This is a genomic window from Microbacterium sp. MMO-10 (assembly GCF_037148715.1).
In the GTDB taxonomy this organism is placed as follows: domain Bacteria; phylum Actinomycetota; class Actinomycetes; order Actinomycetales; family Microbacteriaceae; genus Microbacterium.
This window is the reverse complement of sequence record NZ_JBBCSV010000001.1, coordinates 57032-953730: the sequence shown is the minus strand read 5'-3', so window position 1 is coordinate 953730 and position 896699 is coordinate 57032. Positions and strand designations below refer to the sequence as shown.

Annotated in this window: 850 protein-coding genes, 5 tRNA genes, 6 pseudogenes and 1 riboswitch (1 of these 862 cut by a window edge); of the genes and pseudogenes, 486 read left to right on the top strand and 375 right to left on the bottom strand. The window is 70.7% G+C overall.

Annotated features, from left to right (window positions below):
- Positions 1-1519: glycoside hydrolase family 3 C-terminal domain-containing protein (locus WFJ17_RS04545; RefSeq protein ID WP_336647777.1), on the top strand; the 1519-nt coding region annotated here is incomplete at its 5' end.
- 43 nt (positions 1520-1562) lie between these two features.
- Here WFJ17_RS04545 and WFJ17_RS04540 read toward each other — a convergent pair.
- The 7 genes from WFJ17_RS04540 to WFJ17_RS04510 form a co-directional block, all read right to left on the bottom strand.
- A complete protein-coding gene (locus WFJ17_RS04540) occupies positions 1563-2144 on the bottom strand; it encodes a TetR/AcrR family transcriptional regulator (RefSeq protein WP_251444330.1) in 582 nt (193 codons plus the stop codon).
- A 10-nt stretch (positions 2145-2154) separates the two neighbouring features.
- Positions 2155-2772, bottom strand: coding sequence for a TetR/AcrR family transcriptional regulator (locus WFJ17_RS04535; RefSeq protein WP_336647776.1), 618 nt, complete (start codon positions 2770-2772; stop codon positions 2155-2157).
- Positions 2773-2851: 79 nt separating this feature from the next.
- A complete protein-coding gene (locus WFJ17_RS04530) occupies positions 2852-4201 on the bottom strand; it encodes an MFS transporter (RefSeq protein ID WP_251444327.1) in 1350 nt (449 codons plus the stop codon).
- A gap of 139 nt (positions 4202-4340) precedes the next feature.
- Positions 4341-6503, bottom strand: a complete 2163-nt coding sequence (locus WFJ17_RS04525; protein WP_336647775.1) for a CapA family protein — start codon at positions 6501-6503, stop codon at positions 4341-4343.
- Complete coding sequence (locus WFJ17_RS04520) at positions 6500-7540, bottom strand: D-alanine--D-alanine ligase family protein (RefSeq protein WP_336647774.1); 1041 nt, start codon at positions 7538-7540, stop codon at positions 6500-6502. The genes WFJ17_RS04525 and WFJ17_RS04520 overlap by 4 nt, the downstream gene beginning before the upstream one ends.
- On the bottom strand, positions 7429-8685 hold the full coding sequence (gene alr, locus WFJ17_RS04515; protein WP_251444321.1) for an alanine racemase: 1257 nt from the start codon (positions 8683-8685) through the stop codon (positions 7429-7431). The genes WFJ17_RS04520 and alr overlap by 112 nt, the downstream gene beginning before the upstream one ends.
- Positions 8686-9889: 1204 nt before the next feature.
- A complete protein-coding gene (locus tag WFJ17_RS04510; protein ID WP_336647773.1) occupies positions 9890-10414 on the bottom strand; it encodes a hypothetical protein in 525 nt (174 codons plus the stop codon).
- A gap of 84 nt (positions 10415-10498) precedes the next feature.
- Here WFJ17_RS04510 and WFJ17_RS18685 point away from each other — a divergent pair.
- A pseudogene (locus WFJ17_RS18685) lies at positions 10499-10708 on the top strand (IS481 family transposase); the annotation flags it as partial.
- On the opposite strand, the gene WFJ17_RS04500 reads toward WFJ17_RS18685, so the two are convergent.
- The 7 genes from WFJ17_RS04500 to WFJ17_RS04470 form a co-directional block, all read right to left on the bottom strand.
- Complete coding sequence (locus tag WFJ17_RS04500; RefSeq protein WP_336647772.1) at positions 10705-12204, bottom strand: lipase maturation factor family protein; 1500 nt, start codon at positions 12202-12204, stop codon at positions 10705-10707. The pseudogene WFJ17_RS18685 and the gene WFJ17_RS04500 overlap by 4 nt on opposite strands.
- Before the next feature lie 154 nt (positions 12205-12358).
- A complete protein-coding gene (locus WFJ17_RS04495) occupies positions 12359-12976 on the bottom strand; it encodes a DUF305 domain-containing protein (protein WP_336647771.1) in 618 nt (205 codons plus the stop codon).
- A gap of 108 nt (positions 12977-13084) precedes the next feature.
- Positions 13085-13573, bottom strand: coding sequence for a hypothetical protein (locus tag WFJ17_RS04490; RefSeq protein ID WP_251444312.1), 489 nt, complete (start codon positions 13571-13573; stop codon positions 13085-13087).
- Between the two features lie 120 nt (positions 13574-13693).
- Positions 13694-14623 (bottom strand): glycine betaine ABC transporter substrate-binding protein, encoded by a 930-nt coding sequence (locus tag WFJ17_RS04485; RefSeq protein WP_336647770.1) that lies wholly within the window; start codon positions 14621-14623, stop codon positions 13694-13696.
- Complete coding sequence (locus tag WFJ17_RS04480; RefSeq protein WP_292881970.1) at positions 14616-15563, bottom strand: ABC transporter permease; 948 nt, start codon at positions 15561-15563, stop codon at positions 14616-14618. The genes WFJ17_RS04485 and WFJ17_RS04480 overlap by 8 nt, the downstream gene beginning before the upstream one ends.
- Entirely contained in the window at positions 15560-16882 is a 1323-nt protein-coding gene (locus WFJ17_RS04475) for a quaternary amine ABC transporter ATP-binding protein (protein WP_336647769.1), read from the bottom strand. The genes WFJ17_RS04480 and WFJ17_RS04475 overlap by 4 nt, the downstream gene beginning before the upstream one ends.
- 326 nt (positions 16883-17208) lie before the next feature.
- On the bottom strand, positions 17209-18360 hold the full coding sequence (locus WFJ17_RS04470) for a class I SAM-dependent methyltransferase (RefSeq protein WP_336647768.1): 1152 nt from the start codon (positions 18358-18360) through the stop codon (positions 17209-17211).
- Between the two features lie 143 nt (positions 18361-18503).
- Here WFJ17_RS04470 and WFJ17_RS04465 point away from each other — a divergent pair, with 143 nt between their 5' ends.
- Positions 18504-20528, top strand: coding sequence for a DUF5107 domain-containing protein (locus WFJ17_RS04465; RefSeq protein WP_336647767.1), 2025 nt, complete (start codon positions 18504-18506; stop codon positions 20526-20528).
- Positions 20529-20613: 85 nt separating this feature from the next.
- Here WFJ17_RS04465 and WFJ17_RS04460 read toward each other — a convergent pair whose 3' ends face one another.
- Entirely contained in the window at positions 20614-20937 is a 324-nt protein-coding gene (locus WFJ17_RS04460) for an ArsR/SmtB family transcription factor (RefSeq protein ID WP_336647766.1), read from the bottom strand.
- A 16-nt stretch (positions 20938-20953) separates the two neighbouring features.
- On the opposite strand from WFJ17_RS04460, the gene WFJ17_RS04455 reads away from it, so the two are divergent.
- On the top strand, positions 20954-21448 hold the full coding sequence (locus WFJ17_RS04455; RefSeq protein WP_251444284.1) for an SRPBCC domain-containing protein: 495 nt from the start codon (positions 20954-20956) through the stop codon (positions 21446-21448).
- 69 nt (positions 21449-21517) lie between these two features.
- Here the strand turns inward: WFJ17_RS04455 and WFJ17_RS04450 are convergent, their stop codons facing one another.
- Positions 21518-22255 (bottom strand): M15 family metallopeptidase, encoded by a 738-nt coding sequence (locus WFJ17_RS04450; RefSeq protein WP_251444282.1) that lies wholly within the window; start codon positions 22253-22255, stop codon positions 21518-21520.
- A 256-nt stretch (positions 22256-22511) separates the two neighbouring features.
- Between WFJ17_RS04450 and WFJ17_RS04445 the strand changes: the two genes are divergently transcribed.
- Both WFJ17_RS04445 and WFJ17_RS04440 read left to right on the top strand, forming a co-directional pair.
- Complete coding sequence (locus tag WFJ17_RS04445) at positions 22512-23234, top strand: response regulator transcription factor (RefSeq protein WP_336647765.1); 723 nt, start codon at positions 22512-22514, stop codon at positions 23232-23234.
- The gene (locus tag WFJ17_RS04440) at positions 23227-24360 is read left to right on the top strand and encodes a sensor histidine kinase (protein WP_336647764.1); all 1134 of its coding nucleotides are present in this window, start codon (positions 23227-23229) and stop codon (positions 24358-24360) included. Before WFJ17_RS04445 ends, WFJ17_RS04440 begins: the two co-directional genes overlap by 8 nt.
- A gap of 9 nt (positions 24361-24369) precedes the next feature.
- Here WFJ17_RS04440 and WFJ17_RS04435 read toward each other — a convergent pair whose 3' ends face one another.
- Entirely contained in the window at positions 24370-25224 is an 855-nt protein-coding gene (locus WFJ17_RS04435; protein ID WP_292882004.1) for a helix-turn-helix transcriptional regulator, read from the bottom strand.
- A gap of 101 nt (positions 25225-25325) precedes the next feature.
- On the opposite strand from WFJ17_RS04435, the gene WFJ17_RS04430 reads away from it, so the two are divergent.
- From WFJ17_RS04430 to WFJ17_RS04415, 4 genes are all read left to right on the top strand, one after another.
- Complete coding sequence (locus tag WFJ17_RS04430; protein ID WP_251444271.1) at positions 25326-26087, top strand: SDR family oxidoreductase; 762 nt, start codon at positions 25326-25328, stop codon at positions 26085-26087.
- A 167-nt stretch (positions 26088-26254) separates the two neighbouring features.
- Positions 26255-26653 carry a GntR family transcriptional regulator gene (locus WFJ17_RS04425; RefSeq protein WP_251444268.1) on the top strand — a complete coding sequence of 133 codons (399 nt, stop codon included), beginning with the start codon at positions 26255-26257 and terminating at the stop codon, positions 26651-26653.
- Entirely contained in the window at positions 26650-27606 is a 957-nt protein-coding gene (locus WFJ17_RS04420) for an ABC transporter ATP-binding protein (protein WP_251444255.1), read from the top strand. Before WFJ17_RS04425 ends, WFJ17_RS04420 begins: the two co-directional genes overlap by 4 nt.
- The gene (locus WFJ17_RS04415; protein WP_251444252.1) at positions 27606-28292 is read left to right on the top strand and encodes a hypothetical protein; all 687 of its coding nucleotides are present in this window, start codon (positions 27606-27608) and stop codon (positions 28290-28292) included. Before WFJ17_RS04420 ends, WFJ17_RS04415 begins: the two co-directional genes overlap by 1 nt.
- Before the next feature lie 28 nt (positions 28293-28320).
- Here WFJ17_RS04415 and WFJ17_RS04410 read toward each other — a convergent pair whose 3' ends face one another.
- A complete protein-coding gene (locus WFJ17_RS04410) occupies positions 28321-28953 on the bottom strand; it encodes a TetR/AcrR family transcriptional regulator (protein WP_251444249.1) in 633 nt (210 codons plus the stop codon).
- A gap of 82 nt (positions 28954-29035) precedes the next feature.
- Here WFJ17_RS04410 and WFJ17_RS04405 point away from each other — a divergent pair, with 82 nt between their 5' ends.
- Positions 29036-29314 carry a DUF1905 domain-containing protein gene (locus tag WFJ17_RS04405; RefSeq protein ID WP_251444246.1) on the top strand — a complete coding sequence of 93 codons (279 nt, stop codon included), beginning with the start codon at positions 29036-29038 and terminating at the stop codon, positions 29312-29314.
- Entirely contained in the window at positions 29311-30096 is a 786-nt protein-coding gene (locus tag WFJ17_RS04400; RefSeq protein WP_336647763.1) for an alpha/beta fold hydrolase, read from the top strand. Before WFJ17_RS04405 ends, WFJ17_RS04400 begins: the two co-directional genes overlap by 4 nt.
- Positions 30097-30144: 48 nt before the next feature.
- On the opposite strand, the gene WFJ17_RS04395 is transcribed toward WFJ17_RS04400, so the two are convergent.
- The 6 genes from WFJ17_RS04395 to WFJ17_RS04370 form a co-directional block, all read right to left on the bottom strand.
- On the bottom strand, positions 30145-30921 hold the full coding sequence (locus tag WFJ17_RS04395) for a DeoR/GlpR family DNA-binding transcription regulator (protein ID WP_336647762.1): 777 nt from the start codon (positions 30919-30921) through the stop codon (positions 30145-30147).
- On the bottom strand, positions 30918-31787 hold the full coding sequence (locus WFJ17_RS04390; protein ID WP_336647761.1) for a class II fructose-bisphosphate aldolase: 870 nt from the start codon (positions 31785-31787) through the stop codon (positions 30918-30920). Before WFJ17_RS04390 ends, WFJ17_RS04395 begins: the two co-directional genes overlap by 4 nt.
- Positions 31784-32788, bottom strand: coding sequence for a 1-phosphofructokinase family hexose kinase (locus WFJ17_RS04385; RefSeq protein ID WP_336647760.1), 1005 nt, complete (start codon positions 32786-32788; stop codon positions 31784-31786). The genes WFJ17_RS04390 and WFJ17_RS04385 overlap by 4 nt, the downstream gene beginning before the upstream one ends.
- Complete coding sequence (locus tag WFJ17_RS04380; protein WP_295035844.1) at positions 32785-33804, bottom strand: ROK family protein; 1020 nt, start codon at positions 33802-33804, stop codon at positions 32785-32787. The genes WFJ17_RS04385 and WFJ17_RS04380 overlap by 4 nt, the downstream gene beginning before the upstream one ends.
- 9 nt (positions 33805-33813) lie before the next feature.
- Complete coding sequence (locus WFJ17_RS04375) at positions 33814-34728, bottom strand: SIS domain-containing protein (protein ID WP_292882035.1); 915 nt, start codon at positions 34726-34728, stop codon at positions 33814-33816.
- Positions 34729-34984: 256 nt separating this feature from the next.
- Positions 34985-35281: a chorismate mutase gene (locus WFJ17_RS04370; RefSeq protein WP_251444214.1), complete on the bottom strand. Its 297-nt coding sequence runs from the start codon at positions 35279-35281 to the stop codon at positions 34985-34987.
- A gap of 75 nt (positions 35282-35356) precedes the next feature.
- On the opposite strand from WFJ17_RS04370, the gene WFJ17_RS04365 reads away from it, so the two are divergent.
- Positions 35357-36589 (top strand): AI-2E family transporter, encoded by a 1233-nt coding sequence (locus WFJ17_RS04365; protein ID WP_251444211.1) that lies wholly within the window; start codon positions 35357-35359, stop codon positions 36587-36589.
- A 51-nt stretch (positions 36590-36640) separates the two neighbouring features.
- Here WFJ17_RS04365 and WFJ17_RS04360 read toward each other — a convergent pair whose 3' ends face one another.
- Complete coding sequence (locus tag WFJ17_RS04360; protein WP_251444207.1) at positions 36641-36982, bottom strand: ArsR/SmtB family transcription factor; 342 nt, start codon at positions 36980-36982, stop codon at positions 36641-36643.
- 97 nt (positions 36983-37079) lie between these two features.
- On the opposite strand from WFJ17_RS04360, the gene WFJ17_RS04355 reads away from it, so the two are divergent.
- The 3 genes from WFJ17_RS04355 to WFJ17_RS04345 all read left to right on the top strand — a co-directional run bounded on the left by WFJ17_RS04355 (position 37080) and on the right by WFJ17_RS04345 (position 39597).
- Positions 37080-38378, top strand: a complete 1299-nt coding sequence (locus WFJ17_RS04355; protein ID WP_336647759.1) for an FAD-dependent oxidoreductase — start codon at positions 37080-37082, stop codon at positions 38376-38378.
- Between the two features lie 21 nt (positions 38379-38399).
- The gene (locus WFJ17_RS04350; protein ID WP_251444201.1) at positions 38400-38810 is read left to right on the top strand and encodes an arsenate reductase ArsC; all 411 of its coding nucleotides are present in this window, start codon (positions 38400-38402) and stop codon (positions 38808-38810) included.
- Positions 38811-38973: 163 nt separating this feature from the next.
- Positions 38974-39597 carry a histidine phosphatase family protein gene (locus tag WFJ17_RS04345; RefSeq protein ID WP_251444199.1) on the top strand — a complete coding sequence of 208 codons (624 nt, stop codon included), beginning with the start codon at positions 38974-38976 and terminating at the stop codon, positions 39595-39597.
- Positions 39598-39754: 157 nt separating this feature from the next.
- Here the strand turns inward: WFJ17_RS04345 and WFJ17_RS04340 are convergent, their stop codons facing one another.
- Together WFJ17_RS04340 and WFJ17_RS04335 are read right to left on the bottom strand one after the other, a co-directional pair.
- Positions 39755-41158: an aspartate aminotransferase family protein gene (locus WFJ17_RS04340; protein ID WP_336647758.1), complete on the bottom strand. Its 1404-nt coding sequence runs from the start codon at positions 41156-41158 to the stop codon at positions 39755-39757.
- 18 nt (positions 41159-41176) lie between these two features.
- Positions 41177-42676 carry a CoA-acylating methylmalonate-semialdehyde dehydrogenase gene (locus WFJ17_RS04335; protein WP_292882055.1) on the bottom strand — a complete coding sequence of 500 codons (1500 nt, stop codon included), beginning with the start codon at positions 42674-42676 and terminating at the stop codon, positions 41177-41179.
- A 90-nt stretch (positions 42677-42766) separates the two neighbouring features.
- Between WFJ17_RS04335 and WFJ17_RS04330 the strand changes: the two genes are divergently transcribed.
- On the top strand, positions 42767-44530 hold the full coding sequence (locus WFJ17_RS04330; RefSeq protein WP_336647757.1) for a PucR family transcriptional regulator: 1764 nt from the start codon (positions 42767-42769) through the stop codon (positions 44528-44530).
- Between the two features lie 165 nt (positions 44531-44695).
- Here the strand turns inward: WFJ17_RS04330 and WFJ17_RS04325 are convergent, their stop codons facing one another.
- The 4 genes from WFJ17_RS04325 to WFJ17_RS04310 form a co-directional block, all read right to left on the bottom strand.
- Positions 44696-45121 (bottom strand): VOC family protein, encoded by a 426-nt coding sequence (locus tag WFJ17_RS04325; RefSeq protein WP_251444186.1) that lies wholly within the window; start codon positions 45119-45121, stop codon positions 44696-44698.
- A gap of 133 nt (positions 45122-45254) precedes the next feature.
- Positions 45255-45599 carry a cupin domain-containing protein gene (locus tag WFJ17_RS04320; RefSeq protein WP_336647756.1) on the bottom strand — a complete coding sequence of 115 codons (345 nt, stop codon included), beginning with the start codon at positions 45597-45599 and terminating at the stop codon, positions 45255-45257.
- Positions 45596-46990: an NAD(P)/FAD-dependent oxidoreductase gene (locus tag WFJ17_RS04315; RefSeq protein WP_336647755.1), complete on the bottom strand. Its 1395-nt coding sequence runs from the start codon at positions 46988-46990 to the stop codon at positions 45596-45598. Before WFJ17_RS04315 ends, WFJ17_RS04320 begins: the two co-directional genes overlap by 4 nt.
- 108 nt (positions 46991-47098) lie before the next feature.
- Entirely contained in the window at positions 47099-47566 is a 468-nt protein-coding gene (locus WFJ17_RS04310; RefSeq protein WP_251444178.1) for an Lrp/AsnC family transcriptional regulator, read from the bottom strand.
- 100 nt (positions 47567-47666) lie between these two features.
- Between WFJ17_RS04310 and WFJ17_RS04305 the strand changes: the two genes are divergently transcribed.
- Positions 47667-49115, top strand: coding sequence for an aminobutyraldehyde dehydrogenase (locus WFJ17_RS04305; RefSeq protein ID WP_336647754.1), 1449 nt, complete (start codon positions 47667-47669; stop codon positions 49113-49115).
- A 244-nt stretch (positions 49116-49359) separates the two neighbouring features.
- Positions 49360-50130: an alpha/beta hydrolase gene (locus tag WFJ17_RS04300; RefSeq protein ID WP_292882073.1), complete on the top strand. Its 771-nt coding sequence runs from the start codon at positions 49360-49362 to the stop codon at positions 50128-50130.
- Between the two features lie 97 nt (positions 50131-50227).
- Here WFJ17_RS04300 and WFJ17_RS04295 read toward each other — a convergent pair whose 3' ends face one another.
- The 14 genes from WFJ17_RS04295 to WFJ17_RS04230 form a co-directional block, all read right to left on the bottom strand.
- Positions 50228-50929 (bottom strand): type 1 glutamine amidotransferase domain-containing protein, encoded by a 702-nt coding sequence (locus WFJ17_RS04295; RefSeq protein WP_292882076.1) that lies wholly within the window; start codon positions 50927-50929, stop codon positions 50228-50230.
- A gap of 89 nt (positions 50930-51018) precedes the next feature.
- A complete protein-coding gene (locus tag WFJ17_RS04290) occupies positions 51019-51888 on the bottom strand; it encodes a LysR family transcriptional regulator (protein ID WP_336647753.1) in 870 nt (289 codons plus the stop codon).
- A 102-nt stretch (positions 51889-51990) separates the two neighbouring features.
- Positions 51991-52908 carry an ABC transporter substrate-binding protein gene (locus tag WFJ17_RS04285; protein ID WP_251444163.1) on the bottom strand — a complete coding sequence of 306 codons (918 nt, stop codon included), beginning with the start codon at positions 52906-52908 and terminating at the stop codon, positions 51991-51993.
- Positions 52909-52960: 52 nt separating this feature from the next.
- Entirely contained in the window at positions 52961-53689 is a 729-nt protein-coding gene (locus WFJ17_RS04280; RefSeq protein ID WP_251444160.1) for an ABC transporter permease, read from the bottom strand.
- The gene (locus WFJ17_RS04275) at positions 53686-54408 is read right to left on the bottom strand and encodes an ABC transporter permease (RefSeq protein ID WP_336647752.1); all 723 of its coding nucleotides are present in this window, start codon (positions 54406-54408) and stop codon (positions 53686-53688) included. Before WFJ17_RS04275 ends, WFJ17_RS04280 begins: the two co-directional genes overlap by 4 nt.
- A 1-nt stretch (position 54409) precedes the next feature.
- Positions 54410-55276, bottom strand: coding sequence for an ABC transporter ATP-binding protein (locus WFJ17_RS04270; RefSeq protein ID WP_251444154.1), 867 nt, complete (start codon positions 55274-55276; stop codon positions 54410-54412).
- Positions 55277-55289: 13 nt separating this feature from the next.
- Positions 55290-55622 (bottom strand): DUF427 domain-containing protein, encoded by a 333-nt coding sequence (locus WFJ17_RS04265; RefSeq protein ID WP_336647751.1) that lies wholly within the window; start codon positions 55620-55622, stop codon positions 55290-55292.
- A 138-nt stretch (positions 55623-55760) separates the two neighbouring features.
- Complete coding sequence (locus WFJ17_RS04260) at positions 55761-57179, bottom strand: dihydrolipoyl dehydrogenase family protein (RefSeq protein WP_336647750.1); 1419 nt, start codon at positions 57177-57179, stop codon at positions 55761-55763.
- 89 nt (positions 57180-57268) lie between these two features.
- Positions 57269-57886, bottom strand: a complete 618-nt coding sequence (locus WFJ17_RS04255) for a hypothetical protein (RefSeq protein WP_336647749.1) — start codon at positions 57884-57886, stop codon at positions 57269-57271.
- A 38-nt stretch (positions 57887-57924) separates the two neighbouring features.
- Positions 57925-59217, bottom strand: a complete 1293-nt coding sequence (locus WFJ17_RS04250) for a hypothetical protein (RefSeq protein WP_336647748.1) — start codon at positions 59215-59217, stop codon at positions 57925-57927.
- A 118-nt stretch (positions 59218-59335) separates the two neighbouring features.
- Positions 59336-61855 carry a polynucleotide kinase-phosphatase gene (locus tag WFJ17_RS04245; RefSeq protein WP_336647747.1) on the bottom strand — a complete coding sequence of 840 codons (2520 nt, stop codon included), beginning with the start codon at positions 61853-61855 and terminating at the stop codon, positions 59336-59338.
- Positions 61852-63354 (bottom strand): 3' terminal RNA ribose 2'-O-methyltransferase Hen1, encoded by a 1503-nt coding sequence (locus tag WFJ17_RS04240; protein ID WP_336647746.1) that lies wholly within the window; start codon positions 63352-63354, stop codon positions 61852-61854. The genes WFJ17_RS04245 and WFJ17_RS04240 overlap by 4 nt, the downstream gene beginning before the upstream one ends.
- Before the next feature lie 104 nt (positions 63355-63458).
- On the bottom strand, positions 63459-64586 hold the full coding sequence (locus tag WFJ17_RS04235; RefSeq protein ID WP_336647745.1) for a lactonase family protein: 1128 nt from the start codon (positions 64584-64586) through the stop codon (positions 63459-63461).
- Positions 64587-64706: 120 nt separating this feature from the next.
- Positions 64707-65993 carry an adenylosuccinate synthase gene (locus WFJ17_RS04230; RefSeq protein WP_251444130.1) on the bottom strand — a complete coding sequence of 429 codons (1287 nt, stop codon included), beginning with the start codon at positions 65991-65993 and terminating at the stop codon, positions 64707-64709.
- A gap of 192 nt (positions 65994-66185) precedes the next feature.
- On the opposite strand from WFJ17_RS04230, the gene WFJ17_RS04225 reads away from it, so the two are divergent.
- The 4 genes from WFJ17_RS04225 (at position 66186) to WFJ17_RS04210 (ending at position 69223) form a co-directional block, all read left to right on the top strand.
- Positions 66186-66641 carry a nucleotidyltransferase domain-containing protein gene (locus tag WFJ17_RS04225; protein WP_336647744.1) on the top strand — a complete coding sequence of 152 codons (456 nt, stop codon included), beginning with the start codon at positions 66186-66188 and terminating at the stop codon, positions 66639-66641.
- Complete coding sequence (locus WFJ17_RS04220; protein ID WP_251444125.1) at positions 66638-66982, top strand: HepT-like ribonuclease domain-containing protein; 345 nt, start codon at positions 66638-66640, stop codon at positions 66980-66982. Before WFJ17_RS04225 ends, WFJ17_RS04220 begins: the two co-directional genes overlap by 4 nt.
- Before the next feature lie 284 nt (positions 66983-67266).
- Complete coding sequence (locus WFJ17_RS04215) at positions 67267-68172, top strand: hypothetical protein (protein WP_336647743.1); 906 nt, start codon at positions 67267-67269, stop codon at positions 68170-68172.
- An 88-nt stretch (positions 68173-68260) separates the two neighbouring features.
- A complete protein-coding gene (locus WFJ17_RS04210; protein WP_336647742.1) occupies positions 68261-69223 on the top strand; it encodes a DMT family transporter in 963 nt (320 codons plus the stop codon).
- Here WFJ17_RS04210 and WFJ17_RS04205 read toward each other — a convergent pair.
- Together WFJ17_RS04205 and WFJ17_RS04200 are read right to left on the bottom strand one after the other, a co-directional pair.
- A complete protein-coding gene (locus WFJ17_RS04205) occupies positions 69220-70527 on the bottom strand; it encodes an acyltransferase family protein (protein WP_336647741.1) in 1308 nt (435 codons plus the stop codon). The two genes, WFJ17_RS04210 and WFJ17_RS04205, sit on opposite strands and share 4 nt — an antisense overlap.
- Before the next feature lie 72 nt (positions 70528-70599).
- On the bottom strand, positions 70600-71550 hold the full coding sequence (locus WFJ17_RS04200) for an NAD-dependent epimerase/dehydratase family protein (protein WP_251444116.1): 951 nt from the start codon (positions 71548-71550) through the stop codon (positions 70600-70602).
- A gap of 68 nt (positions 71551-71618) precedes the next feature.
- Here WFJ17_RS04200 and WFJ17_RS04195 point away from each other — a divergent pair, with 68 nt between their 5' ends.
- The 3 genes from WFJ17_RS04195 to WFJ17_RS04185 all read left to right on the top strand — a co-directional run bounded on the left by WFJ17_RS04195 (position 71619) and on the right by WFJ17_RS04185 (position 73436).
- On the top strand, positions 71619-72230 hold the full coding sequence (locus WFJ17_RS04195) for a TetR/AcrR family transcriptional regulator (protein WP_251444113.1): 612 nt from the start codon (positions 71619-71621) through the stop codon (positions 72228-72230).
- A gap of 42 nt (positions 72231-72272) precedes the next feature.
- Positions 72273-72956, top strand: coding sequence for a type 1 glutamine amidotransferase domain-containing protein (locus WFJ17_RS04190; protein WP_336647740.1), 684 nt, complete (start codon positions 72273-72275; stop codon positions 72954-72956).
- A 117-nt stretch (positions 72957-73073) separates the two neighbouring features.
- Positions 73074-73436, top strand: coding sequence for a DUF4190 domain-containing protein (locus WFJ17_RS04185; RefSeq protein ID WP_251444107.1), 363 nt, complete (start codon positions 73074-73076; stop codon positions 73434-73436).
- A 10-nt stretch (positions 73437-73446) separates the two neighbouring features.
- Here WFJ17_RS04185 and WFJ17_RS04180 read toward each other — a convergent pair whose 3' ends face one another.
- The 4 genes from WFJ17_RS04180 to WFJ17_RS04165 form a co-directional block, all read right to left on the bottom strand.
- A complete protein-coding gene (locus WFJ17_RS04180; protein WP_251444104.1) occupies positions 73447-74118 on the bottom strand; it encodes a response regulator in 672 nt (223 codons plus the stop codon).
- A complete protein-coding gene (locus tag WFJ17_RS04175) occupies positions 74115-75365 on the bottom strand; it encodes a histidine kinase (protein ID WP_336647739.1) in 1251 nt (416 codons plus the stop codon). Before WFJ17_RS04175 ends, WFJ17_RS04180 begins: the two co-directional genes overlap by 4 nt.
- Before the next feature lie 296 nt (positions 75366-75661).
- Positions 75662-76243: a hypothetical protein gene (locus WFJ17_RS04170; RefSeq protein WP_336647738.1), complete on the bottom strand. Its 582-nt coding sequence runs from the start codon at positions 76241-76243 to the stop codon at positions 75662-75664.
- Positions 76240-76815: a helix-turn-helix domain-containing protein gene (locus WFJ17_RS04165; protein WP_251444092.1), complete on the bottom strand. Its 576-nt coding sequence runs from the start codon at positions 76813-76815 to the stop codon at positions 76240-76242. The genes WFJ17_RS04170 and WFJ17_RS04165 overlap by 4 nt, the downstream gene beginning before the upstream one ends.
- A 460-nt stretch (positions 76816-77275) precedes the next feature.
- On the opposite strand from WFJ17_RS04165, the gene WFJ17_RS04160 reads away from it, so the two are divergent.
- From WFJ17_RS04160 to WFJ17_RS04135, 6 genes are read left to right on the top strand one after another with little or no spacing between them, the layout of a single operon-like run.
- Entirely contained in the window at positions 77276-78241 is a 966-nt protein-coding gene (locus WFJ17_RS04160; RefSeq protein WP_336647792.1) for an AAA family ATPase, read from the top strand.
- Between the two features lie 31 nt (positions 78242-78272).
- Positions 78273-79229: a DUF58 domain-containing protein gene (locus tag WFJ17_RS04155; RefSeq protein ID WP_336647737.1), complete on the top strand. Its 957-nt coding sequence runs from the start codon at positions 78273-78275 to the stop codon at positions 79227-79229.
- A complete protein-coding gene (locus WFJ17_RS04150; RefSeq protein ID WP_336647736.1) occupies positions 79213-79704 on the top strand; it encodes a hypothetical protein in 492 nt (163 codons plus the stop codon). Before WFJ17_RS04155 ends, WFJ17_RS04150 begins: the two co-directional genes overlap by 17 nt.
- Positions 79695-80681 (top strand): VWA domain-containing protein, encoded by a 987-nt coding sequence (locus tag WFJ17_RS04145; protein ID WP_251444083.1) that lies wholly within the window; start codon positions 79695-79697, stop codon positions 80679-80681. The genes WFJ17_RS04150 and WFJ17_RS04145 overlap by 10 nt, the downstream gene beginning before the upstream one ends.
- Positions 80678-81787: a vWA domain-containing protein gene (locus WFJ17_RS04140; protein ID WP_336647735.1), complete on the top strand. Its 1110-nt coding sequence runs from the start codon at positions 80678-80680 to the stop codon at positions 81785-81787. The genes WFJ17_RS04145 and WFJ17_RS04140 overlap by 4 nt, the downstream gene beginning before the upstream one ends.
- Entirely contained in the window at positions 81784-82647 is an 864-nt protein-coding gene (locus tag WFJ17_RS04135) for a hypothetical protein (protein ID WP_336647734.1), read from the top strand. The genes WFJ17_RS04140 and WFJ17_RS04135 overlap by 4 nt, the downstream gene beginning before the upstream one ends.
- A 67-nt stretch (positions 82648-82714) precedes the next feature.
- Here the strand turns inward: WFJ17_RS04135 and WFJ17_RS04130 are convergent, their stop codons facing one another.
- Positions 82715-83053 carry a hypothetical protein gene (locus tag WFJ17_RS04130; RefSeq protein ID WP_336647733.1) on the bottom strand — a complete coding sequence of 113 codons (339 nt, stop codon included), beginning with the start codon at positions 83051-83053 and terminating at the stop codon, positions 82715-82717.
- Here WFJ17_RS04130 and WFJ17_RS04125 point away from each other — a divergent pair.
- Together WFJ17_RS04125 and WFJ17_RS04120 are read left to right on the top strand one after the other, a co-directional pair.
- Positions 83046-83927 (top strand): hypothetical protein, encoded by an 882-nt coding sequence (locus tag WFJ17_RS04125; protein ID WP_336647732.1) that lies wholly within the window; start codon positions 83046-83048, stop codon positions 83925-83927. The two genes, WFJ17_RS04130 and WFJ17_RS04125, sit on opposite strands and share 8 nt — an antisense overlap.
- Before the next feature lie 67 nt (positions 83928-83994).
- Positions 83995-84747: a Pr6Pr family membrane protein gene (locus WFJ17_RS04120; RefSeq protein WP_336647731.1), complete on the top strand. Its 753-nt coding sequence runs from the start codon at positions 83995-83997 to the stop codon at positions 84745-84747.
- A gap of 832 nt (positions 84748-85579) precedes the next feature.
- On the opposite strand, the gene WFJ17_RS04115 is transcribed toward WFJ17_RS04120, so the two are convergent.
- From WFJ17_RS04115 to WFJ17_RS04090, 6 genes are all read right to left on the bottom strand, one after another.
- Positions 85580-86269, bottom strand: coding sequence for a response regulator transcription factor (locus WFJ17_RS04115; RefSeq protein ID WP_336647730.1), 690 nt, complete (start codon positions 86267-86269; stop codon positions 85580-85582).
- Positions 86270-86429: 160 nt separating this feature from the next.
- Positions 86430-87104 (bottom strand): hypothetical protein, encoded by a 675-nt coding sequence (locus WFJ17_RS04110; protein ID WP_251444063.1) that lies wholly within the window; start codon positions 87102-87104, stop codon positions 86430-86432.
- The gene (locus tag WFJ17_RS04105; protein WP_251444060.1) at positions 87097-88584 is read right to left on the bottom strand and encodes a hypothetical protein; all 1488 of its coding nucleotides are present in this window, start codon (positions 88582-88584) and stop codon (positions 87097-87099) included. The genes WFJ17_RS04110 and WFJ17_RS04105 overlap by 8 nt, the downstream gene beginning before the upstream one ends.
- 4 nt (positions 88585-88588) lie before the next feature.
- Positions 88589-88900 (bottom strand): hypothetical protein, encoded by a 312-nt coding sequence (locus WFJ17_RS04100; protein WP_336647729.1) that lies wholly within the window; start codon positions 88898-88900, stop codon positions 88589-88591.
- Between the two features lie 56 nt (positions 88901-88956).
- Positions 88957-89724, bottom strand: a complete 768-nt coding sequence (locus tag WFJ17_RS04095; RefSeq protein WP_251444054.1) for an ABC transporter ATP-binding protein — start codon at positions 89722-89724, stop codon at positions 88957-88959.
- A 16-nt stretch (positions 89725-89740) separates the two neighbouring features.
- Positions 89741-90001 (bottom strand): hypothetical protein, encoded by a 261-nt coding sequence (locus WFJ17_RS04090; RefSeq protein WP_251444051.1) that lies wholly within the window; start codon positions 89999-90001, stop codon positions 89741-89743.
- A gap of 202 nt (positions 90002-90203) precedes the next feature.
- On the opposite strand from WFJ17_RS04090, the gene argG reads away from it, so the two are divergent.
- A complete protein-coding gene (gene argG / locus WFJ17_RS04085) occupies positions 90204-91652 on the top strand; it encodes an argininosuccinate synthase (RefSeq protein ID WP_292882178.1) in 1449 nt (482 codons plus the stop codon).
- Positions 91653-91767: 115 nt separating this feature from the next.
- Here argG and WFJ17_RS04080 read toward each other — a convergent pair whose 3' ends face one another.
- The gene (locus tag WFJ17_RS04080; RefSeq protein ID WP_251444045.1) at positions 91768-92439 is read right to left on the bottom strand and encodes a class I SAM-dependent methyltransferase; all 672 of its coding nucleotides are present in this window, start codon (positions 92437-92439) and stop codon (positions 91768-91770) included.
- A 204-nt stretch (positions 92440-92643) separates the two neighbouring features.
- Here WFJ17_RS04080 and WFJ17_RS04075 point away from each other — a divergent pair, with 204 nt between their 5' ends.
- From WFJ17_RS04075 to WFJ17_RS04060, 4 genes are all read left to right on the top strand, one after another.
- Entirely contained in the window at positions 92644-93312 is a 669-nt protein-coding gene (locus WFJ17_RS04075; RefSeq protein WP_251444042.1) for a TetR/AcrR family transcriptional regulator, read from the top strand.
- Positions 93309-94241: a hypothetical protein gene (locus WFJ17_RS04070; RefSeq protein ID WP_336647728.1), complete on the top strand. Its 933-nt coding sequence runs from the start codon at positions 93309-93311 to the stop codon at positions 94239-94241. The genes WFJ17_RS04075 and WFJ17_RS04070 overlap by 4 nt, the downstream gene beginning before the upstream one ends.
- The gene (locus WFJ17_RS04065) at positions 94238-96133 is read left to right on the top strand and encodes a YhgE/Pip domain-containing protein (protein WP_251444036.1); all 1896 of its coding nucleotides are present in this window, start codon (positions 94238-94240) and stop codon (positions 96131-96133) included. Before WFJ17_RS04070 ends, WFJ17_RS04065 begins: the two co-directional genes overlap by 4 nt.
- 487 nt (positions 96134-96620) lie before the next feature.
- Positions 96621-97379, top strand: coding sequence for an alpha/beta fold hydrolase (locus WFJ17_RS04060; RefSeq protein WP_336647727.1), 759 nt, complete (start codon positions 96621-96623; stop codon positions 97377-97379).
- A gap of 37 nt (positions 97380-97416) precedes the next feature.
- Here the strand turns inward: WFJ17_RS04060 and WFJ17_RS04055 are convergent, their stop codons facing one another.
- The gene (locus WFJ17_RS04055) at positions 97417-98913 is read right to left on the bottom strand and encodes a glutamate-cysteine ligase family protein (protein ID WP_336647726.1); all 1497 of its coding nucleotides are present in this window, start codon (positions 98911-98913) and stop codon (positions 97417-97419) included.
- Between the two features lie 63 nt (positions 98914-98976).
- On the opposite strand from WFJ17_RS04055, the gene WFJ17_RS04050 reads away from it, so the two are divergent.
- Complete coding sequence (locus WFJ17_RS04050; protein ID WP_251444029.1) at positions 98977-99531, top strand: 4'-phosphopantetheinyl transferase family protein; 555 nt, start codon at positions 98977-98979, stop codon at positions 99529-99531.
- Here the strand turns inward: WFJ17_RS04050 and WFJ17_RS04045 are convergent.
- A complete protein-coding gene (locus tag WFJ17_RS04045) occupies positions 99476-100060 on the bottom strand; it encodes a cysteine hydrolase family protein (RefSeq protein ID WP_336647725.1) in 585 nt (194 codons plus the stop codon). The two genes, WFJ17_RS04050 and WFJ17_RS04045, sit on opposite strands and share 56 nt — an antisense overlap.
- A gap of 54 nt (positions 100061-100114) precedes the next feature.
- Between WFJ17_RS04045 and WFJ17_RS04040 the strand changes: the two genes are divergently transcribed.
- Complete coding sequence (locus tag WFJ17_RS04040) at positions 100115-100567, top strand: MarR family winged helix-turn-helix transcriptional regulator (RefSeq protein ID WP_251444023.1); 453 nt, start codon at positions 100115-100117, stop codon at positions 100565-100567.
- Between the two features lie 5 nt (positions 100568-100572).
- Positions 100573-101988 carry an MFS transporter gene (locus tag WFJ17_RS04035; protein WP_336647791.1) on the top strand — a complete coding sequence of 472 codons (1416 nt, stop codon included), beginning with the start codon at positions 100573-100575 and terminating at the stop codon, positions 101986-101988.
- A gap of 6 nt (positions 101989-101994) precedes the next feature.
- On the opposite strand, the gene WFJ17_RS04030 is transcribed toward WFJ17_RS04035, so the two are convergent.
- The 11 genes from WFJ17_RS04030 to WFJ17_RS03980 form a co-directional block, all read right to left on the bottom strand.
- Positions 101995-102699, bottom strand: a complete 705-nt coding sequence (locus WFJ17_RS04030; protein WP_336647724.1) for a GNAT family N-acetyltransferase — start codon at positions 102697-102699, stop codon at positions 101995-101997.
- Between the two features lie 127 nt (positions 102700-102826).
- Complete coding sequence (locus tag WFJ17_RS04025) at positions 102827-104215, bottom strand: M1 family metallopeptidase (RefSeq protein WP_336647723.1); 1389 nt, start codon at positions 104213-104215, stop codon at positions 102827-102829.
- A gap of 61 nt (positions 104216-104276) precedes the next feature.
- A complete protein-coding gene (locus WFJ17_RS04020) occupies positions 104277-108251 on the bottom strand; it encodes a Pls/PosA family non-ribosomal peptide synthetase (protein WP_336647722.1) in 3975 nt (1324 codons plus the stop codon).
- Positions 108252-108360: 109 nt separating this feature from the next.
- Positions 108361-109293, bottom strand: coding sequence for a type IV toxin-antitoxin system AbiEi family antitoxin domain-containing protein (locus WFJ17_RS04015; RefSeq protein ID WP_251444010.1), 933 nt, complete (start codon positions 109291-109293; stop codon positions 108361-108363).
- A 563-nt stretch (positions 109294-109856) separates the two neighbouring features.
- A complete protein-coding gene (gene mnhG / locus WFJ17_RS04010) occupies positions 109857-110246 on the bottom strand; it encodes a monovalent cation/H(+) antiporter subunit G (RefSeq protein WP_251444007.1) in 390 nt (129 codons plus the stop codon).
- A complete protein-coding gene (locus WFJ17_RS04005; protein WP_251444004.1) occupies positions 110243-110512 on the bottom strand; it encodes a monovalent cation/H+ antiporter complex subunit F in 270 nt (89 codons plus the stop codon). Before WFJ17_RS04005 ends, mnhG begins: the two co-directional genes overlap by 4 nt.
- Entirely contained in the window at positions 110509-111087 is a 579-nt protein-coding gene (locus WFJ17_RS04000) for a Na+/H+ antiporter subunit E (RefSeq protein WP_336647721.1), read from the bottom strand. Before WFJ17_RS04000 ends, WFJ17_RS04005 begins: the two co-directional genes overlap by 4 nt.
- A complete protein-coding gene (locus tag WFJ17_RS03995; RefSeq protein ID WP_251443988.1) occupies positions 111084-112646 on the bottom strand; it encodes a Na+/H+ antiporter subunit D in 1563 nt (520 codons plus the stop codon). Before WFJ17_RS03995 ends, WFJ17_RS04000 begins: the two co-directional genes overlap by 4 nt.
- Positions 112643-113221 carry a Na(+)/H(+) antiporter subunit C gene (locus WFJ17_RS03990; RefSeq protein WP_251443985.1) on the bottom strand — a complete coding sequence of 193 codons (579 nt, stop codon included), beginning with the start codon at positions 113219-113221 and terminating at the stop codon, positions 112643-112645. The genes WFJ17_RS03995 and WFJ17_RS03990 overlap by 4 nt, the downstream gene beginning before the upstream one ends.
- Positions 113221-116166, bottom strand: coding sequence for a Na+/H+ antiporter subunit A (locus tag WFJ17_RS03985; RefSeq protein ID WP_336647720.1), 2946 nt, complete (start codon positions 116164-116166; stop codon positions 113221-113223). Before WFJ17_RS03985 ends, WFJ17_RS03990 begins: the two co-directional genes overlap by 1 nt.
- Before the next feature lie 126 nt (positions 116167-116292).
- Positions 116293-117381 carry a LacI family DNA-binding transcriptional regulator gene (locus WFJ17_RS03980; RefSeq protein ID WP_336647719.1) on the bottom strand — a complete coding sequence of 363 codons (1089 nt, stop codon included), beginning with the start codon at positions 117379-117381 and terminating at the stop codon, positions 116293-116295.
- 59 nt (positions 117382-117440) lie between these two features.
- Here WFJ17_RS03980 and WFJ17_RS03975 point away from each other — a divergent pair, with 59 nt between their 5' ends.
- From WFJ17_RS03975 to WFJ17_RS03965, 3 genes are all read left to right on the top strand, one after another.
- Positions 117441-118667 carry an MFS transporter gene (locus WFJ17_RS03975; RefSeq protein ID WP_292882226.1) on the top strand — a complete coding sequence of 409 codons (1227 nt, stop codon included), beginning with the start codon at positions 117441-117443 and terminating at the stop codon, positions 118665-118667.
- Between the two features lie 138 nt (positions 118668-118805).
- Positions 118806-119501 (top strand): endonuclease NucS, encoded by a 696-nt coding sequence (gene nucS / locus WFJ17_RS03970; protein ID WP_295032978.1) that lies wholly within the window; start codon positions 118806-118808, stop codon positions 119499-119501.
- 48 nt (positions 119502-119549) lie between these two features.
- Positions 119550-120224 (top strand): HAD hydrolase-like protein, encoded by a 675-nt coding sequence (locus WFJ17_RS03965; protein ID WP_336647718.1) that lies wholly within the window; start codon positions 119550-119552, stop codon positions 120222-120224.
- A gap of 275 nt (positions 120225-120499) precedes the next feature.
- On the opposite strand, the gene WFJ17_RS03960 is transcribed toward WFJ17_RS03965, so the two are convergent.
- From WFJ17_RS03960 to WFJ17_RS03915, 10 genes are all read right to left on the bottom strand, one after another.
- Positions 120500-120703 (bottom strand): cold-shock protein, encoded by a 204-nt coding sequence (locus WFJ17_RS03960; RefSeq protein WP_045250254.1) that lies wholly within the window; start codon positions 120701-120703, stop codon positions 120500-120502.
- Positions 120704-121221: 518 nt separating this feature from the next.
- The gene (locus WFJ17_RS03955; RefSeq protein ID WP_251443968.1) at positions 121222-121806 is read right to left on the bottom strand and encodes a GNAT family N-acetyltransferase; all 585 of its coding nucleotides are present in this window, start codon (positions 121804-121806) and stop codon (positions 121222-121224) included.
- Entirely contained in the window at positions 121803-122435 is a 633-nt protein-coding gene (locus tag WFJ17_RS03950) for a TetR/AcrR family transcriptional regulator (protein ID WP_251443965.1), read from the bottom strand. The genes WFJ17_RS03955 and WFJ17_RS03950 overlap by 4 nt, the downstream gene beginning before the upstream one ends.
- 61 nt (positions 122436-122496) lie before the next feature.
- Positions 122497-124575: an MDR family MFS transporter gene (locus WFJ17_RS03945; protein WP_336647717.1), complete on the bottom strand. Its 2079-nt coding sequence runs from the start codon at positions 124573-124575 to the stop codon at positions 122497-122499.
- Positions 124576-124752: 177 nt separating this feature from the next.
- Positions 124753-125370, bottom strand: coding sequence for a TetR/AcrR family transcriptional regulator (locus tag WFJ17_RS03940; RefSeq protein WP_336647716.1), 618 nt, complete (start codon positions 125368-125370; stop codon positions 124753-124755).
- 55 nt (positions 125371-125425) lie between these two features.
- Positions 125426-127534, bottom strand: coding sequence for an MDR family MFS transporter (locus WFJ17_RS03935; protein ID WP_336628160.1), 2109 nt, complete (start codon positions 127532-127534; stop codon positions 125426-125428).
- Positions 127535-127959: 425 nt separating this feature from the next.
- Entirely contained in the window at positions 127960-129600 is a 1641-nt protein-coding gene (locus WFJ17_RS03930) for a lipase family protein (RefSeq protein WP_336647715.1), read from the bottom strand.
- A complete protein-coding gene (locus WFJ17_RS03925) occupies positions 129581-129808 on the bottom strand; it encodes a hypothetical protein (RefSeq protein WP_336647714.1) in 228 nt (75 codons plus the stop codon). The genes WFJ17_RS03930 and WFJ17_RS03925 overlap by 20 nt, the downstream gene beginning before the upstream one ends.
- Positions 129809-130128: 320 nt before the next feature.
- Entirely contained in the window at positions 130129-133500 is a 3372-nt protein-coding gene (locus WFJ17_RS03920; RefSeq protein ID WP_336647713.1) for a LuxR C-terminal-related transcriptional regulator, read from the bottom strand.
- Between the two features lie 68 nt (positions 133501-133568).
- Positions 133569-133652 (bottom strand) — tRNA-Leu (locus WFJ17_RS03915).
- A 196-nt stretch (positions 133653-133848) separates the two neighbouring features.
- Between WFJ17_RS03915 and WFJ17_RS03910 the strand changes: the two genes are divergently transcribed.
- The 7 genes from WFJ17_RS03910 (at position 133849) to pknB (ending at position 142662) form a co-directional block, all read left to right on the top strand.
- Positions 133849-134577 (top strand): DUF3662 and FHA domain-containing protein, encoded by a 729-nt coding sequence (locus WFJ17_RS03910; RefSeq protein WP_336647712.1) that lies wholly within the window; start codon positions 133849-133851, stop codon positions 134575-134577.
- The gene (locus tag WFJ17_RS03905; RefSeq protein WP_292882258.1) at positions 134570-135088 is read left to right on the top strand and encodes an FHA domain-containing protein FhaB/FipA; all 519 of its coding nucleotides are present in this window, start codon (positions 134570-134572) and stop codon (positions 135086-135088) included. The genes WFJ17_RS03910 and WFJ17_RS03905 overlap by 8 nt, the downstream gene beginning before the upstream one ends.
- A gap of 9 nt (positions 135089-135097) precedes the next feature.
- A complete protein-coding gene (locus tag WFJ17_RS03900; RefSeq protein WP_251443945.1) occupies positions 135098-136348 on the top strand; it encodes a PP2C family protein-serine/threonine phosphatase in 1251 nt (416 codons plus the stop codon).
- Positions 136345-137727: an FtsW/RodA/SpoVE family cell cycle protein gene (locus WFJ17_RS03895; protein ID WP_251443943.1), complete on the top strand. Its 1383-nt coding sequence runs from the start codon at positions 136345-136347 to the stop codon at positions 137725-137727. Before WFJ17_RS03900 ends, WFJ17_RS03895 begins: the two co-directional genes overlap by 4 nt.
- Positions 137724-139187 carry a peptidoglycan D,D-transpeptidase FtsI family protein gene (locus tag WFJ17_RS03890; RefSeq protein WP_251443941.1) on the top strand — a complete coding sequence of 488 codons (1464 nt, stop codon included), beginning with the start codon at positions 137724-137726 and terminating at the stop codon, positions 139185-139187. The genes WFJ17_RS03895 and WFJ17_RS03890 overlap by 4 nt, the downstream gene beginning before the upstream one ends.
- On the top strand, positions 139184-140896 hold the full coding sequence (locus WFJ17_RS03885) for a serine/threonine-protein kinase (RefSeq protein ID WP_251443937.1): 1713 nt from the start codon (positions 139184-139186) through the stop codon (positions 140894-140896). The genes WFJ17_RS03890 and WFJ17_RS03885 overlap by 4 nt, the downstream gene beginning before the upstream one ends.
- A gap of 65 nt (positions 140897-140961) precedes the next feature.
- A complete protein-coding gene (pknB, locus tag WFJ17_RS03880) occupies positions 140962-142662 on the top strand; it encodes a Stk1 family PASTA domain-containing Ser/Thr kinase (RefSeq protein WP_336647790.1) in 1701 nt (566 codons plus the stop codon).
- A gap of 77 nt (positions 142663-142739) precedes the next feature.
- Here pknB and WFJ17_RS03875 read toward each other — a convergent pair whose 3' ends face one another.
- The gene (locus WFJ17_RS03875) at positions 142740-142916 is read right to left on the bottom strand and encodes a hypothetical protein (RefSeq protein ID WP_251443920.1); all 177 of its coding nucleotides are present in this window, start codon (positions 142914-142916) and stop codon (positions 142740-142742) included.
- A complete protein-coding gene (locus tag WFJ17_RS03870) occupies positions 142916-143695 on the bottom strand; it encodes a class E sortase (protein ID WP_251443917.1) in 780 nt (259 codons plus the stop codon). The genes WFJ17_RS03875 and WFJ17_RS03870 overlap by 1 nt, the downstream gene beginning before the upstream one ends.
- Positions 143696-143772: 77 nt before the next feature.
- On the opposite strand from WFJ17_RS03870, the gene WFJ17_RS03865 reads away from it, so the two are divergent.
- Positions 143773-144012, top strand: coding sequence for a cell division protein CrgA (locus WFJ17_RS03865; RefSeq protein ID WP_233310795.1), 240 nt, complete (start codon positions 143773-143775; stop codon positions 144010-144012).
- 264 nt (positions 144013-144276) lie between these two features.
- Here WFJ17_RS03865 and WFJ17_RS03860 read toward each other — a convergent pair whose 3' ends face one another.
- Positions 144277-145167, bottom strand: coding sequence for a rhomboid family intramembrane serine protease (locus WFJ17_RS03860; RefSeq protein WP_336647711.1), 891 nt, complete (start codon positions 145165-145167; stop codon positions 144277-144279).
- A 34-nt stretch (positions 145168-145201) separates the two neighbouring features.
- On the bottom strand, positions 145202-145759 hold the full coding sequence (locus tag WFJ17_RS03855; RefSeq protein WP_336647710.1) for a peptidylprolyl isomerase: 558 nt from the start codon (positions 145757-145759) through the stop codon (positions 145202-145204).
- 132 nt (positions 145760-145891) lie between these two features.
- Between WFJ17_RS03855 and WFJ17_RS03850 the strand changes: the two genes are divergently transcribed.
- The 3 genes from WFJ17_RS03850 to WFJ17_RS03840 are packed head-to-tail and all read left to right on the top strand — an operon-like array spanning position 145892 to position 147441.
- Complete coding sequence (locus tag WFJ17_RS03850) at positions 145892-146401, top strand: DNA helicase (protein ID WP_336647709.1); 510 nt, start codon at positions 145892-145894, stop codon at positions 146399-146401.
- Positions 146402-146451: 50 nt separating this feature from the next.
- Positions 146452-146901 (top strand): aminoacyl-tRNA deacylase, encoded by a 450-nt coding sequence (locus WFJ17_RS03845; protein ID WP_251444361.1) that lies wholly within the window; start codon positions 146452-146454, stop codon positions 146899-146901.
- 54 nt (positions 146902-146955) lie between these two features.
- Positions 146956-147441, top strand: coding sequence for a hypothetical protein (locus tag WFJ17_RS03840; protein WP_292882278.1), 486 nt, complete (start codon positions 146956-146958; stop codon positions 147439-147441).
- A 1-nt stretch (position 147442) separates the two neighbouring features.
- Here WFJ17_RS03840 and WFJ17_RS03835 read toward each other — a convergent pair whose 3' ends face one another.
- Both WFJ17_RS03835 and WFJ17_RS03830 read right to left on the bottom strand, forming a co-directional pair.
- Positions 147443-147871, bottom strand: coding sequence for an NUDIX hydrolase (locus WFJ17_RS03835; protein ID WP_251443902.1), 429 nt, complete (start codon positions 147869-147871; stop codon positions 147443-147445).
- 38 nt (positions 147872-147909) lie between these two features.
- Positions 147910-149538 (bottom strand): amidohydrolase, encoded by a 1629-nt coding sequence (locus WFJ17_RS03830; RefSeq protein ID WP_336647708.1) that lies wholly within the window; start codon positions 149536-149538, stop codon positions 147910-147912.
- Positions 149539-149672: 134 nt separating this feature from the next.
- Here WFJ17_RS03830 and WFJ17_RS03825 point away from each other — a divergent pair, with 134 nt between their 5' ends.
- Entirely contained in the window at positions 149673-150131 is a 459-nt protein-coding gene (locus WFJ17_RS03825) for a hypothetical protein (protein WP_251443897.1), read from the top strand.
- Between the two features lie 17 nt (positions 150132-150148).
- On the opposite strand, the gene WFJ17_RS03820 is transcribed toward WFJ17_RS03825, so the two are convergent.
- Positions 150149-151027: a cytochrome c oxidase assembly protein gene (locus WFJ17_RS03820; protein WP_336647707.1), complete on the bottom strand. Its 879-nt coding sequence runs from the start codon at positions 151025-151027 to the stop codon at positions 150149-150151.
- A gap of 186 nt (positions 151028-151213) precedes the next feature.
- Here WFJ17_RS03820 and WFJ17_RS03815 point away from each other — a divergent pair, with 186 nt between their 5' ends.
- The 4 genes from WFJ17_RS03815 (at position 151214) to WFJ17_RS03800 (ending at position 154744) form a co-directional block, all read left to right on the top strand.
- The gene (locus WFJ17_RS03815; RefSeq protein WP_336647706.1) at positions 151214-152410 is read left to right on the top strand and encodes an inorganic phosphate transporter; all 1197 of its coding nucleotides are present in this window, start codon (positions 151214-151216) and stop codon (positions 152408-152410) included.
- Positions 152411-152427: 17 nt separating this feature from the next.
- Positions 152428-152718 carry a hypothetical protein gene (locus WFJ17_RS03810; protein ID WP_336647705.1) on the top strand — a complete coding sequence of 97 codons (291 nt, stop codon included), beginning with the start codon at positions 152428-152430 and terminating at the stop codon, positions 152716-152718.
- Positions 152715-153389 (top strand): DUF3349 domain-containing protein, encoded by a 675-nt coding sequence (locus WFJ17_RS03805; RefSeq protein WP_251443886.1) that lies wholly within the window; start codon positions 152715-152717, stop codon positions 153387-153389. The genes WFJ17_RS03810 and WFJ17_RS03805 overlap by 4 nt, the downstream gene beginning before the upstream one ends.
- 227 nt (positions 153390-153616) lie before the next feature.
- Positions 153617-154744 (top strand): M24 family metallopeptidase, encoded by a 1128-nt coding sequence (locus WFJ17_RS03800; protein ID WP_336647704.1) that lies wholly within the window; start codon positions 153617-153619, stop codon positions 154742-154744.
- A 112-nt stretch (positions 154745-154856) separates the two neighbouring features.
- On the opposite strand, the gene WFJ17_RS03795 is transcribed toward WFJ17_RS03800, so the two are convergent.
- The 5 genes from WFJ17_RS03795 to WFJ17_RS03775 form a co-directional block, all read right to left on the bottom strand.
- Positions 154857-155711 carry an ABC transporter ATP-binding protein gene (locus WFJ17_RS03795; protein WP_251443880.1) on the bottom strand — a complete coding sequence of 285 codons (855 nt, stop codon included), beginning with the start codon at positions 155709-155711 and terminating at the stop codon, positions 154857-154859.
- Complete coding sequence (locus tag WFJ17_RS03790; RefSeq protein WP_251443877.1) at positions 155708-156559, bottom strand: ABC transporter ATP-binding protein; 852 nt, start codon at positions 156557-156559, stop codon at positions 155708-155710. Before WFJ17_RS03790 ends, WFJ17_RS03795 begins: the two co-directional genes overlap by 4 nt.
- Before the next feature lie 34 nt (positions 156560-156593).
- The gene (locus WFJ17_RS03785; RefSeq protein WP_292882299.1) at positions 156594-157517 is read right to left on the bottom strand and encodes an ABC transporter permease; all 924 of its coding nucleotides are present in this window, start codon (positions 157515-157517) and stop codon (positions 156594-156596) included.
- Positions 157514-158581 (bottom strand): ABC transporter permease, encoded by a 1068-nt coding sequence (locus tag WFJ17_RS03780; RefSeq protein WP_336647703.1) that lies wholly within the window; start codon positions 158579-158581, stop codon positions 157514-157516. The genes WFJ17_RS03785 and WFJ17_RS03780 overlap by 4 nt, the downstream gene beginning before the upstream one ends.
- Before the next feature lie 82 nt (positions 158582-158663).
- Positions 158664-160256, bottom strand: coding sequence for an ABC transporter substrate-binding protein (locus WFJ17_RS03775; RefSeq protein ID WP_336647702.1), 1593 nt, complete (start codon positions 160254-160256; stop codon positions 158664-158666).
- A gap of 167 nt (positions 160257-160423) precedes the next feature.
- Between WFJ17_RS03775 and WFJ17_RS03770 the strand changes: the two genes are divergently transcribed.
- A complete protein-coding gene (locus WFJ17_RS03770; RefSeq protein ID WP_251443865.1) occupies positions 160424-160963 on the top strand; it encodes an Lrp/AsnC family transcriptional regulator in 540 nt (179 codons plus the stop codon).
- Positions 160964-161052: 89 nt separating this feature from the next.
- Here the strand turns inward: WFJ17_RS03770 and WFJ17_RS03765 are convergent, their stop codons facing one another.
- The 3 genes from WFJ17_RS03765 to yczE all read right to left on the bottom strand — a co-directional run bounded on the left by WFJ17_RS03765 (position 161053) and on the right by yczE (position 163188).
- On the bottom strand, positions 161053-161394 hold the full coding sequence (locus WFJ17_RS03765) for a hypothetical protein (RefSeq protein ID WP_292882305.1): 342 nt from the start codon (positions 161392-161394) through the stop codon (positions 161053-161055).
- Between the two features lie 344 nt (positions 161395-161738).
- Positions 161739-162560 carry a phosphatase PAP2 family protein gene (locus WFJ17_RS03760; RefSeq protein WP_251443860.1) on the bottom strand — a complete coding sequence of 274 codons (822 nt, stop codon included), beginning with the start codon at positions 162558-162560 and terminating at the stop codon, positions 161739-161741.
- Positions 162561-162567: 7 nt separating this feature from the next.
- On the bottom strand, positions 162568-163188 hold the full coding sequence (gene yczE, locus WFJ17_RS03755) for a membrane protein YczE (protein ID WP_251443858.1): 621 nt from the start codon (positions 163186-163188) through the stop codon (positions 162568-162570).
- Positions 163189-163249: 61 nt separating this feature from the next.
- Here yczE and yczR point away from each other — a divergent pair, with 61 nt between their 5' ends.
- Positions 163250-164674, top strand: coding sequence for a MocR-like transcription factor YczR (gene yczR, locus WFJ17_RS03750; RefSeq protein WP_336647701.1), 1425 nt, complete (start codon positions 163250-163252; stop codon positions 164672-164674).
- A 49-nt stretch (positions 164675-164723) separates the two neighbouring features.
- Here the strand turns inward: yczR and WFJ17_RS03745 are convergent, their stop codons facing one another.
- The 7 genes from WFJ17_RS03745 to WFJ17_RS03715 form a co-directional block, all read right to left on the bottom strand.
- Positions 164724-165197: a hypothetical protein gene (locus tag WFJ17_RS03745; RefSeq protein WP_336647700.1), complete on the bottom strand. Its 474-nt coding sequence runs from the start codon at positions 165195-165197 to the stop codon at positions 164724-164726.
- Positions 165198-165269: 72 nt separating this feature from the next.
- Complete coding sequence (locus WFJ17_RS03740) at positions 165270-166358, bottom strand: hypothetical protein (RefSeq protein WP_336647699.1); 1089 nt, start codon at positions 166356-166358, stop codon at positions 165270-165272.
- 82 nt (positions 166359-166440) lie between these two features.
- A tRNA-Ala gene (locus tag WFJ17_RS03735) sits at positions 166441-166513 on the bottom strand.
- Between the two features lie 63 nt (positions 166514-166576).
- Positions 166577-166650: transfer RNA gene (locus tag WFJ17_RS03730), tRNA-Ile, on the bottom strand.
- Between the two features lie 54 nt (positions 166651-166704).
- Positions 166705-167628, bottom strand: coding sequence for a DUF4097 family beta strand repeat-containing protein (locus WFJ17_RS03725; protein WP_336647698.1), 924 nt, complete (start codon positions 167626-167628; stop codon positions 166705-166707).
- On the bottom strand, positions 167625-168326 hold the full coding sequence (locus tag WFJ17_RS03720) for a LuxR C-terminal-related transcriptional regulator (RefSeq protein ID WP_292882319.1): 702 nt from the start codon (positions 168324-168326) through the stop codon (positions 167625-167627). Before WFJ17_RS03720 ends, WFJ17_RS03725 begins: the two co-directional genes overlap by 4 nt.
- Positions 168314-169609, bottom strand: a complete 1296-nt coding sequence (locus WFJ17_RS03715) for a sensor histidine kinase (protein ID WP_336647697.1) — start codon at positions 169607-169609, stop codon at positions 168314-168316. The genes WFJ17_RS03720 and WFJ17_RS03715 overlap by 13 nt, the downstream gene beginning before the upstream one ends.
- 188 nt (positions 169610-169797) lie before the next feature.
- Between WFJ17_RS03715 and WFJ17_RS03710 the strand changes: the two genes are divergently transcribed.
- The gene (locus WFJ17_RS03710; RefSeq protein WP_292882322.1) at positions 169798-170511 is read left to right on the top strand and encodes a VIT1/CCC1 transporter family protein; all 714 of its coding nucleotides are present in this window, start codon (positions 169798-169800) and stop codon (positions 170509-170511) included.
- A gap of 73 nt (positions 170512-170584) precedes the next feature.
- Here the strand turns inward: WFJ17_RS03710 and WFJ17_RS03705 are convergent, their stop codons facing one another.
- The 7 genes from WFJ17_RS03705 to dnaA all read right to left on the bottom strand — a co-directional run bounded on the left by WFJ17_RS03705 (position 170585) and on the right by dnaA (position 180799).
- Entirely contained in the window at positions 170585-170986 is a 402-nt protein-coding gene (locus WFJ17_RS03705) for a DUF3566 domain-containing protein (protein WP_251443841.1), read from the bottom strand.
- Positions 170983-173562 (bottom strand): DNA gyrase subunit A, encoded by a 2580-nt coding sequence (gene gyrA, locus WFJ17_RS03700; RefSeq protein WP_336647696.1) that lies wholly within the window; start codon positions 173560-173562, stop codon positions 170983-170985. Before gyrA ends, WFJ17_RS03705 begins: the two co-directional genes overlap by 4 nt.
- Positions 173563-173627: 65 nt before the next feature.
- On the bottom strand, positions 173628-175709 hold the full coding sequence (gyrB, locus tag WFJ17_RS03695; protein WP_336647695.1) for a DNA topoisomerase (ATP-hydrolyzing) subunit B: 2082 nt from the start codon (positions 175707-175709) through the stop codon (positions 173628-173630).
- 118 nt (positions 175710-175827) lie between these two features.
- Positions 175828-176319 carry a DUF721 domain-containing protein gene (locus WFJ17_RS03690; protein WP_251443832.1) on the bottom strand — a complete coding sequence of 164 codons (492 nt, stop codon included), beginning with the start codon at positions 176317-176319 and terminating at the stop codon, positions 175828-175830.
- The gene (gene recF / locus WFJ17_RS03685) at positions 176312-177526 is read right to left on the bottom strand and encodes a DNA replication/repair protein RecF (RefSeq protein ID WP_336647694.1); all 1215 of its coding nucleotides are present in this window, start codon (positions 177524-177526) and stop codon (positions 176312-176314) included. Before recF ends, WFJ17_RS03690 begins: the two co-directional genes overlap by 8 nt.
- A gap of 217 nt (positions 177527-177743) precedes the next feature.
- Positions 177744-178883, bottom strand: coding sequence for a DNA polymerase III subunit beta (dnaN, locus tag WFJ17_RS03680; protein ID WP_336647693.1), 1140 nt, complete (start codon positions 178881-178883; stop codon positions 177744-177746).
- Positions 178884-179398: 515 nt separating this feature from the next.
- Positions 179399-180799, bottom strand: a complete 1401-nt coding sequence (dnaA, locus tag WFJ17_RS03675; protein WP_251443825.1) for a chromosomal replication initiator protein DnaA — start codon at positions 180797-180799, stop codon at positions 179399-179401.
- A gap of 300 nt (positions 180800-181099) precedes the next feature.
- On the opposite strand from dnaA, the gene rpmH reads away from it, so the two are divergent.
- From rpmH to WFJ17_RS03630, 9 genes are all read left to right on the top strand, one after another.
- On the top strand, positions 181100-181237 hold the full coding sequence (gene rpmH, locus WFJ17_RS03670; RefSeq protein WP_116241601.1) for a 50S ribosomal protein L34: 138 nt from the start codon (positions 181100-181102) through the stop codon (positions 181235-181237).
- Between the two features lie 3 nt (positions 181238-181240).
- A complete protein-coding gene (gene rnpA, locus WFJ17_RS03665; protein WP_336647692.1) occupies positions 181241-181573 on the top strand; it encodes a ribonuclease P protein component in 333 nt (110 codons plus the stop codon).
- A complete protein-coding gene (gene yidD / locus WFJ17_RS03660; protein ID WP_251443821.1) occupies positions 181570-181920 on the top strand; it encodes a membrane protein insertion efficiency factor YidD in 351 nt (116 codons plus the stop codon). Before rnpA ends, yidD begins: the two co-directional genes overlap by 4 nt.
- A 3-nt stretch (positions 181921-181923) precedes the next feature.
- Complete coding sequence (gene yidC / locus WFJ17_RS03655) at positions 181924-183006, top strand: membrane protein insertase YidC (protein WP_251443819.1); 1083 nt, start codon at positions 181924-181926, stop codon at positions 183004-183006.
- Positions 183003-183488, top strand: a complete 486-nt coding sequence (locus WFJ17_RS03650; RefSeq protein WP_251443817.1) for a Jag family protein — start codon at positions 183003-183005, stop codon at positions 183486-183488. Before yidC ends, WFJ17_RS03650 begins: the two co-directional genes overlap by 4 nt.
- Positions 183489-183504: 16 nt before the next feature.
- Entirely contained in the window at positions 183505-184146 is a 642-nt protein-coding gene (rsmG, locus tag WFJ17_RS03645; RefSeq protein ID WP_336647691.1) for a 16S rRNA (guanine(527)-N(7))-methyltransferase RsmG, read from the top strand.
- A 1485-nt stretch (positions 184147-185631) separates the two neighbouring features.
- Positions 185632-186558 carry a ParA family protein gene (locus WFJ17_RS03640; RefSeq protein ID WP_336647690.1) on the top strand — a complete coding sequence of 309 codons (927 nt, stop codon included), beginning with the start codon at positions 185632-185634 and terminating at the stop codon, positions 186556-186558.
- Positions 186558-187535: a ParB/RepB/Spo0J family partition protein gene (locus WFJ17_RS03635; RefSeq protein WP_336647689.1), complete on the top strand. Its 978-nt coding sequence runs from the start codon at positions 186558-186560 to the stop codon at positions 187533-187535. The genes WFJ17_RS03640 and WFJ17_RS03635 overlap by 1 nt, the downstream gene beginning before the upstream one ends.
- 101 nt (positions 187536-187636) lie before the next feature.
- The gene (locus tag WFJ17_RS03630) at positions 187637-187975 is read left to right on the top strand and encodes a tryptophan synthase subunit alpha (RefSeq protein WP_292882360.1); all 339 of its coding nucleotides are present in this window, start codon (positions 187637-187639) and stop codon (positions 187973-187975) included.
- 471 nt (positions 187976-188446) lie between these two features.
- Here the strand turns inward: WFJ17_RS03630 and trxA are convergent, their stop codons facing one another.
- From trxA to WFJ17_RS03605, 5 genes are all read right to left on the bottom strand, one after another.
- Positions 188447-188821 carry a thioredoxin gene (gene trxA / locus WFJ17_RS03625; RefSeq protein ID WP_292883549.1) on the bottom strand — a complete coding sequence of 125 codons (375 nt, stop codon included), beginning with the start codon at positions 188819-188821 and terminating at the stop codon, positions 188447-188449.
- 23 nt (positions 188822-188844) lie between these two features.
- Entirely contained in the window at positions 188845-189798 is a 954-nt protein-coding gene (gene trxB, locus WFJ17_RS03620; RefSeq protein WP_292882363.1) for a thioredoxin-disulfide reductase, read from the bottom strand.
- A gap of 104 nt (positions 189799-189902) precedes the next feature.
- Positions 189903-190547 carry an IMPACT family protein gene (locus WFJ17_RS03615; RefSeq protein WP_336647688.1) on the bottom strand — a complete coding sequence of 215 codons (645 nt, stop codon included), beginning with the start codon at positions 190545-190547 and terminating at the stop codon, positions 189903-189905.
- Positions 190548-190569: 22 nt separating this feature from the next.
- Positions 190570-192186 carry a murein biosynthesis integral membrane protein MurJ gene (gene murJ / locus WFJ17_RS03610; protein WP_336647687.1) on the bottom strand — a complete coding sequence of 539 codons (1617 nt, stop codon included), beginning with the start codon at positions 192184-192186 and terminating at the stop codon, positions 190570-190572.
- Positions 192179-194329: a DUF6049 family protein gene (locus WFJ17_RS03605; RefSeq protein WP_336647686.1), complete on the bottom strand. Its 2151-nt coding sequence runs from the start codon at positions 194327-194329 to the stop codon at positions 192179-192181. Before WFJ17_RS03605 ends, murJ begins: the two co-directional genes overlap by 8 nt.
- A 138-nt stretch (positions 194330-194467) precedes the next feature.
- Here WFJ17_RS03605 and WFJ17_RS03600 point away from each other — a divergent pair, with 138 nt between their 5' ends.
- The 5 genes from WFJ17_RS03600 (at position 194468) to WFJ17_RS03580 (ending at position 200046) form a co-directional block, all read left to right on the top strand.
- On the top strand, positions 194468-196060 hold the full coding sequence (locus WFJ17_RS03600; RefSeq protein WP_336647685.1) for a DUF7059 domain-containing protein: 1593 nt from the start codon (positions 194468-194470) through the stop codon (positions 196058-196060).
- Positions 196061-196088: 28 nt separating this feature from the next.
- Positions 196089-197144 (top strand): LLM class flavin-dependent oxidoreductase, encoded by a 1056-nt coding sequence (locus WFJ17_RS03595; protein ID WP_251443791.1) that lies wholly within the window; start codon positions 196089-196091, stop codon positions 197142-197144.
- 43 nt (positions 197145-197187) lie between these two features.
- Positions 197188-198105, top strand: a complete 918-nt coding sequence (locus tag WFJ17_RS03590) for an alpha/beta hydrolase (RefSeq protein ID WP_336647684.1) — start codon at positions 197188-197190, stop codon at positions 198103-198105.
- A gap of 92 nt (positions 198106-198197) precedes the next feature.
- Positions 198198-198509 (top strand): hypothetical protein, encoded by a 312-nt coding sequence (locus WFJ17_RS03585; protein ID WP_336647683.1) that lies wholly within the window; start codon positions 198198-198200, stop codon positions 198507-198509.
- 109 nt (positions 198510-198618) lie between these two features.
- On the top strand, positions 198619-200046 hold the full coding sequence (locus WFJ17_RS03580) for a CCA tRNA nucleotidyltransferase (protein WP_336647682.1): 1428 nt from the start codon (positions 198619-198621) through the stop codon (positions 200044-200046).
- Positions 200047-200248: 202 nt separating this feature from the next.
- On the opposite strand, the gene WFJ17_RS03575 is transcribed toward WFJ17_RS03580, so the two are convergent.
- The 3 genes and pseudogenes from WFJ17_RS03575 to WFJ17_RS03565 form a co-directional block, all read right to left on the bottom strand.
- On the bottom strand, positions 200249-201340 hold the full coding sequence (locus WFJ17_RS03575; protein WP_336647681.1) for a hypothetical protein: 1092 nt from the start codon (positions 201338-201340) through the stop codon (positions 200249-200251).
- A 110-nt stretch (positions 201341-201450) separates the two neighbouring features.
- Positions 201451-201759, bottom strand: a pseudogene (locus WFJ17_RS03570) (PadR family transcriptional regulator); the annotation flags it as partial.
- 188 nt (positions 201760-201947) lie between these two features.
- On the bottom strand, positions 201948-202670 hold the full coding sequence (locus tag WFJ17_RS03565; protein ID WP_295033544.1) for a TetR/AcrR family transcriptional regulator: 723 nt from the start codon (positions 202668-202670) through the stop codon (positions 201948-201950).
- A gap of 130 nt (positions 202671-202800) precedes the next feature.
- On the opposite strand from WFJ17_RS03565, the gene WFJ17_RS03560 reads away from it, so the two are divergent.
- From WFJ17_RS03560 to WFJ17_RS03545, 4 genes are all read left to right on the top strand, one after another.
- A complete protein-coding gene (locus WFJ17_RS03560; protein ID WP_336647680.1) occupies positions 202801-204264 on the top strand; it encodes an MFS transporter in 1464 nt (487 codons plus the stop codon).
- A gap of 74 nt (positions 204265-204338) precedes the next feature.
- On the top strand, positions 204339-205664 hold the full coding sequence (locus WFJ17_RS03555; RefSeq protein ID WP_251443777.1) for a GAF domain-containing protein: 1326 nt from the start codon (positions 204339-204341) through the stop codon (positions 205662-205664).
- A 172-nt stretch (positions 205665-205836) separates the two neighbouring features.
- Positions 205837-207387 carry an acetaldehyde dehydrogenase ExaC gene (gene exaC / locus WFJ17_RS03550; protein WP_251443774.1) on the top strand — a complete coding sequence of 517 codons (1551 nt, stop codon included), beginning with the start codon at positions 205837-205839 and terminating at the stop codon, positions 207385-207387.
- Between the two features lie 68 nt (positions 207388-207455).
- Complete coding sequence (locus WFJ17_RS03545; RefSeq protein WP_336647679.1) at positions 207456-207836, top strand: DUF779 domain-containing protein; 381 nt, start codon at positions 207456-207458, stop codon at positions 207834-207836.
- Positions 207837-207887: 51 nt separating this feature from the next.
- On the opposite strand, the gene speB is transcribed toward WFJ17_RS03545, so the two are convergent.
- The 4 genes from speB to WFJ17_RS03525 are packed head-to-tail and all read right to left on the bottom strand — an operon-like array spanning position 207888 to position 213480.
- On the bottom strand, positions 207888-208841 hold the full coding sequence (gene speB, locus WFJ17_RS03540) for an agmatinase (RefSeq protein ID WP_336647678.1): 954 nt from the start codon (positions 208839-208841) through the stop codon (positions 207888-207890).
- Complete coding sequence (locus WFJ17_RS03535) at positions 208838-210478, bottom strand: thiamine pyrophosphate-binding protein (RefSeq protein WP_336647677.1); 1641 nt, start codon at positions 210476-210478, stop codon at positions 208838-208840. The genes speB and WFJ17_RS03535 overlap by 4 nt, the downstream gene beginning before the upstream one ends.
- 12 nt (positions 210479-210490) lie before the next feature.
- Positions 210491-212161, bottom strand: coding sequence for an amidohydrolase (locus WFJ17_RS03530; RefSeq protein WP_336647676.1), 1671 nt, complete (start codon positions 212159-212161; stop codon positions 210491-210493).
- Entirely contained in the window at positions 212158-213480 is a 1323-nt protein-coding gene (locus tag WFJ17_RS03525; RefSeq protein WP_251443761.1) for an MFS transporter, read from the bottom strand. The genes WFJ17_RS03530 and WFJ17_RS03525 overlap by 4 nt, the downstream gene beginning before the upstream one ends.
- A gap of 211 nt (positions 213481-213691) precedes the next feature.
- Between WFJ17_RS03525 and WFJ17_RS03520 the strand changes: the two genes are divergently transcribed.
- From WFJ17_RS03520 to WFJ17_RS03500, 5 genes are all read left to right on the top strand, one after another.
- Positions 213692-214591 (top strand): Lrp/AsnC family transcriptional regulator, encoded by a 900-nt coding sequence (locus WFJ17_RS03520; RefSeq protein WP_251443758.1) that lies wholly within the window; start codon positions 213692-213694, stop codon positions 214589-214591.
- Between the two features lie 170 nt (positions 214592-214761).
- The gene (locus WFJ17_RS03515) at positions 214762-216396 is read left to right on the top strand and encodes an ABC transporter substrate-binding protein (RefSeq protein ID WP_251443755.1); all 1635 of its coding nucleotides are present in this window, start codon (positions 214762-214764) and stop codon (positions 216394-216396) included.
- A 111-nt stretch (positions 216397-216507) separates the two neighbouring features.
- Complete coding sequence (locus WFJ17_RS03510; RefSeq protein WP_251443753.1) at positions 216508-217584, top strand: ABC transporter permease; 1077 nt, start codon at positions 216508-216510, stop codon at positions 217582-217584.
- 1 nt (position 217585) lies between these two features.
- Positions 217586-218599, top strand: a complete 1014-nt coding sequence (locus WFJ17_RS03505; protein ID WP_251443751.1) for an ABC transporter permease — start codon at positions 217586-217588, stop codon at positions 218597-218599.
- Positions 218596-220311: an ABC transporter ATP-binding protein gene (locus WFJ17_RS03500; protein ID WP_336628122.1), complete on the top strand. Its 1716-nt coding sequence runs from the start codon at positions 218596-218598 to the stop codon at positions 220309-220311. The genes WFJ17_RS03505 and WFJ17_RS03500 overlap by 4 nt, the downstream gene beginning before the upstream one ends.
- Before the next feature lie 130 nt (positions 220312-220441).
- Here the strand turns inward: WFJ17_RS03500 and WFJ17_RS03495 are convergent, their stop codons facing one another.
- Complete coding sequence (locus WFJ17_RS03495) at positions 220442-221605, bottom strand: hypothetical protein (RefSeq protein ID WP_336647675.1); 1164 nt, start codon at positions 221603-221605, stop codon at positions 220442-220444.
- A gap of 241 nt (positions 221606-221846) precedes the next feature.
- On the opposite strand from WFJ17_RS03495, the gene rpsF reads away from it, so the two are divergent.
- The 10 genes from rpsF to WFJ17_RS03445 all read left to right on the top strand — a co-directional run bounded on the left by rpsF (position 221847) and on the right by WFJ17_RS03445 (position 230758).
- A complete protein-coding gene (rpsF, locus tag WFJ17_RS03490; protein ID WP_233310867.1) occupies positions 221847-222212 on the top strand; it encodes a 30S ribosomal protein S6 in 366 nt (121 codons plus the stop codon).
- 5 nt (positions 222213-222217) lie between these two features.
- On the top strand, positions 222218-222736 hold the full coding sequence (locus WFJ17_RS03485; RefSeq protein WP_251443742.1) for a single-stranded DNA-binding protein: 519 nt from the start codon (positions 222218-222220) through the stop codon (positions 222734-222736).
- A 65-nt stretch (positions 222737-222801) separates the two neighbouring features.
- Positions 222802-223056: a 30S ribosomal protein S18 gene (gene rpsR, locus WFJ17_RS03480; RefSeq protein WP_071641238.1), complete on the top strand. Its 255-nt coding sequence runs from the start codon at positions 222802-222804 to the stop codon at positions 223054-223056.
- 11 nt (positions 223057-223067) lie between these two features.
- The gene (rplI, locus tag WFJ17_RS03475) at positions 223068-223520 is read left to right on the top strand and encodes a 50S ribosomal protein L9 (RefSeq protein ID WP_251443739.1); all 453 of its coding nucleotides are present in this window, start codon (positions 223068-223070) and stop codon (positions 223518-223520) included.
- A 101-nt stretch (positions 223521-223621) separates the two neighbouring features.
- Complete coding sequence (locus WFJ17_RS03470; RefSeq protein ID WP_336647674.1) at positions 223622-224380, top strand: SecDF P1 head subdomain-containing protein; 759 nt, start codon at positions 223622-223624, stop codon at positions 224378-224380.
- A 582-nt stretch (positions 224381-224962) separates the two neighbouring features.
- Positions 224963-227461, top strand: a complete 2499-nt coding sequence (gene dnaB / locus WFJ17_RS03465) for a replicative DNA helicase (protein ID WP_442927961.1) — start codon at positions 224963-224965, stop codon at positions 227459-227461.
- Between the two features lie 167 nt (positions 227462-227628).
- A complete protein-coding gene (locus tag WFJ17_RS03460; protein WP_336647672.1) occupies positions 227629-227940 on the top strand; it encodes a hypothetical protein in 312 nt (103 codons plus the stop codon).
- 47 nt (positions 227941-227987) lie between these two features.
- Complete coding sequence (locus WFJ17_RS03455) at positions 227988-228296, top strand: hypothetical protein (RefSeq protein WP_242085844.1); 309 nt, start codon at positions 227988-227990, stop codon at positions 228294-228296.
- 276 nt (positions 228297-228572) lie between these two features.
- On the top strand, positions 228573-229616 hold the full coding sequence (locus WFJ17_RS03450; protein ID WP_171024262.1) for a helix-turn-helix domain-containing protein: 1044 nt from the start codon (positions 228573-228575) through the stop codon (positions 229614-229616).
- Positions 229613-230758 carry a hypothetical protein gene (locus WFJ17_RS03445; RefSeq protein WP_138174616.1) on the top strand — a complete coding sequence of 382 codons (1146 nt, stop codon included), beginning with the start codon at positions 229613-229615 and terminating at the stop codon, positions 230756-230758. The genes WFJ17_RS03450 and WFJ17_RS03445 overlap by 4 nt, the downstream gene beginning before the upstream one ends.
- Here the strand turns inward: WFJ17_RS03445 and WFJ17_RS03440 are convergent.
- From WFJ17_RS03440 to WFJ17_RS03430, 3 genes are all read right to left on the bottom strand, one after another.
- A complete protein-coding gene (locus tag WFJ17_RS03440) occupies positions 230709-231347 on the bottom strand; it encodes a hypothetical protein (protein WP_171024261.1) in 639 nt (212 codons plus the stop codon). The two genes, WFJ17_RS03445 and WFJ17_RS03440, sit on opposite strands and share 50 nt — an antisense overlap.
- Positions 231337-231663, bottom strand: coding sequence for a MarR family transcriptional regulator (locus tag WFJ17_RS03435; protein ID WP_138174612.1), 327 nt, complete (start codon positions 231661-231663; stop codon positions 231337-231339). The genes WFJ17_RS03440 and WFJ17_RS03435 overlap by 11 nt, the downstream gene beginning before the upstream one ends.
- Positions 231664-231840: 177 nt before the next feature.
- Positions 231841-232164, bottom strand: a complete 324-nt coding sequence (locus tag WFJ17_RS03430) for a hypothetical protein (protein ID WP_138174610.1) — start codon at positions 232162-232164, stop codon at positions 231841-231843.
- 290 nt (positions 232165-232454) lie between these two features.
- Between WFJ17_RS03430 and WFJ17_RS03425 the strand changes: the two genes are divergently transcribed.
- The 6 genes from WFJ17_RS03425 (at position 232455) to WFJ17_RS03400 (ending at position 239152) form a co-directional block, all read left to right on the top strand.
- Positions 232455-233168 (top strand): TnsA-like heteromeric transposase endonuclease subunit, encoded by a 714-nt coding sequence (locus tag WFJ17_RS03425; protein WP_212743498.1) that lies wholly within the window; start codon positions 232455-232457, stop codon positions 233166-233168.
- Entirely contained in the window at positions 233165-233476 is a 312-nt protein-coding gene (locus WFJ17_RS03420; protein ID WP_138174608.1) for a hypothetical protein, read from the top strand. Before WFJ17_RS03425 ends, WFJ17_RS03420 begins: the two co-directional genes overlap by 4 nt.
- Before the next feature lie 75 nt (positions 233477-233551).
- On the top strand, positions 233552-235672 hold the full coding sequence (locus WFJ17_RS03415) for an integrase (protein ID WP_336647671.1): 2121 nt from the start codon (positions 233552-233554) through the stop codon (positions 235670-235672).
- Positions 235669-236826 carry an AAA family ATPase gene (locus WFJ17_RS03410; protein ID WP_138174604.1) on the top strand — a complete coding sequence of 386 codons (1158 nt, stop codon included), beginning with the start codon at positions 235669-235671 and terminating at the stop codon, positions 236824-236826. Before WFJ17_RS03415 ends, WFJ17_RS03410 begins: the two co-directional genes overlap by 4 nt.
- Positions 236823-238913, top strand: a complete 2091-nt coding sequence (locus WFJ17_RS03405) for a TniQ family protein (RefSeq protein ID WP_138174602.1) — start codon at positions 236823-236825, stop codon at positions 238911-238913. The genes WFJ17_RS03410 and WFJ17_RS03405 overlap by 4 nt, the downstream gene beginning before the upstream one ends.
- Positions 238910-239152 carry a hypothetical protein gene (locus WFJ17_RS03400; protein WP_228179188.1) on the top strand — a complete coding sequence of 81 codons (243 nt, stop codon included), beginning with the start codon at positions 238910-238912 and terminating at the stop codon, positions 239150-239152. Before WFJ17_RS03405 ends, WFJ17_RS03400 begins: the two co-directional genes overlap by 4 nt.
- A 556-nt stretch (positions 239153-239708) precedes the next feature.
- Here the strand turns inward: WFJ17_RS03400 and WFJ17_RS03395 are convergent.
- From WFJ17_RS03395 to WFJ17_RS03365, 7 genes are all read right to left on the bottom strand, one after another.
- A complete protein-coding gene (locus WFJ17_RS03395) occupies positions 239709-240344 on the bottom strand; it encodes a metallophosphoesterase (RefSeq protein WP_171024259.1) in 636 nt (211 codons plus the stop codon).
- A gap of 80 nt (positions 240345-240424) precedes the next feature.
- The gene (locus WFJ17_RS03390) at positions 240425-240886 is read right to left on the bottom strand and encodes a zinc ABC transporter ATPase (RefSeq protein WP_138174597.1); all 462 of its coding nucleotides are present in this window, start codon (positions 240884-240886) and stop codon (positions 240425-240427) included.
- A gap of 128 nt (positions 240887-241014) precedes the next feature.
- Entirely contained in the window at positions 241015-242220 is a 1206-nt protein-coding gene (locus WFJ17_RS03385) for a Wadjet anti-phage system protein JetD domain-containing protein (protein WP_138174595.1), read from the bottom strand.
- On the bottom strand, positions 242217-245627 hold the full coding sequence (locus WFJ17_RS03380) for an ATP-binding protein (protein WP_138174593.1): 3411 nt from the start codon (positions 245625-245627) through the stop codon (positions 242217-242219). The genes WFJ17_RS03385 and WFJ17_RS03380 overlap by 4 nt, the downstream gene beginning before the upstream one ends.
- Positions 245627-246292 carry a DUF4194 domain-containing protein gene (locus WFJ17_RS03375; protein WP_138174591.1) on the bottom strand — a complete coding sequence of 222 codons (666 nt, stop codon included), beginning with the start codon at positions 246290-246292 and terminating at the stop codon, positions 245627-245629. Before WFJ17_RS03375 ends, WFJ17_RS03380 begins: the two co-directional genes overlap by 1 nt.
- Positions 246289-247725, bottom strand: coding sequence for a DUF3375 family protein (locus tag WFJ17_RS03370; RefSeq protein ID WP_171024258.1), 1437 nt, complete (start codon positions 247723-247725; stop codon positions 246289-246291). The genes WFJ17_RS03375 and WFJ17_RS03370 overlap by 4 nt, the downstream gene beginning before the upstream one ends.
- 242 nt (positions 247726-247967) lie before the next feature.
- On the bottom strand, positions 247968-250535 hold the full coding sequence (locus WFJ17_RS03365) for an AAA family ATPase (RefSeq protein WP_138174587.1): 2568 nt from the start codon (positions 250533-250535) through the stop codon (positions 247968-247970).
- Positions 250536-251173: 638 nt separating this feature from the next.
- Here WFJ17_RS03365 and WFJ17_RS03360 point away from each other — a divergent pair.
- The 4 genes from WFJ17_RS03360 to WFJ17_RS03345 all read left to right on the top strand — a co-directional run bounded on the left by WFJ17_RS03360 (position 251174) and on the right by WFJ17_RS03345 (position 254839).
- Positions 251174-252193, top strand: coding sequence for a PIN domain-containing protein (locus tag WFJ17_RS03360; RefSeq protein WP_138174582.1), 1020 nt, complete (start codon positions 251174-251176; stop codon positions 252191-252193).
- Between the two features lie 167 nt (positions 252194-252360).
- Positions 252361-253755, top strand: coding sequence for a hypothetical protein (locus WFJ17_RS03355; RefSeq protein WP_138174580.1), 1395 nt, complete (start codon positions 252361-252363; stop codon positions 253753-253755).
- A 227-nt stretch (positions 253756-253982) separates the two neighbouring features.
- Positions 253983-254498, top strand: coding sequence for an LD-carboxypeptidase (locus tag WFJ17_RS03350; protein ID WP_138174578.1), 516 nt, complete (start codon positions 253983-253985; stop codon positions 254496-254498).
- Positions 254495-254839, top strand: a complete 345-nt coding sequence (locus WFJ17_RS03345; RefSeq protein WP_138174576.1) for a hypothetical protein — start codon at positions 254495-254497, stop codon at positions 254837-254839. The genes WFJ17_RS03350 and WFJ17_RS03345 overlap by 4 nt, the downstream gene beginning before the upstream one ends.
- 228 nt (positions 254840-255067) lie before the next feature.
- Here WFJ17_RS03345 and WFJ17_RS03340 read toward each other — a convergent pair whose 3' ends face one another.
- Complete coding sequence (locus WFJ17_RS03340) at positions 255068-255604, bottom strand: CGNR zinc finger domain-containing protein (protein WP_138174574.1); 537 nt, start codon at positions 255602-255604, stop codon at positions 255068-255070.
- A 48-nt stretch (positions 255605-255652) separates the two neighbouring features.
- Here WFJ17_RS03340 and WFJ17_RS03335 point away from each other — a divergent pair, with 48 nt between their 5' ends.
- Positions 255653-256315, top strand: a complete 663-nt coding sequence (locus WFJ17_RS03335; RefSeq protein WP_228480872.1) for a LysE family translocator — start codon at positions 255653-255655, stop codon at positions 256313-256315.
- Positions 256316-256551: 236 nt separating this feature from the next.
- Complete coding sequence (locus tag WFJ17_RS03330; protein ID WP_212743497.1) at positions 256552-256947, top strand: peroxiredoxin-like family protein; 396 nt, start codon at positions 256552-256554, stop codon at positions 256945-256947.
- 722 nt (positions 256948-257669) lie between these two features.
- On the opposite strand, the gene WFJ17_RS03325 is transcribed toward WFJ17_RS03330, so the two are convergent.
- A complete protein-coding gene (locus WFJ17_RS03325; protein ID WP_138174624.1) occupies positions 257670-258473 on the bottom strand; it encodes a sulfite exporter TauE/SafE family protein in 804 nt (267 codons plus the stop codon).
- A 120-nt stretch (positions 258474-258593) separates the two neighbouring features.
- On the opposite strand from WFJ17_RS03325, the gene WFJ17_RS03320 reads away from it, so the two are divergent.
- Positions 258594-259544 carry a LysR family transcriptional regulator gene (locus WFJ17_RS03320; RefSeq protein WP_138174572.1) on the top strand — a complete coding sequence of 317 codons (951 nt, stop codon included), beginning with the start codon at positions 258594-258596 and terminating at the stop codon, positions 259542-259544.
- Between the two features lie 709 nt (positions 259545-260253).
- On the opposite strand, the gene WFJ17_RS03315 is transcribed toward WFJ17_RS03320, so the two are convergent.
- The 3 genes from WFJ17_RS03315 to WFJ17_RS03305 form a co-directional block, all read right to left on the bottom strand.
- A complete protein-coding gene (locus WFJ17_RS03315) occupies positions 260254-260433 on the bottom strand; it encodes a hypothetical protein (RefSeq protein WP_212743495.1) in 180 nt (59 codons plus the stop codon).
- A 75-nt stretch (positions 260434-260508) separates the two neighbouring features.
- Positions 260509-261120 (bottom strand): LysE family translocator, encoded by a 612-nt coding sequence (locus WFJ17_RS03310; protein WP_138174570.1) that lies wholly within the window; start codon positions 261118-261120, stop codon positions 260509-260511.
- Between the two features lie 181 nt (positions 261121-261301).
- A complete protein-coding gene (locus tag WFJ17_RS03305; RefSeq protein ID WP_138174568.1) occupies positions 261302-262180 on the bottom strand; it encodes an AraC family transcriptional regulator in 879 nt (292 codons plus the stop codon).
- 247 nt (positions 262181-262427) lie between these two features.
- On the opposite strand from WFJ17_RS03305, the gene WFJ17_RS03300 reads away from it, so the two are divergent.
- The 3 genes from WFJ17_RS03300 to WFJ17_RS03290 are packed head-to-tail and all read left to right on the top strand — an operon-like array spanning position 262428 to position 264482.
- Positions 262428-262910: a GyrI-like domain-containing protein gene (locus tag WFJ17_RS03300; protein ID WP_138174566.1), complete on the top strand. Its 483-nt coding sequence runs from the start codon at positions 262428-262430 to the stop codon at positions 262908-262910.
- Complete coding sequence (locus WFJ17_RS03295; RefSeq protein ID WP_212743493.1) at positions 262897-263727, top strand: TrmH family RNA methyltransferase; 831 nt, start codon at positions 262897-262899, stop codon at positions 263725-263727. Before WFJ17_RS03300 ends, WFJ17_RS03295 begins: the two co-directional genes overlap by 14 nt.
- A gap of 8 nt (positions 263728-263735) precedes the next feature.
- Positions 263736-264482, top strand: a complete 747-nt coding sequence (locus tag WFJ17_RS03290; protein WP_175987716.1) for an rRNA methyltransferase — start codon at positions 263736-263738, stop codon at positions 264480-264482.
- Between the two features lie 516 nt (positions 264483-264998).
- Here the strand turns inward: WFJ17_RS03290 and WFJ17_RS03285 are convergent.
- The 7 genes from WFJ17_RS03285 to WFJ17_RS03255 are packed head-to-tail and all read right to left on the bottom strand — an operon-like array spanning position 264999 to position 270394.
- Positions 264999-265832 carry an aldo/keto reductase gene (locus WFJ17_RS03285; RefSeq protein ID WP_138173439.1) on the bottom strand — a complete coding sequence of 278 codons (834 nt, stop codon included), beginning with the start codon at positions 265830-265832 and terminating at the stop codon, positions 264999-265001.
- A gap of 16 nt (positions 265833-265848) precedes the next feature.
- The gene (locus WFJ17_RS03280; RefSeq protein WP_252370903.1) at positions 265849-266625 is read right to left on the bottom strand and encodes an IclR family transcriptional regulator; all 777 of its coding nucleotides are present in this window, start codon (positions 266623-266625) and stop codon (positions 265849-265851) included.
- A gap of 39 nt (positions 266626-266664) precedes the next feature.
- Positions 266665-267888, bottom strand: coding sequence for an NAD(P)/FAD-dependent oxidoreductase (locus WFJ17_RS03275; protein WP_138173435.1), 1224 nt, complete (start codon positions 267886-267888; stop codon positions 266665-266667).
- Position 267889: 1 nt separating this feature from the next.
- A complete protein-coding gene (locus WFJ17_RS03270; RefSeq protein ID WP_005050734.1) occupies positions 267890-268084 on the bottom strand; it encodes a ferredoxin in 195 nt (64 codons plus the stop codon).
- 14 nt (positions 268085-268098) lie between these two features.
- Positions 268099-268413, bottom strand: coding sequence for a hypothetical protein (locus WFJ17_RS03265; protein ID WP_138173433.1), 315 nt, complete (start codon positions 268411-268413; stop codon positions 268099-268101).
- Complete coding sequence (locus tag WFJ17_RS03260; protein WP_138173431.1) at positions 268410-269003, bottom strand: 3-phenylpropionate/cinnamic acid dioxygenase subunit beta; 594 nt, start codon at positions 269001-269003, stop codon at positions 268410-268412. The genes WFJ17_RS03265 and WFJ17_RS03260 overlap by 4 nt, the downstream gene beginning before the upstream one ends.
- Positions 269000-270394, bottom strand: coding sequence for an aromatic-ring-hydroxylating dioxygenase subunit alpha (locus WFJ17_RS03255; protein WP_005050729.1), 1395 nt, complete (start codon positions 270392-270394; stop codon positions 269000-269002). The genes WFJ17_RS03260 and WFJ17_RS03255 overlap by 4 nt, the downstream gene beginning before the upstream one ends.
- Positions 270395-270542: 148 nt before the next feature.
- On the opposite strand from WFJ17_RS03255, the gene WFJ17_RS03250 reads away from it, so the two are divergent.
- Positions 270543-271268 carry a class II aldolase/adducin family protein gene (locus WFJ17_RS03250; RefSeq protein WP_228179187.1) on the top strand — a complete coding sequence of 242 codons (726 nt, stop codon included), beginning with the start codon at positions 270543-270545 and terminating at the stop codon, positions 271266-271268.
- A gap of 51 nt (positions 271269-271319) precedes the next feature.
- Here WFJ17_RS03250 and WFJ17_RS03245 read toward each other — a convergent pair whose 3' ends face one another.
- The 3 genes from WFJ17_RS03245 to WFJ17_RS18680 all read right to left on the bottom strand — a co-directional run bounded on the left by WFJ17_RS03245 (position 271320) and on the right by WFJ17_RS18680 (position 273518).
- Complete coding sequence (locus WFJ17_RS03245; protein WP_252370904.1) at positions 271320-272126, bottom strand: alpha/beta fold hydrolase; 807 nt, start codon at positions 272124-272126, stop codon at positions 271320-271322.
- A 105-nt stretch (positions 272127-272231) separates the two neighbouring features.
- The gene (locus WFJ17_RS03240; protein ID WP_005050723.1) at positions 272232-272945 is read right to left on the bottom strand and encodes an alpha/beta fold hydrolase; all 714 of its coding nucleotides are present in this window, start codon (positions 272943-272945) and stop codon (positions 272232-272234) included.
- A 420-nt stretch (positions 272946-273365) separates the two neighbouring features.
- Positions 273366-273518, bottom strand: a complete 153-nt coding sequence (locus tag WFJ17_RS18680; RefSeq protein ID WP_212743478.1) for a LysE family transporter — start codon at positions 273516-273518, stop codon at positions 273366-273368.
- A 470-nt stretch (positions 273519-273988) separates the two neighbouring features.
- On the opposite strand from WFJ17_RS18680, the gene WFJ17_RS03235 reads away from it, so the two are divergent.
- Positions 273989-277573, top strand: coding sequence for a YobI family P-loop NTPase (locus WFJ17_RS03235; RefSeq protein ID WP_336647670.1), 3585 nt, complete (start codon positions 273989-273991; stop codon positions 277571-277573).
- A gap of 1 nt (position 277574) precedes the next feature.
- Here the strand turns inward: WFJ17_RS03235 and WFJ17_RS03230 are convergent, their stop codons facing one another.
- Complete coding sequence (locus WFJ17_RS03230; RefSeq protein ID WP_336647669.1) at positions 277575-277883, bottom strand: hypothetical protein; 309 nt, start codon at positions 277881-277883, stop codon at positions 277575-277577.
- Positions 277884-278155: 272 nt separating this feature from the next.
- On the opposite strand from WFJ17_RS03230, the gene WFJ17_RS03225 reads away from it, so the two are divergent.
- Genes WFJ17_RS03225 through WFJ17_RS03205 form a run of 5 tightly spaced genes read left to right on the top strand, consistent with a single transcriptional unit; the run spans position 278156 to position 284882 of the window.
- Positions 278156-278914: a TnsA-like heteromeric transposase endonuclease subunit gene (locus tag WFJ17_RS03225; RefSeq protein ID WP_336647668.1), complete on the top strand. Its 759-nt coding sequence runs from the start codon at positions 278156-278158 to the stop codon at positions 278912-278914.
- Positions 278915-278948: 34 nt separating this feature from the next.
- On the top strand, positions 278949-281099 hold the full coding sequence (locus tag WFJ17_RS03220) for an integrase (RefSeq protein ID WP_336638503.1): 2151 nt from the start codon (positions 278949-278951) through the stop codon (positions 281097-281099).
- Entirely contained in the window at positions 281096-282274 is a 1179-nt protein-coding gene (locus WFJ17_RS03215) for an AAA family ATPase (protein WP_101305227.1), read from the top strand. The genes WFJ17_RS03220 and WFJ17_RS03215 overlap by 4 nt, the downstream gene beginning before the upstream one ends.
- Complete coding sequence (locus WFJ17_RS03210; protein ID WP_101305228.1) at positions 282274-284691, top strand: TniQ family protein; 2418 nt, start codon at positions 282274-282276, stop codon at positions 284689-284691. Before WFJ17_RS03215 ends, WFJ17_RS03210 begins: the two co-directional genes overlap by 1 nt.
- Positions 284688-284882, top strand: coding sequence for a hypothetical protein (locus tag WFJ17_RS03205; protein ID WP_101305229.1), 195 nt, complete (start codon positions 284688-284690; stop codon positions 284880-284882). Before WFJ17_RS03210 ends, WFJ17_RS03205 begins: the two co-directional genes overlap by 4 nt.
- A gap of 396 nt (positions 284883-285278) precedes the next feature.
- Here WFJ17_RS03205 and WFJ17_RS03200 read toward each other — a convergent pair whose 3' ends face one another.
- The 4 genes from WFJ17_RS03200 to WFJ17_RS03190 all read right to left on the bottom strand — a co-directional run bounded on the left by WFJ17_RS03200 (position 285279) and on the right by WFJ17_RS03190 (position 287088).
- Positions 285279-286064 carry a hypothetical protein gene (locus WFJ17_RS03200; RefSeq protein WP_101305230.1) on the bottom strand — a complete coding sequence of 262 codons (786 nt, stop codon included), beginning with the start codon at positions 286062-286064 and terminating at the stop codon, positions 285279-285281.
- Between the two features lie 77 nt (positions 286065-286141).
- On the bottom strand, positions 286142-286582 hold the full coding sequence (locus WFJ17_RS03195; RefSeq protein ID WP_336633376.1) for a zinc ABC transporter ATPase: 441 nt from the start codon (positions 286580-286582) through the stop codon (positions 286142-286144).
- Positions 286583-286687: 105 nt separating this feature from the next.
- Positions 286688-286774 (bottom strand): hypothetical protein, encoded by an 87-nt coding sequence (locus WFJ17_RS18675; RefSeq protein WP_349885370.1) that lies wholly within the window; start codon positions 286772-286774, stop codon positions 286688-286690.
- Entirely contained in the window at positions 286771-287088 is a 318-nt protein-coding gene (locus tag WFJ17_RS03190) for a LuxR C-terminal-related transcriptional regulator (RefSeq protein WP_336633377.1), read from the bottom strand. The genes WFJ17_RS18675 and WFJ17_RS03190 overlap by 4 nt, the downstream gene beginning before the upstream one ends.
- A gap of 26 nt (positions 287089-287114) precedes the next feature.
- Between WFJ17_RS03190 and WFJ17_RS03185 the strand changes: the two genes are divergently transcribed.
- From WFJ17_RS03185 to WFJ17_RS03175, 3 genes are all read left to right on the top strand, one after another.
- A complete protein-coding gene (locus WFJ17_RS03185; protein WP_275587390.1) occupies positions 287115-287441 on the top strand; it encodes a tyrosine-type recombinase/integrase in 327 nt (108 codons plus the stop codon).
- Positions 287431-287766, top strand: a complete 336-nt coding sequence (locus tag WFJ17_RS03180; RefSeq protein ID WP_279072502.1) for a helix-turn-helix domain-containing protein — start codon at positions 287431-287433, stop codon at positions 287764-287766. Before WFJ17_RS03185 ends, WFJ17_RS03180 begins: the two co-directional genes overlap by 11 nt.
- A gap of 390 nt (positions 287767-288156) precedes the next feature.
- Positions 288157-289728: a hypothetical protein gene (locus tag WFJ17_RS03175; RefSeq protein WP_336647667.1), complete on the top strand. Its 1572-nt coding sequence runs from the start codon at positions 288157-288159 to the stop codon at positions 289726-289728.
- A 74-nt stretch (positions 289729-289802) separates the two neighbouring features.
- Here WFJ17_RS03175 and WFJ17_RS03170 read toward each other — a convergent pair whose 3' ends face one another.
- The gene (locus WFJ17_RS03170) at positions 289803-290192 is read right to left on the bottom strand and encodes a heavy metal-responsive transcriptional regulator (RefSeq protein WP_230114039.1); all 390 of its coding nucleotides are present in this window, start codon (positions 290190-290192) and stop codon (positions 289803-289805) included.
- 115 nt (positions 290193-290307) lie between these two features.
- Here WFJ17_RS03170 and merA point away from each other — a divergent pair, with 115 nt between their 5' ends.
- On the top strand, positions 290308-291732 hold the full coding sequence (gene merA / locus WFJ17_RS03165) for a mercury(II) reductase (RefSeq protein ID WP_336647666.1): 1425 nt from the start codon (positions 290308-290310) through the stop codon (positions 291730-291732).
- Positions 291642-292139 (top strand): organomercurial lyase, encoded by a 498-nt coding sequence (gene merB, locus WFJ17_RS03160; protein ID WP_082829205.1) that lies wholly within the window; start codon positions 291642-291644, stop codon positions 292137-292139. The genes merA and merB overlap by 91 nt, the downstream gene beginning before the upstream one ends.
- Positions 292140-292642: 503 nt before the next feature.
- Here the strand turns inward: merB and WFJ17_RS03155 are convergent.
- Genes WFJ17_RS03155 through WFJ17_RS03135 form a run of 5 tightly spaced genes read right to left on the bottom strand, consistent with a single transcriptional unit; the run spans position 292643 to position 297763 of the window.
- Positions 292643-294556, bottom strand: a complete 1914-nt coding sequence (locus tag WFJ17_RS03155) for a heavy metal translocating P-type ATPase (RefSeq protein WP_336647665.1) — start codon at positions 294554-294556, stop codon at positions 292643-292645.
- On the bottom strand, positions 294553-294912 hold the full coding sequence (gene cmtR / locus WFJ17_RS03150) for a Cd(II)/Pb(II)-sensing metalloregulatory transcriptional regulator CmtR (RefSeq protein WP_060960787.1): 360 nt from the start codon (positions 294910-294912) through the stop codon (positions 294553-294555). Before cmtR ends, WFJ17_RS03155 begins: the two co-directional genes overlap by 4 nt.
- A 26-nt stretch (positions 294913-294938) precedes the next feature.
- Positions 294939-295481: a type II glyceraldehyde-3-phosphate dehydrogenase gene (locus WFJ17_RS03145; RefSeq protein ID WP_081767967.1), complete on the bottom strand. Its 543-nt coding sequence runs from the start codon at positions 295479-295481 to the stop codon at positions 294939-294941.
- A gap of 39 nt (positions 295482-295520) precedes the next feature.
- The gene (locus WFJ17_RS03140; RefSeq protein WP_036286080.1) at positions 295521-297176 is read right to left on the bottom strand and encodes an ABC1 kinase family protein; all 1656 of its coding nucleotides are present in this window, start codon (positions 297174-297176) and stop codon (positions 295521-295523) included.
- Positions 297176-297763 (bottom strand): AAA family ATPase, encoded by a 588-nt coding sequence (locus WFJ17_RS03135; RefSeq protein WP_076688263.1) that lies wholly within the window; start codon positions 297761-297763, stop codon positions 297176-297178. The genes WFJ17_RS03140 and WFJ17_RS03135 overlap by 1 nt, the downstream gene beginning before the upstream one ends.
- 60 nt (positions 297764-297823) lie before the next feature.
- On the opposite strand from WFJ17_RS03135, the gene WFJ17_RS03130 reads away from it, so the two are divergent.
- The 6 genes from WFJ17_RS03130 to WFJ17_RS03105 all read left to right on the top strand — a co-directional run bounded on the left by WFJ17_RS03130 (position 297824) and on the right by WFJ17_RS03105 (position 302639).
- Positions 297824-298108 (top strand): metal-sensitive transcriptional regulator, encoded by a 285-nt coding sequence (locus WFJ17_RS03130; protein ID WP_005049572.1) that lies wholly within the window; start codon positions 297824-297826, stop codon positions 298106-298108.
- A gap of 46 nt (positions 298109-298154) precedes the next feature.
- Entirely contained in the window at positions 298155-298514 is a 360-nt protein-coding gene (locus WFJ17_RS03125; RefSeq protein ID WP_051498747.1) for a heavy-metal-associated domain-containing protein, read from the top strand.
- The gene (locus WFJ17_RS03120; RefSeq protein WP_336647664.1) at positions 298511-300790 is read left to right on the top strand and encodes a heavy metal translocating P-type ATPase; all 2280 of its coding nucleotides are present in this window, start codon (positions 298511-298513) and stop codon (positions 300788-300790) included. The genes WFJ17_RS03125 and WFJ17_RS03120 overlap by 4 nt, the downstream gene beginning before the upstream one ends.
- A 25-nt stretch (positions 300791-300815) precedes the next feature.
- Positions 300816-301100 carry a YHS domain-containing protein gene (locus tag WFJ17_RS03115; protein ID WP_127012866.1) on the top strand — a complete coding sequence of 95 codons (285 nt, stop codon included), beginning with the start codon at positions 300816-300818 and terminating at the stop codon, positions 301098-301100.
- 30 nt (positions 301101-301130) lie between these two features.
- On the top strand, positions 301131-301748 hold the full coding sequence (locus WFJ17_RS03110) for a hypothetical protein (RefSeq protein ID WP_135948657.1): 618 nt from the start codon (positions 301131-301133) through the stop codon (positions 301746-301748).
- 78 nt (positions 301749-301826) lie between these two features.
- Complete coding sequence (locus tag WFJ17_RS03105; protein WP_223849008.1) at positions 301827-302639, top strand: alpha/beta fold hydrolase; 813 nt, start codon at positions 301827-301829, stop codon at positions 302637-302639.
- A 28-nt stretch (positions 302640-302667) separates the two neighbouring features.
- Here the strand turns inward: WFJ17_RS03105 and lnt are convergent, their stop codons facing one another.
- From lnt to WFJ17_RS03090, 3 genes are all read right to left on the bottom strand, one after another.
- Complete coding sequence (gene lnt, locus WFJ17_RS03100) at positions 302668-304275, bottom strand: apolipoprotein N-acyltransferase (RefSeq protein WP_157532490.1); 1608 nt, start codon at positions 304273-304275, stop codon at positions 302668-302670.
- Positions 304272-305291, bottom strand: coding sequence for a flavin-containing monooxygenase (locus WFJ17_RS03095; RefSeq protein WP_060960843.1), 1020 nt, complete (start codon positions 305289-305291; stop codon positions 304272-304274). The genes lnt and WFJ17_RS03095 overlap by 4 nt, the downstream gene beginning before the upstream one ends.
- 268 nt (positions 305292-305559) lie before the next feature.
- Positions 305560-306006 carry a hypothetical protein gene (locus tag WFJ17_RS03090; RefSeq protein ID WP_036286063.1) on the bottom strand — a complete coding sequence of 149 codons (447 nt, stop codon included), beginning with the start codon at positions 306004-306006 and terminating at the stop codon, positions 305560-305562.
- 424 nt (positions 306007-306430) lie between these two features.
- Here WFJ17_RS03090 and WFJ17_RS03085 point away from each other — a divergent pair, with 424 nt between their 5' ends.
- Positions 306431-308344, top strand: coding sequence for a DUF4396 domain-containing protein (locus WFJ17_RS03085; RefSeq protein ID WP_060960784.1), 1914 nt, complete (start codon positions 306431-306433; stop codon positions 308342-308344).
- Positions 308345-308527: 183 nt separating this feature from the next.
- On the opposite strand, the gene WFJ17_RS03080 is transcribed toward WFJ17_RS03085, so the two are convergent.
- From WFJ17_RS03080 to WFJ17_RS03040, 9 genes are all read right to left on the bottom strand, one after another.
- A complete protein-coding gene (locus WFJ17_RS03080) occupies positions 308528-310039 on the bottom strand; it encodes a hypothetical protein (RefSeq protein ID WP_336647663.1) in 1512 nt (503 codons plus the stop codon).
- Between the two features lie 89 nt (positions 310040-310128).
- Positions 310129-310857 (bottom strand): cytochrome c biogenesis CcdA family protein, encoded by a 729-nt coding sequence (locus WFJ17_RS03075; RefSeq protein WP_284530406.1) that lies wholly within the window; start codon positions 310855-310857, stop codon positions 310129-310131.
- Entirely contained in the window at positions 310857-311486 is a 630-nt protein-coding gene (locus WFJ17_RS03070; RefSeq protein WP_336647662.1) for a TlpA family protein disulfide reductase, read from the bottom strand. Before WFJ17_RS03070 ends, WFJ17_RS03075 begins: the two co-directional genes overlap by 1 nt.
- 20 nt (positions 311487-311506) lie before the next feature.
- Entirely contained in the window at positions 311507-311782 is a 276-nt protein-coding gene (locus WFJ17_RS03065; protein WP_067165110.1) for a hypothetical protein, read from the bottom strand.
- A 27-nt stretch (positions 311783-311809) separates the two neighbouring features.
- Positions 311810-312802, bottom strand: coding sequence for a c-type cytochrome biogenesis protein CcsB (gene ccsB / locus WFJ17_RS03060; RefSeq protein ID WP_292898014.1), 993 nt, complete (start codon positions 312800-312802; stop codon positions 311810-311812).
- A complete protein-coding gene (resB, locus tag WFJ17_RS03055) occupies positions 312786-314432 on the bottom strand; it encodes a cytochrome c biogenesis protein ResB (protein WP_336647661.1) in 1647 nt (548 codons plus the stop codon). Before resB ends, ccsB begins: the two co-directional genes overlap by 17 nt.
- The gene (gene lgt, locus WFJ17_RS03050) at positions 314410-315300 is read right to left on the bottom strand and encodes a prolipoprotein diacylglyceryl transferase (RefSeq protein WP_005049593.1); all 891 of its coding nucleotides are present in this window, start codon (positions 315298-315300) and stop codon (positions 314410-314412) included. The genes resB and lgt overlap by 23 nt, the downstream gene beginning before the upstream one ends.
- Positions 315300-315953, bottom strand: coding sequence for a M23 family metallopeptidase (locus WFJ17_RS03045; RefSeq protein ID WP_239531816.1), 654 nt, complete (start codon positions 315951-315953; stop codon positions 315300-315302). Before WFJ17_RS03045 ends, lgt begins: the two co-directional genes overlap by 1 nt.
- Positions 315954-316365: 412 nt before the next feature.
- Complete coding sequence (locus tag WFJ17_RS03040) at positions 316366-316830, bottom strand: DUF6153 family protein (RefSeq protein ID WP_135948650.1); 465 nt, start codon at positions 316828-316830, stop codon at positions 316366-316368.
- A gap of 155 nt (positions 316831-316985) precedes the next feature.
- Here WFJ17_RS03040 and WFJ17_RS03035 point away from each other — a divergent pair, with 155 nt between their 5' ends.
- The 6 genes from WFJ17_RS03035 (at position 316986) to WFJ17_RS03010 (ending at position 325801) form a co-directional block, all read left to right on the top strand.
- Complete coding sequence (locus WFJ17_RS03035) at positions 316986-317456, top strand: DUF6153 family protein (protein WP_336647660.1); 471 nt, start codon at positions 316986-316988, stop codon at positions 317454-317456.
- Positions 317457-317556: 100 nt separating this feature from the next.
- On the top strand, positions 317557-318171 hold the full coding sequence (locus tag WFJ17_RS03030) for a DUF305 domain-containing protein (protein WP_056207384.1): 615 nt from the start codon (positions 317557-317559) through the stop codon (positions 318169-318171).
- Positions 318172-318288: 117 nt separating this feature from the next.
- Positions 318289-319149, top strand: a complete 861-nt coding sequence (locus WFJ17_RS03025) for a F510_1955 family glycosylhydrolase (protein ID WP_135948648.1) — start codon at positions 318289-318291, stop codon at positions 319147-319149.
- 58 nt (positions 319150-319207) lie between these two features.
- On the top strand, positions 319208-321661 hold the full coding sequence (locus WFJ17_RS03020) for a phosphoketolase family protein (RefSeq protein ID WP_336647659.1): 2454 nt from the start codon (positions 319208-319210) through the stop codon (positions 321659-321661).
- Positions 321658-324279, top strand: a complete 2622-nt coding sequence (locus WFJ17_RS03015) for a heavy metal translocating P-type ATPase (RefSeq protein WP_056518808.1) — start codon at positions 321658-321660, stop codon at positions 324277-324279. Before WFJ17_RS03020 ends, WFJ17_RS03015 begins: the two co-directional genes overlap by 4 nt.
- Positions 324272-325801, top strand: a complete 1530-nt coding sequence (locus WFJ17_RS03010; protein ID WP_113680074.1) for a multicopper oxidase family protein — start codon at positions 324272-324274, stop codon at positions 325799-325801. Before WFJ17_RS03015 ends, WFJ17_RS03010 begins: the two co-directional genes overlap by 8 nt.
- Before the next feature lie 313 nt (positions 325802-326114).
- On the opposite strand, the gene WFJ17_RS03005 is transcribed toward WFJ17_RS03010, so the two are convergent.
- From WFJ17_RS03005 to WFJ17_RS02990, 4 genes are all read right to left on the bottom strand, one after another.
- On the bottom strand, positions 326115-326876 hold the full coding sequence (locus tag WFJ17_RS03005; protein WP_336647658.1) for an SDR family oxidoreductase: 762 nt from the start codon (positions 326874-326876) through the stop codon (positions 326115-326117).
- Between the two features lie 80 nt (positions 326877-326956).
- Entirely contained in the window at positions 326957-327298 is a 342-nt protein-coding gene (locus WFJ17_RS03000) for a hypothetical protein (protein ID WP_336647657.1), read from the bottom strand.
- Between the two features lie 71 nt (positions 327299-327369).
- Positions 327370-327981: a sigma factor-like helix-turn-helix DNA-binding protein gene (locus tag WFJ17_RS02995; protein WP_336647656.1), complete on the bottom strand. Its 612-nt coding sequence runs from the start codon at positions 327979-327981 to the stop codon at positions 327370-327372.
- A 4-nt stretch (positions 327982-327985) separates the two neighbouring features.
- Complete coding sequence (locus WFJ17_RS02990; protein WP_336647655.1) at positions 327986-328255, bottom strand: sigma factor; 270 nt, start codon at positions 328253-328255, stop codon at positions 327986-327988.
- 257 nt (positions 328256-328512) lie between these two features.
- Here WFJ17_RS02990 and WFJ17_RS02985 point away from each other — a divergent pair, with 257 nt between their 5' ends.
- Positions 328513-329139, top strand: coding sequence for a hypothetical protein (locus WFJ17_RS02985; RefSeq protein ID WP_336647654.1), 627 nt, complete (start codon positions 328513-328515; stop codon positions 329137-329139).
- A gap of 266 nt (positions 329140-329405) precedes the next feature.
- Here WFJ17_RS02985 and WFJ17_RS02980 read toward each other — a convergent pair whose 3' ends face one another.
- Positions 329406-330320: a LysR family transcriptional regulator gene (locus tag WFJ17_RS02980; RefSeq protein WP_336647653.1), complete on the bottom strand. Its 915-nt coding sequence runs from the start codon at positions 330318-330320 to the stop codon at positions 329406-329408.
- 45 nt (positions 330321-330365) lie between these two features.
- Here WFJ17_RS02980 and WFJ17_RS02975 point away from each other — a divergent pair, with 45 nt between their 5' ends.
- Positions 330366-331577 carry an MFS transporter gene (locus tag WFJ17_RS02975; protein ID WP_336647652.1) on the top strand — a complete coding sequence of 404 codons (1212 nt, stop codon included), beginning with the start codon at positions 330366-330368 and terminating at the stop codon, positions 331575-331577.
- Positions 331578-331610: 33 nt separating this feature from the next.
- Here WFJ17_RS02975 and WFJ17_RS02970 read toward each other — a convergent pair whose 3' ends face one another.
- The 3 genes from WFJ17_RS02970 to WFJ17_RS02960 all read right to left on the bottom strand — a co-directional run bounded on the left by WFJ17_RS02970 (position 331611) and on the right by WFJ17_RS02960 (position 333613).
- The gene (locus tag WFJ17_RS02970; RefSeq protein WP_251443719.1) at positions 331611-332156 is read right to left on the bottom strand and encodes a Dps family protein; all 546 of its coding nucleotides are present in this window, start codon (positions 332154-332156) and stop codon (positions 331611-331613) included.
- A 164-nt stretch (positions 332157-332320) separates the two neighbouring features.
- Entirely contained in the window at positions 332321-332788 is a 468-nt protein-coding gene (locus WFJ17_RS02965; RefSeq protein WP_336647651.1) for a MarR family winged helix-turn-helix transcriptional regulator, read from the bottom strand.
- A 9-nt stretch (positions 332789-332797) separates the two neighbouring features.
- A complete protein-coding gene (locus WFJ17_RS02960; RefSeq protein ID WP_251443715.1) occupies positions 332798-333613 on the bottom strand; it encodes an N-acyl homoserine lactonase family protein in 816 nt (271 codons plus the stop codon).
- A 126-nt stretch (positions 333614-333739) separates the two neighbouring features.
- On the opposite strand from WFJ17_RS02960, the gene WFJ17_RS02955 reads away from it, so the two are divergent.
- Both WFJ17_RS02955 and WFJ17_RS02950 read left to right on the top strand, forming a co-directional pair.
- Complete coding sequence (locus tag WFJ17_RS02955) at positions 333740-334306, top strand: dihydrofolate reductase family protein (protein WP_251443713.1); 567 nt, start codon at positions 333740-333742, stop codon at positions 334304-334306.
- An 86-nt stretch (positions 334307-334392) separates the two neighbouring features.
- Complete coding sequence (locus WFJ17_RS02950; protein ID WP_336647650.1) at positions 334393-334617, top strand: hypothetical protein; 225 nt, start codon at positions 334393-334395, stop codon at positions 334615-334617.
- A gap of 94 nt (positions 334618-334711) precedes the next feature.
- On the opposite strand, the gene WFJ17_RS02945 is transcribed toward WFJ17_RS02950, so the two are convergent.
- Complete coding sequence (locus WFJ17_RS02945) at positions 334712-335914, bottom strand: PucR family transcriptional regulator (RefSeq protein ID WP_336647649.1); 1203 nt, start codon at positions 335912-335914, stop codon at positions 334712-334714.
- A gap of 308 nt (positions 335915-336222) precedes the next feature.
- Between WFJ17_RS02945 and WFJ17_RS02940 the strand changes: the two genes are divergently transcribed.
- From WFJ17_RS02940 to WFJ17_RS02920, 5 genes are all read left to right on the top strand, one after another.
- The gene (locus tag WFJ17_RS02940; RefSeq protein ID WP_251443706.1) at positions 336223-336486 is read left to right on the top strand and encodes a hypothetical protein; all 264 of its coding nucleotides are present in this window, start codon (positions 336223-336225) and stop codon (positions 336484-336486) included.
- A complete protein-coding gene (locus WFJ17_RS02935) occupies positions 336483-337379 on the top strand; it encodes an NAD-dependent epimerase/dehydratase family protein (protein ID WP_336628107.1) in 897 nt (298 codons plus the stop codon). Before WFJ17_RS02940 ends, WFJ17_RS02935 begins: the two co-directional genes overlap by 4 nt.
- Before the next feature lie 191 nt (positions 337380-337570).
- Positions 337571-338590: a Dyp-type peroxidase gene (locus WFJ17_RS02930; protein WP_336647648.1), complete on the top strand. Its 1020-nt coding sequence runs from the start codon at positions 337571-337573 to the stop codon at positions 338588-338590.
- A gap of 26 nt (positions 338591-338616) precedes the next feature.
- Positions 338617-339417 carry a family 1 encapsulin nanocompartment shell protein gene (locus WFJ17_RS02925; RefSeq protein WP_336647647.1) on the top strand — a complete coding sequence of 267 codons (801 nt, stop codon included), beginning with the start codon at positions 338617-338619 and terminating at the stop codon, positions 339415-339417.
- Positions 339418-339427: 10 nt separating this feature from the next.
- Entirely contained in the window at positions 339428-339805 is a 378-nt protein-coding gene (locus WFJ17_RS02920) for a DUF488 domain-containing protein (RefSeq protein ID WP_251443698.1), read from the top strand.
- A 9-nt stretch (positions 339806-339814) separates the two neighbouring features.
- Here WFJ17_RS02920 and WFJ17_RS02915 read toward each other — a convergent pair whose 3' ends face one another.
- Positions 339815-339985, bottom strand: a complete 171-nt coding sequence (locus WFJ17_RS02915) for a hypothetical protein (protein ID WP_251443695.1) — start codon at positions 339983-339985, stop codon at positions 339815-339817.
- A gap of 177 nt (positions 339986-340162) precedes the next feature.
- Between WFJ17_RS02915 and WFJ17_RS02910 the strand changes: the two genes are divergently transcribed.
- The 5 genes from WFJ17_RS02910 to WFJ17_RS02890 all read left to right on the top strand — a co-directional run bounded on the left by WFJ17_RS02910 (position 340163) and on the right by WFJ17_RS02890 (position 343352).
- Positions 340163-340627, top strand: coding sequence for a hemerythrin domain-containing protein (locus tag WFJ17_RS02910; RefSeq protein ID WP_336647646.1), 465 nt, complete (start codon positions 340163-340165; stop codon positions 340625-340627).
- A 228-nt stretch (positions 340628-340855) separates the two neighbouring features.
- Positions 340856-341242, top strand: a complete 387-nt coding sequence (locus tag WFJ17_RS02905) for a YciI family protein (protein WP_251443691.1) — start codon at positions 340856-340858, stop codon at positions 341240-341242.
- Positions 341243-341370: 128 nt separating this feature from the next.
- Positions 341371-342444: an RNA polymerase sigma factor gene (locus tag WFJ17_RS02900; protein ID WP_336647645.1), complete on the top strand. Its 1074-nt coding sequence runs from the start codon at positions 341371-341373 to the stop codon at positions 342442-342444.
- Positions 342445-342648: 204 nt separating this feature from the next.
- Positions 342649-342939 (top strand): type II toxin-antitoxin system Phd/YefM family antitoxin, encoded by a 291-nt coding sequence (locus tag WFJ17_RS02895; RefSeq protein WP_251443685.1) that lies wholly within the window; start codon positions 342649-342651, stop codon positions 342937-342939.
- Positions 342936-343352: a type II toxin-antitoxin system VapC family toxin gene (locus WFJ17_RS02890; RefSeq protein WP_336647644.1), complete on the top strand. Its 417-nt coding sequence runs from the start codon at positions 342936-342938 to the stop codon at positions 343350-343352. The genes WFJ17_RS02895 and WFJ17_RS02890 overlap by 4 nt, the downstream gene beginning before the upstream one ends.
- Positions 343353-343403: 51 nt before the next feature.
- Here WFJ17_RS02890 and WFJ17_RS02885 read toward each other — a convergent pair whose 3' ends face one another.
- Positions 343404-344498 carry a LacI family DNA-binding transcriptional regulator gene (locus WFJ17_RS02885; protein WP_336647643.1) on the bottom strand — a complete coding sequence of 365 codons (1095 nt, stop codon included), beginning with the start codon at positions 344496-344498 and terminating at the stop codon, positions 343404-343406.
- A 187-nt stretch (positions 344499-344685) separates the two neighbouring features.
- Here WFJ17_RS02885 and WFJ17_RS02880 point away from each other — a divergent pair, with 187 nt between their 5' ends.
- Positions 344686-345558, top strand: coding sequence for a hypothetical protein (locus WFJ17_RS02880; RefSeq protein WP_251443679.1), 873 nt, complete (start codon positions 344686-344688; stop codon positions 345556-345558).
- A 33-nt stretch (positions 345559-345591) separates the two neighbouring features.
- Here the strand turns inward: WFJ17_RS02880 and WFJ17_RS02875 are convergent, their stop codons facing one another.
- Genes WFJ17_RS02875 through WFJ17_RS02860 form a run of 4 tightly spaced genes read right to left on the bottom strand, consistent with a single transcriptional unit; the run spans position 345592 to position 348735 of the window.
- Positions 345592-346527 carry a hypothetical protein gene (locus WFJ17_RS02875; protein WP_336647642.1) on the bottom strand — a complete coding sequence of 312 codons (936 nt, stop codon included), beginning with the start codon at positions 346525-346527 and terminating at the stop codon, positions 345592-345594.
- Between the two features lie 31 nt (positions 346528-346558).
- Positions 346559-347194 carry a response regulator transcription factor gene (locus tag WFJ17_RS02870; protein ID WP_336647641.1) on the bottom strand — a complete coding sequence of 212 codons (636 nt, stop codon included), beginning with the start codon at positions 347192-347194 and terminating at the stop codon, positions 346559-346561.
- On the bottom strand, positions 347191-348300 hold the full coding sequence (locus tag WFJ17_RS02865; RefSeq protein WP_336647789.1) for a sensor histidine kinase: 1110 nt from the start codon (positions 348298-348300) through the stop codon (positions 347191-347193). The genes WFJ17_RS02870 and WFJ17_RS02865 overlap by 4 nt, the downstream gene beginning before the upstream one ends.
- Before the next feature lie 12 nt (positions 348301-348312).
- Positions 348313-348735 (bottom strand): hypothetical protein, encoded by a 423-nt coding sequence (locus WFJ17_RS02860; protein WP_336647640.1) that lies wholly within the window; start codon positions 348733-348735, stop codon positions 348313-348315.
- A 350-nt stretch (positions 348736-349085) separates the two neighbouring features.
- Here WFJ17_RS02860 and WFJ17_RS02855 point away from each other — a divergent pair, with 350 nt between their 5' ends.
- A complete protein-coding gene (locus WFJ17_RS02855; RefSeq protein WP_336647639.1) occupies positions 349086-350390 on the top strand; it encodes a hypothetical protein in 1305 nt (434 codons plus the stop codon).
- Positions 350391-350402: 12 nt separating this feature from the next.
- Here WFJ17_RS02855 and WFJ17_RS02850 read toward each other — a convergent pair whose 3' ends face one another.
- The 3 genes from WFJ17_RS02850 to WFJ17_RS02840 form a co-directional block, all read right to left on the bottom strand.
- Positions 350403-350621 (bottom strand): RNA-binding S4 domain-containing protein, encoded by a 219-nt coding sequence (locus WFJ17_RS02850; RefSeq protein WP_251443669.1) that lies wholly within the window; start codon positions 350619-350621, stop codon positions 350403-350405.
- Positions 350609-351016 (bottom strand): cupin domain-containing protein, encoded by a 408-nt coding sequence (locus tag WFJ17_RS02845; RefSeq protein ID WP_336647638.1) that lies wholly within the window; start codon positions 351014-351016, stop codon positions 350609-350611. Before WFJ17_RS02845 ends, WFJ17_RS02850 begins: the two co-directional genes overlap by 13 nt.
- Positions 351017-351144: 128 nt before the next feature.
- Entirely contained in the window at positions 351145-351813 is a 669-nt protein-coding gene (locus WFJ17_RS02840; RefSeq protein WP_336647637.1) for a TetR/AcrR family transcriptional regulator, read from the bottom strand.
- A 68-nt stretch (positions 351814-351881) separates the two neighbouring features.
- Between WFJ17_RS02840 and WFJ17_RS02835 the strand changes: the two genes are divergently transcribed.
- Positions 351882-352499, top strand: coding sequence for a DUF4386 domain-containing protein (locus WFJ17_RS02835; protein WP_336647636.1), 618 nt, complete (start codon positions 351882-351884; stop codon positions 352497-352499).
- A 169-nt stretch (positions 352500-352668) separates the two neighbouring features.
- On the opposite strand, the gene WFJ17_RS02830 is transcribed toward WFJ17_RS02835, so the two are convergent.
- Complete coding sequence (locus WFJ17_RS02830) at positions 352669-353982, bottom strand: serine hydrolase domain-containing protein (RefSeq protein ID WP_336647635.1); 1314 nt, start codon at positions 353980-353982, stop codon at positions 352669-352671.
- Positions 353983-354192: 210 nt separating this feature from the next.
- Between WFJ17_RS02830 and WFJ17_RS02825 the strand changes: the two genes are divergently transcribed.
- Positions 354193-355428 carry a serine hydrolase domain-containing protein gene (locus WFJ17_RS02825; RefSeq protein ID WP_336647634.1) on the top strand — a complete coding sequence of 412 codons (1236 nt, stop codon included), beginning with the start codon at positions 354193-354195 and terminating at the stop codon, positions 355426-355428.
- A 1-nt stretch (position 355429) separates the two neighbouring features.
- Complete coding sequence (locus tag WFJ17_RS02820; RefSeq protein ID WP_336647633.1) at positions 355430-356731, top strand: serine hydrolase domain-containing protein; 1302 nt, start codon at positions 355430-355432, stop codon at positions 356729-356731.
- A 105-nt stretch (positions 356732-356836) separates the two neighbouring features.
- On the opposite strand, the gene WFJ17_RS02815 is transcribed toward WFJ17_RS02820, so the two are convergent.
- The 3 genes from WFJ17_RS02815 to WFJ17_RS02805 all read right to left on the bottom strand — a co-directional run bounded on the left by WFJ17_RS02815 (position 356837) and on the right by WFJ17_RS02805 (position 360487).
- Complete coding sequence (locus tag WFJ17_RS02815) at positions 356837-357502, bottom strand: response regulator transcription factor (RefSeq protein ID WP_251443651.1); 666 nt, start codon at positions 357500-357502, stop codon at positions 356837-356839.
- Complete coding sequence (locus WFJ17_RS02810; RefSeq protein ID WP_336647632.1) at positions 357493-359340, bottom strand: sensor histidine kinase; 1848 nt, start codon at positions 359338-359340, stop codon at positions 357493-357495. The genes WFJ17_RS02815 and WFJ17_RS02810 overlap by 10 nt, the downstream gene beginning before the upstream one ends.
- Positions 359341-359524: 184 nt before the next feature.
- A complete protein-coding gene (locus WFJ17_RS02805; RefSeq protein ID WP_336647631.1) occupies positions 359525-360487 on the bottom strand; it encodes a J domain-containing protein in 963 nt (320 codons plus the stop codon).
- An 85-nt stretch (positions 360488-360572) separates the two neighbouring features.
- Here WFJ17_RS02805 and WFJ17_RS02800 point away from each other — a divergent pair, with 85 nt between their 5' ends.
- Complete coding sequence (locus tag WFJ17_RS02800; RefSeq protein WP_336647630.1) at positions 360573-361403, top strand: 2-phosphosulfolactate phosphatase; 831 nt, start codon at positions 360573-360575, stop codon at positions 361401-361403.
- Between the two features lie 84 nt (positions 361404-361487).
- Here WFJ17_RS02800 and WFJ17_RS02795 read toward each other — a convergent pair whose 3' ends face one another.
- Entirely contained in the window at positions 361488-362066 is a 579-nt protein-coding gene (locus WFJ17_RS02795) for a TetR/AcrR family transcriptional regulator (protein ID WP_251443643.1), read from the bottom strand.
- 79 nt (positions 362067-362145) lie between these two features.
- Here WFJ17_RS02795 and WFJ17_RS02790 point away from each other — a divergent pair, with 79 nt between their 5' ends.
- Positions 362146-363027, top strand: coding sequence for an NAD-dependent epimerase/dehydratase family protein (locus tag WFJ17_RS02790; RefSeq protein WP_251443640.1), 882 nt, complete (start codon positions 362146-362148; stop codon positions 363025-363027).
- Between the two features lie 58 nt (positions 363028-363085).
- On the opposite strand, the gene WFJ17_RS02785 is transcribed toward WFJ17_RS02790, so the two are convergent.
- On the bottom strand, positions 363086-363736 hold the full coding sequence (locus WFJ17_RS02785; protein WP_251443637.1) for a GntR family transcriptional regulator: 651 nt from the start codon (positions 363734-363736) through the stop codon (positions 363086-363088).
- A gap of 83 nt (positions 363737-363819) precedes the next feature.
- On the opposite strand from WFJ17_RS02785, the gene WFJ17_RS02780 reads away from it, so the two are divergent.
- Positions 363820-366669 carry an FAD-binding and (Fe-S)-binding domain-containing protein gene (locus WFJ17_RS02780; RefSeq protein ID WP_336647629.1) on the top strand — a complete coding sequence of 950 codons (2850 nt, stop codon included), beginning with the start codon at positions 363820-363822 and terminating at the stop codon, positions 366667-366669.
- 243 nt (positions 366670-366912) lie between these two features.
- Here the strand turns inward: WFJ17_RS02780 and WFJ17_RS02775 are convergent, their stop codons facing one another.
- From WFJ17_RS02775 to WFJ17_RS02730, 10 genes are all read right to left on the bottom strand, one after another.
- Positions 366913-367707, bottom strand: a complete 795-nt coding sequence (locus WFJ17_RS02775; RefSeq protein ID WP_251443631.1) for an ABC transporter ATP-binding protein — start codon at positions 367705-367707, stop codon at positions 366913-366915.
- Entirely contained in the window at positions 367704-368759 is a 1056-nt protein-coding gene (locus tag WFJ17_RS02770; RefSeq protein WP_336647628.1) for a FecCD family ABC transporter permease, read from the bottom strand. Before WFJ17_RS02770 ends, WFJ17_RS02775 begins: the two co-directional genes overlap by 4 nt.
- The gene (locus WFJ17_RS02765) at positions 368756-369805 is read right to left on the bottom strand and encodes a FecCD family ABC transporter permease (RefSeq protein ID WP_336647627.1); all 1050 of its coding nucleotides are present in this window, start codon (positions 369803-369805) and stop codon (positions 368756-368758) included. The genes WFJ17_RS02770 and WFJ17_RS02765 overlap by 4 nt, the downstream gene beginning before the upstream one ends.
- Complete coding sequence (locus WFJ17_RS02760) at positions 369805-370836, bottom strand: iron-siderophore ABC transporter substrate-binding protein (protein WP_292882565.1); 1032 nt, start codon at positions 370834-370836, stop codon at positions 369805-369807. The genes WFJ17_RS02765 and WFJ17_RS02760 overlap by 1 nt, the downstream gene beginning before the upstream one ends.
- Before the next feature lie 120 nt (positions 370837-370956).
- Complete coding sequence (locus tag WFJ17_RS02755) at positions 370957-371442, bottom strand: hypothetical protein (RefSeq protein WP_336647626.1); 486 nt, start codon at positions 371440-371442, stop codon at positions 370957-370959.
- Between the two features lie 145 nt (positions 371443-371587).
- Positions 371588-372394: a prolipoprotein diacylglyceryl transferase gene (locus tag WFJ17_RS02750; protein WP_336647625.1), complete on the bottom strand. Its 807-nt coding sequence runs from the start codon at positions 372392-372394 to the stop codon at positions 371588-371590.
- Positions 372394-372738: a hypothetical protein gene (locus tag WFJ17_RS02745; protein ID WP_336647624.1), complete on the bottom strand. Its 345-nt coding sequence runs from the start codon at positions 372736-372738 to the stop codon at positions 372394-372396. Before WFJ17_RS02745 ends, WFJ17_RS02750 begins: the two co-directional genes overlap by 1 nt.
- A gap of 99 nt (positions 372739-372837) precedes the next feature.
- Complete coding sequence (locus WFJ17_RS02740; protein WP_336647623.1) at positions 372838-374547, bottom strand: radical SAM protein; 1710 nt, start codon at positions 374545-374547, stop codon at positions 372838-372840.
- Between the two features lie 164 nt (positions 374548-374711).
- Positions 374712-377369: a hypothetical protein gene (locus tag WFJ17_RS02735; protein ID WP_336647622.1), complete on the bottom strand. Its 2658-nt coding sequence runs from the start codon at positions 377367-377369 to the stop codon at positions 374712-374714.
- A gap of 77 nt (positions 377370-377446) precedes the next feature.
- Positions 377447-378391, bottom strand: a complete 945-nt coding sequence (locus tag WFJ17_RS02730; protein WP_336647621.1) for a hypothetical protein — start codon at positions 378389-378391, stop codon at positions 377447-377449.
- A gap of 226 nt (positions 378392-378617) precedes the next feature.
- Between WFJ17_RS02730 and WFJ17_RS02725 the strand changes: the two genes are divergently transcribed.
- From WFJ17_RS02725 to WFJ17_RS02710, 4 genes and pseudogenes are all read left to right on the top strand, one after another.
- Complete coding sequence (locus WFJ17_RS02725) at positions 378618-379958, top strand: SufS family cysteine desulfurase (RefSeq protein WP_336647620.1); 1341 nt, start codon at positions 378618-378620, stop codon at positions 379956-379958.
- On the top strand, positions 379955-380404 hold the full coding sequence (gene sufU, locus WFJ17_RS02720) for a Fe-S cluster assembly sulfur transfer protein SufU (RefSeq protein WP_292882583.1): 450 nt from the start codon (positions 379955-379957) through the stop codon (positions 380402-380404). The genes WFJ17_RS02725 and sufU overlap by 4 nt, the downstream gene beginning before the upstream one ends.
- Positions 380405-380656: 252 nt before the next feature.
- Positions 380657-381502, top strand: a pseudogene (locus WFJ17_RS02715) (PLP-dependent cysteine synthase family protein); the annotation flags it as partial.
- Between the two features lie 276 nt (positions 381503-381778).
- Entirely contained in the window at positions 381779-382930 is a 1152-nt protein-coding gene (locus tag WFJ17_RS02710) for a cystathionine gamma-synthase (RefSeq protein WP_336647788.1), read from the top strand.
- A gap of 129 nt (positions 382931-383059) precedes the next feature.
- Here WFJ17_RS02710 and WFJ17_RS02705 read toward each other — a convergent pair whose 3' ends face one another.
- Both WFJ17_RS02705 and WFJ17_RS02700 read right to left on the bottom strand, forming a co-directional pair.
- The gene (locus tag WFJ17_RS02705; protein ID WP_336647619.1) at positions 383060-383581 is read right to left on the bottom strand and encodes a hypothetical protein; all 522 of its coding nucleotides are present in this window, start codon (positions 383579-383581) and stop codon (positions 383060-383062) included.
- 60 nt (positions 383582-383641) lie between these two features.
- Positions 383642-384880 carry a hypothetical protein gene (locus WFJ17_RS02700; RefSeq protein WP_336647618.1) on the bottom strand — a complete coding sequence of 413 codons (1239 nt, stop codon included), beginning with the start codon at positions 384878-384880 and terminating at the stop codon, positions 383642-383644.
- A 64-nt stretch (positions 384881-384944) separates the two neighbouring features.
- Here WFJ17_RS02700 and WFJ17_RS02695 point away from each other — a divergent pair, with 64 nt between their 5' ends.
- From WFJ17_RS02695 to WFJ17_RS02680, 4 genes are all read left to right on the top strand, one after another.
- Positions 384945-385523, top strand: a complete 579-nt coding sequence (locus WFJ17_RS02695) for a DUF1349 domain-containing protein (RefSeq protein WP_251443588.1) — start codon at positions 384945-384947, stop codon at positions 385521-385523.
- A 150-nt stretch (positions 385524-385673) separates the two neighbouring features.
- Positions 385674-385883, top strand: a complete 210-nt coding sequence (locus WFJ17_RS02690) for a heavy-metal-associated domain-containing protein (protein WP_251443585.1) — start codon at positions 385674-385676, stop codon at positions 385881-385883.
- Positions 385883-386860: a heavy-metal-associated domain-containing protein gene (locus WFJ17_RS02685; RefSeq protein WP_251443582.1), complete on the top strand. Its 978-nt coding sequence runs from the start codon at positions 385883-385885 to the stop codon at positions 386858-386860. The genes WFJ17_RS02690 and WFJ17_RS02685 overlap by 1 nt, the downstream gene beginning before the upstream one ends.
- Before the next feature lie 38 nt (positions 386861-386898).
- Positions 386899-389235: a heavy metal translocating P-type ATPase gene (locus tag WFJ17_RS02680; RefSeq protein ID WP_336647617.1), complete on the top strand. Its 2337-nt coding sequence runs from the start codon at positions 386899-386901 to the stop codon at positions 389233-389235.
- Positions 389236-389455: 220 nt separating this feature from the next.
- Here the strand turns inward: WFJ17_RS02680 and WFJ17_RS02675 are convergent, their stop codons facing one another.
- From WFJ17_RS02675 to WFJ17_RS02665, 3 genes are all read right to left on the bottom strand, one after another.
- A complete protein-coding gene (locus tag WFJ17_RS02675; RefSeq protein WP_251443577.1) occupies positions 389456-389821 on the bottom strand; it encodes a Fe-S protein in 366 nt (121 codons plus the stop codon).
- 134 nt (positions 389822-389955) lie between these two features.
- On the bottom strand, positions 389956-390681 hold the full coding sequence (locus tag WFJ17_RS02670) for an SDR family NAD(P)-dependent oxidoreductase (RefSeq protein WP_336647616.1): 726 nt from the start codon (positions 390679-390681) through the stop codon (positions 389956-389958).
- Complete coding sequence (locus WFJ17_RS02665; protein ID WP_336647615.1) at positions 390678-391388, bottom strand: hypothetical protein; 711 nt, start codon at positions 391386-391388, stop codon at positions 390678-390680. The genes WFJ17_RS02670 and WFJ17_RS02665 overlap by 4 nt, the downstream gene beginning before the upstream one ends.
- A gap of 53 nt (positions 391389-391441) precedes the next feature.
- Here WFJ17_RS02665 and WFJ17_RS02660 point away from each other — a divergent pair, with 53 nt between their 5' ends.
- The 3 genes from WFJ17_RS02660 to WFJ17_RS02650 are packed head-to-tail and all read left to right on the top strand — an operon-like array spanning position 391442 to position 393074.
- Positions 391442-391945 (top strand): MarR family winged helix-turn-helix transcriptional regulator, encoded by a 504-nt coding sequence (locus WFJ17_RS02660; RefSeq protein ID WP_336647614.1) that lies wholly within the window; start codon positions 391442-391444, stop codon positions 391943-391945.
- A 53-nt stretch (positions 391946-391998) separates the two neighbouring features.
- The gene (locus WFJ17_RS02655; RefSeq protein ID WP_336647613.1) at positions 391999-392526 is read left to right on the top strand and encodes a helix-turn-helix domain-containing protein; all 528 of its coding nucleotides are present in this window, start codon (positions 391999-392001) and stop codon (positions 392524-392526) included.
- Entirely contained in the window at positions 392523-393074 is a 552-nt protein-coding gene (locus WFJ17_RS02650) for a PIN domain-containing protein (protein ID WP_336647612.1), read from the top strand. Before WFJ17_RS02655 ends, WFJ17_RS02650 begins: the two co-directional genes overlap by 4 nt.
- Before the next feature lie 2 nt (positions 393075-393076).
- Here WFJ17_RS02650 and WFJ17_RS02645 read toward each other — a convergent pair whose 3' ends face one another.
- Positions 393077-393967, bottom strand: a complete 891-nt coding sequence (locus tag WFJ17_RS02645; protein ID WP_251443559.1) for a helix-turn-helix domain-containing protein — start codon at positions 393965-393967, stop codon at positions 393077-393079.
- Positions 393968-394140: 173 nt separating this feature from the next.
- Here WFJ17_RS02645 and WFJ17_RS02640 point away from each other — a divergent pair, with 173 nt between their 5' ends.
- The 3 genes from WFJ17_RS02640 to WFJ17_RS02630 all read left to right on the top strand — a co-directional run bounded on the left by WFJ17_RS02640 (position 394141) and on the right by WFJ17_RS02630 (position 398192).
- The gene (locus WFJ17_RS02640; RefSeq protein ID WP_336647611.1) at positions 394141-395145 is read left to right on the top strand and encodes an aldo/keto reductase; all 1005 of its coding nucleotides are present in this window, start codon (positions 394141-394143) and stop codon (positions 395143-395145) included.
- 435 nt (positions 395146-395580) lie between these two features.
- On the top strand, positions 395581-397053 hold the full coding sequence (locus WFJ17_RS02635) for an MATE family efflux transporter (protein WP_336647610.1): 1473 nt from the start codon (positions 395581-395583) through the stop codon (positions 397051-397053).
- Between the two features lie 236 nt (positions 397054-397289).
- Positions 397290-398192, top strand: a complete 903-nt coding sequence (locus WFJ17_RS02630; RefSeq protein WP_251443550.1) for a VOC family protein — start codon at positions 397290-397292, stop codon at positions 398190-398192.
- Between the two features lie 34 nt (positions 398193-398226).
- Here the strand turns inward: WFJ17_RS02630 and WFJ17_RS02625 are convergent, their stop codons facing one another.
- On the bottom strand, positions 398227-398592 hold the full coding sequence (locus tag WFJ17_RS02625; protein WP_292882625.1) for a DoxX family protein: 366 nt from the start codon (positions 398590-398592) through the stop codon (positions 398227-398229).
- A 217-nt stretch (positions 398593-398809) separates the two neighbouring features.
- On the opposite strand from WFJ17_RS02625, the gene WFJ17_RS02620 reads away from it, so the two are divergent.
- Positions 398810-399121: a winged helix-turn-helix transcriptional regulator gene (locus WFJ17_RS02620; protein WP_336628077.1), complete on the top strand. Its 312-nt coding sequence runs from the start codon at positions 398810-398812 to the stop codon at positions 399119-399121.
- A 3-nt stretch (positions 399122-399124) separates the two neighbouring features.
- Here the strand turns inward: WFJ17_RS02620 and WFJ17_RS02615 are convergent, their stop codons facing one another.
- Positions 399125-400870: an AMP-binding protein gene (locus tag WFJ17_RS02615; RefSeq protein ID WP_336647609.1), complete on the bottom strand. Its 1746-nt coding sequence runs from the start codon at positions 400868-400870 to the stop codon at positions 399125-399127.
- Between the two features lie 238 nt (positions 400871-401108).
- On the opposite strand from WFJ17_RS02615, the gene manA reads away from it, so the two are divergent.
- From manA to WFJ17_RS02590, 5 genes are all read left to right on the top strand, one after another.
- Positions 401109-402269, top strand: a complete 1161-nt coding sequence (gene manA / locus WFJ17_RS02610) for a mannose-6-phosphate isomerase, class I (RefSeq protein ID WP_336647608.1) — start codon at positions 401109-401111, stop codon at positions 402267-402269.
- 225 nt (positions 402270-402494) lie between these two features.
- Positions 402495-403520, top strand: coding sequence for a DMT family transporter (locus WFJ17_RS02605; RefSeq protein ID WP_336647607.1), 1026 nt, complete (start codon positions 402495-402497; stop codon positions 403518-403520).
- Positions 403521-403627: 107 nt separating this feature from the next.
- Positions 403628-404305, top strand: a complete 678-nt coding sequence (locus WFJ17_RS02600) for an acyl-CoA synthetase (protein ID WP_251443538.1) — start codon at positions 403628-403630, stop codon at positions 404303-404305.
- On the top strand, positions 404302-404673 hold the full coding sequence (locus WFJ17_RS02595; protein ID WP_336647606.1) for a hypothetical protein: 372 nt from the start codon (positions 404302-404304) through the stop codon (positions 404671-404673). Before WFJ17_RS02600 ends, WFJ17_RS02595 begins: the two co-directional genes overlap by 4 nt.
- Positions 404674-404721: 48 nt before the next feature.
- Complete coding sequence (locus WFJ17_RS02590; RefSeq protein WP_251443533.1) at positions 404722-406164, top strand: MFS transporter; 1443 nt, start codon at positions 404722-404724, stop codon at positions 406162-406164.
- Between the two features lie 279 nt (positions 406165-406443).
- Here WFJ17_RS02590 and WFJ17_RS02585 read toward each other — a convergent pair whose 3' ends face one another.
- The 3 genes from WFJ17_RS02585 to WFJ17_RS02575 are packed head-to-tail and all read right to left on the bottom strand — an operon-like array spanning position 406444 to position 408798.
- Positions 406444-406848, bottom strand: a complete 405-nt coding sequence (locus WFJ17_RS02585) for a DivIVA domain-containing protein (RefSeq protein ID WP_336647605.1) — start codon at positions 406846-406848, stop codon at positions 406444-406446.
- A 10-nt stretch (positions 406849-406858) separates the two neighbouring features.
- A complete protein-coding gene (gene purB, locus WFJ17_RS02580; RefSeq protein WP_251443531.1) occupies positions 406859-408235 on the bottom strand; it encodes an adenylosuccinate lyase in 1377 nt (458 codons plus the stop codon).
- Between the two features lie 41 nt (positions 408236-408276).
- Complete coding sequence (locus WFJ17_RS02575) at positions 408277-408798, bottom strand: low molecular weight protein-tyrosine-phosphatase (RefSeq protein ID WP_251443529.1); 522 nt, start codon at positions 408796-408798, stop codon at positions 408277-408279.
- 150 nt (positions 408799-408948) lie between these two features.
- On the opposite strand from WFJ17_RS02575, the gene WFJ17_RS02570 reads away from it, so the two are divergent.
- Positions 408949-409194: a hypothetical protein gene (locus tag WFJ17_RS02570; RefSeq protein WP_336647604.1), complete on the top strand. Its 246-nt coding sequence runs from the start codon at positions 408949-408951 to the stop codon at positions 409192-409194.
- Between the two features lie 4 nt (positions 409195-409198).
- Positions 409199-410677 carry a hypothetical protein gene (locus tag WFJ17_RS02565; RefSeq protein WP_251443525.1) on the top strand — a complete coding sequence of 493 codons (1479 nt, stop codon included), beginning with the start codon at positions 409199-409201 and terminating at the stop codon, positions 410675-410677.
- 26 nt (positions 410678-410703) lie between these two features.
- Here WFJ17_RS02565 and WFJ17_RS02560 read toward each other — a convergent pair whose 3' ends face one another.
- Positions 410704-411108: a phage holin family protein gene (locus WFJ17_RS02560; RefSeq protein WP_251443522.1), complete on the bottom strand. Its 405-nt coding sequence runs from the start codon at positions 411106-411108 to the stop codon at positions 410704-410706.
- Between the two features lie 106 nt (positions 411109-411214).
- Between WFJ17_RS02560 and WFJ17_RS02555 the strand changes: the two genes are divergently transcribed.
- The 4 genes from WFJ17_RS02555 to WFJ17_RS02540 all read left to right on the top strand — a co-directional run bounded on the left by WFJ17_RS02555 (position 411215) and on the right by WFJ17_RS02540 (position 416238).
- Positions 411215-412285, top strand: coding sequence for a histidinol-phosphate transaminase (locus WFJ17_RS02555; protein WP_336647603.1), 1071 nt, complete (start codon positions 411215-411217; stop codon positions 412283-412285).
- Positions 412286-412611: 326 nt separating this feature from the next.
- Positions 412612-413751 (top strand): thiamine pyrophosphate-dependent dehydrogenase E1 component subunit alpha, encoded by a 1140-nt coding sequence (locus WFJ17_RS02550; RefSeq protein WP_336647602.1) that lies wholly within the window; start codon positions 412612-412614, stop codon positions 413749-413751.
- Positions 413748-414755, top strand: coding sequence for an alpha-ketoacid dehydrogenase subunit beta (locus WFJ17_RS02545; RefSeq protein WP_251443513.1), 1008 nt, complete (start codon positions 413748-413750; stop codon positions 414753-414755). Before WFJ17_RS02550 ends, WFJ17_RS02545 begins: the two co-directional genes overlap by 4 nt.
- 139 nt (positions 414756-414894) lie before the next feature.
- A complete protein-coding gene (locus tag WFJ17_RS02540) occupies positions 414895-416238 on the top strand; it encodes a dihydrolipoamide acetyltransferase family protein (protein WP_251443512.1) in 1344 nt (447 codons plus the stop codon).
- A gap of 55 nt (positions 416239-416293) precedes the next feature.
- On the opposite strand, the gene WFJ17_RS02535 is transcribed toward WFJ17_RS02540, so the two are convergent.
- Complete coding sequence (locus tag WFJ17_RS02535) at positions 416294-417577, bottom strand: ROK family protein (RefSeq protein ID WP_336647601.1); 1284 nt, start codon at positions 417575-417577, stop codon at positions 416294-416296.
- A 130-nt stretch (positions 417578-417707) separates the two neighbouring features.
- On the opposite strand from WFJ17_RS02535, the gene WFJ17_RS02530 reads away from it, so the two are divergent.
- The 7 genes and pseudogenes from WFJ17_RS02530 to WFJ17_RS02505 all read left to right on the top strand — a co-directional run bounded on the left by WFJ17_RS02530 (position 417708) and on the right by WFJ17_RS02505 (position 426607).
- A complete protein-coding gene (locus WFJ17_RS02530) occupies positions 417708-419012 on the top strand; it encodes an ABC transporter substrate-binding protein (protein ID WP_336647600.1) in 1305 nt (434 codons plus the stop codon).
- Positions 419009-419920, top strand: a complete 912-nt coding sequence (locus WFJ17_RS02525) for a carbohydrate ABC transporter permease (protein ID WP_292882670.1) — start codon at positions 419009-419011, stop codon at positions 419918-419920. The genes WFJ17_RS02530 and WFJ17_RS02525 overlap by 4 nt, the downstream gene beginning before the upstream one ends.
- Positions 419920-420816: a carbohydrate ABC transporter permease gene (locus tag WFJ17_RS02520; protein WP_251443499.1), complete on the top strand. Its 897-nt coding sequence runs from the start codon at positions 419920-419922 to the stop codon at positions 420814-420816. The genes WFJ17_RS02525 and WFJ17_RS02520 overlap by 1 nt, the downstream gene beginning before the upstream one ends.
- A gap of 50 nt (positions 420817-420866) precedes the next feature.
- Positions 420867-422549: a glycoside hydrolase family 13 protein gene (locus WFJ17_RS02515; protein WP_336647599.1), complete on the top strand. Its 1683-nt coding sequence runs from the start codon at positions 420867-420869 to the stop codon at positions 422547-422549.
- 172 nt (positions 422550-422721) lie between these two features.
- Positions 422722-424746: pseudogene (locus WFJ17_RS02510) on the top strand (polysaccharide lyase 8 family protein); the annotation flags it as partial.
- The gene (locus WFJ17_RS18670; protein WP_442927958.1) at positions 424715-425137 is read left to right on the top strand and encodes a polysaccharide lyase beta-sandwich domain-containing protein; all 423 of its coding nucleotides are present in this window, start codon (positions 424715-424717) and stop codon (positions 425135-425137) included. The pseudogene WFJ17_RS02510 and the gene WFJ17_RS18670, both read left to right, overlap by 32 nt.
- Before the next feature lie 45 nt (positions 425138-425182).
- A complete protein-coding gene (locus WFJ17_RS02505; protein WP_285814216.1) occupies positions 425183-426607 on the top strand; it encodes a sulfatase family protein in 1425 nt (474 codons plus the stop codon).
- Between the two features lie 4 nt (positions 426608-426611).
- Here the strand turns inward: WFJ17_RS02505 and WFJ17_RS02500 are convergent, their stop codons facing one another.
- From WFJ17_RS02500 to WFJ17_RS02490, 3 genes are read right to left on the bottom strand one after another with little or no spacing between them, the layout of a single operon-like run.
- The gene (locus WFJ17_RS02500; protein WP_336647597.1) at positions 426612-428027 is read right to left on the bottom strand and encodes a sulfatase-like hydrolase/transferase; all 1416 of its coding nucleotides are present in this window, start codon (positions 428025-428027) and stop codon (positions 426612-426614) included.
- A complete protein-coding gene (locus WFJ17_RS02495; protein ID WP_336647596.1) occupies positions 428024-429016 on the bottom strand; it encodes a Gfo/Idh/MocA family protein in 993 nt (330 codons plus the stop codon). The genes WFJ17_RS02500 and WFJ17_RS02495 overlap by 4 nt, the downstream gene beginning before the upstream one ends.
- 9 nt (positions 429017-429025) lie before the next feature.
- Positions 429026-430156, bottom strand: a complete 1131-nt coding sequence (locus WFJ17_RS02490) for a GntR family transcriptional regulator (protein WP_251443481.1) — start codon at positions 430154-430156, stop codon at positions 429026-429028.
- A gap of 226 nt (positions 430157-430382) precedes the next feature.
- Here WFJ17_RS02490 and WFJ17_RS02485 point away from each other — a divergent pair, with 226 nt between their 5' ends.
- The 6 genes from WFJ17_RS02485 (at position 430383) to WFJ17_RS02460 (ending at position 436304) form a co-directional block, all read left to right on the top strand.
- Complete coding sequence (locus WFJ17_RS02485) at positions 430383-431684, top strand: ABC transporter substrate-binding protein (protein WP_251443478.1); 1302 nt, start codon at positions 430383-430385, stop codon at positions 431682-431684.
- Entirely contained in the window at positions 431681-432643 is a 963-nt protein-coding gene (locus tag WFJ17_RS02480; protein WP_251443475.1) for a carbohydrate ABC transporter permease, read from the top strand. The genes WFJ17_RS02485 and WFJ17_RS02480 overlap by 4 nt, the downstream gene beginning before the upstream one ends.
- An 8-nt stretch (positions 432644-432651) precedes the next feature.
- On the top strand, positions 432652-433581 hold the full coding sequence (locus tag WFJ17_RS02475) for a carbohydrate ABC transporter permease (protein ID WP_251443472.1): 930 nt from the start codon (positions 432652-432654) through the stop codon (positions 433579-433581).
- Positions 433582-433678: 97 nt separating this feature from the next.
- Positions 433679-434572 (top strand): metal ABC transporter solute-binding protein, Zn/Mn family, encoded by an 894-nt coding sequence (locus WFJ17_RS02470; RefSeq protein ID WP_336647595.1) that lies wholly within the window; start codon positions 433679-433681, stop codon positions 434570-434572.
- Positions 434569-435414, top strand: coding sequence for a metal ABC transporter ATP-binding protein (locus WFJ17_RS02465; RefSeq protein WP_336647594.1), 846 nt, complete (start codon positions 434569-434571; stop codon positions 435412-435414). Before WFJ17_RS02470 ends, WFJ17_RS02465 begins: the two co-directional genes overlap by 4 nt.
- Entirely contained in the window at positions 435411-436304 is an 894-nt protein-coding gene (locus WFJ17_RS02460; RefSeq protein ID WP_336647593.1) for a metal ABC transporter permease, read from the top strand. Before WFJ17_RS02465 ends, WFJ17_RS02460 begins: the two co-directional genes overlap by 4 nt.
- A 54-nt stretch (positions 436305-436358) precedes the next feature.
- Here the strand turns inward: WFJ17_RS02460 and WFJ17_RS02455 are convergent, their stop codons facing one another.
- A complete protein-coding gene (locus WFJ17_RS02455; protein WP_336647592.1) occupies positions 436359-437045 on the bottom strand; it encodes a DUF899 family protein in 687 nt (228 codons plus the stop codon).
- A 118-nt stretch (positions 437046-437163) separates the two neighbouring features.
- Here WFJ17_RS02455 and WFJ17_RS02450 point away from each other — a divergent pair, with 118 nt between their 5' ends.
- The 10 genes from WFJ17_RS02450 (at position 437164) to rpsN (ending at position 445435) form a co-directional block, all read left to right on the top strand.
- Positions 437164-437745, top strand: coding sequence for a TetR/AcrR family transcriptional regulator (locus WFJ17_RS02450; protein ID WP_336647591.1), 582 nt, complete (start codon positions 437164-437166; stop codon positions 437743-437745).
- A gap of 279 nt (positions 437746-438024) precedes the next feature.
- Positions 438025-439338, top strand: a complete 1314-nt coding sequence (locus tag WFJ17_RS02445; RefSeq protein WP_336647590.1) for a DivIVA domain-containing protein — start codon at positions 438025-438027, stop codon at positions 439336-439338.
- Positions 439339-439563: 225 nt separating this feature from the next.
- Positions 439564-439962, top strand: a complete 399-nt coding sequence (locus WFJ17_RS02440) for a Fur family transcriptional regulator (RefSeq protein WP_251443451.1) — start codon at positions 439564-439566, stop codon at positions 439960-439962.
- Between the two features lie 73 nt (positions 439963-440035).
- Positions 440036-441043, top strand: coding sequence for a permease (locus WFJ17_RS02435; RefSeq protein ID WP_285814213.1), 1008 nt, complete (start codon positions 440036-440038; stop codon positions 441041-441043).
- Positions 441036-441923, top strand: a complete 888-nt coding sequence (locus WFJ17_RS02430) for a TIGR03943 family putative permease subunit (RefSeq protein WP_308220687.1) — start codon at positions 441036-441038, stop codon at positions 441921-441923. Before WFJ17_RS02435 ends, WFJ17_RS02430 begins: the two co-directional genes overlap by 8 nt.
- Entirely contained in the window at positions 441913-443766 is a 1854-nt protein-coding gene (locus tag WFJ17_RS02425) for a hypothetical protein (protein ID WP_336647589.1), read from the top strand. The genes WFJ17_RS02430 and WFJ17_RS02425 overlap by 11 nt, the downstream gene beginning before the upstream one ends.
- On the top strand, positions 443766-444578 hold the full coding sequence (locus WFJ17_RS02420; RefSeq protein ID WP_336647588.1) for a DNA-3-methyladenine glycosylase: 813 nt from the start codon (positions 443766-443768) through the stop codon (positions 444576-444578). Before WFJ17_RS02425 ends, WFJ17_RS02420 begins: the two co-directional genes overlap by 1 nt.
- A 141-nt stretch (positions 444579-444719) precedes the next feature.
- On the top strand, positions 444720-444956 hold the full coding sequence (rpmB, locus tag WFJ17_RS02415) for a 50S ribosomal protein L28 (protein WP_045271470.1): 237 nt from the start codon (positions 444720-444722) through the stop codon (positions 444954-444956).
- Complete coding sequence (rpmG, locus tag WFJ17_RS02410; RefSeq protein WP_045250846.1) at positions 444956-445126, top strand: 50S ribosomal protein L33; 171 nt, start codon at positions 444956-444958, stop codon at positions 445124-445126. Before rpmB ends, rpmG begins: the two co-directional genes overlap by 1 nt.
- Positions 445127-445129: 3 nt before the next feature.
- The gene (gene rpsN / locus WFJ17_RS02405; RefSeq protein WP_045250847.1) at positions 445130-445435 is read left to right on the top strand and encodes a 30S ribosomal protein S14; all 306 of its coding nucleotides are present in this window, start codon (positions 445130-445132) and stop codon (positions 445433-445435) included.
- Positions 445436-445520: 85 nt separating this feature from the next.
- Here the strand turns inward: rpsN and WFJ17_RS02400 are convergent, their stop codons facing one another.
- Complete coding sequence (locus tag WFJ17_RS02400) at positions 445521-446432, bottom strand: alpha/beta hydrolase (protein ID WP_336647587.1); 912 nt, start codon at positions 446430-446432, stop codon at positions 445521-445523.
- A 68-nt stretch (positions 446433-446500) separates the two neighbouring features.
- Between WFJ17_RS02400 and WFJ17_RS02395 the strand changes: the two genes are divergently transcribed.
- The 3 genes from WFJ17_RS02395 to WFJ17_RS02385 all read left to right on the top strand — a co-directional run bounded on the left by WFJ17_RS02395 (position 446501) and on the right by WFJ17_RS02385 (position 450032).
- Positions 446501-447082: a TetR/AcrR family transcriptional regulator gene (locus tag WFJ17_RS02395; protein WP_336647586.1), complete on the top strand. Its 582-nt coding sequence runs from the start codon at positions 446501-446503 to the stop codon at positions 447080-447082.
- A gap of 354 nt (positions 447083-447436) precedes the next feature.
- Positions 447437-447724, top strand: coding sequence for an HU family DNA-binding protein (locus WFJ17_RS02390; RefSeq protein WP_045250850.1), 288 nt, complete (start codon positions 447437-447439; stop codon positions 447722-447724).
- A 271-nt stretch (positions 447725-447995) separates the two neighbouring features.
- Positions 447996-450032: a cytochrome c oxidase assembly protein gene (locus tag WFJ17_RS02385; RefSeq protein WP_336647787.1), complete on the top strand. Its 2037-nt coding sequence runs from the start codon at positions 447996-447998 to the stop codon at positions 450030-450032.
- A 15-nt stretch (positions 450033-450047) separates the two neighbouring features.
- On the opposite strand, the gene WFJ17_RS02380 is transcribed toward WFJ17_RS02385, so the two are convergent.
- Complete coding sequence (locus WFJ17_RS02380; protein WP_292882730.1) at positions 450048-451166, bottom strand: hypothetical protein; 1119 nt, start codon at positions 451164-451166, stop codon at positions 450048-450050.
- 130 nt (positions 451167-451296) lie between these two features.
- Here WFJ17_RS02380 and WFJ17_RS02375 point away from each other — a divergent pair, with 130 nt between their 5' ends.
- Entirely contained in the window at positions 451297-452682 is a 1386-nt protein-coding gene (locus WFJ17_RS02375; RefSeq protein ID WP_251443433.1) for an ATP-dependent DNA helicase, read from the top strand.
- 38 nt (positions 452683-452720) lie between these two features.
- Here the strand turns inward: WFJ17_RS02375 and WFJ17_RS02370 are convergent, their stop codons facing one another.
- Positions 452721-453086 carry a type II toxin-antitoxin system death-on-curing family toxin gene (locus WFJ17_RS02370; RefSeq protein WP_251443431.1) on the bottom strand — a complete coding sequence of 122 codons (366 nt, stop codon included), beginning with the start codon at positions 453084-453086 and terminating at the stop codon, positions 452721-452723.
- Positions 453083-453289: a ribbon-helix-helix domain-containing protein gene (locus WFJ17_RS02365; protein ID WP_251443428.1), complete on the bottom strand. Its 207-nt coding sequence runs from the start codon at positions 453287-453289 to the stop codon at positions 453083-453085. Before WFJ17_RS02365 ends, WFJ17_RS02370 begins: the two co-directional genes overlap by 4 nt.
- Before the next feature lie 79 nt (positions 453290-453368).
- On the opposite strand from WFJ17_RS02365, the gene WFJ17_RS02360 reads away from it, so the two are divergent.
- A complete protein-coding gene (locus tag WFJ17_RS02360; RefSeq protein WP_336647585.1) occupies positions 453369-455120 on the top strand; it encodes a sensor histidine kinase in 1752 nt (583 codons plus the stop codon).
- A gap of 27 nt (positions 455121-455147) precedes the next feature.
- Here WFJ17_RS02360 and WFJ17_RS02355 read toward each other — a convergent pair whose 3' ends face one another.
- Positions 455148-455801: a response regulator transcription factor gene (locus WFJ17_RS02355; RefSeq protein WP_251443422.1), complete on the bottom strand. Its 654-nt coding sequence runs from the start codon at positions 455799-455801 to the stop codon at positions 455148-455150.
- Positions 455802-455912: 111 nt separating this feature from the next.
- Positions 455913-456974 carry a hypothetical protein gene (locus WFJ17_RS02350; protein ID WP_251443419.1) on the bottom strand — a complete coding sequence of 354 codons (1062 nt, stop codon included), beginning with the start codon at positions 456972-456974 and terminating at the stop codon, positions 455913-455915.
- 227 nt (positions 456975-457201) lie between these two features.
- Here WFJ17_RS02350 and WFJ17_RS02345 point away from each other — a divergent pair, with 227 nt between their 5' ends.
- The 5 genes from WFJ17_RS02345 (at position 457202) to WFJ17_RS02325 (ending at position 462240) form a co-directional block, all read left to right on the top strand.
- Positions 457202-457774 carry a hypothetical protein gene (locus WFJ17_RS02345; protein ID WP_336647584.1) on the top strand — a complete coding sequence of 191 codons (573 nt, stop codon included), beginning with the start codon at positions 457202-457204 and terminating at the stop codon, positions 457772-457774.
- A complete protein-coding gene (locus WFJ17_RS02340; RefSeq protein WP_336647583.1) occupies positions 457771-459048 on the top strand; it encodes a sensor histidine kinase in 1278 nt (425 codons plus the stop codon). Before WFJ17_RS02345 ends, WFJ17_RS02340 begins: the two co-directional genes overlap by 4 nt.
- Entirely contained in the window at positions 459045-459749 is a 705-nt protein-coding gene (locus WFJ17_RS02335; RefSeq protein ID WP_251443409.1) for a response regulator transcription factor, read from the top strand. Before WFJ17_RS02340 ends, WFJ17_RS02335 begins: the two co-directional genes overlap by 4 nt.
- A gap of 114 nt (positions 459750-459863) precedes the next feature.
- Positions 459864-461144 (top strand): serine hydrolase domain-containing protein, encoded by a 1281-nt coding sequence (locus WFJ17_RS02330; protein ID WP_285814171.1) that lies wholly within the window; start codon positions 459864-459866, stop codon positions 461142-461144.
- 79 nt (positions 461145-461223) lie between these two features.
- On the top strand, positions 461224-462240 hold the full coding sequence (locus WFJ17_RS02325; protein ID WP_251443404.1) for a magnesium and cobalt transport protein CorA: 1017 nt from the start codon (positions 461224-461226) through the stop codon (positions 462238-462240).
- 121 nt (positions 462241-462361) lie between these two features.
- On the opposite strand, the gene WFJ17_RS02320 is transcribed toward WFJ17_RS02325, so the two are convergent.
- Positions 462362-463402, bottom strand: a complete 1041-nt coding sequence (locus WFJ17_RS02320) for a YeiH family protein (protein ID WP_336647582.1) — start codon at positions 463400-463402, stop codon at positions 462362-462364.
- An 81-nt stretch (positions 463403-463483) separates the two neighbouring features.
- Here WFJ17_RS02320 and WFJ17_RS02315 point away from each other — a divergent pair, with 81 nt between their 5' ends.
- Positions 463484-464440 carry a LysR family transcriptional regulator gene (locus WFJ17_RS02315; RefSeq protein ID WP_336647786.1) on the top strand — a complete coding sequence of 319 codons (957 nt, stop codon included), beginning with the start codon at positions 463484-463486 and terminating at the stop codon, positions 464438-464440.
- Positions 464441-464462: 22 nt separating this feature from the next.
- Positions 464463-465761, top strand: coding sequence for a cation:proton antiporter domain-containing protein (locus WFJ17_RS02310; RefSeq protein WP_251443397.1), 1299 nt, complete (start codon positions 464463-464465; stop codon positions 465759-465761).
- Positions 465762-465809: 48 nt separating this feature from the next.
- On the opposite strand, the gene WFJ17_RS02305 is transcribed toward WFJ17_RS02310, so the two are convergent.
- On the bottom strand, positions 465810-467126 hold the full coding sequence (locus tag WFJ17_RS02305; protein WP_251443394.1) for an alpha/beta hydrolase: 1317 nt from the start codon (positions 467124-467126) through the stop codon (positions 465810-465812).
- Between the two features lie 126 nt (positions 467127-467252).
- Here WFJ17_RS02305 and WFJ17_RS02300 point away from each other — a divergent pair, with 126 nt between their 5' ends.
- On the top strand, positions 467253-469076 hold the full coding sequence (locus tag WFJ17_RS02300; RefSeq protein ID WP_336647581.1) for an alkaline phosphatase family protein: 1824 nt from the start codon (positions 467253-467255) through the stop codon (positions 469074-469076).
- A 46-nt stretch (positions 469077-469122) separates the two neighbouring features.
- Here WFJ17_RS02300 and WFJ17_RS02295 read toward each other — a convergent pair whose 3' ends face one another.
- On the bottom strand, positions 469123-469560 hold the full coding sequence (locus WFJ17_RS02295) for a hypothetical protein (protein WP_336647580.1): 438 nt from the start codon (positions 469558-469560) through the stop codon (positions 469123-469125).
- A 342-nt stretch (positions 469561-469902) separates the two neighbouring features.
- Here WFJ17_RS02295 and WFJ17_RS02290 point away from each other — a divergent pair, with 342 nt between their 5' ends.
- Both WFJ17_RS02290 and pntB read left to right on the top strand, forming a co-directional pair.
- Positions 469903-471444, top strand: coding sequence for a Re/Si-specific NAD(P)(+) transhydrogenase subunit alpha (locus WFJ17_RS02290; protein WP_251443385.1), 1542 nt, complete (start codon positions 469903-469905; stop codon positions 471442-471444).
- Positions 471441-472838, top strand: a complete 1398-nt coding sequence (gene pntB / locus WFJ17_RS02285) for a Re/Si-specific NAD(P)(+) transhydrogenase subunit beta (RefSeq protein ID WP_336647579.1) — start codon at positions 471441-471443, stop codon at positions 472836-472838. The genes WFJ17_RS02290 and pntB overlap by 4 nt, the downstream gene beginning before the upstream one ends.
- Here pntB and WFJ17_RS02280 read toward each other — a convergent pair.
- Together WFJ17_RS02280 and WFJ17_RS02275 are read right to left on the bottom strand one after the other, a co-directional pair.
- The gene (locus WFJ17_RS02280; protein WP_336647578.1) at positions 472822-474489 is read right to left on the bottom strand and encodes an acyl-CoA dehydrogenase family protein; all 1668 of its coding nucleotides are present in this window, start codon (positions 474487-474489) and stop codon (positions 472822-472824) included. The genes pntB and WFJ17_RS02280 overlap by 17 nt on opposite strands.
- Positions 474490-474585: 96 nt before the next feature.
- Positions 474586-475122 carry a GNAT family N-acetyltransferase gene (locus tag WFJ17_RS02275; RefSeq protein ID WP_336647577.1) on the bottom strand — a complete coding sequence of 179 codons (537 nt, stop codon included), beginning with the start codon at positions 475120-475122 and terminating at the stop codon, positions 474586-474588.
- A 174-nt stretch (positions 475123-475296) separates the two neighbouring features.
- Between WFJ17_RS02275 and WFJ17_RS02270 the strand changes: the two genes are divergently transcribed.
- Positions 475297-475551, top strand: a complete 255-nt coding sequence (locus WFJ17_RS02270) for a hypothetical protein (protein WP_336647576.1) — start codon at positions 475297-475299, stop codon at positions 475549-475551.
- A gap of 58 nt (positions 475552-475609) precedes the next feature.
- Here WFJ17_RS02270 and WFJ17_RS02265 read toward each other — a convergent pair whose 3' ends face one another.
- From WFJ17_RS02265 to WFJ17_RS02240, 6 genes are all read right to left on the bottom strand, one after another.
- The gene (locus WFJ17_RS02265; protein WP_251443369.1) at positions 475610-476524 is read right to left on the bottom strand and encodes a cyclase family protein; all 915 of its coding nucleotides are present in this window, start codon (positions 476522-476524) and stop codon (positions 475610-475612) included.
- 111 nt (positions 476525-476635) lie between these two features.
- Positions 476636-476953 (bottom strand): DUF2853 family protein, encoded by a 318-nt coding sequence (locus WFJ17_RS02260; protein ID WP_251443366.1) that lies wholly within the window; start codon positions 476951-476953, stop codon positions 476636-476638.
- A 168-nt stretch (positions 476954-477121) separates the two neighbouring features.
- Positions 477122-477195: transfer RNA gene (locus tag WFJ17_RS02255), tRNA-Gly, on the bottom strand.
- A 95-nt stretch (positions 477196-477290) separates the two neighbouring features.
- Positions 477291-478343: a tyrosine-type recombinase/integrase gene (locus tag WFJ17_RS02250; RefSeq protein WP_336647575.1), complete on the bottom strand. Its 1053-nt coding sequence runs from the start codon at positions 478341-478343 to the stop codon at positions 477291-477293.
- A gap of 109 nt (positions 478344-478452) precedes the next feature.
- Positions 478453-478911, bottom strand: coding sequence for an ImmA/IrrE family metallo-endopeptidase (locus tag WFJ17_RS02245; protein WP_336647574.1), 459 nt, complete (start codon positions 478909-478911; stop codon positions 478453-478455).
- Positions 478912-478920: 9 nt separating this feature from the next.
- Positions 478921-479532, bottom strand: a complete 612-nt coding sequence (locus WFJ17_RS02240; RefSeq protein WP_336647573.1) for a helix-turn-helix domain-containing protein — start codon at positions 479530-479532, stop codon at positions 478921-478923.
- Between the two features lie 89 nt (positions 479533-479621).
- Between WFJ17_RS02240 and WFJ17_RS02235 the strand changes: the two genes are divergently transcribed.
- Together WFJ17_RS02235 and WFJ17_RS02230 are read left to right on the top strand one after the other, a co-directional pair.
- Positions 479622-479882, top strand: a complete 261-nt coding sequence (locus WFJ17_RS02235) for a hypothetical protein (RefSeq protein ID WP_336647572.1) — start codon at positions 479622-479624, stop codon at positions 479880-479882.
- Positions 479879-480061, top strand: coding sequence for a helix-turn-helix domain-containing protein (locus tag WFJ17_RS02230; protein ID WP_336647571.1), 183 nt, complete (start codon positions 479879-479881; stop codon positions 480059-480061). The genes WFJ17_RS02235 and WFJ17_RS02230 overlap by 4 nt, the downstream gene beginning before the upstream one ends.
- A gap of 461 nt (positions 480062-480522) precedes the next feature.
- On the opposite strand, the gene WFJ17_RS02225 is transcribed toward WFJ17_RS02230, so the two are convergent.
- Together WFJ17_RS02225 and WFJ17_RS02220 are read right to left on the bottom strand one after the other, a co-directional pair.
- Positions 480523-480723 carry a helix-turn-helix transcriptional regulator gene (locus WFJ17_RS02225; protein ID WP_336647570.1) on the bottom strand — a complete coding sequence of 67 codons (201 nt, stop codon included), beginning with the start codon at positions 480721-480723 and terminating at the stop codon, positions 480523-480525.
- Between the two features lie 13 nt (positions 480724-480736).
- Entirely contained in the window at positions 480737-480934 is a 198-nt protein-coding gene (locus WFJ17_RS02220; RefSeq protein WP_336647569.1) for a helix-turn-helix domain-containing protein, read from the bottom strand.
- Between the two features lie 29 nt (positions 480935-480963).
- Here WFJ17_RS02220 and WFJ17_RS02215 point away from each other — a divergent pair, with 29 nt between their 5' ends.
- The 48 genes from WFJ17_RS02215 to WFJ17_RS01980 all read left to right on the top strand — a co-directional run bounded on the left by WFJ17_RS02215 (position 480964) and on the right by WFJ17_RS01980 (position 507941).
- Positions 480964-481305 carry a ParB N-terminal domain-containing protein gene (locus tag WFJ17_RS02215; RefSeq protein ID WP_336647568.1) on the top strand — a complete coding sequence of 114 codons (342 nt, stop codon included), beginning with the start codon at positions 480964-480966 and terminating at the stop codon, positions 481303-481305.
- Between the two features lie 230 nt (positions 481306-481535).
- On the top strand, positions 481536-481823 hold the full coding sequence (locus WFJ17_RS02210) for a hypothetical protein (protein ID WP_336647567.1): 288 nt from the start codon (positions 481536-481538) through the stop codon (positions 481821-481823).
- On the top strand, positions 481820-482164 hold the full coding sequence (locus WFJ17_RS02205) for a hypothetical protein (protein WP_336647566.1): 345 nt from the start codon (positions 481820-481822) through the stop codon (positions 482162-482164). The genes WFJ17_RS02210 and WFJ17_RS02205 overlap by 4 nt, the downstream gene beginning before the upstream one ends.
- On the top strand, positions 482161-482343 hold the full coding sequence (locus tag WFJ17_RS02200) for a hypothetical protein (RefSeq protein WP_336647565.1): 183 nt from the start codon (positions 482161-482163) through the stop codon (positions 482341-482343). Before WFJ17_RS02205 ends, WFJ17_RS02200 begins: the two co-directional genes overlap by 4 nt.
- Positions 482318-483217 (top strand): hypothetical protein, encoded by a 900-nt coding sequence (locus WFJ17_RS02195; RefSeq protein WP_336647564.1) that lies wholly within the window; start codon positions 482318-482320, stop codon positions 483215-483217. Before WFJ17_RS02200 ends, WFJ17_RS02195 begins: the two co-directional genes overlap by 26 nt.
- Complete coding sequence (locus WFJ17_RS02190) at positions 483214-483384, top strand: hypothetical protein (protein ID WP_336647563.1); 171 nt, start codon at positions 483214-483216, stop codon at positions 483382-483384. The genes WFJ17_RS02195 and WFJ17_RS02190 overlap by 4 nt, the downstream gene beginning before the upstream one ends.
- A complete protein-coding gene (locus WFJ17_RS02185; RefSeq protein ID WP_336647562.1) occupies positions 483381-483773 on the top strand; it encodes a hypothetical protein in 393 nt (130 codons plus the stop codon). Before WFJ17_RS02190 ends, WFJ17_RS02185 begins: the two co-directional genes overlap by 4 nt.
- The gene (locus tag WFJ17_RS02180; RefSeq protein WP_336647561.1) at positions 483770-484462 is read left to right on the top strand and encodes a hypothetical protein; all 693 of its coding nucleotides are present in this window, start codon (positions 483770-483772) and stop codon (positions 484460-484462) included. The genes WFJ17_RS02185 and WFJ17_RS02180 overlap by 4 nt, the downstream gene beginning before the upstream one ends.
- Positions 484459-484908: a hypothetical protein gene (locus tag WFJ17_RS02175; protein WP_336647560.1), complete on the top strand. Its 450-nt coding sequence runs from the start codon at positions 484459-484461 to the stop codon at positions 484906-484908. The genes WFJ17_RS02180 and WFJ17_RS02175 overlap by 4 nt, the downstream gene beginning before the upstream one ends.
- Positions 484905-485168 (top strand): hypothetical protein, encoded by a 264-nt coding sequence (locus tag WFJ17_RS02170; RefSeq protein ID WP_336647559.1) that lies wholly within the window; start codon positions 484905-484907, stop codon positions 485166-485168. Before WFJ17_RS02175 ends, WFJ17_RS02170 begins: the two co-directional genes overlap by 4 nt.
- Complete coding sequence (locus WFJ17_RS02165; RefSeq protein WP_336647558.1) at positions 485165-485317, top strand: hypothetical protein; 153 nt, start codon at positions 485165-485167, stop codon at positions 485315-485317. The genes WFJ17_RS02170 and WFJ17_RS02165 overlap by 4 nt, the downstream gene beginning before the upstream one ends.
- Positions 485314-485478, top strand: coding sequence for a hypothetical protein (locus WFJ17_RS02160; protein WP_336647557.1), 165 nt, complete (start codon positions 485314-485316; stop codon positions 485476-485478). The genes WFJ17_RS02165 and WFJ17_RS02160 overlap by 4 nt, the downstream gene beginning before the upstream one ends.
- A gap of 367 nt (positions 485479-485845) precedes the next feature.
- Positions 485846-486229 carry a hypothetical protein gene (locus WFJ17_RS02155; protein ID WP_336647556.1) on the top strand — a complete coding sequence of 128 codons (384 nt, stop codon included), beginning with the start codon at positions 485846-485848 and terminating at the stop codon, positions 486227-486229.
- Between the two features lie 356 nt (positions 486230-486585).
- The gene (locus tag WFJ17_RS02150; RefSeq protein ID WP_336647555.1) at positions 486586-487179 is read left to right on the top strand and encodes a hypothetical protein; all 594 of its coding nucleotides are present in this window, start codon (positions 486586-486588) and stop codon (positions 487177-487179) included.
- Positions 487176-487709 (top strand): hypothetical protein, encoded by a 534-nt coding sequence (locus WFJ17_RS02145; protein ID WP_336647554.1) that lies wholly within the window; start codon positions 487176-487178, stop codon positions 487707-487709. Before WFJ17_RS02150 ends, WFJ17_RS02145 begins: the two co-directional genes overlap by 4 nt.
- Positions 487706-488392 (top strand): site-specific DNA-methyltransferase, encoded by a 687-nt coding sequence (locus WFJ17_RS02140; protein WP_336647553.1) that lies wholly within the window; start codon positions 487706-487708, stop codon positions 488390-488392. The genes WFJ17_RS02145 and WFJ17_RS02140 overlap by 4 nt, the downstream gene beginning before the upstream one ends.
- Positions 488389-489669: a replicative DNA helicase gene (locus tag WFJ17_RS02135; protein WP_336647552.1), complete on the top strand. Its 1281-nt coding sequence runs from the start codon at positions 488389-488391 to the stop codon at positions 489667-489669. Before WFJ17_RS02140 ends, WFJ17_RS02135 begins: the two co-directional genes overlap by 4 nt.
- Before the next feature lie 917 nt (positions 489670-490586).
- Positions 490587-490874: a hypothetical protein gene (locus WFJ17_RS02130; protein WP_336647551.1), complete on the top strand. Its 288-nt coding sequence runs from the start codon at positions 490587-490589 to the stop codon at positions 490872-490874.
- Positions 490871-491065 carry a hypothetical protein gene (locus WFJ17_RS02125; protein WP_336647550.1) on the top strand — a complete coding sequence of 65 codons (195 nt, stop codon included), beginning with the start codon at positions 490871-490873 and terminating at the stop codon, positions 491063-491065. Before WFJ17_RS02130 ends, WFJ17_RS02125 begins: the two co-directional genes overlap by 4 nt.
- Before the next feature lie 157 nt (positions 491066-491222).
- Positions 491223-491501, top strand: coding sequence for a hypothetical protein (locus WFJ17_RS02120; protein ID WP_336647549.1), 279 nt, complete (start codon positions 491223-491225; stop codon positions 491499-491501).
- Complete coding sequence (locus tag WFJ17_RS02115; protein WP_336647548.1) at positions 491501-491944, top strand: single-stranded DNA-binding protein; 444 nt, start codon at positions 491501-491503, stop codon at positions 491942-491944. The genes WFJ17_RS02120 and WFJ17_RS02115 overlap by 1 nt, the downstream gene beginning before the upstream one ends.
- A 113-nt stretch (positions 491945-492057) precedes the next feature.
- Positions 492058-492705 carry a hypothetical protein gene (locus WFJ17_RS02110; RefSeq protein ID WP_336647547.1) on the top strand — a complete coding sequence of 216 codons (648 nt, stop codon included), beginning with the start codon at positions 492058-492060 and terminating at the stop codon, positions 492703-492705.
- 139 nt (positions 492706-492844) lie between these two features.
- Positions 492845-493270, top strand: coding sequence for a DUF3310 domain-containing protein (locus tag WFJ17_RS02105; RefSeq protein WP_336647785.1), 426 nt, complete (start codon positions 492845-492847; stop codon positions 493268-493270).
- Positions 493267-493545 carry a glutaredoxin domain-containing protein gene (locus WFJ17_RS02100; protein WP_336647546.1) on the top strand — a complete coding sequence of 93 codons (279 nt, stop codon included), beginning with the start codon at positions 493267-493269 and terminating at the stop codon, positions 493543-493545. Before WFJ17_RS02105 ends, WFJ17_RS02100 begins: the two co-directional genes overlap by 4 nt.
- Positions 493532-493795 (top strand): hypothetical protein, encoded by a 264-nt coding sequence (locus tag WFJ17_RS02095; protein ID WP_336647545.1) that lies wholly within the window; start codon positions 493532-493534, stop codon positions 493793-493795. Before WFJ17_RS02100 ends, WFJ17_RS02095 begins: the two co-directional genes overlap by 14 nt.
- A gap of 29 nt (positions 493796-493824) precedes the next feature.
- Positions 493825-494025: a hypothetical protein gene (locus WFJ17_RS02090; RefSeq protein WP_336647544.1), complete on the top strand. Its 201-nt coding sequence runs from the start codon at positions 493825-493827 to the stop codon at positions 494023-494025.
- A gap of 304 nt (positions 494026-494329) precedes the next feature.
- Entirely contained in the window at positions 494330-494674 is a 345-nt protein-coding gene (locus WFJ17_RS02085; RefSeq protein ID WP_336647543.1) for a hypothetical protein, read from the top strand.
- Positions 494675-494998: 324 nt separating this feature from the next.
- On the top strand, positions 494999-495229 hold the full coding sequence (locus WFJ17_RS02080) for a hypothetical protein (RefSeq protein WP_336647542.1): 231 nt from the start codon (positions 494999-495001) through the stop codon (positions 495227-495229).
- The gene (locus WFJ17_RS02075) at positions 495226-496377 is read left to right on the top strand and encodes a hypothetical protein (RefSeq protein WP_336647541.1); all 1152 of its coding nucleotides are present in this window, start codon (positions 495226-495228) and stop codon (positions 496375-496377) included. Before WFJ17_RS02080 ends, WFJ17_RS02075 begins: the two co-directional genes overlap by 4 nt.
- A 136-nt stretch (positions 496378-496513) precedes the next feature.
- Positions 496514-496585: transfer RNA gene (locus tag WFJ17_RS02070), tRNA-Gly, on the top strand.
- A gap of 118 nt (positions 496586-496703) precedes the next feature.
- The gene (locus WFJ17_RS02065; RefSeq protein WP_336647540.1) at positions 496704-496841 is read left to right on the top strand and encodes a hypothetical protein; all 138 of its coding nucleotides are present in this window, start codon (positions 496704-496706) and stop codon (positions 496839-496841) included.
- Positions 496842-496861: 20 nt separating this feature from the next.
- Positions 496862-497335, top strand: a complete 474-nt coding sequence (locus WFJ17_RS02060) for a hypothetical protein (protein ID WP_336647539.1) — start codon at positions 496862-496864, stop codon at positions 497333-497335.
- Between the two features lie 59 nt (positions 497336-497394).
- Positions 497395-497757 (top strand): hypothetical protein, encoded by a 363-nt coding sequence (locus WFJ17_RS02055; protein ID WP_336647538.1) that lies wholly within the window; start codon positions 497395-497397, stop codon positions 497755-497757.
- Positions 497754-498020 (top strand): hypothetical protein, encoded by a 267-nt coding sequence (locus tag WFJ17_RS02050; protein ID WP_336647537.1) that lies wholly within the window; start codon positions 497754-497756, stop codon positions 498018-498020. Before WFJ17_RS02055 ends, WFJ17_RS02050 begins: the two co-directional genes overlap by 4 nt.
- A 448-nt stretch (positions 498021-498468) precedes the next feature.
- Positions 498469-498828 carry a hypothetical protein gene (locus tag WFJ17_RS02045; RefSeq protein ID WP_336647536.1) on the top strand — a complete coding sequence of 120 codons (360 nt, stop codon included), beginning with the start codon at positions 498469-498471 and terminating at the stop codon, positions 498826-498828.
- Positions 498829-498846: 18 nt separating this feature from the next.
- Entirely contained in the window at positions 498847-500619 is a 1773-nt protein-coding gene (locus WFJ17_RS02040) for a terminase (protein ID WP_336647535.1), read from the top strand.
- The gene (locus WFJ17_RS02035) at positions 500619-501947 is read left to right on the top strand and encodes a phage portal protein (RefSeq protein WP_336647534.1); all 1329 of its coding nucleotides are present in this window, start codon (positions 500619-500621) and stop codon (positions 501945-501947) included. The genes WFJ17_RS02040 and WFJ17_RS02035 overlap by 1 nt, the downstream gene beginning before the upstream one ends.
- Positions 501934-502659 carry a VG15 protein gene (locus tag WFJ17_RS02030; RefSeq protein ID WP_336647533.1) on the top strand — a complete coding sequence of 242 codons (726 nt, stop codon included), beginning with the start codon at positions 501934-501936 and terminating at the stop codon, positions 502657-502659. Before WFJ17_RS02035 ends, WFJ17_RS02030 begins: the two co-directional genes overlap by 14 nt.
- A 14-nt stretch (positions 502660-502673) precedes the next feature.
- On the top strand, positions 502674-503270 hold the full coding sequence (locus WFJ17_RS02025; RefSeq protein WP_336647532.1) for a hypothetical protein: 597 nt from the start codon (positions 502674-502676) through the stop codon (positions 503268-503270).
- A gap of 24 nt (positions 503271-503294) precedes the next feature.
- Positions 503295-504494, top strand: coding sequence for a hypothetical protein (locus WFJ17_RS02020; protein ID WP_336647531.1), 1200 nt, complete (start codon positions 503295-503297; stop codon positions 504492-504494).
- A gap of 62 nt (positions 504495-504556) precedes the next feature.
- Positions 504557-504994 carry a hypothetical protein gene (locus tag WFJ17_RS02015; RefSeq protein ID WP_336647530.1) on the top strand — a complete coding sequence of 146 codons (438 nt, stop codon included), beginning with the start codon at positions 504557-504559 and terminating at the stop codon, positions 504992-504994.
- Positions 504975-505379, top strand: coding sequence for a DUF6093 family protein (locus WFJ17_RS02010; protein WP_336647528.1), 405 nt, complete (start codon positions 504975-504977; stop codon positions 505377-505379). Before WFJ17_RS02015 ends, WFJ17_RS02010 begins: the two co-directional genes overlap by 20 nt.
- Complete coding sequence (locus WFJ17_RS02005; RefSeq protein ID WP_336647527.1) at positions 505376-505789, top strand: hypothetical protein; 414 nt, start codon at positions 505376-505378, stop codon at positions 505787-505789. The genes WFJ17_RS02010 and WFJ17_RS02005 overlap by 4 nt, the downstream gene beginning before the upstream one ends.
- Positions 505786-506214, top strand: a complete 429-nt coding sequence (locus WFJ17_RS02000; RefSeq protein ID WP_336647526.1) for a hypothetical protein — start codon at positions 505786-505788, stop codon at positions 506212-506214. The genes WFJ17_RS02005 and WFJ17_RS02000 overlap by 4 nt, the downstream gene beginning before the upstream one ends.
- Before the next feature lies 1 nt (position 506215).
- Positions 506216-506437: a hypothetical protein gene (locus WFJ17_RS01995; RefSeq protein ID WP_336647525.1), complete on the top strand. Its 222-nt coding sequence runs from the start codon at positions 506216-506218 to the stop codon at positions 506435-506437.
- 74 nt (positions 506438-506511) lie between these two features.
- On the top strand, positions 506512-507024 hold the full coding sequence (locus WFJ17_RS01990) for a phage tail tube protein (protein ID WP_336647524.1): 513 nt from the start codon (positions 506512-506514) through the stop codon (positions 507022-507024).
- 39 nt (positions 507025-507063) lie between these two features.
- Positions 507064-507564 (top strand): hypothetical protein, encoded by a 501-nt coding sequence (locus WFJ17_RS01985; protein WP_336647523.1) that lies wholly within the window; start codon positions 507064-507066, stop codon positions 507562-507564.
- A 14-nt stretch (positions 507565-507578) separates the two neighbouring features.
- On the top strand, positions 507579-507941 hold the full coding sequence (locus tag WFJ17_RS01980; protein ID WP_336647522.1) for a hypothetical protein: 363 nt from the start codon (positions 507579-507581) through the stop codon (positions 507939-507941).
- Here the strand turns inward: WFJ17_RS01980 and WFJ17_RS01975 are convergent.
- Complete coding sequence (locus WFJ17_RS01975) at positions 507938-508222, bottom strand: hypothetical protein (protein ID WP_336647521.1); 285 nt, start codon at positions 508220-508222, stop codon at positions 507938-507940. The two genes, WFJ17_RS01980 and WFJ17_RS01975, sit on opposite strands and share 4 nt — an antisense overlap.
- A 54-nt stretch (positions 508223-508276) precedes the next feature.
- Here WFJ17_RS01975 and WFJ17_RS01970 point away from each other — a divergent pair, with 54 nt between their 5' ends.
- From WFJ17_RS01970 to WFJ17_RS01875, 20 genes are all read left to right on the top strand, one after another.
- Complete coding sequence (locus tag WFJ17_RS01970) at positions 508277-511135, top strand: phage tail tape measure protein (RefSeq protein ID WP_336647520.1); 2859 nt, start codon at positions 508277-508279, stop codon at positions 511133-511135.
- Positions 511136-511966: a hypothetical protein gene (locus tag WFJ17_RS01965; RefSeq protein ID WP_336647519.1), complete on the top strand. Its 831-nt coding sequence runs from the start codon at positions 511136-511138 to the stop codon at positions 511964-511966.
- A gap of 212 nt (positions 511967-512178) precedes the next feature.
- Positions 512179-513087 carry a hypothetical protein gene (locus WFJ17_RS01960; protein WP_336647518.1) on the top strand — a complete coding sequence of 303 codons (909 nt, stop codon included), beginning with the start codon at positions 512179-512181 and terminating at the stop codon, positions 513085-513087.
- A complete protein-coding gene (locus WFJ17_RS01955; protein WP_336647517.1) occupies positions 513084-513950 on the top strand; it encodes a hypothetical protein in 867 nt (288 codons plus the stop codon). The genes WFJ17_RS01960 and WFJ17_RS01955 overlap by 4 nt, the downstream gene beginning before the upstream one ends.
- A 3-nt stretch (positions 513951-513953) precedes the next feature.
- Positions 513954-514574, top strand: coding sequence for a hypothetical protein (locus WFJ17_RS01950; protein WP_336647516.1), 621 nt, complete (start codon positions 513954-513956; stop codon positions 514572-514574).
- A 72-nt stretch (positions 514575-514646) separates the two neighbouring features.
- Complete coding sequence (locus tag WFJ17_RS01945; RefSeq protein ID WP_336647515.1) at positions 514647-515318, top strand: hypothetical protein; 672 nt, start codon at positions 514647-514649, stop codon at positions 515316-515318.
- A complete protein-coding gene (locus WFJ17_RS01940; protein WP_336647514.1) occupies positions 515315-516199 on the top strand; it encodes a peptidoglycan-binding protein in 885 nt (294 codons plus the stop codon). Before WFJ17_RS01945 ends, WFJ17_RS01940 begins: the two co-directional genes overlap by 4 nt.
- Entirely contained in the window at positions 516196-516561 is a 366-nt protein-coding gene (locus WFJ17_RS01935) for a hypothetical protein (RefSeq protein ID WP_336647513.1), read from the top strand. The genes WFJ17_RS01940 and WFJ17_RS01935 overlap by 4 nt, the downstream gene beginning before the upstream one ends.
- Positions 516554-516841 (top strand): hypothetical protein, encoded by a 288-nt coding sequence (locus WFJ17_RS01930; RefSeq protein WP_336647512.1) that lies wholly within the window; start codon positions 516554-516556, stop codon positions 516839-516841. Before WFJ17_RS01935 ends, WFJ17_RS01930 begins: the two co-directional genes overlap by 8 nt.
- Before the next feature lie 14 nt (positions 516842-516855).
- Entirely contained in the window at positions 516856-518289 is a 1434-nt protein-coding gene (locus WFJ17_RS01925; protein WP_336647511.1) for a hypothetical protein, read from the top strand.
- Positions 518290-518306: 17 nt separating this feature from the next.
- The gene (locus tag WFJ17_RS01920) at positions 518307-518486 is read left to right on the top strand and encodes a hypothetical protein (protein ID WP_336647510.1); all 180 of its coding nucleotides are present in this window, start codon (positions 518307-518309) and stop codon (positions 518484-518486) included.
- Between the two features lie 202 nt (positions 518487-518688).
- Entirely contained in the window at positions 518689-519135 is a 447-nt protein-coding gene (locus WFJ17_RS01915) for a hypothetical protein (RefSeq protein WP_336647509.1), read from the top strand.
- A gap of 194 nt (positions 519136-519329) precedes the next feature.
- Entirely contained in the window at positions 519330-520274 is a 945-nt protein-coding gene (locus WFJ17_RS01910; RefSeq protein ID WP_251443220.1) for an ABC transporter ATP-binding protein, read from the top strand.
- Positions 520271-521095: an ABC transporter permease gene (locus tag WFJ17_RS01905; RefSeq protein ID WP_336647508.1), complete on the top strand. Its 825-nt coding sequence runs from the start codon at positions 520271-520273 to the stop codon at positions 521093-521095. The genes WFJ17_RS01910 and WFJ17_RS01905 overlap by 4 nt, the downstream gene beginning before the upstream one ends.
- A gap of 416 nt (positions 521096-521511) precedes the next feature.
- Complete coding sequence (locus WFJ17_RS01900) at positions 521512-525330, top strand: efflux RND transporter permease subunit (RefSeq protein WP_336647507.1); 3819 nt, start codon at positions 521512-521514, stop codon at positions 525328-525330.
- On the top strand, positions 525327-526637 hold the full coding sequence (locus WFJ17_RS01895) for a sensor histidine kinase (RefSeq protein WP_336647506.1): 1311 nt from the start codon (positions 525327-525329) through the stop codon (positions 526635-526637). Before WFJ17_RS01900 ends, WFJ17_RS01895 begins: the two co-directional genes overlap by 4 nt.
- A complete protein-coding gene (locus WFJ17_RS01890) occupies positions 526634-527347 on the top strand; it encodes a response regulator (protein WP_251443211.1) in 714 nt (237 codons plus the stop codon). Before WFJ17_RS01895 ends, WFJ17_RS01890 begins: the two co-directional genes overlap by 4 nt.
- A gap of 4 nt (positions 527348-527351) precedes the next feature.
- Positions 527352-527957, top strand: a complete 606-nt coding sequence (gene dcd / locus WFJ17_RS01885) for a dCTP deaminase (protein ID WP_336647505.1) — start codon at positions 527352-527354, stop codon at positions 527955-527957.
- 1 nt (position 527958) lies between these two features.
- Complete coding sequence (locus WFJ17_RS01880) at positions 527959-528648, top strand: hypothetical protein (RefSeq protein WP_336647504.1); 690 nt, start codon at positions 527959-527961, stop codon at positions 528646-528648.
- A gap of 91 nt (positions 528649-528739) precedes the next feature.
- Positions 528740-529939 (top strand): MFS transporter, encoded by a 1200-nt coding sequence (locus WFJ17_RS01875; protein WP_251443203.1) that lies wholly within the window; start codon positions 528740-528742, stop codon positions 529937-529939.
- 118 nt (positions 529940-530057) lie between these two features.
- Here the strand turns inward: WFJ17_RS01875 and WFJ17_RS01870 are convergent, their stop codons facing one another.
- Positions 530058-530969 carry a helix-turn-helix transcriptional regulator gene (locus WFJ17_RS01870; protein WP_336647503.1) on the bottom strand — a complete coding sequence of 304 codons (912 nt, stop codon included), beginning with the start codon at positions 530967-530969 and terminating at the stop codon, positions 530058-530060.
- Between the two features lie 132 nt (positions 530970-531101).
- The gene (locus tag WFJ17_RS01865; RefSeq protein WP_336647502.1) at positions 531102-531959 is read right to left on the bottom strand and encodes a MarR family winged helix-turn-helix transcriptional regulator; all 858 of its coding nucleotides are present in this window, start codon (positions 531957-531959) and stop codon (positions 531102-531104) included.
- 192 nt (positions 531960-532151) lie between these two features.
- On the opposite strand from WFJ17_RS01865, the gene WFJ17_RS01860 reads away from it, so the two are divergent.
- Positions 532152-532739: a MarR family winged helix-turn-helix transcriptional regulator gene (locus WFJ17_RS01860; protein ID WP_336647501.1), complete on the top strand. Its 588-nt coding sequence runs from the start codon at positions 532152-532154 to the stop codon at positions 532737-532739.
- A 22-nt stretch (positions 532740-532761) separates the two neighbouring features.
- Here WFJ17_RS01860 and WFJ17_RS01855 read toward each other — a convergent pair whose 3' ends face one another.
- Positions 532762-533730, bottom strand: a complete 969-nt coding sequence (locus WFJ17_RS01855) for an alpha/beta fold hydrolase (RefSeq protein ID WP_336647500.1) — start codon at positions 533728-533730, stop codon at positions 532762-532764.
- 78 nt (positions 533731-533808) lie between these two features.
- Between WFJ17_RS01855 and WFJ17_RS01850 the strand changes: the two genes are divergently transcribed.
- Positions 533809-534501: a TetR/AcrR family transcriptional regulator gene (locus tag WFJ17_RS01850; protein WP_336647499.1), complete on the top strand. Its 693-nt coding sequence runs from the start codon at positions 533809-533811 to the stop codon at positions 534499-534501.
- 115 nt (positions 534502-534616) lie between these two features.
- On the opposite strand, the gene WFJ17_RS01845 is transcribed toward WFJ17_RS01850, so the two are convergent.
- Entirely contained in the window at positions 534617-536032 is a 1416-nt protein-coding gene (locus WFJ17_RS01845) for an MFS transporter (RefSeq protein WP_251443190.1), read from the bottom strand.
- A gap of 173 nt (positions 536033-536205) precedes the next feature.
- On the opposite strand from WFJ17_RS01845, the gene WFJ17_RS01840 reads away from it, so the two are divergent.
- The 10 genes from WFJ17_RS01840 to WFJ17_RS01795 all read left to right on the top strand — a co-directional run bounded on the left by WFJ17_RS01840 (position 536206) and on the right by WFJ17_RS01795 (position 546275).
- On the top strand, positions 536206-536748 hold the full coding sequence (locus WFJ17_RS01840; RefSeq protein ID WP_251443188.1) for an MOSC domain-containing protein: 543 nt from the start codon (positions 536206-536208) through the stop codon (positions 536746-536748).
- 15 nt (positions 536749-536763) lie between these two features.
- A complete protein-coding gene (locus tag WFJ17_RS01835; RefSeq protein ID WP_251443185.1) occupies positions 536764-537309 on the top strand; it encodes a hypothetical protein in 546 nt (181 codons plus the stop codon).
- 349 nt (positions 537310-537658) lie between these two features.
- Entirely contained in the window at positions 537659-538942 is a 1284-nt protein-coding gene (locus WFJ17_RS01830; protein WP_251443183.1) for an MFS transporter, read from the top strand.
- Positions 538939-539820 carry an alpha/beta fold hydrolase gene (locus tag WFJ17_RS01825; RefSeq protein ID WP_336647498.1) on the top strand — a complete coding sequence of 294 codons (882 nt, stop codon included), beginning with the start codon at positions 538939-538941 and terminating at the stop codon, positions 539818-539820. The genes WFJ17_RS01830 and WFJ17_RS01825 overlap by 4 nt, the downstream gene beginning before the upstream one ends.
- The gene (locus WFJ17_RS01820; protein ID WP_336647497.1) at positions 539813-541294 is read left to right on the top strand and encodes a carboxylesterase/lipase family protein; all 1482 of its coding nucleotides are present in this window, start codon (positions 539813-539815) and stop codon (positions 541292-541294) included. Before WFJ17_RS01825 ends, WFJ17_RS01820 begins: the two co-directional genes overlap by 8 nt.
- A 41-nt stretch (positions 541295-541335) precedes the next feature.
- Positions 541336-542469 carry a PucR family transcriptional regulator gene (locus WFJ17_RS01815; RefSeq protein WP_251443174.1) on the top strand — a complete coding sequence of 378 codons (1134 nt, stop codon included), beginning with the start codon at positions 541336-541338 and terminating at the stop codon, positions 542467-542469.
- 185 nt (positions 542470-542654) lie between these two features.
- Complete coding sequence (locus WFJ17_RS01810; protein ID WP_251443171.1) at positions 542655-543617, top strand: fumarylacetoacetate hydrolase family protein; 963 nt, start codon at positions 542655-542657, stop codon at positions 543615-543617.
- Positions 543617-544087 (top strand): RidA family protein, encoded by a 471-nt coding sequence (locus WFJ17_RS01805; protein WP_251444354.1) that lies wholly within the window; start codon positions 543617-543619, stop codon positions 544085-544087. The genes WFJ17_RS01810 and WFJ17_RS01805 overlap by 1 nt, the downstream gene beginning before the upstream one ends.
- On the top strand, positions 544084-544866 hold the full coding sequence (locus WFJ17_RS01800) for a cyclase family protein (protein ID WP_251443167.1): 783 nt from the start codon (positions 544084-544086) through the stop codon (positions 544864-544866). Before WFJ17_RS01805 ends, WFJ17_RS01800 begins: the two co-directional genes overlap by 4 nt.
- Positions 544863-546275: an FAD-binding protein gene (locus WFJ17_RS01795; protein ID WP_336647496.1), complete on the top strand. Its 1413-nt coding sequence runs from the start codon at positions 544863-544865 to the stop codon at positions 546273-546275. The genes WFJ17_RS01800 and WFJ17_RS01795 overlap by 4 nt, the downstream gene beginning before the upstream one ends.
- A gap of 52 nt (positions 546276-546327) precedes the next feature.
- Here the strand turns inward: WFJ17_RS01795 and WFJ17_RS01790 are convergent, their stop codons facing one another.
- The 13 genes from WFJ17_RS01790 to WFJ17_RS01730 all read right to left on the bottom strand — a co-directional run bounded on the left by WFJ17_RS01790 (position 546328) and on the right by WFJ17_RS01730 (position 559729).
- Positions 546328-547254, bottom strand: coding sequence for an NAD(P)/FAD-dependent oxidoreductase (locus tag WFJ17_RS01790; protein WP_336647495.1), 927 nt, complete (start codon positions 547252-547254; stop codon positions 546328-546330).
- Complete coding sequence (gene fdxA, locus WFJ17_RS01785; RefSeq protein ID WP_251443157.1) at positions 547247-547576, bottom strand: ferredoxin; 330 nt, start codon at positions 547574-547576, stop codon at positions 547247-547249. Before fdxA ends, WFJ17_RS01790 begins: the two co-directional genes overlap by 8 nt.
- Complete coding sequence (locus WFJ17_RS01780; RefSeq protein ID WP_251443155.1) at positions 547573-548982, bottom strand: FAD-dependent oxidoreductase; 1410 nt, start codon at positions 548980-548982, stop codon at positions 547573-547575. Before WFJ17_RS01780 ends, fdxA begins: the two co-directional genes overlap by 4 nt.
- On the bottom strand, positions 548979-549902 hold the full coding sequence (gene cobA / locus WFJ17_RS01775) for a uroporphyrinogen-III C-methyltransferase (protein WP_251443153.1): 924 nt from the start codon (positions 549900-549902) through the stop codon (positions 548979-548981). The genes WFJ17_RS01780 and cobA overlap by 4 nt, the downstream gene beginning before the upstream one ends.
- Positions 549902-550993 (bottom strand): ABC transporter permease, encoded by a 1092-nt coding sequence (locus tag WFJ17_RS01770; protein WP_336647494.1) that lies wholly within the window; start codon positions 550991-550993, stop codon positions 549902-549904. Before WFJ17_RS01770 ends, cobA begins: the two co-directional genes overlap by 1 nt.
- Positions 550983-551783, bottom strand: coding sequence for an ABC transporter ATP-binding protein (locus WFJ17_RS01765; RefSeq protein ID WP_336647493.1), 801 nt, complete (start codon positions 551781-551783; stop codon positions 550983-550985). Before WFJ17_RS01765 ends, WFJ17_RS01770 begins: the two co-directional genes overlap by 11 nt.
- Positions 551780-552820, bottom strand: a complete 1041-nt coding sequence (locus WFJ17_RS01760; RefSeq protein ID WP_292882951.1) for an ABC transporter substrate-binding protein — start codon at positions 552818-552820, stop codon at positions 551780-551782. The genes WFJ17_RS01765 and WFJ17_RS01760 overlap by 4 nt, the downstream gene beginning before the upstream one ends.
- A 159-nt stretch (positions 552821-552979) precedes the next feature.
- Entirely contained in the window at positions 552980-554407 is a 1428-nt protein-coding gene (locus tag WFJ17_RS01755; RefSeq protein ID WP_336647492.1) for a sulfate adenylyltransferase subunit 1, read from the bottom strand.
- Positions 554407-555357 (bottom strand): sulfate adenylyltransferase subunit CysD, encoded by a 951-nt coding sequence (gene cysD / locus WFJ17_RS01750; protein WP_251443143.1) that lies wholly within the window; start codon positions 555355-555357, stop codon positions 554407-554409. Before cysD ends, WFJ17_RS01755 begins: the two co-directional genes overlap by 1 nt.
- Positions 555354-556094 (bottom strand): phosphoadenylyl-sulfate reductase, encoded by a 741-nt coding sequence (locus WFJ17_RS01745; RefSeq protein ID WP_292882960.1) that lies wholly within the window; start codon positions 556092-556094, stop codon positions 555354-555356. The genes cysD and WFJ17_RS01745 overlap by 4 nt, the downstream gene beginning before the upstream one ends.
- Positions 556091-557827, bottom strand: a complete 1737-nt coding sequence (locus tag WFJ17_RS01740; protein ID WP_251443137.1) for a nitrite/sulfite reductase — start codon at positions 557825-557827, stop codon at positions 556091-556093. The genes WFJ17_RS01745 and WFJ17_RS01740 overlap by 4 nt, the downstream gene beginning before the upstream one ends.
- A 220-nt stretch (positions 557828-558047) precedes the next feature.
- The gene (locus tag WFJ17_RS01735) at positions 558048-558782 is read right to left on the bottom strand and encodes a sirohydrochlorin chelatase (RefSeq protein WP_251443134.1); all 735 of its coding nucleotides are present in this window, start codon (positions 558780-558782) and stop codon (positions 558048-558050) included.
- A gap of 68 nt (positions 558783-558850) precedes the next feature.
- Complete coding sequence (locus WFJ17_RS01730; protein ID WP_336647491.1) at positions 558851-559729, bottom strand: serine protein kinase RIO; 879 nt, start codon at positions 559727-559729, stop codon at positions 558851-558853.
- Positions 559730-559992: 263 nt separating this feature from the next.
- On the opposite strand from WFJ17_RS01730, the gene WFJ17_RS01725 reads away from it, so the two are divergent.
- Entirely contained in the window at positions 559993-560457 is a 465-nt protein-coding gene (locus WFJ17_RS01725) for a DUF3817 domain-containing protein (protein ID WP_251443132.1), read from the top strand.
- Between the two features lie 16 nt (positions 560458-560473).
- Here the strand turns inward: WFJ17_RS01725 and WFJ17_RS01720 are convergent, their stop codons facing one another.
- Positions 560474-561151: a hypothetical protein gene (locus tag WFJ17_RS01720; protein WP_295032639.1), complete on the bottom strand. Its 678-nt coding sequence runs from the start codon at positions 561149-561151 to the stop codon at positions 560474-560476.
- 251 nt (positions 561152-561402) lie between these two features.
- On the opposite strand from WFJ17_RS01720, the gene dnaK reads away from it, so the two are divergent.
- The 8 genes from dnaK to WFJ17_RS01680 all read left to right on the top strand — a co-directional run bounded on the left by dnaK (position 561403) and on the right by WFJ17_RS01680 (position 570258).
- Positions 561403-563259 (top strand): molecular chaperone DnaK, encoded by a 1857-nt coding sequence (dnaK, locus tag WFJ17_RS01715; RefSeq protein WP_251443128.1) that lies wholly within the window; start codon positions 561403-561405, stop codon positions 563257-563259.
- Positions 563259-563879, top strand: coding sequence for a nucleotide exchange factor GrpE (locus tag WFJ17_RS01710; RefSeq protein WP_251443126.1), 621 nt, complete (start codon positions 563259-563261; stop codon positions 563877-563879). The genes dnaK and WFJ17_RS01710 overlap by 1 nt, the downstream gene beginning before the upstream one ends.
- A gap of 11 nt (positions 563880-563890) precedes the next feature.
- Positions 563891-564880 (top strand): DnaJ C-terminal domain-containing protein, encoded by a 990-nt coding sequence (locus WFJ17_RS01705; protein ID WP_251443124.1) that lies wholly within the window; start codon positions 563891-563893, stop codon positions 564878-564880.
- A 129-nt stretch (positions 564881-565009) separates the two neighbouring features.
- Positions 565010-565492, top strand: a complete 483-nt coding sequence (locus tag WFJ17_RS01700; protein WP_251443122.1) for a heat shock protein transcriptional repressor HspR — start codon at positions 565010-565012, stop codon at positions 565490-565492.
- A gap of 341 nt (positions 565493-565833) precedes the next feature.
- A complete protein-coding gene (locus WFJ17_RS01695; RefSeq protein WP_336647490.1) occupies positions 565834-567204 on the top strand; it encodes an ABC transporter substrate-binding protein in 1371 nt (456 codons plus the stop codon).
- A gap of 83 nt (positions 567205-567287) precedes the next feature.
- The gene (locus WFJ17_RS01690; protein WP_251443117.1) at positions 567288-568214 is read left to right on the top strand and encodes a carbohydrate ABC transporter permease; all 927 of its coding nucleotides are present in this window, start codon (positions 567288-567290) and stop codon (positions 568212-568214) included.
- Positions 568214-569125: a carbohydrate ABC transporter permease gene (locus WFJ17_RS01685; protein ID WP_251443115.1), complete on the top strand. Its 912-nt coding sequence runs from the start codon at positions 568214-568216 to the stop codon at positions 569123-569125. The genes WFJ17_RS01690 and WFJ17_RS01685 overlap by 1 nt, the downstream gene beginning before the upstream one ends.
- Before the next feature lie 29 nt (positions 569126-569154).
- Positions 569155-570258, top strand: coding sequence for a DUF4185 domain-containing protein (locus WFJ17_RS01680; RefSeq protein ID WP_336647489.1), 1104 nt, complete (start codon positions 569155-569157; stop codon positions 570256-570258).
- Between the two features lie 21 nt (positions 570259-570279).
- Here WFJ17_RS01680 and WFJ17_RS01675 read toward each other — a convergent pair whose 3' ends face one another.
- A complete protein-coding gene (locus WFJ17_RS01675) occupies positions 570280-571842 on the bottom strand; it encodes a molybdopterin-dependent oxidoreductase (protein WP_336647488.1) in 1563 nt (520 codons plus the stop codon).
- A 129-nt stretch (positions 571843-571971) separates the two neighbouring features.
- Here WFJ17_RS01675 and WFJ17_RS01670 point away from each other — a divergent pair, with 129 nt between their 5' ends.
- From WFJ17_RS01670 to WFJ17_RS01655, 4 genes are all read left to right on the top strand, one after another.
- On the top strand, positions 571972-572649 hold the full coding sequence (locus WFJ17_RS01670) for a fasciclin domain-containing protein (RefSeq protein WP_336647487.1): 678 nt from the start codon (positions 571972-571974) through the stop codon (positions 572647-572649).
- 150 nt (positions 572650-572799) lie between these two features.
- The gene (sigK, locus tag WFJ17_RS01665) at positions 572800-573399 is read left to right on the top strand and encodes an ECF RNA polymerase sigma factor SigK (protein WP_374208773.1); all 600 of its coding nucleotides are present in this window, start codon (positions 572800-572802) and stop codon (positions 573397-573399) included.
- Positions 573396-574250, top strand: a complete 855-nt coding sequence (locus WFJ17_RS01660; RefSeq protein ID WP_336647486.1) for an anti-sigma factor — start codon at positions 573396-573398, stop codon at positions 574248-574250. The genes sigK and WFJ17_RS01660 overlap by 4 nt, the downstream gene beginning before the upstream one ends.
- 162 nt (positions 574251-574412) lie before the next feature.
- Entirely contained in the window at positions 574413-574844 is a 432-nt protein-coding gene (locus WFJ17_RS01655; RefSeq protein WP_251443104.1) for a DoxX family protein, read from the top strand.
- 78 nt (positions 574845-574922) lie between these two features.
- On the opposite strand, the gene WFJ17_RS01650 is transcribed toward WFJ17_RS01655, so the two are convergent.
- Complete coding sequence (locus WFJ17_RS01650) at positions 574923-576050, bottom strand: glycoside hydrolase family 172 protein (RefSeq protein ID WP_251443101.1); 1128 nt, start codon at positions 576048-576050, stop codon at positions 574923-574925.
- A gap of 148 nt (positions 576051-576198) precedes the next feature.
- On the opposite strand from WFJ17_RS01650, the gene WFJ17_RS01645 reads away from it, so the two are divergent.
- Positions 576199-577179: a LacI family DNA-binding transcriptional regulator gene (locus WFJ17_RS01645; RefSeq protein WP_251443098.1), complete on the top strand. Its 981-nt coding sequence runs from the start codon at positions 576199-576201 to the stop codon at positions 577177-577179.
- Positions 577180-577186: 7 nt separating this feature from the next.
- On the opposite strand, the gene WFJ17_RS01640 is transcribed toward WFJ17_RS01645, so the two are convergent.
- Entirely contained in the window at positions 577187-577603 is a 417-nt protein-coding gene (locus tag WFJ17_RS01640) for a hypothetical protein (protein ID WP_251443095.1), read from the bottom strand.
- Between the two features lie 183 nt (positions 577604-577786).
- On the opposite strand from WFJ17_RS01640, the gene WFJ17_RS01635 reads away from it, so the two are divergent.
- Genes WFJ17_RS01635 through WFJ17_RS01625 form a run of 3 tightly spaced genes read left to right on the top strand, consistent with a single transcriptional unit; the run spans position 577787 to position 583536 of the window.
- A complete protein-coding gene (locus tag WFJ17_RS01635) occupies positions 577787-579295 on the top strand; it encodes an FGGY-family carbohydrate kinase (RefSeq protein WP_336647485.1) in 1509 nt (502 codons plus the stop codon).
- Entirely contained in the window at positions 579292-581859 is a 2568-nt protein-coding gene (locus WFJ17_RS01630) for a GH116 family glycosyl-hydrolase (protein ID WP_336647484.1), read from the top strand. The genes WFJ17_RS01635 and WFJ17_RS01630 overlap by 4 nt, the downstream gene beginning before the upstream one ends.
- Before the next feature lie 45 nt (positions 581860-581904).
- A complete protein-coding gene (locus WFJ17_RS01625; RefSeq protein ID WP_336647483.1) occupies positions 581905-583536 on the top strand; it encodes a fucose isomerase in 1632 nt (543 codons plus the stop codon).
- Between the two features lie 30 nt (positions 583537-583566).
- Here WFJ17_RS01625 and WFJ17_RS01620 read toward each other — a convergent pair whose 3' ends face one another.
- The gene (locus WFJ17_RS01620) at positions 583567-584139 is read right to left on the bottom strand and encodes a TetR/AcrR family transcriptional regulator (protein ID WP_336647482.1); all 573 of its coding nucleotides are present in this window, start codon (positions 584137-584139) and stop codon (positions 583567-583569) included.
- 85 nt (positions 584140-584224) lie between these two features.
- Here WFJ17_RS01620 and WFJ17_RS01615 point away from each other — a divergent pair, with 85 nt between their 5' ends.
- A complete protein-coding gene (locus WFJ17_RS01615) occupies positions 584225-584836 on the top strand; it encodes a dihydrofolate reductase family protein (protein WP_336647481.1) in 612 nt (203 codons plus the stop codon).
- Here WFJ17_RS01615 and WFJ17_RS01610 read toward each other — a convergent pair.
- On the bottom strand, positions 584802-585065 hold the full coding sequence (locus WFJ17_RS01610; protein ID WP_251443083.1) for a hypothetical protein: 264 nt from the start codon (positions 585063-585065) through the stop codon (positions 584802-584804). The genes WFJ17_RS01615 and WFJ17_RS01610 overlap by 35 nt on opposite strands.
- Before the next feature lie 162 nt (positions 585066-585227).
- Between WFJ17_RS01610 and WFJ17_RS01605 the strand changes: the two genes are divergently transcribed.
- A complete protein-coding gene (locus WFJ17_RS01605) occupies positions 585228-585638 on the top strand; it encodes an MmcQ/YjbR family DNA-binding protein (protein WP_251443081.1) in 411 nt (136 codons plus the stop codon).
- Positions 585639-585684: 46 nt separating this feature from the next.
- On the opposite strand, the gene WFJ17_RS01600 is transcribed toward WFJ17_RS01605, so the two are convergent.
- A complete protein-coding gene (locus WFJ17_RS01600) occupies positions 585685-586275 on the bottom strand; it encodes a hypothetical protein (RefSeq protein ID WP_251443078.1) in 591 nt (196 codons plus the stop codon).
- Positions 586276-586415: 140 nt separating this feature from the next.
- On the opposite strand from WFJ17_RS01600, the gene WFJ17_RS01595 reads away from it, so the two are divergent.
- The 3 genes from WFJ17_RS01595 to WFJ17_RS01585 all read left to right on the top strand — a co-directional run bounded on the left by WFJ17_RS01595 (position 586416) and on the right by WFJ17_RS01585 (position 591812).
- Positions 586416-588878 carry a polysaccharide lyase 8 family protein gene (locus tag WFJ17_RS01595; RefSeq protein ID WP_336647480.1) on the top strand — a complete coding sequence of 821 codons (2463 nt, stop codon included), beginning with the start codon at positions 586416-586418 and terminating at the stop codon, positions 588876-588878.
- 472 nt (positions 588879-589350) lie between these two features.
- Complete coding sequence (locus WFJ17_RS01590) at positions 589351-590586, top strand: glycosyltransferase (RefSeq protein ID WP_442927957.1); 1236 nt, start codon at positions 589351-589353, stop codon at positions 590584-590586.
- Positions 590587-590591: 5 nt separating this feature from the next.
- Positions 590592-591812: a glycosyltransferase family 4 protein gene (locus WFJ17_RS01585; protein ID WP_336647479.1), complete on the top strand. Its 1221-nt coding sequence runs from the start codon at positions 590592-590594 to the stop codon at positions 591810-591812.
- A gap of 18 nt (positions 591813-591830) precedes the next feature.
- Here WFJ17_RS01585 and WFJ17_RS01580 read toward each other — a convergent pair whose 3' ends face one another.
- The gene (locus tag WFJ17_RS01580) at positions 591831-592337 is read right to left on the bottom strand and encodes a hypothetical protein (protein ID WP_336647478.1); all 507 of its coding nucleotides are present in this window, start codon (positions 592335-592337) and stop codon (positions 591831-591833) included.
- Between the two features lie 61 nt (positions 592338-592398).
- Positions 592399-593106: an NRDE family protein gene (locus tag WFJ17_RS01575; protein ID WP_336647477.1), complete on the bottom strand. Its 708-nt coding sequence runs from the start codon at positions 593104-593106 to the stop codon at positions 592399-592401.
- A gap of 425 nt (positions 593107-593531) precedes the next feature.
- On the opposite strand from WFJ17_RS01575, the gene coaBC reads away from it, so the two are divergent.
- The 6 genes from coaBC to pucL all read left to right on the top strand — a co-directional run bounded on the left by coaBC (position 593532) and on the right by pucL (position 598347).
- Positions 593532-594749 (top strand): bifunctional phosphopantothenoylcysteine decarboxylase/phosphopantothenate--cysteine ligase CoaBC, encoded by a 1218-nt coding sequence (gene coaBC, locus WFJ17_RS01570; RefSeq protein WP_336647476.1) that lies wholly within the window; start codon positions 593532-593534, stop codon positions 594747-594749.
- A gap of 96 nt (positions 594750-594845) precedes the next feature.
- On the top strand, positions 594846-595721 hold the full coding sequence (locus WFJ17_RS01565; RefSeq protein ID WP_336627999.1) for an HpcH/HpaI aldolase/citrate lyase family protein: 876 nt from the start codon (positions 594846-594848) through the stop codon (positions 595719-595721).
- A gap of 20 nt (positions 595722-595741) precedes the next feature.
- The gene (gene bcp, locus WFJ17_RS01560; RefSeq protein WP_336647475.1) at positions 595742-596209 is read left to right on the top strand and encodes a thioredoxin-dependent thiol peroxidase; all 468 of its coding nucleotides are present in this window, start codon (positions 595742-595744) and stop codon (positions 596207-596209) included.
- A 390-nt stretch (positions 596210-596599) separates the two neighbouring features.
- Positions 596600-597103, top strand: a complete 504-nt coding sequence (uraD, locus tag WFJ17_RS01555; protein ID WP_336647474.1) for a 2-oxo-4-hydroxy-4-carboxy-5-ureidoimidazoline decarboxylase — start codon at positions 596600-596602, stop codon at positions 597101-597103.
- Positions 597100-597441 (top strand): hydroxyisourate hydrolase, encoded by a 342-nt coding sequence (uraH, locus tag WFJ17_RS01550; RefSeq protein ID WP_295035593.1) that lies wholly within the window; start codon positions 597100-597102, stop codon positions 597439-597441. Before uraD ends, uraH begins: the two co-directional genes overlap by 4 nt.
- Positions 597442-597453: 12 nt before the next feature.
- Positions 597454-598347, top strand: coding sequence for a factor-independent urate hydroxylase (gene pucL / locus WFJ17_RS01545; RefSeq protein WP_251443052.1), 894 nt, complete (start codon positions 597454-597456; stop codon positions 598345-598347).
- Positions 598348-598600: 253 nt separating this feature from the next.
- Here the strand turns inward: pucL and WFJ17_RS01540 are convergent, their stop codons facing one another.
- On the bottom strand, positions 598601-599347 hold the full coding sequence (locus WFJ17_RS01540; protein WP_336647473.1) for an SDR family oxidoreductase: 747 nt from the start codon (positions 599345-599347) through the stop codon (positions 598601-598603).
- Between the two features lie 88 nt (positions 599348-599435).
- Between WFJ17_RS01540 and aceE the strand changes: the two genes are divergently transcribed.
- Positions 599436-602141: a pyruvate dehydrogenase (acetyl-transferring), homodimeric type gene (aceE, locus tag WFJ17_RS01535; RefSeq protein ID WP_251443047.1), complete on the top strand. Its 2706-nt coding sequence runs from the start codon at positions 599436-599438 to the stop codon at positions 602139-602141.
- A 152-nt stretch (positions 602142-602293) separates the two neighbouring features.
- Here aceE and WFJ17_RS01530 read toward each other — a convergent pair whose 3' ends face one another.
- Positions 602294-603085 (bottom strand): IclR family transcriptional regulator, encoded by a 792-nt coding sequence (locus WFJ17_RS01530; protein WP_336647472.1) that lies wholly within the window; start codon positions 603083-603085, stop codon positions 602294-602296.
- A gap of 193 nt (positions 603086-603278) precedes the next feature.
- On the opposite strand from WFJ17_RS01530, the gene WFJ17_RS01525 reads away from it, so the two are divergent.
- From WFJ17_RS01525 to WFJ17_RS01455, 15 genes are all read left to right on the top strand, one after another.
- A complete protein-coding gene (locus tag WFJ17_RS01525) occupies positions 603279-604670 on the top strand; it encodes an NAD-dependent malic enzyme (RefSeq protein ID WP_251443041.1) in 1392 nt (463 codons plus the stop codon).
- 5 nt (positions 604671-604675) lie between these two features.
- Entirely contained in the window at positions 604676-605950 is a 1275-nt protein-coding gene (locus WFJ17_RS01520; protein WP_336647471.1) for a DUF6986 family protein, read from the top strand.
- A complete protein-coding gene (locus tag WFJ17_RS01515; protein WP_336647470.1) occupies positions 605947-606768 on the top strand; it encodes a bifunctional allantoicase/(S)-ureidoglycine aminohydrolase in 822 nt (273 codons plus the stop codon). Before WFJ17_RS01520 ends, WFJ17_RS01515 begins: the two co-directional genes overlap by 4 nt.
- 299 nt (positions 606769-607067) lie before the next feature.
- Positions 607068-607868 (top strand): hydroxypyruvate isomerase family protein, encoded by an 801-nt coding sequence (locus WFJ17_RS01510; protein WP_292883072.1) that lies wholly within the window; start codon positions 607068-607070, stop codon positions 607866-607868.
- Between the two features lie 32 nt (positions 607869-607900).
- A complete protein-coding gene (locus WFJ17_RS01505; protein ID WP_251443033.1) occupies positions 607901-608776 on the top strand; it encodes a 2-hydroxy-3-oxopropionate reductase in 876 nt (291 codons plus the stop codon).
- 129 nt (positions 608777-608905) lie between these two features.
- The gene (gcl, locus tag WFJ17_RS01500) at positions 608906-610693 is read left to right on the top strand and encodes a glyoxylate carboligase (protein WP_251443030.1); all 1788 of its coding nucleotides are present in this window, start codon (positions 608906-608908) and stop codon (positions 610691-610693) included.
- Between the two features lie 150 nt (positions 610694-610843).
- On the top strand, positions 610844-611980 hold the full coding sequence (locus WFJ17_RS01495) for a glycerate kinase (protein ID WP_292883079.1): 1137 nt from the start codon (positions 610844-610846) through the stop codon (positions 611978-611980).
- A 35-nt stretch (positions 611981-612015) separates the two neighbouring features.
- Positions 612016-612150 (top strand): hypothetical protein, encoded by a 135-nt coding sequence (locus tag WFJ17_RS01490; RefSeq protein ID WP_285814167.1) that lies wholly within the window; start codon positions 612016-612018, stop codon positions 612148-612150.
- A 62-nt stretch (positions 612151-612212) separates the two neighbouring features.
- Complete coding sequence (locus tag WFJ17_RS01485) at positions 612213-613226, top strand: LacI family DNA-binding transcriptional regulator (RefSeq protein WP_336647469.1); 1014 nt, start codon at positions 612213-612215, stop codon at positions 613224-613226.
- A gap of 173 nt (positions 613227-613399) precedes the next feature.
- On the top strand, positions 613400-614929 hold the full coding sequence (locus WFJ17_RS01480) for an NCS1 family nucleobase:cation symporter-1 (RefSeq protein WP_336647468.1): 1530 nt from the start codon (positions 613400-613402) through the stop codon (positions 614927-614929).
- 21 nt (positions 614930-614950) lie between these two features.
- Entirely contained in the window at positions 614951-615676 is a 726-nt protein-coding gene (locus tag WFJ17_RS01475; RefSeq protein ID WP_251443021.1) for an aspartate/glutamate racemase family protein, read from the top strand.
- 78 nt (positions 615677-615754) lie between these two features.
- Positions 615755-617143 (top strand): allantoinase AllB, encoded by a 1389-nt coding sequence (allB, locus tag WFJ17_RS01470; protein WP_292883091.1) that lies wholly within the window; start codon positions 615755-615757, stop codon positions 617141-617143.
- Between the two features lie 186 nt (positions 617144-617329).
- On the top strand, positions 617330-619552 hold the full coding sequence (locus tag WFJ17_RS01465; protein WP_336647467.1) for an ATP-dependent Clp protease ATP-binding subunit: 2223 nt from the start codon (positions 617330-617332) through the stop codon (positions 619550-619552).
- A 265-nt stretch (positions 619553-619817) separates the two neighbouring features.
- Positions 619818-621332 (top strand): nucleobase:cation symporter-2 family protein, encoded by a 1515-nt coding sequence (locus WFJ17_RS01460; protein ID WP_442927956.1) that lies wholly within the window; start codon positions 619818-619820, stop codon positions 621330-621332.
- A gap of 239 nt (positions 621333-621571) precedes the next feature.
- Positions 621572-622939 (top strand): 8-oxoguanine deaminase, encoded by a 1368-nt coding sequence (locus WFJ17_RS01455; RefSeq protein WP_251443002.1) that lies wholly within the window; start codon positions 621572-621574, stop codon positions 622937-622939.
- A gap of 409 nt (positions 622940-623348) precedes the next feature.
- Here the strand turns inward: WFJ17_RS01455 and WFJ17_RS01450 are convergent, their stop codons facing one another.
- Positions 623349-624431 (bottom strand): alpha/beta hydrolase family protein, encoded by a 1083-nt coding sequence (locus WFJ17_RS01450; protein ID WP_336647465.1) that lies wholly within the window; start codon positions 624429-624431, stop codon positions 623349-623351.
- Positions 624428-625930: a hypothetical protein gene (locus WFJ17_RS01445; protein WP_336647464.1), complete on the bottom strand. Its 1503-nt coding sequence runs from the start codon at positions 625928-625930 to the stop codon at positions 624428-624430. The genes WFJ17_RS01450 and WFJ17_RS01445 overlap by 4 nt, the downstream gene beginning before the upstream one ends.
- Before the next feature lie 87 nt (positions 625931-626017).
- On the opposite strand from WFJ17_RS01445, the gene WFJ17_RS01440 reads away from it, so the two are divergent.
- Positions 626018-627016 (top strand): AsnC family transcriptional regulator, encoded by a 999-nt coding sequence (locus WFJ17_RS01440; RefSeq protein WP_336647463.1) that lies wholly within the window; start codon positions 626018-626020, stop codon positions 627014-627016.
- Positions 627017-627292: 276 nt separating this feature from the next.
- On the opposite strand, the gene WFJ17_RS01435 is transcribed toward WFJ17_RS01440, so the two are convergent.
- Together WFJ17_RS01435 and WFJ17_RS01430 are read right to left on the bottom strand one after the other, a co-directional pair.
- Positions 627293-628630, bottom strand: a complete 1338-nt coding sequence (locus WFJ17_RS01435) for an MFS transporter (RefSeq protein ID WP_251442991.1) — start codon at positions 628628-628630, stop codon at positions 627293-627295.
- Between the two features lie 139 nt (positions 628631-628769).
- Complete coding sequence (locus WFJ17_RS01430) at positions 628770-630140, bottom strand: glucose-6-phosphate dehydrogenase (protein WP_336647462.1); 1371 nt, start codon at positions 630138-630140, stop codon at positions 628770-628772.
- Positions 630141-630271: 131 nt separating this feature from the next.
- Here WFJ17_RS01430 and WFJ17_RS01425 point away from each other — a divergent pair, with 131 nt between their 5' ends.
- The gene (locus WFJ17_RS01425) at positions 630272-632089 is read left to right on the top strand and encodes a glycoside hydrolase family 15 protein (protein WP_336647461.1); all 1818 of its coding nucleotides are present in this window, start codon (positions 630272-630274) and stop codon (positions 632087-632089) included.
- A 219-nt stretch (positions 632090-632308) separates the two neighbouring features.
- On the opposite strand, the gene WFJ17_RS01420 is transcribed toward WFJ17_RS01425, so the two are convergent.
- The 3 genes from WFJ17_RS01420 to WFJ17_RS01410 form a co-directional block, all read right to left on the bottom strand.
- Positions 632309-632893, bottom strand: coding sequence for a nitroreductase family protein (locus WFJ17_RS01420; RefSeq protein ID WP_336647460.1), 585 nt, complete (start codon positions 632891-632893; stop codon positions 632309-632311).
- 268 nt (positions 632894-633161) lie between these two features.
- On the bottom strand, positions 633162-634271 hold the full coding sequence (locus WFJ17_RS01415) for an ABC transporter permease (protein WP_292883124.1): 1110 nt from the start codon (positions 634269-634271) through the stop codon (positions 633162-633164).
- The gene (locus tag WFJ17_RS01410) at positions 634268-635152 is read right to left on the bottom strand and encodes an ABC transporter ATP-binding protein (RefSeq protein WP_336628190.1); all 885 of its coding nucleotides are present in this window, start codon (positions 635150-635152) and stop codon (positions 634268-634270) included. Before WFJ17_RS01410 ends, WFJ17_RS01415 begins: the two co-directional genes overlap by 4 nt.
- A 160-nt stretch (positions 635153-635312) precedes the next feature.
- Here WFJ17_RS01410 and WFJ17_RS01405 point away from each other — a divergent pair, with 160 nt between their 5' ends.
- Positions 635313-635975: a hypothetical protein gene (locus WFJ17_RS01405; RefSeq protein WP_336647459.1), complete on the top strand. Its 663-nt coding sequence runs from the start codon at positions 635313-635315 to the stop codon at positions 635973-635975.
- Between the two features lie 25 nt (positions 635976-636000).
- Here the strand turns inward: WFJ17_RS01405 and WFJ17_RS01400 are convergent, their stop codons facing one another.
- Genes WFJ17_RS01400 through WFJ17_RS01390 form a run of 3 tightly spaced genes read right to left on the bottom strand, consistent with a single transcriptional unit; the run spans position 636001 to position 639608 of the window.
- Positions 636001-637236, bottom strand: coding sequence for a benzoate/H(+) symporter BenE family transporter (locus WFJ17_RS01400; RefSeq protein ID WP_295034194.1), 1236 nt, complete (start codon positions 637234-637236; stop codon positions 636001-636003).
- A 9-nt stretch (positions 637237-637245) separates the two neighbouring features.
- Positions 637246-637974 carry a response regulator transcription factor gene (locus tag WFJ17_RS01395; RefSeq protein WP_336647458.1) on the bottom strand — a complete coding sequence of 243 codons (729 nt, stop codon included), beginning with the start codon at positions 637972-637974 and terminating at the stop codon, positions 637246-637248.
- Entirely contained in the window at positions 637971-639608 is a 1638-nt protein-coding gene (locus tag WFJ17_RS01390; protein ID WP_336647457.1) for a sensor histidine kinase, read from the bottom strand. Before WFJ17_RS01390 ends, WFJ17_RS01395 begins: the two co-directional genes overlap by 4 nt.
- A 184-nt stretch (positions 639609-639792) precedes the next feature.
- Between WFJ17_RS01390 and WFJ17_RS01385 the strand changes: the two genes are divergently transcribed.
- The 5 genes from WFJ17_RS01385 (at position 639793) to WFJ17_RS01365 (ending at position 642649) form a co-directional block, all read left to right on the top strand.
- Positions 639793-640221: a VOC family protein gene (locus WFJ17_RS01385; protein WP_251442969.1), complete on the top strand. Its 429-nt coding sequence runs from the start codon at positions 639793-639795 to the stop codon at positions 640219-640221.
- 15 nt (positions 640222-640236) lie between these two features.
- Entirely contained in the window at positions 640237-640917 is a 681-nt protein-coding gene (locus WFJ17_RS01380; RefSeq protein ID WP_336647456.1) for a winged helix-turn-helix transcriptional regulator, read from the top strand.
- Between the two features lie 41 nt (positions 640918-640958).
- A complete protein-coding gene (locus WFJ17_RS01375; RefSeq protein WP_251442965.1) occupies positions 640959-641576 on the top strand; it encodes a dihydrofolate reductase family protein in 618 nt (205 codons plus the stop codon).
- Positions 641577-642006: 430 nt separating this feature from the next.
- Complete coding sequence (locus WFJ17_RS01370) at positions 642007-642204, top strand: hypothetical protein (RefSeq protein ID WP_336647455.1); 198 nt, start codon at positions 642007-642009, stop codon at positions 642202-642204.
- 1 nt (position 642205) lies between these two features.
- Positions 642206-642649 carry a hypothetical protein gene (locus tag WFJ17_RS01365; RefSeq protein WP_336647454.1) on the top strand — a complete coding sequence of 148 codons (444 nt, stop codon included), beginning with the start codon at positions 642206-642208 and terminating at the stop codon, positions 642647-642649.
- 13 nt (positions 642650-642662) lie between these two features.
- On the opposite strand, the gene WFJ17_RS01360 is transcribed toward WFJ17_RS01365, so the two are convergent.
- Together WFJ17_RS01360 and WFJ17_RS01355 are read right to left on the bottom strand one after the other, a co-directional pair.
- The gene (locus WFJ17_RS01360) at positions 642663-643691 is read right to left on the bottom strand and encodes an HAD family hydrolase (RefSeq protein ID WP_336647453.1); all 1029 of its coding nucleotides are present in this window, start codon (positions 643689-643691) and stop codon (positions 642663-642665) included.
- Entirely contained in the window at positions 643688-644533 is an 846-nt protein-coding gene (locus WFJ17_RS01355; RefSeq protein ID WP_336647452.1) for an exodeoxyribonuclease III, read from the bottom strand. Before WFJ17_RS01355 ends, WFJ17_RS01360 begins: the two co-directional genes overlap by 4 nt.
- Positions 644534-644760: 227 nt before the next feature.
- Between WFJ17_RS01355 and WFJ17_RS01350 the strand changes: the two genes are divergently transcribed.
- The gene (locus WFJ17_RS01350; RefSeq protein ID WP_336647451.1) at positions 644761-645288 is read left to right on the top strand and encodes a DUF6611 family protein; all 528 of its coding nucleotides are present in this window, start codon (positions 644761-644763) and stop codon (positions 645286-645288) included.
- A 76-nt stretch (positions 645289-645364) separates the two neighbouring features.
- Here WFJ17_RS01350 and WFJ17_RS01345 read toward each other — a convergent pair whose 3' ends face one another.
- From WFJ17_RS01345 to WFJ17_RS01335, 3 genes are all read right to left on the bottom strand, one after another.
- Positions 645365-647545, bottom strand: coding sequence for a malate synthase G (locus tag WFJ17_RS01345; protein ID WP_336647450.1), 2181 nt, complete (start codon positions 647543-647545; stop codon positions 645365-645367).
- Positions 647542-647973, bottom strand: coding sequence for a GlcG/HbpS family heme-binding protein (locus WFJ17_RS01340; RefSeq protein ID WP_336647449.1), 432 nt, complete (start codon positions 647971-647973; stop codon positions 647542-647544). The genes WFJ17_RS01345 and WFJ17_RS01340 overlap by 4 nt, the downstream gene beginning before the upstream one ends.
- Positions 647974-648102: 129 nt before the next feature.
- Positions 648103-648702: a YbhB/YbcL family Raf kinase inhibitor-like protein gene (locus WFJ17_RS01335; protein ID WP_336647448.1), complete on the bottom strand. Its 600-nt coding sequence runs from the start codon at positions 648700-648702 to the stop codon at positions 648103-648105.
- A gap of 94 nt (positions 648703-648796) precedes the next feature.
- Here WFJ17_RS01335 and pyrE point away from each other — a divergent pair, with 94 nt between their 5' ends.
- Together pyrE and WFJ17_RS01325 are read left to right on the top strand one after the other, a co-directional pair.
- Positions 648797-649372: an orotate phosphoribosyltransferase gene (gene pyrE, locus WFJ17_RS01330; RefSeq protein WP_251442942.1), complete on the top strand. Its 576-nt coding sequence runs from the start codon at positions 648797-648799 to the stop codon at positions 649370-649372.
- A gap of 118 nt (positions 649373-649490) precedes the next feature.
- Positions 649491-650408: an ROK family protein gene (locus WFJ17_RS01325; protein ID WP_251442940.1), complete on the top strand. Its 918-nt coding sequence runs from the start codon at positions 649491-649493 to the stop codon at positions 650406-650408.
- Between the two features lie 233 nt (positions 650409-650641).
- Here the strand turns inward: WFJ17_RS01325 and WFJ17_RS01320 are convergent, their stop codons facing one another.
- The 6 genes from WFJ17_RS01320 to WFJ17_RS01295 all read right to left on the bottom strand — a co-directional run bounded on the left by WFJ17_RS01320 (position 650642) and on the right by WFJ17_RS01295 (position 655135).
- Positions 650642-650806: a hypothetical protein gene (locus WFJ17_RS01320; protein ID WP_336647447.1), complete on the bottom strand. Its 165-nt coding sequence runs from the start codon at positions 650804-650806 to the stop codon at positions 650642-650644.
- Entirely contained in the window at positions 650803-651375 is a 573-nt protein-coding gene (locus WFJ17_RS01315) for a YdeI/OmpD-associated family protein (protein ID WP_251442936.1), read from the bottom strand. Before WFJ17_RS01315 ends, WFJ17_RS01320 begins: the two co-directional genes overlap by 4 nt.
- A 2-nt stretch (positions 651376-651377) precedes the next feature.
- The gene (locus WFJ17_RS01310; RefSeq protein WP_292883163.1) at positions 651378-652208 is read right to left on the bottom strand and encodes an HAD-IIA family hydrolase; all 831 of its coding nucleotides are present in this window, start codon (positions 652206-652208) and stop codon (positions 651378-651380) included.
- A 170-nt stretch (positions 652209-652378) separates the two neighbouring features.
- The gene (locus WFJ17_RS01305) at positions 652379-653011 is read right to left on the bottom strand and encodes a metal-dependent transcriptional regulator (RefSeq protein ID WP_336647446.1); all 633 of its coding nucleotides are present in this window, start codon (positions 653009-653011) and stop codon (positions 652379-652381) included.
- A 100-nt stretch (positions 653012-653111) separates the two neighbouring features.
- A complete protein-coding gene (locus tag WFJ17_RS01300; RefSeq protein WP_251442930.1) occupies positions 653112-653462 on the bottom strand; it encodes a hypothetical protein in 351 nt (116 codons plus the stop codon).
- 362 nt (positions 653463-653824) lie between these two features.
- Positions 653825-655135, bottom strand: a complete 1311-nt coding sequence (locus tag WFJ17_RS01295; RefSeq protein ID WP_442927955.1) for an Nramp family divalent metal transporter — start codon at positions 655133-655135, stop codon at positions 653825-653827.
- Positions 655136-655254: 119 nt separating this feature from the next.
- Here WFJ17_RS01295 and WFJ17_RS01290 point away from each other — a divergent pair, with 119 nt between their 5' ends.
- The gene (locus WFJ17_RS01290; protein WP_251442928.1) at positions 655255-655890 is read left to right on the top strand and encodes a TrmH family RNA methyltransferase; all 636 of its coding nucleotides are present in this window, start codon (positions 655255-655257) and stop codon (positions 655888-655890) included.
- 86 nt (positions 655891-655976) lie between these two features.
- Here WFJ17_RS01290 and WFJ17_RS01285 read toward each other — a convergent pair whose 3' ends face one another.
- Positions 655977-656180 carry a hypothetical protein gene (locus WFJ17_RS01285; RefSeq protein ID WP_251442926.1) on the bottom strand — a complete coding sequence of 68 codons (204 nt, stop codon included), beginning with the start codon at positions 656178-656180 and terminating at the stop codon, positions 655977-655979.
- 127 nt (positions 656181-656307) lie between these two features.
- Positions 656308-657657 (bottom strand): MATE family efflux transporter, encoded by a 1350-nt coding sequence (locus WFJ17_RS01280; protein WP_336647445.1) that lies wholly within the window; start codon positions 657655-657657, stop codon positions 656308-656310.
- A 129-nt stretch (positions 657658-657786) separates the two neighbouring features.
- Between WFJ17_RS01280 and WFJ17_RS01275 the strand changes: the two genes are divergently transcribed.
- Positions 657787-658320: a J-domain-containing protein gene (locus WFJ17_RS01275; protein WP_336647444.1), complete on the top strand. Its 534-nt coding sequence runs from the start codon at positions 657787-657789 to the stop codon at positions 658318-658320.
- Here WFJ17_RS01275 and WFJ17_RS01270 read toward each other — a convergent pair.
- Positions 658317-658850 (bottom strand): hypothetical protein, encoded by a 534-nt coding sequence (locus WFJ17_RS01270; protein WP_336647443.1) that lies wholly within the window; start codon positions 658848-658850, stop codon positions 658317-658319. The two genes, WFJ17_RS01275 and WFJ17_RS01270, sit on opposite strands and share 4 nt — an antisense overlap.
- Positions 658847-659308, bottom strand: coding sequence for a DM13 domain-containing protein (locus WFJ17_RS01265; protein ID WP_336647442.1), 462 nt, complete (start codon positions 659306-659308; stop codon positions 658847-658849). The genes WFJ17_RS01270 and WFJ17_RS01265 overlap by 4 nt, the downstream gene beginning before the upstream one ends.
- A gap of 152 nt (positions 659309-659460) precedes the next feature.
- Between WFJ17_RS01265 and WFJ17_RS01260 the strand changes: the two genes are divergently transcribed.
- Together WFJ17_RS01260 and WFJ17_RS01255 are read left to right on the top strand one after the other, a co-directional pair.
- Entirely contained in the window at positions 659461-660171 is a 711-nt protein-coding gene (locus WFJ17_RS01260; RefSeq protein ID WP_292883185.1) for a response regulator transcription factor, read from the top strand.
- A complete protein-coding gene (locus WFJ17_RS01255) occupies positions 660168-661328 on the top strand; it encodes a sensor histidine kinase (protein ID WP_336647441.1) in 1161 nt (386 codons plus the stop codon). Before WFJ17_RS01260 ends, WFJ17_RS01255 begins: the two co-directional genes overlap by 4 nt.
- A 50-nt stretch (positions 661329-661378) precedes the next feature.
- Here the strand turns inward: WFJ17_RS01255 and WFJ17_RS01250 are convergent, their stop codons facing one another.
- Positions 661379-662899, bottom strand: a complete 1521-nt coding sequence (locus tag WFJ17_RS01250; protein WP_336647440.1) for an HNH endonuclease signature motif containing protein — start codon at positions 662897-662899, stop codon at positions 661379-661381.
- Positions 662900-663161: 262 nt separating this feature from the next.
- On the opposite strand from WFJ17_RS01250, the gene WFJ17_RS01245 reads away from it, so the two are divergent.
- The 4 genes from WFJ17_RS01245 (at position 663162) to WFJ17_RS01230 (ending at position 668032) form a co-directional block, all read left to right on the top strand.
- Positions 663162-665129, top strand: coding sequence for a M13 family metallopeptidase (locus WFJ17_RS01245; RefSeq protein WP_336647439.1), 1968 nt, complete (start codon positions 663162-663164; stop codon positions 665127-665129).
- Between the two features lie 181 nt (positions 665130-665310).
- Positions 665311-665703: a hypothetical protein gene (locus WFJ17_RS01240; protein WP_251442908.1), complete on the top strand. Its 393-nt coding sequence runs from the start codon at positions 665311-665313 to the stop codon at positions 665701-665703.
- Between the two features lie 238 nt (positions 665704-665941).
- Positions 665942-666982, top strand: coding sequence for a thioester domain-containing protein (locus WFJ17_RS01235; protein WP_336647438.1), 1041 nt, complete (start codon positions 665942-665944; stop codon positions 666980-666982).
- Positions 666983-667156: 174 nt separating this feature from the next.
- Positions 667157-668032 (top strand): NAD-dependent epimerase/dehydratase family protein, encoded by an 876-nt coding sequence (locus WFJ17_RS01230; RefSeq protein ID WP_292883212.1) that lies wholly within the window; start codon positions 667157-667159, stop codon positions 668030-668032.
- A gap of 84 nt (positions 668033-668116) precedes the next feature.
- On the opposite strand, the gene WFJ17_RS01225 is transcribed toward WFJ17_RS01230, so the two are convergent.
- Positions 668117-669586 carry a peptide MFS transporter gene (locus WFJ17_RS01225; protein WP_442927954.1) on the bottom strand — a complete coding sequence of 490 codons (1470 nt, stop codon included), beginning with the start codon at positions 669584-669586 and terminating at the stop codon, positions 668117-668119.
- A 47-nt stretch (positions 669587-669633) separates the two neighbouring features.
- Positions 669634-670050 carry a VOC family protein gene (locus WFJ17_RS01220; protein ID WP_251442896.1) on the bottom strand — a complete coding sequence of 139 codons (417 nt, stop codon included), beginning with the start codon at positions 670048-670050 and terminating at the stop codon, positions 669634-669636.
- Between the two features lie 107 nt (positions 670051-670157).
- On the opposite strand from WFJ17_RS01220, the gene WFJ17_RS01215 reads away from it, so the two are divergent.
- The 4 genes from WFJ17_RS01215 (at position 670158) to WFJ17_RS01200 (ending at position 673147) form a co-directional block, all read left to right on the top strand.
- Positions 670158-670418 (top strand): ribbon-helix-helix protein, CopG family, encoded by a 261-nt coding sequence (locus WFJ17_RS01215; RefSeq protein ID WP_251442893.1) that lies wholly within the window; start codon positions 670158-670160, stop codon positions 670416-670418.
- A complete protein-coding gene (locus WFJ17_RS01210) occupies positions 670415-670831 on the top strand; it encodes a type II toxin-antitoxin system VapC family toxin (protein ID WP_251442890.1) in 417 nt (138 codons plus the stop codon). The genes WFJ17_RS01215 and WFJ17_RS01210 overlap by 4 nt, the downstream gene beginning before the upstream one ends.
- A 139-nt stretch (positions 670832-670970) precedes the next feature.
- Entirely contained in the window at positions 670971-672356 is a 1386-nt protein-coding gene (locus WFJ17_RS01205) for a glycine--tRNA ligase (protein ID WP_251442887.1), read from the top strand.
- Positions 672357-672370: 14 nt separating this feature from the next.
- The gene (locus WFJ17_RS01200; RefSeq protein ID WP_336647437.1) at positions 672371-673147 is read left to right on the top strand and encodes a hypothetical protein; all 777 of its coding nucleotides are present in this window, start codon (positions 672371-672373) and stop codon (positions 673145-673147) included.
- 301 nt (positions 673148-673448) lie between these two features.
- Here WFJ17_RS01200 and WFJ17_RS01195 read toward each other — a convergent pair whose 3' ends face one another.
- Both WFJ17_RS01195 and WFJ17_RS01190 read right to left on the bottom strand, forming a co-directional pair.
- Positions 673449-674345, bottom strand: a complete 897-nt coding sequence (locus WFJ17_RS01195) for an RNA polymerase sigma-70 factor (RefSeq protein WP_292883221.1) — start codon at positions 674343-674345, stop codon at positions 673449-673451.
- The gene (locus tag WFJ17_RS01190; RefSeq protein ID WP_336627963.1) at positions 674342-674935 is read right to left on the bottom strand and encodes a carboxymuconolactone decarboxylase family protein; all 594 of its coding nucleotides are present in this window, start codon (positions 674933-674935) and stop codon (positions 674342-674344) included. The genes WFJ17_RS01195 and WFJ17_RS01190 overlap by 4 nt, the downstream gene beginning before the upstream one ends.
- 108 nt (positions 674936-675043) lie before the next feature.
- Here WFJ17_RS01190 and WFJ17_RS01185 point away from each other — a divergent pair, with 108 nt between their 5' ends.
- Positions 675044-675859, top strand: a complete 816-nt coding sequence (locus tag WFJ17_RS01185; RefSeq protein WP_336647436.1) for a serine hydrolase domain-containing protein — start codon at positions 675044-675046, stop codon at positions 675857-675859.
- Positions 675860-675871: 12 nt separating this feature from the next.
- Here the strand turns inward: WFJ17_RS01185 and WFJ17_RS01180 are convergent, their stop codons facing one another.
- Positions 675872-676828, bottom strand: coding sequence for a helix-turn-helix transcriptional regulator (locus tag WFJ17_RS01180; protein WP_292883230.1), 957 nt, complete (start codon positions 676826-676828; stop codon positions 675872-675874).
- A 66-nt stretch (positions 676829-676894) separates the two neighbouring features.
- On the opposite strand from WFJ17_RS01180, the gene WFJ17_RS01175 reads away from it, so the two are divergent.
- Together WFJ17_RS01175 and WFJ17_RS01170 are read left to right on the top strand one after the other, a co-directional pair.
- Entirely contained in the window at positions 676895-678037 is a 1143-nt protein-coding gene (locus tag WFJ17_RS01175) for an epoxide hydrolase family protein (RefSeq protein ID WP_336647435.1), read from the top strand.
- A 178-nt stretch (positions 678038-678215) separates the two neighbouring features.
- Complete coding sequence (locus WFJ17_RS01170) at positions 678216-678689, top strand: S-ribosylhomocysteine lyase (protein ID WP_336647434.1); 474 nt, start codon at positions 678216-678218, stop codon at positions 678687-678689.
- Between the two features lie 149 nt (positions 678690-678838).
- Here WFJ17_RS01170 and WFJ17_RS01165 read toward each other — a convergent pair whose 3' ends face one another.
- Positions 678839-681916, bottom strand: coding sequence for an alpha-mannosidase (locus WFJ17_RS01165; RefSeq protein ID WP_336647433.1), 3078 nt, complete (start codon positions 681914-681916; stop codon positions 678839-678841).
- Positions 681917-682007: 91 nt separating this feature from the next.
- Here WFJ17_RS01165 and WFJ17_RS01160 point away from each other — a divergent pair, with 91 nt between their 5' ends.
- A complete protein-coding gene (locus WFJ17_RS01160; RefSeq protein WP_336647432.1) occupies positions 682008-683030 on the top strand; it encodes a LacI family DNA-binding transcriptional regulator in 1023 nt (340 codons plus the stop codon).
- Positions 683031-683097: 67 nt separating this feature from the next.
- The gene (locus WFJ17_RS01155; RefSeq protein WP_251442799.1) at positions 683098-683574 is read left to right on the top strand and encodes an adenylyltransferase/cytidyltransferase family protein; all 477 of its coding nucleotides are present in this window, start codon (positions 683098-683100) and stop codon (positions 683572-683574) included.
- A gap of 233 nt (positions 683575-683807) precedes the next feature.
- On the opposite strand, the gene WFJ17_RS01150 is transcribed toward WFJ17_RS01155, so the two are convergent.
- From WFJ17_RS01150 to WFJ17_RS01140, 3 genes are read right to left on the bottom strand one after another with little or no spacing between them, the layout of a single operon-like run.
- Complete coding sequence (locus WFJ17_RS01150) at positions 683808-685109, bottom strand: sulfatase-like hydrolase/transferase (RefSeq protein WP_336647431.1); 1302 nt, start codon at positions 685107-685109, stop codon at positions 683808-683810.
- Positions 685106-686464 carry a glycoside hydrolase 5 family protein gene (locus WFJ17_RS01145; protein ID WP_336647430.1) on the bottom strand — a complete coding sequence of 453 codons (1359 nt, stop codon included), beginning with the start codon at positions 686462-686464 and terminating at the stop codon, positions 685106-685108. Before WFJ17_RS01145 ends, WFJ17_RS01150 begins: the two co-directional genes overlap by 4 nt.
- Positions 686461-687888, bottom strand: a complete 1428-nt coding sequence (locus WFJ17_RS01140; protein ID WP_336647429.1) for a sulfatase family protein — start codon at positions 687886-687888, stop codon at positions 686461-686463. The genes WFJ17_RS01145 and WFJ17_RS01140 overlap by 4 nt, the downstream gene beginning before the upstream one ends.
- 172 nt (positions 687889-688060) lie before the next feature.
- Here WFJ17_RS01140 and WFJ17_RS01135 point away from each other — a divergent pair, with 172 nt between their 5' ends.
- Genes WFJ17_RS01135 through WFJ17_RS01115 form a run of 5 tightly spaced genes read left to right on the top strand, consistent with a single transcriptional unit; the run spans position 688061 to position 694068 of the window.
- Positions 688061-689356, top strand: a complete 1296-nt coding sequence (locus tag WFJ17_RS01135; RefSeq protein WP_336647428.1) for an ABC transporter substrate-binding protein — start codon at positions 688061-688063, stop codon at positions 689354-689356.
- Between the two features lie 29 nt (positions 689357-689385).
- Positions 689386-690357 (top strand): carbohydrate ABC transporter permease, encoded by a 972-nt coding sequence (locus WFJ17_RS01130; RefSeq protein WP_251442772.1) that lies wholly within the window; start codon positions 689386-689388, stop codon positions 690355-690357.
- Entirely contained in the window at positions 690354-691319 is a 966-nt protein-coding gene (locus WFJ17_RS01125) for a carbohydrate ABC transporter permease (protein WP_295034426.1), read from the top strand. The genes WFJ17_RS01130 and WFJ17_RS01125 overlap by 4 nt, the downstream gene beginning before the upstream one ends.
- The gene (locus WFJ17_RS01120; protein WP_336647427.1) at positions 691316-692818 is read left to right on the top strand and encodes a family 20 glycosylhydrolase; all 1503 of its coding nucleotides are present in this window, start codon (positions 691316-691318) and stop codon (positions 692816-692818) included. Before WFJ17_RS01125 ends, WFJ17_RS01120 begins: the two co-directional genes overlap by 4 nt.
- Positions 692815-694068, top strand: a complete 1254-nt coding sequence (locus tag WFJ17_RS01115) for an EndoS/ChiA family endoglycosidase (protein WP_336647426.1) — start codon at positions 692815-692817, stop codon at positions 694066-694068. Before WFJ17_RS01120 ends, WFJ17_RS01115 begins: the two co-directional genes overlap by 4 nt.
- A gap of 287 nt (positions 694069-694355) precedes the next feature.
- On the opposite strand, the gene WFJ17_RS01110 is transcribed toward WFJ17_RS01115, so the two are convergent.
- The 3 genes from WFJ17_RS01110 to WFJ17_RS01100 all read right to left on the bottom strand — a co-directional run bounded on the left by WFJ17_RS01110 (position 694356) and on the right by WFJ17_RS01100 (position 697092).
- Complete coding sequence (locus tag WFJ17_RS01110; RefSeq protein ID WP_251442757.1) at positions 694356-694928, bottom strand: HhH-GPD-type base excision DNA repair protein; 573 nt, start codon at positions 694926-694928, stop codon at positions 694356-694358.
- A 316-nt stretch (positions 694929-695244) separates the two neighbouring features.
- Positions 695245-695655: an NAD(+)--rifampin ADP-ribosyltransferase gene (gene arr / locus WFJ17_RS01105; protein WP_251442754.1), complete on the bottom strand. Its 411-nt coding sequence runs from the start codon at positions 695653-695655 to the stop codon at positions 695245-695247.
- Between the two features lie 105 nt (positions 695656-695760).
- Positions 695761-697092 carry a glutamyl-tRNA reductase gene (locus WFJ17_RS01100; RefSeq protein WP_251442751.1) on the bottom strand — a complete coding sequence of 444 codons (1332 nt, stop codon included), beginning with the start codon at positions 697090-697092 and terminating at the stop codon, positions 695761-695763.
- Between the two features lie 179 nt (positions 697093-697271).
- Between WFJ17_RS01100 and hemE the strand changes: the two genes are divergently transcribed.
- The 11 genes from hemE (at position 697272) to WFJ17_RS01045 (ending at position 707049) form a co-directional block, all read left to right on the top strand.
- Positions 697272-698327 (top strand): uroporphyrinogen decarboxylase, encoded by a 1056-nt coding sequence (gene hemE, locus WFJ17_RS01095; protein WP_251442748.1) that lies wholly within the window; start codon positions 697272-697274, stop codon positions 698325-698327.
- Positions 698324-699832 (top strand): protoporphyrinogen/coproporphyrinogen oxidase, encoded by a 1509-nt coding sequence (locus tag WFJ17_RS01090; RefSeq protein ID WP_336647425.1) that lies wholly within the window; start codon positions 698324-698326, stop codon positions 699830-699832. The genes hemE and WFJ17_RS01090 overlap by 4 nt, the downstream gene beginning before the upstream one ends.
- Before the next feature lie 108 nt (positions 699833-699940).
- On the top strand, positions 699941-700363 hold the full coding sequence (locus tag WFJ17_RS01085) for a hypothetical protein (protein WP_251442742.1): 423 nt from the start codon (positions 699941-699943) through the stop codon (positions 700361-700363).
- 1 nt (position 700364) lies between these two features.
- Positions 700365-700769 (top strand): phage holin family protein, encoded by a 405-nt coding sequence (locus WFJ17_RS01080; RefSeq protein WP_251442738.1) that lies wholly within the window; start codon positions 700365-700367, stop codon positions 700767-700769.
- Positions 700759-701022, top strand: a complete 264-nt coding sequence (locus tag WFJ17_RS01075; RefSeq protein WP_251442735.1) for a hypothetical protein — start codon at positions 700759-700761, stop codon at positions 701020-701022. The genes WFJ17_RS01080 and WFJ17_RS01075 overlap by 11 nt, the downstream gene beginning before the upstream one ends.
- 270 nt (positions 701023-701292) lie before the next feature.
- On the top strand, positions 701293-701997 hold the full coding sequence (gene hemQ / locus WFJ17_RS01070) for a hydrogen peroxide-dependent heme synthase (RefSeq protein WP_442927953.1): 705 nt from the start codon (positions 701293-701295) through the stop codon (positions 701995-701997).
- The gene (gene hemC, locus WFJ17_RS01065; RefSeq protein ID WP_251442732.1) at positions 701994-703022 is read left to right on the top strand and encodes a hydroxymethylbilane synthase; all 1029 of its coding nucleotides are present in this window, start codon (positions 701994-701996) and stop codon (positions 703020-703022) included. The genes hemQ and hemC overlap by 4 nt, the downstream gene beginning before the upstream one ends.
- Before the next feature lie 11 nt (positions 703023-703033).
- Positions 703034-703828, top strand: coding sequence for a uroporphyrinogen-III synthase (locus WFJ17_RS01060; RefSeq protein ID WP_374208768.1), 795 nt, complete (start codon positions 703034-703036; stop codon positions 703826-703828).
- Between the two features lie 29 nt (positions 703829-703857).
- Positions 703858-704850, top strand: a complete 993-nt coding sequence (gene hemB, locus WFJ17_RS01055; RefSeq protein ID WP_336647781.1) for a porphobilinogen synthase — start codon at positions 703858-703860, stop codon at positions 704848-704850.
- 123 nt (positions 704851-704973) lie between these two features.
- Positions 704974-706296 (top strand): glutamate-1-semialdehyde 2,1-aminomutase, encoded by a 1323-nt coding sequence (gene hemL / locus WFJ17_RS01050; RefSeq protein ID WP_336647424.1) that lies wholly within the window; start codon positions 704974-704976, stop codon positions 706294-706296.
- A gap of 297 nt (positions 706297-706593) precedes the next feature.
- Complete coding sequence (locus WFJ17_RS01045; RefSeq protein WP_336647423.1) at positions 706594-707049, top strand: hypothetical protein; 456 nt, start codon at positions 706594-706596, stop codon at positions 707047-707049.
- 248 nt (positions 707050-707297) lie between these two features.
- Here WFJ17_RS01045 and WFJ17_RS01040 read toward each other — a convergent pair whose 3' ends face one another.
- Positions 707298-709931 (bottom strand): ATP-binding cassette domain-containing protein, encoded by a 2634-nt coding sequence (locus WFJ17_RS01040; RefSeq protein ID WP_336647422.1) that lies wholly within the window; start codon positions 709929-709931, stop codon positions 707298-707300.
- Positions 709932-710041: 110 nt separating this feature from the next.
- Between WFJ17_RS01040 and WFJ17_RS01035 the strand changes: the two genes are divergently transcribed.
- The 4 genes from WFJ17_RS01035 to WFJ17_RS01020 all read left to right on the top strand — a co-directional run bounded on the left by WFJ17_RS01035 (position 710042) and on the right by WFJ17_RS01020 (position 715752).
- Positions 710042-711169 (top strand): enoyl-CoA hydratase/isomerase family protein, encoded by a 1128-nt coding sequence (locus WFJ17_RS01035; RefSeq protein ID WP_336647421.1) that lies wholly within the window; start codon positions 710042-710044, stop codon positions 711167-711169.
- A 124-nt stretch (positions 711170-711293) separates the two neighbouring features.
- The gene (locus WFJ17_RS01030) at positions 711294-711542 is read left to right on the top strand and encodes a hypothetical protein (protein WP_251442717.1); all 249 of its coding nucleotides are present in this window, start codon (positions 711294-711296) and stop codon (positions 711540-711542) included.
- Between the two features lie 203 nt (positions 711543-711745).
- On the top strand, positions 711746-713473 hold the full coding sequence (locus WFJ17_RS01025; protein WP_251442715.1) for an ABC transporter ATP-binding protein: 1728 nt from the start codon (positions 711746-711748) through the stop codon (positions 713471-713473).
- Positions 713474-713562: 89 nt separating this feature from the next.
- Positions 713563-715752, top strand: coding sequence for an ABC transporter ATP-binding protein (locus WFJ17_RS01020; protein WP_336647780.1), 2190 nt, complete (start codon positions 713563-713565; stop codon positions 715750-715752).
- A 155-nt stretch (positions 715753-715907) separates the two neighbouring features.
- Here the strand turns inward: WFJ17_RS01020 and WFJ17_RS01015 are convergent, their stop codons facing one another.
- A complete protein-coding gene (locus WFJ17_RS01015; protein WP_336647420.1) occupies positions 715908-717698 on the bottom strand; it encodes a D-alanyl-D-alanine carboxypeptidase in 1791 nt (596 codons plus the stop codon).
- A 108-nt stretch (positions 717699-717806) separates the two neighbouring features.
- Positions 717807-717916, top strand: a riboswitch (TPP riboswitch).
- Here WFJ17_RS01015 and WFJ17_RS01010 point away from each other — a divergent pair.
- The 3 genes from WFJ17_RS01010 (at position 717912) to WFJ17_RS01000 (ending at position 720866) form a co-directional block, all read left to right on the top strand.
- Complete coding sequence (locus tag WFJ17_RS01010; RefSeq protein WP_336647419.1) at positions 717912-718550, top strand: ECF transporter S component; 639 nt, start codon at positions 717912-717914, stop codon at positions 718548-718550. It overlaps the preceding riboswitch by 5 nt.
- Position 718551: 1 nt before the next feature.
- Positions 718552-720033 carry an ABC transporter ATP-binding protein gene (locus tag WFJ17_RS01005; protein WP_336647418.1) on the top strand — a complete coding sequence of 494 codons (1482 nt, stop codon included), beginning with the start codon at positions 718552-718554 and terminating at the stop codon, positions 720031-720033.
- The gene (locus WFJ17_RS01000; protein ID WP_336647417.1) at positions 720030-720866 is read left to right on the top strand and encodes an energy-coupling factor transporter transmembrane component T family protein; all 837 of its coding nucleotides are present in this window, start codon (positions 720030-720032) and stop codon (positions 720864-720866) included. The genes WFJ17_RS01005 and WFJ17_RS01000 overlap by 4 nt, the downstream gene beginning before the upstream one ends.
- Positions 720867-720910: 44 nt before the next feature.
- On the opposite strand, the gene WFJ17_RS00995 is transcribed toward WFJ17_RS01000, so the two are convergent.
- Positions 720911-721543 (bottom strand): TetR/AcrR family transcriptional regulator, encoded by a 633-nt coding sequence (locus WFJ17_RS00995; protein ID WP_251442703.1) that lies wholly within the window; start codon positions 721541-721543, stop codon positions 720911-720913.
- 197 nt (positions 721544-721740) lie between these two features.
- On the opposite strand from WFJ17_RS00995, the gene WFJ17_RS00990 reads away from it, so the two are divergent.
- The 3 genes from WFJ17_RS00990 to WFJ17_RS00980 all read left to right on the top strand — a co-directional run bounded on the left by WFJ17_RS00990 (position 721741) and on the right by WFJ17_RS00980 (position 727234).
- Positions 721741-723048, top strand: a complete 1308-nt coding sequence (locus WFJ17_RS00990) for an MFS transporter (protein WP_251442701.1) — start codon at positions 721741-721743, stop codon at positions 723046-723048.
- A gap of 29 nt (positions 723049-723077) precedes the next feature.
- Positions 723078-724859: a glycoside hydrolase family 3 protein gene (locus tag WFJ17_RS00985; RefSeq protein ID WP_336647416.1), complete on the top strand. Its 1782-nt coding sequence runs from the start codon at positions 723078-723080 to the stop codon at positions 724857-724859.
- A gap of 305 nt (positions 724860-725164) precedes the next feature.
- A complete protein-coding gene (locus WFJ17_RS00980) occupies positions 725165-727234 on the top strand; it encodes an MMPL family transporter (protein ID WP_336647415.1) in 2070 nt (689 codons plus the stop codon).
- Positions 727235-727403: 169 nt separating this feature from the next.
- Here the strand turns inward: WFJ17_RS00980 and WFJ17_RS00975 are convergent, their stop codons facing one another.
- Positions 727404-728192: a helix-turn-helix transcriptional regulator gene (locus WFJ17_RS00975; protein WP_336647414.1), complete on the bottom strand. Its 789-nt coding sequence runs from the start codon at positions 728190-728192 to the stop codon at positions 727404-727406.
- 140 nt (positions 728193-728332) lie between these two features.
- Between WFJ17_RS00975 and WFJ17_RS00970 the strand changes: the two genes are divergently transcribed.
- Positions 728333-729127 (top strand): class I SAM-dependent methyltransferase, encoded by a 795-nt coding sequence (locus WFJ17_RS00970; protein WP_251442690.1) that lies wholly within the window; start codon positions 728333-728335, stop codon positions 729125-729127.
- Between the two features lie 72 nt (positions 729128-729199).
- Here the strand turns inward: WFJ17_RS00970 and WFJ17_RS00965 are convergent, their stop codons facing one another.
- Complete coding sequence (locus WFJ17_RS00965) at positions 729200-730090, bottom strand: helix-turn-helix transcriptional regulator (protein ID WP_336647413.1); 891 nt, start codon at positions 730088-730090, stop codon at positions 729200-729202.
- 102 nt (positions 730091-730192) lie between these two features.
- Here WFJ17_RS00965 and WFJ17_RS00960 point away from each other — a divergent pair, with 102 nt between their 5' ends.
- From WFJ17_RS00960 to WFJ17_RS00945, 4 genes are read left to right on the top strand one after another with little or no spacing between them, the layout of a single operon-like run.
- Positions 730193-731467 (top strand): multidrug effflux MFS transporter, encoded by a 1275-nt coding sequence (locus tag WFJ17_RS00960; protein WP_336647412.1) that lies wholly within the window; start codon positions 730193-730195, stop codon positions 731465-731467.
- 12 nt (positions 731468-731479) lie between these two features.
- Complete coding sequence (locus WFJ17_RS00955) at positions 731480-732508, top strand: zinc-dependent alcohol dehydrogenase family protein (RefSeq protein WP_336647411.1); 1029 nt, start codon at positions 731480-731482, stop codon at positions 732506-732508.
- 37 nt (positions 732509-732545) lie between these two features.
- Positions 732546-732956, top strand: a complete 411-nt coding sequence (locus WFJ17_RS00950) for a (R)-mandelonitrile lyase (protein ID WP_336647410.1) — start codon at positions 732546-732548, stop codon at positions 732954-732956.
- Positions 732953-733288, top strand: coding sequence for a carboxymuconolactone decarboxylase family protein (locus WFJ17_RS00945; protein WP_251442675.1), 336 nt, complete (start codon positions 732953-732955; stop codon positions 733286-733288). Before WFJ17_RS00950 ends, WFJ17_RS00945 begins: the two co-directional genes overlap by 4 nt.
- A 99-nt stretch (positions 733289-733387) precedes the next feature.
- On the opposite strand, the gene WFJ17_RS00940 is transcribed toward WFJ17_RS00945, so the two are convergent.
- The 3 genes from WFJ17_RS00940 to WFJ17_RS00930 form a co-directional block, all read right to left on the bottom strand.
- Complete coding sequence (locus WFJ17_RS00940) at positions 733388-734113, bottom strand: aminoglycoside 3'-phosphotransferase (RefSeq protein WP_336647409.1); 726 nt, start codon at positions 734111-734113, stop codon at positions 733388-733390.
- Between the two features lie 118 nt (positions 734114-734231).
- Positions 734232-734396, bottom strand: coding sequence for a hypothetical protein (locus WFJ17_RS00935; RefSeq protein WP_251442670.1), 165 nt, complete (start codon positions 734394-734396; stop codon positions 734232-734234).
- Positions 734397-734505: 109 nt separating this feature from the next.
- Entirely contained in the window at positions 734506-734760 is a 255-nt protein-coding gene (locus tag WFJ17_RS00930; RefSeq protein ID WP_251442667.1) for a hypothetical protein, read from the bottom strand.
- A 192-nt stretch (positions 734761-734952) separates the two neighbouring features.
- Between WFJ17_RS00930 and WFJ17_RS00925 the strand changes: the two genes are divergently transcribed.
- Entirely contained in the window at positions 734953-735837 is an 885-nt protein-coding gene (locus tag WFJ17_RS00925) for an SDR family oxidoreductase (RefSeq protein ID WP_251442664.1), read from the top strand.
- Between the two features lie 40 nt (positions 735838-735877).
- Positions 735878-736408 (top strand): FHA domain-containing protein, encoded by a 531-nt coding sequence (locus WFJ17_RS00920; protein WP_336647408.1) that lies wholly within the window; start codon positions 735878-735880, stop codon positions 736406-736408.
- Here the strand turns inward: WFJ17_RS00920 and WFJ17_RS00915 are convergent.
- The gene (locus WFJ17_RS00915; RefSeq protein WP_251442658.1) at positions 736405-736623 is read right to left on the bottom strand and encodes a hypothetical protein; all 219 of its coding nucleotides are present in this window, start codon (positions 736621-736623) and stop codon (positions 736405-736407) included. The two genes, WFJ17_RS00920 and WFJ17_RS00915, sit on opposite strands and share 4 nt — an antisense overlap.
- A gap of 10 nt (positions 736624-736633) precedes the next feature.
- A complete protein-coding gene (locus tag WFJ17_RS00910) occupies positions 736634-736978 on the bottom strand; it encodes a DUF7882 family protein (protein ID WP_251442655.1) in 345 nt (114 codons plus the stop codon).
- A 165-nt stretch (positions 736979-737143) separates the two neighbouring features.
- Between WFJ17_RS00910 and WFJ17_RS00905 the strand changes: the two genes are divergently transcribed.
- The 5 genes from WFJ17_RS00905 to WFJ17_RS00885 all read left to right on the top strand — a co-directional run bounded on the left by WFJ17_RS00905 (position 737144) and on the right by WFJ17_RS00885 (position 740044).
- A complete protein-coding gene (locus WFJ17_RS00905; protein ID WP_251442652.1) occupies positions 737144-737479 on the top strand; it encodes a DUF7882 family protein in 336 nt (111 codons plus the stop codon).
- Positions 737480-737637: 158 nt separating this feature from the next.
- Positions 737638-737898, top strand: a complete 261-nt coding sequence (locus WFJ17_RS00900; protein ID WP_251442650.1) for a DUF7218 family protein — start codon at positions 737638-737640, stop codon at positions 737896-737898.
- An 84-nt stretch (positions 737899-737982) separates the two neighbouring features.
- Positions 737983-738174, top strand: coding sequence for a hypothetical protein (locus tag WFJ17_RS00895; RefSeq protein ID WP_336647407.1), 192 nt, complete (start codon positions 737983-737985; stop codon positions 738172-738174).
- A 144-nt stretch (positions 738175-738318) separates the two neighbouring features.
- A complete protein-coding gene (locus tag WFJ17_RS00890) occupies positions 738319-739080 on the top strand; it encodes an SDR family NAD(P)-dependent oxidoreductase (protein WP_251442646.1) in 762 nt (253 codons plus the stop codon).
- Positions 739081-739201: 121 nt separating this feature from the next.
- Positions 739202-740044 (top strand): SDR family oxidoreductase, encoded by an 843-nt coding sequence (locus WFJ17_RS00885; RefSeq protein WP_251442644.1) that lies wholly within the window; start codon positions 739202-739204, stop codon positions 740042-740044.
- 344 nt (positions 740045-740388) lie between these two features.
- Here the strand turns inward: WFJ17_RS00885 and WFJ17_RS00880 are convergent, their stop codons facing one another.
- Positions 740389-741156: an ankyrin repeat domain-containing protein gene (locus tag WFJ17_RS00880; protein WP_336647406.1), complete on the bottom strand. Its 768-nt coding sequence runs from the start codon at positions 741154-741156 to the stop codon at positions 740389-740391.
- Positions 741157-741243: 87 nt separating this feature from the next.
- Positions 741244-741819, bottom strand: a complete 576-nt coding sequence (locus WFJ17_RS00875) for a ribosomal protein L7/L12 (RefSeq protein ID WP_336647405.1) — start codon at positions 741817-741819, stop codon at positions 741244-741246.
- Positions 741820-741894: 75 nt separating this feature from the next.
- Between WFJ17_RS00875 and rlmN the strand changes: the two genes are divergently transcribed.
- Positions 741895-743148, top strand: coding sequence for a 23S rRNA (adenine(2503)-C(2))-methyltransferase RlmN (gene rlmN / locus WFJ17_RS00870; RefSeq protein WP_251442636.1), 1254 nt, complete (start codon positions 741895-741897; stop codon positions 743146-743148).
- Between the two features lie 42 nt (positions 743149-743190).
- On the opposite strand, the gene WFJ17_RS00865 is transcribed toward rlmN, so the two are convergent.
- Positions 743191-743667 carry a SixA phosphatase family protein gene (locus tag WFJ17_RS00865; protein ID WP_336647404.1) on the bottom strand — a complete coding sequence of 159 codons (477 nt, stop codon included), beginning with the start codon at positions 743665-743667 and terminating at the stop codon, positions 743191-743193.
- Between the two features lie 166 nt (positions 743668-743833).
- The gene (locus WFJ17_RS00860; RefSeq protein WP_251442630.1) at positions 743834-744745 is read right to left on the bottom strand and encodes a LysR family transcriptional regulator; all 912 of its coding nucleotides are present in this window, start codon (positions 744743-744745) and stop codon (positions 743834-743836) included.
- A gap of 64 nt (positions 744746-744809) precedes the next feature.
- Between WFJ17_RS00860 and WFJ17_RS00855 the strand changes: the two genes are divergently transcribed.
- The 5 genes from WFJ17_RS00855 (at position 744810) to WFJ17_RS00835 (ending at position 751158) form a co-directional block, all read left to right on the top strand.
- Positions 744810-745583, top strand: a complete 774-nt coding sequence (locus WFJ17_RS00855) for a 3-hydroxybutyrate dehydrogenase (protein WP_336647403.1) — start codon at positions 744810-744812, stop codon at positions 745581-745583.
- Positions 745580-746491: an alpha/beta fold hydrolase gene (locus WFJ17_RS00850; RefSeq protein ID WP_251442625.1), complete on the top strand. Its 912-nt coding sequence runs from the start codon at positions 745580-745582 to the stop codon at positions 746489-746491. Before WFJ17_RS00855 ends, WFJ17_RS00850 begins: the two co-directional genes overlap by 4 nt.
- A 176-nt stretch (positions 746492-746667) precedes the next feature.
- Positions 746668-747738, top strand: a complete 1071-nt coding sequence (locus WFJ17_RS00845) for an alpha/beta fold hydrolase (RefSeq protein ID WP_336647402.1) — start codon at positions 746668-746670, stop codon at positions 747736-747738.
- A gap of 263 nt (positions 747739-748001) precedes the next feature.
- The gene (locus tag WFJ17_RS00840) at positions 748002-749972 is read left to right on the top strand and encodes a DUF4407 domain-containing protein (protein ID WP_336647401.1); all 1971 of its coding nucleotides are present in this window, start codon (positions 748002-748004) and stop codon (positions 749970-749972) included.
- A 172-nt stretch (positions 749973-750144) separates the two neighbouring features.
- Positions 750145-751158 (top strand): aldo/keto reductase family protein, encoded by a 1014-nt coding sequence (locus WFJ17_RS00835; RefSeq protein ID WP_336647400.1) that lies wholly within the window; start codon positions 750145-750147, stop codon positions 751156-751158.
- 253 nt (positions 751159-751411) lie between these two features.
- On the opposite strand, the gene WFJ17_RS00830 is transcribed toward WFJ17_RS00835, so the two are convergent.
- The 3 genes from WFJ17_RS00830 to WFJ17_RS00820 all read right to left on the bottom strand — a co-directional run bounded on the left by WFJ17_RS00830 (position 751412) and on the right by WFJ17_RS00820 (position 753819).
- Complete coding sequence (locus tag WFJ17_RS00830) at positions 751412-751921, bottom strand: glycine cleavage system protein R (RefSeq protein WP_292883403.1); 510 nt, start codon at positions 751919-751921, stop codon at positions 751412-751414.
- Between the two features lie 166 nt (positions 751922-752087).
- Complete coding sequence (locus WFJ17_RS00825) at positions 752088-753155, bottom strand: PLP-dependent cysteine synthase family protein (protein WP_251442614.1); 1068 nt, start codon at positions 753153-753155, stop codon at positions 752088-752090.
- Positions 753156-753282: 127 nt separating this feature from the next.
- Positions 753283-753819 carry a CGNR zinc finger domain-containing protein gene (locus WFJ17_RS00820; RefSeq protein WP_251442612.1) on the bottom strand — a complete coding sequence of 179 codons (537 nt, stop codon included), beginning with the start codon at positions 753817-753819 and terminating at the stop codon, positions 753283-753285.
- 39 nt (positions 753820-753858) lie between these two features.
- Here WFJ17_RS00820 and WFJ17_RS00815 point away from each other — a divergent pair, with 39 nt between their 5' ends.
- From WFJ17_RS00815 to WFJ17_RS00795, 5 genes are all read left to right on the top strand, one after another.
- Positions 753859-754839, top strand: a complete 981-nt coding sequence (locus tag WFJ17_RS00815; protein WP_295034134.1) for an EamA family transporter — start codon at positions 753859-753861, stop codon at positions 754837-754839.
- Between the two features lie 96 nt (positions 754840-754935).
- Entirely contained in the window at positions 754936-755613 is a 678-nt protein-coding gene (locus WFJ17_RS00810; protein WP_295034137.1) for a GntR family transcriptional regulator, read from the top strand.
- Positions 755610-757136 (top strand): MmgE/PrpD family protein, encoded by a 1527-nt coding sequence (locus tag WFJ17_RS00805; RefSeq protein ID WP_251442607.1) that lies wholly within the window; start codon positions 755610-755612, stop codon positions 757134-757136. Before WFJ17_RS00810 ends, WFJ17_RS00805 begins: the two co-directional genes overlap by 4 nt.
- Before the next feature lie 115 nt (positions 757137-757251).
- Complete coding sequence (gene prpB / locus WFJ17_RS00800) at positions 757252-758169, top strand: methylisocitrate lyase (protein ID WP_336647399.1); 918 nt, start codon at positions 757252-757254, stop codon at positions 758167-758169.
- 120 nt (positions 758170-758289) lie between these two features.
- Positions 758290-759417 carry a bifunctional 2-methylcitrate synthase/citrate synthase gene (locus tag WFJ17_RS00795; RefSeq protein ID WP_336647398.1) on the top strand — a complete coding sequence of 376 codons (1128 nt, stop codon included), beginning with the start codon at positions 758290-758292 and terminating at the stop codon, positions 759415-759417.
- 137 nt (positions 759418-759554) lie between these two features.
- On the opposite strand, the gene WFJ17_RS00790 is transcribed toward WFJ17_RS00795, so the two are convergent.
- The 11 genes from WFJ17_RS00790 to WFJ17_RS00740 all read right to left on the bottom strand — a co-directional run bounded on the left by WFJ17_RS00790 (position 759555) and on the right by WFJ17_RS00740 (position 772099).
- Complete coding sequence (locus tag WFJ17_RS00790) at positions 759555-760151, bottom strand: antibiotic biosynthesis monooxygenase (RefSeq protein ID WP_251442596.1); 597 nt, start codon at positions 760149-760151, stop codon at positions 759555-759557.
- A 268-nt stretch (positions 760152-760419) separates the two neighbouring features.
- On the bottom strand, positions 760420-761460 hold the full coding sequence (locus WFJ17_RS00785; protein ID WP_336647397.1) for an N-acetylglucosamine kinase: 1041 nt from the start codon (positions 761458-761460) through the stop codon (positions 760420-760422).
- Complete coding sequence (locus tag WFJ17_RS00780) at positions 761457-762731, bottom strand: 6-phospho-beta-glucosidase (protein ID WP_336647396.1); 1275 nt, start codon at positions 762729-762731, stop codon at positions 761457-761459. Before WFJ17_RS00780 ends, WFJ17_RS00785 begins: the two co-directional genes overlap by 4 nt.
- Before the next feature lies 1 nt (position 762732).
- Positions 762733-763614, bottom strand: a complete 882-nt coding sequence (locus WFJ17_RS00775) for a carbohydrate ABC transporter permease (RefSeq protein WP_251442587.1) — start codon at positions 763612-763614, stop codon at positions 762733-762735.
- Positions 763611-764615, bottom strand: a complete 1005-nt coding sequence (locus WFJ17_RS00770; protein ID WP_336647395.1) for a carbohydrate ABC transporter permease — start codon at positions 764613-764615, stop codon at positions 763611-763613. The genes WFJ17_RS00775 and WFJ17_RS00770 overlap by 4 nt, the downstream gene beginning before the upstream one ends.
- The gene (locus WFJ17_RS00765; RefSeq protein WP_336647394.1) at positions 764615-765949 is read right to left on the bottom strand and encodes an ABC transporter substrate-binding protein; all 1335 of its coding nucleotides are present in this window, start codon (positions 765947-765949) and stop codon (positions 764615-764617) included. The genes WFJ17_RS00770 and WFJ17_RS00765 overlap by 1 nt, the downstream gene beginning before the upstream one ends.
- Positions 765950-766008: 59 nt before the next feature.
- Positions 766009-767166: an ROK family transcriptional regulator gene (locus tag WFJ17_RS00760; RefSeq protein ID WP_251442578.1), complete on the bottom strand. Its 1158-nt coding sequence runs from the start codon at positions 767164-767166 to the stop codon at positions 766009-766011.
- A gap of 348 nt (positions 767167-767514) precedes the next feature.
- Positions 767515-768480 carry an acetylxylan esterase gene (locus WFJ17_RS00755; RefSeq protein ID WP_336647393.1) on the bottom strand — a complete coding sequence of 322 codons (966 nt, stop codon included), beginning with the start codon at positions 768478-768480 and terminating at the stop codon, positions 767515-767517.
- Between the two features lie 32 nt (positions 768481-768512).
- Entirely contained in the window at positions 768513-769817 is a 1305-nt protein-coding gene (xylB, locus tag WFJ17_RS00750) for a xylulokinase (protein ID WP_336647392.1), read from the bottom strand.
- A gap of 1 nt (position 769818) precedes the next feature.
- Positions 769819-771009, bottom strand: a complete 1191-nt coding sequence (gene xylA / locus WFJ17_RS00745; protein ID WP_292883491.1) for a xylose isomerase — start codon at positions 771007-771009, stop codon at positions 769819-769821.
- A gap of 91 nt (positions 771010-771100) precedes the next feature.
- Entirely contained in the window at positions 771101-772099 is a 999-nt protein-coding gene (locus WFJ17_RS00740) for a LacI family DNA-binding transcriptional regulator (protein WP_295034321.1), read from the bottom strand.
- A 147-nt stretch (positions 772100-772246) separates the two neighbouring features.
- Between WFJ17_RS00740 and WFJ17_RS00735 the strand changes: the two genes are divergently transcribed.
- Genes WFJ17_RS00735 through WFJ17_RS00710 form a run of 6 tightly spaced genes read left to right on the top strand, consistent with a single transcriptional unit; the run spans position 772247 to position 780635 of the window.
- The gene (locus tag WFJ17_RS00735) at positions 772247-773539 is read left to right on the top strand and encodes an extracellular solute-binding protein (RefSeq protein ID WP_295034320.1); all 1293 of its coding nucleotides are present in this window, start codon (positions 772247-772249) and stop codon (positions 773537-773539) included.
- Positions 773540-773566: 27 nt separating this feature from the next.
- The gene (locus tag WFJ17_RS00730) at positions 773567-774556 is read left to right on the top strand and encodes a carbohydrate ABC transporter permease (protein ID WP_442927960.1); all 990 of its coding nucleotides are present in this window, start codon (positions 773567-773569) and stop codon (positions 774554-774556) included.
- Positions 774553-775443 (top strand): carbohydrate ABC transporter permease, encoded by an 891-nt coding sequence (locus WFJ17_RS00725; RefSeq protein ID WP_295034318.1) that lies wholly within the window; start codon positions 774553-774555, stop codon positions 775441-775443. The genes WFJ17_RS00730 and WFJ17_RS00725 overlap by 4 nt, the downstream gene beginning before the upstream one ends.
- Positions 775444-775445: 2 nt before the next feature.
- Positions 775446-777872, top strand: a complete 2427-nt coding sequence (locus tag WFJ17_RS00720; protein WP_336647391.1) for a glycoside hydrolase family 3 N-terminal domain-containing protein — start codon at positions 775446-775448, stop codon at positions 777870-777872.
- Positions 777869-779437: a glycoside hydrolase family 43 protein gene (locus WFJ17_RS00715; RefSeq protein ID WP_336647390.1), complete on the top strand. Its 1569-nt coding sequence runs from the start codon at positions 777869-777871 to the stop codon at positions 779435-779437. Before WFJ17_RS00720 ends, WFJ17_RS00715 begins: the two co-directional genes overlap by 4 nt.
- A 37-nt stretch (positions 779438-779474) precedes the next feature.
- Entirely contained in the window at positions 779475-780635 is a 1161-nt protein-coding gene (locus WFJ17_RS00710) for an ROK family transcriptional regulator (RefSeq protein WP_295034315.1), read from the top strand.
- 160 nt (positions 780636-780795) lie between these two features.
- Here WFJ17_RS00710 and arfA read toward each other — a convergent pair whose 3' ends face one another.
- The 5 genes from arfA to WFJ17_RS00685 all read right to left on the bottom strand — a co-directional run bounded on the left by arfA (position 780796) and on the right by WFJ17_RS00685 (position 786729).
- Entirely contained in the window at positions 780796-782331 is a 1536-nt protein-coding gene (gene arfA, locus WFJ17_RS00705) for an arabinosylfuranosidase ArfA (protein WP_336627903.1), read from the bottom strand.
- A 20-nt stretch (positions 782332-782351) separates the two neighbouring features.
- A complete protein-coding gene (locus WFJ17_RS00700) occupies positions 782352-783248 on the bottom strand; it encodes a carbohydrate ABC transporter permease (RefSeq protein WP_251442572.1) in 897 nt (298 codons plus the stop codon).
- Positions 783245-784198, bottom strand: coding sequence for a carbohydrate ABC transporter permease (locus tag WFJ17_RS00695; protein ID WP_336647389.1), 954 nt, complete (start codon positions 784196-784198; stop codon positions 783245-783247). Before WFJ17_RS00695 ends, WFJ17_RS00700 begins: the two co-directional genes overlap by 4 nt.
- Positions 784195-785529 carry an extracellular solute-binding protein gene (locus WFJ17_RS00690; RefSeq protein WP_336647388.1) on the bottom strand — a complete coding sequence of 445 codons (1335 nt, stop codon included), beginning with the start codon at positions 785527-785529 and terminating at the stop codon, positions 784195-784197. Before WFJ17_RS00690 ends, WFJ17_RS00695 begins: the two co-directional genes overlap by 4 nt.
- Before the next feature lie 153 nt (positions 785530-785682).
- A complete protein-coding gene (locus tag WFJ17_RS00685; RefSeq protein ID WP_336647387.1) occupies positions 785683-786729 on the bottom strand; it encodes a LacI family DNA-binding transcriptional regulator in 1047 nt (348 codons plus the stop codon).
- Positions 786730-786808: 79 nt separating this feature from the next.
- On the opposite strand from WFJ17_RS00685, the gene WFJ17_RS00680 reads away from it, so the two are divergent.
- The 12 genes from WFJ17_RS00680 to WFJ17_RS00625 all read left to right on the top strand — a co-directional run bounded on the left by WFJ17_RS00680 (position 786809) and on the right by WFJ17_RS00625 (position 802984).
- The gene (locus WFJ17_RS00680; RefSeq protein ID WP_251442560.1) at positions 786809-788062 is read left to right on the top strand and encodes an FAD-binding protein; all 1254 of its coding nucleotides are present in this window, start codon (positions 786809-786811) and stop codon (positions 788060-788062) included.
- 309 nt (positions 788063-788371) lie between these two features.
- The gene (locus WFJ17_RS00675) at positions 788372-789493 is read left to right on the top strand and encodes a LacI family DNA-binding transcriptional regulator (RefSeq protein ID WP_336647386.1); all 1122 of its coding nucleotides are present in this window, start codon (positions 788372-788374) and stop codon (positions 789491-789493) included.
- A 199-nt stretch (positions 789494-789692) separates the two neighbouring features.
- Positions 789693-790643 (top strand): hypothetical protein, encoded by a 951-nt coding sequence (locus WFJ17_RS00670; protein ID WP_336647385.1) that lies wholly within the window; start codon positions 789693-789695, stop codon positions 790641-790643.
- 662 nt (positions 790644-791305) lie between these two features.
- Positions 791306-792028, top strand: a complete 723-nt coding sequence (locus WFJ17_RS00665; protein ID WP_336647384.1) for an L-ribulose-5-phosphate 4-epimerase — start codon at positions 791306-791308, stop codon at positions 792026-792028.
- 109 nt (positions 792029-792137) lie between these two features.
- Positions 792138-793724: a xylulokinase gene (locus WFJ17_RS00660; RefSeq protein ID WP_336647383.1), complete on the top strand. Its 1587-nt coding sequence runs from the start codon at positions 792138-792140 to the stop codon at positions 793722-793724.
- A gap of 82 nt (positions 793725-793806) precedes the next feature.
- Entirely contained in the window at positions 793807-795330 is a 1524-nt protein-coding gene (gene araA, locus WFJ17_RS00655; protein WP_336647382.1) for an L-arabinose isomerase, read from the top strand.
- A 312-nt stretch (positions 795331-795642) separates the two neighbouring features.
- Positions 795643-797436 carry a hypothetical protein gene (locus WFJ17_RS00650; RefSeq protein WP_336647381.1) on the top strand — a complete coding sequence of 598 codons (1794 nt, stop codon included), beginning with the start codon at positions 795643-795645 and terminating at the stop codon, positions 797434-797436.
- Positions 797437-797757: 321 nt separating this feature from the next.
- Positions 797758-799272, top strand: coding sequence for a CoA-acylating methylmalonate-semialdehyde dehydrogenase (locus tag WFJ17_RS00645; RefSeq protein ID WP_336647380.1), 1515 nt, complete (start codon positions 797758-797760; stop codon positions 799270-799272).
- Positions 799273-799310: 38 nt separating this feature from the next.
- The gene (locus tag WFJ17_RS00640; RefSeq protein WP_251442537.1) at positions 799311-800519 is read left to right on the top strand and encodes an acyl-CoA dehydrogenase family protein; all 1209 of its coding nucleotides are present in this window, start codon (positions 799311-799313) and stop codon (positions 800517-800519) included.
- Positions 800516-801400 (top strand): 3-hydroxyisobutyrate dehydrogenase, encoded by an 885-nt coding sequence (mmsB, locus tag WFJ17_RS00635; protein WP_251442534.1) that lies wholly within the window; start codon positions 800516-800518, stop codon positions 801398-801400. Before WFJ17_RS00640 ends, mmsB begins: the two co-directional genes overlap by 4 nt.
- A 265-nt stretch (positions 801401-801665) precedes the next feature.
- Positions 801666-802442 carry an enoyl-CoA hydratase-related protein gene (locus WFJ17_RS00630; protein WP_336647379.1) on the top strand — a complete coding sequence of 259 codons (777 nt, stop codon included), beginning with the start codon at positions 801666-801668 and terminating at the stop codon, positions 802440-802442.
- Entirely contained in the window at positions 802439-802984 is a 546-nt protein-coding gene (locus WFJ17_RS00625; protein ID WP_251442528.1) for a putative immunity protein, read from the top strand. Before WFJ17_RS00630 ends, WFJ17_RS00625 begins: the two co-directional genes overlap by 4 nt.
- A 34-nt stretch (positions 802985-803018) precedes the next feature.
- Here WFJ17_RS00625 and WFJ17_RS00620 read toward each other — a convergent pair whose 3' ends face one another.
- The 3 genes from WFJ17_RS00620 to WFJ17_RS00610 are packed head-to-tail and all read right to left on the bottom strand — an operon-like array spanning position 803019 to position 804477.
- Positions 803019-803459, bottom strand: coding sequence for a YdeI/OmpD-associated family protein (locus WFJ17_RS00620; protein WP_251442525.1), 441 nt, complete (start codon positions 803457-803459; stop codon positions 803019-803021).
- Positions 803456-803941, bottom strand: coding sequence for an SRPBCC family protein (locus WFJ17_RS00615; protein ID WP_336647378.1), 486 nt, complete (start codon positions 803939-803941; stop codon positions 803456-803458). Before WFJ17_RS00615 ends, WFJ17_RS00620 begins: the two co-directional genes overlap by 4 nt.
- Complete coding sequence (locus tag WFJ17_RS00610; protein ID WP_251442518.1) at positions 803941-804477, bottom strand: MarR family winged helix-turn-helix transcriptional regulator; 537 nt, start codon at positions 804475-804477, stop codon at positions 803941-803943. Before WFJ17_RS00610 ends, WFJ17_RS00615 begins: the two co-directional genes overlap by 1 nt.
- A gap of 259 nt (positions 804478-804736) precedes the next feature.
- Between WFJ17_RS00610 and WFJ17_RS00605 the strand changes: the two genes are divergently transcribed.
- Genes WFJ17_RS00605 through WFJ17_RS00590 form a run of 4 tightly spaced genes read left to right on the top strand, consistent with a single transcriptional unit; the run spans position 804737 to position 808852 of the window.
- On the top strand, positions 804737-805513 hold the full coding sequence (locus tag WFJ17_RS00605) for an electron transfer flavoprotein subunit beta/FixA family protein (RefSeq protein WP_336647377.1): 777 nt from the start codon (positions 804737-804739) through the stop codon (positions 805511-805513).
- A gap of 2 nt (positions 805514-805515) precedes the next feature.
- On the top strand, positions 805516-806511 hold the full coding sequence (locus WFJ17_RS00600) for an electron transfer flavoprotein subunit alpha/FixB family protein (protein WP_336647376.1): 996 nt from the start codon (positions 805516-805518) through the stop codon (positions 806509-806511).
- 2 nt (positions 806512-806513) lie between these two features.
- Positions 806514-808313, top strand: a complete 1800-nt coding sequence (locus WFJ17_RS00595) for a cytochrome b/b6 domain-containing protein (protein WP_336647375.1) — start codon at positions 806514-806516, stop codon at positions 808311-808313.
- Complete coding sequence (locus WFJ17_RS00590) at positions 808310-808852, top strand: GNAT family N-acetyltransferase (RefSeq protein WP_251442507.1); 543 nt, start codon at positions 808310-808312, stop codon at positions 808850-808852. The genes WFJ17_RS00595 and WFJ17_RS00590 overlap by 4 nt, the downstream gene beginning before the upstream one ends.
- A 172-nt stretch (positions 808853-809024) precedes the next feature.
- Here the strand turns inward: WFJ17_RS00590 and WFJ17_RS00585 are convergent, their stop codons facing one another.
- A complete protein-coding gene (locus WFJ17_RS00585) occupies positions 809025-809531 on the bottom strand; it encodes a GNAT family N-acetyltransferase (protein WP_251442504.1) in 507 nt (168 codons plus the stop codon).
- 141 nt (positions 809532-809672) lie between these two features.
- On the opposite strand from WFJ17_RS00585, the gene WFJ17_RS00580 reads away from it, so the two are divergent.
- The gene (locus tag WFJ17_RS00580; protein WP_251442501.1) at positions 809673-810236 is read left to right on the top strand and encodes an acyl-CoA thioesterase; all 564 of its coding nucleotides are present in this window, start codon (positions 809673-809675) and stop codon (positions 810234-810236) included.
- A gap of 760 nt (positions 810237-810996) precedes the next feature.
- Positions 810997-812397 (top strand): hypothetical protein, encoded by a 1401-nt coding sequence (locus WFJ17_RS00575; RefSeq protein WP_251442498.1) that lies wholly within the window; start codon positions 810997-810999, stop codon positions 812395-812397.
- On the opposite strand, the gene WFJ17_RS00570 is transcribed toward WFJ17_RS00575, so the two are convergent.
- From WFJ17_RS00570 to WFJ17_RS00560, 3 genes are read right to left on the bottom strand one after another with little or no spacing between them, the layout of a single operon-like run.
- Positions 812328-812912 (bottom strand): hypothetical protein, encoded by a 585-nt coding sequence (locus WFJ17_RS00570; RefSeq protein ID WP_251442495.1) that lies wholly within the window; start codon positions 812910-812912, stop codon positions 812328-812330. The two genes, WFJ17_RS00575 and WFJ17_RS00570, sit on opposite strands and share 70 nt — an antisense overlap.
- On the bottom strand, positions 812909-813484 hold the full coding sequence (locus WFJ17_RS00565; protein ID WP_292887599.1) for a hypothetical protein: 576 nt from the start codon (positions 813482-813484) through the stop codon (positions 812909-812911). Before WFJ17_RS00565 ends, WFJ17_RS00570 begins: the two co-directional genes overlap by 4 nt.
- Complete coding sequence (locus WFJ17_RS00560; RefSeq protein WP_251442489.1) at positions 813481-814170, bottom strand: hypothetical protein; 690 nt, start codon at positions 814168-814170, stop codon at positions 813481-813483. The genes WFJ17_RS00565 and WFJ17_RS00560 overlap by 4 nt, the downstream gene beginning before the upstream one ends.
- Positions 814171-814292: 122 nt before the next feature.
- On the opposite strand from WFJ17_RS00560, the gene WFJ17_RS00555 reads away from it, so the two are divergent.
- The 3 genes from WFJ17_RS00555 (at position 814293) to rocD (ending at position 820327) form a co-directional block, all read left to right on the top strand.
- The gene (locus WFJ17_RS00555; protein WP_336647374.1) at positions 814293-818081 is read left to right on the top strand and encodes a bifunctional proline dehydrogenase/L-glutamate gamma-semialdehyde dehydrogenase; all 3789 of its coding nucleotides are present in this window, start codon (positions 814293-814295) and stop codon (positions 818079-818081) included.
- Positions 818082-818222: 141 nt separating this feature from the next.
- Positions 818223-819101, top strand: coding sequence for a dimethylargininase (gene ddaH / locus WFJ17_RS00550; protein WP_251442472.1), 879 nt, complete (start codon positions 818223-818225; stop codon positions 819099-819101).
- Complete coding sequence (rocD, locus tag WFJ17_RS00545; RefSeq protein WP_336647373.1) at positions 819098-820327, top strand: ornithine--oxo-acid transaminase; 1230 nt, start codon at positions 819098-819100, stop codon at positions 820325-820327. Before ddaH ends, rocD begins: the two co-directional genes overlap by 4 nt.
- A gap of 488 nt (positions 820328-820815) precedes the next feature.
- Here rocD and WFJ17_RS00540 read toward each other — a convergent pair whose 3' ends face one another.
- From WFJ17_RS00540 to WFJ17_RS00510, 7 genes and pseudogenes are all read right to left on the bottom strand, one after another.
- Complete coding sequence (locus tag WFJ17_RS00540) at positions 820816-821310, bottom strand: GbsR/MarR family transcriptional regulator (RefSeq protein ID WP_251442467.1); 495 nt, start codon at positions 821308-821310, stop codon at positions 820816-820818.
- A 7-nt stretch (positions 821311-821317) separates the two neighbouring features.
- Positions 821318-822928 carry an ABC transporter permease gene (locus WFJ17_RS00535; protein WP_336647372.1) on the bottom strand — a complete coding sequence of 537 codons (1611 nt, stop codon included), beginning with the start codon at positions 822926-822928 and terminating at the stop codon, positions 821318-821320.
- Positions 822928-823908 carry an ABC transporter ATP-binding protein gene (locus WFJ17_RS00530; RefSeq protein WP_336647371.1) on the bottom strand — a complete coding sequence of 327 codons (981 nt, stop codon included), beginning with the start codon at positions 823906-823908 and terminating at the stop codon, positions 822928-822930. Before WFJ17_RS00530 ends, WFJ17_RS00535 begins: the two co-directional genes overlap by 1 nt.
- A 67-nt stretch (positions 823909-823975) precedes the next feature.
- Positions 823976-825694, bottom strand: coding sequence for a molybdopterin-dependent oxidoreductase (locus tag WFJ17_RS00525; protein WP_336647370.1), 1719 nt, complete (start codon positions 825692-825694; stop codon positions 823976-823978).
- Between the two features lie 69 nt (positions 825695-825763).
- Positions 825764-827029 carry a multidrug effflux MFS transporter gene (locus WFJ17_RS00520; protein WP_336647369.1) on the bottom strand — a complete coding sequence of 422 codons (1266 nt, stop codon included), beginning with the start codon at positions 827027-827029 and terminating at the stop codon, positions 825764-825766.
- Between the two features lie 347 nt (positions 827030-827376).
- Positions 827377-828627, bottom strand: a pseudogene (locus WFJ17_RS00515) (MFS transporter); the annotation flags it as partial.
- A 5-nt stretch (positions 828628-828632) separates the two neighbouring features.
- The gene (locus WFJ17_RS00510) at positions 828633-829079 is read right to left on the bottom strand and encodes a MarR family winged helix-turn-helix transcriptional regulator (protein ID WP_251442452.1); all 447 of its coding nucleotides are present in this window, start codon (positions 829077-829079) and stop codon (positions 828633-828635) included.
- A gap of 159 nt (positions 829080-829238) precedes the next feature.
- Between WFJ17_RS00510 and WFJ17_RS00505 the strand changes: the two genes are divergently transcribed.
- The 4 genes from WFJ17_RS00505 (at position 829239) to WFJ17_RS00490 (ending at position 833359) form a co-directional block, all read left to right on the top strand.
- Positions 829239-830000 carry a copper homeostasis protein CutC gene (locus WFJ17_RS00505; RefSeq protein ID WP_292887565.1) on the top strand — a complete coding sequence of 254 codons (762 nt, stop codon included), beginning with the start codon at positions 829239-829241 and terminating at the stop codon, positions 829998-830000.
- 71 nt (positions 830001-830071) lie between these two features.
- A complete protein-coding gene (locus WFJ17_RS00500) occupies positions 830072-830941 on the top strand; it encodes an alpha/beta fold hydrolase (protein ID WP_336647368.1) in 870 nt (289 codons plus the stop codon).
- Positions 830942-831134: 193 nt separating this feature from the next.
- Positions 831135-832184, top strand: coding sequence for a lipoate--protein ligase family protein (locus WFJ17_RS00495; protein ID WP_251442441.1), 1050 nt, complete (start codon positions 831135-831137; stop codon positions 832182-832184).
- Positions 832185-832432: 248 nt separating this feature from the next.
- Positions 832433-833359, top strand: a complete 927-nt coding sequence (locus WFJ17_RS00490; RefSeq protein ID WP_251444335.1) for a DNA-methyltransferase — start codon at positions 832433-832435, stop codon at positions 833357-833359.
- Between the two features lie 388 nt (positions 833360-833747).
- Here the strand turns inward: WFJ17_RS00490 and WFJ17_RS00485 are convergent, their stop codons facing one another.
- Positions 833748-834635 carry a LysR family transcriptional regulator gene (locus tag WFJ17_RS00485; protein WP_336647367.1) on the bottom strand — a complete coding sequence of 296 codons (888 nt, stop codon included), beginning with the start codon at positions 834633-834635 and terminating at the stop codon, positions 833748-833750.
- 464 nt (positions 834636-835099) lie between these two features.
- Here WFJ17_RS00485 and WFJ17_RS00480 point away from each other — a divergent pair, with 464 nt between their 5' ends.
- Positions 835100-838576 (top strand): bifunctional proline dehydrogenase/L-glutamate gamma-semialdehyde dehydrogenase, encoded by a 3477-nt coding sequence (locus WFJ17_RS00480; RefSeq protein ID WP_336647366.1) that lies wholly within the window; start codon positions 835100-835102, stop codon positions 838574-838576.
- A gap of 189 nt (positions 838577-838765) precedes the next feature.
- Here WFJ17_RS00480 and WFJ17_RS00475 read toward each other — a convergent pair whose 3' ends face one another.
- Both WFJ17_RS00475 and WFJ17_RS00470 read right to left on the bottom strand, forming a co-directional pair.
- Complete coding sequence (locus WFJ17_RS00475) at positions 838766-840241, bottom strand: carboxylesterase/lipase family protein (RefSeq protein WP_251447999.1); 1476 nt, start codon at positions 840239-840241, stop codon at positions 838766-838768.
- A 136-nt stretch (positions 840242-840377) separates the two neighbouring features.
- The gene (locus WFJ17_RS00470; protein WP_251447997.1) at positions 840378-840944 is read right to left on the bottom strand and encodes a TetR/AcrR family transcriptional regulator; all 567 of its coding nucleotides are present in this window, start codon (positions 840942-840944) and stop codon (positions 840378-840380) included.
- 164 nt (positions 840945-841108) lie between these two features.
- On the opposite strand from WFJ17_RS00470, the gene WFJ17_RS00465 reads away from it, so the two are divergent.
- Complete coding sequence (locus WFJ17_RS00465; RefSeq protein ID WP_336647365.1) at positions 841109-842416, top strand: MFS transporter; 1308 nt, start codon at positions 841109-841111, stop codon at positions 842414-842416.
- A gap of 75 nt (positions 842417-842491) precedes the next feature.
- Positions 842492-844033, top strand: coding sequence for a carboxylesterase/lipase family protein (locus WFJ17_RS00460; protein ID WP_336647364.1), 1542 nt, complete (start codon positions 842492-842494; stop codon positions 844031-844033).
- 187 nt (positions 844034-844220) lie between these two features.
- Here the strand turns inward: WFJ17_RS00460 and WFJ17_RS00455 are convergent, their stop codons facing one another.
- Positions 844221-844835, bottom strand: a complete 615-nt coding sequence (locus tag WFJ17_RS00455; protein ID WP_336647363.1) for a TetR/AcrR family transcriptional regulator — start codon at positions 844833-844835, stop codon at positions 844221-844223.
- Positions 844836-844960: 125 nt separating this feature from the next.
- Here WFJ17_RS00455 and WFJ17_RS00450 point away from each other — a divergent pair.
- A pseudogene (locus WFJ17_RS00450) lies at positions 844961-847224 on the top strand (glycoside hydrolase family 3 C-terminal domain-containing protein).
- A gap of 282 nt (positions 847225-847506) precedes the next feature.
- Here WFJ17_RS00450 and galE read toward each other — a convergent pair.
- The 3 genes from galE to galT form a co-directional block, all read right to left on the bottom strand.
- Complete coding sequence (gene galE / locus WFJ17_RS00445; protein WP_336647362.1) at positions 847507-848484, bottom strand: UDP-glucose 4-epimerase GalE; 978 nt, start codon at positions 848482-848484, stop codon at positions 847507-847509.
- Between the two features lie 149 nt (positions 848485-848633).
- Entirely contained in the window at positions 848634-849878 is a 1245-nt protein-coding gene (gene galK, locus WFJ17_RS00440) for a galactokinase (protein ID WP_336647361.1), read from the bottom strand.
- Positions 849875-851203: a galactose-1-phosphate uridylyltransferase gene (galT, locus tag WFJ17_RS00435; RefSeq protein ID WP_336647360.1), complete on the bottom strand. Its 1329-nt coding sequence runs from the start codon at positions 851201-851203 to the stop codon at positions 849875-849877. Before galT ends, galK begins: the two co-directional genes overlap by 4 nt.
- 180 nt (positions 851204-851383) lie before the next feature.
- Here galT and WFJ17_RS00430 point away from each other — a divergent pair, with 180 nt between their 5' ends.
- The 8 genes from WFJ17_RS00430 to WFJ17_RS00395 all read left to right on the top strand — a co-directional run bounded on the left by WFJ17_RS00430 (position 851384) and on the right by WFJ17_RS00395 (position 861378).
- Positions 851384-852340 (top strand): LacI family DNA-binding transcriptional regulator, encoded by a 957-nt coding sequence (locus WFJ17_RS00430; protein ID WP_336647779.1) that lies wholly within the window; start codon positions 851384-851386, stop codon positions 852338-852340.
- Between the two features lie 591 nt (positions 852341-852931).
- Positions 852932-854059: a Gfo/Idh/MocA family protein gene (locus tag WFJ17_RS00425; RefSeq protein ID WP_336647778.1), complete on the top strand. Its 1128-nt coding sequence runs from the start codon at positions 852932-852934 to the stop codon at positions 854057-854059.
- 11 nt (positions 854060-854070) lie between these two features.
- Complete coding sequence (locus tag WFJ17_RS00420) at positions 854071-855330, top strand: dihydrodipicolinate synthase family protein (protein ID WP_336647359.1); 1260 nt, start codon at positions 854071-854073, stop codon at positions 855328-855330.
- Positions 855327-856193, top strand: coding sequence for a sugar phosphate isomerase/epimerase family protein (locus tag WFJ17_RS00415; RefSeq protein WP_295033448.1), 867 nt, complete (start codon positions 855327-855329; stop codon positions 856191-856193). Before WFJ17_RS00420 ends, WFJ17_RS00415 begins: the two co-directional genes overlap by 4 nt.
- A 114-nt stretch (positions 856194-856307) precedes the next feature.
- A complete protein-coding gene (locus WFJ17_RS00410) occupies positions 856308-857060 on the top strand; it encodes a sugar phosphate isomerase/epimerase family protein (protein ID WP_336647358.1) in 753 nt (250 codons plus the stop codon).
- A gap of 242 nt (positions 857061-857302) precedes the next feature.
- Entirely contained in the window at positions 857303-858835 is a 1533-nt protein-coding gene (locus WFJ17_RS00405) for a polysaccharide lyase 6 family protein (protein ID WP_336647357.1), read from the top strand.
- Positions 858836-859022: 187 nt separating this feature from the next.
- On the top strand, positions 859023-860327 hold the full coding sequence (locus tag WFJ17_RS00400) for a mannitol dehydrogenase family protein (RefSeq protein WP_336647356.1): 1305 nt from the start codon (positions 859023-859025) through the stop codon (positions 860325-860327).
- Between the two features lie 13 nt (positions 860328-860340).
- On the top strand, positions 860341-861378 hold the full coding sequence (locus WFJ17_RS00395; protein ID WP_251447958.1) for a LacI family DNA-binding transcriptional regulator: 1038 nt from the start codon (positions 860341-860343) through the stop codon (positions 861376-861378).
- A 201-nt stretch (positions 861379-861579) separates the two neighbouring features.
- Here WFJ17_RS00395 and WFJ17_RS00390 read toward each other — a convergent pair whose 3' ends face one another.
- The 5 genes from WFJ17_RS00390 to WFJ17_RS00370 form a co-directional block, all read right to left on the bottom strand.
- Positions 861580-863046: a polysaccharide lyase 6 family protein gene (locus WFJ17_RS00390; protein ID WP_295033455.1), complete on the bottom strand. Its 1467-nt coding sequence runs from the start codon at positions 863044-863046 to the stop codon at positions 861580-861582.
- 114 nt (positions 863047-863160) lie between these two features.
- A complete protein-coding gene (locus tag WFJ17_RS00385; protein ID WP_336647355.1) occupies positions 863161-865257 on the bottom strand; it encodes an alpha-L-fucosidase in 2097 nt (698 codons plus the stop codon).
- Positions 865258-865259: 2 nt separating this feature from the next.
- Positions 865260-866126 (bottom strand): carbohydrate ABC transporter permease, encoded by an 867-nt coding sequence (locus WFJ17_RS00380; protein WP_336647354.1) that lies wholly within the window; start codon positions 866124-866126, stop codon positions 865260-865262.
- Positions 866123-867085: a carbohydrate ABC transporter permease gene (locus WFJ17_RS00375; RefSeq protein ID WP_251447952.1), complete on the bottom strand. Its 963-nt coding sequence runs from the start codon at positions 867083-867085 to the stop codon at positions 866123-866125. Before WFJ17_RS00375 ends, WFJ17_RS00380 begins: the two co-directional genes overlap by 4 nt.
- Positions 867086-867087: 2 nt before the next feature.
- On the bottom strand, positions 867088-868425 hold the full coding sequence (locus tag WFJ17_RS00370) for a sugar ABC transporter substrate-binding protein (RefSeq protein WP_251447949.1): 1338 nt from the start codon (positions 868423-868425) through the stop codon (positions 867088-867090).
- Positions 868426-868557: 132 nt separating this feature from the next.
- On the opposite strand from WFJ17_RS00370, the gene WFJ17_RS00365 reads away from it, so the two are divergent.
- A complete protein-coding gene (locus tag WFJ17_RS00365) occupies positions 868558-869559 on the top strand; it encodes a hydroxyacid dehydrogenase (protein ID WP_336647353.1) in 1002 nt (333 codons plus the stop codon).
- 374 nt (positions 869560-869933) lie between these two features.
- The gene (locus WFJ17_RS00360; RefSeq protein ID WP_292887497.1) at positions 869934-870998 is read left to right on the top strand and encodes a LacI family DNA-binding transcriptional regulator; all 1065 of its coding nucleotides are present in this window, start codon (positions 869934-869936) and stop codon (positions 870996-870998) included.
- A gap of 150 nt (positions 870999-871148) precedes the next feature.
- On the opposite strand, the gene pgm is transcribed toward WFJ17_RS00360, so the two are convergent.
- Entirely contained in the window at positions 871149-872792 is a 1644-nt protein-coding gene (gene pgm, locus WFJ17_RS00355) for a phosphoglucomutase (alpha-D-glucose-1,6-bisphosphate-dependent) (protein WP_292887494.1), read from the bottom strand.
- 182 nt (positions 872793-872974) lie between these two features.
- On the opposite strand from pgm, the gene pheA reads away from it, so the two are divergent.
- A complete protein-coding gene (gene pheA, locus WFJ17_RS00350; RefSeq protein ID WP_336647352.1) occupies positions 872975-873928 on the top strand; it encodes a prephenate dehydratase in 954 nt (317 codons plus the stop codon).
- Positions 873929-874182: 254 nt separating this feature from the next.
- Here the strand turns inward: pheA and WFJ17_RS00345 are convergent, their stop codons facing one another.
- Entirely contained in the window at positions 874183-875226 is a 1044-nt protein-coding gene (locus WFJ17_RS00345; protein ID WP_336647351.1) for an LLM class flavin-dependent oxidoreductase, read from the bottom strand.
- A 321-nt stretch (positions 875227-875547) separates the two neighbouring features.
- On the opposite strand from WFJ17_RS00345, the gene WFJ17_RS00340 reads away from it, so the two are divergent.
- On the top strand, positions 875548-877287 hold the full coding sequence (locus tag WFJ17_RS00340) for a cation:proton antiporter (protein ID WP_336647350.1): 1740 nt from the start codon (positions 875548-875550) through the stop codon (positions 877285-877287).
- Between the two features lie 224 nt (positions 877288-877511).
- Here the strand turns inward: WFJ17_RS00340 and WFJ17_RS00335 are convergent, their stop codons facing one another.
- Together WFJ17_RS00335 and WFJ17_RS00330 are read right to left on the bottom strand one after the other, a co-directional pair.
- A complete protein-coding gene (locus WFJ17_RS00335) occupies positions 877512-879002 on the bottom strand; it encodes a dicarboxylate/amino acid:cation symporter (RefSeq protein WP_336647349.1) in 1491 nt (496 codons plus the stop codon).
- 220 nt (positions 879003-879222) lie between these two features.
- Positions 879223-879498, bottom strand: coding sequence for a helix-turn-helix domain-containing protein (locus tag WFJ17_RS00330; RefSeq protein ID WP_292887479.1), 276 nt, complete (start codon positions 879496-879498; stop codon positions 879223-879225).
- A gap of 212 nt (positions 879499-879710) precedes the next feature.
- Here WFJ17_RS00330 and WFJ17_RS00325 point away from each other — a divergent pair, with 212 nt between their 5' ends.
- Positions 879711-880319, top strand: coding sequence for a hypothetical protein (locus WFJ17_RS00325; protein ID WP_336647348.1), 609 nt, complete (start codon positions 879711-879713; stop codon positions 880317-880319).
- A gap of 15 nt (positions 880320-880334) precedes the next feature.
- Here the strand turns inward: WFJ17_RS00325 and WFJ17_RS00320 are convergent, their stop codons facing one another.
- Positions 880335-881588 (bottom strand): LCP family protein, encoded by a 1254-nt coding sequence (locus WFJ17_RS00320; RefSeq protein ID WP_251447929.1) that lies wholly within the window; start codon positions 881586-881588, stop codon positions 880335-880337.
- Positions 881589-881714: 126 nt separating this feature from the next.
- Between WFJ17_RS00320 and WFJ17_RS00315 the strand changes: the two genes are divergently transcribed.
- Both WFJ17_RS00315 and WFJ17_RS00310 read left to right on the top strand, forming a co-directional pair.
- Positions 881715-882089 (top strand): YbjQ family protein, encoded by a 375-nt coding sequence (locus WFJ17_RS00315; protein WP_045249434.1) that lies wholly within the window; start codon positions 881715-881717, stop codon positions 882087-882089.
- 243 nt (positions 882090-882332) lie between these two features.
- Complete coding sequence (locus tag WFJ17_RS00310) at positions 882333-884861, top strand: ATP-dependent Clp protease ATP-binding subunit (RefSeq protein ID WP_251447927.1); 2529 nt, start codon at positions 882333-882335, stop codon at positions 884859-884861.
- Positions 884862-885162: 301 nt separating this feature from the next.
- Here the strand turns inward: WFJ17_RS00310 and WFJ17_RS00305 are convergent, their stop codons facing one another.
- A complete protein-coding gene (locus tag WFJ17_RS00305) occupies positions 885163-885420 on the bottom strand; it encodes a hypothetical protein (RefSeq protein WP_336647347.1) in 258 nt (85 codons plus the stop codon).
- 362 nt (positions 885421-885782) lie between these two features.
- Between WFJ17_RS00305 and WFJ17_RS00300 the strand changes: the two genes are divergently transcribed.
- The 8 genes from WFJ17_RS00300 to WFJ17_RS00265 all read left to right on the top strand — a co-directional run bounded on the left by WFJ17_RS00300 (position 885783) and on the right by WFJ17_RS00265 (position 895159).
- On the top strand, positions 885783-887231 hold the full coding sequence (locus WFJ17_RS00300) for an aldehyde dehydrogenase family protein (protein WP_336647346.1): 1449 nt from the start codon (positions 885783-885785) through the stop codon (positions 887229-887231).
- 189 nt (positions 887232-887420) lie between these two features.
- Positions 887421-889298: an FAD-dependent monooxygenase gene (locus WFJ17_RS00295; protein WP_295034493.1), complete on the top strand. Its 1878-nt coding sequence runs from the start codon at positions 887421-887423 to the stop codon at positions 889296-889298.
- Between the two features lie 182 nt (positions 889299-889480).
- Positions 889481-890482 (top strand): amidohydrolase family protein, encoded by a 1002-nt coding sequence (locus WFJ17_RS00290; protein ID WP_336647345.1) that lies wholly within the window; start codon positions 889481-889483, stop codon positions 890480-890482.
- A gap of 34 nt (positions 890483-890516) precedes the next feature.
- On the top strand, positions 890517-891539 hold the full coding sequence (locus tag WFJ17_RS00285) for a hypothetical protein (RefSeq protein ID WP_251447913.1): 1023 nt from the start codon (positions 890517-890519) through the stop codon (positions 891537-891539).
- Positions 891536-892207 (top strand): RraA family protein, encoded by a 672-nt coding sequence (locus tag WFJ17_RS00280; protein ID WP_251447910.1) that lies wholly within the window; start codon positions 891536-891538, stop codon positions 892205-892207. Before WFJ17_RS00285 ends, WFJ17_RS00280 begins: the two co-directional genes overlap by 4 nt.
- Positions 892204-892857, top strand: a complete 654-nt coding sequence (locus tag WFJ17_RS00275) for an RraA family protein (protein ID WP_251447907.1) — start codon at positions 892204-892206, stop codon at positions 892855-892857. The genes WFJ17_RS00280 and WFJ17_RS00275 overlap by 4 nt, the downstream gene beginning before the upstream one ends.
- Positions 892854-893516: a 4-carboxy-4-hydroxy-2-oxoadipate aldolase/oxaloacetate decarboxylase gene (locus WFJ17_RS00270; protein ID WP_251447904.1), complete on the top strand. Its 663-nt coding sequence runs from the start codon at positions 892854-892856 to the stop codon at positions 893514-893516. Before WFJ17_RS00275 ends, WFJ17_RS00270 begins: the two co-directional genes overlap by 4 nt.
- Positions 893513-895159: an FAD-dependent monooxygenase gene (locus WFJ17_RS00265; RefSeq protein WP_336647344.1), complete on the top strand. Its 1647-nt coding sequence runs from the start codon at positions 893513-893515 to the stop codon at positions 895157-895159. The genes WFJ17_RS00270 and WFJ17_RS00265 overlap by 4 nt, the downstream gene beginning before the upstream one ends.
- Before the next feature lie 281 nt (positions 895160-895440).
- On the opposite strand, the gene WFJ17_RS00260 is transcribed toward WFJ17_RS00265, so the two are convergent.
- Positions 895441-896699 carry the 3' portion of an aldehyde dehydrogenase family protein gene (locus tag WFJ17_RS00260; RefSeq protein ID WP_292887447.1) on the bottom strand. It continues 124 nt past the right edge of the window, so 1259 of the gene's 1383 nt are visible here — the last part of the coding sequence; its start codon lies off the right edge, out of view; the stop codon is at positions 895441-895443.

Below are 896699 nucleotides of genomic sequence, written 5' to 3'. Positions count from 1 at the left end.
GTGGGGGTATACGGGCACGTTGATCACGGACTGGGACAACGTGGGCCGGATGGTGTGGGAGCAGAAGGTGCAACCCGACTACGCCCACGCCGCGGCCGCGGCGGTCACCGCCGGCAACGACATGGTGATGACGACCCCGCACTTCTACGAAGGCGCCCTCGAAGCCGTCGAGCGGGGGATGCTGTCCCCGGACGCGTTCGACACCGCCGTGACCCGCATCCTCACCCTCAAGTTCGACCTCGGCCTCTTCGAGAACCCCCGACCCCCCTCCGAACAGCTGCCCGCGATCGTCGGATCCCCCGCCCACGCCGAACTGAACCTCGACATCGCCCGCCGCTCCCTCGTGCTGCTGCGCAACGAGGGCGAGCTGCTGCCGCTCGCCGGCGGGTTCGCAGCGGATCGGACGGGCCGTGCGTCCGGCGGAGACCCCGCCCCGCGACGGATCGCCGTGCTGGGCCCGCTCGCGGACGACGCGCAGACGCAGCTCGGCGACTGGGCGGGCGGATCCGGACAGGCGGACTGGATCGACGGGCAGCCCCGCGAGATGATCACGACCGTGCTCGACGGCATCCGCCGGCACGCCCCGGAGAACTGGAGCGTCACGCATGCGCGCGGCGCCGACATCCTCACGCTCGCTCCCGACCCGGCCGGCGCCGCCTTCCCCGACGGGCAGCCCCGCCCGCCGGTAGTGTCACCCGCCGCCGTCGATGAGCGCCTCCTCGGCGACGCCGTGACGGATGCGACGCGCGCGGACGTCGCCGTGGTCGTCGTGGGCGACCGGATCGAACTCGTCGGCGAGGGCCGCTCCACCGCGACCCTCGAGCTCATCGGCACCCAGAACGCCCTCCTCGACGCGGTGGCCGCGACCGGGACGCCGATGGTCGTGGTGCTGATGGCGTCGAAGCCGCTCGTGCTGCCGCCGTCGGCGCGGAACGCGGAGGCGATCGTCTGGGCGGCGAACCCCGGCATGCAGGGCGGCCGTGCCGTGGCCGAGCTGCTCCTCGGACTCATCGAGCCGCAGGGCCGGCTGCCGATCTCGTTCGCCGCGCACGCCGGTCAGCAGCCGACCTACTACAACCAGATCCGCGGACAGCACGGCGACCGGTACGCCGACCTCACGCAGGATCCCCCGTTCGTGTTCGGCGAGGGCCTGTCGTACACCTGGGTCGAGTACGAGGATCTCGTGCTCGACGCCGAGGAGCTCGTACGCGACGGCGTGCTCGGCGCGGAGATCACGCTGCGCAACGTCGGCACCCGGCCGGTGCGCGAGACCGTCCAGGTGTACGTGAGCGACCTGGTCACCTCCGCCAGCTGGACGGATCAGGAACTGAAGGCCTTCCGCCAGATCGACCTCGAGCCCGGCGAGGCGCGGCGGATCCGCATCGAGCTCCCGGTCGCCGACCTCACGATCGTCGACGCCACGGGCCGGCGCGTGGTCGAACCCGGCGAGTTCGAGCTGCGGATCGCCCGCTCCAGTCGCGACGTCTGGGCGCAGCGCGCCCGTTTCGCCGTGCGGTGAAGCCCGATCCGGCGACGCACGGCGCCGGTGCGGGGAACGCCGATCAGGCGGCGTGCGAGACCGCGACGATGCCCTCCCAGAGGCGGCGCAGGCGGGCCACCATGTCGACCGCGTGGTCGTTGAGCCACTGCAGCTGCAGGCCGTCGGCGGCCGCCACCAGCAGGTCGACCGCGGCCGAGACATCGACCGCGGGGCCGATCGTCCCGGAGTCCTGGGCGCGATGGATGACCCCGGAGAGCCCGTCGCGCAGCCACGCGTACCGCTCGAGGAAGAAGGCGTGCGCGGGATGCTCGGGGATGCTCGCCTCGGCGGAGAACTCGACGTACAGCCTCACCAGCCCGGGCACTTCAGCGTTGTGCGCGATGACGGCGAAGAAGCCCTCGATGGTCGGATCCGGCGCGAAGAACATCTCGTGGTCGCGGATGTCCCGCGCGCGCAGCACCTCTTGATACAGCTCCTCGCGCGAGGCGAAGTGATGCATGAGCCCGGCCTGGGTGAGACCGACGCGCTCGGCGATCTCACGGTTCGACGCCTTCCGGCATCCCTTCACCGCCACCACTTCGAGCGCGACGGAGAGGATCTCCTCGCGCTTCGCCGCCCCCTTGGCATACGGGCCCCGCTTCACGCATGCCAGACTACGTGTTCGCGCCCCGGTCCTCGTCGAAGGACGCCGCGCAGAGTGCGCGCCACAGCTGCCGAAGACGACCAGCCATGTTGACCTCCCTGTCCAGCAGCCACTGCACCTGCAGGCCGTCGGCCGCCACGATCATCTGTTCGGCGATGTCGGGGGCGCACGCCGCCGATCCCATCTCCCCGGACTCCTGGGCGATCCGCACGTCGCCGGTCAGCGCCTCCCGCAGAGCGGCATACCGCTGCCGGAAGAACGCGCGCGAGGGGTGCCGAGGATCTCCCGCGACCTCGGCGGAGTACTCCGCGAACAGCTGCACGAGCCCCGGCACCTGCTGGTTGTGCTCGATCACGGCGATGAATCCCGCGATGCCGACCGGTGCGCGCGCGAACAGCTCCTCGTCGTGCTCGTCACGGGCCTGGATGATCGCGCAGAACAGCTCGTCGCGGGAGCGGAAGTGGTGCATGAGCCCCGCCTGGGTCAGTCCGACCCGGCGGGCGATGTCGCCGATCAGCGCACCGCGGCCGCCGCACTCGGAGATCACCTCCAGCGCGGCATCCAGGATCTCGGAACGTCGCAGCACTCCCTTCGCGTACGAACCGCGCGCCCGCGTCTGCTCGGTCATGGCCTCCCCCTTGCCTCGTCCCGGTCGCCGACGACGACAGGGCCGAGGGACATCGATGTCCCTCGTCCCTGTCGTCGCGCTACTTCACCTTCTTGATCGGGAAGATGACGACCGCGCCTATGAGTCCTGCGACCGCGCAGAGTGTGAACCACACGGTGTAATTCGATCCGTTGGCCCCGCCCGTGCCCAGCAGCACGAAGCCTCCGATCATCGGCGCGAGGGTCTGCGGCAGCGCGTTCGCGATGTTGAGCACGCCGAGGTCCTTGCCGGAGTCGTCCGGGTTCGGGAGGACGTCGATCACGAGGGCGAGATCGACCCCGACGTAGATGCCGTACGCCGCCCCGAGGAACAGCTCGAGGATGTAGTAGGACGGGATGTCCTGGACGAAGATCAACGCGAAGGTGCCGACCGCGAAGAGCGCCGTCGCCACCCAGACGAAGACCTTGCGCTTGCCGATCTTGTCGGAGAGCATGCCCGCGAGCCAGGCGGTGACCACCAGCGCCCCCGTGTACACCAGGGTGGTGTTCGCGATCAGGAGCCCGATCTCCTGTTCCGGGACCTTGAGGTGGTTGATCAGATACCCGAAGCGGAACGCGGTGAAGCCGAAGGACGCGAACGTGATGAGGAACCGCGACCACCATGCCAGCGCGAAGTCGGGCTCCTTCACCGGGCTGACCCAGATGGTCTGCAGGATCTCCCCGAAGCTCATCCGCGGAGGACGCACCGGGAGCACCTTGTCCGGCAGCACGAAGGCGAAGACGATCATCGCCCCGATCGCGAGGATGGACGGGATGACGAAGACGATGAAGAGGTTGAAGGAGAACCAGCCGGCGACGTAGACGCCGCCCACGATGCCGGCGTTCTGCGCGATGCCGAGCGCCGCCGTGATCTTTCCTCGCTGGAACTTCGGCACCTGATCGGCGAGAGTCGCGACGAACGGCGCGAGGGTCATGTTGGCGCCGAGCTGCGCGATCGCCCAGCCGACGGTCGCGATGAGGAGGCTCGTGCCGGTCGCCATGAAGACGAAGCCGATCGTCATGATGATCGTGCCGAGCACGATCCAGATCCGGCGTCGGCCCCATCGGCTGGTCGTGCGATCGGAGACACGGCCGAAGATGACGTTGGCGAGCGTCGCGAAGAGGGCTCCCACGCCGCCGAGGATCGCCTGGGCGGAGTTCAGGCCGGCGCCCGTGTTCTCCACGGCGCCGATGTGCTGGAGATCGAGGATCTTCAGCCCGATCCCGACGATCGCCGGGCCCAGCAGGGCCACGAAGAAGATGAACTGGGCGACGATCAGCCAGAAGACGAAACTCTTCTTCGCGGGCTCCGTCGGCTCCTGAAACCAGTGGTGCTCATGCGAGCCCAACGTCCTGCTCGCCGCGGTCATCCCGGATGGATTGCCCGCAGCGGATCCGCTGACAGAACTCATACCTGCCTCCTTTGGCCGGTCGAGGAGGAGAGCGGACGCCACACTGCGCCGCCAGGGAGCTCCGTCCCTCGTGCGTGAAAACCTATACGCTTCAGGTTTCCGCCGCAAGAAGATTTCCGCCGCACGGGGTCGCCGGGTCTCACGGCATCGTGATCACGCCGTCCGCACCGACCGTCACCGCGTTCGCCCCGAAGTCCCGGCGTCCGCGCCGGTCCATGAGCTGCGCGGCCCCTCCCGCGGGATCGGGCAGCGGGATGCCGTCCGCATGGTCGAACCGGACCGACCGCACCTGACCGGCGACCACGGTCCCGTCCGCACGCATCCGGATCGAGAGGTACGCGCCGTAACGCGTCGCCGGATCCTTGCCGAACACGCCTCCGCCGCCGAAGTTGCCGAGGCTGTAGGCGATGAGGCGGCCGTGGTACCACTCCATCCCCCGGAGCACATGAGGGCCGTGCCCGAGGACGAGGTCGGCCCCGGCGTCGACCGCCGCGTGGGCGAAGGCGACCGGATCCCCGCGATCCTCGCCGTACATGGACTCCCTGCCCGGGGTGACCACGTCGGCGTTCGGCCCCTCCGCCCCCATGTGCGCCTGCACGATCACGATGTCGGCCCGCGCGGCAGCGGCGCGGACGACCGAACGCACGTGCCGGAGGTCGGTGACGCGAGTGAAGTCCTCGTAGGGCGCGAAGCCGATCATCGCCACGGTGACGTCTCCGATCCGCGAGAGGACGATCTCGTCGCGACCCCCCACGGCGCTGATCCCCGCGGCGGCGAGAGTCGCCCGGGTGTCGTCGTAGCCGGCCTGTCCGAAATCACGGCTGTGGTTGTTCGCGAGGTTGAGGATGTCGAAGCCGCGGAGGCCGGCGACCGAGGCGGGATCGCTGCGGAAGGCGAGGCAGTCCGGATCCTTCCCGCACTTGTCGTACCCCGTGTCGAGCGAGATCGCCTGTTCGAGGTTGCCCGTCACGATGTCCTCGGTGAACCAGGGGCGCACCCGGTCGAGATGGCCGGCCCCGCCGTCGGAGGGCACCGAACGACTCGCGTCGTAGAGCAGGATGTCCCCGGTCGCGCCGATGCTCACCTCGCCGGCGTGCTGCGCGGGCCGGTACGGGGTCGTCGACGCAGGGGCGGGCAGCGCGGCCGCCCCGGTCGCGGCGATGCCGACGGCCACGAGCCCCAGCACCGCGACGGGTGTGCGCCACGGGAGGGGACGGGACGGCGACTCCGCGACGCGGTGCCCCGAGCCGGTTCTCGCGGAGGGGCGACGCCTGGGCAGGTCGAACAGCCACGACAGCCTGTCGCGCGTGATCAGCGCGCCGATCCCGACGCTGACGGCGATGACCGCGGCCGTGAGGACGACGGGTAGCAGCACGGCTGCGGCCAGCTGCACCGGCCGTCCCGCGTCCGACACCGGCTGCGCCACGAGGGCATCGGCGAGCGCGAGCACCGGCATGTGGATCACGTAGATCTGCAGCGTGCGCGTGCCGAGCCGGGCCAGACCGCGCCCGAGCCGGGGCACCCTCGCCAGCAGCGGCGCCCAGGCGATCCCCGCCCCGACGCCGAGGAGGGCGAGCGCCGGCCACACCCCGGGAACATGCTCCACGCCGGTCGCCCGCACCACCGCGAAGGCGCCGAGGTAGAGCACCGCCCCCGCGCTCGCGAGCAGAGGGCGACGGCGGGCGGCGAACCCGATGATCCGCCGCGAGAAGGTCGTGCCGATGAGGAAGAAGAGCAGGTTGGCGAGCAGCGATCCGCGATTGCTGACGACATCGATGAGACCTGCGCCCACGACTGCCGCGAGCACCGCGGCGGCAGCCAGGGGGATCCAGGACGGCAGGCGGCGCAGTCCCCTCGCAACGAGGAAGTAGAGGGCGAGCGCGTAGAGGTACCAGGCGTTCGGCGGGCTGATCGTGATCGCCTCGACGAACTCCGCGACGGATCTCGGGATCAGGGTCGGGAAGTCGGGGAACGCCCACATCGTCACCATGTGGACGAGCGTCCAGAGGAGGTACAGATACAGGAAGCGCACGACCCTGCTGCGGAAGACCGCGGCCCAGGGCCGGGCCACGGCGTTCGCGGCGAAGCAGCCGGAGATGAGGAAGAACAGGGGCATCCGCACCGGGTAGGTGATGTCGGCGATGAGCCCCCAGGCGCCGGGGATCGGGATCCCCAGCCTCCAGTCGATCGTGAGGTAGCTCTTCATCACGACGTGCCAGAACACGACGAGGACGATCAGCAGCCCCTTGGCGGTGTCCGCCCAGTCGAGCCGGGCTCGGGGCGCCGGCCCGACAGCCGTCACGCGGCGGGTCCTGACTCGCTCGGCGCGGTGGAGCGCCGCGCCGTTTCCTGCTCCTCATCCTGAGCCGGCGGTTGTGCGGCATCCAGGAGCTCGGCGATCAACCCGGTGTAGTCGAGACCCGTCGCCGCGTACATCAGCGGCACCTGGGAGAGCTCGGTCATCCCCGGTGTCGTGTTCACCTCGTTGAGCACCGGGCCTTCGGCGGTGAGGAAGAAGTCGAAGCGCGCGACCCCGGCGCACCCCAGCGCGTCGTAGAGCCGCGTCGCCGCCGAGCGGACGGCCGCCTCGTCGGCGGCACCGATCGGCGCGGGCACCGTGAAGCGCGCGCTGCCGTCGTACTTCTCCGTGGCCCCGAACACGTCCCCGGGCGCTACGGAGATCTCGAGCGTGGCGCCGACGCGCAGCCCTCCGCGCCGGTCACGGAAGACGGCGACGTCGATCTCCCGGCCGGTGACGTACTCCTCGATCAGCACCGGATCCCCGAAGGCTCTCGCTCGGTCGACGGCGTCGACGACCCCATCGGGTTCCGCGACGACGAAGACCCCGTTGCTGGATCCGCTGCTCGCGGGCTTCACGACGAAGGGCGGAGTGAGGCCGTCGGTCACCACATCGGGTCCGGATCCGGATCCGGATCCGATGAGACGCGCGCTCGCCGTCGCGATCCCGAGCGACGCGGCGAGCAGCTTCGTGGCGTGCTTGTCCATCCCCAGGGCGCCGGCCCGGACCGGAGATCCCGCGAAGGGGACTCCGCACAGCTCGAGCAGCCCCGCGATCGAGCCGTCTTCCCCGCGGGCTCCGTGCAGCACGGGGAACGCGGCGTCGCAGCCGGTGAGGAGCTCGACCGCGCAATGGGCGGGCAACGCGACGTCCTGCTCGTCCCGCCAGGTGCCGTCCTCGTCGATGGTGAGCGGGACGGCGGTGTGCCTCAGCGCGCGGACAGCGCGCGTGACGCCGGCCGCGGACGCGAGGGAGACCGCGTGCTCGTCATTCGCGCCGCCTCCGATGACGGCGATCCGGTGGCGGGTGTGCTGAGGCATCGTGGCTCTCCTGGTGGGGACGTGGGACGGGGGGATGCGTCGAGGGTGCGACGGATGCGGGAGGCGCGGGCGCCGACGCCGGTCACGATCTCGTGCTCGATCGTGCGCGCCCAGGCGGCCCACTCGGCGACGGTCGGCTCCCCGTCCCGGCCGGGACCGAAGACCGTGACGCGCTCGCCGGGCCGCAGCAGCAGGTCGCCGGTGTCGACGACCACCATGTCCATCGAGAACCTGCCCACCAGCGGTCGTCGCTCGCCACGCACCAGCACCTCCGCCCGCCCCGAGGCCGCGCGCGGGAGCCCGTCGGCGTAGCCGAGCGGCAGCAGCGCCAGACACGTGCGGGAAGGGGTGACGAAGTCGTGGCCGTAGCCGACGCCGGTGCCCGCCGGGGCCTCACGGGAGGACACGACCGTCGAGGTCAGCGTCAGCGCGGGCCGCAGGTCGTCGGTGGTGCGGGACGGATCGATGCCGAAGAGGCCGGCGCCGATGCGATGCAGGTCGTACCCGGCCGCCGTGCCGGTGAGCGTCGCGGCCGTGGCGGCGAGGTGCAGGAGATGCGGGCGCAGGCCGCGCCGACGTGCGGTCCGGATCGCGTTCTCGAACACCAGGCGCTCGCGCACGTTCTGCTCGTTCCGCGGGTCGTCGGCACAGGACAGGTGTCCCATCACGCCCACCACACGCAGGGCTCCCGCGGCCTCCTGCGCGCGTGCGAAGGCGCACAGCGTCGCCCACTCGCGCGGCGGGCAGCCGTCGCGGCCCGTGCCGACGTCGATGTGCAGATGAAGACGGGCCCGGATCCCCATCGCACGCGCTGCCCCGGCGATCGCGAAGAGCAGCTCGAGGTGGGGGACCGCGAGATCGATGCGCGCGCGCAGCGCCGACTCGACGTCGGCGTCGGGCGTGTTGAGCCAGCTCAGGATCGGAGCGTCGACGCCCGCTCGACGCAGCGCGAGCGCCTCATCGATGCTGGTCACGCCGATCGACCCCGCACCCGACTCGAGCACCGAGGAGGCGATGTCCCCGTGCCCGAACGCGTCCGCCTTGAGGACCGCCATCAGCCGTCCACCGGTCAGGGCATGGAAGCGCGCGGTGTTGTCGCGGAGCGCATCCTCGTGGACGACGAGTTCCGAAGCGGGCGATCGCATGGTTCGAGTCAACCGACGCCGGGGTTGCCGGGACGTATGCGGTTATCGATATGCGGACGATATGCGCACGCCCCCGGACGGCCGTATGCCTCCGGTGCCGTCGGCGCCGGGAGCCGGAGCACGCGCCCCGCTGTTAGTCCTCGCCCAGCGACAGCTCGCGTCTCGTGCGGATGCGATAGGGGGAGTACGGGACCTACGACTCAGACGCACTTCGCCTTGCCGTCTCACGCCTCGACAAAGGCATCGCCTGAGGCGCGTCGGGTCTTGTTCCGTTCCACAGCCTTGCGGAGATCGCGTCGCGCATCGCTCCGCATGTTGCGGGACGCCATGATGTACGGCGCCGATCCGAATCATGCAGACCTCCGTGGAGCGGAGCTCATCGATGTGGATCTCACTGAGGCGATCTGGGATGACGGGACTTTTAGCCCGTGGACTTCGACCCACCGGACGCGATGCGTCGACACAGCTGCTCGTGGACCCTCATATGCCTCGTGCTCATGAGAGCGAGAGTGAGAGTCGCTCGCCCCTATGTGCGGGTCAGGTGGAATCCGCCGAAACTGACGCTAGAGTAATTATCGGCGAATCTGGCAAAGTGCCCGAAGCGCACATTCGTATATTTGGGCGAGCGAATGATCCAGGGGCAGGGTCATCGCCGCGCTCACGACATTGCCCCTGATCGATTTGGATTCACGTACGTATTGGTAGCTGTTTCTGTAGCCGTTGCAGATCGCCGATGGCGACCTCCGCGAACGAGCCACGCATTGCAATCAGGTCACCACCGCACACTCCCCGTGCAATATCGACACCTGTGATATAGCGCTATCGTGTCGATGTCGCCGTCCCCGTCCGGAGATTTGGCTCTGATACGCGGCAGCTCTCGAGGACATCGATTCAGTTACGGCTTCCCAGGAGCCGAGCCGCGCCCTTCTCTGCAATAGCTCCGCCCGCACCACCCCGGACGGGAATCACTTCCATCCATAGCTTAGTGATCAGATGCCACAACTGATCCTGCCAGAAGTGTTGGTTCGAGCATTCCCAACTGGTGTCGCTTGCCGGGCAGATGAGGATCCCGCGGCATTCGGCCATTCGGTTGTTGCGAGTGCAAGGGGAGTCTTTTCAGCACCGGCTGAAACGATCGCAAATACCCACTCGTCTGAACCAAGATGTCGAGGCAGACCTCTCGATAACCAGTCGTCAACCAAGTTCAGAAACGCCACACTAGAAGTAGCACGGTAAAAATGAGCGAGATCACGCTATATATACAGAGAACGGTGCCGAAGACTATTCGACGCGCATCTTTCCCCTGTATCGGATGATCGCTGTCAGAGAACCAAGCCTTGCGAGACCTCCCAGCCCTTCCGATCAATGTGCATCCTCCCCACGCCCCCAATACCGCGCCGACTGTCAAGGCAATCACTAGCGGCACAAACATCGCTCCAGTTCGAACGACAATTGCGGGGCCGATGCTCGCCACATGGGCACTCTCGCGATGTGTGTTCAGCGAGGCATATGCTAGCAATATTGCTCCGAGAAGAACTTGCCCCATTGCAATGCTGATCGCATAAAGAGTCGGCAGCCGCGAGCCGTCGCGAACCAGTCCTGCCTGGATGAGGTTTTTCCGTACTCGACGCCTAAAGGTGAGCATCACGATTCCTGAAGCGATCAAGATTGCTCCAAAGAATGCAAACATCGTAAGAATTTTCACACCTTCTTTCACATGAATCTGCAAGAGCTCTCATCTTGATGTCACCATCCACACTGTGCCGGCTACCGCCGAGACACCATTCGAGACAAATGGGAGTGCGACCGCAGTAGGAGCGAATATGCCGGCAGTATAGAGCCAGCCTGCCCAGCACTCCACCGCCCCCTGGCCGACGGCTGGGCATACGCCCGCTTCTACCCCTCCGAGAGCGACCGCCGCCAGACCCTAACCAGCTGGCTGCACTTCTGCAATCACCACAGGGTCCACTCCGCAATCGGAGCCCCACCCATCAGCAGACTCAACAACCTGCCTGAACATCACACCTGGTCCTCGCCCAGCGACATCGGCCTCGCCACGACCCGGCGGCGGTCGCGCACCCACACCCGACCGCTCTCGCGGTGCTCGGCACGGGTGGTGAACCGGTAGCGATAGGCGACGGCGCGCACCTGCGCGGGCCGCGCGCCGTCGAACGGATCGTGCCGCAGCAACCGGAGCGTCGGCGGATCCGCCTCGAGCAGTCGCACCAGCAGCATCGCGAACCAGTCCTCGTACAGGCGCCCGAGCGGCAGGAACCACATCAGCCAGTCCAGACGCAGATGGTAGGGCGCGAACTGCGCAGGGACCCGATGCAGATCCCCGGGCTTGCCCTTGAATCCGTACTCGCGCCACTGCCCGCCGACCGGATCCGGATCCGCGTCGGGCAGCATCGTGCCCTCGACGACGATCTCGATCCGCTCCTTGGTGACCGTGCCGAACGCGCCATAGGCGTTCGCGAGCTGCCAGCGGTTGAACGAGGCGTTCATCGCCTGCCGACGCGAGAACAGATTGCGCACCGCGGGTACCGAGAGCCACACGTACAGCGCTCCGACGCCGGTCGTCACGACGACCCAGGGCAGCCATTGCCCGCCGATGATCCACGGCGGCGCGGTGACCGCATGGCGCGGGGAGCCCGAGGGGATCCCGACGGCCGAGAACGCGAGCACGATCGTCGCCCAGTTCAGCCACGCGAAGTTGCCGGTGGACACGAGCCACAACTGGGTCGCGATCACGACGCCGGCGCCCGCGGCCCCGATGATCGCGGGGACGGGGCCCGGGATCCAGAGTCCGAGGATCGGCGCGAGCAGCAGCCACGGGGCGGCAAGCTGGGCGACGTGGTTGCCGACCACCTCGAGCCGGTGGAACCACCGCGGCAACAGGTGCGCCTGCCGGCTGAGCGGGCCGGGCATGGGCTGGGTCTCGTGGTGGTACATGAGCGCGGTGAGGTCGCGCCACTCGCTCCCCCCGCGGATCTTGATCATGCCGGCGCCGAATTCGAGCCGGATCACGAGCCACCAGAACAGCACCATCACGACCGTCGGCGGCGGCTCGGAGGCGGATCCGAGGAACGCGGCGAGGAACCCCGCCTCGAGCAGCAGCATCTCCCAGCCGAAGCCGTAGAAGGTCTGCCCTATCGACGAGATCGACATGTACCCGAGCCACAGCAGCAGGAAGCACGCCATCGGCACCCAGGGCGGCGCCAGCTGCGGGAGGCCCACCACGAGCGCCGCCGACAGCACGATCCCTGCGACGCACAGTGCGACGAGCCGCCGATCGGTGTACCGGATGCGCAGGAACAGGGTCGGGCGCAGCAGCCGTCGGGCGCGAGCGGAGTTCCCCGCCCAGGCGAGCAGCTCGGGCGCGGGCAGCAGCCCGTGCTCGCCGAGCAGCGCGCGGAACTGGTTCAGCGTGCTGACGAACCCGACGAGGTAGAGCGCTGCGATGCCCCGCTGGAGCACCTCCCGCGCGAAACCGAAGTCGACCGCCGCGAAGCCGTCCATACCGGAAGGCTACGCGCGGCCCGCGGATCCGGACAGGACGACGACATCCGCCCACCACGCAGGGCCAGCGGTGCTCGCCGGTCGCGGCGTGCGGCGATCCGTCCGGATTCGACGCAGACCACAACCAGCGAGCAGAGTGGCCCGGCGGCGGACGTCAGAGCTGCGCCAGGAGCTCCTTCATCTCGGTGATCTCCGCGGCCTGCGCGGTGATCACCGTGGCCGCGAGGGCGAGGGCGAGGGGGTTCTGGCCGTCCGCCGTCTCGGTGCGGGCCATGGCGACCGCGCCCTCGTGGTGCACGATCATCTGCTGCAGGAACAGCTTCCCGGCCTCGCCGCCCGGCGCCGCCTCGAGCGCCGCCATGTCGGTCTCGCTCATCATGCCGTCGCCGTGGCCCATGGATCCGGGCGCCGCCGACGGCGCTCCCCAGTCGGCGAGCCAGCCCCGCATGGTGGCGATCTCGGGAGCCTGCGCGGCCTTGATCCTGGTGGCGAGATCGGTGACGCGGGCGTCGACGCCGGTCTTGGCGAGGAGCATGTCGCTCATGTCGATCGCCTGCTGGTGGTGGTCGATCATCATGGTCGCGAACATCGCGTCGGCGTCGTTCGCGGATCCCTGGGTCGTCCCGGTCCCGGGAGCGGTCGCGCCATGCGACATCCCGGACATCCCGGACATCCCGGAGTGATCGGTCGAGGGAGCGCAGGCGGTGAGGGCGACCCCGGCGAGGGCGATAGTGCCGATCGCGAGGGCGCGGGGGAGGGTGCGGATGGTCATGGTCTCTCTGCTTTCGTCGTCGATGACGCGCCTCGCCGGGCGGCGGGCGCGGAGTAGTTCGGGGGGCGTCCGCCGGATCAGGGATCTCGGGGGCGCACCGGCGTCGACTCATCTGCGACTGATGCAGAGCACGGAGATGCTCGGAGGGCGCGGATCCGCCGGGTCGTTCGCCGCGGAGGCGACGACGGGTGCGGCGGGCGCAGGCCGGAGGTCCTCCGCGGGCGGCCCCGGCACCGCGGCGGGAGCGACCGGGGCGAGCACGCACGATGACGCCATCGCGGCGTGCTCGGCGCAGTCCGCGCAGCCGTGCGCGGGGGCGGCGAGCGCGGGGTGATCCGCGGACGCGGCGCTGCTCCCGGACGACGGCTGCGCGGGCGCGGCGACCGCCGGATGCTGCGCCTCGTCTGCGGCGAGTCCGACGGGGACGGCGCCGGCCATCGGCACGTGGTGCGGGGAGGTCTCCCCCGCCGCCATCGGCGCCCCGTGCCCGGCGAGCACGTGCATGCCGAGCAGGCCGGCGATCACGGCGGCGACGATCAGCAGGATCCGCAGCGACCACGCCGGCGACGTGCCGCGGTCCTGGATCCCATACCCCACGGGGGTAGAGCATACCCGCTCGACTCCTGTGGGGTATGGGACCCCGGACTGTGCGACGGCGTTTCGCCCCGGTCGGCTGCTGCGCGCCCGTCCTCGCTCAACGACCCCGAAAGTGCCGGCTCACTTCTGCACCCAGTCGAACTGGCCGCCGTACTTCTGGATCCAGGCGTCGATCGCCTGCGGCTCCTTGCCCTCGCCGAACTGGTTCACGACCATGTCCTCGAGCGACCCGTACTGCGCGTCGTCGAGCGTGATCTGCCCGATCAGCTTCGCCGCGTCCGGGTGCTTCTCGGCGAAGCCCTTCGCGCCGAGGAAGTGCAGCCCCTCGGGCTTGCCCATCGCGCCCTTCGGATCCTTGAGGTCCTTCACGGGGAACGCGCTGTTGGCCCAGAACGGACGCCACAGGGTGACCGCGATGTCCTGCTTCTTGTCGGTCGCGGACTTCAGTTCGGTGAGCATCGCCGCGGTCGACGACGTGACCAGCTGGTACTCGCCGTCGAGGCCGTACTCGGGCATCATCTTCTGGGTCTGACCCGTCAGGCCCGCCCCGGGCTCGATGCCGATGATCTTGCCGTCGAACCGGGATCCCGCGCCCTTGAGCTGATCGATCGAGTCGATGTCGGTGTAGGTCGGCACGGCGATCGTGAGACGGGCGTTGTCGTAGTAAGTGCCGAGGTCGTCGATCGAGCCCTGGTACTTATCCCGGTACGCCTTCTGGGTGACCTCGGGCCAGGCCGACGGGAAGACGTCCACATCGCCCTGCGACAGCCCCGCGTACAGCGGGCCGGCATCGGAGAGCGTCTGCATCTTCACGGCGTAGCCGAGCTTGCCGAGCTGGTCCTGCAGCAGATACGCGGTGCTCAGTCCGTCGGTCCAGCTGGGCAGGAACCCGATGGTGATCGTGCCCTTGTCGCCCTTGCCCGCGTCGTTCGCCGGGGCCTTGCCCGCCATCTCCAGCGTGCCGCCGGCGCCGTCGCTCGCGCATCCGGCGAGGGCGAGCACGGCCGCGACGCCGAGCGCCGCGAGAGTGGTGATCCTGCTCTTACGCATGCTGCAGCTCCTTCTCCTCGGCGGGTGCTTCCGGGCTCTGGTCGACCACGACCGTCGATGCGGCCTGGCGACGCGCGGCGCGACGACGCGCCAGCATCCCGAGCAGCGAGTCGGGGTGCTCGCCGAGCGACCCGAGCGACGCGGTGACCCGGTCGAGGAAGACCGCGATCAGCACGACGCCGAGACCGGCCTCGACGCCCTTGGCGATGTTGACCGTCGAGATCGCCTCGACCACGAGCTTGCCGAGACCGTCGGCCCCGGCCATGCCCGCGATGACCGCCATCGACAGCGCGAGCATGATGACCTGGTTGACGCCGGCGAGGATCGTCGGCATCGCCAGCGGCAGCTGGATCCCGCGCAGGATCTGGGCCGGTGTGGCGCCGAACGACTGCCCGGCCTCGACCGTCTCGGAGTCCACCCCGCGGATGCCGAGCTCGGTGAAGCGCACGCCCGGGGGCAGGGCGAAGATGACCGTGGCCACGAAGCCCGGCACCACGCCGATGCTGAAGAACACGATCGCGGGGATCAGGTAGACGAAGGCGGGCATCGTCTGCATGAAGTCGAGCACGGGCTTGAGCACCGCACGGACGGTGGCGTTGCGCGCCGACCAGATCCCCAGCGGGATCGCGATCAGCACGGTGACGAGACCCGCGACGAGCACGAGCGCGAGCGTCTGCATCGCGGGGACCCACAGGCCCATCGCGACGATCACGCCGAACGAGAGCACGGTGCCGATCGCCAGCTTCCACGAGCGCACCAGCCAGGCGATGAGCGCGGCGACGATGATGACGACGTAGAACCAGGGCATCAGCAGCAGGAAGCTCAGACCGTCGACGAGGAACGACACGACGGTCGAGACGACGTGCAGCAGGCCGTCGAGGTTGGCCTTGATCCAGTCCACCGCGACGGCGACCCAGGATCCGATGGGAAGGACGTTCATCGGGTGACCTCCTCGGTCGGCGCGTCCGGCGTGGTCGGCGAGGCTCCCGCGGCGGGGGCGGTCCACCCGTCGTCGAGCACGGCGTCGACCTCCGCCTGCGGCAGCGGCAGCACCGGCAGGTTGATCTCGCCCGTGGCGCCGGCACCGGGGCCGAGGGCAGCGAGCAGGGTGATGCGCGGGATGACGCCGACGAGGCGCCCCTCCGCGTCTGCCACGGCGAGCGGCAGCGGCGACTCCACGGCGGGGATGAACAGGTTCATCAGGATCTCGTCCTCGTCGACCACCTGGGCCGCGGGCTTGAGCACCGAGGTGATCCTGCTCTCGCCGCGACGGATCAGCTTGACGACGTCGCGGTCGGTGACGATGCCGACGAGCTTGCGATCGCGGCCGACGACGTAGGTCGCGGACATGAACGCATCGCGCATCTGCTTGAGCGCGGTGCGCGGTCCGGCGTTCTCGGAGACCACCGGACGCGGGCGCTCCATGACGTTCGCGGCGGTGAGCACGCGGGCGCGATCGACGTCCTGCACGAACTGCTCGACGTAGCTGTTCGCGGGATCGGTGAGGATGTCCTCCGGCGTGCCGATCTGCACGATGCGGCCGTCGCGCATCACCGCGATCCGGTCGCCGAGGAACATCGCCTCGTTCAGATCGTGCGTGATGAACACGATGGTCTTCTGCAGCTTCTGCTGCAGTTCGAGCAGCTGCTCCTGCATCTCGCGGCGGATGAGCGGATCCAGTGCGCTGAACGCCTCGTCCATCAGCAGGATGTCGGTATCGGCGGCGAGCGCACGGGCGATGCCGACGCGCTGCTGCATGCCGCCGGAGAGCTCGGACGGCAGCTTCTCCCCCTGCCCGTCGAGGCCGACGAGGGCGAGGATCTCCGCGGCCTTGGCGAGACGCTCGGCCTTGCCGACGCCCTTGAGCTCGAGCGGGTACGCGACGTTCGCGGCCACGGTGCGGTGCGGCAGCAGGGCGAAGTGCTGGAACACCATCGACACGCGGTCGCGGCGGATCTCGCGCAGCCGCGAGGCCGGGATGCCGGTGATCGGGTCGCCGGCGACGAGGACGGAGCCGTCCGTCGCCTCGTGCAGCCCGTTGAGCATGCGGATGATGGTGGACTTGCCGGATCCGGACAGTCCCATGATGACGAAGATCTCACCGCGGTTGACGGTGAAGCTCGCGTCGATGACGGCGGCGGTGCCGGCGTCGGCGACCTCGGATCGGCTCTCCCCGGCCTTCAGCCTGCGGATGGCCTGGTTCGGGTTCCTCCCGAACACCTTGAACAGATGACGCGCTTCCAGAGCGGTTTCGGACACGTTTCCCCCGCGGCCTCACCCCGGTGGGGAGGCCTGCATCGGTCTCGCCCGGGTGATGATCACAGGGCCGTTTCGAAGGGAGCCATGCCGGCGGCGCAGGAGGAGGATTTCGGATCCTCGACAGAGATCATCGACCGTACGCCCACGCCTCTTCGTGCACAGCAGAATCGAAAGAAGGACGCAGCCGCGGACTGGTCTTGGGGCCATAAGGCCCGCATTCCAACGTAACGACATCCTGATCCGGAGGCAAATCCGCGGCCGACGACCGAGGGTCGGGGGTCGCGTCCGGACCCGTCGATGCCCGGTCGGGCACGGCCGCAGGGCGGTCAGCGCCGGACCGACCTCGTCACCGTGAACTTCGGGGTGCGGACGAGCTGCACGGTCTCGCCGACCGCCGCCGACAGCGCCCGGCGATGGTCGAGGTGCGAGTTGAACACGGTCCACACCTCGCCGCCCGGACGCAGGATCCGCGCGGCCGCGTCGATGAGGCGATGCCCGGCCCCCTCGTGCACACTCGCACCCAGGTGGAACGGCGGATTCAGCAGCACGAGATCCACGGAGCCGTCCGGGATCCCGGATCCGGCGTCGTCGAGCGTCACGGTCACGCGATCGGCCACGCCGTTCGCCGCCATCGTGGCGCGCGCCGAGCCCACCGCGGCCGCCGACCGGTCGGTCGCGACGACCCGCGCCCCGGGGATCGCGAGGGCCAGCGACGCGGCGAGCGCACCCGTGCCGCAGCCGAGATCGACGGCCGTGAAACCGTCACCGCGATCGAGGGCGACGAGCTCCGCCGTACGGTCGCGCATCACGTCGAGCAGCACCCGGGTGCCGATGTCCACTCGGTCGGCGGCGAACGCCCCGCCGTGCGCGCACAGGGTGAGCCCGAACTCGGGGTGGGTCGTCGACATCGGGAACGGCGCATCCTGCGGCACCGGACGCGGCTCGGACGCGACGATCAGGCGCGACTTGCGCTCGCCCTGCTGCGGCTGCACCCGCGCGAAGAACCGTGCGAGCACCTCGTTCTGCGCCAGGGTCATGTGCTTCACCCGGCCGCCGGCGAGCAGCACCGCATCGGGCGCCGCCCAGCGCGCGACCGCGTCGGCGATCTCCTCGAGCTCGGCGAGCCCCTTGGGCAGCTGCAGGAGCACCAGCCGCGCGCCGTTCAGCAGCTCCGCGTCGAGCTCGTGCGGCGCGTACCCGCTCAGCCCGAGCGCATCGGCGTTGCGGGTGAGGGCGCGGCGTCCGGTGACCGGATCCTGGTGCACGCGCACGCCGTCGAGCCCGGCCGCGACGAGCGGGAGCGTGAGCGCGCCGTACCCGTCGCCGATCACGGCGACCGCGGATCCGTCGATGCCTCGGTGCGCGGCGTCCGCCAGGGCCGCAGCGACGAGCAGCTCATCCGTCGCGTCCCAGGCCTGGAGGTTCGGCGCCTCGACGTCGGGGAACCGGCGCAGGCGCGCAAACGGGAACTCGGGCACCCGCCCAGCGTACGCGGGCCCCTCCGAGTCGTCTCCCTGAGCACGGTCAATAGGTCGTGCTCAGGGAGACGACTCGGAGGGGCGGAGCGATCCGGATCCGATTCCTTCCCCGCGCACAGCCCCGACGGGGATACTGGATCCTGATGAGCGCAACGTTGACCGTCACCCAGGTCGTCCTCCCCACCGCCCCCGTCGGATCCCCCAATCCTCTCCCCGCGATCGCCGCCATGCCCCAGGCGCCCTACGAGGCCGCCACCGACGGGCTGCCCGCCGAGATGGCGGCGAACATCCGGTACGGACAGGTCTCCACGATCCACCCCTATCTGATCCAGGACGGCTACGACCGCGACCGCTCCCCGGCGCCGATGCGCGTCGCGGTGCTCGAGAACGATCAGGTGCGCGCCGAGTTCGCCCTCGACCTGGGCGGCCGCCTCGTGCGCCTCCTCGACAAGACGACCGGCCGCGACCTGGTGTATCGCAACGCCGTGCTGCAGCCCGCCAACCTGGCCCTGCGCGACGCCTGGTTCTCGGGCGGGGCCGAGTGGAACATCGGCATGCGCGGGCACTGGCCGCTCACCGCCGATCCGCTCTACGCCGCCGAGATCACCGGTGCCGACGGCGAGCCGATCCTGCGCCTGTGGGAGTACGAGCGGGTGCGCGGACTGATCCTGCAGATCGACGCGACCCTCGACGGCGCGGCCCTGCACGTGCGCGTGCGGGTGCGCAACCCGCGCGATCGCGAGACCGGGATGTACTGGTGGACCAACATCGCCGTCGCCCAGACGGCGCAGAGCCGCGTGTTCGCCCCCGCGGCCCACGCGTACATGACGGGCTACGACGGCACCCTCGGGCGGGTCGACCTGAACGCGGCCGACCCGCGCTTCCCCGCCACCGCGCCCGCCGCGGCGGATTACTTCTTCGACCTCGCGCCGGGACTGGCGACGGCGGAGGTCGGCGATGCCCCTGCGGCGCGCCCCTGGATCGCCGCCGTCGACGGCGACGGCTCCGGCCTCGCGCACGTCTCGACCGCGCCCCTCATCGGGCGCAAGCTCTTCGTCTGGGGCGATACCCCGGGCGGGCGACGCTGGTGCGACTGGCTGGGCGGCGAGACCGGCGCCTACTTCGAGATCCAGGCCGGGCTCGCGGCCACGCAGTACGAGCACCTGCGGATGCCGGGCGGCGCGACCTGGGAGTGGACCGAGACGTTCCTGCCGCTGCAGCTCTCGGATCCGCGCCTCGACGGCGACTGGGACGAGTCCGTCGCCGAGGTGGGCGGACAGGTGCTGCGCGCCGCCGACGCCATCGGATCCGCCGGCGTCGCGCGGCTCGAGGCCGCCGCCGACATCGCACCGGACGCACTGCTCTCGATCGGGTCCCCGTGGGGCGCGCTCGAGCACGAGCTCGCCGCTCGCAGCGGTTCCGCCTTCGCCACCCCCGCCGGGGTGCGCTTCGTGCGCGACGGCGAGGAAGGCGCGTACTGGGCCGCGCTGCTCGACGCCTCTGCGGCGCGGGCCGAAGCCGGTAGCACGGCGCCCGACGGATCGGGCGGCCACGGGAGCATCGTCGAGCCCGACCCGCTGGAGGCCCCCGCGTCCTACGTCACGGGCGACGAGTGGGATCATCTGCTCGCCGAGGCGCCCTCCACCTGGCTGACCCACTACCACCGCGCCGTCGCCGCGCACGCCCGCGACGAGCACGGCACCGCGATCTCGCACTACGAGGCGTCGCTGCGGCATCGGCGCAGCCCCTGGGCGCTGCGCGGGCTCGGGATGGCGCTGCGCCAGTCGGACGGCGGCACCGCCGCGCAGGCGCAGGGCATCAACCGGCTCGCCGAGGCGCGCGACCTCGCGCCCGACCTCGCACCGCTGACGCTCGAGCTCGCCGAGGCCCTGCTCGCCGACGGGCGGGCCGAGGAAGCAAGCACGCTCCTCACGACGCTGCCTGCCGAGCTGCACGCCCTCGGGCGCTTCAAGGTCGTCGAGATCCGCGCCGCCCTCGCCCTCGGGGATACGGAGACCGCGGGCCGGATCCTCGAGGAGCAGTTCGACGTGCCGAACCTCCGCGAGGGCGAGCTGAGCATGTCGGCGCTGTGGCACGAGGCGTTCCCCGGTCGCCCCGTGCCGTCCTGGTACGACTTCGAGATGGCGCCGGAGGGCGCGGAGGGCTGAGCGCCGGCGCGGCTCGCCGCGAACGATACTGCGGGAGTGAGGTCTCGGGATGCCACGCCCGGCCAGCGGCCCCGGCTGCCACCCTTCACCCGTGATCGAGGTCGTCGAGCAGCTGCACGGCGGCGGCCGCATAGACGCCGATCCAGCGGTCGTGGATCCGCTTGATCGGCAGCGGCGCGAGGGTGAGGTGTCGTTCGCGACCCTCACGTCGGCCGATCACCAGCTCCGCCCGCTCCAGCACGCGCAGATGCTGAAGCACCGTCGTGCGGTCGAGCTCGGAGAACCGCGCACACAGCTCGCCGGTGGTGCACGGCCGCTCGCGCAGCACATCGAGCATGCGCCGGCGTACCGGGGCGGCGAGCGCCTTGAAGACGAGATCGTCGTCCTCCGTTCCCTCCCCGTGAGACATGTTGTAATCTTACAACATGTCTCACGTCGAAATCGCTGCGGACATGGCTCCGCTCACAGAGCTCTCCTTCTCCGTCTCCGGTCGCGTCTCCCGCCCGCCGGCCGAGGTCTACGAGGCCGTCGCCGACCCGGCGCAGCTCTCCCGCTACTTCACCACCGGCGGCGCTCAGGGCCGTCTCGAACCCGGCGTCGAGGTGACGTGGGACTTCGCCGACTTCCCGGGCCGGTTCCCGGTCGAGGTCGTGGAGGCCACGGCCCCCGAGCGCATCGTGATCGAGTGGGCCGCCGCCCCCGGCAGCAACGACACCGGCACCACGCGCACTGTCTTCGAGTTCGCCCCGATCGACGGCGGCACCCGCACCCTGGTCACCATCACGGAGTCGACCTGGCGGGCGACCGCGGGCGGCGCCAAGAGCGCGTTCGGCAACTGCGAGGGCTGGACGGGGATGCTGGCCGCGCTCAAGGTCTTCCTCGAGCACGGCATCAATCTGCGCGAGGGCTTCTACAAGTAGCCCTGGATCCCTCGCCGGGCGCGGGGCAGCGTGCCCGGCGAGCGACCGCCCGTCCCGTCCCGCAGCCCCTCAGCCCCGCATGCGCGGATCCTCGGTCGGATCGCGGAACATCGGCGGGCATCCCGCGTCGACCGCAGAGGGACTGAGCTCGAAGTGCCAGGCCTCGTTGTCATAGGTGCGGCACAGGCCGAACTGCGCGCCGTGGCGGTTCAGCCAGTCGGCGGCGTCGTAGGGCGAGATGTCGACCGCCTCCCCCTTCACGTGCTGCGACGTCTCGGGGGTGCCGACCCAGCGCGCGGCCTCCTCCGCCGAGCCGTAGGTGCGCACCGCGTCGCGCAGCAGCCAGGCCTGGTACGCCTTCGACCGCCAGCCTCCGCCGACGCGCAGATCCAGGCCGTCCTCGGCGGCGGCCGCGTGCGCGCGGTCGAGCGCCTCGCGGAGAGCCGGGTCCAGCCGCGCGACGGCCGGGGCCGCCGTGTCGGACAGGGCGAGCGAGTCCCCGTCGGCGATGTAGCCGTCGTCGGCGGTGGGCTGTCCTCCGCTGCGCGCGACGACGGATCCCGCCTCACCGGTGCCGCTCGGATAGTCGGGCCGCGTCGCGACCGCCGCGGTGACCACCGCAGCGGCGATGCCGGCGACGATCGCCGCCAGCACCAGCAGCGTGGCGACGAACCGGAACAACCGGGGGCGGCGTGCGGCATGCCGGGGCGCGGCGGGGCGGGCGCCGACCGGCGCGGCCGGATCCAGGATCCCGTCCGGCGCGGCGCCGGGACGCAGGGTCTCATTCGGTCTCGTCGTGGTGTCCATGCCCCCACTCCATCGGCGCGGACGTTGCCGCACCGTACGCGCTTTCGCATACGCTCCCGATACACGCCGATGCGTAGGGTGCGACTATGTCCCTCTCCTCTCCTCCGCGGTGCCCTGCCCTCGCCTCGCGGCGTCATCGTCCGTCGCCGCGCCACGGCGCGCTGACCGCCTTCACCGCGCGACCCACTATGCGAACGGCGCTCCCGCGCACCGCTCACGACGGTTCCGGACCGCATCCCCGGCCTAGGCTTCTCGCATGCGCGTGCTGATCGTGGAGGACGAACCCGCCCTGGCGGGAGCGGTGCGCGATGGGCTGCGACTCGCGGCGATCGCGGCGGACACCGCGGGCGACGGGCACCTCGCCCTGGAGCTGCTGGACATCAACTCCTACGACGTCGCGGTACTGGACCGGGACATCCCGGGCCCGAGCGGCGACGACATCGCTCAGGCGATCGTCGCCTCCGGATCCGGCCTGCCCATCCTCATGCTCACGGCGGCCGATCGCCTCGACGACAAGGCGAGCGGCTTCGAGCTCGGCGCCGACGACTACCTCACCAAGCCGTTCGAGATGCGCGAGCTGATCCTGCGGATCAGGGCGCTGGCTCGGCGCGCCCCGCGATCGACACCCCCCGTGCACGAGCTGGCGGGGATCCGGCTCGATCCGTTCCGCCGCGAGGTGTACCGCGACGGGCGCTACGTCGCCCTCACCCGCAAGCAGTTCGCCGTGCTGCAGGTGCTCGTCGAAGCGGGCGGCGGGGTGATCAGCGCCGAGGAGCTGCTCGAGCGCGCCTGGGACGAGAACGCCGACCCGTTCACGAACGCGGTGCGGATCACCGTGTCGGCGCTGCGCAAGCGGCTCGGCGAGCCCTGGGTGATCCTCACCGTGCCGGGCGCCGGCTACCGCATCGACGTCGACGGCGCCCGCGACGCGACGACGGCCGAGGATGCGACGCTGCCGGAGCGTGCCGGGAATGCCTGAGGCCCCGTCGAGCTCCGCGCTCCCGCCCCGCCCGGCCCGCGCCGGCGGGCTCTCGGTGCGATGGCGGCTGACGCTCAGCTATGCGGCGCTCGTCGCCGTGACCGGAGCCGTGCTGCTCGGCGTCGTCGCGCTCTGGCTGCTGCGCTACGTGCCCGACGGCACCGTCTACAACACCGACCCGATCGACGGCACGAGCTGGGCGCCGAACCGCAGCGACATCATCCGCGCGTTCGTGCCGCCGGCGACGTGGGCGCTGCTCGGACTCATCGCGATCGGCGTGCTCGGCGGCTGGCTCCTCGCGGGGCGCGTGCTGCGCCCGCTCGCGCTCATGGCCGAGACCGCTCAGGCCGTGGGCGACGGCGACCTGGACGCGCGGATCGCGCTGCCGGGCCGGGACGACGAGTTCCGTCGCCTCGCCGACGTCTTCGACGGCATGCTCGATCGCATCCAGCACGACATGCAGCGGGAACGACGGTTCGCCGCGAACGCGTCGCACGAGCTGCGCACCCCGCTCGCGATCACCCGGGCGGTGCTCGACGTGGCCGAAGCGGATCCGGATCCGGATGTCCCGCAGCTGCTCGGGCGCCTCCGTGCCGCGAACGAGCGAGCCATCGCACTGACCGAGGCGCTGCTGCTGCTCGCCCGGCTCGACGCGCGGCCGCCCGCGCGCGTCCCCGTCGATCTCTCGCTCGCCGCGGAGGGCGCCGTCGAGCTGCTGCACGAGGTCGCCGCGTCACGCGAGGTGCGGCTCGACGCGACGGGCGACCCGGTCATCGTCCGCGGGGATGCGGCGCTCCTCGATCAACTCGCCCTGAACCTGGTGCAGAACGCGCTCGTGCACAACCTGCCCTCGGGCGGATCCGCCACCGTGCGCACGCTCCGTCTCGGCGGACAGGGCGCGCTCGTCGTCGAGAACACCGGAGACCGGCTCGACCCTGCCGTGGTCGCGACGCTGGTCGAGCCGTTCCAGCGCGGCGCCGGGCGCGCCCGCGACGGCGCGCACGGCGGATCCGGTCTGGGGCTGGCGATCGCCGGCTCGATCGTCGAGGTGCTGGGCGGATCCCTCGCGCTGACCGCCAGGCCCGACGGCGGCCTGCGCGTCGAGGCGACCTTCCCGCTGGCCTGAGATCCGGATTCAGCGCTGCTCTGCCGCGGCCTCGAACCGCTGCGCGCCGATCACCGACAGCAGCTGTAGCTTCTGCCAGCCCTCCGTGCGCGGCGGGGCCGTGAGCACGAGCAGCGCCTGCGACTGGTCCTCCGTGAAGAGCGCCTGGCAGTCGAGCTCGATCGGGCCGAGCTCGGGGTGCACCAGGGTCTTGTGGTCCTCGAAGCGGAAGGCGACCTCATGCCGCTCCCAGAGCGCGGCGAACTCCGGGCTCTCCGCCTGCAGCGCGCGCACGAGCTCGCCCGCCCGCGACCGGGACCCCATCGCGCCGTACGCGGCCCGCAGCCCCGCGACCTGGGCGCGGGCGTGGCGCTCGTGATCGGCCTCGGGATAGACCGCGCGGGCGCCGGGGTCGGTGAACCACCGGTAGACGTCGCTGCGGGCGAGGCCGGTGCGCGCCGACGGATCGCCGAGCAGCGCCTGCGCCATCCGGTTGGCGACGAGCGTCTCGCCCAGGTTGGACAGCACGAGCGCGGGGGTGTCGTCGAGACGGTCGAGCACCCGGAGCAGGGCCGGCGCGACGTGCGGCAGCGTGCGGTGCCGGTCCGGCGCCGAGTGCCCCGCGGTGCGGAACAGGTAGTCGCGCTCGTCGGCGGTGAGCCGCAGGGCCCGGGCGAGGGCCGCGAGCATCTGCTCGCTCGGCTGCGGGCCGCGCCGCTGCTCCAGGCGCGTGTAGTAGTCGACGGACATGCCGGTCAGCTGCGCGACCTCCTCGCGGCGCAGGCCCGGCGCCCGGCGGCGCGCACCGGCGTGGAGGCCCACGTCGTCCGGACGCAGCGCCTCCCGGCGGCGGCGCAGGAAGTCGGCGAGGGCGATGCGGTCCATGCGTCCATTCTCCGGCGGAAGCGGAACCGCAACCAGGGATCGCGGATCCCCCGATCGCCCGGTCTCTTATCGCCGGAGCGGATCCCGCCGAGCCTGGATCCATGAACATCTCCGGAAACACCGTCTTCATCCCCGGCGCGACGAGCGGCATCGGCCTCGCACTCGCCCTGCGCCTGCAGTCCGCGGGCAACACCGTGATCATCGGAGGACGCCGCACCGACCTCCTCGCCCGGCTCGCCGCCGAGCACGGTTTCGGCACGGTGCGCATCGACACCGCCGACCCCGAGAGCATCCGCACGGCCGCGGCCGAGGTCGTCACGGCGCATCCCGAGCTCGACGTGCTCATCGCGATGGCCGGCATCATGCGGGTCGAGGACTGGCGCGGCGACGGCTTCCTCTCCGATGCCGAGGAGATCGTGACGACCAACCTCCTCGGTCCGATCCGGCTCATCGCGGCGCTCATCGGGCATCTGCAGACCCGTCCGTCCGCCACCATCGTCACGGTGTCCAGCGGACTCGCGCACACCCCGCTGCGGGTCACCCCCACCTACAACGCGACGAAGGCCGCCATCCACATGCTGTCCGAGTCGATCCGGCTGCAGCTCGACGGCACGGGCGTCTCGGTGCTCGAACTCGTGCCGCCAGCCGTGGCGACCGAGCTCCTGCCGGGCCAGAGCGAGAGCCCGTTCGCGATGCCCCTCGACGACTTCGTCGACGAGACGATGGCCCTCATCGAGGCGCAGCCCGACGCGCACGAGATCCTCGTGGAGAACGTGAAGTTCCTCCGTTTCGGCGAGGTGCGCGGCGACTACCCGCAGACGGTCGCGACCCTGAACCGGCTGGATCCGCACGGCAACGCCTGAGCGCCTTCTCCTCCGGCCGCCGAGCAGCCGTGCCCCCGGCTGCTCGGCGGGAATCGTGGCGCTCCGCCGCCGGAGGACGCCCCCATCGCGGAACCGGCCTTGACATCCCCTCGGTTCAATGGTTAATTAGTCGAGTAACTAACCAATAGACCACAGCGAGGATGTCCGTGATCGACGAAGGCAGGCCCCTCTTCCTCCAGATCGCCGAGACGATCGAGGATTCGATCGTCGACGGCACCCTGGCCGAGGAGACCCAGGCTCCGTCGACGAACGAGCTCGCCGCGTTCTACCGGATCAACCCCGCAACCGCTGCGAAAGGAGTGGCCATGCTCACCGACAAGGGCGTGCTCGTCAAGCGCCGCGGCATCGGCATGTTCGTCGCCGCCGGAGCCCGCGACATCCTCCTCGGCGAGCGCCGCACCGCTTTCGCCGAGCGCTACATCGACCCGCTGCTCGCCGAGGCCCGCACGCTCGGTCTCGGACCCGACGACCTGTCCGCCCTGCTGAGCGAGCGCGCCGCGAACGCCGCGCCCCTCGCCGCACGCACCGAAGGGAACCGCGCATGACCGCCGTCATCGAGGTGTCGAACCTCACCAAGAGCTACCGCGACAAGCTCGCGCTCGACCACGTGTCGCTGTCGATCGAGTCCGACACGATCTACGGACTGCTCGGCCGCAACGGCGCCGGCAAGACCACGCTCATGTCGATCCTGACCGCGCAGAACTTCGCGACCTCGGGCGAGACGCGCGTGTTCGGCGAGGAGCCCTACGAGAACGCCCGCGTGCTGAGCCGGGTCTGCTTCGTGCGGGAGAGCCAGAAGTATCCCGACGACGCGGCGCCCGTCCACGCGCTCCGCGCCGCCCGCCTGTTCTTCCCGAACTGGAATCAGGAGCTCGCCGATCGCCTGGTCGCCGAGTTCCAGCTGCCGATGAAGCGCCGCATCAAGAAGCTCTCCCGCGGCCAGCTCTCCGCGGTCGGCGTCATCATCGGCCTCGCATCCCGGGCGGAGATCACGTTCTTCGACGAGCCGTACCTCGGCCTCGACGCCGTCGCCCGGCAGATCTTCTACGACCGCCTGCTCGAGGACTACGTCGAGCACCCGCGCACGATCATCCTGTCGTCCCATCTCATCGACGAGGTCGCGAACCTGATCGAGCGCGTGATCGTGATCGACGACGGCCGGATCCTCCTCGACGAGGAGACGGACGCCCTGCGCGGACGGGCCTCGACGGTGGTCGGCGATGCCGCGACGGTCGACGCCTGGACCGCGGGCAAGGAGGTCCTGCATCGGGAGTCCCTCGGCCGGGTGGCCTCGGCGACCGTCCTCGGGCGGCTCACCGCGGAGGAGGAGGCGGGCATCGTCGACGCCGGGCTCGACCTCGCGCCGGTGTCGCTGCAGCAGCTCGTCGTGCGGCTCACCCAGCACGCGGGAGGCGGCGAGGGCGTCGCCGACGCGGAGGCGACGCGCGTTCCGGACCGGCGCTCGAGTACCGATGCACTCACGAAGGAGGTGCGCTGATGTCCCGGATCCTGAAGGTCGTCCGACTTCAGCTGGTCAACAAGCAGACGTGGCTGTGGATCCCGCTGATCATCCTCGCCGCGGCGCTGACCATGTCGATCATCATCTCCGCGATGATCCCGGTCGATGCGCCGAAGTACGGCGGAGCCGGGCAGGCGCCGCTGTGGTACTTCTTCGCACTCGGGCTGCAGGCCCTGACGCTGACGTTCCCGTTCTCGCAGGCGCTGAGCGTCACGCGGCGCGACTTCTTCCTCGGCACGCTGCTCACCGCGGCCGGCGGAGCCGTGCTGCTCGCCGTCGTGTTCCTGCTCGGCGGATGGATCGAGGACGTGACGCACGGCTGGGGCGTCAACGGCTACATGTTCCGGCTGCCCTGGGTGTGGGAGAACGGCCCCCTCGCCGCCGCACTGACGTACTTCGTGCTCGCGCTGCTCCTGTTCCTGGTGGGCTTCACCGGCGCGACGATCTACAAGCGCGCAGGCGGCATCGCCATCACCGTGGTCGGCGTCGGATTCGGGGCGGTGCTGGTGGGGCTGGTGTTCCTCGTCACGCGCTTCGGCCTCTGGGGGCAGGTGGGAGCGGGGATCGCGTCGCTCGGAGCCCTGGGTCTGGCCCTGTGGGGTCTGGTCGCGATCGTCGCGCTCGCGGGGATCTCCTACCTCGTGCTGCGGCGCGCGACCCCCTGAGCCTGCCGTCCAGGAAAGGGCCCGGCCGTCAAGGCCGGGCCCTTTCTGCTGCGCCGTAGGCGGCGAAGAACGTGTCGAGCGCGGCGTCCACGTGCGCGGGGATGAGCTCGGGGGCGAGCGCCGCCGCATCGCCGAGCAGCATGGCGCGGTTGATCGGCTCCCCCATCACGAGCCAGTTCAGCTGGGTCGCGGCCTGCTCGGCATCGTCCGCCCGGATCACCCCGGCGGCGTCGAGCTCCGTCACGACCGCCGTCAGCGCGAGGATCGCACGCCGGGGTCCGAGTTCGTAGAGGGCCGCAGCGAGTTCCGGTGACCGCCGCAGCTCGCCGATCACCAGCCGCCGCAGGGCCAGGATGCGCGGCGCGAGCACCGCGCCGAGCTGCGCGACGAGCAGCTCGTGCAGGCCGTCGCGCGCCCGCGAGGCATCCGGGAACCGTGGCGCGGGCTCGAGCACCGAGGCGCTGGCGCCCTCGGTCTGCGCCCGGACGATCTCCAGGAACAGGTCGCGCTTGCTGCCGAAATGGCTGTAGAGGGTCTGCTTCGCCACGCCGGATTCCTGCGCGATCGAGTCCATCGTGACCGACTCGTATCCGGTCGCGAGGAACTGCCGTTCGGCCGCGGCGAGGGCGGCGGCGCGCTTGGGCTGCGAACTCGGTCGCATCCGATCACCTCCTTGCGTAAATCATACTCGCGAGTCTAGTATCCAAAACAAGACTCATTGGTCTAGAAAGTGGAGGTGTCCCATGGCGGAGAATTCCGCTCTTCAGTTCGACGCCCGTCTTCGCGTGGCCCCCGAGGCCGCCTCCTGGACGGTGTTCGACGTCCCGGGGTCGCGCGCGTTCTTCGGCACCGGGAAGCCGGTGCGGGTGACGGGAACCATCGACGGCCACGCCGTCGCGATCACCCTGATGCCGGTCGGCAACGGCGCGCACGTCGGCCCCGTCAAGGCCGCCACCCGCGCAGCCATCGGCAAGGCCGCCGGCGACCTCGTGCACGTGCACCTGGACGGACCGGGCGCATGATGCGGGTGCGCACGGACCTCGGCGACGACGTCGGCATCGAGCTCCACGGACCCGACGGCGCACCCGCGGTGCTCTTCGTCCAGGGCGCCGGACTCGATCGCGCGGAGAACCCCGTGCCGTCCGAGACGGCGCGACTGCTCGCCGCGCGCGGATTCCGGGCCGCGGTGCCCGACCGCCTCGGGCGAGGCGACTCGCCCGCATCCGGTCCCGTCGAGCGGGAGCGCGAACTCGTGGCGATCGCCGCGGTCGCCGCCGCTCTGGGCGGCCCGGTCGTCCTGGTCGGGCACTCGTCGGGGTGCGCCCTGGCGATGCTCGCCGCCGGCCGGATCCCGGAGCTCGCCGGTCTGGTGCTGTGGGAGGCCCCGCTGGGCCAGTTCGCCGAGGGGGCGCCCCGATGGTGGGACGGCGTGCACCGCGCCATCGACCAGGGCGATCTCGAAGGGGCGATCGTCCGCTACATGGTCGGCATGCCGCCGGAGTGGATCGATGTGCTGCGCGCCTCACCGCAGTTCCCCGCGCTCGTGCACAGCTGGATCCCGGACGGCACCGCCCTCGCCGAGGTCGAGGCGCGCTCCCCGGGCGCCTTCCTCGCCGACCTGCCGGCTCCGGTGCTCGCCGTCGTCGGAACGGAGACCTTCCCCGGCATGCCCGAGGCGGCCGCCGCCCTCGCCGCAGCGGCCGGGAACGGGACCGCCGAGGAGATGCCCGGCGCGTGGCACGAGTGGGAGCCCGCGGCGATGGCGGACCGCCTGGCGCGGTTGCTCGCCGAGACCGCCCGTTGAGGCGGGCGGGTGCCGGCGCCGTCCGGTGGAGCCCGGCGGATCCGGCGCTCAGCCCGCCTGCACGACCTCGTAGCCGGCGTCGCGGAGCGCGGCCTGATCCGCGGCCGCGACGCCGTCGTCGGTGAGCAGCATCGGGAACAGCTCGGATCCGCCGACCGCGGCGAACGCCGACGCCCCGATCTTCGAGGAGTCCGCGACGATCACCGCACGACGGGCGCGGCTCGCCATCAGCCGGTTCACCGCCGCCTCGCGCTCGTCATGGGTGCTGGCGACGCCGTCGGCCGAGATCGCGTTCACCCCGATGAACGCGATGTCCAGCGCGATGCCGGCGAGCAACTGCTCTACGAACGGCCCCACGAGCTCGTAGCTGCGGGAGTGGATCACGCCGCCGGTGACGACGACCTTGATGTCGGGCCGCGTGGCGAGCTGGGCGGCGATGTTCACGGCGTTCGTCACCACGGTGAGACCCTGGTCGGCGAGATCCTCCCGCGCGGCGAGCGCCGACGCGATCGCCGTCGTGGTGGTGCCCCCGGAGAGGCCGACGACCGAGCCGGGCGTGACGAGTGCGGACGCGGCCTGCGCGATGCGCTCCTTCTGCGACGTGCGCTGATGGCTCTTGTAGCGGACGGGCAGCTCGTAGGCGACGGACTGCGCCACGGCGCCGCCGTGGGTGCGGGTGAGCAGGCGGCGCTCGGACAGGCTGTCCAGATCGCGGCGGATGGTCGCGGCCGAGGCGTCGAAGCGCTCCGCCAGCTCCTCGACCGCCACGTCGCCGCGCGCGGCGAGCAGGTCGAGGATCGCCGTGAGCCGGTGGGCGCGGTTCACGCGGCGTCCTGGAGTGCGAACAGGCGCAGCAGTCGTGCGGCCTCGCCGGCGACCGCATCCCGGGCGGGCGCGAGGTACTTGCGCGAGTCGACGAGCCGCGGGTCCTCATCCAGCCGCTGCCGGATCGCGCGCGTGAAGAAGCCGTTCAGGTGCGTGGACACGTTGATCTTCGTCATGCCTGCGCGCACGGCGGCGGCGATCGCCTCGTCGGGCACCCCGCTGGAGCCGTGCAGCACCAGGGGCACGTCGGCGCCGTCCTCCCCCGCGCCGCGCAGCGCGGTACGGAGCCGGGCGATGAGGTCGAGGTCGAGTGCGGCGGTGCGATCGGTCATCGCGTGCGAGGAGCCCACCGCCACCGCGAGCGCATCCACCCCCGTCTCCGCCACGAACGCCCGCGCCTCCTGCGGATCGGTGCGTACGCCCGGCGCGTGGGCGCCGTCCTTGCCGCCGACCTCGCCGAGCTCGCCCTCGACGTAGATCTCGGCGGCGTGCGCGCGCTCGACGACCTGCGCCGTGAGCGCGACGTTCTCGGCGTAGTCGAGCTTCCCGCCGTCGAACATCACGGATCCGAACCCGAGCGCGATCGCCTCGTCGACGAGTTCGGTCCGCTCGGCGTGGTCGAGGTGGACAGCGACGGGAGTCGCAGCCCGGCGGGCCACGGCGAGAGTGGCGAGCGCGATCGGCTCGAGGCCGCCGTGGTAGTCGGCGCAGTTCTGCGAGATCTGCAGGATGACGGGCAGGCCGGCCTGGGCGGATGCCGAGACGAGCGCCTCGGCCGTCTCCAGGTGGATCACGTTGAACGCGCCGACGCCGGTGCCGCGGCGGGCGGCGTCGTGCACGAGATCACGGGCGGAGACGAGGGTCATCGGGGGTCCATTCCGGGGACGACGGGGACGGGGCGCGCGGACCAGGGGACCCGGTGCAGCGCGGTCAGCGACGGGCTGTCGACGAGGAGCCCGGCTTCGAGGTCGGGCCAGGATGGATGGATCTCGCCCGCGAGAGGCATGAGCACCGCCGCCGCCGACCAGGCGGTCGCGCGGCGCAGCAGCACGCTCGGATCCTTCTCGCCCCGGGCGAGCAACACGGCGCAGGCGGCGACGGCGGCGTCGCCGGCTCCGGTCGGGTTGCCGGCGAGCGGTTCCGCGAGGCGGGCGCGCACGATCACATCGCTCGTCACGGCGAGCATCCCGTCCGCGCCCCGGGAGAGCAGGACCAGGGATGCCCCGCGGTGCAGCAGCTCGCACGCCCCCGCCACGGGGTCGGCGATCCCGGTCGCCTCGGCGAGCTCGGCGGCGTTGGGCTTGAGCACGGTCGCGCCGGCATCGGCGGCGGACAGCAGCGCGGGTCCCGAGGTGTCGGCGATCACCGCGGCCCCGGCCTCGCGGCCCAGGCCGATCAGCGCCGGCAGCAGGTCGGCGGGTGCCCCGGGGGGAAGGGAGCCGGAAAGCACCAGCACCGGGCGCCCGCTGCGCGCCGGAGCCGTGTCCAGCGATCGGCGCACCGCCTCCTTCAGCGCATCCCACTCGGCGGGGGCGGGGTTCAGCCCGCGTTCGTTGACGATCGTGGTGTCGCCGAGGTGCGCGTCGACCAGGGCGATGCTGCGGCGCGTCGCCCCCTGCACGGCGATCAGCTCATGCGGCACCCCGGAGGTGGCGAGCTCGGCCGCGAACTCGTCTCCGGTCGGTCCGCCGGCGGTGGCCAGGGCGCGCACGGGGGCTCCCTGCGCGTGCGCCACCCGGGCGACGTTCAGGCCCTTGCCGCCCGCGCGGGCGACACCGGTGTCGGCGCGGTGGGTTCCTCCGGGCACGATCCGATCGACATGCCAGGTGAGATCCAGTGCCGGGTTGGGCGTGACGGTCACGATCATCCGAGGCTCCTCGCTCGCAGGGCCGCCCCCAGGATCCCGGCGTTGCCCAGCAGCTGCGCGGGCACCAGCTCGGGGATCCGGTGGAAGCTGAGTCGCGCCTTCAGCCGCGCGCGGAGCTCGTCGAACAACGCCCCGCCCGCGCGGGACAGCCCGCCGCCGATCACGACCGCCTGGGGAGCGATGACCGCGGTGAGCTGCGCGATCGACAGCGCCAGCGCGTCGAGCGCCTCCTCCCAGACCGCGGCGGCGGCTTCGTCCCCCGCACCGGCGAGCGCGATGACCTCCTTCGCCCCGTCGACCGCGACGCCGGTGCGCTCGGTGTAGCGCCGGGCGATCGCTCCGGCCGAGGCGATCGCCTCGAGGCACCCCCGGGCGCCGCACGCGCACAGCGGCGCGTCCGCGACCGGCGAGTGGCCGACCTCGCCGGCGTAGCCGCCCGAGGTGAACGGCACGCCGCCCAGCAGCAGGGCGCCGGCGATGCCGGTGCCGATGATCAGCACGATCGAGTCGGGGTAGGGCCGGGCGCCGCCGAGTACGTGCTCCGCCCAGCCGCCCGTGCGCACGTCGTGGTCGAAGGCGACGGGCAGCCCGAACGCCTTCTCCGCGATCTGCCGGATGGGGGCGTTCCGCCAGCCCATGTTGCTCGCGAACACCCCGACCCCGGCGACCTCGTCGACGATGCCGGGGACGACGAGACCGACGGCGACCGGATCCACCTCCGGATGCTCCTCGCGCAGCTGCGCGCCGAGCTCGACGAGACGGGCCACGAGCCGCTCGGGCAGGTCGGCTCCGGGCTCGGGAGTGGGCGTGCGGCGCAGGCCCCGCATCACGCCGTCGGCGTCGAACAGCGCCGACTTGATGTCGGTGCCGCCCACGTCGAAGGCGAGCACGGGTGCGCCCGCCCCGAGCTCGGCCGCCTGCGCGAGCGGATCCCCTGACGCGTCGGTGACCACGTCGGGCACAGCACGCGCCGCCGCGGCCGCGTCGTGCGCCGCGTCGCCGAAGGCAAGGGTCATGGCGGGCCCTCAGTCCTCGAGGATGACCGAACGGGTGAGGTTGCGCGGCTCGTCGGGGTTGAGCCCCTTGGCGAGCGCGCGGTCCAGCGCCACCCGGTGCAGTCGCGCGAGATCGGCCATCGGGTCGATCGGGTGCTGTACCCAGCGACCGCCCGTGGCCGCGACCTGCGCGTCGAGCCCTTCCGGCGCCGCGCCGAACTGCCAGGTGATGCGGCCGGGCGCGGCGATCGCGATCGGACCGTGGCGGTAGTCCATCGACGGATACGACTCGGTCCACGACTGCGACGACTCGCGCATCTTCAGGGCGGCCTCGTGCGCGAGCCCGATCGTCCAGCCCCGGCCGAGGAAGGTGTACTGCTCGGCTCCGGCGAGAGAGGGGTCGACATCGGCGATGGCGACGCGGGCGTCGGCGATCGCCCCGGTGAGGTCCTCCCCGAGCGAGGCGCGGAACAGCGCGAGGGCCGTCGTGGCGAAGCGGGTCTGCACGACGGACTTCTCGTCGGCGAACGGCAGCACGATCGCGTCGTCGACCATGCCCACGAGCGGGGAGGTCTCGTCGCCGATCACGCCGACGATGCGCGGAGCGGATCCGGATGCCTTGAGCTGATCGACGAGCTCGAGCACCTCGGTCGTCGTGCCGGAGCGGGTCAGCGCCACGACCGCGTCGTAGCCGCGGTCCAGGAACGCCTCGCTGGCGGCGTAGGCGTCGGTGATCCCGAAGCCGGCGCGCTCGCGCAGCGCGGCGTACGACTGGGCCATGAACCACGACGTGCCGCATCCGATCACGGCCACCCGCTGGCCCTTCGCCGGCAGCAGCGCCTGCTCGGCGGTCATGCCGACGGCGCGCTCCCAGGTGTCGGGCTGCGAGTCGAGCTCCGCGCGCATGTGCGCACCGGGCGCGAGGGTCTCGTTCGGGTCGGTCATGCGTCCTCCTCGGCGATTCGGTCCGCAGAGTGCGCGACCATGCATGATCTTACGTCAAAACAATCATGTTCCGTCATACAGATTTCGGATCCGGATCCGCCCGGGCAGCACGATCACCCCGCCCAGGGGCGATGTCCGCCCCGGAAGGGCATCCCGAAGGGCATCCGGAAGGGCGTGCCGAAGGGCGTGCCGAAGGGCGTGCCGAAGGGGCCCTCGCGCCGTGAGACGGGGAACCAGGCCGCGCCGGGCGGCGCGCTCAGCGCGACTCGGCGGCCTCCGTGTGGTGCCGGATCACCTCGGCGACGACGAAGTTGAACCACTTCTCGGCGAACTCCGGATCCAGATGCGCCTCCTCCGCGAGCGCCCGCAGCCGGGCGACCTGCTGCTCCTCGCGGCCCGGATCCGAGGCCGGCATCTCGTGCTCCGCCTTCAGGACGCCGACCTGCTGCGTGCAGCGGAACCGCTCCGCGAGCATGAAGATGAGGGCGGCGTCGATGTTGTCGATGCTGGCGCGCAGTCGCAGCAGTTCGGTGCGGGGATCGGTGGCGGTCATCGGGGGCTCCTCACCGGACGGCGGACGTGCGATCCCTCCGACGATAACGCCTCCGCGCCCCCTACAGTGAAAGCCATGAGCCGCGAAGAGCGCACCCCCGAGGAGGCGGCGCACGAGACCGCCGCGACGCCCGCCGGCACCGGCACGGCGACCGCCGAGGACGGCACGGCGACCGCCGCACCGACCGCCGACGACGGCGGGATCAGCCCCCGCCGGTTCGTCGAGGCCGCGCCGCCGCGCGCCTCGTTCTGGACCCGCATCGACCGGCCGTTCGGCTTCGGCTTCCTGGTGACCCTCGGCGGCCTCGGTGCGATCCTGCTCGGCCTCGCGCTGTCGAACCTGTCGACGGTGCTGATCTACATCGCGTTCGCGCTCTTCGCCGCCCTCGGTCTCGACCCCGCGGTGCGCTGGCTCGAGAAGCGCGGGCTCTCCCGAGCCTGGTCCGTCGTGGCCGTGATCGCGGCGCTCGCGCTCGTGCTGGTCGTCATCGTGCTCGCGATCCTGCCGACCGTCATCGACCAGATCGCCACGTTCGTCACCGGGATCCCCGCCACGATCCGCAACTTCACGCACACCGAGTTCTACGGCTGGCTCGAGAATCAGTTCGGGGTGGGGCTGAACGACCTGGTCACCGAGGTGCAGAAGTTCCTCAGCGACCCGACCCGGATCGCGCAGATCGGCGGCGGCGCGCTGCAGATCGGCACGGGCATCGCCACCGGCATCGCGACGGGCATCTCGGGCGGGCTGATCGTGCTCGTGCTGACCCTCTACTTCCTCGCCACCCTGCCCTCGATGAAGTCCGGGCTCCTCCGTCTCGCTCCCGCGCGAGACCGCCGCAGCGTCGACCGCATCACCGAGCAGATCACCGAATCGGTCGGCGGCTACGTGATGGGCATGGTCGGCCTCGCCTTCATCAACGCGGTGATCGTGTTCGTGCTGTACCTCGTGCTCGGGCTGCCGTTCCCGCCCCTCATGGCGACCGTCGCGTTCCTCATCACGCTGATCCCGCTCGTCGGATCCGTGCTCTTCTGGATCATCGGCACCGGCATCGCCCTGTTCAGCTCGCCGGTCATGGCGCTCATCTTCGCGGCGGTCTACGTCGTCTACATGCAGGTCGAGGCGTACGTCATCACCCCGCGGGTGATGAGCAAGGCGATCGCGATCCCCGGCTCGCTCGTGGTGATCGGCGCCCTCGTCGGCGGCACTCTGCTCGGACTGCTCGGGGCGCTCATCGCGGTGCCCGTGACGGCGTCGATCCTCATCATCATCAAGCAGGTGTGGATCCCCCGGCAGGACGCCCGGGTCTAGTCGGGCCCTGCCGAGGCCGAGACTCGCCCCGACCGCGCCCTCAGCCGCGCCTCAGAGCGCCCGCAGCGAGGCGGCAGCGCCGTCCAGCGCGCCCTCGGCGATCGCGAAGTAGGCCCACCGCCCGCGCTGCTCGCGGGTGACGAGCCCGGCCTCGGCGAGCAGCTTCATGTGGTGCGACACGGTCCCCTGGGAGAGCCCGACCGGCGCGGTCAGGTCGCAGATGCACGCCTCGCCCCCCTCGCCACCCGCGATGAGCGACAGCAGCTTGACGCGCGTCGGATCCCCCAGCGCCTTGAACACCCGCGCGATCCGCTCGGCCTCCTCCGCTCCGACGCGGGGCTCACGCGCGGTGGCGCAGCAGGCGTCGGTCTCGATGGTCACGGGGAGCGTCATGCACGCAGTCTTTCACGTATTGACAAACATCGATAGATGTCCGACGGTAGTCGTATTGAAGTCTTTCAATGGATAAGCGCCGAGCCGAGGAGTACCGATGTCCGAACCGCCCGTCGTCGTCGTGGGCGCCGGCCCGCAGGGGCTCGCCGCCGCCGCGCATCTCGTCGAGCGCGGACAGGAGGTGGTCGTGCTCGAGCGCGGCGCCTCCGTCGCCGCCGCAGTGGCGGAATGGGGTCAGGTGCGGCTCTTCTCCGGCTGGCCCGAGCTCGTCGACGGCGCGGCGCAGCGCCTGCTGGAGCGCACCGGCTGGGTCGCGCCGGACTCCGGGTACCCGACCGGCGACGAGTGGATCGACCGCTACCTCGCGCCTCTCGCCGCAGCGCTGGGCGACCGCGTCCGCACCGGCCTGACCGTGACGGGCATCACCCGCGCCGGACGCGACCTCGTGGTCGACTCGGGTCGCGCCGAGGCGCCGTTCCTCGTGCACACGCTCGACGCCGACGGCGGCGAGGGTCGCCTCTCCGCACGGGCCGTGATCGACGCGAGCGGCACCTGGTCGCAGCCGAACCCGGCCGGCGCCGACGGCCTTCCCGCACTCGGCGAGCGCGCCGCGGGCGACCGCGTCTCGTACCGCATCCCGCACGACGTCTCGTCGCACGCGGGGACGCACGTGGTCGTCGTGGGCGCGGGCAATTCCGCCGCCCACGCGGTGCTGCGACTGACGGAACTGGCCCGCACAGCGCCGGGCACGCGGGTGACCTGGGTGCTGCGGCGCGGCAGCACGGGCTCGGTGTTCGGCGGAGGCGCGGGCGACGGACTGCCCGAGCGCGCCGCCCTCGGGATCCGGGCGCGGCGGGCGATGGAGAAGGGCCTGGTCGAGGTGGTCACCGGGTTCCGCGTCGCCGAGCTCCGCCCTCACCCCGAGGGAGTCTCGGTCGTGGCGGACGACGGTCGGGAGATCCCGGGTGCCGGCCACGTCTTCGCCCTCACCGGGTTCCGTCCCGACACCGCGTTCCTGTCCGAGCTGCGGATCTCCCTCGACCCCGCACTCGAGGCGGTGTCCGGCATCGCCGCGGAGATCGACCCGAACATCCACTCCTGCGGATCCGTCGGCGCGACGGGTGCGCGCGAGCTCGCGCAGCCGGAGCCCGGGTTCTTCATCGTCGGGGCGAAGAGCTACGGCCGCGCGCCGACCTTCCTCGCCCTCACCGGCTACGAGCAGGTCCGCAGCGTCGTCGCCCACCTCGTCGGCGACCACGAGGCCGCGGCCCGCAACGAGCTCGTCCTCCCGAGCACCGGCGTGTGCGGAGGATCCGGCGACTTCGACGGCACCGCCGACGGCTGCTGCGCCGCCCCCGTCCTGCAGATCGGCGCCCGCCCGGTCGCCGTAGGCTGAACCCGGAATCCGAGGAGACGCATGACCGCCGAAACCGCCCCCGCCGTCCTGTTCGTCTGCGTGCACAACGCGGGCCGTTCGCAGATGGCCGCCGGCTTCCTGCACGCCATCGCCGGAGACCGGATCCAGGTCCGCTCCGCCGGCTCCCTGCCCGCCGACGAGATCAACCCCGTGGCCGTCGCCGCGATGGCCGAGGTCGGCATCGACATCGCCGCCGAGCAGCCGAAGGTCCTCACGACCGAGGCCGTGCAGGATTCCGACGTCGTCATCACGATGGGCTGCGGCGACGCCTGCCCGTTCTTCCCCGGCAAGCGCTACGAGGACTGGAAGCTCGACGACCCCGCCGGCCAGGGCATCGACGCGGTGCGGCCGATCCGCGACGAGATCCGCCGCCGGATCGAGGCGCTCGTCGCCGAGCTGCTCCCGGCCTGAGCCGGACCCTGCACGCCCGGGTGCTCCCGCGCTCCCGTCGCAGAACGCCTCTGCTCCCGTCGCAGGAAGTGTCGTCGTGGCGACCGGAACGGACCGGGCGACGAGACCGACCCGGCGTGGTGGCCGTCGGTCTGAGTCCCGCACGCGCTCATAGGCTGGATCCATGACGCGCATCTGGGTGGTCCGGCACGGACAGAGCATGCTGAACGCGGCGGAGCGGATGCAGGGCTGGTCCGACGCGCCGCTCACCCCCCTCGGCCGGGATCAGGCCGCGGCCCGGGGTCTCGACTTCGCCGCCGCCGGGATCCGGTTCGACGCGGCCTTCTCGGGCGACGGCATCCGGCATCGCGAGACCGCGGCGCGACTGCTCGACGCGGCCGGATCCGGCCTGCAGGCGAGTTCGGATCCGCGCTGGCGCGAGCTGTGCTTCGGCGGGCTCGAGGCGGTCCGCGCCCGCAGGTTCGTCCGGCTCATGCAGGCGCACGTCGCAGCGGACAATCCGTTCTTCGCGACGCTCGACGCCCTCGCCGAGCAGGATCCGCTCGCCGAATCCCCCGCCGACGTGGCCCGGCGCGCGACCGAGGCGCTGCACGACGTCGCGGGAGCCGGATCCGAAGTGCTCGTGGTGACGAGCGGCATCACGATCCTGACGCTGCTGCACGGGCTCGGCGCCGACCTCTCGCATCTCACGATCGGCCCCGAGAACCTGTCGGTCTCGACCGTGCGGCGCGTGGACGACGGCTGGCGCGTCGACCGGGCCGCGATGCCGGATCCCGTCGCGGTCTGAGCGTCGTCGCCCCGGAACCGGGCGCCGCGGCGGGCAGCACTCCCGCGCGCCAGGCCGACCGTATTCAGGCCGGACGGCCGCAATGCGGAGGGGGAGCCGCGGATTTCCGCGGCTCCCCCTCCGGCATGGACCGATCCGGCCTGAATCCGGTCGGGCCTCAGACGGTGTACCCGTCCGCGACGTCGAGAGCGGCGTCGATCGCGGAGAGGCCGCGCACGAGCTCGTCCTCGGTGATCACCAGCGGCGGGGCGATGTGCGTGCGGTTGAAGTGCACGAACGGCCACACCCCGCCCTTCTTCGCGGCGGCGACGAAGGCGCCCATCGGCGCCGCATCGGCTCCTGCCGCGTTGAACGGCACGAGCGGCTCGCGCGTCTCCTTCGAGCGCACGAGCTCGACCGCCCAGAACAGGCCCTGGCCACGCACCTCGCCCACGCTCGGGTGCTTCTCCCGCCATCCCTGCAGGGTCGGCTCCACGATGCGGGACCCGAGGTCGCGCACGCGGTCCAGGATCCCGTCGCGGCGGAACACCTCGAAGGTCGCGACGCCCGCGGCGCAGGCCAGCGGGTGCCCGGAGTAGGTGAGTCCGCCGGCGAACGGCACCGTGTCGAACGCGGAGGCGATCCGGTCGGAGATCACGACGCCGCCGAGCGGGACGTAGCCCGAGTTCACGCCCTTGGCGAAGGTGATGAGGTCGGGCTTCGCGTCGAACGCGTCGACGCCGAACCACTCGCCCAGGCGACCGAACCCGACCATGACCTCGTCGGCGATGTAGACGATGCCGTACCGGTCGCACAGGTCGCGCACGCCCTGCAGGTAACCGGGCGGCGGCACGAGCACGCCGTTGGTGCCCACGACCGTCTCGATGATGATCGCGGCGATCGTCGTCGGGCCCTCGAGCTGGATCGTCTGCTCGAGGTGCTCGAGCGCGCGCTGCGACTCCTGCTCCAGGGTCTCGGAGTGGAACGCCGAGCGGTACAGGTACGGACCGAAGAAGCGCACGGTGCCGTTGTCGACGGTGTCGTTCGCCCAGCGCCGCGGATCGCCGGTCATCGAGATCGCCGTCGCGGTGGAGCCGTGATAGCTGCGGTACATCGACAGCACCTTGCGGCGCCCGGTCACGGTGCGCGCCATGCGCACCGCGTACTCGTTGGCGTCGGCGCCGCCGTTGGTGAAGAACACCTTCTCCATGCCCTCGGGTGCGACCTCGGCGATGAGCCGGGCCAGTTCGCCGCGCACGTCGTTCGCCATCGACGGCTGGATCGTCGCGAGCCGGCCGGCCTGCTGCTGGATCGCGGCGACGAGGTCGGGCTGCTGGTGCCCCAGGTTCAGGTTCACCAGCTGGCTGGAGAAGTCGAGGTAGGCGTTGCCCTGGTAGTCCCAGAACGTGGATCCCTCGCCCGCGGCGACGGGCACCGGGTCGATGAGCGCTTGCGCGCTCCAGGAGTGGAACACGTGCGCGCGGTCGTCGGCGCGCACCTGCGCCTCGGCCTCGGCGGCGGGGAGCGCGTGCGCCTCGCCGTGACGGTCGATCAGGCGCGCGGCGTCGGTGGTGACGGTCATGATCGGGATCCTTCCGCGTCAGTGGTTGCTCGGGAAGCCGAGGTCGACCTGCGCCGGCGTGTGGTCGGGCCAGCGCGTGGTGACGACCTTGGAGCGCGTGTAGAAGTGGATCGACTCGGGTCCGTAGATGTGCGAATCGCCGAACAGCGAGGCCTTCCAGCCGCCGAACGAGAACGCGCCGATCGGGACGGGGATCGGCACGTTGACGCCGACCATGCCGACCTCGATGTCGAACTCGAACTCGCGGGCGGTGCCGCCGTCGCGGGTGAAGATGGCGGTGCCGTTGCCGAACTGGTGCGCGTTGATGAGCTCGACCGCTTCCGCGTAGCTGCCCACGCGGACGACCGAGAGCACCGGACCGAAGATCTCGTCCTCGTACAGCTTCATGCCGGGCTTGACGTGGTCGATGAGGCTGATCCCGGTGAAGAAGCCGTTCTCATCGAGACGCTCGCCCGCGGCGATCCGCTGCGTGCCGTCGATGAGCACGGTGGCGCCCTCGGCGGCGGCTCCCGTGACGTAGCCCTCCACGCGGTCGCGGTGCTCGCGGGTGACCAGCGGACCCATCTCGCTCGCCGCGTCCGTGCCGTCGCCGATGCGCAGGTTCTGCACCTTCTCGGTGATCGACGCGATGAGGGGCTCCGCGACATCGCCCACGGCGACGAGCACCGAGACGGCCATGCAGCGCTCGCCGGCGGATCCGTAGGCGGCGGAGACCGCGGCGGCCGCGGCGCCGTCGATGTCGGCGTCGGGCATGACGACCATGTGGTTCTTGGCGCCGCCGAGGGCCTGCACGCGCTTGCCGTTCGCGGAGGCGCGCTCGTAGATCGACTTCGCGATCGGGGTGGATCCGACGAAGCTGACGGCCTTGACGTCGGGCGAGTCGAGCAGGGTGTCGACCGCGACCTTGTCGCCGTTGACGACGTTGAGCACGCCGTCGGGAAGCCCCGCCTCCTGGAACGCCTTGGCGAGCCAGATCGCCGCGGACGGGTCCTTCTCGCTGGGCTTGAGCACGACCGTGTTGCCGCACGCGATCGCCGAGGCGACCATCCACAGCGGCACCATGACCGGGAAGTTGAACGGGGTGATGCAGGCGACGACGCCGACCGGCTGCTTGACCGAGTGCACGTCGACGCCGCGCGCGACCTGCTCGGAGTGCTCGCCCTTGAGCAGGTGCACGAGACCGGCGGCGAACTCGACGTTCTCGATGCCGCGCGAGACCTCGCCGGCAGCATCGGAGAGCACCTTGCCGTGCTCGCTCGTGACGATGGCGGCGAGCTCGGGCGTGCGCTCGGCGAGGATCTGGCGCAGGCGGAAGAACACGTCGGCGCGCTTGATGAGACTGGTCGCGCGCCACGCGGGGCCGGCGGCCTTGGCCGCGGCGATCGCCTGCTCGACCTCGGCGACGCTCGCGAAGGCGACGGTGCGGTGGGCCTCGCCGGTGGCCGGGTTGTAGACCGGTCCGGTGCGCTCGGTCTCGCCGGCCTCTGCGCCGTTGATGAAGTGGCGGATCAGGGTCACGCTGTGCTCCTCGGGGTGGGGGTTCGGACACTCTGATCGACGGCGTCCGCGGGCTTGTCCTCCCATGCTCACAGCGGAGAGGATGGATCCATGCCTGCAGATCGTCTGGACTTCGTCGCTGATCGGACAGATCGTCCGGAGGCATTCGAGCCTGGTCTCCCGACCGTCGCCGACGCCCTCGAGGTCGCCTCGCTGCAGGCGGGGATCCCGGAGGTGCTGGCCGGATCCGTCGACGTGCCGGTGCGCTGGGTGCATGTCTCCGACAGCGAGCGCGTCGCCGCGCTGCTCGACGGCGGAGAGCTGCTGCTCACCACGGGTGCCGGCTGGCCGGGCGGCGCGGATGCACTGATCCGGCTCGCCGACGAGCTGGCCGACGCGGGGCTGGCGGGGATCGTGCTGGAGCTCGGCACCCGGTTCGCCGTGGTGCCCCCGGCGCTCGTAGCCGCATGCCGCACCCGCGACCTCGCCCTGGTGACCCTGGACCGCGAGGTGAAGTTCGTCACGGTCACGGAAGAGGTGCACCGCCGGATCATCGCCGGCCAGGTCGAGGCGCTCCAGGAACGGCAGCGCCTGCACGAGCTGTTCACCGGGCTGAGCCTGCGCGGCGCTCCGGTCGAGATCGTGGTGCGCGAGACAGCGCGGGCGCTCGGCGCTCCCGTCGTGCTGGAGGACCTGGCGCACGAGGTCGTGTTCGCCGACGCCGCGGACCGCCTCGAGGCGGAGGTGCTCGCGAGCTGGATCTCGCGGTCGCGGCGCCTGGATCCGGAGTGGACCCGGGTGCCGGTCGCGGCGCGCGGCACCCGCTGGGGCGAGCTCGTGGCCCTGCCGGGGCCGCCGCATCCTGCGGGCCGCGCGACCGTGCTGGAGCAGGCGGCGACCGCGCTGGCCCTGTCCCGCCTCGCCGACGGCGAGGGCGCGTGGTCACGGCTGCGCGCGGAGGGACTGATCGCGGCCGTGCTCGGCGAGCGGTACACGACGGTCGCCGACATCGAGGCCCGGCTGGAGGCATCCGGGTTCCCCCTGCGCGGGCGCGCGCTGCACGTCGCCGTGGTCCGCCGCGAGACGACCACGGCGGCGCGCGACGATCGGCACACGATGGGACGATCGGCACACGGATCCGACGTGAACCCGCGCCGATCGGCACCGTCTGTGCAGATCGTGACGGACCCGTTGGGGCGCAGTGCGGATCCGACCGGTCGCAGCGCGGATCCGACCGGTCGCACCGCGCTTCCGGGCGGTCGCGGCGCGGATCCGACCGGCCGCGGCGCGGTTCCGGGCGGTCGCGGCACGGTTCCGACCGTCCGCACCGCGGACCCGGCCGGCCGCGCCGGCGGCGGCGACGTCCGCACCCTGAGCGCCGACATCGGCGAGGAGCGGATCCTGCTCGTCTCACTCGCGGCCGGATCGCGGATCCCGGAGTCCCTGCTCGCGGAACTCGGATCCGGCGCCGTCGGCGACCCCTGCGCCTCGACCGGCGAGCTGCTCGCGGCGATCCCCGTGGTGCGCCGGCTGGCCGGGCAGGCCGCGCCGGGGGAGCTGCTGCGCGTCGCCGATCGGCCGCTCGCGCGCCTCGCCGCCGAGCTCAGCGGCGACCATCGCCTGCAGGAGCACAGCGCGCGCCTGCTCGGCCCGCTCATCCGGCACGACGACGCGACCGACGGCGACCTGCTCCGGGTGCTGCGCGCGATCGTCGCGCATCCGGGCAACCGCACCGCCGCCGCGGCCGCATCGCACCTGTCGCGCTCGGTGTTCTACCAGCGCCTCACCCTGATCGCCGACCTGCTCGGCGCCGACCTCGACGACGGAGAGACCCTGTCCGCGCTGCACCTGGCGCTGCTCGCCCACGGGCGCTGATCGGCCGCCCCGGCACCAGCGCGGCAGCCAGCGCGGGCCACCCCGGCACCCGGCAACCTGCACGGCAGCCCCCTGCACAATTCAGGCCAGGACCCGCGATCCGTGTCGATTCCGGCCGTACGTCGCACCACCGGATCCATGCAGCCTGAGTTGTGCGCGCCGGCTTCAGCCGGCCGGGTGCCCGCCGCCCATCACCCGCTCCACCATCTCGGGCGAGGGCTGGCCGAGCGCGATGATGTTCTCCTCGCTGTCGCTGAACCACGCGGCGCGCTCGTCCCCCAGATCGGCGATGCCGTCGACGGTCTTCAGCCCGGGGAAGTCGTACTCGTGGAACTCGACCCCGCGGGCGCGCAGCGCCGCCGCGTCGCGCTCGATGTCGTCTGTCACGAGGTTGAGCGCGGTGTTCTGCGCGGTGCCGGCGAAACCGGTGAGGTACACCAGCACGACGGTGCCGCCGACGTCGTAGAACACATTCCCGGACTCGACATCGACCTCGACCGGATCCCGGTCGAGCACGTCGTGCCACCAGCGCTTGGCGCGATCGAGATCCGTCGCCGGAAGGACGGCCGTCGCCATGAGTTTCTCGAACATGATGAGCCCCAGCTCCGGGGTGTGGTCATCCTCGCGTCGGCCCAGCACAACGCCGCGCCGCTCGGGCGCGCGAATGAGTTCCCCGCGCTGATCATATTCCCGGATCCGTCGCCCGGAAAGGCCTCGCAGAGCGTCAGGCGATGTAGACCTTGCGCAGCGTCTCCATCACGGTCCAGGTGGTGCGCATGCCCTCGGCGAGACGGACGACGGATCCGGGGCCCACCTCCAGCGACGGCAGAGACGGCTCGTCGAAGGCGATCGTCGCCCGGCCGGAGAGCACGACGAACAGCTCGTCGGTCTCGGTGTCGGTCGCGGTGCCGGGGGTCATCTCCCAGATCCCGATCTCGCGGTCGCCCGTGTCGTCGAGCACGACGATCGCCGTGGTCGGCGACCCGGCCACGACCTCGTCCGCGGGCAGCGGCGCATGTGCGAGGCCGAGGTCGGCGACCGCGGTTCCGGCGGCCGGCAGCGCGGTCACGAATCGAACCCCATGCCGACGGCGTCGAGCGCCTTGAGGAACAGGTTGCGGCGCCCCTGGTTGTGGTCGGCCTGGTTCATCGCCGCGCGCACGAGGTTCACGCCGATCGACGCCGCCGGCTCGGGCGGGAACGGGATCGGCTTCTCCCGCACCATCTTGAGGCGGGTGCGCTCGGTGTCGAGCCCGGCGAGCTGGTCGAGCATCACGTCGGCCGCGAAGCGCGTCGCGCCGACGCCCAGCCCGGTGAACCCGGTCGCGTAGGCGACACGGCCGCCTCGCGCGGTTCCGAAGAAGGCGCAGAACCGGCTGCAGGAGTCGATCGCGCCGGCCCAGCGGTGGGTGAAGCGCAGCCCCTCCAGCTGCGGGAACGTGGTGAAGAAGTGCGACGCCAGCTTGCGGTAGCTCTCCGGGCGCTCCTCGTACTCCTCGCGCACCTTGCCCCCGAAGTGGTAGACCGCGTCGTAGCCGCCGAACAGGATCCGGTTGTCGGCGCTCAGCCGGTAGTAGTGGAACTGGTTCGCGCTGTCGGCGAGACCCTGGCGGTTCTTCCAGCCGATCGCCTCGTACTGCTCCGCCGTCAGCGGCTCGGTCATCAGCGCGTAGTCGTAGACGGGCACGGTCATCAGCCGGTTGCGCTTGAGCAGCGACGGGAACACGTTGGTCGCGAGGGCGACCTGGTCCGCGACGACGGTGCCGTTCTCCGCGGTCACCGTCTGCACGCCCTTTCCGCTGAGGCCGGTGACGCGGGTGCGCTCGAAGATCTGCACGCCGAGCTCGGCGGCCACCCGGGCGAGCTCGAAGGCGAGCTTCGCGGGGTGCACCATCGCGCACCCCTCACGGTCCCAGGATCCGGCGAGGTAGGTAGGCGAGGCGACCTCGGCCTGCACGGCCGTCTGGTCGAGGAACCCGTTTCCCTCCATCCAGGCGACCTGGTGCCGCTCGACGGCCACTGCCAGCTGGCCGGTGCGCTCCCAGTCGACGTCCATGCCGTAGCGCTCGACGGTCTCCTGGATCCCGTCGAGGTTCTCGAGTCCGAGCCGCTCGAGCGTCTCCATCTCGTCGGGCCAGCGGTTGTGCCCGTTCTCCTCGCCGTGCGTGAGGCTCGCCTCGCAGAACCCGCCGTTGCGGCCCGAGGCCGCCCATCCGACCCGGTTCGCCTCGAGCAGCACGACGCGGCGCTGCGGGTCGCGCTCCTTGGCGCGGATCGCCGTCCACAGTCCGGCGTAGCCGCCACCGACGATCGCGAGATCGGCGCGCACCTCGCCCGACAGGGCAGGGTAGGCGGTGCGCTCGACGTCGTCGAGCCAGAAGGCCGCGTGCGCGGTGTTCTCGAGGGAGCGCTCGATGACCGAAGCGCTCGGCTGCCGTCGTTCGAAGACGGTCGTTCCCATGATGGTTCCTTGTCCGGGAGGAGGTGGGGGGTCTTTCGCCGGGGCGCGCCGCAGCGCCCCGGATGCCGCGGTGCGGCCGGGTTCGGGAGAGCGGGCAGGCTCAGCGGATCAGCGCGTGCCCCAGTTGTAGAGGTCCTTGTGGAGCCCTGCATAGAGGAAGCACTCGGTGTGCGAGACGCCCTCGATGGTGCGGATCTGCGTCGCGATCAGCTCGAGCAGATCCTCATCGCTCTCGCAGATGGCCTCGGCGAGGATGTCGAAGGATCCGAGAGTGACATTGACATATGCGATCTCCGGAATATTCGCGATCGCCTCTGCCGCGACACGGGGATCGCCGTCGACGCGGATGCCCAGCATCGCCATCCGGGAGAAGCCGAGCTGTCGAGGATCCGTGACGGCGACGATCTGCACCACGCCGCTATCGGTGAGTCGCTGTACGCGCTGGCGAACAGCTGCTTCACTGAGACCGACCGCACGTCCGATCTCGGCGTAGGGTCGACGGCCGTCCTCCTGGAGCAGTTCGATGATCCGCTTCGAGACGTCGTCCAGCACCGGCACCTTCGGCTTCTCGCTCATATGACGATTTTGACACTCTCAGACTATCAACGCAACTGATTTCGCAGATTCGGATCCTTTTTCCTTCCGATTTCGTTGATCCTGTCCTATTCTGTTCACCATGCAGAGCACCCTGTCTGAAGCCGCACTGTTGCAGAATTTCATCGGCGGCCGCCTCGTCGCCGCCCACGGTGAGGGCCGCATGGACCTCATCGACCCCGTCACCGAGCAGGTCTACGGCCAGGCGCCGATCTCGGATCAGAGCGACATCGACGCCGCCTACGCCGCCGCGGCCGCCGCCTTCCCCCTCTGGCGCGACACCACCCCGGCCCAGCGGCAGCTGGCGCTGTTCCGGATCGCGGACGCGATGGCCGCACGCGCCGAGGAGTTCGCCGACCTGGAGTCGCAGGACACGGGCAAGCCCCGCGCGAACCTCGTGGCCGACGAGATCGACCAGTCCGTCGACCAGCTGCGCTTCTTCGCCGGGGCCGCGCGGAGCCTGGAGGGCCGCGCCGCCGCGGAGTACATGGCCGGGCACACCTCCTACGTGCGGCGCGAGCCGATCGGCGTGATCGGCCAGGTCACGCCGTGGAACTACCCGCTCAACATGGCCGTGTGGAAGATCGCCCCCGCGCTGGCGGCGGGCAACACGGTCGTGCTCAAGCCCGCGGAGTCGACCCCGCTCACCACCCTGCTGCTCGCCGAGATCGTCGCGGAGCACACGCCCGCCGGCACGCTCAACGTCGTGCTCGGCGATCGCACCACCGGGGCTGCCCTCGTCGCGCACAAGACGCCGCAGATGGTCGCGATCACGGGATCCGTGCGAGCGGGCATGGCGGTCGCCGAGTCGGCGGCGGCCGACGTCAAGCGCGTGCACCTCGAGCTCGGCGGCAAGGCGCCGGCCATCGTCTTCGCCGATGCCTCCATCGCCAAGGCCGCGGAGGGCATCGTCACCGGCGCCTTCTTCAACGCCGGTCAGGACTGCACCGCCGCGACCCGCGTCGTCGTGCACGCGTCGGTTCACGACGAGCTGGTGAAGGCGCTCGTCGAGCGGGTGCGCACGCATGCCCGCACCGGCGCTCCGCACGAGGACGGCGTGTTCTTCGGCCCGCTGTCGAGCGCGGCGCAGCTCGCGCAGGTGCAGGGCTTCGTCGACCGCCTGCCCGCGCACGCGGTGATCGAGACCGGCGGCAAGCGGCAGGGCGACACCGGCTACTTCTTCGAGCCGACGATCGTCTCGGGCATGCGTCAGGACGACGAGGCCGTGCAGAACGAGATCTTCGGACCGGTGCTCACCGTGCAGTCCTTCGAGGAGGACGACGAGGCGCTCGCCTTCGCGAACGACGTCCCCTACGCACTGGCGGCGTCGGTATGGACGACCGATCACACCCGATCGCTGCGCTTCTCCCGCGACCTCGACTTCGGCTGCGTCTGGATCAACACGCACATCCCGTTCGTGTCGGACATGCCCCACGGCGGCTTCAAGCACTCCGGCTACGGCAAGGACCTGTCCCAGTACGGCTTCGACGACTACACGCGCATCAAGCACGTGATGAGCGCGCTCGCCTGAGGCCGACGGGGTCCCGCTCGGGTCGGCACGGATCGCGGATCGGATCCACCGGGCGGGATCCGATCCCGCGCGACGGGGCTCGACGGACAGCGGACGAGGTGCTACTGTCGCCTACGCCGTGCTGGCACGAGAACAGGAGGTGGTCCCCATGAACGAATCGACGTGGGTGCTCCTGATCGGGGTCACGGTCGGACGATAGGTCGTCCGGGAGCGCCCTGCATGCGCACTCCCGAAAGGCACGACCATGAACTCCACCTCTGAACTGACCTTCACCGCCCTGCGGCAGCGCGACGACGACATCGTCGAGCGCGACTTCACGCTGGACGGGATCCCCGGCGTGCTCTGGCTGCCGGGATCCGCCTCCGCCGAGCACCCGGTCCCGCTGATCCTCCTCGGCTACCCGAGCGGGCCCGGGCTCGACCGGATGCGCCCGCGTCTGGACGGCCGCGCCCGCGCCTCCGCCGATCTCGGCTTCGCCTCGGTCGCGCTCGAGATGCCCGGCAACGGTGCGCGGCCCGCGCTGCCCGAGCTCCAGGGCGCCCGCGCCGACCTGATGCGGGCGCTCGACGCCGGCGAACGGCCCGGCGAGGACGTCATCGACCGGCTCGTGCTGCCCCTCGTCGAACGGACCGTTCCCGAATGGCAGGCGGCCCTCGACGCGCTGCTCGCCCTGCCCGAGATCGGCGGACCGGTCGCCTACTCGGGCGGCGTGCTCGCGATCGGCATCCGGCTCGCCCGGGTCGAGCCGCGCATCGTCGCCGCCGGCCTGTTCGCCGGCAGCTACGTGCCGCTGAGCATGTTCGACGAGGCCCGCGCCGTCACGATCCCGCTGCACGTGCTGCTGCAGTGGGACGACGAGGGCAACGACCGGCAGCGCTCGCTCGACGTGTTCGACGCGTTCGGATCCGCCGAGAAGACGCTGCAGGCCAACCTCGGCGGGCACACCGGTGTCCCGGCCCACGCCGGCGAGGACGCCGGGAGGTTCTTCGCCCGGCACCTCGCGCCGCAGAGCTGAACCAGGTCCCGCGAGACCCGCGATCCTGCATGAGATGCCACGCCTGGCGCCAGATCTCATGCGAGAAGCGGTGTCTCGCGGGATCCGCGGCTCGGGCTCAGGCGTTCAGCGCCTCGAGCAGCGTCTGTGCGACCGCGTGGCTGGACTGCGGGTTCTGACCGCTGATGAGGTTGCCGTCCCGCACGACGTGCGAGCTCCAGGGGGCGCCGCCCTCCACGGTCGCACCGCGGTCGCGCAGCGTCGTCGCCACGAACCACGGGGTGTTCTCGCCGAGCCCGCCGGTGGTCTCCTCCTCGTCGGTGAAGACCGTGAGGGTGCGACCCGAGAAGGCGAACCGGCCGTCGGGCGCCGTCGCGCTGAGCAACCCCGCCGGCCCGTGGCAGAACGGCGCGATGAGCAGCTGCGCAGCATCGGCGGCGACCAGGAGACGCCCGAGATCCTCGTCGAAGGCGAGGTCGGCCATCGGACCGTGGCCTCCCGGAAGCACGACGGCGGCGAAGTCGGTGGCGACGATGTCGCCGAGAGCGGCGGGCGCCTCTAGGTCGGCCCGGATCGTCTCCAGGTAGGCCCGGAACTCCTCGACCCGCGTCGCGTCGCCGACGACGTCGGCATTCAGCGATCCGGGGTCGACCGGCGCGGGGCGTCCACCGGGCGTGGCGATGAGGACGTCATGACCGGCGCGGGTGAGTTCCCGGTGCGCGACGACGAGCTCCTCCGCCCAGAATCCGGTGGGGTGCGCCGTCCCGTCGGCGAGGGTGAGGGAATCGGCCGCGGTCACGGCCATGAGGATCTTCGACATGTGGGTCCTTTCGACACGTCCATGCTCCTCCGCATCAGCGGCACGCCCCCATCGGATGATCGAACCCACCGATCGGGATTCCGGGGACCTCAGGCGATGATCCGCCGCAGGGCCGCGGCGACCGCGGCGACCTCCGGGATGCGCTGCGCTTCTCCGCTCCTGGTGGCGAGGTACAGCGTGTTCAGTGGAGCGACCTGCGGCTCGTCCAGCGCGATGAGCGCACCGTCCTCCAGGTCCTCGTCGACGAGGTAGCGGGGCAGCACCGACATCCCGATGCCGTCGAGCACCGCGCGACGGATCCCGCGGAGGTCAGGGATCACCGCCGCGACCCGCAGTCCGGAGGGAGGACCGTCGAAGACGCTGCGCCAGTACCGACGGATGATCGGCAGGTTCTCCGCGTACGCGACGACCGGCACGTCCTCAGGGATTCCGCCCGCCCAGGAACGAGCGGCCACGAGGACGAACTCCTCGTCATAGAACGGTTCCGCCGTGACACCCTCGCGCCCCGGCGGAACCGCGCTCACCACGAGATCGAGCGCGCCGCCGACGAGCGCGTCGAGAAGGTCCGGGGGGAGCCCGAAGGTGAGGCGGAGCGGCCCGCCCGCGGCGGCGAGCAGTTCAGCGAGGCGCGGCACGACCTTCACCGAGAGGATCTCCGCGGCGCCGCCGACATGCACCGTGCGCACCGGGTCGCCGCCCAGAGCCGGCGACAGCAACGCATCCTCGATCGCGTCGACGTGCGCGGCCACGCGTCGCGCCAGCTCGAGGCCCTTGGCCGTCGTCGTCACGCCGGCTCGCCCGCGTTCGAACACGGGGAATCCCACGACGGCTTCGAGCGCCTGCACATGCGCGGAGACGGTCGCCTGCGAGAGCCCGAGCAGGTGCGCCGCACGGGTGAGCGATCCCACCCGGTGCACCGTGACGAACGTGCGCAGATGGTCCAGGCTCGGAGCGGTCACGTCCGCCACTGTACGCGGCACGCGGCCGCGGCGCTCCGCGATCCCGGACGCAGGACGGCCCCGGGATCCGCTCCCGGGGCCGTCCTCGTCCGAGGCCGGAGCTCAGCTCAGGCCCTGCTCCTTGAGCCACGCCTTGGCGATGTCGGTGGCCTGCTTCTTGTCGGCCGTGCTCTGGACGTTGAGCTTGACCAGCTCGTCCGTCGTGAGCTTCGCGCTGACGGCGTTGATCGCCTTCGAGACCTTGTCGGCGACGCTCGCGCTCACGATCGGCACGACGTTCGACGGCAGGATGAGGTTCTTCGGATCCTTCAGCGCGACGAGGTCGCCCTTGGCGAAAGCCGGATCCGCCGAGTAGATGTCCGCCACCTGCACGGTGCCGGCCTGCAGTGCCTCGAGCGTGGTCTGGCCGGTCGCGGAGAACGCGAGATCCACGCCGTAGTCGGTCTTCGCCGCGGCAGGGCCGTAGGGGCGCTTCTCGAACTCCGGCGCGGCGCCGACGGTGACCGGCGCGGGCATCTTCGACAGGTCGCCGATCGACTCCAGACCGTACTTGTCGGCATTGGCCTTCGTCACCGTGTAGGTGTCCTGGTCGGCGGCCTTGGCGTAGTCCAGGGCGGTGAGCCCCGACGGCAGCGCCTTCTTCAGCGCGGCGTAGACGTCGTCCGAGCTGTTCGTGTCGGCCTTGCCGCCCAGGTACTCCAGCAGGTTGCCGGTGTACTCCGGGAACAGGCTGATCGCCCCCGACTTCACGTCGGGCATGTAGGCGTCGCGCTGGCCGATGTTGAACTTGCGATCGACCTTCATGCCGTCCTTCTCGAGGGCCTGCGCGTAGATCTCGGCGATGATCTCGTTGGAGTAGTAGGCCTGGGACCCGATGACGATCGTGTCGGAGGATCCGGATCCGTTCGTCTCGGTGGGCTTGTCGAGCGGGTTGCTGGAGCCGCAGGCGCTGAGCGCCAGGGCCGCGGCGACCGCGACCGACGCAGCGGCGGCGATGCGGGTGATGCGGGCGGTGAACATGGTGTGCCTCTCTTCGGTGGGGAGTCCGTGCTGTGGTGAGGGTCGATGCAGGTCAGGTGCGGGCGGCGCGCAGGGCGCTCCGCCCGCGGGGTTCGTCTCCGGAGCGTGCGTCGCCGGCGCGGACGCCCGCCGGCACGGCGGCCCGCTGGGCGATGGCGAACAACAGGTCGGCGATCAGCGCGAGCGCCGCGACGAGGAGCGCCCCGGCGAGCACCTGGTCGAACCGGCCGAGCGGGATGCCCTGGATGATCGGGTAGCCGAGGCCGCCGAGGTTCACCCAGGCCGCGATCGTCACGGTCGCGATGACCTGCAGGGTCGCGGCGCGCAGACCGCCGATGAGCAGGGGCAGCCCGAGCGGGAACTCGACCCTCCAGAACACCTGCCACGGCGTCATCCCCATCGCCTTCGCGGCGTCGACCACGCGCGGGTCGATCGCCTCGATGCCGGTGTAGGCCCCGGCGAGCAGCGAGGGGATCGCGAGCAGCACGAAGGTCACGAGAGCCGCGGCAGGCACCTGCAGCACGCCGAACAGCAGCACGAGCAGGATCAGCAGTCCGAACGAGGGGATCGCCCGCGCGGCGCCGGAGATCGCCACGGCGATCTCGCGCCCTCGCCCGGTGTGCCCGATGACCCAGCCCGCGGGCACCGCGATCACGGCGGCGACCAGCACCGAGGCGAGCGTGTAGAAGAGATGCTGCCCGAGCAGCACCGGCAGTGCGTAGGATCCGGTCCATTGCTCGGGGTCGAGCAGCCAGCGGATCGCGTCCACGAAGAGGTTCATGCGGCGACCTCCTCGGCGAGGACCTCGCCGTCGACCCCAGCGGAGGCGCCGAGCGCGGAGGAGGCGACGCGCCCGCGGCGCTTTGCGGCGGCCCGCTGCCACGGCATCACCAGCCGGCCGATCAGCACGAGCAGCAGGTCGACGACGAGCGCCAGGACGATCACGGCGAGGACGCCGGCGAAGACCTCTTCGATGAGGCGTCGGTCGAGCCCGTTCGTGAAGAGATAGCCGAGGTTCTGCACGCCGACGAGGATGCCGACGGTCGCGAGCGCGATCGTCGAGACCGCGGCGACGCGCACACCCGCCAGGATGACGGGGCCCGCGAGCGGGAGATCGACCGTCCAGAACCGCCGTCCGGAACCGTAGCCCATGGCGGTCGCGGCCCGGCGCACGTCGGCGTCGACCGAGTCGAGCCCGTCGGCGACCGCCCGCACCAGGATCGCGATGTTGTAGATCGTCAGGGCGACGACGAGGTTCGTGGGACTGATCGCGGAGTAGCCCAGCAGCGCCGGCAGCAGGATGAGCAGCGCCAGGGAGGGGATCGTGTAGAGGAGGCCGGTGAGCACGATCACGGGCCCGCGCACCAGCCGGTAGCGCCAGGCGATCCATCCCAGCGGCACCGAGACGACGACCCCGAGCACGAGCGCGATCACGCTCTGCTGCAGGTGCACGGCGGCGAGGCCCACGATGAGCCCGAGGTTGTCGATGATCCAGGTCATGTCAGTCGACCTCGTCGGTCGCGCGCGGCGGATGGGCGTCGAGGAGGTCGGCGGGCGACTGCACGAGGGTTCCCTGCGCCCGCCCGTCGGCGTCGACGACGACCGTGCCGTGCGGCGTCTGCTTGAGGTGCAGTGCGCGCCGACCGCGGTCCGCGCCGATGAACGCCGCGACGAACTCGTCCGCGGGCGCCGTGAGGATCTCGTCCGGGGTGCCCTGCTGCACGATGCGCGCGGCCCTGTCGAGGATCACGATCCGGTCGCCGAGCAGCAGCGCCTCGTCGATGTCGTGCGTGACGAAGACGACCGTCTTGCCGAGCTCGCGCTGCAGACGCAGCAGCTCCTGCTGCAGCTCGGTGCGCACGATCGGGTCGACGGCGCCGAACGGCTCGTCCATGAGCAGGATGTTCGGGTCGGCGGCGAGCCCTCGGGCCACCCCGACGCGCTGCTGCTGCCCGCCGGAGAGCTGGCTCGGGTAGCGCTCCGCGAGCGCCTGATCGAGCCCGACCGTGTCGAGCAGCTCGCGTGCGCGCTCATGCGCCTCGCGCCGGGCGACGCCGTTCAGACGCAGCACCGTGGCGATGTTGTCGATCACGCTGAAGTGCGGCAGCAGTCCCGAGTTCTGCATCACGTAGCCGATGCGCCGGCGCAGCGCCACGGGATCCCCGTCCAGAACGCTCACGCCGTCGATCTCGACGGCCCCCGAGGTCGGCTCGACCATGCGGTTGATCATGCGCAGCAGGGTGGTCTTGCCGGAGCCCGACGAGCCCACGAGCACGGTCGTCTGACGGGCCGGGATGACGAGGCTGAAGTCATCGACCGCGCGGGTGCCGTCGGGGAACGTCTTGGTGACGGAGCGGAACTCGATCATCGGCCGCGCGCCCTCAGGGGAGGGATCCTTCCTGCGGCACGTCGCCCTCGCGGATCTCCACGGTGCGGTCGAACGCGACGTAGCCCGAGAAGTCGACCCCGACCCGCTCGATCGCGGTCGGGTAGGGGTGCGGATACGCCCACGCCAGATCCTTGTGCTCCTGCTCGTTCACGCGCAGCGAGTAGTACTGGCACTCGCCCTTCCACGGACAGGTGTACGGCGTCGGGCTCTCCTGCAGCACGCCCTCGGTGATCGAGGTGGGCGGGAAGTACCGGTTGCCCTCGATGATCACCACGTCGGAGTCATCCGCGTTGGCGATGATCCGTCTTTCGAATACTGCTTGCATGCTCGTCCCTCCTCGGGAATCGATGCGACACGTTCTTCTCGGCGTGCGGCGCCGCGGCGCCCTTCCGACAGTAGGCCAAGCCTCCGACATCGGGAACAGCCACGTCGCGTTCCGGATTCCCGGCGCCGGATCCGGGGCTCAGGCAGACGCCCGGCCGTAGGCCTCCAGGAGGCGCAGCCACACCTCGCTCATCGTCGGATACGACGGCACCGCATGCCAGAGCCGCGAGAGCGGAACCTCGCCGACGACCGCGATCGTCGCGGCGTGGATGAGCTCCGCGACATCGGATCCGGCCAGGGTCACCCCGAGCAGCACCTGCCGGTCCTCGTCCACGACCATGTGCGCTCGGCCCTGATAGCCGTCGGCGTGCAGCGACGCGCCGGCGACCGAGGAGAATTCGACCTCGACCTCGCGGACGCGGTGCCCCGCCTCACGGGCAGCCGCGGCGGTGAGGCCCACGGCCGCGACCTCCGGCTCCGAGAACACGACCTGCGGCACCGCGGCGTGGTCCGCCGTCGCGACGTGCCGCCCCCAGCGCGCGTCGTCGACGGGCTCGCCCTTCGCGCGGGCGGCGATCACGTCGCCCGCCGCGCGCGCCTGGTACTTGCCCTGATGAGTGAGCAGCACGCGGCCGTTGATGTCGCCGACCGCGTACAGCCAGTCGACGCCGGGCACGCACAGGGTGTCGTCGGTGCGGATCCATCGGCCCGCCGGCAGGCCCACCGTCTCCAGGCCGATGTCGCCCGAGCGCGGCGTGCGACCGGTGGCGACGAGGATCTCGGCGGCGCGCACGTCGCCGCCGTCCGTGCTCACCGTGACCCCGTCGGCATCCCGGGCGACGCTCTTCGTCACGACGCCCGTGCGCACGTCGACGCCGAGCGCACGCAGGCCCTCGGCGACGAGTCCGGCGGCGAACGGCTCGACGGATCCGAGCAGCCCGCTGCGGGCGAGCACCGTGACCTCCGCGCCGAGCGACGCATACGCCGTGGCCATCTCGACGGCGACCACGCCGCCGCCGATGACGACGAGCGAAGCCGGGATCTCCTCGGCGCTCGTGGCCTCGCGGCTGGTCCACGGATTCGCCTCGTGAAGTCCCGGGATCGGCGGGATCGCGGCATCGGATCCGGTGCTGACCGCCACGGCATGACGGGCGGTGAGGGTGCGCACGCCGCCGTCGGGCGCGGTGACGGTGACCTTCCGCTCCCCGCTCAGGCGCCCGTGCCCGCGGACGAGGTCGATTCCGGCCGAGTCGAGCCAGGCGACCTGGCCGTCGTCCTGCCAGTGGCTCGTGAAGGAGTCGCGCCGGTCGAGCACCGCACGCACGTCGAGCTCGCCGGTGACCGCCTCGGCCGCGCCGCCGACGTGCCGGGCCGCGCGCAGCGCCTGCGGCGAGCGCAGCAGCGCCTTGGAGGGCATGCAGGCCCAGTACGAGCACTCGCCCCCGACCAGCTCGCCCTCCACGATCACGGCGGTGAGTCCCGCCTGGACGGCCCGGTCGGCCACGTTCTCCCCCACCGGGCCGCCGCCCAGCACGATCAGGTCGTATTCGTCGGTCATCTGCGCTCCGTTCGTCGTGCTTCGTCGGGACGGGTCCGTCCCACCCTCCCAGACCCGGGTGGCACGGGCGTCGCATTCTTACGGGATCGTCAGGATCCCGCCCCCTGTCCGGCGGCGACCACCGACGGATCCAGCGCCTCTACGACCAGCGGATCCTCGGGGCCTGCGCCCCGGATGCGCCACACGCGCACCGTCGCGCCCACCCCCGGCACCTCCGTCTGCAGGAGCATCCGGGATCGTGCGGTGGGGCGCTCCCAGACGGCCGACGACACCCCCGTCGCCGTCTCGACGGCGAGCTCGAAACGGTCGACTCCGCCGTCCTCGATCGTCGAGACCGTGCGCGCGACGACCGTGCCGTCGACGCGTTCGATGCGTCCGGACGCTTGACGCCAGCAGGCGAGCGCTCGCACCCTCAGTGCGTTCTGCGCCAGCGCCCCGGCGAAGACGAACCAGAGCACCACGACGAGTGCGGCGATGAACGCGGTGAACAGCACCGAGAACCACACCCCGGGGGTCGGCGTGGTCCAGAGCGGGATGAGCGTCCCCGCACCGACGGCGGTCGCGAGCAGGAGGAGCACCACATACACCGCGCGGGCGCCCGGCCGCATCGCGCCTCGGATCGGGAGATCGGCCGGCGGGACGGGATCCGGCCAGCGCGGGAGCAGCACCACGACCTGGCCGACGGACGCCGAAGGCGGAGGGGTCATAGCGCGAGTCTAGGTCGCACGGGTCCGGGCGTCACGGCTCAGCGGCAGGCGGCCGCCTTGTCGATGAGCTCCTGGGGAGGGGGTCCGTAGGCCTGGGTGCCGTTGCCCTCGTCGGTGAAACCCATGCTGATCGCCCACGCGGTCGCCCAGGCCTCGACGGTCTGCGAGTTGGTGGTGTCGTACATCCCCCAGCACTTCGTCGTGATCGCGTGCCCGACCTCGTGCGCGACGAGCGCGTGGCTCGAGGGGCCCGGCCAGTCCTCGGCGACCGAGTTCGACAGCCGGATGGTCGCGTACTGCCCCCAGGTGGTGGGCCAGACCGTCTCACCGGAGAGATAGCCGTTGTCGCCGCCGAGGTCGTTCACCCGGTCCGCCCACTCGAAGTCGAGCAGCACGCCCGGCGCGAGCCCGCGCGCGAAGTCCTCGATCTCCTGGCGCGCCCCCTGAAGCGGGCCGGCTTCCGCGGCGAGCGTCGCGGCGTGCCCGTCCCGCACCTTCTGGATGCTCGCCGCGTAGTCGCGGAAGCCCTGGGCCACCTCCTCGTCGAACGAGGTGGTCGCGACCAGCTTCGCGGCGAGGTCGCGCATCGCCAGGACGCCCGCGTTCGGCGAGGGCCGGTTGTCGTTCTCGATCTGGGCCGCGAGGCCGCCCGCCGCGTTGGCCACCGCCACCCCGGTCTTGTCGAGCGCACTCGTCGCGGATCCGAGCTCCTCGGACGAACGGCCGAGCGCCGAGCCCAGCGTGCGCATCGCCCGCGAATCCGCGTCGAGCCGCGCGGTGCGCGCATACAGCTCCCAGAACCAGAACGGCTTGGCGCCGGGTTCCGGCACCGGTGTCGCGCTGAGCGACATGGCCGCGGCCGACGCCTTCTGCGCCCGGTCCCGCGCTGCCGTGAGGGCGGCGCGGTCCGCGTCGCTGACGAGTGCCGGATCGGTCACCGCCAGCAGCGTGTCGGCGGCGCGGGCCGACTCGTCGTCGACGGCGCGGACGCGATCGTTGTGCGTCGCCTCGTCGCTCTGCGTCGACACCGCAGAGGCCAGCCCCGTGCGCGCCTGGTCGTAGCCGAGGTTCGCGGTGAGCTGCAGCACCGTGGCGAGACCCGCGAGCAGCAGCACTCCGGCGACCGACAGCGACCAGGCCAGCACGGCCCGACGTCGACGCCGGGGAGCCGGTGCCTGCGGCACGAGGGCGTGGAGCGCGGCGTGGTCGTATGCGGTCGCGTTGGCCGGGCCCGCGGATCCTCCCGCGGTCGTGAAGTCATGCCCGCCGTCCGGCGTGCCGGCGACGGCATCGGGTGTGCCCGGCACCGGAGTCGATCGTCCCTCGGCCATGTCGCCCCCCTGACCTCGCGTCACTGCACTGCGGAGCCCGTCCGGCGCCGCTGCGTCTCAGGATAGGGCCTGGCGGGTGCGGCGCCGTCGCCCCTCGGGATCGGCGACGCGGCGGCCGTCACAGCCGCGGGTCGATCGGGTCGGACTCCAGCGCGAGCACCCCGAACACCGCCTGATGCACGCGCCAGAGCGGTTCGCCCGCGGTGAACCGCTGCAGGGCCTCGATGCCGAGCGCGTACTCCCGTGCGGCGAGCGAGCGCTTGCGGCCGGTGTCCCGATCGCGCAGCCGGGCGAGGTTCGCCTGGTCGGTGTAGTCGGGACCGTAGATGATGCGCAGGTACTCGCGCCCGCGCACCTTGATGCCGGGCTGCACCAGCCCCTTGCCGGTGCGCGTCGCGTTCCCGAACGGCTTCACGACCATTCCCTCGCCCCCACGACCGGTGAGCTGCTCCCACCACTCGACCGCGGCGGCGAGGGATCCCTCGTCCTTCAGATCGACGCGCCGCCGTGCCGTGGTCGCCACGAGGTCCTCCGCCGCCGCCGCGAGGCGGTCCGCGATCCCGAGATGCCAGCCATGATCCGCCTGTTCGAAGGTGCGCTCCCCGGCGGCCAGCACCTGGAACGGCGCGAACCGCACCCGGTCCGGATCCCCGACGTAGCGGCGGTACGCGTCTCGGAACCGCCCGGCGTCGTCCATCCGGGGCTCGATCCGGGCACGGAGTGCGCCGACATCCACCCCCGACGCGTACGCCCGCGCGAGCACCTGGGATGCCGCGGTCGTTGCGGCCACGCCGGCCGCACCCACCGACGCATACAGCTCGCGGATGAGCGCTCCGGTCTTGAGCGACCACGGAAGGATCTCGCCATCGAGCTGGATCCAGTCCGCACCGAGCTCGTCCCAGAGGCCGGCGTCCTGCATCGCCGTGTCGAGCCGGGCGAGCGTCGACTTCTCGGCGTCGGCGGCGAAGAAGGATCGGCCGGTCCGGGTGTGGATCGCTCCGCGCCACCCCTCGGGCGCATCGAACCGAGAGGGATCGCGCGCGACGAGCACGATCGCCCGCGACCCCATGTGCTTCTCCTCGCAGATCAGATCGGTCACGCCGTGGTCGCGGAAGTACGCGAACGCCTCGTCGGGATGCTCGAGGTATCCCTCGCGCGCGGAGCTGTTCGGCGGCGACATGGTCGGCGGCAGATGGATCAGCCAGCGCGGGTCGATCGCCCATCGGCTCATCGTCTCGAGGCCCCCGGCCGTCTGCTCCTCGCGGATGCCCACCCGCCCGTGCAGGCTCGTCTCGACGATGAGCTTGCCCCGCACATCGGCGAGGTCGAGCACTCCGGGCGAGCGCTCCGGCACGACGGGCACGAGCGGACGCACCGGCTCGTACCAGACGCGCTCGGCCGGCACCGAGACCACCTCGCGCTCCGGGTACCGCAGCGCCGTGAGCGCCCCGCCGAACACGCAGCCGGTGTCGAGGCACGCGGTGTTGTTGACCCACTCGACGGTCGGCACCGGAGTGTGCCCGTAGAGCACCGTCGCCATGCCGCGGTAGTCGTTCGCCCAGGGCAGGCGCACGGGCAGCCCGAACTCGTCGGTCTCCCCCGTGGTGTCGCCGTAGAGCGCGAACGCCCTGACCCGCCCCGAGGCGCGCCCGTGATACTGCTCCTTGAGCCCCGCGTGCGCCACCACCAGCCGCCCCTCGTCCAGCACGAGGTGCGAGACCAGGTCGTAGCAGAACCGGGCGACCCGCTCGCGGAACTCCTCGGGCTCCGCCGAGAGCTGAGCGAGGGTCTGTTCGAGGCCATGGGAGACCGTGACCCTGTCGCCGCGCAGGGCGCGCACGAGCTTGGCCTCGTGGTTGCCCGCGACGGCGAGCGCCTGGCCCGACCCGACCATGCCCATCGCAAGCCGCAGCACTCCCACGACGTCGGGGCCGCGGTCGACGAGGTCCCCGAGGAACACGACCCGGCGGCCTTGCGGATGCCGAGCGTCGATCGCGCGGCCGTCCTCGTCCCGGATCAGCTCGTAGCCGAGGCGGGCCAGCAACGCCTCGAGCTCCCGGAGGCAGCCGTGCACATCTCCGATCGCGTCGAAGGGTCCGTGCTCGTCGGATCGATCGTTGAGCAGTCGGGTGCGCACGATCGTGGCGGCCTCCACCTCCTCCGCAGAGCGCAGCACATGCACCTTGCGGAAGCCCTCCTTCGCAAGGTGGCGCAGGCCGCGGCGCAGCTGATCGCTCTGCCGCTTGACCACGCCTGCGGGGATCGAGCGATCCAGGCGCTCGGCGTTGCGGGAGACGCTCAGCGCCTCGGGCAGATCGAACACGATCGCGACGGGCAGCACGTCGTGCGCCTTCGCGAGCTCGACGAGCCGGCGACGCGCATCCGGCTGCACGCTCGTCGCGTCGATCACGGTCAGCAGGCCGCGGTCCAGACGCTGGGCCGCGACGTGCTGCAGCGCATCGAAGGCCGCCGCCGTTGCGGACTGGTCGGACTCGTCGTTCGATACCAGCCCGCGAAACACATCGCTCGACAGCGTCTCGAAGGGCCCGAAGTGCGTGCGCGCGAAGGTCGACTTGCCGGATCCGGAGGCGCCGACGAGCACGACGAGAGACAGCGCGGGGATGTCGAGCTCGGTCATGCGGTCCTCCTCCCGGATACGGCCTGAGCGTCTTGTCCGTGCGCGAACCCCGTCGATCCGGTGGGGGTCAGTGGAGTTCCGGGCGACGCGGCCCGATTCGACGGAGTCTGAGGCACGGATGCGTCCGCCTTCCGGAACAGGGCGAGCTGGGTGGGGGCGCCGTGCTCAGGGTGCTCGATGCCGACGGGGCGCAGCTCGACCGTGTAGCCCTGGCGCGCCGCGACCTCATCCGCCCACGCGCGGAACTGCTCCCTGGCCCACTCGAACCGGTGGTCGTCATGGCGGAAGGAGCCCGCGGCGAGCGCGGGGAACAGCACATTGTGCTCCGAGTTCGGGGTGGTCACCACCACGGTCGGCGGGGCGGCACCGGCGAAGACCGCGTCCTCAAGAGCGCCGAGCCGGGACGGGTCGACGTGTTCGACGACCTCCATGAGCACCACCGCGTCGTGGTCGCGCAGGCGCTCGTCCCGGTAGACGACGGATCCGTGCAGCAGCTCGATCCGGGCTCGTTCGGCGTCCGAGGCCTGGTCCAGGCGCAGAGCCATGGCCGCGCGTTCCAGCGACCGCGCGTCGACGTCGACCCCGACGATGCGGGTGAACGAACGGTCCTTCGCCAACCGCACGAGCAGTGCGCCAGGACCGCAGCCCATGTCCACGACCCGCGCGGCGCCTGTGTCGTGCAGCGCGTCGAGGACGGCGTCGGCACGCAGCACGCGCAGTGGTGCGGCTGCATCCGAGGGGGCGCTCGACACCGCGGATCCTTCGCCCTCCGCCGCCGCGACGAGCGAACGCTGGTGCAGCAGGTAGCGCCGGGTGATCACGTCGCGCTCCGGATGCGCCGTGAGCCAGCCCTCGCCCGCGCGCTCGAGCTTGCCGACTTCGTCGTCGCCCACCCAGTAGTGCTTGGCATCGTCGAGCACGGGCAGCAGCACATAGAGTTGCCGCAGTGCGTCCGCGAGCCGCACACGACCGGTCAGCGTCACACCGCTGTACCGCGACGGCCCCCAGTCCTGGTGCTCCTCATCGAGCGGGATCCGCTGCTCGGACACGGTCCAGCCGCACGGCTCGAAGACGCGGCGCACCAGGTCGTCCTCATCGCCGCGTGTCGAGACGACCGGGATCTCGACCCGGAGCGGGAGGGGCGCGGCCGCCAGCTCCGGATAACTGTCGCTGCGACCGGTCATCGCCGTGCGGAAGACCGTGCCGAGTGCCACCGCGAGCATGCTCGATGCCACGTACGGGCGATCGTTGACGTAGTGGTCGAGAGCGCCGGCGTCGCCGCGGAACCGCTTGCTGCGCACGAGTCCGACCGGATCCACCTCGAGCAGGACGGCCACGGTGCACCGCTCGGACGTCGCCTCCGGGTAGAACACCTGGATGTCCCCGACGGGTGCCGTGAACGACTGCACCTTCGCGGGGTGCTTGTGCAGGAGGTGGCCGAGGACCGTCGCATCGACCCCCGCGTCGGGCTCCGGCGCATACGTCAGCGTGATCAGCATCCGTTCCCCTCCTGCCCCGCATCACCGCGGGATCGCCGTGGGAACTCACTGTGCCATCCGCCGGCCGATCCTCCAAGACGGCGGGTCGGCCGACGGATCCGGCCTCAGCGCGCGAGCAGCAGGTGCGTCGGCGCCGGGGCCGGAGTGCGGTGCCGGATTCGGCCCGGGGCCCCGGTGCGCTCATCGAGGTCGAGCACGCTGATCTCGTCCGAGCGCTGTCCCGCGACGAGCAGCGCGCCGTCGTGCACGAGGTGGTGGCGGGGCCAGTCGACGCCGGCGTCGGCGAGCGCGAGGGGCTCGACCCGCTCGCCGGATCCGCGCACCCGGAGCGCCGCGATCGTGTTGCTGCCGCGCACCCCGGCGTACAGGGTCTCGCCGTCGCGGGAGCGGCTGAGCTCGGACGGATAGTCGTGTCCGGGCGTCGCGATCGCCGAGACCGCGGTCGCGGCGATCAGCCCCCAGCGACCCTCGCGGTCGGCGGCCAGCGTGAAAAGCTCGCACGAGTACTCGGTGACGACGTGCAGGTGCCCGCTCGGATGCGCGACCATGTGCCGCGGGCCGGATCCCCGGGGCAGCACGACCTCGTGGTCGAGCGCCAGCCCGGACGCCGCCGGACGCCAGATCCGCACGAGGTCGTAGCCGAGGTCGGTCGTCGCGACCCGCCCGTCGGGCAGGAACGCGGCGGCGTGGGCGTGCGAGACCCGGGGGTCGCCGTTCGGGTCGAGGCGGTTCGGATCCGAGGCGTAGGGGTCGACGGCGGCCGCCGGATCGCCACCGCCCTCGCCGGACGCCTCGTCCGGATCCTCGCCGAACAGGGCCGCGCGCAGTTCGGCCGCCCTGTCGCGCGCCGCCGGCACCAGCCCGCCGTCGGCGTCGAGCCCGATCCGCACCACGCGGCCGTCGCCGTAGCAGCTCGCGACGAGGAACCGTCCGTCGGGGGCGACCGCCAGATGGCACACGTACTGCCCGGCCGCCACCGGACGACCGACCGGGCGCAGGGCGCTCTCACCGGTCCGCGCGAATGCGGCGACCTCGCCGGATCCCTCGAGCGCCGCGTAGACCACGTCGAGGGTCGGATGCTGTGCGAGCCAGGACGGCGATGGGGCGGGCGCCACCGCACCGCGGTAGGCGAGCGTCGTCGGACCGTGTCCCTCATCGACGGCGAGCAGCCCGATGCCGTCAGCCGGTCCCTCCATGTCGACGCCGTAGCCGCCGACCCAGAATCGCGTCATCGCACCCTCACTCTCTCGTCGAGTGCACCCGATGCTGTCGAGTGCACGGGTCGTTCACTCCGATAACCCGTGCATTCGGCAGCCTTCCGTGCGCTCGGCACGCCGTCCGTCCCGGGGGTGTCAGTCGACGAGGTCGTGCCGGACGACGACCTGGTCGCGCTCGGGGCCGACGCCGATCACCGAGATGCGCGTGCCGGACATCTTCTCCAGGGCGAGCACGTAGTCCTGGGCGTTCTTCGGCAGCTCCTCGAACGTGCGCGCGGAGGAGATGTCCTCCTGCCAGCCCGGGAAGTACTCCAGGATCGGCTTCGCGTGGTGGAAGTCGCTCTGGTTCACGGGCACGTCGTCGAAGCGCACGCCGTCGACGTCGTAGGCGACGCACACGGGGATCTGGTCGAGTCCGTCGAGGATGTCGAGCTTGGTGAGCACGAGGTCGGTTATGCCGTTCACGCGCGTCGCGTACCGCGTGATGGGGGCGTCGTACCAGCCGACGCGGCGCGGACGCCCGGTCGTGGTGCCGAACTCGAAGCCGCGCGCGCGCAGCCAGTCGCCCTGCTCGTCGAAGAGCTCGGTGGGGAACGGACCGGATCCGACCCGCGTCGTGTACGCCTTGACGATGCCGACGATCCGGTCCAGGCGACCGGGACCGACGCCGGATCCCGTCGAGGCGCCGCCCGCGGTGGCCGACGACGAGGTCACGAACGGATACGTGCCGTGGTCGACGTCGAGCATGGTGGCCTGGCCGCCCTCGAACACGACGACCTCGCCGCGCTGCAGGGCGTCGTCGAGCAGGTGCCCGGTGTCGGCGACCATCGGACGCAGCCGCTCCGCATAGGAGAGCAGGTCGTCCACGATCTCGTCAACGGCGATGGCGCGGCGGTTGAAGACCTTCACCAGCAGGTGGTTCTTCTGGTCGAGGGCCCCCTCGACCTTCTGCCGCAGGATGTTCTCGTCGAAGAGGTCCTGCACGCGGATCCCGACGCGGTTGATCTTGTCGGCGTAGGCCGGGCCGATGCCGCGGCCGGTGGTGCCGATCATCCGCTTGCCGAGGAAGCGCTCGGTGACCTTGTCGAGGGTGCGGTGGTACTGGGTGATGATGTGCGCGTTGGCGCTCACCTTCAGCCGGGACGTGTCGATGCCGCGGGATCCGAGCGCCTCGAGCTCGTGGAACAGCACCTCGAGGTCGATCACGACGCCGTTGCCGATGACCGGGGTGACGCCGGGCGAGAGGATGCCCGAGGGCAGCAGGTGCAGGGCGTACTTCTCGTCGCCGACGACCACCGTGTGTCCGGCGTTGTTGCCGCCGTTGAACTTGACGACCCAGTCGGTGCGCTCGCCGAGCAGGTCGGTGGCCTTGCCCTTGCCCTCGTCGCCCCACTGGACGCCGACGATCACGATTCCTGGCATGGGTGCATCCCCCTTGGGTGCGGCCGGTGGCCGCCGTGCTTTTCGCCGGGATTGCACCGGCGGATGAGCTGGCCCGATCGGGCGGGGCCAGTCTATCGGAGGGGGTCCGGGCCGCGTTGCGCGGCGGATCCGCTGTTGATCCGAACGCCTCGGAGTCCAATACTTGTACAGGGAGATGTACAAGGAGGAATGATGGATGTCAGCTCGGTGGCCGACGCCCGCATCGGCCTCTCGCGTGCCCTGGCGGCCTTCCGCGACGACCCCGACGCCGATCCCGTGGTGATCGGCGCGCACCGGCGTCCGGAGGCGGTGCTGCTTTCCTACGAGCGCTTCCTGCATCTGGATCCGCAATCGCGCAGCATCGACCTCGCAGAGCTGCGGCGGTACGGATCCGTGCTCGAGCGGTTGGCCCACGTCGCGCATCTTCGAGAGGTGCGCGTGTTCGGTTCGGTCGCGCGCGGCGAGCAACGGGCGGGGAGCGATGTCGACCTGCTCGTCACCCCCGACGCCGACGCCACCCTGTTCGACATCGCGCAGTTCGAGCTCGATGCGGAGACGGTGCTCGGCGTGCCCGTCACCGCGCTGCCGAGCACCTCGGTCGACGCGACGCGCGACGCCCGGATCCTCGCCGAGGCCGTTCCGCTGTGAACGACGACGAGCGGATCGGCCGCTGGCTCGAAGACCTGGCGCTGATCCTCGACCGGGCCGCGGCCCTCGCCGAACGCGGGGAAGAGGACTTCCATGCGGATCCGGCGTTGCCGTTGGCGTTCGAAGCGCTGTCGAACCGCGTGGGCGATCTCGCGAAGCGGCTGATCCACGCCGATCCGGAGCGTTTCCGGCGATCGGAGTGGCGAGCGGCGGCGCGGCATCGGGACTTCGTGGTGCACCACTATGACCGCCTCGACGAGGCACTGCTGTGGCGGACCGTCACCCGAGGCTTCCCCGAGCTCGCCGCGATGGTCGATCAGGAGCGCCGCGCCGCTCGCTGAAGCGCCGCCTCTGACGCACCAGCCCGCCCGCCGCGTCGGCCGCACCTCCCTCGCCGAGGCGTACACCGGATGACCGCGGGGCAACGCCTGACGCTGAGTGCTCGCCCTCGCTTCGGGATCCCGCTGCGAACTCCGTCGATTCGGCCTGTTCGTCGGCGAACCCGCTCAAAGCGCGCGGATCCGACCGAGTTCGCGACGGGGGAACATCGACGGCGGCCGGCCGATAGGGTGAGATCCGCAGCGACGCGCCGTGTCGATCGGGAGCAGCGCTGCCGGAGACACCGATGACAGAGCCGACGGACCAGCCGCCCGCGGGCCCACGGGCCGCGCCCGCCGCAGCCACGCGGCGCGAAGCGCGCCTGCATCGCGAGGAGCAGACGGCGCAGCCGTCGCCGGGGCCTCTGCTCGCCGCACCGCTGACCGTTCCCCCGGCGAAGCCCGGCTCCCCGTTTCCGGTGCCCCTGCCTCTTCCCTCCGCCGCCCCGATCGAGCCGGCCGCGACCGCGCCCCCTCGGCGGCGGACGGCGCTGTGGATCTCCGGAGCAGCGGTGCTGCTCTGCCTCGCCCTCGGAGCGACCGGGCTCTCGTTCCTGCGCACCCCGGACGGCCCCGCGGCGATCGGTCAGGACATCTCCGCCCCGGCCGCCCCGAACCCCCTCGTCGAGCGCGGTCTCGAGAACGGAGGCCCTCCGGCGCCCGCCGCGACATCCGCCCCGGCGACGCCTCCCGCGACGAGCGCCCCGCCCGTCCCCGCCGTGGCGTCGCCGGCGCCCGGAACGCCCTCCGCCGACGAGGGTCCCGTAGCGTCGCCGACGCAGGCCCCGCCCGCCCCGGCTCCCGTCCCCGCGGTGTCGTCGCCGGACCCGGCGCCGCCCGCGCCGACGCCGGTGCCACCGGCCCCCGCGCCGCTCGCCTTCACCGGGATCGTCGCGAATCAGACCGTGAACCTGCTCGGGATCAGGATCCTCAGCAGCTACACGCTGATGCTCTCGGGCCAGCCCGGCTCGACCGCGGCGGTCACGTACGGCGGCGCGGCGGCGGGATCCGTCACCTTCGACGCGGCCGGTCGAGCGTCGATCACCCTCGGCGCCGGGGCGATCGACCTCGGGATCGGGAACCCGATCATCACGGCCGTCTACACGGACGGCACCCCGGGCGCACCGATCCAGGCGCGACGCGACGCGATCTGACCGCGCCGCCGACGCATGGCGGGATGTCGGCGGGCGATGGCTGTCGCCGGTCTCGACCGATGTCGGCGACCCCTGCGACGATCGGAGGATGGCGGAGACCACGGCAGGACCGAAGCGCGAACCGGCGGACGGCGCGGGCGCCCTCGTCCCCCCGCCGCGCCGCAACGGGGCCCTCGTCCTGACGGCGGCCGTGGTCACGGTCGTCCTGTGGGCCTCGGCGTTCATCGGGATCCGCGGCGCCGGCCCGCATTTCGACCCGGGCGCGCTCGCGCTGCTGCGCATGGCGGTCGGGACCGTGGCGCTCACCGTCATCGCGCTGCGCCGCGGGATCCGCCTGCCGCCACGGCGGCACTGGCTGCTGGTGGCCGTCTGGGGCGTCGGCTGGTTCTGCGTCTACAACCTCGCACTCAACGCCGCCGAGCACACCCTCGACGCCGGCACCGCGGCGATGGTCGTCAACCTGGCACCGCTCATGGTGGTCGTCTTCAGCGGGCTGTTCCTGCGCGAGGGCTTCCCGAAGCCACTGCTGATCGGGGCGCCGATCGCCTTCGGCGGTGTCGTGCTCATCGGCCTGAACTCCTCGACCAAGAGCGGAGCCCTCGACATCGCCGGTCTCCTGCTCGCCCTGCTCGCCGCAGTCATGTACGCCGGCTGCACGCTGCTGCAGAAGCATCTGCTGAGCCAGGGCTCCGACGCGACCACGCTCACCTGGCTCGGTGCGGCGGCCGGCACCGCGGCGCTGCTGCCCTGGAGCGGCAGCCTCGTCGGGGCGCTGCAGACCGCGCCCCTCGACGCGACCCTGTGGGTGGTGTACCTCGGCATCTTCCCGACCGCGATCGCGTTCACGACCTGGGCGTACGTGCTGCAGCGCAGCACGGCCGGGCAGACCTCCGCCACCACTTACGTGGTGCCCGCGATCGCGATCCTGCTGTCGTGGCTGATCCTCGGCGAGGTGCCGACGCCGCTCATGTTCCTCGGCGGCGCGCTCTGCCTGCTCGGCGTGCTCGTGACGCGCCTGCGCCGGCGCCCACCCGCTCAGGCGCGGCCCTAGGCGAGACGCCCGGCACGACCCCCGGCCAGTCGCAGAGCCCCGAGCACGAGCACCGCGCCCACGACCCATGCCGAGGGAGAGGATCCGCCGACGAGGATCGTCACCACCCCCGCGACTCCGGTCAGCGTCGCCCCGGTCGCCCGCATCCGACCCGCGCGGGCTGCGGCGGACTCGCGGGCGGCCTCGCGCCTGCCGGTCACCGCGACGACGAGCGCGACGGCCACCAGCACCGCGGCGAACCAGAGCGGTCGGCTCGCCCACCAGGCGGCGGTGAGCGGTGCCGGCAGGCCGACGTGCGCGAGTAGCAGGATCCCGGCCAGGGCGATCACGACGAGCATGTGCCAGGAGTAGATCGTCATCGCCCGGCCGTTCACCCACGAGACCACGGCGGCCGCGCGCGGACCCGCGACCGCCGCCCGCAGTCGCGGACGCAGCGCGAGGAACACCGCGGTCTGCGCGACGCCCACGACCACGAGGATCGCCATCGGCGGGTTCAGGGCCGCGATGAGGTCGCCGGGCGCCGCGCCGGTGACGATGAGCACGGCGGCGGCGCCGGCGGCGACCCCGGCGACCGCGAGCAGCGCTCCCCGCCGCAGGCGGTCGAGGGATCCGTCCGCGACCGCGAACCCGAGCTGCTGCAGCAGCAGCCACACGAACGCCATGTTCAGCAGGCCGATCGCGGTGACGCCCGTCGCACCGCGCACGATGTCGACGGCGACGACCCCCGCGGCGAGCGCGGCGAAGGTCAGCGCGCGGTGGCGCTCGTGCAGTCGCACCATCACGGGCACCAGCGCCGAGCAGCCGAGATACACACCCAGGAACCAGAACGGCTGGCCGATCCGGAATCCCGCCGTGGCCACGACGTCCGCCGGCACCCCGGCGACGACGAGCGCCGCGAGCAGCACGGCGGCAGCGATGATCGCGCCCACCGCGGGGATCAGCAGCCGGCGCACACGCCCGGCCACGTAGTCGCCGGCGGTCGCGCCCTTCGCCCGCTGCCGCGTCCACTGCGTGTACGAGGCGAAGCCGCCCAGCACGAAGAACAGCGGCATGATCTGCAGGATCCAGGTGAGCGGGGCGAATCCGTCCCAGCCCTCCATCGCGTTGCGCAGGATCGGGGATCCGTCGGCGGCGACGCTCACTCCGGCCATGAGGGCGTGCAGGAGCACGACGACGCCCAGCAGCAGGGCGCGCACGGCATCCACCGCGGTGTCGCGTGCGGGGCGGGCTCCGGCAGGGGTGGCCGGAGCGGACGGCGCGGGCGCGACCGCGGCGACGGGGGGAACGGGGGTGAGGAGTGCCATTCCCCTACGGTCGCGGGCAGGTCTGCGCCTTCGCGTCCCGCTGCGGAGCCGGATCCACCCCCTACCGGAGTATCACGATGCTCGGTTCTCCCGGCGCGACGCCGCTTCCGCGTGGACCGTTCGCAGCCCTTCGGCGTACGTCGTCACCGGGAACTCCGGGAAGCGGGCCAGGAACTTGCCGGAGTCGAAGAGATTGTCATGCCGATAGCGCGGCAGGAGCTCCTGCAGCTCGCGCACCTGCGGGCTCACCATGCCACCGGCACGGAGCAGCCATTCCGGCACCACCGTGTACCCGGAGGAGCGGTCGAAGGCGGGCGCCGCGAGGTCGGCGAACTCTCGGTAGGCGGGTCGCTGCGGATCGACGGGCAGGTGCCAGGTCTGCCCGTACGCATCGGGCGTGCGGCCCAGCAGGGCGAGCGCGCGGCTCGCATCCGGGGTCCAGATCAACGAGCGCCTGCGGTCGTCGCGCACCGGCACCAGCGGGCGCTTCCCCGCCGCGAGGCGATCGATCACCAGGGCGTTGGTCACGCTCTGCGTGCGACCCGGGCCGTAGAACTCCGGGGCGCGGGCGATCAGGACCGGGATGTCGCCGCGCTCCATCTCGTCGAGCACCATCCGGGCCATCGCGGCGCGGACGCGCCCCTTGGGACCGACCGGCTCGAAGGGCGTGTCCTCGGTCTGCACCCGGGCGTCCTGCGGATACATGTAGGTGTTGTCGAAGTAGGCGAACCGGGCTCCCGCGGCCTTCGCGGCGTCGAGCGCGTTGCGGAGCATCGTCGGGAACCGCGCCTCCCAGAGCGCCGTGTCGGCGGGCAGACCGGCCGTGAAGTAGACGGTCTCGCTCCCCGCCACGGCGGATCCGGTCTGCTCGGCGTCGAGGAGGTCGGCGCTGCGCGTGTCGTCCGCGTCGTTGACCTTTCGCGGGGTGCGGCTGACCAGCCGGAGCTCTCCGGCGCCCGCGCGGTCCAGTTCCCGCGCCAGCTCGATCGCGATCTGACCATTCGCCCCCAGGATCGTCTGCATCCCTGTCCCATCGCCTTCCGTGCGCTATGTTTGCACTGCACACATGATCGTAGAGAGGGAAGTGTTCAGTGTCAACTTCCGAGAAGTCCTACCACCACGGCGACCTGCGGGCGGCGCTCCTGACTGCGGCGATCGCGTCCCTGGAGGACGGCGAGCAGCTCTCGATGCGCGCCGTCGCCCGCCGGGCCGGGGTCTCTCAGACGGCGCCCTACCGGCACTTCGCCGATCGTGCGGCGCTGGACGCCGCGGTGGCCGTCGAGGGCTTCACCGACCTCACCGGCGATCTCTCCGACTCTCTCGCAGCTCTAGCCGACGACGCGACCGCGGTCGACGTGCTCAGCGCCCTCGGCGTCGCCTATGTCGGATTCGCACTTCGCCGCCCCGCCGTGTTCCGTCTCATGTTCGGCAACGAGTGCGACCCCGCCGACGGCGAACGCGTCCAGGCCGCCGAGCGACTGCACGCCCTGCTCGGCGGCGTCACCGAGCGCCTGTTCCCCGGCGTCCCGTCTCCGGCGATCGCGACGGGCATGTGGAGCGCCGCGCACGGCCTCGCCTTCCTGCACCTGGACGGGAAGCTCCGCCCCGAGCCGTTCGACGAGGTCGCCGAGCGGGTCCGCGCGACCATCGGAGCGCTGCTCGCGGCGGGTTCTGTCGCGAGCGTCCCGGCGTCCGGATCCTGATCCGCCCACCACCCGAGAAGACAGCCTCCGAGGAGAAGAAGAATGACCGCCCGCATCCTGCACGTCGTCACCAACGTCGCACACTACGACGACCCGACCCACCCGACCGGGCTGTGGCTGTCCGAACTCGCCCACGCCTGGGAGGTGTTCGAACAGCACGGCTTCGAGCAGACCCTCGTGAGTCCTGCCGGGGGGCGGGTGCCGCTGGAGCCCCGCTCGCTGAAGTTCCCCGCCTATGACAAGGTCGCGAAGGCCTGGCACGAGGACCCCGCCCGGATGGCCCTGCTCGAGGACACCCTCAGCCCTGAGCAGGTCGACACGGAGGCCTTCGACGCGATCTTCTTCACCGGCGGGCACGCCGTGATGTATGACTTCCCCGGCAGCGAGGGCCTGCAGCGCGTCACCCGTGAGCTGTGGGAGCAGGGCAAGATCGTCTCCTCGGTGTGCCACGGATACTGCGGGCTGCTCGATGTCCGCCTCAGTGACGGCAGCCTCCTCGTCGAGGGCAGGCACCTCACCGGCTTCGCCTGGCGGGAGGAGATCCTGGCGGGGGTCGACAAGCTCGTCCCCTACAACGCCGAGGAGGAGATGAAGAAGCGCGGAGCACTCTACGAGAAGGCGCGCCTCCCGTTCGTCGCGTACGCCGTCGCCGACGGGAAGCTCGTCACGGGCCAGAACCCCGGATCCGCCAAGGAGACGGCGCGGAAGGTCGCCGCACTGCTCTGACCCGGTGTCGCAGGGCTCTGACCCGGTGTCGCAGGTTCGCGACGGCGGGCACGGGTTCCGCCCGGGTGCGCTAGGAAGGAGGGGCAGGAACCCGCACCACGCAGACCAGGGGGAATCATGACCTATCCGCAGGATCCGCAGCCCGGACCGCCGCCGTATCCGATGGCGCAGAATCCGGCCGGAGGTCCGTCGTACTACCCGATGCCCGTCTATCTCGCGGCGCCCGAGCCCAAGGGCATGAGCATCGCGTCGATGGTGCTCGCCCTCGTCTCGATCGTGTTCGGGTTCACGTTCCTGGTGCCGATCGCGGCGCTGATCCTGGGGATCGCGGGTCTGCGCAGAGAGCCTGCGGGCCGGGGCATGGCCCTGACGGGCGTGATCATCTCGAGCCTGATCCTGCTGGTCTGGGCGATCATCGTCGTGTTCGTCCTCGTCGTCGGATTCTCGGCGCTCGGCATCGCCGTCTCCCAGACGAGCTGAGCCTGCGGCGTCACCCCGCGGGCGCCACCAGCCCCGCGTCGTAGGCGAGGATCACCGCCTGCACCCGGTCGCGCAGCCCGAGCTTCGCGAAGATACGGCTGACGTGCGTCTTCACGGTCTGCTCGGCGAGGAACAGGTCGGTCGCGATCTCGCGGTTCGACAGCCCGCGGCCGACGAGCACGAGGATCTCGTGCTCGCGCTCCGTGAGGCCCTTCAGCCGCAGCTCGGCGCCGTTCGTCCGGGGCCGGCTCTCTGCGAACCGCTCCAGCAGCCGCCGGGTGATCCGCGGAGCGAGCAGCGCGTCCCCGGCCGCGACCACCCGCACGGCCTGCACGAGCTCCTCGGGCAGGGCGTCCTTGAGCAGGAACCCGCTGGCGCCGGCCTGCAGCGCCTCGTGCACGTACTCGTCGGCATCGAAGGTGGTCAGCACCAGCACGGCGGGCGCCGCACGGCCGTCTCGCTCCGCCGCAGCGAGGATCCGCCGGGTCGCCTCGATCCCGTCCAGGTTCGGCATCCGCACGTCCATGAGCACGACCTCGGGGCGCAGCCGCCGGGCCTCGTCGACCCCCTCGGCACCGTCGGACGCCTGCCCGATCACGTCGATCCCGTCCTGCGCCTGCAGGATCGCGGCGAACCCCGCCCGCAGCATCGCCTGATCGTCGACGATCAACACCGTCGTCATGACCGCTCCTCCCTCGGGATCCGCACCTGCAGCACGAATCCGCCGTCGTCCTGGGCGATCGCGTGCACCGCGCCGCCCATCGTCGCCACCCGCTCGCGCATTCCGCGGAGTCCGTGCCCGCCCCCGTCCACGCGTGGTTCGGCAGGCCCCGCCGGGGCCGTGTTGCGCACGCGGATCCCGAGCTCTGCCGGCGTCTGCGTCCACACCACCTCCGTGGCGGCGCCCGGGGCGTGCCGGGCGACGTTGCTCAACCCCTCCTGCACCACGCGGTACGCGGCGAGGCCCAGGATCGGATCCTGCTGCTCCCGCTCCGTGAGCTCCCACGTCCCGCGCTCGGACACCGGACCGAGGTCGCCGGCCCGCGCGATCAGCTCGGGGACGTCGGCGAGGCCCGGCTGCGGCGCATGCTCGGCCTCCCCCTCCTCGTCGCGGAGGAGCCCGAGGATCACGCGCATCTCCTTCATCGCCGACCGCGCCGTCGCCGCGACCTCGTCGAACTCCGCGGCGGCGTCGGGCGGAAGTTCGGGCATCCGGTAGCGCGCGCTCGCGGCGCGCACCTGGATCGCCGACATCCCGTGCGCGACGACGTCGTGCAGTTCGCGGGCGATCCGCGCCTTGTCCTCGACGGCCTCGCGGCGGGCCAGCTCGACGGCCGTCGCCGCACGCTCGGCCCGCAACTGCGCACGCAGCAGCGACCAGTTGCGGATCCCGACGCCGACCAGGACGGCGCCGAGGGTGACGGCCGCGAAGACGACGAGGTCGGCGATCGTACGGCCGTCGTCCGCCTTCACGGGCGCGTCGACGGCGACCATGACGGCGGAGAGCACGCTGAACGCCCACCCGGCAGCGGGCAGCCACCAGCGCGCCCGCAGCGCGACGCCGATCCACACCAGCGTGTTCGCCACGATCGTGGACACGGCGATCGGCCACGGCTGATCGGGGGTCGCTGCGGCCAGCCCGGCGAGCGCATTGCCCGCGATCAGAGCCAGCAGGGTCGCCCACACGGGCGCGAACAGCGCGAGCACGATGGCCGCGGCCTGCACGAGCGACAGGATGAGGGCCGCGGCGAGCGGAATCCGGTAGAGCGTGACGCCCAACGAGGCGGCGACCGCCAGCTGAGCCAGCGCGCACGCGATCGCGAGGGCCCAGATCGCGAGGTTCGCACGCCCGGGCGCCACGCGCAGGGCCAGGATCCCGAACCGGCGGCGCGCCGGACGTCGACGATCCTGCCGATCCTCGACGGTCATGCCGCCCCCTCTCCGCGGTCGAATGCGGTCGGATCCACGCTACGACCTCACACCGCCCGGCACGTCACCCCGTGGTATCGGTGTCGGGGGTACGGGAGGGGGCGGGGTTGCGGGCTGTGTCGGTGTCGACCTCTGCCCGGTGCCGGCCTCTGCTCCGCGTGGGCGTCGAGTGGGGACCTGCGGAGTGCATGACTTGCCGACGCATGTATCCCGTGCGCTCGGCAGCAACCCGTGCGGTGGGAGATTCCGTCGTTCGAGGCCCGGGCGCCGCGGAGATGCGTCCCCGGCGACCGGACTCAAGCGAAGCGCGGCGGATCGGGTAGGGGTGGTGCGTCACCAGGAACATCGAGCAGCGCCCCGACGAGAGCAAAGAGCCGTGGGCTGAACTCGTCGCCGGGGTAGAACTCGCCGTAGGTCTCCTCAGCCTCCGTCACGCTGCGCACTTCGAGCCGCCGGAGAAGAACCGAGAGATCGTCCGCTTCGCGAAGGTGTCGTCGCTGCGCAGCGTGCAGCTTCATCGCGAGCAGCATCTCAGGGGACGCTACATCGATCCGCACGACGCCGTCATCATGGACCGTCCGCCACTCGGCGGCCCGACCAAAGCCGGCCGGCACGAACTGCTCCGCCGCGTTGTTGAACCAGTCGTCAGGCCAGCCCCGCGCCTGCGCGACGCGAGCCGAAGCCGCGATAACCGCTTCCGCTGGCGTCGCGGGAGCATCGACGTCACGCGTAGCTCGGCGGTCCGCATTCAGCGTCAATGCGATCGCCGCACCTCCGACGATCTGGATGTGAGACCGCCGGCCATCAGCCCTCAACTCGCTCACCAGTTCGGTCAGGGCGTCGATGATGTCGGCACGGGAAAGAAGGATCTCGCTCATAGACTCGCGAACTCCTCCTCCTCGATGAGGATCCTTCGTCGGCGCAGTGGCTCCGGGACATGATCCGGATCGGCGGTCAGTGCGAGCGGAGTCTCGGTACGTTGCGGCTGCCACCAGCCCCGGTCGACCGCTTCTCGTCTGGCCAGCCAATCGGGAAGCGGCGCATCGACCTGTCCCAGTCGCCATTCGACAAGCCCCGCAACGGCGTCATCCCATCGAGATCGCGTGCGCAGAGGTTCCTCGGCCGCAAGCAGCACGCGCTGGAACGCATTGACTGCGGCGAGATCGTCGGCGATCTGCAGAAACGTACGATACGCGACGGCAGGGGCAGATTCCTCCTGCATGATGATCTCCGCCGAAGCACGGGCGACGGTCGCACGCCCGTGCAAGGAAACCGGCACGAACTCGACACCCATCGCGGAGGCGATCAGATCGACCGTCCCGATCGTCGGAAGGCGTCGCCCGTGCTCGATGGCCGAGATGTTGCTGGCAGCTATGCCCGACACGGAGGCGAGGTCATAGAGGCTCCGCCCCGCATTCAGGCGCGCCCTCCGTAGCGCTTCGGCGTCCATCATCACCCCCTATGATCGAATTCGATAATACCATTCCCCCCTGGTCTCATGGGGAGTCCTCCCCATGCCGCACAGGCGGCGGGCGCGGCCTCGGCGGTTACGCTGGCAGAGGTGCGCGTGGTCGACGCGCGACACGGACCAGGGGGAGCTGCACGTGAGCCAGAACAACGACGCGGGATCGTTCGCCGCGCAGACGCCGCCTCCGCCCGCGGCCACCGGCGCCCCGATCATCCCTCCGGCGCCGCCGATGCCGCCCGCACCGAGCACGCGTCGCGAGCAGGCCGCCGCGACGGCCGCGCCCTCCGCTCCCCCCGCAGCCCCGACGGCACCGGTGCCCGGAGCGGCGAGCGCCGCCCCCGCGCCCTCCGCTCCGGCCGCCCCCTCCGTCCCGCCGGCGTCCACCGCCCCGGCGACGCCCGACGTGCCCACCGAGCCGAAGCCCGCCCCGACCGAGGCCGAGATGGCCCGCGCCCGGGAGATCCTCGACATCGTGTCGAAGGCCTACTCCGCCCGCATGGTGGGCCAGGAGCGCCTCCGCACCAGCCTGCTGCTGGCGCTCATGTCCGGCGGCCACATCCTCCTCGAGTCCGTGCCGGGTCTGGCCAAGACCACCGCCGCGAGCACCCTCGCCGATACGGTCAAGGCCGACTTCAAGCGGATCCAGTGCACACCCGACCTGCTGCCCAGCGACATCACCGGCACGCAGATCTACGACGCCGCGAACGGATCCTTCCGCACGGTGCTCGGTCCGGTGCATGCGAATTTCGTGCTGCTCGACGAGATCAACCGCTCCAGCGCCAAGACGCAGTCGGCGATGCTCGAGGCGATGCAGGAGCGGCAGACGACGATCGGCGGCGAGATCCACAGGGTTCCGCGCCCGTTCCTCGTGATCGCCACGCAGAACCCGATCGAGCAGGAGGGCACCTACGAGCTGCCCGAGGCGCAGATGGACCGCTTCCTGCTCAAGGAGATCGTCGAGTACCCGAGTCCCGCCGACGAGCTCGAGGTGCTCGCGCGCATCGACTCCGGTGCTCTGGATCCCGACCGTCATGCCGAGACGACCATCTCGCTCGCCGAGGTCGAGCAGCTGCAGGACATCGCGTCGCGGGTGTACGTGGATCCGGCCATCCGCAACTACATCGTCTCGCTCGTCTACGTCACCAGGAACCCGGTTCCGTACATCGGCGAGACCCTCGGCAGGTACATCAAGTACGGTGCGAGCCCGCGCGGATCCATCGCGTTCCTGCAGGCGTCGCGCGCTCTCGCCCTGCTCGCCGGGCGTTCATACGTGATCCCCGAGGACGTCCGGAACCTGCGCCATCTGGTGCTGCGCCACCGCGTGCTGCTGACCTTCGAGGCCGAGGCGGAGAACGTGCGCAGCGAAGACGTCATCGACGCCGTGTTCGGCGCCGTGCCCACCCCCTGACCTTCGACAGGCTCAGGAACCGGAGGACACCATGGCCAGCCTGCTGACGCCGGTGAAGGGCAAGCTCTTCATCGACTCGACGCGCAAGTCGACGCACGCGCTCGACGGCGCCCACGCGTCACTGCTGCGCGGGCACAGCCTCGACTTCGACGACCTGCGCGCCTACGAATACGGCGACCAGATCCGCGACATCGACTGGAAGGCGACGGCGCGGCTCGGCTCCGCCGTCGTGCGCCGGTCGCTCGCCACCCGCATGCACACCGTGCTCTTCGTCGTCGACACCGGGCTCTCGATGGCCGCTCTCGCGCACGACGAGCGGCCGAAGAAGGATCTGGCGATCCTCACGGTCGGCGTGCTGGGGCTGCTCGCCCTGCGGCACGGCGACGACTTCTGCCTCGTGAACGGCGACGCCGACGGGGTGCGCCGGCGCGAGATCGGCCGCAGCGAGGCCGCGCTCGAGCACACGCTGCGCCAGATCGACCGCGCGGTCGACGCCGCCTCCGTCCCGAGCGACCGCGACGCGCTGCTGTCGTACGTCGCGCGCACGATCTCCCGGCGCATGATCGTCGTCGTGGTCACCGACGACGCCCCGGTGTCCGACGAGACGGAGCGGCTGCTGCGGCGCCTGCGCGTGCAGCACGACGTGCTCTGGATCGCCCTGCACGACGCGGATCCGGTGCTCGCAGCGCGCCCAGCCGGTCCTTCGCGCGCCGCGTCCTCGCTCGACGCCCCCGCGGGCAGCGCGTCGCCGCGCGTCCCGCAGCGCGCACGTCGCGACGTCGCCTCGCACTGGGCGATCCCCGAGTTCCTGCAGGGCGACGCCGAGCTCGCCGCCGAGCTGCAGGCGGCCGACGCCGCCGACGCCGCGCGCACGCGGGAGCTGCTGCGGCGTCTGGAGATCACGCACGTCGCCCTCGGCGCACAGGACGAGGCGGTCGCCGGTCTCCTCGCGATGCTGGATGCGAGGTCTCATGTCCGGCACCGATGAGCTGTACCCGCCGGCCCAGTACGGCGGGGGCTGGATCCTGCTCGCGATCGGCGTGCTCGTGCTGCTCGCCGGAGCCGCGTGGCTCGTGATCGTGCTGACCCGACCACGCCGCGCGATCCCGGTGGCCGCCTCCCCGGTCCCGGTGCCGGCGCTCACCGCCGACGTCGCGACCGTGCTGCGCCAGGAGTACCTCGGGGCGATCGCGCAGATCGAGGCCGATTACCGCGCGGGGGTCACCGACGCCCGTCGCGCCAACCTCGATCTCAGTCGCACGGTGCGCGGGTTCGTCAACGAGTACAGCGGCATCGAGGCGCCGGTGCTGGCGCTCGACGACCTGGTGCGCCTCGGCGTGCACCCCGCGCTCATCGACGCGATCGGGCGCAATTACTATCCGAGCATCTTCCGGCGCACCGCCCCCATCGACCCGCTCGTCGGCGCCGAGGCCGCCCGCACGGTGGTGACGACGTGGTACTAGCGAACGCCTGGATCCTGCTCGCGATCGCCGGCGCGCTGCTGCTCGCGATCGCGCTCGGCGTGCTGCTCGGGCTGCGCGGGCGCGGTGGCGGATCCGCGGACCACGGCGCCCCGATCGCCCGGGCCGAGCGCATCCGCGCGCTGCCGGCGTTCCGTCGCGCGGTGCGGCGGCGCCAGGCGGCGCTCGCGGGGATCGTCGCCCTCGGCATGCTCGCGGTGGTGCTCGCCGGCGTGGTCGCGGCGCGACCGGTGGCGCAGAAGACGATCCAGCCGGTGTCGACCAATCGCGACATCATGCTGTGCCTCGACGTCTCCGGATCCATGACCGATGTCGACAAGGAGATCGTGTCGATCTTCGACAAGCTCGCCGACGGGTTCAAGGGCGAGCGCATCGGGCTGACGATCTTCAACAGCTCGGCCGTGCAGGTCTTCCCTCTCACCGACGACTACGCGTTCATCCGAGAGCGCCTGCGCAGCCTGATGAAGGGCTTCGACTACTCGACCGCCGTGCCGGAGCAGTGGGTCGGCACGATGAACGGCGTGGGCGCCTCGCTCATCGGCGACGGCCTCGCCTCCTGTGTGATGCGCTTCGACCACGCCGACCAGCAGCGCGCACGCTCGATCATCCTCGCCACCGACAACGAGCTGAACGGATCCCCGATCGTCACACTGCCGGAGGCGGCCGACTACGCGGCGTCGAAGAAGATCCGCGTCTACACGATCAATCCGGTCGACGGCATCGACCAGCAGGGCTCGCAGGGCCTGGCCGACGCCGCCGCGGTGACGGGCGGCAAGGCCTATGCGCTGCGCGAGACCACGACCGTCGGCGACATCATCGCGCAGGTGCAGAAGCAGGAGGCGTCCCAATTGAAGGGACAGGCCACCGTCATCTGGACCGACGTGCCGCAGTTGTGGATCGCGGCGCTCATCGTGCTCGCCCTCGGCTTCGTCGTGCTGCTGTGGAGGGTGCGCCTGTGATCCTCCAGCCCGTCATCGCACCGTTCCTGGTGATCCTCCTCGTGCTGCCCGTGCTGGGCGCCGCGGTGTGGATGCTCGTGCGCAGCGTCTCCTCCCGACGCGCACAGCAGGGGGTCGTCGAGCGAGGACGCGCGGAGCGCGCCCGAGACGAGACGCGGTCGTCGGCGGGGGCCGGCGCGGGCCCGGTCCTGTGGATCCTCCGGATCCTGCTCGTGCTGGCCTGCGGCGTGCTGCTGCTGCGCCCGAGCGTGCCCGGGGGTCAGGTGCGCACCCTCGCGTCGGCCACGGATGTGGTGATCGCCGTCGACACCACCGCCAGCATGGTCGCCGAGGACTGGGACGGCGCGCAGGGATCCACCGCCTCGGCCGGCGACACCACCCGCCTGGCGGGCGTGCGTGAAGACGTGCGCCGCATCGCGGAGGCGTACCCCGGCGCCCGGTTCGCGCTCATCACGTTCGACGCGAACGCCGTGCTGCGCCTCCCTCTGACCACCGACACCGGCGCGCTGATCTCGGCGGTCGACGTGCTGCAGCCCGAGGTGACCCGGCAGTCGAAGGGCAGCTCGATCGGCATCGCGAACCAGCTGCTCGCGCAGACGCTGCAGAGCGCGAAGAAGGCGGCACCCGACCGCGCGCGGATGGTCTTCTATCTCGGCGACGGTGAGCAGACCGTCTCGACCTCGCCCGAGTCGTTCGCGACCTCGAAGAAGCTCGTCTCCGGCGGCGAGGTGCTCGGCTACGGCACGGCGAAGGGCGGTCCGATGCGGGAGACCACGGGCGCGCTCTCGGGCTCCGGTGACTACATCCAGTACCAGGGATCCGACGCGCTCAGCCGCATCGACGAGAAGAACCTGCAGCAGATCGCGGGCGAGCTCGGCGTGGGCTACGAGCATCGCACGGCCGAGAAGAAGGCGCAGCTGCCGCCTGCGCCGACCTCGACCACGGCGTACCGGGAGGACGACCCGCTCACCCAGCCGACCGACCTGAGCTGGATCGTCGCGCTCGTGATCGCCGTGCTGCTGTGCGCCGAGATCACCCGGGCGACGATGCTGATCCTGCGGATGCGCGGGCTCTCGGTGCGACCGAGGCAAGGAGGTGACGTATGAGCCACGTCCTCCCCGCCCCGGCCGAGTCTTCGAGCGCTCCCCGGCGATCGCAGCGTCCGGGCGAGGCCCCGCTCGATCCGGGTGCCGACATCGCTGCGTCCCCCGCCGCGCACGCCCTGCTCGCGGCGAACCGGCGTCGCCGTGCCGTGCGCCGCTGGATCGCCTGGTGCTCGCTCCCGCTGATCCTCGTCGCCGTGCTGTTCGTCGGAAAGCTGGTGAGCCTGTACGCCTTCGCCTATCAGTCGATCACCGCGTACGTCGCCGGCGACTACACCGGGTCGGTGAGCGCGGCGGAGAACCTGAACCCGGCGAACTGGTTCGAGCCCTACAAGGCGCCGTTCGACCAGGGCGTGGGACTCGCGGAGTCGGGCAAGCTCGCGGCGGGACAGAAGAAGTTCGAGGAGTCGCTGAAGCTCGCGCACGGACTCGAGGTGTGCGCGGTGCGGTTCAACCTGGCGCTGGTGCTCGAACGCGAGGGCGACGCGGCGGCCGACGATCAGGACCACGTCACGGCCCTGGAGTTCTACGCCCAGGCGCTGCAGGTGAACGCGGAACGCCCGAAGGAGTGCGACAGCGAGCAGGCGCAGCAGCAGTCCCCGGATCCGCAGCGCGATATGAGTCAGTCGAACAAGGACCAGAAGGATCGGCTGCAGCAGAAGCAGCAGGACGAGCAGCAGAAGCAGCAGCAGGATCCGCGGCAGAACCCCGACCAGAAGCAGGACCCGCAGCAGCCGACGCCCGACCCGAGCAAGCTCGACGAACTGCAGAAGAAGCTGCAGCAGGGCGAGCAGGAGCGACAGCAGAACCAGCAGGACGGCACCGACGACGGCGGCAGCAGCGGGACGGACAAGCCATGGTAGAGCGCAGCGATCCGCCCCGGTACGTGTCCGACTCGACCGGCGCTCCGCCGATGCCGCCTCCCGGCGGCTACCGCGGCGCGCGCCGCGCGCTGCTCGGTCCCGCGGTCGCGCCGGTCCCGGGGTCGTCGAGCACCGCCACCCACCCGGCCCCCTTCCCGGGGTCGGCGAGCGGCACCGCAGGCCCGGCCCCCTTCCCGAGGGCGTCGAGCACCACCGCGGGCCCGGCCCCCTTCCCGGGGGCGTCGAGCACCACCGCAGGCCCGGCCCCCTTCCCGGGGTCGTTGAGCGAGGACGCCGCAGGCGACCGAGACGAAACGCGGCGCCCCGGCGCGCGCACCCCGTCGCAGAAGAAGCGGAGCCCCCTCGGCTGGATCGCCCTCGCGGCGTCGATCGTCTTCGTGATCACGTCCCTGATCCTGCTTGCGATCGGCGCGGCCGACGCCTTCCTCGGCGCGACCATGCTCGTACTGCAGCTCGTGGTGCTGGGCCTCGCGGTCGCCGCGGTCGCGACCCGGGCCGGCCGTGCGCTCGGTGCGATCGCCCTGACCATCTCCCTCGTACTCAACGTCGGCACGATGGGGGCGCTCAGCGCCGTGCGGGTCGCCGCGACCGGATCCTACGACGGGCACAAGACCGAGAAGCAGAAGCTCTGGGAGGGGTACCCGGGCATCAAGGACAAGGATCCGAGCACGTTCCTGAACCAGCAGTCGCTGGAGGGCCTGCAGGCGCTGGCCGACGAGACGATGACCGACGTGCGCACGCAGCTGACCGCGAAGTACGGGCTGCAGTGGGTGAAGTCCGCCGACGCCCAGGAGCGCCCGGAGCGCAACGGCTACGGCGGCGAGTCGATGCTCGTCCGGTTCGCTTCGGACACCTGGGCGACGACGACGCCCGTCACCGGGTACGCCCACAAGCTCGAGGTGATGCAGACGATCGAGTCGATCATCGTGCAGCACGGCTGGCGCGGCATGGTCGCGTTCAACGACCCGGCCAGCGGTGTGGATCCGACGATGATCTCGAAGATGTACGGCGGCGCGACGCCTCAGACCCAGGTGGACTGGGAGTGGTTCAGCGACGACGAACCGGATCCGGGCTGGTTCTACGCCGACATCACCGACCTCGCGAACGACGTGACCGGCGAGTACCGCGCGTCGCGCGAGCAGACGTCGCAGCGCACCGGAGAGCCGCTGGAGGGCTTGCAGCTCGCGATCGTCGGCCGCTACATGCTGAGCGAGAAGAAGGCCGCCGAGTTCCAGAAGGCGCTCACGAAGTACCCGTGAGCGCCGGGACCTGCGCTCTCCTATGAGAAGAGGCGCACGGCGCGTCCCTCCCCGCTATCGTCAAGGAATGCAGACCCCCGCGCCCGATGGCGCCGCGTCCCGTCCCGCCCGATTCGCGATCGCCACGAGGCCGTGGGCGATCGTGCGGCTGGTCGGGGCAGCCGCGATCCTGGCCGCCGTGATCAACCAGCTCGTCGTGACGATGGGCAACGCGCTGCAGTCGACGACGTCCTACGGATCCCACCTCCCGACGATCGTGGCGAACTTCCTCAGCTTCTTCACGATCGAGTCGAACATCTGGGCCGCGGTGACGCTCGTGATCGTGGCGGTGTGGAGCCTTCGCCCTCCGGAAGCGTCAGGGACCGGATCCACCGAGCCGGAGCCGCGCGGGATCGCGATCCTGCTCGCGTGCGGGTCGACCTACATGATCGTCACCGGCATCGTCTACAACACCCTGCTGCGTGGCATCGAACTCCCGCAGGGTTCGACCGTGGAGTGGGCCAACGAGATGATGCACGTGGTGGGGCCGCTGCTGATGCTGGCCGACGTGCTCCTCGCGCCGCGTCGACGCCGCCTCGGCTGGGGCGTCGTCGGCGTCACCGCGATCTTCCCGATCGTGTGGGCCGTGTACACGCTCGTGCGCGCGAACCTCATCATCAACCCCCGCACGGGCGCCCGCGGCTGGTACCCCTACCCCTTCCTCGACCCGGCGAACGTCGGCGGCTACGGCGGCGTCGCCGTCTACATCGCGGCGATCGCCGTCGCGATCATCGCCGTGGGCGCCGGCGTGGTCTGGGTCTCGCGCAAGCGCGGCAGCTGACCGCGCCGCGCGCCGATTCCCCACCCCGGGAGCGTGTGCCCTGGTCCTCGGCCTCGCCGGACACCCATGGTCGAGACGTTCTCCGTGCTGACTCGTCTCCCCGGCTCGAGCAGACTGACGGCCGCGCATGCCGCACGACTGATCTCTCGGGAGTTTCCGGCCTCCGTCGCCCTTCCGCGGAGCATCGCCGTGGGGCGCCGTGCCGCTCTTCGCCGAAGCGGGGATCGCCGGCAGCGCCGTCTACGACGAGACGGGCTGGTCGGCGTGGCCGCCAGGACGGTCGGGATCACCTTGCTCTCCTGCGATCGTCGAGCGATGTCGACCTATGCCGCCCTCGGCGTCGACGTCCGCCTGATCTGACTCGGCTCCGCCAGCGACGCGGCCATGCCGGGTCTGCCGCCGATCCCTTCAGGTCGCGATTTCTCCCTTCAGGTCGCAGTTTCGGTTCTTCCCCGGCCACCGGAAGGGCACTTATTGCGACCTGAGCGGATCCAGCGCCCCGGCCGATCCCTTCAGGTCGCGATTCCTCCCTTCAGGTCGCAGTTTCGGCGCTTCCCCAGCCACCGGAAGGACACTTATTGCGACCCGAGCGGATCCACCGCCCCCGCCGATCCCTTCAGGTCGCGATTCCTCCCTTCAGGTCGCAGTTTCGGCGCTTCCCCAGCCACCGGAAGGACACTTATCGCGACCCGAGCGGATCCACCGCCCCCGCCGATCCGATCCACAGCCGGCACGAATCCATTCCCGACGCTGATCCGGGTCGGAATCCGCCCCGCCCCGGAAGCTTCTCCTACCGCGCCTGGGTCCACGACGCGGGTCCAGAACCCCGGGGTCAGATCCGCTCCGGGATCCGGCCCAGCGCGCGCAGCACCACCTGCAGCCGATCGCGCACCTGCCACCGCGTCATGACGCGACCCAGATGGGCCTTCACGGTCGCCTCGGAGAGATGCAGATTCGCCGCGATCTCACGGTTCGTCATGCCCCGCATCAGCTGCCGCACGATCTCGCGCTCCCGCGGCGCCAGCGAGTCCAGGTCGGCGCGGTCGGCCGCGACGGCGCGACTCGGGCAGTGCACCACGTGATCTACGAGGTCGCGCAGCACCCGCCTCGACGCGATGACGTTGCCCCCGGCCGCCTCGACGATCGCATGCACCAGTTCGCGCGGGTCGGCGTCGCTTCCGACCACCCCCTGCACGCCGACCTCGAAGAGCTCCCGCACGCGACCGAACGGCTCCGCCGGCGCGATCACGATGACGCGCGCCACGGACGTCGCTGCGGCGAGCGCCGCGAGGATCTCCTCATCAGGACCGCCGGCGCGCGTGAGATCGAACACGATGATCGGCGGATCCCCGCTCCGATCGCCGCGATCGCGGCAGATCGCCGTCGCGTCCCCGATCGACCCCCTCTGCTCGACCGATCGGCCGAACTCGGCCGAAAGGATCGTCGACAGCCCGGATGCCATCAAGCCATTGCCTGAGACCACGACGATCGGCGCGTCTCGAAACTCGGTATCCACGTTCATGGAACCCCCTTCTCACAGTACAGGCATCTGTACCGCGAGAAGGGGAGGAACCCGTCCCTGTGGACAACGGTCGGCGCCGCCTGCGAGACCGCGCTCCGCGGGACTCACCGCCCGCGGAACCGCGCCCCCGTCGAGCGGGGCCGCCCGCGCTCCGCGGGACTCACCGGCCGCGGATGATGGCCCGGAGGGTGGCGCCGTCGCCGGCCGGGAGCGCGAGCCCGGCCACATGCCCGGCCGCGATCAGGGTCACCATCAGCACGGCCGCCGGCGCCAGGGCGAACAGCGGCCAGCCGAGGGACGCCGCGACGAGAGGCGCGAAAGGCCCGGCGAGCACGACCCGGAGGTCGGCGCTACGGCGACCCGAGAGCCGCACCACCCGGCACGACGCACCTCTCACCGTCAGCACCGCCGGCGCCGTCCTGCCGACCAGGATCCGATACGCCAGCACGTGCCCGAGCTCGTGCACCAGCACCGAGCCGATCAGCGCGAGGCCCGTCAGCGACAGCGCGATCAGGGCCAGGAACCCCGCGCACACCCCTACGAGGAGCGCCGCCGCGAGTACGGCCCCGATCAGCCCCATCCCCGCGGCGAAAAACCGCAGGCACATCCCGGCCGCGGCCAGGACGCCGGAAGGCAGCCGCCGCGACCGCGTGGTGAACCAGGGCGGCAGCCGCCAGCGGCGTCCGGCGACGTGCACGAAGAGCTCGTCGCTGCAGAGCCCGAGAGCGACCGCCTCCGGATCCGACTCCCGGATCCGGAGTCCCAGCGCCGGGCACTCGAGGAAGCCATCGGCCTCGCCGACCCCGCTCCGGGTGATGCGGCGGACCTCAAGCACGCGCCGGGTCCTGCACGCGCTGGCGCACGGCGACGACGGCGAAGAGGCCCGCGAGCACGACGATCGCCGCGAGCACGATCACGCGATCCGTTCCCGGCGCGGCGACCGTCGACACCCAGCCCGCCGCGAGCGTCGCCGGCATGTAGATGAGGGCGACCAGAAACCCCGCGGCGGTCGCCGACAGGGGCTGCTCCTCGCTGTACGGCACCACGGCGCCGCCGAGCAGGCCCGCGACGAGACCCAGGGCGCACCGCAGCAGGATGTCGGGGAGCTGCATCGCGGGGACGAGGCCCAGCAGCAGCACCGCGAGCAGGATCGGCGCACCGAGCACGGCTCCGGAGAGCGCCGCCGCGAGCGCCTTGGGCCACAGCAGCGGCACGGCATCGCCGCCCGCCAGCCGCGCCACCCAGTGGGTGCGGATCGTGCGCCCCACCGCATGCACCGCCAGCACGAACGGCAGCACGGGCAGCGCTCCGGCGAGCGCGGGCACGATGATCCCCGCGGCGGGGACGGTGACGGCGAGCACCCAGACGGCCGCCGCCCCGAGCGGCAGCATGAGTGCGGCGACGACGAACTGAGGGTTGCGGATCGCGATCAGACCCTCCGCCCAGAGCTGACCCCACCACGGCGTACGACGGAGCGGACGGGTGCCGCGGAGCAGTCGCACTGAGGTCCGCGGAGCCCCGGGCACGTGGTGACGGGACACGAACCAGAGCAGGCCGGCCGCCACCAGGATCCAGAGCACGACGAGCGCCGCAGACCACCCGTCCGGAGCCACCGCGGTGCGCGCGAAGACCCGCGACGGCAGCAGCTCGCCGATCCCGTCGCCCCCCGATCCGGAGCGGCGCAGCGCCAGGATGTCGGGTGCCGCGACGGCGAGCACACCGGCGAACGTCAGCACTCCCGCCACCGTGGATGCGTAGGGGAGCGGCAGCCGCAGCCGCTTCATCCCGACGGACTGCAGGCCGGAGAAGACCGCGACCGCGGCGAGCATCATGCTGAGCAGCAGCAGCGCGTAGAGCACGAGGCCGCGCGCCATGCCGAGGGGATCCGGGCTCGTCCGCACCAGGACGACCACCGAGGTGCTGCTCAGGGCCGCGCTGGAGACGAGACCCATCGCCAGCACCGGCACGAGCTGCCCGAGGCGGGCGCTCCCCCGCCCGACCGGAAGGAGATCCAGCGAGTTCTGCAACGCGGTCCTCGGTGGCGCGGCCAAGCAGAGCACCACCGCGACGATCCCCGCCGTCATCGCCGCCGCGGCGAACGACGTCCTCACGAGCGACAGCCGCAGCTCCGGCGAGATCGCGGATCCCAGCTGCGCGCCCGCGATGAGGGCGAGCGCCAGCCCGAACAGCAGCATGACGACGACGGAGCTCCCGGCGGCGACCGTGACCGTCCGCGTCGTCGTCCCGAGGATCTTCGCGACCTCCCTGACCCAGAGCTTCAGGACGACCGCCGACACCATGCTCAGTTCGCGCACGGAGTCACCCCGCGTTCTCCGCCTGCTGCCGCGCCTGGCGGGACCTCCGCCCGGCGAGCGTCCGGATGACGACGTACAGCGCGGCGACGACGAGCACCCCGACCCCGATGCCGATCGGCTGCGGCACGAAGTTCAGCGCGGTCGCGTTGTTCTCCGCCGAACGCCAGATCCTGATGACCCCGGGGATCACGACGTCTCCGGCGGTGCTGAACGCCATCGCCAGGGCCGCCGCGATGGCGATGAACATCACGCACACGCCGAGCACGAGACCGGTGAGGCAATGCAGGAGGACCTTGAGGCCGAAGGGCATCGGCATGCACTTTCCTTTCGAGATGCGGCGGACGGCGGGCTGCCGTTCACCGGTCGGGCGGATCAGAGGAAGACCGACGCGAGCTGCTCCGCACGCAGCGCCGCATCGCCCGCGCGACCCGTCACGCGCAGGAAGACGTCTTCGAGGGTCGCGCAGCCGTCGGTCTGCGCGACCAGTCGCGCCGGCGCACCCGCCACGACGATGGATCCCCGGTCGAGGATGGTCACCTCATCGCAGTCGCGCTCGGCCCGGAGCATGTCATGGGTCGCCACCAGCACGGTGTGCCCGCCTTCCGCGTAGGCGAGGAGGAGACGCCGCACCCCCAGCGCGGCGTCGGGATCCAGCCCGCGGAAAGGCTCGTCGAGGATGAGCAGCGCCGGCTCGTGCATGACCGCGGCGATGAGCTGGAGCTTGCGCTGCATGCCGTGCGAGTACTCGGCGACGGCGACGCCGAGGTCATCCGCGATGCCGAGCATCTCGGCGAGGCTCGCTGCGCGGGCGGAGTCGTCCCGTCCGCGCAGCGCATCGTGGAACCGGAGGAACTCCCCGCCGGTCAGGGCACCGGGGAGGGGCAGGTCGTCGGGAGCGAATCCCACCCCTCTCCGGCTCGCCTTGTCCTGCACGTCGACGCCGACGATGCGGACGCGGCCCCGATCCGGGCGGATCAGCCCGGTGACGATGTGCAGCGCAGTGGTCTTGCCGGAGCCGTTCGGCCCGAGCAGCCCGTGGATCCGCCCCGGACCGACCTCCATAGAGAAGTCCCCCAGCACGGTCCGCGAGCCGTAGCTCTTCACGAGCGCCTCCGCGCTCAGCACCGCCTCCGCCGCCATCGCCGTCACCTCGCGCCTAGGAGGCGCAATAGACCTTCCACGTGCCGCCGGACGTCCAGGACGGCATGTCCAGTGCCGGCCAGCCCCCCTGATTGCGGCAGTAGATGAACCACGCGGTCATCAGCCCCAACGCGATCACGATGGCGATCGCGATGACGATGAGCCAGACGTAGCTGTCCCGACGGACCACGAGCAGACCTCGGATCCGCTCCTCCCCCGCCGCGACGGCCTCGGCCACGCGATTCTGCAGCAGTGCGGTCGCTTCCATCACAGACATACGACCCTCCCTCCGTTCTCTGCACCCCTCCATGGGCTGCATCTGCAGAGTAGGGATCGACGCGACGGAGCCGCTTCGCCCATTCGTCTCGACCGGTGAGACTTTCGTCGCCCCTTCGTCAAACTATCAGGTACCCGGGCAAAAGAACCCGCCCGCCCGCCTCGCCGTCATCGGGTCCAGGGCCGCCGATAGACTGGATCCCATGTCCAAGGTCCTCCAGTCCCTGCCCGTCGGCGAGCGCGTCGGCATCGCCTTCTCGGGAGGCCTCGACACCTCCGTGGCGGTCGCCTGGATGCGCGACAAGGGCGCCGTGCCCTTCACCTACACGGGCGACCTGGGTCAGTACGACGAGGACGACATCGCCTCGATCCCGGGCCGCGCGCTGGAGTACGGCGCGGAGGCCTCGCGGCTCATCGACTGCAAGACCGCGCTGGTCGAAGAGGGCTTCGTCGCCCTCAGCTGCGGGGCGTTCCACATCCGCTCCGGCGGCAAGACCTACTTCAACACCACGCCGCTGGGCCGCGCCGTCACCGGCACGCTGCTCGTGCGCGCCATGAAGGAGGACGGCGTCGACATCTGGGGCGACGGCTCCACCTACAAGGGCAACGACATCGAGCGGTTCTACCGCTACGGCCTGCTCGCCAACCCCCGCCTGCGCATCTACAAGCCGTGGCTCGACGCCGACTTCGTCACCGAGCTGGGCGGGCGCAAGGAGATGAGCGAGTGGCTCGTCGCGCACGGCTTCCCCTACCGCGACTCCGCCGAGAAGGCCTACTCGACCGACGCCAACATCTGGGGCGCCACGCACGAGGCGAAGACCCTCGAGCACCTCGACGTCTCGCTCGAGACCGTCGACCCGATCATGGGCGTGAAGTTCTGGGATCCGTCCGTCGCGATCGACACCGAGGACGTCACGGTCACGTTCGAGGCCGGCCGCCCGGTCGCGATCAACGGCGTCGAGTACACGGATCCGGTCGCGCTCGTCATGGAGGCGAACACGATCGGCGGCCGGCACGGCCTCGGCATGAGCGACCAGATCGAGAACCGCATCATCGAGGCGAAGTCGCGCGGCATCTACGAGGCGCCCGCCATGGCGCTGCTGTTCATCGCCTACGAGCGCCTGGTCAACGGCATCCTCAACGAGGACACCCTCGCCACGTACCACGAGCAGGGCCGCCGTCTGGGCCGCCTCATGTACGAGGGCCGCTGGCTCGAGCCGCAGTCGCTCATGCTGCGCGAGTCGATCCAGCGCTGGGTCGGATCCACGATCTCCGGCACCGTCACGATCCGCCTCCGCCGCGGCGACGACTGGACGATCCTCGACACCGTCTCGCCGAACCTGTCCTACGGTCCGGAGAAGCTGTCGATGGAGCGCGTCGGCGACGCCGCCTTCGGCCCGGTCGACCGGATCGGCCAGCTCACGATGCGCAACCTCGACATCGCCGACTCGCGCGCGCGTCTGGAGCAGTACGCCGGCCTGGGCCTGGTCGGCGGCGCGACGGGCGAGCTCGTCGGCCGTGTGACCGCGGGTGAGGCGAACGAGATCACCGAGTCGGTCGAGGGCACGACCCTCGCCGAGACCGAGGAGGCCCTCGCCGACGCCGTGGACGCGGCCAGCGAGGGCGCGGCCTTCGACTCCGGCACCGACTGACCGCGGGCGGCATCGGCCGCCGTGAACGACCGGTTCCCGCTCGCCGCCCCCGGAGCGGGTCGACAGCGGCCCGCCCCGCGCCGGGAACTCCGGGCATCCTCGGGGAAGGGCGGCGTCACCCTGCTGCCACCACGGCGGCCGGAGGCACCAGCAGACCACCGGGGCGCCCCCGCGGCCCGGGGCGCACGCGCCGGACACGGAGACCGCACGCGCGCAGGAGCACCTCGTCCCGGGAGGCGCGCCCGTAGTCCAGCACGATGAGACTCCCCCCGCGCGCGAGCACCCGCGCCGCTTCGCGGAGCAGCTCCTCACGTGCGCGATCCGGGATGCTCGACAGCTGGAGCGTCACGAGCTGGAACTGCCCGTCCCGGTACGGCAGGCGACATCCGCCCGCGAACGAGGTGGTCCCTCCGATCGTCGTGGTCGCCGTGGGGAAACGCGACGCCAGCATGAGACCCACGTGATCGGGCGTCGCTCCGACCGTCAGGATGCGCGCATCGTGCTGCAGGCGCACTCCGCCGATCAGGCGCGCCCACAGCAGCACCCCTCCCGGCCCCTTCGTGTACCAGAACGATCGCAGCAGGCCCGCGGCGGCGAACGCGGCGAGCACGAGAGCGGCGTGCAGCGCCCAGGCCTGCGACCCGAGGGCGGATCCGCCCACGAGGAACAGCGCCATGAGGACCGCGAGAAGGGTCGACGTGACGGACCTGCGTCCGACCGCCCCGGCGACGCGGCCCGCCCGACACGAGACGCCGAAGCCCGACCGCCCTGGATCCATGGAGATCACGGCTCCACGGTAGGCAACGGATCCCTGAACCCGCGCCCGCTCGAGTCCAAGATCGTCCTCCGCCACAACGGGTGTTGGCCTGCGACAAGATCCGGGGCCTCCGACCGGCCGAGCGGCGCGACCGGTCGGGCCCCGGGGCGTCCCGGAGCCGGTCCATCTCCGTAACTTGCACAGAACTGTGCAAGTTAGCGGTACACTTGTGCTGTGACAGACACGACCGCTCCCCGGCGCCAGCGCCGCGACGCCGCAGAGAACCGCGCCGGCATCCTCGCCGCCGCCTCGCAGACGCTCGCCGCGGACCCGCACGCCTCCGTCGACCAGATTGCGCGCGCAGCCGGCCTGAGCCGGCGCGCCCTGTACGGGCACTTCGACGATCGCACCGCGCTCGTGCACGCGCTGGTCTCCGCCGGGGCGGCGCGCTTCAACGCGATCGCGCAGCGGGTCGACGATGCCGACAGCCGCATCGCGCTTGCCCGGCTCACCGCCGACCTGTGGCGCGAGGCCGCTCACGTGCAGGTCGCCGCCGCCATCGCCCTCGACGAGGCGCACGTCGAGGAGACCGCGGCCGCGCTCGCCCCGCTGCGGCGCGTGCTGGCCGCGCTCGTGCGGCGCGGACAGGACGACGGCGAGCTGCGGCAGGACATGACCGCACCGACGCTCGCCCGGCTCATCGAGGAGAGCGCACGCACCGTGGTCACCCGCACCGACGCCTCCTCGCCCGTCGCCGCGGGCATCGCCGTGCGGGCGGTGCTCAGCATCGCCGGCCTCGGCTGGCGGGAGATCGACGCGCTGCTCGCCTCCCACCCGGGACTCGCGGCGACCGTCGCGCCCGATACGCTTGCCACGATTCCCGCCGAGGAGGGCCGCGCATGAGGATCGCCGTGCACGAGGTCAGCAAGGGCAAGAAGGGCCACGCGCTGCCCACCACATCGCTCGAGATCGAGACGGGCCACGCCCGGTTCGTGCTCGCCGAGACCGAGCTGCGGCCCACGGTGCTGGGGCTCATCGCCACGGGCCGCATGCGGCCCGACACGGGCGAGGTCACGATCGACGGCACCCGCAACGACCGCGACCTGCGGCGCCGGATGGCCCTCGTCGACGCCCCCGAGGTCAGCGACCCGCACCCCGGAGTGACCCTCGCCGCGGTCGTGGGCGAGGAGCTCATGTTCGCCGGTCTCCCCGCCACCCCGCTGCACGCCCGGCGCTGGCTCGAGCAGATCGGCTTCGCCGAGCTCGCCACGCAGCCGATCGGCGCGATCAAGCCCTCCGTGCGCGTGCGCGTCATGGCCGAGCTCGCCGTGCTGCGCGACGACGTGGAGGGGTTCGTGCTGGTCTCCCCCGACCGCCACGGCGGACGCCCCGAGGGATGGTGGCGCATCGCCGCGGAGTTCGCCGAGCGCGGCTTCGCCGTGCTCGTGATCGTCGGCGGATCCGCGGCGGCCGTCATCGAGCGACTCCCGGAGGCGCTCGAGACCGACTATCCGTCCAACGCGACGGTGCCGGTGCGTCCGCTCGCCGACGTGACCGGCTCGACGGCGGTGATGGCGGCGGATCCGAGGGAGGACCTGCTGCCCCCGGTGGACGTCGAGCAGGCACCGGCGGAGCCGGAGCGGGAGGAGACCTCGCCACCCGACGAGCGGCGCGTTTCATCTCAGGCGCCTGCGGGGTCTTCGCTCGACGACCCCGAGGAAGACCCGGCGCCCTCGCTCGATCCCGAGGAAGACCCGCCGTCCTCGCTCGAAGACCCGCAGGATCCCCCCGCCCACACCCCCACCGAGACCGAGAACGGAGCCGAGCGATGAAGATCCCCGCGATGATCGGCGCAGAGCTCCGCCGGCTGACCGCGTCGCCCATGGCCGTGATCGCGCTGATCGCGCTGATGGCGGTGCCGATCCTGTACGGCGGCCTCTACCTCTGGGCGAACCAGGACCCGTACGGCAAGTTCACCGAGGTGCCGGTGGGTCTCGTGGTCGAGGACACCGGCGCCACGTCGGGCGACACCACCACGAACTACGGCGAGAAGGTCGCCGACAACCTCGTCGAGGGCAAGGCGTTCGACTGGCAGCGCCTGAGCGCCCCGGCCGCACGCGCCGCGCTCAAGAACGGCGACGTCGACTTCACGGTGACGATCCCGAAGACGTTCTCCGAGGCGCTGCTGTCCTCCTCCGGCACGAGCCCCCACCAGGCGCGGATCGAGCTCGAGACGAACGACGCCAACAACTACCTCGCGTCGTCGATCGGATCCGGCGCGGTCGAGAAGATCCGGCGCTCGGTCGCCGAGATGGTGGGCCAGGAGGCGGCCGACAAACTGCTCACCGGACTCAGCGACGTGCGCGACAAGCTCGGCGAGGCCGCCGACGGCGCCGGAAAGCTCTCGGACGGAGCGAACACCGCGGTCTCCGGCAGCGGTCAGCTCGCCGACGGGACCACCCAGCTCGCCGACGGGGCCGCACAGCTCGCGGGCGGCACGGCCCAGATCGCCGACGGCTCGCAGCAGCTCGCCGACGGCGCGGCGACCCTGGCGAACGGCGCGCAGCAGGTGAGCGACGGCAACCAGCAGATCGCGCAGTACGCGAACGAGGCCGGATCCCTCGTGCAGCAGGCGACCGACACCCTGCCCCAGGTGCGCAGCGACATCGCCGCCGCCCTCGCCGACCGCGGACTCTCGCCGTCCGAGATCGACGCGGTGCTCGCGAAGCTGGATCCGCTCGGCGACAAGCTCCGCAGCGGCAACGACACCGTGCAGGGCGCGGTCGGCAAGATCGACCAGCTCGCCGACGGCAGCGCCCAGGTGGCGTCGGGGAGCGCGACGCTCGCCGACAAGTCGCAGCAGCTCGCGAACGGCGCCCAGACCGCGGCATCGGGCGCCGCGACACTGAGCTCCGGCGCGGCGAGCGCACGCGACGGCGCGAAGGCGCTGCACGACGGCCTCGGCACGCTCGCGAACGGCATCGTCACCCTGCGGGACGGCCTCGCCGCCGGCGTCGACGCGATCCCCGCGTCCACCCCCGAGCTGCGGTCCGAGCAGGCCAAGACCATCGCGAACCCCGTCGACGTGTCGAGCGACAAGGTCGCCGCGGCGAAGGACTACGGTCAGGGCCTCGCGCCGTTCTTCGCGGCGCTGGCCGGCTGGATCGGGATCTACGCGCTGTTCCTCATCATCAAGCCGATCTCACGGCGCGCGGTGACCGCGCTGCACTCGCCGATCCGGATCACGCTGGCGGGGTGGCTCACGCCCGCCGCCTTCGGCGCCCTGCAGATGCTGGGCCTGCTGGGTGTACTGGCGTGGGCGCTCGGGTTCACGTTCCAGAACGGCTGGGGCGCACTCGGGATCATGGTGCTCGCCTCGGCCACCTATGCCGCGATCATCCTGGCGCTGAATGTGTGGCTCGGATCCGTCGGGCAGTTCATGGGGCTCGTGCTCATGGTGCTGCAGCTGGTGACAGCGGGCGGCACGTTCCCCTGGCAGACGCTCCCGACGCCGCTCACCGCCCTGCACCACGTGCTGCCGATGGGCTACGTCGTGGACGCGATGCGCCAGCTCATGTACGGCGGCCAGGTGGGCCGGGCGATGACCGATCTGGGCGTCCTCGGGATCTGGCTGGTCGGATCCCTGCTGATCGCCATGATCGGCGTGACGAGGATGACGCACAAGCGCACCCTGCGCGACCTGCAGCCCAGCCTGATCGGCTGAGGCACGGCGCCGCTCGCCACGGTGGGCGGCGCCGGCGGCGCGGGTCGGGTTGCCGCCGAGGTGGGCGGCGCCTGCGGCGCGGCCGGGTTGCCGCCCCCGGCGCCGGCACCGCGGTGGCCGCACCGGCGCCGGACTCGCGGCCGAGCACAATTCAGGCTGGACAACGGCGAAACGGCAGTTCAGCCCTCCGTTCCGGCGCGGCGCAAGAATCCAGCCTGAGTTCGGCGCGGGTGCGTGCGGCGACCGGCTCGGGCGGGTGGGGCCGGCGGCCGGATCCTCAGGCGGTCCAGGCGACATCGGTGGCCTGCCGTCGGCCGACCGTATTCAGGCTGGACGTCCGCGTAAGGGCACCCCGGCCGTCTGTTTCGGGTCTCCGCGCGAGTCTGGCCTGAATTCGGCATGCGCCGCGGGCGCGCGGGCCGGCAGCGCGGGCCGGCGGGGCGGGTCGGTGGGGCTCCTCCTCCGCCGGATGTGATGAGGTGGTGAGGTGAGCACTCCCGATCTGACGCCGGCGCTCGACGGCGACGTCCTGGCGTTCACGGACGGTTCGTCGACGCTGATCGCCGAACACGCCGGATCCGGGTCCGACGCCTTCCTGCTCGTGCACGGTCTCGGCATGGGTCGCAGCGTCTTCGCCGATCTGGCGCGCAGGCTCGACGGGAGGGTCGTGGCCGTCGACCTCCCCGGGTTCGGCGCGGCTCCGGAGCCCCGACGTCCGCTCACGATGCCGGGGCACGCCGACCTGATCGCCGCGCACCTCGCGGCAGCGGGCGTGCCGCCGGTCACCGTGATCGGCCACTCGATGGGCAGCCAGGTCGCGGCCGAGCTGGCTGTGCGGCATCCCGACCGGGTGCGGGCGGTGGTGCTCGCGGCGCCGACGGTCGACGCCGGCGCCCGTCGTGTGGCGCGGCAGGCGCTGCGCTTCCTCCGCGACACCGCCTCGATCGACCCCCGCGTCGTGGCGCGCGGCGTACGGGAGTACCTGCGGGCGGGCCCGCATATCATCCGCAAGATCCGCGCCACGGTCACGCACGACCCCGACGAGGTCTATCCGCGGATCGCCGTGCCGACCCTCGTCCTGCGCGGCGCGCGCGACCCCGTCTGCCCGCCGGTGTGGACCCGCACCGTGGCCGACGCGATCCCGCGCGGCGAGTTCGCGGAGATCCCGGGATGCGGGCACGAGACGATGATCCGCGATGCCGGCCCCGCCGCCGACCGGATCCGGCGGTTCCTCGCAGGGCTCTGATGCGCGCGGCACACGGCGTGCACCCGACGCCGGCCGGTCAGTGCTCCCAGGTGTGCACCGGATCGCCCGTGTGCATGTGCTCCAGGTAGTCGGCGAGCATGCCGTGCAGCGCCTGGGATCGGGTGGCCCCGGCGCGCTCGCGCGCGGCGACGTTCTCGCGCTGCCACACCGCGCCGTTGCGCCCGGTCAGGCAGCGCTGCTCGATGATCCCGAGATAGCGGTCGCGCTCGGCCGGATCCACCCCGTAGCCGTCCAGCCCCTCGGAGGCGAGGGCGAGCAGGCGCCGCAGCACCAGCTCGCGCGGGCCGATCCAGCCCAGCTCGGGCCAGTACAGGCGCGATTCGATGCCGTCCCGCGCCGCGGCGTGCAGGTTCTCCTCCGCGGCGTCGAAGGTCATCTGCGTCCACAGCGGACGATCGGCCTGCGCGAGCGCGTGCACGAGCCCGTAGTAGAACGCCGCATCCGCGAGCACGTCCACGATGCTCGGGCCGGCCGGCAGCACGCGGTTCTCGAGCCGCAGGTGGTAGCGGTCGCCGTTGCCGTCGTAGATCGGACGGTTCCAGCGGTAGACCGTGCCGTTGTGCATGCGCAGCTCGGCGAGCGCGGGCGTGCCGCCGCGCGCCAGCACGGCGAACGGATCCTCGTCGGTGCTGACGGGCAGCAGCGCGGGGAAGTACCGCGAGTTCTCCTCGAAGAGGTCGAAGATCGACGTCACCCAGCGCTCCCCGAACCACACCCTCGGGCGCACGCGCTGGTTCTTCAGCTCGACCGAGCGGGTGTCGGTCGCCTGCTCGAAGAGCGGGATCCGGGTCTCGTGCCAGAGGGCCTTCCCGGCGAAGAAGGGCGAATTGGCGGCGAGCGCGACCTGCACGCCCGCGATCGCCTGGGCCGAGTTCCAGTACGCCGCGAACTCCGCGGGATCCACCTGCAGATGCAGCTGCACCGAGGTGCACGCGGCTTCGGGCAGGATCGTGTCGCAGACGATGTCGAGCGTCTCCCTTTCGGCGCCGTCGCCGAGCGCCGGTCCGTCGAGCCGCAGCTCGATGTCCTCCCCCCGGGCGGCGAGGATCTGCTGACTGAGCAGGTCGTATCGCGGATCCGCCGACAGCCATTCCCCGGTGAAATGATGCTCGTCGAGGGTCGGCAGCATCCCGATCATGGCGAGGCCGCACCCCGTGCTGCGCGCCTTCTCGTCCGCCGCGTTCAGCGAGGCGCGCAGCGAGTGCTCCAGGTCGGTGACGCTGCGTCCGGCGAGGGGGCGGGGCTCGACGTTGATCTCGATGTTGAACTGACCGAGCTCGGTCTGGAACGCCGGGTCGGCGATCGCGTCGAGCGCCGCGGCGTTCGCCATCGCCGGATCGCAGGCGCCGTCGACGAGGTTGAGCTCGATCTCCAGACCGAGCCGCGGTTCCGCGATCTCGAACTGCCCGTCGGCGAGCATCATCGCGAGCGCGTCCAGGCAGCGCGCGGTCTTCTCGCGGAACTCCGTGCGGTCCTGACGGGTGAACACCCGTTCGTCGACGTGGTCTCCCATGGCGAGAAGCTACTCGCCCCGGGCCCGCCGCGTCGAGGAGAGATTCCGCCTTACGCTGATCCCGTGCAGCAGACGATGGTCGAGGGGGTGCGCGTCGCCTGGGCGCGCTCGGCCCCCGACGACCGCCGCGAGACCGCGAGCACCCTGATCCGCGCGCTGGCCGCTGAGCTCGCCCCGGGTTCCGACCTGAGGATCGAGCACCGCTGTCCCGTCTGCGGCGGAGCGCACGGACGGCCGGTGCTGCCGTCCGCTCCGGTGCACGCCAGCGTCGCCTACGCGGACCCCTGGGTGGTCGTGGCGGTCGCCCCGGATCGGGAGGTCGACGCTCTCGGCATCGACGCGGAGGTCCCGGACACCACGCTCGATCTCACGGCGCTGTTCGCACCCGCGGACGCCCCGGACCTGCGCGGCTGGACGGCGATCGAGGCCGTGCTCAAGGCCGACGGGCGCGGACTGCTCGTACCCCCGGATCAGGTGCTGTTCGCGCCGGACGGAGTCGCGTCGGTGCCCGGCGGCGGTGCGTTCCGGATCCTGCCGGTCCCCGCCGGTCCCGACCTCGTCGTCAGCCTCGCCCTGCGTCGCCGCCGCTCAGCCCCGACACCCACTCGTCGACCGTGACCACGTCCGCCTGACGGGGGAACACCTTCTCCAGCAGCACCCGATGCACCTCCGGATCCTGATCCGCGCAGGCGTCCGAGAGCACCGTGAGCCCGAAGTCGTGGTCGGCCGCGTGGCGCACGGTGCTCAGCACGACCCCGCTCGTCGAGACGCCGGCGAGCACGAGGTCTGTCGCATCGAGCCCCCGCAGCAGCACGTCGAGGTCGGAGGCGAACGCGCCGTACCTCCGCTTGATGACGACGGGCTCTCCGGGGAGGGGTGCGAGAGCGGCGACGATCTGCGTGGCCTCTGCGTCCTCCCCCATGTACGGCGCCGTGGGCGACTGGCGGATCGCGCCGAAGGCCTTGTTGCGTGCGGCCGCCTCGGGGAAGCCCTCTCGGAAGGCGACGCGGACGAAGACGACGGGGATGCCCGCGGCGCGAGCGGCGGCGAGCGCGCGCTGCGCGTGCACGAGCACATCGGAGCCGCCTTCGGCGTAGCGTCCGGCGATGCCGTTCTGGAAGTCCATGAGCAGGAGTGCGGTGGTCACCCGAGGTCCCTTCGACCATTAGACAGGTACGACTGTGCAGTCTAGGCTGTTGATATGTCCGAGACCTCGCCCGCGACCGATGCATCCGCTGTGAGTGCGCGGCAGACCGCACTCGACCTCCGCACCGTGGTCGCCCGGCTGCTCCGCCAGTTCCGCGAGGCCGGCGCCGACGAGACGATCACGCCCTCCCAGGCCTCGGCCCTGGCCCGGCTGGGCAAGGGCGGCGTCTCGACCGTGAGCGCCCTCGCGACGGCCGAGCGCGTACGGCCGCAGTCGATGGCCGCGACCGTCGACGCGATCGAGGCGCTCGGACTCGTCACGCGCAGCCCCGACCCGGGGGACGGGCGCCGGCAGATCATCGAGCTCACGGACGCCGGGCGCGCCAGGATCGAGGGCCAGAGGGATGCGGCCGCGACCTGGCTCGAGCACGCTCTGGACGCGCTCGACGAGAGCGAGCTGCGCGCGATCTCCACGGCGACCGGACTGCTGGAGCGGATGCTCCCGTGATCCGGATGCTCGCGGCGCCGATCGGCGGGCCCGCGCCCGAGGGCCGCTTCGACCGGCGGCTGCTCGCCCCGATGATGGTGGGGTCGATCCTCAATCCGATCAACACGGCCATCATCGCCGTCGCGCTCACCCCCATCGGCCTCGCGCTCGGCGCCCCCGCCCGGGAGACCGTCTGGCTCGTGTCGAGCCTCTACCTCGCCACCGCGATCGGTCAGCCCCTCGTCGGCCGTCTCGTCGACATCTTCGGCGTGCGCTCCCTGTACCTGCTCGGCGCGGTGCTCGTCACCGCCGCGGGCGCCATCGGGCTGCTCGCGCCGGAGAACCGCGACAGCATCTGGTGGCTCGTCGCGGCGCGCGTCATCCTCGGCCTCGGCACCTGCGCCGGCTACCCCGCCGCGATGCACATGATCCGCGCGGAAGCAGACCGCACCGGCCTGGCATCGCCGGCGGGGATCCTCACGCTGCTCAGCGTCACGACGCAGACCATCGCCGTGATCGCGCCGGCGCTCGGCGGCGTGCTCGTGGGGGCCTGGGGCTGGCGCGCCACGTTCGCCGTGAACGTGCCGCTGGGTCTCGCGACGCTGCTGCTCGGCGCCCTCTTCCTCCCGCGCCGGACGGGCCTCGAGCCCGCCGTGCAGGATCGGCCGCGGATCGACGGGATCGGGATCCTCCTCTTCGCGGTCGCGATGCTCGCCCTCCTCGTCTTCCTGCAGAACCTCGCACCGACCCTGATCTGGCTGCTGGTCGTCGCCCTCGTGGCCGCAGCGGCCTTCGCGTGGTGGGAGCGCCGGATCCCGGATCCCTTCATCGACGTGCGCGTGCTCTGGGGCAACGGGCCGCTGCTGCTCAGCTACGTGCGCTCCCTGCTGACCGCGACCATCTCGTACACGTTCGTCTACGGCTTCACCCAGTGGCTCGAGGACGGCCGCGGCCTCAGCCCGACCCTCGCGGGACTGGTGCTGCTCCCGGTCTTCGCCGCGGGGATCGCTGTCGCACTCGCCTTCGGGCGGCGGCCCGAAGTGGCCGGCAAGCTGCTGGTCGGATCCGCCGCGCAGCTCGTGGCCGGGATCCTCGTGCTGTTCATGACCGGGTCTTCGCCGATCTGGTTCCTCGTGCTCGCGATGCTCGTGCTCGGCATCCCGCAGGGCCTCAACAACCTCGCGATCCAGAACTCGCTGTACTACCAGGCCGAGCCCGAGCGCATCGCGTCCTCGGCCGGCCTGCTGCGCACGTTCTTCTACCTCGGCGCGATCGTCTCTTCTGTGATCTACGGCAACGTCTACGGCGCGCGCGCGACCACGGAGGGTCTGCACGTGCTCGGCTGGGTCGTGGTCGGGATCGCCGCGGTCTTCCTCGTCCTCACAGTGTTCGACCGCTCGCTCGCGCGGATCGGGCGGGACGCACCGGACGCCGGGACCTGAGGCCGCTCAGCCCTCGGCGAGGTGCCGCCACCACGTGATGCCGGTGCCCACGCGGGTGAACCCGCACCGCGAGTAGAGGAGCTCCCCCTCCGGCGTCGCGTTGAGCACCGCCTCCCGGGCGCCGGACCGCGCCGCGGCCGCGCAGACGGCGGCGAGCAGCCCGGTTCCGAGGCCGCGCCGACGGAACGCCGGCCAGACCGCCATGTCGAAGACGCCGGCAAGGTCCCCGCTGCGGAAAGACCAGGCGCGCCCGGCGAACCGCTCCGACTCCGCGTCGCGGGCCACGGCGCACCAGGCGATCGCGGGCTCGATGCGGGCGAGGGCGAGCCGTTCCTGCTCGAATCCGCCGGCGAGGGATCCGGGTACGCGGATCAGGGCGATCCGCGCGTCATCGTCGACCGGCGTCTCGGCGAGCGTCGCGGACATCCAGCACGGCGCCCAGCCCCGCTCGAACCCGGCCTCGGCCAGCGGCGTCTCGTCGACCTCCGTGCCGAGCCAGACCCCGACGATCCCCCGGCCCCGCTGCTCGGCCCGCGCGACCCCGCGTCGCAGCGCGTCGACCGTCGGCGCCTCCGGGAACAGGAGGTTCATGCCGTCCGGCCCGTCGGTCCAGACCAGCCCGTCCTCGACCAGGCACTCGCCGCCCAGCGCCTCCGCCCGGGCGCGGAACCACGCGGTCTGCACGCGCTCGCACTCCGCCACCGTCGCCACGATGTCCAGTGTGACCGGTTCCGGCTATCAGGCACAGCCCCCGCGGGTGGTCGGTGGGCTCACGTCTCGGCCCGCCCGGCCACGAGTGGTCGTCAGCCCGCCTCGTCCGCCCGGCCACGCGTGCTCCTCAGCCCGCACCGCCCGCCCGAGGGTTCACGTTCAGCGCCTCGGTCACCGGAGCCGGCTCGACGGCCGCGATCCCCGCCGGCGGTTCCGGCAACCTCGGCAACGCGGTCGCGTCGAGCCAGGCGTCGAAGAAGGCCTCCAGCCGGCGGCCCGCGATCTCCGCGGCGAGCAGGCGGAAGTCGGCCGTCGTGGCGGTCGCCGCGGCGAAGCGCGAGGTCCACTCCCGCAGGATCCGGAAGAACGTCTCGTCGCCCACGGTGAGCCGCAGGGCGTGCAGCAGCAGTGCGCCGCGCTTGTAGACGCGATCGTCGAACATCAGCTCGGGACCGGGGTCGGAGAGCACCAGATCCTGCGGCTCGGCGGCGAGCGCCGCCCAGTGTCCGAGCGCCTTGGCGTGCGCACTGTGGCCGCCGCTGCGCTCGGACCAGATCCATTCGGCGTAGCAGGCGAAGCCCTCGTTGAGCCAGATGTCGCGCCAGCGCTCCACGCCCACGCTGTTGCCGAACCACTGGTGCGCGAGCTCATGCGCGATGAGGCGCTCCAGGCTCCCCCGCCCGTCGATGTGGTTCGCGCCGAACACGCCCATGCCCTGCGCCTCGAGGGGGATCTCCAGATCGTCGGCGGTCACCACGAGCCGGTACGAGGACAGCGGATACGGCCCGAAGGCCTCGGCGAACACCGCCATCATCTGCGGCAGCGGGGCCAGGTCCGCGTCCACCCGCGCGGTCAGCGCGGCCGGATGGAGCACCTGCCCCTCGACCCCCGCGAGATCCATGCCTCGTGCGACATACTTCCCGATCTGCACCGTCGCCAGGTAGGTCGGGGTGGGGGTCCGACGCTCGAAGACCCAGGTGGTGCGCCCGCCCTTGGTCGCGGTGGAGACGGGCTCGGCCGCGGCGACCGCATAGCCCGGATCCGTCGTGACGGTGAGCCGGTAGGTGGCCTTGTCGCCCGGGTGGTCGTTGCAGGGGAACCACGAGGGTGCACCGATGGGCTGCGAGGCGACGATCGCCCCGTCCTCCAGCTCCTCCCAGCCCAGGGTGCCCCAGCGGGTCCGCCGTGGGCGGGGAGCTCCGCCGTAGGAGACGGCGAGCTCGAACGGATCCCCCGGTGCGAGCTCGCGCCCTAACGCGACCTTGAGCTTGCGGTCGGTCTGGGTGAAGCCGATCCGGCCGCCCTTTCCCGCACCCCCGCGCGGGGCCTGCACCTTGGTCGCGCGGAGGCCGACGAGGTCCAGCGAGATCGACTTCGTCGGCTCGAGCACGCGTCCGTGCACGAGCGCGACCCCGTCCAGCCGGTTGCTGCCGAGGCGGTAGTCGATCCTCAGGTCGTAGTGCTCGACGCGGTAGCGGCGGTCGCCGCTGTGCGGGGTGTAGTCATCGGGGCTCACGGTTCCATGCTCACAGATCGCGGCGTGCGATGCGCGACCCCCGCGCCCGGAGGAACGACGTTCATTCCGCGTCCTGGTAGGTGCGCACCTTGACCGCGCGCCACGGGCCGATCGGGTTGCCGCTCCAGCGGCTCCCCACCGGCACGGTCTCCCCGCGCATCACGAGCGACGCCGGGCCGACCGTGGCATCGGATCCGATGGTCGCCGCGGGCAGGATCACGCTGTGCGGGCCGAGGGTCGCTCCGGCTTCGAGGGTCACCGTGTCGATGCTCATCACCCGGTCGTGGAAGAGGTGCGTCTGCACCACACAGCCGCGGTTGACCGTGGCGCCGTCGCCGAGGGTGACCAGATCCGGCTCGGGCAGCCAGTAGCTGTCGGTCCAGACGCCCTTCCCGATCCTCGCGCCCAGCGAGCGCAGCCAGACGGCGAGCGCGGGCGTGCCCGCCGCCGCGTTGGCGAACCAGGGCGCGGCCATCATCTCGGTGAAGGTGTCGGCGACCTCGGTGCGCCACACGAAGCTCGACCACAGGGGGTGCTCCCCGGGGCGGATCGGCCCGACGAAGAGCCACTTCGCGGCGGTCGCGAACCCGGCGGCGACGGCGCCTGCGATCAGCAGCACGACGCCGGAGAGCACCACCGTCCAGCCCAGGCCGACGCCCGTGGCGAGGGCGGCGAGCGTCAGCAGCACCGCCAGTCCCAGGGCGCAGGTGAGGATCACCGGCACGAGCCGGCACAGCTCCCACAGCCCGCGGGCGACCCGCAGGGCGGTGTGCGGTCGGTAGGTGCGCTCGAGGTCCGACTCGTTCACGACCCGGCGCAGACGCACCGGCGGCGAACCCAGCCAGGAGGAGCCCGCCTTCGCCTTGTCCGGCGCGACCGACAGCACCGCGACGAGGCCGTCCTTGGGAACCTTGTGCCCGGCGCCGGCCATCCCGGAGTTGCCGAGGAAGGCGCGCTTGCCGATGCGGGCCGCGGCGATCCGCATCCAGCCGCCGCCGAGCTCGTAGGAGGCGACCATGGTGTCGTCGGCGAGGAAGGCGCCGTCGTCGATCGTCGTCATCGAGGGGATGAGCAGCACGGTGGAGATCTCCACCTCCTTGCCGACCTTCGCCCCCAGCAGCCGCAGCCACGTGGGGGTGAGCAGGCTCGCATACAGCGGGAAGAGCAGCGTGCGGGCGGAGTCGAGCAGACGCTCGGTGGTCCAGGCCTGCCAGGCGATGCGCCCGCGGACCGGGTGGATCCCCTCGCGCAGCCCGATCGCGAGCAGTCGCGTGAACGCCACGACGAGCACCGCGAACACCAGTCCGGTGACGAGCACCGACGGTACGAGCCAGATCGCGAGTCCGGGGATCGCCGCGCCGATCGTCGCCGCCCCCCGCGCGCCCTGCACCAGCACCAGGGCCCCGAGGGCGAAGGCGATCACCGGAAGCAGTCCGAGACCCATGCTCGATGCGGCATATGCCCAGAGCCAGCGCCGCGGCGACGGCGGACGCTCGGGAGCCAGCGGGGCCGACTTGCCGCCCACCCGCACCGCGGGGGACCCGGCCCAGCGCTGGCCGGCGCGCACCCGCCCGAAGACGGCGGATCCGGGGGCCACCTCGGCGCCGCGCCCGATCCGCGTGCCCGGTGCGAGCGTGCTGCGGGCGCCGACCACCGCGCCCGCGCCGATCCGGATCGCCCCGATGCGCACGACGTCGCCGTCGATCCAGTAGCCGGAGAGGTCGACCTCGGGTTCGATCGCGGCACCCTGGCCGATCTCGAGCATGCCGGTGACGGGGGGAAGGGTGTGCAGGTCGACGTCGGGGCCGATCTTCGCCCCGAGTGCCCGCGCGTAGTAACTCACCCACGGGGCGCCCGCGAAGCCGACCGGGTCGATCTGGTGGCTGACCTGCTCGGCGAGCCACAGGCGCAGGTGCACCCCGCCGCCGCGCGGGTGATCCCCCGCGCGCACCCCGGCGAGCAGCAGACGCGCGGCGACCGCGGCGATCGCCATGCGCCCGAACGGGGTCGCGAACACCACCAGGCCCACGACGAGCAGCCAGAGCGGTGCGGTCGGCAGCCAGCCGAAGCCCGGGACGAGCTGCAGGAGCGCGCTGCCGGTGAGCAGCCAGAGCACCCACCGGATCCCCCCGAGCACGAACAGCGGAACCCCGAGCACGGTCTGGATCCACTGCATCCGCCGCGGCGTCGGCCGCGACTCGTGGAAGTCGCCGGGCTCCGGCTCGTCGTCGCCGGCCTCGGCCTCGACCGCGTCGGCCATGCGGCGCAGGCGCGGCAGGTCGTAGACGTCGGCCATCGTGAACTCGGGAGCACGGGACCGGATCCGGCTGACCAGCTGCGCGGCCGCGAGGGATCCGCCGCCGAGCTGGAAGAAGTCGGCGTCCTCGTCGAGCGGACGCACGCCGAGCACGGCGAACCATTGCTCGGCGAGCCAGGCGGCGGTGCCGGTGAGGGTCGAGTCGTCGGCGTCGGGGTCGTTCAGCGGCCACGGCAGCGCGGCCTTGTCGACCTTGCCCGAGGTGCGCACCGGGAGGTCGTCCATGACCGCGAGCAGCGGGATGAGCGGCGCAGGGAGCGTCTCGGCGAGCTCGGCCCGTGCGGTCTGCCGGTCGAAGCCCTCGGTCGGCACGACATAGCCGACGAGCAGCGGGATCCCGCCCTCGCTGCGCTGCACCACCACCGTCGCCGCGGTGACCGCCGTGAGGTTCTGCAGCGCGGCCTCCACCTCGCCGAGCTCGATCCGCCGACCGCCGATCTTGACCTGGTCGTCGGCGCGGCCCTGGAACACCAGGCCCGCCTCCTCGTAGCGCACGAGATCGCCGGAGCGGTAGGCGCGTTCCCAGCCCAGAGACGGCATCGGCGCGTACTTCTCAGCGTCCTTCGCGGGATCCAGGTAGCGCGCGAGACCGACGCCGCCGATCACGAGCTCACCGGCTTCGCCCTCCGCGACGCGGTTGCCCTCCGCGTCGACGACCGCGAGCTCCCACCCGTCCAGCGGCAGGCCGATCCGCACCGGCTCCCCGGCGCGCAGCGCGTCGCCGTCCATCTCCGCCGCGCACGCGACGACCGTGGCTTCGGTGGGGCCGTAGGTGTTCCAGACCTCGCGGTCCTCCCCCACCAGGCGCGCGGCGAGCTCGGGCGGCAGCGCCTCGCCGCCGAAGATCAGCAGCCGCAGGTTCTCGATCGCGTCCTGGGGCCAGAGCGCGGCGAGCGTCGGCACGGTCGAGACCACGGTGATGCCGTGCCCGAGCAGCCACGGACCCAGATCCTCCCCCGAGCGCACGAGCGCGCGGGGAGCCGGGACGAGACAGGCGCCGTAGCGCCACGCGAGCCACATCTCCTCGCACGAGGCGTCGAAGGCGACGGAGAGGCCGGCGAGCACCCGGTCGCCGGGGCCGATCGGCGCATCCTGCAGGAACAGGTTCGCCTCGGCGTCGACGAACGCGGCGGCGGAGCGGTGCGTCACGGCGACGCCCTTGGGCACCCCCGTGGAGCCGGACGTGAAGATGATCCACGCGTCGTCGAGCGGCATCGGCGGGGTCACGGTCGTGATCGCGACCGAGTTGGGGTGCGGCTCGTCTCCGCCGAACAGGCCGTCGCCCGCGACGCCGGCGGACGCGGATCCGGATCCGTCGTCCGTGTCTTCCGGGGAATCCAGGCCGCGGAACACGCCGCCCGCACCGATCACGCCGCGCACCTTCGCCTCGCCGAAGACGAGGTCGGCGCGTTCCTGAGGATCGTCGGCGTCGACCGGAACGTAGGCGGCGCCCGCCGCGAGGGTGCCGAGGATGGCGATGTACAGCTCCCGGCCGCCGGACGGCATGCGGATCCCGACCCGGTCGCCGCGCAGCACCCCGTGCTCCCGCAGGCGGGCCGCCGTGCGCCAGACCTGCGCGAGGAGCTCGCCGTAGCTGAGCGCGCCGCCCGCGTCCTCGATCGCCGAGGCGTTCGGATGCCGCCGCGCGGTGTCGACGAGGATGTCGATCAGGGTGCGGGGCGTCGCCGCGAGTGCGGCACGGTCGAGGATGTCTTGCATCGGGTTCCGTTCGAGCGGCTGCACGCGGGGCGCGTGCGCGCCCAGGGTACCGCGGGCGGGGAAACAGCAGGTGAAGCGGATCCGGTGGCCTGCGCACCCTCCGCGCAACTCAGGCCACATCGCGGATCCGGGCCTCGATCCGCCGTGTTTCTCCGGTTCTGCGCCGCGGGGCCTGAGTTGTGCGAGGACTGTACGAAGGCCGATGGGCGATCACCCGCTGAAGCTGCCGACGGAGCCAATCCTGACGCTCGAAGGCGTCGCTGGCGATCACCCTCACCGTCACGTACCCGCGGGCGGCGGCCTCGAGGTCGCGTTCCCGGTCTCGCACCTGCTGCTCCCACCCGCCGTGATGGGCGCGACTGTCGCATTCGATGATCAGCCAGCCGTCCACCAGGAAGTCGACTCTGCCGACGTCGTCGATCCAGACCTGCAGCTCGACCGAGCAGTCCAGCCCGCGAAGGATCAGCCGCACCAGTGTCTCCGGCCCGGACTCGGCCCGGCCGTCCACGAGCCGCAGCAGGACGCCGCAGCGCGCGGGGAGCTCGGCGAAGATGTCCCGAAGGGCCTCCAGGTCGATGAGCCCGAGATGAAGAAGACTGTCCAGGGTGGCGATCGTCGCACGGGGGCTCTGACAGAGGATCGACTGCAGGATCGCATCCCGAAGACCGACGGCATGCGTTCCCAGAGTCGGCCCGGACAGGTCGCGCCAGTGCGCCACCTCCTGCGGGCCGCGACGAGGAAGCCGCGCGGCATTCGGGGGCATGTGGCAATGAAGGCGCCGATCGTCCAGGACGAAGACGCCCACGAGTCGCAGCAGCGACACGCAGGTCAGGCGGCCGCCGAGGCTCGCGGCCTTCGCCATCTCCGGGGGCGCGTCGGCCGAGGCGAAGACACCTCGACGCACACGGATGAGACGCCCCGACCGGACAGCGAGCTCGATGGCCGATCGCGTCCAGCCCTGTGATCTCAGTTCGCGGGTCCGGAAGATGCAGGGATCCAGTCCGGTGGTGCCCGCCGGATCCGACGTTGTTGTTCGCAGCATTCACCGACCCTGGCGCAGAACGGCCCTCCGAAACCGGGTCATGAATAACTTCCCGCTCGCCGCCGATTGTGGAGGACGAAGGAGCGCACCCCTCTCCCGCGCACTATTCAGGCCCCGGTATCCGGAAACCCCGGAGAAGGGCCACATAGGCCGCAAACCGAACGGTCCAGCCTGAATTGCGCGTGGCTCAGCCTCCGCACACCCGGAACCGCAGTCGCGTCGGCACCACGCGCCCGCGCCAGCGGCGGGCCCGAGCGTCCGCGCCGGTACCGTGCCTACCGTCCGCACCGGCGGCCGGCTCGAGATCCCGGGCGCACAACTCAGGCCAGAACTCTGCATCGGCCCGCGCAGATACCCGTATCCGCGCTGCCCACGGACTACAGCCTGAATTGTGCGGCGCGGGGCGGCGCCACCGCACGGCTGAACCACCGCCCCGGGGCCGAACCACCGGCGCCGGGCCGAACGACTGCCCTACGGCCGGACCACCGCCCGGGCCCAAACCACCGCCCACGGCCGAACCACCGGCGCGGGGCCGGACCCCCGCCCCGCGGCCGGATCGCCGACTACCCCGCGGCGGGCGGGGTGCGCTTCGAATCCGCGAGCTCGTCGACCACGAGGGAGCGCTCGTCGATCGTGCCGTTGCGGTACGCCTGCCGTCCGACCATGTGCGCCGAGAGCGGGGCGGTCGCGAACTGCATCAGCACTACGGGCGCCACGAGCAGCAGCCCCAGCACGATCCCGATGACAGAGCGCTGGGAGAGGGCGATCGCGAGGCAGATCAGCAGCAGTCCCAGCACCTGCGGCTTGGTCGCGGCGTGCAGTCGGTTCGGCACATCGCGCAGGCGCAGCAGCCCGATCGCGGCAGTGAGGCACAACAGCGCCCCGATCAGCACGAGCACCCACACGGCCGTGTCGACCACGGCATCCGGGATCCGCCACTCGAAGACGTTCATGACGGCGTGTTATCCCTCCGCGCGACGTAGCGCGCCACCGAGATGGATCCGAACACGCCCACCGCGGCGACCACGATGAGCACCGGGAGCGTCCGGGTGTGATGGTTGATCGCCATGTCCGCACCGAGCACGCACATGACCTCGGTGAGCAGCACGTCGGCGGCGACCGCGCGGTCGAGGATCGACGGGCCGATCACGATGCGCACCACGGCGAGGATCGCGGCGACCGCGAACACGACCATGATCACGAGCAGGAGCGGATTCACGGGCGGACCTCCCTCTCGGCGCGCTCCTCGGCGCGCAACTGCGCGGCCTGCGCCGGGGAGCCGAGGGCGCGCACGATGCGGCGCTCCCAGCGCAGGACTCCGGCGCGCTGGCGCTCCACGTCCTCGAGCGAGCGCACGCCGATCACGTGCAGGTACAGCGTGCGCGTGTCGCGCTCGGCCTCGACCACGAGCGAACCGGGGATGAGCGACGAGGTGACCGCGACGTGGGTCATCACGAGGTCGTCGGCGTACCGCAGCGGTACGGCGATGATCGCGGCCCCCGGCGAGCGCCGCGGGTTCAGCACCTGCACGGCGACGCTGAGCGATCCGTGCACGACCGCGGCGAGGAACTGCACGACGAGCAGCGCCGCCCACCACAGGTTGATCCGCCCGGACAGCTCGATCGTGGGCAGCCGGAACACGCGCGTCACGAACAGCGCCACGACGACGCCGGTCACCGCCGACAGCGCCGTGAACTGACCCCAGAGCAGCATCCACAGCACGACCAGCCAGAGCAGGAACGGCAGCTGCAGACCGATCTCGCGCCAGATCCCGCGCTTCGTCACCGCGCTCATGAGCCGGCCTCGTCGCCGTCGAGCATGTCGAGATGCACCGGCTGCAGCAGGTTGGCGCCGATCCGCTCGCAGAGCCCATAGATCGGCCCGGCGAAGACGGTGAGGGCGAGCGTGACGGCCACCATCCCGCCGGTCGCGAAGGTCATGATGGTGGGGATCCGGCGCCGCTCCTGCTGCTCGTCGGCCGCGGGGGCCGCGCCGAGGTGCGCGATGCGCTCGTTCTCGATCTCCTCCGGCGTCTCGTCCTTGCTGCGCCAGAACGCGAGGTTCCACGCGCGCATGAGGGCGTAGAGCGTCAGCAGCGAGGTGAGCACGCCTCCGACGATGAGCACCCAGATGAGGGGCGTCGCGACCTGGGCGGCCGCCTGGAACAGGGCGAACTTGCCGATGAACCCGGAGAACGGCGGGAGCCCGCCGAGGTTGATCGCCGGCACGAAGTAGAGCACCGCGATCAGGGGCGCCGCCTTCATGAGTCCGCGCACCTTGAGGATCGACGTGCTGCCCGCCCGGCGTTCGACGAGCCCCACGGCGAGGAACAGCGTGGTCTGCACGATGATGTGGTGGACGATGTAGTACACGGTGGCGCCGATCGCGGCCGGCGTGGCGATCGCGAGGCCGAACACCATGTAGCCGACGTGGCTGACCAGCGTGAACGACAGGATCCGTTTCAGCTCCGCCTGCGCGACGGCGCCGAGTATTCCGATCACCATCGTCGCGAGCGCCACGATCATGAGCAGCGTGTTGATGCTCGACACGTTGAACAGCTGCGTCTCGGTGCGGATCAGGGCGTAGACGCCGACCTTCGTGAGCAGGCCCGCGAACACCGCCGTGACCGGTGCCGGTGCGGTCGGGTAGGAGTCCGGCAGCCAGAACGACATGGGGAACACCGCCGCCTTGATGCCGAAGGCGACCACGAGCATGAGGTGCAGGACGAGCTGGGTGCTCGGCGGGATCTCCCCGATCCGCTCGGCGATCTGCGCCATGTTGACGGTGCCGAGCGCGGCGTAGATGAGCGCGATCGCGACGAGGAACAGCACGGACGACACGAGCGAGACGACGATGTAGACCGCTCCGGTGCGGATCCGCGACTCGGTGCTGCCCAGCGTGATGAGCACGTAGGAGGCGACCAGCAGGATCTCGAAGCCGACGTAGAGGTTGAACAGGTCGCCCGCGATGAACGCGTTGAAGATGCCCGCCGCGAGGATCAGGTACGACGGGTTGAAGATCGAGATCGGGGTCTCCTCAGCCCCGTCGGCGGCGCCCTGGCCCACCGAGAACAACAGCACCGCGACGAGCACGATGCTCGACACGAGGACGAGCAGGGCCGCGAGCCGGTCGACGTAGAGCACGATGCCGAACGGGGCGGGCCAGCCGCCGACCATGACGGCGATCGGCTTGGTCTGGTCGACGACCACGAGCAGCGTCGCGGCGATGACCGAGACGGCGGCGAGCGTGGCGACCGTGACGATCACCTGGATCCGGGTGTTCCGGCCGAACACGAGGGTGATCGCCGCGCCGAGCAGCGGCAGGGCGACGAGCAGCGGGACGAGGGCGTTCATCGGTCCCCCTCCCCCGGGCTGCGGTCGTCGTCGGTCGTGCGGTGAGCGCGTCCTCCGGCGTCGTCGGGGGTGGGATCCGGCAGATCCACGGGCGCATCGTCGACGAGCGCGGCGTGGTCCTTCGCGTGCAGCACCCGGATCGGCGAGGTCGCGACGCCCACGAAGTCGGTGGTCGCGTCCTCGTCCTCGAGGTCGACCTCGTCGTCCATGAGGTCTTCCTCGATCTCCGTGCGCTCGCGCAGGGCGATGTCGGCCTCGTCGTCCTCGACGGTGTCGGCCTTGCCCAGCTGCCAGGAGCGGTAGATGAGGGCGAGGAGGAAGGCGGAGACCGCGAACGTGATGACGATCGCGGTGAGGGTGAGCGCCTGCGGCAGTGGGTCGCTCATGTCGCCGTCGATGCCGTAGAACGGCGCCCGGCCCGGCCGGCCCATGACGATGAGCAGCAGCAGGTTCACGGCGTTGCCCAGCAGCAGGAAGCCGATGAGCACGCGGGTGAGGCTGCGCTCGAGCATCGCGTAGACGCCGCACCCGAACAGCACGGCCATGATCACGATGAGCACGAGGGAGACGTCCATCAGATGTCCACCCCCCTGGCGCGCATCTCGAGGGTCTGCCGGTCGACCTCCGCGCCGAGACTGCGCAGCACGTCGAGCACGAGCCCGATGACCACGAGGTACACGCCGATGTCGAAGATCGTCGAGCTCACGAACTCGATGTGCCCGATGACGGGGATCTCCGCCTCCCACACCGCGCTCGTCAGCGGGGCGAGACCGAAGAACAGGGGCACCACGGCCGCGCCGACCGCGAGGATGAGACCCCCTCCGAGCAGGCGTCCGGCGTCGGCGGGCGCGGCGGCGCCGAGCTCCCAGCGACCGCCGGCGATGTAGCGCATGACGAGGGCCATGCCGGCGACGAGGCCGCCCGCGAAGCCTCCGCCCGGGGCGTTGTGCCCGGCGAAGAGCAGGTAGATCGACACCACGATGATCGTGTGGAAGAGGATCCGCACGATCACCTCGAGCAGGATCGAGCGGTTCTCCGGCTTGACGTTGCCGCCGCCCACGAGCCACGCGCGGGGCGCCGTGTCGCCGGCCGTCTGCACGCGCACGCCCTCGGTCGTCTCGACCAGCGGAGCCCGGCGCGCCTTGCGCGGTCCCTCGGGCAGCGCCCTGGTGGCCGAGAGCCGGTCGGCGCGATGCGTCACGAACACGAGGGATGCCACGCCGGTCGCCGCGAGCACCAGCACCGACAGCTCGCCCATGGTGTCCCACCCGCGCAGGTCGACCAGGGCGACGTTGACGACGTTCTTGCCGTGCCCGAGCTCGTAGGCGAGCTTCGGGAACGCCTCGGAGATCGGCTCGGCGACCCGAGATCCGGTGGCGACGACCGCCACGGCCGCCATCATCAGTCCGGCCGCGATGCCGAGGATCGCCCGCGGAACGCGTCCCACCGAGGCGTTGTGCTCCCCCATCCGCGCCGGAAGCCGGCGCAGCACGAGGGCGAAGGTGACCAGGGTCACCGTCTCGACGAGGATCTGGGTGAGCGCGAGGTCGGGAGCGCCGCTCGTGCCGAACAGCACGACCATGCCGAGGCCGGTGACCGAGACCAGCACGACGCCGGTGTAGCGCTTGCGCGCCCGGATCGCGAGGAGTCCCGCGGCGATCATGATGGGCGCGACGACGAGCTGCACCGGCGTGTGCCACGCGCTGAGTCTCGCGTCGATCGGACCGCCGGCGAGGAGGGCGGTCGTCTCCCCGGCGATCACCACGACGAAGATCGTCCCCACGTACACGGGCAGCGAGCCGCGCTGGGTGAGGGAGGTCGTGACGACCGAGAGGCGGTCGATCGCGCGCATCACCAGGTAGTACGCGTCCTGGGCGGTGAACCGCAGCAGGCGGGGGGCACGGTCCCAGCCGAGGCGCCGGGTGAGCGGGAACAGCGCGAGTCCGAGCAGCACGGCGCCCAGCGAGAGGAACAGGGCCGGGGCCAGGCCGTGCCACAGGGCGAGGTAACCCGGATCCAGCGGATTGCCGTCATAGTCCGGCGCCTTCGCGTCGTCCGCGAAACCGTAGAGCGCGACGGTGATCACCGACGCCAGGGGTCCGAGCACCAGGGTGCCTGCGGCCAGCACCACCGGGGACACGAGGAAGCCGAACGGCGGCGAAGGCCATTCCGTATCGGGAATATATGCGCCAGTCGCATCCTTCTTGCGCCAGAACGCGCCCCAGAGGAAGCGCGCGCCGTACGCGGCGGTGAGGATGGAGCCCAGGATCACGCCGGCGAGCGCGACGATCCCCCAGGGCGACCCGCGCAGCGCCTCGTCGAACAGCGCCGCGAGCGTCGACTCCTTCGCGACGAACCCGATCGTCGGCGGGATGCCCATCATGGATCCGACCGCGAGGAACCCGGCGGTCGCCAGCAGCGGCGCCTGCCGCCCCACGCCGCTGATCTCGGTGACGTCGCGGGTGGAGAGCTGGCGGTCGATGACGCCGACGATGAGGAAGAGGGACGACTTGAACAGCGCGTGGCTGATCACCAGGGCGAGACCCGCGAGGATCGCATCCGAGGTGCCGTAGCCCAGCACGATCGTGAAGAAGCCGAGCTGGCTCACCGTGCCGAAGGCGAGGATGCGCTTCAGATCGGTCTCACGCAGCGCCTGCACGCCGCCGAGCAGCATCGTGAAGACGCCGAGCGAGATCGTGATCGGCCGCCACGGGCCGGACAGGGCGAACACGGGGGCGAACCGCGCGATCAGGTAGATGCCCGCCTTCACCATCGCCGCGGCGTGCAGATAGGCGCTGACCGGCGTGGGCGCCGCCATCGCGCCCGGCAGCCAGAAGTGGAAGGGGAAGATCGCCGACTTGCTGAGCGCTCCGACGAGCAGCAGCACGATCGACGCATCGACCAGCGGCCCGGTGGGTGCGATCTCCAGGATCCGGGAGATGCTCGACGTCTCCGCATCGACGGAGAGGAACACGACGCCGATGAACATCGCGAGTCCGCCGAGGGTCGTCACGAGCAGCGCCTGCAGCGCCGCACGCCGGCTCGCTCCGCGGCGGTGATAATGCCCGATGAGCAGGTAGGACAGGATGCTGGTGAGCTCCCAGAACATCACCAGCAGCACGAGATCGTCGGTCGTGACCAGGCCGTACATCGCGCCCGCGAAGGCGAGCAGCACGGCGGCGAACTGGCCGAGCCCCTCCTTGGATCCGCGGAAGTACCACCGGCAGTAGAGCAGCACGAGCGCCCCGACACCGCTGACGATGAGGGCCAGCAGCCAGCTCAGCTCGTCCAGCCGGAACGAGAGCGAGAGCCCGAGCTGGGGGATCCACTCGATCGACTCCCGCGGGACCAGATCCGGATCGGCGGATCCGAGCAGCACCTGCGGGGTCAGCGCTGCCGTGTACACGAACGCCGCGGCCGGGACGAGCGCCGCGACGGCGAACGCGCGGGCCCCGATCCAGGCGACCAGCAGCGGCAGCAGCAACGAGGCGAGGGCGAACACGGCGAGGAGCGTCAGCATGGCGGTCTCCTCTGGCTCGTCGGTCTCTGCGGACTCAGCGGGTGGGCGCGCAGGTCGACACAGGCGGGCGGGTTCCCGTCCAGTTTAGGGGCAGTTGCCTGACCCGTTGCATGCCGGATCCGGAATCTAATGCCGGGGCGCCGGCGCGGGACCGGTCGTGGTGCCCTCGCGGAACGTGCAGGTGAAGCGGATCGATGCCGCCTGCTCCCCCGCGAGCAGGCGGGCCACGGCGTCTCCCGCTGCGCGTCCCTTCTCCACCGCAGGCTGCACGGCGGTGGTCAGCACGTGCTCGCCGAGGCCGTCGACCGCGATGCCGTCGAAGCCGGCCACGCTGACGTCCTCCGGCACGCTCAGCCCCGCCTCCTCGGCAGCCCGTATGACCCCGGCTGCGACGAGGTCGCTCTGCGCGATCACCGCGGTGGGCCGCGATTCCGGGTCGGCGAACAGCAGTCGCCCGGCGATCAGGCCCTCGTCGATGAGGCTGCCCCCCGCCGACACCACCCGGGCGTCCGGGAAGACCGCGAGAGCGCCCTCCAGGCGGGCGGCGGTCACGGGCGTCGTGATGCTCGCGATGCGCTCCGGGCTCGCATCGCCGCGCACCCGATCGGTGTCGAACGGCAGCGTCACCACGGCGACGCTGCGGTGCCCCAGGGCCCGCAGGTGATGGGCGATCTGCGCCGCGGCCTCGACGTTGTCGAGCTCCATGCGAGGCACGCCCTCCCCCGCATCCCCCTCGATCACCACGACGGGCAGACCGCGCGCACGCACGGCCTGCAGCGTCTCGCGCATGCGGCCGCTGCAGCCGATCAGTACGGCGGCGTCGATCGGCGCGGTGGCGAGCGTCGGCGCATCGGCGCCCGCCTCGGGGTCGTCGCGCAGCAGCAGCACGCCGGCGCCGAGCGCGGCGAGGCCGTCGGTCAGCCCGTCCATGGTCGCGGTCTTGATGGGATCGAGGAACGCGGTGCGCAGGTGCTCCTCGAGCGCGACGGCGACGATGCCGCTCCGCCCCCGCCGCAGCGACGCCGCGCGGGGGTCGGGGCCGGTGTAGCCGAGCTCTGCGGCGACGGCGAGCACGCGCTCCCTCGTGGCCGCGGCCACCGGGGCCTTGCCGCTGAACACGACAGAAGCGGTGGACGGGCTCACCCCGGCGGTGCGGGCCACGTCGGCGATCGTCGCGCGGCGCCGCGGGGCCGCGGCGTCCGGATCCGAGCTCATGACTCGACAATAACACCGCGGGGAACACAGGAATCGAATCGATTCGATACACTGTCCGGATGGACACCGCCCTCACCCGCTCCCAGTTCGTGCGCTGGCGCACCGCGATCTTCGCGATCTTCCTCGTCAGCGGCATGACGATGACGACCTGGGCGTCGCGCGTCCCGGCGATCAAGGAGGAGCTCGGGATCGACAAGGCGCAGCTCGGCTTCGTGCTCGTCGGCATGGGCATCGCCTCGATCGTGGGCGTGTCCACCAGCCCCGCCGTGCTCGCCCGCACCGGGGGACGACGCGGCATGCTGATCACGCTTCTCACGACGGCGGTCGGCACCGTGCTGATCGGTGTCGGCGCCGACGTGCTGCACGCCGTGCCCGTCGTGCTGATCGGCCTCGTGCTGTTCGGGCTGGGCGGCGGCAGCCTCGACGTGATGATGAACGTCGAGGCCACGGCGATCGAGCAGCACGCCGGCAAGACGATCCTGCCGGTGTTCCACGCCTTCTTCAGCTTCGGCACCGTCATCGGCGCGGGTCTCGGCGCCGCCGCGGCGGCGCTGCACATCCCCGTGTGGCCGCACACCCTCGCGATCGCGGGGGTCATCGTGATCGTCGCGCTCGTCAGCGTGGTCCAGGTGCCGAAGCGCGAGGAGACCCTGGATCCGACTCCCGACGCGCCGCGCGCCACCTGGAGCGAGCGGATGCGCACCTCGCTCGCAGTCTGGCGCGAGCCGCGCACGTACGCGCTCGGCGTCGTCATGCTCGGTATGGCCTTCGCGGAGGGCGGCGCCAACGACTGGCTCGCGCTCGGCGTCGCCGAGGACCACCACGCGGGTCCTGCGCTGGGAGCCGCGGCTCTGGCGACGTTCTCGGTCTCGATGACCGTGGTGCGCCTGTTCGGCGGACCACTCGTCGACCGCTTCGGGCGCGTCATCGTGCTGCGCGTGCTCGCGATCACCGCCGCGGCCGGGATCCTGCTGTTCATCCTCGCGCCGAGCACTCCGCTGGTGTTCCTGGGTGCGGCGCTGTGGGGGATCGGCGCGTCGCTCGGGTTCCCGCTGGGCATGTCCGCCGCGGCCGACGATCCGGCGAAGGCGGCGGCCCGGGTGAGCGCCGCGGCGACGATCGGCTACATCGCGTTCCTCGGCGGCCCGCCGGTGCTCGGCTTCATCAGCAACCACCTGGGTCTGCTCAACACGCTCTACATCATCGTGGTGCTCGCCGCCCTGTCCGGCCTGTTCTCCGGCGCCGCCCGGCCGCTCCGCGAGGACGAGAAGGTCTCCGCGGGCTGAGGCGGCCCGAAGGGACGCCGGCTCGGCCGAGCAGGCGCCGGCGCCGGCGCCGTGTCGAGCGAGCGGACGCCGGGTCGACCGAGCGGGAGCCGGGTCGACCGGGCGACCCGCGGGCGCGCGGCGGGCTAGGCTCTTCGGGTGCGTCTCGTCATCGCCCGCTGCGCCGTGGACTACACCGGCCGCCTCAACGCCCACCTGCCCCTCGCCACGCGTCTGCTCGTGCACAAGGGCGACGGCAGCCTGCTCGTGCACTCCGACGGCGGCAGCTACAAGCCGCTGAACTGGATGAGCCCGCCGTGCCGGCTCGAGGCCGAGGCGCCGGGGGAGGAGGAGGCGTCGGCCGGGGTCACCGAGGTCTGGCGGGTCACCCACCAGAAGACCGGCGACGCGCTGCGCGTGCAGATCTACGAGATCCTGCACGACTCCGCCCATGAGCTCGGCGTCGACCCCGGGCTGCAGAAGGACGGCGTCGAGGCGGATCTGCAGCGGCTCCTCGCCGAGCAGGTGGATCGGATCTCCGAAGGCGCGACCCTGGTGCGCCGCGAGTACCCGACCGCGATCGGCCCGGTCGATCTCATGGTCCGCGACGCCGAGGGCAGGGCGATCGCCGTCGAGATCAAGCGCCGCGGCGACATCGACGGCGTCGAGCAGCTCACCCGCTACCTCGAGCTGCTCGGACGGGATCCGCACCTCGCGCCGGTGCAGGGCGTGTTCGCCGCCCAGGAGATCAAGCCGCAGGCGCGCGTGCTCGCCGAGGACCGGGGGATCCGCTGCCTCGTCCTCGACTACGAGGCGATGAAGGGCATCGACAGCGGAATCCCCACCCTGTTCTGAGGGCCTCTCGCGACAACCCGCCTGAGCCCGCGCCCTAGGCTGGAAGGCATGGCCGTCTCTCCCTATACCTGCATCCTCTGGGACGTCGACGGCACGATCGCCGACGCCTCGGCGGGCATCCTTCCGCGCCTCATCCAGGTCTTCGCGGAGTTCGGCCTGCCGGAGCCGGCGCCGGAGTCGCTGTCGCGGTGGATCGGGCCTCCGATGTTCGAATCGTTCCGCGATCTGGCCGGGCTCTCCGAGGAGGACGCCCACCGGGCTGTCCGGGAGTACCGCCGGCTTGCCGCTCGGGACGGGTACGCGGCCAGTGTGCGCATCTACCCCGGCGTCGCGGAGGCGCTGCGGACCGTGAAGGCCGCGGGGATCCCGCAGGCGACCGCCAGCTCGAAGCCCGAGAACCAGGTGTTCGCGATCCTGGAGCACTACGCGCTGCTCGACGACTTCGTCATCGTCGCCGGCGCTCTCCCGGATGCCTCCGGTCTGCACGACGGGAAGGAGGCGGTGCTGCGCCGCGCACTGCACCGTCTCGCCGATGCGGGCGTGGACGTGAGCCGCCCCGTGCTCATCGGCGACCGCCTCCATGACATCGAGGGAGCGGCCCCGCTGGGCGTCCCCGTGATCTTCGTGACCTGGGGCTTCGGCGAGGCGGGGGAGTCCGCCGGATCCGTCGCCGAGGTCGCGACGCCGGAAGAGCTGCTGCGGATCCTGCTCCCGCACGGCTGAGCGCAGCCCCGACGCTCCGCGAGACGCACGCGACCGCGAGACAGCACGGCGCGCCCGACCGCGAGACCGAACTTCCGTCCCGAGACCGACGCTCGGATCGTGGGTTTCGGAACGCAGGTTCGGTCTCGCGGTCGTGCGCACGAATCGAGCCGACGGTGACGTGCGCACGGATCGAGCCGGCGGTGACGCGCGCACGAATCGAGCCGACGGTCACCCGCGGACAAAGAGAACTCCCCCGGGGCCGAAGCCCCGGGGGAGTCAGAAGTCCGTGTCGCTCAGAGCGGACGGATGTTCTCGGCCTGCAGGCCCTTGGGGCCCTGCGCCACATCGAACTCGACGCGCTGGTTCTCGTCGAGCGAGCGGTAGCCGGAGGATGCAATGGCGGAGTAGTGCGCGAACACGTCAGCTCCACCGTCGTCGGGGGAGATGAAGCCGAAGCCCTTCTCCGAGTTGAACCACTTAACCGTGCCCTGAGTCATGTACTGCCTTCTTGCTTGGGCTTACGCCGGCGCAGACGCCACCGACGATGCTAACGCTATCCGAGAGCACCGTCATTGCAACACCCCGCGGAACAAGGTGACGAAAATGTTGCATCCCGTGACGGGCCGGGATCCGACTGCCGCTCGGCGTTCCGCCGGGAAATGGAGCGGGTCCCCACCGCGGGGGGAGCGATGGGGACCCAGGACGACCGGAGGGTGCGTCTGAAATCAGCATAGCCCATGTTCGAAGGATTTGTCCCCCAAAAGGGGGACAGATTCCGGGTCGCGGGTCTATCATCGCAATACATCGGAATACTGGGGAGGACGGCCCCCTCGGGGTATCCATTGGGGACTGGATATGCCGAGGGGGCCAATGTGCGCACAGGCCGCCGGTCGCTGGGGATGACCTTCCGCCTTCGCTGGGGACTCAGGACGGGAACGGCCCTTTTCATGTGCGCCGGGTCAACACTAGGCGAGTGCGCCCGGCCTGTCCAGGCGCTCCGGCCGAGAGGGTGCGATCACGCGGGCAGCGCGTGCCATTCCTCCTGGAGCAGGCCGTAGCTCATGCCGTCCATCCACTCGCCGCTGCGATGCAGCGCGGTGCCCCGGCTGTGCTCCTCACGGCGCATGCCCAGCCGCTCCATCATCCGCCAGGACGCCTCGTTCGCCGCGAAGCAGCCGGCGCTCACCCGGCGCAGACCCAGCTCGGTGAAGCACGCCGCCATCACCGCGCGCACCGCCTCCGTCGCGTAGCCCCGGCCCTGATGCGCCGGATCCATGGCCCACCCGAGCTCGGCCTGGACGCCCTCCGCCTGCGCGCGCACCTCGGTCTGCGCCCACGCGTCCTCGACGCGCAGCATGATGTCGCCGATCACGCCCGCCCCGGGCAGCTCCACGAGCAGCGTGACGGCGAGCCGCTCCGGGTCCGTGAAGTGCGCACGGAACGCCTCCGCGTCGGCCGGCGCCGTGCTCAGCCAGCGCCCCACCTCGTCGATGCGGCGGTAGCGCCACACCGCGTCGGAGTCGTCCGCCGTGCTCGCGCGCACGATGAGCCGCTCGGTGCGCAGCGGGAGGGCGATCCGGTCCAGGGCGGGGGAGGTCATGCCTCCAGGCTAGGGTCCGGATCCGACATCCGCGCGGAGCGCACGTCGACGAGGCCGTCCAGAGCCTGCAGCAGGCGGGCGGCGCCGGGGCGATCGGGCGTGGTGCGGGTGTGCACCAGCACGTTCATCGCCGCGAGCACGAGCGACACCGCGCGCACGGCCTCGTCATGGTCGGAGGAGCGACGCTCGGCGAGCTCGATGAGCTGCTCGCGCACCGAGCCCATCCACTGCGAGAACGCGGGCAGCAGCTCGGGCCGCCGGATGAGCAGCTGCTTGATCCGCTGCCGGTCCATCCCCTCGTCCATCGAGGAGCCGACCACCTCGCACAGCGCGGGGACGAGCTCGCCGCGTGCCGCGAGGAACCGCCGCACCACGTCGTCGGCCGCACCGGAGGCGGGCAGCTTCAGCGCAGCGGCGGCCTTGGAGGGGAAGTAGTTGAAGAACGTGCGCGGCGACACGTCGACGGCCTGGCAGATCTGCTCGATCGTCGTGCCGTCGAGCCCCTGCTCCTCGACGAGACGCAGGGCGGCCTCGTGCAGGGCCTGGCGGGTCTGCTGCTTCTTGCGCTCGCGTCGGCCCTCGCCGGCGCGCTCGCTCACCGCGCCCGTGCCTTCCGCGATCTCGATCATGCTCCTCATCCTCCCCGACGGGAGGGCCGGAACGGGAATCGGCCCGTTCCGGCCCCTCCGTTCAGGCCTGCTGGGTCCTGATGGTGCCGGTCTCGCTGACGCCCGCGGCGTCGGCCCGCTCCTGCAGCGCCGAGCGCGTGCGCAGCGGCGGCGCCTTGAAGAACCAGCTCAGCACGAAGGCGAGCATCAGCACGCCGAAGCCGACCCAGTAGATGACGTCGATGGCCTTCGTGAAGCCGACCATGAACGGCTTGGTGAGCGCCGGATCCGCCCCGTTCAGGAACGAGGTGTCGCTGATCGTGGAGTTGGATCCGGACGAGCTGCCCGAAGTCGACACCTTTGCGAGCTGCTTGCTGATCCCGGGCGTGAGCGTGTCCACCCAGTGCTCGCGCTGCGCCTTGTCGGACCAGTCCACGACGACCTTGCCGTCCTGCACCGTCCCGTTCGCCTTGTCGGCGACGGCCTGAAGCGCCGCGGCTTCGGCGCCGGGCAGGGCCTCGGCGGTCTTCTGATCGATCACCGTCTGCGCTGCCGCGGCGGGGAGCTGACCGGCGGCGACGGCCTGGTTCACCCCGGTCGTGACGGCGTCGGTCACCGCCTTGCCCGCGGCTGCCTTCGCCTCGGTCACGCCCTTGTCGAGCTGCGCCTGGATCTGCTTCTGCGCCGGGCCGATCACCGGCTCCCAGAGCTGCTTCACCACGGCCTTGTTCTCGGTCTTGCCCGCGATGGCGGGATCGAGCGCGGCGTTCAGGCCCGCGCTCAGCGTCGCCTGGGGAGCCATGCTGTGCACGATGTTCAGCGGCAGCAGCGTGAACAGGATCGACAGCATGATCGCGGTGCCCAGCGTTCCGCCGATCTGGCGGAAGAAGGTGGCGGCGCTCGTGGCGACGCCCATGTCGGGCGCGGCGACCGCGTTCTGGCTCGCCATGGTCAGCGACTGCATGAGCTGGCCGAGGCCCAGGCCCACCACGAACATGCCGATCATCATGAACCACACCGGGGTGCTGGACGAGACGAAGGTGAGCAGCAGGAAGCCGAGCGCGGTGCACAGCGTGCCGGTGCGCGGGAAGATCCCGTACTTCCCGGTGCGCGAGGTGATCTGGCCCGCGGCCATCGACGAGGTCATGAGGCCGACGACCATCGGCAGCATCGCGAAGCCCGACTCGGTCGGGGTGAGGCCGGCGACGATCTGCATGTACAGCGGGATGGTCATCATCGCGCCGAACATGCCGAAGCCCACCAGCACGCCGATGACGGTCGCCATCGAGAAGGTGTTGGAGTGGAAGAGGCGGATCGGGATGATCGCGTCGTCCTTCATGGCGATCTCGATCAGCACGAACGCGATCGCGCCCAGGCCGCCGATGACGTAGCAGGCGATCGCGGCGAACGAGGCCCAGCCCCACTCACGACCCTGCTCCGCGACGAGCAGCAGCGGCACGAGGGCCACGATCACCGCGGTGGCGCCCCACCAGTCGATCCGGGGGTTGTCGTGCTTGGCGACCTTGGGCAGGTGCAGGAACGCGATCACCATGCCGAGGGCGATGAGGCCGATCGGGAGGTTGATGAGGAACACCCAGCGCCAGCCGGAGATCCAGAGGATCTCGTTCGCGCCCGCGAACAGGCCGCCGACGAGCGGGCCGATGAGCGAGGAGATGCCGAAGACGGCGAAGAAGTAGCCCTGGTACTTGGCGCGCTCGCGCGGAGCCAGGATGTCGGCCATGATCGCGAGCGGCAGCGACATCAGCGCGCCGGCGCCGATGCCCTGGAAGGCGCGGAACCCGGCCAGCATGATCATCGACGTCGAGAACGTCGACATCACGGATCCGATGATGAACACCGAGATGCCGAAGATGAACAGCGGGCGGCGGCCGAAGATGTCGCTGAGCTTGCCGTAGATCGGCACCGAGATCGTCGAGGTGATCAGGTACGCGGTGGTGACCCAGGCCTGCTGGTCGAGGCCGTGCAGGTCATCGCCGATGGTGCGGATCGCGGTGCCGACGATCGTCTGGTCGAGCGAGGAGAGGAACATGCCGGCCATGAGGCCGTAGATGACGAGCAGGATCTGCCTGTGCGTCATGATCGGGGCGTTCTGCTTGCGCTCGGTGCGCGTCGCCCCCGTGGTTGCTGTCGCGGTGGACATGGAGTCCCTTCGGGTGGATCGAGGACGCCGGAGCTCGTCGTCGACACCGGTCGCCTCGAGCGCCGACGTTGGCGGCAAGAATGTTGCAGCCCTGCAAGATTACACGAAAGGAAAGGTTGCGCAAACGCACTTTCGCTATGAGGTTCCTGGATCCTGCCCGGTCGCGGGCGCCCCGGCTCAGGCCGCGTCGCGCAGCCGTGCGCCCCGCGCGGCGACCAGCTGCTCGACGCCCTCGAGAAGCCGATCCGCACCGGGACGTTCGCCACCGGCGGTGCCGTCGTGCACGATCACGCTGAGCGCGGCCATCGTGAGTGCCACAGCGGCCATGGCATCGTCCTCGTCCGCACGCTCGCGCACGAGATCGACGTACTGCTGGCGCACCGAGCCCATCCACTGCGCGAAGGCGGGCATGAGCTCGGGGCGGCGCACCACCAGCGCCTTCATGCGCCGGCGCTGCTGGGCGTCGTCCATCGACGTGCCGATCAGCGCGCACAGCGCCGGCACCAGCTCGCCCTCCGCCGCGCGGAAGGCCGCGGCGCCGTCGGGGGAGACGGCCGAGTCGGGAAGGTCGAGGGCGGCCGCGGCCTTGGACGGGAAGTAGTTGAAGAAGGTGCGCGGCGACACGTCCACCGCCTCGCAGATCTGCTCGACCGTGGTGCCGTCGAGGCCCTTCTCGTCCACCAGCCGCAGGGCGGCCTCGTGCAGGGCCTCGCGGGTCTGCTGCTTCTTGCGCTCGCGGCGCCCGCAGGTGTCCGCGTGCGGATCCGCCGCGGCGACCTCGTCGATGTTCGTCATCTCGCTCTCCTCGAGCGCCGGGGCGGGGTGCGCCCCGGCGCTCGTCAGGCTCGGCTCAGGCCTTGTGGGTCCTGATGCTCCCGGTCTCGGTCATGCCCGCCTTGTCCGCCTGCTCCTGGAGCGCGGACCGGGCGCGCAGCGGCGGCACCTTGAAGAACCAGGTGAGCACGAACGCGAGCAGGATCACGCCGAAGCCGACCCAGTACAGCGTCACGAGGCCCTGGATGAAGCCGATCATGAACGGCTTGCTGAGCGCGGCGTCGGCACCGGTGAGGAACGAGGTGTCGTTCACCGTCGTGCCGGACGACGCGGATCCGGAGGCATCGCTCTCCTTCTTCTTGATCTGGTCCTGCAGCGTCGGGACCAGCTGGTCGACCCAGTAGGTGCGCTGGTCGTGGTCGGCCCAGTCGACCGCGACCTTGTCGCCCTGCACCGAGGCGTGCGCCTTCTCGGCGACCGCGCTCAGCACCTTCTCGTGCGCCGCCGCCTCGGCGGCGGGCGTCGCCTCGGCGACCTTCTGCGCGATCACCGCGGGGGCGGCCTCGGCCGGCAGCTGTCCGGCGGCGACCGCCTGGTCCACGCCCGCGGTCACCGCGGAGGTCACCGCCTCGTCCGCCGCGGCCTTCGCCTTCGCGTCGCCCTCGGCGACGCCCTTGTCGAGCTGCGCCTGGATGTTCTCGGTCAGCGGGCCGACGATCGCACTCCACTGCTGCTTCATGATCGCGGCGTTCTCGGTCTTGGACGACGCGACCGGATCCAGCGCCGTGTCGAGCGCGGCGGTCAGGTTCGCCTTGTCCTCGGTGGCGTGCAGGATGTTGGCGGGCAGCATCGAGAACAGCACGGAGAGCATGACGGCGGTGCCCAGGGTTCCGCCGATCTGGCGGAAGAAGGTGGCGGCGCTCGAGGCGACGCCCATCTCGTGCGGGGCGACGGAGTTCTGGCTCGCGAGCGTCAGCGGCTGCATGAGCTGGCCGAGGCCCAGGCCCAGCACGAACATCCCGGCGAAGATCTGCCAGAGCGGCGTCTCGTACCGGATGAGGGTGAGCGAGAAGAAGCCGACGGCGGTGAAGAGCGTTCCGAGGACGGGGAAGATGCGGTACTTGCCCGTGCGCGCGGTGAGCTGACCCGAGGTGAGCGAGGCGATCATGAGGCCGACGATCAGCGGCAGCATCGACAGGCCGGACTGGGTCGGGTTCATGCCGACGACGATCTGCATGTACAGCGGGATCGTCATCATCGCGCCGAACATCGCGAAGCCCACGAGGAAGCCGAGTACGGTGGCCATGGAGAAGGTGCCCGAGCGGAACAGCTTCAGCGGGATGATCGCGTCGTCCTTCATGAGCGCCTCGATCACGATGAATGCGACGAGGCCGATGCCGCCGATCACGTAGCAGGCGATGGAGGCGGGGGAGTCCCAGCCCCAGGCGCGGCCCTGTTCCACGACGATCAGCAGCGGCACGAGGGCCACGATCACGGCCGCGGCACCCCACCAGTCGATCCGGGGACCCTTGTGCTTTCCGACCTTGGGCAGGTGCAGGAAGGTGATCACCATGAACAGGGCGAAGAGCCCGAGCGGGATGTTGATGAGGAATGTCCAGCGCCAGCCGTCGATCCAGAGGATCTCCTTCGCTCCGGCGAACAGGCCGCCCACGAGCGGGCCGATCACGGTCGCGATGCCGAACACCGCGAAGAAGTAGCCCTGGTACTTGGCGCGCTCGCGCGGGGCGAGGATGTCGCCCATGATCGCGAGCGGAAGCGCCATGAGCGCACCGGCCCCGATGCCCTGGAAGGCGCGGAACGCGGCGAGCATCATCATCGACGTCGAGAACGCGGAGAGCGTGGATCCCAGGATGAAGATCACGATGCCGAGGATGAACAGCGGGCGGCGGCCGAAGATGTCGCTGAGCTTGCCGTAGATCGGCACGGCGATGGTCGAGGTGATGAGGAACGCGGTGGTGACCCAGGCCTGCTGGTCGAGGCCGTGCAGGTCGTCGCCGATGGTGCGGATCGCGGTGCCGAAGACGGTCTGCGCGAGCGACGACAGGAACATGCCGCTCATCAGTCCGTAGATCACCAGCATGATCTGCTTGTGCGTCATGATCGGCTTCGCGGCGAGCGGAGCGGGCGCCTCGACCGTCGTGACGGTGTCGGTGGCGGTTGCCATGGAGGTCCTTCCAGGAGAGCGGGGGATGGTGCGGTGCGGATCCCGCCCGCGGACTTCATCGATCGACGCGGGCGCCGACGCCGGCGCAAAACTTGCAACCATGCAATGTTACACCCTTGCAAGCTTTCCTGCACGCACGGATCTGGATCCGGTTCCGGGCGTCGACCCCGACGCCTCCGCCGAGAGGGCGCCTCTCGGTCATTCGGAGCGTGCACCACCGTCGGAGATGTGCGCCACGTTCGGAGGGAATCGCCGAATCCGTCCGAGGCTGGTGCACATCTCCGACGGTGAGGCCCGCGGTCCGCGGGCGCCTTCTGACGCACGCGTCCGCGCCGCGCCAGCTACGCGACCCTCGTCCGCGCCGCGCGGGCCGCGCGACCCGCGAGCGCGCTCAGTTCGCGGGCGCGCTCAGCCCGCGAGCGCGCTCAGCCCGCCGGCAGGTGGTCGCAGTCGGGGGTCGGCGCCTTCCCGTCCCAGCGGTCGAGGGTCCACTGCTCGAGCTGCGGAGTGAGCGGGGAGTCGGGGCCGACGAGCTCGACGTGCCCGAGACCGGGATAGGTGCGGTAGTCGATCGGGATCCCGGCGGCACAGCGGGCCGTGACCCACGCGTCCTGGATCGCGGGCTTCACGAGCGGATCCGCGAGTCCCTGCGCGACGAGCACCGGGGCGGGGAACGGCCCGACGGGCTCCTGCGCCTTGAGCTCGTCGCCGAAGGGCCCATCGAGGAGGGCGTCGGGGAAGATCTGGTTCGGCACCTGACTGCCGCGCAGGATCGCGGCGAGGCCGTCGTGACCGTTGAAGCAGAGCCCGCCGATGCGCTCGACCGGCCCTGCGGAACCGGGGGTGAGGCTCTTCTCGACGTTCAGCTCGGGGAAGACCTTGTCCCAGGTCGCCGCGATGTAGGCCGAGACCGTCTTGCCCGCCGTCTCCGACTTGATCGCCTCGGCGAGCGCGTACAGGTTCGAGGCCGGGGCGAACGCCGCGACGCCCTTGACCGTGAACTCCGGGGCGTAAGAGGACGCGATCTGCCCGGTCCACAGCGAGCCCTGTCCACCCTGCGAGTGGCCCCAGATCACGGTGTCGGTGGAGACCCTCAGCTCGCTGAAGCCGAGCACCGCCTTCGAGGCGTCCCAGACGTTGCGCGCCTCCGCGTCGCCCACGAGATAGGGGTGCGGCCCCTTCGTGCCCAGGCCGATGTAGTCGCTGGTCACGGCGACCCAGCCGTGCTCGGTGACCATGTCGGCCATGGCGGTGCCCGCCCCGTCGGCGAACGGCGCGGCGCTCAGCGACGGCGCGCAGCCCGGAACGACCCCGACCGTGCCGTGGGCGACGGTGAGCAGGGGCAGCGGATCCGGCCCCGGGTCGGCGGGGGCGAGCACGGTGCCGCTGCTCACCGCCGGCGATCCGTCGGGGTTCGTCGTCGTGTACAGGATCCGCCATGCCCTGGCCCCCGCGGGGACGCCCACGGTCAGCGGCTCGGAGCGGATCAGCGTGCCCGGCTTCGAGGGCACCTCGGCGGGCGGCGCGTAGAAGGCGTCCGGCGTCGGCAGCGGGGTGCCGCCGAGCAGGGCGCCGCTGCCCGCGGCGAGCGCGACCGCCAGCACGAGTGCCGCGCTCGCGCCGATCGTGCGCAGCCACCGCGCACCGCGGCGTCGAGCGGGGGCCGGGCGTGCGGGGGAGCGCCGCCACACGGCGCGCACGATGAGCTGCACGCCGAGGAAGACGAACCACGCGCCGACGCCGAGCCGGAACACCACCAGGGTCAGCACCGGCCAGAACACGGTGATCGCGGCGACGGCGAGCGTGGCCAGAGCGGCGATGAGCGCGGTCGCACGCTGATCCGCACCCGGCCGGAAGGCCCGCATCGCGGTCGCGACGGCGAAGGCGACGAGCGCGATCGTCAGAAGGAGGGAGAGGATCGGCGCACCCGCCGCCGGCCACAGCGCCATCCCGGCACCGAGCAGCACGAGCAGCGCGCCGAGGCCCCGGCTGAGGATCAGGGGCAGCGATCGGGATCCGGATCCCGGCGCGGGCGCGTCGGCTCCGTCACCGGGGATGACCAGCACCGCGACACCCGCGAGCAGGATCCCGATGCCGGCGACGAGCGATGGTCTGCACGGTCATCGACACGAGGAGGAACACCGCGCCGACCCCGACGAGAGCGAGGCCCAGCACGATCCGCAGCGGCGTGCTCAGCCGGGTCACGGCCGGAGCGCCTCGGCCGGCAGGGCGGGGATCGCCGGATCCGGCGGCGGCGCTGTCTTCCGGATCCACGACGTCTCCCTCGGCTCGCGCCGCGGGTCTGCGGCTGAGGTCAGACTAGCGGCGTCCGGGCCGGGCGCGAGGGCCTGATTCCGAGCAGGCGCTGCGCCGGCGGGACGCCGACATATCGGTGCGCGGGGATCGCCAGGAGAAGCGGTGCGCCCGCCGGCCCCAACCGACGGGCGCAACCGTGCGTCCCCAGCGCGACGTGCCTGCGCGTCGCTGCGCCCCCGCTCAGGCAACGGGAGGCGACGATCCACGATAGAGCGGCCATCCGCCTCATCCCCGCCGGCGGCGGAACCCTGGTATCAACTACGCGCTCGGCGGTCCCGTCAGCGGCCGAGCTCCCGTCGCGAACGCGCGCCGAGCTTGGCCAGCACCCGTCTCATGTGGCCGCTCACCGTGCGGACGCTCAGGCCGAGTTCGTCCGCGATCTCTGCGTCGGTGAGGTCTCTGCTCGCGAGCTCGCCGATCTCCCGTTCGCGGCGGCTCAGGGCCGCCCAGCGCGCGTCGTCGCGCACCGCGGACGGCGCGGTGCCCGACGCCGGTGGCTCCCCGGGACGCAGCTGCCTGCGCGAGCCCAGCCCGAGCTTGCGCAGCACGTTGCCCATGTGGAAGGCCACCGCCTTCACGCCGATGCCGAGGGCGTGGGCGATCTCCGCGTTGGTCCGCCCCTCGGCGGCGAGCGCCGCCACCTCGCGCTCTCGCGGGGTCAGCGCCGCGTGCGTCCACGCGGCCCGGACGCCGCCCGCCGCGTCGGGTCCCGTCGCGGCCGAAGCCGCGGGAGCCGAGCGGATCCCGACCGCGGACCCGGAGCGTCGCGCACCGTCGAGCAGTGCGGCCGCCTCCGCCGCCGCCACCGGCCTGCCCAGGCGCAGGAAGCCCCGCTCCGCCGCGTTCAGGCAGCGGCGGGCCGTGCGCGGGGAGCCCCCGGTGGCCAGAGTCAGCCGGCCGGCGTCGAGGGCGGCCTGGGCGAGCGCCGCAGGCAGCGGCGCTCCCGGCGCGTCCTCCTCGGCGGCGGCCCGGTAGGCCCGCAGCGCCCGTTCGACGAGGCCGTACGCCTCGTGCACCCGTCCCTCCAGCCAGGCCATCGAGGCGTAGACCGGCTGGAACCCCGGCGCCGGGAGCGCGGCGAGACGCGCGAGCTCGCGATCCGCCTCCTCGGCCCGGCCGAGGGACGCCAGCGCGTCGACCTTGTAGGCATAGAGGTTCTGGCTGCGCAGCAGGCGTCCCGCGAGGGGGCCTTCCGGGTCGAAGACCGCGAGCTGCGCCGCCGGATCGTGGCGCGCCCTCGCCCGCGCGATGTGCGCCAGCATCTCGTACTCGACCCCGACGGTGTCGTACCCCCGCTGCGCCAGGCGCGCCGCGGCGTCCATGTCCGCGCGCCACGCCTCCTCGTCGCCGGCGTCGGCGGCCCGCACGGCGCGCAGCGCGTAGAACACCGGCCGGCCCACCGCATCCATGTCGTCGAAGATCGTCACCGCGGCCTCGGCGAGGGCGTCCTCGACCTCGGCCGTGTCGCCGAGCAGGTAGCGGCCGTAGATGTGCAGGCCGCGCGCGGTGCCCGTGCCCCATCCCGCGGTGCCGGCGCGCAGCATCCGCATGCAGGCGTCGAGGTCTGCCGCCGCTTCGCGCACGAACCCCGCCCCCGACAGCATCCCGGCATGGATCACCCGTGCGTCGAACAGGGTCGCGGACTCGGCCGGCGCCGCGGCGATCGCCCGGCCCAGCGCCGCGAACTCCACGGGCAGCCGCTCTGCCGGGCCGAGCACGCTGATGCCGAACACCTGCATCCCTGTCGCCCGCATCCGGACGTCGTGCGGGCTCGGCAGCCCCTCGTACGCTCCGCCCAGCGCAGCCCACGCGGCGCGCCACGTCTCGGGATCCGCCTCCTGCACCGCGATCAGCCACTCCGCCCCGGAACGCGCCTCGGAGAACCGCTCCATGCCGAAGTCGCGGGGATCCGCCTGGGGCGCCATGATGCCCAGCACGATCAGCACCTGGAGGCGCACGATCAGGCCGCCGAGCGGATCCGGCGCGAGCAGACCGCCGACCGCCGCGACGTCCTCCGGCGTCTGCGGAAGCGGATCCGGGAAGCGCGGCAGCCGGGCCAGGAGATCCTCGGCGAAGCGGCGCACCCAGTCGTAATCGCCGCGGAACTCGCGCACGTGCAGGAGGGCGAGGTCGCGGAGCGGACCGGGCGCGGCGCGCTCCAGCCGTGGGATGTACTCGATCATCCGCGGGAGCGCCGACAGCGCACTCGCCGCGCGGTACAGCCCCACGACGAGCTCGTCGGCGAGGTCGTCCCCGGTGCGGTCAGCGAGCTCCATGGCCCGTCGGGCGACGGCGAACACGTGCTCGGTGCGCCGCGCGCGCACGCTCTCTGCCACGCCCGCGACGAGGAGGTCGCGCAGCGCGGGGCTCAGTGTCGACCCCCGCAGCAGCGCCGCGTCCAGGAGCCAGATCAGCGCTCGGTGGCGGGTGCCCTCCGCCTCCCCGGGGATGGCCTCCGCACCGGCGACGAGGATGCGGGCGCGCCGCTCGTCGTCGAGGTGCGCCGCGACGTCGGTGCCGTACAGATCGTGGAACACCGTCCACTCCCGTTCCCCCTCGGCACCGCCGTGCTCTGCTGCGCGGGAGATCAGCAGTCCGTGCGCGGAGGCCGCGACGAGGTCGATCGGCTCGCCGCAGAGCGCCGCGACACCGGCGAGCTCGTCGGCGCGCAGCGGCGTGGCCAGGACCGCGGCCATCTCGACGGCGGTCCGGGCCGCCCCCGGCAGGCCGGCGCCGAGCTCCCCGAACGGGTTGCCCGGCACGAAGCCCCGGGCGATGTCCGCATCCGTGACGTCCTCGTCGAACCTCGCCCGCCGCTCCGAGGTGACCCGCGCCCGCTCCGCCCACACGGGCGCCATCCCGCTCACAACCTGGTCCACGAGCAGCGGTCCGCCGCCGGAGACCCGGCGGATCCGCTCGGCGAGCTCGAGCGAGACCTCGATGCCGTGGATCGCCGAGACGTACCGGCGCACGCCCGCCGCATCGAGCGCGTCGATGCGGATGCGCCGGCTCACCGGCCAGCGATCCGGATCCGCGGCGAGCACCGTCTCCCGCAGGGCGCCGGTGTCCGGATCCCGTCCCGCGAGCACCGCGCAGACGCCCCAGCCGGCGAGCTGGCGCAGCACGAGGCGCAGCACGCGCACGGACCCCTCATCGGCCCACTGCGCATCGTCGACCACGAGCAGCAGGCGCCGTCGGGAGGAGAGCCCTCGCTGCAGGGCCGATGATAGCCGCTCGGCCAGCGCCAGGAGCGTCGGCGCGGCACCGGGCGCGGACGCGGATCCGGGATCCGCTTCCGCGCCGGATCTCGACCGGGCGGACGCCGGGCGGACGCGGGCGGCGTCCACCCGGCCCGCCGGGCTCGCGGCGTGGATGAGCTGCTCGGCGACCGCATAGAGGGTGCTGCGCCGGCCACGGTCGGCGACGACCGACACCACGCGCCAGCGCACGGCTCCCGGGCGTGCGGCCACCGCCGCGAGCTGCTGCACCCACACGGTCTTGCCCGCACCCGAGGGGCCGGTCACGGCGAACAGCGAGGCCGCCGCGAGCACGGCCTCGCCCAGGACGGCCTCCGGAGCGTCGGCCGGCGCGATCGAGGGGAGCACCGGCATCAGGAGACCCGCCGACAACCGCCCGTTCACCGAAGTCATCGCCGCCCCCATCGACCGCCAGGAACCAGAAGAGGCCCGGATCCGATGGATCCGAGCCTCTCATACTGTGCGCGAGGGGGGACTTGAACCCCCACGCCCTTGCAGGCACTGGCACCTGAAGCCAGCGCGTCTACCTATTCCGCCACTCGCGCATGTCGGCCCTCGCGAACCAACCTCCCGAGAATATCACGCTCCGGCACCGTGCTCGAACCAGAGCCGCAGCAGCGCACGGACCTCCGCCGAACCGCGGGCTCCTTCGGGGTTTCCCGTGTCTCCCGCCCGGCCCGGGGGATCATTCAGGCCGTGTCGCTAACATGGCCCTACCGATCGGTGAGCCATGGGAGCCCAGTGGGACTACTAGACAGCTTTGAGAAGGGTCTCGAACGCGCTGTGAACAGCGCCTTCGCGAAGACCTTCCGCAGCGGCATCCAGCCCGTGGAGATCGCCTCGGCTCTGCGGCGCGAGATGGACACCAAGGCCGCGGTCGTCAGCCGCGACCGGATCATCGTTCCCAGCACCTTCCTCGTGCACCTCAGCGGCGACGACGCCACCGCGATGCATGGACTCGGATCCGCCCTCCTCGACGAGCTGCACGTGCTCGTCAAGGACCACGCCAAGGCCCAGGGCTACAGCTTCTCGGGCCCCGTGAACATCGCCATCGAAGCCGACGACCGGCTCACGACCGGCACCGTGCGGGTCGAGTCCACCTCGACGTCCTCCGCCGGCGCCCGCGTCACCTGGCAGGCGGAGATCGCGACCGGAGGCTCCCGATACCCGCTCACCCGGGCGCGCACGGTCATCGGCCGCGGCAGCGACGCCGACATCACGATCGGCGACGCGGGGTCCAGCCGCAAGCACGCCGAGGTGCTGTGGGACGGCGATCACGCCATGCTCCGCGACCTCGGATCCACCAACGGCACCAAGCTCAGCGGCCAGCGCGTGCGCGAGGCCCAGCTCGAGAGCGGCATGGTGATCACGATCGGCCGCACCGACCTCACGTTCCAGGTGGTTCCCGTGTCCGCTCCCGCGCGCGGCGGCCGCGGCGACGACGCGACCAGGAGCCTTCGGCATGAGTGAACTGACCCTGCTCCTGCTGCGCATCGGCTTCCTCGTGCTGATGTGGTTCTTCGTGTTCGCCGTGGTCTACTCGCTGCGCGCCGATCTCTTCGGCGTGCGCGTGCGCAAGATGCCGCAGGGCGAGGCGGCCGCGGCGACCGCGCCCGCGAAGCCGGCCGCGGCGCCCGCGAAGCCGAAGGCGGCCCCGCGCAGCAAGCCGGGCGGCCCCGCCACGACGTCCACCGTCACGAAGCTCGTGATCACCTCCGGCCCGAAGGCGGGCCTCGAGGTGCCGCTCGGCTCCGAGCCGATGTCGATCGGCCGCTCCAGCGAGTCCGGGCTCGTGATCCGCGACGACTACACGTCCAGCCACCACGCGCGGCTGCTGCTGTGGGGCGAGCAGTGGATGCTGCAGGATCTCGACTCCACGAACGGCACCTTCCTGAACGGCGAGCGCGTCGGCGCCCCCGTCTCGGTGGCGGTCGGCGCCCCCATCAAGGTGGGCGCCACGACCTTCGAGCTGCGGGCGTAACCGGCGGCCATGGTCTTCGAGGGCTCGAGCGCCGCGATCTCCCACACCGGGAAGGTCCGCTCCAACAACCAGGACTCCGGCTATGCCGGGGCGAACCTGTTCGTCGTCGCCGACGGCATGGGCGGCCACGCGGGCGGCGACGTCGCCAGCAGCATCGCGATCCACCGGCTGCAGAACCTCGACCACGCCTACCCCTCGACGATGGACGCGCAGGCGTCGCTGCAGGCCGCGGCCACCACCGCGGCGGGCGACATGATCCGCGCCGTGAAGGACCGCCCCGAGCTCGCCGGCCTCGGCACCACCCTCGACGCGATCATCATGGTCGACGACTACGCCGTCATCGGCCACATCGGCGATTCGCGGATCTACCTCTACCGTGACGAGGCGCTGACCCAGATCACCACGGATCACACGTTCGTGCAGCGGCTGGTCGACTCCGGGCGCATCACCCCGGAGGAGGCGCGCTACCACCCGCGCCGCTCGGTGCTGATGCGCGTGCTCAGCGACATGGACGCGGATCCCGAGCTCGACATGTTCGTCATGCCGACCCAGCCGGGCGACCGCTGGCTGCTCTGCTCGGACGGCCTCAGCGGCGTGGTCGACGAGACGCACATGCTCAAGGCGCTGCGCCTGGGGATGGCGCCGGGCCGCACCGCCGACGGCCTGCTCAAGTTCGCGCTCGACGGCGGCGCGCCCGACAACGTCACGATCGTGATCGTCGACGTGGGCGGCCAGCATCCGGTGCTCTCCGGATCCGCCACGATCGTCGGCGCGGCCGCGAACCCCCAGGGCGTCATCGTCCCCGCCGCGCGCCCGGCCCGGCCGAGCTGGCTGCATCCGGTGCGCCAGGCGGCGAACGAGCCCACGCACTTCGAGCCCGCCGCCGGCTACCTCGAGGAGCTCATCGAGGAGGACCACCGGCGCGCCGTGCGACGGCGCATCGGCTGGATCACCGGGTTCATCGTCGTGATCGCGCTGATGGCGGCCGCGCTCTTCGGCGCCTACGCGTGGACGCAGACCCGCTACTTCGTGGGGGTCGGCGAGGAGACGGGCACTGTCGTGATCTTCCAGGGGATCCAGCAGGATCTCGGGCCGATCTCGCTCTCGCACGTCTACGAGGACACCGGCATCAAGGTCTCCGACCTGCCGGCGTTCTACCAGTCGGCCGTCAAGGAGACCACGAGCGCCAGCACGCTCGCGGCGGCGCAGACGACGGTCGACAGCCTCCGCGCCGCCGCAGGGACGGGGAAGACGCCATGACCGCCACCGCCCCCGACGTCACGGCCGACACCGCCGTGCTGCGCGCGCTGCGTCGCATCCGCGGTCCGCAGACGCAGCGCAACCGCGAGTTCTGGCTGCTGCTGTTCGCGGTGGTCGTCGCCGGCGCGGCGCTCACCCTCGTGCAGCTCGGCGCGCTCGGGCGCATCGACCCGATGATCCTGCTCATCGGCGGCGGACTGGCGGTGCTGGTGTTCGCGCTGCACATCGTGCTGCGCTTCGTCGCGAGCGACGCGGATCCGTTCGTGCTGCCGATCGCGACGCTCCTCACCGGCGTCGGCATCGCGGAGATCTACCGCATCGACATCGCGAACCACGACACGGGCTGGAACGCGTCGTCCAACAAGCAGCTCATGTGGATGGCGATCTCCGTGGTCGGCGCGATCGCGATCGTGATCTTCCTGCGCAACTACCGGGTGCTCTACAAGTACACCTACGTCTCGGGACTGACGGGTCTCGTGCTCCTGGTGCTCCCCTTCATCCCGGGTCTGAAGGCCGACGCGAACGCCGATGTGTGGATCTCGATCGGCGGGCTCGGCTTCCAGCCGGGAGAGCTGTCGAAGATCTTCCTCGCGATCTTCTTCGCGGGTTATCTGGTGCGCACCAGGGAGAGCCTGTCGTCCGTGGGCAAGCGGTTCGCGGGGATCACCTGGCCGCGCATGCGCGAGCTCGGCCCCGTGATCGTGGTCTGGCTCATCTCGCTCGGCATCATCGTCGCCCAGCACGACCTCGGCACCGGCGTGCTCATCTTCGGCATGTTCATCGTGATGCTCTACGTCGCGACCGGCAAGACGAGCTGGGTGCTCATCGGCGTCGCGGGCGTGGTCGTCGGCGTCGCGGTCGTCTCGCAGTTCCTCACCTACGTGCAGAACCGCTTCAACACGTGGATCAACGCGTTCGACCCCGACCTCATGCAGGACCAGAGCTATCAGCTCACCCAGGGCATCTTCGGGCTCGCGCACGGCGGCCTGATCGGAACGGGTCTCGGCCAGGGCCGCCCGCAGATCACCCCGGTCGCCGAGAGCGACTTCATCATCACCAGCCTCGGCGAGGAGCTCGGCCTGATCGGCCTGTTCGCCCTGCTCTGCCTGTACATGGTGTTCGTGAGCCGCGGCCTGCGCATCGGCGTCGCCGGACAGGACGACTTCGGCAAGCTGCTCGCCGTCGGCGTCTCGTTCACGATCGGCCTGCAGGTCTTCATCATGGTGGGCGGCGTCACCCGCGTGATCCCGCTGACGGGTCTCACCACTCCGTTCCTCGCCGCCGGCGGATCGTCCCTCATCGCCAACTGGCTCATCGTCGGACTGCTGCTGCGGATCTCCGACGGCGTGCGCCGCCAACCCCGGGTGGTGATCGGATGACCAAAGAGCTCCGTCGCATCAGCATCCTCGTGCTGGTCATGTTCCTCGCCCTGTTCGGCTCGATCAGCTGGATCCAGGTCGTGCAGGCCGACGCCCTCGCGCAGAACGACGCGAACCGGCGCACCCGCTTGGACAGCTACGAGATCCAGCGCGGATCGATCATCGCGGGCGGCGCCCCGATCGCGACCTCCGTGCCGTCGAACGACATGTACTCGTTCCAGCGCGTCTACACGGATCCGCAGATGTGGTCCGCCGTGACCGGCTACTACAACCCGGCCCTCGGAAGCGCGACCGGCATCGAGAAGGCCATGAACAGCGAGCTCAGCGGCACGGGCGGCTCCCAGTTCCTGTCCTCGATCGAGCGGATCATCTCCGGCCAGCCGCAGAAGGGCGCGAACGTGGTGCTCACGCTCGACCCGGTCGCGCAGAAGGCCGCCTACGACGCGCTGCAGGGCTACCAGGGCGCCGTGGTCGCGATCGAGCCGAAGACGGGCCGGATCCTCGCGCTGGTCTCCACCCCCGGCTTCGACACGAACAGCCTCGCGGCGCACGACTCCCAGGCCGTGAACACCACCTACGACGCCCTGGTCGCCGACCCGAACAAGCCGCTGTCCAACCGCGCCATCGGCGGCAACATGAACCCGCCCGGGTCCACGTTCAAGCTGGTCGTGGCCGCGGCCGCGCTCGACTCGGGCAAGTTCACGATGCAGTCGACGTTCCCGAACCCGGCCGCCTTCACCCTCCCCGGCACCAGCACCGCCGTGCACAACGCCTGGGGTGGCACCTGCCCCGGCGGCGACGGGCAGAACGTGTCCCTCGCCGATGCGATCCGCTACAGCTGCAACATCCCGATGGCCGAGCTCGCCGTCCAGCTCGGCGATGACGCGATCCGCGCCGCCGCCGAGAAGTTCGGCTTCGGCCAGGAGTTCTCGCTGCCGCTGCAGTCGTCCGCGTCGACCTACCCGAAGAACCTCTCCCCGGACAAGACGGGTCTCACCGGCTTCGGCCAGGGCGACGTGCGCGCGACCCCGCTGCAGATGGCCATGGTCTCCGCCGGCATCGCGAACGGCGGCCTGGTGATGAACCCGCGCATGGTCGACCAGGTCGTCGGAGACGACCTCTCGGTGCAGAAGCAGTACGAGAACAGCCAGTTCCGGCAGGCGATGACCGGCGACGAGGCCGCGGCGATCACGGCCGCCATGCAGGCGTCGGTCTCAAGCGGCGCGGCGCAGGGTGCAAGAATAGACGGAGTCGACGTGGCCGGGAAGACGGGCACGGCGGAGAACGGCGACACAGACCCTTACACGCTGTGGTTCACCGGCTTCGCGCCCGCTTCGAACCCGGAGATCGCCGTTGCGGTCGTCGTCGAAGACGGCGGTGGGCAGGGACAGTCCGGATCCGGTGACACGATCGCGTCACCGATTGCGAAGAAGGTCATGGAGGCGGTGCTGAACAGATGAGGCCGACGCAGGGTGTGCATTTCGGCGGTCGCTACGAGCTGCAGTCTCGGATCGCCATCGGCGGCATGGGCGAGGTGTGGGAGGCGACCGACCACGTCATCGGACGGACCGTCGCCATCAAGATCCTCAAGGACGAGTACATGGGGGATCCGGGCTTCCTCGAGCGCTTCCGCGCCGAGGCCCGCCACGCGGCCCTCGTGAACCACGAGGGCATCGCCAGCGTGTTCGACTACGGCGAGGAGAACGGCTCCGCGTACCTCGTCATGGAGCTCGTGCCGGGCGAGGCGCTGTCGACGATCATCGAGCGCGAGGGATCCCTCAGCGCCGACAAGACGCTCGACATCGTCGCGCAGACCGCCTCGGCGCTGCAGGCCGCGCACGCCGCCGGCCTCGTGCACCGCGACATCAAGCCGGGCAACCTGCTGATCACGCCCGACGGCCGCGTCAAGATCACCGACTTCGGCATCGCCCGCATCGCCGACCAGGTGCCGCTCACCGCGACCGGCCAGGTCATGGGCACCGTGCAGTACCTCTCGCCCGAGCAGGCCTCGGGACACGCCGCGTCGCCCGCGACCGACATCTACTCGCTCGGCATCGTCGCGTACGAGTGCCTGGCGGGCAAGCGCCCGTTCACGGGCGAGTCGCAGGTCGCGATCGCCATGGCGCAGATCAACGACACCCCGCCGCCGCTGCCCCCCACGGTGCCGCAGCCGGTGCAGAACCTCGTCATGGCGATGATCGCGAAGAAGCCGGCCGACCGGCCGAGCTCCGCGGCGACCGTCGCACGGGCCGCGCAGGCGCTGCGCCGCGGCGACCTGAACTCCGCCGCGATCGCCGTTCCCGCGGTCATCGCCGGAGTGGTGGGCGTCGGCGCCGCCGCGCCCGGGGGCGACGACGCCATGACCCAGCTGCTCGGGGCCACCCAGGGCGCGACCACGATCATGCCGACCACGGCGCAGATCCCGACCGAGGCCGACCAGGCTCCGGAGAAGAAGAAGCGCAGCCCCTGGACCTGGCCGCTGATCGCTCTCATCGCGCTGCTGATCATCGTGCTCGGCGGCACCGTGTGGGCCCTGCTGTCGAACCAGAAGGCGCCCACGCCGCCGCCCAGCTCGTCGGCGTCGCAGACCCCGCCGTCCAAGACGCCGACACCCACGCCCACGCAGACCAGGGTCGACGTCGACGCCCTCGGGCTCGTCGGCCTCACGTGCGACGACGCCACGGCGAAGGCGCGCGACGCCGGCCTGCAGGCCACCTGTGCGGACGGCGACCCGGCTCCGGCGGCCGACCAGGTCGGCAAGGTCTACAACGTGAATCCGACCGGCAAGGTGCCGAGCGGATCCTCGATCGCCCTCACCCGGTATGCCGACCGCACGCAGCCCCCGAAGCCGGCGTCCGCGCCGACCTTCTCCGGCGACATGGTCGCCGGAGGCACGATCACCGTCTCCTGGGGATCCGGTTACGTCTGCCCCAACGGCACGTCGATCACCGGCTACATCGTCACGATCGACGGCGGCTCCTTCATGTCCGGCGGCCCCGGTTTCCCGGCGGAGACGACGAGCACCGAGGTCCGGCTGGCGCAGAGCGGCGACTTCACCGCGAAGTTCTCCGTCAAGTGCGGCGACCAGCAGAGTCCCGACTCCGACGCGCGCACCGCGCAGATCCAGTCCGGGCCGACGCCTCCGGTGACGGTACCGCCCACGCCCTGAACCGCGGCACCGCAGCAGAATCACGAGAACGAGGGGGGTCCTCCGTGACGACGACCACGCGCGTCATGGCCGGTCGCTACCGCGTCGATGACCTCATCGGCCGGGGCGGCATGGCCCATGTGCACCGGGGGTACGACCTGACCCTCGGCCGCGAGGTCGCGATCAAGATCCTGGACCGCGAGCTCGCCCGCGACGCCGGCTTCCGCACGCGCTTCCGGATGGAGGCGCAGGCCGCATCGCGCATGTCGCATCCGTCGATCGTGCGCGTCTTCGACGCGGGGGAGGACTCCACCCCCGAGGCCGGCGGCACCCCCGCCGAGCCCGTGCCCTTCATCGTGATGGAGCTGGTGCCCGGCGAGCTGCTCAAGGACGTCATCGCGCGCGGCCCGGTGCCCACCGCCGACGCCGTGCGCTACGCCGACGGGATCCTCGAGGCTCTGGAGTACTCGCACCGCGCCGGTGTCGTGCACCGCGACATCAAGCCGGGCAACGTCAAGATCACGCCCGCCGGCACCGTGAAGGTGATGGACTTCGGCATCGCCCGAGCGGTGTCCGACTCGTCGTCGACGGTCGCCGAGACCACCCAGATCATCGGCACCGCCGCCTATTTCTCGCCCGAGCAGGCCAAGGGCGAGCAGGTCGACGCGCGCACCGACCTGTACTCGACCGGGGTCGTGCTGTACGAGATGCTCGCGGGGCGCCAGCCGTTCCGCGGGGAGTCGCCGGTCGCGGTCGCGTACCAGCACGTCAGCGAGACGCCGCTGCCGCCCAGCGAGGTCCACGAGGAGGACCACTCGTCCGCGGAGCTCCAGCGCATCAGGGCCCTGGAGCCGATCGTGCTGCGCGCGATGGCGAAGGACCCGTTCCAGCGGTTCCCCGACGCGGCCTCGTTCCGGACCGCGCTCGATGAGGCCGTGACGGGCGCGGCGCCCACGAAGAAGCAGCTCTCCTCGCTCACCAGCGAGCTGTACGGCGCCAGCCCCCGGCACGCGCAGGAGACCGCGCGGACGCTCCGCCAGCTCTCCTCCGACACGACGATGACGCGCACGCAGTCGGGTCCGCCCGTCGCGTGGGTCTGGGCCGGCGTCGCCCTGCTCGTGGTGCTGCTCGCATCGGTGCTCATCTGGGTGCTGGCGATCAAGCCGACCACCGGGGTGCCGAGCGCCGGTCGCACGGTGCCGAACGTGGTCGGTCAGACCTACGAGACCGCCGTCGAGCTGCTCGACAAGAACGACCTGCGCGCGATCCGCATCGACCAGGCGGATGCCACCGTCGACAAGGGCAAGGTCATCAGCACCGATCCGACGGCCGGCAGCGGCATGGACAAGGGCCAGTCAGTCACCGTCTACGTCTCGACCGGTGCCGCGCAGATCGTGGTCCCGACGCTGGAGGGGCTCAGCGCCTCCGCCGCCAAGGACGCACTGGCCAAGGCCGGTCTGCAGCTGGGCTCGGTCACCCAGAAGAACGATCCCCGCACGCAGCACGACATCGTCCTGTCCGCGAGCGAGCAGGCGGGAGCCAAAGTCCCGCCGGGCACCGTCGTCGACCTGCTCGTGGCGAGCGGGGTCGTGACGGTGAAAGATCTCACCGGCTGGTCGCTCGATTCGGCGACCCAATGGCTGGAGCAGCAGGGACTCACCGCGAACCCGGTGGAGAATCCCGGATGCAAGGCGACCGATCCGAAGACGGTGTCCTCGATGTCGGTGCCGCCGGGCGACGTGCCCGTGCAGTCGACGGTCGATCTCTCCTACTGCACCGGCAAGTAGCCCTTCCTTCGGGGTCGTTGAGCGAGGACGCCGCAGGCGACCGAGACGAAACGCCGTCCCCTCGCGAGGTGGCCGGCTCAGGGACCGGGTGCCGGCGACGACCCGATGCTCACATCGCCCGGCGACACCAGAGGACTCACCCAGGGGAAGACCCAGAACATCAGGGCGTACAGCACGGCCGCGAGCAGCACGAGCACGACGATCAGCCGCACCCACCACGGGCCGGGGAGGATCCGCCACAGGGCGCCGTACATCAGCTCACCGCCTTCAACGAGGCCGGGGCGCCCAGCGCCCTCGGCTGGAAGCTCTCGAACACCCCGTAGGCCACGATGCGCTCCGCGAGGGAGTACAGCGGCGAGCACGCCGTGAGCGTGATGTACCGTCCGCCGGGGGCCGCCTCCGGCGCCTGGGGCACGGGATCCAGCACGTCGACGCTGTCGGGAGTGACGTACTCGAGCGTGCGGAACCGATAGGTGTACCAGCCCTGCTCCGTCTCGATCACGATCGCGTCGTTCAGCCGCAGCCGGTCGAGCTGATTGAACGGCTTGCCCCAGGTCGTGCGGTGCGCGGCCATGGAGAAGTTGCCGACCTGTCCCGGCATCCCCGAGTTCGGGTACACGCCGATCCAGCCGTGGTCGAGGGTGGCGGGCCGGGTCACTCCCCCGGCGATCTCGACGTTGTAATCGGAGCCCCAGCGGGGCACGTGCATCTGAGCACCCCAGGGGACTCCGTCCTCGGGGGGACTCATGACCGGCGGGACGTACTGCGGATGCGCTCCGTCGGTGCCGTGTCCGTCGTCGGCGACCGGCGGCAGCGGCGGCTTCGCGTCCGCCCACTTCTGGGAGACCTGCCGGCCCTTGTCGTTGGCCTCGGCGCTCATGATCGCGTCGCCGATCCACATCTGCCAGGCGACGAACAGCAGCACCAGCACACCCGCGGTCAGCAGCAGCTCGCCCAGCACGCTGACGAACGTGGCGCGCCGCCGCGGACGGCGGCCGACGCGACGGGCGGAGGCTCGCGGAGCGTCGGTCATGCCGCGATCCTACCCAGCCCTCCTTTGCGCCCGATTCCGCCCTCTGGTCGGCACGGGCCTTTGGGTAGACTGGGCGCATGGCACGATCCCGCAAGCCCGAAGAAGCCGCCACCCCGAAGGTCGACGGCGAAGCCGCTCCCAACGCCGTGTGGTTCAAGCCGGTCATGGTCGGCTTCATGCTGCTGGGCCTGGCCTGGATCCTGGTGTTCTACATCACCGGCATGCAGTACCCGATCCCCGGCCTGCAATCCTGGAACCTGCTGATCGGACTCGGGATCGCGCTCATCGGCTTCCTGATGACAACCCGCTGGCGCTGACGCCGCCCCTCCTCTTCGGAACGCCCCTGCTCATGCGGGGGCGTTTCTGCTTTCCGGCGTTCGATGGGCTCCGGAGACCGGATCCCGCAGGGTTGTCCACGGATCCGGCCGGTTATCCACAATCTGGGGATGGATATGCACACCCCCTCCCCGGAGTTATCCACAGATCTATCCCCATGTGGGGAGAATTACACGGGTGTCATTCACACCCGCGGCGGAGACGACGAAGGCCTCCGCCGCAGCGGAGGCCTTCGTGGTGCGCGGTCAGTGACCGGCGGTGATGATCAAGGGCGGAACGACGGCGACCACGACGAGCAGCACGAGCACGATCGCCGCGACGAGGCCGATCCACCAGAACTTCGCGTTGCGGCGCCCGTTCGTACGGACGTAGACGAGCGCCACCAGCGCTCCGACGACGGCACCGCCGACATGCGCCTCCCAGGCGATCCCCGGCACGATGAAGCCGTACGCGAAGTTGATCGCGAGCACGACGAGCGCTCCGACGATGTTGCCGCCGAGATGACGCCCGATCACGATCAGGGCGACGAACAGGCCGAAGATCGCCCCGGACGCTCCGATCGTGGGCTGGCCCGGATCGATCAGCGCCATCGCGACAGAACCGCCGAGACCGCTCACCAGGTACAGCATGAGGAATCTTGCCCTGCCCAGCAGCGGCTCGAGCTGCTGACCGACCATCCACAGCGCCAGCATGTTGAGGCCCAGGTGGATCAGTCCCTGGTGCACGAGCAGCGCCGTCAGCAGGCGCCAGGGTTCGAACGGGAGTCCGGACAGCGACGGATACAGATAGGCGCCCGCGAACTGCAGCGCCCCGGTGATCGGTCCCTGGAGGCCCGGGATCATCTGCAGCAGACTCACCGCAGAGGTCACCGCGAGGATCCAGTACGTCACGATCGGACGCCCGCCCACCGCGGTCATCGACCGCGCGCCCCAGCGCCGGTTGGCGCGGCGCTGGGCGGGCGTCTGGTTGCGACGCTGCTCCTGCATGCATTCGGGGCAGATCACGCCGACCGGGGCCTGCGTCTGGCACTCCGGGCAGATCGTGCGCATGCAGCGCTGACAGAGCACGAAGCTCGGCCGGCCCGGGTGGCGGTAGCAGAAGTTGTCGGGATTCGCGTGGAACTCCGAAGTCGTCATCCGTGCGCTCCGGAGTCCACTCGCGGAAGGATGATCAGTTCGCGACGATGTCGACGGACTGCAGCACGACGTCCTCGACCGGACGGTCGCCGGCGCCGGTGCGCACGGCGGCGATCTCGTCGACGACGGCCTTGGACGCGTCGTCCGCGACCTCGCCGAAGATCGTGTGCTTGCCCTGCAGCCACGGGGTCGGGTCGGTCGTGATGAAGAACTGCGAGCCGTTGGTGCCCTCGGCCTGGCCGGTGATGGCGTTGCGACGCAGACCGGCGTTCGCCATCGCGAGGATGTACGGCTCGTTGAAGTTCAGCTCGCCGTGGATCTCGTCGTTGAAGGTGTAGCCGGGACCGCCGACGCCCTGTCCGAGCGGGTCGCCGCCCTGGATCATGAAGTTCGGGATGATCCGGTGGAAGATGACGTCCTTGTACAGCGCGCCCTCGCCGGGCTTCCCGGTGGCCGGGTGCTTCCAGGATCCGGTGCCGTCGGAGAGTTCGACGAAGTTCTTCACCGTGCGGGGAGCGTGGTCGCCGAAGAGGTTGACGACGATGTCTCCATGGTTGGTGTGCAGCGTGGCGACGTGAGTGGCGTGAGGCATGGATCCATTCTCTCGCATCGGATCCCGCCGAGCCTCCGATTCATCGGTGAACTTCTCGAACGCACACGCGTTGCACAGGAGCATGTCTGGCAAGATGGGGAGTCCGAACCCCGTTTCGATTGGGAGGGCATCGTGAGCCTGAGCCGCAAGCGTCAGAAGGAACTCCGCCAGCTGCAGAGCGAGGCCGCCAAGCTGTGGGCCGCCCAGCAGGTCGTCGTCGGCGAAGCCGCGAACGTCGCCCGAGAGGCGGGTCGCCAGCTCGACAACTTCCGCCGCGAGCAGCTCGTGCCGACCGTGCAGGACGTCTACGAGCACCGCGTGGTGCCCGCCGTCGACAAGGGCGTCAAGTTCTCCCGCGACATCGTCGACCACAAGGTCGTCCCCGCGATCGGGGGCGTGGTCGGATCCGCGCTCACCGCATGGGACATCGCCAACGCCAAGCGCACCGGCACGACGCACGCCCCGCGTGCGCTCGTCACCGTGCCCGCCGAGCGCAAGAGCGGCCCCGGCATCGGCGCGGTCATCGCGATCATCCTCGGTGCCGCGGCCGCGGTCAGCGTCCTCGTCGCCGCCTGGCAGGCCCTGCGCGCCGACGACGAGCTCTGGGTCGCGGACGACCCGCTGAACGCCCCCGAGGTGTGAGCACGCCCTCGTCCTCCGACCCGGTCGACGGGTCGGATCCGCACGCGCGCGTGCGCGATGCCGCGGCCGAGCGCGGTCTCGACATCGAGATCCGGCAGCGCCCCGCCGCGAACAGCCTGCACGAGGCCGCGGCCCTGCTCGGGCTGGATCCTTCCGGCATCGTGAAGACCCTCGTGGTCAAGAGATCCGACGACACGTTCCTGTTCGCGCTGATCCCGGGCGGTCGCAAGATCTCCTGGCCCAAGCTGCGCGCCGTCGTCGGCGTGAACCGGCTCAAGCTCCCGGATCCTGACGTGGCCCTCGCCGCGACCGGCTACGAGCGCGGCACGATCGTGCCGATCGGCAGCACCACGGCGTGGCCGGTGTTCGCCGACGAGACGATCCGGGGCCGCCGCATCGCGATGGGCGCGGGCGCGCACGGGTACAGCCTGTTCGTCGACGGCGACGCCCTCATCGCCGCCTACGACGCCACCGTGGCGGACATCTCCGAACCCGAGTGATCCGGGTCGGACCCGCTCCCGCACGCTGAACCCTCGCGGGAGTAACATCCGGGGATGACGGATGCACTCCAGGCGTGGTCGGAGTTCCATGTGGCGATGCTGGGTGCCACCGCGGCCCTCGCCGGCCTCCTCATCGTCGCCGCAAGCGTCAACATCGCGAAGATCATCGCCGCGGAGACCCTCACCGCACGTCTCGCCGCGGCGATCGCGACACTCGTACTGGCGATCCTCACCTCTGGCATCGCGCTCATCCCGCACATCGCGCTGGATCTCTTCGGTGCACTCGTGCTGCTCGTCGCCGCCGGCGCGACCGGTTTTCAGGTGCACGCCGCGCTTTCGCTCCGGCGTGATCGCGGGAACGGCAGCCCTCTGCTCCGGGCGGCCCTGGGCTTCCTCCCCTTGGCCGCGTACGTCGCGGGCGGTGCGCAGCTGCTGTTGGCGCCGCCCCTCGGACTCGGGCTCATCGCCGCCGGCGCGCTGCTGGCGATCGTGGTCGCGATCGTGATCTCGTGGATCGCTCTCGTCGAGGTGCTGCGCTGACTCAGGCCGTCAGACCGGCCATCCCCAGCGCGATGTCGACGAGCCGCACCCGCTGCAGGCCGCCGATCTCACCCAGCCGGTACCAGGCCGCCATGTCCGTGGACCCGTTCTTCTCGAACCGCAGCCGACCGCCGGTGATGCGCGCGCGATAGACGATGCGCAGCGTGTGCAGCGGCGCGGTCGCGCCGGGCGTGACGCGGCGGCGCGGAGGGATCACCCGGGAGTGGATCCCGAGCAGATCATCGATGACGACCTTGTAGCCGGTCTCCTCCAGCACCTCGCGGCGTGCGGCGACCTGGGGATCCTCGCCGTCTTCGAGGCCGCCGCCTGGCATGGTCCACGACACTCGGCGGCCTTCGGTCCAGCGCGCCAGCAGCACCCGGTCGTCATCGTCGACGATGACCGCGTATGCCGCGACCCGCATGTCCATGAGACACACCCTAGGCGCTGTGAGCCGGTATGGCGTCGTCAGGTCACGCGACGTCCCCCGAGACGTACCTCTCGGACCTCGGCGGCAGCGAGTTCCTCCGCCGGCACGGTCAGCGGATCCCGGTCGAGCACGACCATGTCGGCGAACAGCCCGGGATCCAGGGATCCGATCTCGTGCTCGCTGAACAGCTGCCATGCGGCGTTGCCGGTGTGCGCGGCGAGCGCCTGGGGGCGCGTGACGGGCGTGCCGCCCGGCATGACCCGTCCGGACCTCGTGCGCCGGGTCTCGGCGACCGCCATGTTGCGCAAGGGCTCGGCCGGGGTGACCCAGCCGTCGTTGTGGAAGGTCGCCCGGTGGCCCGCGGCGAACGCGGCACCGGCGTCGGCCCAGGCGCCGCCGCGCTCCGGGCCGAAAAGATCGTCCACGAGCACCTCCCCCCAGTAGGTGATGTGATCGACGAAGAGGCTGACCGTGACCCCGAGGGCGGCCGCGCGCGCGAACTGCGCGGGCGTCATCGCCCCGACGTGCTCGAGCCGGAAGCGATGGTCGACCAGGCCGTGATCGCGGATCAGGCGCTCGTAGACGTCGAGCGTCTCGTCGACCGCCAGATCGCCGTGCGCGTGGCAGGCGAGCTGCCAGCCGGCCGCCGCAGAGGGCTCCGCGATCGCGTGCAGCTGCTCTGCGGTGTAATTGGAAGCGCCGCGGTGCCCCGGCGCCAGACCGAGGTCGCGGGTGGCCGCGGTGTCGAGATAGGGGAAGCTCGTGGCGATGTTGCCGATCCACGGGGATCCGTCGGTCCAGGTCTTGACCCCGACCTGGCGCATCACGGCGTCCTCGAGGCGGGACTCTTCGTTCCCTCCCCGCCGTCCCGGGTGCGGGGCCGGCGTCCCACCGGGACGGGACATCTCGTACCAGCGCAGCCGCAGCGGCATGCGGCCGGCGGCGCGGAGCGCATCGACGGCGGGGGAGAGCGCGGGGTTCCAGCTGAGATCGGCCACCGTGGTGATCCCCCGGCGGGAGACGTCGGCGAAGTGCGCGCCGAGCAGCTCGACGATGTCGGCCTGCGCGGCCTGCAGCAACGGGGCGGCGACGCGTTCGACCGCGCCGGCCTCGAGGGCGACCCCGTTCAGCTCGCCGTCCGCGGTGCGGCCGAACGATGCGCCGACCGGGTCGGGCGTGGAGCGGTCCAGTCCGGCGAGGCGGGCGGCCGCGGTGTTGAAGTACGCCGAGTGCCCCGAGTTGTGCACGATGACGAGCGGGGTGGATCCGGCGAGCTCGTCGAGCAGGCGCAGGCCGGGATCCGGCAGGCCGCGCTGCAGCAGGGCGTCCCACCCGTTCGCATACACGGGTGCGCCGTCTGCGGCGGCGAGTGCCGCCCGCAGCGCGGCCATCACCCCGTCGGCGTCCGGCACGACGACGGGCCGCAGATCGAGCACGCGGTCCGAGAGCAGCACCGCGGCGGTGCCGGGGTGCCCGTGCGGCTCGATGAGCCCCGGCATCGCCCAGCCGTCCAGCGCCACGCGCTCGGCCGCGGGATCCTGCGCGGCGAGGTCCGCCGCGGCGCCGACCGCGACGACGCGTCCGTCGTCGTCGACGAGCATCGCCTCGACGAGAGCGGGAGCGGCAGCGGAGAGCGGCCGGATCCGGCCCGTGAACAGCGTCGTCATGCGCCCATCGTGGCAGGTTTCCCGTCCGCGAGGAGAGGGCCGGCGGATCGATCAGTTCTGAAGAAGCACGCCCGCCGACGCCTTCCTAGGCTGAGGGGCGACCCGAATCCCGGGTCGGACGAACGGAGGATGCCATGACCGAGAACACCGCACCCGTGCTGACCGATTTCGAACGGGCCGCCGTCAAGGAGGCCGCGAAGGAGAGCCGCACGCGCGTCGCGCGCAAGAAGGCCTCGCCGGAGGAGCTGCGCGCCGCCGGGGAGGCCGACGTGCTGGCCAAGATCGCGGAGATGGACGAGGAGGACGGATCGCTCGCCACCGCCTTGCACCGGCTGGTCTCCGAGAACGCGCCGCACCTCGTGCCCAAGACCTACTACGGCATGCCGGCCTGGGCGAACGCCGCGGGCAAGGTCGTCTGCTTCTTCAAGCCCAAGGCGAAGTTCAAGGTGCGCTACTCCACGTTCGAGTTCGAGTGGCCGGCGCAGCTCGACGACGGGACCGTGTGGCCCGTCTCCTACGCGGTGACCGCGCTCACGCCGGCGGACCTCGCCTTCCTCGGCGAGCGCATCCGCACCGCCGCCCCCGCCGCCTGAGCCGGGACCGGGAGCCGTCATTCCCCGCGCAGGTGCGCGGCGGTGAGCTCGGCCATCTCCTCGTCGCTGAGCTCGTCCATGCTGCGGGACTCGCGCCGGTCGGACCGGATCCACCGCATCATCAGGATCACCAGGATCGGCACGTCGACGATCTCGGCGATGAACCAGAGGAAGTCGCCGGAGAGCTGCTGATCCCGCAGCGGATTCGGGAACCAGAGCGGCAGCGTCCCGGGCCAGGATCCGGCCTGGTCGAACACGACCGTGCCCAGCCGCAGCAGCACGCCCGGGATGGCGTCGAGCACGAGCTCCACGAACGCGAACAGGAACTCGGCCACGATGAACAGGCTCGTGCGCGCGACCGTGTGCGCGGCCATCGGCAGCACCATGAGCAGGCCGAGCACCGGGACGAGGGCCGAGATCGCGCCCTCGGCGACCGGAGAGAATCGCAGCACCGCGGACAGCGGCGTGAAGAACACCGAGAAGACGAGGCAGGTGAACACCGGCGCCATGATCGCGTTGCCGAAGAACCTCGCGAGCCAGGAGCGCAGGAACCCGTTCACCCGGGCGCGAGGACCCGCCGAGAGCACGGCGCGGGCCAGGGACACCGGTCGGCCCAGGGTGATCAGGACCGGCACGACGAACAGCAGGAGTGCGATCCGGGTCGAGAACGCCCAGCGCAGCTCCGGGCTCCACGTGCCGAGGAAGCCGAAGGACACGACCGCATAGGAGCCGAGGCCCAGCAGGAGGTACATCAGCGTCAGCCGCAGCGGCCAGCGGTGCCCGCGCCGCCGCAGCACCGCGACACCGCCGAGATAGAGCCCGGCAGCGGTGACGAGCACGACGAGCGCGGCGGGATCCACGCTCCAGGTGCCGAGGAAGACGGGGATGGGAGGCACGCGCTCTCCCCTCGTCGTCCGGTGCGGATGCGGCACCACCCGCGGCGGGCCGCAACGACGCTACGCCCGACGCCTATGCGCGCGATGGGATCCGATCCGATCGCCGTCTTAACGCCGAGTGAACTCTGGCGGTCGAGTGCGGGAAGCCGGCCGTCGGCGGAGCTGGGTCGCGCGAAGCTGACGACCATGAGCGCCGAAGTGCTGATCCTCGTCCTGGTGGTCGTGACCGCCCTCGGATTCGACTTCACCAACGGTTTCCACGACACGGGCAACGCGATGGCGACGTCCATCGCCACCGGCGCGCTGAAGCCCAAGGTCGCGGTGGCGCTTTCCGCGGTGCTGAATCTCGTCGGCGCCTTCCTCTCGGTCGAGGTCGCGGCGACCATCACCAAGGACGTGCTCACGATCCAGGGGCCGAACGGCGACCTGGTCCCGGGGCTCTCCCCGGAGGCGGCGATGATCATCATCTTCGCGGGGCTCGTCGGCGGCATCCTGTGGAACCTGCTCACCTGGCTGCTCGGGCTGCCCTCGAGCTCGTCGCACGCGCTGTTCGGCGGACTCATCGGGGCGGGGATCGCGGGTGCCGCCACCGTCAACTGGGCCGGGATCGTCGGCAAGATCATCGTTCCCGCGGTGCTCTCGCCGGTCATCGCCGGCGTCGTCGCCGCAGTCGGCACCTGGCTCGTCTACCGGCTCACCCGCACCGTGCACGCGAAGCACCGCGAGGCCGGATTCCGCTGGGGCCAGATCGGCACCGCGTCGCTGGTCTCCCTCGCCCACGGCACCGGCGATGCGCAGAAGACGATGGGCGTGATCGCCCTCGCGCTCATCGCGCACGGCACCCTGACCGGGGACCAGATCCTCGCCGAGGGGCTGCCGATCTGGATCATCGTCAGCTGCGGCGCGGCCATCGCGCTGGGCACCTACCTCGGCGGCTGGCGGATCATCCGCACCCTGGGCAAGGGCCTGGTCGAGATCGAGTCGCCGCAGGGCCTCGCCGCCGAGGCGTCGTCGGCCGCGATCATCCTCACCTCGAGCTCGATGGGGATGGCGCTGTCCACCACGCACGTCGCGACCGGGTCGATCCTCGGATCCGGCGTGGGACGCCCCGGCGCCCAGGTGCGCTGGGGCATCGCCGGCCGCATGGTCACCGCGTGGCTGATCACGATGCCGGCAGCGGGCGTGGTGGGGGCGCTCTGCTTCTTCCTCGCCCACGGCATCGGCGGTCTCGCCGGCGCCATCACCGTGTTCGTGCTGCTGCTCGCGGCCGCCGCGCTGATGTACCTGCGCAGCCGCCGCCAGAAGATCGACCACAACAACGTCAACGCCGAGTGGGACGGCTCCCTCGCGCCGAACGCCGCCGCGCAGGGCGCGACGGCCTGAACCGAAGGACGCTTGAGATGAACTTCGACATCGCGCAGATGGCGCTCTCCGCCGGGCGCGTCCTGCTGGTCGGCCTGCTGTTCGGGGCGGGGCTGCCCGCCCTGTTCGCGATCGGCATGCGGCTGCAGTCTGCCGGCACCGGCGAGGTCGACGGGGAGGCTCCGGGAACCCGGCGCCCTGTGCTCACCGTTGCGGGCTGGATCCTGTTCGCGATCGTCATCGCGGTCGTCCTGGCCGGAGTGCTCTTCATCACCCGTTTGAGCATCTACCACTACTTCGGGATCTCCCTGTTCGGGGTGGGGAAATGAGCGGCAGCGTCCTCAGCCGCGTCCTCGACTGGCTGCGCGCGGGCTACCCCGAAGGCGTGCCACCCAAGGACTACAGCCCGCTGCTCGCCCTCCTGCACCGCACTCTCACCGCGGAGGAGCTCGCCGACGTCGTCGCCGCGCTCGCCCGGCAGGAGACCGATCCGGTGCGCGTCTCGCAGATCCGCGCGGCGATCGCCGAGATCACCGCGGCGAACCCGGGCGAGGACGAGGTCCGTCGCGTCGCCGCGCACCTGGCTGCCCGCGGGGTGCCGCTGAGCACGAGGGCGCAGCGGATCGTCGCCGCTCGCGAGAACCTCGCAGACGCTGCTGCCGGCGCGCCCGGTGCCGGTGCCGGCGCCACGGCCGGTTCCGTCGATGCAACCGCCCCGAATCCGATCGCGCAGGCGCTGCGCTGGCTGGGAGCCGGGTACCCCGACGGCATCCCCGCGCAGGATCGGGTGCCGATCCTGGCCCTGTTGCGCCGTCGGCTCACCGACGACGAGGTGCAGGAGGTCTGCGAGGCGGTGGCGGCGCAGACCGGGGCGGATCCCGATGTCTCCCTCGTCGACGCGCAGGTGCTCATGATGAGGGTGCTGGGCGAGCTCCCCGGCGACGACGACGTGGAGCGCGTCCGCGTCCGCCTCGAGGAGTCGGGCATCGCGCTCGCGTGACCGCGCCTCGTGCGGCGTGTCGTCCGGTGGGCTGCACCGCCCGCCATCGGCATCGGCGTGTCGAGCCGGCCCGACGAGCGCACAAGTGTCCGCCCTAACTCAGGCCACAAGTGCAGGAACAGACGATTCCGCCTCGAAATCGGCTGTTTTCCGCAGTTCATCCTGAGTTCGGAAGACCGGCCTCGGGATCCTGGCGCACGCGGGCGCACGCCGCCTAGCGTGGAGGGGTGAGCACCCCGTTCCCCGCCTCCGTGTACGCCGCCCGTCTCGACCGCGCCCGCGCTCTGACCGCCGAGGCCGGCCTCGACGCCATCGTCGTGGGGCCGGGTCCGGATCTGACCTATCTCGCCGGCGTGGAGGGCGACACCATCGAGCGGCTCACCGCGCTCGTGATCCCCGCGGCGGGGGAACCGACGGTCGTCGTGCCGCGCATGGAGCTCGCGAAGGTGCGCAACACCGCGGTCGGCGCGCTGGGACTCGCCGTGGCGGACTGGGTGGACGGCGAGGACCCGTATGCTCTCGTGACCGCGGCGATGGGCGGATCCGTCTCGCGGTTCGGCGTCGCCGATGCCCTCCCGGCACTGCACGTGGTTCCGCTGACGACGCGTCTGGATGCCCGCCCCGAACTCGCGACGCCCGTGCTGCGCGAGAGCCGCATGATCAAGGACGCGGCCGAGATCGCCGAGCTGCGCCGCGCCGGCGACGCCATCGACGCCGTGCACCGCCGCGTGCCTGGCCTCCTGCGCGCCGGACGCACCGAGCGCGAGGTCGCGGCCGACATCGCCGCAGCGCTCGTCGAGGAGGGGCACCGCACGGTCGAGTTCGTGATCGTCGCCTCGGGCCCGAACGGCGCCGATCCGCACCACGAGGTGTCGGATCGCGTGATCCAGGACGGCGACATCGTGGTGGTCGACATCGGCGGCGCGGTTCCCAGCGGCTACAACTCCGACAGCACCCGCACCTACACGGTCGGCACCCCGGATCCCGAGACCGCGCGCAGGATCGCGGTGCTCGTGCGGGCCCAGCAGGCCGCCGTCGACGCGGTGCGCCCCGGCGTCACCGCCGAGCAGGTCGACGCCGCCGCCCGCGACGTGCTCGCCGCCGAGGGGCTGGCGGAGGCGTTCCTGCACCGCACCGGCCACGGCATCGGCGTCACGACGCACGAGGAGCCGTACATCGCCCCCGGCAACGCCCTGCCCCTGCGTGAGGGCATGGCGTTCAGCATCGAGCCTGGGATCTACTTCCCCGGGCAGTGGGGCTCCCGCATCGAGGACATCGTGGTCGTCACCGCCGACGGGTGCACGAACCTCAACACCACGCCGCACGAACTGACGCCCGCCCTGCGGGGTCGTTGAGCGAGCCCCGGCGCAGCCGGAGCGAGACGAAACGCGGCGCTCTCGCAGATCACCGCACCTCGACCCGGCCCCGCTGCGCGCGTCCTCGCTCAACGACCCCGCAAGGGGCGCCTCAGCGCACGCGGTCGAGCGCCTCGGGGATGTCCACGCGCCACGACGACGGCGCCTCCGATGCCGGCGCGGCGGGCAGCACGCCCTCGCCGTCGGGGTGCGGGATCGCGTCCAGCAGCGCCTCCGTGTAGGGGTGCACGGGGTTCGCCCACACGACCGGGGTGGCACCGGACTCGACGATCCGCCCGCGGTACATCACGGCGACGCGGTCGGCCATCAGCCGCACCACGGAGAGGTCGTGCGAGATGAACAGCATCGCGGCGCCCGAGGCGACGCAGAGCTCGCGCATCATCGCGGCCACCGAGGCCTGAGCCGACGCGTCCAGCGCCGAGATCGGCTCGTCCGCCACGATGAGATCGGGCTTCGCGGCGAGCGCACGGGCGATCGCGACGCGCTGACGCTGCCCGCCCGAGAGCTGGTACGGGTAGCGGTTCTCCAGTGCGGGGGAGAGGCCGACGGCGTTCAGCCAGTGCGACGGCGCCTCGGTGTCGAGGCCCCGGGCCCGGGCCGCCCTGGATCCCTCGGCGATCTGCTGCGCGACCCTGATCCGCGGGTTGAGCGAGGAGTTCGGATCCTGGAACACCATCTGGATCGCCGTGAGCTCGGCCGGACGTGTGCGCATCCCGAGAGGCTGCACGGGACGGTCGCGGTAGAGCACCGTCCCGCCGGCGGGCTTCTCCATCCCGATCACCGCGCGCGCGGTGGAAGACTTGCCGCAGCCGCTCTCGCCGACCAGGGCGAGCACCTCGCCGCTCGCGATGTCGAAGCTCACGCCGTCGACCGCGCGGAACGCCGCGCGTCCGCCGTACTCGACGACGAGCGAGTCGACGTGCAGCACCGGCTTCTGATCGCTCATCGGTTCTCCTCCGGCTCGGCGGTCGTGGAGCCTGCGGCAGGACCGTCCACGAGCGAGTCCTGCGCATCGGGCATCGCGTCGAGCAGCTCGCGCGTGTAGGGGTGCTGCGGATCCTGGAAGATCTGCTGGCGGGTTCCGGATTCGACGATCAGCCCGCCCCGCATCACCGCGACCTCGTCGGCGATCGCGCTCATCACGCCGAGATCGTGGGTGACGAGGAGCACAGCGAGATCGCGCTCGGTGGCGAGATCGCGCAGCAGGTGCAGGATGCCCGCCTGAACGGTCACGTCGAGGGCCGTGGTGGGCTCGTCGGCGAGCAGCACCTCGGGCTCGCAGGCGAGGGCGATCGCGATCGCGATGCGCTGACGCTGGCCGCCGGAGAACTGGTGCGGGTACTTCCGCAGCGCCTCCTCCGGCTCCGGCACGCGCACCAGGGCGAGCAGTTCGGCAGCACGCGTGCGGGCCTCTGCGCGCGAGAGGCCGAGGTGTGCGCGCATGCCGTCGGCGAGCTGGGAGCCGACGGTGATCTGCGGGTGCAGGCTCGCCGAGGGATCCTGGAACACCATCCCGACGCGCTTGCCGCGCACCTTCCGGTACGCGCGGCCGGCCATCCCGACGAGCTCGGTGTCGCCTCCGAGCAGGATCGATCCCGATGCGGTGCCGCCGGCGGGGAGCAGGCCGAGCACCGCCATCGCGGTCATGCTCTTGCCCGAACCGGACTCGCCCGCGAGTCCCTGGATCCGCCCGGGCACCAGGTCGAGCGAGATGCCCTTGACGACCTCGGTGCGACGGCTCCTGCTCTGCCCGAGCTCGACGTGCAGATCGCGGATCGCGAGTGCGGCGCTCACTTCGACTCCCTCCGGTCGCTCAGTGCAAGCACGCTCATACCGCCTCCCCGGTCGCAGCGGCGGCCGACACGGCGGTGGGCGCCTCGGCCTCGCGCTCGCGGGCGGCGAGCGGGTCGAGGGCGTCGCGCAGCGAGTCGCCGATGAAGTTGAACGCCATCACGATGCTGAGGATCGCGAGGCCGGGGAACAGCCCCAGCCACCAGGCGGAGGTGTTCTGCATGGCCGCGGCGATCATCGTGCCCCACTCGGGCGTCGGCGGCTGGGCGCCGAGACCGAGGAACGAGAGGCCCGAGAGCAGCAGGATCGCGGTGCCGATGTCGAGCGAGGCGAGCACGAGCACCGGGCCGGCGATGTTCGGCAGCACGTCGCGAAGAAGCGAGCGCAGCGGCGAGGATCCGAGGAGCCTTCCCGCGATCACGTAGTTCTGTGTGCGCAGGCCGAGCACGAGCGAGCGGGTGATGCGGGCGTAGGGCGGCCAGGCCACGATGATGCCGGCGATGACCGCGTTCATGATCGACGGGCCGAGGGACGCGGCGATGACCATCGCGAGGATCACGGTCGGGAACGCCATGACCATGTCGGTGATGCGCATGAGCACCTCGTCGAACCAGCCGCCGAGGTAGCCCGCGACGGCGCCGACGATCGTGCCCACGACCATGGCGCAGACGACGAGCATGAGCGCGAGGGGGATCGTGGTCTGCGCGCCGAGCAGCAGGCGCGAGAACACGTCGCGACCGTTGACGTCGGTGCCCATGATCGCCTCGCCGCTCGGGGCTGCGAGACGCGGGAGGTCCTGCGCGAGCGGGTCGTGCGGGGCGATCCAGGGGGCCAGGATCGCGACGAGGATCCAGACCAGCGCGATCACGGTGCCGACCAGGGCGAGCGGGGTGCGCCAGGCGCGCGGCAGCCAGGGCTTGCGGCGCTTCGGCGCGAGCTTCTCGGGGATGACGAGGTTCACGAAAGCCTCACTCGCGGATCCAGGACGCCGTAGAGCACGTCGACGACGAGGTTGATGACGAGGTAGATGACGCCGACCACGAGGCCGACGCCGGTGACGGCCAGCAGGTCGAGGTTCTTCGATGCGTTGTAGGCGTAGGTTCCGAGGCCCGGCCAGGCGAACACCGCCTCGACGAGCACGGTGCCCGACAACAGGCTGCCGAACGCGATGCCCACGAGGGTCAGGATCGGCAGGGCCGCCCCGCGCAGCACGTAGCCCACGACGACCCGGCGGCCGCTCAGGCCCTTCGCACGGGCGGCGCGGGCGTAGTCCATGTCCAGCACCTCGAGCACCGAGGTGCGCACGAACCGGGTGAGGGTCGCGATTGTGAACAGGCTGAGCACCAGCACCGGGAGCGCCAGGTGGCTGGTCGCGTCGAAGAACCCGACCGAGTCCCCGTTGAGGAGGTAGTCGATCGTGTAGAAGCCGGTGATCCGCGGCGGCGGGGTGATGGTGGGGGAGATCCGTCCGGATCCCGAAACCCAGTGCAGGTTCATGAAGAACAGCTGGTAGCAGAGGATCGCCATCCAGAAGGTGGGGATGCTGAGCCCGATCAGGGTGACGACCCGCACCACCTGATCCGTGGCCTTGCCCCGGCGGTAGGCGGCGAGCGTGCCGAGCACGACGGCGACGGCCAGGCTCACGATGATCGCGTAGAAGGCGATCTCCCCTGTTGCCGGCACGGCCTTGGCGAGGTCGGCCGACACCGGTCGGCCCGTGGTCATCGACGTGCCGAGGTCGCCCTGCAGCAGGTTGCCCGCGTAGCGGAAGAACCGGATCCAGACGGGCTGATCGAGCCCGTACTTCTCCCGGAACGCGGCGACGGTGGCGGGGTTCGACGATGCACCCTCGCCGAGGGCGGCGCGCACCGGGTCGCCGGGCACGATCACGGTGAGGGAGAAGGTGACCAGCACGATCCCGAACAGCAGGATGACGCTCGTCACGGCCCTGCGGGCGAGGAACCGCAGCAGGGTGTGCTGCGACTGCCGCGTCCTGCGGGTGGCGATGGCTTGGGTCTCGGACAAAGTCGGCGCTTCCGGGTCTGCGGGGCGGTGACGGCGTGGTGCTGCGGGGGCCGGATCCCCGTGGATCCGGCCCCCGCAGGGCTTACTTGGCGGGGTGCAGCGTCCGCAGGTCCAGGGTCCAGGTCACGTTGTACTCGAGACCGGCGACCTTGGTGGAGCTGGCGAGGTTGATGCCGGGGACGATCAGCGGCACGAACGGCCCGGACTCCTGCATCGCCTTCGCGTAGTCGCTGAACGCCGTGTTGCGCGCGTCCACGGTCGTCGCGTTCTGCGCCTTGGTCACGAGGTCGGCGATCGCCGGGTCGGCCTCGGCGGTCCAGCCGGCGCGCAGGCCGACCTTCTGGCCCGGGCCGAACGGCAGGAACGACGAGGTGTCGGCGTAGTCGGGGCCCCAGTACCAGAGCGAGAACGCCTCCTGCGCCTTGACGTAGGGCTGCACCTCGGTCGCGAACGGGGCGGGGGCGAGGGTCGCGTTGATGCCGACCGCCTTCAGCTGCTCCTGCACGCGCTCGGCGACCGGCGTGAACTCCACGCCGCCGACCGGGTTGTCGTTCGGGAACTGCAGCTTGACCTCCTGGCCGGTGTAACCGGAGGCGACGAGCGCGGCCTTGGCCTTGTCCAGATCCTGCTTCACGCCGGTCTTGTTCGCGCCGGGGAACATCGGCGGGACGACGCCGGTGGCCTGCTCGGATCCGGATCCGGCGAGCTCGAGCAGCTTGTCGTAGTCGAGCGCGTAGCGCACGGCCTCGGCGAACTTCGGGTTCGCGGTCACGCCGCCGACGTTCTTGTCCTGGTTGATGAGGAGGAAGAGGGTCTCGGCCGACGGAGCGGAGTCGACGGTGAAGCCGTCACCGAGGTTCTTGACCTGGTCGCCGGAGAGGTCGACGGCCACGTTCGAGTCGCCGCCCTTGAGGTTGGTGAGCTGCGTGGACGACTGCGAGATGTTGCGCACCACGATCTTGTCGTAGGCGGGCTTGTCCTCGCCGTCGTACTTGTCGTTCTTCACCAGCACCACCTGGGTGGTGAGGTCGAGCGACTGCAGCTTGTACGGGCCGGATCCGGCGGAGTTCGCGTCGAGCCAGCTCTTCGCGCCGTCCTTGTCGTCCGTGGTGCCGCCGTTCTTCTTCACGACCTTGGAGTTCAGGATCGCGAGCGACGGGTTGGTGACGATCGCGGGCAGCTGCAGCGAGGGCGTCTTGGTCGACAGCTTCACCGTCTTGTCGTCGACCTTCGTGACCGTGATCCCCGTCATCAGGAAGTTGGCCTTGGAGTCGGTGATGCCGGCGACGCGGTCGAGGGAGAAGACCACGTCATCGGCGGTGATCGGAGTGCCGTCCGAGAACGTGCGGCCGTCCTGGATCGTGAAGGTGAACTCGGTGGCGTCCGAGTTCTGCTTCATGGTCGCGATGTCGGGCTTCGGGGTGGTCGGGTCGGCGCCCTGGAACGTCAGCAGGGTGTCGTACACCGCGTGCAGCACCATGTTGCCGGTCGGGACGTAGTTGCGACCGGGGTCGCCCGTCTCGAGCGAGAACGCGGTGTCGACCACGAGCGTGCCGCCCGAGGAGGAGGATCCGCTGGAGTTGTTGCTCGCGGAGTTGCCGCCGGAGCAGCCGGCGAGCGCGATGGCGGCCGCGGCGATGACCGCTGCGGCGACGTGGCGATAAGAACGGGCCACGGCTTCCTCCTCATTGAAAGAATGGACAGGTCAGACGACCAGATCGGGTTTCCCGGCACTATATCCGACAGATCGGCTCAATTTCGAGCAATCCATTGTCACGCTTCCATCACTACGGCAATATGTCCAGCATGAGCGAAGATCAGCCTCACGTATCTGGACGATCCGTGCCCGCGATCGACGAAATCGCGTACGACATCCTCCGCGCGCTGCGTCGCAACGGACGGATCTCGATCGCCGCCCTGGCCCAGGAGGTCGGGATCTCGCGTGCCAGCGCCTACTCCCGCGTCGAGTCGCTGACGCGGGCGGGCATCATCACCGGGTACACCGCGGAGGTCGACACCACACGACTCGGCCTCGGCGTGAGCGCCCTCGTGTTCTGCACGATCCAGCCGCAGTCCTGGACGTCGTTCCTCCAGGCGATCGGCGAGATGCCCGATGTCGAGTCGGCGATGGTGATGACCGGTGAGCACGACGTGATGCTGATCGTGCGCAGCATCGACATGGAGCGCATGCAGTCGCTCGTGATCGGCACGATCGCCGACCGTCCCGAGGTCACCAAGGTCGAGACGGCGATCGTGATGGGCGAGGTGTTCCGCCGCCCGTTCGTGCTGCCGGACGAGATCCCGCAGCGCGCGGCGATCGGAGTCGACAGCGGTCTGATGCGGTTCACCCGCACCGACGGGAGCAGGGGCACCCGGATCTGAGGGTTCAGACCCGGGGGTCGTTGAGCGTGCACCGGCGTAACCGGAGCGACCCCGGGTCGGCGGCGCTGAACGGACCGGGTGCGGGCGCCTCAGACCTGCAGGCAGACGCTCACGTGGTCGACCCCGTCGACCGCGAAGTCCTCGACGAGGCGGATCCGGCCGTCCTCGGCCTGCTCGGCGCGGCTGACCGCGTCTCCCCGCACGACGGTGCCATCCGTCACGAGCGCATGCGCGAACGAGACCCGCACCTCGGCACCCGCCACCTCGCCGACGAAGCGCCCTTCCGTCACCGTGTCCCCGGTGTACTCACCCCAGATCAACCGGCCGTCCTGGTGATAGTCGAAGGTCGTCGGAGCAGCGGAGTCGACGGCGCTGGCGGTCGAGGAGACCATGGCGAAGCGCAGCCCGTCGAGGGAGAGCGTGGAAGGCATGACGACGAGTATGGACCCCGCGCGGGCGATCGGCGCAATCCCGGCGTGCCCCCGATCGGGCGTGAGTGGGCCTCGGCGGATCGTGCAGACGTGGTCCGTCCGGCCTCGCCGATGACGACTTCCCGGTCCTGCGGAATCTATTAACAGGTTCATCCACATGTGGATTACTCGGGGAATGCGGAAATGATCCCGCACGACATTGTCCGGCCGGATCGCTCGGCTGGATACCGGCTGTTCACCGGCTGTTTTCCGATTCCTCGCAGGAAAGGATCCGGCGCGCAACCGAAACGGATCCCTTCCTTTCCGGAGCCTGTGCGGAAGCTCGGGAGAACCTGTCGGACCCGTCAGGAGATCCGGCGGAAGAGGGAATTCCCGGCGGCCGCGAATGCGCTGCCGACGGCGAGGATGGCCGTACTGCCGCCGGCGTAGGCGATCTGCAGATGGCTGCCGTGGTTCTCCACGGTGACGAAGATGACCACGAACGCGATCGCCGAGGCGACCGCGCTCGCTCCGGAGACCCACCAGAGCGCTCGCAGCGACCGCGCCGGGGGAACGGCCTCCGGCACCCGCCACAGCAGGAGGGCGATGCCGCCGAGGCATCCGCATGCCGCGACGAGCATGAAAGCCGCGACCACGTCGCTGGGGCGGTGCCACTGCTGGATCACGAGTCCGATGCCCGTCAGCACAGCGAACGCCCCGCCGAGCGCCGCCGCGAGCGGACGCCAGCGCGGAGGGCTGACCACGAAGACGGCGAAGGCCGCAGCCGCCGCCACCGTCGCATGCCCGGATGGGAATGAATTGTCGAGGAGGTCGGTCGCGCCGGTCGCGGCCCGCTCCAGGAAGACGTGCTTGGCGAGCTCTGCGGCGGCCACCGCCACGGCGCCGACGCCCAGCGCCACCGTCAGATGCCGGAACCGGCGGGTCACGATGCCGATGATGAGCGTGACCAGGATCCCGCCGCCGACGGCGACGGTCGGAACGTTGCCCAGAACCAAGCCCGCCACCCGGTAGACGGCGTCGTGCTGACCCGACGCGCCGACGAAGGCGCGCTCGTCGACGATCTGCCCGACGTAGGTGCGGACGAAGAACAGGTAGGTCGCTACGAATGCGACGGCCAGCAGCACGGCGGCAAGCGCGAACGGTGCCACCCCACGTCTCGCCGCCATGACTCCATCATGCAGGCTCGACCTGTGCAGGCGCCTCACGGTCGCTGCCGCTCGCGCGCGCCGTATCCAGCAGGGGCAGCGCGATGTGCACGAGCGGACCGATCCCGAGCGCGAAGACGACGGTGCCGATGCCCACGGTGCCGCCGAGCAGCCAGCCGATCACGAGCACCGTGACCTCGACCGTCAGACGGGAGACCCAGATCGGCCAGCCGAGACGCGCGTTCATGCCGGTCATGAGACCGTCGCGGGGGCCGGGGCCGAACCGTGCGCCGATGTAGAGCCCGCTCGCCAGAGCGACGACGAGCACACCCGCGACCAGCACGAGCACCTGCGCGAGCAGGCCGTGCACCGGCGGGACGACCGTGACGGTCGCCTGGATCGCGGTGCCCACGAGCAGCACGTTGAGCAGGGTGCCGATGCCGGGCTTCTGGCGCAGCGGGATCCACAGCAGCAGCACGAGCAGCCCGACGATGTTCGTGATCCAGCCCACGCCGATGCCGGTGTGACGAGCCAGGCCCTGGGCGAAAACGGTCCACGGATCCACGCCCAGACCGGCGGTGATCATGAGTCCGTCTCCGACGCCGTAGAGCACGAGACCGATCAGCAGCTGCAGCACCCTTCGTGTCATGCCTCCATGATCGAGCAGAAATGGACTGTTGACACCAGTCCAATCGGCCTAGGCTGGCCTCATGGACTCCCGGCTCTCCGCTCGCGCCCTCGTCGAGCTGCTCGGACTGTGGCGCACCAGCGAACCCGCCTTCGACGCCCTCGCCGACGCCATCCGCCTGCTGTGCCTGGACAACCGGATCGCCGCCGAGACCGCCCTCCCGGCGGAACGCGAGCTCGCCGCAGCGCTCGGGGTGAGCCGCACCACGGTCGCCGCCGCCTACCGCAGCCTGCGCAGCACGGGCCACATCGTGAGCCGGCAGGGATCCGGCAGCGTGACCCGCCCGCTCGGACGCACGGCCGCGGCACGCTGGTTCGATCGGGAGGGCATCGATCTGCAGCAGGCGAGTCCTCCCGCCTGGCCCGGGCTTCCCGGAGTGATCGCCGAGGCCGCGGCTTCGGCGACCGCGCTCGTCTCCCGGGCCGGATACGACATCCTCGGTCACGCCGAGCTGCGGGGGGCGATCGCCGATCGCTATGCGCAACAGGGGATCCCGACGACGCCGTCGCAGATCATGGTCACGACGGGTGCGCAGCAGGCACTGAACCTCATCGCCTCCACGCTGCTGCGACGCGCCGACCGCGTACTGCTGGAGACGCCGAGCTATCCGCACGCCATGGAGACGTTCCGCCGCGTGGGCGCCCGGCTCGTCGGCGTGCCGGTGGACTGCGACCTCGGCTGGGACGTGGATCGGGCCGCCCAGGCGTTCGCCCGGACGAGACCGGTGCTCGCCTACCTGATGCCCGAGTTCCAGAATCCGACGGGCCGCACGATGAGCGTCGCCGAGCGGGCGGTGTTCGAACGCTCGGCGCACGACGCCGGATCCTTCCTCCTCATCGACGAGACCACCGCCGATCTCGACATCGACGGGCTCCCGCGCCTGCAGCCGCTCGGAGTCGGGCACACCTCGACCATCCGGGTCGGATCCCTCGGCAAGTCGGTCTGGGGAGGCCTGCGGATCGGCTGGATCCGCGCGGCCGACGACGTGATCCGGCGCCTGCGGGCCGCGCGCCCCACCCACGACCTGGGCACTCCCGACCTCGAGCAGGCCGTCGCGACGCGGGTGGTGCAGCGGCTGGATGAGATCCTGCCGCAGCGCTCGGCACTGCTGCGCGCCGGAAGGGACGCCCTGAGCGGCGCGCTCGCCCGCGCGCTGCCGGAGTGGTCTGTGCCCCGGGTGCACGGCGGGGTCGCGCTCTGGACCGGGTTCGCACAACCGCTCAGCTCGGCGCTGGTGATCGACGCTGCATCGCACGGTCTGCATCTGAGCGCCGGCGGCCGCTTCGCGGTGGAGGGCGGCCAGGAACGACGACTGCGGATCCCGTTCACGGCCGAGCCGCGCGAACTGGAGCGGGCCGTCGAGATCCTCGCGGCGTCGTGGGGGCGCGTCACCGCGGGCGCTCCGCGCCTGTCTCCGATCGCCGCCCTCGCCGAGGCGGTCGTGTAGCACGCGGGCCCCGTGCCTCGCCCGCCGGGACCGGCGACGGAACGGCAGGTCAGTGCCCGCGCAGGTCGAACTCCTCGAACACCTCGCCCGGACCCTCGCCCCATGCGTAGACGACGAACGTCCCGGCCTCACCGGGTTCATCGAGGAAACCGCCCGCGCCGTGGAAGTCATTCAGCCGCCCGGACGGGGCGACGGCGACGGTCAGATCGCCGGGGATGCTCTGCGCGTCGTAGAAGGCCTGCAACTCGACCGCGCTCTCGTCGCTGCGGATGAGGAGGGCACCCAGGTACTGCATGCCGTTCCCGTTGCCCACGATCTTCGCCGCGCGGGACGTCGAGTCGACCAGCTCAGTCCTCTCCGGCAAAGGAAGCGCCCGCAACGACGACTCGACGCTTCGCGCCGAGGCGTCGTTCACCAGGGTGATCGTCACCGGAGGACCGACGATCGCGGCGACGACGATTCCGAGCACGATCCAGCCGCTGAATCGGCGTCTCGCCTTCGGAGTCTGCGATCTCGTCGACATGCCAATCCCCCTCGGGGCCATCCTCTCAGCACTTCACCGGACGCCCTGCCATCGACGTCGCGCGCGGCGTGCTCACGGGTCGATGCTGCACTGCGAGGTGAGCCGCATGTGGATGAGGCCATCGATCGTGCTCGTGTCCCGGAGGCTCATCGTCGCGACCGGAAGGGTCTCGCTGTAGCGGAGGTCCTCGTGCATCGCGCGGTCTCGAGAGTAGCCCGCGGCATCCCACCGCTGGAGGATCCCCATCACCGAGGCGGCGTTGTCATCCGTCTCGAACTCAAGTGCCGCGACGAACTGCGCCCCCTCCTCGTCGCATCCTTCCTGCTCCACGGCGACGGATTCAGGATCGAGCCGAGCTCCGGTCCTGTCGCGGACGAGTCCGACGGCGGCCTCGAGCGATGCGAGAGACAGGTCCTCCACGCCGGCGCGGAGCTCCGCCCTGGTGTAGCTCGGCGGCGGTGATTCCTCCACGGGGGGTCGAGCGCCGGTGCTGAGACCACAGGCCCGGGTGTGGCCGGCGAGCTTCGGAAGGAAGAAGGCGGACGCGCCTGCCGTCGAGACGGGACTCGCCGCAGCCTTGCGCGACGCGGCGTACCGCACCCGCAGCGCGTCCCCCGACTGCTCCACGACATAGGCGCCGTCGGCGAAGGGATGATACCCGTCGTCCGCGCGGGTGGACTCGACAGCGGTCACGAAGATCCCGTCGCTGCGGAAGACGGTGCCCGAGGCGGCGAACAGGAATGACCGCTCCTCGACGATGTACCCGGTCTCGCAGCCGTCGCTGAGGAGGGGGACGACCGTCGCCGACGAGGTGATCACCCACGCGAAACCCGCCAGGCCGGCGGTGATGATCGCGACGATCCGGACGGGGACGAGCAGCAGAAGCCAGAGGCGGGCGACCGGGATCGCACAGAGGCCCACCGCGAGCGCACCGAGACTCACGACTCCTGCGAGGCCCAGGAGGCGATCCGTACCCCACGTCCCGATCAGCACGGAGGTCCGGCCGCCGGAGCTGGTCGAGACCAGCAACAGGGATGCGACGATGATCAGGGAGACGGCGAGGAAGGCCCCGGCGATCATGGCCGCTCGTCGGCGCCGCGCCCGCCGGGTCATCGGGTCGAGAAGCAGCTCTTCAGGCTCCGTCTCCTGCGCGGTCGACATCTTCGTCAGCCTAGGTGCACGGCGCGCACTCGCGCTGTGCACCCTCTGTGAGAGAGGCGACGAGTCGATGATCAGGAAACTGTGGAGCCTAGGAGATTCGAACTCCTGACATCCTGCTTGCAAAGCAGGCGCTCTACCAACTGAGCTAAGGCCCCGTGTCGATGACGGGTTTCGACCGAATGAGCGGATCCGATTTCTCGGATCCGCTCACATGTCGGTGGGGCTACCAGGACTTGAACCTGGGACCTCTTCATTATCAGTGAAGCGCTCTAACCGCCTGAGCTATAGCCCCGTATCAACCTCCAAGACTTTACCTGACGGCGGCGCGAACACGAAATCGGCGCGGTCAGCGCCCTTCGGTCAGGGTGATGCTCCCTGCGGACAGGGTCGACTGGATGCGATGAGAGGACGACGGATCGGTCTGGATCTGCGCGTCCAGGCTCCCCGCCGAGGTGTCCTTCGACAGGTCGTAGCGGCCGGACGGAACCGTGACGTCCATGGATCCGGCGCTCACGTCGAGGCGGATCAGGTCGGGCTGGGAGCCGCTGATCGTGGCGCTGATGTCTCCGGCCGACATCGACAGGTCGGCGGTGGTCACGTCCTGCAGGCGCACGGTGGCGGATCCGGCGCTGATCCGCGTGGTGAACGCTTTCGCTCCTCCGTCGACGGTCAGCTGCCCGGCGTTCACGGTGGTGGACAGCGTGTCGAACCGCCCCTCCGCCGTGAGCGATCCCGCATCCAGCTGGAGGTCCGCGTTCAGCTCGCCCTCCAGCTCGCGGGGGAGGGTGAGCGTCATCTGCGGATCCTGTCCGAACCAGGCGCCGATCCACCATCCGAAGGCTCCGCCCGGACGTTCGATCCGCAGCACGTCGCCCTCACGGCGCATGGTCCAGTCGCCCGCGTCCTGGCCGTCGACGATCATCGTCGCGTCGGTCGTGTCGCCGAACCGGATCGTCGCATCGCCGCGGCCGACGTCGACCTTCAGCGTGGTGATCCCGTCGGCGTCCACCGTGCTGCTGCTCCGTGCGGTTCCGTTGCCGGTCGCGACCTGATGCATCGCGGCGAACGCCGACGTGCCGCCGACCGTGACGAGCGCGCCGCCGCCGATGATCGCCGCGGCGATCGTGATCGCGGTGAGCGCACCGCGCGGAGGCCGTGGCGCAGGGGAACCCGGGGAGTGCTCGGCGCCTGTGGTCGCCGGGCCCGCGGGCGTCGCCGGCGCTCCGCCGAGCGGATCCGTGCCGGGGGCGGGAGGGGTGACATCGGTCATCGGTTCGTTCCCGTCTGTGAAGGGGCGGCCGGGGATCCACCCCGGCCGGTGCTGGAGATGTGGGCGATCGCGGCGAGCACCCGGCGGTTGCCGGACTCGTCGGGTTCGAGCCCGAGCTTCTGGAAGATGGCGGTGATGTGCTTCTCGACGCTCGCCTCGGAGAGGAACAGCGTGCCCGCGATCGCCTGGTTCGACCGGCCCTCGGCGATCATCGCGAGCACCGTGCGCTCGCGATCGGTGAGACTCCGCATCCGGTCGTCCTGGCTCCGCCGAGTGAGCAGCTGCGCCACGACCTCCGGATCCAGCACGGTCGAACCCGCGGCGATGCGCTGCACCGACTCGATGAACTCGGCGACGTCCGCGACGCGGTCCTTCAGCAGGTAGCCCAGCGGACCCGCGGATCCCTGAGCCGCGATGAGGTCGGACGCGTACCGCTCCTCCACATACTGCGAGAGCACGAGCAGCGGCAGCTGGGGGAGGCGCTTGCGCAGCGACAGAGCTGCGCGGATCCCCTCGTCCACGAACGTCGGCGGCAGGCGCACGTCGAGGATGCAGAGCTCGGGATCGCGGGCGTCGACAGTCTCGTCGAGCTCGGTGGCGTCGGGGAGGGCCGCGACCACGGTGTGCCCGGCGTCCTCGAGGAGACGTACGAGGCCTTCGCGCAGGAGGACGGAGTCCTCGCAGATCAGGATGCGCACGGGACGCTCACCTCCAGGCTCGTGGGACCGCCGACCGGACTGTCCAGCCGGATGGTGCCGCCGGCGGCGAGCACCCGGTTGCCGATCCCGTCGAGGCCCCCGCCGGCGATGACGGTCGCACCGCCGATGCCGTTGTCCTCGACACGGGCCCAGAGCCTGCCGCCGTCGCGCTTGCGCACCACGACACGGCACTCGCTCGCCCGGGAGTGCTTGGCGGCGTTGGTGAGCGACTCCGCGATGGCGAAGTAGACCGCCGCCTCGGCGTCACGGGAGCAGCGGCCGTCCAGTCGCACGTCGAGCGCCACGGGGACCGGCGAGCGTCCGGCCAGCGCGGAGAGCGCCGCGTCGAGCCCGCGGTCGTCGAGCACCGAGGCGTGGATGCCGCGCGCCAGCTGGCGCAGCTCGGTGATCGCCGCCTTGGTGGACGTGTGCGCCTCGGCGATGAGCGCCTTCGCCGCCTCGGGATCCGTGTCGATCTTCTGCTGCGCCATCCCGAGGGTCATCCCGACGGACACGAGGCGCGGCTGCACGCCGTCGTGCAGATCCCGCTCGATCCGGGTGCGCTCGACATCGGCCGCCCGCACCGCGCCCGCACGCTGCGCGGTGGTGGTGCGCACCTGCTCGCTGAGATCGAGGTTGCGGTCGGGCGTCGCCACGATGCCGCGCGAGATCACCCGGTGCAGCAGCGCCAGGCTGATGATGCCGACGACGGCCGCCGCCGCGCCCGCACCGCCGAGGACGGGGGCCCACGCGCGGGGATAGCTCGTGCCCCAGCCGGTGTCGACATCGCCGCCGGTGAACAGCGGCGCGAACGCCGTCACGGCGGACCAGCCGAACCAGGTCATGAGGCGCAGCACCATCGAGCCCAGCGCGCACGCGATCGCGAAGTTCGCGATCGCCCGCCACATCCGCCCGTTGTAGGCCTGGCGCCAGAGCGACAGCAGCCAGCCGCCGAAGCCCGGCCGCTCGCGAGGACGCCAGCGCAGAGCCGGAAGGTCGAAGCCGTAGAGGCCGTTCAGTCGTGCGATCTCGAACCAGCCGAGCCCGAACAGCGCGTAGACCAGCCCCACGAGCATCACGATCCCGACGCCGACGAAGAGGAGGCCGACCCCGCCGAACAGCCACGCCGTCAGGAAGCCGACGAGCCCGGATCCGATGACACCGAGGGCGGCGAGCTCGAGGATCGTGAGGAACAGGCGCAGCGGCGTGCGTGCGGCGGCCGCGGGAAGCGGGCCGGCGGCCGCCCCCGAGGGGGGCGGGCTGTAGGACGGAGCGGTAGACATGGCTCCACGCTACGGGGGTGCTCGCGGACGGGGAACGGAGGCAGCCGGAGGAAGCCGTTCGGGATTTCCATAAGCCGTCTCGGGATCCGGATCGGCGCGGCTTATGCATGCCTATCCTCGATGGACGCGCGCGCCCGCTCATGCTTACGTGATCTCATGCACGCAGCGAGAGAACGGGACAGCACCAGGTGAGCGCACTCCATCCGCAGGAACCGCACGGCTCCGGACTCGGTCAGCGCCTGAACTGGCTGCGCGCCGGAGTCCTCGGCGCCAACGACGGCATCGTCTCGGTCGCCTCCCTCGTCGTCGGCGTGGCCGGGGCGACCACCGACAACGCCGCGCTCCTCATCGCCGGCCTCGCCGGCCTCATCGGCGGCGCGATCTCGATGGCGCTCGGCGAGTACGTCTCGGTGAGCAGTCAGCGCGACAGCGAGCACGCCCTCATCGCCAAGGAGCGCGAGGAACTGCGCACCATGCCGGAAGCGGAGCTCGCCGAGCTGACCGAGCTGTACAAGCAGCGCGGCCTGAGCGAACAGACCGCGCATCAGGTCGCGGTCGAGCTCACCGCCCACGACGCCCTCGCCGCGCATCTCGAGGTCGAGCTCGGCATCGATCAGGACGACCTCGTCAACCCGTGGCACGCCGCCCTCTCCTCGGCGATCGCCTTCACCGCGGGGGCGATCCTGCCGCTCCTGGCGATCCTGCTGCCGCCGCCGGCCTGGCGCGTCCCGGTCACTTTCGTCGCCGTGCTCGTCGCCCTCGCGGCCACGGGCGCCCTCTCGGCACGGATCGGCGGCTCGAACGCGGTGCGCGCATCGCTCCGTCTCGTGATCGGCGGCGCGCTCGCCCTCGTCGCGACCTGGCTCATCGGCACGCTGCTGGGCACGACCGGAGTGGTCTGACGCCGACTCGGCCGCACCCCGACGACGAAAGGCCCGGATCCGAGGGATCCGGGCCTTTCGCGAGTCCGCTGCGTCAGTTCGAGGTGAAGCCGACCAGCAGTCCGCCGGTCACCTTGACCGCGAAGTTGTAGATCCCGGCGACGACCGCGCCCAGCACCGTGAACACGATGAGGTTCAGGATCGCGCAGACCGATCCGAAGGCCAGCACCTGGGGGAGGCCGATCACCTTGCTGAGCTTGAACCCGTCGGCGATGCCGCTGACGAACTCATCGGCCTTCCCCATCAGGCCGGTGGCGTCCACCACCAGGTAGATCAGCAGGAACGAGACCAGCGTGACGATCGCGATCGCGATCGCCCCCAGGAAGGACAGCTTCACCGCCGACCAGAAGTCGATGTAGACCAGGCGCAGACGCACCTGCTTGCTGGAGGTCTTCCGGGATGACTTCTTCGCGAGCTTGTCGGCTACCGTGCTCATGCGTCAGTTCCTTCGGGGGCTTCGGGGGACTCGGTCTCGGGGGCCGCACCGGAGTCCTCGGACTCCTCGCTGTCGGCCAGGCCGCGCTCGGTGTTCCGGGCGATCGCAAGGATCCGATCGTCCTCGTCGGTCCGGGCGAAAACCACGCCCATGGTGTTGCGACCCTTTGCCGGCACCTCGGCCACGGCAGAGCGTACCACCTTGCCGCTGGCAAGAACCACAAGGACCTCATCGTCTTCCTGGACGATCAGACCACCGGCGAGAATCCCCCGGTCATCGTTCAGTTTCGCGACCTTGATGCCCTGACCGCCACGGCCCTGCACACGGTACTCGTCCACGGAGGTGCGCTTGGCGTAGCCGCCGTCGGTGACGACGAACACGAAGCCGGAATCGGTGACGAGGGAGGCCGAGAGCAGGCTGTCCTCGGGGGCGAACCGCATCCCCTTGACGCCCTCGGTCGCGCGTCCCATCGGGCGCAGCGCCTCATCGGTCGCGTGGAAGCGCACCGACATCCCGTGGCGGCTGATGAGCAGCACGTCGTCCGTCGCGTCGGCGAGGAACGCGCTGACCAGCTCGTCCTCCTCGCGCAGGCGAATCGCGATGACGCCGCCCTGACGGTTGGTGTCGTAGTCGCCGAGCCGGCTCTTCTTGACCAGGCCGCCACGGGTGGCGAGGACGAGATACTGGGCCGCCTCGTAGTCGCGGATGTCGAGGATCTGGGCGATCTTCTCCTCCGGCTGCAGGGCGAGCAGGTTGGCGACGTGCTGGCCCTTCGCGTCACGACCGGCCTCGGGGATCTCGTACGCCTTGGTGCGGTAGACGCGACCCTTGTCCGTGAAGAACAGCAGCCAGTGGTGCGTGGTCGTGACGAAGAAGTGCTCGACGAGGTCGTCGGCGCGCAGCTGCGCCCCCTTGACGCCCTTGCCGCCACGGTGCTGCGAACGGTAGTTGTCGCTCCGGGTGCGCTTGATGTAGCCCTCACGGGTGACCGTGACGACCATCTCCTCCTCGGCGATGAGGTCTTCCATCGAGACGTCGCCGTCGAAGCCGTGCAGGATGTGCGTGCGGCGTTCGTCGCCGAAGCGCTCGACGATCGCGGTCAGCTCGTCGCGGATGATCGAACGCTGACGGCCCTCGTCGGCGATGATCTCCTTGTAGTCGGCGATCCGCACCTCGAGCTCGGCGGCCTCGTCGATGATCTTCTGGCGCTCCATCGCCGCGAGGCGGCGCAGCTGCATGTCGAGGATCGCCTGGGCCTGCTCCTCGTCGATGTCGAGGAGCTTCTGCAGACCCTCGTTCGCCTCCTGCGCGGAGGGCGAGCGGCGGATCAGGGCGATGACCTCGTCCAGCGCGTCGAGCGCCTTGAGGTAGCCCTGCAGGATGTGCATGCGCGCCTCGGCCTTGGCCAGGCGGAACTTCGTGCGGCGCACGATGACGTCGATCTGGTGGTCGAGCCAGTGCGTGATGAAGCCGTCCAGCGCCAGGGTGCGGGGCACCCCGTCCACGATCGCGAGCATGTTCGCGCCGAAGTTGTCCTGCAGCTGGGTGTGCTTGTACAGGTTGTTCAGCACGACCTTGGCGACCGCGTCGCGCTTGAGCACGATGACCAGGCGCTGGCCCGTGCGGTCGCTCGACTCGTCGCGGATGTCCGCGATGCCGGTGATCTTGCCCTCACGGGCGAGGTCGCCGATCTTCACCGCGAGGTTGTCGGGGTTCACCTGGTAGGGCAGCTCGGTGATCACGAGGCAGGTGCGGCCCTGGATCTCCTCGACGCCGACCACCGCGCGCATCGTGATGGATCCGCGTCCGGTGCGGTACGCCTCCTGGATCCCCTTCGTGCCGAGGATCTGCGCGCCGGTCGGGAAGTCGGGGCCGGGGACCCGCTGGATCAGGCCCTCGAGCAGCTCCTCACGGGGCAGCGAGGGGTTCTCGAGCGCCCACAGCGCGGCGTCGGAGACCTCGCGCAGGTTGTGCGGCGGGATGTTCGTCGCCATGCCGACCGCGATGCCGATCGAGCCGTTGACGAGCAGGTTCGGGAAGCGCGCCGGCAGGACGTCGGGCTCCTCGGTCTGGCCGTCGTAGTTCGGCGAGAAGTCGACCGTGTTCTCCTCGATGTCGCGCACCATCTCGAGCGCGAGGGGAGCCATCTTCGTCTCGGTGTACCGGGGGGCCGCGGCGCCCATGTTGCCCGGGGAGCCGAAGTTCCCCTGACCGAGCGCGAGCGGATAGCGCAGCGACCACGGCTGCACCAGGCGCACGAGGGTGTCGTAGATCGCGGTGTCGCCGTGCGGGTGGTACTGACCCATGACCTCGCCGACCACGCGGGCGCACTTGGAGAACGACTTGTCGGGGCGGAAGCCGCCGTCGTACATGCCGTAGATCACACGGCGGTGCACGGGCTTGAGTCCGTCGCGCACGTCGGGCAGCGCGCGGCCGACGATGACCGCCATCGCGTAGTCGAGGTACGACCGCTGCATCTCCGACTGCAGGTCGACCTGGTCGATCTTGCCGTGGTTGTGGCCGTCCCGGATGTCCTGCGCGCCCTCGTTCGTGATGATCTCTTCGTCGTCAGCCATGTCTGCTCTTCCTGAGTGGTCCAGAAGTTCTGTGCGCGCTGCGGCGCGCGGATCCCGTCACGGGATCAGATGTCGAGGAACCGCACGTCCTTGGCGTTGCGCTGGATGAAGCTGCGGCGGGACTCGACGTCCTCGCCCATCAGCACGCTGAAGATCTCGTCCGCCGCGGCGGCGTCGTCGATCGTGATCTGGCGGAGCGTGCGCGTGGTGTGATCCATCGTGGTCTCCCACAGCTCCTTGGCGTTCATCTCGCCGAGACCCTTGTAGCGCTGGATGCCAGCCTCCTTGGGGATCCGCTTGCCGTTCGCGAGCCCCTCGTTCAGCAGGGCGTCGCGCTCCGCGTCGGAGTACACGTACTCGTGCGGGGCGTTCGTCCACTTGAGGCGGTACAGCGGCGGCATCGCGAGGAACACGAAGCCGGCCTCGATGAGCCCGCGCATGTAGCGGAAGAGGAGCGTCAGCAGCAGGGTCGTGATGTGCTGGCCGTCGACGTCGGCATCGGCCATCAGCACGATCTTGTGGTAGCGCGCCTTCTCGAGGTCGAAGTCCTCGCCGATGCCCGTGCCGAAGGCCTGGATCATCGCCTGGACCTCCTTGTTGGCCAGGGCCTTGTCCAGTCGCGCGCGCTCGACGTTGAGGATCTTGCCGCGCAGCGCCAGGATCGCCTGGGTGTGCGGGTCACGACCCTGCACGGCCGAACCGCCGGCCGAGTCGCCCTCCACGAGGAAGATCTCCGAGATCGACGGATCCTTGCTCGTGCAGTCCTTGAGCTTGTCGGGCATCGCGGCCGACTCGAAGACGCTCTTGCGGCGGGCGGTCTCCCGCGCCTTGCGGGCGGCCATGCGGGCGGTGGCGGCCTCGACGGCCTTGGTCACCACGTTCTTCGCCTGCTTCGGGTTGCGGTCGAACCAGTCGCCGAGCTGGTCGCCGACCACCTTCTGCGTGAACGCCTTCGCCTCGGTGTTTCCGAGCTTGGTCTTCGTCTGGCCCTCGAACTGCGGTTCGCCGAGCTTGATCGAGATGACCGCGGTGAGGCCCTCGCGCACGTCGTCGCCGGTGAGGTTGTCGTCCTTCTCCTTGAGGATGTTGTTCGCGCGCGCGTAGCGGTTGACGAGCGTCGTCAGCGCCGCGCGGAAGCCCTCCTCGTGGGTGCCGCCCTCGTGCGTGTTGATCGTGTTCGCGTAGGTGAACACGTTCTCGGTGTAGCCGGTGGTCCACTGCATGGCGACCTCGAGCGAGATCTTGCGCTCGGTGTCCTCCGACTCGAAGGCGATGATCTCGTCGTTGACCACGTCGGCCTTGCGCACGTGGTTGAGGTACTCGACGTAGTCGACGAGGCCGCGCTCGTAGAAGAACACGTCCGCGCGCTGGTGGGTGACGACGGTGCCGTCGACCTCCTCGTCGACCGTCGCGCCCTCGCGCTCGTCGACGAGCTCGATCCGCAGGCCCTTGTTCAGGAACGCCATCTGCTGGAACCGGGTGCGGAGGGTGTCGTAGTCGAACTCGACGGTCTCCTGGAAGATGCTGCCGTCCGGCCAGAACGTGATCGCGGTCCCGGTCTCGTCGGTGGCCTCGCCCTTCTCGAGCTGCTGCTGCGGCGCCCCGCCGTCGGCGAAGCTGTGCCGCCAGACGAAGCCCTTCTGCTTGACCTCGACCTCGAAGCGGGTGGAGAGGGCGTTCACGACCGATGAGCCGACGCCGTGCAGACCACCGGAGACCGCGTAGGCGCCGCCGCCGAACTTGCCGCCGGCGTGCAGGATCGTGAGCACGACCTCGACGGTCGACTTCGTCGGATCCGACGAGTGGGGATCCACCGGGATGCCGCGGCCGTTGTCGACGACGCGCACGCCGCCGTCGGCGCGAAGCGTGACGAGGATCGTGTCGGCGTAACCGGCGAGGGCCTCGTCGACCGAGTTGTCGACGATCTCGTACACCAGGTGATGCAGACCCCGCGGGCCGGTCGAGCCGATGTACATGCCGGGGCGCTTGCGCACCGCCTCGAGGCCTTCGAGAATCTGGATCGAGTCGGCGCCGTACTCGGCAGGCTCGGCCGGCGTGCCGGCGGTGCTCTGGTTCGTCGCGGATCCGGGTGCTTCAGCCCCCGTCTGGGTCGATTCGTTCGCGTCAGAGGGGGTTTCAGGCGTCATCTGAGGGGAGGCTCCACATCGAAGATCTAGGTCGTCAGTCTATCGGAAAGACCCCTTCCTGTCTCGTTGTACGCGCTTCTGCGCGCCTGAAGCCCCCCTCGACGGGATGGATCATGTCCTAACCGTAGGTATCGCGCGGACCGCGCCCTGGAGCGACTCTGGGGCCCCATTTCCAGGAAGGGACGTCCGGCCCGACGAAGCGGATGTTCTCCACGCCCGCCTCGGGGTAGCGCCGGCCGATCTCCGTGATGATCACGGCGCGCATGTACTGCAGGTTCTTCGCCCAAGCCGTCGAGTCGCACTTCACCGTGAGCATCCCGCCCTCGAGCGACACCGGTTCCGAGTGCTTTGCCGTGTCCGGCCCGGCGAGCTCGGCCCACTGGAGCACCAGGTCCTCACGGCTCAGCGCCGCCTCCCAGCCCGCATCCCTGGTGAGCTTCGCCAGCACGTCGCCGAGCGTGCCCGGATCCCGGCCCGCGGTGAACGGCGCGTTCTCGTCGTCGACGAGGCGCTTCTTTCGCTTCCAGTTCTTCGAGCTCGGCTTGAGTCCGCGCAGGCGCAGGTAGGTCGCGACGGTCTCCGGCACGTCGGGCTCGACGGGTTCAGTCATGGTCCGCCTCCCCGTCCGCAGGGTTCTCGCGCTCATCCGTGATCGTGCCTGCGGAGATCCGCACCACATGCCGATGCAGTACCTCCGGGATGTCCTCCTCGACCGCGGCGGTGACCAGCACCTGCTCGTAGTCGGCGGTGAGGTCGGCCAGCCGGCGCCGGCGCTCGGCGTCGAGCTCGGCGAACACGTCGTCGAGGATGAGCACCGGGTCGCCGGCGGGGGACTCCGCGCGCAGCAGCTCCGCCGAGGCGAGGCGCAGCGCCAGCGCGATCGACCAGGACTCGCCGTGCGAGGCGTATCCCTTCACCGGCAGGTCGCGAACCCGCAGCAGCAAGTCGTCGCGGTGCGGTCCGACCAGGGTGAGCCCGCGCTCGAGCTCCGCCGGGCGCTTGGCGACGAGGGCGGCGCGGAAGAGCTCGGCCGTGGACCCGACGGATTCCGCGGGATCCGGTCCCTGCGCTTCGGCAGTCTCGGCGACCGGTCTCAGGGAGGCCTCCTCCGGATCCCTGCCGCGGATCGACTGCGCCCAGTGCAGGCGCGGATCGTGGTCGGCCCCGGCGATCGCCGCATAGGCCGCGGCCACGCCCGGCTGCAGATCCGCCGCCAGCCGGGACCGGGCATCGATGATCTCGGATCCGAGCGCGATGAGCTTGTCGTCCCAGACATCGAGGGTCGTCAGGCCCTCCGCCTTCATGCCCCGGGCGCGCGCCGACTTGAGCAGCGCGGTGCGCTGCCGGAGCACGCGGTCGTAGTCGCCGAGCACCGCGGACATGCGCGGCGTGCGCTGGATGAGCAGCTGATCGGCGAACCGCCGCCGCGCCGAGGGGTCGCCCCGTACGATCTGCAGGTCTTCCGGGGCGAACAGCACCACGTGGGCGTAGCGCGGGAGGTCGGCCGTGCGGCCCGGCGCTCCGTTGATGCGCGCCTTGTTCGATCCCTGTCGATTGATCTGCACTTCGATCAGGACTTTTCTCGGTCCGTGGGCGAGGCGGGTGCGGACGATCGCCGCGTCGTATCCGTCGCGCACCATCGGTGCGTCGGAGGAGACCCGGTGCGAGCCGAGGGTGGCGAGGAAGACGATCGCCTCGGCGAGATTGGTCTTACCCTGGCCGTTGCGCCCCACGAGCACGTTCGGCCCGCGGTGCAGGGAGAGTTCGGCGGTCGCGTAATTGCGGAAATCCACGAGGCTGAGGTGCTCCACAATCACCCGAGCAACCTTACCCGCGGCCCCCGACAGCCGGGCCGGCGGGAGCGCTCGACCCGGCCGGCGCCGTTGCCCCGCCGTGCTGCGCGAAACAGCCGCGAGACCGAACCCGCGTCACGAAACCGACGATGAGAACGACGGTCTCGCGAAGGAGTTTCGGTCTCGCGGATCTCGCGACGGGCGAGTAAGCCCAGCAGCGGATCCGGCGACGGGCCGCGCGTCAGCGCAGCAGCAGGTTCGGCTGCAGCAGGTACTTGAACGAGTCCAGTCCGGCCTGGTCGACCGAGGTCTGGCTGGTGACGAGCACCGGGCTGAGCTTGTTCGCATTGTCCGACGAGGTGAACGTGACGCGCACGAACTCGCTCTTGACCGCGCCGAGCGCCTCGAGCAGGTACTGCGGGTTGAGTCCCAGCGTGACTTCCTCGCCGTTCAGGTGCGCGTCGACCGACTCGGAGGCCCTGGCCTGCTCACCGCCCGATGCGTCCATCGTGACCGAGGAGGTGTCGAACGTGAACCGCAGCGGTGCGGAGCGGTCGAGCACCAGCGCCACACGGCGGACGGCCTCGGTGAGGTCGGCCGTGTTGACCACCGCGTGGTGATCGGTCTGCTCGGGGAAGAGCCGGCGCACCGGCGGGAAGTTGCCCTTGATCAGCAGCGACGTGACGGTCTTGTTGCCGGCGGTGAACGCGATGATCTCGCGGTCCCCGACTCCGGAGAACGAGATCTGGATGGTGCCCGCGTGGCCGAAGGTCTTCCCGACCTCCTGCAGCGTGCGCGCCGGGACCAGCGCGGTCTGCTCCCCGGCCGCGCCGTCCCAGGGGACGTCGCGGAGCGAGACCCGGTAGCGGTCGGTGGCGACGAGGCTCAGCGTGTTGTCGCCCACTTCGAGCTGGACGCCGGTGAGGACGGGGGTGACGTCGTCACGCGACGCCGCGAAGGCGACCTGGGCGATGGCGGTGCCGAACTCCTCGGCCGGGACCAGACCGCTGGTGCCGGAGACCTCGGGGATCGAGGGATATTCCTCGACCGGCATGGCCGCGAGGGTGAACCGGGCGGATCCGCAGCGCACAGCGATCCCTCCGTCCTCCTCGACCGAGATCTCGATGGGTGCATTGGGCAGGCGGCTGGCGATGTCGGACAGCAGGCGGCCGTGCACGAGGATCGTGCCTGGTTCCTCGACCGTCGCCTCGATGGTCGTGCGCGCGGAGGCCTCGTAGTCGAACGCCGAGAGCGTGAGGCCGTCGTCGCCGGCCTCGATCAGCACGCCCGCGAGGATCGGCTGGGGGTTGCGCTGGGGCAGGAGCTTGACGACGAAGGACACTGCTTCGCTGAAGACATCGCGATTGACCTGGAACCTCACCGGTGCTCCTTCGTCGATTCGACCCGCAGGGACATGACCGTCGTTCCCTCCGACCCCGGCAGACACCAGGGGATCCCATGCTAATGCCAGCAGGCTTCCCGTCCAGGTCGCAGGCCCTCGGATCCGGATCCATCCCCAGGTCGGCCTCGGGAGGTGATCGATGGACCGAGATTCGAAGAGAGTTCTTAACGGTGTTAACGCCTGTGGATACTGTGGATAACTCTGGGGATGCTTTGCGGCCGTAGGGAACTACACGACTGTGACTTGTGGAGATCCTGCGGAAACAGTGGGGTCCGAGGCCCTGCCCGGAAGAACGTGTCGTCCGAGTTATCCACAGATCAGGGTGCTGTGTGGGGAATCCACGCCGTCTGTCGGACGAGATATCCCCAAGTTATCCACATGTGGACTCTCGGGCGGGGCGGATGCCGGATTTCGCCGAGGAGTCGCCGAAAGGCCCGCAGCGGTCCGCGTGGGAGCGGAGGGCGGGCACCGAGCCGCGGGGGCGAGGACCCTGATCAGCGCCGGCTGAGCTGTGCGGTGATCTCGGTCACCTGGTTGAAGATGGCGCGACGCTCCTTCATGAGCTCGCTGATCTTCTTGTACGCGTACATCACCGTGGTGTGGTCGCGGTTGCCGAAGAGCTGGCCGATCTTCGGCAGGGAGAGGTTGGTGCGCTCGCGGCACAGGTACATGGCGATCTGGCGAGCCGTCGCGATCTGCTGCGATCTGCTCGAGCCGTACAGGTCGTCCTCGGTGAGCTTGAAGTAGTTCGCCGTCGTCGTGATGATGTCGGTCGGCGAGATGATGCTGTCCTCGTCCTGGTCGACGATGTCGCGCAGGGCGGTCTGCGCGGTGGCGATGTCGAGCGCGGAGCGGTTCAGGTTCGCGAACGCCGTGGCGCGGATGAGCGCGCCCTCCAGTTCGCGGATGTTCGACGACACCTTGGTCGCGATGTACTCGAGCACATCATCCGGAACATGCAGCTGCTCGCTCTGCGCCTTCTTGCGGAGGATGGCGATGCGGGTCTCGAGGTCGGGCGCCTGCACGTCCGTGATGAGGCCCCACTCGAACCGGCTGCGCATCCGCTCCTCGAAGCCGGTGAGGTGCTTCGGCGGGAGATCGCTCGTGATGACGACCTGCTTGTTGTGGTCGTGCAGCTGGTTGAAGGTGTGGAAGAACGCCTCCTGGGTCTCCGCGCGGCCCTGCAGGAACTGGATGTCGTCGATCATCAGGATGTCGACCTCGCGGTACCGCGCCTGGAACGCGGATCCGCGGTTGTTCGCGATCGAGTTGATGAAGTCGTTCGTGAACTCCTCGCTCGACACGTAGCGCACCTTGACCCCGGCGTAGAGGGACTGGGCGTAGTCGCCGATGGCGTGCAGCAGGTGGGTCTTGCCGAGCCCGGGCCCGCCGTAGATGAACAGCGGGTTGTAGGCCTTCGCCGGCGCCTCGGCCACGGCCACGGCGGCGGCGTGGGCGAAGCGGTTGGACTGGCCGATGACGAAGTTGTCGAAGACGTACTTCGGGTTCAGTCGCGATTCGTGCCGGATCGGCGTCGGCTGCTGCTCGATCGGGGACTCGACGCGGGCGGGTTCCTGACGGGTCGCGCCGAAGTCGGCCACGGGGATCGGAGCGGTCTGCTGCTCCACCATGTCGTGGTTCACCGTGACGCGGAAGGACGTGACCTCGTCGCCGATGCGCGCGAGCGCCTCCATGATCGGCAGCCGGAGGCGCTTGTTGATCTGGCCGGCGGTGAGGTCGTTCGGAACCTCGAGGTAGAGCGTCGCCGTCATGACCCCGGCGGGGACGGCGAGATTGAGGAAGCCCTGCAGGGGGGCGGTCACGCGCTCATCGCCGACGAGCTCGGCGAGCAGCTCGTCCCAGATCGGGACGTCGGACGCTGCGGATGCGGACATGGTTCCCCCGGGGTGGCTCGGCACAGCCGCGGATTCGATCTCGCTCCTGTGGATAACTGCTCGTGCCACGGTAGTCAGCCTGGGCCGCGAGGGCAACCTGTGACTGGGATCCCCGGACGGCGTGTCCTTGTGAGCGGATCCGTCCACAGGTGTGGATAATGTTCCTTTCGCCTGCTCGGTTTGCGATGTGTGCGGCGACGTCGTAGCCTTAATCGGTTGACTTATGCCATTTCGGCAGTCTTTGTCCACCCGTCTCCGGCCGCGTCGATCCCGGTGACAGCTTCCCTTCCCGGAGAAATCATGAGCAAGCGCACTTTCCAGCCCAACAACCGCCGCCGCGCCAAGAAGCACGGCTTCCGCGCCCGCATGCGCACCCGCGCCGGCCGCGCCATCCTGTCGGCACGCCGCTCGAAGGGCCGTGTCGAGCTCTCGGCGTAATCCGTGCTCGCCCGCCCGCATCGCCTCGTCCGCGGGTCCGACTACCGCACGGTGGTTCGGCGCGGGCGGCGATACGGCGGGCCCCGGCTGATCGTCTCGGTGCTCGACACCGGTGAAGAGCGCCCCGTGCGCTTCGGTTTCATCGTGAGCAAGCAGGTGGGAAACGCGGTGACCCGCAACACCGTTCGGCGTCGTCTGAAGGATGCCTGTTCCCGTCAGCTTCCGTTGCGCGACGGGATCGACGTCGTGATCCGTGCACTGCCGACCGCCGCACACGCGACCTTCGCCGAGTTGCTCGCAGACGTGGACGGCGCCGTCGCCCGGGGGGCGCGATGAGCGCGCTTCCGGCGTACTCCCGTGGGACGGCGCATCTGCATGCCGCGGACGCTTTGCGGGCGGTTCCCCTGGCGCCTCGCAATCTGTTGCTGGGGTTCCTCACCGCCTACCGCGCGGTGGTCTCCCCGCTGTACGGCGATGTCTGTGCGTACTACCCCAGCTGTTCCGCCTACGCTGTAGGTGCGGTGCAGCAGCACGGTGCGGTGAAGGGCGCAGGCCTTTCGGCGTGGCGGATCCTGCGCTGCAATCCCTGGAGCCACGGCGGCGTGGACGATGTGCCGCCGCACAAGAACTTCCGACACGCCCTCACGCCTCGAGGATTCGTCGTACCCTCCCGAAAGGACTGACCAGTGGGTTCCGACCTCCTGTTTGCCGCGTCTACGACGCCCGCTGCCTCGAGCGGCGGCTTCGACCTGCTCGGCACCGTCATGTGGCCCTTCAAGGCCCTGGTCGAGGCGATCCTCGTCGCCTGGCACTGGCTCTTCACCGCGATCGGGATGCCCGGGGCCGCCGGCCTGACCTGGGTGCTGTCGATCGTCGGCCTGGTGCTGGTCATCCGCGCGGCGGTGTTCCCGCTCTTCGTGCGGCAGATCAAGAGCCAGCGCAAGATGATGGAAATCGCTCCTGAACTGAAGAAAGTTCAGGAGAAGTACAAGGGCAAGCGTGATCAGCTGAGCCGCGAGGCCATGAGTCGGGAGACCATGGCGCTCTACAAGAAGCACGGCACGACGCCGATGTCGAGCTGTCTTCCGCTGTTGGTGCAGATGCCCTTCCTGCTCGGAATGTTCTACACGCTGAGCGATGTGAAGAAGCACGCCGTGGCCGGCGAGGGCGGCGTGTGGCTGCTGACGAAGCAGCTGACCAAGCAGTTCTACGACGCGACTCTGTTCGGCGTCGCGCCGCTGCATACGAGCCTCGTCGACGCCGTCCAGCACAAGCCGACCGGCTGGGAGACCACGGTCGCGATCCTCGTCGTCCTGGTCATTCTCATGATCGGATCCCAGTTCTTCACCCAGCTCCAGATCATCTCGAAGAACCTGTCGCCCGAGGCCAAGACCGGCCAGGCGTACCAGATGCAGAAGATCATGCTGTACATCCTTCCGCTGGGCTTCATCTTCTCGGGTCTGTTCTTCCCCCTCGGCGTGGTCATCTACTGGTTCATCAGCAACCTGTGGACCATGGGCCAGCAGTTCCTCGTGCTTCGGGAGATGCCGACACCCGGATCCGATGCCGCCAAGGCGCGCGAGGAGCGTCTCGCTCGCAAGGGCAAGGCCATCAACTCCGAGGGCAAGGTCGTGCCGGTCGCGGTCTTCGAGGCGGAGCAGCAGAAGATGCTGGAAGACGCCGAGCGTCTTCGTGCGCAGCAGCCCAAGCGTCAGCAGCCGAAGAGCGCCAAGCGCGCGAAGAGGGACCAGAGCGGGGAGAAGTCGTGACCGAGCAGGATGTGGCGGAGCCGACGGTCTCCGACCTGGAGCACGAGGGTGATGTCGCAGCGGACTTCATCGAGGGACTGCTGGACATCGCCGACATCGACGGTGATCTGACGCTCGACGTCAAGCAGGGTCGTGCCTACGTCTCGGTCGAGGCCGAAGGCGACGGTCTGCGTCTGCTGTCGGCACCGGACACGGTCCAGGCCCTGCAGGAGCTGACCCGTCTGGCGGTGCAGAGCAGCACCGGATCGTTCTCACGGGTGATCCTGGATGTCGCCGGATCCCGCGACGCGCGCCGAACCCAGCTGGAGCGCCTGGTCGACTCGGCCGTGGCGAAGCTCGACGAGGGCGCCTCCCAGGCATCGCTGCCCTCGATGTCGAGCTACGAGCGCAAGTTGGTGCACGACATCGTGGCGGAGCGCGGACTGGTCTCCGAGTCGTACGGCGACGGTCCGACGCGACACACGGTCATCCGACGTCACTGAACGTTTCACGTGAAACATGTCTGACTCTGACTCGGGATCCCTGGAGCGGGAGCCGGCTGTCGCCGCGACGCTCTTCGGCGATCGGATCGACCTCGCCCGGAGCTTCACCTCGGCGCTGGCGGCACAGGGGGAGGAGCGCGGGCTGATCGGGCCCCTTGAGGTTCCCCGACTCTGGACCCGCCACATCCTCAACAGCGCGATCGCGGCGCCGCTCTTTCACGGCTCAGTGGCGGACGTGGGATCCGGTGCAGGACTGCCCGGCATCGTGCTCGGTATCGCTCGACCCGACGTCGAGTGGACACTGATCGAGCCGATGGAGCGCCGCGTCGCGTGGCTCGACGAACAGGTGTCGGCGCTGGGGCTTTCCAACGTGACCGTCGTACGTGGCCGCGCGGAGGACGTGGGTCTCAGCGCGCGCTTTGACATGGTGACCGCGCGTGCGGTCAGTGCACTGCGCACGCTGCTTCCATGGACGGCGCCTCTCGTGCGCAACGGCGGCGAGCTCGCCCTGCTGAAGGGCTCGAATGCGGAGAACGAGATCACTGCGGCTCAGAAGCAGATCCGGAAGTTCCTGCTGAGCGACGTTCGAGTAGAGACCCTCGGCGAAGGTGTGCTCGCGGAGACCACACGCGTTCTCCGCGCTACTGTCCGCGCCTGACGCCGACGGATCACGCGACGCAATTAGCCCGAATCGAACCCGCGGCGCGGGGAGTGGGCGATTCCTCGGACTCTTCGGCTCCCAGCAACTGGATGCTGAGTGCTCGTTCTCAGGCAGTGATGGGGCGGACGCGTTTCACGTGAAACGGTAGCCATCTGGAGTCGTGCGACCTGGTTCGCGCTATTGTGCTGCCGTCTTCCCGCCTCGCCGTGGACTCGGTGCCGACTCTGAAGTGCTTGAGTCTCGTTCTGCAGCGGCATCGGTAGCCGTGAATATGGCTCCCCTCACACGAACGCAGAGTGCGGTGCGGTCCGGAGAGAACCGACGTACAGAGACACTGCCGGTAGCGCTTCCGCGGCGGGATGAGAATCACCCTTCAGGCGATCGGTCCGCTTCTCCATCCGACGGCCCCCGCGCCATCATTTCCCACGCGCCTCGTCACCGACGCCCTACGACGCGTCCTGCACAACAGTTAGAGATGCCCGCGCAGGCGATGCCCTCGCGATTCTGTGATTCCCTCAGCACGTTGCCCGATTACTCGGGGCTGTTGTGACGCGTTTCACGTGAAACATAGCCCCCGCGCTGGATGGATGAGGCCTCGAATCCTCCCCTCGGGACGTGTCACCTCGTTTCTCTTTCCCGCGATGACGATCGCTCCCTGGGTTCGCAGGGGAGTGGGGGCTGCGGCCCGTCGTGAGGATCACGCACGACCGCTCCTCAGCATGGAAAGGGCCCCTGAATGTCATGACGCCGGGACGCGGGACTTCGGGACCCTGTCTCCCTGCACCTCTCTGTCTCCCTGTACGTCCCTGTGCCCCTGTACGTCCCGTTACTCCTGTACGTCCCTCTACTCCTGTACGTTGCTGCAACCTCACCCCGTCTCCTCAGCCCTGTGCTTCTCTGTGCCGCGGCACCTTCCTGTGTCCCCGGGTACCTGGCTGTGGGCCGATACCTCCCTGTACCCCTCTACGTCTCCATTCCCCCTTGGGTCCCGCTACCCCTATAGGTCCCGTTACCTCTGTACGTCCCTGCGCCCCCGGGTGGTGCGCTGCGGACCGCTACCGCCTTTACCCCTGCACGCGCCACTACCTCGTACGTTCCTGGACCCCTTCACTTCTCTGTACGTCTCAGTACCCCTTCACGTCCCTGTACTTCCCCACACCTCTTCACTCTCGGTGCCTCCCGTACCCCTGCGCCTCCCTGTACCTCCCGTAACCCTGTACCCCCCTGTACCTCTTCACTTCCTTTTCACCTCCTTCTGCTGCAGTCCGCCCCTGCACCCTTGGGTCTCCGTCATGGGGCTAGGTGCCGAGATCCGAGGTGGGAACGCAGGGCGGAAGCGCTGCACAAGTGAGGGATCGGTCCACACAATCAGGTTTCACGTGAAACATCGCACAGATCCCGTCCTCGACGGTGGGATGGTCGGTGGTTCAAGTTAGAGTGGAGATTCCGTCGTTTCCCGTCGGAGATCGTCGAAAGGAGTGGATGTTTCACGTGAAACAGTCCTCGAACACCTCGACTGCTGAATACGGCGTGGACACCCCCCTGGCGCGGGAGCTCGCAGATCTCACTGCGCGTCGCAAGGCTCTGGAAGCCGTCTCCGTGCACTTCGATGGACCCACGCGGATCTTCACGATCTCGAATCAGAAGGGCGGCGTCGGTAAGACCACCACCGCGGTCAATGTCGCCTCAGCGATGGCGGAGCTCGGCGCGAAAGTGCTGGTGATCGACCTCGACCCGCAGGGAAACGCGTCGACAGCGCTGGGAGTGCCCCACACCGCAGATCTGCAGAGCATCTACGACGTTCTCATCAGTGACGTGCCTCTCGCGGACGTCGTGCAGGTGAGTCCGGAGTCGCCGAATCTCCTCTGTGCGCCGAGCACGATCCATCTCGCGGGCGCCGAGATCGAACTGGTCTCCCAGGTCGCGCGCGAGCACCGACTGCGCACGGCACTCAATGACTACCTGGCGGCGCACCCCATGGACATCGTGATCATCGACTGCCCGCCCTCCTTGGGGCTGCTGACGATCAATGCGTTCACGGCGGCGACGGAAGTGATGATCCCGATCCAGTGCGAGTACTACGCACTCGAGGGGCTGAGCCAGCTGCTGGGCAACATCCGGATGATCCAGAAGCATCTGAACCCTGACCTCACGATGTCGACCATTCTTCTGACCATGTTCGACGGACGTACCCGTCTTGCGCAGCAGGTCGCCGAGGAGGTCCGTGGACATTTCCCGCACGAGGTTCTGAACACCGTAATTCCGCGCTCTGTCCGTGTTTCCGAGGCGCCGAGCTTCGGTCAGACGGTCATCGCGTACGACGGACAGTCGGTGGGCGCCGTCGCCTACCGTGAAGCAGCAGTGGAGATCGCTCGACGGGCGACGAAAGAGAACGAGAAGGGGCACTGATGGCCAAACGCACGGGACTCGGCCGGGGGATCGGCGCACTCATCCCCACTTCGGATGCTGCAGAGCGACCGGTCGACGTGTTCTTCCCCGGGGCGCGGACCACGGAGACCGCGAAGGAGACCACGCCGACGGTCAGTGCGGAGCCCGAGGCGGATCTCGTCGCGGTTCCGGGTGCCCGCCTGATCCGGGTCGACCCGCACGACATCGTTCCGAACCCGCGCCAGCCGCGCACGCACTTCAACGAGGACGATCTGGCTGAGCTTGTGCACAGCGTGCGCGAGTTCGGAGTGCTTCAGCCGGTCGTGGTGCGGCAGAACTCCGACGGCCAGTATGAGCTGATCATGGGCGAGCGGCGCACCCGCGCCGCGCGCGAGGCCGGCCTGGACTCGATCCCGGCGATCCTTCGGGAGACCGCCGACGAAGATCTCCTGCGCGACGCTCTTCTCGAGAACCTGCACCGCTCGCAGCTGAATCCCCTCGAGGAGGCCTCCGCCTACCAGCAGCTGCTCGAGGACTTCGGCATCACTCAGGAGGCGCTCGCCACGCGGATCGGACGCTCCCGACCGCAGGTGAGCAACACGATCCGCCTCCTGCGTCTACCGGTTCCCGTGCAGCAGCGTGTAGCTGCCGGCGTGCTGACCGCGGGCCATGCGCGTGCGATCCTTTCCCTCGACGATGCCGACCTCATGCAGCGGCTGGCAGACAAGGTCGTCAACGAGGATCTCTCGGTGCGCGCGACCGAGGAGGCGGCCAAGGTCATTGCGGCCTCCGGCACCGTGACGAAGTCGGTCAAGCCACAGGCGGGCGCGCGCCGCGCCTACCTCGACGACGTCGCCGGCAAGCTGGGAGACCGCCTCAACACCCGGGTCCAGATCGCGCTGGGCGCCAGGAAAGGCCAGGTCAAGATCGATTTCGCCTCCATTCAGGATCTGAACCGGATCCTCGAGGAGATCGGCCAGGAGGGTTTCGGCTCCTGAGCCTCTGAGACACCCCTGGTAATCACTCGGCCCGGAACGTCTTCGCTGACAGCGGATGCGTTCCGGGCCTTCGTGTCGGCGGCGCCGCGTAGGCTTGACGGGTGAGTGAGTCCCCGACGCGTCGTGCCAGCCTGGAGGTGTTGCGCGCTGAGGCGGCGGACGAGCTGGCCGTTCTCGTGCAGGAGAGGCTGCTCGGGGGAGAAGACCCGTGGGCGTTCATGGAAGAGCTGCCCAGCGTCGATGAGCTCGTGGTCTTTCTGCTGCGAGCCGACGAGATCGTCGAGAGTGGGGGCGTCCGTCCTGACGAGGCACGCAACTTCGAGGTCCTCCGCCGTATCGCGCTCGACTATCCGGAGTTGACCTCGATCGTGTGGGGCCTGCTCGGAGACGGGCCCAAGTATCGACGCTGGGACCTGCTGGCCGACGACGCTCGCTCCTAGCGCGAATCATGTGTTTCACGTGAAACGTGGGAGCGTCACAGGACGAGTCGGGGGCCCGGTCCTTGTCGTGGCACCGGTCCTGTACATGAACTGGCGATAACACTCCGCGTCTGTGTCCGCGCTGTCGTGATGCGGACGCTCCGGGCATGCTCCCCGAGCTAGGCGTTTCACGTGAAACCTCAAGTCCGGGGCACTGCATCACAGTCCGGCCGGCCGGATACGTAGCCCCTGCGCCAGCATTCCTGATGGCTGTGAAGAACACGTGACCTGCACCGCGCATGGGCAGCGGGAGGGGAGTCCACCCGGAGAGGTTGTTTCACGTGAAACGCGCTGCGCGGAGCGCCAAGGCGGCGGGGAGGCCGACCCGCACAGCAGCCCTGTGCGAGCAAGCCACATCGGGCAGGCGGGCCGGCTTTGCGCAGGCACGAAAAAGCCCGCCCTCGGAGGAGGGCGGGCTTCGTCGTCAGGGGGTCAGCCCAGGAAGGATGCCAGATCCTGCTCGAGCGCGAACTTCGGCTTGGCGCCGATGATCGTCGTCTTGACCTCTCCGCCCTGGAAGACCTTCATCGCCGGGATCGACGTGATCTGGTACTTCATGGCGAGATCGGGGTTCTCATCGACATTGAGCTTGAGGATGGTGATCTTGTCGGGGTTCTCCGACTGGATCTCGTCCAGCACCGGTGCGACCATGCGACACGGTCCGCACCACGCAGCCCAGAAGTCGACCAGAACGGGGCCTTCGGCCTGAAGCACGTCCTGCTCCCAGGTCGCCTGGCTGGTTGCCTTGGCAGTCATGATTCTCCTTGTTCGTGTGAGCGTGTCACGCTCGGTGAAGTCAACAGCAATGGGGGCGGAACTGTTCCCGCCGTTCAGGCGAGGACCGACTCCGCAGGGGTTCCGTCCGAAAGCGCCGCCAGGAAGTGCTCGACGTCCAGCGCCGCCACGGTGCCCGATCCCGCGGCCGTGATCGCCTGACGGTAGGTCGGGTCGATCACATCACCCGCGGCGAAGACGCCCGGAACGGACGTCCGCGACGTGCGCCCGTCGACCCAGATCGTGCCCTCGGGGGTGAGGTCCAGCTTGCCGTGCACCAGGTGGGTGCGCGGGTCGTTGCCGATAGCGATGAAGAGTCCATCGATCGGAAGATCTGTGGTGGTGCCGTCGACCGTGTTGCGCAGGCGCACTCCGGAGGTCGCGTCGTCACCCAGCACCTCTTCGACGGCACTGTTCCAGATGAACTCGATCTTGTCGTTCGCGAAGGCCCGCTCCTGCATGATCTTCGACGCCCGCAGCGTGTCCTTGCGGTGGATGATGTAGACCTTCGAGGCGAACTTCGTGAGGAAGGTGGCCTCCTCCATTGCGGAGTCGCCGCCGCCGACAACCGCGATCGTGCGCTCCCGGAAGAAGAAGCCGTCGCAGGTCGCGCACCAGGAGACACCGTGGCCGGACAGGCGATCCTCACCGGGGATGCCGAGCGTGCGGTAGGCGGATCCGGTCGCGTAGATCACGGAAGCGGCTTCGAGCACCGTCCCGCTGCCGAGCGTGACCTTCTTGATGTCGCCGTCGAGCTCGAGCTCGGTGACGTCGTCGTACAGCACCTCGGTGCCGAACTTCTCGGCCTGCTCCTGCATCTTGGCCATGAGGTCGGGGCCCTGGATCCCCTCGGGGAAGCCGGGGAAGTTCTCCACCTCGGTGGTCTTCATCAGTTCACCGCCGACCTCGACCGAGCTCGCGACGAGCACGGGGTTGAGGTTCGCGCGGGCCGCGTAGATCGCCGCCGTGAACCCCGCGGGTCCCGAACCGATGATGATGACCTGTCGCATTGCTTCTCCTTGCTCTCGCACGCTTCAACACATGGTACCGGCGCGGCATTCCGCGCGGCTGGGCGACCTCCCGGGGCGATCGCACGCCCGGGGCGGCAAGGGGCTCAGGCGACGTCGACGATGCGAGTCCTGCCGAAGACGGGGGAGAGGGACCCGCCCGACAATGAGGCGAGGTCGTCGACGAAGAGCGCCCTGTCGGACGGCGGGATCCAGAGGGTGAACGACGCCAGGGCGCCGTACACGACCTCGCCGAAGGAGGATCCATGGGCTGCGGCCCAGTCGCGCAGACCGTTGTCGATGCGCCCGGCGTCGGCATGCGGCACATCGACGCGCGCCTCGAGCAACTCGCGACGATGGAGCAGCACGGCCTCGTCCAGCGCATCGGAGACCGCCGTGGAGTACGCCCGGATCAGGCCGCCGGCGCCGAGCTTGACGCCGCCGAAGTAGCGGGTGACCACCGCGACCACGTCGGTGAGGCCGCGCCGGCGCAGCACCTCCAGCATGGGGATCCCGGCTGTGCCGGAGGGCTCTCCATCGTCCGAGGATCGTGCCTGATCCCTGGTGACGCCGGTCACCATCGCGGTGCAGTTGTGACGGGCATCCCAGTACTGCCGGCGGACGGACGCGATCACCTCGTCAGCCTCAGCCACGGACCGGACCGGGACCAGATGCGCGATGAAGCGCGACTTCTTCACGATGAGCTCGCGCGTGACGGCGGCGGCGATCGTGTCGGGGTAGGTGCGTGTCATGACGGCGGGTGGATGCCGGTGTTCATCGGGACGGCGCGAAGCGGCGCACGAGGCCCTTCAGCGCGTCGAGTTCCGGAGCGCGCAGCAGAACGAGCAGGCCGAGATAGACCACGAGGACCGCCCCAGCGATGATGAGGCAGCCGATCGCCGCCGGGATCCGGTCCGCTGTCGTCCACCCGTGCGCGCCGCCGAGGAGGAGGAAGACTCCCCAGCCCGCCGCCGTGGCGGGGATCGCCGCGAGGACGAATCGGCCCAGCGCGAGGATCCACCGGCCTGTGCCGATGCCGTTGAGACGGCTGTGCAGGAGCGCCGTCGCGACGATCGTCTGCAGGATGCTGGCCAGGGACTGACCGAGCGCCAGCGTCGCCGCCAGCGCCGACAGCGGGACGATGCCGGCCTCGTGGAGCAGCTTCGTCCCGAAAGCGGTGGCGGCGATGAGCACGCACTGGAAGATCGTGAAGAAGAAGGGCGTGCGGGTGTCGCCGAGAGCGTAGAACGTGCGCTGCACGATGAAGAGGACCGCAAGGGGCAGCAGGGCGACCAGGTAGCCGACGAGCACGAGGGCCGCGGCCTGGGCCTCGTCGGGGTTGTCGGTGAAGATGCGGGAGGCGGGGATCGTCGCGGCGACCACGGCGGCGAGAGCGCCCGTCAGGAAGAAGCCGAGGGTGCGGATGCTGCGGCCGATGTCGCCGCGCAGGTCATCGATGCGTCCGGCATGGGCGTGCTCGCTGAGCTGAGTGAAATAGGGGGTGCCGATCGACAGCACGATCACCGAGTAGGGGAGCATGAAGATCAGCCAGGCGTTGTTCATCACGGTGAGGGAGACGTCATCGCCCGATGCCTCGAGCGCGACGCTGTGCTGGTAGAACCCGGCGATGAGGCTCGACAGCGCCATGAGCATGGTCCAGCCGGCGAGCTTGCCGACGTTGCCGAGACCCACCCCGCGCCAGCGGAAGTCGACGCGCAGCGCGAGCCTGGTGCGCGGCCAGAACGCGAGCAGGACGCCCGCCTGCACGGCGATGCCCAGGGTGGCCGTGGCTCCGAGCCAGGCGATGCGGTCGGCGGGCCAGTCGGAGACATCGGTCAGCGGCGTTCCGAAGAGGGAGCCGATGATGAGGAAACCGGCGATCGAGACCACGTTGTTCACGACCGGCGCCCAGGTGAACGGCCCGAAGATCTTGCGCGCGTTCAGCGTCTCCCCGATGAGGGCGTAGAGACCGTAGAAGAAGATCTGCGGCAGGCACCAGTACGCGAAGGCGATGGCGAGCTGCTGCTGCTCGACGGTCGTACCCGCCTTCATGATGACGGTGACGATCCAGGGCGCGGCGAGCATCGCCACGGCGGTGGCTGCGAGCAGCAGGACGGTGCCGGCAGTGAAGATCTTCGAGATGAACGCGCTGCCGCCGTCCTCCCCGGCGACCGCCTTGACGATCTGGGGCACGAGGACCGCGGTGAGCAGCCCCACCGAGATGATCGAGAACACATCGTTCGGCAGCTGATTGGCGAGCGCGAAGGCATCCGGGGCCTTGCCCACGGCCCCGATCACGCCCACCAGCACGATCGTGCGCAGCAGGCCGGTGATCCGCGACACCATGGTGCCTGCCGCGAGCAGGGCGCTCGCGCGGCCGAGGCTACTCATGCTTCTCCTCACCCGTGGCGACATCACCGTCCGTTGCGACATCATCCTCCGATGGATCCATGCCGTCTGCGGAATGCTTCTCCGCGGCGGCCCTGCGCCGGCGGATGGTGCGGAAGATTCCTCCGGCGATGAGCAGCAGGCCGAGGGCGCCGAACACGACGAGGCCGATGGTCTCCCACTCGGCACGGATCGTGAGTCGCGCGGTCTGCTGCGGCCCGATTGCGACGCCGGTCGGGCTCGTGACCGACATCGTGAGCGTGATCTCGGCGGTGGCGACGTGCGACTCCAGCGGCAGGCGCACCGGCGTGGTGCTGGACGGCTGGGCCTCGACGTCGGTCGCCTTCGGCACGTCGATCCGCGAATCGCTGGGGACGACGTTCAGCCGCACGCGCACCGGGTACGGGAGCTCGTTGCGCACCCATACGGGCACGGTGACCTTGGGGCTGATCAGGATCGGATTGGACGGCTGGATCCCGACGGCGTTCAGGGTCTTCTGCGTCGCCTGTCGGTGCGTCCGCAGCGCCGAGGCGAAGTCATCGGGCGTGGTGTGCACCCCGACGCCGAGCAGGCGCATCATCGAGATGCGCTCGCGTACCGTCAGGTCGGCGGGGCGCTCCAGGATGGTCGCGAACTGTGTGAGCTTGTCGGCATCCTGATTCAGCGTGACGACGGCGGCGCCCCTGTCCTCGGCCGACTCGGTGGAGACCGTCAGCTCGGTGGGAGGGTTCGACAGCACGCGGTCGAGGCGGCCATCGAGGCCTCCGCTGAAGGCCGTCACCGCGCTGGAGAGCCCCTCTTCGGAGCGGGTGTCGGCGCGTGCGAGCCCGGCGAGAACGGTCGAACCGGGGGCGTCGAACCAGAGCATCGCATTGGCGGTGATCAGTGCCCCGCCGCGGGCCGAGGCATCGGACTGCGCCGCTGCGGCGCTCAGCGCGGCGGACACGGCGGCGTCGGCGACGAGCACGGAGGAGCCACCGACCGAGCCCCGTGCGGCGACCGCCGCACCTTGCGCGCCCGCCGTGAAACTCGTCGAGGGCAGGATCGACACCGTGTCGCCCCCTGCCGGGCCGTAGTGCGACATCGTCGCCACCTGATCGGCGGTCACCTCGCCGCGCGGCCACAGGATGTCGGTGCGTGCGCCGGCGATCGCATCGGCCGTGGAGGGCACGGCACCGGCCGTCGTGGCCGTCGTCGCGGTGGGGGTCGGCGTCGGGGTCGTGGGAGTGCCCGCGGGACCGAGGAAGGGGGTGAAGTCATCCACCGCGAGTGGCGCAGTCAGCCCGGCCGCCGCCTGTGCGGTGGTGTCGGCGTCGGCGAACTGCAGGGAGAAGCGCTCGTTGGGGAGCGCCTCGAGCCGGGAGAGCCATGCCACAGCCGTCGCGGGGGCGGCGGTGCCCAGCACCCGGATCGCCGCGACGATCGAGGGGTCGACCGCGAGCACGGCCGGTGTGCCCGCGACGCCGTCGAGCTGCGCGGTGAGGGCTCCCTCCGGGGCGGTGAGCGCCGTGAGCTCGGTCGCGTTGAGCAGGACGCCCTCGGGCGCCGCCGTGATGGGGACGACCGTGACGACCGTCGCGGGCGCACCCTGCGCGACGACGAGGGCGGTGCGCGACTCGGCCGAGGAGGTCGGGCTCCCCGTCGCTGCCGCCTCGAAACGCGCGCGCAGGGGATAGACGCCGGGGTTCAGCGCCCCGACATCGGCGCCCGGTACGACGACCTGCGTGCGGGAGACGCCCTCGGCATCCAGCACCGTGGTGCGCACATCGCCGATGGGGCTGAGTGCGGGCGCGTCGGCGGATCCGTCCAGCCAGGCGCCCACTGCACGGCGGTCGGCGAGGGCCGTGCGGCCGAGCTCGAGGTGGACCGTGCCCGCACCGAGCCCGGTGGTGGCGTCATTGCGCAGCGTCAGAGTCGCCGTCAGCGGGCTGCCGGAGACATAGGCGCCGTTGGCGTCGGGGAGCAGGGAGAGCAGCAGGCCCGCGTGCGAGGGCGTCTGCGTGGGGCTCGGCGCCGGAGTGCTCGCTGCAGCGACCGGCGTCGGTGCGGCGAGCGGCAGCACGAGGCCGAGGGCGACGACGAGCGCCCCGGCCGCGCGGCGGAGGCGCTGGCGCAGGGGAGATCTCACAGTCGTTGTCGCAGTCATCGAGGATCCGTCGGGCGCGCGGGGCGCGGCGAGTGCTGGCCTTGAGAGTCTAGGCGGCGCGGTGTGCGGATCCCTGGAGGTGGGCAGGACGAGCATCGGGGGAGATGCCGGTCTCGCTGCGCCGCGTAGGCTGACGCCGTGGTCCGACACCTGACGCCCCGCCCTGATTCGCTGCTCTGCGCGGCGCTCGCCGCCGACCTTGACGCGGCCGATCTGCGCTCCGAGCCGTTGCGCGACGCCTGGGGCGCCGAGGCCGACGACGCGCTCGCCCGAGGGATCCGTTCGCCGCTCCTGCGGGCGCTCGCCGCACGCACCGATCCGCTCGCGACGCTCGGACGCCTCTTCGTGCTCGGCATGCCGCAGCCGCTCTCCGACGTCGCGGCGGCCCTGCCCCGCACCGGCGTGGACGGCGTCGAACGACTGGGGCTGGCGTACCGTTCCGACGATCTGGTCGTGCCCGCGGCGCTCATCCGCCCGCAGTCCTTCGTCGACGCGGACGGCGTGGGGGAGTGGTGGATCGCGAGCGACCTCGACGAGCTGGCCCTGCAGCACCTCGACGAGGACGGCGTGCTGCCTCCCGATCACGTGCTGGGCGTCGGCGGCGCCTCCCGGACTCTGGCGTCCTTGGTGATGCCGATCGAGGTCGAACGAGCCCTGGATCTCGGCACCGGATGCGGAATCCAGGCGCTGCTGGTCTCGCGGCACGCCGGATCCGTGGTCGCGACGGACATCTCCGAACGCGCGCTCGCCTATGCGGAGCTGAACGCCATGCTCGCCGGCGTGCACAACATCGAGTTCCGGCTCGGGAGTCTCTTCGAACCGGTGGCCGGGGAGAGCTTCGGTCTGATCGTCTCCAACCCGCCGTTCGTCATCACCCCGCGCGGCGCCGACGTGCCCGAGTACGAGTACCGCGACGGGGGGCTCGTCGGCGACGCGCTGGTCGAGGCGTTCGTGCGCACCGCGCCGCAGCACCTCGTCCCAGGAGGGTCGGCGCAATTGCTCGGCAACTGGGAGTCCATCGACCCTTCGACGGGTCCCGGGGCGGGGGCGACGGGCTCGGAGACCGGGGCGCTGGGCGTGCGCCGGCTGGAGTCGTGGATCGATCCGGCGCTGGATGCCTGGGTCGTGCAGCGCGAGACGCTGTCGCCGCTCGGCTATGCGGAGCTGTGGATCCGCGACGGCGGCACGACGCCGCGGGACCCGGCGTTCGATTCGCTGCTCGATGCGTGGCTGGACGACTTCGATGCCCGAGGCGTGACCGAGATCGGCTTCGGGTATGTGCTGATCCGCCGCCCTGCAGTGCGGGAATCCGGCACTCCGGTGCCGCCGCTGCGCCGCTTCGAGACCATCGCCCAGGCGGTCACGAGCGCGGGGCGGGCCTTCCGGGACGGCCTCGCCGGGCATGACGCGCTCGCCGACGGAGTGCCCGACCGGCTGCTCGTCGCTCCCGATGTCACCGAGGCGCGCCACCACATCCCGGGTCAGGACGCGCCCTCCGTGATCGAGCTGCGCCAGGGCGGCGGGTTCGGCCGCACCGTGTCGGTGGATCCGGCTCTCGCCGGCTTCGTCGGGGTCTGCGACGGCGAACTGACGGTCGGACAGATCACGAGCGCGCTCGCCGAGCTGTTCGAGGTGCCGCCGGCCGCGCTCTGGGCCGATCTGGAACCGAGGCTGCGCACGCTCGTGACCGACGGCTTCCTCGTCCCAGTGGATCCGGACATCGCGGAATAGATCCCGGATCCATGCGTTCGAATAGATCATGAAGGCTTTCGGATTCCTCTCCTTCGGGCACTACGGCGACGTGCCCGGATCGGTCACGCGCACCGCCGGCGACATGCTGCGTCAGACGATCGAACTGGCCGAGGGCGCCGACGAGATCGGCGTGAACGGCGCCTACGTGCGCGTGCACCACTGGGCGCGGCAGGCCGCGTCGCCGATGCCGCTGCTGACGGCGATGGCTGCCCGCACCCGCCGCATCGAGGTGGGAACCGGCGTCATCGACATGCGCTACGAGAACCCCTTCCAGTTCGCCGAGGAGGCGGCGGCGCTCGACCTCATCGCCGACGGCCGGATCGCGCTCGGTGTGAGCCGCGGCTCACCCGAGACGGCCCTGCAGGGCTACCGCACGTTCGGCTACGAGGACGGCGAGGACTCCGAGCGCGGCAGCGTGATGGCGCGCGAGAAGTTCGAGCTGTTCCTGCGCGCGATCGAGGGCGAGCGCATCGCCCCCGGCGACCCGCGCATGGTCGGCGCCGGGCACTACCTCGCGATCGAGCCGCAGTCGCCTACCCTGCGCGATCACATCTGGTGGGGATCCGGGTCCCGCGCGACGGCCGAGAGCACCGGGCGGATGGGCCTCAACATGATGAGCTCGACGCTCGTCACCGAGGCCACGGGACAGCCGTTCCACGAGCTGCAGCGGGAGCAGATCGAGCTGTTCCGTACCGCGTACAAGGACGCCGGCCACACCGGCGCCCCTCGGGTCTCGGTGAGCCGGAGCGTGTTCCCGCTGGTGTCCGACCAGGACCGCGCCTATTTCGGGCTGCGCTCGGAGGAGAACCACGACCAGATCGGCGTGATCGACGGCTTCCGCTCCACCTTCGGCAAGACGTACGCGGCCGAGCCCGACGTGCTGATCTCCCAGCTGAAGCAGGACGAGGCCGTCATGGCGGCCGACACCCTCATGCTGACGATCCCGAACCAGCTGGGGCCGGAGTACAACCTGCACGTGCTGCAGGCGTTCGCCGAACACGTCGCCCCGGCTCTGGGCTGGAAGCCGAACACCGAGGGACCCGTGCAGGGCGTCGCCGTCTGAACCCCCGCGGAAAGGTCTGAGGCCTCCTCTACATTCGGGAGCCATGCAGACGCGAGCCGAGTTCGACCAGCTGTCCGGGAACTACGCGAAGAACCGCTTCCCTGCGGACGCGACCGTCGAGGACATGAGGCGCGCGTTCTCGGGCGGCGCCGTGCCACCGCCGGCCGGGGTCGCCTCGGCACTCCGGCGGCCGGGAGGCCGGCCCGCGATCGAGCTGCGCCCCGACGGCGCCGGAGAGGGGATCCTCCTCTACCTGCACGGCGGAGGCTTCGTGCTCGGATCCGCGGAGACCGGCGTCGGCGTGGCCGCGGGCCTCGCCGTGCGGACGGGCGCGACGGCGTACTCGCTCGACTACCGGCTGGCGCCGGAGCACCGGTTCCCCGCGGCCGTGGACGACGCCCTCGCCGCGTACGCCGAACTCGCCGATCGGCACGGAGCCGGCCGGCTCGTCATCGCCGGCGACTCGGCGGGAGGCGGACTCGCGGTGGCCACGCTCCTCGCGGCACGGGAAGCCGGGCTCGGCATGCCGGCCGCCGCCGCCGTGTTCTCCCCGCAGACCGACCTCACCCTGAGCGGCGCCTCCTTCACCGGACGCGACGGAGACGATCCGCTGTTCCGCCCGGACGACATCGCCGCATACGCACGCCGCTACCTTCCCGAGCACGACGCAGAACAGGCGGCGCGCTCGCCGCTGGCGAGCCCCGTCTTCGCGGATCTGAGCGGCCTTCCTCCGTTGCTGATCCAGGTGGGCAGCAGAGAGCTGCTGCACGACGACGCGCTCCGTCTCGCGGTGAACGCGGCCCACGCCGACGTCGACGTGACACTGGAGTCCGCGGCACGGGCGCCGCACAACTATCAGACGGCCGTGGGTGCGCTCGCCGCGGCCGATCGCGCGCTCGACCGCGCGGCCGTCTTCCTCGCCGACCGCCTGGCGGAGCGCGCCGCGGCGTCAGCGGACTGAGTCCTCAACCGCTCGCGTCCGGGCGGCCGCGGATCCCCCCGGTGCAGTCCGCCCCGGGGCGCCGGCGGCGGCACCCGGATAGGGTCGGAGGAATGACGGACGCGACGGACTACTCGACCCCCGCGCAGGTGCATCGCATCGCCGAGGACTTCCGGCGCCGTCGTACCCGCATGCTCGTCGCCTTCGCGTGCGTCGAGGCTCCGGTGCTGGTGGGCGCGATCGTGGTCGTCTACGTGCTCAAGCTCGTGGATCCGCAGTTCGGCATGTGGCTCGTCGTGGGTGTGGCGGTGATCAGCGGGATGGCGCTGAGCGCTCTGATCCTCGGTCAGATCAGGGCTGAGCAGCGGGCCATCCGCGAGGTTGGCGGTACGCCGTTTCCGTCGTCCAGCGGCCCGACGTTCTGATCCCCTGCTGATCCACGACGTCTGAGCGGCGGTCGTCGCGCCGCCTCGGACGCGGTCGGCGAGACGCCGGCACCGCACCTCCCACGTGCGCCCCGGTACCCTGGAAACCATGCTCAACATGGCCGAATCCCTCGCGCGCCTGGGCGCCCTCGCCGAGAATCCGGTCGTGCGGATCCTGGCCGATGCGTTCGCCGACGCCGGGTTCGACCTCGCGGTGGTGGGCGGCCCGGTGCGTGACGCCCTGCTCGGCAGGGTCACCCACGATCTCGACTTCACCACGAACGCGCGTCCCGACGACATCCTCCGCCTCGTCAAGCCCCTCGCGACGGCGCACTGGGACATCGGGCGCGAGTTCGGCACGATCGGCGCGCGTGTGCACGGCGAGCAGGTCGAGATCACGACCTACCGCGCGGATGCCTACGACGGCGTCACCCGCAAGCCCGTCGTGCAGTTCGGCGGCGACATCGACGGCGACCTCGTGCGTCGCGACTTCACGGTGAACGCGATGGCGTTCCTGGTTCCCCAGCAGCGCCTCGTGGATCCGACCGGGGGAGTGGAGGACCTCATCGCCGGTCTCCTGCGCACCCCGACGGCACCCGAGGTGAGCTTCGGCGACGACCCGCTGCGCATGCTCCGTGCCGCCCGGTTCAGCGCCCAGCTCGGCTTCGGGATCGAGGAGGGGACGCTCGCGGCGATCGCCGAGCTGCGGCAGACGCTAACGATCGTGAGTCCGGAGCGCATCCAGGCGGAACTCGTACGGCTGCTGCAGTCGTCGGACCCCGTGCGGGGGATCCGCGTGCTCGTCGACACCGGCCTCATCGACGAGTTCCTGCCCGAGGTGAGCGCGCTGCGCCTCGAGATCGACGAGCACCATCACCACAAGGACGTATACGAGCACTCGCTGACCGCCCTGGAGCAGGCCATCGCGCTCGAGCGGGAACGCCACCCCGACGAGCCCGCCGACGCGATCCTGCGTCTGGCCGTGCTGCTGCACGACATCGGCAAGCCGCGCACCCGCCGGCTCGAGCCGGGCGGCGCGGTGAGCTTCCACCACCACGACGTCGTCGGATCCCGCCTCGCCCGCAAGCGTCTGCAGGCGCTGCGGTTCGACAAGGAGTCGACCGATGCGGTCGCGAAGCTCATCGAGCTGCACCTGCGCTTCTTCGGCTACGCGGAGGGGGCGTGGACCGACTCGGCGGTGCGCCGCTATGTGCGCGACGCGGGCGACCAGCTCGAGCGGCTGCACATCCTCACCCGTGCGGACGTCACGACCCGCAACCGGCGCAAGGCGGCACGTCTCGCCTCGGCGTACGACGACATCGAGCAGCGCATCGCCGACCTCCGCGAGCAGGAGGAGATCGACGCGATCCGCCCCGAGCTCGACGGCAACGACGTGCAGCGGATCCTCGGCATCGCGCCGGGACGCGAGGTCGGCGAGGCGTACCGCTTCCTGCTCGAGCTCCGTCTCGACGAAGGCCTCATCGGCCCCGAGGCCGCCGAGCAGCGCCTGCGCGACTGGTGGGCCGCGCGGGGCTGAGGCTCACCGATCTGCGTCGCCCGCCCGGGTGGTGCGGAACTCAGTCGATTCGGTCTCCCCGGAGCCGATCGGCCGGTCGAAGCGCGGTAGCGACGGAGTTCGGAACCGGGCGGTCGGCGGACTGCCGGTGATGATCGCCGCGTAGCGCCGCCTCGACGAGGTGCGTGAGATCGATCGAGACGATACGGGGTTCGGGCACGGTTCAGCCCGCCGGGGTGCTCGTCGGCGACGGGACGGGCGTCGGAGTCGGCGAGGCCGTCGGAGAGGGCGGCGTCGACGATCCCGGAGTCGGAGCGGCTGCAGGCGTGAGCGCCCGATCAGGTGCGCGCAGGAAGGGCGGAACCGGATCGGTCGTGGAAGTGAGCGTTCCGGCATTGAGATCGGTGTAGCGCCCGAGTTGCAGGGGGTACACGTTCCATACCGGACGCGCCTGCGCATCCCGGAACGGAACTACGGTGCTCTCACCGCTGGAATCGACGTATCCGGACCCGCTGTCGAGGTCCTCGCTCGCAGTCCCGAAAAGGTCGACAGGGGTGCCCCGGTTCGTGTAGATCTGGGCGCCGTTGATGAGATTCCCGTCCTTGTCGTAGACGAAGAGGTTGTCGATCTGCTCGCCGTCGAGCCGAAGACCAGGCGGCGGGGGGACGTAGCTCGCCTGCGGATACATCGTCGCGCTTGCGAATCCGAAGAGCACGGGGGAGAAGACCATCGGGAACGCGAGCACAGCGATGATGCTCGCAACCGTGCGGATGTGACGCAGCGGATTCCGAGGCAGCCAACGGCCTCGGCCCCACTGCACGCTCACGAGGATGACCGCGATGATCAGGGCCCAGGTGAACACCTGCGCAGGCAGACCCCCGTATCCCGCCATCGTCCTCGGCCCCAGACCCGCGGGGATCACGACGAGAGCTGCGAGCACAAGCCCGCGCAGCACCCACCACACCGGGCGCAGCGCGATCAGCAGATCCAGCAGCCAGCTTCCGAAGGCCGATGAGCGGATCCGTCCGACGATCCGCCCTGCAGCCGCGGCGAGCCGCTCGCGCCACGGCGTCCTCGTCGTCGTGATCGGGCCGCGCTCGGGGAGACCTGCGGCGTCGCGCAGCTCCTGCGCATAGGCGGCGGGATCCCCCAGGTCGATCTGGCCGCCGTGGTCCGCGGCCTGATCTGACAGGTCGCCCACGAGCCCCTCGACCAGGTCGTCGACCTCGTCCGCGGGAAGGTCGGCGAGCTGTGCGCGCACGGCCTCGGCGAAGCCGTGGATCCGCTCGGCGGCGGTGAGGGTCGTGTCGTTCATCGCTGAGCTCCTTCTGTGAGGATGCCGGTGGGGTTGACGGGGGGATGGAACAGAGGATGCGGCGTCGGCGCGCCGGGGGCACCCTTAGCCGAGGTCGGGACATGGGGGGCGAGCAGACCTGACATCGCCACGGCGAACTGCGACCAGGTCCCGATCTGCTCGTCGAGCATGTGCTTGCCCTGCGTCGTGATCGCGTAGTACTTGCGGTGCGGTCCGCCGTCGGAGGGGACGACGTAGCTCGAGAGCGCGCCTGCGGAGTAGAGCCGGCGCAGCGTGCCGTACACCGAGGCGTCGCCGACGTCGCCGATCCCGGCCTCGCGCAGGCGGCGCACGATGTCGTACCCGTATCCGTCCTCGTCGCGAACGACCGCGAGCACCGCCAGATCCAGCACTCCCTTGAGCAGCTGCGTGGTGTCCATTCACCCTCCTCTGCAGAGTCGGCCACTGCGTTGCTCCGCACACTACCACGCAACGCACAGTAGTACCGAGTGCGGCGCACAAGGGTCGCGCGCACAGGGTCCGGCCGCGCGCGGGGTTCTGCGGGCGCGGCGGTCTCGCGGGGCGCAACGGTCCCGGGGTGCGCCGCGGCCGGCGGATCGGTGCGGACTTAGCCGTTCGCCTGCAGGCGGAGTCCGGCCAGGAGCAGGTGCAGGCCGCCGAGGAACTGGTCGCGATCGTCGTGACCGTCGAACTCGTCGATGATGTGGTGGATGTAGGGGAACTCCCGCGCATCCAGTGCACGCCACTGCGCAGTGGCGCCCGCCATGTACTCCTCTTTGCTCATCTCGCCGGAGATGACGGCCTCGGGCGGTTCCTGTCCGAGGTCGGCCGCGCTGCCGATCACGTAGCCGACCACGGCCGAGGTCGCGTGGAACGACTGCCGCGCGGTCAGGTCGAGGCGCAGGACCTGCTCCCCGATCCGCTCGTAGAGCCGCAGGGAGTGGATCTGCACCGCGGTGTTGCGCAGCACGTACGCGCCCAGCCACGGGCGGTCGACGATCGCGTCGAACATCGTGACGGCGATCGTCCGCAGATCCTCGATGGGATCCTCCCCGCCGACGTCGGCGGTCGCGTCCAGCACGCCGCCGATGACCGAGTCGGCCGCGAGGTCGAGCAGCTCGTCGCGTCCCGACACGTACCAGTACACGCTCGCCACGCCGCCGCCCAGCCGTGCGGCCAAAGCGCGGATGGTCAGGCCCTGCGCCCCGGACTCATCGAGGATCTCCACCGCACCCGCCAGGACCGACTCGAGCGAGTGGGAGGCGCGGGAGCGCGTGCGGGGGCCGCGTTGCCGGGAGGGGCCGCCGCTTTGCTGCGGTGTGGTTGCCATGGGTCCATCCCACCATGCGGATCGCCTCGACGCGGGAGGCGCTTGCACATCATCGAACATCGTTCTATTGTATCGAACAGTGTTCGAGCATCGAACATTGTTCGAGTCATCGTCCGATCGGAGGAATGCCATGACCGACGCACCCGTTCTCACCCCCACTCGCACCTACCCGTCTCTGCGGGCGGCGTGGATCCCGCTCGCCGCCCTCTGCCTCGCCTTCTTCGTGGAGATGGTCGACAACACCCTCCTCTCGATCGCGCTGCCGACGATCGGACGCGAGCTCGGCGGGGACACGACAGCGCTGCAGTGGATCACCGGCGCCTACTCGCTCACCTTCGGCGGTCTGCTGCTGACGGCCGGCTCGATCGCGGACCGCTTCGGACGCCGCCGCGTGCTGCAGATCGGTCTCGCCCTTTTCGGGCTGATCAGTCTCGCCGTGCTGCTGGTCGCCACGACCGGCGAGCTCATCGCGCTGCGCGCCCTGCTCGGCATCGCCGCCGCCGCGATGGCGCCGATCACCAACTCCCTCGTCTTCCGGCTGTTCGACGACGAGAAGCTGCGGATGCGCGCCATCACGCTCATGATGGTCGTCGGCATGTCCGGCTTCGTGCTGGGCCCGCTCCTCGGCGGCACGATGCTCGCGCACCTTCCCTGGCAGTGGCTGCTGCTCGTGAATGCGCCCATCGCGCTGATCGCCGCCGCCGGTGTCCATTTCGGCGTACCGGCCGACACCGCGGACGGGCTCACCAGGGACCGCCTCGACCTGCCGGGAGCGGCCCTGAGCATCCTCACCATCGGCCTCGCCTGCTATCTGCTCACGAGCGGCATCGAGAACGGCTGGATCTCGCCGATCACCCTCGCGGTCGGGATCGGCGCCGTGGTGGCGCTCGCACTCTTCATCCTCCGCGAACGCCGGGCGGCCGCGCCGATGCTCGACCTGTCCCTCTTCCGGCAGGGCACCGTGCGCGGAGCGGCCATCGCCCAGATCGGCACCTCCGTCGCGATGGCGGGCGTGATGTTCGCCCTGATCCTGCACTTCCAGTACGCGTGGGGCTGGTCGCCGCTGCAGGCGGGACTGGCGAACCTGCCGCTCATCGCCACGATGATCCTCGCCACCCCCGTGACCGAGTGGCTCGTCCGCAGGTTCGGACACCGGGTCGCGTGCCTCATCGGCGCAGGACTGCTCGCGGCGGGTCTCGGCCTCATGGCCTGGGCCGTCCAGCAGAACTACTTCGCGATCGCGCTCGCGATGATCGTCATGACGGTGGGACTGCGCACGGTCATGACGATCTGCGCCGTGGCGCTGGTCGGCGCGATGCCCGAGAACCGCACCTCGATGGGCGCCGCCCTGAACGACACCGCCCAGGAACTGGGCACCAGCGTCGGCACGGCAGTCGTGGGCACGCTCATCGCCGCGCTCGTCACGGTGACGCTCCCCGCCGGGGCGTGGGAGCCGGCGCTCGTTGCGTCCTTCTTCCACGGCGAGCAGGTGGTGTTCGCGGTGCTCGCCGTGGCGGTGGGCCTCATCGCCGGCATCGGCGCCCTCACCCTCACCGATGCGCGCACCGTCGACGAGCACGAGGCTCCGGCCTGACACGACGGGACCGCCGCGGCCGGGCCGCGCCGCCGTACACTGGATCCACTCCGTCGCCGACGATCGGAGACTCCGTGTCCTCGCCCTGGCAGCCCTCCCGCGATCCTGCACCCGCCGCATCGCGTCTGCTCATCGAGCGCGCGCATGAGGAGCTCGTGGCCGGCAACGTCGATGACGAGCGCCTGCAGAGCGTCCGGTCGCTCGTGCGCGAGTCGTGGGAGCGGTCGTGGCGGCAGCGCGTCGGCGCCGAAGGACTGCCGCCGCTCGACTTCACCCCGGATGCCCTCGACGCGTACCGGCTCGCGCATCCCCTCGCCGGGGCGATGGACACCATCCGGGCTCTGCTGCTGCCGGGCTCGGCGGACGATTCCGGCGTCATCGTCGCCGTCGGCGACCACGCCGGGCGCCTGCTGTGGGTCGAGGGCGACCTGAACCAGCGGATCCTGTCCGGCGAGATGGGCTTCGTCGAAGGGGCGAACTGGTCGGAGCGGGCGGTCGGGACCTCGGCTCCCGGCACGGCGCTCGAACTCGGCGCCTCGGTGCAGATCCACGGCGCGGAGCACTACAACCGGCTCGTGCAGCCGTGGTCGTGCACGGCCGCGCCCGTGTTCGACCCGGAGGACCGGCGCATCCTCGGGGTGATCGACGTCACCGGAGGGCGCGAGGCGGCGAGCCCGCAGGCCCGCATGCTCGTCGACGCCACCGCGCGGGCCGTCGAGGCCGAGCTGCTCGTGGCGCGGCTCCGTGCCCGCGCCGAGCCCGCGGTCCCCGCCGCAGCACCGCTGCGGAGGCAGACCCCCGACCGCGCCACGTTGCGGGTCCTCGGCCGGGACCGGGCCCGCCTGGAGGTGGCGGGGGACGACGGCGAGCGATCGGTCGAGCTCAGCGCCCGGCACGCCGAGATCCTGCTGCTGCTCGCCGTGCACCGGCAGGGACTCAGCGCCGAGCGGCTCGCCGAACTGGTGTACGGCGAGGGATCCTCGGCCGACACCCTGCGCCCCGAGATGGTGCGCCTGCGCAAGGCGCTGGAGCGGATCTGGCCGGCCCTCGTGCCCGAGTCGCGGCCCTACCGGCTGACGGTGCCTCTCGAGACGGATGCACAGGTCGTGCTGTCGCTGCTCGACCGCGGCGCGCACCGCGTGGCCCTGAGCGCCTACCGCGGACCGGTGCTGCCGGACTCGACGTCGCCCGGCGTGGAGGAGTACCGCGAGTCGGTGCGCTCCACCCTGCGCGAGACGATGCGGACCGAGGCGAGCGTCGACGTGCTGCTGAGCTACGCCGAGATCCCCGAGGGCGCCGACGACGCCGAGATCCTGCGGCTGTGCCTGGAGCTGCTCCCCGCGCGCTCGCCGAAGCGGGCGGGCCTCGTCAGCCGCATCGAACGGCTCGAACAGGCCTGAGGCGCGCCCCCGGCGGCGCTGCGTTGTCTCCTGTCCCTCCGCGTGCTCGCTCCACGACCCGGGGGCGCAACCGGATGCAACGTGACGCACGGGGTCGCAACGTCCCCGCGCCTAGCTTCGAGGCACATCCACCCGCGCGGCATCGGAGCCGCGGTACGTCGAAGGAGACGCGATGACCATCATCGAGGAGAGCGTGTCGACCGCCTACGCGGCCCCGGGGCAGCCGGGCGCGCTCGCGAACTTCCGCCCGCGCTACGGGCACTACATCGGCGGCGAGTTCGTCGAGCCCGTCAAGGGCCAGTACTTCGAGAACGTCAGCCCCGTCAACGGCAAGCCGTTCACGGAGGTCGGCCGCGGCACCAGCGAGGACATCGACCGCGCCGTCGACGTCGCATGGAAGGCGTTCGCGAGCTGGGGCAAGACCAGCCCCGCCGAGCGCGCCAACGTCCTGAACCGGATCGCGGACCGCATCGAGCAGAACCTCGAGATCATCGCGATCGCCGAGACCTGGGAGAACGGCAAGCCGATCCGGGAGACCCTCGCCGCCGACATCCCGCTCGCCGTCGACCACTTCCGCTACTTCGCCGGCGTGCTGCGGGCCCAGGAGGGCGGCATCAGCCAGCTTGACGAGAACACCGTGGCGTACCACTTCCACGAGCCGCTCGGCGTGGTCGGGCAGATCATCCCGTGGAACTTCCCGCTGCTCATGGCCACCTGGAAGCTCGCCCCGGCGCTCGCCGCGGGCAACTGCGTCGTGATCAAGCCGGCGGAGCAGACCCCGGCGTCGATCCTCTTCCTCTTCGACATCATCGGTGATCTGCTGCCGGCCGGCGTCGTGAACATCGTCAACGGCTTCGGCATCGAGGCCGGCGCCCCGCTCGCGCAGCACAAGCGGATCCGCAAGGTCGCCTTCACCGGTGAGACCACCACGGGCCGCCTGATCATGCAGTACGCGTCGCAGAACCTCATCCCGGTGACGCTCGAGCTCGGCGGTAAGAGCCCGAACGTCTTCTTCGAGGACGTGGCGAGCTCCACATCCGACCCGTACTACGAGAAGGCGCTCGAGGGCTTCACGATGTTCGCGCTCAACCAGGGCGAGGTCTGCACCTGCCCGTCCCGCGCCCTCATCCAGCGCTCGATCTACGACGGCTTCCTCGCCGACGGCCTGGAGCGCGTGAAGAAGGTCGTGCAGGGCAACCCCCTGGATCTCACCACGATGATCGGTGCGCAGGCGTCCAACGACCAGCTGGAGAAGATCCTCAGCTACATCGACATCGGCACGCAGGGCGGCGCGCGGCTCCTCACCGGAGGGGAGCGGGTCGACCTCGGCGGCGACCTCAGCGAGGGCTACTACGTCGCGCCGACCGTGTTCGAGGGCACGAACGACATGCGGATCTTCCAGGAGGAGATCTTCGGGCCGGTGCTGTCGGTGACGAGCTTCTCCGACTTCGACGACGCGATCTCGATCGCGAACGACACGCTCTACGGCCTCGGCGCCGGCGTGTGGAGCCGCAGCGGCGACACGGCCTACCGCGCCGGCCGGGCGATCGAGGCGGGCCGCGTCTGGACGAACACCTACCACCAGTACCCCGCGCACGCGGCGTTCGGCGGCTACAAGCAGTCCGGCGTCGGCCGGGAGAACCACAAGATGATGCTCGACCACTACCAGCAGACGAAGAATCTCCTCGTCTCGTACGCAGAGGGGCCGATGGGCTTCTTCTGATCCGGATCCCCAGGAGCGGGCGGGCACCTCTCGAGGGTGCCCGCCCCGCATCACGAGAGGAGGGGACGATGCCCGAGTTCGGTCGCGTCGACGTCACGGCCGAGGCGGCGGCGCTGCTGCGGCAGCTGACCGCGCAGCATGGCCCGCTGATGTTCCACCAGTCCGGCGGCTGCTGCGACGGCTCCGCACCCATGTGCTATCCGGTGGGGATGTTCCTCACGGGGCCCGGCGACGTGCTCCTCGGCGCCCTCGACGTCGGCCTGCACGACGCGGTGCCGGTCTACATGTCCGAGTCGCAGTTCGAGTACTGGAAGTACACGCACCTCACGATCGACGTCGTCGACGGACGCGGATCCGGGTTCAGCGTCGAGGCGCCGACCGGCAGGAGGTTCCTGACCCGATCGCGAATGCTCGATCAGGCCGAGCTCGAGCACTTCTCGCTGGCCTGAACCGGCAGGGGCCGGCCGTCGATGCGACGGCCGGCCCCTGGATCCCGGGTGTCAGCGGGTGCGGTCGATCTGCATCGCCAGCAGGGTGATGAGCTCGTAGACGACGTGGCTCGCGGCGATGCCGGTCAGCTGGGCGTGGTCGTAGGCGGGGGAGACCTCGACGACGTCGGCGCCCACGATGTTCGTGTCGCGCAGGCTCCGCAGGATCCGCAGGAGCTCCCGGCTGGTGAGTCCGCCGGCCTCGGGGGTGCCGGTGCCGGGGGCGTGCGCGGGGTCGAGCACGTCGATGTCGATCGACACGTACAGGGGTGCGTCGCCGATGCGGCTCAGGATCCGCTCGATCGCGGCCTCGACCCCGTGCTCCTCGATCGCCTCGCTCGTGACGATCGAGAATCCGAGACGCGCGTCGTCCTCGAGGTCGCTCTTGTCGTAGAGCGGGCCGCGGGTGCCGACGTGGCAGCTGGCGGTCATGTCGATGAGACCCTCCTCGCTCGCCCGGCGGAACGGGGTGCCGTGCGTGATCGGGGCTCCGAAGTACGTGTCCCAGGTGTCGAGGTGCGCGTCGAAGTGCAGCACCGCGACCGGACCGTGCTCGCGCGCCACTGACCGCAGCAGGGGCAGGGCCAGGGTGTGGTCGCCGCCGATCGTGACGACGCGGGAGACCCGCTCGCGGAGCGTCGTCACGGCGCGGTCGGTCTCCTCGACGGCCTCGGTGATGTCGAACGGGTTCAGCGCGAGGTCGCCGGCGTCGACGACCTGGGTCCGCGCGAAGGGCGAGAAGTCCTGGGCCGGGTTGTACGGGCGGAGCAGGCGCGACGACTCGCGCACGTGCGAGGGCCCGAACCGCGTCCCGGGGCGGTAGCTCACGCCCGAGTCGAACGGCGCCCCGACCACGGCGATGTCGGCGTGGTCGACCTCCTCGAGCCGCGGCAGGCGCGCGAAGGTGGCGAAGCCCGCATAGCGGGGGGTGAGGGAGGCATCGACGGGGCCGATCGGAGTGGTCATGCGCGGTCCTTCTGTTCTTCCGGGGAGGGATGGGCGTTCGGCTGCACGACGTGCACGAGGCGGACACCGCCGCCGGCGATCGCCGTGCGGATCGCGGAGGCGAGATCTTCGCCGGCCTCGACGCGTTCGCCTTCGGCGCCGAAGGCGCGGGCGAGGGCGGGCCAGTCCGGCTGCACGAGGTCGACGCCGACCGGGGTCATTCCGCGATCCACCTCGTTCTGTCGGATCTCCGCATAGCCGCCGTTGTCGACGCACACGATCGTGAGGTCGAGGCGCTGCTCGACCGCCGTGGCGATCTCGTTGACCGCGAACATGAGCGCACCGTCGCCGACGACCGCCACGACGGGCCGGTCCGGCTGAGCGACCCGCGCGCCGATCGCGGCGGGGAGTCCGTACCCGAGCGTCGCGTACGTGGGCGTGTACAGCAGCGCGTGGGGGCCGGAGCGGCGGAGCACGTTCGCGAGGGCGAGGTAGACGATCTGCGACGAGTCGCCGGCCACGATCGCGTCGTCGGGCAGTGCCGTGGCGATCTCCTCGGCCAGTGCGACGGTCGCCGGGGCGGCCTCCCGGATCTCCCGGAGGATCCCGGCGCGGACGTCGTCGAGCGCGGGCGTGCGCGGCGGGGCAGGAGGCAGGGCGTCTAGGACCCGCTCCAGGACCGCGCGGGCGTCGCCGCGGATCCCGATCGCGGGGTCGAGGTTCTTCGCGAGCTGCCCCGCGGCGATGTCGACGCGCACCACCGCGCCGCGCGCCTCCAGCCGCGGCGCCCACAGCTCGGCCTCACCGAGCTTGGATCCCACGACCAGGAGCACATCGGCGTCCTCGGCGACCGCACGGGCCGCCGCCAGGCGCAGGTTGGCGCCGAGGGAGAGCGGATGGAGCTCGTCGAGCGCCCCCTTGCCGTTGAGCGTCGTGAGCACCGGGGCGCCGAGGCGCTCGGCGAGAGCGGTCAGCGCCACGGCGGCACGGGTCGCACCGCCGCCGGCGACGATGACGGGTCGCTGCGCCGCGCCGAGCAGGGCGGCTGCTTCGGCGACCGCCGCCGCGTCGCCGCCCTCGGCGGCGGGAAGGGGGCGGGGCAGACGGTCGGCTGCGGGAACCCCGGCCGGGGCCTCGAGCACGTCCAGCGGAACCTCGATATGCACGGGCCGCGGGCGTCCGGTGCGGAACAGGGCGAACGCGTCGTGGACGGCGGCGACCGCCTCCGCGGCGGAGCCGACGCGGCGCGACCACTCGGCGATGGCGCCGACCATCGCCGAGGCATCCTTCGTCTCGTGCAGGGTGCCGACGTCGGCGAACTCCGCGCCGAGGGCGACCCCGGGGGAGAGCACGATCAGCGGACGCGACTCGCAGAAGGCGGTGCCGACGGCGCTCATCGCGTTCTGCAGCCCGGGACCGGAGGTGGTGATCACGACGCCGGGGAGTCCGCTCTGCTGCGCCCAGCCGTCGGCGCCGTACCCGGATCCCTGCTCGTGCCGGTTCGTCACGACCCGGAAGCCCAGGTCGGCGAGCGGGCGGTAGAACTCCAGGTTGTGCGTGCCAGGGATGCCGAACACGGCGTCCACCCCGTAGTTGCGGATCGTCTCCAGGACGGCGCGGCCGGCGGTGTCGGCGTACGGGTCGGTCTCGATCGTCATCTCTTCGTCCCCTCAGGCCGCGCGGTGCCGCGGCTCGCCGTCGACCCAGGTCTCGAGCACCCTGATCCGGCCGATCCGCTCGGGATCCGCCTCGAGCACATCCTCGTCCAGCACGACGAAGTCGGCGAGCTTGCCGACCTCGAGGCTGCCCAGGTCGTCCTCGCGGCCGAGGGAGACGGCTCCCTCGATCGTGTGGGCGCGCAGGGCGGACAGGGCGGAGATGCGCAGGTCGTCCGGGCCGAGGCGGTGGCCGCGGCGGGTGACCCTGGTCACGGCCGCCTGGATCGCCTCGAGCGGGATCGGGTCGGCAACGGGCGCATCGGACGAGATCGTGACGGGAACCCCGGCGCGCTCGAACTCGCCCAGGGGATTGAAGCGCTCGCCGGGTGTCCCGATCGCCTCTTCGACGCCCTCGCCCCAGTTGTAGTAGTGCTGGGGCTGGTTGACCGGGCGGATCCCGGCCGCCGCCATGCGTGCGATCTGCTCGGGGGTCGGCAGCCCGCAGTGCTCGATGCGGTGGCGGGCGTCGTCGTCGGGGTGCTCCCCGAGCGCGGCCTCGATCGCCGAGACGACCATCTCGATCGCCGTGGGCGACTGTGCGTGCGTGGCGGTCTGCAGGCCTGCCGCGTGTGCGCGCCGGATGAGGGCGGCGTACTCGGCGGGCTCGTGGTACAGCTGCCCGGTGCGGCAGGGGTCGCCCACGTAGCCGTCGGGGAAGTAGGCGGTCCAGCCGCCGAGGGTGCCGTCGGCGTAGAACTTGATGCCCGCGAAGCTGAGGCGGGCGTTGCCGAACTGGCCGACGAGTCCCATCTCCAGCGCCTCGTCGAGCAGATGCGAGAGCAGGTACATCGAGATGCGCAGCGGCAGCCGGCCGGCCTGCGCGAGCCGCAGGTACATGTCGAACTCGCGGCGACTCACCTGGGCGTCGCCGATCGCCGTGACGCCGCCCGCGAGGAAGCGCGAGGTCGCGACGTCGAGCTGGCGCAGATGCTCTTCCGGCTCGTCCGCGAGGTGGAAGTTCGGGCCGTGGTGTCCGACCTTCACGCCGTGCACGCCGGTGAGGATGTTGCAGGCCGCGTCCGACAGCTCGCCGGTGAGCTCGCCGTCGGCGTCGCGGAAGAACTCGCCGCCGGCGGGGTTCGGCGTCTCACGGTCGATCCCGCTGCGCTCGAGCGTGTAGGAGTTCACGACGCCGCCGTGCCCGGAGGCGTTCATGAGGTAGACCTCGCGGTCGGTCGCGACCTCGTCGAGCTCGAACCGGGTGGGGTGGCGCTGCTCGGCGAGATTGCGGTGCTCATAGCCGTAGCCGCGCACCGGGCGCCCTGCGGGGAGCGCGGCGGCCGCCTCCTGCAGCAGGGCCACGATCTCGGGGATGCTTGCGGCCTTCTCAGGACCGCAGTCCACCCACGTCATCATCTGGCCGTACATGAGCGGGTGCGCGTGGGCGTCGATGAAGCCGGGCACGATCGTCGCATCGCCGAGGTCGACCTGCTCCGGCGTCAGGCCGGCAGCCTCCGCCACCGCTCGGCACTCGGCCGGGGAACCGGTGGCGAGGATCCGTCCGCGATCGACGAGCATCGCCGTCGCGGTGGTGGCGGACGCGTCGAGCAGGTGGATCGCGCGGGCGAGGACGAGCCGGGGGGTCGTCTGCGGCGACTGGTCGAAGGGGACGAGCTTTCTCATGGCAGCCTGTTCGCGGTGGTGTCGGTACGGGGGGTGAAGGAGTCGGTGACCGGGGCGGCGTCGGAGTGCTGCGGCGCCAGCCGGGTGCAGATCCCGGCGAGCACGGCCATTCCGACGAACATCGCGATGACCGACCAGACGCTGCCGGTCCAGGCGACGAGCTGCGTCGCGAACCAGGGCGAGAAGCCGGCCCACACCGCGGCGCCGACGCCGTAGGAGAGTGCGATCGAGGTGTAGCGGGCCTGCGGCCGGAACATCTGCGCGAGGATCGCGGCGATCGGCGCGTACGTCGCGCTCATGGCGATGCGCACGAGCGAGGCGAAGAGGAAGATGAGCGGCTCGACCCTGCCCGGCATGAGCAGCAGGAACGGCGCGAACGTCAGCACGGACGTGATCAGGCCGATGTACATCACGTTCTTGCGGCCCCACTTGTCGCCCAGCCAGGCGACGGGGAGCGTGACCACGAACTCCACGAACGAGGCGATCGTCATCGCGTCGAGGATCACCTGCTCGCTGATCGAGATCGGGGCGCCGGTCGCGTAGGCGGTGGCGAACGTGGTCGCGAGGTAGTAGCCGCCGGTCGAGATCGGCAGGATCCCGATGCCCAGCAGGATCGGCCGCCAGTTCGCGCGTAGCGCGAAGGCCAGCGGCATCGACTGCTTGCGACCCTCGATCTTCTCCTCGAAGACCGGGGACTCCTCGACGCGGTACCGCACCCAGAAGCCGACCGCGATGAGCACGATCGAGAGCAGGAACGGGATGCGCCAGCCACCGTTCCGGATGAAGTCCTCTCCGCCTCGCGACATGATGGCGAAGATGCCCGAGGCGAGCAGGGCGCCGGCCGGGTTTCCGAGCTGGGTGAACCCGCCGTAGAAGGTCTTCGACTTCTCCGGGGCGTGCTCGACGCTCATGAGCACGGCGCCGCCCCATTCGCCGCCGACGGCGAGGCCCTGGAGCGCGCGCAGCAGGATCAGCAGGATCGGGGCCAGGATGCCCACGTTCTCATAGGTGGGCAGGCATCCGACGAGCACGGTCGAGGCGCCCATGAGCAGCAGGGTGATGACGAGCGACACCCGGCGGCCGAGCTTGTCGCCGATGTGGCCGAACAGGATCCCGCCGATCGGGCGGACGAGGAAGGCCACCGCGAAGGTGGCGAAGGCCGCAGAGGTCTCGGCGAGCGGGTCCTTGCTGGGGAAGAACAGCGGGCCGAAGACGAGCGCCGCCGCCGTGGCGTAGACGTAGAAGTCGTACCACTCGATCGTGGTGCCGACGAAGGCCGCGAGCCCGGCGCGCCGGGCCTTGGTGTGGGTGGAGGTCATGCCCGCTCCTTTGCGGTGTCAGGGATGCGAAGGATGCTAGGGGCGGATTCGAGCCCGTGCAACGTCAAAAGTTGCGTCCGCGAGCCTGTAGGCTGGAGTATTGTTCGCAGTTGTGCGCATCCTGACTCCGTTCCGCGACGTGAACCGGGTCATGACTGCGATTGTGACAGCTTCGGAATCCAAACCGGGAAAGTCGGGGATCGCCTGAATCATGTCCGATTTCGACGCAGAACTCATCCGCGCGCTCCGTGAGGACGGGCGGGCGAGCATCCGCTCGCTCGCGGCGGCACTGGGTCAGACGAGGACCGCGGTGGCGTCGCGCCTGCGCCTGCTGCTGGACGATCGGACGATCCGCATCATCGGCGCGGTGGATCCGTTCTTCCTCGGACAGCACGTGATCGCGCACGTCTCGATCCGCACGGCCGGCGCGAGCGCCGGAGTCGCCGCGGCGCTCCAGGCGCGGGAGGAGACCGTGTTCGTGTCGGCGATCGGCGGCGTCTACGACCTGGTGGCGGAGGTGCGTCTCGGCACGATGCCGGAGCTGCACGCGGTGATCGAGGACATCAGGGCGATCCCGCAGGTGCTCGATGTGAACACCCTCGTCTACACCTCGGTCGTGAAGGGCCCGTTCGTCTCGAGCTATCGCGGCGACGTCGTGCTGGACGAGACCGACACCGCGCTCATCGAGCTGCTGCAGGAGGACGGACGGATCAGCTTCCGCGCCCTCGGCGAGGTCGTGCGGCTGTCGCCGTCCGCGGTCGCGACCCGGGTCCAGCGGCTCCGCGCGGCGCACGTCATCCAGATCGGAGCCGTGGAGGCGCGTGGTCCCGCGCACCGGAGGCAGTCGATGGGCGTGGGGCTCAGCCTGCTGGGCGACGACGACGCCGTGCTCTCGGTGGTGCGCACCTGGCCCGGCGTGGACTTCGCCGCCCGCACGATCGGCCGTTTCGACGCTGTGATCACGTTCGTGGAGCCGACGCCGGGGGCGCTGCACGCGGGCCTCGAACAGCTGCGCTCCCTGCCCGGGGTGTCCCACACCGAGGCCTGGCTGCACCTCGCCGTGCTCAAGGAGGACTACGCGCGCCAGTTCCCGCACGGCTCGGAGGCGTGAGCGGATCCGCGGCAGGAAGATCTCCGGCGGAGGTCACGTCTCGGACTCGGATCTCCCGAGAAATGCGCAGGCGTGCATACAATCGGGTGTCCCGTGCGCCGTGAACCCTGACGGCCATGGATGTTGCGGTCGCACTGAAGCGCGGCCACGGAACCGATACAGAGGTGTATATGTCATTCCACAGCACTCGAGGCCGTCTCGGTCTCGCCATCGGCGCGCTCGGCGCCACAGCCCTCGTGCTCGCGGGCTGCGCGACGAGCAGCACGGGCGGCGGGGGGTCGACCGGAGGATCCTCCGGCAGCACGATCACGGTCGGCACGACCGACAAGATCACGTTCCTCGACCCGGCTGGTTCGTACGACAACGGCTCCTTCGCCGTGATGAACCAGATCTACCCCTTCCTGATGAACAGCAAGTACGGCACGGCGGAGGTCACCCCCGACATCGCCGAGTCGGCGGAGTTCACCTCCCCGACCGAGTACACGGTGAAGCTCAAGAAGGGTCTGAAGTTCGCCAACGGCGACCCGCTGACCTCCGCGTCGGTGAAGTTCTCCTTCGACCGCATGGTCAAGATCAACGACCCCAACGGCCCGGCGGCGCTGCTCGGCAACCTGGACAGCACCGCTGCGCCGGACCCGACCACGGTCGTCTTCACGCTGAAGAACGGCAACGACCAGATCTGGCCGCTGATCCTCTCCAGCCCGGCGGCGCCCATCGTCGATGAGAAGGTCTTCTCCGCCGACAAGGTCACCGACGACGACACCATCGTCAAGGGCAAGGCCTTCGCCGGTCAGTACGAGATCACCGACTACAAGAAGAACCAGCTCATCTCCTACAAGCCGTACGCCGGCTACGAGGGCGAGCTGGGCAAGGCCGCCAACAGCCAGGTCAACGTCAAGTACTTCGCCGACGCCTCGAACCTGAAGCTCGCGATCGGCAACGGCGACATCGACGTGGCGTACCGCAGCCTGTCGGCCACCGACACCGAGGACCTCAGCAAGAACAAGAAGGTCAAGCTCGTCGAGGGCCCGGGTGGCGAGATCCGCTACATCGTCTTCAACTTCAACACCATGCCGTTCGGCGCGACCACCCCCGAGGCCGACCCGGCCAAGGCGCAGGCCGTGCGCCAGGCCGCGGCCGACCTCATCGACCGCGCGGCCGTGGCGAAGGACGTCTACAAGGACACCTACAGCCCGCTGTACTCGTTCGTCGCGGACGGCATGTCCGGCGCCACCACGCCGCTGAAGTCGATGTACGGAGACGGCAACGGCGGTCCGTCGCTCGACAAGGCGAAGAAGGTCCTCGCGGACGCCGGCGTGACCACCCCGGTCACCCTGAACCTGCAGTACAACGGCGACCACTACGGCCCGTCCTCGGGTGACGAGTACGCGGCCTACAAGGCACAGCTGGAGGAGGGCGGCCTGTTCACCGTCAACCTGCAGAGCACCGAGTGGACCCAGTACTCCAAGGACCGCACGGCGGACGTGTACCCCGAGTACCAGCTCGGCTGGTTCCCGGACTACTCCGACGCCGACAACTACCTGTCGCCGTTCTTCCTCAAGGAGAACTTCCTCGGCAACCACTACGACAACCCGGCGGTCAACGACCTCATCGTGAAGTCTCAGACCGAGACCGACAAGGACAAGCGCATGGCCGACCTGGCTCAGATCCAGGACATGGTCGCGAAGGACCTGTCGACCCTGCCGATCCTCCAGGGCAAGCAGATCGCGGTCGTGGGCTCCGGCGTCTCGGGTGCGACCCTCGACGCCTCGTTCAAGTTCCGCTACGCGCCGCTGACGAAGTAGCGCACCTTCAGACGGGGCACCGCCGCACACGCGACGGTGCCCCGTCTTCGTCTCCGGGCCCTTCCACGGGCTCGGGGACCATCACTCCCGATCTCCTCACAAAGGTTCTCCATGGCCGTTGATGTCCTCGCCGCAGATCCCGCGGCGACGCGCCCGAAGTCCTCCGGAGGAGGACTGTGGCGCTACATCCTGATCCGCCTCGTGCTGATCATCCCCACCGTCCTCATCCTGGTCACCCTGGTCTTCTTCCTGATGCGGATCACCGGCGATCCCATCACCGCCGCCCTCGGCGGACGCCTGCCCGCAGCGCAGCTGGCGCAGCGCGTGCACGAGGCCGGCTACGACCGGCCCGTGCTCATCCAGTACTTCGAATACCTCGGCAACATCCTCCGCGGAGACTTCGGCACCACCATCACGGATGGCCAGAAGGTCACCACGGTGCTGCTGACCTACGGATCCGCCACCCTCGAACTCGCGATCTATGCGCTCATCGTCGCCTTCGCGGTCTCGATCCCCCTCGGCCTCATCGCCGCGCACCGCCGCGACAAGTGGCAGGACGCGTCGCTGCGGATCATGGCGATCCTCGCGTACGCGACGCCGATCTTCTTCGTCGGCCTGCTGCTGAAGCTGGTCTTCTCGGTCTGGCTCGGCTGGATGCCGGTCTCGGGGCGCGCGAGCACCCAGACCGAGCTGCTGATGAGCGGCGTGAGCACCCCGACGGGGATCTACCTGCTCGACGCGATCCGCCTGGGCAACGGGCCCGCCATCCTCGACGTGCTGTGGCACGCGGTCCTGCCCGCGCTCGCGCTCGGGCTGCTCACCGCGGGCGTGTTCCTGCGGCTGATCCGCACGAACGTGATCGGCACCCTCGGCCAGCAGTACGTGACCTCGGGCCGCTCGCGCGGCGTGAGCGAGTACCGCCTGGTCACCAAGCACGCGTTCCGCCCGGCGCTGATCCCGATCATCACGGTGATGGGGCTGCAGATCGCGATGCTGCTCGCAGGAGCCGTGCTGACCGAGACGACCTTCGAGTGGAAGGGCATCGGCTTCATGCTCAGCGAGTACCTGAAGGCGCGCGACTTCGTCGCCGTGCAGGGCATCGTCGTCATGATCGCGGTCATCGTCGCGGTGACCAACTTCATCGTCGACATCGTCGCCGCCATGATCGACCCGCGGGTGAGGTACTGAGATGACCGTCGACAACACCCCCGAACCCGTGATCGACCGCGATCTGCCCACCCCGAAGACCGAGGCGCTCGCGGCCCAGGCGCCGCGCAAGCGCCGCTGGAGCGAGCGGATCCCCGTGATCTCGCAGCTGCGTCAGAGCGTCGGGCTGCAGCGCGGCATGCTCATCACCGGCCTCGTCATCACCGGCCTCTTCGTGCTGGTCGCCATCCTGGCGCCCGTCCTCGCCCCGTACTCGTGGGCGCAGCAGTCCGTGAACGGCGTGAAGTTCGGCACGCAGCAGCCGCCGAGCGCCACCAACCTCCTGGGCACCACGGTCAGCGGCTTCGATGTGCTCTCGCGCGTGATCTGGGGATCCCAGACGGCACTGCTCGTGATCCTGGCCGCGATCGCCTGCTCGATCTTCGTCGGGATCGCCCTGGGTCTGCTATCCGGCTACTTCGGCGGCTGGCTCGACCGGACGCTCGTGGTGATCGCGGATGCGATCTACGCCTTCCCGTCCCTGCTGCTCGCCATCGTCATGTCGATCGTGATCAGCCACGGCCAGTCGAGCCTGTGGTCCGGCATCATGGCCACGGCGCTGTCGATCACCGTGGTGTTCGTGCCGCAGTACTTCCGCGTCATCCGCGCCGAGGTGGTGCGGGTGCGCGCCGAGCCGTTCGTCGAGTCGGCGAAGGTCATCGGCGTGCCGACCCGCAGGATCCTGATCCGTCACGTGCTGCGCAACTCCACGCGCTCGCTGCCGGTGGTGATCACGCTCAACGCCTCCGAGGCGCTGCTGACCCTCGCCGGACTCGGCTTCCTCGGCTTCGGGATCGAGGCGACCTCGGCCGCGGAGTGGGGCTACGACCTCAACCGCGCCGTCGCGGACGTCACCAGCGGCATCTGGTGGACGTCCATCTTCCCCGGCCTCGCGATCGTGCTGGTGGTGCTCGGCATCACCCTCGTCGGCGAGAGCCTGAACGACCTGAGCGATCCGCGACTGCGCACCCGCCGTCGCGCGGGAGGTGCGGCATGACCGGCACGATGACGAACACCGGCCTTCCCGATGTGGCGGAGATCCGCGGGCTCAAGGTGCGCTTCGCGACCGACGGCGAGCCCGTCGACGCGGTCAAGGGCATCGACATCCAGGCGCATGCGGGCGAGGTGCTCGCGATCGTCGGCGAGTCCGGATCCGGCAAGACCGTCACCGCCAACGCCCTGCTCGGACTGCTCCCCGAGACCGCCACCATGTCGGGTGCGGTCATCGTGCGCGGCCGCGGCGGCGAGACCGACGTGGTGCATGCCACGCCGGCGAAGCTGCGCGCGATGCGCGGGCGCGACGCCGCGATGGTGTTCCAGGAGCCTTCGACTGCCCTGAACCCCGTGTACACCGTGGGCTGGCAGATCGCGGAGGGCCTGCGGGCCCACCACGAGGGCAGGCTCTCCAAGAAGGAGGCGAAGGCGAAGGCCGTCGAGATCCTCCGCAAGGTGGGCATCCCGGATCCCGACAAGCGCGTCGACGACTTCCCGCACCAGTTCTCGGGCGGGCAGAAGCAGCGCATCGTGATCGCGATGGCCCTCGTGCTGAACGCGGGCCTCATCATCGCGGACGAGCCGACCACCGCCCTCGACGTCACGGTGCAGGCCGAGATCCTCGAGCTGCTGCGCGCCTGCCGCGACGAGTTCGGCGCGACGATCGTGCTCATCACGCACAACATGGGCGTCGTGGCCGACCTCGCCGACCGGGTCGTGGTGATGCTGCGGGGAGACATCGTCGAGCAGGCGCCCGTGGGCGAGCTCTTCGCCAACCCGCGGCAGGAGTACACCCGCGAGCTGCTCGCCGCCGTGCCGCACGTCGGGCAGGGCAAGTCGGCTCTGGCGGACTCGACCGCGGAGGGCGCCGCCGGTGCGCCGCCGGAGGGCAGCCTCATCGTCGCGCAGGCCTGCGAGATCGGCTACCCCGGACGGTTCGGCCGAGGCGGGGTCGTCGCGGTAAAGGGCATCGACTTCCACGTCGGTCCCGGCGAGGTCGTGGGCCTCGTCGGCGAGTCCGGATCGGGCAAGACCACGATCGGCCGCGCCGTCGTCGGTCTCACGACCGTGGTCGGCGGATCGCTGCGCGTGCTCGGCCAGGAGATGAACGGCGTCAAGCAGCGACAGCTGGCGCCGCTCCGGCCCGAGATCGGGTTCGTGTTCCAGGATCCGGCGACGAGCTTCAACCCGCTGCTCTCGATCGCGGAGTGCATCGCGGAGCCCCTCGTCGTGCACGGCCGGGCGACGAGCGTCGCCGCCGCCCGTGCCCGCGTGGACGAGCTGCTGGACGCGGTGCGGCTGCCGACGAGCTTCGGCGACCGCTACCCGCACGAGCTGTCCGGCGGTCAGCGTCAGCGCGCCTCGCTCGCGCGCGCCCTGGCCCTGGATCCGAAGCTCCTCATCGCGGACGAGCCCACCAGTGCGCTGGACGTCTCGGTGCAGGCGAAGGTGCTGGACCTGTTCGTGCAGCTGCAGGCCGAGCTCGGCTTCGCGTCGCTGTTCATCAGTCACGACCTGGCCGTGATCGACGCCGTCTCCGACCGGATCATCGTGCTGCGGCAGGGACGGATCCAGGAGCAGGGCACGACCGCGCAGGTGCTCAACGATCCGTCGAGCTCCTACACCAAGGAGCTGCTCGCGGCCCTTCCCGTGCCGGATCCCGTGGAGCAGGCCGAGCGCCGAGCGCTCTGGCAGGCAGTGCGCCGAGGCGCCTGACCCGCCCCCGGTCGGGGTCGTCGAGCGTCGACCCCGACCGGCGCGACGGAGACGAAACGCGGTGCTCTCTCGAGGGCGCCGCGTTTCGTGTCCCCTTCGTCTCGCTCGACGCCCCGGAGCAGGCGACGCGTCAGTGCCCGAGCACCAGGCGGAACACGATCCAGCCTCCGATGGCGACGGCGAACACCACCACCGTCGCCCAGGGGAACGCGCGCTTCAGGCGGCGCCCCTCGGGTGCGACGCCGGGTGGGGGAGCCCACGGCCGCCCGGGCTCCCCGGGCGTCGGCGTGACCGGGCCGGCGAAGCGCGCCGCCGCGGTGTGTCCCGCCGCAGCCGGGGCGGGGATCCCCGGACCCGATGCGGCACCGGCGCCGGCCGCGCGCAGGCGCTCGTCGCGCCAGCGCGCCCACTGCTGCAGCTTGGTGATCACGGCCCCGACCGCGCCGAACATCTGCGCCCAGACCGCCGGATCCAGGGTGCTGACCGGCCGGTTCTGCGCGTAGAGGAACAGCCAGTCGTCGACGATCTCGACGTCGAAGGCGGAGGCGGAGTCCATGAACCGGGCCATGATGTCCGGTGTGAACAGGTACAGCGCGTCCTGCTCGTAGCCCTCGGGGCAGTAGAGCGCGAAGTACCGGTCGAAGTCGCCCTCGAGCGACAGCCTCTGGTGCCCCTGGTAGGCCGCGGGCAGGTTCGTCCCGAAGAACCCGTTGTTGGCCTGCGCGTCCAGCACGATGTTCGGCAGCGGCACGTCGAGCTTGATCGCGATGTAGCCCCAGTCGTGCGTCTGGCTGTTCTTGCCCGATCCGGTCGTGTACCGGAAGTTCGCGAACTCGGCGAAGCGCGGCACGGTTCCGCGCACGAGGTCGGTGGCCTCGCGGCCGTGACCGAGCGAGAAGATCATCCCCGGGAGCTGCGGATCCGCGAGCCGGGGCAGGTAGCCCATGCCGTTCGCCGCCGCGAACCCGGCGAGGCGGTAGCCCCGCACGAGCTGCCGGTTCCACCAGGCGATCCCGCCCCACACGGCGAGCCCGATGACGACGAGCATCAGCAGCGGCATCACGACGCCGCCGGACGAGCCCAGTGCGACGCTCAGGAAGACTCCGACCACGCCGAACCCGACGAAGGCGATGAACAGCGCGATCACGAGGACGAGCACGATCTGCCCGGTGCGGGGGCCGACGCCGCTCGCCCTGGCCTCGCGCGACCAGGCGGCGAGCCGCACGCGGTCGACCGGTTCGGTCAGTGCGCGGGCGTCGAACGCGGGCGGGGCGGCGGGCGATGGAGTGCTCACCCTCTCACGCTATTGCGAGACGCGGGATTCCTCCGGGGGAACACGGGTGGTCGGCTGACGGCCTGCCGGTCACGCTGCCCAGTCGGCCAGCGACCGGGCAACCTTCCGGATTCGGCGGATTCCGGCGGATCCGCTAAGCTGTTCAGGTTGTCTGGGTACATCTGTGCCCGGACACGTGCACAACACCCTCCTGCTTCCGGGAAAGTCCCGGAAGCCGTTCTAGTCCGAAGGAGGTGGGTAAGTGACGCACCAGTACGAGCTCATGGTCATTCTGACCCCCGAGCTGGACGAGCGCCAGGTTGCCCCCAACCTCGACAAGTTCCTGAAGGTCATCACCAACGATGGTGGCTCGATTGACAAGGTCGACATCTGGGGCAAGCGCCGTTTCGCCTACGAGATCAACAAGAAGACCGAGGGCATCTACGCCGTCGTGAACTTCACCGCGACCAGCGAGGCCACCAACGAGCTGGACCGCCAGCTGAACCTGTCGGAGCTCGTGTTCCGCACCAAGGTTCTGCGTGCCGAAGAGGCGCAGGCGATGGTCGCAGCCGAGGCCAAGCGCGCCGAGGAGAAGGCCGCCCGCAAGCCCAAGGCCGCGAAGGTCTAAGGATCATGGCCGGCGAGACCGTCATCACCGTGGTGGGGAACCTCACCGCCGACCCCGAGCTGCGCTACACGCAGAACGGGCTGCCGGTGGCGAACTTCACCATCGCCTCGACGCCGCGCACCTTCGACCGCCAGGCGAACGAGTGGAAGGACGGCGACGCGCTGTTCCTCCGTGCGTCCGTGTGGCGCGAGTTCGCCGAGCACGTGGCCGGATCCCTGACGAAGGGCATGCGGGTCATCGCGACCGGTCGCCTGCGTCAGCGCTCCTACCAGGACCGCGAGGGCCAGAACCGCACGGCGATCGAGCTGGAGGTCGACGAGATCGGCCCCTCGCTCCGCTACGCGACCGCTCAGGTCACCCGTGCCGCCTCGAACGGCGGCGGGAACTTCCAGGGCGGTCAGGGCGGCAGCGGCGGCGGTCGTCCGCAGCCCAAGGGCTCGGACGAGCCGTGGTCGACGCCCGGTTCCTCGAGCGCCGACGCGTGGAGCACTCCCGGCAGCTTCGGCGACGACACCCCGTTCTGACCCGAAGCAACACCAAGATTGCGGATCCCGAGGGATCCGAAAACCATTTCTCGTAAGGAAGACTCATGGCTGGAAAGTCGAGCGGCGACCGCCGCAAGCCGCGGAAGGGTGGCAAGCCCACCGCTCCCGCGAAGTCCATCCGCGTGGGTGTCATCGACTACAAGGACGTCGCGACCCTCCGCAAGTTCATCTCGGAGCGTGGAAAGATCCGCGCCCGTCGTATCACCGGTGTCTCGGTGCAGGAGCAGCGTCTGATCGCCAAGGCGATCAAGAACGCTCGCGAGATGGCTCTCCTGCCCTACGCCGGCGCTGGCCGCTAAGGGGTACCGACATGGCAAAGCTGATTCTCACGAATGAGGTCGCCGGGCTCGGTAGCGCCGGTGACGTGGTCGAGGTCAAGAACGGGTACGCCCGCAACTACCTCGTGCCGCAGGGTTTCGCCGTCGCGTGGACGCGCGGTGGCGAGAAGCAGGTCGAGCAGATCCAGGCCGCCCGTCGGGCGCGTGCGATCCACGACCTCGACGACGCGGTGGCGCTGAAGAACGCCATCGAGGCCGCCAAGGTCCGTCTCGCCGTCAAGGCGGGCGCTGAGGGCCGTCTGTTCGGCTCGGTCAAGACCGCCGATGTCGCCGCCGCCGTCGAGGCCGCGGGCATCGGTGCGATCGACAAGCGCAAGGTGCACATCACCTCGCCGATCAAGTCGGTCGGCGACCACGAGGCCACCGTCCGTCTGCACGACGACGTGACCGCTGTGATCACGCTGCAGGTCGTCGCCGCCAAGTAAGTGCCGACTCCCTGTCAGGGGCCGTCTCCTCCGCGAGGCGGCCCCTTTCGCGTGCCGGGGCACGGGTGTGGTGCGCGGTCCGCAGGGTTAGGCTCCGGGGCATGAGCCGCTCGATCCGTTCCGGCGTCCTCGCCTTCGTCCTCGCCGCCGGAGTCCTGGTGCTGGCGGGCTGCACGGGGCTGCCCTTCAGCGCTCCCGCGCTCACACACGAGGTGGTGCTGAGGGTGCCCGCTGGCAAAGCCGACACGGTTGCGAGACAGCTCGGGCATCGGCTGGACGTCGCCGGCATCAGCGAGCGCAGTATCGGCACCGATGGCGACAGGGTGGCCGTGCGCTACACCCCGCCGAAGACGGGCGGCGCCGAGGTCGAGGTCAGGGAGGACCTCTTCCAGGCGCCGGGGGAGTTCGCGATCCGCCCGGTGACGGCCGTCGGCGAGGATGCCGCGGGATCGGGAGACTGCACGCAAGCCGCGGAGCGATGCACTGCCATGACCGAGGAGCAGGAGGTGCTGCGGCTGGGCCCGGTGGGCGTCGGTGACAAGGATCTCGACACGGTGAAGGCGGTGGATGTGCAGAATCAGTGGGGCGTGCAGGTCGACTTCACCGAGAGCGGCGCGGATGCCTTCGCTGCCCTCTCCGGCAAGGCCGCGTGCGAGGAGGATCCGGCCCTCAAGCGCATGGCCATCCTGCTGGACGGGAAGCTGCTCACCGCACCCTCCGTGCAGCTCGAGTGCGGGCAGTCGCTCTCCACATCGGTGCAGATCTCCGGCGGGTTCGACCGGACGAAGGCCGAGCAGTACGCCGCCCTCATGGGCGCTCCGCTCCCCGACGGCGTGCAGATCGTGTCCTCCAAGCCCTAGCCGCCGGGCGGGCCCGCGCCGAGCCGGGATCGCCTCGGGACACGCGGTGAACCCGTGCGCGTCGGCGCGCTCTCGGCTGTCCGGACTGCTCCTTCGAGCGTCGCCACTCCCGCCGAACGGCCGACTTGACAAAGCGCCCCGAGCATGAGTTTCCTCCCCAGGTTGTACACATCCGCACAGCGCTCGACGAACCTTAAAGAGGGACTTTAAACAGATTCTCATCCACAGGGTGGGGAAACGGATAATCCCAGATCAACTAGCATAAAAAAGTTCAGAGCCGAAAGACTCCCCACAGTTATCCCCAGGTGTTCTGCACAGACTCTCCCGACTTACGCACAATTCCTCCACAGAGTTATCCACAGGCTCTCCGCGCGGGCGGGTAGCGTGGTCCAGCAACCCGATGTCGGTGGTCTGTGATGCGATGTGCCCACGGGGAGATCAACCCCGCGAGGCCGGATCCCGACCGGGCCTTGCGCACAGCCGGTGGGGTAGGAGAAGGGGGCGCGCGTGTCGATCGCGGACATCGCCGAAGAGCGGCTCGGTGGCGAGCGGAGGCCTGAACGGACCCCTCCGCACGACCTGATGGCCGAGCAGTCCACGCTCGGCGGCATGCTGCTCTCCAAGGACGCGGTCGCCGACGTCATCGAGTCCCTGCGCGGCGCCGACTTCTACATCCCCAAGCACGAGCTGATCTTCGACGCGATCCTCTCGCTGTACTCGCACGGCGAGCCGACCGACGTCATCGCCGTCACCGACGAGCTCATCAAGACGGGCAACCTGTCCCGCGCGGGCGGCGCCGACTATCTGCACTCGCTGACGTCGATCGTGCCGACCGCAGCGAATGCGGGCTTCTACGCCGGGATCGTGTCGGAGCGCGCGATCCTGCGCAAGCTCGTCGACGCCGGCACCCGCATCGTGCAGATGGGCTACGACGGGCAGGGCGACGCCACCGACCTCGTCAACAGCGCGCAGGCCGAGATCTACTCGGTCACCGGCACGGAGCAGGCCGAGGACTACGTGCCGCTCACCGTGGCCGTCGACGCGGCGGTCGAGGAGATGGAGGCCGCGAGCGGCCGCGACGGATCCATGACGGGCGTGCCGACGGGATTCCGCGAGCTCGACGAGCTCACCAACGGCCTGCACGGCGGTCAGATGATCGTCGTCGCGGCCCGCCCCGCCATGGGAAAGGCGCTCGCGCTGGATACGCCGCTCGCCACTCCGACGGGGTGGACGACAATGGGCGAAGTGCAGGTCGGCGACTACCTGTACGGCGCCGATGGGCACCCCACCAGCGTCGTCGCTGCGACCGACGTGATGCTCGATCGCCCTTGCTACGAGGTCGAGTTCTCCGACGGGTCCACGATCATCGCCGACGCGCAGCACCAGTGGTTGACCGAGACGCGGTCCTCGCGCCGCTCATCGGCGGGCGCTGCTGCGACGGTGACCACCGAGCAGATCCTCGAGACGCTCACCGTGGGCGCCGACCGGCGGGCGAACCATTCCATCGCAAATGCGGCGCCCTTGCGCGCCGTGGATGCCGAACTGCCGATCCCCCCGTACGCACTGGGAGCGTGGCTCGGAGACGGGCACAGCGCCTCGGCGCGGATCACCAGCGAGACCGATGAGATCCCGCTGCTCGTCGAGGACGCGGGCGTGCGCGCGGAGCCCCGCGGAGGCATGCTGTATTCGCTCAAGCTCGCCGAGCGGGTGGCGCTCGTCAAGCACTGCGATGTCTGCGGAACCGAGTTCGTCGCCCGGCATCCGAACGTGAACACGTGCGGCCGCACGTGCGGCCCGAAGAACAAGGGTGCGCATCCGGAGCGTCTGACGTGCCCGGACTGCGGCGAGCGGTACTCGGGCGAGGCACAGCGCTGCGATACATGTCACCGTGACCACGGCAGCTTTGCCGCACTGCTGCGGAAGGTCGGTGTGCTCGGCGACAAGCACGTGCCGACCCGGTATCTGCGTGCTTCGGAAGCCCAGCGCCGCGCATTGCTCGCGGGACTGATGGATACCGACGGGACCATCGTCAAGGGCGTCGGATCCTGTCAGTTCACCGTGACGAGCAAGCGTCTGGCCGACTCCGTCTATGAGCTCGTCGTCAGCCTCGGTTACCGCTGCGGGCGCACGACGAAGCGTGTGCCTGGGCGCACAGAGGAGTCGTCGACGGCGTACATCCTGAACTTCTCCACGGTCGACGACGTGTTCCGGGTCGAGCGCAAGCGGATCGCACATGCTCAAGAGCGCCCGTCGAGCACGCTGCGCATCGGTCGCCGCTACGTGAAGGCAGTGCGTCGAATCGAGAGCGTCCCGGTGCGCTGCGTTCAGGTCGACAACGACGATCACCTCTACCTCGCGGGTGAGTCGATGATCCCGACCCACAACTCGACCCTCGCGCTCGACTTCGCCCGTGCGGCCTCGATCGGGCACAACCAGCCCTCCATCTTCTTCTCGCTCGAGATGGGCAAGGCGGAGATCGCCATGCGCCTGCTCAGCGCGGAGGGGGCCGTGCCCCTGCAGAACCTCCGCAAGGGCACGCTCGACCAGCGCGACTGGACGACCGTCGCCTCGACCCGCGGACGCATCAACGACGCCCCGCTCTACATCGACGACAGCCCGAATATGACGCTCGTCGAGATCCGCGCGAAGTGCCGCCGGCTCAAGCAGCGCGTCGGCCTGCGGATGGTCGTCATCGACTACCTGCAGCTGATGACGAGCGGCAAGAAAGTCGAGTCGCGTCAGCAGGAGGTCTCCGAGTTCTCGCGTGCCCTGAAGCTGCTCGCGAAGGAGCTGCAGGTGCCGGTGATCGCGCTCTCGCAGCTGAACCGTGGCTCCGAGCAGCGGCAGGACAAGAAGCCCGCGATCAGCGACCTGCGCGAGTCGGGATCCATCGAGCAGGACGCCGACATGGTGATCCTGCTGCACCGCGACTCCGTCTACGACAAGGACGTGCGCCCGGGCGAGGCCGACCTCATCGTCGCCAAGCACCGAAACGGCCCCACCGCGACCATCCAGGTCGCCTTCCAGGGCCACTTCTCGCGCTTCGCCGACATGGCCAGCGACTTCCAGGGCGGCGTGTAGGTTCCACGCCGAAATGGCATATTCCACGGGTAGTTGGCAGGCACTTGGCATCCCTGCCATTTGCTGTGGACGATCAGGGACACCTACCGCGAGAGGCGACCCCCTTGAGCGTCGTGATGGAGAGTATGCGCTAGTTGCAGCGGTTCTTGGGATGCCATACTCAACGCATGGCGGACGATCTGTATTCGGCGTTGCTCGAGTTGGTTGACGCCGAGCTTTCTCGCCGCGGTGTTGATCTAACGCGTCGAGCTCAAGCCGAGCTGCGACGGCTAATCTCGGACGGTTATCGGAGGGGTTCGGCTGAACTTCGTACCATCGCCGCCTGGCAGGGTCCGATAGCGCAGTTGGCGGACGCGGTTGCTGTCACCGCGACTGCAACCGCAATCGCGACCGAAGGTGGGACCGATGAGGCCGTGAGCGCCCTGCTAGTTCACGCTGGCTTCGAGGACGGCATCTGCCCGCTTTGGCCCTTTTGCTGATGACCCCTGCGTCTGCTGGTTCCCCTGATCGAGGCAAAGCTCTCGAGATGGTCGTGGATCTCGCGAAGCAACTCATCACCCTCGCGACCGGCGTGCTCGCGCTCACGATGACCTTCTTGAGCGACATCGCTTCTACGTCTGCGCCGACAAGGGTGTGGCTTGTTGTTGCTTGGCTGATCCTGCTCAGCTCGGTCCTGGCTGGCGTCGGGACGATGATGGCTGCCACGGGCCATCGTGCGACCGCCGAGGATCCGGACCCCTACGCACCCAATCTGCGTTTGCTTGGCGGGTCGCAAATCCTCCTCTTCGTCATCGGCCTGGGGTTCGTGGGGGTTGCTGTCGTGGTCGCCGGGTAGCGGGTTCCTGTTTCGTCGAACGCTCGCTCGTAAGGCGCCTGCGCGAACGCGCCCTAGGAATCCGCCACTTCGCGCGGAGCTGAAAGCCAACACCCACTGCCAAAAGTCGCGGTTTTCCTCGCAGGTTCGGCCATGTCGGGCGGGAACCTACATCATCTCCGTCGACCCGGTCTGGCGTGGGGTCGCGGTCAGAGTGGGCTGTTCACATCCAACACGCGAGAATATTTCTGCACATGGATCGCGCGATTGTCGGAGGCGCTGACTAAGATGGGAGTCATGGCAGAGTTTGCTTCTGATCGCCGGACCGGCCGGGTGATGCTCGGCACGGTCCGAGTTGCGCGTGGGTGGACGCAGGGTGCGTTGTCCGAAGCCACGGGGATCTCGCAAGCGGTGCTGTCGAAGGCGGAATCCGGGCTGGTGGAGTTGGACCCCGACCGCCTGGAGAAGCTGAGCGGTGTGCTGCGTGTTCCACCGGTGCTGCTGACGGTCCCGGTGGATGAGGGAGCGGCGCCGTATGTGTTCCATCGCAAGCGCTCCACGTTGCCCCTGTCGGTGGCGAACCGGTTGCGGGCAGAACTGGAATTGCTGCACTTGCAAGTGACGGGGCTCGTCGCGGGAGACACGCCGGTGCGGCTGGTGCGGCACCCGCTTCCGCCCGATGGCTTCGATACTCCGGAGGAGATCGCGCAGGAGGTGCGTGCGTCGATCGGTATCGCGTCCGGTCCGCTGGAAGACCTCGTGCGCTCGCTGGAGGATGCCGGGGTTGTGGTGGTGAAGCGATCGTTGGGGTCGGAGCGGATCGATGCGATGGTGAGCTGGCCGGAAGGACAGCGACCAGTGGTGCTGCTGGGAGATCACATTCCGCCGGATCGGCAGCGGTTCTCGCTGGCGCATGAGCTTGCGCACGCGGTGATGCATCAGGTGCCGTCGGAGACGCAGGAGTCTGAGGCGGATCGGTTCGCGGCGGAGTTCTTGATGCCGGCGCAGGATGTGCGCATGGATCTGGCGGCGGCACCGGTGACGATCCCGGGCTTGGCACGGTTGAAGTCGAAGTGGCGGGTGTCGATCGCGGCGCTGCTGCGGCGTGCGGTGGATCTGGATGTGATCAGCGAGGGCCGTTACCGGCAGTTGAACATCGAGCTCTCCCGCGCCGGATATCGGAGCGTAGAGCCGGTAGCGATCGCCGAGGAACATCCTGGTCTGATCGACCGGGTGGTGCAGCAGCGGCTGAATGAGGGTGAGAGCGTCGCAGAGCTCGCGCGCGACGCGTTCCTGGTTCAGGACGAGTTCGAAGACCTTTACGTGAGGAGCGCAGCATGACCGATCGGGCCAACATCGAGGTGGTCGACAGCTCTCTGGTTTCGCGGACGACGCGTGAGTCGCTCGCCGGTGCCACGCTGGTCGAGCGCACTTTGGGCGGGCGAGTGTTCACGATGGCTGGCGGTGAGACGATGCAGACCGCCCCGCACGTGAACATGGAACACGGCGGCATGGTGTTGTCGGGGCCGACGGCTCTTCAGACCGCCTGGCGCCTGCGGGCGCGGCATCAGGATTTGGTTTTCCTTATCGAGCCGACTTCGGTGCTCGCTCCGGCGACGGCCGAGCGCCCGTTGATTATCGATGAACCGGTGGATGCGCTCATCGCGCCCACGGTGGAGGAGACTCTCCAGGCGCAGCGCGATGCAGGCGCGGCGGTCGCGGTGATCCCAGCGGGGTTTGTGGACGTCGCAGACCCGGGGGCGCTTAAGGCGGTCCTCGCGGCTGCGGACAATATCGACCGCGACGACGTGATCCTCCCGTTGGCCGTCCATCAGAAGTGGTCGACGCCGGATCACATCTCGCAGTTGATCGCGGTCGCCGCGCGGAGCCGTCATCCGGTGGCGTTGGCGCTGGGAGCGAAGGCGGGTGATCCTCTGAATCTCAAGGGGGCGCCGGAGTCGTATCGCCGGTTCTTCGGCGAGGTGAAGGGTGCGGTGCCGTGGCGGGCGGACTTCGCTGGCATCGATGCGTTCGCGTCCGGCGCTCGCGCGGCCGTGATCGGGCAGATCCCGAGCCTGCGGCGCCTGCCGGTGCCGGGCAGCCGACCGTACTCGAGTCGCCCTGGTGATCGCACGCCGCACGTGCTGATGCCGGAGCTGATGCGATTCGCCCGGTCCAGCGAGATGCACCTGAAGTGGTTCGCCAGCGCGACTCCGTGGCCGTGCCCGTGTCGCCACTGTGAGGGACGCGCGGTGGACTCGTTCACCGGCTCCGATGAGGATCGGCTCCGGGCTCACCTGCACAATCTGGCCGCGCTGGACGAGATCGCAGGTATCGTCACCTCGATGGGGACCTCTCAAGTGGCACGGTGGTGGAATCAGCGTCTGGCGGAGGCTGAAGCGGAGCATGTTCGGCTCGCCCAGCACACGGGTGTCATGATCTCGATGCCGCCGACACTTGCCCGGTGGCGGTCGCTGAGCTGAGCGCCTGGCCGTAGATGCGCTCAGCGAACAGCCAGGAGGCGCCAGTGAACCGGGCGGGCTGGAAGGGCGCCGACGCGGCGACGGTCCGCTCGCCGTTGGCGTCGGCCACCGTAACGCCGACACCGTAGAAGGTTGCTTCGAGCAACAATATCTCGTCGAGCCGTCCAGAGGGGACGACGAGTCGACGACGCCCGTAGGGGGCGAATGTCGTCGCCAACTGCAGGGTGCTGCGACGGAACGGGCCGAACACCGATATCAGCCGCACCGTCACGGGAGGCTCCGCTCTTCGGATGAGAGTGGACTGGCTGCGGGCGACGGCGCGCTCTTCGGCGAACCCGCAGCGGACGGCTCGCCGAGCCAGGCGCCGCTCGTACGCATCGAGGCCCGCGAGGGCGGTGGGCTGATCGACGGGGAGCGTCAGCAGGAACCGCAGAGTGTCCAGGTCTTGTACAGACCCCGCCGCGTTTGTGGCGCGGCGGCGCTGGATCTCCGGGAGGTGAAGCTCGAGGTCGACGTGGACGCGATGGGCACCGGTTTGCCAACTCACCCCGGACGTCCCGGCGACGGTCGTGGAGGGGCTAGCTGTCATAGGGGCCTCCGATGCCCAGGGTGTCAGTCACCTCGGACGTGAGTTGAGATGCCGCCTGCCATACGAGATGGTCGCGACGCTGGTAGGCGAGGGTGCGTTCTCCCTCGAGATGGCCCACGACCTCGATGAGGCCGGCGCGTTTGAGTCGTGCGAGCATGCCGTGCACGATGCTCCCGGCCAGGCCCGTGGCCCGTTCGATGGCGGGAGCGTTGAACGTTGCGTCCGGTGCCTGCGAGATCTGCCACATCACGGAAAGCATGTGCTCGCTGCCGAAGACCGCCTTCGACAGCTCGGCCGCGCGGGCAAGGGTTGGCACCTACCCAGTCTAGATCAAATTCAAGATTCATGAAACATGGAGAACGCACCAGTGTGTGCTCTGGACGCCGCACCTTGCGAATTCGGCAGCGGTGGCACGTGGTGGCGCGACGCACGTCGAACACGTCGCTCACCGGTCGTCGCGACCGAGCTGTGGGTCGATCCGGGGCGCCGTGGGTTAGCTGGCGGCTCGATGCTGCGGGATCTCGGGCGCAGCTTCGGCGTACTCGCGGGCGGCGCGCATGTAGGGGTTGTCGCGGACCTGGTACAGCGTGGTCTTCTCCCCGGGCACACGGCCCAGGTACTCGATGAAATGCCTGGACTTCAGCCTCTTGATGAGCGGGTGGATGATCCCGCCGGGCAGTCCGGTGGCGTCGATGATCTGCTTCGGGGAGAACGGTTCATCGCCGTGCCGGGTGATCTCGACCAGCACGGTGTGCATGTAGCTGTTCCCGAAGAGCGCTTTGGAGTCTTCGGGGGCAATCGGGTGGATCGCCGTCATGCTCCGAGTGTCTCATATGCGTCGGACGCCGCCGACTGGTCGGCGGAGGTTTGTTGTGTATCTGACAGGCGCAACATCGAGCTTGGTAGTGAATGTGACATTTACTAGTGATTAGCTGTTTAGTGATTTAGTACAAAGCTGCTCACTTCTTTCTGTGGCGTCGGTGAGTTCCGCTGCGCGGTCGCGGGGCAACAGCATGTGTTCATGCGCACGCACCGCTGTCAGGTTCCGACCGGGGACACGGGCGATGGTGAGCTGCGGGCCGGGGAGCCGGGTCGGGGATGATCGCGGTGGCGTCGACGATCCGGATCCGTATGATGCAGGATCACGTCGACGTCGTTTCGCTGCCGGATGCCCGGTTGGGGGTGTTCGCGGCGGCGGTGCCGTGGCGTGAGTTCCGCTGGTACCGCAAGCAGCGTCACTTCTCCGGCTCGTACTGGTCCGCGACGATGCAGGCGCCCGTGGGGTACGAGTCGCGGCTGGAGTACGCGAACCTGCTGCTGTGCGACTTCGACCCGCGAGTGGACTGGATCCTGTCCCAGCCGTTCCTGATGGAGGGCGACGATCACGGCACGACCCGCAGGCACATCCCGGACTATCTGATCTCGCACACAGACCGGTTGGTGTGCGTTGTCGATGTGAAGCCGGCGGCGAAGCTGCAGGTCCCGGCGGTGCGGGACTCGCTGGACTGGACGCGGCGGGAGGTCGAGGCGCATGGCTGGGAGTACCGGGTGTGCTCCGAGCCCGATCCGGTGCTGCTGGCGAATGTGCAGTTCCTCGCCGGGTACCGGCGCAGCTTCCAGTTCGATCCCGGGCAGGTCGATGCCGCGGCGACCGTGCTGGGAGCCGCTGTGACGTTCGGGGAAGCGGTGCGTGCCGTGACTCCGATCGCGGGAGAGCAGCGGTTCGCCCGTTCCCTCGTGCTGCACCTGCTGTGGACACAGCGTTTGCGCACGGACCTGTCCCACCTGTTGAGCACGACGAGCGTATTGGAGCTGACATGAGCGCACGAGACGACCTTCGACCTGGCACTCCCTCCCTGCTCTTCGAGGAGGCTGGCCCGGAGCGGTCGACGAGATCGGAGCGCGACCGCGAGGCCGACACGGCGCGAGCATGCGAGGCGCTGGGCATCCCCGTGGCCCTGCCGGTGCCCCCGCAGTCACCGAGAGCGGACAAGGAAGCGGCAGCCCAGCTGCTGCGCGCCGTTGAGGAGTACCTGCGGCAAGTGCTCGGTACGCGCGTCGTGCAGCCACCGGCGCGGCATCTTCGCGTGACGGCGGAGAGCGGCTCATCCCTCCGTGACACGGCCTGAGTCCCGGCACCCGATCCCCGACTACTCACTTTGAGAGGAAGCATGATGATGGATAGCTGGATGCTGCGACCTGGGATGGACTTCGTCTACGACGGGGAGGCGTGCACGGTCGCGGAGATCGCTGACGGGGCGGTGATCATCCGCGACCGCACGGGCCGGCACCGCCGACTCCGGATGGTCGACGTGCTGCGCCCCGCCGCCGAGGGCGGCAAGGCCCACATCCCTGGCCACACGCGGGAAAGGGATGCTACTCCGCTGGGGGTGCTGTGGGCGGACGCTACCGACTCCGCGAAGGCACGCACCATGGAGCGCGCCGACCACGTCCGCGAGGTGCTCACCGGATACAAGTCCGGCACTCCGCAGATCCCGCGGGAGGGTGAGCCGCGCCTGGAATACCACCCGCAGCACAGTCTGCGACAGCGGACTGCGGCGAAGGCGACCGAACTCGGGAAGGGCGAACGGACCGTGCGCCGCTGGGTGGCGCAGTACCGGGAGTCCGGGGAGGCGGGCCTGATGGACTACCGGTCCTCCCAAGCCGGAAACGCGCTGACCGGGTTCGACCCGCGGTGGATCGCTACCGCGCAGACGGTCCTGGATGAGCAGACCCCCGAAGCGAAGGTCTCCAAGAAGATCATCATCGACCGGATCAATGCACGCACCGAGCGCGTCCACGGCCCGGGGACAGTGAAGCGCCCCTCGCGCGCGAGCGCGTACAACGCGCTGGCTGAGCTGGATCGAGGCCGGGCCACATTCACCGGCCCCACCAAACGCAAACGGTCGACCGCGAACCGACCCTCCGCACCCTACGGGCGGTTGTCGGCGGTCCGGCCGGGCGAGTACGTGCTGATGGACACCACGCCGCTGAACGTGTTCGCCGTCGCCCCGGTGACCGGGAAATGGGTGTCAGCGGATCTCACGATCGCGATGGACCTGTACTCGCGGTGCATCCTCGGACTGCGGCTCACGCCGGGTTCGACGAAATCGATCGACGTCGCCGGCGTGCTGATGGAGGCGCTGCAACCGTTTGATACGCCCACGGATTGGGGCACGTCCGCTCGCTGGCCGTACCACGGTCTGCCCGACACGCTGCTGGTAGACCCGACCCGTACGAAGGTGTCCCGGTTCACCCGCGCCGGCATCCTGCCGGAGACGCTGGTCGTCGACCACGGCGCCGCCTACCTGTCGGAGCATCTCACCAGCGGGTGCGCCCGGTTGGGGATCTCGATCCAACCCGCCCGGATCTACCAGCCCACCGACAAGAGCCCCGTGGAACGATTCTTCCGCACCCTCGACGACCTGCTGCAAGAGCTGCCCGGCTACAAGGGCGCGGACGTCGCCGGACGCGGCGAGGACCCCGAAGCAGAGGCCGTCTACACGGTGCCGCAGCTGGAGCAGATCATCCGGGAATGGGTAGCCACCGTCTACCACCTTCGTCCCCACAGTTCGTTGGAGGATCCAAACCTGCCCGGGGTAAAGCTCAGCCCCGCGCAACGATACGAACAGGGCCTGGCTGTCGCGGGACAGCTGCGTCTGCCCACCGACCGGAACGTGCTGCTGGAGCTGCTGCCGGTGGTGAAGCGGCAGTTCAACCACTACGGGGTGGAGATCCACAAACTCCGCTACACCGGCGAGTCGGTCGCGAAGTACCGCAACCGGGCCCGGTCGATCCACCGCGACAAGGGTACGGAGTGGCCATTCTTCGTCAACCCCGACGACCTCACCAGAATCTACTTCCACGACCCCGAGGACCACACCTGGCACACCCTCGAATGGGAGCACAAGGGCAGCTTCGACACCCCGTTCAGCCTGGACGCGTTGGAGTACGCGAAGAAGATCGCAATCCGGCAGGGTCGCCCCTCCCAGGTTGACGACGTCGCCGCGCAGCTGCTGGAGGACTGGGGCGCCGGCCGTGGTCTGACGCCATCGGAGCGGCGGATGAGCGCCCGGATGGCCGCACAGCTGAACGACAAGGAACCGGACCCGGACGGGGTGTGGTCGCTACGCACCGTGCAACGGATGCTCGACGCGGAACTGACCGCCTCGTCTGATCTCGGAACCGAGCTCACCGGCTCCGTCCGCGACCCGCGCCGACGCGTCGACACGCCCGAGACCGGTGATGATGACGACGAGGACGACATCGACGAGCCCACCATCCGCGGCGACTACCACTTCGAACCGATGGAGATGCTCCGATGACCAGCCCGACGAGCGCCCCGCAGCAGCCGCCCCGCCAACGGAGCCTCTCCACCTACGAGGGCTGGACAGACTTCGCCGAACGGCCTCCCCGCGCTCGCCCTGAGGAGCTCTCGCGCGCCCAGCTGGAGTCGTTGCCTGCTCGCGATCGCGTCGTCTACGACTTGGAGCGGCGGGTGTGGCACGCGAACATCCTGCTGCGCACACGGCAGGTAGAGGACATCGAACTGCAGCTGGCGGACATCCTCGACTCCAACCTGCAGGACTCCGACCGGGTGAAGTCAGCCGCAGCGATCGACGCCCCGCCGGCGCTCGGGAAGTCGACCGTGGTGAACAACTTCGGCCGCGTGTTCCACCAGCAGCGGATCGCGGAGGCCGGGGGATGGCTGGACGCGGACAGGGACGTGCGGCACCTGCCGGTGTGTCATGTGACGCTGACGGGGCGGCTGACGATCAAGGGCCTGCACATGATGATCCTCGGCTTCTACGCCCACCCCGCCACCGCCGGCATCCTGCACCGCTCCATGGCCGGCCGGGACCTGGCCCGGGCGGCGGCGGAGTGCATCGAACGGCATGACACCCGGCTGGTGATCGTTGACGACCTGCACTTCTTGAACATGCGCACCCGCGACGGGGTCGAAGTCGCCAACCAGCTGAAGTGGCTCGCAAACGAATACAACGCGACGTTCTTGTTCGCCGGCGTCGCCCTCCGCGCCCGCGGCCTGGTGGGTGAAGGGGAGACCGGCCGGGAGGCGGCGATGGCGCAGACCTTCCGCCGATGGACCGTCCTCGGGCTCAGCCCCTTCACGCTTACCCACAAGAGGGGCAGGGAGGAGTGGGACCGGCTGCTATTCGGCGTCGAACAAGCTCTCGTCCTCACCGGTGCTCGCCCCGGGATGCTGGTCGACCTGTCCCGGTACCTGTTCGCCCGCACCACCGGCAACATCGGATCCCTCATGGACCTGATCCGTCGCGGCGCGTCCCGCGCGATCCGCACAGGGCGGGAGGTCATCGATCGGGAACTGCTCGACGACATCCGCATCGATGAGGGCGCGGAGACGGAGCGCCGCGAGCTTGAGGCGAAGCTGGATCAGCAGCTGCGAAACCACCAGGCACGCCGCCGCAAGAACCAGGACGGCGAGGCGGCCGCCGCATGACCACGACGTCGACGATTTCCTATGAGGTGCGGGTGCTGCCGTTTCGGGTGCGGCCGCTGCCTGATGAGCCGTTCGACTCTTGGCTGGAGAAGATGGCGGCCACCTATGGGGCGACGATGAACGAGATGGCCTGCGCGCTCGGCCTCATCGAGCAGCAGGAGGGTGTGGCGGTGTCGGCGACCGCGTGGATGGCGGACAGTTGGGCCACCGCGCTGACTGATGAGCAGGCGTCGCGGCTCGAGGCGTCGACGGGCATTCCGGCGGATCAGTTCCAGGAGATGACGAGAATGCGGTTCGCGCACCATGCGATCCGGTACACCCGGCGGGGGCGGATCAGTTCGCAATGCCCGGCGGCGGGGACCGCGGGACGCTACTGCCCGGAGTGCCTGGTCGATTCGGGTGGCCGGTGGCGGATGTCGTGGCAGTTCCCGTTCGGGTTCGCCTGTTTTCGCCACCGCCGCCTGCTCGTGGACCGGTGCCCCGTGTGTGATCGTCCTGCCCGGTACCGTGCCCACCCGCTCGCGCTTGTTCCCGTTCCTGGCCGGTGCCACAATCCCGTCCAAGGGCCGGGACGGGGCCCGCAAGCGAACCGGTGTCGGGCCGACCTCACGGCCGACCCGACCCGCACTCCAGTGTCGCGGGCGGTCCTGGATGCGCAGCGGGCGTTGATGCGGATCGTTTCCACCGGCGGGGCAGGGTTCGGGATCTATGCGGAGGCGCCGCAGCCGGCGGTCGCGGTGCTGGAAGACACTCGGTTGCTGTCCCGTACCGCCCGGCACGCGATTGCCGCCGGCGATCGCCTCGACATCAGTCCGCTTGGTGAGGAGCTCGTGGCGCTGTTTAGGGCGAGCGAGGATTGGACGACGGCAGTACGGGCACGACCGGATTCTGCCGTCGGGGCCGCCGTCGGCACCACCCTCGCCGTCACCGCACTGGCGAAGCCGGGCAGTGTCGCCGCGCTGCTGCAGGGGCGGCTGGCTCAGAGTTCGTCGTACACGGCGCACACGCCGCAACTGCAGACCCTGATCGCGGCCGCGCTGGGGCGTCGTCGCCGGCCGACGGTGTTCCTGCAGTCCGCACCACCGTCAGGGGTCAGCCCGGTCGAACGAGCGCGAAAGGTACCGGCACAGTTGTGGGGCGAGTGGATCACCCGGTACGCGCCGCAACGGGTCGGCAGTGAGGTGGTGGCGTCGGCGTTGGCGGCGGCGGTGGTGTTCACGGGCACGAGGCTCACACACTCCGCCGCTCTTGCATTGCTCGATCCGCAGGCGCCGGCCCGCCAGGTGACCCATGTGATGCGTGACCTCGGTCGCAGCTCTCATGACGTGGGCACCCTGCACGCGATCCTCCGGCTGGCCGCGTTCCTCGATACGCATGACGTGCCCGTTGACTACGCCCGACGTCGCGCCCTCGACTACAGCGGGATCCTCCTCGAATCCCAGTGGCAGGAGGTGTGCCGGGTGGCGGGGGTATCGGCTGGGGGTGGACGACGATGGCGTTTGGCCCGGGCGCTCCTGCACCGGACACTGTCGGGGAATCCGATCCATTCGATCCCGCCGGAGTGGGATCAGGCAGGGGTGACCGCGCCGGCCGTCGCCCGCTTCGCCGATGGACTGCCGTCAGCGGTGCGGACGGGACTCGACCAGCTCGCCGCGGACTTCCTTCTCGTCAACGGCATCGATGAGCCCGTCACATGGACACCCGAGCCTTCGGACGGTGTCCCGGACGCGCCTGCGGCGTGGGCGCGGAGCCGCCCAGCACGATCAACGGCCGCGGACGTGATGCCTCCCGATGTGTTAGCGCGGGCGTATGCGGCGGGGGCGTCGACGTACGAGATCGCCGCGGACGTGAACGTGTCCCGGCAGACCGTGGGCCGCATCCTCGCCGACACGGGCACCAAGTCGCGTCGCGGACGACCCCCCACCTTCACCCTCGATTCCGATTGGCTACGCGACCACTATGAGACGCAAGGGAGGACTATGGCACAGATCGCGCACCTTGCCGGATGCAGCGAGATGACCATCAACCGGCACCTGCACGCCGCCGGCATCACCGTCCGCCCCCGCGGGAAAGCAGGGACGTCATGACAACTGAGAAGCGAACCTCCCGTCGGCTGCAGCAAGCCGCCAGGGAACGCATGAAGGCGACCGGAGAGAAGTACACCACGGCACTGCAAGCACTCATCGATGCGGCGCCGTTGCCGAGCACATCCTCGCCGACCGCCCCACGCGAGACACTGACATCCTCCCCTGGCGAGGATCATCCTTCTGACGACGCCCGCGCCCCTGGCTGGGCTCGGCGGCGGTATATCTGGGATGACCGCTGAGGGGAGCTGCAGGGTGGTGTCGAACGACGGTGAAGTGTACGAGAAGCCGTGGTCGGCACCGCACCTCGTGCCGCTGTTCACTGAACTCACCGCTGATGAGACAGCGCCGGTGTGGGCGCGCCGCGCCGTGAGGTTCATCCACCGCCACACCCGCGAGCGTGGTCAGCCGCCGACCTTCCGTGAGGTGTTCGCGGAGCTCGCCGCCCACGACCCCGACGCCGCGGAGCGTCAGGAGGCGTGGTCTTCGGCGTCGGTGCGGTACCTGACGATGGTGCACTGGCGGCGTCGCGGATGGATCCGCTTCCGACGGGAACCGCGTACCCTCCGATCAGGTCCCGCGGCAGGCGAACTGTTTACACTCGGGCCCACGCGGTATACGCCGACGCGGAAGTCCCGCGCCTAGACAGTCCCCGGGGGCGAGTCGGGGTGGGCGGAGTCGAACGCGCCGAGGAGTTCTTCCAGCGCGACCCGTAGCTCGTTGTAGCCCATCGTGTAGAACAGCGCGTCGGAGTTTGAGGTTTCGCTGCCGTCGAGGTCGGTAATGGTCTGGCGGGCCTCACGGATTGCGATGTCGAGCCATGGTTCGGCGTCTGGGAGGCCGCGGATCCACGCGTCGATTTCGGTGAAGGGGACGGGCGTGTAGCCGTGGGCGTCGACGCCGACGTGGAACTGGTGCCCGTTCGGTCCGTGGTCGCGGGCGTGGGTGTAGGAGTGGGATCCCGTCGTCCCAGCGCGGTCGATGGGTGGTGTGCCGATCCGACTCCTGCGAGTCGCCCTTGTATGGGTAGTGAGAAGCGAGGATCCGATACCCGCGTCGGGTGCCTTCGATGACCTCCGGCAGAATCGTCCAACCGGCCGCTTCGTAGAGCGCCGCGAACCGTTCGATCGCCTTCTTCGACTGCGTCGCCGGTGACACCCGGTCGTGGTTTCCGGGGACCAGGAATCGGCGGCCGTGCAGTTGCGCGGTGATACCGATCGATTCCTCGATCGGGCCGAGCGCGACATCTCCGAGGTGGAGCACCACCTCTGTCGGACTGACCGTTTCGTTCCAGCGGCGGATGAGTTCAGCGTTCATCTCGTCGACCGTTGCGAACGGGCGATCCGCGAGTTCGCTGATCCGCGCGTGGCTGAAGTGGGTGTCCGCGGTGACGAAGTCGACCTGGTCGAAGTCGAACCGCGGATACAGGTTCACGACGACGCCCCTCTCGCAGGTGATCGGTGTCTCGCATGATCTGGTGTCTCTAGCGTGCCAGTAGGCGACGACAGGTATCGCTAGAGCTCGTCGAGATCGATCCCGAACTTCCGAGCGACATCGGCGAGCGGGACGTCCGGGCTGTCGGCGGGACGTTCCCGGGCGATGCGGGCGATCTCCTCCGCCTCGGCCGCGTCCTCCACCGCGGCGATCGCCGCCAGCTGCTCGACCAGCACCTCGACGGGCGTATCGTCGGCGGTCGCGCGGCGTCGGATCTCGGCGGCGGCGTGGCCGAGGGTGTACATCCGCTCCCACGGGTGGTCGCCGTGCCGGTCGATGGCGACAGTGTCGCGAGTGTAGCTGCGCTCGTCGCCGGGGACGAGCCAACTTTCGGTGCCGTCCGAGGTGCGGAAGAAGTCGACGTAGCAGTTCCCGCACGGCATCCGGTACACGCCTGGCTCGGTAGGTGCGGATTCGCTGCTCCGCGCGATCATGTCGCGGATGATCTGTTCCCAGTCGGTGTGGTCGTCTGTGTGCGGCACGGTGGTTCCCCTTCCAGCAGAACAGAGCAGTCTGTCATGCCGATGACGCGGTGTCCACGGCATCGGGGATCAGAGCCCGTCCACGTCGGGGTGTCCTCGAGGTGGTCTGGGATGGTGCCACACGAGCGCTAATCGAGGACAGCGGCCTGGTCGATCGCCAGGTTGATGGTGGTTTGCGCTGTGTGCCATGGAATGCGTTCTTGTTCGAGGCGGAGCGGCGGCTGTCCAGCGTCGAGATATTCCAGCGCGGCACGTTCATCTTGCGTGAGGACTGGTTCGGGTGGGTCTACGCGACCGCTCGGGTCGGCGTTCGCGAGTGGTTCGAACTCCCGGACAGTGTCGGCGTGCATGAGTAGGGAGGCGATCTCGGGCACCCTAGCCCGGGCACGCGACAGCAGTGTGATCCCGGCTCGATCGAGGTCTCCCCAGTACCAGGTGCGTGCGGACCGCAGCCATGGGAGCGCGTCGAGCACGTCGAGAAAGTTGCCAAGCGAATGAATCACTACAAGCCCTGCTCGGTCCTCTATTGGCGTCGCGGCCTCCTTGTTCTCGATGATCAGGACGTCATCGGGGGTGAGGGGGAGGCCGGCGACTTCTTCGACGGGTGCTCGGAGTTGGCGGATGCCGCCCACGAGTCGGCGGTCGGCGGGGTCGGCGAGGATGACGTCGACGTGGTTCGGCAGTCGCCGCAGTCCGAGTAGATCGAGGTCGTTGATGTCGAGTTCAGGGTCGACGGCTTCTGCGCCAAGATCAGCCACCCGGTTGGGGATGTCGGTTCGAAGCAGGCAGATGACGATCGCCTTGTGCCGTCCCAGCCACTTGGTGTGGAGACCTGTGACAGGGACTTGGCGGGCGGTGAGCCCGGATGCGGGGTTGTTGCGGAACCATTCCACGACGCGCAGGAGCAGTTCGAAGTCGTAATCGTCGAGGTCGACAATGCGGGGCAGGATCGGCCGCAGCTGGTCGGTGGAGACGTCGAGGTCTGCCAGTTGGGGGTAGCGGGAAATCGCGGTCTGCCAGTGGTTAGCGGTCGCGGGGTCGAGTCCAGCGAGCGCTGTTGGCCCAGGGATGTCGATGTGTGTGTAGACGACCTGAGCGCCAGCGGCCGTGCGGACGGTCGCGGTTCGCAGGCTGGTAGCGGGGTGCAGGTCGTGCCAGGCACGCCACGCATGTAGCCACGTCCGGACGGCCTCTTCTTGTGCGGGGATGGTTGACGCGGTGGGTGGCTGGAGGGGGAAGGTGATCTGTTCAGGGGAGGATTGTGTGAGCCAGGCGCGCCAGGACGACTTGTAGCGGGTGGTGATAAGACGTTCAACGTCTGCGGGGCTCCTCACGCGGCTTCCTCGATACTGAGCGCTTCGCTGATCGTCATCTCGAAGATGCGCACGCCCTGCGGGTTGGCTGGGTCGGAGTTGATGTATGCGACGGTTTCCACGTGGGACTCGAACGCCGTTGCCTTCTCACGCGGCGCGCCGATGATGAGCTGGAACCCGAGCGCGGACAAGGCGGCGAGGGCCCGTCCGGTGTAGTCGCTATCGGCTTTGACAAATCCTTCATCGAGCACGATCGACGCGTAGGTGGGAGGGGCGTCCGTTCCTTCGCCCAGCCGATATCTCAGGGCTGCGCCGAGGATGAATGCGATGAGTTCCTGCCCCTCCCCGCCGCTCATCCCGGAGACACCGTCGTGCACGATTTCGACGCCGTCGGCTCTCTTCTCGATTGCCTTGAACTCGACGTGTTCGCGCGCGTCGAATACGCGGCGACGCCAGCTCTCGCCGGTTCGGGTGAGGTCGTCGAGGAGGGCCAGTTTGCGGCGCAGCCGGTTGAAGTCGCGTTCGATCTTCTCCGCGTCGCGTTCGATGGATTGGTGGAGGGTGTTGCTGGTGTACTCCGAGATCGTGGAGCGGAACTCGTTGAGCTCACCGCTGGGTTTGTCGGAGACGTCGATCGTGAGGGTGGAGTCGACGCGGAACGCCACACGCTCGAGAACCCTATCGATGGGGGCGAGGCCTCGGACGATTGAGCGGCGATCGTCATCGATCTGGACGAGAAGTCCTCGCAGCTGTGTGTTCATGTCCTGGTCGACCTGCTCGAGCCAGCGTTGCTTGGTGCGGGGGAGGTCATCGGTGAGCAGCTGGTCGTGAATGGAGAGCAGCGCCGGCAGGCTGTCGATGCTCTCGTCGATTTCCCTCTGGTTTCGATCCTCCAGGCCGCGGAATGCACGGATGGTGGCGAGGACAGCGGTCTCGAGTGCTTCGCGTTCCTTCCTGAGTGAGACGAGCTGGTTCTGCAGATCCGTGGCCGCTTGCCCGTAGCTGGCTTCGATTGCCGCACGGAGCGCGCGACCCGTCGCCGTCGTGACATCGACGGGAGGTGCGAGGAATCCGAGTGTGCCGGTGGCCTCGCGTTCGTCGGCGTCCAACACGGCGGAGTCGTCGATGAGAAGAGATGACTCGTCTTCCAGGTCGACCAGCACTCCCCACGCTGCGTTCAGAGTCGTGAGCTTCGTCTCGATCTCGCGTGCGTGCAGCTCCGACTCGGTCATTTCTGTTCGCGCGTCGTCCAGTTGCTTCTGGAGTTCGGTGACTTCGGGGGTGTTGGCCTCGGCGATCTCCTCTTGGAGCTGTCGCACCTGGTCGGCTGCAGGTGCCGTATCGATGGATGACCAGTCGAGTTCTTCGAGGAGTGTCGTGAGGCGCTGTGCCCGATCGCGTGCGTCGTCGCGTGTGGCTTGAGCGGTGTTGGACGCGGCGTCAGCGGGTGCCAGTTCCGCGGTAAGCGACGCGAGGTTCTGCTCAAGGTCGCGGCGTAGATCGGCGGTGTCCCAGCCGATGAACGAGTACCTCTGTACCGAGTCGTCCTTCGCGAACCGTCCGAATGCTGCGGTGCGCATCCCTGCGCGGGTGACGGCGCCGTTGAGGTGTGACGCACGTTTGGTGTCCAGATCCGAGTCGCGTTCCACGAGCTGGTAGGAGAATCGGTCGACGAGCTCGTTGAGTACCCACGGGGCGAACGGTGAGTCCGCCAGTTCGACAATCGCCGGTACGGTGCCGGGTACCGGCTCGCGCTGAGAGCCCTGTTCGCGAACGGGAACGAGCGACACGTGCATCCGGGTGTCATGCTCATTGATGAATCGCCGAACGGTGATGAAGTGTTCCTGATCGACGACGAGATCCTTGGCGACGCCGCGCAGAACACTGAAGACGGCAGCCTCCCATGATTGGTGCTCGGCCTTGATCTGGATGAGTTCACCGAAGAAATGCAGCCGGTCCAGCGGCACGTTGGTAGCTGCGGCGATGTCGGCGCGCAGCTGAGCCGCCTCGGGAGAGATGTTGGATCGTCGGGAGCTGAGTTGATGCAGCTCGTGTGCGACCGACTTCCGTTGTCCGGCGATCATGCCCGCGCGGAGCACCGCAGCCTTGGCCTCGGCGTCAAGAGCGATCTGTTGGGTCTCCAGTTGGGTGCGCATATCGCTGAGGTCGTCCTGCAGAAGCAACAGATCACCCTGCGAGGCGGGCAGGGTGCGGTCGAACTCAGATAGGCGACGGGAGACGGCTGCGCGGTGAATGCCGATCCGGTCCAGGTTGTGCTGGGCGGTGTCGAGTTGGACCTTGAGGAGGGGTGCTTTGTCTCCGCCGGCCGAGGTGAGGCTGAGCAGGAGGTTGTCGAACGTTGTCTTCGCGTGTGTCCTTCGCGTGTTCGCTGCCTGCAGATCTTCGTTGGTCTCTGCCGTCGTCAGGCGATTGTCATCGATCCGTGCGCGCAACCAGTCGAGGAGCTTGTGGGCGTGCCAGATCCGTAGGCGCGCGGGGGTCCCTTCGGCCCGCTCCAAGAGGAGTGAAGTCTTGCGTGTGTGGTCTTTGCCCGCGTGCTGGTACTTCTCGGCGAGCTGAGGGAGGCGGGTGAGGGTCTCCAGCTGGCGTCGGGTGGCTTCGTACTCGTCATACAGACGTGACGCCTCTCGGTACGCCTCGAGCGCGGTTCCCCACCGGTCGAGCGCGAGCGGCTCGGTGAGCACAAACTCCTTGAACAGCGCGTTGATGTTGAAAATGCCTTTGGAGGCCTGGGCGCGGCGCAGCAGGTGCATGGCAAGGCGCTGGGATTCGTCGGACTTGCCCATCTCCATCACGGAGCGCATCTTCGCGTGGATCTTGCTCTGTGAGGAATCGACGAGATCACCGCGGCTGGTGTCGATCAGGCCGCTGAGCGTCGTCTTGGTCAGGGGCGATGAGCCGGAGCGGACACCGGTGAGCCCGTTCAGGCGGTCCAGGTCGAAGTCGCCGGAGACGAACCCGTAGATCGTATTCGCGTTGATCGCGTCGGCGCCGGTGGTGTCGCTGGCAACCCATGCGAGTCGAAACACCGTGACCCGTCGGCCATCGTCATGAGCCCACGTGATCGCAGCGCCGCTGGCGAACCCGTTTGTGCCGGGTGGACGCACGTAGGTGGTTGTGCCGGAGCGTCGGTTCTCGTCACGCCGCCGGTCAGTGAGCCCACGCGCGTACGTGTATACGGTGCGCTCGCGCTTCTGGCCTTTGTCGTCGCGTGCGGCCTGGTTGAACTCTTGCGGGTTGGGAAGGATGACCGAGGCCATCGCATCGAGCAGGGTGGACTTGCCGCGTCCGGACGGTCCGAGGATCGCGGTGCCGGCACGTTCGACATGCATGACCTGTAGGTCGGAGTATCCGCCCCAGTTCAGGACCTGGACCTTCTCGATGCGGAACTGCCCATTGATTAGCATCAGGACTCCTCGTCAAGGAGCTGGGCTGAGTTTTCGGTGCCATTCCCGTCATTTGCGGTGGCGCCTGCCCCGAGCCGGTATGCCGCTTCCAGCCGCGTCAGTTCATCGACACCGACAAGAGGTACCACGACTGGCGAGATCGTGTAGAGGTAGTCGGCGTCAGGGTCCTGGTTGAGCAGCCGCAGATCCTGCAGCTGCCGGATGGCGGCGGTGACGCGACGATCGAACTTCGCCTGGTCGCCGTCGTCATCCTGGCGGTAGGCGCTAAGGAACTCGTCGATCTGAGCCCGGGTGACCACGACGAGCTCGTCCTGGGGGTCGGCGTGGGCGCACTCCTGGCAGAGAAAGATGAGCAGGAACGAGGCGTCGCGACTGAGCGGGCGATCTTTGCGGAGGATGCGGGGAGTGTCCTCCTCCATGATCTGCCGTTTGAATGCGACGCCGTGGTCGTGGTCGATCTCCAGTGTCAGGTAGAGATCTGCGAGGCGGCCGCGGATCTCTTCTTCATACCCACGCAGGATGTCCCACACGGCGCGATTCCTCGTCCGGGTGATGAACCGGTTCGTGAGAAGCACGACGAGCGCGCGGCGGGCACCGTCAGGGAAATCCTCGGGGGCGTCAGGCGCTAGCTCTCCTGTATCGGTGGTGCCGTGTCCGTCGCTCATTCGTGCTCACCGATCATGATGGGTGTGTCGAAGCGTAGATGGGGGAGCGCGACGTGGAGTGCACGTTCCTGCGCGGGCTGGAGTGCGACGCGATCTCTGATGTGGTCTGATACCTGGCCGTAGGTGATGGCTAGATCAAGGAGGGAGACGAGTGCTCCCAGCCGTCGGAAGTCTGGCGGCGTCGCGTCGAAGACTTCGCTGCCGGTCACCGCACCGCGCTCACGGATCAGCCGGTTCACGGTCCGGGCGACGACTCTCGGGCTCGTCCCAGCCGCCAGCCGCAACGCCTCACGATCCGCAGTCGGGAGGTCTGCGTGCGGCGAGATCGCGCGGACCTGAACCTCTTGAGGTCCCCGGTCGATCCAAAACTGGGTCTGGGAGATGTCGGTGGTGTCGATCGTTCCGATGCCGAGCACGTCGCTGTCGATCACCGCGGGGCCGGGGTGCCGTTCGACCCATTCGGCGCCGGCGCTGAGCGCCCGGTCAGCGAGGGCGAGGAGGCGCCGGTGCTTCTCGTGTGTGCTCCTGGTGAGGAAGCGCCGCAGTGACGAGGTCCATTTGACGTAGCTCTGCTGTACGCGAAGTTGCGCGGCGAGCAGGGTCGAGAACATCGTCTCGAGCTGCGCCCGCTCGGTCACAGTCATGTGCTCGCGGGCGAACTCCTGGGAGAGGATCTGATCGATGTCGTCCGGGATGGATTGGGCCTGCTTGGACGTCAACAGCCTCGAAAACCCTTGGTAGGAGCGGCCCTCGGGGGTGTCGCCGAGGAGGTCGTGCTCGTGGAGGTAGTCCTCGACGAGCTCTGCTTTGGTAGGACCGTCGGCCATCGCTCGTCGGGCGACTCGCTGGTGACGGTCCTCGACAAGGGTGCGCAGTTGCCGGAAGTCCGCAGGCAGCGTGCGGGTCATCGCCAAGATCTCACGCAGCTGCTGTTGCTGCTCCTCCACGGTAGACAGCCGGGTCCGACCAGACTTGATGTCGTCCCGCTGCTTCTTGAGCCGGGAGATCTCCCGATCGATCCGACGAACCTGCACGCGCCGGTCGGGGTTGGTCATATCCGCGAGCGTGTGGACGGCATGCGCGATGCTCTCTAACCGAGCCGTGGTGACAGTGGTTTCACCGTCGACGATCTCACGGACGAACTGCAGGGCTCGCAGCGAGTAGGCGGAGAGCCGGTATCGCAGGCGGCCAGCGTCCATCTCCGTTTCCAGCCACCGGTCCTCGACCCACTTTTTACAGTGCTCGGCGGGAGTACGATCTCCCGTCATGCTCGGCAAGGCGTCGATGGTCTCAGCGACCCGCTCATGGAACCACTCCGCGGAGACGGAACCATCGATGGTCCCCAGGTGGGTGGCGAACAGCGGCAGGACCCAGTCGCGACTGTATGCGCCGAGAAGACGAAGAGTCGGGTTGGTGTCGACGGCTTCAGCCAACTGCTGTGGTGTTGCTGTCAACGGGTCCCCCCTGCCGGCCTCAGGTGTCGCCAGTATCTCCTATACCGACGACACGGTGCCGCTTTGGCGGGCGGACGGGGGCTCGAGGAGGGCGAGGATGCGTGCGCCTGGGCACCCTCATCCGCCAGATGCCCTCGGCGGTATGTGGTCGGGGTCGGCAGCCCGGGGTACGTAGCGTTCTTGTCGAGGCCGGGGTCTCCTCCCACCCGAACGACGGCCAATCACGCGCCGGCGCTGAGGTACGCGGCTCTGGCCTCGCTCAACTCTGCCCAGTGCGCCTCGAGGCCGGCCAGAGTGGGGCTGACGTTCAGGGTGGGGAGCGGCTGGGAGTGTCCGTCGATGTAGCGGCAGGCTTCTTCGAACACGCGGTTCACAGTCTCGATAGCGGCAGGCAGGGCGGCCGTCTTGATGTTCGGTAGCGCGGTCATCCGCACGTTGGGCTGGTAACGCTGCGTCACCCCCTGCAGCAGCTCAGTTTCGGTGAACACCTCGCACCAGGCCCGGATCCAGTCGTAGCCGGTGCGTACGAGCGCGGCGCGCGCATCACCCTGCTGGGACTTGGCGGCCTGGATGGTCTCGTTGATGTTCTTCTTCAGATTGCTGATGCTGTCCCAGCGGGGCCCGGTAGCTCGGGTGACCTGCCCCTTGCCGTCCTCGTCGGTGATGTGGAAGTACGAGCATCGTTTGGACGCTGCCATCAGGTTCAGCAGTGTGGTGGCGAAGAAGATGTCGTGGGTGAACACGATCACCTGGGTCGTGTCGGCGAGTGCCGCGACACGCTGCGCGACCTCGTTGATGCGGCGATGATCGAGACTGGAGACCGGGTCGTCGAAGATCACCGGTGCGGTGATGCCGGCGAGGCGTGCTTCGGCGAGAAAGTCCGCCATCGCGAGAACCTTCTGCTCGCCCTCGGAGAGGACCTTCGACGGCTTGTGCTTGCCGGTGAGGACCTTGCGGCGGTGCGCTCGTCCCTGACGGCCCACGAACTCGACTTGAAGTTCGGGTGCACGGAGCGCGGTGCGTTCTTCGGCGAACAGCGCGTCGAAGCTTTCGTTGATCATCTGGTCGCTCGCGGTTTTGGCAAGGCCAGTGACCGCGCGTAGTAGCGCAGGCATGGGCTTGGCGAGCAGTGCGAGGCGGTCGGCTTGTTTCGCGTCGCGCACCTGTTGTTCGATGATCGCCCAGGACCGGGCGAGTTCGGCGGCAGCTTCGAGTTCGACCAGTTCCTTCTTCTTCTCAGCGAGTGTTTCCGCGCGCCGCGCGGCTTGTCCTCGCAGTTCCACCAGGGCGCCGCTGGTGGTCTCGAGTGCTTCGGTGAGGCCATCTGCGTCGGCGGCCACGTGAGCCAGGAGGTCGGCTGTGACGGGGGTGTTGTCGCGGAGGTGGTCAAGGAGCGCGGTGGCAGTGCTGAGCGTGCGTTCCAGCAGTGGCAAGAACACGGGCTGCGGGTTGCTCGTGGCGTGGTCGCGCGCGTAGGCGTCGACATCGCTGGTCCGGATGCCGAACACGGGTGAGGTCAGGGCGCTGAGCCGCCCCTTGGCGGCTTCGATGTCGCCGGCGATCTTTTCCTCGAGGAACTCGGAATACTTTCCGATCAGCGCCCGTGCCGGGTCACTGAGCGGTTGGCGGCAGTAGAGGCACCGGTCTGCGTCGTGCGCGTCGTGTGCGCTCAGGTGTGCTTCGTACTCCTCACCGGCCTGGATGAACCGGGTCCAGGTGTCGTCGGGGGCGGCGGGCAGGTCCGCCGCTTCGAACAGCGCCGCGCGGAAGGCTCGATACTCCTCCTGCAGGTACGCCAGGGCGGTGAGCTCGCTGCTGTACGTGGCGGGGCTGAACCGACCGAGAATCTGTGCGGCCGTGCTCGCCTCGGCTAGGACACGCTCGGCGCGTTGTTGCAGGGTGATCTCGGCGCTGATCGTGTCGGCCTCCAGCGCGGCCACGGTGCGGCGCAGTGTCCCGATGCGGGTATCAGCGTCGGTGTGGTGGTCGGCCATCGCCCTGAGCTGGTCCAGGTCTGTCGCGGCGCCGAGCGTCTCGATCAGCGGGTACACCGACGCCGCTCGCGGGAATCGGCCCAGCAGTCCTGTGGGGCCGGATCGCAGGTCGCTGATTGCCGCATCAATGCGGGCCTGGACGGCCTTGATTCCGGCGATGACGTGGTTGAACAAGGCAAGCGCGGCGGGGACGTACACATACTCGAGGTCTTCGTCGACATGGAAGCTCACCGATGGGCTGTCGAAGATCGAGATGCGCGTGAACGGGGCAACCCCCCGTTGCCCTGTCCAGGCGTACGTCTTCGCTTCCGCTCCGAGTTGGTAGCCGATCGTCGCGGACGGGGATTGCGGCGCCGTCGCCTCGATATCCCCGAGGATGACGTCCGCGGTGCGGCTGGCAGCAAGCGCTTTGAAGATTCTCGAGTACCCGGTCTTGCCGGTGCCGTTCTCACCGAACAGAATGGTGAGGCCCTGATGCGGTTCGATGACCCCACCACCGATCAGAGCGTTCACCCCCGCAACCTCTGACAGTGAGGTCACGGTCAAAGGTTCGAGCGCCTCGTCCTCCCCGTCGATCATCGCGAGCTGATCCTCGGTCGACAGTTCCCGGGCGTCCAGCGCCTTCTCTTGCCGGAACAGCGTGTACGCGTGGTCCTCTTCGTCGGAGTTGAGAGGGCCAGCTCCGGTGAGTACGACGCGCACGATGTACCGCACCCATTCGTCGGAACTGTTCGCCCACGCGCCAAGAAGCTGACGGGGGTCCACCCGTGTGTCCGCTTGCACCGCGTCCGTCATCGACCGACCTCCGTCGCGACAGCGGTGTCCATGGAACGCGCTGCTCACCGCCGACTCTATCGTCGCCCTGACAGGACGCCGAGCTGTGCGTCGCGCGGGCCGCTGGAGTTGGTGCGGGAGATGGGGCACGCTGATCGGATGACTGAACGAAACACCTGGCCACGCAACCGGTCGACGCTTCCTGGCGGTGGCCTGTCGACGCTTCCTGGTGGCGGCTTGTCCACCCTGCCGGGTGACGGGGCCTCTACGCTTCCCGGCGGTGGTCTGTCGACACTCCCAGGTGGTGGCCTGTCGACCCTTCCTGGTGGCGGTTTATCCACGCTCCCTGGTGGCGGTATGTCGACGCTTCCTGGCGGTGGTCTGTCGACGCTTCCCGGGGGCGGCTTGTCTACGCTTCCTGGCGGAGGTCTCTCCTCGCTGCCTGGGGGTGGGCTGTATGACGGTGCAGACCCGAACCCGTACCGCTCGAATCAGCCACCCATGACCCACTTCATCCCCTACCTCCGCCATCAGGGGCTGAACGATGTCGCCGATCTGCTGGCGCGTGCTCACGGGCTGAACCTGTAACGAATCACGAGCTCTGCTTCATCGGAGCGGCCCCACGTTCACCTTGACACTCCACCGGGTACCGTCGAGCTGTGTTCTTGCTGCTTGACGCCAACGTGATCGTCGGCAATCCGCTTCTGCGCGGGCGGCAGTGGGACGCCGTCGCGGATGCGGTCGCTTCCGAAGCGCTCGATCTTTATGTGCCCGAGCTTGCGGTCGATGAAGCCGTGGCACGGTACCGCGACAGTGCAGCATTGCGTGAACGCGAGGCGAAGAAGGCTCTCAAGACATGGCCGCCGAGGTCACGGGAACTCGTCCAGGAAGCCATCAACGCTTCAGAGTCCTTCGCCGCCGAGTACGAGAGTCTTCTGCGGGCGCGCCTCGAACAGATGGGTGCAGAGATCGTCGGCTACCCGGAGGTAGAGCATCGTGAGGTCGCGTTGCGGGCGATCTCACGGTCGGCACCGTTCGACAGGGAGGGCAACGGATACCGTGACGCGCTGCACTGGTACGTCTTTGTCGATCTGCTTCTCACGTGCGAACCCGAAGATCCGCACGCGTTTCTTCTGTCGGCTGACAAGCGTGCGTTCGGACCAGCGCGACGGCGCGAACTCTTGGCCGAGATCGAGAAACTCGATGTGGAGTGGGAGGTGAAGATCCTTGAAAGCATCTCCGATTTCAAGGTTCCCGGGCAGTTCCTCGATGACGAGGGCTCATTGGACTACGAGCAGGAGCGACAGCTTCACGACGCGGTACAGGATGCGGTGCTGGCAGGCGGAACACCCAAGGACTTCACTCACTCGCTGGCAGCGAAGACCGAGTTCGACGTTGCTGATGTGCTTGAAGTCTTGTTACTGGATGTGAACGTGGAAGGGGTGCAGATCGAGCGAAAGTCGCGCGATCTATGGATCAACTACACCGCCCAGGCAACGTGCCTCGTGAAGCTCGAGAGCGTCGAGATCCTCGACGAGGACGCCGGCGACTACGCCACCCATCGGGACACCGCCGTATGGGTCCTGGATCTCAGCGGCAATGCTTACTCGTCAGGGAACCGCATCGACGAGGTCGCCTCCCTGCGTCTCGACACCATCGAAGGAGACGCACCGGCATAGATCGAAGGAGACGCACCGGCATAGACAGTGGGCGGGTAGGAGCTACCTCGAGGGCCGCCGGCGCGGCCGCCGCTGTTCAGGTGGGGCGTGCATCTGATCGGCACTCGGCTGTCCTCGCTTTATGTCGGCGGCCTTCGCGGTTCGGCGGTGACGCTCGGCAAGTCATCATGGACTTCGTGTACCGACGCCGAGTGTTCGAGGTTGCAAATGAGCTCGGCGTTGACGTGCGCACCGTGCTCGACGCGCTGCGGAGCCTGGGTGAGGCGGAAGTGCGCCCTGAGGCGCAGCTGAGTGAGTCGCTCGCTCGCAAGGTGCGAGTGCATTTGAATGGTGGCGGGGCTGTGCCGGAGCGGCGGCGGGGTGTGGAGCCAGCGCGCCGCCGGTCGAGGTTTGCTCAAGGCATTCGGGAGCAGCATGACGACGCAATCCGTCGCGTCATCCCCACCATCGCGGCGGGCTTGACCGTTGCCGCTCGGCTGCCCGAGGGTAACGAAGTCATCGTCGCATTCCACAACCGTGACGCCGTCGCGCGGTACGGGTTCTGCACCCTGTCGGGCGGGCCGCTGCCACCCACTGTGCTCAACGCTTCGGATGCACGGAGGCTGTTGGCGCCGTTGCGGGACGTTGACCGCGACTATGTCGCTCGCGGGTGGACGCCACCCAATCTCTACATCGCCTTCGACCTCGCCCATCAACACGTCTGGCTAGGAAGGTCGCTGAAGACGATCGGGCATCCTGGTGAACGATTGGCTGCGGACTCGCTCGTGCGGGTGCCACCCCCTAGCGCCGGTGAACCGCCCCGCATCAACCCTCGCGCACAGCTCTTCACCGCCAACAAAGTGCCGTCCGTCGTCGCGGCGGTCGGCGAGGGGTCGGATCGTCCCGAAGAAGCGTTCCTCCTTCACGAAGAGCTTCTGCGTCTGGCTGTCGACAGCCTCGTCGACGCGGACGTTCTCGATCCGCTGCCCGTGCATATCAACGCGATCTGGTTCTTCGCGCGCCCGATCGTGATGCAGCGGGCGGGCGACAGCGACCGCCATGTCCGCGCGGTCTGGTACCGGCAGGGCGGCTCGATGTGGCGCATACGCACATACGTTGCTGGCGTTGCGGGATCCGGCGCGGTCAATGTCAAACAGGTCGGGCCGCAGCTGTCCGGCCGCGTGCCATTCGTCCCGGTCTGGGATGACACCCGACCGGAACAGAAACTGCTTGCCGCGGTGTGGGCGTTAATGGCCCAGGGCGGCATAACTGAGTCGGAACGCGTCACAGGCGTCGTCGTGCCCAGCGGCGAGCCGCAGGGCGAGCTGACGATCGTGCGCGTGCAAGCGGGCAGCGATCACGTATCCGTCTATCGAGAGGGGAGCGACGGCGAGCCGCCCGATCGTGCGGCCTGGTCGGTTCGCGGCCACTGGCGGCGACAGCCCTACCCCTCACTCGGGCTCGACGACGACGGCCACGTGCGCACCCGACTGATCTGGATCGCGTCGTATGTGAAGGGTTCCCACGGAGCACCAGTCGAACCCAAGGTAATCGTGGTCAGTTCAAGGCCGGGAGAGGCCTGAGGGCCGACACGACCGGCAGTTGAAGGTTCTCGATACGAGATGCCAATTCCACGAGGTCTTTCGAGCGAGTTGCGAATTGCAGTGTCGTGGGGACGTAATCGCCGCCGCCGCCGCTGCCCGCCGCCCGCCGCCGCTGGCGCGCCAGCCAAGGGGCCGCGTGTAGATACGCTCGAAGTGGGCGTATTCTCCGACGAACGGGGCCGCGGTGCGGGAGTCTGGTCTAATCGGTGGATGGTCGCAGCTTCGTTGAAGCCGTTCCCAAAGTCCGTCCGGGTGATCGTGTCGCCGTGATCTCGCCGGCATTCGCCGCCCCAGCGATTTCGCCCGTTCTCCACGAGCAAGCGATGCGGCGTCTGAAGGAGGCGACCGGGTTCATCCCGGTCGAGTACCCCACGACGCGGCAACTCGGCGCGAGCGCGGAAGCCCGTGCGGCAGACGTGAACGCGGTGTTCGCGGATCGGAGCATTCGCGCGGTGCTGGCCGCCATCGGTGGTGATGACCAGATCACTGTCATTCCGCACTTCGATGCCGCCGTGATCGCGGCGAACCCGAAGCCGTTCCTCGGGTACAGCGATAACACGAACCTGCACAACCTTCTTTGGAACCTCGGCGTGCGGAGCTTCTACGGTGGATCCGGTCGACCTCGTCTACCCGTTCACGGGGAGGTGGCTCGTGCAGAACAGTCCGGCGAACCACGACCGACTCTGACCAGTCGCTCGCCTGTGCGCATCACGGAAGCATGACGTCCCCGGTTCGGTTCACCGAGCTCGCTGGGTGGACGCCGCAGCCCTACCGCTCCGTGTTCGTCTGGGTCGCGTTCGAGGAGCGCCTCGTCGCGACCGGCGAGAGGTACGGTCCCGACGATCACGCGGGAGTCTGGACGGCGGACGGGTTCCTGTCGCGGTGGTCCAGTCGGCTCGTCGATCAGGGATGGGAATGGATGGCTCCGCTCATCCGCCGACTCGCGGACGGCGAGGACCCGGAGCACGTGCGCACGGACGCGCTCCATGAGTACGCCGCTCGCCACGACGGCGCGGAACCGAACGTGACCATCTGGAACCTGGGCGTCGACCGACTCCGGTGAGGGCGAGTCAGCCGCGTTGCCGCCCCGCTCGTGGAGCCACGGCATGCGACGTTGGTGCCGTACTTTCCCCGGCGTCGGCGCCTTCCTCGAGGAGGTCGAGAGGCGTAGTTCCGTTTCTGAGCGGGCCAGCGGGAGGCGACGATGCCGCTACCGGCGTGTGGGATCCGGTGCTGCTGGCGATGAGGCTCATTGCGATGTGGGTGGCCGGGCGTAGTCAGGTCTCCATGTTCACGCGTGTCGCGCGCGGTGCCGACGTACTGCAGCGCGGTTGGCGCAGCGGACGCTGCAGTACCGCTGGCGGCCGTTGCGCGTGACGTCTACCACGACGTTGTGGCACGGGTCACCCGGGACTTTGCCGGCGTCGCATCGGTGAAGGCGGTGCATTCCCCGCGTTGTCAGGTGGAGTGCGGTGCCGACGCTGATGACGGCCTCCAGCACATGCGGCAGGGCTTGGTCTTGGTCTCGATAGTGGAGGTGCCAGCCTTCATCATGGTGGTCGGTTAGGCGCGGGTAGGCGGCCGCCTCTGCGAGGTGTTGGTTGAGGAGGTCGGCGCGTCGTTGCGGCAAAGGTTCATCAACGACTTCGAGCCATCGGTCGATTACCCTGCGGACACCGGTGTAGTCGTCCGCTTGCGGATTCGCGAACGGCGTCTGCATCCCATAAGACTCCGCACGGTCGACAATGCCCGCTCGATCTTCGGGCCAGTCGTTTGCCAGTGACGCGGCGAGCAGGACCGCGTACTCGCCGTAAGGGTTGAGATGCATAAGGGCATTACATCACACTGGAACGTGAATCGTTGGAAGGAACTGACTATGACGGTGCTGGGTACTGGACTCCCGTGGGCCGCGGTCGGCGGGATGGGGTTGGCGGCGTTGGTGATGGTGCTCACGCCTGGGCCGAACATGATCTATCTCGTGTCGCGCAGTATCGCTCAGGGGCGAATCGCAGGTCTGGTCTCGCTGGCGGGGACGGGCGTGGGATTCCTCACCTACATGACGATGGCGAACCTGGGGCTCAGTGTCGTGTTCGTTGTGGTTCCGTGGCTCTACATCGGTCTGAAGGCCGCAGGAGTGCTGTACCTCGCCTGGCTCGCGTTCAAGACGTTCCGCCCAGGAGGGACAGGACTGTTCGAACCCGGACCGCTCACCCGCGATACGCACGGGAAGCTCTTCCGGATGGGGCTGTTTACCAACCTGCTGAATCCGAAGGCGGCGGTGATGTACCTGGCGATCATCCCGCAGTTCATCGACACATCGCACGGCAACCCGATTGCGCAGGGGTTCACGCTCGGCACAGTCCAGATCACTGTCAGCGTGATCGTCAACGCAGCAATCGTGCTGGCCGCCGGGACGATCGCAGGATTCATCGGAACCCGCCCGTCCTGGCTCAAGTGGCAGCGCCGCATCACCGGCAGCCTTCTTGCCGCGGTCGCCGTCATGCTGGCCAGGGAAGTTCCCCAGGCTGCCCGCGCGTAGACAACCTGCAGGTGGTCGCGCGCGTGTGGCCAGCGCGCCAGCCATCGCAGCGCCGATGTAACCTGAAATGGACGAATCCGTTCAACCGATTCGTTGCGACATCGACTGATCGCTCTCGCGGCACACGTCGTGAGTGCCACGTGCGCACGAGCGCCGACGACGGCAACCCCGTACATCAGAAGCCGAGGGCGTGGACAGCTGAGCGTGTATGTCAACGGCCGCAGAATGGGAGCGAGATGAACCTGCGGGAAGAGCTTCTGCGTGTCTACGAGGACGCGCGGTCCAACCGGTCCTCCGAGGAGAACGAGACGACGGATCGTGCGGCTGCGGAGCTCTTCGACGCCGGTACGGCAGACCGCGCGAAGGCCGTCGGAGATGTGGCGCCGGTGTTTTCTCTCCCCAGCGCCACTGGCGAAACGGTGACCTTGAGTGATCTGCTTGAGGATGGCCCCGTGGTGCTGAGCTTTTACCGAGGCAGCTGGTGCCCGTATTGCAATCTCGAGCTGCGGGCGCTTCAAGCGAACATCATGGAGTTCAAGGCGCGCAACGCGCGGCTCGTTGCGATCTCGCCGCAGGTGCCTGACGAGTCATTGTCGACCGCTGAGAAACACAGCCTCACTTTGACGTTCTGAGCGACGTGGGGGCCACTGTCTCCCAAAGCTACGGCCTGTCCTTCGTCATTCCTACGGAGCTGGCTGCGCTCTACGAGCGACGAGGTCACGATCTCATCCGTCGAAACGGTGGCGATGGTCGAACGCTTGTGATCCCCGCGACCTATGTGATCAGGCAGAGCGGGTCTATATCGTGGTCGTTCGTGGACAGCGACCACACCAGACGTGCGGAACCGCGGGACATCATCGCAGCGCTCGATGCGATCCGCTGACTGCTGCAGAGGCGACGGACGGAGGAGTCACGCGCCTCTCGTGCGACCGTGCGCGCTGCGACGCAACTCCCGGCTGGTTGTGGACGGAGATCGGTCATGCAGCGCGGCGATCTCCGTTGGCCGCGCACCTCGGCTCGCGAGATCGCGATCAGAACGCGCTCCTCTTCGAAAAGAAGCCTCGAGGAGATGGGGAGAAGCGAAAGCGGGCCAGGGCTGTGGCACGACCTTCACCGCGCTATCCTTGCGCCGCACCGCGGTGCCATCGCGCCGGGGGTACGCGGCCGTCCGCATCGCGCCGACCTCGCGGGCGGCGGCCGCCAGCGGCTGCACTGAGCGAGCAACTCCGTGAACCGGTTCCACGTCAACGAGTTCGGCCTACGCCCGGGGCCCGGACGGGCAGATCGATCGTCGCGTGCCGGGGTGATTCCGGCGCTGACATCTGGCTCGACCGTTCCTGCCGACCGAGGGTGGTCAATGGCTTAAGACCGTTGCCGTGACGGTGGTGATGCCGACGATGACGACGAACCCGCGGAACAGGCCTGCGGGGAGTCGTCTTGCGAACCTGCCGCCGACCAATCCTCCCAGGATCGAGCCGAGAGCAACGAGGGCGACGATGGGCCACGAGATCAGTTCTGGTGAGACGAAGATGAAGACCGTGGCGGCGATGATGTTGACCGCGGCGACGCTGGCGTTCTTCACGGCGTTGAGTTCTTGCATCAGCAACGTCGTCGTGATCCCGAGCAGGGCGACGAGGAGGATCCCCTGCGCTGCACTGAAGTAGCCACCATAAACTCCGAGCAGGAACGCGCCGACCACGGAGGCGACTTTCGAACCTCGGCGAGGGAATGGCGTCGCGTCGACGTCGTCGGTTGCCGCCACGCGGCCGATGCGGTTCTTGATGGCGGGTCCGCTGAGTACCAGAAGCGTACCGATACCAATCAGCCAAGGGATGACGGCAGCGAAGATGTCGGCGGACAAGTGCAGGAGGAGGAGCGCGCCGGTGACGCCGCCGGCGCTGGATGAGGGAAGCAGTAGGCGAGTAACGCGGTAGTGTGCGCGCAGCTCGCGTCGGTAGACGAATACCCCCGACAGGCTGCCGGGCACGATGCCGACCGTGTTCGCCATCGTCGCCGTCAACGGCGGAAACCCCAGCAGAACGAGGATGGGGAAGGACGCCAGTGTCCCCGCGCCTACGACGACGTTCAGACCTCCTGCAAGGAAGCCTGCGCCGACGACCGCCGCTCCTCGCAGAAGCGGCGCGATTTCTATCAGCACGTTGGCCTCCTCCTCGCCCGGGTCACAAGATGTCCCGGAGGCCTTCAAGGCTTCCAAAAGTGCGCTGGACGCAGGTTGATAGAATCGGAAGGGATGTACGCGAAATCCGAAAGCTAGTTCGTGGCGCCCAACTTGCGGGATCTGGAGCTGTTCGTCGCGATCATCGACGCCGGCTCGATCACGGCGGGCGCCCGCGCCGTGGGGGTCTCGCTGTCGTCGGCCAGCAGCCGGATCGCTCTACTGGAACGGCAAGAGCGAGTCGAGCTGTTGTCGCGTCGACGAGGTGGGATCGTGCCGACCACGGCCGGCACGACCCTGGCGATACATGCCCGTGCCCTTCTCGAACGTGCTGATGAACTGCGGCAGGCGATGGACGGGCTGCGCGGGGACTCTGCCCACGAGATCCGGCTCGCCAGCAACACATCAGCCGTCGATACCTTGACCGAGTTCCTGGCCGCGACTCTCGCACGATTCCCTACGATGCGGATCGCGGTGGTCGAGACAAGCAGCGTCGAGGTCGCGTCTCGGGTCCGCGAGGGGGGTGCTGACCTCGGGATCGTTTCCCTCCCACCGACGGGCGACGGTTTGATCGCTCGTGAGTTATGGGCGGATCCCCTTGTCGTCGTTCGTGGCTCGGTGTTCCGCGGAGACGACGTGGCTCCTTCCTTCGAGGAGGTGATGCGGGGGCCGCTGATCGGGTTGCCAGCGGCAAACCCGCTTCAGACACTCATCGACGAGCAGGCGCGCATCCTCGGTGTGTCACCGGCGTACCGCGTGCGGTTGCCAACCCTCAACGCGGTGTACGCCGTCGCCAGCACTGGGGCTGGCGCGGCGATCGTCCCGTATGGGACCGTCAGCCGCTCTCCCACACTGCCTGCTGCCATACATCCGGTGGCAGAGGAATGGGCCGACCGCCGCGCACTCCTCATCACTCGGTCTACCTACGTTCCGTCCCCCGCGCAGCAGGAGTTCATCGACGCGCTTCTGCGCTACCGGGATGAAGTCGATGTCACCGAGCCGCTCGGAGTCGTCATCCTCGGCTCGCCCCCTGAGCAAGCCCGCCGCGGGTAGCGAACCCGATACGAGATCCACCCCGGTCGGTGATAGAGCTGTACGCCAAGCTCGGAAAGGACCTCGGCACCAGTTAGTGAGCGTTGCCGAGCGTAACGACTCGCTGGCGCAGCGCGGCAAGATTCCGGCTGGCCCAAGCAACCCAGACCGCACCGAGAGCGTCTGTTACTGGAATGCAAGGTCGGCTACCGATCGGCGATCCTCCCCTCACCCCCTCCGAACGGGAGCAGATGCTCAGCGCACCGATGTTGTTGACGACCACGAGTGCATGGAACAACGCGCGTAGGCAGTCTGCCGTGGCCCGTGCCAATTCCACTCATCGTGGCCGGATTCATATCCGGAGCCCGCGACGATGATCGTGAAGCAAATGGCCGACACCACGAGCGCCACAATGACGGGCACGAGCGCCCTGAACTATCGATAACAACTCGTGGGCGCAGCGAGGACCCCGGCGTTCACGTCCGGCGCTGTCAGAGCTCGATCACGTACTTGACTCCGCGTGAGCGGCCGCCGGCGCCAAGCCGTCGGGCACGCGCGCGACGTGGGCACTGGTCACGAGAACCTTCTCCGCCCAGGTGCCGCTGCCACCGGGCAGGGGCGCCTCGTGGACGAGGTCGAACACGGCGATGGGAATCGCGTAAGCGAGTGAGACGGCGTTGCACAGGTCGACGAGCGGGTGGATCGAGGGCAATTCCCCGTCGCTCTTGAATCAGCGTGGCAGCGCTTCCGACGCGCACCGGTACTGGGTGGGTTTGAGTCCCATCTGACTGAATGCGCGCCGCCAGGCGACGATCTCGGGGAACTCGCTCTCCGGTCGTTCGGAGAGGCGCATGGAGGCCCGCTCGCGGAATGGTGCCGCGGTCGCCGAGACGTCCGCCGTGTCGGTCACGCCATCGAGGGTGAGTGTCGCGACGGCGAGCTGAGGGAAATGAGCGCGCAGCGCCGAGTCATGAACTGAGCTGCATCAGCGGGTTTCGAGGGCGAGACGGCCGGCGAGCAGCCCATACGTGCCCGCGAAGGTGCGACGCAGCCACGCCATGACCTTCGGGCGCGTGATGACCTGGTTGCGCATCCCCGCGGCGAACACCCCATACAGCGCAAACACGACGAACGTCAACGCCATAAACACAAGGCTGAGCCAGATCATGTGCCACGTGCCTTTCGCCTCGCCCGCGGGAACGAACTGAGGGAGGAACGCGAAGAAAAAGATGGTCAGCTTCGGATTAAGCAGGTTGATGAGCACGGCGGTACGGATGACCCGCCAGAACGAAACCGGGGCGGGGTTCGCGTCGCCGTCGATCATCGTCTTGTCGCGGAATGTCTGCCAGGCGAGGTAAAGCAGATAGGCGACACCGAGCCACTTGATCGTCTGGAACGCGATCGCGGAGGCATTCAGGATCGCGGCCAGTCCGGTGATCGCGGCCACCATGTGAGGGATGACCCCGAGGGTGCAGCCGAACGCCGCAATAATGCCAGCCTTTGCGCCGCGGGAGAGCCCAGCGGCGATCGAGTAGACGGCGCCGGTGCCGGGGGTGGCGACCACCACGAGGGTGGTCAGCAGGAATGCAATGCTCATCGTCGTCCTTCGAGAGTCGTTGCTTCCGCACAGTACCGCGTCCGCGTAATCCCGAAATACACGAGCGATCAGCCGAAGACGAGCGAATCGCCCAGATGGACACCGTGTAGACATTCGTCCGCGAGATCGGGATGGCATGAAGTCGCGCCCCTCGGGTAGCGAGGTCATGGTCGTGTCGCGGTTACACGTCATCACGCTGGCGGACGATCGGCAGCCACAACTCCGTCGTCGCGGAACGGAAGTCTTCAGCGCGATCGAGGATCGCGACGATCGAGGGGCCTGGTCGCAGCAGCCACGGGTTCGACGGAAACCACTCGGATGCCGATGCCGCATACGTCTCCTGCAGAGCCGCGGGATATGGTCCAGATGCCCGGAACACAGCCCACGTGCCGGCAGGAACCTCGATCACGTCGAGTCCTTCCGGCGTGGTCGTCGCGGCGTCCCGGGCAACGCCGTGCAGATAGGTCAGTGTGCTTCCCTCGGTGTAGTCGGAATCGACATCTGCGCTTATCTGAAGCAGTCCGTGAGGATCCGTGTTGCCGAGCGCCGTCAGTCGCGCGTGCTCGTGCGCCGGCAGAGAAGCGACGTGCGCTTGGATGTGAGGATTCGCGCTCCGGTGGATGAGCGGAACGCGTGCAGCATGGCCGACGAGCCGGAACGCGGGTCGATCCACGATACGCGTGTCCATCGACGTGGCGCCGTGGACAGTCAGTCGCAGCGTGAGTTGCGGCTGTGACCGAAGCGGGCCGCCGTTCGTCCGCACCTCGATAGGCGCCGCACCGTGGACCGCCCGGAACGCACGTCCGAATGCCTCGGCCGAGCCATAACCAAATCGAACCGCAACCTGGAGAAGCGGATCGCCCGCGATGACGTCGGCCGCGGCGACCGTCATCCGCCGACGCCGCACATACTCGGACAACGGCATGCCGACAAGCGATGCGAACATCCGCCGCAAGTGGTACTCCGTGGTGCCGAAGGAAGCAGCCAGCGCACCGATGTCGAGGTCGTCGGACAGATCCGCTTCGACGACCTCGATGAGCCTGTTGAGCTCACTGATCACACAAGCCTCCCTTCATTCCAATTCTGCTTGCCGGGGTGCAGTGGTTTGTCCGAACGTGCGACTCCGATCCGAGCGGGCCGGCTCGTGACGGCCGGCGACGTCCGACGACACGCAACACCACACACCATCAGGCGTCCCGGGCGCCTTCACCCGACTTGATCGGTCTCCAATTGTCGGGCGCTGGACCCGGCGTGACGAACACCCTGGAAATCGTCTCGCACCACGAGAGTCCAAGCTGAAGGGAAGCATGTTAGACGCCCGTATCGTCGAGCGGACGGCCTTCCGCCTGATCGGTTACGCCGCGTGCGTCCCGGTCGTGTCGGAATTCCGGAATCCTCATGTCGAGGCACACATCACGGCGCTGTCTGCGGAGAACGTGGAGCGGCTCCGAGCACTGGGCTGCTCGGAGCCCTCGGGTCTGCTTCAGGTGAGTACGGAGGTCGACGCCGACTACGCAGTGAACAGTCGGTTCACGTTCATGGTCGGTGTCGCCCTCGATGCGGCTCCGCCCGCACCTGAGCGCCTCGATGTGATCGAGGTTCCTGCCGGCAAATGGGCGGTGTTCCGCACGGGCGCTCCTTTTGCGTCGGCCTGGATGGACATTGTCAGCGAGTGGTTTCCGTCACACCCGTGGCGCCTGCGTCCGGGGCCGTCGATCGTCACTGAGCGCCGACCAGGCGAGCAGCGCGCCGCAACCGCCGAGGTCTGGATTCCCGTTGAACGCGCGTAAGCCAACTCTGCGCGTCTCCCGGCCGAACGCAAGATTCCAACAGTGGGAAGCTCTGCTCCACAACCGCAACAAGCGCCAGCGGGCCGGCGAGTTCATCGTGCAGGGTGTGCGCCCCATCAGCCTCGCACTCGAGCGGGGCTGGCCGATCCGCGCAGTCCTCTATGACGCGGATCGGCCGCTGTCGCGGTGGGGTGCACAGGTTATCGAAGGATCAGGAGGCGAGCGGGTAGCCGTCGCGGCTCAGCTGCTGCATCAGTTGAGCGACCAAGACGACGGCTCCCCCGAGCTGATCGCCGTAGCCGCCGTGCCGGACGATCAGCTGTCTCGCATACCTATGGGGCCGTCGTTCCTCGGGATGGCATTCGACCGCCCCTCCCTGCCCGGCAACATCGGCACGATCATCCGTTCATTGGATGCCTTCGGCGGGTCGGGCCTGATCGTCACCGGACACGGCGCAGATCCGTACGACCCCAGAGCCGTCCGCGCCTCCACTGGGTCGCTGTTCGCGGTGCCGGTGATCCGACAACCATCTCATCAACCACTGGTGACCTGGGTACGGGAGCAACGCGCTGCGGGCATCCCCCTCACGATCGTCGGAACCGACGAGAACGGGTCCGACGACATCGCCGACGTGGATCTGACAGGCCCCGTCCTGCTCGCGATCGGCAATGAGAACGCCGGACTCAGCGCGGGATGGCGCGATGCGTGCGATGTCGTCGCACGCATCCCCATCGGCGGCGCCGCCAGCTCGCTGAACGCTGCCAACGCGGCATCGATCGCTCTCTACGAGGCCGCGCGCCAGCGCGGACGGGCATAGGCACGCGAATGGCCTACCGCTACGCCGTCACGCGAGAGAGTTACGCCGACCTCTCCGGCGGCGTGCTCCACTCTGCCCCCGGGTTCCCCGCCTTCCCCGCACGCCTCGCCAGCGAGATGTTCCAGCGAGCATTGGCGCTCACCCCGAACCCCACCGCCCAGGTATGGGATCCATGCTGCGGCAGCGGCCACCTCCTCACCACTCTCACACTCCTGCATAGAGACAGAATCACCAGCGTCCTCGGCTCCGACGTCGATCACGCGGCGCTGGAACTCGCCCGGAAGAACCTCGCCCTTCTGAGCAAGCACGGCATGACCGCCCGCGCGAATGAACTGCAGGCCCGCGCCGAGCGCCTGAGCAAACCCGCCTACCTCGATGCCGCCGCCGCTGCACAGCGACTCGCTCGCCGGCTCGCGTCAGGCGACGGCTCATTCGACTACAACATCGCACCAGCCGACGTCTTCGACCCCGCACAACTCCGGCGCGCGTTGAACGGGCGACGCCCCAATGTCGTGGTCACCGATATCCCCTACGGCGAGCAGACAGCGTGGCACGGACCGGATGCTGCACGAGGCCTCGACGGCATGCTGAATTCGCTGGAAGAGGTACTCGACGAGGGAACCGTGATCGCAGTGACGACCCGCGCCCGCAAGGTGCGCCTAACCGGCCCCCGGCGACCTCTCGCATGGTTCCGAATCGGAAGCCGAGCAGTCATCCTCTGCCGCATCGCCAGCCGACTCCAGCATCGAGTTTGAATCTTCCGTGTAGCTCGTCAGCATTGTTCCTTCGGGCAGAAAATTCGTGGGGCTGCATAGAGCCCGGTTACAGCGTTGAGCACTGTCTTGGTTCCGACCGTACTGGCCGGCGACGTTGTTGGAAGCTAGCAGCGATTATCGCCCAAGCACCATCGGACCACGGATCAGATCGGCTACGCAGCGAAGTGTTCTTCGTAAAGGATCCCCTCACGGCCGAAGCGGCGTTTGCAGATCTTCCCGAAATGCGCGAGGGCGTCGACGCGATGGCAATCGGGCCGGGTGTCCTGTACTTCTCGCGGGTAGCCGCGCAAGCGACCAAGACCCGCGTTCAGCGCGTACTCGCTATGCCGATGTTTCAACAGATGACAGTCCGAACCTGGCGCGTAACTACACGGCTGCTCGAACTGCTCGACAACGGTTAGCCTCCGCACGCATCCCGAAATTGATCGTTTCCGGATTCGACGTGATCGCTCGGCCCCTGAAACTTGAAACGCGATCGAGTCAGGGAGAAACGCGCTAATGTCCGTTCTCTTTTGAGTCGGAATCTCGTGCCGCTGATTCACCGCGATCGAGGTTCCTCAGCTCCGCAAGGTCGTCGTGAGTGAGGTTGAAATCGAAGATCTGCGCGTTCTCCCGCAGCTGTCTGGGGTCGTCCGCGCGCGGAATCGGGACGATGTTGTGCTGCACATGCCACCGCAACAACACCTGCGCGGGGGTGCGACCGACCCGGTCTGCGATGTCTACCACGACGGGATGTGTGAGCAAGGGGCCGCCGCGCCCGAGCGGACTCCAGGCCTCGGTCACGATGCCCCACCGCTTGTGCAGATCACGGATATCGTCGCGCGCCAGGTCGGCACTCAGTTGGATCTGGTTGACGTCGGGCACGCGTCCGGTAGCGGCGACGATCCGTTCCAGATGTGGTCGTTTGAAGTTTGAGACGCCGATCGCCCCGACCCGCCCCTGCTCGACGAGTCTTACAAGACCCCGCCAGGCCGCAACGTAGGTGTCGAGCCAAGGCACTGGCCAGTGAATGAGGAATAGATCGAGGTAGTCGAGCCCGGTCCGTCTGAGGCTCTCGTCATAGGCGCGCTGGACACCATCTACGCTGTGATTCTCCTTGTTGAACTTGCTGGTGACGAAGATCTCCTCGCGAGCGATCCCGCTCTCTCGGATCGCCGCGCCAACCGGGGCCTCGTTGAGGTACTTGTGAGACGTGTCGATCAGTCGATAGCCGATGTCGAGCGCCAGCGCGACCATCTCGTGCACCGCGTCGCCCTTGAGCGGCCACGTGCCGAGACCCAGACGCGGAATCGAGTGTCCGTGGAGGAGCGGGATCGGGGCGGGGTTCACTGGAGCACCCCCGTGATTAGCCCAACGCCTCGCTCAACCGCATCGAGGCGTCCTTGAGTGCTCGCCCGAAGGTCGCGACTTTCGAGACCGGAAGACGATGGACTGGGGCAGCGAGGTTGATGGCGAGATTGATGCCTGCTGAGTTCGCGACCGAGACTGCGACCGATGCCACACCGTCCTCGCTCTCCTCGCGGTTCGTCGAGTAGCCCTGGCGCCGAACGGTTTCGAGTTCCTTCTCGAGGTCCGCAAGGGACTGAACGGTATGCGAGGTCACCGCGGGGAGTGAGTCCGTTGGAAACAAGCGCCCGAGCTGTTCTGTCGGCAGGCTGGCAAGCATCGCCTTGCCGGTCGAGGTCGCGTACGCCGGGATCTCCCGTCCGAGGCGTGAGGCGACGCGGACTGCCGCCGCCGGCTCGGACGCCGCGATGAAGCGGACGTTCGCGCCTTCGAGGGTGCCGAGATGGCTCGTCTCGCCCATCGAGGAACTGAGATCCTCGAGGATCGGCTGCGCCAGGCGCGGAAGATCCATGCGCCGGAAAATTGAGAAGGCCACGCTCGTGAGTGTCGGACCCGGACCGTAGGTCTTCGTGCGCGGATCCTGACGGGCGAATCCGCGCCAGATGAGCATTGCGAGGATGCGGTGCGCCGTCGAAGACGCCACCCCGAGTTCGGCGCTGACGTCGGTCAGCCTTACCTCCGTACGCTCGCCAAGAAGGATGAGCAACCGCAGTGCGTTGTCCACTGACTCGATCGGGTATTGGGGCGCTACACCGTCGCCGGGCGATTTCTGCACAACAGAAATCGTATCGCCTTGTGGTCACGGGGACCATCCTCAGACCGCGGGCGTGACCGACCGCGCGCCGTCGCCGGTCAGGCGCGCCGCGACCTCGGCTCGATCGGTTCTCGTAGCCACCGCTCGCCGCGTGCTAACGAGCGCCCGCGGCCAGTTGACGACGAGCGCGCCGGTCAGTGAGTCGTCACTCTCCGAGTAAAGTACGGCGAAGCGCTGGTCCTCCTCGGACCCGATGATGACGATGTCGTCGGCGCCGGTGCGCCCGACCACCTGGATCTTCCAGTCGTACTGGTCGCTCCAGACATACTCGGTCGTGTCGTAGTCCTCGCAATCATCAGGGTGGACGATGTTGTGTGCGACGACGCGAGCCTGATCAACGGCATTGGTCCAATGTTCGAGGCGCAGCGAGACGTTGCGCGACGCACTCGCCCAACGTGCGATATCGCCGACGGCAAAGATCTCAGGATGCCCGATGGCCCGCAGCCCAGAGTCGCAGGTCACCCCGTTGTCGAGTTCGATGCCGGAACCCTCGAGCCACTCTGTGTTGACCACAGCTCCGATACCGACGAGAGCTGCATCGGCCTCGATGATCTCGCCGCCATCGAGCACCACGCGCACCCCGTCTGCCGTCTGTTCGACGCCTTCGACTGTCCTTCCGAAGTACTCCTCGACGCCCTCCTGGGCATACTTGCGGCTGAAGATCTGGCCGACTTCGGCATTGAGCACCCGCGACATCGGCGCCGGGAACGGGTCAACCATGCTGACCCGTACGCCCGCCGTGATCGCGGTTGCGGCAGCCTCCCCCCCGATGAAGCCTGCGCCGATGACCACAAGGTGCCGCGCTGTGGCCAGCTCATCCCGCAAGCGCTCGGCATCGCCGCTGGTACGCAGCAAGTGAATATGCTCACCTTCACCCCACGGAGAGCGACGGGCGCGTGACCCGGTGGCGATCACGAGTGTGTCGTATGAGACGGCTGTACCGTCCTCGAGCGTCACAACCTGGCCTTCGAGGTTGAGGGATGCCGCGGGCGTGCCGAAGATTGAGATGGCTCCGATCCCCCGCGTCTCGTGCTCGGAGAGAAGCTCGATCTCGTGTCGCGCCGTCTCACCGGTGAGGTACTTCTTCGAGAGCGGAGGTTTGTCGTAGGTGGGATGGCGTTCCTGGTCAATCAGGACGATCTCGCCCTCGAATCCCTCGCTTCGAAGGGCTTGGGCGGTCTTGAGCCCACCAACAGAGGCGCCGACGATGACGACCCGCGACACGTCAGTCCTCCACAACCAAGGCGGAGACGGGGCAGCTGCGCGCCGCCTCCTCTACTCGCTTGCGGTCACTGTCGGGCAGGTCCTCGCGCAGAACGATCACTAGGGCGTCGTCATCTAGGTCGAAGTAGTCGCCCGCGGCGACAACGCAATTGGCGTAGCCCTGGCAGGCGCTGCGGTCGGCGATGATCCGTGCCATCGGTCTCTCCTTTTCTACTGCGGTCGCATTTCGGGAAACATCGGCTGGTCAGGCCGCGCGATCATCTCGGAGAACGTCTGCGTGGTCTGCCAGGTCAGGGCCTCGAGTTCCATGGGGTCGATCGCGATCCACTGGCCAGTTTTCGGGGCGTCGATCAGTAGCCTCGTGCCGTTGTGAGTTTCCACGCGGCGCACTTCGATCTCCGAAAACTCGTTGGCGATGACGAGCGGCTCTCCGACGGTGCGGGCGACAAGACGCTCGCGCTCCGCCGCCGCAGCCGCCGCGGCATCACGATCGACGTCGGCACCCTCCCAGTCGAGGCCGCTCACAGGAAGATCGCCAGGTTCTGGGTGCGGAGCACCGACTCGTCCACCATGATCACCCGACGTGCCAACTGCAGGTCGTCACCGACGCGACGCAATACGTCCTCGCGGTGAGCGGAGATGATTGACGGCTCGTTGACGTCTCCCCGGCTGCGGAACAGCAGGACGGCGGAGTCGACGATGAGCTCGTCCTCGACCGAGGACAGGAACACACGCACGTTCGTCACGTAGTGACGCAGGCGTGAGGGAGGGTCCTCCGTCCAAGCGTGTTCAGTCAGGAATCGCGCGACCCGGCGGCTGAGCGAGTACTTATTCTCGTCCCAGTGCGACATCCCCCTCGCCGTCGTGAAGGAAGACCCGAGAGCCGTCGTCTGACGCACCGGCATGATGTAGTGAATATCCTCTGTAAGCGTCTCAAGCCAGTGCTCGTACCGTTGCTCGTCGAGGGTGTAAGCCTCTTCAATCAACCAACGATGCGCCTCGAGATGCAGTTCGTCGGAGAACAGTAGGGACCGCCCGACTCGATCGGCGCGCGTGGCGTGGGCGCCGAGAGGCGATTGCCCGGAAATCTGGACACCGGTCTCGGTGTTCATCATGCGGGTGCCTCCCCGTTGTTGGTGATGCCTGTACCGATGCTCGCGACCTGCACCTCGACTTCGTCATCGGTGTCGAGGTAGTCGGCCCAACGATCGAGCAGATGACGCTGGTTGTACTCGCCGTAACCAACGTGCGCGACGCCTGGACCGGCGAACTGTTCAGGCGTCAGCGCAGCGACGACCGGAGTGTCGTCTTTGAGAGTCCCCATCCGACTGTTGAGCAGGAGCCGTCGAGCCATCGAACCCTTGGCAGTCGTGGTCAGCGAGACCCAGTTCTCGACATCGTCCTGCTCGAACATTCCCGTGCTACCGAAGCACATAAGGTAGGCCTTGTACGAGAGCTCCTTGAACTCCTCCGGCGCCTCGGCATCGACCGCGAACCAGGAGTAGACCTCCGTCTCGTTCTCGCTAATGGGCTGCCACGAACGGATCGAGATGAAGGGCAGCACGTCGTCCCCGTCCTCCACCTTCGGCCAGTTGTGCACGAAACTCATGTTCGGGAAGAGCGATGCCGCTGAGATCATAAACCCGTCACGGCCAATCACATCGAGCTGCTCAGGCGACCATTGCTCCTTCATCCGCTCGATCATCGCGTCGGGATATCCGACGTAGCGCAGCCGCTCCTCGAGGCTGCCCGGCGGGAGCTTGTAGGTCGTGCCGCCGCCGTTGCCGGCCCAGTACGTGTTGCCGTCCTTGCGCTTCTCCGCCTTCGGCTCACGGAACAACCCGATCTCGACGACCGAGGTGTGGGTCTGGGGCGTGTGATACATGTCGCCGGCGAAGTTCTCGGCGCCGATCTTCCAGTTCGCGTTGACGCGCCACCGCTGCGGGCCACGCAGCTCGATGCCCTTGGCGCTCTGCCCGGTGTAGTAGTCGAGGTAGAACGCGAAGTCGCCGATGTATTCCCGCAGGGTCGGCGCGTTCGGGTCCATGCTGATGAAGATCAGACCGTTGTATGTGTCCAGGTTCGGCGCCGGGAGCAGTCGTGCACCCTTCTTGTTGAACCCTGCCTCACCCCCGTAGGCCTCCTCGTGGAACGGGAGGCCCATAATCCGGCCGTCGTTGCGGTATGACCACCCGTGGTAGGGGCAACGGAAGTGGGAGGCGTTGCCGACCTCGGCGCGGCATACCTGCATCCCGCGGTGCAGGCACATGTTGAAGTGCGCCCGAATCTCACCACTCTCGTCGCGCACGACGATAAACGAGTCGTCGAGCACATGCCGCACCACGTAGTCACCGGGCTGAGGGATCTCGGATTCATGTCCGACGAAAATCCACGCGCGGCTGAAGAGCTTGCTCTTCTCCTGCTCGAAGATCTCCTCGTCGTTATAGATGTGCGCCGGGATCATGCCGCGCCGCACGTCCTCGAAGATCGTCGTCTTGCTCGCCATTGGGCCGCTGCTTCCTGATGTCAGAGTCCTATTCCGCGCCTTGAAGATGATGTCGGTCGAGACCGGTTTTCTTTAAGACAGAATCTGATTCTGCTAGATTTTCCAGGAATTCGCAATCGGAGATCACGCCTCGAAGGAGAAGTGGATGATGAACGACTACGTCGACGAACGCATGCTCGTCGCCAATGCTTGCCGCGTGCTCGCGGTCCGGGGGCTCGTGGACGACATCCTCGGGCACGTCAGCCTGCGGGTCGACGACGACACCGTCCTCATCCGAGCCCGCGGACCGCAGGAGCGAGGGCTGCGTTTCACCACCGCCGACGACATCCTCGCCGTGCCCCTCGAGGGATCGTTCGAGCTCGCCGGCGGGTACCGGGCGCCGAACGAGCTGTCTCTGCATCTTGAGCTGCTGCGCCGCAATCCTGCGGCCCGATCCGTCGTCCACGCGCATCCGCCGGCTGTCGTCGCGTTCTCGCTAACCGGACGGACACTGCTACCGATTGTCGGTGCCTTCAACATCCCCGCTATGCGGATGGCGCGCGACGGCATCCCCGCGCACCCCTCGTCTGCGCTGATCCGCAACCACGCACGCGCGACGGCCATGGCGGACGATTTCGGCACGCGGCCGGTCGGCATCCTGCGCGGTCACGGCCTCACGGCCGTCGGCGAGAGCGTCCCGCAGGCCGTCATCCGCGCGATCAATGTCGACAGCCTCGCTCGCGTGCACCTCGCCGTTCTGCAGGCAGGGGCCGAGCCTATACCGATCGATGACAACGACCTCGCCGACCTGCCCGACCTGGGTGACGCATTCAACGACGGGCATCTCTGGCGATTCCTGCTGCAGGAACTTGCTGAGCAACGGCTCCTGCTGTAGTCAGGCCATCACAGATGTCCGGAGCCCGGGTCGCGATCAACTGCACCATCCTCACCGCCGCGGGCGTACATTTGGACCGAGCCACTCCGTCACCAGGTTGAGCACCGCATCGCTGTTCGACTCCTGCATCAGCATGTGGCCGTTGCCAGCCACGTTCGCTGCCGTCAACGCGACGAACCTGACATCGCCGCCCCGCTCGGCGAGCCAGTCTGCAGTCGCGCGGTCCGACTCGATCGGATGATCGGTGTCGTGGGTACCGACCATCACGAGGGTCGGTAGGCCGTCCAACTCCCTGTCGCCGATGTGGACCTGCGCACCGCGGACGTTCTGCCGCTCGAGGAGGAGCCCGGCTGGGATTGGCACCAGCTGTGAACGGAGCTCGTCCAGGTGACCGGGTGGGAACTGCTCGCTCGCACCGACCAGCTTCGCCTCGATGAACTCTGGTCCGGGATGCCACCAGCCGCGACGGGGAAGCCTCCAGGTGAGCGGGCGTCCCTGGACGACGATGTGATCGGCGTCCTCTTCCAGCACGGCGGGCTCGGGCTGGATATCCCCGGGGGGAGCGGGCGCCAGCGCGACTAGGGCGATCAGTGAATCCCGATGGTGGAAAGCGACCCGATAGCCGAAAGCGGCGGACATGGAGTGGACCACGAGGACAACCGGGCCGCCGAGCGCAGCGATTAGCTCCACGATCGCGCCGGCGACCGCCGCCCCATCCAGCGGCGTGTCGGGGTCCCATGCGCCGCCAGCCGACAACCCAGGCCACGTCATCACGACCGCGCGGTATCCGGCCTCGGCGAGACGGGGCGCCCACCCGGGTCGCCCGCCGATCGCTCGACTCCAGCCATCGGGGCCCACCCCCCCCGCCGTGAACGAGCAGCACCGTCGCACGGGCGGGGCCGCCGGGCAGCCATTCGGCGTAAGCGACGGTCCCAGCGGAAGTCGCGAAAGAGCGAAACGTCGTCACGACATGACGGAGACGATGGCTGCTGCCAGTTCCACAGGGCGCGTCAACATTGCCTGGTGGCTCCCCGGCGAGCTCGCGGTCGTGGGGTTCGTGAGCCGGTCTGCTGATGCGCGGTACAACTCCTGCGGCACAGCCCGATCCTCTTGCAGGAAGATGTAGCCGCTCGGCACGTCACCGGTGCCGGCCGTCCGAAGACGGATCGGCTCGTCGAGCCAACCGCCAGGCGACGGCACCAGACGAGGCTCGACCTGCGCGTGAAGCTCCTCCGATCCGTCCTGCAAGAAAGCCGTCATGAATAGCTGCGGCGGGATCGGCACGCTCTGGTCGGGCGAGGACGCGGCTGTGCCACGGGCGAAATTCGCCAACTCGGCGGGGAGGATCGCATTGATCGACTCGCCGTCGGCGAGTACCCACGCGTCGATGAAGATCGCCTGCTCCACCTGCTCCGGCATCGCCTCAGCTACGAGTTGGATGAGCGGGCCGCCGCCACTGTGGCCGACTACGACGAACCGGTCCCACCCCTTGTCGGCGATCCGGCCGATGAGATTGTCCGCCATGGTCGAGAGCGTGACACCTGCACGGTCGTCGTTGTCACCGTGACCCTGCAAGGTTGGGGCCCATACCTCGTGGCCTGCCTTCGTGAGCTCAGCGACAACGCCGTCCCACGCCCAACCACCCTGCCAACCTCCATGAACCAAGACGATGCGCATTCTGGAACTCCTTTGTTCACCGACGGCGGGTTCCGTCGGATGGAATCCCACTCTACCTAGCAGAATCTGTGCAGAACAACAGTCCTGTTCAATCCCTTCAGAAAGGGTCATTCGTACTCGTCGAGCTTCCGGAGGACGGTCTATCTGAGCGGCGTCTCACGGAGGTCCTGCAGCATGATCGCCCGGTTCAGGGGCGAGATGCATTGCGGGACCTCTCTGGCCAGCGTGACCGCCACTGCGCCGAGCGGGGTGCCGGATCCATGTGAGTCGCGTCGACACGAATCCGGAGATTGTGCCGGCGCCCAGCACGATGAGGGAGTTGACGATCATCCTGACGATGATCTGAACTCCGCCGAGAACGAATCCCTGAGCGGTCGTGTTTCCCTGCCCGTGATCTATGAACTGCGGGATGATCGCGAGTTACATGACAGCGGCCTTGGGGTTGAGCAGGTTGGTGACGAGCCCCATCCGGAACAGCTTCGACCGGGAGTCGCGCGCGTGGGATTGTGTCTCGAATAGCCCGTTGCCGCCGGGGCGCAGGGTTGCGGACGCCAGCCACGCGAGATAGAGCACTCCAGCGGCTGTCCCGGTCCAGCTCACCTTGACAGGGCTCTCAGGGGTGAGTGCTCGACCGGACGATCCCCCGCGGACTCGCCATGGAGCCACGGCCAAGGAATGCGGAGATCGAGGACGCCGGTCGCGCTGAGCAACACCGGGATGAGGAGAAGAGTGAGCCGCCCCGTCGGCGATCGCCCTCGCCTCTGAACGGCGCGGCTGCTCACTCGTTAACACACTCTAGGTCGATCTGCCTGCCGCAAGCGGGCATCTGAGTTGAGTCGGACCAACTGTAGGAAAATGCCATTTCGCGTGGAATCCTGGCCCTGAAACCGTTGCCAACTACCGTGGAATCGCGAGGGGTTCATGCCATCTCGAGCGGGAACCCACACGGCGTGTAGGTTCCACGCCGAAATGACATATTCCACGGGTAGTTGGCAGGCACTTGGCATCCCTGCCATTTGCTGTGGACGATTGAGGGGTTCGGTGTGACTGATGCCAGCGAGACGGTGACCAGTCCACTGAGGCTCGAGTCGCTCGTTCCACGGTTCGTGAGCGACCAGCACGGCACTTATCGCGACGAGCTCGTCGACCTGCTCACCGACGACGATCGACGCGCGCGCGTATGGAATATCGCGTTGACCGGGGGGTACGGCAGCGGGAAGAGTAGCGTGCTCGCGGGCGTGCGAGACCAGCTCGGCAAGCGCGTGGTTGAGATCTCACTGTCGTCGCTCAGCGACGTCGGTGTTGAGCGTGGTGACGACCTCAACAACTACATCCAGAAGGAGATCGTCAAGCAGCTGCTCTATCGTGAGCGCCCCAGCCGCGTCCCGGGATCGAGGTTCAAGAGGATCAGCAGGCTGCCAGTAGGGCGAACGCTGGTTGCATCCGCGCTGGTCGCTGTCCTCATAGCACTCACCTTATGGATCACAGGTTGGGGAGCACCGTTCCAACTCGCCCCCGCCAACGAGGGCATGCGAGTCCCATTGCTGCTTTCTGCAGCGTTGATCGCCGGCGTGATCGCGTACGTGGTTATGGCGCTCCTGCACAACCGGATCCGAATCGACAAACTGGGAACCTCAGCGACGTCGGTGAGCCTGACCGCGGAGTCCGACGGTGGCAGCTACTTCGATGAGTACCTCGACGAGATCGTCTACTTCTTTGAAAAGACTCGTCGCGACATCGTGATCATTGAGGACCTGGACCGGTTCGAGGACCCGACAATCTACGCGTCTCTGCGTGAGCTCAACACCGTGCTCAACACGTCGCGACAACTTCGAAAGCGTCCGGTCCACTTCGTTTACGCTGTCCGGGACAGCATCTTCGAAGACCTTGAGGTGCCGCGCGATACGCCGGATGGCCCGGACGCAGCACCGGGCGTGTGGCAGGCCGACCGCGGACTGTCGGATGCGGCGACGCAGCGAACCAAGTTCTTCGAGCTCGTTGTCCCGATCGTGCCGTTCATCACACACCGCTCGTCTGCCGACCTCCTGTTCGATCTGGCCGCCGAGGTTGACTCGGCGATCTCCTTCGAGGCGGTCCGCGTGGTGGCGAAGCACGTGACAGATATGCGGCTTCTGCGCAACATCCTGAACGAGTTTCGGGTCTTCCACGCTCGTGTGCTGGCGGGCGGAAAGCTCGGCGGGCTCACCTCAAGCGGGTTGTTCGCGCTTGTTGCTTACAAGAACACCCATATGAAGCAGTTCGAGCTGATCCGGGTCGGATCAAGTGAGCTGGACGTGCTGTACCGACGCTCGCGAGAAATCATCGCGAGTGGGATGGATACTGCGTCGGCGACGCTCGCTGCGCTGCGTGAGCAGGGTACGCAGATTGCAGCGACTGATGCGCGCGCTGAGCAACTTGGCGCTGCGCTCCAAGATCTTGTCGAACGCTGGCTTCCACGGGTACATAGGCGTGGACACACTGCGACCTATCGAATTGGCGGAGCCGATTGGGCACCCGCCGCGCTCAGTACTGCCCGCTTCTGGGAAGCGGCAATCGACTCCGGCCACGCTCTGCAGGTCGTCGTGAATGGAGAGGTTCTTTTCGAGCTCACCGCTGACGAGATCGCTGCGGATCTGGGCGTGCCCGTCCCGGCGCGTTGGAGCGACCAAGTCGTCGCCGATACCGCGGCGGCTTCTGAGGATGCGCGCGCTGAGCTGCAGTGGTACCGCACGGCCGACTTCCAACAGTTGCTGATGCGACAGACGAGTGACTCTTCCTCGAGACTTATCCGCGGCACCGTCGACCCGCTTCTGCACGACCTCCTCGCAGAAGGGCTGATCGATAGGAACTTCGCACTCTACGCTTCCGAGTTTTACGGCGTCATTGCCTCTGCAGCCGCGATGACCTACGTGATCCAACACCTGCAAGCAGACACCCCGGATCACGACTACCCACTCGACGAGAAGGACGTCGACGCGGTGCTCGAGCTCGGCGGCCCGCGCGCGTTCGAATCGACCGGGCTGTTCAACATCGCGATCTACGACCAGCTGCTGGCGCGAGAAGACGGTCGGTTGGCGAAGAACATCGCCGCTCTCGCCGTTGCTGACCCCGCCGCCGTCGGCTTCATGCGCAGCTATTTGCAGCGTGGTCGGCTCCCAGCGACGCTCATCAGTCGCGTCGCAGCGCAGTGGGACGGGGTCTTCAAGTTCATCGATACTGAAGGACCCGCCGTCGCGGCGGATCAGCTCGATCTCGTCGTCGCCGCCTTCGAGTCCTTGAATCCAGAGCTGGAGTACGAGGTACCCGACGACGTCAAGCGACTTCTCGCTGAGAACCCAGGGCGCCTCACGGAACTGAGTGCTGACGGTACGCCCCAGCGAGCGACTGCTGCGCTTACCCAACTCGGCGTCAGTCTCGCAGATATCCGAGCGCTCCCACCGGCCGCGCAGCGGTCTGTCGTGGTCGCGCGCCGTTACGAGGTAAATGTGCCGAACCTCGAGGTGGCAGTCGGCGGGGGCGACATCGCGCTCGATGCAATCATGCAACTCGAGGATCCGACGTTCGACCACGTTCTCGTGCACTTCGAGGCGTACCTGTCAAGCATCGACGCATCCCACCGCCCGAGTATCACCGACGTTGACATGGCAGTGGATGTGATGGAGGCCGCGGAGCTTTCAAGGGCCGGCGCGGCAAGCGAGATCGCGCGGCGGATGCCCGCGGAGATGCTCATCCGAGACATCAATGCAGTGCCGGCGACGCTGCTTCCCGTTCTTGCTGAATCACACCGATTCCCCCTCACCTTCGCGAACGTCACGAACTACATCGCCGTACGCTCCCTGGACGCTCCTCTGATCGAGTACCTCGCTGCTTCGCCCACTCTCGCCGTCCCGCCAGAGACCGACGTGACCGCGCGCATCACTCTCGCCGCGCGCCTCGTCTCTGAGGATGAGCTCGATGTCGCCGCTCGTGTCACGCTTGCCGGACAGCTCGTAGACACGGTCCCAGCATCACGATCGATGGGGGATGAGGCGGATCTTGTCACGGCACTCATGAACGCAGGATTGCTCGACGACAGCGCTAGCACCTTCCAAGCTCTCGCCACCGCGCACGCACAGGAAGCATTTGTCGTGGAGTCTCAGACGGCGCCAGACTGGATCGTTTCGTCGAACGCGTCGGCGACATTGGTGGCGTCGCTCCTTCGCAATCCCGATGTCTCACCCCGGGTCAAGACTCTGCTTGCTGATGCGATTCCTCGAAACGCCGCTTGGGGATCAACCGATGTGCTTGAGGCGCTCGGCGCCTGGGCGGAGGTGACCCGCGAGCCCCTACCAGCCGAAACTCTACAGTTGATGCAGATGTCGGGAGCGTCGACCAGCTCAAAGGTCGCTGCGCTCAGCGCATCCGTGGCGACCGTGCCCGGCCTCGTACCGCAATACGTGGCCCAACTCGGCGGTGCGTACGCCGAGGTTCTTCAGCCCGCAAACACTTATGTCGATCTTCCGCTCGTCCCAGATCCGACACCGTTCCTGGAGTTGCTCAAGGACTCGGACACCGCCGTCTCATCCTTCAATGAAGTCGACGGCGTCATGCGTGTATACCGACACCGCCCGAGACCCAACGGTGACTAACCTACGATGCGGAGCGCTCGGTAGCGCGATCCTCTTCGACGTACTGGCTCGCCGCATTCCACCAGGGATTCTCGCGGACCCGATACAGAATGGTCCGCTCTCCAGGCACGCGCTCCACGAACTCGATGAAGTTCGCGCGGCGGAGCTTCTGGATCAGCGGATGCACGATTCCAGGAGAGAGTCTCGTCGCGTCGGTGATCGTCTTCGATGAGAACTTCCCGCCGCGCAGGCCCGCGATCTCGACCATGACGCTGTACATGTAGCTGTTGCCGAAGACGAGCCGGGATTCCTCCGGCGCGATGGGCTCCAACATCGTCATGTCCTTGAGTGTCGCACACGCGGCCGACGTGGGGTTCAGGCGGGCCTGCGCGCGTTGATTTCGTGGTCCCTATATTTGTATCCCTGACGGTGACTGTTGTGTATATGACATCGACTACAGTGAATGTCACATTCATTGGTATTCGTAAATCGCATATACCGAAGTAGCCCAGGAAATCAAGAGCGCGATCCTGAATCGTAATTCGCGAATCTATGGCAGAAGCGTGCATTCTCCCGGACCGATTCGACCCTCACGCTGGCTTCATGACGGCGCGCGAGCAACTCGAGACGCGGGGCGGAACGCGCCAGGCGGATGTCGGGCTGATGGTTCGCAAAATGGGTGGCGAGGTGGACGTTGTTCCGCTGCAGTCAGCTCGATTGAGCGTCTTCGACGCCGCCGTCCCGTGGCGTGAGTTCCGCTGGTACCGGGGGCAGCGGCACTTCTCGGGCAGCTACTGGTCGGCGACCATGCAAGCGCATGTCGGGTACGAGTCGCGACTCGAGTACGCGAACCTGCTGCTGGCCGACTTCGACCCTCGCGTCGACTGGATTCTCTCTCAGCCGTTCCTCCTCGAGGGGGAGGACAAGGGCGCACGCCGTCGCCACATTCCCGACTATCTGATGGTCCACGCGGACCACACCGTCTGCGTGGTGGATGTGAAGCCCGCCGCGAAGCTCACCGTCCCGAAGGTGCGTGACTCGCTGAGCTGGTCGCGGCGCGTGATCGAACCGCACGGGTGGGAGTACCGCGTCCAATCCGAGCCCGATGAAGTGTTGCTGCGCAACGTCCAGTTCCTTGCCGGCTACCGCCGGTCGTTCCAGTTCGCCGGCGGCGACGTCACCGCCGCGCTCGGCGAGCTGAGATCGGCCATGGCGTTCGGCGAGGCAGTGCGCGCGATCGTGCCCGTCACCGGCGGGCGTCTCGCAGCACGCGCGCTCGTCCTGCACCTGCTGTGGGCTCGCCGGCTGAGCACCGACCTGACTCGACTTCTGAGCGCCACGAGCATCGTGACGCGGGCCTGAGATACCACCACCTCAACACTTGAAGGAGATAGCGATGAGCAGCACGTGGACCCTGAAACCAGGCGTGGATATCGTCTACGACGGCGACGCCTGCACTGTTGCGGAGATCTGCGATGGCGCGGTCGTCGTCCGCACTCGAACTGGGCAGGTTCGGCGCCTGCGGATGATCGACCTCCTGCGCCCCCGCGCTGAGGGAGGAACGACACGCATCCCCGGAAACAGTCGCGATGAGGACGCGGCTCCACTGGGTGTCGTCTGGGCCGATGCCAGCGACGCGGCCCGCGCGGTGTCCGCCGAGCGCGCTGATCATGTGCGAGAGGTCCTCACCGGCTACCGGTCGGGGGCGGCCGAGATCGCACGTGAGGGCGAACCGAAGCTCGCCTACCATCCGGAGCGTCGCATCGAGGAGCGGATCGCGGCGAAGGCGCTCGAGCTCGGTAAGGGTCGCCGGACCGTCGCGAGGTGGGTGGCGCGGTATAAGGATGCCGGCGAGATCGGACTGATCGATCACCGCAAGGCGCAGCCGGGCAATCTGCTCGTCAACTTCGACGACCGCTGGGTCACGGCGGCACGTGAGGTCATCGATGAGCAGACGCCGGAGTCGAAGGTCGCGAAAAGCATCATCATCGCGAGAGTCAACGCCCGAGCCGACCGCACCCACGGGCCAGGTATCGTCGCCGCCCCTTCTCGAAGCGCCGCATACAAGATCCTCGACGAGCTCTCCCGTGGCCGCGCGACCTTCTCCGGGAGCACCAAGCGCAAGCGCTCCAACGCGAACCGGCCGCCCGCTCCGTACGGACGCCTGCACGCCACCGCGCCCGGCCAATACGTTCTCCTCGATACGACGCCGCTCAACGTCTTCGCCGTGGCCCCGGTGACGGGCAAGTGGGTCGCCGCAGACCTCACGGTCGCGATCGACCTCTACTCCCGCTGCATTCTCGGCATGCGGCTGACGCCCGGCTCAACGAAATCCATCGACGTATCCGGCGTGCTCATGGAAGCGTGCCAACCCTTCGACACTCCCGCGGAGTGGGGCACGAGCGCACGATGGCCCTTCCACGGTGTCGCCGGTTCCGTGCTCGTCGACCCGACGCGCATCCGCGTCCCGCGGTTCGTCCGTGCGGGGATCCTGCCCGACACGATCATCGTCGACCACGGCGCACCGTACCTCTCGGAGCACGTGACCAGCGCGTGCGCACGCCTGGGCATATCCATCCAGCCGGCCCGCGTCTACCAGCCCACCGACAAGAGCCCTGTCGAGAGGTTCTTCCGCACCCTCGACACGTTCCTCCAGGAACTCCCTGGCTACAAGGGCGCGGACGTCGGCGGCCGCGGCGACGACGTCGAAGCCGACGCGGTCTACACGGTCCCGCAGCTGGAGCAGATCATCCGCGAATGGGTCGCGACGGTCTACCACCTCCGACCCCACGACTCCCTCGAGGATCCCCGCCTCCCCGGCGTCAAGCTCAGCCCCGCCGAGAGATACGACCAGGGGCTCGCCGTTGCCGGGCAACTGCGGATGCCGATCGACCGGAGCGTTCTCCTCGAGCTGCTGCCGGTGGTGAAACGGCAGTTCAATCACTACGGCGTCGAGATCCACAAGCTGCGCTACACCGGAGACTCGGTCGCGAAGTACCGCAACCGCGCCCGGTCGATCCACCGAGACAAGGGCACGGAGTGGCCGTTCGTGGTCAACCCCGACGACTTGACGCAGATCTACTTCCACGACCCCGAGGACGGCACCTGGCACACCCTCGAGTGGGAGCACAAGGGAGCCTTCGACACACCGTTCAGCCTCGACGCGCTGGAGTACGCGAAGAAGATCGCGATCCGCCAGGGTCGCCCCTCTCAGGTCGACGACGTCGCCGCGCAGCTGCTCGAGGACTGGGGCGCGGGACGCGCGCTCACCCCATCGGAGAGGCGGATGAGTTCCCGCATGGCCGCGCAGCTCAACGAGAAGGATCCCGCGGCTGACGGGGTGTGGTCGCTGCGCACCGTGCAGCGGATGCTCGAGGCCGAACTGAACCCCACCACAGATCTCGGACGGGAGCTCACCGGCGAGGTCCGCGACCCACGCAAGCGCGTCGACATTCCCGAAACGGGCGATGACGACGACGAGGACGACATCGACGAGCCCACGATCCGATCCGACTACCACTTCGAGCCGATGGAGATGATCCAATGACCGCCACAGTCCCGGGCGAGCACGACGCGCCTCGCCGGCAGCGGAGCCTGTCGACCTACGAGGGATGGAAGGACTTCGCCGAACGTCCCCCGCGCGATAAGCCCGCGTTGCTAACGACCGAGCAGCTCGGATCGCTCGGCCCGGACGAGTTCGCGCGGTACAACGCGGACCGGCGGGCGTGGCACGCGAACATCCTGCTGCGCACCCGGCAGGTGCACGGGGTGCACCTGCAACTGGGCGACATCCTGGACAGCAACCTGCAGGACTCCGACCGGGTCAAATCCGCCGCCGCCCTCGACGCCCCACCGGCCCTCGGGAAGTCGACGGTGGTCAACACGTTCGGGCGCGACTTCCACCGTCAGCGGATCGCGGAAGTGGGCGAGTACCTCGACGAGGATCGCGACATCCTCCACCTCCCGGTCTGCCACATCACCGTCCCAGGGCGCCTCACGATCAAGGGCCTGCACATGATGATCCTCGGGTTCTACGCCCACCCCGCGACCGCGGGCATCCTGCACCGTTCGATGGCCGGCCGAGATCTGGCGCGGGCGGCCGCGGACTGCATCGAACGGCACGACACCCGCCTCGTGATCATCGACGATCTGCACTTCATCCAGATGCGCACCCGCGACGGTGTCGAGGTCGCGAACCAGCTGAAGTGGCTGTCCAACGAGTACAGCGCCACCTTCCTGTTCGCCGGCGTCGCGCTCCGCGAACGCGGCCTCGTCGGCGAGGGCGCGACCGGGAAGGAAGCGGCGATGGCGCAGACGTTCCGCCGCTGGACCGTGCTCAGCCTCGACCCGTACAGCCTGCGCACCAAGCAGACCCGCCAGGAGTGGGACAGCCTGCTCTGGCACATCGAACAGGCCCTCGTGCTCGCGGACGCGCACGAAGGGATGCTCGTCGACATGTCGCGGTACCTGTTTGCCCGCACCACCGGCAACATCGGCTCGCTCATGGACCTCATCCGCCGCGGCGCGTCCCGCGCCATCCGCACCGGCGCCGAGCGGATCGACCGGAAGCTCCTCGACGACATCCGCATCGACGAGGGAGCAGAAACGGAGCGCACCGAGCTGCAGGCCAAGCACGACCAAGAGGATCGGGCACGCCGTGAGCGGCGCCGACGCCGACTGAAGAGCGACGGCGCCGAAGAGACCGGCGAGGAGGCCGCCTGATGAGCGAGACGGCCGGTGCCGTGCGCGTCCTTCCGTTCCGGGTCCGCCCCTTGCCGGATGAGCCGTTCGACTCCTGGCTGGAGGCCTCGGCGGCCGCGAACCGCGCGACTGTCGCGGAGATGGCGTGCGCGCTCGGCCTGGTGGAGCAGGAGGGCGGCAGGGCGGTGTCAGCGACATCGTGGATGGCCGCGCAGTGGGCGACCGAGCTCACCGATGAGCAGGCGTCCCGGCTGGAGCGGTCGACGGGGATCCCGGCGGCGCAGTTCCAGGAGATGACGCGGATGCGGTTCGCACGCCACGCGATCCGCTACACCCGGCAGGGACGGATCAGCTTCCGCTGCCCCGTCGGCGGGATGGCGGGACGGTACTGCCCCGAATGCCTGGCGGACTCCGGAGGCAGGTGGCGGATGTCGTGGCAGTTCCCATTCACCTTCGCGTGCGTCAGACACCGCCGCATCCTCGCCGACAACTGCCCGGTGTGCCACAAGCCACCGCGTCACACCGGGCACCCGCTCGCCGGGATCCCACATCCCGGGCACTGCCACAATCCCGTCGCCGGTGCCGGGACGGGCCCGATCGCGAGCCGCTGCCGCGGCGACCTCACCGCGCATCCCGAACGCATCGCCGCACCCGACCCGGCGCTCCACGCACAGCGCCGAATGATGCAGATCCTCTCCACCGGCGAGGGCCGGTTCGGGATCTATGCGGACGCCCCGCAACCCGCGATCACCGTCCTCGAAGACATCCGTCTCCTCACCCGCGCCGCAGGAGTTACGCTCTGCGATGGCGGCGACCTCGACATGCCAGAGCTGGAAACGGACCTCCTCGCGGCGGTGCCTCGAGACAAGCATGAGTGGACGTGGGCGGGACCGCCCACAGCGGCCGGCGGCGCGGTCGGTACGACGATCGCGATCGCCGCACTCGAAGACCCCGACCGTGCGGTTCGGCTGCTGGCTGGGCGCCTCGCGGTGAGCACGTCGTACACCGGTCAGACGCCGCAGCTGCAGCGACTGATCGCCGCGTCCCTCGGACGCACCCGACGACCGACGCTGTTCCTACAAGCTGCGCCAGCCTCGGACGTAAACCCGGAAGAGCGGGCACGGAAGGTGCCCGCACAACTCTGGGATGAATGGACGAACGCGCTCACCCCACGCCGCATCAACGGCGACGTCGCCGCCTCCGCGCTGGCCGCGGCCGTCGTGTTCACCGGCACACGGCTGACCCACTCCGCTGCCCTCGCCCTCCTGGACTCGACGGCGCCCATTCGTCAGGTCACTCATGTGATGCGCGAGTTCGGGAGGCCGGGCGCGGAGACGCCCGCCCTCGCGGCGATCCTCAACCTCGCCGCCTACCTCGACAGCCACGAGACACCGATCGACTACGCACGCCGCCGCAGACTCGACTGCACTGAACTCCTTCCCGAAGAGGAATGGCAGCAGCTGTGCGCCCGACTGAATGTCCAACCCGGCTCCGGCGCCCGACACCGCCATGCGCGCGCCCACCTCTACCGGGCCATCACCGGCAACTCGATGCGACGCGCACCGGAAGCATGGGACGCGGCCGGGATATCTCCGCGGACGGTCACGACGTTCACGAAGACGCTGCCGGACACCGTGCGCCGCGAGCTGAACGATATCGGCCGCGCCTTCCTGCTCCGCCGAGGGATCGACGAGCCACTCAGCTGGGCGCCCCCGCTGTCGACGCACATCGAACCCGCCGTCCGCAGCGACCCCGTCGGTGAGTGGGCGACGGCCAGACCCGTCCGTGGCGCACTCGACACACCATCTCGCAGCCGCGAACTCATCGCCCAATACGGTGAGGGCGCGACCACCTATGAGCTCGCACGGCGGACGGGAGTATCGCGGCAGACGGTGTCGCGTGTGCTCGCCGACGGCAACAGCACCCTCCGCCGCGGACGGCCCACCACGTTCGTCATCGACGAGGCTTGGCTGCGCGAGCGGTACGAGAAGGAAGGGATGACGCTGCGACAGATCGCGGCGCTCGTCGGCTGCAGCGCTCCCACGATCGCGCACCGCATCCAAGCGGCAGGCATCACGATGCGACCCGGCCCACACGACCGCACCCCTCACCCACTGGCCGGCCGGTCACGGCTCCTCCAGCGCGCCCTCGTCGGCCGCCACCCCATCGAACGCGCGCGCCGATTCCTCATCGCCACACAGCACGACAACGTGCGCGCCGCCGCGGCGACCATCCGCACGACCCAAAGCTCACTGAGCGCCCAGCTCGCAAGCCTCGGCGCCGACGTCGGCGGGGGCCTGTTCGTTGCCGCGGCACGCAACAGGCCGATGCGCCTCACCCCACTCGGCGAACGGCTCGCTCGCGAGCTCCATCGCGCCCTCGCCGCCGACCCCCATACCCAGACCACATCACCTACCGAAGAGAAGAAGGCATCATGACCGAGAAGAAGCGGACCTCCAGTCGTCTGCAACGGGCAGCACGGGAGCGCATGAAGGTGACAGGGGAGAAGTACACCGCGGCGCTGATGGCCGTGACGGAGGACGCCGGGTCACAGACTGAGCTCAGCTCCCCGCCGACCACGCCCGCTGGTTCACTGCGCGCGTCCGTCGACCCCGAGGCGCGGCGGTGAGCCCCGGCTCTACCGAGGATGGCGAGCCGGTCCTCCAGCCCGACACGATGCAGTGGAACAACTCCGGGTGGACCGAAAAGCCGTGGTCGGCACCTCACCTGGCGCCGCTGTTCACCGAGCTCACGTCAGCGAAGAGCGCGCCGAGCTGGGCGCGTCGCGCTGTGAAGATCATCCACCGGTACACCCGCGAGCACGGCGAACCGCCGACGTTCCGCGAGCTGTTCACCGAGCTCGCCGCACAAGACCCCGACTACGCCGACCACGAGGAGGCGTGGTCGTCACGCGCAGTCCGGAGCCTCGTGATGGTGCATTGGCGAAGGCAGGGATGGGTGCGCTACCGGACCGAGACGCGCACTCTCCGATCCGGCCCCACCGCGAACGGCGACCTGTTCCCGGCTACCCGTCCGCCTCGTCGGGAGGGAGCGCGGCGAGAAGCTCCTCGAGAACGATGACGAGCTCGTTGTATCCCTGTGTGTAGAACAGCGCGTCCGAGCCCGGGGTTTCGCCGCCGACGATATCGGCGAGCACGGTGCGCGCTTCCCGAGTTGCGGCCTGCAGTCGTGTCTCGATGTCCGGCAGGCTGCGGATCCATTCGTCGATGACGGTGAAGCGGATGGGCGTGAAGTCGTGGGCGTCGACGCCGACGTGGAACTCGTGCCCGTGGGGGCCGTGATCGCGGGCATGCGTGTGACCGTGCAGCAGCGGAACGCCCTCGTCGCCGCGTGGGCGGTGCGTCGTATGCCGGTCGGTGCCGTGCGAGTCGCCGCTGTAGGGATAGTGGGATGCCAGGATCCGGTACCCGCGGCGGGTGCCCTCGATGACCTCGGGGAGTATGCTCCACCCGGCCGCCTCGTACAGCGGGGCGAATCGTTCGATCGCGCGCCTTGACTGTGTTGCCGGCGAAACTCGGTCGTGGTTGCCGGGCACGAGAAATCGTCGCCCGTTCAGGTGCTCGGTCAGCCCGACAGATTCCTCGATCGGTCCGAGCGCGAGGTCACCGAGATGAAGGACGATGTCGTCCGGTCCCACGACCTCGTTCCACCGTCGCACCAGCTCCGCGTTCATCTCTTCCACGGTCGCGAACGGGCGGTCGGCGAGTTCGCTGATCCGTGCGTGGCTGAAGTGCTGGTCCGAGGTGACGAAGTCCACCTGGTCGAAGTCAAACCACGGATACTGGCTCACACCGGCCTCCTTCGATGAGCGTGGCCCTCGAGAAATCTAGGGATATCTATCGTTTCGCTAGACGGGTGTAGATGTTCCTAGAGATCATCGAGGTCGACCCCGAAGCGCGCCGCCAGATCCTCGAGCGGTTCACCGCTCATGCCATCCCGCTCACGCACCACCCGCTCGACCTCGCGGTCGTCGATTGCTTCGACCAGCTCCTCGAGTACTCGGTCGATGTCGCCGCCGTTCGCGGCGGCGACTCGCGCCACTTCCCTTGCCGCGTCAGCGAGCGTGTAGAGACGCTCCCAGGGGTGGTCTCCGTGACGGGCGATCGCGACGGTCTCACGAGTGTAGGAGCGGTCGTCCCCGGCGACGAGCCAGCGTTCCTCGCCCTCAGCGGTGATGAAGAAATCGACCACACACTCACCGCACGGCATCTTGTAGACGCCCGGTTCGGTGGGCGCCGCCTCGGTCGCACGCGTGATCATCTCGCGGATGACGCCTTCCCAATCGACCGCCGGTTCATCGTCGCCCATGGTGACCTCCCGAAGTAGAACAGAGAAGTGTCTCACTTCGGCACCGCGGCGTCTAGGGCTCAGCCCCGTCGCGTTCGCGCATCAGTTCGCTTGACCACCGATGGTCTACCCGAGCTGGTGGGCAAGAATCACAGCCTGCACGCGGTCGCGGACGCCGAGCTTGGCGAAGATTCGGTTGATATGCGTCTTCACCGTTGCGGGTGATGCAGTGCCTGGCTGATCTCGCCGTTGGAGAGGCCGAGCGCGATCGCGTTGAAAACGTCGCGTTCTCGGGGGGACAGAACCGAGAGGCCCTGTCCGCCCGGGACGGGCTGGTCGCGGCCGGTGTAGGCGTCGATGAGCTGCCGTGTGATGCGGGGCGTCACGATGGCATCGCCTCGAGCGACGACGCGTACGGCGTCCACGAGTTCTTGGTGTGTCGCAGTTTTGACGAGGAACGCACTCGCCCCCGCGCGGAGTGCCCCGAAGGCGTACTCGTCCAAGTCGAACGTCGTGAGTACGATCACGCGGCTCCGCAGCCCGCCGTCGACAATTGCGCGGGTGGCGTGGATACCGTCTTGACGCGCTGTGGGTGACGGAACGCCGCACCCGACTGTCGGCCGGCTATCTCGACCGGCGGTTCGCGGAGCTGCGGGACGAGGCCGGCTTGTCAAAGGCCCTGACTCTGCACAGCCTCCGGCATTCGTACGTGACGCACCTGCTCGAGTTCGGCTACGCCGACCGATTCGTCCAGGAGCAGGTCGGGCACATGCATGCTTCGACGACCTCGATCTACGCCTCCGTCAGCTCGGACTTCAAGAACCGGGTACTCGCGGACGCATTGAAGGCCCTCATCGAAGGAGAAGCAGATGACCGTTGAGCTCGAGACCGCATGGAACCTCCGCAGCGTGATGGCCTCGCGCGGGATCTTCCAGACCTCCAAGCTGAAGCCGTTGCTCGAGGAGCGGGGCGTCGACCTGTCCCGGGAACAGGTGTACCGACTGGCGACGCAAGCACCGCAGCGGGTTCGCATCGACGTGCTCGCCGCGCTGTGCGACGCGTTGGAGTGCTCGCTCGACGACCTCGTGCAGGTCACCCGCCGGGAGGCTGCGGCCCCGGTCGCGGTGGGTGAAGAGGCGACGCGGGGTGCGATCGGCGATCTGCGGCCCGTGCGGGCCACGATCCGTCGCCCGCGCTCGAAGTAGGCCGCGGTGGCGAAGCCTCCGCAGGAGCCCAGGGTTGCTGAGGTCGCCGGGCTCGTCCACGCGATCGCGCCGGAGATCCCGGTGGAGCGCCTTGTTGAGATCGTGGCTGAAGTCGCACCCGTGCCGCTCACCCAACGGCGTCTCGAACTCGCACTCCTCAAACAACCTGGAGTCCTCGAAGGGCGACACCGGAACGTACCGGTGACGGTGCAGGATCTGGCCCACGCTCTCGTGAACGAGGGTGCCGGGCGGGTCGTCTTGCCTACATGCGATTCCTGTGGACGTGCCGTTCGGATGCCTCACAAGACGCCGACCGGCGGTCGCCACTGCTCGCGCTGTGAACGGAATGCCCGATCGGTCGCGTGTGCCAGATGCGGACGAGTTCAGCCCGTGCAGCGCACCGTCGATGGGCAACGGTTCTGCCGGGACTGCTGGCGAGCCGATCCGCGGTCGTTCGGCGACTGCTCGCGATGCGGGCAGAACGCCACTATTATCGTCCGTCGCCCCGCGCTCGTCTGTCTCGCGTGCTACACCGCGCCGGTCAAGATGTGCGAGGTCTGCGGGGAGCCGGGCCGCGTAGCGACGCACCTGGACGGCCGACGGGTCTGCGCCCGCTGCTACTACGCGATGCGACGCCCCCAGCCGTGCCCGGAGTGCGGGCGGAAGGTGTTCCTCACTGGCTTCATGAATGGGCACAAGGTCTGCGCCGAGTGCGCAGGAGCTCCCGTGACGATGGCATGCCCGGGATGCGGGACGATCGAAGAGGTGCGCAAGCACCGGCTATGCGTAGAGTGCCGGCGATCTATCGCCATCCAGCAACTGCTTGCGGACGACAGCGGAGAGATCCGCCCCGAGCTGCACCCGCTCGCGGAGTATCTGGTGACGCACCACGGCAGTGCGATCTCCCTCGAGCGGTGGCTGCACAAGAGCCGCTGTGCGGTCGTCCTCCGTGAGCTCGCCGATGGCACGCTGCCCCTCACCGCGGACGCGATCATGACCAGAGCGCACGCCGGCCAGTCCGTGGCATTCCTGCTCTCGCTCCTCATCCGCTCAGGCGTACTGCCCGATTTCGACATCCAAGCGGCGAGGTTCGAGCACTGGTTCCAACGGTGGCTTCCGACCGTCCCCCATCCCGAGGACCGGCTCCTCCTACGGCGGTACTGCACCTGGGAGCTGCTGCCGTCGGGCAGATCACTCAGGGGCAGACCAGCTACGGCCGTCCGATCCGGCTCCACCTATCAGAAGGTGCGTGCGGCGCTGAAGCGGTGCGCGGCCCTCCTGCAGCAGATCCGCGCGAGCGGCGAAACGCTGACGACATACCCGCAGCGATCTCTCGACGGCTTCCTCACCGGTTCGCCCTCACAACGGGATGCCCTCGCGCCGTTCACCCGGTGGCTGCGACGGCACCGCCTGAGCCGCCTCCGGGTCGAGTTCCGCAGCCATCGCCTCGAAGGGCGCGACTACGCCGCCGACCATCGGTGGACGATGGCACGCGCGTTCATCACGCGAGACGACATGGATCCCGTGACGCGAGTCAGCGGATTGCTCGTCCTGTTCTACGGGCTCCACCTGACCCGCATCGCAGCGATCACCCGCGCACAAGTCGATACGACCGCGCGCCCCATGACGCTGACGGTCGGAACTGAACCGATCGAGCTGCCCGTAGTCCTCGCCGAAGCAATGGTCCAGCTGCTCGACGGCAACCGCTCCGACACTTGGCTCTTCCCGGGCAGGAACCCGGGCCGACCGATCACCCCCGGGCCGCTCAGCCGTCGACTCCGTCAAGAAGGACTCCTCGCCGGCAGCGCTCGTGTCACCGCGCTGATGGACCTCACCCGACAACTGCATCCTCGAATCGTGTCCGACCTGCTCGGCATCACGGCGTCATCAGCTGCCGCCTGGGCACGCCTCTCCGGGGGCGAATGGTCCGACTATCCCGCGCTGCGCTCAACCTCGACCTGAGCACCAATGGCCTCCCGCTACGCTTGCGCCTCCAGTGGGACTGCCTGAATTATCGGACAGACCCCCGGGCTTGGCTACAGATAGCGGCAGACCTGATCCGAGCTGCACGTGTCGGGCTCGACGTGCTCGGCCTGGTCGCGGAGCCCGGCGAGGGTGTCGCGCAGGTCGTGGAGCTGCCTGAGCTGCTCGTCGATATCGGTGAGGCGTGCGTCGAGGAGGTCGCGGACGTGGCTGCAGGGCGCTTGGCCGTGGTCGCGGATGTGGAGGATCTGCTGGATCTGGGCGAGGGTGAGTCCAGCGGCTTGGCCGCGGTGGATGAAGTCGATTCGGGCGATGGTCTCGGCGGTGTAGTTGCGGTAGCCGCTGGGCGTGCGCCCGGCCGGCGGCAGGAGCCCCTGGTCCTCGTAGAACCGCAACGTCTTCGCCGTGGTGCCGGCCGCGTCGGCGAGCTCTCCGATCCGCATTCCCCGCCCCCCCTTTTCGCTGGTCGCAAATTTCGTGCTTGACCTTCCCCTGTGGTGGAAGGTTCATGATGAGTGTATCAGCGGGATGTTCCAAGATGTCCAGGGAGGAATAAGGATGCCATCGAGGTTTGATCTGGCCGTGATTGGGTCGGGTGGCGCGGCATTCGCCGCGGCGATCCGCGCCACCACACTGGGAAAGTCGGTGGTGATGATCGAGCGCGGCACGTTGGGCGGCACGTGCGTGAACACGGGGTGCGTTCCGTCCAAGGCGCTGCTCGCGGCCGCCGAGGCCCGCCACGTGGCCGCGGATGCGGGCTCCCGGTTCCCGGGGATCGCCGCCACCGCTGGCCCGGTAGACATGCACGGGCTGGTGGGTGGCAAGCAGGACCTGGTCGAGGCGATGCGGAGTGAGAAGTACATCGATGTGGCCGAGGCCTACGGCTGGCCGGTTCGCCAGGGCGAGGCGGCGTTCGCCGGAACCCCGGACGCGCCGGTCGTCGAGGTCACCGCCGCGGACGGCACCGTCGAAACCATCGAGGCCGCCCACTACCTCGTCGCCACCGGCTCCCGCCCGTGGGCTCCGCTCATCGAGGGACTGGACGGCGTCGGCTACCTCACGTCGACGTCGGCGATGGAGCTGTCCGAGGTCCCGGGCTCGCTGCTGGTGCTCGGCGGCGGCTATGTGGCCCTGGAGATGGCCCAGCTGTTCGCCCGGCTCGGCTCGAAGGTGACTCTGCTGGTGCGGTCCCGGCTGGCGTCGAAGGAGGAGCCGGAGGTCTCCAAAGCGTTGCAGGGAGTTTTCGCGGACGAGGGCATCCGGGTTGTCCGCCGCGCTGTTCCCACCCGCGTCACCCGCGACCCGGGCACCGGCCAGATCGTCGCCGCGGCCGAGGTCTCGGGCGGCGTGCAGGAGTTCCGTGCCGACGAGATCCTCGTCGCCCTCGGCCGCGCCCCGGTCACCGACGGGCTCAACCTCGAGGCGGTGGGGGTGAGCAGTGGCGAGGCTGGACAGATCGTGGTCACCGACCAGTTGCAGTCCTCCAACCCTCGCGTCTGGGCGGCTGGGGATGTCACCGGGCACCCCGAGTTCGTCTACGTCGCAGCCCGGCACGGCACGTTGGTCGCCGAGAACGCCTTCACTGACGCCAGCACGTCGGTCGACTACACGCGGATGCCGCGGGTCACGTTCACGAGCCCTGCCGTCGGCGCGGTCGGGATGACCGAGAAGGAGGTCATCGCGGCCGGGATCCGCTGCGACTGCCGTGTCCTGCCACTGGAGTGCGTGCCCCGCGCACTGGTGAACCGCGACACCCGCGGATTCATCAAGATGGTCGCCAACGCGGACACCGGCGAGATCCTCGGCCTGACCGCGGTCGCCAAGGACGCCGGCGAACTCGCCGCCGCAGGTGTCCACATCCTCGGCAAGACCATCACCGAGGTCGCCGACGCGTGGGCCCCGTACCTGACCATGGCCGAAGGCATCCGGATCGTCGCCAAGGCCTTCACCACCGATGTGTCGATGCTGTCCTGCTGCGCCTGACCGCGCGCCAGACAGCGGATCCACCCCATCAGAAACTGGAGCCTCGCCCGCTCCTCGATCGGCCCGCCCGGGTCGAATCGATCTCCCCGGCCAGCGGCGACACGATCCGCGTCACCGTCGACTCGACCGCCGGTGTCACTAGCGTGGAACCGGCGACCGCGGTGGTGTCCTTGGTCAGCCCCGAGGCCATGCACTCGATTCGCTCCTCGTTCTGCAACCAGGTCCACTACTTCGCTTCCCGCGAGGACGCCGCCGGATGGCTCACGGAACACCCGATGGCCCAAATCCTCACGGTCGCCGATGCCTTCGAGGTTGGCAGCACCCTGATCACCGAGATGCTCGAGCGCCCCCGGACCGGTGCCGACGAACTGTCTGGAAGCTGCTGCGGTCCCGAGACCTGCTGCTGAGACGGCACCACGAGAGGACAGAACACCAATGCCTCCCAACCAGGACGACCAGCGAGGCGGCCGTGGCCTGCTCCTTGGGGCCGTCGCCGCACTGCTCGTGGTCGGCTGCTGCGCCCTCCTTCCACTTCTCGTCGTCGGAGGCACGATCACAGGGATCGGCACCCTCCTCCGCAACCCGTGGGTGATCACGGGCGGTGCCGCACTCCTGATCCTCGCGGTGGTTGCAAGCATCGTGATGACAGCGCGTGCCAGGCGACACCGCCGCGAAAACGACCCCGACTGCTGCCCGCCCCTTCGCCCGACCATAACGAAGACAGACCCGAGGCGAAGGGAAACCGGAACCAAATGATCATGGCCATTAGACCCCGGCATACGGCCCGCCCGATAGGCCCCTAGCCAGCAGGCAAGTCGCCGATCAACGCGCGCGAACTCTGATGTGAAATCTAAAGGTCATCCGCATGGTCCCGGATCAAGCCGTCACGCGGCGGCGACGTCCTGCGCGGTCACGTGCTTGCCTTCCGCGTCGACGCGGCGCGCAGGCCGTTGAGGATCACGATCACCTCGGCGATCTCGTGCACCAGCACCACCGCCGCAAGCCCCAGGACGCCAAAGAGGGCGAGCGGGAGCAGGGCGGTGATGATCAGCAGCGACAGGATGATGTTCTGGTTGATGATGTGCCGCCCCCGACGGGCATGGGCGAACGCGCGCGGGAGAAGCCGCAGATCGTGACCGGTGAAGGCCACGTCGGCCGACTCGATCGCGGCGTCGGAGCCCGTCGCGCCCATCGCGATCCCGATGTCCGCGGCGGCCAGCGCAGGGGCGTCGTTGATGCCGTCGCCGATCATCGCGACCGGCCCCTTCGCACCGAGCTCTGCGATCGCGGCGGCCTTGTCTTCGGGGCGCAGCTCGGCGCGGACGTCATCGATCCCTGCATGCGCAGCGAGGGCGCGGGCGGTGCGGGCGTTGTCGCCGGTGAGCATGGTCACCCCGATGCCCTGGGTCGCGAGGGTGCGGACCACTTCAGGGACCTCGGGGCGCAGCTCGTCGCGGACGCCGATCGCGGCGACCGGGACGCCGCCGCGGTGGACGATCACGACTGTCATGCCCTGCTCCTCCAGCCCCGCGACCCGGTCGCCGAGGGTCCCGGCGTCGAGCCAGCGCGGGCTGCCGACGGTGATCCGCGCGCCGGCGAGCTCGCCCTCGATGCCGTGCCCGGCCTGCTCGGTCACGCCCTCCGCCGCAGGGGCATCCGGCGCTGCGGCGGTGATCGCGGCGGCGAGGGGGTGGGTGCTGTGCTGCTCCAGAGCGGCCGCCCACGCCAGCGCCTCCGCCTCGCTCACACCGTCCACGGTGAAGACGGCGGTGACGGCGGGCTCGTTGCGGGTGAGGGTGCCGGTCTTGTCGACGGCGACGTGGCGGATCACGCCGAACCGCTCGAACGCGGCACCGGACTTGATGATCACGCCGAACTTGCTCGCCGAGCCGATCGCGGCCACCACGGTCAGCGGCACCGAAATCGCCAGCGCGCACGGCGACGCCGCCACCAGCACCACGAGGGCGCGGGTGATCCACAGCTCCGGGTCGCCAAGCAGCGAGCCGATGATCGCGACCAGGGCGGCGAGGATCAGCACGCCCGGGACGAGCGGGCGGGCGATGCGGTCGGCGAGACGGGCCCGGTCGCCCTTCTCGACCTGAGCCTGCTCCACCAGGTCGACGATCGTGGTCAGCGAGTTGTCCGTGCCTGCCGCGGTCGTTTCGACCTCCAGTGCCCCGGCGGTGTTGATTGCGCCGGCGGAGACGGCATCGCCGGGTTCGACCTCGACCGGGATCGACTCCCCGGTGATCGCGGACGTGTCCAGGCTGGAACGTCCCGTGCGGACGACGCCGTCGGTCGCGATCCGCTCACCCGGCCGCACCAACATCAGCTGCCCGACAGCCAGATCCTTCGCGGCGACCTCGACCGAGACGCCGTCGCGGCGGATGGTGGCGGTCTCCGGGACGAGCTTGAGCAGTGCCCGCAGCCCGCCGCGGGCACGGTCCATCGCCTTGTCCTCCAGCGCCTCGGCGATCGAGTACAGGAATGCCAGCGCTGCGGCCTCCTCGACGTAGCCGAGGATCACCGCGCCGACCGCGCTGATGGTCATCAGCAGCCCGATGCCGAGCTTGCCCTTGAAGAGGTTCCGGATCGCGCCCGGCGTGAACGTCGACGCGCCCAGCAGCAGGCCGATCCAGAACAGCACCAGCGCAGGGATCTCCATCCCGGACCACTCCAGCGCCAGACCGGTGAGGAACGCCACACCGGAGAAGACCGGGACCATGATCCCGCGGTCCCGCCACCAGGGGCGCTCCGCCTCCTCGGCCTCTTCGCCGACTGCGGTCTCAGGCTCGTCGTGCTCGCAGCCGCACGCCGCGCTCACGCGCCCGCTCCCGTCCCGCAGCAGCCCGGCACCGTGCACGAAGCGTCCATGCAGGGCGCATGCTCGTCCACCGCGAGCGTCACGTCCACCAGCGCGGTCAGCGCCGCCGCGAGGTGCGGGTCCGCGATCTCGTAGCGCGTCTGCCGCCCTTCCGGCTCGGCGACCACGATGCCGCAGTCGCGCAGGCAGGTCAGGTGGTTCGAGACGTTCGAGCGGGTCAGCTCCAGCTCACGCGAGAGCACCGCCGGGTAGCTGGGGCCGTCGAGCAGGGTCATCAGTATCCGGGAGCGCGTCGGGTCCGCCATGGCCCGGCCGAGCCGGTTCATGACGTCGAGACGTGGAGCAATAGTCAGCATGCACTGATCATACAGTGTTGACTGAACTAATCCCAGGATGAATAGTGCACCCTGCGACATTCGGCCCTACCAGTAACCCCGCGGGCGCGCAGCAGCAGCCCGGCGTTTTCGAGCGCGCCGAGGACGCGGACGATGCTGGTGGTGTTGCAGGACACCACCCGGGTCAGGTCCCGACCGAGCGCGGTGGCGTAGTTGGCCTGGGCGACGAAGGAGTGCCCGGTGGTCGAGTGCGCTTCCCCGCCCTGCACGATCACCTTTACTCCCGCCGCCTGGTAGCGGGGCAGGTTTCCGGCGGCGACGTGCTTGGGGGTCGTATCGACGATCACGTCGCTCTGCGCGAGGAGATCGTCGAGGGTTCCCTCGGGGCGGATGCCGGTGTCCACCATGCCGCTGTGCGCGTCGGGGGTGGCGGCGAATACGGGCAGCCGCGGGACGGCGGATTGTATTCGCCAGTCGGTGACGATGTCCGCGACGCCCACCAGGTGCATGTCGGGTTGGGCGTGGACGGCGTCGGCGACCCTCTTGCCGATCACTCCGTACCCGTTGACGCCGACTCTGATCCTGTCCATCTTCGTCTCCTTTCGTGGTGTTCTTGAGCCGTGCGCGGGTCAGGGGCGGGGTCGGCGGCGCCGCAGCGTCCACAGCAGATAGCTGCCGAGGGCGCCGATCGTGCCGGTCCCGGCGCCGATCAGGACGCCTTCCCGGGAGCGCCATTTCGTGTTCCCGCCGACGAGGGTGCCGATCCCGCTGATCAGCGCGGCGGCGATCATTCCCGCGACGACACGGTTGCCGACGCGTTCGGCGCGCCCGACGAGAGGTTCCAGCTCCGTCGCGCGCAGGTGCACCTCGAACCCGCCGTCTTCGAGGAGATGCCGGAGCCGGCTCAGGGTGGCGGGCAGCTCGGTGAGCAGTGCCCCGGTGTCGGCTCCCGCGCGCGCCCATCGCCGGGCCAGAGCCGGCAGGGACAGCTGGGCGCGGGTGAGCTGCTCAGCGTAGGGCTGCAGGGCGTCGAGCATCTGGAAGTCCGGATCCAGCCGCGCCGCGGTCCCTTCGGCCATCATCAGCACTTTGAACAGCAGCGCCGTCTCCTGCGGAAGGTGCAGCTGGTGCTGCTGCAGGATGCCGAGCAGCTGCTGGAGCATGATTGCGAGGCTGATCTCCGACAGCGAACGGCCCCGGTAGCGGGCCGTGAACGCGGTGATCGCCTGCCGCAGCCCTGCCCGGTCGACGACGTCGGCGGTCCGGGAGAGTTCTATCAGGGCGGTGGTGAGGGTGTCCGGGTCGTCGCGGGTGAAGGCGAGCACGATGCCGGCGAGGCCGTCCGTGGTCTGTTCGGTGAGCTCCCCGACCATCCCGAAGTCGATCAGCGCGAGCGCGCCGTCGGGCTGCACGAACATGTTCCCGGGATGGGGGTCGGCATGGAAGAACCGGTTGTCGAACACCATCGTGAGCACGATGTCGGCACCCAGCCGCGCGAGTGCGACCCGGTCGATGCCGGCGGCGTCCAGGCCCTCCAGGTCGTCGATCCGCACCCCGCTCATCCGCTCCAGGGTCAGCACGCGCGAGGTCGTGGTCTCCCCGTGCACGCGGGGAATCCGCACCCGCGCCGCGTGGGCGAACTCCTGCGCGAACCGTTCGGCGTTGCGGGCCTCCTGCAGGTAGTCCAGCTCGGCACGCAGCGTGCGGGAGAACTCCTCCACCAGCCCGGGCAGGTCGTACTGCCGGATGGCATCCCAGCGCCGGTCGGCGCGGTCGGCGAGGTTGCGGAGAATGTCCAGGTCTTCATGCACCTGCGCGACCACGCCGGGCCGGCGCACCTTCACGACGACCTCGGTGCCGTCGTGAAGAGTTGCCGCGTACGCCTGCCCGATGGACGCCGCCGCCAGCGGCACCGGGTCGAACTGGGCGAACACGTGCTCTGGGTCGGCGCCGAGCTCTTCACGGAGCACGTCCCGAATGCCCTCCCACGGTGCCGCGGCGACGTCGTCCTGCAGTTTGGCGAACTCGGCGACCCATGCCGCGGGGAGCAGATCGTGCCGGGTGGAGAGGATCTGGCCCAGTTTCACGAACGTCGGCCCGAGCTCCTCCAACGCGACCCGCACATGCTCGGGGTTCGTGTAGGGGTCCTCCTGCCGGGCGTGTCCGAGGGCGCCGCGGTGGAAGGGCACCAAGCCGCCCAGGCCCAGCACGCCGGCCAGGACGCCGAGTCCGTGCCGGCGCAGCACGGCCCCGATCTGCCGGTACCGGCTACTCCCCGCGCCCATCAGCTCACGCCCCTCTCGGCTGGAGTGCCGGCCGATGCTCGTTCGAGGATGAAGTCGACGCGCGCGTCGGGGGCGAGTGCGGGGACGGTGACGACGGGAAAGCCCAGCTCCTGGTACACCAGCCCGAGCAGGTCGTGGATGCGCCGCTGCGCGGCGGGGTCCTCGGTGCGCGCGTAGTCGGACGCCAGCGGGAGCAGGTCAAGCAGGAACACCGTCGCGTACCGGGCGCCGGCCAGCGCGCCCAGCAGGGCGGTGCCGGGGGCGAGGCCGAGGAAGCGGTAGTAGGCGAGCGAGTCCGGCAGAGCACGGTCCAGGAACACGGTCTGTTGCGGGTCGAGGGAGCGTTCCTGCTCGATCTGCATGTCGACGACGGCGCGCTGGAACTCGCTCTGCCGTGCCCGCACCTCCGCGGTGCTGCGCCCGGTGATCCGTTGCAGGTCGATGTAGTGGCGGGCGTGCTCGATTGTGGTCGTGTACCCGCGGCCCCGCAGCAGGTTGACCGTGGTGGTCTTGCCCGAGCTGGGACCGCCCGTCACGACGCGCCAACGGGTGGTCTGTGCGGGCCGCGGCTCCTGGATGCCGGTCATGACCTCACCCTACACCCTGTACCCCTACAGGGTATGGTAGATTGTGGGTGGAGGTGCGAGATGGCACACGGGTATGTGGACAACAAGCCGGCGCTGCTGGCGCGGCTGAGCCGCGCGGAGGGTCAGGTGCGCGGGATCGCGCGGATGATCGACGAGGACGTGTACTGCATCGACGTGCTGACCCAGGTGTCGGCGGCGACGAAGGCGCTGGAGTCCGTCGCGCTGTCGCTGCTGGAAGACCACCTCGCGCATTGCGTCGCGCAGGCGACCGCCGAAGGCGGCCCGCTCGCGGAGGAGAAGCTCCGCGAGGCGAACGCCGCGATCGCGCGCCTCGTGCGCTCCTAACGTCGTCCCCACTCACATCGTTCAACGCTCTTGAAGGGAGCACATCATGACCGGACAGGGATTCCAGGACCTCGGCCTGCAGGCGACCAGCACCGGCGGTGGCTGCGCCTGTTGCAGCCCCACCTCCCACGCCACGGCAGCCACCGACACCGGCGCGCCGGCGCAGCAGACGGCGGCGGGTGAGACCGTGTCGGCGCAGTTCCTGGTGGAGGGGATGACCTGCGCGCACTGCGTGCGTAGCGTCACCGAGGAGGTCTCCGCGATCGACGGTGTCTCCGACGTCGCGGTCGATCTGCACGCCGGTGGCGTGTCCACGGTGACGGTGTCCAGCGCGACGCCGGTGGATGCGGAGCGGGTGCGGGCGGCGGTGGAGGAGGCCGGGTACAGCCTCGCCGCAGCCTCATGAGCACGCTGGACGTCGATCTCGACATCACCGGGATGACCTGCGCGTCGTGCGCGACGCGGGTCGAGCGGAAGCTGAACAAGCTGCCCGGGGTGGAGGCGACGGTCAACTTCGCCACCGAGAAGGCCCGCGTGCACTCGGAGGCCCCGGTGCCGGTGGAGGAGCTGATCGCGGCGGTCGAGCAGGCGGGGTACGGAGCGAGCCTCCCAGCCCCGCCTGTGCCCGACACGGCTGAGCAGACCATCCCGCGGGACGATGAGCTGGCGTCGCTGCGGCAGCGGCTGATCGTCTCGGCGGTGCTGGCGGTGCCGGTCGCGGTGCTGTCGATGATCCCCGCCCTGCAGTTCACCTACTGGCAGTGGCTCACGCTCACCCTGGCCGCGCCGGTGGTGGTGTGGGGGGCGTGGCCGTTCCACCGCGCCGCGGCGATCAATGCCCGGCACGGGGCGGCGACGATGGACACTCTGATCAGCGTCGGGGTGCTGGCCGCGTTCGGCTGGTCGCTGTACGCGCTGTTCTTCGGCGGTGCGGGGATGCCGGGAATGCGGATGAGCGTCACCTTCGTCGGCACCCCGCAGGCCGGTGGCCACGAGGTGTACCTGGAGGTCGCCGCGCTGGTGACCGTGTTCATCCTCCTCGGCCGCTACCTCGAGGTTCGTGCCAAGCGGCAGTCCGGCGAGGCCCTGCGCGCCCTGCTGGAGCTCGGCGCCAAGGACGCAGTGATCCTCCGCGAAGGCACTGAGCAGCGCGTCCCCGTCGCACAGCTCGTTCCGGGTGATGTCGTGGTGGTGCGGCCGGGTGAGAAGATCCCCGCCGACGGCCTCGTCACCGAGGGAATGTCCGCGGTGGACGAGTCGATGCTGACCGGCGAGTCCGTGCCGGTCGAAGTCGCCCCCGGCTCCCGCGTGGTCGGCGCGACTGTGAACACCGGCGGGCGCCTGCTCGTGCAGATCACCCGCGTCGGCGCCGACACCGAGCTGGCCCGGATGGCGCGGCTGGTCGAGGAGGCGCAGACCGGCAAGGCCCAGGTGCAGCGCCTCGCCGACCGGGTGTCGGCCGTCTTCGTCCCCATCGTCATCGTCCTCGCCCTGGTCGCGTTCGCCGGGTGGCTGATCGCGGGGGCGCCCTTGGAGGTCGCCTTCACCGCCGCGGTGACCACCCTGATCATCGCCTGCCCGTGCGCGCTGGGGCTGGCGACGCCGACCGCTCTGCTGGTCGGCACCGGCCGCGGCGCCCAGCTGGGCATCCTCATCCGCGGACCCCAGGTGCTCGAGCAGACCCGCCGCATCGACACCGTCGTGCTCGACAAGACCGGCACCATCACCGCCGGCACCATGACCGTCACCGGCATCCACCCCGCTCCCGGCACCGATGAGGCGGAGCTGATCCGGTTCGCCGCGGCGCTCGAGCACGGCTCCGAGCACCCCATCGGCCGCGCCATCACCGCCGCAGCCGACGGCCCGACGGATGCCGTGGAGTCATTCGCCGCCGAGGCCGGTCAAGGCGTGCAGGGCATCGTCGACGGACGCCTGGTCGCCGCCGGCCGCGCCTCCTGGATCACCACCCAATGGGCGCTCCCCATCCCCGCCGAGCTCGCCGCGACCATCGCGGCGGACGAGGCGGCGGGGGCGACGGTGACGGTGGTGGCGTGGGACGGGCAGGTGCGCGGGGCGATCAGCGTCGCCGACACCATCAAACCCACCAGCCGTGAGGCGGTCGCACGGCTCCGGGAGCTCGGGTTGACCCCGATCCTGCTCACCGGCGACAACCCCGGCGCCGCCCGCGCGATCGCCAACCAGGCCGGGATCGAGGACGTCCGCGCCGGGGTCACCCCGCAGGGCAAGCTCGACACCATCCGCGACCTGCAGGCCGCGGGCCGGGTGGTCGCGATGGTCGGCGACGGCGTCAACGACGCCGCAGCCCTCGCCGCCGCCGACCTCGGGATCGCGATGGGCACCGGCACCGACGCGGCCATCACCGCCGCGGACCTGACCATCGTCTCCGGCGACCTGATGCTGGTCCCGGACGCGATCCGGCTGGCCCGCCGCACCCTGGGCACGATCAAGGGGAACCTGTTCTGGGCGTTCGCGTACAACGTCGCCGCGATCCCGGTCGCGATGCTCGCCCTGCTCAACCCCATCCTCGCCGCCGCGGCAATGGCGTTCAGCAGCGTGTTCGTCGTCACCAACAGCCTCCGCCTGCGCCGCTTCCGCCCCCTGCCCACCCCGACCCGTGCCGGCGCCCCCGCCACCCGAGAGCCCGCGCCCGTCCAGGCCTAACCATCGCTCGAGAAGGAGACACACCATGTCCCACGACCACGACCACGACCACTCCGGGCACGACCACACGCACGGGCACGACCATGGAGGACACGAGCATGGTGCGCACGAGCATCACCATCACGAGCCGCCGGCGGGGGCGACGAACCTGGTGACCTGTCCGGTGATGCCCGGCAACCAGGTCGACCCGGCCTGGGCCGAGCAGCGCGGCCTGTTCCGCGACTACCAGGGCAGCCGGTACTGGTTCTGCTGCGCCGAGTGCGGGCCGCTGTTCGACGCCGACCCGGCCCGCTACGCGCACGCCGCCTGACCGGCCAGATAACCCGGTCGGAGATAGAGGGTGGACACGGCGGTCGGGCTGGTGCAGGCGTACCTGCGGGTCAACGGCTACTTCACCGTCGCCGAATACCCCGTGCTGGACGCCACCGGTCCCGGCGGTCCCCGCACCATCACCGACCTGGACATCCTCGCCGTACGGCTGCACCGCGCACCGGGAGCGTCCGGGACCGTCGACGCACCGCTGGACCCGGCCCTGGGTGCCGGGGGCGGAGCGGACATGATCGTCGGCGAGGTCAAGGAAGGCCGCCCGCACCCCAACCCGGCGATGCGGGACCCGGCCGTGCTGGAAGCCGCGTTCACCCGGTTCGGGTGCTGCGCCCCGACCGATGCCGCCCGGCTGGTCGCCGAACTGCTGGAAACGGGACGGACGGTGGCGCCGGAAGGGCGCACGATCCGCACGGTCGTGTTCGGCAACCCCACCTCCCCGCCCGGGGCGGGGGCGCCGTGGCACACCGTCCCGTTCGCCCGGGTGCTGCGCTACCTCGAAGACCACCTGAGCGCGCACTGGGGCATCCTCGGCCGCACCCAGATCAAGGACGACACCCTCGCCCTGCTGGCCCTGCGGGAGAAGGCCCACCGCGCCGCGACCGGCGCCTCCCGCCAGGGCACGGACCGGTAGGGCGGGTCATGGCGGGGGAGCGTGTGCACACGCAGGGGGAGCCGGTGTGGGTGCGCACCCGTGGCGGGCGCGCCCCTTATGCGATGGTGCTGCCGGGCCCCGCCGGGGCCCCGGGTGCCGACGGTGGTGTTCGAGGCGGGATCGGCGGCGACCCGCTCCACCTGGGCGTCGGTGCAGACCCGGGTCGCCGCGTTTACGCGGGCCGTGGTGTATGACCGGGCGGGGCTGGGTCGGTCCGTCCCGGATAGTGCAGGGCGCACCCTGGACCGGATGGCCGACGACCTGAACGATCTGCTGGACGGCCTCGAGCCGAGCAGCGGGTTCGTGCAGGTGGGGCATTCCGCGGGCGGCCCGATGGTGCGGCTGGCCGCGTCCCGCCGCCCGGACCGGGTGGCCGGGCTGGTGCTGGTGGATCCGACCGATGAGGCAGCGGACCTCCTGTTCGGTATGCGGTTCCGGGTCGGGGAGAAGATCGTGATCGCCGTGGAGTGGGTGCTGGCCCGGGTGGGGATGCTGGAGCGGTTCTTCCGGTTCCTCGGGGAGGGGATGCCCGAGGATGTGCGGGCCGATCTTCACCGGGAGGCGTTCCGGCCCGCGGTGGTGGTCACCCAGGGTCGGCAAGCGCGCACCTTCCTCACCGAGCTGCACGCCTGGCAGGGCGACCCGCCGGCGCTGCCCGATGTCCCGGTCACCGTCATCTCCGGCAGTCTCGCGGACGGGATGCCGCGACGGGTCCGGGATGCCGCGACCGCCGCCGGGCGGTATCGGGCCGCACAGTCCCGGCAGGGCCGGCACGTGGTCGCTGCCCGCTCCGGCCACTACATCCCCGCCACAGAACCAGATCTGATCGCTGCGGAGATCCGCCGCCTCGTCCTCCCACCCGCAGGATAACCCCGGGTTGTCTGGCGGGCATGCCTAGTCAGGCCACAGCAGGGGTGCGCCGCCGCCAGGCGATCGCGCCGGTGAGGGCGAGACCACCCAGCCCACCCCACAAGGTGACAGCGGAGACGCCTTGCCCGATGAGGACGGCGGGGGTGATGCCGGTGCGCAGGTCGGTGTCGGCGATCAGCGCCCCGGCCTGTCCGGCGGGCAGACCGGTGAGGGTGCTGCCGTCGGGGCGGATGATCTGGCTGGTGCCGACGGTGGAGACGTTCACCACGGTACGGCCGGTCTCTACCGCGCGGATCCGGGCGACCGCGAGCTGCTGCAGGTTCTCGTCCGTGCCGCGGAAGTCGGCGTTGTTGGTCTGGAACACCAGCAGCTCCGCACCGGCGGTGATGCTCTCGGCGATGACCTCGTCGTAGATCACGTCGAAGCAGATCGCCAACCCCACCGGCACACCGCCGACGGTGACCAGCGGCACGTCCGTGCCGTGCGCGTAGTCGCGTTGCAGCAGCCCGACCAGGTCGGGGGCGAGCAGGGTGTAGAACGCCCGGTCGGGCACGTACTCGCCGAACGGCACCGGGTGGCGTTTCGCGTGCGTCTGCACCTGCTCCCGCTGCGGCGTGGCACCGGTGGTGGCCGGGTCCCACAGGAACGACGTGTTGTAGATGTTGCCGCCCGCCGTGGTGGCCGCGTTCGCCAGCAGCGGGGCACCTGCCCGGGTGCTGATGCCGGTGAGATACTCGGCCAGCCACGGGGTCTGGAACGGGTCAGCATCCAGCCCTTCCGGCCACACCACCAGATCCACATCCGCGTCGAGCACCGGGCCGGTCGCGTCCCCCTGCGCCCGGGCGATCGCCCCCACGGTGCGCTGGTCGAAGTACCCGGACGGGCCGTTGCCTTGCACCGCCCCGACCCGCATCGTCCCGGCCGGTGTCGTGGGAAACGCCGGGACCAGGACCAGCATCAGGGTGGTGACGGCGGGTACGGCGGCGGGGAACGGGCGACGCCACCGGCCGGTCCGGATGGCTTCGATCGCGGCGGCGACGGTGAAGACCATCAGGAAGGTGAGCCCGCTCACCCCGACCCAGGACACCGTCTGAACGAGGGGGCTGTCGGCTTGGGTGATCCCGAGCCGCGCCCACGGCAGCCCCCCGTACGGCCAGGCGCCCAGCAGCACCTCCCGGCCCGTCCACAACGCGGCCACCAGGCCCGGCAGCAGGAGCAGGCGTCCGACCGGGCCGGGGGCGGCGCGCGGCACCCACCGGTAGGCGAGTGCCAGCGGGATGATCCCGACCGCGGTCAGGGTCCCTTCCACCACGGTCAGTGCCGCCCACGGCACCGGCCCGAGATACCGGGTCGTCCAGGACACCAGCAGCCCGAAGAACAGCAACCCGAACACCGCCCCGACCGCCACCGCCCCCCACACGCTCCGGCCGATCAGGGCGAGAAGCAGCAGCCCGGTCGCGGCGAACGCGGCCGGCCAGAATCCCACCTCCGGGTAGGCGAGATCCATCAGCACCGCCGCGGCTGCCGCGACCGGCAACGCCATCGCCAATGGCATCACCGCCCGGGCGCGGCGGTTCGGCGGGGTGGGTTGGGGGCGTCCGTGCGGGTCCTGGAGGGTCGTCGGGGTGGCGGTCATGGCCGGTCCGCGATGGTGCGGGCGATTACGGCGGCGTCCCGGGACACCCCGGCGAGGGTGTCCGCTCCGGGGCGGCTGTGGGCGGGGATCCCGGCGACGAACAAGCCCGGCAGCCCGGTCATCGCCGGGCGGGACCGGGCTGCGGTCGCCTCGGCGGGGAGCCAGTCCTCGCCGGGGTCGTACCCGGTGGCGAGGATTACCGAGTCCGGGGCGAGGGTGCTGCCATCGGCGAACGTGACCTGCCCGCCGTCCGCGCCGGTCACCGCCGGGGCGACCGCCACACCCGCGTGACGCAGCGCATGGTAGCTGTCGCCGAACACCGGCTGCACGGCGGGTGGGCGACCCAGCCAGGACGAGCCTGCCCGGGCGTGGACGGGGAAGGTACGGGCGGGTCGGTGCGGGCGCCGGGTGCGGACCGCGAGGGTGACCTCGTGGGAGGTGGATAGCTCTCGCGCCAGCTGCACGCCGCTGTTTCCGCCGCCGACGATCAGCACCCGCCCGGTGGGCACCTGCCGGGGGAATTGGTAGTGGGCGCTGTGCAGCACCACCCCGGGCACCCGCAGCTGCTGCGCCCACGCAGGGATGCGGGGGTGGGTGGCGGCGCCGGTCGCGCACACCACGTTGCGGGTCTGCACGTCGCCCTCTGCGGTCTGCAGCTGCAGCACCGACCCGTGACCGACGCGTTCCACCCCGACCACACGCAACCCCCAGAACGGGTCCACCCCCAGGGTGTGCTGCACCTGGTCCAGGTAGTTCGCGATCTCATCCGCCCGCGGGTGCTCGTGCGGGTCCACCGGTAGAGGCCGGACTGGCAGCGTGCTGTGGCGGGCGTCGGATAGCAGCCGCATCGAATGCCACCGGGACGCCCAACTGCGTTGCCGGTCCGTGGCGGCGTCGACGACCACGAACTCCTGCTGCGGCCGGAACCCCAACCCGATCAGCGCGGCGGCCACCGCGAGCCCGGCCTGCCCGGCCCCGACGATGATCGCCCGCCGATGCGTCAACCCCGACCGCATCACCACCCCCTCCCCGCAGAAGAGGGCCGGGGCGGGAATGGACGGAGGATGATCGCGCCGGCGCCGCGGCGGGACGGGGCCGGACGGGGCCGAGCGGGGCCGGGTGGGCGGCGGTGACCGGCCGCAGCCGCCGGCACCGGACCGGCGAAGGGGGCCGCCGTGATACGGGTCGTCACGACATTCTCCAAACCTAGAAATCGGCATCACACAGCGCCCGCACACGGGCGGGCGGGAAGACGCCGCCCATGGGTGGGCGGCATGCCGGATCTCAGGTTCGGGAAATCGACAACAGCAGCAGTGAGGGCGCGGCCGGACGCCGCGACACGGGCACCGGCACCAGCAGCGGCGCGCGCACCGGACGGGATACCCGCAGTATCCGCAGCCGGCCCTGGAGCCGGGAAGCCGTCACGGCCGCCAGTACCAGCAGCGTGCACACCACCCCGATCAGGCACCCCCACGCCCCGGACGCATCGACGGACACCCCCGCAGAGGACGACGCCGTCCGGCCCTCCACCGGTGCCCCCGAGTCTGGGGTAGAGCCGGTCGCGACGGGGGAGCCCGCACTGGTGTCGGCGTGCGCGTCAGCCGTGGTGTGGGAGGTGGTCCAGCCGCCGATGATGAGCACAAGTGCCAGGCCCAGGATGGTCAGCAGCCGCCCCGACCACCACCCCGCCGCGATGACCCGGTCGGGCCGGGATCGGGGGTCGCGGGGCATAGTCCCTCACTGTACCAATCCGACCTTTGCGTCTCCCGGATCTCGCCCGGCCGCAGGCCTTCCACGCCTTCGCCGACAGAGCAGCCACATCGCGTCCACCGGCACGTCGTTCTCGATTATCGGCGAACGACGTCCGTCTCCTGAGCGGAAGGATCAGTGCCCTCGGGGTGCCGTGGTGTCGGTCAAGGCGGGCAGCAGGATCGCCGTGACGCCGTCGGGGTCGAGTCTGCCGGTGCGGACTTCTTCGGCGGCGCCGTTGAGGACGGCACGGGTCGCTGAACTCCGCCGCGATCGTCTCGGCTGCGTCAGGTTCGCCCCACCGGGCACGTGCACCCGTCGGCACCCGAGGCGGCGCCGATTGAAAGAATACCTATAGGGGGTATAAGGTGTGGGGGAGTCGTGTGCGAGGGAGAGGCGGGCGAGGTTGATTCAACCGATCGACTATTTCCTGGTCGCCTGGTTCGTGCTGGTCGCGATCAGCACGATCTGGGTCGGGGTGGACCAGTTCCGTCACAACCCGGAGCCGGCGGTGATGAAGTGGGGCTTCATCCTGGTCACCCTCTACCTGGGGCCGATCGGGGCGCTGCTGTATGTGCTCGCGGACAAGGAGCCACGGCCGGGAGAGCATGAGGAGTTCACCCGGCCGCTGTGGAAGCAGGGCATCGGCTCGACCATCCACTGCGTCGCGGGCGATGCCACCGGCATCATCGTCGCCGCCGTCGTCGTCGCGTCGCTGGGCCTGCCGATGTGGCTGGATCTGATCATCGAGTACGCCGCCGGGTTCGCGTTCGGGTTGTTCGTGTTCCAGGCCCTGTTCATGAAGAACATGATGGGCGGCAGCTACTGGCAGAACGTGCGCCGCTCGTTCCTGCCCGAGTTCATCAGCATGAACTTGATGATGGCGGGCATGGCGCCGGTGATGTCGCTGCTGATGATGGGCCGCGACATGCGGGCCATGCTGCCCACCGAGTTGCTGTTCTGGGCGGTGATGAGTTTCGGGATCGCGGTCGGGTTCGTGCTCGCTTACCCCGTGAACGTGTGGATGGTGAAGAAGGGCCTCAAGCACGGTCTGATGACCGTCCGCCCCCAGCCCGCCACCCACCCCCAGGAGCATGACGCGCACGCGCAGCACAGCCCGCGGCCGGAGGCGCACGCCGGCCACGACCAGGCGGCGGGCGGTGCGTCGTCGCCGGGGTCGGGGCATGAGGCGCACCAGCCTTCTGGCGCCGGAGCGGTGACCGTGCCGCAGCTGACCGTGGTCGGCGCGTTCTCCGCGATCGCGCTCGTGGTCGGGATGGTCGCCCCCGCGAACGCCGTCAACATGACTCTCAGCGCGCACGACGTCGGTGGGCTGATCATGCCGCCCGGGATGATCATGACCCGTGACACCCCCGCCGAGGCGATGCGGGACATGGCCGCCGTCGACCCGCGGGCCGCGACCGCCGCGTACGACGTGGACACCCGCGGTGATGAGGTGCTGGAACCTGCCCGCGTCGAGGACGGGGTGAGGGTGTTCGAGCTGACCGTGTCGCAGATCCGCTGGGAGATCCTCCCCGGCGTCACCGTCGACGCGTACGCGTACAACGGGCAGATCCCGGGGCCTCGGCTGCAGGTCACCCAGGGCGACCGGATCCGCATCGACGTGACCAACGAGCTCGACGAGTCCACGACCGTGCACTGGCACGGCCTGGACGTGCCCAACGAGATGGACGGGCCCGCCGGGATCACCCAGGATCCCATCCAACCCGGCGACACCTACCGGTACGAGTACACGGTGAAGCAGTGGGGCACGTTCTTCTACCACTCCCACGATCACGCCGACCGGCAGCAGGCCCTCGGCCTGTACGGGGCGCTGATCATCGACCCCGCCGACCCTGGCCTGCAGCCGCCTGCCGATCGCGAGTACACGATCCAGCTGCAGGAGTGGCTGTCCCGGGAGGGGCTGACCTATCCGGCGATGCCGATGGAAGGGGGCATGCCGAACTACTTCACCATCAACGGGAAGGCGTACCCGGCCACCGAGACCATCGACATGAAGGTGGGGGAGACCCTCCGGGTGCGGTTCATCGGCTCGAACACCAACGACATCCACCCGATGCACATCCACGGCGGCCCGTTCACCGTCGTCGCCCGCGACGGGGCGGCCCTCACCACGGCGCAGCAGTTCCAGGCCGACACGATCAACGTCGGGCCGGGACAACGCTACGACGTGCTCTGGAACGCGCTCGAGCCCGGCCAGTGGCTCATCCACTGCCACATCAACCACCACACCACCAACAACAACGTCGAAACCGACGGCGCTGGCGGCCTGACCATGATCATCAACGTCACCGAATAACCCCACGAACCGAAGAACCGCCGCCGTTGTGGTCGCCGTTGCCGCGTCGAGTCACGTCCGCGCCCTCCGGCAGCACAGCAGGCGGATGCCAGGGGTGCCCAGCTCATCGTGCCCGACCGTTTCGGTTGCCGGGGGCCGAGATCGCCCGCCCGCCCGCAACGGGGCGCGGTGACCTCGCCGTGGTCAGGTGGTCGCGGGAGGGAGGACGCGTCGGCGGCGGGCGACGGTGACGGCCGCGGCGACCGTGAGCGCCGCCGAGACGGCGAGGAGCACGGCGCCGAGGAGGATCTGCCCCGGTGGCGGGGTGGCGGCAGTGACGGGCTGGTAGAGGTTGCGCTGCTGGCTCTGCGGGCCGGTGAGTTGCTGACCGACCGGCACCCACACCTCGAGGGTGCGTTCGCCGGTGGCGAACTGGGCGTACACGAACCACAGCCCCGGTGACGGCAGCGCCAGTTCCCCGGTGAAGGTGCCGGGAGGCGGGGTGCGGGGTTGCGCGCGCAGCGGCGCGGTGAGGTCCTCTCCGGCGCGGCGGGCGACCAACCGGGTCGGGGTGAGGTCGGTGTCGTCGGTGAGGCGGATGCCGGTGATGGTGACGGTCAGCTGCCCGGTGCCGTCACCGGTGACGGTCATCTGTGCGGTGCCGTAGGCGGTGCCCTGGCCGGGGTCGTGCGCCTGCGCGGGTGGGGGCGGGGCGAGGGCGACCAGCAGAAGGGTGAGGGCCGCGGCCGCGGCCCCGGATCGGAGGCGAGTCCCCGGCCGCACGGTGAGGGCGATCATGCTGACGATGATCACCGTGGTGGTGCCGACGGCGGACCAGGCGACGGGGGTGGGTGGGACGCTGCTGATCCCGGTCCCGGAGGCCAGCAGTTGCAGGGTGGTCACGGCGAGGGCGGCCACCGGCCACCGCCACCGGGGGACGGGCAGGGCCAGCAGGAAGAGCCCGGCCACGGCGACCGGCAGGTCGGGGGCGAGCCACCCAGAGGTGGTGAGCAGCACCCACAGCACCACCCGGAACACCAGGTACCCGGCGACGACGAGGACGATGTGGGTGCGGCCGGGGACCAGGGTGGTGATCACCCATGCCGCGCCGAGCGTGGTCGCCAGCAGCAGCGGCAGGTACAGGGTCTCGGTGAACTGGGGCACGTCGGTGTCGTATTCCATCACGATGATCAGCGCCGCCCCGAGCACGCCTGCGGCCAGGGCGATCCGCGGCGGGGCAGGCACGAGCCGGTCGGTGCCGGTGAGCAGGCCGATCAGCACGCACAGGGTGCCGATCACCGACAGCAGGTGCGGGGGCGACCAGAGCACCGCGTCACGCCCGAACGCGGTGTGCCAGAACGCGTCGGCGGGGGCGGTCGCCGCGGTCGCGACCGCCGCAGCGACCGCGAGGGCGAACCCGGGGGTGCGGAACACGGCGGCCACGGAGCGTGTCGCGGCCAGCCGCCGCCACCCCCAGCCGGCGATCACGACCCCGACGGTGAGGATCGACGCATACAGCAGCAGGTGCGGGGGGATGAAGGTGCCGTCCCGGCCGAGGGTGGTGTGCCAGGAGTCGTCCCAATACGCCGACCCAACCCCGGCGGCCGCGGCCGCTGCGGCGACCCAGACGCCCCCGGCCCCCAGCGCCGGGGAACCGCGGGCCGGGTCCGGCTCGGACGGGAGGGGGGCGCGGTCACGGGTGCCGTGTGGTCGCATGGTCTGTCCTTTCAGTGATGCGGCAGGGAGCCGGTCCGCCCCTGCCAGGCGGCTAACGCCATGGCGCCGCTCCCGGCGGCAGCGGGGTGTTAGAGGGGGAGCACGGTGGCTCCGATGAGGTTCTGGATGCTGGAGATGAGGAGTGTCCAGGCTCCGCTGATCATCGCGATGCCGGTGGCGATCATGAGGATCCCGCCGGTGATGTTGATGGTGCGGATGTGGCGGCGCAGGAACGTGATGCTTCCGGTGGCCCAGTTCAGGCCGGCCGCGGCGGCGATGAAGGGCAACCCCAGGCCGAGGCAGTAGGTGACGGCGAGGAGGGCGCCGCGGGCGGGGTTGCCGGTGGTGAGGCTGAGCGCGGAGATCGCGGCGAGGGTGGGGCCCAGGCACGGGGTCCAGCCGAGCCCGAACGCGATGCCGAGCAGGGGAGCTCCGGCCAGCCCGCTGGGTGGGTGGATGGCGGGTTTCGCGGTGCGTTGGAGAAGCCGGAACACGCCGAGGAACACGAGCCCCATCAGCAGGACCACGATCCCGAGGATGCGGGTGAGGAGATCTTGCCAGCGGATGAGCCAGCCACCCAGGGCGCCGAACGCGGCCCCGTAGCCGATGAACAGGACGGAGAAGCCGAGGGTGAACAGCCCGGTCCCGGCCAGCGCCCGCCACCGGGAGACCCCCGCGGTGGTGGTGGTGCCGGTGAGGTAGCCGAGGTAGCCGGGCACGAGGGGGAGCACGCAGGGGGAGGCGAAGGACACCAGCCCGGCGAGGAGGGCGAGGGGGAGGGCGGCCCAGATGCTGCCGGCGGTGATGATCTCCCCCATCAGGGGCTCGTCTCGGCGAGGACGGTGTCGATGAGGGAGGCGAGGGTGGTGCGGGTAGGAAGCTGCCCGATGATGCGGGCGGCCATCCGGCCGGTGCGGTCCAGGACGATGGTGGTGGGCACGGCGCCGGGGGCGGCTTTCCCGGCGAACGCGGCTTGCACGGTGCCGCTGGTGGCGTCCAGGATCGACGGGTAGGTGATGCCGAACTGGTTCTCGAACGCGGCGGCGGTGTCGGCGCTGTCGCGCACGTTGACGCCGATGAACACGACACCGTCGGGCTGGTAGGTCTGGGCGAGGGCTTCCAGGTCCGGCGCTTCGGCACGGCAGGGCGGGCAGGCGGCGTACCAGAAGTTCACCACGACGACCGAGCCCGCCCACGCGGTGGAATCCGCCTGCTCCCCGGTGTCGGTGGTGCCGGTGAAGGCGACCGGGTCGTCGCGCCGGTCGGCGGGGATCTCCCGCACGGTCTCGTCCGCGGACAGATACCCCGGGGACGGGGAGGAAGACAACAGGCCGGGCGTCTGGGCGGTGCACCCGGCCAGGAGCAGGGCGAGCACGCCGAGCACGGCGACCGCGGCGGCGGTGACGGCGCGGCGGGGTGGGCGTGTCAGGGCGGTGGGGGTGCGCATGCGGGGATCACTCCGGTCGGTCAGGTGTTCGTGCTCTTGCTGCTGGGGCGGCGGCGGCCGGCGAGGATCGCGCCGGTGATCAGCAGCAGCGCCCCGGTCGGGTACCCGGCGACCAGGTCGAGCCAGCCGGGGGGCTGGCCGGGGCCGAACACTTCCAGGTGCGCGAGCCAGTGGATGATCGCGACGATCGCGCCGGCGGCCATCAGGGCCTGGCCGACCCGGACGAGCAGTCGGTGTCGCCGCCAGGCGCGTTGCGGGTCCTCAGCCGGGGCGGGTCGGGGGGTGGTGCGGGTCATGAGCGGGGTCCTTTCGCAGGGGGCGGGTCACAGTCCGGAGTAGGAGTGCAGGCCGGTGAAGAAGACATTGACGACGCCGAAGTTGAACAGCACGGCGGCGAAGCCGACGATGCACAGCCAGGCGGCGCGGGTGCCGGCCCAGCCGCGGGTGGCGGTGGCGTGCAGGTATCCGGCGTAGAGCACCCAGATGATGAACGTCCACACCTCTTTCACGTCCCACCCCCAGAACCTGCCCCAGGCGCGGCCGGCCCAGATCGCCCCGGCGATCAGGGTGAAGGTCCACAGGATGAACCCGACGATCGTCAGCCGGTATGCGAGCCGGTCCAGATCCTCCGGCCCGGGCAGACTGTCCCGCAGCCGGGTGAGCCGGGAGGGGAGGCCCCGGCGGCGGGTGGTGAGCAGGTAGGTGAGGGAGACGAGGAACGCGAGCCCGAAGAACGCGGTCGCCAGCAGCGCGACCAGCACGTGGATGACCAGCCACCCGGATTGCAGGGCGGGCATCAGGGGGACGACGGGGACGTAGAAGCTGACCGTCGCGACGCCGAGCAGCAGCACGGTCAGCCCGAGCACGGCGCTGCCCAGGTACGCCAACCGCACCCGCAGCGACACGGCCAGGAAGGTGGCGATGATCAGCGCGGTGCCGGTGAGGGAGAACTCGAACATGTTCGCCCACGGCACCCGGTCCGCGGCGACCCCGCGCAGCACCACCCCGGCAAGATGGAACACCCAGCCCAGCACGGTCAACGCGAACCCGACCCGCGCCGCCTTCCCCGCCCCCCGTCCGCCACCCGGGACAGCGGCGGCGGGTGTGGTGTCGGGGGCGGGGGTGGGGGGTGTGCCTGCCAGGTCCGGGTCGGTGGTGGTGGCGCCGGCGGTGACCGGCACCCGGGCGGTGACCGGGACGGCAGGGGCGCTGGCGCGGCGGGCGAGGTGAAGGGTGTAGGCGACGAACGCGGCGGCGTAGATCGCGATCGCCGAGTACACCAGCAGCAGGGACAGGGCGTCAAGGAACGGGGTCATCGGAGCCTCCTCGAAGGGGTGTGGGGGTCGGGGTGAGGCGGGCGGCGAGGGTGTCGACGGTGGGTTGCAGGCGGGGGTCGTCGCCGCGGGCGAGCCCGGCGACCTCCAGCACCGTGCCGCCGCGGCGGCCGGTGGCTGTGCGGACCCAGAGGCGGCGGCGGGGCACGAACAGGGACAGGGCCAGCCCGGCCATCGCGGCGACCGCGGCGATCAGGGTGGGGGTCTGGGTGGGGTCGGCGGCGATCTCCAGCGACGCGAACCGGGGGATCGGGCCGAGCTCGATCGTGCCCAGCCCGTCCGGCAGCGGAACCGGGGTGCCGGGGACCAGCTGCAGGGCGGGGGTGGGGGTGCCGCGCCCGGCGATCTGGGTGAGGGTGCTGGTGTCCAGTGCGTACACCGACACCGGGACCCCGGTGTTCAGGCCCAGGTCGCCGACGTACACGTTGAAGGTGACGACCGGGTCCAGCAGGTCCGGGTAGCTGGACGCGAACGCCCCAGAGGCGGTGGTCGCGCGGGTGGGGTACAGCATCCCGACCAGGCCGACCTGCTCGGCCAGCCCGTCGGGAACCTTCACGATGCCCAAGCTGGTCAAATTCGCGTCCTGCGGCAGGAACGGGACCGTGTCACGGAACACGATCTTCCCGGCCGGGTTTCGGACGGTGAGGGTGGGGGCGTACCCGTTGCCGAGCAGATAGATGTCGGTGCCAGCCACCGACAGCGGCTCGTTGACCCGGATGCTGGAGGCCTGCCGGGTGCCGCCAGTGGTGGTCGTGACCTGCGCGTCGAACGTCTTCGGCATGCCGAGCGCGTTGACGTTGTCCAGGACGTAGTCGACGCGGAACCGGTCCAGGGTGAGGGAGAACGTCGGGATCTGCGTGTCAGTGATGAACCGGCCGGCGGTGAACGAGTCGTACGCGATCCGGGTGGACGCGAACGTCTGCCCCTCCACCAGCACCCGCTGCCCGGTGAACCGGAACCCGCCGCCGACGCCGACCACGACCAGCACCGCCAGCAGCGCCACGTGGAACAGCAGGTTCCCGGTCTCCCGCAGGTAGCCGCGCTCGGCTGCGACCGAGTCCCGTCCGTCGTCGCCGCGGACCCGGCGGGTGCGGTACCGCTGCCGGCGCAGCGCCTTCTCGGCCGCGTCCAAGACCGCACCGGGGGGCGTGTCGGGGAGGACGCGGCGGGTGTGGGCGGGCAGGCGGGACAGGTTGCGGGGGGTGGCCGGGGGCGGGGCGAGCAGCGCGGTCAGGTGGTGGCGGATGCGGGGGATGACGCAGCCGATCAGCGACGCGAACAACAGCAGGTAGATCGCGGAGAACCACACCGACCCGAACACGTCGTGCAGCTGCAGCAGGTCCACCGCCCACATCCAGCCCGGGTTGGTCTTGTCGAACTGGATCATCCCGTTCGGGTCGGAGGAGCGTTGCGGGATCAACGACCCGGGGATCGCGGCCACCGCGAGCAGCAGCAACAACACCAGGGCGGTGCGCATGCTGGTCAGCTGCCGCCACGCCCACCGCGCCCACCCCGACACGCTCAGGCGCGGATTCGTGGGCTCGTCCACCGGCCGGTCGACGTGATCGGCGGGCAGCTGCGGGGCCTGCTCACTGCGGATCGACACGCGCATCCCCCCTCCCCCGGACGGGTGCGCGGCGGCGGGCGCGCCAGGAGGCGTGGGCGAGCAGCCCGACCCCCAGTACGGCGGCCACCAGGGCGGTGAGCACGTTCGCTTTCAGCCCGCCGGCGAGCAGCTCGGTGGGATCCAGCCGGATGGACTCCAGCACCGCCCGCCCCGCCCCGTACCACAGCAGGTACACGCCCAGACTCCGCCCGGCGCCCAACGTGATCCGGCCGTGCCTGCGGCGGTGCTGCTCGAGCAGCACGATCACGGCGGCCCCGGCCAGGTTCCACAGCAGCTCGTACAGGAACAGCGGATGAAACAGGGTCCCCGCCGGGGTCCCCGGCGGGATCGCGGGAGCGGAGGGGTCGATCTGCAACCCCCACGGCAAGGTGGTGGGCGGGCCGAACAGCTCCTGGTTGAAGTAGTTCCCCAGCCGCCCCACCGCCTGGGCGACCAGCATCCCCGGGGCGAGCGCGTCCAGGAACAGCAGCACCGGGATCCCGGCGCGACGGGTGCCGATCACAATCCCGACCAGCCCGCCCAGGATCGCACCGAAGATCGCGATCCCGCCCTCCCAGATGTAGAGCACCCGCCACAGGTCCGCGCCAGGGAAGAAGTAGTCGCCCGGATGGGTGAGCACATGGTAGATCCGGGCGCCGAGGATCCCGAACGGCACCGCCCACATCGCCACATCCACCACGACCCCGGCCGGGTGCCCGACCGCCCGCAACCGACGGCCGGTGATCAGCACCGCCAGCACGATCCCGGCCAGGATCGCCAGCGCGTAGAACCGGATCTGGAACGGACCGACCTGCACGAAGCTGATCCCCGGGCTCGGGATCAGCGCCGGAGCCACAATGAGGAGTGCGTCCATCAGGGCCTCACCCTCGCCGGAAGCCACGCCAGCGGGTCCACCGCTTCGCCTCCGGTGCGGATCTCGAAGTGCAGGTGTGCGCCGAAGCTGCGTCCACTGTCCCCGACCCGGCCGACCATCTGCCCCACCCGCACGGTCTGTCCCGGGGTCAGGGCGAGGGACCCTTCCCGCATGTGCGCGTACGCGCTTTCCACGACCTGCCCGTCGATCTCGTGCCGGATCACCACGTACACCCCGTACGCGCCGCCCTGCTCCGTCGCGGTGGTGACCACCCCGTCGGCGATCGCCTGGATCGGGGTGCCGATCCCGGGGGTCATGTCCAGTCCGGCATGGAAATTTGAGCAGGACGGGCATGGCGGGGTGCGGTACCCGAACGTGCTGCTGATCGGCACTCCCACGGTGAACGGCCACTGCACCGCCGATGCCGGGTCGTTGGTGAACGTGTCCGCGGTGTGCGCGTACGACTCGGTCCCGACGGGGGCGGTCACCGCCACCGTGTAGTCCCCGCGCACCATCACCGTCCCGGTGACGGTGTCGGGGGTGGTGAACGACTGGGCGCGCACCGGGGTGCGGGTCGCCTCGACGGCGAACACCGGCTCCGGCGTCAACGGGATCAGCAACGGCAGTCCGGCGATCGACGCGACCGGGAGCATCACCGCGCCGGCGAGCATCCGGGATCGGGTGAGCGTGCGGCGCGGCGCGTGTCGAGGTGTCCGGGCGGCACGGGTGGGCCGACGGCGTCGATCGCGTCGCGTCTGGACGGGTGGGGAAGACAGGGCGGCTCTCGCCGCACGGCGCGTCCCGGTACCGGGAGTCGGGGAGGAGGGGGCGGGTTCGGGCATACAAGACTTTCCTGGATGAGGGGGACGATGAAGGTGCGCACGGTCGCCGTCACACGGTCCAACCGGGAGCCGCGGCCCGGAGTGCACGGCGAGAATCCGGGATCGGATCACCCATGGCGCTGCCGCAGACGGGTCGCGCTCGCCTGCGGGCCGCACATCGTGGACCGTCGGCGACATCACGCGCCGGCGGCGGCTCAGGCGGCGGGCGCGGGCGGGGTGCTGATCAGGTGCGGCTGATCGACAGCACGATCAGGGAGGGCCGCAGAAGAGGCGACCCGGACGTGAACGAGCCCGACCTGCCCGGGAGGGATCGCAGCCACGCCAGCAGCGACATCCACCCGTCCCGGGCCGGGAGCACCAGGATGAGCAGGGTCAGCAACGCGAGCAGACACGTCACGGCAGCGAAAGCATGAGACGTCCCGCAGACCGTCTCATCGCACGAGGGCGTCACCACCCCGCTGACCAGGACATCAGCGGCGGCATCGGGGGCCGCAACGACTGCGGAGGCGGACACGACAGTGCCCGCCTGGTCCTCTTCCAGACTCAGCGAATGCATCGCAAGCAGCCCCGCGATGATCGCGGTCACCGCGGCCAGGTAGAACCACAGGGCACGCCGGGACCCGAGTGCCCGCCGTCGCGCCACCACCTGGTTCACCGTCGACGCCCCTTCCTCGATCACGCCCAGCATACCCCGGGCGGGTAGCCATCCCCGAAGCGATACCCATCCTGGATACCCCGGATGGGTATATGCTGAGTGGTAGGGGGCACCCGCTCCCGTGCGTGGTGTTCTGACCGTGTCGCGGGGGCAGGGCACCGCTACCCTGGACGGGAAGGAGGTCGGTCGTGAACGTGATTCGCTCGCACGCGCGTCTGACCCCCGGGGTGCGACGGCTCCTGCTGGCTGCTCCGATCGCCCTGGCGATCATCACCGGGCTGCTGTCCATGCACATCGTGACCGGTTCCCACCAGCCCGCCCTGGCATCAGAGACCAGCGCGATGAGCACGCACAGCCAGGTCGGCTCCGCACCAGCCGCCGCCGACGATACGCCGATGACCGCAGCTGCGGCGGAGGGCGCTGGAGGGCATTGCCAGGACGGGTGCGGCAGCCCTGCGGGGATGCCGGATCACTCGATGCTGATGATGGTGTGCGTGCTGGCGCTGCTGGCCGCGGTGATCGTCCTGCTCGCCCCGACGTCCCGTGCCCTTCTCACATACGCCGTAGCCCGCTCGCGCTCCCATACCCGGACTCTGCTGGCCGGATTGCCGCATCCCCGCCCGCCTTCACTGCTTGTCCTGTCCATCAGTCGCACCTGATTCCGCCTGAACCCCGGCGACCCTTGCCGGGGATGCTGCACCCTGCCCTCCCGGGCACTGAATCAGACCCTCACCGACTGAATAGACAAGGACACCCCTGATGCGTTTTCGTACTCTCACGCTGACCGCCGGCGCCCTGGCCACCGTGCTCGTGCTCGCCGGTTGCGCCCCCACCGACGGCACCATGCCCGGCATGGACCACGGACCCGGGGGGATGACCAGCACCGCCCCCTCCCAGTCCGCCGCCGCGTTCAACGCCGCGGACGAGATGTTCGTGACCATGATGATCCCGCACCACCAGCAGGCCATCGAGATGGCCGATCAGATCCTCGCGAAAGACGGCATCGACGAGCGAGTCGTCTCCCTCGCCGAGCAGATCAAGGCCGCACAGGACCCGGAGATCCAGACCATGAAGGGCTGGCTGGAGGAGTGGGGCGTCCCGTACGACGACTCCATGTCCGGGATGGACGGCATGGACATGGGCGGCGGGATGATGTCGGAGGACGACATGGCCGCTCTGGATGCCGCGACCGGGGTCGAGGCGACCCGCCTGTTCCTGAACGGCATGATCGCTCACCACCAGGGCGCCGTGACGATGGCGCAGTCGGTGCTCACCGACGGACAGAACCCGGACGTGGCCGCCCTCGCGCAGCAGATCATCGACGGGCAGACCGCCGAGATCACCACGATGCAGGACATCCTCGCCAGCCTCTGACCCGGTACCCCTCGGACGGGACCCGCGCTCCCGATGCCGGTCCCGTCCGAGGCCCCACCCTCGACCCCTGTGCGGTCACCGGTATCCGGCGTACCCGCACGGAAAGGCTCTCCGTTCATGATCTCTCCCACCACCCGCAGACTGGCGATCACGGCCACCGTCACCGTCGCGCTGCTGCTCACGGGCTGCAGCACCACCCCTGCGGAGCCCGATGCCCCCGCGAGCACCGCGGCCGGGTTCGGGCATGTGCACGGCATCGTCGACGCCGGTGACGGCACCGTGCTGCTGGGCACCCACACCGGCCTGTACACGCTGGGCGAGGACGGCACCGTCACCGGCCCGGTCGGTGGCATCGATCTGGACGCGATGGGACTGACCGCTACCGGTGACACCCTCTACGCGTCCGGGCACCCCGGCCCGTCCACCCCGGCGGAGCTCGGCGCCCCCAACCTCGGCATCATCCGCAGCCTCGACGCCGGCGCCTCGTGGGAACCGGTCGCGTTCACCGGGGAAGAGGACTTCCACGTCCTCACCGTCACCGGCGACGGCACCCTGTACGGGATCGGATCCTCCCGCCCGCTGCTGCGCACCAGCAGCGACGGCGGGCAGAGTTGGGCGGACGGTGCCGAGCTGCCCGCCGTCGACCTGGCCGCCGCGACCGACGGCACCCTGTACGCCGCCACCCAGGACGGGCTGCAGCACAGCACCGACGGTGGCGCCACCTTCACCCCGGCGCCGGACGCGCCAGTGCTGTACCTGGTGGAGACCGACCCAACCGGTGGGGTGGTCGGAGTGGACACCGACGGGACGTTGCGACGCCTAGTCGGCACCGGCTGGGAGAACGTCGGCACCACCACGGGAACCGTCCAAGCCCTCGGGGTCACCGGGGACGGTGCGATCGTCCTGGTCGATGACCGCGGCGTGGTCTGGATCCGCGACACCACCGCCACCGTTCTCATCCCGGCGGCAACACCATGACCACCGTCATTCGCACCTGGCGCGACCCGAGCGGCCGCGGATCGGAAGGAGACCGACCATGACCCCCACACCGGCACCCCCCGCGTGGGCGCACCGCACCACTGATGCCACCGCCGAGCAGTTGGCGGCGGTGGATGCGTGGTGGCGGGCGGCGAACTATCTGAGCATCGGGCAGATCTACCTGCAGGGTAACCCGCTGCTGCGCCACCGCCTCAGCCGGGACGACATCAAGCCGCGGCTGCTGGGGCATTGGGGCACCACCCCGGGCCTGAACTTCCTCTACGCCCACCTGAACCGCGCCATCCGCGACCGCGACCTGAACACCCTGTACGTGACCGGGCCCGGGCACGGCGGACCCGGCATGGTCGCCAACGCCTACCTCGACGGCACCTACACCGAACGCTACCCGGGCATCGACCGCACCGAAGAGGGGCTGCGGGCGCTGTTCCGGCAGTTCTCCTTCCCGGGCGGGATCCCCTCGCACGCGTCCCCGGAAACGCCCGGGTCGATCAACGAGGGCGGGGAGCTGGGCTACTCCCTCGTGCACGCCTACGGGGCCGCGTTCGACAACCCCGACCTGCTGGTCGCCTGCGTGATCGGTGACGGGGAGGCGGAGACCGGGCCGCTGGCGACCGCGTGGCACGGCAACAAGTTCCTCAACCCCGCCCATGACGGGGTGGTGCTGCCGATCCTGCATCTGAACGGGTACAAGATCGCCAACCCGACCGTGCTGTCGCGCATCCCCGAGAAGGAGCTTGTCGCGCTGCTGCGCGGCTACGGTCATCACCCCCACGTCGTCACTGTCGGCTTCGATGGGGAAACCCCGCGTGAGTCCCACGCGACGTTCGCGGCGGTGCTGGATGCGGTGCTGGATGAGATCGCGGACATCAAGGCCGCCGCGGCGGCCGGGACGTTGGGGGGGCGGCCGGCGTGGCCGGCGATCGTGCTGCGCAGCCCGAAGGGGTGGACCTGCCCGAAGATCATCGACGGTCTGCCGGTGGAGGGCACCTGGCGGGCCCACCAGGTGCCGCTCGCCGAGGTCCGCGACAATCCCGAGCACCTGCGGATCCTCGAGGACTGGCTGGCGTCCTACCGCCCGCACGAGCTGTTCGACGTGACCGGCGCCCCCCGCCCGGCCACGGTCGCGATCGCCCCGGACGGGGATCGGCGGATGAGCGCGAACCCGGCCGGCAACGGCGGACAACTCACCGTCCCGCTGCGGCTCCCGGACTTCCACAAGCACGCGCAGCCGGTCGACCCGGCCGAGCGGGGTGCGGGAACCGGGGAAGCGACCCGCGTGCTGGGCGAGTGGCTGGCGGGGGTGATCCGGGACAACCCGGACAACTTCCGCATCTTCGGCCCGGACGAGACCGCCTCCAACCGGCTCGCCCCACCCGTCTACCAGGCCACCGGCAAGCAGTGGAACGCGGCCGTGGAGCCCGTCGACGAGCACCTGGCCCCGACCGGGCGGGTGATGGAGGTGCTCAGCGAGCACCAGTGCCAGGGCTGGCTCGAGGGCTACGTCCTTACCGGCCGGCATGGGCTGTTCAACTGCTACGAGGCGTTCACCCACATCGTCGACTCGATGTTCAACCAGCACGCCAAATGGCTCGAAGCGGCCCGGGAGGTGTCGTGGCGGGACCCGATCCCGAGCTTCAACTACCTGCTCTCCAGCCACGTCTGGCGGCAGGACCACAACGGGTTCTCCCACCAGGACCCCGGGTTCATCGACCTCGCCCTGAACAAGAGCCCCGACATCGTCCGCGTCTACCTGCCGTTCGACGCGAACACGCTGCTGTCCACCTACGACCACTGCCTGCGCTCCGCCGGGTACATCAACGTCGTCGTCGCCGGGAAGCAGCCCGCCCCGCAGTGGCTGACGATGGACGAGGCGATCGAGCACTGCACCCGCGGGCTGGGCATCCTGCCGTGGGCGGGCACCGAAACCGAAGGCACCGAGCCGGACGTGGTGCTCGCCGCCGCCGGCGACGTGCCGACACTGGAGACCCTCGCCGCGGCGGCGCTGCTGCGCGAGCACATCCCCGACCTGAGAGTGCGGGTGGTGAACGTGGTCGACCTGACCCGGCTGCAATCCGAGGACCAGCACCCGCACGGTCTCCCGGACCGGGAGTTCGATGCGATCTTCACTCCCGACAAGCCGGTGATCTTCGCCTACCACGGCTACCCGTGGCTGATCCACCGACTCACCTACAAGCGCGCCGGACACCAGAACCTGCACGTGCACGGCTTCCAGGAGCGCGGCACCACCACGACCCCGTTCGACATGGTCATGCTCAACGACCTCGACCGGTACCGGCTGGCGATCGACGTCCTCGACCACGTCCCGGGCCTCGCCGCCCGCCACGCGGAGCTGCGGCAGGAGCTGCAGGACGCCCGCCTGCATGCCCGCGCCCACACCCGTGAGCACGGCACCGACATCCCCGCCGTCGCCGACTGGCAATGGCCCCACCCCGACACCACCGACCCCGCCATCCGGAAGGAACCGAAATGAGTGACACCAGAACCGTGACCCTGCAGGTCAGCGGCATGATCCGCGCGACCTCCAAGAACGTCACCGAAGCCCACCTGAGCCGACAACCCGGAGTGATCGCTGTCGACGCGAACCCGGTCTCACAGACCGCGACCGTCACCTACGACCCCGAGACCACCTCGGTCGCCCACCTCCAGCAATGGGTCATCGACTGCGGGTATCACTGCGCCGGCCAGTCCGTCCCCGACCATATCTGCGACCCCGCGCACGACCCGCACGACGAGGGTGCGCACGACCACAGCGCCCACCACGGCCCCGCAGCTGAGGGCGCACAAGAACCGCACGCGAGTCACGACGCGCACGAGGGCCACACGGATGCCACGGGTCACGCCAGCCACGCGGGCCATAAGGGTCCTGCGGGCTATCACGACGACCCCGTCCACGACCACGCCGCTGGCCACGACCACACGCACGCCCCGTCGGCGACGGCGGATGACGGTGAGCATGCCGGTCACCACGTCGAGCACGCCGGTCACACCGCGGCCGCGGGTGGGCACGATCATGGTGCAGCGTCGGGTCACAGTGCGCAGGAGATGATGGGCCACGGTGGGCATCACGGCGGGATGTCGATGGACGCGATGATCCGCGACATGCGCAACCGGTTCCTGGTCGCGCTGATCCTGTCGATCCCGATCACCCTGTGGTCTCCGATCGGGCGGGAGGTGATCGGATTCGAGGTGCCGGCACCGTTCGGGCTGCGCGATGACGTGTTCATGCTGATCCTGTCGCTGCCGGTGATCTTCTACTCGGCGTGGATCTTCTTCGACGGCGCCTACCGGGCGCTGCGCGCGAAGACCCTCGACATGATGGTGCTCGTCGCAGTCGGTGTCGGCGCCGGCTGGCTGTACTCCCTCGCGGTCACCCTCACCGGCGGCGGTGAAGTGTTCTACGAAGCCGCCACGGTGCTTGCCACCTTCGTGCTGCTGGGGCATTGGGTGGAGATGCGCGCCCGCGGCGGCGCGAACGACGCCATCCGCACCCTCCTGGAGCTCGCACCCTCGCAGGCGGTCGTGATCCGTGACGGGCAGGAGGTCGAGATCCCCACCAGCGAGGTCGTCCCGGGGGATCTGATGCTGGTGCGGCCGGGGGCCAAGATCCCCACCGACGGTGTCGTGGAATCCGGAGAGTCCGAGGTGGACGAGTCGATGGTCACCGGCGAGTCCATGCCGGTGGACAAAGCGCCCGGGTCGGAGGTGATCGGAGCGACCGTGAACACCGTCGGCACCCTCCGCGTCACAGCCACCAAAGTCGGCTCGGACACGGCGTTGGCGCAGATCGTGAAGCTCGTGCAGGAGGCGCAGAACTCCAAAGCCCCCGGGCAGCGCCTCGCCGACCGGGCAGCGTTCTGGCTCGTCCTGGTCGCCCTGATCGGCGGCACCCTCACCTTCCTGGTGTGGCTGCTCGCCGGCGCTGCAATCCCGATGGCGATCCTGTTCGCTATCACCGTCGTCGTCATCACCTGCCCCGACGCGCTCGGCCTCGCCACCCCGACGGCGATCATGGTCGGCACCGGGCTCGGCGCGAAACGGGGCGTGTTGTTCAAGAACGCCTCCGGGATCGAAACCGCCGCCCACATCGACACGGTCGTGTTCGACAAGACCGGCACCCTCACCAAGGGGGAGCCGGAGGTCACCGACTACATCCCCGTCGGCGGCGACGAGCTCGAGACTCTCTCCCTCGCGGTCGCGTTGGAGCGGGAATCCGAGCATCCTCTGGCGAAAGCGATCGTGAATTACGCCGACGCCCGCGACATCCCCCGTCGCACCGCGACCGCGTTCCGAAACGTCACCGGGCAGGGCGCGATCGCCACCGTCGACGGTCGACAGGTCGTCCTCGGCAACCCGCGCCTTCTCACCGGGGAGGGGATCGACATCAGCGGGGTGCAGGCCGCTCAGCAGGACCTGGCTGGGTCCGGCCGCACCGCGATCCTGTTCGCCGTGGACGGGCAAGTCGCCGGGATCATCGGTCTCGCCGACGCACCCCGGGACACCGCAAAGACCGCGATCGACGCTCTCCACGAGCAGGGCGTCGAGGTCGCAATGCTCACCGGGGACAACAAGCCCACCGCCGACCGGATCGCCGCTCTCCTCGGCATCGACACCGTGATCGCGGATGTGCTCCCCGAGGACAAGTCCGCGAAGGTCGCCGAGCTGCAGAAGACGGGCAAGAAGGTCGCGATGGTCGGCGACGGCGTCAACGACGCCCCCGCCCTCGCCCAGGCCGACCTCGGCATCGCGATCGGCGCCGGCACCGACGTCGCCATCGAGACCGCCGACGTGGTCCTGATGCGCTCGGACCCGCTCGATGTTGCGATCGCACTCAAGATCGGCAAGGGCACACTGCGAAAGATGCGGCAGAACCTGGGCTGGGCCATCGGATACAACGCCGCCGCCCTCCCCATCGCCGCTGGCGTGTTCTATCCGGCGTTCGGGATCATGCTGTCCCCGGAGATCGCCGCCCTGTCGATGTCCGGTTCCTCCGTGATCGTCGCCGTCAACGCCCTCCTCCTCAAGCGGCTCCGCCTGCCCGCCCAGGCGCCCGCTGCGACGACCATGCAGAAGGAGCCCGAACATGCCTGACCGTCCGCTCTCTCCCACACCGTCCTCCCCGATGCTGCTGACCCGACGAGGTGTGCTCGGACTCGGACTGGGCGCCGTCGCGGCAGCCGTGCTCGCCTCCTGCACCCCCGCGCCGCAATGGGTGACACCCACCGGCGCAGCGGTGTCCGGCACGGAGAAGAACCGCGGCGGCACCGGCCGAGTCACCACCGTCGACCTCACCGCCGCCCCCACCACGCTCGACCTGGCCGGTACCGCCGCCGCCACCTGGGCGTTCGGAGGTATCCCCGCCCCGGTAATCCGGCTCACCGCAGGCGACACGCTGAAAGCGACCGTCCGCAACCAGCTCGACGCGGACACCTCCGTGCACTGGCACGGACTCGCCCTCCGCAACGACATGGATGGGGTCCCTCCGGTAACCCAAGCCCCCATCGCCCCGGGCGGACAGTTCGCATACGAGTTCGTCACCCCGCATCCGGGCACCTACTGGTTCCACCCCCACGTCGGCCCGCAACTGGACCACGGCCTCTACGGTGCGCTCATCATCGACGACCCGGACGAGAAGGTGACGTGGGACGACGAATGGGTGCTGATCCTCGACGACTGGCTCGACGGCGTCACCGCCACCCCGGACCAGGTCCTCACCGACCTCTCGAAGGGCATGGGAGACATGGGCGGGATGGGCGACATGTTCATGCGGATGGGGAACCTGCTGATGGGCGCCACCTCCGAGCTGCTCGGCGGCGACGCCGGCGACGTCTACTACCCGCAGTACCTCATCAACGGCAAACCCAAAGCCGACCCCGCCCAATTCACCGGCACTCCTGGTGCCCGGGTGCGGATCCGTGTCATCAACGCCGGCAGCGACACCGCGTTCCGGTTCGCGATCGGCGGCCACACCCTGACGATCACCCACACCGACGGGTTCCCGGTGGATCCTGTCGAGGTCGACAGTGTCCTGATCGGGATGGGCGAACGCTACGACCTGCAGGTCACCCTGGACGATGGGGTGTTCCCTGTCGTCGCCGACGCGGAAGGCAAGCAGGATCGCGCGTTCGCGCTCGTTCGCACCGCCGCTGGCACGGCTCCGGCCAGCGACGTCCCCGTCGCCGAGCTCGGCACCGGCAGGGTCGGCACCGCTGCCGGACTGAGCGCGACCGCCTCCGTCACCCTGCACCAGGCATCCCCCGACCGGGTCGTGCACCTCGCGCTGACCGGCGGGATGGAGGCGTACGACTGGGGGATCAATGGGCGCCGGTTCGACATGAACGACCCGTTGCGGGACGCGCACGCGGTCAGTATGGGGGAGCGGGTGCAGTTGCGGATCCGCAATGACACCGAGATGTGGCATCCGTTCCACCTGCACGGCCACACCTACCAGCACGCGAACGGCGGCCCCCGGAAGGACACCTCCATCATCCTCCCGGGCCAGACCCTGACAGTCGACTTCGACGCCGACAACCCCGGCCAGTGGGTCGCGCACTGCCACAACATCTACCACGCCGAGACCGGCATGACCACGGTGCTCGGATACCAGTCATGAACCGCGCGTTCATCCCCAGCACGGGAGGATGATCGCGCGGGCGATCGGACGGCGGCGGCGGACGTCAAGTCTAAGTGGACTTCCTACTCTTATGTAGGGATCTGCCATTTCGCGCGGAATCCTGCTGACGAAACTGCTGCCAATTAGCGTGGAATCCCCGAGTTCTCCGCCACCTTGACCGGGAACCTACACGGCGGCGACTTCCACTAGATCCGGGCTTCGCCGGACCCACCTCTGATCGACCGGACGGCCACCCCGGCAGGGGCAGTGCACCTGCCGAGGCGGCCGTGATTCGGGCATCGCCCTCGTGAGGTCAGCCGCGAGGAGGATTGGCCGGCAGCCACTCCTCGAAGGTGGTCTCGAAGATCACCGCGCCGTCGACCGGGATCAGCGTGCGCTCGTCGATGTGCGCCCCGTAGTACTGCGCGTCGGGATCCTGCACCACAGTCCTGCTGTCGCCCCGGAAGGCGAGGCCCCGGCGGACGAACTCGTCCATGGCGAACTGCTCAGGTCCCGCGATCTCGCGATCCCCGTTGAGGGGCTCTCCCGCTGCCGCTCGCGCAACCGCCGTGGCGACATCCTCGGCCGCGATGGGCTGGATGAGCGCACCGGGCAGGTGCACGGCGCCGTCGGCGCCCACGGAGATGTCGGCGATGCTGCCCAGGAACTCGAAGAACTGGGTGGCGTGGACGAGGGAGTACGGCATGCCGGACGCGCGGATCAGTTTCTCCTGAGCGGTCTTGGCCCGGAAGTAGGGGATGTTCTGCGGGCGGTCGGTGCCGACGATGGTCAGCGCGACGTGGTGGCCGACGCCGGCCACTGCTTCCGCGGCGACCAGATTGCGCGTGGAGGTGGTGAAGAACTCCAGGACGTCCTTCTCCTCGAAGGACGGAGAGTTCGACACGTCGACCACGACATCCGCACCGACGAGCACCGCGGCGAGGCCCTCCCCGGTCACGGTGTCGACGCCGGTGTTCGGGGATGCGGCGATCGCCTCATGCCCGTGAGCGGTGAGCTTCGACACCACCTTCGAGCCGATCAGTCCCGTGCCGCCAATCACAACGATCTTCGCCATGTTCTTGCCTTCCGTCATTCACGACGCCGTGATCGGCGCCCTCCCAGTGCTGACCGGCAGGCGACCGGGTTTGTGACGGCTCACGGCGTGTTCCAGTGCCTCAGCTTGTCCGGGTTGACGACCGCCCACATGCCCGAGACATGACATGCCCGGATGCGCAGGCTCAGGACCCCGGCGACGCGACTGCCGTCCTGGAAGACCACGGCGGGTGCGCCGTTCACCTCGACGATCGAGGAGATCCAGCCGGACGCCGGCCCCAGAAGGTCCACGAGGGCGCGGGAGACATCGTCCCGCCCGAGCACCGGTGAACTCGGAGCCGGGACGCGACCGCCGCCGTCGACGATCAGAGAGACCCTGCGGTGCAGTCTCCTCGAGAGCCGGGTGCGGTCGCCCCTCGCCAGCAGCTCGCGGATGATCTCCACGCGAGACACCCGTCGGGATGCGCTTCGCCGTGCTGCGCGGTGCGCGGTGCGCATCAGTCCGGGTCGAGCGGTCATGCTCCGGCCGACGCGAGGCGCTGCAGCTTCTCGGGGCTCATCACCCAGAGGAGCTGCGTGATGCCCTCCGGGGATGCCGTCACGGTGAGGGCCGTCGTCACGATGCCGTCCTCGGAAAGCGTCACGGCCGGCCGCCCGTTGACCTCGATCCAGCGCTGCGTCTTCCCCTGCCAGAAATGGCCGGAGAACGCGGCGACGAACTTCGCCACGCGCGTCCGGCCGGAGACGGGGATGCGGGCGGCGAGTCTGACACCGTTCCCATCGGTGTAGCTCACGACGTCGGAGGCGAAGAGATCCTCCAGCGCCGAGATGTCCCCGGTCTGGGCGGCCGTGAGGAAGGTCTCGAGCAGACGACGGTGCTCGCCTGCCGGCACCGCGTTGCGCCTGCTGTCGGCCAGGTGCTTGCGAGCTCTGCTCACCAGCTGTCGTGTCGCGGGAACGGAGGCCCGCACGATGAGGGAGATCCGATCGTAGGGGTAGCCGAGAGCCTCACGCAGGACGTACGCGGACCGCTCGGTCGGGGTGAGCTTCTCGAGCAGGAGCAGCACGGCGAAGTCGAGGGCCTCGCCGCGCTCTGCGCCGAGCAGCGGGTCATCCTCGGTGTTCACCGGCTCAGGCAGCCAGGGACCGATGTAGGTCTCCCGACGGGCACAGGCTCTGCATCTCGTTGATGCAGAGCCTGGTGACTACCGTCGTCAGCAGCGCTCCCGGTTCCTTCACCACAGACCGGTCCGTGTGCTGCCAACGGATCCAGGCCTCCTGCAGGACGTCCTCCGCGTCGGCGACGCTCCCCGTCATGCGGTACGCGATGCCGAACAACCGCCGGCGCTCCTGCGCGAACACCGCCACCGCCGTGTCCAGGTCGGCCCACTCGGCCGTCATCCGCTCGTCCGTGATCCTCACCCTCTCCGCGCGACTCGATCGCAGTGCTCTCGATGACACTGACCGAGTACGTGCACGAAACGTGACGCTCTGCGGGAACTCCCCACCATTGTCACAGCCTCGCCTCCTCACCGGTCTTCCCGTTGCGGCCGGACAGGGCGCCCCGATCTGCCCCCACCCGTCACAGGCGCGCCCCCTCGCCGGTCATTCCTGGTAGCGGCGATCTGCCCGCACGAAAGACACCGGGAAGGCCCTCCATGACGGAATCGACGTCGCCGGCATCCGCCGATCTTGCAGCTCTCCGCAGCGCCCTGGCGAACGAGCAGATCGTCCTGCAGTCGGTCGCGAGCGCGACCGTCAGCGAGTCCGGAGCGAGGTCGACGATCTACCTCTCGACGCTGTCGAGCGGCCTGGTCGCGCTCGGATTCTCCGCGCGGACCCCGGGCCTTCTCGCGATCCTCACCTTCACCCTGCTGCCGACGATCTTCGTGCTCGGATGGTTCACGGTCGTCCGGCTCGTCGACAACACCATCGAGAACATCGCCGTGCGCCAGCGGATGGAGAACATCCGAGCGCATTTCGCGGGCGTGCATCCGTCGGGGCCCGCTCTTCTCGTCCGGGGCGACGCCCGCACCGGGGAGTACGGCGTCCGATACGGACGCAGCTCCTTCCTGTTCACCATGGCGAGCATGATCGCGGCAGTGAACTGCGTGCTCGGCGGCGCGCTGGTGGCCCTGGCGCTCACCGAAGGGATGGGCTCGCCCCTGCTCGGGGCGCAGCTGTCGGGCGCGGCGGTCGGTATCGTCCTGCTCGGCGCCACGCTGACCTATGAGCGTCGCAGGATCCGGGCGGCGAACCTCGCGCGCCGCCCCGTCGGGGGCTGACGTCGCAGCAGAAGCCGGCCGCCCCCTGGACCCGGGAGAAGGCCTCGGTTAGCCGCTCCCGTATCCGTCGTCAAGCCCCTGCCCGACGCGGGTGCAGGGCAATAGCGTGAAGCGTGGGAAGGTTCCACGGCGCATGCGGGGTCCCCCAGGCTTCCGGTCGCTCGCCAAGCCGTGGAACGCCGGGGAGCCGGACGGTTTCGCCTCCGTCCGGCTCCCCTTGTTCGCCGGCTCCGGGCCCTGAGTCCTGAGCCGGCTCGGCGCGGGGATCAGCGATAGGCGGCGAGGAACTCCTCGATGAGGGCCGCCGCCGGTGCGCTCGGCGAGCGCGGACTGATGATGCTGAGATCCCAGTCGATGTGCTCGGCGAGCGCCACCGACACGATGCCGTCGACGGGCGTGATGAGCAGCTCCGGAAGGAGCGCGATGCCGAGGCCGGTGGCGACGAACACCGGGATCGCACTCGTCTCCGTCACCTCGGCCCGCACGTCACGGACGATGCTCCGCGCGCCCAGCGCGGAGTCGAGGACATCGCGATTGCCGAACCCGACGGGGGTGTCCACGAAGTGCTCGCCGGCGATCTCGGCGAGGCCGATCTCCGCCCGCTGCGCGAGCGCGTGATCTTCAGCGAGGACGACCCGGTACGGCGTCGTCGCGAGTCGATGCACGGCCAGGCCCGGAGCCGCCGTCGCAGGGAGGCCGAAGAGGCTGAGATCCACCCTGCCTCGTCGGACCGACTCGACCAGCTCACCGGATCCGCCCGAGTTGCCTCGCAGGCGGAGTTCGACCAGCGGGTTCGCGCGGTGGAAGGCGCCGATGATCCGCGGCACGGCCATGGAGCTGATGCTCGTGAACATGCCCATGCGCAGGAGACCGCGCAGCTCGCCCCGGGGATCCGCGGCGGCCTTGGCGCGCGCCTCGGCATCGACGAGCTCTCGCAGCACGGGAAGCACGGCCTCCCCGGCGGCGGTGATCCGCACTCCGCGCTGATCGCGCTCGAAGAGGGCGACGCCCAGTTCCTTCTCCAGCGCGCGCACGCCTGCCGAGACCGTCGACTGTCCGGCGAACACGCGCTGTGCGGCGCGGGTGAAGCTCAGCTCGTCGGCGACGGCGATGGCGTACTCGGCCTGGCGGGTGTCCACATGACCTCCCGGGTCATCGATCGCAGCGATGGCAGTGATCAAGGATAACCGTTGGACTCGATGACGCGTCGAGGAAAGCATGGAACCGTGACCACGACGACAGCATCGCTTCCCCTCGCGTCCCCCCGACGGCTTCCCCACCACGCCGGCTTCTGGATCATCGCGGTCGCGTTCCTGACCGAGATGGCGTTCTGCGCGATCCCCACGCCGCTCTACGCGATCTATCAGCAGCGCGACGGCTTCCCCACGATCGTGCTCACCGTGATCTTCGTCTCCTACGCGGTCGGCGTGATGGTGAGCCTGTACCTGGCCGGACATGTCTCCGACTGGCTCGGCCGTCGGCGCGTGATCCTCGGATCGCTCCTGATCACCGTGCTCTCCGCGGTCCTCTTCCTCGTGTGGACCGACGTCATCGGCCTCATCATCGCCCGCTTCGTGTGCGGGCTCGGCGTCGGCATCCTCACCGCCACCGCCACGGCACACCTCTCCGAGCTCGGTGCCGCCGCGGGCCGCCCTGCGGGGCGCTCCGCCCTGGTGTCGACCTTCGCGAACCTCGGAGGCATCTCGCTCGGGCCCCTGGTCGGCGGCCTGATCGCCACCTGGGCGGCGCGTCCGCTCGTGACGCCCTACGCGATCTTCGCCGTCCTGCTCGCCGTCGAGGCTGTCGTCGTGGCCTTCGTGCCGGAGACGGTCGAACGCCGTGAGGAGCGACCTGCCTACCGGCCGCAGCGCGTGACCGTGCCGGCGGCGGGGCGCGCGGCCTTCTGGTCGGCGGCCGCGGCGGCCTTCGGTGCGTTCGCCGTGTTCGGCACGTTCATGGGGCTCTCCTCGACGTTCCTCGGCCGCGTGCTCGGCGTGCACTCGCCGCTGCTGGTGGGTGTGGCTCCGTTCATCCTCTTCATGACCGCCGCGGCGGCGCAGATCCTCACGACCACGGTGTCGGCACGTGCGCAGCTCACCCTTGCGATCGTCCTCGCGGTGCTCGGCCTGGGCGTGGTCGGGGCGGGCGCCGCGCTGACGTCGCTGGCGCTCTTCCTGACCGGGGCGGGGATCACGGGTGGCGGCATCGGGATCCTCTTCCGCAACGCACTGACCACCACGGCATCGGCGGCCATGCCGGAGCGACGGGGCGAGGCGCTCGCCGCCGTCTTCCTGATCGCCTACGCGGGGATGACCCTGCCTCCGCTTCTCGCGGCCGCCGCGCTGAGTCTCTGGTCTCCGGTCGCGGTGCTCATCGGCCTCAGCGCCCTCGCCGGCCTGCTGGTGGTGGTGTCGGGTGCGCGGATGGCGCGACGGTGAGACGTCGGTCCTGGCGTGAGCGCGCCGCCGCGCTCATCCCTTCGGGGTGCGGTTCTCGGCGCTGACCATCCAGGACAGCTGCTCGATCCGCTCGAGGACCGCGTGCAGGATGTCGGCGCTGGTCGGATCCTCCTCGTCCACCTGGTCGTGCACGTCGCGGCAGGTCGCGGCAACGCCGTCGAGCCGCTCGGTCATCAGATCGATCGCGTCCCGCGTCGCGATCTCGCCGTGCGGGCACTCGGGCAGCGTCGTCGTCTCTGCGACCACGTCGCTGCGACCGTCGGGGAGCGCGTGCAGGGCGCGCATCCGCTCCGCGACGGTATCGGCGAACAGGCGGCTGGCGTCGATGATCTCGTCCAGCTGGAGGTGGGTGTCGCGGAAGTTCGGGCCCACCACGTTCCAATGGACCTGCTTGCCCTGAAGGGAGAGCTCGATCAGATCGACCAGGACCCGTTGCATGCTGTCGCTCAGCTCCTGGGACGCGGCGAAGCCCTTCTCCGCGTTCTCCTCGGCCGTGCGTGCCGCGCCCTTCGCGGGCTTGCGGCGGTTCTTGGGGGCAGTCGTCGCCGGGGCGTTCATGGGACTCCTTCTTCGACGGGGATCCGCAGGACGGAGGATCCGCCTGCGCTGACCCGTGCAGGCTATGCGCTCGCGTCGCGGAGACCTATGGGCTTGCGCTTCTCGGGATCGGGCACTATCCGGGGCGGCGACACGGCCGAGGACGCGCGCGGGTCAGGCGTCGTTCAGGCTCCGCGAGGCGCGTCGATGCGCCTTCTCAGCGCCTCACCGGCAGGAGCGCCCGTCACGAGCAGCTCCAGGGGGGTGATGAGATCCGTGGCGCCGGGCAGCGCGTCGATCTCGGCGTACATCGCGTCCTCGATCGCGCGGGTCTCCTGCTCCTTCGCCCTGCCCGTCGGGGTCAGGCGCAGGTGCACGCGGCGACGGTCCTCGCCGGCTTCGACGCGTTCGATGTAGCCCGCCTGCACCAGGCGCTCGATCAGCCGAGAGGGGTTGGTGCCGCTGTCGCAGACGAGCATCCGTCCGACTCCGGAGACGGTGAGCTCGCCCTGGTCGCCGTGATCCCCGAGGATCCGGAGCACCTCGGATTGCGCGGGGGAGAGCCCGATCGGCTCGAGCGCCGCCGCGAGCCGGCGGTTGCCCTCGCGCTGCGCGGCGAGCAGGAGGTAGCGGATCTGCTCTGCCTGCCTCATCCCTTCACTCTAGGGGCGGTCCGCCTCGGCGAGCAGACGCTGCGCACCCGGGTCGTGGGCCGCGAGCACGACGAGGCCGGGGTGCTGCGCGGCGAGCTCGGCGACGTGCCGGGTCGACGCGAGCAGGCCTGCCCTGTCGCCGACCCCGGGGATGATGCCCTGCTCGAGCAGGGTGACGTCATAGGTGAGGTCGCCCACGAGCAGGAGGGGCCTGCGTCCCGCGCGCCGGATGAGGGCGGACAGCGAGCCCGGCGTGTGCCCGGGGGTGGGGAGCAGGGTGATGGCCCCGTCGCCGAAGAGATCGAGCTCGCCGGCCAGCGGCTCCCAGCGCAGCCCCGGCAGGAAGATGTGCTTCTCCAGATACCCGTTGAGCTCGGCGGACCTGCGGCGCGCGGCGTCCAGCTCCGCCCGGCCTACGAGGATCCGCGCGTGCGTGAGCTCCGAGAGGCCCCCGATGTGATCCTGGTGCAGGTGGGAGACGACCACCGCGGTGACGTCGGCGATGTCGTAGCCGATGCGCGCGAGCTGCGTCGTCAGGGTGTCCTCGGGGCCGATCGTGAACCGGGCGAGACGGCGGTAGAAGTAGCCGTTCAGCCCGCCGGGGAAGTAGTCGGGATCCGTGACCGAGGCCCGATCCTGGCCGGTGTCGAACAGCACCAGGCCCTTCTCGTGCTCGATCACGTAGACGTTGATGGGGCGCGGTGCCGTCCAGCGGCGGGAGGTGGCCAGCCACCAGAGCATGGGCGTCGAGGGTCGTGCCACATGCTCGGGCCGGATCGCGACGGTTCCGGTGCTGACGACCGCGACATTCTGAATGATGTTCATGTCACGACACTATATGTCGTGACACGTAAATTGTCGAGCGGCTTCCGCAGAACGCGCTTAGACTCCTGCGCGAAGCCGCCGATCGCGCCGGGATCCCGGCGCGGGACGGCGTGCGGAGGAGACGACATGCAGACCTTGACGATCGACTTCATCTGCTCCCTCGACGGCTACGGCGCCGCCGAGGGCTGGCCGGGCCTGTGGGGCATGGGCGGGCCGGAGTACTTCGAGTGGCTCGCGACGGCGCCGGACGGGGACTACCCGATCCTGATGGGGGCGACGACCTATCGGCTCATGTCCGCCTTCGCCGCGGGCGGCGAGGAGGGCGTCGGGGTGCTCGACCCGATCCCCAAGTACGTGTTCTCGGCCACGCTCCCGGAACCCCTGGAGTGGGCGAACTCCACCCTCGTCCGCGAAGACGCGGTCGAGTTCGTGCGCGCTCTGAAGGAGGAGTCGGATCGACCGCTGCGCACCCTCGGCAGCGTCTCCCTGTGCCGGTCGCTGCTGAGCGCCGGTCTCGTCGATCGCTACCGGGTCGTGCTCTTCCCCGTGATCACCGGGGCGACCGGGCAGGACCGCATCTTCGACGGGTACCCCGACGTGCGTCTCGACCTCGTCGCATCGCGCACCTTCGACGGACGGCTGCAGCTGCTCGAGTACGTGCCGACGGTGCTCGACGGCCCGCCCGGGCGGTGAGCCGCGCGGCGCATCCGGAGGCGAGCTCACCAGGGGCGGGCGGACTGCCGGGGGATCGTCCTGATTGTCGCCCTGCACAGAAACCCGTGCGGATCCGGCTCGGGTGGGGGATCCTGTCCCTGAGCGTGCTCACGCGCGCGGACGAGGAGGACGAGATGGGTCACGACAAGAACGACGAGCTGCGCGAGGACCGGCAGGAGCAGGAGGAGCGCCGGCAGCATCACCGCGACGAGGCCTTCGACGAGACCGGCGGCGTCGACGACGAGGAATCGCAGGACGAGCGCCGCAAGGAGGGCCTCGACCGGATCTGATCCGGCCCGCTGCCGACGGCCGACGCCGTCGGCAGCGGGGCGGAACTGTCCCGATCGCCCGCCACGCACGGGGATCCGGACGGGCGGGACCGGCTCAGGCGCCGCGGTGCTGCGCGATCCTGGTCAGCTCGAGTCCGTATGCCGCGGCGGCGAGCTCCGCCATGTCGTTCGGGCGGGTGAAGCTGCGCCCGGTGAGCTCCTCGATCCGTCGCAGCCGGTACCGCACCGTGTTGGGATGGCAGTGCAGCAGCGCCGCGGCATCCGTCGCGGATCCGCCGGTGTCGATGTACGTCTCGAGGGTCTCGAGGATGACGTCGCGGTCGCTCTCGGCGAGGTGCAGGACGGGGCCCAGGACGTCTTCGGTGAGGCGCTCGGCCTCGTGCGGATCCGCTGCGATCATGGCCGCGATGGGGCTCGCGCTGAACACGCGCACTTTCATCGCGCTGCGGGAGGTCGTCGCGAGAGCCGCGCGGGCGAGACGCAGCGCTCGCGGTGCGTCGGTGCGTGCGGCGAAGGGCGGGCTGACGCCCACCCGGGCGCCCGGGTAGCCGCGCAGCGTCTCGAGGACCTCGTCCATCGCCTCGGGGCGGGCGAGGGCGATCACGCCGAGCTGCAGGGCCGGCGTGAGCCGCCAGCCCGAGACGCACCCCTGGTCCGCGAGGCGCCGGGCGATCCCGGGCAGCGACTCCGCCGCCACCTCGTTCGTCTGCGCCGCGACCACGACCAGGTCCGCGTCGGCGGGGAAGCCGAGCAGCGATGCCGCCTCCCAGGGGCCGGCGTCCTTGCTGACGTGCCCGGTGAGCAGCACCTCGACGAGCGCCGCGCGACGGTGCTCCTGGGAGATCAGGATCTCGGCTGTCGTGGCGCGATAGGCCTCGGTGATCGCCGTGGCGTGCTCCTCGGCGACGCTCCAGATCCGGGTCGACGTGTCCAGCAGCCGGGTGAGCACCTCGGTGCGTGCGCTCTGGGCGGCGCGCTCGACGAGGGCTCCCCACAGGGTCCCGAAGCCGATCCGGTACACCTGCAGCACCTCGGGCAGCGGCACGCCCTGGTGCGCCCGGCGCCTGCCGGTCTGCTCGGGGACGGCGAGGTCGAGCGGTTCTCCGGGGTGCCGCAGCGCGTGCACGAGGAAGCGCAGGTTCTCCTCGATCGAGCGCCGCAGCTCCCCGGTGGAGACGTGCTTCTCGTCCTCGTAGACGGGCAGGGTCTCGACGCTGCGGGCGTAGACCCTCTCGATCAGGCTCGGCAGCCGGCGCTCGACCCAGGCGATGCCCTCATCGCGGTCGGTCGTGCTCATCGGATCCCCGTGTGCGAGAGATCCGCCGCGCGTTCCGTCATATCCGCTCTCCTCGATCCCGCCGGGAGGCCGCTCCGTCCCGTGCGCATCGCTGACAGCGAGGTTACGCCGTCGGCGAGGCCGCCCCGCGCCTCCAGCAGATCACGGCCCGAACGCGCGGCCGCGCTGCCGGACGGGACGTCTGTCACCGCCCACAGTGCCGCTTGTGCGCCGTGACAGGTCCGCCACGACGCCCTCCCGCCACCGGCGGAGGAGGATTAGCGTGGCGGACCACGAGGGGGTGGCCACGAGCAGCGGGGGCGGTGAGGATGAACCCGGAGACGTACGCGGCGGTGTTGCGGGATCGGCCGTTCGGCCCCGTGGTGGAGCGGGTCGAAGGGCTCGTCCTCGTCGATCGGAGGCCGGAGGACGAGCTCCGCCGGATCGTGGAGCACGACGGCCGGCGATGGGTGAAGGTCTACGACATCGAACCGGAGGAGCGGGACGGCCGGTGGTTCTCCTACCTGCTCGCCTATGAGGGGCCGGAGGATCTCGCGACGGGGGAGACCGGAACGGACGAGGAGGAAAGATGAGCGTGCTGCTGACCGGTGCGACGGGTTTCATCGGACGAGGTGTGATGGAGGCGCTGATCGCCGCCGGCTATCGGGTGACCGCCCTCGTCGACGGCCAGGACGATGCGGACGAGGTGCGTGCGGCGGGAGCGGATCCGTTCCTCGCCTCCGAGGAGGACACCCGCACGGTGTCGGATCTCGCGCTGGAGTCGGACGGCGTGATCCACACCGCCACGTCCCGTTCCGAGGATGCGGACTTCATCGCCGCCGTCACGCCGGGGCTGCTGACGAGTGACAAGCCCTTCGTCTACACGAGCAGTCTGTGGACCTACGGATCGGGACGGGATCTCACGGAGAAGTCGCCCTCGGCGCCGCCGGCGGCGGTGGCCTGGATGGACGAGACCGCGCGGGGGCTGCTCGCGGACGACGGCGAGGGGATGCGCGTCGTCGTGGTCGCGCCCGGGATCGTGTACGGGCACGGCCAGGGCATCCCGCGCCGGTTCGTCGACGACATCGACCGCAGCGGGGCGCAGCCGGTGCTCCCGCTGATCGGAGACGGTTCCCAGCAGTGGGCCACCGTGCACGTCGATGACCTCGCCGATCTGTACGTCCGGATCATCGGCGCCGAATCGCACGTCGACGACGTGTACATCGCGGCATCCGGGGCGACCGAGACCGTCGCCGAGCTGGCGGCGGCCGCCGCATCGGCCGAGGGCGCGACGGTGCGCGCGGAGACCGCCGAGGAGACCGCTCGACGGATCGGACCGGCGCTCGCCGGAGTGCTCCTTCTCGATCAGCACGCCGCCGCCGACCGGGCGCGCGAGCGGCTCGGCTGGCGCACCACCCGGCCTTCGCTCGTGGATGAGCTCCGCGCCGGCTACCTCGATGTTCCCGGCGATCCGGCGTGGGGATGACCGGCCGGCGGGGACCGGGGAACAGTGCCCGGGACGCGATCGAGGCGCCGCCTCCGGAGCAGGCGCGCCGGACCGTCCGCCTGTCCTCCGGGCCAAGTCCCGCTGATCGCGACGACAACCGGCTTGAAGCGGATGCCCTCCCATGACAGGCTGACCGTGCGTCGCGAACGCGCGCGGAGGGGACGGATCCGGTGGTCACTCAGCAGTTCGTCGCACCGCCGGCCCGGGCCGCGCTCTTCCTCGTCCTCACGGTGAACGAGGGCAGCGAGGAGGTCGTGCGCGACGTCCTCGCCGACCTGTCCAGCATCACGCGATCGGTGTCGTTCCGGATCCCGGACGATGAGCTGAACTGCGTCCTCGGCATCGGCGCGGAGTTCTGGGACCGGATGTTCGCGCTGCCGCGCCCGAAGAGTCTGCACCCGTTCGTGCCGCTGGAGGGTCCGCGGCACAGCGCGCCGGGAACCCCAGGAGACCTGCTGCTGCACGTGCGCGCCCATCACATGGACGTGTGCTTCGAGCTGTCCCGGCAGGTCATGAACCGGCTGCGCGGTCATGCCGTGGTGGTCGACGAGACCCACGGCTTCAAGTACTTCGACGAGCGGGATCTGCTCGGCTTCGTGGACGGCACCGAGAACCCCGAGGGGGCCGCCGCTCCGGCCGCGGTGCTCATCGCCGACGAGGATCCGGACTACGCCGGCGGCAGCTACGTGATCGTGCAGAAGTACACGCACGATCTGGGGGCGTGGGGTGCCCTGCCGATCGAGGAGCAGGAGCGCGTGATCGGCCGCAGCAAGCTCGAGGACGTCGAGATGCCCGACGCGGTCAAGCCGGTCAACTCCCACGTGCACCTCAACACGGTCATCGACGCCGACGGAGTGCAGCGGCAGATCCTGCGCGACAACATGCCGTTCGGCGAGCTCGGCACCGAGGAGTTCGGCACCTACTTCATCGGCTACGCCGCGGATCCGGGTGTAATCGAGCAGATGCTGCGCAACATGTTCCTGGGCAGCCCTCCCGGCAACACGGACCGGATCCTCGACTTCTCGACCGCTCGCACCGGCACCCTGTTCTTCACCCCGACCGTGGACTTCCTCGACGACGTGCCGGGGCCGGGACCCGCCGCGGCTCCGGCCGAGGCGGCGCCGGTGGATGCCGACGCGCCGACGACGGACCTGGGCATCGGCGGACTCCGAACCGCCGCCGCGCACTGACCCCCACCCCGCGAAAGGCCGCAGACATGGACAACCTCCACCGCAGACTCGCACCGATCTCCTCCGCCGCCTGGGATCAGATCGACGACGAGGCGCGCCGCACCTTCATCACCCGCATCGCGGGACGTCGCGTCGTCGACGTGCCCGAGGCGGGCGGACCCGGCCTGTCCGCGATCGGCACCGGGCACGTCGAGCCGATCGACGCCCCCGCCGGGGCGGTCGAGGCGCGCCGCCGGCAGGTGCAGCCGCTCATCGAGCTGCGCGCCCCGTTCACCGTGACCCACGCGGCCGTCGACGATGTCGAGCGCGGCGCACAGGACTCCGACTGGCAGCCGGTGAAGGACGCCGTGGAGGCGCTGGCCACCGCCGAGGACACCCTGGTGTTCGCCGGATCCCAGGCGGCGGGCGTGAAGGGCATCGTCGCGAGCAGCTCGAACGCCGTGATCCCGCTCCCGTCGGATCCGCAGGAGCTGCCGGCCGCGGTCGCGCAGGCGCTCACGGTCCTCCGCACGGTCGGTGTGCAGGGGCCGTACGCGCTCCTGCTGTCGGCCGAGCTGTACACCGCGGCCGCCGAGACGGTCGATCACGGCCACCCGGTGCACCAGCACCTGGCCCGGCTGCTCGGCGACGACGGCACCATCGTGTTCGCGCCCGCGCTCGAGGGGGCGATCGTGCTGACGATGCGCGGAGGCGACTACGCGCTCACGCTCGGCCAGGATGTGTCGATCGGGTATCTCTCGCACGACGCGGACGGGATCCGGCTGTACGCGCAGGAGTCGGTGACCTTCTCGGCCTACACGTCCGAGGCCAGCGTCGTCCTCCGGTGAGGGCGCGGCGATGACCGCGGGAGACGGTGCGCCGGTCGGAGTGCGGGTGCGCCGCATCTACGACGCGCCGGCGCCCGACGACGGCGCGCGGGTGCTCGTGGACCGGCTCTGGCCGCGCGGGGTGAGCAAGGCGCGCGCCGCCCTGCGCGAGTGGTGCAAGGACGTGGCCCCCTCCACCGCGCTGCGCCAGTGGTACGGGCATGATCCGGAGAGGTTCGCCGAGTTCGCGCGCCGGTATCGCGCCGAGCTGGAGGATCCGGCGCAGGCCGCAGCGCTCGCCGGCCTGCGCGCGCTCGTGCGGGAGGGGCCGGTGACGCTGCTGACCGCGGCCCGGCGCGCCGACATCAGCGAGGCGACCGTGCTGCAGGAGGTGCTGACGACGCCCTGAGGGCGTGGGTCACCGCCGGACGTCGCCGCTGTCCGGCTCCTCCTGCTCCTCCAGTCGCTCGTCGGGCTCGAAGGAGGCGTCGTCGGTCTCGCTCTCCTCGACCGCGGCCGCCGCCTGCGCCTTCGCCTCCGCGAGTGCCGCCTCTTCGCGCTTCTCCTCGCGCCGCTTGTCTCCGAACATCGCGTCTCCTCTGGTCGCGTGAGTGACTTCGCCGCCACCCTACGCCCGCGGGCGGCCGTGCGCCGAGGGCGTGGGGTACGCTGATCCCCGCGTCGCGTGCCGGTGGCAGACCGTGTCAGGCATGGAGGCGCCGGACGGAAGGAACGACGATGACCTCGTCCTGCCCTTCGCTCCCGCGTGACTGAGCGGGAGACGACCAGGCTGATCGCCTGGAGCAACGAGCTGCGCAGCGCGCACACCCGGCTGCGCGAGGCTCTCGCCCTCGCGCGCGCCGGTGCGGGCGGATCGGATCCCCCGCCGGGCCGTGATCTGCTGCTGTACTGCCGGGGGTTCTGCGTCGCGCTCGATCGGCACCATCGCGGAGAGGACCGCGCCCTGTTCCCCGCGATCGAGACCGCACACCCCGAGCTCGCTCCGGTGCTGCGGACGCTGTCCCGGGACCACGCCATGATCGACGGGCTGCTCACCGCGCTCGCCGGAGCCGTCGACGCGAGCGCGTCCCCCGAGGAGCTCACCCGGCACCTCGACGGCGTCGCGGCGATCATGGAGAACCATTTCGCCTTCGAGGAGCGTCGTCTGATCCGGGTGCTCGAGACGCTGGCCCTCGACGCGGATCCGGCCGACGTGCTCGGAGACCTCTGAGCGAGGCGTCTGAGGCGCGGGGTGCCTTCCCGTCGCAGAAAGTGTCGCTCCGAGCGGGCGATGGCGACGCTTTCTGCGACGGGAAGGCTCCTGCCCCGCCTCGAGGGCCTGCGCCGGCGGATGCGGATCCGACTGTGGCGGAGGAGGATGTCGATCGGCGGATCCTTCGATCGTCATCAGGGTGTCGGTGGCCGCCAGGGCCTCGACATCATGGAGAAAGGGCCGATCATGCGTTACACGCTTCTGCTGCAGTACCCCGAGATGACCGCGGAGGACCTCGGGCCCGAGGCGCTCGCCGAGGGCATGCGCGCTTTCGACGTCTATGCGAAGGCGCTCGACGAAGCCGGCGTCCTGCGCAGCGCCGAGGTGCTGCATCCCTCGGCGGCGACCACCACGGTGCGCGTCCGCGACGGCCACCCCGTCATCCAGGACGGGCCCTTCGCCGACACCAGGGAGCAGCTCGGGGGAACGGTCGTGATCGAGGTCGACGACCTCGACGCGGCGATCGGGTGGGCCCAGCAGGCGCCGTCGGTCGCCTGGGGAGCCGTCGAGGTGCGGCCGGTCGCCACCCGCTACGTCGACGGCGCCTGGCAGGGCGCCTCGCCGGTGCGGTGATGGGCGCAACGGCTGACCGCCGCCGTGAGTCCGCGAGACCGAACCGGAGTCACGAGACCGACGATGGGATCCGCGGTCTCGTGATGAGGGTTCGGTCTCGCGGATCTGGCGCGGCCCGCGGGGCCCGCGTGAGCTCGGTCGACGAGGCGCGGGCCGCAGCCGAGCACGCCGTGCGCGCCTCCTACGGGCGGCTCGTGGCGCTGCTCGCCGGCGGGACCGGCGACCTCGCGCTCGCCGAGGACTGCCTCGCCGACGCGCTCGAGCGCGCGCTGCGCTCCTGGCCCGACGCCGGAGTGCCGGACAACCCGGAAGGATGGCTGCTCACCGTGGCCCGCAACAGACTCCGCGACGTGTGGGGCTCGGCCGCGCACCGCACCCGGTCACCGCTGGACGACGCCGGCGCGGACGAGGGTCCCGCGCTCGACGCCGGGATCGACGTCGTCGCACTGGTGGAACGGGGCGATGCGATCCCCGACCGGCGCCTCGAGCTGCTGTTCGCGTGCGCGCATCCCGCGATCGATGCGGGGATCCGCACGCCGCTCATGCTGCAGACCGTGCTCGGCTTCGATGCTGCACAGGTCGCGCGGGCGTTCGACGTGGAGCCGGCGGCGATGGCGCAGCGCCTGGTGCGGGCGAAGCGCAAGATCCGGGACGCGGGCATCGGATTCGCGCTGCCGGTGCGGGCCGACATGCCGGCCCGCACGACCGCCGTGCTCGAGGCGATCTACGGCGCGTATGCACTGGACTGGCTGGATCCGCACGACGACGTGCGCACGTCGCTCGCCGACGAGGCCCGCTGGCTCGCCGTGCTCACCGCGACCCTGCTCGACGTCGATCCCGAGGCATGGGGGCTGGCCGCCCTGCTCACGCTCGCCCAGTCGCGCGCCCCCGCGCGGACGCCTGCGGAGCCCGGGGAGCGCTGGCCGTCGCTCGCCGAACAGGATCCCGCTCAGTGGGATCGTGCGCTCATCGCCGAAGGGGAGGCGCTGCTGCACCGCGCGGCGCGGCTGAGCGGCGTCGCCGGGGGAGGGGAACCCGGGCGGTTCCAGCTCGAAGCCGCGATCCAGTCGGTGCACTGCGATCGGGTGCGCACCGGGGTCACCGACCGGGAGGCGCTGATCCGGCTGTACCGCGCGCTCGTGCGGATCGCCCCGACCCGCGGTGCGATCGAGGCGCTCGCGGCGGTGGAGTCGGCGGGGTAGCGGATCCCCTGGGTCCTGGGGCGGCCGGAGGGGCCCGGCGCCTGCGGCTCCGTCCTGCACAGCCATGCGCGCCGCGCCGCTGTGCACGGATCACGGAGATCGATCCCCGCGGCATGCCGCGGGTCGTCAGAGTCGGGAGATGGCACTCGCGCAGCTCAGGGTTCGTAGATCGTACTATTTTGTACAACAGCGTACGATTTCTCCATGGACAGTGTCAGTGCATCCGTCGCCCGGCAGACCCTTCCCGCGCTCCTGGATCGGGTCGAGGCGGGGGAAGACGTGCGGATCACTCGCCATGGCCGGGTGGTCGCGGTGATGGTCAGCCCGACGAAGCTCCGTTCCCCTCGCGCGGCCGAGGCGTGGCGGGCCGCCGACGAACTCGGAGCCCGTCTGGAGGCGGCCCGGACGGAGCCTCTCGGACGGGAGCCCGCGCTGGATCACGCGGACGCGGAGGATCTCATCGCCTGGATCCGCGAAGGTCGCGACTCTCGATGAGGGGCATCACGGCGTTCGATGCCGATGTGCTCATCTACGCAGCCGACCATGAGCATCCCTTCCAAGGCGCGCTCGCGGCACTGCTCGAGGAGGCCGGCGCCGAGGACCGCGCGATCGGGTCGCTCCTGCTCATGCCCGAGATCCTTCCGAAGCCGCTACGCGCAGGTCCTGCGTCGACAGAGGTCGCGCGACTCATTCAGCTCCTCGGGCGACTCCGTCTGCTGCCCATGGACGGCGTGATCGCGAACCTCTCGGTCACGCTCGGAGCGAAGTACGGCCTCCGCGCTCCGGATGCCGTGCATCTCGCGACCGCGATCGCGGCGGGCGCCGATCGGTTCCTGACCAACAATCGCAAGGACTTCGGCGACCGGATCCATGAGATCGACGTCGGGTCCCCGGAGGCCCTGGGCTGACGGCTTGCGTGCGACCGCAGTCGCTGCGGCTCCCGGGACCCTGCTGATCCGTCAGGAGACGCGGAGCATCTCCCGACCGCGGGCGAGCGTGGCGCGGCTCGATTCCCGGGCGATCAGATGCGGGACGAGCGAGAGCTTCGCCGGAGAGGCGGGCAGATCCTGCTCCAGTCGCTGTACGCAGAGCGCCGCCGCACGGGCGCCGACGGCGAGCGAGGGCAGCGCGACGGCCGAGAGAGGGGTCCCGGTGAGCCCGGCGGAGTCGTCGCCGTAGACGACGATCGCGAAGTCGTCCGGCACCCGGCTCCCCGCGCGCTGCAGCTCCAGCAGCATCAGTGCGGCCGCCTCGTCCGAACCGACGAACGCCGCGTGCACCGCCGCCTCCTCGCAGTGCCGCAGGAACGCGGTGACGGATCCGGAGAGGGGAGGGGCATCGCCGTGCCTCCCGAACGCCACTTCGGGGACGTCGGCGTCCAGGGCCAGCTCCGCGACGGCGCAGCGGAATCCCCGCTGCTGGGTGAGGGCGGTCACCGGGTCCGGCGCGAACAGCGCGACACGGGCGTAGCCGTTGGCGGCGAGATGCTCGACCGCGATGCGGGCGCCGTGGCGATGATCGGTCTGCACGACGTCGGCGCGAAGATCCGTCGGCAGCCGGAGAGGCGCCGGCTCGACGATCACGACGGGGACCGGGAGGTCGCGGATCTGCTCCCAATCGAGGGGCTCCGGTGCGGCGGCGACGGCCGGAGCGAACAGGAGGCCGTCGATGCCCGCCTCCAGCATTCGAGCGAGCTGCGCACTCTCCTCGGCGCGCGAGGACAGCGAGGAGCCGACGACGAGGCGATACCCCGCCGTGCGGGCGGCCTCGCCGGCGCCCCGGATCACGCCGGAGAAGTGCCGTCCGGCGTCGGGCACGATCAGGCCCAGCGTGCCCCGCGTCGTTCCGCGTTCGGGAAGGAGCCCGGCGCCCTCCCGGCGGGGCACGGCCCCGCCGCGGACGCGACGGACGAGCCCCTCGCTCGCGAGCGCGTCCAGATCTCGACGGATGGTCATCTCCGAGAATCCCCAGGTCTCTGCGAAGGCGGTGACCTCGATCTTGCCGCGCCGCGCGATCTCGCGGAGTATTCGCGCGCGTCGTTCTTCCGTCAGCATGTCCCCGTCTCCCCTCGGCGATGCGGAGGCGGCGAGTCACGGCTCGCTGTCTCCGACATGCTCGACGATAGGAAGCGGGCCTTCACAGGAGGTCTGGAAGTGTGAATCCGGATGGAGCGGATCCGCGGGATCCGGCGTCATCGGAGGATACTTCCGGTGAGGGGACGAGCACGGCGGGAGAGGACCGATGCCAGGGGAGCGGGCGTTCGCGCAGGAGTTCGCGGAGGCGCTCGCGGTCGGCGGGGTCTCGATGTCGGCGTTGCGGGACCGGCTCTCCCGGCGGGGACTGTCGATCTCGCTTGCGACGCTCAGCTACTGGCGGACGGGGGCGCGGCACCCCGAAGGGGCGGCGTCGGCTGCGATCGTGGCCGGGATCGAGGTCGAGCTGGGTCTCGAGTCGGGTGCGCTCACGCGCTTTCTGGCGGGGCGATCCCGGCGGCGGGGCAGGGTGTCCGCGCCCGCCTCGCTCCGCGATTCCGAAGGCGCGGAGACGTTCGCGCTGCTGGCGGTCTCGCCTCCGGACAGCCTGCGGATCCTCTCGCTCCGCGAGACGATCGAGATCTCGGCATCGGGAACGGTGTCGGAGGCGTCCTCGGTGCTCCTCGTGCAGTGCGTGCAGAACCGTGTGGACTCGCTCGGGGTTCTGCTCACCGCGTCCCGCCCCACGGAGATCGTGCCGGTGCTGAGGAACCTCGCCGGATGCACGCTCGCCCGGACGGTCCGGCACCCGGGCGGGACGATGAGCGGTTTCGCCCTGGCGCTCGACCGCTCGCTCGAGCCGGGTGAGACCGCGATGGTCTCGTTCGAGGCGGTGTCTCCCGAGGGCTATCCCGCGCCTCGTGAGCATCTCATGACGGTCCGCCGGCCGGTGCGCGAGATCGTGCAGTGGTTCCGGGCCGCCGGAGACCGTGCCCCGGAGTGGTTCGACGAGACGGAGATGACGTCCCGGGGCACCCGGACGGTCACGGTGGCGGCGGGGACGACGAGATCGGTGCACCGCCTGCGCCGCGACTTCGGTCCGGGTGGCCTGAGGATGCGCTGGGGGTTCGATGACGACTGAGGAGCGCGCCGCGCGCGCCGGCGCGGAGCCGGCTCAGTCGTCGGCGGGCTGCGGGTCGCCCCAGCGCAGGCCCAGCGCCCCGGGACCGTAGTCCCAGCGGACCTGATGGAGGGACGTCGGGGTGTCCAGGACGCGCAGAGTCATGTGCTCGGCCGTCTCGGTGCGATCGAACTCCTCGATCCGCTCCGGCACGTTGCGCGGATCGAACCGGATCCAGCTCACGACCTTCTGCGCGGGGTGATGGACGTGCGTGACCGTCTCGCGGCGCTGGGACCGCTGCTCGACCGGGATGTCCTGACGCACGGCGAGGAGGGTGGTCTCGCCGGGGGCGAGCGGTTCCTCGAGTTCGAACACCGTCACATGGATGCGTCCCGAGGGATCGACGTGGTGTTCGCTGGCGTGCCCGTCGAGCGTGATCTGACCGATCCCGTCGAACTGCGGCTCGTCGCTGAACTTGAGCCAGCCGAAACGGGACACCTCTCCGGTCACGCATTCGACCACGGAGTAGGTGACCTCGCGCGCGACGAGGAGGTTCTCGTCGACGTCGACGATCCGCTGGATCGACAGTTCGCGGAACGCATCCTGAGGCGCCAGCTCGAGGACGCGGATCAGCTCGTCGACGACGTCGTCGATCCTCATGTCGAGCCCCGCGGCGCGCGCATCGTCGAAGAGGAACCGGGCGGGAGTCGCATTCGTCGGCGCGCGGCGAGGCGCGGCGAGGCGCACGAGATCGCCCGCGGGGAGCTGAAGAAGGTCCTCGAGGTCGCTGAGCGCCGCCCAGCTCCGCTGCACGTCGGGGGTGCGCGTTCCCGACCGCCAGGAGCTCAGGGTCGCGAGCGAGACCGGATTCCCGCGATCCTCCAGGCGCGTGCGCAGGGCGGACAGCGTCACGTCGCGGCGAGCGATCGCGTCGGCGAAGGCGTCCGCGAAAGTGCGTGTTCCCGGTAGGCCGAGCTCCCCATCGCCCATCGGCCCAGTTTACCGTCGGCGGGGGCGACCCTCAGCGGGCCGTGTCGAGCAGGCCGCGGCGGAAACCCTCGGCCACGGCGGCGGCACGGTCGCCGACGCCGAGCTTGGCGTAGATGCTCAGCAGGTGCGTCTTGACGGTGGCTTCGCTGAGGTGCAGCCGGTCGCCGGCGGCGCGGTTCGTGGTGCCCTCGGCGACCAGGGCGAGGATCTCCAGCTCGCGCGGGGTGAGGAGGCTCGCCTCGGGGGTGCGCACCCGGCCGACGAGCCGTGAGGCAACCTCGGAGGCGAGCACCGTCCGTCCCGCCGCCGCGGCGCGGATCGCGTCCAGCAGCTCGTCTCGGGTGGCGTCCTTGAGCAGGTATCCGGTGGCGCCGGCGGCGATCGCGGGGAGCACGTCGGCGTCCGCGTCGAACGTCGTCAGCACCACCACGCGGCTGGTGATGCCGAGGCGCGCGAACTCGCGCAGCGCGGCGACGCCGTCCATCCGCGGCATCCGCAGATCCATGAGCACGACGTCGGGGGCGTGCACAAGGGCGAGGGCGACCGCCTCGACCCCGTCCGACGCCTCGCCGATCACGTCGATGTCCTCGGCGGATCCGACCATGCCCACGATGCCGTCGCGCACGACGGGATGGTCGTCGACGACGAGCAGGGTGAGTGCGGTCATGCGGGCACCTCCGCGCGCACGACGGTTCCGCGCCCGGGGCGGGAGTCCACCATCAGCGCCCCCGCCGCGGCCTCCAGCCGCTCCCGCATGGCGATGAGGCCGTACCCGCCGGAGCCGTCCGCGGCGCCCCGAAGGCGGTCGACGGCGTCGAAGCCGCGGCCGTCGTCGCGCACCTCCAGGCTCGCCGTCGCGGGCCCCACGCGCAGGGCGAGCGTCACCCGGGTCGCCGCGGCATGCTTCTCGACGTTGGCCAGCGCCTCCTGGGCCATGCGGAGCAGCGCCACCTCGGTCTCCGTCGGCAGCCCTCGGGCGTCACCGGCCGCGGTCACCGTCGTGGCGATGCCGGTGCGCGTGGACCACGACCGGGCCACGCCGGAGAGGGCGTCCGCGAGCGAGGTCTGCTCCAGCGCCGCCGGGCGCAGCGCCTGCACGGAGCGGCGGGCCTCGGCGAGCCCGTCGCGGGCGAGCGTCAGCGCGGCGTCCGTGTGCCGGCGGCGCGCGCCGTCGTCGGCCGCCTGCTCCGCCGCCTGCAGCTGGGTGATGATGCCGGTGAAGCCCTGGGCGAGGGTGTCGTGGATCTCGCGGGCGAGACGGGCGCGCTCGTCCTGGACGGCGGTGCGGTGCATCGTCAGCTCGGCGCGGTGCAGTCCGAACGAGAGCCCGCACATCACGACGACGTTCAGCAGGATCACGGCCGCGGTTCCCGCGATGCCGGCCGGATCCGCGCGGAACCCCGAGCTCTGCGCGATCCCCGCGACGACCGCGGTGCCCGCGACGGGGATCAGCTCCCACGGCCAGGCTGCGAGCGAGTACGCGAACGAGAATGTCGCGACCGCCAGGAAGCCGAACGTGCCCTCGCGCAGCACGAGCAGCAGGTTCAGCACGATCGCGCCGGCGAGGAAGACCGCGATCACGGCGGGCCGGTCGCGCCACCGGAACGGCAGGGTGCGCAGGACGAGCACCCACAGGCCGTAGGCCGCGCACAGGGCGAGCGTCGGCAGCAGCCGCTCCGGCTGCCGCGCCTCCGTGAGGACCGCGAACCCGGCCAGGAGCCCCAGCACGACGTACGGGGCGACCGAGAGCACGGTCCGCCAGCGCGAGTCCATCACGGGCCGACCTTACGCCTTCGGCGCGAAGAGCGCCCGCATGCGGGGCAGGTTCACCAGGATCGCCACGGGCAGCAGCAGGAGCCCGCACACGGCCTGCTCGATGCGCACCCCGTCGGGCAGGAAGCCGGGGATGGACACGATCACGATCACCGCGGCCACGATGATCGGGCTGACGATCCGCAGGCGCACCCAGGCGCCGCGGGAGCCGCGGGCGGCGGCGACGGCCATCGCGACCACGACGATCCCGCTGGCCAGGACGAGGGAGCAGCGGATCCAGATCGCGATCTCGAACGCGGTGCCGGACACGGTGGCGAGCGAGAGGAAGGCGATCATCGCGGCGCTGACCGCGACGAACGCCCAGGAGAGGAGGACGACCGGACGGAACGCCGCGCGGCGAGGGGAGACGGGGGAGACGGTGGCTGTCGTGTTCATCCCTCCAGAGTCCTCGGAGGTCGCTTCGCCCGGATCCACCGATCGGTCATGGTCGATCACCGATCGGTGGACCGGACCCGTGGCGCGAGAGGATCCGGTCCGGACGATCGATCCGCGCAGGTGCACTCGTCCGCGAAGAGTGCCCAGCGCGTGCCACGGCCGAGGAGCTCGCGCAGGTCGAGCGGCTGCTCCTGGTGTTCCTGGGCCTGGCGGGCTGACGGTCGCGCCGGCCCGGGCGCGCGATCCAAGGCGGGGCGCGGAGACCCGGCCGGCGTCGGATGGGGCAATAGTCTGCTCTCAGCCCACCTGCTCGGCGCCTTCCCGACCGAGCCCCACGGAAGGATGCGTCGATGACGAGCGCTGAGGATCCGGCCGCACAGATCGCCCGCCTCGAGGCCGAGAACGATGCACTGCGCCGGGGCGCCGCGGCGCGTGCCGGCGCGGGGTGGCGCAGTGCGGCCTCGGCGGTGCTGATCGTGCTCGGCCTGGTCCTCGGCTCGGTCAGCGCCGTCACGAGCTACGCCCGGGACCTGCTCACCGACACCGATCAGTTCGTCGCGACGTTCGCCCCGCTCGCCGCCGACCCGGCGGTGCAGGCCGTGCTGGTGCGCGCGACCAACGACGTGATCGACCAGCAGGTCGACATCCCCGGTCTCACCGCCGACGTGTTCGACGGTCTGCGCTCGCTCGACCTGCCGCCCCGGGCAGCGACCGCTCTGGGGCTGCTCCAGGCTCCGGTCGCTCAGGGGGCGCAGAACCTCGTGCGCGGCATGGTCGAGAACGTGATCACCTCGCCGGCGTTCGCCGACATCTGGAAGCAGACCCTGCGCGTCTCCCACGCCCAGGCCGTGGCTGCGCTGCAGGGCGGCCCCGACACGGCGGTCGTCGCCGGCGCGGACGGCACGCTGACGCTGCAGCTCGGACCCGTCCTCGAAGGGGTGCGCGCACGGCTGCTCGCCGAGGGGGTGACCTTCGCGCAGACCATCCCCACCACCGACCGCTCGATCGTCCTCGTGCACAACGCCTCGATGGGCACGGCCGTCGCGGCCTACGGCATCGTCGTCACCGTCTCGGCCTGGCTGCCGTGGCTCGCGCTCGCGCTGCTCGTCGCCGGTGTGCTGGTGGCGCGGCGCCGCCGGCGCGCGATCCTCGCGACGGGTGTCGCGGCGGTCGTGATCATGGTGATGCTGCTCGCCGCGGTCGCGGTCGGACGCGCGGTGGGCATCGGCGCCCTGGCGTCCAACGGATCCGCGATCACGCCTGCGGCGGCCGGGGGAGTGTTCGACCGGATCACGGAGCCGCTCACGCAGCGTCTGCTCGCACTCGGTCTGATCTCGCTGGTGGCGGCCCTCGTCGCCTGGCTGATCGGCGCCTCGCGCGCGGCGGTCGCCGTCCGCGGCGCCGGTGGCCGTGTGGCCGCGGCGGTGCGTCCCGGCGGGGGCGCGCCCTCGGACGATGCTCCGGGCGGGGTCGCGCGCCTCGGCGGATGGATCGATCGGTCGCGCCGGGGGATCCTCATCGTCGTCGCCCTCGCCGCCGCGGCCGTCGTGCTGCTCGTGCATCCGCTCACGGCGTGGCTCGTGCTGTGGGTGCTGCTGGGCGCGGTGCTGCTGCTCGTCGTGATCGAGCTGCTGCGCCGTCCCGCGCAGGACTGACCGGCTCGGCGCTCAGGGCCGCACGCGCACCGTCCGCTCCTCGTAGCCGACGAGGTCGCCATCGGCCAGCTGGCGCCCGCGGCGGCGCTCGACCTCGCCGTTGACGCGCACGTACCCGTCGATGATCGCCTCCTTGGCGTCGCCGCCGGAGTCGAGGAGCCCGGCGAACTTCAGGAACTGCCCGAGTCGGATGCTCTCGCCACCGATCGAGACGTCGGTCACCGCGCCCACGGGAACGGCCGCTCCTTGTCCAGCTCGCCGTCGCGGCCGATCCCGGCGAGGCTGTCGCCGCCGCCGCGCAGGCAGAGCCACTTCAGCGGCACGCCCGCGTCTACGGCGCTGTGCACCGCGCGCCAGGTCTCCGGAGCGACCCGCACGACGGTGCCCGGCTGCACGTCGACCACCTCGTCGTCGAGCGCCATCTGGCCCCGTCCGTCGAGGAACACGTACAGCTCCTCGAAACGGCTGTGCCGATGCCAGAACGGCGAGCTCCCGCCCGGATCCGTGGAGTTGACCGACATTCCGAGGTACTGCGCCGACTCCCCGTCGACGAACCGTTTCCCGGTGCCCTCGTCGACACCCCAGGTGTCGATCGCTCCGGTCTCGTACACGTGGTTTCCGCTCATTCCGCCACGGTATCCCAGCAATCGGGTGCCGTCCGAGCGCAGGATCCGCGAGAAACCGGAATCCGCAGGAGACACGCGGCAGACGTGGCGTCTTCTGCGCAGAGTGGTTTCTCGCGCCGCCGGCCGGATCAGCGATCCGAGCGCCATCCGCTGACGCGGCGCTGCTCCACGCCCTCGAGCAGGAGATCGAGGGCGAAGGCGAACTCGGCGTCGTCGTCGCAGTCCGCGCCGGCGCCGGGCGCGGTCGTGGCCATCCGCACGATGGAGGGGAACTCCCGCGCATAGGCGGACATCGCGGCCGCGCGCTGCTCCGCGTCATCGGGCAGGCGCGGAGTCGGCATGACGTCGCGGGTGAACCCCCACATGCGCGTGCTCAGCGTGTGCATGGCGTGGTGCACGAGGTCGGCCGAAAGGCCGCCGTCGAACATCGCGCCCATCAGCGCGTCCATGTGCGCGAGCACCCGTGCCGTGGCGAGGGGGCTCGACTCGATCGCGTCGCGGGCCCACGGATGCGCGGAGAGCAGGGTGCGCGCGGCCAGGATCCTGGCGCGGACGCTGCTGCGCCAGTCGGCGCCCTGCGCGGCGGCGGGGATGCGAGCCAGCAGCGCGTCGAGCATGTCGTCGACGAGCTGCGACCGGTGTGCGACGTGCTTGTAGAGGGCCATCGGGGTGACGCCGAGGCGCTCCGCGACGCGCCGCATGCTCGTGGCTTCGAGGCCGGCTTCATCGGCGAGCTCGATGGCCGCGGCGACGATGCGGCCCCGGTCCAGGGGCGTCCGCGGCACCGATGTTGACACGTATACAGCGTACGCCTACGATCGGATCCGCTAGGTATACGCCGTACACCCGAATGAACGGATCCGTCATGACCCCCTCTCTCCGCCGGCAGGCCCTCCTCGCCGGGGTCCTCTATCTCGTGACGCACGTCACCTCGGTGCTCGCCGTGCCCGCCTACGCCCAGGGCTGGATCCGCGCCGGCGTCGCCCTCGAGTTCGCCCTGGCGATCGGCTGCGTCGGCACGGGCGTGCTGCTGTGGCGGCTGCTGCAGGAGTACGCGCCGACGCGCGCGCTGACGTTCGCCGCGCTCCGCGCGGTCGAGGCGGCGGTCATCCTCGCCGGCACGCTGCCGATGCTCGCGAGCGCCGGGGCGCAGGGCGCGTCCTGGCTCGCGGCGGGCCCCGCGGCCGCGCTGCACACGGCGGCGTTCCTCGTCGGTCAGGGGCTGGTCATCGGCGTCAACACCGTGGTGCTGGGCTGGCTGCTCTGGGATGCGCGGATCCTGCCGCGGGCGCTCGCCGCGCTCGGAGTCGCGGGCGGTGCACTGGTGTTCGCGAGCGACCTCGCGCAGCTCTGGGGGGCGATCCCGCTCAACGGCGTGGTCGCGGGCATCGCGGCCGTGCCGATCTTCGCGTTCGAGATCTGGCTCGCCGTGCTGCTGCTCATCGGCCGTCCGTGGCGGGGCGCCCCGGCGCTCGCCGTCTGACGTCCCTTGCGCGTCTCTCTCTCCGCACCGTCTTCCCCTCCCCGCAGTGGCGCCCGCCAGGGGAGGGAAAGACGACGGGAGGAGGGAGACGGAGCGGAGGAACGGGGCGGGACGGATCCGGACCCGGACCCTGACCCCGATCCGGACCCCGGGGCCGCCGTCTCGTCGGCTACTTCTTCTGCGGGGCGAAGGGGGTGCCGATCGTCGTCGCGAGGGCCTGGAAGATCCGGGTCGCGGGCGAGCTGCAGGGCAGGTCGGTCGGGTTGTCGGTGAGCGTGCGGGCGTCGCTCGCGCAGTCGCCGGAGGGGATGTCGCTGTTCACCATGGTGATGATCGTGGTGTCGTCCGCCGTGCTGTAGAACATCGCCGTGTTGTAGCCGGGCAGCTCGCCGGTGTGGCCTACCCATCCGTTCTGGCAGCCCCAGCCGAGGCCGTAGCCGCCCGCGCCCGGGCCGTTGAACTCGCGGAACGAGGTGAGCCGCTCTTCCTGCTGCTTCGCCGGCACGAGCCCCGCGCCGGTGGCCTCCGCGCGTCCGTAGCGCAGCAGATCCTGCGCGCTCGAGATCAGCTCGCCCGCGGTCCAGCCCCACGACGGGTTCCAGTTCGTCGTGTTCGCCGGGTTCTCCGGCGTCCCGTGGCCGCCCTGCAGGGTGAACCCCTGGGCGTGCGGGTCGGGGAACGCGGCGGATCCGGCCGGGAAGATCGTGTGCGTGAGCCCGAGCGGCGTCAGGATCTTCTCGGCGAGCACGTCCTGATAGCTCTTGCCGGTCACCTTCTGGATCACGAAGCCCAGCAGGATCGTGTTGGTGTTGGAGTAGTCGAAGGCGGTGCCCGGCGCGAAATCCTGCGGCGGCAGCGAGATGCCCGCCTTGAGCAGCTCCTCCGGCTTCCACACCCGGTCCGGATCCGAGAAGAACACCTTCTGCCAGGCGTCGTCCTTCGTGTAGCTCGTCACCGAGCTGCTCATGTCGGCGAGCATCCGGATGGTGACCTCGCCGCCGCGCGGCACCCCGTCCACGTACTTCGAGATGGGGTCGTCCAGGCTGAGCTTCTCCTCGGCGGCGAGCTGCACGGTGAGCGTGCCGGTGAAGGTCTTGGTGATGGATCCGACCCGCTGGTAGATGTCGGTGGTCATCGGTGCTCCGGTGGCGGGATCCGCGATGCCGTACGCCTTGAGGAACAGGCCCTTCGGCGACTGCACGGCCACGACGGCGCCCTTCGCGGACGTCTGGGCGAAGGAGTCCTGCGCGGCCTTGTCGATCGTCGCGACGAGGTCGTCGGGCATCGCGGAGGTCGGCAGGTCTGCGGAACGGGCGACGACCGCGGCGGGATCCGCGACGCAGGTCGACACCGCCGGCACGGTCGACGTCGGCGTGCCGGCGCCGGTGGCGGTGGGGCCGGTCGAGGGCTGCGATGAGCACCCGGCGAGCAGGAGCAGAGCGGCCGCGAGCGCGACCGGCCTCGCGAGTCGTGCGGTGGCCATGACGGTGTCCCTTCCGATGAGCGAACCCTCCCGAGCACACTCTCCCATCACGGCCCGCGCGAAGGAATAGACGTAGACCCATTCCGCGCCGGTGCCGGCTTCGGGAGACTGGATCCGCTGGGGATGCCGGGGCCGACGCGGATCTCATCGGGGAGACCGCGTCGGCGAAACCCGCCGTGTGCGGGAGACGACGGAGGAGTCACCGTGAGGATGTCGAACAGGGGTCGCCGGGTGGCGGCGCTCGCCACGGCGGCGGTCATCGCCCTGTGCCTCCCGGCCTGCGCCGGTGCGCCGGTCGGCGGCCCGTCGGCGTCGCCCTCGCCCTCCGCCCCGGGGCGATCCGTCACGACGGATCCGGCTGCGCTGCGGGCCCGCTTCGCCGCCCTCGCCGCCGAGCTGGGCGTTCCGGGGGCCGCGATGCTGGTGCGCACCCCCGACGGGGAGGTCACCGCGACCTACGGCACGACCGAGCTGCACGGATCCACTCCGGTGTCGCTCGACGATCACTTCCGCATCGGATCCAACACGAAGACGATGACCGGGACCGTGATCCTGCAGCTCGTGCAGGAGGGGCGCATCGCGCTCACGGACAAGGTGTCGAAGTACCGCCCCGACGTGCCGAACGGCAGCCGCATCACGATCGAGCAGCTGCTCACGATGCGCAGCGGGCTGGCGAACTACACCACCACCCTCGCGCTGAACACGGCCCTCGACACGCAGCCGCAGCGGGTGTGGGATCCCGAGGAGCTCGCGGCCATGGGCCTCGCCGAGCCGCCGCTGTTCCCGCCAGGGGACGGCTGGGCGTACTCCAACACCAACACCGTGCTGCTCGGGCTCATCGCGGAGCAGCTCGAGCAGAAGCCGCTCGCGGAGATCTTCCAGGAGCGGCTGTTCACTCCGCTGGGGTTGCGCGAGACGTCGTACCCCGCGGCCGACGACGCCGCCCTCCCCGCACCGTTCTCGCACGGCTACATGTACTCGACCAACGTCGACACCATGGAGACGAGCGAGCTTCCGCCCGATCAGCTCGCGCAGGCGAAGGCCGGAACGCTGCTGCCCGGAGACACGACGGAGCTGAACCCGTCCTGGGCGGGGGCCGCAGGCGCCGGGGTCTCGACGATCCGGGACCTCGCGCACTGGGTCGAGGCGCTGGGCGGCGGTGGCCTGCTCAGCCCGACGCTGCAGAAGGAGCGCCTCGCCAGCGTGCAGCCGGTGCCCATCCCGCTGCCCCCGCTGCCCGACCCGCAGTACGGGTGGGGGATCGCCAAGATCGGGCCGCTCTACGGTCACACGGGTGAGCTGCCGGGCTTCAACTCCTTCATGGGGTACGACCCGGAGCAGAAGGTGACGATCGTCGTCTGGACGAACCTCGCCCCGGCAGCCGACGGGCGTCCGCCCGCGGCGACGATCGCCACGACGCTCATGACGAGCATCTACGGAGGTTGAGATGATCACGCCGTCCCGCCGCACCCCCCGTCGCCCCCTGGCGCTCGCCGTGGTCGTCGGCGCCCTCGTCCTGGCCGGCTGCACCAGTCCGTCCGGCGCCGCGCCCGGCACGGCCTCGCCGTCGCCGTCCGCGAGTGCGGCGACCGCCGGCTGCGTCGCGGATCCGGCCGCCACCATCGCCGCGAAGGCCGGCGCGAAGACGCTGTCGGCGCTGCCGGCGGAGACCGTCGCGAAGCTGGACGCCGCGGCGGCCAAGGCCTTCGCGCTCGGAGCCTCGCCGGGCGCGGTCGTGGGGGTGCGCACGCCGGAGGGCACCTGGACCAAGGCCTACGGGAACGCCGATCTCGCCGGGACTCCGATGCAGGTCGGCATGCACACCCGCATCGCGTCGCTCACGAAGATGTACACCGCGACGATCGTGCTGCAGCTCGCCCAGGAGGGGAAGCTGAAGCTCAGCGACACCATCTCGAAGTATGTGGACGGGATCCCGAACGGAGACCGGATCACGCTCACCCAGCTCGCCGACATGACCAGCGGCGTCGCCAGCTACACCATGAACGAGAAGCTCCTGGAGAAGTACTTCGCGGATCCGACCGCGGTCTACACCCCCGAGGAGGTCATCGCGGCAGGAGCCGCCGTCTCGCCTCTGTTCCCCCCGGGCGAGGGCTTCGCCTACTCGAACACGAACACGGTCCTGCTCGGGAAGGTGATCGAGAAGGTGACCGGAGAGGATGTCGGCCGGCTCATGCAGTCCCGGATCTTCGATCCGCTGCATCTGGCGAACACGTCCTGGCCCGGCACCTCGGCGGCGCTGCCCGAGCCGTATGCGCGCGGCTACACCCTGAACGGGAACAGCGCGACCCCGGACGCCCCGGCCGACTCCACCGACTGGAACCCGTCGTGGAGCTTCACGGCCGGCGAGATCATCTCCGACATCGACGATCTGCTGACGATGGGACGCGCGCTGGGCACCGGGCAGGGGCTCGTCGACGCGAAGACGCAGACCCTGCGGCTGACCTCGTTCTCCGACATCGGCTACGGCTTCGGGATGAGCTGCTCGCAGGGGTGGGTCGGGCACACCGGCGACCTCTCCGGCTACAACACCTCGCTCTTCTACGACACGGCGACGGACACCACGGTCGCGGTGCAGACCAACAGCGACATCGCCTCGGGCGGCTGCACGACGTCGCCCACGCTCACGGACGACCCGGGCGATGCGATCTGCCAGACGCCCGCGGTGCGGCTCCTGGTCGCCCTCACCGGTGAGCTCGGCACCGCCTATGCTCCGCCGCCGCGGAAGTAGCACGAGGAGCGCATCCTCCCGCCGGGGTCGTTGAGCGAGCGCGCCCTCCCGTCGGGGTCGTTGAGCGAGCGCAGCGAGACGAAACGCGGTGCCCCCGTGAAGGGCTCAGCGGTACTCCTCGGCGACGGAGGCGAGGAATCGCAGCACCGCGAGCACGCGGCGGTGGTCGTCGCCGTCGACGGGCAGTCCGAGCGCGGTGTAGATGTGCGAGGTGTGCTGCACGACCGCCTTCTCGGTGAGGAAGAGATCGGCGGCGATGCGCGCGTTGCTGCGTCCCTCCGCCATGAGCGAGAGCACCTCGAGCTGGCGCGGGGTGAGCGATCCGACGGCTCCGCTCGCGCGGCTGGCGCGGGTCACCAGCACCGAGACCACCTCGGGGTCCAGAGCCGTGCCGCCCGCGGCGACGCGGCGCAGGTCGGCGGTGAACGTGGTGACGTCGGCGATGCGCTGCTTGAGCAGGTAGCCGAAGCCGCCGCCGTCCTGATCCAGCAGCTCGGTCGCGTAGCGGCGCTGCACGTACTGCGAGAGCACCACGACCGGGATCCCGGGGTGCGCCGTGCGGATCCGGAGCGCCGCGAGCAGGCCCTCGTCGGTGTGCGTCGGCGGCATCCGGATGTCGGTGATGACCAGGTCCGGCGTGAGCAGGTCCACCTGCTCCAGCAGCGCCTCGGCGTCGCCGACGGCGGCGGCCACCTCGAAGCCGTCCTGTGCGAGCAGGTGGCGCAGACCCTCGCGCAGCAGCACCTCGTCCTCGCCGATGATCACCCGCATGGCAGATCCACCTTCACCTCGGTGCCGTGTCCCGGATCCGACCGCAGGCGCAGCCGGCCGCCCAGCGCGTCCACCCGATCGAGCAGACCGCGGAGCCCGGCTCCGCGGTCGAGGCTCGCTCCGCCGACCCCGTTGTCGTGGATCACCAGGTGCAGCCGGCCGTCCTGGGTGCGCATCGCGACGCGCACCCGCGACGCCTTCGAGTGCTTGACGGTGTTCGTCAGGGCCTCGGCGATGATGAAGTACGCGGTGTGCGCGGTCGTCGACGAGATCGCCGCGTCGTCGACGTCGGCCTCCAGCGTCGCCGGGATCGCCAGGCGGTCGACGAGGTCCTCCGCGGCCGGGGTGAGCCTGCGCTCGGTGAGCGCCACCGGCAGCACGTTGTGCACCAGCCGACGCAGATCCGCCGCCGCCTGATCGATCCCCTGCCGCAGTCGGGCCGAGGCCTCGCTCGTCGCCGGGCGCGCGTCCGGGTCGTTCGCGATGGTCTGGGCGGCGAGGGCGAGCAGCACGAGCTGCACCTGGATCCCGTCGTGCAGGTCCTGCGCGATGCGCGAGCGCTCGCGATCGGAGGTCTCGACGAGCCGGATCCGGGACTGGCTGAGCGCCTCGTTGCTCGCCCGCAGCTCGGCGGTGAGGCGTTCCCGGTCGATCGCGATGGCGAGAACGTCGCCCGCGCGCCGCACCGGTCCCGGATCCGCGGTCATCCGGGTGTCGTAGACGATCGCGCCGACGAGCCGGGAGTCGATGCGGATCTCGCACCAGCCGCGATCCGCGCCGCGACGCGACGGATCGACCGGCGCGCCCGCCCCGTCGACGAACTCCTCGTGCTCCTCGGACCAGTAGACGACTTCCAGCGAGTCGTCGCCGAGGGTGGCCGCCAGTGCTCGCGCGACCGCAGGACCGCCCGCGCCGCTGACGCCGAGCCAGGCGCTCAGGGGTTCGAGGTCGCCCGTGCGGCGGAAGCCTCCGAGCAGCACGCCCAGCAGGAACGCGACGGGGATCGCCGCGGAGACGAGCAGCTGCGTGATGCCGCCGATCTCGCGGGGCCAGCCGAACGCGTGCACGATCGTCGGCGCGAAGGCGAGCAGCAGCACGGCGACGATGCCGTAGCCGAAGAGCGGGCCCAGCACCCGCCGGTGTCCGGGATCGGCCGCGACGAGCCGCCGGCTGAGCACGATCGCGGTGAGCACCATCGCGGTGATCCCGATGCCCTTCTGCACCGTGGCGATCACCCCGGCCGCGTCCGGTGCGAGCATCGAGGTCAGCACCACGGCGAGCTGGAGCACCGGGCAGGAGATCCACGCCAGCACGACCGTGGCGATGGAGAGCCGCCCGCGCAGCCGGCCCGACGGGAACGCGTGCAGCAGATGCACCGTCATCGCCAGGGGGCTCGTGGCGAAGACCGCGCTGACGACCGAGAGCACCTCGACGCCGACGTTCACGAGCCCGGCGAGGAACAGCGCGATGCCGCCGATCACGAGCAGCACTCCGGTGGCGTTGTGCGGCCGGCGCCACCAGGCCAGGAGCCCCGCGGCGACCCAGATCCAGAACACGCCGGTGAAGAGCGCGACGACCCAGAACGTGCTCCGGGCGCCCAGGCCGAGGGCGAGCTCGACCCCGCCGAGGAGGAACGCGAAGACCGCGACCATGATGAGGGCCGCGGGCAGCGGCCGGGGTGCGCCGGTGCGCGGAGTGACGGGGGCGGGGACCGCGCGGGGCGAAGGAGTGGGGGCTGCGCCGGGGGATGCCGAGCTCGGTGCGGGTGCGGGTGCGGGTGCGGGTGCGGGTGCGGGTGCGTCGGCGGCGGAGGCCGGGGTGCCGCCCTGCGTCGTCATCGGTCGCCCCTCTCCGCCCCGTCGCGTGCGCGACAAGTCCACCCTCATGATGGCCCGCCGCGGCGGACGTCGCCATGGGCCTGGGTCCTGTGCGGTCTGCAACGCGCACCTGCGGTCCGCAGGGCGCGCCCCTCCTCAGAGACTCAGAGACAGACGGGAGAGCCGGATCCGGATCCGGTCGTCGTCAGGCGAAGCGCACGGTCTGCTGGATCCGCGTGCGCAGATCGAACAGCTCGGTGCCGCCGATCGTGCGGGACCCGGGCACCCCGGCGCGGAGCAGGGGGCGCAGGGCGCTGCGGCGCACGACCACGACGGTCGTGCCGCGGATCGCGCCGAGCGGGGTCGTCGCCTGCGCCAGGTCGTCGTCCGGCAGTACCAGGATCGCGCCGCCGAAGCGCACCCGGGCGGCGCGGGCGATCGTTCGCACCTGCGTCACGAGTGCGGTGACCGGAGCGCGGGAGCCGGTGCCGGATCCGATGACCTCGCCGCCGCGGAAGCGCGCGATCTCGCCGAAGTCGGCCGACATCAGGCCGTACAGGCCCGAGGGGCCGAGGACGATGTGGTCGAGCGTTTCGGGCGACGGGGGTGTTCCGCCGGCGGCACCGGACAGGGGCGCGCCGGCCACGGGCGTCCCGGACGGGATCGCCACGTCGTGCCAGGCGGTGAAGCCCATACCCAGGTCGGCGACCGTCCGGGCGGTGTGCTCCTCGGCGAGGGCGTTCGCGAGAACTCGTCGCAGCTCGCGCGGAACCGTGCGCACGAAGGCGGGATCGTACGGATCCGCCACGTCGGATCCGGTCCAGGCGCGCACCTGCGCGATGTAGTGCCGACGCCGGCTCCCGCCCGCCTCCCCGTAGGACTTCGCGCGCGGCCGGGTGTCGGTGCGGGCCGCCGGGGCGCGCCAGCCGTCCCAGGGCACGTCGTCGTCGGCGAACCCGTGCCCGCGGTCGTAGCCCGCGCGCACCTCGGGGGTGCCGACGAGCTCCCAGGCGCGCTGCACCTGGATGAACACGGCCGCATCCCCGCCGGTGTCGGGGTGCGTGCGGCGCAGCTGCAGCCGGTAGGCGCGGCGGAGCTCGTCATCGGAGGCCGTGGCGACGACGCCCAGCACCTCGTACGCGGAGGCGGAGAGCGGGCTGTCGAACATCGCGCTCCTCGGGTTCTGCCGGCGGTCGTGCGGGCGGGGGCACGCGGGATCCAGGGTATCCGGTCGGCCCGGTAGCATTCCCCGGGTGAGCAGCACCGCGAGAACGCCGATGAGCCCCGACCGTCCGCTGCAGCAGGAGTACGAGGTGCGCTCCGACTGGGCGCGCGAGGGGCTGCGGTCGATCGGGCAGGGCGCCGGCGTGATCGTCGTGATCGACGCGATCTCGTTCACCACGACCGTGGAGCGGGCGGTCAGCGAGGGGCTCGAGGTGCAGCCGTTCGCCGGCACGAGGGCCGAGGCGGAGGCCGTCGCAGCAGGCGGCGGTTTCGGCGCGGCCCGGCTCGCGGGCCCCCGCGGGGGCGACGGTGTGACGCTGTCGCCGTCGAGCCTGACCGCCGAGAACGTCGCGGCGTTCGGCGCGACCCGCGCGGTGGTGCCGTCGTTCAACGGCTCCCGGCTGTCGGCCGCGGCGGCGGCCTTCGACGTGCCGGTGCTCGCCGCGTCGCTGCGCAACCGCACGGCCGTCGCGCAATGGATCCTCGCACGCCAGCATGCGGTCGGTCACCGGGTGAAGGTCGCCGTCGTCGCCGGCGGCGAGGTGCGCGACGACGACACCGTGCGCTTCTCGGTGGAGGACCTGCTCACCGCGGGCGCCGTGATCGACGCGCTCGGCGGGCTCGGCATCGATGCGTGCTCTCCCGAGGCGGCCGCGGCCTGCGCCGCGTACACGGGCCTCGCCCGGGCGGCGCGGCACCTGTTCACCGCGTCGACCAGCGGCGTCGAGCTGCGCGACGACTACGGCCAGGGCGGCGACGTGCTCATCGCCGCGGAGACCGACGTCTCCGCGACCGTGCCGGTGCTCGTGGACGGCGTGTTCCGGGAAGCGGATCCAGGAGATCTCGCCGACGGACGCTGATCCCGGATCCGGATCCCGGTTCGACTCTGCCCTGCCCGGGCGGCGGAGGCTGGGGAAGGGAAGCCGCCTCGCCTGCGCTCGGCTTCAGGCGAGTTCGGCGGCGGCGGCGCGCAGCTCGGCGAGCGCCTCGACCGAGTAGTGCGCCATCGCCTCTGTCGTCGCGTCCGGTTCCGCGGCCCAGCGTGCGAACGCGTTGTGGTGGGCGAGGACGCCGAGTTCGGCGGCGAGCCGCGCCACGACCGGCGCGACGCCCCTGGCGACGAGCGCCTCCTCCATCGCCGCGGCGAGGCCGACGGACTTCTGGGCGTTCCGCTCGCGCAACTCGGCGCTCGCGCTGACCACGGCCTCGAGCCGGGGCGCGATCTCGCGGCTCAGCGGTCCGTACGCGCTGGCGGCCCGGCGAAGCCCGTCGGCCACGGCGTCGAGCGCCGAGGCCTCTGGCGGTGCCGCCGCGATCCCTTCGGCGAGGAGGGCGCTCATGGCCGCCTGACCGGCGACGAGGAGCTCGCGCTTGTCGGTGAAGTGGCGGAAGAAGGTGCTCTTCGTCACGCCCGCCCGCGCGGTGATCTGTGCGACCGTGGTCTCGTCGTACCCCTGGTCGTGGAACAGGTCGACGGCGGCGAGGACCAACCGCTCGCGCGCTCCCGGTGCCCAACGTGCCATTCCTCCATTCTAGTTGACGGGACAAAGGTCCCGTCATAAAGTGATGGGACTACTATCCCATCACTCATCGGAGGTACCCATGCGGGTCTTCATCACCGGCGGCACCGGGCTCATCGGCTCGGCCGTCGTCGCCGAGCTCATCGACGGCGGGCACTCCGTCGTCGCGCTCGCCCGATCCGACGCGTCCGCCGCCGCAGCGGAGTCGTCGGGAGCCGCCGTCGTCCGCGGTGGACTGGCCGACCTCGACGTCATCCGGAGCGCCGCAGCGGCCGCCGACGGCGTCATCCATCTGGCGTTCGGCAATGACTTCTCGACGCAGGCGGCGCTCGAGCGGGACATCGCCGAGGAGAGCGCCGCGATCGACGCCATCGTCGATGCCCTCGCGGGCAGCGATCGGCCGTTCGTCGTCGTCTCGGGGACGCCGAGCGCCGAGGGGCGCCCCTCCGTCGAGACCGACCCGCTGCCCACCGACGGCCCGGTCGGCGGCCGTGCCGTCACCGTGGAACGCACCCTCGCGGCCGCATCGCGGGGGATCCGCACCGCGGCCGTGCGCCTGCCCCGCACCGTGCACAAGGACGGCGACGGCGGGTTCGCCGGGCTGCTCGCGAACATGGCGCGCCGGAGCGGAGTCGCCGCCTATCCCGGAACGGGCGAACAGCGCTGGCCCGCGGTGCATGCTCTCGATGCCGCCGTCCTGTTCCGGATGGTGCTCGAGAACGCCGCACCCGGCACCGCATGGCATGCCGTGCAGGATGAGGGCGACACCGTGCGCTCGATCGCCGAGGTGATCGGCCGACGTCTCGGCCTCCCTGTGCAGCAGGCGCCGGTCGAGGCCTTCGGACCGATCGGGCCCGTGTTCGCCGCGGACCAGCCGGCGTCCTCGGCCCATACGCGGGAGGCGATGGGCTGGGTGCCGACGCATGCGCGGCTGATCGAGGACCTCGAGGCTCTCGAGGCGTGAGACGGCGGAGCGCTCGGTCCGCCGGGTGCTCCCGGATGGGCGAGGGGCGCGCTGAGGGTCAGGCCCCGAGCGCGTCCACCAGTCGCTCCTCCGCGGATCCGAGATGGTCGTGCAGCAGCCGCGCGGCCAGGTCGCCGTCGTGGCCGCGCACCGCGTCGAGGATCGCGCGGTGCTGGGCGGCGATCGCCGCCGCGTCGAGCAGGCGGCGGTCCTGTACCTGCGCCATGCAGAGGCGCGCCTCGTCGAGCAGGGTGCGATACATCCGTGAGGTGCGTGCACTCGTCAGGCCGTCGATCAGGGCGGTGTGGAAGCGGATGTCGGGGTCGACCGTCGCGGGGTCCGGGCCGGGCGCCATCCCGGCGATCTCCTCGTTGGCCAGCACCGCGGCGGCGGGCACGACCCCTTCCTTCGCCAGGGTGCGCAGGGCGCCGGCCTCCAGAAGGGCCCGGGTGCGGTACACGTCGCGCACCATCTCCGCGTCGATCGCGGCGACGCGAGCGCTGCGGTGCGCGGTGCGCACGAGCAGACCGCTCATCACGAGCTGTTCGATCGCCGCTTTCGCGGTAGGGCGGGCGATGCCGAACTCTGCCGACGCCCAGGCCTCGGTCACCGGGGTGCCGCCCGCGAGGGCGCCGCTCAGGATCCGGTCGCGCAGCATCCTGCTCGCCGCCTCCACGACGCCGACGACGGCCAGTGTGTTGTCGACCATGCGATCAGTGTAGGAGATCCTCCACCCGTCGGTATACTTGTCTGACAATATGCTTCGCAGTGCAGCGAGAGTAAGGAGCCTCCATGCCCGCCACCCTGACCTCGCCGCTGGACGCCGCGCTGCTCGGCCCGGACGTGCGGGTCGCGTCCCGCACGATCGACCGCTTCGCCCGGGCGCACGACGCGTCGCATTACCTGCTCGTGCCGGATGCGGTCCTCGTGCCGCAGGACGCCGCCGCGGTCGCCCGGGTGTTCTCGGCCGTGCGCGCCGCCGGGCGCACCCTCACCTTCCGATCGGGCGGCACGAGCCTCAGCGGCCAGGGCGTCACCGGCGACGTGATGGTCGACACCCGCTCGGCCTTCCGCGGCATCCGCGTCTCCGACGACGGCCGGAGCGTCGCCGCCCAGCCCGGTGCGACCGTGCGACAGGTCAACACCCGCCTCGCCCGGTTCGGCTGCAAGCTCGGCCCGGATCCGGCGAGCGAGATCGCCTGCACCATCGGCGGAGTCGTCGCCGACAACTCCAGCGGCATGGCCTGCGGGATCGTCGAGAACTCGTACCGCACGATCGAGTCGATGCTGCTCGTGCTGCCCAGCGGCACGGTCCTCGACACCGCCGATCCTGACGCCGCCGCGAAGCTGCGCGAGCGCGAGCCCGCGATCGCCCAGGGCCTGGTGCATCTGCGCAACCGCCTGCGCGCCGACCCTGCGCTGAGCGCCGAGGTCGCGCGGCAGTTCTCGATGAAGAACACGATGGGGTACGGGCTGAACTCCCTCCTCGACTTCGACGACGAGGTGCGGATCCTGGAGCATCTCGTGATCGGATCCGAGGGGACGCTCGCGTTCGTCGCCGAGGCCCGGTTCCGCACGATCCCGATCCAGCCCGAGATCTCCACGGGCCTGCTCGTGTTCGACACGCTCTCCGCGGCGATGGCGGCGCTGCCCGGCCTCACCGCACTCGGCCTCGCCACGATCGAGCTGCTCGACGCCGCGTCGCTGCGGGTGGCGCAGTCCCTCAGCACCGTGCCCGAGGTGATCGCCGACATCGACGTGCGAGGGCACGCCGCGCTGCTCATCGAGGTGCACGCCGCGGATCCCGGGGCGCTGGAGGCCGGGGTCGAGGCTGCTCTCGCGCACGTCGGGACCCTGCCGCTCACCACGCCGGCGCGGATGACCCAGGATCCGGCCGAGCGCGGGGAGCTGTGGACCGTGCGCAAGGGCCTGTACACCGCGGTCGCGGGCGCTCGCCCGAGCGGCACGACCGCGCTGCTCGAGGACATCGCGGTTCCGGTCGAGGAGCTGCTCGGCGTGTGCGAGGGACTCACGGCGCTGTTCGAGAAGCACCGCTACGAGGGGTGCGTGATCTTCGGGCACGCCAAGGACGGCAACGTGCACTTCCTCGTGAACGAGCGCTTCGATGACCATGCGGCGCTGCGCCGGTACGAGGCGTTCACCGAGGATCTCGTCGAGCTCGTCCTCGCACACGGCGGCACGCTCAAGGCGGAGCACGGCACCGGGCGGATCATGGCGCCGTTCGTGCGGCGCCAGTACGGCGACGTGCTGACCGACATGATGTGGGAGCTCAAGGGACTCATCGACCCGGACGGGGTCCTCAATCCGGGTGTCGTGCTGTCGGATGACGAGACGTCCTACCTCGCCGATCTGAAGACCGTGCCGACCGTCGAGGGGGAGGTCGACCGGTGCGTCGAATGCGGGTACTGCGAACCGACCTGCCCCAGCAAGGACGTGACCCTCACCCCTCGGCAGCGCATCGTGCTGCGCCGGGACATGACGGCCGCCCTGCACCGCGGCGAAGTCGAGGTGGCGGCCGAGATCGCGCGGGACTACGACTACGACGCGGTGCAGACCTGCGCGGTCGACGGCATGTGCGGGGTCGCCTGCCCGGTCGACATCAACACCGGCGACCTCGTGCGCCGGCTGCGCGCCGAGGAGGCGAACCGGTTCGAGCAGGGCGTCTGGAACACGGCCGCGAAGGGCTGGGGCGCGATCACCCGCGGCGGCGGTCTCGCGCTGACGGTCGCGAACGCGCTGCCGGCGCCGCTCGTGACCGCCGTCACCCGCGCCGGCCGGGCCGTGCTCGGCGCGGACACCGTGCCGCTCTACGACGGCGGCCTTCCGGCGGGCGGGTCTCCGGCGCTGCGCGCGGCGGCTCCGGCGGACGCGCAGGCGGTGCTGTTCGGATCCTGCATCGGCACCATGTTCGGCGCGGAGCAGGATCCCGACGGCGTGCACGGCGAGGGCTCCCGCGAGGCGGTGCGGCTGCTGCTGGAGCGGGCGGGGATCGCGTACAGCGTGCCGGCCGACGCCGGCGGACTCTGCTGCGGCACCCCGTGGAAGTCGAAGGGTCAGCTCGACGGCTACGCCACGATGACCGAGCGCGTGCTGCCGGCGCTGTGGCGGGCCAGCCGGGAGGGAGCGCTGCCGGTCGTCTGCGACGCGGCGTCGTGCACCGAGGGATTGCACGTCATGCTCGCGAAGGCCGTGGCGGAGCATCCCGAGTACGCGGCTCTGCGCATCGAGGACGCCACGACGTTCCTCGCCCGGGAGGCGCTGCCGAAGCTGACGGTGCGCGAGCGGATCCGCTCCGTCGCGGTGCATCCGACGTGCTCCACCACGCAGCTCGGGGCGACCGGCGCGCTGCGCGCGCTCGCCGCGGCGGTGGCCGAGGACGTGTACGTGCCCGACGGCTGGGGGTGCTGCGCCTTCGCCGGCGACCGCGGCATGCTGCACCCCGAGCTGACCGCGAGCGCGACGGCGGTCGAGGCCGCCGAGGTCGCCGCGGCGGACGCGGAGCGCGGGGGGTTCGACGCCTACGTCTCGGCGAACCGCACCTGCGAGCTGGGCATGAGCCGAGCGACCGGAAGGGCGTACCGGCATGTGGTCGAAGTGCTCGAGGAGCTGACCCGGCCCTAGCGCGCACAACTCAGGCTGGATGCGAAGCGCGCGGCGCCCGCTTCGCGGAAATCCGCGGACGGGGTTGCTCCTCCGCCGGACGCAGCCTGAGTTGTGCACGGGCGGTCACCGTGCCGGACTCCCGCGCCTCCCGCTCTGATACCCCGCCCAGGACCGCTCCCGTCCCGCCGCAACAGCTACCGTCATCCGGTGCTCACAGCGGCACCTTGTGCCCCGGGAGGCGAGAGTCCGGGATCCGCCCGCTCAGCTCCGGTGCACGTCCACGGGCACGATCATCGGCGTGCCGGCGATCGGATCCGGGATCACGACCGCCTCGAGGTCGAACACCTCGCGGAGCAGCTCGACCGTGACGACGTCGCCCGGAGCGCCCTCGGCGACGATGCGGCCGTCGCGCATCGCGACGAGGTGATCGGCGTAGCGGGTCGCCAGGTTCAGCTCGTGCATCACGACGACCACCTGCGTGCCGCGCTCGCGCGAGAGGCGCACGAGCAGCTGCAGCAGCTCGACCTGGTGGGCGAGGTCGAGGTAGGTCGTGGGCTCGTCGAGCAGCAGGATGTCCGGCTCCTGCGCGAGCGCCATGGCGACCCACGCGCGCTGCCGCTGCCCTCCGGAGAGCTCGTCGATCGAACGCTCGGCGAACTCCGTCATGCCGGTGACCTGCAGGGCGTCGGCGACGACCTCGTCGTCGCGGTGATCGCGTCCGCCCAGCCAGCCGCGGTGCGGCGTGCGCCCGCGGTCGACGAGGTCGGCGACGCTGATCCCGTCGGGGGCGACCGGCGCCTGCGGCAGCAGGCCGACGATGCGGGCGACCTCCTTCGTGGGCAGCTGCGCGATCGCGGACCCGTCCAGCAGCACGGATCCGCTACGCGGCTTCAGCAGCCGGGCGAGGGTGCGCAGCAGGGTCGACTTGCCGCAGCCGTTGCCGCCGACGATCATCGTGATCCCGGATCCGGGGAGCGTCAGGTCGAGTCCGTCGATGACCGGGTCGCCGTCGTACCCGACGGTGAGGGCCTTCGCCTCGAGGGTGTGCGAGCTCATGCGCGCGTGCGTCCTCTCATCAGGAGCCACAGCAGGAACGGCGCGCCGATCGCGCCGGTGATCACGCCGACGGGCAGCGTGATCGGGAACAGGTGCTGGCCGACCGCGTCGCCGGCGAGCACGATGATCGCGCCGAGGAGGGCCGAGGCCAGGGGGAGGGCCGCGTCGCGCCGGACGAGCCGCAGGGCGATGGGACCGGCGAGGAACGCGACGAACGAGATGGGCCCGGTCAGCGAGGTGGCCACCGCGACGAGCAGCACCGCGCACAGGATCAGCAGGATCCGGGAGCGCTGCGGACGCGCGCCGAGCGCGGTCGCAGAGTCGTCGCCGAGGCGGAGGACCGGCAGCGCGCGCGCCGCCAGGAGCGCGATCACCAGCAGCACCAGCAGCGCGGGCGCGGTCGGAGCCAGCTGATCCCAGAGGCTGCGGCTGAGGGATCCGGCCATCCACACCGTCGCCTGCTCGGCGGCCTTGACGTCGGAGCGGGTGAGCACGTAGCTGATCACCGCCTGCAGTGCGGCGGCGACGCCGATGCCGACCAGCACGAAGCGCAGGCCGGAGAGCCCGCGGCGGTAGGCGAGCACCCAGATGAGGAGCGAGGTCGCGAGCCCTCCCGCGATGGCCGCGCCGGACACGACGAGTCCGGAGGCGCCGAAGAACGAGATGGCGGTGATCGCCGCGGCGCTGGATCCCGCGCTGATGCCGATCACATCGGGACTCGCGAGCACATTGCGCAGCAGGGTCTGGAACAGCATGCCGCCGAGGCCGAACGCGGCTCCCGCGAGCAGCGCGCCGACGACGCGGGGCAGTCGCAGCTCGACCACGGCGAAGCTCACGCCGGGAACGGTCTGGCCGGTGAGCGCGCGCAGCACGTCGGGCAGAGCCAGGGTCTTCGCGCCGAAGACCAGACCGGCGGTGCACAGCGCGACGACGACGGCGGCGAGTCCCGCGATGAGCACGGCGTCGCGCACGGCGTTGCGGCGGCGGGCGGCTCGGAGCCGATCCGCCGATGCGGTTGCGGCCGCGGTCCGCGCGGTGTCGAGGACGGTCATAGTCCCACCGCCTTGCGCCGGCGCAGGAGCGCGATGAACACCGGGGCGCCGACCACGCCCGTGACGATGCCCACTTCGAGCACTCCGGGGCGCGCCAGGATCCGGCCGATCACGTCGCAGACGAGCAGGAACGCCGCCCCGGCCCCCGCGGAGAGCGGCACGATCCAGCGGTAGTCGGCGCCGACGAGGAAGCGGACCGCATGCGGCACGGCCAGCCCGACGAAGCCGATGGGGCCGGCGAGGGCCGTGGCCGTGCCGCACAGGAGCACGACCGCGAGCACCGCGGTGAGGCGGGAGGCGCCGACCCGCACGCCCAGGCCGCGGGCGACGTCGTCGCCGAGGGCGAGCGCGTTCAGCCGACCCGAGCAGGCGACGGCGAGCACGGCGCCCAGGGCGAGGAGGCCGCTCAGCTGGGCGAGGGAGGAGAACGACGCCGCGGTCAGGGATCCGACCTGCCAGAACCGGAAGCTCTCCAGCGTCGACTGATCGACGATGAGGATCCCCGTGATCACCGCCGTCGCGATCGCGGTGACCGCCGCGCCCGCGAGGGCGAGCGTCACCGGGGTCGCGCCACCGGGGCTCGCCGCCGCGGCGCCGTAGCCGAGCACGACCGCCACCGCCGCGCCGGCGAGGGCGCACCACACGATCACGAGCGGCGCCTGCCATCCGAACAGCGTCATCCCGAGCACCACGAACAGCGACGCGCCGGCGTTCACGCCCAGCAGGCCGGGGTCGGCGAGCGGGTTGCGGGCCATGCCCTGCATGAGGGCGCCGCCCATGCCGAGGGCCGCTCCGACGAGGAGCCCGGTGATCGTCGTGGGCACCCGGGAGAGCACGGCCGCCTGGTCCGTCGATCCGTCCGGACGCAGGAATGCGTCCCACACGGCGTCGAGCGGCACGAGGCGCGCGCCCAGGGCGAGGGACAGCAGGGTCGCGGCGAGCAGGGCGACCAGGCACACGACGAGCGCCCACGCCGGGGCCCGGCGCGCGCGGCGGCGCGTCCTGGGTCCCGACGCGGGCGTCGTCGGTGCGGAGGCGAGGGTCATCAGGCCTTGGCGGCGGCCTCGCCGAGCAGCTTGGCGTAGGTCGGCAGCGCCCACGGGATGGACAGCACGGTGGGAGCCGACACGGCCATCAGCAGCGCCTCGTCGTTCACGAGCACGGCGGACCCCTTCTTCACGGCCGGGATCCGGCTGAGCAGCGGGTCGTTCTGCAGGGTGGACAGATCCCCGCCCTGCACGTAGACGACCGCGACGTCGGCGTCGAGCTTGTCGGCCTGCTCGGCCGAGATCGTGCCGACGAAGCCCTTCTCGTTCTTGGCGAGCTCGGTGATCGAGGCCGGGGTGGCGAAGCCGAGGTCGTTCAGGTACTGCACGCGCGTGTCGCTCGGCACGTAGTACTGCACCTTGCCGAGATCCTTCGCGTCGACCCACATGACCATGCCGGTCTTGCCCTTGGCGGCCGGGTACTTCGCCATCTCGGTCGACATGGCCTTCTCGGTGTCGGCGATCAGCGTCTTCGCCTCGGCGGACTTGCCGAGCGCCGTGCCGATCATCGTCGTCGAGTCGCGCCAGGACGTGCCCCAGGGGGAGCCCGGGTAGGCGACGGTCGGCGCGATCTTGGTGAGGGTGTCGTACTCCTGCTTCGTGAGGCCGGAGTTGGTGCCCAGGATCAGATCCGGCGAGGTGTCGGCGATCTTCTCGTAGGGGATGCCGTCGGTCTCGTCGTGCAGCGGCGGCAGCTTCGCCTTGTCGGCCTCGATCGCGGCCTTCGTCCACTCCAGGTAGCCGTCGCCGTCCGGGTCGCCGAAGGTCGCCTTCGGGATCGTGACGGGGATGGTGCCCAGGGCGATCGCGGCGTCGAAGCTGCCCCAGCCGATCGTCGCGACGCTCCGGGGCGCCGACTCGATGACGGTCTTGCCGTAGACGTGCTCGATCGTCGCGGGGAACGCGCCGTCGGCGGATCCGGTCCCGCTCGCGTCCGGTGCGGATCCGGTCGAGCACGCGGTGAGGGCGAGGGCGCCGGCGGTCAGGAGGCTGAGGACGGCCGCGCTGCGGCGCAGACGGAGGGAGGGCATGGGTCTCCTCGAAGAAAGGAACGGGTAGGTAGGTAAGCCTAACCTATGCTTCCCAATTCCTTGGGGACCAGTCGATCGTCGACCCCGCGCCGAGAGCGACGGCCCATCCGGGGGAGAGGTTCAGAGGCCGTTGAGCAGTCCCAGGCACGGCCCGATCACGATGATCCACGCGGCCGCCGAGATGATGAGGACTCCGACGCCGATGCCCCGGGTCTGCCGCCAGATCAGCAGGACCGCGCCCAGGATGAGCGGAAGCACGACCGCCCCGATCGAGAAGGCCATGCCGAGGTTGGCGAGGCTGAAGAACAGGATCAGGGCGAGGATCATGGAGACGCAGCCCACCGCGGTCCCGACGCCGATGCCCGCGCCGAAGCCCAGTCCCGAGCGCGGTGCCGGTGCGCCGGTCGGGCCGACGTATCCGGCGTAGCCGCCGGGCGCTCCCGGGACGCCGGGCGCTCCCGCGGGTGCGCCGGGTGCGCCGGGTTGTCCTGCGGGCAGCGACGCGCCGGGAAGAGCGCCGACGGGAGGGCCCGCGGGCGTGACCGGGCCCGGCGGCGGAACCGGTGCGGGCGGCAGCGGCGGGGTGAGCGGCGGCGCCAGGGGCACGGGTGGTTCCGGCGGCAGCGGCGGCGCGGGAGGATCCGGCGTTCCCGGGTGCACCGGCGGAGCCGGCGGTGGCGCCGGCGTGCCGGGAGGCGGCGGCGTGTCCGGGGGCGTCGGCGGCTGCGCCGGATCCGGTTCGGACGGGAGGTCAGGCGTGCTGTTCACTCGGGGTCCTCCTGGGGGTGAGCGGGAAGGCGCCTCGTCGCGCCTTCCAGACGATGCGGGCGAGCAGGAGCGGGATCGTGACGAGCAGGAAGAGCTGCGGTCGGGTCAGGCCGAGCCAGGCGACGTCGTTGCCGCGGACGAACTCGACGAAGAACCGGAAGACGCCGTAGGCCGCGATGTACAGGGTGAGGGTCTCGCCGGCGGCGATGTCGCGGTGGCGGAGCCAGAACCAGAGCAGGCAGAACGCGGCCGCGTGGAACGCGATCTCGTACACGAAGCTCGGATGCAGCGCCACGCCGGCCGGGGATCCGACCCGCGCCGCGGCGGCCGGATCCAGGACGATGCCCCAGCCCGTGCCGGTCGGGGTGCCGGGGCGCTCCGTGAAGAGGCAGCCGAAGCGGCCGATCGCCATCGCGATCGCCACGGCGGGGGCGAACAGGTCGCCGCTGCGGTCGCGGTAGCCGACGATCCTCTTCGCGACGTGCACGCCGAGCCACGCGCCGACCAGGGCGCTCAGGATCGAGGCGTTGCCCTGCGTCAGCTGCGCGACGAGGTCGCGGTTCCTGGTGAGGTCGATGTGCTGCGCCCAGGTGCCGAGGCGACTGAGGATCGCCGCGCCCAGCAGGGCTCCGAGCACGAGATAGGCGACCCGCGGATCCGTGACGCCCCGCCGGCGGCGTTCGATGAGGAACACGATCCCCGCCGCGCCCAGGCCGAGCGCGACGAAGAAGCCGTGCGTCTCGAGCGGGGGTGCCCAGGGCCCGAGCAGATCCTGCAGCGTCGGGAACATCAGAACCGCCCGATCCAGAACATCACCCAGAACGGCGTCGCGACGGCCGAGAGAAGCGCGAGGACCGACAGATACGCGAGGACCAGGCGGGTGTCGCCGAGCTTGCACTTCGATCGCAGCAGACCCTGACGACGGGCGCGCGCATAGCCGGCGATGGCGATGAGCGCGAAGCCCAGAACGGCGATCGGGCCGAGCACGCAGGCGATCAGCGCGACCGTCGTGAACACGCACAGCCGCAGCGGATCGAACGGCGGGGCGGGGGATCCGACCGTCTCGTCGTAGCGGTTCAGGCCCGTCAGATCGATCTTGCCGGGCTCCGGAGGTCCGCCGGACGTGCCGAGCACCGTCGATTCGCCGCCCGTCGCCGCGTGCGGCGCATGATCGACCGGTTCCGGCGGAGTCCGGAACGGGTCATGCCGTGCATCGCCGCCCGAGGACATGGCTCAGTGCCCCACCGAGAGCGGGAGTCGTGCGCGGTCGCCGGCGTCGACGCCCGCGTTGCGGGCGGGACCGGCGCCGCGGGCGCCCGCGGATCCGGTCGCGGTCGAGATGCGCGTGCGGGAGAGCGGCGCCCAGGCCTGCACGGCGCAGAACGGTGCGCACTGATGCGCCGAGGTCTGCTCGTTGACCGTCGCGACGTGCACGCAGCACTGCGTGAGGCGCTCCTCGATCATCGTGTTGATGTCCATGAAGGGCTTGACCGTGATGCGCTTGACGCGCTCGCCGAGGAACCGGCGCAGTCGCTTGTGCTGGCCGGGCAGCGCCGCGGTGGCGAGCTTGGTGAGCGTGCCGATGCCGAGGTCGCATCCCGTGCAGATGTCCTTCCAGAGGGATCCGATCGAGGGGTGCGACAGGGAGGACTGCTCGCTGAGCAGGTCGAGCAGCGATTGCTTGACCGAGTCCTTGAGCTTCTGGTTGATGCCGCTGTCGGCGATCCGGTTCGCGATGAGGTCGGGGTTGAGGTCGAGGAAGTCCTTGAGCTTGTCGTGGCCGACGAGCTTGGTCAGCGAGTTCCAGGATCCGGAGTCGTCTTTGAGCAGGTAGCCGACCGAGCAGCAGTGCGGGTGGCTGCACGGCAGCGCGGTGAGGTCCTTCCAGGTGACCTCGCCGTCGGTCTGGGGTGCCAGCCGCGCCAGCACCCCGGTGTGCGTGAGGCGGTCGTCCGGGTCGATCCCCGCGGAGCGTCCGGATCCGAACACGGGCTGGATGGTCACGCCGCCCACGTACGGCGTCGCCATGGCGCGGCGGATCACGGCGCCGATCTCGTCGTCGTTGACGCCCAGGGCCGCGGTCATCGTGAGGGTCGTGAAGACCCCCGCCTCGCTGAGCCGGGCGAGCGCCCGCTCCTTGAACCGGCGGATGTCCGCCCCGCGATGGTAGGCGGAGGCCTCGGCGCTCTCGCCGTCGTACTGCAGGTAGACCTCGACCCGCTCGCGATGCTTCTTCAGGATTTCGACGAGCGCGTCGTCCTGGGCGATGCGAAGGCCGTTGGAGTTCAGCAGGATGCGCACGACGGGGCGTGCGACGAGGTGCTCGAGCAGCTGCTCCAGCCAGGGATAGAGCGTCGGCTCACCGCCCGAGAGCATGAGCACGTCGATGCGGTCGTTCTCCCGTGCCAGCCGTGCGTCGACCGAGGCGAGCACGTCGGCCAGCGGTGCGATCGCGCTCGCCGCGGGGCTGGACTCCGCGAAACACGTCGGGCAGCGCAGATTGCAGTGGTCCGTGAGGTCCTCCAGCAGGATGCAGGTGTGCTGCGTCTGCATCTCGGGGAGGCCGTCCTCATAGGCCGAGGGCACGGGCTTGAAGTTGCCGGCGAGATCGGGCTCGTGGATCTTGGTCGGTGCGGTCCACTGCTCGAGGTAGGTGAGGATCTCGGCCGACTCGTCGTACATCGTGCGCTGCGGCCCGTGTTCGGGACACCCGCGCTCCAGCCATACCCGATCGTTCCGCACGGCCAGCCAGCCGCTCAACCGGCGGACGTCGGCGAGTGGGCGATCCGGATCCTCTTCGTGACAGGTCGGGCAGAACGCGTTGACGTAGCGATGCACGCGGTAGTCACGCAGGGGCTGGCCGGATCCCGCCGTCTTCACGCGGGCGGGGGCTCCCGCCGCAGCCGAACCGAGGCCTGCCGGAGTCTCCGCGGTGGGGGTCATGCGGCCACCCTAGCGGCCAGGGCATCGGGGGCGAGCCGCTTCCGCGGGGCGTGTGGAGAACCCCGTGGTTCTCGGTCGGAGGCGACGCGACACCGTCGTTCCGGATGATCAGCGGCTCGGAAGCGGAGGGCCGCCCGCGAGGACGACCCTCCGCTCGTTCGGATTCACGGACGTTCGAACGCCTTCGTGACCGCACCTGCAGCGAGCAGGATCAGCCCGGCGAAGAGCAGGAACGGGTCGGAGAACCCGGTCTGCGCGAGAGAGCCGTTCCTCGGAGTCGAGGCGTACAGGCTGTGCGCTGCCCCGACCAGGCTGTGTGCCACGGTGGACACGATCGGGACTCCGCCGGTGCCGGCGCCCGGAGCGGTTCCTCCGATACCGGACCCGGGAGTGCCGGTTCCGGTGCCGGGAGTTCCCGGGGTTCCGGTGCCCGGCGTGCCCGGAGCGGTCGGCAGGCCCGGCAGCGAACCGGTGATGCCCCCGATCACGCCGCCGATCACGCCGGGAAGGGATCCCGTGATCCCGCCGATCGCGCCCGGTGCGGAACCCGTGATCTCTCCGGCGACGCCGAGCGCCGCAGGAAGAGCTCCGGTGACACCGCCGACGATCCCGCCGAGGTCACCGATGGGCAGCGACGGCAGGCTCGGGAGGGTTCCGCCGGTGCCCGGGGTGCCGGGGACGGTCGGCAGACCCGGAAGACTGCCGGTCAGACCGCCGAGGATCCCGCCGACGTTGGGCAGGCCCGGGAGGGTTCCGCCGGTGCCCGGGGTGCCGGGGTTGCCGGTGCCCGGGAGGCCGGGGATGGTCGGCAGGCCCGGAAGGCCGCCGGTCAGACCGCCGAGGATCCCGCCGAGGTTGGGCAGGCCCGGGAGGGTTCCGCCGGTGCCCGGGGTGCCGGGGACGGTCGGCAGGCCCGGAAGGCCGCCGGTCAGACCGCCGAGGATCCCGCCGAGGTTGGGCAGACCCGGGAGGGTTCCGCCGGTGCCCGGGGTGCCGGGGTTGCCGGTTCCGGGAAGGCCCGGGACGGTGGGGAGTCCACCCGTCAGGTTGCCGAGGCTGGGCAGGGTCACCGCCGCGTGGGGTGCGGTGGCGCCGGTGGTGGGGACCGCGGCGTCGACGTAGACGTTGGTGCTGTCGGTGCCGATGCGGTCGGTCGTGGAGATTCCCTTGGGGCCTGCGGTGAGATCCCAGACGTCCTTGATTCCGAGGACGTTCAGGTTCTTGCCGACGTTCAGGCCGTCGGGGGTGGTGCCGGCGTGGACGCTGCCGACACCCGGGATGGGGACGGTGATGACGCCCGTGCTCGGGGTTCCGCCGGTTCCGGGAAGCCCCGGCAGGGTCGGCAGGCCCGGAAGGCCGCCGGTCAGACCGCTCAGGGGTCCGGTCAGTCCGCCGAGCGCGCCGGTGAGGTCGCCGAGGGGCAGAGCGGGCAACCCCGGGACGGTTCCTCCTCCATTACCGCCCGGGGTGCCGCCGTTGCCCGGGAGACCCGGGAGGGATCCGGTCAGTCCGCCGAGCGCGCCGGTGAGGTCACCGAGGGGCAGGGCGGGCAGGCCCGGAAATGTTCCGCCGCCGTTGCCGCCGCCGGTGGGTCCGCCGAGGTTCGGCAGGGTCACGGACGCGTGGGGTGCGGTGGTGCCGGTGGTGGGCACCGCGGCGTCGACGTAGACGTTCGTGGTGTCTGTGCCGATGCGATCGGTGGTGGCGATGCCGTTGCGGCCGGCGGTGAGGTCCCAGTCGTCCTTGATTCCGAGGACGTTCAGGTTCTTGCCGACATTCAGGCCGTCGGGGGTGGTGCCGGCGTGGACGCTGCCGACACCGGGGACCGGGATGGTGATCACTCCGGAGGTGCCGCCCGTTCCGGGAAGACCTGGGATGGATCCGCCGGGAAGACCCGGAACCGAGGGCAGGCCCGGGAGGGATCCGGTCAGTCCGCCGAGCGCGCCGGTGAGGTCACCGATCGGCAGGGACGGAAGACCCGGGATGGATCCGCCGGGAAGACCCGGAACCGAGGGCAGGCCCGGCACTCCGGGAAGCCCGCCGCCGGTGAGTCCGCCGAGGTTCGGCAGGGTCACGGACGCGTGGGGTGCGGTGGTGCCGGTGGTGGGCACCGCGGCGTCGACGTAGACGTTAGTGCTGTCTGTGCCGATGCGGTCCGTGGTGGCGATGCCGTTGCGGCCGGCGGTGAGGTCCCAGTCGTCCTTGATGCCGAGGACGTTCAGGTTCTTCCCGACGTCGAGGCCGTCCGGGGTGGCGCCGGCGTGGACCGTGCCGACCCCCGGGACCGGGATCGTGACGACGCCCGGGGATCCGGTGCCGCCGCCCGGTGCGCCGGTGCCGGGAAGCCCGGGAACCGAGGGCAGGTCGGGCAGACCGCCGGTGACTCCGCTGACGGTGTTCGCGACCTCGCTCGTGGCGGTGTCCGCGACGCCGGTCACCGTGTCCAGCACGGTGTCGACCGGTGCGGAGGGGAGGCTGGGATCCGTTCCTCCTCCCGGAGTCCCGCCGCCGGTCGAACCGCCGGGAACGGCGGAGGTGGCGGTGGCGAGGGTGTCCGTGACGAGGGCCGAGACGTCCTGGGTCACGGCGGGAAGCCCACCGGATCCCTCCGTTCCGCCCGAACCCGGCTGACCGCCGGACGGCTGGTCGCAGGGGGCGGTCAGCAGGTTCGTCACGGTCGTGAGAGCGCTCTTGACGACGTTGCAGCCGCAGTCGGCGCCGTTCGGCGGTGCCTCCGCGGCGTTCGCCGCCGTTGCGCCGGCGAGAGTGATCCCGCCCGCGAGGAGCGTGCCCCAGAGAGCACGCTTGACGATGCGATTCATGTTCTCTTTCCTTCTGATCTGGGGATGCGCGCATGCGCAATGACGCGTGCCGTCCTCGAAGGACGGCCGTGCCCCGATCAGTCGGGAGAGGAGTCGTGGTCCGCGACCGGAGAGACCGGCAGGCGGTCATCGCCTGCGGATCCGATGCGGACGGTCAGCAGGCGCTCGCCCGCCGACGGAGAGGAGACCGTGCCGAACAGGCGCAGGTCGGTCGTGCTGCCGCCGGAGGCGGATCCGGTTCCCGGCACGCCGAACTCGGAGGTCGGCGATCCAGCCGGGTGGCGCGCGGGGGCGCCGGGAGAGACCACGGACGTCGTGGCCGGCGGCGCGACGGAGAAGCCCTCGTCGAGCGCGGGCGCCGCGAGCACGGGTCCTTCCTCCGTCGGGGACGAGGAGGGCGCCACCGGGGGCGAAGCGGGATCCGGAATGCCGGCGGGTGCCGGAGGGATGAGCTGGGGCGTTTCCCCTGCGACGGGCGAGGGGGCGGGGCCGGTCACGGAGTGCACGGAGTCGGTCACCGTGCCCACCGTGTCGTCGACGGACGCCGCCAGGCTCGGAAGGGTCGCGGTCACCGAATCGAGCGTCGCGGGGACCTGCTGCAGCACAGCTCCGACCGGAGTCAGCACGGGGCTCAGCGCCGGAGCGATGGTTCCGGCCGTGCTGGTGACCGCGTCGACCGCGGAGCCGGCCGTCTGGCCGAGGCTCTGCAGGAGCGGGGCCGCCGCGTCCACGAGGGGTGCCACCAGGGGCGTGGCCGTCTCCGGGGCGTCCGCGGGAGCCGGCGCGTCGGCGATCGCGTCGGTCGCGGGTGCCACCGCGTCGGCGACGGGGGAGGGGAGGACTTCGGTGACGGTCTGCTGCACGGCCGAGAGCGTGCTCTGCACGGTGGCCGGCGCGTCGACGATCGTGTCCTGCACCGCACCGACGGTGCTCTGCAGCGTGCCGAGGAGGCTCGGGGGTGCCGGAGGTGCGGTTTCCGCGGCCTGCGCCGATCCGGATCCGAAGGCGATGGACAGGGCCATCCAGCCGAGGACGAGGATTCCGCCCGCGAGCGCAGCGGGGACGAATCCCCGTAGCGAACGCGCACGACCCTGCATGAATCCCCCCGATATACTGCTTACGGCACAAGGTATTCCCCCGCGGCGGTTCTGTCCAGAGGCGCGATCGCGTGTTTCACTCCGCTTCTGCGGATCGCAGCTGCGGCGCCACAGCGCGTCCAGCCGCCCCGCACTGACGTAGCGTTGATGTGTGAGCTCTCCCGTCCTCGATGCGGCCGCCGTCCGCGCCGACTTCCCCCTCCTCGCCGAGTCCGTCAACGGCATGCCGCTGGCGTATCTCGACTCGGCCGCGACGAGCCAGAAGCCCCGCGTCGTGCTCGATGCGGAGCGCGACTTCCTGGAGCGCTCGAACGCCGCCGTGCACCGCGGCGCGCACACCCTCGCCGCGGAGGCCACCGAGCTGTACGAGGACGCCCGCGCCGCCGTGGCCGGCTTCGTCGGGGCGCAGCCGGACGACCTGGTCTGGACGCACGGCGCCACCGAGGGACTGAACCTCGTCGCCTACGCGATCGGCAACGCCACGCTCGGTCGTGGTGCGCCCGCGAGCGCCCGCTTCGCGCTGCAGCCGGGCGACGAACTCGTTGTCACCGAAGCCGAGCACCACGCGAACATCGTGCCGTGGCAGGAGCTCGCGGCGCGCACGGGAGCCGTGCTGCGGGTGATCCGGATCCGCGACGACGGGTCGCTCGATCTCGATCACGCAGCGCAGGTCATCGGATCCCGCACCAGGGTCGTCGCTTTCACGCACGTCTCGAACGTGCTCGGCATCGTGAACCCGGTGGATGCGGTGGTGGCGCTGGCGCGTGAGGTCGGCGCCCTCACCGTGCTCGACGCGTGTCAGTCGGCGCCGCATCTGCCGCTGGATCTGCCCGCGCTCGGCGTCGACCTCGCCGTGTTCTCCGGGCACAAGATGCAGGGGCCGTACGGCATCGGCGGCCTGTACGGACGCCGGGAGGTCCTCGCGGCGCTGCCGCCGTTCCTCACCGGAGGCTCGATGATCACCCGGGTCACCTTCGAACGCACCGAGTTCCTGCCGCCGCCGCAGCGCTTCGAGGCCGGCACGCAGCCGGTGTCGCAGGCGATCGCGCTCGCCGCCGCCGTGCGCTACCTCGACGGTCTCGGGATGGATGCGGTCCACGCGCACGAGGCGGCGCTCGAACGCCGCCTGCGCGAAGGCCTCGGCGCGATCGAGGGGGTCCGGCTGCTCGGCGCCGCGGAGGGCGCGGAGCGCGTGGCTCTGCAGGCCTTCGTCGTCGACGGCGTGCACGCGCACGACGTCGGGCAGTTCCTCGACGCACGCGGGGTCGCCGTGCGCGTCGGCCACCATTGCGCCGAGCCGGTACACGCGCGCCTCGGCGTGACCGCGTCGGTGCGCGCCTCTGCGGCGCTGTACAACACGGCCGACGAGGTGGATCGCATGCTCGACGCGGTCTCGGGGGTGCGGGAGTTCTTCGGCGTCTCCGGATCCTCCGCGGAGCAGGGGGTGCATCGGGCAGGCGATGCGCCGAGCGACCGGAGGGAGCCGAAGTGAGCGGCCTCGAAGACCTGTACCAGGAGCTCATCCTGGATCACTCCAAGCGCCCGCACGGCAAGGGCCTGCTCGAGGCGACGGACGACGCCCATGAAGCGGAGTCGCACCAGCGCAACCCGATCTGCGGCGACGAGATCACGCTGCGCGCGCGCATCTCGGACGAGGGCGACCGCATCGCCGCGGTGAGCTGGGACGGCGCGGGCTGCTCGATCTCCCAGGCGTCGGCGTCGATGCTCACCGAGCTCGTGGTCGGCAAGACCCGGGCCGAGGCGACGACGCTCATCGACGGCTTCCGCGAGGCCCTGCGCTCGCGCGGCGCCGTCGAGCTCGACGAGGACCTCTACGGCGACGCCGCGGCGCTCACCGGCGTCAGCCGTTACGTGGCGCGCGTGAAGTGCGCGATGCTCGCCTGGGTCGCCCTCGAGGACGCCCTGCTCCGCGCCTGAGGCCGCCGCGGCGTCAGCCGCGCTCCGGGCGCCGGCGCCCCGTCGACGCCGCCCCTGCCTATCGGGCGTGCGCGGACTGCGCCTCTGTTACGGCCTCTATTACGCCGCGGGAATCGGATCCGGATCGGAAGGCGTATGCTGGCCGCGTGAGCCTGACCTGTCGTTGTTGTCTCTGAGCGCCCTCCGCGCTCCTTCGACGACCACAGACAGCTCCGCGCTCTCTCGCGCGACGACCGTTCAGGAACACCCCCCGTGCGCTACGCAAGCCACGTCGCCGATCTCGTCGGCGCGACCCCCCTCGTCCGTCTCTCCTCCGTCGTCGGCGCGACCGCCGAACGGCCGGCCATCACGGCGACCGTTCTCGCCAAGGTCGAGTACTTCAACCCCGGCGGATCCGCGAAGGACCGCATCGCGCGGTCCATCGTCGATGCCGCCGAGCGCGATGGGCTGCTGCGCCCCGGCGGCACGATCGTCGAGGCGACCAGCGGCAACACCGGGGTCGGCCTCGCGCTGATCGCCCTGCAACGGGGCTACCGCATGGTGTTCGTCGTCCCGGACAAGTTCGACGGACCCAAGGTGGCCACGCTGCGCGCCTTCGGGGCCGAGGTCGTCGTCACACCCACCTCGGTGCCGCCGGAGCACCCGGAGTCGTACTACTCGGTCGCGGCGCGGCTGGCACGGGAGATCCCCGGGGCGTTCAATCCGAACCAGTTCGCGAACCAGAACGGGCCGCGGGGGCACTACGAGTCGACGGGCCCGGAGATCTGGGCCGACACCGAAGGCCGGGTCACCCACTTCGTCGCGGGCATCGGCACCGGTGGCACCATCAGCGGCACCGGCCGCTACCTCAAGGAGGTGAGCGCCGGCCGCGTGCGCGTCGTCGGCGCGGATCCGGAGGGGTCCCTCTACTCCGGCGGTCCGGTGCACTCCTATCTGGTGGAGGGAGTGGGCGAGGACTTCCTCCCCGACACGTTCGACGGATCCGTGGTCGATGGCTACGAGCGCGTCTCGGATGCGGAGTCGTTCGCGATGACCCGCCGGCTCGCCCGCGAGGAGGGGCTCCTCGTCGGCGGATCCAGCGGCATGGCCGTGGTCGCCGCCCTCCGGATCGCGGAAGGGCTGGGTGAGCACGACGTCGTGGTCGTGCTGCTGCCCGACCACGGCCGCGGCTACCTCGACAAGCTCTACGACGACGACTGGATGACCGGGAACGGGTTCGCCGTGCCGGCTGCGCCCGCTGCGCACCCCGGCGTTTCGTCTCGGTCGGCTGCGCCGTCCTCGCTCAACGACCCCGGCGGCTCCGGCTCGGCTGCGCCGTCCTCGCTCAACGACCTCGCAGACACCACGAACGCTCCGACCCCGAAGGGATCCGACATGACCATCGAGACCGACAAGACCGCCACCGCCGCCATCCACGCCGGGCAGGCCGCCGACCCGTACACGGGGGCGGTGATCCCTCCGCTGCACCTGTCGACCACGTTCCTGCAGGACGGCATCGGGGGCCTCCGCCAGGGGTACGAGTACGGACGCAGCGGCAACCCGACCCGCGACGCGCTGCAGGCGCAGCTCGCCGCGCTGGAGGGCGGCGCCCGCGCCTACTCGTTCGCGTCCGGCCTCGCCGCGGAGGACACCCTGCTCCGCGCGATCCTGCAGCCCGGCGACCACGTGCTGCTCGGCAACGACGTCTACGGCGGCACGTTCCGGCTCATCTCGCGGGTGCTCGGCGCCTGGGGCGTCACGGTGCAGGTCGTCGACATGAGCGACACCGAGGCGGTCCGCGCCGCGGTCGCCGCGCGTCCTCCGCGCGTGCTCTGGGTCGAGACGCCGTCGAACCCGCTGCTGCGGATCTCCGACATCGCCGCCCTCGCGGAGATCGGCCACGCCGCCGGATCCGTGGTCGTCGTCGACAACACCTTCGCCACCCCCGCGCTGCAGCGCCCGCTCGCCCTCGGCGCCGACGTGGTGGTGCACTCGACGACGAAGTACCTCGGGGGTCACTCGGACGTCGTCGGCGGGGCGGTCGTGCTCAATGACGCCGAACTGGCCGAGAAGGTCGGCTTCCTGCAGTTCGCGGTGGGCGCGGTCTCCGGACCCTTCGACGCCTGGCTCACCACGCGCGGCATCAAGACCCTGCCGGTGCGGATGCGCCAGCACAACGCCAACGCCGAGGCGGTCGCCGAGTTCCTCGTGACCCATCCGCGCGTCGCCCGCGTGTACTACCCGGGGCTGCCCGAGCACCCCGGCCACGAGCTCGCCGCGCGACAGATGTCCGGTTTCGGCGGGATCGTCTCGGTCGCCCTGGAGTCGGGGGAGGCTGCGCGGCGCTTCGCCGAGTCGACGCGCGTGTTCCAGCTCGCCGAGTCGCTGGGCGGCGTGGAGTCGCTCGTCAACTACCCCGACGCGATGACCCACGCCTCCGTGCGCGGCACCGAGGCTGCGGTCCCCGTCGAGGTCGTGCGCCTCTCCGTCGGCCTGGAGGATCCCGCCGACCTGCTCGCCGACCTGGAGCAGGCGCTGCGCGTCTGATCCACCGGTTCGCCCCGAGCACAACGCAGGAGATGCGGTGTCTGCGCGGTCCGTTCAGGCCAACGGCGACGGGATCTCCTGCGTTGTGCTCGGGGGAGTGGCGGGAGCCGCGGTCGCGGAGGCGGCGCCTCAGCCGGCGACCGCGGCCTCCAGGGCGGCGAGGCGCACGGCGGGTGCGCCGGAGAGGTCCAGGATCCGGGTGCCGCCGGTGAGGTCCTCGTCGTCGGCGAGCTCGAGCAGCGCCTCGGCCGTCGCGTCCCGCAGCTCCGGGTCCTCCTCTTCCGGAACCGCGATGTCCTCCGGGCCGAGAAGCACGAGCAGATCGACCTTCCGCATGGCCTCGGCGGCGAGCGGCGCCTCGCGGCGCAGGAGCCCGGCGGCGGTCCCGGAGCGACCGAGCTCGTCGAACGCGGCGAGGTAGGCGAGGAAGTCGAGCGGCCCGCGCTCCGCGATCACGGCGTTCGGAAGAGCGGGATCGAGGAGGCGCTCGGCGCTGGCCCTCAGCTGAGCGACGACGGATCCGGATCCGAGGCTCTCGTCCACGAGCTCGAAGGGATCGGGCAGCACGGCGAAGCCCGGGTGCAGAAGGGCGAAGTCGGAGATCAGGGTGCTCTTTCCGGTCGCGTGCGTGCCGGAGACGACGATGCGCATGGCCGGAGTCTACGGATCCGCCCGCCGCGGCGTGCCGGGCGGACTCCGCAAGGGCGGGGCTCAGCCGGCCGCCCGGCCTCCGCGGGTGCGCGCCATGAGCACGTCGCGCACGACGATCGCGCGCCGCATGTCGGCCATGATCGGATCGAAGAAGCGCTCGCGGTAGCGCTGCTCGCTCACCGCCGACAGGACGAACGGCAGCGAGGAGATGATCGACATCAGCGCCGCCGTCTTGACGAGATTCATCGTGATCGGGAGCGTCGCGCCGCCGATCGCCAGGCGCTCCACGTGCAGGGGGTGGGCGGGCGTTCCCGGTCCCACCCACAGCTCGACGACCCCGACCGGGATGGCGATGCCGCCGATGAGCACGAGCAGCGCCCAGAGCATCGCCGCGAACAGCACGGCCTGCATGAGCTGGGCGACCGCCATCACGAGCATCACGTTGAAGCGCTGGACGAAGCGCAGCGGCGCGGACGGCGCCGATGCGGATCCCTCGCGCGCGATGGGGGTGCCGACGAGCAGGGCGGCGCGCTCCTCGGGGGTGAGGGTCTGCCTGATCTCGTCGATCTCGGACGCGCACACCCGCAGGACCACGATGAGCGCGAGCGCCGCGACGACTGCGCCGACGAGCGCGATGGATCCCCAGGGCAGCGCCGAGCTCATCTGCCAGACCTCGGCGGAGAAGAACGCGAAGACCACGAGCATCAGGATGACGGGGAGCGCGATCGACGCCATGTGCCCGACCGCCGAGACGTTGCGCACCGCGAGGCGGCTGCCCCAAGAGAGCAGCGCACCGCCGCCGGCGCCCGTGGCCAGCATGCAGACGGCGACGAGGGCGAGCCCCTCGATCACCGGGGCGACCAGGGCCGCCGGCTTCAGCAGATAGCCGCCCACGATGAGCGCGACCAGGCAGATCGCGATCACGATCCCCGCGACCGCGGTGCCGGACGGGGCGGAGAGCCGGCGCAGCGCCGCGCGGATGAGCCGGAACCCGGCCCACGCGATGACCGCGGTGAGGGCGAGGAACAGCAGCACGATCCCCAGCAGCGCCCACTCGTCGTCGGGCAGGAGCGCCGCGATCGCATCGATCCCCTCGCCCATCCCCGAGAGCAGCGCGGCGGTCAGGGTGACCGAGGTCACCAGCGGGGCGACGCGGCGCGGCAGGTCGGTGAACCAGCGCCGCAGCGGCACGAAGGTCGGCAGCCCCTGCTCGCGGAACCAGCGATCCGCGGCGCGCTGCCGGGCGCGGGCGCTGACCGGTGCGGTGACCGCGGCGGGGTCGGCGGTTCCGTCGGACATGGAGCCGAGACTACCCGCACCGACGGGGCCCGCCCGGCCGCCGCCGTGCCCGTAGCCTGAGGTCATGACGGACATCGCCTGGTCGGACGGACGCTGGACCCACGATCCCGCGGGGACGGCGGAAGAGCACGGCGACCTCGTCGTCACGGCCGTCGAGGGCAGCGATGCATGGCGGGTCACGTCCTACGGCTTCGTGCACGACAGCGAGCATGCGCTCCTTGTGTCGTTCGCCGTGGGCACCGCTGTGGAGGTGGAGTTCACGGCGGCGTTCTCCGAGCAGTTCGATCAGGCGGGCGTCTTCGTGCGCGTCTCGGCGGAGCGCTGGGTCAAGGCCGGCGTCGAGTTCGCGGACGGGCGGCCGCAGGTCGGCGCCGTCGTCACCGACGGGATGTCGGACTGGTCGCTCGCGCCGGTGCCGGAGTGGGCGGACCGCCGGATCCAGGTGCGGGTCAGTCGCGGGGCGGACGCGCTCACCGTACGCGCCGGCCTCTCGGGGCAGCCCCTCCAGCTGGTGCGCGTGCTGCCCTTCCCGGCCGGGGTCACCGCCGAGGCGGGTCCGTTCGTCTGCGCGCCGACGCGGGCCGGCCTCGCCGTGCGCCTGCACGCATGGCGCGTGGTCGAGGCGGACGGCGCGCTGCACTGATCCCGGACCGGTGCGACGTGCCGGTGCAGCTCCCGGATCCGCGGGCGCTGCCTTGCGATGCGGCATTCTCGACGGATGCGGAATACCCCCAGGGGGTATATGGTTGTCGATATCGGATACCCGGACGGGGTATCGACCGAAGGAGACGACATGACCACGACCGAATACCAGGTGACCGGGATGACCTGCGGGCACTGCGAGATGTCCGTGCGCCGCGAGGTCGGCAAGATCGCCGGCGTCGACGCCGTCGAGGTGAGCGCCGCCGACGGCTCGCTCCGGATCACGGCGAGCGCCCCGCTCGAGGACGCGAGCGTCTTCGCGGCCGTCGACGAGGCGGGCTACCGGGCGGTCCGGGCCTGATGAACACCGCGGGACGACTGAGTCTCTACGGCGCCGGGCTCGCGGCGGCGTTCGCCGTGGCCTTCGGCGTCGCGGCGCTCGTCGCCCCGCGAGACGCCGCGGCGCAGAGCACTCAGCACGAGCAGGGAACTCAGCAGGAGGAGAAGAGCATGAACGGGCACGACGCGCACGGCAGCGCGCCGCAGACGGGCGCCGACCAGGGCGCACAGGCGGCCGCGTCGACTGCGGGCGTGTCGCTCGCCGCCGGCGGGTACACGCTGGATCCGGTCTCCGCGCCGGCCGCGGTGGGGGAGCAGGGGACGCTGAGCTTCCGGATCCTGGACTCATCGGGAACCCCGCTCACCGCCTACGCGCCACAGCACGAGAAGGACCTGCACCTCATCGTCGTCCGCAGCGACGGCGCGCAGTTCCGGCACGTGCACCCCGTTCTCGACGCGGCCACCGGCACCTGGAGCATCCCGTGGTCCTGGAGCGCCGCCGGCTCGTACCGGGTGTTCGCCGACTTCGCGGCCCTGCGCGAGCCTCAGGGGACGGAGGCGGATCCGATCACGCTCTCGCGAACGGTCGAGGTCGCCGGATCCTTCGCGCCCGTCGTCCCTGCGACGAGCACCCGGACGAGCGTCGATGGCTTCGACGTCAGCATCGCGGGCGATCTCGTCGCCGGATCCGGCTCCGAGCTCACCGTGACGGTCCGGCGCGACGGCGAGCCCGTCACGACGCTGCAGCCGTACCTCGGGGCTTTCGGGCATCTGGTCGCGCTGCGCGAAGGCGACCTCGCCTACCTGCACGTGCACCCCGAGGGCGCCGCACCGACCGGTCCGGACGCGACCTCCGGCCCCGAGGTCCGGTTCGGCGCGCACGTGCCCACCGCCGGCCGCTACCTGCTCTATTTCGACTTCCTGGCCTCCGGATCCGTGCACACCGCAGCGTTCGTCCTGGATGCGCACGGCGCCGAGACCGCGACCCACCAGCACTGACCCCTCGAAGCCGACCGACCCCGGAAGGAGATGCACCCATGAACGCGAACAGCGTGGAGCTCGAGATCGGCGGGATGACGTGCGCCTCCTGCGCCAACCGCATCGAGAAGACGCTCAACCGGATCGACGGCGTCACCGCCACGGTGAACTACGCGACCGAGAAGGCGAGGGTCGACCTGCCGGACGGCTTCGACCCCGCGACGCTCATCGCACAGGTCGAGGACATCGGCTACTCCGCGGTGCTCCCCGCGCCGCCGGTCGCGGAGCCGCCGGCCGGCGATGCCCCTACGGCGGACGACCCCGAGCTGCGCTCCCTGCGCACCCGTCTCGTCGTCAGCGCGGTGCTGGCCGTGCCCGTCATCGCGATGGCGATGATCCCGGCGCTGCAGTTCACCAACTGGCAATGGGCCTCGCTCGCGCTCGCCGCGCCGGTGATCGTGTGGGGCGCCTGGCCGTTCCACCGCGCCGCCTGGCTGAACCTGCGCCACGGCGCCGCGACCATGGACACCCTCATCTCGATGGGGACGCTGGCCGCTTTCGGCTGGTCGCTGTACGCCCTCTTCCTCGGCACGGCCGGCATGCCGGGCATGCGGCACGAGTTCTCGTTCGCTCTGCAGGCCGGTGACGGCAGCAGCAACATCTACCTCGAGGTGGGTGCGGGCGTGACCGTGTTCATCCTGGCCGGACGGTACTTCGAGAAGCGCTCCAAGCGGCGGGCGGGAGCGGCGCTGCGCGCGCTGCTCGAACTCGGCGCCAAGGACGTGGCGGTGCTGCGCGCTTCGGCGGGCGCAGGGGCCGGGGGCGCTGCCCCGGAGGCGGCGGACGCGGGCGCGGTGCCCGGGGGCGCGGGTTCGGACGCGGGGAGTGCGTCGGCGCAGACCGCCGTGCGGACCGAGGAGGTGCGGATCCCGATCGCGCAGCTCGTCGTCGGCGACGAGTTCGTGGTGCGACCGGGGGAGAAGATCGCGACCGACGGCGTCATCGTCTCCGGGACGTCGGCGGTCGACGCCTCGATGCTCACCGGCGAGTCCGTGCCCGTCGAGGTCGGCGCGGGCGATGCCGTGGCCGGAGCCACGGTCAACGCGGGCGGGCGCCTCGTCGTGCGTGCCACGCGGATCGGATCCGACACGCAGCTCGCGCAGATGGCGCGCCTCGTCGAGGATGCGCAGACCGGCAAGGCCGAGGTGCAGCGCCTCGCGGACCGGATCAGCGGAGTGTTCGTGCCGATCGTGATCGCGATCGCCGTGGTGACGCTCGGGGCCTGGCTCGGCGCGGGGTTCCCCGCGACGGCGGCGTTCACGGCCGCGGTGGCGGTGCTCGTGATCGCATGCCCGTGCGCCCTCGGCCTGGCGACCCCCACGGCGTTGCTCGTCGGGACCGGTCGCGGTGCGCAGCTCGGGATCCTGATCAAGGGTCCGGAGGTGCTGGAGTCCACCCGCAAGGTCGACACGATCGTGCTCGACAAGACCGGGACGGTGACGAGCGGCCGGATGGAGGTCACCGACGTCATCGTCGAGGACGGTACGGATCCCGCCGAGCTGCTGCGTCTGGCGGGCGCCGTCGAGGCCGCCTCCGAGCACCCGATCGCGCAGGCCGTGGCCCGTGCGGCGGCGGGTGCGGGACCGGTTCCGCCCGTCGAGTCCTTCGAGAACATCCCGGGTCGCGGCGTGCAGGGCGTCGTCGACGGTCACGCCGTGCTCGTCGGGCGGGAGGCCCTGCTCGCGGACTGGGCGCAGCACCTGAGCCCGCGGGTCGCGGCGGCCAAGGCCGAGGCCGAGGGCGGCGGCAAGACCGTCATCGCGGTCGGCTGGGACGGATCCGCCCGCGGCGTCGTCGTGATCGCCGACACGGTGAAGCCGACGAGCGCCGAGGCCGTCGCCGCGCTCAAGCGGCTCGGACTCACCCCGATCCTGCTCACGGGAGACAACGAGGCGGTCGCCCGCCGGATCGCCGCGGAGGTGGGCATCGACGTGGTGTCAGCGGAGGTGCTCCCCGAGGGCAAGGTCGACGTGATCGCTCGGCTTCAGGGCGAGGGGCGCGTCGTCGCGATGGTGGGCGACGGCGTGAACGACGCCCCCGCGCTCGCCACGGCCGACCTCGGCATGGCGATGGGCACGGGCGCCGACGTCGCGATCGAGGCGAGCGACATCACGCTCGTGCGCGGCGACCTGCGCACGGCGGCCGACGCGATCCGGCTCTCCCGCCGCACGGTCGGCACGATCAAGACGAACCTGTTCTGGGCCTTCGCGTACAACGTCGCGGCGGTCCCGATCGCCGCGCTGGGACTGCTGAACCCCATGCTGGCCGGAGCCGCCATGGCGTTCTCGAGCGTCTTCGTGGTGGGCAACAGCCTGAGGCTGCGCCGGTTCCGCTGAGCCGCAGGCTGCGCCGGTTCCGCTGAGCCGGGCGCTGCGACGGGTTCGACCCGGGGCCTCTGAGTCGCTCCCGGACGGGGCAGCCCGGTACTTTGCGGCGGAGATGTGCGCCTTCTTCGGACGGATCCAGAGAACGGATCCGAAGAACGCGTACATCTCCGTGCGAAGTCGTCGGGTTGCGGGCCGCCGGGCCCGCGTGCCTCAAGTTCGACCGAGGGCGTCAGGCGCCGTGCCAGAAGATCGCGATGCCCGCATTCAGCACCGCAAGCGCACCGATCGTCCAGAAGGCCCCCGCGGTCGGTCGGCCCGCGCGCTCGCGGGTGATGACGACGCCGAACGCGCCGCCGATCGCCAGGGCGACGAGGAGCTTCACGCCGAGCTTGATGTAGTCCAGGTGCGCCCCGGCGGGGAAGGGGATCGCGAGGATCAGGCCCGACGCGATCATGACCCCCAGCCCGGTGCGGAACAGGGTCGTGGTGACGTAGCGCCGGCGCACGGCCTGGGCGGCCCAGCCGCCGAGCAGCAGGGCGAAGCCCACGAGGTGCACGAGCACGAGGAACTCGCGCAGCAGGGACAGAGGATCCATGGGTGTCTCCTTTTCGGATCGGACGGGGAGGGATTCGGGCAGAGCGGATCCAGCGGGTGGGTGGATCCGGCAGGGGGATCGGGCGCGCCGAAGGAACCCGGCGCAGCGGGTGACGACGAGGAGCGGTCTGTGGGTCAGGCCGCGGCGGTCTTCCCGCCGTCGACGGGCAGGACCGCGCCGGTGACGAACGAGGCGGCCGGCGACGCGAGCCAGGCGATCGCCTCCGCGACCTCCTCGGGGCGCCCCATCCGCTGCATCGGCACGAACCGGCCGATGTGCTCCCGCACCTCCGCGGGCTGGGTGAGCACGCGGCCCGAGGCGATCGGGCCGGGGGCTACGGCGTTGACCCGCACGCCGCGAGCGGCCTCGTCGAGGGCCGTGGTGCGGGTCAGTCCGACCACGCCGTGCTTGGCGGCCGCATAGGCCGACATCCCCGGAGCCCCGCCGATGCCCGCGGTGGACGAGACGTTCACGATCGCCCCGCCGTCGCCGATGACGGCGAGCTCGGCCCGCAGGCACCGCGCCAGCCCCAGGAGGTCCACCGTGAGCACGTGCTCCAGCTCGGCATCGTCGATCGCACCGAGCGGGCGCGGCAGGTGCGCGACGCCGAGGTTGTTGACGGCGACCTGGATTCCATCGGGGGCTTCGCGGGAGAGGAACTCCTCGAGCGCGCCCTCCATCGAGGCGTCGAAGGCGCCCGCGGCCACGTCGACCCCGGTCGTCCGCAGCTCCGCGGCGAGGGCGTCGAGCGGCTCCGCCCGGCGTGCCACGAGGAGCATCCGGTGCCCTTCGCCGGCGAGCCGCCGTGCGACCGCTCCGCCGATCCCCCCGTTCGCGCCGACCACGATCGCACAGCTCATGACCTGTCCTCCCGGCCTGCCAGGCGCGGATCCCGGCGAGGGCGATCGCGGGGGAGGAGGAACGCCGCGGCGATGAGCCAGGCGCCGCCGCCGAACCGGACGATCGGAAGAAGGACCTGCAGCGGATCCAGCACGAGCGAGAGGAACGACACCTCGCCCGCGGCGGCGATGACGAGCCCCGCGAGGGCGAGCCACCGCGGCAGGAGGCGCAGGATGTAGGCGGGGACGGCGATGCCCGCGATGAGCAGGCCCATGCCCACCGCGTATCCGACGCCGCCGAGCCCGAACGCGAGGCGGCCGAGCGCCGCGACGGAGCCCGGATCCCCGGGGGAGGATCCGGAGGCGAGCGACCAGGTCACGAGGGCCGAGAGGAGCAGCAGCAGCGAGGCCGCGATGCCGCCGTACAGTCCGATCACCGGTCCGGGCACCCGCACGCCGAGCCGGAGCTGCCGCGCGTAGACGGAGGCGGCGAGGATCCCCAGCGGCACGGCCGCGCCGAGCTGCAGCGTCGCCGCGATGCGGATCGGCAGCGCGTGCGCCGCGTACCAGGCCGCGACGTCGCCGGCCGGTGCGAACGGCGCGGGAGCGGATCCGGTGCCCGCGATGAGGGTGACGACGCCGGCGATCGTGAGGGCGAACGTCACGATCGCGAGCGGGCCCAGGGGAGGTCCACCAGGGCGACGGGGGCGCTGCGAAGAATCGGTCATACAACAAACGATGCATGGTACGAATCATTCTATCAAGGGACTAAGCTGAGGTGATGGACACCCCTCGCCGCCCCGAGCGCACGGGCTTCCTCCTCTCGCAGCTCGGATCCTTCGCCGCCGCGCGCTTCGCCGAGCTCGTCAAGCCGGCCGGCCTCACCCCGGCGACTGCCGGTGCGCTGCGCATCCTGGCGCGCAGTCCCGGTCTCAGCCAGCGCGCGCTCGCCGACCGCCTCGGGGCCGTGCCCAGTCGCGTGGTGGTGCTCGTCGACGCCCTCGAGCACGCCGGACTCGTCTCCCGCACCCGCGATCCCGACGACCGTCGTCACCACCGGCTCGATCTCACCGACGCGGGGCGCGCCGCGCTGCAGGGGCTGCGCACGGCGGCCGAGCAGCAGAACGCCGACATCCTCGGGCCCCTCGATCCCGCCGAGCGCGAGGCGTTCGCCGCCCTCGTCGCCCGGCTCGCCGCCGCGCACGGCATCGACCCCGACGTGCACCGCGGGTTCGCCGATCACCCCCGTGCCGGGGAGGGGGCGCCGCGCGAGGACCGGGCGTAGCGACGAGTCCCGAATGTTCGATTTTTTCGTTTTGTTCGAGTAGGTTGGTTGCTATGAGTACCTCAACTGGCGTGCCACGCGGTGCCCGAAAGGCGCAGACCTACCTCCCTGAGGCGGACTCTCGCGAGGAGATTCTCGATTTTGCCGAGTTGATGCGCGAGCTCGAGGTCTTCCTCGTGCAGAGTTCGTCCAAGGCTGCGCTCGTCGATCCTCAGGGCGATGCCCGTCCCATCCCGGATGAGATCTTTCGCATCCTCGACCAGGTGACGAACGCGCTCGCGGCGGGTGAGGGCATCACGATAGTGCCGCAGGGCATGTCCATGACGACGCAACAGGCCGCGGATTTCTTGGGAATCAGTCGCCCGACGCTGGTCCGACTCCTGGAGGCCGGCGAGATCGCGTACGACAAGCCCGGCCGTCACCGTCGTGTCCAACTGGAGGACTTGGTCGCCTACCAGGCGACCTTCCGTGCTGAGCGCCGAGCCGCATTGCGCGAGCTGCACCGTGCCAGTCTCGGCGCGAAGATTCAGGTCGGTAACCCCGCGGATGTGGAGCGTCGTGCGGAGCTGAACGCTGAGTGAGCTTTCCGGCGTTCTTCGACACCAACGTCCTCTACGGGGCGCTGCTCAACGACTTCATCCTCGAACTCGCTGATCGCGGGCTGTTTCGGCCACTGTGGTCGAGGGATGTGCTTTTCGAACTCGCGAAGAACCTGGTCAAGAACGGCGAGGATCCTGCGCTCGTTGAGAAGCGCGTCAGCACGATGGAGCACTACTTCGCTGATGCGCTGGTTACCGGCTACGGCGATCTGGTGCCGACGATGACCAATGACAAGAAGGATCGTCATGTGCTCGCAGCCGCGGTCCGAGGCAGCGCCGAAGTGCTTGTGACCTTCAATGTGAAGGACTTCCCGACGGATTCCGTCGAGCCGTTTGATCTCGAAGTAGTCCACCCCGATGCCTTTCTTCTGGATCAGCTCGACCTCTATCGCGCACCGACTCTCCGCACCCTGGTCGAACTCGTCGACGGGTACGATTCCCCGGCGATGACCGTCGATGGCTTCCTGCTCGCGCTCGCTCGTTCCGGGGTGCCGAAGTTCGTGGATGCCGTCCGGTCGAAGCTCTACTGAGCTCAGAGGTCGCGCGCGCGGAGCCGTTCCTCCTCGTCGGTCGCGGCCCAGCTCGCCAGCATCCGCAGAGCGTCCGCCGACCCGGATCCGGGCTCCGCCGTGTACACGGCCATCATCACGCCCGGGTCGGCGGAAAGGTCCAGGCCCTCGTAGGTGAGGTCCAGGTCGCCGACGACCGGGTGATGCAGGCGCTTGATCCCGGTGCGGTGGAAGCGCACGTTGTGCGCCGCCCACAGTGTGCGGAACTCGTCCGAGCAGTCCGACAGCTCATCGACGATCGACGCGAGCGCGGGATCCGCCGGGTGCCGTCCGACCTCGGCGTGCAGAGTCGCGACCAGATCCTGCACGACCTGATCCCACTCGCGGTAGAAGGTGCGCGCCACAGGGTCCAGGAAGGCGAAGCGCAGGCTGTTCGGCCGCTCGTGCGCGAACAGCGGGGCGTAGAGCGCCCGGCCCAGGCGGTTCGCGCCGAGATAGTCGAAACCGCCACCGCGCACGATCGCCGGCGCATCGACGATGGCGTCGATCATCCGCAGCACGCTCGGGCGGAGGGCCGCGGCCCGCACCGGGGCTGCGAGGCCCGGGCGCGTGACGCGGCCGGAGCCGCGGGCGAGGTCGAACAGGTGGGCCGTCTCGGCCTCGTCCAGCTGCAGCGCTCCGGCGATGGCCGCGAGCACCGTGTCGGAGGCGCGGGTGAGGTCGCCGCGCTCGATGCGGATGTAGTAGTCCACGCTGACGCCCGCGAGCAGCGCGACCTCCTCACGACGGAGCCCGGGAACCCTGCGGAACCGCCCGTATGCGGGAAGCCCCGCCTGCTCGGGGGACAGCCGTGCGCGCCGGGACGTGAGGAAGTCCTGCACCTCGGCCCTGGCGTCCCTCCCGCGATCGTCCATGCCTCGACGGTACGCGCCGCGATCGGGCGGTGCCAGGCACTGGCAGTACCCGGAACATCCGGGTCTGGTGCCCGCGGGGGAATCGGAGTCGACTGGACGTGCTCCGGATCCGCCGGAGCGGGATCCGGCAGGACGGCTCGACGGCCGGCCGGCAGCGACGGAAGGAGAGGCGCATGCACACGCGCACACTCGGACACGGACTCGACGGCGCGGGCCTCCAGGTCTCCGCGATCGGCCTCGGCGCGATGGGGATGTCGCAGAGCTACGGTCCCAATCCCGGCAGCCGGGAGGACATGATCGGCGTGCTGCGTTCGGCACTGGACCACGGCGTCACCCTCATCGACACCGCGGAGGTCTACGGGCCCTACGTCAACGAGGAGCTCGTCGGCGAAGCGCTCGAGCCCGTCCGGGACCAGGTCGTCATCGCCACGAAGTTCGGCTGGCACATCGAGGAGGACGGCCGCTACACCGGGGTCGACAGCCGCCCGGAGCAGATCCGCCGGGTCGCCGAGGCCTCGCTCCGACGGCTGCGCACCGACGTGATCGACCTCTTCTACCAGCACCGGGTGGATCCGGCCGTGCCGATCGAGGACGTCGCGGGCACCGTGGGCGAGCTCGTGCGAGAGGGCAAGGTGCGCCACTTCGGCATGTCCGAGGCATCGGCCGCCACGATCCGCCGCGCGCACGCCGTGTTCCCCGTGACCGCCGTGCAGAGCGAGTACTCCCTGTGGACGCGGGATCCGGAGGCCGAGGTGCTGCCGGCGCTCGCCGAGCTCGGCATCGGGTTCGTGCCGTTCAGCCCACTCGGCAAGGGCTTCCTCACGGGTACGGTCTCGGCGGAGACGTCGTTCGCCGAGGGGGACATCCGCGCCACCATCCCGCGGTACACCGCCGACAACCGCGTGGCGAACCAGCGTCTCGTGGATCACGTCGCGGCGCTCGCCGCGGCCAAGGGGGCGACGCCCGGGCAGATCGCCCTGGCCTGGCTGCTCGCGCAGCAGCCGTGGATCGTGCCCATCCCGGGCACCCGGCGCACCGCGCGCATCGCGGAGAACGCCGGATCCACCGCGGTCGCGCTGTCGGCCGACGAACGCGCCGACCTCGATTCCCTCGCGGCCCGCCTCGGCGTCGCCGGCGATCGCTACAACGCGGCGCAGTTCTCCTACGTGGGTCGCTGAGGATCGCGCGGGCGGTCGGGCCCGCGGCTGTGGCCGGCGACGCCCCCGGCCGGCCACAGCCGGCCTCCGGCGCCGGCCCCCGCCCGCGGCCCGGGCGATCGGGCACCCGGTCCCGGCGCCGGGCCCGCGGCACCAGTCCCGGCACCGCGGGCCCGGCGGTCGGGCACGCGGTCTGCCTGCCCGGCTCTGTTCCCGTCGCAAAAAATGTCGCTCAGGGCGCCGCCGAACGACATTAATTGCGACGGGAACGGAAAGGCTCGCGACGGGAACGGAGTGGGATCGCGCGACGGCCGCGGCGCCCGCCGATCCTGGAAAAAGATCGGATGTTCTCTTCGCTTCTCCGAATCGATTCGATACGATGGAGACGGCTCGCCGTGACCGATCACGGGGAGCCTTGCTTCGTCCCCCGCCGATCCTCGCCCGAAGAGTCTCCTCATGGCCGTCTCCCTGATCACAGGCCGCCCCTGGCGCGTCATCCTCGCGTTCGCCGTCCCTCTGCTGATCGGCAACGTCGTCCAGCAGCTGTACCAGTTCGCCGATGCGATCGTGGTCGGACGCCACCTCGGCGTGGACTCGCTGGCGGCCGTGGGCGCGACGGGCAGCCTGATCTTCCTCCTCATCGGCTTCGCCTGGGGTCTGTCGAGCGGTTTCGCCATCCCGACCGCGCAGTCGTTCGGCGCGGGGGACCACGCCGCGGTGCGGCGTTCGGTCGCCACCGGCACGCTGCTCACCGCCGCCACCAGCATCGTCATCACGATCGGCGCCCCGCTGGTCACCGAACCGCTGCTCCGGCTGCTGCAGACGCCCGAGGCGCTGCTCCCGGAGGCGACGGTGTTCACGCAGGTGACCTTCATCGGCGGCAGCACCGTGATGTTCTTCAACTACCTCTCGGCGGTCATCAGGGCGATCGGCGACTCGCGGACGCCCCTGGTCTTCCTCACGGTCTCCTGCGCGCTGAACATCGTGCTCGTGATCCTCATGGTCGGCACGTTCGAGTGGGGCGTCGCAGGGGCCGCTTGGGCCACCGTCGTGGCCCAAGGCGTCTCGGTCGCGCTCTGTCTCGTGTACGTGTGGCGCAAGCTGCCCGTCCTGCACGTGCACCGCGCCGACTGGCGGGTGACCCGTGCCGACATCGCGGAGCACCTGCGCCTCGGACTCCCGATGGGATTCCAGGCCTCGATCATCGCGATCGGCACCATCACGGTGCAGGTGGCACTGAACATGCTCGGCGCCGACGCGGTCGCCGCCTACACGACGGCGTCCCGGGTGGACAGCATCGCGGTGGCGTTCCTCTCGTCGATCGGGCTCGCCGCGTCGATGTACGCCGCGCAGAACCTGGGCGGACGCCGCCCCGACCGCATCCGCCGCGGCGTGACCCAGGCCATCTGGATGGCCGTGATCACCGCGGTCGTGCTCGGCGCGCTGCTGGTGCTCTTCGGATCCTCGATGGTGCGGGTGTTCATCGGAGACGGATCCGACGAGGTCGTGCGTCTGGCCGCGCTCATGCTCCTGATCAACGGGCTCACCTACACCGCGCTGGGCGTGCTGTTCGTGCTGCGCGGAGTGCTGCAGGGGCTCGGCCACACCCTGATCCCGACCATCACCGGAGTGATCGAGCTCGTGATGCGCGTCGGCGCCGCCGTCGTGCTGGGAGCGCTCATCGGGTACCCCGGCGTCGCGCTGAGCAATCCGCTCGCGTGGTTCGGCGCCGCCGCGCTGCTCATCCCCGCGTACGTGAAGGCGCACCGGCAGCTCGCCGCCATGCCGGTCGACCCCGTGGAGGTCACCCCGACCACGGCGATCCCCGTGGTCGGTCCGACCGACGGATCCATGGTGGTCGACGGGGTCTTCACCGCCCCCGTGCCCGTGGTGAGGAGAAGGGCGCGCCTCAAGGTCGGACGCCGCTGACGCTGCACGCCTGACCGCGAGGTCGCGGTGCCGGGGCGAGGAGCTCGTCGCGCGGCTGCCGGCCGCCGGGGGTTGCACCGGTGCCGCGAGCCGGGGCGACGGCGGGCGCCGGCGCGCGATCGACGGGCGGAATCACGACGGCGATCGACGGATGTCCGCCAGGCGCTTGCGGTGGGGGAGCGGGGTCGCGCACTCTGGAGATCTGGCGGGACCATCGGCGTGCGAGGAGCTTCCCAATGACCCAGCGGATCACCCCCAACATCTGGTGCGACCACACCGCCGAGGAGGCGGGGGTCTTCTACGCCTCGGTGTTCGACCGCACCACCTCGCGGGTCGTCGCGCGCTACCCCGACCACGGTCTGCCGGAGTTCCAGCGCGCGTTCGCCGGGCAGGCGCTCACCGTCGACGTGTCGATCGACGGCTATCGGATCACTCTCATCAACGCCGGATCCGAGTTCGCCCCGAACCCGGCGACGTCCTTCCTGGTGAGCGTGGATCCGCGCCGCTTCGGTGGCGATGATGCCGCCCGCGCCTGGATCAACCGCACCTGGACGCGGCTCGCCGAGGACGGCCTCGTGCTCATGGACATCGGCGAGTACTTCTTCAGCGGCCTGTACGGCTGGGTCGAGGACCGCTACGGGGTGAGCTGGCAGCTGAAGCTGATGGATCGGGACGCCGAGCCCGCGCCGCTGATCACCCCGATGCTCGTGTTCGGCGGACCCGTGCGGAACAGGTCGCTGGAGGCGATCGCGCTGTACGGCGAGCTGATGCCGCCCGCGGGCATCACCCGCCAGGTCGAGTACCCCGTCACCGAATCCCCGCACATCGACGAGCCGATCGTCTACTCCGAGTTCCAGCTCGCCGGGCAGCGCTTCGCGGCCTTCGACTCTCCGGTCGACCGGGATTTCACGTTCACGCCCGGGTTCTCGCTGCAGGTCGACTGCGACGGGCAGGACGAGCTCGACCGGATCTGGGACGCGCTGAGCGCCGTGCCCGAGGCCGAGCAGTGCGGCTGGCTCGTCGACCGCTTCGGCGTGAGCTGGCAGGTCGTGCCGGCGAACCTCGGCGAGCTGATGCAGCGGCCGAACGCCTACGAGCACCTCATGCGGATGGGGCGCATCGTCATCGCCGATCTCTGAGCCGGATCCGCGGGAGGAGTCGTCGGCTCGGTATTCAGCGCAGGGCGAGGAAGCCCAAGGTCGCGCTCGCCACGGCCAGCACGGCGAGGACGATCGCCGGCGTCGCCGCCTCCTTGCGGCGCAGGTGAACGACCACCGCGCCGATCATGATGATCGCGATACCCGTGCCGGCGAGGGGCGTGAGGATCGGGGCGATTCCCGTCGCCAGAGGCAGGATCAGACCGATCGCGCCCACGACCTCGAGCGCGGCGATCACCTTCACGGTGCCGGCGGAGAAGTCGTCGGTCCACGCCATGCCGCGTTCGGCGAGCACAGGCTTGGGAGTGATCAGCTTCATGCCGCCTCCGCCGAGCATGGCGAGGGTGAGCAGCGCGTTGACGATCCAGAGGGCGATGAGCATGGGGATCCTTCTTGTTATCGATCGTCACCTTGTTACGATCAGTAATCAGCAAGGATGGAGCACGATGGAGGCGCGTACAAAAGGCACATCGGTGTCACCGGCGCACAGCGGGAGAACTCCCGCCGCGACAGCTGGCGCGGGCCCGGACCTCTCCGAGTACGAACGCTCCTGCCAGGGACGCCCGGGCGGTCCCGAGACGGGACGTTTGATCCGCGACGTGCTCGATCGGGTCGGAGACAAGTGGTCGCTCCTCGTCGTGGGCTCCCTCAACGGCGATGTGATGCGGTTCAGCGACCTCCTCCGCCACATCCCCGGCATCTCGCAGCGCATGCTGACTCTCACGCTCCGCCAGCTGGAGCGCGACGGCCTCGTGATCCGCACCGCGTACGCCGAGGTGCCGCCGCGCGTCGAATACCGGCTCACAGCGCTCGGCACCACTTTCGTCGAGATCGCGCACACCATCGCCCAATGGGTGATCGCCAACCACGGTGCGATCGAGCGCTCCCGTGCGGAGTACGACGCGCGCTGAGCCTCAGCGGTGGTCGCGGTCGTGGTGCTGACCGGACTCGTCGCCGTTCGCGATGCGCTCGGCCTCGCGGGCGCGCAGGTCCACCCGGCGGATCTTGCCCGAGATCGTCTTGGGCAGCTCCGGCACGAACTCGATGATGCGCACCCACAGGTGCGGGGAGAGCTGGCCGCGCGCATAGGCGAAGATCGAGCCCGCGGTCGCCGTGAGGTCGTCGTGCGCGGCCGCCGTCAGCAGCACGTACGCCTTCGGCACCGCGAGGCGGGTCGGATCCGGGCTCGGCACGACGGCCGCCTCCACCACGTCGGGGTGCTCGAGCAGCACCGACTCGAGCTCGAACGGCGAGATCTTGTAGTCGGACGCCTTGAACACGTCGTCCGCACGGCCGACATAGGTCAGGTACCCCTCGGCGTCGCGGGTGGCGATGTCGCCCGTGTGGTGGAAGCCGCCCTCGCGCGAGCGCGCGGTCGCCTCGGGATCCGCGTAGTACCCGGCCATGAGGCCGAGCGGGCGCTCGGCGAGGTCGAGGCAGATCTCGCCCTCGGCCACGCCGTCGGCATCGCCGTCGACGCGGGCGCCCGTGACGGGATCCACGAGGACCACCGGGTACCCGGGCAGCGGGCGGCCCATGGATCCGTCCTTCACGACCTGCCCCGGCGAGTTGCCCACGCAGGCGGTCATCTCGGTCTGCCCGAAGCCGTCCCGGATGGTGCCGCCCCAGGCGTCGCGCACGCGTCCGATCACCTCGGGGTTCAGCGGCTCACCCGCGCCGACGAGCTCACGCGGCGGATGCGGGAGCCGGCCCAGGTCGGCCTGGATCAGCATCCGCCAGACGGTGGGCGGTGCGCAGAAGGTCGTGACATGGTGCTGCTCCATGACCTCCATGAGGGTGTTCGCGTCGAAGCGGTCGTAGTTGTAGACGAACACGGTGGCCTCGGCGAGGAACGGCGAGTAGAAGCTCGACCATGCGTGCTTCGCCCAGCCCGGCGAGGAGATGTTGAGGTGCACGTCGCCCTCTCGCACGCCCAGCCACCACATGGTCGAGAGGTGCCCGACCGGGTAGGAGACGTGCGTGTGCTGCACGAGCTTGGGCCGGCTCGTGGTTCCCGAGGTGAAGTAGAGCAGGCTGGTGTCGCCCGCGGGGGTGGGGCCGTCGGGCTCGAAGTCGTCCGAGGCGCCGTGGGAGTCGGCGAAGTCGTGCCAGCCGTCGGGTGCGGGCGCACCGGGGGCATCGGGCACGGCGATGCGCACGATGCCGGCGGGCAGGCCGGCGACGCGGTCCGCGAGGGATCCGAGGGTCACGATGCCGCGGGCCTCGCCCTTCTCCGCCCGGTAGGCCAGATCCGCGGGCGAGAGCAGCGTCGAGGTCGGGATCGCGACCGCGCCGAGCTTGGTGAGACCGAGCATGGTCTCCCACAGGTCGATCGTGTTGCCGAGCATCACGATCACATGGTCGCCGCGGCGGATCCCGAGCCCGTGCAGCCAGTTCGCCACCTGGTCGGACCGCCGCGCCAGCTCTCCGTACGTCCAGGTCCGGCTGGTGAGATCGGCGGACACGATCTGCACGGCCGGGCGGCCCGGCGTCTCGCCGGCCACCACGTCGAACCACTCCAGCGCGAAGTTGAAGGTGCGCAGCTCGGGCCAGTGGAAGACGGCGCGCGCCCGGGTGTAGTCGTTCGCATGCGCGAGCAGCAGGTCGCGGGCGGAGCGGATCGCGGAGGTCGCCGCGGTGGCGGCACGGGGCTGGCTCATGGAGCCATCTTCGTCGCTCCGGACCGTTTCGGGGAGCGTCCGGGCCACGGGAAGCGCTCGTGCTCGGCGACGCGGTCGCGCAATTCAGGTTGGAGCCCGCTCGGAGGCCGGATAGGGCCGGATCCGGGCCGGTGGCGGGAAACGAGCCTGAATTGTGCGATCGGCGTCCGGCCGACAGGATCCGGGGCGGGGTGCAATACGCTGGCGTGCGTCCCCGCCATCCACCGATCGGAGCAGCATGTCCGAGCCCCTGTTCGTCGAGATCGCCAACACGCCGCGCGACTACGCCTGGGGAAGGGTCGACGGCGTGGCCGGAGTGCTGGGCGCCGCGGGCACGGGCGGCCCCGAGGCGGAGCTGTGGCTCGGCGCGCACCCCGGATCCCCGGCCCGCACGGTCGGCGACGCGCCGTGGGCGACCCTCCTGGACTGGGAGCGGCAGGCCGGCGCCCGGCTGCCGTTCCTGCTGAAGATCCTCGTCTCGGCGGGCCCGCTGTCCCTGCAGGCGCATCCCACGCCGGCCCAGGCGGCCGCCGGCTTCGCGGATGAGAACGACCGGGGCATCCCGCTCGAGGCGTCGCACCGCAACTACAAGGACCCGTATGCCAAGCCGGAGCTGATCGTCGCGCTCGAGGACGGCTTCGAGGCGCTGTGCGGCTTCCGTTCGGTCGCGGAGATCCTCGTCGATGTCGACGAGCTCGCCGCCCGCGCGGGATCCGATGCGCTCGCGCCGTGGCGCGCCGCACTGGCCGGTCCCGACGGGCTGCGCGCCGGGTTCTCCTGGCTGCTGGGCGGCGGCGCCGATGTGGATCTCGCGGTCGCCGCGCTGGTCGCCGCGGCCGTGGGCGAGGAGCGTTTCGAGCTGATCACCCGTCTCGCGGCGGCCTACCCCGGGGATCCGGGCATCGCGGTCGCGCTCATGCTGCGCCATGTCACGCTGGCATCGGGGGAGTCGTTGTGGCTGCCGGCGGGCAACATCCACGCCTACCTGCGCGGCGCGGGCGTCGAGCTCATGGGGCCGAGCGACAACGTGCTGCGTGGCGGACTCACCCCGAAGCACGTCGACACCGCCGAACTGGAGAAGGTGCTGACGTTCACCGCCTCGGAGGACGACCACCTCCTGCCCGTCGAGATCGCGGAGGGCGTGCGCAGCTACCGCCCGCGGATCCATGCGTCGGGAGCGGACGTGCCGTTCGAGCTGCTCGCCGTCACCGGTGCCGCGGACGTCGCCCTCGCCGGCCCGTCGATCGCGATCGCCACGGACGGCTCCTTCGCCCTCGCCGCGGAGGGCGCGGAGGGCGCGGAGGTCGCCGTCGCGCGCGGCGCCGCGGTGTTCGTCACCCGCCCGGCGCAGGTGCGGATCACCGGATCCGGCCGCCTCTGGATCGCGACCGCCGTCTGAGTCGCTCCGCGCGCGGCGCCCGCCCCGCGCCCCGCGCGCCCCGCGCCGCGCCCCCGGCGTCCCGCGCCCGCGCCCGCGCCCGCGCCCGCGAGACCGAACCTCCGTCCCGAGACCGACGAAACGAACCGCGGTCTCGGGACTCGGGTTCGGTTTCGCGGGTGCCTCGTCGTGCGCTGGCGCCGTCGGCGCCATGACCTGAGGCGGAGCGCCCGGTAGCGTATTACCGTGAACAGCTCCGTCGCCCGTCGTGTGCTCGGGCTGTCCGTCCAGGAGTGGGCGCTCGTCGGGATCACGATGATCTGGGGCGGCACGTTCCTCGTCGTGCACACCGCGATGCAGCACTCCGGGCCGTGGTTCTTCGTCGGGTTCCGCTTCCTCGCGGCCGGGCTCTTCGCCGCCGCGATCTTCTGGCGGTCGCTGCGGGGCATGTCCTGGCGCGAGCTCGGCGCAGGCGCCGCGATCGGCGCGGCCATCTACGGCGGCTACGGTCTGCAGACGGCGGGCCTCCAGACCATCGACTCCTCGACCAGCGCGTTCATGACGGCGTTCTACGTGCCGCTCGTGCCGCTGCTGCAGTGGCTCGTGCTGCGCAAGCCGCCCCGCGCGCTCACGCTGGTCGGCGCAGGGCTCGCGTTCGTGGGCCTGCTGCTGGTCGCCGGGATCGGATCCCGGGGGATCCAGCTCGGCACGGGCGAGATCCTCACGCTCATCAGCACGCTGCCGATCGCCGGCGAGATCATCCTGATCAGCCTCTTCGGCGGGCGGTTCGACGTCGGACGGCTCACCGTGGTGCAGCTGCTCACCGCCTCGGTGCTGGGGTTCGCGACGATGCCGCTGGCCGGAGAGCCGATCCCCGCCTTCGACCCCGTCTGGCTGATCGCAGGGCTCGCCATGGGGCTGGCGAGCGGGCTCATCCAGCTCACCATGAACTGGGCGCAGCGCTCCGTGTCGGCGACCCGCGCCACCATCATCTACACGGGCGAGCCGGTGTGGGCCGGCGTCGTCGGACGGATCGCGGGGGAGAGGATCCCCCCGCTCGCGATCCTCGGGGCCGGGCTCATCATCGCCGGCACCCTGCTCAGCGAGCTGCAGCCCCGGCGCGCCGACGGCGGCGCGGCCGAGGACCCCGGGGCGGAGGATCCGGCGCCGGACGAGCCGGGCGCCGACCGGGCGACGGACGACCGCGCGGAGGGTCCAACTCAGGATCCGGAACCGGAGGGACGGGAGGCGGCGCCCCGAGCGGGCGCCTAGGATCCCGCGCGTAGACTGGACGGGTCCGCCCGACACGCCGTGGCGGCGCCGAGCCCGCGATGCCGTTGCGGCGTGCTCGCCCCAAGCACAGGACCCGAGGATCCGTCATGTCAGCCACTCGCACGCTCACGCTGCGTCAGGTGCAGCTCGCGCGCGCCGCCCTCGCCGCGGTCGCGGCCCTCATGATCACGTTCTCGGCGGACCACTCGGCGACCGTGGGACTGGCGGTGTTCAGCGGATTCGCTCTGGTCACCGCGCTCATCCACATCCTCAGCGCCTGGCTGATGGCGCCTTCGGGCTGGCGCTGGCCGTTCATCCTGCTCGCCGCGGTGTCGATCCTCACCGGCATGGCCGGCGGTGTGCCCGCCTGGCGCTCCACCCCGATGTTCTTCGTGATGGTGATCGCCTGGGGCGCACTGACCGGGCTCATCGAGCTCATCGCGGGCATCCGCGCCCGCCGCCTCGCGCGCACCGGCGACGCTCCGGCCGTGGTCGCCGACGGCGCCCGCGACGCGATCCTCGTCGGATCCCTGGGGCTGGCTCTCGCCGTCGGACTGCTGTGCGTGCCGACGACCTACGCGCTGCGTTACTCGATCGCCGAGGCGGGGTCGTTCACCCTGACCGGCATCACCCTCGCCGTGGGGATCTTCGGCGCCTATGCCGCGGTCGTCGCGGTGTTCCTGGGTATCGCGGGTCTCAGCCCGCGCTCCCGCACCTCCATCGACGCGGGTGCAGAAACCGCCGCCGCCGGGACGGCGCCGGCCGAGAACGAAGGATCCGCATGACCGAGAACACCAGGCGCAGGGATCTGTTCCGGCCGGTGCAGCTGATCGGGCTGTCGCTGCTGTGCGGCGTCTTCGCCGGGATGGTCACGCTGATCGCGACGGGCGCGTTCACCGACAAGGTGATGCGCATGGTCGACAAGGGCACCTACGCGGGCATCCCGCCGTGGAACCTCGCCTTCATCGTCACCGGCGGCATCTTCATCGCCGCACTGCTGATCCTGTCGATCCTGATCCTCGCGGTCGACCCCGCGGACTTCACCAAGCCGCACGACCGCCCCGTGCTCTACGACAAGACCGACGACGGGGATGCACCCGCAGACGGTGCCGCAGACGTCGGCAGCGCCTCGGGCGACGCGCCGCAGATCTGAGCCGCGGGGAATAGCGCGGGCCGGTCGAGCCTTGACCCGAAGGTGAGCATGACCGTCGACCGCGCCTCTGTGGGATTCCGTTCCGAGCGCGGCCCCGTGCTGCTCTCGCTGATGCTGGCCACGGGCCTGATCGCGATGGACGCCACCATCCTCGCGACGGCTGTTCCCAGCGTCGTGCACGATCTGGGCAGCTACCAGCAGTTCCCGTGGCTGTTCTCGGTCTACCTGCTCGCGCAGGCGGTGAGCGTGCCGATCTACTCGAAGCTCGCCGACACCGTCGGCCGCAAGCCGATCATCCTCATCGGGATCGCGCTGTTCCTGCTCGGATCCATCCTCTGCGGCTTCGCCTGGAGCATGCCCTCGCTCATCCTGTTCCGCCTCGTGCAGGGGCTCGGAGCCGGGGCCGTGGGCCCCATGGCGATGACGATCGTCGGCGACATCTACACCGTGTCCGAGCGGGCGATCGTGCAGGGCTACATCGCCAGCGTGTGGGCGATCAGCTCGGTCGTCGGCCCCGCCCTCGGCGGCGTGTTCGCGCAGCTCGACATGTGGCGGCTGATCTTCTTCATCAACGTCCCGCTGTGCCTCATCGCGGGATGGATGCTGCTGCGGCACTTCCACGAGCAGGCCGAGCGCCGGCGGCATCGGATCGACTACGTCGGGGCGGCGCTGCTCACCCTCGGGCTGACCGGCATCATCCTCGGCGTGCTCGAGGGCGGCAACGCCTGGGCATGGCTGTCGCCGCAGAGCCTCATCTGCTTCGTCGGAGGGGCGGCCGCGATCGTCGTGTTCGCGCTCGTTGAGCGCCGCGCGGCCGAGCCGATCATCGACTTCCGCCTGATCTCGAGCCGGCTGATCCTCACCACGACCCTCGCGTCGTTCGCGATCGGCGCGCTGCTGACCGGCGTGACGAGCTTCGCTCCGGCGTACCTCGAGGGGTCGATCGGCGTCGTCCCGCTGCTGTCCGGACTGGCGGTCGCCGCCATGACCCTGGGCTGGCCGCTCTCGGCGGCCAACGCGGGCCGGCTGTACCTGCGCCGCGGATTCCGCTTCACGGCTCTCATCGGATCCGCGATCGCGACGATCGGCGCACTCGGGCTCGCGCTGATCGGCCCCTACCCCAACGCGTTCTCGCTCGCCGCGGTCGCGTTCGTGATCGGATTCGGCCTCGGCTGGACGGCGGCGCCCACGCTCATCGTGGCGCAGGCGTCGGTGGGCTGGGGAGAGCGCGGCGCGGTCACCGGCATGAACACGTTCGCCCGGTCGGCCGGAGCAGCCGTCGGCGTCGCCGTCTACGGCGCGATCTCCAACGCGGTGATGGCCGCCGGCGGGGGATCGGCGGATCCGGCTACGGTCGTGCATGCGTCGACGTGGGTGTTCGTCGCGGCCGCGGTGACGGCCGCGCTCATGCTGATCGCCATCTTCGCGATGCCGAAGGACCGCGCCGGCGAGTACTCCGGCGCGCCCGCGGCGGTGCCTGCCGAGGCCTGAGCCCCGGGCGGTCCCGGCCCGGTCCGTGCGCCCGGGTCGTCCGGTCTGTGCGACCGGTCGTCCTGTCCGTGCGCCCGGTCGTGCGGTCCGGGCTTGCCGTTTCGGCCCGGTGCTGGCTCGCGGCCACAGCCCGGGTCAGCCCGATTTCGGCCCGTTTCGCTCGGTTGCGGTAGGCCTTACGTCGACCCTCCCCGCACAATTCAGGTCAGAAAGATGAGAACCCGCCGTTCCAGGCGCGGAACGGCGGGTTCTCCGAGGCCGGGCATGAATTGCGCGGCCTCAACCACCGAACAGTTTGAACGCAGCCATGGCGATCCCGACGGCGACCGCGACACCGGCCAGCACCTTGAAGAGGAGAATCCCTCTCTGGGCTCGGGCCGCGTCTTCCGGCGAAGGAGCGTACGGCACGGCGGAATCCGGTTCGGGCCGCAGCTCCCGCATTCGGGCCACGACGCTGTCCAGCAGGTCGTCCACCGCATCGGCGTCGTAGGCCTTGCCGAACCGCACGTGGCGGAACTGCTTGGCGATGATCGAATGGGTGGACAGCGGCGTCGAGCGGCCCTGTTCGAGGTCGCGCAGGGCGGTCACGCACTGATCGAGGAGGGCGTCGACCTCGTCGATCGCGAATCCATCGCGGAACCGCGATCGCGGAAGGGTGGTCGAGGCGAGTTCGGCGCTGTCCACGGACGCGCGGCTACTTCGCCAGGGTCTCGGCGAGCCCGACGTAGGTCGCCGGGGTCAGCGCGAGCAGGCGCTGCTTGGCGGCGTCGCCGATCTCCAGCCCCTGCACGAACTCGGCGAGCTCGGCCGCGCCCACGCGGTGACCGCGGGTCAGCTCCTTGAGCAGCGCGTAGGGATCCTGGATCGTGGAGCGGCCGGCGACGACCTCCGCGCGGATCACCGTCTGGATCGCCTCGCCGAGCACCTCCCAGTTGGTGTCGAGGTCGGCGAGCAGCACGTCCCGCGAGAGCGAGATCTCGTTCAGGCCCCGGCGCAGGTTGTCCAGCGCGAGCAGCGAGTGCCCGAAGGCGACGCCGATGTTGCGCTGCGTCGTCGAGTCGGTGAGGTCGCGCTGCAGGCGGCTCGTGACGAGGGTCTGCGAGAGCGAGTTGAGCAGGGCGCCGGACAGCTCGAGGTTCGCCTCGGCGTTCTCGAAGCGGATCGGGTTGATCTTGTGCGGCATGGTCGAGGATCCGGTCGCGCCGGCGACGGGGATCTGCGCGAAGTAGCCCAGCGAGATGTACGTCCAGATGTCGGTCGCGAGGTTGTGCAGGATCCCGCCCGCGTGACGCACGTGGTCGTACAGCTCGACCTGCCAGTCGTGCGACTCGATCTGGGTCGTGAGGATGTTGAAGTCGATCCCCAGGCCCTCGATGTACTCGCGCGCCAGCTCCGGCCAGTCCACGGAGGGCTCGGCGGCGAGGTGCGCCGACCAGGTGCCCGTCGCGCCGGAGAACTTCGCCAGGTACTCGGATCCCTGGATCCGGGAGACGACGCGCTCCAGGCGCCAGGCGAAGACGGCGAGCTCCTTGCCCATGGTGGAGGGCGTCGCGGGCTGGCCGTGCGTGCGGGACAGCATCGCGGCGTCGGCGTGCTCGACCGCGAGTTCGCGGAGCTTGGCGATCACGTCCTGCAGGGCGGGCAGCCACACCCGCTCGACCGCGCGCTTGACGGTCAGCGCATACGACGCGGAGTTGATGTCCTCGCTCGTGCAGGCGAAGTGCGTCAGCTCGGCGATCGCGTCCAGGCCCAGGGCGGACAGGCGGTCGCGGACGAGGTACTCCACGGCCTTCACGTCGTGGCGGGTCACCGCCTCCTTCTCGGCGAGCCAGTCGATCTCGGCCTGACCGAAGTCGCGGTAGAGGCCGCGCAGGCGCTCCTTGTCGGCGTCGGCGAGAGGGGCGGTGCCGAACAGCGAGCGGTCGGTGAGGGCGATCAGCCACTCCACCTCGACCTCGACGCGGGCGCGGTTCAGGCCCGCCTCGGACAGGTAGTCGGCGAGGCCGGCGACAGCGGCGCGGTAGCGGCCGTCGAGCGGGCTGAGGGGCTGGACGGGGAGCGAGGCGGTCACGGGGGTCCTCCGGGAAGAGTCGTGGATCCGGGCCGCCGGTGTCACGGACGCGGCGGTCGGATGGCGGGTTCGAGCTGGCGGAACAGGCCGTGGCTCGCGCTCTCGATCATACCGAGCACCTCGTCGAACACCGGGGCGTCCGCGTAGTAGGGGTCGGGCACGTCCAGCGCGCCCTGGTGCTCGAACGAGGCGCCGTGGTGCTCGAAGGAGAGCAGCAGGGTCACCTTGCCCTCCTCGGACTCATCGCGCGCCCACTGCCGCAGGATCCGCTCGTGCGTGCGGTCCAGGGCGACGACCAGGTCGTTCTCGGCGAAGTCGTCGTAGGTGAACTGCCGGGCGCGGTGTGCCGAACCGTCGTAGCCGCGGCGGGCGAGGGCATCGATCGTGCGGCGATCCGCCTGCTCGCCGACGTGCCAGTCGCCGGTGCCCGCGCTCGTCGAGACGATGCGGTCGCCGAGACCCTGTGCTGCGGCGATGTCGCGGAAGACGACCTCCGCCATGGGGGACCGGCAGATGTTGCCCGTGCACACGAAGATCACGCGGAACGGGTCCGACTCGGTCATGGCTCCATTGTGCCGCACCGCGCCGGCCGCCCGAGTGCGGGGAGGGGCTCGCACGGTGGTCGTCCTGCACAGCGCGGAAGGCCCCGGAGGAGTGCACGGAGTGCGGCCGCCGCGCCCCGGGACGCTGCGCCGGAGCGCAGTGTGGATGCCATGCCGACCGTCGCCCCCGCCACCGCCGAAGGATCCTGGATGCTCGCCGAGGCGCTGCTGCGCTGCCTGAGCGCCCGCGATCGGCTCAACCGCGTGCTCGCCGATCTGTGTGCGCTCGTCGTCGACTGCGCCTGGAAGGCTCGTGCGATCGAGCTGATGCTCGACCGGTGCACCGAGCAACAGCACGAGCTCACGGGGGTGGTCGATCTCCTGGGGTCGATCGAGTCCGCGCTGCGGGCGGGGTGACGGCGTGGGCGGAGAGGTGGAGATCACCCACGGCGGGATCGTCGCGGTCGACCCCGACGGGCTGCGGGCGATGGCCGGCCGGGTGCGAGCTGATGCCGCGGCGGTGCAGGTCGCGCGGGAGGAACTGCTCGAGATCCCCGTGCTCGTCGAGGCGTCCGGGCTCGCCGCCCGGCTGCCGCTCGGGGGCCTCGGAGCGGTGTGGGCGGCCACGGGGCGTCTCGACGCGATCGACTCCGCGCTCGACGAGGTCGCGAGTGCGACGGCGACCATGGCGGACGTCTTCGAGATCGCCGAGCTGCGCGCGTGGCGTCAGATGCCGGGTCCGGCGGATCCGGAGCTCGTGAAGGGATCCCTGCACCGCATCGACGAGCTCCTCGCACGCAATCCGGGACTGGTGCAGATGCAGCGCGAACTGCGGGAGGGATGGGCGCGCGCTGTCTTCGACGGGTTCGCCGCCGTGCCGGGAGCCCCGCTCTCCGAGATGCAGGGAACCGCGGGCGACCTGCTCGCGGCGCTGAGCCCCGCCGTGCGGGTGGCCCTCCTGACCGGGGGCGCGACCGAGGCCGGTATTTCCCAGGGCGCCCTGCTTCTGCTGATGCTGCTGGCGCCGGGCCTCGGGCAGACGCCGCGCGCACCGCTCGAGCCGACACCGGGCGTCGTGTTCGTCGACGGGCTCGCCGGACCGGGCGCACCGGGCCGGGGTGCCGTGGGGCCGCGTCCCGGGGACCTGCTCCTCACGTCCCGCCCGGGGCGGCTCGCCGGCGGATCGACGGCCGCCGGTGCTCTGCCGGTTCCTGCGGCCCCGGCTTCCCTGAGCGACGCGATCAGCCGGATCCCCTTCGGCGAGGGGCCGCAGGTGCGCGTCGAGAGGTACGTCCTGGCGGACGGCTCGGCCCGCGTGGTGGCCTACGTCGACGGCACGCGGCCGGGGCGGCCGGATACGGAGCCCTGGGACATGCGGTCGAACGTGCAGGCGTATCTCCGGCGCGAGGAGTCCGACTCGTACAAAGCCACGGTCGCCGCCCTCCGGGCCTCGGGCGTGGACGAGAAGACGCCCGTCGACCTCGTCGGCTACTCGCAGGGCGGCATGAACGTCGACCTGATCGCACAGTCCGGCGCGTTCACCGTGCAGGGTGTCTACACGATCGGCTCGCCGGTCGAACCCGCGCTGCCCGGCGACGTGATGCACGTCGCCGTACGGCACACCGACGATCCGGTGGCCGGTCTCGCGGGAGGCGGGAGGCCGGACGGATCCGGGTCAGCGCAGAGCGTGGTGATCACGCGCGCGGCTGTGCCGGGTCACGGCATCGACGCGGGCATGCCCGCGCATCGGTTCGGGGAGTACCGCGAGACCGTGCAGAGGGCCGAGCAGTCCGGGGACCCGCGCATGACGGCGATCCGTGACCGATTCGCGGCCTATGACGGCGCGAGCCTGATCGACTCCACGGACTTCACCGCGACACGGGTGACGGAGTCGGGATGACGAGCGGGAGAGCGCCTCGTGGATCCTCAGCGATCCCGGTCGCGCTGGCGCTGCGGGCGCAGGATCGCGTTGAAGATCGCGTTGATGACGGCGATGAGGAAGGCCGCCACGATCGTCCAGCCGAAACCGCCGACCGCCAGCCCCCATCCCCAGAAGCCCGTGATCCAGGAGGTGAGCCAGAGCAGGAACCCGTTGATGACGAGCGAGATCAGCCCGAGGGTGAGGATGTACAGCGGTATCGCGACCACCTTCACCACGGTGCCGACGATCGTGTTCACGATCGCGAAGACCGCACCGATCGCGAGCAGGGTGACCACCAGGGGGATCTGGCCGCCCGGCGGGTAGGGGGTGACCGTGACCTCGAGGATGGTGATCAGGCTCACGACCCAGATGGCGAAGGCGTTCACGACGACGCGGATGAGAAACCTCATGGGCCGATTCTCGCACTTGAAACCGGGATCCGGCGGGGAGTCTCGACCGGAACGCGCGCGATGACGGGCCGGGCACGAGGGCGGAGCACGGATCTAGACTCGACCCGTGAGCGAAGAGATCCTGCCCCGCATCCGTGCCGAGATCGCGGCCCTCCCGCCGTACCGTCAGGGCAAGCAGGCCGGCGCCGATGCGTTCAAGCTGTCCAGCAACGAGAACCCGTTCGAGCCGCTGCCGTCGGTCGTCACCGCCCTCACCGCCGGCGCGCCGATCAACCGCTACCCCGATGCCACGGCCGCGGCGCTGCGTGCGCGGATCGGCGAACGCTACGGCGTCGCCCCCGACGCGGTGCACGTCGCCTCGGGCAGCGTCGCGATCCTCTACCAGCTGGTGCAGGCGGCGGCCACGGTCGGCGACGAGGTCGTCTACGCCTGGCGCTCCTTCGAGGCGTATCCGGGGCTGCCGCTGGTGGCGGGGGCGACCGGCGTGCAGGTGCCGCTGACCGCCGACGCCCGCCACGACCTCGACGCGATGGCGGCGGCGATCACCGACCGCACCCGCGTGGTGATCGTGTGCACGCCGAACAACCCGACCGGCCCGATCGTGACCAGCGCCGAGTTCGCGGCCTTCGTCGAGAAGGTGCCGCGGGACGTGCTGATCGTGCTCGACGAGGCCTACGCCGAGTTCGTCACCGCCCCCGACGCCGTCGACGGCCTGGCCGAGCGCATCTTCGAGGCGCATCCCAACGTCGTCGTGCTGCGCACCTTCTCCAAGGCGTACGGGCTCGCCGGCCTCCGCGTCGGCTACGCGATCGGCAACCCGCGGGTGCTCGACGCCGCCCGCACCACGGCGATCCCGCTCTCGGTCACGGCCGCCGCGGAAGACGCCGCGATCGCGAGCCTGGACGCCGAGGAGGAACTGCGCGCCAGGGTGGCCGTCATCGTCGAGCGCCGGGCGGAGCTGCGCGACGGCCTGCGCGCCCAGGGATGGGACGTGCCCGATGCGCAGGGCAACTTCGTCTGGCTGCCCACGGGCGAGGCGACCGCCGACGTGGCCGCGGCGTTCGAGGAGGCGGGTCTCATCGTCCGCGCCTTCCCGGGAGACGGCATCCGGATCTCGGTCGGCGAGGCGGAGTCGCTTCCCCGCGTGCTCGTCGTCGCCGCCGCGCAGCGCCCCTGACGCCCCGGGCGACGCCCGCCGTCCGCGCTTCGCCCGCCGTCCGCACGTCCGTCCGCCGTCCGCGCGTCCGTCGTGCGCGCGCCCGCACGTCCGTCCGCACGTCCGCCCGCACGTCCGTCCGTCCGCCGTCGCACGGGGCGCTCGACGGGGCCGCGAGAGATGCAAGGCATCCCACGCAAAAAAGCTAGGGGGACCTGGCATAAATGCATGGGACACCTGGATATCCGCGAGCCCGCATGCGTCCGTGGGGATCGTCACAGGACCCCCGGCATCGTTTGTGCGCACCCTCCACTGCGAAGCGCGAAACGTCGGTTAGCGTAGACAAGGTGACTGACGCCGATATCCCCGTCGTCCGCGTCCTCGACGCCGACGGAAGCTACGCCCCGAACGCCGCGGCGGAGGAGTATCTGCCTCTGATCGAGGCGCTCCCCGATGGCGAGATCGAGCAGTTCTACCGGGACATGGTCGCGATCCGCGCGATCGACACCCAGGCGACCAACCTGCAGCGCCAGGGCCAGCTCGCTCTCTGGCCGCCGAGCCGGGGGCAGGAGGCGGCCCAGGTCGGATCCGCCCGCGCCGCCCGTCCGCAGGACACGATCTTCCCGTCCTATCGCGAGCACGTCGTGACCCGTATTCGCGGTGTGGATCCGGTCGACATCATCAAGCTCATGCGCGGCACCTCGAACGGCGGCTGGGATCCGACCGATCCCCGCAACGGCAACACGCGCATCTACACCCTCGTGCTCGGCTCGCAGGCCCTGCACGCCACGGGACTGGCCATGGGGCTCGTCTTCGACGGCAAGTGCGGCACGGGTGACCCGGATCGCGACGAGGCCGTCATGGTCTACTACGGCGACGGCGCCTCCAGCCAGGGCGACGTGCACGAGGCGATGGTGTTCGCCGCGAGCTACCGCACCCCCGAGGTCTTCTTCCTGCAGAACAACCACTGGGCGATCTCGGTGCCGGTGAGCACACAGTCCCGCGTTCCGCTCGTGCAGCGCGGTATCGGCTACGGCATCCCCTCGGTGCGGGTGGACGGCAACGACGTGCTCGCGAGCTACGCGGTGACCCGCCGGGCGCTCGACGAGGCACGGGGCGGCGACGGCCCGCGCGCGATCGAGGCCGTCACCTACCGCATGGGCGCGCACACCACGAGCGACGACCCCACGAAGTACCGCGGCAGCGACGAGGAGCAGGAGTGGGCGCGGCGCGATCCGATCGCCCGCCTCCGCGCCCACCTCGAGCACCGTGGCGCGGCCGGATCCGTCTTCGCCGACGCGGAGGCCGAGGCGGCCGAGGCGGCGGAGGACCTGCGGGTGCGCACCCTCGAGCTCACCTCGCCGGGGCCCGAAGTGATCTTCGACCACGTCTACACCGATCCGCACCCGCTCATGGCCGAGCAGAAGGCCTGGCAGGCGCAGTACGAAGCCTCGTTCGCGGCAGAAGGGCAGGGGGGCCACCGATGAGCACCATCGAGACGACCGCGGGCACGAGCATCGAGACGATGCCGTTCAGCAAGGCGCTGAACGCGGGGCTGCGCAAGGCGATGGAGGACGATCCGCGCGTCATCCTCATGGGCGAGGACATCGGCGCGCTCGGCGGCGTGTTCCGCGTCACCGAGCACCTGCAGCGGGACTTCGGCCCGCAGCGGGTGCTGGACACCCCGCTCGCCGAGTCGGGCATCGTCGGCACCGCGATCGGCCTGGCGATGGGCGGCTTCCGCCCGGTCATCGAGATCCAGTTCGACGGCTTCGTCTTCCCCGCCTTCGACCAGATCACCACGCAGCTCGCGAAGATCACGGCGCGGCATCAGGGCGCGGTGTCGATGCCGGTCGTGATCCGCATCCCCTACGGCGGGCACATCGGCGCGGTCGAGCATCACCAGGAGAGCCCCGAGACCTACTTCGCGCACACCCCGGGCCTCCGCGTGGTGTCGCCGTCGACGCCCAACGACGCGTACTGGATGATCCAGGAGGCGATCGCCTCGAACGACCCGGTCGTGTTCCTCGAGCCCAAGAGCCGCTACTGGCCCAAGGGCGAGGTCGACCTCGCCGCGCCCGCGCTGCCGCTGCACGCCTCGCGGATCGTGCGCCGCGGATCCGACGTCACCCTCGTCGGTCACGGCGCCATGGTGTCGACGCTGCTGCAGGCGGCGGCGCTCGCCGAGGCGGAGGGCACCAGCTGCGAGGTCGTCGACCTGCGCTCGCTCTCGCCCGTCGACTACGGGCCGATCCTCGACTCCGTGCGATCCACGGGCCGCATGGTCTACGCGCAGGAGGCGCCGGGATTCGTGAGCCTCGGGAGCGAGATCGCCGCGACCGTCATGGAGCGCGCGTTCTACGCGCTGGAGGCGCCGGTGCTGCGGGTGTCGGGCTACGACACCCCGTTCCCGCCCGCGAAGCTCGAGGGCGTCTACCTGCCGGATCCGGACCGGATCCTCGAGGCCGTCGATCGATCCCTCGCGTACTGATGTCTTGTCCGGTCGTTGAGCGAGGACGCCGCAGGCGACCGAGACGAAACGCGGCGATCCTGCAGGAAACCGCGTTTCGTCTCGCTCGGCCTGCGGCCGTGCTCGCTCAACGACCCCTGGGGATGAAAGGATCCCGACCATGAGCACCCAGACCTTCACCCTGCCGGACGTCGGCGAGGGGCTGACCGAGGCCGAGATCGTCACGTGGCGGGTCGCGCCGGGCGACGTCGTCGCGGTCAACGACGTGATCTGCGAGATCGAGACGGCCAAGTCGCTCGTCGAGCTGCCGTCGCCGCACGCCGGCACCGTCGGCGAGCTGCTGGTGCCCGAGGGGAAGACCGTCGACGTCGGCACCGCGATCATCACGTTCGTGTCCGAGGGTGCTGCCCCGGCCGCGTCGTCCGCCGCCCCCGCCGCCCCCGCCGCGGAGGAGGGATCCGGATCCGTGCTCGTCGGCTACGGCTCCGGTGCGGAGGCCACCTCGCGCCGGCGGCGTCCGGCGGAGCGCCCCGTGCGCTCCACGGTCGGCGTGATCGCGAAGCCGCCGATCCGAAAGCTCGCGCGCGACCTCGGCGTCGACCTGACGCAGGTCTCCCCGTCGGGCGCCGACGGAGAGGTCACCCGCGACGACGTCATGAAGCACGCCGAGCAGGCGAGCGTGTTCCGCAACATCCAGACGCCCGAGTGGGGCGACGTGCGGGAGGAGACCGTGCCCGCGCCGCAGCCCGCACCCGTCGGTGTCGCCCGCGGGATCTCGCCCGCCCGGGCCGGCGCCGACGAGAGCCGCACCGAGTCGATCCCGGTCAAGGGCGTGCGCAAGGCGACGAGCTCGGCGATGGTGCAGAGCGCCTATTCGGCACCGCACGTGACGGTGTGGAAGGAGGTCGACGCGACCCGCACCATGGAGCTCGTGAAGCGCCTGAAGGCCTCGCCCGACTTCGCCGACATCAAGGTGTCGCCGCTGCTGATCGTCGCCCGCGCGGTGATCTGGGCCGTGCGCCGCACCCCGATGGTCAACGCCGCATGGATCGACACCGCCGACGGCGCCGAGATCGCGGTGCGCCACTACGTGAACCTCGGCATCGCCGCGGCCACCCCGCGGGGCCTGCTCGTGCCGAACATCAAGGACGCGCAGGAGATGGGCATGAAGGATCTCGCCCGCGCCCTGAACCGGCTCACCACGACGGCCCGCGAGGGCAAGTCGACGCCCGCCGACCAGCAGGGCGGCACCATCACGATCACCAACATCGGCGTGTTCGGGATGGACGCGGGCACCCCGATCATCAATCCCGGCGAGGCCGGCATCGTCGCCATGGGCACGATCAGCCAGAAGCCGTGGGTCGTCGACGGCGAGGTGCGCCCGCGCTGGGTGACGACGGTGGCCGGCTCCTTCGACCACCGCGTCGTGGACGGCGACGGCATGAGCCGCTTCATCGCCGACGTCGCCGCCGTGCTCGAGGAGCCCGCCCTGCTCGTGGACTGAGCGGGATCCTGGTCCGTTCGGGGCTCGCTCAACGGCCCCGGACGGACCCTCCGCCTCAGCCGTGCAGCCGCTGGGCCACGAGCTGCGGGAGTCCGACGGTGCGCGCGGCGGCCAGGGCTGTGGACACCGCGCCCTCCAGCACGATGTCGGCCCCGAGGCGGGAGCGCAGGATCGTCGGCGCGGGAAGGTCGAGCAGCGGGCGCAGCACGTCGCGGGCCGCGTCCAGGACGGGCTGGATGCTCTCGGCGATCGCGCCGCAGACGATCACGCGGTCGGGGTCGTAGGTGCTGCCGAGCACGGCCACCACCCGGGCGAGGAACGCACCGGCGCCGCGGACCACCTGCGCCGCATCGGGGTCGCCGGAAGCGGCGAGGGCGAGGATCCGGTCCGCGCGCAGGCCGCCGGCGTCGAGGTCTGCGAGCGCCCCGCGCGGTGACGCCGCCCCCGAGGCGAGCAGTTCGCCCGCGATCCGCGTGATCGCGGGCTCCAGCCCCTCCGCCGAGTCCACGCCGCGCACGTGGTCGAAGAGCACCATCTCGCCGACGCCGCCGTGCGCGCCGTGCAGGATGTGCCCGTCCACGACGGCGCCCGCGCCGAAACGCTCGCCGGCGATGAGCGCGATGTAGTCGCGGCAGCCGATGGCCTCGCCCAGATCGCCCTCGGCGGCGGCGGCGAGCACGGCGTCGTTCTTGATCTCGACGACCGGCGCCCACCCCGCCAGCAGCTCGGCGAGGCCGGGGTTGGTGCGCTCCCAGAAGCCGTCGGGGTGCGGCGGCGACGACCCGTTGCGCGCGACGGGGGCCGCGACGCCGGCGCACAGCGCCAGGACGCGGTCGCGGGGGACTCCGCTCGCGGTCAGGGCGGTGTCGAGACGGGTGAGGATCGCCGTGCGCCGCTGACCCACGGTGTGCTGCGGATCCAGGTCGGCGCGGACGTGCGCGAGCGGCGTGCGCGCCAGGTCGGTCACCGTCACGCCGAGGTGGGTGTCCCCGGCGTCCAGGGCGATCACGGCGCCGAGACCGGACGGCAGCTCGAAGCGCCGCGCCGGGCGGCCCGCGGAGTACTCGCCGGCGTCGCGCGCGTTCGCGAGCTCGCGGATCACCCCGGCCGCCACCAGGGTGTCGATCGCGTCGATGGTCGTCGAGCGGGTGAGCGAGGCGCCCGCCATCGCCTCGGTCGCGGTGAACGGGCCGCGCCCCCACGCGAAGTCCAGCACCTGGCCGAGGCTCGGTCGCGCGGCGCCCGCGGCCGTGGCCTGCGATGCGCCGGTCCCGGGAACCCTGACGGGCCCCGCGCCGCGATCGGCGGGGGTCGTGTCGGGCGCGGTCGTTCTCGGCATTCGTGCTTGACCTCTCGGGTGGACCTCTGTCAGAGTATCCCTTGCCCGAGTTAATTCGGGAACAAAATCTAATCTCCGGAACAAGATCCGGGCCGAGGACGGCCGGATCCCGGAAGGGACGAGGACAAGGGTGTCTGCAAGAAGCACGCGGATCGCGAGGGCGCTCGCCGCCGTCGCCGCGCTCGCCGTCGTCGGGGGAGCCCTCGCGGGCTGCGCCCCCGCCGACGGGCGCGAGACGATCCGCTTCACGTTCAGCAAACGCGAGGCGATCGACTTCATGACCAAGAAGGTCGCGGAGTACAACGCCTCGCAGGACAAGGTCCGCGTGGTCATCGACACCTCGGGCGTCGACGTCGTCTCGGCGAGCTTCGTGCGCGGCAACCCGCCCGACCTGATGCTCGCCAACTACAACATGGAGGTCGCGCGCTTCGTCTCGCGCTGCGCGCTCAGCGACCTGAGCGGCACGAAGGCCGCGGGCGAGATCGCCGACACGTACCAGCCGCTGCTCGACCAGTACGGCACCTGCGCCGGCCGCACGAGCGCCCTGCCGTACTCGGTCATGGCCGCATCGGTCATCTACAACAAGCAGATCTTCGCCGAGCACCACATCGCGGTGCCGACCACGTGGGACGAGCTCATCGCGGCCTGCGACGCGCTCAAGGCCGCCGGGGTCACCCCGTTCTATGCGACGCTCAAGGACGACTGGACCGTCGGACAGGGCTGGTACGACTACGCGGCCGGCGGATCCCTCGACGTGCTCGACTTCTTCCAGCAGCTGAACGCCGAAGGGGCGGAGGTCGGACCCGGCTCCGACACCTCGTTCCAGAAGGACTTCGCAGAGCCCATGGCCAAGATGCAGCAGCTGCTCGGCTCCTACGTCAACAAGGACGCAGCGAGCCGCGGCTACGGCGACGGGAACCTCGCCTTCTCGAAGGGGCAGGCCGCGATGTATCTGCAGGGCCCGTGGGCGTTCAGTGAGATCGCGAAGACCGCACCCGACCTGCCGCTCGGGACGTTCCCGCTGCCGATGACCGACAGCACGAAGGATCTGAAGGTGCGCGTCAATCTCGACCTCGCCGCGATGATCCCCGAGGGATCCCGGCACAAGGTCGCCGCGCGCGACTTCCTCGAGTACCTGTATCAGCCGCAGAACATCGAGGCGTACAACGCCTCGCAGCTCGGGTTCACGCCCACCGCCTCTGCGGCCGCGCCGGACGACCCCCGCATCGCCGGGATGATCCCGTACGTGGACAAGGGGCAGGTCTATCAGGGGCCGTCGGTGCTGGTGCCGAAGACGATCCCGGTCTTCAACTACGCGCAGGCGATGGGGCTGGGCGCGAAGCCCGCGACGACCCTCGCCACGATGGACGCCGACTGGGCCCGGCTCGCGTTCCGCGCGCCGGCGGCCCGTGACACGAAGGGAGCGGCGAAGTGACCACCACGACCACGATCGTCACCCAGGGCGATCGCACGGCCCGCCGGAGCACCCGCCGCGTCGAGCCGATCTACTACCTGTTCCTGCTGCCGAGCCTGATCCTGTTCACGCTCGCGATCACGGTCCCCGCGATCATCGGCATCTTCTTCAGCTTCACCGACTCCATCGGCATCGGCGACTGGAGCTTCAACGGGGTGACCAACTACGTCGCCGCGTTCAGCGATCCCGCCATCCTGCAGAGCTACCTGTTCACGTTCGGGTTCTCCCTCGCGACGGTGATCGTGGTGAACGTGATCGCGTTCCTGCTCGCGGTCGGGCTCACCTCGCGGATCCGGTTCAAGGCCGGGCTGCGCACGATCTTCGTGATCCCCATGGTGATCTCGGGCATCATCATCGCCTACGTCTTCAACTTCCTCTTCTCCAACTCGATCCCCGGGCTCGGGAACGCGACCGGGATCGAGTGGCTGCAGACGAGCATCCTCGCGAACCCCGACTTCGCGTGGGTCGCGATCGTGATCGTGACGGCGTGGCAGGCGATCCCCGGCACTCTGCTCATCTACATCGCGGGGCTGCTGTCGGTGCCCGGCGAGGTGTACGAGGCCGCCGCGATCGACGGGGCCTCCCAGACGCAGCAGCTCACCCGCATCACGGTGCCGCTGGTGTTCGGCTACGTCGTGATCAACGTGATCCTCGGGTTCAAGGGCTTCCTCAACGCCTACGACATCATCGTCGGCCTCACCAACGGTGGTCCGGGCACGGCGACGCGCAGCGTCGCGATGACGATCATCGCGGGCTTCAACGGCGGCGACTACGCCTATCAGATGGCCAACGCGACCATCTTCTTCGTCGTCGCCATCCTCATCTCCCTCCTCCAGCTGTCGCTGACGCGCGGAAGGAACGCACTCTGATGTCGACCCAGACCCTCCTCACGACCGAGGCGCTCACCACCGTCAACGCCCGGGGCCGCCGGCCGCGCGTCCGCATGGAGCGCGTGAACTGGTCGGGCACGATCATCCTGATCCTGTGCGCGATCACCGTGCTGCTGCCGCTGTACGTCACGATCTCGATGGCCTTCAAGACCACGAACCAGGCCGTGGACGGCAACGCCTTCTCGCTGCCGGCGCCCTTCTCGATCGACGGCTTCGTGCAGGCGTGGAACCTGACGACCTTCCCCGTCGGCGCCGGGATCTCCCTGTTCGTGACGGCCGGCACCGTGGTGCTCACGATCGTGCTCGCGGCGTTCGCGTCGTACGCGATCGTGCGCAACTGGGATCGGAAGCTGTTCCGGTACTCGTTCTTCTACCTGCTCGCGGCGATGTTCATCCCGTTCCCCGTGGTCGCGCTGCCGCAGATCCAGCTCACCGGTCTCGTACACCTTGACAACCCGTTCGGCGTCGTCATCCTCGCCACGATGTTCCAGCTGAGCTTCAGCGTGCTGCTGTTCACCGCGTTCCTGCGCTCGATCCCGCTCGAGCTCGAGGAGTCCGCGCGCATCGACGGAGCGAGCACCTGGCAGACGTTCTGGCGGATCATCTTCCCGCTGCTCGGGCCGATGAGCGCCACGGTCGGCATCTTCGCGTTCCTCTACGCCTGGAACGACTTCATGATGCCGTCGCTGATCATCTCGGATCCGGCCTTGCAGACCCTGCCGGTGAGGCAGAACCTGTTCCAGACGCAGTTCAGCAACAACTACAACGTGTCCTTCGCCTCGTACCTGATGGCCATGGCCCCCGCGATCGTTGCCTACCTGTTCACGCAGCGCTGGGTGATGGAGGGCGTGACCCAGGGCGCCGTCAAGGGCTGACGCGTCCCGCCCCGAGACCACCCGAACCGCCCACCCCAGAAGGGAACCCCATGACCGATGCAGTCCTCGCCGCCGACCCGCGCGTGATCGGATCCGACGATGCCGCCGCCTGGTGGCGTCAGGCCGCCGTCTACCAGATCTATCCGCGCAGCTTCTCGGATGCGGACGGCGACGGTCTCGGCGACATCCGCGGCGTCGTCGAGAAGGCCGACTACCTCGCCGGCCTCGGCATCGATGCGGTCTGGCTGAGCCCGTTCTATCCCTCGGAGCTCGCCGACGGCGGCTACGACGTCGCCGACTACCGCGACGTGGATCCGCGCCTGGGAACCCTCGCCGACTTCGACGACCTGATCGCGGCCCTGCACGCCCGCGGCATCAAGGTCATCGTCGACATCGTGCCGAACCACTCCTCCGACCGGCATGCGCTCTTCCAGGCCGCGCTCGCCGCGGGGAAGGGGTCGCCGGAGCGCGACCGGTACATCTTCCGCGACGGCCTCGGCGAGAACGGGGAGCTGCCGCCCGCCGACTGGCAGTCGTGCTTCGGGGGTCCGGCCTGGGAACCGGTCGGCGACGGCCAGTGGTACTTCCACTACTTCGCCACGGAGCAGCCCGACTTCAACTGGGACAACCCCGACGTGCACGAGGAGTTCCTGACCACGCTGCGGTTCTGGTCGGACCGCGGAGTCGACGGGTTCCGCATCGACGTCGCGCACGGGCTCAGCAAGGATCTGCCGGCCGTGCTGCCGAGCCAGGCCGAGCTCGACGCACGGGACACCACCGACGGGCAGCACCCGCTGTGGGACCGCGACGCCGTGCACGAGATCTACCGCGAGTGGCGGCAGGTGTTCGACGAGTACGACCCGCCGCGCATCGCGGTCGCCGAGGCCTGGGTCGCCACGGCCGAGCGCCGGGCGAAGTACGCCACCACCGACGGGCTGGGCCAGGCGTTCAACTTCGACCTGCTCGAGGCCGACTTCGACGCCGCGCAGTTCCGCGAGATCGTCGCCGACAACCTCGCGCAGAGCGCGGCGACCGGATCCAGCTCGACCTGGGTGCTGTCGAACCACGACGTGGTGCGTCACGCGACCCGGTACGGCCTCGCGCCCCGCCGGGGAAACCCCGCCAAGCAGGGCTCGGCCTGGATCATCGCCGGCGCCCCGGCCGACCAGCTCGACCTTGCGGGCGGCAGCCGGCGGGCGCTCGCCGCGTCGCTGTTTCTGCTCGGGCTGCCCGGCAGCGCCTACCTCTACCAGGGCGAGGAGCTCGGCCTGCACGAGGTCGGCGACATCGCCCCCGAGGACCGGCAGGACCCGGCGTTCTTCCGCGGAGCGGATCCCGATCGCGACGGCCTCGGTCGCGACGGCTGCCGCGTGCCGCTGCCCTGGGCCGGCGACGGCGCGTCGTTCGGGTTCGGCGCCGCGGGTGCGCACATCCCGCAGCCGGCGTGGTTCGCCGACTACGCGGTCGCGGTGGAGGACGCGGATCCGGAGTCGTCGCTGAACACCTACCGTCGCGCGCTCGCGCTGCGGCATGAGCTGCAGACCGGCGAGGACCTGGAGTGGATCGAGACGGGGCGCGACGACGTGCTCCGGTTCGCCCGCTCCAACGGCTGGCAGGTCGTGACCAACTTCGGCACCGAGCCGTTCGCGCTCGCCGCGGGCGAGGAGCCGGTGCTCGGCACGCTCGTCGACGGTGCGGTGGCCGGCGAGAGCACGGTCTGGCTGCGCGGCTGAGCCGGCCCGATGCGGTCGGGCGGACGCGCGCTCCTGCGGGAGCCGCGTCCGTCCGATCTCAGGTGTGCCCGGCGCACGTCCTGCGAGCGCCGGATGCTCCCTCGGATTCCACGTTTATTCCTCTTGCAATCGCCTTCTAGCCTCGTCCGCAGAGACGACCGAAGGGGTTCGCATGCCTGCTCTCAACCGCCGCACCGTGCTGCAGCTCGGCGGCCTGGCCGCCGCTGCTGCGCTGTTCGCCGACCTGTCCCGTCCGCCGCACGCCGCCGCAGCGACACGGCCCCTCGCGGTCGGTGTGCCCGAGATCGAGGCGCTGCGCCTTCGCTGGGTGGAGACCCTGACCGGACGGGCGATCGTGGCTGCCTCGCCCGGCGTCTTCGCCGATGCGATCGCACGTCAGGACAAAGCCGCCGATGCGCTGCTCGACAAGGTGAGCCCCACGGCGACGCGCTACTTCTCCGACCAGGACTGGGCGATCGGGGCGAGTGACATCGCCCGATCCAATTCCATGCGGATGAACTACGTCGGCATCCAGACCTTGGCGGTGTCCTGGGCGACCCCGGGATCCAAACACGAGGGGTCGACAGCGGTGCTCGACGTGATCGTCCGCGGTCTGGCGCACATGAATGAGCGGATCTTCAACACGGGGACGGCGTGGTGGGGGAACTGGTGGTCGTGGAACATCGGAGCACCGCAGCCGCTCGCCAGCACGATGGCGATCGTTCATGATCACCTGTCCACGGACGAGGTGGACGCCTATTGCGCCGCGATCGACCACTTCCTCCCGAACCGTGATCCGCGGATGCAACTGCACCCCAGCGGGGTTCAGCTCTCGGACGCGGCCAATCGGGTGGACATCTGCCAGAGCATCATCGTGCGTTCGATCGTGCAGCCCGACGCCGACCTGCTGAAGGCCGCGGTGGCCGCGCTGCGCGACAGCTGGCAGTACGTCACGGAGGGCAACGGGTTCTTCCGCGACGGTTCGTTCGTGCAGCACTCCACGATCGGCTACACGGGCACGTACGGGCTGGTGCTGCTCGGCGGGCTCGCGAAGCTGTTCGCCCTCGTCGCCGGTTCCTCGTTCGACATCACGGATCCGACCCGCGTCAACATCACCAGCGCGGTCGACGATTCGTTCGCACCCGTGATGTTCCGTGGCCAGATGATGGACGCGGTGCGCGGGCGGGCCGTCTCCCGCTTCGCGGAGCGGAGCATCGACGACGGCGACGGCCTCATCGAGTACGCCCTGCGTCTCGCGCAGTCCGCCGACGCCGAAACCGCTGCTCGCTGGCGGGGTCTGTGCCGGCAGTGGATCGAAAGCAACTCCGCGGCGGAGATCAGGGCATCGACGAACATCGTCCGGCTGTCGCTGGTCACGGAGCTCCTGGCGTCCGATACGCCCTCGGTGCCGGATCCCCGCGGGCCGAAGCTGTTCCCCGCCATGGATCGTCTGGTGCACCGCTCGGCGGACGGAGAGTGGGCGCTGTGCGTGGCCATGTGCTCGAACCGCATCGCCTGGAATGAGGGCACGCCCGACGAGAACTTCCTCGGAGCCAAGACGAGCCAGGGGATGACCTATCTGTACCTCGCCGGCCAGGAGAACGCGTTCGACGACGAGTTCTGGGCCACGTCCGATCTCGACGCGCCTCCCGGTACCACGGTCGATCTGACCCCGCTGCCGAAGAACCCCGAGGGGGAGTGGGGAGCGCGTACTCCGCAGAACGAATGGACCGGTGGCGCGACCTTCGAGGACATGGCGCTTGCGGCGATGCATCTGGTCGCGCCGGGAGGCACCGGTCTCCAGGCTCGCAAGGCGTGGTTCGCCCTGCCCGACGCCGTGGTCGCCCTCGGGACCGGCATCTCGACGCGCAGCACGAGCGAGGTGCGCACGGTCGTCGAGCACCGCAACCTGGGCACGGCCGGAAGGCGTCTCATCGTGGATGGCCACGACATCTCCGACGAGAGCACGCTTCCGGGTGCTCATTGGGCGCACCTCGAGGATGTCGGCGGTTATGTCTTCCTCGACGGATCCGCACCGCTCACCGCGAGCATCGGCGGCAGGCAGGGTTCGTGGCAGCGCAACAACACGAACAAGGCGGCAGGCACGGGCGTCCTGCAGCAGCGTACGTACGCCACGCTGACCCTCTCGCACGGCGTCGGGGCGAATGCCTCCGGCGGCTATGCATATCTCCTGCGTCCCGGTGCCGACGCCGCCACGACCGCCGCGCTCGCGCAGAACCCCCCCGGTGCAGGTCCTGCGAAACGACGAGACGGCCCAGGCGATCCAGCCCGCACCGCACGTCATCGCCGCCGCGTTCTGGAAGGCCGGAAGCGTGGGGGAGGTGAGCGTGGACCGAGCCGCCTGCGTGATCCTGCGCAAGACGCCGGGCATGACGCGGATCTCGGTGAGCGAGCCCACTCAGAAGGAGGCGACGATCGTGATCGATCTGGCGAACACGACGGTGAGTAGAGCCAACGGCCCGGACGCCGGCCGCGTCTCCGTCGTGCGACGCGCGGACGGGGCCCGCGTCACGGTCGACGTGTCGGCCGCAGCCGGTCGGACGGTGGAGTTCGTCCTGCAGCGCTGACGAGATCCTCACAGGAGGCACCGATCACTTCGGCGGGCACCGCGCCTGCCGGCGAAGACCCGCCCACAGGGAGGCATCATTTCACAACGCCCCAACATCCTCATCGTCATGGCCGACCAGTTCCGCGCCGCCGCGCTCGGCAGCACGGGATCCGATCCGGTACGGACGCCGCATCTCGACCGGCTCGCGGCCGAGGGGATCGTGGTGCGTCACGCGGTGAGCTCGTACCCGGTGTGCAGTCCGCACCGCGCCATGTTCCTCACCGGCATGAGGCCGCAGGTGAACGGCGTCACGCTGAACGTCAACTCCGAGACCGCGCAGGACGGCGTGGGGCTGCGGGACGGTCTGCCGACCTGGGCGAGCGTGCTGCGCGCGCAGGGCTGGCGTACCGGCTACATCGGCAAATGGCATCTGGAGCCCCCGGTCGCCGCAGACGAGCGCTACGGCGAGGGGCGCCGGGACGACGGCAAGGTGTGGGACGCCTGGTCGTCGCCGACCCGCCGCTTCGGGTTCGACTACTGGTACTCCTACGGCGCCGCCGACCGACACCTCGCACCGCACTACTGGACGACCGACGCCGGGCGGGACGAGCGCATCGATGTCGACCAGTGGTCGGCCGCGCACGAGACCGACGTCGCGATCGCGTTCCTCCGGGAGGGCGGTGACGGCCCGTTCGCGCTCATGGTGTCGCTGAACCCGCCCCATCAGCCGTTCGACCAGGTGCCCGACCGCTATCGCGCCGCGTATGCGGAGCTTGACGAGCGCACCCTGCTGAACCGTCCCAACGTCGCCCACGGCACCCCGATCGCCGCCGAGGCCGCGGCCATCGCCCGCGACTACTTCGCGGCGATCACCGGGGTCGATGAGCAGGTCGGTCGCCTCGCCGCCGCGGTCGCCGCCCTCGATGACCCCCGCCCGACCGTCATCCTGTTCACGTCCGATCACGGGATGCAGCTCGGCAGCCACGGGCTGCTCTACAAGAACGTCGCCTACGAGGAGTCGATGCGCGTGCCGCTCATCGTGCACTCGCCCGCGCTCGTCCCGCCCGGGTCGTGCGACGCCGTGATCGACTCGCTCGACGTCGCGCCGACGATCCTCGGCCTCGCCGGCATCGCGGCGACGGATCCGCGGATGGTCGGCCGCGACCGCGCCCCGGTGCTGCGAGGGCAGGCCGAGGCCGACGCTGACGACGCGACGGTGTACGCCCGCCACGCATCCCGCTCGGACCCGAGCAGCGCACGCGGCCTGCGCACGACGACGGGCAAGCTCGTCGCGGTGTGGCATCCGGATCAGGGCCTGGACGTGCAGTTCTTCGACCTCGTCGCCGACCCGTTCGAACTCGACAGCGCTCCGCAGGCTCCGGCGGCGCACCGGCTCGCGACCGCGCTCGCCGCAGCCCTGGCCGAGGCCGACGACGCCTGGGAAGGCGCTGCGGCACTCGCGGACGCCTACCCGGCCGTCACCGGTTGAGAACTCAGGCGCCGTCCCAGTCCGGCGCGTCGAAGGCGCCCAGCGGGTCGCCGTCGAGGGGGCGGAGCTGGCCCGAGCCCATCACCGGCAGGGCGACCCCGTCGGCGTCCTCGGTGCTGTGCGCGGCGAACCACTCCCAGAGCAGCCGGCGCAGCACCGCGACATCGTCGGCGTGTGCCGGATCCTCGGCGAGATTGACGCGCTCCTGCGGATCCTGCACAAGGTCGTAGAGCTCATGGGGGCCGTAGGGCGCCCGGTGCACGTACTTGCGCTCCCGTGTGCGGATCATCCGGGCCGGGCCGTATTCGCTGTGCACGACCACCGGGCGGTCCGGATCCGTGGTCGTGCCGTCGCGCAGCAGGTCCGCGAAGCTTCGTCCAGGGCCCTCTTCGAAGACCGCCGGATCCCGGTCGATCAGATCGAGCAGGGTGGCGGGCAGGTCGTAGGCGCTGAGCAGCTGGTCGTGGACCGTTCCGCCGGGAAGCAGCCCCGGCGCGGAGATGAGGAAAGGCACCATCACCGACTCGTCGTACATGTTCATCGGGAACGTGCCGTTGCCTTTGCCCCAGAAGCCGTGCTGGCCGCAGCTGAACCCGTTGTCGCTGAGGAACACCACGATCGTGTCTTCCTCGATGCCGTGCGCGCGGAGCCGCTCGAGGACGCGACCGATGGCGGCATCCATGGCGGTGACCGAGGCGAAGTAGCCGATCAGTGCCTCGCGGGTATCGGCCTCGCCTCCGATCGGGGCGCCGTCCTTGGTCTGCAGCCACGGGTGCGGCGTCTCCTGAGGGCAGGTGTCGAAGGCGCAGTCGCGATACAGGGCGGTGAACTCCTCCGGATGCTCCCCGGCGAACGGGCGATGCGGCGCGGTGAAGTTGATCGCGAGGAAGAACGGCGCGTCCTGCCCCTGCTCGGCGTCGATGAAGGCCGCCGCATCGTCGGCGATGACGTCGGTGAGGTAGTCCGTGACGTGCTCGGCCGTTCCATCCCGGTACATCACCGCGTCGTGATAGGGGCTGCCGCCGCCCTCCAGCGCGTACCAGTGCACGAAGCCGCGCCGCGGCACGTCGCTCGCGCCGAGATGCCACTTCCCGGAGAGGCCGAGGCGGTATCCGGCATCGGCGAGCGCGTCCGTCAGCGTGGGCAGGTCCCGCAGGTAGTCGCGGCTGTCCGGGCCGACAGGGGCGCCGCCGAGGTAGTCGTGCACGCCGTGCGTCGACGGGATCTGCCCGGTCAGCAGACTCGCGCGCGCGGGTGAGCACACCGGCGACGCGCAGAAGAAGCGCTCCAGGCGCACGCCCCGGCGGGCGAGGCCGTCGAGCACCGGGGTGCGGATCTCAGCGTTCCCGGCGGCACCGAGCGCCCAGGGGCCCTGATCGTCGCTGACGATCAGGATGAGGTTGCGGCGGGATCCGGTCATGCGAGGGCCTCCGCGGCGGCGAACGAGACCGCGGTACCGGTCTCTGCCGAGCGGTAGGCGGCGAGGACCAGCTCGACGACGTGCCGCGCATGGGCGAGGGGGACGGTGGGCGCCGCACCGCCGACGACCGCGGCGAAGTCCGCCAGTTGCGCCGTGAAGGCGTCCTGGATGTCGTCGGGACCGCTCTCGTGGACGGTGCGGGTGCGACCGTCGACGTGCACCGTCGTGCCGTGACGCGGATCCACCTCGATCACGCCCCTCTCGCACACGATCGTCATGCTGTCGCTCCGCGTGGCCGGGTCGCTGATGACCGAGATCGTCACGCCCACGCCGTTGTCGAGGAGCAGCTGCATGCTGCCGTCGGTCTCGACAGGAGATCCGAACCGGCTCGCCGTGTCGGCGAGCATCTCCACCGCGCGCCCCCCGCCCAGCCAGAGCGACCGATCCAGGCAGTGACCGCCGATGTTGATCAGCGCGCCGCCACCGGCGATCTCGGGGGAGAAGAACCAGGCCGACCGGGTTCCGGGGCGGTAGTCGGTGCTGCGGTTGTCGCGGATCATGCGGACCCGGCCCAGCTCGCCCGAGGCGATCACGCGGGCGGCTGCCCGCTTCTCCGGAAGGAAGTGCTGGATGTGTCCCACGGTCAGGGCGACCCCCGCCGCGCGGCACGCCGCGATCAGCCGGTCGCAGTCGGCGACGCTCGTGGCCATCGGCTTCTCTACGAGCACGTGCACGCTCGCCGCAGCCGCGTCCTCGGCGATCGGCAGGTGCAGGGAGTGGGGAGTGTTCACGATCACCGCATCGACGAGGCCGGCTTGCAGCATCCGTCGATGATCGGTGAAGACGGCGACTCCCGTGCCGGCGGTCGCCCGCCGTGCCGCCTGCTCGTCGATGTCGCAGACCGCGGTCAGCTCGATCCCGTCCAGCACGGAGGCGGCCGTGATGTGGAACGAGGCGACTGCTCCCGCCCCGATCAATCCGATGCGCACGTGTTCTCCTCAGTGTTCGTCGTCTCGGTCGCCCGCGCCGCAGGATCGGCGGATCACGATGCGCGGTCGAAGTCTGATCTGGTGCAGTGGGCACTCGTCGCCCTCGACGAGGCGGCGCAGCATGACGTCGGCGGCCATCCGTCCGATGCGGTACTTCGGTGGCGCGACCGCGGTCAGCGGCACCTCGGCGAGATCGGCGAACTCGTCGTCGTACGAGACCAGCGCGACGTCGTCGGGCACGCGGACTCCGCCGCGGCGCGCGGCGCCTTCGAGCATGGCCGCTTCGCGATCGCCGAACACGAGCGCCGCCGTCGCGTCGAAGGCGCGCAGCGCGCGGAACGCCGACTCGGCGGAATCGGCCTCCCACTCGCTCTTGGCCTGCGAGAACTCCAGATCCGCGATGAGCCCGAGGTCGGCGACCGCGCTGCGATAGCCCTGCACGACCCCGAACTCGGTGACCGTGCGCGAGCGCGTGAGCAGTGCGATGCGCGTGTGCCCGAGGCGGGCGAGGTGCACGACCGCGTCGTACGCGCCGCCGGCGTGGTCCGAGCACACGTGCTCCGTGGTGTCGGCGGGGCCGATGCCGTGCAGGCTGCGCTCCACGAGGACCACGGGCACGGGCAGCGCCGTGAGCTCCCGGGAGCGCGCGAGCGGATCCTCGATCCCAGTGAGCGTCGGCGCCAGCAGGAGGCCGTCCACGCCGGCGTCGAGCAGCGACGCGATGGCGTCGTCCTCGCGCTCGGGCTGATACCGGTACGTGGCGAGCTGCAGCGAGGCGCCCGCCGCGGAGAGCGATTCGTCGATGCCCTGCAGCACCCGTGGGTAGTAGTGCTGGGTATCGGGCAGCAGGACGCCGATGCGCCGTCGCGCACGCTCCTCGCGCGGTCGGGCGTGCGCGACGAAGCTGCCCGCGCCCTGGCGGCGCACGACGATGCGCTCGGCGACGAGCTCGTCGAACGCGCGTCGCACGGTGGTCAGCGACAGCCCGGTCTCCTTGGAGAGCTCCTGCTCGGTCGGGAGCTTCTGCCCCGCGGTCCAGGTCCCGGCCAGGATCCCGCGGCGCAGCTGGTCGGCGAGGATCTCGAACTTCAATCCGCGCGACTCCGCGTCGCGCACGGGTGTCCCGCGCTTTCCGGCCATCACGATCCCTCCGTCGTACTTCCTCTGATTCTGTTCCGCACATAGTGAGGAATAAAGACGTATTCGGCGATTCATCGTGTGTGGAGGAGGGTGCCTGATCGCTGTCCTCCGACAATCGCGGCGCAACGAGGAGACGAATTCCCGATTACTCCTTGAATGCTTCTTCCGGGTCGAGCGAGAGTCGTGCGACACAGGCGACGATGCCTCTCAGACGGAAGGAAGTCCGATGGCGAAGACCCGAACGCTCTCTGCCCTCGCCCTCATCAGCGCGGTCGCACTCGCCGCCACCGGATGCGCATCCGGTGCGGGCGGCGGGTCCGGCTCGGGGGGCACGCTCACCTACTGGTCGATGTGGAAGGAGGGGGAGGCGCAGCAGAAGGTCCTCGCCTCCGCGATCGCCGACTTCACCAAGGAGACCGGCATCAAGGTCACCGTGCAGTGGCAGGGTCGCGACAGCGTGAAGAAGGTCGTCCCGACCCTCAACACCAACAACGTCCCCGACCTCATCGACAGCTCGTTCGCCAAACTGGCCCCGGTCCTCGCGACGAGCGGGCAGGCCAAGGAGCTGACCGCCGCGTACGGCGCGGACGTGGACGGCGAGAAGGTCTCCGACCTCGTCCCGAAGGCGTACCTCGCCGATGCTGACATCACGCGCGAGGGCGACACGGCGCCGTGGATGCTGCCCTACACGCTCACCAGCGACGCGATCTGGTTCAACGCCGCCACGCACCCAGAGCTCGCGTCCGCGCCGCCGAAGGACTGGAACGCGTTCGTCGCCGAACTCGACACGCTCAAGGCCGCGAACGAGGTGCCGCTCGCGATCGACGGCGACGTCTCCGGCTACAACGCCTACTGGTACACGTCGGCGCTCGTGCACATCGCCGGTCCCGGAGCGATGAAGAAGATCGCCGAGGACAAGACCGGCAAGGCATGGCAAGGCGCCGACGCCGTCGAGGCCGCCACGATGGTGCAGCAGCTCGTCGACGGCGGCTACTTCATCTCCGGCTACAACGCGAGCAAGTGGCCCGCACAGCAGCAGGCCTGGGCGGACAACAAGGCCGCGTTGCTCTACAACGGCACCTGGATCCCGACCGAGACGGCGTCGTACGCGACGAGCGGCTTCCAGTACTCGTCGTTCCCGTTCCCGACGGTCGACGGCGGCAAGCAGGTCTCGCGGGCCGACTTCATCGGGTTCGCGGTGCCGGCCAAGGCCAAGAACGCCGAGAACGCGCAGAAGTTCGCCTCGTTCTTCCTGAGCAAGAAGTACCAGGACGCGCTCGGCACGGACGCGAAGATCCTGCCCATCCGCGCGGATGCCGCCATCAGTCCCGAGGTCGACTCCGTGAAGAAGGCCCTCGACGCGGCCGACGGCTTCTATGTGCAGAACGACGGCATCACCCTCCCGGGCTACGCCGAGAAGCTGCTCTACCCGACCATCGACCAGCTCGTGCAGGGCAAGCTCTCCGCGACCGAGTTCATCGCCGCCATGACCTCGGGCCAGGCCGACTACTGGAAGCAGAACTCATGACCCAGACGGCAGCGATGCCCGGGGTCGCCGCCGGCCGGGTCGCGCGACGCACGACCCGCGCCGGCGGCAACGCGATCGACAAGGCCCGCAAGAAGCTCTTCGTCCCCTTCGTGGGTCCGGCGCTGCTGTTCTACTCGGTGCTGTTCGTCGGCCCCTCCGTCTACGCGATCTGGATCAGCTTCCACAAATGGGCCGGAGCCGGTCCGATGGAGTTCGTCGGTCTCGGCAACTACGTCAAGCTCTTCGGCGACAAGCTGTTCCTGCAGTCCTTCGGCAACACCCTGCTGCTGCTGTTCGTGGTCGGCCTGGCGATCTTCGTGGTCTCGTTCGGTCTCACCCTGGTGCTGCGAGACATGGCGGGGCGCAAGATCGCCCGCTCCGTGATCTTCTTCCCGCACCTCGTGAACGCCATGATCTTCGGCGTGCTCGCCGGCTTCGTGCTCAACCCCGGCGGTCTCGTGAACACGCTGCTGGGCTGGGCCGGCGTGACGGATCCGCCGGCCTGGCTCGCGACGGAGAACCTGTTCCCGCTGATCATGGTGATGCTCACCTGGATCACCACCGGCTACTACACGACGATCCTGATGGCGGGTGTCGACCGGATCCCGCCCTACTACTACGAGGACTGCGCCCTCGCCGGCGCGAACGCGTTCCAGCGGCTGCGCTACGTGATCCTCCCGCTGACCTGGGACGTGTTCGGCACCTGCGCCGTGCTGTGGACGATCTCCTCGGTGAAGATCTTCGAGATCATCTGGATCTTCGGAGGTTCGACCGGTCAGGGCATCCCGCCCACACGCACCTGGAGCACGGCCGTCTACACCTACGTGACGGCGTTCTCCGGAGAGTCCATCCCCGCATACGGCATGGCCAGTGCCAGCGCGATCCTGTCGCTCGCCCTGGTGTCGGTGCTCGTCGTCCTGCTGCGCCGCGTGATGAGGCGCGACGCGATCGAGATCTAGGAGTCCTGATGACCACTGCCGAGATGCTCCGGGAGGACACCAGCACCCGCACGGTCGTGACCGGTCGGTCCGACCGGCCGCGCCGCCGCCGGGGCGCCGCCATCGGCCGCGAGCGCAGCGTGCTGCGCGGGATCGGGCTGGTGCTGCTGTGGGCCTTCGTCGCGCTGAACATCGCCTGGATGATCTGGATGGTGATCCAGGCGTTCCGTGACACGCGCTCGATCCTGAGCGATCCGTGGGGGCTGCCCACCTCGCTCGATCCGGTGAACTTCGTGACCGCCTGGACCGCGGGCGATTTCGCCACCGCGACGCTCAACAGCGTGAGCACGACGCTGGTCTCCTCGTTCGTGACGGTCGCGATCGCGGCGCCCGCCGCCTACTACCTGGGCCGGGTGGAGAACCGGTTCACGAACGCGCTCACGATGTACTTCGTGCTCGGGCTGGGGATCCCGGTCCAGGTGATCCTGATCCCGCTGTTCGTGATGCTCAACGAGGTGTACCTCACCGACAGCCTGGTCGGCCTCAACATCGTCTACGTCGGCGTCTCGATGCCGTTCACGGTGTTCCTGCTCATCGCGTTCTTCCGTTCGCTGCCCCAGGAGCTCGAGGAGGCCGCGGCGCTGGACGGCGCCTCCGCGTTCGGGACGTTCTGGCGGATCACGCTGCCGCTCGCGAAGGGCGGCATCCTGACCGCGTTCGTGCTGCAGGTCATCTCGCACTGGAACGAGACGCTGCTCGCGCTGACATTGCTGCAGTCGACGGACAAGTACACCCTGCCGGTGGCGCTGATCTCGTTCATCCAGCAGCAGACGTACTCGGGCGCCGACTGGGGAGGACTGTTCGCCGGACTGTGCATCGTGGTGCTGCCGATGCTCGCCATCTATCTGTGGCTCGGGCGTCGCCTGACCGAAGGGCTCACGCTCGGCATGGGCAAGTAACCTCGCGACGGTTCCGGCGGTACGGGCGGAATCGATCCGTCACGGCGGATGCGGGTCCGTTTTGATAATGATTCTCATTTAACGTAGTGTCGAGGTCATGCAGAAGCCCCTCGTCGCCCTCGCCCTCGCCGCCGCCTCGATCCTCGCTCTGGCGGGATGCTCCGCGGCCACGGGAACCGGCGCGGACAGCGGGGGGAAGATCGACGTCGTCGCGACGACCAACGTCTACGGCAGCATCGCCACGGAGATCGGCGGCGACCGGGTGCAGGTCACGAGCATCATCGACTCGCTCTCGAAGGATCCGCATGAGTACGAGGCAACCGCACGCGACCGCCTGGCCGTGCGCGGCGCCGCGCTGGTCATCGAGAACGGCGGCGGCTACGACCCGTTCATGAAGGACCTGCTCGACGGATCGAAGGCGACGGTGGTCACGGCCGCCGACGCGCACCCCGGTCACGATCAGGAGGGGTTCAACGAGCACGTGTGGTTCGACCCGACGACCATGATCACCGTGGTCGGCCAGGTCGAGAGCGCGCTGACGAAGGCCGACCCTGCCGGCAAGGAGCAGTTCGCGAAGGGCGCTGCGGCCCTCACTGCGGACCTCACCCGGGCGGAGGGCGAGCTCGCCGCCATCAAGGCGAAGGCCCCCGGGGCGGGCGTGTTCATCACCGAGCCCGTGCCCGGCTACCTCGCCGACGCGGCGGGCCTGGTCGACAAGGCGCCCGAGGGCTTCGCGAGCGCGGTCGAGGAGGGTCATGACGTCGCCCCCGCGACGCTGCTCGCGGCCGTGAACGTCATCAAGAGCGGCGAGGTGAAGGCCGTGCTCGCCAACAGCCAGGCCGGTGGATCCGAGACGCAGCGCGTCGAGCAGGAGGCGAAGGCGGCGGGGATCCCGGTGGTGACCTTCACGGAGATCCTTCCGAAGGGCACCGCGTACGCTGAATGGATGCATGCAGCGATCGCCTCCCTCGCCGCTGCCGTCGGAGCATGACCGCGCCCGCGGACGCCTCGGCGGCCGCCGCGCCGGTGCTGCAGATCCGCGGCGCCGCGCTGCACCGCCCGCAGGGCCGCGGCGACCGTGAGCTGTGGTCGGGGCTCGACCTCGATGTGCGGCCCGGCGAGTTCATCGCGGTGCTGGGCCCGTCGGGATCCGGCAAGACCACGCTGCTGCGCAGCATCCTCGGGCTGCAGGATCTGAGCGCGGGGGAGATCCGGGTAGCCGGGGTCCCCGCCACCCGCGGCAACTCCCGGATCGGCTACATCCCCCAGCAGCGCCCCTACCCGCCCGACACCGCGATGCGGGCCCGCGACGTGATCGCGCTCGGGTTGCAGGGCCGCCGGTTCGGACTGCCGGTGCCGCGCCGGGGCGACCGCGAGCGCGTGGACGAGATGCTCGCGGAGGTCGGCGCCGCGCACTACGGCGACCGCCGGGTCGGCGCGCTCTCCGGCGGCGAGCAGCAGCGGCTGCGCGTCGGCCAGGCGCTCATGGACCGCCCGGCGCTGCTGCTCTGCGACGAGCCGCTGTCGAACCTCGATCTCGCCAACCAGCAGGGCGTCACCGAGATCATCGACCGCCAGCGGCGTGCGCACGGCGCGGCCGTGCTGTTCGTCACCCACGACATCAACCCGATCCTGGGCCGCGTCGACCGCATCCTCTACATCGCCGGCGGCCGGTTCATGCTCGGCACGCCCGACGAGGTGCTGCAGACCCGCGTGCTCACCGACCTCTACGGGGCGCCGGTGTTCGTGCTGCGCGCCGGCGACCGCCTCATCGTCGTCGGCGTGCCCGATGTCGAGCCGCACCACGACCACGACCACGAGGGCGCCGCATGAGCGCCGTGCTCGGCCTGCTGACCGCCGCGGGTCCCGTTCCCACCGTGAACTGGGGCGACATCTTCTCGTTCGCCGACTACGGCGAGCTCGTCGCGCTGCTGGCGAACTCGATCATCGCCGGCGCCGTGCTCGGCATCGTCGGGGGCCTCGTGGGCGTGTTCGTGATGCAGCGCGACCTCGCCTTCGCCGTGCACGGCGTGAGCGAGCTGTCGTTCGCCGGAGCCGCGGCCGCCCTGCTGTTCGGGGGCAGCGTCGTGGCCGGCTCGATCGGCGGCGCGCTCGTGGCGGCGATCCTGATCGGCCTGCTCGGCGCGCGCGCCAGGGAGCGCAACTCGATCGTCGGCGTGCTCATGCCGTTCGGCCTCGGCCTCGGGATCCTGTTCCTGTCGCTCTACGACGGGCGCAGCGCGAACCGGTTCAGCCTGCTCACCGGGCAGATCGTGTCCGTCTCCTCACCCGATCTGGGCTGGCTGATCGGGATCAGCGCGGCGGTCCTCGTGGCGCTCGTGCTCGTCTGGAACCCGCTGCGGTTCGACTCGCTCGACCCGGTGTCGGCCGAGGCGCGCGGCGTGCCCACCCGCACCATCGGTCTCGTGTTCATGGTGCTGCTCGGGCTGATCGTCGCGGTGGCGGTGCACATCATCGGCGCGCTGCTCGTGATGGCGCTGCTGGTGACGCCCGCAGCCGCCGCGATGCGCGTCACGGCGGGGCCGCTGCGGGTGCCGCTGCTCGCCGCGCTGTTCGGCTTCGTCTCGGCGGTCGGCGGCATCCTGCTCGCCCTGGCCGGCACGCTGCCGGTGAGCCCCTACATCACGACGATCTCGTTCGGGATCTACGTGGTGTGCTGGCTGGTGCAGCGCGCGCGCGACCGGGTGCGGCGGGCCGGCTGAGGCGGGAAGCGCCGCCGGTCGCCGAGCGCGGAGAGCCCGACCCGCCGCCCTCCGTCAGGCGACCGGATCGCCGTACTGCGCCGCGACGTCCTGGGAGCTCAGCCAGCGCGAGTACGTCGGATCCTGCGGCCAGCCCTCCGGCACGTCCTGCCACTCCTCCTGCCGGCCGTAGGGGAGCACGTCGGAGACGGCGAACGCGACGCTGAAGCGCTCGGCGCCACGACCGTCGGTGTGCCAGGTGCGGTAGACGTCGTCGCCGTCGCGGAGGAACACGTTGAAGCCGAACCCCCCTCCGGGGCCGGCGTCCATGTCGGCGCCGAAGGAGGACTCGGACGAGGAGTACCAGGTCAGCCGGTTCCCGACGCGCTTCTTGTACGCGAGGACCTCGTCCATCGGGCCGTTCGTCACGATCACGAGGCGTGCGTCCTGCGCCTCGATGTGCCCGGTGCGGGTCCATTGCGAGGTGAGGCCGGTGCACCCTCCGCACTGCCAGGACGCACCGTCGGTCCACATGTGGTGATAGGTGACGAGCTGGCTCTTCCCGTCGAACACGTCGGCGAGGCTCACCCGGCTGCCGTCCTCGGCGATCAGCGTGTAGGCGGGGAGCTTCACGGCCGGCAGACGGCGGCGCGCGGCGGCGATCGCATCCTGTTCGCGGGTCGCGGCCTTCTCCCGTATTCGGAGTTTCGCGAGCTCCTCGCGCCAGGTCTGCTCGTCGACGACAGGGGGCAGAGCGGTCATGACATCCTCCGATGGTCTGCGGCGTGCTCTCGGGCGCCGATGTTCACGGCGTCCACATCTGCTATGTTCACACCGTACACATCCGGTGGCGACACCTCAAGGGGGCAGGAGGGATCCGATGGCCTACCACCACGGCGATCTCGCCACCGCCCTCGTCGAGGCGGCGGTCGCCCTGGGCCGCGAGGGCGGACCCGCCGCGATCACGATCCGCGAGGTCACCCGGCGCACAGGCGTGTCGCCGAACGCCGCTTACCGGCACTTCGCCGACCGGGCCGCGCTCGTGGGCGCCGCGGCCGCCGCGATCCAGGAGGGTCTCGCCGCCGCGATGACCGATTCCCCCGGGCTCTCGCCCGCCGAGCGCCTGCACCGGATCGGCACGGCCTACATCGCGTTCGCGCTCGACGAGCCGGGATGGTTCGCCGTGGTGTTCTTCGGCATCCGCCCGCCCGACTCCGCGACGATGGCGCAGTCCCCGGCGTTCCGGGCGCTGACCGCGGCACTCGACGACCTGGTCGACGCGGGGGCGCTGCCGGCGGCCGGTCGCGACGACGCCGCCTGGGCGTGCTGGGCAACGGTGCACGGCTTCGCCGGGCTGTGCCTGCGCGGACCGCTCGTCGGTGTGGACCGCGTGGAGCAGCGCCGTCGCGGGGAGGCGGCCGTCCGGGCCGTGATCGCCGGGATACAGGCGGCCGCTCGCTGAGGCCGGCCCTCTCCTGCCCGGCATCGGATCCCTGACCGTCGCGGTCCCCGGAGCGGATCACCGCATCACGCACGGGGAGGATCCCGACAGGGATCTCTCGTCATCCGTTCAGGGTCCGCCCCCTGTCGGCACCGGGGACCGCGGGTTAGGATCGTCAGGACTCGCGCGGATCACGGCCCCCGCACCCAGGGCGCTGGACGACGCGATTCCCCCTCCGCATCGATCCTCCCGGCATCCCCCCTGCCCGGGAGGGGGAGGGATGGACAGAAAGGCGCTGCCGTGGCCGAGGCAACCGAGAACCGTGCATCCGAGGAGCAGGCGCCGCAGGGCGACTTCTTCGATCAGCTCCTGGAGACCCCGTCGAGCCAGCACGCCTTCACGATCGGCTTCCGCGGCTATGACAAGGCCGAGGTCGACGCCCACCTCACCGCCCTGACGGAAGAGCTGCGCCGCGCGACCGACTCGAGCGCCAAGACCGACGCCCACCTCCGCGGCGAGCTGGACAAGGCGTCCGAGAAGCACCGCCGCGAGCTCGAGAAGGCCACGGCGGCGCACGAGGAGCGCTCGGCGAAGCTCGAGGCCGACCTGGCCGCCGCGAACGCGAAGATCGCCGAGTCGGCTCAGCAGATCCAGTCGCTGAGCACGGCGCTCGCGGGATCCCAGGAGGACATCGACGAGGCGACCTCGCGCTCGCAGTTCGAGACCGTGCTGCGCGTGGCCGAGGAGCAGGCCAGCGTCCTCATCCAGAACGCCGCGGTGCAGGCCGAGCGCCTGCTCGAGGCCGCCCGAGACGAGGCCGCGGCCAAGCGCGCCGAGCTGGATGCCGACGTCGCGCGCATCACCGCGCAGGCCGAACGCGACGCCGACCAGGTGCGCCTGAAGATGGAGACCGAGTTCACCGCGCACACCGCGCAGGTCGAGCGCGAGGCCGCGCACGCCGCCGAGAAGGTGAACCACGCCGAGCAGGAGGCGCACTCCATCCGCACCGAGGCCGAGAAGGGCGCCGCGGCGCTGCGCGCCATGGTCACCCGCGAGACCACCGATCTGCGGGTCGCCGCCGAGCGCGAGGTGCGCGAGATGAACGCGCGCGTGCTCGAGATGGAGGAGTCCCTCACCCGCCGTCAGGACGACGCGCAGCAGGAGTTCCTGGTGCTGCACAACCAGGCCGTCGCCCATGCGGAGCGCATCACCGTCGACGCGAACGAGCAGGTCGCCGCCTCGCTCGCGCACGCCGAGCGGATCTCGGGCAAGGCCGACGACTACGAGCGGCTGATGCGGTCGCAGGCGAACGCGATCGAGGCCGAGGCGCAGGTGCGCGCCCGAGAGACGCTCGACCGCGCCCGCACCAAGTCGCAGAAGATCGTCGACATGGTCACCGCGCACACGGCGAACGTCGTGCGCGACGCCGACGACCGCGCCCGCCAGCTGCGCTGGCAGCAGCAGCAGCTCACCAGCTTCATGGCCGAGGTGCGCGAGCTCATCCGCCCCGACGGCGCGCTCGGCAGCGAGGGATCCGGATCCGCGGCCGCGGCTTCCGAGGACGTCGCCGCGGACGAGGCTACGGCGGCTCCCGCAGAGGGCACCGACGCCTGACCACTCCGGTCCGGCCCCGTTTCGTCTCGGTCGCCTTCGTCGTCCTCGCTCAACGACCCCGTTCGTCTCGGTCGCCTTCGGCATCCTCGCTCGGCGACCCCGTTTCGTCTCGGTCGCCTTCGGCATCCTCGCTCGGCGACCCTGAGGACGGCAGCGGATCCGGCGTCCAGCCCCCGGAACGGCTGCTCCCAGCCGGGGGCCAGAACACCGCTCTAGACTCGACGCATGGCTCAGCGGAACACGTGGCAGCGCGAGCGCGTGCGCGAGGAGCTCTCGGACGCGCGCGGATTCGTGAGCGCGCAGACCCTGCACGCCACTCTGCGCGAGGCGAACACCGGCATCGGACTGGCCACGGTCTACCGGGCGCTCGCCGGTCTCGCCGCCTCGGGCGACGCCGATTCGCTGCAGAGCCCCGAGGGCGAGGCGCTCTACCGCGCGTGCAGCAGCGAGGGCCACCACCATCATCTGATCTGCCGGTCCTGCGGGCTCACCGTCGAGATCGAGGCCACCGACGTCGAGCAGTGGGCGCAGCGCACCGCCGCCCTGCACGGCTTCCGTGATGCCGAGCACGTCGTCGACATCTTCGGACTGTGCGCGAGCTGCGCCAACGCCGCCCAGGAGTGATCCCCGCGTGACCCTGACGACCCCCGGCCGCCGCGCGACCGCCGCACGAGACGGGGCGGCGACCCCGCACGCCCTGCGCGCCGAACCGCCGCGGCTGACCGGGCGCACCGCTCTCATCGGCGCCGCGATCGGCGCGGTCGTGATCGGTGCGCTCATCGCGATCGACGCCCTCGCGCCGCACCTGTTCTCCGCACGGCTGCCGAACCGGCTGCAGGACGGACTGACGCTGTCGCTCAGCGTGCTCTTCGAGGCGCTGCCGTTCGTGATCCTGGGCGTGCTGCTGTCGATCGTCGTGCAGGTGTGGCTGCCCGCAGGGGTGATCGAGCGGGTGCTGCCGAAGCGCGGCTGGGCGCGGCGGGCGGTGCTGTCGCTGCTGGGCATGCTCATCCCGGTGTGCGAGTGCGGCAACGTGCCGTTCGCGCGCGGACTGATGATGCGGGGTCTCGGGCCGGCCGAGGCTCTGACCTTCCTCATCGCCGCGCCGATCGTCAACCCGATCGTCATCCTCACCACCCATGCGGCGTTCGGCTTCGACGGCGGCATCCTCGTGGCCCGCCTCGTCGGCGGTTACCTCGTCGCGAACCTCATCGGCTGGATCTACAGCCGGCATCCGGATCCCGATGCGCTGCTCACCGAGCGGTTCCGCGACACCTGCGAGGTCGTCGTGCACGAGCAGGGATCCGGGATCCGTCGCAGCCTCGCGCAGTTCCTCATCGAGCTGCGGGCCGTGATGCCCGCACTGATCATCGGATCCGCCCTCGCCGGTGCCGTGCAGGTGCTGGTGCCGCGCGACGTGCTGCTCGCGATCGGATCCAACCCGCTGCTCTCGGTCGTCGCGATGATCGCGCTCGCCATCTCGGTGGCGATCTGCTCGAACGTCGACTCGTTCTTCGCGCTGTCCTTCGCCTCCACGTTCTCGCCCGGCGCGATCGTCGCGTTCCTGCTGGTAGGACCGCTGGTCGACATCAAGATGATGGCGCTGCTGCGCACGACGTTCACCGCGCGCACCCTCGCCGGGATCGTCGGCATCGTGATCCTGTTCGGCTTCGCACTGGGGATCGGGGTGAACGTCTTTGCCTGACACGACGACCGCCACCCGCCGGCAGACGCATGCGCCCCGCGCCGTCGACGCTCACGACCACGCCGCAGAGGCCGCAGGGTCGCGCGCGCGGGCGCTGGGCACCCGCTGGCTGGGCGCCGGACTCGCCGCGGCGCTGGCCGTGGCCACGCTCGCCCTCGCGGCGACCGGCCGCCTCACCCTCTACATCAGCCCAGAGACGGTCTGGTTCGCCGTCGCCGCGGCGATCGTCACGCTCGTCGGAGCGGTCTGGTCGTGCGCGCTGCCCCTCGGCGCCGAGCAGGAGCACGGGCACGACCACGGCAGCCACGACCACGGCGGTCACGACCACGGTCACGCTCAGGATCATGCGCGACCGTCGGCACGCCGGGTCGTCGGCGCGGTCGCGGGTGCGACGGGAGGCGTGATCGCGACGGGCGTCGTCGCCGGCGCCCTGCTGCTGCCGCCCGCGTCGCTCTCGGTCGACATGGCGATGCAGCGCGCCCCGATGGGCAATGTGCTGTTCGCGGGCGCCGACGATGTGGCGCTCGGCGCCAACACCGACACCAGCACCTTCGGCATCGGCGGATGGGCGAGCGTGTTCGCGACCGGATCCCGGCCCGAGAAGTACGACGGCTCGTCGGTCACGCTCACCGGATTCCTCACGCCCAGCGGATCCGCGAAGGATCAGGCGCATCTGACGCGCATGGTCATCTCGCACTGCGTGCTCGACGCGCAGCCCGCCTCGGTGCCGGTGCAGATCACCGGCTGGCAGGGCCAGTACGCTGTGGGCGACTGGGTGCAGGTCAAGGGGACCGTCCGCGCGAGCGCCGACGGGAAGCTCTCGATCGTGCCGGCCAGCGTGTCGAAGATCCCGGAGCCGAAGGACCCCTATGAGCACTGACGACGCGGATCGTCCCCTCACCCGCGCCGAGCTGCGTGCCCGCCGCGAGGCCGAGGAGGCGGCCTCGGTCGCCCCTGCCTCCGCGGACTCGGATCCCGCGTCGGGCGAGGACGCCGAAGGCGACCGAGGCGAGACGTCGTCCTCTGCGGGCATGCCGCGTCCCGACGCGCCGTCGGCTCTCCCGACGACTTCGGAAGCGCCCGAGGCGCCCGCTTCGCTGGAACCGGTGCCGGCGGCTTCGGTCACCCCTGACGACACGCCGGTCATCGATCCCCGCGACATGCCCGCCTCGCCGGCGCCGCTGCCGGAACCCGCCCCTGCCGTGCCGCCCGTCCCCGTGCCGCCCGCTCCGGTCGACGTCTCCGCCGGCCCCGATCTCGGCCGCTCGGCTGACGATGCCGCGGACGGCCCCGGATCGGATCCGCGTTTCGAGCCGCCGGCGTGGGAGCCCCATCCCACCCCCGAGCCGGTCAGGTCGCGCCGCCGATTCCCGCTGATCCTCGGCGCCGTGATCGGCGTCCTCGTGCTCGTCGTCGCCGGATTCGGCGTGATCACCCTGCTGCAGGGCCCGCGGGTCAGCAGCGTGAAGGTCGACGCGCAGGCCGCGATCGACGCCTCCGGGACCCGGATGATCATCACCGCCAGCCAGCCGCTCGCGAAGGTCGCGGCCTCGCAGGTGTCGGTCAGCCCGGCCACGCCGTTCACCGTCGACACCTCGGGGCGCAACGTCGGCGTGCGCTTCACGGTGCCGCTCGACGACGACACGAACTACACGGTGACGGTGAAGGACGCGACCGGCACGGACAAGCAGCGCCGCGGCACGTTGCAGGCCACCTTCCAGACGCCGAAGTCGACGATCTTCCTGCTGCAGCGCAATCCCGACGGCGACGACACGATCTTCCACACCGATCTCGGCGGCAAGAACGCCGTCCCGATCGTGCAGCATGAGAAGATCGACGACTTCCGTGCCACCGCCGACCACCTCGTGGTCGCCACCGAGAAGGACGGCATCTCGGCGCTGCTCGTGATGGACCGCCAGGGCAAGAACGAGCGGGAGCTGAAGCTCCCGGGACCCGGGTTCCTCTCCTCCCTGCAGGTGTCGGAGCGCGGCAACCTCGTCGGCTACACCTTCACCGACAAGGGCGTGAGCGCGACCAGCGGGCGGGCGAGCGTCCTCGTCACGCAGTCGCTCACCGGCGACGGCGAGCCGCGGATCGTGTCCCTCGCCGACAAGCAGCCGAGCGTGGGGCAGTGGGCGTTCGTGCCCGACTCCTCCTCGGCGCTGTTCATCGACTTCACCGGCGCCCTGTACGTCGAGGACCGCGCGGACGCGAAGGCCGCCCCGACCGCCCTCGGCGCCGCTCAGACGATCGAGGGCATCACCCGCGGCACCTACACCGCGATCGTCAGCCGCGGCGCCGATCTCATCGAGCTGAACCTGGCCGACGGATCCGAGAAGCCGCTCGCCGCCTCGACGCCCGACTTCGGCGTGCCAGGCACGATCGCTCCGTTCCCCGGAGGGACGCTGCGCCAGGTCGCCACCCGCGACGAGAGCGGTCTGCCGACCGGGCAGATCGTGACCCGCGTCGCCGACGACGGCAAGGCGACCAAGCTGTTCAGCGTGACCGGATCCGACGCGATCATGCAGGCCTGCCCGTCGCCGAGCGGCCAGTACAGCGCGATCGTGGTGGCTCCAAAGCTCGTGAACAACCCCTACGACCAGTCGCTGCTGCCGCTGCCGACCACGATGCAGACGCACATCGTCGACACGAGGACCGGCAAGGAGCTCGTGGTGCTCGCCGGCTTCGACCCGTCGTGGTGCGCCCAGGCGCCGCACCGGTGATGAGCGGCGCCGGTCAGCCGCCGGCCGGCGAGGGCCTGCGCCGGGCTCGTCGGGACGACCTGCTCGCGCTGCCGCTCGAGGTCGCGCCGCGGCTGCTGGGCGCACGGCTGCGCACGGTCGTCGGCGGCGCGGAGGTGATTCTGCGGATCACCGAGGTCGAGGCGTACCACGGCCAGGGCGTGGGCGACCGGCACGATCCCGGCTCGCATGCGCGCATGGGCCGCACCGCCCGCAACGCGACGATGTGGGCAGAGCCCGGGCATCTGTACGTGTACCTCAGCCACGGCATCCACTCGTGCGTGAACGTGGTCTGCGGCCCGGAGGGCGTCGCGGGCGGAATCCTGCTGCGCGCCGGCGAGGTCGAATCCGGCGTGGCTGTGGCGGCGATGCGCCGCTCTGCCGGAACACAACGCAGGAGAAACCCGGATCCGGATCCCGGATCCGACGTCCTCACCGCGGATTCTCCTGCGTCATGGTCTGGATCGGCGAGAGACCTCGCCCGCGGACCGGGACGGTTCGGCCAGGCCTCCGGTCTGCGGCACCCGCAGCATGACGGCATCGATGCCGTCACGGGCGCCGAGCGGGCCGGCGCGCGCGCCGAGCTGTGGCTGGGCCGGCCACTCGCCGAGGTCGCGTCCGGGCCCCGGGTGGGGGTCGCGGGCGTCGCCGGTACCGACGCGTTCCCTTGGCGGTTCTGGATCCCGGGGGATCCGACGGTCTCGCCGTTCCGGTGGGGCCGGGGTGCGGCGGAGGCCCATCGCGCCGCCGAGGCGCTGCGGTCGACGACACGCCCGGGGTCGGATCCGTGCTAGAGTAGCTCTTTGTCTGCGCACACTCCTGTGCGCAGTTCGTATGCCTCCCTCCCTGCGGCCGGTCGATCGGCGAGGGGAGAGGTGTGCAGACAAGGGATCTTGGGTGGGGCCGTCCGGCCTCACGGTAGAGAAGGAGTCATCATGGCAGCAGTGTGCCAGGTGACCGGAGCAGTTCCCGGTTTCGGTCACAACATCTCGCACTCGCACCGTCGGACGAAGCGCCGCTTCGACCCGAACGTGCAGAAGAAGACCTATTTCGTTCCGTCGCTCGGTCGCAAGATCACGCTGAACGTGTCCGCCAAGGGCATCAAGGTGATCGACGCCCGGGGCATCGAGAAGGTTGTCGCGGACCTCCAGGCGAAGGGTGTGAAGCTCTAATGGCCAAGAAGGCACAGGACATCCGTCCGATCATCAAGCTGCGTTCGACCGCGGGCACGGGGTACACCTACGTGACCAAGAAGAACCGTCGCAACACCCCCGACCGCCTCGTGCTGAAGAAGTACGACCCGGTGGTTCGCAAGCACGTCGAATTCCGAGAGGAGCGTTGATCCATGGCTAAGAAGAGCAAGATCGCGCGCAACGAGCAGCGCAAGGTCGTCGTCGAGCGTTACGCCGAGCGTCGTGCCGAGCTGAAGAAGACCCTGGTCGACCCGAACGCGACCGACGAGGCCCGCGAGGCCGCCCGCGTCGGCCTGCAGAAGCTGCCGCGCAACGCGTCGCCCGCGCGCGTGCGTTCGCGCGACGCCATCGACGGCCGCCCCCGCGGTGTCCTCACGAAGTTCGGCATCTCGCGTGTCCGCTTCCGTGACATGGCGCACCGTGGCGAGCTGCCCGGCGTGACCAAGTCGAGCTGGTAAGTCTTACCGGCCCCTGAGTTCATCGGGGGACGCAAGGGGCGGGGATCTTCGGATCCCCGCCCCTTCTGCGTGCCCGGAGGCGTTGTCATTCCGCGGACGCCGCCGCGGACTGGGGGATCTGATGCGCGGTCGCCCACTCCAGGGTCTCGTCCGCGATCTGCTCCCAGCCGTCCTGGCTCACCAGCCGGTGGGTGCGGCCCGGGTACTCCCGGTACTCGACGACCGCGGGGCTGCCGCCGGAGCGGTACTTCTTCACGATGGCCCGGCCGATGGCCGGCGGCACGACGTGGTCGATCTCGCCGGTGATGACCAGCAGCGGGGCGCGGTCGATGCGGCTGTAGTCCACATGGGTGACACCGCCCTTCTCGTCGAGCACGGACGAGACGCCCTCGAAGAAGACGCGGTTGTACGAGTTGACCGCGTACTCCTGCCACAGCCGGTCGGATTCCGCGCGGGGCAGGTCGTTGCCGAACGTGAAGTGGAAGTGGCTCTTCGACAGGGGCTTCGCTCCGTTGCGCCCGAACGGGTTGGCGAGGATCGGGAAGCCCGTCCGCAGTGTCGACAGGGGCAGCGTGGTGATGCCGGCGGTCTGTCCCGGCGCGACGCCGACATAGGCGGCGCCGAGGCCGCGGTCGGCGAGCATCTGGGTGATGACGCCGCCGAACGAGTGCCCGATGATGATCGGCTTCCCGGGGAGGGTGCGGATGATGCCCTCGTAGTGGTCGACGATCTGCTTCAGTCCCACGCCCTTGAGGGCTTCGGGGTTCTCGCGGATGTCCTCCACGTCGCGGTCGTCGATGCCGGGCCAGCCGGGGACGATGACCTCGTGGCCGGCGTCACGGAAGCGCTGCACCCAGGTGTCCCAGCTCTTGGGCGTCATCCACAGGCCGTGGATGAGGACGATCGGGGTCTTGGTCGAGGCGGTCATGTCGTGCTCCTTGGGTGAGGTGGTGCTCTGGTGTTCTGCCGGATCCGCGTCCGCGGTGGTGTTGTTCATGGTAGACCGAACGTTCTATCTACACCAGAGTATTCCCGTATGGCACGATGAGAGGGGAAGGGACATCCATGACGACGACCACAGCGGCGGTCCGATCCGGGTCGGCGCGGCAGCGGCTGCTCGACGCGGCGACCGACCTCTTCTACCGCGAGGGCATCCACTCCGTCGGCGTGGACCGGATCATCGAGGAGGCGGGTGTCACGCGCGCCACGATGTACAAGCAGTTCGCCGGCAAGGAGGGGCTGGTCCTCGCCTACCTCCAGGGGGAGGACGAGGGGCTGCGCGGCCTGTTCGCGCAGGCGACGCAGGCCTCGGATGACCCCGATGTGCTGCTCGACCTCGTCGTGGACGGGATCGCGCTCGACATCCGCGATCGTCACACGCGCGGCTGCCCGTTCATCAACGCCGCCGCGGAATATCCCGACGAGGGCCCGGTGCGCGACCTGATCGCCGCGCACCGCGAGTGGTTCCGGGAGACGCTGCGCCAGTTGGCGGAGGATGCCCGGCTCCGCGATCCCGAAGCCGTCGCGGCCTCTCTCGTGCTGCTGCGCGACGCCGCGCTCGTCGGCGGGTACCTGGACGGCCAGGACCGGGTCGCCCCGGCCTTCTCCCGCACCGCCCGGGATCTCATCGCCGCGCACCGCGCCTGATCTCCGCGGGCGACGGACGGACCCCTCGTCGCCCGCCCCGCATGCCGGTGGCAGCGCCGTCGCGAGCACGACGCAGGAGATTCGGGGCATCCATCGGCGATCTGCGCCGAACCCTGCGGGATCTCCTGCGTTGTGTTCAGAGGAGGGGGCTGAGCTCGGTCGAGAGTGCCCACGCCTGTGACGGGAGTGACTGGTGAGGCGCGACACGCCGCCGCAAAACGTCAAAACCCGCGAAATGACGCGGAAATCCAGGGTTTGGTTGATACATTCAAGGCGGTCGTTCGACCAACGGGGGGCATCCGCCCATCCGGAACTCTGATACGAAGCGACGGGATCCCGTCGCTGGAGGATGAAATGGCTGACAAGTCCATCACCAAGACCGAGCTCGTCGCGAGCATCGCCAGCGCCACCGGCCAGAGCCAGGCTGCGGTCTCCGGCGTTCTCGACGCCCTGTTCGCCACGGTCTCGGACGCTGTTGCCAAGGGCAGCAAGGTCTCGATCCCGGGCTGGATCTCGTTCGAGCAGGTCGCGACCGCCGCTCGCACGGGCCGCAACCCGCAGACCGGCGCCGAGATCAAGATCCCGGCCGGCAAGCGCGTCAAGGTGACCGCCGGTTCCAAGCTCAAGGCTGCCGTCAAGTAATCCGGCTCCGCCTCGCAAGGCCGTCCCTTCGGGGGCGGCCTTCTGCGTGTCCGGACGGGTCGCGATCTCGGGGCGGGCCGATCCCGTCGGCGGAGTCACGGGGCGCGAACGGCGTGCGCCCGGGACGCCGGATCCGGACGGCCCGCACAGGAGACGCGCCTAGGCTGGAGGGGTGAATCGCCCCTCCACCGGGGTCCGCCCCCAGGCCGGGACGGGCGCCGACCGCACCGCCCTGCCCGCCGGATCCTCGACCCTGCGGATCGCGGGGCCTGTGATCCTCGTGGGCGCGGCGGTCCTCGCCGTTCTCGCCGGACTCGCCTTCGGCGGGGGTGCGGCGCCGAACCTCCTCCTCGACCCCGGTCCCGTGGTGCGCTGGGGGCTGCCGGTCGTCAAGGCGCTCAGCAACCTGGGCGCGGCGGCGATGCTCGGCTCGCTCGTGCTCGCCCTCTTCGCGCTGCGCAGCGGGGCGCGGTCCTTCGAGATCGCGCTCGACACCGCCTCGATCGGCGCCGCGGTCTACACCGTCGCCAGCGCCGTCGCCGGCCTCTTCACCTTCCTGCAGACCCTCGGCGTCAAGCTGAGCGCCGGCCCCGAGTTCGGCGCGCAGCTGGGGCGGTTCCTGCTCGAGCTGCCCCTGGGACAGGCGTGGCTGATGACCGTGCTCGCGGGCGCCGTGATCACGATCGCCGCGTTCGCGTTCCGAGGCTGGACCGCGACCCTGCTCACGGCGATCCTCGCCGCCGCATCGTTCATCCCGCTCGCCACGCAGGGGCACGCCGGCGACCTCAGCGGTCACGACGCCGCCGTGAACTCGCTGCTGCTGCACACGGTCGGCGCGGCCGTCTGGATCGGCGGCCTCGTTCTGCTCATCGTGCTGCGCGGATCCCGCAGTGAGCTGAGCGACCCCGCGGTCGCCGCGCCCGCAGCCGACGCGCCCGCGGCCCAGACGCCGAAGCCGGGGAGGAAGGGCAAGGCGCCGCGGGGCGGCCTCACCTTCGCAGCGGTCGTGCGCCGCTACTCCTCGCTCGCCCTGGTCGCCTACATCGTGGTGGCGGTGTCCGGCGTCGCGCGATCGATCGTCGCGGTGGGCGACTGGGCGGGCATGCTCACGCCCTACGGCGGCCTCATCGTGGCGAAGGCGGTCGTGCTGATCCTGCTCGGCGCGCTCGGCGCCCGCTATCGCACGCGTCTCATCCCGAAACTCGAGACGAACGGATCCGGCCCGTTCTGGACCCTGGTCCTGCTCGAGCTCGCGTTGATGGGCATCGCCTCCGGACTCGCCGCCGCGCTGTCGCGCACCCCGCCGCCGGCCGGCCTCGAGGCCCCGGCCGTGCGCACGCCGGCCGAGATCCTCACCGGAGCAGCCCTGCCGCCCGAGCTCACCCCCGTGCGCTGGCTGACGATGTGGAACCTCGATCTCATCTGGGCCGTCGCCGCGGCGCTCGGCGTCGCGCTGTACCTGCTGGGGGTGCGCCGGCTGCGCAAGCGCGGAGACGCCTGGCCCGTCCACCGCACGGTGTTCTGGATTCTCGGCATGGTGGCCCTCGTCTGGGTCACCGGCGGCGCGATCAACGCGTACCAGGAGTACCTGTTCAGCGTGCACATGCTCGGGCACATGATGCTGTCGATGGCGATCCCGCTGCTGCTCGTGTCCGGAGCCCCGGTCACCCTCGCGCTGCGCGCGATCGACAAGCGCGACGACGGCACGCGCGGCGGACGGGAATGGATCCTGTGGGCCGTGCACTCCCCGTTCTCGCGGGTGGTCACGAACCCGTTCGTGGCGGCGGCGATCTTCGTGCTCTCCCTGTGGGCGTTCTACTTCACCGATCTCGTGCGCTGGGCCATGACCGACCACATCGGGCATGAGTGGATGACCGCGCACTTCCTCATCTCGGGCTACCTCTTCGTGCTCAGCCTCATCGGGGTGGATCCGGTGCCGCGGCGGCTTCCCTACGCGGGGCGGCTCATCACGCTCATCGCCGTGATGGCTACGCACGCCTTCTTCGGCATGGCGATCATGATGCAGTCGGGGCTGATGGTCGCGGAATGGTTCGGGGCGATGGGACGCACCTGGGGTGCGACTCCGCTGCAGGACCAGTACGTCGGCGGCGGCGTCGCCTGGTCGGTGGGGGAGATCCCCACCCTGATCCTGGCGATCACGGTCGCCATCCAGTGGAGCCGCAGCGACGCTAAGGTGCAGAAGCGCCAGGACCGGGCGGCGGACCGCAGCGGCGACGCCGAACTGGCGGAGTACAACGCGCGGCTCGCTGCGCTGGCCGAGAAGGATCGCCGGTCCGCCACCCGGTGACGCGACCGAGGGGAGTCAGCCTTCGGATCCGGGCGGGTTGGCGGACTGCTCCGGCGAGGTGATGCTGATCGAGGCGGATCCGTCCGGCAGGAACCGGATCGTGCCGTCCACCTGGAACGGCACGTCCTCGTCGACGTGCGAGACGCTGCCGTCGTAGAGCGACTTCACGTCGAGCGTCACGTGCGCGGTGGCGGAGGTCGGAGGGATCCGCCAGCCGTCGGCGTCCGCCTCCAGCGCCACCACCGGATCGGCCACCATGCTCCAGACAGGGCCGGCGGTGACGCGGTTCGACACGGTGAGGCCGAACGGGCACCCCGTGGGCTGCAGCACGGTCTGGGTCGTGCACTGGTCGAGGAACTCGTTGACCCGCTGCTGCACGACCTTCACGAATCCGTCCGTGGGCTTCGCCTGCACGTCCAGGGGCACGTCGGCCAGCGGTTTGTCCGCCAGCACGCCCAGCCCGGGCGCCGTGGCGGTCGACGTCTTCACCGACACCGAGTACAGGCCGGGGGAGAAGACGAGCATCGGCACCGCGTCGCGCGCCGAGGAATCTGCGCCGTTCGCCGCGATCTGCCGGCGGTCGAGCTCGAAGCCGTTGACCGAGAACCGGTCGGACCCGCGCACGGTGAGCGAGATGACGGCGAGCGGGCTCTGGGCGAACCGCCACGACGGCGCGACGCCGATCCAGCCCTCCCGTGCGATCAGGAAGGTGCTGGTGCCGGCGTGGCCGCCGGCCTTGTACTGCACGGTGACAGCGGTCGATTCGCCCTGCGGATGCTCGTCGGTGACGACGACGTCGGTGAGGGACCCCAGCGCGGCCTGGCGCAGGAGGGCGTCCGATGCGGAGCGGAACGTGCTGCTGTCGAGATCGCCGTGCCCGATCGCGACGCCGGGCAGGCGCAGCGCGTCGGCGGCGCGCCCCTCCGAGAGCAGCGTGAGGTAGCGGGTGACGAACGCCGAGGGGCTGTAGAACTCCCGGTAGACAGTGAGCCCGCCGGCTGCGAGCGCCGCCACGAGCACGACGCCGACCACGGCGAGCAGTGTGAGGTCGGACCAGAGGGGGGCACGACGACGCGCCGTCCGCGCCCGGCGCGACCGCACGCCTGGCGCCAGCACCCCCGCCGACTGCACCATGTGCGCAAGTCTACGAAAGCCCTCCTGCGCGAACCCCGGGAGGCTCGCCCCGCATCGGTCGGCTTCTCCGGGAATGCGAGGCTGCGGGCGCCCGGTCCGACCGGCCCGCAGCGGGTAGACTCCGAGGACCGTGAGCACGCCGAACCTCTCCGCCGAACAGGAAGAACTGTTCCGGCTGATCGAGGACACCCGGGAGCACGTCTTCATCACGGGCCGTGCCGGCACCGGCAAGTCGACGCTGCTGCAGCACTTCGCCTACAACACGCAGAAGCAGATCGCCGTGTGCGCCCCGACCGGCGTGGCCGCGCTGAACGTCGAGGGGCAGACGATCCACTCGCTGTTCCGGCTGCCGATCGGCCTCATCGCCGACAGCGAGATCGACCAGTCGGACGCCACTCGCAAGATCCTCAACGCGATCGACACGCTCGTGATCGACGAGGTGTCGATGGTCAACGCGGATCTGATGGACGCGATCGACCGTTCGCTGCGCCAGGCCCGCGGCCGCCGCGCCGAGGCGTTCGGCGGGGTGCAGGTGGTGATGTTCGGGGATCCGTACCAGCTGGCGCCCGTGCCCCCGCGCGGCGACGAGCTGCGCTACATCCAGGACCACTACCGCTCGTTCTGGTTCTTCGACGCGAAGGTGTGGACCGGCGGCGAGGCCACCGACGGGCTGCTCGACATCGGCACGCACGGCGCGACGCTGCACGTGCGCGAGCTCGTGCACATCCACCGGCAGTCCGACGCCGGCTTCAAGGCGATGCTGAACGCCGTGCGCTACGGCCGGGTGACCGCGGAGATCGCCGGGGCCCTCAACGACGCGGGCGCACGGACGCCCCCGGATCCGGCCCCGGGCGAGATCCCGATCATCACGCTCGCGACGCGCAACGACATCGTGAACGGCATCAACGCCCGCCATCTCGCCGCCCTCCCCGGCAAGGTGCAGAAGGCGCGGGCCGACATCTCCGGCGACTTCGGCCGGGGCGAGGCGAACTACCCGGCCGATCAGGAGCTGCAGCTCAAGGAGGGCGCGCAGGTGATGTTCCTGCGCAACGACATCTCGGCGATGCCGGAGCCGCCGCGCTGGGTGAACGGCACGATCGGGACGGTCGTGCGCATCCTCGGCGACGCCGTGCGCGTGGAGATCGACGGCGAGGAGGTCGACGTCGAGCCGGCCGTCTGGGAGCGGTACCGCTACATCTACAACCCCGGCACGAAGACTCTCTCCCGGGAGGTGGTCGCCGAGTTCACCCAGTTCCCGCTGCGGCTCGCCTGGGCGGTCACGATCCACAAGTCGCAGGGCAAGACCTACGATCGGGCGGTCGTGGATCTCGGATCCGGTGCGTTCGCCCCGGGGCAGACCTACGTCGCGCTGTCGCGGCTGACCTCGCTCGAGGGGCTGTATCTCTCCCGTCCGCTGCGCCCCCGCGACATCCGCGTCGACGAGGACGTGCGTCGCTTCATGCGCGCCGCCTGGGAGGCCCGTCAGGGCGACTCCACGCCGCAGGTCGGGTCCTAGTCGCGCACCCGGTGTGACCTCGCGGGGACGATCCCAGTTCAGCGACGCACGTGAGCCGCGAGGATCTCGGCGATCTCGGGGAGGCCGAGACGGCTTTGCGCCGTGTCGACCACGAGGTCGAACGCGGTATCGGTGTCCATGTCGATCCGGATGCCGTTGAGCTCGAGGAAGGTCAGCGTGAGGATCCACGAGAAGCGCTTGTTGCCGTCGTAGAGCGGAGGATTCTGAGCGAGGGACGACATCAGCGCGGCGGCCTTGACCTCGATCTCCGGGTACGCCTCGACGCCGAACATCGAGCTCGCGGGTCGCGCGAGGGCGGAGGACAGCAGCCCGATGTCGCGGATCTTCAGATCCAGCGCGTCGAGGATACCGGCGGCCTGAGGGAGCTCGACATATCGGATCACGCGTCCTCGAGTTTCGTGATCAGCTCGGCGTAGCGGTCCGCGACCCCGAGCGCGATCGACACGGCCTGGGTGGTCGTGACCTCTTCGCGCACGAACCTGTCGGCTGCCTCGATGAGCAGCGCGTGCTTGGAGGTGTGCCGCTGCGCGGCGAGTTCGCCCAGCTGCGCGTCCAGCTCCGCGGGCATCCTCACCGTCATCGCCATACCAGAATGGTATCACCGACACCGTCGCCCGTTCCGACCGCCTGTTCCGCCCGTGGACGGGTGCTGGGATCCTGTACCCATGACACGGCTCAGCGGTGCTCCGGGCGGGCGCGTCCCGGCGGCGGGAGGACCGGGCCTGCGTGACGCCCTGATCGGCATCGGGATCCTGATGGCCGCGCTCTGCCTCGTCGAGCTCGCCGTCCCCTCGTCGTCGCGGGGTTTCGGGGGGTCGCTCCTCGACGGCGCCCTGGTCGCCGTCTACACCGTGACCGGCCTGCTCGCCTGGTCGCGCCGCCCGCACAACCGCGTCGGGCGGCTGATGTTGCTGACCGCGCTGGCGCTGTGGGCGTCGCGCACGCAGGACGACGTCCTCCCGGCCCTGCACGTCCTCGGCACGCTGACGTCCAGCCTGCCGCTGGCGCTGCTGCTGCACCTGCTGCTCGCCTTCCCCTCCGGGCGGCTGCCGAGCCGCGCCGCGCGCGCGGTCGTGACGGTCGCGTACCTCGTCTCCGTGGCGCCGCAGATCGTCGTGGTGCTGCGGCCTGCGGTGACCGAGGTCGCCTGGACGCTGCAGGCGGCCGTGGGCATCGGCACCCTCGTCGTCACCGTGGTGCTGTGCGGCCGCGGGCTGGCGCGGATGCCCGCGCTGCCGCGGCGTCAGCTGCTGCCGTTCGTCGGTTACGGGTGCGCGGCGCTCGCCGTGATCGCGGCGACCGTCGTGGTCCTGCACCTCGACCCCCGCGTCGGAGCTCAGCAAGCGGCCGACGTGGTGCAATCGGTGATGCTCGGCGGCCTGCCGATCGCCTTCCTCGTGGGGCTGACGTTCGGGGCGTTCGGCCGCGCGGGCGAGGTCGCCGAGGCCGCGGCGGGCATCGCGGCGGCATCCGTGGAGCCGGCGCTGCTCGACACCCTCGCGGCACGGGCGCTCGGCGACCCCGGCGCCCGCGTGCTCTGGGCCTCAGGTGCGGATGAAGCGGGATCCTCCCGCTTCGTCGACAGCGGCGGACGCCCGGTCGTGGTGCTCCCCGAGCGCGGCTGGTGGCCGATCGGCCCGCCGGAGGCGTCCACCGGCGCGCTCCTTTACGACCCCGCGCTGATCGCGGATCGGAACCTGGTCGCGACCGTCGCGGCGCCGCTCGGCGTCGCGATGGACAAGCAGCGGTTGATCGTCGAGCTGCGCTCCGCGGTGCAGCGGCTCGAGGTTGCGGCGGAGGAGCTGCAGACCTCCCGGCGGCGGATCGTCGTCGCGGCCGACGCCGAGCGCCGCCGCATCGCCCAGGACCTCCACGACGGCGCCCAGCAGCGGATCGTCCTCGTCGGCATCGACGTGCAGCGGCTGGCCCGGCAGGCGGACGACCCCTCGTACGTCCGGTCCGAGGCCGCGCGGATCGCCGAGCACTGCGGATCCCTCCTCGACGAGCTGCGCGGTCTCGTCGACGGGCTCCTGCCGAGCCGGCTGCAGGACCACGGTCTGGAGGCCGCGATCGCGACCCTGGCGGACCGGATCCGGATCCCGGTGCGGATCGAGATCGACTCCCCGCTCGGCCGGCTGGACGCCGAGGTCGAGTCGACGGGCTACTTCGTGATCGCGGAGGCGCTCACGAACGCGGTGAAGCACGCCGGAGCACGGCAGATCGCGGTCGCCGTGGCCCTGCGCGACGGCCGGCTGCAGATCGCGGTGAGCGACGACGGCAGGGGCGCGGCCGGGGCGGTCCCGGGATTCGGGATGCGCAGCCTCCGGGATCGGGTGGAGCCGCTGGGCGGGACGGTGGCGCTGGAGTCCGCACCGGGCGGCGGGACGACGCTGCGGGCGCAGGTGCCGCTGGGATAGTGCGAGCGATGCGGAGATGCCGCCCGCTCACCGGTCCAGATAGCGCATGACGGCCAGGACGCGGCGGTGGTCGTCGGGATCCGGCGGCAGGTCGAGCGAGACGAAGATGAGCGCGATGCTGCGCGCGACGGCCTTCTCGGTCACGAAGAGCTCGCGCGCGATGCGGGCGTTGCTGTAGCCCTGCGCCATCAGCTGCAGCACCTCGAGGCGCCGCGGCGTGAGCCGGGCGATGCCGCCGTCGGTGTGATCGCGCACTTCCCGGCGCACCATCGAGGAGATGACGTCGGAGTCGATGCTCGAACCGCCGGCGGCGACCCGCTGCACGGACTCGAGGAAGTCGTCGAGGTCGAGGATGCGCCGCTTGAGCAGATAGCCGATCCCGGCGGCGCCGTCGGCCAGCAGCTCCATCGCACCGGTGGCGTCGACGTACTGGGAGAGCACGATGACCGCCGTCCCCGGAAGCTCCTGGCGGATCCGGCGGGCGGCGCGCAGGCCGTCGTCGGTGAAGTCCGGCGGCATCCGGATGTCGGTGAGGACGAGGTCGGGGCGGTGGGCCCGCGCCTTGCCGAGCAGATCGTCCGCGTCGCCCGCGGTCGCGACGATCTCGTGCCCCTCGTCCGTGAGGATCCGGGAGATGCCCTCCCGCAGCAGGACCTCGTCCTCGGCGATGACGACGCGCATGCCTGCTCCTGACTGACGGGTGGGGATCCGGGGCGGTGACCCGACAGTACCCGAGCGGAACCGCCGCCCACACCCCTCGGTGCGGACGGCGGTCCGGATCCCTCTCCTTCGTCAGCCGGCCGGGACGATCGGCTTGATGTCGACGATCTTGGGCAGGCTGGCCTTCTCCTGGTCGGTCAGAGGGCGCTCGGCGCTGTCGTACAGCACGTCGGCGTCCGCCCGAGGGATGTCGAAGTGCACGCCGGCCAGCTTCCAGGTGGTCTTGCCGAGCTTGACCGTGAAGTCGCCCGTCACCCGCTCGGTCAGCACCCGCGACCACATGTTGAAGTTCTTGTAGGCGCCCACCTCGTACGACTGGACCTTGGTCTCCTCCTTGGTGCTGGACCAGGAGCCGCCGTACTTGTGGGTGAGTCCCGCCTCCAGGATCCCGTTGATGGTCAGCTTCGCCGACCCGGTGGTCTCGACGGACGAGGTCGTGCCGGCCGCGACCTTGGTGGTGACGCTCCCCTCACGGGCCTTGTCGGTGTTGTTCGCGCCCCCGGCGACCAGCCGGACCTGAGGCGTGCCCTCCTCCTTCGTGACGGGCAGGAACGTGCACGACGCCAGGCCCGAGACGCAGGTCTGGTTGAGCAGCTCGGCCTGTCGCTGGGCATCCGAGGCCGGCACCGTGATCTCGGAGAAGTCCTTCTCCGAGATCGTCAGCTGTCCGCTCAGCCCCTGATTGTGGACGGTGAACGCGTCGCCGGCGTCCGTGCGGATGCTCGTGCCGCTTACGGCGTCCACGACGAGCGTGACCTGGAAGGCGGAGATCCGCTCGGAACCGTTGCCGAGGGCCTCGCGGTAGTTGAACGTGAGCGTCGTCTCGCCGCGCTTGAGGAGGTAGTAGACCTTCTCGTAGTGGTAGGACTGCCCCGGCGCGATCTTCGTGCCGGTCGGCGCGTAGCCGTCCCGGTCGCCCGCGCCGTCGATCCCCTGCAGCTCCAGGGTGTGCTTGGTCGTGTTGACGATGTCGAACCCGCGGGTGACGTCGGCCGAGGCCGCTGCGGCGCGCGGCGTCGCAGCCGACGCGGGCGCCGCCGTGGCCACTCCGATGGCGACCGATCCGAGCACCGTCGTGGCGATCAGGCCGGTGCCGAGCAGCCGGCGAGTGGTCTTCTTCGTGGTGGTGTCCATGGTGTTCCTTCTGTTCTCTCGCCCCTGAGGGGATGTCGTCGCCTCCCGTCCGGAAGCTCTTCTCATACGCTAGAAACCGGCGGTCTCGCGGCCGATGGGCGTGCCACCACAGCGATGTGGTGCAGGCACCACATCGTGGGGCAGGGTGTGGATCTCCACCCGTCCACCCGCGGATCTCCACCCCTGGGCGGTGCCCGCGGAAGGCGGATCCGGGGAGCATCGAAGACATGAACCTCTCGATCGTCTCGAACGTCCTGCTGATCCTCCTCGCCGTCGGCTTCGTCGCCGTGCGGCAGATGACGTGGCGCCCCGTGCTCGGCGCGCGCGACTGGATGCTGCCCGGGATCATCGCGGTGATCGGGGCGGTGCTGTCGCTGCAGACCCTGAGCGGGCAGGTGATCGGAGTCATGGACGTGATCGCCCTCGTGGTCGAGCTCGTCGTGGCCTTCGCCCTCGGCACCGCCATGGGTGCGATGGCGCACATCCGCCGCATCGCCCGTCCCGCCGGCTACCAGCCCGCCGCAGGGCTCTCCGACCGGGCCGCCGCGCAGGCCGCCGCCGAGTTCGAGACCCGCACCGGACCGTGGGGGCTCGCCCTCTGGGTCGTGCTCATCGGCGTCCGAGTCGGCCTCATGTTCGCCTTCGAGCAGCTGGGCTCGCACATCGGCGTCGCGACCGGGCTCATCCTCATCGTGCTCGCCGCGAACCGTGCGGCCCGGGTGGTCGTGCTGCACCGCCGGGTGGACGCGCTGCGCCGCACGAGCGCGCCGAGCGGATCCGCGCGCATCATTGTTCCGTGACCCGAATCCCGCTGCGCATCCAGCCCATGACGGGCTGGAGCGCCGCCGTCAACACCGCGGGCCTGCTCGGCGTCGGCTGGGTGCTCTGGCGCGTCGCGCCGGAGACCGCACCCTGGGTGGTCTGGCTGTTCGGCGCCGGACTCGTGGCGTGGGCCGTGCGCATGGCGCTCGCGGTGCGGATCGGCGCGACCGGCGGTGACCCGGCGGCGCAGTCCGGCCCGGGAGCCGCGCCGGACGGGCGGACCGCCGGGCGCAGCAGAGTGCCGGCCGGCGTCGCCCCCGCACTCCTGGTGGTGATGGGCCTCGCCGGCTCGCTCACCGCGGTGCCGACCCAGGGGCTCGGCACCGCTCTGCTCGTCGTGACGGTGATCCTGCTCACGAGCGACGCCGCGGTGGGCCCCGGCACGTGGATCACGGCGGCGGTCCTGGGGGCGCTGGGCGTGGCTTCGGGGGCGCTGCTCACCGCGGCGGGGTACGCGGGCACGGTGACCGCTTCGGCGCTCGGTCTGCTCACCATCCTCGCGGCCCTCGCGCTCGCGGTCGTCGTGGGCCTGGGGCGGCGCGCCCAGCGCGTGCTGCTCGCCGAGCGGGAGCGCGCGAACGCCGAGGCGGTGCGGGCACAGGCCACAGCGCATCGCGTCGCGATCGCCCGGGATCTGCACGACGTGCTCGCGCACAGCCTGGGCGGCCTGGTCGTTCAGCTCGACGCGGCCGAGGCGCTGCTCGAGGCGGGCGACGCGGAGCGCGCGGCGGCACGGGTGGCGGCGGCGCGGCGCCTCGCCGTCTCCGGCCTGGACGAGGCGCGCGAGGCCGTCCGCACTCTGCGCGGACCGGAGCAGGACGACACCGAGGCGCCGGTGCCCGCGGTGGCTCCCGTCGAGCTCGCTCGTCGCCTCGACGCGCTGCTCGACCCGGAGGACGCGGCCGGCGCCCGCCTCACCGAGACCGGCGCCTCGCGTCCGGTGCCCGCGGCGCTCGCCGACGCACTGGTGCGCGCCGTGCAGGAGGGGCTGAGCAATGCGCGCAAGCACGCGCCGGGGCGCGCCGTGCGGATAGCACTGGTCTGGCATCCTGACCGGGTGGAGTGCACCATCGACAACGCGGTCACCGGCGGCAGGCAGGACGACGGGGCGCTCGCGGCGACCGGCGGCGGCTTCGGCCTGCCCGGCGTGCGGGAGCGGTTCGGGGAGGTGGGAGGCACCGTGCGCGCGGGCGTCGTGACCCTGGACGACGGGGGAGACGTCTTCCGGCTCCGCGTGGAGGCCCCCGCATGAGCGCCCGGATCCGGATCGTGCTCGCCGACGACCAGGCGATCATCCGCGACGGGCTGGAGACCGTGCTGGGCCTGGTCGACGACTTCGAGGTGGTCGGCACCGCCGCAGACGGCGCCGAGGCCGTCGCGCTCGTCGCGGCGACCCGGCCCGACGTCGCGCTCATGGACCTGCGCATGCCGGTGCTGGACGGCGCCGCCGCGACCCGGCGGGTGACGGCGGAGACCCCGGGGACCGCGGTGCTGGTGCTGACGACCTTCGCCGACGACGCCGACATCGTCGCGGCGCTCCAGGCGGGCGCCCGGGGCTACCTCACCAAGGACGCGGGCAGGGCCGAGCTCGCCGCCGCCATCCGCGCCGTCGCCGCGGGTCAGAGCACGTTCTCCGCTCCGGTGCGCGACGTGCTCCTGGGGCGCATCGGCGCTGCGGGCGCCGCGGGCGCCTCGGCGGCCGAGCTCTCCGGATCCGTCCCCGATCCGGTCTCGGAGGAGGCGCTGGCGGAGCGCTTCCCCGCTCTCACCGGCCGCGAGCGCGAGGTCTACGCGCTCGTGCTGCAGGGACGTTCGAACGCCGAGATCGCCGCCGCGCTCTTCGTCGGCGTCGCGACCGTGAAGACGCACATCAACGCGCTGTTCGCCAAGCTCGGCGTGCGCGATCGGGCGCAGGCGATCGCGCACGGACTCGGCACCACCGCGGAGAGGTGATCGGTCGGATCCCCGGGTGATCACGATCCGGATCCGAAGCGCGGGATCATCCGGAGGGATGACGTCTGCGCAGAGGAGCGCCGTCTACAATCGTGGGGGATGTCAGGGGGGCGAATGGGTCGGAACATCAGTCGGCGGGTGGGTGCGCTGATCACAGGGGCCGTCGCGGCGGCGCTCGTGCTGAGCGGCTGCTCCGGCGATGTCGCGACCCCGGCGTTCACCCCGAAGACGCAGACCGAGGGGGATCTGCCCTCCGACATGAGGGACCAGCTCAAGGGCGCCGTCGAGCGCGCGATGGCGGCGAGCGGCTCGAGCGGGGCGATCCTGGGCGTGTGGGCGCCGTGGAGCGGCTCCTATGTCACGGGCCTCGGCACGGTCTCGGCCGAGGACAAGGATCCGGTCAGCGCCGACATGTCGTTCCGCATCGGCGACGTCACCCGGCTGATGACCTGCGACGTGCTGTACGCGCTCGCCGATCGCGGCACGGTCAAGCTCGACGCGAGCATCACCGAGTACGTGTCCGGCGTGCCCGACCTGCAGGACGTCACGCTGCTCGACCTCTGCAACGGCACCGGCGGCATCGGCTCGTCCGAGGCCACCGCCATGCCGATGTGGCTGAACAATCCCGACCGGCAGTGGGAGCCGAAGGAACTGGCGTCCTACGGCCTCGCGCAGAACCGCACCCCGCCGCACACCGGCTACCGCGACTCCGACGCCGGGTTCCTGCTGCTCGGGCAGGCGCTGGAGCGCGCCACCGGTCAGACGGCCGCGCAGCTCATCCACGAGTACGTGGCCGCGCCCCTGGGCCTGAACGCGACGTCGCTGCCCGGCCCGCAGGCGGCCGCCCCGTCGCCCTCGCCGGCGCTCAAGGGGTCGTTCCTCCCGCAGGTCGACGGCGCGCTGCAGTGCGCCAAGCCCACCGACATCACGGTCAGCTCGTCGAGCAACGGGTACACGGATTCGGGCGTGGTGTCCACGGTCGCCGATCTCGGCCGGTACATGCAGGCGGAGGCGGCGCAGGCGCTGCGCGTGAAGAAGACGCCCCAGCGCTTCGGATCCCCGCTGCCCGTCGCCGACGGCGCGCCGAGCTGGTACAAGGCCACCGGGGGCGCGTACCTCGTCGGCTCCATGATCGGCCAGCACGGCGGCACGCCCGGGTACCTCACCGGGGCCTACTCCGACCCGACGACCGGCTTCACGGTCGTCGTGGTGCTCAACGACTCGACCGTCGGATCCGCCTTCATCGGCGACCTCGCCTTCGAACTCGCCGCGATCGCCTCCAAGGCGCCCGCGGGAAAGGGCGGCAAAGCCCCCGAGTTCGCACTGCCGTTCACCGCGGAGGACTACGCTAAGGCGGTCGACAGCCTGGCCGTCTGCCCGCTCCCGCAGGGCTGACCGGGTTCGTTCGACGCCTCCCCGTGCTCCTACGGCTCCCGCAGCCGGACGAAGCACTGCACGACCGCGAGGAGCGAGCATGGCCATCGTCGACAACGGCATCTATGTGGACGGCGTCCGCACCGACACCCCGCACACGCTGGACGAGACCTTCGAGCTCATGCATGCCCGCGGCGGCATGGGCTGGATCGGCCTGTACCGGCCCAGCGAGGACGAGGTGCGCCAGGTCGCGGCGGAGTTCGGCCTGCACGAGCTCGCCGTCGAGGACGCCCTCACCGGTCATCAGCGCTCCAAGCTCGAGCGCTACGGGGAGACCCTGTTCATCGTGCTGCGGCCCGCGCGGTACCTCGACGCCACGGAGGAGGTCGAGTTCGGCGAGCTGCACGTGTTCGTCGGGCCCAACTTCGTGGTGACCATCCGGCACGCGGAGACGCCGAGCCTCACCCGCGTGCGCGGACGCATGGAGCACGCTCCGGAGCTGCTCGCGGGCGGCCCCGAGGCGGTGCTGTACGCGATCCTCGACGAACTCGTCGACGAATACACCCCGGTGCTCAACGGCCTGGAGAACGACATCGACGAGATCGAGGCGCAGCTTTTCCTCGACGACTCGGACGTCACGCAGCGCATCTACGAGCTGTCGAGCGAGGTCATCGACTTCCAGAAGGCGACCCAGCCGCTGCAGCCGATGCTGGAGGCGCTGCTGCGCGGATCCGCGAAGTACTCCGTCGATCTCGAGCTGCAGCGCTATCTGCGCGACGTGCTCGACCACATCCTGACCCTGTCGGAGCGGGTGTCGACGTTCCGGGCGAACCTCGACAACGCGCTCACGGTGGAGGCGACGATCGTCGCCCGGCGGCAGAACGAGGAGATGCGCCGGATGACCGAGGAGAGCATCCGTCAGGGCGAGGAGGTGAAGAAGATCTCCAGCTGGGCGGCCATCTTCTTCGCCCCCACCATCGTCGCCGGCATCTACGGCATGAACTTCGAGGTGATGCCCGAGCTGAAGTGGGCCGCCGGGTACCCCATGGCGATCGGCCTGATGGTCGGCGGGGCCTTCGTGCTGTACCTGGTGTTCAAGAAGCGCGGCTGGCTCTGACCGGATCCGGAACCCTGGCGGTCTGACCCTCGTTCAGGTCGCACTATCTGCTCTGAAACCCGCGCGGGAAGAGCAGAAATCGCGACCTGAACCACGGCAGGACCGACCTCACCGGGGGCGGTCAGCGCCCGGCGCCGGTCAGGGAGATCACCGCGAGGGCGGTCGCGGTGACGAGGATCCAGAGGATCGCACCGAGCACGAGCGGTCGCCAGCCGGCGCGGCGCAGCGCTGCCGCATCCGTGGACAACCCGATGCCGGCCATGGCGGTGGCGATGAGGAATCCGCTGGCGTGCACCATCGCCTCACGCGGGCCCGCCGGGATCGCCCCGAGGGATCCGAGCACCGCGACGACCAGGAAGCCCACGAGGAACCACGGCACCAGGCCGATCACGCCGCGCAGCGTCATCCGCCGGCCGTCGGCGGCCCTGCGCGACTCGATCACGGACAGCCCCACCGAGATCGGGATGATCATCAGCGTGCGCACCAGCTTCACCACGACCGCGAAACCCAGCGCCGCGGCGCCGAAGACGCTCGCCGTCGCGACCACGCTGCTCGTGTCGTTCACCGCGGTGCCGGCCAGCAGCCCGAAGGTGTGCGGATCCAGCCCGAGTGCGTGGCCGAGCAGGGGGAAGAGCACGACGGCGAGGATGTTGAACACGAAGATCGTCGACACCGCGTAGGACACCTCGGCGCTGAGAGCGCCGATGACCGGGGCGACGGCGGCGATCGCCGAGGCGCCGCAGATCCCCGTGCCCACCCCGATCAGGGTGCGCAGCCGCGGCGCGACGTGCAGCGCCCGACCGATCAGCCACGCGGCGAGGAGGCACACGACGAGGGTGGACAGCATCACGGGCAGCGACTCCGCGCCGACCCGCAGGATCGCCTCGAGCGAGAGCTGAGCGCCCAGCAGCACCACGGCCACCTGCAGCAGGAACTTCCCCGAGTACTCCACCCCGGGCGCGAACCGCGCTCCGGGGCGTCGGATCACGGCGACGACCACTCCGATCACGATCGCGGGGAGGGCCGAGCCGAGCACGGGCACCGCGGCGCCGATGAGGGTGGCGGCGATGGCGATCGGCACGGTGAGCGCCAGCCCCGGCAGCACCTCGACCCCGCGCAGGGCGAGACGGGCCGGAAGGGTGCGGGCGGGGCGGAACATCATGGATCCAGGCTCGTCCGCCTGCGCCTTCCGCGGTATCCGGCTAGGCTCGATAGGGGTACAGGCAGAGGCTGTGGGGTGACGATGACGGACGGATCGATGCCGGACCTCGGCTCGCTCGAACTGCTGGTCGCCGTCGTGCGCACCGGATCCATCTCGGCCGCCGCGCGCGAGACCGGCGTGACCCAGCAGTCCGCCTCCACGCGTCTGCGCGCCGTGGAGCGCCAGCTCGGACTGTCATTGTTCCACCGCGCCCCGTCCGGGACCCGTCCGACCCTGGAGGGCGAGGTCGTCGCCTCCTGGGCCGACGACGTGCTCGCCGCGGCCGCGCGTTTCCGCACGGCGACCCGCACGCTGCGCGGCGAGAGCGCCGCCCGGCTCACGGTCGCCGCGAGTCAGACGGTGTCGGCGCGGCTGCTGCCGCTCTGGCTCGTGGCGCTGCGCCGGAACCAGGTCGCCGCGGGGCGGACGCCGACGGCCGTGCAACTCCTCTCCGGCAACAGCACCGATGCGGAGGCGCTCGTGCGCGACGGGCACGCCGACCTCGCGTTCATCGAGTCGAGCGAGGTGCCGTCCGACCTCGGCGCCACCACGGTCGACAGCGACGAGCTCGTCCTCGTGGTCGCGCCGGAGCACCCGTGGAGCGGCCAGGGCCCCGTCGCCTTCGAGAAGGCCGCCGCGGAGCCGCTCGTGGCCCGCGAGCAGGGCAGCGGCACCCGGCGCGCGTGGGAGGACGAGGTGCGACGGCGGCTCGGCCGCGACGCCGCGGAGCCGGCGGTGGTGCTGCCGACCTCCGCGGCCGTGCGCTCGGCCGTCGCCGACGGGCTGGGGGCCGCTGTCCTGAGCCGCAGGGAGGCGGCGGACGACATCCGCCTCGGCCGGCTGCGCGCCGTGCGCACGACCGGCGAGCCGGTGGTCCGGCCGATCACCGCCCTCTGGCGAGGCGGAGCGCGGGATCTGCCGATGGCAGGGCGGGAGCTGATCGACGTCGCCGTGCAGACGGCCCGGGAGCAGGCGCGCCCGGGCCGCGGTACTCTCTGATCGTCGCCACGGAAGGAACCGGATGCCCCCGCTCGTGCTCTTCGGTCTCACCGCCGTGCTGCTGTGGTCGATCGTGTCCCATCGCTTCGAGCGGTGGGGCGTGGCGGGACCGGCGATGCTGCTCGTGCTGGGGGCCGCCACCACGGTGTGGGACCTGCCGACCTACGCGGCCGCCCTGGACGCCCCGATCACCGAGAAGATCGTCGAGGTCATCCTGTCGATCCTCCTCTTCGCCGACGCGACCGAGGTGCGCGGCGGCATCTTCGGCGGTGAGGGCAGGGTGACCGCGCGCCTCGTGCTCATCGCGCTGCCGCTGTCGCTCATCCTCACCGCCATCGCCGGAGCCTTCCTCCTCCCCGAGGCGCTGGTGGCCGCCGTGGTCATCGCCTGCGTGATCATGCCGACCGATTTCGCCCCGGCGACGCGCCTGCTGCGCAGCAGGCTGCTGCCGGAGCGCATCAGGGCGATCCTGAACGTGGAGAGCGGCTACAACGACGGCCTGGTCTCCCCGATCTTCGGCATGGCGCTGCCCATCGCCGTCGTCATCGCCCCGCTCGTCGAGAAGATGGTCGCGACCGGATCCGACACGGTCACCGTGGACGACAAGGATCTCGGTCACAGCGCCGAGAAGTTCGCGGAGGCGTTCGTCAACGCGGTGCCCGCGACGGTCACGGCGATCGTGATCGGCGTCGTGCTGGGCGGCGTCATCGGCCTGGCGCTCCGGGCGGCCCGCAGTCGGGGCATCGCGAACGAGGGCGGCGCGCGCTACGCCATGCTGCTGCTCCCGCTCATCGCCTACGCCATCGCGACGATCCCGGCGATCGAGGCCAACGGCTTCGTGGCGGCGTTCGTCGCGGGCCTCATCTACCGCGTCGCGCGCACGCGCGGCATGCAGGAGCGGGTGATCCCGCATTCCGAGCTGCTGCTGGTCGAAGAGGTCGGCACCCTCACGGCGAACTTCGTCTGGTTCATGCTCGGCGGGGCCGCCCTCGTCGCCTTCACGTCGTCGTTCGACTGGCGGATCCTGGTGCTCGCCCTCCTCGCGCTCACCCTGCTGCGGCTCGGGCCGGTGTACCTGTCGCTCCTGGGCAGCTCCGTCAGCCGCGGCGATCGAGTGCGCATCGGGCTGCTCGGACCGCGCGGCACGGCCTCCGTCGTCTTCGGCCTGCTCGCGTACAACGCCTTCGAGACCGACAGCGTCGAGGCCGACGCGGTGCTGCTGGTCATGGTCGTCACCGTCGTCGGCAGCATCCTGCTGCACGGCGTCGCGGCGCCGTTCGCGCTGCGGGCGCTCGAGAAGCGGCGCGTGGCCCAGGGCTGAGCGGGCGCACGGCCCCGAGGTCACCGGCCCTCGACGCCCGGCGACGGGTCACGGGGCGGAGAGCCCGAGGTGCCGGTACAGCAGGGCCATGGCGAACGGGATGCCGCCGTCGAGGGCGTCGGCCACGTGCCCGGCGCCCGGTACCTCGTGGAACGTCGTGGTGAAGCCCGCCTCCTCCGCGAGCCGGGCGTTGCGCTTCGCACCGGGGAGGAAGCCCGGATCCGCTCCGCCGACGGTGAACACCGCGAGATGGCCGGCGAACCGTCCCCGGTTCTCCGCGATCCCCGCCTCGGGCCGGAGGGCGTCGAAGGCCGCCTCGTCCCCGCCGAAGAGCTTCTTGATCGCCCCGGCACGCCATTCCACGCCGGGGTACTCGTCCGGCGAGATGCTGACCACGTTGCCCCAGATGTCGGGATGGCGGGTGGCCCACGTGAAGGCGCAGGCGCCCCCGTTGGAGTAGCCCATGATCGTCCAGTCCCGGTGGTCGAGGCTGACGTTCAGGTTCTTCGTCGCGAAGGCGGGGATGTCGACGTTGAAATAGGCGGGGACATCGCCGTAGGCGGCCGTCTTCGCGCAGACCGGGTCCGGGCCCGTGTCCAGCTCGCCCCCGGGCCCGAGCTGATCCGCGACGATGACGATGGGCGCGAGGCCCTTGTTCTTCGCGGCGAGGTCGTCCAGGGCCTTCGCGATGAACGTGGCGTTCGGGGATCCCGGATGGCCCATCATCATGACGATCAGGGGGAGTCGCGGCGGGTTGGCCGTGCGCGCGGCGGGCGGCAGGTAGAGGAGCGCGTCGCGGGGGGTGAACCCGCCGGTCGACGCGATCGCGTGGGTGCCGCTGAGCACCGCGGTCTCGCCGGTCTTGGGCATGTCGGCCGGCGGGCTCCAGGTCTTGTACAGCGGTCCGCTCGACGACTCGGTCGGGACGGGCTCGGGCAGCACGTCGATCTTGTCGTCGGAGGCGATGCCGAGCACGGAGCCGACGGTGGTGTTGATGCCGAAGGCGGCGTTGACGCCGAGCGCCGTCGAGAGCAGGGCGAGGAGCACGAGCAGCGCCGCGACGATCTTGCGCCACACTCCGCGCTCCCACAGCGAGACGATGCCGAGGAGGATCGCGGCGAACCCTCCGGGGATCCAGAACCCGCAGGCGAACGGCAGGGCGGGGCCGAAGAGGTGGGTCGCGTTCACGAAGGTCACGAGCGCGACGCCCAGCCCGATCCCGACAGCCGCCGCGATCACGATCCGCCACAGCCAGGACGGCGTGGGACGCCGGACGAGCAGGAGGATCGCGGCGAGGATCGTCACCCCCCAGACGGTGAGCGGGAGGGGGCCGTCGATGACGTTCAGCTTGAAGAACCAGGTCATCGCGGCTCCAGTCCAGGGCGGCGTCATCACGGGGCGGGACAGGAGAACTATAGCCCTCGGGGTCTGCGGCCACCGGAGCGGGGTCTGACGGGGGTCCGGCGCCCCGGCGCTCAGTAGGATCGCCGCATGGCGAGAAAGAGTTCCCCGGCCTCGCAGGACGAGCCCCGGCCCGTCGGCACACCGACGGCGGACGCCGGCGATGCCGCAGCGGACGCGGAGGCGCCGTCCGCCGCCCGCCGGTCGCGTCGCGATTTCCTCCGTCTCGGTGGCCTGACCGCCGCGGGGGCGGTCGTCGGCGGCGGCGCGGGAGCGGTGGCCGGGTACGCGCTCGGCCAGCGCAGCGGCTTCGACGAGGCGCTCTCCGACTACGGCCAGCTGGCCCCGCGGCACGCCCCCGGATTCGACCACATCGTGGTGCTGATGGGAGAGAACCGCTCCTTCGACAACCTGCTCGGCTACCTCTACACGAAGGAGACCCTGCCCGAGGGGGAGGAGTTCGACGGGCTCGACTTCGGCGAGTACTTCAACGAGCTCGACGGCGTGCGCTACGACGCGCACGTCTACGAGGGCCCGACCGACCAGATCATGACCTGGCCGGATCCGGATCCGGGCGAGATGTATCCGCACGTCAACACGCAGCTGTACAACGTGATCGATCCGGCCGAGAACGCCGACCTGTACGAGGGCGGCTTCCGCGCGCCGTACAACCACCCGGGTCCGGGCGAGACGCCCACCATGAGCGGCTTCGTCACCGACTACCAGGTGAACCTCCTGCGGCTCAAGCACGGCAAGGAGCCCACGGAGGACGAGCGCAAGCGCATCATGGGCTCGTTCTCGCCCGAGATGCTGCCGACGGTCTCGACGCTCGCGCGCGAGTTCGCGGTCTTCGACCACTGGTTCTGCGCGGTGCCGTCGCAGACGTTCTGCAACCGCACCTTCTTCAACGCCTCGACCTCGCACGGGTTCGTCACGAACCACGAAGGGGGCGACTACGACAAGTGGCTGAGCGCGCCGAAGTCGCCGACGATCTTCAACCGTCTCGAGGAGGCGGGGCTGAGCTGGAAGGTCTACTTCGACGAGGTGCAGATGGTCTCGTTCACCGGCGTGCTGCATGCTCCGGTGCTCGAGAAGTTCTGGCGGACCGAGCACTTCGGCACGATGGACGACTTCTACGCCGACGTCGAGCACGGCGAGCTGCCGGCGTACGCCTTCGTCGAGCCGCGCATGATCTACGACCACAACGACTTCCACCCGCCGTTCGGGGCGCGCAGGGAGAGCGACGTCGACGGATCCGAGATCATCAACAGCGCGTTCTCGGATGTGCGCGCCGGAGACGACCTCGTGCACGACATCTACGACGCGATCCGCCGCAGCGCGTCGCCGCAGGGATCCAACGCGGTCAACACCCTGCTGCTGATCACCTTCGACGAGCACGGCGGCACCTACGACCATGTCGTCCCGCCCAAGGCCACGCCGCCGGACAACTCGGGCGCCGGCGAGATGGGGTTCGAGTTCGACCGCCTCGGCTGCCGCGTCCCCGCGATCGCCGTGTCCGCCTACACCCGCAAGGGAACGATCATCCACGACGAGATGCATCACGGATCGGTCATCGCCACGCTCACCCGGCTGCACGGGCTCACCCCGCTGACCCGCCGCGACGCGACCGCGAACGGACTGTTCGAGATCATCAACCTGGAGAAGCCCCGCCACCCGGCGGACTGGCCCGTGACGACCTCGCGGTATCTGCCCCCGAACCCGGAGTCGAAGCCCCCGCATCCGGCGCACGCCCACGCGACGAAGCCGCTGACCCCGCCCGCGCAGGGCCTGCTCGGGCTGCTGCTCGCGCGCTACGGCCTGCCCGAGGACAAGCAGCCGCAGACGTTCCTGGATGCCTACAACCTGCTCCACAAGCACGGCAAGGGACTGTTCGGCCCTCCCGACGAGGACTGAGCGGAGCGGGCGTGGTCGGTGCGCCCTGGGGGCGTCCCCGGTCGGGTCAGGACTGCTCGGCCTGCCGGGCGTACGTCCCGCGCACGAGGGGTGCCGGCTCCGCATCGGCGGGGACGGCGGTGTCGAGCTCGAGCAGCAGCCGGTCGCCCTGCACGCGCAGCCGGGTCACCGTGCGCCCGCGGTCGGAGCGACGGTCCAGCAGCAGCGCGTCGTCCTCCCAGACCGCCGTCCCCGGGGCGGCGGGTGTGAAGCCGTAGGTGTCGAACCACCAGAACCCCTCCCCGGCGATCACCGCGTGCGCGACGAGCGGCGCACCCTCGGCGCCGTCGCGCGCCTCGACGTAGTCGATCAGGATCCCGTCGGGGCCGGCCTCGATGCTGAGGGCGCCTCGGGCGGATCCGGCATCCGTCCACGCCGTGGGGAAGAGCTCCTCCGTCCCCGTCCAGTCGCCGAGTAGTGCTCTGAGCCGCGGATCCGGTGCCATGACCTCGAGCCTACGGCGACGTCCTCGTCGTGCGGCGTTCCGAACTCGGTCGATTCGGGTCGGATCGCGAGGCTTGCGGCGATCGGCGGGCATCGTGATCGAGTTCGGACCGGGGTCGCCGCTGCGCCCGCCGCCTGCGGGGTCCTCGCGCAGGCTGAGCGGAGGTCCGCATCGTTGCCAGGGTGCAAAGATCCGCGATTCTTTGTGCGTAAGATCGCGAAAAGTCCAGCGATCGCCGCCGGACGGCTCAGTACTCTGAGCAGGTTGTCCGGGCGAGGCCGCCCGACCGCGCAGTGATGCGCACATCGCCCGTCGCAGAGGACGGGCGCAGAGGAGGTAGCAATGGCAGTCATCGGCATCGTGCGCGAGCCTGCGGGCGAGGCGCGCGTGGCCGCGACCCCCGCAACGGTCGCGACGCTGCGCAAGCTCGGCCACCAGGTGGTCGTGGAGCGCGGAGCGGGATCCGCCGCGTCGTACCCCGACGAGGCCTACGCGGCCGCGGAGGCGACGCTGGTCGAACGGGAGCGGGCGTGGGGCAGCGAGATCGTGCTCGCGATCACGGCGCCCGATCCGGAGCAGATCGCCCTGCTCTCGGACGGGGCGACGTTCATCGCGCTGCTCTCCCCGGCGCTGCGTCCCGACCTCGTGGAGTCCCTGGCCCAGCGCGGCATCACCGCCCTCGCCCTCGACGCCGTGCCGCGCATCTCGCGAGCGCAGTCGATGGACGTGCTGAGCTCGATGGCGAACATCGCCGGCTATCGCGCCGTGGTCGAGGCCGCGCACGAGTTCGGCCGGTTCTTCACCGGCCAGGTGACCGCTGCGGGCAAGGTGCCGCCGGCGAAGGTGCTCGTCGCGGGCGCCGGTGTCGCCGGCCTCGCGGCGATCGGCGCGGCGTCGAGCCTGGGCGCGATCGTGCGCGCGACGGATCCGCGTCCCGAGGTGGCGGATCAGGTCACCTCGATCGGCGGTGAGTATCTGCCCGTCGACGTGGCGGTGGAGAAGTCCGCGGACGGATACGCCAAGGCCACGAGCGAGGCGTACGACCGCCGCGCCGCGGAGATCTACACCGAGCAGGCCGCCGACGTCGACATCATCATCACGACGGCGCTCATCCCGGGCCGCGCGGCGCCCCGGCTGATCACCGCGTCGGACGTCGCCGCGATGAAGCCCGGCAGTGTGATCGTCGACATGGCGGCGGGCCAGGGCGGCAACGTCGAGGGATCCGTCGCGGGCGAGCGCATCGTCACCGAGAACGGCGTGATCATCCTCGGTTACACCGACCTCGCCTCGCGCCTGGCCGCCCAGGCCTCGCAGCTGTACGGAACGAACGTCGCCAACCTCGTCGCCCTGCTCACACCGGGCAAGGACGGCGTGCTCGCGATCGACTTCGACGACGTCGTGCAGCGCTCCGTCACGGTCGTGCGCGACGGCGCCGTCACCTGGCCGCCGCCCCCCGTGCAGGTCGCCGCCGCTCCGGCGAAGGCCCCCGTGGCCTCGACCCCGGTCGAAGCGCCCGCGAAGAAGAGCATGTCCGCAGGCCGCAAGGCGCTGCTCATCGTGCTCGGGATCGCCGCGCTCTTCGCGGTGAACGCCTTCGCTCCCGCGCCGCTGCCGCAGCACTTCACCGTGCTGACCCTGTCGGTGGTGATCGGCTTCTACGTGATCGGCAAGGTGCACCACGCGCTGCACACGCCGCTCATGTCGGTGACCAACGCCATCTCCGGCGTGATCGTGGTCGGCGCGATGCTGCAGATCACGGATCCGGATCCCGTCGTCCAGGTGCTCGCCGCCGTCGCGGTGCTGCTCGCATCCATCAACATCTTCGGAGGGTTCGCGGTCACCCGCCGCATGCTCGCCATGTTCACGAAGGGCGGCCAGAAGTGACCGTCGGGGCTCTCTCCACCGCCGCGTACATCGTCGCGGCACTGCTGTTCATCCTGAGCCTCGCGGGGCTCAGCAAGCACGAGACCGCGCGCTCCGGCGTGATCTTCGGCGTGTCGGGGATGGCGATCGCGCTCGTGGCGACCGTCTCGCTCACCGTCGCGCACGCCTGGTCCGGCGGCGCCGTGATCGGACTGGTGTTCCTGCTGGTCGCCGTGGTCGTGGGGGCCGGGATCGGCCTCTGGCGCGCCAGGGTGGTCGAGATGACGGGCATGCCCGAGCTCATCGCCCTGCTGCACAGCTTCGTCGGCCTCGCCGCGGTGCTGGTCGGGTGGAACGGTCACCTCGCACACGCGGAGATCGCGCCGGAACTGGTCGGGATCCACAACGCCGAGGTCTTCATCGGGATCTTCATCGGAGGCGTGACCTTCACCGGATCCATCGTCGCCTACCTCAAGCTCTCGGCGCGGATCTCCTCCAAGCCGCTCATGCTGCCGGGCAAGAACGTGCTGAACATCCTCGCCCTGGTCGCCTTCCTGGTGCTCACGGTGTGGTTCGTGATCGACCAGCAGCTGTGGCTGCTCATCGCGATCACCGTGCTCGCGTTCGCCCTCGGCTGGCACCTCGTCGCCTCGATCGGCGGCGGCGACATGCCGGTCGTCGTCTCGATGCTGAACAGCTACTCCGGCTGGGCGGCCGCGGCGGCGGGCTTCCTGCTCAACAACGACCTGCTCATCGTCACCGGCGCGCTGGTCGGATCCAGCGGTGCGTACCTCTCGTACATCATGTGCAAGGCGATGAACCGCTCGTTCCTGTCGGTCATCGCCGGCGGCTTCGGGATCGTGGCATCCGCGTCGGGCGATGAGGAGCAGGGAGAGCACCGCGAGATCACCGCGGAGGGCGCCGCCGACATGCTCACCTCCGCGAAGAGCGTGGTGATCACCCCGGGCTACGGCATGGCGGTCGCGAAGGCGCAGTACCCCGTCGCCGACCTCGTGTCCAAGCTGCGCGAGCGCGGTGTCGACGTGCGCTTCGGGATCCACCCCGTCGCGGGGCGTCTGCCGGGCCACATGAACGTGCTGCTCGCCGAGGCGAAGGTGCCGTACGACATCGTGCTGAGCATGGAGGAGATCAACGACGACTTCGCGTCGACCTCCGTGGTGCTCGTCATCGGCGCGAACGACACGGTCAACCCCGCCGCGTCCGAGGACCCGGGCAGCCCGATCGCCGGCATGCCGGTGCTGCGGGTGTGGGAGGCCGAGAACGTGATCGTGTTCAAGCGCTCGATGGCCGCGGGCTACGCGGGCGTGCAGAACCCGCTGTTCTTCCGCGAGAACGCGCAGATGCTGTTCGGCGACGCCAAGCAGCGCGTGGAGGACATCATCGCGGCGCTCTGAGCGGCTCAGCCCGGGATCCCGGCGGCACGCGCGCCACGATCGCGCGTGCCGCCGCGGCCGGTGCGGTGCCATAGAGGAACCCGCGCGACCCGCCCAGGCGGGACGAGGCGAACGCGTCGGCGACCCCGTTCGGGGCGTGCCGGACGAGCAGCGATCCCTGCAGCGCCACGGCGAGGGCCTCGGTGAGCCGGCGCGCGCCGGCCTGCGCCTCGGCAGACGCGGGGTCGCGCTGCGCCTCCCGGAGCAGCCGCTCGGTGTCCGCGACATGGGCGTCGAGGCGAGCGTCCGCGCCCTCGGCGAGACGCACCTCGGCGAACAGGGCGTCGGCGGTCTCGGGCTCCCGGGCGATCGCGCGCAGCACGTCGAGCGCGATGACGTTGCCGGATCCCTCCCACACCGCCATCACGGGCTGCTCGCGGTAGCGCCGGGCGAGCGGGAACGCCTCGGTGTACCCGTTGCCGCCGAGGCACTCCAGGGCTTCGTACGCGTGGCCGGGTCCGCGCTTGCAGATCCAGTACTTCAGGACGGCCGTGGCGAGCCGCCGGAAGGGCTCGTCCGCCGCAGGGGCGTCGGCCTCGTAGGCGGCCGCGACCCGCAGGGACGCGGTGATCGCGGCCTCGGTCTCGACCGCGAGGTCGGCGAGCACCTGCGTCATCGCCGGCTGATCGACCAGCAGTGCGCCGAACGCCGCGCGATGCTGCGCATGCCAGACCGCCTCGGCCGTGGCCTGGCGCATGCCGGCAGCCGTGCCGAGCATGCAGTCCAGCCGGGTCTGGTTGACCATCTCGATGATCGTGCGGACCCCGCGGCCCTCCTCGCCGACCAGCCGGCCGACCGTGCCGTCGAACTCGACCTCGCTCGACGCGTTCGCCCGGTTGCCGAGCTTGTCCTTGAGGCGCTGGATGAGGAACGGGTTGCGGGCGCCGTCGGGCAGCACGCGCGGCACGAGGAAGCAGCTCAGCCCGGCGGGAGCCTGGGCGAGCACGAGGAAGCCGTCCGACATCGGCGCGGAGCAGAACCACTTGTGTCCGGTGAGGATCCAGGATCCGTCGCCGGCCGGCACAGCGGATGTCCGGTTCGCGCGGACATCGGATCCGCCCTGCTTCTCGGTCATCGCCATGCCGAACAGGGCGGAGGTCTTGCCTGGCGCGAGAGCGGGCGAGTAGTCGCGGGAGAGCAGCCGCGGGATCCATTCCTCCTGCAGCCCGGCCGACCCGAACTGCTGCAGCGCGGGTACCACCGCATGCGTCATCGAGACCGGGCAGGCGTGCCCCGGCTCCACTTGGGCGAACAGCAGGAACTGCGCGGCCCGGGCGACCTGTGCGCCGGGGACCGGATCCGCCCAGGCGGCGGTGTGGGCTCCGGCGGCGACGGCGGCGCCGATGACGCGGTGGTAGGAGGGGTGGTATTCGACCTCGTCGATGCGGTGGCCCCAGCGATCGAACGCGACGAGCTCCGGCTCGTGCACGTCGGCGAGCTCCGCGTCGTGCTGGAATCCGGCGGATCCGACCAGCGTCCCGGTCGCGATGAGCTCGGGCTCGGCCCACGCCGCGCCGTGCCGCCGCACGCCCTCGACGAGGGGCAGGTCGAGCGAGTACTCGTCCAGGTCCTCGCGCGCCGGAGCCTGGTTCGTCACGCTGTGCGTCGCCATGCGGATCCCCTTCGATCGCGGTCTGCTCCGACGCTACAACGGCGACGGTCCGCCGGGCTGCGAGCCCCTTCCGCGTTCCCGCACGACGGCGCGGCCTCAGGCCGCGGGGGCGCCGCTCCACTCGGAACGCAGGATCCCCATCCGCACGATGTCCTCGTACCGGCCGCGCACCCAGGCGTGCTCGCGCTGGCGTCCCTCGACGACGAAGCCCGCCTTCTCGTAGGAGCGGATCGCCGCGGCGTTCGACGCGATCACCTCGAGGTGCACCCGGCGCAGGTTGCCCCGCACGAAGGCGAACTCGAGCATCTGCGCCATGGCCTCGGTGCCGATGCCCTTGCCGCGCGCCGACGGGATGAGGGCGATGCCGACTTCGGCGTGCCGCGCGAGCTCGTCCACCTCGAAGAGGCCGACGTTGCCGACCGCCTCGCCGTCGACGTCGATGACGAAGTTCAGGCTGTACGCCGGATCCGTGTCGCGTTCGACCATGCGGGCCTGCCAGGCCTCCCGTGTGCGGGCCGCGGGCCGGCCGGGGTTGCGCTCCTCCCAGGTGTCGAGGTCCGACGCGATCAGGTAGAGGGCGTCGAGGTCGGCATCGGTGCGGGCCCGGAGGGTGACGGCGGATCGTGAGGACATGGGGTCACGCTACCCCGGGCATCCGACTTCCCGGGGCGAGGGCTTCCGGGACGGGGCTTCCCTGGGGAGGGGGCGGGGGCGAGGGCGAGGGCTCCCCGGGGGAGGGGGCGGGGGCGAGGGCGAGGGCTCCCCGGGGGGAGGGGGCGAGGATCGTGGGGCCTTGTGCGCCCGCGGATGCCGACCTACTCTGCCGGGAGAGGGCGGGATCCGGCTCCGGCCGAGCCGGATCGGCTGAGCGCGCACGTCTCGCACCCGTCCGTCGCGAAGGAGGACGAGATGGGTCACGACGACGAGGAGTTCGAGGACCAGGCCGAGGAGCAGGAGCGCCCCTCCGCCGGTCCGCCCGTGGACGAGGACGACGGCGGCCCGATCCCGCCGCCCACGATCGAGACGACGATCGGGTTCGAGGGGTCGATCGAGGGGCTCTGACGGCGGGGCCCCTGTCGGGCCGGTCGTCGGCGGTCCCGCCCGCGGGGCGGGATCCGTCCTAGACGATCGCGTGCGCGCGCACCGGGAATGTGCCGAAGCCGGCGACGGCGGGCGGGGCGGCGGTGAACCGGGCGCCCCGCGCCGGGAGCGAGCCCAGGTTCGCGAGGTGCTCGACGACCGGGATCCCCGCCGCGAGCAGGATCGTGTGCGCCGGACGCTCGCCGCCGGACTCGGTGTCGTCGATGTTGAGGGAGTCGATGCCGACCAGCGCGACCCCGGCGTCGACGAGCGCCTGCGCCGCCGCGCCGGTGAGGAACGGGGCGCCGTGGGCGTACTCCGGGGTGCCGAAGAGACGGTCCCAGCCGGTGTGCAGCAGCACCGCGGTGCCGCGGAGGTCGCGGTCGGCCAGAGTCTCCGGTGCGATCCCGCGGCGATCGGCCGACCAGGCGTCGGTGAGGTGGAAGACCTCGGCGGGCAGGTCGACGAGGCGCTCCAGCGGGAGGGACGACAGGTCGCCGCCGTCCGCATAGCGGTGGAACGGCGAGTCGATGTAGGTGCCGGTGTTGCCGATCATCGTGATGACGTCCATCGCGAACTCGGTGCCCGGTGCGTACTTCGCCCGGGAGTCCGCGCGGGTGAGGAACGGCGTGATCGTCGGCGCCGGCAGACCGGGGTAGGTGATGAGCCCGGCGCGGATCGGGTGCGAGAGGTCGACGATGCGCCGGTCGGCGCCGGCCGGCGACTCCACGCCGCGGCTGCCGCGATGCGGCTCGACGACGATCTCGAGGTCGTGCAGTGTCACCGATTCCACGAGCGCGAGTCCCAGATGGCGCACCAGCAGCAGGCCGACGGCGTCGGCGTCGAGATCGGGGGAGGGCAGGTCGAGCCGGAATCCCTCGCCGTGCATCCCTCCGCCGTTGGCGAAGGCGATGTCGAAGCCGAAGTGCGCGCGGTGCTCGGTGGGGGAGGCCATGAGGCCAGTATGGCGAGGAACGGCGCGCTCCGGCGTCCGATCCCGGACGACGAAGGAGGCCGCACCCGCTCGCGCGGATGCGGCCCCTTCGTCAGGCGGTGGAGCAGGCGCTCAGTGGAAGTCGCCCAGCTTGCCGAACTTCTCCGCGAGCAGGTAGTAGACCGTGATGCGGCTCTTCGTGCGGTCCGCCTTCATCGTCTCCTTGACCTCGTCGAGCGCGGCGTCGAGCACGGCGTCCGACTCGGTGAGGCCGAGCTTGCCCTTGAGGAAGTTGGTCTTGACGGTCGCGACCTCGTCGGCGTCCGAGAACGCGACGTAGGCCGAGTCCTGGCTGCTCATCACGAGCCGGTAGGTCTTGAGGAGGCCCTCGATCGCCGCGTCATCGGCGTTGGGGCGGTAGATCTTGACGTCAGCGGCCCAGTCGGCCATAGGGAACTCCTTCGCTCCGGCTCGGCGGAATGCCTCGCTCGCCAGAGATCCTAGACTCCGGATCCGAACAGCAACAGACGCGGATCGGGAACCGGCGGTGCAGGGTGCGGATCCGCTCGGCTCTGCGACGGGGAGCGCCGGTGGCGGGGATCCGCGGACGGGCGGGAGTGGAGGGGCTGACGGGAATCGAACCCGCGCTGTCTGCTTGGGAAGCAGAAGTTCTGCCATTGAACTACAGCCCCGCACCGAACGGCCCGCGAAATTCCGCGGGCAGATCGACCATGCCACTCTATCGGTCGGATGGTGGATGGCAAAACGCCGCGGAAACGCCGCGCTTTCAATCGGCGAGGATGTCGAACGCCTCGAGAACGTCGGTGTGATCGGGGAGCACGGTGACGGGAACGGCGTAACTCTGCTCGGTGGTCAGCAGGCTGGCATGGTTGAGCTGGTGTTGCGCTGCTTCGATGCCTGCGGCGTCGCGCAGCAGCGTGGCGACGGTGGCACGGAACTCTTTCGGCGTCCGCCCCTTGAAGCGCGTTTCCCGGAGGGCGTTGTGCCACTGCGTGCGGAAGTTGTCGGGGATTCGGGGCGTGAGCGTTGATGACGGGAACACGAGATCTACGCCTTCGACCGCGTTGACGAGTCGGCGGGTGAGCATCTGGTGCGCGAACCGTGGGAGGGGCACGCTGATGACCTGATGATTCTTCCGGTGCGGCTGGATCTGCCAATGCCCGAGTTCGTCTTTCGCCATCGTCGATGACAGGGTGACGCGCGGTGGCAGCGCGGCGAGGTCGATCTGATCCCACTTGATCGCGAACACCTCGCCGGGGCGGGCGCCTGTGGCGAGCATCATGTCCACGGGGTCGGCGAGGTCGCTGATTCGTCGCATGCCGCGCTTGTCGTCGTCGGCATCCCATGCGCGGAGGATCTTCCGCAGCTCGCCGACGTCCTTAAGGGTGAACGCGGTGGGAGTGGTGTCGGGCTTGCGCACGTTGGCGACGCTCAGCATCGGGTTGCGGTCGATGGCGTCGTGGCGCGCGGCGAGGTCGAACATGCCGCGCAGCAGGATCAGGGCTATGGCCGCCGTCGCGGCACCCACGTTCCTCGACTTGGCCTTGATGAACTTGTCCATCGCGGAGACGGAACACTCGCGCAGGCGCCGATCGCCGATGCCGTCTTTGATGTGCTTCTCGATCACGCCGCGATAGCGGTTGATCGTCCCGGCGGGAACGTCCTTGCTGGCCTTGTACTCGGTGAACCAGATATCCGCGAGGTCGCGCAGACGGCTGTCGCCGGTCAGCTCGTCGTCTCCGCCCGAGCGGAGTAGGTCGCGGACGGCTTCCTTCACGGCGTCGCGGGCGGCCGTCGCCGTGGCGCCGATGCGGCGCATGTGCCGGGTGGTGCCGTCGAAGTCCCGGTATCGGGTGCGGGCTTCCCATCGGCCCTTACCGAGCTGCTTCGTCTTGATCTCCCCGTGGGTCTGGATCGGGAGTGGTGGCCTAGCCAAAAGAGACCTCCGGGCGGAGGTTGCCGACGAAGCGCTTCAGGGTCATCTGTGCGCGGCCGTGGCGGGGGCGGGTATAGGTGACGTCGCCGAGGCGGGTCAGGAAGTGCTCTTCGTAGAACAGGATCAGATCCACGGTGACTCCTAGTTCGTCGGCGAGGTAGTTCTGTTCCGGGTCCAGCGCTTCGAGGCGGGCGTACTCCTCGGGGTCGATCAGCAACGCGGCGGCGTACTTCTCCGCCCTGCGGTCGGCACGATCGCCGTCGCAGCGATCTCCGTAGTAGGCGTGACCAAGCTCGTGCGCGACCGTGACGCGGGCCTCGTTTGGCGTCAGCTTCAGGTCGTAGTAGATCCGGCCCTCGTCGGGCGACCAGTAGCCGAACACATCCTCATCGAGGTGTGAGGCGTGGATCTCGATGCCCTGAGAGGCAGCGAAGCGGATCAGTTCGAGCAATGGCGGTTCCTATTCTGCGTACGGCTGGTTGGCCTTCTTCTTGCGGAAGGGGGTCTCCTTGCGGGCGGCCAGGTCGTATCCGGCCTTCGGGCCTTCGGGGGTCACCTGGATGTGATCTTCCGTGACGTCGCCGACATTTGCCAGGGCGAGCTTGAGTTCCCCCACTGCGCGGCGGTTCGCATGTCCACGTGCCTGCGCGTTGGCGGACGGCCCAACGTTCTCGCGGATATAGGCGTCCAGGGATTGCCCCCAGGTTTCGTAGCTCAACTCGCGGAGCCGCTCTACCGAGATGGCGAGGCGCTCAGCGGCTCGAGTTTCGGTGAGGGTGGGACGCTCCGCCATTGCGGCGGCGAGCACATCTGCATTCTGGGGGAGCGAGTCTCCGATCCACCGGAACTCGGCAGCACGAGTCAGCACGAGATCGGGCTCAAGGTCCAGAGCTGAAGCCAGTGCCGCGATGTCATCGGTCGTGAGGGCCGTGTCTCCACGCATCTTGCTGAAGTAGGTGGTCCGGCGCATTCCAGAACGCTGGATCACCTCGGCCTGAGATAGCCGGCTCTCAGCAATCGCGGTCGAGAGAACGTCGATCACGAGGAAGTTGAAGCGCCGCTCGGTTGTCATGTGAGACAAAGTACCGGATTTCCGGACTTTCGACAAGAAGTCCCTGAAATGGGTTGCATGAGAGTCCGGAATCTCGTACCTTCATGGGTATGCAGCAGATCAGCGACTACAGCCGGGGCATGACAGCAGCCGTCAAGGCAGAGCTGGCGCGCAGGGATCTCACGGGGGCGGATCTCCCGGCGCTGATTCAGACAAGCAGGACCACCGCATACAGCCGCCTGAACTATGAGCGTCCGTTCGAAATGGGTGAGCTTGAGCGCTTCTGCGATGCGATCGGGATCTCGATGCAGGTTCTGATCGCATCGGCCAACCTCGCCCCCGTGGTTCGGGCCAAGGCGGTGGCCGCATGACGAAGTGGCTCAACACGAAGCAGGCAGCGAAGCGCATCGGTTTCGCCGCCGGGACGCTCGAGAACTGGCGGCTGGCGGAACCGCGCCGCGGTCCGGAGTTTCGCCGCATCGGGCGGGCGATCCGCTACGACCAGGCCGAGCTGGACAGGTTCATCGAGTCGAACGGCACTGCGGCGTAGCCGCCGCTCTCACTCCCCGGATTCGCGGGGCATCGGTCGGACCGAGGTGAGAGCACGACCCGGACGGGCGCTCAAGGGCGAACGGATCGGAAGTCATCGAACACTGAAAACTCCACACAGGAACCGGATCACAGCACTGATTCCGGGCGTAGGCCCATCGAGGCGGGATGTCCACCAGGACCGCTCGCGTCTCTTCCGACCTCGCTGACGGGAATGACGTGGATCCGTTGGGGGCCGTGGTGGTCCCGCGCCGGCAGCCCGTGAGGGTCGGCGCGAACACATGACTTTGCTACGGGGGCACGCCTTCCTCATCGGCCTATCGGCCGGGGCGTGCTGCTACACGCGACGCGGTGACGGGTGGAGGCCCGGAGCGTCGTAGGAAGGCGGGCACCTCGAGGCGCATGGGCGCGCCGTGGCAAACACGTCAGGCGGGTTCGATTCCCGCTCGGGGTACAAGAGGGTCAAGCGGTCGGCGCAGTGCCGGAGCGCTCGGAGGCCTCCAACCAGGCGATCACGTCAGATCGCCTGTAGACGATAACGCGGGGTGTGGGCTTCAGATACTTCGGGCCGGTTCCCTTGTGTCGCAACTGGGCGAGGTTGTTCCGGGTCATCCCCGGGATGATCTCGCACACCTGCTCAGGGGTGATGTATTCGCCTTCCATTCTTGCCGCATCCTCACCTGTCACGGGGCGGAACGACCCTGTTGCGAGCGATGTAGGCCTCAACGTCTTCGCGCTGATAGCGGATCATCCGCCCGACGCGCACGAATGCGGGTCCGGTACCGAGGTATCGCCAACCGGCGAGCGAATTGACGGGCACCGCGAGCATCTTGCTCACCTCACCCGGGGTGAGAAGTGGTTCATCAGTGGTCATGCGTCAAGCATGCCGCGGAGGGAGGGTGAATGCTCTATCAGTTCATGCCGCGGCTGTCGGATGACGAGTACGCGAAGTTGGAACAGTCGATCCGCGAGCACGGCATTCAGGTGCCCGTGCTGGTGGATGAGGTCGGGTCGATCATCGACGGGCATCATCGCCGGGAGATCGCGACGCGGCTCGGGATAGATTGCCCGGTTGATGTGCGCGAGGGGCTGTCAGATGCCGCGAAGCGGACCTTGGCGTTGTCGCTGAACGACCCCGGTGCGCTGATCGCGGCTATCTACCGTGCGTGGAATCACCGCCGCGCGGGAACGCATGCGACGCGGATCCAGATCACCGCGGGAAGTGAGATCCCGCGGCTCAAGTGACCCCTGGCGGGTTCAAGGCGCACGGATGGTCGTAGGTGGGGTTCGACTCCCCGCCCGTGCACTGGCGCACTGCAGGCGCTGCAACCAATCCGACGACGAACGGAGGCGTGGCCGTGTCCACGACCTACTTGATGCGGTGCAAGTGGTGCGGTCACGTACACAACGCCGCGAACGTGACCGTGGTGCAGCGATACACCGACTGCTCTACGTGGCGGTGTCCTGGATGCCGGGTGCTCATCGACGACCGCCCGGCGGCATGGGGCGGCTCCGCTGAGCGCGTGACGACAGATCTCGCAAAGAACGAAGGGAGCGTGGCCGTGCCCACGAATCTCGCGCCGATGATGGCGCAGCACTCTGATCCGATGCGTGATGCCATGGCCCGCGCTGCAGCGAAGGCCGGGATGACGGTCGAGGCGTGGATCGCGCATACCGATCGGATCGAGGCAGCCGAGAGGAGCCGCCGGATCGTCGATCGCACGATGCGGCAGGCGCCGCGATACAGGGGGGCAGCGGCATGAGCGCCGCGATCCTGGACCGGGCTCGCGCGTTCGACATGATCGCGCCCCATCTGTCCGAGGAGAAGCGGGCCGAGATCGCGTCCGCGCTCGGCGACAAGTTGCTGTCGGAGATCGGCGGACCGCAGAAGCCGCCCGCGGCACCCGCCGCGCACCCGAACGTCGTCGACATCCCGAAGGACTTCGACGTGACGACATTCCTCGTCGGCAAGGGGCTGAAGGACGCGGATCTCGTGCGCAAGACGGCACAGGCCGTCGAATGGCTGAAGAGCGACAAGTGCGCCCATCTGACACGAGACGCCCGCATTCAGACGTGGTGGGCATCCCGGGCGGAGGCGTCATGAAGCACATGATCTCGGCCCTCACGGCCCTGTCGTTCGTCTACTTCCTCTTCGCGATCGCAGCTATCGCGTGGGACTTCCCGTTCGCCGCCATTGCGTGGACGGGCCTGATTCTGATCTGCGCATGGGCGTGGGTCTCCAAGCGGAAGGGGCAGCATGCCGATCGCGCTCGTGTCGTCTGACGACGAGAAGAACTGGCACCGGGAAAGGGCACGCCGGGTCACGAAGACCCGCGCAACACAGCTCACGAACCCGTCGATCTCGACGTTCCAGCGGATCCACGAACCGCAGGACTTCAAGGGGAACGAGGCGACCCGGCGCGGGCATCGTCTCGAACCGCAGATGGAAGCGTGGGTGCTCGCGAAGTACGGGATCCCGAAGTCGCAGATCCTGTACGCGCACCCGGATCAGCCGATGCACGCCGCGACGCCCGACTGCGCCCTTGAGGACGAGGGCGAATGGCTGGTCGTCGAGCTGAAGACGACGGTCGAGGACTGGTCGGCGGGCCTTCCTCGCAAGATCATCCGCGATGTGCTCTGGCAGCGGTACGTGATGGGTGCCTCCTGGTCGGCAGTCGTCTGGTGGCAGGTTGACGAGAACGGCGTGCCGCTCGCGATCGAACCCCAGGCGGTCGAGGTCGAGCCGGATCCGCACGAGCTGCAGCGGATGATCGACGGCGCGAACGCCTACCTGGCATGGGTGGACGCAGGATGCCCGACGACGGACGAGGCGTCGGGCCTTCCGCTCGAGATCGTCGAAGCGGTCGAGCTGGTCAACGCCGGCAGGGCGGCCGAGGCGCGCATCCGCGACTGGTGCGACCGCGGCGGCGAAGAGGTGAACAAGACGCTGCCGGGCGGATCGATTCGGTACACGGTCACCGAGTCGACGTCGTTCGACAAGGCCGCGTTCCTCTCGACTGACCCGGAGTCCGCAGAGATGGTCCGGGCCGCCGACGCCGTGCTGAAGAACGCGCAGAAGGATCCCGATTTCAGAAAGCCCACCGTGCGCACGTCGTTGACGATCGCGCCTCCGAAGGAAGAGCAGGAAGCCGCATGAACGCCCTGACCGAACGCATCGACAAGGTGACCGCCCCCGCGCCTGAGAACCGTGCGGCACGTCGCCGCCGGCAGCAGGCCGAACGACGGAGCGCGCGGCAGCAGCTCCGGTCCCGCGCGCGCATCGAGCGCGCCCTGTCCGCATTCGAGAAGGAGGCCGCAGCGTGAGCAAGGCACCGTTCAAGTTCGATCGGCTCGAGCCGAACATCTTTCTGCGGGAGGCTCCGGTGAACCGGCCTCCGAAGCGCCTGATCCCGGAGCGCCGCGGGCAGCAGTTCATCCCGCACGGCACCGATTCGGTCGGCACGATCGTGTCGGACCCGCGCCGCAACCGCAAGACGGTCCAGTTCCGTTACGCGCACGACCCGGACTCGCTCTACGAGATGAACGCGCACGAGTTCAACGACCGCTTCGCGCGGCTGCTGCCGCCGGTTCGTGCGGTGACGGTCAAGTTCCGCGTCAGCATGGGCAAGTTCATGCGCGCCGTACACCAGGCGAAGACGGCGACCGAAGCGCTAGCCGTCGCCATCGATCGGCAGACGGTGGGGGCGGCGTGAGCGACGACTACCAGAGCATTCCGGTAGCGGTCGCCCGGGCCGCGGTGCAGGAGTCCGGCCAGCTCGAGGGCATCGAGGGGCCGCTGTTCCTGGCCGAGGTCGGCGAGCAGTGGGAGCCGTTCTTCTCGAAGGCGACTTACGGCGCCGATGGGCATCCCGAGTTCGCAAAGGTGACCGTGACCCGCAAGGGGCAGAAGCCCCGCGAGGTCGTCATCGCGTGGGACGAGTACGCCGAGCAGATGGACACGGATCCCGAATGGGATGCGATCCGCGCGCAGAAGCCGATGGCAGTCTTCGGCGGCGAGGCTGAGCGCCATGCCTACCGGGTCGTGTTCGCCGACATCCTCGCGTCCCTCGCGCCAGTCGCGCAGCAGATCAGCGTGCAGACCTTCGCGGACACGGAGCCGCGCACCGCCACGGTTCCGGGGCGCGACTGGTTCACTGAGGTGAACGCCGCATCGGCGCAGCTACTGCTGGGGCTGTTCGACGAGGCACGCAAGGCTGGCGTCATCCCGCCCGGGTCTGCTCTGCTGCAGGCGTTCACAGATCGTCAGATCGAGCTGTCGAACGTCGCGAAGCCGGCGGCGCCGAACCCCGCGAAAGTCGCCGAGCTGGCGAAGCTCGGGGCATCGCTTCCTGAGCGCTCGCCGCAGGGCTCCGGCAACCGACGCCGCCGGGGCAAGCGGTGATCACGGATTCGAACACGGGGGAGGTCCGTCCTGCTGCTGTGGCGTGGGCGGACCTCCGGGCCCGGGCTGAGCGTCATCGGCTGACGAACCCGGACACGCCGCCGGAGATCGATCAGGAGCTGCGAGAGATCGAAGCGCTCGGGTTCGATCTGGCGGACTTCCAGGCGCAGCTCGCGACGGATCTCGACGAGGCGAAGCGCGTGCTGAATGCCCGACTGTCGGTGCTGTCGGCGAAGTACGAGCTGAAGGGCCGTACTCAGACGATGGTGAACCGGCTCGCTGAGGCGGAAGCCGCGGTGGAGGTGTCCGAGGTGGCGCGCTTGACGGTGATCGTCGACCACGCGCGCCGGATCGCGCGGGCCCTGTCAAGCAAGCACATAGGGCTGCAAAACACCAACAAGGGCTTGCAGCCGCTCGCAGCCGCCGCGCATCGGAGGTCGCCGTGAGTCGCATCCCGCTGCGGATCGGTGGCGAGGAGGTGACGGAGGTGCTTCCGCCGGAGGTTCAGCGGGCGATCGTCGATCTGATCTCGCCGGACACCGACGCACTGGCCGACGTGCTCGAACCGTTCGGGCTCGAGCCGATCGACATCATGGTGCCGGTCTTCTACCGGGTCATGTACGTGGACGAGGCGCCGATCTTTTCGCGCCTCATCCGCGAGAAGGAACAACGCGCTGCCGATGCAGCGAGCAGGGAGCAAGGATGAAGACGAAGGATCAGAAGCGCGCAGAGGCCGCCGAACGGCAGGCGCTGCACGACGCGATGCCCGGGTTCGACAAGCTCGCGAAGATCGTCGAGCGCCCCGGGAAGTCGGAGCGGGAGCGGGGGCGCATACTAGCGGGGGTGACGGCGTGAGACGCAAGCGGTTCGTGCTGGTCTGGTTCCTCACGGAGCGCAGCGGCATCCGGTTGTGGCGAACGGACCGTGAGCGCAACAGCAAGCGCCTCGCCGCGCTCGCCGACTGGGAGGTCTCGTTGCTCGCCGACCGCCGACGCGGCCGGTTCCTCGCCTGGTAAAGCCGCTCCGCCTGACCGGGCGTGCGCTCGCTGATCGGAACCGCTTGATCGATGAGCGGGAGATGCAGGCGTGCGCCCGGTGTGGTGTCGAGATCTGGAACAACGGATCCCGGCATCACCGCAAGCTCCGCTCTCGAGGGGGCGGCGATGAAGTCTCGAATGGCGTCCTGCTCTGCGGATCAGGGACGACCGGCTGCCACGGCTGGGCGCATGCGAACCCGGCCGAGGCGACACGGCTCGGGTTCATCGTCCCGAGCCACGCATCCCCGAAGGCGTGGCCGATCCGTCACGCCCTGTACGGGTGGGTGCTTCTCAACGACGAGGGGACGGGAACACCGGCCCCGCAACCATGAAGGGGCCAGGGGCAATGGCACCGGAACTGATCCACCTGAACCGTGAGCGGATGAAGCGCCGCGGGGACAAGCCTCCCTCGAAGGGCGGCACGTCGCGCAAGTCGAACGGGCTCGCATCCGCCGACACGGAGAACGGTGCCGCGACGGCGAGCGGGTACTCCGGTGCCGCGACGGCGAGCGGGTACTCCGGTGCCGCGACGGCAAGCGGGGACAAGACGGTCGCGCTGGCCTCGGGCTACGCCGGCCGCGCTCGGGGCGTGCTCGGTACGGCCCTGTTCCTGACGGAGCGCGCCGAGGACTGGACGATCCTCGCCGCTGAGGCGGTCATCGTCGATGGCAAGACGATCCAGGCGGACACCTGGTACACGCTCCGCGGCGGGAAGGTCGTCGCGTTCTGAGCTGACCTGAAGGGAGGGCGCCGTGCGCGGCAAGACGACCACGATTTACGCGGTGTACTGGCCGCAGCACGGCGTCCTCAAGGTGGGGCGGACGAAGCAGGACCGCCGATGGCGTGAGATGACCGAGACGGGCGGTCAGGTCGTGCTGATGATGCGCGACCGGAACCCGATCGATGAGCGCGCGGCGCTGGCGGAGTTGGACGCGACGTTCGAGCGCGCGTTCACCCGCGACCGTGACAGCGAGCACATCCTGCCGCGGGGCCGCGGTTTCACCGAATGCTTCCGTGTCGCAGCCGATCAAGTGCTGCGCGCGCTGAAGACGATCTACCGGGGCATTGCCCGATGGGAGCACCTATATGGCGATGACGCGCCGAAGGGTCGTGACGCCGGACGGGTTCAGCCGCGACGAGATGCTGAGCCTGCCTCCGGCTGTGCGGCTGACCGAGATCGGGCTGCGACTGTACGCAGACGATCACGGGCGGGAGAAGGTGAATCAGCGTCTGATGCTGGCACGCCTGTACCCGCTCGATCAGGACATGTCGGAGTCGACGATCGACGAGCACCTGCTGTTGCTCGACGAGGCGGGCGCGATTGTCGTGTACGACGCTCACGGCGAGACGTTCTTCGCTCTCCGCGACTGGCCGAAGGTCGACCGTCCCCAGGACTCGCGATTCCCTTCGCCGCCCTCGCGATCCGTTCGCGATTCGTTCGTGGCGGGGGAGAGGGAGAGAGGGCGAGAGGGCGAGAGGGAGTGGGAGGACGAGGGGGGCAATGCTCGAACGGATCGCGAAGACGGTCCCCCGGACCCCTTCTGTCACCGGCATCCCGATGGCGCCCCGCCCGGAGTGCCTTGCCGAGACTGTGGCACGGCGCGCCTGCGGCACGAGAAGTACAACCGCGAGCAGATGCGGGCAGCGCGCAGCTCGATCCGATTCGAGGATGACGAGTGAGCCGGGCGGAGCACACGTACCGGTTCGGCGAGTTGGCGGTGCTGTTGATCGTCCCGGAGGGGGTGATCGCGCCGCGGTGGCTCGAGGTGAAGCAGGCCGACGAGGTGGTGCGGTTGCGTCATGAGGGCGTGCGGAATCTGCGCGCCCCGGCGAAGCGCAAGCCGGCGCAGGCCGCACCGCTGCGAAAGATTCCCGAGGACTGGCTGCCGCCGGAGGGCGAAGCGGAGCGGGCTCAGCTCGCTGCACCGTCCGTGAACATCGAGTTCGAGACGGCGCAGTTCGTCGATTGGGCGCTGTCGAAGGGCGAGGCGCGGGCGGATTGGCTGGCGGCATGGCGGGGCTGGATCCGCCGGACGCACAAGCAGAACGTCGAGAAGGGCTGGAAGCCGCGCGCGCAGTCGGCACCAGTCGGTGAGGATCCGCGGGCGCGTTGGTGCCGTGAGCACGGCGTGACTATCGAAGAGTACGAGGCGCGGAAGGGCGATCGAGAGTGGTTGGAGAGAATCAAACGCCGCGGAGTGCAGGCGTGACGCCGTACTACGAAGACGATTACGTGACGCTCTATCACGGCGACTCCCTCGAGGTGACCGACTGGACCGCGGCCGATGTCCTGGTGACGGATCCGCCCTACGGTCGCGACTGGAAATCGGGCTCGGGGATGACGAACGCGGAGGGTCGCGGGCGCGGAAGCAAGGCGCACGGCGGCATCGCGAATGACAAGGACACTCAGGTGCGCGATGCCGCGCTGGGGCTGTGGGGCCGCAAGCGGCCCGCAGTCGTGTTCGGCGACCCGCTGATTCAGCAGCCAGGGGGGGCGGTGCAGGCGCTCGCCTACGTCAAACCGCTGGACGCAGGAATCAAGGGAGCGCACGCCGGGTTCCGACGCGACATCGAGATGATCTACCTCGTTGGTCCCTGGCCGGTCGGTGTCGGCGGCTCATCGTCTGCGCTCACCACGGGCGCCTTGGTGGCCGGGCCGCGCGGGCTCGCCACTCGATACGGCCACCCGCACGCGAAACCCGTGGACGTTCTCGAGCGGCTCATTGCGATGACTGACGGCGTGGTTGGTGACCCGTTCTCCGGGTCGGGTTCGACCTTGGTCGCGGCCCGCAACCTGGGGCGTCGGGCTATCGGCGTTGAAGTGAGCGAGGAGTACTGCGAGAAGATCGCGGGGCGCTTGGCGCAGCAGACCCTGTTCGAGGGGGTGCTGTGATCTGGGACAAAAGCGCTGAGCAGTCGGCGCTCGGCGCGGCGATGCTCGATCATCGCCGCGCCTGGGACGTGCTGGACATCGCGCCTCCGAAGGACTTTCACGATCCGGGGCACTTCGAGATCGCGGATGCGATTCGCCGTCTCGCGATCCGCGGGGCTGGTACTGATCCGGTGCTCGTCGGTGACGAGCTGCGCGCGCAGGGCGTCCGGATCCACCAGGGCGAGCACTACCTGTTCGAGCTGACGTCGCTCACGCCAACGGCCGTGAACGGCGGCCACTATGCGCAGATCGTCGCGGAGTGCGCGGTGCGTCGCCGGCTCGCGGAGGCTGCGGACGTGGTGCGGATGCTCGCCGCTAAGACGGGGATCCCAACCGATGATCTGGTGGAGAGCGCTCGAGGCGTGCTGGATGGCATCGTGGCCGGCACGGTCGATGCTCATCTGGTGGCCGCCACCATTGACGAGGTGATTGCCTCGCTGGCAGAGAAGCCCGAACTGGTGCCGACGCCTTGGCGGGATGTCAATGCGCTGATCGGTGGGCTGCGGCCGGGCGCGGTGTACGTGGTCGGCGCGCGGCCGGCGACAGGCAAGACAGCGCTGGGCTTGAACCTGGCCGTCGAGGTAGCGCGCACCGGCAAGGCAGCGGCGTTCGTGTCGCTCGAGATGTCCGAGGGTGAGCTGCAGAAGCGGCTGATCGCGCAGCTCGGATCCGTGCACATGTCGCGGTTGGTGAACAACGCGCTCGAGGACGATGACATGCTGCGGGTGCAGGCAGCGCGAGAGCAGATCATGAAGCTGCCGATCGCGGTTGCGGACAACGCGGCGGCGACGGTGGCGACGATCCGCGGTCATGTGCGGTCGGTGTCGCGCCGGCAGGAGGTCGGCTGTCTGGTCGTCGACTACGTGCAGTTGCTGCAGGGGTCGGATCCGTCGAAGTCGCGGCAACAGGTGGTGGGCGAGTTCTCCCGTGCGATGAAGCTCATTGCGAAGGAGTTCCATATCCCGGTGGTGGTGTTGTCTCAGCTCAACCGCAAGTCGGAAGAGCGGATGGATAAGCGTCCGTCGATCGCGGATCTTCGCGAGTCGGGCGACCTCGAGCAGGACGCCGACGTGGTGCTACTGCTGTGGCGCGATGACCGCGACGACGACATGCGCGGTGAGGTCGGTGTGATCGTTGCGAAGAACCGGCACGGCACGACGGGGGATGTGCGCCTCGCGTGGTCGGGGCACTACCAGCAGATGAACGATCTCGCGAAGGGATGGGAGCCGGGAGCATGACGCATTGGAAACGGGAGCACTGCGAGTGCGGTCTGATCTGGTGGCGCTCGGCCTCGGAGCAGCGGTGCCCGCGATGCGCCGCAACCTCACCGGAGCGGTGCGAGCGATGAGGGGGTGCTATGCCTACTGGGCGACCGCGGGGCATTGCCCCCGCTCGGTCAGCCTTCACGGTCGCCACATCTGCCACCACGTGAAGGGTCACGACGGCGAGTGTGAGTGCCGATGCGGAGCGGTCCCGGATCGCACGATTGGCTTCGAGGAAGCACCAGATCGCACGATTCGTCACGAGGAGAAGAGCTGATGCCGTTCGGGAACGTCGACGACTGGATCTGTGAGTGCGAGGACTGCGGCGAGGAGTGCATCGGCCGCACGCCGCAGCAGGCACGGAAGCTCTGGCGCGAGCATCGGGACGTCTGTGAGGCGGTCACGGATCGCACGATTGGTCCGAACGGGCCGACAATGCCCGCCCCCGTTTTCGAGACGAGCCGGACGAACCAGACGACGCCGAATCGCACGGTGGGGCCCGATCCGCTGGACTGTCCAGCGTGTGGATACGACCCGATGGCCCCGCACAACGGCAAGGGCGACTGTGCCGCGGATCGAAAGACCGGGTGCCGGGACTGTGGTTGCCCCGACCGCTCTGACGACCACCTCCGCGAGGAGTGGAGCTGCGGATGCCGATGCCACACGGATCGCACGGATGGGAGCGGCGATGCGCAGGCGTGATCGGAAGCGGTGTCCGCACTCGTCCCTGCGCGGCATCTACGGAGACGAGATCAACCACACGCCGAGGTTCAGTCGCTTGCAGTGCTTCGACTGCGGGCGCTTCCTGGACGGACCCGTGATGCTCGCCGTGCTGCGAGCGGGCGAGGCGGAGCTACGCACAGATCGCACGATCCGGAGTGAGGAGCAGAGCAATGGCTGAGCACGAGGAGCGGATCACGATCACTGACGCCCTTGGCGAGAACTGCGTCGAGGGTGAGTGCGATCACTCCGACGAGGCCGACATGAACGACTTCGAGAATTGCCCCAAGATCACCATCGAAGTTTGCGTGGACTGCATGGAGGAGCGCGGATTCGGTCGCGATCCGCGGTTCTGGGAGGAGCTTGTGTCTCACCGGGAGCCGCCCCAGCCTGCGCCCACGCCGGAGCCGGAGATATTCAATCTCAGCGCAGATCGCACGAACGGGCTGGAGGAGCGATGACCATCATCTACGGCGGAACGAACCGTTACGAGGTTCAGTGGCGAGGAGCGTCTGGGAACTGGTGGTATTCCTCCACGCATAGGCAGCGCTGGGTAGCTCTGCTGAAGGCGCGCTTGATGCTTGGCGTGACGACGCGCGTCATCGACCACGGCGCAGACCGCACGATTCGTCACGAGGAGGGCGACCGATGAGCCTTCTGACGCGTTGCGAGAAGCGCGGACACCGCTGGCTCGTGCTCGGGTTCAATCCGGCATTCGCTGGCACGCCGGACCTGGTCTACCTGCGCTGCACATGGTGCCACCAGACTCTGACGGCTGAGATCACAGACCGCACGAACCGGAGTCCGGAGTGAGCGAGCGCGACCGAAATCGGGAGTGGCTGACCCGCGAGAACGAGCGATCCCCGGAGGGGTGGTCAGCGAAGTTCGTTGCGGCGTTCGGGATGGAAGGTGCGCTCGATCTTCTGGCGGCGCAGGGTGGCGACCCCTACGGGGTTCTGCTCGCGCGGCGGCCGTTCAGTAGCAACCATGAACTGAAGGATGCGGTGCGAGATGCGCGCTTGGCCGCAACGAGGATGTCTCGGCTCGCATTTCAGGTGGGCTGGGATGCAACACGTAAGGAGAGCTGATGGCAGGCGAAACGGTCATCACGGTAGTAGGAAATCTGACGGCGGATCCCGAGCTGCGCTACACGCAGAGCGGGCTTCCGGTCGCGAACTTCACGATCGCGAGCACGCCGCGGTCGTTCGATCGTCAGGCGAACGAATGGAAGGACGGCGACGCGCTGTTCCTGCGCGCGTCAGTGTGGCGCGAATACGCAGAGCACGTCGCGGGCTCGCTGGCGAAAGGCATGCGCGTGATAGCGTCTGGCCGCCTGCGTCAGCGGTCCTATCAGGATCGCGAGGGCCAGAACCGCACGGCGATCGAACTCGAGGTCGACGAGATCGGCCCGTCGCTCCGCTACGCAACGGCAGCGGTGACTCGCGCGGCGGGCGGGGCGGCCCGCGAGACGCCCCCGCCTGCCGAGGATGCGTGGGCGACGCCGGGCGCATGGGACGAGGGGCCGTTCTGAGCGGCGCTCCGTGCGCACGAGGGTGCAAGCAGCGCGGCGAGCACTTCGCTGTGTGCCCTGCCTACAACCAGGGGGTCACGGACGAGTGCCGAGGATGCCGACCCCGTGAGGCGGTGGGCGATTCGCTGATCTGTGGTCGGTGCTTCGCCCGCACGAAGGGTCTGCTCGAGGGTGTGCCGGACATGCTGGCGCACATCCGGGCGCAGATCGATCCGCTTCGGGCGACGGTCTACGACAAGGAGCCGGGCGGGGGAGGGGCGCGCACGCACGCGCCGCCCCCGGTGCCGGTTGAGTTGTTGGACGCCGCCGACTACATCGTGACGTTGCTGTGGTCGTCGCAGGAGGTCGTGCAGGGGCGGATGCCTCACGGGAGCATGCAGGTTCCCGTGTCGGCGGGCGTGGCTGTGCTGCACGACTTCGCGTCCGCGGCCGTTGCCGAGATCTTGGCCGGGCTTGGCGACCTGTCGAAGCGGGAGGAGATCGTGCCTCTCGCGGATGCGGTGATCGGGCGGCCGGCGTCGCGGGACGAGTGGACGCTGCGGACGGTGTTCGAGCGGTGGTCGCTGCGCGAGGAGCCGTGGTGGGCTGCGCAGCCGTGCCCGGTGCCGGCGTGCGGTCTGCGCGCCGTGAAGGTGACGCCGCCGGAGCTGCCCGGCGACGAGACGCGGTACGAGTGCGTGAAGTGCGGGTGGCTGGCGCCCGCGGATGATGACGGGTTCTGGGCTGAGTGCTTCAGCCGAAGGGAAGGGAAGGCAGCATGATGCGGAAACCAACGATCAGGCAGCACAAAGAAGGCTGCTGGCATCTGAAGCTCGGCCGGCGGACCTATTGCTTCCTCACATGGCATGCGGCGCTGACTATGGCGCTGAATCACGTGCGCCGCGAGGAGGTGCCTTGCTGATGGCGCGGATTCCGAGGGTTGAGTATCCGGAGACGGTCAAGCTGCTTCGAGTGCTGGGGTACGACCCGGGCGGAATCGACGAAGGGTCGCTCGACCGTGACGGCTACCGCTGGCACGGGGAGAAGGCGGAGTGGATGAAGCCCGATCATTGGGAGCGTGTCGAGGCGGCGATGCGGCTCGACGAGGCGGAGGCTTTCGCCAAGCCGAAGGCCGATGCCGTGGAGCATCCCGCGCATTACACCTCGCATCCTTCGGGCGTTGAGGTGATTCAGATCACCCGGCATGAGTCGTTCTTGCGGGGGAACGTGATCAAGTACGTGATGCGCGCGCCGCACAAGGGGTCTGAGGTCGAGGATCTGCGGAAGGCGGCTCAGTACCTCGCATGGGAGATCGAGCGCGCCGAGGCGCAGGCGGGGGCCGTGTGACGGCCCGCATCACGGTCTACACGAAACCGGGGTGCGGCGGTTGCATCGGGACGAAGCGAACGCTCGAGAAGGCGGGCGTCGACTTCGAAGAGAAGGACGTGCGGGATCCGGAGCACATGGCCGAGGCGAAGGCAACAGGCTTCCTCGGCGCGCCGATCGTGGTCGTGGATCCGTCGCTCGGGCTCGAGGTGTCCGCGTGGACGGGGTTCCGGCCGGACTACCTGCAAGACGTCATCGACAAGTTGGAGGGCAAGCATGCAGATGTACGTGATTGAGGCTCGCACAGGCGAGCGTGAGTGGAACCAGGTGCAGACGGTCGGCGAAGATCTCGTCGACTCGACGGCGGAGACGCTGATCGATCTGACCGAGGAGGGCGACTCGACGCAGTGGCGGATGCGGCCGGCGGATCCGGACGTGAAGCACCCGCAGCCGACGCGGGCTCCGGCGGTGATGCCGCGCCCGTCGCGGTGGGAGCGGATCCGTTGGTGGGCGTTGCTCCGGTTCTCCAAGCGCGCCCGCCGATGAGGCGACGCACCCCGGTGCACTTCCCCCGCATGAAGGTGCGCGGGTGGCGTAACCGCGCGAAGACCGATGCGCGCCATGTGCGCGTCTACGAGATACCGTTCGCGCGCCCCGTGAGGATCGCGACCGGGTATCGCTTCGAGGTGCTGGCCGGTCCCGAGCCGGGCGCTGTCATGATCCGCAGCACAGAGGTGCGCGACGGGTGGGGGCGGCGCGTGCGAGCGGGGGTGTGACTGGTTGGCGATCTACGACAGGCAGGGGGCGGCGGATCGTGTGGGGCGTGATGTGCGCACGATCCGCCGTTGGGAAGCGAAAGGGTGGCTGACGTTCATGCTCGGTCGGGTTCGCGAGTCGGATCTGCTCGAGGCTGAACGCCAGGCGCGATCGAATCGCGGTGGGGATCGCCGCAGTGGGAGGAAGCGATGAACCATGAGCGGTCACATCATGATGTGCAATGTCCCGAACGCGGGTGCCTGTTTCGTGCCGTCGTGCGCGTGCGGGTGTCACAAGTCAACGGAGCCCAGGACGGGAGGGACGATGACCGACTACACCCCGACGACCGAGGAAGTGCGCGCCGCCTGGATCGATGCACATCGGGTCGACACGCCCCTGGGCGGCCGGATGGACATGGAAGCCCGCCCCCGAGAGCGAATCCGTGAGTTCGACCGCTGGATGGCTTCCGTCCTGGCCGAGCAGGGCGAACCCGACGACTACTGGGTGCTCGACGCCAACGGGGACTTCTGGGCGTCTTCGACATCACTGGAGGACGCGCGCCACTACCTCGCGCAGGAGCCGGGCGGGTGGATCGAAGCGGTTTACCGAAACCGCCGGCTCCCGGTCGAGGAGAACAAGTCCGATGCGGAATCGATCGGCGCGCAGTGACGGCCGCGGATCAAGTGTCACCAACTGTCCTGAATCTGTGTTAAGCTAGCGCAAGCGCGATAAGACTCCGAAGACCACGAGGTGGTTCGGGGTCTTTTTTCGTGCGCCGCGGCGGGGCGTTGCCCCCGTCCCGCCGCTTCAATTCTTCCCCGCCGCCGATCGCCCTCACTATAGGCGCGCATTGCATCGGACTGACCGCGAGTAACGCGGCGACCATGAGCACGGACTGCGAGTCAGCGTGCCGGGTCGTTGCCTGAAACCGGCGACGCGATCTCGTGACCGACTGGCGCATGGGCTGGCGGGGTTCTCGTGAGGAGGTGCCGCATGGCGCTGAAGGATGTTCTGAAGTCGCCGCCGAGCGCGAAGTCTGGCTACCGATCTCGGGTTGAGATCTGGCGGGACGGGCTGGACGACTCCGACCGGAAGGCGTTCGACGCCGCGGTGAAGAATCCTGAGTGGTCGTCGGCGGCGCTCGCCCGGACCCTGAAGCCTGAAGGGTTGGAGATCGGAGAGTCGGCGATGCGTGATTACCGGCGCAAGGTGACCACACAGTGACGCTCGCCGACGTGCTGAGCGAGTCGCCCCTGCCCGAGCCTCCGGCGAGGTACCGCAAGCATGCGGAGTTCGACGAGACGGGCGGCACGGCATCGACCGGGCCAGTGCGTCAGATGGTCACGGACTATCGGGAGCTGCTGACGCTCGCCGGGCTCGACCCGGATGCGTTCCGGATCGTCGGCAAGGTGTCGCAGTGGACGAAGACGCACCACGACAAGGAAGATACCTACAGCTTCCTGTTCACGTTCGAGCCGATCCCCGCAGAGGGCGAAGAGTCCGACATCGCGCGCGAACTGGCGTCGATGATCAAGCCCGTTCGGCCGCTGAAGGCACCGCACGCGCAGGGGTTGCCGATGGTCGTCTGTCTCGCTGACGGGCAGATGGGCAAGGACGGTCCCGACGCCGACACGATCGACGAGATGAACGCCCTGTTCGAGTCAGCGCTCGCTCAGGTTGCGGCGATGGTGAAGGTTCGCCGGCCCTCTGAGCTGATCATCGCCGACAACGGGGATCCCGTGGAGGGCATCACGTCGTCGGCGCCGAACCAGATCGCGACCAACCTTCTGGACTTCCCGGAGCAGATTCGCCAGTGGCAGCGGAGGCTGACGCAGACGATTCTGACGCTCGCGCCGCTCGCCGGCCGCACGCATATCGTGGCGGTCCCGTCGAATCACGGTGAGGTGCGCAACTCCGCCGGGAAGGTCGGATACGGCGATCATGGTCTCGGTGTGGCGCGGACGGTGATGGATGCGTTCGAGCTGCTGGGCACGAAGTTGGATCTGACGTTCCACTTCCCGGCATCGCAGCATGACGTGATCACGTATGTGGACGTTGCGGACACGCGTCTGGCGTTCACTCACGGACACCATGCGAAGCAGATCGAGCGCATGCCGCAGTGGATCGCGAATCAGGCGGCTTCGCTGCGTTCCCCGATGCGGGACGCGACGATCGTGGTTCACGGTCACTTCCACCAGCCGGGCTACCGCGAGTCTCGTGGGCGCTGCATCGTGTCGTGCTCGATGTTCGACCCGGGCTCATCGTGGTTCGAGAATCTGACCGGCGAGTGGTCGCGTCCGTCGATCACGACGTTCAGCGTCCGCGACAAGCGGGTGTTCGATATCCGGTTCGTGGAACCGCAAGCAGCATAAGCGCTGCGCTCATATCTTCCGGTTGATCACCGGACGGCAACCCTCAACGCCGGGGCAATGGAGGGCGCGAGGTCGTGGCGCGAGACACCACGAGCGACGCAGAAGGGCCACTGGTAGAAACGGCGGCGTCGCGCTCGGGGATGAAGCTCAGGTGGTAGAGCGCGGGATTTCCAATCCTGATGTGCGGGTTCGACGCCCGTCATCCCCTCAACGTCTGAGAGCGGGCTTTGGTCCGCCGCGTTGGGCTACCCGCCCGTGAAGGGGACCGCCGCGAGCCTGGGCCGCGGGATAGAAGTAGCCCCGCATCTTCAACCGAGGGAGGGGCAATGATGCACGACCCGGTGAGCGTGGCGAAGAGGCACGCGCTTGAGGAGTTCTGGGGGACGGATGTTCCGGCGTCGGTCGTCGATCGCACGAGCGTGTGTGACGACGAGGCCGAGCTGACGCATCCGTTCGTCGACTGATCCACCAACAGAAGGGGCACATGATGGTATCGAAGAAGGAACTGCGGGCTGATCTTGCTGAGGCGCGACTCGGGCGCAGCACGGCGGAGAAGCAGGCGAAGGTCGCGCGAGAAAGCCTCGCCACGGTGACATCCCAGCGGGACGCGGCGCGGCGTGACGCTGAGGGCGCGTGGGGGCGAATCCAGCGAGATGAGCTGCGTGCACACCGCAAGGCGATGGACGAGGCTGGGGTGAAGCGTCGCGAGGAGCGCCGGCAGCACCTGAAGGATCTCGCCGCCGGCCGTTTCGACGTGAAGAACTCCACGGGGTTCTCCATCGTCCAGGAGGGTGAGAAGGCGCACGTCAAGCTGACGTTCCCGCTCGACACGGACGAGCTGCCGATCGTGCAGCGTGTGCTCGCCGGCCCGACCGCTGGTGCCGCGGGCCTCTACGCGCTCGACGCGGATGCGATCCTGCGGCACGTGAACAGCCACTGCGCGCCGTACCGCGTCTGACACCTGATCGAGAGCCCGGCCGACGTGGTCGGGCTCTCGTCGTATCTGAGGGGGCACTCATGAATAAGTTCGCAGCGACGATGATGCTGATTGAGGGCATGGGCGCTCGGCGCTTCGTGGTCATCGAACGGGACGACCATGAGGTGCGAGCAGCACTCGATGTGTTCGCGAGGGAGATCGAAGAGCGCAGGATCCAGGCAACGGTGTTCCGCGCGAGCGGTGCCGTGAGGATCGACCTGCCCTTCGGTGGGCGCATCGACTTCGTGACGCCGCGAAGCAACCGCATGCGATCGATGTCGGCCGATGTCGTGTTCATCGACAATGATGCGCACCGCGTGCTCGGCGAGAGCGCACACGAGCGGTTCCGTGACGATATCGCAGCGATACTCGCCGCACGTGACGGAGAGGTTGTGCACTCGTGAATGCAGAGGTGCCGACCGAGCGCAGTACCCTGACGCAGCTCACCACGGCCCGTCTGATCCTGGCGCAGTTCAAGGCGCAGATCGGGGAGTGGGAGAGCATGGGGGAGAAGCGGCGCCGTCGTTCCGTTCGTGGCAGGGATCTTGGCGCGCGGATCGGTGGCCTGCACAAAGGGCATGCGAAGTGGACGCAGCGCGTTGCGGACCTCGAGGCTAAGGCTGCGGCGGAGGCGGGAGCAGAGGCCCAGACACAGGGGCAGGGCTGATGGCATGGCATACCTCCCGGCGTAGGGAGGGGCTGCCGGCTGACTGGGTGAAGCGCAGAGCTGCGTGCATCCGTCGTGCTGGTGGTATCTGTGAGCATCGCTCACGTTCGGGTCGACGATGCTCCGAGCCTGCGACTGACGCTGACCATCGCACACACCGTGACAACCACGATGACCTGCAAGCTCTGTGCTCGACGCACCATAAGCAGAAGACGCAGGCTGAGGCTCGTGCTGCTCAATACGTGAAGTACACGGCCGCGAGGAAGCGGCAACCCGAGCAGCACCCGGGGATCCGCGCCCGGCGCCCCTCCCGCTGACCATACCCCCGGGGGGTACCCCCTTGGATGAGGCACCCAGACCGACGGGCCTAGCAAGCAGGCATCAGCATGCATGATTTGCCGGTTTTTCGGCCATGCCGGGTGAGGCATGAACCGGGAGGAGGCCAGTCGTGGCAACGAAAACGGCTCCTCCGAAGCTGGGCGCGAAGGCTCGGAAGTTCTGGCGTGAAACGGTCGCGGTCTACGACCTTTCGGCACACGAGGCGCTGCTTTTGGAGGGCGCGTGCCGGGAAATCGACATCATCGAGCTGTTGGAGAAGGAGCTTGACGGCGCCAGTTTCGTGGTGGCCGGGTCGATGGGTCAGGACACCGCGCATCCGCTGCTGCAGGAGCTGCGGATGCACCGTGCGACGTTCGGTTCGATCATCAAGCAGCTTGCGCTGCCGGATGCTGAGGAAGAGAAGTCGGCTTCGCCGCGGTCGCGGCAGGCGCAGGCGGCAGCGAACGCACGGTGGAACCGCTCCGGATAGCGATTGCGGGGTGATCGTGTGGCACGCAGGCGCGTTGTTGCGAAGCACGATGACTCAGCCGAGATCCTTCGCTATTACCGGGAGCTGCTGAACGAGCCGGATCAGCGGCCGGCGTTCAAGTACCCGCCGTCCTATCTCGGGCCGACGTGGGAGACGGACGCCAAGGGGCGGTTCGTCCTGCCGCAGTATTCGATCGGTTGGGATTCGCTGGTCTGGTCGGGGCAGAAGCTGCAGCTCACCCGCGGCGAACCGTGGAAGTTCACGGCAGAGCAGGCCCGTTTCTGGCTCTGGTGGTACGCGGTCGACGAGCGCGGCGAGTTCATCTTCGACCGTGAAGGCGTGATGCAGCGCCTGAAGGGACATGGCAAGGATCCGATGGGTGCCGCGATCAGCGGCAACGAGCTTGTCGGGCTGCCGGTGTTCGATGGGATCTCCCGAGGCAAGGCGCGTGCTCGCGAGCAGCCGAATGCGTGGGTGCAGATCCTCGCGGTGACGCAGGAGCAGACGAAGAACACGATGCGCCTGTTCCCGCGGCTGTTCACCGACGACGCGAAGGCCGAGTACGCGCTCGCGATCGGCAAGGAGCAGATCTACGCGCTCGGCGACGAGCGGTTCCTGCAGGCGCTCACGTCGAACCCGGCACCGCTCGAGGGCGCACGCCCGACGTTCACCCTCGCGAACGAGACGCATCATTGGCGCGAGAACAACAACGGCATCGCGATGTACGAGACGCTGTCTCGCAACGCGGCGAAGTCCGCCGAGGGCGTGAATGGCCGCCTGCTGCAGCTCTCCAATGCGTACGAACCCGGCATGGACTCGGTGCTCGAGCGGACACGCCTCGCTTTCGAGCAGGCTCAGGCTCGCCCCGACGAGTTCCTGCTGTCCGGGCTCATGTACGACTCGCTCGAGGCTGGCCCCGAGGCTCCGCTCGTCGACGAGAACGACCCTGACGTGATCGTGGAAGTGCTCGAGTCGGTGCGTGGCGATTCGGTGTGGCTGAACGTCAAGCGCCTGCGGAAGCAGGTTGAGGATCCGCGCATCGCGCCGTCGCAGTCGCGCCGGTTCTGGTACAACCAGATCGTCGCGTCTGAGGATGCGTGGCTGGATCCCCTCGCTGTCGATGCGCAGCGTACTGACGCGACCCTGCAGCGGGGCGACGAGATCGCCCTGTTCTTCGACGGCTCGAAGAACGACGACGCGACCGCGCTCGTTGCGTGCCGGCTGGCCGATGGTGTCGTGTTCACGATGGGCTTGTGGCAGTCACCGCCGAAGCGCGGCCGGAAGAACTTCGATTGGGTCGTACCGCGCGCTGACGTGAACGCGCTCGTCAAGTCGATCTTCCGGGATTACAAGGTGCTCGGGTTCTTCGCGGACCCGTCGCATACCCGCGAGGACGGCACGCTGGACAGGTTCTGGCAGCCGATGGTCGACGAGTGGCACCGCGAGTTCGGGCCGCGTCTGATCGTGTGGGCGCAGTCGAACCGGCACGCCGTGTCCTTCGACATGTCGAACCGGAACGGCGAGGGCGCGAAGTTCGTCGCCGCTGCGGAACTGTTCGTCGAAGAACTCGAGGGCGGCGACCTCTGGCACGACGGGAACCCGGAGCTGGTGCGTCATCTCAAGAACGCGCGACGGTTCCCGACGCAACACGGCGTCTCGCTCATGAAGGACGGCCCCGAGTCGCCCCGAAAGATCGACCTCGCCGTGTGCGCGGTCGGTGCGCGCATGGTGCGCACGCTCATTCTCAACTCCGCGAAGAAGCGCGGCCAAGCACAAGGGACGGTGTGGTGATGTCGAAGAGGGCAACCCTTGAGCTGGCGCAGGACTCGCTCATCCCGCTGATGATGCAGGAGCGCGAGCGGCAGACCGTGCTGCGCGACTGGGCGCGCGGGAAGCACGTGGCGCCGTTCAAGCCCCGGGAGGCGAACCCGGAGCTGGATGCGCTGCTCGAGAAGGCGCCGGTCCCGCTCATCATGCTGATCATCCGGATTCTGTCGCAGTCGATGGAGATTCAGGGGTACGCACCTGGCGTCGAGAGGCTGAAGGACCGGCTCTGGCAGATCTGGACCGGGAACCAGATGGCGACCCGGCAGAAGCGGCTCTACAAGGCTGCGCTGTGGGGCGGGCAGGCGTTCGCGATGTCGCTCCCTGGTGATCCGGTCCCCAAGACGCGGATCTTCAGCGGCCGGAACATGGTCGCGCTGTACCAGGATCCCGAGGCCGATGAGTGGCCTCAATACGCTGGGTTCCTCGAGGTGGCATCGCGGAGCAAGTTCCACTTCACGGTCGTTGACGACGAGAAGCTGCACCGGATGCAGATCAACCCGGACGGGTCGAAGGCTGAGTACATCGAGGAACAGGTGCACGGCACTGGGATCCTTCCAGTGGTCCGGTACGCCGGGGACATCGACGATGAAGGCTCGGTCATGGGCGAGGTGGAACCCCTCATCCCGATCCAGTCGAACATCGATCAGACGAACTTCGATCGACTGCTGACGCAGAGCTTCGCATCGTGGGTCATCCGGTACATCACCGGCATGGCGAAGCCGGAGACCGACGAGGATGCGGCGCGGGCCAAGACGGTGCTCGAGCGCGACCGGCTACTACTGATCGAGAACCCGGAAGCGAAGGTCGGCACCCTCGAGGGCACCGCGCTGAACGGGTACATCGAGGCGCGGCGGGACTCGAAGCAGGATCTCGCGGCAACGGCTCAGGTCTCGCAGAAGACGGTGCTTGGAGCGCAGTCGAACAACGCCGACGGTGCCGAGGCTCAGGCCGCGGAGGAAGCGTCCACGCAGCGGAAGATCCACGACTACGAGACCGCGTTCGGCGAGGCCCACAAGCAGCACTTCCGTCTCGTCGGCATGCAGGACGGGCTGGCTGAGGCTTGGACCGACTACGCCGGGGAGATCGACTGGGTGAACAGCGAGATCCGCTCGCTGTCGCAGGTTGCGGACGCGTACGGCAAGCTCGCCACGCAACTTCACATCCCCGAGCAGGGGCTGTGGGAGATGGTGCCTGGCGTGACGCCGGACAAGGCGAAGAAGTGGGCGGAGATGCGCGCCGCGGATCCGCTCGCGCAGATGGGCCGCCTGATTCAGGCCGATGTCGCTCAATGATCAGTACCGCCGGGAGCAGAGGGAGCTGAACCGTGAGGCGCTGCTGCGCCTCGCGGCCCTGTTCCCGGCGCTCGATCTGAACGCGATCGATGCGACCGGTCCGGGATGGGTGCTCGCCGCCGAGCAGATCACCGCCGGACACTATGCGGCGTCACAGTCGCTTGCACAGCGGGCTTATGAGGCGCAGCGCAGCGCGGCGGGGCTGATCGATCATGTGTCGTTCGTCCTGCCGGGCATGGATGGTGCGAAGCTCCGCGCCTCGCTGACGTTCAAGGGGCCGTACGCCGCGAAGAAGCTCCTCTCGCAGGGCGTCCCGCCGGCAGAGGTGAGGCGGTTGCTGTTCGGGGCCACGACCGGGCGCGCGCTGCGCACGGGGTTGGACGGCGGACGCGACACCTTCCGGGCCGGTGCCGATCAGGATCCGAAATGCGTCGGATGGAAGCGGATCACCTCAGCGGGGGCTTGCCGATTCTGCCGGTTTCTCGCTGATCGCGGGGCCGTCTACATGGAATCAACCGCGATCTTCGCCGCGCATGACAACTGCATGTGCACCGCGGCGGCCGTGTTCAAGGGCGGCGAGATCGGCCCCGAAGCATCGGTCGAGCAGTACCTCGGTTCCCGCAAGACCCGCACCCCGAAAGACCGCGAGCGTCTGCTCGACGCGCTCGAGGCATTCGAGCCACGACTTCCCGTCCGAGCTGGACGGGCTTAACCCCAGGAGGGCACATGCTGCAGGACAGCACCAACGAAAACCGGATGATGCTCACCGCTCGCCGCGGGCCTGATGGCCTCGCGCAGATCGGCGCATCCCGGTTTGACATCACCGGCATCCGCTTCGTGACGGACGACGAGGGCGCAGAGGGCGTCACCGGCGACGACCAGGAGCAGGACGCGGGAGAAGACGAAGACGGCGCGGCCGACGAGCAGGACTCGGCGGACGAGGGCGACGGCTTCGAAGGTGAGTTCGACGCGAAGCGCGCGCGAACGCTGATCACCAAGCTCCGAGGCGAGCGGGACAAGGCGCGCCAGGCTGCCGCCGACGCCGCCAAGGGCGGCAAGGAGGATCCGAAGCTGCAGGGCGAGAACCTGCGACTCCGGATCGCCCTTCGCGCCGGCCTGGACGAAGACCTCGCCGACCGGCTCCGCGGATCCACCGAGGACGAGCTGCTGGAAGACGCGCAGAAGCTCGTCGAACGCCTCTCGCCCAAGACCAACAAGCTCGAGGATCGCACGCCGAAGCCCAGGCTGCGTGGCGGGACGAGCCCCGAGAAGGAGCCTGAGATCTCTTCGGCGGATGTCGCCAAGCAGATCCTGGGCCGCTGAACCCCCTGATCGAAAGGAAGCCACATGGCTAACATCTTCCAGAAGGGCCAGAAGTTCGCATCGAACGCTCTGGCACTGCTGCAGCGCCAGATCAAGACCCCGGCGCTGTTCGTCCACAAGTACGGGATCGCCGACTTCACCGGCGCCGAGGGCGACGTGCTCAACTTCCGCCGACCCCCGATCCTCCGCGCCCGCAAGAAGAACTGGCGCGGCAATGACGCGATCGTGGTCGACGACATCGTGAAGACCAAGATCCAGATCGCCCTGAACGAGCACCCCTACTCGGCGGTGTTCCTGTCGCCCGAGGAGGCCACGCTCGATGAGGTCGAGTACGGCCGCGACATCCAGCAGCCGCAGGTGCGGGCCGTCCTCGAGGACTTCGAGGAGACGACCGTGAACGCGCTCCGCAACGCAAATTACGTTCTCGGGGTCGTCTACAACCCGGCCAGCGGCAACGCCAAGGAGAGCGATCCCCGCAAGGTCGCCGTCTGGGCGCGCAAGCTGTTCCAGGACAAGTACGTGCCCACCTCGGGCCGGTACTGGTTCGTCGGATCGAGCGTCTCGGCGGAGATCGCCAGCTACGACAAGCTGCAGGACGTGGACGTGTCGGGCCTGCCCGAGGCGCTGCGCGATGGCGTGGTGGGCAAGCTCGGCGGGTTCATCATCGTGGAGATCGACGCGCTCGGCGAGAGCGAGTCGTTCTTCGTTCACGAGTCCGCGCTCGCGGTCGCCGCAGTCGCTCCGGTCGTGCCCCAGGGTGCAGCTAAGGGTGGCGGTGTCGCCGCTGGCCAGGGGCTCGCGGTCACTCAGGTGTGGGACTACGACGGCACGCAGCTCAAGGATCGGTCGGTGGTTCACGCCTTCACGGGCGCAACGCCGATCACGGACCCCGAGATCGGCGCGGACGGTCGCCTGAAGCTCGATGAGAACGGCGCCCCGCAGATGGAGTTCGTGCGAGCGATCAAGGTCACGTTCGGTCCGGCGTCCGGATCCGCGAAGTACACCGTGAGCGGCCTGCCGGGCAGTGGCACCTTCACCCTGACGGTGGACGGTTCGACCACGGACCCGATCCCGTTCAACGCCACCAACCAGGTGATCGCGGACGAGATCAACGAGCTGCAGGGCGTCTCTGGTGCGAAGGTCACCGGTTCGGCGTCCAAGACGGTCGTGTTCACGGAGAACGTGACCATGACCGGCACGGGCGTCACCGTCGCCGCGGCGTAACCCGAAGCTGTGCCCCGGCCGTGATCCGGCCGGGGCACAGCACGGATCCCAGGAGGTGAAGCATGGGCGCACCGCTCACGGAGCCTGATCGGCTCGCCGGCTGGCTGGGGATGACGTTCACGGCCGACTCGGCTGACTACATGCGTGCTGCTGCGGTCATCACGACGATCTCGGATCTGGTGCGCGGCGAGGCGCGTCGCCTCGAGTGGACTGCGGAGGATGTGCCCGCGAACGTCGCCGCGATCGTTCTGATGGTGTCGGTTGAGTGCTGGGTGAACCCGGACGGCAAGACTTCGGTGACGGTCGAAGAGGTCACGCGCCGTTGGGAACGGGGCGACCTGTTCAGCAATGCGCAGCTCGCCACGATCCGATCCTTCCGACCGAACGCGTCGTCCGGGCTGAGTACGGCGCAGTTCTCCCGCGGGCTCGATTCCCCGTCTATCCGTGTCCCGGTGTCCGGTTACGCCCCGATCGCTCTCTATGACGGCCGCGGGTATTGACCTGGCCCTGTCTCGGTGGGAAGCCGAGCAGGAGATGCGCGAGACGTGCAGGATCACTCGCCCGTCCGGCGGGAAGGTGTGGTCGGAGGAGTTGCTGCAGTACGTGAAGGCGCCGCCGGATCTCGTCTACGAGGGGCGGTGCAAGCTCCGGTTCTCCGGTGCGCGCACGCGTCGCAGTAAGGCGGCGGATCAGGCTTTCACTGAGCAGGGGCCGACGCTCTCTCTCCCGGTGCTGGCCTCGCTCGGAGTCCACAAGGATGACCGTGTGGACATCACCGGGTCAGAGGATGACCCTGATCTTGTCGGCGTGGTCGTGTTCATCGACGCCGACCGGGCGCAGACGAACGCCACCTCGCGGCGGATCCCTGTGAGGGAGACGCAGTGACCGGCATCGAGTTCGACTTCTCCGAGGTCAACGACTTTGCCGCGGTTCTAGACCAGGCGACCCCGAAGGTTGTCGACAACCTTCGGGTTGCCGTTGAGCGCAGCGCGTTCGTCGGGAAAGAAGCCTGGCGACTCGAGGCTCACCGCAAGTCGGATCGCCATCTGCCGGGGTATCCGGCTGGGATCGACTACACCATGCACGAGTACAGCGGCTTCGGAGGCGGAGAGATCTTCGCGGAGGTCGGCCCGAGTCCAGGTCGGGCGCAGGGTTCGCTCGGCATCGTCGAGGAAGCGCCAGGCGGCGTGAACGCGAAGCCGCAGAGAAACTACCTCGTCGCCGAGGAGAAGATGCAGGAAGACCTGGTGAGGGGCGTCCTCATCGCCGTTGAAGACGGATTGGGGGGGACGTGAATCGTCAAGCCCATTTCGAAACGATCCTGACCCGGGCGCGTGCGCGGCCGAACCTGATCGTGCATGACTCGACCGCGCCTCTCAACGGTGACGGAACGGTGGTGCGCGCGTCGTATGTCGTGCTGCACGACCACGGACCCGACGAGATCTCTGATCGTCGCTACACCGGCAGTCGGGATGGCGACGAGGGGCGCACGATGCGCGTCATTGGGCGCTGCGTCGGCGAGGATCCAGCAGCAGCGCGCCGCGTCGCGAGCGCTCTGATCGGACAGCTCACCAACGGTTGGACGCCGATAGTGCCCGGCCGGATTTGCTGGCCGCTGCTCATCGACGACGAATCCGAGGCGATCGAAGACGACAAGGTGTCTCCGTCGCTCTGGTACGTCGATGTCGATTTCACCTATCGATCCAACCGAGGAGGTTGAGATGAGTTTCATTCGTGTGCGTTCGGCCGGTGGGCCGGATCACGAGTACGACGTGCCCGAGGCGACGCTGTACGCGGACCCTGACGCGTACGTGGTCGTGGATGGTGTGGAGCCGTCCGACGTGGCACGCCCACCGAGCTACGTCGAGGCACAGTCCATCGAGCCCGACCCGCAGCCGACCCCGGGCCCGCCCGCGGATCCTCCGGCGAAGCCGAAGAAGTAACCCTAGTCGTTTGAAAGCCCTCACCACGGTGGGGGCTTTTTCTATGCCCGGATGCCGGGCAGGAAGGGGGCGCAATGCCTCTCGAAGCAACTCAGAACGGAGTCGCGGCCGATGGTAACGGTCGCGTGCTGTGGGTGCCTGCAATCGCCGACCCCGGCAATCCCAAGCTGTCGGAGCTGACCGCCGCTGGCGTGAAGCCGCTGACCTATGGTCTGACGGCGGACGGCTTCAACCACACGATCACGGAGAACGCGATCACCACGGGTCGGTACACGCTGGCGCAGATCATCGAGCTTGCGGGCACGGTGCAGGATGCGCTCGAGCTGAAGTACGTCTACAACCGGACGAGCCCGACGCCGACCGAGACTGCGCTCGGAACGGCGGGCACCGCGGGATTCGTCGTGCACCAGCTCGGCTACCCGAACGCGACAGCGCTCGCGGCTGCGCAGAAGATCAATGCGGTGATCCCGTGCAAGACCGGCATCGCGCGGGACAACCCGCCGACTGCGAACAGCGAGCTGTCCAAGTCGGTGAAGATGTACGTCACCGACACGGTTCGGCGCGAGGTCACGATCGCCGCCGGCTGATCCCTGGGGATCTATCAGCGGGGCGGGTGGGTCACCGCCGTGCCCGCCCCGCTGTTCGTCGTGCTCGGTGGTGAAGTGAGGGGCAACATGCTTTCTGATCTGGATGACCTGATCGCTGCGGCGAAGCAGGAGCTGGCAGAGACGGAGCCCGTCGAGCAGGAAGTGCTGCTTGGCGGGAAGATCGTCACCGTGCGGGTGTCGCCGGTTGACGGCACGACCTGGGAGGGCATCACATCGAAGTGTCCGCCGCGGGCAGGAGCAAACCGAGACATGCAGCTCGGGTACAGCCTTCCTGATGTGGTGCAGGCTTACCGCGCAATCGTCCTCGTCGATGGCGACGAGATAGACGACATGGTGCGCACCGACGAGGACGGGAAAAGCGAGTCCCGCTGGCCCGCGGTGTACGCCGCGCTGTCGGCGCCGGATCGCAAGAACGTCGAGCTGGTTGTGTGGGGGCTCAACGAGTACGACCACGTGCAGAAGATGCTCGCAGCGGGAAAAGCCTCGAAGGGCAGCGCCTCCAAGAAGAAGCAGCGCTAGCCCGCGAGCTGGGCGTGACCGTGCGGGAACTCAACGGATGGGTTCCCGCGACGGTCACGGTAGATCGAAACGGCGAGGTCGTGTCGGTCTCCGTCACGGAGTCTCGGTTCACGCGCGAGCAGACAGAGCTGCTGCTGCAGTCGCGCCGGCTCGAGCGGATCCCTCGGAACTCGCTGGGCATCCCGCTGTCTGAAGCGACGGATCCGGCGAACGATCCCAGTTCGTGGGAGGCGACGGGGCGCTACGTGGTGCCCACGCCGTCTGTCGACTTCGCGGCGGAAGCGGTGCGGCGCGAGAAGGAAACGCGGCGGCAGAAGTACCCCGACGAGAAGACCGAACTTGTGTGGTCGGTCGAGCATCAGAAGCGAGAGACCTAGGCCTTCTCGAAGATGAGCGTCCTCGGGCCGTACTGCGTATCGGCCTGATGGACGAGGCGATACCCGCGCTGCTTGGCGCCGAGGATGACGGTCTCGTACTTCACGGTCGTCATGTTGATGGTGAAGGTCACATCTGGCGAGCCATCGAAAGCGTCGTCGAGGATCTGCTCCGCGTTCAACTCTGCGTTGCGCTGCCGCCTCGAGGTGGATCCGAGGATCCAGAAGCCGAAGAACCCGAATAGGCCAAGGCCGATCACCAGGAACGCGAGCAGGAGCAACATGCGCCGAGTATAGCGGCGACGTGCACCGCCCGTTCAAGCAGTAACGGAGGTGCGATGTCTGAACGCGTCGTGAAGGTCAGGCTGTCGGCTCAGGTGGCCGAGTACACGAAGGGCATGGAGGAGGCCTCGCGGAAGACCCGTGAGGTTGGTTCCGAGGCAGAGAAGCTGGCGCAGAAGCGGGAGGCGTTCAACACGCTCGGTGCCGCGGGCGTCGCCGCCGGCACGGCAATGCTTGCAGGGGCCGGCCTGGCGGCGAAGGCTGCGGTGGACTGGCAGACGGCCTGGACGGGTGTCACGAAGACCGTGAACGGCACGCCGGCACAGCTCGCCGAACTCGAGCAGAGCTTGCGTGGTCTGACGAGCATTCTCCCGGCATCGCATGAGGAGATCGCGGCGGTTGCCGAAGCAGCCGGGCAGCTCGGAATCGAGACGCCGAACGTCACGGCCTTCACCAAGACGATGATCGACATGGGAGAGTCGACGAACCTCTCTGCTGAGACGGCGGCGACGTCGCTCGCTCGGTTCATGAACATCATGGGCACCGGGCAGGACAAGGTGTCGAACCTCGGATCCGCGATTGTCGGGCTGGGCAATAACTTCGCCACTACTGAGTCCGAGATCATGGACATGGCGATGCGCCTCGCGGGCGCCGGTAAGCAGGTTGGCCTCACCGAGGGCCAGGTGCTCGGACTCGCCACCTCGCTGTCGTCGGTAGGCATCGAAGCCGAAGCCGGCGGTTCGGCGGTCTCGAAGGTGCTGATCGACATCGCCGCGTCGGCAGAGTCTGGCGGCGCGAAGCTCGACAAATACGCCTCTGCAGCGGGGATGACCTCCGAGAAGTTCAAGGAGCTGTGGAAGTCGAACCCGGCCGAGGCGCTGTCTGCGTTCGTGAAGGGTCTTGCTAACGCGGAGGCGCAGGGCTCTTCGACGCTCGGCATCCTGTCGGATCTCGGCATCACCGAGGTGCGCATGCGCGATGCGCTGCTGCGCTCGTCGTCTGCTGCGGATCAGTTTGCCGGCGCGATGGAGATGGGCAACAAGGAGTTCGAGAAGGGCAACGCGCTCACCGACGAGGCGGCGAAGCGGTATGCGACCGCGGAGTCAAAGATCCGGATCGCGGGCAATGCTGTGCGAGACGCGGCGATTGACTTCGGGAACGTGCTGCTCCCCGCACTCGCGGGGACCGCGGATGCGGTGAAGAACCTCGCGGACTTCATGGGTGACTTGCCGGATCCGGTCAAGGGTCTGATCATGATCGGTGGCTCTCTAGCTGGCGTGCTGTTGCTGATCGGCGGGGCCGCGCTTATCGCCGTTCCGAAGATCGTCGCGTTCAAGGTCGCGATGGCGGAACTAGGCATCACGGGCACGGGAGTTCGTGGCGGTCTTGGTCGAGTGGCATCGTTCCTCGGCGGACCTTGGGGTATCGCGATGCTCGCGGCAGTCGTCGCCGTGCAGGGGCTCCGGGCTGCAAACGAAGCCGGAACCGCGTCGGCCGAAGACCTGAGGAACGCGCTTCTGACGGCGACAGATGCGGCCGACGTGTTCGCCACCGCAACGCAGGGTCACTCTGTGGAGAAGTTCCTTAACGGTGACGGTTCAGGGCTGCTGAAGAACCTTCCGGCGTTGATGGATCAGGTGCGGGAGGCACACAAGAGCAGCGGCATCATCGTCGGAGACGCCGCGGATGCGCTGCTTCGGATCAACGATGTCGGTAAGGCGCTAGCGGAGACCGCGGACCAGGATCTGCCTCGCGCGTCGGCAGCGTTCCAGATGCTCGCGAAGGGCATGAACTCGGCACAGGCGGCCGAGTTGCTGAAGAACATGGGGCCAGAGTTTCACGACGCGTTGGTGCGGGCGGCGTCCGGGGCTGGAATGGCCGCAGACGACACGAAGCTTCTTGACATCGTGATGGGGCGGACTGCTCTGACCGCGAAGACGGCGGCTGACGCGTACATGGACGAGGCGAAGACGGTCGAAGATCTGTCGTCGCAGATGTCGAAGCTCATCGATCAGATCAATGAGGCGAACGGCGTCAATCAGGATGCGGTCACCGCGAACGCGCAGTATCAGGAGGCGTTGGCTGGGATCTCGGATGAGGTGCAGCGGCAGCGGGATGAGTACGAGAAGCTGAACGGGACCACGGATGGTTTCGTGGCATCGCTCGACGAGTCCACGGCGGCCGGCGCGTCAAACGCGGCCATGCTGTCGGATGTCGCCCGGTCGGCTCAGGATGCCGCGAAGGCGCAGTACGAGGTCGACAAGACGACGATGTCGGCGAAGGACGCGACGGACAAGTATGCGGGCACGCTCGCGGCGCAGCGTCAGGCGTTCATCGACTCTGCGATAGAGGCCGGATTCAACGCGGATCAGGTGCAGACACTGGCCGACAAGGTGTTCGCGCTGCCGTCCGAGAAGGAGCTGAAGATCCTCGCGGAGACGGCGACGGCGCAGAGCGCGATCGATCAGTTCATAACCCTGAACGACGGAAAGCGTGTGCGCGTGTTCGTTGACGCTGAGGGTGGGCAGTCCTACAGGGTCGGCAGCACAACGGTGTCTCCTAACGCGAACGGTGGGGTCTACGACCTCGGCGTGAAGGCGTTCGCAGATGGTGGGTTTGAGCCTGGCATCTACGGCTACAGGCCCGGCGGGATTCACAAGTTCGCCGAGAAGTTCTCTGAGGCATACATGTCGATGGATCCGGCACGCCTGCCGCGCTCGCGCGAGGTTTGGTACGAGGCAGGTAGCCGGCTCGGTCTGATAAGGCAACAGGGCAGCGGGGAGCAGCTCAGCCTTGAGGGGCTGGCGATCACGGGAACGCTCGAGATCGGCGGCGACGGGCTGGGCCGAATCGTGGACGGGAAGATCACCGCGTATGACACGGCTGTGTCGCGTGGTGTGGGGAGGCGGCGATAGATGGCTGGTCCGACTCTGACAGCGTTCACGGACGCGTCGCCGTGCCCCCGCGTGGAAGTGTTCTTCGCTTCGTTCGCGGCGGGCACGGCGACGGTGACCGTGTATCGGCTTGCCGGCGGGCGGGAGCATCGGGTGCGGGGCGCTGTGCGCGCGCCTGTGTCTGGGGCGCTCTCCCGGATCGATTTCGAGGTGCCTTTCGGCGTCCCGGTGACGTACCGGGCGGAGCAGTTCAATGCCGCGGGGATCTCTCTCGGGTTCACGGATTCGTCATCGGTCACGATCGATTCCGCGGACTCCTGGATGCATAACCCGTTGGATCCTGCGGGCGCCGCGCGCGTGATCATCGGCGACGAGACAGCGAAGACGATCACGCGCCCCACGCCGGGAGTCGTGTCGCGTCCCAAGGGGCGTGTTGTTGGCGTGGTGCTTTCGGAGCCGCGGCAGGGGGTCACGGGGCTACAGGTTCTGGTACGGACATCGGCGGATGCGGATGCGGACCGGGTGCAGGGCATGGTCGGCGACGACAACATGCCGCCCGTCGTGTGTATCCGGCTGGGTGGTGACGACAGGCGGATGCGTGTCCCGCAGCCGCTGTTCCTGTCGGCGTTGTCGGTGGCGGAGATCGACGTCAACCACAGGTGGGGCGGGTCTGAGCTGGCGCACTCCTTCGAGGGTGACGAGGTAGATCCGCCGACGCCGGGCCTGTATGTGCCGCTGCTGCGTCGGAAGGATCTGGACGCGTTCTTCGTGACCCGTGCGGCCATGGACGCATCGGCAATGAAGAGGTCGGATCTGGATCGCAGGTATGACCTGGCCGGGTTCGGCGGATAGGGGGAACCGTGCGGCAGCACAGTGCGCAGCTTCTGGAAGTTCTGAAGTCCGGGTTCACTCGGGATGTGACCGTGGATGTCTTCCACGGGCCGTTGCGGGTACTGACCGGGCTCCGGTTCGAGGGGTGGTCGCTGGATGCTGACCTGGGCCGCGAGGTCGGGTCGGAAGGATCCGGGGTCATCGTGCACGCCTCTGACGATGGGGCTTCCCTCGTGCCGGTCGGCACGGACGGGATCCTGTCGCCATTCCGGGCGAACGTCGAGATCCTGATGACGATCCGGGCGGGGGACTTCGCCGAGCGTGTGTCGTTGGGCACGTTCCGGGCGATGGCCGTCCCGTCGACTTCGGAGACGGTCGCCACAGTCCTTGGGTCTCAGGTGTCGGTCGCGTCTCGAGTGGAGATCAAGTTCGTCTCGTTGGACGAGGCGACGAAGCGGGACTCGTTCCTGTTCCCGGAGCGCTCGCTGCAGGGGGCGTCCGTGTATGCGGAGCTGCGGCGCCTGTCGGGGCTTCCGGTCGAGGTCACGGTGCCTGACCGGCTGATCGCGGCTGAGAAGGCTTGGGAGGCCGCGCAGGGCGGCCGACTGAAGGCCGTGCACGAACTGGGGCGTCTGCTGGACGCTGACATGATTGTGAACTCCCGTGGCGCGTGGGTGCCGATTCCCGACGAGATCGGCGATCCGGTCGGCGTGCTGACGGTGGGGGCGGACGGGACGATCACCGACATTGGGTCGGAGATCACGACGGACTCCGTCTACAACGTCGTGGTCGGGAGCTTCGAGGACGAGAACCGGGTGCCGTTCTACTGCGTCGCGCAGGTCACCGAGGGTCCGCTCGCGGTGGACGGCCTCTACGGCAGGAATGTCCGCTATTACTCGTCGGATCTGGTGAAGACGAAGGAACAGGGCGACGCGGCCGTGGCGGCTGTGCTTGCGCAGTCGGTCGGATCGCAGATGTACGACGTGGAAGTGCAGTGCCACGTGAACCCGCTCGTTGAGATCGGTGACGTGTGGGAAGCGCGGGGGCAGGACCGGGCCGTGGTCGGCCGCGTCAGGAAGGTCTCCATGTCGGGATCGCACCTGATGAACGTGACGATCCGAGCCTCGAGGCGGCTGGCATGAGCGCCGCGGAGACGATCGCGGCCCAATTCTCGGGGCAGACTCAGATGCGGTCGGAGACGGCCGTGTTCGTGCGGATGGAGGGGCCGCTCGCGGTCGTCAACATCGGCGTCTCGACGATCAAGATCCCCTGCGTGGGGTTCTTCCCTCCCGTCACCGGGATGCCTGTCCGGGTCGATTGGGTCGACGGATCTCCGTCTGTGACCGGCCCGACACGGCCCCTGTCGCCGCTGGGGCAGATCACCGGCACCGGAACCCCGAAAGCGACCGTCACCGTCGATGGTGTCTCCTACAGCCTGTACTTTCGGGCGGGGTACACGCCCGCGGTCGGAGACACCGTTGAGGTGAACTGGTCGACCGGCATCATTCAAGGCAAGGTCACCGGCTTCCAGACGGCGGAGAAGCCCGCGGAGCAGGCACCGCCCGGCGGCGCGTACGACATCACGATCCGCGCGAAGGACTCCGGGCGATACCAGTCCGACTGGTGGGGTAACGACCCCTGGGCGTCGGACAACAACAGCGGGATCTGGGTCTACGGGACGGCGATCAGCGACGCGGTCGGCGCCGGCACGGTCGATTCCGCGCAGATCTTCCTGCCGCTCGTGCAGGAAGCCGGGAACGCGTCGATCGGGTCTCACGCGCACTCGTCGATCCCCAGCGGCGCACCGTCCCTCGCGAACCTTACGGCGCTGCCCGTGGGAGGTCGCGGCGGCTGGGTAGATCTGCCGCTCATCATCGGCCAGTACCTCGCAGGCGGTGGCCGCGGGGTCGGGGTCACGGCGCCCGGCGCGGGCGGATACAACATCTGGCGCGGCACCAACAGCGACCCGCTGTCCGGTGCCGTGCGCCTCACAGGAAGCAGGTAACCAATGGTCGCGAACTCGAACGACTCCGTGACCGGCCGTCCGATCTTCGACGCGAACGGTGCGGCGGACACGGCAGGAGATCCGAACGCGGTCGCCACCTACGCGGCTGAGGTCGGGAACCGGATCGTCAAGGCGAACAAGGCCGCCCTGGACGCCTACGCGTACAAGAGGGCGGGGCTCGCAGGGTTCGCCCTGGACACGAAGACCGAGTACGTGCACAACGGCTCCGGCTGGGTGCGCACCAACACCGGCCTGACCGGCTTCGCGTTCTACGAGCCCGCGTCGGCGCCCGTCCTTGCAACCGCCCTGACCACGATCAGCGGTATCGCACTCACAGGCATGCCTACCGGCTCGCCGATGCTCATGGACTGCACGCTCGTCGCATCGAACGGGCAATCGGGCGGCGAGCGGTACATCGACGTTCAGGTGATGAACGGGACGACCGCGGTCGGGCCGAACCGGCGGTACGCGCTCCCGAACACGGGCGGCACCGCGAACTACACGATCGTGCAGCTCGTGCCGGTCACCCCGACATCGCCGGACTGGTCGCTGAAGCTCGGATGCGACCAGGCGTCGTCCGTCCTGCTCCGAAACGCCGCCTTCCGGCTCTCGTTCACACCGTAAGAACTTCGGAACGGAACAGTGCCTCGCCTGCATGGGCGGGGCACTTTGTCGTTCCCTCTGAAAGGACACGCGATGTCTCCTGATGATGTGGTCCCGCTCGGCAAGACCCCATACTTCGCGCGGCGTGCCGTCGCGGAGGCGTGGGCCGCAGCCGGATATCCGCCGATCAACTCAGCTACCCGCCTCTACTCGGAGCAGAAGAAACTCTTCGACGGATGGCAGGCGGGCTGGGCCGGTTACTCCCCGGCGGACAACCCCGATGACACCAGTCAGGCTCTCGCGCACGTGCGGGGCGTGGCGCTCGACATCACGGCGACTGACTCACGGGTTGAGGCGCTATCCGCGGCGGGTCTCGTCCGCCCCTATTCGTATGAGCCCTGGCACTGGCAACTCCCAGGCGACGTGCGCCGGTTCCCGCTCATCACAGCTTTCCCCAACACTCCCGCGGCTCCCGCGGTCGAAAGGTCCGAGGAGGACACTATGGCACGACTCATTCGCAACACGGACGGGACGATCTTCCTCGCCGACGAGTACGGCGTCGTTGATCCGCGCAAGCTGCTCGACGCGGGCGCGGGCCTGTCGGAGACGGTCGGCGCGCTCGATACCACGCTGGGGGCGAAGCAGCTCAGCAACCGCGAGTTCGACCTCGTGGGCATGGCCCTTACGAACCGTTGGCAGCAGCAGCGCAAGCAGCTTGTCGCGGACATCTCCAAGGCGGTCGTGGAGGCACTGGGAAAAGCGTGAACCCGGCCCCTGTGCCGGGGACACCTGACCCTGAACCGCCGAAGCCGCAGCCGCTGCCCCTGTTCTTCCCGGACATCTCGCATTGGCAGCCGGGCGTGACTGCGGACATCGTGCAGTCGTGGAAGAGTGCTGGTGCCACCAGGATCATGATCAAGGCCGGCGGCGGCAACAACGGCCGGTATGAGTCCGACAAGCACAGAGAACAGGTCGCTGCCGCGCACGCCTGCGGGCTTCCCGCGGATCGCTACTGGTTCAACGGGCAGGATGCGAGCGTGTCGGATCAGGTCAATTTCCTGGTGGACATGCTCAAGGCGACTCCGCTGCAGGCTGGCGAGCTGGTGATGTGGGATGCGGAGCCGGAGGAGTCGAACGGCGTCGTGTACACGCGCGCCTGGACTCCCGCCGAGGTCGTCACCGCCGCGCAGCGAGCAGTCGCCCGTGGAGTGCCGTTCTCGCAGCAGCTCATCTACCTGAACTCGGCACAGACCACAGGCAGTGTCGACTGGTCGCCGGTCGTGGATCTCGGGATTCGGCTCGTCGTGGCCGACTACTGGGCCAACGACGGCACGCCGGGAGGGATGCCCCTGGTCGGCTTCTGGCCGCGCGAGCAGATCCACGCATGGCAGTTCACGTCGCAGGGGAAGCTCGGCACCTACTCGGGCGATCTCGACCTGAACACGGGCGACCTTCGCCGCGTGTGGACGGTCGCTGACCTGCAGGCCGCGCTGAACATCGCGAACGGTGCGGCGCTCGTCGTCGACAACCGCAAGGGCGCGAAGACGAATGCCGAGATCATCGTGTTCCAGAAGTCGCAGAACCTGAAGCCGGACGGCATTGCCGGGCCGGCGACGCTCACCAAACTGGCGGAGGTTGCTGGGTGATCTCAGGGCCGATCGCGGATTGGCTCGCGGACCTCACGGGCCTGCAGATCCTGCTGTGGATCCTCGCCGTGGCGGCGGTGCTCGGGTTCGTCTGGAAGGCGTGGCCGATCATCCGCCGGGCGGTGAAACTCATTGACGCTCTCGGCGAGCTGCCGGAGTACATGGAACGGATCCGCCACCAGGTCGAGAACGACCACGACACGAATCTGCGCGACGAGGTGACGCAACTTCTCGAGCTGGTGACTGACATCGCTCGGAAGGTGGCGCAGGTCTTCGACTGGCAGAAGAAGCACGAGCGACGGTCCGATGCCCTGGTGGCGCGGATCGTCGCGCTCGAGAAGAAGGAGAAGGCGGATGGCTGATCAAATCATTCCCGCCGCGGTGAAGCTCGCCGCAAAGCGTGCAGCGCTGAAGACCGCGGCGCAGGCCGCTCGAGGCGCAGGCGCCGCTGTTGTTGCCGCGATCGGAGCCTCGGTTCTCGGAGTCGATTGGGTGCTCGTGGCGGGCACTGCTGGCGCCGGGCTGGTCACGGTCGTGTGGGCCGGTGTCGATGCCTATCTCGACAAGGTGAACAACGGTATCCCGGTCGAATACGCGGATGCCGCGGCTGCAGTGCAGGAGCTGCGCCGCGATCAGGTCTGACGGGAGGGGGTCTCATGGCTGATTACGGTCAGGTGGTGGCGCGGTTCGTGGACTCCGAGGGGGTTCCGACCGCGCCGCACACGAAGCCGGTCGACGGGGTGGTGACCTTCAAGCCTCTCGGCAAGAAGGTGATCACGTCGATTCCCGCGACCGTCGCGAAGTCTTCGGTGCGAGCCGAGATCGTGGATGGTGTGCTGCAGGGTGAGGGCGGCGGCGAGGTGTGGCTCGCGGTCGGGCGCTGGCGGGTGACTGACTATGTGATCGACGGTGCTTGGCTCAAAGAGTTCGACATCGTCGTGACCGAAGAGCACGAGGCGGTGCCGCTGGATCTCACTCTCGCGGCGCCGGCTGAATCTGCGCCCGGCGAGCCCCTGCCGCCATCTGAGGAGACGAGGATTCGTGCGGAGGCGGCGGCGGCGGCGGCAGAGCGGTCTGCCGATGATGCGGCCGAAGCGGCGCTCGCCGCGGACTTCTCCGCTCAGCAGGCCGCGGGGCACGCGACCGCGGCACAGCAGGCTGCGACCCAGGCGGGAGCCTCAGCGTTCAACGCCGGGTCGTCCGCTGCTGCAGCACAGTCGTCCGAGGACGACGCGCGCGCCGCCGCGACCGCAGCAGCCGGATCCGCGAGTGCCGCCGCAGGGTCCGCATCGGCGGCTTCCGGATCGGCGACCGCCGCGGCAACGTCGGCAGGGTCCGCCGCGTCAGCCGTCACCGCGGCACAGGCGGCGCGTACGGGCGCGGAGATGGCGCGCACTGGTGCAGAGGCGGCGCGGACGGGCGCTGAGGCCGCGCAGGCGGGCATGGTCACGGGCGGGACGATCGACGGGGCAGGGCACCTGATCCTGTCGAAGCTCGGCGGCGGGACCATCGACGCGGGCAACGCGACCGGACCCGCCGGAGCGGACTCGACCGTTCCCGGCCCTCCCGGGAACCCCACCGCGTACGAGATGCGCGGCACCGGCTTCCCCGAGGGAGCCGTCACTGCCAACCCCGGAACGTACTACACAGACACGGCAGGGACCAACGGCGCGTGGCGGTGGCTCAAGGTGAGCGGCACCGGGAACACCGGATGGAAGGTGCTCTTCGGTGACACGGGCTGGAGGGATGTCTCCTCGCTCTGCGACCCGACCGTCCTCGGGTCCGGAAAGGTGCATGTCTTCAAGACCCCGGGCCGGGTCACCTGGAGGCTGATCGGACCCGTGCTGAAAGCGGGAACGCTCATGACATCCCTACCGACCGGGTATCGCGTTGACGCCCCGAACTGGCTTGCCCCAGCCGTCACGGTCTACCGGTCCGGAGCCCCCACATCCGGAGTGTTCGGGCTCGGCGGGTCGGGGTCGGGGTTGGAAGTGTCGGGAGCCTTCGTGCCCGACACCTCCTCTACCGCCTACCTCGACTACGCCTCACTACTGCCCTGGCCCGCGACGCTCCCCGGAACGCCAGCCTGACCGAAAGGACTCCCCTCGTGGACCTCACCGACATGACCGATGACGACCTCGACGCACTGCGCGTCGCCGTCGCCGTGGAACAGGAACGCCGCCAGGCCCTCGCCACGATCCCCGCCCAGGTCGCGCAGCTCGCGGCCCGATTCGTGGACGGCGGCGGCGACCCCGCCGACATCATCGCCGCGGCCGGGGGTGCGTGACCGCACCTCGTCACCCTCGCCTGATATGACATCGCCCCCGCTTCTTCGACTTCGGTCTGAAGAGGCGGGGGCGGTTTCGTCGTTCCCTGGCTCAGGTGGTCCGGTACTTCGCGGTGATCTCTTCTATCCAGGGTGTCCGCGATGGCCTGGTGACGTATTCGTTCGGTCCGCCTCCGGGGAGCAGTGATCGTAGCTCTGCGCTGTGGACGCGTTCGACGGCGGCGCGCAGGGTAGTCGCGTATCCGAGCAGGTTGCCGACGTGCTCGGCGCGGAACCGCACGCGACCGTCGACTCGCACGATCGTCACGACCCCGTACGGTTTCTGCAGAGTGTCGATCAGCACCCAGACGCCGGGCTCGGGTTCGACGGCCGCGAGCAGCGGATGCCACCGGGGCTGATCTTCTCTCGGCATGCGGTGAGCGTACGCTTCGTCGCCGACATGCGCCCCGCTGTTGGGGTCGGATGGGCGCCGCGCTTACGCCGCGCTTTGGGGCAAAACGCGGCGTTGAACGAGGCTCGCGGCGCAGGCTGGGATCGAAGGTGGATCAAGCGATTCTTGCGCGGAATTACGCGGAAACCGAGGGGCGAATCATGGAGCAGAATGGACCAGGATTTACAGGAATTCGTGATGCAGAAGTTCTGCCATTGAACTACAGCCCCGTGCGTCGGTGACGCCTGGCCAGCATAACAAACGTCCGCGACTCCGCGATCCGCGGGGTGCGGCCCGCCGCGTCCCCGCAGCCCCGCTCGCCATTCGGGTTTCCCGGAGTCATCCACGGGGATACCCCGAGTCATCCTTCAGACGGATGCGGCGAGGCGGCGGGCTCGCCTAGCGTCGAAGGCATGATCACCGCAGAGGGCCTCACCAAGAGATACGGACCCAAGACCGCCGTCGACGACGTCTCGTTCACCGTGCGTCCGGGGACGGTCACGGGCTTCCTCGGCCCGAACGGCGCAGGCAAGTCGACCACGATGCGCATGATCGTGGGCCTCGACCGCCCCAGCGCGGGCCGGGTCAGCGTGAACGGTCAGGAGTACCGCGGGCTGCGCGCCCCGCTCACCGAGGTGGGCGTGCTGCTCGACGCGAAGGCCGTGCACACCGGCCGTTCCGCGCGCAACCACCTGCGCGCGATGGCGGCGACGCACGGGATCCCCGCGTCGCGCGTCGACGAGGTGATCGAGATCACCGGCATCGGATCCGTGGCGCGCAAGCGCGCGGGCGGATTCTCGCTCGGCATGGGTCAGCGGCTCGGCATCGCCGCGGCGCTGCTCGGCGACCCGCACACGCTCATCCTCGACGAGCCGGTCAACGGACTCGACCCCGAGGGCGTGCTGTGGGTGCGCAACTTCGTGCGCCACGCGGCCTCGGAGGGGCGCACGGTGCTGCTCTCCAGTCACCTCATGAGCGAGATGGCGCAGACCGCCGACCACATCATCGTGCTCGGTCGCGGCCGCGTGCTCGCCGATGCGCCCCTGTCGCAGCTGGTGCAGGAATGGACGACCGCCCAGGTGCGCGTGCGCAGCCCCCGCGTCGTCGAGCTCGGCGAGCTGCTCGTCGCCGCCGGCGCCGTGGTCACCGGCACCGCCCACGACATCATCGAGGTCAGCGGCCCCGAGGCGTGGTGGATCGGGGATCTCGCCGCCGAGCGCGGCATCCCGCTGCATGAGCTCACCCCCACCAGCGGCTCGCTGGAGGACGCCTACCTCGCCCTCACCGGCGACGCCGTCGAATACCGCACCCGCGCCGTGCCCGAGGCCGGCGCCCCGATCCCGGAGGTGGTCGCATGAGCGCCGTCGCCCCCACCGCATCCGTCCGCTCGGGCGGCTACCGGCTGACCCTGCCGCGCACGCTGCGCAGCGAAGGGATCAAGCTCGCCACGCTGCGGTCCACCTGGTGGTCCATCGCGATCACCGCGGTCCTGACGATCGGCATCGCCGCTCTGATCGCCTTCGCCATGTCGTCATCCGCAGGTCCGCAGACCGGAGCGATCAACGGCATCACGGCCGTGGTCATGCCGATCCAGTTCACGGCGCTGCTGGCCGGGATCCTCGGCGCGATCGCGGTCACCGGCGAGTACTCCACGGGCATGATCCGCTCGACGCTCACCGCGGATCCGCGGCGCGGACGGGTGCTGGTCGCGAAGGCGGTCGTGCTCGCGGTGTTCCTCTTCCTCGCGTCGCTCGTGATGTTCGTCGTCGCCGCCGTGATCGTCTCGGCGATCCTCGGCGCCCACGGCGGGGGCCTCGAGTGGGGCACGCCGGACAAGGTGATCCTGCCGTTGCTCTCCGCCGCCCTGACCATGTCGGTGTGCGCGCTCATCGGCGTCTCGTTCGGCTTCCTGCTGCGTTCGGGAGCCGGGGCGATCGCCGCGACGGTTGGCCTGCTGTTCGTGCTGCCGATCATGTCGAACTTCTTCGCCTTCGGCGGGGAGTCCTGGAAGTGGGTGCTGGACGCGGCGAACTACCTGCCGCTGTCTGCCGCGCAGAGCGCGATCCTGCCCAGCGACACGGCCGCGCTCTCGGCGGGCGTCGCGTTCCTCACCCTCGGCGCCTGGGTCGCGGCGGGGCTGCTCGGATCCTGGGTGGTGCTGCGCTCCCGCGACGCCTGATCCGCGGGTTCCGCCGACGGCGCCCCTTCCGCACCGCGCGGAGGGGGCGCCGTCGTCCGTGGAGGGTGGTCCCGGCGCGCAATTCAGGCTGGGGTCGCGGGTCGAGGGCTGATCCGGCCCTTCCAGCACCGGGTGCTCGGGTCTGGCCTGAATTGTGCGGGCAGGGCGGGTATGCGGATGCCGGGGGCAGAGCGGGGGCCGGCCGGGCCGGGGCGCGGAGCGGGGGCGGCGGGACCGGTACCCGATGTGGGGCCGGAGCTGCGGATGTGGTACCTGAGGACGACCCCGGGACGGGGTGGATCCTCCCCGAAGCGGATGCGGCGGACCGCCCGTGACGGGTTTGCTGAAGGTACGGCTCGTCGCAGCCCGCGGCAGTTGTGGTGCCCTGCGCCCGCCCGTGATCGCCTGGAGGATCCGTGACCCTGCTGACCCGTCTCAGCCTCGCCAACCGTGCCGTCGTCGCGCTGTTCACCGTGCTCATCGTCGGCATCGGCCTCTGGGCGACCGGGAGCATGAAACAGGAGCTGCTGCCGTCGATGTCGCAGCCCGCGGCGATGGTCATGGTGACCAAGCCCGGTGCGTCGGCCGAGACGCTCGATCACGATGTGGTCGCCCCGCTGTCCGGGGCCCTGGGCGCCGTGGCCGGGATCGACGAGGTGCGGGCGAGCACCTCGAGCGGCAGCGGGCAGGTGACGGTGACCTGGGCGTTCGGTCGCGACGACGCCAAGATCCTCGCGGACCTGAAGTCCGCGACGACCGCGGCCCTCGCGACGGCGGGCGACGGCGTGCATTCGGAGGTCTACGCCGGAAGCTCGGCCGACATCCCCGTGCAGAGCCTCGCGATCACCGGCGACGGCGACCTCGAGGCGTTCGCCGACCGGGTCGACAAGACGCTCGTGCCCGCGATCGAGCACGTGCCGGGGGTGCGCGCGGTGCAGGTGTCGGGCCGCACGCCGCAGCGCGTGCTCGTGACGCTGGATCCCGCCCAGCTCTCCGCGCGTTCGATCGACGCGGCCGCGGTCTCCGGGTTGCTGCGCACCGCGGGCGTCGTGGTGCCCGCGGGCACCAGCACCGACGGGAAGCGGACCATGGCGATCGAGGTCGGTCAGGAGGGCACGTCGGTCGAGCAGATCGCGGCGATCCCGATCCCGACGCTGCAGGGTCCGGTGGCACTGTCGGCCGTGGCGAAGGTCGAGCTCGCCCCGGTCCCGCAGAGCACGATCTCCCGCGCGGACGGACGGCCGGCGCTCAGCCTGACGATCACCAAGACCCCCGAGGCGAACGCCGTGCAGGTCTCGCACGCGGTCACCGCCGCCGTGGCGAAGGCCCTCCCGACGCTCGGAGGCGCGGCGAAGAGCTCGGTGCTGTTCGACCAGTCCACGATGATCGAGAAGTCGACGCACGACCTCGCGGTCGAGGGCGGTCTCGGCCTCGTCTTCGCGGTGCTCATCATCCTCGTGTTCCTGCTCTCGCCCAAGGCGACCGTGATCACGGCGGTGTCGATCCCGCTCTCCCTCCTCATCGCGGTGATCGGGCTGCGCGTGGGCGGGTTCTCCTTCAACGTGTTCACGCTCGCGGCACTCACCGTCGCGGTCGGCCGCGTGGTGGACGACTCGATCGTCGTGATCGAGAACATCGCGCGCCGGCGCGGATCCACGGGGCTCACGCCCGCCGACGTGCTGGCGGCGGTGCGGCAGGTCGCCGGAGCGGTGACGGCGTCGACCCTCACCACCGTCGCGGTGTTCCTTCCGGTGGCCCTCGTCGGCGGCGTGGCGGGCGAGCTGTTCCGTCCGTTCGCGCTGACGGTGACGATCGCGCTGCTGGCCTCGCTGCTCGTCTCGCTGACGATCGTCCCGGTGCTGGCCTACTGGTTCATGCGCAAGCCCGCCCGGAGGGCGGAGGGAGCGCCCGCGGAAGGCGTCGCGGCGGAGGACGGCACTGCAGAGAGCGGCGCCCGAGACGGCGCCGCGGAGGATCTCCACACGGCGGACGACGCGCGAGACGCCACCGAAGGGCCGGGGGGCGCCGGCAGGGCCGCCTTCGGCGCGGGGGCGATGGCCGCGGAGGGCGAGGCGGCCGGCGCGGGGGCGCTGACCGCGGAGGCGTCGATGCCCGCCGACGGCGCCGAGCGCGTGACCCGGATGCAGCGCGCCTATCTGCCGTCGCTGCGGTTCGCGCTGCGCCGCCCGGTGACCGTCGTGCTCGTCTCGGTGCTGGTGTTCGCCGGCACGCTCATCTCGGCCGGGTTCCTGAAGACCGACATGCTCGGCAGCTTCGCCGACGAGCGTGCGGTGACCGTCACCCAGAAGATGCCGCTGGACACCACGCTCACGGTCGCGGACGACGCGGCGACCGCGCTGGAGAAGAAGGTGGGCGGGCTCGACGGCGTCGCGTCCTACCGCACCACGGCGGGCGAGCAGGGCGCGCCGGTGACCGTCGACCTCGTGATCGCTCAGGATGCGGATCCGAAGGTGGTGCTGAAGCGGATCCGGTCCGCGGTCGCCGGCCTTCCCGGATCCGATCGCATCACGGTCTCGACCCAGGCGACGGAGGCTACGTCCTCCTCGATCGACGTGATCGTGAAGAGCCCGGACGAGAAGGCGCTCGCCGCGGCCGCCGATGCGCTCACGAAGTCGCTCGGCAAGGTCGACGGGATCGGCACCGTCTCGAGCGACCTTGCCGCCGACCTCCCGGTGCTCAAGGTCGCGGTCGACCCCGCACGGGCCGCCGCGCAGGGGTTCACGTCCGCCGACGTGGGCTCGGCGATCTCGGCCGCGGTGCAGGGTGAGCGGCTCGGCTCCGTCTCGATCGACGGGGCGAGCAGGGACCTGGTGCTGCGGGCGCAGTCGTCGGCGACCGACCCGGCGGCGATCGCCGCGCTGCCGCTGCCGGTCTCGGCGCTGCAGGCGCAGAAGACGCAGAAGGATGCCACCGACGCGCTGCAGCGCGAGCAGGAGGCGATGTCCGCCGACGCGCGCCGCGAGGCGGAGGCCAAGGCCGACCAGCAGCTCTCCGAGCTGTACGACGCGCGCTCCTCGGGAGCGGGGCAGCTCGCCGATCTGCGGGAGCAGCTCGCCGCGCTCCTCGCCTCGCCGCCGCCCGCCGACTCGCAGCCCGCCACGCAGGGTCAGCTCAGCGCGCTCGAGTACCAGAAGCTCGTGCAGCAGCTCACCCAGGCGGTCGCCGGGGCGGAATCGAGTCTCACCGGACTCGACGAGCAGATCTCCGCCGCGCGCTCGGCGATCGCCGACGGGGCCCGGCAGCAGGCCGAGACCGATCGGATGACGCAGGCGCAGCGCGATCTCGAGCATCTGCGGGCGACGCCGATCCGGGTGGGCGACATCGCCACCGTCGAGGTCGTCGCCGCGCCGGCGACGATCACCAGGATCGACGGTGCGCGGGCCGTGACGATCTCGGCGACGCCCGCCGAGGGCGCCGACCTGTCCACCGCCGCGTACGGCGTGCAGACGGCGGTCGCGAAGGCCGACCTGCCCGCGGGCGTCACGCTCGACGAGGGCGGCGCGGCGACCGAGCAGGCGCAGTCGTTCGGCGAGCTGGGGGTGGCGATGCTCGCGGCGATCGCGCTCGTCTACATCGTGCTCGTCGCCACGTTCCGGTCGCTCGTGCAGCCGCTCCTGCTGCTCGTCTCGGTGCCGTTCGCCGCGACGGGCGCGATCGCGGGTCTGCTGCTGACGGGCACGCCCCTCGGGATCCCCGCGCTCATCGGCATGCTGATGCTGATCGGCATCGTGGTGACCAACGCCATCGTGCTCATCGACCTCATCAACGAGTACCGGCGCGACGGGGCCGATCTCGACGACGCGGTGGTGCACGGAGCCCGCTTGCGGCTGCGGCCCATCATCATGACGGCCTGCGCCACGATCTTCGCCCTCATCCCGATGGCGCTCGGCGTCACCGGCGGCGGGGCGTTCATCTCGAAGTCCCTGGCGATCGTCGTGATCGGCGGACTGGTGTCCTCCACGGTGCTGACGCTGCTGCTGGTTCCCGCGCTCGTCGTGCTGTACGAGCGCCGCGGGGACCGGCGGCGCCGCAGGAGGAAGCGCCGCGAGGAGCGCCGGACGCGCCGCGAGGGCGGCGTCGAGGTGTTCGAGTCCGCCGTCGCCGAGGAGGCGCCGACGACCGCCGCGGCGCCGGACGCGGCCGAGGTGCCGACCGCGCGCGATGCGGATCGGGGCTTCGGCGGGTCAGGGGACCGTGGGAGACTGGCGACGTGACCGACGGCTCCGCGCGCGCCCTGGACCGGGCCGCGTCGCGCTGGCAGCGCCATCCTCGTGCGGCGGACGCGCTGACGACGGCGAGCTGGATGGTGCTCACCGTGGTGCCGATGCTCAGCGCCGCCCCCGGAGGTTCGGACGCGGCCACGGCGCCGCGGACGACCACGCCCTTCGGCCTCGGGCTGGGGCTGGTCGTCGTCGTGGTCATCGCGACGCTCATGATGCTGTTCCGGCGGCGCAACCCGGTCCTGGTGTTCGCCGTCGCGGTGACGCTGCCGCTGGTGCTCCTGCCGTTCTCGCTGGACGTGGGGCGGTTCGCGACCGCCTACGCGGTGTTCGCGATCGCCGTCTACGACACGGTCGCGCGGGCTTGGATCGCCGGTGCGGTCGCCTACGCCGTCAGCCTCGCCCTCGGTGTGCTGCACCTGTTCACCGGCTTCGGCCTCCTGCCGGTGAGCCGCTCGGAGAGCCGCCTGGAGACGGCTCTCACCTATGTCGCCTTCGACCTGCTGGTGCTGCTCGTGGCGCTGCTGTGGGGGCAGAACGCCGGCAACCGCCGCCGCTACGTCGCGGCGCTCGTCGAGCGGGCCAGGATCCTCGAGCACGAGCGCGATCAGGAGGCGCAGCTGGCGGCGCTCGCCGAGCGGTCGCGGATCGCGCGGGACGTGCACGACATCGTGTCGCACTCGCTCAGCGTCATCGTGCGGCTCGCCGACGGCGCCCGGGTCGTCCTCGACGCGGATCCGGATCGGGCCCGCGAGGCCGTCGGGCAGATCGGTGGGGTTGCGCGCTCGTCGCTCGACGAGATGCGGCGGGTGCTCGGGGTGCTCGAACGGCCGAGCGGACGCGAGCCCTCGCGCAGCGGCACGGGGCTGGAGGATCTGCCCCGGCTCGCCGAGGTGTACCGGGGGATCGGGCTGCCGGTGCGGCTGGACGTGGTCGTCGCACCGCGGTCCGTCGAGGGAGCCTCGGGCGGCGGTGAGGCCGAGGAGATCCCGGCGGGGCTGCAGATGACCGTGTTCCGGGTCGTTCAGGAGTCGCTCACGAACGCACTGCGCCACGCGGACGCCCCGACCGAGGTGACCGTGGCGGTGAGCATCGACGCCGCGGCGGTCCGCGCCGAGATCCGCGACGACGGGCGGGCGGGCACCGAACGCACGGGCGCTGCTGCGCAGACGGTGCGCGTCGGCCGCGGGCTGCTCGGGATGCGCGAGCGGGCCGCGCTCTACGGCGGCACGCTCGAGACCGGCCCGCGGGACGGCCGTGGCTGGACGGTGCGGCTCGACCTGCCCCGGAGCGCCTCATGACAACCGTGCGGGTGCTCATCGCCGACGACCAGACCCTCATCCGCGCGGGGCTCGCGATGGTGCTCGCGGCGCAGCCCGACATCGAGGTCGTCGGGGAGGCCCAGGACGGCATCGAGGCGGTCGCCCTGGCCGGGGTGCACCGGCCGGACGTGGTGCTGATGGACGTGCAGATGCCCCGCATGGACGGCCTCGACGCCACGCGGGAACTCGTCCGCGCGGGGAACGGGACCCGGGTGCTCGTGCTCACGACCTTCGATCTCGACGCCTATGCGTTCGGTGCCATCGACGCCGGCGCCAGCGGGTTCCTCCTCAAGGACTCGGACGCCGACGACATCGTCGCCGCGGTCCGGGCCGTCGCCGCGGGGGACGCGGTGCTCGCCCCGCGCGTCACCTCGGAGCTGCTGCGCCGTTTCACCGACCTCGCCCGCGCCGCGGAGGATCCCGCTCTCCGCGCCCGCTCCGAGAATCGACGCGTCGCCGCCGCCCGGCTGGAAGTCCTCACCGACCGGGAGCACGAGGTCTTCGACGCCCTGGTGCAGGGTCTGTCGAACGCGGAGATCGCGGAGGCGCTGTGGCTGAGCGAGTCGACGGTCAAGACGCACGTCGGCCGGGTGCTGCAGAAGCTCGGCATGCGCGATCGCGTGCAGGCGGTGGTCTACGCGTTCCGCAACGGCCTGACCGATCCGCCCGATGCGCAGCGGCTACGCTGAGACCGTGCTGCTGAGCGATAGGGACATCAGGGCGGGGCTGGACGCGGGGCGGATCGGACTGGAGCCGCTCGAACCGTCGATGATCCAGCCGTCGAGCATCGACGTGCGGCTGGACCGCTACTTCCGCCTTTTCGACAACCACAAGTATCCGTTCATCGACCCGGCGGAGGACCAGCCCGAGCTGACCCGGCTGATCGAGGTGGACCCGGACGAGCCGTTCGTGCTGCATCCGGGCGAGTTCGCGCTCGGCGCGACCTTCGAGCAGGTGTCGCTCTCGGACGACATCGCCGCGCGCCTCGAAGGCAAGTCCTCGCTGGGGCGCCTCGGCCTCATCACGCACTCCACGGCCGGCTTCATCGACCCGGGCTTCACCGGTCACGTCACGCTCGAGCTGGCGAACGTCGCGACCCTGCCGATCAAGCTCTGGCCGGGCATGAAGATCGGGCAGCTGTGCTTCTTCCAGCTGTCGTCCCCCGCGGAGAACCCCTACGGATCCGGGCCGTACGGCAACCGCTACCAGGGGCAGCGCGGGCCCACGGCATCGCGCTCCTTCCAGAACTTCCACCGCACCGACGTCGGCGTCACCGACGCGGGGTCCACGGGGGCCTGACGTGTCCGGCGAGGAGACGGATCCGCTCGCGTCGCACCCGGGCGCGTCGGCCGCGCCGGATCCGCTCGCACCTGACGCTCCGGATCCGCTCGCGTCGGACGCGCCGGATCCGCTCGCATCGGACGCTCCGGAGCCGCTTGCGTCGCACCCCGGCCCGTCGTCCGCGCCCGATCCCGACGCGCCCGCGGCCGAGAGCGCCGGCCTCGCCGGCCTCCTGGCCGACCCGGAGATCGCCCCCGCGGAGGAGAGCGCCGCGCTCGCCGACCTGCTCGCGACCCCGGAGGAGGCGGCCCCCGCCGAGGAGACCCCGGGTCTCGCCGCGATCCTCGCGGATCCGGATCCCGCCCTGTTCGGCGAGTCGGCTCCCGGACCGGAGGAGCCGGCTCCCGGGCCCACGGCGCCGCCCCCCGCGGTCGTAGCCATCGCGCCCCCGGCGCCTCACTCCGCTCCCGCGCCTGCCGCCTCGGACGGGCTGTCTCCGCTCCCCGCGCTGCCGCCCGAGCGTCCCGGGCCGCCGCCTGCTCCGGAACGAGGCGGCGGCGGATACTTCGGCCTCGTCGCGCTCGTCTTCCTCTTCCTGGCGGTGCTGCTCATCGGCGCGATCGTGCTGATCGCCGTGCTCGTCGCGAACGGCGCCTGGCCGTTCCCGGTGGCCGCAGCCTCGTTCCCGGCCCTGGTTCCGCTCTTCTGACCGCGGCACAGGGACCGCGATCCGGACGATCGGTCGGATCGGCCGGACGCATGATCGGGCGCGGACGTCGCGCGCACGGAAGGCTGGAAGCATGACCACGACCGCACCCGTGCCTCTCGCCTCCGGCGTCGGCCCGCAGCCGATGCGCTACGGCGCGCTGCTCGTCATGATGGCGACGAGCTTCCTGCTCGTCACCGCCGAATTCCTCCCCGGAGGTCTGCTCACCGACATCGCCGCGGAGATCGGCGTGACCCCGGGGCAGGCCGGACAGATGGTGACCGTGACCGCCCTCGCAGGACTCATCGTCGCCCCGACCATCGGGCTCATGCTGCCGCGTCTGGACCGGCGCTCGCTGCTCGTGTGGATGGCGGTCGGCGCGACGGTGTCGAACGTCATCGTGGCGGTCGCTCCGAGCCTGCCGCTGCTGCTGCTCGCCCGGGTGCTGCTCGGCGGCGCGCTCAGCGGGTTCTGGTCGATGTCGGTGACGGTCGCCGCGCGGATCGCCGGCCCCGAGCGCCTGGGCCGCGCGGTCATGTTCACCACGGCCGGCACGACGCTGGCGACCGTGGCGGGCATTCCGCTGGGTGTGCTGCTCAGCCAGGCGGTCGACTGGCGCGGCGTCTTCGGGATCGCCGCGGGCGCGACCGCCGTGCTCGCGGTCGCGCTGCGGATCCTGCTGCCGTCGGTGCCGGCTGAGGGCGCCGCGCGCCTGTCCGCCCTCGTGGAGACGGTTCGTCGTCCGGGGATCGGGCTCGGCATCGTCGGGCACGTGCTCGTGGTGCTCGGCCACTTCCTGGCCTACACGTACATCCGCCTGGCGCTGGAGCGCGTGCAGGACGGAGGCGCCGTGATCGGCGAGAGCACCGTCATCGTGCTGCTCGCCCTGTTCGGCGTCGGCGGCTTCGTCGGCAACATCGTGTTCGGGATGTTCGTCGACCGCGCGTACCGCGTGCTCGCCGTGATCGCGCCGCTCGCGATGGCGGCGACCGTGCTGCTGCTGATCCTGCTGTCGGGATCCCTGTTCGCGATCGGTGCGATCGTGCTGCTCTGGGGCTTCTTCTTCGCCTCCTGGCTGCTCATCGTGAACACCTGGATCGGACACCGGATGCCCGACCGTCTCGAGGCGGGCGGGAGCCTGGTCGTCATGGGTTTCCAGGCGGCGATCATGACGGCGGCGGCCGTCGGCGGGGCGCTGGTGGACGGGATCGGCATCGCCCAGGTGTACACGATCGGTGCCGTCGTGCTCGTCGTCGGCGCCGTGCTCTTCGGGCTCGCCGGCCGCGCCCGCTGACCCGGGCGGCGGTCCCTCAGTTCCGAAGGACGATGCCAATTCTGAAGGAGGACCCGGGCGGATCCATCCTCAGAAGTTGCCATCGTCCTTCAGAGTCGACGGCGGGGAGGCCGCGGCCTCAGGCCGTGCGGGCCTCGCGCCAGGCGGTGGGCGTCTGCCCGGTGCGCCGGCGGAACGCGCGGCTGAAGCCCTCATCCGAGCTGTAGCCCAGGTCGCGGGAGATCTCGCTGACCAGGCACCCCAGCACCAGCCGGTCCTGGGCGGCGCGGATCCGCACCTCGGTCACGTAGCTGGCCGGAGAGACGCCGAAGGCTGCGCGGAACCGCTCGGCGAAGACCGTGCGGGACATGGCGCCGACGCTGGCGAGCCCCTCGACGCTCCAGTCGTTGCCCGGGGCCGCGTGGATCGCCTCGATCACCCTCTCCAGGAACGGGTCGCTGGTGCGCGCGGGCCAGCCGGCGGGGGCGCAGCCGTGCGCGGCCCAGGCGCGGATCACCGAGACGAGCACGGTGTTCGCCATCATGCGGCAGACCACCGCATCGCCGTCGCGGCTCGCCTCCTGGATCGCCGAGGGATCGACGGGCAGCGTCGTCATGTCGAGCCCGGCCTGCGAGGCGAGAGCCGCCGCGGCGGGCTCGTGGTGGGCGAAATCGCGCACCAGGGCCACATCGGGCAGCGCGTCGGCGATGTGCCTCGCGTGCGGGACGAGCGTGAGGGTCGACACCAGGATCCGCGTCCCCGGGTCGGTCTTGACCGACATCGGCACGCGGCCCGGGGTGAGCAGGGCATCGCCCTGGGCGAGCGACAGCGGCTTGTCGCCGCAGCGGGTGTGCACCGCGCCGTCGATGACGTAGACGATCGACAGCGCGTCCCGGTCGAGCGCGATGGTCTCGGCCGGATCCGGTGCGATCCGCACCTGCCGGCGCAACTGCACGTCGATCGCGGAGAGGAGGGCTTCGACCGCGCCCCCGGACGGCGCAGCCGCACCCGGGACGGCCGCGGGCGACGGGCCGGGCGCGAGAAGGGTCATGCCAGGGGGCAACAGCGTACGCGGCAAGCGTATTCCTCGCGCTGAGGAAGGCGGTCGGGCTCGCCGGCGCTCGACGGGAGAACGGAGACGGCCCCCGCGCCGGTGAGGGCGCGGGGGCCGCAGGGGATGCGATCAGCCGTTGTGGCGGCCGTCGTGCAGGTGGATGTGGAGGTGCGCGGGGGCGTGGCGGTGGTGTCCGCCGCGCGGCCCCCTGCCGCCGGCGTGCTCGCCGAAGCCGTGCTCGCGGCGCAGCCACTCGCGGCCGAAGCCGGGCTGCTCGGCGAACCGGCCGAAGCCGGGCTGCTCGGCGAACCGGCCGAAGCCGGGCTGCTCGGCGAACCGGCCGAAAGCCGCCCGCTCGTCGTGCGCCGTGCGCTCGCCGTGGCGGCGTTCGCCGTGGCCGTGACGCCCGTGGTGGCCGGCGTGCTCGCACGGAGCGGAGTGCTCGCCGTGCCCGTGACGCCCGTCGTGGTCGCGGTGCTCGCCGTGGGCGGAGCGCCCGTGCCGGTGCTGCCCATGCCCGCGCCGGTGGTCGCGGTCGCCGTCGCGACGCGTGCCGCGGCGACGGGGGAGGCGCATGCCCTCCTCGTAGCCGAGCCCGCGGGCGAGCTTCTCGAGGGAGGCCGCCATCGTGGCGAACTCCTCCGGGTCGAGGAGCGCGGCGACCTCGTCGCGGATCTCCTCGACGGCGGTGCTGAGCCGAGCACGGGCGGCGGAGCCGTCGGCCGTGAGCGCCCATCCGTCGGCGGTGCGCTCGATCCAGCCGAGATCGAGGAGCGGGCGCAGGGCGCGGTCCGGGAGCTCGCGGCCGATCGGGACCGTGCCGTCGACGACGTTGAGGACCCGCCACTCGCGGCGGGTGATCCCCTCGTCCTCGAAGGCGGTGCCGAACCGGGCCGCCAGCAGGCGGTCGGTGGCGGTGATCCAGAAGCCGAACGGGCGGCTCTGGTCGGAGGATGCGTTCTCGGGTGTGTTCTCTGAGGTGTTCATGGTGTTCCTGTTCTGGTCTGAGGATGACGTCGGCTCACGCCCTCGGGCGGCGGCAGGGCCCCGAGCCCCCCGGTGTTACCGACGGGAACGACGTGAGCGGAGGAAGGATCCTGTCAATGCTTGTCATCTGGCATGTACATGCAGTGTGACATGCAATTGGGATCCATGTCAAGTCGCATGTAAAATCAGCTCGTGCCTCAAGACGCTGAGAACCCGGATCCCCTCGACGCGATCGTCGCCGCGCTCGGCCTGTTGCGCGGGCGCGGGCCCCGGCCGCCGCGCGCGCACGATCGCTTCGGGGATCCGCACGCCGCAGGCGCGCACGACGGGCTCCACGGGCACGGCGGTCCGTACGGCGCGCACGGGGATCACGAGGGGATGCACCGCGGGCCGCACGGGCGGCGGCGCGAGGGCGGATCCGAGGGTGTCGGAGTCTGGAGTGGAGTGCGAGGGGAGGCCCCCGCGCGCGTCCGCATGCTCGAGGCGCTGGCGTCGGGTCCGCTCAGCGTGAGCGCGCTCGGCGAGGCGATCGGCGTGGATCAGCCGCGGGCGTCCCGCCTGGTGCAGCAGGGCGTCGAGCGCGGCTGGCTGCGTCGGGAGGCCGATCCGGACGACGCCCGGCGCACCCGCATCGTGCTCACCGATGAGGGGCGGCGTCTCGGCAGGGGCGTCCGGGGGGACCGGCGGGAGATGCTGCGTCGCGCGATGTCGGCGCTGACGGCGGAGGAGCAGGCGGAGTTCGCCCGCCTGCTCGCCAAAGTCGCGGCGAACTGGAGCTGAGCGCCCTCGTTCCTGCCCGCGCTCAGCGCGCGGTCGCCGGGTGCGGTGCTCCGCTCGCATGCGCGGCGGCACCGCGGAGGTGCGGGATCGGCGGGACGGTGCGCCCTGTCCGCAGACGCGGCGATGGCGACGGTGACGGATCGGCATCGGCGCGGGCGAGGTCGAGCACGGCGTCCAGCACGGCGTCGGCCTGCAGGATCCGGTTGTGCCCGAGGCCGTCCGTGCGCAGCAGCGTGGACCGGTCGCCGTGGGCCGCATGCAGACGCAGCGCATCGGCGTCGGGCATCCGGCGATCGGCGCGATCGTGGGCCACGAGCAGCGCGGTCTCCGCGGGGAGCGGATCCCGCGCCGCGTCGTAGGCGGCGGCCACCCCGGCGGCGTCGAGCCCGAAGCGCGCCGCGAACCGGCGCTCGAACCGCTCCGCGACCGCAGGGCTCAGCTGCAGCGTCCGGGAGAACTCCGCCAGGAACGCCGCCGGCGACGCGGCGCCCGCGATCACGGCGACCCGGGGTGCGGGGGTGCTCGTACGCGCCGCGGTGAGGGCGGCGAGTCCGCCGAACGAGTGACCCACGATCGCGTGGAAAGGCCCGTCGGTGCGTTCGAGCAGCGACGCGACCTCCACCCAGTCGCGGAGGTCGGTGTCGCTGCCGCTCGACGCGCCGTGCGCCGGGGCGTCGAACGCCGTCACGCGGAACCCCTCGGCGACGAGCTCGCGCACGAGCGGGGCGAACTGGGAGGCGCGCCCCTGCCAGCCGTGCAGGAGCAGGACGGTGCGCTCGCCGCGACCCCAGCGGTAGGCGACGACCTCGGATCCGCGGAGCAGGATCCGCTGGCGGCGTGCCTCTCGATGCGTGGCCAGGTCGGCATCGCGCACGGCCATGCGGGGCGCGGTCGTGAAGAACAGGCGCAGCGCGAGCCGGGCCGACAGTGCGGGCAGGAGCGGGCCGGAGGCGCGGACGCCGGCGGCGAGGAGTCGGGCGGTGGCGAGCATCGGGTCTCCTTCGGCGAGCGAAAAGTATACGTACGTTCATACGTAGATTACGCGAACGATCGTACGTACACTAGGGGCATGTCGAAGCCCGCCGGTCAGGATCCGCGTGAGAGCGTGACGGTCCCGTCGCGCCCCGCCGCGGATGGGCGGCGCACGCGCGGCGACGCCTCCCGGCGCACGGTGCTGCACAGCGCCACCGACCTCGCCTCGGTCGACGGCCTCGACGGGCTCACGATCGGGCGGCTGGCCACGGCGTCCGGCCGCGGCAAGAGCAGCATCGCGACCCTGTTCCAGAGCAAGGAGGGGCTGCAGCTGGCCACCGTCGCGGCGGCGAGGGACGTCTTCACCGCGCTCATCGTCGAGCGGGCACGCACCGCCCCGCGGGGCGCGCAGAGGCTCTCGGCGCTGCTGCGCAACGCGCTGGACTACTCCCGCGACCGGGTGTTCACGGGCGGCTGCTTCTTCGCCGCGACGGCCGCCGACGTCGACTCCAAGCCCGGTCCGGTGCGCGACGCGGTTCGCTCCGCGCTCGTGGACTGGTACGGCTACCTCGAAGCCCAGGCGCGCTTCGCGATCGCCGCGGGGGAGCTCGCCGAAGGCACGGATCCCGAGCTGCTCGCGTTCGAGCTCGCGGCGCTCAACGAGGAGGCGAACTCGAGGTCGCTGCTGCTGCAGGACGAGCGTCCTTATCTGCTCGCGGCGCGAGCGATGCGGGACCGCCTGCGCGCGGCGGGCGCGGAGCCGGCGCTCCTGGTGCCGCTGGACGAGTAGCCGGATCCGTCGCCGGATCCGCGGACGGGCCCGGGATCTGCTTCAGGTCGCACTATCTGCTCTTCAGAGCCGTCGTTCGGCGCAGAAAGTGCGACCTGAGCGTCGAAAACCGGCTCTAGTGCGAGAGGCGGACGCTGCTCCGCGCCTCCTTGACCGGCAGCAGCAGAAGGAGCCCGGCGAGCAGCACGGCGACGATCCCGAGGATCCCGAACTTCGTGTTGCCGGTCAGGATGATCAGCAGCGTCCACGCGCCCTGGGCGATCCAGCTCGCGGCGCGGCCCGTCGTGGCGTAGAGGCCGAAGACCTCGCCTTCGCGGCCCGCCGGGGTGACCCGGGCCAGGAACGACCGCCCTGCGGACTGCGCGGGACCGACGAATGCGCACAGGATCAGGCCGCCGATCCAGTAGGCGATCGGCCCGGTGTCGACCAGGGCGAACACCGCGATGCCCGCGACGCACATGCTGGCGAGTGAGATGAGGATCAGCCGCTTCGGACCCCAGCGGTCATCGAGACGCCCGGCCAGGATCGTGGACACGCCGGCGATGAGGTTCGCCGCGACGCCGAAGATCACGAGGTCGAGGAACGTGAAATGGAAGACCGTGCTCGCGATCACGGCGCCGAAGGTGAAGACCGCTCCCAGGCCGTCGCGGAACACGGCGCTCGCGACCAGGAACCAGAACGTGGTGCGCGTGCTCGGGTTGCGGTAGAGCCCGATCACGTCCTTCACGAGCAGCGCGTACGACGCGAAGAAGCCGACCTTCCGGTCCGCCCGGCCCAGCGACGGCTCCGGCACGTTCAGGAAGATCGGGATCGAGAATGCGATCGCCCACACCGCGCATCCCACCGCGATGATGCGGAACGGCAGCCCGCCGTCCGCGGAGAGTCCGAACCAGTCCGCCATGTAGAACACGATCACCAGCACGAGCGCGACGATGCCGCCGAGGTAGCCGAAGCCCCAGCCGAGGCCCGAGATCCGTCCGACCGTCTTCGCGTTCGCGATCGAGATGAGCATCGCGTTCGAGTTCACGGAGGCGATCTCGCTGAAGACCACGCCGGCGGAGATCAGCGCGACCCCCAGCCAGAACAGCGACGGACTCGGCGTGACGAACCAGAGCCCGAGCATGCACAGGATCAGGGCGCCGGTGCCGATCCCGAGCCACAACTTCTGGCGGCCGGCCGCATCGGCGCGTTGTCCGAGCACGGGGGCGAGCAGCAGGATCGCGAAGCCGGCGATGGTGCCGCCGAGCCCGAGGCCGCTCGTGAGCTCGGCGATCCCGGCGACCTTCGCCGGGTCCTTGTCGGGGAGCGAGGCGAGCCCGGCAGGCAGGAACGCGTCGGACGTCAGATACAGCGCCGTGAAGATGAAGGTCAGGATCACCGAGTGGAACGGCTGCGTCGCCCAGTCCCAGAGCGCCCAGGAGTAGACCTGCTTCTTGGGCGCCGGCTCGTCCCCGCGCAGCTCGAGACCCACCACAGCGACGGCTCCGCTGTTCGCGGCCGCCTGGGGTTCGGGATGATCGCCGTTGCTCATGCAGGAAGTCTCGTGGGTGGGGGTGAACGGAGGGTAGCGGCGCGCCGGAATCAGGAGCGCGGTCGGGGGCGGGGCGGGCCCGCTCGCGACGGCTGCGCCCGGGCTTCGTCGGGGTGGGGCGGCGTGCGCGTGCGGTCGGGTTGTCGAGATGCACGGCGTGGCACGATGAACCCATGACGGGTCGAGTGGTCGCGGTTCATTCCAGCCCCGTGCACGGGTTCAGCAAAGCCCCGCGCGGCGAGATCGCGCTGGTCGAGGGCGTGGGGGTCGTCGGCGATGCGCATGCCGGTCCGACGGTGCAGCACCGCTCCCGGGTCGCGGCGGATCCGTCGCAGCCGAACCTCCGCCAGGTGCACCTGATCCACGAAGAGCTCTTCGCCGACCTCCGCGCGGCGGGACACGAGGTCGCCCCCGGGAGCCTCGGCGAGAACATCACGACCGGCGACGTGGATCTGCTCGCGCTCCCGGTCGGGACCCGGCTGCGCATCGGATCCCAGGCCGTGGTCACCGTGACCGGGCTGCGCAACCCCTGCCAGCAGATCAACGACTTCCAGCCGGGGCTGCTGAAGCAGGTCGTGCGCACCGATGATGAGGGCCGGGTCGTCCGTCTCGCCGGCGTCATGGGCATCGTCTCGCGCAGCGGATCCGTGGCTCCCGGAGACCCGATCCAGGTGAAGCTCCCGCCCCCTCCGCACTTTCCGCTGACCCGGGTCTGACCGCTCGTGCCGCCCGTGGTCCTGGTCGAAGGGGAGAGCGACCGGCTCGCCCTGATCGCGGCGGCGCGCGTGCGCGGGGAGGAGCTCCGTGCGGACGTGGTCTCGCTCGGCGGCATCACGAACCTGCGTTCCTGGCTGGAGCGACGGGATCCGGCGGTGCCGGTGCTCGGGCTCTATGACGCGGCCGAGCTGCGCTACGTGGTCGGCGCTCTCGTCGCCGGCCGCCTGCTGCCCGCCGGCGAAGCCGACCCGGCGGCGGTCGCCCGATGCGGGTTCTTCGGATGCGAGCAGGATCTGGAGGACGAGGTGATCCGGGCCGCCGGCCCCGAGCTGGTGCTGCAGACCCTCGATGCCCGCGGGGAGCTCGCGCTGTTCCGGGTGTTCCAGGGGCAGCCCGCGCAGCGCGTGCGCTCCGTCGACGCGCAGCTGCACCGGTTCGCGGGCACGGCGAGCGGACGCAAGACGGTCTTCGCGGCCGATGTGATCGCGGCGCTGCCCGCCGCCCGGATCCCGCGGCCGCTGGTGGCGCTGCTGGAGGCCGTGCGGGCGGCGGAGGGCTAGGTGGCGTCCCGCGGCGGGGATCCCCCGGCCGCATCCGCTCTCCGCGTGAGCGTCCCGCGGGCGCTTCGTTCGGAACTGTGCGGCAACCTCGGACGAAAAGCGGGAATCTCTCCGAGTCAAGCGCACATCTCCGCGCGAGACGCACGTCTCCGAGCCAAGCGCAAATCTCCGAGCCGAGCGCGCCTCTCCGCGCTGAGCGCACTTCTCCGCGTGAAGTGCGGCACGCCGGCGCTCGCTGTGGGATCGACGGGAACGAGTTGGGGAATCGCCGATGCCGGACGGCTCCGCGGCTCGTTAGCGTGCCCGCACGGCACTGTTCGTGCCGGTCAACCCGAGCCCGGAGATTCACATGTCAACGTCGACTGCACGACCTCGGATCCGTCTCGCCCTGTTCATCCTGATGCTGGCCATGGTCGCCGAGGGACTCGACCTCGTCGTGGCAAGCTTCGTCTTCCCGCGCGTCATGGAGGAGTGGGGGACGAGCATCGAGGACATCACTCTCCTCGTCACCCTCAGCGTCGTCGCCGGCGCGATCGGCGGCTACCTCGCGGGCCCGCTCGCCGACCGCTTCGGCTGCCGGCCCGTGATCGTCGTCTGCGCGCTGGAGTTCTCGCTGCTGACGGTCGCGACCGCGGCGGTCCCCGGGATGGCCGGGCTGATGATCGTGCGGCTGGCCGCGTGTGTCGGACTCGGCGCTCTCGTGCCGGTCGTCATCGCTCAGGTGGCGGAGCTCGCCTCCGAGCGCAGCAGATCGCACATGGTGAGCCTGGTCTGGTCGGGCGGAGCGTTCGGCTTCATCCTGGGCAGTGTGCTCGCTGCGGTGGTCATCCCCACAGCGGGCTGGCGGGCCCTGGTGATCATCAGCGGCGCTCTCTCGCTCGTGCTGGTGCCGTTCCTGCTGCGCGTGCTGCCGCGTCGACCGGAACGGTTCGACGATCTCGCGCCGGTGGCGGCCGCCGATGACCGCAGCGCCGTCGGGACGCTGTTCGCCCGCCGGTATCTCGTGTCCACCATCCTCACCTGGATCTGCTTCGCCGTCGGTCTCGGCGTCGCCTACCTCATCGCGACCTATCTGCCGCTCATGGTCGAGCGTTACGGTCTGGGCGCGGGGAGCTCGGCGCTCGTCACCGGCCTGTTCGGCCTGTGCGGTCTGCTGGGGCAGCTCGGACTCGGCTTCGCGCTGCGACGCTGGGACCCGCGCTCCGTGCTGGCCGCGGTCTGGGGCGTCGGCACCGTGGGGATCATCCTGCTCGCCGTGGTCGATCTCGGAATCGGGGGCTTCCTCGCGGCGATCTGCGCGATCGCCTTCACGATCGCCGGATCCAACGCCGTGCTTCCCACTCTTGCTACCGCGCTGTATCCCGCGCGGGCGAACGCGACCGGCGTCTCCTGGGCGAATGGGGCAGGGCAGATCGGTCGCCTCGGCGGCGGCTGGGCCGGAGGCGCCATGCTCGCCGCGGGGTTCAGCACGACCCAGCTCTTCCTCGGCATCGCGGTGCCCACCGTCGCCGGGATCGTCGCCGCGGTGCTGCTCCGGCGTGCTCGGCCCACCGCAGAGGCGATCGAGGACGTGGTGCTCCCCGCCACGGTGCCGGCAGGGTCCGCTGCGGCCGCTTCGAAGGCCCGCCCGTGACGGGCGGGCGGGGCGCGACGGACGCATCGTCCGAGTTCGCCGTCGACGCCGGAGGCCTCCGATTCCACGCCGTCTCCTGGGGGCCCGCGGACGGCGTCCCGCTCCTCGCCCTGCACGGCTTCCCGCAGCACGCGGGGAGCTGGGACCGCGTCGCCCCGCTGCTCGCGGAGCAGGGGATCCGCACGGTCGCCTTCGATCAGCGCGGCTACTCGCCGGAGGCGAGGGTGCCGCTGGACCAGTACTCGCTCGATGCGGTGGTCGCCGACGCGGTCGGCGTCGCAGATGCGCTCGGATGGGATCGTGTGCACCTCGCCGGCTTCGGTCAGGGCGCGCTGCAGAGCTGGTCGACCGCCGCGGCGCATCCGGACCGGATCGCATCACTCACCGCGCTGCGTTTCCCCCACCCTGCGGCCTTCGCCGAAGGGGTGCGCACCGACCCGGCGCAGCGCCGAGCGTGGGACGAGCTGGAGAGCATGAGCCCTCCGCTCCCGGCGGCGGAGCAGTTGCTGCGCGACGACGCCGCCGGACTCAGGGCATTCCTCGCCGCATCGGGGATGCGTCCGGAACTGGTCCGCGAGACGGTCGCGCGGCTGCGGGATCCGGAGGTGCTCGAGGCAGCAGTAGCCTGGCACCTCATCCCCGTCGAGGCGATGGCCGAAGTCCCGCCGGTCGCCGTGCCGGCGCTCTACGTCTTCAGTCAGGGCCCGGCGCTGCTGCCGGCCACGGCCGCGCTCTGCGCACGGTTCGCGCGCGGCCCGTTCCGGATGGTGGAGCTCGACGAGGGCGGGCACTGGCTGCTCGACACCGCGGCCGTGCGGATCTCCGCGCTGATCGGCGAGCACATCCGGGCCGCAGAAGCCGGGGCCGCGCGTGCCTGAGCTCCTCCTGTCCACGCCCTCGGGACGTCTCGCCGGCCACCGGGACGGCGGCCTGCTCCGTTTTCATCGGGTGCCCTACGCCCTGGCCCCGGTGGACGAGAGGCGGTTCGCCCCGCCGGTGCCGATGCCGCCGTGGACGGGGGTCCGCGGATCCGCGTCGCCGGGGCCGATCGCGCCTCAGCCCGCGAGCCCGCTGGCCGACGCCGGGCGCGGCATGAGCGAGGACTGCCTCTTCCTCGACGTCGTCACGCCGTCCGTGCACGGCCTTCGCCCCGTCGTCGTCTGGCTGCACGGCGGAGGTTACTTCGCCGGTTCCTCGCTCGAACCCGACAGCGACGGGGCGCGACTGAGCGCCGAACACGACCTGGTCGTCGTCTCCGTGACGCACCGGCTCGGCGTGCTCGGGTTCCTGGATCTGGAGCCCCTCGGCGTCCCCGCATCCGGTCTCGCCGGTCACCTCGACCTCATCGCGGCGCTGCACTGGATCCAGGGGAACATCGCCGCCTTCGGCGGCGACCCGGACCGCGTCACGGTCGTGGGGCACTCGGGCGGCGGAGGCAAGACGTCGATGCTGCTGAGCACGCCGGCGGCGGAGGGGCTCATGCACGGCGCGGTGATCATGGCCGGCCCGGAGTTCGACCTCAACGACCCCGCGCGCGCGGGCGACACCCGAGCCGCCGCAGTCGACGCGCTGGCGCTCACCGGTGACGCCGACCGTCTCGTGTCCGGCCTCCGCGGGGTGCCGACCGAGGTGCTCCTGCAGATGCAGGAGCACCTCGGCGCGGGCGCCGTCCCCGGTCCGCACAGCATGCGCTTCTCGCCCGTCGTCGGCCGCGCCCCGCTTCCGCTCGCCCCCACGGCGGCGGCCGGAGCCGGCATCGGCGCCCGCATCCCGCTCATCGTCGGCACCGCCCGCGACGAGTCCCACATCGTGCTCGGGATGGATCCGGACGCCGCATCCCGCGACCTGTCGCCCCAGGAGCTGCAGCGTCTCGTCGCGGACGGGCTGGATCATCCGCAGGACGCGGATGCGCTGCTGCGCACCTACCGCGGGCTCCTCCCCGCCGCCCCGCCGGGCGAGCTCTGGCTGACGATCGCCTCCGACCAGTTCCGCATCCGCAGTCTCCGTCTCGCAGAGGCGCGCCTGGCCGGAGGCGCCACGGCGACCTACGTGTACCGGTACGACCTGCCGGGGGCGACAGGATCGGCCGCCCACGGCGCGGAGGTGCCGGCGTTCTTCGGCATGACCCCGGATCGGACCGCAGACCGATGCCTGAGCGGGTTCGCGCGCACCGGGATCCCCGATCCGGCCTGGCGCGCCTATTCGGAGACGGAGCGGCACGAGTTCCGCTTCGGAGAGGCGGGCGCCGGATGCGTTCCCGATCCGGATCCGGCTCGCCGCACGGCCTGGGACGGCATCGGCACCGGACCCGCCTCGCACCCCTGGGCGCGGCTGCTCGAAACCGCGGAGTAGCCTGCATTCCACGAGGGACGGCCGGCCGCCCGGGGAGAGGCATGACGACGAGGAAGAGGACCGCGGCGCACCGCGCGTGCGCACAGGTCGAGGAAGGGCTCGACGCGCTCGCCGCCGAGACGACCGACCATGTGCGCGCCGAGATCGCCGGATACGCCCTGGTGCCGCTCGAGACGCACCGTGCAACCGTGCGCGACACGATCAGGGCGCTCCTGCACGCGCTCGCCGCAGACGGATCCCTCTCGGCGGAGGACGCCAGGGCGATCCGCTACGCGGCGCTGCGCCGGGAGGCCGCCGGCATACCCGTGCAGGACGTGCTCGCCGCGTTCCACGTGGTCGGGCGGGATGTGTGGGACGCGTTGTCGCACGTCGACGGGATCGCGCCGAGCACTCTGGTGCAGCTGGCGGATCCCCTGTGGTCGTGGATCCAGAAGACGAGCGCGCACGTCGCCGAGGCGTTCGCGGGGGGCGGGGGCGCGCACGGGCGGCAGGTCGTGCTTCGTCAGCGCCTGCTGGAATCCGTCCGCGCGGGCGACGCGGCGGAGGGCGATGCGGTCGAGAACGCGCGGCGGCTCGGATTCGTGCCCGGTGGCCTCTTCCGCGCGGTCTGCACCGAGGCGGGGCCCTGGGTGGAGGGAGACCTCGAGTTGCTGCAGAAGGGGCTGTCGCGGCTGCCCGGCACGAATCACGCGGGGCTTCACGGCACCCTGATGATCGTGCTCTGCCAGGGCGCCTCCCCGGAGGCGGTGTCCGAGGAGGTGCACCGCCAGCTGCCCGGTCGCGGGAGCGTCGGAGTCGGGCTGGAGCGGCCTGGTGTCTCCGGGGCCGAGACGAGCATCGGCGACGCCGAGCGGGCGTTGCGCGTCGCATGGCCGGACTCGGTGTCGTTCTTCGAACGCGCGTGGCTGCACTCGGGGCTCGTCGACGCGCGCACCCGGCTCACCCCGCTGTACGGCGATGCGAAGGCGGTGGCGGCGGAGCATCCCGGTCTCGCCGAGGCGGTGCGCGCCTTCGCCGACGAGGGGTTCAGCTTGGCCGCGGCCGCCGCCGCGCTGCAGTTGCACCCCAACACGGTCGCCTACCGTCTGGATCGGTGGCAGGAACTGACCGGCCACGACCCGCGGCGCTTCGACGGCCTCGCGCTGTCGATGCTGTCGATCGGGCCGCCGCGCTGAGACTCCGCCCGTCGCCTGCGGGCGAGGGTGCCCCCGATCGAGGTGATCGGTCCCTCGGGGAATCCACCAAGAACCGGTCCTGAATCGCAGTGATCCGCCGACGAAGTCGGGGGGACCCTGCTCCTAGTGTCGTCGAAACGACAGCACGAGGGAGCAGTCATGGTCGATGAGGACGGGGGCCGCGCATGCGGCTGCTGAGCGCGGGGCCTGTCGGCGCCGAGGAGCCGTTCGCCCTGCTCGACGACGACGGATCAGACGGCGTGCCGTCGCCCGAGGCGGTCGTCGTCCCGCTGCGCGCCCTGGCCGCGCGGTACGGCGTGCGGATCCGTCACCTGAGCGACCTGGTGAGCAGGCGCGCGGATCTCGCGGAGTGGCTGGCCGGCCCGGCCGCGCAGCGGCTTCGGGAGAGGCTCGGGACGCGCCGGATCGGTGCGCCGATCCCGAAGCCGCGCCTCGTCGTCGGAGTCGGCATGAACTATCCGTCGCACGCGGCCGGCCTCGACACCCGCGCCGGGGATCCGGTCCTGTTTCTCAAGCCGCCGTCCGCGGTGTGCGGCCCGTACGACGAGATCGTCCGCCCGCCCGAGACCGCCGCTCTGGACCACGAGGTCGAGCTCGGCATCGTGATCGGCGCGGCCGCTCATCGGGTCCCTCCGGAGCGCGCCCTCGCCCACGTGGCCGGCTTCGTCGTGGCCGACGACGTGTCCGCCCGTGACATCGCCCTCGGGGCGGGTCTTGCGCATCCCCTCTCCCTGCAGCTCACCCGGGCGAAGGGCTTTCCGACGTTCTGCCCGCTCGGACCCTGGCTGCTCACCGCCGACGAGGTGGCCGCGCCCGTCGATCTGATCCTGCGTCTGAGCGTGAACGGATCCGCGCGGCAGCACGCGCGCGCGACCGACATGATCACCGGGGTCGCGGAGCTGATCTCCTTCGTGAGTGCCGGCCTCCCGCTCGAACCGGGTGACGTGATCCTCTCCGGATCCCCGTCCGGGTGCGGTTTCGAACAGGACCCGCCGGTCTTCCTGCAGCCGGGGGACGTCGTCGAAGCCGAGATCACCGGTCTCGGCCGTATGCGCACGCCCGTCGTCGACGAGGCCGGTCCGCTCCCCTCCGCCCACCCGATCACGCCCCCGAGGAGGCAACCGTGATGATGCCCGCTGACCGCCCGTTCATCGAGGCGATCAACCCGTCGGACCTCGCCCCGCCCGCCGGGCACTTCGACCGCGCGATGCGGATCGGTCCGTGGCTCACCGTGTCCGGAACCTCGGCGCTGACGAACCTGACCGGCCCGGTCGAGGACCGGCGCCTGCCCGCGGGCTTCCGTGCGCAGGCGGACCTGGCGTTCGACAACATCGCCATCGTGCTGGCTGCGGTGGACGCCGGCTTCGAGCACGTCTACGAGGTGCACGCGACCCTGGCCCGTGCCGAGGACTTCGGCACCCTGAACGAGATCTTCCGGGAGCGGATCCCGCAGCGGGGCTTCGTCGGCAGCGGCTACGTCGCCGAGTTCCTCGGCCCGGGAATGCTCATCGAGGTCGAAGTCAGGGCGTACCTCCCGCACTTCGCCGGCGATGCCCCGGCTCCCCATCCGACACACCCGAACGGAGACAACTCATGACCAGCCCGACCCCCTTCCTCGGCGCGCGCATCGTCGACCTGACGACGCCGCTGAGCCCGACCACGCCCGTGGTGCCGGTGCCCGCGCCCTTCGCGCCGACCGCCGGCCTGACGTTCACCCCGGTCAGCGACTTCGATGAGCACGGGCCGGGCTGGTCGTGGAGCGACATCACGCTCGGGGAGCACGCCGGTACGCACGTCGACGCCCCTCGACATTGGATCAGCGGCCGCGACGGGCGTTCCGTCGACCAGATCCCGCCGGACCGGCTCGTCGGACCCGTTGCCGTCCTCGACCGCACGGCGGCGGTGGACGAGAACCCCGGCTATCTCGTGACGGTGGCCGACCTGGAGGACTGGGAGGCGGAGCACGGGCGGATGCAGCCGGGGACTTGGCTCCTCGTGCGGACGGGCTGGAGCGCGCGCGGCGAGGATCCGGAACGCTTCCTGAACGACAACGTCTGGCCCGGTCTCACCCTGAAGGCGGCCAAATGGCTCGCCGCGCACCCGCATCTGTCCGGCCTCGGCGTCGAGGCCATCGGCATCGACGGCCTGGGAGCCGGTCCGGAGGCGGACGATGCCGAGGACGACCCCGGTGCGTTCGGTCCCGGCCACTACTACCTGCTCGGATCCGACAAGTACGGGCTGACCTCGTTGCGCAACCTCGACGCGCTGCCGGCGGCGGGAGCCTGGATCGTCGTCGCGCCGCTGCCGCTCGTGGGCGGGACCGCAGGGCCTGCCCGGGTGTTCGCGTTCGTGCCGGACGGGGGTGAGCCGGAATGAGCGCCGAGGAAGGGGCCGCGCCCGTCGACCTGCTCGTCGTCGGCTGCGGCGCCGGCGGCTTGAGCGTCGCGCTGTCGTTCCTGGAGGAGGCCGAGCGTTCGGGCCGCACCCCGCGGGTGACCCTCGTGGAGCGTGCCCCGCGCGCCGAGCGCGGGGGAGCGACGCGATGGTCCTGGGTCAACGTGACCGTCGATAGAGAGGGCGTCGTCGACGCCGGAGTCATCGAACGGATCCTGGCGTCGCATACCGATGTGGACGAGCCGTACTTCCGGGTGATCGAGCAGGAGGGCGCCGCGACCGTGGCGTGGCTCGAGGATCACGGCGTGCAGATCACGCATCAGCGCCCGCCGTTCGCGATGGCGAACGACTACGGCGCGATGGTGGGCGGGGGAGCCAGCCTCGTCGAGGCGTTCTGCTCGCGTCTCGAGGAGATCCCGGGCGTGGAGATCCGCTATGACACCGAGGCGCTGCAGCTGCTGACGGACGAGGACGGCCGGGTGGACGGCGTGACCGCGCGCGGCCCGGACGGGCTCACCCGCCGGATCGCCGCCGACGCGGTGGTCCTGGCCACCGGGGGCTTCGAAGGCAGTCTGGAAGCGGTCACCCGGTACGTCGGCCCGCGCGCCGGGCGCATCCGTCCGGTCGTCCCCGGACTCCGCTTCAACACCGGCGACGGACTGCGCATGGCGACCGAGCTCGGCGCGGCGACCGCGGGCCAGTTCGACCGGCTGCACGTCCAGCTCGTCGACGAACGGACGTCCAAGCCGGACGCCGGGATCTTCGGGATACCCTTCGGAGTGATCGTGGACGGCCGCGGTCGCCGATTCGTCGATGAGGGGTCCGCGACGCCCGAGGCGCTCAACGCTCCGCTCGCGTGGTCGGTGTGGCGCGACCACGATGCGACCGCGTCCTTCGTCTTCGATGCGCGCGCCGCCCGGATCCCGGGCTGGGGGTTCCTCAACCAGAGCGACATTGAGCCGTACCGCGCCGACACGCTGGCCGAGCTGGCCGGGCTGATCGGGGTCCCGCCGAACGCCCTCGAAGAGGAGATCGCGCGCTTCAACGACGCCGTCGTCGACGGCGAGTTCGACCCCGCTGTCCTCGACGGCAAGCACACGCGCGGGCTGGAGTTCGACAAGACGAACTGGGCGCTTCCGATCGCCGAGGCGCCCTTCTTCGCGTATCCGCTCGCGACGGCATCGACGTTCAGCTACGGCGGCATCCGCATCGACCTGCAGGGGCGCGTGGTCACGCCCCGCGGCACGGCGATCCCGGGCCTGTACGGCGCAGGGGTCGTCACCGGCGTCTGGTACGGCGAGTACCCGGGCGCCATGTCCGTGCTGCGCACCGTGACCTTCGCACGACGCACCGGCAGCGAGATCGCCTCGGCGTTCTCCCGCACGGGCTGAGTGACGGACTCGGCTCCGCACCGCACTGACGCGCCCGGGTTTCCCGGGTGCGTCAGTGCGCCGTCGCGACGCCGATCGAGTCGTGGATCATGACCGCGGCGACCCGGGCGCCGGCGCCCGCGGCGACGATGAGCTGCTGCGGTCCGGGCGAGGCCACGTCGCCCGCGGCGTACAGCCCGGGCACGCTGGTGCGGCCGGCGCGGTCGGCGGCGAGGTGGCCGTGGGCGTCGAGATCGGGCGCGAGCGCGGGCAGGAACGACAGGTCGGTCTCCCACTCGGGGCGCACGAAGCCGCCCTCGACCGCGTGCTGGGATCCGTCGGCGAGGCTGATGGCGGTGAGGGCTCCTCGCTCGCCGTGCAGCTCGGTGATCGGGCTGCGTTCGACGGCGATGCCGGCGGCCGCGAGCTCGGCCTCCTCCGTGGTGTCGGCCGCATCGGAGCCGTTCGTGAAGACCGTGAGCCGGGTCGTCCAGCGCGCGATGAGCCGGGCGCGTGCGGCGAGGTCGGGCGTCTCCCCGATGAGGGCGAGCGGGCGGCCCTGCAGCTCCCAGGCGTCGCAGGCCGCGCAGCTGAACAGGCTCACGCCGTAGAAGCCGCGCAGGTTCGGGACCTCGGGCAAGGTCTCGCGCAGGCCGGTGGCGAGCAGGACGCGGTGCGCGCGGACCGTGGCCTCCGGCGCCCGCCGGCCGACCTCGGCGACGAAGCCGGATCCGTCCGCGGCGAGCTCGAACACGCGTTCGCGGGTGCGGATCGTGACGTTCGGGTAGGCGGCGAGCTCCTCGCGGGCGATGCGCCGCAGCTCATGCGGCGGGATCCCGTCGCGGGTGAGGAAGCCGTGCGAGACGAGGGTCGCGGCGTTGCGCGGCCGGTCCGCGTCGACGACCAGCACGCGCGCGAGCGAGCGGGCGAGGTTCAGCGCGGCGGAGAGCCCGGCGGGCCCTCCGCCGACGATGAGCACGTCGTAGACGTCGTCAGTCATGACCGTCAGCCTGGGGCGGGAGCGCGGCGACCAGCGGGTGGTCGAAGGCGTAGGCGCCGACCTTCGCCGCGCCGCCCGGGGATCCGATCTCGTCGAAGAACGCCACGTTCGCGGTGTAGTAGTCGCTCCACTCGTCGGGCAGGTCGTCCTCGTAATAGATCGCCTCGACCGGGCAGACCGGTTCGCAGGCGCCGCAGTCGACGCACTCGTCGGGGTGGATGTAGAGGGAGCGCTCGCCCTCGTAGATGCAGTCGACCGGGCACTCGTCGATGCACGCGCGGTCCTTCACGTCCACGCAGGGCAGCGCGATCACGTAGGTCATCGGGCGAGCGCCCCGCTGCGCGAGATCTCGACCTGCTCCTCGCGCGGCACGACCTTGACCCGCTCGCGGGTGTGCTCGTGCGCGGCGCCGAGCGCGCGCTCGTGCGCGTCGAGCTCGAGCCAGCCGTCCCACGTGGTCACCTCGACCTCGCGCTCGGCGAGCAGGTCGAGGATGTCCGCCGTCTCGGTCGGGTCGGCGAGACGGCCGGCGTCGGCGTCCTCGAGCAGGTTCGCGATGGTCTCGGTGGCGTCGGACTTGGTGTGGCCGATCAGGCCGACCGGGCCCCGCTTGATCCAGCCGGTCGCGTACACTCCCGGCGTGCCGTCGACACGGCCGCCGTCGTTGGGAACCACGCCGCGCCGGTCGTCGAACGGCACGTCGACGATCGGCGAGCCGAAGTAGCCGACGGCCCGGTACACGGCGGTGATCGGGTACTCGACGAAGGCGCCGGTTCCCGAGACGGATCCGTCCTCGCTCGGCGCCGTGCGCTCGAAACGCACCTTCTCGACGCGGTCGGATCCGAGGATCTCCACCGGCGCGTGCCAGAAGTGCAGGTGCAGGCGGCGGGTCGCCCCCGTGCTCTCGCCGCGGTTCTCCGGACGGTCGCGCCAGGCGTTCAGCGTGCGCAGCATGATCTTCAGCTGGTTGGTCCCCGCCGCGGCCGGATCCACCTCTGCGAAGTCCGCGTCGTCGACGATGATGTCGACGCCCGCGACCTCGCCGAGCTCGCGCAGCTCGATCGGGGTGAACTTGATGTCGGCGGGGCCGCGGCGGCCGAACACGTGCACGTCGGTGACGGCGGAGGCCTCGAGACCGGCGAGCACGTTGTCGGGCACCTCGGTGCTGCGCAGGTCCTGCGGCAGCTTGGCGAGGATGCGGGCGACGTCGAGGGCGACGTTGCCGTTGCCGATCACCGCGACCTGCTCGTCCACGAGCGGCCAGGTGCGGGGCACGTCGGGGTGGCCGTCGAACCACGAGACGAAGTCCGCGGCGCCGTAGGAGCCGGGCAGGTCGACCCCGGGGATGCGCAGCGCGGCGTCGCGGATGGCCCCGGTCGCGAGCACCACGGCGTGGTAGCGGGCCTGCAGCTCGTCGATCGACACGTCGCGTCCCACCTCGATGTTGCCGAGGAAGCGGATGGTGCGACGTTCCGCGTCGACGCCCTGAGCGTCGAGCATCTCGTGCAGCGAGTTCACGATGCCCTTGATGCGCGGGTGGTCGGGGGCGACGCCGTAGCGGATGAGGCCGTAGGGCGCGGGGAGCGACTCGAACAGGTCGATCTCGACCGTGCTGCCGTCGGACCGGGCGGCGATCGCGTTCGACAGGATGTTGCCGGCGTAGATCCCGGCGGGACCGGCGCCGACGATCGCGACGCGGAGCGGGGAGGAGGGGTGGAGGTCGGTCACGGCTGCAGGGTCTTTCGGTCGGATCGGGCGTGTGCAGGGGGTCGTTGAGCGAGCACCGGCGCAGCCGGGATGTCTTGCCGGGGTCGTTGAGCGAGCACCGGCGAAGCCGGAGGGAGACGAAACGCGGTGCTCTTGCGGGGGTGCCGCGTTTCGTCTCGGTCGCCTGCGGCGTCCTCGCTCAACGACCCCGAAAGTGCGGCGTGGGGGCTCAGCCGCACCACGTCGCCCACCACGACGACGGCGGGGTTGCGCACCTGGCGCACGGCGGCGAGCCCGGCGATCGTGCCGAGCGTGCCGATGGTGACGCGCTCGGCGGCGCCGTAGCCGTCCTCGACGATGGCGACGGGGCAGTCGGCGCCGCGCTCGCCGCGGGCGAGGATCCCGGCGGTGTGCGCGAGAGTGCCGATGCCCATGAGCAGCACGACGGTGTGATCGGATCCGCCGGGCAGCTGCTCGATCGGATCGTGCGCGCTCGCGACGGTGAACGCCGTCGCGACGCCGCGGTGCGTCAGCGGGATGCCGGCCACGGCGGGCACGGAGACGGCGCTGGTCACGCCGGGGACGACGCTCACCGCAATGCCCTCGGCCTCGCAGTAGAGCGACTCCTCCCGGCCGCGGCCCAGCACGAACGGATCCCCGCCCTTGAGACGCACGACCTCGCGGCCGGCGCGGGCGTGCCGCACGAGCAGCGCGTTGATCTCCTGCTGCGGCACCGGGTGGTGCCCCGGAGTCTTGCCGACGTCGATCACCTCGGCGGTGAGGACCACGCCCTCGGCGGCGAGCTGGTCGAGCACGGCGCGCGCGCCGAGCCGATCGGCGACGATCACGTCGGCGCGTTCGAGGGCGCGGAGCCCCCGCAGCGTCAGCAGGCCGGCGTCGCCGGGGCCCGCTCCGACCAGAGTCACGGTTCCGTAGGACATCAGGCACCTCCGAGCAGGAGTCCGCGGCGGCGCAGCACGGCCCGCTCGATCGGCGCGAACAGCGCCAGCTCGATGAGGATGCCGATCGCCAGGATCAGGATGATGGTCGCGAGCACGCCGGGAAGATCCGCGAGCTCGCGGGACTGGTCGAGCATCGTCCCGAGACCGAAGCCGATGGATCCACCGGTCGTGATGATCTCGGCGGCCATGAGCGAGCGCCAGGAGAACGCCCAGCCCTGCTTGAGCCCGGCGAGGTAGCCGGGGAGAGCCGCGGGCAGCACGATCGCCGTCGCCGCCTGCAGGCGGCCCGCGCCGAGCACGGTGCCCACCCGGCGCAGCTGCGGCGGCACCTGGTCGATGCCGGCCAGCAGCCCGTTCACGATCGAGGGGATCGCCCCCATCAGGATCACGAAGTACGCGGTCGCATCCGACAGACCGAACCAGATGATCGCCGCGGGCACCCAGGCCACGGACGGCAGCACCTGGAGCCCGGAGATCAGCGGTCCCGCGGCGCGGCGGAGCAGCTTCCACTCCGCCAGGAGCAGGCCGAGCGGGGTGCCGACCGCGATCGCGACCACGAAGCCGATGCCGCCGCGTTCGAGGCTCGTGAGCACCGACTCCTGCAGCCGGCCCGACTGCCAGGCGTCGCCGAGGGCGCCCAGCACCTGCGCGGGGCTCGGCGCCTTGTCGGGGCGCGGCTGGGCGATGACGATGTAGAGCTGCCAGGCGGCGAGCAGCAGCACCAGCAGACCGACCGGCGGCAGCACCGCGCGCAGGCGCTCGCGCGTGCGGGATGCGGATCCGATCTCCACGGTCTGCAGACGGTCCAGGCCCTCGAGCTCTCCATGGGGTCGTTGAGCGAGCCCCGGCGCAGCCGGAGCGAGACGAGACGCGGTGCTCTGGCGAGGGTGCGACGTTCCCTCTCGGCCGCCTGCGAGGGGGCCGCGTTTCGTCTCGGTCTCGCTGCGCTCGTCTTCGCTCAACGACCCCGAGGAGAGGCTGCGCTCGTCCTCGCTCAACGACCCCGAGGGGAGGCTGCGGGCGTCCTCGCTCAACGACCCCGAGGCGGGGACGGCGTTCTCAAGAGGCATTGCGGCGGATCTCCTTCCGCAGCTCGACGGTGATCTCGGCGGCCAGCGCCGACACCTCGGGCGACTCGATGCGCCGGCCGCGGGTGCGCGCCACGCGCCATTCGCGGGAGATCCGGCCGGGACGGCTGCCGAGCAGCACCACGCGCTCGCCGAGGCGGGCGGCCTCGCGCACGTTGTGGGTGACGAACACGATCGTGCGGCCGGTCTCGCGCCACACGTTCTCGAGGACCTCGTGCAGCAGGTCGCGCGTGATGGCGTCGAGCGCCGCGAAGGGCTCATCCATGAGCAGCACCGGGCGGTCCTGGGCGAGGGCGCGGGCCAGCGCCACCCGCTGCCGCATGCCGCCGGAGAGCTCGTGCGGGCGCTTGTCCGCGGCGTCGGCGAGGTTCACGATCCCCAGCAGGCGCAGCGCCTCCGCCCGGCGTTCGGCGCGCGGCACGCCGCGCAGGCGCAGGGCGAGCTCGACGTTGCGGCGCGCGCTCAGCCAGGGCATGAGCGCCGCATCCTGGAACATCACCGCGGCGCCCTCCGGCGGAGCGGTGAGCGTGCCGGCGGAGACGGGCTCGAGGCCCGCGATGAGGTTCAGCAGCGTCGACTTGCCGCAGCCGCTCGCGCCGAGCAGGCAGACGAACTCTCCCGGTGCGATGTCGAGCGAGACGTCGTCCAGCACGACGGGGCCGGATCCGTACAGCTTCGTGACGTGCGCGAGACGCACGGCCGGATCCACCGGATCCGGAGCGGGCAGGACCGGGGTGACCCCGTCGAAGCTCGGCGCGAGCGGGGCGGTCATTTCCTCGCGCCCAGTCCGCCGTCGTCGACGGCCTTCTCGCCGCGCTCCTTCAGCGCCGCGTTGAGCGCCGTGAGGTCGAACAGGCCGTCGATCGAGCCCTTCGTCTGCGTGCCTGCGGTGACGCCGTTCTTCACGAGGGTCGCGAACGCCTGGGCGTTCGGATCCGCCGAGAACGACACGTTCGCGAGCGACGGCGTCAGCACGTCGTCGGCCAGGGGCTTGCCGGTGGCCTTCTGCAGCGCGGCGTTGACGACCGTGCCGACCTCGGTCGGGTTCTTCGCGATCCAGTCGAGCGCATCCAGGTGCCCGGCCACGAGCTCCTTCACGGCGTCGGGGTGCTTGTCCGCGAAGTCCTTGCTGACGAGGAGCACGGTGGTGGGGAACTTCCCGCCGGGCCAGAGGTCGCGCTCGTCCTGCAGCACGTGCGCCCCGGCCTCGACGACCAGGCGAGACGCCCAGGGCTCCGGCAGCCAGGCGCCGTCGAGCTGCCCGTTCTTGAACAGGGCGAGGGTCTGCGCGTTGTCGGTCGGCGTGATGTTCACGTCGCCGCCGCCGGTGATGCTGGTCTTCAGCCCCTTCGAGGAGAGCCAGGTGCGCAGCGCGACGTCCTGGGTGTTGCCGAGCTGCGGCGTCGCCAGCGTCTTGCCCTTCAGATCCGCGGCGCTGGTGATGCCGTCGCGCACCACGAGCGACGCGCCGCCGCTGGTGGCCCCCGCGATGACGCGCACCGAGGCGCCCGCCGACTTGATGTACGAGTTGATGGCCGGGTTCGGGCCGATGTAGGTGGCGTCGATCGCGCCGGCCGAGAGCGCCTCGATGGCCGCGGGGCCCGCGTTGAAGACCTCGGTCTTGAGCGCGGTCTTCCCCAGCTCCTTCTGCAGGAAGCCCTTCTCGACGCCGACGAGCGCCGGGGCGTGCGTGACCGTGGCGAAGTAGCCGACTCGCACGGTGTCGAGCTTCTCGGTCTTGTCGGCCGCCGAGGCCTGACCGGAGGCGCAGCCGGCGAGCATCGCCATCGCGAGTCCGAGGGTGGCCAAAGCCGCACTGTAACGAGCCGTTGCGATACGGGTCTTGCGATTCACTGTCGCCTCCTTAGGCGTTCTTCGGGGTGGGTGGTCTCTGTGGTCGTCGAGCGCGCGGAGGCGAGACGAACGCGGCGCTCTGCGGAAGACGGCGTTTCGTCTCGCTCCGCCGTCCTATGCCGCCGCGACGACCGTCGCGGCGGCGAGGGTCGCTCCGTCGACCGGATGGATGAGCAGCAGGGCGCCGCCCTCCCGATCGTCGGCGTACGGCTCCAGGGGCAGGGGCGACGCGAAGCGGATCCGCACCCGCCCGATCTCGTTCACGGCCAGCTCGGCGGCGTCCTCCAGGGCGAGGGTGTCGAGGTCGCGGCGGGAGAGCACCTCGGCCACGATCGCCTGCACGGTCGCGGTGCCGTGCTTGGCGAGCACCCGCGCCCCCGGCGCGATCGGGCGCGCGTCGAGCTGGAAGATCTCGACCTCGGCCTCCTGGTGACCGCTCGGCACGGTGCCGGCGGTCGCGATGAGCGCACCGCGGGCCGCGTCCACCTCGTCGGCGAGGGTCACCGCGATGGACTGCGCGGTATGCGCGGCCTCGGCCACGCGACCGGCGACGCGGATTCCGGTGACCGTCGTCTCGTGCCCGCCGGGGAACACCTGCACACGGTCGCCCACCCGCACGGATCCGCTCGCCACGCGTCCGGCGAACCCGCGGTAGTCGCGCAGGTCGTCGGCCTCCGCGTCGTCGACGAGGGCGGAGATCCCGCCCTGCGGACGGATCACGGTCTGCACCGGGAGGCGGAAGGCGGCGTCCTCCTCGGCCTGGCGCGCCGGGAGGGTCTCCAGCAGCTCGCGCAGGGTGGGGCCGTCGTACCAGGGCGTGCGCGCGGACGGATCCACGATGTTGTCGCCCTCCAGCGCCGAGACCGGGATCACATGCGTGTCGATGAGACCCAGCTCCGCCGCGACCGCGAGCGCCTGCTCCTCGACGGCGCGGTAGCGCGCCTCGTCGAAGCCGGTGAGGTCGATCTTGTTGACGGCGACGATCACATGCGGCACGCGCAGCAGCGACACCACCGCGAGGTGCCGCCGGGTCTGCTCCACGACGCCCTTGCGCGCGTCGATGAGCACGACCACGGCGTCGGCGGTCGCGGATCCGGTGACCATGTTGCGGGTGTACTGCACGTGCCCGGGGCAGTCGGCGAGGATGAAGCTGCGCGCATCGGTCGCGAAGTACCGGTACGCGACGTCGATCGTGATTCCCTGCTCGCGCTCGGCGCGCAGGCCGTCGGTGAGCAGTGCGAAGTCGAACTCGCCGTGCGCGAAGCCGCGGTCGGCGGAGGTGCGCGCCACCTGCTCGAGCTGATCCGCGAGGATCGCCTTCGCGTCGTGCAGCAGCCGGCCCACGAGGGTGGACTTGCCGTCGTCGACGGATCCGGCCGTGGCGAACCGGAACAGGGTCGTGTCGCCGAGGTCGACGATGGGGTCGTTGAGCGAGGACGGCGAAGCCGACCGAGACGAAACGCGGTTCCCCGCGGGCTGCCGCGTTTCGTCTCGCTGCGCTCGCTCAACGACCCCGGCGGGGGCGGGCTCTATCGTGCTCATCAGAAGTATCCGTTCTTCTTGCGGTCCTCCATGGCGGCCTCGCTGATCCGGTCGTCGGCGCGGGTGGCGCCGCGCTCGGTGAGCGTGGAGCGGGCGACCTCGGAGACCACCTGGTCGACGGTGGACGCGTCGGACTCGACGGCGCCCGTGCAGCTCGCGTCGCCGACCGTGCGGTAGCGGACCGTGCGTCGCTCGACCTGCTCGCCCTCGCGGGGCTGCGCGTGCTCGTTGACCGCCCACCACATCCCGTCGCGGCGGAAGACCTCGCGCTCGTGCGCCAGGTACAGCGGGGGGAGCGGGATCCGCTCGCGGGCGATGTAGCGCCAGACGTCCAGCTCGGTCCAGTTCGAGATCGGGAACGCGCGCACGTGCTTGCCCGGGGTGTGCCGGCCGTTGTACAGGCTCCACAGTTCCGGGCGCTGGTTGCGCGGATCCCACTGCCCGAACTCGTCGCGCAGCGAGATGATGCGCTCCTTGGCGCGCGCCTTGTCCTCGTCGCGGCGGGCGCCGCCGAACACGGCGTCGTGCTTGCCCGCGGCGATCGCGTCGAGCAGCGGCTGGGTCTGCAGCACGTTGCGGGTGCCGTCCGGACGCTCGGCGAGGCGGCCGTCGTCGATGTAGTCCTGCACGCGCGCGACCTCGAGCTTCAGCCCGAGCCGCTCGACGGTCTCGTCGCGGAAGCGGATGACCTCGTCGAAGTTGTGCCCGGTGTCGACGTGCAGCACGGGGAACGGGATCCGGCCCGGCGCGAAGGCGCGGGCGGCGAGGTGCAGCACCAGCACGGAGTCCTTGCCGCCGGAGAACAGCAGCACGGGGCGCTCGAACTCGGCCACGACCTCGCGGATGATGTGGATCGCCTCGGCCTCGAGCAGGTCGAGCCCGGTGAGGGAACCGGCGTCGGGCCCGGCGAGGGTCTCGGCGGGAGCGGGCAGGGTGTCGATGATGCTCATACGTGGAGTCCGCATTCGGTCTTGGCGAGCCCGGCCCAGCGGCCCGAGCGGGGGTCTTCGCCCGCGGCGACGGGCTTGGTGCACGGCGCGCAGCCGATCGAGGGATAGCCGTTCGCGACCAGGGGATTCACGACGACCTCGTGCGCGGTCGCGTAGGCGATGAGGTCGTCGAACGACCAGCTCGCGACGGGGTTGACCTTGATCAGGCCGTTGCGCTCGTCGAACGTGATCAGCGGCGTGTTCGCCCGGGTGGGGGCCTCGTCGCGGCGCACGCCGGTGAACCACACCTCGTAACCGCCGAGGGCCTGGTGCAGCGGGGCGACCTTGCGCATCTCGCAGCACAGCGCCGGATCCCGGGAGAACAGGTCCTTGCCGTACTCCGCATCCTGCTCGCGCACGGTCTGCGCGGGCTTCACGTCGACGATGCGCACGTCGAGCGTGCGGGCGACCTCGTCGCGGGTGAACGTCGTCTCCAGGAAGTGGTAGCCGGTGTCGAGGAACAGCACATCGACGCCCGGGATCGACTCCGCCACCAGGTGCGGCAGGGCGGCGTCGGCCATCGAGCAGGCGACGGCGGCGAGGCGGGGGGAGACGTTCGCGGCGACCCAGGCGACGACCTCCGCGGGGGAGGCCTCGTCGGCGGATCCGCTGCGCAGCTCGGCGGCGCCGCGCTCGGCGAGGGCGCGCAGCTCGTCGAGCGAGCGCCGGGCCGGCCGCACCTCCACGGCGGTGCTCATACCAGCGCCTCCTCGTCGGCGCGGTGCGCCCAGGTGGCGAAGGTCTCGTCGGCGTCGGCGCGATCGGCGAGGTAGCGCCGGATCACGCGCTCCGCGTAGTCGGCGATGCCGTCGGCGGGCACCTTCAGGCCGCGGACCGTGCGGCCCAGGCCCGCCTCCTCGCGGTCGGCGTTCGCGAGCCCGCCGCCGAGGTGCACCTGGTAGCCGGGCACCTGCTCGCCGTCGATGGTGACGAGCTGGCCCTTGAGGCCGATGTCCGCCGTCTGGATCCGGGCGCAGGAGTTCGGGCAGCCGTTCACGTGCAGGGTGATCGGCCGGCCGATCTCGGGCTCGAGCGCGCCCAGGCGCTCCTCGAGCTGCTCGATCGCCTGGGCTGCGTTGACCTTCGTCTCCACGATCGCGAGCTTGCAGAACTCGATCCCGGTGCAGGCGATCGTCGCGCGGCGGAACAGGCTCGGCCGTGCCTCGAGCCCGATCGCGGACAGCCCGGCGATCAGGGACTCGACACGGTCCTCGGCGACGTCCAGCACGAGCACCTTCTGGTACGGCGTGGTGCGGATCCGCGAGGATCCGTGCTCCTCGGCGAGGTCGGCGAGAGCCGTGAGCGCCGTGCCGGAGACCCGGCCGACGGCGGGCGCCGCGCCGACGTAGAACAGGCCGTCCTTCTGACGGTGCACGCCGACGTGGTCGCCGCGTCCCACGGGCTTCGGGGCGGCGGGGCCGTCGGGCAGCGGGGAGTCGAGGTACTCGGTCTCGAGCACCTCGCGGAAGCGCTCGACGCCCCAGTCGGCCAGCAGGAACTTCAGCCGCGCCTTGTTGCGCAGCCGGCGGTAACCGTAGTCGCGGAAGATCCGCGTGACCGCGTGCCAGACCTCCGCGACGCGCTCGGGTGCGACGAACGCGCCGAGGCGCTCGCCGAGGCGCGGCACGGTCGACAGCGCGCCGCCGACCCACAGGTCGTAGCCGATGCCGAGCTCGGGGTGCTCGTACGCGACGAACGCGCAGTCGTTGATCTCGTGCACCACATCCTGACTGGGGTGCCCGGTGATCGCGGTCTTGTACTTGCGGGGCAGGTTCGCGAGAGTCTCGTCGCCGATGAAGCGGTCGACGATCTCGCGGATCTGCGGCGTCGGATCGATGATCTCGTCGGCGGCGATCCCGGCCACGGGGGATCCGAGGATCACCCGGGGGACGTCGCCGCAGGCCTCGGTGGTGCTGAGGTCGACGTCTTCCAGGCGGCGCCAGACCTCGGGGACGTCCTCGATGCGGATCCAGTGCAGCTGGATGTTCTGCCGGTCGGTGAAGTCGGCGGTGTCGCGCGCGAACTCCGTCGAGATGCCGCCGATCACGCGCAGCTGCTCGGTGGTCAGCTGGCCGCCGTCGATGCGGACCCGCAGCATGAAGTACTCGTCCTCGAGCTCCTCCGGGGTCAGCGTCGCGGTGCGGCCGCCGTCGATGCCGGGCTTGCGCTGCGTGTACAGGCCCCACCAGCGGAACCGCCCGTGCAGATCGGTCGGGTCGATCGACGCGAAGCCGCCCTGCGCGTACTCGCCCTCGATCCGCTCGCGCACGTTCAGGCCGTTGTCGGCGAGCTTGAACTCCTCGTTGCCGTTCAGGGGCTCCGTGCCGTCGACGGCCCACTGACCGTGCGGCTTGGTGGGCACGCGGGCGGTGCGGGTGCGAGCGCCGCGGACGGGCGCGGCGGGCACGGCGGTGGTCGGTTCGGGAGACATGCCGACACGCTACGTGCGCACCCGCCGGATCCGCCCGTCTGTGTCATCGCCTCCGACACGGAGCGTCATTGTTCGACATGGTCCAGTTTCCTCCGGGGTGGATGCGGTTCAATGGAGCGCCCGCCGTGCGGATCCGGCCCGTGCATCCGACGGCGATCCCAGTCGTGGCTCCCGGCCGTGGAGCGCGGGTGGACGGCGCCACGACTGCCATCACGCCGTCTCAGGCGCGCGCGGCGAGCTGCGCGACGCCTTCGCGATAGCGGTCGACCACGAGGTCGACGAGCGGCTGCGGGGGCTCGCCGTCGTCCAGCAGGGGTTCGGTCAGCAGGCCGGATCCCGTGATGCGCCCCGCCACGTCGAAGAAGTAGCCGTGCGCGAGGAGGTACGTCGCGACGGGGGAGCCGGGGTGCGCGTCCAGCGCGTCGGCGAGGCGCGGCTCGCGCGCGGCGAGGTACGCGGGCACCACCGCGCTCCCGAGCCGCGCGGCCAGCAGGCGTGCCGACTCCTCCGCGTCGGGAAGGGAGCGCGGATCGCGGGATCCGGCGACCGCCAGCACGACCGGCGCCGCGGGGTCCTCGGCGGCGCCGGCTTCGGCGAGCCGCTGGGCGAGCACCTCCGCGAGGCGCGCATCGGGGCCGAGCGGATCCGTCACCACCGCGTCCGCGCGGGCGGCCACGGCGCGCCCCAGATCGACCCGTACGTGGAAGCCCTGGGACAGCAGCAGCGGCACCACCACGACCGGCCCGTCGACCGCGGCGAGGGCGGTCGGGGCGTCGGGCTGCTGCACGTCGACGAAACCGGAGCGCACCTCGACCCGCGACGGATCCGACGCCGAGTGCGGCCCGCCCGCACCGTTCAGCCGCTCGGAGACGCGCTGCACGAGCAGGGCGATCGCGGCAGCGCCGGCCGCGTCGTCGGTGCCGTGCGAGACGGCGAGCAGAGCGGGGCGGGTCATGGTCGGAGTGTATGCGGATCCGCCCGCCGCGGTCCGCTCGGCGGTTCACACGTCGAAATCTGGCCCCCTCACCCGAACGACTCCGCGACCAGTTCGCCGAACAGGGCCTCGGCGTCGACGTCGAGGCGCTGCCGGGCGAACCAGTCGCACACGTTGACGCAGTCGCGATGCAGCAGGTCCAGGCCCTGCGGGTTCGCCACGGTGTCCACGATCTGCGGCAGGTCGATCACCACCACGCGGCCGTCGTGCACGAGCAGGTTGTACGGCGAGAGGTCGCCGTGGGCCAGCCCGGCACGTGCGAACACGCGCATGAGGTCGCCGACCTGCGCGAACAGCTCGGCGAGCAGGTCGGGGTCGTGCCGCACCTGCGCGAGCCGGGGCGCGCCGACACCGTCGGCGGATCCGATGAACTCCATGAGCACTTCGGTGCCGGTCACCTGCACCGGGTAGGGCACGGGCGCCCCGAGCTCGTGCATCCGGCGCAGCGCCTCGAACTCCGCGAACGACCACTGCGCCGCGGCGACCTCGCGGCCGTGCTCGCTCTTGCGCGCGAGCGCCCTGGCGTCCCGCGAGTTCCGGGTGCGTCGCCCCTCGGTGTAGACGGCGGAGCGGTGGAAGGCGCGGTGATCGGGGCTGCGGTAGCGCTTGGCGGCGAGCAGGGTGCGCTGAGCAGGATCGCCGGGCACCGCCCGTTCGAGCAGGAAGACATCGGCCTCCTTGCCGGTCTTGAGGATGCCGAGCTCGGTGTCGACGGCGCCCGCCGAGGTCACCACCCAGCCTGGGCGCGGCTCCGGCCCGCGCTCGGTGGGCGTCGCGGTCGGCCAGGTGGTCCAGCGCTGCCCGTCGGCCAGGTCGACATCGGCGAAGGAGAGACCGAGATCGTCGTCGTCGGCGGCGGAGAGGAAGAAAGAAGCAGAGGCATCCGGGGATGCGGAGGAAGGGATCACGAGGGGCTCCGGGTCGGGGCCGCTCGCGGAAGCGTCGGGCGGGCGGCCTCAGGGAAGAAGGGGGGCGAAGGGCGCGACAACAGAGACGTTCATCGTCAGCTCCTTCCCTCGGATCCCGGGCGGGTCCCGGCGCCCGCCGAGTCTACGGGCCGGGGTCGCCTCCTGTCGAGGGCGGCCGGAAACCGTCCGAAAGGTGGAGGCCCCGGGCAGGCGGCGCCCTGGGGCCGCTGCATACGCTGGAAGCACCCGACCCGAGGAGAGCCGTGTTCACCACTCCCGCCCGCCTGTTCCGCGTGCTCGCGATCGCCGAGGCCATCACCTGGACCCTGCTGATCGGCGCGCTCGTCGGCCGCGCCACGGGCCTGCCTCCGGTGCTCGTCACGATCGCCGGATCCATCCACGGCTTCGTGTTCCTCTCCTACGCCGCGACCGCGGTGCTGCTGGCGTTCCACCAGCGCTGGGGCGTCGGCGTCGCGGTCGTCGCGATCGCGAGCGCGATCGTCCCCTACGCCACGATCCCCGCCGAGATCTGGCTGCACCGCACGGGACGTCTCGCCGGCGCCTGGCGTCTGGAGCAGACCGACGACCCGCGCGACGCGGCCTGGTACGACCGCACCATGCGCTGGTTCCTGCACCGGCCGTGGGTGCTCGCGCTGCTCATCGTCGCCGCGGTCGCCGCCCTCTTCGCCGTGCTGCTGCTGATCGGCCCTCCCGGAGGGTCGCACTGAGACGCGGAAGCGCCGCTCAGTACACCAGCACCCGGTTCTTCTCCACGATCTCGTCGGCGACCGTCGAGGCGCTTCCGTCCGTGCAGTCCAGGATGAAGTACAGCCCGGATCCGGCCTTCTCGAACACCCTCGCCTGGATGACCCAGGTCGCGGCGTCGTTGTGCCCCTGGACCGCGCGCGAGTCGATCTCGTAGCCGCCGTCGGAGGCGCTCTCGAGTGCGAGGTCGCGCGCGGCCGCGGTCACGTCCGCGACGGTCGCCTCGGTCAGCGCGGCCAGCATGAGATCGCTCGCCTCGCGGTCGTCCTTCGCGCCCGTCGACGAGGAGGTGCCCTGCCAGAACTGAGCGACGCAGATGCCGTCGACCGTGGCGTACGACCAGCCGCCGTTACCGTCATCGGGCTTGTCGACCGTCCAGCGGGAGTCGGCGATCAGTCCGTCCGACCACTCCACGTGGCTGCCCGCGGGCAGGGACGGGTCGTCGAAGCGCAGCGATCGGGTGCTGGAGGAGGTGGGGTCGTCGGCGGAGGGCTCATCGGTCGACGCGGGGGCGGACGTGGCGTCGAGGTTCTTCGCGCCGCCGGCGTACGGGGTGAACGGGAAGCCGCAGGCGCTCAGCGGAAGGGCGGCGGCGAGCAGCAGGCCGACGGCGCCGAGACGGAGCGCGGCTGACGCAGTGCGCGAGTGAGTCGTCATGACGCCGATCTTAGGGATCAGCTGAATGCCGCGTCGATGGGCAGTCCGGTCCGGCGGTTCCCCCCACGGGGATCCCCGCGGGGACGGCGTTCCGAGACCTTCGTAAAAGTTGAGTTGAGTCATATCAAGTTTGTTGACATCCCTTGACGGTCGGCGTATCGTTGAGCCATCGCGACTCAGGTTTCCGGGTTCCTTCTCGGGGGCTGCGGCCGCGCAGACTTTTCCGCACTTCCGACTGAAGGAGAAAACAAATGGCACGTGCTGTCGGTATCGACCTCGGTACGACGAACTCCGTCGTCAGCGTCCTCGAGGGCGGCGAGCCCAAGGTCATCGCCAACGCAGAAGGCTTCCGCACCACCCCGTCGGTGGTCGCCTTCACCAAGGACGGGGAGGTGCTCGTCGGCGAGACCGCGAAGCGCCAGGCCGTCACCAACGTCGACCGCACGATCGCATCGGTCAAGCGCCACATGGGCACCGACTGGTCCTTCGACGTCGACGGCAAGAAGTGGACGCCGCAGGAGATCTCCTCGCGCATCCTCATGAAGCTCAAGCGCGACGCCGAGGCCTACCTGGGCGACACGGTCACCGACGCGGTCATCACCGTCCCGGCGTACTTCAACGACGCCGAGCGTCAGGCCACGAAGGAGGCCGGCGAGATCAGCGGCCTCAACGTGCTGCGCATCATCAACGAGCCCACCGCGGCCGCCCTGGCCTACGGCCTCGACAAGGGCAAGGAGGACGAGCTCATCCTCGTCTTCGACCTGGGTGGCGGCACGTTCGACGTGTCCCTGCTCGAGGTGGGCAAGGACGACGACTTCTCCACGATCCAGGTGCGCGCCACCGCGGGTGACAACCGCCTCGGCGGCGACGACTGGGACCAGCGCCTCGTCGACTACCTGATCAAGCAGTTCAAGGACTCGACCGGCGTCGACGTCTCCGGCGACAAGATCGCGCTGCAGCGCCTCAAGGAGGCCGCGGAGCAGGCGAAGAAGGAGCTCAGCTCCTCGACGTCGACCAGCGTCAACCTGCCGTACCTGTCGCTCACCGAGAACGGCCCCGTGTCGCTTTCCGAGACGATCACCCGCGCCAAGTTCGAGGACCTCACCAAGGACCTCCTCGACCGCACCAAGAAGCCCTTCGAGGACGTCATCCGCGAGGCCGGCATCAAGGTCGGCGACATCGCGCACGTCGTGCTCGTCGGCGGTTCCACCCGTATGCCCGCCGTGGCCGAGCTCGTCAAGCGCGAGACCGGCAAGGAGGCCAACAAGGGCGTGAACCCGGACGAGGTCGTCGCCGTCGGCGCCGCCCTCCAGGCCGGCGTCCTGAAGGGCGAGCGCAAGGACGTCCTGCTCATCGACGTCACCCCGCTGAGCCTCGGCATCGAGACCAAGGGCGGCATGATGACCAAGCTCATCGAGCGCAACACGGCCATCCCGACCAAGCGGAGCGAGACCTTCACCACCGCCGACGACAACCAGCCGTCGGTCGCGATCCAGGTCTTCCAGGGCGAGCGCGAGTTCACCCGCGACAACAAGCCGCTGGGCACCTTCGAGCTGACCGGCATCGCGCCGGCTCCGCGCGGCATCCCGCAGATCGAGGTCACCTTCGACATCGACGCGAACGGCATCGTGCACGTGTCCGCCAAGGACAAGGGCACGGGCAAGGAGCAGTCGATGACCATCACGGGCGGATCCTCGCTCTCGAAGGATGACATCGACCGCATGGTGCGCGAGGCCGAGGAGCACGCCGCCGAGGACAAGAAGCGCCGCGAGTCGGCCGAGGTCCGCAACCAGGCCGAGACGCTGTCCTACTCGATCGAGAAGCTCATCTCGGAGAACGAGGACAAGCTCCCCGAGGACGTGAAGACCGAGGTCAAGGCCGACGTCGACGCGCTCAAGACCGCACTGGCGGGCGAGGACGACGAGGCCGTGAAGACCGCGTTCGAGAAGCTGAACCAGTCGCAGACGAAGCTCGGCGAGGCGATCTACGCGCAGTCCCAGGCCGACGCGGCCTCCGCCCCGCAGGGCGAGCCGGCGGCCGAGGGCGCCGCGTCCGATGAGGACGTCGTGGACGCCGAGGTCGTGGACGACGAGGACGAGAAGAAGTAATGACGGATCCCAAGGACTTCGAAGAGCCCGAAGAGGGCCGTGAGGTCGGCGGCCAGGGGTCGGGCGCGAACGCGTCCGGCCCCGCGGCCGGGGCCGGTGACGCGCAGGACGCCGACGAGCTCACGGTCGACGACATCCTGAACACGGCGCCGAGCGACGACGCGCTCGCCGAGGACGCCGCGGAGGACGCGGCGCTCGCCGACGCCGAGCACACCCTGCTCGTCGACCTCAAGCGCCTCCAGGCCGAGTACGCGAACTACCGCCGCCGCACCGAGGAGCAGCGCGGCGTCGAGATCCAGCGCGCGAAGGGCGAGGCCGCCAAGGGCCTGCTCCCCGTGCTCGACGATCTCGACCGCGCCGCCCAGCACGGCGATCTGCAGGAGGGCACGCCCTTCGCCGCGATCGCCGAGAAGGTCCGTTCGGTCGCCGAGCGTCTCGGCGTGGTCTCCTACGGCGAGAAGGGCGACGAGTTCGACCCGCAGCAGCACGAGGCGATCTTCCAGCAGCCCACCCCGGGCGTCGAGAAGACCGTCGTGCTGGAGGTCGTCGAGGTGGGCTACCGCCTGGGCGACGTCGAGTTGCGTCCTGCCAAGGTCGTCGTCGCCGTTCCTGCTGAGTAGGGGGGTGGTCGATGGCTAGCCAGGACTGGTTCGACAAGGACTTCTACAAGACCCTCGGCGTCTCGAAGGACATCTCCGAGGCGGACCTGAAGAAGACCTACCGCAAGCTCGCACGCAAGTACCACCCCGACTCCAACCCCGGCGACGCCGCGGCGGAGGCGAAGTTCAAGGAGATCAGCGAGGCGTACTCGGTGCTCTCCGACACCGAGCAGCGCGCCGAGTACGACCAGATCCGCGCGATGGGCGCCGGCGGGGCGCGGTTCACCGCGCCCGGCAGCGCCGGCAACGGCGGCTTCGACGACGTGTTCAGCGCGTTCAACCGGGGCCGCGGCAGCCAGACCGCCGACTTCGACGACATCTTCGCGATGTTCAACCAGGGCGGCGGAGGGTCGTTCGGATCCGGTCGGTTCGGACAGCCGTCCGGCGGCTTCCGCGGCTTCGGCGGGCCCCAGAAGGGCGCCGACGTCACGGCCCGCACGACGCTGTCGTTCGCGACCGCGGTGCAGGGCGAGACCGTCACGCTGCAGGGCGAGGACGGCCGTCCGCTCAAGGTGAAGATCCCCGCGGGCGTGAAGGACGGGCAGAAGATCCGTCTGCGCGGTCGCGGGCGGCCTTCGCCCGACGGCGGCGAGAACGGCGACATCGTGGTGCAGGTCTCCGTGAAGCCCCATCCGGTGTTCACCCGTGACGGGCTGAACCTGCGGGTGACCGTGCCGGTGACGTTCACGGAGGCGGCCCTCGGCGCCACCATCGAGGTGCCGACGCTCGGCGGGGATCCGGTCAAGCTCAAGGTCGCGGCGGGAACGCCGTCCGGCCGGGTGCTGCGGGTCAAGGGACGCGGCGTCACCACGTCCAAGGGCTCGGGGGACCTGCTCGCCGAGGTCCAGGTCGCCGTGCCGGCGCATCTGGACGAGGCCGCACGCGAGGCGCTCGAGCGCTTCCGCGCCGCCGAGCCCGCGGAGAACCCGCGCGCCGAGCTTCTGGCGAAGGCGCGGGCGTGATGAGCGCCTCCGCTCGGGCTCTCTCCGTGCCGGGAACGGGCGAACTGACCGAGATCAGGTGGATCCCTGTGGATTCTCCTGATCTCGGTCAGTCGACCTTGTGCCGGCAGAGCCGAAATGCGGTGCGCCATGGGCGATGAGCGCATGAGCGCCGACACCCCGATCTTCGCGATCGCGGTCGCCGCCGAACTGGCCGGCATGCACCCGCAGACCCTCCGCCAGTACGACCGGATCGGACTGGTCGTGCCCGGCCGCACGCGGGGCGGATCCCGCCGCTACTCCCAGCGCGACATCGCCCAGCTGCGCGAGGTCGCCCAGCTGTCCAGCGAGGGCATGAGCCTGCCGGCGATCGCGAAGCTGCTCGACCTCGAGGATGAGGTGCGCACGCTCCGCCGCCGCGTGGTCGAGCTCGAGCATTCCCTGCGCGAAGAGCGCGCCTCCCGCCCCGGCGTGCGGGTCTTCGCCGCCGGTGCGACCGGATCCATCATGGCCGTGCCGTCGGGACGGCGGATCCGTCGGTCGACCGAGGTCGTGCTGTGGCGCCCCTGGGGGAGCCGCACCGAGGCGTCGGACGAGGAACTCGCCGACGACCCGGACGACAGCCGGCGCTGAGGCGCCTCCGGTGCAGGGCCGCGCGCGATCGCGCCGCCCCGATCCGGTGCCGTGCGACCGCTGTGGTCTCGATCCGGGGCATGAAATCGATTTCCTGCCTCATGCGCCCTGAGGCGCTGCGGGCATCGAGACCTGTTTCCCTGTGTGCCGTAGAGCGCCACCACGACACCCGAGTAGGGGGCGCGCCCGGGATCATCCACGAGTGTCTTGTATCTGAAATCGATTTCGCCTACCCTGGGTGCAGCCCGGTCGATGCCGACTCAGCGCGACCGCGGACCCGGACCCCTGTGCCGGACCCAGCACCGAATCGACGAGGAAGTCGTGTTCCCGAGGAGGAACCCATGAAGACGGACACACAGCGCACGCGCCGGGTCGTGATGGCCACGCTCGGCGGCATCACGGCGGTTGGACTGCTCGCGGGCTGCGGCTCGAGCACTCCGGGGCAGGCCGCCGGGGACGGAGGCGACTCCAGCGGCAAGACCACCATCGAGTTCTGGCACCGCACGTTCACCCCGCCCGAGAACGCCTGGTACAAGGACATCGTCAAGAAGTTCAACGCCTCCCAGGACAAGATCGTCGTCAAGGACACCGAGATCCCCGCCGACGCGTGGGACCAGAAGATGAAGGCGGCCCAGGCCGCGGGCAAGGCGCCCGACATCTACACCCACTCCGGCAGCATCCAGGACGCGGTCAACGCCGGTCAGCTGTACGACCTCGGCAAGGTCGTCGACACCTCCAAGCTGGACGAGATCATCGACTCGGCGAAGTCGGTGTCCGAGATCGGCGGCACCTACTACGCCTACCCCCTCCTGCAGGAGGCCCAGACCGTGCTGTTCTGGAACAAGGACATGCTCTCCAAGGCCGGTGTGGACACGGACAAGGGCCCCGCGACCTGGGACGACCTGCTCGCCGACTGCGCCAAGATCCAGCCGACGCTCGCCCAGGGGCAGTACTGCATCTCGCCCGCGTCCGACGCCATCACGTTCGCCTGGTCGACCGTCGGCCAGCAGTACAACTTCGCCGGGCACACGGCGCTCACCGACGACTGGAAGTCCCCGGACATCGACAACGCCGCGTACCGCGACCTGATGTCGAAGTACAAGGAGCTCTGGGACAAGGGATACATGCCCAAGCAGGCGCTCGCCGCCTACGTCGAGGGCAAGGACTTCGGCCAGAAGAAGGTCGCCTTCAAGGTCTCCGGCTCCTGGATGATGTCGGAGATCGGATCCGACTACCCGGACCTGCTCACCAAGACGGGCATCGGCGCCTTCCCGAACGCCTCCAACGCCGACGGCCGCACCGCCACCACGCTCGGCAACTTCAAGTGGGTCATCGACGCGAAGAGCAAGCACGCCGACGCCGCCGGGAAGTTCCTGGAGTGGTCGCTCGCCGGTGATCCGCAGAACCTCGTGCCGTTCTTCGTGAACACCCAGTTCACCAAGGTCCCCGTGCGCAAATCGGTGCAGGAGGCCGTCGCCAAGGACGAGGCCGCCGCGAAGGCGCCGTGGTCGAGCGTGATCACGAACGACATCGCGCCCGACGCGATCCCCGAGCCGACCTACCCGTGGGACGTCTCGCTCGCGGTCGGCACCGCGATGGAGTCGGTCATGAAGGGCGCGGCTTCGCCGGACGACGCCATCAAGACCGCGGACGCCGCGATCCAGAAGGTGATCCAGTCGCAGGATCTGCCGAGCAAGGCTCCGAAGAAGTGAGCGCGGCGCGGTCGGGGACCGCTGTGCGGCCGTCCCCGACCGCGCAGCCCGGCCCCGCACCATCCCCCCGACGGAGAGCACCGATGACCACGCAAGCGATCGACGACCGGCGCGCAGCCAAGCGCAGAGCGGACCGGCACCGGTACCGCGACACGAAGCTCGCCTACCTGCTGCTCGCCCCCGTGGTGATCCTGCTCGGGATCTTCGTCGCCTGGCCGGCGGTGTACGCGGCGTTCCTCTCGTTCCAGGACTGGAGCTTCTACAAGGACCCGCAGTTCGTCGGCGGGAAGAACTACGTCGACGTGCTGACGGATCCGCTGTTCGTCGCGACGATCGGCCGCGGATTCCTGTTCGTCCTGATGACGGTGCCGCCGATGCTCGTGCTGGCGTTCCTGTTCGCGAGCCTCGTCGTGAGCGTCTCCCGGCGGTTCGCGACCGTGCTCAAGGTCAGCATCTACATCCCGACGATCATCTCGTCCGTGATCGCGTCGATCGTGTTCGTGCTGATCTACACCTACGACGGCGGCATCCTGAACGCCGTGCTCGCCGTGTTCCACATCGACCCCGTGGCGTGGATCGGGGATCCCGCGTGGGCGCTGCTCTCCGTGGCGGTGCCCGCGGTGTGGCTCGGCATGGGCATCACCTCGCTCATCATGGTCGCCGCCATGGTGGACATCCCGACGGAGTACTACGAGGCCGCGGCGATGGAGGGCGCCGGCTGGTGGCAGAAGACCTTCTACATCACGATGCCCCAGATGAAGAACGTGTTCCTCTACCTGCTGATCACCGGCTTCGTCGCCGCGATCCAGCAGTTCGAGCTGCCCCTCGTCATGACGCAGGGCGGACCGCTGGACTCGACCACGCTGCCGAACCTGTTCATCTTCAACCACTTCCGCAACGACGTGAACGTGGGCTACTCGATCGCCGCGGCCCTGCTGCTCTTCGTCGTGCTGGGATCCGTCTCGGCGCTCGTCTTCAAGTTCATCAACTCCGAAAGGCTCGTCGACTGATGAGTGCGACCTCCCCGACCACCGCCCTGGAGACCACTCGGATCGTCCTGGCCGGAAAGGACCACCGCCGGTTCACGGCGCCGCACGGCGTCACCGGCTGGGCGATCCTCGTCGGCAAGGCGTTCGTCGGCCTGCTTTTCCTGGTCGCGGCGCTGTTCCCTCTCGCCTGGATGGTGATCGCCGGCTTCAAGGCGAAGACCGAGGTGCTGAGCACGCCGTTCCAGTTCTTCCCCGAGGTGTGGCACTGGGACAACTACACCAAGATCCTCGGTGACGCGACGTTCTTGCGCACCCTGGGCTGGACGTTCCTCGGCGCCATCCTGTTCACGGTGCTGAGCCTCACGGTGAACTCGCTCGCCGCCTATGCGTTCGCGCGGTTGCAGTTCCGGTTCCAGCGCACGCTGTGGGTCGCCGTCATCACGACGATGTTCATCCCGGGCATGACGATCCTGCTCACGAGCTTCATCGTGGTGACGAAGCTCGCGATGCTGGACACACTCGCCGTGCTGGTGATCCCGGGGGCTGCAAGCGCGGCGTCGGTCTTCTTCATCCGGCAGTTCTACCTGAACATCCCGGCCAGCCTCGAGGAGGCCGCGATGCTGGACGGCTGCGGCCGCTTCGGGATCTTCGTGCGCATCTTCCTGCCGCTGTCGAAGCCGCCGTTCGTGGTGATGGGGATCACGGCGTTCCTCGCCTACTGGAACTCCTACGTCTGGCCGATCATGACGATCACGTCGCCGGAGAAGTTCGTGCTGCAGCAGTACCTGGCGGAGTTCCGCACCGGACGCGGCTCGAGCGAGCTCGGGCTGCTGATGGCCGGATCCGTGCTGGCGGCGGCTCCGGTCGTGATCCTGTTCCTCATCTTCCAGCGCCAGATCATCGGCAACATCAAGATGGCCGGCCTCAAGTAGGCGGCCGTGTTCTCGAAGGGGAGAATGCCATGTCCGAACGACCGACCCGTCCCGCCCACGCACTGACCCGCCGGGGTCTCCTGCAGGGAGCCCTCGCCGCGGGAGCCGCGCTCGGCGTCTCCGCACTGGGGGCCGGCCCCGCGGCCGCGGCCGGGCTCACCGTCACGAGGCTCAAGGTGCTCGCCGGCACCCAGGCCGGAGTGCAGTACGGAGTGGGGGCCACCGATCTCGGGATCCCCGCGCGCACGCCCGACGGCCGTCTGCTCTTCGTCTTCGGGGACACCTGGGCCGACGCCGTGGGCGGCACCGACTGGCGCTCGCCGGTCGCGCTGTACTCGTCGACGAGCGACCTCGCCACCGGCGTCGTGTTCAGCGGGGCGGCAGGCGCGGGCGCGAACACGCAGGTCACCGCCCCCCAGCTCTGGTACTACCCGCACGACGCCTATTACGAGACCGTGATCCCCTCGGATGTGATCACGATCGGAACCCGCATGTACCTGCACGCGATCGTGAACGGGCCCACTTTCGGGGCGGTGCGCTGGACCGAGCTGTGGCAGTCCGACGACTCCGGTGCGACCTGGCAGCACACCGGCCTCAAGTTCCCCGCGGACATGGCCGGCGGCCGCTTCCAGTGCATCACGTGGGGACAGGGCAACGACGGCTACGTGTACATCTACGGCACCGGCTTCCAGCGCGACAAGGGCATCGTGCTCTACCGGGTGCCGCAGAACAGCATGACCGCGCTGTCGGCCTACCAGCCCTGGGGCTATGCGAACGGCGCCTGGAGCTGGGGCAACCCGGCGACCGAGGTGCTGCCGGGGAAGTTCGGCGAGATGTGCCTGCGGCCCCTCGGCGGGAAGTGGATCCTCACCTGGTTCAACGCCGGCGCCTACCGGATCGACGCGATGGTGCTGAACACCCCGACCGACAACCTCTACACGGCCGCGAAGACCACGCTGCTCACGGGGTGCGAGTGGGGCGCGGAGGACGCCAGTCACGTCGCGCAGCTCTACGGCGGGTACATCATCCCCGGCTCCACCCTGTCGGATCTGCACCTCGGCGTGAGCCAGTGGAACACCGGGAACAACAGCGTCTACCACGTGGAGCAGTTCCGGATCCAGGGGCTCGTCTGAGGCTCCGACCGGTCGCGCCGCTCAGCCCGCGGTGCCCACGCGGACGACGGTGGACTGCCAGCCGGTCGATCCGTTCGGCGCGATCGGGGTGCGCTCCTGCTCCTGCATCCGGCCGTTCCGATCGGTGGCGCGGACGACGAGGGTGTGGCTGCCGCTGGTCGCGTTCCAGTCCAGGAACCACTGCACCCAGGTGTCGGCGCTGACCGGGGCGGACAGCGTCGCGGTCTGCCAGGCCCCGCCGTCGATCTGCACCTCGACTCGCGCGATCCCCACCGTCTGCGCCCAGGCGACCCCGGCGATCCGGGCGGCTCCCGGAGGGATCTCCTTGTCGATGCGCGGCGTGTCGATCCGGCTCGACAGCTTGATCGGCGCCTGTGCGCTGTACCCGCGAGGCGTCCAGTAGGCCTGGTCCTTCTCGAACGTCGTGACCGTCATCCGGGTGAGCCACTTCGTCGCCGAGACATAGCCGTAGAGCCCCGGCACGACCATCCGCACCGGGAAGCCGTGCTCCGGCGGCAGGGGCTCGCCGTTCATCGCGACGGCGAGGATGGCATCCCTGCTCGGATCCGTGAGCGCGTCCAGCGGCGTGCTCGCGGTGAAGCCGTCGACGCTGCGGGAGAGCACCATGTCGGCGCCCTGCTCGGGCTTGGCGCGGGCGAGCACCTCGCGGACGGGGACGCCCAGCCACCGTGCGGTGCCGACGAGGTCGCCGCCGACCTGGTTCGACACGCAGGTCAGCGTCACGGCGTACTCCCGCAGCCCCATCCGCAGCAGCTCGTCGAAGCTCAGCTCCACCTTCTCGCCGACCATGCCGTCGACCGTCAGCCGCCAGTCCGCCGGGGCCAGGGACGGCACCGTCAGGGCGGTGTCGACGCGGTAGAAGTCCGCGTTCGGGGTGAACAGCGGGGAGAGCCCCGGGATGTCGAGCTCGGCGCCGGCGGGCACGGTGATCCGGGACAGCGGCTCTGGTAGGCGGAGCGCCTTGCGCACGGAGGCGACGGAGGTCGTCGCCATCGTCCCGATCCGGGCTCCCGTGCCCACGACGATCGCGGTGACCCCGCCCACCGCGGTCAGGAGGAGGAAGCGCCGGCGGTCCGGCCCCGACGCCCCGTCGCCGGCGGCCCCGGGTGCGCGCCATCGGCGCAGCGCCGCGATCGACATCGTCAGGAAGACGCAGCCCGCGATCGTGCCGGCGAGCGAGGGCAGGGCGGACAACGGCGTCGCCCCCGTGCGCGTCAGGGCCGCCGCCAGCCCGGCGGCACCGGCGACGGCGAACACCGCGACGCCGGCGGGGCGGCGGCGGCGCTCGAGGAGGCCGGCCGCCGCGGCGGCCAGCAGCACTCCGACGCCGAGGGTCAGCAGGAGGAAGAGCTTGTCGTTCGCGCCGAAGAGGTCGATCGCGAGCTCCTTGGCCCACTGCGGCACGATGTCGATGACGAACGAGCCGGCCGCCAGCAGCGGGCTCGCGTCGCGGGCGGCGGCGAAGGCCGTGATCTCGGCGACGGCGACGAACACCGCGCCGCTGACGACGCCGGCGAGCGCCGCCCAGCCGCGCCCGCCGTGACTTCCTGTCTTGTGTTCCATGTCCTGGGTTCGGTGCGGGCGGCCGAACGGATGGTGCATCGATCCGGATCCAATCCGCTGGGTGCACGGCTCCGAACGCATCGTGTCGGCCGATGAACGGTCGCGATGCACCAGTCAAAGGAGAAGATCATGCGATCCACCGCTCGCCTGCACACCAAGGTCTCGCTCGTCACCGCCGGCCTGCTGGCCGCCACGGCGCTCGCCCTCACGGGATGCTCGTCGTCGTCCGGCTCGTCGTCCGGCTCGTCGTCGGCCCCGCCCGTCAGCTCGCCGGAGGCGTCCCCGTCGCAGACGATGGATCCGGCGGCCGATCTGGTCGGCCCCGGGTGCGGCGCGTACGCGCAGCAGGTCCCCTCCGGCGCGGGTTCGGTCGCCGGGATGGCTCAGGACCCGGTGGCGACGGCCGCCAGCAACAACCCGCTGCTGACCACGCTGGTCGCGGCGGTCTCCGGCAAGCTCAACCCGAAGGTGAACCTGGTCGACACGCTCAACGGAAGCGAGTTCACCGTGTTCGCACCCGTCGATGACGCGTTCAAGAAGATCGACCCCGCCACCATCGACACGCTGAAGACCGACGCCGGGGCCGACACGCTCAGCAAGATCCTGACCTACCACGTCGTCGCCGGTCAGATCTCGCCGAAGGACATCGTCGGGACCCACAAGACCGTCGAGGGCGGCGAGGTGACGGTGACCGGATCGGGCGACAGCCTCAAGGTCAACGACGCGAACGTGATCTGCGGCGGCGTCCACACCGCGAACGCGACCGTGTACCTCATCGACTCCGTCCTGATGCCGCCGGCCCAGTAAGGATCTGCGCCCTCGCGACACAGACCGGACCGCATGATCGACGGCACCGCCCGAACATGCGGTCCGGTCCGGCGCGGAGGGGCGGCAGACCCGGGGACGCGGCAGTGCTCATCAGCGACGCATTGCCGGGACGGGGTGGGGAGGTGAGGCATGCTGGAAGCCATGGTGATCGACGATCGGGAGCACGCCGAGCAGGACGGCGGCGACGACCCCGCCTCCGCGCTGCTGGTGCGGGTGGCGCAGGGCGATCAGCCGGCGTTCGCCGAACTCTACGACATGCTGTCGCCGCGCGTCTTCGGTCTCATCCTCCGCGTGCTGGTGAATCGCTCGCAGAGCGAGGAGGTGCTGCAGGAGGTCTTCCTGGAGATCTGGCAGACCGCTTCGCGCTTCGCCTCGGATCGAGGCCGGGGGCGGACCTGGATCCTGACGATCGCGCATCGTCGGGCGGTGGACCGCGTGCGGGCCTCGCAGGCCAGCGCCGACCGCGACGTGCGGGTCGGGGCGCGCGACCTCGACGTCGCCCATGACAGCGTCGCCGAGCAGGCCGAGCTGTCGATCGATGCGGACCGGGTGGTCGGCGCCCTCTCCGCCCTGCCGGATGCGCAACGCGAGGCGCTCGTGCTCGCGTACTACGGCGGATACTCGCAGAGCGAGATCGCCACCATCACGGGATCACCGCTGGGAACGGTGAAGACCCGCATGAGAGATGGACTCACGCGTCTTCGGACGCACTGGGGGGTGAACGCATGAACGAGCCGGAGTTCGCCGAGCTGGCCGCCGGCCACAGCCTGGGGGCGCTGTCGGCGGAGGACGAGCGACGCTATCGGGCCGCGCTCGCCGCGCACCCCGAGTGGTCGGCGATCGCCGAGGACGATGCCGACACCGCCGCGCTCCTCGCCGAGGGGGCGACCTCCGTCGCACCTCCGCCGGCCCTTCGCGACGCCCTCCTCGCCCGCATCGCGGTGACGTCGCAGAGCGCTGATCCCGAGGACGCGCCCTCGGTGGCGGCAGAGGATGCGCTCGCGCCGGAACCGGCCTCAGAGCCGGTGCCGGCCGATGCCCCCGTCGCCGGCGCGGCCCCCGGTCCCGTCGCTCCGGAGGACTCGCGCAGCGCATCCGACGCGGGAGCCGCGGACGTGTCGCGTCGACCGCGACGGCTGATGTTCGCCCTCGCCGCCTGCCTCGTGCTGATCCTCGGTCTCGGCGTGGGCGCCGCGGTCGTCATCCCGCAGCTGCTGCGCCCCGCGGCCGTCGTCGCGCTCGACCGGATCGAGAACGCGCCCGATGCGGCGCAGAAGACCGTGTCGCTGCCCTCGGGCGGTCATGCGACGGCGCACTGGTCGGCGTCGATCGGCACGGCGGTGCTCGTGTCGGACGGCCTCGAGCCGCTCGGCGGAAAGCAGACCTACGAGCTGTGGTTCGTCCGCGGCGACGGCCCGGTGTCCGCCGGCGTCTTCGCCGCCGAGCCGGGAACGACGACGGCGCAGCTGAGCGGGAGCATGCATGCGGGCGACGCGATCGCCGTGACGGTGGAGCAGGCCGGCGGATCCCCCACGGGGAAGCCGACGAGTCAGCCCATCATCGTCATCCCCACGTCCTGAGGCGTTCGAGTCTTCCGACGGCGCCCGCCCGGACGGCGCCGTCACCGGATATTGAGCCTGCGTTCAGAAACATGACAGGGGCGGCTCCGTAGCGTGGAGGGCCGGGGCGGCTGCCCCGAGCCGCGCTCGCCGCGGTGTCCTGCCACGAAGGAGCTGTCCGGAATGACGAACACCACGAAGCCCGCCGCCTCTCTCGGACTCCTCGTCCTGCGCCTCGTCGTGGGCGGCGTCTTCGCCGCGCACGGCGCGCAGAAGGTCTTCGAGTACACCCTGCCCGGCACGGTCCAGGCCTTCGCGGGCATGGGCGCGCCGCTGCCCGAGATCGCCGGACCCGTGATCGCCTTCCTCGAGCTCGTCGGAGGGATCCTGCTCATCGCCGGCCTGTTCACACGTCCGGTGGGCGTGCTGCTGGCGGCCGACATGATCGGCGCCATCGTGCTCGTGCACCTCGGCAACGGCATCTGGGTCGGTGACGGAGGCTGGGAGTTCGCGGCCGTGCTCGGCGCGGGGGCGCTCGCCCTCGCCTTCACCGGCGCCGGGCGCTACGGCCTCGACCGCGCCGTGCTGCGCGGCCCGGTGCGTGCACTGGCCTGAGCTCCGGCCGACCCGGCGCGGAGAAGAAGACCGCGCGGCGCATGCGCGACTCGCTCGCGACTCGTTCGTGCGACGGCGTCAGCTGCGCGGTTCGCGCGGGGGAGTGGATCCCAGGTCCGGCACGGGGGCCGTTCCTAGGTGCACCTCCATGTCGTCTGCGCTGGGCGCCTTCGGGCGGCGGGCCGTCGGCCGGTCCAGGTAGAACATCGCGGTGGAGGCGATGTCGTCGCGCAGGGGCAGGTAGCGCCAGCCGCTGCGCCACCCGAGCGCCTGGATGTCGACCTTCGGGATCCCGGTGGAGAAGTGGATCGGATCCGCGAGGTGCCAGCGGTACATGCCGAAGCGCTGTTGCGAGAGGTAGAGCCCGTCGGGACGGATCACCTGGGGCATGCCGAGATAGGGCGTCGAGAACGTCGTGTACCCCTGACCCGGGATGTCGAAGTTCCACGCGCCGCCGAAGTAGTCCTCGGTTCCCGTGCCGCAGATCGTGGGGTGGTCGGTGTCGTCGTCGAGGTAGAACTTGATCTCGCCCTCGCCCCACCAGCCGTTGGAGTTCACGCCCCACGCGATGTAGGTGCCGACGTACTGCCCCCGGCCCTCGACGCCCTCGAGGATCGTGTGCGGCACGAGCTCCTCGAGCGGGTTCGAGCGGCGCCACTGCGCGTGGAAGTACCCGTCGGCGGAGTAGTCGCCGCCGATCTCGTAGGTCACCTGGTAGTAGACGCGCACGTCGACCGCCGAGGTGTTCTCGATCGTGAGGCGTGCGCCGTCGCGGAACGGCATCGGCCAGTAGGAGTTGAAGCCGCCGTGCGGGTTCGCGGCGATCACCTGCGAGTTCACCTGCGCGAACACGCCCCAGCCGTTGCAGAAGAAGTCGCCGTAGGGCACCTCGACGGCGGGTTCGTCGGCGCCGTCCCAGTAGGCGCGCAGGATGAGCGTGCGCCAGTTGTCGGTGTGCGTGGTGATCCAGATGTGGGTGATCCGGCCCGCCCCCTCGATCGAGGCGAGGTCGAACGTCGCGCCCGCGGCGATGTCGACGCTCGGGGAGATCTTCCATCCGGGCCCGAGGTCGCGCGCGCAATCGGCGCCGGTGCCCTCGGTCGCCCTGGCTCCGCCGCCGACGGCGCCGTCGAAGTTCTCCGGGGAGATGGACCGGGTCTGCACGGTCCTCAGGGCGGACAGGGACGACAGGTCGGTAAGAGTCATGGCGGGGCACGTCCTCGGGTCGTGGTGGGGTGGATCCGCGCGTGGCGTCCGCGACGGCGCGTGCGGCCACCCTACCGATTCCCACTCACTGTTGCAATCGATTTCATCACGGTAATGTGTCCTGACGGACAACAGAAGGCAGGACCGGATGGCGACCATCTACGACGTAGCGCGTCTCGCCGGCGTGTCTCCTGCGACGGTGTCGCGCGTGTTCAACGGCGCGGGCGTCTCGGATGAGAAGGTCGCGGCGGTGCGTCAGGCGGCCGCCCAGCTGAAGTTCTTCCCGAATCGCACGGCCCGGACGCTGCGGCGGCAGAGCTCCGAGGTGATCGCGCTCGTCATCCCCGACATCGAGAACCCGTACTTCACCGAGATGGCGCGCGGTGTCGAGGATGTCGCCTCCGAGGCCGGCTATTCGGTCGTGCTCTGCAACTCCGACGCCCAGGTGGAGAAGGAGCAGACCTACCTGCGCATCGCGATCGCCGAGCACATGTCCGGCGTGATCCTCGCCGCGGCGTCCGACCACACCTCTCTCGACGAGCTGCTGGAGACGGGTCGGCCGGTGGTCGCGGTCGATCGCAGCACGGGCTACGACATCGACGGGGTCGTCATGGCGAACCGGGACGCCGGCCGCAGCGCGACCGAGCAGCTGATCGAGGCCGGATACACGCGCATCGCGCACATCGCGGGCCCGGAGCACATCGAGACCGCGGTCGAGCGCGCCGACGGCTGGCGTGCCGCGCTGAAGGCGCACGGCCTCCCCGCGGATCCCGAGCTGCTGCGGTTCTCGTCGTTCCGGGTGGACGGCGGGCGCGAGACGATGGCGGAGCTGCTGGCGTTGCCCGAGCCGCCCGACGCCGTCGTCGCCGGCAACAACCTCATCGGCGTCGGCGCGATCCAGGTGCTCACCGAGCGCGGTCTCACCCCGCCCGCGATGGGCGTCGCGGTCGTCGGCTCGCTGCCGTTCACGACGCTGTCGCCGAGCGTGGTCACCGTCGTACGCCTGCCCGCGCGCCACATGGGCGTGACCGCCGCCCGGATGCTCCTCGATCGGATCGGCGGCGACGATCAGCCCGCCCGCACCGTCGTGCTGCGCAACGAGATCCAGGCGGCGACCGTCTCGCGCTGACCCCCGCTCAGGAGTGCCAGAGGCGGTCGGCCAGCGCCGCCACATCCTTGTCGAGCGCCGAGACCTTGACGTCCACCGCGTCGAAGCGGGCGCTCATCTCGGCACGGAGTCCGGTGATCCTGCCGTCCATCGCCTCGAAGCGGGCGTCCATGGCTTCGAAGCGGGCGTTCATCTCGCCGCGGAGGCCCTCGAACTTGCCGTCGATGGTCTCGAATCTGCCGTCGAACCGGCCCTCGAGGGCCTCGAATCTGCCGTCGAACCGGCCCACGAGGGCATCGAACCTGCCGTCGAACCGGCCCTCGAGGGCTTCGAGCCGTCCGTTGATCGCCTTCGTGAGAAGCGTCGTCATGAGCGTCATGCCGCCGAGCATGATCGCGGCGAAGAGTCCGATCAGGGTCCACACCTGCGGTTCGGTCATGTCCATGCCTCCAGTGTCTTCGGTCGTTCCGAGCCTGTCATCAGCCAAAGGTCTCGAAGTCGGTTTCACAGAATCAGGGGAGAAGGCGCGCTCATCGGGCGCTGTGGAGGACGGTCTCGGGCCGATTGCGCTTGAAATCGATTTCGCGTAGTGTGATCGCCGTCCGGCCAGGACGAGCGATCGAGGAGGATGCGCGTGCGGTGCACCATCGGTGTCGACATCGGCACCTCCAGCAGCAAGGGCGTCCTCGTGGATGCCGACGGCGCGATCCTCGCCCAGGCGACCCGGACGCACGAGGTGAGCCGCCCGCGCACCGGCTGGGTCGAGATGGACGGCGGGATCTGGTGGGACGAGTTCGTCTCCCTCGCCCGGGAGCTGCGCGCCGCCGTGCCGGACGCCGAGATCGCCGCGGTCGGGGTGAGCGGCATGGGGCCGTGCATCCTGCTGGTCGACGCGGCGGGTGAGCCGGTCCGCCCGGCCGTCCTCTACGGCGTCGACACGCGCGCCGGGGAGCAGATCGCACGGATGACGGCCGACCTGGGCGTCGCCGAGATCACGCGCGTGGGCGGATCCGTCCTCACCTCGCAGGCCGCAGGCCCGAAGATCCTCTGGATCCATGACGAGGATCCGGGAGCGTGGGAGCGGGCCCGGCGGCTCTTCATGCCGGCCTCGTGGCTCGCGCACCGGCTCACCGGCGCCTACGTGCTGGACCATCAGTCCGCCAGCCAGGTCTCGCCCCTGTACGACATCGAGCACGAGCGCTGGCACGACGAATGGTGGCAGCGCTATGCGGCGCCGCTCGAGCAGCCCGCGCTGCTCTGGGCGGGGGATGTCGCGGGCCTGGTGACCGCCGAGGCGGCCCTCGTCACCGGGATCCCCGAGGGCACACCGGTCATCGCCGGCACGATCGACGCCTGGACCGAAGCGGTCAGCGTCGGTGCGCACGGCGTCGGCGACCTCATGCTCATGTACGGCACCACGATGTTCCTCGTCGCCACGGGGGAGGAGACGCTGCGGACGCCCTCCCTGTGGACGACGGCGGGCGCGTTCGCAGGCACCCGCAACCTCGCCGGCGGCCTCTCGACCTCGGGCGCGCTCACCGCCTGGCTGAAGGACCTGACGGGATCCGACTACCCCGAACTGCTCGCCGAGGCCGAGGCGTCCGGCCCGGGCGCGCGCGGGCTCGTGATGCTGCCGTACTTCGCGGGCGAGCGGACGCCGATCCAGGATCCGGATGCGCGCGGCGTGATCGCGGGTCTCACCCTGGACCACGGCCGGGGCGACCTGTACCGGGCGGCGCTGGAGGCGACCGCGCTCGGCGTGCGGCACAACGTGCAGACGATGCGCGACGCGGGCGCGGACATCCGCCGGATCGTCGCGGTCGGCGGAGGCACCCAGGGGCGGCTCTGGCTGCAGATCGTGTCCGATGCGACCGGGCTCGCGCAGGAAGTGCCGCAGATCACGATCGGCGCGAGCTACGGCGCGGCCTTCCTCGCCGCGGGCGCCGTGACCGACCCCGCACCGGCGATCGCGGACTGGAACCCGGTCGTGACGACGATCGCTCCCGATCCCGCCCTGGCCTCCGCGTACGACGCGCTCTTCGACCGCTACCTGCGGCTGTACGCGGGCACCGCGGAGGTCGTGCACGAACTCGCGGAGCAGCAGCGCGCCGATGACGAGCGGGAGGTGCCGGCATGACGCGCCGGGCCCGTCCCGTCCCGCACACCGCGGAGCGCGCGGCGTTCCCCCTCGGCGGCATCGGCACGGGCAACGTCTCGCTCGGAGCGCGCGGCGAACTGCGCGACTGGGAGCTCGAGAACCACCCCGACAAGGATCGCCGCAATCCGCGCACGTTCTTCGCGATCCACGCGGCACCGGAGGGGGCCGAGCCCGTCACCCGCGTTCTCGAGGCGCGCATGACGGGGCGACGCGACCTCGACGCCGGCTTCTCGTTCGACGATCTCGTCGGCCTCCCTCGCCTCGAGGCGGCGACGATGCACGGGGAGTACCCCGTGGTCGACATCGACTTCGCCGACCGCACGCTGCCCGTCGACGTGACGCTGCACGCCTTCACGCCGCTCGTCCCGCTCGACGCCGACGCCTCGGGCATCCCCGCGGCCGTGCTGCGCTACCGGGTTTCGAATCCCGGCGACGCGCCCGTCGCGGTCACGGTCGCCGGCAGCGTCTCGCACACGGCGGGCCGCGGCGAACCGGGCCCCGACGCCCCCTGGGGCATGCGCGGCACGCAGAGCGTCCGCTGGCGCGATGACGGGGAGGTGCGCGGCCTCGACTTCGGCATCGACCTCCCCGGTGACGACCCCGGTTACGGCACCCTCGCCCTCACCACCGCCGACGCCTCCACCACGGTCAAGCCGCAATGGGTCACGAGTTACTGGCCCGACGGCGCCCGGATGTTCTGGAGCGACCTCACCGCCGACGGGCTGCTCGACGCCGAGTCGCGGCTCACGCTCGAAGACCGCCCGCGCGGGCTGTTCGCCGAGAAGGACGCGGATCCGGATGCCCCGCCGCTCACCGAGGAGCAGATGCTCGCGAAGCTGCCGCGGCTGCGCACCGGATCCCTCGGCATCGTCCACACGCTCGTCCCCGGCGAGACGCGCGACTTCGAGTTCGTGCTGAGCTGGTCGTTCCCGAACCGGCGGCGCGGCTGGCACGGGCACATCGTCTTCGACGACGCCCCCGTGGATCCGTCCCTGCCGCCTGTCGTGCGCAACCACTACGCCGCGCTCTGGCCCGATGCCTGGTCCGCGGCGACGCACCTGCACCGGGAGCTCCCCGCGCTCGAGGCCGCGACGGACGCCTTCGTCGAGGCGCTCTACGGCGGCACGCTCGACCCGGTGCTCGCCGACGCGATCGGCGCGAACATCGCCGCGGTGCGGTCCACGACCTGCTTCGTGCTGGAGTCGCCGAACCCCGCCCTGGGCGAGGGGCCGGTGTTCGCGGCTTGGGAGGGGTCCTTCGACCACGGCGGGTCGTGCGAGGGGACCTGCACGCACGTCTGGTCCTACGCGCAGACCGTCGCCTGGCTGTTCCCGGCGCTCGAGCGCAGCGCGCGCCGCCCGGAGTTCCTGCTCGAGACCGATGCGGACGGTGCGCAGAGGTTCCGCGGCAACCGCGTGTTCGGATCCGCTCCGTGGTTCATCGGGCCCGCCGTCGACGGGCAGCTCGGCACCTTCCTCCGGCTGCATCGCGAATGGCGGTTCTCGGGCGACGACGCGTTCCTGCGCGAGCTCTGGCCCGCGGCGGTGCGGACCCTCGAGCACGCGACCCGCGAGTGGGACCGCGACGGCGACGGGCTGCTGGACGGAGAGCTGCACAACACCTACGACATCGAGTTCCACGGGATCGATCCGCTCGCCAACGGCGTGTACCTCGCCGCCCTCCGCGCCGGAGCGCGCCTGGCCGCCCACCTGGGGGAGACGGAGCGGGCCAGGAACTGGTCCGCGAGAGCCGATCACGTGGCCGCGGCGATGGACGACGTGCTCTTCACCGGCGAGTACTACCGGCAGGTGATCGACGACGTCGACGCGCACCGCTACCAGTACGGCGACGGGGTGCTCTCGGACCAGCTGCTCGGTCAGTTCCATGCGTATCTGAACGGACTCGACCCGCTGCTGCCGCCCGCGCACCTCGACAGCGCGCTCGCCGCGATCGTCGCGCACAACCACCGGGCCGACCTCTCTGCGCACGAGAGCACTCAGCGGGTCTACGCGCTGAACGACGAGGGCGGCCTGCTGCTCGCCTCCTGGCCGCGCGGCGGGCGTCCCGCCATCCCGTTCGTCTACTCCGACGAGGTGTGGACGGGAGTCGAGCACCAGGTCGCGGCCACGCTGCTCTACGCGGGGCGCGTCGACGACGCGCTGCGCGTCGAGCGCGCGCTGCGTTCGCGCTACGACGGGACGCATCGCAACCCCTGGAACGAGATCGAGTGCGGCAACCACTACGCGCGCTCGCTCGCGTCCTGGGCGCTGCTGCTGGGGGCGAGCGGCGCGCAGTGGGACGCCCCGGCCCGCACGCTGTCGTTCGCGCCCGCGGCCGGCGCGTTCGCCGAGGGCGCCCCCGTGCGGTTCCTCTTCACCACGGGCACCGGCTGGGGATGCGCCGAGATCGACGGGGGCGCGCTGACCCTGCGGCTCGACGGCGGAGCGCTCGACCTCGCCGAGCTGCGGCTGCACGGCGCCCTGCTCGCGCACGACGTGCGACTCGTCCCGGGCGAACCCCGTACCTTCCCGCCGCCCGCCTGAGCGGCTACCACCGACGTGACCACCATCCAGCAACCGGAGAATCCCATGAGCTACGCCCTCCCCGCGCCGATCGAGCGCCGCGCATCCGCGCCGAAGACCGCCTACCTGATCACCTCCGGCGACCTCCGCGAGTCGGCCAACGTCGCGGGCTGGCCGGTGCAGGCCGCGACCGAGGCCGCGGTCACCGCCGCCTTCGAGGACCTGGGCTGGACGGTGATCCGCCCGTTCGGTGTGGATCCGGCCACCGGCCACGGCTACATCTCGAGCCAGCGCATGGGGATGGAGGTGTTCACGCGCATCCCCGAGGACGCGCCGCTGATCGTCGCCACCGCCAACTGGCAGTACTCCCACCACGTGCTGGCGGGGCTGCGCACGCACCGCGGTCCGATCCTCACCACCGCCAACTTCGCACCGGACTGGCCCGGCCTCGTCGGGCTGCTCGGGCTCAACGCGGGCCTCACGAAGATGGGCAAGCCGTACTCCACCATCTGGTCGGTGGACTTCACCGACCCCTGGTTCCGCGAGGGTCTTGCGGAGTGGACCGAGACCGGGCGCATCACGCACGACGCCTCGCACGTGCGCGCCCTGCCGGAGCTCCCGGACTCGCCCGAGAAGCAGCTCGGCGAGGCGCTCGCCGCGCAGCTGCGCGCCGACAAGGCCATCATCGGCGTCTTCGACGAGGGCTGCATGGGCATGTACAACGCGATCTTCGACGACGAGCTGCTCAACCGCACCGGCATCTACAAGGAGCGCCTCTCGCAGTCGGCGCTCTACGCCGAGATGCTGACCGTGACGGACGCCGAGGCGGACGCCGCGTACGACTGGCTCATCACGCACGGCATGACCTTCCGCTACGGCGAGGACGGGGCCACCGAACTCACCCGCGAGCAGGTGCAATGGCAGCTCAAGATGTACGTCGCCGCCCTCCGCATCGCCGACGACTTCGGCCTCGACGCGGTCGGGATCCAGTACCAGCAGGGACTGAAGGACCTCGTGCCCGCCTCGGATCTCGCCGAGGGGATCCTGAACTCCACCGAGCGCCCGCCGGTGACCTCGCGCGACGGATCCCGGATCCTGCACGAGGGGCGGGCGTTCCCGCACTTCAACGAGGCGGACGAGGGCGTCGCGGTCGACGCGCTCGTGACCGACCGGGTGTGGCGGGCGATGGGCCTCGTGCCCGACAACACGCTGCACGACGTGCGCTGGGGCGAGCAGTTCGGCGACGACTTCGTCTGGGTCTACGAGATCTCCGGATCCGTCCCCGCCTCGCACCTGGGCGGCTGGGACCAGGCCGAGGGCTGGCGGCAGGGGCACGTGTTCTTCCCGGCGGGAGGAGCCACGATCAACGGCGTCTCGAAGCCAGGGGAGGTCGTGCTCTCCCGCATCTTCATCGCCGACGGCGTGCTGCAGGCGGACGTGTTCCGCGGGACCGTCGTCGAGCTCCCTGCCGAGGAGACCCAGCGCCGCAAGGATGCCACGAACCCGGAGTGGCCGATCGCGCACGTCGTGCTGCACGGCCAGAGCCGCGACCAGTTCATGGCGCGCCACAAGGCCAACCACGCCCAGCTCGTCTACGCGCCCGATGCGGAGACCGCGGACAAGGCGCTCGTGGCGAAGGCCGCGATGCTGGACGGCATGGGGATCCGCGTGAACCTCGTGGGGGACGTGAACGTCTGACGCCTCTCCGCCCTGTCGCTCGGCGGCGGGTCAGGCCTGCGGCAGCAGCCCCGCGACCAGGGCGTCCACGACGTCGTCGGTCGGCGTCCCCGGGTCGATCGGGGAGGTGAGCCGGTCGAAGACGAGGCCTTCGACCGCGTAGTGGAACAGCGCGATCTCCGCACGCCCGCCCGGCAGCCCCGCCGCGGTGTTGAAGGCGACGTCGGCGTCGAGGGACGCCTGCTGCCACTGCGCGAGCGCCGCCGCGAGGGCGGGTCGGCGGGTGGCCTCGAGCCGCAGCTCGAACAGGGCGAGGGTGGCGGCGCGATCGGCGGTGAGCCGTCGCACGATGTCGCGTGTGTAGTCGGCGAACAGCGCGCGGCTCGGCTCCCGGGGCGCGCGCAGCGCGAGATCCTCGGCGGTGGCGCCGAGGCGGATCCAGATGCGCTCCAGGAGTGCCGAGACCAGCGCGTCCCGGGTGCGGAAGTAATTCGAGGCGGTGCCGGTCGGCACTTGGGCCTCGTCGTCGACGGCGCGGTGCGTGAGCCCACGCGAGCCCTCCCGGGCGAGCACGGCGATGCCGGCATCGGCCAGGGCGCTTCTGCGCGCTTCGTTCTTCGCCATGTCCTCAGAGTAGCGCAACCACAACATCTGTTGTAGTCTCCAATCACTGCACCTGTCGTGGATGGTGCCGAGGATCGGAGGACCTGTGCGAGAGCTCACGTACTACATCGCCGTCACGCTGGACGGCTTCATCGCCGGTCCCGACGGGCAGTTCGACGCCTTCCTCTACGGGGGCGACCACATGGCGGCGCTCGGCGCGCGTTTCCCCGATGCGTTCCCCACCGCCTATGCCGAGGCGATCGGCCTCACGCAGGACCGTGCCCTGTTCGACACCGTGCTCATGGGCTGGAACACGTACGCGGTCGGGCTCCCGACCCTGACGAGCCCCTACCGCCACCTGCGCCAGGTCGTCTTCACGCACCGCGAGGCGGAGCCGGTCGAGGGCGTGGAGTTCGCCGACGAGGATCCGGTCCCGGTCGTCCGCCGACTCAAGGCCGAGGCCGGCAGCGGCATCTGGCTCTGCGGCGGCGGGGCGCTCGCCGCGCAGCTCGCCGGGGAGATCGACCGCCTGGTGCTGAAGGTGCACCCCGTGCTCTTCGGCGACGGGATCCCGCTGTTCGGGCGGAGCGGCTACGCCCCGGAGGCGTTCACGCGCACCGCGTCGACGGCATTCGACTCCGGCGTGACGCTCTTGGAGTTCCGCCGATCGTCCTCCGTGCGGCTCAGGACCCCCACACCCGCTTCGCGAGACCGCTGACCTCGTCGTCGAGGCGGTCGACCGTGTGCTCGATCTTCTCGAGTCGGGAGTTCACCGAGTCGAAGCGGGCGTTCATCTCGCCGCGCAGCCCGGTCATCTCGCCGCGCAGCCCGTCGAAGCGCGCCTCGATCGTCTTCGTCAGCAGGGTCGTCATCAGGGTCATGCCGCCGAGCATGATCGCAGTGAAGACGCCGATGAGGGTCCACACCTGCGGTTCGGTCATGTCCATGCCTCCATTCTGCGCCGTTCGGGCCAGTGTGTCAGCGGTGCGGACGGGATCGTCGGCCGATTGTGCGAGCTGTGCAGAACGGGAGGACGCCGTCGGCTGTGCAGGGCGAGTAGAAGATCAGAAGGGTTGAGCCATCCCCCAGGGACGGGGAGGATCGGATCCATGGCCACGATCGACGACGTCCGCACCCTCGCCCTCGCGCTTCCCGGCGTCGAGGAGCGCGTCGGCGGCCACACGGGCGCCCCCGGCTGGCGCTGCAACGGCGGCCAGATCGCCTGGATGCGCGGGCCGTCGCAGACCGACCTGCGCCAGCTCGCCGAGCTGGGCCGCGCCTGGCCGGACGGGCCGGTGCTCGCGGTGCGCACCGAGTCGGTGGCTCTCGCCGCCGAGCTCGTCGCGGCGGACCCGCGGATCTTCTTCACCATCCCGCACTTCGCAGGCTATCCGGCGGTGCTGCTGCGGCTCGACGAGATCGCGCCCGATCAGCTCGGGGAGGTCATCGCCGACGCCTGGCTTCTGCGGGCGCCGAAGGCCGTCGCCCGGCAGTGGTTGGACGAACGCGGCCTCGCCTGAGCGTGCGGACAGGGCGGTGTGTGCGCGGCCGGCGGGCTCAGGCCGGTCAGGCCGGCGGCAGCCGCAGCACGGGTCCGGACTCGCCGACGGAGAGCTCGTCCTGGGAGCGCAGCGTGCGCGCGATCTCGTCCACCGCGCCGATCACGGTGCCGAAGCGCTCCCGGTCGGCGCACACCGCTTGCAGCGTGATGAGGTGCGTGCCCGTGTCCCACGTGTAGGTCGCGAACGGCGGTGCGCCGGGCTCGACCGGCAGCGGCACCACGAGCTTCTCACCCACGCCCAGGTAGGGGTTGCGGAACGCCTCGGTGTCGTCGTACTCCATCGGCATCATGGCGCGGGCGGTGCGCACCTGCGGCGTGAGCTCCTGGGCGCTCGCCATCGCGACGATCAGCTCGGGCTCCGCCTTCCACGTCCATACGAGCACGCGCCCGTCGGCCTTGCGCATGAGGAACGGCGCCGCCTGGCTGAGCGCCCAGGCGCCGAAGCCGGACCCGGGGCGCTGCGTCGCGCCCGCCGCACCGTTCAGCTGGCCCAGCAGCATGCCGATCGCAGCCTTGCGGTGCCGGCGACCACGCAGGCCGAGGGATCCGGTCACGGGGATCCAGCGTTCGGGGTCGGCGTCGGCGAGCAGGCGCATGCTCAGAGCGTAGGGGGCGAAGGTGGGGGTCCGCCGTGCGTCCAGGGCGCGATGAAATATGTACACCGCCTCTACTATTTGGTTGGGAAAGCGCATACCATGGTCCGCGAATCCTTCCCCGAACGACCCGGAGGCCGATGATGTCCCCCCTCGAAATGAACCGCCGCGCCCTGCTCGGACTGCTCGGAGCCGGTGCTCTCGTCGCCGTCGCCGGCGGATCGGCGAGCGCCCGTACGCTTCCCGGCGGAGTCCGGACCGCCGCCGACGACCCGCTCGCGCTGCTCGTCCAGCGCCGCGCCGTCATGCTCGCCGGCGACGGCAGTGCGGCGTCCGTGCCCGAGCTCGCCGGTGTGCTGAGCGGGATGAGCGACGCGGCGACCGCGTCGTGGAACGCCATGGTGCGCCCGGCGGCGTCCCCCGGCATCTGGAGCGACCTGCCTCTCACGGGAGTGACCGGCACGGTCCTGTCCGGGAACATGGGCGTCACCTTCAATCGCATCTTCGACCTCGCGCTCGCCTACGCGACCGCGGGATGCGCGCAGTACGGCGACGCCGCGCTCGCGGCCGATCTCGTGGATGCGCTGACCTGGCTCAGCGCGAACATCTACAAGGCGGGCAAGTCTCCGGTCGGCAACTGGTGGTTCTGGGAGATCGGCGTGCCCCGCAAGGCGGCCGACATCTGCGTCCTGCTGCACGAGGAGGTCCCGGCCGACGTGCGCACCGCGCTTCTGGCCGCCGCGCGGTACTTCACGCCCGATCCGAACTGGCGCGGGCGGGCGACGAGCCTCGCCGAGACCGGCGCCAACCGCACCGACAAGGCGCTGTCCTGCGCGCTGCGCGGGATCCTCGACGGCCGTCCGGACGAGATCGCGCTGGCCCGCGACGCCCTCAGCGACACGGTGCGCGCCGGCAAGAACAGCGTGTTCGGCTACGTCACGAGCGGCGACGGCTTCTATGTCGACGGATCCTTCGTGCAGCACACCTACCTGCCCTACGTCGGCACCTACGGTGTGGTGACGCTCGGCGGCATCGCCGAGATCCTCGGGCTCCTCGGCGGGAGCGACTGGGACGTGACGGATCCGAAGAAGTCGGTGATCCTCGATGCGGTCGAGGCCTCCTATGCTCCGTTCATCTGGAATGGCCGCATGATGGAGGCCGTCCGCGGGCGCGCGGTGTCGCGGCAGGCGGAGCCGGACTACGTCGACGGCGCCGCGGCGATCACCGCGATCCTGCTGCTGGCCCAGGGAGCAGGCGAGCCGTACCGCGGCCGCTACCTCTCGCTCGTGAAGGGCTGGCTGCAGCGCTGCACCGACGAGAAGCTCTACGGCCTGCCCACGCAGACGGTGGCGAAGTCGCTGCTCGTGACCTCGATCCTCGCCGACGGCTCGGTCACCCCGGCCGACGCCCCGGTCTCCACGAGGGCGTTCGGCGACCAGGACCGGCTCGTGCATCACCGGCCGGGCTTCAGCGCCGTCGTCAACGTCTCGTCGAAGCGGATCGGTCGCTACGAGTGGGGCAACAAGGAGAACAACCTCGGCTGGTATCAGGGCGACGGAATGACGTTCTTCTACAGCTCGGCGGATCCGGCTCAGTACAGCGCCGACTTCTGGCCCACGGTCGACCCGTACCGGCTGCCGGGCACGACGGTGACGGCGGCGCCGCGGGCGAACGGCGCGACCGACGGCACAGGCATCCCGCGCGCGTTCCAGGCGTTCGGCGGCGGTCTCGCGCTCGATGAGCGCTGGGGCATCCAGGGCATGGACCACCTGAACTTCGACAAGTCGCTCAGCGCGCGCAAGTCGTGGTTCTTCCTCGACGACAAAGTGGTGTGCCTGGGGGCGGCGATCACGTCGGCGTCGGGGTTCGACGTGTTCACCACGATCGACAACCGTTCGTTCGCGCCGGGAACCGTGCCGAACGTGCGCACCGACAACCGCAACCGGGCCCTCGCCGCGGCGGACGGGGCGATCACCGTCAAGCGCAACGTGCACATCATGGGTCACGGCGGCTACGTCTTCCTCAAGGGCGAGAACGTCTCCGGGACGATCGACGTGCAGGTCGTTCCGCGCTCGGGCGACTGGCAGACGATCAACTCCGGATCCGACACCGGCGGCACGACCGACGTCAAGAACCGCGACTACGTCACGGTCACCCATCACCACGGCACGAACCCGTCCGGCGGGGGCTATGCCTACATGGTGCTGCCGAACGTCGCGCACTCGGTCACGTTCGCGGAGTCGGGCGCGCCGAGCGTCGAGGTGCTGGCGAACAACGCGCAGGCGCAGGCGATCCGCGTGGCGGGTCAGGGCCTCGTCCTCGCGAACTTCTTCCAGGCGACGCCCGCCGGCGCGGCGCCGGCGTACGGCGTGACCGTCGGAGGGCCCTGCTCGCTCGCCGTGCGCACCGACGCGGGCCGCACCACGGTCGTGCTGTCCGACCCGAGTCGCACGCAGACGACCGCACGGGTCGTGCTCGCCGGCGTCGCGCAGTCGACCGTGGTCGAGGGCGACGACGGGGTGCGGGTCGTCGGCACGGCGCCGCTCACCCTCGAGTTCGACCTGGACGGACACGGGCACGCCAAGAGGATCGTCCTCGGCGCCTGATCGCGGCCGCGGCCGGCCGGCGATCCGCCGGGCGGCCGCGGTCCCACGCGGGTGACACCGGGCCGCGAGCTCCGGTCATCCGTCCGACGTCGACACAACTCAGGCTGGATCCTCGGATCCGTGCAGTTCCGGCCGGAAAACCGCCAGGGACACGGATCCAGCCTGAATACGGAACCCGGGGGCGGGGCGCCGAACCCTGCCGGGCCGGGCGCCGAACCCTGCCGGGCGGGCGCCGAACCCTGCCGGGCTGGGCGCCGAACCCTGCCGGGCCGGGCGCCGAACCCTGCCGGGCCGGCGCGGGACCGCGGCAGGGCCGTGCCGGCCCGACCGCGGCAGGCCCGTGCCGGCCTCCGTCGGATCCCCAGGCCCCTCGGGTAGAGTGGCCAGCGCCCGATCCAGGCCATCTCCGCGGGGTTCGAGCGGCCGATGAGGCGCTCGCCGGCGCCGCGGCCCAGCAAAAGGCAGCAATCACGTGACTTCCCCCGGCGACCATCGCCCGCAGGCCACCTCCGACACCGCCGCGTCCGCCCCGGCCGAGCCGCGCCCGCTGCGGATCCTCATCGGTGCCGACACCTTCTCGCCCGACGTGAACGGCGCGGCCCGGTTCACGGAGCGCCTCGCGGCCGGCCTCGTGCAGCGCGGCCACGACGTGCACGTCGTGGCTCCGAACCAGGCCTACCGCACGGCCAAGCCCCGCACCGAGGTGATCGAGGGCGAGGCGATGACCCTGCACCGGCTGCCGTCGGTGCGCTGGGCTCCGCACGACTGGCTGCGGTTCGTCTGGCCGTGGCGTTCGAAGCACTATGCGCGCCAGGTGCTCGACGCCGTGCAGCCCGACGTCGTGCACATCCAGTCGCACATCGTGATCGGGCGGGGTCTGTCGCGGATCGCGCACGAGCGCGGCATCCCGGTGATCGCCACCAACCACGTCATGGCCGAGAACATCCTCGACCACACGACGATGCCGAAGTTCATCGACGACATCGTGCTGCGCCTCGCCTGGGCCGACGCGAGCCGGACGTTCGCGCTCACTCGCGCTGTGACCACCCCGACCCGCCGCGCCGCCGACTTCCTCGAGCGCACGATCGACGTCGAGGGCGTCATCCCGGTCAGCTGCGGCATCGACCGCACGCAGTACACGCCGGTCATCGGCCCGCGCGAGAAGAACCGCATCGTGTTCGTCGGCCGGCTCACCGCCGAGAAGCAGGTCGAGGTCATCCTGAAGGCGATGACCAAGCTGGATCCGGCTCTCGACGTGACGTTCGACATCGTCGGCGGCGGCGACCAGCGCAAGCAGCTCGAGGCGCTCACGCAGCAGCTCGGCCTGCAGGACCACGTCACCTTCCACGGCCGCACCACCGACGCCGAGCTGCGCGCGCTGCTGAGCCGCGCCTCGCTGTTCGTGATCGCCTCGATCGCCGAGCTGCAGTCCATCGCTACCATGGAGGCGATGGCCTCGGCGCTGCCGATCGTCGCGGCCGACGCCGTGGCCCTGCCGCACCTCGTGCAGGACGGCGTGAACGGCTACCTGTTCGAGCCGGGCAATGTGAACGAGCTCGCGGCGCGTCTCACCGACGTGCTCACCGCGGATCCGGCCGAGTACGAGCGGATGCAGCGGGCATCGCTCGACGGCGTCGCCGTGCACGACATCAACCGCACGCTGGACACCTTCGAGGCGCTGTACCGCGACGAGCCGCTGCCGGAGTAGACCGGATGCACATCGTCTTCTTCGCCGACCAGCACGCCGAGTCGCTGGGTGGCGCGCAGGTCTCGATGCGGCTGCAGCGCACCTATTTGGAGCGGGCGGGGCACACGGTCACGATCGTCGCACCGCGGATGCACTCGGCACGGGGCGGGGACGCGGCGGGGGATCCCGGCTACATCGACCTTCCTTCGATCCCGATCACGGCCGACCGCGAGTACTCGCTGACCTGGCCGGGGCGGCGCACCGACCGCTTCCTCGACCGCGCGATGACCCGGCGGCCCCCGGTCGACCTGCTGCACGTGCAGGCCGACTTCTGGGGCGCGTTCATCGGGCATCGCTTCGCGCATCGGCACGGCATCCCCGCCGTGCACACGATGCACAACCGGGTGGATGTGGGCATCGCCGCGGTGACCCCGCTGCACCGGCCCGTGCTGGGTGCGCTGAACCTGTGGCGGCGCACGGCGCTGCGGGGAATCGGGCCGCAGCCCCGCGGTGCCGACGGGTGGGCGTATCTCGCCGGGGTCGCCGCGGAGTCGCGGGCCGTGACCGCCCCGTCGGGGCACTTCGCCCGCCGGCTAGAGCAGCACGGCGTCTTCGGATCCGTGGACGTGATCTGGAACGGCATCGACGACGAGGTGCGCGAGCAGGTGCTCGCGGCGGCGCCGGCGGAGCGCGTGCCGGGCCGGCCGCGGTTCATCTGGCTCGGCCGGATGAGCCCCGAGAAGCGCCTGCTGCCATTCTTGGAGGCCGTCGTCGCGAGCGACGTCGACGCCGACATCGAGATCGTGGGCGGCGGGGCGCAGCTCCGCGCCGCCGAGCGGATCGCGGCCCGCGCCATCCGACCCCGCATCCACTTCGCCGGACGGATCGGCTACGCCGACGTGCTCGCCCGGATCGCCGCCGCCGACGCCGTCGTGCAGACGTCCATCGGCTTCGAGACCCAGGGCATGACCCCGTTCGAGGCGGCCACCCTCGGCACCCCGACGATCGTGAGCGACCCCGACATCGCCGGCGAGCTGGGCGGCGGGCTCTGGGCCGTGCCCGATGCCCGGGACGAGCCGGGGCGGGTGGCCGCGCTCGCCGAGACCCTGCGTCTTGCCGCGGACGACATCGCAGGCGGCCGTGCCCCCGAGCCGGATCCGCAGGTCTCCGCCGACTTCCGGCAGTCGTCGCGGACCGCGGCGATGCTCGAGGTGTACGAGCGCGTGCTCGCCCGCGCCGGACGCTGAGGCCGGTCCGCCCGGCGCTCAGAAGCGCATCAGCGTGGAGTACAGCGCGGGCAGCGTCAGGCTGAACAGCAGGCCGAGCAGGCCCACGATCGCGACGCCGATCGCGATGCCTGCCCTGACCCCGCCGCCGCGACGCGCGGCGATGATGCCGAACACGAGCGCGAGCGCGTCGAAGACCGCGATAGTGAGCCCGCCGAGCAGCGAGAAGATCCACGGGGGCAGGTTGAGGCGGTAGGAGAGGAACGCTCCCAGCGTGTTCGCCCAGCCGGTGATCACGGCGAGGCCGGCGAACACGAGAGCGAGCATGACCATGCCGCCCGCCGTGCTCGGCCGCGGGCCGGCGATCGGCGCCGCGTATCCCGGTGCGGCGTGGACGGCTCCGTAGCCCGGGGCGGGGTACGCGGGCGCCCCGTACATCTGTCCCGCCGGGCTCTGACCCGTTGCCGCGGCGGGGCCGCCGATGGTGCCAGGACCGGGAGCGGTCGGGGGCTGCGGGGCGGGGACGTTCTGGTGCGGATCCGTCATGTCCCGAACGTACCGGTCCCGATGGCCGTGCGGTATGGGCAGTGCTGCCCATACCGGGGGCTCAGCCCCAGTGCGCGGGTGCGGGCAGCGTGTGGTCGAGCACCTCGACGCCGTCCTTGTCGACGGCGGCGGTCGCGTAGAGGAGGGACTGCGTCGGGTAGCCGTGCGAGCGGTTGTCGCGGATGATCGCCCGGTCGTCGGAGGGGTCCAGCTCGGCGGTCGACGCCAGGAGCCGGATCCAGGAGTCGGGCCAGGCGGCGTCCCTCGTCGGACGCGCCTGGAACTCGGGCAGCCAGCGGGCGATCCGCGCGGTGCCGGGGTCGTCGAGGTCGTCGTGCGCGATCATGTGCACGCCGGCGGGCACCGGTGTCTCGCGCAGGACGGATCCGTCCCAGGACAGCACGCGGGCGCCGGCGGGGGAGACCTCGAGCAGGTTGAAGCCGTGCATGCGTGCCGAGCCGACCTCGCCCCCGTCCTCGAGGCTCGCGAAGGCGCCCGCGACCGAGGCGAGGGCGAGCGTGCCGCGGGAGACCGCCTGGTCCGCGGGGAGGTCGAGCACGTCGGCGCGGTTGAGCAGCACCGCGAGCCGCCGTTCCGCCGGATCCGCGGCGAGCCAGGCGCCGCCCGCCCGACGGTCCCGGATCCCGACGACGCCGGGCTGGGCGGGCCACCACGCTCCGAGCGCGTCCCACTCCCGCTGCGGATCCTCATCGCGCACGGCCAGCAGCCGCACCCCTGCCTCGTCGACCTCGATCACGACCGTGCACACGCGCCTCAGTCTATGGACGCGAGCAGCGGCGAGGTCTTTCCGCCGAACCTCAGGCCGTTATGCAGGGACCCTGCGTCGTTCTGCAGGGAGGTCCGGACGTTGTGCAGGGAGGCTTCGTCGTTGTGCAGGGAGCCCGAGCCGTTCTGCAGGGCCACACGGGGAGAAGTGCCGGTTTCGGGGGTGAAACGGGCGGATCCGCGACGGCGGGTTCTGGCGCAACAGCGGCGGGCCCCTGCACAACAGCGGTAAGTCCCTGCAGAACGCCCCGGGGTCCCTGCAGAACGACCGGGGGTCCCTGCACAACGGCGGGGGCCGCCCGCGTCCCGGGGCAGCCCGCCGCCGCTCTCCGCCGCTGGCTGCCGTGCCTGGCCGCCGACCCCGGCCCCGGCGGGCCGCCGCGCCGGGCCGGATGGCAGAATCGGGGGATGGACATCGTGGTGGGGGTCTCCGGCGGCATCGCGGCCTACAAGTCGGTGCAGCTCGTTCGACTCCTGGTGAAGGCCGGCCACGATGTGACCGTCATCCCCACGGAGGACGCCCTGCGCTTCGTGGGTGCGCCGACCTGGGAGGCGATCAGCCGCAATCCGGTCACCACGAGCGTGCACGACGACGTGGCGAAGGTGCGCCATGTCGCGCTGGGCCAGGGCGCCGACCTCGTCGTCGTCGCGCCCGCGACCGCGAACACCCTCGCGCGCATGGCGGCCGGGATCGCCGACAACCTGCTGGGCACGACCCTGCTCGCCACGACCGCGCCGGTGCTCGTCGCGCCCGCGATGCACGCCGAGATGTGGGCGCATCCCGCGACGCAGGCCAACATCCGCATCCTCGTCGGGCGCGGGGTGCATGTGATCGGGCCCGACGACGGCGAGCTCGCGGGCGGCGACAGCGGACCCGGCCGGATGAGCGAGCCCGAGGCGATCGCCGAGGCAGCGCTCCGCCTGCTCGCCCCGCAGGATCTGGACGGCCTGCGGGTCGCGGTCTCCGCCGGGGGCACCCGCGAGCCGATCGATCCGGTGCGCTACCTCGGCAACCGTTCCAGCGGGCGGCAGGGGGTCGCCCTCGCCGTCGAGGCCGCGATGCGCGGCGCCGAGGTCGACCTCGTCGCGGCGAACCTGGCCGGCGACGTGCTGGCCGCTGCGGCGCATCCGCGGATCCGGATCCGCCCGGTCGCGACCGCGGCGGAACTCGCGACGGTCATGAAGGATGCGGCCGCCGTCGCCGATGCCGTGGTCATGGCCGCCGCCGTCGCCGACTACCGCCCGGCGCAGGCCGCGACGCACAAGCTCACCAAGGAGGACGGGATCCTCGAGCGGATCGAGCTCGTCGAGAACGAGGACGTGCTCGCGGCGCTCGGTGCGGCCCGCCGAGAGGGCGCGGCGCCCGAGGGCCAGATCATCGTGGGGTTCGCCGCCGAGACCTCGACGGATCCCGACGCCCGGCGCGAGCGCGCGCGACGCAAGCGCGAGCGCAAGGGCGCCGATCTGCTCGCGGTGAACCTCGCCGACGCCGAGCACGGCTTCGAGGCGGAGGACAACGCGATCGAGCTCATCGGGCGGGAGGGCGAGGTGGTCGCGGTGACGGCCGGCTCCAAGCGCCGTGTCGCCGCGGTCCTGTGGGACGCGGTGGTTGCGCTGCGGGGATGAGTCGCGCGGGCGTCGGCAGGCTGAGGCTGGCGTCGCAACACCACACGAGGTAATCTTTTCATATTGCAAAATTCGAGTTTCATAGAATGGAATGAAATGAACGCTCCGCTTCCCACGTCCGGTCCGCGCGAGATCGCGCCGGAGCTGGCGCGCTCGTGGCTCCTCGTCGCCGCGACGAAGCCGGAGACGTTCGACGAAGCCGCGCGTTCGCACGCCGACGCGGTGGTGCTCGACGTGGAGGACGCGGTCGACGCGAGTCACAAGGACTCCGCCCGTGACGACGTGGTGCGCTGGCTGCACGGATCCGCCGCCGACGGCAGGCCGAACCGCGCCTGGGTGCGCATCAACGATGCGACGAGCGAGCACTGGTCGCCCGACCTGGACGGGCTGCGCGACGCCCCGGGCCTGCAGGGCGTGATGCTGGCCAAGACCGAGTTCGGCGGTCAGGTCATGGACACGTTCAACCGCCTCGGCGCGCGGGTCCCCGTGGTCGCGCTCGTGGAGTCCGCGGTCGGCATCGAGAACGCGACCGAGATCGCCCGGGCGAAGGGCGCCTTCCGGCTCGCGTTCGGCAGCGGCGACTTCCGCCGCGACACCGGCATGTCGGCCGACCGCGAGGCCATGGCCTACCCCCGGGCGCGCCTGGTGATCTCCAGCCGCGCCGGCGGCCTGCCCGGACCCATCGACGGCCCGACGGTCGGATCCAGCCATCCCATCCTGCGCGAGCAGTCGGCCATCACGGTGTCGATGGGCATGACGGGCAAGCTCTGCCTGCAGGCCGACCAGACCCCCGTCGTGAACGAGGTCATCAGCCCCACCCGCACCGACGTCGAGTGGGCCTACGAGTTCCTCGAGGACTTCGACGCGCGCGGGCGCATCGTCCGCGACGGCAGCGACCTGCCGCGCCTCGGCCGCGCCCGCAAGATCATGCAGCTCGCCGAGGCCTTCGGCGTGCTGCCCGTCACCCACTGATCCATCCGAACGGAGACATCATGACCACTCGCCTCGCCGCCGGCGACACCGCGCCCGCCTTCGCCCTCGAGGACGCCGAGGGCGCCCGGGTCTCGCTCGAGGACTACCGCGGACGCAACGTCGTCGTGTACTTCTACCCGAAGGCGGCCACTCCGGGCTGCACGACCGAGGCCTGCGACTTCCGCGACAACCTCTCCTCGCTCGACGCCGCCGGCTACTCGGTGCTCGGCGTCTCGCCCGACGAGGTCGCCGACATCCGCGCCTTCTCCGAGGCGGAGGGCCTGACCTTCCCGCTGCTCGCCGACACCGACGCCGCCGTGGCGCAGGCATGGGGCGTGTGGGGGGAGAAGACCGTCGGCGACCGCACGTTCGACGGCGTCATCCGCTCGACCTTCGTGCTCGACGGCGACGGGGTCGTGCAGCGCGCCGAGTACGGCGTCGAGGCGACGGGTCACGTCGCGCGCCTGCGCACCGAGCTCGGCGTCTGAACCGCGGCGCAGAACGCACCACCGGGATCCCCGGGGGTGCGTTCTGCGCGTCCGGGATGCGACCCGGGCGTCCGGCGAGCGTCCGTCATGCGACGATCAGCACACCATGCGCCGATCGGCACACGGATCCACGTCTACACGTGTGCTGATCGTCGCATGGTGTGCTGATCGTGACACCCCGCCCGGATCCGATCGTCCAAGTCGGGGCCCGAGGCGGGGGGAAGTTCCCCGAGGGGGTTGACATCCGCGGATCCGATCCGCACAATAGTTACACATGCTGAAATAACAGTTCCGGACTACGGAAACTATCTCTTCGATAGGATCGGATCCCGCACGCGGATCCCCCGTAAGCACGACACGCCGGATGCCAGCATGGCTTGAGGATCGAAGATGTTGCTCGAGGAGTTCAACTCCGCAGATCGCGCCGCCGCCGCGATCGCCGTGAAGCCCGCACTGGACATCGCCCGCTGGATCGATGAGATCGTGGACGGCCGTCCCTACGCCTCGGTCGACGCGCTCGCCGATGCCGCGCTCTCCGTCGCCGCCCCGCTCAGCGATGCCGAGCTCGACGGCGCGCTGGCGCACCACCCGCGGATCGGCGCGAAGGTGGACGGCACGAGCGCCGAGGCCGCGCACTCGCGCCGCGAGCAGCCGAGCGTCGACGAGGTGACGGCCGCCGCACTCGTCGAGGGCAACCGCGCCTACGAGGAGCGGTTCGACCGCGTCTTCCTCGTGCGGGCCGCGGGCCGTTCGGCCCAGGAGATCCTCGCCCTGCTGCACGAGCGGCTCGGCAACACCGACGAGCAGGAACTCGCCGTCGTCGACCGGCAGCTGCGCGAGATCGCCGCTCTGCGTCTGACGGCGGCCATCGAGACCGAAGGAGCGAGCGCATGAGCGTCTCCCACGTGACCACCCACATCCTGGACACCACACTCGGGCGCCCCGCGCCCGGCGTCGCCGTCGTGCTCGAAGCCCGCGACGGCGACGCGTGGACCGGGATCGGTTCGGGCTTCACCGATGCTGACGGGCGGGTGAAAGAGCTGGGTCCGGAGAGGCTGGAGAGCGGTGCGTACCGCCTCCGGTTCGACACCGCGGCCTACTTCGCCGGCATCATGACGGACACCTTCTTCCCGGAGGTGGTGCTGACCTTCCAGGTCGACGCCGAGCAGGCGCACTATCACGTGCCGCTCCTGCTCAGTCCGTTCGCCTATTCCACCTATCGAGGAAGCTAAGAGGAATCCGACATGACCAGCATCATCCTGGGCAAGAACCAGTACGGCAAGGCGGAGAACCGCGTCGTCCGCATCACGCGCGACACCGACCGCCACGAGATCGAGGACCTGAACGTCACGTCGCAGCTGCGCGGCGACTTCGCCTCGGCGCACTTCGACGGCAACAACGAGAACGTCGTCGCCACCGACACGCAGAAGAACACGGTCTTCGCCTTCGCCAAGGACGGCGTCGGCAGCCCGGAGGAGTTCCTCCTCCGCCTCGGCCGGCACTTCACCGGTGAGTTCGACTGGGTGACCGGCGGTCGCTGGGCGGCCGAGCAGTACACCTGGCTGCGCATCGAGGGCGACGCCGGCGAGCACGACCACGCCTTCGTCCGCGGCGGCACCGAGACCCGCACCGCGGTCGTGCAGATCGACGGCGACGACACCACCGTCATCGCGGGTCTGCAGGACCTCACGGTGCTGAAGTCGACCGCGAGCGGCTTCGTCGGCTACCCGCGGGACAAGTACACGACGCTCCCCGAGACCGAGGACCGGATCCTCGCCACCTCGGTCACCGCGAAGTGGCGCTACAACCGCATCGACCTCGACTTCAACGAGGTCTACGCCGACGTTCGCCGCCTGCTCCTGGCGGGCTTCTCGCGCAACTACTCGTACGCCCTGCAGCACACGCTGAAGGAGATGGCCGAGGCGGTGCTCGACGCGCACCCCGAGATCGACGAGATCCGCTTCTCGACCCCGAACAAGCACCACTTCGTCGTGGACCTGTCGCCGTTCGGCCTGGAGAACCCCAACGAGGTCTTCTACGCCGCCGATCGCCCTTATGGGCTCATCGAGGCGTCGTTCCTGCGCGACGGCGCCGACGCCGACCACTGGTCCTGGGACGGCATCGCCGGCTTCTGCTGAGCGCCCGACCACGACCGTCACACGAATGCGGGGCCCGGTTCACCGGGCCCCGCATTCGCGTCTCCCGGCGTCTGCGAAGGTCCGGAACCTTGACAAGGACCCCCTCGTCGGAGGAAACTAGTTACGCAATCTGAAATTAATCTTCCACGATCTGAAATCAACTGGATCCGGAACCGAGCAAGACCCCGTCGTCTCAGCAGAGAGCGGGAGGCGACGAGGAGGTCCGCCGATGATCGCGAACCCCCGCGATCCCTCAGCCGCGCCCGCCGAACGGCATCCCGCTCGCGGTGATCGTGAGCGCCCCGATGTTGGCCTCGAGCGGCAGATCCGCCATGAACAGCACGGTGCGGGCGGCCTCGTCGACGGAGAACGTGGGCTCGACCTTGCGGGAGCCGTCGGCCTGCAGCGCGCCGGATCCGACCCCGAGCTCGTCCATGATCTCGGTGCGGGTGTTGCCGATGTCGATCTGACCGCACGAGATGCGGAACGGCCGGCCGTCCAGATCGATGGAGCGGGTGAGTCCCGTGAGGGCGTGCTTGCTCACGGCGTACGCCACCGACAGCGGTCGCGGTGCCTGCGCCGAGATGGAGCCGTTGTTGATGATGCGTCCGCCCTGCGGCGACTGCGCCCGCATCGTCCGCATCGCCGCCCGCGCGCAGAGCAGCGCGCCGGTGAGGTTCACCGCGAGCGTCTGCTCCCAGTCGGCGAGCTCGATGTCCGCCGCCGAGACGGCGGGGCCGAAGGCGCCGGCGTTGTTGAACAGCACGTCCACGCGGCCCCACTCGCGCACCACCCGGTCGAACAGGGCGTCCACCTCGGCCTCGACCGTCACGTCTGTCGGGACCACCAGCGCGTCCGGATGCCCGGCCGCCGTCTCCGCCAGCGCAGCCTCGCGCCGCCCGGCGAGCGCGACGCGGTATCCGGCGGCCAGCATGGTGCGCGCCACGGCGCGCCCGATCCCGGATCCCGCCCCCGTCACCACAGCGATGCGTGCGTGCATCCTCACTCCTCACGACTCGACTCCGCTGCCGAACCGGCAGCCCCCTACATCTAACAGGTCACCCCGACTTCTCACAGAAAGGCCGAAGATGCACGAACAGAGCAGCTCCGCCGCCCTCGGATCCGAGACCCTGGATCACGACCCCGAAGAGACCGCCGAATGGCTCGAGTCGCTGGATGCGCTCGTCGCCCAGCGCGGAGCCGAGCGCGGCGAGCACATCGTGCGTACGCTGGCGGCCCGCGCCGGCGTGGTCGACGAGCCGAACGCGACCACGGACTACGTCAACACGATCTCCGCCGACGACGAGCCGGCCTACCCGGGCGACGAGGAGCTCGAGCGCCGCTACCGCGCCTGGATGCGCTGGAACGCCGCGATCCTCGTGCACCGCGCGCAGCGCCCCGGTATCGGCGTCGGCGGCCACATCTCCACCTACGCGGGGGCCGCGACCCTGTACGAGGTGGGCTTCAACCACTTCTTCCGCGGCAAGGACCACCCCGGCGGCGGCGACCAGATCTACTTCCAGGGCCACGCGTCGCCCGGCATGTACGCCCGCGCCTTCATGGAGGGCCGCCTCAGCGAGGAGGACCTCGACGGCTTCCGCCAGGAGAAGTCGCGTGAGGGGCACGCGCTGAGCTCCTACCCGCACCCGCGGCTCATGCCGGAGTTCTGGGAGTTCCCGACCGTGTCGATGGGCATCGGCCCGATGAACGCGATCTACCAGGCCCAGTCCAACCGCTACCTGCACAACCGCGGGCTCAAGGACACCAGCGACCAGCACGTCTGGGCGTTCCTCGGCGACGGCGAGATGGACGAGCCGGAGAGCCGCGGCCTGCTGCAGCTCGCCGCCAACGACAAGCTCGACAACCTCACCTTCGTCGTGAACTGCAACCTGCAGCGCCTGGACGGGCCGGTGCGCGGCAACGGCAAGATCATCCAGGAGCTCGAGGGCTTCTTCCGCGGCGCCGGCTGGAACGTCATCAAGGTCGTCTGGGGCCGGGAGTGGGATGCGCTCCTCGAAGCCGACACCGAGGGCGCCCTGCTGAACGTGATGAACACGACCGTGGACGGCGACTACCAGACCTACAAGGGCGAGTCCGGCGCGTTCATCCGGGAGAACTTCTTCGGACGCGACCCGCGCGCGCTCAAGCTCGCCGAGCACCTCAGCGACGACGAGATCTGGGGCCTCAAGCGCGGCGGCCACGACTACCGCAAGGTGTTCGCGGCGTACCAGCAGTCGATGGAGCACAACGGCAAGCCCACCGTGATCCTCGTCAAGACGGTCAAGGGATACGGCCTCGGCCCGCGGTTCGAGGCGCGCAACGCCACGCACCAGATGAAGAAGATGACGCTGCAGGACCTCAAGGACTTCCGCGACCACCTGCGCGTGCCGATCAGCGACGAGCAGCTCGAGGCGAACCCCTACGAGCCGCCGTACTACCACCCCGGCGCCGACGCTCCGGAGATCCGGTACATGCAGGAGCGGCGCCAGGCGCTCGGCGGATACCTGCCCGAGCGGCGCCCGCACGCCTCCGGCGAGATCGCGCTGCCCGATGCGAAGGCGTATGAGGTCGCGGCGCGCGGATCCGGCAAGCAGCAGGCCGCGACGACGATGGCGTTCGTGCGGGTGCTCAAGGACCTCATGCGCGACCCCGAGTTCGGCAAGCGGATCGTCCCGATCATCCCCGACGAGGCGCGCACCTTCGGCATGGACGCGTTCTTCCCGACGGCGAAGATCTACAACCCGAACGGGCAGAACTACCTCGCGGTCGACCGCGACATCGTGCTCTCGTACAAGGAGTCCACGGCCGGGCAGATCGTGCACGTCGGCATCAACGAGGCCGGATCCATCGCCGCGTTCACCGCCGCGGGCACCGCCTATGCGACCCACGGCGTGCCGCTCGTGCCGGTGTACGTGTTCTACTCGATGTTCGGCTTCCAGCGCACCGGGGACTCCCTCTGGGCGGCCGCCGACCAGATGACGCGCGGCTTCCTGATCTCGGCGACCGCCGGGCGCACCACCCTGACCGGCGAGGGGCTGCAGCACGCCGACGGGCACTCGCCGCTGCTCGCGGCGACGAACGCCGCGGTGATCACCTACGACCCGGCGTTCGGCTACGAGATCGGCCACATCATGCGCGCGGGCATCGAGCGCATGTACGGCGCGGACTCGACCGATCGCAACTACATCTACAACCTCATGGTCTACAACGAGCCGATCGTGCAGCCGGCCGAGCCCGAGGACGCCGACGTGGCGGGGATCCTGGGCGGCATCCACCGGATCGCCCCCGTCGATGCCCCGCGTGCGCACCTGCTCGCCTCGGGCATCGGCGTGACCTGGGCGCAGGAGGCGCAGCAGCTGCTCCGCGACGACTGGGGCGTGGAGTCCGACGTCTGGTCGGTCACCAGCTGGACCGAGCTGCGTCGCGACGCCGTCGCCGCCGAGGAGGACGAGTTCCTCGGACGCGGCGCCCGGGAGCCGTTCCTCCGGCAGCAGCTCGCCGACGCGCACGGCCCGATCGTCGCGGTCAGCGACTACGCGAAGGACCTGCCGGACCAGATCCGCCAGTTCGTCCCGAACGACTGGGCGACGCTGGGCGCCGACGGCTTCGGCTTCTCGGACACCCGCGCCGCCGCCCGCCGGTACTTCAAGATCGACGGCCCGTCGGTCGTGGTCCGCACGCTGCAGCTGCTCGCCAAGCGCGGCGAGATCGACGCCTCGATCCCGCAGCAGGCCGCCGAGAAGTACCGCCTGCTCGACGTGAACGCCGGCACCAGCGGCACCGACGCGGAGTGACGGGCCGGGGTCGTCGAGCGCGCTCGCTCGGCGACCCCGACCGTGGCCACGAACGAAGGACGGATGCAATTCCACAGGACGGGATCCGTGGATCCGTCCTTCGGAGTTGCATCCGCCCTTCGGAGTTGCGGGGGCGGTGCCCCCGGTGGGGCTCAGGCCTCCAGGTCGGCGGCGATCGCCGTGGCGGCTTCGCGCAGGAGCGGCACCGCGCGGTGCGCGAACTCCTCGGTCACGCGGGCGATCGGACCCGAGACCGAGACCGCGGTCGGGGTCGGGGCGCCGGGCACGGCCATGGCGTAGCAGCGCACGCCGATCTCCTGCTCCTGCTCGTCGATCGAGTAGCCGCGCTCGCGGATGAGGTCGAGCTCCTTCAGCAGCGCGTCCACGGTGCCGATGCTGTACTCGGTCGGGGTGCTCATGCCGGTGCGGCCGACGATGCCGCGCACGGTGTCGTCGTCGAGCTGGGCGAGGATCGCCTTGCCCACGCCGGTGTCGTGCACGTTGGCGCGCCGGCCGACCTCCGTGAACATGCGCATCGAGTGCTGCGAGGGCACCTGGGCGACGTAGACGACCATGTCCCCGTCGAGCACGGCCATGTTGGCGCTCTCGCCCAGGGCGTCGACGAGGGTCTTCAGCTGCGGACGTGCGAGCGCGCCGAACTGTCGGGAGGCCCCTTCGCCGATGCGGATGAGACGCGGGCCGAGGGCGTAGCGGCGGTTGGGCAGCTGTCGCGCGTATCCCAGCGAGACGAGGGTGCGCAGCAGCCGGTGGATGGTGGGCAGCGGCAGGTCCGTCGACGCCGAGAGCTCGCTGAGCGTCACGTCGCCACCGGCGTCGGTGACGAGATCGAGGAGCTCGAACACGCGCTCGACCGACTGCACACCGGATCCCGAGCTCTTGCCCGCCTTCGGATCCGCCTTCTTCGCGTTCGAAATGTCCGTCATTCTCGCTCCCGTCGTCGTGATTATTCCATCATGCGAGAGTCGCGCGCCGGAAATCCGAGTGCGTTCGTAACGCACCTTGCGCAAAACTTCCACGATGGAGATAATAGTGTCCACAATACGAAAGTTGTAAAGAGTTTCATCACCGTAACCGGCGCCCGAGCCCTCTGCCCGGACGTCTCGATGAGGAGGAATCATGGCGAACCCGGGTCCCGGCAATTCGATCACGCTGCGCATCGACGCGCCGTCCAACTTCACTGTCACGAGCGAGCTCGCCGCCGCGGCCGCGGACGCGGGCGCTGTCGTCACCGCGCTCGACGTCGTCGAGTCGCACCCGACCACGATCGTCGTCGACCTCACGTGCAACACGACCGGCGAGGAGCACGCCGAGCAGGTGCGCGACGCGATCGACGCGCTCGACGACGTCACCGTCCGCCAGGTCAGCGACCGCACCTTCCTGATGCACCTCGGCGGCAAGCTCGAGGTCGTGCCCAGCGTGCCGCTGCGCAACCGTGACGACCTGTCCCGCGCCTACACGCCGGGTGTCGCCCGCGTCTGCATGGCGATCGCCGAGGACAAGAGCAAGGCCCGCAACCTCACCGTCAAGCGCAACACGATCGCCGTGGTCACCGACGGCACCGCCGTGCTCGGCCTCGGCGACATCGGCCCGGAGGCCGCGCTGCCGGTCATGGAGGGCAAGGCCGCCCTGTTCAAGCAGTTCGCCAACGTCGACGCCTGGCCGGTCTGCCTGGACACCAAGGACACCGAGGAGATCATCAAGATCGTGAAGGCGATCGCCCCGGTCTACGGCGGCGTGAACCTCGAGGACATCGCCGCCCCCCGCTGCTTCGAGATCGAGGCGCGCCTGCGCGACGAGCTCGACATCCCGGTCTTCCACGACGACCAGCACGGCACCGCGATCGTCACCCTGGCCGCCCTCCGCAACGCGCTCAAGGTCGTCGGCAAGACGATCGGCGAGGTGCGGATCGTGGTCTCCGGCGTCGGGGCCGCGGGCAACGCGATCGTGCAGCTGCTGCTCGCCGAGGGGGCCGTCGACATCGTCGCCTGCGGCCGCAACGGCGCGATCCACCGCGGCGAGGAGTACGCCGACGCGCACCGCAAGGAGCTCGCCGCGACCACCAACCCGCGCGACTTCCGCGGCACGCTCAAGGAGGCCGTGGTCGACGCCGACGTGTTCATCGGCGTGAGCGCCCCGAACATCCTGGACGAGGCCGACATCGCGGCCATGGCCGACGACGCGATCGTGTTCGCGATGGCGAACCCGACGCCCGAGGTCGACCCGATCGTCGCCTCCAAGCACGCCGCGGTCGTGGCCACGGGCCGCAGCGACTTCCCCAACCAGATCAACAACGTCCTCGCGTTCCCCGGCTTCTTCCGCGGCCTGCTCGACGCCGGCGTGTCGGACATCACGCCGCCTATGCTGGTCGCAGCCGCGGGCGCCATCGCCGAGCGCATCGGCGATGACGAGCTCAACGCGAGCTTCATCATCCCGAGCGTCTTCGACCCGCTCGTGGCCGGCGCCGTCGCCGAGGCGATCGTGCGCGTCGTCGAGTCGTCGAAGGAGTGACGGGTATGTCCGCAGGCACCCTCGGCGAGGGCGATCTCGCCGACGTCGACGCCCGCCTCTCCGGCACCGACACGCTGCTGGCGACCGAGTACCCCGGTGACGACGGATCCCGTCAGCCCGTGCACACGCTGTACGTGCCCGCCGACCGGTACCGGCCCGAGCTGCCGGCCGCCTTCGGGCAGGTCGCGGCGCAGGCCGTCGCCGACTTCGGCGGCGCGGTCGCCCTCGCGCAGGCCGTGGGACTCGGCGCGCTCGCCGACGAGCTGGCCCCGCTCGTGGACGCCAAGCTGCAGCGCGAGCCGATCGAGGACCTCCGTCTCGACTTCGAGGACGGCTACGGCGCCCGCCCCGACGACGAGGAGGACGCGGATGCGGTCCTCGCCGCCGAACGGGTGTCCGCCGCCGTCGCGGCCGGCGTCGCCCCGCCGTTCATCGGCATCCGGTTCAAGTGCTTCGAGGCGCCCACGCGCCGGCGCGGGATCCGCACGCTCGACCTGTTCCTGACGACGCTGGTCCGCACCGGCGGACTCCCGGACGGGCTCGTGCTGACGCTGCCGAAGGTCACCACGGTCGAGCAGGTCGAGGCCATGGTCGCGCTCTGCGAGCTGTTCGAGCAGCGTCTCGGGCTGCCGGCGGGACGGCTGCGCTTCGAGGTGCAGATGGAGACGCCGCAGCTCATCGTCGCGGCCGACGGATCCGTCCCCGTCGCCACGCTCCTGCACCGCGCCGACGGCCGGGTCTCCGCCCTGCACTACGGCACCTACGACTACAGCGCCTCGCTGCAGATCGCGGCCGCCTACCAGTCGATGGAGCACCCGGCGGCCGACTTCGCCAAGCAGGTGATGCAGGTCGCCGTCGCCGAGACCGGCGTGCGGATCTCCGACGGATCCACCAACGTGATCCCCGTCGGTGATCCGGAGCACGTCATCGAGGCATGGAAGCTGCACGCGCGCCTGGTGCGGCGCTCGCTCGAGCGCGGCTACTACCAGGGCTGGGACCTGCACGCCGCGCAGCTGCCGACCCGGTACCTCGCGACCTACGCGTTCTACCGCGAGGGGTTCGTCGCGGCCGCCAAGCGCCTGGACAACTACCTGCACGGCAGCGACGCCACGATCATGGACGAGCCGGCGACGGCCCGGGCCCTCGCGCGGTTCGTCGTGCGCGGCCTCGAGTGCGGCGCGCTCACAGCCGAGGAGGTCCGCGCGGCGACCGGCTCCGAGCCGGAGGCGCTCGTCCGCCTCGCCCATCCGAAGCTCACGACCAAGGAGGCCGTCTCTTGAGCACCCGCACCTACTACACCCCGGCCGGCGGCCTGCCCCCGCAGTCCGACCTGCTCACCGACCGCGCGGTCGTCAAGCTCGCCTACTCGTTCATCCCGAAGGGCGTGCTGCGCGACATCGTCACCTCGAGCCTGCCCGGCTTCACCGACACCCGCGCCTGGATCCTCGCCCGGCCCACGCCGAGCTCGGCGCAGACGTTCTCGCAGCTCATCGTCGAGATCGCGCCGGGCGGCGGCGCCGCCAAGCCCGAGCCCGAGGCCGGCGTGGAGAGCGTGCTGTTCGTCACGACCGGCGAGCTCACCCTCACTCTCGAGGGCGAGCGGCACGTGCTCGAGGCCGGCGGCTATGCGTTCATCACCCCGAACGCGCAGTGGTCGCTCGCGAACGAGGGTTCCGAGCCGACCAGCTTCCACTGGATCCGCAAGGCCTACGAGTACCTCGACGGGATCGATGCGCCCGCGTCGTTCGTCACGAGCGACAACGACATCGAGCCGGTCTCGATGCCCGACACCGACGACGTGTGGTCGACCACGCGCTTCTCGGACGCGAGCGACATGGCGCACGACATGCAGGTCAACATCGTGACCTTCAAGCCGGGCGGATCCATCCCGTTCGCCGAGACGCACATCATGGAGCACGGCCTGTTCGTGCTGCAGGGCAAGGCCGTCTACCGCCTCAACGACGACTGGGTGGAGTGCGAGGCCGGCGACTACATGCTGCTGCGCGCGTTCTGCCCGCAGGCCTGCTACGCCGGCGGTCCGGAGGACTTCCGCTACCTGCTCTACAAGGACATGAACCGCCAGATCCGCCTGACCTGACGACGGTCCCCGAGCCCGTCGAAGGCCCGCGCGAACGCCGCTCCCTCCAGGGGGCGGCGTTCGTCGTCCGGGCCGCCTCCGTCCGGGGCCGTCGAGCGAGCGGAGCGAGACGGAACGCCGCACCCGCGCGAGGGCGTCGCGTCTCGTGTCGGTCGCCTGCGGCGTCCTCGCTCAACGACCCCGTGGGGGAGGACCCGTTGACAACTCCGAGTGCCTCGGCCTAAACTTTCATCAATCAAGATTTTCTTTCCATAATTCGGAATTAGATCTCGCATCATCACTGAATCAAGGACGATCCCATGACCTACACCGTCAACGCCTCCATCCTTCTGACCGAGCTGCCGATCCTCGAGCGCCCGGCCGCCGCGAAGGCCGCCGGCTTCGACGCCGTGGAGTACTGGTGGCCGTTCTCCGTCGCCGTTCCCGCGCCGGAGGAGGTCGACGCGTTCGTCGCCGCCATCCAGGACGCGGGCGTGCAGCTGACGGGACTGAACTTCTTTGCCGGCGACATGCCGGGCGGCGACCGCGGCCTGGTGTCGTGGGTCGGCCGCGAGGACGAGTTCGCCGCCAACATCGACGTCGTCGTCGAGATCGGCCGCCGCCTCGGCACCACCGCGTTCAACGCGCTCTACGGGAACCGCCTCGAGGGCGTCGAGCCGCAGGCGCAGGACGACCTGGCCGTGAAGAACCTCGCCGCCGCGGGCCGTGCGGTCGCCGAGCTCGGCGGCATCGTGCTGCTCGAGCCGGTCTCCGGCATGGACACCTACCCGCTGAAGACCGCCGCCGACGCGCTGGCGATCATCGACCGGGTCAAGGCCGAGGAGGGCGTCGACAACGTCCGCCTGCTCGCCGACTTCTACCACCTCGCCGTCAACGGCGACGACGTGCCCGCGGTGATCGCCGAGCACGCCGCCGAGTTCGGTCACATCCAGATCGCCGACGCCCCCGGCCGCGGCGAGCCCGGCACCGGCGACCTCCCGCTCGAGCAGTGGATCGCCGACGCCCAGGCCGGCGGCTACGCCGGCGTCATCGGCCTCGAGTACAAGGCCACCCAGGCGGATCCCTTCGCCTGGATCACCACCTCGGCCGCTCAGGCCTGAACTCACCAGAACGTCCGCGAAGGAGCGAAGACATGACCCGCATCGCATTCATCGGCCTCGGCATCATGGGCCTGCCCATGGCGAAGAACCTCGTCGCCGCCGGCTACGACGTCGCCGGCTTCAACCGCAGCCAGGAGGCGATCGACAAGCTCGCCGCCGCGGGCGGCACCGCCGCCACCAGCATCGCCGACGCGGTCAAGGACGCCGACGTCGTCATCACCATGGTCCCGGACTCCCCGGATGTGGCCGGCGTCGTGCAGGGCCCGGACGGGGTGTTCGCGAACGCCAAGGCCGGCGCGCTGTGGATCGACAACTCGTCGATCCGCCCGGACGTCGCCAAGGAGCTCGCCGAGGAGGCCGTGGCCGCCGGCTTCGGCGCCGTCGACGCCCCCGTGTCGGGCGGCGAGCAGGGCGCGATCGATGCCGTCCTGTCGATCATGGTCGGCGGATCCCCCGAGGACTTCGCGAAGGCCGAGCCGGTGCTCAACGCGATCGGCAAGACCATCGTGCATGTCGGCCCCGCCGGCGCCGGGCAGACCGTGAAGGCGGCCAACCAGCTCATCGTCGCGGTCAACATCCAGGCGCTCGCCGAGGCGGTCGTCTTCCTCGAGGCGTTCGGCGTCGACACCGACGCGGCGCTCACCGTGCTCGGCGGCGGTCTCGCCGGATCCAAGGTCCTCGACCAGAAGGGCCAGAAGATGCTGAACCGCGACTTCGCGCCCGGCTTCCGCCTCGCCCTCCACAACAAGGATCTGGGCATCGTCACGTCGGCTGCGCGCTCGGTCGGGGTCACCGTCCCGCTCGGCGCCGCCGTCGCTCAGCTCGTGAACGCGCTCGTCGCCCGCGGCGACGGCGGGCTGGACCACTCCGGCCTGTTCAAGCTCACCAACGAGCTCTCCGGCAACTGACCCATTCTTCGGGGTCGTTGAGCGAGGACGCCGAAGGCGACCAAGACGAAACGGCGTCTCCGGCAGAGCACTGCGTTTCGTCTCGCTTCGCTCGCTCAACGACCACAAACCAGACCTAAGGAACTTCTCATGACCCGCATGCGCGCAGTCGACGCGATCGTCCAGATCCTGATCAAGGAAGGCGCGGACGAGGCCTTCGGCCTCCCCGGTGCCGCCATCAACCCGCTCTACTCCGCGATGCGCGCCAACGGCGGCATCCGGCACACCCTGGCCCGCCACGTCGAGGGCGCGAGCCACATGGCCGACGGCTACAGCCGCACGGGCGACGGCCGCATCGGCGTGTGCCTCGGCACCTCGGGCCCCGCCGGCACCGACATGATCACCGGTCTCTACGCCGCGATCGCCGACTCCATCCCGATGCTCTGCATCACCGGCCAGGCTCCGGTGGCGAAGCTCGACAAGGAGGACTTCCAGGCCGTCGACATCGCGTCGATCGCGAAGCCCGTCACGAAGTTCGCCAAGACGGTCCTCGAGGGTGCGCAGGTGCCCGGCGTCTTCCAGTCCGCGTTCCAGATCATGCGCTCCGGCCGTCCCGGTCCGGTGCTCATCGACCTGCCGTTCGACGTGCAGATGACCGAGATCGAGTTCGACATCGACACCTACGAGCCGCTTCCGGTGGCGAAGCCGGCGGCGACCCGCGCGCAGGCAGAGAAGGTGCTCGACATGCTCGTCGCCTCGAAGCACCCGGCGATCATCGCCGGTGGCGGCATCGTGAACTCCGGCGCCTCCGAGAAGCTCGTCGAGCTCGCCGAGACCCTGGGCGTGCCGGTCTTCCCGACCCTGATGGGCTGGGGCGTGCTGCCCGACGACCACGCGCTCGCCGCGGGCCTGGTCGGTATCCAGACGTCGCAGCGCTACGGCAACGCGAGCTTCCTCGAGTCCGACTTCGTGCTGGGCATCGGCAATCGCTGGGCGAACCGTCACACGGGCGGCCTCGACACCTACCGCAAGGGCCGCACCTTCGTGCACGTCGACATCGAGCCCACGCAGATCGGCCGCGTCTTCGCGCCCGACTACGGTGTGGTCTCGGATGCGGGCGCCTTCATCGACGCGCTGCTCGAGGCCGCGCGGGAGCGCGTCGCCGAGCTGCCCGACTACAACGGCTGGGCCCAGGAGTGCCGCGACCGCAAGGCGCGCCTGCAGCGCAAGACCAACTTCGACAACGTGCCGATGAAGCCGCACCGCGTGTACCAGGAGATGCTGTCGGCGTTCGACAGGGACACCACGTTCGTCACCACGATCGGGCTGTCCCAGATCGCCGGGGCGCAGCTGCTGCATGTCTACGGCCCGCGCAAGTGGATCAACGCCGGCCAGGCGGGCCCCCTGGGCTGGACCGGCCCCGCCGCCCTCGGCGTCGTGCGCGGCAAGCCGGGCGAGCAGGTCGTCGCGCTCTCGGGCGACTACGACTTCCAGTTCATGATCGAGGAGCTCGCGGTCGGTGCGCAGCACAAGCTGCCGTACATCCACGTCGTCGTGAACAACAGCTACCTGGGCCTCATCCGCCAGTCGCAGCGCGGCTTCGAGATGGACTACGAGGTGTCGCTCGCGTTCGACAACGTGAACACCCCGCAGGACTCGTCCTCGATCGCCACCGGCTACGGCGTGGACCACGTGAAGGTGGCCGAGGGCCTGGGCGCCAAGGCGCTGCGCGTCGAGCGCCCCGAGGACCTCGCCGCGGGCTTCGCGGAGGCGCAGCGTCTGCGCGACGAGTTCCAGGTGCCGGTGGTCGTCGAGGTGATCCTCGAGCGCGTCACGAACATCGCGATGGGCGCCGACCTCGACACCATGAACGAGTTCGAGGACCTCGCGACGTCGCCCGCCGACGCCCCCGAGGCCATCTACGCGCTGCTCGACTGAGCGCGACCCGACCGCGAGACTCCGTTCTCGGCACGAGACCCCACGCCTGACGTGCCGTCTCACCCCGAGGAGGGAGTCTCGCGGAGCGGACCCCGTCATCTGCGACCCTGGCGTGGCGCAGGCACGCTCAAAGACTGGAAGGGTAGACGCATGCGCATCCTGATCGCCTCGGACAAGTTCAAGGGCTCGGCCACGGGCCCGCAGGTGGCCTCCGCACTCGCGGAGGGGATCCTCGCCGTCGCGCCGGACGTCGCCATCGACGCGGTGCCGGTCGCCGACGGCGGAGAGGGCACGGTCGACGCGGCCCTCGCCGCCGGGTTCGAGGAGGTCACGGCGACGGTGACCGGCCCCACGGGGCAGCCGGTGCAGGCGCGGTTCGGGGTGCGCGGCACGCAGGCGATCATCGAGATGGCGGCCGCAAGCGGACTGGACCAGCTTCCGGGCGGCGTCAAGGACGCGCTCGGAGCCACCAGCCGCGGCACCGGCGAGCTGATCGCCGCGGCGCTCGATCACGGTGCGACGAGCATCGTGCTCGGCATCGGCGGCAGTGCCAACACGGACGGCGGAGCGGGGATGCTCCAGGCGCTCGGCGTCTCTCTGCGCGACGCCGAAGGGCAGGAGCTGCCCGGGGGAGGCGGCGCGCTGAGCCGCATCGCCGAGGCCGACGTCTCTGGCCTGGATCCGCGTCTCGCCGATGTGGAGATCGTGCTGGCGAGCGACGTCGACAACCCGCTGCTCGGCGAGCGGGGGGCGCCGGCGGTGTTCGGCCCGCAGAAGGGCGCGAGCCCGGACGACGTGGCCGCCCTCGACGCCGCGCTGGCCCGCTACTCCGCGCTGCTCGAGCGCCAGCCCGGCATCCGCGCCGCGACCGAGCTGCCGGGGGCAGGAGGCGCCGGCGGCGTCGGCTATGCCGCGCTCGCGGCCCTCGGCGCCCGGCGCGAACCCGGCGTCGAGGTCGTTCAGCGCCTCACGGGCCTCGCCGAGGCCCTGGTCGGCGCCGATCTCGTGATCACCGGCGAGGGCAGCCTCGACGACCAGAGTCTCGGCGGCAAGACGCCGCTCGGGGTCGCGGCGGCGTCGCGCGCGGCGGGGATCGGGGTCATCGCGGTGTGCGGTCGCTCGACGCTCAGCGCCGAGGCGGCCCGCGCCGCCGGGTTCGAGCGGGTCTACGCGCTCGCGGAACTGGAGCCGGATCCGGCCCGCAGCATGGCCGAGGCGGTCGCTCTGCTCACCGAGGTCGGGCGCCGCATCGGCGCCGAGCTCGGCGAGCTCGTGCCGCAGCGCTGAGCGTCCGCCGGCCCCGGTGCTCTCGCCTGGGGGCGGTGAGCGAGGACGCGCGTCGGACGACCGAGACGAAACGCGGCGTCCTCGCGAGTGCGCCGCGTTTCGTCTCGCTCCGGCTGCGCCGGCGCTCGCTCAACGACCCCGGGGACGCTCCCGTCGTCGCCGGCGCGTAGGATCGGAGGCCGGTGAACGATCCCGAGGATGTGGTGAACGGTCTCGAAGACGAGGTGGACACATGACGGAGCGCCCGCGTCTGCGTGACGTCGCCGCCCTGGCCGGTGTCTCGCCGACGACGGCCTCGCACGCGTTCAGCGGGCACCGTCCGGTGTCGCCCGCGACCAAGGCCGCGGTGCTCAAGGCCGCGTTCGACCTCGGCTTCGTGATGGAGCGCGACGCCGGCCAGCGCACCGTCGGCCTGCTGCTGCGCCCGCCGGAGGCCATCCCCGGATTCGCATCCGGATCCGACGCGTTCACGTCCGTCGCCGGCGCCGTGCTCGTGGCCCTGCTGGGCGCGGGCTTCTCCGTCTCCTCGTTCCTCACACTCGACGACATCGGCGCCCAGGTCGGCCGCCTCGACGCCTTCGTGCTGCTGCATCCCCGCCGGGGGGACGAGGTGCTCCGCGCGCTCGTGCAGCGGGGCATCCCGACCGTGACGCTGGACCGGGATCCGGACGACGAGGAGTTCGCGTGGTGGATCAGCGCCGATCACGTCGCCAACGCGCGCACCCTGCTCGAGCACCTGCTGGAGCGCGGCGCTCGCCGCCCGGCGCTGATCGTGGGCTCGACGCAGAACACGTACCTGGAGTCGATCGCCGGCGTCTACATCCAGGAGATGCGCTCGCGCGGGCTGCCGGTGCTGGTGAGGGAGCTGGAGCCGGTGCGGGGCCAGCAGGGGGGTGCCGCGGCGGCGGAGTCGCTGCTGCGCACGCCGACGCCGCCGGATGCCTTCCTCATCTCGTCGGACGTTTTCGCGGTGGGGGCGATCGAGGCGGTCCAGGCGCGCGGGCTCCGGGTGCCCGACGACGTGCTCGTCGCGAACATGATGGACAGCGTCATCGCCGAGCGCGCCGTGGTGCCGATCACGGCGATGAAGGCGAACCTGCAGGTCTGGGCATCGCAGCTGACGCGGCTGCTGGAGCGCCGGCTGAACAGCGCCGCGCCGCTCACCTCGCATCTGCGGCTCGAGTTCGACCTGGTCGAGCGCGCGTCGACCGGACGGCGGCGACCGGGGTCCGAGCCGGCCTCGTGATCCCGGAGCGGCGGTCGTCGACCGCGCCGCGCACCGGAAGTCGTCCAAATTATGCAAACGATGTTGCAACCTCCGCGTCCGAGAGCGACTGTATCTCTATCCGAAATCAGTCTTCCGGATTGTAAAATCGAGTGTCGACGGCACTGTCGCCGTCGAGAGGGGTTCAAATCACAATGACGTCCAACGACCACATCCACGTTCCGAGTCGGGCCTCCGAGGGCCTCGACGAGGCGCCGTCCAGCGTCTTCGCGGTGCAGGCGGGCATCAGCCCGCGCCTGTACAACAGCGACCTGGCGCCGACCGACCGCGAGAGCCGGCACTGGAGCGCGTACAGCATCTTCACCCTCTGGGCCAACGATGTGCACAGCCTCGGCAACTACGCGTTCGCGATCGGCCTGTTCTCGCTCGGCCTGACCGGCGGCCAGATCCTCGGTGCGCTCGGGTTCGGCGCACTGTTCCTGTTCCTGCTGTTGAGCCTGTCCGGCTTCATGGGCGAGAAGACAGGTGTTCCGTTCCCGGTCATGTGCCGCATCGCGTTCGGCATCCACGGCGCTCAGATCCCGGCGCTGCTGCGCGGAATCGTCGCGATCGCCTGGTTCGGGATCCAGACCTACCTCGCCTCCCAGGTGCTGCAGGTCGTGCTGATCGCGATCTTCCCCGGTCTGCAGACGATGCAGTCCGGATCCTTCCTCGGCCTTTCGGCCCTCGGCTGGATCACGTTCATCGTGCTGTGGATCATCCAGGTCGTCATCGTCAGCTACGGCATGGAGATGATCCGCAAGTACGAGGCCTTCGCCGGCCCGATCATCCTCGCCACGTTCGTGATCCTGGCGGTCTGGGTGCTCGTGCAGTCCGGATTCCAGGTCAACTGGGCGCCGACCGAGACGGCCACCGGCTCCGACGTGTGGATCAAGATGCTCGGCGCCGCCTCCCTGTGGGTCTCGATCTACGGCACGTTCGTGCTGAACTTCTGCGACTTCACCCGCGGGGCGAAGTCCCGCAGGGCCATCGTCAAGGGCAACTTCTGGGGCATCCCGATCAACATGCTGTTCTTCGGCGTGATCGTGGTCGTGCTCACCGGCGGCAGCTTCAGCATCAACGGCCGTCTCATCACGTCGCCGTCCGAGGTCGTCGCCGCGATCCCGAACACGTTCCTGCTCGTGCTCGCCTCGCTCGCGCTCATCGCGCTGACCATCGCGGTCAACCTCATGGCCAACTTCGTGGCCCCCACGTACGCGCTGAACAACCTGTTCCCGCGGCACCTGAACTTCCGCCGCGCGGCGCTCATCTCCGCCGTCATCGGCCTCGTGATCACGCCGTGGAACATGTACAACTCGCCGGTCGTGATCGGCGTCTTCCTCGGCGGCCTCGGCGCGCTGCTCGGCCCGCTGTTCGGCATCATCATGGTCGACTACTGGCTGATCAAGAAGCAGCGCATCAACGTGCCGCAGCTCTACTCCGACTCCCCGATCGGCGAGTACGCATACGCGAAGGGCTTCAACCCTCGTGCGGTCATCGCCCTGGTGATCTCGGGCGCGATCGCGCTGCTGTTCACCTTCCTGCCGGTCTTCCACTCGGTCAGCGACTTCTCCTGGTTCGTCGCGGCCGGATCCGCCGCGATCATCTATGCGATCATCGCGGACCGCAGGGGACCCTTCCACGACGTCGACGGCGCGGCGATCGCCGTCAAGGCCGGCCACTGAGATCCGACGAGGACACCGAACATGCGCATTCTGATCGCGAACGTCAACACCACCGAGGCGATGACCGACGCCATCGCCGAGGCGGCGCGGGCCGCCGCGTCGCCGGGCACGGAGATCATCGGCCTGACGCCCGACTTCGGCGCCGAGAGCTGCGAGGGCAACTTCGAGAGCTACCTGGCCGCGATCGCGGTCATGGACAAGGTCGTCCGCTACGAGGGCGAGTACGACGCGGTCATCCAGGCCGGATACGGCGAGCACGGACGGGAGGGGCTCCAGGAGCTGCTCACCGTGCCGGTGGTCGACATCACCGAGGCGGCGGCCTCGACCGCCATGTTCCTCGGCCGCTCGTACTCGGTGGTCACCACGCTCGACCGCACGGTGCCGCTCATCGAGGACCGGCTGATCCTCGGCGGCCTCCACGACCGCTGCGCGTCGGTGCGCTCGTCGGGGATGAGCGTGCTCGAGCTCGAGTCCGATCCGGAGCGCGCGGTCGAGGCGATCGCCGCCGAGGCGCAGAAGGCGGTCGAGATCGACCGTGCCGAGGTCATCGTGCTCGGCTGCGGCGGGATGGCCGAGCTCAAGGACCGCGTGGTCGAGCTCTGCGGCGTCCCGGTCGTGGACGGCGTCCAGGCCGCGGTCGCCGTCGCGGAGGGCCTGGTGAACCTGGGCCTTTCCACCTCCAAGGTGCGCACCTACGCGCAGCCCCGACCGAAGCGGATCACCGGATTCCCGGCGACGGCCCGCTGACGCGGAGCACAATCGAACCAGCCTCACCCACCACGCCACAAGGCCGGCGACGTCGCCGGCAGAAGGGAATCCGCGGACATGTCCCAGGAGACCGAAGAACACGCCTCGCTCGACCCGACGGGCGAGCACTATGATCTGGTGATCCGCGGCGAGCGGGTCCTCACCAGCTCGGGGATCCGACCCCGCGAGGTGGGGGTGCGGCACGGCGTGATCGTCGCGATGCAGCCCCTCGGCAACAACCTCGCGGGCGACGAGATCATCGAGCTCCAAGACGACGAGACCCTGATCCCGGGTCTGGTGGACACGCACGTGCACGTCAACGAGCCGGGTCGCACCGAGTGGGAGGGCTTCTCCTCGGCGACCAAGGCGGCGGCCGCGGGCGGTGTGACCACGATCCTGGACATGCCCCTGAACAGCATCCCGCCGACGATCGACGTCGAAGCGCTGGACATCAAGCGCGACGTCGCGCGCGACCAGGTGCACGTCGACGTGGGCTTCTGGGGCGGTGCCGTTCCGGGCAACATCGACAAGCTGCGGGGACTGCACGATGCCGGGGCCTTCGGCTTCAAGTGCTTCCTGCTGCACAGCGGGGTGGACGAGTTCCCGCCGCTGGATCCCGACGAGCTCGAGGAGGACATGCGCGAGCTCGTGACCTTCGACTCGGTCATGATCGTGCACGCCGAGGACTCCCGGGCCATCGACCGCGCACCCAAGCCCGACGGCGACGACTACTCCAAGTTCCTCGCCTCGCGTCCGCGCGGCGCGGAGAACCTCGCGATCGCGGAGGTCATCGAGCGCGCCCGCTGGACGGGAGCCCGCGCGCACATCCTGCACCTGTCCTCCTCGGACGCACTGCCGATGCTGCGCTCCGCCAAGCACGACGGCATCCGGCTCACGGTCGAGACCTGCCCGCACTACCTCACGCTCACCGCGGAGGAGGTCCCGCTGGGGGCGACCGCGTTCAAGTGCTGCCCGCCGATCCGCGAGGCCGGCAACCGCGAGCTGCTCTGGCAGGGGCTCGAGGACGGCACGATCGACTTCATCGTGTCGGACCACTCGCCCTCGACCCTCGACCTCAAGGATCTGGAGAACGGCGACTTCGCCGTGGCCTGGGGCGGCGTCGCGTCGCTGCAGCTCGGCCTGTCGCTGATCTGGACCGAGGCGCGTCAGCGGGGCCTGTCGCTCGAGACCGTCGTGGGATGGATGAGCGAGAAGCCGGCGCAGTTCGCGGGCCTCACGGGCAAGGGGCGCATCGCCCCCGGCTACGACGCGGACTTCTCGATCTTCGCCGCGGACGACGCCTATGTGGTGGACGTGACCAAGCTGCACCACAAGAACCCGCTCACCCCGTACAACGGCAAGGCGCTCGCCGGACGCGTGCGCAAGACCTACCTGCACGGCACCCCGATCGACTTCGAGAACCCGCGCGGGCGTCTGCTCCGTCGCGGCATGGTCGAGGAGGACTGACCCTCCACCACCCCGAGTCGTCCCCCTCAGCACCACTCCACGGTCGTGCTGAGGGGGACGACTCTGTGTTTCCGGGCCTTGCCCTGAAGCGGGCCGTCCGTTAAACTTGAGTCTTATCAACTCAACTTTGAGGAGTCGGCGGATCCGGCTCTTCCGCAACATCGCAAGGAGACTCCAGGAGGACGAATGGCCACCCCGCAGCAGGCACCGCAGGAAGAACAGCAGTCGGCACTCGAGCAGTTCGGGATCAACCTGACCGACCGCGCACGTCAGGGAAAGCTCGATCCGGTGATCGGGCGCGACTCCGAGATCCGTCGCGTGAGCCAGGTGCTCACCCGGCGCACGAAGAACAACCCGGTGCTCATCGGAGAGCCGGGCGTCGGCAAGACCGCGGTCGTCGAGGGGCTCGCCCAGCGCATCGTCGCCGGTGACGTGGCCGAATCGCTCAAGGACAAGGAGCTCGTCTCCCTGGACATCTCCGCCCTCGTGGCCGGGGCCATGTACCGCGGCCAGTTCGAGGAGCGCCTGAAGAGCGTGCTCAAGGAGATCACCGAGTCCGACGGCCGGGTCATCACCTTCATCGACGAGCTGCACGTGCTCATGGGCGCGGGCGGGGGAGAGGGATCCGTCGCCGCCTCCAACATGCTCAAGCCCATGCTCGCCCGCGGCGAGCTGCGCCTCATCGGCGCGACCACGCTCAACGAGTACCGCGAGTTCATCGAGAAGGACGCGGCCCTCGAGCGCCGGTTCCAGCAGGTGTACGTGGGCGAGCCCTCCGTCGAGGACACGATCGCGATCCTGCGCGGGCTCAAGGGGCGCTACGAGGCGCACCACGGCGTCACGATCAGCGACTCCGCGCTCGTCGCGGCGGCCGCGCTGTCGAACCGCTACCTGCCCAGCCGCCAGCTGCCGGACAAGGCCATCGACCTCATCGACGAGGCCATGAGCCGGCTCAAGATGGAGATCGACTCCAGTCCGGTCGAGATCGACCAGCTGAAGAGGTCGGTCGACCGGATGCGGCTCGAGGAGCTCGCACTGAAGAAGGAGAAGGACGCGGCCTCCAAGGAGCGTCTCGCGAAGCTGCGTGATCAGATGCGCGAGTCCGAGGCGGAGCTGGCGGGCCTCGAGGCCCGCTGGGAGCGCGAGCGCGGCGGCCTCAACCGGGTCGGCGACCTGAAGAAGCGTCTCGACGAGGCGTTCACCGAGCGCGACCGGGCGCTGCGCGACGCCGACTACGTGAAGGCGTCGAAGCTCGAGTACGAGACCATCAAGCAGCTGCAGGCGCAGCTCGCCGATGCCGAGCGGCAGGCGGACGCGCAGAGCGACGAGCCCCGCATGGTCAACGAGCAGGTCACCGACGAGGACATCGCGGCCGTGATCGCGGCCTGGACGGGGATCCCCGTGGGCCGGCTGCTGCAGGGCGAGAGCGAGAAGCTCCTGCACCTGGAGCGCGAGCTGGGCCGGCGCCTGATCGGGCAGAAGGAGGCCGTCACCGCGGTCTCCGACGCGGTGCGGCGTTCGCGCGCCGGGATCAGCGATCCGGGGCGCCCCACGGGCTCGTTCCTCTTCGTCGGTCCCACGGGCGTCGGCAAGACCGAGCTCGCCAAGGCTCTCGCGGAGTTCCTCTTCGACGACGAGCACGCCATGGTGCGCATCGACATGTCGGAGTACGGCGAGAAGCACTCGGTCTCGCGACTCGTCGGTGCCCCTCCGGGGTACGTCGGCTACGAGCAGGGCGGCCAGCTCACCGAGGCCGTGCGGCGGCGCCCCTACAGCGTCGTGCTGCTGGACGAGGTCGAGAAGGCCCACCCCGAGGTGTTCGACGTGCTGCTGCAGGTCATGGACGACGGCCGGCTCACCGACGGCCAGGGGCGCACGGTCGACTTCTCGAACGTCATCCTGATCCTCACGAGCAACATCGGATCCCCGATCCTCATCGACCCCACGCTCTCGTCCGACGAGAAGCGCGAGGCCGTGATGGCGCTCGTGCGGCAGGCGTTCAAGCCCGAGTTCATCAACCGTCTCGACGACATCGTGATGTTCTCCGCGCTCACCGAGGACGACCTGGCGCAGATCGTGGAGCTCACGATCGACCAGCTGCAGCGCCGTCTCGCCGATCGCCGGCTCACGCTCGCGGTCACGCCGGACGCGCGTGCGTGGCTCGCCGAGCGCGGCTACGACCCGGTGTTCGGTGCGAGGCCGCTGCGCCGTCTCATCCAGAACGAGGTGCAGAACCGGCTGGCGTCGGCGCTGCTGTCCGGCCGGGTGCACGACGGCGACCTCGTGCGGGTCGACGTCGCCGCGGACGGATCCTCCCTCGTGCTCACCATTGACGGGCCGACGGCCCCGCAGCCGGTGGACGACGAGCCCGAGGACGACACCATCGAGGCCGAGCTGCTCGACGACTGACGCCGCTCGCGCTTTGCTCGAAGGGGCCCGGATCTCCCTGATCCGGGCCCCTTTCTTGCGCAGGGCGCGAAACGACGAGCAATCCCGAATATCCGCATAGCGGAAAGGACAATCCGAGATTCGGAAAAAATGCTTGACTCTCGAAGGGGGCCGCCGCTAGCCTGAGGGAGTCTCCAGAGCCGGAGACGCACCAGGACCCACAGCAGTCCGCCCCGTATCGCGAGGCGGACGGAGCGCCCGCACCGTATCGCCGCACAGGCGCTGCATGCCGGCCGGCGCTCGGCTCACCCGGTGCCTGCCCCACGACGAAGAGGTCGAATTGACTACCAAGCAGAAGAAGGAGTTCGTCCGCCCCGAGGACGAACGACTGCCGATCGGCGCGACCATCGGCTACGGCATCCAGCACGTGCTCACGATGTACGGCGGCATCATCGCCCCGCCGCTCATCATCGGGCAGATCGCGGGCCTCAAGCCCGCCGAGATCGGTGTCCTCATCGCCGCGTGCCTGTTCATGGGCGGACTCGCCACGATCCTGCAGACCGTCGGCATCCCGTTCTTCGGATCGCAGCTGCCGCTCGTGCAGGGCGTCTCGTTCGCCGGTGTCGCCACGATGGGCGCGATCGTCACGAGCGGCGGCGGGCTGCCGTCGGTCTTCGGATCCGTCATCGCCGCCTCGGTGATCGGCCTGCTCATCGCCCCGATCTTCGCGACGATCATCCGGTTCTTCCCCCCGGTCGTGACGGGAACGGTGATCACCACGATCGGTCTCAGCCTGCTGCCCGTCGCGGCCGGCTGGATCTACGGCCCCGGCGCGAACCCGGCGGACGGCGCGCTGCCGGAGAACCTGCTGCTGGCGGCGATCACCCTCGTGATCGTGCTCGTGCTCAGCAAGATCCCGGTGGGGGCGATCTCGCGGCTCGCGATCCTGCTCGCGATCGTGCTCGGCACGATCATCGCGGTCTTCCTCGGCAAGGCGGACTTCAGCAAGGTGGGGCAGGGGGAGATCTTCGCCCTCCCGCAGATCTTCGGGTTCGGCATGCCGACCTTCGAGATCGCGGCCATCATCTCGATGTTCATCGTGATCCTGGTGACGCTGACCGAGACCACCGCCGACATCCTCGCCGTGGCCGACATCGTCGGCACCAAGGTCGATTCCAAGCGCATCGCCGCGGGCCTGCGCGCCGACATGCTCTCCAGCGCGGTCTCGCCGATCTTCGGCACGTTCACGCAGTCGGCCTTCGCGCAGAACGTCGGCCTGGTCGCCATCACCGGAGTCAAGAGCCGCTTCGTGGTCACCGCCGGCGGTGGCGTGCTCGTCATCCTGGGTCTGCTGCCCGTGCTCGGCCGCGTCGTCGGCGCCATCCCTCAGCCCGTCCTCGGCGGCGCCGGCCTGGTGCTGTTCGGGTCGGTCGCGGCCTCGGGCATCCGGACGCTCGCGAAGGTCGAGTACAAGGACAACATGAACCTGGTGATCGTCGCGACGTCGCTCGCCGTGGGCATGCTGCCGATCGCGAAGCCGGACATCTACCACGCGATGCCCGCCTGGTTCGTGACGATCTTCCACTCCGGCATCAGCTCGGCCGCGGTCACCGCGATCCTGCTCAACCTGCTGTGCAACCACCTCGGCAGCGCCAAGCGCAAGAACGCCTTCGTCTCGGCGCCGACGCGCAGCATCCCGGTCGCGTACCTGGACGCCTTCGAAGACGGCGATTCGATCATCGACGGCAAGATCGTCGACCGCGAGGGCAACGAGGTCGCCATCACGCGCTCGGATCACTGACGCTCCCTGCGTGCGTGAGCGCCCCTCGTCCCGCCTCGGGGTGAGGGGCGCTTGCATTCGCATCACGGAAAGTCTCATCCGTCATCTGGAAAAACTGTTGACCTCTTCGTCGGGGTCGTGATAGATCTTGAGTGCCTCCGCCGACGGAGGCGCACCTGGATCAGCAGACAGGTCACACACTGAGCTGGCCCCTTCGGGGCCGGGCCCCGGCTCCGCACCACTCACAGGGAGTCTGCTCAATGTCCGAATCCGCTCGCACCGTCTGGCTGAAGAACCCGCTCGGCATCCACACCGGAGACGCCGCCGATGCGCGCGGCGGCCTCGTCGTCTCGGGGTCGCGCATCCTCGAAGCCGTGCCCGCCGGGGGATCCCCGACCGTGCCCGTCGACGAGACCGTAGACGCGTCGCGCCACGTGATCATCCCCGGCCTCATCAACACGCACCACCACTTCTACCAGACGCTCACGCGGGCCTGGACGCCGGTCGTCAGCGCCGAGCTGTTCCCCTGGCTGAAGGGCCTCTACGGCGTCTGGGCCGGACTCACGCCGCGCGATCTCGAGCTCGCGACCACCGCGGCGCTCGCCGAGCTGCTGCTCAGCGGCTGCACCACCGCGGCCGACCACCACTACCTCTTCCCCGCCGGGCTCGAGGACGGCATCGACGTGCAGGTCGACGTCGTCAAGCGCCTCGGCATGCGCGCGACCCTGACCCGCGGATCCATGTCGCTCGGGGAGAAGGACGGCGGACTGCCGCCGCAGTCGACGGTGCAGGATCCCGACGTGATCCTCGCCGACAGCGAGCGCCTCATCGGCGCCTACCATGAGCGCGGCGAGGGCGCCTTCGTGCAGATCGGACTCGCCCCGTGCTCGCCGTTCTCGGTGACCACCGGCATGATGCGCGACACGGCCGCGCTCGCCGAGCGGCTCGACGTGCGCATGCACACCCACCTCGCGGAGACGATCGATGAGGAGGACTTCTGCCGGGAGATGTTCGGCCTGCGCACGGTCGACTATCTCGACAGCGTCGGCTGGCTCGGCGATCGCACCTGGCTCGCGCACGGGATCCACTTCGACGACGCCGAGATCGCGCGCCTCGGCGCGGCGGGCACGGCGGTCTCGCACTGCGCGACCTCGAACATGCGCCTCGCCTCGGGCATCGCGCGGGCGGTCGAGCTCGAGGCCGCGGGCGTCCCCGTCGGGCTCGGCGTCGACGGATCCGCATCGAACGACGGCTCGAACATGATGATGGAGGTGCGCCAGGCCCTCTACCTGCAGCGCCTGCGCTACGGCGCCGCCGCGGTGACCCCCGAGCACGCCCTGAACTGGGCGACCCAGGGGTCGGCGCGCGCCCTCGGCCGCAGCGACATCGGCGTGCTGGCCCCGGGCAAGCAGGCCGACCTCGCGATGTTCACCCTCGACGAGCTGCGCTTCTCGGGCAGCCACGACCCGCTCGCGGCCCTGCTGCTGTGCGGCGCGGAGCGCGCCGACCGGGTGATGGTCGGAGGATCCTGGCGCGTGCTCGACGGGCAGATCGTCGGCCTCGACGTGCCCCAGCTCATCGCCGACCACAGCGCGGCGGCGCGCCGCCTGCTCGCCCGCCACGGCTGAGCTGCCGGCTCTTTCGGGGCCGTTGAGCGAGGACGGCGGAGCCGCCCGCTCCCTCAGGGGTCGTTGAGCGAGGACGGCGGAGCCGCCCGAGACGAAACGCGGTGCCCTCGCCGGGTGACCGCGTTTCGTCTCGCTCCTCGCTGCGTTCGGTGCTCGCTCAACGAACCCGGGGGAACGGGGTTGCTCAGTGATCGGGGTATCCCCTTGGGGAGCGTGGTGGCGTCGATCCCCCCAGGGGTCGTTGAGCGAGGACGGCGGAGCCGCCCGTTCCCTTCGGGGTCGTTGAGCGAGGACGGCGGAGCCGCCCGAGACGAAACGCGGTGCCCTCGCCGGGTGGCGGCGTTTCGTCTCGCTCCTCGCTGCGCTCGGTGCTCGCTCAACGACCTCGGGGGCTTGCTCGCCGGACGCGTCAGTCCCGGAAGCGCTCCGCGATCCATGCGGCGACGTGCGGCGGGGCGTGCTGCGGACGCATCGTGCCGGAGTGGTGGGACGGCCACCAGCGTGCCGTGAGGTCGACGCCGGCCCGCCGGTACGCGCGCAGCAGCCGGGCGCTCAGCGGCGCCGGGGCGACCTCGTCGAACCGTGCGGCGTCGATCCGCACGGGGGAGCGGAAACCCGAGAGCGCGGCGACCTCGTTCTCCCGGAACGAGGCGTACAGGCGCGCGAAAAGCGCGGATCCGTCGGCCCCGCCGATGCGGCCCGGCGGGATGCCGCCCCACGAGTCGCGCGCGGCGAGCTCGGTGAGGAAGAGACGGTCGAGGTCGCGCCGGGCCGCGCGCGCGGCGGGGCTGAGGCCCTCTCCCTCCAGGAGCGCCGCCAGGGCGGGATCCGCGGTGGCCGCCCCGCGCAGCATGAGCCCGATGAGCGCTGAGACGACGCCGGATCCGGGCATCGCGCCCGGCATGCCCAGCGACCAGCGGATGCTGAGGTCCATCCGGGTCACCGGGGTCACGGCCGCGACACCGCGCAGCCGGCTGCGGTCGTCCGGCTCCGGTGCGGTGCCGGCGAACAGCGCCGCGACCGCGCCCTCGGAGTGCCCCGCGGCGACCCAGTCGTCGCCGAGCCGGTCGTCCAGGGTGCGCCGAGCGCGCACCATCGCGCGCAGCGAACCGCCGAGGGGACGGCCGAGCAGGTACGGATGCACGCCGGGGCCGCCGATTCCGGGGTAGTCCGGTCGCAGCACGGCGATCCCGCGCCGCAGCAGGTGGTCGCACAGCGCGTCGCCCTGCGACATGCGCCGCCACTCCGGGTGGCCGGGGTGACCGAGACTCGGGGCGGAGCGCGGCGACCCTCCGGTCGTCATGTGCCCGAACACGACGACCGGGTAGCCCCCGGCCGGAGCAGCGGTGTGCGGCAGGTGCAGGATCCCGGTCTCCGGTGCCTCCTCCCCGTCGAAGCGCACGATGCGGGTCGACCCGTGCCGGATGCCGGAGCCGGGACCGGGACCGCCGGCACCCGGTCCGGATCCGCCCTCGGCCCGTTCGCCGTTCACCATCGTCCCCGGGGCAGCAGCCGGCGCAGGCCCGCGGGCATCGTGCCGAGAAGTGCGCCGCGGTGCCGATCGGCGTCCTCCACGACGTCGGCGAAGAACCGCGCCACCGGCTCGAGCTGGGCGACGTCGATGCGATCGATCGTGTCGGCGTCGTCGTACAGGTAGAGCGGACCCGAGATGAGGCTGACGGTGGGCACGCCGGAGACGAAGGTGAACGACGCGTCGGTCGGGATCCCGCTCGCGAAGAACTCGAGCAGACCCGCACCGAGGATGCTGGTGGCGTGCATCCGATGACGGCGGATCAGCCCCGCGATGCGCGCCGTGAACGCCGGATTGACGTTGAGGAAGATGCCGCGCGGCTCGGTCTCGCCGGTGTTCTCGAACCCGCCGTCGGATCCCTCCACGGCCCTCAGGCCGATGTGCTCGATCGTGGCGTTCAGCACGATCCGCCAGCGGGCATACGGTGCGAGCACGTGCCGGCGGGCGAACTCGCGATGGGCCTGGTAGCCGGTGAAGTGCGTGTCGAAGGTCGTGAACAGCAGCGTCTTGCGGGGCGGTCGCCCCGCGCGGGACAGCGCGGTGAAGTGCTCGGCGAGGGCGATCACCTCGGCCGCCCCCGAGGCGTCCTCGACGGCGCCGTCGCCCGCCGAGTCGTGGTGCGACTGGATCATGATGGCGTCGCCGCGCGGAGTGCCGGTCCTCGACGCGCGGGAGCTGCCGGGGTGGTCCTGCGCGACGCCGTCCGGGCCGTCGGCACCCGGCAGCACCCCGATCACGGTGCGGGAGACGACCTCGGAGCGCTCGACGCCGAGGGTGAGCGTCGCGCGTGGCGTGAGGCGGAGCGCGGCCCGCAGCCGCGCTCCGCCGGCGCGGGTCACCCAGGCGCCGGGCAGGCGGAACAGGGTCCGCCGGTAGTACTCGTTGTGGTAGCCGAGGGAGTCGGGGTAGTCGCGCAGCACGCCGATGACGCCGACGGCGCCTGCCGCCGCCGCGTCGCGCATCGTGCGGGCGAGCGAGGTGACGTAGGGGTTGCGGCTGCGCAGCACGTCGCGTCGCAGCACGCGTCGGCCGGGGTCGTGCAGGAAGAGCGTGAGCGGCAGGGTGTGCGCGAGCGTCATGTCGAAGGTGAGGTCGAAGAGCACGATCGCGCCGCGCACGTCGTGGCGGCGCACGCGGTCGGCGCCGATGTCGACGACGGGGGCGTCGATGAGGTGCCGCGCCTCGCCCGTCCAGTCATGAGCCGGCAGGGCGGAGTGCAGGATCGGCGAGCTCGGCACTTCGAGCTCCTCCGTGCCGTCGGCCCCGGTCGTCACACGGCACTCCGTCGCCCGCCACGCGAACGACGGCACCTCGAGGACCTCGGTCGCAAGGCCCGCGCGGGCGAATCGGCCCTCGACGTACTCCGCCGCGGCGGCGCCCCCGGGGGTTCCCGTGGCGCGAGGGGCGAGCGCGACGAGATCCTCGATGGTGGCCAGGATCCGATCCGTCGTCAAGCTCATGAGGTGAGCGTAGGATTCCGACTCGATTCTGGATCCTGTTGACTCGAAACCTTCATTACTGCGCTCTTCATGCGTAGTCTTCGTCACATGGAGACGACGGATCCGCGCGGGCTGGACGAGATCGACCTCGCCCTCGTCCACGCCCTCCAGGTCGACGCGAGGGCGCCCTGGACGCGCATCGCCGCGGCGATCGGGGTGGACGCCGCCACCGTGGTGCGGCACTGGAGCGCACTGCGCGAGGAGGGGCTGGCCTGGCTGACCGCCTGGCCCACGGCGGAGCGCTGGTCCTCGACCACCGATCTCGCGCTCGTGCTGCTGCACCCGGGCATCACAGACGAATCGCGCACGGCGGCCGTGCGGCGGCCGTGGGTGCTGGGCGTCGACGAGACCTCGGCCGGTCTGCTGCTGCTCGTCGCCGCGTCCGAGGGGCTCCCCCAGCTGGGCGAGCGCGTGCGCGCGCTCGAGACGGGCGCGACCGTGCTGCGGATGGACGTCGCCGCGAGCGTCTCGGCGGAGGACTCCACCTGGCGGCTGCCCGTGCTCTCGGCCGCGCAGCAGCGCGTCGTGCGTCCGTCGCGCGAGGCCGGGGGCAGGCCGTCCGCCGAGGCGGTCCGCCTGCCGAAGCCGCAGACGGTCGCCGAGATCGCCGACGTGCTGGACGAGGATCCGCGCATGCCGTCGGCCGTGCTCGGCGCGCGCCTGGGCGTCTCGGAGGCGACGGCGCGGCGTGCGGTCGATCGCGCGACCTCGGCCGGGCTCCTGCGCTTCGGCTGCGACCTCGCGATGCCTGCGGCGGGCTACCGCCGGGGCGCCGTGCTGTGGGCGCGTTCCGCGGATCCCGAGGCGGCGTCGATCCGCGCGGCCCGGCTGCCCGAGGTGCATCGCGCCGGGGTCGCCGTGGGGCCGGCGCCGCTCTTCGCGTGCGTACGGGCCCGGTCGCTCACGGCGCTGCCCGCGATCGAGCGGGCGTGGGGCGGAGACGTCGAGATCGTCGACCGCTGGACGGTGCTGCGCCCGGTCAAGCGCAACGGGCACGAGCTCGACGCATCGGGGCGGTCGATCGCGCGCATCCCGCCCCGCTGGTGACGGATCCTCGTGCGCCAGGACCCGGCCGCGCCGGTGCCCCTGACGCGGCAGTCTCAGCGGCTGCTCGGGGCGGTCGGATCCGCTCGCCCCGGCGGCGCACCTCGCTCGGAGATGTGCAGGATCTTCGGAGAGATGCGCCGGATCCGTCCGAAGATCCTGCACAACTCCGAGGAAGGCGCGCAGAGACAGCCCTGCCTCGCCGGGACGCGCAGAGACAGCCCTGCCTCGCCGGGAGAGGCACACCCCGGCCGCGCCGGTGCCCCTGACGCGTCAGGCTCAGCGGCTGCGCGCGGCGACCGGATCCGCGGCCGCACGCAGCCTGTCGTCGAGGCGGTACCGGGAGAGCGGGATCAGGCTGAGCAGGCACAGTGCGGCCGGGACGAGCGATACGCCGAGCACGATCGCCCACTGCGCGCTGTCGGGCTGCGGCCCCGCGTCCCCGGTCGATGCCCGGTAGTCGCCGAGCGTGAGCACGAGTCCGAGCAGCGCCGGACCCAGCGCATAGCCGAGGAGCTCGAACCCCGACCACACGCCGGAGATCATCCCGATGCGGTTGGCGCCGCTGCGGCGGGCGTCCTCGGCGGCGAGGTCGGGCAGCATCGCCAGGGGGAACAACTGCGCCCCGGCGTAGCCGATGCCGACGATGCCCGATGCGGCGAGCAGCGGGACGGCCTCCCCGGTGCGCGCCGCGAGCAGCGCGACCAGGCCGACCGCCATGGTGGCGGTCGCCACCGCGAATCCGCGTCTCTTGCCGAGGCGGGATCCGAGGCGGCTCCACATCGGGGTGAGCACGATCGCGGGAGCGACGAAGCACACGAAGCTGTAGGTCGCGATCGCGGGGTCGTGCACGACATGCCGGGCGACGTACACGACCCCGCCGAGCACCATGCCGATCGCGACGGCCTGCAGCACGAACGCGATGATCAGCATCCGCGCGTCCGCGTCCCGCAGCACGATCGCGAGCTGCGAGAACAGCCTCCCTTCCGCTTCCTCTCCCCGCGTGAGCGGGACCGATCGGGTGCCGAGCCACACGCCCGCGGTGCCGACGAGGATGAGCACGGCCATCGACGCCGCCATGATCCGGTAGCCGGTCACGCCGCCGAAGGCCTCCACGAGCGCCGGCGCCGCCGCCCCGGACGCGAGGATCGCCAGGGTGAACACGATCACGCGCCAGCTGATCATCCGGGTGCGCTCGGCGTAGTCGTCGGTGATCTCGGCCGACATCGCCAGATACGGCACCTGGAAGAAGGCGTACACGGTCGCCGACGCCAGGAACGCCACGAGCACCCACAGGGCTGCCGCGACCGGCGGGGCCGTGGGGCCGAAGAACATGGCCGCGAACGCGAGCGCGAGCAGGATCCCCGCGCGCAGGATGAACGGTCGCCGTCGGTCGCTTGCGTTGCGCGAGCGGTCGCTGATGCGCCCGGCGATCGGGTTGAGGAAGAAGTCCCAGGCCTTCGGGGCGAACACGATCATGCCGGCGAGCGCCGCCTGCACGCCGAGCAGATCGGTGAGGAACGGCATCAGGATGAGGCCCGGGACGGTGCCGTAGGTGCCGGAGGCGATGCCGCCCAGGGCGTAGCCGACCCTGACGCGGCGGGGGAGCGCGGTCATGGGCCGATCGTAGGGGTGCTCGTGCGGATCCGGCGGCCCGATGCGGGGGATCCGTCATGCGGGCCGGCGGGATGCGTCGGATCCGCCGCGCTCCGCCCGATGCCGAACGGACGGACCCGGGACGGCGGGGATCCCGGAATCAGCGCGTGGTCGCCCAGTCCTCCGGGCCCCTGGATCCGGCCGGGTACTCCTGCATCGGCACCGCGCCGGCGCGCCAGGCGTCCAGGGCGGGCTGGATGATCCGCCAGCACTGCTCGGCCGCGTCGCCGCGGACGGAGAGGGCCACATCCCCGTCGAGGATCTCGCTGAGCACCTCGGTGTAGGCCAGCAGGGTGCCCTTGCCGAGCTCGGTGGAGAGCACGTCGCGGCGCAGCGCGAACGGGTCGTCGCCGCCGTTCACGTTGAGCTCCAGCTCGATCCGGTCGGGGCCGAGGGAGAAGCGCAGCACGCCGCCGTCCGCGGGCGTCCCGGTGAGGCCGCCGGGGATGTGCCGCACGGGGCGGAAGGTGACGACGATCTCGGCGCAGCGCTCGCCGAGCGCCTTGCCGCTGCGCAGGGTGAAGGGAACTCCGGCCCAGCGCGCCGTGTCCACCTCGCAGGTGATCTCGGCGAGCGTCTCGGTGTCGCGGGAGGGATCGACGCCCTGTTCGTCCGTGTAGGCCGGCACGGGACGGTCGCCGCTCGTGCCGGCCGTGTAGCGGGCGCGGCGGGTCGAGCGTGCGGGGTCGTCGCCGACGATGCGGGTGGCGCGCAGGGCGGCGGCCATCGCGTCGCGCAGATCGATCTCGTCCAGATCCGCCGGCTGCTCCATGGCGAGGATCGCGAGCACCTGGAGGAGGTGGCTCTGGATCATGTCGACGAGGGCGCCCGCCTTGTCGTAGTAGCGCGCGCGGTTCTCCAGGGCGAGGGCCTCGTCGTAGCGGATCAGGACCTTCTCGACGTGATCGGCCGACCACACCGGCTCCACGAGCCGGTTCGCGAACCGCACGCCCATGATGTTGAGGATCGTGGACCGGCCCAGGAAGTGGTCGACGCGGAAGACCTGGTTCTCCGGGACGATGCGGGTGACGAGGGCGTTCAGCGCCGCCGCGCTCTGCTCGTCGTTCCCGAACGGCTTCTCCAGCGCGAGCACCGTGCCGGCGGGGAGCGGGATGTCGAGGAGCTTCTCGCAGGCGGCGACCGCCACGGCGGGCGGCAGCGCGAAGTAGATCACGAGAGGGCCATCGGCGTCCCCGATGAGCGCCGCGAGCGCGTCGTGGTCGGTGACGTCCGCCTGCGCGTAGGTCGTGCCGGCGACCCGGGCGACCTGGTCGTCGGCGCCGACCGTGGCGAAGGCGGTGCGCACGGCCTCCTGCCAGCGCTCGTCGGACCAGTCGTCGGACCCCGCTCCGCGCAGCACGAGCCTGCGGTCGGGCTGGCGCTGCAGCAGCTGGGCGATCGCGGGCAGGAGGAGCCGGGAGGTGAGGTCTCCGGATGCGCCGAGGATGAGCAGCGTCGTCGGGGTGGTCATGCGCCCACGATACGTTCCGTCTCGCGTGCTTGTCGCCCGGCGCGGCCGGATCATGCTTCTCGGAAGGTCGGGCTCGGACTCGCGGGTCGGGCTCGCGGAATCCGCAGAGCGCCGGGTGGCAGACTGCGCTCATGAGTGCACCGATCGAGGACTACGCGCTGCTCGGTGACGGACGTACGGCGGCGCTGGTCTCCCGAGCCGGAAGCATCGACTGGCTCTGTGCGCCGCGGCTCGACTCGGCGTCGCTGTTCGGATCCCTGCTCGGCGACGTCGAGCAGGGGCACTGGACGCTGCGGCCGGCGGATCCCGACGCCACCGCGACCCGGCGGTACGACGGCGACACGTTCTGCCTGGTGACCCGGTGGGAGAGCGCCGAGGGCGTCGCCGAGGTCACCGAGTGGATGCCGATTCCGCCCCGGGACGACACCACGGGCGCCCCCGCGCCCCAGGGCGGCGACCGCACCGACGTGATCCGGCGGATCGCGGGTGTCAGCGGGAGGATGGCGTTCCGGCAGGAGCTGCGGTTCCGGTTCGACTACGCGCGGGCGCTGCCGTGGGTGCGGCAGACCGGCACCGATCTCGCCCCCGAGCTCACGGCGACGGCGGGGCCCGACGCCGTCGTGGTGCGCGGCGGTGCGCTGTACCCGCACGGGCACAGCCACGTCGGCACGGTCGAGGTCGGGGCGGGGGAGCACGCGGCGCTCACGTTGACCTGGTTCCCGTCCTATCGACCCGCGCCGCCTCCGCTCGACGTGGGTGCGTCCGGACGGGAGACCGCGGCGTGGTGGCGCGACTGGGCCGACGGGATCGCCCACGAGGGCGGTCACCAGGAGGACGTGCGGCGATCGCTGCTCATCCTCCGGGCGCTCACGAACCGCGAGACCGGAGGCATCGCCGCGGCGGCGACCACGTCGCTGCCCGAGGACTTCGGCGGGGAGCGCAATTGGGACTACCGCTACGTCTGGCTCCGCGACGCCGCCCTCACCCTCGAGGCCCTGCTCGGTCACGGCCTCGCCGACGAGGCGCGGGCGTGGCGCGACTGGCTGCTGCGGGCCGTGGCCGGGGATCCGGCCGACCTGCAGATCATGTACGGGCTCGCCGGGGAGCGCGACCTGCGCGAACGCGACATGCCGTCGTTTCCCGGATACGCCGGATCCGTCCCGGTGCGTGTCGGCAACGGCGCGGCGGAGCAGTTCCAGGCCGACGTGTTCGGCGAGGTGCTGATGACCCTCGGTGCCGCGCGGCGCGCCGGTCTCGCGGAGTCGGAGCGGTCGTGGTCGCTGCAGCGGGTGATGCTGCGGCAGGCCGAGAAGCAGCTGGATCGGCCCGACAACGGCATGTGGGAGATCCGCGGGGATCCGCAGTTCTTCACGCACTCGCGAGTGTCGCTGTGGGCGGCGTTCGACCGCGGGGTGAGCGCGGTCGAGACGGACGGCCTGCACGGACCGGCCGACCGCTGGCGCGAGGTGCGCGATCGGCTGCGTGCCGAGATCGACGAGCACGGCGTGCGCGACGGGTGCTTCGTGCAGCACAGCGGCACCGACGAGGTGGATGCGGCGCTGCTGCTCATCCCGCGCACCGGGTACTGCGCGCCGGACGACCCGCGCATGCTCGCCGCCGTGGAGCGGATCGAGCAGACCCTGATGCGCGACGGACTCGTGATGCGGTACCGCACCGCGACGGGCGTGGACGGCCTCGCGGGATCCGAGCATCCGTTCCTCGCGTGCTCGTTCTGGCTCGTCGAGCAGTACGCGGTGACCGGGCGCACCGCCGAGGCCGAGGCGCTCATGGATCGGCTGTGCGGGCTGCGCAACGACGTCGGCCTGCTGAGCGAGGAGTACGACCCGATCGGGCGCCGCCAGGTGGGCAACACCCCGCAGGCGTTCTCGCACCTGTCGCTGATCCGCGCCGCGGACGCGCTCGCCGCGCGCCGCCACCGCAAGCGCTGACGCGACCGACGCCGGGTCAGGCCCGCATCTGGCCCGGGGCCCCCGATCAGCAGTGACCGAGGACCGGTCGATCGACCGAGATGAGGTGGATCCGCCGGGATCCGCCTGCTCCGGGACGATCTGCCTGTTCTCGGGCGGCAGGGCGCGGGGAGGAAGGCGGCGCCCCGGACGACGAACGCCCCCTCCGGCGGGCGGAGGGGGTGTTTCGGATCCCGGGGATCAGTCGTCGACGATGACCGTCTCGGCGATGGGGCGGCGCACGCGCGGCGCGTTCTCGCGCTGCTGCATCTCCTCGCTCGCCGTGCGGATGTCGCCGAGCTCGCCGACGGCCATGACGGAGATCGGGGTGAACTCGGCGCCCAGCTCGAACGCGGCCGAGATGGCGTCGCGGTCGAAGCCGCCCATCTGGTGCGTGGACAGGCCGTTGGCGTGCGCCTGCACGGTGAAGTGCGCGGCGGCCTGGCCGGTGTCGTACAGCGCCCACGGCATGGGCTGGTCGTCACGGGTGGTCTCGGCGACGAACACGACGAGCAGGGCGGCGTCGCCGGCCCAGGCGCTGTTGAAGCCCATCAGGCTGCCGAGCACCTTGCCGTGCGCCGCGGAGCCGCGGCGGGCGACGATCGCGCGCCAGGGCTGGCTGTTCGCGGCCGTCGGCGCCCAGCGGGCGGCCTCCAGCGCGCTGGCCAGGGCCTCCTCGTCGATCGTGGAGGCGGGGTCGAAGATGCGGGTGCTCCAGCGCTCGGCGAGCACGTCGAGGATCGGGGCGTCGGTGACCGCGGTGCGGTCGAGGGCGGGAGTGCTCATGGTGATGAGGCCTTTCGGATCTGTTCTCGGGGCGCCGGACCTCATCGTCCGTACCCTGAGGCTAACGATCCATGCGTGTGAATATTCCCGGAACCGGATCCGACGCGTTCCCGGATCCCCGGTGCCGCCCCGACACGACCGCGAGACCGAACCCGCGTCCCGAGACCGACGTTCTGATCGTCGGTCTCGGGACGGAGGTTCGGTCTCGCGGCCGTTCGGGGAGCGCCGCGGGGCCCAGCCGTCCGGCCGAGCCCCGCGAGCGAGCCCCTCAGCCCTTCAGGGCCTCGGACAGCTTCACGCGGCCGCCCATGCGCAGCAGGGAGTTCTCGTAGATCTTTGCGGCGACGAGGATGGCGACCACGCACGAGACGAGCAGGATCACCAGCGACACCAGCGGCTCCCACCACTGCGCCTCGCCGACGAACAGGCGCACCGGCATCGCGACCGGCGCCGAGAACGGGATGTACGACAGGATCGTCATCGCCACCGGGTTGTCGTTGAGGAAGATCACCAGGAAGTACGGCGCCATGACCAGCATCGTGATCGGCATCGTGGTGGATCCGATGTCCTCCTGGCGGGAGACCATCGCGCCGGCGGCGGCGAAGAGCGAGGCCAGCAGCACGAAGCCGAAGAGGAAGAAGACGGCGAACCAGACGAGCGGCGAGCCGAGACCCTCCAGCACCGCGTTCTGCCCGGTGACGATGAGACCGACCACCGCGATCGCCGCGAGGGCGAGGATCTGCGCCATCGCGAGCACCGTGTTGCCGATGACCTTGCCGGCCAGCAGCACCCGCGCGGGGATCGCCGCGAGCAGCAGCTCCACCACCCGCGTCGACTTCTCCTCCACGACGCTCTGCGCCATGGTCGCGCCGAAGGTCGACGCCGCCATCAGGAACACCACCCCGAACCCGATCGCCACCAGGTACCGCAGCAGCGGGTTCGTCGTGTCGGGCGCGAGCAGGGTGACCTTGGGCGTCTTGGCGAACATGCTCTGGAGGCTGCTGGGGGCGCTCTTCAGCGCGACGATCTCGAAGCCGAACGACGTGTCGCCGGGCGCGGGGATGAGCGCGGCTTCGACCTTCCCCTCCCGGACCAGCTTCTCGGCGGCCGTGGTGTCCGCCACCTCGGTGAGCTTCAGGCCGGGCAGGCCGTGCACCGCCGGGGCGGTCTCGGAGGTCACCGCGACGGCCGTCTCCGTGGTGTTCTTGCTCATGAAACCGCCGATGAGCACGCCGGCGAGGGCGATGAGCAGCAGGATGCCGGTCGAGATCAGGAACGCCTTGCTGCGGAGCTTGGATCCGATCTCGCGCTCGGCGACGAGGAAGACGCCGTTGCCGACGGACAGCCCGCCGGTGCTCGGGGTGGTCGAGGTGCTCACTGGATGACCTCCTTGAAGATCTGGGCGAGGGACGGGCGCTGCGGGGTGAAGGCGTGCACGACCCCGTGCTGGAGCGCGGTGCGGAGCACGCGCTGGGCGTCGTCGGGGGATTCGGCGTCGAAGACGGCGGTGCCGCGTTCGAAGTCGACGACCGTGATGCCCGGCTCGGAGCGGATCCATCCCGCGTCCGCATCCGAGACGAGCTCGTAGCGGGGGGAGGAATGCTGAGCGCGCAGCTCCTCGCGGGACCCCGAGGCGCGGATGGTGCCGCCCGCGATGATGACGAGGTCGTCGCACAGGCGCTCCACCACGTCGAGCTGGTGCGAGGAGAACAGGATCGACGACCCCTGCGCGGCCCGCGTCTGCAGCACCCCGGCCACGACGTCGACGGCGAGCGGATCCAGGCCCGAGAACGGCTCGTCGAGGATGAGCACCTCGGGGTCGTGCACGAGCGCCGCCGCGATCTGCGCCCGCTGCTGGTTGCCCAGGGAGAGCGACTCGATCGTGTCGTGCAGGCGCTCGCCGAGGCCGAGCTCGACCAGCAGCGCCTCGCCGCGGGCGGTGGCGTCCGCCTTGCCGAAGCCGTGCAGGCGCGCCAGGTAGGCGACCTGCTCGAGCACCTTCATCTTCGGATAGAGGCCGCGCTCCTCGGGCATGTAGCCGAAGTGGCGGCGGTCGGCGGCGGCGACGTCGTGCCCGCCCAGGCGGACGCTGCCGCCGTCGGCCCCGAGCACGCCGAGCACGATCCGCATCGTGGTGGTCTTGCCGGCGCCGTTGCCGCCGACGAAGCCCGTGAGCCGGCCCGGCTCGACGCGGAACGAGACGTCGTCGAGCACCCGGCGGGTGCCGTAGCTCTTGGTGAGGCCCTCGAGTTCGAGCAGCCCCGTGGTCGTGGTGCGGGTGAGCACTGTGGTCATGAGAGCAACGGTATTCAGCGGCGCCGGGCGGGGCATCCCCCCTGCGGCGGATTCCGCGGCGTCATCCGGGAGGTGGATCCGGGGGCGCCGGCGCCTCGGGGGAGCGGGGCGATATCGTCTTCGCATGTCTGACGACGTGAGCTCTGCGGGATCCGGGGCCGGGCCCTTCGAGGGTGTGACGACCTGGTTCTTCGTGCCCAGCGCCAGGATTGTGACCTGGGCACGGGGCTTTGCGGCGGTGTCGGCCCTGACATTGATGGCGATGAGCATCGTCGTCGGAGCATTCAGGCTGTCATCGCCGCCGTCTCTGGCGCCGGGCTATCTCGTTCTCGGTCTGACCGGAGGCGCTCTGATCCTCTGTGTATGGCTCGGCCTGTGGATGCCGCTCGTCGCGTCCGCACGGCGTGCATCCGAAGCGCATCCCGGTGCCGATTGGGTCGCCTTCGGGCAGATGGCCCTCAACACGCCCTCGGGAGGGAAGCGCATCGGACGGGGCTGGGGTGTCGCCAACGCTGACGCGCTCGTAATCACTGCGACCCGCGGTTGGTTCTCTCCTCGTGCCAAGGGAACGGCGGTCGTCATCATCCCGTGGGAAGACGTCACGCAGATCCGAAGCTTCCGAGCGGCCCGGTTCATGGCTCCTGTGTTGCGCGTGCGCACCCGAAACGGCGACGTCCTCGATCTCGACCTCGTTCCGCGTTCCGGTTTCTCCGGGCGGTGCATCAGGCCGGGTGAGGTCGCGGACGCCGTCGTGCTGCTCGACGCGCGGAGGAGGCTCTCGGGTTGAGGCGCTCAGCGCACGGTGGAACCGCTCAGCGCCGGCCGAGGTGCAGGGCGCCGCGCACGAGCAGGCCCGCGAGGAGCGCCCAGAACGCGGCGCTGACGCCCCAGAACGCCATCCCGCTCGCGGCGACGAGGAAGGTGACCACCGCGGGGGTGCGCTCGCCGGGGTCGTCGATCGCCTGCTGCACGGCGGATCCGAAGGCGCCGAACAGAGCGAGGCCGGCCACCGCCGGGATCACGGCGGTCGGTGCGAGCGCCACGAGCGCGGCGAAGGCCGCCGAGCAGCCGCCCAGCACCAGGTAGGAGACGCCCGTGGAGACACCGGCGATCCAGCGGCGCTTCGGATCCGGTTCCGCGTCGGGCGCCGCCGCGAGGGCGGCGCTGATCGCGGCGAGGTTGATCGCATGCCCGCCGGCGGGAGCCCCGAGGGCGGTGCCGATGCCGGTCACGAGCATCGCCGGACGCCAGGGCACCTCGTAGCCGAAGCTGCGCATCACGGCCACGCCCGGGACGTTCTGCGACGCCATCGTCACGATGAAGAGGGGCAGCGCGATGCCGACGAGCGCGCCGACCGTGAACGTCGGCGCCGTCAGCTCGACGCGGGGGAGCAGCGCGGCGGGATCCACGGCCGCCCGAGCGCCCGTCGGAGCACCGGTCGCGATCGCGATGACGATGACGACGGTCGCCGTGAGGAACGCCAGCGGCACAGCCCACCGCGGCGCGAGCCGGGCGAACACGAGCCAGGTCAGCACGACGGGGATCACGCCCCACGGGTTCGCGGCGAGTCCGGTGATCGGGGCGAGGCACAGGGGCAGCAGCACGCCGGCGAGCATGGCCTGCGCGATCGACGGCGGGATCGCGGCGATGAGCGCCCCGAGCTGCGGCACCAGGGCCGTGAGCAGGACCAGCCCCGCGACGATGAGGAACGCTCCGACGGCCGCCGGCCAGCCCCCGTCGATCCCGGCGCCCGCCCCGCCCGCCGCCCCGGAAGCGGCGAGCAGTGCGGCGCCCGGGGTCGACCAGGCCGCGGTGATCGGCATGCGGTAGCGCCACGCCAGCACGATGCAGGCGGCGCCCATCGTGAGGCTGAGCGCGAGCAGACCGCTCGCCGCCTGCGCGTGGTTCGCGCCGACCGCCGCGAGGCCGGTGAGCACGACGGCGAAGGAGCTCGTGAACCCGACGAGCGCGGTCACGACGCCGGCCATGATCGGACGGGAGAGCGGGCTGCGCGGGTGGGCGTGCGGAGCGCTCGCGGTGTCGGCCATGGGGAGAGGCTAGCGGGCGGGCGGCTGCGCCAGGCCCAGTCGGTGCGCGAGCACCACCGCCTGCACGCGGTCGCGGGCGCCCAGCTTCTGCAGGATCCGCGACACGTGCGTCTTCACCGTCGCCTCGCCGATGAACAGCTCCGCGGCGATCTCGGCGTTGCTCCATGCCTCGGCGACGAGACGCAGCACGTCGCCCTCGCGCTCGGTGAGCGGCTCCGGAAGGTCGGCGCTGGGCAGGGCGGCCGATCCGGTCGCCGGATCCGAGACCGCCCGGATCGAGGGCGCGGCGGATGGCGTCGGAACCGGGCGGGCGGCGAAGCGCTGCAGCACCCGCCGGGTGACCTCCGGGGCGAGCATGCCGTCGCCGGCGGCCAGCGCCCGCACCGCCGCGACGAGCTCCTCCGGGCCGGCGTTCTTGAGCAGGAATCCGCTCGCGCCGGCGTCCAGCGCGTCGAACAGGTAGTCGTCGCGATCGAAGGTCGTCACGATCGCGATGGAGGCGCGGATCCGCTCGTCGGCGCGGATCCGCCGCGTCGCCTCGATGCCGTCCATGTCGGGCATCTGCACGTCCATGGTGATGACGTCGGGCTGCAGGGATCCGGCCAGCGTCACCGCCTCGGTTCCGCTCGCCGCCTCGCCCACGACGGCGATGTCGGGCTGCAGATCGAGGATGGTGCGGAACCCCGCCCGGAGCATGGCGTGATCGTCGACGAGGAGCACGCGGATCGGCGCTGTCACGCGGCTCCCTCCCGGATGCGCGGTTCCTGTGGTCCGTGCGGCTCGTGCGCTCCGTGGGGCTCGCTCGTTCCGTGGGGTCCCTGCGTTCCGTGGGGCTCGTGCGTTCCGTGCGGCTCGCTCGGGTGCGTTGCGGCTGTCGCCGATGCGTCGTCGGCGCGGGGGGCTGGTACGCCGGATGACCGTGAGACCGAACCTGCGTCGCGAGACCAAGGGAACGATCGTCGGTCTCGAGGCGCAGGTTCGGTCTCACGGTCGGACCGGCCAGCGGGGTCCTCACGGTCGGACCGGCCAGCGGGGTCCTCACGGTCGGACCGGCCAGCGGGGTCCTCACGGTCGGACCGGCCAGCGGGGTCCTCGCGGCTGGGCGACTCGGCGGCCCCGGCGCGATCGGCGGCCCCAGCCTCGGCCCCGGCCAACGGCAGGGTGGCGCGCACGCGGAATCCGCCGGTCGAGCGGGGGACGAGCTCGATCGAGCCCCCCGACGCCGTCGCCCGCTCGCGCATGCCGAGCTGGCCCAGTCCCGGTCGCAGGCCGGTGACGATCCGCCCCGTGTTGACCACCTCGAGCTCGACGGAACCCCGCTCGTAGCGGATCCGCAGGTCCGCCTCGGCATCGGGGCCGGCGTGACGCCGTGCGTTCGTGAGCGACTCCTGCGCGATCCGGTACAGGTTCACCGCCGTCACCCGCGGCACCGGCACGGGGTCGCCGACCACCTGCAGACGGGTGGGGAGCCCTGCGGCGGTCGACGCGACGGCGAGGTCGGCGATGTCGTCCACCTCGACCGTCGAGGCGACGTCCTCGCTGTCGCCGGGGTCGCGGAGCGTGTCCAGCAACTGGTGGAAGTCGCGGATTGCGTCGCGCGCCGCGGTCTCGATTCCGGCGACGATGGCGGTCGCGGCCTGGGGGTCCTGCGGGATCATCATCCGCGCGGCCCCCGCTTGCACGCCCATCACCGAGACGTGGTGGGCGACGACGTCGTGCAGCTCGCGGGCGATGCGCACGCGGTCCAGGGCCACGGCCTGGGCGGCGCTGAGGGCGCGCTCGCGCTCGAGCTCCGCGGTGCGCTGCTCCAGCGCCGCACGCTGCCGGGCGGCGATCCAGCTGCGTTCGCCGAAGTAATAGGCGCCGCCGAAGTACAGCACGTTCAGAAGCACCTGCAGCATGAGGAACGCGACGAGGGGCGAGAACATCCCGGCGACGACATCCGCCTTCGCGGCCTGATCGATCGCCTGCCGGTACATCTCGATCACGAGCCACACGGCCATCACGGTCATGATCCCGGCCCGCACGAGGAACGCGCCGCGGCGGGCGTTCATCCATGCCCCGACCGTGTACAGGGCGATGAACATGGCGATGTTGCCCGCATAGATCTCGGGCACGTGCAGCGAGGTCGCCACGATGAACGCGAGCGAGACGACGACGGCGACGGGAGCGGGCCAGCGGCGGCGGACCGAGAGCGCCGCCGCGATCACGACGACGTACGGGATGGCGGTCCACAGCTCGCCCTGCTCGGCGCCGTACACCTTCGCGATCGACGACAGGCCTGCACTGAGGATCCCGCCCACGAGCAGGACCGCGGCGAGGAGCAGATCCTGCCGGAGCTCACGGGGTGTCGGCGTGCGGGTGAAGGGCATCCCTCCACCGTAGAGCGGGCGCCGCGCCGCGAACATCCCCCGTACGGCGGATCGGGCGAGGCGTGCCGCGGGCGCGGTTCCCCGAGCCGCTGGACCGGACCGAACTTGCTCTTGACAAGTAAGCTTGCAAAAAGCAAGCTAGTCGCATCGGATCCTCTCCGGATCCGCGGACAGAGGAGTCACCATGGCCAGCGTCTTCATCAGCCTGCCCGTCACCGATCTGGAGCGCACCAAGGCGTTCTACACGGCGCTCGGCTGCACCATCAATCCCGAGATGTCGGACGAGAACGGCGTCTGCGTCGTCTGGGACGACAACATCTTCTTCATGATGATCACGCGCGAGTTCTTTGCGACCTTCACCGAGAAGCCGATCGTGGATCCGCGGATCTCACTGCAGACGTCCGCCTCGTTCGCCCTCGACTCCCGCGAGGAGGTCGACGCCGCGCTCGCCAGGGGGCTCGCCGCGGGAGGCACCGAGCCCCAGCCCGCCCAGGACTACGGCTTCATGTACTCGCGCGATCTCGACGACCCGGACGGAAACTCGCTCGGCTTCCTGTACATGGTCCCGGGTGGCGCCGAGCAGGAGGCCGATGCGTCGGCCGCCACGGCGTGATGCGGGGGCGCTGACGTGGCCGCACGCAGCTACGGCCAGTACTGCGGCGTGACGACGGCGGTCGAGCTGATCGGGGAGCGCTGGGCGCTGCTCATCGTGCGCGACCTGCTCGTCGGCCCGCGTCGGTACACGGATCTGAAGCAGGGGCTGCCCCGCATCCCGACGAACATCCTGTCCACCCGGCTCAAGGAGCTGCAGGAGGGCGGCGTGGTGCGCCGCGCGCCGCTGCACGGGAGCGGTCTCGTGTACGAGCTCACGCCGTACGGGCGCGCGCTCGAGCCGATCGTGCTCGCGCTGGGGCGCTGGGGGTTCCAGACGATGGGCGTTCCCGGCGAGGGAGACGTCGTGACCGCCGACTCGCTCACGATGGCGCTGCGCACCGCGTTCCGACCCGAGCGGTCGAGCGACCTCGACATCGCGCTGCACCTGGGCGACGTGGCCCTGCGGGTGATCGTCGACGCGGGCGTGCTGCAGGTGGCGCAGCTCGCTCCGGCCGCACCGCCGGTGGGGGGAGCCCTGCCGCCCGGTGAGCCGGAGGCGGTGGTCGTCGCAGGACCCGGCATCCGGCGCCTCATCGCCGGGGATGTCTCCCCGGAGCAGGCGGTCGCGCAGGATCTCGTCGCCGTCGTGCGCGGCGATCAGCGGATCCTGGACGCCTTCACGAAGACCTTTCACATCGACCCCCTCGCGGCGTAGCGTCGCCCGGGACAGGACCGCGATCAAGGAGAGAGAACATCATGACCGGACGCATCATCATCGACCTGTTCACCACCGTCGACGGCGTCGCCCAGGCGCCGGGCGGCCCCGAGGAGGACACCAGCGGAGGCTTCCGCTTCGGGGGCTGGCAGGCGACGCTGCCGAGCGAGGCCGTCATGCGCAGCGTGATCCAGGGCATGGAGACGCTCGACGCGCTGCTGCTCGGGCGCCGCACCTACGACATCTTCGCCGGCTACTGGCCGGAGCACACCACCGGGCCCGAGGGTTTCATCGGGGAGCTGTTCAACCGGGTGCCCAAGTACGTGGCGTCGCGCGACGCCGGCATCCGGCTCGACTGGGAGGGCAGCAGCCGGATCGGCGCCGATCTTCCGGCCGAGCTCGCCGCTCTGCGGGAGAAGCACGAGGACGTGCACGTGATCGGAAGCGTCGACTTCGTGCAGACGCTCCTGGACGAGCAGCTCTACGACGAGCTGCAGCTGTGGGTGTATCCCATCGTGCTCGGCCAGGGGAAGAAGGTGTTCCCCGACGGGGCATCCGCGCACAACCTGCGTCTCGTCCACGCCGAGTCGGGCGACGGCGGCACTCTGCTGCTGCGCTATGCGCCGCTGCCCGGGGAGCCCACGACCGGCACGATGTGAGTCCCCGCGCTCCGTTTCCCATTCGTGACCGGAATATCGCGATCACCTCTGTCCAGGGAACCGCGCAGAAACTACAGTCCTCATAACGCGTGGGGACGTTGACCCGAACACCCGCACTCTGGGGAGTGCGGGTGTTCCCATGTCCGGGGGCGATCGGGTCACCCGCCGTGTGGCGAAGAGAAACCAGCGAGGTGAGATGAGCGGGGAGTCGGGTCGCCTCAGATGCTGCTTCTGCGGGGACGATGTGCCTTCGGGTGACTATGTAGAGCTTGGACTGACGGTCGCGGACGATATCGGGTTTCAGATCTTCGGAACTCACCGAGAGCACTTTGCCGATTCCCTTGGGCATGGACTCAGCGTCGTCCTGCCTGGACGGACGGGGGCCATGAAGCCTGCTGACAACAGGCGGTGCTGCTTCTGCGGTCAGAGCGTGGCTGATGAGGAGTGCATCCAGATCGACCTGGCCATGCCGAGCGAAGCGCCGGAGCAGTCGTTCGGTGCGCACAGAGATCACCTGGAGCGGCTCCTGCATGCGGGATTCCACATCGAAGTCCCGTTTCCCGCCGGCTATGAAGAAGACCTCGGTTCGCCAGCGCCTGGATGCGAAGCGGGAGCGCCACCCTTGTGAGATGAACACCTCACGCGCCCAGAGAAGATTCCTCCGGCGGATCGACCGCCTCCTGCGCAAAAACGGCAGCGGCCTCCGTCTTCATGAGATCCCACTCGCCACTTCGGCCGGGGAGGTTTCCGTCTGGGGTGCTCTCCTGGGGTCTCCGATTCCGTTGGTGGTCTCTGCGATCTTCACCTACGTGACGGTCATGGTCTCGGCTGTCTCGTCGGCCAGTCGACTGTCGTTGCCGATCTACCAGGTTCTCGGGTTGTCAGCGGTGGGAGCGGCGATGTTCTTCTACCTGATGTTGTTCTATGTGAGCTGGCGTCTGGGGCCGATCGAAGCGCGCGCGACCATCGAGGCGCACCGGTATGAGGAAGTCATCCTCGTGGCGTGCATGAGCAAGCGCGAACGACGTCGCTGGGATGCCTCCGCGCATGAGCGACGGCTATGGAGGGGTTGACGCGCTACGCGGGTCAGTCCGCGAGCACCCGCTCCAGCACAGCGGCCACTCCGTCCTCGGCGTTCGAGAGGGTGACGTCATCGGCGGCGGCCAGGGCTTCGGGTTCCGCGTTCGCCAGGGCGACGCCGCGACCGGACCATCGCAGCATCTCGACGTCGTTGAGGGCGTCGCCGAAGGCGAGCACCTCGGTGCGGTCGATGCCGAGCCGCGTGCACAGTTGCGCGAGGCCGGTGGCCTTGGTGACTCCCTCGGCCATGACCTCCACGAACGGCGCTCCCGACAGGGTCGCCGCGAAGCCGGTCCGGTCCAGGGATCCCAGCACGGCGAAGATCTCCGGCGGGGAGATCGTCGCGTGACGGATCACGAGTTTCAGGCTCGGTGCCGCCAGCACCTCCGCCAGCGGCACGGCGCCCATGGTGCGCGGATCCCGCTTGTGGTCGCTGAGCGTCGCGACCTCGGCGTAGCCCGCCTGCGCGACGAACACCTCGCCCGCCTCGCGCACGCTCGCGAAGAGCAGCCCATCGATCCGCGCGCCCAGCTCGCGGGCGATCCGCTGCTGCACCGGCACCGCGATCTCCGTGGCGAACAGCTGCTCGTGCGATCCGAGATGGATGCCATAGGCGCCGTTGCCGCACAGGGCCCAGCCGTCGAACCCGGCCTCCTCGGCGATCGCGCGCAGTCCGATCGGCTGCCGCGCCGTCACGGGCACGACGACGATGCCGGCGGCCCGCGCCGCGTCGAGCGCCGCCCGGGTGCGGGCGGTGACGTGTCCGGAAGGATCCAGCAGGGTGCCGTCGAGGTCGGTGGCGACGAGCCGGATCGGCCTCGGAGGGACGGCGTCCTCGCGGGCGCGCGCCGTTTCGTCTCGGTCGCCTTCGGCGTCCTCGCTCAACGACCCCGGGGGAGGGTCGCCTTCGGCGTCCTCGCTCGACGATCCCGGGGGAGGGTCGCCTTCGGCGTCCTCGCTCGACGATCCCGGGGGAGGGTCGCCTTCGGCGTCCTCGCTCAACGACCCCGGGGGGCAGGGATCCGCGGAGTTCACGCGAAGATCATCGGCATGTCGTCGTCCTCGTCGGCGGCCGCCAGATCGAGGTCGACGACCACCGGCACGTGGTCGCTGGGCTGCTCGCCCTTGCGCTCCTCGCGGTGGATCGAGGCGCCCTTCACCGCGTCGGCGAAGGCCGTGGATCCGAGCACGAAGTCGATCCGGATCCCCTCGTTGCGCGGGAACTTGAGCCGCTGGTAGTCCCAGTAGGTGTATCCCTCGGGCAGGAGCGGCCGCACGACGTCGTGCACGCCCGCCGACTCCAGTGCGAAGAAGGCGGCGCGCTCCTCGGGGGAGACGTGCGTGGACTTGCCGACCACGATGTCCGGATCCCCGTTGTCGTGGTCGAACGGGATGATGTTGAAGTCGCCGACGAGGGCGAGCGGCAGACCGGGCTTCGCCTCGAGCTCTGCCGCGGTCGAGGTGCGCAGCGCGTCGAGCCAGTGCAGCTTGTAGGCGAGGTGCGGATCGTCGAGCGAGCGTCCGTTGGGGACGTACAGGCTCCACACCCGCACGCCGTTCACGATCGCGCCGAGCGCCCGGGCCTCGAGCGGCGCGTCGGGGCCCTCATGACCCTTCGCGAAGCCGGGCATGCCGTCGAACGCCGTGCGGACGTCGGTCATCGGCTCACGGCTCGCGATCGCGACGCCGTTCCACTGGTTCAGGCCGTGCACCTCGACGTGGTAGCCGGCTTCCTCGAAGGGGGCGTAGGGGAACTGCTCCGGCTTGCACTTGATCTCCTGCATCGCGAGCACGTCGATGTCCTCGCGCACGGCGAACTCGACGGTGCGGGCGACGCGGGTGCGGATGGAGTTGACGTTCCAGGTGGCCAGGCGCATGGATCCAGCCTACGGGCGGGCGCGGACACCGCCGACCGTGCGGGGACCGTGCGGGGTGCTCCTGCATCTCGCGGCGCCGGTCCTGCGTACGGCGGGCTCGGCTGGTCGTGCACCGGGGCGTGCCGGATCCCCGGGAACGCACGGCAATCGCAGGGATCCGGACCGGATCCGTTTGCATTCCGTAGGGATCGGGTCCGTTCCGCGCACCTGGCGCGCACCGTGGATCCATGGTCATCGAACAGCGAACCACGCCCTCGCAGCATGGCGCCTCCCCGCACGCGCTGCACCGCTCCCGCCCGCACTGGGGCTACCTGTCGCGCTCGGTCAGCCGCTACGGCGTGGTCTCGAGCACCCTCGTGATCTACTCCCCGGACGCCCCCGCACCGGAGCGGCGCCGGGCCGAGCTCTCCCGCGGATACGGCGTCTTCGCGTTCGGCGGCGGCCTGCTCGTCTGGATCGGCTGCGCGGCCGCGGGCATCGCGCCGCTGGCCGCGCTCGTGGCGATCGCGGCCGTCACCGTGCCCGTCGGCATCGCCCTGGCGCGCGGCACCCGCGCGGTGCGCCGTACGGCGGCGACCGTGACCGCGTGCTGCTCCGGGCTCCGCGTCGACGGCGAGGACCGGGATGCGCAGCGCCGGCTCGACGCCCTGGCCGACTCGATCCAGGGCGCCAGCGCCGCCTATCGCGCGGGGGCGCTCGACCGTGAGGGCTTCGAGCGCGTGTGGCGAGCGGTCTACACGCACGCGAAGGAGTGACGCGGCCCCCCACGGAGTCGTCCCCCTGAGCACGGCCCATAGACCGTGCTCAGGGGGACGACTCTGCGGCGGAAGGTCAGCCGCGCGCGGCCTGCTCGGCCTTCTTCTCGCGGCGCAGACCGTGCAGCAGCGGCTCGGTGTAGCCGCTCGGCTGGGCGGCGCCCTCGGTGATGAGGCGACGGGCCGCGGTGAACGCGATCCCCGGCTCGGCGCCGTCGGCGAAGGCGAGCGGCTCGTAGTTCGGGTCGCCCGCGTTCTGCGCATCCACGACCCCGGCGAGGCGGCGGAGGCTGTCGTCGACCTGCGCCTCGGTGATCACGCCGTGCTGCAGCCAGTTCGCGAGCAGCTGGCTCGAGATGCGCAGGGTGGCGCGGTCCTCCATGAGGCCCACGTCGTGGATGTCCGGCACCTTCGAGACGCCGATGCCCTGGTCGATCCAGCGCACCACGTAGCCGAGGATCGACTGCACGTTGTTGTCGACCTCGGTGGCGACGATCTCCGGGGTGAGGTCGCCCTCGGCGGCGAGCGGCGGAACCAGCAGCCGGTTCAGCGCCTCGTCGTCTACGGGCGGCAGTGCCGCGCGCGCGGCGAACGCGTCGACCTGGTGATAGTGCAGGGCATGCAGCGTCGCTGCGGTCGGCGACGGCACCCAGGCGGTCGATGCGCCGGAGAGCGGGTGCGCGATCTTCTTCTGCAGCATGTCGTGCATGAGATCGGGCTCGGCCCACATGCCCTTGCCGATCTGGGCGTGCCCGGTCAGTCCGGATGCGACGCCGATCGCCACGTTGCGGTCCTCGTACGCCTGCATGAACGGCTGCGCCTTGATGCCGGCCTTCGGGAGGAACGGGCCGGCGTGCAGCGAGGTGTGGATCTCGTCGCCGGTGCGGTCGAGGAAGCCGGTGTTGATGAAGACGACGCGATCGCTCGCGGCGGCGATCGCGGCGGCGAGGTTCGCCGAGGTGCGACGCTCCTCGTCCATGATGCCGACCTTCATGGTCCCGGCCGGAAGGCCCAGCAGCTCCTCGACGCGGCCGAACAGCTCGGCCGCGAACGCGACCTCCTCGGGGCCGTGCATCTTGGGCTTCACGATGTACATGGATCCGGTGCGCGAGTTGCTGCCCTTGTTGGCGCCCTCGAGTTCGGGGAGGGATCCGAGCGCGGTCATGATCGCATCGACGATGCCCTCGAACACCTCGTCGCCGTTGCGGTCGAGCACGGCCGGGGTGCGCATGAGGTGGCCCACGTTGCGGACGAACAGCGTTGCACGGCCCGGCAGCGTGACCTCTCCGCCGTCTGCGGTGCGGTAGACGCGGTCGGCCGCGAGCGAGCGGGTGAACGTCTTGTCGCCCTTGGTCACGGTCTCGGTGAGGCTGCCGTCCATGAACCCGCGCCAGTTGCGGTAGCCGAGGGCCTTGTCGTCGCCGTCGACGGCGGCGACCGAGTCCTCGAGGTCGAGGATCGCGGTGAGCGCCGACTCCAGGATGATGTCCTGCACACCGGCGTCGTCGGTGCGGCCGATGGCGCCTGCGCGGTCCACGAGGATCTCCGCGTGCAGTCCGTTCTGCACCAGCAGCACGGTGCCGGGCGCGCCGGCGTCGCCGGTGTAGCCGACGAAGCGGGTCGGATCCGCGAGGCGGCGGTCGCCCGTCGCGGTCGACACGACGAGGCCGTCCGCGTCGACGCGGTAGCCGGTGGCGTCGCGGTGCGATCCCTCGGTCAGCGGCGCAATCTCGTCCAGGAACTCGCGGCCGAACGCGACGACCTCGGCCGCGCGCTTCGGGTTGAACTCGCGGCCGGGCGCCAGCTCGCCCTCGCGGGAGATGGCGTCGGTGCCGTAGAGCGCGTCGTACAGGGATCCCCATCGGGCGTTCGCGGCGTTCAGTGCGAAGCGCGCGTTCAGCAGCGGCACGACCAGCTGCGGGCCGGCCATCGTGGCGATCTCGGGGTCGACGTCCGACGTGGTGACGGCGACCTGCTCCGGCACCGGCACGAGGTAGCCGATCTCGGTGAGGAAGGCGCGGTAGGCGGCCGGGTCCGGCTGGCCGGGGTTCTGCCGGTGGAACTCGTCGATCTGCTGCTGCAGCTCATCGCGCCGGGCGAGCAGCGCGGCGTTGCGCGGCACCAGGTCGTGCACGATCGCACTCGCGCCCGCCCAGAACGCTGTGGCGTCGCGGCCGGAATCGGCAAGGGACGCTTCAGCGAACTCGACGATCGGCGCGGCGACCGACAGGTCAGCGCGGGAGAGGTACGAGGTCATAGTTCCATTCCTTCTGTGCGGGCGCCGAGGCGCTTCAGGGTTTCGAGTGCGATCTCCGCGTCGAGCGCGGGCGGACCGCCGGCGATGCCGAGGCCGCCGACGTGGTCGTCGCCGAAGAAGATCGGCACGCCCCCGTCTATGGTGGTCATGGCGCCGCCGGTGCCGAGCGGAAGGGTCGCCGCGAGCGCGTCGGCGATCTGCCCGGTGCGGCGGCGGATCGACGCGCTGCTCTTCGCCTTGCGCTGCGAGGTCTCGGCGCTGTGCGGGGTGGAGCCGTCGGCCATGCCGTAGGCGATGAGCGTCATCGACGGATCCGCGACGGCGGCGACCGTGGGCAGGCCGCGTTCGGCGCCGATCTCGAGGGCGAGCGCCACGGCGCGGGCGGCCGTCTCGTACGTGATCGTGACGGTCTGTCGGTGCGTGGACATCGGCGTCTCCCTCGGCGTGATTTATCTCGATGTCGAGATTACCTCTCGGAAGGAGATTATCACAATGTGAAGCTTAAGTTCCACATCTTGAAAGAAGGTGCCGCGTCGGTCCCGGATCCTCCCCGCCGCTCACCGCTCGGAGGGATCCGCCGTGCCGACGAGGATGCCCCGCGCCAGCACATGGAAGTGCCGGTTGAAGCCGAGATAGGCGGGCGTCTCGTCGCCGTCGAGGTCGATCTCCTCGATGTCGAGCGCGTCGACCGTGATGACGTAGCGGTGCACGCCCGTGCCGGCCGGCGGGGCGGCGCCGATGTAGCGCGGCAGGCGCGCTTCGTTCGGCAACGTGATCGCCTGGGCGGGGAGGGATCCGGGTTCGCCGTCCCCCGCGCCCGCGGGCAGCGAGCGCACGTCGGCCGGGATGTTCGCGACGGCCCAGTGCCAGAAGCCGGATCCGGTCGGCGCGTCCGGGTCGTAGACCGAGAGCGCGAAGCTCTTCGTGCCCGCCGGCGGCTCGCCCCAGACCAGGCCGGGAGACCGGTCGTCCCCGCCGCGCGACTCCGACCACGCCCAGACGGGCAGCGGCCCGTCCGGGTCGAAGTCGGGGCTGGAGAGCTCCAGCGGGGGCACCGGCTTGAGCCGGGCGAGGGCGGCGTACGTGTCGACGTCGAGCATGCGGTCCTCCAGTCGCGGCGGCTCGCATCGCGTCGCTCGCGGTGTCGAGACGGCCACGGCCCATCCTCGCACCGTCGGGGCGGACGCGACCAGGGCGGATCCGCTGTGGTCGTACTCCTGTGGCCGGGGGCTGCCGCCCTAGACTTGAGCCGTGACGCTCAGCACCCCCGAACTCGAAGCAGACCGGCAGGCCCTCATCGGCCTCATCACCGACGAGGCCGTGTTCCACGGAGACTTCACGCTGGCCAGCGGCAAGAAGGCCACGTACTACGTCGACATGCGCCGGCTCACCCTGGACCACCGTGCTGCGCCCGCGATCGGCCGCATCGTGCTCGACCTGATGCAGGGGCTCGAGGGCATCGCGGCCGTGGGCGGCCTGACGCTCGGCGCCGACCCCATCGCCAACGCCGTGATGCACGAGTCGGTGCGCGCCGGATCCCCGGTCGACGCCTTCGTGGTGCGCAAGGAGCCCAAGGACCACGGCCGCGGCCGCCAGATCGAGGGCGCCGACGTCGCCGGCAAGCGCGTCGTCGTCGTCGAGGACACCTCGACCACCGGCGGCTCGCCGCTCAAGGCCGTGGAGGTGCTGCGCGCCGCGGGCGCCGAGCCGGTCGCCGTGATCTCGATCGTCGACCGCAAGACCGGCGCTCAGGCCGCCGTCGAGGCGGCCGGGCTGCAGTGGCTCGCCGCGATCGACCTCGACGACCTCGGGCTCGCGCCGCAGTGACCCGCGATCGTCGTGACATCCGCGGGATCCTGACACGCATGCAGGACGGATCCGCGGATCCGATCCTGCAGGCATCGCCGCATCCTGCCTCCGTCCCCGCCGCGATGAGGAGCGCCGAATGACCGGATCCGAGGACCCCCGCATCGCCCTGGCCGTCGACGTCGGCGGCACCAAGCTCGAGGCCGCGCTCGTGCGCGCCGACGGGACCGTCGTCGACGGCACCCGCAGTCGCCGCCCGACCGGGCCGGAGGCGACACCCGACTCGCTGCGCGCCGCGATCGGCGAAGTCGTCCGCCACGCGCTCGCCGGCCGTGACGCCGACCACGAGCTGATCGGCGCGGGCATCGGCAGCGCCGGCCCCGTCGACCGCGAACAGGGCACCATCGTCCCCGTGAACATGCCCGGCGCGCACGGGTTCGACCTGCGCGGTGCCGTGCGGGACGCCGCCGCGGCCGCGGTCGGCGCACCGGTGCCGACCGTGCTCGCGCACGATGGCGGCTGCCTCGCGCTCGCCGAGTCGTGGCTCGGCGCCACGCAGGGCGCTGCGGCGTCGCTGTCGATCGTCGTGTCGACGGGCGTCGGCGGCGGCTTCGTGGTCGGCGGGCAGTACCTGCCCGGCGCGTCGGGCAACGCCGGCCACCTGGGACAGGTGCACGCCGCCGAGGGGCTCACGGTCGAGCAGGTCGCCTCCGGGCCCGCGAGCGTGGCCTGGGCCCGCACGCAGGGCTGGTCGGGCGAACAGGGCGAGGACCTCGCGCGTGACGCGGCAGCCGGGGACCCGCTCGCACGGGCGGCGATCGAGAGGTCCGCCCGCACCGTCGGCGCGGCGCTCGCCGATGCCTCGACCCTGGTGGATCTGGAGGTGGTCGCGATCGGCGGCGGGTTCTCCCGCGTCTCCGCCGACTACATCGACCTCGTCCAGGCCGCGCTCGTGGCCACAGCCGCGCACGACTACTCCCGGCGCACCCGCGTGGTGCGTTCCGGACTCGGCGACGAGGGGCCGCTCATCGGCGCCGCGGCGCTCGTGCTGCGGTAGCGGGCGGCGCGGGATCGAGCTCCGTTCCCGGGGACGTTGAGCGAGGACGCGCAGCGACCGAGACGAAACGCGGTTCTCTGCAAGGATGCCGCGTTTCGTCTCGCGCGGCCTGCGGCCGTGCTCGCTCAACGACCCCGGGCGCGGGGTGTGGCCGTGCTTGCTCAACGACCCCGGGCGCGGGGTGTGGCCGTGCTTGCTCAACGGCCCCGGGCGCGGGGTGTGGTCGGCCGGGCTCAGCTCTTCCGCGGTGGGTCGTCCTCGTCCCAGGGGCCTTCCCACCAGGCGCCGCGGTCGCGGGCCGAGCCGCCCCGACGGGTGCGAACGAACTGCACGATCCACGCGGCGAGGGTGCCGAGCGCGATCACCAGCGCGACCCAGAGGATCGGGTTCGTGCTCACGGCCGCTTCCCCTCTGCCGCGTCCGCCACGATCTTCGCGATGCGGGCGGCCCTCGTCTCGGGCCGCTTCGCCATCGCGATCTGCGTGAGGCCGAGCTTCTTCACCGACGGCGGGAACGCGTCCCACCCGGCGCGCGCGAGGGGCGCCGCGTCGAGGGCGGCGGCGAGGTCGTCCGGCTCGATGCCGGCTTCCGGGCCGTCGAGCACCGACCAGGCGCCGTTGGCCTTGGCGATCTCGATCGCGCGGATCCCGGCCGCCTCGAGCAGGCCCGCCTCCTCAAGCAGCGCGATCCGGGCCTTGTTCGTCGCGGCCCACCCGCTGGACGCACGGCGCGGCGCGAACCACAGCCCGCCGATGCGCTCGTCGAAGCTGCGCACCGGGCCGTCGATCCATCCGAAGCACAGCGCCTGCAGGATCGCCTCCTCATAGCCGACGTGCACGTCGTCGTTGCCGGGGCGGGGGCGCACGAGCCAGGCGCCGGTCGCCGTCCCGTGGTTCGCGGCGAGCCAGGAGCGCCAGGCGGCCGCGTCCGCGGCGACGACCCGCTCACCCTCGTCGAGTGCGCCCATGCTCAGTCCCGGGAGGCCTTCGGGGCCTTCTGCGGGATCGTGCGGATCGTCTCGGTGATCCGGGGGAGCAGATCCGCCACCGACTGCACGACCTCGTCCGGACGGAACGGGTACTTCTCGATCTCCGCCGTGTCGCTGATCCCGGTCAGCACGAGCACCGTGTGCAGGCCCGCCTCGATGCCCGCCACCACGTCGGTGTCCATGCGGTCGCCGATCATGCCGGTGCGCTTGGAATGGGCGCCGATCTTGTTCAGCGCCGAGCGGAACATCATCGGGTTCGGCTTGCCGACCACATAGGGATCCCGCCCGGTCGCCTTGGTGATGAGGGCGGCGATCGCCCCGGTGGCGGGCAGCGGCCCGTCGGCGCTCGGCCCCGTGGCATCGGGGTTGGTGACGATGAAGCGCGCACCGCCGTCGATCAGGCGGATCGCCTTGGTGATCGCCTCGAACGAGTAGTTGCGCGTCTCACCGACCACGACGAAGTCGGGGTTCGTCTCGGTCATGATGAAGCCCGCGTCGTGGAGGGCCGTGAGGATCCCGGCCTCTCCGATCACGAACGCGGATCCGCCGGGGAGCTGCTGCTTCAGGAAGTCGGCCGTCGCGAGCGCGGAGGTCCAGATCCGCTCCTCCGGCACGTTCAGCCCGCTCGTGCGCAGCCGCGCGGACAGGTCGCGCGCGGTGAAGATCGAGTTGTTCGTGAGCACGAGGTAGGGGATTCCGCTGCTCTCCCAGTTGGCGAGCAGCTCGGACGCACCGGGGATGGCGTCGTTCTCGTGCACGAGCACACCGTCCATGTCGGTGAGCCAGCATTCGATGTCGTCGCGTTGTGCCATGCGCCCAGCCTAGAACCCGCGGGTTACGGGCGGATGACGGCGCCGTCCACCGCCGAACTCAGGTCGGATCTGCGGGGGAGGGCCGGATCCGGCTCCGTTCGCCCCCTCGGACGGGATCCGGCCTGAGTTCGGCGGGCGGAGCTCTGGCGCCGTCGACCCCGAAGCCGGCGTCAGGCCGACAGCCAGACGGCGTCGGCGCCGTCCGTCGGGAGCTCGACCTCGGCGCCGTCGATCTTCAGTCCCTCGGAGGTCACCGTGACCTCGCCGCCGATCATCAGACCGGCCGACTCCAGGGAGCGCAGCAGTTCGGGATCCCGGTCGTCCACCCGCAGCACCCGGCCGGTGTGGCCGGCTGCGGCATCGGCGAGCAGGACGAACGGCTCTCGCTCGATGCGGCCGTCCGCGCCGGGGATCGCGTCGCCGTGCGGGTCGAACCGCGGCCTGCCGAGACGGGCGTCGATGCCCTCCAGCAGCCGGTCGCTGATGGTGTGCTCGAGCACCTCGGCCTCGTCGTGCACCTCGTCCCACGCGTAGCCGAACTCCCGCACGAGCCAGGTCTCGATGAGGCGGTGCCGCCGGATGATCGCGAGAGCCCGCTGCTCCCCGTCGTCGGTGAGGCGCACGGCTCCATAGGGCACGTGCGAGACGAGGCCCGACGCGGCGAGCTTCTTCACCATCTCGGTGACGCTGGACGGGGCGATGCCGAGCTTGGCGGCGAGCTGCGACGGCGTGATCGGCGCCGGCTGCCATTCGGTGTGCGCGAACACCGTCTTGAGGTAGTCGTCGGCCGCGGGGGATGCCACGGATCCAGCCTAACCTCTCCGCCTCGTCGTCCTCCGTGGAGTCGTCCCCCTGAGCACGGTCCATAGGTCGTCCTCAGGGGGACGACTCGGAGAGCGGGGGTCAGTGGCCGAGGGAGGACAGCACGGAGAACGCCGCCTGGCCCGCGAAGAACATCACGATGAAGCCCGCGGCCGCGCCCAGCAGCGAGAGGCGGCCGTCGAATCCCTCGACGCCGCGCATGCCGATCGCCCTGGCGCGGAACGCCAGGATCAGGGTGAGTGCGCCGAGCGCGAGCTGAACCCAGGGGCTGCCGACCGGCATCAGCTTCGGCACGGCGATCAGGAGCACCCCGAGAGCGGCGGTGACGAGCGACGCCCAGGTGCAGATCCGCACGGCGCGGCGCGCGGCGGCCTGCGCTTCGGCCTTCTCTGCGGCGCGCTGCGCGGCGGACGGGCGGCGGGATCGGGCCATGCTCCGAGCCTACCCGCGGCGGCTGTGCTCCCCATGCGGGCCGGATCCTCCTTCCGGTGGATCCGGTGGCCGTGCGGCAGCCGGTGGGCGTGCGGGATCCGGTGGGCGTGCGGGATCCGGGGTACTGACCGCGAGACCGAACCCGCGCCCCGAGACCGCGCGATTCATCGTCGGTCTCGGGACGCAGGTTCGGTCTCGCGGGAATCGCGAACCGGCCGGGCGGGGCGGCCGGGCGGGGCGGCCGGGCGCGGCGGCCGGGCGCGGCGGCCGAGCGGGGCGGCCGGGCGGGGCGGCCGGGCGGGGCGGCCGGGCGAGCGGTCCCCGACGAGCCGCGCGCGGGCGGAGCGAGGGGGCGAAACGGGTCAGGATCCGGTCAGCAGCAGCCAGAGCAGCACCGCGTTGAGCGCGATGAGCAGGGTCACCGCCACGATGCCGGCGACGGTGGTCCACGGCCGGTTGGCGTAGGTCCCGAGGATCCGTCGCCGGGCGGTGAGCGCGACGAGCGGGATGAGGGCGAAGGGGATCCCGAACGACAGCGCCACCTGGCTGAGCACGAGGGCGAACGTGGGGTCGACGCCGAGCCCGAGGATGACGAGCGCCGGGATGAGGGTGATCAGGCGGCGCACGGGCATTGCGATGCGCACCCGCAGCAGGCCGTGCATGATCTCCGCGCCCGCATAGGCCCCCACCGCCGTCGAGGCGAGGCCCGAGGCGAGCAGCCCGACGGCGAAGAGCGTGCCGATGAGCGGGCCGAGCTGCGCGCTGATCGCGGCATGGGCGCCCTCGAGCGAGTCGGTGCCCTCGACTCCCGGCAGCGTGGCTGCCGCGAGCAGCAGCATCCCCAGGTTCACGGCGCCGGCGACGACCATCGCGAGGGTGACGTCCCACCGGGTCACGGCGAGAAGCCGCGCGATCGGGGTGCGCGGGGCGGGCGGCGGCGTCGCGACGGACGCGGTTCCGGCGGAGGGGGCGGCCGGCGTGCCGAAGCGATCGCGGGCGAGGGCGGAGTGCGCGTAGATCGCGTGCGGCATGATCGTCGCGCCGAGGATCGAGGCGGCCAGCAGCACGGATCCGGAATCGGTGAACCGCGGCGTCAGACCGCCGAGGGCTGCGGCGGGATCCGGCGGGGCAACCAGGAGGCCGGCGAGGAACCCCACGGTGACCACGGCGAGGAGGCCGATCACGACGAACTCGAAGGGGCGTGCGCCGCGCCGGCCCTGCACCGCGAGCAGCGCCATCGACACGGCGCCGGTGATCAGTCCGCCGAGCAGCAGCGGGAGGCCGAACAGCAGTTGCAGCGCGACGGCGCCGCCGATGACCTCGGCGATGTCGGTCGCCATGGCGACGAGCTCGGCCTGCAGCCAGTACGCACGGCGGGCGAAGCGGTTGCGCAGACCGTCGCCGAGCAGCTCGGGAAGGCTGCGCCCGGTGACGACGCCGAGCTTCGCCGAGAGGTACTGCACGAGCCAGGCGATGACGTTCGCGACGACGACCACCCACACCAGCAGGTAGCCGTAGCCCGCACCCGCCGTCATGTTGCTCGCGACGTTGCCCGGATCCACGTAGGCGACTCCGGCGACGAGTGCCGGTCCGAGCAGGGCCACGCCGCGTGCGGAAGCGGGCGCACCGGCGCGCCCGCTCGGCGGCGCGTCGATCACGGTCGTTTTAGGCACACCGAAAACCTATCTCATATTTAGGCTTACCGAAATATCTGATTCCCCCCGCGGCAACCCCGCGGCGACGGCACCCGCCGCCGCGGATGGCGGGTGCCGTCGCCGGATACGCTGGCGGGATGCAGGATCCCGAGCCCGTCGCCGAACCCGAGCTCGATCCTCCGCACGGCGTCGGGCCGTGGGAGGGGGAGTGGCCCTCGGACGACCGCTTCGATCCCGAGCTGCTGGCGCACGGCGACCGGCGCAATGTCGTCGACGGATACCGGTACTGGCGGATGGAGGCGATCGTCGCCGACCTCGATACGCGCCGGCACGGCTTCCATGTCGCGATCGAGAATTGGCAGCACGACATGAACATCGGGTCGATCGTGCGCAGCGCCAACGCGTTCCTCGCCGACACCGTGCACATCATCGGCCGCCGCCGCTGGAACCGCCGTGGCGCGATGGTGACCGATCGCTACCAGCACGTGGTCCATCACGAGACCGTGGCCGAGTTCGCCGATTGGGCCAAGGCGGCGCGGATCCCGATCATCGCCGTCGACAACCTCGACGGCGCGCTCCCCGTCGATCAGGCGGAACTGCCGGAGCGCTGCGTGCTGCTGTTCGGCGCGGAGGGTCCCGGGCTCTCGCACGAGGCGCTCTCCGCGGCCTCCGGGCACGTCGAGATCACCCAGTACGGGTCCACCCGCTCGATCAACGCCGGAGCTGCGGCGGCGATCATCATGCACGAGTGGTGCCGGAGGCACGCGGGCTGACCGGCACCGCGGTTCAGATCCGGCTCGCGCGAGATTCGACGCCCCGGGGAGACTGTCGCATCAGTGCCGGCGGGAACGGTCGGCGGTCAGTCCCGGTCGATGTTGAACGTGTGCTTCATGAGGGCGTTGACGTCGCGGTCGATGTTGCGGATCTCGCCGACCAGTTCGACCCGCAACGCATGGATCTCCGAGCGCATCACCCGGATGAACATCGTCGACACGATCGTGATCATGCCGAACATCCCGGCTGCGAACACTCCGATCAGTGTCCACACCTGTGGTTCATTCATGGTCAGCACCTCTTCAGTGTCGCTCGGATCGATCCAGATTGGCAACGCGTTCGGGCTGTTGGGTCTCCGACGGCGTGATCGGTGGAAAACGCTGATCGGACCGCACCTGTGCGGATCGGGAGTGCGCTCAGACGGCGAGGGAGAGCCAGCGTCCGGTGCGCACACGGAGGCCGAGCGTGACCAGGCGAGCGCACAGGTAGACGCCGAAGAAGGCGACGGCGAGCCAGATCAGGCCCGCGACGCCCGATACGCCGGTTGCCGCGATGATCGCGAGCGCGGGGAGGAAGGGGACGAGGTTCAGTCCGCCTGCGAGGGCGAGGTACCGCGCGTCGCCCGCTCCCATGAGCACTCCGTCGAGCACGAAGACGACGCCCGCGATCGGCTGGGCGATGGCGAGCACGATCAGCGCCGGCTGGATGAGTGCGGCGAGGCGCGGGTCGCCGGTGAAGGCGAGGCCGATGACGGCGGACAGGGCGGCGATGAGCGCGCCGACGATCACCCCGAACCAGGCGCCCCACGCGACGGTGCGGGCCAGCACGTGCCGTGCGCCGTTCGGATCCAGGGCTCCCAGGCTCTTGCCGATGAGGGCCTGCGCGGCGATCGCGAGAGCGTCGAGGGCGAACGCCGCGGCGGAGAACACCGTGAACACGACCTGCCAGCCGGCGAGCTCGCGCGTGCCGATGCCCGTCGCGACGGCCACGGTCGCGAGCAGCGCGACGCGCAGGCTCACGGTGCGCAGGAACAGCCACCCGCCGGAGCGCGCGGATCCGCGGATCCCGCTCAGCTCGGGGGAGATCGACGCGTCGTGACGGCGGGCGAGGCGGCCGATCACGAGCACGTAGGCGCCGACCATGCCCCACTGGGCGACGACCGTGCCGAACGCGGATCCGGCGATGCCCCAGCCGAAGCCGTAGATGAACAGGGCGTTCAGCAGCGCGTTCGCCGCGAAGCCGACGCCGGCGATCCACAGCGGGGTCATCGTGTCCTGCATCCCGCGCAGCAGCCCGGTCGCGGCATAGACGACGAGCATGGCGGGCAGCCCCCACATCGAGGGCACGAGGTACGCGCTCGCCTGCGCGGCGACAGCGGGACTCGCGCCGAAGAGCGGGATCACGGCGGGGGTCAGCAGAGAGCCGATCACCGCGAGCACCGCGCCGAGGCCCAGGGCGAGCCACATCCCGTCGATGCCGACCGACACCGCATCGCCGTGCTCGCCCGCCCCGAACCGTCGTGCCACCGCGGGGGTCGTCGAGTAGGCGAGGAAGATCATCAGGCCGACGATGGTCTGCAGGATCGCCGAGGCGATGCCGAGTCCGGCGAGCGGCGTCGTGCCCAGGTGTCCGACCAGCGCCGCGTCGACCATGAGGAACGCGGGCTCCGCGACGAGCGCGCCCAGCGCAGGCACCGCGAGCCGGACGATCTCGCGGTTCAGGCTCGGCGCCGCGCTCGGGGTCTCGCTCGGGATCGGGGAGGGCACCGTACGAGCCTAGGGGTGCGTGCGGACATCCCGGCCGTCCGGCGATCTCTCCTCCCGGCCCCCGGCCGCCGCCCGCCGGCCGGCGTTAGGCTGAGAGCACCCGAGGTCCGACGAGAACCGGAGGAACCCATGGCCGACGACGAACAGAGACGCCGCTCGCACGCCGAGCGCCTGCTGAGCGCCACGCCTGCCGAATCGACGGCCCCGCCGTCCACGTTGAACGCGGAGACGATGCCCGCGATCGTCGAGACCGCGATCCAGGTCGCGATCCGGCAGGGGCAGTTCGACGATCTGCCCGGCGCGGGCAAGCCCATCCCCGGACTCGGCGCCCACCACGATCCGGACTGGTGGATCCGGCGGAAGATCGAGCGCGAGAACCTCACCGGCCTCGGCCCGCCTGCGCTCATGCTCCGCGTGGAGGACCGCGAGCTCGATGCCCAGCTTGACGGGCTGCGCCGGGAGGCCGATGTCCGTGCCGTGCTGGAGGACTTCAACCGCAGGGTCATCGAGGCCCGGCGCCAGCTGTTGGGCGGCCCGCCCGTGGTGACGAGGCCGCGCGACGTCGACGCCGAGATCGCCGCGTGGCGGCAGCGCCGAGAGGTCGCGGTGGCCGCCGCGCCCGCCGCCGTCGTGGAGCCGAAGAAGCGCTGGTTCCGCCGCTAGACGACGGGCGGTGTCCTACCGAGCCCCCGCGCCTTGCGCTGGCGTTCCCACAGCCACGCCACCCCGAGCCGCCCCGACCGGGGCAGGGCCAGCACGATGGCCGAGAGCAGCACCATCGCGGGGTACTGCGCGATGAGCTGATCCGACGACCAGTAGAGCATCAGCGTGGCGATGGATCCGAGCGCGGCGATCGTGGTCGTCACCCGGCCGAGCCCGAGCACGAGCAGGATCCCGAGCGCGATCTCGAGGGCCGGGATCGCCAACCCGAACAGACCGGGCGCGGCCTGCATGAGTGCCCCGAGCGGGCGGAAGAAGAACGGGATCCGGGAGTTGCCGGCGGCGCCCTGGGCGACGAGGAGGATGTCGGCGGATCCGAATCCGGCCCGGTACTTCAGCACCCCCTCGCCGAGCCACAGCACCCCCGTCGCCACCCGGGCCAGGGCTCCGGCGAGAGCGACGAGGAGCATCCCGCGGGCGGGGGCGGCGGGTCGCACGGAGGCCCGCGCGGCACGGGCCCCGGCGGCGGTCATGACAGCGCGGCGGCCCCGAACACCGCCTTGGCCTTGTCGCAGTGGATGACGACGTCCTTGTACATCGACGGGTCGACGCCGTTCAGCGGGAACGTCTGCGAGTCCTTGTCGAAGGCCACGGCGTCGATCTGCTTCCCGGCGGAGACCGCCGCCTCATCGGTGCCGTTCGTGAGGTAGACGTGCAGATCGGGGCCCTCGTCGGAGGAGAACCCGCTGAGGACCAGCTCGGATCCCGACACGGTGACCGTGCCCTTCACCGCCTTGCCGTTGAGCCCCATGAAGGTCCCGGTCATCGACGGGTGATCCATCGGCGACGACGATGCCATCGGAGACGAGCTCGACATCGTGTCGGCCGAGGGGGAGGATCCGCCCGGGGTCGAGCTGCAGCCGGCGAGGGTCACTCCGAGGGCGAGGACGGCCACGCCGATCGAGGAGGGGACGAGTGCGGACCTGCGCATGATTGCTCCATTCCTGGGGAAGCGCCGACGACGAGGTCGCCGCCGGTCGTGAACGGATCCGACGCTAGGCACCGAGAACCGAGCGCAGGGGAGTTCTTTCGAGGACGTAAGGATCTCGGATCCGCATCCCGGGGCGGGGATAGCCTCGGTGCATGGAGACGCCGGGAACCTCTGTGCCCCGGGTGGCGCTCGTCGAGGACGATCCCACCGTGCGGGTGGCGGTCGAGCGCTACCTCGGCGCGAACGGCTACCTCGTCGACGCGTTCGGCGACGGGGTGTCGGCGCAGCGCGCGGTGCGCGCGGATCCGCCCGACGTGCTCATCGTCGACCGCATGCTGCCGGGGATCAGCGGGGACGAGCTGGCGCGCGACGCGAGGGCCCGCTCGGCGGTGCCGATCATCATGCTGACCGCGCTCGGCGAGGTCGAGCAGCGCATCGCCGGGCTGGAGAACGGCGCCGACGACTACCTCGTGAAGCCCTTCGCGCTGCGCGAGCTGCTGCTGCGGGTGGACGCGCTGCTGCGCCGCTCCCGTGCCGCGGCAGCCCCGACCCGGGAGATCGTGCGCGGCGCCTTCCGGCTGGATCCCGCCCGCAGACGCGTGCACGTGCGCGGAGACGAGGTGCTGCTCGCCGCGCGCGAGTACGAACTGCTCGCGTACCTCGTGCAGCACGACGGCGAGGTGCTCTCGAGGGACGACATCCTGCGCGAGGTCTGGGGCTGGTCCTTCGGCGAAGGGTCGACGGTCACGGTGCACGTGCGGCGGCTGCGCGAGAAGATCGAGCGCGATCCGCGTCGGCCTGCGCATCTGCTCACCGAGTGGGGTGCGGGGTACCGGTTCTCGGCCGACGGATCCGGAGCATGACGATGATGCCGCTCGGCGCGCTGGATGTGCTGCTCATCGTGCTGACCGCGCTGGGATGCGCCGCGGTCGTGACGCTCGTCGCCGTGCTGGTGCTGCGTCGCGCGCGGGGTGCGGGGCTCACATTCCGGCTGGTCGTGGTCGGAGCCGCCTCGGTGCTCGCCCTCGCGACCGGCGTGCTCGCGATCTCCGCAGAGATGTACCTCTCGGTGCACGACTTCACGGTGCTGGTGTGGGTGCTCGGCGCCGCCCTTCTGTGCGCGCTCGCGACGGCGTGGATCACCGCGAGAGCGGCGCGCAGCTCGGTGCAGGAGCTCACGGCCGCGGTGCGCAGGGTCGGCGACGGCGACGTCGTCGACGGCGGGGCGAGCGGCTGGCGCGAGTTCGACGACCTCTCCGCCGAGCTCGCCGAGGTCTCCGCGAAGCTCAGCGATGCACGCGCCGAACTGGAGCGACTCGACTCCGACCGCCGCCGGTTCCTCGCGTGGATCTCGCACGACCTGCGCACGCCGCTCACCGCGATCCGCGCGCTCGCGGAGTCCGCCGAGGCGGGTCTCGCGGACCCGGGCGCTCTGCCCGGCCAGGTGCGAGCACAGGCCGACACCCTGGGGCGGATGGTGGACGACCTGTTCGAGCTCTCGCGCATCACGTCCGGCAGCCTCCGACTGCGCACGGAGCAGGTCGAACTGCTCGACGTGGTCTCCGACGCGGTCGCCGACGTCAGCGCCGCCGCCGGGCAGCACGGTGTGCGGATCGTGCAGCAGGGGATCGAGGGGCATGTGCTGTGGGCGGATCCGCATCAGCTCACGCGCGTGATCGTCAACCTGCTCACGAACGCGGTGCGTCATGCACCGGACGGATCCGAGATCCTCGTCTTCGCGGAGTCGCCGTCGCCGCACCGGCTCGTGCTCGCCGTGCTCGATCACGGCAGCGGCGTGGCCGTGGAGGATCTGGACCGCATGTTCGAGGTCGGCTGGCGCTCGGATCCGTCCCGCAGCGCCGGCGCCGCGCCCGACGCGGTCGCCTCGGGTGCGGGCCTGGGCCTCGCGATCGCCCGAGGGCTCGCGCGGGCGCACGGCGGAGACGTGGTCGCCGAGCACACGGACGCCGGCTTCTGCCTGAAGGTGACGCTGCCGATGGGGGACGCGGGCGAGGTCTGAGGGTCCGGCCTTCGAGGCGAGTCCCGCCCTTTCCCTGTCCGGCCTGTCTCCTACCCGGGTGGTGCGAGGGCATCGGCGGGCGCCCGATGCAGGGCGTCGGTGAGGCCGCCCCTGGTGCGTGGCCGGAACCAGGTGCGGGCAGGGTCCCACCAGTGCGGTCCGCGTAGCTCGGGGACGCCGCGGCGCATTCGGATCTGCCAGCCGGACGTCTCGAGCGTACGGTGGTGCTGCCAGCAGAGGGCGACGCCGTTGCTGGTATGGGTGGGGCCGCCAGCGGCGTGCTCTTGGACGTGGTGGATCTCGCACCAGGCGGCGGGGGTATGGCAGCCGGGAATGAGGCATTCCCGGTCGCGGAGCACGATCGCACGGCGCTGGAGGGCGGTGAAGACACGAGCGGTGGTGCCGATCGACACGATCTGGCCGTGGTCGTCGAACAGCACCCGTTGGATGCCCCCGGCGCACGCGGTGTGTCGGGCCACGCTGAGGGGGACGTCGATGTCAGAGCCCTCGAGGAACGCCCGCCCCGAGCCGGTCGCGTAGTCCTTCGCGGTTACGGAGACGACCAGGGTGGGTGCGGCGCCGCCGAGGGCGGGCACGCCGGACCGGCCGGCCGCGATGTTCAGGATCGCCGCGAGATTGTCGTGATCGCGTTGCGCACGAGTGCGGGTGTCGGCAGGAGCGGCCGGGCCCCCCGGGAACGGCGATGCGTCGGGCGCCTCGGTGCCGTCGACGAACCGGACCCCGGCGCGCGCCCCGTCGCCGGTGGGGTCGAGGCGGCCGGTGAGGTCGGCGGCGCTCGGGGCGGCCGGGTTGTTGAACGCGTCGAACAGCCGCTCGAGCACGGCCGCGACCTCGGGCAGCAGCCCGCCGCGGACCGGCCGCACTCCGTCGCGGAGCCGGCCGATCGTGATCCCCCGGTTGCGCTCCGCCCTGCGATCCTCGGGTTCCGCCCCGTCCGGATCGAGCGCGAGCATCAGAGCCCGCGCGTGATGCGCGAGCTCGTCCGTCGACGGCGCCGGTCCCGGGCGGCCATGCTCATCGGGCAGGTCTGCTCCGCGGGCCATGGCGGCGAGGATCTCGTCGACCGCGTCCCGCATCTGCCCGTCGATCCTGTTCCCGGACCGCTCGACCGGCCCGACCGCGGCGAGCAGCCCCGTCACCGAGAGGTCCCCGTCCCTAAGGGCCCGCCCCAGCGCCTCGAACCGGGCGGCCGCGTGCTGCCCGGACGAGAGCAGCAGGTCACGCCTCACCGCGTCCGCAGCGTGCAGGTATCGGTGGGCCGTGCCGACATCCACCCGAAGAGCCCGCCGGAGCAGCTCGGTCACGTTCGCGCAGCCGGCCCGCGTGCTGATCCCCGAGGAAGCGGAACCCAGATCCCGCTCGGCTGCGCGAGCAGCGACCGTCGTGATCCCCGCGTCCATCAGTCGCTGCACGCGGCCGCAGGCCTGCAGGATCCGGATCGCCTCCGCATCATCGATCCCCTCGAACTGCCCCACGACCTCGTCGGACGCGCACATGCCCCGCAACAGGTGCTCGACCTGCTCCAGAACCTCACGCGTCGTGGATGCCATACCCCCATGAAACCGCGGACCACCGACATTCCAACCCCAGATCAGGCGCAAGAACTGTTGCTGTGGAGAACTCTCTTGGACAACCTTCTGTGCAGGACGAAGAGCGTCGGCTCCCCGAGTCCAGGAGCCGTGCACCACGGATGCTCGGCCGGCCCCTGCGCCCGGAACGCCGCTCCCGGGATCCTCCTGAGCCGGTGCGCGTTCGCCCACGGCGTCGGGCGATCCGTCGAGCTTGTCGGAGTGCCCGCATAGGCTGATCCCCATGACCGACGTTCTCCCTTCCGGCCTCGCCATCGGCGATTTCGACCCCGCGATCCGCCCCCAGGACGACCTCTACCGGCACGTCAACCACACCTTCCTCGAGAACACCGAGATCCCCGCCGACAAGGCGCGCTGGGGCTCGTTCCACCTGCTCGCGGATCAGGCGGAGAAAGACGTCCGCGCCATCATCGAGGAGGCGCAGACCGCCGACGAGGGCACCGAGGCCCGCAAGATCGGCGACCTGTTCGCGAGCTTCATGGACACCGAGCGCATCGCCGCGCTCGGCACCGCGCCGCTGAAGGAGCCGCTGGCGGCCGTCGATGCCATCACCACGATCGGCGAGTTCCTCGCGACCGTCGGGTCCCTCGACCGACAGGGCATCGCCGCGCTCATCGGGGTCTTCGTGGAGCCCGATCCGGGCAACCCCGAGCGCTACGTGCCGTTCGCCGTGCAGGCGGGCCTCTCCTTGCCCGACGAGAGCTACTACCGCCTCGACAGCTTCGAGGGCACCCGTGCCGCCTACCGGGCGCACCTGGAGCGGATCCTCGCTCTCGCCGGCGTCACCGATGCCGCGGACCAGGCCGAGCGCGCATTCGGGCTCGAGCACGAGATCGCCGGCCACCACTGGGACAACGTCGAGAGCCGCGACGCCGTCAAGACCTACAACCTGAAGACGTGGGACGAGCTGCAGGAGCTCGCCGGGGTCGACCTGGCGCCCTGGCGGGACGCGGTTGCGGGCCCGGCCGGACCCGCGGCCTTCGACGAGGTCGTCGCCTACCAGCCGAGCTTCTTCTCGGGCCTCGGATCCCTGCTCGTCGCGGACCGCCTCGACGACTGGAAGGCCTGGCTGCGGGCCAAGGTCGTGCACGGCCTCGCCGCGTACCTCACGGACGACATCGTGCAGGAGAACTTCTCGTTCTACGGCACCGAGCTCACCGGCGTGCCGACGATCCGCGAGCGCTGGAAGCGCGGCGTCTCGCTCGTCGAGGGCTCGCTCGGCGACGCAGTCGGCAAGGTCTACGTCGAGCGGCACTACCCGCCGTCCGCCCAGGCGGCGATGGACGAGCTCATCGGCAACCTGCTCGAGGCGTACCGCCAGTCGATCACGACGCTCGAGTGGATGAGCCCGGCCACGCGCGAGAAGGCGCTGGCGAAGCTCGACACCTTCACCCCGAAGATCGGCCACCCGAAGACCTGGCGCGACTACTCCGCGGTGGTCATCGACGCGGGCGACCTCGTGGGCAACGCCGGTCGCGCGGGGCGGTTCGAGCACGACCGCCAGCTCGGCAAGGTGGGCAAGCCCATCGACCGCGACGAGTGGTTCATGCCCCCGCAGATGGTGAACGCGTACTACAACCCGCTCATGAACGAGATCGTGTTCCCGGCGGCGATCCTGCAGTACCCGTTCTTCGACGCCGGCCGCGACGCCGCCGCGAACTACGGCGGGATCGGATCCGTGATCGGCCACGAGATCGGCCACGGCTTCGACGACCAGGGCAGCCGCTACGACGGAGACGGCAAGCTGCAGGACTGGTGGACGGACGAGGATCGCGCCGCCTTCGAGGAGCGCACCGCATCGCTCATCGCGCAGTACGACGCCCTCGTGCCCGAGGGGCTGGGCACCGAGCACCACGTGAACGGCGCGCTCACGATCGGTGAGAACATCGGCGACCTCGGCGGCCTCGGCATCGCGCTCAAGGCCTACGAGATCGCGCTCGGCGGTGCCGAGGCCCCGGTCATCGACGGCTACACGGGCGTGCAGCGCCTGCTGCTGAGCTGGGGCCAGGTCTGGCAGCAGAAGAGCCGGGAGGCCGAGACGATCCGCCTGCTCACGATCGACCCGCACTCGCCGAACGAGTTCCGCTGCAACCAGATCCTCCGCAACATCGACGCGTTCTACGACGCGTTCGGGGTGGCGGAAGGCGACCGGCTGTGGCTCGCCCCCGAGGAGCGCGTCACGATCTGGTGACGCGCGCCGTTCGCGATGCCCTCGTGGGGTCATTGAGCGAGGACGCCGCAGGCGACCGAGACGAAACGCGGCGTCCTCGACGGAACCGCGTTTCGTCTCGGTCGACCGCCGCCCGTGGGCGCGGCCCCGGGGGATCGGCGCCGGCGATCGTCCCGCGGGCCCGCCGAGTTAGGCTCGCCCCATGATCCCCGCAGACTGGACCCCGCACCGCCGTGAGGACGGCGAACTGCTCGGGTGGATCCGTCCCGAGGGCGCCGATTGGCTCGCCGTCGACGTGCTCGGGCGCGAGCTCACCGGAGAGATCGACTGGCTCGACGCCGAGGCGGCGCTGGAAGAGCACGGGATCCGCTGGCTGGCTGATCCGTGGATCCTCGAGGGGGAGGGCGAGGGTCCGCTCCGCGTGCAGATCGTGGAGGTCGTTCCGGAGGGCGACGGGCGGATCACCGTCAAGGTCGACGACTTCGGCGACATGCAGCGCCCGCCGACCCGGCGCTATGCCCTGGGCTGGCCGCTGCCGTCGCGGCTGCGTCCGCTCGGCCCCGGGGATCCGGACGGCCGCACGATCGCACGCTGACCGACGCTCCGACGGTGCGCTGACGCGCCGACCGCGCGCCGACCGCTCGCGCCCACCGCCACGGTCGCCCGCGCAGGTCCCGGCCCGTACCGCGCCCCGGGCCGACGGGCACTCGTCGGATCGGGGTGCGAGGATCGCGTGCCGGCGCCCGCGTCACCTCGACGGCCCTGCGTACTCCTTTCCTTTCGGGGACGGTGGCGAATCCCGCCACCGCGAACGAGAACTGGGGAGTAGCAGCATGGAACAGAAGGACAGCGCGCACGTCGCGGGCGCAGGCCTGTCGCGCCGCACGATCGTCAAGGGCGCAGCATGGTCGCTGCCCGTCATCGCGGTCGCGGTCGCCGCACCCGCCTTCGCTGCATCGAACGGCACCGAGATCGACCCGGGCAGCACGCCCGTCCCGACGGGCGTGTGCACACCCGTCGGGAACATCCGCTTCGCCCTGACGAAGAACGGGGCCCCGGTGGCGAACCAGGCGATCATCGTCACCCTGCCGCCCGCGGCGCCCGCGGGGCAGTCCTCGTTCCACTGGAGCGACGGCACCACCGCGCCGAAGACCCTCCTGTCGGATGCCAACGGCATCGTCGACCTCACGAGCCTCATCGTCACCAGCTCCACCCCCGGCACCTACGACGTCGTCGGTCAGATCGCTCCGAACGGCCCGACGGCGAGCATCCCGGTCATGGTCTCGGGGCTGTGGATGGGCGCCCTGACCCAGGGCTACGGCGGTACCGGGATCCACGCGGTCTTCACCAGCACTCCGGCGGATCCCGGCAACCCGGGCACTCCCGACTACTTCTCCTACTGCGTCGAGCACGACGTTCCGGCGAAGTCGGACATGGCGGCGACGGCCGGCGGCCTCGGCACCTACCTGGGCAGCAACTACCTCACGGGTAGTGCCGACATCTACAGCAAGGTGCTCTGGATCATCCAGAACAGCTACCCGGGGATCACCCTCAGCGCGTTCTCCGCGGCCGTGGCGGCATGGGCGCCCGGCGCGGGACACCCGTTCACCGCCCCGCTGAGCGCCGACGACGCGATCGAGGCCACCCAGTACGCGATCTGGCGGTACACCGACCTCACCTTCGACGCGGCGTGGAACTTCGAGACGCCGAACTCGGAGGCCGCTTACTGGTACCTCCTCGCCCAGATCAACGCGGGGCAGCGCGGTACGCAGAGCGGGACGACCGGACTGATCACCTCGGAGGCGAAGTCCGTGTGCAGCACGCCCACGGGCGGCGACCACGCGCAGTCGCAGATCCTGGTCGTGCCGGCCTGATCGCCCACAGGGCCGTCCGTCTCGGCGCCGTCCGAACCATCGCCCCGGGCGGCGCCGAGGGTGCGTCGCTCCGTGCACTCGAGACGCGGACGGCCGCATGATCTCCCGCTGGGGGCGGCCCCGACCCGTCCGCGGCGGGAATAGGATCCGTCACGCCGGGCGTTCGCGAATCGTATGAAGGTTCTTCTCACCGGCGCGACCGGATACATCGGCTCCTCCGTCCTCTCCCGTCTCCTCGCCGAAGGACATGAGGTGACCGCGCTCGTGCGCGACGCCGCCAAGGCCCGCACCGTCGAAGAGGCCGGCGCCATCGGCCTCGTCGGCGACGTGACCGATGCCGCGCTCGTGGCGGAGGCCGCGTCCGCCGCCGACGGCGTCGTGCACACGGCCTCCACCCCCGAGGGCGACGCGGCGTTCATCGACGCCGTGCTCGGCGCGCTCGAGGGCAGCGGCAAGCCGTTCGTGCACACCGGCGGGATCTGGAGCTACGGCGCGGGGAGCGATATCACCGAGGAGAGCCCCCTGGACCGTCCGGCCCTGACGGCCTGGCGCGCGGCAGGCGAGGACCGCGTCCTCGGTGCGACCGGGGTGCGCGGCGTCGTCGTCGCACCGGCGCTGGTGTACGGCCGCGGCGGCGGGCTGATCCGGCTCCTCACCGATGAGACCGACGGGGGAGTGCGTCTGATCGGAGACGGCAGCCAGCACTGGACGACCGTCGACGTCGACGACCTGGCGGCCGTGTACGTGCTCGCGCTGGAGAAGGGGCGCGCCGGAGCGACCTACATCGGCGCCTCGGGCCAGAACCCCACGGTCCGCGAGCTCGGAGAGGCCATCGCCGCCGGATACGACGTGGCCGAGGGCGTCCGGCCCGAGAGCGCCGCAGACACCCGTGCCCGGCTCGGCGAGGCGTTCGCCGACGCGCTGCTGCTCGACGAGCAGGCGTCCGGCGCCACGGCGCGCGCCGAGCTCGGCTGGGAGCCGGTCGCACGGCCTCTCGTCGAGCAGCTCGCCGCCGGCGAGTATCTCGGCGACAGCGTCGCCGCGCGCTGAACCCCGTGGGTTCCCGTCGCAGAAGATGTCGCCGTCACCGGCCCGGAACGACGTCTTCTGCGACGGGAACGGATCCCGCTCGCGTCAGCGCACGCCCTTCATGAGCGCGAGCACCGGCTTCGCGCAGACCAGCAGGCCGACGCCGACGAGGATCGCGATGCCGCCGAGGATCGAGAAGTACGGCACCTCGTTCTTCGGGTCGTAGTAGGTGACCAGCCAGCCCGAGATCGCGGTGCCGAGCGAGACGGACAGGAAGAACAGGGCGACCATCTGCGTGTGGAAGGCCGCGGGTGCGAGCTTCGTCGCCGCCGACAGCCCGATCGGGGAGAGCAACAGCTCCGCCACGGTGAATACGAACAGGATCCCGATGATCGCGAGCAGCGGGGTCGAGTTCGCCGGGCCGTTCGCGAACGGCAGGAACAGCAGGAACGCGGCGCCCATGACCGCCGCGCCCAGGGCGAACTTCACCGGCGTCGACGGCTGGCGGGAGCCGAGCTTCGTCCAGATCGCGGCGAACACACCCGAGAGCACGATGATGAAGATCGGGTTGATCGACTGCACCCACGAGACCGGCATCGTGAAGCCGAACAGGTCGCGGTTCAGGCGGGCGTCGGAGTACACGGTCAGCACGGTGAACTGCTGCTGGTACAGGGACCAGAACGCCACGCTCGTGATGAACAGCGGCAGGAATCCCCACACGCGCGAGCGCTCGGTGGCATCGATGCGGCGACTCGTCAGGATCACGGCGAAGTAGGCGATCGCCGCGACGGTCGCCGCGATGATCACCACGGTGGCGAGGTTGTCGGCGCGGATCACGCCCGTGAGCACCAGCACGACGAGCACGACGATCGCGGCGATCGCGAGGAGCACCGCCGTGACGTACTTGTTCCGCGGCAGCGGGTTCGCGACCCGGCGCGCCGGGGCGGGCAGCGCCCGCCGGCCGAACGAGTACTGCACGAGCCCGGCTGCCATGCCGACCGCCGCGATGCCGAAGCCGACGTGGAAGCCGAGCGTCGACTGCAGCAGACCGGTGACGATCGGGCCGAAGAACCCGCCGAGGTTGATGCCGAGGTAGAACAGGGAGAAGCCGGCGTCGCGGCGCGGATCCTCCGCCGAGTAGAGCGTGCCGACCACCGAGGTGGCGTTCGCCTTGAGCCCGCCGGATCCGATCGCGACGAGGATGAGGCCCACGGCCACGCCGGCGGCACCCGGCAGCAGCGCGAGGGCGATGTGACCGGCCATGATCACGATCGCGCTGTAGAAGAGGGTGCGCTCGGACCCCAGGATCCGATCCGCGACCCAGGCGCCGAGGATCGTCGACAGGTACACCGACCCGCCGTAGGCGCCGACGATGCCGCCGGCGACGGCCTTGTCGAGCCCGAGCCCGCCGTCGGTGACCGAGTAGTACAGGTAGATCAGCAGGATCCCCTGCATGCCGTAGAAGCTGAAGCGCTCCCACATCTCCACGCCGAACAGGTGCGCGAGCGCCCAGGGCTGCCCGAAGAATCGGGTGTCGCGCTCGCGGTGCTCGTCGGTCTCCGGTGCGGTGCTCATCATTCCAGGGTAGGCCGCGCGGGCGCGGACCGCGGAAACGCCCGGGGTCAGCTCTCCGTGCCGAGCACGAACGCCCCGGTCTCGCCGGGGTTCATCGCGATCTCCCAGCGGAAGCCGTCCGGATCGGCGAAGTAGCCCGAATAGCCGCCCCAGTCCCGACGCTGCGCGGGCATGACCGACGCGCCGAGCGCCGCAGCCTCCGCGAGCACCGCGTCGACCTCGGCCTCGGTGGCGAGGTTGTGCGCGAGCGTGAGCGGTGCGATGCCGGGCGCGGGCGGTGCGCCGATCTCGGCCGTGAACCCCTCGACGCTCCAGAGGGAGAGGATCATCCGCTCCGCGACCGGGAGCATGAGCACCTCGTCGGCCTCGAAGATCGGCTGCCAGCCCAGGCCGTCCACGTAGAAGGCCCTGCTGCGGGCCACGTCGGCGACGGCCAGGGTGATGAAGCTCACTCGCTGTTCCATGCCCGTCAGTGTGGCACCGGCCTCCGACGTTCGCGGTGGTGCGGGGCGACCGAGGAGTCCGCCACGAATCCGGTACCGATCGAGATGGTGAGTGGTACCGTCCTCCCATGGCGATGAATCTGAGATTGCGCCCCGAGGCGGCGGCTGCTCTCAAGGCCGAGTCGGCGCGCACCGGTCTCAGTCAGCAGGAGATCCTGCGCGAAGCGGTGGATGAACGGCTGGGAATCGTGAAACCCAGGGCGACGCGCCTGCCCGACTGGGTGGATCCACCCCGCGAGCCGTTTCGCGATGTTCGACCCCGGATCACGTTGCCGGCAGGTGCGACGATCATCGGCCTCCTGGATGAGCTTCGGGAAGACCGATTGTGAGGGTGCTCTACTTCGACAGCAGTGCGCTTCTGAAGCGCGTTCTCGCCGAGGCGGAGTCCGAGCGCCTGGCCGACGCCATGCTGCGGGAGGGGGACGCGGGCTCGACGCTCGTCACATCGAGGCTGGCCGAAGTCGAGGTCGCGCGTGCTCTGCAGGTCTACGAGGGAGACCTCCCGGCAGGGCTCCTGTCGGCGGATGCCTTGTCCGGAGTCGCGATCGCGCCGCTGCACGACGCGGTGCTCGCCTTCGCGCGGACGATCGGACCGCGACGCCTGCGCTCGCTCGACGCCCTCCATCTCGCGACCGCGGTCGCGCTCGGGGCGCATGAACTGTGGACCTACGATGACCGGCTCGCGCGGGGGGCAGAGCAGGTCGGCATCCGCGTTTCCGCCCCCGGCCGCGTGCCGTCCTGACGGTGCGGTCGGGCGCGCAGGCGGGGGTCAGCGGCTCGCGCGTGCTTGCAGGCCCTCACGGGGATCCTGTGCGCCGATAGGATTGAGTCGCGCCTCATCGTGCGCAATTCCCCGCATCATCGCGACCATTGGAGCCACCGTGGCCGAACAGTCCCGTCTTGACAAGGTCATCGCCCTCGCCCGCCACCGCGGGTTCGTCTTCCAAGCGGGTGAGATCTACGGCGGTTCGCGCTCGGCCTGGGACTACGGACCCCTCGGCACCGAGCTCAAGGAGAACATCCGCCGCCAGTGGTGGCAGACGTTCGTGCGCGGACGCGGCGACATGGTCGGCCTGGATTCTTCGATCATCCTGCCGAAGCGCGTGTGGGAGGCCTCGGGTCACGTCGCCACCTTCACGGATCCGCTCGTCGAGTGCCTGCAGTGCCACAAGCGCTTCCGCGCCGACACCCTCATCGAGGACTTCGAGGCCCGCAAGGGGCGCACGGCCGAGAACGGCCTGGCCGACGTGCCGTGCCCGAACTGCGGCACCAAGGGCCAGTACACCGAGCCCAAGGCGTTCTCCGGACTGGTGAAGACCTACCTCGGCGTGGTCGACGACGAGTCGGGCGTCTACTTCCTGCGCCCGGAGACCGCGCAGGGCATCTTCGTGAACTTCTCGAACGTGCTCACCGCGAGCCGCAAGAAGCCGCCGTTCGGCATCGGCCAGGTGGGCAAGGCGTTCCGCAACGAGATCACGCCGGGCAACTTCATCTTCCGCACCCGCGAGTTCGAGCAGATGGAGATCGAGTACTTCGTGCCGCCCGCCGAGGCGCAGGAGTGGTTCGAGCACTGGGTGAAGGAGTGCTGGGACTGGTTCATCGACCTCGGGATCAACCCCGAGAACATGCGCCAGTTCGACGTGCCCGAGGAGGACCGGGCGCACTACTCCGCCGGCACGATCGACGTCGAGTACCGCTTCGGCTTCGCGGGCAAGGAGTGGGGCGAGCTCATGGGCGTCGCCAACCGCACCGACTTCGACCTGTCCAACCACAGCGAGGCCTCCGGCTCGTCGCTGACCTACTTCGACCAGGCCTCGGGCGAGAAGTACACCCCGTACGTGATCGAGCCCTCGTTCGGCCTCACCCGGTCGATGATGGCCTTCCTCGTCGACGCCTACGTCGAGGAGGAGGTGCCCAACGCCAAGGGCGGATCCGACGTGCGCACGGTGCTGAAGCTCGATCCGCGCCTGGCCCCGGTCAAGGTCGCCGTGCTGCCGCTGAGCCGCAACGAGCGCCTCTCGCCGCTCGCCCGCGAGGTCGCCGACACGCTGCGCGGCCACTGGGCGATCGACTTCGACGACGCCGGCGCGATCGGGCGCCGCTACCGTCGCCAGGACGAGATCGGCACCCCGTTCTGCGTCACGATCGACTTCGACTCCCTCGAGGACGACGCCGTGACCGTGCGCGACCGCGACACCATGGCGCAGGAGCGCGTGCCGCTCGCCGAGCTCGACGCCTACCTGTCGGAGCGCCTCAAGGGCGCCTGAGCATGTCGTCGCCGATGCCCTCGCCGGAGCTCCCGGCGGGGGCATCGGCGCACCCGGGGCGTGCCGCCGTCGTCGTCATCGCGGCCGGGGTCGCGCTCGTGCTGGGGTCCGCGATCGCCGCATTCGCCCTGCGCGGCGTGGAAGACCAGCAATCCGCGCGGCTGATGGTCCTCGGCGGCGTCCCCGCCGCGCTCGTCGCCGCGGTCGTGACGGCCCTCGCCCTGACCGGGATGCCCCTGTCGCTCCGCACGGCGTGCGGGGGCGCCGGGGCGGTCATCGCGGCCGCGGGGATCCCGTGCGGGGCGGCTGTCGCCCTTCCCGACGGGCGCGGCGAGGGGCTGGGCTCCGGGCTGCTGATCGGGCTGCTCTTCGTGCCGCTGGCACTGCTTCTCGGGATCCTCGTGGGGATGATCGTGCTGTGGCCGGTGGCGGTGCTGCTGCTGGCGCTGACGCGACGCGGCGATCGTGCGCCGCGCACGATCCTCACCATGGTCCTGCTGCTTCTCGTCGCCGTCTCCGGCGTGACGGCGACCCTCGCACTCGACACGCACGGCTGGGCGCCGAGCCGCGGTTCCGGTGCGGCGATGTTCGCCGTGGTGTTCGGCCTGCCGAGCGACGCCGTCACCGTGAGGTCGGAGCCGATGCTCTGGGTCACCCGTGCCCTCGTCGCGCTCATGGCGGCGTGCGTCGTCGCGTTCTTCCGCGTCGAGCGTCGCGAGGAGCGCGAGGCCCGCGGGCGGACCCGCATGCGCCGTGCCGTCACGCGGAAGGGCCGCGACCCACGCAGGTGAGTCGCGGCCCTTCCGTGCCGGGACGGCGGGGAGTCAGAAGTCCTCGCCCTCGGCCTGCGAGGGGTGCTTCTCGAACCAGACGGGGCGGCCGATGTGCAGCAGTGCGTCGGTGTCGAAGAGATCGGGGTCGCGTTCCATGCGCGTGCTCCTTTGCGTACGAGTGGGGGGCTTGGATCCAGCCTCGCCGACGCCGGCCGGCGCCACTGCGCGATGCGAGGTGAAAGAACCTCTGTTCCTTCGCACTGTGCAAGGAACCGCGGGATCCGGGTGTGCAGCGTGATCCTCCCCCCCGAGAACATCGTCAGCGGCTGAGCGGCGCCTCCGCGTCCAGGCCGGCGAGCTTGCCCGGGTTCGCGACCGAGAACACCCGGGTGATCCGGCCGTCCTCGACGGCGAAGCTCACCGCGGCCGCGAGGTCGCCGCCGACCCGGATCCCCGCGGCGAGCATGCCGTTCACGCGCAGCGGCACCACGCTGTACGCGACGTCGAGCTTCGCGATGCTGCCCCGCAGGAACGCGATCACCCGGTCGGCGCCGTGCAGCGGCCGGCGCGCGGCGTGCCGGACGAGTCCGCCGCTGTCGGTGACCGACACCACGTCGGGCGCCAGCACGTCCATGAGGTCCTGCACGTCGCCCGAGTTCATCACCGCGATGAAGCGCTCCACCACCAGGTCGTGCTCGGTGGCGTCGACGGGCACACGAGGGCGCCGGGCGGCGACGTGGTCGCGCGCGCGGTGCGCGATCTGACGCACCGCCGCCGGGGTCTTGCCGACGGCGTCCGCGATCTCGTCGAACGGCACGTCGAACACCTCGCGCAGCACGAACACCGCCCGCTCGGTCGGGCCGAGAGTCTCGAGCACCGTCAGCATCGCGACCGACACGCTCTCGGCGAGCACCACGTCGTCCGCCACGTCCGCGGTCGTCAGCAGCGGCTCCGGCAACCACGGGCCGACGTACTCCTCGCGCCGCCGGGAGACCGACCGGAGCAGGTTCAGCGCCTGCCGGGTGACGATCCGCACGAGGTACGCCCGCGGATCCTGGATCCGGTCGCGGTCCACCCCGTCCCAGCGCAGCCACGACTCCTGCAGCACGTCCTCGGCATCGGCCGCGGATCCGAGGATCTCGTACGCGACGGTGAAGAGCAGGCCGCGATGGGTGACGAACGGGTCCTCGGGCTCGGCCGCCGGCGCGCTGCTCATGCCTGCGACGCTACGCCGGTCGCGGCAGACGCCAGAGGCGCCAGGCCGCAGGCGTCCGCGAACCCGTCGGAGTGGATGCCGAGAGCGATGTTCGTCCGGGCGGTGGCGTTGAGGTACCCGACCTTGGCGGCGAGCTCGAGCAGCGCGGGGGCGCCGATCTCCGCCAGCAGGGCGTCGGAGAGCTCGTCGGTCACCGCCGGCGGGGTCTGGCTCATCGCCTCGGCGTACTCCATCACCAGGCGCTCCAGGCGGGTGAACCGGGTCGAGTCGCGCCAGATCGGCACCTCGCGGGCCTTGTCCTCGTCGAGTCCCCGGTCGTGCGCCATGAAGTAGTGCAGGTCGAGGCAGAAGCTGCAGCCGACGGTCGCGGCGGCGGCCATGGTCGCCAGCGTCGAAAGGCCGAGGTCGAGCTCGTGCCACTTCTCGGTCTTGCCCCCGAAGCTCATCATGTCCATCATCACGGGCCGGTGCTGCCACATCACCCCGAGCGAGTCGGGCACGAGGCCGAGCTTGCGGCGCGCCACGGCCTTCACCACGGCGCCGAACGGGCCGGTCACCTCGACGGCGGGGATCCTGGTCGTGCTGCTCATGATCTGCTCCTTCTGCGACGCGCGTCTCGCGTCTTCGGACATGGAGACACCGGCCGGGCCCGAAGTGTGACATCCGGTCCGCCGGATCCTTCGTGCCACGATGGATCCGTGGACACGACGACCTTCAGAGCGACCGACGGCTTCCCGCACACGGCCCTGGTCGGCGTCACCGGCCCCGAGCGGACGCTCGCGGTGCAGGGGGATCCGCGGGCCGTCCTTCCGCTCGCCTCGGTGACCAAGCCGCTCATGGCGTGGGGCGCCCTGGTCGCCGTCGATCGCGGCCTGGTGGATCTCGACGAGCCGGCCGGGCCCGCGGGGGCGACCGTGCGGAACCTGCTCGACCACACCAGCGGCCTGCCGATGGAGGGCGAGGGGCCGCTGAAGGCTCCGGGGGAGCGCCGCATCTACTCGAACGCCGGATTCGATGCGCTCGCCGCGCACATCGCCGACGCCGTGGGCATGGAGTTCGCGGACTGGATGCTGCGCGAGGTCACCCTGCCGCTCGGGATGGACCGGACCGACGTGACCGGTCGCCCCTCGGCCGGAGCCCTCGCCTCGATCGAGGATCTGCTGATCTTCGGTCGCGAGGTGCTGCGCCCCACGCTGATCCCCGCGGCGCTGCGCGATCTCGCGCTCACCGTCTCGCACCCCGGGTTGCGGGGGATCGTGCCCGGCTACGGCTCCTACCCGGACAACCAGTGGGGCCTCGGGTTCGAGCTCAAGGATTCCAAGTCGCCGCACTGGATGAGCGACACGCTGCCGCCGGAGACCGCCGGCCACTTCGGGGCGCTGGGCAGCTTCCTGCTCATCGACCGGTCCCGCGATGTCGCGGCGGCCTTCCTCTCCGGCGTGCCCTTCGGGGAGGAGCACAAGCGGATCTGGCCCGCGCTCACCGAGGAGATCGTCGCGCGTTACGGACGCTGATCAGGATCCGCGTCAGGATCCTGCGACGGCCCTGGCGTAGCGCTCTGACAGCAGCCGCAGCCGGGGGATCAGCTCGGGCGGGGACTCGACCGTGAAGTCCATCATCAGCATCCCGATGTACGCGGCAACCGTGTCGAGACTGTCGGCGCCGGTCACCAGGACGCAGTGGTCGGCGTCGATCGGCTCCACCACGCCGACGGTGGGATTGATCCGGTCGAGCACGGCCTGCGCCGGGGCGTCGATGCGCAGCCGCGCGTGCACGGCCCAGCCGCTCGCGGCGATCGTGCGCATCGCGAAAGCCGTGTAGTCGCCGCCGGGGAGCGGCTGCGGATCGAACCTGCGCCGGGTCGGCATGCGGAGCGACATCCAGTCCACCCGGTAGGTGTGCCACGAGCCGGAACCGGGATCGCGGGCGACGAGGTGCCAGCGCCGTTGCCAGCTGAGCAGACGGTAAGGCTCGACGAGCACGGGTGCGTCCCGGTAGTCGAAGCGCAGCCATTCCGTGTCGCGGATCGCCGCGGCAGCGGCGGCGAGCACGGCCGGATCCACTTCGGGATCGGGCGCGTCGGTGTCCACGTTCTCCTGGCCGCGGTCGATCGTCGAACCCAGTGCGTCGACGAGTGGGCGCAGACGCGAGGGCAGCACCTGCTCGATCTTTGCGAGCGCTCTGGCACCCGCCTCCTCGACCCCGGTCACCCCCGCCGCCATCTGCAGGCCGACGGTCACCGCGACCGCCTCCTCGTCGTCCAGCAGCAGCGGGGGCAGCTGCCCTCCGGCGCCGAGGCGGTATCCGCCCACGGATCCGCGGACGGCGTCGACCGGGTAGCCGAGTTCCCGGAGCCGTTCGATGTCGGCGCGCACGGTGCGCGGACTCACGCCGAGTCGGGTCGCGAGCTCGGCGCCGGTGCGGCCGGAGCCCGTCTGCAGCAGCGAGAGCAGGGCGAGGAGGCGTGCAGAGGGGCTTGTCATCGGATCCTCGAAGAAGCGCTTTCATTAGGAACGAATCCATCCTAATCGGCTCATAGTGTCGAAGACATGAACAGCACCGCAGCCTTCGCCCCCCGCCCCTTCACCGTCTCCGTCTCCGATGCCGAGGTCGCCGACCTGCAGGACCGCCTGGCCCGGACCCGCCTGCCGCAGCCGGCGCCCGCCGACGACTGGACCACCGGCACCCCGAACGACTACCTCCGTGAGGCGCTCGCCGCCTGGCGCTCCTTCGACTGGCGCGCCGCCGAGGCGCGCATCAACGCGTTCCCGCACTTCGTCGCCGGGGTCGACGGCCAGGACATCCACTTCATCCACGTCCGCTCCGCGCACGAGGGCGCCACGCCCCTGCTGCTGCTGCACACCTACCCCGGATCCTCGGTCGACTACCTCGACGTGATCGACCGTCTCGTCGACCCGGTCGCGCACGGAGGACGTGCCGAGGACGCCTTCGACGTCGTCATCCCGGACGCGCCCGGTTACGGCTTCTCGCAGCCCGTGGCCGAGAGCGGGTGGACGACCGCGCGTGTCGCCCGGGCCTACGACGCGCTCATGCGGGGCCTCGGCTATGCGAGCTACGGCGTGCACGGATCCGACAACGGCGCGATGGTCGCACGCGAGCTCGGCCTGCTCGACCCGGAGGGCTTCCTCGGCCTGCACGTGCTGCAGCTGTTCTCGTTCCCCTCGGGGGATCCGAGCGAGTTCGAGCGGCTCGAGCCGGCGGACTACGCGGGACTCGAGCACATGCAGTGGTTCCAGTCGGTCGGCGGCTACAACACGATGAACGCCTCCCGTCCGCAGACGGTCGCGGTCGGGCTCAGCGACTCGCCGATCGGCCTGCTGGCCTACAGCGAACTGTTCAACAGCTTCGGCAACGGCACCTCGCTCGTGCCGCTGGAGAAGATCCTGCTCGAGGTCAGCGTGAACTGGTTCGCGAACGCGGCGGCCGGGATGAGCCGCAGCTACTTCGACAACGCGCAGGTGCAGGAGGATCCGCAGGTCAGCCACGCGCGCACGGGCGTCGCGGTCTTCAAGGACGACTTCCAGACCATCCGCGTCTTCGCCGAGCGCGACAACGACAACATCGTGCACTGGAGCCGCTTCGACGAGGGCGGGCACTTCGCGGCGCTCGAGCGCCCCGACCTGCTCGCCGGCGACATCCGCGCGTTCTTCGCCGGGGCCATCGAGGACTGAGCCGGCGGGCTGAGCGTCGCAGAAGGCGTCGCCATCGTCCGCTCGGAACGACATCTTCTGCGACGGGGGCGGATCCGTCATCGTGTTGCGGCCGGCGGCCCCCGCCCGAACCCGGCGGGGTAGCCTCTGATTCGGGCCGGATCCGGTCCGTCCATCCGCCACCCGAAGGAGATCCGTCATGGCCGAGGTCGAGAGCTTCACCCTGGACCACACCGCCGTCAAGGCCCCGTACGTGCGTCTGATCGGCGTCGATCAGGGCCCGCGGGGCGACGAGATCTCCAACTTCGACGTGCGCTTCGTGCAGCCGAACGAGGGCGAGATCCCGACGGCGGCCCTGCACACGATCGAGCACACCCTCGCCTCGCTGCTGCGGGACCGCGTCGACGGCGTCATCGACATCTCGCCGTTCGGCTGCCGCACCGGGTTCCACCTGATCACCTGGGGGCGCCCCGAGATCCCGGCGCTCGTCGAGGCGATCTCGGACAGCCTGCGCTTCATCGCCGAGAAGGCCGAGTGGAGCGATGTTCCCGGCGTGAGCGCGATCGAATGCGGCAACTACCGCGACCACAGCCTGCACGGAGCGCGCGAATGGTCGGCGCGGATCCTCGAGCAGGGGATCAGCCGCGACGCGTTCACCCGCGTGCTGGTCTGAGCCGCTCCGCCGCCGGTTGGGGGCAGCGCCACCGCCGGTCGGGGTCAGCGTCACCGCACAATTCAGGCTGGACCCTCCGCCTCTCCCGTGAATCCGGCCTTCCCGGAGGAGTACGCGACGTCCAGCCTGAATTGTGCGGACGGGGCCCGTCAGGCCCGGGCGATGCGGAGCGTGCGCACCTCGAAGGGGCGCAGCGACAGCGCCTCGCCGGTGCGCGGCGACTCCAGCTCGTCCTCGATGAGCGACACCTCGCGGATCCCGGCGTGCGGGAAGCCGACAGACAGGGATCCGGTCGCGCGCCGGCCGAGCGCCTCGTAGACGCGCACGACGACGTCGCCGGAGCGGTCGTCGGCGAGCTTCACGCTCGACACGACGATGCCCTCGCCGGACACCGCGACCAGCGGCTCGACCTCGTTCGCGCCGCGCACGACGATCGCCGGCGCGTTCAGCGCGATGCCCTCGGCCGTCGCGATCGCGGCGTCGGCGCCGATCACCAGGCCCACCTGGATCTCGTGCCGGCCGTGGTCGGTGTCGGGGTCGGGGAAGCGCGGGGCGCGCAGCAGCGACAGCCGCACCGTCGTGGTGACGTCGTCGCCGTCCACGTCGCGCGCGGTGTCGAAGCCGTAGATCGAGTCGTTCACGAGCGCGGCGCCGAAGCCGCCGTCCTCCTGCACGAGCACGAAGCGGTGCATCGACGTCTCGAACTTCGCGGCCTCCCAGCTCGTGTTCACGTGCGTGACCCGGCGCTGGAAGCCGAACTGCGTCTCGGCGGCCGTCTCCCGGGCGAACACGTCCAGCGGGAACGCGAGCTTGAGCAGCTTCTCCGTCTCGTGCCAGTCGATCTCGTTGCGCAGCAGCACCGTGCGGGATCCGGGGCGCAGCGTGATCGTCTGCCGCAGGGACGACTCCGAGAACGGCCGCTCGACCACGATGGTCGCTGTGCCGTCCTCGACCGACGCCGAGATCGACGACACCGCGGTGAGATCATCCACGCGGTTGCGGTAGTACTTGTCGATGTCCCAGGCGTCCCACATGTTCGGGAAGTCCTGGTGCAGCTGGAACAGGTTGGCCGGCTTCCCCGCGGGGATCGTCTCACGGCCCGAGGCCTTGTCCAGGGCGGAGACGATGAGGCCCTCGGAGGAGACCGTGACGACGACGAGGTCGTTCTCCAGGCGGAAGCCGTCCGCGGACTCGGCGAGTGAGACGGGGGCGCTCTCCTCCGGGGTCGTCGAGCGAGCACCGCCGAAGGCGGCGCGAGACGAGACGCCGCGCTCCGTCGAGGCACCGCGTTCCGTCGCGCTGCGCTCGCTCGACGACCCCGTGGGGACGGACGTCGGGGTGAAGACGAGCTCCACGTCCCCCTCGCCCGCGAGCGCCGTGCGCGCGGCCGCGGACAGGGCGCGGGCCTCGTCGAGCACGCCGGACAGCACCGACACCGCCTCGCGGTGCACCCACGCGATCGACGTCCCCGGCAGGATGTCGTGGAACTCGTGCAGCAGCACGGTCTGCCAGAGCCGGTCCAGCTCGTCGTGCGGGTACGCGGCGCCGAGGCGCACCGCCGCGGTCGACGCCCACAGCTCGGCCTCGATGAGCGCCTGCTCGGCCCAGCGGTGCAGCGCCTTCGTGGCGTGCTGGCTGGTGAGCGTGCCGCGGTGCAGCTCCAGATAGAGCTCGCCGACCCACACGGCCGGGTCAGGAAGCTCCGCCTTGGCGGCGTCGAAGAAGTCGTCGGGATGGATCCACTCGACCTGGGCGGATCCCTCCAGTGAGGCGAGGCGGGCGGCCTTGCCGGTCATCTCGCGGGTCGTCCCGCCGCCGCCGTCGCCCCAGCCGACCGGGGCGATCGACCGGGTCGCGACGCGGTTCTCCTTGAACTGCCGCGAGGCCTTGGCGACCTCCATGCCGCTCAGCTGCGAGTTGTAGGTGTCCATCGGCGGGAAGTGCGTGAAGATCCGCGAGCCGTCGATGCCCTCCCAGTCGAAGCTGTGGTGCGGGAACACGTTGCGCTGGTTCCACGAGATCTTCTGCGTGAAGAACCACTCGAAGCCGGTTCGGCGCAGGAGCTGCGGCAGGGCGGGGGAGTAGCCGAAGCTGTCCGGCAGCCAGACGCCCTTCGAGCGGATCCCGAACTCGCGCTCGAAGAAGCGCTGCCCGTGCGAGAACTGGCGCACCAGCGACTCGCCGGTCGGCATCACGGTGTCGGACTCGACCCACATGCCGCCGAGCGGCAGGAAGCGCCCCTCGGCGACGGCGGCCTTGATCCGCGTGTAGACCTCGGGGCGGTGCTCCTTCATCCAGGCGTACTGCTGGGCGCTGGACATGCCGTAGCGGAACTGCGGCTGCTCCTCGAGCAGGGTCGTCATCGACGACGTCGTGCGGGCGACCTTGCGCACCGTCTCGCGCAGCGGCCACAGCCAGGCCGAGTCGATGTGCGCGTGCCCGATCGCGGCGATGCGGTGCGCGCTCGCATCGGCGGGGGCGGCGAGCACGTCGGCCAGCTGCGCCCTGGCGTCGCCCGCGGTCGCGACGATGCGCTGCAGGTCCAGCACGTCGAGGGCGTCGTCGAGCGCCTGCAGGATCCGCATGCGACGCGGGCTGGTCTCGGGCAGCTCGGCCTGGAGCTCGAGCAGCACCTCGAGGTCGAGCGAGAGCTCGAACACCTCGGGCTCGAAGACCGCGAGGTCCATGTGCCGCACGCGGTAGAGCGGATCCGGAGAGGAGGTGAGGATGTCGCCCTCCTGCGTGGGCAGGAAGGGGTGGTAGTCGAGGAGCACCGGGTTCGAGGCGCCCTCGAGGAACAGCTCGACGGCCTCCTCGCCCTCGGCGCGCTCCGTGATCGGCAGCCACTGATTGCGCGGGTTGAGGCTCTTCACCGGGACCGGCTCGCCCTCGGGGCCGGTGCGGTAGGCGAGCGCCTCGCACTGGAAGCCGGTCATGTTGATGTCGAAGCCGAGGTCGACGAGCGCCTCCACACGACGGCCCGCCCACTCGGCGGGCACGGAGCCGCGGAGGCGGAACCACGTGGTGCCCCAGGCCGGTCCCCACTGCTGTCCGGCGGCGAACGGCGCGTACTCCAGCGCCAGTCCTTCGGCGGCGGTGATCGGCTCCCCCGGAAGGGCGTGCGCGGCGATCTCCAGCGGCACGCGGGCGGAGTGGACGGCGGGGCGCACCCGCTCGGCGAGCACGCGGGTGACGCGGCCGACGGTGAGCGAGGTCTCTTCGTGCACGGGGGTGCTCCTTCGCGGTGCGAGAATGTGGGAACGCCGGGGGAAATCGTGTTCCCCGGGATCCACTAAAACGATCTAGTACGGTGAGTCTATGTCACAGGCGAAGCGCATCACCATCGCCGATATCGCCCGGCTCGCCGGTGTGTCCCCCGGGGCCGTCTCCTTCGCGCTGAACGGCCGACCGGGCGTCAGCGAGCAGACCCGGCAGCGCATCCTCGAGATCGCCGAGCAGCACCAGTGGCAGCCGAGCTCCGCGGCCCGCGCCCTGGTCGGATCCCGTGCCGGCGTCGTCGGCTTCGCCGTGAACCGCCCCGCCCGCACGCTGGGCACCGAGGCGTTCTTCACCGACCTCATCGCCGGCGTGCAGTCGGCGCTCGCGCTGCACGGCATCGCGCTGCAGCTCGTGGTGGTGTCCTCGATCGACGAGGAGATGGCGACCTACCGGCGCTGGCGCAGCGCCAATCAGGTCGACGGTGTGATCGTGATCGACCCGCGCGACGACGACCCCCGCTTGGAGCTGCTGCCCGCTCTCCCGCTGCCGGCCGTGGTGATCGGCAGCGGCGACACCTCGGGGGATCCCCCGGCGATCTGGCTCGACGACGAGGCCGCGGCGCACGCCCTGTTCGACTACCTCGCCGCGCTCGGGCACCGCGAGATCGCGTATGTGTCCGGGCCCGCCGAGTTCCAGCACACCCGCATCCGCTCCGATGTGCTGGCCGCCCTCGCGCAGCGCGAGGTGGTGGGGGAGACCCTCGTCACCGACTTCTCGCCCGCCGCGGCGACGAGCGCGACGCGGACGCTGCTGAGCCGCGCCGCCCGGCCGAGCGCGATCGTGTACGACAACGACGTGATGGCGATCGCGGGACTCCGCGTCGCCCAGGAGATGGGTGTCGCCGTGCCGCAGAGCCTGTCGGTGGCGTCCTTCGACGACTCCGTCGTGACCGGGCTCGTGCACCCGTCGATCACCTGTCTCACCCGCGACACCTTCGCCCTCGGTGAGCAGGCCGCGGCGTTCCTGCTGGAGCGGATCGGATCCACGGAGCCGCTGCCGTCGCGGCGGGGGCCGACGCCGGCGCTCACCATCCGCGAGAGCACCGCCGCGCCGTCGCGCTGAGCGACTCTCACGGGGCGCGGCCCGGCGCGTTCGATAGAGTGCTCTGGGCCGACGAGAGGACTCGCAGATGACGCCGGAGACCGTGAAGAAGCACCAGGACTACAACCCGGGGCCGCGCGTGGGGATCACCTTCTCCACCTTCGACCTGCTGCACGCGGGGCACATCATGATGCTCGCCGAGGCGAAGAGGCAGTGCGACTACCTCATCTGCGGTCTGCAGATGGATCCCACCCTGGACCGGCCGGAGAAGAACGCTCCCACGCAGACCGTGGTGGAGCGCTACATCCAGCTGCGCGGCTGCGAGTACGTCGACGAGATCGTGCCCTACTCGACCGAGCAGGATCTGGAGGACATCCTCCGCTCGTTCAAGCTCGACGTGCGCATCGTCGGCGACGAGTACGAGGACCGCGACTTCACCGGGCGCACCTACTGCGAGGAGGCGGGGATCGAGCTGTACTTCAACAGCCGCGACCACCGCTTCTCCAGCTCCGGACTGCGCAAGATCGTCGCGGCCAAGGAGGCCGAGCGCGAGGCGCGCGCCTGACCCGACGCCGCGGCTGACCCGACGGCGCGGCTGACCCGACGGCGCGCGCCGTTCTGCAGGGAGCACGCGCCGTTCTGCAGGTGCGATCGGCGGGCGGGCACGTCTCAGGCTCGTGATTCCGCGGGATCCGAGTGCCGCGGTGCCCGCTCGTCCTGCATATTGACGGGGCTCCCTGCACAACGGTCGACGTCGGGCGCGCACCGCGCGCACGGGGCGGGCGTTCGGGCGCCCGGCTAGAGCCAGGGAGCCGGATCCCAGTCGAACGTGCGCGCCCAGGCCTCGAGCTCGGCGCGCAGCGCGGCTGCGATCTCGGGATGCTCGGCGGAGAGGTCCGCCGCCTCCGCCGGGTCGTCGTCGAGGTTCGCCAGCACCGTGCTGCCCAGCGTGAACGGGCCGCCCAGATGCTCGCGCGCCGATGTCGTGAGCTTCCACGGGCCGCGCCGGGCCGCGAGCTGCGGGCCGTACTCCCAGAAGAGCGTGCGCTCGTCGGACAACGGGGCCAGCGCGCGCAGGGCGCCCAGCACGCTCGTTCCGTCCGCCTCCGCGGAGGCCGGAGCGCCCGCCGCCTCCAGCACGGTCGGCAGGATGTCCATCATCGCCGCGGGCTCGGCCCATTCGGCGCCCTGCGGCAGCGCGGCCGGCCAGGAGATGATCGCCGGCACCCTGATCCCGCCGTCGAAGAGGGATCCCTTGTTGCCGCGCAGGCCGCCGGTGGATCCGCCCTGGTAATCGATCTCCTCGCCGTCGAGCCAGTTGCGGCTCTCGGTGGAGGGGCCGTTGTCCGAGGAGAAGAACACGATCGTGTCGTCGGCGATCCCTGCGGCCTCGAGCGCGTCCAGGATCCGGCCCACGCCGTCGTCCATCGCGGCGATCATGGCGGCCATGATGCGGCGATCGTCGGGCAGCTCCGGGAAGCGGTCGACGTACTCCTTCGGCGCGTGCATCGGATAGTGCGGGGCGTTGAACGGCACGTAGCAGAGGAAGGGCTCCGCGCCGCCGTCCGCGATGAACGAGGCCGCCTTCTCCGCGAGGACCTCGGTGAGGTAGCGGCCGTTGTCGTAGACCTCGCGCTCGTCGTCCCACAGGTCGTGCACGGGGTTCTGGCCCTGACCCCAGTAGAAGATGTGCGAGTAGTAGTCCACGCAGCCGGCGAGGAATCCGAAGTGCTGCGCGAAGCCCCGATCGAGAGGGCGGTAACCGGATCCGGTGCCGAGGTGCCACTTGCCGAAGATGCCGGTGCGGTAGCCCTCGTCCTGAAGCCGGGAGGCGAGCGTCGGCTGGGCGGGGAGGCCGGCGGTGCCGCGCTTGCCGCCGAGGATCTCCTGCACTCCGGCGTGCACCGGGTGCCGCCCGGTGAGCAGCGCGGCGCGCGACGGCGAGCACACCGGCGAGTTCGAGTACCAGTTCGTCAGGCGCACGCCGCGGGCTGCCAGCCGGTCCAGGTGCGGGGTGCGCACGTCGTCGCCCCCGAAGCAGCCCACGTCGCCGTACCCGAGGTCGTCGGCGTAGATCACGACCACGTTCGGGCGGGTCATGCGGGAACCCCCGCGGCGGGTGCGGCGTGGTCCACGACGGTGTTGTTCGAGGAGTAGGTGCCGGATCCCGTGCTCAGGTCGGGGCAGATCAGGTCGGTGATCCCGCGGGCGGCGAGATCGGCCGGATCCGCCGCCGTGCGCGACGTGACGAAGGTCACGTCGAGCCCGGCCTCGCATGCCTCCACCCAGGCCTGGAAGATCGCGCCTCCGGGACTCATCGCGGCGCGGCTGACGGGGATCTCGTCCTCGTCGACCTCGATCACGATCGCGGTCGTGCGGGCGGGCGCCGGCCGCCGCTCGCGGAGGGACGGAATGATCTCGGCGAACCGGCGCCCGATCGGCTTGGCCTCGCCCGCCTGGTCGATCAGGCCGAGCGAGTACTCCAGTTCCGGGTAGTCCGCGAGCTGGCGGCCCACGTCGTGGGAGCACCACCAGGTCACGCCCCAGAGGTTCTCGGTGCGCACCGCGGCGCGCACCGTCGCCTCGAGGAAGTCCGGCGTCTGCTCGGGGGTCAGGCAGTTCGACGGGGCGCCGACCTCCTGCAGCCAGACCGGACGGTGCGGGTCCGTCGCGAAGGCGCGGGACAGCTCGATCATGTACTCGGCGTGCCGGTCGCTCGCGGCGCTGCGCCCGCCGTAGCGCTGGGCGGTGCCGTTGAAGATCCACGAGTGCACGGTGGTCATGGCGCCGATGCGGCTCGCGTGGGCCGGCACGAACCCGTGGCCGTCCATGTACCAGGCCGCGTCGTACTCGCTGTGCACGTGCGGCAGACCGGGGGTGGAGCGCTCCGCCGCGTCGAGCAGGGCGGTGAGCCAGCCGGTGGCCTCGTCGGGCGTGACCGGCCACGGGTGCGGGTGCACCGCGGCCGAGAACTGGTTCACCTCGTTGCCAAGGGTGAAGCCGAGGAAGTTCGGTGCGTCGGCGAGCGCGGCGCCGAGGCGCTCGACGAGCGCGACCTGGCCGCTCAGCGCCTGCGGGTGCGTGAACATGTTCTTGTCGTGCCAGGTGAACAGCCAGGACGGGATGAAGTCGAAGCTCGACAGGTGCCCCTGGATCACGTCGACGCTCGCGTCCATGCCGAACTCCGCGGCGATGTCGACCACGGCGCGGACGTCGGCGACGGCCTTGTCGCGGATGAGGGTGCGGTTGGGCTGCAGCACCGGCCAGAGCGGGAAGATCCGCACGTGGTCGAGGCCGAGTGCGGCGAGGCCGGCGAAGTCGCGGCGCACCGCGTCGAGATCGAGGTCGAGCCAGGAGTGCATCCAGTCCTTCGACGGCGTGTAGTTCGCGCCGAACCGCAGCGGGGCGGATCCACGCGCACCGGCGGAGTGTGCGGCGTCGGTGTCGGGGGTCATCGAGTACGTCCTTCCGGGACGGGCTGGCGCGGGTGAGGGGTGTCGCCGAGCTCCTGTTGGAGATCCCACAGCTTCAGGGTCAGCTCACGCCGGATGCCGGCGTACGCGGGATCGAGATGCACGCTGGTGAGCTCGTACGGATCCTTCTCGAGGTCGAAGAGCTCCCACTCCGGAGGATAGGACGTGTCACCCGTATTGGGCAGTCCCATTCCGTCGGCGTAGTAGTAGATCAGCTTGTAGCGGTCGGTGCGCACGCCGTAGTGCGCCCAGACGTGGTGCATGTGGTCGTCGTGCTCGTAGAACCGGTAGTAGTGGGCGTCGCGGACGGGGGCCGGATCCGTCGCGGTCACGAGGTCGACGAGGCTGTGCCCCTGCATGCCCTCGGGGGCGGCGACCCCGGCGAAGCCGAGCAGGGTCTGCGCGATGTCGACGTTCGAGACGAGCGCCTCGGTGCTCGCGCCCGCGGGAACCCGCGCCGGATAGCTGAGCACGAGCGGCATCCGCAGCGACTCCTCGTACATGAACCGCTTGTCGAACCACCCGTGCTCGCCGAGGTAGAAGCCCTGGTCCGAGGCGTAGATCGTGACGGTGTCGTCGAACCGGCCCTTCTCGTGCAGGAAGGCGGTGAGGGCCTGCACGCCCTCGTCGACCGCGGCCACGCAGCGCAGGTAGTCCTGCATGTAGCGCTGGTACTTCCACACCGCGCGCTCGGCGTAGCCGAGCTCGGCCGGCGGATACTCCTTGAGGTCGACGTCGGTGAGGTAGTCGGCGATGCGCATCGTGGCGTGGTGGGCGGGCGTGCCGCGGCCGTCGTAGTCGTCGTCGAACGTGGGCGGCAGCGGGATCGGATCCGTGAACAGGTCCGCGTGCCGGGGATGCGGCAGCCAGGGGCGGTGGGGCGCCTTGTGCCACACGAGCACGCAGAAGGGCTCGTCGCCCTGTGCCTCCATCCACGCGAGGGCGTGCTCGGTGATGATGTCGGTGACGTAGCCCTCGTAGCGCACGGGGCCGTCGGGCGTGAAGAACTCCGGGTCGAAGTACTCGCCCTGATCCGGCAGCACCTCCCAGTGGTCGAAGCCCACCGGGTCGTGGTCGGGGCCGTGACCGAGGTGCCACTTGCCGAACATCGCGGTGCGGTAGCCCGCAGCCTTCAGTGCCGTGATGAAGGTCTCGTGGTCGTTCGTCAGGTGCGTGGCGAGCGTGGTGACGGAACTGGTGTGGCTGTAGGTGCCGGTGAGGAACGCGGCGCGGCTCGGCGTGCACAGCGCGTTCTCCACGAGGGCGCGGTCGAAGCGGATCCCGGCGGCCGCGATCGCATCGATGCCGGGGGTGGTGTTCACCACCGATCCGTAGCAGCCGATCGCATTCGCGGCGTGGTCGTCGGTCAGCACGAACACGATGTTCGGGCGACGGGGACTGCTCATCGCGTTCCTCCTTGAGTCGCTGAAGGGATTTGGTTCACCGTGCGCAGAGAACACGGTGATATTGGACGACACCTTGCCCTTATGGCATGCTAGGCACACTATATCGTTTTAGTGATGGGATGCCAGCGCCGGCCGGCGATGCACCCGGGACACTTCGAAGGAGAACACGTCCATGAAGATCCGATCGACTATCGCCGTCGGCATCGCCGCGGTCGCAGCGCTCGCCCTCACCTCCTGCACCGGTTCGGGGGCGGCCTCCGGAGGCGGATCCGCCGACGGCGAGATCACGGGCACGGTCACGTTCCAGACCTGGTCGCTGAAGAACGACAAGTTCTCGCCCTACTTCGAGAACATCGCGAAGAGCTTCGAGAAGGAGCACCCGGGCACGACCGTCAAGTGGATCGATCAGCCCGCCGACGGCTACGAGGACAAGATCCTGCAGCAGGCCGAGTCCAACGAGCTGCCCGACGTCGTGAACCTGCCGCCGGAGTTCGCGCAGGAGCTCGCCAAGGCCGGCCAGCTGGCCGATCTGAAGAAGGACTCCAAGATCATCAGCGACTACGTCGACGGCGGTGTCGCGGCCTACACGTACGACGGGCTCGAAGGCACCTACGCCTTCCCGTGGTACCTCGGCACCGAGCTGAACTACTGGAACATGGATCTGCTGGGCAAGGCCGGTCTCACGGCGCCGCCGAAGACCTTCGACGAGACGCTCGACGCCGCAGCCAAGCTCGGCAAGCTCGGCATCGCGACCCTGTCCGACGTGCCGAGCCCCAAGTCGATGCAGATCGACATCAGCGACCAGGGCAAGACGTTCGACTTCGTCAAGGACGGGAAGTTCGTCTTCGACACCCCCGAGGCCGAGGCCATCGTCGAGCGCTACGCCGAGCTCTACAAGGAGGGCGCGGTCAGCCCCGAGGCGCTGCAGAACGCGGGCACGGCGAACGCCAACGTCGACAACTTCAACAAGGGCAGCGTCGCGTGGACGACCGCCGGCCCGAACTACATCGACAAGAACCTCGCGGTCAACGCGCCCACCCTGCTGCCCTCGGTGAAGGTGACCGGCGGCTTCGGCGAGCCGCCGCTGTTCGTGCAGGGCATCAGCGTCTCCAAGAACGCGAAGAACAAGGCCGCGGCCATCGCGTTCGCCGAGTACGTCACGAACGACGCGAACCAGATCGAGTTCATGAAGCTCGCCGCCGGCTTCTTCCCCGGCACGAAGAAGGCCAACGAGGACCCGTCCGCGTTCGCCGGCAGCGCGCAGAACCCCGAGCAGGCCGAGGCCACGAAGTTCGCCGCCGCGCAGATGGACAAGGCCCGCGTCCCCGGCGCACCCGGATCCGGCTACGTCGACTCGATGGAGAACTACGCCAAGCAGCAGATCGCGCTCGCGATCAAGGGCGACATCTCGGCGAAGGACGCGCTGAAGAAGGCGCAGGACTACGCCAACCAGAACGTCTCGAAGTGACCCGATGAGTGAGAGGAGGGGGTGAGCAGATGAGAAGACAACGCTGGTACACGCCGTACCTGCTCGTGCTTCCGGGCGTGATCTGGGTGCTCGTGTTCGCGCTGTGGCCGTTCCTGAACACGGTGGTGCTCGCCTTCACGGACGCGCGCCCCCTCCGGCCCGTCGCGTTCGTGGGCCTGGACAACTTCACCCGTCTCGCGAGCGACGAGCGGTTCGGGTACGCCCTCACCACGTCCCTCGTGTACGTGGTGGTGTGCGTGCCGCTGCTCACCTTCCTCCCGCTGCTCCTCGCGCTGCTGGTGCATCGCAAGATCCCGGCGATCGGGTTCTTCCGCACCACGTTCTACTTCCCGGTGATCGCTTCGGCGGTGGTCGTCGCGATCGTGTGGGAGTTCCTGTTCTCCAGCACCGGCACGATCAACTCGGCGCTGAAGTTCTTCGGCCTCGCCGACCGGCCGATCGAGTTCCTCTCCGACCGCTGGCTGCTCATCTTCTGCGCGATCGGCCTGACCGTGTGGAAGGGCCTCGGCTACTACATGGTCGTCTACCTCGCCGCCCTCGGGAACGTCGGGCGCGAGCTGCACGAGGCGGCCGCGATGGACGGCGCCGGGGCCTGGCGGCGGTTCTGGTCGGTGACCGTGCCGGGCGTGCGCGGCCCGATGATGCTCGTCTCGGTGCTCATCTGCGTCGCGGCCATGCGCGTGTTCACCGAGCTGTACATCCTCTCCTCGGGATCCGGCGGGCCCGGCGGCCGGTCGATGAGCATGGTGATGCTGATCCAGTCGATGGGCAAGGGGCTGAACGGCCAGATCGGCTACGCCTCGGCCATCTCGATCGTGCTGTTCCTGCTGACCCTCATCCCGCTGACCGTGGTCGGCATCGCCAACAACGGCGAGATGATCCGCGACGCCCTGGCGGGCCGGCGGACCCGCCGCGACCTGCGCGCGCAGCAGCGGGCCGAGCGCCGTGACGCGAAGAACCGCGCGGAGGTGGCGGCATGACTTCCTTCCAGACCCCCGGCAGCGCCGGCGTGATCGAGGAGCAGGCGACGCTCCGGCAGGCCGCAGCCGGCCGCGGCGCCCGCCCGCCGCGCCACCGCGAGAAGCCGTTCCGCACCCGCGGATCCGCCGACATCATGAAGCCCTCCCTCGGCGGACTGATCGGCAAGTACGTGCTGCTCGTCGTCGTGCTCGGCATCATGGTGTTCCCGTTCCTGTGGCAGCTCTCCACGTCGTTCAAGGGATCCGGTGAGGACATCTACGGCTTCCCGCCGAACCTCCTCCCGAGCGCTCCCACGCTCGACCACTACGCGGAGGTCTTCCGCACGATCCCGGTGCTCGACTACGCGCGCAACTCGCTGCTCGTCGGCGTCGGGACCGTCATCACCAACGTGATCTTCGCCACCCTCGGCGGCTACGCACTGGGATGCCTGAAGTTCCGCGGCAAGGGGATCGTCATGGCGATCTTCTTCTCCACGCTGCTCCTCCCCGGCGAGGTCACCCTGACCAGCCAGTACCTGACGGTGAAGTCGCTGGGTCTGGCGAACACCCTGTGGGGCGTGTTCCTGCCCGGCGCGATCGCCGCGATCAACGTGCTGCTCATGGCCGCCGCCTGCCGGATGATCCCCGCGGACACCCTGGACGCCGCGACGATCGACGGCGCCAACACCCTGCAGCGCCTGCGCCACATCGTGTGGCCGAACATCCGCGGCATGGTCTCGGTGGTCGCCCTGTTCGCGTTCATCGGCGCCTGGGACGAGTTCCTCTGGCCGCTCGTGGTGCTCTCGGATCCGGCGAACTACACGCTCACGGTCGGCATGAACTACCTGAACTCGAACTTCGGATCCAACCCCCGGGTGATCGCGGCGGGAACGATGATCGCGCTCGTGCCGATCATCATCCTCTTCGCCGTCCTCCAGAAGCAGTTCTTCAAGGGCGTCGAGGAGGGGAGCGTCAAGGGATGATCTCTCCGGCGGCACCCGCCGCGCGAACGCCGTGGGCGTCGCTCCCGCAGCCCACGGCGTTCGAGCCGGCGGGCGGGACGTGGGAGCCGGAGCGGGTGCGGGTCATCGCGGCGAGCCGGGGACTGCGCCGGGAGGCGGAGCGGCTCGAGTCCGAACTGCGGGAGCGGGGGATCGCGGCGGCCGCCGACGTCTCGGATCCGGTGATCCGGGTGCGGCTGAGTCCGCTCGCGCACCGGGATCCGGCCGACGAGTCGTTCACGATCGACGTGGCGGACGACGTCGTGGTGACGGCCGCCTCCGCCGCCGGAGTGTTCCGCGCCACCCGGCAGCTCCTGCACAACCTGCGCGCCCAGGGGGCGGTCCCGCGAGGCATCGTGCGCTCCGCGCCGGCGGTCGCCGAGCGCGGACTGCATCTCGACGCGGGGCGCAAGCACTACCCCGCGGCGTGGATCCTCGCGCAGCTGCACGCCGCCGCCGACGTGGGCGTGAACGTGTTCCAGTGGCACTTCTCCGAGAACGAGGGCTTCCGGCTGGAATCGACGGCCTTCCCCGAGATCGTCTCGTCCGGGCGCATCACCCGCGCCGAGGCGGCCGAGATCGTCGCGACCGCCCGCGACCTGCACATCGACCTCGTCCCGTCGCTCGACATGCCGGGGCATCTGCGGCACGCGCTCCGGGCCCACCCGGACCTGCGGCTGCCGGACGCCCCGGGCCTCGCCACCGACCACGCGCTCGACATCACCCGCGAGGATCCGGTCCGCTTCGCCCTCGCGCTGATCGACGACATGCTCCCCGTGTTCCCGCACAGCACGCGCTGGAATCTCGGCGGCGACGAGTTCGTCGACTTCGACCGCATCGCCGAGTTCCCGGCGCTCGCGACGGCGGCCGCGGAGCGCTACGGCGCCGCGGGCACCGGATTCGACCTGCTGACCGCGTTCGTCAACCGCGTCGCCGCGCACCTGCGCGAGCGCGGTCTCGAAGCGCGCGCCTGGAACGACGGCCTGCTGCGCAGCACCGCCGAGCGTCTGGACCAGGACGTCGTGCTCACCTGGTGGACGAACTGGAACGCCGGCATGCGGCCGGTCGCCGACGCGCTCGCCGCAGGGCATCGGCTCGTCAACGTCGACGACGCGGTGTTCTACTACGTGCTCGGTGAGAACGCCGGCTACCGCTACCCGACGGCGGAGCGGATCTGGGCGGCCGACTGGCATCCCGGCCTCTTCCCGGCGCTGTGGGGACCCGAAGGGCAGGCGACCGTGGTGCAGGAGCTGGAGCGCCCGTACCCCGAAGCGCTGCTCGGGGTCTCGTTCGCGGTGTGGTCGGACCGGCCGGAGGCGCAGACCCCGGCCGAGGTCGCGGAGGGGATCCGCGGACCGCTGCGCGCGATGGCGGAACGGGCGTGGAACGCCGGAACCGCCCTGGAGCTTGCGGACTTCGCGGCGCTCGACGCCGCGATCGGGGAAGCCACCCCACTCGAAGAAGAGAGAAGGCACGTATGAATCGCACGACAGCTGCCATCGGTCTCGGCGCGCTCCTCGCCGGAGTCGCGGTCCTCGGCGCGCCACCCGCTCTCGCCGGGACGGGATCCGCATCGGTCGGGAACACGTCGCAGTGCTCGGCCGAGCCCCTCACCATGGCGTACTACCGCACCTGGCGCGACGTCACGGTGCCGCAGAGCGCGAACTCGAACCTGCCCGACCCCAACGTCACGCGCATGACGGACCTGCCTCCCGAGGTCGATGTGGCGATGGTCTTCGACGCCGGTGCGACGGCGGACACCGACTACTGGCGCGCCCTGCGCGACGAGTACGTCCCTGAGCTGCATGCGCGCGGAACCCGGGTCGCGTACACGCTGTGGATCGACAAGCTCGCGAAGGCGGACATCCCGCTGACGGACCAGGCCTATCGCGACTACGCGCAGAAGCTCGTCGACACTTACGTGACCCCGTACGGGCTGGACGGCATCGACATCGATGTGGAGTCGTACCCGACCGGGGACGACCTGACCAGGGCGATCGGCGTCTTCAACGCCCTCGGGGATCTCCTCGGACCGACCTCGGGCTCCGACAAGATCCTCATCTTCGACACCAACCAGGACGGCAGCACCCCGCTGTTCACGGCGGTCTCGTCGAAGGTGTCCTACGTTCTCCTGCAGGCCTACGGCCGGGGCGCGGCGGGCATGCAATCGACCTGGAACACCTTCGCCGACAAGATCGCCCCGTGCCAGTTCCTCCCCGGGTTCTCCTTCCCCGAGGAGCAGGACCGCACGCACTGGGGCGACGCGGAGGGGATCTACGACCCCGCGACGGCGCCGGGATCCACGGCGTACGAGTACGCGACGTGGCAGCCGCAGGGCGGCACGAAGGGCGGGTTCTTCGCCTACGCGGTCGACCGCGACGGCAAGGTCTGGGGGGATGACAGCATCACGCCGACGTCCTTCACCTGGATGAAGAACCTCTCGGCCGTGCAGGACGACGCCGCGGGTGTCGCACCGAAGGCCCCCACCGCTGCGCTCGCCGCGGACCGGATCACGATCCGCGGCGTCGGAGCCCCGGGCGCCACCGTGAGCGTGAAGGTCACCGGTCCCGGGAGGATCCCCGCCGCGGCCTCGACGACCGCTGCCGTGGACGGCAGCTGGACGCTCGTGCTCGACCGCAAACTGACCGTGCCGCAGAGGGCGACGATCACGCAGAAGCTGCCGCACACGGGCCCGTCTGCCCCGGCCACGGTGCGCGTCGCCGTCCGCTGAGCCGCCGGCCACCGCAGAACGGCGCGGGATCCGGTCCGAGGGGAGGGAGGCCGGATCCCGCGCTCTGCCCGGGATCGCGCGGGGCGCGTCGTCGCCGCGATCGAGGGGGCGGGCCGACCCGGCCCGCCGTAGTCAGGACCCGGTCCGCCGTATTCAGGCTGAGTCCTCGGGAAGCCGGTCGACCGGGCGGTTCGAGGGGCGGATCCGGATGTCGGGCCTGAATTGTGCGGGCGGCTCAGTCACCGGTGATCCGTTCCGGGCGCACCTGACGGAGCGCGGCGGAGGCCTCAGGCGGTCGCCTTGGCCGCGGCCTTCATCGCGCGCTTGTGCTCCCGGACTTTCGCGAGCGAGTCCGGCGAGACGATGTCGGCGACCGAGCGGAAGGATCCGTCCTCGCCGTAGGGCGCAGAGGCCTCGCGCCAGCCGGCGCCGGTGAAGCCGTACTGCTTGCCGAGGAGGGCGAGGAAGATCTTGGCCTTCTGCTCGCCGAACCCGGGAAGGCCCTTCAGTCGCCGTAGCACCTCGGCGCCGTCCGGATCCCCCTGGGTCCACAGGTTCGCGGCGTCCCCGCCCCAGTCGTCGACGAGCTTCTGGCACAGCGTCTGCACGCGCGTCGCCATGGATCCGGGGAAGCGATGCACCGACGGGGACTGCTTGAACGCGGCGAGGAACTCGTCCGGGTCGTACGCGGCGATCGCGGCGGCGTCGGCCGCGCCCGTGCGCTGCTCGATCTTGAGCGGTCCGGCGAACGCGGTCTCCATCGCGACCTGCTGGTCGAGCAGCATGCCCACGAGCAGGGCGAGCGGGTTGTCGCTGAGCAGGGTGTCGGCGGCGGTGTCTCCGGTGATGTGAAGGGCCATGGATCCAGTCTCGCACTCCGGCCTCGTCATCCACATCGCAGCTGCCGGTGCGCCAACATCGGAGATGTGCACCGACCGCGGAGCCGATTCGAGAATCTCTCCGAGCGAAGCGCACATCTCCGCGCGGGGAGCACGCCGCGGGAGCCGGTCAGTGAGGGATCTCGCGACGATCCCCGACGCGGAGCGCGGGGATCACGGCGTCGCCATCTCGCGGAAGACCGCGAGTGTCCGCGCCCAGGCCGATGCCGCTCGATCGCCTTGCGCCCGCACACCCGGTGTTTCCCCCGGCGCCCGCACGCCGGCAGTGCGGCTCGGCCTAGTTGATGATCTCGCCGCGCTCGTCGTCGAGGATGGCGGCGAGGCGGTCGCGCCAGCCCTGCAGCGCCTCCGGCGCGAGCCGCGTCCAGTCGTCGACCACGGCGACCACGCGAAGCGGATCCGCGCTGCGATAGGACCGCGTCGGATTGCCGGGGAACTTCTTGTCGGTGACGTTCGGGTCGTCCTCGAAGGCGCCGGTCGGCTCGACGAGGTACACCCGCGGTTCGCCGTCGCCGGCGGCGAGCTCTGCGGCGAGGCCGGCTCCGTCGCGCAGCGCGGTGAAGTAGATGTGATTCATGACGACCTCGGGCCGGTAGTTCGACCGGAATCCCGCCGTGAGCAGGTCGCCGGGCCGCAGATCCGCCTTGGTGCCGTGGAAGAACGGGCCCTCGTCTGTCACGTCGCTCACCCGACCAGGCTAGCCGCGGACTCGACCGCGGACGCGGACGCGGCCGCGGGCCGGCACGCCCCGCGGGCCGGCACGCAGTGGGCCGGCCCGGAGAGAGCGAACCGGTCAGGCCGTGGCGGCGTCGTCCTGGACGGCGGGCTCGGCGGAGAGCCCGTACAGCGTCTCGAGGGCGGCGATGAACTCGGATCCGCGGCCCTGGGCGGCGAGCTCATGCGCGCGGCTCGTCGGGGTGTGCAGCAGCACGCCGGCGAGGTGGCGCATGGCCTGCTCGACCTGGCCGCCGTCGTCTCCGCGCTTGCGGGCGCGCTCGATCTCGGCCTCGAGCAGGCCGAAGATGTGCCCGCGCAGGGCGACGACCGCGGGGGTCACGCTCTCGCGCGCTCCCACCTCGTGGAACGTCGCCGCGGCGGCACGCACGATCGAGCGCGCGGCGTCCGTCGCCTGCAGCTCCTCGAGCGGCGCGTGCAGGCGGATCGTCTCGAGGTCGAGCAGAGCGACGCCCTCGACCTCCGCGACATCGGGTGCGACGTTGCGGGGCATGCCGAGGTCGACGATCAGCTGCGACGGGGTCGCGCCGGCCGAGAAGCCGTGCCCCGGAATCGGGCAGTCCACCGCCGTGCCGTGCGGCGTCGGGAGGGCGGCGAGAGCCGGGCCGCGGCCTGCGCGCAGGATCGCGGCGTCGAGCACGGGGTGCTCGGCGCTCGTGCAGGTGATGACGATCGAGGCGTGCGCGGCGGCGCGGGCGTACTCCGCCTTGGGCAGCGCCCGGATCCCGTGCTTCGCGGCGAACGCGGCACCGCGGCCCGAGGGGGAGTGCACGCTGATGTCGTGCGCGCCGCGCTCGCGCAGCGTCGCGAGGGTCACCGCGGCGTAGGCGCCGGTGCCGACGAGCAGCACGCGCGCGGTGCTCCAGTCGGCGATGCGGCTGTCGGCGAGGTCGAGGGCGAGGCGCACCAGCGACCGGCCGGCGCGGCCGAGGGCGGTGTCGTTCTTGACCTTGCGCTGGGCTTCGCTGGCGCGCTGGAAGAGGCGCTCCAGCTCGGGGGAGGTGGTGCCGTGCTTGCGAGCCGAGGTGAGCGCACGACGCACCTGGCCCGCGATCTCGCCCTCGCCGGAGACGACGGATTCGAGACCCGACGCGACCGAGAACAGGTGCTCGACGACCCGGGGGCCGGAGTGCACCGACGACGACGCGGAGAGGATGTCGGCGTCGATGCCGCTGCGCTCCGAGACCGTGCTCAGAATGCGCGCGACGTCATTCTCGTCGGCCGTGCCGTCGACGTCGACATAGGCCTCGAAGCGGTTGCAGGTCGCGAGCACGACGGCGCCCTTGGATCCTTCGGAGAGGGATCCGGCCAGGTCGTCCGGGGTGCGACTGAGTCGTTCGAGGAGGTCGAAGGGGGCCGTCTTGTGATTGGCCGTGACGCAGAGCAGCACCCTGGGAGTTTACGCTCCGCGGCCTTTGCGGATCCTGGACATCCGACGCGCGACGTCATCCGGATCCCGGATCCGCTCGGTCGTGGCTGCTGATCGGCCATCCCGGCGGGCATCGCGGTCCGGATCCGCGCGGACCAGGTCCGCATCCCGCGCAGAGGTGCGTCGGGGACAATGGACCCATGCCCCTGAACGATGCCCCGCTGCTGCGCGCCCTTGCCGGTATCCGCCCCGAGACGACCCCGGTGTGGTTCATGCGCCAGGCGGGACGCTCGCTGCCCGAGTACCGCGACCTCCGTGTCGGGACCCGCATGCTGGACGCCTGCCTCACGCCCGACCTCGCCGCGGAGATCACGCTGCAGCCCGTGCGCCGCCACAGCGTCGACGCGGGCATCTTCTTCAGCGACATCGTGGTGCCCCTGCGTCTCGCCGGCGTCGAGGTCGAGATCGAGCCCGGTCGCGGTCCGGTGTTCGCCGAGCCCGTGCGCACGGCCTCCGACGTCGACCGGATCACCGCGATCGATCCGGCATCGCTCGACACGACGCAGATCGAGGAGGCGGTGCGCCTCGTGGTCGCCGAGCTCGGCGACCGCACCCCGCTGATCGGCTTCGCCGGCGCCCCGTTCACCCTCGCCGCCTACCTCGTCGAGGGGGGTCCTTCGAAGGAGCACCTGCGTGCCCGGGCGATGATGCACACGGATCCGGAGTCCTGGAACCGTCTCGCGGGCTGGCTCGCCGAGGTCTCGCGGACCTTCCTCGCCGCTCAGCGGGCGGCGGGCGCGAGCGCCGTGCAGCTGTTCGACTCCTGGGCCGGTTCCCTGAGCCCCGCCGACTACCGCGCCTTCGTCGCGCCGCACTCGGCCGCCGCGGTCGACGGGATCGACGCCCCGGTCATCCACTTCGGGGTCGGCACCGGGCCCTTCCTCGGCGACATGCGGCTCGGCGGGCGCGCCGCCGCGGTCGGCGTCGACTGGCGCCTGCCGCTGGATGAGGCCGTCGCCGTGCTCGGCCCCGACGTCACGGTGCAGGGCAACATCGACCCCGCGCTGCTCACCGCTCCCTGGCCGGTGATCGAGGCGCACGTCCGCGAGGTGCTCCGGCGCGGGGCCGCGGCCCGGGCGCACATCCTGAACCTCGGCCACGGGGTGCCCCCCGAGACAGACCCGGCGGTGCTCACCCGCATCGTCGAGCTCGCCCATTCCGTGCGCACCGAGCCGGCCGCCGAGGCCGCGCGATGACGGATCCGCGGTCCGGCGACGGCGGCGCGCCAGAACCGGCACACACGCCGGAGCTCGCCGAACGCGCGGCACGACGGAGGGTCGCCGTGATCGGCGGCGGCGTGGCGGGCCTCGTGGCGGCGGAGTCGGTCGCCGCGATCGGCGCGCATGCCACGGTGTTCGAGGCGCAGGAGCGCGCGGGCGGCGCGGTGCAGGCGGGCGAGGCGGACGGGCTGGTGTTCGACGCCGGGGCGGAGAGCTTCGCGGTGCGCGGCGGCCACGTGCGCGCCCTCATCGACGACCTCGGCCTCGGCGACCGCGTGCGCACCCCGGAACCCGGCGGCGCGTGGGTGGCCGGCATCCCCGGAGGTGCGGCGCCGCTGCCGCACGGCGGCCTGCTCGGCATCCCGGCCAATCCGTTCGCGGAGGACGTGCGGCGCGTGATCGGCTGGAACGGCACGTGGCGGGCCTGGCTCGACCGGCTGCTGCCGCCGCTCACGATCGGCCACGACCGCAGCCTCGGCCGTCTCGTGCGCAGGCGCATGGGCGCCCGTGTGCTGGACCGGCTCGTCGCGCCCGTGAGCACCGGGGTGTACTCCGCGCATCCGGATGACATCGACGTCGACGTCGCGGCCCCCGCGTTGAACGCGGCGCTGACCCGCGTCGGCTCCCTCTCCGGGGCCGTGGCCGAGATCACCGGCGGAGCGGGCCGAGCCCCGGGCGCAGCCGTGCAGGGACTCGATGGAGGCATGGCCGGCCTCGTCGACGCGCTCGTCGCGCGGATCGAGCTGCTCGGATCCGAGGTGCGCATCGCGACGCCGATCGAGCGTCTCGACCGCGACGGCGAGCGCTGGATCGTGCGCGTGGTCGAGTCCGGCGAACCGGGGGAGCAGGGCGAGGAGGCCGCCGACGGGATCCCCGAGTCCTTCGACGCCGTCATCCTCGCCGTCGACGAGGGCACGGCCCGCCGGCTGCTCGCCCCGTACGTGCCCGAGCTCGCGGAGGTCGCCGCCGCGTCATCGCCGCGCATCGAGATCGTCACCCTGGTGCTCGACGCCCCGGTGCTCGACGCGGCGCCGCGCGGATCCGGCGTGCTCACGGTTCCCGGCTCGCACGTCGCCAAGGCCCTCACCCACAGCACCGCGAAGTGGGCGTGGCTGCGGGAGCGGGCGGGATCCCGGCATGTTGTGCGGGTGTCGTTCGGCGCCCAGGACGAGGACCCCGCGACCGCTGCGCTCGACGACGAGGCCGCCGCCGCGCTCGCCCTGGCCGAGGCGTCGGCGCTCCTCGGAGTCGCCCTGCCGCCCGATCGGCTGCGCGGCAGCCACCGCGCCCGCTTCGTTCAGGCGCAGCCCTCCGCGGTCGCGGGAGCCGCGGAGCGGCGCACCGCCGCGGCGGCCGCGATCGGCGCCGTGCCGGGGCTGGCGGCGACCGGGGCCTGGCTGAGCGGCACCGGACTCGCCCAGGTCGTGCCGCACGCGCGCGCCGAGGCGGAGCGGATCCGCCACGCCCTGCTCTGGGGATGACCGGGTGGGCGGACGCCCGGAAGGCCGACTCCGCGACCGATAGATGCCGAAAACGGAATACAGGGTTACGCTGGTAGCCCGCAGGGACCGCAATCGTGAGGAGACCCCATGAAGGGGAAGATCGGACTCGTCGTCGGACTCGGCGTCGGCTATGTGCTGGGCACGCGTGCCGGGCGCGAACGGTACGAACAGATCAAGAAGCAGTGGCTGAAGGTCTGGCACCTCGACCCCGTGCAGGCACAGGTGCACAAGGTGCAGGACTTCGCGAAGGCCCAGGCGGCCGCGGTGCCGCAGGCGCTGTGGACCGGCGCCGTCAAGATCGTCAAGGCCGCCACCTCCGACGGAACCCCGGGCCAGCGCGTGGACTCCACGATCGCGAGCGGCAAGGCGGTCGCGGCCGAGGTCAAGCAGGCGGCGGAGGAGACCGTCGCGGCCGCGGAGCAGAGCGTCGCCGCCGAGGAGAGCCGCACGAAGTCCCGCACATCCGCGGCCGCGAAGAGCGCGCCGAAGAAGCCGACCGCGGGCGCCTGACATGGCCGGCAACTACCGGGATCGCGCCGACGACAGCCTGCTCACGCTCCTCGGCGACATCCCCGACCTGATCAGCAACCTGGTCAAGGCCGAGATCGACGCGGCCAAGACCTGGATCTCCCGCACCGCGAAGGACGCCGGCATCGGCAGCGTCTGGTTCCTGGTCGCGCTGTTCTTCCTGTTCTGGGCCGTGCCCGTGGTGCTCGTGTTCGCGATCGCCGGGCTCTCGTCCTGGTTCCCGGTCTGGCTCTCCGCGATCATCACGTTCGGGATCCTGCTCCTGGCCGTGCTCGTGTTCGCGCTGCTCGGTCTCCTGAAGTTCCGCACCGTGCTGCGCCGGGAGAACCCCGCGCAGGCCGTGGCGACCGACGTCCGCATCGTGAAGGAGGCCGGCGATGGCCGTTGACCCGGTGAACATCCCGCGCACGGCCGTGCCGGCAGGCCTGGTCGACCCGGTCGCCTCGGCCCGCGCCGAGCTGAAGGCCGCACTGCTCGCGATCGAGGACAAGACGAACGTGCCGCGTCAGCTGCAGAAGGCCGGCGGCAAGGCCCGCGTCTTCGCGCAGCGCAACCCGGTCGGCGCCTTCGCCGCGGTCGTCGGCGTCGCGGCGGTCGTCGGCGGCGTGGTCTGGGCCGTCACCCGCAGCATCGCCCGCTGACGCCGGTCCTCGGCGCGTCCCGGGCGCGTCCTGGGCACGGTCTTCCGCCGTGACGATCAGCACACCGAGGAACGATCAGCACACCGATCCGGCGGATCCGTGTGCTGATCGTCACACCGTGTGCTGATCGGGACACGGGCCGCACCGGAGGCTGGATCCCCGGGCCGCGCCGGACCGTGCCGAGCCCGGATCCTGCCCGGATCCCGGCCGGATCCGGGTGCGTGTCGTCACGAGTCCCCGGCGCATAGGCGGAGGGGGCAGACTGGTCCCATGGCTGAAGCTGCAGAAACGCCCATGCTCGCCGCCGACTCCGACGCCTCGCCCCAGGGTTTCACCCTCTGGGCCGTGTGGCGCCGCGACCCCGCCGCCCCGGTGCTCGAGACCGACTCCACCGAGCTGGAGGACATCGTCCGCCACATCGAGGACGGCGGCATCAGCGTCCGCGGCTTCTACGACGTCTCCGGCCTCAAGGCCGATGCCGACCTCATGGTGTGGCTGCACGGGCCCACTCCCGAGGGACTGCAGAAGGCGCTGCGCCGGCTGCGCCGCACCGAGCTGCTGCGCACCCTGCTGCCGGTCTGGAACGTGATGGGCGTGCACCGCGACGCGGAGTTCAACCGCGCGCACGTGCCCGGCTTCCTGCGGGGCGTCGAGGCGAAGGGCTGGCTCTGCCTGTACCCGTTCGTCCGCACGCCCGAGTGGTACCTCATCGAGGAGGACGAGCGCCGCCGCATGCTCGCCGAGCACGGCCGCCGCGGCGCCGCCTTCCGCGGGGTCCTCGCCAACACGGTCGCCGCCTTCGCGCTCGGCGACTACGAGTGGCTGCTCCCGCTCGAGGCCGACGAGCCGACCGAGCTCGTCGACCTGATGCGCGATCTCCGGTACACCGATGCGCGCCGCTACGTGAAGGAGGAGGTGCCCTTTTACACGGGGCGCCGCCTGCGCTTCGACGAGATCGCCGAGGTGCTGCAGTGACCGACGCGGCCCCGCTCCGGCTCGGCACCCGCCGCAGCGCCCTCGCGCAGGCGCAGTCCGGGCAGGTCGCGAAGGCGCTGGAGAAGGTCTCCGGGCGCCGCGTGGAGCTCGTCCCCATCACGAGCGAGGGCGACACCAACCGCGCGTCGCTGAGCGAGATCGGCGGTCAGGGGGTGTTCGCCACCGCCCTCCGCGATGCGCTGCGCCGCGGGGAGTGCGACCTGCTGGTGCATTCTCTGAAGGATCTGCCCACCACGGTGCCCGAGGGCCTGGTCATCGCCGCGACCCCGGCCCGCGCCGACTCGCGCGACGTGGCCGTCACCCGCGACGGGACCGCGCTGCACGAGCTGAAGAGCGGATCCGCGATCGGCACGGGCTCGCCCCGGCGCATCGCGCAGGTGCACGTCCGCAACCCCCGGCTGCGCACAGTGGATCTGCGCGGGAACGTCGACTCGCGGCTGCAGCGGGTCGCGACCGGCGAGCTCGATGCCGTGATCCTCGCGGCCGCGGGGCTCAGCCGGCTCGACGGCGACCCCCTCGGCGACCTGAAGGCGGAGAGCCTCGGCCTCGCGGAGTGGCCCACCGCGCCCGGGCAGGGAGCTCTCGCCGTGGAGACCACGACCGATGCCCCGGACGACCTGATGGCCGCGCTGGCGGCACTGGACGACGAGGCGACCCGGATCGCCGTGACCGCCGAGCGGGCCGTGCTGGCGGGGCTGGATTCCGGCTGCCAGGCCCCGATGGCCGCGCACGCCGTGCTCGAAGGCGGGGACCTCCGGGTGCGCGCCGTGGTCTACGCGCCGCAGGACGGCTGGCGGATCGGGATCGACGTGACCGAGGCGCTGCGTCCAGCGCACGTGGAGGCGGAGGCGGCGGCCGAGGAGTATATTCATGCCAACGGCAGTGGCAACGGTGCGGACTCTGCCGATGGAGCAGACCCGATCGCCGCAGCCCGCGAGATCGGGTTGTCTGTTGCCCATCGGCTGCTCGAACGTGGGGCGGCTGACCTTCTTCCGCGCCCCTGAACCCGATGATGATGACTGAATCGAAGCAAGAGGCCAAGCCGCTGACCGGTTGGCGCGTGCTCGTGCCGCGCGGCGGTCCCTGGGGCGACGGCGTCGCCGCGAGCCTGCGCGCCCAGGGCGCGGTGCCGGTGGTCGCCCCGCTGATCAACTTCGCACCCACGAACGACCAGGCGGCCCTCGACGACGCGCTCGTGAAGCTCGCCGCCGGGGAGTTCGACTGGCTCACGATCACCAGCGCCACCACGGTGGACGTGCTCTTCGCGCACCGCGCCGAGATCCCCTCCTCCACCAAGATCGCCGCCGTCGGCGAGACCACCGCCGCCGCCCTCATGGCCGTCGGCTACCACGTCGACCTCGTGCCGGAGGACGACAACTCGGCCGAGGGCATGGCCCGGCAGATCATCGATCTGGAGCCCGAGCCGAAACGGATCCTCACCCTGCGCAGCGAGATCGCGAAGCCGCTGCTCACGAAGTCGCTCAAGAAGGCGGGACACCGCGTCTCGAGCGTCGTGGCCTACCGCACGGTCGGCGTCCCGGTCACCGAGCGGATCATGCGCGACGTGCAGAACGGACGGATCAACGCGATCCTCGTGACGAGCGGCTCCGTCGCCGAGCAGGTGCGCGAGCAGTTCCCCGAGATCCCCGATACCACGCTCCTCGCCGCGATCGGCCCCCGCACCGCGAAGGATGCGAAGAGGGCGGGGCTGCCGATCACGGTGGTCGCCGACAAGCAGACCGTCGATGCGCTCATCGACGCGGTCTCGCACTTCACCCTCCCGCACGCGGCCGACGAGTTCGCACCGTGACCGGCGGATTCCGCTCCGGCGCCGCAGGGCTGGGCGCGTCGGCCGGCTTCCCCGACGTCCGCCCGCGCCGGCTGCGTCAGTCCGCCGCGGTGCGCTCGCTCGCGCGCGAAACGGACCTCCTTCCGCGGCACCTCGTCCTCCCGGCCTTCGTGCGCGAGGGCATCACCGAGCCGACGCCGATCGGATCCATGCCCGGTGTCGTGCAGCACTCGCTCGACTCGCTGCGTCGTGCCGCGGTCGAGGCCGCCGAGGCCGGCGTCACCGGCGTGATGCTGTTCGGCGTGCCCGCCGTGCGCGACGCGGTCGGATCCGGGGCGGACGACCCGGACGGGATCCTCAACGTCGCGACCGCCGCCGTGGCGGCCGAGGTCGGCGACGCGCTGGTCGTGCAGACCGACCTGTGCCTGGACGAGTTCACCGACCACGGCCACTGCGGCGTGCTGGCCGCGGACGGCTCCGTCGACAACGACGCGACCCTGGAGCGGTACGTGGCGATGGCGCTGGCCCAGGCCCGCGCCGGTTCGCAGCTGCTCGGGCTGAGCGGCATGATGGACGGCCAGGTCGCCGCGGTGCGCCACGCGCTGGATGCCGAGGGCTTCCCCGACGTGCTGCTGCTCGGCTACGCGGCCAAGTACGCGAGCGCGTTCTACGGGCCGTTCCGCGAGGCCGTCGACTCGCAGCTGCAGGGCGACCGCCGCACGTATCAGCTCGACCCGGGCAACCGGCGCGAGGGCGTGCGCGAGGCGCTGCTGGACGAGGCTGAGGGCGCCGACGTCGTGATGGTCAAGCCCGCGATGGCGTTCCTCGACGTGCTGCGCGAGGTGCGCGACAGCGTGCGCGTGCCCGTCTGGGCGTACCAGGTGTCGGGGGAGTACGCGATGATCGAGGCCGCCGCGCAGAACGGCTGGCTCGACCGCGAGCGCACGATCCTGGAGTCGCTGCTGTCGATCCGCCGCGCAGGCGCCGACGCGGTGCTCACCTACTGGGCGACCGAGGCCGCCCGCTGGGTCGCCCGGGGCTGACGGCTGGCCGTGCCCGCGGCGCAGGGCGCCCGGGGCTGACGCCCGGCCGTGCCCGCGGCGCAGGGGCGCCCGGCCGTGCCCGCCGAGCAGGAACGGCACAGCCGCCTCCGGGAGAATGGATCCATGACCGACCGCAATGACGACCTGTTCGACGCCGCCCGTGCCGTGATCCCCGGCGGGGTGAACTCGCCCGTGCGCGCCTACGGCTCGGTCGGCGGCACGCCGCGGTTCCTCGCGAGCGCCTCCGGCGCGACGGTCACGGATGCGGCCGGCACGACGTACCTCGACCTCGTCGCATCCTGGGGGCCGGCACTGCTCGGGCACGCGCACCCCGAGGTGGTCGCCGCGGTGCAGGAGTCCGCGACCCGCGGCCTGTCGTTCGGCGCCCCGACCGAGGGCGAGGTCGAGCTCGCCGCCCTCATCGCCGATCGGGTGCGGCACGGCGAGGCCCGGCCCGTCGAGCGCGTGCGCCTGGTCTCCACGGGCACGGAGGCGACCATGACCGCGATCCGGCTCGCGCGCGGCGCGACCGGACGCGACCTGCTCGTGAAGTTCGCCGGGCACTACCACGGGCACTCGGACGGGCTGCTGGCTGCCGCCGGATCCGGTGTGGCGACCCTCGCCCTGCCCGGATCCGCGGGCGTTCCCGCTCCGATCGCGGCGCAGACGCTCGTCATCGACTACAACTCCCCGGAGGCTCTCGCCGCCGTGTTCGCCGAGCACGGCGACCGCATCGCGGCCGTGATCGTGGAGGCCTCCGCGGCGAACATGGGCGTCGTCGCCCCGCAGCCCGGGTTCAACCGGCTCATCGCCGAGACCGCGCACGCGCACGGCGCCCTGATGATCCTGGACGAGGTGCTCACCGGGTTCCGCGTGCATCCCGCCGGCTTCTGGGGTCTGCAGCAGGCCGCCGGCGAGGCGTACCTGCCCGACATCATCACGTTCGGCAAGGTCGTCGGCGGCGGGATGCCGCTCGCCGCGCTCGGCGGCCGTGCCGAGGTCATGGACCAGCTGGCGCCGACCGGCCCGGTCTACCAGGCGGGCACCCTGAGCGGGAACCCGCTCTCGGTGGCCGCGGGACTGGCGACGCTGCGCCTCGCGACGCCGGAGGTGTACGCGCGGATCGACGCCGCCGCGGTGCGCCTGTCGGACGCGCTCGACCGCGCACTGACCGACGCGGGCGTCGTGCATGCGGTGCCGCGGGCGGGCAACCTGTTCGGGGTGGCCTTCGCCGAGACGGCCCCGCGGGACTACGCCGAGGCCCAGGCCCAGCAGACGTTCCGGTACGCGCCGTTCTTCCACGCGATGCGCGAGCAGGGCGTGGCCCTGCCGCCGAGCGTGTTCGAGGCCTGGTTCCTCACGGCCGCCCACGGCGACGCCGAGCTCGCCGCCATCGAGGCCGCGCTTCCCGCCGCGGCCGAGGCCGCGGCGCGCACGACGGCCTGAGCCGGCGCGGCGCGGCTCGGCGGCGGACGTCGGCGGCGGACGTCGGTGACGCGTGCCTGCGCAATTCAGGCTGAAGCCGGCCGGATCGGGGGATGCGGAGGCCAGAGGCCGGTCGGGGCAGGTCCTGGCCTGAGTTGTGCGAGCGGGGCGGGCGACCGATCCGGCGCGGTACCTCCGCGCCGGGCCCGGGCCCGGGCACGGTCGGGATCCGGATTGTGGATCTCCGCCAGCCGGATCGTTGCCGTCCTGTGAGGTGCCTCGCAGGTCAATGCCGCGGAGCGCTGGCAGACTGGAACGATGGTGACGCTGCTGCTGGATCGGACCCGCCTCGAGGTGGAGCTGTCTCCGCTCGAGCGCGCCGTCTCGTTCCGCCGCGACAACCTGCACATCGCCCGCGAGACGATCGTGAAGGTGCAGCTGACCGACGACGCCTGGACGTGGCTCCGCGGCGTGGGCAGTCCCGGCACCCACGTGCCGCTCGTGCTCGCCGCCGGCACCTGGAAATCGGCGAACGGCGACGACTTCGTCCTCATCCGGCGGCACAAGCCGAGTGTCGTGATCGACCTCGAGGGTGCCGAGTTCCAGCGTCTCGTGCTCACCACCCGGCACGGGCCGGCGCTCGCCCAGGCGCTCCGCCTCGACGCCACGAGCGAGCTCGCCGAGGTCACCGACATCGCGGCGACCGGCGCCATCCCCGTCGTGGAATCGGCTGGATCCTCGCGCAAGCGCAAGCCGGCGGTCCGCCCGGCCTGAGCCGAGAGCCCCGGGCGGGGCCGTGCACGACTCAGGCCATCTTCCGGCCACGGCAGCGGGTCGGCGCGGAACGCGCGGCTCTGATCGGCACCGACGGGCGTCCAGCCTGAATTGTGCGCACGGCGCCGACCGGAACCGCCGGATCCTGGGATCGCGGACCCGGATCCTCCCGGAAACGAAGTCGTCCCCCTGGGAACGGTCCATGGACCGTGCTCAGGGGGACGACTCCGTTGACGGAGGGTGCGGGATCAGTTCCCGGAGTGCTCGCCGTCGTGGTCGTGCGAGTTCTGTCCGTCGCCGTGGTCGTGCGAGTCCTGTCCGTCGCCGTGGTCGTGCGAGTCCTGTCCCTCGCCCTGGTCGCGCGATTCCTCGGCCTCGCCCTGATCGTGCTCGGCGTGCTCCGGCGCAGGCTGCTCCTCGCCCGTCGGGCCGGGGGTGTACGAGGGGGCGTCGTCGTTGTAGAAGGCCCGCGCCGCGGCGGCGAGCGATGCACTGACGGCGGCGGCCCGCGGGTCGTCGTCGTGGTGGATCTCGCCCTGGGTCACATCCTCGAGATCGTCGTCATCGTCCGGTGCCTCGTCCAGGATGACCTGGATCTCCTGGGTGCGTCCCTCGGCGAGGGCGTCGAAGATCTCGATGCCCGCGATCTGCGCGGTCTCGGTGCTCGGCTCGGGGGTGATGAACTCGTCCTCGGGGGACGGCGTGGTGATGACCGTGGTCGCGGCGGTCGGGGCGTCGTCGATGTCGTGGTGCTCGGCGGTCCCGTCCTGCGCGTCGTCGTCGGAGTGCGCGTCCTGCTCGACGTCCTCGCCTTCCCCGCCCGGCTCGCGCTGCTCGGAGTCGGCTTCGTGCTGCTCGGATGCCCCGTCCTGGTCCTCGGTCCCATCGTGGTCGGTGTGCTCCGGATCCTGCACGGCCAGCGGGACGCCGGTGATCAGGTCGTCGAACGACACCGCGGCGGCCTCGGCGGGGATCGTGAGCGCGGCGGTCTCGAACGAGCCGAGCGCGGTGCCCTGCTCGTCCTCGGCGCCGTCGGCGGCGTGCGTGAGCGGGGCGTCGGAATGCCCGTCGCCGAGCGGCGCGCCGTCCTCGGATCCGGCCTGCTCCGCGGATCCGACCTGCTCCTCGGATCCCGCCTGCTCGTGCCCGTCCTCGTGCCGCGGCTCGCCATGCGCGTCGTCGGTGACGATCGGGGCCGTCAGCGCGATGCCCGCGGCGATCGCGTCGGGCTCGTCCGCGTCGGCGCCCGCGGCGGGCTCGTCCTTGTCGGCGTCCTCGGCGGGTTCCTCGGCGGGCTCGTCCTTGTCGGCATCCTCGGCGGGCTCGTCCTCGGCGGGAGCCTCCGGCTGCGTCGCGTCGTCGGTCTCGCCCGGCGCCTCGGAGTCCTGCTCTCCGGCGTCCTCGGATCCGGCCGCGTCGCCCTCGTGCGCCTCGGCCTCGGAGCCCTCCTCGGCGAGGGCCTCGGCCTCGCCGTCGGAGGGACCGTCGGAGTGCTCCTCCGCGTCCTCCGCATCCTGCTCGGCCGCATCGCTCGACGACTCGGCCTCCGCAGCGGCGCCTTCCTCCGGAGTGCCGTCGGGCTCGGCGCCCTGGTCTTCCTCCGGTGCGGAATCGTCTGCCTCGGCGGTGCCCTCGCCCTCGTCCTGAGCGTTCTGCGCGGCGGCGTACTCCGCGGCCTCGCGGCGGGTCGTGGGGATCGCCACCGTGTTCGCGTCGGCCTCGTCGGCCGTCGCAGCGGGTGCGCCGAACAGGTCCGCGGCCCCGGCTCCGGCGGCGACGACGGGCACGGCGGCGGCCGCGCCGAACAGGCCGGCGACGGGCGGGGTCACGAGGGTTGCGTCCTCGGCCGGCGCGGCGTCCTCGGCGTCCTCGGTCTCCGCGCTCTCGGCCGGCTCGGCGTCCTCCGCGACGGGAGTCCCGGGGACGCCAAGGGGAGCCGCGGCGTCGCCGGGCGGAGTCACCACCGGGATCGCGCCGGTGATCGGGCTGCGACGGCCGTGCACGAGGTCGAGGAAGACCTCCTCCAGGCTCGGCCCGCGCTGCTGCAGCGTGGTGAGCGCCAGCCCCGCCGACGCGGCGACCGCGCCGACCGCGGCGGCGTCGGTGTTGTGCACCGTGAGGCCGGAGCGCAGCACGTCGAAGCTCAGCCCGGCCTCGCGCAGCGCGCGGGTGAGGGCCGCCCTGTCGTCGGCGTCGACGACGACGGAGCCCGTGGTGGGATCCGACAGCTTGCCGATGCTGTCGGCGTAGACCAGCCGGCCCTTCGAGAGCACCAGCACGTTGTCGGCGATCTGCTCGATCTCGCTCAGCACGTGCGACGAGACGAGCACCGTGCGTCCCTCGTCGGCCAGGCGGCGCATCAGCAGGCGCATCCAGCGGATGCCCTCGGGGTCGAGGCCGTTCGCCGGTTCGTCGAGCACGAGCGCGCCGGGGTCGCCGAGCAGAGCGCCGGCGACGCTGAGACGCTGGCGCATGCCGAGCGAGTAGGCGCCGATGCGCGTCTCGGTCTCGTTCTGCAGGCCCACGAGCGAGAGCACCTCGTCGACGCGGGAGAGCGGGATCCCGTTCGCCTTGGCCGCGATCGACAGCTGGCGGGGTGCGGTGCGGCGGGGCCGGTAGACGGCCTCCTCGAGCACGGATCCGATCGTGCGCAGCGGATGGCGCAGTTCTGCGTGCGTGACGCCGCCGATCGTGGCCGTGCCGGAGGTCGGGCGGATCTGGCCGAGCAGCAGCCGCAGGGAGGTCGTCTTGCCGGCGCCGTTGGGGCCGAGGAACGCGGTCACCGCACCGGGCTCGATGCGGGCGGAGAGGTCGTCGACAGCGGTCAGAACGCCGAAGCGCTTCGTCGCGTGCGAGAACTCGAGCACTTGTCCGTCGGTCATCCGCGGCCTCTCATCGATACGGCAGTTCCCCTCTATCCTGCCGGATGGGGAGTGAAAACGCAGGTTGATCCGGGCCATTCCGCCTGATTGCGCGCGGTAACGTGGCCTCCGTGAGCACTGTCGAGCACGCCCCCTCCGCCGCCTCCGTCGAACCCGAGGTGCTCGTGCGCACCGAGGGCGCACTGGGCCGCATCACGCTGAACCGCCCGCGCGCGCTGAACGCGCTGAACGTCGGCATGATCCGCGCCGTGCACGCCGCGCTGGACGCGTGGCGCGACGACAGCGACGTCGAGATCGTCTTCATCGACGGAGCCGGGGAGCGCGGCCTGTGCGCCGGCGGCGACGTGCGGGAGCTGCACGCGCAGATCGTCGCGGGTCGCAGCGCCGAGACGGTCGAGTTCTTCCGCGAGGAGTACGCGATGAACGCCGCGATCGCCGAGTACCCCAAGCCGATCGTCACGATCGCCGACGGCATCACGATGGGCGGCGGCATCGGCGTCGCCGGGCACGCCGCGATCCGCGTCGTCACCGAGCGCTCGCAGCTCGCGATGCCCGAGGTGCGCATCGGCTTCACGCCCGATGTGGGCGGCACCTGGCTGCTCGGCCGCGCCCCGGGGCGCCTCGGCGAGTTCCTGGCCCTGACCGCCGGGACGATGAGCGGATCCGATGCGCTGTACGCCGGTTTCGCCGACTTCTGGGTGCCGTCCGAGCGGATCGACGCCCTCCGCGATGCGCTCGCCCACCGCGCGGATCCGACTGGGCCGAGCGAGATCGTGATGCTGTTCGACGAGACTCCGGATCCGTCCCCGCTGTCCGCGCAGCGGGCGTGGATCGACGAGGCCTTCGCCGCCGACACCGTTCCGGAGATCGTCGCGCGCCTCCGGGCGCTCCCCGAGCTGGCCGAGGAGGCGCCGGGAACCAGCGCCACCGGCACGGTGCCCGGACCCGCGGCGACCGCCGACCTCCTCGAATCGCTCGCGCCGACCGCGCTCGTGGTGACGCTCGACGCCGTGCGCGAGGCCCGAGCGATGGACTCCGTGCGCGACGCGCTGGCGGGGGAGTACCGCCGGGTGCTGTGGTTCGTGCACCATCACCCGGACCTCGTGGAGGGCATCCGGGCCCAGCTCGTCGACAAGGACCGCAACCCGCACTGGGATCCGCAGACCCTCGCGGATCTCGCCGAGGATGCCGCCGCCCCCGCCCGCGACTACGTGCCGCCCGTTCCGCTCTGGAGCTGAGGACCGTCCTCCCCACTCAATCCGGCGAGCGAGTTCTGCACCGATCGTGCGTTTCCGCAGTCGTGGTGCGCGCGCGTCGCTAGCGTTGTTGTCGGCGCGATCGCGGAGGGCGCAGAATAGGGGCGTGCACGTGTCGGTGGAGCTCATCGGAGTGGTGCTCACGGGGTTCGGCGTCGTGATCACCCTCGGTCTCGGCATGCTGTCCGGATTCGGCTGGATGGCTCGCCGGATCGACCGGGTCGACGACAAGCTGTCGGCGCGGATCGACGGCCTGTCCGCGCGGATCGACGGCGTCGAGACCGAGCTGACCGAGGTCAAGATCGGGATCGCGCGTCTCGAGGGGCCGCGACCGCACCTCATCGTGGGGCGCTGAATCCCGCGCCGGGTTCCTCAACCGGATCCGGAAATGCGCGTCCGAGCAGGGGTTCGTTTCGCCCATAGCGAAGATCTGAGTCGATCCGTCGCAAGGGGGATGTGAATGTCCGTGCCGCGTGGCATGGTGTTTCGTGGCCGTTCGTCGGCCGATCTTCCCGGGAGTCCGCCCCGGGGAGTCCGCTCCCACAAGGAAGTCCGCCTGTGCTCGGAAAGATCCTCTTCCGCTATCTGAAGCGATACAAGTGGTTGCTGCTCGGCGTCCTGGTGTTCCAGTTCGGCAGCGCGTTCGCGTCGCTGTACCTGCCGCGCCTCAACGCCGACATCATCGACAAGGGCGTCGCCAACGCCGACACCGCCTACATCTGGTCGCACGGCGGGCTCATGCTCGCGGTCTCGCTGGGCCAGATCATCGCCTCGGTCATCGCGACCTACTTCGCCGCGCGCGCGGCGATGGGCCTCGGCCGCGACATCCGCGCCGACGTGTTCAGCCGCGTGAGCGGCTTCTCCGAGCGCGAGGTCTCGCAGTTCGGCGCCGGATCCCTGATCACCCGCAACACGAACGACGTGCAGCAGGTGCAGATGCTGGCGATGATGGGCTCGACGATGTTCATCACCGCCCCGCTGCTCGCGATCGGCGGCATCATCATGGCGCTGCAGACGAACCTCGGCCTGAGCTGGCTGATCGCCGTCTCGGTGCCCGCGCTGCTCATCGTCGCCGGCATCATCATCGGCCGCATGGTCCCGCTGTTCCGCAGCTACCAGGGCAAGCTCGACAACGTCAACCGCATCATGCGCGAGCAGCTCACCGGCGTCCGCGTCGTGCGCGCGTTCGTGCGCGAGCGCATCGAGGAGGAGCGCTTCCGCGGCGCCAACACCGACATCATGGTCGTCGGCCGCAACGTCGGATCCCTCTTCGTCCTGCTCTTCCCGCTGTTCATGCTGATCCTCAACGTCACCATCGTGGGCGTGATCTGGTTCGGCGGCATCGAGGTGAACAACGGCACGGTCGAGGTCGGCACGCTGTTCGCCTTCATGCAGTACATCGGGCAGATCATGATGGGCATCATCATGTCCAGCTTCATGGCCATGATGATCCCGCGCGCCGCGGTCTCCGCCGAGCGCGTCGGCGAGGTGCTGGACGCGGAGCAGAGCATGACGCGGCCCGAGAACGGCGTCACGACCTTCCCGGTTCCGGGGGCCGTGGCCTTCGACGACGTCTCCTTCACCTACCCCGGCGCCGAGTCGCCGGTGCTGCACGGGATCAGCTTCGCGGCGGAGCCCGGCGAGACCGTCGCGATCGTCGGATCCACCGGCGCGGGCAAGACCACGCTGATCTCGCTCATCCCGCGTCTGTTCGACGTCACCGGGGGCGCCGCCTTCGTCGGCGGCACGGACGTGCGCGAAGCCGACGTGGACGCCCTGTGGAAGAGCATCGGGCTCGTGCCGCAGCGTCCGTTCCTGTTCAGCGGCACGGTCGCGTCCAACCTGCGCTACGGGCGCGAGGAAGCGACCGATGAAGAGCTGTGGGCCGCGCTCGACATCGCCCAGGGGAGGGACTTCGTCTCGGAGATGCCGAACGGCCTGGACTCGACCATCGCCCAGGGCGGAACGAACGTCTCCGGAGGGCAGCGCCAGCGGCTCGCGATCGCCCGAGCGATCGTCCACCAGCCGGAGATCCTCGTCTTCGACGACTCGTTCTCGGCGCTCGACCTCACCACCGACGCCCGGCTGCGCCAGGCGCTGTGGCGGGAGCTGCCGCACGTGACCAAGATCGTGGTCGCGCAGCGCGTCTCGACCATCACCGACGCCGACCGCATCGTCGTCCTCGAAGGCGGCACGATGGTGGCCGTCGGCACGCACGAGCAGCTGCTCGAGACGAGCGACACCTATAGAGAGATCGTCGAGTCGCAGCTGGGGGTGGACGCATGAGCGACAACGTGGACAAGAAGGCCGCACGCGCCGAGCGCGCGGAGGCACGCCGGGCGAAGTACGCCGGCGGATCATCGGCGACGGCCGAGATGACCGACGCCGAGAGGGAAGAGGCCGAGCAGGCCGAGAAGGCGCGTCAGCAGGGCGGGGGCATGTTCGACGGCCCCGCTCCGGGCAAGGCGAATCAGTTCGGTCCGAGCTTCAAGCGGATGATCGGGCTGCTCAAGCCCAGCGCCGTGTGGTTCGTGCTGGTCTCGATCTTCGGGGCGCTCGGCGTCGTCCTCTCCGTGGCCGCGCCGAAGGTTCTCGGCAACGCGACGAACATCATCTACGAGGGGTTCACCTCGTTGCAGCTCGCCAAGCCGCAGAACGGCTTCCCCGGGTTCCAGGACGGCACCACGCAGGCGCAGGTCGTCGAGCAGCTGCGTGCCATGAAGCAGAACCAGTTCGCCGACATGGTGGCCGCGTTCGGCCCGTTCAAGGTCGGCGACGGGATCCAGTTCGATCAGTTGCGCTGGGTCATCACCGCGGTGCTCGCGATCTACGTCGGATCCGCGCTGCTGAGCTGGATCCAGGGCTATGTCATCAACGTCATCATGGTGCGCACGATGTGGCGCCTGCGTGAGGACGTCGAGGCGAAGATCAACCGCCTGCCGCTGTCGTACTTCGACAAGGTGCAGCGCGGAGAGCTGATCTCCCGGGTCACGAACGACATCGACAACATCACGCAGACCATGCAGCAGTCGCTGTCGGGCGCGATCACCTCGGTGCTCACCGTGGTCGGCGTGCTGATCATGATGTTCTCGATCTCGTGGCAGCTGGCTCTCGTCGCCCTCGTGGCGCTGCCGCTCATGGGCGTGATCTTCGGCGTCATCGGACCGCGTTCGCAGAAGGCGTTCGGGATTCAGTGGAAGAAGGTCGGCCGCCTGAACGCCCGTGTCGAGGAGGCCTTCTCGGGCCACGCCCTGGTCAAGGTCTTCGGTCGCGAGAAGGACGCGCTGGACAAGTTCCAGGTCGAGAACGAGGAGCTCTACCAGGCCGCGTTCAAGGCCCAGTTCCTGTCCGGGCTGATGATGCCGGCCATGACCTTCATCGGCAGCCTGACCTACGTCGGCCTCGCCGTGCTCGGCGGCCTCATGGTCGCGAGCGGTCAGCTCCGCCTCGGCGACGTGCAGGCCTTCATCCAGTACTCGCAGCAGTTCACCCAGCCGCTCAGCGAGCTGGGCGGCATGGCGGCGGTCGTGCAGTCCGGCACCGCCTCGGCCGAGCGCGTGTTCGAGCTGCTGGACGCGGAGGAGCAGGATCCCGACGCCGAGGACGCACCCACCGTCACCGACGGCAAGGGCGTCATCGAGTTCGAGCACGTCGCCTTCTCCTACACCGAGGACCGCCCGCTCATCACGGACCTGTCCTTCCGGGTCGAGCCGGGACAGACAGTGGCGATCGTCGGCCCGACCGGCGCCGGCAAGACCACGCTGGTGAACCTCATCATGCGGTTCTACGAGCTCAGCGGCGGGCGCATCCTGCTCGACGGGCAGGACATCTCCCAGATGGAGCGGTCGGACCTGCGCTCCCGCACCGGCATGGTGCTGCAGGATCCGTGGCTGTTCGCGGGCACGATCCGGGAGAACATCCGCTACGGCCGTTCGACCGCTACGGATGACGAGGTCATCGAGGCCGCCAAGGCGACCTACGTCGACCGCTTCGTGCACGCGCTCCCCGAGGGCTACGAGACGAAGCTCGACGAGGACGCCTCGAACGTCTCGGCCGGTGAGCGCCAGCTCATCACGATCGCCCGCGCCTTCGTGGCGCAGCCGTCGATCCTCATCCTGGACGAGGCCACGTCCGCCGTCGACACCCGCACCGAGCTGCTGCTGCAGCACGCGATGGCGGCACTGCGGCACGGGCGTACGTCGTTCGTGATCGCGCACCGGCTGTCCACCATCCGCGACGCCGACCTCATCCTCGTGATGGAGCACGGAGACATCGTGGAGAAGGGAACGCACGAGCAGCTCATCGCCGCCGAGGGCGCCTACTGGAGGCTGTACCAGTCGCAGTTCGAGCAGGCGGCGAGCGACACCGACGCCGACGAGGCGCTCGTCACCGGGACCGTCACGGTTCCGGTCGAGGGCTCCGTCGCGTCGGAGGTCGAGGCCGGTGCGGCCTCGGTCGCCGGTGCCGGATCCGCTCCGGTCGCGGTCGCCGAGCGCGTCACCGAGGCGGTCGAGGCTCCCGACGGACCGCGCATCGAGTTCGGCGACGGCGGCGACAAGCCCTGATCCCGATCCCGTCACGAGCGCCGTCGTCCTGTCCGCAGGGCGGCGGCGCTCCGTCGTTCAGGCCGCGGCGCTCCGTCGTTCCCGCCTCAGCGCTCCGCCGTTCCCGTCGTTCCCGCCGCGGTCGCGATCGTCGGCGCCCGGGCGGATGCGGATCCCTACTTCGTCAGGCCGAACAGCTCGAGCGGGTGGGTGAGCCGCCACCACAGGCTCGGGCCCTTCAGCTCGGTGCGCAGCTCGAGCGGCACCGTGGTCGAATCCAGGGGCCCCTTGAGCGCGAGCGTTCCGGCCTTCTCTCCGGCCTTCCACGTGTCGCCCAGCGAGAACTTCGTCGTCGCGGACGCGGCCGCGCCGTTCCACAGCGCGACGCGGCCGTCCTCGGCGGCCACCACCTGGGAGCTCTCGTCCCAGGCGGTGTCGACGGTGCCGAGGACCGCGCCCTGGGACACCGTCTGCGGCTGGTTCTTCAGAGCCGCCTCGGCGTCCGCGTAGAGCGCACGGGATGCATCGACGCGGCCCTGGTCGGTGTCCTGCCCGAGCGCGGCCACGAAGATCCGCACCGTGGTGCCGTCGTCGGTGACGTCCTTCGCGGAGAGCAGGTTGTAGCGGGTGTCCGCGCCGTCGCCGATCGTGCCCGTCTTGATGCCGACGATGCCCGCATCATCGATCAGCCCGTTGGTGTTCTTCACGACCCCGGCGCCGGGCAGCTCGACGCTCTTCTGCTTGACGATCTCGGCGATCACCGGGTTCTTCTCCGCGATCTCGCCGAGCGTGATGAGCGCGCGCGGGGTCGCGACGTTGCCGAAGTCGAACCCGGAGGGAGTCACCACATGGATCTCGCCGAGATCGTGCTGGCTCAGCCACTGGTTCGCGGCGGCCGCGTATCCCTCGTCGGATCCCCACACCTCTCGGGCGAGACGATCGGCGTAGTTGTTCGCGGATCCCAGCAGGATCCCCTCGAACAGCTGGTACTGCGTGAGGGATCCGTCCACGGGAACATCGAGCGCCGACTGATCCTGCCGCAGGTAGTCCCAGTAGTCGTCGCTGTCCGCCTGGGTGAACGCGAAGGACGGCCCCTGTTCGCCGGGCTTCAGCGGCAGCTTCTCGAGAGCGACGAGCACGGTGACGAGCTTGGTGATGCTCGCCATCGGCACCTGCTGCTCGGCGGACGTCAGAGTGCCGAAGCCCTGCACGCTCACCGCAGCGCTCCCGGAGGCGGGCCAGGCCGTCGCGGCCGCTGCGGCCGGGACCGGCTGGAACGCGACCGTGGTGGTGACCGGCTTCACCGCATTGAGAGGCCAGAGCGCGGTCGTGGCACCGTAGGCCACGGCGACCGCGAGCACCCCGGCGAGGGGCAGCAGCACCGCCGGCCGGGCGAGACTGCGCCGGGGGGCGTCGTCGAGCAGTGCGCGGGCCGGCGTCGGGGCGTCGGCTCCGGTGGCTGCGCCGACGCGGGCGACGTCGACCCAGGAGAGCGCCGCCGTCGGGGCGCGGTCGGGGCCGCGGACGAGCGATGCGGAGGGCAGCGGCTGGGCCGTTCGGGGCGCGGCGGCAGCGGCTGCCGAGGCGACGGGCTCCGGCGCGACGGTGCGCGCAGGGGCGGCGAGAACGGGGGTGGCCTCGGCCGGTGCGCTCGCGATCGCCGGATCCTTCGTGGCGGCCGCCGGGGTGGACGGGGCGGGATCCGGCGTGCCTCCGAACAGCGGTGCGGCAGCGGCGGAGTCCCGCGCGGGGAACAGCGGTTCCTCCTCGCGCGGAGGGAACAGCGACGCGGCCCCGGTCCGCTCCGGTGCGTCGGGGAACAGGACTGCGGTCTTCGGTGCGTTTCCTCCCGCGGGTGCCGGAGAGTCCTCTGCCTCGGTCGCGCGGGAGCCGTCGACAGCGGGTGCGTCGGCGTCGGCGATCTGCGGATCGACCTGGGCGGCCCCCGGACCGTCGTCATTGTTCACCCCCCTACCGTATCTGGCGGCCCCGTCGGAGGCCGGTATCGCAGGGCGTTCCCGCGTCTCGCCGTGTGACGAGACGGTCGCCGAAGGGTCCGCACGGGGCTAGGATGGGCGGATCACCACGGGAGTCCGGCGAGCCGGGCTGAGAGGGAGCGAATCGCGCTTCGACCGTCGAACCTGATCCGGATCATGCCGGCGCAGGGAGGAGCAACTGTCATGCACGCAACAGCAACCGCACACAACGGGAGCACCGGGGCGGTCGCACGCCGCCTGAACTGGCGGGTCGTCGACATCGTCGTCGCCGCCGTGCTGGGTGTCGCGATCGGCCTGGTCTTCTGGGTCTGGAACACGATCGGGTACGCCTGGTTCACCGCCGCCGACGGGCTCACGCCGGGCCTCGGCGGCATCGCCGTCGGCATCTGGCTGCTCGGCGGCGTCGTCGGCGGTCTCGTCATCCGCAAGCCCGGCGCGGCGCTCGTCGTCGAACTCTTCGCGGCGATCGTCTCGATGCTGATCGGCAACATCTGGGGCGTCTCCACGGTGCTCGAGGGCATCGCGCAGGGCCTCGGCGCCGAGCTGATCTTCGCGATCTTCCTCTACCGCCGCTTCTCCCTGCCGGTCGCGGCCCTCGCCGGAGTGGGCGCCGCTGCCGGTGCCTGGCTCTTCGAGCTGCTGTACGGGAGCTCGCCGAACATCCTGAAGTCGGTCGAGTTCAACGCGATCTACCTCGGCACCCTGGTCGTCTCGGGGGCGGTGCTCGCCGGTGTGCTCGGGTGGCTGCTGGTGCGCGCCCTCGCAGCGACCGGCGCCCTCAGCCGCTTCGCCGCCGGACGCGAGCTGCGTCGCGAGGTCTGAGATGACCGCGGGTGCCGCCCGCGTCGTCGCGGACGGGTGGGGCTGGCGTTACGCCGGCCGCCGCCTGCCCGCGGTCAGCGACGTGTCGTTCGTGATCGAACCGGGGGAGCGCGTGCTGCTGCTCGGCGCCTCCGGTGCGGGCAAGTCCACGCTGCTGACGGGCATCGCAGGGCTCCTCGGCGACGCCGAGGAGGGCGAGCGCAGCGGATCCCTGCTCGTCGACGGCCTGGATCCCGAACGACAGCGCGGCCGCATCGGCCTGGTGCTGCAGGATCCCGATGCCGGTGTCGTGCTGAGCAGGGTCGGCGACGACGTGGCTTTCGGCTGCGAGAACCTCGCCGTCCCCGCCGACGAGATCCCGGAGCGGGTGCAGGAGGCGCTCGACGCGGTCGGGCTCGACGTCCCGCCGGATCGCCGGACCGCGGCCCTCTCCGGTGGACAGAAGCAGCGGCTCGCCCTGGCCGGCGCCCTGGCGATGCGCCCGGGGCTGTTGCTGCTCGACGAGCCGACCGCGAACCTGGATCCGGACGGAGTGCGCGAGATCCGCGCGAGCGTCGAGCGGGTCGTCGAGGCGACGGGTGCGACCCTCGTGGTCATCGAGCACCGCACCGCGATCTGGGCCGACCTGATGACGCGCGTGATCGTGGTGGGCGCCGACGGCGGACTGCTCGCCGACGGTGCGCCCGCCGAGGTCTTCGACGCCTACGGCGACGCCCTCGCCGAGGCCGGCGTGTGGGTGCCGGGACACCCGGTGGCCCTGCCGGTGCTGCCGGCCGCCGACGCCGCTCCCGCCGGTGAGGGCGCGGTTCTCGCGGCCCGCGCCCTCGCGGTCTCCCGGGATCGCCGCACGGCCGTGCAGAGCGGGCTCGACCTCGCGGTGCCGGGCTCGGCGGCCACGGTGATCGTCGGACCGAACGGTGCCGGCAAGTCGACCCTTGCGCTCACGCTCGCCGGGCTCCTGGACCCGCTGAGCGGAACCGTGGAGGCTGCAGAGGGGCTGCGGGGCCGGCGCGGCCTCCGTCCGTCCGCCTGGTCGTCCCGCGAGCTGCTCACCCGCATCGGGATGGTGTTCCAGGATCCCGAGCATCAGTTCCTCACGCAGACCGTGCGCGACGAGCTCGCCGTCGGGCCCCGTGCCCTCGGATGGCCCGGGGCCCGGGTCGACGACGTGGTCGACGCGCTGCTGGAGCGGCTCGGGCTCACGGCGCTCGCCGCGGCGAACCCGTTCACGCTCTCGGGCGGGCAGAAGCGCCGGCTGTCGGTCGCGACCGTGCTCGCCGCGGCGCCGGCCGTCGTGGTGCTGGATGAGCCCACCTTCGGGCAGGACCGCCGAGGCTGGATCGGGATCGTCGGCCTGCTGCAGGAGGAGATCGCCCGTGGCACCACGGTGATCGCGGTGACGCACGACGAGGAGGTGATCCGCCATCTGGGCGGACACCGCATCGCCCTCACCGCGGCTCGGGCCGAGGGGGTCGCGGCATGACCGTGCAGTCAGAGGAGCGGCGTGCGGTCCCGGATCCGGCCGGCGGGAGCGGGCAGCGCTCCGTGGACGGGGAGCCGCGCGCCTGGATCGACGGCGTCAATCCCGTGACCAGGATCCTGCTCGCCCTGCTGCTGTCCATCCCGCTGTTCGCCTCGATCGACATCACGAGCGGGCTCGTCGCGATCGGGCTGCAGCTGCTGTGCCTGCCGCTCACGGGTCTGCGCCCCGGCACGGTGCTGCGCCGGCTCGCCCTGCTGCTCGTCGTCGCCCCGGTCGCGGGCGTGAGCATGCTGCTCTACGCGGCGCCGGGCGGGCAGGTCTTCTTCAGCTTCGGCTTCGCGCACATCAGCGAGGCGTCGATCCAGCTCGCGATCGCGGTGTCGATCCGCGTCGTCGCGCTGGGGCTGCCGACCATCCTGCTGTTCGCGCGGATGGATCCGACCGCGCTCGCCGACGCCCTCGCCCAGGTCGCGCACCTGCCGAGCCGGTTCGTGCTCGGGGTGCTCGCCGGCACCCGGATGCTGGGGCTCTTCCTCGACGACTGGCGCACCATGTCGCTGGCCCGCCGGGCGCGGGGCGTCGGCGACCGGGGGGTGCTGCGGCGGTTCGTCACGATGTCGTTCGTGCTGCTCGTGTTCGCGGTGCGCCGCGGGACCAAGCTCGCCCTCGCGATGGAGGCGCGCGGATTCGGATCCGACATCCCGCGCACCTGGGCCCGTCCGTCCCGGCTGAGCGGTCGCGACGCGATCGCGCTCGCGGGAGGCGCGGCCATCATGGCCCTGTCGATCGCCGCGGCCGTGCTCCTCGGCACGTTCCGGTTCGTCTGGTCCTGAGGCCCGGCCGGGGACGTTTCGTCTCGGTCGCTGCGCGTTCCCGCTCAACGATCCCGATGCGGGAGAGGGTCACCGTCGAGGGGCACCACGAGCAGCTCCTCGATGCGGCGGCGCACGGTCTCGGCCATGTCGACCGACGCCGGATCCAGCAGCCACTGCAGCTGCAGGCCGTCCATGAGCGCGGTGAGCTCGGCCGCGGCGCGGTCCTCGTCCACGTGCGGGGAGAGATAGCCGGCGTCGCGGGCGTCGCGGAGGGCCTTCGCGGTGCCGGAGCGGATCCGCTGATAGCGCTGGACGAAGTAGTCGTGCGCGGGGTGTGCGGGGTCGGCCGCCTCCGCGGACAGCACCGCGTACAGCGCGATGATGCCGCCGACCTCGGTGTTGTGCCGGGCGAGGTCGACCATGCCGCGCAGGACGCCGATGCCGTCCTGCCCCTGCGAGCCGTTGCGACGGAAGCGCTCGCGGTCCTCGCGATCCCTCGTCTCCAGCACCGCCTCCATGAGCGATTCCTTGGTGGGGAAGTGGTGCGCGAGGCCGGCGCGGGAGATCTCGCAGACCTGCGCGATCTCGAGCATGGTGGCGCTGTTGAAGCCGACGCGCCCGAAAAGCGCGGTCGCGGCCGCGATGATCCGCTCCCGCCGGGCCCTGCCCGTGGTGTATCCGCGTTCCGTCGTCATCGGTGTCCCATCGTATGCGTCCGCGGTCGTCGGAGGGGGTCGTCTCGACGCCGGATCAGCGGTGCGCAGACCGCTCGGACAAAAACCTACACTTGTGCCGGTTTTTCATGCTAGCGTGCCATCAACCGGATCCGAGGCCGCGTCGAGCGCTCTCGTCCCGGCCGACCCGATCCCACCGCCTTCCCCAAGGACTGACAATGTCGTCGACTTCTTCTGACGCACCCGGACTGCGTCCGCCCCTCACCGAGACCACGTTCGTCGCCACCGCCTCCGGTGAGGACGACCCGCCCGCGCCGATCAAGGGCGTGCGGCGGCTGCTCGCCTGGATCATCCCCGCGAACTTCGCGATCTTCGTGATCTGGGGGGCCGTCCCCGGCATCCTGCTGCAGGCGCAGCTGATCGCGATGTTCCCCGATGAGAACACGCAGGTGGCCAACATCGCGATCGTGTCGACGATCGGCGCCCTCGGCGCAATGATCGCCCAGCCCGCCGCCGGGCAGCTCTCCGACCGCACGCGCTCGCGGTTCGGCCGCCGTGCGCCCTGGATCATCGCGGGCGCGATCGTGGGCGGCATCGCCCTGATCGCCCTCGGGTTCATGAACAACCTGGTCGGCATCATCCTCGCGTGGACGCTCATCCAGGTCGCCTACAACTTCGCCCAGGGCCCGCTCTCGGCGATCCTGCCGGACCGGGTCCCGGTCGCCCGTCGCGGCACGTTCGCGGCGCTCTCCGGCATCGGCCTCATGCTCGGCGCGCTCGGCGGCCAGATCATCGGATCCCAGCTCGCGCACTCGATCACGCTCGGCTACATCATCTTCGCCGTCTTCGCGGTCGTCGTGCTGCTCGGATTCGTCGTCGCGAACCCCGACCACCCCAGCCTCAACTTCCAGAACGAGCCGTTCAGCTTCGGCGAGTTCCTGCGCACCTTCTGGGTCAGCCCGATCAAGCACCCCGACTTCTTCTGGGCCTTCACGGGCCGCCTGCTGCTCTACACCGGCTACTTCGCCGTCACCGGGTTCCAGCTGCTGATCCTGAAGAACTACCTCGGGGTGAAGGATCCCTTCTCCGTGATCCCCCTGCTCGGCATCCTCAGCCTCGTCGGGATCCTCATCGCGACCGTGGTCTCGGGACCGCTCTCCGACAAGGTGGGCCGGCGCAAGCCGTTCGTCTTCGGATCCTCCCTGCTCATGGCGGTCGCGCTGGTGTTCCCGATGATCGCCCCGTCGTACACGTCGTGGATGATCATGACGGTGATCAGCGGCTTCGGGTTCGGCATGTTCCAGGCGGTCGACACCGCCCTGATGAGCCAGGTGCTGCCGTCCGCCAAGAACTTCGCCAAGGACCTGGGCGTCGTGAACATCGCCGCGACGCTGCCGCAGACGTTCGCCCCCGGCGTCGCCGGCGCGATCGTGCTGGCCTTCGGCTACGGCGCGCTCTTCCCGATCGCGATCGTGCTGAGCGTGCTCGGCGCGGTCAGCGTCTGGTTCATCAAGTCGGTCAAGTGACAGAGTCGAGCACTGAGGAGAACATCGATATGACGGACACCGTGAACGAGGCCCCGCTGCCGTACCGCGACGCCTCCCTGCCGATCGACGAGCGCGTCGAGGACCTGCTCGGCCGGATGGAGCTCGCCGACAAGGTCGGGATGCTGTTCCACACCATGGCGGCCTATGCCGATCTCGACGAGGGCAACCCGACCTTCGGCCTCCCCTCGATCTCGTCCATGGTGCGCAAGCGCCGGATGAGCCACTTCAACCTGCTCGGCGCCGCGCCCGGCGGCCGCGAGTTCGCCGCCTGGCACAACGCGCTGCAGCGGATGGCGCTGGACACGCCGCTGGGGATCCCGATCACTCTCTCCACGGATCCGCGGCACTCGTTCAGCGACAACCCGCTCACCTCGCTCATGGCGGGCCCGTTCTCGCAGTGGCCGGAGACGCTCGGCTTCGCGGCCCTGGCGTCCCCGGAGCGCCTCGAGCGCTTCGCCGACATCGCGCGGCAGGAGTACCTCGCGGTGGGTCTGCGCGTCGCACTGCACCCGCAGATCGACCTCGCGACCGAGCCGCGCTGGTCTCGGATCGCGGGCACGTTCGGCGAGGACGCGGATCTCACCTCGCGCCTCGTGGTGGGCTACATCCGCGGCTTCCAGGGCTCCGAGCTCGGGCCCGACTCGGTCGCGACCATGGTCAAGCACTTCCCGGGCGGCGGCCCGCAGCTCGACGGCGAGGACCCGCACTTCGAGTGGGGCAAGGAGCAGGTCTACCCGGGCGGCCAGCAGGAGTACCACCTGCGCCCGTTCATCGCCGCGATCGGCGCCGGGGCGACCCAGATGATGCCGTACTACGGCCAGCCGGTCGGCACCGACTGGGAGGAGGTCGGCTTCGGCTTCAACAAGGGGGTGCTCACGGATCTGCTGCGCGACCGCCTCGGGTTCGACGGGATCGTCTGCACCGACTGGGGCCTGCTCACCGACGTCGTCGTGTTCGGCGCCGACATGCCGGCCCGGGCCTGGGGCGCCGAGGACCTCACCCGTCCGCAGCGCATCGTCAAGGCGCTCGACGCGGGCGTCGACCAGTTCGGCGGCGAGCTCTGCACCGATGAGCTGCGCGGACTCGTCGAGCGCGGCGAGGTCTCCGAGGCGCGCCTGGACGTGTCGGTGCGGCGGCTGCTGCGGGAGAAGTTCCGGCTGGGCCTCTTCGAGAACCCGTTCGTCGACGAGGAGGCGGCGGAGTCGCTCGTCGGCCGTGCCGACTTCGTCGCCGAGGGCCTGGACGCGCAGAGCGACTCGCTCACGCTGCTGACCAACGGCGCGGTCGACGGCGGATCCCCGATGCTGCCGCTCGCGCGCGGCGTGAAGGTCTATGCCGAGGGGGTGGCCGCCGACGCGCTCGCCGCCTACGCGACCGTCGTCGAGAGCCCGGAGGACGCCGATGTCGCGATCCTGCGCATCAAGGCGCCGTTCGAGGACCGCGACCGCGGCGGCTTCAGCGACCTGTTCCACTCCGGATCCCTGGAGTTCCCGGCCGAGGAGCACGCGCGCCTGACGGCGATCGCCGAGACAGTTCCCACGGTGATCGACATCTACCTCGACCGGCCCGCCGTGCTCGGCGGACTCGAGGACGCGGCCCGTGCGGTGCTGGCCGACTACGGCGCCTCGGATGCGGCCGTGCTGCGGGTGCTGTTCGGCGAGCGCGGACCCCAGGGCTCGCTGCCGTTCGACCTGCCCCGCTCCGACGCGGCCGTCGTCGCGAGCCGGTCGGACGTCGCGTTCGACACCGAGAACCCGACCTTCCGGTTCGGGCACGGCCTGCGGTACTGACGCCCTCATTCCCCGGGCGCCCCGAGATCTCGGGGCGCCCGGCACCACGAGCGCGGCGCGGCGCCGCCAGCGCGGCGCCTCCGGCGCGGTGCCCCGCCTCTGGTGCGGCACCGCCAGCGCGGTGCGGCTGGCGTGGTGCGGTGACCGCGAGCGCGGTGCGGTGACCGCGAGACCGAACCCTCGTCCCGAGACCGCCGTTTTCTTCATCGGTCTCGGGACGCGGGTTCGGTCTCGTCCCTTCGATCGATCTTTCCTTCCACCTTGTGCACGATGGCGGACGGCGCGCGCGCCGGTGGACTGGATGCATGGCAGATTCCGTCGCGCGCTCGCGCCTCTCCGATGCCCTGACCTCGCGCCGCGGCGCGTGGATCTCGCTCGGGCTCGTCCTCGTCCTCATGGTGCTGCTGTTCGGCGCCTTCGGCTCGGCCAAGGCGCCGGGCGGTAACGCGCAGGCTCCGGCCGGTGCGGAGTCGACCCGCGTCTCCGAGCTGCTCAAGACCTTCCCGGACGCCGACCGGCAGTCGGTGCTCGTCGTGGCCTCGCGGGGCGACGGCGGAGCGCTGTCCGAGGCGGACCTGGCGGGGCTGAAGGAGCTGGTGCCGGTGCTGGGCGACCGCGCGGCGGCGGATCCGTCGGGTCCCGTGGTCAGCGAGGACCGGAAGGCTGCGGTGATCATCACCCCGATCACGGCAACGGACGTCAACGCCGAGAACGCGAAGGCGATCGCCGCGCTGCGCTCCGACGTCGCCGCGCACGCCCCCCGCGGTCTCGTACTGCAGGTCACCGGCGGTCCGGCGTTCGGCGCCGACGTCGCCTCGTCCTTCGAGGGCGCCGACTTCACCCTGCTGATCGTCACGATCCTCATCGTCGCGATCCTGCTCATCGTGACCTACCGCTCGCCGATCCTCTGGCTGGTCCCGCTCGCGGTCGTCGCCCTGGCGGACGGACTCGCGGGCCGGATCACCGCGGCGGCCGGATCCGCCTGGGGTCTGCAGTTCGATGCCGGCATCATCAGCGTGCTGGTGTTCGGAGCCGGGACGAACTACGCGCTGCTCCTGATCTCGCGCTACCGCGAAGAGCTGCAGACGACCGCGGATCATCGCGCGGCGCTGAGCACGGCCTGGCGGCAGACCGCGCCCGCGATCATCGCATCCAACGTGACGGTGGTGCTGGCCCTCCTCACGCTCGTGCTGGCCGTCATCCCGGGCACGCACGGCCTCGGCGTCTCCTCGGCGATCGGGCTGCTGATCGCGCTCGGATCCGTGCTCTTCCTGCTCCCGCCGCTGCTCGCCGTGTGCGGGCGGGCCGTGTTCTGGCCCCTGGTGCCGCGTCCCGGCGACGAGCGCCGGCAGGGACGGATCTGGCGCGGGATCGCCGGGGGCGTCGTGCGGCGCCCGGTCGTGGCGCTGCTCGCGGGCGGCGCGCTGCTCGCCGTGATGGCGGCGGGCCTGTTCGGCACCTCCGTCGGGCTCGATCAGGGGGAGAAGTTCCGGGTGCCGTCGGAGTCGGCGGCGGGGCTCGAGGTGTTCTCGGCGCATTTCCCCGCGGGTGAGGCGCAGCCGATCCTCATCGTCGCCGACACCGCGCAGGCGCAGGACGTCGTCACCGCGGCGAAGGACGTCGAGGGGGTCGTGCGCGTGCAGCCGATCGGCACCACCGCCGACGGCGACCTCACGAAGATCATGGTGACGAGCGAGTACGCGCCGAGCACCGGGAGGAGCCTGAGCCAGATCACCGCCCTGCGCGACGCGGTGCACGCCGTCCCCGACGCTCAGGCGCTCGTCGGCGGAGCGGTCGCGACCGACCTCGACGCCCGTACCGGGAACCAGCAGGATCTGCTGCTCATCGCGCCCCTCGTGCTGCTGGTCAGCTTCCTCGTGCTGCTCGTGCTGCTGCGCTCGATCGTCGCCCCGGTTCTGCTGCTCGTCGTGAACCTCGCCAGCGCGCTCGCCGCGATCGGCGCCGGAGCCTGGCTGAGCCGGGTGCTGTTCGGCCAGCATGCGCTCGACCTGCAGGTGCCCCTGCTCGCCTTCCTCTTCCTCGTCGCCCTGGGCATCGACTACACGATCTTCCTCGTGCACCGCGCCCGGGCCGAGGCGGTCGACCGCGGCACGCGGCAGGGCATGGTCGAGGCGATCGCGCACACCGGCGGAGTGATCACGAGCGCGGGCGTCGTCCTGGCGGCGGTGTTCGCCGCCCTCGGGGTGCTGCCGCTCGTGACCCTCGGCCAGCTCGGCCTCATCGTCGGCGTCGGCGTGATCGTGGACACGCTCGTGGTGCGCACCGTGATCGTGCCCGCGATCTTCGCCCTCGTCGGTGACCGGATCTGGTGGCCCGGCCGGCTGCGACGCCGCGCGCGACGCCGTCGTCGGTGACCGGATCCGGTGGCTCGGCCGGCGGCGATGCCCTCGTCGGTGACCGCGAGACCGAACTCTCGTCACGAGACCGCGGTTCTCTTCGTCGGTCTCGTGACGCAGGTTCGGTCTCGCGGGTGCGCGGGCGCGCCCGGGCGGCGGGGCGACGCCGGGCGAGGGAGAGGCGGCGTCAGGCGGTGGGGAGCCAGAGCGTCATCCGCACGCCGTCCTCGGGCAGGTGCAGCACCTCGTAGCGGCGCGCGGTGACGGTGCCGTCCGCGGAGCGGACGTGAGTGATGTCGCCGCGCCGGCGCTGCACGAGGTGGCCGTTCCACCAGGTGCGGAACAGCGGGCTCTGCGCGCTCAGCTCCTCGACCAGGGCCACGAGCTCCGGATCCTGCAGGTCGTCGACGTTCGCTGCGCGCAGGTGCGCGACGGCTCCGCGGGCCAGTTCCTCCCACTCCACGAACGTCTCGCGGGCCCGGGCGTCGAGCAGCAGGGAGCGGCAGGTGTTGCGCTGATCCGGCGGGAGATCGGCGAGCCCCTCGTGCAGCGCGAGCCCCTCGGGGTTGGCGGCGACGACCGTGCTGAGCCGATCCAGCACGTAGGCCGGATTGGGGCGCACCGTCTCGACCAGCGTCGTCATGCGGGCCACGAGCGCCGGGTCCACGACGGGCGCGCCCACGGGTTCGGAGCGGGCGGTGCCGGGGTGCGCGTCGCGCAGGCGGCGCAGGTGGTCGGCGGCGTCCGGATCGAGCCGCAGCGCACGGGCGAGCGCGTCGAGCACGGCGTCGCTGGGGTGGGTCTCGCGGCCCTGCTCGAGCCGTGTGTAGTAGTCGGCGCTGATGCCGGCCGCGGTCGCGACCTCCTCGCGGCGCAGACCGGTGGTGCGACGGCGGCCGCCGGTCCGCGGCGCCTCCGTCTGCAGGCGCGCATCGGTGCGCCGGGCGCGGAGGAAGTCTCCGAGTGCGTTCGACATCCGCGGCCTCCGGGAGTTCGGGAAGAGAGGATCCGCGTCGCGCGGGAGGGTGCGGCGCTCCTAGGAAGACTACGGTCTTCCCCGCGGCGCACCGAACCGGAACGCTGGGGATCGAGAACACCCGAAGCGGAGGAGACCCGATGCCCGCCTACACCCATGGACACCACGATTCGGTGCTGCGATCGCACCGCTGGCGCACCGCGCAGAACTCGGCCGCGCACCTGCTGCCGCACCTGCGTCCGACGGACCGCCTGCTCGACGTGGGCGCGGGGCCCGGCACGATCACCGCGGATCTCGCGGGACTCGTCGCCGAGGTCGTGGCCACGGAGATCGGCGAGGCGGAGCTGGGGCTCAGCCGCACCACCGCGGCGGAGCGCGCAGTGACGAACATCGAGTTCCGGGTCGCCGACGTGCATGCCCTGGACTTCCCGGACGACAGCTTCGACGTCACGCACGCGCACCAGGTGCTGCAGCACGTCGCGGATCCGGTGCAGGCGCTGCGCGAGCTGGCCAGGGTGACCAAGCCGGGCGGGATCGTCGCCGTGCGCGACAGCGACTACGGCGGCTTCCGCTGGTGGCCGGTCATCCCGGCACTGGACACGTGGCTCGATCTCTACCGCACCGCGGCCCACGCGAACGGAGGGGAGCCGGACGCCGGCCGGGTGCTGCTGTCATGGGCGCATGCGGCAGGGCTCACCGACGTCGTTGCCACCTCGAGCACTTGGTGCTACGCGAACACGGAGGACCGCGCGTGGTGGGGTGGCATGTGGGCGGATCGGATCCTCGACTCCGCGATCGCTCGCCAGCTCCTGGACGCGGGCGAGGCGACCCCCGAAGACCTGCAGCGCGTCAGCGACGGCTGGCGCGAGTGGGCCGCGAGCGACGACGGCTGGCTCTCCGTGCTCCACGGCGAGATCCTCTGCCGCGTCGGCTGAGCCCCTTCCGGCGGCGCTCGCGGCAACGGCTCGGCCCGGTCGGTCCGCTGCCGCGGCGACCGGTCGGCGCGGTCAGTCCGCTGCTGCGGCGGCCGAACGATCGGGCTCCTGCGTGGCCGCCCAGGACGCGAGCAGCGCGAGCCCCTCGGCCGACGGCGAACCGGGCTCGGCCGTGTACACGAGGAGCACGTTGCCCGGCTCCGCGGTGATCGTGAGCTCTTCGTAGGCGAGGGTCAGATCCCCCACGACGGGGTGGCGGAAATGCTTGGTGCCGGCCCCGTGGCGGCGCACGTCATGCTCGGCCCAGAGCCGGCGGAACACCTCGCTGCGCGTGGACAACTCGCCCACCAGCTCCTGCAGCGCCGTGTCGTGCGGATCCCGCCCCGCCTCCGCCCGCATCACGCCCACGCACATGTGCGCGAACAGATCCCACTCGGGATAGAAGTCTCGGGCGGCCGGATCCAGGAACTGGAAGCGGGCGAGGTTCGGCGTGCGCCCGCCGTCGCCGATCACGGGGGAGTAGAACGCCCGCCCCAGGGCGTTGGTGGCGAGCAGGTTCTGCCGCGGGTCGCGGACGAACGCGACCCCGTCGGTGATCGAGGACAGCGCCCACTGCAGGCTCGGGCGCAGCGGTGCCGGGCGTCCGCTTCCGCGGCGTCGGGCGCGGCCGCTGGTGGGGATGCCGTCGGCGGCACGGGCGAGGTCGAGCAGATGGGCGCGCTCGGCGTCGTCGAGCTGCAGAGCTTCGGCGAGCGCGTCGAGCACCGCCGACGAGGCCCCGGCGATCGCGCCGCGTTCGAGCTTCGCGTAGTACTCCACGCTGACCCCGGCGATCGCCGCCACCTCGCTGCGGCGCAGACCCTCGACGCGGCGGTTCGCTACCGCGGGCAGTCCGGCGGCCTCGGGGGAGACGCGAGCGCGACGGGTCATGAGGAACTCGCGCACCTCGGCTCTGTTGTCCATGCACAGCAGAGTAGGCCGATCCCGCCACGGGAGGGATGCCCTGCCAGTACCCCCTTCAACAGGGACTCCCACGGGCGGGGGATCGGGCGGAGAGTGGTCCTCATGGACCGCACCGACCTCCGATCCGCCGCACGGCCCGCCTCCTCGAGGCTGCTGCCGGCACTGCTGCTCCTGCTCACCGTGTTCGGCCCGATCTCGATGGACCTCTATCTGCCGGCGCTCCCCGCCCTCACGCGTGAGCTCGGTGCGGCGACCTCGATCGCCCAGCTGACCGTGACCGCGTGCCTCGTCGGGCTCGCGCTCGGCCAGCTCGGTGCAGGGCCCCTGTCCGATCGCTTCGGACGACGGGGGATCCTGCTGATCGGGGTCGCGGCCTACATCGGCACCTCCCTGATCTGCGCGGCCGCGCCCTCGGTCGGCCTGCTGATCGCGGCCCGTTTCGTTCAGGGCCTGGCCGGCGGCGTCGGGATCGTGATCGCGCAGGCCGCGGGCCGTGACGTGTACGCCGGCGGAGCGCTCATCCGCTTCTACGGCCGGCTCACCGTGGTGGGCGGATTCGCCGCGATCGTCGGGCCCCTCCTCGGCGGCGTGCTGAGCAGCGTCGTCGACTGGCGCGGGCTGTTCCTCTTCCTCGCTGTGATCGGATCCGCGATCCTCGTGATCACCCTGTTCGCGTTCGGCGAGACCCTGCCCGCGGCGCAGCGCACGACCGGCGGCTGGGTGCGTACCCTGCGGGACTTCCGCACGCTGCTGGCGGACCGGGTCTTCCTCGGCGCGGTGCTGAGCCAGGGCTTCCTGTACGCGGCGGTGTTCGCCTATCTCGCCGGCGCGACCTACGTGCTCCAGGACATCTACGGTCTGTCGCCGCAGGGCTATGCGCTCGCGTTCGGAGCCAACTCGGCCGGGTTCATGCTCTTCGGCTACATCGCCGGCCGGGCCGCCGAGCGGTGGAGCGTCCGCGGCACGCTCACCGCGGGGATCGCGATCACGGGCCTGGGTGCGCTCGGACTGCTCGTCGCGGGAATCCTCCCGATGCCGCTCTGGGTCGTGCTCGTCTCGCTCTTCGCCCTCGCGAGCGGCGCCGCGACCGCCTCTCCGCCGGCCACGACGCTCGCCCTCGTCGAGTATCCGCAGATCGCGGGCACGGCGTCGTCGCTGCTCGGGATGGTCCGCTACGGGTTCGGCGGCATCGCCGCTCCCCTCGTGGGGGTCGCGGGGGCCGCCAGCATCCTCCCGCTCGGACTGGTCACCGTGTCTGCGACGGTCCTCGCCGCCGTCTCGTTCGCGGTGCTCGCCCGTCCCCGCCGGGGCGGGGCCACCGAAGCCGGATCCGGCGGCCCGTCCGCCGCCACCGCACCCGTCATCACCGCACACTGAGGAGAGAGCACCATGCGTGGAGTCGTCATGCACGCCCCGGGCGATGTCCGGACCGAAGAGCTCGACATGCCCGTCATCGTCGCGCCGACCGACGCGATCATCCGCGTCACCGCCACCTGCATCTGCCGATCCGACCTGTGGCCCTACCGCGGCGCCGAGGCGATCCGCGCCGGAGGGCAGCGGATGGGCCACGAGTACATCGGGGTCGTGGAGAGCGTCGGCGGGGAGGTGACCCGGATCCGGCCCGGCGACCACGTCGTCGGATCCTTCGTCGCCAGCGACGACACCTGCGAGATCTGCGCGGCCGGCTACCCGTCCCGGTGCGTGCACCAGGTGATGATGGGCTCGATCGGCACCCAGGCGCAGTACGCGCGGATCCCGCTCGCCGACGGCACGCTCGTCGTGATGCCGGGGGAGCCGCCGGCCGACCTCGTGCCCTCGCTGCTGGCCGCGTCCGACGTGCTGGGGACCGGCTGGTTCGCCGCGGTCGCCGCCGAGGCGGGCCCCGGCAGGACCGTGGCCGTGGTCGGCGACGGCGCCGTGGGCCTCCTCGGTGCGCTCGCGGCGAAGCAGCTCGGGTCGGAGCGGATCATCGTCATGTCCCGCCACGCCGACCGGCAGGAGCTCGCCCGACGCTTCGGCGCGACAGACATCGTCGAGGAGCGCGGCGACGAGGGCGTCGCGCGGATCAGAGAGCTCACCGGGGGTCTCGGGGCGCACTCGACGATCGAGGCCGTCGGAACCCAGGAATCGATGGAGCAGGCGATCCGCGCCACGCGCGCCGGCGGGCACGTCGGTTTCGTGGGGGTCTCGCACGACGTCGCGCTGGACGGCTCCGAGCTGTTCTTCTCCAGCGTGCACCTGCACGGCGGACCTGCACCGGTGCGCAGGTTCCTTCCCGAGCTCGTCGCGCTCATCTGGGATCGCCGGATCGATCCCGGTGCCGTCTTCGACCTGACGCTCTCGATCGAGGACGCGGCGGAGGGCTACCGTGCCATGGACGAGCGCCGTGCCACCAAGGTGCTGCTCACCACGGACTGATCGGACCGCCGGGTATCCCTGAGAAGAAGGAGCATCCATGAACATCGAACCCACCGCGCCCACGGCCAAGAACCCGCCGGAGCAGTTCCACGGCGACGTCTGGCTGGACCGCATCGCCGCGCCGCATGAGGCGGATCAGCGCATGAGCGTCGCGCTCGTCCGCTTCGCGCCGGGTGCCCGCACCGCCTGGCACTCGCATGCGCGGGGACAGTATCTGCGGGTGACGAGCGGGGTCGCCCTGGTCGGAGGCCGGGACGGGACGGTCGTCCAGCTGCACCCGGGCCAGACGCTCTACACCCCGCCCGGCGAGGATCATTGGCACGGCGCCGCAGCCGACTGCTTCATGGAGCACCTCGCGATGCTCGAAGCAGGTGACGACCCCGCCACCACGACGGTGTGGAAGGAACACGTGACGGACGAGGAGTATCGCGGGGAGAGCCTCGCATGACCGGCTGGACCGGCGGCCGGCGCTCGGTGGGCGACATCGCCCCCGCGCTCGCCCACTACACGGATGCGGTGCTCTTCGACGAGGTGTGGGAGCGCGATGCCCTCGCCAAGCGAGACCGGAGCCTCGTCACGGTTTCGGCACTCGTCACGCTCGGCGCGGTCGAACAGCTGGACTTCCACCTCGCGTTCGCGCGCGACAACGGGGTCACCGAGCCCGAGCTGGTGGAGGCGATCACCCACCTCGCGTTCTACACCGGCTGGCCCCGGGCGATGGCCGCGATCGCCCGGGCACGCGCGGTGTTCGGTGCTCCGGCGGAGGAGGATCCGGCGTGAGGCGCCGATGCGGCGTCGCCTGAGCCGAGCCGGATCTGCCACCACCCGGGCGGACCGTGCCGACCCGACCCCACCCGGCGCGCGACCGAAGGGATCCCCTCAGGTCGCGTCCCAGAGGTCGCGGTAGTAGGCGAGGCGCTCGCGGTCGGGCTCCACGCCGTAAGCCTCGATGAGCAGGTCTTCGTACCCGGGGCCGTAGTTCCACTCGGTGCTCATCGACGCGACGGCGATGTCCGCCCAGCGATCCGCCGTGCCGAGCGCCGCGAGATCGACGTGCGCGATGCCCCGGCCGGTGTCATCGAGGAGCGTGTTGGGCACGCACGCGTCGCCGTGGCAGACCACGAGCCGGTCGATCGACGGCGGATCGTGCAGCCGCTCCGGCACGGCGAAACCGCGTTCCGCGGCGTTCGCGAGGCGCGCCGTCACGCCCCAGCCCCACGGGCACCGCTCCGGAGGAAGGGCGTCGTGCAGGGCGCGCAGGGCCGACCCCACCGCCCGGACGGCGATCTCGGGGCGGGCGATCCAGTGCGGGTCCACGGCGCTGCGCCCGGGGAGGGCTGCGGTGACCAGCCATTCGTGCGTGCGGTCCTCGCCCTGAGCGAGCACCCGGGGCACCGTGATCCACGTCGACGCCCAGCCCATCCGCTCCGCCTCCGCGGCCATCGATGCCTCGAGATGCCGCGGGCCCCACTTGACGAACCGGCCGTCGTCGGTGCGGAACGTGAGGCCGCCGATGCCGTTCTCCCACACGGGCGTCAGTGCAGCGCCGCGGGCCAGGGCGAGCACGCGCTCGGGGATCGGGACGTCGCCGAGGGGGATGCTCATGGATCCATCCTGCCCCGCGACGAAGCAGGGAGAGCCGGTGTCACCGGCCCTCCCCGAATCAGGTCCCTGCTCCGGATCCTCGTCGATCGGGTCGGGCAGGTGCCTCAGCGCGTGCGGCTCAGGGCGTCCGGCGACCGGTGAGCGACCGCAGCAGCCAGGCGATCACGGCGAGGACGAGCAGCACCAGTCCGACCCAGAGGAGGAAGTTCAGGGACTGCACGAGGCCACCGGTGATGGCGAGGATGATCGCGACGATGATGATGATCACGAAGAGGATGTTCATGACGGACTCCTTCCGTGCCGCGGGTGCGGCGCGGAATCACCGTAGGACGGGCGCGGGCGGGAGGACAGGGGCTTGACGGCGGGGGCTTCCCGATGGCAGGGGGCGGTCCTCACCACGCTTCATCGGCTCCGGGCCGTGCAGACTGTGCGGTGCGAACGGCCTCCAGCACGTCGGCGACGGAGGCATAGCGGGTCCTCTCCGCCACGGGCCGCAGCCACACGACGTCGACCTGATCCGCGCAGACGCGGCTCACGCAGGCGACCGTGTGCCGGGCGTCGTTGCGCTCGAAGCCGTCGTCCAGGATCAACCACTCGTCCTCCGTGAGCCGGCGCATCTCGAAGCGCGTCGGTGTCGTCATCGACATCTCACTCCCCTCGTCATGATCGAGGATGCGCGGTGGATCGGCCGGGGTCATGGCTCTTGACAGGCGGCTCGGCGGGGGCTAACCGTCGCGCGCACAACGGCGGAGAGTCGGCGGCGCCGTCGCGCGTAGGCACTGCGCCCACGAACGTCAAGCCCCTCGTGACGGCGGCGAGCCCTGTCTAGCGTGCCCGGCATGAGCTACAGCATGACCGACCCACGCACGAAGTATCGCCCGCTGCACGATCCGCCGGATCCGCACAACGACCAGCCCGGGTTGCTGCAGGAGACGGAACCCCGTCCCGATCACGGCGAGGAGAGCTATCGCGGCTCCGGCCGCCTGCCTGGCAGGCATGCGCTGATCACGGGCGGCGACTCCGGGATCGGGCGGGCGGTCGCGATCGCGTTCGCCCGCGAGGGGGCGGACGTCGCCCTCAGCTATCTGCCGGAGGAGCAGGCCGATGCGGAGGAGACCGCGGGGTGGATCCGCCAGGCGGGCAAGAGCGCGGTGCTGCTCCCGGGCGACCTCACGGACGAGCATCAGTGCGCGGAGCTGATCGCGGATGCCGCGGAGAGCCTCGACGGTCTCGACATCCTCGTCCTGAACGCCGGCTACCAGCGCAGCAGGGGCGAGATCGACGAGATCCCGCCGGAGGAGTTCGACCGGGTCATGCGCACCAATCTCTATGCGCCGTTCTGGCTCGCGCAGGAGGCGCTTCCGCATCTGCGTCCGGGATCCTCGATCATCGCGACCACCTCCATCCAGGGCTACGACCCGTCGCCGGGGCTGTTCGACTACGCGCTCACGAAGGCGGCGCTCGTCGCCTTCGTCCAGATGCTCGCCGAGCAGCAGGGCCCGCACGGCATCCGCGTCAACGGTGTCGCACCGGGCCCCATCTGGACGCCCCTGATCCCCGCGACGGGCTGGCCGGACAAGCTCCCGGTGTTCGGCGAGGACACCCCGCTCGGTCGCGCCGGACAGCCGGCGGAGCTCGCGGGAGCCTATGTCTTCCTCGCATCGGAGGACGCATCCTACGTCTCCGGCGGCATCATCCCGGTCACGGGCGGTCGCCATCTCTGAGCGATCGCATCCACCACGGAACCCAGGAAGGACCCGAGTCATGAACGAGACGGAAGCACATCCCGAGCCCACGACGCACGCGGACTGGGGCGCCGGACGACCGCGGCTGCTCGTGGCCTCGGCGGAGAGCCGGCTGGTGTTCGACATCCCGGACGACGGGGTCACGATCGGCTCGGGCCGGGATGCGGGTTTGCGCCTGCCCGACACGGAGCCGGTGCACGCGATCATCCGCCACGATTCCCGGGACGAGTACGAGCTCGACATGCGCGGGCCGGGGGAGACGAGCGCGAACATCGAGAAGTCGGCGGAGGAGGAGCGGCGGGACGTCGAGGTGCTGCGCACCGGCGCGCGCTTCACGCTCGGGCCGTGGCGGCTCGTCTTCGTGCGCGACGAGTACGCGGACCACGGCCGCCCGTTCGGCGGCCGCGAAGGCGGGGAGTTCTCCGATCAGCGCGAGCAACCGGAGCGCCCGGACTACCCGCAGCGATCCGAGGCGGCCAGAGACGCCGCCGAGCATGAGGCGGAGGCCGGACAGCGCGACGCGTCGGAGGAGCGCGATTCCGCGCGCTAGTCGACCATCTCCTGCTGGGTGCGGATGAAGGTGCGATCGCCGTCGCTCAGCCGTGCGGTCGGCTCGACCGTCCCGCCGACGATCCGCTCGATCTCCTCGCGGACGTCGTCGGGAACGAGGCCGTCCTCCTGCTCCTGGAGCTTCTGCTTGGAGCGCGCGGACAGGTGGGGCCACCACCGGTGCACCTCGGGCAGCACAGGGATCTCGGGTTCCATGATGTTCTCCTCACTCTCCCGGTTCTTCCGGGTCGTACGTCCCGCCGCTCGCCCTCAGGATGTGCTCGCGCTTGATCGCGATGCCCCCTGAGGTGTTGGCGGAGCTGGCGAGGTCCTTGATGAGCCCGGGATCCAGTTCGGGTGCCACGGGCTCGTCGAAGACGAAGCGCAGGGGGATCGCCGGATGCAGCCAGATCGTGGTCCGCCCCGTCGGCTCGCCGTTTCCGTGCTGGAAGGACAGGGTGAAGCTCTCGTTGCGGCGCAGTTTCGTGGCGATCACGATCTTGAGATGGGCGAGCACCGCGTCTTCGATGTGGATCGGCGACTCCGCCCCGCCGTAGTAGATGATTCCCATCCGGTCCTCCTCGATCTCGCTCCGTCGCATCCGCTTTCGCGCTCCGTACGAGTACCACGGCCGCATCCTCTCCGTCGAGGGGCTGCCATCGTGCTCCGGCGCGGGCGATGATGGTTCTCGGGGACGGACGATACGCGGGCAAGAGCCGAGGAGGCTGTGAACGATATGGGCAGATTCACCTATGAGGGTCAGACGCATGCGGATCTGGACGACCGTGCGCTGGCCCACGTGCAGATGGTGGTCGCCAACAAGCTCCGCCGAGGTGAGCCCTTCTATTTCACCTGGAAGGACGACCCGAGCGTCGGGCACGGGCGCACGGCGGTCTGGATCCACCCCGGCAGCACCATGGTCTTCACCTATCACGGCGGCCGTCGTCCGCCTCTCAACCGGCTCTGGGTCGAAGCGCTCAGCCAGCTGGCGAACACGCCCGCGGGGCTTCGGCTCATCCCCGAGCCGACCCAGGTCGACGAGATGCAGATCGACGACGGCGGTCGCGTCTAGCACGCGGGTGCGGGGCGCGGGCACGCGAGCGCGCGGCGCGCCGGGACGCGAATCGGGTTTTGTCAACCCCGTGGTCGAGGGCGAGGCCGATTCGTAGCGTGGCGCCCACGAGCGGCCGCATCACGAGGAGCGACCGCACCGCGACGAAGGAGGACGACATGCCCGGTCAGCCGGAGCTGAAGGATCCCGAGCTCTACGAGAAGCTGCGCGACGAGGGGAACTCGAAGCAGAAGGCCGCGCGCATCTCGAACGCGGCGGCGAAGGAGGGGCGCAGCGCGGTGGGCCGGCGTGGCGGTGAATCCGGCTCCTATGACGACTGGACCGTGGACGAGCTGCGCCATCGCGCGAAGGAGCTCGGCCTGCACGGCTACTCCGGCAAGAGGAAGCAGGAGCTCATCCATCTGCTGCGCGACCACTGATGCGTCCGGGCGCCGGCCGCGCGCGGACCATCGCAGAGGCGGAGAGCAGTCGCTCCCGCCCCGTAACAACGAAGGAGTGAGACCATGACGAACAACCCCGCGATGCCGTTGATCCCGGAGGACCCGGAGCACCCGGCGGACCCGGATAACCCGGACTCCCCGCTCGTGGAGGATCCCGACGGCGACGAGAAGCTCGACCCCGACCTCAACGAGGACCTCATCGAGAGCGCGGAGGCCGACCGGATCGCTGCGGAGCGCGATACGCAGGAGCGCTGAGCCCGCCTGACCGGAGGCGGGCGGAGAAGGGCGCGGAGCCGTAGGCTCGCTGTCGAGGGAGGTCGGCTCGGACCTCCCTCGATATGCGTGAGACGCAGACTCACGTAAACTGAGACTCAGTTGCAGGTTCGAAGGAGAACGCCCATGCAGATCGCAGGATCCGGAGCTCTCGTCACAGGTGGCGCCTCGGGGCTCGGCCTCGCCACCGCCCGCCGCCTCGCGGCCGCCGGCGCGACCGTCACGATCATCGACCTCCCCTCGTCGCAGGGCGCCGCGATCGCGGCCGAGCTGGGCGGGGTCTTCGCGCCGGCCGACGTGACCAGCGCCGAGGAGGTCGCCGCCGCCGTCGCCGCGGCCCAGGCCGCGGCTCCGCTGCGCATCGTCGTGAACTGCGCGGGCATCGCGCCGCCCGCGAAGGTGCTCGACCGCGACGGCAACCCCGCCGACCTCGCCGCGTTCGAGCGCATCATCCGGATCAACCTCGTCGGCACGTTCAACGTGATCTCGCAGGCCTCGGCCGTCATCGCGAAGAACGAGCCCGCGGACGGCGGCGATCGCGGCGTCATCGTGAACACGGCGAGCGTCGCCGCGTTCGACGGACAGATCGGCCAGCCCGCCTACTCCGCCTCGAAGGGCGGCGTGCACGCGATGACGCTGCCGATCGCCCGCGAGCTCGCCCGCTACGGCATCCGGGTGTGCACGATCGCCCCCGGCATCATGGAGACCCCGATGCTCGCGGGCCTGCCGCAGGCCGCCCAGGACTCCCTCGGCGAGCAGGTGCCGTACCCGGCCCGCCTCGGCCGCCCGGACGAGTACGCCGCGCTGGTGCAGCAGATCGTCGAGAACGGATACCTGAACGGCGAGACGATCCGTCTCGACGGCGCGATCCGGATGGCGCCGCGCTGACCGGATCCCGTCTCCTCGCTCCCGTCGCAGAAGATGTCGCTTCCCCGCGCTCAGAACGACATCTCCTGCGACCGGAACAGCACTGACAGCCCTCCAGAGACCTGAGAGACCTGAGGACCACATGACCGAGAACAAGCCCCTCGCCGGCAAGACCATCCTGATGTCCGGCGGCAGCCGCGGCATCGGCCTCGCGATCGCCCTGCGTGCGGCGGCCGACGGAGCCAACATCGCCCTGCTCGCGAAGACCGACACCCCGCATCCGAAGCTCGAGGGCACCGTGCACTCGGCGGCGGAGCAGATCCGCGCGGCGGGCGGTCAGGCGCTGCCGATCGTCGGAGACGTGCGCGACGACGAGAGCGTGATCGACGCCGTCCTGAAGACGCAGGGCGAGTTCGGGGGCATCGACATCGTCATCAACAACGCGAGCGTGATCGACCTGTCGGGATCCCTCGACCTCGCGGCCAAGAAGTACGACCTCATGCAGGACGTCAACGTGCGCGGCACGTTCATGCTGTCCCGCGCGGCGGTCCCCGTACTGAAGGACGCCCCGAACCCGCACATCCTGTCGCTGTCGCCGCCGCTGAACATCACGCCGCGGTGGCTCGGTGCGCACACGGGGTACACGCTCGCGAAGTACGGGATGACGATGGCGACCCTCGGTCTCGCGGCCGAGTTCGCGAAGGACGGCATCGCGGCCAACACGCTCTGGCCCCGCACGACCATCGCGACCGCCGCGGTGCAGTTCGCGCTCGGCGGCGACCGCATGATGAAGGTCAGCCGCACCCCCGAGGTGTATGCCGACGCCGCCTATGCGGTGCTGACGCAGCCGGCCCGTGAGTACACCGGTCAGACGCTCATCGTCGAGGACGTGCTCGAGGCGGCCGGGGTCACCGACTTCTCCGGCTACGCCGCCGTGCCCGGCACCCCCGACGACCAGCTGTTCCCGGACATCTTCCTGGACTGAGCGGCGGCGCGGGCCTTCCTGGAGCGAGCGGTTCCGGGGTTTCCCGGACCGAGCGGGCGGCCCGGGTCGGGTCTGGGCGCCCACGGCCGCGCAACTCAGGCTGGATTGTCGGATCCAGCCCGACTACGACGGGATCGGGGCCATCCTTGCCCGCCTGGCCTGAGTTGCGTCGGAGCTCGTCGAGGAGCCCTTGCGGGGCACGCACTCCGGGCGGGGCCCCGCATTGCGACTGTTGCGCGGATCCGCTCCGCGCAACTCAGGCTGGACGTTCGTGTTCCGGGTGGAACGGCCCTGCCGTGCGTGCGTCGGCGGATTCAGCCTGAGTTCTGCGCCCGGGGTCGGGCTCAGGCCTTGTCGATCGCGGCCACGATGTCGCGGTAGCCCCGCGCGACCGCGAGCTCGCGCGGCAGCACGCCGTCACCGTCGCGGATGGCGACGTCGGCCCCGCCGGCGATGAGGGTGCGCACAATGTCGACGTACGTCTGCGAGCCGTCGCCGAGCACGATCGCCTCGTGCAGCGCGGTCCAGTTCAGGTTGTTGACGTGATTGGGATCCACGCCCGCGGCGAGCAGGATCTTCACGGTGCCGAGGTGGCCGCGCTCGGACGCGGGGATCAGGGCCGTGCCGCCGAACCGGTTCGTGCTGCGGAGGTCGGCGCCGTGATCGAGGGTCGCCCGGAGGATCTCGTCGTGGCCGCGCGCCCCGGCGTAGAGGTAGGCCGAGTCCACGATGTCGTCCTTGGCGTTCACGTCGGCCCCGGCGTCGATAAGGGCGAGGGCGGCGTCGATCCGGTTGCCCTTGGTGGCGGCGATCAGGGCGGTCATCCCGCCTGCTCCACGGGCTTCGAGGTCGGCGCCCTCGGCGATCGCGGTCCGGACCGCATCGGCGTCCCCGGCGGATGCGGCGTCGAACAGGCGGGAGTTCAGGGCGGTCATCTCAGCCTCGGTTCTCTGTGAGGGGGCGGGTGGGGTCTGCGGCGGGGTGGCGGTCACGGTCGGGAGGGCGACGGCCTCGATCGTGCTCGCGGTGCAGCCTGACATCAGCAGCGCGGCCACGCCGAGTCCCGCGAGCACGCCGACGGTGCGTGCACGTGAAGATACGGGGAAGGTCATAGGAATGGTATACCATCGCCGGATCCGAGTCCGCTGAGCGGGCGGGAATCCCGTCGAGGCTCGGGGGATCCGGCGCGGACCGGCCGTTCAGCGCCAGGACTCGACGGCGTCCTTCGAGTCCTTGAGGCCGAGCCCGGTCTCCTCGCGCAGCAGCTTGATCGCCGCGATCTTCTGATCGGCGGCGATGAGCCGGCCGATCTCCGCGCGCACCTCCGCGGAGAGCTGCGCGACGGCGTCGGCAGCGGTGAGCCCGCCGATGTAGGGCGGCGCTCCCGCCGGGCGTCGACCGGAGCGCTCGAGGGAGACGGGCGGCGCCTCCACCGCGCCGGATGCGGACGGCACCCACGCGTCGATCTGGTCCTTCGCCTCGCGCAGCGAGAGGCCGGAGTGCTCGCGCAGCACCTTGATGGCGGAGATCTTCTGCTCGCCGGCGACGAGCGCGTCGATCTCGGCGATCACGGCCGGGGTGAGCGGCCCGGGATCCGCGGACTGCGGTCGGCGACGCGACGGGGCGGCGGGGTCGGCGGGCGCGGACGTCGGCGTCGCGAGGACGGTCCCGAGCGGCTCCGGCGCCTTCGGCCGGATCGCCCGCAGCGTCACGGCGATCACGACGAACAGGATGACGATGACGGCGACGAGGAGGATCCAGATCCACAGGGGCATGCCGCCAGCGTACGGCGCGGATCCGCCGGGCCGCGCCCAGCGCCTTCGCACCTTGCAGGCCCTACCCTGGAAGACATGTCCGAGACTCCTGCGTCCGCCCGCTCCGGCGCGCCCACGAAGCGCGCCGCCCAGGTGCGCCCCGCCACCGAAGGCTGGACGCAGAAGAAGGACGCCGAGGGGCGTCCGCTCCTGCAGTTCGCCAGCCCCAAGCGGGGGAAGCCCCCGGTGCACCTCGCCGACCTCACGCCCACCGAGCGCGTCGAGAAGGTCAAGGAGCTGGGTCTGCCCGGCTTCCGCGCCAAGCAGCTCGCGACGCACTACTTCACGCACTACACGTCGGATCCCGCCCACATGACGGATCTGCCGGCGGGTCAGCGCGACGAGCTGGTGGCCGGGATGCTGCCGCCGCTGCTCACCGAGGTGCGGCGCCTGGAGACCGACCGCGGCGACACGATCAAGTTCCTGTGGCGCCTGCACGACGGCGCGCTCGTGGAGTCGGTGCTCATGCGCTACCCGGGCCGGATCACGCTGTGCGTGTCGAGCCAGGCCGGCTGCGGCATGAACTGCCCGTTCTGCGCCACCGGCCAGGCGGGGCTCACGCGCAACATGTCGACGGCGGAGATCGTGGAGCAGATCGTGCGCGCGAACCGCCTCATCGCCGAAGGCGGGCTCGGCGGCAAGAAGGCCGACGACCACTCGATGGAGCGCGTCTCGAACATCGTGTTCATGGGGATGGGTGAGCCGCTCGCCAACTACAAGCGCGTGATGGATGCGGTGCGCGTCATGATCGCGCCCCAGCCCGAGGGGCTCGGCATGAGCGCCCGGGGCATCACCGTCTCCACCGTGGGCCTGGTCCCGGCGATCAACAAGCTCGCCGACGAGGACATCCCGGTCACGTTCGCGCTGTCGCTGCACGCCCCCGACGATCAGCTCCGCGATGAGCTCATCCCGGTGAACTCCCGGTGGAAGGTCGACGAGGCGCTCGACGCCGCCCGCGGCTACTTCGAGAAGACGGGCCGTCGCGTCTCGATCGAGTACGCGCTGATCAAGGACATGAACGACCACCCGTGGCGTGCGGACCTGCTCGCGGAGAAGCTCAACGCCCGCGGTCGCGGCTGGGTGCACGTGAACCCGATCCCGCTGAACCCGACTCCGGGATCCATCTGGACCGCGTCGGAGAAGGACGTGCAGGACGAGTTCGTCCGCCGTCTGAACGACGCCGGCATCCCGACGACCCTCCGCGACACCCGCGGCAAGGAGATCGACGGCGCCTGCGGACAGCTCGTCGCGACGACCGAGGACGAGGCCGCCGCCGCGGCGATGGCCTGATCCCGGTCGCGGTATCCGCTCCGACCTGTGGAGGTCGGGCGGTCAGTCGCGCGGGGTGCGCAGGCGACGCAGCCGGCCCGAGCCCTCGATCAGCTCGGACCAGGATCCGACGTCCACGGAGCATTCGGCGACGGCGCAGGTCGGGAACTCGACGAAGGATCCGGTGAGCTCGGCCACCGCGTCCGCCATCCCCGGGTTGTGGCCGACGAGCATCGCGACCTCGACCTCGTCGGGAAGGGCCGCGGCGACCCGCAGGATCGTGCGGGCGGACGCCGCGTAGAGGTCGGGATCCTCGTCCGGCGCGATCCCGAACGCCGCCGCGTACTCGTCGGCGGTGCGCCGCGCTCGCACGGCGGTGCTCGACACGATCCGCTGCGCGGCGACGCCCTCGTCGATGAGACGCCGCGCCATCGCGGGGGCGTCTCTGAGACCCCGCGCATTCAGGGGCCGGTCGTGGTCGCGCAGTCCCGCCACGTCCCAGTCGGACTTGGCATGACGGGCCAGGAGCAGGGTCTTCATGGATACAGCGTGCCACTGCGGTCCCCCCGGTTCCCACTTCCGAGTCGTCCCCCTGAGCACGAGCCAGAGATCGTGCTCAGGGGGACGACTCGGAAGTGGAGAGGCGGGGTGGGTGTGACGGACCGGGGTGGGCGTGACGGGCGGGGTGAGGCGGGCGGGGCCGGGCTCAGCGCTCGCCGAGCAGACGGGGCCGCACCTCGGCGAGGCGCTGCTGGAGCGCGTCCAGGAACGCCGCGATCGCCGGCTGGTTCAACGCCTCCGGGCGGGCGATGAGCCAGTACGGCAGGCGCTCGTCGATGAGGTCCGGGAGCACCCGTACGAGGTCGTCGTGCGGGTCGGCGAGGAAGGCGGGAAGGAGCCCGTATCCGGCGCCGCCGCGCGTCGCGTCCACGTGCACGTAGACGTTGGTGCTCGCGACCGAGTCGATCATCCCGGGGACCGCGCGACGCGCGTCGTCGAGCGAGTCGACGTGCAGCATCGACTCGATGAAGTAGACGAGGGGCTGCCCGGCCAGATCCTCCGGATCCTGCGGCATCGGGTGGGTGCGCAGCCACTCGCGGCTGGCGTACAGGCCCAGCGCGTAGTCGGCCAGATGGATCGCCCGGGCGCGGCGCACCTGCGGGCGTCCGACGACGACCTCCAGATCCGCCCCGGTGCGCTGCTGCGAGGCCTGCCGGGTCGAGGTGATGACCTCGAGCGACACGTCGGGGTGGTCGCGCCGCAGCGCCGCCATCGCGGGCGCCGCGACGAAGCCGCTGAATCCGTCGGTCGCCGAGAGCCGGATGAGCCCGGCGATGCGGCCGCCGTCGCGATCCTCCAGCCGGCCGAGGGCGCGCTCCACGCCCTCCGCGGCGGCGAGGGCGCGCGATCCGAGCGGGGTGAGGTCCCAGCCCGCGCCCTCGCGGGAGAGCACGCGCCCGCCGAGCTGCGTCTCGAGGGCCGCGATGCGCCGGGCGACGGTGGTGTGGTTGAGTCCGAGCTGCTGGCCGGCGCTCGTGAACCGCCCGCTGCGGGCCACCGCGAGGAGCACGAGGAGGTCGTCCGCGCTCAGCGGCGGTGCGGGGAAATGCGCGTCCATCTGTGCAGTTTTGCATAGCGGGGATCCCTTCCGTCGTGCATGTCCGTGAAGTACCGTGCTGGGCATGGCAGAACAGCGACCCCCGGGGAACGGCACCGAGCTGGCGGGGCGCACCGCCCTGGTCACGGGCGGCGGGAGCGGCATCGGCGCCGCGTGCGCCCGGGCGTTCGCACGCCACGGCGCGCACGTCGTGGTGGTCGACCGCGATGCGGAGGCCGCGGAGGCATGCGCCGCGGAGATCGGCGGCGAGAGCCTCGTGCTGGACCTCGGCGACCTCGACGCCCTCGCCGAACGCCGTTTCGAGGCGGACATCCTCGTGAACAACGCGGGGATCCAGACGGTCGCGCCGATCGTCGAGTTCGATCCGCTCACGTTCCGGCGCATGCTCGACATCATGGTGACCGCGCCGTTCCTGCTCACCCGCGCCGTGCTCCCCGGCATGTACGACCGCGGCTGGGGGAGGATCGTCAACATCAGCTCCGTGCACGGGCTGCGCGCGAGCGAGTACAAGTCGGCGTACGTCACGGCCAAGCACGCGCTGGAGGGCCTGTCCAAGGTGACGGCGCTCGAGGGCGGGCCGCACGGCGTGACGAGCAACTGTCTGAACCCCGGCTACGTGAACACGCCGCTCGTGCAGAAGCAGATCGCGGATCAGGCGCGCGCGCACGGGATCGGCGAGTCGGAGGTGATCGAGAAGGTCATGCTCGTCGAGTCGGCGATCAAGCGCCTGCTCGAGCCCGAGGAGGTGGCCGATCTCGCGCTCTGGCTGTGCGGGCCCATGGCCGCGTCCGTCACCGGCTCGTCGTACACGATGGACGGCGGATGGAGCGCGCGATGACCGCGGAAGCCGTCCGCGACGAGGATCCGGCGCTCGCCGTCACCTCCTTCGGCCCCGGGACCGACGAGCCGGCGCTCGCCGTCACCTCCTTCGGCCCCGGGACCGACGCGGACGCGGTACTCGCGATCCACGGCATCACGGCGAACGGCCGCTGCTGGGACACGGTCGCCGCGCTGCTGCCGGAGCGGCGCATCCTCGCCCCCGATCTGCGCGGCCGGGCGCGGAGCAACGCGCTGCCCGGGCCGTACGGGCTGCGCCGGCACGCGGCGGATCTCGCCGCCCTGCTGGAGGCGGACGGCGGCGGGGGGCGCACGGTGATCGGGCACTCGATGGGTGCGTTCGTCGCGGTCGCGCTCGCCGGGGCGCGGCCGGATCTCGTCGCGCGCCTCGTGCTCGTCGACGGCGGGTTCCCCCTCGCACTTCCGCCCGGAGCGACGGACGGCGACGACCTCGACGTGGCGGCGCTGCTCGGTCCCGCCGCGCGACGGCTGTCGATGGAGTTCGCCGACGAGGACGCGTACCTGGATTTCTGGCGCGCGCATCCGGCGTTCGCCCGGGACTGGAGTCCCGCGGTCGAGGACTACGCGCGGCACGACCTGGACGGCGCGGCCCCGCACCTGCGCTCGTCCACCGTCGCGGCGGCGATGCTGCAGGACGGCGGCGAGCTGTACGGCCCGGAGTGGTACGTCGAGGCGCTGCGCGGACTGCGGATGCCCGTGACCGTGCTGCGTGCGCCGCGCGGGCTGCTCGACGCGGAACCGCTCTACGCGCCCGGGGCGCTCGAAGGCTTCGCGGCACTCGTGCCGCAGCTGCGCGTCGTCGAGGTGCACGATGTGAACCACTACACGATCCTCTTCGCAGCGCGGGGCGCCGAGCAGGTCGCCGCCGCGGCGGACGCCGGCCCCTGAGCCGTCCCGCACCGGGTCCCTGCGCCGTGCCTCCACCGGCGCTCGGCCATCCCCTCTCGCTTCCGCCTTCACCCGGTCCCCGATCCCCCCTCCGTCACCCGGTTCCTGTTCCCTCCTCCCTCACCCGGTTCCTGAACCTGTCGAAGGGGCCGCCCGCTCTCCCGAAGGAGCCCGCCATGACCACTCCCGCACTGCTCGACGGCATCACGGCCCAGCAGGTCGACACCCCGCGCTACAGGGCGAACGTGCTCGAGCGCCCCGCGGCGGATCCGGCTTCGCCCGCCGCCACGGTCGTGTTCGTGCACGGCAACGTATCGTCCGCGCTCTTCTATCAGCCGACGATGCTCGCCCTCCCGGCCGATGTCCGGGCGCTCGCGATCGACCTCCGCGGCTTCGGCGACAGCGAGACCAGGCCGGTCGACGCGACCCGGGGCCTGCGCGACTTCGCCGACGACGTGCGCGCGGTGCTCGACGCGCTCGGGCTCGACGCGGTGCACCTGGTCGGCTGGAGCATGGGCGGCGGCGTGGTGCTGCAGGTCGCGCTGGACGCGCCGGAGCGGATCCTCTCGCTCACGCTGGAGGCACCCGTCTCGCCCTACGGGTTCGGCGGGACGCACGGTGCGGACGGCATCCGCAACGATGCCGACGGCGCGGGCACGGGCGGTGGCGGGGCCAACCGCGACTTCGTGGCCCGGCTCGAGGCCGGTGACACGACGGATGAGGCGCAGACCTCACCGCGCACCGTCTACCGCACCGCGTACGTCGCGAAGCCGGAGACGCAGACCGCGCACGAAGACCTCTGGGTCGCGTCGATGCTGACGACGAAGACCGGACTCGACAACTACCCGGGCGACGCCGTCGGATCCGAGAACTGGCCGGGCTTCGCCGCGGGCGGGCGCGGAGTGCTCAACACGATGGCGCCGCAGCACCTCGATCTCTCCGGCATCGTCGATCTCGCGGTGAAGCCCCGGATCCTCTGGATCCACGGGGACAAGGACGCGATCGTCTCGGACGCGTCGTTCTTCGACCTCAACCACCTCGGCGCGCTCGGCATCATCCCGGGGTGGCCGGGAGAGGACGTCGCCCCGGCGCAGCCGATGGTGACCCAGACCCGCGCCGTGCTCGACCGCTACGCCGCCGCCGGCGGGGAGTACCGCGAGGTGGCCCTGCCCGAGGCCGGCCATGCCCCGCACCTCGACGAGGCCGCGGCGTTCGACCGGGAGCTCGCCGCGCACCTCGGGGTGTGACGCGCCCCTCCGCGGTCCTCGGTAGCGCCCCTGCCGCGGTTTCCGTGTGTGCGCGCTCGCCCGCGTCTCTCTCCTCCGGCCGGCCTTCCTTCCCCGCAGCGGCGCGGGTGCGGGGAGGGAAAGGCGCTGCGGAGAGGGAAACTCGGGAGGGAGGTGTCGGGCGCCCCGGATCCGCGCGCGCATAGCGGGCGCCTCGGATCCGCAGGGGTCTCTTCCAGGGTTCGCCCGGGGGTCTTCCAGGCGGGTTTTCGTACAGTTATGGGATGTCCTATTCCGCCCACCGCCCTGGCCGCATGGATTCCCAGGGCCGGATCGCCTTCGACGTCGACGGACAGCCCGACCCCGCGAACCCCGCCGACCCGACGGCGGAGGACCCCTTCATCTTCGTGCGCGACTACACGCCCACCGGATCCGACCCCGCCGAGGCGCCCGTCGATGACGAAGCCGTGACGACCCCGATCGAGCCGGTCGTCCCGCCGCGTCCTCCGGTGCCGGAGCCCGCCCCCGCGTCGGAGGGCGAGCCGGATCGGATCGAGGAGCTGTTCTCCGCGGCCGAGGCGCCCGCGGACGAGCCGTTGGTCCCCGAGCCGGCGCCCGCCCCCGTGGTCGCCGCTCCGGCACCGGCCCCGACGAAGCCCCCGAAGGCACCGAAGCCCCCGCGCGAGCCGCGTCCGCAGGGCTGGTTCTGGCGTCGGCTGGCGATCCTCGGCGGCGCCGACGGGGCGATCCTCGACCGCGTGCCGAGCGAGCAGCCGCGCTTCGTGCAGATGTTCTTCGTGCTGGCGGGAACGGCGCTGGTCTCGGCGCTGTCGATGCTCTTCGCGCTCACGACCGGCGTGCAGGTGCTGGTGTGGCTCGCGGTGCCCCTCGCGGTCGTCTGGGCGCTGCTGATCTTCAACCTCGACCGCTTCCTCACCTCGACGATGCGCTCCACGCGCAACTTCTGGCGGCTGCTCGGGCTCGCGATCCCGCGGGTGCTCATGGCCGCGATCATCGGGTTCGTCGTGGCCGAGCCGATCGTGCTGCAGGCGTTCCACAACGACATCGCACGTGAGGTCACCGCCACCAACCTGGTCCAGGCGCAGAGCGACCAGAAGGCGGTCGCGACCGGACCGGAGAAGAAGGCCCTCGACGCCGCCTCCACCCGCCTCGCCGACCTGCAGAACCAGGCGTCCACGGGCATCGTGAAGGGCACCTCGAGCGACTCCGCCTCGCAGAAGGCGGCCCAGGACACGGTCACCAAGATCACCGCGCAGATGACCGATCAGCAGAAGGTGATCGACCAGGCCCGTGCGCTGTACCAGTGCGAGCTGACCGGCCAGGGTGCGGGCACGGTGCCCGGCTGCACCGGGGTGCAGGGAGACGGCGCGAGCTCGACCGCCGCGAAGTCCCAGCTCGACCAGGCGCAGCAGACCTACGACGCGCTCGCCGCGCAGCTGCGCCAGGCGAACACCGATCTCGAGTCCGCCGACGCGTCGTCGAAGACGGCGACCTCGGCCACCGAGACGCAGAACCGGCAGCAGGCGAAGGACCAGATCCCCGCCGCGGAGCAGGCGTACAAGGCCGCGCTCGATGCGTACAACGCGCGGGCGGCTGACGTCGCCGGGACGAACGCCGGTGCGGTCGGCCTGCTCAGCCAGATCTCGGCCCTCGACCGTCTCTCCGCGAAGGAGCCCGTGCTGGGCTTCGCGCACTGGCTCATCGCGGCGCTGTTCTTCATGATCGAGCTGCTGCCGGTGATCGTGAAGGTGCTGACGAGCTGGGGGGATCCGTCGCTGTACGAGAAGGCGGAGGCCATCGCCAAGCAGGTCGAGCTCGACCGCGTGACCTCCAAGGGCTACCGCGACCGTGCCGCGATCATCGCGGAGGAGGCGAAGCACCGCGCCTTCGCCGACGCGCACGAGGCCGAGGTCGCGGCCGCATCCGCGGAACCGGCGGCCCCCGTCGAGGCGGCGCCCGCGGCCCCGCTGGAGGCGGAACCCGCCCCGGCGGCCGCGGCAGGCGCTGCGGATCACGCTCCGGACGCGCCCACAACGGCGCTCCCGGTCACGCCGCCCGCCGCAGTGCCCGCGCACCGTGCCGAGCCCCCGCATGTCGCCGCGGCGCCGCCCGCAGTGGCGGGCGCCCCGTCGTGGCCCGTCCCCGCGCACCCCGGTGTCGCGTCGGCACACCCGGCGCCGTCGTCCGCGCACCCGACGGCTCCTGCCGAGCAGCCGGAGAGTGCCCGGGTCTGACGCCCCTCCCGCTCCCGTCGCGAAAAGTGCCGGCAAGACGACCGGAAAGCGGCAGTTTCTGCGACGGGAGCGGATGCGTCGGCGAGGCGTGGACGGGGACGCGCGCGCGGATCCGTCTCGGCGGATGACGCGGACGGGCCTCGATGTGTCCGGTCACGCCTACCATGGATCCATGGTCAACTACCGATACCTGGGCAACAGCGGTCTGAAAGTCTCCGAGATCACCTACGGCAACTGGGTCACGCATGCGTCGCAGGTCGAGGACGACGCCGCGGTCAAGACCGTGCATGCCGCGCTCGACGCCGGGATCACGACGTTCGACACCGCCGACACCTACGCCAACACGGCGGCGGAGGTCGTGCTGGGCACGGCGCTGGCCGGTCAGCGCCGTGAGAGCCTCGAGATCTTCACCAAGGTCTACTTCCCGACCGGCCCCAAGGGTCCGAACGACACCGGCCTCAGCCGCAAGCACATCCTCGAGTCGATCAACGGATCCCTGAAGCGACTCGGCACCGACTACGTCGACCTGTACCAGGCGCACCGGTTCGACTACGAGACCCCGCTCGAGGAGACGTTCCAGGCCTTCGCCGACGTCGTCCGTCAGGGCAAGGCGCTCTACATCGGCGTCTCGGAGTGGACCGCCGAGCAGCTGCGCGAAGGCCACGCACTCGCGAAGCAGCTGGGCGTGCAGCTCATCTCGAACCAGCCGCAGTACTCGATGCTGCACCGCGTGATCGAGGGCAAGGTCGTTCCGGCGTCGGAGGAGCTGGGCATCTCGCAGATCGTCTGGTCGCCGATGGCGCAGGGCGTGCTGAGCGGCAAGTACCTGCCGGGGCAGCCTGTGCCCGAGGGCTCCCGCGCGACGGATCCGCACTCGGGTGCGCACTTCATCCAGCGGCTCCTGCAGGACGACATCCTCACCGCAGTGCAGCGGCTGAAGCCGATCGCCGCCGAGGCCGGCCTCACGATGCCGCAGCTCGCGATCGCGTGGGTGCTGCAGAACAAGAACGTGGCCGCGGCGCTCGTGGGCGCCTCCCGCCCGGAGCAACTCGCCGACACCGTCAAGGCTTCGGGGGTCATGCTGGACGCGGGCACGCTCGCGGCGATCGACGAGGCGCTCGCGGGCGTCATCAACGACGACCCGGCCGACACCTACGAGGTCTCCCCGAAGGCCCGCCTGGTCTGAGGTCGAAAGGCCCGCACCGCGTCGCCGGTGCGGGCCTTTCGCGTGCCCGGACCCGGTCAGACGGTTCGTGGTGTCGTCCCAGCCGTGCCTCTGCAGCCGGGCCGGCTTGTGTCGCACCGTCCGCCCGTGCGCCGGTGCGCAATTCAGGCTGGATCGGCGGTGGATGTCGGTGTGCGCGTCAACACGGCGCCGCGGACCGAATCCAGCCTGAATACGGCGGGCGCGAGGCGCGCGAGGGCGCTGGAACGGGGGTTCAGGCGACCGTGATGTCGACCTGGAGATCGTGCGCGATCCGCTCCAGGGCACTGCGCAGGGCCTCCGGATCCGCATCTGCCGGTACGCGGGCCAGGATCGACGCCTCGAACAGGCGGCCGCCGGCCATCGCCGCGTCGCGGGTCTCGGTGGTCATGCTGTCGATGCTCAGCGCGCTCGCGTTCAGGACCGCGGTGATCTCGCGGACGATGCCCGCGCGGTCGTTGCCGAGCACCTGGATCGAGAGCTCCTGCGGGGTCTCGGTGGCCTCGGATCCGGATCCGGGGTGCACGGCGATCGTGAGCAGCCCCTCGAGCCCGCTCAGGGACGCGCGCAGCTCTTCCACCCGCTCGATCGGCACCGACACCTGGATCACGCCGGCGAACGTGCCCGCCAGTTCGGCCAGCCGGCTGTTCTCCCAGTTGCCGCCGTGCTCGTCGACGATGTGCGCGACGGTCGCGACGAGGCCGGGGCGGTCGGATCCGACGACGGTGAGGATGAGCGTGGTCATGTCGCCAGCGTAGGCGAGCCCGCCCCTTGACCGCGAGACCGAACCCTCGTCGCGAGACCGACGATGAGAACCTCGGTCTCGGGACGCAAGTTCGGTCTCGCGGAAGGGGCGCGGAAGGGGCGCGGAAGGGGTGCGGAAAGGGGCGCGGGGCGCGGGGGCCGGGGCGTCAGTGCTCCGGCCACTCCCCGGAGGTGAGGAAGTGCTCCATCCGCGCTCGATGCGGGGCCAGATCCCAGCCCTGGCCGGCGACCCAGTCGTCGGAGTAGTACGTGTCGAGGTAGCGGGTGCCGCTGTCGCAGATGAGGGTCACCACGCTGCCGCTCTCGCCGTCGCGGAGCATCCGGGCGATGAGCTGGAACGCACCGACGAGGTTCGTGCCGGTCGACCCGCCGGCCCAGTGCAGGGTGCGCTGCTTGAGCAGCCGGACCGCGGCGATCGAGGCGGCGTCGGGCACAGGGATCATCTCGTCGATCACCCCGGGCACGAACGAGGGCTCGACCCGCGGTCGCCCGATGCCCTCGATGCGGCTCGGTGTTCCGGTCGTGAACGACGGATCCCCGGCGCGCCAGCCGCCGTAGAAGGCCGAGCCCTCCGGATCCACGACCGCGATGCGGGTGTCGTGACGGCGGTAGCGCACGTACCGCCCGAAGGTCGCGCTCGTGCCGCCGGTGCCGGCGCCGACGACGATCCAGCTCGGGATCGGGTGCCGCTCGCGGCTGAGCTGACTGAACACGCTCTCGGCGATGTTGTTGTTGCCGCGCCAGTCCGTCGCGCGTTCGGCGTAGGTGAACTGGTCGAGGTAGTGCCCGCCGCACTCCGAGGCGAGACGCTCGGCCTCGGCGTACATCGCCGCCCCCGAGTCGACGAAGTGGCACCGTCCGCCGTAGAACTCGATGAGATCGATCTTCTCCTGGCTCGTCGACCGCGGCACGACCGTGACGAACGGCAATCCCAGCATCCGCGCGAAGTACGCCTCGGACACGGCGGTGGATCCGCTCGACGCCTCGACCAGGGTCGTGCCCTCGTGGATCCGCCCGTTGACCAGGCCGTAGAGGATGAGCGAGCGGGCGAGGCGGTGCTTCAGGGATCCGGTCGGGTGCACCGACTCGTCCTTGAGGTAGAGGTCGATGCCCCACTCCGCCGGCAGCGGGAAGACGTGCAGATGCGTGTCGGCGCTGCGGTTCCCGTCGGCCTCGAGCAGGGCGATGGCGGATCCGGTCCAGTCGGCGGTCATGTCAACGAGAGTAGCCCGCCCGCGCGCCCCCACTCCGGGTCGTCCCCCTGAGCACGACCTATAGCCCGGCCTCAGGGGGACGACTCGGAGGAGGAGGGGAGGGGAGGGAGGGGCGGAGGAGGAGGGATCAGGCTTCGGCGCGGCGGGCGCGGTAGGCCGCGACGGCGTTGCGGTTCGCGCAGGCCGTGGAGCAGTAGCGCTTCGAGCGGTTGCGGGAGAGGTCGAGCGCGAGAGCCTCGCAGGTGTCGTCGGCGCAGACCGAGATGCGGGATCCCTCCTCGGCGCGGATCACGTCGATGAGGGCCATCGCGGTCTCCACGATCACGCGCTCGGGCAGCGGGTGATCGTCGGCCACCGCGTGCAGGTGCCAGTCGACCGTGCCGTGCCGGGCGAGGCGCGGCGCGAGGGAGATGCCGGCGAGGGCCGCATTGACCTCGGCGGCCATGTCGTCGCGGTCGGCGAGCAGCATCCGGCGCAGCTGAGGGCGGATCCCGCGGAGTCCCGCCAGTTCGTCCTCGTCGCGATCGATGCGACCGGTGTACCGGAACTGGTCGAGGAAGGCCGCCTCGTCGGTCAGGGAGGAGAGCGTGTCCGGATCCTCGGCCGAGTTCACGAGCCACACCGCGGCCCGGAGGGTCTCCTCGGTGTCATCGGTGAAGATCATGTTGACAGCTTACATCGTGGACGGGTAGCGTCACATGTCATGAGCACAGTGGCGAATGACACTCGGGCCGCCGGAGTGCGCTCCGGGCTGGTCTTCGCGCTCGGCGCGGCCCTGTCCTTCGGGATGAGCGGCGCGTGGGCGCGCGGCCTCATGGACGCGGGGTGGAGCCCCGGCGCCGCCGTCACCGTCCGCATGTGGGTCGCGGCGCTCGTGCTGCTGGTGCCCACCCTGCTCGCCCTGCGCGGACGCTGGGGCACGGTGCGCAAGAACGCCGGCATGATCGTCGTCTACGGTCTGCTCGCGGTCACGGCCGCGCAGCTCTGCTTCTTCCAGGCGGTGGCCGTGATGGACGTCGGCCTCGCCCTCCTCATCGAGTACACCGCGCCGATCGCCGTGGTGCTCTGGCTCTGGCTCCGCCGCGGCGAGCGGCCCGGCGCGAAGGGCATGATCGGCGCCGTCGTCGCGTTCATCGGACTCGTGCTCATGCTGGAGATCTTCACCGGATCCCGGATCGATCCGGTGGGGATCCTGTGGGCGCTCGGCGCGATGGTGGGCGCGGCGACCTACTTCCTGCTCTCCGGGCGCGGGGACACGGGCCTGCCCCCGATCGCGCTCGCGGGGCTCGGCCTCCTGATCGGAGCGATCGGGCTCAGCGTCGCGGGGGCGACCGGGATCCTGCCGATGACGTGGAACACCCAGGACGTCACCTACCGGTTCGGCACGCTGCCGTGGTTCGTGCCGGTGCTCGCGGTGGGCGTGATCGCGACGGCGCTCGCCTACGTGCTCGGCATCGTGTCGACGCGTCGGCTGGGTTCGCGCTTCGCCTCGTTCGTCGCGCTGAGCGAGGTGATCGCCGCGCTCCTGTTCGGCTGGCTGTTCCTCGGGCAGCTTCCCGATCTGCTGCAGGCGTTCGGCGGTGCGCTCGTGCTCGTGGGAGTGGTGCTGGTGAAGCTCGGCGAGCCGGTCGTCGACGAGGTGGATCCGGAGGCGGTGCCGGAGCCGGTCGAGACCCTGCGCTGATCCACAATGTATACGGAATAAGCCAGAATTCGGGAAAAGTTCCCTTCCTAAGTTCTTTGTGTATACACTGATGGCATGACCATCGTCGCCGAAGGGATGCGTGCGGGGGAGTTCGCCTACCGTGCGCTGCTCGAGGAGATCCAATCGGGATCCCTCGCCGCCGGCACCGTGCTCGCCGAGGTGGAGCAGGCCGAACGCCTCGGCGTGAGCCGCACGCCGCTGCGCGAGGCGCTGCGGCGGCTGACCGCGGACGGGCTCGTCGAGCAGCTCTCGCCGCGCATCACCGTGGTCGCGGCGATCGACGCCGACGACATCCGCGACCTGTTCGTCCTGCGCCGGGCGCTCGAGGAGAGCACCGCGCGCGCCGCCGCCTCCGCTGCCGACCGCACCGAGTTCACCGCCCTGGCGGAGCGCTTCGCCCAGGCTGCGGAAGCACTCGGCGACGACGAGGGGCGCGCGCGGTACTACGCGCTCATCGGCCGTTTCGACGACGCGCTCGACGCCGCCGTCGGCAACGACTACCTCACCGCGGCGCTGCGCACCGTGCGCACGCACCTCGTGCGCGTGCGCCGGATGGCGCGAGACAAGCCCGCGCGCCTCGCCGCGAGCGCGGGCGAGCACCGCCTGATCGCCGAGGCGATCGGATCCGGGGACGGCGACCTCGCCGCGCACGCCACCCACGTCCACCTGCACAACGCGCTCGCGAGCATCCTCGACTCGCTCGCCGGCGCGGATCCCGAGACCTCCACGACCGGAAAGAAGGCCAGCGCATGACCGTCACCCACCACCTCCGCGTGCACCGCAGCGACGAGCAACTCGCCCGCGAGGGGCAGCTCGCCTGGCGCATCGCCGAGATCGCCGCCGATCCAGTCGAGGTCGACGCCGACGTCGTCGACATGATCATCAACCGCGTCATCGACAACGCGTCCGTCGCGGCCGCCTCGCTCACCCGCGCCCCCGTCAGCGCCGCCCGCCAGCAGGCGCTCGACCACCCGGTCTCGGTGAACGGATCCGGATCCACGGTGTTCGGCTGCGCGCTCGAGCGCCGCACCAGCCCCGAATGGGCCGCCTGGGCGAACGGCGTGGCCGTGCGCGAGCTCGACTACCACGACACCTTCCTCGCCGCCGAGTACTCGCACCCCGGCGACAACATCCCGCCGATCCTCGCCGTGGCGCAGCACGTCGGCGCGGACGGCCGGGCTCTGGTCCGCGGCATCGCGACGGGCTACGAGATCCAGGTCGATCTGGTGAAGGCGATCAGCCTGCACGCGCACAAGATCGACCACGTCGCCCACCTCGGGCCGTCGGCCGCCGCCGGCATCGGCACCCTGCTCGGCCTCCCCGTCGAGACGATCTACCAGGCCGTCGGACAGGCGCTGCACACCACGACCGCCACCCGGCAGAGCCGCAAGGGCGAGATCTCCACATGGAAGGCGCACGCCCCCGCCTTCGCCGGCAAGATGGCGGTCGAGGCCGTCGACCGGGCGATGCGCGGCGAGACCTCGCCGAGCCCGATCTACGAGGGCGAGGACGGCGTGATCGCCTGGATGCTGGACGGCCCCGACGCGTCGTACGACGTGCCGCTGCCCGTGGCCGGCGAGTCCAAGCGGGCGATCCTCGACACCTACACGAAGGAGCACTCCGCCGAGTACCAGGCGCAGGCCTGGATCGACCTGGCGCGCAAGCTCCACAACGAGCGGCCCGAGCTGGCGGATCCGGCCAACATCGAGTCGATCGTGATCCACACCAGCCACCACACGCACTACGTGATCGGATCCGGGGCCAACGACCCGCAGAAGTACGACCCGCACGCGTCGCGCGAGACGCTGGACCACTCGATCCCGTACATCTTCGCGGTGGCCCTGCAGGACGGCACCTGGCACCACGTCGACTCCTACGCACCCGAGCGCGCACAGCGCGAGGACACCGTCGCCCTGTGGCACAAGATCACCACGCTCGAGGACCCGGAGTGGACCCGCCGCTACCACTCGAACGACATCGCCGAGAAGGCGTTCGGCGGTCGCGTCGAGATCCGCCTGACGAACGGCGAGACGGTGACCGATGAGATCGCGGTCGCCGATGCGCATCCGCTGGGCGCGCGGCCGTTCGCCCGCGAGGACTACATCCGCAAGTTCCGGATCCTCGCGGAGCCGGTGCTCGAGCCCGCCGAGATCGAGCGGTTCCTGGAACTCGTCCAGCGCCTGCCCGAGCTCACCGCCGAGGAGGTCGGCGCGCTCTCGATCGTCGCCGCACCCGGTGTGCTCGCCGCCGCTCCCGCCCCGAAGGGGCTGTTCTGATGCGGTGCCGTGAAACGACGCAGGAGATCCTGCGGCTTGCGGCTGGATCCGGGTCGGTCACGACGGTATTTCCTGCGTTGTGTTCCGGGACCCGGCGTGACTCGGAGGTGTACTGATGCTGTACGCCACCACCCCGGCCGCGGAGAAGCGGCGGATCCTGCGCGAGCGGCTCGCCGCGGGGGAGCTGCTGCGGTTCCCCGGGGCGTTCAATCCGCTGAGCGCGCGGCTCATCGAGCGGAAGGGCTTCGACGGGGTCTACATCTCCGGCGCCGTGCTCTCCGCCGATCTGGGCCTGCCCGACATCGGCCTCACGACCCTCACCGAGGTGGCCGGGCGCGGGCAGCAGATCGCCCGGATGACCGAGCTGCCCGCGATCATCGACGCCGACACCGGTTTCGGCGAGCCGATGAACGTGGCCCGCACGATCCAGACCCTCGAGGACGCGGGCCTCGCGGGCACGCACATCGAGGATCAGATCAACCCCAAGCGCTGCGGGCACCTGGACGGCAAGGCCGTGGTCGACGAGTCGACCGCGACCAAGCGGATCAGGGCCGCGGTCGACGCCCGGCGGGATCCGAACTTCCTCATCATGGCGCGCACCGACATCCGCGCCGTGGAGGGCATGGACGCCGCGGTCGACCGGGCCAAGGCTCTCGTCGACGCGGGGGCCGACGCGATCTTCCCGGAGGCGATGCGCACGCTCGCCGAGTTCGAGCGGATGGCCTCCGAGCTCGACGTGCCGATCCTGGCGAACATGACAGAGTTCGGCAAGAGCGAGCTGTTCACGACGCAGCAGCTGAAGGACGCCGGCGTGAGCATCGTGATCTGGCCGGTCTCGATGCTGCGGATCGCGATGGGCGCGACCGGGCGCGCGCTGGATACGCTGAACGAGGAGGGGCATCTGACCTCGAAGCTCGGCGAGATGCAGCACCGGGCGGACCTGTACGACCTCATCGACTACGAGTCCTACAACCACTTCGACACGAACGTCTTCAACTTCCGCATCGACACCACCCCGCTACGGGGTCGTTGAGCGAGGAGCGCAGCGACGAGACGAAACGCGGCGATCAGCAGGAGACCCCGTTTCGTCTCGGTCGCCTGCGGCGTCCTCGCTCAACGACCCCGGGCGGGCGTATTGCAAAGGAGCAGAACCATGAGCGACCCCGACATCAAGAAGGGCCTCGCGGGCGTCGTCGTCGACACGACGGCGATCTCGAAGGTCAACCCCGAGACCAACAGCCTGCTGTACCGCGGCTATCCCGTGCAGGAGCTCGCGGCGACTCAGTCGTTCGAGGCCGTGGCCTACCTGCTCTGGAACGGGGAACTGCCCACGCCCGAACAGCTGGCCGCGTTCGAGGCGCAGGAGAGGGCGTTCCGTCCGCTGGATCCGCGCACCCTCGCCCTGCTCGACCTGATCCCGCTCGACGCGCACCCGATGGACGTGGTGCGCACGGCGGTCAGCCAGCTCGGCACGTTCGACCCGAGCCTGCACCGCCCCGGCGGCTGGACCGACCGCGAGCTCGACCTCCGCCGCTCCGTGTACCTGCTCGCGCAGATCCCGACGATCGTCGCCGCCGTGCAGCGCCGCCGCTGGGGGCTCGCGCCGATCGATCCGCGCGCCGATCTCGACTACTCGACGAACTTCCTCTGGATGACGTTCGGGGTGCTGCCCTCCGAGGCGGCCGTGGACGTGTTCCGGATCTCGATGGTGCTGTACGCCGAGCACTCCTTCAACGCCTCGACCTTCACGGCCCGGGTGATCGCGTCGACCACGGCCGATCTGTACTCCGCGGTCGTCGGTGCGATCGGGGCGCTCAAGGGCCCGCTGCACGGCGGGGCGAACGAGGCCGTGATGCACATCTTCGAGGAGATCGGATCCGCCGACCGGGTCGTGCCGTGGCTCGAGGACGCCCTGGCGAGCAAGCGCAAGATCATGGGCTTCGGACACCGGGTCTACAAGAGCGGCGACTCGCGGGTGCCGACCATGAAGGCGGCGCTGGACCGGCTCATCGCCGACACCGGCCGCACGGATCTGGCCGAGCTGTACGACACGCTCGAGGCCGAGTTCGTCGCGCGCAAGGGCATCTATCCGAACCTCGACTACCCGTCGGGGCCGGCGTACCACCTGCTCGGCTTCGAGACGGAGATCTTCACGCCGCTGTTCATCGCGGCCCGCATCACGGGCTGGACCGCGCACATCATGGAGCAGGCCGCGTCCAATGCGTTGATCCGCCCGCTGTCCGCCTACAACGGCGTCGACGAGCGGCACATCGAGGGCTGACGGACCCGGTCCCGCTCGGCTCGACCCGCTCGGCTCGACCCGCTCGGCTCGACCCGTTTCCACAGGGTGATCGTCATTCCGCAGGAGGATCCGGCCGGATCCGTCCTGTGGAATGACGATCATCCTTTCTTCCGGCGCTACCGGTTCAGCCAGCGCCGCAGCGAGCGGGTCACCCAGGGCAGCACCCAGTAGGTCATGATCGGCGTCAGCACGACCGTCGTGGCGAGCACGCGCAGCCAGATCGGCAGGGCGTTCCAGCCGGGCACCGGGCTCATCAGGTACGTGAAGACGAGGTTCACCGGGAAGAATCCGAGCCAGATCGACACGGCCTGCTTCCAGCGGGGCGGCGACGGGGCGACCATCACCGTGGTCGCCCCGGTCGAGGTCGGCACGGTGATCGTCTCGGTCGACGGCTCGTCGAACCAGCCCTCGATCCCGGTGCGCCGCCGGGTGCGCTCGCTGCGCACGAACCCCTCGCCCATCGACAGCCACCAGGCGCGCTCGCGCGAGGCCTCCCAGGCGTCGAGGGCCGCCTCGTCCGCGAAGCGGTAGAGCATGTGCCAGTGGTGCGAGTCGTCGCCGTCGCGCACCCATCCGGATCCGAGGAAGCCGGGATGCGAGCTGGCGAGGTTCACCCCGGTCTGCACCCAGGCCGTGGCCTCGGCGATGCGGGCGGGGTCGACCTCGCGGCGGATGGAGACGGTGATGGGCGCGGATGACGGCGTACCGGACATGGTGGGTCCTTCGGGGGAGTGCGTGCTTGTGGCGTCCCCGAGTGTACGCATCCCGTGTTTCCCGGATGTTGCAGGATGCCGTGCGTCGCGCTCCGCCCGTTCAGGTCGCACTCCGCCCGTTCAGGTCGTGCTCCGCCCGTTCAGGTCGCACTCCGCCCGTTCAGGTCGCACTTTCGGCGGCCCCAGGGTGGTCGGCAGCGCCAGAAGTGCGACCTGAACGATGAGCGGCGCAGGACCGGCGAGCGGCGCAGGACCGCCGAGCGGGCGCTCAGGCGGGGACGGTGCGCTCGAGCGCCGCACGGGCGCTGCGCAGCACCTCGTCCGCGGCGCCCTGCTGCTCCAGCAGCGCGAGCCCCGCGCCGACCACGGGCCGGGCGTCGACCACCGTCGGAACGGCCGAGGGCAGCGCGGCGGCGAGCCGCTGCACGACCCCGTCGAGAAGCAGGGGCTGGCGTGCCGCGAGCACCCCGCCGCCGAGCACGACCGGGATCGGATCCCGATCGAGCCCTAGTCGCCGGGCCGCGCTCGCCGCCATCGCCACGATCTCCTCCGCCTGCCGCTCCACGAGCGCGCGGGACACGACGTCGCCGCGGTCGGCGGCCGTGAACACCACCGGCACGAGCTCGGCCAGCCGCTCCTCCGGAAGGCGGCCGAAGTGCACGTCCTCGATGAGCGCGGTGAGGTCGGAGCGCCCGAACGACTCGGGGAGCGCCGTGGTCAGCGCGGTCTCCGGTCCCCGGCCGTCGAGCGCCCGGGCGGCCAGGCGCAGCGCCTCCGCGCCGATGTCCGATCCGCCGCCCCAGTCGCCCGATACCGCGCCCCAGGCGAGGAAGCGGGCCGTCGTGCCGTCGGCGCGCACGCCGATCGCGTTGAGCCCGGTGCCGCAGACCACGGCGACCGCGTCGGGCGCGAGCGTGCCCGACCGCAGCAGGGCGAACATGTCGTTCTCCACGTGGGCTTCCACGCCGTCCTCGCCGAGGAACCACGGCAGCGAACGGATCCGCGCGCGGAACGCCGCGAACTCGTCCTCGTGGTCGAGGCCGGAGAGGAACACGCCGACCCTCAGCAGCGGCCCCCCTCCGGCCTCGGCGTGCACCCGCCGGACGGCCGCGTCGACGACGGCGGCCGATTCACCCTCCCGTCCGGGGTGCACATCGGACGCGCCCAGACGCACATGGGCGACGACCGCACCGGTCGCATCCAGGGCGACGGCGTCGGTCTTGGTGCCGCCGCCGTCGATGGCGACGACGATCCCTTCCGGGTGCGTCGGCGGGAGTCCCTGCCCGGTCCGCACCGCCGTGCCGCTCACCGCGCCCACGCGAGGTGATCCCGGTTGTGGTCGATGAGCAGATCGGCGAGCTTCTCCGCGCGGTCCCACTGGCCGACGAGCGGGTGGGCGAGCAGCGCGCGTTCGACGAGCCGCCGCCCGCGCTCGGCGGATCCGGTGTGCCGTGCGGCGTCGAGGGCGAGCCGCTCGTAGCCCGCGACATGGCCGATCAGCCCCTGCACGTCGCCCGGCAGGGGAGCTGTGGGCACGGCGACGGGACCGGCGGCGCCGATCGTGGCGGACACCTCGACGACGTGGTCGTCGGGGAGGAACGGCAGAGTGCCGCCGTTGCGGAGGTTCGCGACCTGCACATCGCCGCGGTCGCTGAGCAGCGACGCGATGAGATCCACCGCCGCCTCGGAGTAGAACGCGCCGCCGCGTTCGGCGAGCACGGCGGGCTTGGCGTCGACGGACGGATCCGCGTAGAGGCGGAGCAGTTCCCGCTCGACCTCCATCACCTTCTCCGCGCGCGGCGGTTCGTGCCGCTGCTCCTCGAGGACCCGGTCGTGGGCGTAGAAGTACCTGAGGTAGTACGAGGGGACCATCGCGAGGTTCTGCAGCAGCGGAGCCGGCAGCTCCACCTCGTCCGCGAGCTCGGGCAGGCGCTCCCGCAGCAGCTCCGGCAGCACATCGACGCCGTCGAGCAGCACGCCGCGCTCCCAGGTCAGGTGGTTCAGGCCGACGTGCTCGAGGCGGACGAGGGCGGGATCCGCGTCGAGCATCCGGGCGAAGCGGCGCTGGAATCCGATCGCCACATTGCACAGGCCGATCGCGCGATGGCCCTCCTCGAGCAGTGCGCGAGTCACGATGCCGACCGGGTTCGTGAAGTCGACGATCCAGGCGCCGGGCTTCGCATGCCGGCGCACGGCCTCGGCGACCTCGAGCACCACGGGAACCGTGCGCAGTGCCTTGGCGAGCCCGCCGGGACCCGTGGTCTCCTGACCGATGCAGCAGGCCTCGTGCGGCCAGGTCTCGTCGCCGAGCCGGGCGGCCTGCCCTCCGATCCGCAGCTGGATCAGCACCACGTCCGCGTCCGCGACGCCCGCGACGAGGTCGGCGGTGGCCCTGATCCGGCCCGGGTGCCCGGCGCGCGCGAACATCCGCTGCGAGACCCCGGCGACGAGCTCCCGGCGCCGGTCGTCGGGATCCACGAGCCAGAGCTCGTCGATCGGGAGCACGTCGCGCAGCCGCGAGAAGCCGTCCGTGAGCTCGGGGGTGTAGGTGGATCCGCCTCCGATGACGGTGAGTTTCATGTCAGCCCTTCACTCCGGTCAGGTTGATGCCCTCGACGAACACGCGCTGGGCGAAGAAGAACACGATCACCACGGGGATCGTCACGAGCATGGTCACGGCCATGGTCGTCCCCCAGTCGGTGCCGTGGGTGCCGTGGAAGGTGGACAGACCGTAGGCGACCGTCCACGCCGAGGGGTTCTCCGAGGCGTACAGGAGCGGGCCGAAGTAGTCGTTCCACGAGTTGAAGAACAGGAAGATCGCGGCCGAGGCGATGCCGGGCTTGGTCATCGGCACCATGACCCGCCAGAGCACGCCCCACTCGCCGTTGCCGTCGATCCGCGCGGCGTCCGCGTAGGCGGACGGGATGGTCAGGAAGAACTGCCGCAGCAGGAAGATCGAGAACGCATCGCCGAGCAGGTTCGGCAGGATCAGCGGCCAGAGCGTCCCCGTGAGGCCGAGCTTGGCGAACATCACGTACACCGGCACGATCGTGACCTGCGGAGGCAGCAGCATCGCCACGATGATCGCCAGGAAGACGATGTTCGCCCCGCGGAAGCGGATCTTCGCGAGGACGTACGCCGCGGGCACCGATGAGACCAGCATGAACGCGGTGGCGAGCACTGCGTAGAACGCGGAGTTCAGGAACCACAGCCCCAGCGGCACCTGCGTGAACGCGCGGACGTAGTTGGAGAGGTCCCACGGCTGCGGCCAGATCGAGGCGGTCAGCGTCTGCTTGCCCGACATGAACGAGGTCAGCAGCACGAACAGGATCGGTGCGAGGAACAGCACCGCGAGCACGGAGAGCACGGTGTGGTCCGCGATCCAGATCAGGATGCGCCGGCCGCCGCGCACCGGGCGCGCGGGGCGCGCGGATCCCGTGGTGATGAGCGCGGTCGCGGTCATGAGAAGTCCTCCGGGGAGAAGGCCCGCGACTTGCGCAGCAGCAGGGCGACGAACACGCTGGCGACGAGGAACAGCACCACGGCCATGGCCGCGGCGTAGCCGAGCTGGAAGTTGGCGAACCCGCGCACGTACAGCCACTGCGTGTAGGTGAGCAGCGAGTCCTCCGGATACCCGATGTCGGCGGCGAGCCCGCCCGAGGCGGCGCCCGAGCGACCGGACGCGACGCCGGACGCCACGGCAGCCTCGGTGAAGTACTGCAGCGCCGCGATCATGCCGGTCACCAGGGCGAACAGCAGCACAGGGGCGATCGACGGGATCGTCACGTAGCGCACCTTCTGCACGCCGTTCGCCCCGTCGAGCGAGGCCGCCTCGTACTGGTCGCGCGGCACGTTCAGGAGTGCCGCGAGCAGGATGATCATGACGTCGCCCATGACCCACACGCCCAGCAGCACGAGCGAGGGCCTCGCGAGCGCGGGGTCGTTGAACCAGAGCGGACCGGGGATGCCGAGGCTCTTCAGCACGAGGTTGACGGGGCCCGTCCCCGGGTTGAAGAGGAACACGAACGCGACGACCGACGCCACGGGCGGCACGAGCGCGGGCAGGTAGAAGATCGTGCGCCACACGCCGCCGGCGCTGCGGGCGCGCAGCAGGAGCCCGGCGACCGCGAGGGCGCAGACGATCCGCACCGGCACCAGGATCACGACGAACCACAGGGTGTTCAGGGCCGCGGTGGCGATCCGCGGATCCTTCGTGAACAGGTAGACGTAGTTGTTCAGGCCGTTCCACTGCGGCGCGGACACGAGGTCGTACCGGGTGAAGGAGAAGTACAGGTTCGCCACGAGCGGGTAGACGAAGAAGACGGCGAGGCCGAGGAGCGTCGGAGCCAGCATCAGGGCGATGCTCCATCGACGACGGCGGACGGCGGATCCGCGCCGGCGGGCGATGGCGCCCGGGGCGCGCGGAGGGGTCTCCGCGCGCCCCGGCGCGAGGGTCGCGGTCATCACGGGCCCTCGCTCAGGGCGAGCTGGTCGTCGATGTCCTTGTCGACCTTCTTGAGGCCGGCGTCGATGTCGCCCCCGCCGCCGGACTGGAATTTGGTCCAGTAGCCGGAGAGCGCGACCTGGTTCGCGCTGCCGATCACGGTCGCCGGGATCGAGGTCAGGTGCGGGCTCTTCGCGATGTCGAGGAACGTCCCGAACTGCTCCGGGAGGTCGAGCTTCGAGGACGCGAGCGCGTCCTTCGTGGTCGGGACGTTCTTCAGGCCGTTGGCGAGCTTCACGACCGCATCGGTGTCGAGGGTGAGATAGCGCAGCAGCGCCCAGGCGGCTTCTGGGTTCTTGGAGCCCTTGGAGACGCCTGCGATCGTGCCGGAGGAGAACCCGCCGCCGTAGAGGTCCTCGTGGCCGTCCAGCACGGGGAAGGGCGCGACCCCGTACTTCACATCGGGCGCCTGATCGGCGAGGAAGGCGACGCGCCACTCGCCGTCGAGGTTCATCGCGAGCTGGCCGGTCTGGAACGCCTGACCCGCGGAGAACTCGTCTCCGAGACCGGCGGTGAACGCCTTGAGCTTGTCGTAGCCGATCTCGTCGATGAACTTCTTCTGCCAGGTCATCAGCTCCTTCCAGCCGGGGGAGGAGGCGATCGCGCTCTTGCCGTCCTTCATCCACTCGGCGCCTGCGGCGGCTCCGAAGACGGTCGGGGCGTTCTCGTAGGCGCCCATGAGCGGGTTGAAGCCGAGCGTCTTGATGGATCCGTCGGCGTTGTAGGTCGTGAGCTTGACCGCCATCGCCTCGAGCTCGCCGAGCGTCTTCGGCGGTGCGCTGTAGCCCGCCGCCTGCAGCAGGTCGGTGTTGTAGTAGAGGCCCTGCACGTCGGCGAGCATCGGCAGCGCGCACTGCTTGCCGTCGAAGGAGGTGTAACTGCGCGCCACATCGGACAGCTGCGAGAGGTCGACGCCGTCGCGCTCGATGTAGGGCGTGAGGTCGCGCAGCGCTCCCGACGAGCAGAACGCGCCCACGTTGTCGACGGCGCCCGAGATCGCGACGTCGAGATCGTTGCCGGCCGCGATGGCCTTGATGATCTTGTCGTCCTCCTGACCGGTGCGCACGTCGACCTTCACATCCGGGTACTTCTTGTGGAAGTCGTCGATGACGGACTGGACGACTCCGGCCTCGCGGTCGCTGAAGAACTCCCACAGGGTGACCGTGCCGGACAGATGGTCGGGCGCCGTGGCGGCGACGGTGGTGTCGGATCCGCCGGAGCAGCCGGCGAGGACGACGGCGGTGACGGAGAGCGCGGCGATGGCTCCGATGCGGAGCCGGGTGTGGCGTTTCATGTGAACCTCTCTGTTCAGGGGGATCTGGCGGCACAGCCGGGGGTCGGCCGTGCCGCGAATCACTCGGGGAGCAGGCGTCCGCGCAGGCGTGACACGAGCACGTGCCGGGCGCCGAGGAGCACGGCATCGGCCGGGGCTCCCGTGGTGCGCACCGCGGGATCCCAGCCCGACGAGGCGCGCAGCGCGGCGGACACGGCGTCCGCCAGTGCCGCCCCGCCGGCGACCCCGGTGGGGCCGCCGAGGATCACCAGCGACGGATCCAGCACGGCGATGACCGGCGTGAGGGCCAGCGCGATGCGCGCGGCGAGGTCGGGCACGATCCGATCCGGCGCGCTCGCGAGAGCGGCGAGAGCCCCGGCGTAGTCGAGCGGGCTGCCGACGGCGGAGGTCGCCGAGCGTGCGACGGCGGATCCGCCGACCAGCTCCTGCAGGTCCTCCGCGTCCGGGTCGATCGCCATCGCCGTGCGGGGCGCGGGCAGGTAGCCGATCTCGCCCGCACCACCGGTGGCGCCGTGCAGGATCGTGCCGTCCAGGTCGATCGAGAGGCCGAGGCCCTCGCCGAGCCAGAGCAGCGCGAATCCCGGGGCGTCGGCGCCCGCGCCCTCGGCGCGTTCAGCGATCGCGGCGAGATTCACGTCGTTCTCCAGCGTGACGGCGATGCCGAGCCCCGCCTCCAGCTCGCCGCGCGCGTTCTGCATGGGCCAGCCGTCGAGGGTGTCGGTGAAGTTCAGACGATCCGCGGCGGGGTCGTTGGCGGCCTGCACGCCGATCACGATCTCGACGACGGCGCCGGCGTCGACGTCGGCCGCGCGGCAGGCGGCGTCGATCGCCCGGCGCACGTCGCCCTCGGCCGAGCGCGGGTGCGCCGCGTCGATCGGGATCGTCGCGACGGGGCGCTCCGTGCCGCGGGCGTCGACGACGGTCGCGCGCAGCACGGTCTCGTCGACGTCGATCGCGACGCCCAGGCTCCGGTCCAGCCGCACGTCGTAGGTGACCGCGTTCGGGCCGCGGCCGGCGGAGAGCTCGCCGGCGGGGTGGATGAACCCGGCCTCCTCCAGGCGCGTCACGATCTGCGCCGCGGTCGGCTTGGAGAGCCCGGTCAGCTCGCCGATGCGGTTGCGCGTGAGCGGGCCCTCGTCGAGGAGCAGCGAGAGGGCGGCCTGGTCGTTGCGGAGGGCGAGCCAGCCGGGGGTGCCGGGGGCGGGGGAGGACGTCATCGAAGCTCCTGAAATCTATTAGCTAAGTTTCTTTATAGATTCCAGAAGCGCACACGTCAAGCCCTCGGACGGATCAGGGGGCGGCGGGGATGTGGGAGACCTCCGCCGCCGCCCTGGGCGCGGCCGGCCTGCTCGGATCAGGATCCTCTACTCGGGTCCGGATCCCGTTCAGGTCGCAGAATCGGCTGTTCCCGGGGCCTGGGAACAGCCGATTCTGCGACCTGAATCGCCAGAGTGCGACCTGAGCGAATCGACTGCCCCGGTGGCGGGACGGGCCGCCGATCAGCTCCGCGCGACGTCGAACTCCACGGCCGACCAGGACAGCGCGGGGAGGGTGAGGCGCACCGCTCAGAGGCGTTCGGCGAGCCAGGCGGTCTGCCGCAGCCAGTGGGCGAAGCCTCCGCCCTCGTGGCCGTTGAACTCGTAGACCTCGATCGCCGCGTCCTCCGTCAGGAGGTGGTTGTACGCGGCGAAGACGCTGGAGGGCAGCACGACGTCGTCCATGAGGGCCACCGAGAAGAGCGCGGACCGGGCGATGCGGCGGGCGAAGTTCACGCCGTCGAAGTACGACAGGGTCCGGAACGCCTGGTCCCCGCGATCCCGGTGCACCGAGAGATAGCGGGCGATCTCGCCGAAGGGGTCTCCGGGCGTGAGCGCGACGGAGCGGCGGAAGTCGCACAGGAACGGCACGTCGGGCATGACGGCGACCACGCCCGGATGCAGGGCCGCGGCCGCGAGGCTGATGCCGCCGCCCTGACTGCCGCCGGTCACGGCGATCCGGGCGGGGTCGGCGAAGGGGATGTCCTGCACCGCATCGACGAGCAGCACGGCATCAGTGAAGACGCGGCGGTAGTAGTAGTCGTCGGGGTGCAGGATGCCGCGCGTCATGAAACCGGGGGCCGCTCCGTCCGATCCGTGCGGATCCGGGGTGGCGCCGCCCGTTCCCCAGCCGGCGCCCTGGCCGCGCGTGTCCATGAGCACGTGCACGTAGCCGGCGGCGGCCCAGTGCAGGCGCTCGCCGGGGATGCCGCGGCCGCCGCCGTAGCCGAGGTACTCGATGACGACGGGCAGGCGTTCCGCGCGGCGGGGCCGGGTGACCCAGCCGCGGATCCGCTCGCCGCCGAAGCCCGAGAACGTGAGGTCCTCGACGATGAGCGCATCGATCGGGGTCGCCGCGGGGGAGAGGGTGGCGGCGGTGGCGAGCGCGCGGGATCCGGCCAGGGTGTCGCGCCAGAATCCGTCGAAGTCGGCGGGTTCCGAGACCTCGGGACGGAGTCCGCGGAGCTCGGTCAGGGGAAGGTCGGTCAGGGGCATGGTCGTGTGCTCCTCTGCGGTCGAGACGGCGGTCAGCGCTGTGCGACGGAGGCGGCCTGCCTGGCCGCTCCGAGGGCGACGTACTCGCCGGGCGCGGGCACCTCGACCGGAACGCCGAGGATCTCCGGGGCGATCCGTCGCACCGCCTCGGACTGCGCCCCCCCGCCGATGAGCAGGGCGCGATCGAGCGGCACGCCGAGACCGCGGAAGGCGTCGAGCCCGGCGCCGAGCCCGTGCAGCATGCCCTCGACCGCGGCGCGGGCGAGGTTCGGCCGGGTCGTGGATGCGAGCGTCATGCCCGTCAGCGACGCGGTGGCGTCCGGCAGGTTCGGAGTGCGTTCGCCCTCGAAGTAGGGGAGCAGGGTCAGGCCTCCGGCCCCGGCTGCCGCCGAGAGCGCAAGCTCACCGAGCTCGTCGTGCCCGACGCCGAGCAGGGCCGCGGTCACGTCGAGAACCCGGGCGGCGTTCAGGGTCGCCACGAGCGGGAGGAACTTCCCGGTCGCATCGGCGAAGCCGGCGACCGTGCCGGACGGATCCGCGATCGGCGTGCGGCTCACGGCGCAGACGGTGCCCGAGGTTCCGATCGACACGACGACGTCGCCGGGCGCGGCGCCGAGCCCGAGGGCCGCCGCCGCGTTGTCGCCGGCACCGGGCGCGACCCGGCGCCCGGCCGGGTCCGTGACGTGGTCGGCAGGGCCGAGCACCCGCGGCAGGACCGCGTCATGGCCGAGGGCTGCGGTGAGCAGCTCCCGGTCGTAGGAGCCGTCGGCGGGGCTCCAGTACCCGGTGCCGCTGGCATCGGAGCGATCGGTGATCAGCTCGTCGAGCACGGGCCCGAGCGGCGAGGAGCCCTCCGGGCCGTAGCCGCGCAGGCGCCAGGTCAGCCAGTCGTGCGGCAGCGCGACGGCGGCGACGCGTGCGGCGTGCTCCGGTTCCGCGTCGCGCAGCCAGCGCAGCTTCGTGACGGTGAACGAGGCCACCGGGACGAGTCCCGTGCGCGCAGCCAGCTCGGCGGCGCCGAACTCGCCGATGAGGTCCTGCGCGGCCTGCGCGGAGCGGGTGTCGTTCCACAGCAGGGCGTCGCGGATGACGGATCCGGTCGCGTCGAGGGCGACCATGCCGTGCTGCTGGCCTCCGATGGACCATGCGGCGACGTCGTCGATCCCGCCCGCGGCGGTGATCGCGTCGTTCAGTGCGCGCCACCAGGCCTCGGGGTCGACGGCCGTGCCGTCCGGATGCGCCGCCCGGCCGGTGCGGACGACGGATCCGGACTCGGCGTCGACGACGACGACCTTGCAGGACTGGGTGGACGAATCCACCCCCATCACGAGGGGCATGTCACCGGGCGCCGAGGAGGTGTTCGGTCGCGAGCTGCTGCAGGCGCACGAAGCCGAAGCCCTTGCCGCCGAAGTACGCATCCGCGTCGAAGTCCTCGTACGCGGACCGGTCGGCGAGCAGGCCGTCGTAGGTCTCGCCGGTCGCGAGCGTGGGGGAGGACAGCTCATCGACACGGGCGGCGCTCAGTGCCTCCTGCACCTCCGGGTCGGCGCGGAAGGCGGCGGCGCGCTCCTTGAGCAGCAGGTACGTGCGCATGTTCGCGGCGGCCGAGTCCCACACGCCCGTCTCGTCCTCGGTGCGGCTGGGCTTGTAGTCGAAGTGGCGCGGGCCGTCGTAGGCGGGCACGCCACCCGGGCCGCCGTTCTCGAGCAGGTCGACGAGGGCGAACGCGTTGTGCAGGTCTCCGTGACCGAACACCAGATCCTGGTCGTACTTGATCCCGCGCTGTCCGTTGAGGTCGATGTGGAAGAGCTTGCCGTGGTACAGCGCCTGGGCGATGCCGGCGGCGAAGTTGAGCCCCGCCATCTGCTCGTGACCGACCTCGGGGTTGAGGCCGACGAGCTCGGGGCGATCGAGCGAGTCGATGAACGCGAGGGCGTGGCCCAGCGTGGGGAGCAGGATGTCGCCGCGGGGCTCGTTCGGCTTCGGCTCGATCGCGAACCGGATGTCGTAGCCCTTGTCGGTCACGTAGTCGCCGAGCAGGTTCACGGCTTCCCGGTAGCGCTCCAGCGCGGCACGGATGTCCTTCGCAGAGTCGTATTCCGCACCCTCGCGGCCGCCCCACATGACGAACGTCTTCGCTCCCAGCTCGGCGCCCAGATCGAGCTGGCGCAGCACCTTGCGCAGGGCGAAGCGGCGCACGGCGCGGTCGTTCGAGGTGACGCCGCCGTCCTTGAAGACCGGGGCGCTGAAGAGGTTGGTCGTCACCATCGGCACGACCAGCCCGGTGTCGGCCAGCGCTCCCTTCAGTCGGTCGATCTGCGTCTGGCGCTCGGCCTCGGTGGATCCGAAGGCGAACAGGTCGTCGTCGTGGAACGTGAGCCCGTAGGCGCCGAGCTCGGCGAGCCTCTCGACGGCGTGGACGACGTCGAGGGCCGGCCGGGTCGGGCCGCCGAACGGGTCAGCGCCGTTGTAGCCGACGGTCCAGAGACCGAACGAGAACTTGTCCTCGCGGGTGGGGGTGAGTGCCATGGTGATCCGCCTTCAGCGCCTTCGGTGAAATGTTGTAGCAGCGAACATATCAGCGGTGCGAGGCGGGCGCAACGTCCCGCCGAAGCGGCGCTCAGCGCGGCGCAGCGGCGGTGGAGGTGCGCACCACGAGCTCCGCCGGCATCCGCACGTGCTCCTGCGGGCCGCCGTCGAGCATCGCGAGCAGCACGCGCACCGCCTCTGCGCCCATCTCGGTGAGGGGCTGCCGCACGGTCGTGAGCTGGGGGACGTGCGCCGCGGCCTCGGGGATGTCGTCGAAGCCCACGACCGAGAGGTCCTCCGGTACGCGCAGTCCGCGCCCGACCGCGACCCGGATCATCTCGATCCCGGACAGGTCGTTGGCGGCGAACACCGCCGTGGGGGGATCGGCGAGGTCGAGCACGGCGTTCGCCCCCGCCGTCGATGCGGCGGTCCGGTATCCGCCGTCGGCGACGAGGGCCGGGTCGAATCCGATCCCGGCGTCCTCGAGCGCACGACGGTAGCCCTCCTCGCGCTGGTGGGCCGACTCGAGGTCGGTGCGGCCGCGCAGATGGGCGATGCGGCGATGCCCCAGGGAGATCAGGTGCGCCGTCGCGGCGAAGGCGCCGTCGGTGTTGCGGACGCTCACGGACGCCAGTCCGTCCGAGCCCGCGTGCGGGTCGATGGCCACGATGGGCACGGTGCTCTGAGTCGGGGTGGTCGTGGGGGTGACCAGGATGGCGCCGTCGATGAGCGTTCCTCCCAGCCGAGAGAGCGATCGGCGCTCCCAGCCGGCGTGCTCCCCGGCGGACACGCTCCCCGCGTAGGCGAGGACGTCGAACCGGGTGCCCTGCAGGGCGGCGGAGACGCCCTGCAGCAGCTGCACGGCGAACGGCTCGAACTCCGCGACGAGCACGCCGATGACGTCCGTGCGACTCCGGCGCAGCGAGGTGGCCACCAGCGAGCTCTCGTAGCCGAGCTGCGCCACGACCTCCTGCACGTGCTCGAGGGTGGCCGGCGAGACCCCGTCGCGTCCGTTGATGGCCTTCGAGACGGTCGCGACGGAGACGCCGGCGGCCCGGGCGACGTCGTGGATCGTGATGCGGCGGCTCATGTCCCCAATCTAGCGAGCGAAAACGTTATCGATATCGTTTGACATGCGGAGTGATCCGGTGCCAGAGTAGGCCGACGGCACATTCGCTGTAGTCGACAACAAATTGTCGACGCGGTGCTGGAACTCGATGATGAGGAGAAACACAGCATGAAGATCCGCAAGGTGCTGACCGCCGCCGTGGCGCTCGCAGTCGGGGGAACGATCGCCCTCACCGGGTGCTCCGGAGGATCCGGCAGCGGCGACGGCGGCGGCAAGCAGACGCTGACCGTGTGGCAGAACTCGACCACCGGTGACGGCAAGAAGTTCTGGACCGACGCTGCGGCGGCGTTCCAGAAGGCCAACCCGGACGTGACGGTGAAGGTCACGTCGATCCAGAACGAGGACATGGACGGCAAGCTGCAGACCGCCGTCAACTCGGGCGACATGCCGGACGTGTTCATGGCGCGCGGCGGCAGCAAGCTCGCCGACGTCGTGGCCGCGGGCAAGGTCAAGGATCTGTCGGACAAGATCGATCCCGACGTCAAGAAGGGGATCGGGGACGCCGCGCTCAGCGCCTTCACGGTGGACGGCAAGGTCTACGGCGTGCCCATGGCGATGCTGCCGGGCGGCCTCTTCTACAGCAAGGACCTGTTCGCCCAGGCGGGGATCACCGAGACCCCGAAGACCATGGACGACCTCGAGGCCGCCATCACCAAGCTCAAGGCGGCAGGCATCGCCCCGATCGCCCTGGGCGCGAAGGATGCCTGGCCGGCGGCGCACTGGTACTACTTCTTCGCCGTGCGCGCCTGCGGCGAGGACCTCATCACGAACCTCGCGACCAAGAAGGACTTCACCGACGGCTGCTGGCTGACCGCTGCGGACAACCTCGAGAAGTTCGCCCAGGTCGAGCCCTTCAACGAGGGCTTCCTCACCACCTCCGCCCAGCAGGGCGCGAACTCGTCCGCCGGGCTCGTCGCGAACCACAAGGCGGCGATGGAACTCATGGGCGCCTGGGACCCGGGCGTGATCGCGAGCCTCACCCCGGACCAGAAGCCGCTGGCGGACCTCGACTGGTTCCCGTTCCCCGAGGTGTCCGGAGGCAAGGGCGAGCCCGGGGCGATGATGGGCGGCCTCGACGGCTACTCCTGCTCCGAGAAGTCCCCCTCCTCCTGCGAGAAGTTCCTCAACTTCGTCGCGTCCAAGGAATGGCAGGAGAAGTACGCCGTGGCGTTCCAGACCATCCCCGCGAACCAGGACGCCAAGGGCGCCGTCGACAACGCCGCGCTCAAGCCGGTCATCGAGGCTTACAGCAAGGCCCCCTATGTCGCGCTCTGGCTCGACACGGCCCTCGGACAGAACGTCGGCAACGCCCTGAACACCGGCGTGGTCGAGATGCTCGCAGGCCAGGGAGATGCGAAGACCCTCATCCAGAAGATCACCGACGCTGCGGCGAGAGGCTGAGCGAGAGCGATGACTGGCACCCAGGTGATGGCCGAGGCCGTGCCTGAGAGCAACCGCCGCGCCGGGACCGGGGCCGCCCCGGCCCCGGTGCGGCGAGCCCGCGCCGACTGGCGCAAGCGCGGCGAGATCGCGCTGCTCTCCGGCCCCGCCCTGATCATGTTCGTCGGATTCGTCATCCTGCCCGTGGCGATGGCCTCGTTCTACGGGTTCTTCAAGTGGAACGGGTTCGGCTTCCCGACGCAGTTCGTCGGCTTCGACAACTACATCCACATGTGGCAGGACGGCACGTTCCGCGACGCGGTGACCCACAACTTCGCGATCGTCGTGCTCTCGCTCGTGCTGCAGGGGCCGATCGCGATCCTGTTCGCCCTCCTGCTGAATCAGAAGTTCCGCGGACGGTCCGTGATCCGCGTGCTGATCTTCGTGCCGTACGTGATCTCCGAGGTCATCGTCGGCACGGGGTGGAACCTCATGATGCAGGACACCGGCGCGCTGAACTCGCTGCTCGGCAAGCTCGGGCTGGGATTCCTGCAGCACTCGTGGCTCGCGGACCCGAAGCTCGCCCTGTGGACGCTGATGATCATCATCACCTGGAAGTACATCGGGTTCGCGGTCATCCTGATGCTCGCGGGGATGCAGTCCATCCCCGAGGAGCTCTTCGAGGCGGCGGCGATCGACGGCGCCGGGTTCTGGAAGACCCAGTGGAACATCACGGTCCCGCTGCTCGGGCCGACGATCCGGATCTGGGCGTTCCTGTCGATCATCGGCGCCCTGCAGCTCTTCGACCTCGTCAACATCATCTGGGGGCAGTACATCTCCGCGACCGCGGGCACCTCCACGATGGCGACGTACATGTATCAGAACGGGCACCTCGCCGGCAGCTACGGCTACGGCAACGCGGTGGCCGTGATGCTCTTCCTGATCACGCTCGTCGTCGCCCTGGTCTATCAGCGGTTCGTGCTGCGGCGTGACACCGACGGCGCCCTGACCGGCGACAGCGGAAAGGCCCGCAGATGACCACCGACACCCTCCGCACCACGGCGATCGTGCAGCCGCGCGGCCGCAGGGGCATCCGCCGAGCGGAGAAGGCCCCCTGGGGGAGCCCCGGGCTCTACCTGATCGCGATCGTGCTCGTGACGATCTGCATCACGCCGGTGCTCTACATCATCATCGGCGGGTTCCGCACGAACTCGCAGATCACGAAGGATCCATCCGGGTTCCCCGCTCCGTGGCAGGTCGGCAACTACACCGACGTGCTCGCCGGGTCCGAGTTCTGGACCGCCCTGCTCAACTCGACCGTCGTGGCGATCGGGACGACGGCCGGTGCCGTGCTGCTCGGAGTGATGGCGGCCTATGTGCTCGCGCGCTACGAGTTCGCCGCCAAGCCGGTGATGTACTCGCTGTTCGCTGCCGGGCTGATGTTCCCTGTGACCGTCGCGATCACGCCGCTGTATCTGCTGATCCGCAACCTCGGCCTGGTGAACAGCCTCGCCGGGATCATCGTGCCGCAGATCGCGTTCGCACTCCCGACGACGATCATCATCCTCGTCCCGTTCCTCAAGGCGATCCCGAAGGAGCTGGAGGAGGCGGCGGCGATCGACGGCGCCTCGCGCCTCGGCTTCTTCTGGCGGATGGTGATCCCGCTGAGCCTGCCGGGCGTCGTCACCGTGGGCATCCTCGCCTTCGTCGGATCCTGGAACGGGTACATGCTGCCGCTGTTCATCCTCAACGACCCGAACCTGTTCACCCTGCCGCTCGGCGTGCAGAACTTCTCCTCCCAGTACTCGGTCGACACCGCCCGGGTGCTCGCGTACACCTCGCTGTCGATGCTGCCCGCGCTCATCTTCTTCAGCCTCTTCGAACGCCGCATCGTCGGCGGCCTGACCGGCGCGGTGAAGGGCTGAGCATGACTTCGGACACGTCCCTGGACTCCGTCGCCAGGACGGAGGAGATCCCGGCTTTCCCGATCGCCTCGGAGCGCGTCGAGGAGCTGCTCGCGCAGATGACGCTCGAGGAGAAGGCCGCGCAGCTCGTCGGATACTGGCTCGACCAGGGTGGCGAGGTGGTCGCGCCCCTGCAGAACGAGATGGCGTCCGCCGGCCGCCACGACGCCCTGGCGGAGGTCACCCGCGACGGCATCGGGCACTACACCCGCGTGTACGGTACCCGCCCCGTCGCGCCGGGGGAGCGCGCGGCCTGGCTGTGGGCCGAGCAGCGGCGGCTACGGCGGGAGACGCGGCTCGGCATCCCGGCGCTCGTGCACGAGGAGTGCCTCACCGGCCTCGCCGCGTGGAAGGCCGCGACCTTCCCGACGCCGCTCGCCTGGGGCGCCTCGTTCGATCCCGCGCTCGTCGCCGAGATGGGGGCGCTCATCGGGGAGTCGATGCGGACGCTCGGCATCCACCAGGGACTCGCGCCGGTGCTCGACGTCGTGCGCGACCCCCGCTGGGGCCGGGTCGACGAGTGCATCGGCGAGGATCCGTATCTCGTCGGCACCGTGGGCACCGCCTACGTGCAGGGCCTGCAGTCCGCCGGGGTGCACGCCACGCTCAAGCACTTCCTCGGCTACTCCGGCTCGAGGGCGGGCCGCAACCACGCGCCGGTCTCCGCAGGGCCGCGAGAGATCGCCGACGTGTTCCTGCCGCCGTTCGAGATGGCGATCCGCGACGGCGGGGTGCGCAGCGTCATGAACAGCTACGCGGAGATCGACGGCGTCCCTGTCGCGGCGGATCCGGAACTCCTCACGGGCGTGCTGCGGGAGCGGCTCGGCTTCGACGGCGTCGTGGTGGCGGACTACTTCGCGATCGCCTTTCTCGAGGTCATGCACGCGGTCGCGGCGGACCGCGGCGACGCGGCGGAGCTCGCACTGCGTGCGGGGATCGATGTGGAGCTGCCCTCCGGCGACGCCTATCGGGAGCCCCTGATCGACCGGGTGCGCAGCGGCGCACTGGACGAGGCGTATCTGGACCGCGCGGTGATCCGCGTCCTCGCCCAGAAGGAGCAGCTCGGGCTGCTCGACCCCGGTGCGTTCGACGAGGGGCCGCCGGCTTTCATCGACCTCGACACTCCCCGGCATCGGGACGTCGCGCGCCGGCTGGCCGCCGAGTCGCTCGTGCTGCTCTCCAACGACGGCGTGCTGCCGTGGACGCGGTCGGCCGGCCGCATCGCGCTCATCGGTCCGAACGCCGACCGTGCCGAGGCCCTGCAGGGCTGCTACTCGTTTGCCAACCACGTGCTCGCTCATCACCCCGACCATGAGCTCGGCATCGCGATCCCGACCGTGCGCGAGGCTCTGGCCGTCGCCGTGCCCGGCGCCGAGATCGTGCACGTCCGCGGCGCGGAGGTCGAGGGCGACGACCGATCGGGCTTCGCCGAGGCCGAGCGCGCCGCGGCCGGCGCCGACGTCGCGATCGTCGTGGTCGGCGACCAAGCCGGACTGTTCGGACGCGGCACCGTCGGCGAGGGCAACGACGTGGAGTCGCTGGACCTGCCCGGTGTGCAGCGGGAGCTCGTCGAGCGGGTGGCCGCGACCGGGACGCCCGTCATCGTGGTCGTGCTCTCCGGCCGGCCCTATGCGATCGGCTGGGCGCTCGACGGCGACGCCCCGCGTCCGTCGGCCGTGCTGCAGGCGTTCTTCCCCGGCGAGGAGGGGGCCACGGCGATCGCCGAGGTGCTCACCGGCGCCGTGTCGCCGTCGGGTCGGCTCCCGCTCAGCCTGCCGCGGTCGTCCGGGTCCCAGCCCTACGGCTACCTGCACCCGATCCTCGGGGGGCCGTCGGACGTGACCTCCGCGGATCCGACCCCGCTGCGGCCGTTCGGCTTCGGACTGTCGTACACGAGCTTCGCCTACACCGGATTCGAGGTGTCGGCCGCGGCGCCGACCGACGGCACGTTCACGGCCACGGTGACGGTGTCGAACACCGGCGACCGGCAGGCGGCCGAGGTCGTGCAGCTGTACGGCCGGGACGTGGCCGCGAGCGTCACCCGGCCGGTCGCGCAGCTGTTGGGCTATGCGCGCGTCGACCTGGTCCCCGGCGAACGCCGCACCGTGCGCTTCGAGGTGCCGGCCGCCCGGTTCGCGTTCACCGATCGCCGGCTGACGCGGGTCGTCGAACCCGGCGCGGTGCGCGTGTGGGCAGCCGCGCATGCCGAAGCGGTCGCGCCGGCGCCGGAGATCTCCGGCGTCACGGGGGGCGCCATCGCGAACGAGCGCGCCCGGGACGACCGCGTGCTCCCCGGTTCGGCGACGACCGCGGGCACCGTCGCGCTCACCGGGGGCGTGCACGAGGTGACGGCGGAGGACGCGCGCATCGTCACGGTGACGATCGCATGATCGAGGCGGTCAATCCGATCCTGCCCGGATGCCATCCGGATCCGTCGATCTGCCGTGCGGGGGATGGGTACTACCTGGTCTCGTCGACGTTCGAGTACCTCCCCGGCCTGCCCGTGATGCGCTCGCACGACCTGGTGCGCTGGGAGACGGTCGGGCATGTCATCGACCGCCCGGGGATGCTGGACTTCGACGGGATCGGATCCTCCGGGGGGCTTTATGCACCGACCATCCGACACGGTCTGGGGCTCTTCTGGGTGATCTGCACCCTGGTCGATCGGGAGGATCCGAGCCGCGGGGGCAACTTCCTCGTCACGGCCGAGGACCCGGCAGGACCCTGGAGCGACCCCCTGATGCTCGACGCCGACGGCATCGACCCCTCGATCGCCTTCGACGAGGAGGGGCGCGTGTGGCTGCACGGCACGCGCCTGGCCCGCGAGCCCGAGTGGCGCGATCAGACCGAGGTCTGGGTGCGCGAGTACTCGCCGGCCGAGCGCGCGCTCGTGGGCGAGGAGCACGTGATCTGGCGGGGCGCCGTCACAGGTGCGGTCTGGGCCGAGGGGCCGCACCTGTACCGCATCGATGGGGCCTGGGTGCTCGTCGCGGCGGAGGGCGGCACCGAGTTCCACCACGCCGTCAGCGTCGCCCGCGCGGACGAGGTCACCGGGCCGTACCTCGGCGACCGGGCGAACCCGGTCTTCACCCACCGGCACCTGGGGCGCGCGAGCGCCGTGATCGGGGCCGGGCACGCCGATCTGGTGCCGGCGCCGGACGGATCCTGGCTCGCGGTGATGCTCGCCATGCGCGCGGCGGACGGCCGGCACTATCCGCTCGGACGCGAGACGTTCCTGTGCCCGGTGTCGTGGGAGGACGGCTGGCCCGTGTTCGCTGCCGGGGAGGGGCGGCTGCCGCGGGCCCTCCCGATCCCGTGGGCGGTCGATGCGGCGCCGAGCGGGTCCTGGCAGCCCGACGACCGGACCGCCGGCGACGTCACGCCCGCCGATCCGCGATGGACCGCGCTGCGCGCCCTGCCCGCCGAGGTCGCCGAGGCCGAAGGCGGGTCCTGGCGCCTGCCCGTCCGCGCCGCTTCGCTGCGGGAGCCGACCTCGCCCGCGTTCCTGGGCGTGCGGCAGCAGCATGCCGACGTCGACGTGCGGTGCGTGCTCGATGTGCGAGGTCTCGCCGAAGGGGAGAGTTCGGGGATCGTGCTGCGTCAGTCGGAGCGCGATCACGTGGCGCTCGCCGTCACCCGCACGCGCGACGGGTTGCGCCTCTCGTCGGAGCGCTGCCGGGACGGGGATCCCGAGCGGCACGACCTCGGGGCACTGCCGGAGGCGGACGAGGTCGCTCTCGGGCTGGAGGCGCGGGGCTACGACTACGTCTTCACGCACGGCGGTCTCGAGCGGGTCGCGGCCGACGGACGCGAGCTGGACGCCTCGTCGACGGGCGGATTCCTCGGTCTCTGGATCGGTGCGTACGCCACCAGCGCCGGCGCGGCGCCCCGGGGCGAGGTGCGCATCACCCGCTTCGCGTACGCGCCTGCGCTCACGGAGCAGGGCGATCGGTAGCCTGGAGTCCCACCGCGTGCAGGAAGCGAGACGTCGGATGAACGAACGCGCCACGACCGTCGAAGGGGTGCGGCGCACCAACCTCGCCGAGGTGCTGCGACTCGTGCATCACTCCGGGCCGCGCTCCCGTGCCGTGATCACCGCGGAGACCGGCCTGAACCGCTCGACGGTCTCCGACCTGGTCGGACGGCTCGTCGAGGCGGGCCTGGTCGAGGAGCACGAGCCCGACCCCACCCGGCGCGTCGGCCGCCCGTCGCCGGTGGTGGCACCGAGCCTCGACGTCGTGGCCATCGGTGTCAACCCCGAGATCGACGCCGTCGAGATCGGCGCGGTCTCGCTGGGCGGCGCGGTGCGGGAGCGGATCCGGATCCCGGTCGAGCGTCCCGGCGTCGCGGACGTCGTCGGGATCGTCACCCGCGTGGTGCAGGACTGGCAGGACGGCGCGCTCCGCGGAGGCCGCATCGAGGGCGTCGGCCTCGCGGTGCCCGGTCTCGTGCGCGCGGCGGACGGACTGGTGCGGCTCGCCCCGCACCTCGACTGGCGCGACGCCGACATCGCAGGACCCCTCGCCGCGTCGCTGGGCCTGTCCGTCGTGGTGGGCAACGACGCCTCGCTCGGCGCGCGCGCGGAGCGGCTCTTCGGCGCCGCCAGGGAACACGAGGACGTCGTCTACCTCAACGGCGGCGCCAGCGGCATCGGCGGCGGCCTCATTCTGCACGGGATGCTGATCGGCGGCGTGGGCGGCTATGCGGGCGAGTGGGGCCAGACCGCGGCGAGCGTGGCGGATCCGGCCGATCGGCGCGCCGAGGGCGGAGTGCTCGAGGACGAGGTGAACCGCGCCCGTCTCGTGCAGGTCGCCGGCCTGGCCGCCCCGGAGGACGCCGAGCTCCGCACCGCCCTGGCTGCGACGTCGGTCGACGCGGTCGCCGCCGAGGTCGCACGCCAGCGGCGCATCCTGACGGCCACGCTCGGCAATGCCGTCAATGTGCTCAACCCGGCGATGATCGTGCTGGGCGGCTTCCTCGGGATCCTGCGGGAGCTCGACCCTGCGGCCTTCGACGACGAGGTGCGCCGCCGCGCGCTCGCCGCGTCGGCCGAGCAACTGGAGATCTCCGCGGCAGCCCTGGGCGCGGACCGCCTGCTGATCGGCGCCGCCGATGCCGCGTTCGAACGACTGCTGGCGGATCCGCTGGGCTGATGAGCAAGGCCGCCCCCCGGCCGCCGATCGGATCCGGATCCCGTTCAGGTCGCAGAATCGGCTGTTCCCGAGGCCTGGGAACAGCCGATTCTGCGACCTGAATCGCCAGAGTGCGACCTGAACGAATCGACTGCGCCCCGGTGGCGGGACGGGCCGCCGATCAGCTCCGCGCGACGTCGAACTCCACGGCCGACCAGGACAGCGCGGGGAGGGTGAGGCGCACCGCGCCGTCGTCGAGCGCGACCCCGTCGAGCGGCCGCAGCCCGACCGCGTCCGGCGCGCCGACGAGGTTCGCGGTGAGCCGGTCCCCGTCCTCCGGGACGGTGAGCACCTCGGCCGAACGGACCGCGGTCGCGCGCAGGCCGTGCAGGTCGAGGTCGACGGTCGCCTCCCCGTCGAGCGAGCGGTTCGCGACGAAGAGCGCGAGCCGGCCCGATTCCTCGTCCCACGTGGCCACGGCGTCCACGTCGTCCACGTCCCCGTGACGGGTGGTGGGCGTCTTCGTCGATGAGACGGCGAGGCGCAGGATCCGGCCCTGCGCCATCCGCGCCATCCGGGCGAACGGCCAGAAGATGGTCTGCCGCCACGCGGGTCCGCCCTCCTCCGAGCGGATCGGCGCGATCACGTTCACGAGCTGCGCCTGGTTGGCGATCTTCACCCGGTCGCCGTGCCGCAGCAGGCTGTGCAGGAACGTGCCGACCACGACCGCGTCGGTGACGTTGTAGGCGTCCTCGATGAGCCGGGGGTGCTCGCGCCAGGCCTTCTCCACCTGGTGCGGCTGGTCCTCGCTGTCCAGGCCGGACTGGTACCAGACGTTCCACTCGTCGAACGAGATGTCCACCTGCCTGGTGTGCTTGCCGGCGGCCTTGACCGCGTCGATCGTGGCGACCACGCCGTCGATGAACGCATCCATGTCGACGGCGTCGCCGAGGAACGACGCGACGTCGCCGTCGTGCTCCTGGTAGTACGCGTGCATCGAGACGTAGTCCACCTCGTCGTACGCATGCGTGAGCACGGTGTGCTCCCAGGTGCCGAACGTCGGCATCTGCCGGCTCGAGGATCCGACCGCGACGAGCTCGATCGTCGGATCCACGAGCTTCATCGCCTTGGCGGTCTCCTGGGCGAGACGGCCGTACTCGTGCGCGGTCTTGTGGCCGATCTGCCAGGGGCCGTCCAGCTCGTTGCCCAGGCACCACAGCTTGATGTCGAACGGATCCTCGGCGCCGTTGCGCCGGCGCAGGTCCGACCAGTACGTGCCCCCCGGGTGATTGGCGTACTCCACGAGTGCGCGAGCCTCCTCGACGCCCCGGGTGCCGAGGTTGATGGCCTCCATGACCTCGACCTCGGCCTCGCGGGACCAGTCCATGAACTCGTGCAGGCCGAACGCGTTCGTCTCGATCGTGTGCCAGGCGCCGTCGATGCGCACGGGACGATCGGCGACGGGCCCGACGCCGTCCTCCCAGCGGTAGCCGGAGACGAAGTTGCCGCCGGGGTAGCGGACGACGGTCGGTCCGAGTTCGCGCACGAGCTCGAGCACGTCGGTGCGGAAGCCGCGGGCGTCCGCCGCCGGGTGGCCGGGCTCGTAGATGCCGGTGTAGACGCAGCGGCCCATGTGCTCGACGAACTGGCCGAACAGGCGGCGCGGGACGTCGGCGATCGAGAAGTCGCGGTCGATGGTGATGCGGGCGTGGGACATGGGGATCCGATCCGTTCGGGTCATTGACCGCCGAAGCCGCTGGTGGCGACTCCCTTGACGATCTGCTTCTGGAAGATGAGGAACACGATGATGAGGGGCAGGGCGGCGAGGACGGCCTGGGCCATGACCTGCGCGTACTGGACGCCGTAGGCGCTGATGACGGTCTGCAGGCCGACGGGCAGGGTCATCAGGCCGGTGTCGTTGATGACGAGGAACGGCCAGAGGAAGTTGTTCCACGCTCCGATGAACACGAAGATCGCGACGGAGGCGAGGATCGGCCGGGACAGGGGCAGCACGATCGACCAGAACACCCGGAACCTGCTCGCACCGTCGACGCGCGCCGCGTCCTCGAGCTCGACGGGGATCGCGTCGAAGAACCGCTTCAGGATGAAGACCATCGCCGGCGCCACCACCTGCGGCAGGATGAGACCCCAGTGGGTGTCGACGAGGCCCATCGCGAGCATCTCGTAGAACAGCGGGATGATCAGCACCTGCGGGGGGACGACGATCGCGGCGATGATCACCACGAACAGCCACTTCCGGCCACGGAAGTCGAGACGGGAGAACGCGTAGGCGGCGAGGGCTGAGATCGTGACGGTGATCACCGTCACGGCCGTCGCGGTCCAGAGGCTGTTCCACGCCCAGAGGTAGACGTTGCCCTGCGAGAGGATCGCGCTGAACGCCTGCACCGTCGGCCCGCTCGCGCCGATCCAGCCGGCGTCCCCGGAGGCGGCGTCGGTCTCGGTCTTGAACGCGGTGGCGACCGCCCAGAGGAACGGCAGCAGCCAGCCGATCGCGAGGATCAGCAGCACCGCGAAGGCGAGCACGGTGAGGACGGTGAGGCGACGGCCGATCGGCCGGCGGGTGCGGGCGCGCGCGGCGCCGGGGACGACGAGGGTGCGGGTCGCGGTGGTCATCGGGCGTCCTTCCGCCGACGGGTGATCAGCGCCTGGACGACGCCGAGGATGATGATGATCGCGAAGAACACGTAGGAGAGCGCGGCGGAGTAGCCGAACCGGTACCCGACGAAGCCGGTCTCGTAGATGTACTGCACGATCGAGCGGGTGGTGTCGCTGGAGAGGCCGCCGAGCATCTGGTACGCCTGGTCGAACAGCTTGAGCGACGCGAGGATCTGCAGCAGGCCGATGAGGGTGGTCGCCGGTCCCAGCTGCGGGAGCGTGATCGCGGTGAACTGCCGCCATCCGCCCGCGCCGTCCAGCGACGCCGCCTCGTACTGCTGCTGCGGGATGTTCTGGAGGGCTGCGAGGTAGAGCAGGAAGTTGAACCCGACGGTCCACCAGACCGTCGCGATCACGATCGCGATCATGTTGGTCTTCGGATCCTGCAGCCAGGCGATCGGCTCGAGGCCGAAGGCCTTCAGGACGTTGTTCGCCGCCCCGATCTGCGGGTTGAAGATCCAGACCCAGATCTGCGAGATCACGGTGGAGGCGAGCAGATACGGCATGAAGAACGAGAGCCGCCAGAGCCACTGGCCGGGAAGCCCGCGATCGACGAGCACGGCCATGAGCAGGGCGACGACCACGAGCGGGACGGTGGACAGCAGCGTGAACCACACGGTGTTGCCGAGCGATCCCCACATCACCGGATCCGCGAGGGCCTCGACGTAGTTCGCGGGTCCGACGAAGCCGCCGCCGGACCCGGTGAGGGATTGGTCGGTGAAGCTCAGGTAGAGGCCGTGCAGGATCGGCCAGGCGAGGAAGAGCGCGAACGCGAGGAGGAACGGGGCGAGGAACGCCCAGCCGATCAGCTGCTCTCCGTGACGGGATCCGCCGGCGTGGCGCCGGGTCGCGCGGGTGGCCGCACGACCGGTGACGATGGTCGTGGTGGTGGGGGTCGTCGAGGTCATCTCCGGGCTCCCTCCGGATCGGCGGGATTGGGTTGGGCGAGGAAGCGCTTGACGGCGGCCTCGAAGCGGGCGACGGCCTCGGCGGGATTGCCTCCGCCCAGAAGCGCGGGCTGGGCGGCGGCGCCGAACTGGCCCTGAAAGTTGGATCCGGACCCGGTGAACCACGCGGGCGGGTCGTAGCGCACGTGCTTCGCCGCGTCGGCGTAGTGGGCCTGCGGAAGCAGCTTCGCGTACTTCGCCGACTCCGTGACCGGGAGGAAGGCGGGGATGTGCCCGGCCTCCGCCCAGCCGAAGGAGCCCTTCAGCATGTCGGCCACGAAGCGGTACACGAGGTCGCGGCTTACCGCATCCGGGTGCGACTGGTGCGGCAGGACGAAGGAGTGCGAGTCGGCGTAGGCCGTGCGCGTGCCGAACACCGGCGGGATCATCGCGACGTCGAAGGGGATCTTGGCCGCCTGCATCGTGCGCAGCTCCCACACCCCGCTGAGGAACATGCCGCTCTTTCCGGTCGCGAACTCCGCCACCGCGGTGCCGTAGTCGGCCTGCTTGGCCGCCCGCTTGCCGTCGAGCAGCTTCTGCATGAAGGCGAGAGACGCCACGGCCGCGTCCTTGTCGATCACCGCGGGACCGCCCTGCGGCATCTCCATCTCGATGCCGTGCTGCGTGTACAGCGTGTAGAACAGGCGCCACATCTGGGAGCCGTCGCCGAGATAGCCGTAGGACAGGCCGTGTCCGCCGGTGACTCCGGCGATCGCGTCGACCATCGCGAGGAAGTCCTCGGGGTTCGCCGCCTCCTTCAGGCGTCCGTCCCCGTCGAGCACGCCCGCCTTCTCGCAGACCTCCGTGTTGTACATGAGCACGAAGGGGTGCGCGTCGAGCGCGATGCTGAGGCGCCGCCCGTCGACGTCGCCCTTCTTCCAGATCGGATCCGGGAACGCGGACGCGTCCACGCCGAGATCCGCGAGGCGGCCGGTGTCCCAGTCGTCCAGGAGACCGCCCGGAGCCCAGCCGAGCACTCGGGTGGCGTGCATGATCGCGACGTCGGGGGCGCGGCCGCCGGCCGAGGCCATGGCGAGCTTCGTGTAGTACGGCGTGCCCCAGGCGAGCACGGTCGGACGGATCCGGTAGGCCGACTGCGCCGTGTTCACGCCGTCCAGCAGGCCGGACATCGTCACGCCGTCGCCGCCGGAGAGCAGGTGCCAGAACTGCAGGGTGCGGGTGCCGGACGCGGCGGCCGAGGTCGAAGCGCATCCGGCGAGCAGCGCGGCGCCGGCGGTGAGGCCCGCGGCGCCGAGGAACTGCCGCCGATTCAGATCGAGAGGTGGTGTCATCGTCACTCCTTCGTGGACGATCAGGGAACTCCGACATCATTACATCGATGAAATAGAGTGCGCAAGAGGTTTCTGAGACCGGTCACGGAACGGGGTGGATGGCCCGGCGGGCGCGGGCGGGCCGGGAGAGGGATCGCGCCGTCCGGTGACGGGTCAGTGCTCGGGCGTCCAGCCGCGCGGGGCGGCGGCGGTGCTGTCGCGGACGATGAGCCGGTGCGGCACGGTGATCGTGCGCGGGGTCCCGGTCGGATCCGCGATCCGCTCGGCGAGCAGGTCGACGGCGGAGGAGGCGAAGGCGGCGCGATCGATCCGCACGGTCGACAGCGCCGGCTCGGTGAAGCGGGAGAGCTCGACGTCGTCGAACCCCGTCACCAGGACGTCGTCGGGTACGCGGATCCCGCGGCTGTGCAGCACGTGCAGGGCGCCGGCGGCGAGGGAGTCGGTGAAGCCGAGCACGGCGTCGAACGGCGTGCCGCGGGAGAGCAGCTCGACGGTCGCCTCCGCGCCCCCGGAGATGGTCCAGTCGGCGTGGTTGACGGTGAGGCGGGGGTTCGCGGGAAGGCCCGCCTCGGCCAGCGCCTGGCGCACGCCCTGCAGCCGGAGCCGGCTGGTCGCCGTCGCGATCGCGTGCTGGTCGTCGCCGCCGACGACCGCGATCCGCCGGGCGCCGCGTTCGATCACGTGCCGCGTCATCGCGGCGGCGCCCGCCACGCTGTCGATCCCGACGTGGTCGGCGAGCTGCTGCTCGACCTCGCCGATCAGGACGACGGGCAGCTGCCGGTCCTGGTCGGTGAGCGCGCTGTCCTCGAGGCGGATGGGGTTCAGGATCAGGCCGTCGACGAGGTGCGCGCGGGCGCGGGAGAGCAGTTCGCGCTCGCGGCGCGGCTCGGATCCGGTCTGCTCGACCTGGACGGCGAAGCCCTTCAGTCGGGCGGCCTGGACGATATGGTCGAGCAGCTCGGCGGAGAACGAGGTCGCGAGATAGGGGAGCGCGAGGGCGATCACTCCGGAGCGGCCGTTGCGCAGACTGCGCGCGCTCAGGTTGGGCACGAAGTCGAGCTTGCGCATCGCGTCCTCGACGCGGGCGCGCGTGTCCTCGCGCACGAAGACGGTGCCGGTGACCACGTTCGACACGGTCTTCGCGGAGACGCCGGCCAGCGACGCGACGTCGCGCATCGTCGCCCGCGTGCTCCCTGCCATGCGCTCAGCCTAAGCCCGCCCATCGGATCCGGGATCCGCACCGGCTTCTATCGATGTAACGACGCTCTATGATGTGGCGATGAGCATCGGGACGAACTGGGCCGGCAACCTCGCCTACCGCGCGGCGGCGATCGGGCGACCGCGCACCCGCGAGGAGCTGCACGACGTCCTCTCCTCGTCCGGGCCGCTGCGCCCGCTCGGCTCCCGCCACAGCTTCACCGCGATCGCCGACACCACGGGCACGCTCATCGACCTCTCCGCGATGCCCCGCGGGATCGAGCAGGTCGCGCCCGATGCGGTGCGCGTTCCGGCAGGCGTGCGCTACGGCGACCTCGGCGCGGAGCTGCAGCGGCGGGGCCTGGCCCTCGCGAACCTCGCCTCGCTGCCGCACATCTCCGTCGCCGGCGCCGTGTCCACGGGGACGCACGGGTCGGGCGACGCGATCGGCTCCCTCGCCAGCGCGGTGCGGGCGCTCACCCTCGCGGGTCCGGATGGCGAGCGCACCCTGCGCCGCGGGGACGCGGACTTCGACGGGGCGGTCGTGTCGCTCGGCGCGCTCGGGGTGATCGTCGAGCTCGAGCTCGACGTGGAGCCGGCGTACGACGTGGCGCAGACGGTGCACGAGGGGCCCGCGTGGGATGCGGTGCTCGCCGAGTTCGACCGGGTCACCGCGCTCGGCACCAGCGTCAGCATCTTCAGCCGCTGGACCGGTCGCGATCGCGCCGACCAGCTCTGGATCAAGAACCGGGTCGGCGGCGTCGCCGCGGACGAGGCCCTGCTGGCCCGCCTCGGAACCACGCCGGCCGTCGAGCAGCGGCACCCCATCCTGGGGGTCTCGGCCGAGGCCTGCACCCCGCAGCTCGGCGAACCAGGGCCCTGGCACGAGCGGCTGCCGCATTTCCAGCTGGGCTTCACCCCTTCGGCAGGGGAGGAGCTGCAGAGCGAGTACCTCGTGCCGCGACGCGACGCGGTGCGCGCGATCGAGGCGGTGCGCGCGCTCGCCGACCGGATCGCGCCGCTGCTGCTCGTGAACGAGATCCGCACGGTCGCCGCCGACGACCTCTGGCTGAGCTCCTCGTACGGCGAGGGCGCCGTCGGGATCCACTTCACCTGGCGCCGGGACCAGCCCGCGGTCGAGGCGCTGCTGCCGGTGATCGAGGCCGCGCTGCCCGACACCGCGCGCCCGCACTGGGGCAAGCTGTCCGTGCTCGATCCGGCCGAGATCCGCCGCCGCACTCCGCGCTGGGGGGACTTCGCCGCGCTCGCGGACCAGATGGATCCGGTCGGCCGGTTCCGGAACGCGTACCTGGAGCGGCTCGGGCTGGGGCGCTGACCGACTCCCGGTGCGGTCCCGCGCCCGGCCCCGTGCGGCCCCGTGCGCCGCCTGGTCCTGCCTGGCCCCGTCGTGATCGTTCAGGTCGCACTATCTGCTGTTCCGCGGGCCCTGTTGGAGCCGAAATCGCGACCTGAGCTCATGGATCGCGACCTGAACGCCCGGATTGCGACCTGGATGGGTCGTGCGAGTGGCAGGAGTTCCGGCGCCGGTCTTGGACCGGCGGACGGAAAGGACGGTGGAGGGATCCGGGCTCCGCGTGCCGGCGCCGTCGCCGGTGGACGACGCCGTCCCCGTACACTCGCAGGCGTGAGTCAGTCGAAGCCGCAGCGCGCCGTCGGGGTGCGGGACGTCGCCGCGCTCGCAGGCGTCTCCCGGCAGACCGTGTCCCGCGTGCTGAACGATCATCCCGACGTCGCGCCCGACACCCGTGCCCGTGTGGTGTCGGCGATGGAGGAGCTCGGCTACCGGATGAACAACGCGGCGCGGGCCCTCGGCACCCATCGCACGCGCACGATCGGCGTCCTCGCCTCGGACGCGCTGCAGTACGGGCCCTCCCGCAGCATGGCGGCGATCGAGGCATCGGCGCGCGAGGCCGGATACTGGATCACCGCGGCGTTCGCGGACTCCGGCGACGAGGCTTCCGTCGGCCAGGCGATCGAGCACCTGCGCGCGCAGGCCGTGGACGGGCTGATCGTGTTCGCGCCGCATGCGCGCACGCTCGATGTGCTCGACGCCCTGCGCATCGGGATCCCGACCGTGATCCTGCACGCCGCCGAGCGCGCGGACTTCTCGGTCGATCAGAGGGCGGGTGCGCGCCTCGCCGTGGCGACGCTCGCCGATGCCGGCCATCAGCGGATCGCACATCTCGCCGGGCCCGCCGACTGGCTCGAGGCCGAAGGGCGAGCGACCGGCTTCGCCCAGGAGCTCGCCGCGCGCGGCCTGCCCGCCGGCCCGGTCTTCTCGGGCGACTGGAGTCCGCGCTCGGGTCACGAGGCCGCGGCGGAGGTGATCGCCTCCGGCGCGACCGCGGTGTTCGCCGCGAACGACCAGATGGCGCTCGGGCTGATCGGCGGTCTGCGCGCGGCCGGGGTGGATGTCCCGGAGCAGATCAGCATCGTGGGCTTCGACGACGTGCCGGAGGCGGCGTACGCCTGGCCGCCGCTCACGACCGTGCGGCAAGACTTCGAGGAGCTCGCCCGGCGGGCCGTCGCGCGCGTCATCGCGCTGAGCGGATCCGGCGCGACCACGTCGGATCCGGTCGCGGTTGCGTCGTCGGGATCGTCGGGATCGTCGGGATCGTCGGGATCGTCGGGATCGTCGGGATCGTCGGATCCGGTCGCGGTTGCGTCGGTTGCGTCGGTTGCGTCGTCGGATCCGATCGCACCCGTGCTCGTCGTGCGCGACTCGGTGGTCCCGCCCGCGGGCTGACCCTGCGATTCGCAGCACGCGCAGCCCGTTCAGGTCGCAGTTTCCGCTCTCTCCGGCATGCTCATGCCGCCGAAAGTGCGACCTGGGCGACAGGAATGCGACCTGAGGCGCCCGACGCGCGAGCGCCACCCGTCCTCTTGCGCGAGGCGGCCTGTGGATAACCTCCGACGCCGAGTGTCGATGCTGGCACGGTGGGGGAGTGCCCCGCCCCCGACGTCTCTCCGATGCGCTCGGCTCCTCGTTCGCCGTCCGCGACGCTCAGGCCCTCGGCGTGAGCGCGGGGCGCCTGCGCGGATCCGACCTGCTTCGCCCCTACTCGGGTCTGCGCACCCGCCGCTCCGGCTCCACGCCGGAACGGGACGAGGATCCTTTCGCCGCGCAGCGACGGATCCGCGTCGAGCATGCGCTCGCCTACGCGCCGAGGCTGCGCCCCGGTCAGTACTTCAGCCATGAGACGGCCGCGGCGCTCTGGGGCGGACCGCTGCCGATCGCCCGTGAGGACGCCACCGTCGGCGTGCACGTGAGCACCCTCGGTGACGGTCCGCTCGTGCGGGCCGCGGGCGTCGTGCGCCATCGTGGGGACCCGCGGCTCGTCCGCGTGCGGACCGATCTCGGCCTCCCTGTCGCATCGCCCGCCTCGACGTGGACGCAGATGGGGCACCTGCCGTTCTTCGCGCTGGTGGCTCTCGGCGACCACTTCTGCCGGGCATGGCGACCAGGCGTGGGTCGCCCGCACGTCGGGAAGCCGCAGCTGGCGACCGTCGCCGAACTCCGTGCCAACATCGGTGCGGGGCGTCGGCTCGGCGGACCGATGCTGCGCGAGGCGATCGAATGGATCCGGGAGGACTCCTGGTCGCCGCGGGAGTCCGAGCTGCGCTGCCTGATCCGCGCGGCGGGCTTGCCCGAGCCCCAGCTCAACGTCGATCTGTTCGACGGTGCGGGCTTCCTGGGCTGCGTCGACCTGGTCTACCCTGCGCGGAAGGTGGCGATCGAGTACCTGGGCCGGGTGCACGCGAACAGCTGGGGAGCCGACGTGGAGCGGCTGGCACGACTTCGCGCGGCGGGGTGGACCGTGATCGAGGTCACGGCGGAGCTCCTCGCGGATCCGGCTGAGCTGCTCGGCCGCATCCGGCGCGCGCTCGGCCTCTGACTGCGCGCTCTGCGACGGATCCACGGCGCGGATCCACGGCCCCGGATCGCGGCCCGGATCGCGCGCCGAGCGCGTACCGAGCGCGTACCGAGCGCGCGTGCGATGGCGTCCCGCCACGATCGCGTACCGATCACGTGTGCGATCGCGTTCCGCCACGATCACGTACCGAGCGCGCGGGCGATGGGGTCCCCTCCCGGATCGCGTGCCGAGCGCGTACCGAGCGCGCGTGCGTTGGCGTTCCGCCGCTTCGGGTCGCACTTCCCTCGTTCGGGTCGCAGTTTCTGCGGCTTGTGGGATCCAGATGGAGCCGAAAGTGCGACCTGAACGGGGCCGGAAAAGGGAAAGGGGTCCTGAACGGGGGTCCGGAACGGGGAGGGGGCTTGAACGGGGCCCGGAACCGGGGGTCCGGAACCGGGATAGCGCCGAATGGGGCCGGAACGGGGGAGGGGTCCGGAACCGGGCGGCCGGAACGGGGAGAGCGCCGAACGGGGGTCCGGAACCGGGGGAGCTTCCGGAACGGGGCGGGGGGAGTGCGTCCGGGAGCGTGCCGGGTGACGCCGCGTCGGCGTCGCGTCGGCGCCCCCTTGACGGGACGGAGAGTGTGATGACACACTCTCCGTGACCGGTCACAGTTCTGACCGGAGCGTCCCGAGAGGATCCGGATGACCCCCTTCGCTTCCGAGATCGCGCAGGCGATCGACGGCGTCCGCGCGGACGTGGCGCGGCTGCACGCCGAGCTCGTGCGCTACGGCCTCGTGGTCTGGACCGGGGGGAACGTGTCGGGCCGGATCCGGCTCTCCGAGGACGGCAGCGGGGATCTGTTCGTGATCAAGCCCTCCGGCATCGGCTACGACGACCTCGCACCCGAGAACATGATCCTCTGCGATCTCGACGGCGCGGTCATCCCCGGGAGCGTCGGCAGCGACCGCGCCCCGTCCAGCGACACCGCCGCGCACGCCTACGTCTACCGGAACATGCCCGAGGTCGGCGGCGTCGTGCACACGCACTCCGACTACGCCGTGGCCTGGGCGGCGCGCGGCGAGGAGATCCCCTGCGTGATCACGGCGATGGCCGACGAGTTCGGCGGTCCGATCCCGGTCGGCCCGTTCGCGGTGATCGGCGACGACTCGATCGGCCGGGGGATCGTCCAGACCCTGCGCGGGCATCGCAGCCGTGCCGTGCTCATGCAGAACCACGGCCCGTTCACGATCGGCGCGGACGCCGCGGACGCCGTCAAGGCCGCCGTCATGGTGGAGGACGCGGCCCGCACGGTGCACCTCGCCCGCGAGGCGGGGCCGCTCATCCCGATCCCGCAGGAGGCGATCGACCGCCTCTACGACCGGTACCAGCACGTGTACGGCCAGAGCACGGACGCCCGCCGATGAGTGCTCACGTCGCCGGTTCCCGGTCCGCTCCCGTCGCAGAAAGTGCCGGAACCAGGGCGGGGAAACGGCAGAGATCGCGATGGGAGCACGAAGGAGCGAGGGATCCACGATGAACTCGGCGCGCGACGACATCCTCGCGGGGCGGACGAGCCTGGGCATCGAGCTCGGCTCCACGCGCATCAAGGCGTGCCTGATCGGATCCGATCCGTCCGCCGTGCTCGCGACCGGATCCTCCTCCTGGGAGAACCGGCTCGAGGGCGGGCTGTGGACCTACGGCCTGGATGAGGTCTGGGCCGGGATCCGGGAGGCCTATGCCGTCCTGGTCGCCGACGCACAGGAGCGCTACGGCGTGCGGCCGGCGACGTTCGGCGCGATCGGGATCTCCGCCATGATGCACGGCTACCTCGTCTTCGACGAGGACGGCGCCCTGCTCGTGCCGTTCCGCACCTGGCGCAACACGAACACGGGGCTCGCGGCGGCGGAGCTCACCGATCTGCTCGGCGTGAACATCCCGCTGCGCTGGTCGATCGCGCACCTGCACCAGGCCCTGGTCGACGGCGAGGCGCACGTGCCGCGGATCGCGAGCCTGACCACCCTCGGCGGCTACGTGCACGAACGGCTCACGGGCCGGCGGGTCATCGGCATCGGAGACGCCTCGGGGATGTTCCCGATCGACTCGGCGACTGGCGACTACGATGCGGCCCTGCTCGCCGCGTACGAGGCGCTCGCCGCGGGCCGGCTTCCCGCGCCGCTGAGCGTCCTGCTCCCTGAGGTGCTCCTCGCGGGCGCCGAGGCGGGGACGCTCACCGCCGAGGGTGCGCTGCTGCTGGATCCGTCCGGATCCCTCGCGGCCGGCATCCCGCTCTGCCCGCCCGAGGGCGATGCCGGCACCGGCATGGTGGCGACCAACGCCGTCGCCCCGCGCTCGGGCAACGTCTCCGCAGGCACGAGCATCTTCGCGATGGTGGTGCTCGAGCGGCCGCTCTGCGGTCTGCATCGCGAGCTCGACCTCGTGACGACCCCGGCGGGCGACGCCGTCGCCATGGTGCACTGCAACAACGGCGCGAGCGAGCTCGCGGCCTGGGCGGGGCTGTTCATCCGCTTCGCGGCCGCCGCAGGGAGCCCGGTCGGCGACGACACCGCCTTCGAGGCGCTGTTCCACGAGGCGCTCGCCGGCGAGGCCGACGCCGGCGGACTGCTCGCCTACAACCACCTCGCGGGAGAGCCCGTCGCCGGTCTCGCCGAGGGGCGCCCGCTCATCGTGCGTACCCCGGACAGCGCCTTCACCCTGGCGAACTTCATGCGCGCGCAGCTCTACGGGGTGTTCGGCGCACTCGCCCTCGGCATGCAGGTTCTGGCCGCGGAGGGCGTGCAGCTCGACCGGATGTATGCCCACGGCGGCATGTTCCGCACCGCGGGCATCGCGCAGCGCTTCCTCGCTGGTGCCCTGGACGCGCCTGTCGCCGTGGGGGAGGCGGCGTCCGAGGGCGGGGCGTGGGGGATCGCGGTGCTCGCGTCCTACCTCGCGCACGCCGGCGAGGAGAGCCTCGGCGACTACCTCGACCGACAGGTGTTCGCCTCGGCGGCCGTCGCCGTCGTGGATCCGGATCCTGTCGATGTCGCCGGATTCTCGGCCTACCTCGACCGCTACCGGACGGGCCTCGCCATCGAGGCCGCCGCCGTCGCCGCACTCTGAACGCTCCGCATCACCGGGACCCGTGATCCGCAACACGCCGATCGCGGGTCCGCCCGACCGCCCCTCCGAACGGAAGAACCCGATGACCCGCACTTCGCTCACCACCTCGCTCGACGACTACGAGGTCTGGTTCCTCACCGGCAGTCAGCACCTCTACGGTCCCGAGACGCTCGCGCAGGTCGCCGACCAGTCGCAGCGGATCGCGCGGATCCTCGACGAGTCGGCAGGGGTGCCGGTGCGGATCGTCGGAAAGCCGGTGCTCACCGACGCTGCCGCCATCCGGCGCACGGTGCTCGAGGCCAACGCCGACGACCGCGTCATCGGCCTGATCGCGTGGATGCACACCTTCAGCCCGGCCAAGATGTGGATCGCGGGGCTCGACGCCCTGCAGAAGCCGCTCGCGCATCTGCACACGCAGGCGAACGTCGAGCTGCCCTGGGCCGACATCGACTTCGACTTCATGAACCTGAACCAGGCCGCGCACGGCGACCGTGAGTTCGGCTACATCCAGACGCGGCTCGGCGTCCCGCGCAAGACCGTCGTCGGCCACGCGTCCGATCCGCGGGTGCAGTGGGAGCTGGGGACCTGGCAGCGGGCCGCCGCGGGCCTGGCGGCATCCCGGTCGATGAAGCTCGCCCGCTTCGGCGACAACATGCGCTTCGTCGCGGTCACCGAGGGCGACAAGACGGAGGCAGAGCTGCGCTTCGGGGTGCAGGTGAACACCTGGAGCGTGAACGAGCTCGCCGCCGCCGTGGCGGCGGCCTCGGCGGCGGATGTCGACGCACTGGTGGACGAGTACGAGGAGCTGTACGACGTCGTCCCCGAGCTGCGCAAGAGAGGCGAGCGGCACATGTCCCTGCGCGACGGCGCGGCGATCGAGCTGGGACTGCGCTCGTTCCTGGAGGAGGGCGGCTTCGGCGCCTTCACCACCTCGTTCGAGGATCTCGGCGCACTGAAGCAGCTGCCGGGCCTCGCCGTGCAGCGCCTCATGGCCGAGGGCTACGGCTTCGGCGCCGAGGGCGACTGGAAGACCGCCCTGCTCGTGCGCATCGCCAACGTCATGGGTGCGGGGCTGCCCGGAGGCGCGAGCCTCATGGAGGACTACACCTACGACCTGACCCCCGGCGACGAGCTCATCCTCGGTGCGCACATGCTCGAGGTGTCGCCGTCGCTGACCACGCGGAAGCCGACGCTGGAGATCCACCCGCTCGGCATCGGCGGCAAGGACGATCCGGTGCGCCTGGTCTTCACCGCGGATCCCGGATCCGCCGTCGTCGTCGCCCTCAGCGACCTGCGCGACCGGTTCCGCCTCACCGCGAACGTCGTGGAGAACGTCGCGCCCCGGGCCGCCCTGCCGAAGCTGCCGGTCGGCCGCGCGGTGTGGAAGCCGCAGCCCGACTTCGCGACCTCCGCGGCCGCATGGCTGACGGCCGGCGCCGCGCACCACACGGTGATGTCGACCGCGGTCGGCGTCGACGTGTTCCGCGACTTCGCCGAGATGGCCGACGTCGAGCTGCTGGTGATCGACGACAGCACGACCCTGGCGGAGTTCCAGAAGCAGGTGCGCTGGAACCAGGCGTACTACCGGCTCGCGCAGGGGCTGTAGACCTGCCGCCTGCCCCGCCGCACGCATCTCCGCCGTTCCGGTTGTCGCGCGTCTCCTTCGTTCGGGGCAATTCCTTCGTTCGGGTCGCAGATCCTTCGTTCCGGTCGCAATTCCTTCGTTCGGGTCGCAATCCTTTCGTTCGGGTCGCAATTCCTTCGTTCCGGTCGCAAAAGATGTCGCCCAGAGCGGGCGTCAACGACATCTTCTGCGACCGGAACGGATCCGGATCCGTGGCGCAGACGTCGGGCCTCGGCGGTGGCGCGGGCAGTTCTGCCCATCGAACTGGATCGGACCGCTCGCTAGTCTGAAACCATGGCAACGGACGGGGAATCGCCGCAGGGCGGGCACGAACTCGATTTCGGATCCGGGAAGCAGGGTCGGACGACCCCGCCGCCCGCGACTCCGCCGGCAGCGACGGCGGGGAGCCAGGCTCCGGGCGACGTCCCTCCGCCCGCTTCGGACGCTGCGCCTGCTTCGGATGCTGCGCCCGCTTCGGACGCCGCGCTCGCTTCGGGCGACGCCGCGCTCGCTTCGGGCGACGCCGCGCTCGCTTCGGGCGACGCCCCGGCCGCTTCGGGCGACGCTGCTCCGGGGGCGCCTTCGCCCACCGCCCCGCCCGCACACCCGGAGCCCGGGTCACAGCCTGCACAACCGGAGCCGGCGGCCGAGCCCGCGACGCTCTCCACGCCCTCGGGCGGGGAGGCCGCGTCCGAGCAGACGACCGAGGCGTATCCCACCGAGGCGTTCCCGCCTCCGGGGACGTATCCCGCACCGGCCGTCCCGGGCGCGCAGGCACCGGGGCAGCCGACGCCGGGGCAGCCGTATCCGCAGACCGCTCCGGGCAGCGCCGGTCCAGCCGACGGCGCTCAGCCCTACCCGGGGCAGCCGGGCCAGGGCCAGCCGTACCCGGGGCAGCCGGGCCAGCCCTACGGGGCGCAGCCGGGCCAGCCGTACGCGGGTCAGCCGGGGCAGCCGGCACAGCCGGGCCAGCCGTACCCGGGTCAGCCGGGTCAGCCCTACGGGGCGCAGCCAGGTCCGTCCTACCCAGGGCAGCCGGGCCAGCCGTATCCGGGGCAGCCCTACGGGGCGCAGCCCGGCCAGCCCTACGCCGCCCAGGCCGGAGGGCAGCCGCCGAAGAAGACCTCGAAGGGCCTGATCTGGGGACTGATCGGCGGCGGGGTCGCCGTGCTGATCGTCCTGATCCTGATCGTGGCGCTGCTCGTGGTCCCCGCGATCACACGCTCCTCAGTCACGGCGGCCGACTCGGTCAAGGCGTATCTGACGGCCGTCTCGAAGGGCGATGCGAAGACGGCGCTCGGCTATCTCGAGGGCGTCCCCGACAAGAAGCTGCTCACCGACGAGGTGCTGAAGGCCTCCGACAAGCTCGGCGGCGTCAGCCACATCTCGGTGGCGAAGGGCAGCGAGAGCAAGTACTCGGGCTCGGTCCGGGCGACCTTCGAGGTCGGCGACCGCTCGGTGTCGACCGCGTACGAGGTGTACAAGGTCAAGGACACCTGGAAGATCGCGAACGGCGTCACGCCCATCTCGCTCGACGCCCTGCGGGGCCTCGACGCGACCTTCAACGGGGTCTCCGCCGACGGCATCACGGACGCGTACGTCTTCCCGGGCTCCTATGAGATCGAGCTGAACTCGAAGTACTTCTCGATCGACGGCGACTCGACGTTCACGATCGCGTCCTCGGACGACGCCTCGGAGCTCTACGACGTGTCGACGAAGCTCAACGACGCCGGAGTCTCCGAGTTCCGTTCCCTCGTGCGCAGCGCCGTCGAGTCCTGCGTGGCGCTGAAGACGCTGTCCACGCCGTGCGGCATGGACATCACCGGGATCGACCTGTCCGGGGCGACCGCGGTGGAGGGCACGGTCACCCGCACGCTCACGGCGGACGGCAGCGCGGCGCTCGACACGCTCGAGCCGGAGAGCAACGGATCCTCGCCGACGGTCGTGTCGGCGTACGACTCGATCCCGGTCGACATGAGCCTGCAGGGCAGCGACGGCCAGACCTACACGGTCACGTTCGGCGGGTATCTGGACACTCCGACCGTGGACTTCGGCAAGGCGGACCCGCAGGTCACCTGGGAGCGCTGAGCGACCGACCCCGCGAACGAGAGGACCCCCGCCGACCCGATTCGGCGGGGGTCCTGCGGTTTCGCCCCTCGAGAGACCTCGGGGGCCGACCGCCGGGGGCCCGAGCGAGAAAGCCGGGCGGATCCCCTCGCGCGGGGAAGACGAGCACCCGATCCGGTCAGCGTCTGCGGCCCGCGCAGCTCCGTTTCTACGTGCTGAAGGTGGCCGGCAGGTGAACGCGCCGACAGATGTCGATGAATTACATGGGATCCATCGTAAGTAGTTGGGAGGCCATGTATTCTGGATCCTGCATCGACGACGATGCGGAACCAGGAGCACACGATGGTCCGCGACATCAGCCACTTCATCGGAGGATCCGAGATCCCCGGCAGCCCGGAGTCGAACGGGGGACGCTGGGGGGAGGTCTTCGATCCGTCGACCGGCGCGGTCCAAGCCCGCGTACCGCTCGCGAGCGCGCATGAGGTGCGCGCGGCGATCGCCGACGCGGAGGCCGCGCAGCCGGGATGGGCGGCGACCAACGCCCAGAAGCGCGCGCGGGTGCTCATGCGCTTCCTCGAGCTGCTGCGCGACGAGACCGATGAGCTGGCGGCGCTCCTGTCGAGCGAGCACGGCAAGACGCTCGACGACGCGAAGGGCGACATCCAGCGCGGCGTCGAGGTGATCGAGTTCTGCATCGGCGCCCCGCACCTGCTCAAGGGGGAGTACTCCACGGCCGTCGGCACGGGCATCGACGTGTATTCGCTGCGCCAGCCCCTCGGCGTGGTCGCCGGCATCACCCCGTTCAACTTCCCCGCGATGATCCCGCTCTGGCAGATGGGCCCGGCGATCGCCGCGGGCAACGCGTTCATCCTCAAGCCCAGCGAGCGCGACCCCTCGGTCCCCGTGCGGATCGCCGAGCTGTTCCTGAAGGCGGGTCTGCCCGCCGGGATCCTCAACGTCGTCCACGGCGACAAGGAGGCCGTCGACGTGCTGCTCACCGACGAGCGCGTGCGCGCGATCGGCTTCGTCGGATCCACCCCGATCGCCGAGTACATCTACTCGACGGCCAACGCGCACGGCAAGCGCGCGCAGTGCTTCGGCGGGGCGAAGAACCATCTCGTCGTCATGCCGGACGCCGACCTCGACCAGGCGGCGGATGCGCTCATCGGCGCCGGCTACGGCTCGGCGGGGGAGCGCTGCATGGCGATCTCCGTCGCGGTGCCGGTGGGGGAGGCGACCGCCGACGCCCTCACCGCGAAGCTCGTGGAGCGGATCGCGAGCCTGAAGGTGGGGCCGTCGCTCGAGCCGGGGATGGACTACGGTCCGCTCGTCAACGCCGCCGCCGTCGACCGCGTGACCGGCTACATCCAGCAGGGGATCGACGCCGGCGCCGAGCTCGTCGTGGACGGGCGCGGGTTCGTCGTCCCCGGCCACGAGGAGGGCTTCTACCTCGGCCCCACCCTGTTCGACCGGGTGGCCACCGACATGTCGATCTACCGCGAGGAGATCTTCGGACCCGTGCTCGTCGTCGCCCGTGCGGCGGACTACGAAGAGGCGCTGCGGATGGCCTCCGAGCACGAGTTCGGCAACGGCGTGGGGATCTTCACCCGCGACGGCGACGCGGCGCGCGACTTCGTCGCCCGCGTGAACGTCGGCATGGTCGGCGTGAACGTGCCGATCCCGGTGCCGATCGCGTACTTCACCTTCGGGGGGTGGAAGCGCAGCGGGTTCGGCGACCTGAACCAGCACGGCGCCGACGCCTTCCGCTTCTACACGAAGACCAAGACGGTCACCTCGCGGTGGCCTGCCGCAGGCGTCCGCGAAGGCGCCAGCTTCGTCATCCCCACGATGCACTGACCCGGCCGCACCCCGCCGAAACGCCAGAAGGACACGACATGACCACCGTCGCCACCCCGATCACGATGACCAGCGAGGAGCGCGCCGCCATCCTCGGCGCCGTGCGCGAGTTCGCCGAGACCGAGCTCGCCCCGTTCGCCGCCGAGCGCGACGAGAAGCACCTGTTCCCGCGCGACACCCTGATGCGCGCCGGCGAGCTGGGACTCGGCGGGATCTACGTGCGTGAGGAGTCCGGAGGGACCGGGCTCGAGCGCGTCGACACCGTCGCGATCTTCGAGGAGCTCGCGAAGGGCGATCCGACCATCGCCGCCTACATCTCCATCCACAACATGGTCGTCTGGATGATCGACACCTACGGCACCGAGGCGCAGCTCGCGCGCTGGATGCCCGAGATCACCACGATGGAGGGCCTGGGCAGCTACTGCCTCACCGAGCCCGGGGTCGGATCCGACGCCGCGGCGCTCGCGACGAGTGCGACCCGCGACGGCGATGACTTCCTCCTGACCGGGGTGAAGCAGTTCATCTCGGGCGCCGGCGAGGCCGCGGTCTACATCGTGATGGCGCGGACGGGTGCGGCCGGCGCGCGCGGCATCTCGGCCTTCCTCGTGCCCGGCGACGCCGCCGGGCTCAGCTTCGGTGCCCTGGAGAAGAAGATGGGCTGGCACGCCCAGCCCACCCGTCAGGTGATCCTGGACGGCGTGCGGGTCCCCGCGACGAGCATGCTCGGCTCCGAGGGGCAGGGTTTCGCGATCGCGATGAGCGCGCTCAACGGCGGCCGGCTCAACATCGCGGCGTGCTCGATCGGCGGCGCCCAGTGGGCCCTCGACCGCGCCGTGCAGTACGTGCACGAGCGGGAGGCGTTCGGCGAGCCGCTCGCCGAGAAGCAGTCGATCCTGTTCGCGGTCGCCGACATGCGCACCGACCTGCAGGCCGCGCGGCTTATGGTGCGCGACGGCGCGCAGGCCGTCGACGAGAAGGCGCCGGACGCCACGATGCGCTGCGCGATGGCGAAGCGCTTCGCGACCGACGCCGGCTTCGACGTCGCCAACCGGGCCCTTCAGCTGCACGGCGGGTACGGGTACCTTCAGGACTACGGGATCGAGAAGGTCGTCCGCGATCTGCGGGTGCATCAGATCCTGGAAGGGACGAACGAGATCATGAGACTCATCGTCGGACGCGAGATGCTGCGCCCCTCCGGATCCCAGACCCAGCAGCGCGGCGGAGACCAGATGCGGAGCGCATCATGACCCGCGTCGCCTTCCTGGGTCTCGGGCACATGGGCCTTCCCATGGCCCTCAACCTCATCAAGGCCGGGCACGAGGTGCGCGGCTTCGACGTGGTGCCTGCCGCCGTCGATGCCGCCTCGGCGGCCGGCGTGCCGGTCGTGCAGTTCGGCGTGGACGCGGTCGCGGGCGCCGAGGTCGTCATCACGATGTTCCCAGCCGGCAAGCACGTGATCGCCGCCTATCAGGACGAGCTGCTGGGCGCCGCGGATCCCGGCACGCTGTTCATCGAGAGCTCGACGATCGCGGTCGACGAGGCGCGCACCGCGCACGCCCTCGCGGTCGAGGCAGGGCACCGCAACGTCGACGCCCCCGTCTCGGGCGGCGTGGTGGGCGCCGAGAACGGCACGCTCGCGTTCATGGTGGGCGGATCCGACGAGGACTACGCCGCGGCGCTGCCTTTGCTGGAGGTCATGGGCAAGCGGATCGTGCACTGCGGCGGGCCCGGCCTCGGTCAGGCCGCCAAGGTCTGCAACAACATGGTCCTCGGCATCTCGCAGATCGCCGTGGCGGAGGCGTTCGTGCTCGGCGAGCGGCTGGGGCTGGAGCATCAAGCGCTGTTCGACGTGGTGTCGCAGGCGTCGGGCCAGTGCTGGGCGATCACGACGAACTGCCCCGTGCCGGGACCGGTGCCGACGAGCCCCGCGAACCGCGACTACCAGCCGGGCTTCGCCGGCGCGCTCATGGCGAAGGATCTGGGTCTCGCGCTGCAGGCGATCGAGGGCACCGGGACCGAGGCGCGGATGGGACGACTGGCGCAGGAGATCTACGCCGCGTTCGCCGCCGGCTCGGGAGCCGGGCGCGACTTCTCCGGCATCATCACCGACATCCGCGACGCGTCCTGACCGCCCCCGCGGCGGGAGCCCGATCCGCCTCGATCCCCTCGATCCCTTCGATCCCTTCGATCCCCTCGATCTTCCGCGAGACCGAACCTGCGTCCCGAGACCGTGGGTTGTTCCGTCGGTCTCGTGCGCGAGGTTCGGTCTCGCGGAGAAGAGAGGGTGGACGGGAGCGGGCGGGAGCGGGCGGGCCGGAGAGGGAGCGGACACCCCCCGTTCACCGGCATCGGGGATACTGGAAGTGCCACGAAGGCGCGGCGAAGGGAACGACATGGCCGAAGACGAGACGATCCTCACGGAGCAGCGCGGACGGGTCGGCTGGATCACCCTGAACCGACCGCACGCCCTGAACGCCCTGGACTCCCAGGTCGCTGAGGAGGTCACCGCCGCAGCCACCGCCTTCGACGCGGACGCGGGCATCGGCGCGATCGTGGTCACCGGGTCGGAGAAGGCGTTCGCCGCCGGCGCGGACATCAAGGAGATGGAGTCGATGTCGGCCGCCGAGATGGTGGCGACCGACCACTTCGGCGTGTGGCGCGACTTCGCCGCCGTGCGCACCCCCGTCATCGCCGCCGTGTCCGGCTTCGCCCTGGGCGGCGGATGCGAGCTCGCGATGATGTGCGACATCATCCTCGCCGCGGACACGGCGAAGTTCGGCCAGCCCGAGGTGAACCTCGGCGTGATCCCCGGCATGGGCGGCACGCAGCGTCTCATCCGCGCCGTGGGGTACTACAAGGCCGCAGAACTGGTGCTCTCGGGCCGGATCATGGGCGCCGAGGAGGCCGAACGCGCGGGGCTCGTCTCGCGCGTCGTCCCCGCGGCCGACCTGCTCTCCGAAGCGGCGACGCTGGCCGAGTCGATCGCCGCCAAGTCGCTGCCCTCGATCATCGCCGCCAAGGCCGCGCTCGACGCCGCCATGGAGACCCCCCTCGCTGTCGGTCTCGACATCGAGCGCGAGGCCTTCGCGTCCCTGTTCGACACCGTCGATCAGAAGGAGGGCATGGCCGCCTTCCGCGAGAAGCGCCCGCCCCAGTTCGTGAACCGGTGATCGACGTGCCCGACCTCCGCACTCTCGGAAGCCCCTCGGATCCGCGCCGGCCCGCGTCCGCCGGGCGCGACGCCGAGACATCCAACGTCGTGCCCCTGTTCGCCGACGGAGCGCTGCCGGACGTCTCGGACCTGCGCCTGAGCGAAGACGACCGGCGCGAGCTGGTCGGCTGGACCATCGCGTGCGCCGAGCGGCTGCTGCCGCTGTTCCAGGCCGAGCGTCCCGACGACGACCGTCCGCGGGAGGCGCTCGCCGCCGCGGAGGCGTTCCTCCGCGGCGAGCTCGACATCGACGCCGTGCGGGAGAAGGCGTTCGCCTGTCACGAGGCCGCACGCCAGGCGCAGGATCCGAGCGCCGTCGCCGCTGCGCGCGTGTGCGGACAGGCGGTGGCCGTCGCGCACCTCGCGGGGCACAGCCGCCAGGTGCCCCGGCACACGGCCCGGGCTTTCCCCGGCGACCGCTCGCGCCGCGACGAGGAGCTCGCCTGGCAGCGCATGAACATCCCGGCGCGGTTCGACGCCTACGTGTACGAGGGGGACTGACGGCGGATCCTCCCGCGGGAGGATCCGGGGCGCGTCAGCCGCGCAGCTCGTCCAGGGCCTTCGCGATGCGCCGCTCGCGCGTCGCCTCCTGCTTCGCATCCGCGACCGAGACGGCGATCTCCTTGCGGCGCGTGAAGCTCAGCGCCTCGTAGGCCGCCGTCAGGTCTGCGGCGGCGAGGGCGGACGTCAGCTCCGGGGGCACCTCGACCGTGCGCTCGGCGGTGTCGGGCGCGATCACGGCGTCGAACTCGTCGCCGAGATCGATGCCCATCGCCGCCCGATTGGCCTTGCTGAACCCGATGCAGTTCTTCCCGCCCATCCGGCCGAGGCGCAGCCGTGCGGAGTTGGCGCCGATCGTGACGACGACCGGGAACGCCTTTGCGGTGCTGATCTCGGCGACCTGCTCGTCGGTGAGGACGATGGCGCCGGCGGGGCCGAAGGGCTCGAGGACGGTGCGGATCCGCAGTTCGGTCATGCGGGCCAGCCTACGACGCGCTCGCCCGTGCGGCGAGGGCGTCGTTGCTGCTCGATGAGGCGGATGAGATGGCGGCGCATGATGAGGGCGTCGACCAGGCGCCCCAGCGGACCGAACGGCGAGCGGAACTCGATCTCGTCGCGCAGGAGGGTGCGGGACGCTTCGGGCTCGTCAGGGGCCAGGAGCGGCACGAACGTGTGCCGGTGCCGGAACGCGGCGAACGGGCCGTGGAGCTGCCGGTCCGAGAACCTCTGCGGGGCATCGACGTCGAACACGAGCGAGGTCATCCGGGATCGGATCCCGAAATGCCGGGCCGACCACGTCACCGTGTCGCCCTCGGCCATCTGCCCGGAGCGCACGCCGCCGACGATGCGCTCGGCATGCGTCGCCATCGAGTCGACGTGCACGCCGACGTCGAGGGAGAGCGCGAACACCCGCTCGACCGGTGCGGCGATCGTCCGTTCGAGGACGAACGAACCCATCAGAGCGGATCCGGCTGGGGGCGCGGATCGGCGAAGTCGCCGGCCGCCTTGCGCATGCGCGCGACGATCGCGACGAGGTCCGCGGTGTCGTCCGAGGAGATCCCCGGCTCGGCGAAGACCTCGTCGTTGAGCGCCGTCGTGGCGCGCTCGACGAGCTCGCGCCCGGCCTCGGTGAGTTCGAGCAGCGCCGCGCGTCCGTCGTGCGGGTCGCGGTGGCGGGCGATGAGACCGTCGCGGACGAGCCGGTCGGCCGTCCCGGACACGCTGGTCGCGTGCACCTGGAGGCGCGCGACGACGCTGGACAGCGGGAGGGTTCCGGTGCGGCTGAACGCGAGCAGCCGCAGCACCTCGTACCGGGCGAACGACAGGCTGAACGGCCGCAGCGCCGCGTCGACCCGGGCGAGCAGGAGCTGCTGCGCGCGCATGACCGAGGTCACCAGGGACATGCCGTCGGCGGCGTCGGTCCAGCCGTGCGCGAGCCACTGCCGCTTCGCCTCGGCGAGAGGGTCGACGGGCAGCGGATGCGGGCGGGCCATGTCCCTACGTTACCGGGGCGGCCGGCGGATCCCCGGCTTCCGGCGGACCAGGTCCGGGGTCGTTCGTGGCGCTCCGCCAAAGCGCGCGCCCCGGCGCGGCGTGCGGGTTGGAGGGTTGTGCCAGGACCTCCCGGCGGAGGGGGCGGGACGGTCGGATCCGGCCCCTTCGCTGAGGTACGCTGGCACCACGTTATCGCCCGGTAACCGGGTGATTCCGCCCGCGGCCGAACGGCCGACCGAGGTCGCGTGAGGAGGCTCGATGAAGATCTTCGTCTTGGTGAAAGAGGTGCCGGACACCTACGGGGACCGCAAGCTCGACCTGGAGACGGGGCTCGCGGATCGCGGTGCCGGTGAGGTGGTGCTGGATGAGATCACCGAGCGTGCCCTCGAGGTTGCCCTGAGCTATGCCGATGCGAACCCTGGCACCGAGGTCGTGGCGTTGTCGATGGCTCCGGAGTCGGCGACCGCGTCGATCCGCCGGGCGTTGGCGATCGGTGCCGGGTCTGCGGTGCATGTCGTGGATGAGGCGCTGCGCGGGGCTGATCTGGGGTTGACCGCAGCGGTGCTCGCAGCGGCGGTCCGTCGTGGCGGGCCGGATCTGGTGATCACGGGGAACCTCTCGACCGACGGATCCGGCGGGGTGATCCCGGCGATGCTGGCCGAGCATCTCGGCTTCGCGCAGGCGACCGCCCTCAGCGCCGTGTCTATCGGCGCCGACGCCGTGACCGGCACCCGGGCGACGGACTTCGGATCCCAGCAGGTGAGCGCGCCGCTGCCCGCCGTGATCTCGATCACCGAGGCGCTGCCTGATGCGCGTTTCCCGAACTTCAAGGGCATCATGGCGGCGAAGAAGAAGCCGCTCGAGGTGCTCTCCCTCGCCGACCTCGGCGTCAGCGCCGATCCCGCAGAGGCGCCGCAGACGATCCTCACCGCCGTGGCCGAGAAGCCTCCGCGAGCGGCGGGCGTGAAGATCACCGACGAAGGGGACGCGGCCGCACAGCTCGTCGAGTTCCTCGCGCAGAACAGGCTGGTGTGAGCATGGCGTACCCCGAGTTCGTAGACGGCGCTGCGGCGATCCTCGTCCTCGTCGACGTGACCCCGGCCGGTGGCGCCGCGCCCTCGACCGCGGGCCTGCTCGGCGCCGCGGCCCAGCTCGGCGCCCCGGTGGCGCTCGTGGCCGCTCCCGCCGGGACCGCACAGGCGGCGGTCGACGCGGCTGTCGCGGCGGGTGCGCGGGTCGTGCTCACCGCGGATGTCGACGGCGGGTCGGTGACGGTGCCGGTGGTCGACGCGTTGCAGGCCGCGTATCGTGCGGTCGGGCCGGACGCGGTGCTCGTCTCGAACTCGATCGCGGGTCGTGATGCTGCTGCGCGTCTCGCCGTGCGCGAGCACCTGGCGTTGTCGGTCGATGCGATCGGGGTCTCCCGCGATGATGAGGGCGTGGTCGCGCATCATTCGGTGTATGGCGGGGCGTTCCTCACCGACTCGGCTCCGACGTTCGGCGTCCCGGTGATCACGGTGCGTCAGGGCGCGATCGATGAGCGGGCGGAGGCCGTCGCCGATGCCCGTGTCGAGGAGCTTGCGGTGGCCGCGTCGGGTGCCGCCGCGGCGGCCGGTGAGCCGATCGAGGCGGTCGAGGCCGCGTCGTCGCGGCCCGAGCTGCGCGGCGCGAAGGTGGTCGTTTCGGGCGGGCGCGGGCTCGGATCCCAGGAGAACTTCGCGCTCGTCGAGGAGCTCGCCGACGAGCTGGGCGCGGCGATCGGCGCCTCCCGTGCCGCGGTCGATGCGGGGTACATCCCGTACGCGCATCAGGTGGGTCAGACGGGTGTGTCGGTGTCGCCGCAGTTGTACATCGCGGTCGGGATCTCGGGCGCGATCCAGCACCGTGCGGGCATGCAGACGGCGAAGACGATCGTCGCGATCAACAAGGATCCGGAATCGCCGATCTTCGATGTGGCGGACTTCGGGATCGTGGGTGATCTGTTCACGGTCGTGCCGCAGGTGATCGAGGCGCTGCGCGCACGGAAGAGCTGACCATGACGACCGTGCGCAGGGGACTGCCCCGTATCCGCGGCGGCGAGGCCTGGCCGCCCGCCGGAGTGGTCGCGGCGAGTGCGCTCGACGCGGTCGCCGCTCCGGAGGTCGTCGCCCCCGGGGTCGTCGAGCGGGCGTCGGCGGAGCCGGCTGTCGCCCCCGGGCCCGAGGCCGAGGCGACCCGGGTGACTGTCGCCCCCGGGGTCGTTGAGCGAGCGGAGCGAGACGAAACGCGGTCCGTGCCGGACGGCGTTTCGTCTCGGGCGCCTGCGGCGTCCTCGCTCAACGACCCTGTGGGGGCTTCGGTGTCCTCGGCGGCGGCTCCCGGGGGTGCGGCGGCGGTCGCGTCGAGTGCCCCCGCGACCGGATCCGTCCTGCGCCGCGGTCTGCCGCGCGTGGCCGGCGGTGAGCCGTGGCCCCCGGCGGGCGCTGCGACGGTGGTCGTGTCGAGCACCCCCGGGGTCGTCGAGCGAGCGGAGCGAGACGAAACGCGGTCCGTTCCGGACGGCGTTTCGTCTCAGGCGCCTGCGGCGTCCTCGCTCAACGACCCCGTGGGGGCTGTGGCGTCCTCTGCGGCCGTCGCGTCGGGTGCCCCAGCGACCGGATCCGTCCTGCGTCGCGGTCTGCCGCGCGTGGCCGGGGGAGAGCCCTGGCCACCGGCCGGGACGGTCGTCGTGGTCGCCGAGCGAGACGATGCACGGTCCGTGCCGGACGGCGTTTCGTCTCGGGCGCCTGAGGCGTCCTCGCTCAACGACCCCGTGCGGGCTGCGGCGTCCTCGCGCAACGATGCCGGGGCCGGATCCGCCGTCGCTGTGCGCCCGGATGTCTCTGCGCCGTTGCCGTTCACGCGCACCGTCTGGAACGGCTCGGCCCCCCGTCACGTCGCGGCGGAGCCCGCGGCGTCGAAGCTGCGTCCCACCTGGCCGCAGGCGATCGGCGGGCTGTTCGCCGCGGCGGGCCTCGCCGTCCTCGCGGGCGCCGCGATCGCGATCGTGCGGGCGTTCCTCAGCCTGCCGTTCATGCAGGACTTCCTCACGACCTATCCGGGCGAGTACCACCTGCCCGCGGGCGCGCCCGTCGGGATCCCCGGGTGGATCGGCTGGCAGCACTTCTTCAACGTGTTCCTGATGACGCTGATCATCCGCTCCGGCCTGCGCGTGCGCAGCGAGAAGCGGCCGACCGCGTTCTGGACGCCGCGGGGCAACCCGAAGGGCAAGATCAGCCTGACCCTGTGGTTCCACCAGGGGCTGGACCTGCTCTGGATCGTCAACGGCGTGATCTTCGTGGTGCTGCTGTTCGTCACCGGCCAGTGGATGCGGATCGTGCCGACGAGCTGGGACGTGTTCCCGAACGCGCTCTCGGCGGCTCTGCAGTACGTCTCCTTCGACTGGCCGACCGAGAACGGCTGGGTGAACTACAACAGCCTGCAGCAGCTCGCCTACTTCACGATCGTCTTCCTCGCCGCGCCCGTGGCCATCGCCACCGGGTTCCGGATGTCGGGGCTCTGGCCCAAGAAGGCGGCGGGCCTGTCGAAGGCCTATCCGATCGAGATCGCCCGCGCGGTGCACTTCCCGACGATGCTGTTCTTCACCGCGTTCATCGTGGTGCACGTGGCGCTCGTGCTGCTCACCGGCATGCTGCGCAACCTGAACCACATGTTCGCCGCGCAAGACGCCGTGACCTGGACCGGGTTCTGGGTGTTCCTGCTCTCCCTCGTCGTGATCGCCGCAGGATGGGCCGCCGCCCGGCCCCTCGTCCTCGCCCCCATCGCGAAGCTCTTCGGGCAGGTATCCGGACGGTGACCACGGAGGAGCCGGCCAAGGGCGGCTTGGCGTCGGCGCCGACCGCGGCGCTGGAGACCGCGAGGCTGCGGTTGCGCGCCTACGCGCGCGCCGACGAGGAGGCGTTCGTCGCGCTCTTCCAGGACGCGGACGTCGCCCGCTACGTCGGCGACGGCCTGCAGGCCGAGCAGGAGGACCGTGCGCTGTTCGGGCGGATCTTCGAGACCGTGTATCCGGCCGAGCGCTTCGCCGTATGGGCGGTCGAGCGCGACGGGGCGGTCGTGGGGCACGCCGAGATCAAGCCCTCGCCGAGCGACGACGTGCCCGGCTGGGAGCTCGTCTACGTCCTCGCGCGGTCGCAGTGGGGGCAGGGGATCGGCACCGAGCTCGCCCGTGCCGTCACCGCCTACGGCTTCGGGCTCGGGCTGCCCGAGGTCTGGGCGACCGTCGATGCGGACAACGCCGGTTCGATCCGGATCCTGGACCGCCTCGGGTACACGCTGCGCGGCGAGCGCGACGAGGACACCGGAAAGGTGCTCATCTACGCCGCTGCGCGTTGAGCCGGCCCGGCCCGCGAGCGCTGCACGCGGGCGCCAGTGCGCCTGGCTTCCCGACGCCCCCTCGCAGCACCGAGGCCCCCTCCTGGCGCCGCACGCCCGAGGGGGCGCGGGTGCTCAGAGGGGGCCTCGACGGGGACCGGGCCGAAGCGCGCCGCACGGGCGCGCGGAGCGGTCAGCGTACGAAGCGGACTTCCTTGATGGTCTCGCCGAGGAAGGGCTCCTGCTGGCTGGCGCCGTCGAGCGCGAAGCCGTTGCGGACGTAGAAGCGGTGCGCGCGGGGGTTGTCCTCGGCGACCCAGAGGTAGCTCGACTCGCCCTTGTGGACGGCCGCGTCGAACAGCCGCTGTCCGATGCCGGTGCCGTGCCAGGCGTCCAGGAGGTAGATGAAGTAGAGCTCGCGCTCTGCCGGCGGGTTCTCGTCCCGGGCCGGGCCGGATCCGACGAAGCCCACGATCTCGCCGTCGACGAGCGCCGCGCTCATGCGGTACTCCTCGCCCTGCGAGGCCCAGTGCGTCCACAGCTCGGCGAGGCGCTTGGGCGACACGGCCTCGAGCGTCGCGGTGCTGATGAGGTGGTCGTAGGTCTCGTGCCAGCACTTCGCGTGCACACGGCCGAGCGCTTCGGCATCGACATCGCGAACAGGCCGGACGGTGACGGTGGGAAGGGCTTCGGCGCTCATGATCGTGACTCTACGCGCGCCGTGCGCCGACGCGAAATCGAGGGCCGAGGTCTGTTTCGACGCGGTTTCCGACTCCTGAGGGACTGTGAGGATCCGACAAACGATCACGGGGATCCGTGCCGGATTCACTACGCTCCTCGTGTGAACGTGATCTGGCGCACCCTGCTCGTCGTCCTCTCCGCTCGCCGGCGCGCCCGCCGGGGGCGGACCCTCGCGCCGACCGCCGTCGGGCGGATCCGCCTGACCACGCTGCCGACGGATCTCGACATCCTGCGGCACATGAACAACGGTCGGTATCTGTCCCTGTTCGACCTCGGACGGTGGGACCTCCTGATCCGCACCGGGCTGTTCGACGCGATGAAGGAGCGCGGCTGGTACGCCGTGGTCTCGAGCGAGACCGTCACGTTCCGCAAGTCCCTCGAGCTGTGGCAGCGCTTCGACATCGAGTCGCGCTTCATCGGGCACGACGACAAGGCGCTGTTCATGGAGCATCGCGCCGTCGTGGACGGCGAGGTGTACGCCCGGGTGATCGTGCGTGCGCGTATGCTGCGACGCACGGGAGGGACCGTCTCGCACGAGGAGTTCTTCGGGGCTCTCGGCCGCCCCGAGGACGTGCCGGACGTCGAGGACTGGATCCACGACTGGGCCGCCGCCTCGGCCCTGCCCCCGACCAAGGCACCTGCGCCGAGCGTCTGGGCGGACTGAGGGCTGCAGTCTGTTCGACTGGGCTTAGTCTCGTCCTTGTCTGAGCGGCATGCCGCTGATGTGACTAGACCGGACCCTCCCGATTTGGAGGGCCGTTGGTGTCGGAGGCCCCCTGTTACGTTGGTGAAGCAATCCTTGAGACAAGGACGCAAACCTAGGAGGGTACGTATGAAGACAAAGAAGGTCATCAACAGAATCACGCTTTTGGCTGCTCCGGTTCTCGCTGCGGTCATGATGACAGGTTCCCCGGCAATAGCTTCTGAAGCGGCTACTGTGCACGTCAGCGCCGGAACAATCCAGGCAGGTTACGTGCCCAACGTGAACGCATGGATAGCGTGTGCGCAAAACTTCCGAAGCGCAGCTTCGGCGGCAAGCGGAGGCGACTTCGGACGCGCGAGAAGCTACGCCCAATCAGGAACTGAGTGCGGTAGGCCCATCTTTCTGGGTTCCGCAGCTTCGACATTCCTTCAGACGGTGAGCAATCTTCAGGGTTACATTGGGCAGGGCAACAGGTCTTCGGCGGCCAGCACTGCAAACAGAATCGCGCAGGCAATTGAGAACGCCGCGTATGCGTATCAACATGGGGACTCTGGCGCACGTGGACGCTTCTAACCTGCTGTTTGGTTCAGAATAGGCGGCACCTGAGCTGGGTGATCCTTCAGATCGGCCCGAAGGATCACCCAGCTGTCGCATCGGAGGCTCAGCTCGCGTGCACGATAATCTGCGCCCAGTGGGGGACATACTTCGAACGGTCGGTCGGGTGCTGTTGCGCTCCGCCCCTCAGCTGCTCGCGTGGTTCCTGGCCGGCTGGCTCGGCAATCACTTCGCTCTGCAACTGGCGGGGTTCGTCGGAGGCTGGTGGAGCACAGGCGGTCTGCTCCTGCTGCCGCTGGCCGTGCTGGCACGTCTCGTCAGCTTCGTGGCGATGTTCCTCGTCGCACGCAGTGCGCTGCGCGAACTGGGGTTCATCGCCTCGGTTCCGGAGAGCGCCCGGGAGCGCGTGGCGACGTTCGTAAACTCTCTGCTCGCCGGAGTCCTGCCCTTCTTCGCCGTGTACGCCGCATACGGATTCCTGCGCGACGACTTCTTCGAGTACGTGCGGCTCGCCCTCCAAGTCCACACGGGGAGGATCTGGGCGGGCGAGGACGTGTCCGGCGAGGACGTGAGCTCCGCCGGGTTCGGGGTCTGGACCTGGGTGATCATCGTGGTCGCGTACGGCCTCCGCTGGGCGTGGAAGCGCTGGGACGAGAAACTGCCGCGGTCGCTGTCCCTGGTCGCGGTGTACCTCGAAGCCGTGTGGCTCTTCTTCTTCGTGTGGACTCTCGGCGACATCACCCGCACGGTCGGGGACTGGGTCGCGCACCGTGCGGCCATGGTGTGGATTGGCGAGGTGCACGCCTGGGTGGCCGAGCGGATCGCGGTCCTGGGCTGGGTCTGGGACGGCGTGCTGTGGCTGATCGGGCAGCTCGGCGGCGTCCTGCTGCAGCCTCTCGCCTGGCTCGCCGTGGCGGGAGTCATCTACGGACAGGCGATCGCGGCGGAGCGGATCACCGTCTCCACCCGGTACGCCGGGAACCGCTACGTGCGCACCGTGCAGAGGCGCTACACGGTGCTGCCCGAGTGGGCGCGGACACGCCTCGGCGACATCGGGGAGGATCTGCTCGATCGCTTTCGTCCGATCGGGCGCTCACTGCTGCTCATGTGGCGCGCCGGCCCCGTGGTGATCGGCAGCTATGTCCTGCTGTACACGGTCGTGCTCGCGATCCAGGGGTTCGGTCCGGGCTGGATCGTCACGCTCATCGGTCCGCAGGACATGGCGACCTTCTGGATGCGCTACCAGACGCCGATCTTCCTGCTGGTCCCCATGATCGTGGAGCCGGTGCGGATCGCGGTGGTCGCCGCCGGCTACGACGCGACGCTCGGGGCGCTGCGCCGAGGAGCTGCCGTGAAAGCCGTGGAGAGCGCGGTCGCCGGGGGCGCCACGCCGCAGGAGGCAGCTGCGGCGGCGGTGCTGCAAGCCGCGCAGGTCGTCGACGAGGTCGTGCCCGATGCGGTGGACGCGGCACTGGCGGCCGACGCATCGGTTGCGCCTCAGGGCATGACGGAGAAGCGCGGGAACGGCGTCGAGTCGCCCACCGTCAACGGCACATCGACCCAATAGGGCCCGGTGGAACCCGCGGGGACGACGAAGGCGACGATGAGCGCCGCGTTCGGTTCGTCCGGGTTGCATCGCACGGGCTCCGTCGCGCTGTAAGGCACCCCGATGTCGAGCGTGGCCTCTTCCCACGTGCGTCCGGTGCGCTGCTCCACGAGGCGAGGAGACTGGCAGTGCACCGGATGAGCGGCCGGGTCGTGCGGTGCCACCGGCACCTTCACGGCGATGAGCTTCGACCCGGAAGGCACGTCCAGGCCCGTGGTGTCCTCGAGGATGACGGCCTTCACCGGTCCCCAGGTCGCGTCGCCGACCTCGGCCGTGCCGGATGCTCCCGCCACGACGGGTTCAGGACGATCCTCGGTCCACGGGGTGAGACCCGTCGCAAGGAGGACACCGGGGATGAGCAGCACGAGGGCGCCGAGCGAGAGCAGCGTGCCTGCTCGCCTCTCCCGAGAAGGACGTTCGCGGATCCTGCCCGCTTCCACAGTGCTGGCGGGCGACGGCGCATCCGGTGCTGTCATCGGGACCACCCCACGCGCGGGAGCTCGACGGAATCCGTGGTCGGCACCTCTGCGAGGTCGATCGGGACGCGGATCTGCGAGTCCGCCCGCACGTCGCTGCTGACCGAGAAGGCGAGTTCGCCGGTTCCCGAGGTCAGGCTTCCCGGGAGCTCGAAGACGATCGCTCCTGCCCTGGGAACGCCGGGTACGAGTGAATTCTGCAGAAGGGTGAAGAGCGTGTCCGGGCGGTTCGACGCGGTGTAGGTCTTGCCGTCGATGAGGAACTGGGCGCCGGAGAGGCTCGCGCCGGACTGGGTCACGACCGCGGCCGCCTTCAGGTCGACCACGAGCCAGTTGCCCGTGGCGCTCCATTTCGTGTACGAGGGGACCGAGATCTCCTGCGTCCGCCGCACGTCCACGACCGTGACATCGATGTTGCGCCCGACCCCGCGCTCGCCCTGTGCGACGGTGACGACGAACGGGGCGGGGTCGACGTTCGGTCCGGGAGTGACCGCGACGAGTGCGGCGGAGGCCGCGATCATCGCGGCGCCGGCGGTCCAGCCGAGCAGGGCGCGTCTGCGCGGCCCGATCATGCGGTCGGCTCCGGATCCCCGCGGCCGCCGTCGACCACGGTGACCTGGGTCTCGGCCCCGAACCGGATGAAGTCCCAACGCGTGCCCGATCGGATGTTGTTCTTCGCCTCGTCCGCCAGGGGGAGCCGGACGGTCACCCGTTCGCCCTGCAGATCGGAGGGCACCAGCCAGGCGAGCAGCAGCGATGTCCGCACGCCCGGCTGCAGAATCGTCGCGAGGGCGTTGTCGTCCGGACGGATGATCACGGGTTTGGCCTCGACGCCCTCGACGCGGATCCCCTGCAGTGATCCGTCGTCCGCGGTGACGCGCGGGCTCGGCTCGGTGACCGTCGCATCCAGGGCGACGAGTAGCACGCGCTGGCCGGCGCCCGGCTGCAAGCTCGTGACCTTGCGCGCATCCACGATCGTTGCACCGGTGACTCTCATGTCGAATCCGGCGCCGTGGAAGTCCTCGCCGGGCAGAACATGTGCAACGGGATCCTCGACGGTGGCGAGCCCTCCGAAGGCGGCCGTCACGGCGAGGAAGATCGCGGTAACTCCGGCGGCGAACCAGGATGTGGGGATCAGGTCGAAGCCGCGACGGATGAGTCCGCGCCTCTTCGCGGTCGCGCTCGCTGCGGCAGACGCAGAGACGTCGGCTTCCGACGCCGCACGCGCCGCGGCATCCGCTTCGTCCTCTTCCCCCACGGGTACAGCATATTCAGGCGCCCCGGCGGGCGTGCCGCCTCTTCGCCCGGCCGGGGGAGCGCCATGCTGGGAGGGAGCACGCGCGCGCCCACCCGAAGGGTGCGGGAAGGGAAGGACCACCGATGCCGCAGTGGCTGAACGCCTCGGAGACCGAGCGCGCACGCCGGGCCGTCGCCCTCGCTCAGCGCTGGATCGACGAGGCCGCCGCCTCCCATGCGGATCCCGCCGCCGAGCGGCTCGCCGGAGTGCTGCGGGATCCGAACGGGCTGCCGTTCACGCTCGGCTTCGTCGACGACGTGATGCGGCCGGAGAGCCTCGGCGCGGCCGCCTCGGGACTGCACCGTGTGGCCCCGCTCGTTCCTGGCTTCCTGCCCTGGTATCTGCGTGCCGCGGTGCGCGCCGGCGGTCTGGTGGCGCCGGGGCTTCCTGCGCCGACCGTGCCGATCGCCCGCACGGTGCTGCGCGAGATGGTCGGGCACCTCATCGTCGACGCGCGGCCCGCCCGGCTGGGCCCGGCGATCGCCAAGCTGCGCGCGACGGGCGCCCGGTTGAACCTCAACCTGCTCGGCGAGGCCGTGCTCGGCGAGGACGAGGCGCAGCGCCGCCTCGACGGGATCCACGAGCTGATCCGCCGCGACGACGTCGACTACGTCTCGGTCAAGGTGTCCGCCGTCATGAGCCGCATCTCGATGTGGGCCTTCGACGAGGTCGTCGAGCAGGTCGCCGAGCGGCTGCTGCCGCTGTATCTCACCGCCGCGGGCGTCGCGGCGAACTCGACGGCCGGGTCTCACCCGACCTTCATCAACCTCGACATGGAGGAGTACCGCGACCTCGACCTCACGATCGCGGTGTTCACGAGGATCATGGAGGATCCGCGTCTCGCCCGTCTCGAGGCGGGCATCGTGCTGCAGGCCTACCTGCCCGATGCGCTGCCGGCGCTGCGCGAGCTGACCGCCTGGGCGAAGGACCGGGTCGACCACGGCGGGGCGCCGATCAAGGTGCGGCTCGTGAAGGGCGCCAACCTCGCCATGGAGCGGGTGGAGGCCTCGCTGCACGGCTGGACCCCGGCTCCGTACGACACGAAGATCGACACCGACGCGAACTATCTGCGCTGCCTCGACGCGGCGCTCACCCCCGAGTCCGTGCGCGCCGTGCGCGTCGGCGTCGCCGGGCACAACCTCTTCGACATCGCCTACGCCTGGCTGCTCGCCGGCGACCGAGGGGTGGGCCCCGAAGCCGGGGAGGCGGCATCCGGATCCGCGCCCGTCGAGTTCGAGATGCTGCTCGGCATGGCGCAGGGCCAGGTCGAGGCCGTCGGCCGGGAGGTGGGGCACGTGCTGCTGTACGTGCCCGTGGTGAGACCGCGCGAGTTCGACGTCGCGATCAGCTACCTGGTGCGCCGGCTCGAGGAGAACGCGTCGAAGGACAACTTCCTGTCCGCCGCGTTCCGGCTGCAGGAGAACCCCGACCTGCTGGACCGCGAGATCAACCGGTTCGCGCTCTCCCTGGAGCGCTCCGCCGACCCCGGTCTGCCGTCCGGCCCCCGCCGCCGGCAGAATCGGCTCGCGCCCGTGCACGAGTCCGCCGCGCTCACCACCGACCCCGACACCGAGGCGGCCGCCCTCACCCAGGCCGTGCTGGGGATCGCCCAGGCGGTCGACCCCGGCGACACCTTCGTGGAGACCGCGGTCTTCGCCGCGCGCGAGGACGACACCGCCGTCGCCGCGGGCGCCCCCGGGTTCCGCAACACCCCCGACAGCGACCCGGCGCTGCCGGCGAACCGCGCGTGGGCGCGCGGCATCCTGGAGCGCATCCCGGAGAGCACCGCGGGCGAGGGGCTCGTCCGCAGCGCGCTCGTGACCGACCCCGCCGAGATCGAGCGCATCCTCGCCCGGGTGCGCGGCGCGGCCGCCGTCTGGGGCGCCCGCCCCGCCGCCGAACGCGGGGAGGTGCTGCTGCGCGTCGCGGCGGTGCTCGAGTCCCGTCGCGGGGAGCTCATCGAGGTGGCCGCCGTGGAGACCGGCAAGGTGCTCGCCGAGGGCGACGTGGAGGTGAGCGAGGCCGTCGACTTCGCGAAGTACTACGCGGCGCGGGCCAGGGAGCTCGACGCGGTGCAGGGGGCCGCGTTCGTGCCGTCGCGGCTCACGGTCGTCGCGCCGCCGTGGAACTTCCCGCTCTCCATCCCCGCCGGGGGAGTGCTCGCCGCGCTCGCCGCGGGATCCGGCGTGGTGTTCAAGCCGGCGCCGCAGGCGCGGCGCTCGGCGGCCGTGATCGCGGCCGCGCTCTGGGACGCGGGGATCCCGCGCGATCTGCTCGCGTTCGTCGACATCTCCGAGGGCGAGCTGGGCCGGGACCTCATCGCGCACCCCGACGTCGACCGGGTGATCCTCACCGGATCCTTCGAAACCGCGGCGCTGTTCCGCAGCTGGCGGCACGACCTGCCCCTGCTCGCCGAGACGAGCGGCAAGAACGCCCTCGTGATCGCCCCCTCCGCCGACCTCGACCTCGCCGTCGCGGATCTCGTGAAGAGCGCCTTCGCGCACGCGGGGCAGAAGTGCTCGGCCGCCTCGCTGGCGATCCTGGTCGGGCCCGTGGGGCGCTCGAAGCGGTTCGCCCGGCAGCTCGTCGACGCCACGCGCTCGCTGCGGGTGGCGTGGCCGGACGACCCGCGGGCCGAGGTCGGTCCCGTGATCGAGCGTCCGCAGGGCAAGCTGCAGTGGGCCCTCACCGAGCTCGGCCCCGACGAGAAGTGGCTGCTGAAGCCGCGCGAGATCCCCGGATCCGAAGGCCGGCTGTGGACCCCCGGCATCCGTCTCGGCGTGCAGCCGGGATCGCGCTTCCACCGCGAGGAGTTCTTCGGGCCGGTGCTCGGCATCATGCACGCCCCGACGCTCGCGCGGGCGGTCGAACTGCAGAACGGCGTCGACTACGGCCTCACCGCGGGCCTGCACACGCAGGATCCCGCGGATCTCGCGCTCTGGCTGGACCGCGTGCAGGCCGGGAACCTGTACGTGAACCGCGGCATCACGGGCGCCATCGTGCAGCGCCAGCCGTTCGGCGGCTGGAAGCGCTCCTCGGTCGGCGGTGGTACCAAGGCCGGCGGCCCGAACCACCTCATCGGCCTCGGCGCGTGGCGCGACACGGGCGGCAGCGGATCCACGACCCTGCACCTGCGCGGGCTGGACTCGCGCATCACCGCGCTCATCGAGGCGGCCCAGCCGTCGCTGGACTACACCGCGTTCGAGTGGCTGCGCCGGGCGGCGCTGTCGGACGCCCTGGCATGGGACCGCGAGTTCGGACGCGTGCGTGACGTCTCGCGCCTCGGCGTGGAGCGCAACCTGTTCCGGTATCGCGCCGTGCCGGTCGCGGTGCGGGCCACGGGGGAGGCGCCCCTGCGCGCGCTGCTGCGCGTCGCGATCGCCGCGATCCGCGGCGGCGGCGCCTTCACGCTCTCCTCGCCGATCGGCCTCCCCGCCGCGGTGCGCCGCGTGCTCGGCGAGGCCGGTGTCACGGTGTTCGTGGAGAGCGATGCGGAGTGGATCGAGCGGTTCACGGGTCCCGCCGGATCCGAGTCGAGCCCGTCGCCGGATCCGCTCCCGTCGCAGAAATCGTCGGAGAGCCGGGCGGAAAGCCGCAAGAATCGCGACGGGAACGGAGCCGGGCTCCTGGACGAGGCCCTGGCGCCGCTGCGGCCGAACCGCGTGCGGATCGTGGGCGCGGCCGACGACGTCGCCTCCCTGCACGCCACGCTCGCCGAGGCCGTGCAGGGGGATCCGGATCTCGCGATCCTCGCCGGAGAGGTGACCACCGCGGGCCGTATCGAGCTCCTGCCCTTCCTGCACGAGCAGGCGATCGCGATCACCGCGCACCGCTACGGCAACCCGGACGACTGGAGCGCCGAGGTCATCTGAACGCCCGGTGATCTGGCCACGTTCAGGGTCGGGTGCGAGAATGGACGGCGGCGTGCCCGTGTCGCATCTTCTCCGCACAACGGATCGAAGGACCGCCGGGCCTCAGGACAGCGTCCGCCACCGGAGATTCTGAGGAGCCTCATGTCGACGCCCGAGACCGCCACGGCCGCCACGCCTGCCCGCACCGCGCACCACCGCCGGTACCTGATGTGCAAGCCGGAGCACTTCACGGTGAACTACAGCATCAACCCGTGGATGGAGCCGGCGAACCCGACCGACACCGCGAAGGCCGTCGCGCAGTGGCAGAAGCTGTACGACCTCTATCTCGAGCTGGGTCACGAGGTCGAGCTCATCGAGCCGCTCGCCGGCTACCCCGACATGGTCTACACGGCCAACGGCGGTTTCGTGATCGGCGGCCGCGCCTACGTCCCCTCGTTCTACTACGAGCAGCGCCAGGGCGAGTCCCCCGCGTTCGCCGACTGGTTCCGCGCGAACGGCTTCGACACGGTGATGCCGAAGGAGATCAACGAGGGCGAGGGCGACTTCCTGCTCGCGGGCGACGTGATCCTCGCCGGCACCGGTTTCCGCTCCGCGGGGGACAGCCACCGCGAGGTCAGCGAGGTGTTCGGCCGCGAGGTCGTCACGCTGACGCTCGTCGACCCGCGCTTCTACCACCTCGACACCGCCCTGACCGTGCTCGACCCCGTCATCGGCGAGGAGAACGGCGGACCGGCCGCGGCGAACATCGCCTACCTTCCGCACGCCTTCGACGACGCGAGCCGCGCGATCCTCGAGGAGCGCTTCCCCGACGCGATCCTCGTCTCGGACGAGGACGGCGCCGTGTTCGGACTCAACTCGGCGAGCGACGGCTACAACGTCATCATCTCGCCGCGCGCGACCGGCTTCGAGAAGCAGCTGCGCGAGCGCGGCTACAACCCGCTCACCGTCGACCTCAGCGAACTGCTGCTCGGCGGCGGCGGCATCAAGTGCTGCACGCTCGAACTGCGCGGTGCGAAGTGACAGCCGCCGCCGTCCGAGAGGCCTCGGCCGCCGAGGCTCAGGCACCGGGAGCACCCGAGCCGCACGTCGCCCGCAACTATGCGCCGCTCGAGGTGACGATCGCCCGCGCCGAAGGCGCCTGGGTGACCGATGTCGAGGGCAAGCGCTACCTCGATCTGCTCGCCGCGTACTCGGCTGTGAACTTCGGGCACCGCCACCCCGCCCTCGTCGCCGCGCTCGAGGAGCAGCTGGGCCGGGTCGCGCTCACCAGCCGCGCCTTCCGCAACGACCGCCTGGAGCCGTTCGCCGAGGCGCTCGCCCGGCTGTGCGGCAAGGATCTGGTGCTGCCGATGAACACCGGCGCCGAGGCCGTCGAGACCGGGATCAAGGTCGCCCGCGCCTGGGGCTACCGGGTCAAGGGCGTGCGCCAGGGAGCGGCGCGCATCGTCGTCGCGAACGGCAACTTCCACGGCCGCACCACGACGATCGTCGGTTTCAGCGACGACGACTCGGCGCGCGACGGGTTCGGTCCGTTCACGCCCGGCTTCGACGCCGTGCCCTACGGCGACGCCGAGGCGATCGCGGCCGCGATCACCGAGGACACGGTCGCCGTGCTCATCGAGCCCATCCAGGGCGAGGGCGGCGTCATCATCCCGCCGGACGGGTACCTGCGCCGGATCCGCGAGATCTGCGACGAGCGCGACGTGCTGTTCATCGCCGACGAGATCCAGTCCGGGCTCGGACGGGTCGGGGAGACCTTCGCGTGCGATCGTGAGGGCGTGGTTCCCGACCTCTATCTGCTCGGCAAGGCGCTCGGCGGCGGGATCCTGCCCGTCTCGGCGGTCGTCGGGAACGAGGACGTCCTGGGCGTGATCCGTCCGGGCGAGCACGGATCCACCTTCGGCGGGAACCCGCTGGCGGCGGCCGTCGGGCTGCGCGCCGTCGAGATGCTCGAGTCGGGCGAGTTCCAGGAGCGCGCGAAGGCGCTCGGGGTGCACCTGCGCGAGGGGCTTGAAGCGCTCATCGGCCACGGTGTCACCACGGTGCGCGTCGCGGGGCTCTGGGTCGGCGTCGACATCGATCCGTCCCGCGGCACCGGCCGCGAGATCGCGGAGAAGCTCCTCGACCGCGGCGTGCTGGTGAAGGACACGCACGGCCAGACGATCCGGATCGCGCCGCCGATCGTGGTGCGCGCGACCGAGCTGGACTGGGCGCTCGAGCAGCTGAGGTTCGTGCTGGAGCACTGACGCCGCAGCGCCCCGGTGGCGCACGCCCGAGTGGCGCCTGGCCGGTCTCGCCCGGCCGAGTGGCGCACGCCCGAGTGGCGTCTGGCCGATCTCGCCGAGGCCCCCACGGCGCGTCAAAACCCCCACACCCAGTCGCTTCAGCGTGGGGGTTTCGACGCCACGTGGGGGTCTCGGTGTAGGAGGCGGTGCGCCCTGCAGGCCGCACCCGGTTCCGACACCGCACGGCGGGGCGGCTCGCATCCGGTCTGGTGTCGACCCGGCACGCCGGGATCCGGGACACAACGCAGGAGAACCGCCGGCGCGGGAGAGGATCCGGTGGCAATCCACGGGATTCTCCTGCGTTGTGTCGCGGACGGCGGGGGAACCCGCGGATGGCGGGGGAACCCGCGGACGGCGGGGGAACCGCGGATGGCGGGGGAACCCGCGGACGGCACCCCTGGGGCAAGGGAACCACGGGTCAGGGAACCACGGGTAAGGGAGTCGCCGGGTCAGTCCGGCGCGCGCCGCGCCGCGCGCAGGGCTTCCCACTCGGCGATCAGCTGGGGCATGCGTCCCGCCATGAACCGGAAGAACTCGGCCATCTCCGCCGCCCGGTCCCGGGCGGCGTGGTCCTCGTCGTGCTCCGCGCCGATCGCCTCGATGTGCGCGGCGAGGCGTTCGTAGATGGGGCCGTTGTTCGTCATCAGCCCGTACCAGGTGTCCGGGATGATGACGTAGTGGTCGCGCCGGCGATCGGGACGGGAGACGCGCCGGATCACCTGGATCGTCTGCAGATAGCGCACCGCTCCCGACACCGCGGCCGCGCTGACGCCCAGCCGATCGGCCAGCTCCGCCGCCGTGTACCCGTCCGCGGGCGCGGCGATGAGCGCCATCATCACGCGCCCGGGCATGCGCGGGAAGCCGACGGCGGCGATCATCGCCGCCGCGGCCTCCGCGGCATCGACGCCGTGGTGCACGGCGGGTGCCGGATCCTTCGCCTTCATGACCCCATCATCCCGCGGTCTGGAGTTCGCGACGGCGCATCAGGGCGAGCGACGCGGCCGCGCCCGCGACCACGACGAGCACGAGCCACCACGTCCCGCGGAGGTCGGTCCCGCTGCCGTCGACGATCGGGGTGACCGCGAACGGCGAGAACCGCGTGGTCCACTCCGGCAGCCCGAACAGCGGACCGAAGAGGCCGAACACGGTGGCGAGCAGCACGAGCGCCCAGGCGATGCCGATCGTGCCGCGCGGGAGCAGCACGAACACCAGGGCCGTGAGCACGGTGAACACGCAGGCGGCGAGGCCCTGCCCGAGTCCGACCACCGTGACGACCCGGACGAGCGACCCCGCGTCCTTGTTGCCCGCGAGACCCGCGTAGGCCGCGAGCATCGCCGCCACGACGATGATCGCGATCGCGGACGTCGCGACGAGCAGATAGTCCAGGAGCCACCGGACGCGACCGACAGGCAGCGCCAGCACGGCCTCCGCTGTGCCGTGCGCCTCCTCCTGCCGTGCCCGCGCGACGATCTGCACCGCGGCGCAGGCGGCCAGGATCCCCATCATCGTGAAGAACACCGAGACCACGGTCTCCTCGAGGTTGCCCGCCTTGCCGATCTTGTCGAGGATCTGCTGCACCGCCGGGTTCTGCCCGGAGATCTGCCCGGCGAGCCCGGACAGCGTGGTCGCGAGCACCCCGGTGAGCGCGCCGCCGATCGCCCAGCCGATGATCGCGCCGTTGGTGAGCCGCCACACGAGCGCATGCGGCGTGGACAGTGCCGGTCGGGCGTGCACCCGACCCGGGCGGGCCGGGACGAAGCCCTCGCCGATGTCGCGCATCGACTGCAGGGCGACCGCGACCCGGGCGAGGACGAGCCCGACGACCAGTCCGAGCACGGCGGGCCAGGCGTTGTCCGCGTCATAGGGGCGGGCCTGCTCGGCCCACCCGAACGGCGAGGCCCAGACGAGGCCGGAGCTGGTGATGCGGGTGAGGTCGTCGCTCGGGGTCCCCGCGACGTTGCCGATGCCGTTGATCAGGAACGTGCCGACGAGGATCCAGACCGTCAGGGCGTTGGCGCCGCGCGAGGTGCGCATGAGCTGGGCGGCGATGAGGCCGATGCCGAGGAAGGCGATGCCGGTGGTCGCCGAGGTGGCGCCCATGAGCCAGGATCCGGCGGGGTCGAGCCCGGATCCGATCAGCGCCAGCGCGACCAGCACGCCGAGGACGACGTTCGCGGCGACACCGTGGACGATCGTCGCGACCGTGGGCAGCGCGCGTCCGACCGGCGTGGCGGCGACGAGCTCGGTGCGACCTGCCTCCTCGTCGCCCCGCGTGTGGCGGACGGCGAGGAACGTGCTCATGAGGGCCGCGAGCATCGTCAGCCACGGCAGGATCTCGAAGGAGAGGAACTGCCCCTCGGAGGCGCCGGAGGGGAGGCCGCGGAACATCATGATGACCGGATTCGCCATCACGGCGGAGAGCACCTCGACGCGATCCTTGAGCGTCCCGTAGGACTGGGTGACGCCCGCGAAACCCGCGTACGCCATGAGCACCGTGGCCAGGATCCACAGCAGCACCTGCAGCCAGTCGCGACGCAGGCGCTGGCGGAGGAGGGCGGACATCAGGACCCCTTCACAGCGGCCCGGCGCGAGGCGCGGGTGCCGGAATGCGGCGAGGAGTCCTCCTCGGCGGCGCGGAGGGCGGCGAGGTCGTCGCCGTAGTGCCGCAGGAAGAGCTCCTCCAGCGAGGGCGGCTCGATGCGCAGGCCGGTGACGGCGCGCTGGGCGAGCACGGGGAGCACGGCCGGGACCGCATCGCTGTCGACGGTGAACCGAGCCCGGCCGTCGTCGATCGTGCCGTCGTGCACTCCGGGGATCCCGGCGAGCGCGGACTCGCCCGCGGCCTCGAACGACACCTCGGTGCGGGTGAGGTGGCGGAGCTCGGCGAGCGTGCCGGACTCGACGATCCTCCCGGCGCGGATGATGCTGACCCGGTCGCAGAGCAGCTCGACCTCGGAGAGGATGTGGCTGGACAGCAGCACGGTCGCCCCGCCCCGCCGGAGCCGCTGCACCTCGTCGCGGAAGACGACCTCCATGAGCGGATCCAGCCCGCTCGTCGGCTCGTCGAGGATGTACAGCTCGGCCGGCACGGCGAAGGCGGCGATGAGCGCGACCTTCTGCCGGTTGCCCTTCGAATAGGCGCGGCCCTTCTTGCGGGGGTCGAACTGGAACGCCGTCATCAGGCGCTCGCGTTCGGCGCGGTAGCCGGGGTCCTTCGTCGAGGCGCCGCGGAGGCGCGCGAGGAAGTCGATCGCCTCTCCGCCGGAGAGGTTCGGCCAGACGCTGACGTCGCCGGGGACGTGTGCGACGCGCCGGTGGATCCCGACGGATGCGGTCCAGGGATCCTCGCCGAAGACCGTCGCGGTGCCGCCCGTCTTGCGGGCCAGGCCCAGCAGGATCCTGATCGTGGTGGACTTCCCGGCTCCGTTCGGTCCGAGGAAGCCGTGCACCTGGCCCTCGTCGACGCCGAGGTCCAGCCCGTCGAGCGCATGCACGCGGCCGTAGTGCTTGGTGAGGCCGTCGGTGCGGATGATCGTGTTCATGGCAGCGATGCTACGCCGATTTCACAAATTCGTGAAGGAAGTGAAGCGCATGGATTCCGTGAGGATCTCAGGCGTTCACCGAGACGCCGATCGTGTGCCAGCCGGTCGCGCCGTCGGGAGCCGGGGGAGCGACATCCGCGGTCTGCGCCGTGCCGTCCGCACCCGTCGCCCGGCAGCGGAGGGTGTGCTGTCCTGCGGTCGCGGCCCACGGGAGGCGCCACTGCACCCAGGTGTCGGCCGAGATAGCGGGCGCGAGCTCGGCGCGCTGCCACGGACCGTCGTCGATCTGCACCTCGACGGCGGAGACGCCGGCGTGCGGCTGCCAGGCGACGCCGGCGATCACGGTGTCCCCGGCCCGGAGCGCGCGGCCGGACTTCGGCACGTCGATGCGCGATTCGAGCTTGACGGGGCCGCGCGCCGACCAGCCGCGAGCGGTCCAGTACGCCGTGGCGCGGTCGAATCGGGTGACCTCGAGATCGGTGACCCACTTCGTCGCCGAGACGTAGCCGTACAACCCGGGCACCACCATGCGCACCGGGAACCCGTGCTCGATCGGCAGCGGCCGGCCGTTCATGCCGATGGCGAGCAGCGCGTTCCGGTCGTCGGTCAGGGCCTCGATCGGGGTGCCCGCCGTGAAGCCGTCGACCGAGGTGGACAGCACCATGTCGGCGTCGGCGGCGGGCTGCGCCTTCGCGAGCAGCTCGCGGATCGGGTAGCCGAGCCACACGGCGTTGCCGATGAGGTCGCCGCCGACGTCGTTCGACACGCACGACAGGGTCGCCGCCGCTTCGACGAGCGGCAGCGCGAGCAGCTCGTCCCAGGTGAGCGTGACCTCGTGCGCGACGAGGCCGTGGATGCGCAGCCGCCACTGCGCCGGATCCACCTGCGGCACGACGAGGGCGGTGTCGATGCGGTAGAAGTCGGCGTTCGGCGTGATCAGCGGGCTGATCCCGTCGACCTTCAGGGCGGCGCCGGCGGGGATCGGCGCGGCGGCCACGGCCGGCTTCGGCAGGCGGAGCGCCGTGCGCACGGCGGTCACGGCGACGGATCCGGCCCGGCCCGCCGTCGCCGCGACCGTCGCGAGGATCCCGACCGCGGCGGCCCCGGCGGTCCAGGCGAGGAAGCGCCGGCGGGTGGGACCGTCCGCTGCCGGGGCGGCGGCCACGGGCGGCGGGGCTGCGGACTGCGGGGCGGTGGATCGCGGGGCTGCTGACGGTGGGGCGGCGGAGCGCGGGGTTGCTGACGGCGGGGAGGTGGGCTGCGGGGCGGTGGACCGCGAGACCGAACCTGCGTCCCGAGACAGCGGTTCTGTCGCGCGGTCTCGGGACTCAGGTTCGGTTTCGCGGTCGGGGAGCCGTCGCACGAGGGCGCGCACGACGAGTGCGGCGACGATGCCGGCCACCAGCGCGGGCAGCCAGGACAGCGGGGCGGCGTCGGCGCGCAGCGGGGCGAGTACCGCGACGGCGGCGCCCAGCGCCAGGAATCCGGCGACCCCGACCCCGCGGAAGCGTCGCTGCAGGAGCCCGAGGGCGCCGGCTGCGGCGAGCAGCACGAGGGCGATCCCGGTGAGCAGAGCCGCCTTGTCCCCGGTGCCGAACCACGCGATCGCCGTGTCCTTCGCCCACGCGGGCGCGCCGTCGATGAGGAACCCGCCGACGACGGCGAACGGACTCGACGACGGCGCGAGCAGCGTCGCGGCGAGCTCGCCGGCGCCGATGCCGAGCAGAGCCGCCGCGACGCCGGCCGCGGCAGCCGGCAGTCTGTCGCGCGACGCGGATCCGGTCATGTCCTCAGAGTAGGAACCCTCGCGGCGCACGGCTCGGGAAGATCACGGATTCGTAAGAAGTTCGCGGCATCAGCTTCGCGCACGCGTGATGCGTCCGGTCGCAGCGAGCAGCACGAGCGCGGACGCGAAAGCGATCAGCATCGTCGCGCCCATGAGCGCGGCCGACACCCCGGTCCCTGACAGCAGCGGCGGCAGGAGCGCACCCAGCAGGGCGGCGAGCGTGCCGAGCACGGCCGAGGCGGATCCGGCTCCGCGCGTGATGCGGGACAGGGCGAGCGCGGTCAGCGTGGGGTTGTTCACGCCGTGCAGGCCGACGAGCACGAAGAGCGGCGCGAGCAGCCAGGGCAGCGGGCTGTGCAGCAGGGCGCTCAGCAGGACGGCCGCGGCCGCCGCGGTGCCGATCGAGAGCGAGGTCAGCACGATGCGGCGGCCGTCGATGCGGTGCTCGCCGGCGGTCCCCGCGGCTGCGCCCCCGAGGGTGCGCGCGGGGCGCGGAGGTCGACGCGCGAGGCGGCGGCTGATCCACGCGCCGAGCACGATGCCCGCGGAGTTCATCGCGAAGATGAGCGCGAAGCCCTGCGCGTCGACGCCGTACTGGTTCTGCAGGACGAACGAGGACATCTGCAGATAGGCGAAGAATCCGGCCGAGGCCAGGCCCAGGGTGAGGGCGAACACCAGGAACGGCCCGTTGCCGAGGGCCGCGCCGATCCCGCGCAGATCGTTGCCGAGCCCGCCCGTGGTCCGCTCGGCGACCGGGTGCGTCTCGGGCACGTACAGCGCCGCCGTGAGCAGCAGCACGGCGCCGATCACGCCCAGGGCGACGAAGAGGCCGCGCCAGTCGGTGAACGTCAGCAGCGCGCCGCCGAGCAGCGGCGCGAGCACCGGCGCCGCCCCCGAGATCGCCGTGAGCGTGGCGAACCCGGCCGTCGCCGCGGGGCCCTTGAACACGTCGTGCACGACTGCGCGGGCGATCGCCATCCCGGCGGCACCGCAGAGCCCCTGCAGCAGGCGGACCAGGATGAGCAGCTCGATCGACGGCGAGAACGCGCACGCGATCGAGGCGACCACGAACCCGCCGACGGCCCAGAGCAGCGGCAGGCGGCGTCCGTAGCGGTCGCTGATCGGCCCCCACAGCAGCTGGCCTAGGGCGAGCCCGATCAAGCAGGCGCTCATCGTCACCTGCGCGAGCGCCTCGGTCGTGTGCAGGTCGCGGCCGAGCTGGGGGAGCGCCGGGATGTACAGGTCCATCGAGAGCGGCCCGAACGCCGAGAGCGCGCCGAGCGCGGGCAGCAGCGAACGGCGGGCGCGGGCCTCCTCGGCGGCGGCGCCGCTCACGCGCCGTCGCCCGATCCGGTGCGCGGCGGCTCGGTCGCGCGGTTGAAGCGCGGGTCTTCGGCGCGCGGCGCTTCGGCCCGCGGCGCTTCGGTGCGCGGCGGCTCGGTCGCGCGGTTGGAGCGCGGGTCATCGGCGCGCGGCGCTTCGGCCCGCGGGGGCTCGGCCCGCGGGGCTTCTGCGCGCGCGGGCTCGGCACGCGGGGCTTCTGCGCGCGCGGGCTCGGTGCGCGGGTTCTCCGCACGCGGGGGCTCCGTGAGTGGGGCTTCGGTGCGCGGCGCCTCCGGCTCCGTGCGGATGGGCGTGCTCGCGCTGGTGATCGGCGGGGTCACCGCGCGCTGCATGGCCTCGACCACCCGCACGGGACGGGTCTCGTCCAGCGACAGCAGGAACCGCGCGTCCTCCCGGCGGTGCAGCCGGCCCGAATGCATCATCCACCCCGCGCCGATCGCGAAGGCCGCGAGGCCGGCGGCGCCGCCTACGGAGATCGCCGCGCGCGGTCCGAACGCGTCGGCGACCCAGCCGGCGATGGGGGCGCCGATCGGGGTCGCGCCCATCACGACCGCCATGTAGAGCGCGAGCACCCGGCCGCGCAGGGCGGGATCCGTGGTGGTCTGCACGTACCCGTTCGCGGTGGTGAGCATGGTGACCGTGGAGAAGCCGACGAAGACGAGGGTGATCGCGTACGAGACGTACGTCGGCATCTGCGCCGACACGAGCGACGCGACGCCGAAACCGCCGGCCGCGAGCATGAGCACCCGCACCCTCGCCCGGTCGCGGCGCGCAGCCAGCAGCGCGCCGGTGAGGGATCCGATCGCGAGCACCGAACTCAGCACGCCGTAGCCGTCGGCCTGCTTGTGGAACTCCAGCGCCATGGTCGACGCGAAGATCGGGAAGTTCATGCCGAAGGCGCCGATGAGGAACACCATCACGAACACGACCATGAGATCGGGCCTGCTGCGCACGTAGCGCAGGCCCACCATGAGCCCTCCGGCCCGGGGGTTCTTCGGGCGGGGCATCAGCTCGCGGGTGCGGATGAGCATCAGGGCGACGATCATCGCCAGGAACGTCGCCGCGTTCGCGACGAACACCCAGCCGGATCCGAGGGCGACGATCGCGAGTCCGCCGACGGCCGGACCGATCAGCCGGGCCATGTTGAAGGAGGCGGAGTTCAGCGCCACGGCGTTCGAGGCGTTCTCCATCGAGACCATGTCGGAGACGAAGGCCTGCCGAGCGGGGGCGTCGAACGCGTTCGCGACGCCGAAGCACGCCGCGAAGACGAGCATGAGCGGCAGCGTCATCACGTGCGTGAGCAGCAGGCCCGCCACGCACAGCGCGAGCACCATGAGCGTCGTCTGCGTGACGAGCAGGATGCGCCGCCGGTCGAAGCGGTCGGCCACGCGGCCGGTGAGGCCGACGAGCACGAGGGGTGGCCCGAACTGCAGGGCCATCGTGGCGCCCATGGCCGTGGCGTCGTTGTGCGTGAGCTCGGTCAGCACCACCCAGTCCTGGGCGGTGGACTGCATCCACCCGCCGATGTTGGAGACGATCGCCCCGAAGAACCAGATCCGGTAGTTGAACGCCCCGAACGAGCGGAACATCTGGCTCACAGCTCGGCCAGCTTCCGCATCAGGATGCTGGCTTCGTGCAGCACGCCCAGCTCGTCCTCGGTGAGATCGAGCTCCGTGATCTCGGCCATGATCAGCTGCGTGCGCCGCTCGAAGGTCTCGGCCACGACGCTCTCGCCTGCGGGAGTGATCTCGACGTGCACGCGCCGGCGATCCTGGTCGTCGGGGATCCGCACCGCGTACCCGTGTTCCTCGAGGCCGGTGACGAGCGCGCTCATGGTCGGCGCCGTGACGCGCTCGCGGTCGGCGAGGGCGGTCAGGGAGTGTCTGCCGTGGGCGCGGAGTGCGGCGAGCACGGCGAGCTGGGCGTCACTCATCGCGGCGTTGCGGCTGTCCACGGCGCGCACGGAGCGCAGGCGGCGGGCGAGCCGGAACGTGGCGAGACGCAGTTCGGTCGCGGTCTCGTGAAGTCTCTCGGCATCCATTGCTTAGATAGCCTAACTAAGTATTCTCCCTCGTGGGCTCGGACCGGGGGAGTGCTCGCCGGATCCGGGTCGAATGCGGGGATCCGATGTTCCGAAAGATGCCGAACAAATCGCGGCGCGTCCGTTCCGCTCGTGCGGTCCGCCCGTGACAATGGACGAATGCCCCTCGCGCTCGAAGTCGCCGTCCAGGATGCCGCCGGAGTGCGCGTCGCCCGCGAGATCGGCGCTCGCCGCGTCGAGCTGACGCAGGGGCTCGCACTCGGCGGTCTGACGCCCTCGCCGGCGACGCTCGAGCTCGCGGTCGAGGAGGCGGCGCACGGCGGTCCCGAGGTGCACGTGCTCGTGCGTCCGAGAGCCGGCGGGTTCCACTACGACGCGGACGAGCTCGCGACCGCCGTGCGCGACGTGCGGTGGATGCTCGCCCACGGCGCGACCGGCGTCGTGATCGGCGCGCAGGCGGCCGATGGGGAGCTCGACGTCGACGCCCTGGCGCGGCTGCGGGATGCGGCCCGCGACGTGCGCGCCGAGGCGGCGGTCACCCTGCATCGGGCCATCGACGTGACCCCGGATCCGCTGGCGGGCCTCCGGCACGCGGTCTCCCTGGGCCTCACCCGGGTGCTGACCTCGGGCGGCGCCTCGGCCGCACAGGATGGAGCGGACCTGCTGCGCGCCCTGGTCGCGACCGCCGGCGGCCGCATCGAGGTGATGGCCGGCAGCGGCATCACCGCGGCGAACGCGGCGGAGATCGCGGCGACCGGCGTCGATGCGCTGCACTTCTCCGCCAAGCGCACGGTCGCGGCCTCGGGATCCGTGCGGATGGGATCCGCGGCCGACGACGGCGGCGGCCACGAGGTGACCGACCTCGAGGAGGCCCGCGCCGTCTGCGCCGCGCTCGGGCTCGGAGCGCCTCAGCGGCTCTGACCGCGGGGCTCGGGCCGCGTCATCTGCGGACCCGATGCGGCGTGCGGCAGCCGGATCCGTAGACTCGGGGCATGGCTGAGTCCCGCACCGCCGAGTTCATCGACGCACACGGCATCGCGATCGTCTACGACGTCCACCCCGCCACCTCCGGCGTCACCCCACGGGGAGTCGTGCAGCTGCTGCACGGCGTCGGCGAGCACGCGGGCCGCTACGGTGCGGTGATCGCCGAGCTCACGGCGGCCGGCTTCACGGTCTATGCCGACGACCATCGCGGCCACGGGCGCACGGGCATGAAGCAGCACGGCGTCGCGGCGAAGCTGGGGCGGCTCGGCCCCGGCGGCATGCGCGCGGTCGTGGCCGACGAATGGCAGCTGACCGAGCTCATCCGTGCGGAGAACCCCGGGCTGCCGCTCGTGCTGCTCGGTCACTCCTGGGGATCCTTCCTCGCCCAGATGGTGCTCAACGCGCATCCCGACGCCTACGACGCGGTGATCCTCACCGGATCCGCCCACCGCACCCCGACCGACCTCAACTCGATGCCGCTGAACGCGCGGTGGAAGGGGCCGGACGCCCACGGGCTCGAGTGGCTCACGCGCGACCCCGCGGTGTGGGAGGCGTTCCGCGCCGACCCGCTGACGACCGAGGTGCCGCTGCTGAAGCTGTTCGGGCCGATCGAGGCCGCGCGGCTGTACGGGCGGCCCGGCAAGGACTTCCCGAAAGACGTGCCCGTGCTGCTCATGGTCGGCCGCGACGACCCGGTCGGCGGGCCGCGCAGCGTGCACCGTCTCGCCGACGACTACCGCAACCGGTCGGGGCTCACCGATGTGACGACGCTCGTCTACCCCGATGCGCGCCACGAGATCTTCAACGAGCTGCAGCAGGCCGAGGTGCGCGCCGACCTGCTCGCCTGGCTCGACAAGCACGTGCCGCCGCGCGACTGAGGCAGCTCCCCACCCGGGCTCTTCTGCAGGGACCTTCGGCGTTCTGCAGGGGCGTCGCCCGGAAATCCTCGCCGTTCCGCGGGTCGAGACTCCGTCTCGGCCGTCCGGCCCTGCACAACGCCTCGGCCTCCCTGCAGAACGGCCGGAGCTCCGGCACGCCGCCGCTCGCCGTGCCGCCGCGTAGGCTGGACCGGTGCACGGTGAGTACAAGGTTCCTGGCGGCAAGCTCGTCGTCGTCGACTTCGAGGTGACGGACGGCGCGATCGCCGGCTTCCGGCTGGCGGGCGACTTCTTCCTCGAGCCGGACGACGCGCTCGACGACATCAACGCCGCCGTCACCGGCCTGCCTGTGGAGACCGACGCCTCGGCCATCGCCGCCGCGGTGCGTGCGGCGCTCCCCGAGGGGGCGCAGCTGCTGGGCCTCACGCCCGAGGCCGTGGGCACCGCCGTCCGCCGCGCTCTGGTGACCGCGCCCGGCTGGCGCGACTTCGACTGGGAGATCCTGCACGAGAAGGCGGTCTCCCCGCGCATGAACCTCGCGCTCGACGAGGTGCTCACCACCCGCGTCGGCGAGGGCCGGCGCCGTCCGACCCTGCGGATCTGGGAGTGGGACGAGTCCGCGGTCGTGATCGGATCCTTCCAGTCCTACCGCAACGAGGTGGATCCGGAAGGGGCGGCGAAGCACGGCTTCGACGTCGTGCGCCGGATCTCCGGCGGCGGCGCGATGATGATGGCCGCCGGCCAGATCATCACCTACTCGCTCTACGTGCCCGCGTCGCTCGTACAGGGGATGACCTTCGCCGACTCCTACGCGTTCCTCGACGACTGGGTGCTGCAGGCCCTGCGCTCGCTCGGCATCGACGCCGTTTACCAGCCGCTCAACGACATCGCCGGCCCCAGCGGCAAGATCGGCGGCGCCGCGCAGAAGCGGCTGGCCAACGGCGGAGTGCTGCACCACGCCACGCTCTCGTACGACATCGACGGTCAGATGATGACCGAGGTGCTGCGCATCGGACGCGAGAAGCTCAGCGACAAGGGCACGGCGTCGGCGGCCAAGCGGGTGGATCCGCTGCGCAGTCAGACAGGTCTCAGCCGCGCCGAGATCATCGAGCGCTTCAAGGGCACGTTCCGCTCGCTCACGGGCGCCGAGGACGGCACGATCTCCGCCGACGAGTACGCGGCCGCGGAGGAGCTCGTGCGCACGAAGTTCGCCACCGAGGCGTGGCTGCACCGGGTCCCGTGAGCCCGGTCGCCGAGGGGGTGTCCCCGGGCCGGAGGACGACGTCGGATCCGGTCGCCGAGCAGGTCGAGGCGCCCGGGGCCGAGGCCGCGCCTGGGTCGCGCGGTGCCGCGCCGGCGCCGGGGGCCGTCGAGCCCGCGCCGGGGTCGCCCGGGTCGCCGGGCGCCGCGCCGGGGCCGGGGGCCGTCGAGCCCGCGCCGGGGTCGCCCGGGTCGCCGGGGTCGCCCGGGGTCGCGCCGGGGGCCGTCGAGATCGTGCACGGGGAGGCGCTCGACGTCGCCCGCACCCTTCCGGACTCCGCGTTCACGCTGATCTACCTGGATCCGCCGTTCAACACCGGCCGCACGCAGGAGCGGCACGCCGTCTCGAGCCGTCGTGCCGACCGTCCGGCTGGCACAACGCAGGAGATGCCGGATGCCGGCGATCCTGGACCCGCGGAATTACGCGGGACGAACACCGACGACACACCGGATCTCCTGCGTTCTGTACCGGGGCGTGAGGTGAACCACGGCTTCCACGGGCACCGCTACGAGCGCGTGCGCGAGCTGCTGCACGCCTACGACGACCGCTTCGACGACTATGGCGACTTCCTCATGCCGCGGCTCGAGGAGGCCTGGCGGCTGCTCGCCGACGACGGCACGCTGTACCTGCACCTCGACTACCGCGAGGCGCACTACGCAAAGGTCATGCTCGACGCCGTGTTCGGTCGGGACTGCTTCCTGAACGAGATCATCTGGGCCTACGACTACGGAGCCAAGCCGCGCACGCGCTGGCCCACCAAGCACGACACGATCCTCGTCTACGTGAAGACCCCGGGTGCGCACGTGTTCAACGTCGACGACATCGAGCGCGAGCCGTACATGGCGCCGAGCCTGGTCAGCGCCGCCAAACGCGAACGCGGCAAGCTCCCCACCGACGTGTGGTGGCACACGATCGTGCCGACCACGGGGCGGGAGAAGACCGGCTACCCCACGCAGAAGCCGGAGGGGATCCTGCGCCGCATCGTGCAGGCGTCCAGCCGGCCCGGCGATCGGGTGCTGGACCTGTTCGCGGGATCCGGCACCGCGGGCGCCGTCGCCGCGGCGCTCGGCCGCGACGCCCTGCTCGTCGACGTGAGCGCGGAGGCGGTGCGCGTGATGCGCCAGCGGATCCCGCACGCGACGGTGCGCGAAGGCTGAGCGGCCCGCTCGCGGGACGCCGCGGGGCTGCGCGCGCTGTCACGATCGGCACACCGTGCGACGATCGGCACACCGTGCGACGATCGGCACACGGATGCGGACCGGATCTGTGCCGATCGTCACAGGGTGTGCGGATCGTCGCACGGTGCAGGGTTTGGGTCCCCGGCTCGGACTGCGCGCGCGGCTGAGCGGCTCGCTCGCGGGGGAGCGACCCGGACCCGCGGCGCGCGTCGACCCGGTATTGGAGCCGCGCCACGACCCGCCGCGCGCTGAATCGCGCGCGCCGCGCCCCGACCCGGCGCCCCGACCCAGCGTCGGAGTCGCGCCCCGAACCGGCGCCCCGACCCGTCCGGGCGTCCCGACCGACCCGGCGCCCGTCCCGGCGGGGTCAGCGACGGGGGCGGTGCTGGGCGAACGCGCCGGCCAGGGCGGCGTGGACGGCCGCGATCGCCTCGGACCCGCGTGTCGACTCGCGCACCGCGGTGAACACCTCGCGCACGGGGGATCCGGGAAGGTCGGTCAGCACCACCGGCGGCGGGACATCGCCCCAGATCAGGTCGGGCAGCATCCCGACCGCGTGCCCGGCTTCGATGAGCCGCACGTGCGCGGTCAGGTCGGCCGCCTCGAAGCGCACGTCGGGCTCGAACCCGGCCGCACGGCACTGCTGCACCGCCCATTGCCGCGCGGCGGATCCGACCGGCTCCATGACCCAGGGCCGGTCTCGCAGCAGCGCGAGGGGGAGGGGGTCCTCGCCAGGCGGGAGCACGAGCCGGATCGGATCCTCGCCGATCAGCTCGTGCACGTTGCCGGCGTGACGCTCCCGGGTGTGACCCGGGTACTGCTCCGCGATGACGAGGTCGAAGCGGCGCGCGGTCAGCTCGAACAGGCCCTCCTCGGGCGGCGCCTCGGTCATCTCGACGCGTAGATGCGGGTGCGTCGCGGCGACGGCGGTGAGCGCGGCGGGCACGATCGTCTCGGCGGCGGTCGGCATGGCGCTGATCCGGACGGCCTCCGCGGGCACCTGGGCGAGCAGCTGCCGGGCCTGCTCGTCGAGCTCGAGCGCGCGGGCGGCGTGCGCGGCGAGGACCCGGCCCTCGGCGGTCAGCCTGATCCGCCGTCCGTCCGGTTCGAGCAGGGGGACGCCCGCCTCCCGCTCCAACAGGGCGAGCTGCTGCGAGACCGTGGACGGGCTGTACGCGAGTGAGTGCGCGACCTCGGCGATCGTGCCGCGCAGCGCGAACTCGTGCAGCAGCCGCAGCCTCCGCAGTTCGAACATGGCGGTCCCCTTCCGCGCGCGTCTCCGCGGCGCCGTTGCGCCCGATGATCGTCCGCGAAACCGAACCTGCGTCACGAGACCGACGGGGAGATCGGCGGTCTCGGAACGGAAGTTCGGTCTCGCGGGCAGTGCGGGCAAATCATTCGTTAGAACCGAATGATATCCGGCGCGAATGATCGCTTTTCCTGCAGAGAGATCGGATCCATGCTGGGAGCAGCCCCGCGCGCGTGCGCGATCGACCTGCGCGCGTGCGCGACACCCCGCCACGGCACCGAACCCCCGCCACGGCACCGAACCCCCCGCCACAGCACCGAACCCACCGCCACGGCACCGAACCCCCGCCACGGCACCGAATCCCCCGCCAGGGCACCGAATCCCCCGCCAGGGCACCGAACCCCCGCCACGGCACCGAACCCCCGCCACGGCACCGAACCCACGCCACGGCACCGAACCCACGAGGAACCATGACCGCGAACGAAAGCCCCGTCGGCACCGCAGCCGGCATCGACGATCTCTCCGCCCTCGCCGACGACGCCGTCGCCCTCGTCAGGAAGTGGCTCGTGGAGAGCCGCGAGGTGCCCGTCGATGCGGCCGGTCAGCGTCTCGCCGGCGTGCTGCGCGACCCCAACGGCCTCGACTTCACGGTGGGCTTCGTCGACGGCGTCGTGCGCCCGGAGGATCTCAAGGTCGCCGCCGCCAAGCTCACCGAGCTCGTCCCGCTGACCCCCGGCTTCCTGCCCGCCCCGATGAAGGGCGCGATCGGTCTCGGCGGATTCGCCGCCGGCATGGTCCCCGGCATCGTCGTGCCCGCCGCCCGCACCGTGCTGCGCCAGATGGTGCGCCACCTCATCGTCGACGCCCGCGACGAGAAGCTCGGCAAGGCCATCGCGCACATCCGCGACACCCAGGGCGTGAAGCTCAACATCAACCTGCTCGGCGAGGCGATCCTCGGCCGCGAGGAGGCAGCGCGCCGCCTGGAGGGCACCCGCCGTCTGCTCGAGCGCGACGACGTCGACTACGTCTCGATCAAGGTGTCCTCGACCGTCGCCCCGCACAGCCCGTGGGCGTTCGACGCCGCCGTGGCCGACGCCGCCGAGGCGCTCCTACCGCTCTACCGGATCGCTCTGAAGGGCATGCCAGACGGATCCGCGAAGTTCATCAACCTCGACATGGAGGAGTTCAAGGATCTCGACCTCACGATCGCGGTCTTCACGGACATCCTCGACCGCCCCGAGTTCAAGACCCTCGAGGCGGGCATCGTGCTGCAGGCCTACCTGCCCGACGCCCTCGGCGCCATGATCCGCCTGCAGGAGTGGGCGGCGAAGCGCGTGGCCGACGGCGGGGCGCCGATCAAGGTGCGGGTCGTCAAGGGCGCCAACCTGCCCATGGAGACCGTCGATGCCGAGTCGCACGGCTGGCCGCTCGCCACCTGGTCGACCAAGCAGCAGTCCGACGCCTCGTACAAGGCCGTGCTGGAGTACGCGCTGCGCCCCGAGCACGTGGCCAACCTGCGGATCGGCGTCGCGGGCCACAACCTCTTCGACATCGCCCTGGCGTGGCTGCTGGCCTCGAAACGCGGCGTGACCGAGGGCATCGAGTTCGAGATGCTGCTCGGCATGGCCTCGGCTCAGGCGCAGGTCGTCAAGCGCACGGTCGGATCCCTGCTGCTCTACACGCCGGTCGTGCACCCGGACGAGTTCGACGTGGCGATCGCGTACCTCATCCGCCGCCTGGAGGAGGGGGCGTCGCAGGAGAACTTCATGTCGGCAGTCTTCGACCTCGACGCGGACCCGAAGCTCTTCGAGCGTGAGAAGGAGCGCTTCCTCGCCTCCGTGCGCGCGGTGCCGACCGAGGTGCCCGGCACGAACCGCGTCCAGGACCGCACCGCGCCGGCCGCCCCCGGTCTCACCGACGGCTTCCTGAACGCCCCCGACACCGACCCGTCTCTCGCGGCGAACCGCGCCTGGGGCGACGCGATCCGCGCGCGCATGGCGCGCTCCGAGCTCGGCAACGCGACCGTGGCGGCGAACACCCTCGCGACCGCCGAGCAGGTCGACGCCGCGATCGCGACCGCGGTCGCCGCGGGCGAGGCCTGGCGTGCGCTCGGCGCCGAGGGACGCGCCGCGATCCTGCACAAGGCCGGCGACGTGCTCGAAGCGCGCCGCGCCGACCTGCTGGAGGTCATGGGATCCGAGGCCGGCAAGGTCATCGAGCAGGGCGACCCCGAGGTCTCCGAGGCGATCGACTTCGCGCACTACTACGCGGAGAGCGCCAAGAAGCTCGCCGACGTCGACGGCGCGACCATGCAGCCCGTGGGCCTGACGGTCGTCACCCCGCCGTGGAACTTCCCGGTCGCGATCCCGGCCGGATCCACCCTCTCCGCCCTGGCGACCGGATCCCCGGTCATCATCAAGCCCGCCCGTCAGGCCCGCCGCTCCGGCGCGGTCATGGTCGAGGCGCTGTGGGAGGCCGGCGTGCCGCGCGAGGTGCTGCAGTACGTGCAGCTCGACGGGCGCGACCTCGGCACGAAGCTCGTGAGCGACCCGGCCGTCGGCCGTGTCATCCTCACCGGCGGCTACGAGACGGCCGAGCTGTTCCGCGGCTTCCGTCAGGACCTGCCGCTGCTCGCCGAGACCAGCGGCAAGAACGCGATCATCGTGACGCCGTCGGCCGACCTCGACCTCGCCGCGAAGGACGTCGCGTACGCCGCGTTCGGTCACGCGGGGCAGAAGTGCTCCGCGGCATCGCTCGTCGTGCTCGTCGGATCCGCCGCGAAGTCGGAGCGGTTCCGCCGCCAGCTCGTCGACGCGGTCCGCGCCTACGACGTGGGCTCGCCGGAGGACGGCTCGAACCGCATCGGCCCGCTCATCGGCCCGGCCGAGGGGAAGCTGCTCGGCGCGCTCACCACGCTGCACGCGGGCGAGAGCTGGCTGCTGAAGCCCGAGAAGCTCGACGACGCCGGCCAGCTCTGGCGCCCCGGCATCCGCGACGGCGTGAAGCGCGGATCCGAGTTCCACCGCGTCGAGTACTTCGGCCCGGTGCTCGGCATCATGACCGCCGGCTCCCTCGACGAGGCGATCGACATCGTCAACGACATCGACTACGGACTCACCTCGGGCCTGCACTCCCTGGACGAGGACGAGATCCAGACGTGGCTCGCCGCCATCCAGGCCGGGAACGTCTACGTCAACCGTGGCACCACCGGCGCGATCGTGCAGCGTCAGCCGTTCGGCGGCTGGAAGAAGGCCGCCGTCGGTGCCGGATCCAAGGCTGGGGGCCCGAACTACCTCGTCGGCCTCTCGGAGTGGACCGACGCCCCCGTCGCATCGACGTGCGAGCTCGATGCGCTCGCGACCGGTGCCGTGGGCGCGCTCGCCGCCGCCGGCGACGCGGACGCCGACATCGCGTGGCTGCGCGGCGCGCTGGCCACCGACATCGACGCCTGGGCCGACGAGTTCGGCGTGGTGCGCGACGCCACCGGCCTCGTGACCGAGCAGAACGCGCTGCGCTACCAGGCCGTGCCGGTCACGGTGCGCTTCGAGGGTTCGCGGATCGCCGAACTGATCCGCGTGGTCGCCGCCGGTCGCCGTGCCCGCGCCCGCGTCACGGTCTCGACGCTCGCTCCGCTGCCCGGCGCCGTGGCCACCTGGCTCGGCACGCAGGACGTCACGGTCGCCACCGAGGACGCGAGCTCCTGGGCCGCGCACGCCCAGCGCCTCGCCGCGCGCGACGGCCGCGTGCGGCTCATCGGCGCCACCGCGGCCGAGACCGCGGCTGCCGTGAACGGCTCGCCGAGCCTCGCGCTGTACGCGAACCCGGTGGTCGCCGCCGGCCGCGTCGAGATCCTGACCTTCCTGCGCGAGCAGGCGGTCTCGGTCACGGCGCACCGCTTCGGCACGCCGCACCGCTACGAGATCCCGTTGCTGGACCCGATCGCCTGATCGGATCCGGCCCGCTCGGGCCTCGCTGAGACTCGGACCCGCCGTCCGCTCCCTGGACGGCGGGTTCGTCGTGTTCGTCGGCTCGCAATTCAGGTTGGAATGCCGATGGACGGCCCGCGGTGCCGGATGGAGACCGCGACGGCGGCTTTCAGCCTGAATTGTGCGTGAGACGAACCCGAGGGGTCCGGCTCACGCCAGCGGCAGCGCGCCGTCGTAGGCGGTGGCCGACAGTGCGGGCTCGGCCGGACCGCCGCCGAAGACGCGGGAGAGCCCCGGATCCGTGCGCCACTGCGGCCAGCCCGGGTCGCCGTCCTCGACGAACCGCGTCGCGACGGCATGCATCTCGGTCGCGAGGTGCTGCGGCGGGGTGGGGCCGGCCAGGCGCTCCACGAACGGGTCGTCGAGCACGTCGAACCAGAACGGCACGTCGAGGCAGTGGCACGACCAGCCCTTCGCGGGGGAGACCCAGGCGAAGCGGTAGGCCCAGGTGGGGGCGTCGCCCCTGGCCTGGGCGGCCCGCACCACGAGCGAGCGGAACACCCGGTCCGTCACGAACCGGCCGAGCAGCGCGGGAGTGCCGCGGCGGCGCTGCTCCCGGTTCGCGGCGAGGTAGGCGCGGCGCACGCGGCGATCCCGGCTGAGCAGGGCCAGTGCGAAGGCCGCCGGCACGAACCGCAGCACGCCGGGGGCCCGGTCCAGGGTCATCGTGAACTCGTCGTCCGTCGCGCCGAGCAGCAGCGGCTTGCCGGCGCCGATCCCTGCCTTCAGCGCCTCGACAGCGGGGCGCGGGAGGATGTCGCCGTCGATCACGGGGCCCCAGGGCAGGCCCTCGGCGAGCGGGGCGAGCAGGGCCTTGAGCCGGGTCGCGCCGAGCAGGGCCGCCTTCGGCTGCGCGCGCTGCAGGGTGCGCTCGGGTACGGTGCGGAAGCCGTCGGCGTCGGGCGCGCAGCCGAGCAGCACGCCCAGCGCCCTGGTGCGCCGCGATGCCAGATCCGGGGCGATGTCGGCGAGCGCGGGGGAGAAGGCCATCGCCGCGTGGAACAGGTGCTGCGCGCGCTCCAGCCCGAGGAGGGTGAGCACGGCCCCGCCGCCGGCCGACTGCCCGGCGATCGTCACGCGCGACGGATCCCCGCCGAAGGCCGCGATGTTGCGCTGCACCCACTCCAGGCCTGCGATCCAGTCCAGCACCCCGCGGTTGGCGGGGGCGCCGTCCATCAGCCCGAAGCCGTCGAAGCCCAGTCGGTACGAGAGAGACACGGTCACCACGCCGTCGCGGTTGAAGGCGGCGCCGTCGTACCAGGGGCTCGCCGGGGAGCCGTCGACGTAGCCGCCGCCGTGGATCCACACCATGACCGGCAGCGCGCCGTCGAGCGCCGGGGTGAAGACGTTGACGTTGAGCGTCGCGGCGCCGGGGATGCTCGGCTCGGGGATGAGGGTCTCGCCCTTGTCGCCGCGCTGGGCGGTGGGCCCGAAGGCCGTCGCGTCGCGCACGCCGGGCCAGGGCTCGGGCGGCTGCGGCGCGGCGAAGCGCCGCTCGCCGACGGGGGCCGCGGCGAACGGGATCCCGAGGAAGGCGGCCGAGGCGCCCGATGTGCCAGGACCGCCCCGCCAGAATCCGCGGACGGTCCCGGCGTCGGTCTGGGCGAGGGGCGCGTCGGCGGTCATCGGATCAGCGTATCCGGCGGTCTCCGGTGTCGAACTCCGTCGATCCGGCCGGCCTCGTCCACCGCGAGCCTCCGCGCACCCGGATCGACGGAGTTCGGAACGGGGTGCGAGGACGACCGGACTCGACCTGCCCGGCTCAGGGCTTCAGCAGGGCGAAGAACTGCTCGACGTCGGCGGCCATGTCGATGGTCGGATCCAGCATCCAGGCGTTCTGCAGCCCGTCGGCGAGCGCGTGCCCGGCGCGGATGATCCACTCCGGATCCAGGTCGGCACGGATGCGCCCCTGTGCCTGCGCCTCGAGGAACGCGGAGCGGGCGGCCGCGTGCACGCGCTCGGTGCGCTCGAGGAAGAAGGCGCGCGCAGGGTGGTCGGGGTCGGCGACCTCGGCCTGCACCTGGGTGTAGAGCTGCACGAGACCCGGCACCTCGGGGTTGTGCCGCACGACGGCGAGGAAGGCCTCGACGAAGTCGCGATCGTCGTCGCCCTCGGTGTCGCGCAGATCGCGGGCGCGCAGGATCTCGACGAAGAGCTGCTCCTTGGTGCCGAAGTAGTGCAGCAGGCCCGCCGGGCTGAGGCCCACCGCGTCGGCGATCTCACGGACCGACGCGTTGCGGTAGCCGAGCCGGCCGACGATCTCGAGCGCGGCCTCGAGGATCTCCTCGCGCTTCACGACGCCTTTCGCGTACGCCCCCCGTTTCGCCATGGAGTCAGGATATCCGTCCGTCCCGAAACGCGAACGGCCATCGGCTTATGGGCCCAAACCCTTGCAGCGTTCAGGTTTCGATGTCACAATACGAGTCGGATCCCAATCCCAAACTTTGTTCGGGATTTGGATCCGCCCCGATCCGCTCGACGAGGAGCCATCCCATGACCATCACCCCTCCCGATCCCGCCGCGGAGATCGCCCCGACCGGTCTCATCCGGGCCGCCGCTCCCGCCGCGGGGGAGCCGGCCGCAAGCCCGCCGGCGACCAAGCGGCTGCTGCCCAGCCTGCTCATCGCCTCGATGACCCTGTTCGCCACCTATGGCGGACTCATCGCGATCCTGCTGCCCACGCAGATCCTGCTGCTCGATGAGAAGCACAAGGTCGCCAACCTCGCGATCGTCACCACGACCTCCTTCGTCTTCACCCTGTTCGCGCAGCCGATCGCGGGTGCCCTCAGCGACCGCACCCGTTCGCGGTTCGGACGACGCGTGCCGTGGATGGTGCTCGGCGCGCTGGTGGGCGGCGTCCTGCTGCTCGGCATGGGGTCGCTCGCCGACCTGATGTGGATCACCGTGTTCTGGGTGGTGATCCAGGTCGCGCTGAACTTCCTTCAGGCTCCGCTCACGACCATCACCGCCGACCGGTTCCCGCGGGCGAAGCGCGGCGGAGCGAGCGCCATGATCGGTCTCGGCACGCAGCTCGGCATGACGGTCGGAGTGATGCTCGCGGTCGGTCTCGGAGGGCAGCTGGGGCTCGGCTACTCGGTCTTCGGCATCGCGGTGATCGTGGTCACCGTCCTCTTCGCGGTGGTCAACAAGGACTGGTCCTCGAAGCACGCGGAGGTCGAGCCGTTCCGCTGGGGCGCGTTCTTCCGGGGCTTCTGGATCAACCCCCGCAAGCACCCCGACTTCTTCTGGGCGTTCACCGGCCGCTTCCTGCTGATCCTCGGCTACTTCGTCGTCTCGGCGTATCAGCTGTACATCCTGACCGACTACATCAGGCTGCCGCTGCAGCAGGCCCAGGGCGCCGTGATGACCCTGACGCTCGTGGCGTTCGTCCCCACGCTGATCGCCATCGCGCTCTCCGGCTGGTGGAGCGACAAGGTGGGACGCCGCAAGGTGTTCATCTACGTCGCCACGGTCGTGATGGCCGTGGGGCTCGCCTTCCCGCTGATCATGCCGAGCATGACCGGCATGATCATCATGAGCATCGTCAACGGCGTCGGCTTCGGTCTCTACATGTCGGTGGATGCCGCTCTCATGACGGAGGTGCTGCCGAACGAGGGCACCTCGGCGGGTAAGGACCTCGGCATCCTCAACGTCGCGACCAACATCCCGCAGGCGCTGAGCGCGCCGATCGCCGCGGTCATCATCGGATCCCTCGGCGGCTATCCGGTGCTGTTCGTCTTCGCGATCGTGTTCGCCGTCCTCGGCGCCGTCGCCATCGCGCCGATCAAGTCCGTGAGATAGAAGCCCGCCCTCCCCGCGGCCGGATCGGATCCGGTCCGCCGCGGGGAGCCACCGTCCTGCATGAAAGGAACTCCCATGGAGAACACCCAAACCTCGCCCGCGACGGCGGACGCCGCACTCGCACAGCCCGAGGTGCGGATCGCGGAAGGCGTCGTCCGCGGACGCTGGCGCGACACCACCCCGCCCGGATCCGGCGCCCGCGGAAACCTGCGCTCCGCGGCGTTCCTCGGGATCCCCTTCGCGGAGGCGCCCGTCGGCGAGCTCCGCTTCGCGGCCCCGGTGCCCAAGACGCCGTGGGAGGGCGTCTTCGACGCCGCGGCGTTCGGCGCGACGGCGCAGCGCGGCGACCCCGGGGTGACGCTCATCCCCGAGCCGAGCGTGGAGGGCGATTCCACGCTCACCGTGAACGTCTACACGCCGACGATCCCGGCCGGCGGCGACGCCGACGGCGCGGGCATGCCCGTGCTCGTCTACATCCATGGCGGCGGCTACTTCGCCGGATCCCCGGCCAGCCCCTGGTATGACGGGCGCAACTTCAACCGTGACGGCGTCGTGACCGTGACCCTCTCGTACCGCCTCGGCTTCGACGGCTTCGGCTGGATCGAGGACGCCCCGTCGAACCGCGGCGTGCGCGACTGGCTGCTGGCCCTCGAGTGGGTGCAGCGCAACATCGGCGCATTCGGCGGCGACCCCGCCCGGGTCACGATCGCCGGGCAGTCCGCCGGCGGCGGCGCGGTGATGACCCTGCTCGGCATGGAGACGGCGCAGCATCTCTTCCACGGCGTCTACGCGATCTCCGGCGCGCTCGCGGACGTGTCGGCCGCGCGATCGGAGGAGTTCGGCCGCCGTCTGGCCGCCGAGCTCGGCGTCGCCCCGACCCGGGAGGGCCTCGGCGCGCTGAGCGAGGAGCGGATCCTCGAGGTGCAGAAGAAGCTCACCGCGTTCGACGGCGGCGACATGAGCGACGTCGTCGAGAACGGGCTGCCGCTCGGCCCGTCCGTCGACGGCGACCTCATCCTGCGCCCGACGCCCGAGTCGTTCCGCGCCGGAGTCGGATCCGACAAGCCCCTCGTGCTCGGCGCGACGGACGACGAGTTCACCATGGCGATGGCCGGCGCGGAGAAGAAGCTGCGCTGGGTGCCGACGGGCCTGCTGCTCGGCAAGCTCGGCGTGCCGAAGGAGGCGCGCAAGCGCTACCTCGCCGCGAACGCCGATGTGGTGGCGAAGGGCAAGGCGCCCCTCGCCGGACGCGTGCTGACCGACAGGATGTTCCGGGTCGCGATCCTGCGCATCGTCGCCGACCGCGGTGCCGCGCCCACCTGGGTGTACCGGTTCTCGTGGCCGTCCGGCACCTTCGGGTTCGCCGAGCACTGCCTCGACGTGCCGTTCTTCTTCGACTGCCTGGACGGCCCTGCGATGGTGCCGCTGGCCGGCCCGAATCCGCCGCAGGCGCTCGCCGACGAGCTGCACGGGGCCGCGGTCGCGTTCATCGCGAACGGGGATCCGGGGTGGACGCGCCACGACCGCGACGGGATCGCCCGCGTGTTCGACACGCCCTCCCACGAGCAGCGCGACGCCTACGCCTCGGTGCGGCCCCTGCTCACCCCCGGTCGTTGAGCGAGCACGGCCGAAGGCCGCGCGAGACGAAACGCGCTCACCGGCGAGATCACCGCGCAGCCGCGCCGCCGGCCGGGTGCCCCCTTCGGGGTCGTTGAGCGAGCACGCGAAGCGAGCGAGACGAAACGCGGTGCTCTCGCGAGGGTGCGACGTTTCGTCTCGCTCCTCGCTGGCGCTCGGCGCTCGCTCAACGGCCCCGGGGGGTCTCGGATCCGGTTGCCTGCATGAGGTCGAAGAGCGCGTCGATGAGGGTCGTCATGTCGAGCCCGGGCTCGACCAGCAGCTGCATCTGGGCCCCGTCGGACACCGCCTGCAGCAGCCGGGCCGCGAGCGCGGGGTCCAGTCCTGGGCGGATCCGCCCTGCGGCCTGGGCCTCGGCGATGGTCCCGGCCCAGCGGTCGCGCAACGCCGTGCTCCGCTCCTCGAAGAAGGCGCGGGACGGATGCTCGGGGTCCGCGGCATCGGCGGCGAGGCGGGTGAACAGCTCGACGAGCCCCGGCACGCGGGCGTTGTGCCGCACGATGTCGAGGTACCCCTCGCGGAGGTCGTCGAGGTCGGCGGCCTCCACCGCTTCCGCATGGCCGGCCAGGTCGACCTCATCGCGGGTGCGCAGGATCTCGACGAACAGCTCGTCCTTGCTGTCGAAGTAGTGCAGCAGGCCCGCCTGGCTCAGCCCGACGGCCTCGGCGAGCTCCTTCACCGAGGCGCCGTGGTAGCCCTCCCGGGCGATCACGGACAGGGCGGTGCGCAGGATCTCCTCCCGCTTCGCGATCCCTTTCGCGTACGAACCACGTCGTGCCATGGTCCCGAGACTATCGCCGGATCGGATCCGCACCCGCTTAAAACCGAGTAACGCTTGCTTTTTATCGCACAACCTGATCGACTGGCCCTGCCCGTCACCCGAGAGTCGTCCACGAAGGAGTCGACATGACCACGCCCCGAGACCACCTTTCCGAGCTGAGCAACGAGGAGAAGGCGTCGCTGACCAGCGGCAAGGACTTCTGGACGCTCAAGGCGATCGATCGGATCGGCGTGCCGTCGATCATGGTCACCGACGGCCCGCACGGCCTGCGCAAGCAGGCGGCCGAGAGCGACCACCTGGGCCTCGGCAACAGCGTTCCCGCCACCTGCTTCCCGCCCGCGTCCGGCCTCGGGTCCTCCTTCGATCCCGCTCTCGCCGAGCGCGTCGGCGTCGCCCTGGGCGTCGAGTCGGCCATCGAGGACGTCGCCGTCATCCTCGGCCCCGGCATCAACATCAAGCGCTCGCCGCTCTGCGGGCGCAACTTCGAGTACGTGTCGGAGGACCCGATCGTCTCGGGCGTGATCGGCGCCGGCCTCGTGAAGGGCATCCAGTCGCAGGGAGTCGGCAGCTCGCTCAAGCACTTCGCCGCCAACAACCAGGAGTTCGAGCGGATGACCGCGTCGAGCGACGTCGATCCCCGCCCGCTCCGCGAGATCTACCTGCGCGGCTTCGAGCGCGTCGTCAAGGACGCGCAGCCGTGGACCGTGATGTGCTCGTACAACAAGATCAACGGCGTCTACGCGTCCCAGGATCCCTGGCTGCTCACCCAGGTGCTGCGGACGAGTGGGGCTTCGACGGGCTCGTCGTCTCCGACTGGGGTGCGGTGAACGACCGCGTCGCCGCGCTCGTCGCCGGGCTCGACCTGGAGATGCCCGGTGGCGACGGCGCACCCGATCGTGCGGTGGCGCTCGCCGCGGACTCCGACCCGGCCGTGGCCTCGGCGCTCGATGCGTCCGCCGGACGCGTGCTCGACCTCGTCGGCCTCGCCCAGGCCCGCCCCGCCGTCGCCGGTCCGCTCGACGTGGAGGCGCACCACGCGCTCGCCCGTGAGGTCGCCGGGCGCTCGATCGTGCTGCTGCGCAACGAGCCCGTCGAAGGGGCGCCCCTGCTTCCGCTCGCGCCGTCGGCCACGGTGGCGCTCATCGGCGAGTTCGCCCGCACCCCGCGCTACCAGGGCGGCGGATCCTCCCACATCAACCCCACCCGGGTGGACTCCGCGCTCGACGCGCTGACCGCGGAGCTGGGCGACCACGTCGCCTTCGCGCCGGGCTTCGCCTTCGACCCGGCAGCGCCGGGGCAGGACGCCCTCCGCGACGAGGCGGTCGCGCTCGCCGCGTCCCGCGACGTGGCCGTGGTCTTCCTCGGTCTCACCGACGCTGAGGAGTCCGAGGGCTTCGACCGCGAGCACATCGACCTGGCCGCGCACCAGCTCGCGCTGATCGACGCCGTCGTGGCCGCGAACCCGCGGACCGTCGTGGTGCTCTCGAACGGCGCGGTCGTCGCACTGCCGTTCGCCGACCGCGTGCCGGCGATCCTGGAGGCGTGGCTCCTCGGCCAGGCCGGCGGATCCGCCACCGTCGACGTGCTGCTCGGCGCGGTGAACCCCTCCGGCCGCCTCGCCGAGACGATCCCGCACCGCATCGAGGACACCCCGGCGTTCGGCAACTTCCCCGGCTCGAACGGGCATGTCCGCTACGGCGAGGGGATCTTCGTCGGCTACCGCTGGTACGACGCCCGCGACATCGCGGTGACCTTCCCGTTCGGCCACGGCCTGTCGTACTCCGCGTTCTCCTACGGCGCGGTCTCCGCGGTCGTCGCGGCGTCCGGCGACATCGAGGTGACCGTCCCCGTGACGAACACCGGATCCCGCGACGGCCGTGAGGTCGTGCAGGTCTACGTCGCCCCTGTGGCGTCGGCGGTCGAGCGCGCTCCCCGCGAGCTCAAGGCGTTCGCCTCGGTCGAGATCGCCGCGGGCGCCACGGCGGACGTCGTGCTGACCGTGCGCCGCGAGGACCTCGCGTACTGGGACATCCGCGTCGACCGCTTCGTCGTCGAGGGCGGCGCCTACCGCGTCGAGGTCGGGGCGTCGAGCCGAGACCTGCGCGGATCCGCCCTCGTCGAGGTCGCCGGCGACACGGTCGTCGTGCCGCTCACGCCCGAGTCCACGCTCGCCGCCGTGTTCGCCCACCCGGTCGCCGGGCCGATGATCGCGAGCACCTTCGCGGCGATCCAGGCGCAGCTCGGAGAGGGCGACGGCGTCCTGTCGGGCGAGGCCATGGAGAAGATGATGGGCTCGTTCCCGATCGGCCGGCTCCCCTCCTTCGGCTGGGGGCTGGACCGTGCGGGCGTCGACCAGCTGATCGCCGCGGCCAACGCACCCCAGGGCTGACTCCCGGCGCGTGAACCCCGTTCGGGGTCGTTGAGCCGAGACATTCGGGGTCGTTGAGCCGAGACATTCGGGGTCGTTGAGCGAGGACGCCGCAGGCGACCGAGACGAAACGCGGCGCTCTCGTGAGCGGGCGGCATCTCGTCTCGCGCGGCCTTCGGCCGGGCTCGCTCGACGACCCCGGGATCGTCGAGTGCACCGGATCCTGTCGAGTGCACGGCATCCCGGCGCCGACCAGCCGTGCGCTCGGCAGCGAGCCGTGTGCTCGGCGGGAGGAGCCGAGGCTCAGCCCGCGGTGCGCCGGGCCTCCCAGCCGGAGCGCACCATCTCGTCGACCGTGTGCCGCATCCGCCAGTCCAGGTCTCGCGCGGCGCGCTGCCCGGTCGCGACGATCCGGTCGGGGTCGCCCGGGCGGCGCGGCCCGATCTCGGGCGTGAAGGCGATGCCGGTCACCCGCGCCATCGCATCCATGATCTGGCGCACCGAGAGGCCGTCGCCGGATCCGAGGTTGTAGGCGGCCTCGATCGGCTCGCCCGCGATCATCCGCTGGGCCGCGGCGACGTGGGCCAGGGCGATGTCGCCGACGTGCACGTAGTCGCGCACGTTCGTGCCGTCCGCCGTGGCGTAGTCGTCGCCGTTGATGCGCGGGGTCTCGCCCGCGAGGAGCTTCTCGAAGACGATCGGGAAGAGGTTGTGCGGGCTCACGTCGTAGACCGACGGATCCGCGGATCCGACGACGTTGAAGTAGCGCAGCGAGGTGTGCGCGAGCGGCTTCCCGGATCCGGCCGTCGCGATCGCCTGATCGCGCAGCAGCCACTCGCCGATGAGCTTCGACTCCCCGTACGGGCTCGCCGGGCGCTTCTCGGTCTCCTCGATGACGAGCGGCACATCGGGCGTGCCGAACACCGCGGCGGACGAGGAGAACACGATCTTGTCGACCCCGGCCGCGGCCATGGCCTCGAGGACCACCCGGGTGCCCTCGACGTTCTGCGCATAGGTGTGCAGCGGCCGCTGCACCGAGACGCCGGCGTACTTGAAGCCCGCGACGTGGATCACGCCCTGCACCTCGTGCTCGCGCAGTGTTCGCTCGACCAGCTCGCGGTCGAGGATGCTGCCCTGCACCAAGGCGACGCCCTCGGGCACGAACGAGGCCATGCCGCTGGACAGGTCGTCCAGGACGACCGGCACGAGGCCGGCCTGCGCCAGCGCGCGCACGACGTGCGATCCGATGTAGCCGGCGCCGCCGGTGACAAGCCAGGACATGGGTCTCCTTCTGGGGCGTGGACGTGCGGCTCTCATTGTGCCGAGGGGCTTGCTGGGGGATCGCCGAGACGGAGCCCGTCGAGAGCGCCGTGCTCGTCTCGTGCCGCGGCGGAGCGCGATTCCACGACGCCCCGAGAACCGGCGTCGGGTCAGGCGTCGCGGCGGGGGCCGGCGGAGGGGACGACCGTGAACAGGTGCGGCTCGGCGAAGCCGCGCGCCGAGAAGGCGGCGCGCACGGCCTCGGACACCGCTGCGACGAGGGTGCGGTCGACGAGCGCGATCGCCGCGCCGCCGAAGCCGCCGCCGGTCATCCGCGCGCCGATCGCGCCGTGCGCGAGAGCCGTGTCGACCGCGGTGTCGAGCTCGGGGATGGAGACCTCGAAGTCGTCGCGCAGCGAGGCGTGCGAGGCGACGAGCAGGTCGCCGATCACGTCCTCCGGGAGCCCCCGGGAGCGCTCGTCGGCGGTGAGGGCCGCGACCATGTCGAGCACGCGCTGATCCTCGGTGACCACGTGGCGGACCCGCCGGAAGTCCACGGGATCCAGCAGCTCTGCGGCACGGGGCAGATCCGCGGGCGTCACGTCGCGCAGCGCGGCGACCCCCAGTGCCGCGGCCCCCCGCTCGCAGGACGCCCGGCGCTCCCCGTAGCCGCCGGTGGAGTGCGCGTGCTTCACGCCGGTGTCGATCACGAGCACCTCGAGCCCGGCCTCGGCGAACCCGAGGGGGATCGAGCGCGTCTCGAGCGAGCGGCAGTCGAGGAACACGGCCGCATCGGCCTGCCCGAGCATCGACGCCATCTGGTCCATGATCCCGGTCGGGGCGCCCACGGCCTCGTTCTCCGCGCGGCGTCCCGCCCGGGCGAGCGTCACGGCGTCGAGGTCGAGGCCCCACAGTGCGTTCAGCGCGGATCCGGCGGCCCCCTCGATCGCGGCAGAGGACGAGAGCCCCGCGCCCACCGGGACCTCCGAGGCGATCGCGAGGTCCATGCCGGGCAGCGTCCCGGCGACCCAGGCGGGGACGAGCGCGCGCAGCGCCCAGGCGACGCCCAGGGGATAGGCGGCCCACTCCGGCACCGCGTCGCGGCCGCGCGCCGCGCGGGAGCCTGCGGGGAACAGCGTCTCCAGATCGGCGAGGGCGACCTCGACGGGATCCGGGGCGAAGGTCGACGCGACGCGGATCCGCCCGTCGGTGCGCAGCCGTGCGGCGGCCGCGGTGCGGTGCTGGATCGCGAAGGGCAGCACGAAGCCGTCGTTGTAGTCGGTGTGCTCGCCGATGAGGTTCGCGCGTCCGGGAGCCGACCACACGCCCGCCGGCGCGGATCCGGTGAGCGTGCGGAACAGGTCCTCGGCGCCCGCGACGGCGGAGGACGGGGAGTCGGTGCGGGTGGCGGTCATCGGGTCTCCTCGGCGGGGACGGGCACGGAGGCGATCGCGTCGCGCAGGCGCGCGGCCGCCTCCTCGGGCAGGATCTCGGCGGTCCACGCGGACATGGCGGATTCGGATCCGGCCAGGAACTTCAGCTTGTCGGCGGCGCGACGGGGGCTCGTCAGCTCGAGTCGCATCCGGATCGTGTCGCGGCCCACGTGGACCGGGGCCTGGTGCCAGGCCGCGATGTAGGGCGTCGGGGTCTCGTACAGGGCATCGACACCGCGCAGCAGGCGCAGGTAGAGCGGGGCGAGCTCGTCGCGCTCCGCGTCGCTCAGCGCCGCGAAATCGGGCGCCTGCCGGTGCGGGAGCAGCTGCACCTCCAGCGGCCAGCGCGCGGCGAACGGCACGAACGCCGTCCAATGCTCGCCCTGCAGCACGACCCGCTCCGAGGCCTGCTCCGTCTCGAGGATCCGCGCGAACAGGTCGCCGCCGGTGCGGGCGATGCTCTCGCGCAGCCGCTGCGTGCGCGGGGTGACGTAGGGGTAGGCGTAGATCTGCCCGTGCGGATGCGGCAGGGTCACGCCGATGGCCTCGCCGCGGTTCTCGAATGGGAACACCTGCTCGATGCCGGGCAGGGCGGACAGCACGGCCGTGCGGTCGGCCCAGGCCTCGATCACCGTGCGGGCACGGGTGACCGACTGGGTGCCGAAGGATCCGGCGTGCTCGGGGCTGAAGCAGACGACCTCGCACCGGCCGACGCTGGTGCGGGTGCGCTCCAGCCCGACCTCCTCGAGGTCGGCGAGGCCGTGCGGCGGGTCGATCGCGGCGGGTGCGGTGCCGGCGGCGGCGGCGAGGGCGGGCCCGAACGACGGGGAGCGGTTCTCGAACACGGCGACGTCGTAGCGCGACGGAACCTCGGACGGGTTCGTCGCCGACTGCGGAGCGAGCGGATCCGCGTCCGCGCTCGGCATCATCACGCGGTTCTGGCGGCGGGTGGCGAACGTGATCCAGTCGCCCGTGAGCACGTCCTGCCGCATCGCCGCGGTGTCCGGACGCGGGTCGAGGATGCGCGCGTCGACCCGGCGCTCCGCTCCGAGGGCGGTGCCGGGATCGTCGTAGTACACGAGGTCGCGGCCGTCGGCGAGCACCGTGGTGCGCCGGACCACGCCCGCCCCGAGCGGCGTGACCGAGAGCACGGCGTCCGGGCTTCCGGGGGCCGGGTTCGGTGCGCCGTTCGAGGGAACGGTCGCGGCGGGCTCCGCGGGGGTGCCGTTGGCGGCGGGTTCCGCGGGGGTTCCGTTCGCGGTGGGTTCCGCGGGGGTGCCGAACTCAGGATCCGATTCCATGTTCACGTAAACACGATAGGGCACGCGGCGTGATAGCGTCAACAATCCTGAGTTCGGTGCGCGGGAGCGCTCCGGGGGAGAGGCGGACCGATGCCGAAGCACGACGACGAGCTCGAAGAGCTGCGCCTGATCGCCGACGGAACCCCCGGCCGCCGTCGAGGGCCGAAGCCCAGCGGCCGCGTGTCGATGGCGATGGTCGCCGCGCGCGCCGGCGTCTCCGGCCAGACGGTCTCGCGCGTCGTCAATGACAGCCCCCGGGTGGATCCGGCCACGCGGGAACGGGTCGAGGCCGCGATGGCCGAGCTCGGCTACCGTCCGCATCGCGCCGCTCGGGCACTGCGCACCGGCCGGTCGATGACGATCGGCGTCGTGGCGCAGACCCTCGCCACGGTCGGCAACTCGCGCATGCTGCAGGCGGTGGCCGAGGCGGCGGAGGTCCGCGGCTATGCTCTGGCCCTCGTCACCCTGGGCGCGGACGGCCGGATCGTCGACGCGTTCGACCGGCTGCACGATCAGGACGTCGACGGCGCGATCGTGCTGAACGAGGCATCCGCGCTGACCCGCGACGCGGATCCCGCCGGCCTGGCGCTCGTCGTCGTCGACGCCCCTGCCGATCCGCGGTTCACGGTGATCGGCACCGATCATGCGGCGGGTGCGCGCGCGGCGACGGCGCACCTCCTCGATCGCGGCGCGACGACGGTGCACCACGTGGCCGGGCCTGCGGACTCCTTCGCGGCGGCGGAGCGCGAGCGCGGCTGGCGCGAGGCCCTCGAGGCCCGCGGTCGCACCGCGCCGGATCCCCTGCGCGGCGACTGGTCCGCGGCGGACGGGCACCGGATCGGCGAAGCGCTCGTCGCCGACCCCGCGGTCGCCGCCGTGTTCGCGGCCAACGACCAGATGGCGCTGGGCCTGCTGCGCGCGTTCGCCGACGCCGGCCGGCGCGTGCCCGAGGACGTCGCCGTGGTCGGGTTCGACGACATCGCGGATGCTGCCGAGTTCCGGCCGCCGCTGACCACCGTGCGGCAGGACTTCGCCGCTCTGGGGGAGCGGGCCGTCCGGATCCTCGTCGATCGGGTCGAGGGGCGTGACGTCGCGGATCCGCCGCTGCTGATGCCGTCGCTCATCGTCCGCGCGAGCGCCTAGAGTCGCCCCCGCCGTCGCGCCGTCGCGCCAGGGGGCCCCGTCGCGCGCGCCGCCCTGCCTTCGAGCGGGCGGCGCGTGTTTCGAGCGGGCGGCGCGGTTGCTCCCGTCGCTGAAAATGTCGTTCCGGCCCCCGAATTACGACATCTTCTGCGACCTGAGCGGATCTTTTGCGACCTGAGCGGATCTTTTGCGACCCGAGCGGACTGGCCGGAACGGAGTGGCCCCTGCGACGGGGAGCAGAGTGGCCGGAGCGGACTTGCCGGAACGGAGTGCCCCCTGCGGCGGGAGCGGAGCGGCCCCTGCGACGGGAGCGGACTGGCCGGAACGGAGCGGCCCCTGCGGCGGGAGCGGACTGGCCGGAGCGGAGTGGCCCCTGCGACGGGAGGGGAGTTGCCGGAGCGGAGTGCCCCTGTGGCGGTAGTGGACCCGGGGCCGCGGGACCCCGTCGGTTGCGGAAAGCGCGTTCCCATGTCAGGATGAGAGGACTGGAAAGCGCTTACCCGTATCGGATCCGACGAAGGACGACCGGCGGGCATCGGAACGGAAGGAAGCATCGTGGCGGAGAGCAGCACCCGCGAGATCGGCATCATCATGAACGGCGTCTCCGGGCGCATGGGCTATCGCCAGCACCTGGTGCGCTCGATCCTCGCGATCCGCGACCAGGGCGGCATCGAGCTGCCCGACGGCACCCGCGTCACGGTCAAGCCGATCCTCGTGGGCCGCAGCGCGCAGAAGCTCGCCGAGCTCGCCGCCAAGCACGGGATCGAGGACTGGACGACCGATCTCGACGCCGCGCTCGCGGATCCGCAGTGGGAGATCTACGCCGACTTCCTCGTGACCAAGGCCCGCGCGGCCGCGATCCGCAAGGCCATCGCCGCGGGCAAGGCGATCTACACCGAGAAGCCCACGGCCGAGTCGGTCGAGGAGGCCCTGGAGCTCGCGCGTCTGGCGCAGGCGGCGGGCGTGAAGACCGGCGTCGTGCACGACAAGCTCTACCTGCCGGGCCTGCAGAAGCTCAAGCGCCTCATCGACTCCGGCTTCTTCGGGCGGATCCTCTCGGTGCGCGGCGAGTTCGGCTACTGGGTGTTCGAGGGCGACTGGCAGCCGGCGCAGCGCCCGAGCTGGAACTACCGCAGCGAGGACGGCGGGGGCATCATCAGCGACATGTTCCCGCACTGGAACTACGTGCTGGAGAACCTGTTCGGCGAGGTCACGAGCGTCTATGCGCAGGCCGCCGTGCACATCGCCGACCGCTGGGACGAGAAGGGCGAGCACTACACCGCCACCGCCGAGGACGCCGCGTACGGCATCTTCGAGCTCGAGGGCGGCATCGTCGCCGAGATCAATTCCAGCTGGACCGTGCGCGTGAACCGTGACGAGCTCGTCGAGTTCCAGGTCGACGGCACGCACGGATCCGCGGTCGTGGGCCTGTTCGGGGCCAAGATCCAGCACCGCAACGCCACTCCGAAGCCGGTGTGGAACCCCGACCTCGCCGACGAGCACGACTACGACGCGGACTGGGCCGAGGTGCCCGTGAACGACGTCTTCCTCAACGGCTTCCGCCAGCAGTGGGAGGAGTACCTCGCCTCCTACGTGCTCGGCACCGACTACGCCTTCGACCTGCTCGCCGGAGCCCGCGGAGTGCAGCTCGCCGAGGCGGGCCTGCAGTCCTCCGCCGAGGGGCGCAAGATCGCGCTGCCCGCGCTGAGCCTGGACTGAGGGCGGATCCGATGACGACGATCCGCCTCCTCTCGGCCGACGGGGCGACCTCCGAGGACGAGCTCAACGACTCCGGCGCCTACGCGCGTCCGACCGCGCCGCTGCGCAGCCGCGTCGCCTACGCCGCCGCCCACGTGGTGCCGAAGACGCACGCCGACAACACCCCCGGGCAGCCGGCCGACATCGACTGGGATGCCACGCTCGCGTTCCGCCGCAACGTGTACTCCTGGAGGCTCGGCGTCGCCGACGCGATGGACACGGCGCAGCGCAACATGGGCCTGGACGCCGCGGCCACGCGTGAGCTGATCGCCCGCAGCGCCCAGGTGGCGCGCGAGGAAGGCGGATCCGTCGTCGTCGGGGTGAACACCGACCACGTCGACGAGGAGCGCATCCCGCTGCCGCAGGTGATCGACGCCTATGTCGAGCAGCTGCACTTCACCGAGGAGCAGGGCGCGGGGCCGGTGCTCATGGCCTCGCGTCATCTCGCCCGCGTCGCGGAGTCGCGCACCGACTACCTGCGCGTGTACGCGGCGGTGCTGCAGCGGGCGACCACCCCGGTCGTGCTGCACTGGCTCGGCACCGCGTTCGACCCGCAGCTGGAGGGATACTTCGGATCCCCTGACTGGCGCGAGGCGTCCGAGACGCTGCTGCGGATCATCGCCGAGAACCCGGGAAAGGTCGCAGGCGTGAAGATGAGCCTGCTGAACGCGGAGTCCGAGATCGCGGTGCGCGAGCGGCTCCCCGAGGGCGTGCGCATGTTCACCGGCGACGACTTCAACTACGTCGGCCTGATCGGCGGCGACACCACGGGGTCGTTGAGCGAGGACGGCGAAGCCGACCGAGACGAAACGCGGTCGGCTGAAGGGCGCCGCGTTTCGTCTCGCTTCGCTCGCTCAACGACCGGAGGGGGACACTCCGACGCGCTGCTCGGCGCGTTCGCGGCGATCACGCCGGTCGCGTCGGCGGCGATCCAGGCGCTCGACGCGGGGGATCCGTCCCGGTACCGGGAGATCCTCGGGCCGACCGAGGAGCTCAGCCGTCAGGTCTTCGCCGCGCCGACGTTCTACTACAAGACCGGCGTCGCCTTCCTCGCCTGGCTGAACGGGCATCAGCCCGCGTTCCAGATGGTGGGCGGCCTGCACTCCGCGCGCAGCCTGCCGCACCTCAGCCGCATCGTCGAGCTCGCGAACGCCTCGCTGGCCCTGGAGGATCCGGAGCTCGCCCGCGAGCGCTGGCACGGCATGCTCGCGCTGAACGGGGTGGACGCGTGACCGCCGTCGACCCGCGCCTGTCGATCAACCAGGCCACGATCAAGTACGCCGACCTCGCGACCGCGCTCCGGGTGACCGCCGAGGCGGGCGTGCAGGGCATCGGCCTCTGGCGCGAGCCCGTGCACGAGGTCGGTCTCGACGAGGCGGCGCGGATGCTCGCCGGATCCGGGCTGCGCTTCACGACGCACTGCCGGGGCGGGTTCTTCACCCTGCCGGAGGGGCCCGAGCGCGTCGCCGCGCTCGACGACAACCGCCGCGCGATCGAGGAGACCGCGACCCTGGCCGCCGCCGGAGCCGAGGGATCCACCGCGGTGCTCGTGCTCGTCGCGGGTGGCCTGCCCGAGGGATCGCGCGACCTCGTCGGAGCAAGGGAGCGCGTGCGCGACGCGATCGGCGTGCTGTCCGCCGACGCGGCCGCCGCGGGCGTGACGCTCGCGATCGAGCCGCTGCACCCGATGTTCGGATCCGACCGGTGCGTCGTGTCCACCCTCGGCCAGGCGCTCGACATCGCGGCGGACTTCGACCCGGCGGTCGTCGGCGCCGCGGTCGACACGTTCCACATCTGGTGGGATCCGCAGGTGCTCGACCAGATCGCGCGCGCCGGCCGCGAGGGCCGGATCGCGACGTATCAGGTGTGCGACTGGAAGACGCCGCTGCCCGCCGACGTGCTGCTCAGCCGCCACTACCCCGGAGACGGCGTCATCGACTTCGGATCCCTGACCCGGGCCGTCATGGCGACCGGCTACGACCGCGACATCGAGGTCGAGATCTTCAACGCCGACATCTGGGCGCAGGATCCGGCGGCGGTGGTGCAGCGCACCGCCGCGTCGTTCGGCGAGGCGGTCTCGCCGCACCTGCCCTGAGTTCTGATGCCCGCGAGACCGAACCTGCCCCGCGAGACCGCGCGATTCCGCCGCCGTCTCGCGACGGAGGTTCGGTCTCGCGGGTGATCGCGCACGACGTGAAAGGCTGACCACATGAGCATCCGACCGGGGCTGTGCTCCGTGACCTTCCGGCAACTGGATCCGGCGGCGATCGCCGCGCTCGCTGCCGATGCGGGGCTGCAGGCGATCGAGTGGGGCGGCGACGTGCACGTCCCTCCCGGCGACGAGGCGCGGGCGGCGGAGGTCGCCCGGCTCACGGCCGACGCCGGTCTCGCCGTCGCCTCGTACGGGTCGTACTTCCGGGCGGAGGCGGGTGAGGACGTCGCCCCGGTGCTCGACGCGGCGGAGGCGCTCGGCGCCGACCGGATCCGGGTCTGGGCCGGGCGGATCGGATCCGCGGACGCCACCGGCCGGGAGCGCGCGGCGACCATCGACGCCCTGGCGGTGGCGGCGGAGCAGGCCGGCGCGCGCGGCATCTCGCTCGCCCTGGAGTTCCACGGCCGCACGCTCGCCGACGACGCGGAGCAGACGCTGCGCGTGCTGGACGAGGTCGGCAGCCCGCACCTGTCGACGTACTGGCAGCCCACCGTCGCCGCGACCGATGACGTCGCGGTCGCGGAGTACCGGCGGATCGCCGACCGGGTTTCGGCCGTGCACGTGTTCTCGTGGTGGCCGTCGACCGAGCGCCTCGCCCTGGGCGCGCGCGACGGGCTGTGGCGGGCGTTCGCCGGGGCCGCCGAGAGCGCGCCGCTGCCGCCGCGCGATGCGCTGCTCGAGTTCGTGCCGGGAGACGATCCGTCATCCCTCGCCGCCGAGGCGGCGACGCTCCGCGGCTACCTCGGCTGAGGATCCGGCGGGAGGGCGCGAGTATCCGTGTCTTCCGCCCTCGCGCCGGGGGATCTCGCGGGAAAGAGTGGCAAACGCTTGCCAAAAGTCTTCGAGATCGTCATGATCGGAGCGAAGGCAGTTTCCCCATGAGATCCGCCGCGCGCCGCACGAGGGCGCTCTGCGTCACGGGACTGGTGTGCGCCGCCGGCGTCGTCCGGGCAGCGCCGGCGGAGATCCATCGATGAAGATCGGAACCTCAGATGAAGACAACTCGATCACTGCTCGCGGCCACCGCGATCGCCGCACTCGCGCTCAGCGGTGCGGGCGTCGCGAACGCCGCCGAGCGTCCCGCCCCCTCGTCCCTCAGTGCGCCCCAGGCCGGTGCGGCCGGCGTCGGCCCCCTCGCGGCATCGCCGGCCAGCGGAGCCGTGGCGGCCGAGGGCGCCGCGACGACCGCGTCGACGGTCACGGTGAGCACCCTGGCCCAGCTGCAGGCGGCGATCGCCTCCGCGCACGCCGGAGACACGATCATCCTGAAGAACGGCACCTACGCGGTGGGATCCGCGATCGCGATCTCCGGCGGAGGCGCCACGGGCGCCCCCGTGACCATCGCGGCGGAGACGGTCGGGGGCGTGACGCTCACCGGCGCGTCCAGCTTCACCTTCTCCGGCGCGCACGACGTGGTGCTGCGAGGATTCCGCTTCACCCAGTCCACGACCCTCGAGGTGCCGGCCGACAGTCGTGCCATCACCTTCAGCCGTGACGAGTTCGTGTTCGCGCAGAGCGCCGAGCACAACCTCATGGTGCGCGCCGACGACTCCGTCGTCGAGTACAGCTGGTTCCACGGCAAGAGCACGATCGGCGTCTACCTGGGCATCGAGGGCGCGGGCACGACCGAGATGGCCACCGGCGTCCGGGTGCACCACAACTACTTCTCCGACCAGAGCTTCTCCGGCGCCAACGGGGGCGAGTGCATCCGGCTCGGGGTCAGCCCGCGCGCGCTGAGCACGGCCGGCGCGATCGTCGAGAACAACCTCTTCGAGAACGCCAACGGCGACCCCGAGACGATCTCGGTGAAGTCGAGCGGCAACACGATCCGCTACAACACGATCCGCAACAGCTTCGGCGGCATCGTGCTGCGGCACGGCAACGGCAACACGGTGGCCGGCAACCGGATCATCGGCGGCGCGAACGGCATCCGCATCTACGGCAACGACCACGTGATCGTGAACAACTACGTGGCGGGGCTGAGCAAGGAGGCGATCGTGATCGGATCCGGCACCGAGCGCGATCACTACGCGGGGGAGCCGGCGGACTCCCGTCGCGGCAACGACGCCCCCGACCGGATCCGGATCGCGCTCAACACGCTCGTCGACAACGGCGGCGGGATCATCGGCGAGACCAACCGCACGGTGCCGCCGCTCAACGTCACGATCGTCGACAACATCGTGCGCGGGCAGACGGGCTACCTCGGCAACGTCCCCCTCATGCAGGACTTCTACTGGCGGGGCAACCTCCTCTGGGGTGCCGCGGCGAACGGGAACATCCCGAAGGTCGGGTTCACGCGGGTGGATCCGCAGCTCGCGCAGGACGCGGCCGGCACCTGGAAGATCACCGCCTCGAGCCCGGCGGTGAACGCGGCGACGCAGACGAACCACGCGAACTGGGTCTCCGACGACCTCGACGGGCGTGCGCGCACGGGCGTGTACGACATCGGCGCCCAGGAGGTCACGACCAGCCCGGCGACGCGGGCTCCGCTCACCACCGCGAACGTCGGCCCCAGCGCCCCCTGAGCCGTGCCGGGTGCCGGAGCCCGCGCTCCGGCACCCGGTCGGCGCGGCCCGCGCGTGCCGCGTCGGGGCCTCGGCCTGTTCGCGCTGCGTCGGGGCCGCGGCCCTCTCGTACCGACGTGCGGCGTATGGCAAGCGGTTGCCACTAGAATGACGGAAGACCCCGGAATCGGGTCGGGAGAGGACACGGATGGCGGAGCGGATCGTCGCGCACCTGGGGCTCGGAGCATTCCATCGCGCGCACCAGGCCTGGTACACGCAGCACGCCGCCGACGCCGGCGGCTGGAGTCTCGTCGGCTTCACCGGGCGGTCGCCCGAGCAGGCGCGCATCCTCGCCCGGCGCCGAGGGGCGTACACCCTTCTCGTGCGCGGTCCCGAGGTCGACGCGATCGAGCAGATCACCGCGATCCGGCGCGCGCACGACGGCGCCGACCGGGCGGCGTGGGAGGGTGCGCTCGCGGATCCGGCCGTCACCGTCCTCACCCTCACGATCACCGAGGCGGGGTATCGTCTCGACCCCCGCGCGCCGGGCGGGGACGCGGGGCGTCTCGACCTCGCCGACCCCGCGGTGCGACAGGACCTCCGCGCCCCGGGAACGCACGGTGCGGTGACCGCCCCGGTGCGGATCGCGCTCGGGCTCGATGCCCGCCGACGGGCCGGCGCGGGACCGCTCGAGGTCATCAGCTGCGACAACCTGGTCGGCAACGGAGGGCTCGCCGGCGCCGTGGTCCTCGAGGCGGCGCGCGCCTGGGAGGAGGCGGATCCGGCAACCGCCGGGCTCACGAGCTGGATCGAGGAGAACGTCCGCTTCCGCTCGTCGATGGTCGACCGCATCACCCCGCGCACGGTCGCCGACGACCTCGCCACGGCGGAACGGCTGAGCGGCGTGCGCGACGAGGCCGTCGTCGTCTGCGAGCCGTTCTCGGAGTGGCTCCTGGAACCCGGCGCCCTGCCCGCGCCCGACTGGGCCTCGGCGGGCGCGCGCATCGTCGACGACCTCGTCCCGTACGAGGAGCGCAAGCTCCGGCTGCTCAACGGGGCGCACTCCCTGCTCGCCCACCACGGCCTGCTGCACGGGCTGACGGACGTCGCGGAGGCGTTCGCGGATCCGCGTCTGCGCGACCTCGTCGAGGAGTACTGGGAGACCGCCGCGGCGAGCTGCCGCCTGCCGGACGCGGAGCTGGCGGCCGCGATCGAGGCGACGCGCACGCGGTTCGCGAATCCGCGTATCCGCCACCGGCTCGCCCAGATCGCGGAGGGCGCACGGCACAAGCTCCCGCAGCGGATCCTGCCCGTGCTGCGCTCGGCGATCGCCTCCGGGCACGCGACCGATGCCACGGCCTCGGTCGTCGCCGCCTGGATCCTGGGGGAGGAGAGAGCCGGCCGCGGCGTCGACGCCGACGTGCTGCGCACCGGGGATGCGGCGCTGGATGAGCGCGTGCGCACGCTCGTCGATCGCGCACTCCGTAGGCTGGACGCGTCCGTGGTGGTCTGACGAGGGGAACCCGATGCCCGAGGAGCACTCCACCGCGCCCGCGGCCGCACCGGCGGCGGGGGCGGAGAAGGTCACGATCTACGACGTGGCGCGCCTCGCCGGCGTCAACCCGTCCACGGTCTCGCGCGCGCTGAACCAGCCCGGTCGGGTGAACGCCGCCACCGAGAAGCGGATCCGCGCCGCCGCCGAGTCCCTCGACTACCGGGTGAATCCGATGGCGCGGGCGCTGCCGACCGGTCGCACCTCGATCGTCGGCCTCGTGGTGTCGGACATCACCAACCCCGTGTTCTTCGACATCGTGCGAGGAGCGGAGACGGCCGCCTCGCGCCAGGGGTACACGCTCGTGCTGACCGAGTCGGAGGAGTCGGACCAGCGCGAGTACGAGCGCGCCGCGCAGCTGCTGCGCATGGTCGACGGGCTGCTGCTCGCGACACCCCGCATGTCGGACGAGCAGATCCGGTCGCTGGCGGCGCAGAAGCCGGTCGTCGTCGTGAACCGCCTCGTCGAGGGGGTGCGGTCGATCGTGCCCGACATCCAGGCCGGCATCGCCGAGGCCGTGCGCCATCTCAGCGGTCTCGGTCACCGGCGCATCGCCTACGTGCCGGGGCCGCCCCTGTCGTGGACGGCGGGACGGCGCGGAGAGCTGCTGGCCCAGCGCTGCGATTGGGCGCAGCTCGAGCTGGTGCGACTGGATCCGGTCGCCCCCACGGTCGCCGGAGGGCGGGCCGCCGCCGCGGCGGTGCGGGACGCCGGGGTGACCGCCGTGTTCGCCTACAACGACCTCGTCGCGATCGGGCTCATGCAGGAGCTCGTGGAGGCGCGGGTGGGGGTGCCGCGCGACCTCAGCGTGATCGGCTTCGACGACATCTTCGGCGCGGACTTCACCACTCCCGCGCTCACCACGATCAAGTCGCCGCTGCGCGAGGAGGGCGACCTGGCCATGTCCGCGCTGCTCGGCGGCATCGGCTCCGGCGACGCGCCCGCGTCCTCGGCCTTCGACCCCGCCACCGCGCTCGTCGTGCGCGGGTCGACGGGGCCCGCACGGGACTGAGCAGCGTCGCCGGGCGTGCTCCGGCGAACCGGAACCGCGGGTGCGCCTGACGGCGCCGGAACGGTCGTCGGCCGAGGGAGCCGGAGACGGCGCGCGACGGACACGGCGCGGCATCTGCCGACGGACACGGCGCGGGACGGGACGCGGCGCTCTCGCGATGCCGCGTCCCGTCCCGGTGGCCTACGACGGGGGACCGACGGGTCAGGGGGCGAGCGGACCCGCGTCGGCGGCCGTCAGCGGGGCGCGGCACGCGTGCGCCGACGACACCTCGTGCGCGCCGACGTCGGCGACGCCGATGCGCCGGCGACCGTCGATGTCGTCCGTCACGGTGGCGGAGTGATCCTGGGTCGCGGCGTTCACGGCGGGGCTGCCCGCGCCGATCCGGGGGACGCCCGCCGCATCGGTCACGAGCTGCGGATCGACCCTGGTGAACCCGGTCGCGGGCAGGTCGCCGTCGGCGGCCGCGCCCCACAGGATGTTGCCCGCCCAGGTGAAGCCCAGCGACTTCGGCACGAGAGCGAGCGAGCCGCGATCCGACACCACCAGGTTGTCGACGATGACGCAGTCGTGCGGCTCGAGCGGGCGCGCCGTCTCGCCGATGATGCCGCCGCCCACGTCGACGAGGGAGTTCAGGACGATCCGGATCCGGTCGGCGGCGTCGTTCTTCGTGCGCGAGCTCGACGGCTCGCCCTCGTAGTGGTCGCGCACCGTGCCGCAGCCGATCACGACCCCGGAGCCGGCGATCCCGGCGAGCACGTTGTTCACGATCACGTGGTCGTTGCCGTAGATGCGGATGCCGTTCTGGCCGTTCAGGATGTGGTTCGACTCGATCCGGGTGCGGTTGCCGTGCCGCAGCACGATGCCGCCGAGGGAGTCCCGGATGGTGTTGTAGCGCACCGTGTTGTCGCTGGACTTCACGGAGATCGCCTCGGGGTCGCCGTTGCACCGCTCGAAGAGGTTGTACTCGACGATCGCGTGCGCGCTGCTCAGCGCCCGCGGGCTCACGCCCAGGCGGATCGGCTCGCCGCCGTTGTCGCCCGGGAAGGTGTGGTCCGAGAAGTGGTTGTGGTGGATGCGCACGTTCTGCGCCATGTCGGTCGGCTGGCCGCCCTCGATGCCGAGGTAGATGCCGAGCGTGGACTTGCCGTGGAAGTGGTTGTACTCGATCACGGTGTCGTCGGCACGCACCATCACGTTGTGCAGGCCCTCGATGTCGGCGAGGACGAACTCGTTGCGGCTGAGCGTGATGGCCTGGCAGGAGGCGGGGAGCTCGAAGGTCGTCGACTGCGTGAACACGAAGCCGCTGATCGTCACGTGGTGGGCGGCGTCGAACACGAAGCTCTGCGCGCCCGTGAACGTCACCCCGCCCACGGACTCGGCGGTGATCGTGAGGTGCTTGTTCCACCGCCCGCCCACGCCCGTGAGGCGGATCGGGGATCCCTCGGGCACGGCGTAGGTGCCGTCCGTGACGACGATCGTCGCGCCCTCCTTGGCGGTGTCGATCGCGGTCTGCAGCGCGGCGAGGTCGGACACGAACGTGTACGGCCCGCGGCCCGGCCGCGCGGGCAGCCCCGCGGCACGGGGGCCGACGGCCTGCGCGGCGACGGGGGATGCCGTGAGCGCCAGGGCGGCACCGGCGGCGGTCAGGATGAACGTGCGTCTCTTCATGATTCTCCTCGTTGAGACAGGGCCCCGCGCCGGGCTCGGCGCAGGGTCGACGGCGGTCCCGGCGATGGTGCCGGGATCGTGGGACGGGCGGGCGAGGCGCGGCGGGGCGGGTCCTCAGCCGATCGCGTCGTCGGTCAGGAACAGCTCCACGACCGGCACGGCCGTGTCGGGGCGCTGCAGCGGGAGGTGGAGGGTGAGCGTGCCCGCGGGCAGCCCGCCCATGAGCGTGTTCTGCGCGACGCGATCCGGATCCACGTGCAGCGGCACGAGCTCGGAGGCGTCGCTCATCAGCTGGGCGTACCGCACCCGGCCGGCGAGCCCCGGCAGGTGCAGGTGCTTGAACGGCCAGGCGAAGAGGTGCGCGTAGAGCCGGTCGCCGCGCAGCGTGTACCGCACATCCGTCGGCGGGGTGAACGGCGCGGGGCCCGCGCCGTGGATCGCGCGGGCGTGGTCGTCCATCCAGTCGCCGATGCCGCGGAAGATCCGCTCGGCGTCCGCGCCGAGCCGGCCGCGGCCGTCCGGGCCGATGTTCAGCAGCAGGTTGCCGTTCTTCGAGACGCCGTCGACGAGCAGGCGGACGAGCGACTCGGCGGTCTTGAACTCGTGGTTGTCGCGGTCGTATCCCCAGCTGCCGTTGAGCGTCTGGCAGGCCTCCCACGGCACCGGCGCCCCGTCGCGGGCCATCGGCTCGAGGGGCTGGTACTGCTCCGGGGTGACGATGTCGCCCGGGATCCCGAGGCGGTCGTTGACGATGATGCCCGGCTGCAGCTCGCGGACCAGGGCGAGGAGGTTCTCCGCATCCCAGTCCGCCGCGCCCTTCCCGCCCCAGTAGTCGGGGCGGTGCGTGTAGGAGAAGTCGAAGAACAGGTAGTCGATGCGTCCGTAGCGGGTGAGCAGCTCGCGCACCTGGCCGTGCAGGTAGGGCTGGTAGTCGCGCACGTCGCGGTCGGCGGTCGCCTTCTTGAAGTCCTCGTCGTCGCGCTGGGGATGCGTGCCGTCGACGGGGAAGGATCCGTGGTGCCAGTCGATGAGGGAGTAGTACAGGCCCACGCGGAGGCCCTCGGCGCGGCACGCCTCGATGAACTCGGCCACCGCATCCCGGCCGAAGGGCGTGTTCATCGTCGTGTAGTCGGTGAGGGCCGAGTCCCAGAGGCAGAAGCCGTCGTGGTGCTTCGCGGTGAGCACGACGTAGCCGGCTCCCGCCTCGCGCGCGGTGCGGGCCCAGGCGCGCGGATCGAACCGATCGGGGTCGAAGTGCTCCCGATAGCTCTCGTAGTCGGCGTCGCCCATCCGCTCCCGGCTCTTCACCCATTCGTGCCGGGCGGCGAGGGAGTAGAGGCCCCAGTGTACGAACATGCCCAGGCGGGCGTCGACGAACCAGGCGAGGTCTGCGGGGGCGGTCATGCGTTCTCCGGGGGAGGGGGCGACGGGAGGGTGCGGCGCGGCGGGCGCGGCTGCGGCTGCGGCGCCGCCTGGGGCGTGCTCCGCCTCGAGCGGAGCACGCTCGGGGGTCAGCAGGGCTTCGTCGAGGGCCGTCAGCTCGGCGGCGGTCAGCCCGTGCGCGGCGAGCAGGGCGCGCACGGATCCGTGGACGCGGTCGATCTCGGCGAGGACGTCGCGCATGACGGACGCGGGGGATTCCGTGGCGAGCACCGCGGCGTGCGGCGACCGGGGATAGGCGCGGCGCAGGCGCTCCGACGTGGCCCGGCGGTCGGAGGCGGGGATGAGCTCCGCGGTGAGCGCGTAATCGGCCACGACCTCCTCGCGGTCGGCCCCCACGGCGGCGAGGGCGAGCGCGATCACGAGACCCGTGCGGTCCTTGCCCGCGGTGCAGTGCACGAGCGCGGGCTCGCCCGCGGCGATCGCGCGGATCGCCGCGACGAGTTCGGGCATCGACTCCGCCAGCAGGTGCCGGTAGATCCCGGCGAGGTCGTAGCCCTCCAGGAAGAACGAGCGCGGAGACCCGTGGTACAGCGGGAGGCGGATGAGCTCGACCTCGCCCACGGCCGTCGGCGCCGCCGCGACCTCGTCGTCCGAGCGCAGATCGATGATCCGCCCGACCAGGGCGCGGATCGCATCCGCGCCCCGGTCGTCGACCGACGAGAGCGCGCCGGAGCGGTAGAGCCTTCCCGTGCGCACCCGGGCGGATCCGGCGGGGATCCCGCCCACATCGCGCATCCCGACCACGCCGTCGATCTCGAGCACCGTCACGATCAGCCCTTCAGCGCGCCGGAGGTGAGGCCGCGCGCGAACGACCGCTGGAACAGCAGGAACACGATCACCGAGGGGGCGAGCGCGAGCAGCGAGGCCGCCATGATGACACCGGGCGTGACCTCGGGGTCGATGCGCAGGGTGCGCAGCGCGAGCGGCAGCGTGTAGGTCGCGTTGCTCGTGGAGACGAGCAGGGGCAGCAGGTACTGGTCCCAGATCATCGTGAACCCGAACACCCCGACCACGCCGAGGGCCGGCTTGCACAGCGGCACGATGATCTGCGCGAACACGCGGAGCTCCCCGGCGCCGTCGATGCGCGCGGCCTCCTCGAGCTCGATCGGCACGTCCTTCATGAACTCGGTCATCACGAGGATCGAGAACGCCCAGGCGCCCAGCGGCACGATCATGCCGGCGAGCGTGCCCATGAGGTTGATGTGCACGACCGGCAGATCCGAGAGCAGGATCGACAGGGGCAGGGCGAGGATCTCCTCGGGCAGCATCATGGTCGCGAGGATCGCGACCATGACCAGGGCCGAGAAGCGGAACCGCTTGCGCGCCAGAGCGTATCCGGCGAGCACCGAGACGACGACCTGCAGCAGCAGGCCGAAGCCGACGACGAAGAACGAGTTCGCGAGGTACTTCAGCACGCCGTAGTCGATCGCGATGCCGAAGTTCGCAAGCGTCGGCCGGCTGGGGATCACGCTGAGCTCGGTCGGGTCGGAGACCTCGCTGAACGCGCCCACGAGCAGGGCGATCAGCGGTCCCGCGAAGAGGACCGCGACCACGGCGTACAGCACGACCTTGACGGCGATCGCGAGGGGCGTGCGGCTCTCGGTGAGTCCGAGGGCGGTGTCGGTGCCGGCGCTCATGCGTCCTTCCTCCTGCGGGTGATGAGCTGCACGAAGACCGTCAGCACCAGCGTCGCGAGGAACAGCAGCACCGCGCCGGCCGAGCCGACGCCGAGCTTGCCCTGTTCCAGGCCGAGTTTGTAGAGCAGGGTCATGACGACCTCGGTGGCGCCGTTCGGGCCGCCGTTGGTCATCAGGAACACCTCGGTGAACACCCGGAAGCCGCGCACCGCGGCCAGGATGAAGAGGATCGTGAACACCGGGCGCAGGCCGGGCAGGGTCACGTGCAGGATCCGCTGCCAGCGGTTCGCGCCGTCGACCGTCGCCGCCTCGTACAGGCCGCGGTCGATGCCGGCGAGCCCGGCGAGGATGATCATCATGTCGTACGGGGCGCCGCGCCAGATCCCCATCACCATGATGGATCCCATCGCGGTGCTCGGATCGTTGATGTACTCGCTCGGGCCGAGGCCGACGAACCCGATGATCGAGTTCAGGAAGCCGTCGGCGGCGGGGTAGTACATGATCCGCCAGAGCTCCGCGATGACCGCCATCGGCACGACCACGGGAAGGAAGGCGGCCGAGCGCAGGAAGGAGAGCTTCCGGGTCTGGCCCTCGAGCAGCAGAGCGAGCAGGAAGCCGACGCCGAGGCTGCCGGCGGTCTGGCCGAGGGCGAGGACGAGGGTGTTGATCGTCGCATCGCGGAAGTCCGTCGACGACAGGATCGTCTGGTAGTTCGCGAGCCCGACGAACTCGTTGCCCAGGTAGGGGCGGACGTTCTCCACCGACATCGAGACGGCCTGCACCATCGGGATGTAGCGGAACACGAGGAAGAGCAGCAGGGCGGGGGCGAGGAACACCCACGGGATCCACCACTTCCCCTGCGTGCGCCGCCGGCGGCGCCGAGCCGGCGACGGGACCAGCAGGGCCTCCGTCGCCGTGCTCGCCGCCGAAGCCGGACGTGCGGTGTCCACGATGTCCATGGTCACTTCTTGAGGATCCCCTGCGTGAGCAGTTCGGCGGTGAGCTTGCCGTCGAGGTCGGACAGCTCCGAGGTCAGATCGAGCGAGCAGTCGGCCAGGAGCGCGTTCACCGTGTCGGCGGTCATCTGGCGCACCGGCGTCCAGCTCGGGATGTTCGGTGCGTAGCGGCCGCTCTCCTGATAGGCGGTGGCGAACGTCTCCCAGCGGGCGTCGTCGCGCACGTCGGAGACCTTGACGGTCTCGTTCACGGGCAGCTGCACGCTGAAGGTGCCGTTGGTGCCCTCCATGCCGGCCTTCTGCGCGTCGGCGCCGATGTACCAGTTCGCGAAGGCGTCCTGGCCCTTCTGGTTCTCGGATCCGGCCATGAGGTAGATCGCACCGCCCTCGGCGAGCACCGTGGCGTCCTTCGGGCCCTTCGGGGCCGGGACGACCTCGTACTTGTCCGCGCCGAGGGACTTGTCGAACCGGGGCATCATGTACGGGCCGGTCAGGTACATGCCCGCGACCCCGGTCTCGAAGGCCTCGTTCGTCGGCGGGGTGTCCATGCTGACGGCGCCGGGCTGCACGACCTTGGCCTCGCACTGCAGTCCGCGGAACCACTCCATGGCCTTGACCGAGGCGGGGTCGCTCATCGCGGGGACGTAGCCGTTGCCGGACTTCTTGATGAAGTCGCCGCCCGCGGCCCAGAGGAAGTTCGAGAAGTACCACGAGGCGTAGCCGCGCTTGGTCGAGGCCGGCACGGCGAGGCCGTAGGTGTCGGCCTGGCCGTCGCCATCGGGATCCTGGGTGGTGAACGCCTTCGCGACCGTCTCGAGCTCGTCCCAGGTCTTCGGCGCCTGCAGGCCGAGCTTCTGCAGCCAGTCGCTGCGGATGAGCAGGGCGTTCGCCTGCGCCGAGTAGGGGATGGCGTAGGTCTTGCCGTCGGTCGCCTTGCCGGCGGCGGCGGCCTGGGGCGTGAGATCCTTCGCGTTGGCGACGCTCTTCGTGTCGACCTCGCGCACGATGCCCTGCGTGTGCATCGTGCCCAGCTGGCTGATGTCGTTCATGACGATGTCGGGCAGATCCTTCTGCCCCGCCCGCTGGGCGAGCTTGGTCTCGAAGTCGTCGAAGATCGCCGTGAGCTCGGCCTTGTAGCCGGTCTTCTTCTCGAAGGCCTCGACCATGGCCTTCTGCGCCGCCTCGCTCGGGCTTCCCGGGGTGGTGCGGATCCAGATCTCCAGCGTGGACTTCTCGTTCTGGGGCGCCTCGCCCTTGCCGCCCGAGGCGGTGCTCGAGCAGCCCGCGAGGGCGAGCGTGGCGACACCGATCAGGGCGGCGGTGCGCAGGATTCTGCTGTGCATGGGATTCTCCGTCAGGTTTGGCAAACGCTTGCCACTTTGCAAGACGTCGATGGCGAATCTAATGTAGGTCCGCAGACGCTGTCAATCATTCATCGGATGTTTCGCCCGGAGGGGCGGGCGGAGGGAGGCGGTATGGGCGAGCGGATGCGCGCGCGGCTGGTCATGGAGGAGGGGCGTCGCGACGACGTCTATCCGGACGACGTGCTGGCCATGATCGACGCTACCGTGATGCTGGAGCGGCCGTTCCTCACCGCGGCCGAGCTCGCGGCCCGGCCGGAGGCGCTGCACGACACCGAGCTGCTGCTGACGGGCTGGGGTGCCCCCGTGGTCGACGGTGCGCTGCTCGACCGTGCGCCGCGTCTGCGCGGAGTGCTGCACGCGGCGGGATCGGTGAAGCACATGATCGCGCCCGAGGCGTGGGCGCGCGGGATCACGGTGGTCTCCGCCGCCGCGGCGAACGCCGACCCGGTGGCCGAGATCGCCGCGGCGCAGATCGTGCTGGCCGCCCGGGGCGTTCCTGCGGCCCGGCGCCGGTATGCGCAGGAGCGCAGCCGGTCCGCTGCCGCCGCCGCTGCGGGCGCCCGCGGGCGCACCGTCGGCCTCGTGGCGCTGGGCGAGATCGGGCGCAGGGTCGCGGAGCGCCTGCGCGACAGCGGCCTGCGGCTGATCGCGGCGGATCCGTTCGCGGACGCCGAGTCCGCGGCCCGGGCGGGGATCGAGCTGGTCGAGCTGGAGGAGCTGTTCGCCCGGGCCGACGTGGTGAGCCTGCATGCCCCGCTGCTGCCGGCCACGACCGGGATGATCGACGCCGGGCTGCTGCGCCGGATGCCGCAGGGCGCGACGCTCGTGAACACCGCCCGGGGCGGGCTCGTCGACGAGGGCGACCTCGTGGCGGTGTGGCACGAGCGCCCGGACCTCACGGCGCTGCTCGACGTGACGGTGGACGAGCCGCCGGTGGCCTCCTCGCCGCTGTGGACGCTCGAGAACGTCGAGCTCACGCCGCACGTGGCCGGATCCATGGGCGAGGACCGCGCGGCGATGGGGCGCCTCGTGGCGGCCGAGCTGCGCCGCTGGGCCGAGGGCGAGCCGCTGCGGCACCGGGTCGACCCGGCGTCGCTCGACCGGATCGCCTGAGCGGGTCGGGAGCCTCGGGCGCGGGTCGCTCGACGGCATCGCCTGAGCGGCCTGGGGCTCCTGGTGCGGGTCGCTCGACCGGACCGCCTGAGCGGGTCCGGAGCCTCGGGCCCGGGCGTGGTTGGCAACCGATTGCCTCGCTCTCCTGTCGCCTCGGGACCCGCTCGGCGGACTGCCTTCTCGGCTCCGGTCGCAGAAAATGTCGTTCCGAGGGCGGGAAAGCGACAGATTCTGCGACCTGAACGGGGACGGGGGCGACGGGAGGCGTAGCGGGACGGGCGGGGGCACGTCGCGAACGGGGCGAAGGGACAGGCCGGATCCGGTCGTGCGTCATGGGCACTGCGCAGCCGGGCGACGGGAACTATGCTCGGGGCATGACCCCGGAAAGCCCTTCCCTGCACGCCGGCTCCGGCGGGGCCCACGCGGCCACGCTCCAGGACGTGGCGCGCGAGGCCGGTGTCTCGCTGGCCACGGCCTCGCGGGTGCTGAACGGCTCGGCGCGCAAGGTCGCCGAGGACTTCCGGGAACGCGTGGAACGCGCCGCCGACTCCCTCGGGTACACCCCGAACGTGTCGGCCCAGGCGACCGCCCGCGGACGCTCCCCGGTCATCGCGCTGTTGGTCGCCGACATCGCCGACCCCTATTTCGGCCAGATCGCGGCCGGCGTCGCGCGCGGCGCGGACGAGCGCGGCCTCGTCGTCACGATCTCGATCACCGAGCGCGATCCGGAGCGCGAGAACCGGATCCTGCGCGCGCTCCGCGGACAGCGGCCGCAGGGACTCATCCTCGCGGCCTCCCGCGCCGACCGCACCGGCGAGGCGGGGGCGGCGGATCCTGCAGACGCCGAGCTCGAGGCCTTCTCCCGCTACGGCGGCCGGGTGGTCGCGTTCGGCGAGCGCCCCGGCGACGGTTCGGGAACGCGGGCGATCACGATCGACAACGCGGGCGGGGCCGAGGAGCTCGGCCGGCGCATGGCGGCGCTCGGCTACCGGTCCGCGATCGGGATCGGCGCGGCCGAGGGCGTGCGCACGTCCGACGATCGCCTGAACGGGTTCGCCCGCGGGTTCGCGGCGGGCGGGGGCGAGATGTCGCGGATCCACCGGGGCGACTTCCGGCGGGAGTCGGGCACGGCCGCGATGGCAGCGGCACTCGCCGAAGGCGTGGAGCCCGGCACGCTCGTGTTCGGCATGAGCGACGTCGTCGCGCTCGGGGCGATGTCCGCGATCCGCGCGGCGGGCCGCGCAGTCGGCGCCGACATCGCGGTCTGCGGCTTCGACGACGTCTCGGCGAGCGGGGACGTGACGCCCGCGCTCACCACCGTGCGGGTGCCGCTCAACGAGGCCGGGTACCAGGCGTTCCGCGCCATCGTCGACGACGACTGGACCCAGGCCCCGCTGCCGGTCGAGGTGATCGTGCGCGGCAGCACCCCCGGGCTGTGACCGCTCGTGAGATGACCGCGCTTCGTCTTGCTCGGACTGCGATCGTGCTCGCTCGACGACCCCGAGGGCACCAGCGGGGCCGTTGAGCGAAGACCCCGAAGGCGACGGAGACGAGACGCGCTGCAGTGAGGCGACTCCCGCCCCGGGGCGTCAGCCGCCGAGCGCGGCGCTCACGACCGCCCGGGCCTCCTCCTGCACGCGGGCGAGGTGCTCGGGACCGAGCAGAGACTCGGCGTAGAGCTTGTACACGTCCTCCGTGCCGGAGGGGCGCGCGGCGAACCAGGCGTGCTCGGTCTGCACCTTGAGGCCGCCGATCGCCGCGCCGTTGCCGGGCGCGTGCGAGAGCTTCGCCGTGATCGGCTCGCCCGCGAGCTCGGTCGCGGTGACCGACTCCGGCGACAGCCTGCCGAGCGTCGCCTTCTGCTCGGGCGTCGCGGGCGCGTCCACGCGCTGGTAGGCGGAGGCGCCGAACGCCTCCTCGAGCTCGCGGTAGCGCTCCGACGGGGTCTTGCCGGTGACGGCGATGATCTCCGCGGCGAGGAGGCAGAGCAGGATCCCGTCCTTGTCGGTCGACCAGACGGATCCGTCCTTGCGCAGGAACGACGCGCCGGCCGACTCCTCGCCGCCGAACGCCACCGATCCGTCGAGCAGCCCCGGCACGAACCACTTGAACCCGACCGGGACCTCGAGCAGACGCCGGCCCAGCGACTCGGCGACCCGGTCGATGATCATCGACGACACCAGCGTCTTGCCGATCGCGGCGTTGCGGTCCCAGCCCTCGCGGTGCGAGAACAGGTAGTCGATCGCGACGGCGAGGTAGTGGTTCGGATTCATCAGCCCGGCGTCGGGGGTGACGATGCCGTGGCGGTCGGCGTCGGCGTCGTTGCCGGTCAGCACGTCGTAGTCGCCCTTCTTCGCGACGAGCGACGCCATCGCGGAGGGGGAGGACGGATCCATCCGGATCTTCTCGTCCCAGTCCAGCGTCATGAACCGCCAGGTGGGGTCGACCTCCGGGTTGACCACGGTGAGGTCGAGGCCGTGCATCTCGGCGATGAGCGCCCAGTACTCGACCGATGCGCCGCCCAGCGGGTCCGCCCCGATCCGGACGCCGGCCCGCTTGATCGCGTCGACGTCGATGATCGACGGCAGGTCGCGCACGTAGCCGTCGCGGAAGTCGTAGGTGCCGAGGGATCCGGCGTCGATGTCGGCGAAGCGGGTGCGCTTGACGCCCGCCAGCCCCTGCTCGATGAGCTCGTTGGCGCGGTTCGCGATCCAGCCGGTCGCGTCGGTGTCGGCGGGACCGCCGTGCGGCGGGTTGTACTTGAAGCCGCCGTCGCGCGGCGGGTTGTGCGACGGGGTGACGACGATGCCGTCGGCGCGACTCGGCTCGTCGGCGGCGCGGTCGCGGTTGTAGGTGAGGATGGCGTGGCTGAGCGCGGGCGTGGGCACCCAGGCGTCGCGGGAATCGACGAGCACGTCGACGCCGTTCGCGACGAGCACCTCGATCGCGCTGCGCTCCGCCGGACGACTGAGCGCGTGCGTGTCGCGGCCCAGGAAGAGGGGGCCGGTGATGCCCTGCGCGGCCCGGTAGTCGACGATCGCCTGGGTCGTGGCGAGGATGTGCTGCTCGTTGAAGCTGCCGCTCAGGGATGATCCGCGATGCCCGCTCGTGCCGAACACGACCCGTTCCGTCGGGACGGACGGATCCGGGATCCGGTCGTAGTAGGCGGCGATCAGCTCGTCGACGTCGATCAGGTCGCTTTCCTCCGCGGGGAGGCCGGCACGGCTCGTCATGGGGATAGTCTGCCCCGCCGGGCCCCCGAGCGCATCATCGTTTCAGGGCGGGGCGCACGGCGCCCGGATCCGGTCGGATCACCGGATCGGATCCGGCTCTGCGTCGTCCATCCGGGACGGGACGGGCGGCGTCCGCGTCATCGACCCGAACCGGGAGCGCACCCCGGACTAGGCTGAACGCCGTGACCGATGCCGCCTCCGCCCGCCGCACCTACAGCTACCTCGGGCCCGCGGGCACCTTCACCGAGGCGGCGCTGGACCAGGTGCCCGAAGCCCGCGGGCAGGAGTGGCGCGCCGTGCACAACGTCGGCGAGGCGCTCGCGGACGTGCTCGAGGGGCGCAGCGACGCGGCGATGATCGCGATCGAGAACTCGGTCGAGGGCGGTGTCACCACCACGCTCGACGCCCTGGCCACCCTCCCCGGTCTGCGGATCGTCGGCGAGTACCTCGTCAAGGTCGACTTCGTTCTCGTGGCGGCCCCCGGGAAGCGACTGGAGGACGTGACGGTCGTCGCGGCGCATCCCGTCGCCTACGCGCAGTGCTACGGGTGGCTCGGCGAGCACCTCCCGCGTCATCAGCACGTGCCCGCGGCGAGCAACGTCGCCTCGGCGCTCGGGATCCTCGACGGATCCCTGCCGGCGGACGCCGCCATCGCCGCCCCCGGCATCGTGCAGCACCACGAGCTCGAGCTGCTGGCCGACGGCATCGGCGACAACGACAACGCCGTCACCCGGTTCGTGCTGGTCGCCCGCACCGTCGCCCCGGCGCCGCCGACCGGCGCCGACAAGACGTCGCTCATCGTCGAGCTCCCCGAGGACCACGCCGGTGCGCTGCTCGAGCTGCTGGAGCAGTTCTCCACCCGCGGCATCAACCTGTCGCTGCTGCAGTCGCGCCCGATCGGCGACGAGCTGGGGCGCTACCGGTTCGTGCTCGACGCCGACGGGCACATCCAGGACGAGCGCATGGCCGACGCTCTGCTCGGCATCCGCCGGTTCAGCCCGCGCGTCGTCTACCTCGGCTCCTACCCCCGCGCCGACCGTCGCATCGTGCAGTACCCGGAGCGGTACGCCGACGACGTGTTCGTCGAGGCCAGGGACTGGCTGCGGGCGCTCGTGAGCGGCGAGCCCGAGGCATAGGCCGGGCGCTCGCGGGCTGCTCGGGCCGTCGGTCTGTCGGGCTGCTCGGGTTGCGGGGCCGTCGGTCTGCCGGGGGCGCGGACGTTCTGCAGGGAGGGCCCGACGATATGCAGGGCCACGGACCGGATCCGACCGCGAAACCGACATAATCCGCCGCGTCCGGCCGGGTGGCTCCTGCAGAACGGCAGGGGCGTCCTGCACAACGGCGCGGGTCGACGGTCGCCCGGCGCCGGGCGCCGTCGCCCATGCGGGGCTCAGCCCGCGAGCAGCTCCAGTGTCTGCGTACGACCCGGCGTGCGGTCGGGATCCTCGGCGGCGAAGGAGCCGGCGACGGGGGAGACCATGATCTCGTCGACGCCGTGCTGCGCCGCGAAGGCCTCGAGGTCGGCGCGAACGGTCGCGCCGTCGCCGACGAACCAGTTCGCGAGCGCGGCGGCGTGGATCTGCTCCTCCTGCGGATCCGGCGCGGCGGCGAGCGCGGCCGTGGCCTGCTCCACGGTCTCCAGAGCGGTGAGCGGACGGTTCAGGCGCAGGCGCGCCATCATCCGCAGCTGGGGGATCGCGCGCTCCGCGGCCTCCTCGGCGGTGGGCGCCGCGACGACGTTCGCGGTGAGGAAGGTGCGCGGCTCGGGGCGCGCCTCGGTGGGGCGGAAGCCCTCGCGGTACAGGGCGAGGGCGCGGTCGAGGCCCTGGCCGGAGAAGTGGTTCGCGAACACGTACGGCAGGCCGAGGGAGGCCGCAAGCTGCGCGGAGTAGTCGCTGGATCCGAGCAGCCACACCTCGGGAGCGCCGGTCGCGGCGGGCGTCGACCGCACCGCGTACTCGCCGCCGGACGTGAACTGCACGGTCGCGCCGTCGGGCTGCAGCATGAGGGCGATGTCCTGCACGTGGTCGGGGAACCGCTCCACGTCGCCGGCGGTGCCGGAGGCGCGCAGGAGCTGGGTGATCACGGGGTCGCTGCCGGGGGCGCGGCCGATGCCCAGGTCGATCCGGCCCGGGGCGATCGCCTCGAGGGCGGCGAACTGCTCGGCGACGATGAGCGGCGCGTGGTTCGGCAGCATCACCCCGCCGGATCCGACCCGGATCCGCGACGTGCGGGCCGCGGCCGCTGCGATGAGCACCGGCGGCGCGGTCGAGGCGACCGCGGGCATGTTGTGGTGCTCGGCGAACCAGTACCGGCGGTAGCCGAGGTCGTCGGCGCGGGCGGCGAGGGCGAGCGACGCCGCCACGGCCTGGGCGCTGGACTGCCCGGTGCGGACGGGGACGAGGTCGAGGACGGAGAGCGCGAGAGAAGACATCCCTGAGGGCAACGCGACGGAGGTCCGGTGCATTCCGGGCCTGCGACCGGAGGCGGGCGCCGAGGGACAGGGTCGCGGGTCGGTTCGGCCCTTCCGGGGTGGGGCGTCGGGAGGGGGCGCCCCGTGCCCGGCGCATAACTCAGGCTGCAGCCGACGGAGTAAGCCCGGACGGGCGGAAACGCCGGCTATCGAGCGGCGCCGGCCTGAATTGTGCGAGCGCGCAGGAGACGACGGCCCCCGGAAGGGTCGTGAGCGGTGCCCGACGGCACTCGACAGCGCCGCGACAGAGGCGCGAAAGCGGCGCCCCGGTAGCCTGACCGCATGGACGCCGAGATCTTCTACGTGCTGGTCGGATCCGTCATCGTCGCGGCGGTCGCCCGCTGGCGGGGCTGGCCCGCGCCCCTGCTGGTCACGGTGGTGGCGCTCGCCGTGTCGTTCATCCCGGCCGTGCCGAACCTCCGCATCGACGGGCATGTGCTGCTGACGCTGGTGCTGCCGCCGCTGCTGTACTCGGCGTCGTTGGACGTGTCGTTCGTGAGCTTCCGCCGCAGCCTGCCCCAGATCCGTCGGCTCGGCATCGGCCTGGTCGTCGTGACGACGGCCGCGGTCGGGCTCGTCGCGTGGCTGATCATGCCCTCGCTCACCCTGCCCGGGGCCCTGCTCCTCGGTGCGATCGTCGCCCCGCCCGACGCCGTCTCCGCCGCCGCGATCGGTCGCCGGCTCGGGCTGCCGCGCCGCGTGATGACGGTGCTCAGCGGCGAGAGCCTCATCAACGACGCGACCTCGCTCACGCTGTACCGCGTGTTCGCCGCGATCGTGGCGGGCGCGACGGTGACCCTGGGCGGGGGCATCGGCCAGTTCGCCGTCGCGGTCGTCGTCGGGGTCGTGATCGGGGTGGTCGCCGGACTCGCCATGCATCAGTTGCGCATGCGGATCTCGGATCCGGTCGTGATCGGCACGTTCGGACTGCTCGCGCCGTTCGGCGTCTACGCGATCACCGAGCACCTCCAGGGATCCGGTGTGCTCGCGGTCGTCGCGATGGGGCTCGTCGTCGGCTACAACGCACCCCGCACGAGCTACGCGACCCGGATGCAGGAGGCGCCGATCTGGCTGTCGGCGGACTTCCTGCTGGAGTCGTTCGTGTTCGGCTACATCGGGTTGCAGCTGCCGCCCGTCCTCGCCGAGCTCGGCGCGACACAGGTCGGGGGCGTGCTGTGGCTCTCCGCCGGGGTCTTCGTCGTGGTGCTGCTGGTGCGGCCGCTGTTCGTGTACCCGGCCTCGGCCTGGGGCGAGTTCTGGTCGCGACTGAAGTTGCGGCAGTTCGAGAGGGCCCTCGCATCCGGCGAGTTCCAGAAGCGGTCCGATGCCGTGGCGGAGAAGCAGCGGCGCCGGGGCCGGAGCGCCCGACGCCCTAGCGAGGAGGAGCTGCGCGAGCGCTTCCGGGAGTCGCAGCTGAGCTGGCGCGACAACGCGGTGATCTCCTGGGCCGGAATGCGCGGAGTGGTGACGCTCGCCACGGCGCTCGCCGCAGCCGACCTCGCCGGGCTCGAGACGGAGGCGGCGCATGCGATCGTCGTCGTCGCGTTCCTGGTGACCGTGGGCACGCTGCTGCTGCAGGGGCTGACGCTGCCGCTGCTGATCAAGGGCCTGGGCGTCGCCGACGTGTCGGACGAGGAGGAGGAGGACCGGCGCCAGCTGGCCCAGGTGCGGGCGCGCACCCGCGAGGCGGGCAAGGTCTTCCTCGACGAGAAGCGCACGGCCTGGGAGCGGACCCACGGGGCGGCATCGCTGGGCTGGTTCGACCGGTTCGCGCAGCGGTTCACCCGCGTCGAGCGCGACACCGCGCAGGGGCAGCGCGATGAGGACAGCATGCCGCGGCCGAGCCGGGACGAGCTCGTCGGCCTGTCGAAGGGGTGGTTGCAGGTGCGCCGTGACGTGCTCATCTCCGAGCGCGACGCGGGCACGCTGAACGAGGAGGTCATGCGCGAGCTGATCCACGCGATGGACGCGGAGGAGCTTGCGCTGGACACCCGGATGGCGACGGGTCCCGCGGAGCGCTGACCCGTGCGGGGCGCGTGAGAGCTGGCAGGGGATCCGCTCCCGTCGCGAAGAACGTCGTTCCGGGCGGGAGGTGACGACATCTTCTGCGACGGGAAGGCCCAGGAGCGCCCGCCGGACCCGCTTCGGGTCGCCGGACGGGCGGAGGGATCTCGTCGCCCGCGCTGAAGCGACGAGGCCCTCGGATCCCGAGACGGGATCCGAGGGCCTCGAGCGGTGAACCGGGATCAGCGGGTGGCGACGGCCTCCGCGTCGGCGGATCCGGTCGACGTCGCAGCGTCGTCCGTCGCGCCGGCGGCGTCGTCCGCGGCGCGTGCGTCCTCGTCCTCGATGTCCTCGGCGAACGGCAGCCCGTTGCGCGGCGCGTTGTAGAGGTCGAGGTCGAGGATCCCCTCGCGCTTGGCGACGATCGTCGGCACGAGGGCCTGCCCTGCGACGTTGACCGCGGTGCGGCCCATGTCGAGGATCGGGTCGATCGCGAGCAGGAGGCCGACGCCCTCGAGCGGCAGGCCCAGGGTCGACAGGGTGAGGGTCAGCATCACGATCGCGCCGGTGGTGCCGGCGGTCGCGGCGGATCCGACCACCGAGACGATCACGATCAGGATGTACTGCATCAGGTTGAGCTGGATGCCGAAGAACTGGGCGACGAAGATCGCGGCGATGGCCGGGTAGATCGCGGCGCAGCCGTCCATCTTGGTGGTGGCGCCGAGCGGCACGGCGAACGAGGCGTAGCCGCGGGGCACGCCGAGGTTGCGCTCGGTGACGCGCTCGGTGAGGGGCAGGGTGCCGATCGAGGAGCGGCTCACGAAGCCGAGCTGCACCGCCGGCCACACGCCCGTGAAGTACTGCTTGATGGACAGGCCGTGCGTCTTCACCAGGATCGGGTAGACGACGAACAGCACGAGCGCGAGGCCCAGGTAGATCGCGCCGGCGAACCAGGCGAGCGAGGTGAGCTTGTCCCAGCCGTAGTTGATGACGGCGGATCCGATGAGGCCGAAGGTGCCGATCGGGGCGATGCGGATGATCCACCAGAGCACGCGCTGGATGACCTTGAGCAGCGACTCGGTGAACACGAGGAACGGCTCGGCCTTGCGGCCGGCCTTGAGCGCGGCGATGCCGACGACGGCGGCGACCACGATCACCTGGAGGATGTTGAAGTTCACCGAGGAGACGAACGTGCCCTCGGCCTCACCCGGGTTCGTGCTGACCGCGAGGCCGAGGAAGTTCTGCGGGATCAGGCCCAGCAGGAAGTTCCACCAGGTGCCCTGCGTGGGCACGGTGCCCTTCACGAGGTCGGTGCCGGCGTGCGCGCCCGGCTGGATGGTGATGCCGAGCACGATGCCGATGGAGACGGCGATGAAGGCGGTGATCGCGAACCAGAGGATGGTCTGCCCGGCCAGGCGGGCGGCGTTCTGCACCCGGCGCAGGTTCGAGATGCTCGCGACGATCGCCGTGAAGATGAGGGGCACCACGGCCGCGCGCAGCAGCGTCACGTAGGAGCCGCCGATCTTGTCGAGCGTGTCGGACAGCACCGTGTGGTTGTCGTGCGTGGCGCCGAGCTGACGGCCGAGCAGGCCCACCGCGACACCGAGCACGAGCGCGGCGATGATCTGGAAGCCGAACGACGTCAGCAGCTTGCGGACGGGACCGCGGGTGTCGGGCGCCTTGGGGCGCCGGGCGGTCCCTTCGGACCGGGGGCTGGATGCGGTGGTGCTCATGGAGACTCCTGGGGAAGGCGTGCCGGGCGCGCCGGAAGGGCGTCGACGCTGGGGGCGTCAGGGCGGCGCGATGATGCGCCTGATGTGTCAACGCTAAGCATCCGCTGGTATTCCAGGCGCGGGTGTGACGAAGGATGACGGGCGGGGCGAAGTCGCCCGCGACGGGCGCGTGGACCGTGTCCGTGCCGCGGGCGGCATCCGTGACGCTCGTGCCGCGGGGTCAGCTCGCCCGGCGGCGCCGGTCCGTCGTCGAGGTCGGGAACATCTCGACCGTGACGTCCTCGAGGAAGTAGCCCGCCGGGGTCTTCAGCGTCTCGGCGATGCGCACCAGGGTCTGCACGTTCGGCAGCGCGCGTCCGGCCTCGTAGGCGCGCACGTTCGACGAGTCGATGTCGCTGAAGGCCGCGAGCTGGTCCTGCGTCATCGTCGAGGATTCCCGTGCCAGGCGGATCCGGGCCCCGATGTGGGCGGCAGCGGCGGACGGGATTCGGGGCACCCTTCCAGCGTCGGGACTGTCCGCGACTTGTGCCAGGGTTAATACGCCCGGGCATAAGTACCCGTTCCGAATCCAACCCGGATCCGGCCCGGATCCGACGGGGATCCGAGTCGAGAATGGATTGCGGACACGGAGGTATACCGAGATATCGCTAGGATGCTGGGTGCGCCGGAACCCGACGGCCGCAGCCGCCGTCGACGCGAAGGACTCCGATGACCGACAGCCCGGCACGCCCCTCCTCCCGTGCGCTCCCGTCTGCCCGTGCGCTCCCGCGTCGCTCCGTTCTGCGGGCGGCGGCCTGGGGCGCCCCCGTCATCGCCGCGGCCGTCGCGGCCCCGCTCAGCGCGGCGAGCGGCGGCGCCCTCGACGCCTCGGGCGTCGTCCTCACGTTCACGGGGCCCCAGTGGAGCTCGGAGTTCCGCCTGAGCGGCGCGCTGCGGCTGCCGGCTCCCGCCTCGGCGTCGACGACCGTGTCGGCGACGATCACCTGGCAGGGGACCGGATCCAACTCCGCGGCCCAGGGGCTCTATCTCTACAAGGGCAACATCTTCGGCGGCGATGCCGGGATCGTCGGATGGACGACGACGACCGGTGCCGCCGACGACCAGCTCCACAGCACCTTCGTCTTCGAGACCGTGATCGGCGCCGGGAGCTCGCAGACGCCGGTCGTCTCGAGCTACGACGGATCCACCGCGAACGGCTTCATGTACGGCGCGGAGACCCCGCACGACGGGACCGCGTACTGGGACGGTGTGATCACCATCCGGTTCTCGGCCCCGGGATTCACCGACGCCGTGCTGACGGTGCCCTACGTCCAGTAGCCCTCCGCCGCGGACTCAGTTCACGCAGGGCACGTTGCCCGACTGCAGCGGCGACGACGAGTCGGTGTAGACCGGGTGCGGCGCGCCCGTCGACCCCGGAGTGCCGGAGGAGCCCGCGTCGGATCCGGACGACGATGACGACGACGGCGAGGGGGACGGCGCCGCCGTCGGCGTCGGCGGGTTCAGCAGGTCGTGCACCTGGGCGCGGATCGCATCGAGGTCGACGATGTTCACGTCCTGGCCGTCGACCGTGTCGAAGTGGTCGATCGGGAGCGTGACGAAGGAGATGTTGCCGCCGGCGAGGCTCTGCGCCTGCTGGGCGAACGACAGCAGATCCAGCTGATCGTCCATCGCCACGTCCTTCTTGGCGACGTCGATGAGCTTCTGCAGCTTGCCGAAGTCGGTGAAGGTCGATGCTTGCTTGAGCTTGACCGCCAGCGACACCATGAACGCCTGCTGGCGGCGGGTGCGATCCAGATCCGTCATGTCGAAGTCGCTCGAGGTGGTGTCGCGGCGCTGGCGCACGAAGGCCATCGACTGCGCGGCGTTGAGCTCCTGCACGCCGGCCGGGAAGTCGGCTCCCGAGAACGTGTCGGCGGTGGCGTGGTTCAGGCACACCGTGATCGGCTGCACGGCCTCGGCCACCTCGTAGAACGCCGCCATCGTCACCTCGACGAAGTGGTCGATCCGCACTCCGCCGAGGAACGCCGAGACCGTCTTGATCGTGCTCTGCCGTGCCGCCGTGCGCGACTGCTGGTAGGCGTCGGCCTCGGAGACCCCCTTGTCCGCGAGGTTCTGCAGCGAGGCGTTCATGGCGTCGCCGTAGGCCTCCTTGATCTTGCCCTTGTCCACGCCGCCGGGGGAGTCGGGGAAGTCCACGTAGTCGTCGCGGGGGATGGAGATCCCCACGGCCTTGCCGCCGTTCGCCGGGATGTGGATCAGCATGAGCACGTTCGTGTTGTACCCGCCGACCGAGGCGTCTTCCGCATGGATCTGGTCGTAGATCGCCTGGGGGAACGGATTGCCGTTCTCGTCCACGCGGCTGTCCAGTCCCATGATCAGGATGTTCGACTCGCCGGTGTTCTGCTTGGGGCCGGTCAGGCCGGCGATCGACGAGCGGCGGATCCCGTTGTTCGCATCGGCGTAGGTGATGACGACGAACGCCGCGGCCGCGATGAGCGCCAGGACGATCACCGCGATGATCCCCACGATCCAGCGTCGGCGTCGGTACATGCGGCGCCGGGCGGCGTGCTGGGGGCTTGTCATCATCGTCCGGATCCGTTCCTGTCGGGGGCGAAGCCCCTCGCAGGGCCTCGACGATCCTCCGTCGGCCACCTGTGCGGATTCCGGGAGAGGGGGATGCGCGGGGTCCGTGCGGCGTGTCACGATGAGCGCATGTTCATGGTGACGACGAACGACGTGCCCGGCTACCGCGTGACCCAGGTGCTCGGCGAGGTGATGGGCCTCACCGTGCGATCCACGAACTTCGGGCAGGGGTTCACGGCCGGCTTCCGCGCCCTCGGCGGCGGCGAGATCCCCGAGTTCACGAAGCTCATGTACGAGAGCCGCTACGAGGTGATGAACCGGATGTGGGCCGAGGCGGTGCAGCGCGGGGCCAACGCCGTGATCGCGATGCGCTTCGACTCCGGCTCGCTCGGCAGCTTCAGCGAGATGTGCGCCTACGGCACCGCGGTGTTGATCGAGCCGATCGCGGGTGCCGCGCCGGCCCCGGCGCAGCCCGCGGCTCCGCCGGCCCCGCCCGTGGCCTGACGAGGGCCAATTCAGAGGAGCGTTGCAACTTTGAAGGATGGATCCGGCGGGATTCTCCTTCAGAGTTGCAACCGTCCTGCGTTCTTGGCACGAACCCGGGACTTCGCCGCGCTCGCTCAACGACCCAGCGTGGACGTCAGCCGACGGCGAACATCGGCATACGGCCCTCGCCCGGTCGTTACTCTCGATGTATCCGGCACGGAGTGTGCCATCGCCCTCTCCGGGCAACGAACAAGGAGTGACATGTTCGAGAGATTCACAGACCGAGCCCGTCGTGTCGTCGTCCTCGCCCAGGAAGAGGCGAAGATGCTCAACCACAACTACATCGGCACCGAGCACATCCTCCTCGGCCTCATCCACGAGGGCGAGGGAGCCGCGGCCAAGGCGCTGGAGTCGCTCGGCATCTCCCTCGAGTCCGTGCGCGAGCAGGTGCAGGACATCATCGGCCAGGGGCAGCAGCAGCCGACCGGCCACATCCCCTTCACGCCGCGCGCGAAGAAGGTGCTCGAGCTGAGCCTGCGCGAGGCGCTGCAGCTCGGCCACAACTACATCGGCACCGAGCACATCCTCCTCGGCCTCATCCGCGAGGGCGAGGGCGTCGCCGCGCAGGTGCTCGTCAAGCTCGGCGCCGACCTGAACAAGGTGCGCCAGCAGGTCATCCAGATGCTCTCCGGATCCCCGGGACGCGAGCCCGCCGCCGTCTCCGGCGCCGCGCACGACAGCAGCCAGCAGCAGGCGCAGGGCGGGTCGCAGGTGCTCGACCAGTTCGGGCGCAACCTCACCCAGGCCGCGCGCGACAACAAGCTCGACCCGGTGATCGGGCGCGAGAAGGAGATCGAGCGGGTCATGCAGATCCTCTCCCGCCGCTCCAAGAACAACCCCGTGCTGATCGGCGAGCCCGGCGTCGGCAAGACCGCCGTCGTCGAGGGCCTCGCCCAGGCGATCGTGAAGGGCGACGTCCCGGAGACGCTGAAGGACAAGCAGCTCTACTCGCTCGACCTCGGATCCCTCATCGCCGGATCCCGTTACCGCGGCGACTTCGAGGAGCGCCTGAAGAAGGTGACCAAGGAGATCCGCACCCGCGGCGACATCATCGTCTTCATCGACGAGATCCACACCCTCGTGGGTGCGGGCGCCGCCGAGGGCGCGATCGACGCCGCGAGCATCCTGAAGCCGCTGCTCGCCCGCGGCGAGCTGCAGACGATCGGCGCGACGACGCTCGACGAGTACCGCAAGCACTTCGAGAAGGACGCGGCCCTCGAGCGCCGCTTCCAGCCGATCCAGGTGCAGGAGCCCAACCTCCCGCACACGATCAACATCCTGAAGGGCCTGCGCGACCGCTACGAGGCGCACCACAAGGTGCAGATCACCGACGGCGCCCTCGTGGCCGCGGCGAACCTCGCCGACCGCTACGTCGCCGACCGGTTCCTGCCGGACAAGGCCATCGACCTGATCGACGAGGCCGGCGCCCGCCTGCGTCTGTCGATCCTGTCGTCGCCGCCGGAGCTGCGCGAGTTCGACGAGAAGATCGCGAAGGTCCGCGAGGAGAAGGAGCTCGCCTCCGAGGAGCAGGACTTCGAGAAGGCCGCCTCCCTGCGCGACCAGGAGAAGGAGCTGCTCGCCGAGCGGCTGCGCCTGGAGAAGCAGTGGCGCGCCGGCGACGTCGCGACCAACGCGGTCGTCGACGAGGGCCTGATCGCCGAGGTGCTGGCCCAGGCCACCGGCATCCCGGTGTTCAAGCTCACCGAGGAGGAGTCCAGCCGCCTCGTCTTCATGGAGAAGGCGCTGCACCAGCGCGTCATCGGCCAGGAGGAGGCGATCGCCGCCCTGTCCAAGACGATCCGTCGCCAGCGTGCGGGTCTCAAGGACCCGAAGCGCCCCTCGGGCTCGTTCATCTTCGCCGGCCCCACGGGCGTCGGAAAGACCGAGCTCGCCAAGGCGCTCGCCGAGTTCCTGTTCGACGACGAGGGCGCGCTGATCTCCCTCGACATGTCGGAGTTCGGCGAGAAGCACACCGTCTCGCGGCTGTTCGGAGCCCCTCCCGGGTTCGTCGGCTTCGAGGAGGGCGGCCAGCTCACCGAGAAGGTGCGCCGCAAGCCGTTCTCCGTGGTGCTCTTCGACGAGATCGAGAAGGCCCACCCGGACATCTTCAACTCGCTGCTGCAGATCCTCGAAGAGGGCCGCCTCACCGACGGCCAGGGTCGCGTCATCGACTTCAAGAACACCGTGATCATCATGACGACGAACCTCGGTTCGTCGGCGATCGCCGGTGGTCCCGTCGGCTTCCAGATCGAGGGCAACTCGCAGACGACCTACGAGCGCATGAAGGGCAAGGTGGACGAGGAGCTCAAGCGCAACTTCAAGCCCGAGTTCCTGAACCGCCTCGACGACGTCATCGTGTTCCCGCAGCTGAACAAGGACGAGCTGCGTCAGATCGTCGGCCTGTTCACGAAGCGTCTGTCCGACCGTCTGCTGGACCGCGACATGACGGTCGAGCTGACGGACGCCGCGAAGGACCGCCTCATCGAGATCGGCTTCGACCCGACGCTCGGCGCCCGTCCGCTGCGTCGTGCGATGCAGCGCGAGGTCGAGGACCAGCTGTCCGAGAAGATCCTGCACGGCGAGCTCAACCCGGGCGACCACGTGCACGTGGACGCCGTGGACGGGACCTTCGTCTTCACCACGGGTCCGCGCGGCGAGAAGGTCTCGGTCGGCGTCAACACCGCCGGCACGATCCCGACCACGCCGGATCTCGCGGCGGGCGCGGCCTGATCGGATACGGATCCCACGAAGAAGGGGGACGAGCACCTCGGTGCTCGTCCCCCTTCTCGTGTGTGGCCGCACTGTTGCGCGCGCCCGCCGTTCTCAATTCAGGCCGGATCACGGCTCGTGCGGCTCTATCGGTGTTTTCTGCCCGTGCGGGGCCCGGCCGGCCTGAATTGCGCGCGCGGACGGCGCAACCCGACGGCGCGCGCGGGCGGCGCGACCCGGCGGCGCGACGCGGACGGCCGCAACCCGGCGGCGCAACCCGACGGGGAGGCGAACCGGACGCTCCGTTCGGTTCCGGATCCGCTCAGCGGCTCCGTGCAGTGGAGGGCCGGCGGCGGCTCCGTGCGGAACGACGCGGGCGGTGCTTCGTCTCGGACGCGGGTGTGCCGAGGGACTCCAGCGCGCTGCGCGCGGCGGAGAGGGACGGGTAGCTGCCGAGACGGCGGCTGTGCCGATCGTGCAGGACGTGGGTCGTGCCGTCGACGGCCACGAAGCCGGCGTACTCGCCGTCCGTGGTCGCGACGTAGACGTCGTGATCGGCCTGTTTCCAGGTGATGTTCATGGTGTTGCTTCTTCGTGCTGTCCGGCGGCGCGCGGCAGCCGGGAAAGTCGGACCCCGTCTGGACGCGCGAGAACGCATCGGTGCGATTCGCGGATGTCACTCCGGACGGGTGGATCCTGAGATCGCTCTCGGGATCGGGCGGCGCGGCACCGAAGAGACGTCGGCAGGCCAGGCGCGCAATCCATCACCATAGCAGATCCGCCGCCCGCCCCGCAGCTCGCCGGCTCTCGCACCGCCGTCGCGCCGCACGACACGGTGTCGGAGAGGGGCGTCGCGCCTTGCTCCTCCGCGACGGGGAGGGCGGGGCCGGGCGTCGAATACCATCGCCGTGGCAGCATTCGACGAGGAGGACGGAGACGGCGATGGCACGGTGGGACATCGAGGGCATCGACGGGCTGATCTTCTCGGATGGATGGCGTCCGGGCGCCGGTGGCGCGCAGCCGATCGTGTCCCCCGGGGACGGCGGCGTCGTGGCGCACGCGGGTATCGCCGACGAGTCCGACGTCGAACGGGCGGGAGCGAGCGCCGCGGCGGCCCAGGCCGAGTGGGGGCGCACGTCGTACCGCACCCGCGCCGACGTGCTCCTGGGCGCGGCGGCCGCGCTGCGGGAGATCCGCACGGAGGTCGAGCATGTCCTCATCCGGGAGAGCGGATCCCTGCCCGGCAAGGCCTCCCACGAGGTGGACAAGGCCGTCGACGAGCTCGTCGCGGCGGCGGGGCTCGTCACGATGTCGCAGGGCGACCTGCTGCCGGTCGAGGATCCCGCCACGATCGGGATGGCCCGCCGGATCCCCGTCGGGGTCGTCGGCGTCATCTCGCCCTGGAACGCTCCGCTCATGCTCGCGATCCGCTCGGTCGCCCCCGCGATCGCGCTCGGCAACGCCGTGCTCCTCAAGCCCGACGTGAAGACGGCGTTCTCCGGCGGCGCCGCGATCGCCGAGGTCTTCCGCCGTGCGGGGCTCCCCGACGGCGTGCTGCACGTGCTGCCCGGAGGCCCCGAGACCGGCGAGGCCGTGGTGCGCTCGCCGCACACCACCGTGATCTCCTTCACCGGCTCGTCCGCCGCCGGTCGTCGCGTCGGCGAGGTCGCCGGCGGCCTGCTCAAGCGCGTGGTGCTCGAGCTCGGCGGCAACAACGCCTTCGTCGTGATGGCCGATGCGGATCTGGACCGGGCGGTCGCCGCCGGCGTCGCCGGATCCTTCCGGCATCAGGGGCAGATCTGCATGGCCACGGGGCGTCATCTCGTGCACGAGAGCATCGCCGACGAGTACGTCGAGCGCCTGCGCGCCGCTGCGGCGGCCCTGGTGCCGGGCGACCCGCTCGCTCCGGGCACGACGCTCGGGCCGCTCATCACCGCGGCGCAGACCGAGCGCGTGCACGGCATCGTCCAGGCGGCGGTCGCCGACGGGGCCCGTGTCGTGCACGGCGGCGCGCATGACGGCCTGTTCTACGCGCCGACCGTGCTGGACGGGGTGGACCGGGACAACGCCGCGTTCCGCTCGGAGATCTTCGGTCCCGTCGCCCCCGTCACCCGGTTCCGCACCGAGGAGGAGGCCCTGGCGCTGGCCAACGCGAGCGACTACGGCCTCACGGCGGCGATCCACACGCGCGACGTCGCCCGCGCGCTCGGCTTCGCCGCGCGGCTGCGCGCCGGCATGGTGGCCGTCAACGGGCAGACGATCTACGACGCCGCGCACATCCCGATGGGCGGGATCGGCGCCTCCGGCAACGGCGGCCGGCACGGCGGCCACTGGAACCTGGACGAGTTCACCTACTGGCAGTGGGTGACCGTCCCCACGATCTCGGGCTGAGAGCCGGCCCGCGGGCGGAAGAGGGCGTGCTGCTCCGAGGGGGACGGCACGTCCTCCTTCGTCGTGTTCCGGGGGCGTGACGGGATCCGACATCGTGTCGGAATCGGCCGCCGACTTTCGCGCTCTCGGCACGTATCGTCGCGTTCCGGCCCGTCCCTAGCCTGGGATTCCGCATTCGAGGAGGAATCCGTGACCGCATCCGTGAAGAGCCCCCGCGCCCCCCTGCCGCCGCTCGGCGAGGACGAATGGCCCGAGGCCGTCGAGGTCCTCGTCATGGGCGGCGGACCGGTCGGCATGAGCTGCGCGATCCTGCTCGCTCAGCGCGGGATCGACGTGCTGCTCGTCGAGCGGCGCGACTTCGTGTTCCGCTTCCCCCGCGCGCACCTGCTCAACCCGCGGACGATGGAGGCGTTCCACGACATGGGCGTCGCGGACGACATCTATGCGGCGACCCCCACGCACGACCGCTGGCGCAAGGCCGTCTGGTACACGACCGCGACCGGGCCGGGGCGCTTCGACGGGCTCAAGATCGGCGAGGTGCCGGCGTGGGGCGGCGGACCCGACGCCGAGCGCTACCGGGCCTCGAGCCCGCGGGCGTTCGCGAACATGCCCCAGCTGCGGCTTGATCCCCTCATCCACCGGCACGCGGTCGCGGCGGCGCCGGGCCGGATCCGCGCGAAGCAGGAGGTGATCGGGATCCGTCAGGACGCGGATTCCGCGACGGTCGAGATCCGCGACGTGGTCTCGGGCGAGGTCCGCGAGGTGCGGGCCCGCTACGTGATCGCGGCCGACGGCGGACGCGACAGCGCGGCCCTGCTCGGAGTGGAGCTGGAGGGGCCGAGGGACATGCGCGAGGTGGTCAACTACCACGTGAGCCTCGACCTCTCGGCCTGGCCGGAGCCGGACGCGCTGCTCGGCCACTTCCTGCACCCGGCGGGCGGGGCGCGGCGACGCGGCACGATCCAGGCGCTCGGCCCCACGCACTACGACCGCGACTCCGAGGAATGGCTGGTGTCGGTCGCGGGCTGGATGGTCGAGGGCGACCCGGATGACGAGCAGGCGCTCTTCGACTCGATCCGCCGCATGCTCGGTCTCGCCGAGGACCACGGGATCACGATGCACTCGATGACGCGCTGGACCTACAACGGGCTGGTCGCGAAGCGGTTCCGCAGCGGCCGCGTGTTCCTCGCGGGCGACGCGGCGCACAAGCACCCGCCGACGGGCGGACTGGGCCTGAACAGCGGGATCCAGGACGCGCAGAACCTGTGCTGGAAGCTCGCCGCGGTGCTGGACGGTCAGGCCCCCGATGCGCTGCTGGACAGCTATCAGGCCGAGCGCCGGCCGATCGTGGCCTGGTACACCGCGCACTCCCTCGAGAACGCGAACCGGCATCCCCCGATCGCCGCGGCGCTCGGCTTCAGCGAGGACGAGGCGGAGGGCTTCCGCAACCTCGAGGTGTTCGTGAGCGACACCCCCGAGGGGGAGGCGATGCGGGCCCGCGTCGAGGCCGAGGTCGCGCACAACGCGCACGACTACAGCCAGCTCGGCGTCGAGGCGGGGTTCCACTACGCGGCGGGCGCACTGGTGCCGGACGGCACGCCCGTGCCGGGCGACCCGGCCGACCCCACGGACTTCCAGGCGACGTCGCGACCGGGGCATCATCTGCCCCACGTCTGGCTGGCGAGCCGCACCGCGGACGGCGACGCCGTGTCCTCGCACGATCTCGTCGAGCGGGTGGGGCTGACCCTGCTCACCTCGGCGTCCGCCGCCGGCCGGTGGCAGGAGGCGGTCGACCTCCTCGGTGGAGCGCTGCCCGTCACCGTCGTCGCGATCGACGACGCCGACGACGCCTGGAACGGCGCGCGGGAGATCGGCGACGACGGGGCGCTGCTCGTGCGTCCCGACCGCAAGGTCGCGTGGCGGTCGCCGGGCATGCCGGAGGATCCGTCGATGGTGCTCGACGACGCGCTCGCGATCGTCCTGCGCGGGGGCGACGTCCCCGCCGAGGACCCGGCCGAGCCCTTCCTGAAGCGCATCCGCGCCGCCGCGAGCGTGCTCGTGCAGTGACCTTCCGGGCCGCGGCTCCCGAACCGCGGCGCCCCGGGCGGATCCGATTCGGACACCGTGTCGGATCCGCCCGGGGGAGTTTCCCGCAGGCCGCCGATCCGCCCCGAGGCGGCCTCTCATAGCGTCGAGACAGCGACGAAGCCCCGGCCCTCCGGACCGCAGAAGACTCAGAAGGAGCCCCCGTGATCATCGATGTCCACGGCCACATGTCCGCCCCGGACGCGTACTACGCGTGGAAGGCCTCGCTGCTCGCCGCGCGCGGCTCGCACGGCGGCAAGCCTCCGGTCATCAGCGACGACGCCCTCATCGCCTCGTACAACGCGCCGCATCCGAGCTTCGGGAACATCTCGCACCTCGACCACATCGACGGCGCGGGGATCGACCTGCAGCTGCTCTCGCCGCGTCCGTTCCACGCGATGCACTCCGAGCGCCCGACGAAGATCGTCGAGTGGTTCACGGCCGAGACCAACAACCTCATCCACCGCGCGACGGAGCTCTTCCCCGGCCGCTTCCGGGGCGTCGCGGGGATCCCGCAGAGCCCGTATCTGAGCGTCGAGCAGTGGCTGCCCGAGCTGCGCCGCGCGGTCACCGAGCTCGGCTTCGTCGGCGCGATGGTCAACTCCGACCCCTACGAGGGCACCGAGGTGCCGCCCGCGATGGGCGAGCGCTATTGGTACCCGCTCTACGAGGCGCTCTGCGAGCTCGACGTGCCGATGCTGCTGCACTCGGCGGGATGCAAGTTCCCCTCTCGCGAGCCGTACAGCCTGCACTTCATCCAGGAGGAGACGGTCTCGGTCTGGAGCATGATCCAGGCGAACGTCTTCGCCGACTTCCCCGACCTCAAGGTCGTCGTCGCGCACGGCGGCGGGGCGATCCCGTACCAGATGGGCCGATTCCTGCCCTCGGTCGTGCGCACCGGCGTCTCCTACCTCGATAAGCTGCGCAACTTCCACTTCGACTCCTGCCTCTACACGCAGGAGAGCCTCGAGCTGCTCCTCAAGGCGGTCGGCACCGACCGCGTGCTCTTCGGATCCGAGAAGCCCGGCACCGGATCGCAGATCGATCCCGCGACCGGTCGCTGGTTCGACGACATCCACCTGCTCATCGATGACATCGATTGGCTCGACGACGACCGTCGCGCCGACGTGCTCGAGAACAACGCGCGCGCCCTCTTCCGTCTCTGACGGCCGCGCCCCGCACTCCGAGAAAGGATCCACCATGACCGAGATCGTCGCCGGATTCGGCACCTCGCACGGCCCGCAGCTCAAGGCCGCACCGCCCGAGGCCTGGGAGACGCGCGGCGTCGCCGACCGCCGCAGCAAGGGGCTGAAGTTCCGCGGCGGCACGTACTCCTTCGAGGAGCTCAAGGCCCTCCGCGAGGACTTCTCCGCCGAGATCACCCACGACGTGATGCAGCGCCGCTGGGACAGCTGCCAGGCGTCGATGGACTCGCTCTCGCGCTTCATCGCGGACCAGGACGTGGACGTGCTCGTCATCATCTCGAGCGACCACAAGGAGACCTACGGCGACGAGTGGCTCGCGCCGTTCTCGGTGTTCTGGGGCGACGAGGTCGCGCACGTCCCGTACACGCAGGCGCAGCTGGACGAGATGGCGCCCGGCCTCGCCGAGGCCGCGATGGGCGACGTGCCCGACCGCACGGTCATGCGCCCGACGCACCGCGCGCTCGGCAAGCACATCATCCAGTCGACCCAGGCGGACGACTTCGACACCGGCGCGACGGAGATCATCCCCGCCGGGCGCTACGAGAACCACACGATCCCGCACGGCTTCGGCTTCATCTACCAGCGCTTCCTCGGCCAGGAGTCGACGATCCCGATGGTGCCGATCTTCATCAACACGTTCTGGGAGCCGAACCCGCCGAGCGCCAAGCGCTGCTACGACTTCGGACGCGCGGTCGGCCGGGCGATCCAGTCGTTCCCCGGCGACCTGCGCGTCGGCGTCGTCGCCTCCGGCGGCCTCAGCCACTTCGTCATCGACGAGAAGCTCGACTCCGAGTTCATCCAGGCCATGAAGGACCACGACGCCGAGTACCTCTCGTCGGTCCCCGCCGGCGAGATGATGTCGGGCGCCTCCGAGCTGCGCAACTGGATCGCGGTCGCCGGCATCGCCGACGAGGTCGGCCTCAGCGTCACGAACGTCGACTACGAGCCGTGCTACCGCACCGAGGCCGGCACCGGCAACGCGATGGGCTTCCTCACCTGGGAGCGGACCGCCCGATGACCGATCCCATCGTCGCGGCGCTGCGGGAGCTGGACAGCTGCGCGGTGTCGGACGCGCTGGACACGCTCGGCCTGCCGGGCGCCGTCACGGCCCTCGCGCCGCGCTGGCCGTCGGCCGGCGTGACCGCGGGCCGCGTGCGCACGGTCACGGCGGCGCCCAAGGCGGCGGCAGGCCCCGCGACGCACATCGCGACGCCGCTCGTCGCCGTCGCCGAGCCCGACGACGTCGTCGTGATCGACAACCACGGCCGCACCGACGTGTCGTGCTGGGGCGGCCTGCTCGCCGAGGCCGCCGTGCGCCGCGGCGTGGCCGGCGTGATCGTCGACGGCGCCTGCCGCGACGTGCAGGAGAGCGCCGCGCTCGGACTGCCGCTGTACGCCCGCGCGGCCGTGCCCGTGAGCGCGCGCGGCCGCATCGTGCAGCAGGCCGCGGACGAGCGGATCCAGGTCGCGGGCGTGTCCGTCGCCTCGTACGACTACGTGATCGCCGACGTCAACGGGGTCGTGTTCGTCGCCGCCGATCAGGCCGAGCGCGTGGTCGGCCTCGCCCGCCGCATCGCCGACCGGGAGGAGCGCATGGCGGAGGCCGTGCGCGCGGGCCGGGACGTGAGCGAGGTCATGCACGACTCCCAGTTCCCCACCGTCACCGCAGAGGAGCAGAAGCCATGACGGATCCCCTCATCGAGCGCTTCCGGGAGCTCGGCACCGCCACCGTCTCGGACGCCCTCGACAAGCTGCGCCGCCCCGGAAGCCTGCTCGGCCTCGCGCCGCTCGCCGACGGCCAGCGCATGGTCGGGCGCGCCTTCACCGTCCGCTACGTGAGCGCCCAGGTGCCGGCCGGCACGGTCGGGGACTTCATCGACCAGGTCGAGCCGGGCCAGGTGGTCGTGCTCGACAACGACGCCCGTGTGGACTGCACGGTGTGGGGGGACATCCTCACCGCCGTCGCGCACCATCGGGGCATCGCCGGCACCGTGATCGAGGGCGTGTGCCGCGACACGCACCGCGCGCTGTCGATCGGCTATCCGATCTACAGCCGCGGACGCTTCATGCGCACCGGCAAGGACCGGGTGGAGGTCGCCGAGGAGCAGGGGCCCGTCACGATCGGCGGCGTCACGGTGCGCCCGGGCGACATCCTGCTCGGCGACTCGGACGGGGTCGTCGCGATCCCGCAGGACTGCGAGGCCGAGGTGCTCGAGGTCGCGGAGACGATCCACGCCCGCGAGGAGTCGATCCTCGCCGCCGCGCTCGGCGGCGCGTCGATCGCCGAGGCCCGCGCGCGCTACGGCTACCACGACCTGCAGCGGGCCGAGGCGTGAGCGGCGCGGATCCGGTCGACGCCGCCGAGCTGCTGCGACTCGGCAGCGCGACCCTGTACGAGGCCTCCGGGCAGGACTGCTTCCTCGACGCGGCGTTCCGCCCGGCCTGGGACGGCGCGGAGATCGTCGGCCGCGCGGTGCCGGTGTCGGCGCAGGCGGGGGACAACCTCGCCCTGCACCACGGCCTGGAGGCGGCGGGCCCCGGCGACGTGCTCGTCGTCGACGGCGGGGCAGCGCCCTTCGGCTACTGGGGCGAGGTCATGGCGGTCGCGGCGCAGGCGCGCGGCATCGCGGGCCTCGTGATCGACGGCGGCGTGCGCGACACCGCGCAGCTGCGCGAGCTCGGCTTCGCGGCGTTCAGCACCTCGATCTCCATCCGCGGCACGATCAAGCACTGGCCCGGCACGATCGGGATCCCGATCACGCTGCGCGGCCGGGTCGTGAACGCGGGCGACCTGGTGGTCGCGGATCGCGACGGCGTCGCGATCCTGCCCTCCGGCGACGTCGACCGCGTCCTCGACGCGGCCCGTGCGCGCGCCGCGAAGGAGGACGCATACATGGCCCGCCTGCGCGCGGGGGAGCTCACCCTCGACCTCTACGACTTCCGCCGCCTCGGGGATCCGATCCGTCCGGCGGCCGACCCGAACGGAGCACGATGACCGGCACGCCGGACGCCGACGTCCTCATCATCGGAGCGGGCCCGGTCGGCCTGCTCGCCGCGCTGGACCTGTCCTCCCGCGGGGTCTCGGCGATCGTCGTCGAGACGCGCGACTTCCTCGAACCGCCGAACGTGAAGTGCAACCACGTCGCGTCCCGCACGATGGAGAGCCTGCGCCGGCTCGGGATCGCGGCCGAGGTGCGCGCGGCGGGCCTGCCCGCCGACCACCCGCAGGACGTGGCGTTCCGCACCTCTCTCACGGGGCGCGAGCTGTCCCGGATCCCGATCCCGGCGAGCGGCGAGCGGTACACCGCGACGGACGGACCGGACACCTCCTGGGCGACGCCCGAGCCGCCGCACCGCATCAACCAGACCTTCCTGGAGCCGATCCTCGCCCGGCACGCGGCGGAGGCGCCCGGCGTGACGCTGCTCAACCGCACCCGTTTCCACGCCTTTGCGCAGGACGCCGACGGCGTCACGGCGACGATCAGCGACCTCGACGGCGAGAACGAGCGCACCCTGCGCGCCCGCTACCTCATCGGCGCGGACGGCGGCCGCTCGGCGGTGCGCAAGCAGATCGGGGCGAAGCTCAGCGGCGATCCGGTCCTGCAGCACGTGCAGTCGACGTGCATCAGCGCCCCGCATCTCTACGGCCTCATGTCGGCCGACGAGCCCCGCGCCTGGGGCTACTACACGTTCAATCCGCGCCGCGTGGGGCACGTCTACTCGATCGACGGCACCGGGACGTTCCTCGTGCACACCTACCTCTCGCCCGAGGAGGCGGTGGATCCCGGATCCGTCGACCGCGATGCCGCGATCCGCGCGATCCTCGGCGTCGACGAGGACTTCTCCTACGAGGTCGTCTCGAAGGAGGACTGGGTCGCGCGACGCCTCCTCGCCGACCGCTTCCGCGACGGCCGGGTGTTCATCGCGGGCGACGCCTGCCATCTCTGGGTGCCGTTCGCCGGGTTCGGCATGAACGCGGGCATCGCCGACGTGCTGAACCTCACCTGGCTGCTGGGCGCGACGATCGCCGGCTGGGCGGACGAGCGGATCCTGGACGCATACCAGTCCGAGCGGCGCCCGATCACGGAGCAGGTCTCGCACTTCGCGATGAGCCACCAGCAGAAGCTCGCCAAGCCCGGGCTGCCCGCGGCGCTCGAGGACGAGGGCCCCGCCGGCGACGAGGCGCGCCGCGTGTTCGGCGCCGCGGTGCACGACCTCAATGAGCCGCAGTTCGCCGCGGCGGGTCTCAACTACGGCTACAGCTACGACGCCTCGCCGATCATCCGCTACGACGGCGCAGAGGCGCCCGGGTACACGATGGGCTCCTACACGCCCTCCACGGTGCCCGGCTGCCGGGCCCCGCACTTCCGGCTCGCCGACGGGACCTCGCTCTACGACCTGCTCTCGGCGGGCTACACCGCGGTGTGCGCGCCCGGTGCGCCGGCCGCGGTTCTCGCCGCGGCCGCCGAGCTGCGCGGGATCCCGTTCTCCGTCGTCGAGGTCGCGGAAGGACTGCCGGCCGAGTACGACCAGCCGATCACCCTCGTCCGGCAGGACCAGACTGTGGTCTGGCGGGGCGCGGCCCCGACCGCTCCGGAGGCCGCCGCGCTCTGGGAGCTGCTGCGCGGAGTCGCCTGAAGCGGACCGGCGCTCGCCGCGTTTCGTCTCGGTCGCCTGCGGCGTCCTCGCTCAACGACCCCGGGAGGGAGACTCGGGGTCGTTGAGCGAGCCCCGGGGAGGGGGACTCGCGGTCGGTGAGTGAGCCCCCGGGAGGGAGACTCGGGGTCGTTGAGCGAGCCCCGGGGAGGGGGACTCGCGGTCGGTGAGTGAGCCCCCGGGAGGGGGACTTGGGATCGTTGAGCGAGCCCCGGCGCAGCCGGAGCGAGACGAAACGCGGTCGCCCCGGCCGGCGCCGCTGCTCAGCGGCGGATGACCTTCGTCGCCGCCATCGCCTTGAGTCCCTCGACGCCGAACTCCAGGCCGTAGCCGGAGGCCTTCGTGCCGCCGAAGGGGATGGACGGATCCACGCCGCCGTGCTGGTTGATCCACACCGTGCCGGCGTCGAGGCGCTGGGCGACCTCGGCGGCCGCGTCGGCGTCCGGGCCCCACACCGAGGCGCCGAGGCCCTGCTCCGTGCCGTTCGCGCGGCGCACGGCGTCGTCGACGTCGGTGTAGCGCACGACGGGCAGCACCGGGCCGAACTGCTCCTCGTCGACGATCGCCGCGCCGTCCTCGACGTCGGCGACGATCGTGGCGCGGTAGAAGAGCGGCCCGAGGTCGGCGGCGGGCTCTCCGCCCGTGACGATCCTGCCCCCGCGCTCGCGGGCGTCGTCGACGAGGCGCGAGACGATGTCGAACTGGGCGGGGTTCTGCACCGGCCCGAGCCGGTTGCCCTTGTCGTGCCCGGAGCCCATCGGCGCGGCCTCGGCGCGCTCGGCGAGCGCGGCGACCACCTCGTCGTAGACGGAGTCGTGCACGTAGAGGCGCTTGAGGGCGGCGCACACCTGCCCGGTGTTCATGAAGGCGCCCCAGAACAGGCGGTCGGCGACCGCCTGCACGTCCGTGCCGGGCAGCACGATCCCGGCGTCGTTGCCGCCGAGCTCGAGCGTGAGCCGGGCGAGGTTGTGCGCCGAGCTCTCGACGATCCTCCGGCCGGTCGGAGTGGATCCGGTGAAGACGATCTTCGCGACGTCGGGGTGCGCGGCCAGCGCCGCCCCCACCTCGCGGTCGCCGGAGACGGCCGTCACGACGTCGGAGGGCAGGTGGCGGCGGAAGATCTCGGCGAGGGCGAGCACGCTCAGCGGGGTGTTCTCCGAGGGCTTCATGACCACCGTGTTGCCCATGCGCAGCGCCGGCGCGATGTGCCAGACCGAGATCATCACGGGGAAGTTCCAGGGGCCGATCGACGCCACGACGCCGAGGGGGACGTAGTGCAGCTCGGTGCGGGAGGCGCCCTCCTCGCGCAGCACCTGCGGCTCCAGGACCGTGTCGGCGGCGGCGCGGAGCCAGTGCGCGGCGCCGTGCACCTCTCCGGCGCCGTCGATCTTGCCCTGCTCGGCGGTGACGATCTCACCGAGCTCGTCGGCGTGCGCGTCGAGGTCGTCGGCGACGAGGTGCAGCAGGCGGGAGCGCTCGGCGTGGCCGAGCGCGGCCCAGCCGGGCTGGGCGGACCGCGCGG

What these genes read in the sequence shown, in the direction of transcription:
- WFJ17_RS02450 (WP_336647591.1), top strand. Translation starts at nt 437,164, where the DNA reads ATGGCCTACCACCACGGCGATCTCGCCACCGCCCTCGTCGAGGCGGCG.
- speB (WP_336647678.1), bottom strand. Translation starts at nt 208,841, where the DNA reads ATGACCACTCCGATCGGCCCCGTCGATGCCTCCCTCACCCCCCGCTAT.
- WFJ17_RS00650 (WP_336647381.1), top strand. Translation starts at nt 795,643, where the DNA reads ATGGCAACGGACGGGGAATCGCCGCAGGGCGGGCACGAACTCGATTTC.
- WFJ17_RS00525 (WP_336647370.1), bottom strand. Translation starts at nt 825,694, where the DNA reads ATGACCGGATCCGCGTCGCGCGACAGACTGCCGGCTGCCGCGGCCGGC.
- WFJ17_RS04270 (WP_251444154.1), bottom strand. Translation starts at nt 55,276, where the DNA reads ATGATCGAGTTCCGCTCCGTCACCAAGACGTTCCCCGACGGCACCCGC.
- WFJ17_RS04315 (WP_336647755.1), bottom strand. Translation starts at nt 46,990, where the DNA reads ATGGGAACGACCGTCTTCGAACGACGGCAGCCGAGCGCTTCGGTCATC.
- WFJ17_RS04035 (WP_336647791.1), top strand. Translation starts at nt 100,573, where the DNA reads ATGCTCGCGGCGCCGATCGGCGGGCCCGCGCCCGAGGGCCGCTTCGAC.
- WFJ17_RS01060 (WP_374208768.1), top strand. Translation starts at nt 703,034, where the DNA reads ATGACTGAATCGAAGCAAGAGGCCAAGCCGCTGACCGGTTGGCGCGTG.
- WFJ17_RS02630 (WP_251443550.1), top strand. Translation starts at nt 397,290, where the DNA reads ATGACCCAGCGGATCACCCCCAACATCTGGTGCGACCACACCGCCGAG.
- WFJ17_RS01995 (WP_336647525.1), top strand. Translation starts at nt 506,216, where the DNA reads ATGAGTTTCATTCGTGTGCGTTCGGCCGGTGGGCCGGATCACGAGTAC.
- WFJ17_RS01540 (WP_336647473.1), bottom strand. Translation starts at nt 599,347, where the DNA reads ATGCACGCACGCATCGCTGTGGTGACGGGGGCGGGATCCGGGATCGGG.
- WFJ17_RS04245 (WP_336647747.1), bottom strand. Translation starts at nt 61,855, where the DNA reads ATGACCGAGCTCGACATCCCCGCGCTGTCTCTCGTCGTGCTCGTCGGC.
- WFJ17_RS01435 (WP_251442991.1), bottom strand. Translation starts at nt 628,630, where the DNA reads ATGACCGCGCTCCCCCGCCGCGTCAGGGTCGGCTACGCCCTGGGCGGC.
- WFJ17_RS04440 (WP_336647764.1), top strand. Translation starts at nt 23,227, where the DNA reads ATGCCTGAGGCCCCGTCGAGCTCCGCGCTCCCGCCCCGCCCGGCCCGC.
- WFJ17_RS04180 (WP_251444104.1), bottom strand. Translation starts at nt 74,118, where the DNA reads ATGACGACGGTGTTGATCGTCGACGATCAGGCGATGCTGCGGGCGGGG.
- WFJ17_RS02730 (WP_336647621.1), bottom strand. Translation starts at nt 378,391, where the DNA reads ATGGCCCTGTCCATCGCCTTCGGATCCGGATCGGCGCAGGCCGCGGAA.
- WFJ17_RS02460 (WP_336647593.1), top strand. Translation starts at nt 435,411, where the DNA reads ATGAGCGCCGTGCTCGGCCTGCTGACCGCCGCGGGTCCCGTTCCCACC.
- WFJ17_RS01425 (WP_336647461.1), top strand. Translation starts at nt 630,272, where the DNA reads ATGAGTGCACCGATCGAGGACTACGCGCTGCTCGGTGACGGACGTACG.
- WFJ17_RS00975 (WP_336647414.1), bottom strand. Translation starts at nt 728,192, where the DNA reads ATGTCGAACGCACTCGGAGACTTCCTCCGCGCCCGGCGCACCGATGCG.
- WFJ17_RS01905 (WP_336647508.1), top strand. Translation starts at nt 520,271, where the DNA reads ATGAGCGCCGTCGCCCCCACCGCATCCGTCCGCTCGGGCGGCTACCGG.
- WFJ17_RS03195 (WP_336633376.1), bottom strand. Translation starts at nt 286,582, where the DNA reads ATGGGCGACGATGAACCGGCGGTCGATTGGGAAGGCGTCATCCGCGAG.
- WFJ17_RS03505 (WP_251443751.1), top strand. Translation starts at nt 217,586, where the DNA reads ATGACCGTCGACAACACCCCCGAACCCGTGATCGACCGCGATCTGCCC.
- WFJ17_RS03840 (WP_292882278.1), top strand. Translation starts at nt 146,956, where the DNA reads ATGACGGATGCACTCCAGGCGTGGTCGGAGTTCCATGTGGCGATGCTG.
- WFJ17_RS02835 (WP_336647636.1), top strand. Translation starts at nt 351,882, where the DNA reads ATGACCCCCTCTCTCCGCCGGCAGGCCCTCCTCGCCGGGGTCCTCTAT.
- WFJ17_RS00480 (WP_336647366.1), top strand. Translation starts at nt 835,100, where the DNA reads ATGACCGCGAACGAAAGCCCCGTCGGCACCGCAGCCGGCATCGACGAT.
- WFJ17_RS00835 (WP_336647400.1), top strand. Translation starts at nt 750,145, where the DNA reads ATGGTCAACTACCGATACCTGGGCAACAGCGGTCTGAAAGTCTCCGAG.
- WFJ17_RS02705 (WP_336647619.1), bottom strand. Translation starts at nt 383,581, where the DNA reads ATGCGCATCGTCGTCTCCGGCACGCACGCGACCGGAAAGAGCACCCTG.
- WFJ17_RS03795 (WP_251443880.1), bottom strand. Translation starts at nt 155,711, where the DNA reads ATGAGCGATCAGAAGCCGGTGCTGCACGTCGACTCGCTCGTCGTCGAG.
- WFJ17_RS01870 (WP_336647503.1), bottom strand. Translation starts at nt 530,969, where the DNA reads ATGACCCTTCTCGCGCCCGGCCCGTCGCCCGCGGCCGTCCCGGGTGCG.
- hemE (WP_251442748.1), top strand. Translation starts at nt 697,272, where the DNA reads ATGCCCCTGAACGATGCCCCGCTGCTGCGCGCCCTTGCCGGTATCCGC.
- WFJ17_RS01530 (WP_336647472.1), bottom strand. Translation starts at nt 603,085, where the DNA reads ATGACGGACATTTCGAACGCGAAGAAGGCGGATCCGAAGGCGGGCAAG.
- rsmG (WP_336647691.1), top strand. Translation starts at nt 183,505, where the DNA reads ATGTCTGACTCTGACTCGGGATCCCTGGAGCGGGAGCCGGCTGTCGCC.
- WFJ17_RS02925 (WP_336647647.1), top strand. Translation starts at nt 338,617, where the DNA reads ATGGACAACCTCCACCGCAGACTCGCACCGATCTCCTCCGCCGCCTGG.
- WFJ17_RS04495 (WP_336647771.1), bottom strand. Translation starts at nt 12,976, where the DNA reads ATGACCATCCGCACCCTCCCCCGCGCCCTCGCGATCGGCACTATCGCC.
- WFJ17_RS03270 (WP_005050734.1), bottom strand. Translation starts at nt 268,084, where the DNA reads ATGGCACGGATCATCGCCGACCGCAGCGCCTGCCAGGGCTACGCCAAT.
- WFJ17_RS01580 (WP_336647478.1), bottom strand. Translation starts at nt 592,337, where the DNA reads ATGACGGATCCGCACCAGAACGTCCCCGCCCCGCAGCCCCCGACCGCT.
- WFJ17_RS03450 (WP_171024262.1), top strand. Translation starts at nt 228,573, where the DNA reads ATGGCAGAGTTTGCTTCTGATCGCCGGACCGGCCGGGTGATGCTCGGC.
- WFJ17_RS04445 (WP_336647765.1), top strand. Translation starts at nt 22,512, where the DNA reads ATGCGCGTGCTGATCGTGGAGGACGAACCCGCCCTGGCGGGAGCGGTG.
- WFJ17_RS03355 (WP_138174580.1), top strand. Translation starts at nt 252,361, where the DNA reads ATGGACTTCGTGTACCGACGCCGAGTGTTCGAGGTTGCAAATGAGCTC.
- WFJ17_RS00595 (WP_336647375.1), top strand. Translation starts at nt 806,514, where the DNA reads ATGACGACCGTGCGCAGGGGACTGCCCCGTATCCGCGGCGGCGAGGCC.
- WFJ17_RS03310 (WP_138174570.1), bottom strand. Translation starts at nt 261,120, where the DNA reads ATGAGCATTGCATTCCTGCTGACCACCCTCGTGGTGGTCGCCACCCCC.
- WFJ17_RS02115 (WP_336647548.1), top strand. Translation starts at nt 491,501, where the DNA reads ATGGCAGGCGAAACGGTCATCACGGTAGTAGGAAATCTGACGGCGGAT.
- WFJ17_RS01110 (WP_251442757.1), bottom strand. Translation starts at nt 694,928, where the DNA reads ATGGCCCTTCACATCACCGGAGACACCGCCGCCGACACCCTGCTCAGC.
- WFJ17_RS00665 (WP_336647384.1), top strand. Translation starts at nt 791,306, where the DNA reads ATGACCCCCTTCGCTTCCGAGATCGCGCAGGCGATCGACGGCGTCCGC.
- WFJ17_RS01460 (WP_442927956.1), top strand. Translation starts at nt 619,818, where the DNA reads ATGCCGGCCGGCGCTCGGCTCACCCGGTGCCTGCCCCACGACGAAGAG.
- WFJ17_RS02825 (WP_336647634.1), top strand. Translation starts at nt 354,193, where the DNA reads ATGTCGAACAGGGGTCGCCGGGTGGCGGCGCTCGCCACGGCGGCGGTC.
- WFJ17_RS02880 (WP_251443679.1), top strand. Translation starts at nt 344,686, where the DNA reads ATGCCAGGGGAGCGGGCGTTCGCGCAGGAGTTCGCGGAGGCGCTCGCG.
- WFJ17_RS04170 (WP_336647738.1), bottom strand. Translation starts at nt 76,243, where the DNA reads ATGAGCGAGATCCTTCTTTCCCGTGCCGACATCATCGACGCCCTGACC.
- WFJ17_RS04435 (WP_292882004.1), bottom strand. Translation starts at nt 25,224, where the DNA reads ATGGACCGCATCGCCCTCGCCGACTTCCTGCGCCGCCGCCGGGAGGCG.
- WFJ17_RS02190 (WP_336647563.1), top strand. Translation starts at nt 483,214, where the DNA reads ATGAACGCCCTGACCGAACGCATCGACAAGGTGACCGCCCCCGCGCCT.
- WFJ17_RS02425 (WP_336647589.1), top strand. Translation starts at nt 441,913, where the DNA reads ATGAGCACTGACGACGCGGATCGTCCCCTCACCCGCGCCGAGCTGCGT.
- WFJ17_RS01865 (WP_336647502.1), bottom strand. Translation starts at nt 531,959, where the DNA reads ATGAACACCTCAGAGAACACACCCGAGAACGCATCCTCCGACCAGAGC.
- WFJ17_RS02685 (WP_251443582.1), top strand. Translation starts at nt 385,883, where the DNA reads ATGAACACCGCGGGACGACTGAGTCTCTACGGCGCCGGGCTCGCGGCG.
- WFJ17_RS03410 (WP_138174604.1), top strand. Translation starts at nt 235,669, where the DNA reads ATGACCAGCCCGACGAGCGCCCCGCAGCAGCCGCCCCGCCAACGGAGC.
- WFJ17_RS00935 (WP_251442670.1), bottom strand. Translation starts at nt 734,396, where the DNA reads ATGAACATCCTCTTCGTGATCATCATCATCGTCGCGATCATCCTCGCC.
- WFJ17_RS04205 (WP_336647741.1), bottom strand. Translation starts at nt 70,527, where the DNA reads ATGGCACTCCTCACCCCCGTTCCCCCCGTCGCCGCGGTCGCGCCCGCG.
- WFJ17_RS02035 (WP_336647534.1), top strand. Translation starts at nt 500,619, where the DNA reads ATGTCGAAGAGGGCAACCCTTGAGCTGGCGCAGGACTCGCTCATCCCG.
- WFJ17_RS00710 (WP_295034315.1), top strand. Translation starts at nt 779,475, where the DNA reads ATGAACGAACGCGCCACGACCGTCGAAGGGGTGCGGCGCACCAACCTC.
- WFJ17_RS04430 (WP_251444271.1), top strand. Translation starts at nt 25,326, where the DNA reads ATGAACATCTCCGGAAACACCGTCTTCATCCCCGGCGCGACGAGCGGC.
- WFJ17_RS03715 (WP_336647697.1), bottom strand. Translation starts at nt 169,609, where the DNA reads ATGTCTACCGCTCCGTCCTACAGCCCGCCCCCCTCGGGGGCGGCCGCC.
- WFJ17_RS04160 (WP_336647792.1), top strand. Translation starts at nt 77,276, where the DNA reads ATGGCCCGCGCCCGGGAGATCCTCGACATCGTGTCGAAGGCCTACTCC.
- WFJ17_RS03445 (WP_138174616.1), top strand. Translation starts at nt 229,613, where the DNA reads ATGACCGATCGGGCCAACATCGAGGTGGTCGACAGCTCTCTGGTTTCG.
- WFJ17_RS02455 (WP_336647592.1), bottom strand. Translation starts at nt 437,045, where the DNA reads ATGACCGCTCTGCCCCCTGTCGTCGACGAGCAGACCTGGCGCGAGGAG.
- WFJ17_RS04485 (WP_336647770.1), bottom strand. Translation starts at nt 14,623, where the DNA reads ATGCGTAAGAGCAGGATCACCACTCTCGCGGCGCTCGGCGTCGCGGCC.
- WFJ17_RS01805 (WP_251444354.1), top strand. Translation starts at nt 543,617, where the DNA reads ATGATGCCCGCTGACCGCCCGTTCATCGAGGCGATCAACCCGTCGGAC.
- WFJ17_RS03140 (WP_036286080.1), bottom strand. Translation starts at nt 297,176, where the DNA reads ATGGGCGCGGGGAGTAGCCGGTACCGGCAGATCGGGGCCGTGCTGCGC.
- WFJ17_RS01970 (WP_336647520.1), top strand. Translation starts at nt 508,277, where the DNA reads ATGTCTGAACGCGTCGTGAAGGTCAGGCTGTCGGCTCAGGTGGCCGAG.
- WFJ17_RS00360 (WP_292887497.1), top strand. Translation starts at nt 869,934, where the DNA reads ATGACCCCGGAAAGCCCTTCCCTGCACGCCGGCTCCGGCGGGGCCCAC.
- WFJ17_RS00370 (WP_251447949.1), bottom strand. Translation starts at nt 868,425, where the DNA reads ATGCACAGCAGAATCCTGCGCACCGCCGCCCTGATCGGTGTCGCCACG.
- WFJ17_RS00770 (WP_336647395.1), bottom strand. Translation starts at nt 764,615, where the DNA reads ATGACCGCGACCCTCGCGCCGGGGCGCGCGGAGACCCCTCCGCGCGCC.
- WFJ17_RS03690 (WP_251443832.1), bottom strand. Translation starts at nt 176,319, where the DNA reads ATGACTGAACCCGTCGAGCCCGACGTGCCGGAGACCGTCGCGACCTAC.
- WFJ17_RS02275 (WP_336647577.1), bottom strand. Translation starts at nt 475,122, where the DNA reads ATGTCCTCACGATCCGCCGTCACCCTCCGGGCCCGCACCGATGCCGAC.
- WFJ17_RS02600 (WP_251443538.1), top strand. Translation starts at nt 403,628, where the DNA reads ATGTCAGCCACTCGCACGCTCACGCTGCGTCAGGTGCAGCTCGCGCGC.
- WFJ17_RS00285 (WP_251447913.1), top strand. Translation starts at nt 890,517, where the DNA reads ATGACCGAGATCGTCGCCGGATTCGGCACCTCGCACGGCCCGCAGCTC.
- WFJ17_RS01695 (WP_336647490.1), top strand. Translation starts at nt 565,834, where the DNA reads ATGAAGACGGACACACAGCGCACGCGCCGGGTCGTGATGGCCACGCTC.
- WFJ17_RS03250 (WP_228179187.1), top strand. Translation starts at nt 270,543, where the DNA reads ATGAACGACTACGTCGACGAACGCATGCTCGTCGCCAATGCTTGCCGC.
- WFJ17_RS02030 (WP_336647533.1), top strand. Translation starts at nt 501,934, where the DNA reads ATGTCGCTCAATGATCAGTACCGCCGGGAGCAGAGGGAGCTGAACCGT.
- WFJ17_RS02240 (WP_336647573.1), bottom strand. Translation starts at nt 479,532, where the DNA reads ATGACAACCGAGCGGCGCTTCAACTTCCTCGTGATCGACGTTCTCTCG.
- WFJ17_RS00470 (WP_251447997.1), bottom strand. Translation starts at nt 840,944, where the DNA reads ATGGCGAAACGGGGGGCGTACGCGAAAGGCGTCGTGAAGCGCGAGGAG.
- WFJ17_RS04305 (WP_336647754.1), top strand. Translation starts at nt 47,667, where the DNA reads ATGCAGAGCACCCTGTCTGAAGCCGCACTGTTGCAGAATTTCATCGGC.
- WFJ17_RS01585 (WP_336647479.1), top strand. Translation starts at nt 590,592, where the DNA reads ATGCACATCGTCTTCTTCGCCGACCAGCACGCCGAGTCGCTGGGTGGC.
- WFJ17_RS02985 (WP_336647654.1), top strand. Translation starts at nt 328,513, where the DNA reads ATGACGGAATCGACGTCGCCGGCATCCGCCGATCTTGCAGCTCTCCGC.
- WFJ17_RS04190 (WP_336647740.1), top strand. Translation starts at nt 72,273, where the DNA reads ATGACCGCCCGCATCCTGCACGTCGTCACCAACGTCGCACACTACGAC.
- WFJ17_RS03430 (WP_138174610.1), bottom strand. Translation starts at nt 232,164, where the DNA reads ATGACGGCGATCCACCCGATTGCCCCCGAAGACTCCAAAGCGCTCTTC.
- WFJ17_RS00485 (WP_336647367.1), bottom strand. Translation starts at nt 834,635, where the DNA reads ATGTTCGAACTGCGGAGGCTGCGGCTGCTGCACGAGTTCGCGCTGCGC.
- WFJ17_RS03965 (WP_336647718.1), top strand. Translation starts at nt 119,550, where the DNA reads ATGGCCGTCTCTCCCTATACCTGCATCCTCTGGGACGTCGACGGCACG.
- WFJ17_RS02760 (WP_292882565.1), bottom strand. Translation starts at nt 370,836, where the DNA reads ATGCCCTCCCTCCGTCTGCGCCGCAGCGCGGCCGTCCTCAGCCTCCTG.
- WFJ17_RS03300 (WP_138174566.1), top strand. Translation starts at nt 262,428, where the DNA reads ATGTTAGACGCCCGTATCGTCGAGCGGACGGCCTTCCGCCTGATCGGT.
- dnaA (WP_251443825.1), bottom strand. Translation starts at nt 180,799, where the DNA reads ATGTCCGCATCCGCAGCGTCCGACGTCCCGATCTGGGACGAGCTGCTC.
- WFJ17_RS03605 (WP_336647686.1), bottom strand. Translation starts at nt 194,329, where the DNA reads ATGACTGCGACAACGACTGTGAGATCTCCCCTGCGCCAGCGCCTCCGC.
- WFJ17_RS04355 (WP_336647759.1), top strand. Translation starts at nt 37,080, where the DNA reads ATGTCCGAACCGCCCGTCGTCGTCGTGGGCGCCGGCCCGCAGGGGCTC.
- WFJ17_RS02860 (WP_336647640.1), bottom strand. Translation starts at nt 348,735, where the DNA reads ATGAACACGACAGCCACCGTCTCCCCCGTCTCCCCTCGCCGCGCGGCG.
- WFJ17_RS04330 (WP_336647757.1), top strand. Translation starts at nt 42,767, where the DNA reads ATGCCTGCAGATCGTCTGGACTTCGTCGCTGATCGGACAGATCGTCCG.
- WFJ17_RS02810 (WP_336647632.1), bottom strand. Translation starts at nt 359,340, where the DNA reads ATGACGACGCAGGGCGGCACCCCGGCCTCCGCCGCCGACGCACCCGCA.
- WFJ17_RS04455 (WP_251444284.1), top strand. Translation starts at nt 20,954, where the DNA reads ATGTCTCACGTCGAAATCGCTGCGGACATGGCTCCGCTCACAGAGCTC.
- WFJ17_RS01290 (WP_251442928.1), top strand. Translation starts at nt 655,255, where the DNA reads ATGCAGGATCCCGAGCCCGTCGCCGAACCCGAGCTCGATCCTCCGCAC.
- WFJ17_RS02915 (WP_251443695.1), bottom strand. Translation starts at nt 339,985, where the DNA reads ATGTTCGGAGACAAGCGGCGCGAGGAGAAGCGCGAAGAGGCGGCACTC.
- WFJ17_RS01955 (WP_336647517.1), top strand. Translation starts at nt 513,084, where the DNA reads ATGAGCGCCGCGGAGACGATCGCGGCCCAATTCTCGGGGCAGACTCAG.
- WFJ17_RS02965 (WP_336647651.1), bottom strand. Translation starts at nt 332,788, where the DNA reads ATGAGGCAGGCAGAGCAGATCCGCTACCTCCTGCTCGCCGCGCAGCGC.
- WFJ17_RS01690 (WP_251443117.1), top strand. Translation starts at nt 567,288, where the DNA reads ATGACCACGCAAGCGATCGACGACCGGCGCGCAGCCAAGCGCAGAGCG.
- galE (WP_336647362.1), bottom strand. Translation starts at nt 848,484, where the DNA reads ATGTCCTGGCTTGTCACCGGCGGCGCCGGCTACATCGGATCGCACGTC.
- gyrB (WP_336647695.1), bottom strand. Translation starts at nt 175,709, where the DNA reads ATGACGCCTGAAACCCCCTCTGACGCGAACGAATCGACCCAGACGGGG.
- WFJ17_RS00620 (WP_251442525.1), bottom strand. Translation starts at nt 803,459, where the DNA reads ATGACCGAACTGCGGATCCGCACCGTCCTCGAGCCCTTCGGCCCCGCC.
- WFJ17_RS01200 (WP_336647437.1), top strand. Translation starts at nt 672,371, where the DNA reads ATGCCCTCGCCGGAGCTCCCGGCGGGGGCATCGGCGCACCCGGGGCGT.
- WFJ17_RS00945 (WP_251442675.1), top strand. Translation starts at nt 732,953, where the DNA reads ATGACCGGCTGGACCGGCGGCCGGCGCTCGGTGGGCGACATCGCCCCC.
- WFJ17_RS01265 (WP_336647442.1), bottom strand. Translation starts at nt 659,308, where the DNA reads ATGCGCAGGTCCGCACTCGTCCCCTCCTCGATCGGCGTGGCCGTCCTC.
- WFJ17_RS03520 (WP_251443758.1), top strand. Translation starts at nt 213,692, where the DNA reads ATGTCCGATTTCGACGCAGAACTCATCCGCGCGCTCCGTGAGGACGGG.
- WFJ17_RS00300 (WP_336647346.1), top strand. Translation starts at nt 885,783, where the DNA reads ATGGCACGGTGGGACATCGAGGGCATCGACGGGCTGATCTTCTCGGAT.
- WFJ17_RS03950 (WP_251443965.1), bottom strand. Translation starts at nt 122,435, where the DNA reads ATGATCGAGATCGCGGAAGGCACGGGCGCGGTGAGCGAGCGCGCCGGC.
- WFJ17_RS04230 (WP_251444130.1), bottom strand. Translation starts at nt 65,993, where the DNA reads ATGCCAGGAATCGTGATCGTCGGCGTCCAGTGGGGCGACGAGGGCAAG.
- ddaH (WP_251442472.1), top strand. Translation starts at nt 818,223, where the DNA reads ATGTCGACGCCCGAGACCGCCACGGCCGCCACGCCTGCCCGCACCGCG.
- WFJ17_RS01345 (WP_336647450.1), bottom strand. Translation starts at nt 647,545, where the DNA reads ATGACCTCGTACCTCTCCCGCGCTGACCTGTCGGTCGCCGCGCCGATC.
- WFJ17_RS00320 (WP_251447929.1), bottom strand. Translation starts at nt 881,588, where the DNA reads ATGATGACAAGCCCCCAGCACGCCGCCCGGCGCCGCATGTACCGACGC.
- WFJ17_RS01310 (WP_292883163.1), bottom strand. Translation starts at nt 652,208, where the DNA reads ATGGCACAACGCGACGACATCGAATGCTGGCTCACCGACATGGACGGT.
- WFJ17_RS01340 (WP_336647449.1), bottom strand. Translation starts at nt 647,973, where the DNA reads ATGTCCACGCACCGACAGACCGTCACGATCACGTACGAGACGGCCGCC.
- galK (WP_336647361.1), bottom strand. Translation starts at nt 849,878, where the DNA reads ATGACCGCCACCCGCACCGACTCCCCGTCCTCCGCCGTCGCGGGCGCC.
- WFJ17_RS03635 (WP_336647689.1), top strand. Translation starts at nt 186,558, where the DNA reads ATGGCCAAACGCACGGGACTCGGCCGGGGGATCGGCGCACTCATCCCC.
- WFJ17_RS03255 (WP_005050729.1), bottom strand. Translation starts at nt 270,394, where the DNA reads ATGGCGAGCAAGACGACGATCTTCGAGGACGTGCGGCGCGGCATGATC.
- WFJ17_RS03045 (WP_239531816.1), bottom strand. Translation starts at nt 315,953, where the DNA reads ATGCTCCCGGTCGCGTCGATCGCCGGACTGCCGTTGCTGATCCCGTTG.
- WFJ17_RS03585 (WP_336647683.1), top strand. Translation starts at nt 198,198, where the DNA reads ATGACGGACGCGACGGACTACTCGACCCCCGCGCAGGTGCATCGCATC.
- WFJ17_RS03205 (WP_101305229.1), top strand. Translation starts at nt 284,688, where the DNA reads ATGACCGAGAAGAAGCGGACCTCCAGTCGTCTGCAACGGGCAGCACGG.
- murJ (WP_336647687.1), bottom strand. Translation starts at nt 192,186, where the DNA reads ATGAGTAGCCTCGGCCGCGCGAGCGCCCTGCTCGCGGCAGGCACCATG.
- WFJ17_RS01855 (WP_336647500.1), bottom strand. Translation starts at nt 533,730, where the DNA reads ATGCTCGCCACCGCCCGACTCCTCGCCGCCGGCGTCCGCGCCTCCGGC.
- yczE (WP_251443858.1), bottom strand. Translation starts at nt 163,188, where the DNA reads ATGACACGAAGGGTGCTGCAGCTGCTGATCGGTCTCGTGCTCTACGGC.
- WFJ17_RS01390 (WP_336647457.1), bottom strand. Translation starts at nt 639,608, where the DNA reads ATGCCCTTCACCCGCACGCCGACACCCCGTGAGCTCCGGCAGGATCTG.
- WFJ17_RS00925 (WP_251442664.1), top strand. Translation starts at nt 734,953, where the DNA reads ATGAGCTACAGCATGACCGACCCACGCACGAAGTATCGCCCGCTGCAC.
- WFJ17_RS00820 (WP_251442612.1), bottom strand. Translation starts at nt 753,819, where the DNA reads ATGATCTTCACCGATGACACCGAGGAGACCCTCCGGGCCGCGGTGTGG.
- WFJ17_RS00730 (WP_442927960.1), top strand. Translation starts at nt 773,567, where the DNA reads ATGGCCGAGGCCGTGCCTGAGAGCAACCGCCGCGCCGGGACCGGGGCC.
- araA (WP_336647382.1), top strand. Translation starts at nt 793,807, where the DNA reads ATGACCCGCACTTCGCTCACCACCTCGCTCGACGACTACGAGGTCTGG.
- WFJ17_RS00860 (WP_251442630.1), bottom strand. Translation starts at nt 744,745, where the DNA reads ATGGACGCGCATTTCCCCGCACCGCCGCTGAGCGCGGACGACCTCCTC.
- WFJ17_RS02315 (WP_336647786.1), top strand. Translation starts at nt 463,484, where the DNA reads ATGACGGACGGATCGATGCCGGACCTCGGCTCGCTCGAACTGCTGGTC.
- WFJ17_RS03375 (WP_138174591.1), bottom strand. Translation starts at nt 246,292, where the DNA reads ATGAGCGACGGACACGGCACCACCGATACAGGAGAGCTAGCGCCTGAC.
- WFJ17_RS03400 (WP_228179188.1), top strand. Translation starts at nt 238,910, where the DNA reads ATGACAACTGAGAAGCGAACCTCCCGTCGGCTGCAGCAAGCCGCCAGG.
- WFJ17_RS02870 (WP_336647641.1), bottom strand. Translation starts at nt 347,194, where the DNA reads ATGACCGCACTCACCCTGCTCGTCGTCGACGACCATCCCGTCGTGCGC.
- WFJ17_RS00780 (WP_336647396.1), bottom strand. Translation starts at nt 762,731, where the DNA reads ATGAAACTCACCGTCATCGGAGGCGGATCCACCTACACCCCCGAGCTC.
- WFJ17_RS01220 (WP_251442896.1), bottom strand. Translation starts at nt 670,050, where the DNA reads ATGGAACAGCGAGTGAGCTTCATCACCCTGGCCGTCGCCGACGTGGCC.
- WFJ17_RS00875 (WP_336647405.1), bottom strand. Translation starts at nt 741,819, where the DNA reads ATGCCCCTGTGGATCTGGATCCTCCTCGTCGCCGTCATCGTCATCCTG.
- WFJ17_RS04375 (WP_292882035.1), bottom strand. Translation starts at nt 34,728, where the DNA reads ATGACCGACCCGAACGAGACCCTCGCGCCCGGTGCGCACATGCGCGCG.
- fdxA (WP_251443157.1), bottom strand. Translation starts at nt 547,576, where the DNA reads ATGACCTACGTGATCGCGCTGCCCTGCGTGGACGTGAAGGACCGCGCG.
- WFJ17_RS00725 (WP_295034318.1), top strand. Translation starts at nt 774,553, where the DNA reads ATGACCACCGACACCCTCCGCACCACGGCGATCGTGCAGCCGCGCGGC.
- aceE (WP_251443047.1), top strand. Translation starts at nt 599,436, where the DNA reads ATGCACGAACAGAGCAGCTCCGCCGCCCTCGGATCCGAGACCCTGGAT.
- WFJ17_RS01445 (WP_336647464.1), bottom strand. Translation starts at nt 625,930, where the DNA reads ATGAGCTTGACGACGGATCGGATCCTGGCCACCATCGAGGATCTCGTC.
- WFJ17_RS03420 (WP_138174608.1), top strand. Translation starts at nt 233,165, where the DNA reads ATGAGCGCACGAGACGACCTTCGACCTGGCACTCCCTCCCTGCTCTTC.
- WFJ17_RS03905 (WP_292882258.1), top strand. Translation starts at nt 134,570, where the DNA reads ATGAGTGAACTGACCCTGCTCCTGCTGCGCATCGGCTTCCTCGTGCTG.
- WFJ17_RS00765 (WP_336647394.1), bottom strand. Translation starts at nt 765,949, where the DNA reads ATGAAACGCCACACCCGGCTCCGCATCGGAGCCATCGCCGCGCTCTCC.
- WFJ17_RS04200 (WP_251444116.1), bottom strand. Translation starts at nt 71,550, where the DNA reads ATGCAGACGATCCTGGGGGCGAATGGTCAGATCGCGATCGAGCTGGCG.
- WFJ17_RS02875 (WP_336647642.1), bottom strand. Translation starts at nt 346,527, where the DNA reads ATGGGCGATGGGGAGCTCGGCCTACCGGGAACACGCACTTTCGCGGAC.
- WFJ17_RS00990 (WP_251442701.1), top strand. Translation starts at nt 721,741, where the DNA reads ATGTCGTCGACTTCTTCTGACGCACCCGGACTGCGTCCGCCCCTCACC.
- WFJ17_RS00840 (WP_336647401.1), top strand. Translation starts at nt 748,002, where the DNA reads ATGTCCTATTCCGCCCACCGCCCTGGCCGCATGGATTCCCAGGGCCGG.
- WFJ17_RS01705 (WP_251443124.1), top strand. Translation starts at nt 563,891, where the DNA reads ATGGCTAGCCAGGACTGGTTCGACAAGGACTTCTACAAGACCCTCGGC.
- WFJ17_RS00885 (WP_251442644.1), top strand. Translation starts at nt 739,202, where the DNA reads ATGACCGAGAACAAGCCCCTCGCCGGCAAGACCATCCTGATGTCCGGC.
- WFJ17_RS00985 (WP_336647416.1), top strand. Translation starts at nt 723,078, where the DNA reads ATGACGGACACCGTGAACGAGGCCCCGCTGCCGTACCGCGACGCCTCC.
- WFJ17_RS03130 (WP_005049572.1), top strand. Translation starts at nt 297,824, where the DNA reads ATGGCACACGGGTATGTGGACAACAAGCCGGCGCTGCTGGCGCGGCTG.
- WFJ17_RS01075 (WP_251442735.1), top strand. Translation starts at nt 700,759, where the DNA reads ATGGCCGTTGACCCGGTGAACATCCCGCGCACGGCCGTGCCGGCAGGC.
- WFJ17_RS03510 (WP_251443753.1), top strand. Translation starts at nt 216,508, where the DNA reads ATGGCCGTTGATGTCCTCGCCGCAGATCCCGCGGCGACGCGCCCGAAG.
- WFJ17_RS04165 (WP_251444092.1), bottom strand. Translation starts at nt 76,815, where the DNA reads ATGGACGCCGAAGCGCTACGGAGGGCGCGCCTGAATGCGGGGCGGAGC.
- WFJ17_RS01945 (WP_336647515.1), top strand. Translation starts at nt 514,647, where the DNA reads ATGTCTCCTGATGATGTGGTCCCGCTCGGCAAGACCCCATACTTCGCG.
- WFJ17_RS01150 (WP_336647431.1), bottom strand. Translation starts at nt 685,109, where the DNA reads ATGACCCGCCCGAACGTGGTCGTGATCTACGCCGACGACCTCGGGTAC.
- WFJ17_RS02125 (WP_336647550.1), top strand. Translation starts at nt 490,871, where the DNA reads ATGACCATCATCTACGGCGGAACGAACCGTTACGAGGTTCAGTGGCGA.
- WFJ17_RS00695 (WP_336647389.1), bottom strand. Translation starts at nt 784,198, where the DNA reads ATGACCTCGACGACCCCCACCACCACGACCATCGTCACCGGTCGTGCG.
- WFJ17_RS02065 (WP_336647540.1), top strand. Translation starts at nt 496,704, where the DNA reads ATGATGCACGACCCGGTGAGCGTGGCGAAGAGGCACGCGCTTGAGGAG.
- WFJ17_RS04135 (WP_336647734.1), top strand. Translation starts at nt 81,784, where the DNA reads ATGAGCCACGTCCTCCCCGCCCCGGCCGAGTCTTCGAGCGCTCCCCGG.
- WFJ17_RS00600 (WP_336647376.1), top strand. Translation starts at nt 805,516, where the DNA reads ATGGCGTACCCCGAGTTCGTAGACGGCGCTGCGGCGATCCTCGTCCTC.
- WFJ17_RS01085 (WP_251442742.1), top strand. Translation starts at nt 699,941, where the DNA reads ATGAAGGGGAAGATCGGACTCGTCGTCGGACTCGGCGTCGGCTATGTG.
- WFJ17_RS04100 (WP_336647729.1), bottom strand. Translation starts at nt 88,900, where the DNA reads ATGCCGATGCCCTTCGGCCTCAAGGTCCTCCTGCATTGCCTCACCGGT.
- bcp (WP_336647475.1), top strand. Translation starts at nt 595,742, where the DNA reads ATGACCACTCGCCTCGCCGCCGGCGACACCGCGCCCGCCTTCGCCCTC.
- WFJ17_RS02680 (WP_336647617.1), top strand. Translation starts at nt 386,899, where the DNA reads ATGAACGCGAACAGCGTGGAGCTCGAGATCGGCGGGATGACGTGCGCC.
- WFJ17_RS03580 (WP_336647682.1), top strand. Translation starts at nt 198,619, where the DNA reads ATGCTCAACATGGCCGAATCCCTCGCGCGCCTGGGCGCCCTCGCCGAG.
- WFJ17_RS03340 (WP_138174574.1), bottom strand. Translation starts at nt 255,604, where the DNA reads ATGCATCTCAACCCTTACGGCGAGTACGCGGTCCTGCTCGCCGCGTCA.
- WFJ17_RS04090 (WP_251444051.1), bottom strand. Translation starts at nt 90,001, where the DNA reads ATGTCTGTGATGGAAGCGACCGCACTGCTGCAGAATCGCGTGGCCGAG.
- WFJ17_RS01650 (WP_251443101.1), bottom strand. Translation starts at nt 576,050, where the DNA reads ATGACTCTTACCGACCTGTCGTCCCTGTCCGCCCTGAGGACCGTGCAG.
- WFJ17_RS01255 (WP_336647441.1), top strand. Translation starts at nt 660,168, where the DNA reads ATGACGATGATGCCGCTCGGCGCGCTGGATGTGCTGCTCATCGTGCTG.
- gcl (WP_251443030.1), top strand. Translation starts at nt 608,906, where the DNA reads ATGACCCGCATGCGCGCAGTCGACGCGATCGTCCAGATCCTGATCAAG.
- WFJ17_RS02710 (WP_336647788.1), top strand. Translation starts at nt 381,779, where the DNA reads ATGACCATCGAGACCGACAAGACCGCCACCGCCGCCATCCACGCCGGG.
- WFJ17_RS00570 (WP_251442495.1), bottom strand. Translation starts at nt 812,912, where the DNA reads ATGACAGCACCGGATGCGCCGTCGCCCGCCAGCACTGTGGAAGCGGGC.
- merA (WP_336647666.1), top strand. Translation starts at nt 290,308, where the DNA reads ATGCCATCGAGGTTTGATCTGGCCGTGATTGGGTCGGGTGGCGCGGCA.
- WFJ17_RS02640 (WP_336647611.1), top strand. Translation starts at nt 394,141, where the DNA reads ATGCACACGCGCACACTCGGACACGGACTCGACGGCGCGGGCCTCCAG.
- WFJ17_RS00405 (WP_336647357.1), top strand. Translation starts at nt 857,303, where the DNA reads ATGAAGACAACTCGATCACTGCTCGCGGCCACCGCGATCGCCGCACTC.
- yidD (WP_251443821.1), top strand. Translation starts at nt 181,570, where the DNA reads ATGAGCGCGCTTCCGGCGTACTCCCGTGGGACGGCGCATCTGCATGCC.
- WFJ17_RS02470 (WP_336647595.1), top strand. Translation starts at nt 433,679, where the DNA reads ATGCAGAAGCCCCTCGTCGCCCTCGCCCTCGCCGCCGCCTCGATCCTC.
- WFJ17_RS02535 (WP_336647601.1), bottom strand. Translation starts at nt 417,577, where the DNA reads ATGCCGAGAACGACCGCGCCCGACACGACCCCCGCCGATCGCGGCGCG.
- WFJ17_RS00685 (WP_336647387.1), bottom strand. Translation starts at nt 786,729, where the DNA reads ATGGCAGGGAGCACGCGGGCGACGATGCGCGACGTCGCGTCGCTGGCC.
- WFJ17_RS00830 (WP_292883403.1), bottom strand. Translation starts at nt 751,921, where the DNA reads ATGACCACGCTCATCCTCACCGTCGTCGGATCCGACCGCCCCGGCCTC.
- WFJ17_RS01740 (WP_251443137.1), bottom strand. Translation starts at nt 557,827, where the DNA reads ATGTCTCCCGAACCGACCACCGCCGTGCCCGCCGCGCCCGTCCGCGGC.
- WFJ17_RS01315 (WP_251442936.1), bottom strand. Translation starts at nt 651,375, where the DNA reads ATGGGCGCACTCGACGAGGGTGAGCGGGTCGTCGCCGCGGACGCGGCC.
- WFJ17_RS00880 (WP_336647406.1), bottom strand. Translation starts at nt 741,156, where the DNA reads ATGACCTTCCCCGTATCTTCACGTGCACGCACCGTCGGCGTGCTCGCG.
- WFJ17_RS00275 (WP_251447907.1), top strand. Translation starts at nt 892,204, where the DNA reads ATGACGGATCCCCTCATCGAGCGCTTCCGGGAGCTCGGCACCGCCACC.
- WFJ17_RS04040 (WP_251444023.1), top strand. Translation starts at nt 100,115, where the DNA reads ATGTCCGAGACCTCGCCCGCGACCGATGCATCCGCTGTGAGTGCGCGG.
- WFJ17_RS01630 (WP_336647484.1), top strand. Translation starts at nt 579,292, where the DNA reads ATGACGCGCCGGGCCCGTCCCGTCCCGCACACCGCGGAGCGCGCGGCG.
- allB (WP_292883091.1), top strand. Translation starts at nt 615,755, where the DNA reads ATGTCCCAGGAGACCGAAGAACACGCCTCGCTCGACCCGACGGGCGAG.
- WFJ17_RS02805 (WP_336647631.1), bottom strand. Translation starts at nt 360,487, where the DNA reads ATGTTCGACAGCCCGCTCTCCGCCTCCGCGTACGAGGTGCTGGGCGTC.
- WFJ17_RS03590 (WP_336647684.1), top strand. Translation starts at nt 197,188, where the DNA reads ATGCAGACGCGAGCCGAGTTCGACCAGCTGTCCGGGAACTACGCGAAG.
- WFJ17_RS02235 (WP_336647572.1), top strand. Translation starts at nt 479,622, where the DNA reads ATGCAGCAGATCAGCGACTACAGCCGGGGCATGACAGCAGCCGTCAAG.
- xylB (WP_336647392.1), bottom strand. Translation starts at nt 769,817, where the DNA reads ATGCCCCTCGTGATGGGGGTGGATTCGTCCACCCAGTCCTGCAAGGTC.
- WFJ17_RS01125 (WP_295034426.1), top strand. Translation starts at nt 690,354, where the DNA reads ATGACTTCCTTCCAGACCCCCGGCAGCGCCGGCGTGATCGAGGAGCAG.
- WFJ17_RS03975 (WP_292882226.1), top strand. Translation starts at nt 117,441, where the DNA reads ATGGACACCGCCCTCACCCGCTCCCAGTTCGTGCGCTGGCGCACCGCG.
- WFJ17_RS03170 (WP_230114039.1), bottom strand. Translation starts at nt 290,192, where the DNA reads ATGCGGATCGGAGAGCTCGCCGACGCGGCCGGCACCACGGCGAAGACG.
- WFJ17_RS01845 (WP_251443190.1), bottom strand. Translation starts at nt 536,032, where the DNA reads ATGAGCAACGGCGATCATCCCGAACCCCAGGCGGCCGCGAACAGCGGA.
- WFJ17_RS04300 (WP_292882073.1), top strand. Translation starts at nt 49,360, where the DNA reads ATGAACTCCACCTCTGAACTGACCTTCACCGCCCTGCGGCAGCGCGAC.
- WFJ17_RS02955 (WP_251443713.1), top strand. Translation starts at nt 333,740, where the DNA reads ATGCAGACCTTGACGATCGACTTCATCTGCTCCCTCGACGGCTACGGC.
- WFJ17_RS01510 (WP_292883072.1), top strand. Translation starts at nt 607,068, where the DNA reads ATGACCTACACCGTCAACGCCTCCATCCTTCTGACCGAGCTGCCGATC.
- WFJ17_RS04065 (WP_251444036.1), top strand. Translation starts at nt 94,238, where the DNA reads ATGAAGATCCCCGCGATGATCGGCGCAGAGCTCCGCCGGCTGACCGCG.
- WFJ17_RS03220 (WP_336638503.1), top strand. Translation starts at nt 278,949, where the DNA reads ATGAGCAGCACGTGGACCCTGAAACCAGGCGTGGATATCGTCTACGAC.
- pucL (WP_251443052.1), top strand. Translation starts at nt 597,454, where the DNA reads ATGACCAGCATCATCCTGGGCAAGAACCAGTACGGCAAGGCGGAGAAC.
- WFJ17_RS03075 (WP_284530406.1), bottom strand. Translation starts at nt 310,857, where the DNA reads ATGGGGGAGATCATCACCGCCGGCAGCATCTGGGCCGCCCTCCCCCTC.
- WFJ17_RS00505 (WP_292887565.1), top strand. Translation starts at nt 829,239, where the DNA reads ATGCCCCTCGCGCTCGAAGTCGCCGTCCAGGATGCCGCCGGAGTGCGC.
- WFJ17_RS01145 (WP_336647430.1), bottom strand. Translation starts at nt 686,464, where the DNA reads ATGACCCCCGACACCGACGCCGCACACTCCGCCGGTGCGCGTGGATCC.
- WFJ17_RS04240 (WP_336647746.1), bottom strand. Translation starts at nt 63,354, where the DNA reads ATGCTGATCACGCTGACGTATGCGCCGGAGCCCGACGCGGGGGTCGAT.
- WFJ17_RS00700 (WP_251442572.1), bottom strand. Translation starts at nt 783,248, where the DNA reads ATGACCACCGCGACCCGCACCCTCGTCGTCCCCGGCGCCGCGCGCGCC.
- WFJ17_RS01040 (WP_336647422.1), bottom strand. Translation starts at nt 709,931, where the DNA reads ATGACCGACGGACAAGTGCTCGAGTTCTCGCACGCGACGAAGCGCTTC.
- WFJ17_RS03335 (WP_228480872.1), top strand. Translation starts at nt 255,653, where the DNA reads ATGACGGTGCTGGGTACTGGACTCCCGTGGGCCGCGGTCGGCGGGATG.
- WFJ17_RS01830 (WP_251443183.1), top strand. Translation starts at nt 537,659, where the DNA reads ATGTCAACGTCGACTGCACGACCTCGGATCCGTCTCGCCCTGTTCATC.
- WFJ17_RS03760 (WP_251443860.1), bottom strand. Translation starts at nt 162,560, where the DNA reads ATGGCGGCGAGACGTGGGGTGGCACCGTTCGCGCTTGCCGCCGTGCTG.
- WFJ17_RS03995 (WP_251443988.1), bottom strand. Translation starts at nt 112,646, where the DNA reads ATGAACGCCCTCGTCCCGCTGCTCGTCGCCCTGCCGCTGCTCGGCGCG.
- WFJ17_RS00895 (WP_336647407.1), top strand. Translation starts at nt 737,983, where the DNA reads ATGACGAACAACCCCGCGATGCCGTTGATCCCGGAGGACCCGGAGCAC.
- WFJ17_RS04260 (WP_336647750.1), bottom strand. Translation starts at nt 57,179, where the DNA reads ATGACCGACGAATACGACCTGATCGTGCTGGGCGGCGGCCCGGTGGGG.
- WFJ17_RS01225 (WP_442927954.1), bottom strand. Translation starts at nt 669,586, where the DNA reads ATGAGCACCGCACCGGAGACCGACGAGCACCGCGAGCGCGACACCCGA.
- WFJ17_RS03990 (WP_251443985.1), bottom strand. Translation starts at nt 113,221, where the DNA reads ATGGACGTCTCCCTCGTGCTCATCGTGATCATGGCCGTGCTGTTCGGG.
- WFJ17_RS01680 (WP_336647489.1), top strand. Translation starts at nt 569,155, where the DNA reads ATGTCCGAACGACCGACCCGTCCCGCCCACGCACTGACCCGCCGGGGT.
- WFJ17_RS00660 (WP_336647383.1), top strand. Translation starts at nt 792,138, where the DNA reads ATGAACTCGGCGCGCGACGACATCCTCGCGGGGCGGACGAGCCTGGGC.
- WFJ17_RS04150 (WP_336647736.1), top strand. Translation starts at nt 79,213, where the DNA reads ATGTCCGGCACCGATGAGCTGTACCCGCCGGCCCAGTACGGCGGGGGC.
- WFJ17_RS02060 (WP_336647539.1), top strand. Translation starts at nt 496,862, where the DNA reads ATGATGGTATCGAAGAAGGAACTGCGGGCTGATCTTGCTGAGGCGCGA.
- WFJ17_RS02560 (WP_251443522.1), bottom strand. Translation starts at nt 411,108, where the DNA reads ATGAGGTTTCTCATCCGCGTCGTCGTGAACGCCTTCGCCATCTGGGTC.
- WFJ17_RS04365 (WP_251444211.1), top strand. Translation starts at nt 35,357, where the DNA reads ATGAGCCGCGAAGAGCGCACCCCCGAGGAGGCGGCGCACGAGACCGCC.
- WFJ17_RS03530 (WP_336647676.1), bottom strand. Translation starts at nt 212,161, where the DNA reads ATGAGAAAGCTCGTCCCCTTCGACCAGTCGCCGCAGACGACCCCCCGG.
- WFJ17_RS00890 (WP_251442646.1), top strand. Translation starts at nt 738,319, where the DNA reads ATGCAGATCGCAGGATCCGGAGCTCTCGTCACAGGTGGCGCCTCGGGG.
- WFJ17_RS01000 (WP_336647417.1), top strand. Translation starts at nt 720,030, where the DNA reads ATGACCGTGCAGTCAGAGGAGCGGCGTGCGGTCCCGGATCCGGCCGGC.
- WFJ17_RS00645 (WP_336647380.1), top strand. Translation starts at nt 797,758, where the DNA reads ATGGTCCGCGACATCAGCCACTTCATCGGAGGATCCGAGATCCCCGGC.
- WFJ17_RS02260 (WP_251443366.1), bottom strand. Translation starts at nt 476,953, where the DNA reads ATGGCCGACTGGGCCGCTGACGTCAAGATCTACCGCCCCAACGCCGAT.
- WFJ17_RS01405 (WP_336647459.1), top strand. Translation starts at nt 635,313, where the DNA reads ATGTCTGACGACGTGAGCTCTGCGGGATCCGGGGCCGGGCCCTTCGAG.
- hemL (WP_336647424.1), top strand. Translation starts at nt 704,974, where the DNA reads ATGACCGACCGCAATGACGACCTGTTCGACGCCGCCCGTGCCGTGATC.
- WFJ17_RS04185 (WP_251444107.1), top strand. Translation starts at nt 73,074, where the DNA reads ATGACCTATCCGCAGGATCCGCAGCCCGGACCGCCGCCGTATCCGATG.
- WFJ17_RS03455 (WP_242085844.1), top strand. Translation starts at nt 227,988, where the DNA reads ATGGTCGTGGATCTCGCGAAGCAACTCATCACCCTCGCGACCGGCGTG.
- WFJ17_RS03595 (WP_251443791.1), top strand. Translation starts at nt 196,089, where the DNA reads ATGAAGGCTTTCGGATTCCTCTCCTTCGGGCACTACGGCGACGTGCCC.
- WFJ17_RS04175 (WP_336647739.1), bottom strand. Translation starts at nt 75,365, where the DNA reads ATGACCGTCGAGGATCGGCAGGATCGTCGACGTCCGGCGCGCCGCCGG.
- WFJ17_RS03810 (WP_336647705.1), top strand. Translation starts at nt 152,428, where the DNA reads ATGAACTTCGACATCGCGCAGATGGCGCTCTCCGCCGGGCGCGTCCTG.
- WFJ17_RS00425 (WP_336647778.1), top strand. Translation starts at nt 852,932, where the DNA reads ATGAACGGCGTCTCCGGGCGCATGGGCTATCGCCAGCACCTGGTGCGC.
- WFJ17_RS00630 (WP_336647379.1), top strand. Translation starts at nt 801,666, where the DNA reads ATGGCCGAAGACGAGACGATCCTCACGGAGCAGCGCGGACGGGTCGGC.
- WFJ17_RS02905 (WP_251443691.1), top strand. Translation starts at nt 340,856, where the DNA reads ATGCGTTACACGCTTCTGCTGCAGTACCCCGAGATGACCGCGGAGGAC.
- WFJ17_RS00305 (WP_336647347.1), bottom strand. Translation starts at nt 885,420, where the DNA reads ATGAACATCACCTGGAAACAGGCCGATCACGACGTCTACGTCGCGACC.
- dnaK (WP_251443128.1), top strand. Translation starts at nt 561,403, where the DNA reads ATGGCACGTGCTGTCGGTATCGACCTCGGTACGACGAACTCCGTCGTC.
- WFJ17_RS02095 (WP_336647545.1), top strand. Translation starts at nt 493,532, where the DNA reads ATGTACGTGATTGAGGCTCGCACAGGCGAGCGTGAGTGGAACCAGGTG.
- WFJ17_RS04370 (WP_251444214.1), bottom strand. Translation starts at nt 35,281, where the DNA reads ATGACCGCCACCGATCCCCGCACCGAACTGCTGCGACTGCGCGCCAGC.
- WFJ17_RS04250 (WP_336647748.1), bottom strand. Translation starts at nt 59,217, where the DNA reads ATGGCCGAGGGACGATCGACTCCGGTGCCGGGCACACCCGATGCCGTC.
- WFJ17_RS03500 (WP_336628122.1), top strand. Translation starts at nt 218,596, where the DNA reads ATGACCGGCACGATGACGAACACCGGCCTTCCCGATGTGGCGGAGATC.
- WFJ17_RS03615 (WP_336647688.1), bottom strand. Translation starts at nt 190,547, where the DNA reads ATGACACGCACCTACCCCGACACGATCGCCGCCGCCGTCACGCGCGAG.
- WFJ17_RS00810 (WP_295034137.1), top strand. Translation starts at nt 754,936, where the DNA reads ATGCGTGCGGGGGAGTTCGCCTACCGTGCGCTGCTCGAGGAGATCCAA.
- dnaB (WP_442927961.1), top strand. Translation starts at nt 224,963, where the DNA reads ATGGCCGAGCAGTCCACGCTCGGCGGCATGCTGCTCTCCAAGGACGCG.
- WFJ17_RS02780 (WP_336647629.1), top strand. Translation starts at nt 363,820, where the DNA reads ATGCCCGCCACCCTGACCTCGCCGCTGGACGCCGCGCTGCTCGGCCCG.
- WFJ17_RS02635 (WP_336647610.1), top strand. Translation starts at nt 395,581, where the DNA reads ATGGCCGTCTCCCTGATCACAGGCCGCCCCTGGCGCGTCATCCTCGCG.
- rpmB (WP_045271470.1), top strand. Translation starts at nt 444,720, where the DNA reads ATGGCAGCAGTGTGCCAGGTGACCGGAGCAGTTCCCGGTTTCGGTCAC.
- WFJ17_RS03525 (WP_251443761.1), bottom strand. Translation starts at nt 213,480, where the DNA reads ATGACCTCCACCCACACCAAGGCCCGGCGCGCCGGGCTCGCGGCCTTC.
- WFJ17_RS00855 (WP_336647403.1), top strand. Translation starts at nt 744,810, where the DNA reads ATGGCAGAACAGCGACCCCCGGGGAACGGCACCGAGCTGGCGGGGCGC.
- WFJ17_RS03380 (WP_138174593.1), bottom strand. Translation starts at nt 245,627, where the DNA reads ATGCTAATCAATGGGCAGTTCCGCATCGAGAAGGTCCAGGTCCTGAAC.
- WFJ17_RS01700 (WP_251443122.1), top strand. Translation starts at nt 565,010, where the DNA reads ATGGGCGATGAGCGCATGAGCGCCGACACCCCGATCTTCGCGATCGCG.
- WFJ17_RS02570 (WP_336647604.1), top strand. Translation starts at nt 408,949, where the DNA reads ATGCCGACCGTCGCCCCCGCCACCGCCGAAGGATCCTGGATGCTCGCC.
- WFJ17_RS03565 (WP_295033544.1), bottom strand. Translation starts at nt 202,670, where the DNA reads ATGGCAACCACACCGCAGCAAAGCGGCGGCCCCTCCCGGCAACGCGGC.
- WFJ17_RS02815 (WP_251443651.1), bottom strand. Translation starts at nt 357,502, where the DNA reads ATGCGGGTGATCATCGGCGAGGACGAGGTGCTGCTGCGCGAGGGTCTG.
- WFJ17_RS04215 (WP_336647743.1), top strand. Translation starts at nt 67,267, where the DNA reads ATGACAGAGCCGACGGACCAGCCGCCCGCGGGCCCACGGGCCGCGCCC.
- WFJ17_RS00680 (WP_251442560.1), top strand. Translation starts at nt 786,809, where the DNA reads ATGAGCATCGGGACGAACTGGGCCGGCAACCTCGCCTACCGCGCGGCG.
- WFJ17_RS03745 (WP_336647700.1), bottom strand. Translation starts at nt 165,197, where the DNA reads ATGTCGACGAGATCGCAGACTCCGAAGGCGAGACGCCGATTCAGCGGC.
- mnhG (WP_251444007.1), bottom strand. Translation starts at nt 110,246, where the DNA reads ATGAACGTCTTCGAGTGGCGGATCCCGGATGCCGTGGTCGACACGGCC.
- WFJ17_RS02205 (WP_336647566.1), top strand. Translation starts at nt 481,820, where the DNA reads ATGAGCGCCGCGATCCTGGACCGGGCTCGCGCGTTCGACATGATCGCG.
- WFJ17_RS03855 (WP_336647710.1), bottom strand. Translation starts at nt 145,759, where the DNA reads ATGCCTCACGCCACTCACGTCGCCACGCTGCACACCAACCATGGAGAC.
- WFJ17_RS03225 (WP_336647668.1), top strand. Translation starts at nt 278,156, where the DNA reads ATGACGGCGCGCGAGCAACTCGAGACGCGGGGCGGAACGCGCCAGGCG.
- rpsN (WP_045250847.1), top strand. Translation starts at nt 445,130, where the DNA reads ATGGCTAAGAAGAGCAAGATCGCGCGCAACGAGCAGCGCAAGGTCGTC.
- WFJ17_RS01790 (WP_336647495.1), bottom strand. Translation starts at nt 547,254, where the DNA reads ATGACTGACGACGTCTACGACGTGCTCATCGTCGGCGGAGGGCCCGCC.
- WFJ17_RS04480 (WP_292881970.1), bottom strand. Translation starts at nt 15,563, where the DNA reads ATGAACGTCCTTCCCATCGGATCCTGGGTCGCCGTCGCGGTGGACTGG.
- WFJ17_RS01275 (WP_336647444.1), top strand. Translation starts at nt 657,787, where the DNA reads ATGGCCGACGACGAACAGAGACGCCGCTCGCACGCCGAGCGCCTGCTG.
- WFJ17_RS01080 (WP_251442738.1), top strand. Translation starts at nt 700,365, where the DNA reads ATGGCCGGCAACTACCGGGATCGCGCCGACGACAGCCTGCTCACGCTC.
- WFJ17_RS04115 (WP_336647730.1), bottom strand. Translation starts at nt 86,269, where the DNA reads ATGAACGTGGATACCGAGTTTCGAGACGCGCCGATCGTCGTGGTCTCA.
- WFJ17_RS03900 (WP_251443945.1), top strand. Translation starts at nt 135,098, where the DNA reads ATGGTCTTCGAGGGCTCGAGCGCCGCGATCTCCCACACCGGGAAGGTC.
- WFJ17_RS00970 (WP_251442690.1), top strand. Translation starts at nt 728,333, where the DNA reads ATGCCCGCCTACACCCATGGACACCACGATTCGGTGCTGCGATCGCAC.
- WFJ17_RS03515 (WP_251443755.1), top strand. Translation starts at nt 214,762, where the DNA reads ATGTCATTCCACAGCACTCGAGGCCGTCTCGGTCTCGCCATCGGCGCG.
- WFJ17_RS02520 (WP_251443499.1), top strand. Translation starts at nt 419,920, where the DNA reads ATGTCGACCCAGACCCTCCTCACGACCGAGGCGCTCACCACCGTCAAC.
- WFJ17_RS02080 (WP_336647542.1), top strand. Translation starts at nt 494,999, where the DNA reads ATGGCGCTGAAGGATGTTCTGAAGTCGCCGCCGAGCGCGAAGTCTGGC.
- WFJ17_RS04295 (WP_292882076.1), bottom strand. Translation starts at nt 50,929, where the DNA reads ATGTCGAAGATCCTCATGGCCGTGACCGCGGCCGATTCCCTCACCCTC.
- WFJ17_RS00640 (WP_251442537.1), top strand. Translation starts at nt 799,311, where the DNA reads ATGACCACCGTCGCCACCCCGATCACGATGACCAGCGAGGAGCGCGCC.
- WFJ17_RS04345 (WP_251444199.1), top strand. Translation starts at nt 38,974, where the DNA reads ATGACGCGCATCTGGGTGGTCCGGCACGGACAGAGCATGCTGAACGCG.
- WFJ17_RS02295 (WP_336647580.1), bottom strand. Translation starts at nt 469,560, where the DNA reads ATGGCACCGGATCCGCGGCTCAGAGCACTACTCGGCGACTGGACGGGG.
- WFJ17_RS00760 (WP_251442578.1), bottom strand. Translation starts at nt 767,166, where the DNA reads ATGACGTCCTCCCCCGCCCCCGGCACCCCCGGCTGGCTCGCCCTCCGC.
- WFJ17_RS03895 (WP_251443943.1), top strand. Translation starts at nt 136,345, where the DNA reads ATGACCGCCACCGCCCCCGACGTCACGGCCGACACCGCCGTGCTGCGC.
- WFJ17_RS04350 (WP_251444201.1), top strand. Translation starts at nt 38,400, where the DNA reads ATGACCGCCGAAACCGCCCCCGCCGTCCTGTTCGTCTGCGTGCACAAC.
- trxB (WP_292882363.1), bottom strand. Translation starts at nt 189,798, where the DNA reads ATGCGACAGGTCATCATCATCGGTTCGGGACCCGCGGGGTTCACGGCG.
- WFJ17_RS04405 (WP_251444246.1), top strand. Translation starts at nt 29,036, where the DNA reads ATGGCGGAGAATTCCGCTCTTCAGTTCGACGCCCGTCTTCGCGTGGCC.
- WFJ17_RS04265 (WP_336647751.1), bottom strand. Translation starts at nt 55,622, where the DNA reads ATGCAAGCAGTATTCGAAAGACGGATCATCGCCAACGCGGATGACTCC.
- WFJ17_RS01640 (WP_251443095.1), bottom strand. Translation starts at nt 577,603, where the DNA reads ATGGACATGACCGAACCGCAGGTGTGGACCCTGATCGGACTCTTCGCC.
- WFJ17_RS02350 (WP_251443419.1), bottom strand. Translation starts at nt 456,974, where the DNA reads ATGGACACCACCACGAAGAAGACCACTCGCCGGCTGCTCGGCACCGGC.
- WFJ17_RS03470 (WP_336647674.1), top strand. Translation starts at nt 223,622, where the DNA reads ATGAGCCGCTCGATCCGTTCCGGCGTCCTCGCCTTCGTCCTCGCCGCC.
- WFJ17_RS03365 (WP_138174587.1), bottom strand. Translation starts at nt 250,535, where the DNA reads ATGACGGACGCGGTGCAAGCGGACACACGGGTGGACCCCCGTCAGCTT.
- WFJ17_RS01990 (WP_336647524.1), top strand. Translation starts at nt 506,512, where the DNA reads ATGCCTCTCGAAGCAACTCAGAACGGAGTCGCGGCCGATGGTAACGGT.
- WFJ17_RS02195 (WP_336647564.1), top strand. Translation starts at nt 482,318, where the DNA reads ATGCCGATCGCGCTCGTGTCGTCTGACGACGAGAAGAACTGGCACCGG.
- WFJ17_RS01190 (WP_336627963.1), bottom strand. Translation starts at nt 674,935, where the DNA reads ATGAGCAGCACGACCAGGATCCCCGCCGTCGAGGTGACCGGCCCGTTC.
- WFJ17_RS04255 (WP_336647749.1), bottom strand. Translation starts at nt 57,886, where the DNA reads ATGACCCCTCCGCCTTCGGCGTCCGTCGGCCAGGTCGTGGTGCTGCTC.
- WFJ17_RS01520 (WP_336647471.1), top strand. Translation starts at nt 604,676, where the DNA reads ATGTCCGCAGGCACCCTCGGCGAGGGCGATCTCGCCGACGTCGACGCC.
- WFJ17_RS02790 (WP_251443640.1), top strand. Translation starts at nt 362,146, where the DNA reads ATGCGGGTCTTCATCACCGGCGGCACCGGGCTCATCGGCTCGGCCGTC.
- WFJ17_RS01440 (WP_336647463.1), top strand. Translation starts at nt 626,018, where the DNA reads ATGGAGACGACGGATCCGCGCGGGCTGGACGAGATCGACCTCGCCCTC.
- WFJ17_RS00735 (WP_295034320.1), top strand. Translation starts at nt 772,247, where the DNA reads ATGAAGATCCGCAAGGTGCTGACCGCCGCCGTGGCGCTCGCAGTCGGG.
- lgt (WP_005049593.1), bottom strand. Translation starts at nt 315,300, where the DNA reads ATGGACGCACTCCTCATTGTGGCTCCGGCGCTGATCCCGAGCCCGGGG.
- WFJ17_RS01005 (WP_336647418.1), top strand. Translation starts at nt 718,552, where the DNA reads ATGACCGCGGGTGCCGCCCGCGTCGTCGCGGACGGGTGGGGCTGGCGT.
- WFJ17_RS04465 (WP_336647767.1), top strand. Translation starts at nt 18,504, where the DNA reads ATGAGCGCAACGTTGACCGTCACCCAGGTCGTCCTCCCCACCGCCCCC.
- WFJ17_RS00720 (WP_336647391.1), top strand. Translation starts at nt 775,446, where the DNA reads ATGACTTCGGACACGTCCCTGGACTCCGTCGCCAGGACGGAGGAGATC.
- WFJ17_RS01115 (WP_336647426.1), top strand. Translation starts at nt 692,815, where the DNA reads ATGAATCGCACGACAGCTGCCATCGGTCTCGGCGCGCTCCTCGCCGGA.
- WFJ17_RS01485 (WP_336647469.1), top strand. Translation starts at nt 612,213, where the DNA reads ATGACGGAGCGCCCGCGTCTGCGTGACGTCGCCGCCCTGGCCGGTGTC.
- WFJ17_RS02400 (WP_336647587.1), bottom strand. Translation starts at nt 446,432, where the DNA reads ATGAACAACACCACCGCGGACGCGGATCCGGCAGAACACCAGAGCACC.
- WFJ17_RS02465 (WP_336647594.1), top strand. Translation starts at nt 434,569, where the DNA reads ATGACCGCGCCCGCGGACGCCTCGGCGGCCGCCGCGCCGGTGCTGCAG.
- WFJ17_RS00960 (WP_336647412.1), top strand. Translation starts at nt 730,193, where the DNA reads ATGGACCGCACCGACCTCCGATCCGCCGCACGGCCCGCCTCCTCGAGG.
- WFJ17_RS02345 (WP_336647584.1), top strand. Translation starts at nt 457,202, where the DNA reads ATGAACCTCTCGATCGTCTCGAACGTCCTGCTGATCCTCCTCGCCGTC.
- WFJ17_RS03105 (WP_223849008.1), top strand. Translation starts at nt 301,827, where the DNA reads ATGCGATGGTGCTGCCGGGCCCCGCCGGGGCCCCGGGTGCCGACGGTG.
- WFJ17_RS02970 (WP_251443719.1), bottom strand. Translation starts at nt 332,156, where the DNA reads ATGAACGCCCCGGCGACGACTGCCCCCAAGAACCGCCGCAAGCCCGCG.
- WFJ17_RS00815 (WP_295034134.1), top strand. Translation starts at nt 753,859, where the DNA reads ATGAGCACAGTGGCGAATGACACTCGGGCCGCCGGAGTGCGCTCCGGG.
- xylA (WP_292883491.1), bottom strand. Translation starts at nt 771,009, where the DNA reads ATGGCACTCACCCCCACCCGCGAGGACAAGTTCTCGTTCGGTCTCTGG.
- WFJ17_RS01180 (WP_292883230.1), bottom strand. Translation starts at nt 676,828, where the DNA reads ATGACAAGCCCCTCTGCACGCCTCCTCGCCCTGCTCTCGCTGCTGCAG.
- WFJ17_RS03485 (WP_251443742.1), top strand. Translation starts at nt 222,218, where the DNA reads ATGGCCGGCGAGACCGTCATCACCGTGGTGGGGAACCTCACCGCCGAC.
- WFJ17_RS01660 (WP_336647486.1), top strand. Translation starts at nt 573,396, where the DNA reads ATGAACGAGCCGGAGTTCGCCGAGCTGGCCGCCGGCCACAGCCTGGGG.
- WFJ17_RS00910 (WP_251442655.1), bottom strand. Translation starts at nt 736,978, where the DNA reads ATGGGAATCATCTACTACGGCGGGGCGGAGTCGCCGATCCACATCGAA.
- WFJ17_RS01655 (WP_251443104.1), top strand. Translation starts at nt 574,413, where the DNA reads ATGACGAACACCACGAAGCCCGCCGCCTCTCTCGGACTCCTCGTCCTG.
- sigK (WP_374208773.1), top strand. Translation starts at nt 572,800, where the DNA reads ATGCTGGAAGCCATGGTGATCGACGATCGGGAGCACGCCGAGCAGGAC.
- WFJ17_RS01090 (WP_336647425.1), top strand. Translation starts at nt 698,324, where the DNA reads ATGACGGATCCGCGGTCCGGCGACGGCGGCGCGCCAGAACCGGCACAC.
- WFJ17_RS04015 (WP_251444010.1), bottom strand. Translation starts at nt 109,293, where the DNA reads ATGCTGCGAACAACAACGTCGGATCCGGCGGGCACCACCGGACTGGAT.
- WFJ17_RS00915 (WP_251442658.1), bottom strand. Translation starts at nt 736,623, where the DNA reads ATGGAACCCGAGATCCCTGTGCTGCCCGAGGTGCACCGGTGGTGGCCC.
- WFJ17_RS03920 (WP_336647713.1), bottom strand. Translation starts at nt 133,500, where the DNA reads ATGACTTCGGTGAACGGGCGGTTGTCGGCGGGTCTCCTGATGCCGGTG.
- WFJ17_RS01260 (WP_292883185.1), top strand. Translation starts at nt 659,461, where the DNA reads ATGGAGACGCCGGGAACCTCTGTGCCCCGGGTGGCGCTCGTCGAGGAC.
- WFJ17_RS02615 (WP_336647609.1), bottom strand. Translation starts at nt 400,870, where the DNA reads ATGAGCCAGCCCCGTGCCGCCACCGCGGCGACCTCCGCGATCCGCTCC.
- WFJ17_RS02855 (WP_336647639.1), top strand. Translation starts at nt 349,086, where the DNA reads ATGACGAGCGCTGAGGATCCGGCCGCACAGATCGCCCGCCTCGAGGCC.
- WFJ17_RS03020 (WP_336647659.1), top strand. Translation starts at nt 319,208, where the DNA reads ATGACCCCCACACCGGCACCCCCCGCGTGGGCGCACCGCACCACTGAT.
- WFJ17_RS01910 (WP_251443220.1), top strand. Translation starts at nt 519,330, where the DNA reads ATGATCACCGCAGAGGGCCTCACCAAGAGATACGGACCCAAGACCGCC.
- WFJ17_RS04520 (WP_336647774.1), bottom strand. Translation starts at nt 7,540, where the DNA reads ATGCCTCAGCACACCCGCCACCGGATCGCCGTCATCGGAGGCGGCGCG.
- WFJ17_RS00460 (WP_336647364.1), top strand. Translation starts at nt 842,492, where the DNA reads ATGGAGAACACCCAAACCTCGCCCGCGACGGCGGACGCCGCACTCGCA.
- WFJ17_RS03870 (WP_251443917.1), bottom strand. Translation starts at nt 143,695, where the DNA reads ATGACCGACGCTCCGCGAGCCTCCGCCCGTCGCGTCGGCCGCCGTCCG.
- WFJ17_RS00455 (WP_336647363.1), bottom strand. Translation starts at nt 844,835, where the DNA reads ATGGCACGACGTGGTTCGTACGCGAAAGGGATCGCGAAGCGGGAGGAG.
- WFJ17_RS01480 (WP_336647468.1), top strand. Translation starts at nt 613,400, where the DNA reads ATGACGTCCAACGACCACATCCACGTTCCGAGTCGGGCCTCCGAGGGC.
- WFJ17_RS01710 (WP_251443126.1), top strand. Translation starts at nt 563,259, where the DNA reads ATGACGGATCCCAAGGACTTCGAAGAGCCCGAAGAGGGCCGTGAGGTC.
- WFJ17_RS02945 (WP_336647649.1), bottom strand. Translation starts at nt 335,914, where the DNA reads ATGAGCACGACCGACCGCGATGAGGGCATCGCCTGGGTCGAGCGCCGG.
- WFJ17_RS01355 (WP_336647452.1), bottom strand. Translation starts at nt 644,533, where the DNA reads ATGCGCCTGGCCACCTGGAACGTCAACTCCATCCGCACCCGCGTCGCC.
- WFJ17_RS03460 (WP_336647672.1), top strand. Translation starts at nt 227,629, where the DNA reads ATGGCGGACGATCTGTATTCGGCGTTGCTCGAGTTGGTTGACGCCGAG.
- WFJ17_RS04285 (WP_251444163.1), bottom strand. Translation starts at nt 52,908, where the DNA reads ATGTTCACCGCCCGCATCACCCGCATCGCCGCCGCTGCGTCGGTCGCG.
- WFJ17_RS02265 (WP_251443369.1), bottom strand. Translation starts at nt 476,524, where the DNA reads ATGGCCTCCCCCACCGAGCACCGCGCGCACTTCGGCTTCGACATCGCC.
- WFJ17_RS01215 (WP_251442893.1), top strand. Translation starts at nt 670,158, where the DNA reads ATGGCGATGAATCTGAGATTGCGCCCCGAGGCGGCGGCTGCTCTCAAG.
- WFJ17_RS01815 (WP_251443174.1), top strand. Translation starts at nt 541,336, where the DNA reads ATGACGACGAGGAAGAGGACCGCGGCGCACCGCGCGTGCGCACAGGTC.
- WFJ17_RS02325 (WP_251443404.1), top strand. Translation starts at nt 461,224, where the DNA reads ATGGCCATCGTCGACAACGGCATCTATGTGGACGGCGTCCGCACCGAC.
- WFJ17_RS02365 (WP_251443428.1), bottom strand. Translation starts at nt 453,289, where the DNA reads ATGGCGATGACGGTGAGGATGCCCGCGGAGCTGGACGCGCAGCTGGGC.
- WFJ17_RS01770 (WP_336647494.1), bottom strand. Translation starts at nt 550,993, where the DNA reads ATGCCTCTTGAGAACGCCGTCCCCGCCTCGGGGTCGTTGAGCGAGGAC.
- WFJ17_RS03215 (WP_101305227.1), top strand. Translation starts at nt 281,096, where the DNA reads ATGACCGCCACAGTCCCGGGCGAGCACGACGCGCCTCGCCGGCAGCGG.
- WFJ17_RS01045 (WP_336647423.1), top strand. Translation starts at nt 706,594, where the DNA reads ATGGTGACGCTGCTGCTGGATCGGACCCGCCTCGAGGTGGAGCTGTCT.
- WFJ17_RS01635 (WP_336647485.1), top strand. Translation starts at nt 577,787, where the DNA reads ATGCGCGTGCGGTGCACCATCGGTGTCGACATCGGCACCTCCAGCAGC.
- WFJ17_RS03025 (WP_135948648.1), top strand. Translation starts at nt 318,289, where the DNA reads ATGATCTCTCCCACCACCCGCAGACTGGCGATCACGGCCACCGTCACC.
- WFJ17_RS01155 (WP_251442799.1), top strand. Translation starts at nt 683,098, where the DNA reads ATGACGCCGGAGACCGTGAAGAAGCACCAGGACTACAACCCGGGGCCG.
- WFJ17_RS02395 (WP_336647586.1), top strand. Translation starts at nt 446,501, where the DNA reads ATGACGACGACCACAGCGGCGGTCCGATCCGGGTCGGCGCGGCAGCGG.
- WFJ17_RS02885 (WP_336647643.1), bottom strand. Translation starts at nt 344,498, where the DNA reads ATGCTGACGGAAGAACGACGCGCGCGAATACTCCGCGAGATCGCGCGG.
- WFJ17_RS01455 (WP_251443002.1), top strand. Translation starts at nt 621,572, where the DNA reads ATGTCCGAATCCGCTCGCACCGTCTGGCTGAAGAACCCGCTCGGCATC.
- WFJ17_RS02740 (WP_336647623.1), bottom strand. Translation starts at nt 374,547, where the DNA reads ATGACCCCCACCGCGGAGACTCCGGCAGGCCTCGGTTCGGCTGCGGCG.
- WFJ17_RS02645 (WP_251443559.1), bottom strand. Translation starts at nt 393,967, where the DNA reads ATGGACGATCGCGGGAGGGACGCCAGGGCCGAGGTGCAGGACTTCCTC.
- WFJ17_RS01795 (WP_336647496.1), top strand. Translation starts at nt 544,863, where the DNA reads ATGAGCGCCGAGGAAGGGGCCGCGCCCGTCGACCTGCTCGTCGTCGGC.
- WFJ17_RS01430 (WP_336647462.1), bottom strand. Translation starts at nt 630,140, where the DNA reads ATGACCACCCCGACGACGCTGCTCATCCTCGGCGCATCCGGAGACCTC.
- WFJ17_RS02105 (WP_336647785.1), top strand. Translation starts at nt 492,845, where the DNA reads ATGGCGCGGATTCCGAGGGTTGAGTATCCGGAGACGGTCAAGCTGCTT.
- WFJ17_RS01720 (WP_295032639.1), bottom strand. Translation starts at nt 561,151, where the DNA reads ATGACGACTCACTCGCGCACTGCGTCAGCCGCGCTCCGTCTCGGCGCC.
- WFJ17_RS01950 (WP_336647516.1), top strand. Translation starts at nt 513,954, where the DNA reads ATGGTCGCGAACTCGAACGACTCCGTGACCGGCCGTCCGATCTTCGAC.
- uraH (WP_295035593.1), top strand. Translation starts at nt 597,100, where the DNA reads ATGAGCGTCTCCCACGTGACCACCCACATCCTGGACACCACACTCGGG.
- WFJ17_RS02515 (WP_336647599.1), top strand. Translation starts at nt 420,867, where the DNA reads ATGACCGATGCAGTCCTCGCCGCCGACCCGCGCGTGATCGGATCCGAC.
- WFJ17_RS02890 (WP_336647644.1), top strand. Translation starts at nt 342,936, where the DNA reads ATGAGGGGCATCACGGCGTTCGATGCCGATGTGCTCATCTACGCAGCC.
- WFJ17_RS02665 (WP_336647615.1), bottom strand. Translation starts at nt 391,388, where the DNA reads ATGACCGATTCTTCGCAGCGCCCCCGTCGCCCTGGTGGACCTCCCCTG.
- WFJ17_RS02390 (WP_045250850.1), top strand. Translation starts at nt 447,437, where the DNA reads ATGGCTGACAAGTCCATCACCAAGACCGAGCTCGTCGCGAGCATCGCC.
- WFJ17_RS01465 (WP_336647467.1), top strand. Translation starts at nt 617,330, where the DNA reads ATGGCCACCCCGCAGCAGGCACCGCAGGAAGAACAGCAGTCGGCACTC.
- WFJ17_RS00410 (WP_336647358.1), top strand. Translation starts at nt 856,308, where the DNA reads ATGAGCATCCGACCGGGGCTGTGCTCCGTGACCTTCCGGCAACTGGAT.
- WFJ17_RS01925 (WP_336647511.1), top strand. Translation starts at nt 516,856, where the DNA reads ATGGCTGATTACGGTCAGGTGGTGGCGCGGTTCGTGGACTCCGAGGGG.
- WFJ17_RS01965 (WP_336647519.1), top strand. Translation starts at nt 511,136, where the DNA reads ATGGCTGGTCCGACTCTGACAGCGTTCACGGACGCGTCGCCGTGCCCC.
- WFJ17_RS02595 (WP_336647606.1), top strand. Translation starts at nt 404,302, where the DNA reads ATGACCGAGAACACCAGGCGCAGGGATCTGTTCCGGCCGGTGCAGCTG.
- WFJ17_RS01475 (WP_251443021.1), top strand. Translation starts at nt 614,951, where the DNA reads ATGCGCATTCTGATCGCGAACGTCAACACCACCGAGGCGATGACCGAC.
- mmsB (WP_251442534.1), top strand. Translation starts at nt 800,516, where the DNA reads ATGACCCGCGTCGCCTTCCTGGGTCTCGGGCACATGGGCCTTCCCATG.
- WFJ17_RS01285 (WP_251442926.1), bottom strand. Translation starts at nt 656,180, where the DNA reads ATGAATGAACCACAGGTGTGGACACTGATCGGAGTGTTCGCAGCCGGG.
- WFJ17_RS04275 (WP_336647752.1), bottom strand. Translation starts at nt 54,408, where the DNA reads ATGACCTGGATCATCGACAACCTCGGGCTCATCGTGGGCCTCGCCGCC.
- WFJ17_RS02830 (WP_336647635.1), bottom strand. Translation starts at nt 353,982, where the DNA reads ATGGCCACCGCACGACTCGCGAGGCCGGTCGCGCTCGCGGCCGCTCTG.
- pknB (WP_336647790.1), top strand. Translation starts at nt 140,962, where the DNA reads ATGGCCGGTCGCTACCGCGTCGATGACCTCATCGGCCGGGGCGGCATG.
- WFJ17_RS04225 (WP_336647744.1), top strand. Translation starts at nt 66,186, where the DNA reads ATGGATGTCAGCTCGGTGGCCGACGCCCGCATCGGCCTCTCGCGTGCC.
- WFJ17_RS02475 (WP_251443472.1), top strand. Translation starts at nt 432,652, where the DNA reads ATGACCACTGCCGAGATGCTCCGGGAGGACACCAGCACCCGCACGGTC.
- WFJ17_RS01140 (WP_336647429.1), bottom strand. Translation starts at nt 687,888, where the DNA reads ATGAGCAGTCCCCGTCGCCCGAACATCGTGTTCGTGCTGACCGACGAC.
- WFJ17_RS02670 (WP_336647616.1), bottom strand. Translation starts at nt 390,681, where the DNA reads ATGAGCTGTGCGATCGTGGTCGGCGCGAACGGGGGGATCGGCGGAGCG.
- uraD (WP_336647474.1), top strand. Translation starts at nt 596,600, where the DNA reads ATGTTGCTCGAGGAGTTCAACTCCGCAGATCGCGCCGCCGCCGCGATC.
- WFJ17_RS01230 (WP_292883212.1), top strand. Translation starts at nt 667,157, where the DNA reads ATGAAGGTTCTTCTCACCGGCGCGACCGGATACATCGGCTCCTCCGTC.
- WFJ17_RS02575 (WP_251443529.1), bottom strand. Translation starts at nt 408,798, where the DNA reads ATGACCGAGTCGGACCCGTTCCGCGTGATCTTCGTGTGCACGGGCAAC.
- WFJ17_RS00345 (WP_336647351.1), bottom strand. Translation starts at nt 875,226, where the DNA reads ATGTCTTCTCTCGCGCTCTCCGTCCTCGACCTCGTCCCCGTCCGCACC.
- WFJ17_RS01525 (WP_251443041.1), top strand. Translation starts at nt 603,279, where the DNA reads ATGGCGAACCCGGGTCCCGGCAATTCGATCACGCTGCGCATCGACGCG.
- WFJ17_RS00865 (WP_336647404.1), bottom strand. Translation starts at nt 743,667, where the DNA reads ATGAAGACCCTGCTCCTGGCCCGTCATGCCAAGTCCGACTGGGACGTG.
- WFJ17_RS02700 (WP_336647618.1), bottom strand. Translation starts at nt 384,880, where the DNA reads ATGTCCGACGGAACCGCCGACCCCGCCGCGGTCACCGCACCGGTCAGC.
- WFJ17_RS01160 (WP_336647432.1), top strand. Translation starts at nt 682,008, where the DNA reads ATGTCACAGGCGAAGCGCATCACCATCGCCGATATCGCCCGGCTCGCC.
- cmtR (WP_060960787.1), bottom strand. Translation starts at nt 294,912, where the DNA reads ATGCTGACTATTGCTCCACGTCTCGACGTCATGAACCGGCTCGGCCGG.
- WFJ17_RS00775 (WP_251442587.1), bottom strand. Translation starts at nt 763,614, where the DNA reads ATGACCGCGACCGCGCTCATCACCACGGGATCCGCGCGCCCCGCGCGC.
- WFJ17_RS00605 (WP_336647377.1), top strand. Translation starts at nt 804,737, where the DNA reads ATGAAGATCTTCGTCTTGGTGAAAGAGGTGCCGGACACCTACGGGGAC.
- WFJ17_RS01755 (WP_336647492.1), bottom strand. Translation starts at nt 554,407, where the DNA reads ATGAGCACGATAGAGCCCGCCCCCGCCGGGGTCGTTGAGCGAGCGCAG.
- WFJ17_RS02990 (WP_336647655.1), bottom strand. Translation starts at nt 328,255, where the DNA reads ATGACGGCCGAGTGGGCCGACCTGGACACGGCGGTGGCGGTGTTCGCG.
- WFJ17_RS00500 (WP_336647368.1), top strand. Translation starts at nt 830,072, where the DNA reads ATGGCTGAGTCCCGCACCGCCGAGTTCATCGACGCACACGGCATCGCG.
- WFJ17_RS00900 (WP_251442650.1), top strand. Translation starts at nt 737,638, where the DNA reads ATGCCCGGTCAGCCGGAGCTGAAGGATCCCGAGCTCTACGAGAAGCTG.
- WFJ17_RS04360 (WP_251444207.1), bottom strand. Translation starts at nt 36,982, where the DNA reads ATGACGCTCCCCGTGACCATCGAGACCGACGCCTGCTGCGCCACCGCG.
- WFJ17_RS02150 (WP_336647555.1), top strand. Translation starts at nt 486,586, where the DNA reads ATGGCGATGACGCGCCGAAGGGTCGTGACGCCGGACGGGTTCAGCCGC.
- WFJ17_RS02020 (WP_336647531.1), top strand. Translation starts at nt 503,295, where the DNA reads ATGGCTAACATCTTCCAGAAGGGCCAGAAGTTCGCATCGAACGCTCTG.
- WFJ17_RS04390 (WP_336647761.1), bottom strand. Translation starts at nt 31,787, where the DNA reads ATGACCCTCGTCTCCGCCCGTGATCTCGTGCACGACGCCGCCCGCCGC.
- WFJ17_RS00690 (WP_336647388.1), bottom strand. Translation starts at nt 785,529, where the DNA reads ATGACACCACCTCTCGATCTGAATCGGCGGCAGTTCCTCGGCGCCGCG.
- WFJ17_RS02165 (WP_336647558.1), top strand. Translation starts at nt 485,165, where the DNA reads ATGAAGACGAAGGATCAGAAGCGCGCAGAGGCCGCCGAACGGCAGGCG.
- WFJ17_RS02735 (WP_336647622.1), bottom strand. Translation starts at nt 377,369, where the DNA reads ATGAATCGCATCGTCAAGCGTGCTCTCTGGGGCACGCTCCTCGCGGGC.
- WFJ17_RS01240 (WP_251442908.1), top strand. Translation starts at nt 665,311, where the DNA reads ATGATCCCCGCAGACTGGACCCCGCACCGCCGTGAGGACGGCGAACTG.
- WFJ17_RS04535 (WP_336647776.1), bottom strand. Translation starts at nt 2,772, where the DNA reads ATGACCGAGCAGACGCGGGCGCGCGGTTCGTACGCGAAGGGAGTGCTG.
- WFJ17_RS01840 (WP_251443188.1), top strand. Translation starts at nt 536,206, where the DNA reads ATGACGGGTCGAGTGGTCGCGGTTCATTCCAGCCCCGTGCACGGGTTC.
- WFJ17_RS00790 (WP_251442596.1), bottom strand. Translation starts at nt 760,151, where the DNA reads ATGTCCGGTACGCCGTCATCCGCGCCCATCACCGTCTCCATCCGCCGC.
- WFJ17_RS02660 (WP_336647614.1), top strand. Translation starts at nt 391,442, where the DNA reads ATGGACACCCCTCGCCGCCCCGAGCGCACGGGCTTCCTCCTCTCGCAG.
- WFJ17_RS02230 (WP_336647571.1), top strand. Translation starts at nt 479,879, where the DNA reads ATGACGAAGTGGCTCAACACGAAGCAGGCAGCGAAGCGCATCGGTTTC.
- WFJ17_RS03015 (WP_056518808.1), top strand. Translation starts at nt 321,658, where the DNA reads ATGAGTGACACCAGAACCGTGACCCTGCAGGTCAGCGGCATGATCCGC.
- WFJ17_RS03825 (WP_251443897.1), top strand. Translation starts at nt 149,673, where the DNA reads ATGACCGAGAACACCGCACCCGTGCTGACCGATTTCGAACGGGCCGCC.
- WFJ17_RS02500 (WP_336647597.1), bottom strand. Translation starts at nt 428,027, where the DNA reads ATGACCGGATCCCGCCGCAACCTCATCCTGATCGTCAGCGACGATCAG.
- rplI (WP_251443739.1), top strand. Translation starts at nt 223,068, where the DNA reads ATGGCAAAGCTGATTCTCACGAATGAGGTCGCCGGGCTCGGTAGCGCC.
- yczR (WP_336647701.1), top strand. Translation starts at nt 163,250, where the DNA reads ATGGACTCCCGGCTCTCCGCTCGCGCCCTCGTCGAGCTGCTCGGACTG.
- WFJ17_RS00420 (WP_336647359.1), top strand. Translation starts at nt 854,071, where the DNA reads ATGACGACGATCCGCCTCCTCTCGGCCGACGGGGCGACCTCCGAGGAC.
- WFJ17_RS00390 (WP_295033455.1), bottom strand. Translation starts at nt 863,046, where the DNA reads ATGAAGAGACGCACGTTCATCCTGACCGCCGCCGGTGCCGCCCTGGCG.
- WFJ17_RS00555 (WP_336647374.1), top strand. Translation starts at nt 814,293, where the DNA reads ATGCCGCAGTGGCTGAACGCCTCGGAGACCGAGCGCGCACGCCGGGCC.
- WFJ17_RS03440 (WP_171024261.1), bottom strand. Translation starts at nt 231,347, where the DNA reads ATGACAGCTAGCCCCTCCACGACCGTCGCCGGGACGTCCGGGGTGAGT.
- WFJ17_RS01875 (WP_251443203.1), top strand. Translation starts at nt 528,740, where the DNA reads ATGACCACGACCGCACCCGTGCCTCTCGCCTCCGGCGTCGGCCCGCAG.
- WFJ17_RS01670 (WP_336647487.1), top strand. Translation starts at nt 571,972, where the DNA reads ATGCGATCCACCGCTCGCCTGCACACCAAGGTCTCGCTCGTCACCGCC.
- WFJ17_RS00795 (WP_336647398.1), top strand. Translation starts at nt 758,290, where the DNA reads ATGAGCGACCCCGACATCAAGAAGGGCCTCGCGGGCGTCGTCGTCGAC.
- WFJ17_RS01620 (WP_336647482.1), bottom strand. Translation starts at nt 584,139, where the DNA reads ATGGCGAAGAACGAAGCGCGCAGAAGCGCCCTGGCCGATGCCGGCATC.
- WFJ17_RS01765 (WP_336647493.1), bottom strand. Translation starts at nt 551,783, where the DNA reads ATGACCGCCCCGCTCGCGCCGAGCTTCGACGGGGTCACCCCGGTCCTG.
- WFJ17_RS03945 (WP_336647717.1), bottom strand. Translation starts at nt 124,575, where the DNA reads ATGTCCACCGCGACAGCAACCACGGGGGCGACGCGCACCGAGCGCAAG.
- WFJ17_RS00940 (WP_336647409.1), bottom strand. Translation starts at nt 734,113, where the DNA reads ATGAGCATCCCCCTCGGCGACGTCCCGATCCCCGAGCGCGTGCTCGCC.
- WFJ17_RS02280 (WP_336647578.1), bottom strand. Translation starts at nt 474,489, where the DNA reads ATGGCGACGCACAGCGTGACGAACCAGGCTCCGGCGCGCGAGGACCTG.
- WFJ17_RS04385 (WP_336647760.1), bottom strand. Translation starts at nt 32,788, where the DNA reads ATGATCGTGACCGTCACGCCCAACCCGGCACTGGATCTCACCTGGCAT.
- WFJ17_RS03210 (WP_101305228.1), top strand. Translation starts at nt 282,274, where the DNA reads ATGAGCGAGACGGCCGGTGCCGTGCGCGTCCTTCCGTTCCGGGTCCGC.
- WFJ17_RS01735 (WP_251443134.1), bottom strand. Translation starts at nt 558,782, where the DNA reads ATGACCCGCCCCGCTCTGCTCGCCGTCTCGCACGGCACCGACGACGCG.
- WFJ17_RS03180 (WP_279072502.1), top strand. Translation starts at nt 287,431, where the DNA reads ATGACCGTTGAGCTCGAGACCGCATGGAACCTCCGCAGCGTGATGGCC.
- WFJ17_RS00465 (WP_336647365.1), top strand. Translation starts at nt 841,109, where the DNA reads ATGACCATCACCCCTCCCGATCCCGCCGCGGAGATCGCCCCGACCGGT.
- WFJ17_RS00395 (WP_251447958.1), top strand. Translation starts at nt 860,341, where the DNA reads ATGCCCGAGGAGCACTCCACCGCGCCCGCGGCCGCACCGGCGGCGGGG.
- WFJ17_RS01020 (WP_336647780.1), top strand. Translation starts at nt 713,563, where the DNA reads ATGACCGACGCCGAGAGGGAAGAGGCCGAGCAGGCCGAGAAGGCGCGT.
- WFJ17_RS00310 (WP_251447927.1), top strand. Translation starts at nt 882,333, where the DNA reads ATGTTCGAGAGATTCACAGACCGAGCCCGTCGTGTCGTCGTCCTCGCC.
- cobA (WP_251443153.1), bottom strand. Translation starts at nt 549,902, where the DNA reads ATGTCCTACGGAACCGTGACTCTGGTCGGAGCGGGCCCCGGCGACGCC.
- WFJ17_RS02785 (WP_251443637.1), bottom strand. Translation starts at nt 363,736, where the DNA reads ATGGTCGACAACACACTGGCCGTCGTCGGCGTCGTGGAGGCGGCGAGC.
- WFJ17_RS01235 (WP_336647438.1), top strand. Translation starts at nt 665,942, where the DNA reads ATGGAACAGAAGGACAGCGCGCACGTCGCGGGCGCAGGCCTGTCGCGC.
- WFJ17_RS00755 (WP_336647393.1), bottom strand. Translation starts at nt 768,480, where the DNA reads ATGCCCCTGACCGACCTTCCCCTGACCGAGCTCCGCGGACTCCGTCCC.
- WFJ17_RS01300 (WP_251442930.1), bottom strand. Translation starts at nt 653,462, where the DNA reads ATGGCCCGATCCCGCCGCCCGTCCGCCGCGCAGCGCGCCGCAGAGAAG.
- WFJ17_RS01325 (WP_251442940.1), top strand. Translation starts at nt 649,491, where the DNA reads ATGACCGGATCCGAGGACCCCCGCATCGCCCTGGCCGTCGACGTCGGC.
- WFJ17_RS03345 (WP_138174576.1), top strand. Translation starts at nt 254,495, where the DNA reads ATGACGTCCCCGGTTCGGTTCACCGAGCTCGCTGGGTGGACGCCGCAG.
- WFJ17_RS02380 (WP_292882730.1), bottom strand. Translation starts at nt 451,166, where the DNA reads ATGGTGCAGTCGGCGGGGGTGCTGGCGCCAGGCGTGCGGTCGCGCCGG.
- WFJ17_RS02485 (WP_251443478.1), top strand. Translation starts at nt 430,383, where the DNA reads ATGGCGAAGACCCGAACGCTCTCTGCCCTCGCCCTCATCAGCGCGGTC.
- WFJ17_RS01010 (WP_336647419.1), top strand. Translation starts at nt 717,912, where the DNA reads ATGCACGCAACAGCAACCGCACACAACGGGAGCACCGGGGCGGTCGCA.
- WFJ17_RS04310 (WP_251444178.1), bottom strand. Translation starts at nt 47,566, where the DNA reads ATGAGCGAGAAGCCGAAGGTGCCGGTGCTGGACGACGTCTCGAAGCGG.
- WFJ17_RS01600 (WP_251443078.1), bottom strand. Translation starts at nt 586,275, where the DNA reads ATGCGCCTGCTCGCCGACGCCGACCCCGAACGCTGGATCCCCGTGACC.
- WFJ17_RS02765 (WP_336647627.1), bottom strand. Translation starts at nt 369,805, where the DNA reads ATGACCCTCGCCTCCGCACCGACGACGCCCGCGTCGGGACCCAGGACG.
- WFJ17_RS00930 (WP_251442667.1), bottom strand. Translation starts at nt 734,760, where the DNA reads ATGTCGATGACGACACCGACGCGCTTCGAGATGCGCCGGCTCACGGAG.
- WFJ17_RS04340 (WP_336647758.1), bottom strand. Translation starts at nt 41,158, where the DNA reads ATGACCGTCACCACCGACGCCGCGCGCCTGATCGACCGTCACGGCGAG.
- rlmN (WP_251442636.1), top strand. Translation starts at nt 741,895, where the DNA reads ATGTCCGAGACTCCTGCGTCCGCCCGCTCCGGCGCGCCCACGAAGCGC.
- WFJ17_RS00335 (WP_336647349.1), bottom strand. Translation starts at nt 879,002, where the DNA reads ATGAGCACCACCGCATCCAGCCCCCGGTCCGAAGGGACCGCCCGGCGC.
- alr (WP_251444321.1), bottom strand. Translation starts at nt 8,685, where the DNA reads ATGCGATCGCCCGCTTCGGAACTCGTCGTCCACGAGGATGCGCTCCGC.
- gyrA (WP_336647696.1), bottom strand. Translation starts at nt 173,562, where the DNA reads ATGGCTGACGACGAAGAGATCATCACGAACGAGGGCGCGCAGGACATC.
- WFJ17_RS03640 (WP_336647690.1), top strand. Translation starts at nt 185,632, where the DNA reads ATGTTTCACGTGAAACAGTCCTCGAACACCTCGACTGCTGAATACGGC.
- WFJ17_RS01420 (WP_336647460.1), bottom strand. Translation starts at nt 632,893, where the DNA reads ATGAGCACTCCCGCCCTCGACCGCACCGCGGTCACCGACGCCCCGATC.
- WFJ17_RS01250 (WP_336647440.1), bottom strand. Translation starts at nt 662,899, where the DNA reads ATGGCATCCACGACGCGTGAGGTTCTGGAGCAGGTCGAGCACCTGTTG.
- WFJ17_RS03290 (WP_175987716.1), top strand. Translation starts at nt 263,736, where the DNA reads ATGGCCTACCGCTACGCCGTCACGCGAGAGAGTTACGCCGACCTCTCC.
- ccsB (WP_292898014.1), bottom strand. Translation starts at nt 312,802, where the DNA reads ATGACCCCGTTCCTTGACGCCCTGTCCCTGCTGCTGGTGTACTCGGCG.
- argG (WP_292882178.1), top strand. Translation starts at nt 90,204, where the DNA reads ATGTCCAAGGTCCTCCAGTCCCTGCCCGTCGGCGAGCGCGTCGGCATC.
- WFJ17_RS00510 (WP_251442452.1), bottom strand. Translation starts at nt 829,079, where the DNA reads ATGGATGCCGAGAGACTTCACGAGACCGCGACCGAACTGCGTCTCGCC.
- WFJ17_RS03090 (WP_036286063.1), bottom strand. Translation starts at nt 306,006, where the DNA reads ATGCCCCGCGACCCCCGATCCCGGCCCGACCGGGTCATCGCGGCGGGG.
- WFJ17_RS02220 (WP_336647569.1), bottom strand. Translation starts at nt 480,934, where the DNA reads ATGACCACTGATGAACCACTTCTCACCCCGGGTGAGGTGAGCAAGATG.
- WFJ17_RS00610 (WP_251442518.1), bottom strand. Translation starts at nt 804,477, where the DNA reads ATGGCCCGCCCGCATCCGCTGCCCGTCGACCCTCTCGCCGAGGCGAAG.
- WFJ17_RS01800 (WP_251443167.1), top strand. Translation starts at nt 544,084, where the DNA reads ATGACCAGCCCGACCCCCTTCCTCGGCGCGCGCATCGTCGACCTGACG.
- WFJ17_RS04500 (WP_336647772.1), bottom strand. Translation starts at nt 12,204, where the DNA reads ATGGACGGCTTCGCGGCGGTCGACTTCGGTTTCGCGCGGGAGGTGCTC.
- WFJ17_RS03960 (WP_045250254.1), bottom strand. Translation starts at nt 120,703, where the DNA reads ATGACTCAGGGCACGGTTAAGTGGTTCAACTCGGAGAAGGGCTTCGGC.
- WFJ17_RS02770 (WP_336647628.1), bottom strand. Translation starts at nt 368,759, where the DNA reads ATGACCGTCCTCGACACCGCGCGGACCGCGGCCGCAACCGCATCGGCG.
- WFJ17_RS02655 (WP_336647613.1), top strand. Translation starts at nt 391,999, where the DNA reads ATGAGTACCTCAACTGGCGTGCCACGCGGTGCCCGAAAGGCGCAGACC.
- WFJ17_RS00280 (WP_251447910.1), top strand. Translation starts at nt 891,536, where the DNA reads ATGACCGATCCCATCGTCGCGGCGCTGCGGGAGCTGGACAGCTGCGCG.
- WFJ17_RS03065 (WP_067165110.1), bottom strand. Translation starts at nt 311,782, where the DNA reads ATGACCCGCACCACCCCCCGACCCGCCCCGGCTGAGGACCCGCAACGC.
- WFJ17_RS00565 (WP_292887599.1), bottom strand. Translation starts at nt 813,484, where the DNA reads ATGATCGGGCCGCGCAGACGCGCCCTGCTCGGCTGGACCGCCGGCGCC.
- WFJ17_RS04420 (WP_251444255.1), top strand. Translation starts at nt 26,650, where the DNA reads ATGACCGCCGTCATCGAGGTGTCGAACCTCACCAAGAGCTACCGCGAC.
- WFJ17_RS04415 (WP_251444252.1), top strand. Translation starts at nt 27,606, where the DNA reads ATGTCCCGGATCCTGAAGGTCGTCCGACTTCAGCTGGTCAACAAGCAG.
- WFJ17_RS01135 (WP_336647428.1), top strand. Translation starts at nt 688,061, where the DNA reads ATGAAGATCCGATCGACTATCGCCGTCGGCATCGCCGCGGTCGCAGCG.
- WFJ17_RS04280 (WP_251444160.1), bottom strand. Translation starts at nt 53,689, where the DNA reads ATGAACCTCTTCGTGGACGCGATCCGCTGGCTGCTCGACCCCGAGCAA.
- WFJ17_RS03740 (WP_336647699.1), bottom strand. Translation starts at nt 166,358, where the DNA reads ATGTCGACCGCGCAGGAGACGGAGCCTGAAGAGCTGCTTCTCGACCCG.
- WFJ17_RS02360 (WP_336647585.1), top strand. Translation starts at nt 453,369, where the DNA reads ATGACACGGCTCAGCGGTGCTCCGGGCGGGCGCGTCCCGGCGGCGGGA.
- WFJ17_RS03575 (WP_336647681.1), bottom strand. Translation starts at nt 201,340, where the DNA reads ATGAACGACACGACCCTCACCGCCGCCGAGCGGATCCACGGCTTCGCC.
- WFJ17_RS02545 (WP_251443513.1), top strand. Translation starts at nt 413,748, where the DNA reads ATGAGCACCATCGAGACGACCGCGGGCACGAGCATCGAGACGATGCCG.
- WFJ17_RS03765 (WP_292882305.1), bottom strand. Translation starts at nt 161,394, where the DNA reads ATGCCTTCCACGCTCTCCCTCGACGGGCTGCGCTTCGCCATGGTCTCC.
- WFJ17_RS03890 (WP_251443941.1), top strand. Translation starts at nt 137,724, where the DNA reads ATGACCAAAGAGCTCCGTCGCATCAGCATCCTCGTGCTGGTCATGTTC.
- WFJ17_RS02130 (WP_336647551.1), top strand. Translation starts at nt 490,587, where the DNA reads ATGGCTGAGCACGAGGAGCGGATCACGATCACTGACGCCCTTGGCGAG.
- WFJ17_RS01270 (WP_336647443.1), bottom strand. Translation starts at nt 658,850, where the DNA reads ATGACCGCCGCCGGGGCCCGTGCCGCGCGGGCCTCCGTGCGACCCGCC.
- WFJ17_RS00955 (WP_336647411.1), top strand. Translation starts at nt 731,480, where the DNA reads ATGCGTGGAGTCGTCATGCACGCCCCGGGCGATGTCCGGACCGAAGAG.
- WFJ17_RS03095 (WP_060960843.1), bottom strand. Translation starts at nt 305,291, where the DNA reads ATGCGGTCGGGGTTGACGCATCGGCGGGCGATCATCGTCGGGGCCGGG.
- WFJ17_RS03725 (WP_336647698.1), bottom strand. Translation starts at nt 167,628, where the DNA reads ATGACCGATGTCACCCCTCCCGCCCCCGGCACGGATCCGCTCGGCGGA.
- WFJ17_RS01375 (WP_251442965.1), top strand. Translation starts at nt 640,959, where the DNA reads ATGACCGGACGCATCATCATCGACCTGTTCACCACCGTCGACGGCGTC.
- WFJ17_RS01605 (WP_251443081.1), top strand. Translation starts at nt 585,228, where the DNA reads ATGGCCACGATCGACGACGTCCGCACCCTCGCCCTCGCGCTTCCCGGC.
- resB (WP_336647661.1), bottom strand. Translation starts at nt 314,432, where the DNA reads ATGCGCGTGTCGATCCGCAGTGAGCAGGCCCCGCAGCTGCCCGCCGAT.
- WFJ17_RS00380 (WP_336647354.1), bottom strand. Translation starts at nt 866,126, where the DNA reads ATGAGCGCCGGCACCGACACCGCCCTCGGACTCACCGAGAGCCGCACG.
- WFJ17_RS00805 (WP_251442607.1), top strand. Translation starts at nt 755,610, where the DNA reads ATGACCGTCACCCACCACCTCCGCGTGCACCGCAGCGACGAGCAACTC.
- rpsR (WP_071641238.1), top strand. Translation starts at nt 222,802, where the DNA reads ATGGCTGGAAAGTCGAGCGGCGACCGCCGCAAGCCGCGGAAGGGTGGC.
- WFJ17_RS03560 (WP_336647680.1), top strand. Translation starts at nt 202,801, where the DNA reads ATGACCGACGCACCCGTTCTCACCCCCACTCGCACCTACCCGTCTCTG.
- WFJ17_RS04155 (WP_336647737.1), top strand. Translation starts at nt 78,273, where the DNA reads ATGGCCAGCCTGCTGACGCCGGTGAAGGGCAAGCTCTTCATCGACTCG.
- WFJ17_RS01675 (WP_336647488.1), bottom strand. Translation starts at nt 571,842, where the DNA reads ATGGAACACAAGACAGGAAGTCACGGCGGGCGCGGCTGGGCGGCGCTC.
- WFJ17_RS01175 (WP_336647435.1), top strand. Translation starts at nt 676,895, where the DNA reads ATGAACAGCACCGCAGCCTTCGCCCCCCGCCCCTTCACCGTCTCCGTC.
- WFJ17_RS03705 (WP_251443841.1), bottom strand. Translation starts at nt 170,986, where the DNA reads ATGAGCACGGTAGCCGACAAGCTCGCGAAGAAGTCATCCCGGAAGACC.
- WFJ17_RS04380 (WP_295035844.1), bottom strand. Translation starts at nt 33,804, where the DNA reads ATGACCCTTGCCTTCGGCGACGCGGCGCACGACGCGGCCGCGGCGGCG.
- WFJ17_RS04410 (WP_251444249.1), bottom strand. Translation starts at nt 28,953, where the DNA reads ATGCGACCGAGTTCGCAGCCCAAGCGCGCCGCCGCCCTCGCCGCGGCC.
- WFJ17_RS03835 (WP_251443902.1), bottom strand. Translation starts at nt 147,871, where the DNA reads ATGGACATGCGGGTCGCGGCATACGCGGTCATCGTCGACGATGACGAC.
- WFJ17_RS02480 (WP_251443475.1), top strand. Translation starts at nt 431,681, where the DNA reads ATGACCCAGACGGCAGCGATGCCCGGGGTCGCCGCCGGCCGGGTCGCG.
- WFJ17_RS00400 (WP_336647356.1), top strand. Translation starts at nt 859,023, where the DNA reads ATGGCGGAGCGGATCGTCGCGCACCTGGGGCTCGGAGCATTCCATCGC.
- WFJ17_RS02675 (WP_251443577.1), bottom strand. Translation starts at nt 389,821, where the DNA reads ATGGATCCTCTGTCCCTGCTGCGCGAGTTCCTCGTGCTCGTGCACCTC.
- WFJ17_RS01245 (WP_336647439.1), top strand. Translation starts at nt 663,162, where the DNA reads ATGACCGACGTTCTCCCTTCCGGCCTCGCCATCGGCGATTTCGACCCC.
- WFJ17_RS03115 (WP_127012866.1), top strand. Translation starts at nt 300,816, where the DNA reads ATGTCCCACGACCACGACCACGACCACTCCGGGCACGACCACACGCAC.
- WFJ17_RS01195 (WP_292883221.1), bottom strand. Translation starts at nt 674,345, where the DNA reads ATGAGCAGCGCGCCGGCGGCCGAGCCCGAGGACCCGTTCGTCACCCAT.
- WFJ17_RS02775 (WP_251443631.1), bottom strand. Translation starts at nt 367,707, where the DNA reads ATGAGCTCGCACACCCTCGAGGCGAAGGCCCTCACCGTCGGGTACGAC.
- WFJ17_RS00950 (WP_336647410.1), top strand. Translation starts at nt 732,546, where the DNA reads ATGAACATCGAACCCACCGCGCCCACGGCCAAGAACCCGCCGGAGCAG.
- WFJ17_RS02490 (WP_251443481.1), bottom strand. Translation starts at nt 430,156, where the DNA reads ATGGCCGGAAAGCGCGGGACACCCGTGCGCGACGCGGAGTCGCGCGGA.
- WFJ17_RS02590 (WP_251443533.1), top strand. Translation starts at nt 404,722, where the DNA reads ATGACCGTCGACCGCGCCTCTGTGGGATTCCGTTCCGAGCGCGGCCCC.
- WFJ17_RS02960 (WP_251443715.1), bottom strand. Translation starts at nt 333,613, where the DNA reads ATGAACATCATTCAGAATGTCGCGGTCGTCAGCACCGGAACCGTCGCG.
- WFJ17_RS02200 (WP_336647565.1), top strand. Translation starts at nt 482,161, where the DNA reads ATGAAGCACATGATCTCGGCCCTCACGGCCCTGTCGTTCGTCTACTTC.
- WFJ17_RS02920 (WP_251443698.1), top strand. Translation starts at nt 339,428, where the DNA reads ATGACCGCGGGAGACGGTGCGCCGGTCGGAGTGCGGGTGCGCCGCATC.
- hemQ (WP_442927953.1), top strand. Translation starts at nt 701,293, where the DNA reads ATGGCTGAAGCTGCAGAAACGCCCATGCTCGCCGCCGACTCCGACGCC.
- WFJ17_RS02935 (WP_336628107.1), top strand. Translation starts at nt 336,483, where the DNA reads ATGAGCGTGCTGCTGACCGGTGCGACGGGTTTCATCGGACGAGGTGTG.
- WFJ17_RS01850 (WP_336647499.1), top strand. Translation starts at nt 533,809, where the DNA reads ATGTCGAAGCCCGCCGGTCAGGATCCGCGTGAGAGCGTGACGGTCCCG.
- WFJ17_RS01400 (WP_295034194.1), bottom strand. Translation starts at nt 637,236, where the DNA reads ATGGCCGACACCGCGAGCGCTCCGCACGCCCACCCGCGCAGCCCGCTC.
- WFJ17_RS03135 (WP_076688263.1), bottom strand. Translation starts at nt 297,763, where the DNA reads ATGACCGGCATCCAGGAGCCGCGGCCCGCACAGACCACCCGTTGGCGC.
- WFJ17_RS00365 (WP_336647353.1), top strand. Translation starts at nt 868,558, where the DNA reads ATGGGCGAGCGGATGCGCGCGCGGCTGGTCATGGAGGAGGGGCGTCGC.
- WFJ17_RS00530 (WP_336647371.1), bottom strand. Translation starts at nt 823,908, where the DNA reads ATGAACACGATCATCCGCACCGACGGCCTCACCAAGCACTACGGCCGC.
- WFJ17_RS01350 (WP_336647451.1), top strand. Translation starts at nt 644,761, where the DNA reads ATGGTCATCGAACAGCGAACCACGCCCTCGCAGCATGGCGCCTCCCCG.
- WFJ17_RS02215 (WP_336647568.1), top strand. Translation starts at nt 480,964, where the DNA reads ATGCTCTATCAGTTCATGCCGCGGCTGTCGGATGACGAGTACGCGAAG.
- lnt (WP_157532490.1), bottom strand. Translation starts at nt 304,275, where the DNA reads ATGACCGCCACCCCGACGACCCTCCAGGACCCGCACGGACGCCCCCAA.
- WFJ17_RS02025 (WP_336647532.1), top strand. Translation starts at nt 502,674, where the DNA reads ATGCTGCAGGACAGCACCAACGAAAACCGGATGATGCTCACCGCTCGC.
- WFJ17_RS02155 (WP_336647556.1), top strand. Translation starts at nt 485,846, where the DNA reads ATGGCACCGGAACTGATCCACCTGAACCGTGAGCGGATGAAGCGCCGC.
- WFJ17_RS03030 (WP_056207384.1), top strand. Translation starts at nt 317,557, where the DNA reads ATGCGTTTTCGTACTCTCACGCTGACCGCCGGCGCCCTGGCCACCGTG.
- WFJ17_RS00715 (WP_336647390.1), top strand. Translation starts at nt 777,869, where the DNA reads ATGATCGAGGCGGTCAATCCGATCCTGCCCGGATGCCATCCGGATCCG.
- WFJ17_RS00995 (WP_251442703.1), bottom strand. Translation starts at nt 721,543, where the DNA reads ATGACGACGGAACGCGGATACACCACGGGCAGGGCCCGGCGGGAGCGG.
- WFJ17_RS02335 (WP_251443409.1), top strand. Translation starts at nt 459,045, where the DNA reads ATGAGCGCCCGGATCCGGATCGTGCTCGCCGACGACCAGGCGATCATC.
- WFJ17_RS00325 (WP_336647348.1), top strand. Translation starts at nt 879,711, where the DNA reads ATGACCGACAGCCCGGCACGCCCCTCCTCCCGTGCGCTCCCGTCTGCC.
- WFJ17_RS02290 (WP_251443385.1), top strand. Translation starts at nt 469,903, where the DNA reads ATGGCAGTCATCGGCATCGTGCGCGAGCCTGCGGGCGAGGCGCGCGTG.
- rpmH (WP_116241601.1), top strand. Translation starts at nt 181,100, where the DNA reads ATGAGCAAGCGCACTTTCCAGCCCAACAACCGCCGCCGCGCCAAGAAG.
- WFJ17_RS01130 (WP_251442772.1), top strand. Translation starts at nt 689,386, where the DNA reads ATGAGAAGACAACGCTGGTACACGCCGTACCTGCTCGTGCTTCCGGGC.
- WFJ17_RS04020 (WP_336647722.1), bottom strand. Translation starts at nt 108,251, where the DNA reads ATGCAAGACATCCTCGACCGTGCCGCACTCGCGGCGACGCCCCGCACC.
- WFJ17_RS04095 (WP_251444054.1), bottom strand. Translation starts at nt 89,724, where the DNA reads ATGGCGGCGGAGGCGGTGCTGAGCGCGGAGGCGCTCGTGAAGAGCTAC.
- WFJ17_RS01565 (WP_336627999.1), top strand. Translation starts at nt 594,846, where the DNA reads ATGAACGCTCCGCTTCCCACGTCCGGTCCGCGCGAGATCGCGCCGGAG.
- WFJ17_RS02300 (WP_336647581.1), top strand. Translation starts at nt 467,253, where the DNA reads ATGGCGAGAAAGAGTTCCCCGGCCTCGCAGGACGAGCCCCGGCCCGTC.
- WFJ17_RS03955 (WP_251443968.1), bottom strand. Translation starts at nt 121,806, where the DNA reads ATGACCTCCCCCGCCCTGGACCGGATCGCCCTCCCGCTGCGCACCGAG.
- WFJ17_RS03985 (WP_336647720.1), bottom strand. Translation starts at nt 116,166, where the DNA reads ATGCTGACGCTCCTCGCCGTGTTCGCCCTCGCCTCGTTGCTGCTGCCG.
- WFJ17_RS04070 (WP_336647728.1), top strand. Translation starts at nt 93,309, where the DNA reads ATGAGGATCGCCGTGCACGAGGTCAGCAAGGGCAAGAAGGGCCACGCG.
- WFJ17_RS03980 (WP_336647719.1), bottom strand. Translation starts at nt 117,381, where the DNA reads ATGAGCTCGGATCCGGACGCCGCGGCCCCGCGGCGCCGCGCGACGATC.
- WFJ17_RS00585 (WP_251442504.1), bottom strand. Translation starts at nt 809,531, where the DNA reads ATGAGCGCCGAAGCCCTTCCCACCGTCACCGTCCGGCCTGTTCGCGAT.
- WFJ17_RS02010 (WP_336647528.1), top strand. Translation starts at nt 504,975, where the DNA reads ATGACGGCCGCGGGTATTGACCTGGCCCTGTCTCGGTGGGAAGCCGAG.
- WFJ17_RS04210 (WP_336647742.1), top strand. Translation starts at nt 68,261, where the DNA reads ATGGCGGAGACCACGGCAGGACCGAAGCGCGAACCGGCGGACGGCGCG.
- WFJ17_RS03865 (WP_233310795.1), top strand. Translation starts at nt 143,773, where the DNA reads ATGGCACGATCCCGCAAGCCCGAAGAAGCCGCCACCCCGAAGGTCGAC.
- WFJ17_RS03415 (WP_336647671.1), top strand. Translation starts at nt 233,552, where the DNA reads ATGGACTTCGTCTACGACGGGGAGGCGTGCACGGTCGCGGAGATCGCT.
- pgm (WP_292887494.1), bottom strand. Translation starts at nt 872,792, where the DNA reads ATGACGAGCCGTGCCGGCCTCCCCGCGGAGGAAAGCGACCTGATCGAC.
- WFJ17_RS02420 (WP_336647588.1), top strand. Translation starts at nt 443,766, where the DNA reads ATGAGCGGCGCCGGTCAGCCGCCGGCCGGCGAGGGCCTGCGCCGGGCT.
- WFJ17_RS00265 (WP_336647344.1), top strand. Translation starts at nt 893,513, where the DNA reads ATGACCGGCACGCCGGACGCCGACGTCCTCATCATCGGAGCGGGCCCG.
- WFJ17_RS03405 (WP_138174602.1), top strand. Translation starts at nt 236,823, where the DNA reads ATGACCACGACGTCGACGATTTCCTATGAGGTGCGGGTGCTGCCGTTT.
- WFJ17_RS00430 (WP_336647779.1), top strand. Translation starts at nt 851,384, where the DNA reads ATGGCGATGGTCGCCGCGCGCGCCGGCGTCTCCGGCCAGACGGTCTCG.
- WFJ17_RS03145 (WP_081767967.1), bottom strand. Translation starts at nt 295,481, where the DNA reads ATGGACAGGATCAGAGTCGGCGTCAACGGGTACGGAGTGATCGGCAAG.
- WFJ17_RS04530 (WP_251444327.1), bottom strand. Translation starts at nt 4,201, where the DNA reads ATGAGTTCTGTCAGCGGATCCGCTGCGGGCAATCCATCCGGGATGACC.
- WFJ17_RS01120 (WP_336647427.1), top strand. Translation starts at nt 691,316, where the DNA reads ATGATCTCTCCGGCGGCACCCGCCGCGCGAACGCCGTGGGCGTCGCTC.
- WFJ17_RS00475 (WP_251447999.1), bottom strand. Translation starts at nt 840,241, where the DNA reads ATGACCGCCGACGCGCCCCTCGCCCAGACCGACGCCGGGACCGTCCGC.
- WFJ17_RS00540 (WP_251442467.1), bottom strand. Translation starts at nt 821,310, where the DNA reads ATGAAGGCGAAGGATCCGGCACCCGCCGTGCACCACGGCGTCGATGCC.
- WFJ17_RS00375 (WP_251447952.1), bottom strand. Translation starts at nt 867,085, where the DNA reads ATGGACATCGTGGACACCGCACGTCCGGCTTCGGCGGCGAGCACGGCG.
- WFJ17_RS03125 (WP_051498747.1), top strand. Translation starts at nt 298,155, where the DNA reads ATGACCGGACAGGGATTCCAGGACCTCGGCCTGCAGGCGACCAGCACC.
- WFJ17_RS00315 (WP_045249434.1), top strand. Translation starts at nt 881,715, where the DNA reads ATGTTCATGGTGACGACGAACGACGTGCCCGGCTACCGCGTGACCCAG.
- WFJ17_RS02820 (WP_336647633.1), top strand. Translation starts at nt 355,430, where the DNA reads ATGATCACGCCGTCCCGCCGCACCCCCCGTCGCCCCCTGGCGCTCGCC.
- WFJ17_RS03240 (WP_005050723.1), bottom strand. Translation starts at nt 272,945, where the DNA reads ATGCGCATCGTCTTGGTTCATGGAGGTTGGCAGGGTGGTTGGGCGTGG.
- WFJ17_RS00905 (WP_251442652.1), top strand. Translation starts at nt 737,144, where the DNA reads ATGGGCAGATTCACCTATGAGGGTCAGACGCATGCGGATCTGGACGAC.
- WFJ17_RS03815 (WP_336647706.1), top strand. Translation starts at nt 151,214, where the DNA reads ATGAGCGCCGAAGTGCTGATCCTCGTCCTGGTGGTCGTGACCGCCCTC.
- WFJ17_RS01745 (WP_292882960.1), bottom strand. Translation starts at nt 556,094, where the DNA reads ATGAGCACCGCCGTGGAGGTGCGGCCGGCCCGGCGCTCGCTCGACGAG.
- WFJ17_RS02305 (WP_251443394.1), bottom strand. Translation starts at nt 467,126, where the DNA reads ATGACCTGGTTCTTCAAGCTGAACGTCATCGACGGCCCCCTCCCGCTC.
- WFJ17_RS00850 (WP_251442625.1), top strand. Translation starts at nt 745,580, where the DNA reads ATGACCGCGGAAGCCGTCCGCGACGAGGATCCGGCGCTCGCCGTCACC.
- WFJ17_RS04460 (WP_336647766.1), bottom strand. Translation starts at nt 20,937, where the DNA reads ATGTCTCACGGGGAGGGAACGGAGGACGACGATCTCGTCTTCAAGGCG.
- WFJ17_RS04400 (WP_336647763.1), top strand. Translation starts at nt 29,311, where the DNA reads ATGATGCGGGTGCGCACGGACCTCGGCGACGACGTCGGCATCGAGCTC.
- WFJ17_RS03830 (WP_336647708.1), bottom strand. Translation starts at nt 149,538, where the DNA reads ATGACGACGCTGTTCACGGGCCGGATCCGGCCGCTCTCCGCTGCCGCT.
- WFJ17_RS00615 (WP_336647378.1), bottom strand. Translation starts at nt 803,941, where the DNA reads ATGGGTTCGTTCGTCCTCGAACGGACGATCGCCGCACCGGTCGAGCGG.
- WFJ17_RS01505 (WP_251443033.1), top strand. Translation starts at nt 607,901, where the DNA reads ATGACCCGCATCGCATTCATCGGCCTCGGCATCATGGGCCTGCCCATG.
- WFJ17_RS02225 (WP_336647570.1), bottom strand. Translation starts at nt 480,723, where the DNA reads ATGGAAGGCGAATACATCACCCCTGAGCAGGTGTGCGAGATCATCCCG.
- WFJ17_RS02055 (WP_336647538.1), top strand. Translation starts at nt 497,395, where the DNA reads ATGAATAAGTTCGCAGCGACGATGATGCTGATTGAGGGCATGGGCGCT.
- WFJ17_RS02270 (WP_336647576.1), top strand. Translation starts at nt 475,297, where the DNA reads ATGCCGACCTACTCTGCCGGGAGAGGGCGGGATCCGGCTCCGGCCGAG.
- WFJ17_RS04235 (WP_336647745.1), bottom strand. Translation starts at nt 64,586, where the DNA reads ATGACGCGATTCTGGGTCGGCGGCTACGGCGTCGACATGGAGGGACCG.
- WFJ17_RS04000 (WP_336647721.1), bottom strand. Translation starts at nt 111,087, where the DNA reads ATGAGCGCGGTGACGAAGCGCGGGATCTGGCGCGAGATCGGTCTGCAG.
- WFJ17_RS03935 (WP_336628160.1), bottom strand. Translation starts at nt 127,534, where the DNA reads ATGGCAACCGCCACCGACACCGTCACGACGGTCGAGGCGCCCGCTCCG.
- WFJ17_RS02750 (WP_336647625.1), bottom strand. Translation starts at nt 372,394, where the DNA reads ATGTTCCCGACGCTGCAGGATCTGCTCGGGCCCTGGGCACCCCCGCTC.
- WFJ17_RS03545 (WP_336647679.1), top strand. Translation starts at nt 207,456, where the DNA reads ATGCCCGAGTTCGGTCGCGTCGACGTCACGGCCGAGGCGGCGGCGCTG.
- WFJ17_RS02845 (WP_336647638.1), bottom strand. Translation starts at nt 351,016, where the DNA reads ATGAGCGGAAACCACGTGTACGAGACCGGAGCGATCGACACCTGGGGT.
- arfA (WP_336627903.1), bottom strand. Translation starts at nt 782,331, where the DNA reads ATGTCCCACGCCCGCATCACCATCGACCGCGACTTCTCGATCGCCGAC.
- rpmG (WP_045250846.1), top strand. Translation starts at nt 444,956, where the DNA reads ATGGCCAAGAAGGCACAGGACATCCGTCCGATCATCAAGCTGCGTTCG.
- WFJ17_RS01170 (WP_336647434.1), top strand. Translation starts at nt 678,216, where the DNA reads ATGGCCGAGGTCGAGAGCTTCACCCTGGACCACACCGCCGTCAAGGCC.
- WFJ17_RS00965 (WP_336647413.1), bottom strand. Translation starts at nt 730,090, where the DNA reads ATGGACAACAGAGCCGAGGTGCGCGAGTTCCTCATGACCCGTCGCGCT.
- WFJ17_RS02015 (WP_336647530.1), top strand. Translation starts at nt 504,557, where the DNA reads ATGGGCGCACCGCTCACGGAGCCTGATCGGCTCGCCGGCTGGCTGGGG.
- WFJ17_RS04450 (WP_251444282.1), bottom strand. Translation starts at nt 22,255, where the DNA reads ATGGACACCACGACGAGACCGAATGAGACCCTGCGTCCCGGCGCCGCG.
- exaC (WP_251443774.1), top strand. Translation starts at nt 205,837, where the DNA reads ATGACCATCATCGAGGAGAGCGTGTCGACCGCCTACGCGGCCCCGGGG.
- WFJ17_RS02330 (WP_285814171.1), top strand. Translation starts at nt 459,864, where the DNA reads ATGGGTCGGAACATCAGTCGGCGGGTGGGTGCGCTGATCACAGGGGCC.
- cysD (WP_251443143.1), bottom strand. Translation starts at nt 555,357, where the DNA reads ATGAGCATCATCGACACCCTGCCCGCTCCCGCCGAGACCCTCGCCGGG.
- WFJ17_RS00980 (WP_336647415.1), top strand. Translation starts at nt 725,165, where the DNA reads ATGGCAGATTCCGTCGCGCGCTCGCGCCTCTCCGATGCCCTGACCTCG.
- WFJ17_RS02440 (WP_251443451.1), top strand. Translation starts at nt 439,564, where the DNA reads ATGGCTCAGCGGAACACGTGGCAGCGCGAGCGCGTGCGCGAGGAGCTC.
- WFJ17_RS01930 (WP_336647512.1), top strand. Translation starts at nt 516,554, where the DNA reads ATGGCTGATCAAATCATTCCCGCCGCGGTGAAGCTCGCCGCAAAGCGT.
- WFJ17_RS00920 (WP_336647408.1), top strand. Translation starts at nt 735,878, where the DNA reads ATGAACGAGACGGAAGCACATCCCGAGCCCACGACGCACGCGGACTGG.
- WFJ17_RS00825 (WP_251442614.1), bottom strand. Translation starts at nt 753,155, where the DNA reads ATGACCGCCGACTGGACCGGATCCGCCATCGCCCTGCTCGAGGCCGAC.
- WFJ17_RS04120 (WP_336647731.1), top strand. Translation starts at nt 83,995, where the DNA reads ATGCAGACCCCCGCGCCCGATGGCGCCGCGTCCCGTCCCGCCCGATTC.
- WFJ17_RS00740 (WP_295034321.1), bottom strand. Translation starts at nt 772,099, where the DNA reads ATGAGCCGCCGCATCACGATCCACGACGTCGCCCGGGCCGCCGGCGTC.
- WFJ17_RS01365 (WP_336647454.1), top strand. Translation starts at nt 642,206, where the DNA reads ATGAACACCTCACGCGCCCAGAGAAGATTCCTCCGGCGGATCGACCGC.
- WFJ17_RS03005 (WP_336647658.1), bottom strand. Translation starts at nt 326,876, where the DNA reads ATGGCGAAGATCGTTGTGATTGGCGGCACGGGACTGATCGGCTCGAAG.
- WFJ17_RS02940 (WP_251443706.1), top strand. Translation starts at nt 336,223, where the DNA reads ATGAACCCGGAGACGTACGCGGCGGTGTTGCGGGATCGGCCGTTCGGC.
- WFJ17_RS04055 (WP_336647726.1), bottom strand. Translation starts at nt 98,913, where the DNA reads ATGGGAGACCACGTCGACGAACGGGTGTTCACCCGTCAGGACCGCACG.
- WFJ17_RS03860 (WP_336647711.1), bottom strand. Translation starts at nt 145,167, where the DNA reads ATGACGACTTCGGAGTTCCACGCGAATCCCGACAACTTCTGCTACCGC.
- WFJ17_RS03070 (WP_336647662.1), bottom strand. Translation starts at nt 311,486, where the DNA reads ATGCGCACCCCCACCGCCCTGACACGCCCACCCCGCCGCGCCGTCACC.
- WFJ17_RS02355 (WP_251443422.1), bottom strand. Translation starts at nt 455,801, where the DNA reads ATGCGCGTCGTCATCGCCGAGGACGAGGTCCTGCTGCGGGAGGGCATC.
- WFJ17_RS03805 (WP_251443886.1), top strand. Translation starts at nt 152,715, where the DNA reads ATGAGCGGCAGCGTCCTCAGCCGCGTCCTCGACTGGCTGCGCGCGGGC.
- WFJ17_RS01625 (WP_336647483.1), top strand. Translation starts at nt 581,905, where the DNA reads ATGAGCTACGCCCTCCCCGCGCCGATCGAGCGCCGCGCATCCGCGCCG.
- WFJ17_RS01890 (WP_251443211.1), top strand. Translation starts at nt 526,634, where the DNA reads ATGACAACCGTGCGGGTGCTCATCGCCGACGACCAGACCCTCATCCGC.
- WFJ17_RS04325 (WP_251444186.1), bottom strand. Translation starts at nt 45,121, where the DNA reads ATGTTCGAGAAACTCATGGCGACGGCCGTCCTTCCGGCGACGGATCTC.
- WFJ17_RS01975 (WP_336647521.1), bottom strand. Translation starts at nt 508,222, where the DNA reads ATGTTGCTCCTGCTCGCGTTCCTGGTGATCGGCCTTGGCCTATTCGGG.
- WFJ17_RS01645 (WP_251443098.1), top strand. Translation starts at nt 576,199, where the DNA reads ATGGCGACCATCTACGACGTAGCGCGTCTCGCCGGCGTGTCTCCTGCG.
- WFJ17_RS02540 (WP_251443512.1), top strand. Translation starts at nt 414,895, where the DNA reads ATGAGCACCCAGACCTTCACCCTGCCGGACGTCGGCGAGGGGCTGACC.
- WFJ17_RS02795 (WP_251443643.1), bottom strand. Translation starts at nt 362,066, where the DNA reads ATGGCACGTTGGGCACCGGGAGCGCGCGAGCGGTTGGTCCTCGCCGCC.
- WFJ17_RS03535 (WP_336647677.1), bottom strand. Translation starts at nt 210,478, where the DNA reads ATGACGATCGAGACCGACCCGTACGCCGACACCGCCGGCCGCGCCGTC.
- WFJ17_RS02250 (WP_336647575.1), bottom strand. Translation starts at nt 478,343, where the DNA reads ATGCGCCGCATCGGCGCCACGGCGACGGCCGCCCGCGACGCCGTGAAG.
- WFJ17_RS03120 (WP_336647664.1), top strand. Translation starts at nt 298,511, where the DNA reads ATGAGCACGCTGGACGTCGATCTCGACATCACCGGGATGACCTGCGCG.
- WFJ17_RS02310 (WP_251443397.1), top strand. Translation starts at nt 464,463, where the DNA reads ATGCCCCCGCTCGTGCTCTTCGGTCTCACCGCCGTGCTGCTGTGGTCG.
- WFJ17_RS01810 (WP_251443171.1), top strand. Translation starts at nt 542,655, where the DNA reads ATGCGGCTGCTGAGCGCGGGGCCTGTCGGCGCCGAGGAGCCGTTCGCC.
- WFJ17_RS01385 (WP_251442969.1), top strand. Translation starts at nt 639,793, where the DNA reads ATGGCCAGCGTCTTCATCAGCCTGCCCGTCACCGATCTGGAGCGCACC.
- WFJ17_RS01685 (WP_251443115.1), top strand. Translation starts at nt 568,214, where the DNA reads ATGAGTGCGACCTCCCCGACCACCGCCCTGGAGACCACTCGGATCGTC.
- WFJ17_RS02695 (WP_251443588.1), top strand. Translation starts at nt 384,945, where the DNA reads ATGACGGACATCGCCTGGTCGGACGGACGCTGGACCCACGATCCCGCG.
- WFJ17_RS03940 (WP_336647716.1), bottom strand. Translation starts at nt 125,370, where the DNA reads ATGACGAACATCGACGAGGTCGCCGCGGCGGATCCGCACGCGGACACC.
- WFJ17_RS01495 (WP_292883079.1), top strand. Translation starts at nt 610,844, where the DNA reads ATGCGCATCCTGATCGCCTCGGACAAGTTCAAGGGCTCGGCCACGGGC.
- WFJ17_RS02690 (WP_251443585.1), top strand. Translation starts at nt 385,674, where the DNA reads ATGACCACGACCGAATACCAGGTGACCGGGATGACCTGCGGGCACTGC.
- WFJ17_RS03260 (WP_138173431.1), bottom strand. Translation starts at nt 269,003, where the DNA reads ATGATGAACACCGAGACCGGTGTCCAGATTTCCGGGCAATCGCCTCTC.
- WFJ17_RS03330 (WP_212743497.1), top strand. Translation starts at nt 256,552, where the DNA reads ATGAACCTGCGGGAAGAGCTTCTGCGTGTCTACGAGGACGCGCGGTCC.
- WFJ17_RS02625 (WP_292882625.1), bottom strand. Translation starts at nt 398,592, where the DNA reads ATGCTCATCGCCCTCTGGATCGTCAACGCGCTGCTCACCCTCGCCATG.
- WFJ17_RS02865 (WP_336647789.1), bottom strand. Translation starts at nt 348,300, where the DNA reads ATGGACTCGCGCTGGCGGACCGTGCTCTCGGTCGCCCCGTACGTCGTG.
- WFJ17_RS02320 (WP_336647582.1), bottom strand. Translation starts at nt 463,402, where the DNA reads ATGATGTTCCGCCCCGCCCGCACCCTTCCGGCCCGTCTCGCCCTGCGC.
- WFJ17_RS03080 (WP_336647663.1), bottom strand. Translation starts at nt 310,039, where the DNA reads ATGCGACCACACGGCACCCGTGACCGCGCCCCCCTCCCGTCCGAGCCG.
- WFJ17_RS01610 (WP_251443083.1), bottom strand. Translation starts at nt 585,065, where the DNA reads ATGGACATGACCGAACCGCAGGTGTGGACCCTCATCGGCGTCTTCACT.
- WFJ17_RS03040 (WP_135948650.1), bottom strand. Translation starts at nt 316,830, where the DNA reads ATGCTGGGCGTGATCGAGGAAGGGGCGTCGACGGTGAACCAGGTGGTG.
- coaBC (WP_336647476.1), top strand. Translation starts at nt 593,532, where the DNA reads ATGGACATCGTGGTGGGGGTCTCCGGCGGCATCGCGGCCTACAAGTCG.
- WFJ17_RS02895 (WP_251443685.1), top strand. Translation starts at nt 342,649, where the DNA reads ATGGACAGTGTCAGTGCATCCGTCGCCCGGCAGACCCTTCCCGCGCTC.
- WFJ17_RS00845 (WP_336647402.1), top strand. Translation starts at nt 746,668, where the DNA reads ATGACCACTCCCGCACTGCTCGACGGCATCACGGCCCAGCAGGTCGAC.
- prpB (WP_336647399.1), top strand. Translation starts at nt 757,252, where the DNA reads ATGCTGTACGCCACCACCCCGGCCGCGGAGAAGCGGCGGATCCTGCGC.
- WFJ17_RS02090 (WP_336647544.1), top strand. Translation starts at nt 493,825, where the DNA reads ATGAAGGTGCGCGGGTGGCGTAACCGCGCGAAGACCGATGCGCGCCAT.
- WFJ17_RS01595 (WP_336647480.1), top strand. Translation starts at nt 586,416, where the DNA reads ATGTCCCCCCTCGAAATGAACCGCCGCGCCCTGCTCGGACTGCTCGGA.
- WFJ17_RS00535 (WP_336647372.1), bottom strand. Translation starts at nt 822,928, where the DNA reads ATGTCCGCCCTCCTCCGCCAGCGCCTGCGTCGCGACTGGCTGCAGGTG.
- WFJ17_RS03885 (WP_251443937.1), top strand. Translation starts at nt 139,184, where the DNA reads ATGAGGCCGACGCAGGGTGTGCATTTCGGCGGTCGCTACGAGCTGCAG.
- WFJ17_RS03875 (WP_251443920.1), bottom strand. Translation starts at nt 142,916, where the DNA reads ATGTACGGCGCCCTGTGGCGGATCCTCCCCGGCCCGTGGTGGGTGCGG.
- WFJ17_RS00340 (WP_336647350.1), top strand. Translation starts at nt 875,548, where the DNA reads ATGGACGCCGAGATCTTCTACGTGCTGGTCGGATCCGTCATCGTCGCG.
- manA (WP_336647608.1), top strand. Translation starts at nt 401,109, where the DNA reads ATGTCCGAGCCCCTGTTCGTCGAGATCGCCAACACGCCGCGCGACTAC.
- WFJ17_RS02085 (WP_336647543.1), top strand. Translation starts at nt 494,330, where the DNA reads ATGACCGACTACACCCCGACGACCGAGGAAGTGCGCGCCGCCTGGATC.
- WFJ17_RS03010 (WP_113680074.1), top strand. Translation starts at nt 324,272, where the DNA reads ATGCCTGACCGTCCGCTCTCTCCCACACCGTCCTCCCCGATGCTGCTG.
- WFJ17_RS18670 (WP_442927958.1), top strand. Translation starts at nt 424,715, where the DNA reads ATGCCTCCGGCGGCTATGCATATCTCCTGCGTCCCGGTGCCGACGCCG.